Source organism: Vibrio sp. SCSIO 43140, from assembly GCF_023716585.1.
Taxonomy (GTDB): Bacteria; Pseudomonadota; Gammaproteobacteria; order Enterobacterales; family Vibrionaceae; genus Vibrio; species Vibrio maritimus_B.
This window is the reverse complement of sequence record NZ_CP071851.1, coordinates 1326443-2001067: the sequence shown is the minus strand read 5'-3', so window position 1 is coordinate 2001067 and position 674625 is coordinate 1326443. Positions and strand designations below refer to the sequence as shown.

Genomic DNA, 674625 nt, shown 5'->3' with positions numbered 1-674625 from the left:
CCGCTGCAGAGCGATTCACATTGGCGAAAAAGGGTAGTTTTCTTGATCATCGTTCCGCCTGTTTGTAAAAGAGCGCCAGTGAACGTATTTTCCTTGCGACAAAAACCAATAACAAAAACATGACTCTTTCTTGTTCTAAATGACGAAATCATAAGCAAAATGAGTTACCTTGATCATGCTTTCATGGAAAATGACGCCTATCTTGCTGAGAGGTAAGGCATGATACACACAGCTTTTCTACTTTTTCTGTGGATAACTTGTATCTAGTTCTTGATCATCGATCCGCAGCAATGATGATCACGCTTTCTATACCGTCATGATCATTCATTCGATAGCCTTTGATCATGCTTTCAAAAAATGATGATCATCGTTTCGTTAATGCTATGATCATCCTTCCGAAGTGCGCTCTTGTAAGTATTTTATATATCAACCACTTACAAGAAGAAAATTTTTCAGATCATATGATCACTTAATCATTTAAGATCAGTTTAATCATTAAGATCAGTTTTTTATCTAACAATATAAATAGCGCTTTATTTATGATCTAAATTTCATTACTCTATGGAACAATGTCGATTTTACGGATAGTGTGATCTAGATCCAACCATGAGCAGTGAAGAAAAAATCCAGATCCGATCCCCTAGGGATCACAAAGGCGGACACCTTTTTGAAGTGACGGAAACATCCGTTGATTGGATAGAACAATATCAGCACTTTAAAGGGGTGACCAAAAGCATTCTTGAGCTTTTGAATCTTATTTCACTGCGTGGTTTCAGTTCTAAAGACGGCTATGTATCAACAACCGAGTTAATTGATGCTACCGATGGAAAATTGACTCGAGCGGCCATTCAGCAACGCTTAAGAGCCGCAGTCAATATCGGACTATTTAGCCAGCACGGTGTCAAATTTGAAGAGGGATTAGCTGGAAAGACGATGCTGCATCGCTTTGTTAACCCGAATCAACTTGTGTCCGTTTTGGGCGCTACGAGTTTGGTCACCGAATCGGTGAAACAATCTGAAAAACAGAAGAAATCTAAAGCGTTAGCTCAAACTCAAGTGAACAAACGTTTGCTAAACGAACATGGTTTGTATACGCCACCAGCCATGCGTGACGAAGCAGACCAGTTCGTAGTATCGCCAACAAACTGGGCTGGTATTATCGACCAAGCGCTTGCACCACCTCGCACTCGCAAGAGTTATCAAAAATCCATGGTATCGATCTCAGGGACGAAAGCCGTTATTGAAACTCGCTCGTCAAAAAATATTATGACGGTCGATGATCTGATGACGCTGTTCGCGTTATTTACCCTAACAGTCCAATACCACGATCATCATCATGAAGAGTATCATTTGGACGCCAAACAGGTGCCCAATAAGACACCTTTGTATATCACAGACATACTGTCTCTGCGTGGCAAGAAGGACAGTGGCCCGGCTCGAGACTCTATTCGTGACAGCATTGATCGAATTGAATTTACAGATTTTCAATTACACGAGCTAACAGGTCGTTGGCTTAGTGAAAATATGCCTGAAGGCTTCAAAAGTGATCGTTTTCGATTTTTAGCAAGAACGATCACCGCCTCAGAAGAAGCGCCTCGTGAAGGTGCTGATGGTGAGATCAAGATCAAACCCAATCTCTACATTTTGGTATGGGAGCCATCGTTCTACGAAGAGCTTTTAACAAGAGATTATTTCTTCCTGTTCCCACCAGAGATCCTAAAACAGCATACCTTGGTCTTCCAGTTGTACTCGTACTTCCGTAGCCGTATGGCTCGTCGTCACACAGATTCTTTGCTGCTGTCTGATCTTAATCAGAAGCTTGCGAGGAATATCGAGTGGCGCCGTTTTTCGATGGATCTATTGCGTGAACTAAAAAACCTGGCTGAGAGCGTGACGTCTCCGACTCAATTCGATGTCAATCTTTGGGGCTATCATCTGACATTGAGCTGCATGGATCCTGATGCCAAGTTACCTGACTATCAAGTTGATATCCGCTGTGACGTTGAAGAAGTACTGCGCTACTCTCGCGCCAGGACGACCAATGCGGGTAAACGCAATATGGCGCCCACTCTACCGAACCCACTGCGCAACGAGCTGGTCACACGCAAACAACTGGATGAACTGTCGACGATCATTGATGGCGAGTTTGAGCCGATCCAGCGCAAAGCGCCTTCCCCACGTGGGAATTTGGGACGTCGAGTGAAGCAAAGAAAGCATTTGGTTGAGATCAATGCTGACGAAATTACCATTACGTTATCCAAATATACCTCACCAGAAGCCCTAGAACGCGGTATAACGGCGTTGTCTGCTATGACCGGGCATTCTGTTGCATCTATCAAACAAGAGTGTTCTGAGCTCATGGAGAAGCTTGATTGGCTTCGTGTTGATGGTGATGTCATACCTTATGAAGTTCTAAGCCAGGTCGTTGAGCTGTATAACTCTCGACAAGAAAACAAACACCTGTCTATTGAACGTCTCATTTCCGCATTAGCAGTGCGCAAGAAGGTGTGTAAGCAAGTCTACGAGGGTCATATCGATGAGTCAGTGTTCCGTGTACTTGATGAGGTGTCCGTTTAGTGACAGACACGCTCTGTAATATCTTTTTACATAGCATGCGGGGATTTGTTGGTATTAACACATAACGCTGACAGTCTACTGACATAATGGCCAGGTTCGCTGGCTATTATTTATCCCGAATAGACAACCTTTTGTCCTTTCTAATGAAATAAGTAGATTGGCTCATATTGTTACATTCATTCTGATATATTTTTTGGCGAGTTCTTTTGGACTCGCTTTTTTTTGTCAAAAATTCGTCGATATGAATGCATACGCATTTGGCTGTAAGCCAATGCTGATAAGGGAAAGAGAGAGAAAAGTAGATCTCGATCAAGTTACTTTTTCGAGGCGGAATCCCCTAAATGTAATGCCACAAAAATCGAATTTCAAAGTTTATAAACTCCTTCCCGAGACTTCTGTTTAGAATTTCCATCCCAATCACATTCTGACTCAGTTTTTCTTAACAACAATTTTGTCGTTTGCTACAGATTAGGTGTCCAGACATGGTTCTTTCAGGAGGTAACAATGTCCATTAATTCAATCGACCATGACCAAATGACATCCATTACAAACAAGTGGGATCACTCTGAAGAGATACAAGAGGAAACCCGTCCTGCTAAACAAGCTAAATCAGCGGAAGCAAGACGTCGCATTGAAGCATTACGTGAAATCAGAGAAAGTGGTCTAACCCTCGAAGAAGCAAAAGAGTTGGGGTTAATTCACTAATCAGCGACACGCTGAGATGGAGTAAACAGTAGGGTGGCGTATGCCACCCTTAGTATTTTTGCGCCTTGTACATCCTTCCTAAGTCGACAGTGGCTTTCATTTGAGTTTGAGACTCTAACGGTGATATATTCGGTAGCCTTGCCAACACTAACCGATGAAGAACCATGTCATACAATCTTTCACTGCTTCCCCCTTCAGAAAAAAACAAGGTTGAGCTAGATAAACAGGCTTCCTTTGTCGTTTGGCAAATGAGGGAAGCGAAAGCCGGTCCAGAAGCGATTCGCGAGCAGCTAGAACGAATCCAAGATGAGACTGAGAAGGCATGGTTTGAAGCGTGTGTCGACAAATACAAGAAGATGATGGGTGTGATGTAACAGTCCCATCGTGGCTTAGAATTGAATTGTGGCGACGATTTGCTAAAATCCTCCGCGTTAAATTGAATTAGAGAGAACATCCCAATGGGAAGAAGTTTTGAAGTGCGCAAAGCCTCGATGGCGAAGACACAAGGCGCAAAAATTAAAGTTTATTCCAAGTACGGTAAAGAGATTTACGTTGCTGCTAAAAACGGTGGTGCCGATCCTGAAATGAACTTATCGCTTAAGCACCTGATTGCTAAAGCAAAGAAAGATCAAGTTCCAGCACACGTTATCGATAAAGCGCTAGACAAAGCGAGTGGCGGCGGCGGTGAAGATTACCAGCCAGCACGCTATGAAGGCTTTGGTCCTGGTGGTGTTAGCGTGATCGTTGACTGTCTAACAGACAACGGCAACCGTACGTTCCAAGATGTTCGTCAATGCTTTGTTAAAACAGGCGCGAAAATCGGTAGCCCAGGCACTGTTGCACACATGTTTGATCACCAAGCGGTATTCCAATTCAAGGGTGATGATGAAGAGACAGTACTTGAAGCGCTTATGATGGCAGACGTTGATGTTACTGACATTGAACTTGAAGACGGCGTAATCACAGTATTCGCACCTAACACTGAGTTCTTCAAAGCGAAAACAGCGTTGAACGCAGAATATCCAGATTTAACGCTAGACGTTGAAGAGATCACCTTCGTACCACAGACACATACGGCGATTGCTGGTGAAGATTCTGAGAAGTTTCAGAAGTTCCTAGACATGCTTGATGACTGTGATGATGTACAACAGGTCTATCACAACGCAGAGCAATAATTAGGTTTCACCCCTAATGAATGATTAATAAAGAGCCAACGTATGTTGGCTCTTTTTGGTATCGCTATCTTGGTCAAATTTCCCAGCATCTCCCCTCTACCGAATGTGTTGTTGCTAACACTTTTATCAACTTCTTCTGCACCATGCGCAAGAAATTTCTTACTGTACTAATAGTCAGACAATAGGCTAATAAAGCGGAAAGCTACCTTAATAAAATGGACAGGATAAACACTATGATCAACGGTGGTCACAACGTGTTGGCTCGTCACGATCGCAAGCCAGCAATAGGTGTCATTTTGCCGATGTTGAGCGGTTTTTACATGGGAGAGATCACCAGTACCCTAAGAGCGTATGGTGCCGATAAGGGCGTAAACCTTATCTTTTACCGTGTAGGACACAAACGTGATTTTGATTTACCGTTCGCGTTAGACCATGTCGATGGCTTAATCATAGTACTGCACGCTGCCGCCAATTCTTTGGTAGAGCAAGCGGTAGCAAAGGGTATTCCTGTCGTCTCTATAGCAGCTAGCTACGCTCCTTTGGCTGTAGAATCATTCTCGAGTGACCAAAAAAGTGGCGTATGTGCGTTGTATGACCACCTTACTTCTCTGGGGCATTCTAATATAGGGTTCTGTGGGGATTTGTCGGTTAATGACGTTAGAATGCGATTCAAGGCGTTTCAGGCGCGAGCAGAATCGCATGGTAGGGTCATTGGACGTACGCAAATACTCAACGTTAGCAGTAACGCGCTGCAAGGTGGGCGTGAAGCTTATGAACGTTATTGGAATCACGGTTCACCTTGTACGGCAATTATCTGTGCCACTGACCATATCGCGGTGGGTTTGATGGAGCGGCTTGGCGAAAATGGTATCTCTGTGCCTAAGCAAGTTGCCGTGGTTGGCATTGACAATATCTTCATGGGAGAGAGAACTGAGCCAAAGCTCACCACTGTGGATCAGCAATTAGAGCGTTTATCGATAGCGGCAGCAGAGCGACTAATGGCAAGAATTGCGGGCGCTCCCTACTCTAGTGGCGTTTGTTCGATTGAGCAGTTGATGGTAGTTCGAGACTCTTGTGGTTCGGATTCTTCGTCAACTAATCCTGAGTTTGGTATACGAAAACAGCTACTTAGCCATACTGAGCGATCACCAGCGGAGCTGCATGAGACCTTATATTCTCAAGGTCAATCGGGCTTTTCATCGATTGTGAATGCCAGCTGTTTATTTGACACCTCAGTGGCTTGGGCGGTTTGTGGTGTGAAAGCCAATTCAGAGAGTTGTATTACTGCCCACTCACACACCAATGGACGTCAGCTTTACCATTCTGACCAGGGAATCCACTTCCCTACCGAAGCGTTTCCGCAGAGCTCTTTGTATACCTTTCCAGAAGCCTTTGTTATGACGCTATTGTGTGTGACCGATAGGCATGATCGGCATACTGAAGTGATGGCGGTTGTTGAACCCATCGAAGAGACGCCAGATCTAGCGAAGATCTCTAGCTATAACAACTATTTGGATATGCTAGCGCTGTTTTTGGAGCGTGATCTTCTCCTGCACAGCTCACAGAGTCGAGCGCAAGTATCTACGGATCTGGCTAATCAATTACAAGTTGTCAGCCACTCTTCGAACGATGTGATTTGGGATTGGGATCTGATCTCTGATGAGCTCGTTTGGAGTAGTCGTTGGAATGATATTCTTAAGCTCAGTGACGGAGACTCGACCACGTTGACCAGTCAGTGCTTTTTTGACTTGGTTCATCCGGATGATCTTAGCAAACTTGAAAATCAACTCCTCGCCCATCTTGATATTGAAACGCCATTCAAATCGCAGTTTAGACTGCGCAGAACGGACGGGGTCTACGTTTGGCTCTCTTCTACCGGGCGTGTTATCAAAGATAAATTTGGTCGTCCGGTGCGCTTTTTAGGGGCAATGACGGATATTACAGAGCAAAAACGTTCCGCCGATAAGATTCGCCAGCTTGCCTACCATGATCCGCTCACAGGACTTGCGAATCGACGTATGATGACTGAGCGTTTGAAGGCGCATATTCGCGATAAGAATGAACAGCCGCTCGCCTTGATGTTGATGGATCTCAATCGCTTCAAGTTTGTGAATGATACCTATGGTCACGATGTCGGAGATGCGTTGTTGTTGCACGTATCAAAACAGCTCAATCAAGTGGTACGCAAGAACGACCTCATTGCCCGTTTTGGTGGTGATGAGTTTCTTTTGATGTGTGATGTCGAGACATCAGGTCAAGCCTTAGAGCTTGCTAGTCGCATACTTCGCGCGGTAGAGAAGCCGTTTTGTGTTGGAGATAATGAATTCAACACTCAGGGAAGCCTTGGTATTGCGTTCTATCCATTTGATGCGGTCTCTGCAGAAGAGTTAGTCAAAAAGGCCGATATCGCTATGTATCGCGCTAAGCGCTCTAAGAGTCGCAAGGCGGCCCTTTACGATACCCAACTAGAGCGAGAGAGCCAGCAACTGCTGAGTGTCGAGCAGAAACTTCGACGCGTTCTGGCGAATGATAAACTCGAGGTTTGGTATCAGTCTATACATGATCAAGAGAGCGGGGCTGTGACTGGCTTAGAAGCGCTGGCGCGTTGGCAGGACGAGGATGGTGAATACGTTTCACCACAGCTCTTTATAGGTGTCGCAGAAGAGTCCGGGTTGATCGTGAAGCTCAGTGAGATCGTATTGACCAAGGTGTGTGAAGATCTCGCCGATAAGCGTATAGACAGTGCGTTCTCTGTCTCGATTAATATCAGTTCAAGCCTGTTGTCTCGCCCTCATTTTGCTATCGAGTTCGTACAAAAGATCTTTTCCTATGATCTCTCTCCCGCACAGTTTACTGTCGAGATCACCGAAAGCATCGCTCTTAATGATTTTGAACAGTGTTTGCGGGCATTAAATGCGCTTAAGGCTGCAGGTGTGCGCATCTCGTTGGATGATTTTGGGACAGGCTATTCGTCTTTATCCATGCTCAAACAATTACCACTTGACGAAGTAAAGATAGACCGCAGTTTTATTCGCGACTTGGGCAGTGATTTAGCCCACAATGCCTTAGTGGAGTCAGTAATCACCATGGCTCACGCATTTGGATACGATGTGGTTGCTGAAGGTGTGGAATGCGAGAAACAATACGCGCGATTGAAAGAGATGAACTGCGATATGTATCAAGGGTATTGGTTTGCTAAGCCACAACCTTTATCCGTAGTGAAAACAAAGCGCTTAAGCCACGCCGTATAGACAAAATACGAAAGCATGATCAAGGAATTGCCTTGATCATGCTTTCTAGCCCTTGATGGTTTTAGGCTGGCAGCACCAAGCTGCGAATGCTCTTATCTTTGGCAGTACTGTCAGATTCAACAGCAGCGCGCAAGGCCAGGCTATTAGAAAACTCTTTACCCACGTTTCAGGCCAGTCGGCACTGAATCCCATTTTGTATCCCGAGATGATTCCCGACATCATCAGCGCCATGGCCAATGAGGATAGTAGGGCGGTTAACCAAAACTGTTTTCTACTCATTATCTGTCTCCTTCGGTTGTCTTTTTGATGAGAAAAGTATAAACCTAGTCATATATAGAAAAAATACGGTTATTTAGGATTGTGGATTCCATATTTGGATACATTGATGATGTTTACTTATTCTGCAAGGTTGTAGAGGAAGGCTCTGTATTAAGAGCTGCAGCAAGTTTGGGCTTGCCTCAATCAACGGTATCAAGACGCATCACTTCTCTCGAATCAAAACTCGGTCTGCGCCTTCTAGAGAAGCGTGGGCGTGAGTTAGCTCCGACAGAACTAGGTCGAATGGCCTTTGAACAGCTGAGTAGTGGAATTGAGCAGGTCGAGATAGGGCTGAACAATATTACCGAGAAAACGGATTTAGTGGCGGGTCACGTCCGGTTAGCGGTACCACATAGCTTTTACCACGCATTTATCGCTCCTGTCGTCGAGGAATACTTGAAATCCTATCCCAAGGTGCATGTGGATCTCGCGTTAAACCACGATCAAGCCAAGCCTAAAACGGATCGAGAGCTCCTTATAACCTTCGACACTTCAGAAATGGATGAGTTGATAGCCAGACCCTTGTTTACAGCGAAGCACGGTTTCTTTGCGAGTAAAGAATACCTCAGTTCTAACCCAATTATTGATGATCTCGAAAAGCTCAAACGAGCTGACTGGCTGACGATCGATGATAGTCGCGAGATTGTGGTGTACCAACAAGGAAAAGAGGTAGATACCATAAACCTGAAACCACGATTGATCGTTAACGACATTCAGGCGTTGGTTGATTCGGTTGGTCGAGGTCTAGGTGTGGCTTCACTGCCGCTACGTCACGCGGCAAGCAACTCAAATTTGATTCATATTCTACCTGAGTACTATCGTAGTGACCGCCAAGCCTTTTTGGTGTACAAAGATAGAAAATACCAACCTAAAGCCGTAAAATCCTTGGTGGAAGCGATATTAGCGACCGCTCAAAATATGGATGCGGCGGTAAATCCAAACACAAGCAACAAGGAGCCGACATGAAAGTAAGTTTTATTGGACTGGGCGTTATGGGATACCCGATGGCAGGGCATCTAGTCAAAGCGGGTTTTGACGTCAGCGTTTTTAACCGTACGACAGAGAAAGCGCAGCGCTGGGCCAATGAATACGCAGGTCAATACGCAGAAACTGTTGCTGAGTGTGTGAAAAACGCAGATGTGGTCGCCGTTTGTGTCGGTAACGATGATGATGTGCGTCAGATGACGACGGCAGAGCAAGGTGCTATCGCGGCGATGAAGCAGGGCGCGATTCTCGTTGACCATACCACGACCTCTGCAAGCCTAGCCGAAGAGCTTGGTAAGGCGTGTGAGGAAGCTGGGATTCGCTTTATGGATGCGCCCGTATCCGGTGGCCAAGCTGGTGCAGAGAATGGTGTACTGACTATTATGTGTGGTGGTGATGAAGCCGTATTCAATGACTTACAATCTGTGTTTGATGCGTACGGGAAATCGTCAGTGTTGATGGGTACTGTAGGCCAAGGGCAACGCGCTAAGATGGTAAACCAAGTGTGTATTGCTGGCGTGTTGACGGGTCTGTCCGAAGGTCTATTGCTCGCTCAAAAAAGCGGACTGGATATCCCTGCCCTTGTCGATTGCTTAAAGAATGGTGCCGCAGGTTCTTGGCAGATGGAAAACCGTGCCAAGACCATGGACCAAGACAAATACGACTTTGGCTTTGCGATCGATTGGATGATAAAAGACCTGGGTTTCTGTTTAGATGAAGCGGAAAAGCAAGGCATAACGCTGCCGCTAACAGAGCAGTCCATTGAGCGCTACAAGCAGTTGTCAGCAGATGGGGAAGGGCGCTCAGATACGTCCGTGCTCTTTAAAGCGGTACGACAAGACGCTGAAAAATAATCTTTACAGTGTAAATGGCGAGCGCTGAAGTCGCTCGCCGCTTTTTGTTATATTCGACTTATTCTATTCGACAGCTGTCGCAGCGTTTCTTGCCGGTAAGAATGCCAGAAATTGTGTAGCGGTTTCTGGCAAACTTGATGTATACCCAATCACAAATCGGACGAAACAATGGCCAGCGCGTAAATGCGTACCAATGGCCGCGACCGACCAAGCTCCATGCTTGATACGTGACGTCCAATCCAAGCAGAAGCGCTCCATTTTTATCATAGGCATGCAACCGTTCAGAGGCGGACGCTTGGTCTATGTCGGTGTAGTCGAGAAACGCATCAGAGAAAATGTCCACCAGCTTGATAACGTCTTCATTGTCGTGTTTTTTGAGCGCTGTCATCTCCTTAACACACAATGGGCATTGCCCATCATAGAACAGGGTCAATTTGGTCGACATTTTCACCTCAGTAATTAGCTATTTTCCTCTGACTTAATGTTTAGTACTTGCTTCCAGTTGTAATCGATCTCTTCAAAGGTTGCGATGCACTTGTCTTTTTGTTCATCACGATACTCATCTTCGATTTCATCGAGTAAATCCTTGTGCGCATCAGGATCGCTGCCATAAACCAAACACAAAGTGGCAAAATAGCGTTGTAAATCAAAGCTATGTTCACCGATGTACTCATAAAAGTCGTAATAGTCTGGTCTGTCATCTGATTCAAACGCGAACATATCGGCGGCGCTTATGGTCGCATCAGCTCCTTGGTCTACGTAGTTGAGCATGATGACCGCGGCAAAGTTGTCTACTGCATCTTCCTCTTTACCAAGAATCGGAATGCCTTGGTCGGCGACATAAGCATGCCCTGCCTCGTGCAAAAGAGTGTGAAGCAAGGTATCTACCGCGCCATCTTTGGCTGGCTTTCCAAACCGCTTTTCGTAGTCGTTTTTAGTGAAATACTCGAGGGAGTCATTGTAAAACGCATACGGCATGTGAACGGTATGAGTAGAAGGGTCGTAAAGAGGGCCATCGTCGCCACCATAGCTAATTGTGAGCTCGCTATTGAACGGGAAGTAATGGTTCGATAAGTCTGCGACGAGTTCGTTTGCTCCGCTTTGCTCAATAGCTTGGCGAGCCGATTGCTCAGCGCTAGACTCAGGTTCCTCGTAATTAACGTTAATTTTTGCATTTGCAGAGGTTGCTGCCAGCAGAGACATTGTTAGTGCGATAGAGGCTGTTCGTATCACTGTTGTTCACCTTATTATCTGTATTTATTAGTTAAATTAGTCGAACGTAGCGCATTGTGCTACTATGCCGCCTTAATCAGTGTAGTTACTCTTTTTATCTTAGACACATTATGTGTATTTAAGACCTCAAAACACCCAGCTATCAAATAGATAGGCTGGAGTGTCAAAGTGCCGAAGCTTCCTCGGCAATCAAAAAGCAGTGGATAAAGAAAACAAGGCCGTTTGGTGATTTTGCTTTGATCGCCATCTATCCTATTTTTACTACACTAAAATATCGAATCGATACCTCATTAAGGAAGATGAGCGATACAGCAAAAAAAGAGGTTATATGAACAACACCATCTCTGTTGGCACGTTAGAATCTTTTTTGATCGCAATCAGCGTTCTTTTTCTTGGGCACTTAATCAATAGTAAGTTGCCGGTTCTTCGCAAGTACAATATCCCAGAACCCATCGTTGGTGGCTTGATTGTCGCCATCATCATTACAGTAATGCACTTTAACGGCATCAATCTAGAGTTCTCACTCCCACTGCAGAAAACCTTTATGTTGATGTTTTTTGCCACTGTTGGTTTGGCGGCAAACTACACACAGCTTATGAAAGGTGGTGCCAAAGTCTTTATATTCTTGGGCGTAGCGTCTGTCTATATCGTGATACAAAACAGTGTTGGCGTAGGTCTGGCAAGTTTGCTTGGCTTAGAGCCTCTGATGGGACTGATAGCGGGCTCTATTACCCTTTCTGGTGGTCACGGTACGGGTGCTGCGTGGTCGCAAACCATTACAGAAACGTACGGTATTGCCAACACTCTTGAGATTGCAATGGCATCGGCAACGTTTGGTTTAATTATCGGCGGTATTATTGGTAGCCCCGTAGCTCAGCGACTGATTGATAAGAATGATTTTGAATCAGAATATGGCCGTGGTAACGATACACACGAGCGCTTCCCTGAGCTGGTAACTTATAATGAGTATGAACGCGACCGTGTTACCGCCAAGAAGGTGGTAGAAGTTCTATTTATCTTGCTCATTTGCGTAACAGGTGCGAAGTACCTGCATGAATGGGTCAGTACCTTTGAGATCTCTTGGTTGATGATTCCAGATTTCGTTTACGCACTGTTTATTGGTGTCTTCATCACAAACATCTGTGAGGTAACTAAGAGTTATAAAGTGGACGCTGAAACGGTGGATATTCTAGGTACCGTTTCTTTGTCGCTTTTCTTAGCAATGGCGCTCATGAGTCTGCAACTGTGGAATATTTTTGACCTTGCTATTCCTTTTCTCGTCATCCTTGGCGTGCAGTCTATCGTTCTTGCTTTCTTCGCTTACTACGTGACATTTAGGGTAATGGGCAAGAACTACGACGGAGCGGTCATTGCTGGCGGTCATTGTGGATTCGGGCTTGGCGCAACGCCAACAGCCGTAATGAATATGGGTTCAATTGTGAATCGATTTGGTCCTTCACCGCAGGCGTTCATGGTGGTCCCAATCGTTGGTGCGTTCTTTATCGATATCGTAAACCTTATCATCCTACAAGGGTTTATAACCGTCATCGGTTAACCTCAACCAAAGTTGTATAAAGTCTCGTTTTAACGAGACTTTTTTTTCGTTTTTGAGACAAACGCAAAACAGTTACTAATACAGTTTTAATTGGTGATCTAATCTGTTAAACAGGATGTAGGCAGGAAGTAGCGCTCACTTTTAAAACAAACAAAAGAATGGGTGAGCAATCAAAGAAATTCACATGCGTCTGTCGTGCTGTCGGGCGGTTCAAGGAGTAGAACATGAGTGTGTTTACATTACATGGCTTAGCGCAAGTTTCAGGTACATTAGTTGTTGATGCCAACGGGCAATTGGTGGTTCTCCCTCTAGGAGCAGATCCTCGACCTGGCGATGTGGTTGTCCGCGTCCTCGATAATGAAGAGGTGGGGGAAGAGTTAAACATCGAACTTACCCGACAAGATGGACAAAGCCAAGAGATCATCATAGAAGACTCTGATGCCGAGGCGATCATTGCAGCGATTGAACAGGGCGATGATCCGACACAAAACGAAGAGCAAGCCACTGCGGCGGGTGAAAGTAGTGGCTCAAGCCCCATCGCTATTGGATCTATAGCCCGAACCGACGCTCAAACTATTGCGTCTACCAATTTCGATACGTCTGGTCTTGAGGCGCAAGGATTATCAGCAACACAATCCCTTACGCTGCTCCAGTTGGCATTTAATAGCTCTCCGATCGTCTTCGATTCGGTTAGAAACTTCGACGAAGACTCGCAAGACAACGCTTTGGGTTTGCCCTTACCTACAGATGCCAACAATGATTCTCTAATCATCACTGTAACAGAGCTCCCAGGCTTGGGAATAGTGACTGACTCTGACGGAATCCCACTCTCTGTGGGAGACCAATTAACCGTCGACGAGTTCGCTTCTTTACAATACGACGCCCCTAGTGAAGTCCCTATTACTTCAGAGGAACCAACCATATCTGAAAATGCAGGCCTCTTCTCATACCAGGTTGATGACCAGCAAGGTCAACCTAATTCTGTTCAATCGGGTTCTGTCCAAATTACATTAAATGAGATAAACGATGCTCCGGTCGCTGAAGATGGAGAAGCATCGACCGATGAGGATACCTCTCTTTCCAGTCGCGTACCAGAGGCGTCAGACATAGACGGTACAATAGCGTCTTATGCAATCGAAGAAGATATCCCAGAAGGAAAGGGGAATCTTGTATTTAGCGAAGATGGTAGCTATACCTTCAATCCGGGTGAGGACTTCCAGAATCTTAGTGATGGTGAGTCAGAAAACATAACATTCACTTACTTTGCGATTGACGATGACGGTCAAGTTAGTGAGCCGCAGACTATCACTATAACTGTCACTGGTGTTAACGATCGCCCTATAGCAAGCCCTTCAGTTGAAACGACCGACGAAGACACGTCTATCAGTCGCAGCGTTTCTGAAGCAACCGACATTGATGGTACGGTTGCCCTTTATGAACTTCAGGATGACGTCCCTGAAGGCAAAGGTAGTTTGGTCTTTAACGCAGATGGCTCTTACACATTTAATCCCGGTTCAGACTTTCAAGGGTTGAATCAGGGGGAGTCGGAAAATGTGGCTTTCACATTTATTGCCAGAGACGATGAGGGTTTAGCGAGTGAACCACAAACTGTGACCATAACAGTCACGGGTGTTAATGACCGACCAGTAGCCATCCCAGCCGATGAGATCACGGACGAGGACACATCAATTACTCGGAGCGTTCCTGACGCCAATGACGTTGATGGAACAGTGGTGTCTTATGCTCTACAGGAGGATGTTCCTGAAGGTAAAGGTAATCTTGTATTTAACGGAAATGGGTCATACACGTTTAACCCTGGTGACGACTTCCAAGATCTTACCGAAGGCGAATCAGAAGACGTAACCTTTACATATTTTGCTATTGATGAAGCGGGATTAACAAGTGAACCACAGACGATAACCATCACTGTTACAGGTATCAATGACCGCCCAGTTGCACTGCCAGCGGATGAAATGACTGACGAAGATACATCCATTACCCGAAGCGTGCCGGAGGCGAGCGATATCGATGGTAGTGTTGCAACATTTGATCTACAAACCGATGTGCCAGATGGAAAAGGGACACTAACATTTAATACCGATGGTTCTTATACCTATGATCCTGGTGAGGATTTCCAGAGTCTCACGGAAGGAGAATCGGAAGACGTAACGTTCACGTACATTGCTATTGATAACGAAGGGCTCTCAAGTGAACCGCAAACAGTGACCATCACGGTTTCGGGCGTCAACGATCGCCCAGTTGCAGTGCCTGCTGATGAAATGACGGATGAAGATACATCAATTACCCGTAGTGTTCCTGATGGTAGTGATGTTGACGGTACGGTTGAGTCTTATGCATTGGAAGATGACATTCCTACTGGTAAAGGCAATTTAGTTTTTAACGGGGATGGGACATACACGTTTAACCCTGGGGATGATTTCCAAGATCTTTCGGAAGGTGAATCCGAAGAGGTGACCTTCACTTACATCGCTATCGATGAAGAAGGTTTGACGAGTGAGCCACAAACCGTGACCATCACGGTAACGGGTACTAATGACCGCCCAGTGGCGTTACCAGCAGACGAGATGACCGACGAAGACACGTCAATCACTCGTGATGTTCCAGCAGCTTCAGATGTTGATGGCACTGTTGCATCTTACAATCTTCAAACAGACGTGCCGGACGGCAAGGGTACGCTAACGTTTAACACTGACGGCTCTTACACGTTTAGCCCAGGTGAGGACTTCCAATCATTGACCGATGGTCAGTCGGAAGACGTGACTTTCACGTACATTGCGATAGATAACGAAGGTCTGGCGAGTGCGCCACAGACCGTGACCATCACGGTAACGGGTACGAATGACCACCCAGTGGCGTTGCCTGCCGATGAGGTGACCGACGAAGACACGTCGATCACGCGTAACGTTCCAGGTGCGAGCGATGTCGATGGCACCATTGCGTCTTACAACCTTCAAACAGACGTGCCAGATAGTAAGGGCACGCTGACGTTTAACTCTGATGGCTCTTACACCTTTAACCCTGGCGAGGACTTCCAAGGTCTGACGGATGGTGAGTCCGAGGACGTGACCTTCACCTACATTGCTGTTGATAATGAAGGTCTGGCGAGTGAGCCACAGACCGTGACCATCACGGTAACGGGTACGAATGACCACCCAGTGGCGTTGCCTGCCGATGAGGTGACCGATGAAGACACGTCGATCACGCGTAACGTTCCAGGTGCGAGCGATGTCGATGGCACCATTGCGTCTTACAACCTTCAAACAGACGTGCCAGATGGTAAGGGCACGCTGACGTTTAACTCTGATGGCTCTTACACCTTTAACCCTGGCGAGGACTTCCAAGGTCTGACGGATGGTGAGTCCGAGGACGTGACCTTCACCTACATTGCTGTTGATAATGAAGGTCTGGCGAGTGCGCCACAGACTGTCACCATTACAGTGACGGGTACTAATGACCGTCCAGTGGCGTTGCCAGCAGACGAGGTGACCGATGAAGACACGTCGATCACACGCAGCGTTCCAGATGCGAGCGATGTCGATGGCACCATTGCGTCTTACAATCTTCAAACAGATGTCCCAGACGGCAAGGGCACGCTGACGTTTAACTCTGATGGCTCTTACACGTTTAGCCCAGGTGAGGACTTCCAAGGTCTGACGGATGGCGAATCTGAAGACGTGACCTTTACATACATTGCCGTTGATAACGAAGGTCTGGCGAGTGAGCCACAGACCGTGACCATCACGGTAACCGGTACTAATGACCGTCCAGTGGCGTTGCCAGCAGACGAGATGACCGACGAAGACACGTCGATCACGCGTAACGTTCCAGACGCGAGCGATGTCGATGGCACCATTGCGTCTTACAACCTTCAAACGGACGTGCCGGACGGCAAGGGTACGTTGACGTTTAACTCTGACGGCTCTTACACCTTTAATCCAGGTGAGGACTTCCAAGGTCTGACGGATGGCGAATCTGAAGACGTGACCTTTACATACATTGCCGTTGATAACGAAGGTCTGGCGAGTGAGCCACAGACCGTGACCATCACGGTAACCGGTACTAATGACCGTCCAGTGGCGTTGCCAGCAGACGAGATGACCGACGAAGACACGTCGATCACGCGTAACGTTCCAGACGCGAGCGATGTCGATGGCACCATTGCGTCTTACAACCTTCAAACGGACGTGCCGGACGGCAAGGGTACGTTGACGTTTAACTCTGACGGCTCTTACACCTTTAATCCAGGTGAGGACTTCCAAGGTCTGACGGATGGCGAATCTGAAGACGTGACCTTTACATACATTGCCGTTGATAACGAAGGTCTGGCGAGTGAGCCACAAACTGTCACCATTACAGTGACGGGCACTAATGACCGTCCAGTGGCTCTGCCTGCCGATGAGATGACCGATGAAGATACGTCGATCACGCGTAACGTTCCAGATGCGAGCGATGTCGATGGCACTGTTGCGTCTTACAATCTTCAAACAGACGTGCCAGATGGTAAGGGCACGCTGACGTTTAACTCTGATGGCTCTTACACGTTTAGCCCAGGTGAGGACTTCCAAGGTCTGACGGATGGCGAATCTGAAGACGTGACCTTTACATACATTGCCGTTGATAACGAAGGTCTGGCGAGTGAGCCACAGACCGTGACCATCACGGTAACCGGTACTAATGACCGACCAGTGGCGTTGCCAGCCGATGAGATGACCGACGAAGACACGTCGATCACGCGTAACGTTCCAGACGCGAGCGATGTCGATGGCACCATTGCGTCTTACAACCTTCAAACGGACGTGCCGGACGGCAAGGGTACGTTGACGTTTAACTCTGACGGCTCTTACACCTTTAATCCAGGTGAGGACTTCCAATCATTGACCGATGGTCAGTCAGAAGATGTGACGTTCACGTACATTGCTGTAGATAACGAAGGTCTGGCGAGTGAGCCACAGACCGTGACCATCACGGTAACCGGTACTAATGACCGACCAGTGGCGTTGCCAGCAGACGAGATGACCGACGAAGACACGTCGATCACGCGTAACGTTCCAGATGCGAGCGATGTCGATGGCACCATCGCGTCTTACAACCTTCAAACGGACGTGCCGGACGGTAAAGGTACACTGAGCTTCAATGACGATGGTTCGTATACGTTCGATCCAGGAGACGACTTCCAAGGTCTGACGGATGGCGAATCTGAAGACGTGACCTTTACATACATTGCGATAGATAACGAAGGTCTGGCGAGTGAGCCACAAACCGTGACCATTACAGTGACGGGCACTAATGACCGTCCAGTGGCTCTGCCTGCCGATGAGATGACCGATGAAGATACGTCGATCACGCGTAACGTTCCAGATGCGAGCGATGTCGATGGCACTGTTGCGTCTTACAACCTTCAAACAGATGTCCCAGACGGCAAGGGCTCGCTGACGTTTAACTCTGACGGCTCTTACACCTTCAACCCAGGAGAGGACTTCCAAGACCTGACGGATGGCGAGTCTGAAGATGTGACCTTTACATACATTGCCATCGACAATGAGAATTTATCGAGTGAGCCACAAACCGTGACCATTACAGTGACGGGCACTAATGACCGTCCAGTGGCTCTGCCTGCCGATGAGATGACCGATGAAGATACGTCGATCACGCGTAACGTTCCAGATGCGAGCGATGTCGATGGCACTGTTGCGTCTTACAACCTTCAAACAGATGTCCCAGACGGCAAGGGCTCGCTGACGTTTAACTCTGATGGCTCTTACACGTTTAGCCCAGGTGAGGACTTCCAAGGTCTGACGGATGGCGAATCTGAAGACGTGACCTTTACATACATTGCCGTTGATAACGAAGGTCTGGCGAGTGAGCCACAAACCGTGACCATCACGGTAACCGGTACTAATGACCGACCAGTGGCGTTGCCAGCAGACGAGATGACCGACGAAGACACGTCGATCACGCGTAACGTTCCAGATGCGAGCGATGTCGATGGCACCATCGCGTCTTACAACCTTCAAACGGACGTGCCGGACGGTAAAGGTACACTGAGCTTCAATGACGATGGTTCGTATACGTTCGATCCAGGAGACGACTTCCAAGGTCTGACGGATGGCGAATCTGAAGACGTGACCTTTACATACATTGCGATAGATAACGAAGGTCTGGCGAGTGAGCCACAAACCGTGACCATTACAGTGACGGGCACTAATGACCGTCCAGTGGCTCTGCCTGCCGATGAGATGACCGATGAAGATACGTCGATCACGCGTAACGTTCCAGATGCGAGCGATGTCGATGGCACTGTTGCGTCTTACAACCTTCAAACAGATGTCCCAGACGGCAAGGGCTCGCTGACGTTTAACTCTGACGGCTCTTACACCTTCAACCCAGGAGAGGACTTCCAAGACCTGACGGATGGCGAGTCTGAAGATGTGACCTTTACATACATTGCCATCGACAATGAGAATTTATCGAGTGAGCCACAAACCGTGACCATTACAGTGACGGGCACTAATGACCGTCCAGTGGCTCTGCCTGCCGATGAGATGACCGATGAAGATACGTCGATCACGCGTAACGTTCCAGATGCGAGCGATGTCGATGGCACTGTTGCGTCTTACAACCTTCAAACAGATGTCCCAGACGGCAAGGGTACGTTGACGTTTAACTCTGACGGCTCTTACACGTTTAGCCCAGGTGAGGACTTCCAAGGTCTGACGGATGGCGAATCTGAAGACGTGACCTTTACATACATTGCCGTTGATAACGAAGGTCTGGCGAGTGAGCCACAAACCGTGACCATCACGGTAACGGGCACCAATGACCGTCCAGTGGCGTTGCCAGCAGACGAGATGACCGACGAAGATACGTCGATCACGCGTAACGTTCCAGATGCGAGCGATGTCGATGGCACCATTGCGTCTTACAATCTTCAAACAGACGTGCCAGATGGTAAGGGCACGCTGACGTTTAACTCTGATGGCTCTTACACGTTTAGCCCAGGTGAGGACTTCCAAGGTCTGACGGATGGCGAATCTGAAGACGTGACCTTTACATACATTGCCGTTGATAACGAAGGTCTGGCGAGTGAGCCACAGACCGTGACCATCACGGTAACCGGTACTAATGACCGACCAGTGGCGTTGCCAGCCGATGAGATGACCGACGAAGACACGTCGATCACGCGTAACGTTCCAGACGCGAGCGATGTCGATGGCACCATTGCGTCTTACAACCTTCAAACGGACGTGCCGGACGGCAAGGGTACGTTGACGTTTAACTCTGATGGCTCTTACACGTTTAGCCCAGGTGAGGACTTCCAAGGTCTGACGGATGGCGAATCTGAAGACGTGACCTTTACATACATTGCCGTTGATAACGAAGGTCTGGCGAGTGAGCCACAGACCGTGACCATCACGGTAACCGGTACTAATGACCGACCAGTGGCGTTGCCAGCAGACGAGATGACCGACGAAGACACGTCGATGACGCGTAACGTTCCAGATGCAAGCGATGTCGATGGCACCATCGCGTCTTATAACCTTCAAACGGACGTGCCGGACGGCAAGGGTACGTTGACGTTTAACTCTGACGGCTCTTACACCTTTAATCCAGGTGAGGACTTCCAAGGTCTGACGGATGGCGAATCTGAAGACGTGACCTTTACATACATTGCCGTAGATAACGAAGGTCTGGCGAGTGAGCCACAGACCGTGACCATCACGGTAACCGGTACTAATGACCGTCCAGTGGCGTTGCCAGCAGACGAGATGACCGACGAAGACACGTCGATCACGCGTAACGTTCCAGACGCGAGCGATGTCGATGGCACTGTTGCGTCTTACAACCTTCAAACAGATGTCCCAGACGGCAAGGGCTCGCTGACGTTTAACTCTGACGGCTCTTACACCTTCAACCCAGGAGAGGACTTCCAAGACCTGACGGATGGCGAGTCTGAAGATGTGACCTTTACATACATTGCCATCGACAATGAGAATTTATCGAGTGAGCCACAAACCGTGACCATCACGGTAACGGGCACCAATGACCGTCCAGTGGCGTTGCCAGCAGACGAGATGACCGACGAAGACACGTCGATCACGCGTAACGTTCCAGACGCGAGCGATGTCGATGGCACCATCGCGTCTTACAACCTTCAAACGGACGTGCCGGACGGCAAGGGTACGTTGACGTTTAACTCTGACGGCTCTTACACCTTTAATCCAGGTGAGGACTTCCAATCATTGACCGATGGTCAGTCAGAAGATGTGACGTTCACGTACATTGCTGTAGATAACGAAGGTCTGGCGAGTGAGCCACAGACCGTGACCATCACGGTAACGGGCACCAATGACCGTCCAGTGGCGTTGCCAGCAGACGAGATGACCGACGAAGACACGTCGATCACGCGTAACGTTCCAGACGCGAGCGATGTCGATGGCACCATCGCGTCTTACAACCTTCAAACGGACGTGCCGGACGGCAAGGGTACGTTGACGTTTAACTCTGACGGCTCTTACACCTTTAATCCAGGTGAGGACTTCCAATCATTGACCGATGGTCAGTCAGAAGATGTGACGTTCACGTACATTGCTGTAGATAACGAAGGTCTGGCGAGTGAGCCACAGACCGTGACCATCACGGTAACCGGTACTAATGACCGACCAGTGGCGTTGCCAGCAGACGAGATGACCGACGAAGACACGTCGATCACGCGTAACGTTCCAGATGCGAGCGATGTCGATGGCACCATCGCGTCTTACAACCTTCAAACGGACGTGCCGGACGGCAAGGGTACGTTGACGTTTAACTCTGACGGCTCTTACACCTTTAATCCAGGTGAGGACTTCCAATCATTGACCGATGGTCAGTCAGAAGATGTGACGTTCACGTACATTGCTGTAGATAACGAAGGTCTGGCGAGTGAGCCACAGACCGTGACCATCACGGTAACGGGCACCAATGACCGTCCAGTGGCGTTGCCAGCAGACGAGATGACCGACGAAGACACGTCGATCACGCGTAACGTTCCAGACGCGAGCGATGTCGATGGCACCATCGCGTCTTACAACCTTCAAACGGACGTGCCGGACGGCAAGGGTACGTTGACGTTTAACTCTGACGGCTCTTACACCTTTAATCCAGGTGAGGACTTCCAATCATTGACCGATGGTCAGTCAGAAGATGTGACGTTCACGTACATTGCTGTAGATAACGAAGGTCTGGCGAGTGAGCCACAGACCGTGACCATCACGGTAACCGGTACTAATGACCGACCAGTGGCGTTGCCAGCAGACGAGATGACCGACGAAGACACGTCGATCACGCGTAACGTTCCAGATGCGAGCGATGTCGATGGCACCATCGCGTCTTACAACCTTCAAACGGACGTGCCGGACGGTAAAGGTACACTGAGCTTCAATGACGATGGTTCGTATACGTTCGATCCAGGAGAGGACTTCCAAGGTCTGACGGATGGCGAATCTGAAGACGTGACCTTTACATACATTGCGATAGATAACGAAGGTCTGGCGAGTGAGCCACAAACCGTGACCATCACGGTAACGGGCACCAATGACCGTCCAGTGGCGTTGCCAGCAGACGAGATGACCGACGAAGACACGTCGATCACGCGTAACGTTCCAGATGCAAGCGATGTCGATGGCACCATCGCGTCTTACAACCTTCAAACGGACGTGCCGGACGGCAAGGGCTCGCTGACGTTTAACTCTGACGGCTCTTACACCTTTAATCCAGGTGAGGACTTCCAATCATTGACCGATGGTCAGTCAGAAGACGTGACGTTCACGTACATTGCTGTAGATAACGAAGGTCTGGCGAGTGAGCCACAGACCGTGACCATCACGGTAACCGGTACTAATGACCGACCAGTGGCGTTGCCAGCAGACGAGATGACCGACGAAGACACGTCGATCACGCGTAACGTTCCAGATGCAAGCGATGTCGATGGCACCATCGCGTCTTACAACCTTCAAACGGACGTGCCGGACGGCAAGGGTACGTTGACGTTTAACTCTGACGGCTCTTACACGTTTAACCCAGGTGAGGACTTCCAATCATTGACCGATGGTCAGTCAGAAGATGTGACGTTCACGTACATTGCTGTAGATAACGAAGGTCTGGCGAGTGAGCCACAGACCGTGACCATCACGGTAACCGGTACTAATGACCGCCCAGTGGCGTTGCCAGCAGACGAGATGACCGACGAAGACACGTCGATCACGCGTAACGTTCCAGACGCGAGCGATGTCGATGGCACCATCGCGTCTTACAACCTTCAAACGGACGTGCCGGACGGCAAGGGGTCATTGACGTTTAACTCTGACGGCTCTTACACGTTTAACCCAGGTGAGGATTTCCAAGACCTGACGGATGGTGAGTCTGAAGATGTGACCTTCACGTACATTGCCGTGGATAACGAAGGTCTGGCGAGTGAGCCACAAACTGTCACCATTACAGTAACGGGTACTAATGACCGCCCAGTGGCGTTGCCAGCCGATGAGATGACCGACGAAGACACGTCGATCACTCGCAGCGTTCCAGATGCAACGGACGTCGATGGCACTATTGCGTCTTACACGCTTCAAAACGATGTGCCGAATGGTAAAGGTTCACTGACGTTTAACTCTGACGGCTCTTACACGTTTAACCCAGGTGAGGATTTCCAAGACCTGACGGATGGTGAGTCTGAAGATGTGACCTTCACGTACATTGCCGTGGATAACGAAGGTCTGGCGAGTGAGCCACAAACTGTCACCATTACAGTAACGGGTACTAATGACCGTCCAGTGGCGTTGCCAGCAGACGAGATGACCGACGAAGACACCTCAATCACTCGTGATGTTCCGGCGGCCTCAGATGTTGATGGCACCATCGCATCTTACAATCTTCAAACAGACGTCCCAGACGGCAAGGGGTCATTGACGTTTAACTCTGACGGCTCTTACACGTTTAACCCAGGTGAGGATTTCCAAGACCTGACGGATGGTGAGTCTGAAGACGTGACCTTCACGTACATTGCCGTGGATAACGAAGGTCTGGCAAGTGAGCCACAGACCGTGACCATTACGGTAACGGGCACTAATGACCGCCCAGTGGCGTTGCCAGCCGATGAGATGACCGACGAAGACACGTCGATCACTCGCAGCGTTCCAGATGCAACGGACGTCGATGGCACTATTGCGTCTTACACGCTTCAAAACGATGTGCCGAATGGTAAAGGTTCACTGACGTTTAACCCTGATGGTTCATACACATTCGACCCAGGTACAGACTTCCAGAGCTTAGCTGCGGGTGAGTCGGAGCTCGTTAATTTTACTTACTACGCGACTGATAACGAAGGTCAACAAAGTGAGGCTCAGACAGTCACAATAACCGTCACTGGTTTAAACGATAATCCTGAATCAGAAGACTTTGAGATTACCGTGACGAATGGCTCTCCAACCCCCGTAGTCTTTGATACAGGAGAAGGGGATATTTCAGGACCTGGTACTGACCATATATCTGATTTAGAAGATGATAGAAGTACTACAGATGGCAAAGAGTTATCCGTTGTCATTACTGAGCTCCCTATAGGTGGGACACTTCTTTACACTGAAAGTGGAGTTACCCGAGAGATTGTAGAAGCTGATCTCCACTCGGATGGTGTATCAACAGGTACATTGTTTAATCCAGATAATATATCTTACCTTGCAGACGATGATGCACAGGGCTTCATTCTGGGTACGAAAGAGATCCCAACACAGAGCGATCTTGAAAGCACGACTGATGAATTCTACAACTGGGGTGGTGAGGTTGATGGTAAAAACCGCGAACTAGAGCTTGCTAACGGCGATATTATTGAAATTTCTGGCTCTGGTAAATTGATGCAATACCGAGGTGATGTACAAGCAAACCATGTGGGACATGGTCTTGGTATTGGTGGCGGACAGGGCATCAATGAAGGGGAGTCACTAACGATTGATTTCTCCCATCGCCCAGCCACAATCATCAGCATGGGCTTAGATGGTGTTGGTGGTTACTTCTCACCTAACCAAGTTGCAGCGAATGAAACGGCGGTGACCATCACGCTAACGCTACGCGATGATGATGGCAACACGTTTGAATACCCACTAGAAAACTTCCAAAAAACAGCAACTAATAACGAGGACCTGTTCCACGAGCTAAGCTTTGACGTCGCGACGTTGCCTGATATTGATGGCGTCAACAACGTGTCTGATATGGTTATCGTTGGTGCTGAATTTGGCACCGATGGTCCCGGCAACTGGGAGCTTCGCTACCTCGAAACGGGTGTGAATGACAGCTTCAAATACAAGGCGGTAGACTCTGACGGTGGAGAGAGCGAAGAGTCAGTTGTTACAATCAACGACGAGCGCGTGAACCAAGCGCCCGATGCTGTCGATGACCCTGAGTCGTATCGCTTAATCCAAGGTGACATGGGAAGTGGCGATCAAGGCTGGGCAATGGTCGAAAGCATTGAAGCTCAGTACGATGGACAGACGGTCAATTATCGCATTGATGGCACTGATCGTATTGGTATTCCGGATGGAACCGTCAACCATGGCCCTGAATCTCAGATTCAACACAATCGTGAGGAACAGCAGTCAGAGCAACTTATCATTACATTAAAAGAACCTGCTGTTGATGGTTCCTTTGCTGTAACAAACCTTTATGCGAATGAAGGAGGCAGGGGCAGTCACGAACAAGGTAAGTGGTCAGCATATCTGGGAGACACCTTAGTCGCGAGTGACTTGTTCTTTAACGATAGGGGTAACAAAGGTACATTCGATATCGAGACCAACGGAGCCGCATTTGACAAGCTAGTGTTTGAATCCGTTGACTTTACAGGTGGACCTGCTAGAGGGACCGATTCTTCAGATTACTTCCTACAAGGTATCGAAATCGTTGGCGCAGGCGCTTATGTGTTTGATCACAACGAGCCAGTAGTTATCCCGCTATCGGAAATCTTGGCCAACGATGATTCGGTAGACGGGGATGATATTCGTGTCACTTATGTCTTTGGTGAGACGGAAGGTGATGCGCGAATCGAAGGTGATAACGTCATCTTTGAACTTCCAGAAGGCTTCTCTGGTAGAGCCGAGTTCCAATATCAGATCACTGACGATAAGGGCGGTTTTGACAGCGCAACGGTTGATGTGCTTGTCAACCCTGCTCCAGTCTCTGTCGACACAATAGAGTTTGATGCACAGTCAAATAACGTTATTGAAGGGCAAGACTTTGTCTATGAAGTCAAACTTGATGGAACAACGAATGTTAAGACGTTTATTGATATTAATTTTGGTTCAGACTCAGACACGGCGTCAGACAATGATGTGAACCCAGAGGCGATGGAGTTTACTAATGGTGTTACTTACAACTCGATTACGGGTCAGCTAGAAGTACCACCAAACGTGTCTGAATTCTCAATGAAACTTCCGACAGTAGCGGATGATCGTTATGAGGCGGATGAGACGTTCACGCTAACACTCGGTGGCAAATCACTCAACGGTACAATCGTTGATGACGATCCTGTAACCCTCTCATTAACTGGTGGCGGAGAGGTGAGTGAAGATGCTGGTTATGCAGAATTTACCCTTGAATTTAGTAACCCTTCTGACGTTCCGTTGACACTGCAGTTGCAGCGTATCGACGACACCACGAACGACAGCGACTTTACTACGACAACGGCGAGCTACAACAACGGAACAGAAGACGTTGATATCCCAATTATTGGTGGTGAAATCGTTGTACCGGTTGGTGTTACTGACGTCGATATCCGAGTCGGCATCAATGATGATGACCAGTACGAGCAGGACGAAACGTTTGAGCTTAAGGTCACCGAAGCTGCAGGGCTCACAACGAATGGAGCAACGGGCGTTACCGCAAGTGCGATCATTTCTGATGATGGTCAGATTGGCGGTAATCCAGGTGGTGACAATGACAATCTAGCACCCGTCATTGACCTTGATGACAGCGAAACCGGCAACGGGTATGCCACGAACTTTACTGAGGGTGATACTCCGGTAGTCATCGTTGATGATGATATTATCATTCAAGATGATATTGATACCATCACCAAAGCGGAGGTTAAGTTCACTAATCCTCAAGCTAGTGACTCGCTAGGATTAAGCGTCAACGGCACACTTCCTGATGGGTTGTCTATTGCAACTACGACGATGGGAGCCGCCACGTTAATTACCATCACTGGTGAGGCGAGCAGTGCGGACTATGAAGCAGCATTGAAACTGCTTGAGTTCTCAAACGATAGCCAAGACCTTAGTGATGAACTGCGTCAGATTGAGATTACGGTATACGATGATCAAGATGTGGCATCTAATGTTGCGACATCGACGATCAATGTTGTTCCAGTCAATGATCCACCAGAGTCAGAAGACTTTAGCTTTGCTATTGATGGTAACGATCCAGTCTCTGTTGTATTCGATACAGGCACAGGCACTATCGAAGGTGAAGGCAGCGACCACATCTCTGACATCGAAGATGACGCAGATGGTACCCAAGTAGAGGTGACGATTACTGAACTTCCTGTTGGCGGAACACTTTTCTACAACGGTGTGGCTATCACTCAGACCAACGTAGATAACGAAGATACCTTTGATCCTACTTTGATCACCTACCAACCAGATACTGATGCTCAAGGTTTCGTACTGGGTACCAAGGTGATACCAACCGATAGTGATTTAGAGAGTACTAAGGATGAGTTCTACAACTGGGGTGAAAAAGTTGATGGCACGAACCGCGTCCTAGAGTTGGAAAATGGTGACTCCATAACCATAAGCTCGAACAAAGGCAACCTGACTCAATACCGTGGTGATGTGCAAGATAATCATGTGGGGCATGGTTTGGGGATTGGTGGTGGTCAAGGTATTAACAAAGGCGAAGAACTCACCATTGACTTCTCAGAGCGCCCTGCAACCCACATTAGTCTTGGCCTCGATGGTATGGGCGGCTACTTCTACAGTGGGCTAAACGACGACAATGAGTCTGCTGTGACGATTCAAGTGACACTCAGCAATGGCGACGTGGTTGATTATGTCCCAGACGTGCAGAAAGAGACATCAGGTAACAATAATCTGTTCCATGAGCTCAGCTTCTCTGTAGATGACCTAACAGGTGTTGATGAAGGAGTACTCATTGCTGGTGTAACCGTCGGTACCGATGGACCTGGTAACTGGGAGCTTCGTTACATCGAAACGGCACTCAACGACAGCTTCAAATACAAGGCTGTAGATAGTGACGATGGAGAGAGCCAAGAGTCTGTTGTCACGATTGTCGACCAACGTGATAACAACATGCCACCAACATTGGACCTAGATCTTAGCGAAGAAGGCACGGGCTATGAAGCTTTGTTTGTTGAGGGCGATGCGCCAATCAACGTGGTCGATGATGACATCACTATTTTTGATGAGAACAATGTTATCGGCTCTGCCGAAATCTTGTTTACGAACCCGAAAGACGGAGATTCTTTCGAGGTTGCAAGTTTGCAAGATGGCGATTTCTTACTTAGCGGCCTTCAATATGGTTACGAGGTTATTGATGAGGGATTACCAACCGAGTCGATTAAGATCACGCTAACAGGAGAGGCGACTCCTGCGGACTATGAAGCGGCCATTCAGCTGATTAAGTTTGAAAACTCGAGTCAAAACCCAGACCAAACAAGTCGAGTTATCGAGATCACTACATTTGACGATAAATCGCTTCCTTCAAATACCGCAGTGTCGACGATTGATGTAAGCGCCGTTGCGGATGTTGTTGTTTCGCCAGCAGAAGGTGATGAAGATACTAATATCAGTCTGGCCATTGTATTACCAACAGGTAGTGATGTATCTAAGGTTGTGATTTCTGGCATTCCGAGTGGAGCTAAGCTCTTTGATGATGGTACCGAGCTGACGTTTACTGGCGATTCTATTGAAGTATTGCCTTCACAACTTGCCAAGCTGTCCATTTTGCCACCAGAGAACAGTGACGAAGACTTTGTTTTAACTGTAGATGGTGTAGGTAGTGGCGGTGCTTCCGTTGAAATGCACGACCTTTCGGTCACTGTAAAACCTGTTACCGATATGCCGACGCTAACGGTGTCGGGTGAACAAATTCTTTCGGCAATCAACTTCGAGAACGTCGATTTAGGCAATAGCAGTTGGAAAGGCAATATCGATGGGGCCCAGCTCAGTGTCGATACGCCAGATGAGCTCAATCTGGGTGATTGGGGTGTTATTACCGATCGAGGAGAGGTTGGTAAAGAGCGCGTTTATATGGGCAGCGGCGGTGACAACCAGATTTTTGAAATCGAGGGTCGCCGTGGTCAAACGGACTCTCTGTTTACCGAGTTTGATGGAGAGGCAGGTCAGTTTTACGAGTTAAACTTTGATGCTGCAGCTAGACGAAATGACTCTCCAATGGACATCATATTAACGAAAGAGACCTCACCAGGTGTCTGGGAAGACGTTGAGGTGTTGAGATCTTATTCTAACGATGGCGAGCATGAGCTTGATGTAAGGCAATGGTCTCGTGATGAACAAGTGTTCTTCCAAATTCCTGATGATGGTAACTACAGAGTCGTTTTTGAATCACCAGAACAAAATAGCTACGGTGCTCTTCTAGACAATATCACGTTGTCTGCCACGGAAAATGTCGGTTACGAAGACTCCCTAATTGATTTGAGTGATATTAGTGCGGCTCTAACGGATGTAGACGGTTCAGAATCGTTGACCCTGCAACTTTCTGGTCTTCCCGATGGGGCTACCCTTTGGTTGGATGGCAGTGAACTAACTGTCACCGGTGGCGTTGCAGAGCTGTCTACGGACGTTAGTTTGGAGAACCTTCAGGTAGTAGTGGCCGATCCAAATACGTACACGCTGACCGTTACAGCTACCTCATCTGAGGGAGATACAGAGCATCCAGTAGCTGACAAGTCGGTCGTTAAAACCATCAACCTCATTGTTCTAGATGTGAATGAAGCGAACAACACCCCACCGGAAGTTGTAGATTTTGATGTATTCGCGGGAGATGACACGATACCGCTGCATTTCGCGGATTTTGCAACTGACATCGAGGATGATGTAAACAGCGACAAAGACACCTTAGTTGAAATCACTGCATTACCACAGTTCGGGGAACTCTACGTTGACGTTAATAATGGTGATGGTCGATTGTACCTTGAAGTTGGGGATACCGTTTTGGATAAAACAGTGATCCAATACGAGCTCAACAATGGTTTCTCTGCAAATGAAGATGGTTTCGATCCGAGTCTTTCTGCCTTACTCGAGCAAAACATTGAGATTACTGGTGGTATTTATACCGGAGCTCGCCCCGACCCTGACTCAATCTCAGCAGATCAGCTAGCAAACATCGCTTACGATGATAATGGCAACGATAAACATAGCGGTTTCTTCACTCAACAAACTGGTCAAAACGGGCAGGATAACGAAAACGGTAATGGTCGTAACACGGATGAAGGCGAGTATATTGCGGTGCGCTATACGGCTGGGAGTATAACTCATGCCAAGGTTACTCTGGCGAGTCTGACTGGCAATATCGTTCAAGGTAATGGAAATGCGCAGGCAGCGGTAATAACAGCGTTCCTATATCTTAATGGAGCCTATGTCGGTGCCCAGCAGCTTGACCCTGATACCGACTTGCATCCAGCATCAGGCAACAGCTCTAAAGTCGCGACAATGGATATTCAATCTGAACAGCCTTTTGATGAGGTTAGGGTTGTGTTGACGAATGAAAACGGCAAGGGGTTTGTCCTACAAGGCTTTGAGGCAGTAGATACAGATGTTACCGATAGCTTCAATTATGAAGCGGTTGACGATGATGGTGCGCGAAGCAGTAGTGATGCTACGGTAACCATTAACATTTCACCTGAAGGTAACTTCACCGACTCTAATAACGATGAAGATTACGATTTCGCTGCGCAGGGCACAGAAACTTCTTATCTATACGGTACAGAAGGGGATGACTTGCTCATAGGTGGTGATGGCGATGACCTGCTAATTGGTGGTAAAGGTAGTGATACTCTTACAGGCGGTGAGGGTAACGATACCTTTAAGTGGACCGAAAGTGATTTAGACGGTCATCGCGATGTGATTACTGACTTCTCTAGGGAAAATGGGAACAATGATGTCATTGATCTTAAAGACTTATTTGAAGAAACAGACTCACTGGATGATTTGCTAGCTGACAATACAATTGTTGTTTCAGAAGACAACGGTAGCACTTTGATTAATGTCGACAAAGGCAATGGCAAGTCGGTAACAATTGAACTAGAAGGAGTTGTCGGTGTAGATAATAATATGCTAAATAACATCCTTATTATTCAAGATAGCTAATTGATAATTATACTAAAAAGCAACTTTCGGGTTGCTTTTTTTATTTTGCTATGTATTTAAGGTCGAGTGTTTTTGCTTTTGTATGCTGTTTCCCATTATATCTTTTACCAAATTTACTTTCCTAAGGCGTGACTGCTAGACTGATGCAAATGGCTGCATTGCGTGCAGTTTCTTGGTCATAAGTTTTAAAAACTTGACCTATTGATTTAAAACTGACAGGCGATGAATGGTTGCGCCAGGTAATTTATTAATATGTGCCTAAATGCCTATTGTCTTCCATTTGGAAACGAGAGAAATAAACTCAATCCCATTTTTTGCTTTAGTTTCATCAACTAACAAATAAATAGAAAAATACTTGTAGAAATCCATCATTCTCGAATTTGAGAGACCTAATTTCTTTTTTGAGACAGATGATTAAATAGCTTGCCAAAACATACTCAATAGTTGAGTTGTCTGATATTACCTTTATACAACAAATAAAAACTCAACCTTTTCGCAACGCAGTGTTAACGAATGAGCTAGGTAATATTACAGAGCAACCCGGTCGTCACTGGGTGACTCAAGGAGTCGAACATGAGTGGTTTTTCATTATTTGGTGCAGTGCAGGTTTCAGGTACGTTAGTGGTGGATGCTCAGGGGAGGCTGACAGTCCTTCCTGAGGGATTAGATCCTCGTCCGGGAGATGTCGTAATCGACATTTTAGAGGATGCAGAAGTCGGTGAGGATGTGAACGTCGTCGTTGTCCAAGATGATGGCTCAGCGAGAACGCTTGAGATAACAGCATTGGATGCAGACGCGATCATCGCACAGATCGAATCTGGACAAGACCCGACGGATGTAGAGGGTCAAGAGACTGCAGCAGGTGAAGAAAATGGCTCGAGCCCGACCACTACTGGAGTTATTGAGCGTGACGGCACTCAAGTAATTGCGTCTACTCAGTTCGACACGACAGGTTTGGAAGCGCAGGGGCTCACAGCTACGCAATCTCTAACGCTATTGCAGTTTTCGCTGCCGGCTCCCATAGAACCAGTAGGACCCGTTTCAGTTGTTTTGAACGGTCCTGACAATGTCATTGAAGGCTCTGTTAATAACGAATTTACAGTTGCCCTAGGAGAATCTGCCCCTGTTGGTAGTATTGTTAACTTGGTTTACGAATATATTTCCGCTTCAGGGGAAGATATCGTCGAAGTGGCCGAGGCCATTGTTAGTGAGGACGGCGTAACTGCAGCTTTCAATCTCCAAACTATCGATGATAACTTGGCTGAAGGGACAGAGACTTTTGTAATTAGAGTTAGCAGTGTGGTGAACTCCGAGGGTGAGCCTGTTTTTGATGAGCTCGATTTAACCGAAGCGAGTCATCAAGTAACAATAACAGATGAGGACGATCCAGGTGAAGAAGACACCGTTGTCGTAACCCTCGAGGGACCCTCCGATATCGCTGAGGGTGATGTAAGTAATAAATACACCGTCACTTTAAGCAGCCCAGCGCCAGTGGGCACCGTCGTGAACCTCACCTATACCTACACTACAGCATCGAACGAAGACATCGTTGAGACTACTCAAGCAGTGATTGGGGAGGATGGCCAGACGGCGACGTTCACCATCCAAACTGTGGACGACAACCTCGCTGAAGGCAGTGAAGCGTTCACGGTCAGTGTAGCAAGCGTGGTGGATGGCGACGACAACCCTATTTTCGAAGCGCTGGACTTAACCAACGCCAGCCTAGAAACCACGATCACGGATGAAGAAGACCCAGGCCCAGAGGACACGGTTGCCGTGACCCTCACCGGTCCAAGCAACATTGTAGAAGGTGAGGAGAGTGCCGCTTATACGGCCACGCTAAGCAGTCCTGCTCCGGTGGGCACCATCGTGAACCTCACCTACACCTACACCACGGCGTCCAATGAAGACATCGTTGAGACGACTCAAGCGGTGATTGGGGAAGATGGCGAGACGGCGACGTTCACCATCCAAACCGTGGATGACAACCTAGCCGAAGGCAGTGAAGCGTTCACGGTCAGTGTTGAGAGTGTGGTGGATGGTGACGATAACCCTATCTTCGAAGCGCTGGACTTAACCAATGCTAGCTTAGACACCACGATCACGGATGAAGAAGACCCAGGTCCAGAGGACACGGTTGCTGTTACCCTCACCGGTCCAAGCACCATCGTGGAAGGCGAGGAGAGTGCCACTTATACGGCCACGATAAGCAGTCCTGCTCCGGTGGGCACCATCGTCAACCTCACCTACACCTACACCACGGCGTCGAACGAAGACATCGTTGAGACTACTCAAGCAGTGATTGGGGAGGATGGCCAGACGGCGACGTTCACCATCCAAACCGTGGATGACAACCTAGCCGAAGGCAGTGAAGCGTTCACGGTCAGTGTTGAGAGTGTGGTGGATGGTGACGATAACCCTATCTTCGAAGTGCTGGACTTAACCAATGCTAGCTTAGACACCACGATCACGGATGAAGAAGACCCAGGTCCAGAGGACACGGTTGCTGTTACCCTCACCGGTCCAAGCACCATCGTGGAAGGCGAGGAGAGTGCCACTTATACGGCCACGATAAGCAGTCCTGCTCCGGTGGGCACCATCGTCAACCTCACCTACACCTACACCACGGCGTCGAACGAAGACATCGTTGAGACTACTCAAGCGGTGATTGGGGAAGATGGCCAGACGGCAACGTTCACCATCCAAACCGTGGATGACAACCTAGCCGAAGGCAGTGAAGCGTTCACGGTCAGTGTTGAGAGTGTGGTGGATGGTGACGATAACCCTATCTTCGAAGCGCTGGACTTAACCAATGCTAGCTTAGACACCACGATCACGGATGAAGAAGACCCAGGCCCAGAGGACACGGTTGCTGTGACCCTCACCGGTCCAAGCACCATCGTGGAAGGCGAGGAGAGCGCCACTTATACGGCCACGATAAGCAGCCCTGCTCCGGTGGGCACCATCGTCAACCTCACGTACACCTACACCACGGCGTCGAACGAAGACATCGTTGAGACTACTCAAGCGGTGATTGGGGAAGATGGCCAGACGGCAACGTTCACCATTCAAACCGTGGACGACAACCTGGCTGAAGGCAGCGAAGCGTTCACCGTCAGCGTAGAGAGCGTGGTGGATGGCGACGACAACCCTATTTTCGAAGAGTTGGATTTGACCAACGCCAGCCAAGAGACGAGTATCACTGATGAAACGGATCCGGACGACCGAGACGCGGCCGTTGTCACGCTGACCGGTCCAAGCACCATCGTGGAAGGGGAAGAGAGTACCGACTACACGGTGAGCCTGAGCACGCCAGCGCCAGTGGGCACCATCGTCAACCTCACGTACACCTACACCACGGCGTCGAATGAAGACATCGTTGAGACCACCCAAGCGGTGATTGGGGAAGATGGTCAGACGGCGACGTTCACCATCCAAACCGTGGACGACAACCTGGCTGAAGGCAGCGAAGCGTTCACCGTCAGCGTAGAGAGCGTGGTGGATGGCGACGACAACCCTATTTTCGAAGCGCTGGATTTGACCAACGCCAGCCAAGAGACGAGCATCACGGATGAGACCGATCCGGACGACCGAGACGCGGCGGTCGTCACGCTCACCGGTCCAAGCAGCATTGTGGAAGGGGAAGAGAGTACCGACTACACGGTGAGCCTGAGCACGCCAGCGCCAGTGGGCACCATCGTCAACCTCACGTACACCTACACCACGGCGTCGAATGAAGACATCGTTGAGACCACCCAAGCGGTGATTGGGGAAGATGGCGAGACGGCGACGTTCACTATCCAAACCGTGGATGACAACCTAGCCGAAGGCAGCGAAGCGTTCACCGTCAGTGTGGCAAGTGTGGTGGATGGCGACAACAACCCTATTTTCGAAGAGCTGGATTTGACCAACGCCAGCCAAGAGACGAGCATCACCGATGAGACCGATCCGGACGACCGAGACGCGGCCGTCGTCACCCTCACCGGTCCAAGCACCATCGTGGAAGGCGAGGAGAGTGCCACTTATACGGCCACGATAAGCAGCCCTGCTCCGGTGGGCACCATCGTCAACCTCACGTACACCTACACCACGGCGTCGAACGAAGACATCGTTGAGACTACTCAAGCGGTGATTGGGGAAGATGGCCAGACGGCAACGTTCACCATTCAAACCGTGGACGACAACCTGGCTGAAGGCAGCGAAGCGTTCACCGTCAGCGTAGAGAGCGTGGTGGATGGCGACGACAACCCTATTTTCGAAGAGTTGGATTTGACCAACGCCAGCCAAGAGACGAGTATCACTGATGAAACGGATCCGGACGACCGAGACGCGGCCGTTGTCACGCTGACCGGTCCAAGCACCATCGTGGAAGGGGAAGAGAGTACCGACTACACGGTGAGCCTGAGCACGCCAGCGCCAGTGGGCACCATCGTCAACCTCACCTACACCTACACCACGGCGTCGAATGAAGACATCGTTGAGACCACCCAAGCGGTGATTGGGGAAGATGGTCAGACGGCGACGTTCACCATCCAAACCGTGGACGACAACCTGGCTGAAGGCAGCGAAGCGTTCACCGTCAGCGTAGAGAGCGTGGTGGATGGCGACGACAACCCTATTTTCGAAGCGCTGGATTTGACCAACGCCAGCCAAGAGACGAGCATCACGGATGAGACCGATCCGGACGACCGAGACGCGGCGGTCGTCACGCTCACCGGTCCAAGCAGCATTGTGGAAGGGGAAGAGAGTACCGACTACACGGTGAGCCTGAGCACGCCAGCGCCAGTGGGCACCATCGTCAACCTCACGTACACCTACACCACGGCGTCGAATGAAGACATCGTTGAGACCACCCAAGCGGTGATTGGGGAAGATGGCGAGACGGCGACGTTCACTATCCAAACCGTGGATGACAACCTAGCCGAAGGCAGCGAAGCGTTCACCGTCAGTGTGGCAAGTGTGGTGGATGGCGACAACAACCCTATTTTCGAAGAGCTGGATTTGACCAACGCCAGCCAAGAGACGAGCATCACCGATGAGACCGATCCGGACGACCGAGACGCGGCCGTCGTCACGCTGACCGGTCCGAGTACCATCGTGGAAGGCGAGGAGAGTGCCACTTATACGGCCACGCTAAGCAGTCCAGCGCCAGTGGGCACCATCGTCAACCTGACGTACACCTACACTACGGCATCCAATGAAGACATCGTTGAGACCACCCAAGCGGTGATTGGGGAAGATGGCGAGACGGCGACGTTCACTATCCAAACCGTGGATGACAACCTAGCCGAAGGCAGCGAAGCGTTCACCGTCAGTGTAGAGAGCGTGGTGGATGGCGACGACAACCCTATTTTCGAAGCGCTGGACTTAACCAACGCCAGCCAAGAGACGAGTATCACTGATGAAACGGATCCGGACGACCGAGACGCGGCCGTCGTCACGCTCACCGGTCCGAGTACCATCGTGGAAGGCGAGGAGAGTGCCACTTATACGGCCACGCTAAGCAGTCCAGCGCCAGTGGGCACCATCGTCAACCTGACGTACACCTACACTACGGCATCCAATGAAGACATCGTTGAGACCACCCAAGCGGTGATTGGGGAAGATGGCGAGACGGCGACGTTCACTATCCAAACCGTGGATGACAACCTAGCCGAAGGCAGCGAAGCGTTCACCGTCAGTGTAGAGAGCGTAGTCGATGGCGACGACAACCCTATTTTCGAAGCGCTGGATTTGACCAACGCCAGCCAAGAGACGAGCATCACGGATGAGACCGATCCGGACGACCGAGACGCGGCGGTCGTCACGCTGACCGGTCCAAGTACCATCGTGGAAGGCGAGGAGAGTGCCACTTATACGGCCACGCTAAGCAGTCCAGCGCCAGTGGGCACCATCGTCAACCTCACGTACACCTACACCACGGCGTCGAACGAAGACATCGTTGAGACCACCCAAGCGGTGATTGGGGAAGATGGCGAGACGGCGACGTTCACTATCCAAACCGTGGATGACAACCTAGCCGAAGGCAGCGAAGCGTTCACCGTCAGTGTAGAGAGCGTAGTCGATGGCGACGACAACCCTATTTTCGAAGCGCTGGATTTGACCAACGCCAGCCAAGAGACGAGCATCACGGATGAGACCGATCCGGACGACCGAGACGCGGCGGTCGTCACGCTGACCGGTCCAAGTACCATCGTGGAAGGCGAGGAGAGTGCCACTTATACGGCCACGCTAAGCAGTCCAGCGCCAGTGGGCACCATCGTCAACCTGACGTACACCTACACCACGGCGTCGAACGAAGACATTGTTGAGACCACCCAAGCGGTGATTGGGGAAGATGGCGAGACGGCGACGTTCACCATCCAAACCGTGGATGACAACCTGGCGGAAGGCAGTGAAGCGTTCACCGTTAGCGTAGAGAGTGTGGTGGATGGCGACGACAACCCTATTTTCGAAGAGTTGGATTTGACCAACGCCAGCCAAGAGACGAGCATCACTGATGAAACCGATCCGGACGACCGAGACGCGGCCGTCGTCACGCTGACCGGTCCAAGCACCATCGTGGAAGGCGAGGAGAGTGCCACTTATACGGCCACGCTAAGCAGTCCTGCTCCGGTGGGCACCATCGTCAACCTGACGTACACCTACACTACGGCATCCAATGAAGACATTGTTGAGACCACCCAAGCGGTGATTGGGGAAGATGGCGAGACGGCGACGTTCACCATCCAAACCGTGGATGACAACCTAGCCGAAGGCAGCGAAGCGTTCACCGTCAGTGTAGAGAGCGTAGTCGATGGCGACGACAACCCTATTTTCGAAGAGTTGGATTTGACCAACGCCAGCCAAGAGACGAGCATCACTGATGAAACCGATCCGGACGACCGAGACGCAGCCGTTGTCACGCTGACCGGTCCAAGCACCATCGTGGAAGGCGAGGAGAGTGCCACTTATACGGCCACGCTAAGCAGTCCTGCTCCGGTGGGCACCATCGTCAACCTGACGTACACCTACACTACGGCATCCAATGAAGACATTGTTGAGACCACCCAAGCGGTGATTGGGGAAGATGGCGAGACGGCGACGTTCACTATCCAAACCGTGGATGACAACCTAGCCGAAGGCAGCGAAGCGTTCACCGTCAGTGTAGAGAGCGTAGTCGATGGCGACGACAACCCTATTTTCGAAGAGTTGGATTTGACCAACGCCAGCCAAGAGACGAGCATCACTGATGAAACCGATCCGGACGACCGAGACGCAGCCGTCGTCACGCTGACCGGTCCAAGCACCATCGTGGAAGGCGAGGAGAGTGCCACTTATACGGCCACGCTAAGCAGTCCTGCTCCGGTGGGCACCATCGTCAACCTGACGTACACCTACACTACGGCATCCAATGAAGACATTGTTGAGACCACCCAAGCGGTGATTGGGGAAGATGGCGAGACGGCGACGTTCACCATCCAAACCGTGGACGACAACCTCGCTGAAGGCAGTGAAGCGTTCACCGTCAGCGTAGAGAGTGTGGTGGATGGCGACAACAACCCTATTTTCGAAGCGCTGGACTTAACCAACGCCAGCCAAGAGACGAGTATCACTGATGAAACGGATCCGGACGACCGAGACGCGGCGGTCGTCACGCTCACCGGTCCAAGCAGCATTGTGGAAGGGGAAGAGAGTACCGACTACACGGTGAGCCTGAGCACGCCAGCGCCAGTGGGCACCATCGTCAACCTCACGTACACCTACACCACGGCGTCCAATGAAGACATCGTTGAGACCACCCAAGCGGTGATTGGGGAAGATGGCGAGACGGCGACGTTCACCATCCAAACCGTGGACGACAACCTCGCTGAAGGCAGTGAAGCGTTCACCGTCAGCGTAGAGAGTGTGGTGGATGGCGACGACAACCCTATTTTCGAAGAGTTGGATTTGACCAACGCCAGCCAAGAGACGAGCATCACGGATGAGACCGACCCGGACGACCGAGACGCAGCTGTCGTCACGCTGACCGGTCCAAGCACCATCGTGGAAGGCGAGGAGAGTGCCACTTATACGGCCACGCTAAGCAGTCCTGCTCCGGTGGGCACCATCGTCAACCTGACGTACACCTACACTACGGCATCCAATGAAGACATTGTTGAGACCACCCAAGCGGTGATTGGGGAAGATGGCGAGACGGCGACGTTCACTATCCAAACCGTGGATGACAACCTAGCCGAAGGCAGCGAAGCGTTCACCGTCAGTGTGGCAAGTGTGGTGGATGGCGACAACAACCCTATTTTCGAAGAGCTGGACTTAACCAACGCCAGCCAAGAGACGAGCATCACCGATGAGACCGATCCGGACGACCGAGACGCGGCCGTCGTCACGCTGACCGGTCCGAGTACCATCGTGGAAGGCGAGGAGAGTGCCACTTATACGGCCACGCTAAGCAGTCCAGCGCCAGTGGGCACCATCGTCAACCTGACGTACACCTACACCACGGCGTCCAATGAAGACATCGTTGAGACCACCCAAGCGGTGATTGGGGAAGATGGCGAGACGGCGACGTTCACCATCCAAACCGTGGACGACAACCTCGCTGAAGGCAGTGAAGCGTTCACCGTCAGCGTAGAGAGTGTGGTGGATGGCGACGACAACCCTATTTTCGAAGAGTTGGATTTGACTAACGCCAGCCAAGAGACGAGCATCACGGATGAGACCGACCCGGACGACCGAGACGCAGCCGTCGTCACGCTGACCGGTCCATCCAGCGTTAATGAGGGTGATTTCACTGGAGTATATACGGCACTTTTAGATAGTGCTGTTCCAGAGGGTTCGATTATCAAATTTACATACACTTATACAACAGCCTCAAACTTGGATATTGTAGAGACCTCTCAAGCCACAGTTGGTGATGATGGTTTAACAGCAACATTTACCATTCAAACGCTGCAAGATGGCGTGATCGAGGGTGATGAAGTGTTTAGCGTTAGCGTTAGCGCTGTAGAAACTCCAGAAGGACAACCAATATTTGAAGCGCTCGACCTATCTCAAGCGACTCAAGATACGACGATAGTCGAGCTTAACAATCCACCAGAAGTTACGGATTTCGAGCTCTATGCAAGCGACGACAATATCCCGCTCGACTTCTCTGACTTCATTACGGACTTGGAAGATGACCAAGACCCTGACAAAGTCACCATGATAAAAATCGAGGAGGAACCTGCATTCGGTCAGCTCTACTTTATCACTGATGTCAACGGTGACCCTGTACGATTCGACCTAGAAGCCGGGGATATGATCGCGGAAACTCATGATATCTATTACGATGTCGACGTGGCGTTTGATGCCACGATTGATGGCTTTACAGGTGACCTGGCTGAGCTAGAAGAGCAAGGGATCATTTTAACCGGTGGTACCTATGCGGGTGACGCTCCTCATGACAACTTAACGCAGGAATCGATAGGCTTTGATGGCGCAGGTGTTCTAAAACAGAGAGGTTATTTTACTCAGCGAGCAGCCGAGAGTGGCTCGGGTAAAGAGACTGAATCTGCAACTAAAGAGTACATGTCAGTCAAGTTCCAAAGTGGGTTGGTGAATACCCTCGCGATCGGAATTGGTGCAATGACAGGGTCGTTTAACAATGGCGATTCGAAAGTCTTTGTTTATCTCTATGCTGATGGTGTGTTGCTTGACCCTGATCCAATTGTTGTGAACGGCCCTGATAGCAGTTCATCGAAGCAAGCGTTGATAAACGTTGACTCCGATGTTGCTTTCGATGAGTTCAGGATCATCCCTGTAGATGATAGTGGCCAGAATGCGGGGTTTGTGCTCCAAAGCATAGAAATCATTGAGGCACAGATTGAAGATCAGTTCGTGTATAGCGCGGTTGATGCTGATGGTCTTGCTAGCACGGATACCGCTACGGTTGATGTGAATATCCTTTCTAAAGGTAATCTAGACCTGACTGATGAACTCGATTATGCAGTGCAAGGCGGCAGCGGTGTGACCGTGATACATGGCACAGACGGTAACGATCTGCTTATCGGCGGTGCCGGTGATGATGTGATGACTGGTGGTGAGGGTAACGATATCTTTAAATGGGCAGAATCTGATCTCGACGGTGGTTATGACATCATCAAAGACTTCTCGCAAGAGGTTGGCAATGATGACGTAATTGACCTTTCAGACCTGTTTGATGATGACGATACCTTAGCAGACCTACTGGCTGCCGATGTTATTCAGTCAGAGGAGTTGAATGGCAATACGGTCATTAGTATTGATAAAGGCAATGACAAAACGGTCAGCATTGAACTGGAAGGCGTTGTAGGCGTCGACCTTAGCACTATTCTCATCATAAATGAGCCATAGAGCGAGGGCCGCAATGTAAAAGGGAAGTCTAATCGACTTCCCTTTTTGTTAGCTCAGTAAGCCTAACCGACCTTAAGTTTTCAAAGGTTAGTCTATGAAGTTCGTAGAGCGCTTTTGTGCAGCGAAGTCTTCAACATTACCTAGCGTTGTTTCTGCGATATTTTCGAGAGCGTCTGTGGTCAGAAACGCTTGGTGCCCTGTGAATAGCACATTGTGACATGCTGAAAGACGACGAAAGACGTCATCGACAATCACATCGTTGGACTTATCTTGGAAAAATAGCTCCTTTTCACTCTCGTACACGTCCAAGCCCAGAGCACCTATTCGACCCTGTTTGAGCGCTTCTATTGCAGCAGATGCGTCCAAAAGCTCACCTCGACTGGTGTTGATAATCATCACGCCATCTTTCATCTTACTGAAAGCAGTAGCATCGAGAAGGTGGTAGTTTTCTGGCTGCATCGGGCAGTGCAACGAAATCACATCTGATTTGCTGATCAGTTCATCGAGCTCGCAGTAGGTTGCGCCGAGTTCTGTAACCGCATCATTTGGGTAAGGGTCATAACAAAGCACGTTCATTCCTAGCCCACGAAGGATACGAATGGTCGCAATGCCAATCTTTCCGGTGCCTATAATGCCTGCAGTTCGTCCGTGGAAGTTGAATCCCACCAAGCCTTCTAATGAAAAGTTTGCGTCTCTGGTTCGCTGAAACGCCTTATGGAAGCGGCGGTTTAGCGTCATCATCATGCCGACAGCATGCTCGGCAATGGCTTCAGGAGAGTATGCAGGAACGCGTGCCACTTGAATGTTTAGTTCTTTTGCCGCTTCTAGGTCGACGTTGTTGAACCCAGCGCAGCGCATGGCAATCATCTTAATACCACGATGAGCGAGCTGCTCTAGCACTGGCCTCGACAAATCATCATTCACAAAAGCGCAGACGACATCGTGTCCTTTTGCCATTTTTGCTGTTTTCTCATTGAGTCCAAAGCTATAGAACTGATAGTGCAATGGTCTTGACCCTTTCGCGCTTTCAAAAGCCACTTCGTCGTAAGATTTGGCGCTAAAAAATACAATACTGGTCATTATTATTCCTCACTCTTGGGCTAACGATAGTGTAGTTGAGCGTGTCTGTTAGCAAAGTATCACACCCTTAATACGTAGATAAACCGAGCACTTGTGTGGATATATAACGCGAAGTGATGAGATTTAGTTGAGTAAGACTCTATATGTCGTCAAATGGCAGTTTTTAGTGAAAGTGATTGGTTACTATGTGCTCACACATTGAAACACCAACATCATTGAAAGAGAGTATTACATGTTTAAGAAAACACTGATTGCTGCTTCACTCGCGTTGACGACCGCTTCTGCATTTGCTGCTATGGCACCGACACAAGCTTCTGAGCCAACGACCATCGAAGCGTCGCAAGTGGTTGTATTTAAGAACGTCAATATTTTCAACGGAACCGAAAATAAGCTGTACAACAACCATTCTGTCGTTGTGACTGGCAATAAAATTACCGCGATTATCCAAGGCAATGCAGATGTACCTGCTGATGCCAAAGTGATTGACGGTGAAGGTCGAACCTTGATGCCGGCATTGGTTGAAGCGCACATGCACCTAGCGTTGCCAAAAGGGCTACTTGGTACCAACGATATGCGTTGGTCAGAGATCGCTGTCCACGCTAAAGGGTTCGGTGAGATGTACCTAGACCTTGGCTTTGGTACCATTCGCGATGTTGGTGGCACAGATGGCGTCTGGACTGAACTTGAGAAGAAAGGTGAAATCGACTTCCCACGTACTTATGTTTCAGGTGCGCCTATTGCGCCAATCGGTGGACACTCAGATGTCGGCCTACAGTCACGCCGACTCACAGATTCACCACAGAACCTAGAAATCTTAGGCATCATGTCAACGCCGGCTGGCGTGGCAGAAATCCATGAGCAAGCGCGCCACAACTACCGCCAAGGTGGGCAGTTTACTAAGGTGTTCCAGTCGGGTGGCGTGTCGTCAAAATTTGATCCATGGCAATACCAATCGCTACTAGATGAAGAGCTCAAGGCAGCGGTAGATATTGCTGAATCGTACGGCTCCTATGTGGCAACTCACGCATACTCAGACAAGGCATTGCACCAAGCGTTGGATACTGGTGTTAAGTCCATTGAACACGGCTTTATGTTCAATGAAAGCCACCACAAGAAGTTTAAAGAGAAGGGCGCTTTCTTGGTGACTAACCTCACGGCGTTCTCACCGGAGTTGGCGAAAGTGCCAGTGGTGCAAGACCCAAGCATTCAGAAGAAGCTAGCGTCGGCGCAAGCGGCTTTCGACAGCTACATTGAAAACGTACAGAAGCTAGACCCAGACTACCGAGCGTTCAATACTGACTGTGTGGGCTATGCGGATATGTGTGCCAAGCAGATCTCTCATGAGATTTACCTAAATGCGAAGTTCTTCGGTAGCTTCTCAGCGCTCAGAGCAATGACATCAACCGGTGGCCGAATTTCAGCGGAGCTGATGGAGGATTGGATCAATCCTTACTCAGACGGCAAAATTGGTGTGATTGAAGTGGGAGCGTATGCCGACATTCTATTGATTGATGGTAACCCGCTTGAAGATATCACGCTGATTGGTGGTCGAGAAACCTGGCTAACCAATGATGCTAAGCCAGATGGCTCTCACCTGACCGAAATGGATCTCATCATGAAAGACGGTAAGATTTTCAAAAATACCCTCTAAAATAAACAAAGCGCCTGGCGATAAGTCAGGCGCTTTGTTTTATTACAGCAGTCACGCTTTCACTACTCAAACGGTTTGACCAAACTCGACAGATTGACGACACTTTAGGTATCCATTCCTAACCTCTTCATTTTATGAAACAAACTCAAGAGATGGACTTCTCACTCGTTTCAAAACAAAGTGTCCAGTTCTTTGCCTGTATGCTAGGTGAGATTGATGGCGACATTTACGCTTTGCTTCGTGCGGCCACCATTCCCAGCGATATCCATACCGATACTGATTATGAGTACTTGCCAGAATCGATCCTGAAGAACTTCTTTGAGGTGTTGGCTCAGCATATGAATGAAGAGAGGGTGGGGTGGTTGTTTTTAAGAACCTGCAGAGAGCACTATGTTCCAGAGTTGATTGCCGCCATGTCGAAACAGCCCACCTTAAAGGGCACTCTCGAAGCCTTCGTCAATCAGCTTCAAACTCGCTCGACGGGAGCTAAGGTCTATTTGCAGCATTCAGCAAATAGCTGGTGGCTGGTACGTGACAAGGCCGGCGTCAATGAGCCTTGGTTTAACTACGCGGAGATGTTCTCGGTTATCTGCATGGCAGAGGTGCTACGAGCCCTAACGAACGATCAGTGGACTCCTGCGCGTATTGGTATTCAAAGCCAAAATAGGGACGGCTTTTCTCGTTTACCCTCTCTAGAGCATGCGCACTTTTATGTTGAGCGTCCTGTGACGGCGTTAGAAATTCCAGTTTCATTACTCGACTTTCCAGTAAAAGTTTCCGCATCAAGGCGAAGCGCTACCTTGACAGCTACCGAACCTCTGATCTTTAAAGAACAGTTTACCTTAGCTATCACTCCTTATCTCTCGATGGGCAAACTACCCATCAAGCTCGCCGCAGAGATCCTACGTCTCAACGTCCGCACGCTGCAACGCCGCTTAAGTGCAGAGAACATTATCTACAAACCTTTTATCGAGCAGCTTGTGTTTGATGAGGTGAAAAGAAGGCTTCGCGACACAGACGAGTCTGTCACCCAGCTTGCCAATCGTTATGGTTACTCCGATTCAGCGCACTTTACCCGTTCATTCAAGCGTATTGCTGGTGTGACGCCCTCTGCTTATCGCTCGAAATATCAAAAATAAGTGAAGCCCATTCTAGTATTTTGTGTCATCAAATGGCCATTAATTAGCGCTCAGATTATTAAACTAGATGGATAAATACTCACCGACATGAGCGTTACCTATGACTCCAAAACTACCTTCATTGGTCCTTTCCTTACTAGGGACAGTTTTTGCTATACCTACTCTTGCAGCAAGTTTTGAAGGACCCGATTCGGTAGAAAATACCATCGCACAGCAAACAGAAGTAAAAAAGGATTGGCGGAATCAACTTGCTGAGGATGGCTTTAGTTTTGGAGCGGACTATTTTTCATTGGGCTTAACGTCACCCAGTGGAGTGGATGGATCGTCAGTCAATGCTGCATCGGGTGTAGCAAGGTTTTATGGTACTTGGAACCTGTTAGGTCACGGTAGGGATAACACAGGTAGCCTAGTCTGGAAGGTCGAACATAGACACAGCTACACCAACACTGATCCCAAAAGCTTTGCTTGGCTTGGACAAGACCAAATCGGCTATGCCGGTATGATTACTCCAGCGTTTAGCGACCAAGGGTTTCGAGTAACAGATCTTAACTGGAAACAGAAAATCAGTGACGGCCGAGGGACGATCATTGTCGGGTGGCAAGACGTGACGAACTATATTGATGTCTATGCGTTAGCAAGCCCTTGGTCTGGTTTTACTAATCTTGCTTTTTCTACTGGTGCAGGAGCAATTGGGTTACCTGATGATGGTGTGTTAGCGCTCTCTGTTGGTCACATGCTAGGGGACAACTTTTATGTGATTGGCGGTATTGCGGACGCGAAAGGTAAGTCTGATGACATCTTTGATGGTTTCAATACCGCTTTCGGTGGAGACGCAGCTTACTTCAAGACCCTAGAAATTGGTTGGACTGCATCCCAAGAGCAGATATACACAGATAACCTGCACCTGACGTTCTGGCATATGGATGCAGGATCTAGGCACAGCTTGTCATCAACAGTGTTGGACGATGGAACTGTGATAGGTGGCGAGACTGGACAAGGGGTAAACTTTTCTTGGAGTCAATTTGTGACACCACAAATTATGCCATTCGTTCGTGGTGGTATCTCTGAGGGGGATGTCGCACTCTATGATCGCTCTTTATCGGTTGGTATGGGGTACTTTGGGCTGGGTAAGCCGACCAATAATCTAGGCTTTGCCATTAACTGGTCGAAAACGAATGAAGATACCCTACAAACCTTCTTAAACGCGGGAGAAGAGCAGGTGGCAGCAGAACTGTATTACAACATGCAATTTGGCGATCATGTGCAAATCACGCCGGATATTCAATATATCAAGGATCCTGCATTCTCTAGTGGAAGCAGTGCGTGGGTATTTGGCGTTCGTGCTCGAGTCTTTTTCTAGTCTCTAGATATTTGTTAATAAAGAAAAAAGTAGTTAAAAACGAAAAAGCCCGCTAGATGGTAAGCCATGAGCGGGCTTTTTTGAGAGCCTTAGCTTGCTGCTCTTACTTTGCCCTCTCTCAAGTCGTTAAGTACCCGAGCTTTTGGACCATCAGCGATGATTGTCCCTTTCTCCATTACGATGACTCTGTCTACGACTTCAAGCATAGAGGTTTTGTGAGTGATTAAAACCAGCGTCTCTGATTCTTTGAGCTGCTTGAGCTGAGTTTTAATGTGCAGTTCGGAGCGGTTATCCATAGAGCTAGTGGGCTCGTCCATTATCAGAATAGGAGGGCGAGCCAAGAAAGCACGAGCAATGGCCACAGCTTGGCGTTGACCGCCAGAGAGAAGCAAGCCACCCTCACCAACTTGTCTCTCTAAACCGGCAGGATCTTGCTGGGTAAATACCGTTACACCGGCTCGGTTTGCCGCATCCATCACGTCTCGGTCATCGACGAGTGGTCGGCCGAGCGTAATGTTGTCGCGAATGGAACCATAGAACAGCGCGCAATCTTGTGGAACACAACCTATGTTGCGTCTTACGTCCACGTGGTGAAGCTGAGCGATGTCGGTTTCATCAATACGGACATGACCCTCTGTAGGCTGGTACAAGCCCATAATGAGGCGCTCAAGGGTTGTCTTACCTGAACCGATACGACCGATAATAGCGACCTTCTCACCAGGCTCTATGGTTAGGCTCAAATCTCGAATCGAGGCCATTGGTGAATCTGGGTAGTGGAAGGTCACGCGATCAAGCTCAATCTTGCCTTGGATGATAGGGCGGTGAATGTAGCGCTTACCTTCCTCTTGCTCGTCCGGCATGGCCATCACTTGCTCGATAATGGTCATCGATGACTTAGCTTGGTTATAGCGGGTCGAAAGCAGTGAAAGCTGCACTAGAGGACCAATCGCACGGCTACTCAACATGGTTGCGGCGATTAGCCCACCCATGGTGAGTTCGCCTTCTGCAATTAAGTAGACACCAAGGATAATCATACCTATGTTGGAAGATTGCTGAACAAACCCCGCGGTGTTTTGAATACCATCGGTAATGCGCTTGCTCTTGATATTCCAGTTAGCCATGTGGGCCACAGCTTCTTCCCAGCGATACTGGTATTGGCTTTGAGCACCGAAGATTTTTACCGTTTCAAGACCTGCCAAACTCTCAATTAAGTTGGCGTATTTTTGCGATGCCAATCGGGAGCCCTCTTCAATGGTCTTTCTCAAAGGACCTTGAATGAGCAGTGAGTAGGTGATGAGTATCACTACGCCAACAATAGGGATGATGACGAGGTTACCCGCCATGAGCCAAATGATGACTAAGAACAAGAGTGCAAAAGGAAGATCGATCAGTGATGCAATGGTCGCTGATGTGAAGAACTCTCGTATTGATTCAAATTCTTGCAAATGACGCGCAAATGCACCAACCGATGGCGGTCTGGACTCCATTCGAATCCCCATGACCTTACTGAACAACTTTGAAGATATCAGGATATCGGATTTCTTACCCGCCACGTCGATAAAGTAACTGCGCATCAACTTGAGAACGAGGTCGAAGCCAAACACGACGAAGATACCGGCGGCGAGTACCCAGAGCGTCTCGAAGGCAAGGTTGGGTACTACCTTGTCATACACTAATCGAGTGAACAGCGGTGCAGCAATGGCGAAGATGTTGATGAGTAATGAAGCGATTAACACATCTCGATAAATGCGTTTTGACTCCCACAAAGTTCCCCAGAACCAGTGCCCGTCACGGGTTTTAAGCACTTCTGGGGAGCGTTCGTCATAGCGAAACTGCTTCTTCACCAAGAAGTAGCGACCTGTGTACTGTTCTATCAGATCATCAAGACCAATTGAGATGGGTACCATGCCTGACTCAAGCGTGATGACTTCCGCTTCGTTACTCTCTTGGTCAATACTATTGAGCACACACGCATCACCGCCTTTGAGCAGTAAGATGACGGGGAATACGATACTGGGGATATCGCCAATGTCTGCGCGATTTTCTTTCGCCACCAAGCCTGCGCGCTCAGCGGAGCGTGGCAGTAAGAACGGAGTAAGTTTGCCAGATGATAGGGGCAATCCGTTCACCAACGCTTCAGGAGAGTTGGCTAAGCCGTAGTATCGGCTGATGTAGATAAGCGAGTTAAGTAACGGATCCTTCATGGAATCTGCCTCTGTTATTTGTCCACAATGAAGCCTTGGAATACATCCACAAAGTGCTCAGACAAGAAGTCCAGCTGCGTTTGTGTTTCCACTCGCGAGGCGATCGTTTTAATGCCTAAGTTATGGGCAGTTCTAGAGATAGAGGTGAGCGTAAATTTCTGTTTTTCATCATCAAGTTGGTGAGTGTACAGATAATCGAGTTTCACATAGTCAGGTCTAAACTCATTCAAATACTCCAATGATTGGAAGTTTCGACCATAGTTATCAACACCAAACATGGCGCCAGCGCCGCGGACAGCATTACAGAAAAGCGCGGTGTGGTGCGGATTACTGATAAAGCAGGTCTCTGGGATCTCAAAATGCAGTTTCTCACAGATGCTAGGGTGTTTAGCCAGCTCTTGTGAGATCCAACGAATAAAGCTTGGTTGAGCAATACTGGTCGGTGTGATGTTAATAGCGATAGCATCTGCCATTTCTTGGCGTTCTAGTTTGCGGATAACCGAGATAATCACGTGCTCATCAAAGATATGGCTAGCATCAAGCTGCTCTAGTGCTAGCAGGTATTGGTTAGCGGTATAGCGCTCGCCATCTTTCTCAATCGCAGAGAAGACTTCTCGGTGATAGGTCTCTCCAAAACTGCTGTTGGCTGACTGGAATCGGAAGGTGACTTCGTCATTGTTGATTGCTTCTTCCACCAAGGCGCGCCACTGCTGTTTACCCATGATGACGCCCGTGTGCTCGCTTGAGATGTAGCCGTAGTCGATCTCTGGGTTAGATTTCGCTTTGGTTAGCGCATTATCCAACACCGACAGCATTTGTGTGGAATTCTTACGCTCTTCATTAAACACCACACCCAGCGATGCTTTGGCTTTACTAAGACCTGTTGGATCGGCGTTGAGGTCTTGAATACAGGTAATAATGCTATTGGCAGCAAATTTTAATTCATTTTCATCGATGTTAGGGAACACGAAACCAAACTCATCCGTCGAGATTCGCGCAATGACGGTATTCGGCAGGTTAATGGTCATCGACAGCAAGTCCGCCAGTTCACGGACTAGACCGTCACCCGCTTCGTATCCATCGGATTTGTAGGTGTGTTTAATAAACTCTGCATGGAGAATCGCGACACCGCCCAGTGAAGATTCAGACAGCCACTGGTTGAGTTGCCCCATGAAGAATGCACGGTTACCTAAATGAGAAACAGGATCCATGTAGGCGCGCTCGCGAAGCTTCTGCGCTTCTTTTGCTTGTTGTTTAAAGGACTCTTCAACGTGTGCAGACATGCTGTTGATGCCATCAACAACAGCAATCAGATCTTTGGTTTTGGGTCTTAATAGCGGCTCACCAAACTGGCGATTGGCAACCTGTTCCATTTTTTGCACGATGGCACGCAGAGGGTTAAGAGCGCGGCGCAGAATAAACGAAATGGAGAGCAGGCCAAGAGCGAAGATGCCTAAGAAGGCAGCAGATAACCTCTCAAAGGCAGACCAAAGCTGTGAGTAAGCTTCGCCAGGATGACTGATGATTTCAACTTCGGCCAGTTGCAGCCAGCCACTGGTCACGACTCGAGAGTCGTTGATTGGTGAGAACAAGGAAAGGTTGGTAAACCACTCTGGGACATCGTTTGGCTTGATCGGGTAACTACGGACGATTTCCTCATTGGTTTCGAGAAAAACCAAGCGTACCGTTGAGTAGGTACTGCCGTCAAAAAGCGCGTTAATTACCGATTCAACAGCGACACTATCCTGAGATTTCAGATACGGCGCTAAGGCAAGCCCCACCGTGTTGATGGTGTTGTTTACCTCAGAGCGTTGCTGCTGCTCTAGGAAGTTTCTTGTTGTGTTGAATTCGATGATAAACACCGACGTTAACAGCAGCACAAATACTGCTATCATGCCGACCACTAGCTGTCTGTATAGTGTCATAATTATTTACTCGTCGTAATTTACCTTTGGTTTCCGTAACGTTAATGAGCGCTCGCGACTGCGCAAATCATTCCATAATTTAAGTCTCGACGACTTTCCGGCTAACTTGCCTTGGGTAGTTTTCATGGTCCATAGGTTGCGACCATTAAAGCTGTAAATCGGTAATAGATCGCCGCGTTTAGACGCGGGCTTTATTTCGCCGATTAGGTTGTCCAAGATCAGCGGTTGAGAACGAGGGGTTTCGTAGTAAGCGAGAACCATGTGGAACTGGTTCAGTTCTATCGCCTTGACGTACACTAGACGGAGTTTTTGATCTGAGATCCCAAGCTCTAGCAGCGAGAAATATTTAGCGATTGTGAAATCTTCGCAGTCGCCCGCATTGCTTCCTAGAAACTCTAACGGGGTTGCCCAGTAGTCCTTTTTCCCCCACAAGCGAATATCGTCGACAAAGTTGAGCTGATTGAAGAATTCGTTCACGCCAATCAGTTGTTGCTTCTCAGATTTACCCTGTAAACCAGCAAGCACAGATCGCCAGGTCTGGACTCGTTTCCCAGCTCTATCTCCGTAAGTCTTGGTTACCGTGCTAATCCAACGCTGCTCTTGTTTGGTATAGGCGTCACTTGTTCCCGCTAGTGATATTGCTATCGCAGCGGCACAGCCTATTAATGCAAACTTTATTCTGGCGCGCAGACGCTCCGTGCGCTCACTCTTTATCACTCAGTCCCTTTTACTCTCTAAGAGCGTTATTTTGTGCGCTTAGTATCGGTTTAAGCAGGTAATCCAGCACCGTGCGTTTACCGGTAATAATGTCCACCGATGCGGTCATGCCAGGAATAATTGGCAAGGTTTCATCGTGACCAAAATTGGTCTTGTCTGTTCTTACTCGGACGATATAGAAGCTATTACCTTCTTCGTCTTGTGTTGTATCCGCGCTGATATGTTCAAGCGTTCCGTCCAAGCCGCCGTACTTTGTAAAATCGTAGGCACTGAACTTCACGATAGCGTGTAAATCTGGGCGTAAAAACGCGATGTCTTGTGGGGCAATTTTTGCTTCAACCAGCAGGGTGTCTTCAGTCGGAACAATTTCAACAATATCCATCCCCGGCTGGATTACGCCGCCTACCGTATTGACGTTGAGTGTTTTCACCGTTCCATTTACTGGAGAAACCACGACCGTTCGGTTCACTCTGTCTTCAAGGCCTACCGCTGACTCTGTCATAGAAGAAAGGCGGTCTTGTGCTTCATTGAGTTTTTCTTGTTGCTCTGAGCGGAATTTTTGTGCGATGTCGATACGGCTCAGTTTCGCTTCCTCGATGGCAGAGCGTAGAGCCGGCAATTTAAGCTCCGTAGAAGTGAGTTCTCGTCTTGTGTCGTTGACTTGTCGTTGTAGCTTAAGCAGTTCAACTTTTGGAACGACACCTTCATCGGCTAGAGGCTTAGTGATGTTTAGCTCGTCGCGAGCGAGGTTGTAACCGTTTCTTAGGTTGCGAACTCGGGCTTGCATCTCAACGAGATCTTGCTGTTTTTGTCTTACCTGTTGATCAATCACTGATAGTTCGTTTCGAAGCTCATTGAGATCCTGTCGGTATTCCGCTCTTTGGCGAGAAACCAAACTCTTGTTGTTTTCTTCGAACGTAGGAGGGTAGGCAAGCTTAGTGGTATCGAGAGTGACAGATTGTCGCCAGTCACTTCCTGACTTTGACTCATCTATAATCACACTGGTTAGCGAAGCGGAGAGTTGCAAAACGCTTGCCGTTAGATTGAGTACTTGCTGTTCGCGCTCACGAAAGTCTGAGCGGAATCGCGTATCATCGATAAGTAGCAGTTGCTGTCCTTGGGTAACGATGTCGCCCTCACGGATCAGAATCTCTTTCACCAAGCCACCTTCGAGGTTTTGAATAACCTGAACTTGAGAGGAAGGGATGACTTTGCCTTGGCCAACGGTAACCTTATCGATCTCTGCCCATGCAGCCCAGGCCACTGCACAAACAAAAAATAGCAACATGACCCAGAGCATGATTCTGGCGCTGGTGGGCGTATTGAGCAGCAAAGCAGCGGTTTTGTCGTCGATATAATCCAGTTCGGCGTCCGACACCTTTTTGTATTCTTTCTTGTCCATATTTCATCCGAAATGGTCTGTTTAGGATGCGACTAATGTTTTGATTCTATTACTAACACTGTCTATCTGTAACCTCTTCTTAACGAAAGAGTCGATCCATACTGCATTATTGGGCGTAGTTCAGTAGGTAACCTGTCGCTGAGGGTGACATCCTTTTCATCTATTACCCAAAAGTTTAGCAGTGACGGGGTGAATATAAAGTAATGAATTATCGAAATAATGTCTGGTCAGCGAAAACCCATCACCATTTCATTACAAACTAGGAGATGGATTTCAAAAATCGATGACCAGAAGGGGAATTCGGGTTGTTTTCTGCCACATATCAGCGCAGAATTCACAAAAAAGTGAGGAGTTGTTATGGGAATTGAAGATATTCGCCGCGAATACTCGAAAGGTGGTTTGCGTCGTAAAGACTTAGCGGATGACCCTATTGTCCAATTCAATAAATGGCTAGAGCAGGCAGTGGAAGCCAAGCTGACTGATCCTACCGCAATGACAGTGGCAACCGTTGACGAAAACGGCATGCCTTTTCAACGCATCGTGCTGCTTAAGAACGTTGATGAAAATGGGTTTGTGTTTTATACCAACCTTGGCAGTCGCAAAGCTCAGCAAATAGAGCACAATAACAAAGTGAGCCTGCACTTCCCTTGGCACAACCTAGAGCGTCAGGTGCATATCACTGGCGTGGCTGAGAAGCTGACGGCGATGGAAAATATGAAGTACTTTACCTCTCGTCCGAAAGAGAGCCAATTGGCTGCGATTGCCAGTAAACAAAGTAGCCGTATCTCGGCTCGTGGCGTGCTGGAAGGTAAATTCTTAGAACTTAAGCAGAAGTTTGCAAAAGGTGAGATCCCTGTTCCGACGTTTTGGGGGGGCTACCGTATTCGTCCAGAGTCGATAGAGTTCTGGCAAGGTGGTGAGCACCGCCTGCATGATCGTTTTCTGTTCAGCAAGGACGGAACAGGTCACTGGGAAGCGGAACGTTTAGCGCCGTAACTCATTTTTCTGACTGCACTGCATTTGGAATGCTTTCGCTTTTGAGCAACGAGATTTATCTAAGCTGCGGTTTTCGCAGCTTTTTTTATAACTTCCGGCGAATTTAGTACAAATTACAAGCACCGTAACTTGTCTCAACATGATCATCGTTCCGGAAGCTTGATCAAGTTAGGATCCTTTTTGCATGCTTACTACTTTTGCAAACGCGCAACGTTAAAGTGAGCAAGCACAAGGGCTGGAGCGATTAGTTTTTCCAAATTGGATGTAAATAGGTATACTCCGCGGATCGAAATTCAACTTACAAGGCGGTCGGAGACATGGTTAAACGAAACAATGACATCCTTGATCATGCTTCCCCAGCACCTAAAATCATTAAGCCTGCAGAAATCGTACGATTGCCTTCGCATATGGACTCTCACGAGCATCACTATACTCAAGTGGTCATCGGCCTAAAGGGAAAGTCCGAGTTCGAAGTGGGTGGAATCGGCAACCTTGTGGGGCCCGGTCAAGGCTGCGTGGTGACATCAAACCTTGATCATGCTTTCGGTGGTGTGATTGATCAGCCTGATATCCTAGTGTTGAATATGCCATTGCCGAGTGATGACGATCCGGTTCTTCTTCAACGAATCAATGAGTTATCGCAAAGTAAAACCTACTTCCAGCTTGATATTCAGATCCAAAAGCTGATTCAAATGCTGGTGGCAGAGATGAAAAGCAGTCCGGATGATCTGCTGCTGAGCCGTGCATGTAACGATACAGTGGTTGCTCTGCTGCAGCGCCATATCTCGGAGTTAAAAACCTCGCTGCGGGACTCTCGCTTCGACCTTGAACAGATCGATCGTTACATCGAGCAGCATCTTGCTCATAAGATCTCTGTCGCTCAGTTAGCAGGAAGTGTCTTTCTTGGCGAGAGTCAGTTCCATATGCTGTTCAAAGAGCAGTTGGGTATTACCCCTCATCAGTACGTGCTTAATAAGCGTGTCGATGCGGCGAAACGCTACATCGAGCAAGGTCACCTAAACCTAGGACAGATTGCTGAGCTGACAGGCTTCTCCGGGCAAAGCACCTTCACACATGCCTTTTCGAGGCTGCAAGGTATCTCACCATCTCAATATCGTAAACGCTTCACTTAGCCTTCTACCGCGTTGATTATTGGGATTCGCTGTCAATGCAGATCATCATGGCATCAGGACGCCAGTACTCAAACTCGCAATCCATCAGTACCCCATCTTGCTTGTAGTTCACTCGGCAGATCTTAAGTACAGGTTGCCCCTCTGCCAAGTTGAGCGCTTTGGCGACGTGGCTGGGTGCTGATGTAGGAATCACATCGAAGTGTGAGCGCTTTGTCTCGTACCCGTATTTTTCTTGATAAAACTGGGTGAGTGATAAGGTTAGGTTCTCATCCAATATCTCGGGGAACAGCGAAGCAATCAGGCAATTCTCAACAAACAGCACCACGCGCCCATCGATATATCTCAGTCGCTCAATGACATGAATCGGTGTAATGGTGTCAACCGACAGCGCGTTGGCATATTCGCTACTTGCCATCTCACTTCTAACGTTCACTAGCTTGGTTTCTGCGATTCGGTTTTGCTCGCGAATCATTTGATGAAAGTGACTACGGGACAATGGGTTATAGCGAATACGCTGCGGTGAAACATACCAGCCACGCCGTTCTTCTCGATAGATCAAGCCTTCGGTTTCAAGTGAGGTAAGGGCATCTTTAATGGTAATTCGAGTGGTGGAGAAGAGTTCACTCAACTCACGCTCAGAAGGCAGTTTCTGTCCTGCCTGCATGATGTCTCCGGAGATTTGCTCTCGTATGGTGGTTTTGATTTTTGCGAGCTGGGTGAGGGGTTTCATTGTTGTGATCTAGTCCATTAGCGTATAGATGAACAAGATACGACAGCTTGGTAACAGTTTTATGAAGGCTTCAATCTCATCTGGTTTTAATCGTAACCTGCTCACTAATAAAATCTTTCCTAACTATGACGTTGCCAAAACCCAGTTTTTCTCAAAATCAGCAATAATTAAAATTCAATCCGACTAAATTAATAACCTCATATTTAAACAACATGAAAAAACTCAATCTCGTTTTTATCGCTCTAGTCCTCACCGTTCTAGCTGGTTGTTCTTCAACCGCGTCCGTCGACAATGCAAAAACCAGCAGCTATGCCCGTTCTCATGAGCTTGTTGGCCAAGCATCATGGTATGGAAGTAAATACCATGGCAAGCGCACCGCAAGTGGTGAGCGTTATAACATGAGGGCCTATACTGCGGCTCATAAAACGCTTCCTTTCGGCACCATTGTTAGGGTGACGAATACCAATAATGGCAAAAGCGTCGATGTGAAAATTAATGACCGAGGTCCGTTTGTGAAAGGGCGAGTGATTGATCTTTCACGTAAGTCGTTTGAGCAGATTGGGAACATCAATGCTGGTACTTTACCGGTAAAAATTGATGTGATTGATGACAGTAATACGTTTAGGTACAAGCACTAAATCTTCGTCTCTCCCCATAATTATTAGTCATTCCACTGGCCTACTAACGTGTGCGGCCAGCGGGATGACTAGAAAATCAAATTAGCCTTCACCAATCCCTTCATCAAACTGACGCATTTCTGCCATTTAACCTCCACAAAACCGTCAAAAACTCTGCCCTAAATTGTCACATTTGCGAAATAGCATAAAAAGTGAACTTACTGACCTAGTCCAGAAGGATAGAGACAATGAAAACTTTGCTTAACCGTGCAAGTATCGCAAAACTTGGCACTGCCACTTTGATTGCTGCGGCGATCTCTTCGACTGCTATGGCTGACGACAGCGTTCAAGCACTCGCTGAAGCTGCCAAAAAAGAAGGGGCGGTTTACAGTGTGGGTATGCCTGGTAGCTGGGCAAACTGGAAAGATACTTGGAATGACCTTAAGTCTACTTACGGCTTGAAGCACCAAGACACTGATATGAGCTCGGCGCAAGAGATTGCTAAGTTTGAAGCGGAAAAGAAAAATGCGACGGCGGATATCGGTGATGTGGGTTTCGCCTTTGCTCGCGTAGCGGTACAAAAGGGCGTGACACAACCTTATAAACCAACAACTTGGAATGACATTCCCGATTGGGCGAAAGACAAAGATGGTCACTGGGCGCTGGCGTATACCGGTACTATCGCGTTTATCTCGAACAATAATCTAGTGAAAGATGCGCCAACCTCTTGGCAAGACGTACTGGAAGGTGACTACAAGGTCACAGTCGGTGATGTGGGTGTCGCAGCACAGGCAAACAACGCTGTGCTAGCAGCAGCATTTGCTAATGGTGGTGATGAATCTAACCTAAAGCCAGCTATCGAGTTCTTCTCAAAGCTTGCTAAGCAGGGACGTTTGTCATTCACAGACCCAAGCATTGCGAACCTAGAAAAAGGCGAAGTCGAAGTTGCTATCCTTTGGGACTTTAACGCGCTGAACTACCGTGACCAAATCGACCGTTCGCGCTTTAGCGTTAACATTCCACAAGATGGCTCGGTCATCTCTGGTTATACAACCATCATCAATAAGTACGCGAAGAACCCGAACGCGGCGAAACTGGCTCGTGAGCACATCTTTAGCGACCGTGGTCAAATTAACCTTGCAGAGGGCTACGCTCGCCCAATCCGCTCCAATGTTGAGCTGCCTGCATCGATTCAAGAAAAGCTGATTTCAAACGACCAATACAGCAATGTGCATCCTGTGACGGACTTTAAAGCATGGGAAAAATCAGCGCGCCGTCTGCCTCGTCAGTGGCAAGAAAACGTGCTTATTCATCAGCAGTAATTTGAGAGCCTAAGTAAGAGGTAAGTATGAGCAATAAGGTCATTCTTGTTGTCCTCGATGGTCTCAATTATCAAGTAGCCCGTGATTGCATGGGCTACTTGAACGGCTTAATCGAGCAGCAAAAAGCAACCCTATACCCAATTCAGTGTGAGCTTCCATCAATGTCGAGACCACTCTATGAGTGTATTTTGACTGGGGTGCCACCTGTCTTAAGCGGCATTGTTAATAATCAAATTGTCCGCCTATCGAATCAAGAGTCCATCTTTGGCCTCGCCAAATCACAGGGCAAGGTAACAGCGGCGGCCGCTTATCACTGGGTGAGCGAGCTCTACAACCGAGCGCCGTATGATGCAGTGCGTGACCGTTTTACCGATGATGAATCACTCAACATTCAGCACGGTCGTTTCTATCATTGGGATCACTATCCTGATGAGGCGTTGTTCCTTGATGCGGAATCGCTCAGACAGCAATTCAATCCAGACTTTCTCTTAATCCATCCAATGAATATTGATGATGCGGGGCACAAGCATGGCTTGGATTCGAGACAATATCGAAACAGCGCTCGCGCCGCGGATATCTACCTATCGAACTACATCAGCACTTGGGTTGATGCAGGTTATCAGGTGATGGTGACCAGTGATCACGGCATGAACGACGATCTTTCGCACGGCGGAATCTTGCCTGAAGAGCGTGAAGTCCCGCTGTTTGTCATTGGTGACACCTTTACCCATGCTGAAACCACCGTGAAGCAAACAGAGCTCTGCGGACTCTGTTGTCAGCTTCTTGGGCTTGAGCATCGTAAACCTTATGCACCGGAAATGATCGCGCTATGAGTAGCTCAGTAATCGCAACGCCGAGTAATGGCAATACGCAGTCTCGTCAGGGCGCGTCTCTATGGAATCGTTTTAAACCCGTTCTGTGGCTCGCGCCCTTTGTGCTGTTTTTCTATCTGTTCCAGCTCGCCCCAATGGTTTGGGTGTTTTTTAATAGCTTTCAATACGATGGCGAGTTTTCACTGGATAATTACCTAGAGGTATTTGACTCCAGCTTCATGATTCAAGCCTTTAGCAACAGTATTTGGCTGTCGGTATGGTCGAGTGTGATTGGTCTCGCCATTGCTGCGCTGCTGGTGTCATCACTACGCAGAGTCGACAGCAAGCTGCGTGATGGCGTGATAGCCTTTACCAACATGAGCAGTAACTTCGCCGGCGTGCCTCTAGCGTTCGCTTTCATCATCATTCTGGGTGTGAACGGTGCAGTTACTCTGCTCCTAAAGCAGTATGGTTTGATTGAGGGATTCAATCTCTATGGAAAGTGGGGACTTCTGGTCATCTACATTTACTTCCAGATCCCGTTAGGTGTGCTGCTGTTATATCCCGCGTTTGATGCGCTGCAAGATGATTGGCAGTCCGCATCAGCGCTGCTTGGTGCGAAAACGCATCAGTATTGGACTCAGGTTGCACTACCGGTGCTGTCTCCCGCGCTGCTCGGTACCTTCATTATCTTGATTGCTAACGCGATGGGCGCATACGCCAGTGTCTACGCGCTGACCACGGGCAACTACAACGTGATTACCGTGCGCATCGCGAGCTTAGTATCGGGTGATTTGTTCCTTGAGCCGAATCTGGCCGCCGCCATATCGGTGATTCTGATGGCGATTCTCGCCTTTATTACGGTTATCAATCAGTGGCTATTGTCGAGGAGTTACCATGCTTCAAAATAGCAAATCTCTTGCTAGTAAAAAGCTGACAAGTAATGTTAGTACTTACTATCATAAAACCGTTGTTTACGGAATCGTTGGGTTGATGCTGGTTCCGATTATCGCGACCTTAGTGTACTCCCTGTCATCAAGTTGGGGAGCTACCATATTACCTGACGGCTTTACCTTTAATTGGTATGTTCAGCTGCTTACCGACTCACGTTTTCTTGCCGCATTTGGGCGTTCGCTGTTGGTTTGCTTCGCTGCCTTAGCACTGAGTGTGGTGCTGATCCTACCGGCGATATTTGTGGTGTTTTACTACTTCCCAAAACTCGACAAAGTGATGAACGTGCTTATTCTTCTGCCGTTCGCAGTGCCGCCTGTGGTCTCTTCGGTGGGACTATTACAGATTTATGCTGACAGTGCGGTGCCTTTGGTTGGCACACCATGGATCTTAATTGGCACCTACTTCACCATCGCGCTGCCGTTTATGTACCGTGCGATATCCAACAGCTTCGAAGCGATTAACTTGAACGATTTGATGGACGCAGCGCACTTATTAGGCGCGAGCACGACCAAGGCGTTCCTCTTGATCATCGTTCCGAACTTGAAGAAGGGTTTGTTGGCGTCGCTCTTCTTGTCTTTCTCTTTCCTATTGGGAGAGTTTGTGTTCGCCAATATCTTGGTGGGAACACGTTACGAAACGCTACAAATCTATCTCTACAACATGCGTCAAACCAGCGGTCACTTTACCTCTGCGTTAGTAATGACTTACTTTTTCTTTATCTTCCTACTGACATGGCTTGCCAGCCGTTTTAGCAGTCAACAACAAAAGGGCAAATCATGAGCTACGTATCTGTTAGTCAACTTACCAAGCGATTCGGCAATAACACGGTTTTCGAAGACATTGACTTCACGATTGAAAAGGGCGAGTTCATCACTCTGCTCGGGCCTAGCGGCTGCGGCAAGTCAACGCTACTGCGCAGTCTCGCAGGACTGAATCCGGTAGAGGGTGGTCAGGTTTTGGTGGATGGTGTCGATATCACTCACGCAGCGCCTCAGCAGCGAGGCATTGGCATGGTATTTCAATCCTACGCTCTATTCCCGAATATGACGGTGTCAGAAAACATAGCCTTCGGCCTCAAGATGCAAAAGCTCGCAAAGACAGAGATAGAGCGCGAGGTTGCCAAGGTGATTGAGCTGGTGGAATTGACGGGCAAAGAGAAACAGTACCCGCACCAACTATCCGGTGGTCAAAGGCAGCGTGTTGCCCTTGCTAGAGCTTTGGTGGTGAAGCCAAGGATCTTGCTTTTGGATGAGCCTTTGTCTGCACTCGATGCCAAGATCCGTAAGAACCTGCGTCAGCAGATCCGCACCATTCAAAAAGAGCTAAACCTGACCACTATCTTCGTGACCCATGACCAAGAAGAGGCGATGATCATGTCTGATCGTATCTTCTTGATGAACAAAGGCGAGATTGTCCAACAGGGTGAGCCTGAGGCTATTTATACCCATCCAGTAAACGAGTTCGTTGCAGGCTTTATGGGTCACTACAATCTGGTGGAGGCAGCGCAAGCGAAATCGTTATTTGATCTGGAAGTTAACAGCAAAGTCGCCATTCGTCCAGAGTCCATCTATGTGCGCGAGCAAGGGCGCCAGTATGGCGAGCATATTTCTGCACCGCGAACTGGGATCATTAAGAATCACCAGTTGCTTGGCAATGTGATTCGCTATCAAGTGGACGTGGATAATTGTGAGCTTACTGTCGACTTGCTGAATCGATCATCAGAGCGCTTGCTGTCTGTTGGCAGTCAATTGGAGCTGCTGTTTAACCTAAACGAAATTCAACCTGTGAGAGCTTAGAATGTCTAAACCCCTTTATGTATTCGATATGGACGAGACGCTGTTTGATGCCGATTGTGCCATGCTGTGGAACCGATTCTTGGTGGAAAAAGGGATAGCGACAGCACCTGATTTTTTGGAAGAAGACAAACGCCTAATGGCACTCTATGCACAAGGTAATATGGATATGGAAGACTACTTAAAGTTTTCCATGTCACCTCTGTCTGGCGTGTCCAAAGAGACAGTCTCTTTGCTGGTGGAGCAGTGTATTGATGAGAAAATTATGCCTCGGTTGTTTCCACAAGCTGCCACTTTGATTGAGCAACTTAAGCGCGACAATATTCAGACGGTAATTATCTCTGCATCTGTGAGTTTCTTGGTGTCGGCCATCGGTAAACGTGTTGGAATTGATGAGGGGATGGGGATCGATTTAGTGGAAGAGGGCGGCTGTTATACTGCTCGAATCGACGGTATTCCGACTTATCGAGAAGGTAAGGTCGCTAGGCTGGAGCAATGGTTGATAGAGAGCACGACGCAGTACTCGGAAATCCACTTCTATACCGACTCTATCAATGACCGACCGCTGTGTGAGTTTGCTGACTACGCTTACTTAGTGAACCCGTGTCCTCTGCTCAAAGCGCTTGGTGATAAGAGGGACTGGCAGCAGCTTGATTGGTCTTTGTAATCAATTTATACCCAGCTAATCAAATTGGACTATCTTAAAAAACACTCGTCATCTTCACGAAAGTGAAGATCTCCCAAAGCGCGTAGCTAACTGAAAAGTAGTGACTAATTTACGTTTGCAACACGCTGAGAGAGATCCCCTTTTTCAAGGGGATGACGGTATTTTTGGGGATTATTGCTCTATCTTTTGAACTTCTTTTATTTCAAAGTCTGCAAACCAGACTTCATCTTCGCCGGCATTCAGACCCGCTTTGTCGTTAAGAGAGCGATAGATACCCCATTTCGGTCGTACAAAGTTGTCGGTACTACCATTGCTGCCAGAGCGCCAAAGTTCGATATTTTGTTCATTGACAGTAAACAACGGTGTTTCAGACCCAAGTGGTGTCACTGACAATTCCAGTGAGCCTTGTTCGCTGAACTTTGCGCGTACAAAGACCTCTAGCCACTGCCCTTGTATCTGAGTTGCCCAATCAATGCCTAACTGTGAGGTATGAAGCAGCATGGTCTTAGCATCTTGGCTATCGACATGACGTACCTCCAATCCACTGACTCCACTTTTGGTATTACCGGTAATGGTGACTAAGGGTTGGCTGACAGGGTCGCCAAAGTCAGAGACCGCCTTTAGCTGAAATAGGTGGGTAAAGTGGCTGGTGACAGCGAAATCTTCGTCGATTCGAAACTTCCAGCGGTACTCAAATGTCTTGTCCATGAAGCCTTTGAGTGAGTCTTCAGACTTGTCGTATACTTTGATTTCGTTGCGTTGGCGATCGGTTTTACCTGTGTCTCGATCACCATCTAAGTCACGATGAATGGTAAAACGAAAATAGTCGCCAACTTGGTTATCACTGTCCTCTGTAATGTGTTTTACCCCGCTATGGTTATGCTCGCCATAGAGGTCTGGCGCTTCAATAGAGCCTGCTCCGAGAACACTTTCGATCAAATCGTAGGTATCCATATTGGCTGGACCATCCGATACGAGCGAAGCGCTACTCAATACATAGTAATTTCCTGAATCATCGATATCGGGTGTATTGGGAATGCCGGAACTGCCTGAGTTAGTGCCGCCACAAGCGGTCAGAATAAGTGGGATAAGGGTGGAAAGTGCGAGCTTTCGAGCTTGATGCATCATAGGTAACGTCCTAAAACAAAAAAACGGGACACCCTACACGTGTCCCCAAAAGCAGCTTTGCTTATTACTTACAATGTTGGTGTGGAGTCTGTGAAATTGAGAGTGAGCAAGCTTAGCGAAAGACACTAAGCTTGCGGGGTAGGTTATGTTATTAGTTATCGTTAAGACCAAACTTAGTGGCACGCTCGACAATTTGCTCTGGCGTTAGTGCAACGTTCCAAAGAGCGATATTATCTGCCGAACCGTCAAAGTTTTTGTCTGAACTGCTAGCTCCGCCTAAAAGAATAAACTTGTCACCGGCGTTTTTTGCTAGCTCCCAACTAACAGTTTTGCTTGCTACTTCAATACCATTTAGATACACATTAGCGAGGCTTGTAGTTTCATCATATACAGCTGTAATGTGGTACCAAGTATCATCTGCAATCGCTACATCTGAAACTGCCTCTGTTGATAGATTGCTTCCATCGACTTTACCGCCGTATACCTTGAACTTCAGCATATCTTTAGTGCTTGAGCTATCGCCTTCAATATAGAGTTTATAACCCAGATAGTTGCTTGTATCTGCCCAATCTACGAGTGCTACATCAATATCATTGGCTCTGTTTCTCTTTATGACGGTTTCAAGTGTGAATGAACCTTCAATTTGGTCAGCTCCAGAGTTTGCATCCGATGTGTAATAAGCATATCCATAGCTTTCCGTTGCTTGATCCTGGATGATACTAGCAGCAGTGGAATCGTCGCCCAATGCACCTGTGGTGGTGCTGAGATCGGCACTACCTGTCCACTTCACACTGGTTCCATCAGAACCACTATCACTGGTAAAGTCACCGTTATCGAATTTGTACTCGTGAACGGCTTCTGGGAAGTCGCCTGGCTCAGGTTCGCCATTATCACCTTCAGTACTAACAACAGTTGCTTCTGAACTGTTGGAGTGGTATGGGTCTGATACTGAATTTAAAACCGTACCCGGGATATAGCTCTCGAAGTCATCCTCAAACGTTTCTTCTTCGTTGTTGTATACAACGATGTTATCGGCTACAACTTCATAGTGAGTAGTATTGCCATTGTCACCTAATCGCACTGCTATATAATTGACGGCTTCCTTCTTAGTCACTTGTCCCGCATAAGATACATCATTGATCATGAACTCAAACTCTGGAGTTTCTTGTAGTGCGTCCCACGGTACTTCAATCGAGAGTGCTTCTCCTTTGGTAAATGTACCTAGAATTTCTTCGCTTATGTCGCCGCCTGAGGTTCTAAAGCGGATTTCGCCAGGAGCTTCGTTGCTCTCGCCAGGACCTAAAATGATTTCACCGAATAGGCTTGATTTTGAGGCACTGCTTGTGTAAATCGAGATGTAGGCATTGTTACCATCAGAGTTTGCTTCTTGTGAAGAGTCCTCATCCACCTGATAAATCACATCTAACGTTAGTTTGCCCGTCTCGATTGCAGAGAGTTGTAGGCGCAGTTCTCCGGTATCACCATCGGTACCGCCTTTAGTATCTTGTACAACAACAAATTGGTTGACACCATACTCAGCGTTAGCCGTTGCAACTGCAGCTTTTACGCTAGTGTCATCTGACTGATTTTGACCAGACAGGACTATATTTCCTTCATCGACAAGGATTTTCAAAGCACCATTTTCTAGCTCATACGGTACGTCTGTATATGTTTCACCGATGGCGCTTCCACCGTAGTACTTGAATGTAATTGTTTCTGCTTCAGTATCTTCATCAAAATTATCAGTTACTATCTCGTAAACTCCCGGAATGTTATCGTCGTGATAGTATTTCTGCTTGGAGCCGCTAAAAATATAAACGTTTGGGAGATCTACACCGCCAGACTGTGCAGTCACACCATCATTTCCAATTTCCCAGAGTTTGTCCGTAAGTTCAGAGGATGGAGTAGTGCCACCACCACTATTACCACCGCCATTACTTTCATCAATAACTTCTGGACCATTACAACCCATGAGAAGTCCGGTTGAGATGGCTACCGCTGCTGCTACTTTAGATACTCGCATAATATCGCTCTCTTTCACGTTCCTTGGTGTTAGTATGCAATAATATTGTATGATTAAACGAAGTGTTGCTAGTTGTAAGAATATGTAGCTTGATAGCAGTCACGGAAGGGGCGATATATTGTATGATTTTTGTGACCTGGCTTGCGATAATTGATAGTTCTATCGGATGTATTACTTGAATCAATTAGGAAAGTGACTACAAGAAGAGTGATTCTTATGAGGAGTTTACCGGGCATAAAATAAAGTCAGCCCAACATTGATATGTTGGACTGACTTGAAAGTGGCTAGAGCTTTGTCATCGAAATTAGCAATTATTAATCATACATAAGCTTGTCTGCTTTGCTCATATCGAACTCTTTCAAAGACTTACGTGCTAGCGAGCGAAACGGCAGTGCTTTCACAATCTCTTCAAATGGCTGCACCGCAAACGCCCAGAATATTGAGCCATCAAATCCAAGAATAATAAGTGCACACAATGGGATAGATATTACCCACTGACCCGTAAAGTTGATCTTAAATACCGCAGTAGTTTTACCTAGTGCTCGTAATACATGCCCATGGACTGTGTTGTAGCCACGAATAATCGGCAGGAACACGTAAAGCGGAGCAATAACGGCAAGAGCCTGATAAGTAGCAGGGTCAAGATCAGGGTAAATATCCGCGAGCACAAAATGCATCCCGGCAAAGAATACCGCACAAACGACTGAAATACCGACCGCCACATCGATGCTGGTGTCGACGTTTTTCGTCAGGTCGTCCATTTTACGAGAGCCAATAGCTTGGCTGATGGTAATCGCTGAAGAGTGCGCCCATGCAGTGATAAATTGCGTACCAGCGCGAATCCAAGGGAATACTAAGGTAATTGCTACGTAGGCGTTGATGTTTAGCTGAGCATAGAGCAATTGATATGTTGTTGCCCCGATCGACAGAATGGTCACATTAGCGGCAACAGGGAAAATCTCGGTGAAATGCTTTTTCATATTGGTAAGCATCGCTGCTATTGATTTAGGCTTTTTCAGTTCGACCAAAGGCTCTAAACGTAGACACCACCATAAGAACACCATACGAATGATGATAGCGATAACGCTGCCCATTGCCGCGCCTTGAACCCCAGTTCCTGCAAACTCAATAGTACCGCCTAATTGAACACCGTGAATCAGAACATAAGAAAGTGCCGTGTTAATAGGGAGCTCTAGCAGGTAACCTTTAAACGGGATCTTACTGCGCCCCATACTATTGAATAGTGCAGTAATGACCTGAGTAACGGCGGTAAATAGGACTAAGTACTTCGAGATATCTAGGTATCCACTGATTTCGCCATTTAGCTCTGGCTTATCTGTTATCAGAGACAGCAAAGGCTGCTCGAATACGGTTAACAAGATCCAGAACAGAAGCGCCACAGAGAAGTTGATTGTCATGCCAGACAAAAAAGAGTTCGAAAGTGCGTCTTTTCTTCCAGAGCCTACTGCGCGGCTTAGGACCAATTGTGTACCGTTAGCCAGAGCCATCTGGATACCGAGTACAAAAGCGACAACAGTGGTGGCAATGCCCATTGCTGCGAGGGGTATTTCACCGAGAGGAGAGACCAACAGCGTATCGATCATTAGCATTGACTGCATCAGCAGTGCATTGAGTGCTAATGGCCAGGCAAGCGAGAAGTTCTTTCGGATGTAAGATTGAGAAGACACAAAAAACCTTGTTGAGTTGGGCGCTAAAGGATCATGCAAAGCGAGCGCAGTGCAAATACGGCATCATATTGTAATACAAAACTGTGGTGAGATATAAGATGGAAGTCACGCTAATCAGCAAGTAGGTTTGCAGAGGATCCGTTGTCCGCTTTGAGCTGTTTTGCGAAAAAGTCGCCCTGTCGAGCGAGGAGCGGGGGAAGACAGGGCGTGGTTAGATCTAAGCTAATTCGGCGCTGTTAGCGACCTTTTGTTCGAGTTTGCCTAATCTTTGGTACAAGTGGACAGTTTCGCGGGCATTTTCTATTGCCTGAATGGTCGTCATTAGATGATCTTGAGCATGGACCATCACTAAAGTGACTGGGATTTTACCTTCGCCCTCATCGGCACCGATGAGTTCGGTCTGAACTAAATGCGCTTGGCGGATCGCTTCATCAGCCTGCACCAAGAATTGCTCAGCGCCGTCTATATTGCCTACACGAGCACATTTAATCGCTTCCATTGATAGGCTTCTTGCTTCACCTGCGTTGCAGATGAGTCCCATGATAGTGACTTCTAAATCCATACTTTAATACCTCTAATTAAGCTGTTTCGCTCAGCGCTTCGATTGCCGTTGCAAGAACTTTGTCGCCGCGCATCGCACCGTAGTCCATTGGGTTGATCGCCAGAACTTTTTTACCTTGCTTAGCAGCTAACGTTGAGAATTCTTGCTGACGGAACTTCACTTGCGGGCCTAATAAGAAAACGTCCCAATCGGCTAGCTTTGCTTCAAACTCAGCGATAGGCACTGCAAGGATTTCAGCGTCAATTGATTGATTTTTCGCAGCTTCTTCCATCTTTTTGACCAAGATTGATGTAGACATACCCGCAGAACATAGCAATAGAATTTTCATAACACTTCTCCTGTAAAGAGCACCTCGTGTGCTCGATTTATGTTCCCAGTGTTACGGGTAACGTATTCTTCATCAAGATGTCATAAGGCAAAAATGTTACGTAGTTCAAATTTGGTGCGTATTTATCCAATTTTTCGTGCTCAAGATAACATTTATTCGGTTTTTGCTTTGTTTTTAGAAATTGTTACCCGTAATGTTACCCGTAACAAAAATGGATAACACGAACCTAAGGGGATAGATCGTGCTGAATAATGCGTTTACAGAAAAGCTCAATTATTGGGCGGGCTGGTTTACTAGCCTGAAATACGTCATGGCCATCAAACAAGCCTTTGTTATGTTGATGCCAGTCATTATCGTTGGTGCGTTTGGCGTACTGATTTCTAACATGGTTATGGGGACACAGTCGGGTCTTGCAGCATTTGAAACCTTTGCGTTTCTTGCAGAATACCGCCCAATAATGGGACAAATCAACTACGCGACGCTGAACTTCCTGACTATCGGTGCCATCTTTATGATTGGTCTCGAGCTCGGTAAGCTTAATGGTCAGAATAATGCTTATTCTGGTCTGCTTGCCGTGATCTGTTTCGTGGCCGTTATCCCAACGACGTATGAAGTTGTGGTTGCTGGTGAGGCATTCGAAGTGACTAACGTGATTGCGCGTCAGTACACGGACACGAAAGGTCTGTTCCTTGGTATGTTCATCGCGATTTTATCGGTAGAGGTATATAGCAAACTGCTTACTATGAACTCTCTACAGATCAAGATGCCAGACTCTGTACCGCCAAATGTTGCGAGTTCTTTCTCGGCGCTATTACCTTCTATCATTACTGTGACTGCAATCGCGACCTTCGGTTTCGCATTCTACGAAATCTCAGGTATGACGCTTTATGATGCGACTTACGCTGCAATTCAGCGTCCACTTGAGGGTGCCATCCAAAGTCTTCCTGGCGTACTGCTTCTGATGTTCCTTGCTCAAGTATTCTGGGTGGTGGGTATTCACGGTAACCAGATGATCAAACCACTTCGTGAGCCACTGCTCCTTGGTGCGATTGCCGCAAACATGACGGCTTATGAAAATGGTGAAGAAATCCCGAACATTATTACCATGCCTTTCTGGGATATCTACATGAGCATCGGTGGCTCTGGTGTCACAATCGGTCTTCTAGTTGCTGTATTCCTAGTGTGTAAGAAGCGTAAGGATATGCGTGAAATCGCTAAGCTATCTGTGGGTCCGGGTGCATTCAACATCAATGAGCCTGTGGTATTTGGTATGCCGATCATGCTTAATCCGGTTCTTGCTATTCCGTTCATCATCACACCGCTTGTCACTGGTGTCATTGGTTACTACGCAACGGCTATCGGTTTCGCTGGCAAGGCGGTGGTAATGATTCCATGGACCTGTCCACCGATACTCAGTGCATGGCTCGCAACCGGTGGTTCACTAGGTGCCGTGGTAACGCAGCTTGCTTGTATTGTTACCGCAATCATCATCTACCTACCATTTGTGAAGATTTGTGAGAACCAGTTTAAAGAGCAGCTTGATAACCTCGAAGCTGAAGAAGAGAAAGTTGAAGTTAAAGAAGCATTAGCGTAAGGATTGATGATGACCCAATATTCTATGAAGTTTCCAAAAGACTTTATCCTAGGTGCGGCTGCATCAGCATGGCAAACCGAAGGTTGGAGTGGAAAGAAAGAAGGTCAAGACTCTTATATCGATGTCTGGTACAAAAATGACCGTAAGGTTTGGCACAATGGCTACGGCCCTGCTGTTGCAACGGATTTCTACAATCGTTATGTCGAAGATATTGATTTAATGCAGGTGGTGGGCTTGACCCACTACCGCAGCTCAATCAACTGGTCTCGTTTTATGCTCGACTATGAGCAGGGAATCGTTGATGAAGAGTATGCCACCTATGTTGATCAAGTGATCGATACTATGTTGGCGAAAGGCATTGAGCCAATGTTCTGCCTAGAACACTATGAACTTCCAACTTATCTTTTAGACAACTATGGCGGCTGGAGCTCACCTAAAGTCGTTGATATGTTTGTGCATTATGCGCGAGAGGTCTTTAGACGTTACGGTCACAAGGTGAAGCACTGGTTTACGTTTAATGAGCCGATTGTGGTTCAAACGCGCGTCTTCCTCGATGCCATTCGTTACCCGTATGAGCAGGACACCAACAAGTGGATGGTGTGGAACCACGCGAAGAATCTAGCGACAGCGAAAATCGTCAAAGCCTACCGTGAAGGCGGTTATGACGGCAAAATCGGAGTGGTTCTCAACCCAGAGGTTACTTATCCTCGCTCAAGCGCAGCACACGATAAGCGTGCGGCAGAAGTGTATGACTTGTTCTACAATCGAGTGTTCTTAGACCCTGCTATCAAAGGTGAGTATCCAGAACAGCTACTGACTTTGTTGAAGGGCAACGGTATTGATTTTGCGCCATCAGCGGAAGAACTTGCCATCATCAAGAACAACACAGTGGATTTCATTGGTGCCAACCTTTACTACCCACACCGAGTGAAAGCACCTGAGGCTGAGTGGCCAAAACATGTGCCATTCCACCCTAAGAAGTACTTCAGTGGCTTCGAGTTACCGGGTCGTGAAATGAACTTCTCTCGCGGCTGGGAGATTGATCCCGCTATCGTTTACGACATGGCGATGCGCATTAAGAATGACTACGGCAATATTGAGTGGATTCTTAGTGAAAACGGCATGGGCATTGAGAACGAAGTTCAGTTTAAGGATGAGAATGGTCAGATTCAGGATGACTATCGCATCGACTTTATCTCTCGTCACCTTTACCACCTGCTGCGAGCTATTGAGGATGGTGCAAACTGTAAGGGCTATATGCTGTGGGCATTTACCGACAACGTTTCACCGATGAACGCCTTTAAGAATCGTTATGGTTTGGTGGAAATCGACTTGGACGACAATCGCAATCGTCGCGTTAAGAAATCCGGTCAATGGTATAAGGCATTGTCAGAAACTCGTTGCTTAGACATCAAGGTTGATGACGAATATCGTTAATACTCAGTGTGACGAGCGAGATCGCTCGTCACACCTTTATTTTAAGAATCTGAACACACATCTTTTAGGAAATGTTACCTATCTATTTGAATAAGAGTAAAAATTCTTTATTCTCCACCTGTAATACTGAACCTCAGTAAATCACTGTTTTCCGTTCCCTCTACAATATTAAAAATGTTACAGTAACATTTGATAACACTTGAGAATTCGTTGAATGACTATGGAAGCTAAACGTTCGCGCCCGACGTTACAAGATATCGCCGATCGCATTGGAATCACTAAGATGACGGTAAGTCGCTACATGCGAAACCCTGAGTCAGTCGCACAAGCCACAAGAGACAAGATTGCTCAGGTGGTGGAAGAGCTCGGCTATATCCATAACCGAACGCCAGCGATGCTGTCTAAGTCGTCTAGTAAAGCCATCGGTGTGTTACTTCCTTCACTCTCCAACCAGGTGTTTTCGAGCTTTGCACAAGGGATTGAATCGGTCACTAATCCACTTGGCTACGATACTTTGATCGCGCACTACAGCTATGACAAGGATATCGAAGAGAAGAAAATTGAGGCGTTTCTCTCTTATCAAGTTGATGGCCTAATACTCACCGATACCAACCATACTGAGCGTACCTTACAGATGATTAAGACGGCAGGTATTCCGGTCGTTGAAGCCATGGATTTACCACAAAACCCAATCGATATGGCAGTAGGGCTTGATCACATGGATGCTGCCTATACGGTCGTTAAGAAGATGATTGCTAAAGGCAAACGTAATATTGCTTACTTTGGTGCTCGCATGGATACACGAACTCAGCTTCGTATGCAGGGCTACGATAAGGCAGTCGTTGAAGCGGGTCTTGAACCACTCCACATACTTACCAAAGAGCACTCTAGCTTCCCGCTCGGTGGTACCTTGCTCGATAAAGCTCTGCTTATTCAACCAGAGCTCGATGGTGTATTCTGCACTAACGATGATATTGCCATCGGTACTATTATGGCTTGCCGACTCAAGCAGCGCCGAGTGCCAGAAGAAATCAGTGTGGTGGGCTTTAACTCACTAGATATGGGTAAAGTCATTAGTCCCACATTGGCCAGTATCGAAACGCCGCGTTTTGAGATAGGCAAAAAAAGCGCCGAGCTGTTGCTATCGGCGCTAACTGGAGAAACTGTTGAGCAAAAAGTGTTTGATATGGGCTTTACCCTAACTGAAGGCGAAAGCCTCTAGGTGAGTTCAGGCTCCAAAGTGTGTTTTTCTAGGCTTGGGTACAGAAAGCTCGCTCCCTGATCTGCCGCTGAAACCGTTTGGCGGCAATGCGCAAAAAGACCTCTTCCCCAGGTCATTTGACCGAGTTCGTTATCTATTTTTACACAGTCTCTGGAGTCAAGGTCGGTGAGTACCTCTAGGCATCCATTGACGCTATCTAGCCGCACTATGTCACCCTCTTTAATCTTGGCAATGACACCACCTCTGAGCGCTTCTGGAGAGACATGAATCGCCGCAGGAATTTTCCCTGATGCGCCGGATAATCGACCGTCGGTCACTAACGCCACCTTAAAACCATCATTTTGAAGGTTACCGAGCAGTGGCATGAGTTTGTGAAGTTCAGGCATTCCGTTGGCTGCCGGTCCATTAAAGCGCACCACCACAACGCAATCACAGTTAAGATCGCCACTTTGATAGGCGCGCTCTACTTCATTCTGGTCGTTAAATACCTTTGCGGGGGCTTCAATAACACGGTGCTCTTTCTTGACCGCAGAGACCTTAATGACCGCTTGTCCCAGGTTGCCTTTGAGAACTTTTAGGCCGCCGCTGCTTTGAAATGTTTGTCCTTCATTAGCAATGACTGCCGAGTCGCTAGAGCCTTTAGAGCGCCTCCATACGAGGTCTCCATCTTCAAGTGCCGGATAGCTGAGCTGATCTTTGAAGTGACCAAAAGCGGTTAATGTGTCTTGATGTAAAAGGTCTTGCTGAGCCAAGCGGGCCATCATAGCAGGCACGCCGCCTGCCGCTTGAAAGTCATTGATGTCTGCCGATCCATTTGGATAGATGTTAACGACCAGTGGTACTGCATCCGCAAGATCGCTAAGGTCCTGCCACGTGAGAATGTATCCTGCCGCTCGCGCGACGGCAATCATGTGAATACTGTGGTTAGTGCTGCCACCAGAAGCCAGTAGCGCGACCAATCCATTCACCAAGTTTTTTGCGGTAAATACCTCGTAAAGCGGACGATAGCGAGGTGATGTCGCACTGCTACTTGCAATGACTAACGCCGCATATTCCGTTAACACTCGACGAAGCGGGTCATGAGGTGCGATAAAAGCGCTTCCGGGTAGCATTAACCCCATGGCTTCAAAAACGAGCTGGTTGGTGTTGGCGGTGCCAAAGAATGTGCATGTGCCTGTGCCATGATAAGCACGGCATTCCATATCGAGCAGTGCCATTTGACCGAGATGGCCTGCCGCATACTGCTGGCGGATAGACACTTTTTCATCGTTGGAGATACCCGTTGTCATTGGTCCTGCGGGAATAAACGCTGTGGGAAGGTGACCATAAGCCAGCGCGCCCATGAGCTGTCCTGGGGCGATTTTATCGCAGACTCCCAACAGCAAGTTACCATCAAACATGTTGTGACTTAGCGAGAATGCGGTGCTCTGGGCAATCAAGTCTCGAGAAAACAGAGACATATCCATCCCAGGCTGTCCCTGTGTCACCCCATCACACATTGCTGGAACACAGCCCGCCACTTGCGCGGTATGACCAAGTTTAGCCAGCGCAGTTTGGATCTGCTCGGGGTAGACCTCGTAAGGCTTGTGAGCGCTCAGCATGTCATTATACGACGAGATAATCGCAAGATTGGCGCTAGTGTTATCAAGTAAGCGCTGCTTGTCTGCACAACCTGCTGTTGCTACCGCATGCGCTAGGTTGCCACAAGACAACTGACTGCGCCCTCGACCGGCTTCCTGTTGATGCGTCATTGCATCGAGGTAGCTTTGCCTCAATGCTTCACTGCGTTTCTCAATTCGTTGGGTGACCGCCATAATGGCTTGATGAGTCATGAAACCACCTCAAGCGAAACATCAGTAAGTTTCATACGGATCTCTTTCACAGCAGCCTGCACGACCGCATCAAGCGACATGTCTATCGGCACTGTGACGACGTCTAATTCACAGTCTGGTCTCTCTAACGCCTCAAATTGACTTTGCAATAGAGAAGACTTCATAAAGTGCCCACCGCGTTGGTTTACACGCTGTCTGATTAGCTCAAATTCGCCATCGAGGAAGACAAAGATGAGATTGTTGTTGCCGAACCGCAATGTATCTCGATAGCGGCGTTTGAGAGCAGAGCACACGATGACGCCATGCTCATTTTTCTGACCCAGACTGTAGGCCGCGTCATTGATGCGCTCTAGCCATGGTGCTCGGTCACTGTCTGTTAAGGCGTTGCCAGAAGCCATCTTGTCAATATTTGCGCGAGGGTGAAGATCATCACCATCGATAAACTTCGCGCCTAGTGTGTCGGCTATTTTTTTGCCGACCGTGCTTTTACCTGAGCCAGAAACGCCCATTACAACAATGCACTTTCCCAAGTTTCCTCCTTTGGGATCGAAATATGATCCACTCCGCACAATTCGATAAACGTCTAAATTATGGTTCATATTATCGATGTTACTGGTAACATGATACCGGTAACTTTTATTGTTGTGAACGAGAGCACATCAACATAAAAAACTGGATTACAGCAAGCTAACGGCTGGCATAGAGTGTTCTAAACGCTAGCAAATCGTACTTTGAAGTCGGATTTAAGGGGTAAAAATGTCGGTATTTCCAAAGAATTTCCTGTGGGGTGGAGCCATTGCAGCTAACCAAGCTGAGGGTGGTTATCGTGAAGGAGGTAAGGGTCTAACAACCGTAGATATGATCCCTTACGGTGATAATCGAATGCCAGTAAAACTTGGGCTTCGCGAACAGGTTTCACTGGACGAAGCGGAGTATTACCCAAGCCATGATGCTATCAATTTTTATCATCGCTACAAAGATGACATTGCTCTGTTAGCGGAAATGGGGTTCAAGGTCTTTCGCACCTCGATTGCTTGGGCACGCTTGTTTCCAAAAGGCGACGAACTGGAACCAAATCAGGCGGGGATAGCGTACTATCAAGACCTCTTTAGAGAGTGCAAAAAACACGGTATTGAGCCTTTAGTAACACTTTGCCATTTCGACGTACCGATGCACTTGGTGGATACCTATGGCTCATGGCGCAGCCGTGAGATGATAGGTTTCTTCGAACGATATGCACGTACTTGTTTCGAAGCATTTGATGGTCTAGTGAAGTACTGGCTAACCTTCAATGAAATCAATATCTTGCTCCATAGCCCATTCTCAGGTGCGGGTCTTCTTTTCAAAGAAGGAGAAAACAAGGAGCAAGTGAAATACCAAGCTGCCCACCATGAGCTAGTCGCGAGCGCTTTGGTGACGAAAATTGCCCACGAGATTAACCCAGAAAACCAAGTAGGGTGCATGTTAGCGGGTGGTAACTTCTACCCATATTCATGCAAGCCTGAAGACGTCAAAATGGCGCTCGACAAGGACCGAGAAAACCTGTTCTTTATTGATGTTCAAGCGCGAGGTTATTACCCATCATACGCCCAGCGTACGTTCCGAGATAAAGGTATTGAACTAGAGATTCATGACGAAGATCTAGAGATACTCAAAAACACCGTGGATTTCATTTCATTCAGCTATTACGCCTCACGTTGTGCGTCCGCAGACATGAATAAGGGCAACACCAGTGAAGCCAACGTCGTGAAGTCCATTCGTAACCCGCATCTAGAAGCCAGTGATTGGGGCTGGGTCATCGACCCGATGGGACTGCGAATTGCGATGAACACGCTCTACGATCGCTATCAAAAACCTTTGTTTCTCGTCGAGAACGGTTTGGGTGCTAAGGATGTAGTCGAAGCAAATGGTGAAATCAATGACGACTACCGCATTGACTACCTACGCGCGCACATTGAAGCCGTGGGCGATGCTATTGAAGATGGTGTGCCATTGATGGGCTATACGCCTTGGGGCTGTATCGACTTAGTGGCCGCGTCGACTGGAGAGATGAGTAAGCGCTATGGCTTTATTTATGTGGATCGCGATGATAAGGGTAATGGTACGTTAGAGCGCTCTCGTAAAAAGTCGTTTTTCTGGTATAAGAAAGTCATCGCTTCAAATGGAGAGGATTTGTCCTAGTTCTCTATCCCAAAAAAGATGTCTAAAAAAGGGATGCGAATAGCAAGGGCCATTAACTGGCCCTTTTTTTGTGTCAATTTCATGTCAGCTCGAAACAATATGTTAATTTGGTTGCATTTTGTAACCTCTCATCTTGTCTGTGGCGATGTGACCTTGTATTAATTTTGTTAATAAGCGTAGAAATTAGCAAAAAGCTCGGAGTTTTTGACAAGTAATTCTCAAGCGCTCAAAATACACTGCCTGCCATTGTAGTAGTCCAGTCGATGTTTTCGGCTGAGTAGAGATTGAGGAACACACATGTTTACAGCAACAGATGTGCTAAAAACGGAGTTTGTTGAGCAGCCGCTTGAACAGCTCTGGTCACTGATCTCTCCACTCTATATGGTGGATGAGTCTCAATGGTTGAAACAGCTTTTACCTCTGGCCACACCGCAAGGTGACGAAGCCCAGCAGATCCCACAGAAAACCACCCAGCTCATTGAAGCCATTCGTGCTGACAAAAATGCGATTCAGATGATCGATGCCTTGCTGCTTGAGTACAGCTTAGATACTCAAGAAGGCATTTTGCTGATGTGTCTTGCGGAAGCCTTGATGCGTATTCCAGATTCTGCAACGGCGGATGCGCTTATCCGCGACAAGCTCAGCGTGGCTGACTGGAAGTCACACCTAAAGAACTCTGATTCTGTGTTTGTGAATGCTTCAACTTGGGGCTTGATGCTAACGGGTAAAGTGGTGGGTCTGCCAGATTCACAATCTCAAAGCCCAGCGAAAGCAGTTAACCGCTTAGTGAACAAATTCTCTGAACCTGTGATTCGCAAAGCCATGTATCAAGCGATGAAGGTCATGGGTCATCAGTTTGTACTAGGCCGCAGTATTGGCGAAGCGCAGAAGAACGGTAAAAAAATGCGTGACCGCGGCTTTACCTATTCGTTTGATATGTTGGGCGAAGCGGCGCTAACCAAAGCGGATGGTGATAAGTACTTTAAAGATTACCTAATGGCCATCGAGGCAGTTGGCAGTGATAAATACGGTTTAGAGACCAGTCCGGCGCCGTCTGTTTCCATTAAGCTTTCTGCACTGCACCCTCGTTATGAAGTCGCAAACGAAAAACGCGTTCTTACAGAGCTATGCGATACGTTGACTCAGCTACTGACTCGCGCTCGCGAGCTAGATGTTGCTATTACTATTGATGCGGAAGAAGCGGATCGTCTTGAGCTTTCTCTAAAGCTCTTCGAAAAGGTGTACCGCAGCGATGTTGCGAAAGGCTGGGGTAAGTTTGGTCTGGTTATTCAGGCGTACTCTAAACGTGCACTGCCTGTGCTCGTTTGGGTTAATGCACTCGCGAAACAGCAGGGCGATTTGATTCCGCTTCGTCTAGTGAAAGGCGCGTATTGGGACAGCGAGATCAAGTGGTCTCAGCAAGCGGGTTACGATAACTACCCTGTTTATACCCGTAAAGAAGCGACTGACGTGGCATACCTAGCCTGTGCTCGCTTCCTACTGAGTGACAACGTACGTGGAAACATTTTCCCGCAGTTTGCGAGCCACAATGCACACACCGTGACAGCAATTGCAACCATGGCGCAGCACACTGATTACGAATTCCAGCGTCTACATGGTATGGGTGATTCCCTTTATGACCATGTGATGGATACTCACAAGCAACCGGTTCGAATCTACGCACCGGTAGGTAGCCACAAAGATCTGCTGCCATATTTGGTACGTCGACTGCTGGAGAATGGTGCGAACAGCAGCTTTGTACATCGTCTAGTTGATGCTCGTTGCCCGGTTGAGAGCCTAACGGTTCACCCGGTCGATGCACTCAACGCCAACGACACCTTGCATAACGCCAACATTGAACTGCCGCCTGCGATCTTTAGCGATCGTAAAAACTCGATTGGCGTGAACGTTGATATCGAGAGCGAAGTAAAAGAGTACGAACACAAAGTGGACGTATTCCGCAGCAAGCAGTGGCAGGGTGCGCCAATTATCAATGGACAGTCCCAATACGAAAGCATGATCAAGGTAGGCGCGACAGTAGATACGATTACTGCGCCGTATGATCGTCGAATTGTTGTTGGTCAGGTGGCTATGGCTAACCTTGATCATGTTTCCGAAGCTATTAAGGTGGCTGAGGAAGGATTCGCATCTTGGTCAACGCTTCCTTATGCAGAGCGTAGTCAGTGCTTACTTAACCTAGCAGACAAGCTAGAAGAGAACTTGCATGAGCTAGTGGCGATTTGTCACCAAGAGGCGGGCAAAACCATTCACGATAGTATTGACGAAGTGCGCGAGGCGGTCGACTTCTGTCGTTACTACGCTAAGCAGCCACACATCTTCAAGACACAATCGGTGCTTGGTTTCGATGGTCAATCAAAGTCGATGACTCGCGGTGGTCGCGGCGTGTTTGTTTGTATTAGCCCATGGAATTTCCCACTGGCTATTTTCCTTGGTCAAGTGACTGCAGCTTTGGTGGCAGGTAACACAGTGGTTGCTAAACCTGCAGAGCAAACTTCTCTCATTGCTGTACGTGCGGTCGAGCTGATGCTTGAAGCGGGCTTCCCAGCAAGCGCTATTCAGCTTATTACAGGTCGCGGGGCAGATGTGGGTCATGCTCTAACCTCTCACAACGCGATTGCTGGTGTTGCCTTTACCGGCTCGACACCAACTGCGCAGCGCATCAATAGCACCTTGGCAGCACGCCAAGTGGCGCCGGTGCCATTTATCGCTGAAACCGGCGGTCAAAACGCGATGATTGTGGATTCTACCGCGCTCCCTGAACAAGTGGTGCGTGACGTGGTTCGCTCAGCGTTTGCGTCGGCGGGTCAGCGTTGTAGTGCTCTACGTGTGCTGTATATCCAAGAAGATATCGCAGAGCGCGTGATCAACCTGATTCAAGGCGCAATGGATGAACTGAAAGTTGGCTTGCCATACCTGCATTCGACAGATGTTGGCCCTGTGATTGATGCCAATGCGAAGCAAAAGCTTCTGGCTCATATCGAAGCTATGACGAAGCAAGGCAAGAAAGTGGCTCAGCTATCTCTTGATGAGGAATGTGCAGAGGGCGACTTTGTTCCACCTTGTGCGTTTGAAATCTCGGATATCTCCGTTCTGACAGAAGAGCACTTTGGTCCAATCCTACATATCGTGCGCTTTAAAGCGTCTGAATTGCCGAAAGTGGTCGACAGCATCAATGCGACAGGCTTTGGTCTAACTCTTGGCGTACATAGCCGCAATGAGTCTACTTACGAATGGATCGAGAAACACGTTCGTGTCGGTAACTGCTACATCAACCGAGATCAGGTTGGTGCGGTAGTCGGTGTTCAACCGTTTGGTGGACAAGGACTATCGGGCACAGGACCAAAAGCTGGAGGTCCTCACTATCTGTATCGTTTCACGGATGTCGTCAACGGCACCGCTTCCATTTCAAAGTAAGGAGAAAGAGTCATGGTTAATAACGCAACAATTTTCTCTGATGTTTTGAATGCATGGGAGAGCTGGAATGTGACCGATTTTGCTGAGCAGCGTGAGTGCTTACTTTCTGTTCAGCGCAATATGGCAGAGCTGAACGCGACGCTGGCAAGCGTGATGGCGTTTCATGTTCAACAAGCGAATATCCTGCTGGCTAACCCGCATGTGATGCCGGGACCAACAGGCGAAACCAATGAGCTTTATGCTGCCGGTCGTGGCGTGGCTTTGGTGGTGCTTGAGAGCATCGATGCGCAAGCAAAAATCGCTGCTGTGGCACAGATAACCGCTGCGCTCATTGCTGGTAATGGCGTCATTGTTTGCTCTGGTAACGAGAAGTTTAATCAAATTTTAATTTCGGCAGTCGAGCGTTCTCAGCTGCCTTCTAACCTAGTCCAGATTGTCGCTTTAGAAGAAGCCACTACCTTCATCGATTTCGATGTACGTGTAGTCGGTCTTGTAGGCTCTGAAGAAACACAATGGCAGGTTAACCATCAACTGGCTAATCGCGATGGAGCGATAGGTCTTTTGGTGTCTGAAACGGATCTGGCGTCACTTCCAACGTCGCACGATCCGAATCTAGTGTTGAGGTTCATAACGGAAAGAACAAGAACCATCAACATCACAGCAGTGGGGGGCAATGCTACCTTGCTTGAACTTGGTAGCTAGTGGCTAAGGTCTTCGGACCAGCTCCACGCCGCCCTACCAGCCTCCAGCACTAAGCATGTTGGAGGCTGAATTCTAGGATGAGGAAACAATAATGATTCAAAATAGCTTCGCTATTACGACAACTTTTATCGCTTACTTGGCGATGATGCTTGCTATCGGTGTGATCGCTTATAAGCGCACAGCGAACTCAAGCGACTACTTTCTTGGTGGACGCTCTTTAGGCCCTTGGCCTGCAGCGCTATCTGCTGGCGCATCTGACATGAGTGGATGGCTACTACTTGGTTTGCCAGGCTACGCCTACGCAGCGGGTATTGAGGCATTTTGGTTGGCAGGTGGCCTATTAGTGGGTACTTGGCTGAACTGGCTGATCTGCGCGAAACGACTACGTACATACAGTATTACCACTGACGCTCTGACTCTTCCTGAATATCTATCTCGTCGTTTTAACGACAGCTCTAAGGTGATTCAGGTTGTATCTGCGTTCTTCATTTTGCTTTTCTTCCTTTTCTACACCAGTTCTGGTCTAGTGGCAGGCGGTAAACTGTTTGAAACGGTATTCGGCTTAGACTACACAATCGCTGTTATCATCGGCACCGTCTGTGTGGTGTCATACACGCTATTTGGTGGCTTCCTTGCAGTATCTTGGACTGACTTAGTTCAGGGTCTACTCATGGCAGCAGCGCTAATGATTGTACCGGTAATCGGTATGCAAGGTGGTCTTGGTCAACTAACGGCAGACCTAGAAGCGATTAACCCTGAACTACTGACACTTTGGAATGACGCGAAAGGTCAGCCTCTGTCTGCTATTGCTATCATTTCATTGGTTGCATGGGGCCTAGGTTACTTTGGTCAGCCACATATCTTGGCACGTTTCAAAGCATCACGTAGCAACAAAGATCTCACTACGGCACGTCGCATCGCGGTAGTCTGGTCTGGTCTTTCTATGATTGGTGCACTGCTCGTGGGCGTGGTTGGTTTAGTGTACATCACTAACACCGGTGGTGACGTTCTAGCAGATGGTGAAAAGATCTTCATGCTGCTTGTTAATGCACTATTCCACCCTGTGATTGCAGGTATCTTGCTTGCTGCGATTCTTGCGGCAATCATGAGTACGGCGGATTCACAGTTATTGGTATCTTCTTCAGCATTAGCAGAAGATTTCTATAAGCAAATCATCAACAAAGACGCGACGTCTGAGCAAGTGGTGATGGTGGGTCGCGTAGGCGTTATCCTGCTATCTGTCATTGCGCTTGTACTTGCAATGACCCCAGACAGCTCGGTATTAGGTCTAGTATCTTACGCTTGGGCAGGCTTTGGTGCGGCGTTTGGTCCTGCAATCCTACTTAGCCTTTACTGGGCTGGTATGAACCGTAACGGTGCTATCGCAGGTATCATCGTTGGCGGTGTGACTATCGTGGTATGGAAACAGCTTTCTGGCGGTATCTTCGATATCTACGAAATCGTCCCTGGATTCATTCTATCTTGGATTTCAATCATGGTAGTGAGCTCAATGACGGGCGGTCCTGATAAAGATGTTCAGGAACAGCATGCTACGTTTGAGAAGAATCTAGTTGAATTAGACTAATTCACTTGGTTATTGAAAAGCCCTGACTTCTCCTCAGGGCTTTTTTACGTCTGCGTATTTAAGGGTGAACAGTTGTTGCATGGTTAGCCCTTTGAGGGCCGAAGTCACAATGTAGAAGCTTCGCCGTCAAAAGTACGCCATCGTTCTAACAAGCCTTCCATTGGGATTTTTTGGCCGCCGACGGTCGGTTGTTTGCCAGCCCTCGCAGCGTTTAAGAGCGACTCAATAGCATGTTCAGCCTCATCGTTATCCCTAATATCGAAGGTGTAAAGTCCCGAGTAACAGCCTGACGTTGCTGTCACCTTCAGCCCGTCGATCTCCACTACCCTGGTTTCCATATCATTTCCTAAATCGGAGCACACTGAGCTATGTGGAAAAACGATATAAAACTGTGGTTCTCCGTTTAGTCGTCCCAAGACGATTTGAGAGGGAGAGTTATCATGCAAACTGCTCGAGGGGATCAAGTCACTTTTCACAAACTGCATATTTAAACTATGGTTGCCTATCCAACCTGCATTCGCAGAAAACGTAACCACAGTTGCAATGGCCGTCAGTAGTCTTTTCATCGTACGATCTTTCTCGGTTTGGTTTTATGAAGGAGACGCTTTACTAGGTAGGATAAAGCGTCGCAATGGTACCTATCTGTCTGGTCATTTCAAGGCGGATATTAATAGATTCACCTTATCTGTCCTTTAGGGTTAAAAGTAATACGCCACACCCACTTCAAACTTATGATCATTATCGGTCGGTAAGGCGATGCCTCGTGAGTTCGATTTCGCCTCCAACTCTGACTTGGTATAGGTGTGTGAAGCTTCAACCCACCACAAGCCATCTTTGGAAATCGGTTGGCCGTAGCCTGTTTTCACCTGTAAGACATCGCCAAATGCTTTGAGACTACTGTTGTTGGATTCAACATCGCCACTCACATGCATGTACTGAGGTTGGAATACGGCATATTGTCCCCAGTTCCCAATAGACAATGAACCGAATAAGTTCAGCTGGTAGCCGCTCAGGCTAGCGTCCATGCTTCCATCCTGTCTCGCCGTTCCCATAACATAAGCGACATTGGGATAGATCGAGAGCGCTTCCCAAGGCGTGGCTACTTTGGCGATGGTGCCGATGGCGACCAAGTCTGAACCGATACCATTGGTGTTCTCCCAACCGCGAATGTAATCGACCGAGAAGCCGGCTTGCTTGATTGCCGCGCTATCAACGTCCAACACCTGAAAGTATCGAAGACGGGTGTTATTGTCTTTACTTCCGGTGCCGTTGGTTTTGGTCGCTAGGTTGTGCTCGACCAGTCCCATGAAAGTGTTGCCTTCTGAGTATTGCCCTGCAAGACCTACCATACCTTTTACCGTGCCTTGATTATCCACGGTACCGAAGACAAATGAGTTTACTTGCGTTAAATCGCTTGGGTCGGGTTGTGTCGTTTCCGCTTGTGCAAAACCTACGTTGAATAGCGAAACTATCAGTATTGGCGTCCAACGTGTTTTCATTGTGACGGCTCCAGTGCATCGAGAATGCTTGGAACTAGCTGATGGAATTGCATTGCCGCAAAGCGAGGCGTTTCTGCCATTGGGTAGGCGCCGTTGAGCGCAATCACCGAGTTGGTTTCTTTGTGCATTACACACATTTGCCCATTAACGCCAACCATAGCTAGGATTCGGTGTTTACCAATCTCCAATACGCGAAACTGGTCTTTGTAGTAGCCCGACGCGAGTGTCGATTCTTTCCCTTTTTGCCACGCACGGCGAACCTCATTGTTGCCTTTCCATAGGTTTCTTACAAACTCTGCAGGCAATACTTGCTCGCCTTTGTCATTTTTGCCGTCATTGAGGAACAGTAGACCTACTCGCGCAAGATCCTTGGTTGCCATGTTCATACCGGTAGAGCCCATCGCTAGCCCCTTTTTATCCGACATAAAGTGAGCATCGGCCGCGACACCCACTTTTTGTAGCAGGTCTTGCTCGAGGATGTTGGTAAAGGATTGACCCGTCGCGCGATCAACAATGAGACCTAGGAGCTCTGAGTTCACATCTTGATAGTCGTACTTCTCACCCATGGCATAGGCTTGACGCTCTTTAATAAGCGGGAAGAAATCCAAGGTACCATTTGGGTAAGGCTTAGCAGCCTCTTCACCGTAATAACCCTGTGCGTTGGATAGGCGAACATCCCAGTACTTCTCTTTCGTACCCGGCGCAAGCACGACGGCTGTACGCATGTCTGACACTTCTTGAACGGTTGCGTTTTCAAAAGCAGAACCCTGAAGCTCTGGAACATACTTCACCGCGAAATCATCCCAATTCAATTGACCTCTTCCAACCGCAATGGCAGCCGCCATCGCCGTGAACGATTTAGAAACAGACATATCCAAATGAGGAGAGAACTCCGTCATGCCATTGCCAAAGTGCTCATGAACAAGCTTGCCATCCTTCAGAATAACGGCGTTGTGGTTTTGCATGCGGTTAAGCATGAAATCTTTGGCCGACATTTCGCCATCGTAATCAGGCACCATAACGTTTGCTAGGTTAAGAGGTTTGCCCTGAGGAAGCTCTAGGACATAGTCGCCTTTGTGTAAGGTATAGCTGTGGGTGAACTTGTAGACGTGTGGCATTGCTGAGGCGATAAACTCGGGTGTTTCCCATGTTTCACCCGTAATGCCATAAGCCTCAGCGGCGGCGATATAGTCTAAATCTGGTCCAGTAAATGTTGCGGCATTAACGTTTAGAGAACCCAAAGCCAGCACTGAAGCGAGGAGTGTTTTTTTCATTGCCATCTTCCCAAATTAATTTTCAATTCGCCTCTGCTGAGGCACTTAGATGATTTTGGAATCAGGGTAATCTAGGGTGCGAATTGTGAGCAATTCGAACGAAATTAGAAATGGGTAGAGAGGCATTCAGAATTAAGCGCGAGGTCACAAGCTCTCGCGCCTTTAGATCTATTTGTTGAGTTAAGTTGCTGCTACCAAGCGTTCAAAAGCTTAGCTCAGCACCTTTTTGAGCTGCCACAATGAGTTTTGTATTTGCTCAAGTGGCGCTGCAAAGTTCATGCGATAGAAGTTTTCGTCCGGCTCTCCAAACCAAGTCCCCGGTGTTAATGCGAGCTTAGCCTCGTCTACCAGCACTGATTTTAATGCGGCATAATCAAGATTCAGCCCGCTAAAGTTGAACCAAATTTGGTTGGTTCCCTCTGGATCGAATACAGTCACTTGAGGTAGTTGCTCACGCATGAAGGTCACAATCCAGTCGCGATTACGTTGGGTGTATTGGACGAAGTCATTGAACCAAGCTTCGCCGTGTTCATAAGCCGCAATGGTCGCACGAGTAGTAAAGACGTTGCCATGATCGAGCGACATGGACGCCACCGTTGCTTTGATTTGATCTTTGAGCTCAGTATTAGCGCTGTAGATGTAGCCATTGGAGATACTATTTAGTCCAAAATTCTTTGCTGGCGAGCCAATAATCGTGATGGTGTTGTCATAGTCAAAAGAGGCAATGCTTGTGAATGTGTTTCCCTCGAAAACGATGTCTGCATGTACTTCATCACTGACAATAAGCGTCTGATATTTTTCAGCAATTGCGACCAACTTTTCCAATTCGTCTGGTTTCCAAACGCGACCTACTGGGTTATGTGGGTTGCACAGCAGAATCATTTTTACATTGTTGTCACGCAACTGAGCTTCTAGTGCGTCAAAATCCATAACGTAGCGACCGTCAGCAATGTTGAGTGTATTACTTACGGTTTTTCTTCCTGCAGATTCAATCAAGCGACGGAACTGATGATAAACAGGAGTTTGAATGAGTACGCCGTCGCCTTTTTCCGTAAACTCTCGGATCAGAAGTGCGATAGCACTCAATACGCCCGGTACTTGCACGAACTGTTGTGGGTCAAGTGTTAGGCCGTGACGCTTTTGGTTCCAACTGGAAATAGTGTTGAATACCGTTTGTGAATCGAACTCATAAGAGTAGGTTTCACGACTGACTAGTTCTTGCATTGCCTGAGTGATAGGAAAAGCAATCGGAAACTCCATATCGGCGATCCAATACGGTGTGACATCATCGGTGCCATAAATCTGCTTAAGCATGTTGCTGTCGTGTTTAATGAACTTGTTCGATGCTTCTCGGTTGTCAGGAGTGACTTTTAACATAATAGGTCTCTAGTTTTGGTTCGTGTGTACCTATAAGACGAAGCAGGGTGAAAAAAGACGAAAAGTATTTTTATATTTTTGGAAATATGAAAATTAAACGACGGTTTTCTTCAGTTGGGCATGTGAAATGCGCTGTCTACTGTGAGCTACAGCCTTTTTGCCATCGGGTGATCCGGATTCAATTGCAGCAAGTCCCAGAGGTTGCCATATAGGTCTTTAAACACAGCAACCCAACCGTAGTCCTGCTCTGATGGCTCGCGAACAAAATGGATACCGAAAGCACGCATGCGCTCGTAATCGCGCCAAAAATCGTCGGTATTGAGAAACAGGAACACGCGACCACCGGTTTGATTACCGATAAAGTCATGCTGTTCTGGTTTTGAAGCTTTGGCGAGCAAAATGGTAGTTCCTGTAGAGTTTGGCGGTGCTACCACCACCCAGCGCTTGTCTTGCTCGGGTTGGTAGGTGTCTTCTATCAGTTCAAACTGAAGTTTATTCACATAAAAATCAATGGCTTCATCGTAGTCTTTGACGACCAGAGCAATGTGAGCGATGCCTTGTTTCATTGGTTTACCTTTGTGAACTCGTTGGGTGCGGTAAAAGTACCGTACAGGTTATTGCCAAAGTCAGTCAATGGCGAAGCTGGGTAAACGAGCTAAAATAGGCCCTGATACAACCTTTATGACAGCACACATAACAAGGATTGAGATCTATGGAAAAAAGCGAGAAAGAGCGGGTAAAAGAGCTGCTTATTGCCACTAAGTACGGTGTGTCTGCCTCTGAGATGCCTATCATCATTCAAGTGCCGCAGGAGAGAGGGTTAGCCATCATCAAACAGCTCATTGCTGAGGGTGAGGATGTACACGCGTTAGGCGAAGGGGAAAATCCAGAGGAGCTGGTGCTGTACTCCATAGGCAGCATTGATGACAGTATTGCTCAGTATGAGTAGGCAGTACCATGACTGCCTTTATTATCTAGGGTAACTCACGATATTGTGGAATACCGCGTCTACTGATACCGCTTCATAGCCATGCGGCTGGTCACTGTAAAAACGCAAACTCTCACCGGCATTGAGTAAATGCCACTCTTGGTCAAAAAATATCTGTACTTGGCCACTTATCACATGCACATGCTCAATCACGCCCATGCTGTGTGGGCTAGACATTTGTTGATGGTGCCCGGACAACGTGATCTCAAAGACCTCGATACCAGTGTCTTCTTGAAAAGGAAATAACGGTTTTACCTTCATTCGTGGATCGTCAGGAAACAGGCGTTCGGGAGTTTGCAAGCTGGGTTCGTTGGCAAAAAACGCCGAGAATGAGGTTTCAAGGCCGCTGGCGATCTTCCATAGCGTCGCAATTGTCGGGCTTGATTCTTCTCGCTCTATTTGCCCAAGCATGGCTTTGGACACGCCAGTGAGTTTGGATGTCGCATCTAGGCTTAACTTCTTTTTCTTTCGCTCTGATTTTAGATGCTGGGCGATCTCAGACCTAAATTTGGAGTCTTGCATTGGCTCTGTTCCTGTTGTGCGTTATAGCGCACAGTGCTATCTTTGTTTTGTGCGTTATTACGCACAGATGGAGTTACTATACAGAAAGGGATGACAATGAGCCAAAATATTTCCACGTTGCACCACATAACCGCGGGCTTTACGGCGGTGCTCGTCGGTTATACCAGTTCGGTGGTGATCATATTGCAGGCCGCGACGGCAGCGGGGGCGTCTCCCGCGCAAATAGAGAGCTGGTTGCTCGCGCTTGGTGTAACGATGGGGGTCACGTCGATAGGTTTCTCATGGTATTACAAAATGCCAATTTTGACCGCGTGGTCGACGCCGGGTGCTGCCATATTGGTGAGCTCAGCCTCGGAACACGACATGCCTGCCTTGATTGGTGCCTTTGTTGTTTCAGGCCTAATGATTGTTATTACTGGCCTTGTCTCTCCTCTTTCTCGAGCGTTGCAACGTATTCCCACCCCTCTTGCGACCGCTATGTTGGGTGCGATTTTGTTGCCATTCTGCGTTCGTGCATTTGAGCCCGCCATGACGACACCTTATGCGTTTGTATGGATGTTTCTCAGTTTTATCATCAGCAAGCGGTTTATGCCCAAGTACACGATGTTGCTGCTGCTTGTTGTTGGATGCGCTTTGGCGTTTTCTGCTGATGGTGAATCGTTCTCAAACCCAGAGCTATCCATTGCCCAAGCGAGCTGGGTGACGCCCATGTTTGATTGGTCAGCAATGCTCAATATTTCTTTGCCGCTTTATATTGTAACCATGCTGTCTCAAAACCTTCCGGGTGTAGCGATGATGAAAAGCTATGAATATGAGACACCCGTGAAGCCTGTGCTGGTGGGGACGGGTCTTGCAAACGTGCTATCCGCACCCTTTGGCGGCTTTAGTGTCAATCTAGCGGCGATATCGGCGGCGATTTGTATGAATGATGATGTAGACACTGACAAGAGCAAGCGATACAAAGCCGTGATTTGGGCGGGTGTGTTCTATCTGATCGCAGGGCTATTGGCTTCCGTCGTGGTGTCCATGTTTTTAGCATTTCCAAAGGAAATCACCCATATGCTCGCCGGCTTTGCATTGCTTGGAACCCTGATGATGTGTCTGCAAAGTGCATTTGATTCGCCAGATTACCGGGAACCAGCTCTATTGGTGCTGGTGGTGACGCTATCGGGTGTGACGGTTTTGGGAATTAATGCGACCTTGTGGGGGCTGATTGTTGGCTGGCTGTATTCGTTTACCATGAATACAGCCAAACGATGATAGGTTGTGAGAGTCTATTTTGAAAAATACATAAATGATAAGGGCTCACATAAAGTGAGCCCTTTTGGTTTGAACTATGCCACGCTTGGGATTGCGCTTTGTTTTTTATCAAGAGCACCACTTAGGCGTGTTAATAGCAGTGCAACTATGACGATTGCCGCTCCAACCCAAGGGGTATGCATGAGCCCTGCTTCAGCGACAATATGGCCGCCACCCCAAGAGCCTAATGCGATACCAACGTTAAAGGCCGCGATGTTTAAGCCAGAGGCAACGTCAACACCATCAGGCGCATACTTCTCTGCTAGCTTCACTACGTAAACCTGCAGTCCCGGGACGTTACCGAAGGCAAATGCACCCCATACCAAGATAGTGATGATGGCTGCAATCGGATTCACTGCCGTGAAGTTGAACACCAGTAGAATGCCAGCAAGACCTGCGAAGATAATTGTTAGGGCTTTAATTGGACCCATAGAGTCCGCCATTTTCCCGCCCCAGATATTACCGACAGCCACAGAAACCCCATAGACCAACATGATCAAGCCGACAGCACTAGAATCAAAACCTGACACTTGTTCTAGGATCGGTGCAAGGTAAGTAAATGCGGTAAACGTACCACCATAGCCCAGTGCAGTAATCGCGTACACGAGAAGCAGACGAGGCTGCGCCAGTACTTTCATTTGCGCTGATAGTTTTGCTGCTGGTGGCTGTTTTAGGTTATTTGGAACAAGGAAAGCGCTGCCAATCAGGGCAATTAATCCAAGTACCGCAACAACCAAGAACGTGGTTTGCCAGCCGAACGTTTGTCCGATGTATGTGCCAAGCGGAACACCTGTCACTAGAGCAACAGTCAGCCCAGTAAACATAATGGCGATAGCGCTCGCGGCTTTCTCTTTAGAAACCAAGCCTGTCGCAATAGTCGAGCCAATGGAGAAGAATACCCCGTGAGCAAGACCTGTCAGGATGCGCGCAAGGACAAGAGTGTTATAGCCAGGTGCTTGCCAAGCCAAAAGATTTCCCGCGACAAACAAACTCATAACAGAGAGTAGAACGTATTTGCGTTTCCAGTTTCCTGTCAGCGCAGTCAATACAGGTGCGCCAACCGCTACCCCAAGCGCGTATAAGCTGACCAGTAGTCCAGCAGAAGGAAGTGAAACTCCAAGATCGGCAGCCATGGTTGGTATTAATCCAACGATGACGAACTCAGTGGTACCAATGGCAAAGGCACTGAGTGTAAGTGCAAAAAGTGCAATAGGCATGTGATGTCTCCAGTAATGCGCAGCCGCTCTTATTAGTGACTGCCTTCGTTTTGTTGGGCCGCATTATTGAAGAAAGTTGGATTGCGAAAAATAGTATTTGTAACAAATGATTTTTACAAATATTGCAAATATAGGATCTGACCAGGTTACCAAAAGTTAACTACTTGAAAGTATGGGGATCTCGACCCACAATCAATGGCAACCTATGAGAACGTGAATGAGGGAGTGAGTATGTCTACATCGGTAAAACTAAAAGCGGGCGATGCGTTTCCATCACTACAAGCAACGTTATTGGATGGTTCATCGGTCACACTTGGTGAGCCAAAAAACGGATTAACATGGCAAGCGGTGTTTGTGTATCGCGGTAAACACTGTCCACTTTGCACCAAATACCTCAACGAACTTGAGTCTTACAAGCAAGCATTTGCTGATGCAGGTGTGGATATATTGGCGGTATCCGGGGATTCTAAAGCGCAGCTAGGACAGCACTTAGAGCAGCTAGATGTGAGCTTCCCACTGGCTTATGGTTTGACGGAAGAGCAAATGAAGCAGCTTGGCGTGTATATCTCTTTGCCGCGTTCTGAGAAGGAAACAGACCATAATTTTGCTGAACCAGGACTCTTTGTGGTGAATGAGCATGGCAATCTTCATGTTGTAGACATCTCAAACAACCCGTTTGTGAGGCCAGAGTTAGGCGCGCTATCACGTGGTCTCGCTTGGATTCGCGATCCGAACAATAACTACCCAATTCGCGGCACGTTAGATTACTAATTCTGCATTGCGACGCAGTAAAGCAAAGGGGAGCATCATGCTCCCCTTAATTTGTTGTGGCCGTATTGTTAAGCCCGAATTTGAATGTCGTAGGTCTCTGACCAAATGCGAAGATCATCTAGTATCTTGAGCGCGGTGCGACCAAATTCGGTAAGCTCGTAGCTAACAGCAATCGGTCTATCACTGATGACCTTGCGCTCAACCATGCCTTCTAGCTCAAGCTCTTTCAGTCTCTGGTCGACCATTTTTTTACTAGCGCCGCCTAGCAGGCGCGTTAGATCATTAAAACGCACCGGACCATCTTTGAGATGATAGATAATGGAGCCCTTCCACTTACCACCAATCAGGCGCATACCTTTCTCGATCGCACAGGGCTCTGAGCAGACGTTTTCTACCGACTTACGCCCGCGATTATCAATCTTGATTTGGCTTTCCACGATAAAGCTCCTAGGTCACCAAATGGTAACTGGTTGAAACAGAAATATAGGTCACCATAATATACCTAGTCACTAGAAATTCAATAAAAGAAAGAATTTCAATATAAGAAAGTATTAACAAAGAGAAAGTCATTATGAGCCAGAAAATCAAACTGGATGTGGTATCGGATGTTGTGTGTCCATGGTGCATCATAGGTTACAAGCGTCTAGAGCAAGCGATACGCGAACTGGGTGTCGAGGATCGTATCGATCTTGAGTGGCAGCCGTTTGAGCTCAACCCTCATATGCCGTTGGAAGGTCAAAATCTTCGTGAGCACTTGGCAGAAAAATATGGCACGACAAAAGAAGATAGTATTCGCGCGCGTGAAAACCTAACGAACCTCGGTGCCGAGTTGGGCTTTCGATTTCAGTACGACGACGATATGAAAATGCTCAATACGTTCGAGTCACATATCTTGCTTGAGTACGCTAAATCGCAAGGTAAACAAACTGAGCTAAAACTGAGACTTTTCAGTGCGTTCTTTGGCGAGGGGAAAGATATTAGTAACCGCGAAGTATTGGCTACTGAGCTACAAGCAGTTGGACTAGACAGCCAAGAGGCACTCCAACTTCTCGACAATCCAGAAGCACGTCTGCAAGTTCAACAAGCAGAAGATATGTGGAAGCAAGCAGGTATTAGCTCCGTCCCAACGGTGGTGTTTAACCGAGAGAGTGCATTGACGGGTGCTCAGCCGGTCGATGTTTATAAGCAGGTGTTGCAAGAGTTGCTTGATAAATAGCCGTTCAAGTGAATCGAGAGGGTCAGGCATTACGAATGCGATGTCTGACCCTTGTTGATATTAACCTACATCAGTATTGAGTTCCTGCTCTGCGACGGACAACATTGCAAACTCTTCTTCTGCACTAGATGCCACTAAGTTGTTTCGACTATAAAGGCCATAGTAAACCCCGCCAATGACAAACAGTCCAAATGTCATATAGAACGCCGATGGGTCAAACGCATACACACCGGTAAGTGCGACAAGCGATAAGGTGAGTGAGATCCCAGAGGTGACAACCCCGCCCGGCGTGCGATACGGACGCTCAAGATCTGGTTGCTTCACTCTTAGTATGATGTGGCTAAGCGACATTAAGGCATAGGACACAGTCGCGCCTACAACAGCCATGGCCAAAATCAAGTCTCCCTCGCCAGTTAGAGACACTGCAAATCCAAAGATGCCTGGAACAATCAGAGCGCGAGATGGCACTTTGTTTCTACTGGTTAAAGATAAGCTTTTCGGCAGATACCCAGCTCTGGATAGTGCAAAAACCAAGCGGCTATAGCCGTAAACAATCGAGAAGAATGAGGCGATGAGGCCAGCAAGTCCAAGCATGTTCACTAAGGTTGCAATTGTAGGGTTGTTCGTCACTTTTAACGCATCGACCAGAGGTACGGCACTTGCGCCAATCAGCTCTGAACCCGCAGCGCCTGCAAGTAGAAAGACAACGAGTGCGGCAGTGACGAGTAAGAATACCATCGCGCCAATAATACCTTTTGGTACGTCTTTTGCTGGATTTTTAGCTTCTTCTGCGGCGAGAGGCACCCCTTCAACGGCTAAGAACAGCCACATCGCAAAGGGCAGTGCAGCCCAAACACCATACCAACCAAAAGGTAGGAGTTCTGTTGCTTCTGCAGTGGCAGGTGCGATGTCAAACAGGTTACTGGCATCAAAGTGACCAATGAGTGCAACTGCGGTCAGTATGATAGCGAGAACGGCTAGACCGCTAATCACCATCATAACCTTGAGCGCCTCACCGACACCAAATAGGTGAATACCAATAAATGCCGCATAAAATAGCGCATAAACGACGGGCCCATCTATCCCTATCAGCTCATTTACCGCTGAGCCAATGAAGATGACGATGGCCGCCGGAGCTAGCGCATACTCGATGAGTACCGCCAGCCCAGTGACAAAACCACCAGTTGGCCCCATAGCTTGCCTGGCAAAACTGCACCCCCCGCCAGCGGCAGGAATGGCAGCGGACATCTCGGCGAGTGAGAGCACCAGAGTAAAGTACATGACGGCCATGGCGATGGCAGCAATAAGAAACCCAGCCCAGCCGGCTTGTGCGATACCAAAATTCCAGCCAGCGAAGTCGCCAGAAATGACATAAGAGACTCCGAGGCCTGCAAGTAAAATCCACCCTGCGGTGCCTCTTTTTAACTGTCTTTTCGACAAGTATTCTTGATGTTTGGTCATAGTAGATCCCTCTACAAACGGTTGATAAGAAAATTGTTAGAGTTGGTTTGGTTGAGTGTTGAACTGCTGTCGTCGTCAATCTCAGAGCGGTCTTTGAGATCGACACCAGATAGCTGTAGTCGCTTCGCTTCTTCGAGCAGGTATAGGGTCCGCTGACAGGCGTCGTCGTAACTCAAACCTTCAGGCCTAATATTTGAGATACAGTTTCTCTCAGAGTCTTTGGCGCCTCGTTTTGCACCCCACGTCAGGTACAATCCCATGCTATCTGGTGAAGATAATCCGGGCCTTTCACCTATCAAAATAAGCGCCATACGAGCGTTAAAGCATTCAGCGACATCATCGGCAATCGCGACTCTCCCTTGCTTGACGATAGTAAGGGGCGCTAGGTGCCATGATTTGCCTTCGTCTAGTTTTCGAAGAAGCTGCTCTAGAAAGGGGGCGGCGTGATTCTGTATTGCCGTTGATGACAACCCGTCAGCGATGACAATAGCGAGATCGGGTTGGGTTTGAGATGTGGACGCCTGTTTTTTCAGTTTTGCCCAAGACGCGACACTGAGCTGTCGCCCTAAATCGGGTCTTTGAAGGTACATTAAGCGATCGGTTATTTTGCTTTCGACAACTTGAATTTCTCCTGACGCGATGGACTGTAGTATTGGTAACTGTTCAAGGTCGATTTTTAAGGCTTGAGTATCTAGCGCGTAGTGTACGGCATCCATCGCTTGGGCGTGATCAAGCTGAAACGACAGCAGTGCGTCTGTCGGGATGCTGTTGCCAGTTCTGCCCAATGCTATTCTTGCTGAGGTCATGCTACGCAGTTTCTGCCAAGGGCTGGTCACCACAGAGTTTGATGCTTTGTTTATGTTGACTACCTTCGTCATGTCTCTTTCCTTAGCTAACCTGTTTGATGGCATTGGAGAACGGAGTGGCAAGCTGGTCGTTTAGACGCACTTTATCGACATCGTCAAAAATCCGAGTCTCTACCAGCCACTTCTCGAACTCAGGGGCTGGTCGTAAGCCAAGCACTTTTCGAGCGTAGAGCGCGTCGTGAAATGAGGTGGTTTGATAGTTAAGCATGATGTCGTCGGAGCCAGGGATCCCCATAATGAAGGAGCATTCAGCGACACCGAGTAAAGTGAGTAGATTGTCCATGTCATTTTGATCGGCGTAGGCATGATTGGTGTAGCAAATGTCACAGCCCATCGGTAACCCGAGCAACTTTCCGCAGAAATGATCTTCCAGTCCCGCCCTGATAATTTGTTTACCATCAAACAGATATTCTGGTCCGATAAAGCCCACAACGGTATTGACTAGCAAAGGGTCAAATTGACGTGCCACCGCATAGGCTCTTGCTTCGCAAGTTTGCTGATCAACGCCGTGAAAAGCGTTAGCAGACAGCGAGGTACCCTGACCCGTTTCGAAATACATGACGTTGTTACCCACCGTACCGCGATTGAGTGACAGCGCTGCCTGCTGCGCTTCTTCCAAAATAGAAAGATTGATGCCAAACGTGTCATTGGTGCCTTGGGTCCCACCAATCGACTGAAACACCAAATCGACAGGTGCTCCTAGCTCGATGGCTTCAATGGTATTGGTGACATGAGTTAAAACGCAGGACTGAGTTGGTATCTGATATTGCTGGATGACCTCATCCATAAGCTGCATGAGCTTTATCGCTTGAGGAACGTTATCCGTTGCCGGATTGATGCCAATGACGGCGTCGCCATTCCCGTACATCAGGCCATCGAAAATACTCGCGGCAATACCATTGAGTGAATCAGTTGGATGATTGGGCTGCAGACGAGTGGAAAGGCGGCTCGGCAGTCCAATGGTATTTCGAAAGGCAGTCACAACCTGACACTTCTTAGCGACTAAGATGAGATCTTGATTGCGCATGATTTTGCTCACCGCCGCTACCATTTCTGGCGTAAGCCCTGGCCTTATTTGCGCCAGTGTTTCCGAGTCAGCCTGATCGCTAAGTAACCAGTTTCTAAAATCACCTACCGTGAGGTGCTCGATGAGTGAGAAGGCTTGCTTGTCATGGCTGTCGATGATCAGTCGGGTAATCTCATCACTTTCGTAAGGGATCACGACGTCATTGAGAAACGTTTTGAGCGGTAAATCTGCAAGCGTCATCTGCGCCACTACGCGCTCTGCTGCAGACTCTGCACACACTCCAGCTAAGGCATCTCCAGATCGCTCAGGGGTGGCTTTCGCCATCAGTTCTGCAAGCGAACTAAACGTAAATACATGGTTTCCGTGTTGTCGGCGATAAGGCTGTCGACGATAGGGTTGTCGATGGTGCTTCGCTGTCATGACGACTCCTTTATTGGTTCGATTCTTGCTGCCTTTATCACTGAGCGTGTCTCGCAGCTAATGGGTGAGTTTGCGAATAGCGTTCCATGTGCATATCAAAAAATGGCAACTATTAAATTTGTTAGTAAACAGTGTCTTATAGAGCTTATGCTCCATGGTGGGGCGCCAGAAATCCCTTTAGAAGGAGTAGTTGTGATGGATGACATTTGCAAGTTTGCGCCAGAGTTGTGCATTCGTCCCTCAAATGATGCAAACCAACAAGCAGACGACTTGTTCAATTGGGCCCAAGCCTATGATCAGATCACGGATGGTGCGTATCTTGGTCGTATTGTAGAGCGACGCTTTTCTAAGGTTCATGTGTTTCGTGAAGAGAGCAATCGAGGTTTAAGGCAGGATTGCCAAGTCACTAAAGGTGGGCTGTGGCTAGGGTTAAGTGCGACTGATAAGTCTCTGTATCTTAATCATCACCAGCAAGACGCTGACGATATGTTGCTTCGCGCAGGCGGACTGGATTTTGAGCTAGTGACGCCGGAAGATTTCTCGATTTACGGCGTGGTGCTGGAGGACCAAGCTTTAAGCTCTATTCTCGACCAGTTGGATGTCGAGACAGACAGTTTGGCAATGCTCAGTAAAGTAGTATCGACGTCTCATGCTCATCAACTAAAAGCCTACCTTTCGATATTGTTATCGAATCAACCGGTAGGTTGGTCTTGCCGCACTCATGAGTCACTACTTTTGGACTTTGTAGCAGATGTCCTTGATTCGTCTCGCGGTAGCGGCGATTCAATGGAGCCTTTGTTTCAACGCGCTAAAGTCATGAGGCGGGTGAAGCAAACATTAGAGAGTAGCGATTGGTCTCATCCAATGACCATCAACGAGCTTTGTAGTGCCATACATGTGAGTCGCAGAACGTTACAAAACACGTTTCACTCTTGTTGTGGCATGTCGCCCCACCAGTTTCTCCTGCGAGTGAGGTTGAACCAAGCTCGCAGGGCTTTAATCAGTAGTGACGGCGAGCACTCCGTCTATGATATAGCGTTTAATCATGGCTTCTATCACTTAGGGCTTTTCGCCGGTAACTACAAAAAGCTGTTTGGTGAGAGTCCGTCTGCGACGCTTACACAACGTTAGTTTCAGATGATTCATCAACTATGGCGGCCGTTTGAGCCGCCATAGTAACAATGTGCTTTAAGCTTGATAGCGTTAGAAGTGCTGATTCAGGTGCGCTTCAAATCGTGCAAAATCGGATCCAATCTCCGGGTTTTTCAGTACGTCGTAACACGCGAATGTGGGCAGTGCCGTCATATCGAAGAAACGGAAGTTGCAATGCATGGGAAACATAAGGTCATCGACGCTTTTTCCTTCGAACAGATACTCTTTCGGGTCATCGAATGACTCTTTAGGCGCATTAAACGTCAAAGACAACATGTACTTTTTGTTGGTTAGGGTGCCGCCTGTCCCGTAGTTTTCTCTCGGACTTTTTGATGAGCGGCCGTCCATATTACACAGTGCTCCGCCCATACCTGCAGTAAACACATCGTCCATATAGCGCTTAAAAGACCATGGAATCATCATCCAGTTGACTGGAGACTGTACGATGACTTTGTCTGCCCATTCAAAATGAGCTAGTTGCTCAGCGACATCCAAATCATCTTGCATTGTTACAACACGGACGGTGTGGCCTTTGCTTTGTAGTATGCCCTTTGCTTGTTCAACAAGACTGCCGTTGAGTCTGCCCGGTGAAAAATCTGAAGGTTGATGCGCGTTGATGATAAACACATTACTCATGAATATTCCCTTTCAATGTATAGAGTGAATACCGATACTGCGGGGTAGGATCTCACTAAGTATGGTCGAATCATTGAGAGCTGCAACTTAGTCGAATCCTGTAAACTTTGACGCTCAGCCCCCATACTGCAAGTAACCATTCGAGGTATTAATGGGAGCTAGTTTTGCTGTTTTACTTACATCGACTAATTTCACCATTACTCAAAGGATCGACCTCTCAACAGGGATAAATGATACGCAGAGTGTGAGGATAGAAAATGAATATCAAGCGACGTGTTCAAAGAACAAAACTAGAGAAACTGTTTGCCGTAGCCAAATTTGAGCTCGTTGAAGGAGGCTACTATTACATTGCGCGCAGTGCCTTACTTCAAAAGCTACTAAGACCAGAGGTCTAGCCAGGCCTTTTTGGCAAGTTAAACGGAGTCGTGACAGACTCCGTTGCTTTATCTAAATCAACCGCTTTAGGGTCCACTCAATGACTAGAAGTTAGCATTGAGGTGCGCTTCAAATCGAGCAAAGTCATTGTCGATATCCGCATTTTTCATCACATCATACGCTGCAAAGGTAGGTAGCGCTTGCATGCCAAAGAAGCGGAAGTTTGCGTGCATGTGGAACATCAAATCGTCGACGCTTTTACCTTGGAATAGATACTCGGAATCGTTATTGAATGACTCTTCTGGAGCATTGAAGGTAAGCGATAGCATGTACTTGGAATCATTGAGAACACCACCAGTACCGTAGTTCTTTTTCGGTTCAGCTTCAGTGCGGCCATCAAATAAGCAAAGATCACCCCCCATACCGGCAGTGAATACTTCATCCATATATTTCTTAAAACTCCAAGGCACAGTCATCCAGTTGACTGGCGATTGAATGATGACGCGATCAGCCCATTTGAAGTTTTCAAGTTCAGCAGGGACATCAATGGTTTCTTGCATAGTGACAACGCGAGTCTGGTGACCCTTGCTCTGCAAAAGTGTCACGGCTTTGTCGACGAGTGTCGCGTTCAATTTGCCTTCTGAAAATGGATAAGGTTGGTGTGCGTTGATAATAAGTACGTTGCTCATGGTTTAATGACCTCTTAGTTTCACGTTGGCTAGGAATCACTCCGAGCGCTTGAGTGGTATCTTATGGTAACCTAAAAACCAATTGCAATTAGTATACTTTTAGTAACCTACATGTTTGACTCTTTAGATACAGAACGGTCATCGTTGATCACACAGTTTTTGATCTTGATTGTGTACCTTCAATCAACAACTTAGTAATCTAAATCTCAATTAATTGTGGTTTATCAAACAGAGACAAAACAATGAAGGTTGTTGCGGTAACCGCATGCCCGACAGGCATCGCTCATACCTATATGGCAGCAGACGCCATTCGTAAGGCTGCCCAAAAACAGGGCATAGGTATCAAAGTGGAAACTCAGGGCGCAATGGGAATAGAAAGCCAACTGAGTACCCAAGATATTGCTAATGCAGACTTGGTATTGATTGCCTCTGATATTGAAGTGGAGCATCGCGCGCGCTTCACGGGTAGCAAAATACATTGCGTTACGATCGAAGAGGTCCTTACGGATGTCGAATCTGTACTTCAGCGCTGCGTTGAATTGGTTGGTCGTTAGAGCATGATAGAGCGTCGAATTACATTTGTTCTGCCTGAAGATGGTTTTTCAGGTTGGAAGGTGAATCGATTGAAAACCTTGAGCGGCATGTTTCGTTCTGTGGTGATATTGCACAATTTGACGTGCTGGGACAGTGCCAACATTGAACACGCGCTTAAAGTCTTTGCGCTCGCAGGAAAACAAGATGATCTTTGCCAACTTCACATAGAAGGCTCTGACGCCGAACTTGCCTGTATGGTGTTGATGGACTTTGTTGCTGAACATTTTATGTTGGTCAACACGGCGCACCGCTCTAATAAGCGAGCAAACCTGTCGCTTCTCAAAGCGCTCAGCACCTTTCAGTTACCCTTCGAGCTTGATTATCACTTTGCTCGCGTTGAGGATTCCGAAAAAGCACAAGTACTTGCAAAGATTGCCAATCTAGCAAGTCAAGAACATGGTGCTAAGCTGGAGCAAGACTTTCTTAACCGCGAATTGCACTCATCTACTGCCACAGGAAAAATGATTGCTCTGCCACATATCATCACTCCATTGATTGAGAAGGCAACGTTGGTTGTGATTAAGTCGGCTGAGCCTATGGACTGGCAATCACCGAAACTTGGGCCAGTATCGCTGGTCATTTCATTAATCTTGCCATCTCCTCCTACCCGACCTTTATTGGTTAGTTTTACCCATTTAACCAAGTCTCTTCTAGATGAGGAGTTCTGCCATCTCCTGACCACGAGTCGTGAGCCAGAAGCGATAAGAGCCATCCTCACCCATCAACTTGTTAAGGGGCAGCGCGCCCAATCCTCACAGTGATTGGCGATACTCACTTGGGGTCTGCCCTGAGCGAGATTTAAATACCCTGAAGAAATAGTTTACGTCTTGATAGCCACATCGGGTGGCGACTTCTTGAAGCTTAAAATCGTATTTCTTGAGCATGAACTTCGCGCGCTCCATTCGAACCCAAGTAATGTAGTCCGCCAACGTCATATGTCCATGCTGCCTAAAAAGCCGTGAGAGATGGTTAGGGCTGATGTGAAAACGGCGGGCAATACTGCTTCTCGTGATCGTCCGATGAAAGTTTTCTTGAATGTAGATGCAGATACCTTGATAGAGGTCACCGCTTTTTAGGTTATCCGAGGGCTCGGACACCATAGCTTGGCTATAGGAAAGCAGCGCCATCAATAGATGTTCATCCATTGGCGACTTTTGGGGCTCGCGAGCAATCGCATTCAATGCCTCTAAAATATGGTCGATAGCGTGCCCGGTACGGGTCTGGATACTGTGTTTTTGGATATCATAGAACCCTTTCTCGCCCTCACGCTTACTCACTAAACTAAAACCCATTTGACGTTTGCCAAACAGCAAACTCAGCACTGAGCAATCCCCTTGCCAGTTAGGTTTGTTCCAGCAGTTGGGTGGGATATAGAGCGCATCACCAGAGAACACCTTAATGGTTGAAATGCCTTGCTCAGGATCTTCGAGTTCATTTTCATATTCACCACTTATTACCAGCTCTAAGCGTGGAAAGTTGACCTGATAGCTAAATGCTGGTGGCGTTAACTGATCGGCCGCAAACCAGATTCGGTTGAAATGCTCTCTTTCAGAGATCAGGGTCTCAATCAGGTTGTGGAACATAGCGACAGTTTCTCCAGTAAACGAGAGTAAAAACAGAAAAAATCGTGATTCACGTCATGGTTATTCTAACCCTAGAGTAGGTTACAAAGCTCTAGAAAGGTATGACAAGAAAAATGTCTCTCGATTCTTGTCTCAAACACGAATCAATATAAGTTATTGTAAAATATTAACATATTGTCATTTATTTTAAGCCGATGGACTAGTTGTTTATATTGAGCTAGTTCACACTAAAATAGTATGGTTACAATAATCCAGTAAATGCCTTCTTGGTGCACTAAAAAATAATGCCAAATCTACGGATAATTATCCTATCGAGTGACTACATCACTTCTCGACTCTAGCGCCGGTGACATGCACGGTAATAAAAACTGGGAAAGAGAATCTTGTAGTCCAACCTCCCGACACAAGGTTAAATAGGACAATCATTATGATTACGGAACTCATCAATGAAAAACTGATCTGCCTCGATCTAAAAGCGACCAGCAAGGATGAAGTTTTCTCCGAGATGGCAGAGCTTCTAGCAGAGCAAGGTAGAATCAGTGACAAGCCCCAGTTCTTAGCAGATATCTATGCGCGAGAAGAAATCGGCAATACCGGTTTTGAAGATGGCGTCGCTCTGCCTCATGCGAAGAGTAAAGCGGTTAGTGAGCCAGCGGTAGCTATCGGTGTCAGTAAAACGGGTATCGATTATGGCGCGGAAGACGGCCAACCATCGAAACTGTTTTTTATGATTGCCTCCCCAGATGGTGGCTCAGAGCATCATATCGAAGTACTTGCTGAGCTTTCTTCGAAATTGATTGAAGAAGGGTTTATTGAAAACTTTCTTAACGCTCAATCTGAACAGCAAGCTCTCGAATTATTACTCGCAAAATCAGAATCTAGTAACGATGTGCCGGAAGCAAACAAAGGTTTTTTGATTGGTGTCACTGGATGTCCGACAGGGGTTGCGCACACCTATCTTGCTGCCGAGGCGCTTGAAAAAGGGGCAGCAGAGCTTGGTTATCAAATCAAGGTCGAAACTAATGGCTCTATCGGTGTTAAAAATGCCCCGACTGCCGAAGAAATTGCTCGAGCGGATGCGATTGTTGTCGCTTCAGATAAACAAGTTGATATGAATCGATTCGCCGGCAAGAAACTCATTGAGGCTGGCGTTAAAGCGCCGATTAGCGATGCAAAAGGCTTGATTGAAAAATCGCTAAATGCTCCGGTTTTTGTCGCCGATGCGGCAGCTGCTAAGTCTGTTGACAACTCGTCAAAGCGCTCAGATCTTTATCGTTATCTGATGAACGGTGTATCGCATATGATTCCGTTCGTTGTGACCGGTGGCTTGCTCATTGCTTTGGCGTTGGCGATTGGTGGTCAACCTACAGAAGCGGGTATGGCGATTCCTGACGGCAGCATGTGGAACAAGGTGCTTGATGTGGGCGTTGTTGCCTTTACGCTAATGATTCCTATCCTAGCTGGTTATATTGCTTATGCGATTGCTGACCGCCCTGGTTTAGCACCTGGTTTGATTGGTGGTTGGATTGCAAACAACGGCTCTTTTTATGGTGCTGAGGCAGGCACTGGCTTTATTGGTGCTATCGTCGCGGGCTTATTGGTGGGCTACTTCGTGAAATGGGTAACGACGCGTAACTACCACAAGTTTATCCAGCCTTTGGTGCCAATCATGATTGCGCCTATTACGGGTTCACTGTTTATCTCAGCGCTGTTTATCTTTGTTATTGGCGCGCCGATTGCGAGCCTGATGGATAGCCTGAATGCGATGCTAATCAGCATGAGTACGGGCAGCGTGATTTTGCTGGGTATCGTACTCGGCGGTATGGCTGGTTTTGATATGGGTGGTCCATTTAACAAGGTAGCGTTTCTATTCTCAGTTGGCATGATTGCGAGTGGTCAGACACAGTTCATGGGGGCAATGGCATGTGCTATCCCAGTAGCACCATTAGGTATGGGACTAGCAACAGTACTTGGTCGTAAGTTCAACCTATTCGAAGAGTCAGAGCTTGAGGCGGGTAAAGCTGCAGGTGCGATGGGCCTAGTAGGTATCTCTGAAGGTGCGATACCGTTCGCAGCGCAAGATCCAATGTCGGTCATCCCTGCCAACGTAATCGGCTCTATGGTTGCAGCAGTTATGGCGTTCTCATTCGGCATCACGAATAGCGTAGCCCATGGTGGTCCAGTCGTTGCCTTACTTGGTGCGATGAACAAACCGCTGCTTGCTCTAGTTTGTATGGCTGCTGGTACTGTTGCGACTGCTTTGGTTTGCATTAGCTTGAAGAAAATGCGTGTAGAAAAAGTTCAATTGGCTGCGGCGTAATTAGTAAACTCTACACTCTATGCTGTTAACGAGCTCCTAAAGGTGCCCCCCGCGCCTCTAACGTAAAAGCCCCATAAATGGGGCTTTTTTTATGAAACTTGCTTACATCGGGCATTCACCCCAATCGCATTCAACGTGGTAAATAAGGTCTGTCACCTTAGTTGGTGTTAAGCGGTCCTTTGCTTCTACTTGAAGCATATGTGCTGTCAGCTGTTCGAATAATTGCCAATGTTTTAGTAGGCATTCATCCTCTTCCGTTGCTACGTCGGACCAGGTCTCTTTAAGCATTGGCATCATGCAGGCAGAACCATAGGCATATAGCATCATTTGCCATTTAAGCTCGCGCATTTCGAAGTGTTTGCCATCGGTGCGGTCTTGGTTATATTTGTCGACCAATGCCATCACAATGCACTCAATTTCACCTTTACTATCAATGAAATAGTCGAAAAATTCATTTTCTTGACGCATAGCGTCTGCGATGAGCTGAATTGGCTGACGCACCACCATTAGGTTGGCTAGCATTTCACAGGCAAATCGGTATAGCTTGATGTTCGCGGGTGTATCTTCTGGGAGTTGCTCGAGCAGATTTAAAATGTACTTCTGCATGTAAGCATGCATGTGGTCGCTGATGCCGTACCAGATTTGTTCTTTGCTACCAAAGTGGTGACGGATCAAGCTGTGCGAAACGCCGGCGCGCTCACTGATATTACGAATAGAAACTCGCTCATAGCCAAGTTCGCAGAACATTTCTGCGGCGACCGTCATGATCAGGTTTTTCGTCTCTTCTGCCGCCATGGCGCTGCGACGACCTTTCTTCTTCTCCACTCGATACCTTTTTAATTAATCAATCCTATACAGGGTACTGAATTACCTACCTATCGACAAGATGCACATCAATAGGGCTGCACAATGCAGTAGATCTACTTAAGCCAGGGTTCGAGAGCTTCTTATAACCAAAAGCGATGAAGCTCATCGAAAAAATTATACTGCACACATGTGCAATAATTATTGATCTCCTTCAAATTATACATATACTGCACAACTGTAAAGTAATTTACTGCACACCCGTAAAATATAATTTGGGATAAATATTATGAAAACCCATCGTCTATTCAAAAATACCAGCATGCTGGTGCTCCCCGTTATGGCGGCCATTGGTCTGTCTGGGTGCAACCAAGCACAATCAGAAATCAATGAGCCAGTGATTAAGCCTGTTAAAGTGGTGGAGGTCCCAGAACTCAATTTTGCTCCTGTAAACAGTTACCTAGCGCAGGTTGATGCAACAGACCGTGCGCAACTCTCTTTTCAAGTAGCAGGGCAAATTTCATCCATAGACGTGAAGATGGGTGAGGCGATTAATAAAGGTGAGATCTTGGCGACGCTCGATCCTACCGATTACCAAGTCGCGCTCGATGCAAGACAGGCTGAATTTGATCTAGCGGAATCTCAACTGAAACGCGCTAAGCAGCTTTTTGCCAAAAAGCTGATCAGTGCCGATGAGTTTGACCGCAACGAAACTCAGTTTAAAGCCGCTGAGGCATCCCTTGCCCAAGCCAAGGCCGACCTTGGTTATACCCAAATTATCGCGCCATTTGATGGTGTGGTATCCCTGACGTATCAAAAGCCTTTCGAAGTCGTGGGTGCGAAGCAGCCTATTTTGAACCTTATTAGCAGCCAAGATTTGGATGTTACCTTCACGATTCCAGTGACAGAGGTGAAGGCGATGACCCTTGAGCAGCTAAAAGACCAGCATTTCTTTGTGACTTTGGATAGCCATCGCAACCAGCGAATCGAAGCGCGTTTTCGCGAAATTGCGATGCAGCCTGATCTTGATACCAACAGCTATGCCGCTGCGGTAACTATTGCAAAGCCTGCAAACATCAATGTGTTGTCTGGCATGTCCGGACAAGTGCACATTCAAAGTGAAGCCAAAGAGCGAGCCTTCTCACTACCGGCAAGCGCTTGGATTAGCCAACAAGACAGCAGCGGTAAAGTATGGCGCTTTGATCCTGAAACGCAGCAAATTCATCAAGTCCAACTTTCTACCAACGAGGTTGGTGCGGTAACCGCAGGTCTTCAGCAAGGTGACCAAATTGTGGTTGCTGGCGCTGCCAATCTAGTGGAAGGACAACGCGTAAAACTATGGACACGTGAGGGCGGTATCTAGTGAAAAAGTCAATTATTGCAATCGGACTGGCAGCACTCACGCTTCAGGGCTGCTACTCGGATATCACCGTTCGTGAACGAGCACCTTTGATGGTTGAGACCATTGAAGTGTCAAAGCCTGTTGAGCAGCAGTATCGCGAGTTTCGTGGTCAGGTGGTGACTGCAGAGCAAACAAAGCTGTCATTTCGAATTCAGGGTGAGATTGCTCACCTTCTTGTGAAGCCGGGACAATCGGTGAAGAAGGGTCAAGTGGTCGCTAAGCTCGACGATAAAAAGCTCCAGCAGCAATATCGTGATGCACTAGCTCAGTATGAGTTGGCGACTAAGCAGTTACGTCGTGGCGCAGAGCTTTACTCTCGCGAAATGATCTCGAGCTCTGAGCTAGATGAGCTGACGTCTAACCGACAGCTTACCAAAGCGCAATATCAGAATATTCAGCATCAGATTCAGTACACCAGTTTGAAAGCGCCATTTGCTGGCGTCGTCGCTGAAGTGGACAAAGAGCGTTTTGAGAATGTTGGTCCAGGTGAAACTGTGGTCTCGATTTATCAAGATGACAAGGTCTATGTGAAGATCAGTCTCTCCGACCATATTCTGGCCTCTATTACGCCACAAGCACAGCGAGATGCTTATGAGCCAAGAGCTTTCTTCTCTGGTCAGGATAAAAGCTACACCATGGAGTATCTTGAGCACTCTAGTGAGCCTGATGCAGTAAGCCGTGCCTACGAGCTTTGGCTTCAGATGCCTCAGCCAGATGCCAAAATCTTGCCGGGTACGAGCGTGTCTGTGCACGTTGATATGGTGGCTGCCGGACTTAGTACAATTCAAGGTTACCAATTGCCAATGACAGTGCTAGAAGCAGGCAACCAGCCGAGCGAATTCTTTGTGTGGAAACATGAAGAAGGCGTAGCAACAAAAGCGCCAGTGCGCGTTGATCAAGTCAACAGCTTCGGTGTGATTGTCGACTCTGGCGTGAGCCAAGGTGACATTTTGATTAGCTCTAGTTTAAGAAAACTGAGAGACGGTGAAGCAGTAGCGCTCATGGAGAACAATAAATAATGAGTCTTACCGAGTATTCAATTAAAAACCGCGTCATAAGCTGGCTGTTTCTAGTTATCTTAGCAATCGGTGGTATTCAATCGTTTAACGACTTAGGGCGTTTAGAAGACCCTGCGTTTACCATCAAAGATGCCATGGTTATCTCTACCTATTCGGGAGCCACTTCAACCGAGGTTGAAGAAGAGCTCACGTATCCGCTAGAAAAAGAGATCCGCAAGCTTCCTTATATCGACAACATCAAATCCACGTCCTCTGCCGGTCTTTCTCAGATCATGGTGAGTATGGAGATGGATTATGGCCCGGACGAGCTTCCGCAAATTTGGGATGAGATGCGTCGTAAGATCAATGACCTGCGTCCAAACCTGCCTGCTGGCGTTAACTCAATTCAGATCATCGATGATTTTGGTGATGTGTTTGGGGTGATGATCATGGTAACGGGTGATGGCTATGACTATGTCGAGCTCAAGCGTTATGCGGATTACCTTAGCCGAGAGCTAGAGTTGGTCGATGGCGTTGGTAAAGTCGATATTTCTGGCAATCAACAAGAGATGCTATTTGTCGAGCTATCATTGGAGCGCCTTTCTGCCCTTAACCTAGACATGAACACCGTGATGGGACTGTTGAACCAACAAAACAGCGTCCAAGCTGCGGGTGAAATCATGATCAACGGCGAAAGCTTGGCAATTCGTCCTAATGGCAGCTTGGACTCTGTTGAGTCATTGGAAAACCTGATCATTCATGGTCGCGACACAGGTAACTTGATTCGTCTGAAAGATGTGGCTGATATCTCTAAGGGTATTCAAGAGAAGCCATCCAATGTGATCACCTTTAATGGTAAGCCTGCGATTAACCTAGCGATTTCGTTCGGCTCTGGCGTGAACGTGGTTGAGGTAGGTAAAGCGCTTGATGCTGAGCTACAAGCTCTAGAGAGCATTAAGCCAGCAGGTATTCATCTTGATTACTTCTACAACCAGTCAGCGGAAGTTGATAAGTCGGTTCAAGACTTTGTTGTGAGCTTAGCTCAGGCGGTGGGCATCGTTATCGTGGTGCTGCTGTTTACCATGGGTATGCGCAGCGGCATCATTATCGGTTCGGTATTGCTGCTCACCGTGTTTGGTACCTTCATCATGATGAGTATCAACAACATCGAGCTTCATCGTATTTCCTTGGGCGCGCTAATTATTGCTCTGGGTATGTTGGTGGATAATGCCATCGTCATTGTTGAAGGTATTTTGGTTGGATTAAAACAAGGTCAAACCAAGAAGCAGGCAGCGATGAGTATTGCTAAGCAGACTCAGTGGCCATTGCTAGGCGCAACAGTGATTGCGATTACTGCGTTTGCACCTATCGGTCTTTCACAAGATGCGACGGGTGAGTTTATGGGCTCACTATTCTGGGTACTTTGTTACTCGCTGTTCCTAAGTTGGATTACGGCGCTAACACTGACTCCGTTCCTTGCAGACTTGCTACTCAAAGAGTCGGACAAGAATGAACAAGCAGACAATGCAGACCCATATAAAGGCGTGCTGTTTAACGTGTTCCGCTGGTCCCTGGAGTTAGCTCTTAAGCTTCGCTGGCTGACAGTCGCGGGTATGATTGCCTTGTTGGTTTCGGCTGTGATGGCATTTGGCTTGGTGAAGCAGTCGTTCTTCCCACCATCGAATACGCCAATGTTCTTCGTAGATATGTGGATGCCTGAAGGTACGGATATCCGTCAGACCCTGAAACAAACCGAGCAAGTTGAAGAGTATATTCAGTCGCAAGGCGATGTAGAGTTTGTATCGACCTCGGTAGGTCAGGGTTTGCAACGCTTTATGCTGACCTATCAACCAGAGAAAAGCTACGAGGGCTATGCGCAGCTACAGGTTCGTACTACGAGCCGAGACAACATGTTTGAGCTACTGCACAAGCTGGATTCGGAGCTTGCCCATGAATTTGCTGCGCCAACATTCCAGCTGAGGCTAATGGAGTTTGGTCCGTCACCTGCATCTAAAATAGAAGCGCGTATTGTGGGACCTGATCCGCAAGTACTGCGTGATATCGCGGTTCAAGTAGAAGACATTTTGCTCGCAGATCCGGGTTCACGAAATGTTCGCCACGACTGGCGTGAGCGTACGAAGCAGTTGGTTCCTCAGTTCAATGAGTCGAAGGCACGTCGCTTAGGTATTTCTAAAGAAGATCTTTCGAGCACACTGCAGCTAGCCTTTGGCGGTAATACGATTGGCGTGTTCCGCGATGGCACACAAATGTTACCTATCGTTACTCGTCTAACGGAAGCTGAGCGTGTCGATTACGCATCATTGCAGAACATCTCTATCTGGAGCCCGATGCTGCAGACGTATGTCCCGGTAGAGCAGGTGATTGATGATGTGACGCTTGAGTGGCAAGAGCCAATCATTCAGCGTCGTGACAGAAAACGTACGTTAACGGTATTAGCTGACCATGATGTACTTGGAGATGAGACAGCAGCGAGTTTGTTCGCTCGCGTTAAGCCACAGGTAGAATCACTGCCTTTACCTGCTGGCTACACGATCGAATGGGGCGGCGAGTATGAGTCGTCCAAAGATGCACAGGAGGCGATGTTTAAATCGTTGCCTATGGGCTACTTACTGATGTTTATCATCACTATGTTGCTGTTCAATTCGTTCAAAAAGCCGCTGGTGATTTGGTTGACTGTGCCACTGTCTATTATCGGTGTTGCATTTGGTCTCTTATTATCAAACATGCCATTTAGTTTCACGGCGTTGCTCGGACTATTGAGCTTGAGCGGTATGATTCTGAAAAACGGGATTGTATTGATGGATCAGATCAACCTTGAGTTAGAAAGTGGTAAAGACCCGTATCTAGCCATTGTCGATAGCGCGGTGAGTCGTGTGCGCCCAGTGAGTATGGCAGCCCTGACTACCATCTTGGGTATGATTCCATTGGTGTTTGATGCGTTCTTTGGATCAATGGCGATCACGATCATGGCAGGTCTTGGCTTTGCAACAGTACTAACACTCATCGTTGTTCCTGTGTTGTTCGCTATTTTCTTTAAGGTAAAACCCGCGAAATAACTGAAATTACAGTGGATATGACGAAAAGCCTGCACTAATTGCAGGCTTTTTTGCGTTACAAGGATGTGAATTTTGAACCCGCTTCTCGCATTTTGACGCCATTTTTGTGATTTTTGCGGACGAGTTCCGTATTCATCGTCTTTATCGAGTTATTTGTAAGTTAATTTCGAAATCTTGATCAAATTTTCGCAAAATAATGACGTTATTTTGGAATACCAACCACATTTTTTGGCATGATCGTTTTGTAATTCGACCCACTTTCAACACAATATGGTCACGAAACGATCAGATGCAAATGGAGACACCTCACATGCCGACTAACTACTGCGCAGCGTGCAAGAAAGATACCGCCCATAAAGCAGTCATGCGCCGCAGTCATAACGACAGTTCATCCGCGCTTCAAAGCTTCCAAATGCTTATGTCTCAACTGGTTAACGGTAGTGGTTACTACAAGTTAGAACGCCAACTGTATTGCCGAGTGTGCAATACTCAGAACCAAGAGTCTGTAAAACCAGTTATCACTGGTCAAACGAATCTGGCTTAGATTCACACTGTAAACTGTTATCGATTAGTGGGATTTGTCACAACTTTGTGATCTCGCATCTATTTACAGGCATAACCTTTGATTTACAATCGTGAAATCTCCAATTCACTTGAGTTAAATCAATGGCTTCGCTTGCTTTAGATAAAATCGATTTGGAAATCCTTCGAATACTTAGCCGTAAAGGTCGTATGCCCATTGTCGAGTTGGCCAAGCTCGTCAACCTTACGACGTCTCCATGTTCTGATCGCGTTAAACGGCTAGAGAAAGAGGGATTCATCCTTGGTTACCATGCAGAGCTCAACCCAGAAAAGTTGAACTTGGATGTTCAGGTCTTTATTCATATCCGTCTGGATCAGACGAGTTTCTCCATTTTTGAAAAGTTCGCTAAAGCTGTTGAGCTTATGCCGGAAATCGAAGAATGCTATTCCCTCTCTGGTGATTTCGACACCATGATCAAAGTTCGCACAAAAGATATGAAGTCCTATCAGTCTTTTATGTCAACAAAGCTTGGTACCTTGCCAGGGGTGATTCAAACCCGCAGCGAAGTGGTGATTGAGGAGCATAAAACCGGTTTTGGTGTAAATCCAGATTTACTCGACACACTTTAGACTCAACTAAGACAAATCGTTACCTACCTTGCGTTGATAAAAACGCCCTCATCCTCGAATCTTTTCACCTATATTCCCGCACTTGAGACTGTCGCATTTCTTTTTTGAGAATTTGCGCAATCTCTCGTAGCTAAGTGTTTATATATTTGAGTTTTTTTGTTAATAAATGATGTATATAAATTAGAAATTTGAATTTACCATCCTAAACTAGAACCTATACGAAAAATACGATTAAACAAAGAGTTGCTGTAGCGGTTGGTAACGTTTTGCTTGAGTATAAAGCGACAAATATTGAGGACCTCGCCATGAGTATTGCTGCACTATTGGGGCTTGTAGATGTATCGGGAACATTGGTTCTTGATGCAAACGGGAAAATAGTATTGTTGCCAGAGGGTGAGGATATGCGCCCGGGGGATATTGAACTGTCCCCAGAGAATTTAGTTCCCGATGTACAGTTACGAGAAGCTTTGCTTGCTCAAAACCTTGGAGCACCGATTAGCGAAGAGCAAGACCCGCGTATCGCGATCAATGACGACCAAGATGCCTCAGATATTATCGCACAGATAGAGGCCGGCGAGGATCCTACTGAGAATGAAGACCAAGCGACCGCAGCCGGCGGACAGCTCAGCTCAAGTATCACTGATTTCGGTACTATAGATGCGACCCATGCTCAAACGCTAGCTGCAACGCTCTTCGAAACAACAGGTCTAGCAAGAGAAGACCTCTCTCCCACTCAAAGCAATGCTCTACTCGACATATTCGCCAACGCTGCCCCAGTAACCATTTTCGAGGCGAGAGTTTACGATGAAGAATCAAAAGACGGTGAGTTAGGCTTAACATTTCCGAGTGATGCAGACGGTGATGACGTAACCGTTGTTGTGACCGAGCTACCAAAGCTTGGGCAATTAACGCTAGCAGATGGAACTCCTGTTACTTTGGGGCAGACCCTCACTCAAGCTGAGTTTGAAGGCTTGCAATTTGATGCGCCGGACGAGTATACGATTGGTGAGGATGCTGGTCAGTTTACCTATACTGCGGATGATGGACGAGGTGAAGCTGACTCAGTACAAACTGGCGGTGTGCTATTAACTATCAATCCTATTAACGATATACCGGTGATAGACAGCGTAGGTGACGGGACGCTGACCGAGAGCGGCAATTTGGATGACGGCACTGTTGTTGAAGGGACAGACACAGCGACGGGTACTATTTCAGCCAGTGATAATGATACAGATTCAGTGCTGACTTACGGTTTGCAAGAGGACACTAACGAATACGGGCAGTTAACGGTTGACCCTGAAACCGGGGATTGGGTGTTTACGCTTGACAATAACTCCCCTGCGACTCAAGGATTAAAAGAAGGGGAAGCAGTCGAGACTTCTTTTGTTGTGACTGTTACCGATGATAAGGGGGCTCAAGTTACTGAAACTTTGACCCTTACAATCAACGGTACTAACGATGTGCCCTTGTTTGACGCTGGCGGTGACGCAGTAGGCACTGTGACCGAACAAGGAGATGGCATCGGCAATGATAATGTTGCAATAGGCACACTGTCGGTCACGGATGTTGATGATGATGCGACTTTGACGTTCGAAGTAGAATCTCCCCAGACTGATTTCGGTACCTTCTCTATAGATGAAGACGGTAAGTGGCAATTTGACCTCGATAATGAAGCGTCCGTCACACAAGCTCTGGGAGAAGGTGAATCAGCAACTATCGACTATGTGGTTTCTGTTACGGATGAGTTTGGTGCGACTAACCAAGAAACGGTTACTATCACTGTTATCGGAACAAATGATACCCCAGTGATTGGAGATGCGAGAGGCACCACCGGCGCTGTGAGCGAAGCCGGTAACCAAGATGATGGAACCGTAGTCCCAGGCAAAGACACCGACACGGGAATTATCCGCGCTACAGATTCTGACGATTCCTTAATCTTTACCACATCGGATACCAGTCCATATGGTACGTTTACTATTAATGAATCGACAGGCGTATGGCGTTTCAATCTGGATAACACAGCGTCCGAGACACAAGAGCTTAAGGAAGGGGAAACCGTAGAGGCGATTTTCAACGTAAAAGTTGCCGATGACAGCGGTGCCTTTGTAATTCAGCCGGTAACTATAGAAATTTTTGGCACCAACGATCAGCCGGTAATCGTTGCATCAAGCGAGCTAGTTGGCACAGTAGTCGAATCCGGAGCCAATGTAGAAGGAATCGACACTGCTTCAGGTACGATCGTTGGCGAGGATGCAGATGCCGACGCGATCCTTACTTTCTATGTTGACGATGGGGCGAGTGACTACGGTCAACTTGTGTTAAAGCCCAACGGTGATTGGACTTTTGAGCTCGATAATGACGCTGCCGCAACTCAAGCACTGAATGCGGGTGATACGATCGATATCACCTATCCGGTGATCGTGCGGGATGAATTTGGTGCAGAAAATACAGACACGCTCACCATTACCATCATCGGTACTGATGATGCTCCAGTTATTTCTGGTACATCTGCAGGTCAAGTAACTGAAGACAACGATGACGATATTGATATTGCAACGGGTGATTTAACCGTTGGCGCTAAAGTTGATATCAGCGACGTTGACCAAGACGAGTCCAACTTCAAAACTGACGTCACTGAAGGTGATGATAACTTCGAGAATGGTGAGTTGGTTATCGATGAAAACGGTAATTGGACGTTCACCATTCCAAACAGCGACCCATTAGTTCAAGGTCTAGGTGAAGGGGAAGTGGCCACACAAACCTTCACCGTAGAGACCGAAGATGGCACGCCACACACGATAACGGTTGATATTGTGGGCACGAATGATGTCCCAACCTTGGTGACCTCTGGCCCTGATGCAACAGACGATATGGGCGATGTCATCGAAGATGATACGAAAATCACCTTAACAGACAGCGGCAAACTGACCATCGCTGATGTGGATGGCGCAGACGAGGAAATCTTCCAGACTGACCCAAATACCTTTACTTCTGTCAGCACCCTAGTGGGTGGTGAGAATGGCGCGGTCGGTACGTTAACGCTAAGCGAAGATGGCTCATGGGATTACGATGTGCCAAACGCGGCAGTGGAATATCTGCCAACGGGCGTGACAGCAACGGAGACGTTTACGGTGCTGTCTGAAGACGGCACGCCATTCGACGTGGTGATTACCATCACCGGTACAGACGATGCACCAGTCATCGCAGGCAACTCAGAAGGCACGATTACCGAAGATAATGCCGCGGACATTGTGGATATCAACGGTGTTCCAAATCTCCAGTTTACCGACCAAGCAACCATCAGCGATAAAGACGCAGGTGAATCGAAATTCGATACCACGGTTGCAGCGGTCGCTGGTACGGACAACCTCGCGGAAGGCACCTTTACCTTCGATGAAGACGGTAACTGGAGCTACACCATTCCAAATGGTGTGGATGCAGTGCAGAGCCTGAAAGCGGGTGAAACCATTCCACAAACCTTCACGATTCAAACGGCGGATGGCACGCCACACGTGATTACCGTGAATATCGTGGGTGTGAATGACGATGCGACCTTTACGGGCGTCTCAACCGGTGAAGTCACCGAAGATGCGGATGCTGACATCGTGACGGATGGTGGCGTGGAGTATCTACAAGTGGGCGATAAGGTTGACATTGACGATGCCGATGACGACGAAGCGCTGTTTGATACCGACACCATCGTTGCCGATGCGGGTAACTTCCCGAATGGTGAGTTAACTCTAGCGGCAGATGGCACCTGGAGCTTCCGTATTCCGAATGAGAGCGATGAAGTACAAGGCTTGGCTGCTGGTGAAGTCGCGACGCAAACCTTCACGGTAGAGACTATCGATGGCACCGAGCACACCATTACGGTAGACGTTGTGGGTGTGAATGATGCGTCGACACTAACCGATGCGACCGATGATGAAGGTCAAGTTACCGAGAACGATGCTCTGGCGACCTTGACGGACAATGGAGTACTTATCCTTGATGATGTGGATGGTGAAGCGGAAGAGGTGTTCCAAACGGACCCAACCACCATCACATCAACCAGTACTTTGGACGGCTCTAGTGGTACAGCGCTGGGCATTCTGACTATCTCAGCGGCCGGCGCTTGGGATTACGCGATTGCCAATGATGCGGTGGAATACCTTGGTGCGGGCGATACCGCAACAGAAGTGTTCACTGTGAAATCGGCTGATGGCACCGAGCACGATATTACGATTGAGATCATCGGCACCAACGATGTACCGGTTATCTCTGGCACATCTGCAGGTCTTGTTACTGAAGACAATGACGACGATATTGATGATGTTACAGGTGATCTAACTGTTGGCGCGAAAGTTGATATCAGCGACGTTGACCAAGACGAGTCTAACTTCAAAACGGACGTCACGGCGGGCGATGATAACTTCGATAATGGCGAGTTGGTTATCGATGAAAACGGTAACTGGACGTTCACCATTCCAAACAGCGACCCATTAGTTCAAGGCCTAGGTGAAGGGGAAGTGGCTACACAAACCTTCACCGTAGAGACCGAAGATGGCACGCCACACACGATAACGGTTGATATCGTGGGCACGAATGATATCCCAACCTTGGTGACCTCTGGCCCTGATGCAACAGACGATATGGGCGATGTCATCGAAGATGATACGAAAATCACCCTATCAGACAGCGGCAAACTGACCATCGATGATGTGGATGGCGTGGACGAAGAAATCTTCCAGACTGACCCAGATACCTTTACTTCTGTCAGCACCCTAGTGGGTGGTGAGAATGGTGCGGTCGGAACCCTGACCCTAAGCGAAGATGGCTCCTGGGACTACGATGTGCCAAACGCGGCGGTGGAATATCTGCCAGCCGGCGTGACAGCGACAGAGACCTTTACCGTACTGTCTGAAGATGGCACGCCATTCGACGTGGTGATTACCATTACTGGTACAGATGATGCGCCAGTGATTGCAGGCAACTCAGAAGGCACGATTACCGAAGACAATGCTGCAGATATTGTGGATATTAACGGTGTCCCAAATCTTCAATTTACCGACCAAGCAACCATCAGCGATAAAGACGCAGGTGAATCGAAATTCGATACCACGGTGGCAGCGGTTGCCGGAACCGACAACCTAGCGGAAGGCACCTTTACCTTCGATGAAGACGGTAACTGGAGCTACACCATTCCAAATGGTGTGGATGCAGTTCAAAGCCTGAAAGCGGGTGAAACCATTCCACAAACCTTCACGATTCAAACCGCGGATGGCACGCCACACGTGATTACCGTGAACATCGTGGGTGTGAATGACGATGCGACCTTTACGGGTGTCTCAACCGGTGAAGTCACCGAAGACGATGCGGTTGATATCGTGACTGACGGTGGCGTGGATTACCTACAAGTGGGCGATAAGGTTGACATTGACGATGCCGATGACGACGAAGCGCTGTTCGATACCTCAACCATCGTTGCCGATGCGGGTAACTTCCCGAACGGTGAGTTAACTCTAGCCCCAGATGGCACTTGGAGCTTCCGCATTCCGAATGAGAGTGATGAAGTACAAGGCTTGGCAGCGGGTGAAGTGGCGACACAAACCTTCACAGTAGAAACCATTGATGGCACCGAACACACCATTACGGTCGATGTGGTGGGTGTGAATGATGCGTCAACATTGACCGATGCAACCGACGACGAAGGTCAAGTTACAGAGAACGACGCACTGGCCACCTTAACGGACAACGGTGTCCTTATTCTTGATGATGTGGATGGTGAAGCGGAAGAGGTGTTCCAAACGGACCCAACCACCATCACATCAACCAGTACTTTGGACGGCTCTAGTGGTACAGCGCTGGGCATTCTGACTATCTCAGCGGCCGGCGCTTGGGATTACGCGATTGCCAATGATGCGGTGGAATACCTTGGTGCAGGTGATACCGCAACCGAAGTATTCACCGTGAAATCGGCCGATGGCACCGAGCACGACATTACGATTGAGATCATTGGCACCAACGATGTGCCAGTTATCTCAGGCACGTCGGCAGGCCTTGTTACCGAAGACAATGACGACGATATTGACGATGTTACAGGTGATTTAACCGTTGGCGCTAAAGTTGATATCAGCGACGTTGACCAAGACGAGTCCAACTTCAAAACTGACGTCACTGAAGGTGATGATAACTTCGAGAATGGTGAGTTGGTTATCGATGAAAACGGTAACTGGACGTTCACCATTCCAAACAGCGACCCATTAGTTCAAGGCCTAGGTGAAGGGGAAGTGGCCACACAAACCTTCACCGTAGAGACGGAAGATGGCACGCCTCACACGATTACCGTCGATATTGTGGGCACGAATGATGTCCCAACTTTGGTTACCTCTGGCCCTGATGCAACAGACGATATGGGCGATGTCGTCGAAGATGATACGAAAATCACCCTAACAGACAGCGGCAAACTGACTATCGATGATGTAGATGGTGCCGACGAAGAAATCTTCCAGACTGACCCAGATACCTTTACCTCAGTGAGCACCCTAGTGGGTGGTGAGAATGGTGCGGTCGGAACCCTAACGCTCAGCGAAGATGGCTCATGGGATTACGACGTGCCAAACGCGGCGGTGGAATATCTGCCAGCAGGTGTCACGGCAACGGAGACCTTTACCGTATTGTCTGAAGATGGCACGCCATTCGATGTGGTTATCACCATTACCGGTACAGACGATGCACCAGTGATTGCAGGCAACTCAAAAGGCACGATTACCGAAGATAATGCCGCGGACATTGTGGATATCAACGGTGTTCCAAATCTCCATTTTACCGACCAAGCAACCATCAGCGATAAAGACGCAGGTGAATCGAAATTCGATACCACGGTTGCAGCGGTCGCTGGTACGGACAACCTCGCGGAAGGCACCTTTACCTTCGATGAAGACGGTAACTGGAGCTACACTATCCCGAATGGTGTGGATGCAGTGCAGAGCCTGAAAGCGGGTGAAACCATTCCACAAACCTTCACGATTCAAACGGCGGATGGCACGCCACACGTGATTACCGTGAATATCGTGGGTGTGAATGACGATGCGACCTTTACGGGCGTCTCAACCGGTGAAGTCACCGAAGATGCGGATGCTGACATCGTGACGGATGGTGGCGTGGAGTATCTACAAGTGGGCGATAAGGTTGATATTGACGATGCCGATGACGACGAAGCGCTGTTCAATACCGACACCATCGTTGCTGGAGCGGGTAATTTCCCGAATGGTGAGCTGACTCTAGCCCCAGATGGCACTTGGAGCTTCCGCATTCCAAATGAGAGCGCTGAAGTACAAGGCTTAGCGGCTGGCGAAGTCGCGACACAAACCTTCACAGTAGAAACCATTGATGGCACCGAGCACACCATTAAGGTAGATGTGGTAGGTGTGAATGATGCGTCGACGCTCATCAGCGACCCATCTGAAGCAGAAGGCTTGGTGACCGAAAATGACAATCAAGTAGAGCTAACGGATAACGGGACGCTTCAGCTGTCGGACGTGGACGGTGCTGATGAGGAAGCCTTCCAAATCGACCCTGATACGATCACATCGACCAGTACATTGGTTGGCTCAACTGGTGAAGCGCTCGGTGAGCTCACGATTAATGCGATTGGTGAGTGGGAATACGACATTCCTAATGGTTACGTTGAGTACTTAGGCGATGGTGATACAGCAACGGAGACCTTTACCGTCTTGTCGAAAGATGGCACGGGTCATGTTGTGACTATCACAATTGTTGGTACTAACGATGTACCAACAATTACAGGTACATCATCCGGCCTTGTCACCGAAGACAACACAGATGACATCGACAGCACCACTGGTGATTTAACCGTTGGTGCTAAGGTTGATATCAGCGACGTTGACCAAGACGAGTCTAACTTCAAAACGGACGTCACGGCGGGCGATGATAACTTCGAGAATGGCGAGTTGGTTATCGATGAAAACGGTAACTGGACGTTCACCATTCCAAACAGCGACCCATTAGTTCAAGGCTTAGGTGAAGGGGAAGTGGCTACACAAACCTTCACCGTAGAGACCGAAGATGGCACGCCACACACGATAACGGTTGATATCGTGGGCACGAATGATGTCCCAACCTTGGTGACCTCTGGCCCTGATGCAACAGACGATATGGGCGATGTCATCGAAGATGATACGAAGATTACCCTATCAGACAGCGGCAAACTGACCATCGATGACGTGGATGGTGCAGATGAAGAAATCTTCCAAACCGACCCAGATACCTTTACGTCTGTTAGCACCCTAGTAGGTGGTGAAAATGGTGCGGTCGGAACCCTGACTCTAAGCGAAGATGGCTCATGGGATTACGACGTGCCGAATGCGGCAGTAGAGTACCTGCCAGCCGGCGTGACAGCGACAGAGACCTTTACCGTACTGTCTGAAGATGGCACGCCATTCGACGTGGTGATTACCATTACTGGTACAGATGATGCGCCAGTGATTGCAGGCAACTCAGAAGGCACGATTACCGAAGACAATGCTGCAGATATTGTGGATATTAACGGTGTCCCAAATCTTCAATTTACCGACCAAGCAACCATCAGCGATAAAGACGCAGGTGAATCGAAATTCGATACCACGGTGGCAGCGGTTGCCGGAACCGACAACCTAGCGGAAGGCACCTTTACCTTCGATGAAGACGGTAACTGGAGCTACACCATTCCAAATGGTGTGGATGCAGTTCAAAGCCTGAAAGCGGGTGAAACCATTCCACAAACCTTCACGATTCAAACCGCGGATGGCACGCCACACGTGATTACCGTGAACATCGTGGGTGTGAATGACGATGCGACCTTTACGGGTGTCTCAACCGGTGAAGTCACCGAAGACGATGCGGTTGATATCGTGACTGACGGTGGCGTGGATTACCTACAAGTGGGCGATAAGGTTGACATTGACGATGCCGATGACGACGAAGCGCTGTTCGATACCTCAACCATCGTTGCCGATGCGGGTAACTTCCCGAACGGTGAGTTAACTCTAGCCCCAGATGGCACTTGGAGCTTCCGCATTCCGAATGAGAGTGATGAAGTACAAGGCTTGGCAGCGGGTGAAGTGGCGACACAAACCTTCACAGTAGAAACCATTGATGGCACCGAACACACCATTACGGTCGATGTGGTGGGTGTGAATGATGCGTCAACATTGACCGATGCAACCGACGACGAAGGTCAAGTTACAGAGAACGACGCACTGGCCACCTTAACGGACAACGGTGTCCTTATTCTTGATGATGTGGATGGTGAAGCGGAAGAGGTGTTCCAAACGGACCCAACCACCATCACATCAACCAGTACTTTGGACGGCTCTAGTGGTACAGCGCTGGGCATTCTGACTATCTCAGCGGCCGGCGCTTGGGATTACGCGATTGCCAATGATGCGGTGGAATACCTTGGTGCAGGTGATACCGCAACCGAAGTATTCACCGTGAAATCGGCCGATGGCACCGAGCACGACATTACGATTGAGATCATTGGCACCAACGATGTGCCAGTTATCTCAGGCACGTCGGCAGGCCTTGTTACCGAAGACAATGACGACGATATTGACGATGTTACAGGTGATTTAACCGTTGGCGCTAAAGTTGATATCAGCGACGTTGACCAAGACGAGTCCAACTTCAAAACTGACGTCACTGAAGGTGATGATAACTTCGAGAATGGTGAGTTGGTTATCGATGAAAACGGTAATTGGACGTTCACCATTCCAAACAGCGACCCATTAGTTCAAGGTCTAGGTGAAGGGGAAGTGGCCACACAAACCTTCACCGTAGAGACCGAAGATGGCACGCCACACACGATAACGGTTGATATTGTGGGCACGAATGATGTCCCAACCTTGGTGACCTCTGGCCCTGATGCAACAGACGATATGGGCGATGTCATCGAAGATGATACGAAAATCACCTTAACAGACAGCGGCAAACTGACCATCGCTGATGTGGATGGCGCAGACGAGGAAATCTTCCAGACTGACCCAAATACCTTTACTTCTGTCAGCACCCTAGTGGGTGGTGAGAATGGCGCGGTCGGTACGTTAACGCTAAGCGAAGATGGCTCATGGGATTACGATGTGCCAAACGCGGCAGTGGAATATCTGCCAGCGGGCGTGACAGCAACGGAGACGTTTACGGTGCTGTCTGAAGACGGCACGCCATTCGACGTGGTGATTACCATCACCGGTACAGACGATGCACCAGTCATCGCAGGCAACTCAGAAGGCACGATTACCGAAGATAATGCCGCGGACATTGTGGATATCAACGGTGTTCCAAATCTCCAGTTTACCGACCAAGCAACCATCAGCGATAAAGACGCAGGTGAATCGAAATTCGATACCACGGTTGCAGCGGTCGCTGGTACGGACAACCTCGCGGAAGGCACCTTTACCTTCGATGAAGACGGTAACTGGAGCTACACCATTCCAAATGGTGTGGATGCAGTGCAGAGCCTGAAAGCGGGTGAAACCATTCCACAAACCTTCACGATTCAAACGGCGGATGGCACGCCACACGTGATTACCGTGAATATCGTGGGTGTGAATGACGATGCGACCTTTACGGGCGTCTCAACCGGTGAAGTCACCGAAGATGCGGATGCTGACATCGTGACGGATGGTGGCGTGGAGTATCTACAAGTGGGCGATAAGGTTGACATTGACGATGCCGATGACGACGAAGCGCTGTTTGATACCGACACCATCGTTGCCGATGCGGGTAACTTCCCGAATGGTGAGTTAACTCTAGCGGCAGATGGCACCTGGAGCTTCCGTATTCCGAATGAGAGCGATGAAGTACAAGGCTTGGCTGCTGGTGAAGTCGCGACGCAAACCTTCACGGTAGAGACTATCGATGGCACCGAGCACACCATTACGGTAGACGTTGTGGGTGTGAATGATGCGTCGACACTAACCGATGCGACCGATGATGAAGGTCAAGTTACCGAGAACGATGCTCTGGCGACCTTGACGGACAATGGAGTACTTATCCTTGATGATGTGGATGGTGAAGCGGAAGAGGTGTTCCAAACGGACCCAACCACCATCACATCAACCAGTACTTTGGACGGCTCTAGTGGTACAGCGCTGGGCATTCTGACTATCTCAGCGGCCGGCGCTTGGGATTACGCGATTGCCAATGATGCGGTGGAATACCTTGGTGCGGGCGATACCGCAACAGAAGTGTTCACTGTGAAATCGGCTGATGGCACCGAGCACGATATTACGATTGAGATCATCGGCACCAACGATGTACCGGTTATCTCTGGCACATCTGCAGGTCTTGTTACTGAAGACAATGACGACGATATTGATGATGTTACAGGTGATCTAACTGTTGGCGCGAAAGTTGATATCAGCGACGTTGACCAAGACGAGTCTAACTTCAAAACGGACGTCACGGCGGGCGATGATAACTTCGATAATGGCGAGTTGGTTATCGATGAAAACGGTAACTGGACCTTCACCATTCCAAACTCCGACCCATTAGTTCAAGGCCTAGGTGAAGGGGAAGTGGCCACACAAACCTTCACCGTAGAGACCGAAGATGGCACGCCACACACGATAACCGTCGATATCGTGGGCACGAATGATGTCCCAACCTTAGTGACCACAGGCCCTGATGCGACCGACGATACTGGTGCTGTGACGGAAGACGACACTCAAGTCACCCTATCAGACAGCGGCAAACTGACCATCGATGATGTGGATGGCGCGGACGAAGAAATCTTCCAGACTGACCCAGATACCTTTACTTCTGTCAGCACCCTAGTGGGTGGTGAGAATGGTGCGGTCGGAACCCTGACCCTAAGCGAAGATGGCTCCTGGGACTACGATGTGCCAAACGCGGCGGTGGAATATCTGCCAGCAGGTGTCACGGCAACGGAGACCTTTACCGTACTGTCTGAAGATGGCACGCCATTCGATGTCGTGATTACCATCACCGGTACAGACGATGCACCAGTCATCGCAGGCAACTCAGAAGGCACGATTACCGAAGATAATGCCGCGGACATTGTGGATATCAACGGTGTTCCAAATCTCCAGTTTACCGACCAAGCAACCATCAGCGATAAAGACGCAGGTGAATCGAAATTCGATACCACGGTTGCAGCGGTCGCTGGTACGGACAACCTCGCGGAAGGCACCTTTACCTTCGATGAAGACGGTAACTGGAGCTACACCATTCCAAATGGTGTGGATGCAGTGCAGAGCCTGAAAGCGGGTGAAACCATTCCACAAACCTTCACGATTCAAACGGCGGATGGCACGCCACACGTGATTACCGTGAATATCGTGGGTGTGAATGACGATGCGACCTTTACGGGCGTCTCAACCGGTGAAGTCACCGAAGATGCGGATGCTGACATCGTGACGGATGGTGGCGTGGAGTATCTACAAGTGGGCGATAAGGTTGACATTGACGATGCCGATGACGACGAAGCGCTGTTTGATACCGACACCATCGTTGCCGATGCGGGTAACTTCCCGAATGGTGAGTTAACTCTAGCGGCAGATGGCACCTGGAGCTTCCGTATTCCGAATGAGAGCGATGAAGTACAAGGCTTGGCTGCTGGTGAAGTCGCGACGCAAACCTTCACGGTAGAGACTATCGATGGCACCGAGCACACCATTACGGTAGACGTTGTGGGTGTGAATGATGCGTCGACACTAACCGATGCGACCGATGATGAAGGTCAAGTTACCGAGAACGATGCTCTGGCGACCTTGACGGACAATGGAGTACTTATCCTTGATGATGTGGATGGTGAAGCGGAAGAGGTGTTCCAAACGGACCCAACCACCATCACATCAACCAGTACTTTGGACGGCTCTAGTGGTACAGCGCTGGGCATTCTGACTATCTCAGCGGCCGGCGCTTGGGATTACGCGATTGCCAATGATGCGGTGGAATACCTTGGTGCGGGCGATACCGCAACAGAAGTGTTCACTGTGAAATCGGCTGATGGCACCGAGCACGATATTACGATTGAGATCATCGGCACCAACGATGTACCGGTTATCTCTGGCACATCTGCAGGTCTTGTTACTGAAGACAATGACGACGATATTGATGATGTTACAGGTGATCTAACTGTTGGCGCGAAAGTTGATATCAGCGACGTTGACCAAGACGAGTCTAACTTCAAAACGGACGTCACGGCGGGCGATGATAACTTCGATAATGGCGAGTTGGTTATCGATGAAAACGGTAACTGGACGTTCACCATTCCAAACAGCGACCCATTAGTTCAAGGCCTAGGTGAAGGGGAAGTGGCTACACAAACCTTCACCGTAGAGACCGAAGATGGCACGCCACACACGATAACGGTTGATATCGTGGGCACGAATGATATCCCAACCTTGGTGACCTCTGGCCCTGATGCAACAGACGATATGGGCGATGTCATCGAAGATGATACGAAAATCACCCTATCAGACAGCGGCAAACTGACCATCGATGATGTGGATGGCGTGGACGAAGAAATCTTCCAGACTGACCCAGATACCTTTACTTCTGTCAGCACCCTAGTGGGTGGTGAGAATGGTGCGGTCGGAACCCTGACCCTAAGCGAAGATGGCTCCTGGGACTACGATGTGCCAAACGCGGCGGTGGAATATCTGCCAGCCGGCGTGACAGCGACAGAGACCTTTACCGTACTGTCTGAAGATGGCACGCCATTCGACGTGGTGATTACCATTACTGGTACAGATGATGCGCCAGTGATTGCAGGCAACTCAGAAGGCACGATTACTGAAGATAATGCCGCAGACATTGTGGATATCAACGGTGTCCCAAATCTTCAGTTTATCGACCAAGCAACCATCAGTGATAAAGATGCAGGTGAGTCGAAATTCGATACCACGGTGGCAGCGGTTGCCGGAACCGACAACCTAGCGGAAGGCACCTTTACCTTCGATGAAGACGGTAACTGGAGCTACACCATTCCAAATGGTGTGGATGCAGTTCAAAGCCTGAAAGCGGGTGAAACCATTCCACAAACCTTCACGATTCAAACCGCGGATGGCACGCCACACGTGATTACCGTGAACATCGTGGGTGTGAATGACGATGCGACCTTTACGGGTGTCTCAACCGGTGAAGTCACCGAAGACGATGCGGTTGATATCGTGACTGACGGTGGCGTGGATTACCTACAAGTGGGCGATAAGGTTGACATTGACGATGCCGATGACGACGAAGCGCTGTTTGATACCGACACCATCGTTGCCGATGCGGGTAACTTCCCGAACGGTGAGTTAACTCTAGCCCCAGATGGCACTTGGAGCTTCCGCATTCCGAATGAGAGTGATGAAGTACAAGGCTTGGCAGCGGGTGAAGTGGCGACACAAACCTTCACAGTAGAAACCATTGATGGCACCGAACACATCATTACGGTAGATGTGGTGGGTGTGAATGATGCTTCGACACTCATCAGTGATCCTTCTGAAGCAGAGGGGACTGTTACTGAAAATGATGCACTAGTTGTGCTGAAAGACACCGGTTCACTTCGTTTATCAGATGCTGATGGAACGGCTGAGGAGAAATTCCAGACAACGCCAAGTTCAATTACATCGACTAGTACGCTGGCCGGCTCTGGTGGCGAGGCTTTGGGTTATTTTGAGATTAATGAACTAGGTGAGTGGGAATATGATGTTCCTAATGGGTATGTAGAGTATCTAAAAGCTGGAGAGACGGCTCAAGAAACCTTTACTGTGAAGTCTATTGATGGCACCACTCATGAAGTTGTGATTACGATTATCGGTACCAATGATATCCCTGAAATAGTTAGTGGCTCTACTGCAACGTTAACGGAAGACATCGATGCAGACACCAACGATGAGTTAATCGCTAGTGATAAGTTAGTAATTAGTGATGCTGATACAGGCGAAGAGGTCTTTAACGCCGGTGTAGCAACCCCTGTTGGCACTACTCTTGGTTCACTTAGCATCACTGAAGATGGCACCTGGACCTACACACTAGACAACTCTCTAGATGCGGTTCAAGCGCTTGATGTTGGAGATGAGCGCATTGAAGAGTTCACGGTGACTTCTGCAGATGGTACTTCACACACGATTGCCATCACCATTAATGGTGCCGAAGACGAAACTTTCATCACTGGACCAAATACTGACACTGTTAAAGAAAACACTGATGTTAGCAACGGTTTATTAGTAGCAGGAGATAATTTAGCACTCACTATTACTGACAAAGATGCTGGTGAGAATAAGTTCAACACCACTGTTACCAAAGTTGCCAACGATGATGGCGAGTTGCCTTTGGGTACTTTGACTATAACAGAAGATGGCGACTGGTCTTATCAAGTCGCGAACTCAATCCCAGGTGTTCAGGAGCTAGGTGACGGAGAGTCTCGCATCGAGCGCTTCACTGTGACATCCATTGATGGTTCGAAAACCGAAACCATCGAAGTCACTATTCAGGGCACCAACGACGACCCGGTAATCAGCGGCGATGCTGTTGGTAGCGTAACCGAAGATTTTGATGTTCAGAGTGGTGATCTCCTTAAAGACAATGGTCAGTTAACCATTACTGATGCGGATACTGGTCAAGCGAAGTTCCAAACTACTGTGACATCAGTAGGTACCGTTGTGGGTACGCTATCGATTACTTCGACAGGCGCTTGGAGCTACGAAGTTGATAACGAAAATATAGCTGTTCAAGAACTAGGCGCAGGAGACTCGCGAACCGATACGTTCAGAGTACTCAGTGAAGACGGTACGCCTCACGATATCGTCGTGACAATTAATGGTACCAATGACTTACCAGAGATTGGCGGAGTATCCTACGTTGAGCTTACCGAAGATGAAGGGACGCAAATCAATGGAGATGGCGATCTAACTTTCACTTCTCAAGCAACGATTACCGATGTGGATCTTGGAGAGGGTGCTTTCCTTCCAAACACGGTAACCTCGCTCGCAGGTAACTTTACAGATGGTACGCTAACGGTAGATGCCGCGGGTAACTGGACATATAAGATCCCGAACCTTAGCGACAATGTTCAAGGACTGGCTGCTGGTGAGCGAGCTACACAAACCTTTACTGTTCAGACAGATAACGACACAACACATACGATTACCGTCGATATCGTGGGTATCAATGATGACTCTGTGTTGATCAGCGATGAATCTCAGTCTCGAGGTGAAGTCACCGAGGATGAAACCGAGGTTCTGCTAAAAGACGATGGAGTTCTGCAACTTCAAGATAAGGATGGCGCTGCTGAAGAAGTCTTCAACACTAATCCAAGTACCTTCACATCAACCAGTACGCTAGCAGGAGCGTCGCCGACTCAAGCGCTAGGTAGGCTAACGATTAACGAAAATGGTGAGTGGGATTACGACATTCCAAACGCTTATGTTCAGTACCTAGGTGCTGGTGAGAGTGCGGTAGAAACCTTCACCGTTCTGTCCAAAGATGGTATACCTCATACCATCACTATTACGATTAATGGCACCAATGATGTTCCTGTGGTTCAGTCTGGCACAACTGGCAGTGGTACCGAGGATGTTACCGCACCAGCGACCACTGATATCAAAGTGGAAGGCACGGTAGTCATAAGTGATGCCGATGCAAATCAGAATACCTTCATTGCTGGCAATGGCGTCGCCGACCGAACAAATACACTGGGTGGTACCTTGACCATAGGCACTGATGGCAAGTGGACGTATCTTGTTGATAATGAACAGTCTGCGGTTCAGGCGCTCGACGTCGGTGACATCGTTACTGAGACCTTCACCGTGCAAACCGCCGACGGAACGAATGTCGACATTGTTGTCACTATCAATGGCGCAGAAGACGTGCCCGTTATTAGTGATTATGTGATTGGCGCTGTTACTGAAGATGATGACCCAAGCACACTGGAGCATGTGGGTAACCTCACTATTGTCGATAATGATGCAGGAGAAAGCATTTTCGATACTACCCGAGTGGACACCCTGAATAATAGCGACGGTATCTCTTCTCTAGGTAGCGTGACGATTAAAGCAAACGGTGAATGGACGTACACAATAGACAACACCCTCCCGCAAGTGCAGGAGCTTGGTGATGGGGATTTCTTCACAGAAAGCTTCAGAGTGTATTCTGTGGACGGTCTTGCCTCTCAAGTCATTCAAGTCACTGTTAATGGCAATAATGATGGTGCAACTATCAGCGGTAACTCGGAGGGCTTTGCAGTTGAAGACCTTCATACCATTGTTCGAAATAGGCTTGAGGCATACGGAGAACTAGACGTCGACGATCCTGATATCGGTCAAAGTTTGTTCTCTACTAATGTTACCCCTGTAACAGATGTTACTTTTGGCGCCCCAGTAGGAAGTGTGACGATTTTAGCTGACGGTAGTTGGACTTACAGCGTCAACCGAAACAATCGAACCATACAGCGACTCGCGTTAGGTGAGGAAAGAGAGGAACGATTTACCGTAACCTCATTAGATGGTACAGCAACGGAAGAAATAGTTGTCACTATAGTGGGTACTAATGATGACCCTAGAATCCGCGGCAACAGTGACAAAACGGGAACTGTCATAGAGGATCAGGATTCAACACCTCCAGGATTGCCAACAGCAACGGGCGACCTCAATGTCCGAGATGTCGATACGCTTGATAGTCACACTTGGTCACTGATCAGTTCTCCAACAGGCCAATACGGTAACCTAAGTTTAGATTCTGCGACTGGAACATGGACTTACACGTTAAGTAATGTTGCTGCGAACCCGCTTCAGGCAGGGCAACAAGTGATCGAGTACTTCTCGGTTAAAGTGGAAGATGGTAATGGCGGTGTCGCGACCGATCAAATTGCTATCACTGTTGTTGGCAGCAATGATGATCCAACGATCTCAGGTGATAGCTCCGGCCTTGTCATCGAAGATGGCGGCACCCTTGCAACTGCGAAGGGGAACCTTGTAGTTGCAGACGACGATGTTCTGGATGTTCATGAGTGGAGCGTGGTGAATGGCGCGGGCTCATTCGGAAGCTTGAGTATCAATGCCGCCACGGGTGAGTGGACTTATATCCTTGACCCAACTAAATCCGACTTTATGGAAGAAGGGGTCATCTACAACGAAGATCCTCTTACCGTAAGAGTGAGTGACGGTAAAGGTGGCACCGACACGTATACCATTAACGTTCAGGTTGAAGGGAACAACGATGGTCCAATGATAACTCGTGCAGATTCAACGTCATTGGGACAAGACGTTGTTCGTGAAGATGAAATCGATGTCGATGGAACCAGTAAAACGGTTCTGCGTGAAATACTCAATAATGATCCCGACGAAAACGAAGAACATACGTGGGAGATCATAGATGCCAATGGCAACCCGCTTGCAATTGAGAACGGTGTCGCGGTTGGCGAATACGGAAATCTGTCTGTAGAGATTGATAATGAAGGCAAAGTATTCCTGCGATATGACCTACAGGCGACAAGCGAGCAAGATGCGAATACGCAAGTTCTGAGTTGGGACCAACCAGTTACAGATACGTTCAAGATTAGGGTTACCGATAAGTACGGGGCAATCGACGAGGATACCTACACGGTTCAGGTTCGAGGAGACAATGATCAACCAGATATTCAGGGTACTTTCGGTGGTGAAGTCACAGAAGATAACTTCAACAGCGACCCTGAAATCACAGTATCAGGTGAGCTCGACCCCGGTGATATTGATACAAACGACAGTCACAACTGGTCTATTGATACCAATACCGGCGACTACGGGACGATTGCACTAACAACCGACCCCGACACAGGAAAGGCGACTTGGACTTATACGCTCAATAATGACAATCCAGCGGTGCAAGCACTTCGTGAAGGCGACGACCCACTGAGCGAAACCTTTACAGTCACCGTCCGTGATAACTCAGGTCGTTCCAACTCAACCGATACGCAAGAGATCACCGTGCTCATCAACGGAAGCAATGATCAACCGTTGTTGACTGGTAATTTGTCGGGCAGCGTTATCGAACCAGCTCATAAAGATGCAGATCCTGTGGTGACTGCAACTGGCGAGTTAGCGGTATCCGATCGCGATACGACGGACACCCATACGTTTAGTGTTGTATCTGATAAGGCGGATGTTGACCTTGATGACCCAACCATCGGTAAATACGGTGAGCTTACAGTAGACGCCAATGGTATCTGGACATACGAACTAGATAACACCCTAAACGCGACAAAAGCAATTCCACCGGGTGTCACAGAGTATGATGAATTCACGGTCACAGTCACCGATGCTGGCGGTCTAACATCAGAGGTCACCGTTGTCGTTGCTGTCGCGGGTAGTAACACAGACCCAGACATTATGACGGCTGACTCCTATCAGGTGTTTGAAGACGGAGCTGCGCTCACCGGTAACCTAGTGAAAGGTACAGCAGGCACCATGAGCGGTAATGATATTGGCTCTGGCGACCCTGATTCTGGTGATGATGCAACTTGGACTGTGGTTCAAAATGGTACCTACGGTACGTTCGAGTTTGTAACTGATGCCGATGGCAATCAGGTCTCTTGGAAATACACTCTCTTTACCGAAGCCGATGTGAGTGCTGACCCAAGCAAAGCGGGCGCATACAACTTGGTGAATGCACTAGCGGAAGGTGAGACTCTACCGAATGGCGATAGCGTTGTTATCCGTGTTACCGATGAGTTTGGCATGACAACTACCGAAACCATCAATATCGATATTCTCGGTGCTAATGACAACCCTGTGATCTCTGGCTTCAACAACAACATCCGAGAGGATGTGTTTGAGGCCAATAACTACGAAACAAGCGGTCAATTGAATGACGGTGACGTAGACACATCCAACACACACGCTTGGCAGCTTGTTGATAGCAATGGCGGTATGGGTCAATACGGTACTTTTGCTATCGCAGAAGATGGTACTTGGACTTATACCCTTAACTCCGATTACATCGATGATGTTCAGGCGTTGCACCCTGATTCAAGTCATCGTTTGACTGATACCTTTGAAGTTCGCGTTGTAGATAATGACGGTGGGTTTGATACCGAAACTGTGACGATCAGGATCACGCCGAACAATGATATCCCGGTTATCACTGGCGGATTAACAGGAGAGTATGTTGAAGATTCAGCAGTGGGACCTGTTGAGGGGCAAATCGTAATCACTGATCAAGATGCTGGCGATCTCAATGCGACTGGTGATGAAGATGAGCCATCATTTATCGCGCAAAATTACACGGGCACCTACGGAGGGTTGGTTCTTAACGCAGACGGTTCTTGGACATACACGCCAGACAATGACCTTATTCAAGCGTTGGCTGAAGGTGAGCAACAGCAAGACAAGTTCATCGTTCTAGCGCAAGACCAAAATGGTGCGACTATTACCGAAGAGTTAGTTATCACCATTACCGGCGATAACGACAAGCCAACTATTAATGGTGACAACCATGGAATCGTCCTTGAGGATGGTACGGTGGCCAACTTTGGCTCAGATCTGACGGTTGCCGAAGGCACGTTGTACGCAACCGACATCGACAACAACAGTCCAGCAAGAAGTTGGAGTATTGTTGAGGGGCCTTCAGGCAGTTCTGCAGCAGCAGGGCAAGGCACATATGGGGTTCTGTCATTAGACAATAATGGTAAGTGGGTATACCAACTAGATAACGACAGTCCAGCGGTGCAGGCATTGGTGTATGACCCAGAGAACCCGGTCCAAGAAACGTTTAAGGTTGTCGTATCTGACAATATTACAGATACCGATACCAACATGCCTGGCGTGTCTCAAGAGTTCACTATTACGATAGACGTATTTGGTCAAGATGAGTTTGGGGGCGGCGGTAGCGTTGGTGGGACACCCGATGTAACCATTACTGCTGAAGTGACGGAAGACGCTGATACAACTCCTGATCCAACCGATTCAAGCATTGTGTCGGGGAACGTACCAGGGCCTGCTGCTATCGCGCCCGGAACGATTACTCCAATTAATGGTGGTTTCTTTGGGACGTTGGTTCGAGATGACGGTGACAACACTCAGTGGAACTACATCCTAGATAACGATTCACCTTTCGTTCAGATGCTAGATGAAGGCGATACTGTCACTGAAACTTGGCGCTTTAAATCTGGCTCCGATGTTTATGAACTCAAGGTTGATATCAAAGGTTCTGCAGATAAACCAGAGATTTTTGTAGGACAGGATCAGTTAGATGACAATGATGTTCTTGGCGAAGTAGTCGAGGGAGCGATAACGTCTGTGTCGGGACGCCTTGATGCAGTTGACCCTGATTCAGATGAACAGGTTCAGTGGCAAGCCACTAACTCTGTGACGGTCACAGGCGGGGTCGGGGTCGCCGCGACAGGTATATATGGCGATCTAACGATAGACCAAGACACCGGTGAATGGACTTATGTTTTACACCCTGGCGTTAACCTTCCAGCAGGAGAAGTCTTTGAAGAAAAATTCACCATTAAAGCGACCGACACTGATGCGATAGCAGGTACCGAGGACATCTCCGCAAGTACCTCATTTGATCAGCACGATATTGTCATTAAAGTCGTTGGGACTGCGCAGAATGTTGATAACCCAACGGTAGGTGATGTTCCGTTGATCATTCAAACGGTTTCAACAAGCGAAGATGATGGTGCAGCTAACACTGAACCATCAACAGTGGAAACGACAGGCACCCTGTCATTCGACAACTTAACTGATCAACACGGTAACCCTATCTCAGTGAATCTCGACGATGAGGTTAAATGGACCCTTGTTGATGGTTCGAGCCCGTATGGCGATTTTACGGTGGATCCAACGACGGGCGCTTGGACTTTCATTCTTGATAATGACAGCAAAGCCGTACAAGGCTTGCGTGAAGGGCAAACGGTTGAGGAAACGTTTGAGGTGTATGCAGTAGACCAATACGGCAAAACCATTGTCGACGGTAGTGGCATTCCTCAGACTCTACAGATCGTAGTTGATATTACAGGTTTGAATGATGGTCCTGTGGCTAGCTCGTTTGTTGAAGACATCATTGCGGAAACAACGCCGCCAAATGGTGAAAAAACAATGAGTGGTCAGCTGACGGTTGAAGATGTGGATATCAACGATGTCCATGTTTGGTCGACGTCTCCTACCTATGTTCCCGGTGCCAATAACACCCCACAATATGGCAACCTCACGGTGAATGCAGATGGTAGCTGGGAGTTTAAGGTTGATACTTCGCAAGCTGACATTATCGCTCTAAACCAGGGCGAATCGCTTGTCCAAGTGTTTGAGGTTGAAGTTACCGACATGAATGGCACGGGTCTGTCTGCCACACAAACCATTACCGTAAATATTGTTGGTACCAACCAAGATCCAGTCATTACCACCTCAACATTGGCCGAAGATAACTCCATTACAGAGCCTGCTGAGGGCGAGGGTCAAACTCCTACAATCACCGGCGAAATTACGCTAACGGATGCAGACAACCCTGGTGCGGAGGATGATGTCGTTACACTCCACGAGAGTACTTTGAGTGGTACTTATGGAGAGTTTGAAGTAGTAGCGGGAACTGGTGGTCAACCGGATGAGTGGCGATATACCTTGTATAATGCGCCACACGTCAATGCTTTAGCCGAAGGCGTGAAAGTGACCGAATCCTTCATTGTGCGTGCTACCGATGAATATGGCGCAGAAGTAATGACCACTGTTGAGGTCGAGGTTGTTGGTACTAACGACAAGCCGACTATCGAAGGTAAGGTCATCGGAACCGTTGTCGATGAACCTTCTGCTACGGCAACAGGCCAGTTAGTGGTTGCTGATCCGGATATAGGAGATACACATACCTTCGCCGCCTCTTACGATACAGATATCGGTACGTTTGAAATCGATGATGCGACGGGTAACTGGACGTTCACCATCAATAGTGACAGTGAAATCGTCAATAACCTGCCAAAAGGTGAGACGATGCAGACAACAATTTCTGTGTCTGCGGTGGATAGTGCGGGACAACCAAACAGCACCAGTGACGCAAAAGATATTGTCATTACTATCGTTGGTACTAATGATGCGCCAGCGATCAAAGATGTCGCTGAGCAACAGTTGGTTGAAAATGATGTCATCAGTCTATCTGGTCAATTTGATAGCGGTGATTTGGATAACAAGGCAGATGCTACCGACGGCAGTCGAACAGAATCGTCAGCTTCCAATGACCCAGATGATGCAACGGACTCGGATGCACAAACATGGCAAGTTATTGGCAGCGACCCTAGAGGCACCCTAAGCGTTAATAGCTCAAACGGTGAGTGGACATTCAATCTCGTCGATCAGTTTGAAGAGCTCTCCGCAGGTGAAACACTGGATACTCCATTGCAGTACACAGTGAAAGTGACCGATGAGTTCGGGCTATCGAGCGAAAAAGTGATTGAGTTCCAAGTGACCGGAACGAATGACCAACCGAGTGTTGTCGTCGCAGATACGGTGGCTACGGGCACGGTTTACGAAGACCCAGATAGTTCTCAATCAGACGTTGCAACGGGTGTCGTGCACATTGACGATATCGACCAGAGTGATACCCATGATTACAGTTTAAGTGGGGATACTCTTGGTATTACGTCTATCCCAGGTTTGTATGGTGACCTGTATCTTGTGAACGTAGATGGAGATTCTGATTCTGTTGAATGGAGGTACGAGTTAGATCAGGAGAAGGCCAACCAACTTAACGTTGGGGAGGTGAAAGAACAGTTCACATTGTACATTGAAAGCTTATCGGATGGTGAAACTCAAGGTGACCAAATTTCACAGCTTATCGAAGTAACTGTCCAAGGCAGTAACGATGCTGCAGACGTTGATGTTGGCTCTGACGACATCACTGAAACCGACGCAGTGATTAGTGCCAATGGCCAAATTGGTGCGGAAGATGTGGACAACCCTGATGATACCTTCACACCACAAACCAATGTCGACGGCGCATACGGTACGTTTAATCTAAATGCGGATGGTACTTGGACCTACAGCACTAAAACACCGATGAACGAACTTGCCGAAGGGGAGGTAGTATCGGATGTATTTAATGTTGCCTCCGTTGATGGCACGCCATCGACAGTGACAGTCAATATCACAGGCACTAACGATGCACCGGTAATTGACGCTCAAAACTCTGTCATGGGTGGTACTGCTTACGAAAGTAGTACGGAGGGCAGTGGCTTTGTCGCAGGTAATGTGATGTTTACTGATGTCGACACCACGGATACTCATCGTGTGAGTCTAACATCATCAGGCACCACTACTACGCTTGAAGGTACTTACGGTACTCTAGAGCTGGTTGCAGGCGGCAGTGCAACGGACGTTCGTTGGGAATACACCATCGATCCCGCAAAAGTGGCTGATCTCGGTGATCAAGTCATTCAAGAAGATACGTTTAACGTATATGTCGAAAGCACCCAAGGTGGAATGCTACAGGGAGACACCATCTCTCAACCAATCACGATTATGATTGATGGCTTCAATAATACTCCTGTGGTGACCACCCCAGATGGTGAGAATGAGGGCGCCGTGGTCGAAGATGGTAACCCACTTCAAGCAACAGGCACACTCACGTCAACGGATGCAGAGTCAGAGACCATTACCTACAGCTTTGATGAGGCACAGCAATCTCAATACGGCACATTTGAGATCACCAACACAGGTAACTGGACTTACACTCTAGACACCGACAACAGCCAAGCGCTCAACACTGGCAATATCACTGAAACCTTCACAGTGACGTTGACCGATACCGATGGCAACTCGACCACGGAAGATGTGATGATTACGCTGACGGGTGAAAATGATGCGCCGGTGATAACCTCATCTAGTTCAGACCAAACGGGTGATGTTGAAGAAGACAACGGCTTAGCCTCGATTGCTACAGGCAGCTTGTCAGCGACAGACAGTGAGTCTCAGACTGTTACCTATTCACATACCGGCGGCTCGGCGCAATACGGTACTTTCAGTATTAGTTCGAACGGTATGTGGACTTACACGCTAGATCCTACGCTCAGCCAGAGCATTGATGATAGTGGAGCAGTAGAGTCCTTCGTTATCACGTTAACAGATGGCACCAACTCGCTAACCGAAACCGTCAACATTAATATCCAAGGTAATGATGACGATGTTGTTATCGCGGGAACCTTTGTTGGTGATGTTCAAGAAGGCACAGTGGAAGAGGCAACCGGGTCGGTGACCGCGAGTGATGTCGATGGTCCGACACCGACAATGCGCTTGCAATCGCCAGACATGAACAACGTGAACAGCGCAACGGGGACTTATGGTCGACTCACCTTCAATGCTGCAACAGGCTTGTGGGCCTATGTCCTGTTGACAGACCAAGCTCTACCAGCGCTTGGTGAAACAGAAACTGATACCTTTGTGGTTGAGATACTTCAAGACAGTGGCTCTGGCCCTGTCGTGACAGAGACCCAGACTATTACCGTCACCGTCGCAGGTAACAACGTTATCAGTGGCGAGAGCAACATGAGTGACTTGTTAGCGGCTACTACGGATGATGAGTGGCTGTTTGGTAATGACTATGATGCTACGGGTACCACGTCGGCGGATACCACCTCTAGCGATGAGTTTGTATGGAATACTGCGGCCTTGTCGGGTACGGATACCATTAAGGACTTTGATGCTAAGTTTGTTGGTGGGGCTGAGGCAGCTAATCATGACTCCATCGACCTTACTGGTGTTCAATTCTCTGATGAGATGAGAGTCGATGAGCAGATAGGTGTTGAGGATAATGGTACAGATACTGTTATCACCATTAACGATGAAAACGGCGTTGTACAGACGATCGTCGTTGAGGGCGTTCGTTTAACCGATATGCTGGATATGGATGAGGCTGATATCAATGATATGTCGAATGCTGAGTTACTGGTTGCTCTAAACCAAAGCGATCAACTCCTTCTTCCTGATGGTTTGATAGAGCTGGGTGATTCAGGTGATAACACACTGACTGGTGATGATGGTAGCAACATACTGTTTGGTGGAGGAGGAGATGACATTCTCACCGGTGGCGACGGTAATGACCTGTTCCTGTTCACAGAGGATAGTGCGGGTACAACAGCCCAACCGTCTACACAAACCGTGACAGACTTTAGTGTTGGTAGCGACATCCTTGATATCTCCGACTTACTGCCAGAACATCAAAATCTAGGTGATCTACTTGGAAATATCACTGTATCGGTTAGTGATGACAATACCGACGCGACAACGGTTATCAGTGTTACTAAGGATGGTGAGCAAACTGATATTACTCTAGAGGGCGTTGGTTGGAATGATCTCGGGATATCAGATGCTAACGTCATCAACGACCCGGGTAATCATCAGGCAGAGCTGCTCACTCAACTTGATACTATGAATGTGATTAAGATCGATCCTTAGTCTTTAATGCTAGGAATCTAAATAGACAAAGGGCTGTGTCGATGACACAGCCCTTTGATTTTTCGGAAACTAGTGTTTATTAACCAAGCTTGTTCTGCTCAGCCTTACAAACTGCAGCGGTAAACACCACATCTGTTGAGCTATTAAGCGCTGTCTCAGCTGAATCTTGAATCACGCCGATAATAAAGCCAACCGCAACAACCTGCATCGCCACATCGTTTGAGATACCAAATAGGCCACAAGCAAGCGGGATAAGCAGTAGCGAACCGCCAGCAACGCCCGACGCACCACAAGCAGATACCGCAGCAACAATGCTTAGTAGTAGTGCAGTAAAGATGTCGATTTCGATGCCCATAGTATGCACAGCGGCCAATGTCAGAACCGTAATGGTGATCGCGGCGCCCGCCATATTGATGGTCGCACCAAGCGGGATAGAGACAGAATAAGTATCTTCATCCAAATCTAGCTTCTCACAAAGCGTCATGTTCACTGGGATGTTAGCCGCACTTGAACGCGTGAAGAATGCCGTTACACCACTTTCACGTAGGCATTGGAATACAAGCGGGTATGGGTTTTCTTTGGTCTTTACGTAGACAATGATTGGGTTTACAACCAGCGCAATGATGGCCATAGCAAGTAGCAGAACGAACAGCAGTTGTGCGTAGCCAGCAAGAGCAGAAAAACCAGTTGTTGCGAAGGTGTTCGCCACAAGACCAAATATACCAAATGGCGCTAGACGAATGATGAAACGTACGATTTGTGACACGCCGTGGCTTAGGTCTTCAAATACCGCTTTGGTCGTGTCTGAGGCATGATGTAGAGCTAAACCAAGACCAATTGCCCACGCCAAAATACCGATGTAGTTAGCGTTCATCAGCGCGCTAACTGGGTTGTCGACAAGCTTGAACAGTAGTGTGTGTAGAACTTCTGCAATACCTTGCGGTGGCGTTGCTCCTTCCGCACCGGCAACCAAGGTTAGCTCGGTTGGGAATAGGAAACTAAGTAAAACCGCAGTCAGTGCCGCAGAGAAAGTACCGATGAGGTAAAGCACCACGATTGGGCGCATATGGGTCGTTTGGTTTTTCTTCTGATTCGCAATAGAAGCTGCTACAAGAATGAAGACTAAAATTGGGGCGACAGCTTTTAGTGCTCCAACAAACAAGCTACCAAGCATTCCAAAGCTTTGAGCCGTTGAAGGAGAAGCGACAGCGAGGATAACACCAAAAACGATACCCGCGAGGATCTGAAGAACCAGATTACCATTGGCATAACGGGCCAGCATGCTAGAACTTTGCATTTTTATATCCCTGTATTGATTCCGAACTTACCCTTGGAGTAATGATTTATTTAAGATCCCAAATTGGCAGAACGGTTATTATGTAAGAAAGTGTGTTTGCGTTCGGTATCTTATCAAGACAGAGTGATGTGTCTACAAATAATTCAATTGTTGAATGATTTATTTGTTTTTGTATTAAAAATGGGTGATATATGTTGCGTATTATGGTTGTTGTGACACGAAAAAAGGCAGCGAAAGCTGCCTTTTTTGATGAAAAGTACGGTCTGAAAACGAAGGGTTAGCCTTGCAGCATAACCGTCGCTTCGCCCTTGATAGCTACTTTTCCTTGCTCATTAAGTACTTGAGTCAACAGCTTAGCGATAGGCTTGTCTTCTCTGACTTCTGTTACTTCCACACGAGCCGTTACCGTCTCACCAACACGGATCGGACAAGTAAATTGCAATGTTTGCCCAAGGTAGATGGCACCCGGTCCAGGGATTTTGGACGCCAAGAGACCGGACACAAGGCTTGCGCCTAGCATGCCATGCACAATAGGCACCTCAAATGGTGTCATTGCTGCAAAAGCTTCATCCAAGTGCACAGGGTTATAGTCTTCTGCTAACGAGGCAAACTGCTCTACCGCCGCTTTGTCGAGTGTCTTACTTAGGCTTGCATGTTGTCCCACTTCAAGCGACATGGCTGCTCTCCTCTTGTTTCGCTAGTACGTCTTCAATTCGTTGTTTTACATAGTTTCCTGGGGCATCGAGTTCACCTTCTAGTACGCGAGCTTCAATTTTTTGGGAGAAGTTGCGCGCATCTAGCCACTCTTGCCAGTGTCCCCACCAAGAGCCAGTGTGCTTGTCCGCTGTGTTGAGCCAAGTATCTGCATCTGTATCGACCTTGTCGTTGGTCCAATAACCATACTTAGTCGAATCTGCATGATTCATTGGGCCAGCAATGTGACCACTTTCGGCTAACACAAAGGTGTTTTGACCGCTAAGTAGGTCTGTGCCTTTGAAGGTACCTTTCCAGAGCGCGATATGATCTTCGATAGCCGATAGGAAGAAAGTCGGCGATTTGACTTTAGAGAGGTCTATACCGACGCCATCGATCTCAATACCGTTTGGTTGGCTAAGTTTGTTCTCGAGATAGAACTGGCGAAGCATCTGATTGTGGCAGCTTGCGGGTACGTTAGTGTTGTCGCTGTTCCAATGTAGCAAGTCAAACGCGACAGGCTTTTCACCTTTTAGATAATTGGTGATGTAGTAGTTCCAGTACAGGCTGTTCTCGCGAAGCAAGCTAAATGAAACCGCCATCTGACGTCCGTCCATATAACCTTGGTGATTGTTTTGAGCTTCAATCGCCGAAATCATTGGATCATTGATAAAGATGCCGAGTTCACCTGGTTGTTGGAAATCGAGAATCGTTGTCAAAAGAGTTGCCGATTTAATGCGTTGTTTGCGGCGTTTACCAGCAAGGTATGCCATCGCAGCCGTCAGTAAGGTGCCGCCAATGCAGTACCCTAGACCGTTGACCTCACGCTCTCCAGTTTGCGCCTCTATGGCATCAAGCGCAGGAATAATGCCGTCGGTCACATAGTCACCGAAATCGGTATCTCGATAAGACTCATCTGGGTTAATCCAAGAGATCATAAATACTGAGTGCCCTTGATCGACGAGCCACTTCACGAACGACTTACGCTGATTCAAGTCCATGATGTAGTACTTGTTTACGAAAGGCGGTACTAGCATCATCGGTCGCTTGTACACTTCTTCTGTTGTCGCCTGATACTGGATTAGCTCAAACAGGTGGTTCTTAAATACGACTTTGCCTTCTGTGGCAGCAATGTTCTCACCAACGACAAACGCTTCGCTGTCGGTCATGCGGATATTGAGCATGTCGACACTCTTGCTCATGTCCTTTTGTAGTTGGTCGAGACCCTTTACTAGGTTCTCACCGTTGGACTCGAGCGTCAGTTTCATGACTTCTGGATTGGTCGTAATAAAGTTGCTCGGAGACATGGCGTTTAGAAATTGGCGAGCAAAGAACTCAAGGCGCTCTTTCGCCTCAGGCTCGATATCTTGTGTGTTGCTGATGGTATCTAACACAGACTTACACACTAACTTATAGCTCTCTTTGATGTAGCTATAAAAAGGGTTTTGTGACCAACTTTCATCCCTAAAGCGTGGGTCCGTTTCTTTTTGAGTTTGCTCACTGGTCGATAAGATGCAGTCATTAAATAGATTGATCTGCTGATTCCACCAAGTCATTTGCTGCTCTAAAATACTGGTTGGGTTGCTCGCGACCGATTGAGCAAGCTGACTCCAGTCTTCCACTTGAGATTTGAAGATGGTGGATTGAGTAGGCTTTTGAAACGCGCCAAACCATCCTTGGGTGGCTTGAAAGTAACTATCGATGACATCTTGGAATGGGGGCTTTTTGTCCATCTTCTCATCCTTCATTGCTTAAAAAATAGGGCGACTCATGTTCATCAAACCAAGCGTTAAACTCATGGTCAGTGAAGCGGTACGCCCATATCAAAAGGGGGAGCCAAGGTTACTTGTTTGGCGTGATAGAGCTTGCAGAGATCTCGTCTACTGCAGCTTTAAACTCATTACCAATCTGGCTTAGCTTTTGACCGTCTTCTAGTAGACGCTGGCTTACTTTAGTAATGATCTCTAGTTGCTTGCTGCCGTGGTTCATAAGATCTTGTGGCTGCTTGATTGCGACTAGGCTTTGTAGGTTCTCGTTAGTCAACTCGCTGTATGCAGTTAGAGTTTCGATCTGCATTTTTGAAAGTGTTTCTACATTCTTTGCAACCAATTGGCTGAAGTTAGCAAATGGGTTAAGAACAGATTGAAGTTGAGCATTCACTGCTTCTAGAGCGGCTTGATTTTGCATGGTTACCTTCCTTTTAAACGTCTTTTTGATGAACAACGCGTCTCTATTATCGAGTTACCTGTCCAGTTGTTGATTTAAGTCATGGAATTCAAACAAGCGTTTGAATATGGATATGATGAAGAATGCATGTCCCTTTGTCACTAGCCCACAGTGGCATAATTTATAGGCGAATCACTCTAAATATAAGGCTTAGTGTTTAATTGGCGCTTGTGTCTGATTGCATAAGTGCCCATTTTTATTGGTGTTAATGAATTGTTGATATTTAAACTGTGTTTGAATCGCGATTAAAATAGTCGGTGAATAATTACTTAAAATGATATCTGGATCACATAAAAACTCGGTATAACCTGGGCGACAAACTAATACAAATATTCGATTGTTAATTAATAGTGCGCGCTAGCTATTTAATATTTGAATTGATGGTGTTTATTTGGCTATAGATTGATGGTGTGAATATTATCTCGATCAAGTATTATTGAATATGGACTCTTCTAGTTAAAGCTCTGATTTTATTGTTATTTTTATATTTTTATTTGAGATTTAAATTACAATAAAAATATTTTCCTATTGGTTTCATAAACTTAGATGCATATGAGGCTTGTAATGGATGTTAATGCGAAAAAGTTGATGTTAATCACTTGTTGAATTAAATTTTGCTGGATATATTAAAACGAGCGTTTGATACGGGCGTTTTAAATTATGAAAGTTAAAGTTGGAACGAAAGAAAAGATATTTAATATTGCTCAGTCTTTATTTATAGAGCGTGGCTATAACAATACTTCTCTAAGAGATATTACTCAAAAAGCAGAAGTAAACTTAGCCGCTGTGAACTATCACTTTGGAGACAAGAACTCACTGGTACAAGCAATACTGGATCACTATTTGGTTCACCTAATGCCAGAGGTTCATGAGCAACTTGTAAAGCTAAATATTAAAGCGAGCTTCAGCGTTGAAGAGGTACTTACCACCGTTAAGGCACCATTGCTGGGCCTGAATACCTTGCATCCAAATGGCATGCATAGCTTTTTGCTGCTCATCGCCAGTGGATACAGCGATGTGCAAGGACATCTGCGCTGGTTCATCGTCAATCACTACGGCAAAACCCTAGCGCTTTTTAAGCAATCGATGGTGAAAGCCAATCCCAATATTGATGAGGAGTCGCTGTTTTGGCGATTGCATTTTGCCTTGGGAGCGTTTGTTTTCGCCACCGTGTCCTCTCAGGCATTAAACGAGATCGCATCAAGCCAATTCGAACAAGACAGTGATTTATTAAATATTATCGAGCAAGCCATACCCTACATTTCGGCTGGCTTAGAAACCGACAACACGCAAGTTAATTGCGAAACTCAACAAAAGGACTAGTGGATATGAGTGTCATTACAAAGAAGTTGATCAGCCAGCCTGCATTTAATCTATTTAAGAAGGTGCTGCCACCACTATCAGCAACCGAACGTGAGGCAATGGAAGCCGGTGGTGTATGGTGGGATGGTGAGTTGTTTTCCGGCAATCCAGATTTCAACACGCTGCATAACTACCCTCAGCCTACTCTTACCGCCGAAGAGCAGCATTTTATTGATAACCAACTCGAAACGCTGCTTTCTATGCTCGATGATCACAAGATCGTCAAAGAAGATCGTGACTTACCAGCAGAGGTTTGGGAGTACCTGAAGAAAGAGCGTTTCTTCTCGCTGATCATTTCTAAAGAGTATGGCGGACGCGCCTTCTCTGCATTGGCCAACTCGACCATAGTATCCAAGATAGCAACACGTAGCATGAGTGCAGCGATTACAGTCATGGTTCCTAACTCTTTAGGCCCAGGAGAGCTGCTTTCCCACTATGGTACCCAAGAACAAAAAGACTATTGGTTGCCGAGACTTGCAAACGGAACCGACACCCCATGTTTTGCCCTAACGGGACCTGAGGCGGGTTCTGACGCGGGTGGTATCCCAGATACGGGCGTGGTTTGTTATGACGAATATCAGGGTAAAAAGGTTCTGGGTATTCGACTTAATTGGAATAAACGCTACATCACGCTTGCCCCAATTGCGACGGTAATGGGACTCGCGTTCAAAATGCTCGATCCCGAAGGTCTATTGGGTGACAAGAAGAATGTCGGTATCACTTGTGCACTTATCCCAACGGATCATCCTGGTGTCGTTATTGGTGAAAGACATGACCCTCTTCATCTTGCCTTTATGAACGGTACGATTCAGGGGAGAGACGTGTTCATTCCTATGGAGTGGCTGATTGGTGGTGCCGATTATGCGGGCAAAGGGTGGCGCATGTTGGTGGAATGCCTGTCAGCAGGTAGAGGAATATCGCTACCGGCATTAGGTACAGCGATTGGTCATCTCACAGCAAGAACGACGGGTGCTTACGCTTATGTTCGCAAGCAGTTTGGTATGTCGATTGGTAAGTTTGAAGGTGTAGCCGAAGCGCTAGGTCGCATTGGTGGTTTGAACTACTTACTCGAAGCTAGTCGAACACTGACGACTACCTCGCTCGATATGGGGCAAAAACCAGGCATCGTCACTGCGATAGCTAAATACCATATGACGGAAATATCACGCACCATTCTTAATGACTCGATGGATATCCACGCCGGACGCGCGATTCAATGCGGTCCAATGAACTATTTGTCATCAGCTTACTTAGGTGTGCCTGTAGCCATCACTGTAGAAGGCGCGAATATCCTGACCCGTAACCTTATGATCTTTGGTCAGGGTGCCACGCGATGTCATCCATATGTATTCCAAGAGATGGAAGCGGCAGCAAACCCAGATCATGAAGCGGGTCTTGAGGCATTTGATAAGCTGCTGTTCAAACATATCGGTCACGCAACCAAGAACTCTATTGGAGGCTTGTTTGCTGCGTTGACGGGATCTGCGTTGACGTCGTCTCCGGTCAGTGGTGCTACAGCTCGCCACTACAAGAACTTGAAGCGTCTAAGCAAAGCGCTTGCCGTGAGTGCTGACTTCGCGATGTTAACCTTGGGGGGCGAACTAAAGCGTAAAGAGCTGATCTCGGCGCGATTGGGTGATGGTCTTGCCTACTTGTACTTGGCGTCAGCGGTATTGAAGAAGTTTCAGGACGAAGGTAGCCGAGCAGAAGAGCGCGACTTTGTCGACTACGCGGTTGACTACTGTTTCTATCATGCAGCTAAGTCTTTGAACGAGGCATATCGTAACTTTCCAAGCCAGATTGCAGGCAAAACGCTCAAATCGCTGCTGTTCCCAATTGGTAACCATTTCAAACTGCCTAGTGATGAGATTACCCTTCGCATAGCCAATAAGCTGATGGTGCCAGGTGAGATGCGCGACCGCTTAACCCACCTTTGCTATGTGGGGGCAGCAGAGGATGACAATGTCGGTCTAATGGACCGAGCGTTTATCGCTATGTATGGCGTTCGAGATTTAGAGAAAAAGCTCCTTGCTGGTGTAAAAGCAGGAAAGGTTGCACGCAAAGGCGTGTTGACTGAACGTTTGGCTCAAGCGTTGAAAGAAAACGTACTAAGTCAGGAAGAAGTCGAAAAAATCCTCAAAGCAGATGCGCTGCGCTATCGAGCGATTCAGGTTGACCATTTCAGCCATGATATGAAAACCACGTTAACCGGTGGTGTAGCGCAGGAGAACAAGTGTACACCGCAACAGACTAAAAACACTCCACAAGAAAAGCTAGCCAACGTTAGCTAACCCCCTAAAGCCTGTCTACTTATGTAGACAGGCTTTTTTATATAGCACTTTTTTACGTAACACTTTCTTATATAAAAATAAAAACTTAGTCAGAATGATCGAGGAACACGATGGAAAACGCACAACACTACCAAGCCCTAGAAAATATGTACTTAGCAGCTCCAATCAATGAGTTTTATCTGCCTAAAATTAAGGTTCAAGAAGGTCAGGCAGACATCGAGATTGAATTGCATAAAAAGTACTTCCACACTGGAGGTGCTGTCCACGGCTCCGTCTATTTCAAGATGCTAGACGATGCTGCTTTCTTTGCTGCCGCTAGCCTAGAGAAAGAGTACTTTGTGCTCACCACGTCTTTCACAACCTATATCACGCGACCCGTTTCTAAAGGTCGAATGAAAGCCGTAGGGAAAGTGGTAAACATAAATAGCAGTCAGTTTATTGTTGAATCAGTGGTGCACGACGGTGAGGGCCGTGAGATTGGGCGAGGCAACGGATTGTTTGTTCGAAGTAAAATGTTGCTGGCAGATATACCTGGTTATCAATTCTAGACACTGCCGCTAACCCCGAGGAGAAATATCAGAGCCATTTGAGAGAAATTTGTGAGAAATTGGTGAGGTTGCTGCAAACCTTGCCCTGCATGCTTTAACACATGGAAACGCGCAACGACTCAATCAGTGCAGTGTGCGTTTAATACATGGTGTCCCCAGGGACCGTTAAAGGATGGAATCACAATGAAAAAACGTACTCAACTTGGACTCGCAATTACGTCTGCATCTCTTCTTCTAGGAGCGGGCTCAGCAACTGCAGCAGACCTAGAAATAACCATTACCAACGCAACCAAAGGTATCTACTTTACTCCACTTATTGTTGCCGCACACAATTCGGACCTAGTGATGTTCCGTACCGGACAGGCTGCATCTGCAGAGCTGGAGTCGATGGCTGAAGGTGGTGACATTTCTGGTTTGGCAAGTGTCATCGGTAACGCTGGTGGTGTGGTCGTTGAAAACCCTGCTTCGGGGATTTTGAATCCAGGCGTTTCCACTACTTTTTCTATGGATAGTGGCAGCTTTGGTTACCTTTCGCTAAGCGCGATGTTATTGCCAACGAACGATGGCTTTGTGGGTTTGGATAGTTGGCAGATCCCGTCAGAGCCTGGCACCTACAAAGCAACACTACGCGGTTATGACGCGGGCACCGAAGCGAATGACGAGCTAGCGGGTAGTATGCCTAACCCTCCTTTCCTCACCTTTGGTGCAGGTGGTACAGGCGTTGAAACAGCCGTAACCAATAATACGGTCCATGTTCATCCTGGCAATCTGGGTGACAGCGACCCAGCAGGCGGTATCAGCGATCTTGATAACACGAGCCACCGTTGGCTGAACCCTGTAGCCACTATCACTGTTGTAGTGAAATAGGAGGTCCCATGAAGACACGAATTTTACTACTCGCAAGTGCGGTTGCCGTAATAGTAGGGTGCGGTCACAACGATGATGACAGTCCTGCTGCTCAAAACTATCGTTATACCGTCAGTGTTCAAAACCTATCTGCGAATCAACCATTGAGTCCGCTCGCGGTACTCGCTCATAACAGCAGTTTTAGCATGTTTGAAGTAGGACAACCTGCATCCGTTGAGCTGGAGCATCTTGCTGAGGGTGGCAGTAATGCGGAGTTGCTGGCTCTAAGCAGCAGTGATGACAACATTTATACTGGAACGTCAGGCAATGGGCTCATCATGCCAGGGACGAGTGACTCGATTACTTTGACCTTATCTCCTGATCGCGCCAAGTATCTGTCGGTTGCCTCTATGTTTGTGAATACCAACGATGCGTTTGTGGGTGAAACCGGACTATCTATCGGTAGCTTGGCGACAGGGGAAACCTTCGTTATGAACATGAACGTTTGGGACTCGGGCACCGAAGCTAATGATGAGTTGGCGGCAACCATTCCCGGTCCGGCGGGTGGCGGTGAGGGCTTTAACGCGGCTCGAAACGATGATGACAAGGTCTCTTTCCACTCGGGAGTGGTCAGTAAAGACGATGGTTTAGCAACCTCCGCTCTGTCGGCAAACCATAGGTTCTTAAACCCAGGGGCGAGAATTACCATCACACGAATAGAATAATGAAAGATATTCTTACCTGCTCCGGTCATGTGCAAGGTCTACGGAATTGGAGCAGGTATCGTGATATGGCAAGTCAACTAAACCGCAGTTCGTTTTCAGCAGATGCGTCCCTAGATGCGGGCGCAGTGCTCAAAACCGCTAGTATCCTACTGGTAGAAGACGATGATGATCTCGCAGAGTTGGTGCAGATGCACCTTAAATTTCAAGGACATCGAGTCACAAGAGTGAGTCAATGCGGCGAAGCTCGTCAATGTTACTCAACCCAACCTTTTGATCTGGTTATTCTCGACAGGGGTTTACCTGATGGCGATGGGATAGATGTTTGCCACTCACTGCGCCGTGTTCAAGATTGGACGCCAGTGCTGATGCTGACTGCGCGAGACAGTGAAATGGATAAAGTCGATGGCTTAGAGGCTGGGGTTGATGATTACATTACTAAGCCCTTTAGCGTCTTAGAGTTTCAAGCCCGTGTACGAAATATACTGCGTCGACAGGCAAGACCTGATACCGAAGAATCTCAGTCAGAGGACGATGCCATGATATTTGGTCCTTTAGAGATCCGCCCAACTCAACACACAGTGTCCCTGCATGGCAAGGATATAGCATTAACCGCTACAGAATTTACCTTACTGCATTTTTTAGCATCGCGACCGGGGCGTGTGTACAGCAAAGATGAACTATTGGACCATGTTTGGCATACCAATCACTCCGGTTATCACCATACGGTGTGTAGCACCATTAACCGGCTTCGAACCAAATTGACGGTGGAAACCGCCTTTACTCAGTCAAGTAAAGAGCGTGATGATCAACATTTTGTGCACACGGTCTGGGGCGTGGGTTATAAGTTTCAGTCACTTTGAATGGACTCGACAAAGAGTTTAAGGACGAAGGGATTATGAGTTTTAAAGCAAGACTGGTGATATTCACAAGCCTCTGGTTTTGTATTATGACGGTGATTATTGCCTACTCCTATCACTGGCAGCGACAGACTATAGAACATCGCACCACACAAAGCTTACATAAAGATCTCGCGGTTCATATGCGGGACGATAACCCACTGATGATAGGCACGGAATACAACCCCAAAGCGCTCAAATCCATTTTTCATACCTTGATGCTTATTGGACCCGACTTTGAGATCTACTTTCTTGATGCTCAAGGCAATATCACCACACACGCTGCGCCCGAAGGCGCTGAAATAATGGGCTCCATTGATGTCGAGCCGATAAAACGATTTCTTGCTGATGAGCCGTTTCCGATATTGGGTCAAGACCCCCGTCATCCCGGAGAAGACACCGTCTTCTCTGTCGCGGCAATTAAGGAGTTTGGTTCAACGATAGGCTACTTGTACGTGGTAATAGGCAGTACCAAACACTCGACCATCGCAAAGGCTCAGGTAGATACGCCTTACATAGCGCTTACCGGGCTGACCTTATTCTCGATTCTAGGATTTGCCCTAGGCGCCTACTGGCTGGTTAAACGTAGCTTGCTTACACCAATCGAAAGGGTAACCTCGAGTTTAGAGCAGCAAGCTGAACATGATTTTCGGCTTAATCCAGGCTTCACCAAACAGGTTCCCGAACTTGTGCCTATTGCTCACTCATACCAAAAGATGGCAAAGCATATACAGCAGCAGTTTTTACAACTTGAGTTTCAAGCCAGCAGCCGTCGCGATACGCTAGTACAGTTAAGTCATGACTTGAAAACGCCCTTATCGAGTGTGCTTGGTTATCTAGAAACCTGGAAGTTGCAGCACCCAGGCTCCGATCCCTTGATTGAGGTGGCATATCGAAATTGCGGTAAACTATCGGATCAACTTCACTCGTTGCTAGAAACCGCTAAATCAGATGCTGGCTTGCCAGGTTATCAATATGAGCCTGTGGAGCTGAGTTCCTTGGTTGCTGAATGTGCCGAAACCATGATGAGTCAATTTCAACGTAAGCAGATAGAGCTTAACGTCGATGTGGATAGTGGTATTCAAACGATTGGCGACAGAGGGTTGTTGGAGCGGCTCGTGTTAAACCTTCTAGAAAATGCCCTGCGTCATAGCCCAAGTGGCGCCAGTGTGGATTGTCAGGCTCATAAGTCAGAAGACGGAAAAAGCATCCAGTTTGTGTTTATCAATAAGGTAGAGCAAAGTGCGCCAAGTGGCTCGCTAGGTATCGGAACTAAAATTGTTCAATCTATCCTAATGCTACATCACAGCTACTTGGAAACGAGCGCGAGTGAGTCGATTTACCAACAGCGGTTTGCGTTGCGAGTGATGTAAAAAAGCCCCGATAGGGATCGGGGCTGGTCTATGGTTTTATTTCATCTGGTGTCGATTAGTAGCCTTTCTTACGATGACGACTTTCCGACTGAACAGAGCGGTAGAACTTACCCAACTCTTTATCCTTGGTTCGTTTCTCTGCTAGAGAAGCACTGTTTCGTGCTTGTTCGCGCTGGATCTTAAAGTAGTTATCGACTCGTCTCTCATCAAGTTCACCGCTCTCTAATGCACTGCGTACGGCACAACCTGGCTCATTGGTGTGCTGACAATCCGCAAAACGGCATTGGTTAATCAGGGTTTCCACATCACTAAAGGTCTCGGACAGACCGTCTTCACTTGCCGTGAGCTGAATTTCCCGCATCCCAGGCGTATCAAGCAATAAACCGCCGTTTGGCATTTTATGCATGGAACGAGAGGTTGTTGTGTGTCGACCTTTACTGTCATCTTCACGAATACCACCCGTTGCTTGCGTGTGCGCCTGCATTAAGGTGTTTACCAGTGTCGATTTCCCCACACCAGAAGAGCCCATAAATGCCACGGTTTGACCAACTCCACACCAAGACTGAAGGCCATGAAGAGAATCAATCTCTAATGCGTTGACCGTTTCTATCATCAGGAATGGGTCAAGTGACTGTACTTGTTGACGTTTCTCTTCGACGTCCTCGCATAGGTCGGCTTTGGTTAGCACGATCACGGCTTCTGATTTGGCCTCATTAACCAAAGTCAGGTAGCGTTCTATGCGGCTGAGATTAAAGTCAAAGTTCAAAGAACAGACAATAAAAACAGTGTCGACGTTGGCAGCAATGTATTGCTCTTCGAGCTTTGAGCCAGGAGCTTTGCGGCTAAACAGAGATTTACGATCGAGCAGTCTTACAAATCGATGCTGTTCATCCAGAAGTATCCAATCACCCACCGTCATTTGAGGGTGACTGATATGATGCTCAAGGTGAAACTCCTCTTGCTCAGTACAGACGATATAGCCACTGCGATGATGAGCAATAACACGACCGAAGATAATACCTTCGTACTCTTCAAGAGTGAGTTGTTGTTGAAAATAGGTTTTCCAGCCAAGTTCGTTGATCGCGATTGGATGGGTAAAAATAGAATGCATTGTTAGTACCTAAAATAGACTTATTTTTATAAGGGTCAGGTACTTACCGATGTAAGTGTGTGCAGGTTGCACAAGACCCCGGTTTTGGTCACCGGGTAAAGCAGAAGAGTATGGTTGAGCGGAACTAAGAGTGTGTTTACGTTTCGCTTAACGCTAGTTTGTTTCCAACTTTACCGGGTGGGTACGCATTACAATCATGAAAATCCTCCAAAAATATTAGTATAAGACGTGGCAATAATAGCACCGCGGCGCTATTTGTACAGCACCGCGGTAAATTACGATTCTTGTGGCTTAGTGATGCATGTGGTCGTGGTTATGCTTCATTCCAGACATCACCTTTTTGACTGGTACAGTCAATACCTTTACTTCGCCATTCGCAAAGCTCAGCTCAACGTTAATGGTCTCGCCTTCTTTCATTGGCTGGTTTACGTCTAGCAGCATGATGTGCAAGCTACCCGGCTTTAGCATGGTTTTACCATTCGCTGGTATCTCAATTGACTTTATTTGACGCATTTTCATCACGTCACCATCTTTAATAACATCGTGAAGTTCAACGACGGAAGAGGCTTGAGAGGTGGCGTTGACAATCGTACGGACCTCGTTACCTGTATTCTCGATGGTACCGAAGACGGCGCTGGTCGTTGCATTCGGTGGTGTTGCGCGAGCATACGCGTCATTGACATCAATCGCCGCATTGGCGGCTGAGAGAGGGGCAAGGGCAAGAGCAGTTAGAAGGATTGTATTGAGCTTCATGGTTTATTCCATTGTTATATGAGTTTTATCCTTGTTTATTGACGCGTTTTATCGCTTCAATAATTGGAGCAGGAGTCATGGTGTGCGGCACTTTTTCAATAAGCGTACCGTCAGGGCTTAAAAAATAGAAATATGAGCTATGATCGAGCGTGTAACCAAGCTGGGAATCTTCGAGCTCCGTTTTTCTAAAGATCACGCCATACTTGTGAGCTAAAGGTTTTGTGACCTCAAGAGGTGCTGATAGCCCCTCAATCATGGGGTGAAAATAGTGTGCATATTCTGCAGAGGCTTCAGCGGCATCGCGCTCGGGATCGAGAGAGACAAACATTGGTCTTAATGTTGATTTGGTTTCGTCATCGATCTGATTCAGTGCGCCTGCCAACATGGCAAGTGACGTTGGGCACACGTCAGGGCAGCGGGTAAACCCAAAATACACGATGCGCGTACGTGGGTCCGCTTGGTCAAAAATCTCGACGGGGTCGCCATTCTCGCCATACAAAATGGATTCAGACACTTTTTCAAGTTGCGCTAACTCTAGTGCCTTTTTCTCTTTTTGCTGTTGGTTGTCGAGATACACCTTACTCCCCACACCAAGACCAAAAGCGACAATCAGTAGTGCTATCCATTTTTTATTCATCGAGCGCTCATCCTCAGTGCTGCTTTGATGTCAGTGCTACCGTCAGAAACGGTGCCATACCATGTCATACGCTCTTCGGCGCAAACGGGTAAAATGATTTCACCTTGGTAAACGTCAGGCTTTATCATCTCTAACTGATACTTTGCGATGCCCATGTCCATTTCTTTGCCTTGCAGTGAGATAGACAATGTCTCGGCTTCAGAGTTAGGCCAAAATACATCGACTTTAATGGGCGTCAATGGCGTGACCCGCTGAGCATCGAGCTTAAGTTTTACACCTTGTTGCTCGCACACTTCTGAAGAGAGCATGCAATAGCTGCTCAGGTCGATATCGGCGTTTGGCGCGTGATTTAACAGATTCGGTAAATAGAATCCTGCTCCTAGCGCAGCGGCAACCAGCAAGATTTTGATTTTATTGTTCAACGTAATGTTAACCATAGAAAGAATCGTAACCGCATCCTAACATATTCCGTTGCGGCATCTGTGCGGTAGTCCTAATTTTTGCTGTCTGTTAAACGACTTACACATTACTGTTAGGCTGCTGCGCCAGCGTTAAGCATTGGCAAGACGTTTAGGTTGTGTATTTGAATGAGAGATCTTTCCTGCAAACCACCAAATCAACCAAGTTAATGGCGCACTCACAATTCCATCCAAAGCATAATGCCAACCCAGAGAAATCGAACCGATAAAAATCACTAGGGCGTACAACCAAAACACAATACCTAACGTGCGGTTGATGGCGTTCATCGTTAATGCCATGAGCACTGCCATGGAGACATGCATACTTGGCATCGCGGAAATGCCACTGCCTAACATATCTTTGCCTTCAGAATACGCCAGCCACAAGTCTTGTTGGGTTTCGAGCGCAAATAACCCCCAACTATTGTGTTCAGTTAGCCAGGCATCTTGCTGCTGAAGCAGTTGCAAAAGAAGATCATAGTCATGATTGTCATATCCCAATTTAGACAAGAAGACCGGTCCTGCCGAAGACAAGCACATCGCTAGTATCATGCCGAGTAAGGTCCATGATAGTAACCAGCTTAGGAAAAAGCGCGTTCTTAGCGGCGATTTCGAGGATAGTAAAAAGTAGCAAACCATCCCCCACATCAAGAAAAACCAGAGGTTGTAGCAGAAATTGAGTGCGAAGGTGATGTACGGAGAATCAAGGAGCGTGTGGACAACAGTCCATGGCTCGTTTCCAGCAAACAGCCACACATCGAGTTGATGGAAGAGCAAGTCATACTGGAACGGATGAATAATGGGAATAAGCCCTTTGAATGAGGAAAAGGCTGACATAAATATGCTAATCGCGGTAAGTAAGACAAAACTGGAGATAACTCTCGCACGATATTGGTAGAGCAGTTTGATTTTGTTTACGTAGCATTGAATAGGGCTTTTTTCTCGGCGAAGCAGTAGAACAAAGAAGTAGCCGCTACCAGCAAGTGTCAATGATATTGGTACTAGAACGTTGAGAGCTCGCATGTAAGAGAAAAACGACAGTTTTCCCGTGTAACCATACAGTGAAGAGAAGACAAAGGTGCACAACGTGACAGCTGTGATTAAAAAATAGAGCTTAGCATCACTTCGAATGTCGTTAGCAATGTCATTGAGGTCGCGGCTTACTCGGTGGTTGGAATTGAAAAGATAGTTTGATGAAGAGCGCGCCATAAGAAAGTCTCTAAAATGCAGATAAAGTCATACCTCAAGGAGCCGAGAGATATTCATCCAGCATTACATTCCTTGTCTTTTGATATGGTTGCATAATGTCTAGGGCGGTGCAAATAAATCAGCAGGATAGAGTCAGTTGCTTGTCTCGATATAATAATTGGAGGTGCCAGTCGATTTTTATCGAAGGAAGCCGTAGTGAAACATATAAGTAATTAGTTGTTACATGTCGACATCTTGTTGAACTAAAACTGTCACAAATTCGACATCTTGTCTTCCTAGTATTGCCTGACTTTCAATTCATCTCAGGACAAAATATGAAACTTTCAGTAATCGCTCTGTCTCTGCTGACTGCTACATCGGCACACGCGGCACTTGATCTCTATGACCCATCGAACAATGAAACGGACAACTTGGTTTGGGTTGGTCACATGAGCCCAGATACAGACACAGTTTCTGCCGCTATGATGGCTGCTCATATCTATGGAGGCAAGGCAACGGTTGCAGAAGACATCAATCCAGAAAGCACCTTTGTTCTGAACTACTGTAATGCTGAAAAGCCAGAGATTGTTGCTGATTACTCTGGCTATCAAGTGGGTTTGGTCGATTTCAATCAACGCACGCAACTAGCACCAAGCATCAACACCGAGTCAATTGTTGCCGTCATCGACCACCATGCTATCGGTGGAGCACCGATTAATACTTCGCAGCTTGTTTCAATGGATATTCGTGCTTGGGGCTCAACGGCAACTATCCTTGCTGCGAATGCTGAGCAACTAGGGGTTTCACTTTCTAAGCAGGTTGCCTGCGCGGGTCTTGGTGCTATTTTGTCAGATACCGTTGTATTTCAGTCGGCAACGACCACAGATTACGACCATCACTTTGCAGAGAAGCTAGCGAAGATCGCTGGCGTTGAAGATATCGAAGACTTTGGTCAGCAGATGCTAGTCGCCAAGTCGGATCTCAGCCATCTCCCGGCAGCTTCAATCCTGACAATGGATTACAAGAACTTCGAGTACGGTGGTAAAAAAGTAGGTATCGGCGTTGCCGAAACCTTAACTGCGCAACAGCTGATTGATCGCAAAGACGAGCTACTGGCGGCGATGGCGGAGTACAAGAAAGCACAGAACCTTGATCACTTGTTCTTCTCCATCACAGATACAAAGAACAAACGTGCCAACATCATCTGGGGAGATGATGTTGAGAAGCAGATCTTGAGTCAAGCATTTGATACACCAGTGACGGGCGATATGCTGACACTAGAAGGAGTCACATCTCGTAAGCGTCAGATTGGGCCTGCAATCCAAAGCTCTATTGAGCAAATGTAGCTTCAGTTAAACGCTAAGGGATACGCGAGTATCCCTTGTTAGCAAAACAATATCTGTATTTGTCGGGTTATTCTCGATTTCGCTCTTGATACTCTCTCGGAGACATACCTGTGCACTTTTTGAAGGTATTAGAAAAGGTTGCCACGCTTTCGTAGCCTACCGCCAAGCACACGTCAGTTATAGTATGGCCTTGTTTTAGATATAGTTTTGCCTTAGAGATACGCATATCTCTTAGGTAGCTACGAGGCGTCACACCGTAGAACTGTTTGAAGACTCGGATGTAGTGGAAGCGCGACATAAATGCGGCTTTGGCGAGATCATCTAGATCGATACTCTCGGCATGGTGGGCTTCCATGAAGGCTTTTGATTGTCTGATGAGCGCGTACTTTCTAGCAGGCAGAGAATGCTCTTTGTAGATGCGCTCGATCTCTAGTTCATAATACGTTTTCTTTTTACCAGGCATCTTATTGTCGCCAAAGTTTTGGTCGACGAGGCTTTCGCCTCGCCTGTTTCGAGAGATGAGCTAAAGCATCTGCATGATCTGAATGTAGTTACCACAGGTGTCATCAAGCACCGCGATGATAACGTTACCCACTTCGCGTGGGGCAACAGAGAACTCGACCCCAAGAGCGAGTAATCGCTCATATTCCTCGTTAATATCATCCACGGAAAATGATGTCCAAGGTATCCCTGCTTCTTTTAGCGATGTTTGGTATTGTTTTGCCGGTTCGAATGCCATCGGTTCGAGCAGCAGTTCAACCCCAGATTGCTCTTGTGGTGAAACTACGGTTAGCCACTTATGCTCGCCGAGAGGAACCTCAGTCTTCTTGATAAAGCCTAGTACATCGGTGTAAAAGGCAAGTGCTTTGTCTTGGTCTTGTACAGGAACGCTAGTGATGCAGATTTTCATTTGATAGTTACCCTTGTTATCTGGAATAAGCAAAGCATAGTCAGACTAGCACGAGAAAACTTGTTCCAGATTGCTCGATTTTGTCGCTGAGGTTATTTGTCACCTAGCTGTTTCGCAAAGTGAATCTTACTGTTATCAACGCTTCCATTGTCTTCGTAACCGGAAATCTTATAACCAGACGAAAGCAGTAGCTGCAGCATAGCAGGGAAGCGGTTCATAGACTTAACGTTGATCGCTCGGTAGCCCTGCTCAAGCGCCCATGCCTCTTGCTGCTCTCTTAATTCGGTTGCGATACCCAGTTTACGGTAATCGATAGAAACACCGCCGAGCCAACTGTAGAACTCGCTCTTTGACAGTTCATAGCCAATTTTGTAAGCGATGGGCTTGTTGTTGTGGGCAGCGATTAACACGAGGTGCTTTTTGTCTTTCAAGCGCTCGATGAGTTTTTCTTTTGGTGTTTTTTGCACAAACTCAGGAATAGAGTCGTCGACAGTTAGGGCGTCGTCGATGGTCCCGACATAAAAATCAAAATTCATTTTCATTGTTGTTCTCTGTCTCGATATAGCGATCTTATGGTCTCTTTTAGCCAACGGATTTTGGCATTGTGGGCATTGCGTTTATGCCAAATCATCGTAAATGGAATAAGTAGCTTCTCTTGGTGTTCTTTATTCACTGGAATAGGTAATGACGTTAGTTCTGGGTGCAGACGAGAAACATAGTGCTCACAGTATTTAGGCGCTGTTGTCACCATATCTTGATTCGGCTGGGCAGCCATGTACAGAGACTGTTCAAAGCTTGCCATAGTGAGAGAGACGTTACGCTCAGTGCCTAGCTCAGTGAGCACTTCATCCAGTGCCCATTTCTCACTTTTTTCCCAGACCGTATTGATGTGCGGGTAGGAGAGAAAACTCTCTAGATTCCATTCTCGCTGAAAAGCTGGATGGTCACGACGTAGATAGACTTGAGGCAGTTCAGAAAACAGCGCTTCAAAGTCGATGAAGTAGGGGAGTAGGTCTACCGACTCCTTCGAACGTGGATGACTTTCTCGCCCTGTAAATCCAATATCGGCGTCACCACGAATAATGGCTTCTAGCGAGTCATAGTCCCAGTTACTGGTTTTTACTTTTGCATCAGGGTAGCGCTCTTGTATTAGAGGCAGCAACTCGTTCAGCATGGTGAGCAGAAGCGGGGATTCTACCATTAAGTTAAAGCTCAACCCTTTGGTGGAGTCCTCACTGCGCTTTTCTAGAATTTGTCCGCCCATCTGAAACCAGTCGCCAAGCTCTTGTTCCATGCTTTGCACCACGGGTGTTGGAACCAGTCCATTCGGGGTTTTAATGAACAGCGGGTCGTCGAACCAATCTCGCAGCTTGCCTAATGACTTGCTCACAGTGGATGGTGTGACATTTAGCTTTTTTGCGGCTTTAGACACGCTGCGTTCCTGTAGCAACAGTTGCAGCGTGGTGAGCAAATTAAGGTCAAGTCGAGTTGTGGCTTTCTTCATACTGAGGCGATGATGTCGATTTTGGTGTCCATGATATTAGAGCTAAGCAAACTATGCTAGTTAGCGCCAATATAGCAATCAGAACATATAGTGCACTGACGCCTAATATGCCCAATAACCAAATATAAAACGCAGAGGTACAGACTTGACTCACACCGAGTATGGAACTTGCTACTCCTGCGCGCCTTGAGTAGGGACTCAGTGCTTGGCTCATGGTCACGCCAAATCCAATCGAAAACGCGGCGCAGATCAGTCCAAAGCTAATGAAATAACCAACCGCATTCACATCGTAAGTGCTGACTAGAACAAGCGTTGCTGCCGCTATAGCAAATAGGCTTTGTGATGTGATGATAAGCGTGCGCTCACGAAAAAAAGTCAAAGCGAGTGGCGCCGAAAATGATGTAATCATACTAACCAACGCAGTCATTGCCATTACCGTAGAATATCCCCCACGATCCAATTCAAGTGTTCCCATCATCAACATTGGCGATACGTTGACGTAAGTGAGGATGACGGTACAGCTTAATGACGCGATGATGACGCGGCTAACGAAAAATCGACTCAAAAAGCGTTCATGGTGAGATTGAGAGCTGCTCCCGCTTGTGGACTTGGATATTTCTCCCGTTGGCTTAGTTTCCTTAAGTAGCAACAGTGAAAGTAGACACACCAAAACCCCCATGCCTGCCATTGTGGTAAACAAGCTCTGCCAAGGAAACTTCAGCATAATTAGGTGACCCACTACGGGCGCTATGACGGGAACGATACAGGTGATGCCATTAATCATCGACAAAACCTTGGCTCGACGCTTGTCATCCAATGTGTCGCGCAGTATGGCGAATGCGACAACATAGCAAGAGCCAGCGCCGATACCTTGAGCAAACCTTGCGGCGAGGAAAGTGCTCACTTGCTCGGCAGCGCCTCCCATCAGCGAGGCTCCGACAAATATGGTGGCTCCTGCTATCGCCATTGGTTTTCTTCCCAATGAGTCAGACAGTTTTCCTGCTAGTAGCATAGTCGTTGCCATCCCCGCTAAATAGATGGAAAAGGCGATATGAAGTTGAGACTCCGTTGCACTGAGGTCTGCGGAGATTTGTGGTAGCCCAACCAGATAAAGATCGATGGCGGTTGGATAGAGCAGAACCAGCGCGAAGCTGCAAATAAGAAACTTTAACATGAAAACCTCACTGTAAACGGTAACCAGATTTTAGTGAGTGGTACTCGGTTACACGAGTGAGCAATGCGACAACGGTAATGTCCGTTTTCGACATACTGTCTTTGTTGTGAGTGACTTGAAGTCTCTTTGACTATGCTCTTTATAAAGCAAACTGCATTTTATCGGTTTCCTTCTCTAAAATGAGAGTTGTTTTCATTTACACTTAAGGAGTAACGAAAGAAAAACTAAGATGATGGCAGAACGATGAAGATGCCACGATAAAGGAAGGGTAACTATGACAGAACAATTCACTCAATGGCTCGCTCGGGACCCTGATGCTGCAACTCGTGAGGAACTTAAGCAGCTTATTGATGCTAACAGTACGCAGGAGTTAGCGGAGCGTTTTGGCTCACGCTTGGAATTCGGTACAGCCGGTTTGCGTGGAAAAGTCGGTGCTGGACCAAACCGAATGAACCGATTGGTGATCCAAGAGACGGCGACAGGTCTTGGCGACTACCTTGTAGAACAGATCGAAGAAGCTAAATCGCGCGGCGTCGTTATTGGCTATGACGGTCGCCCAGACTCAAAGCAGTTCGCTCATGACGCTGCATCAGTATTGACCGCGCAAGGTATCAAGGTTTACTTAACGTATAAGGTAGCAGCAACCCCAATTGTCGCGTTTGGGGTTAGAGAATTAAATGCTGCTGCCGCTGTGGTCGTTACTGCGAGTCACAATCCACCTGAGTACAATGGTTTTAAGGTCTATTGGGAAAATGGCGCTCAGATCATACCGCCTCATGATTCGGGGATCGCAGCTAAGATTGATGAGGCAACCACTAAGCCACTCAACTTGATGCCTCTCAAAGACGCTGAACATCAGGGGCTGCTTGTCTGGTTAAATGATGAGTATTACGAGAATTATCGTAAGGTCATGAATAACAACCACTTACTCAAACCTGATAGCAATACTGACATCTCGATTGCCTATACCGCAATGCACGGGGTGGGAGCTGAGATGGCGGAAACCTTGTTAGCCGATGCTGGATTTGACAAAGTTGCGAGTGTTGCTGAGCAGCGAGAACCCGATGGCACTTTTCCGACTGTAAATTTCCCCAACCCAGAGGAAGCCGGTGCGATGAATAGAGTGATTGCGTTAGGTCAAGCGGTTGACGCTGATATAGCCTGCGCTAACGACCCCGATGCCGATCGTTTCGCCGTCGCGGTAAAGCGCCCTGATGGTGAATATCAAATGCTAACAGGCGATCAGGTCGGGGCTTTGTTTGGCGATTACCTTCTTGAAGGGCAACCTGATTCTCTGGTCGGGAATACCATAGTGTCTTCACGCCTACTAAACAGCATTGCCAAGGCGCATGGCGCACATTACTACCAAACATTGACTGGGTTTAAATGGCTAACCAACGTTGCGATGGAGCAAGAGACGAAAACGCATCCATTCTTGTTTGCTTACGAGGAGGCCTTGGGTTACACCGTTGGCAACAAAGTCTGGGATAAAGATGGGTTGTCTGCACTGGTGGCTTTCTCACAATTAACGGGCAAGCTTAAGGCACAGGGCAAAACCATTTGGGACAAATTAGAGGCCTTGTATCGTCAGCACGGTTTCTACTGTAATGCTCAGCGTAGTATCGCGCTCGACCCCAAAGCGCCGCCAATTGGCGATAAGCTTCGTGGTAACCCACCAACCCAAATTGCAGGTCAGCGTGTAGAAATCATCGAGGACCTTAAGCTATCTCAACGTCAGTTTGCCGATGGTTCGTTAGAGCGGATTGACCTCCCAGCCAGTGACGTATTGATTTATTTATTGGAGGATAAGTCTCGGGTTATTGTGCGTCCTTCAGGTACTGAGCCGAAGCTTAAATGCTATTACGAGGTGATCAATGACTTCCTAGAAGATATGGATTATGAGCAGGCTAGCCAAGCTGCGGATGTAAAAATGAGTGCTTTGATAGAGGCTCATCAGAAGAGCTTGTAAGAGTTAGGCTTTTCGATTGGGGTTACCTTACGAGGTAACCCTTTTTTATTGAGACCTGAACGCTAACCCCATCCATGAGGCAAGTTCTCTCTATCGTCATACTCAGCACCACATACCTTACATTTGAAGTAACTGATGTGGGTTTCAGATTTATGAGTTCCTAGGAATACGCCAACGATCAGATTAAGCCATTGGGATTTAGCGCTGTTTTTTTGCTGTTTTTGAGCTTCAATCTCGGCGGGTTTCAGTCGCTGGTGCTGGGTTTTCTGGTTACAGTTACCGCAGTGTAAAGCCGTTTCAGAGTCGGACATTCCAGTTCCTTTGTTCTATGTGCTGTACTTAAACGAAATAGCACTGTTGGGGTTTGGACCTATCTTGTGGTGATGATATATGAAACTCAAGTTATATGATGGCGTAATGTGGCGGATAGCACGTAAAGGGGAGGAGGGATAAATAGAAATGTTATGTAAATCAGTGAACTATACTCGCGCCAGATAGCTAGCACAAGTATCGATATGTTGTTCAGTCTTGCTTTAATGCCATGCTGACTGCCGCATCAGCATGAATCGCAGTGGTATCGAATAGCGCGACATCGGTGTGTTGCTGTTGCACCAGTAATGCAATCTCGGTGCAGCCCAAGATTACCGCTTCAGCCCCTTGCTGCTTAAGCCTAGCAATGATCTCTAGATAGACTTGTCTTGATTGGTCTTTGATCTCGCCTCGGCACAACTCTTGATAGATGATGTCGTGAACTAAGGTGCGGTCCGCCTCGTTTGGGACAACAACATCGATACCATGCTGTTCAATTAACCTGTCTTTATAGAAAGGCTGTTCCATGGTGAAACGTGTGCCGAGAAGCCCCACCTTTTTGATGCCATCGTTTTTTAGCGTTTCTGCTGTCGCATCGGCAATGTGCAAGATTGGAATAGTTATGTGCTTTTCAATGTCGGGCGCAACTTTGTGCATGGTATTAGTACAGATAAGCAGGAAATCTGCGCCACCACTTTCTACCGATGCCGCCGCTTCACCCAAGATAGTGGCCGTCTCATCCCAGCGTCCTTGGTGTTGTAGTTTTTCTATTTCATCGAAGTTAACGCTATACAAACAGATTTTTGCTGAGTGCAGTCCACCCAACGCTTGTTTTACGCCTTCGTTAATGGATTTGTAGTAGCTGAGCGTAGACTCCCAGCTCATGCCTCCCAACAAGCCAATTGTTTTCATACCATACTCCCTGTTGTTGATTTGATGACTCTATTAAAGCGCCATCGAAGCTCGTTGGGTAGTCTCTTTTTCCTCTACTGGCATGAATTTATGTGTATTCGAGCGCAACCTATTCGGTTCAGAGGTGACCCGTCTTTACATAAATTAACGCTCCGTCTTCTTTTGTGTATGGCGTATGCTTGCTTCCATGAGGGCTGCGGATCCAAGTGCCTTTTGGGTAGACGCCATGTTCGTCATAGAAGGTGCCTTCGAGTACGAGGATTTCTTCACCACCCCAGTGTTGATGAGCATTGAACTGAGTATTCGGGGCCCACTTCACGAGTGCTACGTGCTCTGCTTCAAACTCATGTAGAGGCATTACCGTTAATCCTTCTACGAGTCCTTGATACCAAGGCTGGCTATGGGTATCGATACTAAATTGCAATTGATCTTGAGCTTTAAATTGTTGAAGCTTAACGAAGATTGTCGCGCCTTCTGGTCCTATTTTCGGAGTGTGTGCAGTACCGATTGGGTTGCGCACATAAGCCCCAGCAGGGTAGTCACCATGTTCATCGGAAAAGACGCCTTCAAGTACAAAGAACTCTTCCCCGCCTCCATGAGTGTGAGGTGAGAATTCACTATTCGGCTGATAGCGAACTAATGAGGTTGCTCTCGCTACTTCATCGCCGACTCGATCGAGTCTCATCCGCTCAACACCTGGCATAGGAGAGTCGACCCATTGGTAATCTTCTGGGCGAATGACGACGCGTTTATCAAAGTCGGCGTTAATGAGTGTATCCATACTTAACTCTCTTAAAGTGGTGCTTGGAAAAAGTGATCTATGAGTAGTAATCATAACGGAATGATACGAAATGCGTTGTGAAAATCGATCACGGAATTTTTGCATCAACAATGTGGGAGTCGAAAGAGGCTCCGATTGGTGAAAATCAGAGCCTCTGGTCTAGTCTCGCGAATTACTTGATAGTGATGGTTTTTGTCATTCCATCTTCAGCATGCCCAGGGATATTACAGGCGAATTCTATCTCGGTTTCCCCATGGAAGTGCCAGTTGATTTGACCTGCTTTACCTGGTTTTAGATAGACGACATTGCCCATATTGTGGTGGTCATGATCTCCGGTTGGGTTCTCCATTATCTTACGATGGGCGACTTGCTCCGCAGGTGAACCAATCACAAATTCATGGTCGTCTTTGCCAGTATTCATCACTACGAACTGAACCACATCGTTTGGCTTGATCTCCACATCACGCTTGAATGAAATCGTCATATCATCTTTAAGAATGACGTGTACAACCTTGTCAGGTTTTGCTCCTGGTGCTGGCATACCCACAGCTGACATTCCTTCCATGTCCATCATACTGTGATCCATTTTGCTATGATCCATCGTGCTATGGTCCATTTGGTCGTGGTTCATATGGCCGTGGTCCATGTTGCCATGATCCATCTTTGAGTGATCCATGCCATCAGCCCAAACCTGAGTCGCTAATAGCGTCATAGTGAATGCAATAAGTGTCTTTTTCATGTGTCTTTCCTTGTTGTGTTGATGTCCCCCCAGCGTTTTCTGGAGGGAGCTTGTTCGTTAGTGTTGAGTTTCTTTTGATTTCCAAAGTTTGTAGATTGCAGGTAACACCAGCAGAGTCAGTAGCAGTGCAGAAGCCATCCCCCCAATCATTGGTGCGGCGATACGCTGCATAACTTCTGAACCAGTACCTGAGCCGTACATAATGGGAATAAGGCCTATGATGACGGTCAGGACAGTCATCATTACGGGGCGAACGCGCAGACCTGCGCCCTCGCGAATGGCGTCGGTTAGCATCTCTGGTGTTAACGGAGCGTTGTCTTGCTCGGCGCTGAGTTTTCTTGCGTGCCAGGCTTGGTTGAGATACACCAGCATGATGACGCCGATCTCAACGGCGACGCCCGCCAGCGCGATAAAGCCAACCCCGACGGCAATGGAGAAGTTATAGCCAAGGTAGTGCATCAGCCACAGCCCTCCGACCATTGCTAATGGTAAGGTGCCCATAATGATCATCACCTCGCCAACGCGGCGGAAACTTAAGTAAAGCAGCAACATGATGATAGCGAGGGTAATCGGAATGACCACACCAAGGCGCTGCTTGGCTCGCTCCATATATTCGTATTGACCAGACCAAGCCAATGAGTAACCAGCCGGCAGTGAAAGCCTCTCAGCAACCACTTGTTTAGCTTCTTCAACGTAAGAGCCCAAATCACGATCAGCAATATCCACAAACACCCAACCATTTGGACGTGCATTTTCGGTCTTGATCATGGGGGGGCCGTCTTCATAGCGAATATCGGCGACATCTGCGAGCGCGATTCTTGCGCCGTTTGGAGTTACTAGGGGCAGGTTTTGTAGCTTGACTACAGAATCTCGATAATCTTGTGGATAGCGAACATTAATAGGGTAGCGTTCGAGTCCTTCGACGGTTTCTCCAACGTTCATACCGCCAACAGCTGTTGAGATGACCTGCTGTACATCGCTGACGTTCAAGCCGTAACGAGCAGCGGCGAGGCGTTTGATGTCGATGGTCACGTAGCGACCGCCAGCAACGCGCTCGGCGTAGACTGATACCGTGCCTTGAATCTCATTTAGGATAGGTTCAAGGTCCGAACCTATTTGCTCAATGACGCTTAAGTCCGGCCCAGCAATCTTAATACCAATCGGTGTCTTGATGCCCGTCGCGAGCATGTCGATTCGAGTTTTTATTGGCATTACCCAGGCGTTGGTGAGTCCAGGGAATTGAACCAAATCATCAAACTCTTTTCTCAATGACTCCGTCGTCACCCCTTCACGCCACTCACTTCGAGGTTTGAGCTGAATGGTGGTCTCTATCATGGTCAGTGGTGCAGGATCGGTAGCGGTTTCTGCGCGTCCAATTTTGCCCCAGACGCTTTTCACTTCAGGCACCGTTTTAATTAGCTTATTGGTTTGCTGAAGCAGCTCACGCGCCTTACCAATCGAAATACCGGGGTAGGTCGTTGGCATGTACATGAGATCGCCTTCATCCAATGGCGGTATAAATTCACTGCCCAATTTTGAGGTAGGGTAGTAGGCCGATGCCATTAGTCCGAGTGCGATGATGATCATGCTCTTTGGATAACGCAGACTTAAGCTCAGCATTGGTCTGTACAGACCAATAAGCGCTTTGTTCACTGGGTTTTTATGTTCAGGTAATACCTTGCCACGAATGAAGTAGCCCATGAGCACGGGGACCAGAGTAATTGCCAAACCCGCGGCTGCTGCCATGGCGTAGGTCTTGGTGAAAGCCAATGGCGAGAACATCTTGCCCTCTTGCCCTTGAAGGGCAAAAACTGGGACAAAGCTGAGCGTGATGATGAGCAATGAGAAAAATAACGGTGCCCCTACCTCTTCTGCCGCATTGCCGATGACTTGCCAGCGGTTTTTGTCGGTGAGTGGTGTTTTTTCGATGTGCTTATGCACGTTTTCGATCATAACGATAGCCCCATCCACCATCGCGCCTATAGCAATCGCAATGCCACCAAGGGACATGATGTTGGCGTTGATACCTTGCCAATGCATGACGATGAACGCTGCCAATATGCCCACAGGCAAACTGATAGCGATAACGATTGAGGAGCGAATGTGAAACAGGAACAGCGCACACACCACCGCGACAACGATGAACTCTTCCGCGAGTTTCTTCCAAAGGTTGTCGACGGCATCATTGATCAGGGTTGAGCGGTCATAAGTTGGAACAATCTCGACACCTTCAGGCAGACCTCGTTGCAACTCGTCCAGTTTAGTTTTGACGCTGTCGATCACTTCACTAGCATTTTCTCCAAAGCGCATGACGATAACGCCACCCACCGCTTCGCCTTCCCCATTAAACTCAGAGATACCACGGCGCATCTGAGGTCCGAGGTTGATGTCCGCAATGTCGCCCAGTAGTAGAGGTGTGCCTTTGCCGGTTACTTTCAGTGGCAGTGCCTTGATATCATCGATGCTTGTCAGATATCCGGTAGTGCGCACCATGTGTTCAGCTTCGGCAACTTCAATGACCGATGCACCTGTTTCTTGGTTACCGTTTTTGATGGCTTGGTTGACTTGTTGGAGCGTTAAATCGTAGGCACGAAGCTTGGCTGGATCGATCTGCACTTGGTATTGTTTGACCATGCCACCGACCGTCGCTACCTCAGAAACCCCTTCGACGGTTTGTAGCTCATATTTGAGGAACCAGTCTTGAATGCTGCGCAGCTCGGCAAGGTCATGCTGACCCGTTTTGTCTTGTAGGACATAGCTGTAGATCCAACCAACACCCGTCGCATCGGGACCAAGGGTCGGTTTGGCTTGAGACGGTAACTTAGGCGCGACTTGACTCAAGTACTCAAGCACACGTGAGCGAGCCCAATACATGTCGGTATCATCGTTAAAGATGATGTAAACGTAGGAGTCACCAAAAAACGAATAGCCGCGAACGGTTTCTGCACCGGGTACGGCAAGCATGGCCGTCGTCAACGGGTAGGTTACCTGATCTTCGACTACTTGAGGAGCTTGCCCTGGATAACTGGTTTTGATGATTACCTGTACGTCAGAGAGGTCAGGTATGGCGTCTACAGGCGTGTTCTTGACGCTGTAAAGACCAGCAAGCGTTAGGAAACACGTCGCGACCAACACTAAGAATCGGTTGTTGATAGACCAACGGATGATGGCACCAATCATGGTTGAACCTCCCCATGCTTGAGCTCCGAAAGAACATAATCACTGCCTTGTTTTATTATCAAGAAGCGGGCGCTATCACCTTCAGAAAAACTGCTTAAATCGATGCTGCCGTCGGTAGAGAAGTTCATCTCACCTTGCTCCCACTGCCAATCAGGAACGGCGCTGTGCTGGATTGTGATCATGCCAAAGTCGGCCATGAGCATTGTTATTTCGCCATCCACCCATACTTCACTTGGCATGGTGTTTTCAGCTTGTTTGATCTCGGTAACGACGTATTGCCCTTGCGGCGTTTTTTCCATCTCGAAGTCAATCTGTTGACCCGATGATAGAGTGGACATGTCCACGGAATCGTCGATAGTGAAGTCCATGACCATACCAGGCCAACTCCATTCTGGAACGGGCTGATGGTTGATGGTTAGCATAGAGTGTCCCGACATCACCTTGGTGATCTCCCCGCTCGCCCAAACAGACTCCGCTGGTGGTTCAACTCCATTTATCCTTGATAGGTCAGCACTTTGGCTCGATTCTGAGTCGAGCATAAACTGTGCTGATGTGACAACAACATCGTCAAGACTAAGCCCTTGAATCACTTCAATTCGGTCACTTGCTTCACGACCGACATCAATGCGCGCGGAGCGGTATTTGCCTTCCCCCTCAGAGAGCACAACACGTGTCATGCCACCTGATCGGATGACCGCTGAACGCGGAATAGTCAATACGGTTTCTTCCGTCTTAGGTTCCAGAGCAATGTTGGCGAACATGTTTGGTTTGAGCTGAAAGTCTGGGTTGGTAAACTTGAGCCTAACTCTCAGTGTTCGAGTCGCAGGGTCTAGGATCGGATAGACATAATCGACAGCGCCGTGCCACTCTTTGCCCGGGATTGCGTCAAGCGTCATTACCGCTTCGCTGCCTGCTTTGATCCATTCAGCTTGTCTTTCAAAGACTTCGGCATCGACCCAAACCTCGTCGATAGGACCAGCACTGATGACTGATTGAGCTGGTGACAGATAGCCACCTTCACGGACATTAAGCGTTGCGACAACACCATTGCCAAAGGCTTTGACATCAACGGTTTGTGATGCTTTACCCTGTTTCACTATCTGGCGGATTTGCTGCTTATCGACGCCTAGAGTGATTAGACGCTCCGTTGCTCCCTTGATAAGCGAGTTGCGTTTCGTACGGTAGGCATTGAGTAGCTCTTCTTGCGCTTTTACCAGTTCAGGAGAGTAGAGTTTGAACAATACGTCACCTTTGCTTACTCGCTCACCTACAGAGTTGATGTAGAGTTTTTCTACCCAGCCAGAGACGCGTACATTGGTTTGCCAAAGGCGGCTCTCGTCAAACGCGATGTATCCGACGGTTTCAATACGCGGTGAGAGCTTTTGCTGTTTAACAGACTCCGTTTTGACCCCAAGGTTGTTCTCGACTGATGGATCGATTTTCACTGTACCTGGCTTGTCGTTACCACCATTTAGGTCATCGGCATAAACGGGAATCAAGTCCATGCCCATGGGTGACTTGCCAGGCTGATCTCGTTTGTAATTTGGATCCATTGGCGCAACCCAATAGAGTGGCTCGTTGCTGTGTGCAGAAGAACCCGCTGTATCACCATTTCCCATAGAGCTCATTGAATGGCTCGAAAGGTATTGGTTCCCGACATATCCAAGACCTGCACCGACGGCGAGTGCCAACAGAGCGACATTTAGTGTTTTCATTAGTTGTTTCCCTTTGAATTATTGTTGTTTCGTTGTTGGCTTTGAAAGCACAGGCGCTTCGGCGTGGTAATTAAAACCACTGAGAAAATAGGCTAAGTTGCTGTTAACAATGTTGAGGTCAGTCTCAAGACGTAGCGCTTCAATCTCGATAGCAAGTTCATCGCTTGCCGCGGTGATGACATCGCTAAACTGAGCGGTATTGTTTTCATAGCCTCTTTCTACTGCCTGAGTCCGAGCTTTAGCCTGGGGAAGCAAGCTTTGTTGATAACGTTCAAAACGTTCACTAAGGTTTTGTTTATCCATTAAAAGAGCGTTTACTTTGGCATTCATCTGGCTCAGTAGGGCATCTTTACTGGATTTGGAAGCAACGACCTGATACTCCGCCGCAGAATGGTTTTTATCTTGTCGGTTACCCGTGAATAAAGGGATGTCCATAGTGACGTAGGCACTTAATAGGTCGGGGGCAGGTGCGCCGCGCATATTGGGAGCCTGGCGATGGGCGTACATGGCCTCAACCCCGAATTGCGGCTTGTACGCTTCTTCTGCGATGGATACCTGAGTCTCGCTCGCTGCGATTTGCACATCTGCAATGCGTGCCATGGGGTGCTGATTCAACAGTTGAAAGTAATTTGCTCGCTGCTGATTGCTAAGTTGCTGCTCAAGGCGCTGCCAGTCTGCTGAAACGTCAGCAGTTAAGCTTGGTTGGTTGGCTAACCATTCTGCGCCTAGCCATTCTGAGAGCTGCGATACAATGCGGTTTTGCATCTGGCGGTTCGCATGCAGCTTTTCATCCAGCTTACCGACTTGAAGTTGCGTACGAATCAGATCTTGAGACTCACTGTTGCCAATGGCGTAGTTGGTTTGAATGAATCGCTCCATTTCGACCATCAAGGTTCGATTTTCAAGCAGCACTCGCTCAGATTGTTGTTGGAAGCCTAACTCTAGCCATAATTGAGTGATGCTATTGGCAATGTCTAGCTCGCGTACTTCAACTTGAAAACCAATGCCATCGGCTTGTTGTTGGGCCTTCTTGTTTTGCAGAACGAGCGTTGAGCCGCGCCCAAATTGTTGCATTAGACCCACAGAAATATTGGTCATAGGATCTTCATCAAACCGAAAACTATCGGTAGGTAAACCGCCCACACCGACCTTAATTGTCGGGTCTTTGAGTGTTGAACTGGCGATGCCTGTGTCACGCATCGCCTGAGACTGAGCGTGGTACTGCGTACGATTTGCATCATTAGCAATCGCCATGTTTATTAGGGTTTCAAGCGACAAAGCATCAGAAACGCTCTGTTCACTCGCGTGCTGTTTAGTCCCAGCGCCACTCACAGCATGAGTAGCGGGGACAACAAATAAGATCGCACTTACAGCCAGTGCAACCGAATGGATTGTTGTTTTCACGATCATTTCCAAACTACGAGCCTGAAAAACAGGCACGACAAACATTCCCCAACTAATGCTGGGCGTAATTACGTTGTGAAATGATTAAACCGAGGGTGGGCGCTCGAGATGCTCGATGCGTTGTACTGGATGTTCAAAGGGATCAACAGCACGTTTAGAGAAACGCGAGAGGCTTTCTCCTGGCGTGATGAAAGACCAAGTGAAGCCAAGGGTCATTCCGCATAACGTTGTACAACAGTTTAGCGAGGAGTCTGAATCAACATCAGGGCATTGCTGTTGCTTCGACAAGTCAGTTTGCGCGGGTTCACCGTGGTGCATGTGATGAGCCGATGAGGGTTGGTGAGTCATGCCACAGGGAGACAGAGGGTCTATGTCACCATTACTCATGCCCATTGCCGGATAGCTTGAAACAAACGTTGCAATAACGAGTGCTGTCAAACTCAGCAAGGTGATCCATGTTTTGTTGGCAATGATGGTGCGCATAACAAACCTTTCTAGCAGAATATAGTAACTATAAAGGTTACCCTTAGGGTAAAGTCAAGAAAGCGTGTAGGCAAGTGAACGCTATTTCGACAAATGAGAAATTAATCTCTCTCTTCTGAGATCCAAAATTTCATCTATCAGTTTCTCTTTCGCATTAATACCAAAATGCTCGGCATAGTTTTGAACTTTAGATATCTGGTCTTTATCGAGTTGGTAAACATCTCGTTTAAGTCTCTGGCGAGCTTCGCTTTTGATGCAGCCTTGCTGCTGAAGCAGGCGAACAATTTTCGCATCTGTGGGGTGTTTAAGCTGGTTCATTTTGACTCTTTGAATCAGAACATTAAAAAGGATGTCGTTGTAATGTCGAGAGGCAAGATAAACAGAAACTGTGACAGCTATATTGCAACTAGGCGCATTTGTTGGCATTTTTTAGAGGGGCAATAGTGCCAAAATCGAAGGCTTTGCTTCGATCATCCTTCGCCATTCTTGTTCTAAATTTGGAAGGCTTATTTTAAAAAAGAAAATAACAACCTGAATAGTTACAAATCTTGTGTGAAATCAGCCGCAATTAAGTGTCTTTTTAGGCAGATTATCTGATGCCCTCCGTTCTGAGTGTTAACATATTTTTAACTGGCAATTATCTATTGAACATCATATGAGTTGATTAATATCGATGTTCTTAAAAGACAGTACCCTACTAGAAAAGGTAAAAATATGTTTAGGATGAACAAGATAGCGACCTCTTTGGTCTGCATTGTGTTAAGTGGACAGTTACTCGCTGCTGAACCGTACGATGCAACTCAATCTTATGCAGGTGGGACACAGGTCACAGTGGATGGGGCTATTTATGAAGCGAAATGGTGGGTTGGAGTAGGGCAAAGTCCAACCGATACTTACGCTAATGAGTGGGACTCGCCATGGAAACTAGTCAGCGGGACAGCGCCAGACCCAACGCCGGATCCGAATCCAGACCCTACACCGGACCCAACTCCTGATCCTACGCCAGACCCAAGCCCAGAACCTGGACCCTCTGACGGTGTATGTGCTGACTTCAACGTCTACCCAAATTGGACCCAAGGTGACCACGCGAACGCGGGTGACATCATGGTGAATGACAACTCTGCGTATAAGGCGAACTGGTGGACATCGTCTTTGCCGGGTAGCGATGGCAGTTGGACTCTCCATGTTGCCTGTGATGATGCTGGCTCAGGTGGTGGTTCTGGAGCGGCAGTATCCTTACCAAATCCACTAGACCCCGTTCGCTTAGAGGTAAGTGGATGGCCAAATCATTTTGTAGTCGCAAGTCCTGCTACATTAGAGGCACCATCACGCACAATGGTGACTGGTGTAGATAGTCAGTCATTGGCAGATACGACAGCACTTACCAATGCCTTTGTTACTTTGATTAACGAGGCGAGTTCAGCGGGTTCGACTTCCATCATCATTAGCAGCGATCTTCTCGACGTAGCAAGTGCAGACAAAGGTAAGGCACTTGGTGTCATCGCGGTTAAAGAGGCATTGACCGCTGCAGTCAGCTCGACATCGAGCCAAATCGACATTAACGACATCAATTCGCTTACTGATGATGCACAAGGTCTGGCACAGGCTCATAATCTCGTCCTCTCATCGCTAGCCCCTCAAGCAACCTTCGGTTGGGCATTAACTATTGGTGACTTTGCTTATAATACTTATTCTGGCAAGCGAGCAGTATGGAACGCCGCTTCTTCTGAATCAGCAGATCTACTTTCAAGTTTTGCCCTTTACCAAGCTGACTCACAGAATAAAGCGGATTTTATTGCCTTTACTAAATCAGCCGCGACACCTGCTCTGAGTGATGAACAGTGGCACTACGCGCTGGAATACGTCAAACAGGTTTCTGATCATATTAAGACGCCAGCGCTATTGTCTCAGTTGCCAACGGCTCAAGCTGCCACCTATTTTATGGGAGCGACGACAGCGAGCAGTCAACTTCGAAAAGCGGCACACAGCAATGTATTTGCCATCTTGTTTGACTCTGAAACAGTTGAGTTAACCAATAAGATCGAAGCCTATAACACGGCAACCGTGCCGCTATATTACGTAGGCGAGAGTATCACCAACGGACCACTTACTCGCATTGCCTCACTGAATAGCGAGTTAACGAGTGCAGAGAATGCAATGAACAACCAAGCGTTCTTATATGAAGTCTCTCAGGGCAATTGGGCACCTTCAACAGTTTATAAATGGGCAGACTTCCTAGCGGGTCTAAACTCAATGCACAATGTAGGTGTGGCAGGGAACACGTTCTGGTTGATTGATGACACTGCAGATGATGCGACCAATGCCATCTATGCGAAAGTCGCCATTGCGGCATTCTTATCGCAAAGCATGCAAGAGACCATTCGTTACAACGCGTGTGATGAAAACAACTGGTCAGAAGTACGATACGGTGCGGCGGTTAACTACCCAATGACGGCAAGTTGTGGACAGCTAGGCCAAAAATACGCGGACTATGGTATGGATCCAGTGACAGGTGTTGATCACCCTTATTCTTGTCCTCGAGATCCTAAGATGGAAGTCAGTGCGCTGACCAATGCGAAATGGTACGGGGCTCCAGCACCTATTTTTGCGGCTCCAGACTCGGTGCTCGCAGAAAAAGGCTTATTGGTGAATGGAAACGTTGGTCGCTGGACTAATGATGGTCACTGTATGGAAGTACCTGCAACCGTTGATGGCTCACAGCAAGTTTGGGAACGTGCTGACTGTAAAGTTTACGAAGGTCAAAAGGCCGGTAAGTTCATTTGGGACGGCAGTGATACTACGGGTACTGTTGAAGGCTGTGGCTGGTGGGGACGTGGTGTTATTCAAACCACTGGTCGTCAAAACTTCGGTACGCTCAACCACTTTATGGGCCGCTCTCATGTGGATCCAGAGACCGTCGGTACGACAATCAATGGTGTTGTAGTAGAAGCGCCACCGGCAAACCCTCTCTATGCAGATTTAGATTTCTGTTCAAACCCTGGCTTGATCTGTAGCTCGGAGGAGAATCGTGAAATCAAATGGATAGCGGGTCTGTTCTACTGGGTTTCTTCGGTACAAACCTACAATGATGAAGGTGGTCCTTATGCGGCTTGGAACTATCATACTGAGCTGAAGAAATACGTGGATGGCGGACTGCAAGGCACTGAGTTTATTGATGCGGTGTCAGGTATTGTTAACCGCGGTTGCCCAGATAGCACGTGTCCTGTGAGCGGTGAGGTACACGCAGTGAAAGAGCGTCAGGATAACTTTAAGTTAGTACTAAAGACGCTAGGGTTGAACCCACAGTAAAGATATATATTAATCAAAGGCTTCCATTTGGAAGCCTTTTTTCATCCTCTCAGATCACTAACCTGCCAACCAACTCACTCACGATTGGCCATAAATGGGTCATACAGATTAGAAATCGGTGCTTTGAATAGTTTAGTTACACGCTGACTGATCAAAACTGAACTTGTATTTTTGGAAACCTGTGTTGTCGCCGACAGGGCCTGTTTCACTTGTCCATGTGATATGACATTGCGCGGTTTCTTCTGAAAAGGCTTTTGCCGATGGTGAGGATAAGAAGGTTGCAGTCACGCCGCTTGGGCCTTTCAGTTTAAAGTTATTGGCATTGTCAAAGTGCACTAATGGTTTCTCAGGGTTAGTTGCTCCGTTATCATTTGCGATTTTTTTCAGGTGCTTAAGGTACTGATCAACTAACTGGCGATTTGAGTAGGCCGAATCAGAGTGCACCAATTCAGAATTGTCTACGCCGGGGATCCACTTGTTTGAAGCGCGATAGTTGTTGGTCACCACATAAGCGATTTGTGAGTCATCAAGTACTGCACCATTGTATGTGAGGTCTGAAATTCGGCGATAGTCTCCATTAGGATTCTTCTGGGGCTTGTTGTCCTCACCTTTGATCAGTTCACCTTGTTCGTCGACAAGATAGCGCGGTGGCTGTGAAACATCGATCTCGTAACTCAATTCAATCTTATTTCCCGAGTTATCCCATCCGCCATAGAAAACATCGAAGTTATAGCTTCTGAACATCTGATGCAGCAATGGGTCATCGTTTTGAGTAACCGTCTGATATTGCTGCGATGCAATGGTTTCAAGCCACTCTTTAATGTCGGCCACTTTGAGTTTCAGTACTGCTGGCGTGTTGTTATCAAATACATACAAGTCAGCAACACTGGCGTTGGTCAGTGCATCCCCAGTGATGTTGGTGTAATCTTCATTACCACCTCGGCCACCTTTGAACGGCGCAGATACGGAAAGAAGGATGGCATTTGGATCCATGTTCAGCGTGCCATTGGAAGTAATGTCTTTACCCCACTTGAACTGAGCTTCATTCACGATTTGGACAGAGATATCAGACTTTACTGCGGAGAAGAAGCTATTGATCTTTTGGTTGATACCTAGAATGGGTGTCGACATGTAGGCTTTTGTGCCTTCATGGTCTTCAGCCAACACCTCAAGAACATTCTGGTCCATATCATTAACGTCTGTGTGAAGTGCACGGAGCTTGGCGGTACTATTTGAGTAGTTTACGTTCCATGTTTTGCCTGCGTCTTTAGATTCGATAGCAAGGTCGATCACGCCAACATTGTTTCCCCAGTAGCCAGGCATAACAGCAGGCTTGCCATGGATTTTACCGTTTTTAGGGTCTACGCCATTCATATTGTCGTAGGTGTTCTTTTCAGTCGGGAAGTTGTTGTGATCGTGACCGAACATGACGGCATCAATCCCTTCCACTTGGGCTAGCTGCCACGTCGCATTATCGATAAATGGTGTGCCCACGTTGCCGCCTTGAAGACCCGCATGCGGGATTGCAACGATGATATCTGCGCCCTCTGCTTTCATCTTAGGGACAAAGTGTTGAGCGGTTTTCTTGATATCAGAAACGACGACTTTACATTCCAGATGGCTCTTGTCCCAGTTCATGACATTAGGTGGAGTAAAGCCAATCACACCGACATTCAAGGAATACACCTTACCATCGCTGCCAACCACATCTTTGCGAATGATTTTGTATGGGTTAAAGTATGGCGTCGCCTGATCTAGGAACGCCTCATCAATGCGCGCCTCACAGGTTTGCATTGGAAACGCATCACGTGTGAACTGTCCCTCAGGGTATTTAAAAACGTTGGCTACGATGTAGGGGAAGTCAGCACCATTGATGGCGCTGTTAAGGTAATCAAGGCCGTAATTGAACTCATGGTTGCCGATGTTCGCCACATCGTAGTCCATTAGGTTCATTGCTTTGTACACACTGTGACGGTTGTTCTGCAGGTACTCAACCCCTTTACTGGCCATGTAATCAGCCATCGGACTGCCCTGAATAAGGTCGCCGTTGTCAAACAGCATGCTATTGGTCACTTCCGCGCGTGCGGTCTTGATGACTTGAGCGGTGCGAGCAAATCCGTAGTTTTGTCCTGATGTATTGCTGAAGTAGTTGTATGGCATCATGTTGCCATGCAAGTCTGTGGTCTCCATCAAGCGTAAGTCGACGCTAACATCAGTCCTTGTATTTGCAACGACGGTTGTCGTTTTCTTTTCACATCCAAGTAAGACAAGTGGTAGTAGGCTCATGGCTACCAATTGTTGTTTTTTGATCATTTTATTGTTCTCGTAAGGCTAGGATATTGTGCAATAGGGCGCACAAACGCGGCGAACGATAACATTTATAAAATGGGCTCTATGTTAAAGCTGGATGAATTATTTGTTTCCTCCGTCACTATTTTGTCCAATTAATTACATATGTTGCTATTAAAATTGTGATTTATATCTATTTTCTATTTGTATTTTAACGTTTGATTCGATTTGAAGGTTAAGTGACCACTGTGTGCTTCAAGACAAAAAGCGTTTTACAGAGAATGACTTACAATCTAAGTCACAAATTTCATTAATGTTAGAGTAAAAATTCCATTTCAGGTCTATGTTTAAAGGTCAGCATTCAAAGATGAGTAACGACATGTATCCTTTTTTCAGACTGGCCAAAATCATTTTTCAATCTAATAAGAAGCCAGCCATCAGTTATACCGAGCAAGATGAAATCGAATTTCGCTGCCATCCGTGGGACATTGATATGTTCATGGAAATGAACAATGGCCGTATCCTTACCCTGTATGACTTGGGACGTACTGCTTTATCGGTCAAGTGCGGTTTAATGCGTACCCTGAAGCAAAATCGTTGGGGTTTGGTGGTGGCGGGGAGTTCTGTTCGCTATCGCAAGCGTGTGCGTATGTTCGACAAGATCACCATGAAAACCCAGTGTGTTGCCACCGACGATAAATGGTTTTACCTAGAGCAGTCGATGTGGGTGAAAGGGCATCCGTGCTCTTCGGTATTGATTCGTGCAGGTGTCACCTCTAAAAGCGGCGTGGTACCTCCTCAAGAAGTGATTGATGCGGCAGGTGAGAAACCAATGACAAGTGATATTCCAATGTGGGTACAAGAGTGGATTGATTCAGAGCAGCATCGTCCGTGGCCGCCAACCGCTTATGAAGGCGCGGATGACTCGCAGGTTCAAGTGAGTGAACAGTAAAGGCCAGTAGACTGGCCTTTTTCTATTTCGCTTTCTATTTAAGTTGTCTATTCAGTTATGTAGCGTCGTTTTGATTGTCGGGTGCCGCTCTCTGAAAGGCGTCGAGCTCATTAAGCCTGCCCGCTATTTCATCTATGTTTGGGTAGGCCGACATGTCGACGCCAAAGCGCTGAGCGTTGTACACCTGAGGCACTAAACAGACATCAACAAGGCTCACCTCATCCCCAACACAATAGATGCCACTAACCGGTGCCAGCTTTTTCTCAAGCGCAGCAAAGCCGGTATTAATCCAATGCTGCATCCAGTGCACCCTATCCTGCTCATCGATATCAAATCTTTGACTTAATTGCTGAATTACCCTGAGGTTGTTGATTGGATGAATGTCGATGGCAATGTCCTGCGCCAGTGCCTTCACCCGATAACGCTCCTTACCCTTGCTGGGTGTCAATTGCGGCCCAGCATAGTGCTCATCGAGATAATCGATGATGGTCAGTGATTGATTGAGTGTTATTTCACCATCAACCAGTAGTGGCACCAGTTCATTCGGGTTGAGTGCGGCGTAGTCGGGCGAGTGTTGCCGCCCCCCATCTTTGATGAGATTTATCGGTACGGACTGAAACGAAATACCTTTTAGGTTTAACGCTATCCGTACCCGATAAGCGGCCGATGACCGCCAGTAGTCGTATAGAATCAAATCATGACCCTCAACATTCCTCGACCGTTTGCTCAATCGAGCCAAAGATGGATTGGCCGTTATTGTCCAGCATTTCTATCTTGATGCTATCGCCAAAGCGCATAAACGATGTGGTTGGCTGACCATCGCGAATAGTCTCAATCATTCGTCTCTCTGCAATGCATGAATAGCCAACGCCACCTTCTTCAATAGATGTGCCGTATTCGGTGCCTTGCTTGTTCGAGACTGTGCCGGAGCCAACGATGCAGCCTGCCGAAAGTGGTCTGGTTTTCGCAGCGTGAGCAACGAGCTCGGCAAAATCGAAGGTCATATCAACGCCCGCGTTTGGATGACCGAATGGCTCACGGTTGTAATGTGAAATCAACGGCAGGTGAACCTTACTGTCGTGCCATGATTTGCCAAGTTCATTTGGCGTGACAGCGACTGGCGAAAATGCGGATGAAGGCTTGGATTGAAAGAAACCAAATCCCTTGGCAAGTTCACCCGGAATCAATCCACGCAGTGATACGTCATTGACTAGCATGAGCAGTCGGATGGCATCGTGCGCTGTCTGCATACTTGCTCCCATCGGGACATCATCGGTAATGACAGCGACTTCGCCTTCAAAGTCGATGCCCCACTGTTCGCTTTCCATCACAATAGGCGCGTGTGGGGCCAAAAAGGTATCTGAGCCGCCTTGATACATCAGTGGGTCAGTCCAAAAGCTCTCTGGTATTTCTGCGCCGCGTGCTTTGCGAACCAGTTCTACATGATTGACATAAGCCGAGCCATCCGCCCATTGGTAAGCTCTTGGGAGGGGGGATTCGCATTGCGACTGCTCAAATGGGAGCGCTTGCAGCAAAATGCCTTGGTTTAGACCGAGGTAAACTTCTTCTAGAAGAGGCTCCAGCTGCTGCCAGTTATCAAGAGCAGCTTGCAGCGTTGGCGCAATCTCAGGCACGGCAATACAATGGCTGAGATCGCGACTGACGACAACCAACTGGCCATCGCGGGTGTTATTGTTAAGTGTTGCTAGTTTCATACCAATTCCCTGCTTTCCAGCTGTAAACGTATTCGCGGTTTTCCACCGCCTCGGCTTCGACACTGTGCTCCAGCGCATTGCGCGTATCTATCATTACTGCGACTTCATCGGTAAAGGTTTTCTTAGCTTCAAGCCCTGCTTTGAACGCTTTAGGGTGAGGGCCGTGTGTGAACCCAGCAGGGTGGAACGTCATCATACCGGCTTCGATGTTGTCTCGACTGAAGAAGTCACCTGCGTGGTAGAACAGCACTTCATCGTAGTCATCATTGTTGTGGTAGAACGGAACTTTCAGTGCCCCGGGATCGCTCTCAATGGGTCTTGGTACAAAGGTACAGACGACAAATCCGTTGCCGACAAACGTGGTATGCGCTGACGGTGGTAGGTGATAGCGATGAGACATCAGCGGTCTGATATCTCGCCAGTTGAGCTTGAGTACCGATAAGTCTCCGTGCCAGCCAATCGCATCCAGCGGGTTAAACGGATACGTAATGGTGTTGATTTTGTTGCCGCGCTTGAGTGACACCGTGGTTTGCTCTTCACTGTATTGCGCCTCAAAGCGCTCATTAATTGCGGGTGGTTCGAGCACTGCTGGATCAAATACCGCATGTTGGCCAACAATGCCCTTTTCAGGCAGGGCAAAGGCTGCACCAGTGTTTTCTATCATTAAAATGAACATCGGCGATTTGGGCTCTAGTCGCCAGTTGGTTGAACGAGGGATCAGCACATAATCTCCTTCTTCAATCTCAAGATGACCATAGTCACAATAAAGATCTGCGCTTCCTTGATGAATAAACAGCAATTCATCGCCGTCACCGTTGCGAGCAAGACCTGACATCTTTTCTGTTGGCTTCCATACTCGCACTTTACATTCGCGATTCTCAAGGATGCTAGGGGCAGCCCAGGGCGAAGCTTGGTGAGCAGATTCAACATGGTTGAGATTAAATGCACGCGGCTTGAGTTCACCTTCCCATTCAGACCAGCCCGTTGGTGCATGCTGGTGGTGAAAGTGGCTGGCTGGTCCAAAGAAGCCCTCGCGACCAGCTTCACGCTCATAGATCGCCTCTTCAGGGAAATCCGCATGAGCCTGCTTCGAATAAGTCCCCTCGCGATGAGGGAACGTTGGCCATTTACGCATCGTCGGTCACCTCGTTTAGTACGCCGCGGCGGATCTGGTCTTCTTCTATCGATTCGAATAGCGCTTTAAAGTTACCTTCCCCAAACCCTTCGTTGCCTTTGCGTTGAATGATTTCGAAGAACACTGGACCAATCACGGTTTGAGTAAAGATCTGCAGTAAGATGCCATCCTTCATTGGTGCGCCATCGATAAGAATGCGCAGATCTTGCAGACGGCTTACATCCTCACCATGACCTTTAACTCGAGCGTCGACTTTTTCGTAGTAGGTATCAGGTGTCGGCATAAAGTCCATGCCGCGATCACGCAGTGTTTGTACAGTCTGATAGATGTCATCTGTGGTTAACGCAATGTGCTGAATGCCTTCGCCGTTGTATTCTCGGATGAACTCTTCGATTTGCGATTTGTCATCGGATGATTCGTTAATAGGAATGCGGATTTTTCCACATGGAGCCGTCATTGCGCGGCTGACAAGTCCTGTGAGTTTGCCTTCGATGTCGAAGTAGCGAATTTCTCGAAAGTTACCAATGCGTTCGTAGAAGCCCGACCAAACATCCATGTTGCCTTGTTTTACGTTGTGAGTAAGGTGGTCCAATTCATAGAGCCCGACATCTTGCTCAGCTAGGCGTTTTTGTGCATCTGGGTAGAACTTAAAATCCACATCATAGATGCTGCTGCTTCCATAGCGGTCAACAAAGTAAAGCAGGCTCTCACCAATGCCGTAAATCGCAGGAATGCTCAACTCCATAGGACCAATCTCGGTGACATATTGCTCACCACCATTTTCTAACGCATGCGCCATCGCTTTCGCTGCGTCCTCGACTCGAAAAGCCATTCCACAAACCGAAGGACCATGAATACGCGCGAACTCCTCAGCTTGGCTATGCGGTTGAGCATTAACAATAAAGTTGATGTCGCCTTGACGATAGAGCCAGGCTTCTTTTGAACGATGCTTGGCAATTTCGGCAAACCCTAGCGAGTCGAACAGACGTTTCAAGTCGTTGATACCGTCATCCGTTGTTGCAGTGTACTCAACGAATTCAAAGCCATCGGTTCCAAGAGGGTTGAAGTTGATAGTCATGGTCATTTCCTTTTGATAATAAGATGGTCTTCTTCGTTGGAAGACCTTGTTGTAGGGGACATGACTTAAATTTGAGCAAAGTTGAGGGAAAAGGGAATAGGGTCAAAGCGTTAGACAAAAACGCAGTCAGAGTATTATTGCTGTAACAAATTTGCTACAAAGTAAATATCACGGTTAACGTTGAGAACATCAGTCAATTAACTTATTGAAATAAAAAGAAAGCTAAGCACTAACCGGTAAAAGGATTCTAGAATGTTGGTGTAAATGAAATGTTAAAAAAGTAAACCTTGTTGTACACCTAACTAGCCGCACATTAGTTTCTCTGAAACGGGGAGCATGAAGAATAAAAAAGTGGAGTCGTTTGTCCGACTCCACTTGTTATCACGTTTTTCGTTGCACTTTTACGCCAGTTTTAGCGTCTCACTGCTCAAGCGATTCATGTAGCTGTTTACAGCAAATGCGAGACCAGCGACGGCGATTGCCCATAACCAGATAGGAAGCATGCCTGTCGATATTGCATAACCAATAGCCGTGGCGGTAATCACGCCAATGAACCCAGGGATCAGGAAGCTATGGTTAAGGATATATTTACCAATCTTAGTGGTACCAGAGCGGTCAAAGGTAATGGCAGCAAGGTCCGATGGGTAGAATGGGAAGAAGTAGTAAGCGTAACAAGCAGGGAGAACGCCAATTAAGACTTCTGCTGGGATGCCTAACGCGAATCCAAGAGGTAGCATGATGGTCAGCACGGCCGCTTGGCTTTTAAGGAAGACGGACGAAACGTACATAGCGATCGCGAAGGTCCAAGGGTGCGACTTTACTACGTCCTCAACCAAACTGATGATGTAAGGCTTGTTGTAAGCGATGATGGTGTCACTCATCCAGGCGATACCAAAGATGATGATGACTGCACTCATACCGGCAATAAACACGTTGGTGTTGACGATTTTTTTAGGGTCAACGTTGGTAGTGAGCAAAATAATCGCACCGACCGACAGCATTAAGAATTGTAGGGCGGTAGATGTGCTCACACCGTCTGGTAATAAGCCAAGATCTTTACCAAACATTGCCACACAGATAACGGTCAGAATACCCAGTAAGAAAACAGTAAGACCGCGTTTTGCTGTCTGGTTTTCCTTCATTCCAGCTTCACCAGTACTCGCTTCGCTGGTATCGATAAGCTGCGCTTTAAACTGAGGATCTTTCATACGCTCAAGAAACTCAGGATCATCGTTCAGCTCTTTACCGCGCTTCAAGCTCCAAGTTGCCGCAATTAAGACGCCTGTAAGGGTGGCAGGAATGGTCACCATTAACACTTGGCCCAAGGTGATATCAAGGTTGTTTGTCGCTGCTGTTGCCATGACCACGGCTGCTGCCGCTGCGATAGGGCTTGCAGTGATCCCCATTTGCGAGGCAACCGTTGCAATCGCCATAGGGCGTTCAGGACGAATACCGCGCTTGATACTTACATCGTAAATAACGGGTAGCAGTGGATATACCGAGTGACCTGTACCGACCATCACAGTCAGTGAATAGGTACAAAGAGGACCAAGGAAAACCACTTTAGATGGGTGCTTACGAAGCAATTTTTCAGCGTATTGAACCAGTAGTTTTAGACCGCCTGTTGCTTCAAGCGTTGCGGAAGCTGCAACAACCGCAAGAATAATGAGCATAACGCCAATAGGTGGCGTCCCGGGAGCAATACCAAAGAAGAAACTAAGAATAGAAACGCCGAGACCGCCCAATAAACCGAAGGCGACACCGCCGTAGCGTATACCTACAAAAATGACTGCCAGAAGCAGCAGCATGTGAACATAAAACATAACAACTCCTTTTAATAGCGACAGAGTTATCATGCGCCCGTATGCAGTATCAAATACTGATCTAGATACGGAAAATCGCCCATATTTAAACGAGTGTGCAAATTTCTACACAAGGTCACATTGTTGCTGGATTGTCATATATGTGATTGAAATGAAATAAAAAAGCGGAGCCATGTAGCTCCGCTTTTCAGTCTACGCGACGTTGCTATCGTCTTTGTCTTCAGCGCCAATAAAGCCGCCGGTCTGGTGTGCCCAAAGTTGGGCATACACCCCACCTAGTTCCACCAGTTCTTTGTGGCTGCCTTGCTCGATGACTTCGCCTTTATCAAGTACGATAAGGCGGTCCATCGCAGCGATGGTAGACAGGCGGTGAGCGATAGCGATGACCGTTTTGCCTTCCATGAGCTCGTTAAGACTCTCTTGAATAGCGGCTTCTACCTCGGAGTCGAGCGCTGAGGTAGCTTCATCCAAAATTAGTATTGGCGCATTCTTGAGTAGCACTCGCGAAATGGCTATACGCTGGCGCTGACCTCCGGAAAGCTTGACGCCTCGTTCACCAACCTGAGCGTCATAGCCCTTGTTGCCAAACGGGTCGGTAAGCGTTTCGATAAACTCATGTGCATGCGCTTGTTTGGTTGCCGCAAGCAGCTCTTCTTCGCTTGCATCTGGCTTACCATACAATATGTTGTCGCGAATAGAACGGTGCAGCAGTGACGTATCTTGTGTCACCATACCAATCTTGCTTCGCAGCGAGTCTTGAGTCACTTTTGAGATTGACTGCCCATCAATGCGAATATTGCCCCCTTCTACATCGTGGAAACGCAGAAGCAGGTTCACAAGCGTTGACTTACCCGCACCTGAACGCCCAACCAAGCCAACTTTCTCACCCGGCTTGATGTTCAGATTAAGATTACTGATTACCCCTTTGTTTTCACCATAGTGGAAACTCACGTCATCAAAGTCGATACCGCCTTGGTCAACAACGATAGGCTTCGCGTCCTTTTCATCTTTAATATCAATGGGCTTCGAGAGCGTTTTCATGCCGTCCACAACCGTACCCATGTTTTCAAACAGGGCACCGACTTCCCACATGATCCACATCGACATACCATTGATACGTAACGCTAAACCAATCGCAATCGCGATCGCACCAACTGAGATAGCGCCATCCATCCAAAGATAGATAGAGATAGAGGTAACCGTAAACAGCAATACATAGTTGGTAAACTCAACAGCGACATCAAAACCTGTCACCAGGCGCATTTGACGATAGACCGTATCCAAGAATCCCTTCATACCTTTCTCGGCATACTCGGTCTCACGATCAGTATGCGAGAAGAGTTTGACAGTAGAGATGTTGGTATAGCTATCGACGATGCGTCCTGTCATGGTTGAGCGGGCATCCGCTTGCTCCGTCGCGACCTTTTTCAGCTTAGGCACAAAGTAGATCTGGATGCCGATGTAGGCACAAAGCCAAACCAGCATCGGCATCATGAGACGCCAATCCGCTGCAGCTAGCATCACTAAGATCGATGTGAAGTAGACCGACACGTAAACAAATACGTCAGCCGTTTTCATCACGGTCTCGCGAACGGCGAGTGCGGTTTGCATCACCTTAGTGGCAATTCGTCCAGCAAAGTCATCCTGATAGAAGGAGAGACTTTGCTTAAGCAGGTAACGGTGCGCCTGCCAACGGATCGCCATTGGGTAGTTGCCAAGCAGAGTCTGGTGCACCAACAAGGAGGCGATTAATAGAATGGTAGGCAGTACCACAAGCACACAAAAGCCGACCCAAAACAGGGTGTGTCCGTTTTCAGACAAGAAGGTTTGCGGGTCGCTCGCTGTCAACCAATCGACTATTTGACCCATAAAGCCAAACAACATCACCTCTGCGATCGCAATGACGGTCGAGAACAGTGACATTAAAATAATGGGCTTTTCAAAGCCCCGAGTGTAGTAACGACAGAAAGCGAGTATGCCCTCTGGCGGCTTCTCAGGATCTTGCTTTGGAAAAGCTTCGGTAAATTTTTCAAAGCGTTTAAACATGATTCACCTAGTAACGTTGTAAAGTGCCTCAGTTGTAGAGGGGTACTTTCAAGAAGAGACAAGAAAACCTCCAATCCGCTTTTGAAGTCATGGGATTAGAGTAAATAGTAAGAGCGTTATTGTTTTGATTTTACATAGCGAATGTTCCGTTTCGCAGGTTAGAACACATGAAAGAGATCTGACGAATCAGATGATGACAAGTGTATAGCTTTTAACCACCTCTCTCAATAACTGCCGCAGATAAACACCTTATTTTCGTGGTCACTCGGAATAATAATCCACAATTTGGTGCATATTTTTCATTTATGCCTGACTTTTGTGCAGGAAGATTTGCGGTTTTCATGTCATCTAGCAGTAAACATTCTTGTTTACTCTGTGATTCAATTCAGTATTCAGTAAATTAATATTTAACACGTTATTTACAATTTAAGGATTGTTGAAAACATTTCTAGTTAAGTGGATGTTCTATGAATCACGGAATGACAGCACGCAGCGATCTCAGTTTTGTCGACCAAGACGAAATCAACCAAAGCAAAGTAGTCCGAGTAGGGAAGTCGGTTCAAAACGCCAATTGTGTGGTTATGGTACCGCCGAAAGAGTTTGGTTTTAACGCAGAGACCGCCGCGGACAATGAATTTCAGCATCAAGTTGACCTTGATGCGAGCTCTGTGAAGCAAAAAGCGATGTCTGAGTTCAACGCTATGGTTGAAGGGCTTCGTAAAGAAGGCGTGCAAGTAGTAGAGTTTGACTACCCGTCTGAAGCCAAAGAAACGCCGGATGCTGTGTTTCCGAATAACTGGTTTAGCACGACCCATGATGGTGCATTCTTTACCTTCCCAATGGCCTGTGAGAATCGCCAGCGAGAGGTGAGACCTGATGCACTAATAAGCAGCTTAAACGCTGCGGGTAGGCAGGTGGTTTCGACAGATAATCTGCTTGGGTACATTGACCAAGGCGCGTTTCTCGAAAGCACAGGCGTTATGGTGAAAGACCACATCAACAAAACCATCTATGCGGCGCTATCTCAGCGCTGTGAGCGTGAAGCCCTTGAGGATTACGCTAAACGCATTGGTTACCATCGAGTGGTTTCCTTCCAGACTGCGCTACCATCAGGACAACCGATTTATCACACCAACGTGATGATGGCGATCGGAGAGTACTTTGCGGTGACATGTTCAGAGGTCATCCCTGAATACGAGAGACGTTTTGTGGTTAAGTCACTTGCGAACAGTAAACAGGTTATTGATATAAGCCTGGAACAAGTAAACCAATTTTGCGGCAACATCCTGCAATTGGAAACGGTGAATGGTGATAAGGTGATTGCCATGTCGCAATCGGCCTTTAACGCCTTTACTCCCGCTCAAAAACAGCAGCTTGCCACCCACGGGAAATTACTGCCATTTGACGTATCTACCATAGAAAGCATTGGTGGTGGAAGCGTTCGATGTATGTTGGGCGAAGTCTTCTTGCCGACTCGCTCCCAAGCGTTATAGTTGCCTCCTAATCAGCCCATTCTATGGGCTGATTGTTATCCTTTCTCTTCATTATTCTCAACCAGATAATCAAACGAGCATTTTGACGCCCGCTTAATAAAACTCCATCACTCTTCTCGTCTGACTTTAATTATGCCTATCACTGTAGCTTAGACTCCCAGTACTCGTGTCGTCACAGTGAAACTGTTGTTTTAGCAACTAGAATGAAGGTAAGCAAAAGAGTTAAACGTCATTTCATTAACTAATAGTTATCTTAATGGTGATTAATTAAGCGCTACAAGTTAATAAAAGAATGGTCGATACTAACTCCACCAAAACGACACAGACCAAGTGAGGTTGAGATGAACTTACCGAAACTCCATCAATCGATTATTTCTGGTGACTACGACACCTTTAGCGCGCTTATTGAACAAGGTGCTGACGTTAATCAGTTGGATAGTGAAATGGGTAACTCACCGCTTCACATTGCGTCGCAGCAGTCGTCGACGAAGTGGGTGTTGGCATTGATTGATGCCGGAGCGTTTATTAACTTACAAACGCCAAAACATGGTGTGACGCCTCTGATGGTGGCGGTTTGGCATCGTAAGCCCGAGGTGGTAACAGTACTGCTTGATCAGCCTTTGATTAATACTGAAATCATTTCAACGTTTGGGCTAAAAGCGGCTGATCTGACCGAGTTCGGTGCAAGTGAAGAAGACAAGTTTGGCCTGCAACAAGCTAACCAACTTAAGCAGATCTTTATTGACTACAACGCAAGTCGTTCGCAGTACGAATCTTCACTAAGTGCCTATCAAATTGTCACTGATGCGGCGCTGTCAGATGAGCAAAAAGCGGCAAAGCTAAATGCACTTGGAGACTGGTCGTCGTTAAATGCGACGTCTGCGGTTACAGCCTCTGGCAATGACGAACACACTGCGGTAATGGTTGCTGCTCGAGATGGTTTGGTCGAATCTTTGAATATTCTGATGGAGCACGGTGGTGATCAGACGATCCCCGATCATTACATGAAGGCAATCCCGCTCCATAAAGCGGCATATAACGGCAGAACCAACGTAATAAAACTGCTAGCACAGTACCCTGGATTCAAAGAAACCTTGAATGCTCAAGGCCCTAATAACGGCTATACCCCGTTGCACGACGCTATTTGGCATGGTCATACCGAGGCTGCAAAAGTGCTGATCGAAGCGGGCGCGAGTAAAGAACTCGTGAGTTTTGATGGGAAAACACCGCTCGAGCTTGCGAGAGAGTATCAATACCAAGATATCGTCGAGTTGTTGGAGAAAAACTAATGAACGTACTTATTGTCTACTGGCATCCGGAACCAAACAGCTTCAACGGTGCCATGTTTCACCGCGCCATTGAGAGCTTTGAGACCGTAGGGCACGAAGTAAAAACTTCTGATTTGCACGAGATGAATTTTAATCCTGTGTCGGGACGACATAATTTCTCTGATGTTAACGACGCTGAGTTCTTCAAACAGCAACTAGAGGAAATGCACGCCAGTGAGACGGGGACTTTCTCTTCAGAAATCGAAGCTGAGATCAAAAAGCTAGAGTGGAGTGACTTAGTGATCTTTCAGTTCCCTCTCTGGTGGTTCGGTATGCCCGCGATGTTAAAAGGATGGGTTGATCGAGTGTTTGCAATGGGTCGCGTTTATGGCGGTGGGCGCTTTTATGAAAATGGCGTGTTTAAAGGCAAAAAAGCCATGCTCAGTGTGACCATGGGCGGACCCCAAGACTTGTACGTAAAAGACGGTTGGAATGGCGATCTCGACGTGATTCTGCGACCGATTCATCGAGGCGTGTTTGAGTTTACAGGGTTCTCAGTATTGGAACCGCAGAAGGTATTTGGTCCTGCTCGAATGTCACTAGAAGAGCGTTCTGATGAGTTGGAGCGTTATGGACAGCGCTTAGCGGCCATTTTTGATGAATCTCCAATTGATGTTGGTCATTACTAATAATCTAGCGTGGCGGTGTTTCTAACATCCGGCGTCGCTGAGCATCACAGAGTGTTTTAAAGGTAAGCAGCACATGAATATAACAGAGCGCACCATATCTATATTGCAATCTTGGGGAGCGAGTCCTCAACAAATACAAAACGTTGTGGATAGCGGCAACCTAGAATTACAGCGGGAGCACATCTCAGGAATCGAAGAGTGTCTTCAGATGTTGTATCCGGACTCTTCTCGCAAAATGAGTTTCTTGAAGCAACCATCGAAGAGTGTTTTCTTTGACGGTAAGAAACCGCTCGATGTCATATGTTCTGGGGATGAGGCTATGCTCTCAGAGGCGCACTATATTATTCGCAGCATGCTCTGTGTTTAACCGGGAACAGGTTTTATTCTCAAATAGATTGGACATTTGCTCAAGTTTTTTTAGACTACCTTATTGAGTTGCTATTCAATAGTGAATGCAATTTTTAATCTCAAAAAAGATAAGGATATCAATTGAGTAGGTTAGTCACGTATCTATTGCTTGTTCTTGGGCTGGTGATCGCGAGTCAACACCCCAGAGAGATGGAAAATATTCTTGGCTTCGATATTTTCCATCAAATTCGAACGATAGGCCGAGATTTGGAGTATGAGTTTAGCCGAATCGCTAGAGCGCTAGACAGATTCCGGTAAATCGAATATTAAAGCTATAGCCCTTTCTGATGAGGAATTCTTCAGCAGTAAGCCACTCTCGTTCTCTATTTTGGCACCATCGCCTGACATTAGAGTTTCCTCCCCTATGATGAGCGAACTCTCAACTTGGTGTATATACAAGTTGCGACCTTGCTCTATCTCGTAACGATACTTAGCTCCCGGTTCCAAAATTAATTGATGTAAAGAAGCATCTTGTTTTATCTGTAAAGTCCCATCTCTACCATCCGGAGTAGCAACAGTAGTGATGCCCGACGAGCGACCGAAGTTCTTCTGTTGATAGCCAGGCTCTTTACCGAACTCATTTGGCTGAATCCAAATCTGTAAGAACCGCAGCTCATCGGTGGCTGAGCCGTTGTATTCGCTATGGTAAATTCCTTTTCCCGCTGACATCAGTTGAAACTCGCCAGCAGGTAAACTTTGTACATTACCTTCGCTGTCTTTGTGCTCGATAGTTCCCTCAAGTACATAGCTAATGATCTCCATATCGCGATGCCCATGAGTATCAAAGCCCGCGCCAGCTTGCACAATATCATCATTGATTACACGTAGCGCTGAGAAACCCATATAATCAGCGTCGTAGTAACTCCCAAATGAAAAAGTGTGTTTGCTATCCAGCCAGCCAAAATTTGCACGGCCTCGGTCTTGCGAGTGTCTGACAGTGATCATAATAAGTCTCCCTTGCTTGTAACTTTGTAGCGTTGGGATTTAGTGTAGACGCGCGGTAATTAACAATGAACGGGAGTAATTCGAATAGGTCGGTCAACAATTTTGAAGATCGACTGTATGAATCAAGTTATCGAGCAGGACAGTTAGCAATGATCAAACCCCGTCAGATAGGTCAAGCGTACGATACGATCACCTATATGTGGCAAAGCAAAGATTTCAATCGAAATAACGGGATCCAAGCTCATAAACGTGCACTAGGGTTCGCTAAAGAAAACGGCAGAGCGTTGGATATTGGGTGTGGCTGTACCGGAAGATTTATCGATTTACTTCGCCAACAAGGGTTTGAGCCGGAAGGTCTGGATATCTCGACTAAGATGGTTGAGCTTGCTAGGGAGCGACACCCTGATGTGACCTTTCATCATCGAGATATTTGCGAAGGGCAACTGCCATCCAAGTATGACTTTATCACGGCATGGGATAGCATTTGGCATATCCCTTTAGAACAACAAGTTCCGGTGCTAACCAAAATCGTGGAAAGCCTAAATGCTGGTGGCGTGTTCATCTTCTCATTTGGCGGCACCATAGAAGCAGGGGAGCATACCGATGATTTTATGGGCCCCGAGGTTTACTACTCTTCTCTGGGGACAAATGGGTTCTTGAAACTGTTTATGGATCTTGGCTGTATCATTCGCCACTTAGAGTTTGATCAGCACCCAGAGCTTCACACCTATCTGATTGTGGAGAAAGGTCTCTGACACTTGAGAGTTTGTCACCACAAAAAAGGCGCCATCATGGGCGCCTTTGCGGTAATAGCCTACCTTTTATAGCTTTACTAGCTCAGATTGCTCTTTAGAGAGATTTTGCTCTGCGTTTTTAGGTGCTTCACCTAGAATGTCTCGGCTTCCAGACTCACTTTGACTATTGAGTATCACAGATGTAATCACCCAATTATCACCACTTTTTTGAAGCGTAAATTCATAGTTACCCGATACCGCCCAAAAACCGTCATCGCCAAGCCAGTGGCTGGCAGTAACATCTGCGAATGCGCTTGCAGAGTTGCCATTTACATCCACTCTTAGGTTGCTAAGGTCATGGTAAGTGGCATCAAAGCCAGGTAAGAATGCCGCCCATTGATTCATTAAATCCGTACGGTCAACGGGCGCTGCTTCGCCACCAAACAGTGAGGTATAGTCCACGGTCACTTGCGGGGCAAACAGTCGACCTAAGTATTCAAAAGCACCTTGGTCAGCCATTGCTGAGAAGCTTTGAATATTGCTACGAATGATCGCTTCATCCTTAGATAGAGCATGGGTTTGAGCATGCACGTTCATTGAGACTACTCCAATTAACAAGATAAACAGGTTACGAATACGCATTTTCTTAGCTCCCTTTAATTACAGGTTGGCTTTGAAGTGTTTGGTCATCGCAGCAACCGCGGCTTGAACGGCTTCTGGTTGGTCGTAGAAATCAAACTGAGAGACATCTTCTAGCCAGACCGCTTCAACGTTTTTGCCAGCATGGTCAAGATATTGATGTGCACCTGCAGGAAGCGCCATCGCTTCAGAGGCAACCATGATGACGGGTTTATCTTGAGTCGCTGCGCTTGCTTGAGCATCGTAGTTCAACCAACCTTCCCAAGAAGCCACGTTATATTGGTTGTCGTATTCTGGAATAAGACCACGGTCGGTTTCTGTGTAGTAAGGTGCTTGATACATCAGGGCGCCTTCGTTCGTTAGGCTTGCAGCTTCAATGTACACTGGGGTCTCACTTTGCTCCGCTTGGTGGGCAGCAGCAAGGAGATTATTGGCATTCTCTTCACCGCCGTAAATGGCAGTTGCCATTGGTTTGTCGTGCAGCCACGGTGCGACTAGTGCGACTGCGGCCACTTTGTCATTACCTGCCGTCGCATCCATCATGTAACCGGAAGACGCGCAGATACCCAGACCCGCCACTCGACTGCCATCGACTTGTTGAAGGTTCGCCACTGCATCGATGACGGCGCGAATGTCTTCTGTCTTACGGGTCGGATCTTCTAGGTATTTGACGGTGTCACCCGATTGACCCCATCCACGAAAATCAAACGTTACCGCTGCGTAGCCTTGATCTGCTAGTGCTTGGGCATAAACTGCTGGCATCTGCTCTTTAACGGTTGTCCATGCTCCTGTCACGACGACAACTGGCGGATTCTCTACACCTTCTGGTAGGTAAAGATTTGCTGCTAATTGACCGACTTTAGTATCGAGTTGAATCGCTTGCATAGTTGTGTCCTCGTATTGAGCTGGATTGCTAGATTGGTCAAGGTCGTTTGCCATCCCTGATATGGAGAATAGACCGATTGTTGAAATGAGCGCTGGCTTAATCATCTTGTATCCCTCTTGCTGACTTTTCGACTTAGCCTCTGTTTGGCTAACTTGGATATAGATTAGCTCTGGAGTGGGTTTTGAGATTGAACATTCCTGCTTGGCTTTTTGAACTTTATTGCAGTGCAGTTAACTGTCTTTTGGGTCATTGACGATACGGTCAACATTGCGCTAGTTTCAAATAATATGGAGACCAGTGGAATGAATGATGAAGTCGCAACTAACCTTTATAGATCACGAAACAGGGGCGCTGTCCGATTGTGGGCAAGTGCTTGATATTGATAACTCTAATCAAGGTTTAGGTTGGAACGGCGTCGTGATTGAAAAGGGCAGTTCGCCGCATTTCTATCCGCAAAATGTCCATACACCTTATTTCTATTTTGCGCTGGCTTTAGAGCAGGACCTTACTTGGGAGGTCGAAAAAGAGGAGGGCATTGCATCTCTGAAAACGAGTCCTGGTAACATCTGGATCAACCCACCCAAAACCCCGTTTACACACAATATTGATGAGCCCTGCTATTTCGTCATCCTGGCTGTGGAAGAGAGCGTCTTTCTTGAGTTTTGTCCGTTAAATTTAGAGGGTGTACCACTTCAGTTTCTCAATAATTACAATGTATTAGATGAGTCCATTAAAGGTGTGATAGAGCTGTTCTTGCTAGAGAGTGAGAACAAAGGGCGTAACGGTCCTGTTTACCTCAATAATCTGATATCTCTTTTGGCGACGCACTACATTCAAAACTACTCCAACTATGTTGATATTAAGAACAGTCAACTCGCTGCGTCTAAATTCGATCAAAGGCAAATGGATCGTGTTGATGCGTATATCGCGGAAAACATCGCTAGCAACATTTCGGTGGACGATCTCGCGGATCTCTTGGGGTGCAGTAAATTTTATTTTCTGCGAGAGTTTAAAAAGCTTGCTGGCGTGACCCCCTATCAGTACCTAGTGAGCCAACGGCTTGAGCAAGCCAAGCAGAGGCTCAGTGCTGGTAGCGTAAACATTGCCGTTACGGCACAAGAGCTTGGCTTCAACGATCAGTCCCATTTAACTCGGGCATTTAAAGCGCATTTTGGCGTGACACCGGGACAGTTTGTTAAGCAACATAACGGTGAATGAGTCAAGCTAGTATCTAATCATTCCGTGTGAGCGTCTTTTCAACTAACTCCTTAAAGGCACGTACCTTAGCTGACATGTGCTTTCTACTTGGGTAGACCATATAAGCGCCCAATTGGTGCTTTGGGTAATCTGAAAAAAGCTCGATGAGTTCGCCTGTTTCTAACTCATTGCCAAGATAAAAGCGGGGTAAGCGAGTGATCCCAAGTCCGGCTTTGCACATCTCTAGCTCCATTTGAGCGCTATTAACGATAATTCTGCTGTCGATATCGACCACACACTCTTTCCCCTGCAGGTCTTCATATACCCAGCGTTTTGGATTTTTGGCGTAGCTGTAGCTGATGATGTCGTGCTGAGACAGTTCCTGAGGATTTAAAGGTGTGCCATGTTTTGCGAGATAGTCAGGAGAAGCGATGGTTAATCCTGTATCCGAAAACAGCTTGCGGCTAATCAGTGATGAATCTTCTAATCGGTCTGAAGCGCGAATGGCGATATCGATTCCCTGTTCTATTACGTCGACTTTTTTGTCACTCAGGTCGATATCTAAGGTCACTTTTGGATAAAGCTGGGCGTATTCGGTAAATACCGACTTCATCATGGTTAAACCAACAGCCACAGGGCAGGTGATCTTCAAAAGTCCGGTCGGCTCCATTTGACTACCTGAGACTAGTTCTTCTGCGGCCTTGGCGGCATCCACAACATCTCTTGCTCGCTGATAGAAGTTTTCGCCCTCGGGCGTTAACTTAAGGGTTCGAGTAGTGCGCTGAAGTAATCGAACACCTAAACGCTCTTCGAGCTTAGTGACTTCCTTACTGATATAGGAAGTCGAATGCTGTGTTCGCTCCGCGGCAATGGTGAAACTGCCACTCTCGACGACCTCGACAAACACAACAAATCCATCCAGTAACTTCCCGTTATACATGCCTACTATTCCTAGTCATTTGGAAATAATCATTTTACATTCTAGTCATTAATTTCCTAATGGCTAGCAATTAAACTGAATTTAACGATAACAAAGTAAGCAATGGAGTGTAACCATGAAGCAGATCAGCCGAGTGAATCACATTGGAATTCGAGTGAGTGACTTTGAACAGTCGAGAGACTTTTACGCCAAACTCGGGTTTGAGTATATCGCAGGCCCGACAGGTCCTGAGCCTGTTGCGATTGTTGAGCATCCAAGCGGCATTAACATCAATTTTATTCTCAATGCAGCTCCCGGAGAAACGCTCAATCGCTTGATGGATGTGCCAGAAAAATACACCGGTTACACCCACGTTGCGATAGAGATATCGAGTGCTGAGGAAGTATTGGCGAACCTCGCTGAGTTGGACATACCGCTGAGTGGTGAGCCCATGAACCACCCTACGGGTACTTCATTCTTTATCCGAGATCCCGACGACAATGTGATTGAGTTTATTGAGTACGTTGGTTTAGGCGCATACAAAAATTAAGGAACATATGATGACAACAGCAAAGAAAATCTTGGCATTTGGTGCCAGCAATAGCAGCAACTCAATCAACCAAACTCTGGCCGCTTATGCCGCGAGTCTTGTTGTAGGTGCAGAAGTGAATCTTATTAATATTAATGATTTTGAATCAGCGCTTTACAGTGAGGATCGAGAAAAGGCATCAGGTATCCCAGAGCAAGCGCAGCGTTTCTATCAGCTGATTGGTGAAGCAGATGCGGTCATTGTGTCCTTCGCTGAGCATAACGGCTCCTATACCGCCGCTTACAAAAACCTGTTTGATTGGACATCGCGCATCAATATGCAGGTATTTCAAAACAAGCCAGTGGTGTATATGGCGACATCACCAGGCCCAGGCGGCGCGCAGAGTGTTTTAGCTGCTGCAACGGGTTCTGCCCCTTACTTTGCTGCTAACGTGAAGGCATCTGTTTCTATTCCAAGCTTTTACGACAACTTTGATATGCAGTCACAAACTATCACCGACGGTGCCTTGGCCGATCAAGTCGCGTCCGCCGTCGCCCAGCTTGTAATCGAATAGCTTGTTGTTGAATAGTTAGCTAAAAGGGTTGCCAGAGGACTTGGCAACCTGATCCTTCAGAAATCCAAAGTAAAAGGAACAAAACGATGGATGACAAGATTCTCAACGCACCTGTTCGTTCCACCTTGGTCACTATGGCGGCGCCCGCTGCGTTTGGCATGTTAATGACCTTTCTGTTTCAGCTTATCGATACCTACTTTGTTGGTAAGCTCGGTACCAAGCCACTCGCTGCAATGAGTTATGCCTATCCTGTCTATTTTTTCCTCGTGGCATTTTTTATGGGCGCCGCCGCTGGGGTTTCATCTTCTGTTGCGAAAGCGCTGGGTGAACAGCAGCCAGAAAAGGCAAGGCAGTTAACCACCATTTCAATCCTATCATTTGTGCTGCTGACATTTTGCCTAGCGGGTATTGGCCTAGTTTTTGTTGATGAGCTGTTCCTCGCGGTTGGAGCCAATTCAGAGATATTACCCATGGTCAAAATCTATATGATGCCCCTGTTTGTCGGCATGTTTGCTTTGATCATTGGGCTCATTGGTAATGCAGCGTTGATGGCGAAGGGAGTCATGATTCGCTCAACGGTCGTTATGGCTATTGGCGGTATCGTCAATGTGGTGTTCGACTATCTTTTGATATTTGGTATCGGATTCTTTCCCGAGTTGGGTCTGGCCGGTGCAGCGTATGCAACCGTCCTGTCTTGGTTGGTTATCGCGGTGTTGATGATAGGTTTAATCGTTCGTGAATCCTTGTTTTCTTTGGCTTTCTTGCGAGACATACGCGCAGCTATAAGCGATCTTAAAGGCGTCATGGTCATTGCAGGACCTGCTATTGCAGCGCAGATACTCACTCCAATTGCTATCGCCGTAATTACACGAAGCGTTGCCCAATACGGTGATGATGCGGTGGCGGCGTTTGGTATTGTGACGAGGGTAGAGTCTTTGATCTTGGTTGGGATCTTATCGCTAAGTGTCGTGATGACGCCGTTTGTTGCGCAAAACTATGGGGCGAAAAAATGGCTGCGATTAGATCAAACAGTGGCGAATGCAGGTCGACTGACGGTTTATTGGGGATTATTGGCTTTCGCTGTCGTTGGTTTGTTTTCAGACGAAATCTTAGGGATCTTTACTCAGTCTTCTAACGTTATCAGTCTTGGTGCTCCTTACTTTTGGATTGTGGGTATCAGCTTTCCAAGCTTTGGCTTGTTGTTAATCACAACGTCGTTTTTTAATGGTGTGCAAGCGCCTCGTCTGTCGCTTCAACTGACGGTTGTTAAATCACTTGTATTAACGATTCCCATGGCTCTCCTTGGATCATGGTGGTCACTTGAATCTATTTGGGTAGCCCTAGCGTTGGCGAATATACTTGGTAGTGTTTATGCCTACAAAGTGTTGAATCGTTGGTTGGTGGGAAGTGATTCTGAATTACCTAACAAAAGTATTTTGGCCGATTATCGCTCTGATTTCAGGTTCTTGAAATAGATCGCTTAGTCTCAGAGGGTTTTGCTCCGTTTCGGTTTCACACCATCTCCAAAAAGTTACTGTCATCCCCTTGAAAAAGGGGATTTCATTCAGCGCGTCGCGAAGCTGATTTAAGTGACTTAGTCGATTTTTTTCAGTTACCTACACGCGGTAGGAGATCCTCACTTTCGCGAGGATGACGGCTACATGGGAATGTTAGAAATGAACGCAAATAGAAAAGTTTTAATCACTATTGTCCAGCGACCGCAAGTCCCTTAAAAAAGGAAACCGAAGCGGTGTGCTTCGGCTTCTTTGTTTGTTGTGATACGAACTGCAAATTACGCGGTCATACCTCAGCTTTTTGCTAAGAGATTATTTGAGCTATTGCCTGTTTCGCTAAAGCTTCGTCTTCGGCTTCGCTCATACCACTAACACCAACCGCACCAATGACTTTACCATTCAATTCTACAGGGACGCCGCCGCCTAGACCTGTGAACTTTGCGTCCGTCCAGTATCCCATATCCTTGCCTGTTTCTTGAGCCCATTTGCCAAGGTTGCCACTTGGTTGGCGTTCTCGTGCGGCGGTATAGGCTTTGTTTGGGGCTAATACGCCAGATTGTAAACTGCAATTATCCATCTTGAAGAATGAAATGAGCTCTCCATGACTGTCGGTCACCGCGGCGGCGAGGTGCAGGTTGTTTTCGTTCGCGTACGCTTGAATAAAGTTCAGTATCTTTTGTGCTTGGTCTAATGTCATGATTTGTCCTTCCTATGGCATTTGCTGGCCGCGAGCAGCGACAAATAGTGAATACCAGTCTTCACGAGTGAGTTCGAAAGACTCAGCCTGAGCACAAGCTCGGATACGGTCAGGGTTAGTGGTACCAATTACAGGCGCAATCTTCGCAGGGTGGCGCAACAGCCATCCTAAGACGATAGCTTCTGTAGAGACTTGATATTTGTCGCCTAGCTCAGCGACGGTAGCGGCGGTGTTTTTTACGGTCTCTTGCTGGTTACTGACATCGCGCCCCGTGAACAAACCTTGGCTTAGGCTGCCCCATGCCTGAAGCTCAATGTTGTTGCTACGGCAATACTCTACAGTGCCAAGTGTTGAGCTTGCATGTGAGGTAACTCCCTCTTCAAGCCAATCTCGTTTGGTGAGACTCATTTCTAACTGATTGCAAACGATAGGTGTAGTTAGCGCCGATTGAAGCAGCGCCATCTGGTGCAAGTTCATGTTAGATACGCCTAGTTGACGAATCTTACCCGACTGTTGCAATGCCTCGACCGCTTCTGCCACTTCCTCTGGCACCATCAGTGGGTCTGGACGGTGAAGGAGCAGTGTATCAATTTGTTCAATGCCTAAACGCTCAAGAATGCCATCAACCATGTTGAGAATATGCGTTTTCGAAAAGTCGTATCGACCCGGGCCGGTTTCATCGGCGAAGCGAATACCGCACTTTGATTGAATGGTGAGTTGATCGGCTAACTCAGGGCGATCTTTTAGCGCGATCCCAAATACTTTTTCCGCTTTGCCGCGTGTATAGATGTCTGCATGATCGAACACGGTAATTCCAGATTCAATCGCAGTATCAATAACTTGATGGGCTTGTTGAATGTGTTGAGCGGTGATAGGACTATCATCCCATCCACCACCGAGCCCCATGCAACCGTAAATAAGTTGAGAGCGGTTTCCTTTGTTCACATTTTGAGAAGACATCTCGCGACTCCATATTATTTTGACTGACACTAGAATGCCTGAAGAAATTGGTAAGAAAAATATAGCCAATAAAAATCATTATTTGATATAAAAAACAATCAAGTGTTCGAGATCAGAGTTAGGTAAAGTGAATGCAGCATAAGAAAATAGAAAGGCTGATGTTATTTGCGGAAGTAGCGAAACAGCTCAGTTTCACTAAGGCAGCGGATGCGCTAGATATCTCGCGTGGCTATCTCTCCACACAAATCAAACAGCTTGAAAAAGAGCTGGGCTACAGCTTGATGATTCGTTCTACACGAAGCATTCGATTAACGCCTCAAGGGGAGAGAGTCGCGGCTGGCATGGAGTCTATCTCACAGACGCTGGTGGATCTTGAACGTCAAGCCGAATACGAAAATCAGCGCCTTGAGGGGACGATTCGAATTACTGCACCTATGCAGTTTACTCAAGGGGTATTGTTAGATTTATGCCGCCGATTCAGTCATAAACACCCAGGCATACAGTTTGACGTGGAATGCAGCTATCGAAGCTTTAATCTGGTTAGAGACAATTTTGATTTCGCTTTTCGAGCAACGCGAAATCCACCTGAGAACATGATTGCTAAAAAGCTCTTTTCTTATAGCCATGCCGTGACGGGCTCTCCCGACTATTTTTCGAAAAAGAGTGTGCCTACACATCCAAAACAGTTGGTCGAACATGAGTGCATGAACAATAGTGATGATGCGACCTGGTCATTTGCCGACGGTGATTACCCAATTCGTGGTTGGATTAAGAATAACGATAATCTGATCCTAAAAACGCAGGCTCTTGCAGCAAGAGGCATCATCTACACACCGGACTACTTTGTTCGTAAAGAAGTGGACAGTGGTAAATTGGTCAGCGTGTTATCAGACCATATATCAACGTCGAATGACTTTTACTTGCTGTATCCGCCCATCGTTAATCGCTCGCAACGACTTAGTAAGTTTATCGAGTTCGTCTCGCAAGAATTCGCTCCTGAATCTGAAGGTTCCTAGCCTTACATTTACTGACCTCTTAATACAGTAATTCTGCGCTCATTGATTAACATGTAAGCAACTCGCGCGATAGATATAAGGGAACAGGGATGAAATACAGTCTTGGTGCGCTCGCTTTACTGAGTAGTTTGGTTAGTGCAGGGGAGTTTTCTACTGCGGAATCGCCGGCGGCAGGTTGTCCGGGTGATTTTTTTACCAAGAAGGCGAAGGTCTTTGATGCAGTGACCATTTGTGCCACTCAACGTGTGTCAGATAAAAAACTGCAGCATGCTGCCAACGTGACGGCGCAATGGCTTGATAATAATCAAGATGGCGTGGTTGATGAGCCAAGATTGATTGTTCCACTGCAGGGCAATCATGCGACTTTGTTGATGAGCAGCGAAGGATTCAGCGACCAGGCGTTGGATAAACTTGAGCCTTATTTTGATTATATGGTTGGCCAGGATCTAGCTGCTAATGAAACCGACCCGCATCGTCAACGAGATGCTTCTCAAGAGGAGATTCATCACCTTATCGTCAATGCTGGATGGCAATCATATTTGCCGACGGTATTTAGTGACAGTAAAACGCAACGCAGCGAAATCTATAAACAGTGGCAGTTAGCGGAGCAACAAGGGCTGTATCAATATGATGACCCTACCTGTGATGATGCGTGTAAAACCATAGAGTTCTTCTATCTAGGAACGGCCGCATACATGGGCTCTAAAGCGGATCTTGAAAGCGATGAGATGCGTGTCAAAACGCGCAAAGAGTTACAGCACATGTTGCCGGGACTTGTGAAAATCTTCGAGTCGAAACGTTATCACTATCCGCTAGTGAAGTGGCCAGACGGGAACTATGCTTTTTCGAGCAATATTGCTTACGTGGGAACCCAATTGAAATAGCGAGTGCTTGGTCGTTGATTGAAAGCAGAATGTAAAAAGAGGTGCGTTAAGCACCTCTTTTGGATTTGTATCTTATTGATTAGTTTAGGTAAGCATTGAGCATCCAAAGCAGCTTTTCTTGTTCGCGAATATAGTCGCCCATTAGAGCAGCCGTACCTTCATCACTCGCTTCCGCTGCTTGCTCTAGGATCTCGCGTTGACGATGAATCAACACAGAGAAGCCGTTTACCAGTCCAGTGACACATTCTTTGCCGCGGAAAGCATTTTGGTGCTCTTCAATTTGGCTTTGTTCAAGATAGCGACTGAACGAATGATCTGGAGTATGACCAATGGTCAGAATGCGCTCCGCTAGCTCATCAATTTTGGTCTGGAGATCGGTGTAGATTTCTTCAAATTTCACATGGAGTTCAAAGAACTGCTCACCCTTAATGTTCCAGTGGTAACCACGAGTGTTCATGTACAACACCTGGTAGTTCGCAAGTAATTGGTTTAGCTCAACTGCGATTGACTGAGATGTGTTTTTATCAAGGCCGATTAGGTTAGTGCTTGTCATAATACTGTCCTCTAGGAAGAGTGAAATCTTGTTTTGTTGGAATCAGTATACGGTGACTATTGTGAAAGGAATAATCGATTGTAGTAATGGTATTGATAGGTTGATTCTATTTGTTGGGCCAGCTTATCGAGCTAAGTAGTTAAGCGCATCTTAGAGGGGGCAACTTTGCCTGTTACCCATGTGCTCGGTTAAAACTGTTACCTATGTACCCGGTCAATACCTAAAATTGTCGTCATCCCACTAGCCGTGCGCCTACGCAGGCAGGGATCTTCTCGTAGCGCGCACCAAGCCTCAAGTAGATTCCTGTCTGCACAGGAATGACAATCAAGTTGTTAACTTAATGAGAAATAATCACTTCTTCATTAGGCACACGATGACGCTCCCCGTAGATACCTTCTTCAGTTCGCACGCCGCAGCTGATGATCATCGTAATTTCATCGTGATCTGCGATACCAAGCAATGCTTTTGCTCGCTTGGAATCGAATCCTTCCATTGGGCATGTGTCATAGCCTTGTTCTCGCATAGAAAGCATAAAGGTCATAGACGCCAGTGCTGCGCTTTTGTGGAGACACACGCGCACATCTTGCTTACCGACTTCGCGCACCATAGGTTTGTTGCGCCCTAACCAAAAGCTGTAGAGCTTTCTTACCATGCCTCGAATACCCCACGCGTCATTGTTATAGACCATAGGGATCAGCTTGTCGTAGTACTTAAATGCACGCTTTGATGTGTCATCTTCGCGGCCAGCAAAGTTTGCTCGGACGATGTCGGCGTTCATAGCGGCGCGCTGTTTCCATTTGTTTGGAGTAACGGTGACGACGACCAGCTCATTAGCGGTCTTCGCCGCATTTTGCCCCATACAAATGTCGGCAAGCTTCTGACGTTTATCTTCACTGATGACACGATGAAACGCCCACATCTGCATGTTGCTGCTGTTAGGGCTAAGCGTTGCGTGCTCAAGCGCTCGTTGCACAGCAGTATGGTCAAACGCCGCTTCAGTATCGTATTTGCGAACCGAGCGGCGAGAGTTAAGGAGTTGTTCAAGTGGAGAGGCGTTATTCATGGTTATACCTGATGCTTTTAATCGGCACCTTTCTATCAGGTATCTCGCCTCTCTACAAGTAACATGGCACTCAGCCAGAGAGGAATTATTTCGCAGATGGACAGTTTGCCACGGGTTTTCCTTTCAGCTTAATACTGCGCAGTTTGGCAAACGAAATAGGAGTTTTCTCGATGATGAACATCAAGATGACCGAGCCAACTAGGGTGCCAAAGAAGATGACGAGGTCAGCTGAGACCGTTTGTAGCTCTAGTATGGCAACCAAGTTATTCATATAAATGACAACCAATAGGTGCATGACATAGATAGGCAACACCCATTGCCCGAGCTTTAGCCATATTGGCTGATTGCCGAGCTCTGGTTTAGCGAGTAAGAAAAAGAACAAACCTGTCGCCCAAATCGCCGTACCCAATAGAAAATCATTCATATTAAATATTTGCCCCTGACCATGCAGATAATAAGCTTCTGCAAAATGCAGCAACATACCTGCAGTAGCGACTAGAAGGGCGATTGTTGCGGACATGGACCAATTATTACGGCGGGCTTCGAATCCAATGGCGACCATCAAGAAGCTAAAGAAAGGACCATTTCTGGTAAAAATTGGCGTTGCTACCTCAGTTATCACGCCATAGCTTCCTGCGATAAGTCCGTACACATAAATAATGGCGGCAAAAGGAATGATCAGTCTGCGACATTTATTGTCGACAAACCAGGCAATCATCAAGACTGCTATAGCCAAGGATGGAATAAACCACAGGTGAACTAATCCGCCTTCAAACAAGGAGTTCAGAGGTGCTTGCATTAGATATTGCCAGTATCCTTGTCGCTCCGCTAGATAGCCATGCTCCGCAACAACACCTAAGTTAAACGGCAACACGAGGTGGATGATGCTCCAAACTAACCAAATTACCATCAGCGGTATGCAGTAGTCTTTCGCCGTTTTGTACGGAGCGTCATTCAGCTTTGGATAGATGAGATAGCCGGCAATAAGGAAAAATAGCGGCACAGCGAATCGTGCGGCTTGGTTGGTGACAAAGTTTAACCATGGCTCTTCATCAATGTAGCCGTAGTCCATAAACAACTGACAGTGAATAGAAATAATAGCCACTAAAGCGATCACTCGAGCTAGCTCGAAACTCGCAATTTTTTCTGATTTTTTAATAGCTTGCTGCATATCTTATAAATGGCTCTGCAATGTAATTGGAACCCGTCCACATTAGCATTTATGTGTATTCCTGATGTGTTTAGCGTCAATAATTTAGCGTGCAACAACAAGAATTTTGCAACAATTTGTGCTGAGTCGTAAATTCCCTGTCTCTTGTTGAGCGTTCAATTTTTCTAAACTGAGCGTAGAAATTATTTGATTTTATAGAGTTATCTTACCGCATAGCATGGGATCCGATTTAAGGGAGGCAGCTATGCAACAATTAGATGAATTTGAAGACTTCAGCTTTGAGCTCGATGAATGTGATATCGAGTATTTGGGGTGGAATGATAAAGAGTGGCTTATAGAGCTTGGTGTATTTTTACTGATTCTGGTGGCGGCTCTATTTATTGCGGCATGGCGCTGGCTGCAAGTATGAAGGTAGGTCGTCCCGCTCTCTAGACGACCTCTTCAGAATGCAAAACACATTAGGGTAAAGCGACATCATTCGTTGTCGAGTTTACCAATCCACCTGTCTCCATAAGCGCTCGAATAATCCGGAGTGTCGATACACTCGGCGAGATCATCACATGGCTCTAGTGGTCCAACTACCGTTCGATAGGGCAAAATGCCAGCCCAGACAGGGACATCAAGATCTTCTTTGTCGTCATTGACGCCGTGACGTCCAATTTTCACAGAAGCCTCGGTGAGTTCAATAGCAAGCACGTCTGTGGCCGTGAGTTCCTTTTGATTACTCAGTCTTACTTGCTCGGTTCTGCCCGGAGCAATATGTTCGATAAAGAAGTTTAGTAATCGATCTTTTTCTTGGTTGTCATCTATGGTCTCAAACTGTCCAAACACGACGGCACTTCGATAGTGAGCACTATGGTGAAACGCTGACCTTGCTAGCACCCAACCGTCAAATAATGTAAAGGTGAGACACGTTTTCTGACCAGATTTTAGCGCTCGAATGAGACGGCTGTTCTTCGCTCCGTGAACGTAAACTCTGTCATCTACACGCCAAGCCAGCATCGGAATGATGATCGGACTGTTGTCTTGGTTTATGGCTATGTGCGCGATAAGCGACTCATCGATAATATCGTAAAGAGCTTGCTCCTCTAGAACCGCCTTGTGAGCCCCTTTTTTGATTTGCGTTCGTTGTGTTTGTGACAGCATGTACTTTCTCCTCCTTAATCCTTTACAGCCAGATTAAGAATGTTTTGGTACTCTGTTTAGGTCCAATGTAATATAAATGGTGGATCCAGTTTGAGTGCTATTGATTCTAGTGAGTTGACATTAGAGCTATCGTCTATGACTTCTAGCGGTACAACACTTCAGCAAATCCTTTTTGAGCAAATACGAACGCGCATCTTAAAAGGATTCTGGGCTTCAGGTGCAAAGCTGCCTTCTACTCGTACATTGGCTATGCAGCTTAAGCTCAGTCGCAATACTGTGATTCAAACCTACGAGCAGCTAGTTGCGGAGGGGTATTTAATAGCGAAACCAAGCAGTGGTTTCTATGTCGCAGTGTCGCTCCCGGAGCAATACCTGACAACGGAGCAGGTAGTGCCATCCTCAGAGCCCGGAGACGACAATACGCCAAACAACGGGCTGTTTGCACCTGGCGTTGCTGAACTTGCCTCATTCCCAATGAGTGCTTGGAATCGGTTGTTGCAACGTCATAGCAGTCGTAGTGCGTTACTTGGAAACCAAGATTTACAGGGGCTAGTGACGCTAAGGGAAGCACTCCATCGCTACCTAACAGGAAGTCGAAGTGTTGTTTGCCACCCGAATCAAATCATAGTTACGTCGGGCGCTCAGCAGTCCATTGCGATAGCACTATTAGCAACCCAAAAACTTAAACCTCATCGAGGCTTTTTGGTGGAGTTTCCTGGCTATCGACAGGTCGTTAAGGTGTTGGATACCTTCAACATCGGCTATGACTACGTCGATGTTGAGGCAAGCAAAGGGTTGGATATTCAACGTGTGCTTAGCAGTGATTCAACAGGTATTTACTTAACGCCGAGTAATCAATACCCGATGGGATGTTCTATTCAAACGGAGCAACGTTTGCAGCTCATAGAATGGGCGCAGACCAATCAATCATGGATTATTGAAGATGACTATGACAGTGAGTTTCAGTTTGATAGTCGTCCATTTCGCAGCATGCAGGGCTTAGCCGCGGAGAGCGGCAATGCGGACAAAATGATCTATATAGGCTCGATGAGTAAAGTGATGTTTAACTCGCTGCGCATTGGCTATATGGTCGTTCCTCCCCACATGATTAAATTGTGTTTGGAAATAAAAGATGCGCTGTCTGGAGATACGCCTGCTCTCGTTCAAGCGGCTTTAGCGGATTTTATTAGCGAGGGGGCCTTGGTAAGGCATATTCGTAAGATGCGCCGATTGTATGAACAGAAGTACCTCCAAGTAAGACAAAGCATTCAAGAGTCTTTTGGCAGCGATTGGCAAGTGGTATCTCAAGGGGCGGGTTTGCATGTAACGGTTGAGTGGCAAAGCGGCGTTGATGAGGTTGAATTGTCGCAGAAAGCGCATAATGCAGGAATGGTGGTGAGACCGATGCGCTTTTACGAATCAGTAGAAAAACGGCGAGAGTTTGGGTCAGTAGTCCTCGGGTTTGGTAACGCCCCATTAGAGGCGATACCAGGGAAAATCAAGGAGTTGAGTCAGCTTTACTATTCACTACTGAACGTCACTACTTGATGAGCTTCAACAGTGATTTGAATTGCTCTCCGCGAGCAACCTTCTGCAGTTCGAAAAGTGCCATTTCAGTGGAGGTGAGCACAGCACCCTCTTGAGCTAAGCGCTTCAGCGCTAGATCTTTGTTGGCTGGGTTTCGAGAGGAGACTGCATCCGTAACTAGGTGTACCTCATAACCTGCTTGCAATAGATCACAGGCCGTCTGATGAACACAGATATGTGCTTCAATACCCACGAGTAAAACCTGTTTTCTGTCACTCGCGTTTGTTGCCTCTCGGACATTCGCCTCCCCCCAAGCACTAAACACGTCTTTTGCAATCGGAGTTTGACGGCTAAGCTCTTGACTGATTTCTTCAATCGTCGGTCCGAGTTTATCGGGGAGCTGCTCGACCCAGACAATAGGGAGCTCCATTAGATTGGCAGCTTTAGTGAGCGTATTGAGGTTGCTAAACAGTGTCTCTTTGTCGTGCATCAGCTGCGCAAGTTTTCCCTGCACATCTATGATCATTAGCTGCGTGTTGTTTTGTTCTAACATCTAGTTCTCCTGATCTAATATTTGTTCGACAAACCAAGTGCCTGCACTGCCCAATCCGCTGCGCCAAGACAAATCAACAGGCCAGACTAAAGAACCATCATAGCGACCGACGTTTAATTTAGTAACTAGACCATGGTCGATAAACGGTTGAGCGAGCTTCGTAGGGTAAGCGACATAGCCGATACCTTGAAGAAGCATATCTTGCAGCTGATAGTGATTTTCGTAACGAATTAATCTCGAGCTATAGCGGAGAGATTCAATCAGCTCGCTGGTGGCGACTTTTCCCTCTAATGACAGGATCTGTGGGTATTGTTCAAGATCTTCGGTGGTGATTTCACCGCGTAATTTAGATAGCGGGTGATTTGGAGACGCTAAAAAGCACCATTCAATAGTGTCGACAGTCTGAACATTAGTGCCACGTGCAGGGCTAAGTCCACCCGGTGCAATCATGATATCGGCACCCTCGTCATCATTGTCGATGGCGAGGGAGTGAGTTTCGGCATCGACCAGCACTAAGTCGACTTCAGGAAACTGACGCGTCAGCTCCGCGAATACCTCTACAAATCTTGGGTAGAGGGTCATGCTATGAGTCGCGATGGTGATAGTAGGCTCTTCACCCCTCTGTAAAGATTGCACTTTGCGGTCAATTGCTTTGAGCCTCGGCACTATCTCTAATGCTTGGAAGTAAAGCACCTTACCTTCTGGTGTCAGCGTGGGTGCCTTTCCGGCTACTCGCTCAAACACGCTGATCCCTAAATCGATCTCCATGGCTTGCACTGCTTGATTCACGGCTGAAGGGCTGACGCCCAGTTTGCGAGCTGCCGCAGAGAATGAACCTGTTTCGGCAATCGAAACCAGATATAAAAGACGCTCGGAATTCAGTAACATGCTATCCACCAATCACAAAGACTATGTCTACTCTGCAAGAAAGTAGTAAAGACGTAAACCATTAAACGTGGCTTATTAAAAGATAGTTTATTGAATGATAGGTTGTTTTTTAGTATTTGCTTTTCCGTTTCATCGTAGCTGTAGCTTGTGTTTACATTGTAAATCAAGAGAGCCCAACATCAGTTGAGCTCTCTTGACAGACGGGAGGATGCTAAGCGAGATTAACCGTGTGGCTGTTCTACCCCTTTCGCATAGCTAACAATTTGCTTGTCTGAGTTTGGTTTGTACATGCGAAGGATACCTGTCCAACCTTCCTCTACATCAATATTGTTGATTGCCTGCTCGCCACAGTTGAAGTTTACGGTGTAAGAGCCGTCTTTGTTCGCCTTCATTTCATCTTTACGACTCGATAGCGCGAATTTTTCAGTATGAACATACGCATCTGAACCATAGGTCGTGATGGAGAAGAAACCGTTCTCACCGAGTGGTGGCGCGTCAAAGTTCATAGTCTGGCACTGACCCGAGCGGTCGTCTGCCAAAAGTACTTTGTAGTAAGCGTGTTCGCTTGGCAGTCCGCCGAAGCCCATTGATGTCAGACCCAACGCATGGAACTGCTCCACCTTGCGCGGTGCTAAGTGCTGCTCGGGTTTGAGCGATTTGCCATCAGGGGCGCCCATCGCCTTGGTAAAGTCGAGTTGGAGCACGTTCGCCTCCAGCGCTAAGCGGACCTTTTCTCGATCAAACTGATCAAAGCCTTTGGGCGTATAGCGTTCAGCAGAGGATGCCGTACCTTTGATCATATCTTGTTTAAGGTTGCCTTCTTTAATGTCGGCAGGATCATTGGACGCCACTTGAGTGCGGGCAATAACCCAAACATGTTGTCCTGAAGAGAGCATATCTGGCGTGATCGTCACCTTGTTTTGCCCATCAGATGCATAAAGTACAGCCACAGTGCGGTGCTGTTCATCAATCACTTGTAGTGCCTGATAGCTGTCTAGGATTGGCAGTTCAAAAGTCACACCACCTTTTGTGTCCCAGATTGACTTTGAATACAGTGTGTCTCGGTTCTGTCTAACGACGGTTTGAGTCTCCATTGTCAACAGTTGGCGATCGTGGGTGAAGTGGTTGATGCCAGATTTCTCTTGTTGCTCGAAGAAGTACTTATCTGACTCAGCAGCGATGAAGTTATCTTTGCTGACGTTGGTTGTGCCACCATTTTCAAGCTGCAAAGCGGTTGGCTGACCTTTCTTTGGTAAGTGATCACCAAGGTCATGTGCCATGGTCGTGGTTGCAAATAGAGAAGCGGTAATCGTTGCCAAAATAGTAAGTTTTTTCATCTTAGATAGCCTTATTTCAAGTTTGAAGTGCTTGCAGTGATTAAGCTCAAGCAGTGTGTCGACTTCATTCCTTGGGTCTGTGGCTATAGTAAGGTGTCGTAATTATATTTTGAAATTATGAATTTCAATTACTGATATGCATAAAGCGAATATCAAAAGACCACCTTGCGGTGGCCTTTTTGTGAGCTTTAATCGGGTTATTTGTCAGCGCTTGGGTGTGCACCAAGTACTACCTCTTTCGCCTCATCATTGTTAAACATGGTGAAGTCATATTGCTCTACTTGCCATGTGTCGTAGCGGTCTAGGTAGATTTCCTTTGCATTTTGGTCTGTGTAGATAGTCCAAAGCGTTGGGAACACATCATTTGCGTACGGGTCCAGTTGGTCGTAGCCTGCGAATACTGATGCTCCGGCAGCTTTCAAGCTGTTTAGCGCTGAGGTGTTGTCAGTGACATTGCGTGTATACATATCTTCAATGACTTCTTTGGCGCGTAGGCGACGGTCGTAGGCACGAATTGTTGAGCCTGACTCCGTTTGCTCTTTATCCAGGTTCATATGGAAGCCAAACTCAGGGTCGTTAGACAGGTATTGCACGCTTGCAGCTTCTGTCACGTCACCGTGGTAAATCTTCACCTCACCTTTTACAAACTCGATGACTGCGCTGTCACCGCTCGCATCTGTAAGGTGGTAGTGTACAGGTGCTGCAATACACTCATTCTCGTGTCCTGGTAGGTCACAGACCTTGTCTTGGATAACGTCGATGTCATCTAGGTTGCTAACGACATCGGCAACAGATGCAAAGTTATCGACAGCGTAGTTTGGGAACTGAGAGGCTGCGACATCAGGCACGCCCGCACGGTCAGGTGCCATTTCAGTGTAATCGTTACCTAGGTATAGGATACGAGCAACCAAGCCATTTTCATTCATCGCTTCAGCAACCAGTTGAGGTGCGAATGACTTAATCTTTAGCGATGCATATTTGCTCTCTGTTTTGATGGATTCCGCGGTATCACCATACTGATTAGCGATGCCTTTACCAGCGCCGACAACGATGGCGTCATCGTGACCGAACCAGTCCATGGTTCTTACTGTTAGGCTTGCCTCTCCGTTGTTATAGATTGCTGATGTACATGCGACAGTATCGGCAACATAACCTGCAGATAGGGTTGCAACGAGAGCTAGGCTAAGGACTGATTTGTTCATAATGACCTCACTTGGTGGAGTAGTTTGTTTCGTTGAGGTCATAGTAAGGGGAATTGGCGATTAGGTTAAATTAGCACCTTTAAGTATTGCTAATAGGCTTGCGTGAGCGTGAGGAGGAAGAGTAGCGGATTTTAGTCTAGAGTTTTAACACCAATCGAAAACAACTGTCATAAACAACAAGGAAGTAGAATGAAGTCGTTACAACAATGGCTAGATGCATACGGAGAAAGCCACCAGAACAGCACCAACAGAAAGATACACAAAGTGGCCGTCCCCGGTATCTATTTATCGATCGTGGGACTCATATGGTGCATTCCTCATGTATCTCTCGCTGGCGTCGCCATTAACTGGGTCTGGCTGGTTATGCTCCCTGTGATGTTTTTCTATTTTAGGCTGTCTCGCTCGGTGTTTATTCAAATGCTGCTGTTTACGCTGGCTTGTTTAGCCGTTATTACGTTTGCGGATATGTTTGGGGTATCGATTCTCAACCTGTCGATAGGCTTGTTTGTCCTGCTTTGGATAATGCAATTCGTTGGGCACAAAATCGAAGGCAAAAAGCCCTCGTTTTTCGATGATATTCAATTTCTTCTCATTGGTCCTATTTGGGTTTTCAGGCAAAAATAAACCCCTCCAAAGAGGGGTTTAAGTGTCTCTATCATATATAGCAGTCATAAATGGTGGCTAGAATAAGCTGCCATTCATTGAAAGATGGACAAAAATACTAGCGGCATAACCAATGGCGATAACAGGCATCCACTTTAAGTGGCCAAAGAAGGTGTATTTGCCGTGTGCCGCCCCCATTAACGCAACGCCGGCTGCACTGCCAACAGAGAGCAGGCTACCACCAACCCCTGCGGTAAGGGTGACTAACAACCAGTTCCCCATCGAGAGCTCTGGGCTCATGGTCAATACTGCGAACATGACCGGGATGTTATCGACGATAGCAGACAGAATACCGACCATCACGTTCGCCCAGACTGGATCCCATTGGGTATACATGATCTCTGAGACGACGCTGAGATAACCGAGCAAGCTTAAACCACCAACACACATGACAACCCCATAGAAGAACAGCAGTGTGTCCCACTCTGCATGAGATACACGTCTGAATACGTCAAATGGAACGATAGAACCAAGTGCTTTCAGCGCAGCTTCATCATTGTTGGCAATGGCGATTGCTTTCTTTTTAGCGATAGACGTCGGTAAGGTTTTGCGAAGGAAAAAACCGAAGAACTGTAGATAGGCTAAGCCCATCATCATTCCCATTACTGGTGGGAAATGAAGCACCGCATGGAACGCCACGGCGGTTGCGATGGTGAGAATAAACAGCCCAACAATCCTAAAGGCACCGCGTTTCAGTTCAACGTGTGTATGAACAGCGTCAGGTTTTGTCTTGGGCACAAAGAACGACATGATGACGGCAGGCACTAAGTAGTTCACGACGGAAGGCACAAACAGTGGCATAAATTCAGAGAATGCCACATGACCTGCCTGCCAAACCATCAAGGTAGTAATATCACCAAATGGACTGAATGCACCGCCAGCGTTAGCCGCGACTACAATGTTGATACAGGCAATGTTCACGAACTTGAGGTTGCTACCACCTACCTTCATTACGACGGCACACATCAATAGCGCTGTGGTCAGGTTATCGGCAATGGGAGAGATAAAGAACGAGAGTATCCCGGTTATCCAAAATAGCGAGCGGAAATCAAAGCCTTTACCCACCATCCAAGATTGCAGAGCATCGAAAAGTCTCCGCTCTTCCATGGCTGATATATAGGTCATGGCGACTAATAGGAATAATAGAAGCTCTGCGTATTCAAGCAGGTTGTGTTCGAGCGCTGATTTGGCGACTTCGATTTGTCCCATGTCTTTGTAAACAAAGCCAATGAGTATCCAGATAAGACCGGCGGCAAGTAGGACAGGTTTTGACTTTCTGAGTTTTAAATACTCCTCCATCATGACGAGTGTGTAGGCAATACCGAAGATCAGTAATGAGGCGTAGCCCACGGTGGATTGGGTAAAGTTAAAAGCATCGTGTGATGCCCCAGAGGAAGCGAAACTAGAGGTGGCGAAAAAAAGGGATAGTAAAAGGGTCGGCCACCGACTTATTTTCTTCATGTTTTGATCCTTCAAAAGCTAAAAAAATCAGGCGCTAACAATTGCGATACGTTATTTTAATGGTATTTCAACATCTTCGTTGTGAGCTGACTCGAATCTGCCACATCGCGTACGGCTATTTTTTGTTAAAGGTTCCATCTTTTGACATGGCTTGATTAGCGCCTAATCTAAATAGAAGGTGTTAAACAAGCTTCAGAAGGAAGTGTCCAGCACCGCATACTATTCACTCTGTTCAAGGAGGATTTATGTGGAAAAAAGCGTCAAGCGCATTTGCGTTGTTTGTCGTTCTGTTTGTGTCGGTAACAGCAAGTGCCCAAGCATCAAAGGATGTATTTGTTTGCGATAGTGCAAGCAAATCACAGTTGCCATTTCCAGTTCTTGAGAGTGAGTGCCCAATTGGCGAAGGTTTGTGGGGGAATACTCAACCCGATGAATCGGACCAATCTTTTTGGATTCAGTGTGGATTCGTGAAGTCAGGTAGTTTGAGGTATGTACCTGCACACTTGGCTAAACAGGTGAGCAAATCTATTTGGTTAAAACCAGAGATGAAAGGCGATCGCTGTCTTATCGGGCCTTACCAGTCATTTGACGTGGCTAAACAAGAGCTTGCGAAACTGCGTTCGACACAAACCTATAAAGACGCTTTTATTCGCTCGACGTCAACTAAGCTGTCCACAAACGAGACGCAGCAAGTCGCTAAAACATCGCCATCATCTGATAACGAAGCCGTGAGCACAGTGCTTGCTTCAACGCCCTATATGATTGCGGGTCAGCATAGTCACCAAGCTTGTTTGTGTTATTTTTAGTAAGCGCTAATGCCAAATGGCTTGAGTTTTTTAGGCAAAACACTGTCTAGGTTGTCGATATCTTCTGGGAACACTTCTATGAGGGGCAGGTCATGCTCTTCGTAAAGCGCGCGCGTTGATTCAATGGTTTTAGAGTCAATCGGTCCGTTATCAGAGCCCCAGTATTGCAGATAAAGTTTGCCCTGAGGAAGATAGAAGTCGCTCACGACATCTTGCTCAATGGGCAGTTGTCTTTGATAAGCGTGAACGACGCCCGCCATATATAGCCAATTATCAATGAGTAATTCGCCTTTTGACTGGACATAGTGACCGTCGAGCGTCCTATGTTTCGCGGCGAATTTCTGTCGAAAACTTGAGAAAGATTTCTCTGTGGAGTGCGATTCTGCATCCGCACCTTTAAACTCAAGCACACTCTGTTTGAGCCTATGGTTACGAGCCACAGCAGGATGCCACACCGCAAACTGAGTGCTGCTTTGCTTGTCACGACGTTGCTGAGCACCGGCTCTCAAGCCCTGCATGGTCACAACCCAGTCGGACTCTTGTCGTTGGATCCAGCCAAGCTCACTGAGAAGCAAGTTGATCTTCTTCGCTGGAAGGTCGAAGCGCTCTCCGAGCTGAGTGGCTGTCAGCAATTTGTCGCTTTTAAGTGATTCATCCAAAACCAGTTTGCTAGGCCAAACAATAAAACGACCATACTTGTCACTTTCTCTGTACTCGCCACCAAAGCGTGCACCCAAATCGGTTAACAACCAACTCGAATCATGCCAAATGATGTACCCAACCTGTTTTAGCTCATTAAAAAGCGCTTTAGGTTCGAGTTGCCTCTGCTTTGCGAGGGCTGAGGTGGAAAGTTTATCGTGCATAGTCGTCTTATTTTTCTCTTTGCTTATCAAGAATGAGTCTACGAACCCGCTTCCATCAGATTGAGTAGTTTACTGGCTGCATCTTTAGGTGACGCTGCGTGACTGATAGCAGAAACAATGGCGACACCGTGAACACCTGTTGACGCTACATCAGTGAGATTAGCTTCATTAATACCACCAATGGCAACGATTGGCAGCGCTGTTTTCTTAAGAGCTTCAGCCAAGCCATCGAGACCCCAATGCGTCTTGGTATTGGTCTTAGTTGGAGTAGCGAAGATGGCACTGAGCCCGATGTAATCGATGGGTAGTGATTTCGCTTCTTCAAGCTGAGCTTCACTCTCGATAGATAAGCCTAAAATACGGTCATCACCAATAAGCTTGCGTGCTAGAGCGACCGGCATATCCGTTTGACCTAAGTGAACCCCCTCAGCTTCAACCGCTAATGCTACGTCCACGCGATCGTTAATAATGAGTGGAACTCCGGTGCCCGCTAGCACTTGCTTCACTGCCTTGGCTTTACTGATGAAGGTGCGAATATCATGGTGTTTTTCTCGAAGCTGAACCATGGTAACGCCTCCCTCAACGGCTTGTTTAACCACTTGAAGGAGCGTGTCTATGTCTTGGTTCTCATCCGTTACTAAATAGAGTCGGTAAGGATTCGGTATCATGATGTCTGTTAGCACTCGCGAAGGTTAAGGCGTGATTCGATGTCTTCAGCGGTAATCTGGTAGAGACTATCAAGAAGGTTCATTTGTAATGAGCCTGGTCCTTGCGACTTCTCAGCAGCGATTTCGCCAGCGATACTAAATACTGCTGCTGCGGCAACACCACTTTTCTCGCCAATTGCGGCAAACGCACCAGTAACGGCAGAGAGCGAACATCCCATGCCTGTGACGTATGGCATCATCTCATGACCGTTGTTTAGGGCGATGGTGCTTTCTTTGGTGACGATGTAGTCGGTTTCCCCCGAGACTACGACGCTACACGCATAGCCGTCGACCAAAGCACGGGCAGCAGTTAGCGCGGCTTCGCTGGCATCGAGAGCATCAACGCCTTTGTTCTGCGATTTCTCACCTGCCATCGCGATGATTTCGGAAGCGTTACCACGAATAATCAGGTTGTCGGCAAGTTCAGCAAGCTGGCGAGCTGTTGAGGTGCGCAGTTTGGTCGCACCGCAACCCACAGGGTCGAGAATGACTGGCTTGTTGTTCTCATTGGCTTGCTCTACGGCAAAGAACATACCTGGGCGCCATACGCTGTCTAGCGTACCAATGTTAATCACTAGCGCACCTGCGAACGACATCATCTCTGCCATTTCTTGTTTTGAGTGAGACATGATAGGGGAAGCACCAACGGCTAATAATGCATTGGCTGTGTTGTTCATGACCACGAAGTTAGTGATGTTCACTACCAGCGGTTTCTCTTCGCGGACTTTGTGTAGGGCACTGACGATTTGTTGTTTGTTCATTCTATTCTCCAAAGGCTCATTCGAGCTTTTTAAGGCATATAGTCATTGTACTGGGATATAAAAATAGTGCTAGCCAAGGTTAGGCTAGCACTGGTCTGTGATGCTTTTATATAAGAGTTTGCTGAGAGACTAGATCAACTGATACAGAGAAAGTACCAGAATACCTAGCGTACAGGTTATGGTAGATAGCACAGTGGTCAATGCGATGATATTGGCCGCAAGTATCGAATTGCCGCCCATTGAACGCGCCATCACATAGCTAGCAGCAGCTACAGGCGAAGCATTCATAAAGAACAGGATCCCTAATTCAATACCACGAAATCCGACTAAGAAAGCGGCGAGTGTAATAGCAAGTGGCGCTAGCACGAGCTTATAGCCACTGGCGACCCAAGTAGGAGCTTGCTCTTTTTTCATAGAGCTCAGATCTAGCGAACCACCTGTACAAAGCAGCGCGAGTGGCAGCGTCATCGTGGCAAAGTAGTTACCCGCATCCACAACGATAGTGGGAACAGGAATAGAGAGTAGGTACACAACCAAGCCCGCCAATATCGCAATGATCAATGGGTTTTTGGTGAGTGTGGTGAGCATGATCTTGCCCGCTGATGTGCCTGAATCAGCCCCTTTGGAGGTTAAGCAGATAACGGCTTGAACATTATAGATAAAGGTCGTTATTGCGACATACAAAGCGGCCAGGGCAATGCCTCTCTCGCCGTAGGCGTTGGCAACGTAAGCGATACCTATGATGCCAGTGTTGGCTCTAAATGCGCCTTGAATTATCACACCTCGGTCAGCGGATTTCTTGAATAAAGTACCGACAGAGAGGTAACTGAATAAGAAGAATAAGACACTAGCAATGACGCCAAAGGTGAGAAACTGCTTGGCTGAGGAAAAGTCGTGCTCTGAGGTCACGATACTCAGAAACAGCATGGTTGGAAGCGTGACTTTAAAGACGAGCTTAGATGCCACCTCGATAAAATTATCGTTGATAAGTCCAATGCGTTTGAAGACGACGCCGAGAATAATCAGCAAGCAAATAGGACCGGTAATTGAAAGTGAAAACAACAACTGTTCTATCAATAGATCCATGATTTACTTCCATATTGTTAGGGGATAGGGGCAGAGTGATTATTTCATACCTTGTCATACAAATAAACGCAGATTGCAAAATAGTACGACCGTGCTAAATTGATAGTGCACAGAAGAAATCGATGATGGTGATTATGGGTAAAGGTCGGCTAACAAAAGATCATATTTTGATGAAGGCATTTGAAATTGCGAGCAGAGATGGGCTAGAAAGTCTAACCATTGGTGAGCTAGCTAAGCAATGCAACATGTCGAAGAGTGGTCTGTTTGCTCACTTTAACTCGAAGGTAAATCTGCAGGTTGCGGTTGTAGAGCATGCGGATACCACGTTTCAAGCTAGGGTGATCTCGCCAGTTCGTGAACGCAATCATGAGATGGCTAAGCAAAAACTCAAGCACCTTATCGACAATTGGATGAGCTGGAATCATTCGTTTCAGGGCAGTTGCATGTTCATTGATGCGTGGCGCGATAGCCAGCAAGATGAACTTCAACAAGCACTGAGGAAAGCCATTCACCGTTGGATCCACTATTTGACGATACAAATACAGAAAGGGATCGATAGCGGTGAATTCAGTTCGACACTAGACCCGCAACAAGCCGCGTTTGAGCTCTATGGGCATTACTTAAGTGCGCACGTTTTCTACTCGCTGGTGGGTGAGCAGGAGAGCAGTCAGCGATTTTGGACTAGCGTTGACACTTCCATGCAATCTTGGTCGATATCTCAATAACTCTTTTATATGGAACGGCAGCGTAAAACGCTAACTTAAAAAAGCACGGTCGTTCTAAATGTAAGCTCAACAATACAACTATCCGAGGATGACGAGGATAATAAGGACAGTCAGTCATGAGTGATAAAATCTACTTCAATACATCGAAGAAATTCAGTTTTAAGAAGAAAATGGTGAACCTTACTACTCGAGCTCACCATAAACTTGCGCCAAATCATGCGAAACGCACCGCTAAGAAACTGCTTCTAACCCCAGTTCGTTCAAAGCCGAAGAATGCAGATCCGAAAGGTTTAATCATCTCGGAAGTGAGTACCTCTGAGGGTGCGCTTAAGACTTATCGCGTGGGTACAGGGCCGGTTTGGTTGCTAACACATGGCTGGTCTGGGACAGCGAGCCAGTTCTTTCCGCTTATGGAGCATATCGCCAGCAAAGGTTATACCGCTCTTGCATACGACCACCCGGCTCACGGACAAAGTGAAGGTGCTTACGGACATATTCCAGCCTTTGTTGGCGGCTTGGAAGGATTGCTGGATAGTGAAGAAGAAGTGGCGGGTTTAGTTGGTCACAGTATGGGAACGGCGGCTGCGATTGAATGTAAACATGCCAAGCTTCAAGACAAACCACTGCTGCTTATTGCACCGGTTCTTGATTATCTCGATAACCTATTTGGTAGTGTGGCGCGTTCAGGGTACTCGATGCGACTGTTTGAAGCAGTCGTAGATGATATTCAAAACCAGTATCACTATCCAATTACTTCAATTGATCCATACAACAAGTTAGGTCGCCGAACGGCACCCACCATGATCGTACATGACGAAAAAGACCGATTCACAAAATACTCAGTCTCTGAAAAAGCGGCAAAAGAAATGCCTTTAGTCACGCTGATCACGACACAAGGTCAAGGACACGGTCGAGTCATGCACAGTGATGAAGCGAAAGCGGCGTTTGACACGCTAACGTCATAATCTTCAACGATTTGATCAAGGTTACGTTTATGTATCCATAATGTTGATGTGGTTAACGAATTGATAGATTCCTATTATGTAAATGGTTGGGTATGTGGGATCATATTTAGGTCCCACTTACATCCGTGCTGAGTGTTGGGTTCTTGTCTCAAAACAAATTACTATATCGAGTCAAAACTCACGGTAGTTATCTACTTTCAGTTCGCTATTGATCAATAGCTTAGTGATGTTTGTGGTTTCTAGGGCGCTCATCTTGAGATAGCCCCTCAAGGGAGCATCCGCCCATTGACTAAAGGAAGCCATAACAATGAATAGAAACGATAGTGTCCCCTTACCCTCCAATACCCGAGAGTGGTTTTTTAACCGCAACAGCCTAATCATTCTTGCTGATATTGTTCTGTTTTACGCGCTCTACACCACCCTGCCTTTCGAGCCTAATGTTGTGCTCGGCATTAGTATCTTAACGTTTATCGCTGTGCTTTGGCTCACGGAAGCCTTACACGTTACCGTCACAGCGGTTCTGGTGCCCGTCATAGCGGTATTGTTTAATGTCTTTGATACCCAGACCGCACTGAACAACTTTGCCAACTCAATCATCTTTCTATTCCTTGGTGGTTTTGCCTTAGCGGCTGCCATGCACAGGCAAGGGTTAGACAAAGTGGTCGCAGATAAAGTATTGGTTATGGCAAAAGGTCGCATGAGCGTTGCCGTGTTTATGCTTTTTGGCGTGACTGCATTGCTGTCGATGTGGATCAGTAATACCGCAACCGCAGCTATGATGTTACCCCTTGTGCTTGGTGTACTGAGTAAAGTGAATGAAGAAAGTGGTCACAACACTTACGTGTTTGTGTTACTTGGTATTGCTTATAGCGCAAGCATCGGTGGTATTGCGACTATGGTTGGTAGCCCGCCAAACGCGATTGCTGCAGCCGAAATTGGTATGACATTTACGGACTGGATGGCATTTGGCTTGCCTACCGCGTTTATCTTGTTACCGATAGCTTTAGCCGTGCTCTTCTTTGTGCTTAAGCCAAAGCTCGATGGTGAGTTTGAAATCAATCATGAACCAGTGAATTGGGACAAGGGTAAAGTTGTTACCTTGCTAATTTTTGGCTTAACCGTGTTTTTCTGGATCTTTAGTAAGCCAATCAATGCCATGCTAGGTGGCTATGCTAAGTTCGACACCATTGTCGCACTAGGCGCGATTGTCGCCGTTAACTTTGCCCGCGTGGTTCACTGGAAAGATATTGAAAAAACAGCGGATTGGGGCGTCTTGCTGCTGTTTGGTGGTGGTATCTGTCTTAGTAATGTATTAAAAGCGACGGGAACGAGTGTGTTCTTGGCGAATGAGTTGAGCGAGTTAATCTCCCAATTTAGCATGCTGTTTATTATCTTAGTGATCGCGGCTTTCGTCGTATTCTTAACAGAGTTTGCGAGTAATACCGCGAGTGCCGCTCTATTGATACCTGTGTTTGCCAGTGTTGCAGAAGCCTTTGGTATGTCACCTGTGATTCTATCGGTGCTTATCGCGGTTGCAGCGTCATGTGCGTTTATGTTGCCAGTAGCGACACCTCCAAACGCGATCGTGTTTGCTTCGGGTCATATTAAGCAGCAAGAAATGATGCGAATCGGCATCTTACTTAACATTGCTTGTATTGGCGCATTAACCCTGATTGCAGTGACTTTCTGGGCTTAATGTTCTAAAAACATCGATAAAAATATTGCCCCCAAGTCACTGTGATATGTAGCTGGGGGCTTTTAATTTGATGGTTCTATAGGAATAAAGGGCGTACTTTTTCCAAGATGAGATCCGCACCACAAGGTGAGAGGTGGATGCCATCACTTTGATAAAGTTCGGCATAACTATGACTTATCGCGTGCTCTTCAAAGGCGATAAAAGCATCGACAATTTCAAGCTTGTATGGGCCATGACCATACATCGCCTTGAGCTTTTCGCTGTGTTGGCTACTTAGAGTCTTTATTGACTGCCTCAGCGTTTCCACCGTTTCTGAACTGTTGCCAAACATAGGTAGTGACCCAATTGGATCGACGGCACTAGTGATGATTAGAATCGGTTTAATACCATGGTGCTGTGCCTGAGCAATCATACTATTGAGATTACTAGCCACGACACTGATGTCCGTCCCCCAGTTCAGGTCATTGAGCCCCCCAAACAGCACGAAAGCATCTGGTTTAGCATCAATTACTTGTAGCTCGAAGCGGCTTAGCATGCCAGTGGTGGTATCTCCTGGTACGCCGCGATTGATAAACTCGATATCCGACAATTCTTTGGCGAGTTTGCACGACCAGTTGTCACCTTGAGGTAGACCCCAGCCAGCCGTCAAACTGTCGCCAAGCAATACAACTTTTTTCATTTTATAGTCTCTTACAAGATCGAAAAAGCCGCTCATTAGAGCGGCTTACTCAATACGCCAGTGTTTAGTTTTTGCTTACGTACTCTTTAAAGCGGGCCTTGGTCTCGGCATCTGCTTTGTTGTACCAGAAGATAAGCATCTCTTCTGCAGTGTTGTCTGATGCAGCAACAGGTGCTTCTGCAGGAAGTGTCGTAGGTTGTGCTGCAGTCGTTGCAACAGCTGCTGGAGCTGCCGCTACGGCAACCGTACCTGCTGCAGCGATAGCCGCTACGCCGCCTTTGCGGTTATAGTCTTCTGCTTCGCGGTTGTAGTCACGGCCGATCTGCATGCCATCTTTGATGAGTTGGTCTTCAATCACAGCAATCTCTTTACCGTTTTCATCGGTCAGTGACCATTCTAAGTTGTCGATATTCTTCTCGGCTTGACGAGCATCGCGATAGGTTGGGACATTGAGAGTGAGCTTAGCATCGGTTGCATCAAACTTAGCGATGATAGCTTTACTAGAGATAACTTTGCGCTCGTCACGGTTGATATCGAAGTAAGGCTCATATTTGAATACAATTTGGTTAACGCCATCTGGCAAGGTTGCTGTCTCTGCAGATGAGAAAAAACCTTTAGAGTCAGTCTGTGGATCTGCAGCGTTAACAGAGAGTAGGTCTACGTTTTCTGGAAGTGCAATAGTTACCTCAGCCATTGCAACTGTGCTGCAACCAACAAGTAACGCAGCAGCAATCAGATTCGATGCTTTCATTATTATTTCCCTAGCAGAATATGTTATTCAGATTAGCCTAGCTTGCCTAGGTTACGGTGTGTTTGCAATCACGTATGTTACTTTCCGTTTAATTTTCATCAAAAACTGACACAAAAACCTGTGTATTGAAGCAGATAGTGATTGCTCTAGTAACGCCATATTAGGTCGACAATTATCGGAACACTATGAATATATGCCATTTTTTGAAGATGGTAGTTGATGGATTCGCGCCCGGTTGCAACTGCGCTCACATTTATTTGCTATTTGGAGACTTTGAATTCTTAAAATGACACTTGTTTGATATTAACTGGTAATTTCTATGCGATTTTCGAATAGGTTGTTTTTGCCATAGAAATTGAATCTAGTAGCATCGCCCTCCAAAGCGAGAATCGCTAGTCAAGCACTGTATAGCCCAACGCAGTATCTAGAGGGGCTTGTTGAATGGAATCGTAGTGCGCACACAACTATTAGTTATTGTACTTAAAGAGATTTCATTTGAAGACGTCAAAAACTCCACTGTCTATGGTTATGGCTGCGCTATTGTCTGTATCCACGGCTGTTTGTGCAACAGAGCCGGTTGTTTTGGTTGAAGAGCCTTCGGCAGAAAAGCCAAACAATGACCCTCAGATCAAACCTAAAGACGACACAGCTGCACCCAAAGCCGCAAATAGTGACGCGACGCCTTCAGAAAATGAGCAGGATTCCGAAGCGCTCCCTGACCGTAAATTTGCAGCCTTTCCCGTGCCTATTACCGATGATGCTCTGGGTGTTGGCTTAGGTGTGAACGCCATGTATATCCATGACCGAGAGGAAGGGGCAACAAACCCATCTACCAGTATGTTTTACGGTCAATATACCGATTCAGATAGTGGAATGGCGATCGTTGGTCACGAACACGTATTTGCTCACGACGCTTGGCGAGCGGGCTTCTACGCGGGACATTTTAGTCTGAACCTCAAGTATACCGGTCGTATTGGAGCGAAACTTCCAAAGGCTGCTCAGTATGCGTCCTATTCAAACTTCGTTTATGGTGAAGTTCGCAAGCAGATCGTTGATGACCTCTACTTTGGTGTTCAAGGGCTTTGGAGTGGTGGTGACGCGAGTCTAAACGAAAAAACGGACCCTGAAATCAAAAAAGCCTTCGAGAATGCGATGAGCGGAAGCAACAATGCGGTGGGCTTCTTGATGACGTATGACTCACGCGACAACATGATGGGAGCCACCCAAGGGCTTAATGTTGATTTAAGCACGCTTCATTACTCAAAAGATAAAAAAACCGGTAAGCCCTTCCACCGTTTAGATGCCGAAGTAAGCCAATACTTTCCGATTGGAGACGATGTCTTCGCTTATCGTGTGATTGGTAAAGAGATGATTGGTGATACGCCTGAGTATGAGTTTGTGACGCCTGACCTACGCGGGGCGGATTGGAACAAGTATCGTGGTAACTCAATGTATCAGGCGGAGGTCGAATACCGTCATAAGTTTTCTACGCTCTGGAGTGGTGTTGCTTTTGCAGGGGCGGCAGTGGTCCAAAATGATGATCGCCAGGTTAATAGTGCTGTTCAAACCGAGGTGATTCCGTCAGCAGGTATTGGTGTTAGGTATTTACTGAATGCCAAAGAACGTTTTACGATTGGTGTAGACGCTGCAGTGTCTAAAATGGGGAATACCAGCTTCTATATTCGATTTGGTGAAGCTTTCTAACTATCGAATGCGAGCAATGGCGAGAAGGGTTAAATTGTCATTGTGAATGAATGAGTTGTCGTTATTTGTGGTGCTTATAATTAAGTGCAATTTATGTGCTATTGTTTTACGATAGAACGCAATTAATCAATTAATCAAAGGGTTGAGTATGCTGAATATTGAACAGCTAGTGGCATTCGTCGCTGCAGCAGAGCAAGGTTCATTTTCTGCGGCCGCAAGGCATCTTGGTAAGAGTCAAAGCTCGGTGAGTATCGGAGTGAATAACCTAGAGCTAGACCTAGGTATTACACTTTTTGATAGAAGTACCAAGTACCCTAAACTCACTCCGCAAGGTGAACGAATGTTGTCGCAAGCGAAAGTGTTATTGCGACAAGCTGAACGTATCAGAAACTACTCTAAAGCCAGCGTAGATAGTGTGGAAGACACATTAAAAATCGCGCTTGACCCTTTACTGCCGTTTTCGCTTATTGATTCAGCGATCGAGAAAATGTCTCAGCGTTTTCCTTTTACTCAGGTAGATGTATCTCGTTTGGGTGCTCACCACCTAACCAATGCGCTGATCAAAGATGAAGTTGAGCTTGGGTTTAACCTAGCCGCAGATGCTGTGCCGGATGGCGTCGATTTTATCTCGATAGCGAATATTGAATGGGTATGTATCTGCAGCCCAGACTCTATCTTTGCTGACATGCAGCAGGTGAGCAATGAAACGCTTATTGGTGAACGACAAATTGTCTGCCGGAGCATGATGCAGAATAAAGTGTTAAAAGCACAAGGCGCCTTTTCTCAAGATATTTGGCAGGCCGATGACCAAGAAGATGTGATTAAGTTGGTTGAGCAAGGTATTGGTTGGGCCATCGTGCCACGCGATTACATCGTAGAGAAACAAGCGATGGGTACCCTGATCGACTTCAGACCTGAGTTTCAACGTTATGAGATGATGAACTCTGCAGACGTGCTGTGGAAGTCAAATACCCGCTTGGGCCCTGCGGCCAAATACTTATGCGAGATGCTGGGCGTGTTCTAGTATTCCATTTTATTAAAAAGCCCTCGCATGTTCTCATGCGAGGGCTTTTTTATGCAATTTTGCAGCTATAGACTTGGTTGCGTCCTTTTAACTTAGCTTGTTGCAGGCTCTTTACTCCTCGGCTAAGTGTCGCGTCTACTGAGCCTCCTAGTTGTGTCAAACCAATAGATACCGTAGCCTCTATAGAACCTTCGTCGACATCCAAAGGCTGTTTTTCGACAAGTTGCCTAAACCAATCCATTTGTTTCTCAGCATCCTCAATATGGCTGGTATGGAATAGCACACTGATACAACCATTTTGACCTCTAGCAATGCATGTTGCTTTCGGCTTAGGGAAGCTCCTACGAGCAATATCGGCCACGTGCACAACGACATTGTCTCCAAAGTGTTCGCCATACTTTTCATTAATACCTTTAAGACCATTGATATCAACTACAGCGTAGAACATAACATTGTTGCTTTCCGATACGGCGATATGGTTTCGCATGCTCCATTCGTTCTCAAGTCCAGTGAGGGCATCGTCCATCGCCACCTTCTTAGTTAACAAGAGATTTGCTAGTGCGACTTCAGAAAAATCTCTTATCGCTCTGATGAGTCCTTCAAACGCATAGAAAGAACTCTTTAGGTAGATAACACCGATTAGTGCGTCTTGATGATAGAGAGGTAAAGTGTAGTGTCGCCCTGTGATATGAAGCTTCTGTGCGAGGGGATCATGCTTGTTGTTGTAGAGAAAGTTGAGACCTCTTGATTCGAATACTCTAGGGAGTCTTTCACAATGAAAAATAGACTTTGAGTTGCCGTGAAAATCTATGGTCTTGAAGTAGTGTGTCTCAGCGTCATACAAGCAGAATTGAACGCCTTTGTGATAGGTAAATCGGTCGAAGATGATCTTCAAGTCATGTTTAAACTGTGCGATGTCTTCTGCACGAGTCAACTCAGATAATGCCTCGTTCAGTTGATAGGTGATGTAGTTTATCGAGAAGACGAGTAACAGTAGTGCAAGGATGACGACGGCGGTCAGTGATATCTGGTAGGACGTAAACAAAATATCTGTCTGACTGGTTCCAGAGACAAACACCCAGCCCATTGGATTTTGTGCACTAAAGACGCTCTTCTTTAAGTTTCCATTGTAAAAGTAATCGTATTGCCCTCGCGTTTCTCCCGCCTCAATTTGGTCTTGTAATCCACCAAAGTAACTAATCGATGCCGTGCCAATGCGAGCTGGGTTAGGGTGAAAAACCAATTGTCCCGTCACCTTATCAATGACAAACACATAGCCATTGTCCAAGGTTTTGAGGTTAGCGAGATATTGAGTAGTATGCTGTACGTCGAATTCAAACCAAACTTCAACAGGACTTTGGTCCTGTTCTTGCTTTATCGCAAACACCCAAAATCCATCAGCCTTTTGATAGAGTGTGGAAACGGCGTATCGGTGTGCAAAGCCATCAAAACTGTGCCATTTAATTGAGGCCTGGCTGCTGTCAGTGAGCCCATCATCATTAAAGTTGGAATAGTATTGCGTCTTGGTGTTGTATAGCGCGATGCTTTTATACAAGTAGCTGTTGGCTAATATTTGATTGGTCAGGATATCGAAGCTATTTGAATCAATGCTTTCTTGTAGCAAATCAACCTTGGCAAAGGTTGCTTCAATCTGTGACCAAACAAGGGCAGAGGCAACCTTCACATTGTCTTGAGACTGGGACTTAGCCAGCGCCTGTGAGCGCTCATAGTGCTGATAAGAGAGGTAAATCAGTAGGGTGATCAGCGCAAAAGTGAGCGGCTTGAAGGTGCGAAGTAACAGCTTAGGCAACGACATAAAATATAAAACCAATTGAGTACTGCGCCGATACTACTATTAATGAGTTATGTATTTCAAAGTATTAATAAGGTTAGCGATAACCTAGATCAATAGAATTAAAAAAGAGTTCACGATGTGAACTCTTTTTGGTTGATTTAGCGCCACGCTAGTTACGATGCGTTGGCAGAGTAGTGAAGAATAGCCATCGACATCGGAGCCTGAAGGATTTCCCCCTCAGCATGTCCAACTTCCGCATCAGAGATGTGGGTATCACAGATGGTTTTCCATACTTGTGAGCGATCGTTTGGTAGCGTAAAGCGCGCTGGCGCTTTGGTTTGGTTGATTAAGTAAACCATTTCGTCGCCATCGTCACCGATACCAATATGAAGCGCAACACTGCTCAAGCGATTCCAGTCTTCCATGCTCATCAGTTGGCCATCAACGCGACTCCAGAAAATACGGTTGTCGTTACGTTTCTCGCCACTGAATGCACGAATAAACGGCACCATATACTCCTGACGAGCAGCCAGCATCTCAGACAGCCACTGCTTGAAGTGCGTTTTCGCCTCTTCTGGCTCCCAATTCAACCAGCTCAATTCGTTATCCTGACAGTAGGCATTGTTATTGCCTTGCTGGCTATGAGATAGCACATCGGCGGTCAAGATATGAGGAATACCGAATGAAAACAGAAGGGTGGCCATGAAATTACGTTTTTGCTTTTCACGAGTCGCCAGCACGACTGGATTGTCTGTCGGACCTTCAACCCCATAGTTGTGAGAGCGGTTGTCACCGTGCCCATCACGGTTGTTTTCACCGTTTGCTTCGTTGTGCTTATGCTTGTAAGACACCAAATCTTGCATGGTGAAACCGTCGTGGTAGGTAATGTAATTGACGGTCAGTTTATAAGGCCAGTTAGCCGCACTATAGAGATCACGTGAACCCATGATGCGAGTCGCGAACTCTTTCAGGTAGCCTTGGTCACCTCGCCAGAAGCTTCGAGTGATGTCGCGTAGCCTGTCGTTACACTCATTCCAACCAAATGGGAAGTTACCGACCTGATATCCATTTGGACCGATATCCCAAGGTTCTGCGATTAGCTTGGTCATCTTCAAAACAGGATCTTGTGCCACCGCTCTGAAGAAAGCCGCTTCTCTGTTAAAGTTGTCACCATTTCGTCCTAAGGTTGCTGCTAAGTCGAAGCGGAACCCATCAACCTTAAACTCTTGAACCCAATATCTCAGAGTATCCATGACTAAATTCAGAGCTGGTTGATAGTTCAAATCAACGGTATTTCCGCACCCTGTGTAGTTGGCGAAATACTCACCGTGACGCAGATAGAATTTGGAGTCGAGAGCTTTGAGGTTAAAGACAGGGCCGTTATCGCCACCCTCTGCGGTATGGTTGTAGACCACATCTAAGATAACTTCGATACCAGCTCGGTGAAGCTCTCTAATGGTGGTTTTAAGCTCAGCTACCGCATCCTTGTTCGCATAACGAGGATCAGGAGCCATAAAGACATAAGGGTTGTAGCCCCAATAGTTCACCTTATCCATTTGCAATAGATGAGGCTCATGCATGCAAGCGGCGACAGGCAGCAGTTGTAGCGAGTTAATATTTTGCTCTTTATAGAACTTAAGCATCGGCTCGCTAACCAAACCAAGATAAGTACCTTGCTGCTCGACAGGAACGTCAGGGTTGAGCTTAGATACGCCTTTTACATGAGTCTCAAATAACACCATCTCATCACGTGGGATTCGTGGAGAGCGAACGCCTTGCCAATCAAATGCATCGTCAACAACAACACAAGCAGGCAGCTCAAAACTTTTCTCGGTAGTAAAAGGTGGAACATAATGTAAGGCTTTATCCAGAGCTTTAGCATATGGATCTGCGATGTATTGACGTTCTTCGCAAGTTTCTATGACAAAACCATAACGTTGTCCGGCGTGGATACCATTAATGTGAATATGCTTGATTCCAGCATAATCTTCACAAAGTGGGAACAACTCTTGTTTGTTGTTGTCATCATATAGAGCGAGATAAATAGTTTCGCAGTCGGGTGCATGAATAGCAAAGTTACAGCCGTATTCATCTAGTGTGGCACCCAGCGGATAAGGGCTAGATTGATGTTGCGTCATAGAGATTTTTTCTATTTGTTCGTGAATGACATTAATCGTGCTTTCAATAGTTAATAGGTTTGTAAACTTTAGGTCAAGCGAAGATCACAGAATTTTAAATGTAATTTAATTTCACATTTACTACGAAAAAGTTAAAAAAAGTGATGTAAAGCATATTGTGCGCGTCAAAACATAACCAATATCCATACTACTCCCCCCTGTATTTGTGATCTGCCCTAAAAAAACACCGTGCGGTTATTTTTCTCCTCCTTTCTCATCCCCCCTAACTATCGATAGGGTGGAGGACGCCTCCATCATCCGACTTCGTTAATCTGCAATTGTTCAATCAACTCGGGACCCTAAACCGATATTTCAAGTCCTAAACACTTCGGTACTGCCTTCGAAGCGTTTAAGAAAAAAAGAAATTGAATATAACAATAAGTTAAACGGAGTTTTCTAAATGAAAAAAGTAAGTGTAGTTGCTGCTGCGGTGGTAGGTGTATTGGCTGCTGGTCAAGCAATGGCTGATGTAGATTTTCACGGTTACATGCGTGCTGGTGTTGGTGTAAGTGAACACGGCGGTCAGCAAACTACTTTTGAGAAAAACAAAGTAGGTCGTCTAGGTAACGAAGGCGACGTTTACGGTGAAATCGGTATTGGTAAAGAAGTTTACAATGACAACGGTAAGTCAATGTACGTTGACTCTATGGTTGCACTAACTTCTAACGGTTCTAACGACTGGGAAAGTACTGAAAACGACGATGCAAAATTTGCACTACGTCAGTTTAATGTTCAAGCAAAAGGTTTCATCGCATCTGCGCCTGAAGCAACTATCTGGGCTGGTAAGCGTTACTACCAACGTAAAGACATCCACATCAGTGACTTCTACTACCTAAACATTTCTGGTGCTGGTGCTGGTGTTGAAGGTATCGAAGCAGGTCCTGGTAAGCTATCTCTAGCGTGGGTTCGTAACGACCGTAACGATGGTGTTCAAGATGGTGACCCAAGCACAGGTCAAACTCCAGATGCAGGTAACGATGGCGGTGCGCTAAACGTTAACACTCTAGATATTCGCTATGCTGGTATTCCTCTATGGGAAGGCGCGTCACTAGAACTTATCGGTAACGCTGCACTTGTTAACCCAACAGATCAAGCTTCTCAAGCAGCTAAAGATGCTAAGAATGGCTTCATGGGTACTGCTGAGTTGACTGTTGGTCTAAGCCGCGGTTTCAACAAAACTGTTGCACAGTACGGTACTGAAGGCTATTCAAAAACATTCGCATTCTACGGTGACGGCAGCTGGTATGGCGCAGAAGCTAAAGATGGTGCTTCTGGTTACCGCCTAATCAACTGGGGTGTGTCTGAGTTCGGTGAGAACTTCGAGTTTGGTCACCAGTTAGTTTACGGTGTTGGCGAAGGTATGTGGGACGGTCAAGACAAGTGGACTACGTACTCAGCAGTTGTTCGTCCAATGTATAAGTGGAACGACAACATGCGTACTATCCTAGAAGCGGGTTACTCTCAAGACGATAACGACGGTTCTAAGACAACAAACAGCAAGTTCACTATCGCTCAAGCATGGTCTGCAGGTCCAAGCTTCTGGGCTCGTCCTGAACTACGTGTTTACGCGTCTTACCTAAACCAAGATGCTGACGGTCAAACTGACGGCAGCTACAAATTCAACGGCGGCGAGAGCAAATCTCAAATGCAAGTTGGTGTACAAGTTGAAGCTTGGTGGTAATCTAGTCTAATAACTAGACACATAGATGTGTACAGCCAGCTAGTCTGGCTGTACTTGTTTTTTACGGAGAGTAATTATGAAGTATAAATGGTTGCCTTTAGTTGCAGCTTTCTCACTGGCAGGGTGTTCAACGCCACAAGTCGTATCCAGTGATGTTGAGCCGTCTCAGCAGGTCTCTACCGCAGTAGAGCAATTGAGTTGGACCAAACTGGCATTGCCAGTGGATGTGACAACCGAACTAAGTAAAAACTCTCAAATTTTACTACTCGATGGTGTTGCTAGTCCTGTTGCTACGTTTTCTGTTGATGGCAATCGTGGAAGCTTGGATGTAGAAGTTGCCAGTCTTGTCGTTAAAGAAAGCAGCATGTATGCCCCATCAGTAAAGATTACTGATGATAAAGATCGCGTACTAGCTGAGAAAAGTTTTTCTGATTTCGAATATAAAGAAGCGAAATTACTCAACCCAGACCGATATGTCGCTAACTTGACGGTCATCCCTTTTGATGACTCTGAAGAGCTGCATATTTTAGTGTATTCAACAAAAGAAGATATCGCAGGTGGTTCGACGGTTACGCATCCAGCCAAGCTATACGCTAAAGCTCGAAGCAACCAACCGCCAGAGATCGCTGATCCAGTTATCCCTCATTCGCTCTACGGCACTTTGACAGTCAAAGTTGATGCCAACAATGTCGTAACGAAGCGTGAACAGACAGAGACGGAGTACGTCCCTGCAGCTGCAACGAGTGAAGAGTATTATAAGTCTGCCATTGAAAAAGCAGTAGCCGAAGACAACATTCCAAAAGCACTAAGCCTACTTGATGAAGCAAAAGCTCTGAACATTGAAGGCGTTCAAGAGGTGTTTGTTAAGGCTATCAATGCGAAATAGAGCATTGACCTAATCACTATTATTAGCCCTAGAGATGTTGGGATTTAATTTATCCCTCAATGTTTCTGGGGCTTATATTTTTTCGCTCAAGTTTACCCCTCTTTCTTTCACATCGACTTAACCTCAAAAAGTGACCATGCTCAAAATGCTGATAGTTACTTGCCGGTGTCTGAATGTCTAATTTTTTGTGATTTTAGTCACTATTTCTTCCCGTTCAGCGGGCCGTTTCCTGTTTGGCTTCAAACTTCATTTATTTCAATCGAAATAAGTTCTGCTTTTGGCTTTTCGAACTATCGATGAGTCAGAAGGAAGGTGTGACAACCTACATTGCTTGTCCTATATGTCCTCCTGTAATAACAAAACTCTCATCATTATTCTCCTCCTCCGATTGTTTTCCTTGCGAGTCAAACATTCCACTGCCTTTTCGGATGTCGCTTGAGAAAAAAAACAATAATAAACGGAGTTAATAATGAACAAACTATGTCTAGTTGCAGCGGCAGTATCGACTGCACTAGTTGCAGCCCCTTCTTTTGCTGTTGATTACTTTGGCTACTTTCGTGCGGGTACTGCGCTGAGCTCGAATGGCACCGGTGATGCGAACTACGAGAAACAAAAAGTGGGTCGTTTAGGTAACGAAAACGACAACTACTCGGAGTTTGGTTTTGGAAAAGACCTGAAAACAGGTGACCAAACTTGGCGCGTTGAATCCATGATTGCGTCTGGCAACAGTGGCACTAACGGTTGGCAAGACGGCGACTTCAACGTAGCGCAATACAACGTTCAAGCAACGGGTCTATTTAGCTCTGATAAAGAGGCGACCGTTTGGGCGGGTAAGCGCTACTACCAACGTCGTGATGTCCATATCACGGATTTCTACTTCTTGAACACGTCGGGCACCGGTGGCGGTATCGAGAACATTTCAGTCGGCAACCAAAAGCTGTCTGTGGCGTTAGTCGAAGACAGTAGCACTAAGCAAAAGACGCTTGATGGTAAGCAGTGGGTGCAGAAACCTGGTACCAACCCTGGTGAAGCTGGTAGCTGGGTAGAGCAAGACAAATACAAAGAAGATGAAGTTAAAGGCTACATCGCTGATGTGCGTTTAGCGAACATCGGGCTGTGGGAAGACGCAACGCTTGAAGTGGCAGGTGCATACAACTTCTCAACAGGTACTGCTTCGGGCAATAAAGACGTTCAAGCGGATGATGGCGCCTTGGTGACTGCGATCCTTCATCAAAACATGAGCAGCGGTTTCAACCAAACAGTAGTTCAGTACGGTAATAGCTCATACGGTGCACAAATGGCGGATCTGGGCAATGGCGGTAACTTTGATCGTCGTGACGACGCGAATAACGACGCTCAAGGTGTTCGTCTATTGAACTGGGGTGTGATCAGCTTGGGTGATAAGTGGGAAATGGGGCACCAATTCCTTGCGGCTCGCTCTACCGATGCAGCTATCTCGGCAACCAACCGTGCTAAAACCGATCACGATCTGATCTCTGCAGTTATTCGTCCAATGTACCAGTGGACAGACACCGTTCGCACTGTGTTTGAAGCGGGTTCTTACGTTGAAAACTACAGCAACTACGGTAACAAAAAGGGCAGCAAGCTCACGGTAGCTCAAGCGTTTTCTATGGGAGAAGGCTTCTTTGCTCGTCCAGAAATCCGCGTTTACGGTACTTACCTTAACGATCGTTCAGACAGCGCCCAGTTAGCGGATAAATCAAAGAAAAATGAGTTCCTCGTTGGTGTTCAAGTGGAAGCTTGGTTCTAACGCTTAACGAGAGCTAAGACGACAGGGCGGAGGATACTTCGCCCTTTTTAGGAGACAATAATGAAACTATCAACCACCCTCATTAGTAGCTGTTTGCTTTTAGCGGGCTGTCAGAGTGCAGACGTTGTGGAGCAGACGTCACTGCTAACTCAGGCTAAGGTAAACAGTGTCTCACAGCTGAATGTACTGCCTTTGAAGGCACCAAGTGAGCAGACCTTTTCCATAGCTGAAGACAGTCAACGCTACATCATTGATGGCGTAGAGAGTCCGGTTGTGGTTGCTTCTTTGCCACTATCCTCAGGCACTTTAGACATTACAGTGACAAGCTTGATAGCTTCGTCGGTTTTTGCTCCTTACATCGCAATTATTCGTGAGGATGGCAGCATCATCGAGCAATATGAGCTAGAAGAGTTCAACTATTTACCCGCTCGCTTTCATCTCGGAAACCGTCTAGAACTCACGTTTACGTTTATGCCGCCAAGTAACAGTTCAGATCTCATGCTTGTGGTTTACACTAAGCCTAAAGCGTTGAAGGAATCAGTGAGCGTTACCCACCCAGCAAAGCTCGATGCTGAAGCTCGCGGGAACTACTTGCCCGAGGTCAAAGACATCGAAGTGCCGTTCGTAAAAACGGGGAAAGTGGTTATCGCAATAGCAAGCATTGAACAACCGCAATCAAACGTATCGCGAACCCCATCGGTCGCAGTGACAAAAGAGTCGAGCGCTTTCTATCATGATGCGATTACAAAAGCTGTTGGTGATAATGAGCTAAAAAAAGCAGTGAGCTTACTTGAGGAGGCGGAATCGCTCGGAGTGGAAGGGGCAAGAAAAACCTTCAATAACGCGGTGAATTCGACTGCATCGCAGTAATTTAGAAGAATTATTGAGCTAATGTTGTAAAAGCGTGGGTTAGATCGAAAATCGCGCTTAATTGTTCGGACTATCAGCCGTTACTATAGAGAGTAACCGTTACTAAAAAGCCCGTTCATACTATGTCGACATTAGCCATTGCCATCGGCGCCACCAGTTTGTCACTTGTTCTGGTGTTCGTCTGGATGTTCTCACTCTCTCTACGCAAAAAGCGTATGGAGGAGGAGCGCATCGCTAGAGAAGCTGCCTATCGAAGAGCAATGGAAAAAGCTCGTCAGCAGGAAAGACAAGATCGAATCTTTAAAGCAGAGACTGGTCATGTTCCTACCATTTTATATCTCGCCAAAGAAGCAGAACGAAACAAACCCAACGAAGCGCTTTATTGGTATCACAAAGGCGCGTTGCTCGACAACATTACCGCCATGTACGGCATTGTTCGCTTAAGTGATAAAAAGCGCGAAGACTTGGTGTTGCGTGAGCAGGCCAATTACTGGCGCTTGTGCATTGCAGGGGCTGAGGGCGATATCCATGCCAAATTTGAAGCCGCGAAAGCGCTTATCTATGGCAAGGGTGTCGAACGAAATATTCCACAAGGTGTTGCTAAGGTTCAAGAAGTCGCAGAAGAGGGCAATCTCGAAGGGATCTTGTTCATGGGAGATTGGAACATCTCACCAGACAACCCAACGCCGTCACCAAAACAATCGACAGAATGGTTTGAGATCGCCGCCGACAAGCAAAGTGAAGAAGGGATGACCAAGCTTGGTCTTAACTACTTGAACGGCGTTGGCGTCGAGCAAGACATTCAACGTGCCTGTTACTGGTTAGAGCGAGCCGCGGAGAAAGGCAATGTTGAGGCCATGTACTTTGCCGGCGAAGCCTGGCGTGAAGTAAAGCCTAATGGCGCGTCTATCGCCTATATTTGGTTGTTTATGTCGGCGTACATGGGGTATGAACCTGCCAAATCGGCTCGCGATACCGTGGGAAGCACGTTAGGTGTGGATTCTGTTGTAGGTCTTCAATCACTAGCCAAGCCAGTACTGAAGAAACTCCAATTCGGACCCGTTGTAAAACACTCGCTCATTCGTGCCCTCAACAAGCTCTATAAACGTGAACTGCCTCTGTTTGGTTTAACTATAGACAAAGCGGCAAGCAAAGAAGAAGTAGAGCAACCAATCCCATCTAATGAAGTGTCAGAGCAGGAGCAGCCACAACCGGATACTGATGACAGCTCCGCTCAGTATTCGTATTCCAGCTACGGAACCAACTACACCGCATAAAGTTTCAAATATGACGTGCTGTTTCATATAGGGCGGTTATCTAATGCGTAGAAATCATTTTTGATTGTATATTTCATTATTGTTACTAGATGATTTCATGTCTGTACTCGTTGATGAAATTTAACTCAATATTGATGTGAGTCTCGTCACTCAATGTAGGGGTTTGACATTTCCATGACAAAAACAATGTTCAAAAAAATATTCTGAGCTCAGTTTTGGTGTGACGCATGAGGATGCTTGGCAGTGGCCTCATCGTTTGCACATTAAATCCGGTGCCGAATTTGGCATTCCTGTTCTATACGGAGCTTTTTATGAAATCTTTTAAAATGACATTGGCGGCTGCTCTTGTTGCTGCAGTAGCACTTCCGGCAAGCGCAAACTACGTTGACGTTCGTGGTGCATACAACACAGAAGCAAAAACTTACGAGAGCCGTGTTCGCGCGGGTATGGGTTTTGCTGAAGACTGGGAAATCCACCTAGAAGGTACTCAAGGTCACGGCGACAAAGCGTTTAGCCAAAACCAGCACACAGTAGCTGCGTTCGAGACTGAGCTTAACTACAACTACGCGATCAACGACAACGTGACGCTAACTCCAGGTTTCGTATACTGGAATGGTACTAACCACTCTGAGTACCGTCCGTACCTAAAAGCAACGTACGCGACTGGCAATTTCTATACAGCTGCTCGTTACCGTTACCAAGCTGCAACTAACGCAGCAGACGGTTCTAACGTGAACAACACTAACCAAGTTGACGCTTGGGTTGGTTACAACGTTGCAGACTTCAACCTAGAATATAACCCAGCTTATATCTCGCAAAAAGACGGTGGTAAGATCAACAGCGATCTATCTCGTGCTGACAGCAAGTGGGAACACACGTTCCAAGTGAAATACACTGGCTTTGACACGTGGGCACCTTACCTAGATTACCAAATTCTAGATAAGACTTACGTTAACCAAAACTCTGAAGTTAAAACTGAAAACCGCGTTCGTGTGGGTGTAACGTTCAACTTCTAATCTGCTTAGCGTAGATAAAAGTTAACCAGATCCTAAGAAAATGCCGCTCTTTAAGAGCGGCATTTTTTCTTTTGGGAGAACTGCATTCTCATTAAACAGGAAGAGCCATTGGTTTTAGATTATCGCTAACTAATAGCTTGGCTTCCGTTGCGGCTTGTACGTCTTCGACAGTAAACTCTGGCGCAAGCTCAGTCAGCAACATTCCTTTCGATGTAATCTCGATAACGCCCATCTCAGTCACTATAAGGTCAACCTGATTAACTGCAGTCAGTGGCAGTGAGCATTGACGTAAAAGCTTAGGTTTGCCTTTCACTGTGTGTTCCATTGCCACAATGACCTTTTTGGCTCCTACCACGAGATCCATCGCGCCCCCCATGCCAGGGACCATTTTCCCCGGAATGATCCAGTTAGCGAGATTGCCTTGTTCATCAACTTGCAGCGCGCCAAGCACGGTTGAGTCAACATGACCGCCACGAATGATGGCAAAAGATGCCGCACTGTCGAAATAGCAACTGCCCTCGATTGCGGTAATAGGTTGTGCACCCGCGTTAACGAGGTCGGGATCTGCATTTTCCTCGGTCGCCAAGTTGTCGATGCCCAGCAAGCCGTTCTCTGCCTGCATTAAGATCTCGACCTCTTTGTCAACTTCATTGGCCACGAGTGTTGGAAGGCCAATGCCAAGGTTGACGATATCGCCGTCACGCATTTCTTGAGCCACACGCCACGCGATACGGCGACGGATGGTGTGTTTATCCAATTGAGTCGTCATTACGCATCCTCCGTCAAAATGTAATCTACGTATAGGCTAGGTGTGTGTACTGATTCAGGCTCAATATCACCCAGATTAACAATCGTTTCCGCTTCTACGATCACGGTGTCAGCAGCGGTTGCCATCAAAGGGTTAAAGTTCTGCGTTGTCTTGCGATAAAACACGTTACCACGGGTGTCGACGATTGAGCCGCGAATCAAGGCGACGTCTGCTTTAAGCGGCGTTTCAAGTAGGTAATCTTTTCCATCAACCTTGATGACCTGTTTACCTTCCGCTACTAACGTACCTAAACCTGTTGGCGTTAATACGCCGCCCAATCCAGCGCCGCCGCTTCGAATACGCTCCGCCAAGGTCCCTTGGGGGACGAGTTCTACATCAAGCGTGCCCTCGTTCATTTGTTTGCCCGTTTCTGGGTTTAAACCAATATGAGACGCATAGAGTTTACTGACGCGTTTTTGCGCAATGAGCTTACTGGTGCCATAGCCAGGTGTCGCGGTATCCGTCGATATAAGAGTGATGTCTTTTATGTCCCACTCATTGATTAAATCAATTAAGGACTCTGGAGCACCCGTCGCCATAAATCCACCGATCATGATGGTCATTCCGTCATGGAAAAGAGGACGAAGCTGCTCGGCATTTGCAGATTTTTTCATCGTATTCTCCCTAGTTGCAACGTTTCAAGATGACAGCCGTACCCATACCACCGCCAATACAAAGTGATGCTAAGCCAAGGTCTTGCTGGGTTCGGTGAAGTTGATACACCAAGGTCGTTAGGATGCGGTTGCCTGAGGCGCCAATAGGGTGACCGAGTGCAATTGCCCCTCCTGAGAGATTACTGCGCTCTAGTAGCCACGGTGCATCAATATCATGTTGCTCCGCAAGAGAGTGGACAACGCCAAGCGCCTGGGCGGCAAACGCTTCGTTGAGCTCGAACACCTCAATATCATCAATCGACAAATGCGCTTTGTTTAGTGTATTCGCGATGGCGGGTACTGGACCTAGTCCCATTACTTCAGGAGCGAGCGCGCCTTGCCCATATTCAATCACCTCTGCAAGTGGTTTGAGGTTCAACCTCGCTACCGCGCTCTCTGATGCAAGTAGGATGGCTGATGCTCCGTCATTGATGCCAGAGGCATTGCCTGCGGTGACACTGCCTTCTGCATCGAATGCAGGGCGGAGTTTTTGCAATGACTCATAAGTACAATCGGCTTTTGGATATTCATCGTATTTGACTTCAATTTGACGACGTCGATTGACGATGGAAACCGGCGCAATCTCTTCATTGAAGTCGCCGTTATTAATGGCGTTCACCGCTTTTTTCTGGCTATTGAGTGCAAACGCGTCCTGCTCTTCACGAGATAGGCTGAACTTCTTCGCGATGTTTTCAGCTGTGATCCCCATATGGTACTGATGAAACGCATCCGTTAGACCATCTTTAATGATGCTGTCTTCGAGGGGAAGGTGACCCATTCGTTGACCACGGCGAATCTGTCCTGAAGTAATAAATGCGGCGTTGGACATGCTCTCCATACCGCATGCAACGACCACCTCTACATCTCCCGCTCGAATGTGGCTTGCGGCATCCATTACGGTTTTCATGCCGCTGCCGCAGATCATATTGAGCGTATAGGCTGGCACGGAGTCAGGTATTCCGGCCTTTAATGCTGCTTGTCTTCCTGGTCCCATGCCGGCGCCAGCGGTGAGCACATTACCCGCGATCACTTCATCAACCATGTCTGGCGATATGTCTGCTTGCTCTAGCGCTGCTTTGATAGCATGCGCGCCAAGCTCCGATGCCGATAGGGCGCTCAATGCACCATTAAAACTGCCAATAGGCGTGCGTTTTGCCGCCACGATAAATACACGTTCCATGCCTGTCTCCTAAATTTCCAAGCTTGATACCAGTCTAAATCGTCAATGCGTTGGAGCGTTATAGGCAGGAATTCAAAGCCGCTTTGCAGATTTGCAAAACCCAAGTTAGTGACGGATCACGTCTTTTTATTGGGCTAACTCTTATCTTGGAATCATCAATGCTGAATTAAAACTAGTTGGAGATAAAGTATGAAAAATCGAATCGCATGCGCCCCATGCTGCTGGGGGATAGAAGAGTCTCACAGCCCGGAAAACCCAAGCTGGGGCAAGGTGCTCATGGAGGCCAGTGACAGTGGCTATCAAGGCATTGAGCTTGGTCCGACCGAGTACTTTCCCGAGGATGAATCACTACTAAGCAGTGCTTGCAGAACCCGAGGACTCACCATTTGTGCGGGAAAGCTTCAACTGCCATTTAGTGACGTAAATGCCTTAGAACAGATTCTCGACGAGACTGAAAAAACATGCGTTCGTCTGAGTAAACTTGGTGCTAAGACGTTGCTGCTAATGGAAGGAAATCATCCAGAGCGTAATACTTCAGTCGGCCAAAGTGCGACGGCACCTAGGTTGAATAAGGTTCAGAAAGACGCCTTAGTCGATGTACTAAATAAAGTCATCGAAGTTGCAGATAAGTACAGCTTAAGGTGTTTATTGCATCCAGGTGTTGGCGGTTACATCAGCTTTCAAGATGAAATTGATTATGTCCTGTACGCCATCCCTAATAGTAAGCTAGGTTTGTGCATCGATATTGGGCATACCTTCTTAGATGGTATGGATCCCAGCCAAGTGATTAAGCAATATGCAAGTCGGGTTGAACACGTTCACCTTAAGGATGTGTCCGTCGATAAATTGAGGCTGGCGATACGCGACAAGAAACCTTGGGTGGACGCTTATGCAACTGGCTTGGTCACCCCTTTAGGTGAAGGCGACATTAAGCTGAAACATGTACTTTCGTCGTTAAAAGAGGTCGATTATCAAGGCTGGCTTGTGGTTGAGCATGAGCATGATAAGAGTGAGCTTACTCGCGTCGTAGACGACCTCAAACGCAGTCGACACTACTTAACCGCCGTTGGGGTATAGCAGTGAGCGTGGTCAACGATCCACTTTTCTATGTCATGGCTGTTCCTGCCGTCCTTATCTATGGAATTGGCAAGGGCGGTCTTGGCGGGGCGTTAGGCATTATCGCCGTGCCGCTTATGGCGCTCGTCGTCGCACCAACACAAGCAGCGGCGATATTGCTGCCGATTCTAATCGTGATGGATATCTTTGCGGTTCGTCACCATTACAAAAACGCGGACTACAGAGTGATCAAAAGCATGCTGCCAGGCGCTTTGCTCGGCGTGTTGCTAGCGGGGCTGTTTCTGGGAGTGACTTCAGAAGCGGGTCTAAAGCTTACTATTGGTTTGCTGTCACTAGCATTCTGCTTTCAGTACTGGCTGGGTGGCGAGCGTGAGCGATCAAAGCCAAGTGCTTTTTCGGCGTGGTTCTGGAGCAGTTTAAGTGGATTTTCCAGCACCGCTATTCATGCGGGTGGAGGACCGGCAAGTATCTATTTGTTACCGTTGAAGCTTGAGAAGGTTACTTTGATTGCAACCATGGCGGTGTTGTTTGGTCTTATTAATCTCGCGAAAGTGATTCCATATCTAGCACTAGGTGAGTTCGATGCGACCAACTTGCTAACAGCTCTTATTCTGACCCCTTTGGCTCCGCTTGGCGTTAAACTCGGGGTAATGCTGCTGCATCGCGTCAGTCAGGCGAGGATCTATCAGCTTTGTTATCTGTTCCTGTTTTTATCGGGTAGCAAGCTCTGTTTTGATGCGGCTGTTGCTGTCATTTAATTCCCTGCATTTGGGTCATCACTTAACAAGTACGTTTTGAACTTTGTAGCAGTTGGTGAAGCCGACTGCGGCGAGTGATAGTACAGGTTGAGGCTCCACACGCTAGTCTCATAATCAAGCAAAAGTGGCTTTAACTTGCCATTATCAATCGCCTCATTGACTACAAAGTCTGGCAAATAGGCGATACCCATTCCGTTCATTACCCCTTTTAGAAGTAAATCACTGTCGTTGACCTCAATGGTTTTTGGCACCTTTAAAAGAATATTTTCAGACTGACGTCTAAAGATCCAATCGTTGCTGCCTGTTAACGTTGTTGCTACTAAGCAAGGATGTTTAAGGAGATCTTGTGGATGCTCAGGTTCATTGTGATCACTCAGGTAGTCGGGGGAGGCCACAACGACGAATGGGCATTGCATTAGCTCTCTTTTCACTAGCAATAAATCTTTTTCACGATAGCCCTGATAGCTCGCATTGGCGCTGATCATCAGGTCACTGGTACTCGCATGGTCCAGTGCCCAAGGGGTGACATTGATATTAAAAGTGACCTCAGGGTGATCGTTGGCGTAGTGACGCAGTTTATCCATCAGAAAGTGATTGGCATAAACGGGTGTACAGGCGATATCAATATGACCTTTCTCATGGGATTGATAGTCTTCGAGCTTACGCGTAATGCGCTCGGCACTATCGACAAGTGGCGAGAATTCTTCAAACAAGGTTTGCCCAGCGTGTGTTGCCTCTAAAAGGCGATTTGAGCGATAGCAAAGCGCTGTCCCGAAGTGACTTTCTAGCTCTTGCAACCAACGACTGCCCGCGGAGACCGAGATATTGCAGCGCCGCGCAGCCGACGATATTGAACCAGAGCGAATGACATAGATAAAGAAAGCCATTTTATCGAGCATAAGTTGTCTCCTCGTGTATCGGTTTCGCGTTTGAAAAACATTGAGATTTAAATCGTGAAAACAGAAACGAAAAATGGGAACGGACAATATCCGTTCCCAAGTTAGCTGACTGACTAATGGTTAAACATGAGCTTGGTCAGTTGAGTGGGTATGCTTTTTACCCAGTTTCTCTGCCATTGCTTCTTCCATTTTCTCGAGGCTGACGCCTTTGGTTTCAGGTACGTAGCGAACGACCACAAACATACAGATGATGGAAAGAATTGCGAATAACCAGAAGGCGAAGGCACCGTTAAAGTTCTCTTGCAGGTAAGCGTTGTCATTCAGCATAGGGAATGATTGTGTGACGATGAAGCCAGTGAACCATTGTGCACCTACCGCAATTGCCATTGCACGTGAGCGGATGCTGTTTGGGAAAATCTCGGAAATCATAGTCCAACATGCACAGCCCCACGACGTTGCGTAAGAGACAACATACAGACACAGCGCGAATAGAGCAGCGTACCCTTCTGTTTGTTGATACAGCACGTAACCAACGACAAACATACCAAGTGCGCAGCCAAATGTGCCGTATTTCATCAGCGGTAGACGACCCACTTTGTCGATAAGGTACATACCCAAAGCGTTACCTAAGATAAACACGACGCCGACAAATGTAGTTTGGAAAAGCGCATTTTCAGTAGAGCCAGTAATTGGCTTAAGGATCTCTGGTGTGTAGTACATGATGACGTTGATACCAGTTAACTGCTGAGCCGCTGCGACAAACGTACCGATGACCAAGATAGCAAATAGAAGGGGAGAACGTAGGCTGACTTTGTTTTTGTTAGAGGAGCGGCTGTCCTTTAGAGAGTCTTGAATTTCAGAGATGAGTCGGTCCGCATGTTCAGGATTCGAGATGCGAGAAAGTGTTGCTTTCGCTTCGGTGAGTTTGCCTTTTAGTACTAACCAACGTGGTGACTCTGGAATAATAAATAGTAGTGCAGCAAACAGAGCTGCAGGGATGATCTCTGAACCGAGCATCCAACGCCAGCCCATATCTACCAACCATGCTTCTGACATACCTTTTGCGATGAGGTAGTTAACATAAAACACGCCAGTTTGACCAATTACGGCAGACTGTTGGAACATACTTACTGCTCGCCCACGAAAATCCTTTGGTGCAACTTCTGACATATACATGGGTGATACCACGCACGCCAAGCCAACGGCGACACCACCGACAATACGTAACATGACATAAAAACTGAATGTACTGGCGAGTGCTGAGCCAACCGCGGAGATCATAAATAAGATGGCGGCGATAAAGAGGGTGTTACGTCGTCCGTATTTTAGTGCTGCCCAACCAGCACTCACGGCACCGATAATACTGCCGAGTACCACACTGGATACGGCCCAGCCAGTTTGTGCGGAACTGAGTCCGAAGTGTTCACGGATGGGACCAATCGCACCGGATATTACCGCGGTGTCATAGCCTAAGAGGATTCCACCGAGCGCTGCTATACAACAGATACGAACGATATAGGCAATATTGTGCTTACTAGCTTCTACCTTGGATGTTGCTTCCATTAGATTTTTCCTTATTGAGATTCCCTCAAAACTGTCCCTCTACCATCGAACAAGGTTTAGCTGAGGTGAGCCCAATACTTCGGTTTGTAGGGTACGAGTATTGGCATTCTATAAGTCCAGCAGATGTTATAGTTGTGTGTGTTTGAAAATTATTTTTCATTTTGCTGGTGTTTTAATCATATGGACTCTTTTTGATTTCTACTACCGGTAAACTGTCATTTTGTCCAAAAATGTTACCTCTATCAAACTATGAAAAATCTTTATCAAATCCTACAATTAGAATAAATTATTGATTTTAATGCGTAATTTAAAAGTGAGATCTAGATCAAAAACAGTGGGAAGCCACGTGCTATATAGGTTTTTTCCAAATTTATGTTGTTTTGAAAATCTCATTGAGTGAGATGAAAAATATTTTTCATATGTAATTTTTTGGGCTAAATTAGTCCTCAGTGAAACAACAGGAGATGTTCAAAGCTTCCCTACACGATGACTTAGTCAACGAGATAGCTTTGAGTCACTTGGAAAATCTTTAAAACATTGTCGGAGAATAAAAATGAGCAACGTGCAATATGGAATTAGTCCACTGACTTGGACCAACGATGATATGCCAGAGCTTGGTGGCGAGATCCCTTTGGAAACGTGTTTAAGTGAAATGGCTGAAGCTGGATTCACAGGCACAGAGCTAGGCACTAAGTACCCACGTGAGCCTGAAGTACTCGTCCCACTACTAAAAGAGCACGGTCTGGTATTAGCGTCGGGTTGGTATAGCGGCAACCTAATGACTATGACAGCAGATGAAGAGATCGCAGCGATGCAAGATCACATCAAGCTTTTGAAAGCAGCAGGCTGTAAAGCAATGGTATATGGCGAAGTGAGCAATACCGTTCACGGCGACATCAACACGCCACTTTCTCAACGCGTCATTCTATCAATGGATGAGTGGAAGATGTACTGCGGGAAACTAACAAAAGTAGCGGACTACCTACTGAACGAGCATGACATCAAGCTCTCTTTCCACCATCACGTTGGCACTATCTGTGAAACAGAAGATGACATTAATCTAATGATGGAGTTCACAGGCGACTCTGTATTCCTAACGCTAGATACAGGTCACATCACCTACGGTGGTGGTAACCCAGTCACCATGATTGAGCGTTGGGGTCACCGTATCGGTCACATGCATTTCAAAGATCTTCGTTTAGACGTAATGAAAGCGGCACGTGAAGCGGACAAGTCTTTCCTAAATGCAGTACTAGATGGCGTATTCACAGTACCTGGAACGGGTGATGTGGACTACGACGACGTATTTGCAGCGCTTAAAGCGCGCAACTACCAAGGTTGGTTATTGGTTGAAGCTGAGCAAGATCCTGCAAAAGCACACCCACTAACGTTCGCGAAAACAGCTTACGAGAACATCACAGGCTACGCGGAAAAATACGGCTTGTAATAGAGCTCTGGATAATGGGGAGCAACGCTCCCCATGAAAAAAGCTACGGGGTTAGGGATGCAAAACGTAGCTTACTCATGGAATGGACAACGTTGAGACTACCGAGGAAGAGAATGAAAACTGTACGCCTAACTGTCGCAGAAGCGCTTGCACAATACTTAGCTGCTCAAATGATTGAAATTGATGGAAAGAAAGAGCAACTGTTCGGCACCGCTTTTGCCATATTCGGTCACGGTAATGTGACGTGCTTTGGACAGCAACTTAAGAACATTGAAGATAAAATCCCGACTTGGCGTGGTCAAAACGAACAGTCGATGGCGACGGCTGCCATTGCTTATGCAAAAGCAAACCAGCGCCAACGTATTGGTATTGCGACGAGCTCGATTGGCCCTGGTGCGACTAATATGGTGACAGCAGCAGGTATTGCTCACACCAACCGATTGCCCGTTCTTCTGATCGCAGGTGACGCTTACGTAAGTCGCCTACCTGATCCTGTATTGCAGCAACCCGAGAACTTCTATGATCCATCTATCACTTGTAATGACGCATTTAAACCTTTGACGCGTTATTGGGATCGCATTATCTCACCAACTCAGTTGATGCATTCTTTACCGCAAGCGATCGACACCATGCTTGATCCAGAGACATGTGGCCCAGCATTCATTGGTCTTCCTCAAGACATTCAAGGCGTCGCATACGACTTCCCAGAAGTCTTCTTTGAAGAGAAAGTGCACCGCATTCGTCGCCCAGAGCCAGAAATTGCTGATTTGGAAGATGCAAAAGCAGTACTGATGAAAGCAGAAAAGCCGCTGATTGTTTCTGGTGGCGGCGTTCATTACTCGCTCGCAACGGATGAGCTTGCGGCATTCGCGAAACAGCACAATATTCCTGTCGTTGAGACCATCGCAGGTCGAGCAACGATGCTACAAGACAATCCGTTAAACGCTGGTCCTATCGGCGTCACTGGCTCGGATTCAGCAAATTATATGGCAGCACACGCTGATGTTGTGGTTGCTATCGGTACGCGTTTGCAAGACTTCACAACGGGTTCGTGGAGCGTGTTTAAAAACCCAGACATGAAACTGATTACTATCAACGTCGGACGCTTCGATGCAATCAAACACCGCGCATTGCCAGTCAAGTGTGATGCAAAACGCGGTCTGGTTGAACTATCGAAACTGCTTGGTGATTGGGAAGGTGACAGCGCGTGGGCACAAACAGCGAAAACACAAGCTGATGAGTGGAAAGCTGTGGTTCACCGTCGTACTAACCCTCAAGAGGGCGACTTGCTACCAGGTCTTTCTTCTTACGCAGAGGTGATTGGCAAGCTAAACAAATCTATGCAGCCAGGGGATACGGTGTTAACAGCAGCAGGCGGCTTACCTGCTGAGCTAGCAATGAACTGGCAAAACTACCAAATCGGTAAGTTTGATATCGAGTTCGGTTTCTCTTGCATGGGCTATGAAATCGCCGGTGGCTGGGGTGCAAAAGTAGCTAACCCAGATAACGACGTGGTCGTGCTTGTGGGTGACGGTTCATACCTGATTCAAAACTCAGACATCTACTCATCAGTACTGACGGGTCACAAGATGATTGTTGTGGTATGTGATAACGGCGGTTTCGCGGTCATCAACAAGCTACAAAACAACACGGGTAACGACTCATTCAACAACCTACTTGAAGACTGCCGCCGTCCAGATGGCGAAGTGGCTCGCGTAGACTTTGCCAAGCACGCCGAAGCACAAGGCGCAATCAGCGAGAAGTTAACGTCTGTTGATGAGTTTGATGCAGCATTCCAACGCGCGAAAGAAGCGGACCGTACTTACGTCATCGTTGTCGACATTGACCCAGTATCACCAGCAGCGTGGTCTAAGTGCGATTGCTGGTGGGAAGTCGGTCTACCAGAGGTGACTCGCAACGACCACGTGGCAGAGAAGGTTGCCAGCTGGGAAGAAGGTCGCGCCACACAGCGCCGCGGCGTCTAGTTCAGAATTCTATTTAATTTTCTAACACTTAATCTCGGCTCCTAAACACTAGGAGCCACACAAGGAGTCAAGCATGTTTAATGAAGAGCGTCATTTTGAGCAGCCAATTCGTTGGGCAATGGTAGGTGGTGGTCGTGGTAGTCAAATAGGCTACTCTCACCGCAATGCAGCGCAGCGTGATGGCCTGTTTAAGTTGGTGGCTGGTGCGTTTGACCTAGATGCTGAGCGCTGCCGCGATTTCGGTGTCAATCTTGGACTAGACCCAGAGCGCTGTTATTCAAGCTATAAAGAGTTATTTGCGCAAGAAGCACAGCGTGAAGATGGCATTCAAGCGGTATCTATCGCAACGCCAAACTCTACTCACTACGAAATCTGTAAAGCCGCACTAGAAGCCAAGCTTCATGTGGTGTGCGAGAAGCCAATCACCTTTACCACAGAAGAAGCCGAAGAGCTCAAAACCATCGCAGCACAAAATAACTGTGTCATCGGTGTTATGTATGGCTACACCGGCTTCCCAATGGTTCAGCAGGCTCGTGAAATGGTTCAGCGTGGCGACCTTGGTGAAATCCGAGTCATCAACATGCAGTTCGCGCACGGCTTCCACAACGAAGAATATGAAAAGAATGATCCGGGTCTGAAGTGGCGTGTAAGCCCTGAAGTATCGGGTCCAACTTATGTGCTAGGTGACATCGGTACTCACGCGTTTTATCTCAACGAGGTGATGACAGGTCTAGAAGTCGATAGCTTGGCATGTATGCGCCAGAGCTTTATCGAATCGCGTGCGCCACTCGAAGATAACGCTCACGTGATGATCAAGTTCAAAGGTGGCGCAGTGGGCACCTTGTGGGCATCTGCAGTCAACTCTGGCTCAATGCACCAGCAGAAGATCCGCATCGTTGGTTCGAAAGCGTCTATTGAATGGTGGGATGAGTATCCAAACCAACTTCGTTACGAAGTGCAAGGCGAAGCACCTCGAGTGCTAGAGCGCGGTATGGGCTACCTCTACCAAGATGCAGAAGGTGTCGCATCTAACCGAGTTGGCGGTGGTCACGCTGAAGGCTACTTCGAGTCTTGGGCAAACCTGTATCACCGCTTTGCTTTGGCGTTCGATGCTGCTGATAGAGATGATCAAGAGGCGCTAGCTGGTATCTGGTTCCCAGGTATTGATGCAGGTATCGAAGGCGTACGTTTGTGTGAGAAGTGTGTTGAGTCAGCAGACCAAGACGCGGCTTGGGTTAGCTACAAATAATAGGAATGACGATGACAAAAATTGCATTTCAACATGACAGACCGTTGGATGCCATCGTTTTAGGACGCGCGGGTGTGGACTTATACGCCCGCGAATCAAAAACCGATATGGCGGACATTTCGGGCTTCAACAAGTTTGTTGGTGGCTCTGCTGCCAACATTGCGGTCGCAGTGAGCAAGCTGGGTGGCAAAGTAGGTTTTATTGGCTGCGTCGCTGATGATGCTTTTGGCGGCTATGTCAAAGGTTACATGTCAGATCAAGGGATAAACCTCGATGGCATGATGACGGACGATTCTGGCTCTCGCACTTCTGTCGCGTTTACAGAGATGAAGCCGAGCGACTGTACGGTTCTTATCTATCGCAATAACGCTTCGGATCTAACGATCAAGCCAGAACAGGTGGATCCTGAGTACATAGCGAGCTCTAAAGTACTGGTGGTTACCGGCACTGCGCTGTCAGAGAGCCCAAGCCGTGAAGCGACGCTTTTGGCGATGCAGCACGCTCGTCGCAGCAATACGCTCGTAGTGCTGGATGTCGATTATCGCCCTTACTCATGGCGCACCGATACTGACGCTTCGATTTATTACGGCATCGCATCGAGTCTGTCTGACATCGTGATTGGTAATCGCGAAGAGTTCGACATGATGGAAACCGTGATTGCACCGGGCAATAAAGACGACGACGCCACAGCAGAGCGCTTTATGCGTGACAACACGCAGATTGTTGTGATTAAGGCGGGCGAGTTTGGCTCAAAAGTCTACTGCCGTGATGGCTCCAAGTTCCAACAAGGCATCTTCCGTGTGGAAGTGAACAAGCCATTTGGTTCTGGTGACTCGTTTGCAGGTGGCTTGATTTGGACACTAGTGAATGGTGGCACCCTGCAAGAAGGCGTAAGAAACGGCTCTGCAGCAGCGGCGATAAACGTGAGTGGCGATAGTTGCACTGAAGCTATGCCAACCAAAGAGCAGCTTTTCGATTTTATTGAGACAAGAAACCAAGGTGTTTGATGGCATCAGTTTGATGTGGTTTTGAAGACAGCTTTTAGTCTCCCGGGCCGGTATTTCGACTCCAGATACTCGCGAAAATACAACCATCGTGGCCCGGTTTTTTTATCAGTGAATAAGTTTAGGAATAAAAACTGCGCTCATAAAAAGAGCAGTGAGGAGAAAGAACATGGGTAAACACATACCACCCTACGATAATAAAAATGAGCCCATTGTAGGTATTAATGACGAAGTGACACCTCTGTGTTATTTCAACCAAGTCTGTCTAACTCAAGGCGGAACGTTCAACCACGAAGTCGAAGGCTACGAGTCTGTGATTGTTCTAGCGGGCGGTACTTGCAGCGTGTCGGTGACCAATGGCGATGACACACAAGTATTCGACAACATCGGTAAGCGTGCCTCTGTATGGGACGGGAACCCAGAAGCGGTTTACGTTCCACTAGGCTATACAGCACAGATAGAGTGTGTGAGCGAAAATGCCGACATCATGATTGCTGGTGGTAAGTTTGAAGCTTCTCTAGAACCATTCTGTGTGCGTGAAGAGAACGTCGATATTGTTCAGTACGGTTCTGATGACACCAAAACACACCGTAAGATCAAGCATGTTCTTGGGCAGTCTAACTCGGACAAACGCGGTCGTTTGCTAGTTAGTGAGCTGTTTACCGTTGGTGCGGGTGGCTGGTCTGGCTTTCCACCACACAAGCATGATGAAGACCGTGTAAAAGAAGATGGCAGCCGTGAAACGCTATACGAAGAAGTGTATCAGTTCCGTTTCAACCCAGATTTCGGCTTTGGCGCACAGTTCCTGTATGAGCACGAAGATGACCATGGTCCGGTCTATCACGTAAAAACAGGGTCAGTGATTGCAATCGACAAAGGTTATCACCCAAGTGTGGCAGCGCCTGGCTATGAGATGTATTACTTCACCATCATCGTTGGCAAAACAGACAAGTCTTTGATCCAACACTTTGACCCACACCATGAGTATCAAGTAAATACCATTCCTGGTATCAAAGATATGATTGCGAAATTCAAATAGGAGGCGATGCATGTTAGTTAATCTTAATGATCTATTACCCGATGCAGCGGCTTCTGATTACTCCGTACCATGCTTTAATGTTTTTGGTTACGAAGACGCGAGAGCGGTAGTTGAGGCAGCGGAAGAGGTTGGTAAGGCAGTGATCCTTGCTTGCAACAAAGACGTTGTGGATTTTTATGGCGTTGAGACTGCAGCAGCTATGTTCCTAAACCTTGCACACAACAGCAGTGTCCCTGTTTGCTTGCACCTGGACCATACTTATGAAGAGGACATTGTTTATCGTGCGCTTAAAGCCGGTTTCAGCTCCGTGATGTTCGATGGCTCCCAGTTAACGCTGGAAGAGAATATCGCTCGTACTAAGAAAGTGGTCGACGTGGCACATGCGTTAGGCGCATCGGTTGAGGGTGAAATTGGTTCGGTACCTTATGAAGAAGGGCGTGACCATATTAAGTCTATCTATACCGAGCCAGAAGATGCTGCGCGTTTTGCAGAGGAAAGCGGCGTTGATTGTGTGGCTATTTCAGTTGGCAATATTCACCGCCTGACGGAGCCAACCTGTACGATTGATTTTGGTCGTTTGGACCGCATCGCGAGCGAAGTTAGCGTGCCCCTTGTTATTCATGGCAGCAGCGGAATTCGCGACGAAGATATGCTCAAGCTAAAGCAGAGCCGCGTATCTAAGTTCAATATCGGCACCTGCTTGCGTCAAGCATTGGGTCACAATCTACGTGGTTATATGAATGATGAACCGCAGAAATTTGATCGAATCTACTTTATGCAGAAGGCAATGCCGTATGTTAAGCAAGAAGCGATTCGCAACTTTGAGTTATTATCTTAAAATAGAGTCCCCAACCTAACATAGGGAAGGGGACCGGTTGACTATTTATTGCGTTCGAATAGGAGAGCGTTATCACTATGGATGTAGAAGTAAAAGTGCCCGCTGATTTAGACACGCTGCGCGAGCTTATTGTGAAGCGCTACGATAGCTTGAGCAGTAGATTGCAGCAGGTAGCCGACTTTGTCATGGAACAGCCAATGCTGGTCGCCGTAGAAACCATGGCTACCATTGCCCAGCAAGCCAATGTACCGCTGTCGACACTGAGTCGATTCTCTAATGCAATGGGCTTTGATGGCTTTACGTCTATGCAGATACTGTTCAGAGATCAGTATCTGAATCGCCCAAGAGACTACAAAGAACGTGTTCGTAAAGCACGTGAGATGGAAGACGTGCCACATGACTCTCCTCAAGCCATCTTTCAGGACTTCGGTGACGCTAACATTGATGCGTTAGAGCAGTTACAAGTCATGGTCTCTCCACAGAAGCTTGAACGTGCTGTAGCGATGCTTGAAGAAGCGGAAACCATCTACATTCAAGGGATGCGCCGAGCGTACCCAGTTGCATTTTATCTCTGGTACGCACTGATGAAATCAGACAACAACGTGGTGCTGTTAGATGACCATGGCGGTATGTTGTCGCCTATGACACGTCGAATGAATGAGAAAGACGTGCTATTTACGGTGACATTTAACCCTTACGCGCAAGAGACCAGTGATCTCATTGACGAAGCGTATAAGAAGAACGTACCGATTATCGCTATTACCGACAATCAAATGACGCCTCAAGGCAGTAAGATGGAAGTCTGTTTCGAGGTCCAAGAGGGTGAAGTGATGGGATTCCGCTCTTTGAGTAGCTCAATGTATCTTGCCCAAACTCTCGCGGTCAGCTTGATGTGCCGTGAAGTGAAATAATCACAATTAATGACCACCAACCCAATTAAAGAGTAAGCCTTGTAAAGCTGAAGCAGCAAGGCTTGGTCTCTTGCTGCCCAAATTCAAGGAGATACTCCATGCGTTTTGCCTTACACGGAATGTGCTCACTGCACAGCAATGTGATGTCGGACATTCGTCTCGCTCATGACACTGGCTATCAAGGTCTTGAAATTCATACAGAAAAGCTGTGGCGCTATATCAAAGCAGGCTTATCTGCTGAGCAGTTTAAACAGCGCCTGGACCACTTTAATATCGAACCGACGGCTATCGACATCATTGGTGCTATCGAAGTGACCGACAAAGCCTCGAAAGCGCAGCTATTCAAAGATACTGAGATCCTGTGTCAGTTTGCTCAACAGATCGGTGCGCCGACGATTCAGCTTAATGCCTTCGAAGCCTTAAATGGGTTGACGCTAGATCAGAACATCGAACTTACCGCACAGAACATTCGTTCTATTGCCGATATTGGTAAAGACTACGATGTTCGCTTTCAGTACGAGGGTGCGGCATGGACACCGATCGCAACGCTGGATGACTACTATCGCTTGTTGGATGCAGTAGGGCGTGACAACTTCGGCTTCGTTCTTGATACCTGGCACTTCTGGGCATGTCGCGGAGCAAGTCTCGAGCAAATAGCCAGTATTGACCCTGCGCTCATCTATAACGTCCATATCTCTGATGGCGCGCGTCCAGAAGAGGGCGCTCCGTGGCCTGACGAGAGAGAGTTACGAGGCCACTTTATTGGGCAAGGCGATATTCCGCTTAAAGAATGGGTCGACGCCATCCAATCAACCGGCTATCAAGGATTCTACTCAGGTGAATACCTCAATGACCAAATGTGGGAGCAGGATTATTACGATGTAGCGACCAAAATGCTTAAGGGCATGAAAGCACTGTTTTAACCCTTTACTGATTTGAACAACCGTTTACTCGTGGTGAAGTCCACTTAGCAGAGAAAAATCTCAGCATTAAGTGGACTTTGTTGTGTATATCACGAAATAAATATTTCATAAGTATAATATTGAATTAAATATTTCATGAGATACCGATGCCACCAACGGAGAATCCCCTATGTCTCACCTACTGTCGAAGTATTCTCAATCACAATCCGATTCCCGAGTTCAATCGATTACGCCTGAGAGTGCCAACTGGGGATATGTTGGATTCTCTGTTCACGAGATTGCATCTGGTGAATCCTTGGTTCTCGAAAGCTCTGCGACTGAAAAATGCTTAGTTCTGGTATCGGGTAAGGCGACGGTGACAGCAGGCAATCAGGTCTTTAGTCATATCGGTGAGCGTATGTCACCATTTGAGAAAGACACCGACCAGCAGCGTATCAAGCCGCATTCGGTTTATGTCGCGCCACAGCAGCGCATTCAAGTTGTTGCTGAAACCGATTTAGAACTTGCCGTGTGTGAGGCGCCGAGCAAGGGTAATTTAGAGACCCGATATATCACGCCGCAAGAGGTTGATGCAGAGCACAGAGGCAAAGGGCACAATCAAAGGTATGTGCACAATATTCTCCCTGATGACAAACCCGCAGACAGCTTGCTGGTGGTCGAGGTCTTTACCAACGAAGGCTGCACCAGTTCTTACCCAAGCCATAAGCATGACCAAGATATTGATGGCAAGGAAACCTATCTAGAAGAGACCTACTACCATCGCTTAAATCCATCTCAGGGGTTTTGTATGCAGCGTGTATACACAGATGATCGTGAGCTTGATGAATGTATGGCGGTTTACGACAAAGATGTGGTTATGGTGCCAAAAGGCTATCACCCAGTTGCCACGATTGCGGGATATGACAGCTACTACCTGAACGTAATGGCAGGACCTAAACGTAAATGGCAATTTAGTTGGGAATGCGACCACGCATGGATCAATTCTGAGGATTACAAGTAATCGCAATGAGTGTTGTATGGCTACCAACAGAGGCGATGCCGCTCATGAATCATTTTTTCTGGTCTGACTCAGTATTGAGTGAGACCAATGACAAGCAAAGGAAGGAGTGCAGAATGTATAATATCGCGCTGTTTGGAGCAGGGCGCATTGGGCAAGTTCATGCGGTAAACATTGCCAATCACCCTGAAACTAACCTGTATTCGGTCATTGACCCTTATGACGTGAATGCCAACATGTTGTGCGACCAATATGATGCTAAGCGTCAATCGATTGAAGAAGCGATGGCCGACAGTTATGTGGATGCCGTGTGTATTTGCTCGGCTACTGATACCCATGCTGACCTGATTGAACTTAGTGCGAAAGCTGGGAAAACGATCTTTTGCGAGAAGCCGATTGATCTCGACTCAAGCCGGGTACGTGATTGCTTAGGTGTCGTCGAGCAATATAAGGTTCCTCTGCTTGTCGGTTTTAATCGTCGCTTCGATCCACACTTTGCGAACTTAAAGCAACGCGTAGTTGATGGTGAAGTGGGTGAACCAGCAACGCTCACCATTACCTCTCGCGATCCTGAGCCACCACCAGCCGAGTACAGCAAGGTGTCTGGCGGTATGTTCCGTGACATGAGCATTCACGATCTTGATATGGCAAGATTCATCTTAGGTGAAGACCCTACCTCGATCACTGCTCACGGTAGTTGCAAGATTGATCCTGAGATCGGCAAAGCGGGCGATATAGATACTGGTGTGATTGTTCTGAACTTCGCCTCGGGTGCGATTGCGACCATTCTAAACAGTCGCAAGTCTGGATATGGGTATGATCAACGCATTGAACTGCACGGCGAAAAGGGGATGCTACAAGTAGCCAACGTTCGTGAGAACCTAGTGACGAGCACTTCCGATAGCGGTGCCCAAGATGCGAAACCACTGCACTTCTTCTTAGAGCGATACAAAGAGGCGTATATCGCCGAGTGGCAGCACTTTGTTGACGTTCTCAATGGCGCAGAGCCAAACTGCTCAGGCACCGATGGTGAGTTCGCGTTGCGCCTTGCGGATGCGGCGATAGTGTCTATGAATGAAAAGCGGACCGTGCCGCTTTAGCTCTAATCTGAAAAGGCAGCATTCTATTTGGATGAACTGATAAGTTATGGGGTAACTGATTTGATCAGGTACCTCACTTACCAATCAGCGGCGGAGAACGGCGATCCATCGGCCAAGGTTTAGCAAGCTCGTCAGCGAGGCTGCGACATAGGTCAGTGCTGCCGCTTTCAGAATTTTCTCTGCATGTTTCAGGTCGCCATCGTGCAGGTAGTTGCCTTTCTGTAGGATAGGTAAAGCCTTACCATAACTGGCATCGAACTCAACCGGAAGAGTTAACAGGTGCACCAAGGTACTTAATGCCATCGAAACAACACCTATCATAATCGTTATCGCACCCGCTTGCGGCACGCGAGTCAGCATAAGGACAACAGGCGCTGCAACAAGCATCAATCCAGCAATGCGCTCGCCAATTATGGCTGTTTTTACAAGCTTTTGCCGAGCTAGGAACAAGGTCTCTCTACGTGAATCTTGAATGGCATGCCCTACTTCATGAGCGGCGACAGTCACTGCCGTTAGTGAGTGCCCTGAGTAGTTGTTCGGCGTAAGACGGACAGCCTTGGCTGCGGGATCATAGTGATCACCTTGAGTGGTCTCCTCTACGTCAACGTTATCTAAGCCGAAGCTATCCAACAGGTGACGAGCTAGCTCAGCACCGCTTCCCTGCTCGCGGTAGCGGTCAGCCGGTTGACTGTATTTTTCCATCACGTGCTTGACCCATAGGCCAGGACCAAAGACGACTGTCGCGATTAAGATTAATAGGATTATCCAGAGCATTAATTCAGTTTGTTATCAGCAATTATGTGGCTACTGGTTATTATACGCATAAAATGACCGGCAGATACTCGCTATCACGCCAAGTCAGATGCTCTCTTGGTTCAATCTTCTTAGCTTACTCTGAGCTTCTCGGCTTATTGTGAGGTGGTGGCATACATGGTCAATACATCGAGTGGAACAATTTCAAGGGAGCTCTCTTCGCAGCTCGCTAGCACGACTAGTGGGGCCACTCCCGCTTGCCAAGCTTCTTTCCAGCGCAGTGCACAAAGACACCAACGATCTCCTGGCTTTAACCCTGGGAAGTCAAACTCTGGCCTAGGAGTAGAAAGATCATTACCACGGGCTTTGGTGAAGACGAGGAAGTCCTCTGTCATGACGGCGCAGATAGTGTGTTGACCCATGTCGCTACCAACGGTACGACAGTAGCCATCTCTAAAATACCCAGTATTAGGTTTGCAACCGCAAAGCTCTAACGGCTCGCCAAGTACGTTATTTGCGCTGTTCATTATCACTCCTAGCTTGAGGTTCCTCGGATACCAGTGTAGTCGAGAAGCCGGAATTATTGTGAAGTTAAGTACGTTGGCCTAGGGTCACTAAACATCTCCATCAGTTTACGTGATGGTATGTGTTTTGTTTTGGACTCAAAAATCGTCGAAACTGTAAACACGCAAACGAGATTGTCACATTAACCAGAGGAGACTCGAATGTATAAGTTTATTGGCGCGGCGCTATTCGCACTATTACTGACAGGCTGTGCAAATATGCCTACGGGCAGTAACGTAACGGTAGCCAAGCTCGACGAAGCACAATCGGCGCAATGTGAGCAACTTGGCCCAGTGATCATTCGCGTGCACCGCCGAGCTGACCATGAATCCGTGCTGAGAATTATGGCAGAAGACAAATACCCCAATGCCAATACTGTCGCAATCACCCGACTAGAGCCGAGTAGCCGTGGAATTGGCGGCAAAAAGGCAATGCGCTCCATTAGGGCAGTCGCATTCCAATGCGAAGCGTAAATCCAGTGCCCAAGGAATTCGGGCCCCTTTTGAGTATAAGATGGAGCTGGTTTTAACATTTTGCAACAGCCAACTTTCCTTGTGCTCAATTGCTATTGGCCGCTGAAGAAACTGTGCCCTGTCTCTTTACCTTCACTTGTAAGAGCTGCTAAGGCGCTGCCTTTGAGCAACTCAATACTTCTACCGAACTCGTAAGCTATCTCTATTGTAATAAATGGACCGCGTACTCTATGGTGTTCATCAAGAACAAAGAAGCCTTTCTCCGGTATGTTGATGATTTTGTGAAATTGTAACGTCAAGCTATTCCCTTGATTGACCTTTGCTTGGCTTTCAATGGTAATAGCGAAATGTGTGCACAGTATGGAGACGCTACTCGCCTTGGGTAGAATACTTAATGTTTCGAAGCTATCTGTGGTTCACTCGCCATCTTCGCTGTTAATTGCCATGGCGACAGCAATACTCTGAACCAAACAAAGTGAAGCGGATTGTGAGCGAAATGCGTCAACCTTCGCTTCCTTGATAACAAAACTGACGTCACTGAACGCGGCAAGCGGGCTTACCTGACTGTCAGTGATCACTATCTGCTTGGCACCGGCTTTAGAGGCAATTTCACTCAGCGCGATGGTTTCATTGGCATATGGACTAAAACTGATGGCGACAACAGCATCTTTCGCGCCGATCATACTAAGCTGCTCTTCGTACATCCCACCTAAGCCATCAATCAAAAATGCGCGTTTGTTTAAGTGGCGCAGCGCATAGGTAAAGTAAGAAGCGACACTGAATGAGCGGCGCAAACCAATAAGGTAGATGTTCTCGCAGTTTTCTAGAATATCGATAGCACGATTGAGATCGTCCTCAGAGGTCTGATTAGCAAGAAAATTCATTGCTTGTGAATTGGCGTTGGCAAACTCTTGCAGTATCTGTTTAGGGCTTTCAGGTGCTAACGGCTCTGTCTGTAGCTGCTTGTGGATTCTGGCGCGATCAGTGTAGCTTGAGGTTTCTTCCACTATCTTGTTGCGAAATAGCTGTTTCATCTCATTGAAACCGCTAAAACCAAAAGCACTTGCAAAACGGATTAAGGTAGAAGGTGGCACTTCCGCTTTTTGAGCAATGACAGCTACCGTTTCCAAGGCGATATCATTCGGGTTATCAAGTACATACTTTGCGACTTGCTGAAGTCGTTTGCTCAGCTCGCTATATTGCTCTCGAATTTGCTCTTGAAGTTCACTCAATGTAGTTGCCACAGGCATAGACAGCTCCAAACTCACTTTTGTTTGCATTTCAATAAAATACCTTATTAGCTGATTATTTGAAATGTTTGTTTCATGGAATATTTATTGTGGGACGGGGAGGGTGTTTTGCTTTCGCTGCCGGTATCGAGCTTAAAGAAAACCGTAGAGCCAAAAGAAAAAAGCGCCTCGGACAAGGCGCGTTGAGCTAAACCGAGAGTGGTGCTTCCAAGGTTAGAGCACCACTTCGTACCCTACTCAAAGTTAGTATCTTGATGTGGGAGTGTTACTTACTCTTCTTGTGGCGTTTCATATCAAACATCACCGCAAAGATGATAACTAAGCCTTTAACCACCTGCTGCCAATACGCTGAGACGTTGAGCAGGTCGAGACCGTTTTGTAGGACACCCATGATCATGGTGCCTATGATGGTGCCTTGGATAGTACCAATACCGCCAGCGTGCGAAACACCACCTACGGTCGCTGCTGCGATAGCATCAAGCTCATACATGATACCAAGACCAGGCTGACCTGAGTTGATACGAGCTGCCAAGATAAGTGCTGAAATACCTGCGAGAAGACCGGCATAGGTATAAACCAATATTTTATAACGCTTTACATTGATGCCCGATACATACGCCGCGGTTTCGTTACCGCCAATCGCATACGCATACTTTCCGAAACGGGTATAGTTCAACAGTACGTAAGAGACAAAAGCCATAAAGGCAAAGATGATGACGGGAACGGGTATTCCAACGATGCTGCCTTGACCAATCCATTGATAAGAGTCGATCAGGCTACTTACAGGGCGACCATCTGAATAGAGCAGTGCTGCGCCGCGTGCGACGATCATCATGCCAAGTGTTGCGATAAAAGGAGGGATGCCCGTGTAAGCGATAAGCGCACCATTAATGTAGCCACATAATGCACCCACAGCCAAAGCTGCAATGATCGGCACTATGATCGGCAGTTCAGGCATACTGGGGTACATACGCATCGACCAATCAATGGTTTGCGCCATACTTGCTGAAACGACTGCTGCGACCGCGAGCACCGAACCAGATGACAGGTCGATGCCTCGAGTAATAATGATGATGGTGACACCAAGAGCAAGTAGACCAATACTGGCCATCTGCGTCATGACATTGAGCAAGTTAGCGACCGACAAAAAAACGGGCGAGAGGATAGACATGACGACGCACATGACAACAAACACCACGTAAATCGCATACTTGGATATCATTCTCTTGAAATTGGTTTGGGTTTGACCTTCTGGCGAGGTCGATTTAATCAGTTTCGCAATCATAACTGCATTCCTTGAGTTACTACTCTCTCCTCAAGTCGCTCTTCTGAGGACTCGTGGTGATTGAATTTAGGGGGTGGTTCAATTAACTAATTGAGTGCCATCGACATGATTTTTTGCTGGGTCGCTTCAGGTCCATCGATAAGACCTTTCAGCTTGCCTTCGTGCATTACCAAGATGCGGTCACTCATTCCCATGACTTCCGGTAGTTCTGAAGAGATCATGACTAAGCTTTTACCCATGCCGGTCAGCAAGCGCATGAGCTTGTAGATTTCGGATTTCGCCCCGACGTCAATGCCTCGTGTTGGCTCATCGAGGAACAGGATATCGGGCTTAGTCAGCATCCATCGAGCTAGCAACACCTTTTGTTGGTTCCCGCCGCTGAGGTTGTCGATCATTTCGTACATGCCTGGCGTTTTGACTTTCAGCTTTTCACAATGTGTTTGGCTGTCTTGCTTCATCTTTCTGACATCCAGCACATTGACCACTTTATTTCGGTATGCGTCCAAATGAGCAATCGAAGTATTGGCGAAGATATCGAGCATCAAGTAGAGCCCTGAATGACGTCGATCCTCTGTTAGGAAAGCCATTTTGTGTTGGATGGCATCTTGTGGCGTATTGATTTCCACATAGTCGCCATTAATTCGAATGGTTCCAGCATCCTTTTGTCTAACACCGAAAAGGGTTTCGATAAGCTCTGTTCGTCCCGCTCCGACGAGACCTGCAATACCGAGTATTTCACCTTCATGGAGTGTGAAGTTGATGTCGTTGAATGCGCCATCGACGCTGAGATTCTCAACTTCTAACCGTGTTTTGCCGGGCTTGGCGGTGGCTGGTGGGAATACATCGCCTAAGTCACGACCTACCATCATCTGCACCAGTTCATCGTTGTTGGTTGCCTTTGCTTCTCGCTCGCCCACAAAGCAACCATCACGAAACACGGTGATATCGTCGCAAATTCTAAAAATCTCATCCATTTTGTGGCTGATATAAACAATGGCGCAGCCACGAGCTTTTAGCATTTCAATGATGTCAAAGAGATGGTCTACCTCTTTGTCAGTAAGTGCTGAGGTCGGTTCATCCATAATGATGATCTCGGATTGGTACGAGATCGCTTTGGCGATCTCGACCATTTGCATGGTGGCAACCGTGAGATCACTCATTGGTGTTTTAGGGTCGAGCTTAAGATCTAACTTCGCCAGCAACTCTGCGGTATCACTGTACATTTTGGCGTGGTCTACTAGTCGTAAAGGGCCTTTAAGAGGCTCTCGACCTAACCAGATGTTTTCCGCGATACTGCGGTGCAAAATTGGCGATAGCTCCTGATGTATCATTGAGATACCAGCTTCAAGTGCTTCCTTTGCACCTTGGAACTCAACATTCTCACCCTTATAGCGAATGGTGCCGCTATCGCGCTGGTAGATACCGAACATCACCTTCATTAGCGTAGATTTTCCGGCACCGTTTTCACCCATCAATGCCATGACTCGACCTTGCTTTAACGTGAGCTGAACGTTATCGAGCGCCTTTACACCTGGGAAGGTTTTGGTAATGCCACGCATTTCTAGTAGGACTTGACTCATACTATTACTACTCCGAAAAATGCTCCGTATTCTTGAGAGGGGGAGAATACGGAGCGAGGGTGGTTAACCTTTCTGCTTCGCTTCAAATGCTTCTAGATTGCTTTGAGTCACGAGCTCGGCAGGGATCCAAGTGACTTGTTCGTGTTGTTTGCCGTTAACAGCGTCAACCGCTGCATCAATAGCGCCTCGAGCTTGACCGGCACCATCTTGGAATACCGTAGCGCTTAGCGCGCCATCTTTTACCGCGACGAGACCATCAGGGGTGGCATCAACTCCGACAACAAGCGTGTCATCCAGTTTGCCAGCAGCGCGAAGCGCTTGAATTGCACCGAGTGCCATGTCGTCGTTATTGGCAACGATGATGTCAAGTTGGTCGCCAGAGTTGAGCCAGTTTTCCATTACAGTCATGCCTTGCGAGCGCTGCCATAGACCGGTTTGCTTTCTTACTACATTGAAATTCGGATTGTTTGCCAAGAAGTCTTCTACGCCTTTGGTACGCATAACGGCAGCTTCATGAGTCAACATACCCATTAGTATCGCGACATTGCCTCCGTCGACTGAATCCGTGACGTATTGAGCCTGTGTTTCACCAAATTTCAGTTCTTCGGAACCCACGTAGAAAACACTGTCAGGGAGGTAATCAGGTCGGCGGTTTAGATAGACAAGTTCGATACCTGCTTTAATGATTCGGTCTGTAAGCGGCTGAGTTGCATCAGTGTTGACCGGAACCAAAATGATGGCGTCCATTTGCTGAACAATGAAATTTTCGACTTGGCCTAGCTGTTTAGCGGCATCCTCTTTGGCATCCACAAAGGTCAGTTCGACCTTGCCATCAAATTGATCCGCGTATTTGTCCATCGCGTCTTTCATGTAGACCATAAAGGTGTCATCGAAGTTTGGTATCGCGACGCCGATGCGTGTCACATCTTCTTTTTTCGCCTCTTGGCCGCAGGCTGTGAGAACAATCAGTCCCATCACCATTAACGTACCTTTGAGTAGTGCTTTCGTGTTTGACGCGAGTGTTAACAATCTGTCCAGCAACATAGTAATCCCTTGTTTCTCCGTTGACATAAATGCCTCCTTGGTATCTATCACACCTATCTTTCGATAAATATGAACATTTCATTTCGTTATTAGATGAAATTTCTAGAGTGTTTATTCAGTATTTACTCTGACTTTTTATAAAACGGTCTGGATAGTTCGTATTGAAAAATATTTTCTATCTCCCGTTGGTTTTTAACTATATGTTGATGTTTAAATTATCACCACTGTTAATGTGGCATAAATGTTAAAAGTGTTACGCTGATCTCGTTGGTTTTCTTGGCTTAGTGCTAATTTTTACTTTAAGTGTTTGATTTAATGTTAAATACATATTTTTTAACGTGTGTTTAATTAAAGTATCCACTAGAGCTTTTGTTCGTATTGAGTTTTGAAATGAGATTGTCGATAAATGAAAAAATATTATCAAAATCTTATCGTATTCTGCGTCGGCTGTTCGGTTTGGTCGAAAAAGAAGCGGCAGATCACGGTTTTCTATAATAATTTCACTCTATAATAAAATGAAATAAACGTTTCATTTGATCTTGGAGGAGATTACATGATGAGGCAGCAGGATAAGATGTTTGACGTGATCTGCATGGGTAGGGTCGCCGTCGATTTTTACGGTCAACAAATAGGCTCCCGTTTAGAAGATATGAGTAGTTTTGCCAAGTACCTTGGAGGGTCATCGGGGAACGTCGCCTATGGTACGGCAAGACAAGGTTTAAAGTCGTCAATGCTCGCTCGAGTTGGTGATGAGCACATGGGGCGCTTTTTACGCGAGGAGCTAAACAGACTCGGCGTTGATACCAGCTATTTAATTACTGATAAAGAGCGGCTGACGGCGTTGGTGATTCTTGGTATCAAAGATGAAGATACCTTTCCGCTGATTTTCTACCGTGACAACTGTGCTGATATGGCGATTACAGCAGATGACGTTCATGAAGAGTATATTGCCTCCTCGCGTTGCCTAGCGATTACTGGAACTCATCTCTCTAACCCGAAAACCCGTGATGCCGTCTTAACGGCGCTCCGTTACGCTAGAAAACACGGTGTTAGAACGGCACTTGATATCGACTATCGCCCAGTGCTTTGGGGGCTCACGTCGCTTGGCGATGGGGAAACGCGCTTTATCGAATCTGGAGCCGTCACTGACCAGTTGCAAGAAGTATTAGGTTTGTTTGATCTTATTGTTGGTACGGAAGAAGAGTTCCATATTGCAGGTGGGTTCACAGATACCCTTCAAGCGCTAAATGGCGTTCGAAAAGCGACAGATGCGGTCTTGGTTTGTAAGCGAGGAGCACAAGGCTGTTCAGTGTATGAATCGCAAATCCCAGATCACCTTGACGGCGCCATTAATGCAACGGGGGTTCGAGTGGATGTGCTTAACGTGCTTGGTGCGGGCGACGCATTTATGTCCGGCTTACTAAGAGGTTACCTCAATGATGAAAGCTGGCAGCAAGCGTGTGATTATGCCAACGCCTGCGGCGCTCTGGTCGTTTCTCGACATGGCTGCGCACCCGCAATGCCGAGTAAAGAAGAATTGGATGATTACTTATCTCGTGCAGAATCCGTCCCTAGACCTGATCTTGATACCAAGCTAAACCACCTTCACCGAGTGACAACACGAGATAAGTCATGGGGCGACTTGTGCATACTGGCATTTGATCATCGAAGCCAGTTTGAGCAAATGGCTCAAGATGCTGGCGTATCAGTGTCTCGAATTTCACCTCTTAAGCAACTGATTTTAAATGCATACCAAGAGTCGGTAGACGAACTGGGGCTGCAGGGGCAAGCGGGACTATTATGCGATAGTACTTACGGACAAGCGGCGCTTAATCAAGCCACAGGCAAAGACTGGTGGATCGGTCGTCCTATCGAATTGCCAAGCTCCCGACCTCTGGTGCTCGAACACGGCAATATTGGTTCTCAACTGGTGTCTTGGCCGCAGGAGCACATCGTGAAGTGCTTAGTTTTCTATCACCCAGATGATGAGCAGGGACTTAGAGTTGAGCAAGAGAAGACTCTCGAAGAAGTGTACCTAGCCTGTTGTCAGTCTGGGCATGAACTGTTGCTCGAGGTCATTCTTCCTAAAGACCTGCCCCAAGATGAAACAAACTATATTGCGGCCATCGAGCGCTTCTATGAGCTAGGTATTAAGCCCGATTGGTGGAAACTGCCTGCATTAACAGCCTCGTCGTGGAGTCAGCTAGAGCGTGTGATCGAGAATCAAGACCCTCACTGTCACGGCGTGGTGTTGCTCGGCCTAGATGCCCTTCAAGAGCAGTTAATCGAAGGCTTTGCCAATGCGAGAGCGAGCTCATTAGTCAAAGGATTTGCTGTTGGTCGAACTATCTTTGGCGATGCGTCTCGTGCTTGGCTTGCTGGGACGATCGATGATGAAACCTTTAAGAATCAAATCAAACTGAAATACCAAACCCTAATTTCTGCTTGGCAGCAAACCGCGTAACTCACAGAGTATTTGGAGCACATATGGAAACCGTTCAAAACTATATCGCAGGTGAAATCGTTTCAAGTCACAGCGAACGCTTTGCACCTGTCTATAACCCTGCAACAGGGGAGCAAATCAAACAAGTAGTACTCAGTTCGGAACAAGAGGCCAACGAAGCGATTGAAGTCGCCAAGCAAGCATTCAGTTCGTGGTCAAAAACCTCACCGCTTAAGCGTGCACGTGTAATGTTCAAGTTCAAATCATTGCTAGAAGCGAACACGGATAAATTGGCACGATTGATATCTACCGAGCATGGCAAGATTTACTCAGATGCGGTCGGTGAGGTAACGCGTGGTTTAGAAGTGGTCGAGTTTGCTTGTGGTATACCGCATCTACAAAAAGGTGAGCATTCAGCGAATGTAGGGACAGGTGTTGATAGCCATTCTCTCATGCAGCCTGTAGGGGTATGCGTGGGTATTACGCCTTTTAACTTTCCCGCTATGGTCCCAATGTGGATGTTTCCTATTGCCTTAGCGACAGGTAATACATTCATCTTGAAGCCGTCCGAGAAAGATCCATCAACGGCATTGCTGCTCGCTGAACTGCTTAAAGAAGCCGGGTTGCCAGATGGCGTGTTCAACGTCATCAATGGCGATAAAACAGTGGTGGATACGCTCCTGACATCACCTGATGTCGATGCGGTTAGCTTTGTCGGCTCAACGCCAATCGCCGAGTATATCTTCACGACAGCCTCAGCGCATGGCAAGCGTTGTCAAGCACTCGGCGGTGCTAAAAATCATTGCATTCTGATGCCAGACACTGACCTTGATATGGCGGTGAACGCGATAGTGGGTGCAGCGTTCGGGGCAGCAGGTGAGCGATGCATGGCCTTATCGGTTGCCGTTGCTGTCGGTGATGAGATTGCAGACCAACTGATTGAGCAGCTCAAAACAAAAGTTGCTGCGATGCGAGTCGGACCGGGTTTAGTGGATGGGCAAGAAAACGACATGGGTCCCGTAATCTCTGCGGAGCATAGACAAAAGATCTGCGATTACATTTCTACGGGTGAGAGCCAAGGCGCGAAGATCGTTATCGACGGGCGAGACTTTTCGGTGGCCGGCAATGAAACGGGCTTTTTTGTAGGTCCAACACTCATCGATAATGTCACGCCAACGATGACCATTTATCAAGAGGAAATTTTTGGTCCTGTCTTAGCGGTAGTTCGTGTCTGTGATTATGACACGGCGCTTAAGCTTATCAATCAGCATGAGTTTGGCAATGGCACCGCAATCTTTACTCGTGATGGAGAGACTGCTCGTCAGTTCAGTGAAGATGTACAGGCGGGCATGGTGGGGATCAATGTACCTATTCCAGTTCCTATGGCGTTCCATAGTTTCGGTGGTTGGAAACGCTCTGTGTTTGGTCCTCTCAATGTTCATGGTAATGATGGCGTTCGTTTCTACACCAAAATGAAAACAGTCACGAGTCGCTGGCCAACCAGTGTTCGCCTAGAGCAGCACAGTAGCGCGTTTACGATGCCAACAATGGAGTAAACGTCTATCAGTTTGTATAACATAAGACCGCCAAAGTGCGGTCTTTTCTATTTGCTTGCTCTGAGTTGATCTTCAATCAATCCTCGTAGCCAAGTGAGCGCTGAGTTTCGGGCCATTTTCGTTGGCCACACCATATAGGAGTCAAAGGTTTTGGTTTCAAATGGGAAGGGCAACGACTGTAAGTTGAACATCTCTCCGTACTGTAGAAAGAGAGTTTCCGGCACGACTGCAAGTGCTTGAGACTGTGATACAGACGGCAACATACCAAGTAGTGATGAATGTTGGCTGAAGACTTTGCGGGGTGGCAGCACATCACTCACTAACCATTCTACAAATGTTAGATTCTCGCGACGAATGTTAAGCAGAACATGGTTTTCGTCCATGTACCTTTGTTTGGTCATCTTGCCATCTTGTAGCCTGGGATGAGTCGCGCTGGCAATACAGATCAAGCCGTCACTGTGCAGAAGTTTAGACTGAAATACACGACTATCTGATGGAGCAACATCGATCACCAAGTCTACTTTTTCCATGCGCAAGTCTTCGTAGATACGCGCGTCTTTGGGGGGGAGTTCTTTCAGTACAAGCGAGATGTTGGGATATTTTTCAAACACATGCATACGCTTGTGTAGACGCAGTAAGGCTGCTTCATGACAATAGATAACGAATCGACGTCGACTGGATTCTGGCTCAAAGTTGGCGAGCCCTTCGATGAACCTATCAATCCCGAGAATATGTTCTTGTACGTGCTCATAGAGCTCAACCGCAAAGCGGGTTGGCTTGATGCCACGCCCTGTGCGCGTGAAGAGCTCACCGCCCACAGCGTCTTTCAACCTTGCTAATGCATTACTGACCGATGACTGCGTTAAATCGAGCTGTTCTGCCGATTTCGTGACCGACTCTGTCTCGTATGTGGACACAAAAACTCGCAGCAGGTTGAGATCAAACTTCTTTCCGTTAGCCTTTCCCGTTTTATCATTGTTATCCATTGTGCATCCTTGCCAAGTGTATGTGTAGAGGAATTAATCCAAGTTTTTCTTAAATCTTAGTGCAGCAACAACAATACCGATGACGGTAAACCCTGCGAGCCAGAGTGTATCTCGCCACATGTCCATTAAATCAGCGCCACGTAAAATAATTCCTCGGATCATGCGCATAAAGTGGGTCGCGGGTAATGCTTCGGCTATCCACTGTGCCGCCATTGGCATGGCTTCGTAGGGGAACATAAAACCAGACAACAGAATGGAAGGAAGCAAGATAAACACTGTCATCTGCATGGCTTGAAGCTGAGTCTGAGCAATGGTCGAGATAACGAGCCCAAGCGTTAAGCTTGCGGCGATAAATAGTAGGCTGCCAAGCAGTATCTGACTAATTTGTCCGTTAATCGGTACGCTGAAAATCAAATAGCCTAGCCCCAAAATAATAAAAATCTGGATAAGACCAATGAAGATATAGGGCACGATCTTACCTATCATCAACTCCATCGAATGAATAGGAGTGGTGATGAGTAGCTCTAAATTGCCACGCTCACGTTCACGCACTATCGCGGCGCTGGTAAATAGAATCATGGTCATGGTTAAGATTACACCAAGCAGACCAGGCACAATATTTACTGCAGAACGTTGGCTTGGGTTATAGAGCAGTGTCGCTTCAAAGGTTTTGGTTTGATTGGGCTGATAGCCCGCGATGGCAAACTCAGCGATGGGCATGGTTTGAAGTGAGAGCAACGCAGCGCTGACCATAGTATCTGAGCCATCGACAAGCCATTGTCCGAGCGTCTCTTGGTGGGTAATGCGCTGCGTAAGGTTAGTGGGCAATATGAGCGCAGCGCGCACTACTCCCTCTCTGATTGCGGTCTCTGCTTCCTTAACCGTGGGATAATAGGCTTTGACATTGACCACCTGAGTGACTTTCACCGCTTCGACAATCACTCGCCCAGGGGCTGATTCACTCTTATCGACGACAGCAACGGGTATGTTGCGAACGTCAGTATTCATGGCAAAGCCAAATAGAATCAGTTGGATCAGAGGGATCATGATCACCATGCCAAATGTAATGCGGTCTCTCGACAGTTGGCGGATTTCTTTGACCATGATAGCGCTCATGCGCGTTAGACTTTTCATTGGCGACCTTCTCCTGTGACAGAGACAAACACATCTTCTAGGCTCGGTCTTGCGGGAGTGAGTTCGGCATCTGCGAGCTCAGGGACAGTTTGAATGAGCCACTTAATCGGGTCCGCCACATTCTGATAGATCAGTACTCGCAGTCGAATACCCAACTGAGCGGCAGAGCGAACCTCTGAACAAGCAATAAGACGTTCTTTCAGCGCTCTCAAGTTAGGTGCTTTGACTTCAATGATGTTGACCCCCATATTGTCCATCAGCTCTTCAGGCTCGCCATCTGCCCGCATTTCGCCGGATTCCATAATCGCAAGTCGATGGCAGCGCTCCGCCTCATCCATGTAGTGCGTTGTGACAAGTATGGTCGTGCCTTGATCGCTAAGATCGAACAGCTGTTCCCAAAAATCACGTCGATTCTCTGGGTCGACAGCAGAGGTGGGTTCATCGAGAAATAGCAGTTCTGGGCGGTGCATGGTCGCCGAGGCAAGAGAGAGCCTTTGTTTCTGTCCACCACTCATACCACCTACGCGCTGTTTTTGAAGATCAGTGAGTCCATAGATGGTCATTTGTTCTGCTATGCGCTGTTTTAGCAGCGCTCTGTCTAAACCGAAGATCTGACCGATAAACTGAAGGTTCTCAAGAACCGTTAAGTCATCATACAGAGAGAACTTCTGAGTCATGTAGCCGATCTTGAGTCTAAGGGCTTCTGACTGCTCTGGGATCTTCAGACCCAGAACATTCACTTTTCCGTCAGTAGGACTAAGTAATCCCGTCAACATGCGTATGGTCGTCGATTTGCCACACCCATTTGGCCCCAGAAAACCATAGATGCTGCCTTTGGGCACAGACAAGTTGATACCGTTAATAGCGGTAAAATCACCGAACTTCTTAACTAGGTTGGTTGCGGTTACAGCAATATCAGTCATCTATTTGAGTCCTTGCAGGTCAACTTGAGCAGGGACGCCGGTAGGCAAGTTTTCAGCACTCTCCGGAAGGTCGACCTCGGCAAGGTACATGAGTCGAGAGCGCTCATCTTCTGTTAACGCGTAGTAGGGGGTAAATGATGGATCGGCGGCAACCCAGCGCACCGTGCCTGTCAGTACCTCGTCCAGACCATCAACATGAACATTGACCTCTAAACCGGGTACAAACTTGACTCGCACTGAAGAAGGGACATAAACGCGAGCATAGGGAATCCTGTCGGCAAGAACGACAGCAACGAAAGCGCCTACAGACACTCGCTCACCGAGGTTATAGGGTAGGCTATCTAATATGCCATCTCGCGTTGCTACTATGGTAAGTTCATCTAGCTGTTGAGTTTGTAGTACAACATCCGCTCTCACCGCTGCAAGTGCGGCCTCAGCTTGAGTAATGTCTTCTGGACGCGAACCTGCAGTTAGCTTTGAGAATTCTTCATTGGCTGAGTTAAGCTCGGCTCTTGCGGTATCGCGACTAGCGACGGCTTGGTCTTTTTGAGACTGGCTGGCAAGTTTCTTTCTGACTAGTTCAGAGGCGCGCGAGTAGTTTTTCTGCGCCTCGGTTAATTTGGCTTCTGCCATGTCGACGCGCGCTTTTGCCGCGGCGATGTCCTCAGGTCTTTCACCATTAGTAAGGCGAAGTAAGTAGGCACTGGCTTTAGCTTCTTCAGCAATCGCATGAGCAAGCACGGCTTCTTGGCGCTTGGTGTCTAGGCGCACTAGTACGTCACCGGTTTTGACTCTGGTTCCTTCACGTACGGGGAGTTCGCGAATGATTTCACTTGCCGTTGAGGAGAAAGAAATACGGTCTCTCTCTAACGTGCCTAACGCCTTACCGTTGTCGTCATTCTGACAGCCAAGTAGTGCTAAGACGAGTGGAAAGATGACGAGCAGCGAACGTTTCATACATAACCCTTCTAACAGATTTCTACTATCAATATTAGAAGGGCAGTGGTGAATTTCTAGCTGAATTTCATCAAGTTATGAAGTCAAGTAGCTTTTGAGCAATTCGATGAGTCGAAAGATTTCTTTCGATTAATTTTAGTGGCATCTTGCCGCTGGAGACGATGTCCTTCCATTCATCAAACATATTGTGAAAACCTTTACTTGCCAGCATTGGTGTCCAATCCTTGAGCTGAACCTGCTCTACAAGGTTGTTTTGATAGCATTGACCTGACACAAATGAGTCAAAGCGATAGGCTCTGTCATCGTGGCTACTGCTAATGACTTCATGTGTGATGCCAAATTGACGATTCATCGAGGCTTCAAAGATCACGCCGCCTTGTTGCCACTTTACATCAAGTCGCGCTAGCTTAGCACCGTCCATTTGGTGCTGGACATGGATATCATCGAACTCGATGCTCCCGTTTAGATTAATACTGTCCAATGGATGAATAAAGTCGTCGAAAATAAAGGTTTTTGCATCACCTGGAAGTGCATGGCGGTGTTTTTCCCAGCGCAACGATTTCAGAGTTCCCGTATCCGATAGGGAGTGTTGGTTAATCAAAGGTAGGTGGCGGCGATTAAAACCGATATAAAGCGGTACCTGTCTTTTTTCTGCTAATTGATACAGGCTTTCACATTCTTCAAAGCTATCTGCCAGCGGCTTATCAACGAAAGTTGGAACACCATGTTCGAGGAAATATCTGGCAATTTCTGGGTGCACAGAGGTCGCAGCATGAATCATTACCGCATCAGGCTTAAAGTTGAGGACAGCTTGATACTGAGTGGTTGTGTCTATAACACGATATTTGCTTGCCAGCGCATTAAGAGTCGCTGTATCGCGAGTGCAAAATATGGGATGAACATCTGCTTGAGATGTCGTGAATGGCAGGTACGCTTTTTGGGCTATATCACCCATACCAATGTGTGCAATTTTCAATATAAGCCTCGGTTTTGACTGCTGTTTTACAGATTTATACTGTTTTTTGGCAAGTTAACACAGTGCATCTGTTTATTGCTACGACCCAGCTAGAAGATTTTGTTGCGGATGTTTTTAATCAGTTGTTAAACGTAATACGTTTTTTTCTAAATTGTCTGAAACCACATCACGTCCTGACACACTTTTGCTGTTTCTTACTAGTACCTGTCATGGGGATTTCGTAGATTAAGCTTCGTGGATTAAGTAAAGGAATCAGGGTTAGGGAATACCGTACTATCATGAAAGATCAGTTAACCATCTCAATTTCAACGATTAACGGCTCTTCGCATTGGCAATTGAGTAAATCAATGCGCCGAAGCTTAAAGAGTTTGGCGTGGATTGGTTTGGTGCTGGTGCTAGGCGCTGGTTTGTTGATTCAGCATTTGTATGAGGTAGTGGACTACGCCGAGCTAAAGCAGGCAGAGCTGGCAAGTGAGTCACAAACCCTTGGTGATGAGCTAGCAAATTTGCAAGACCTTAAGCAGAGTCTTCAACAAGATCTGTCTGAGCGGGAAGAGCGCATTACATTAGTCTCTGAGCGTCTTGCGGATCTAGAAAAGGTGTTAGGGGTTTCTGAGCCCACCGATGACATTGACCTCGATTCGCGACTTGATGCAGCTGCAATCCATTCTAACGTGCGTATGACCATGCTCAATCAGATACCGAGCGGTTCACCTGTAGGGAAAGAGCGCATTTCCTCTCAGTTTGGTAAGCGACAACACCCAGTCACTCGAAAATACAAAATGCACCGTGGTTTGGATTTTGCGGTTAATACCGGAACCAAAATCTATGCGCCAGCGGATGGTGTCGTTGAGGTTACCAGACGCAGCAACAAAGGCTCTGGAAACTTCCTTAGATTGCAGCATTCATTTGGCTTCTCTAGCTCCTATTCACACCTAAAAGGTTTTGAAGTTCGTCCAGGGCAATTTGTCCGTAAAGGTGAGCTGATTGCCATCTCGGGCAATAGTGGGTTGTCATCCGGTCCACATCTACATTATGAGGTTCGCTTTGTTGGGCGAGCACTGGATCCCAAACCCTTTGTGGAGTGGGGCGTGAATGATTTCGAAGATATTTTTAAAAAGGAACGAGCAATAAGATGGGAATCTTTAGTAAAAACAGTGGAACAAAGAGTCGCTCAGCAGCTTCAACTCTCATCGCCAAAGGCTGTGTTATTAGCGGAAAACTCAAACTAGAAAACGATATTCAAGTCGATGGTGTAGTTGATGGTCAACTGCATATCGAAGGGGTATTAGTGGTTGCTGAATCTGGTCGCGTAAAAGGAGAGGTGTTTGCCAAGCAGCTTGTGGTCAACGGCATCTTAGAGGGTGACTGTCACGCGGAGCAGATTCAAATCCTTGCGAATGGTCGCGTAAAAGGTAAGGTGTGGAGTAACAACTTGAGCATCGAACCGGGCGGTAAGTTTTTCGGTGAAACCGCAGAGTTACCTGAAAAAGAAGTTGTATCTTTGAAAAGTCAAACCAGCAAAGAGGTTAGTGCGGTTAAAGCTAATACCGCGAAAACCGACTCGAATGCCCCAGAGGCTAAAGCCGTTAAAACTGCATAATCGAATCCCCGCGCGTTCCAGTTTCTTTCTCTGGGACGCGCTGTTCCCTTCTCTTATCAATAAACTCATCAGCACGGTAGGCTATACTTCTGTAAGTCATTACGTACCTTAAAGTGACACTGTCACATAAGTGTAATGCAGACTAGAATGCCGCATTGTGATCAAAGTAACGCGGCTAACTTGATAAATATCAAGCCAGCCCTCGTATAACCACAAAGCACTATTTCAAATGACACTTTTCCCATTAAAGTTATGGGAAAGCCTTATGCATAAATGCACGTTATAAGTCACCAATAAGGCGGAGCATATGTCACGAAATAAAACCTCAGAAAGCCGACGCCGATTCCTCCGCGACGCCGCACGCACCGCCGTAGGTGTCGGTGCTGCTGCAACTGTTTTGGGATTGCAGTCTAAACAAGGGCAAGCCAAAACTAGTGGCGGTGTCCCTATTCGCCCGCCTGGCGCGCTAGAAGGCAACCAATTTGATCAAGCCTGTCTGCGTTGCGGGCTATGTGTTCAGGCATGCCCCTACGATACGCTCAAGCTGGCAACTCTACTTTCACCGGTTGCATCGGGTACGCCATACTTTACGGCACGCGACATTCCCTGTGAGATGTGCGAAGACATCCCTTGTGTGGTGGCGTGTCCAAGTGGGGCACTCGATCATTCATTGACCAATATTGATGATTCTCGAATGGGACTCGCTGTCTTGATCGACCACGAAGAGTGTCTTAACTGGCAGGGACTTCGCTGTGATGTCTGTTACCGAGTTTGCCCGCTTATCGACAAAGCCATCACGCTAGAGCCAATACGAAACCAGCGAACTGGATACCACGCCATGTTTATCCCAACGGTGCACTCTGACGCATGCACAGGGTGTGGTAAGTGTGAACAGGCCTGTGTGACAGAAGTTCCTGTGATCAAGGTTGTACCAATCGAACTGGCGAAGGGTTATATGGGCGATCATTACCAGCTTGGTTGGGAAGAGAAGGTTGAGCTTCGCGATGGACAGTTCCCTGAAACGCCAGATATCGCACCAACCGAGCATATCCGCATCAATGACGGGAGGAAATAATGGCTAAAAATCTCGCGAAAGATGCAGGTAAAGATGCGATTCGAGAGTTAGGCTGGTGGCGTGCTCATCGATTTCTCATTCTACGTAGGTTGTGTCAGCTCACCATCGTTGGTCTGTTTATGATGGGACCTACGTGGGGTATTTTACAGGGTAATTTGTCCTCTAGCATGCTGCTAGGTACTGTCCCGCTCAGTGACCCTTTATTGGTCCTGCAAACCTTAGCTACCAGACATTGGCCAGAGGTGAATGCCTTAATTGGTGTCACTATCGTTGTGGTTTTTTATGCCTTGCTAGCTCCTCGCGCGTTTTGCGCTTGGGTGTGTCCATTAAATATCATCACGGATATGGCGGCATGGTTGCGCCGTAAGCTGAATCTCAAAACCAGCTTTAAGTGGTCTCCGACAATACGTTACTGGTTGATCCCCGTGATCTTACTTGGCAGTGCAGTATCGGGATCGCTGCTCTGGGCGTGGGTGGATCCTGTCGCGACACTTCATCGTGGTTTGGTTTTTGGTATGGGAGCCGGTTGGATCTTAATTGCTCTGGTATTCTTGCTTGATCTTGTCTTAGTCGAGCACGGTTGGTGCGGGCACCTTTGTCCACTTGGAGCGACCTACGGCGTGATCGGTCGTAAGAGCCTTATTCGCGTGAAAGCGACACAGCGCGAGGCCTGTACCAAGTGTATGGACTGCTATAACGTGTGTCCTGAGCCCGATGTATTAAGACAGCCACTCAAGTCTGGTGATCGACGGATTATGAGCCAAGATTGCATCAGCTGTGGCCGATGCATTGATGTGTGTGCGCCTAAGGTATTGGAGTTTAAGGTTAAACCTGACTCTGGTGAGCTCTAGACAAACAAAAACGCCAGTTGTTCTTCAACTGGCGTTTATCCTAGTTCGCTATATCTAGTATGTTGTCCTTGACTCCGTTTGTTCTAAACCAGCCCGCAATACTAAAACGCTCGCGATTGGTAGGCAGTACTTCGTGTGGGAACTGCTCAGAGAAGAACACAAACAAGCGCCCAGATTTTGGTTTGATACGCGTGATTTCGTTGTCATCGAGATCGTAAACCACCAAATCACCACCGTCTTCGTCGCTCCACTCATCATTCATGTAGAACACGGTTGTCAGACGTCGGTTTTCGTTGCCTCTGAAGCAATCTAGGTGCTTCTGATAGAAATCCCCTTTCTCGTATTTAGCGAAGTGAGCTTCGTATTCAAACAGGCCCAAGAAAAAGTGCTGGTTGGCGGTTTGACGAATAATTTCCATCTTACTTAAAAATTGACCAACGGGATCGCCCAGATCGGTAGAAAGCCAGCGGATCTTGTCGCTACGTATCGCACTCTCGCGCATCACATCATCGTTACGACCAATGCGTGCTTTATTCCATTCTTCTGGTAAGCAATCTTTTAATGCAGAGACTTGCTCTGGAGATAGGAAATCATCCCAGATGTAGTAGCCATGTGTGGTCAAGTTTTCGATAAGTGTTTGCATGATGCACCATCGTTGTTAGAAACAGGGAGGGCGCTTTATAAAGAAATAGACAGCATGCTTCAATTTAGGTTGTTTATCGTGACGATAACGCTTGATGAAGGGTAAGCGGGGATAAGGGGGAAAGAAGTCGCCCCTTACCGTAGCAAGGGGCACAAGATTACTTGATGTAGTCGATAAGGGCTTGTTCACTTGGTAGCGCGGTCATCGCCCCTTTTTGCGTTGTCGCTAAAGCGCCGCAGCCGTTTGCCCAGCGAACCGCATCAACGATTGTCTCATCATTGATCCAATCTGCTGTTTTAGATAAGCGAGTCAATAGGCCGCCAACAAAAGCATCGCCTGCTCCTGTGGTATCAACCGGCTTGACTGGCGTGCCGGCAATCAGTTGTTGCTCACTGTCACGAATAACCAATGCGCCTTTTGCACCTTGAGTAATGAGCACAAGTGTATTGTTGTATTCACCAAGCGCTGCGATACCTGCGTCAAGGTTGTCGGTTTCAGTTAGAAATATCAGTTCATCGTCTGAGAACTTAACCACATCGGCCAGAGCGATTGCTTGCTGGCACACAGGCTTGATAAGGCTTTGGTCGCCCCACACTTCGTCGCGAAGGTTTGGATCGAAACTGACAAAGCCGCCTGCTTGCTTAATGCGCTTCATCGCTTCTAGTGTGGCACCACGGCTAGGCTCATTAGCTAGTGCAATTGAGCAAACGTGTAACCACTCACCCTTGTTAAACTCAGGAATATCGCTTACTTGCATAAATTGGTCGGCACTTGGCTTAACCATAAAGGTAAAGCTGCGCTCACCCGATTCATCGAGGTCAACAATAACGGTAGATGTACGCTGTGCGTCATCAAGCAACATAAAGTCCGTGTTGACCTTCTCATTGCTCAGCGTTTGCTTCATAAAGCGACCGAGAGGATCTTGACCTACGCGACCAAAAAAGCCTGTCTCGCCACCTAGACGAGCGATTGCAACAGCAACGTTGGCAGGAGCGCCACCAGGACATTTTAGATACGTGGTATCCGTATTAGGAATCAAATCTACAACGGCGTCGCCCGTTACCCAAACCTTACTCATAACAAATTTCCTGCCTTAATCGATTTGTTGGCAGTTTACTAAATCGATTTAGCAAAGAAAATGTGTTTTAATAGGCAACATAGTGAAAGCAGTAAAAACTGTGATCTAAAACACGATCACGATTAGCGAAGTTGATCCTTGATAGAAGAAATAAGCAGGAAGCAGAAGTAAAGCGCGATGAGTAAAAAGTTAAAACTCGCAGATATAGCGGAGCTAGCCGGGGTTTCTAAATCGACCGTTAGCTTTGTCTTGAATGGACATGCAGAAAAGCACCGTATTAATAAAGAGACGGTAGCCCGCGTGTTACGGGTCGTTGATGAGAATAACTATTCGCCAAGTGTTTATGCACGGGCGCTTAAGTCTAAGAAAACACAGACTTTTGGTTTAGTCATTCCTGATCTTACCAATATGGGGTTCGCTACTATCGCTAAATCACTAGAGCAGCTATCCCTTGCTTCAGGTTATCAGCTGTTGATCGCTTCGACAGATGACGATCCATCGCAAGAGAAAAAAGCGGTCGCTAACCTTATTGAGCGTCAGGTTGATGGCATGATGGTGGCATCATGTTTAGACAATGATGACTATTATCAAACCCTAACGAAAGAAACACCAATTGTGTTTTTTGATCGAGGCTTCGAGTCAGAACGCTTTAGTGTAGTAACCACAAATGCCTATGATTCCACCAAAGAGATAGTGTTCGAACTGACGGAAAAAGCACATGAATGTGCGTTTATTGGTGGTCAATTGTCACTATCTCCGAGTCGAGAGCGCTATCAGGGTTTTGTGGATGCGCTGAAAGAGCGAGAGCTGTTATTGCAGCCAGAATTAGTGTTCCACCAGGATTATCAGCCGCAAAGTGGCTATGACATGATGGAACAATGCGTCGAGCAATTAGGTCGCTTACCAGAGGTGCTTTTTACCGGGTCCTACTCTTTGCTCGAGGGTGTACTGCGATACCTTAACGAGCATGATTTGATGGCGGATGCATCACAGCAATCGATGCGCCTCGCTACTTTTGATAATTATTCTATTCTCGATTGTTTGCCGCTAAAAATCGATTCCATAGAACAGGATTGCCAACAGCTCGCCTTGAAGGTATTTGATTGTTTGCAAAAGACCTTGTCTAATAAGGACTATAAAAGTAACACAAGCATCTCTGCTCGCATTCATTACAGGAGACGTTAGCGCCACATGGACTCGAAATCACTACAACCCCTCTATATACAAGTCGCCGATACGCTAAAACAACGCATCGATGATGGGCTGTATCCACAAGGGTCGAAATTACCCTCTGAGAGTCAGCTAGTAGAGAGCCTAGGGGTCAGTCGAGTTACCGTTCGTAAGGCGCTAGGGCAACTCGCCGATATTGGCTATACGGTATCGGAAAAGGGCAAAGGGACCTATGTCGCAGTCCAGAAATTGAAGCATGATTTCTTAGGTATGGCAGGACTTGCTCAGGAATTGCAAGGCGCAGGACTAGAGGCCAGTAACCAAGTTATTCATTTTGAAAAGACGGTCGCTGATGAAGCCCTAGCAGATAAGCTTAAGGTCGCGCTTCACGCCGAGTTATTTCGATGTGGTCGTCTGCGTGTTGTGAATGGTGATGTCGTGTCTTATGAGGATTTCTATATACCGGTGGCATTACTGCCAGACTTAAATGAGCAGGTATTGTCAGGCTCTAAATTTGCTTACTTAAAAGAGCAGGGGATCGAAATGGTGAAAACTCATCAAAAGATCAAACCCTCTTTACCTAGTGAGTTTGTTCAAGATAAGTTGTCGGTCGCCGCGCTTGAACCTATCTTGATCAACGAATCGGTCAATTATCGAAGTGAGGCCGAGCCTTACGAGTATTCAGTGGTCTATTATAAATCTAGCGTTTATGACTTCGAGATCGTCGCTAGGCTTTGATCGATGTTTAAGCTACCAAAAACCACCTTTTATAAGGTGGTTTTTTTATATGCTCACTATCTATTATTGATTGTGATGACAAGCACGTTTCTCACGTTCAATAACATAAAAAGGTTTATCCTGTATTCTTCCTGTATTACATTAATACACGTTGAATACAGGTTACTATTTTGTGCTCTTAGGAGAGAACGAAACAATGGCAAGAAATGCTAAAGTTGTCGCATCGCAAGTCATGGACTTGCTCGGTGGTGAAGGCAACATCGAACAGTTGACGCACTGCGCAACACGTCTTCGCGTCGTCACCAAAGACGACTCAAAAGTTAACGCAGAACAACTCGGTGAGACAGAGGGTGTTCATGGTTACTTCTTTAAAAATGGTCAGCATCAGGTCATTTTAGGTACTGGCTTTGTAGGCAAAGTCTTCGCTGAGCTAACCGGCAATGGTGAAGTAGAAACGAGCGCAGCACCAAAGAAGGAAGAATCTGGTAGCACGTTTCAACGAGTTACTCGAACTTTCTCAGACATCTTCGTTGCGATTATCCCTGCTCTCGTTGCAACGGGATTGCTCATGGGATTGCGCGGACTGATCGTTAGTGGATTCGGTGTTGAATTATCACCTCAGCTAACGACGCTTTCTCAGGTTCTTACCGATACCGCTTTTATCTTTATCCCAGTTTTAGTGACTTGGTCTGCCATGCGAGTGTTTGGTGGTAACCCTGTCCTAGGTATCGTTTTAGGCTTGATGCTGGTGGCACCGCAATTGGCTAACAAGTGGGATGTGGCGTTTGGCAATGCTGAAGCCTTAATGATTCCATTCTTTGGTTTTGAGATTGCGGTTACCGGTCTGCAAAGTTCTATATTGCCTGCAGTATTTATGGGTTGGTTCGCCGCAATGGTCGAAAAAACCTCTCGCAAATACGTACCAGAGGTACTGGATCTTATCCTTACGCCGTTTATCACGCTTTTGGTATCGCTGATTGCTGGACTGGTATTTGTGGGTCCATTACTACTTGGAATCGAGAAGTTCATTACTGATATCGTGGTTTACTTCCTGCAAATTCCATACGGCATTGGTGGTCTCATTTACGGTGGTGCTATTCAGTTTATGGCTGTGACAGGTATGCACCATACGATTGTTCCAATTACGATTGCGATGGTGACAGAGACTGGCTTTGACTACATCAATCCACTGGGCACAGCAGCAATTGCTGGTCAGTTTGGTGCGGCGATGGCGGTGATGACAATGCAAACCAGCAAGGTGAAAAAGTCGGGTATGTTTGGTGCAGCGCTACCAGCACTATTTGGTATCACTGAGCCTGCGATGTTCGCGGTGACGCTTCCTCGAGTTAAGCCATTCCTTTACGGCTGTGTGGGCGGTGCGATTGGTGGTTGTATCGGTGCTATTGCTGGTATTGGCTCGGCAGGTACTGGTGCCACTATGCTACCAGGCATGTTGCTTTACTTGGGTGGTGGTCTAGGCATGTACGTCGTGGTTATGTTAGTCGCGGCATTGGTAGCCTTTGTAATGACCAAGCTATTCTACAAAGAAGCAAACTAATACATTGATTTTTATCCCCTCATGGATGAGCGAGTCACATGGGGGGATTTTTTATTTTCAGTTTTAAAGAGAGTCGTTATGGATTTTTCGAACCGTCAAAACCGTATGGTTAGGCTAGACGAAGTTTCGGATGAGTACTTACAGCACATCGCTTCACTCACCAAAAATGATCCTTATTATCCAAGCTACCATATCGCACCAAAGCACGGTTTGGTGAACGATCCCAATGGGCTTAGCTTCTTCAATGGTGAACACCATATCTTTTATCAGTGGTTTCCTTTAGGTCCGGTGCACGGTCTAAAACACTGGTATCACGTCTCGACCAAAGACTTTGTCCACTTTAAAGACAGAGGGGTTGCGCTTTATCCTGATCAAGATTACGACCAGCACGGCTGCCATACTGGTATCGCAGTGGTGGAAAATGACCAATTGAATCTGTTGTATACCGCGCACTATGTCCCAGAGCCTGACACTGGTCATCCGACTCAGATTTTGGCTGTCATGGATAAAGAGGGGAATGTCGAGAAAAAGGGAATCGTTGTCGATTTCAACCCAGAGCATTACACTCACAATATGCGTGACCCTGTCACCATAAAGCGAGATGATGGCTACTACATGCTAATTGGTGCTGAAAGCCACCAAAATGAAGGTAAGTTGGCTATTTATGGTGGTCAATCGATCGATAGCTATCACTATATGGGAAATGTCGATATCGGTCTTGAGCAGTTTGGCTTTATGTGGGAATGCCCTAATTACTATGAAGAAGACGATAACGGCGTGTTTATCTTCTCTCCTCAGGGCGTTTCATCCGACAATAAATATGATCTCAAGAACGTCTTTTCCGTGGTCTATATTGTTGGCAAGCCAATTGATACACAAACCCTGAAGTTTGAGAATCAAGGCTATTTTGAGTTAGACAAAGGTTTCGACTTTTACGCGCCTCAGACGTATCTCGATGAGCAGGGTAGGCGAATCCTTATTGGTTGGCTTGGCAATTCGAAAAGCGAGTACCCAACGGATAAAAACTACTGGGCACATATGCTAACCATGCCCAGAGAAGTCGAAATTTGCGGTAACAAACTGATTCAAAAGCCACTTATTGAAATGGAAGCATTGAGATTAAGTGCTCACTCACTTGCTGAAAAGACTGAGCTAGCGAGTCGTGCATTTGAGTTGGATGTCTTGGTTGAAGAGAATTTCGCAATCGAGTTTGCTAACCAAAAAGGCGAAAAAATGGTGTTCTCTGGTACTGATTGCGAGTGGCAACTCGATAGAACCGAAGTAACCGATGTGCATGCAGAGCAATTCGGAACAGTGCGTTACGCCAAACGTGTCGGCGCACATAACAGAGTGAGAATCTTCGTTGACAACTCAAGCATTGAGATATTCTGTGATGATGGTGAAACTGTGTTTACGTCGCGACTGTTTGTGGCGGACCTAGAACAGCTCAACTTGTCTGGCGTCACTGGTACGATTCATTATCTCGATTCGATACAGTACAACTAGCAACATGCTATAACGAATAAAGGTCAGCGCATGCTGACCTTTTTTGTTTTCTATCAGCCTTTCAAATAAATGAAGAGCTGGAGAGCGGTGAGTTGTTTCGCGCCTGGGTTGTTATTATCGGAAGCGCTGTTTTGACGAGCTAAGCTCAAGGAGCATGTCTAACTCTTCGTCAGTAACGAGAGCTTTAACTTGTTTATCGCTAAATAGGCGGTCGACGAATAGCTTAACATCTCTTAGCTGTTCATCGTCTAGACGGTGGATAGCATCAACAATGTCTTTTTCTAGCGTTTGATTCATACGACTCCCTCCCTCGGTTCCCTACTACATAAATTAGACGATATGCGACTGATAGCAAGTAAAAGTTTATGCACTCTAGTGACTAGTCTTGGTTTGAGGTTCTGAGTTTTGTTTGTCGCCTAGTCTGTGCTCTGTATAACCAACGGCAACGAAAATGCACAGAGCCCTTTAGTGATACGGTCTCGCTTCAAATTTGCAGCAACTCGTTAACATGCGATTAATGAATTTATCAATAGATTAGTGTGAGGAATATCACTATAAGACCGACGATTGATTGAAAGTTCCCATAAATTGCCTCAATAAATGTTTTTAAAGCTAAATGTATATTTATTTATATATAAGATATTGATTTAATTGATTTTATATATTTTTCTAAAAGCGTGATTTAGATAGGCATTTTCAGTTTCTTAGGATTGATGGGGTGAATGAATTTCCCCAAAATTGCTCTCGTTCATTCGATAAATGATTTCAAGTTTTTTGTTTGATGTGACGTGTGAATGTGTTGCTAGGTTCTTCCCCAATACATTCACTACAGACAAAGAGCTTTTAAATATAAAAAAAACACTTATTACAATTACAATCCTTGGGGTTAATAATGAAAAACACATTTAAGCTATCGCTAGCTGCAGTATTGGTTTCTACTGCAATGGCTGCAAACGCGGGTATCAGCATCGTAGATAACGAGCAAGGCAACTTCTCTATCGGTGGTGACGTTGAATTTGACTTCAACTTCGAAAACATCGAGCGTCATGCACGTGACAACTCAGGTGCTGTTGATCCTAATTCTTCAGAAACTTCAAACCAGTTTAACCAATCTGGTCGTATCCTTCTTGAGTTTGCAGGTGAGCGTTATACAGAATCTGGCCACGTGTTCCAAGTAAACGTTCAACCACTAATGGAAAGCAGCGGCAACGTTGCCCTAGATGACGCATGGTTTGCTTTCGGTGCACAGGACGGCTGGAATCTGCGTATGGGTCGCTTCGAAGCGTTTGATATGTTCCCTGTAGGTCAAGATACGTTCCTTGAGTACTCTGGTGACACAGCAAACGACCTGTATGTTGACGGTGCAGCTTACGTGTACCAAATGAAAGAAGGTCGTGGTCGTGGTTCTGACGGTCAGTTAATGTTTAGCCAAAACTTTGGTAACGTATATTTCGAAGTTTCTTCGATGATCGGTGACCGCTCGGTATTGTTTGGAGAGAATGCATTCAATGGCAACGTAACTTATCATGGTGAAACTGTCGTAAACAACAAGGACTCTGTACTTCTGCGTCCGGTCGTAGCATATCAAGCTGGTAATTTTGGTATCGCTGCTGCAATGGAAGCAAACCTTGTTAAAAACGCAGTAATCACAGAGCAAAGCGGCGTTGATATCTCTGACCGTACTGGTTACGGCTTAACCGCTAACTACACAACTTCTGATTGGAACCTTATTGCGAACTTCGCATACATGGATGCTGTTGATGAAGACAACATGACTGTTGGTGTGAATGCGCTATACAAAGGTTTCGGTCTTGGCTACATCCACGCATCGAATGAGTACGAAAACAGCAAAATCTCTGGCTATGCTGAAGGTAAAGCAAAAGTAGACACTGTATATACATCTTACGAATTTGCTGATGTTCTAGAAGTAGATGATTTCTCTATCTACCTTGGTGCTTACTACACGAAGGTTGACGACCAAACTGTTGCTAAAAACGTGTTCGAAGAAAACGGCGACACTGGTGTTCGTGTACGCTTTAAGTACTTCTTCTAAGCGCTTAGTCGTATAGAACAACACTGCCAAATACTAAAACGGAGCGAGTTCGCTCCGTTTTTTCGTTTTAAGCTAAATAATTAGAAAGTGAAAGCTAGGTTTGCAGATGCGCCAAGCTGATTACTTCCCGCATAGTTACCCGCAATATCCAGACTTACGACATCGAATGGGCTGAGACCAATACCGGCTGTGATAGCACTGTCCGCATTGTCTTGCATGTCGATCTCATATCCAGCGCGCAGTTGTGCCCAGTCCCACGCGTTGCCTTCGATACCAAAGCGTAGGTATTGAGTTTCGTCGTTAAGGTTTGCAAAACGCTCTTGCTTGGTGAGTTCGATATCTACCGCAACCGTTACAAAGTCACCATTGTATGCTGAACCAATGGTCGCCATAGGGTTTAACTTATAGCTGTCGATCTTAGTTCCATCGTGGGTTTTAACATCAATTTCTTGTTGAATGATGTCTCGTACCGATAAGCCAAGACGCCAGTTTTCATAGTGCCATGCCGCACCGAGATCAAAGTTAAATGCACTTTTTTCAACCATGCTGTCTTCTGCATTGTCGGCATCAAAGTCTTGAACACTCGCGATCAGTGCGTATGTGCGTAGCTTTTGGAACTTAGGCGTAATACCAAATGAGACGTCTTGATCAGCAATCACGAAGTTCTTACCCAGGGCTAGACCAAGTTCGGCACTCGCGAATGCTTGCATTTGCACCTCAGAGTCCATATAACGCTGCTCAATGTCAGTTGGAGTGTTACCTTGGCTTGGCGCGATTAATGGCGCTGCAATGGCTTCTGCGTAGCCACGCGCATACAGGTTGCTCGATACAATGCTTGATGGAATTGCCACTGCAAATCCAACGTTGGCAGTGACCGTAGTCGGTCTGTTACCCTCAAGCTGATCCAATAGGCGGTTGATCTCAGCGAGCTTAGCGATATCGCCCGTTGGGTTCTTCTCATACTCATCAATTAATGATTGCAGATCGTCCAACGTAGTGATGCTCTCATCCGTATCACGAGCGCTCGCACCAAATGTTGGTAGCAACAGACCCACATCATCGTTGTCTTTGTATGTGGCAGTCAATGCTGGGTTGTATAAGCCTGCAGTTAAGTAGTCAGCTGACGCGACACCGGTGTTACCCATGGCGGCACCACGTGCTTCGACCATATTGTTTGCTGCATTCGATATAATTGGAGTGGTTGCTGCCAAGACGATGGCGGCCACTTTAGTTAGTTTATTCATTATTATGTCCTGCGATTCATTCGCATTGAGTACTCATTATCCGATGAGTCTTATGATCACGCGCCTTCATTGCGAAGGTCACGCCACTGCATTCACGTGAGTTATTCACGCAAGAGCATATGATAATTGATATTTATATAAAGTAAATGAGCTATCATTTTGTTTTATAGGATAAAAAAAGGCTCACCTCTGTGAGGTGAGCCTTTGAAAGAGAAAAATTCTATTGGTGTTTAGAAGATAAGGTGCGCAACACCCGCAATCACAGGTAGCGTGATCAGTGTACGTAGAATGAAGATAACAAACAGTTCTACGATGTTTACTGGAATACGGCTACCAAGTAGTAGTGCACCGACTTCTGACATATAGATAAGCTGTGTTACCGACATCGCCGCGATGACAAAGCGAGTCATCTCATTGTCGATTGAAGCTGCTAGGATTGATGGGATAAACATATCTGCAAAGCCCACTACCATGGTTTTAGAAGCAGCAACGGCTTCAGGTACACCTAGTAACTCTAGGTAAGGGATAAACGGTGTACCTAGGATTTCAAATACTGAAGTGTATTCAGCAATTACGAGAGCGACAGTACCCAAGCCCATAACCACTGGCAGCACGCCGAACACCATATCAACTGCGTTTTTAACGCCTTCGCCAAATACTGACTTAGCAGACGTCACAGTACCAGCGCGTTGCAGAGCGAGGTCTAGACCCCAAGAGAACGTTGTATGGCCCTTAGGTGTCACTTCGGCATCTTCTGATGGTTTAGTTCCATCGATGAAGGTGTCTTTCTTGTTACGTAGTGGTGGTAAGCGAGGAATAATGATCGCCGCTACGATACCTGCCAAACAAATCGCACCATAGAAAGGTAGGAACAAGTGCTCGAGCTCAACTTGAGCGATAACCACTAAGCTAAATGTGATAGATACTGCTGAGAACGTGGTACCAATCACTGCGGCTTCACGCATGGTGTAAAACTTGTTTTCGTACTGCTTACTGGTTAGCAGAATACCAACACTGCCATCACCTAACCAAGAAGCCATACAGTCGATAGCACCACGACCTGGAAGGTTAAACACTGGGCGCATGATCTTACTTAGTAGGGCACCAAATAGTTCAAGTAGACCAAAGTTCAGTAGTAGCGGTAGTAAAAGGCCTGCGAAGATAAATACAGCGAACAGGGTAGGCAGTAGACCTTCTAAAACAAGACCGCCAGTGTTTTCTTCCCAGATAGCCTCTGGGCCAACCTGGAAGTAGGTCATCAGTACAGCGATGCCGCCAATTACGCGGACAGCTAGCCACATTGGTGTTGGGTTGAATAGACCGTTCAGAAATTCGTTGTCTGTGATGAAAGCAGGCTTAAAAATGCGAGTTAAAATAGACGCCGCTGCCATTACAGCAATGATTGCCGTGACCAAAGGTACAATGAAATCGCCAACAGCGGCTTGCAAAGCTTTAGCAAGAACTGCGACAGGAATCGTCAAGCCGCCATCGTAGCTGATAGGCGCCATAAACAGGAATAGACCGATTAAAGACGGGATGAAGAACATCCAGAAGTTGCCTTTTTTGCCACTTTTCGGCATAGATTGAGCACTATTTTGCATTTTTCTCTCGTGTTACAACTAGTTAATAATGGCGACGTCCTGCGCCTATTTATTCACTAAACATCCATATTTGTGCATTGGGCGCAAGATTACTCCTTTTTTTAAATGCTGGCAATACTATTCATCATTAAAGGGTAATTATTCACTATATGGCTCTGTAGTAACCAATAATACGCAATAGAATGTATGGTGAGTGTTTGTGTGAACATGGCTACATTATAGTGGGGATTGATGCTTTCAGCAGTTCAGAGAACAGGCTAAACTGTAGTGAATGAATAAGTTATTGAGAATTATAATAATGCCTAGGAAGAAGCTCCCTATTCCCCTTATACTTTTGATCCCTTTGTGTTTGCTTGCCGTGGTTATTGTCGCAGGTATCTATCGATTTTCTCTGTCTGATGAAGAGATCCTTGCCAAATTTCCCTCTCAGCAAAATGTGCAAGCTGATCCCGTTGTCGAAGCCATCTTAGGCCTAAAGGTTCCGAATCCATGGACTATTCAAGTTCCAGAGACAAGCGCTTTCACACTGCTTACCGATATCGATGCGGATAAACAAGTCGCGGCGGGAAGCTATGATGACGGTATGGAGCGAGGTAATGTTTATCTTCTTTATCGCTATCAACAGTCTATTTATGACGACAAGGCGTTATCTGCGGTCGTTATTCCTTTTGCAGTCAGCAATCAAGGTTCTGGCGTTTTCTATTATCTTGGGCTTTTCAAGTGGGACAGCGCACGCCAACGCGTGATCTTGTCGGATGCCAAGTTTGCCGGTGACCGAATAGAGATTTCAGCGCTGACAAGAGCCGATGATCGCATGACGCTCTCGTTTAAGAAGCACGGACAGGCGCAGTCAATGAGTGAAGCTCCCGAAGAAAACGACACGTTAGTTTGCGTAGCTAAAGCGTTTAAATGGGTGGATTGTTAGTCATCTTTTTGCACCGAGCGTGATCTGGACAATAGCTTTCAGAAATAAATGGTTGCGAAATGCACACTTGAGAATGTGACATTAATTACATAACATGGGTTTTTTGATGTTGTTATTTTTAGACAAATGGAGCTTGCGATGATTAATAAGCGCTTTTTTAAAACAAAAGATGAAGTAGAAGTCACCTTTGAGTTAGATGCGACTAATGTGGAGAGTGTGGTTTTAATGGCTGACTTTTTAGACTGGCAGCCAACCCCAATGAAGAAGGTCGCCAAGACCAAATCATTCAAATACAAAACCCGGTTACCAAAAGATGCGGAGTTCCAGTTCCGTTACCTAGTGAACGAAAGCGAGTGGGTCAACGATGCCCAAGCAGACCAATATGTGCCAAATGGTTTTGGTGCTGATAACTGTATTGTTAAGACTGCACAAGTTTGATTTGACTTAAGTCACTGAGACAAAACTCGACACCACAAGTTAAAAAAAGCCGCTCACTTCTGATAGTGAGCGGCTTTTTTATTCTTCACGATTTGAAGCGAATCGACGTTGACTCGCTTCTCGGTCGTTATCGAGATTTGCTTGCAACTTCCGGCTGTTCAACCTCAGTCAACATGCCTTTAAGAAGACTCACACAGCCCATTATCAGAATGATAGTAAAAGGCAGCGCTGCAATAATCGTAATGGATTGCAGTGCTTGAATGGAGTCTGTGCCACCAATCCATAGCATTACCATTGCAATAACGGCAGAAATTACCGCCCAAACGACTTTCTGTTTGATTGGTAGCTCGAGTTTACCACCCGCAGTCATGCTATCGACAACGATAGAGCCAGAGTCCAGTGTGGTCACGAAGAATACGATGATCAGCGCAACCGCAATCAGCGAAAGAATATTGCCGATAGGGTAGGCATCAAGCATGTAGAACAAACTCAATGAGACATCGGTGATGCCTTGTTCCATACCAAGCAAGCCGACTTTGTCGATGATCTGCTGGATAGCGATACCACCGAAGAATGACATCCATGCGGTTGTCACTATGGTTGGAATGACGAGAACACAAACAAGGAACTCACGAATGGTACGACCCTTTGAAATACGTGCTACGAACATACCGAAGAATGGCGCGTACGCTACCCACCAAGCCCAGTAGAATACCGTCCAGCCATGCAGCCAGGCGGTATCTTCACGACCTGATGTCTGACTTAGCGGAATGATGTTTTTCACATAGCCTACGACCGACGTAGTGACGGAATCGAGCACGGTAGTGAAGTTCAAAATACCCATGAAGCCAAGGAAGACAAAGGCAATGATCATGTTCAGGTTACTGAGCACCTTAACGCCACCGTCCATGCCGCGAACGACAGAAACAATAGCTAAGCCCATGATGGTCAGAATGATAGCAATCTGCAGCAATAAGCTATTTTCTAGACCAAATACGTGGCTGATACCACTTGCCGCCTGCGAGCCACCGAGACCAAGTGATGTCGCAAGACCGAACAAGATAACGAGAACTGCCATTACGTCGATAATGTCACCAATTCTTCCCCAAACTCTGTCACCCAATAGTGGGTAGAATACAGAGCGCATAGAAAGAGGTAGGCCTTTGTTATAAACAAAGTAAGCCAGCGATAGCGCTGTCATGCCGTAGATAGCCCACGCGTGCAGTCCCCAGTGGAATACCGTGGCACCTAGTGCCGCTTCACGACCTTCTGGTGTAAAAGGTTCTGCATTGAGAGGTGTTCCGAACCAGTTGGTAAAGAACGCGGTAGGCTCTGCGACACCCCAGAAGATCAGACCAATACCCATGCCCGCGGCAAACAGCATTGAGATCCAGGATAAGGTTGAATAATCTGTCGTGGCGTTATCGCCGCCTAAACGAATTTTGCCCAGTGGCGATAGGGCGATAAGTATTGCGAAGATCAGAAGGATGTTCGCGCCCCACATAAAGACGAAATCGAATTTCGATAGCGCAGCGGCTTTGACCGCGTCGATGGCAGCTTTGGCGTCTGCTGGGGAAAGTACGAGAAGAGTGACGATAAAGAGGATGGATAAGCCCGCTGAAGCGGTGAAAACTGTGTTGTGGACATCCATACCCCACTTAGTGATGTTGTCTTGGCCGACTTGATAGTCAGTTGAATCGATACTGTATTTTTGAGATTTAAAACTCATAATTATGAGGAATACATATTCGTTCACACGAATATAAAGACCAACTCCGTGTTTAATGAATTGCTGATTAGAATTCGAAAATCCTTTGTTTAAAGTAATTTTAATCAAAGGGTTATGATGAAATTATCCGTTTTACATCTAATCCTGAACGGGCGATTTTAACACATAAAGGGCACCTTGTGGGCGAGGTGATGGATATAAGCTGAAACAGAATGCATCCATATGCAGTTAGTTCTGCATTAAAATACGGCACTGTTATTGGTAGATTTTTCCACTTATATCGTTTTACGAGAATTCAAATACTTAAGGAAAAAGCGCCAATTTAGAACAATATCTAGGTCGTTTAGTTGACGACGAACGTCGCTTTTTTACACTCTCATCACATGTTTTACCTTACTTTTCCAGACATTTGAGTGCATTTGAAATAGGAAACGATTACTCTAATGGCTCTGTTTAGGACATGCATCGGAACCATTGTGCAATCGAATCAACCAGCAGACGGATTAACAACGGCTAAGAATCCGTCTCGAAAACTCAAAAGAAGCATCGCTTTTGGTTTGCCTTTTATGGCAGCCTTTGCCTTTCTTCACAGCTTACCTGACTCAAACATGAAGGGTACCATTGAGCTCAATCTCAATGATTCACCCGTGGTAGCTGTACTCGCTGAAGAACCAGCGAAAGCCGAACTCCCTCCCAAGTTTGCTTATCTTGTTAAATCTGGTGATAGCCTGAGCCAGATCTTTGATCAGTTGGGCTTTCCTTACAGTGACATGATGTCAGTGATGGAAACCGATTTGAACTTCCTTGTTCTTGATACGCTAAGACCCGGTGACCGTCTGCGCTTTTGGCAAGATGAAGCGACAGGTGCACTAAGCAAACTCGAAGTTAGTCGTAATGTCGCTGAAAAAGCGGTTTATGCGCGTCTAGACGATGGAAGTTATGAATTCGAAGATATCTCTATTCCGGGTGACTGGGAGAGTGTCGCTATGGTGGGCAGTATTAACGGTAGTTTTTCAGCGTCAGCTAACAAGCTTGGATTGAGCCCTCGCGAAATCGATCAGGTAGTAACACTGCTAAAAGACAAGCTAAGCTTTACTCGCGATCTTCGAGCAGGTGATCGCTTTGAAGTAGTGAAGAACAGCCAATTTGTTGAAGGCACGCCAACGGGTAACTCAGAGATCCAAGCGATCAAGATCTTTAACCGTGGCGCCATGTACTCGGCTTACTTGCATTCGAACGGTCAGTACTATGATGCTAAAGGGGACAGCTTGCAGCGTGCCTTTATGCGTTATCCAGTGAAGAACCATCGTATTACTTCGGGCTTTAATCCGAATCGCCGTCACCCAGTGACGGGACGAGTTTCACCGCATAACGGCACAGACTTTGGCGTTCGTACTGGTACTAATGTCTACACCACTGGTGATGGCGTTGTTGCTATGGTCCGTAACCATCCGTACGCGGGTAAGTACATCGTTATCGACCACGGGGGGCCCTACAAGACACGTTACCTTCACCTGAGTAAAATCTTGGTGAAGAAAGGGCAGAAAGTGACTCGTGGAACTCGAATCGGTCTGTCTGGTGCAACGGGTCGCGTGACAGGTCCACACCTTCATTACGAGTTGATTTCTCGTGGAAGACCAGTAAATGCTATGCGAGCTAACATTCCTATGGCAGACTCTGTCCCGAAAAACGAGCTCAAGCAGTTTATTGCGCGTCGTGATGAACTCGATGCCATGCTTGAGAAACAAGAGACCAAATTGGCTAGCCTATAATTGGCCAAATAACCATGGTGTAATGAATGCAACAATTAGAATTTCAGCTGCTGGTCATGCAGCTATGTGAGTTGAAAACACTTCCAGATGCGCTGAACAAGCTGAAAAGCTCTGAAAACCCAGAAATCAAAGAGGCAGCAGAGAGCCTAACAGGTCAATTTGCTTTGGCTACGGTTGACGGTGAAGAGCGTATCTATCACGTGTTTAACGATGTTGATGATAACGGTGAAGAGCAAGAGTACGCTGAGCACATCATGAACGAGGGTGATGATGTGATTAAGTTTGTCGCGTGGTTCTTCGATGTTATGTTCGAAATCAAACCGAGCGATACTTACAAAACAGCAGGTAAGACTTACCGTCAGCCTAAACGGTCTTAATCGACATGCTGTCAGAGCGTTAAATCTGTTAGTTCGAAAGACAAACGGCGTTCATTTTTGAGCGCCGTTTGTGATTTTATGGTCAGGCTCTAGGCAATTTGGTGTGGATGTGCAATGCTTTTTGTATGCCCCCTTCAACGAGGTTGCCATGGAAAGTAAAGAAACCGCGCAGACCAGTACTTCAAAGTACGTCGTTTCTCAGCGTTTTGGTTTTGGTCCCAGAGTTGGCGATGCCAAACAGGAACCCGCACTCAATGATCAGCTAAAAGCGACCCCCTATACACACAGAGCCATTACTGAACTGCCTTCGACCACAGAAATGTTGGCGCATCTTGGTGACTTAAACCGTCGCAGAAAAGAAGCGACAACGCCAGAAGAGAAAAAACTTTTCACCAAATCTAGCAATGCTTTCTTCCAAGAAAACTTCCAAACCATTGTTCATGCTAGAAATCTGCAAACCTTAACAACACCGCTTGGCTTTCAGGAAAGGTTGATTCAGTTTTGGAGTAACCACTTCGCCATTTCAGCAGACAACAGACGTGTTCGCCCGATTGCTGCTGGTATCGAAAATGAGGTGATTCGCGAACTGTGGAGTATCGATTTCCCCTCTATGCTGCTTGCGGTTTGTCAGCATCCAACCATGCTGATGTATCTCGATAATCACCGCTCTATCGGGCCCAACTCAAAAGCGGGTCAAAAGCGCAATAAAGGCCTTAACGAGAACTTGGCGCGGGAAATTCTTGAACTTCACACTTTAGGCGTCGATGGCGGCTATTCACAAAACGATGTGATTGAACTTGCCCAAGGTTTAACTGGCTGGACAGTGAGTTTTAAAACAGATCGACCTGGGTATCAATTTTCTGATGCCATGCATGAGCCTGGTGCTATCAACGTACTGGGTAAGGTCTATGAGGAAGGGGGTGAGGAGCAAGCGATATCTTGCCTACGTGATCTCGCCAACCATGAAAACACCGCGAAGCATTTATGCAGCAAGCTGGTTCAACACTTCTATGGCTCAGGTCATCCTTCGCTAGTGGATGAGCTCACTAAAGTGTGGTTAGAGAATGAAGGGATGCTGATTCCTGTTTACATCACTTTAATTAACTCCACGCTCAAAAATAGCAGTCAACAGCTGAGATTTCGGACGCCTCAAGAGTGGTATTTTGCGGTACTGCGTAGTGCTGACTTCGAGCCCAATGCTCGCCAGATGCAACAAATGCTACGCCAGCTTGGACAGCCGCCTTTCATGCCGGGATCGCCTGCAGGGTGGTCCGATAAAGACTCTGATTACAACTCCTCATCAGCACTTACTCAGCGTTGGCAAGTTGCGAACCAAATCGCCAAGCTGTTAGTAAGACAGATGGAGCGCAGCAAACAAAATGTCGATGACAAACTGATTCAAATGACCCAGCGTCTTTACGGTAGTGAGGTGGATGAGCACGTTCTTACCGCCATGGATAAAGCGCAGGATCCCACGTCGAAATTGGTGGTGCTGTGGATGAGTCCACAGTTCCAATACAGGTGAGTGCTATGGCAACGAGACGCGATTTTATCAAAGGCATGGGGGCGGCATCTTTAGTCACTATGTTGCCCAACTTGTCATTGGCTTCTACTCAGAGCCCGAATGTGCTGGTGTGGATAACATTGCGCGGGGCAATGGATGGATTGAACGTGGTGGTGCCCAGTTTCGATGAGGATTACTACAAACTCAGACCTAGCATCGCGATGAGTAAGGATCAGCTTCAGCCATTAAGTGATGGCTTTGGATTGCATCCAGCGCTCAAGAATGTCTATCAATGGTATCAGCAACAGCAAGCTGGCTTTGTGCACGCTTGTGCAACGGGTTATCGGGAGCGTTCTCACTTTGATGGTCAAAAGGTGCTTGAGAACGGCACTACCGACCCATTTGGTCCGATTGGTTGGATGAACCGATTCTTAGCGACGCAGCGCTCACAGCAAGCGATAGCAATAGATTCTGGCATGCCTTTGATAGTGCAAGGGGATGTTAAAGTCAGCAGTTGGTTCCCTCATAAACTCAAAGCAGAAGAGGAACAAAGCTTATTGCTGGCTGAGCTATTCCAAAACGATGAAACCCTATCAGCAAACTTCGAAGAGAGCATGAAGCTTGAATCGATGACCAGCGGAGGCAGTCAGAATAAGCAGTTTAACAATTTGATGCGTCAAGCGGGTAAGTTTATCAGCTCACCACAGGGGCCCAATATTGCGGTGCTAGAGCTGGGCGGTTGGGATACCCATTCAGGACAAGGAACGACAAATGGTCGCCTTGCTTCTCAGTTGACTAAGTTAGACAAAGGGCTTGATGTACTCAAACAAGCCTTGGGCGATAAATGGCAATCGACTGTGGTTATTGCAGCCAGTGAATTTGGTCGGACTGTGGCAGAAAACGGCACCAAAGGGACTGATCATGGTACAGGCAATGCCATGTTTATTATGGGCGGGGCACTCAAGGGTTCAGATGTCATTACTGACTGGCCTGGACTTGCTGAAAGTGAACGATATGAAGGTCGTGACTTGCAACCGACGACCGATATGCGCTCAGTGCTCAAAACGGTGCTTAGCCAACATATGGGGGCTGATGAACAAACCCTACAGCAAGTGTTCCCTGATGCACCTCAACCAGCGGACTTAGGTAAGTTGCTTGGATAATGCGTTAATCTGAATTGCTGGCTCCTCTGTACCACATAACTTTGCGAGCCCAGTAACACTGCTTGTCGATAAGCGTGTTACTTGGGCAAATTCATGTATAATTCCAAGCAACACTTCCCCAGGAGCGCACGCCTACATGAACAACTAACTCAATTTCGAACGTTTTATACAAGTAACTTTTGAAATCGCAGAGTTAGTGGGCGTTGGCTCGTTCTATATTCCTGTCTACCTATCAGGACATTGCTATTTATCGCGACATTGTCGTATGTGATGCCATGCGTCTCATGCTCTGCCAAGGAGGATGTATGACTGCAATTCATGCTATTTCATTATCAAAACAATTTTCTGACGGTCACGATCTGTTTCACGACCTCTCTTTTATCATCCCGGTTGGCGTTAATGCCTTGGTTGGGAAAAATGGCTGCGGCAAAAGCCACTTAGCGTCAATACTTGCGAAACACTCTCAACCCAGCAGTGGAAGCGTTGAGTGGGGGAGTAACACCAAGTCAATTGGTGTTTACCGTCAAGAAGAGTCACAAGATGAACTGGATTACTCTATCGCCGCTTACCTGGGTGTTGAGGACAAGCTTGAAGCTCTTAAGCAGATTTCACGAGGTTCAACCGACAATCAGTGGTTTGATCTTATTGCCGATTCAGATTGGCAGCTTGAGCAAACCTTGACGGAGCTATTCGAGTCACTGCGGTTGCCGACTGACCTAAGTACCAAACTGCGCCATTTAAGTGGAGGACAACGGGCAATCATCAGGCTTTATCGTTTGCTTAACCAAGAGCACGATGGATGGATCCTCGATGAGCCAACCAATCACTTAGATACTGAGCACATAAATTGGTTGTTAGAAACGCTAAGGCAGCGACAGGTACCTATCTTGGTGATCAGCCATAATATTTCCTTCCTCGAGCAAACCGACCGTATTTTCGAGCTTGATAGCTTGGGAATTACCTGTTTCGGTGGTGGTTATCAGGGATATATAACCCAAAAAGAACAAAAGCTTGCGGCTATCAACAAGATGGCAAAAACGTTAGAGAAAGCCCGCAAAGTCAAAGTAGAGAAAGCGCGCCGTCGAGACCTTACGATGCAAAGGCTAGCGAGTCGGGGCGAGAAGCAGCGGGCGTCTGGTAGCCAGCCGAAGATATTGATGGATGGCAAGAAGCAAGGTGCACAAGTCGCCAATTCGGCGGTAAAAGCGCAGAATGAGCGACAAATGGCTGAGCTCGACCAAAAAATACAGGGTGTAAAATCGCAACTTGAGCAGCTCAAACCACAAAAATGGTATACCAGTGAGGTTCAGTCGACGGGGAGAGTTAAGGTCCATTTTGACGGCTTTTATCATGAGCGAATAGAGTCAGAGCCTATTACTGCTCAGCTATTTTCTGGTGAGCATGTTTGGCTTAAAGGCGCTAACGGCTCTGGAAAGTCCACCTTGCTGAAGCTACTTTTGAAAGCAGAGCATCACTCAAGCGTCGATGACAATTTGGCTGTTAATGGAGTGTGTTTTTATCTCGACCAGTATTTCTCTTTCTTGGAATCTGATGCCTCAATGTTGGACGCAGTGTGTACGCACTGTGAATCCCTAAGCATTCCACAGGCACGGACGCTACTTGCTGGTATAGGTTTTCGGCGTGAGTCGGTGCACCAAAAGGTATTCGCTCTCAGCGGCGGAGAAAAAATGAAGCTCGCAATGCTCATTGCCTCTCATCAAACCCAAGCCTCAATCTTGTTGTTGGATGAGCCAGATAACCATCTTGATTTGGAAGCTAAGCAACAACTTGTTAAAGCCATCAATGGCTATACAGGGGCTGTCATAGTTGTGAGTCATGATGTTGGGTTTATTAGGCATTTGACGATTCACAAAACAATAGAGCTAGGTTAGTAAGTGAGCACTATACTCATTTCATCTTGTGACGATCGCGGATAGGAGAAGTGATGAAGTTAATAAGGTTATGGTTTGGACTCGCTATTGTAATCAGCAGTAGTGTATTAGCGTCAACCCCGGCTACCGACGATGGGCTAGTCCGAGTTAAAAGTACTCACGACGTGTCGATGACAGCGCATAAATTGGCAGGTCTGCTGGAAAGCAAAGGCATGACCATTTTTACCCGTGTTAAGCATTCAGATTCGGCGAAAAAAGTGGGAGTAGAGTTAAGACCTACTGAGCTCATCATCTTTGGTAACCCTAAGGTAGGATCCCCATTGATGGCGTGTAGCCAAAGTGTCGCTATCGACCTTCCGCAAAAGGCGCTGATCATGGAAGACGATCAAGGAGAGGTGTGGCTTGTTTATAACAGCCCAAGCTATCTTGCTGCGCGACATCACATAGAAGGGTGTGACAAAGTGCTAAGTAAGGTCGAGGGAGCACTCGCCAATTTTGCTAAAGGTGCAACACAGTAACGCACCTCTAGAAAATACACACTGAAAGCAACGCTGAAAAGGGAGCACTTTGCGGTGCTCCCTTTCTTTTATTCGCCTGCCACCAAATGCTTCTTGGTACGGATGCTAGCGATAAACATGTAGATAGCAGTTGCCATCATGGTTGCTAGTAAGTATGCCATCAGACCTTGCGTGCCATTCATAAACCAGTCAGCAATCATTGGGCCTGCCACTGAGCCAATACTGTAGCAAAACAGCATCACCTGTGTAGCGGAGACAATGAAGCTCTCGTCCAGTTTATCGCAGCCAAGATTAATGGCGATTGGGTAGAGTGCAAATGTTGCCATGCCAATCAAGAATAGACTGATTGCCAACACACTTAAGTCGTCGCTTAAGATCACTAGCCCTACACCAAACACACCGAGTAGACAGAAAAGACCCATCAACGGCGTACGTCCTGCTACTTTAATCAATGCTGGCACTATGGTTTGCACTGCCATACCACCAAGAATAACCAGTGCCATTAGAGCGCTTAGGTTCGTTTGTGACACCTCACGGTGCGTCAACTCGACTGGCATCAAACCGTAGATTGAACCCAGCGTTAGACCCGAAACGATACAGCCAATGATCGCTGCATGGTTCAGCTTTGCAACCTGCTTAAGCGACAAGGTTGCGGAATGCGCACTTTGCGGCTGCTGAGTTGGAACAAACATCAGTACCGTGATTGCCGCGCTTAGCATTGAGAGTATAACGACAAACGGTACACTGCCTTCGATACCAATAAAACCAATGCCAAGCTGACCAAGCGCCGAACCACCATACAGCGAACCCATGTATAGCCCCAGACGTTTTGCGCGGCTCGACTCATCGCCGACTAATAGCCAGGACTCGACGATGACAAAGACACCTGCAACCGCAATACCGGCAATAAAGCGAGCAACCAACCATACCCAAGCCACTGGGACCATGGGTAGAGCAACGATGGTCGCGATAAACAGCGTCAAACAAGCAATAAATGCGACGCGGTGACCGACATGTTTTACCGCAGGTTCAATGATGACCGCACCAACAAGCAGACCCGCATAAAACACACTCGCCAACCAACTTGCGTTGTTCGCGTCTATGCCATACTGATTCAACATCAGAGGGATCAGGCTCATGAGATAGCCCGATGCCACGGCATAAAGTGATAGCGCAATAACAGGGACTTTGAAACCAGTTTTTACTGCGAAATCAGTTGTGTTTTCCACTAGCGGAGCCTCCAAATTTAGTCGTGGGAAATCAAGAAAAAGAAAGATTTGATGAAGTTTTCGGCGCGACTATGAGGCTTTAAGAGGGGGGAGTAAAACGAAAAAAAATGATCCTCACGATAAAGGAAATTTATCGATATTCTGTGAACGAGTTGCAGCGAGTTAGGGGATTAACTGACTGAAATTGAGCTATATTGTTCCTGGTGATTAAGTTCATCTGACTGCACAACTTTGTTTCTACCTGAGGCTTTCGCGTGGTAGAGCGCTGAGTCCGATTCGAGAATATAATCACGAAGCTCGATTGACTCAGTGGCAGGTTGGAAGCAAGCACCTGCACTGATGGTGACTGATGTGTTGTGTTCGGAAAGAGCGAGTCTTTCGGTTTGCTGGCGGACCTGCTCTAATACTTCGATAAACTGTTTTTTAGAGTCGAAAATTCCAATCAGAACGAACTCCTCTCCACCAAAACGGCCAGCAAAGACAGTGTTAGAGGCATGCATCTTGATGAGATTGGCTACTTTGACAAGAACCTCATCACCAAATAAGTGGCCATAGGTGTCGTTGAACTGTTTGAAATGGTCAACATCAAACAGAGCAACACCGATAGACTGCTGACGGATAAGTGCCGTGTATTTCAGACCGACAAAGCGTTTTTCGTATTCGCGCCTTCGATACAGACCAGTCAGATTGTCGAACTTTGCGTGTCGGGTTAGCTGCTTTTCTGCCTGTGTAAGCTTAGCGATAAGTTGGGTGTGCTCGAAGTGTTCATATAGCCTCGAGGTCGCGATGTCTGACTGATGAGTGTTGAAAAACACAAAGTGAAACATGCCAAAGATGAAAACCATTCCAATAAGATACCAACCCTCACTATACGCATAGACCGTCGGTAAGCTAAATACAGCAATAAAATAACCGATGTAACTGGTCTTACTGTAAGAGAGATAAGAGTAGCCATGGAATGCAACAGACGCAGCCACAAGCAGTGAAGCGATGGTGACTTGAAAGTTGTTTTGCGAGAAAGCAAGCCATATCCCAATACTCCAAACAAACCCGTTCAGTATTGGTGAGGCTGCAAAAATAAGATCAAAACGACGGCTGGTAGCGTTCAGAGAATCAAGCTTTTTAATGGCAGATTGAATAGAGAGATGACGAAGCCAAATGACACAACACATACAAGCATACCAAGCGAAAAGTTCACTGCTCAGGTCTGTAGTTAAGAACAGAAGTACAGCGAAAAGCGCGCCCATGATGGCATGGTTTTTTACCGCATGACGAAACAGCGCCGCAGTTCGAAGATAGCGTTCTTTGTATACACGTAATTGGATTGAGTCCATGGGTTATTAGCTTCCTGTGCTTCATCACTTTTGATGGCACTGTGCTAATAAAGTTATCACTTATATTGGAACGCGCATATTATATTTGCTGCAAGATGTGAAGGGTTTCGGCATATCATGTGCTTACGCGCACAGTTTTATAGAATAATAAGGAAAAATCCTACTTATCGAGTTGCCAGCTAGGTTGGAGTTTGTAGCTCAACATCGATTTAATGGGCTAACGTTAGCAAACCTCGCCGCGACTTGGCGGCAAGATTCATGATAACAATGCTTGGATGCAATAGAAGGCGTTAAATCTTGAAGAAGTTAGTCGCGAATTTATAGTTTTCCCAACGATGCTTCACATTGGAGTACTCAAAAATCTCACCATCATCAAGGTACACTACCTGTTCTACATTCACGAGCGGCTCACCTTCAGCGATACCAAACTGCTCGGCGTAAAACGCACTCGCTTTAACGACAGAAATTTCCATCGTCGAACTGTGTATTTTTAGACCAAGTTTATCGGTAATAAAGCTGTAGATAGAGTCTTCAGCATGCTCTCTTTTTAAACCTAAGATGATGCTGATCGGCATGTAGGTTTCTTCCAGTGAGGATGCGATGCCGTCAATGATACGCAGCCTGGTGGTGTTATAAAGCATATCTTCTACATCGCAGTTAAGGCGCTTGGCGACATGCTCGTCGGCCGGTACGACCTGAAACTCGAGCACCTTAGTTTCTACGGATTGACCGTTAGCAATGACATTAGCTTTGGTGCCATGCAGGTGAGCATAGCCAGCATTACCTAATGGTCTTTTTACAAAAGAGCCAGAGCCACGTTTGCGCACGACCAAGCCTTCCGTTACCAAGATATCCAGTGCTTTTTTTATGGTCAGTTCACTACAACCGAACTCTTCAGCAAACTCGCTGCCGCCAGGGAGCTTTTCAGTGGTGCTGTATTCCCCAGACAGAATGCGCTGCTTGATCGCTTGATAGATATCAGAGTATTTCGCTTTGGTGGTCGCCATGCTTTGGAGTTTGCTCATAAGTAAATGATTTTGGTCATAGTATGACAAAACCGAGATGAGTAAAAACAATAGCGTGCTTTTGTTGATAATTGTTTGCAATTTGTACGGTGATTCACAGCTTAGGTATAAGCCATAACAAAGAAGCGGCGTGAAAGGGCTCTTTCTTGCGCTATGACAATAAAATCGCAACTGACTATGAAAACGATATTGATTCCCATTTAAGCTTGGGTAATAATGAGTTTGTCTAATATAACCATAAAATATATAAGGAAATCGGAATGAGTCAGTCCTTTGGTTTCGTCAAGCGTTTGGCGTTAACAGCAGTTGCAAGCCTAGCGTTGGTTGCTCAAGCAGGCGCTGTTACTATTCAGCACTTTAAAGGAACGAGTGAATTTGACGGTACGCCGAAGCGTGTTGTTGTTCTGGGTAATGGTAGTTTGGATGTGCTGGACCGTATCGGTGTCAAACCTGTAGGTGCTCCTCATTCACTTCTCCCAGAATATCTTGCTGATTACAAACAAACGACGGGGAATACTGGCTCTGTTGGTGAACCCGATTTTGAAGCCATTTTTACGTTGAAGCCAGATGTCATTATTGCTGAAAACCGCATGCTTCGTGTTTACGATGACCTAAACCAGATCGCTCCAACGGTGATGTTCTATGTCGACAACGGTCAATATTGGCAAGATGCACAAAAGAACTGGCGTATGCTAGGTAAGTTGTTCGATAAGCAAGATGAGGTGGAAGCGTTGATTGCGGAGACTCAACAGCAACTTGACGATGCTTCATCAAAAGTTGCGAAAGAGAAGTTGAACGCTTTGATGCTGATGAACAACGGTAGCAATGTTGCCATGTTCAATAAGGGCAGCCGTTTCTCTATCGTTTTTGATGACTTTGGCTTTGCTGAATCGAGCAGTCAGAATGTGGCTCCAATCGAAGGCGCTCACGGAAACCTCATTTCATTTGAGTATGTTGCAGATGCTCAGCCGGAAGTCATTTTTATTCTGGATCGCGAACAGGCCATCGGTCGAAGTGTTGGTAAGGCACAAGAACTGTTCAACAACCCATTAGTTAATTCCACGCCTGCTGCAAAAAACAACAAGGTTGTCTACATCGATCCCAACGCTTGGTATATCTCTGGCGGCGGTGTGACTGCTACGCAAACCATGATCAGCGATATCGATAAAGCGCTGAACTAATCAGATAAGTTAATGAAAGTCTCTGCTGGTCATCTGGCGGAGGCTTTTCCTGTTTAGAATTCCTTTTAAGCCCATCGTTGTAATGACCATTCAAAAATATATTTTGGCAAGTGCGCTGCTCCTTGGATTGGCAGTCTGCTCTCTTGTTCTTGGCGCGGCTTCCGTTTCACTCGTGGATCTATTTCGTGGTGATGAGCATGCCTATTCCATCTATGTCGTCAGTCGTGTCCCTAGACTGCTTGCTATCATCCTTGCTGGTGCTGGTTTAAGTGTTGCGGGGCTGATTATGCAGCAGATCGTGCAAAACCGATTTGCGTCTCCATCGACGACGGGCACTATCGACTGCGCACTACTAGGCTATGTGGTTGGGCTTATTTTCCTTGGCGGTGCAAGCCAGTGGTTGCATCTCGGAGCCATCTTCTTCTTTGCCGTAGCGGGTACACTGATTTTTGTACGCTTTTTACAAAGACTGCAATTTAAGAACGCCGTGTTAGTACCGCTCATCGGCATTATGTACGGCAACGTAGTTTCCGCGTTGACCACATTTATTGCTTACAAGTATGACTTAGTTCAGACCATGTCCTCGTGGACGGTGGCGAATTTCGCCAGCGTGTTGCAGGGCAATTATGAGATTCTTTATCTCGCAGTTCCGGCTTGTCTTTTGGCGTATTTCTATGCGCGCCAGTTCAATGCTGCAAGTGTGGGTGAGAGCTTCGCAAAGAACATCGGTCTGGATTACCAAAAGATCTTGTTCATTGGCGTTATCCTGGTGGCTGTAAGCTCGTCAACTGTGGTGATGATTGTCGGTGTTATCCCGTTCCTTGGTCTCATCGTTCCTAATATTGTGTCGCTGTTTATGGGCGACAACATGAAGCGGATATTGCCTTGGACAGCCTACTGGGGCGTTATCTTGGTCCTGGCTTGCGACATCCTAGGTCGTCTCATTATTTTCCCTTACGAAATGCCTATCTCGATGATCATCAGTATTTTCGGTGGTGCGGTGTTCATTTATCTAGTGCTAAGGGAGAAGCGCAATGCGTGATTCGTTAAAAGTCTCTTTGCTCGTCGCTGGGTGTGTCGCCATTATTGCTTGGTTTATTGGTCAAGGACTGACGGCGGATAATTATCAGTTTTTCTTATCGCGCCGTATTCCAAAAGTGTTGGCGATTGTCCTAGCTGCAGTAGCAATCTCGGCTTCTTCTTTGGTGTTTCAAACCATCACGAACAACCGTATTTTGACGCCTTCAATATTGGGCTTTGATAGCTTGTATCTGATGGTACAAGTACTCATGGTGGTTATTCTTGGCAGCACCAGTTTCTGGGTGATACACGCAATGAGCAACTTTTTGCTTTCAACTTGTGTGATGATTGGCTTCTCACTGCTGCTGTTTCATTTCTACTTTAAACGCAAAGACAGCAATGTGTTTACCTTGCTGCTGATTGGTATTGTTTGCGGAAGTCTCTTTAGCAGCGTAACAGGCTTCTTGACCATGCTGGTAGACCCGAATGAGTTTGCCAGTATTCAAAACTCCATGTTTGCGAGTTTCAATAACGTGAATGCCAAGCTGGTGTATTGGAGCCTTATCCCGCTATCGCTCTGCTTAGCTATTTTGTTCTATTACGCCCCTAAGCTTGACGTGCTCTGGTTAGGCACGGATAACGCGACCAGTCTAGGTGTAAACACCCAACAGCTCACTCAACGTGTGATGATTCTGATCACCATTATGATCGCCATCTCGACTGCGTTGGTTGGCCCCGTTTTGTTCTTTGGACTCATAGCAGTGAGCTTGACCCGAGAGATGTTTAGTCATTATCAGCATCGATTCCTAATCATCGCGAGTAGTTTATTGGCGGTATTTTTACTCGTAACTGGCCAGTGGTTTGTTGAAAAAGTACTGGCATTTGAAACGACGATCAGCGTCATTATCAATCTCGTTGGTGGGTCCTACTTCCTGTTCTTATTACTAAGAAACAGAATTAATTAAGAGGTATAACAGTGATTAAGTTAACAGGTCTAAGTAAAAAATACGGCAAAACCTTTGTGGTTCAAGATGCCGATGCGCTGTTTCCGAAGGGAGAGGTCACGTCGATTATTGGTCCCAATGGTGCGGGTAAAAGTACGCTGCTGTCGATGGCGAGCCGCTTGACTGAGAGTGACGCTGGTGAAGTTGTTATCGGTGATAAGCTGCTTGCACAGTGGGATACCAAGGAGCTTGCCAAGCATCTCGCAGTCCTTCGCCAATCGAACAACATCAATATGCGATTTACTATTCGCGAGCTGGTCTCTTTTGGTCGTTTCCCTCACTCTGGTGGACGTTTGACGGCGGAAGATAACGAGATCATTGACCAAGCACTCGGTCATTTAGGAATCGAAGAGATTCAACACAAATACCTTGATCAACTGAGTGGTGGTCAGCGACAAATGGCGTTTATTGCGATGGTCGTTGCTCAAGATACCGATTACGTATTTCTTGATGAGCCATTAAACAATCTCGATATCAAACACTCAGTGGAAATCATGCACACACTTCGTCGTTTGGCGCATGACTTCAACAAAGCAGTGGTGATAGTGATCCATGACATTAACTTTGCCTCATGCTACTCGGACAACATCGTGGCGATGAAGAAGGGTAAGGTCATTAAATCAGGTAGTGTCGAGGAAGTTGTTCAGCAAGAGACAATGGAAGCTATCTACGAGATCCCATTCGATATTCGCGAAGTGGATGGGCGTCGCGTGTGTCTCTATTTCAATAGCTAGACCATCTAATAAGAGAATCGAAGGAAGGAGTCATTTATGGCTCCTTTTCATTAATAAAACCAGTGGGAATGCAATTCTGAGGTGATAAACTAATTACAAGCACTTACTCGTTCAAAATCAGTATGTCCAATACAGACTCTAAGCCGTTCACCGAGCAGCACCTCCAAAACACACTAGAAAAAATAGTGTCTCATCCGCTGTTCTATTCGTCCCCCAAGTTAGTTGCGTTCTTGCAGTATATTGTGGAGAAGGCAGAGGCTGGATTGGGGGACGAGCTGACACAGTATGGTATTGCCACCGAATTGTTTGGAAAGCCCACCAGTTTTGATCCATCTAGTGATCCAATGGTGCGAATGCTTGCAACCAAGTTAAGAAAATCTCTCGCGGTCTTCTTTGAGGATAACCCTAACTGTCAAGTGCTGATTGAACTGCCAAAGCGAAGCTATACGCCAATATTGTCTTTAAATGGCAGCTACTTACCAGAGCCAACACTGCCTGATACTCACTACCCAACCATCGCGGTTTTACCTTTCTCTCTTACAAGCCAAGACGAATTATGCGTGGATCTGACAAACTCACTGCAAGAAGAGTTGAACCACGCTTTGGGTCGCTTTGATCAATTGGCGGTACTCTCTCCGCTTCGGATTCAAGAAGTATCAGAAGGCTCAATATCGCTGAGCGAACTGCGTCGTTTGCTCGGGGCTAGGTACGTGATTTCAGGCTCGGTGAGACGAAATAGCATGTCCACTCGCATAACCATTGCGTTGAGTGAGACCGATCAGGGGATCCAAATATGGAGCGAACGTTTTGAGTTGATGGGTGAACTTGGTTCGCTTGGGGAACAAGAGCGCATAGTACAAAAGATGGCAACCAAGATTGGTTCCTCATATGGCGTTATCTCGATGCATGAGTTTCAAGCCATAAAGCACCACGACAAGACGGTGTTAAATGACTATCAAGCCAGGCTTTTTTATCTTGAGTATCTCACGAAAATGAGCCAAGAAAGTTTGCAGGACATGATTGCGCTATACGAGGAATTGACCTTAGAGCGCTATGCCAATGATGCGCGAATGTTGGCGACGTTGGCACAGTTATATTGTGACGCTTTGTTGTTTGGCATTATGGACCAACAGCAAGTGATTGAGCGTTGTGAAAAGCTGGTAGCAAAAGCTCTGGATTTCTCCCCACATGATAGCGAAGTGATTTTGGCTCAAGCTTGGTGGGCGCTACTGACGAACAACGAACAAAAAGTAAAGAGTTGCGCAGAGCGTATTATTCAACTTAACCCAAATTCACACTACACCATAGGTGCTGCAGGTTGGCTGGTTTGTCTGTCGGGTAATTTTGACTACGGCATTCGAATTCTGACTGATCTGTTGGGTAAAGATGAGTACTTCCCAAACTGGCTCAAACTAAGCCAAGCGCTGAATGCGATTCGACAGCAGGATATGGATGCGGCTTTGCAAAGCATCGAGTTGTTTTACGTGGAAGGCAATGTACTTCAAACCATTCTATTGGCGTTAATTTATCAGGTGACAGGGCACTACGCGTTTGCTGAGCAGCATTGGAGTGAGGCGAATGGCATGGTGTCAGAGCTTCCGAGGATCTCTGAACAATTATTGAAAGTGATGATTCTCGATAAATCACTGTGCGAAACACTTGAGAAAGCACGGCAAATACTCGTGCGATAGTAACGGGAACTGTATTAACAACGTATTGAATAGTCTGGTTTTTTTGTTTTAACGTAAACTGATTAATTTACGTATGTTACCAAAGTAAAGTGTACCCCTTGTTACTGTTGAACCATGAATTGTTACGTTAGTATTGCCATATCAACCAAGTAGAGAGGCAATATCATGTCTAACGTAAAAAAATGGCCAGCAATCGACCCAGAAAAAGTAGCAAAGTATAAGCACATTTGGGAAAACGTATCTGCAGCAGATAACCTAGATCCAGAAGTCGCGGCTTATCTAGCTCGCGTTAAAGAGCAAGGTGGCGGTAAAGGCATCGAACAGATGAGCTTTATCAACAAAGACTACCTAGGTTTCTACCAAGCGCCATTCTCTCAAGATCTAGATAACACAGATGTTGTTATCTACGGTATGGGTATTGAGAAGTGTTCTCCTACTGGTTCTTCACACAAATTCGCACCACAACGCTTACGCCACCTAAGTAAAATGGGTATGGGTACGGTTGGTGACAACGGTGAGATCCCATTCGAATGGTGTCGTGTTTCTGATTACGGTAACTGGGACAGCTTAGGCCAGTTTGAGCTGAAAGCAGAAGTTGAGCAGCTCACTGAACTTCTTCACCACATGGTTGTTGAAAAAGATTGTACGCCGCTTATTTTCGGTGGTGACCACACAATCCCATACCCAACGATGCGTGCACTCGGTGAGAAGTACGGTCCACTTCGCGTTATCCACTTCGATGCGCACTACGACCTATCAACTCGTGCTGACTTTGATTACCCATACACATCAGGTCACTGGCTACCAAAACTGTACTCTGAAGGTCTGGCGGATCCAGAGCGCACAGTTCAGATTGGTATGCGTGGTCGTCAAACGGCGCTGGTGAAAGGTAACCACATCGCATTTGGTACCACTGGCTTCACGACTAACGAAGTTTACGAGCAAGGCGTGGATGCAGTAGCAGACAAGATCATTGAACTTTGTGGCGATGGTGGTCCGGTTTACTTCACGTTTGACCTAGATGCACTTGATACTGCGTTCTGTCGTTCAAACTCGAGCCCAGATCCATTCGGTCTGACTCACCTTCAGGTTTACGACATCATCCGTAAAGTGAAGGCTTCAGGTAAAGTACGTCTTGTGGGTGCTGATATTGCAGAATACACGCCAGACACAGATCCAACAGATAAAGACGGCATCATCGCAGCTGGCTTCGGTTGGGAACTACTTTGTTGGCTAGCAGAAGAGCGTAAGAAAGAAAACGGTGGCGAAAACCGTCATACAGTATGGCACCAAGCATTTGGTTCTGTATCGCTGTAATTACGTTGACTGATAACATTTGATTTAAAGCCCCAATCGCTATGCGGTTGGGGCTTTTTTTGCTAGTAGCGGTAGGATAGGGTGACAAAGTGAACCCGGTTTGAATCATATTGCCCATTGGGTCTGAAGACTTGGTAGTCGCTTGAAGTGATTTCTCCTTGTCCTAGGTGTTGATATTGATAGGCAACGCCAACTTTTGAACCTGAGCTCAACTGCTTTTCAGCACCTAAACCAATGCGCCATTGCTCATCAAGTGGGAGGAGCGTATCTCGTTGGTGTGCCTCGACAGGGCTAGAATCATAGCTTACGCCTGAATAGTAGAGCCAAGATTCTCTAGTATATCGGATGGCCACGCCGGTACTGAATGTATCTTGATAGCCGTCATCATAATTACTCCACGACTGCCAACCGACGTTCGCTTGCAATGTGACGTTCTCGCTCAACGCTTTACTGATCCCCAAATCGAGGCTCGCGGGCCAGTTGATGGCGGCGTCACCGATCAAGTTTTGGTTGGGACTCACGCTGTGCTGCGTGTTATGAACGTAGTTAACCCCCAGATTAATGGTATCGGTGGCTTGATAAAAAGCCGATAGACCAAAGGTGGGGCTAATACTATCGCCTTTGATATTTCCGCCCTTGGTGACCATCTCAAGTGAGGCGTACTGTGCAATCACACTTGCACCAAGTGCAAGACGCTCAGTCATTTGATGACTCGCAGCGGCCGTTAGATTGACGACAGAGATCTGATTACTTTCGAGAAGATTCAGTGGGTTTGCCGATACACCATTGGAGTAATCGACGCCCAATCCACCGGGTGAATGAAGCGATAGACCAACGACGCTATCTTCGTTAAGTCGGCGCGCATACGACAGGTTTGGAACCCACAACGCGCCGCGGCTTTCAGTCGAGAGCTCACTATACTGGCGAGCAAACTCGCTTTGTACGTTAACGTACTGAATACCCACAACAGCACTGCTGGTGTCAATTCCCGACAGCGCTGCTGGGTTAGTGATGGTGGCAGAGGCATCTCTATGGTTGGTCACGCCTGCGACACCTGCGCTGCCAACACTCTCTACTGTGGCAATCTGCGACGTCGCCAGACCCGCTGCGTGCGCGTTGAAAGAGAGGAGCCCCAGGGCAGCAAAGGCGGATAGTGGAACGGTCTTATTCATCATTATTGAGTTGTGTTTGAAGTGATAAAAAAAGGAGCAACCAATCGCGGTTACTCCATTGGCAGGGCTATGGAAGAACCCTAAGTCAGGTTATTGAATACGCTGAACTTGTGGCAGCATATATTGATTGTCAAGGATGGCTTGTGTTGGCTCGTAGAGTCTCATATGCAGGTAGAACTCTTCTTTAGGAGCAGGCAACCAGTTACAGTCTTCATCCTTTGGTTTGTCGCTCTGTATGCACACGGTAAGTGATCCGTCCGAGTTGTATTTCAGCTCTTCAGAACGGTTGGTAGAAATGGAGTAGCGGTCGATGCTGTTCTCTACCATAAACAGGTTTTTGGCATCGTACATCGTCAGTGACCAAAACGCGTCTGCAGGGGGATTGGCCGGCATCGTCATTCGATAGGCGTGGTTTCCGGAGAGCTTTTGACCCTTAGCATCAGTATATCGATTAGGGTATAGCGCTCTCTCAGGCACGTTGAGCCCAGCCGCGCGCAGATTGATGCTGGCTCGGCTCAGGTAGTCATGACCATAGCGTCCACCTTCATACATCATTGACCAACCGTTGTTTGTCGTACCGACACTTCGACCAGCGTATTGAATCACTTGTTTTGAGGTTTCAATCGCTCTTAATAGACCGCGCTTTTGTGCCTCGGATAGCTTGGTTGCATCAAATGAAGTGTCATTACCAATGCCTATGTAAGAGAACTGATCAACTACGGCTTTGTCTTCAGAGACAGGGTTTTTTCTCAGTTCTTTATCAATCAAGGCATACCAATCTAAGCCTTGAGGCAGTGTCATTGGTGGGATTCGATTACTCGATTTGGTCAGCGTGACTGTCTGGTGCGGCTTGCCAAATTCAGTGAGAGGATAGCTAATAAACCCATCGTGTACTTTGAGTGCGCTTTGTAGATCGGACTCACCAGAAACACCAGTGCGCTGGATTAGCCAAACCATAGGCGTGCGCGACTCGATCACACCATCGATACCCTCAGGTACTTGTCCACTCCAACCTCTGTTGACCAGAAGATACTTTGAGCCGTCAGTGCCGGCGTTGTCGCGATACAAATCGGTAATAGAATCTGAGTAAGCATCAAGCAACTGAACGATGAAGTAACGATCATCTGTTTTTGGGATCTCTAGAACCATCGGGCCTGCGATATCAAGGTCGTAGTGTGCTTGTGAGTACAGAGTGTCGTTGTTCACAGTTGGCACTATCTGATCTTGTGGGCCTGATAAAACGCGTGTCTTGCCCATTTTGTTGAGAGGAGCCATTGCGTTATCCATGGGCGCGTCCACGGAGGTGGTTGTCTCTCGCACGGCGGCGACGGTTAGCGGCCCTGCACCATAAATGAACGCTTGAACCCCTAGGTTGTAGGCAAGCTCTTCTTCGGGGTCGATTGGCTCGTCTGCCCAAGCGATGTGAGGCACGGATGCCATGGCAAGCATCAGTGTGAATGTGTTGAGAGTGTTTCGTTTCATATCTATCCCATCGTTCTCTGGCTCACTGTTTTGTCACAGCATCGCGCCAAGGTCTGAAGAGAGTAACGTGAAGCGAAATTGGTTTGTGTGATAGTGATTATTTGGATTTCTAATTTAGGGGTACTCAAAAAAGGACTATTGGAAAACGTAATAGTCGCTATCGCTCTATATCTATCGAGTTTTCATTAACATCAACCGCATCCTACAGCGGAGACACTTAATGAAAAACACAACAAAGTTTGCGAAAAATGCGATTACTGCCGCTTTGGTGGTTGGCGCTTCGTTGGCGAGCGCATCTGTGCTGGCTAAAAGCCCTAATATTGTTGCCATCATGGTTGATGATGTAGCACCTATGGATCTGTCTGCTTATCACCGTGGCTTGGGCGCGATTAAAACGCCTCATATCGATAGCATTGCCCAGCGCGGCGTGATGATCAGCGATTACTATGCCCAAAGCAGTTCTACCGCCGGACGATCCGCTTTTATCACCGGTCAGTATCCGATTCGAACCGGTTTGACTGGCGTTGGGCAACCGGGCTCAAAGTTGGGGATTAAAAAAGAGAATCCGACCCTTGCCGAGTTACTCAAGCAAAAAGGCTACGCGACGGTTCACGTGGGTAAATCCCATCTTGGTGACAACAACAGTCACCTCCCTACCGTACACGGCTTCGACGAATACTACGGTTTTCTCTATCACCTCAATGTGATGGAAATGCCAGAGCAACCAGAATTCCCGAAAGATCCTAATTTCACCGGCGTTCCGCGTAATGTACTTCACTCTGTAGCGACGGATAAGTTTGATAAGTCCGAAGACCCTAGGTTTGGTGTGGTCGGCAAACAGAAGATCACCGACAAAGGAACGCTTGGCAAAGAGCGAATGAAGACCATTGATGAAGAGTTTTTGAACTTTGCAACCGAGTGGATAGATGAGCACGAAGCGCAGAGCGACGACCAGCCTTACTTCATGTGGTACAACCCATCGAGAATGCACACCATTACTCATGTGAGAGAGGAGTATGAGGGAGTTAGTCAGACGTCGACCTATTACGATGCGCTGAAAGAGCTCGATGATCAGGTTGGGGTCTTGATTGAAAAGCTTCGCCAGACCGGTGAGCTCGATAACACCATCATAATGTTTACCTCAGACAACGGCGTGAACCTAGATCACTGGCCAGATGGAGGCGCAGCGTCATTCCGAGGTCAAAAAGGTACAACTTGGGATGGTGGATTCAGGGTTCCAATGCTGGTGAGCTGGCCTGAAAAGCTACCTCAAGGCACTTATGTCGACGGCATGATGTCAGCGGAAGACTGGTTGCCAACACTCATGGCCGCAGCAGGTGATACCACCGTCAAACAAGAGCTTCTCAAGGGCAAAGAGATCGAAGGCACTAAGCGTGTTGCTCATCTGGACGGTTATAACCAGCTAGACATGCTCGCGAATAATGGTGAGAGCAAACGTCGAGAGTTCTTTTTCTATAACGAAACGGATCTCAACGCGATTCGTGTTGATCAATGGAAGGTACACCTGCGCACTAAAACGACGTGGACCGAGCCTGCGAAACAGTGGCCATTCGGCGTACTCGTGAACATCAAGGCCGATCCGTATGAGCGCTCGCCAGACACTACAGGTTGGTATCACTGGATGAAGCAAAAGTCTTGGGTGTTGCCAGAGTTCTATCAAGCGATTGGCAAGTATCAAAAATCGCTTCAAGACTACCCACCAGTTCAGAAAGGGACAGGTGTCGGTATGGGTAACAACACCATCGAATAACCGACCCACCGCATGCAGCCTATCGTAGGCTGCATGCGGATTTAGGTTTATCTCACTTTTTCATTTAAAGGTTCTTTTATGTTCAAGAAAACGCTACTAGCAAGCGTGCTTGTTGTGTCGAGCTCATTGTTTGTCTTGCCAACCATCGCAGCCGTTCCAACACAGCCGATGACGGCTGAGCAGGCGATGCAAAATGAAAGCTATGTATTGGGTGTTAACGCTTACGTGTGGGGCTCGACCCTAGTCAGAATGGAGCAGATTGCTCGGAAGTACACTGATATGACGCAGCCAATCTCTGATACCAGCTATCGAGCGCCACTTAACGAGTTCGGCCATGCGAGACGTTTGAGTACGCCTCATGATTTGGATATGCCGTCTGCAAACCGCGACACCCTCTATTCAAGTGCAGTATTGGATTTGAGTCAGGGGCCAATGGTGCTATCGGTTCCTGAGGTGAATGACCGCTATTACGTGATCAACATGTTCGATATGTGGCACAACTTGTTCCAATATGTGGGCACTCGCGAAACCGGACAACTTTCGAAGCAACTCCTACTGGTGCCGCCCGGCTGGGAGTCTAACGTTGACGTTCCACGAGAGCTTCAAATCGTGGAAGCGCCAACCAGTAAAGTTTGGCTTTGGGGACGCACGCAAGTCTTTGAAGGCAGTGATGATGTGTTTGCTCATCGCATTCAGGATCAGTACACCCTGACTCCGCTGCAAGAGTATCTTGATGGCGAAAAAGTCGCAGTCACACCTCTACCGCCACGCGCGGGAGAAGAGGGCGACCCACTTCGATTTTATGAAGAACTCGGCGCGTACCTGAAAGACAACCCTGTCGAAGAAAGACAGCAAGCGATACTAGGTCAACTGGCGAAGATAGGTATTACAGAGCAAGGCTTTGATCGCAGTAACCTGAGTGTGGCAACTATCGAAGCGATGATCAAAGCGGTTCAAGACGGACAGTCAATCGTTATGGCTCAGCAGAAAAACCCTGCGGCGCTGGAGATCAAAGATGGCTGGGTTTATGCCTTTAATCTAGATGGTTTTGGTGATGACAACGCCATGCGTTCTCTGATTGCCCACCCTTATTTGGGTGGACAAGGTGCGAAAGAAGCTATCTACCCGATGGCAGCAATGGATGCGAAAGGTCAGCCACTCTCCGGCAACAATGATTACGTGATGAAATTTGATAAAGAACCTCCTGTTGGCGCGTTCTGGTCAGTCACTGTTTATGATGCCAAAACCAAGATGCTGGTCGAGAACCCAATCAACCGCTACAGCATTAACAACTCAATGCCACTCAAGCGTGGTGACGATGGCTCATTTGAGATTCATCTGTCTAATCAGGCGCTTTCTGATAACCAGAACTGGTTGCCAATACCGGAGGGTGAGTTTTACCTCCTGACTCGTTTGTATGTCCCTTCTCAAGAGGTATTGCGAATGGAGTGGACGGTACCCGGTCTTGAGAAAGTTCAGCAGTAAGAAGCGGGGTAGATTGAGTATGCAAAGACTCCAAATCTTGCTGCTTTGCGCGTGCAGTTCTCAACTTGTTTGGGCAGAAGACACCGAGGACGTGCAGGATATGTCTGATCCTTTGGCTGTGTACACACAGGTTGGTATGGGGGTGACAGATAAAGGCTTTAATCTCAAAGTCGGTCGCTCATATGACACTGGGAATCCTAGTACTGCAGCGATGAACATTTTTGAGGTTAAAGGTTTCTTGGGAAAAGAGATCGGCTGGAATGATGGAAGGGATAATAGTATCGATAGCTTTCGATTCAGAAACTTCCATGCCAACTACAAGAATGGCAGGGGTCGTCAAATAGATGTCCAGTATGACGTGAAAAATGAGGTAGGGAATGCATCTTATAGTTTCATTCAGGCAATACCAAAGATAGGCCCTGTTAGCTTGTTCCCCTTGTTGGGAGCAGGTTTGAACTTTCGTAATGCAGTAGATGACACGGGTGAGCACGTCGGTGGCTATGAAGTCCCGGGGACGTTTGCTGTTGTTGGCTCATACGGACAAGTGAGTTTTACGGATAAGCTTTGGTTTAACTATAACCCAATGTGGTTCACGACACTTTCTGGCAGTGATGAGTACACAAGGGAGGGCATCGAAGGAGGGAGCTCGCTGCTGACCCATGAAGTCGCACTGTCTTATCAGGCTTCTCCACGGCTAAGTGTTCGTTTTTTTTCTAACTGGTCACAAAAAACAGACTTCAAGGATGGGTTACATCGTTTAGAGTTCAACTACCAAATATAAGGCATTAAAAAATGCAATTGCCCTTTAGTTTGTTTATTAAACCCGTTGGTAGCCGCTGTAATCTAGATTGCAGTTATTGCTACTACCTTAATCAGGACAAGCCAAACAAAATGGATGTTGAGGCAATGAGAACTATGGTCTCAGAGCACATCTCAGCGCAGCCCTCCCATACGCCGGTGGTCGATTTTATCTGGCATGGGGGAGAGCCGATGATGAGAGGCTTGAGCTTCTATGAAACCGTGGTTGCAGAGCAAAGTCGATACCCAACGAGTAAGCGGATTGTGAATACGTTGCAGACCAATGGCACCCTGATCACTGAAAAATGGGCGCGTTTTTTTGCCAAACACAATTTCATGCTGGGTGTGAGTATTGATGGGCCGGAACTGCTGCACAATATTGGGCGAATAGACAAACGAGGGGGCTCTAGTTTCGAACAGACATTGCAAGGAATGGCGCTACTTCGCCAGCACAAGGTTGAGTTCAACACCTTGACTGTAATAAGCAATCGAACCTTTCACAGAGGCAAGGAGATCTATCAGTTTCTGACGAAAAATGGCAGTGACTATCTGCAGTTTCAGCCTTGTTTTGACCATGATCTTGATCGCCGCTCAGACTATGATTGGTCATTGAGTGGCGAGCAATGGGGGCGTTTTTTGTGTGATGTCTTTGATGAGTGGTGTGACGGGGATATCGGGCAAGTGAATGTTCAGTTTTTTGAAAACTGTTTGGCTATTCTTATGGATTACCCGAGTCAAATGTGCCATCACGCCCCAACTTGTGGACAGCAACTGATGGCCGAGGCTGATGGGGAGGTATTTAGCTGCGACCACTATGGGTATGAGCAATACTCATTGGGACAGTGTAAGGACGCTGCTCAAAACGACTATCGCCCGCTACGAGAAATGGTCAACAGCACAGAGCAGCGTCATTTTGGGGAGAGCAAATGGGAAAGCTTATGTAGACAGTGTCACGAGTGCGATTTCTTGCCTCTCTGTCATGGTGGCTGCCCTAAAAATCGAACTTTGTTGAATCAAGATTCAGAGCCGATGAACCTGCTCTGTTCAGGCTATAAAACGTTTTTTGCCTATGCATTGCCGCGAATGTTAAGAATGGTTGATGCGATGAAAAACGGATACTCACCAAAGTATTACCAACTGTTTTGATTTAGACTTCGGTTATGATTAGAGCTAGATGAGTCGTTATGGATAAAGATTACAACCTGCTTCGCCTTTTAATCGTCCTGTTTCAAACCCGGCAAACGGTCGCGGCAGCACGTAAGCTGAACATTAGCCAGCCAACTGTCAGCACGATGCTGAGAAAGCTCAGGCATCAGTTCAATGACGATCTTTTTGTTCGTAACAAGAACAAGTTAGAGCCAACGCCGAAATGCCAACAATTGATGGAACGCCTTCCCGCTTTAGTCGAGGAAATGGAGGCCTTGTATCAAGATGACAAAGGCTGGCATATATCTCAAATGAAAGGGGATATTACTTTAGTGTTCCCGGCTACTTTAATGGCTCCGATTGCATCAAAACTTATCACACGACTCTGCGAGCAGGCGCCAAACTTAACGGTCAACTGCGAGCCTTGGAACGCTGTGACCTTGTCGATGTTGGAGCAAGAACCTAACTATTTTGGTGTTGGTTACTTGCCACTGGAAACCAACAAAAATGTGATGCAAAAGGCACTTCCTGACGACAAGTTTGTACTCATTAAACGCAAAGGCCACCCCATTCAATCTGAAGCATTAGAAGAGGTTCTTCAGTATCCCTTGTGTCTGAGTATTATTCCCGGTTACATCGAGGCTTCCAAGGTGGAGATGCTGATTAAAAAGTACAAACTGGATAAGTCAATAAGTGTGCGTTCGGCCGATCTTGCATTGTTATTTGAAATCATTAAGGGAAGTGACGCGCTTGGCGTTGTGTCGAAGCGCGTGGAAGATCTGTTGGGTATGGATATGGTGACGCAACAGCTTCCACCCGAGGTAAAAAGCGACACCTTTCGAAGAGAGACTGCTCTGTTTTTTCATGCATCCAATCGTCATGCTGGTTTTATAAACTGGTTGCATTCCGAGTTGGATCGCCTGATGTCGTAGACGGTTCGCTTCGTTTGGTGTGCACTTCGAGTGATAATTTTTGTCCAGACGATAAAAAACCTGATTAGTCCCAAGGCTTCACATTTGCTTCAATAGCGCCCGAAAGATTGCTGTTAATCTTATTTCCAATTAAGGGTTAAAAATGTTTGCTATTGATGATGTTGTAGTTGCAACTAAAGGTATCGATCTAGGTAAAATGGTCGTGACTGGTTTGAGCAGTGGCGGCTTCTACGTTCGTGTAGAAGTAGACGGCATGTCTCTAACTTACCCAGCAAAAGACCTACAAAAAGCGTAATCTTTACTGCTTAGTTCTTCTTTTTAAATGGCGACCCAATGGTCGCCATTTTCATTTAATTTTTAATACTATCAGTATACTGCACTCTCTTGGTGCGTTGCCCCTCTTTAAACCATGCCTGCATCGTAGGTGTGCAATCTTTGAATGTACTACAAGCGCTAATACTATTGAGTCTCAGCACTATTTCACCCTATTCGCGTCGACTGGAATGAATGTTGCAGTTCAATCATAGACATAAAGAGAGCGAGTCTTTAGCCAGGGAGGGGAGAGATGATACTTATCTTACGTGCAACATCGTTGAACAGCGTCAATCTATTGCTGACATTCGCTTTGATTTCATCGGTAGCACTACTTGCTTTTGAAGCCAATCAACTTGGTATGGTGCTGCTATTCATAACGGCAGCATTATCAACACTTTTACTGTTTTCCTTAAGCCGAGAAGTTCGTGTACTCAATGAGTATATGGTGCAGATGAAGGGTGGCGAAGAGCCGACACTTCCAAGCTCAATAGCGTTACTTTATTCGAGTTTTCATGCCATTGATGACGTCGTTCAAATGATGTCTCGAAAGCTCAGAAAGGCAGAAGCCATGCGCTCAGAGATGGCTTTTTGCGCGCAGGAGCTAGCCAGTAATGCAGTGGATGCCGCCAGGGACAGTGACAAGCAAGCGGACTCGACGTTGTCATCAGCGTCGGCAGCCACCGAAATCTCGCAAAGTATTGAGGATGTGTCGAGTCGTATTGAGCAAACACTGAAGGCGATTGAGCAAGGCAATGCTTTGTGCGGACAAGGAAATCAAGCGTTAGTGAGCGTTCAAGCAAGTGTTGAGAAAGTTGAAGAGCAAGTTGGATTTACCGCGAGCAGCATAGTGACGCTAGAGAGCCACTTGTCCACCGTATCTGAAATGTCACAGTTTATCCGTGATATTGCTGAGCAAACTAACCTCCTCGCTCTGAACGCTGCAATAGAAGCGGCGAGAGCAGGCGAACATGGACGCGGATTTAGCGTGGTGGCGGAAGAAGTTGGGCGGTTGGCCAAGCGAAGTCATGAATCTGCAAATGCAATTACCTCTCATGTTGACCAGGTGACCAGTAGCATGAGTGATGTGACCGCAATGGTTGAGAAAGTGAGAGAGGGTAACAGCCGTTGCACTAACCAAACGCTGGTGGCACAAGAGACGTTAGAGGAGATGAAAGTCTCTATGGCATCGATCACTGACCAGGTCGCAGGCGTATCGGCTGCCTCAGAACAACAAGCGATCGCGATTCAGGAGATCTCCAGCAACATGGAGCAGGTTGCCGTTACCGCAAAGCATAATGCGGAAACAGCGGCGGATAATGCCCAAGTTGCCGAACATCTCGAAAAGCTAACTGCGTAAGGAGTCAATGAAGATGGATACGATACTGACAAACCTACCAATTATCGCGGGCGTTTCTATAGTTCTGCTTATTTTGGGGTCGATAGTTTGGAAGCGAGCGAGTACTTGCAATAGTATTCAAGCTACCAGACAGGGGGGGTTACAGCATCTCACGACGCTTCGACAGTTGCTCGCGACCATTCAGCAACACCGAGGCATCACCAACGGAGTGCTTTGTGGGGATGATAAACTTCAATCCCGTTTGCCATCGCTTCAAAGCGACATCAATCGCCTCCTGCAAACGTTAGCCATGCTCGATGAGCCGATTCGGGGTACGAGCAGTTGGCGTCATGTCGAAGATAAATGGCCCGTAGTTCAATCACATTATAGGCAGTGGTCAGCGGAACAAAATCTCGCTACTCACAATCAGTTACTCGCAGCGGTTCTGGAGTCTGTAGAGGAGTGTGCGCAGCATTATCGGTTAGCTGAGTTGCCCCAAAAAGACGAGGAGTCCATAGCGGCGCTTTGGAAGGACCTACTGAAAGTGGCCGAATGTGTCGGTCAGGCTCGTGCGTTGGGGACGGGTGTGGCTGCGAAGTCAAAATGTTCGAGTGTCGAGCGCATTCGTTTGAAGTATCTACATGAGTCGATTCATAACTTTGTGTCTGCGCAAAAACACTCAGACTATCCGACAGTGAAAAAACTTCTTAGCACAATAGAGAACAAGGTGCTCATCATGATCCCAAGCGTCGCTGCATTAGAGTATTTTGATGATGCGACAGCAGCGTTGGATGAGGTGTTTAGTGTCTTCGATGAGCGAGTAAGTAAACTGAGTGAACACCTTTAAACTGGATTTGTCCTGCGATTTCGACCTCTGAGGCGTACAAGCCTCAGAGGCAATGAGTGTTGTCGGAGGTTTATAGTTGTTCCTCTATCGGTAATATACCGCTAAACCAGGCGCCCATTCTGCGCCAGATACTTGCTTCTGGCTCAGATGTCAGTGTTTCTCCGGTGGTATGATCAAACCAAACGAGATCGCCATCTTCCATCTTCATTTCGTAAGCTGTTTTTGGGATTTCATCAATAAGGTTACGATAAACCTTCTGAGCGTATTCTGGTTGTTCAATCACCACGCCCATTTCTGTGTTGAGATGTGCAGAGCGCGGGTCGAGGTTCATCGAACCAACAAATACTTTTTGCTTATCAATGATCATCGCTTTGGTGTGCAAACTGGATCGGCTACTGCCTGTTAAACTCCAGTTTTTCTTAATCTCTGCATTGGATTTCACCTCCCAAAGCTGCACGCCACCCTCGACTAAGTCTTCGCGATATTTTGCGTACCAACCATGTACGGCGAATACATCATTTGATGCCAGAGAGTTAGTGATGATAATCACTTCGAGTCCTTGCTGTACCGCAGCGATGAGCTCCTTTGTTCCTTGTTCTGTGGGTACAAAATAAGGAGATATAAACACTAACGAGGTTTCAGAATCCTCTAGAACAGAGTTGAGGCTATCAATAAGTGTACTTTGCTTGCTATCGGGTTTGTCGGGAAGATCATAAAGCAGCTCACCGATACCCCAGTAGAGTTTTACCGTTCCATTGATGAGGTCGTTGTACAACGGCAACTTGGCAAAATCGTAAGTGCCTCCAGAAAACTTAGCTTCCAAATCGAGCTCTTGTACCCATTTATCGACATCGGCGTCGGTGTAGTGTTCTTCGATAGGTGTTATCCATTCGATGGGAATGCTGTAGTCACTGTTCCAATAGAGATCGAACTGACGATTGACCTGACGTACGGACTTACCGACCATGAGTAAATCAAGATCGGCAAACTCGACGTTGGATTCGATGGAGTAGTATTCGTTCCCTACGTTACGTCCGCCGATAATCGAGACAATGCCATCGACCGTAAGCGACTTATTGTGCATGCGGTGGTTGAGGCGTTCAAAGTCACTCAACATCGAAATGCCGCGAGCAGAGCGCAGGTGGTGTGGATTAAACATGCGTACTTCGATATTTGGATGGCTGCTAAATCTCACCAAATCTTGGTCGTCGTACTTTTGCATGTCATCGAGAAGCAAACGTACTCTGACGCCACGTTCCGCTGCTTCAAATAAGCGCCAACCGATAAGGTTACCCGCTTCATCATCACGGAAAATATAGTATTGAACATCAATGCTCGACTGAGCGGTTTCGATGATAGCGAGCCTAGCGAGCAGGGCATCGTGCCCTTTGTCTAATGGATAAAACCCGGTTTCTTCGGTAAGAGAATGGGAGGAGACTTCACGCTTGAATAGTTCATCAAGTCGAGTCGGCTCGGCGTTGATGATGGTGTAAGAGTTCTCTTTTTCGTATCGGCTCGGATCAATGCTGGACGAGACGCAGCCACTTAACGCGATAATAAGAGACAAAACGAAGAATTTTTTGATAGACAAAATATTGGGCATAGTTAAAGTGCTGGTATTTAATAGAGTTCTAAAAATGCAGCGAGAGTGTAACGACTCAAGCGCTAATTTGCACTGAATCGTTCGCCTTTTTACTGACATATTTCATAGCAAATAAGTATAGCCTAATCGAAAGCGACAAGGTTGCATAACAATTGCTTATAACGGATTAAACCAGATTTAGTGAGCTGGATATTAGGAGTATAGATGGCCGGGTTGGGAAGTAATAAATACACGCTCTTTGGTGTGATGGCGATATTAATGTGGAGCTGCGTTATGGCGCTAACACGAGATATCGCAGAACTTTTTGGACCCATTGGCGGCGCGGCTTTGATGTACAGCGTGAGTACGCTTGCACTTGCTTTGGTCATGGGCGTTCCAAGGTTAAGTGACTTTAATACACGTTACTTGCTATTTGGTGGTGCTTTGTTTGTTGCCTATGAAATTTTATTGGCATTAGCGCTGGGAATGGCGAATGACCGTCAGCAGGCGATGGAAATGGCAGTCATTAATTACTTGTGGCCGGCTCTTACTGTGTTGTTTGCTGTTCTTACTAGCGGTCGCAAAGTGAATATTCTTGTCTATCCGAGCGTGGTACTCGCCTTTATTGGGGTAGTGTGGTGTATCTCGGGTGACTCGACGTTGTCGATTGAAAGCATCAAAAGCAATATTGCAACAAATCCGATTACCTACAGTATGGCGTTTTCTGCAGCCTTTATTTGGGCGCTCTACTGCAACATAACCCCGACAATGAGCGGTGGCAAGAATGCGATTGTGGTGTTTTTCGCCATGACAGCGATAACGCTCTGGGTTCATTATGCGTTTAGCAATGAGCGTGAAATGGCATTCAACCTATCGTCGGTATCTACCTTGCTGCTGGCTGGGATAGTGATGGGTGCGGGCTATGCGCTTTGGAATCAGGCGATCATCGGCGGTAACATGGTTTTGATTGCGACTTTCTCATACTTTACACCTGTGTTTTCCACTTTGTTTTCGTCGTTTTACTTATCTGTCGCGTTAACTCAATCTTTTTGGCAGGGCGTTGTGCTGGTGACTTTAGGCTCGTTAATGTGCGCATGGGCAACGAGAGAGAAACCTGAGCGCGAAGAGGCGTCGGTTCTATAAGCACAGCAATCTTATCTGGTTCTACTATCGTAAGAGGGGTAAGACAATAAAAAAATAGGACTGGGGTAAATGGAGTGTGTTCAGCAGAGACACCATGGTTGGTTGAGGTATTGCCAGCACCGACTTTTTGTTAAAGCAATTGGGTTGGTCGTTCTAGGTGTTGGAATAAGTTTTTACAGCATTACCTCATTTGCAGCGCCAAGCGGGAAGCCTTGGCTTGTCAGCTATAACCAAGATGCGGTGACGCTTTATAAGCGCGAACACAAAGATGGCCTAATTGAGATTCGCGTTCATGCGGATATGACAACGACTTTTGCCGCGTTTCTGCGACTCTTTGAGGATACAAAAAACGTTCCTCGGTGGCTTCATAATGTAGATAAAACCAAGGTGCTGGCCCAGCTCTCTGCCAATGAAAATGTGGTCTACACGACCTTCGCCGCCCCTTGGCCTGCCAAAAATCGTGATATGGTCACCTATTCGCGCTATTACCAATCAGGTCGTCGATTTGTGTTAGAGATCAGCGATGCCACTGAGTATTTAGCTCAGCAACCTGATTACATACGAATTACCCAAGTGCGAGCGCGTTGGGAGCTTACTAAGTTATCTGATGGAGACGTGTTTGTGGTGTATACGGCGTTTGCCGATGTGGGCGGGGCTTTGCCAGATTGGCTGGCAAATCAGCTTACTGTAGAAGGCGCCATTGAGACCTTCAGAGGATTGAAGAGAGAGATTGCTGGATACCAACATCTCTCTCATCCGAATGTTAGAGACTAAAGCCTACTAAGCGTCAGTCTCAATCAAGCATTAAGAATTACGTGCGTAGTTGACATCGTCAGCTTGAGACAGAGACTTACACGCATCGATCAACATAAACGCTGGTACTTTAATAAAGTATGCCGAAATCAAAATCATCATCACTGGGTCCGCATAGACACTCAGGTGTGACCATGGTGACTGTTCTAGTCCCCAAGCGGTGATAAAGCCCGCCATTACTGCAAAACTTAATAGCGTATCCATCTGCCACTGTTTCGTCTCAGCTTCGATCAGGTTTGCACACAGTACTTTGTTTTGCTTAGAGATATACCACCAAGCGTACGAACAGCCTAATACGTTAAACAATCCAAAAATGGTTGCGACGGTAGTATCCACCGGACGACCACCGGTGAACATCGAGCTTATCGCTGAGTATAGAGACGCCAAGACGATCACTAATATAACGAAACCTTTGATGGCAATAACAACCGACTCTACGGTTTGGCGACCATATTTAGCCGCATGGCTCTTTGGTTTCTTCAATTGGTGTGCCGCTGCCAGCGACAATAAAGTTAACAGCAAGCTTACTAATGAGTAAACACCGTCAAAGGCGATGACGAGCGAGCCCATAAGCACACCCACGACAAGTCCTGCGACAGCAAAGCCAGTTGCGATAATGGCTGAAACTCTCAATACGGAAGACTCGTTGTGTTGCTTTTGCGAAGACATGGGATTTACCTTTTGTTTGAATTGAGTCTATTGTTTCGCCGCAGTGATTAACTTTCAAACTTTAACTGTCGATGGGAGAACTATGTTGGAGTGAGGTAGATGATCTTAGTTAGATATATCAGAAGGTTATGTGATGATTCTTGCTGTCAAAAATCATGGCACCCACTGATGCGGTCATTAAAAATATGTGATGTTGACCAGAGCGCTGAGTATTTTAAGTGCAGTGCGACTTGGCGATATAACTAGAAAGTGAAGAGGTAATCGCTGATTTGATCAGCAAGCCAAGTCATGGCAGGGTGCTCAGACATCCCCGAAGGGGCAATCATACTGAAGTCTTCTTGAGTTAGACCATAGGTATGCTTTATCACTGAAAGTGTTTGCTCGCGCAGAAGCTGACGAATCAGTGGTTCAGGCAATACCCCCCAAGCACCTTCGGAAATAATGGTCTTGAGCATAAATTCAAAACTCGAGAAGCCGATGTATTTCAATGAGAAAGGCAGTAACTCCGGGTTATCACGTAGGTTTAGATAGGCAAGAGACACTTGCATTTCATCTCGTAATACTTCGTCAGAGACCCGAGGCAAATTCGATAGCTTGTGGTCGGCGCGACATACCGACATCATTCGAATCTTACCAAGTGGTTGGTAGGTGAGCCTTGGGTCACCTTGTCTCTCAAAATCCACTCCAAAGGCAAAGTCGACTTGTTTCTTTTCGACAATATCAGCGAGATCGCCAGAAGAGGCGAGAACAATATTGAGTGAAATAGCAGGGTAACGTTGGTTAAGTTCTATGGTGAGATCCTGCCAAACCTTATCAGGTAGGCTGTCATCGTGAGCAATGCGAAGCTCGGTTGCAAACTCGCCTGACACTTGTGCGCACGTTTGTCGAATTCGTGCCGCAGTGACCAGTAGGTTGTCGCAGTCTTTGAAGATGGCCTTCCCTGTTTCTGACAAAGTGACATTGTTGCCAGTACGAACAAATAGTTCAGTATCGAGATCTTTCTCAAGTGCTTTGATCGCCATGCTGAGCTTAGTACGATTACAGTTCAGCATTCGCGCTGCTTCAGACACAGAGCCTGTGTTAACAACGGCACAAAAGGCTTCAATTTGGGAAAGATTAATCGACATTGTCACTCAAACACCCGAAAACAAAGGAATAAAAATCATAGCACGAGTCCCAAAGAATACGAAGATAACACTAGGAATTGCTTGGCGTTCTGGTTTAATCTATGCGTAGTCATTAAGGATTAAAATGTAGTGCTTATATTGTGTTCAGCACTTGCAAATGAATGGAGTAAACTATGTCTAACGAGTGGGATGAGTACGCTGCGACATGGGAGAAAGACCAAGCGACGGCTACCTTTGCACAGTCTTGTTTTGAAGAACTCACCGCGCAGACCTCATTAACGCGCAAAACGGTGTTGGACTTTGGCTGTGGTACAGGCCTTTTAAGTCAGTTGATGTCACCTGCAACAAAAGAAATTGTCGCGCTTGACGGCTCTGAGGCCATGATCGAAGAGCTTGATAAAAAGGGACTGGAAAACGTTGAACCAGTCGTCGACTTATTGACTCGCGGTTTGGTCGCTCAGCATCCAGCATTTCGTAATCAGTTTGATTTGGTTGTGGCGTCGTCGGTGTGTGGGTTCCTTGATAACCTTCAAGAGACTGTCAACATTATCTATACCCTTCTTGATGAGTATGGCTTGTTTATTCACTGGGATTGGGCGGTGGATAGCGATGACCTGGGATATGGTTTAACTGAGCAGCGTGCAAAAGAGATTTTACTCAATGCTGGCTTCGAGAAAGTTGAAGTGACCGTACCGTTTGAAATAGACGCTGGCAAAGGAGCAAAAAAAGTTCTCATGGGCGTTGGTCGCAAATAGCATAAATCGCAATAGTTTTTATCTGAATCACGAATAGGTGAAGCCTTTGGCTTCACCTTTTTTTGTTATGCTGCTGGCGTATTAATTTTAAGCAGGTTAACTATGTTTCTGGGAGAAAAGTTTCTGAGACCAAAGTTTCTGAGATCAAAACGATTGAGCAGCCAACTTCTCGCTATTTTGTTAGCCACAACGAGCGTGTTGTTTGCCAGTTCCGTGTGTGCAAGTGACGAAAAAAGCAGGGAGCAAGCACAACAACTCATCGAAAAGGCTTCTGAAAAAATCGACATGTTTGATTCGACGGACCATTGGGAGTCTGTGAAAAATCTTACCGGCGTGGCAAAGGCTATTGTGGTGTTCCCGTCGGGTGGTCAGGCGGGCTTTCTCATTGGCGCCCAATGGGGAAGAGGGATATTACTGACTCGTGAGGATCATCGCTGGAGCGAACCTGTGTTTGTTAAGTTCCACAGCGCAATGATCGGGCTTTTAGCGGGAGCTCAACATATAAGTGGTGTCGGCGTGATTCTCTCAGATGATGTACTTGAGAACCTCAAATCTAGCCCGACTAAAGTGGGTGGCACGGCAGACCTGACAGTCGGGAAAGGCGTCAGTGGCAAGGTTATTGGTGGCTCCGGGGGGGTCAGCGCGATGATGGTGTCCGAAAATAAAGGGCTGTACTTCGGTGGAAGTATCGATACCTTTACACTATCGCTAGACAAAGACCTCAACCAAGCTCTATATGGTGACGATTTTTCAGCAGAGAAGGTGCTTTCAAATTACGATACCCATCAGGGGGAAGCGCAGAACTTGCGTAATAGGCTAGAGGGTGTTGCTTACCGAGCGGTTTACCAATAAATGCCATTCTGCTGAGTAAAATTTGAACTTGTTGTTTTTTAGTGCATTATTGTGTTTAGACCTTAGGTTAAATTACGCTTTGGGACATTGCCAATGAACAAACTGCTCTCTTCATTACTTTTTGCCAGCATCGCTTTGGTCGGGTGTACGACGTCTACCACAACGAACTCACCACTCAACTTTTCCTATGGGGTTGCAAAAACGGGTGATTTTAGTTTTTTGCCTCAATCTGGAGTTGTGACCTACTCTTGGCGCAATGATTCTCCAGTCGCACATGTTTCGAAAGAGTATGATGCGGACTATTACCTCAATGTTATCAAGGCTCAAATCGACCAGGTTTTAGCGTCTAAAGGTTATATCGCCGTCAGTGATGGTCATGCGGCAACAATGCACCTTGATTTTGGTATAGCGACAGAAAATGCCATGAACGATGAACAGATTTTTGAAAGCACGCAGATTGCAACGGGTATACAGGGCGATAGTCAAAAAGGTGAGAAGGGCAGCATCTATATCGCTGTTTTTGACTCGGTTGGCGCGTTCCCAAGATGGAGAGCCCTTGCTCAAGGGCCAACCGATCAGAGAGTAAAAGATTCAGCAGAGCGAGAAGAGCTCAAAAACCTAATAGGCTCCATGTTAGATGACCTGCCTCCAAGATAACGAAAACCGAAGCGTCAAGCTTCGGTTTTCGTTATAGGGTAACGTGTTGCGTTACTTCGGCATGATGACAGCGTCAATGACGTGAATGACGCCGTTTTTGGCCTTAACGTCTGTCGCAACAACCGTTGCGTTGTCGACCATAACCATACCGTCTTTCTTGGTGATCATAACCTCTTGGCCTTGGACTGTCTTCGCTTTGTCCAGTCCCATCACATCTGCAGCCATCACCTTACCCGGTACCACATGGTAGGTTAGGATAGCAACCAGCTTGTCTTTGTTCTCTGGTTGTAACAGAGATTCGACAGTACCTTCAGGTAGCTTGGCGAACGCTTCGTCAGTCGGAGCGAACACCGTGAAAGGACCTTCCCCTTTTAATGTATCAACCAACCCCGCAGCTTGAACTGCAGCGACAAGTGTCGTGAACGAACCATTTTCTGCCGCAACATCAACGATGTCCTTTTTCATTCCGTGGTGGTCTGCGAAAGCCGAGATTGAAAGAAGAAGTGCTGCCATTGCTGCAAACGAACGTGTTAATAGTGTTTTCATATCTGCGATCCTTTTTTATTCCTATTCGCAGTCGTCTCTTACGCGGCGAATAACTCATCGATCACCAAAATTGGCTAACAAAATGTATTCAGTTCAAAACAGATTGTTTAGCAGGTTTGTTTACGGGCAGCTAAACTACTCACATTAAATAACGCAAAGTGACTGAACATGTTGGATTATTTTGTTGAAAAAAGAATTGATATCGCGACTAAAGCAGAGAGCGCAATAAACTTTTTGGCGGATTATCGGAACTGGCCCCAGTGGTCCCCGTGGCTCATTATGGAGCCTGAATGCAAGCTTGATTATCGGGGTGAGCAGGGCAATATCGGCGATGGGTATCAATGGGACGGTGAGCTTGTTGGCGCGGGAGAAATGACCTTGATGAAGCGCAGTACCACGCAGCTCGACATGCATTTAAGCTTTCAAAGGCCGTTTAAATCTGAGGCCAAGGTGAGCCTTCAAGCGGTACAAATGGGCAATAATACCGAAGTACGTTGGAGCATGAAGAGCAAGGTGCCATGGTATCTGTTTTTTCTCAAAGGCTTGTTTCAAACCATGATAGGGATGGATTATGAGCGCGGGTTAAAGATGCTCAAGTCTGCGTTAGAAACAGGCGAAGTTCACTCGCGTCTCAAACTTATTGGGGAGCGAACTCAAGACGAGATACATTATGTGGGGGTACGCGGTAGTGGCACGATTGCTGAGCTGGGGCCGCAAATGCAAGCGCACTTTTCTGAGCTTAACCAGCTCATAGAAACGAAAGGGCTAGAGATAGCCGGGCCACCCTTTGCGCTATATCACTCTATGAAAATGAAGCAGCAGTTCTTTGAGTTTACGACCTGCTTCCCTATGCGACAAAAGGTCGAGGTAGCGAAGCCATTTGAAACGGGTACGCTGGCTAGCTGTGAGACCTATGTTGTTGAACACACAGGCGAATACCCTTTCATGGGCAATGCTTGGTCGATGGCAATGAATGCATCACGCCACCACAAGGTTAAAGTTAAGCGTCGTCCATTGGGGCTCGAAAGGTACCTCAATGACCCACGTGAGAATAAAGCGAAAGACTTGGTCACTGAGGTGGTGTTGTTTAAGAAGTAAGCTTTGGCTAGAAAACCAGACCAGGCAGTAGTACAGGTTTAGATGGCCATCGGTAATCGTTCAAAGGCTTGACCATCGCCGATACGGGGGTTGGTTGAGCTAGAGGGTCCTCTTGAAGGACATTCAAATTGGTAACTCGAATGTACCCGCTAGACCCATAGACTTCATCTCGACCAAACAGAACCGAAAAATGCATTCCTTGCTGCTCCATCCATTGGTGAACCTCAGTTAGCATCGTCTTGACCAAGCCCTTTTTGCGATAGTCTGGGTGAACACATACTTCAGCTACGCCGCCAATAGGATAGGAGCGACCTCTAATTTCAATGGTTTTCTCGTGTACCGCAACATGTGCGACAACATGGTGTTTGTTGTCGCTCGTGACGTACCAGCGGTGTTGCGGCATCTCATTGTAAAAACGCTGAGTTTTGAACCTTGCGTCGCTTGGCTTGGTAAAACAGGCGCTGAGTAGAGCGATCAGTGCTTGATTAAGCTGCTCATCCACTGAGCTATCTTCAATATATTGAACTTTCATAATGCTACTGGTTATCAACACATCGCTCAGTTACGATGCTATGCGTACCTTTGTCTGATCCTTTGGCTATGGTGAGTTGGCTCACGATGCTGTAGCAAGTTGTGCTACCTTTTTGCTCCGCAGACTGGATTTTTACGGTACCTGAATTACCACTGGTGGTATTTTTCCAGGGAACAGATTTTCCAGACTTCGGACTTCTCATTAATTTCTCAACCGCGTCTTTATGTAGCGATTTATCTTTGTCTGAGTAACTCTCATCATTCACTCCAAAGGTTTGAGAGGTGAGTGAGTCAACAAGTTGGAATGGTGAACTAAGGATGCCGCCAATGACCCCTGTGACCGCGCCCTTACTGGCCTCACGACCGGCCTGCTCAGCCTGTTGGACTAGGCTTTCAGCCTGGCTGATTATCTCGGGCATCGCTTTACGCACCGCTTCACTCTCAGCCAAAATGGCAGGGATCTGTTTCGACGTCGCGGCTATTTGTTTGTTGGTCTGCTCAATTGTTTGATTGGTCTCATCTATTTGCTTGAGAATACTTGGCAAAGAGCGGTGCCAGTTTTGTGTCTCTTCAAGAATAGGGGGAATGGCGTTTCTCACGTTTTCAACTTCGGCAATGATAGTAGGTATTTGCTTATTGATGTCGTCAACTCTCGCCAACACTTCGGGTATCGCTTTTTGATACTCAGCACTTTGCTCAAGAATACTTGGGATAATCGCTTGTATCTTTTGAACTTCTTCTATGACGGGCGTGATGCGCTGCGCGGTCTGATCTATCTGCGTCAACAAGCTTGGGAGCTCAGTGCGAACTTGTTTCGCCTCCATGGTGAAACTATAAATCGACCAAGCTAATGCCATGATGGCAATGGCGAAAAGTACTCTGGTTCCTGCTAGTATTTTTTCCATTTCACAACTCACTGTAGTGTCGGCAATCCAAAAGAGTGCTTGAGCACGTTAAAACGACCTTAGTTTTTTCTAACATAACCAAACTAAACAAGAGAGTAAACGGTGCGCTCCTCGGCGAACGAGCTAAGTTGGCAGGAATTGCGAGATTGTACAAAAAGACAGCAGTTGAGCGTAATTCCTTAGTAAGTCACTAAAATGTAAAGCCAATTCAGCTAAACTGAAATTAAGAAGGGAAAAAGTAGGAGCTGGTAATGGCGATTCAAAGATTAGATGCCAATAAGCTATACCACGCCGCAGAACTAAAAAAGCTGCCTTGTAAGTCGACCAAAGAGCTAGACCCAATTGATGAGATCGTCGGACAAGAACGAGCTCAGAAAGCCGTCGAGTTTGCGATGTCCATCAAGGAAAAGGGTTATAACATCTACGCAATTGGTCAAAATGGTCTCGGTAAACGAACCATGATCTTGCGCTATCTCAGCCGTCATCCACACGATAGTGAAGCACTTTTCGACTGGTGCTATGTAGCCAACTTTGCAGATACACGAACCCCACAAGTGCTCAAATTACCCTGTGGAATGGGCGAGAAGCTTAAAAAGGATGTTGAAAAACTTATCTCAAAACTCGTTAAAGCCATACCTATGGCGTTTGATAATGAACTCTATTTTGGTCGCGCAGATAAGCTTAAAAACGATCTGGCACGCAAGCAGCAAGTTGAGCTTCAAAAACTCAGCGAAGAAGCCAAAGAAAAAGGCATTAGTCTCACTATTACCTCTCAAGGTGATTATCAGTTTGTTGCGTTAAATGGCGAAGATCTCCATACAGATGAAACCTTTGCAGAGCTGTCTGAAGATGAACAAGAACGTTTTGGCCTTACTATCGATGAGCTAGAAGTCAGCCTGCGTGGTATGGCTCGCGAGCTGACAGATTGGGAAGAAACCTTTACAGATAATATTCAGAAGCTTAACGAGGAAGTGACGTTAGGTGTTATTAGCCATCTGATCAAGAAACTGAAAAAAGAGTACAACGGCTACACTGAAATCAAGAAATATCTGAGCGCACTGCAAAAAGACATCTGTGAAAATGTCGATATCTTCCTTGAAGAAGGTAATGAGCAGGGTGAGATTGCTACGGCATCGTTGGATAAAAAATTTCCAAGACGCTACAAAGTAAACTTGATTGTAAAGCAGTCGTGTTCTGATTTCCCGATCATCGTTGAAGAGAACCCCAATTATCATTCGCTGTTTGGTTCTATCGAAACAGCGACTTACAAGGGAACGGTATTTACCGATTTCTCATTGATCCGTGCCGGTAGTTTACACCGTGCTAACGGTGGCGTTCTGTTAATGGATGCTATAAAAGTTTTAGAGCAGCCTTATGTGTGGGACGGTCTAAAACGCGCGCTTCGTGCTCGTCAGCTGAGCTTCACTTCACTTGAGAAGGAACTGACGCTGTCAGGTACTGTGTCACTTGACCCACAACCGATTCCTTTGGATGTGAAGATCATTCTCTTTGGTGACTATAGAACCTATCAGTTACTGCAACATTATGACCCGGAGTTTGGTGAGTTATTTAAAGTCACCGCAGATTTTGAAGATGAGATGCCTCGCACAGCAGAATCTGAACTCCATTATGCTCGGTTCATTTCTAGTATTGTTCATGACAACAATATGCTGCATTGCGACCGAAAAGCGATTGCTAGGATTATCGAACATAGCTCACGATTATCGGGTGATCAGAATAAGCTTTCTCTACATTCTGCTCACATCGCTAACCTGTTGCGTGAGTCCAACTATGTCGCTCGCAATGCGAAATCAAACTTGATTCGTTTGGGGCATGTCGATCAGGCGTTGGAATACCAACAAATGCGTGTCAATCGCCTTCAAGACAGCGTGATGGAAGGGTTCGTTAATGGTACAACACTCATTCGCACCGAAGGCTCTGCTATCGGACAAGTGAACGCGTTGTCTGTGCTGACGACAAGCGATCATATGTTTGGTGCCCCTAACCGCATTACCGCTACGACGTCTTATGGTGATGGTGAGGTCATCGATATCGAGCGCAGTGTAGATCTTGGTGGCAGCATTCACTCGAAAGGTGTGATGATCTTAAGTGCATACCTCTCTTCGGTATTTGGTAAAACGGCAAAAGTGCCCCTGACGACTACGATTACCTTTGAGCAGTCTTACGGTGGGGTTGATGGTGATAGCGCCAGTATGGCGGAGTTCTGTGCTGTTGTATCGGCATTTTCTGGTCAGCCCAATCGACAAGATATCGCCATAACGGGTTCAATGAACCAGTTTGGCGAGTCACAACCGATTGGCGGTGTGAACGAAAAAATTGAAGGCTTCTTTGATGTTTGCGCCATCAAGGGACGCAATTCAGAGCAGGGGGTAATTATTCCTCGTTCCAATGCTCATAACTTAATGTTGCGCGCTGATATCGTGAAAGCGGTCGAGAAAGGTGACTTCCATATCTGGGCGATAGACCATGTTACCGAGGCAATTGAGTTGTTTACGGGTAAAGAAGCAGGGACAGCGACGCTGGAGGGCAGTTATCCGATTGATACCATTTTTGGTATTGCGCAAGCTAGGTTGAATGCATTACGTAAGTAGCGCTTTTTGACTTCGCGACTGTGACACTAAAAAAGCCAAGCGATCGCTTGGCTTTCTTTATGCGCGCAGTTTTAGTTTGGTGCCGTCAAACTTAAGGTGTGAGAGCAACTCTTTGGCGTTGTCTTCTCCTGCTTCATCGAACTTGATACCGTAAGCAGTGTAATGGCTGGACTTTTGTTGGTTGCAAATCAAACCAGATAGCGGAGGAAAATAACGCCCTTTCTGAGCACCCGCTGCCACCATCAAAGAGACTTCCTGTCCTACGACCAAGCTCTTACCAAGTGCCGGGAGGATAAAGCGACAGCCGCTCTTTGACATGTCTCTCAACTCACAACGCGTCTGACGTTCGCCAGATTTTAGCACGGCATCGAGGTTTACCTCATATCTTGGCTCTTTTCTGAGGTTGGTGACCTGCATCGATTGGGGTATTGAAAGGATCAAAATCGGCAGCGGCTCTTCAACAATGTTCAGCAGCTGAGCACGATATTGAACCACGCCGCCTTCCCCGCGTTGTGAGATCGCTCTTACGATCAACCAAAAGCCCTCTTGGAAGAAATACTTAAGGTCGCTTTCATCGATCTTGGGAATTTCCAATAAAATTCTATGGTCAGAGTGCGCGCCGATAAACTTGGTAGCACAGCGAAATGACGTCCCGACGGGCGTGTTCACTGTGAGCGTAACATCACCGCCATGCTCAATCATCGCAAGGGCATCGGTGCTGTTTAGTGTTTGGGTCGTCCGTTGTGGTGGATTAGATTTTTGTTGATTTTGTTGCGTCACTGCTTGATGGTTCCTGACGTTTTCTGTCCTACACTCAAGGCCTTAAGCCGAACATTTTATATGAAATTCCTTGAGTCACACTTATCATATTTTTGAACGGTGTTCACAAAATTCTAGGGTTTCGATAGTCAAAGTGCAATCAAAAACAGGGTATCAAGAGTCAAAATATTGACTTAGATGTCAATATTGAGTGCAACCGCACAACTTCCGTTTTTCTCTTTGAGCTCAATTTATCTCAGCTGCCTAGCATTGTTTTTCTCCATAAATATCTGTTTTACCGCTCATTGTCATTTCTGTGTGTATTTTAATTATTCATCATTGTTGATTATATTTGAGCTTGGTTATATTATAACCAAAATCAAAAGTGAGGTTTAATATGAATGAAAGTGTCAAAAATGAGTTAGGTAGATTGTTGGTGAATCAAGAAGCGTTGTTGGAGGTGCTTTCTAAGAGTCACTCTTCGCTCACTGACTACCCAGAGCTTCAAGACTATTTGGCGCGTAAGAACCCTAATGTTACTAAGTACAATCGAGCGTTGCGCGAAGGACAGTTCACCAGACAAGAGTTTCTTGATGAGATAGGAGAGCGCCTAAACTGGCTAGCTTATGAACTCCAGCCACAGATCGATATGGACTTTTTGGTTGAACGAGTCGCAACGCTTGTTGGTCATGATATTGAGAAAATCAAATCGCTAACCATCGAAGAGATAGGTGCAGATCTGCTCTCGAAACTGATCAACTTGTATGGCACCGCTATTTATTCTACTCAACAAACGAAGCCTAGCTACCCTTTCTTGGCAACCAAAGGACAGGTGGATCATGAGTTCTGGAAGCAATCCCATATAGCTTATGACGCGTGGGTAGAGGGTTACCAAAGTCACTATAAGTTGACTAACTACTGCCAGGACAAGTTAGATTGCAAAGCCCCACAAAGTTCGGTGCGCTTTTTCCGTCAGTTTGGTGACCCAAGAGATATTCCTGAATGGCGTGAGTATGCGGGGTATAACCAAGACGTAAGTAATTACTAGCGTCTTGGTTTACTGGGAATGCAAAGGAACTGCACTTCCTTCTTGCTTTCTCAGGCTTTACATCGACTCCTTAATCCCCCCTAAAGGTTGTTCTCCATTTAGATGGTGAAATATTAAAACTATGACTGAAGTGTTTTCTAAATATGCTTTCCGAACCAAACCCTGAAAGGTCCGCCACAGTCGAAATATTGTAACTTGTCGATTCCAACAACTGCTGGCTAAGTGCCAACCTCCTGTTAAGTAACCACTCCCCAAACGTACATCCATAAGCGGCTTTAAACTGACGCGTAAAGGTACGTCTGCTCATAGCACATTTTGCCGCAACAGAGTCGAGGTCGTAACTTTGTGTCAAGTTCTGCTCAATCTCGCTGATGACATGACCAAAGCTGGTAGCTTTATCAGGTTGCTTGGCGATTGGGTTGGGAATGTACTGCTGCTGGCCTCCACTTCGAAATGGCGCCGTGACCATCATGCGAGCTATCTGTGAGGCGACCTCACTACCGCATAAGGAACGCACGATATGTAAACAGCAGTCGAGAGAGGCTGCCGTGCCCGCTGATGTAATGATCTGGTGTTCGTCAATAAAAAGCGGATCGCAGTCAACGATGACATTGGGAAATTCGGCCTGAAAAACGTCTTGGAAACCCCAGTGCGTGGTCGCCCGTTTACCATCCAGCAGCCCTGCTTTGGCTAATGCGTAGGCGCCAAGGCATAGTCCAACAATTGTTGCGCCTTTTTGATGAGCAGCTCGGAGCTTAGTTAGCAATAGCTCACTAGGTTCTGGTAGCGTATTTGGCCAACTCGGAACGATGACGATATCAGCATTGTCAACGGCTTCAAGACCATGGGTCACAGAGGCTTGGAAGCCTGTACTGAGCGATACCGCACTCGCATTCTCGCTACAGATGGTCAGATGAAAAGCGGGCGTTTGGTCGACAAACACATCCTGAAAAACCAAGCATGGTACTGACAGGTGAAAGGCACTGATGTTATCTAGCGCGATGAGTGCGATTTGATGCTGTTTCATGAAATGGCCCAATATGCGCGATTAATGTCTCTTGGGACAGTATTGCACACCACGGCGAACTTGCATAATGGTCACCACGACGAAACAGGAGGTAACCATGAAAATCCATCACTTGAGAAGCGCAACCTTTGTTATTGAATCTGGCGAACACTTTATTTTGATTGACCCAATGTTGGGTGAAAAAGGGTCCATGCCTCCGTTTTCTGTGTTTAGATTTAAAGCCGAGAAAAACCCTATTGTTGATCTTCCAGCGAATGCTGAGGGGATTCTTAGCAAAGTCAACCATGCCTTGGTCACACATAGCCAGACATTTGGCTTCAAGCCGCTCCAGCACGGTGACCACCTAGATCCTGCGGGAGAGAAATTCTTGGTTGAGAAAGGTATTCCAGTAACGACACCAGCGAAGGATAAAGCCTACCTTGAAAAGTATGGTATGACGGTTGCCAATGGTCTGGAAGCGTGGACACTGACGCCATACCTTGGCGGCGAAATTACCGCTGTACCTGCTCAGCACGGCCACGGTTGGATTCACAAAGTGATGGCAAATGGCTGTGGCTTCTTTTTACAGCTGCCTAATGAGCCAAGTATCTACATCAGTGGTGATACGGTATTAACAGCTGATGTGAAACGCGCACTGACTGAACTTAAGCCAGACATTACCGTGGTTGCCGCAGGGCAGGCACAGATGGATATGGGTCAACCTTTATTGATGCCAACTGATGAAGTCATGGAGTTCATCCAGCTATCACCGGGTAAGGTTATTGCTAACCATATGGAGGCACTTAACCACTGTCCGGTTGATAGAGAAACTCTGTCTAACTCAATACAGCAGCTTGGTCTTGAGCAAAAAGTGTTGATCCCAGCCGATGGTGAAACCCTAGAGTTTTAAGGCCAAGTTTTGGAAGCGAGCCTCATTGCCTGTTCCATTTCATACCTCTGTTTCTTCTGAAATGTGAGCCGATACTAGCGTATTCTCATATAGAAAGTAGGAAAGTGAGATACCCTAGTTTGAATATCAATGCAGGGGTGACCACGCTGAGTACTTTGGAGAACACGTATTGAAGCTTCTAGAAAATCAATGGAACGAGGTGCCGGATGGACGCTTATTGTGGCTGCCCAACTATTTCACATCGGATCAAGCTAGCGATTACTACCAGCAGTTACAAGAGCGACTGGCGTGGCGGCAAGACAGTATAGTGATGTTTGGCAAAAAGGTTGCGATACCGCGTCTGCAGGCTTGGTACGGTGATGCAAGTTATACCTATTCGAACCTAAAGCTTGAGCCTTTACCATGGAATCCTTTGCTAGATAGTTTGAAAGCCCATTGTGAGAAGGTTGCAGGCAGTCAGTTCAATTCCGTGCTCGCGAATTTGTATCGTGATGGACAAGACTCCAATGGTTGGCATAGTGATGATGAGAAGGAACTTGGCACTAATCCAGTCATTGCCTCGATGAGCTTTGGGGCCGAGCGGAGGTTTTTACTCAGACACAAAATGACCGGTGAGAAAATGGAGTTTAATCTCACATCTGGCTCTCTACTGATCATGGCTGGAGAAACTCAACATCATTGGCAACATACCATTCCCAAAACTAAGCGATTTGTCGAACCCAGAATTAACTTAACTTTTCGAAAAGTTTTGGTTCCCTAAAACAACAAAAGCTCCCGACAGGGAGCTTTTGACCAGCTAAATCAGAGTTTGATTATGCTTTTGCAGATGCTGCTTTTTTTGTGTTCTTAGCGTAGCTAGGCGTTCTTGCTACAGCACGCTTAGATGCTGGCTTCTTCGCTGCTGGCTTTTTCTTCTTCTGCTGAAGACGCTCAGGAAGAATCTGAGTTGCGAATACATCTTCTACAGTCTCAGCGCGCTTGATTAGTTCAGCTTCACCGTCTTTAACTAGTACAGTTGCAGGACGTGGTAGAGAGTTGAACTGGCTTGCTTGAGACTCTGCGTAGTGACCCACATCCATGATAGCTAGGATATCGTTAGGTACTAGCTCAGGCATGCGTGCACCGCTTTCCCAGATTGATGGGATACAGATTGGGCCTGCGATCTCTGTTGTCTTCTGCTGAAGAGGTTGTGTCATCTTAGTTGCTGGTAGAACTGGGTTCTTAGACTCTTGAGACTCAACCAGTACGGCTAGGTATGTTGACGCGTCAACCATTGTGTAGCTGTAGTCCATCTCTTGGTCTTCTTTCACTACGTACACAGAAGTCAGTAGCGTACCGATGTTACCTGCGATGTAACGACCCGGCTCTAGCCATAGTTGAGGGATCTCGAAGCCTTCTTTGTTGAACTCTTCAAGCATGCCGGCACAAACCACTTTTGCGTAGTCTTCAATCGTGTTCGGGTTCATTAGGTTTTCAACACTACGACCTTCTGGCTCACGCTCACGTGGCCAACCGCCGCCAAGGTCGATTTGGAATGGTTGAACGCTACACTCACGAGAGATTTCAATCACGTTGCGAGCGTATTCACGGTAAAGCGCATCCCAACCAGCTGGATCTTTAGAGAAACGGCCTAGGTGAGTGTGGAAACCGTAGAATTCGAATACGTCGATTTCTTTTACGCGGTTGATGATTTTCTTCGCTTCTTCTTTTAGAAGACCGAATTTGATCCACTTCATCGCGCCCTTGAAGTCAGGGAATGGGTATGCGTCTGGTGTAAAGTTATCAAAGAACTCTTCTGGGATAACTTTTAGACGTACTGCGATGCGTACTTTTTCTTTTGGCTTCACTTCGCGAGCGATGCGCTCAACGATTTCGATCTCTTCGTATGAGTCTAGGTGGATTGCGTAGCCGTACTCAATCGCTTTGCGGATAGCTAGCTCAGGCTTAACTGTACCGTTAAGTGCGATCGTTTTTGGATCTGCGCCGCCGATGTGAGTCGCTTCAACTTCACCTGGACCGAAACAGTCACCACCCACGCCTTCTTCGTTACAAATAGCACGAACAGCAAAGTTAGTGTTTGATTTGATAGCGAACATAACGTTCACAGGTTTTGGCCAGTTTGAACCAAATGCTGCTTTAACGCGGCGTAGGTTGCCACGCAGTGTGTCTTCGCTAAGAACGAATAGCGGGCTACCGTATTGCTCAACTAGGTCAGAAGCTTTGCAGCCGCCGATATAAAGGTCGTCGCCTTTTGTGGTTAGCTCGTCAGTTGGCGTTAGGATGTTTTGTAGACGCTCAGCGTAGTTTTGGTTTGCTTTGTGCTCGGCAAGAAGTTGCTTTTGCTCTTCTAGTACAGAACTTAGTTGCTTTACTGAGTCTTCTAAACGCGCTTGATATTTCATATTCGTTCCTCACGAAATCGTTGAAAAGGTATGAACTGATTTGTTGCTAAACAGTGTAATCGGTGGTTGAAAAAACAACACGTCACCCAGAGTCAAAAAAACTTACACCTAAGTGATATGGCTGGGGTTTTATTGATGGATTTGATGAATGTGTTGTTAACATTCATTCGTTGCAATAGGTATGTTACTTCGGCGTAACTGGTATACCAAAGTATCAAGTAAATCAAATAGTGGAGGGGAGTTACGTTCGATTTCGTGGCTTTTCGAGAGGGTTGTTGTTTTTTTGTTAAAGAAAATCTGGTTTCGTCAAAGCGTCAAGTAACACATCCTTATTAAGATCACATTTTTTGGTGTTTTTGGTCAATAAAGTTGACTCTCAGTGACGTTACAAGTTGATGCTTAGTGGTTAATTTGTAATCACTAACTCGAGGCAAGGTTAATAGCGCCCGTTCTGTTATTAGCTATATGTGCAGCCGAAGAGAGAGTAAATACAACAATAGATCTGTACCAATACAGTCATTTCAATCTTCATGAGGTAATTACTATGTCTTTTGATATCTACAAAGCTAAAGGTGTATTCGCGACAGTGGACGCTGCGATTGAGGCTACTCATAAAGCTCAAGTTGAGTTCTACGCTAACTCTACCAAAGAAGGCCGCGAAGCTATCCTTACTGCCATTCGAGAGGCAGTGCTTGCACGTGCAGAAGACTTTGCAAAGATGGTTCGTGAAGAGACGAAATTAGGCCGTGTTGAAGAAAAGGTCGCTAAGCACCAATTAGCTGCTTTGAAAACTCCAGGTACCGAAGTGCTAGAGACTAAAGTATGGTCTGGTGACAATGGTATTTCTCTCGAAGAGCGTGCTCCATACGGTGTTATCGGTGCGGTAACGCCAGTGACTAACCCAACCGAAACCATTGTAAACAATGCTATTTCTATGTTGGCTTCAGGTAATGCGGTGACCTTTAACGTGCACCCATCGTCTAAAGTAGTGTCTGCGGTCATGGTTGACATGCTCAACAAAGCTATCGTTGAAGCGGGTGGTCCAGAAAACCTCATCACTATGGTTAAAGAGCCAACCCTTGAGACACTAAGTGAAATCGCTAAATCTCCATTGGTGAACATGCTTGTGGGTACGGGTGGTCCAGGTTTGGTAAAAGCTATTCTGCAATCAGGTAAGAAAGGCGTTGGAGCAGGAGCAGGTAATCCACCTGTTATTGTTGACGCAACTGCAAATCTCGATCTTGCTGCGGCAGGCGTTTATGGTGGTGCGTCTTTTGATAACAACCTTCTGTGTATCGGTGAAAAAGAAGTGTTTGTTGAAGATTCTGTAGCGGATGATTTCCTAACAAAACTTGAAAGTGCGGGCGCATACGTACTCACTGCGGAAGAAGCTGAAAAGCTCACCTCTGAAATCCTTACAATGGATGAAATTGACGGCGCGAAGCCGTGCACTGCACAAGAGATTGCTCGTGTATGGCACCCAGTGAAAGAGCATGTGGGTCAAGATGCAAGCGATATCCTAAAGTCTATCGGCGTTGAATCTGAATCTCGCCTTGCAGTTATGGTGGTGGACAATGACCATCCGTTGGTTCACGTAGAGCAGATGATGCCTGTTCTTCCGGTTGTTCGCTGCGCAAACATTGATGAAGCGATTGAGCGCGCTGTGGCCGCCGAGCGTGGTAATAAGCATTCTGCATGTATCTACTCTGGCAACATTGAGAATGTGACTAAGTTTGGTCGAGCTATCAATACCACTATCTTTGCTCACAATGGCCCAACTTTGTCTGGAGTAGGCTACAACGCAGAAGGTACCTCAACGTTCACCATCGCAGGTCCAACGGGTGAAGGTATTACTAACGCGTACTCATTCACTCGTGCACGTCGCTTTGCGATAGCTCAAGGTGGTTTGCGTATCGTCTAATGAGTCGCGACGATAGATTTAAAGGAAGGCTGAAGCGTAAGCTTCAGCCTTTTTTTCTCTATACAAACTGTGCTCCTAATTAAACTTCCTTTCATATCTTATTGAGCCTTTCTTTGTATATGATTAACTGGCTTTCATTGAAAACTAACCTCAGAGTCATTCAATGAAAACCGTTCTAATGACAGGTCTAACCGGCACACTCGGCCCTAAAGTTGCTGCTCAATTTTCCCTCCGTGGATGGAGAGTTCTAGAGTGGAACCACCACGTCGTGTCATCACAAGATGAGCAGCAAAGCACACAGTTTTGGCACAAACACTCGATCGATGCTGTCTGCCATATGGCCATGGGAGACGAAAACTGGGCTGCTTGGCTCGCGACGAGCTGTAAAGAGCAGGGGATACCTTTTCTTTTTGTAAGTACTGCTATGGTGTTTGATTCTGAGATTGATGGACCTTACGGTATCTTTCAAGAACGCAATGCGAAAGAGGCGTACGGGCAGTACAAAATCCAGTGTGAAGATGCGATTTGGAAGGCCAATCCAGATGCTATGATCGCAAGGATCGGATGGCAGATTCACGACGAAATCACGGGTAACAACATGTTGGCGCATTTAGAGAAGCAACATCTAGAACAAGGGGTTATCAACGCCAGTGAAACTTGGTTTCCGGCCACATCGCATATGGATGATACGGCCATTGGATTTTTGCAGCTGATTGAAAGAAATGAACCGGGCTTGTACCACCTAGACAGTAACGCGACGGAGCGATGGAGTTTTTATCAACTGGTTTGTGCTTTGAAAGAGCATTACAACAAAGGTTGGAATATTGTCCCTAACACTGATTATGAACACGATCAGCGCTTGGTGGACGAACGTATTGCGCTCCCTGCGCTTAGTTATCGATTTGGTTAGGTAAGCTCTAGTTCAACGCCAACTTTTTGAAATAAAGAGAGCGTTGCATCACCAGATGATCTCTATGCTTAACTTAGTCTGCTATGGCAGGATTGTATTGATGAAAGTGATTAAACATCAAACTACGTGCTCTATGTGCATGTTATAAGCCCATGTCAAACAAAGATTTAATTCATAATCCAGCTCAATGTGTTGTGAGTTACCGTTACTTCATTGCTTAGTTAAAGTAACACGCCTCACCCCGCACGGCCGCCTGATTATCTGCCATGATGCTGCTAACTTACTGATCTTTCGTGAAGCTTCTTTCCTCTGATTTTTTCGCCTCAAATCGTCAAGTAACATACTTGTCAGAAATAGGTATCTTGGTCAATTAAACTGACGCTGAGTGACATAGTTTCGATGAATGCTTGGGGTAAATTGTCACCATCTTGAGGCTGGCGATAAAGCTCAGCCAACAAGCTCAAAAGAGCAAATAGAAGGCAAAGCCCAGCTCTTATAGCACCAAATCTCACGAGGTAATCATTATGTCTTTTGATATCAATAACGCTAAAGGTGTATTCGCGACAGTGGACGCTGCGATTGAAGCAACTCACAAAGCTCAAATCGAGTACTACGTTAACTGTACTAAAGAAGGTCGCGAAGCCATCATCACTGCAATTCGCGGTGCAGTATTAGCGCGTGCAGAAGACTTCGCAAAAATGGTTCGTGAAGAGACCAAACTGGGTCGTGTAGAAGATAAGGTTGCTAAGCACCAACTAACCGCAGCTAAGACGCCTGGTACTGAAATCTTAGAAACTCAGGTTTGGTCTGGCGACAACGGTATCTCTTTAGGTGAGCGTGCACCTTATGGTGTTATTGGCGCAGTAACGCCAGTGACCAACCCAACAGAAACGATCGTTAACAATGCTATCTCTATGTTAGCAGGTGGTAACGCAGTAACGTTCAACGTTCACCCTTCATCAAAAGTTGTGTCTGCGATGATGATCGACCTTCTGAACGACACTATCGTTGCTGCAGGTGGCCCTGAAAACCTAGTCACTATGGTGAAAGAGCCAACACTAGAAACCCTAAACGAGATTGCAAGCTCTCCACTAATCAACATGCTGGTAGGCACTGGCGGTCCTGGTCTGGTAAAAGCGATTCTTCAGTCTGGTAAGAAAGGTGTGGGCGCTGGCGCTGGTAACCCACCGGTTATCGTTGACGCATCAGCAAACCTAGACCTCGCAGCTGCTGGCGTATACGGCGGCGCTTCTTTCGATAACAACCTACTGTGTATCGGTGAAAAAGAAGTCTTCGTTGAAGAGTCTGTAGCGGATGCATTCTTAGACAAACTTGAAGAAGTTGGTGCGTACGTGATGTCGGCAAAAGAAGCAGAGAAGCTGACTGACAAGATCCTAACTCTTGATGAGTTTGAAGGTGCGAAACCATGTACTGCACACGAAATTGCGCGTGTATGGCACCCAGTGAAGCAATATGTTGGTCAGGACGCAGGTGAAATCCTGAAGTCGATCGGCGTTAAGTCTGACACTCGTCTGGCAGTTATGTTGGTTGAGAACGATCACCCACTCGTACACGTAGAGCAAATGATGCCTGTGCTACCAGTGGTTATCTGCAAAGACATCGATGAAGCGATTGAACGTGCGGTAGCAGCTGAGCGTGGCAATAAGCACTCTGCATGCATCTATTCAGGTAACATCGAGAACGTCACTAAGTTTGGTGGTCGCATTAACACGACTATCTTTGCTCACAATGGTCCAACACTTTCTGGTGTAGGTTATAACGCAGAAGGTACGTCAACGTTCACAATCGCTGGCCCAACGGGTGAAGGCATCACCAATGCACTATCGTTCACACGTGCACGTCGATTCGCCATCGCTCAAGGCGGTCTGCGCATCGTTTAATTGATAACGAAATCAAAATATCTCATCGACTCTTCCCAAGCGATGATATACCTAGCCGAGCGAAAGCTCGGCTTTTTTTATTCCGGTCAAGCTTTCTGACTTTGACTGCAATTAAAGGTTGTTTAAAAGGGGCTATCAAAGCGACCTTTTAAACGAGATAACCTGCCTGTCCACTAATTTATCAATAACAAATGTGACCGAGTTAAAGTATCAGAAACACAAAAAGTGTCGGCAGTCTCATTTATCAAATTAAAGATTTATTTGTATTATAAGATTATGTAAGGTTTTGTGTAACGGCCCACATTTGAAGGTTAAGTACCTAAAAATAGCTGTTTGCGAACTCATTTTCGCTTACATACGCTGTCTTTGTACGACAATAATGGATTTGATATGAAACAAACGATTCTAAAGAGCCTGGTTGCTTCTTCTGTATTACTAGCGGTTGGTTGCGCGAGCACAAGCACACCAACTTCTGATTTCCCGAACAACAAAGAAACTGGCGAGCCACTTTTGACGCCGGTTGCGATCACGGCAAGCAGTCACGATGGTAATGGACCTGATCGTCTATTTGACCAAGACCTTACTACGCGCTGGTCTTCTGCAGGTGATGGTGAGTGGGCGATGTTGGACTACGGTTCAGTGCAAGAGTTTGACGCTGTTCAAGCCGCGTTCAGTAAAGGTAATGAGCGTCAGTCTAAGTTTGATATCCAAGTCAGTGTTGATGGCGAAAACTGGACAACAGTGCTAGAAAACCAGATGAGCTCAGGTCAAGCAATTGGTCTAGAGCGTTTCCAGTTTGAGCCTGCTGTTAAAGCACGCTACGTACGATACGTTGGTCATGGTAACACTAAGAACGGCTGGAACAGTGTCACTGAGCTAGCTGCAGTAAACTGTGGCATCAATGCTTGTCCATCGAGCCACATCATTACTCCAGCAGTGGTTGCAGCAGAAGCAACAATGATTGCTGAGATGAAAGCGGCTGAAAAGGCACGCAAAGAAGCACGCAAAGATCTACGTAAAGGTAACTTTGGTGCGCCAGCAGTATACCCATGTGAAACAACAGTAAAATGTGACACTCGCAGCGCGCTGCCGGTACCAACTAACCTACCAGAGAAGCCGCTTGCGGGTAACGCACCAAGCGAAAACTTTGATTTGACGCACTGGTACCTATCTCAACCATTCGACCATGACAAAAATGGTAAGCCGGATGACGTTTCTGAGTGGAACCTTGCGAACGGTTATCAACATCCAGAAATCTTCTACACAGCAGATGACGGCGGTCTAGTATTCAAGTCTTATGTGAAAGGTGTACGTACATCGAAAAATACTAAGTACGCGCGTACTGAGCTTCGTGAAATGATGCGCCGTGGTGACCAGTCGATTAGCACTAAAGGTGTTAACAAGAACAACTGGGTATTCTCAAGTGCTCCTCAAGCGGATCTAGAAGCGGCTGGTGGTATTGACGGTGTGATGGAAGCGACGTTGAAAATCGACCATGCAACCACAACAGGTAACGCGAACGAAGTTGGCCGCTTTATCATTGGTCAGATTCACGACCAAAACGACGAGCCAATTCGTTTGTACTACCGTAAACTGCCAAATCAAGCAACGGGCGCAGTATACTTTGCACACGAAAGCCAAGATGCAACAAAAGAAGACTTCTACCCTCTAGTGGGCGATATGACTGCTGAAGTCGGTGAAGACGGTATCGCACTTGGTGAAGTATTTAGCTACCGCATTGAAGTTAAAGGTAACACTATGACGGTGACACTAATGCGTGAAGGCAAAGACGACGTGGTACAAGTTGTCGACATGAGCGACAGTGGTTATGACGTTGGTGGCAAGTACATGTACTTCAAAGCTGGTGTATACAACCAAAACATCAGCGGTGATCTAGACGATTACTCTCAAGCGACGTTCTACCAGCTTGACGTGTCTCACGATCAATACCAAAAATAATGCCTTAATCTAAAAACAAAACCTCCGACTTATTGAGCCGGAGGTTTTTTGTTTCTAAGCGATGTAGAAAGTGTCAGACCTTAATCGCCTAATGATGTGGAAGCTCTGCGACGGTCAGTCGCTCCGTGCAACTCACCATCTTTAACTTCAATCGCATTCAGACCGCTGACTACCGGGATGACGTGCACTTTATAGCCCATCTCAGCGAAGCTTGGCACCATTGATTCTGCAAAGGTGCGCTTCTCTACGAGCAGCCCAGTTGGGTTGTACGGCTTAGTTCGGTCGATCTTAGTACCATATTGAATATTCGGAAGATCAATCGCATCCTGTGCTGATAGGTTCCAATCGACCACGCCCACGATGGTTTTCAGTACGTACCCAGGGATCTGTGAACTTCCAGGGCTACCGACAACTAAACGAAGCTTGCCGTCTTCATCAAACATCATCAAAGGAGTGATTGCTGAACGAGGGCGTTTACCTGCCTCAATAGCGTTTTGGACAGGTTTACCTTTCAGTGTTGGAATCGATGAGAAGTTGGCCATTTGCGCGTTGAGCAAGACGCCGTCGACCATGACGCCAGAGCCCATGCCGGTGCCAACAGTACTTGTCATCGCGATCGCGTTGCCCTCACTATCTACAATTGAGATATGGCCGGTATCTTGACTCTCAAAGCCTTCGTGTTGAGCCGGTGTTTTGATTTCAGGCAGACCAGGTTTGATGGTTTTACTGTCTCCAGCACCTTGCTCTGGGATCATATCAAAACGGTCATCGAGGTAATCTTCGTCGAGCAGAGCCTTTACTGGCGTTTCAACATAACTCGGGTCACCTGCGTAAGCGATGCGATCGGCTTTGGCTAGACGCATCGCCTCCACCATTAAGCGCCACGGCTCTGCCGTCGTTTTTGGCATCGAGGCGATATCGTACTTCTCAAGCATATCGAGTGACTGAGAAACCAGAACGCCGCCAGAGGCTGGATAACCGAACGAAACAATTTCGTTACCGCGATAGTCGGACTTAACGATGTCACGAGTTTTTACCCGATAGTTTGCAAAATCTTCAACCGATAGCTTAGGCTGCTCTTTGTCCAATTGTGCGTTTACGGTATCGACAATACGTTTAGCCAGTGGGCCCTGGTACATATAGTTCGCACCTTGCTCCGCGATGGCTTTTAGTGTGGTTGCCATTTTCGGGTTGGTCATCAGAGTGCCAGTTGGGCGAATATCATCACCGTTCCAATAGAGTGATTTGATTTCAGGATCATGAACCAATCTTGATTGTTCACGGACAACGATATCGTAGGTGTAGCTATTCATTGAATAGCCATGCTCAGCATAGTTGATGGCAGGCTGAACCAATTGTTTCCACTCCAAGTTACCGTGTTTTTGATGAGTGTGGTACAGAAGCTTCAATGTGCCGGGAATAGCAACCGAACGTGGGCCTAGAATGTCATTTCGGCTTATCGCTTTGCCGTTGTCATCCAGAAACATATCTGGCGTTGCACTAGACGGAGCTTCATCGCGCCCGTCATAGGCTGTAAACGAGTTAGCTTTGTTGTCGTAATAGAGGGCAAAGGTGCCGCCTCCGATGCCTGTCATGTCAGGTTCAACCACCGACATTACCATTTGCATCGCCACCATGGCATCCACCGCATTGCCACCTTGTTTCAAGATTGAATACCCTGTGCTGGTCACATAAGGGTTGGTGGCACTGACCATAAACGACTTTCCAGTGTCGTTTGGCTGTGTTGGAAAAGGATCAGGCTGTGCTGCCAATGACGTGGAGACCAGCGTCAGAAGCAACGCGATACGTGATGACATAGGGGACCTCTAAACGATTTGTCATAAGTACTCATAGATTAGGTGCTATCAGTAACATATCCAACTGGCGGCAGTTTAACCGTTAGGTCATAGCTTTGTTATCAATAGGTCAGAGGGTGATAAGAAGAATAGAGGTTATATCCAAGGGTTATAAATAGGTGTCGTAGAAAAAGTAGCAAGTGATCGCAACCGAGCTGAAGGTAACGAAACGTCTAACTACAATCTGGGGTAGTTGTCGTGAAAGCCTTGCAGCCACGTAACCGCCAGTAAGAGTCCCAAGCATAACGGCAATGCCGGAATACCAGTCGATGAGTCCATTGAAAACAAATAGGACAATAGCAATGGCTGACGCACACGTAGAAATAAGGAGTTTGAGGCCGTTCATTAAATTAATGTCTTTGTAGCCAGCAACCGCAAGGTAACTCAAACCGATGACGCCTAACCCGGCATTAAAAAAGCCGCCGAAAACGCCAACACAGAATAGGAATACGCCCAAACCAAAGGCGACAAGCCCACCTAAATGACGATTGCTACTGGCTTTCTGCAATCGCTTATTGATGCTATCACCAAAGATAAACAGCAAAGTTGCAAACAGCAGTAACCATGGAATCGCGGAAACAAACTGTTGCTCAGACACCAAAATCAATAGGTAGCTACCGCTGATGCCCCCGGCAATACTAAGAAGGACAATTTTTAGCAGGTTACTGCGATCTTTAAGTACTTCCAGCCTAAACGCGTAGGTACCACTCAGATAACCAGCACAAGCCGCAAAGGTATTGGTGGCATTGGCGACAATCGGGGGTATTCCGACGAAAAGCAGTGCAGGGAAGGTGATGAAGCTCCCTCCTCCTGCGACAGAGTTGAGTACACCACCAAACACGCCAGCGAGGAAGAGCAAAATTATCTGAGAGAGGTCAAGTAACATAGAGGTTATATGATGGTGAAAAGTCGTTAACAATCAACATATCTTAAACCGTACCGAGTCTCAAAAGGTTCAATCGGTTACGTGATCTATAGACAGAGATCGCGGCTTGCAAGTCACCAAAAGACGCGCGCGGCGAATTACAGGAGGCACGGTCATATTCCTTTGGATTGGACTTGCTCTTCAAGGGCTTTCTTGGGATCATGCACACAATTGTGAGAACAAACTAGGATTGCATTTCATGTCGAAACTAAGCCTTCAAGAGCAGATGCTAAAAGCAGGTCTGGTCAACGAGAAAAAACTGAAGAAAGCCAAGAAAGGTTCAAAGAAGTCACGTGTTCAAGCACGCGAAGCTAAAGCGGCCGTTGAAGAGAACAAAGCAGCGCAAAAAGAGCGCGATCAAGCACTGAATAAGCAGCGTGACGAAGAAAAACTGAGCAAAGAAATCAAAGCTCAGGTAAAGCAACTGATCACTCTTAACACCATCGAACATGGCAACGGTGACATCAAATACAACTTCACCGACGGCACGCTAGTGAAATCCCTCTATGTAACACAAGAAATCCGCGATCAACTCAGCAAAGGCAACCTGTCTATTGCTCGCCTTGAAGAGAGCTATGCAGTGATTCCGACGGTTGTGGCGAAAAAGATTGCAGAGCGTGATCAAGAAACTGTCATTGAAAATGATGTTAAAGAAGAAGTGGTCGAAGAAGATGACCCATATGCACAATACGTCGTGCCTGATGATCTGATGTGGTAATCTCGGATACTTTAGCAAAGCCCAATATATTCAATATATTGGGCTTTTTTCTATCAGTGACTGTGCTATTTCTTCTTACCATGTCCTTTACCAGGATTGTTTTTTCCGTGTGCACTACGGTTATCCTTGTTCTTATGATGTTTACGATCGCATTCTTCCGACTCGATTCGTACTCGGTCTGACTCGTAGCTTACACAGTCTTCACTGAGCTCAAGATTATCAGTCTTGATAGAAATACTGGCATAGCTTGCTGATACTGGTAGTAATAGAGCTGCGACAATAAGAAGTAGGTTACGCATGGTTGTAGTGCCTCATAGGTGTTGGGATGAGGCATAGTTTAGATAAATGGTAAAAGAGGATTTGTCATTTTACGCCACGACAAATCGTGGTTATAAAAAAGCGAGGTATCAGTACCTCGCTTTATGCCGCTGGCTAGTCTTGGCTTTCTTTACTCGCCCAAACGTAAAGAAGCTCAAGGGCAATCGTCGCGCCTGCCAATGCAGTCAATTCACTTTGGTCATAGGGAGGCGATACCTCAACCACATCCATACCCACAACGTTGATACCAGCCAGACCGCGAATGATCTTCAATACTTTGTCTGAATTCAAACCACCACATACTGGTGTGCCAGTACCTGGTGCAAACGCTGGATCGAGGCAGTCGATATCGAAAGTGATGTAAACTGGCTTATCACCAATAATATTGCGGATCTGCGCAACAATTTCTTCTGCACTCTGATCGTTAGCTTGCATGGCGTTAATCACATTAAAACCGTGGTCATCGTAATCATATTCAGTACGAATACCGATTTGCACGGAGTGCTTCGCTGAGATTAAGCCCTCTTTTGGCGCATGGTAGAACATGGTGCCATGGTCATAGTTGCTGCCGTTCGCATACGTGTCAGTGTGAGCATCAAAATGAATCAATGCCATTTCCCCATGATGCTTAGCATAAGCACGCAGGATTGGCAGGGTGATAAAGTGATCACCGCCCAACGCCAGCATGGTTTTACCGCTCTTTAAGATCTCACTGGTTGCCGCTTCTAAACGGTAGGTGAAATCTTCTGCATCTCCGGTATCGAATACCAAATCACCTGAATCGATGACTTTGGTTGTATCAAATACGTTGAAGTCCCATGGGAACTTTTTGCCTTCCCAAGCTAGGTTAACCGAAGCGCGGCGAATGGCGTCTGGACCCATTCGAGCGCCAGGGCGACCAGAGGTCGCCATGTCTAGAGGTACACCAAAAACCACCACGTCTGCGTCGGCAGAAACTGGGTTTTTCACGTAAGGTCGACGCAAGAATGTCATTGCGTTCGAGTACAGTGAATAATCGGTTTTTGTAAACAAATCATTCATTTAAAAATCCTCTAAATAGGTGTAACCGGTTAGGCCGCACTCTAGTTCTTCTAAAATTAGCGCTTGTTCGTCAGCGTCGATGTGACGCTCTACAAGCTCTTTGTAGTTTTGCTTGATCGCTTCTACGTCAATATGAACGTAGCGCATCATGTCTTCGACGGTATCGCCTAGGTCGATCGCTGTAAATTCAAACTCGCCTTCATCGGTAACGTTCACAACCGCGCTGTGGGTGTCACCAAACAAGTTGTGCATATCGCCAAGAATTTCTTGATAAGCACCGACAAGGAAGAAGCCCATCAAATAGGGTTCATCTTTGTTCCATGCTGGTACCGGCAAGGTAGATTCAATACCTTGACCATCAACATATTGCTTCACAGTACCGTCCGAGTCGCACGTAATATCCAGCATGATAGCGCGCGTTTGTTCTTCACTGCCAAGCCCCGATAGCGGTAAAACAGGGAAGACTTGTTCAATACCCCAAGCATCTGGCATCGACTGGAATAGAGAGAAGTTCACAAAGAACTTGTCTGCTAATCGTTCGTTAAGTTCATCAAGAATCGGTCGGTGGAAGCGATTCTTGTTGTCCATTTGACGATGCAGTTCACCGTAAATACTCAGGCTGAGCTGTTCTACCCAAGCGCGCTGATGCAAATCAACCACACCAGATGCAAACAAGGTGTGTACTTCTGCTAGGTCGCTTTGTGTATCGTTGTAAATCTCGATTACAGCGCGGGCGTCAGTACCACCTTTTAGGCTCTGCCAGTTCTGCCACATATTCTGAAGCAGAGGATGAGCCTCTTCTGCTGGCGCATCAACAGACTGAACATTATAGCTTTCTGTACCAATCACATTAGTGATCAATACCGCGTGGTGCGCAGTGAGAGAGCGACCAGACTCAGAAATAATAACCGGCGCGGTTTCTTCATACAGCGCACATACGTCGCCAACTGTACTCACGATGTTTCGAGCGTACTCAGCAAGTCCGTAGTTCATGGAGCTGCTCGACTGACTGCGTGTACCGTCATAATCGACCGCTAGACCACCGCCTACATCGAAGTAAGAGATAGGCACAGACATCTTGCGAAGCTCGCAGTAGAAGCGAGCCGCCTCGTTAACCCCGTTTCGTACATCGCGAATGTTCGCCATCTGCGATCCCAAATGGAAATGAACAAGCTGTAGCATGTCCAACTGGTCTTGCGCTTTTAGACGCTCGACAACTTGCAGTACTTGTGAGGCAGACAAACCGAACTTAGATTTATCGCCACCACTTGATTGCCATTTACCCGCCCCTTGAGAGGCTAGGCGAATACGCAGACCCACACGAGGTTTGACGTTAAGTGCCGCCGCCTCTTTGAGCACGATATCCAACTCAGACAGCTTTTCTAGAACGATAAAGACCTTGTGGCCAAGCTTTTCACCAATGAGAGCTAAGCGAACATACTCGCGGTCTTTGTAACCGTTGCAAACAATCACTGAGCTAGCACGCTGTGCCATTGCCAGAACTGCCATCAGCTCTGGCTTACTGCCTGCTTCTAGGCCGAGCTGTTTGGTTTCGGCTTCCGCTTGGCTTTCGAGGATTTGTTCTACAACGTCTTTTTGCTGGTTTACTTTGATAGGGTAAACAAGCAGGTACTCGTTTTGATATCCGTAGTCTTGAATCGCTTGGTTAAATGCATCACAGATACCGTGCACGCGCTGGTGGATAATTTGCGGAAAACGCACCAGTGCAGGCAATGTAAGTCCTTTGTCTTCAAGTGCCTTAGCAATCTTGTTGAGAGGTACCTGATGTTGACCATTTTTATGAGGGGAAACAATGACGTCGCCATCGTCATTGATTCCGAAGAAGTTTTGGCTCCAGTATTGGACGTTGTAATCCGCACGAACGCGGTCTAGCTTTGAAGTCGTTGTCACAGCGTGTCTCACTTATTATGTGTTCAGGCTGTCGCTCATCTTTATGTTATTCGAATTGCTGCTCGATTTGATGATTGAGAAGAAGCATTTACCTGAAAAATCAAACCCCGTGATGATCTTCCATGACGCTCACGAAACGCGTCTTAAGTACTCAAATGTTGTGGAGCGTGTACTTAAGATTCGTGCGCATTAACGGATAAATCACCCCCTATGTCTAACAAAAATAATTAATCCTTTCGATTATGATTGGTTGTAAACAAGCTTTTTGAGCTTTAGGTCGTTGGTACCAGCACTTATACCGAGTCATCGAGCGGTTTGGCTCACATCGCCTTTGGTTTTATTAAAGGTGTCGATCTGCATTTGATCCAATTTGGAACGGAAATTTTTGCTGTCATCATAGCGGTTGGTTTAAAAATGACTCTGCTTGGTATTTACAAGGTAAATATCAGCTATATCTTTGGCTCAGTTTTTTAAACATCAGCAATCCAGCATCATAGTGATACTTCAGGTGAACACCTCTAAGTGCAAACTCCAAGTTGTTACTTACCCATACAGAGAATTTATTGCATGCGAAACACTAGTTTTCCATGGAAGCTTTCACGCAACGGACTGATCACTGTTTTTTCTTTGGCTCTTCCACTTTCAGTTGCCGCTGAGGAGCAATCACTCGCTGATATTATTGATTTCAACGTCCAAGCCACTCAGTACCAAGATGAAACTATCGGGGTCTTTGGTGTCGATATTGCGGCCACTGAAAGTCTTACAGTGAGTGCAGAGGTGGATACCGATCGCTATTTGCAGTTTGGGCTTAGCTACGATTGGTTGATAGAGCGAAACTACTTCAGTGTGTACGGGCAGTACGGTTTTGATGAGTCGATTGATATTCATGATATTGGCTTTATGTACGGGTATTCGGTGTCGCCGAGCCTGTTTGTCTACTGGGATACTTACTACCAGTGGCGTGACACGACCAAAGCCTATGAACTGCCAGACCCAATCGATTATGCTAATCACAGACAAGAGTGGAAAAACACCTTAGGCGTTAGCTATAGCATTCACCCAATGGTTGATCTTGGCGCAAATTACAATGTCGATGTGCTGACTTCACAACATGGCTTTGAAAATGGTACCAGAAATAGTTTTGATCTATCCGCAACACTGAACACGCCCTACGTCCAACCTTACGTGAAATATACCAAGGGTCAGTACCGAGTTCGTCCAGGGAGGCCTGTTGAAGATAGCAGCAATGTTGAGTTTGGCTTCTATCTCGACTTCTAAATTGAGCTTATGGGGAGAAGGAGAGTAGGTCATGAAATGGAAATGCGATAGATACAAAAAAGGCTTCGAGTAATCGAAGCCTTTTGAATTTGCTAGCTAACGTTATTATTGAGGGATAACGTTTACAGCTTGAGGACCTTTTTGGCCTTGCTCAACACCAAAAGAAACCGCTTGGCCTTCTTTTAGAGTTTTGAAACCTTCGCCAGAGATAGCGCGGAAGTGAACGAATACGTCTGGACCGTTCTCTTGTGCGATGAAGCCGTAGCCTTTCTCTTCGTTAAACCATTTTACAGTGCCAGTATTTGTGTTAGACATGTTATGTCCCTTACTTTTAAGATTAAAATTTTTGCCTTGCGGCGATCTTGCTTTGTGGTTCTGTTTATTTAATCAAGCTGTAAATGGGAAAAACGAATGACAAATACCCGCTGGGGAAACATCTGACAATACTTCTCGTACTCTTTTTACTCTTACTTTAAATAACTCTCTGAACACCAGAGCATGCGCAGTGTACCACACCTATGGACGGTTTAAATGAATTTCTTGTTAAATCATGAAAAAAGAGCAAGCGATTTCGTCGCTTGCTCTTGCATTTGAGTAAGATATTCGCTTAAGGCACTACTAGCGTTTGAACGTAATGGCTTCTTCTGCACCTAAGTTGATAGATGTCTCGGCCGGTTTTGTGCGAGCGATCACATTACCTTTACGGATAGAGTAACCCACTGGGACTTGGCGACGTACCGCGTCAAAGCCGTTCTCAGCAGGCAGCAGCAGTAAGCTACCTGGCTTACCTATCTCTAAACCATAAGTTTCTTGAATGTTTAGTGCGCGCGCTGAATTGTGGCTGATCATATCCAAAGATTGGTTGATTTGATCGTAACCCATTACTTGGCAAACGTGCAGTCCCATATGCAGAACTTGTAGCATGTTTGCGGTGCCGAGCGGGTACCAAGGATCAAATACGTCATCGTGACCAAAGCAAACGTTGATGTTAGCTGCGAGCATTTCTTTCACGCGAGTGACGCCGCGGCGTTTTGGATAGTCATCGAAGCGGCCCTGCAAGTGGATGTTCACTAGCGGGTTGGCAACGAAGCTAATGCCAGACATTTTTAGTAGCCTGAATAGACGTGACGCATAAGCTCCGTTATAAGATCCCATTGCGGTCGTGTGACTTGCCGTAACGCGATGTCCCATTTCAAACTTGTGAGCCAGAGCTGCAAGCGTTTCAACAAAACGAGATTGCTCGTCATCGATTTCGTCACAGTGAACGTCGATCAAGCAGTCGTATTTTTGTGCTAGTTCGAACACATAATGCAGCGACTCTACACCGTATTCGCGTGTGAACTCAAAGTGTGGGATAGCACCGATAACGTCAGCACCGAGCTGTACGGCTTGTTCTAATAGTTCTTTACCATTTGGGTAAGAAAGGATGCCTTCTTGCGGGAACGCCACAATCTGAATATCCACCCATTGTTTCATCTCTTCACGAACTTCAACCATCGCTTTTAGCGCCGTCAAGGTTGGATCAGAGACATCAACGTGGGTGCGAACGTGTTGGATACCGTTCGCTATTTGCCATTTTAGCGTTTGTTTTGCGCGGCGCTTAACATCTTCGATGGATAGCATCGCTTTACGCTCAGCCCAACGCTCAATGCCTTCAAATAGAGTGCCAGAGATGTTCCAACTTGGCTCGCCAGCAGTTTGAGTAGTGTCTAAGTGAATGTGAGGTTCACAAAATGGCGCAGTCGCCATTTGACCAGTAGCATCAATCACGTCGTCAGCGCCGAACGATGAGGTTCCCGCTGGTTCGATCGCCTTGAATACACCTTCTTCAATAAGGAGGTCAAACTGACCTGTTCGGCCGTTTATGGTTGCATTCTGAATAAGCAAAGATGACATGGCATCAAGTTCCTAATAATTACGCGTCAGCGTTTTCTAGCTGAGCTGTTTTAGCGTTAAGAAGACGGTTAAGTACAAGATAGCTCAGAGCGCCACCAAGTACTGCATTTACAGGGACAACGCCTGGTAGGAAGTTACCTGCTGCTACACCAATAGCAACAGCAATGATACCCGCCCAGTTTACCGTTTGGAATTTTGCCGTATCAAAATTTGCGTAGCGTTTACGGTTGATAAGGAAGTCTGCAATGATTACGCCGCCGATTGGTGGGATAGCAAGTGATAGGAAAGTTAGCCAGCCAACAAAGTTGTTGTAAAGCCAAAGAGCACACAAGGTACCGACCACACCGTTAGCCATAGATAGATACTTGCTTGGTAGCCCCGTCACGTTAGAGAAACCAAGGCCTGAAGCGTAGAGTGCATTATCGTTGGTCGTCCAGATGTTTAGACCCAGAACGATAATTGCAGGAAGTAGTAGACCCTGAGCAATCATTACCTCGGAAATGTCTGACTGACCAGTTACCGACGCACCTGCAGCGCCAAAGATAAACATCAACGAGTTACCAATAAAGAAGGCAACCATAGTAATGAACACCGCGCCCATTGGCTTTTTGCCAAATCGAACGAAGTCGGCAGTCAGTGTACCTGCGCTGACAAATGAACCTACCACCATCGCAAGTGCTACTGAGAAGTCGAGAGGCTCTGCGGGTTGAATCTTTTGAAGCTCCGCAACGCCGCCAGCACTATCGACAGCGGTGAGTACTGAGTAACCACCCAGAATGGCAATAGCGGGAACAGCGATAGCTGAAAGAACCATCAGCGCTGAAATACCGAAATAAACCGTTGCAGTCATCAATAGACCGCTTACTAAGATAAGGATGTTGGTATCAATGCCGGTCGCTTTTTGAACTGGGATGGCAAACATAGCCACACCTACACCAAACCAACCTACTTGCGTACCGCCTAGCAATACAGAAGGGAGCCAAGAGCCTTTAGAACCAAAAGAGAATCGAGCAAGAAGGTGAGTAGAGAGACCAGTAGAAGCGCCAATGTAACCGAGGAAGGAAGTGTAGATACCAAGGATGAGGTTACCAATGAGAACAGCGAGGAAGAAATCATTAAATGAGAGACCAGTACCAAGGGAACCACCAGTCCACATACTTGCGGAGAAGAAAGTCAAACCAAGCATCACCATGGTTAATGAAGCGACTCCCTTTCTCGCCGATATTGGAACCGGCCCTAAACTGTAGTTGTTATCCGCAGACATCTGATACCTCACCATTCATTAAATCTATTTGTCGTACGTTTACCCGTATTTTAGGCAAACGGCGCGTATTATGGTGATGTAAATCACAGTGTCAAGCCGTCAATTAGGCAAAAAATCATGCTTTTTTAGTTCGTATGGTGATTTAGTCCTATTAATCATATGGTTATTAGTAGGTCATTAATTTGGAAAAAACATAATTAATTTCTACCTGACCATGGCAACCGTTTGCTCTAGAGGGCTAAGTGGGCTTTTTAATTACTTTAGCTAAAAATTAGTTTCATAGCCTTAAAATTGAAAGTTTACTTGTTCCTTCATGAAGCTATGGGCTTTAAAGAGAAGAGGATCATGCGCCAAGAGTCGGAGTAGGCTCGCATCAAGCAAGTAATTAAGTATATAATGCGCGCGCTTTCATCTGAGGTAAGACAATGATTTCAAAAAACCAACTAAAACTTCTAAGAGCCCTTGGGCAAAAGAAACAGCGCAAAGCGCACTGCCTATTTTTGGTTGAGGGCGAGAAAAACGTTCTTGAGCTTGTCGACACTTCCTTGGTTGTAAAGCAGGTCTTTGCTACCGATGATTTTCTGCAAAAACATGCCCGCGAGCTTAGTCAATATGATTGCATCGAGGCGTCTTTAGAAGAGCTTACTAAAGCGAGCTCTCTAGTTAGTAACAACGCAGCTGTAGCGATTGTAGAGATCCCTAAAGTTCAAGCGCCGTCCGCGGAAGGTATGATGATCGCGCTTGATGGTGTTTCTGATCCGGGAAACTTGGGGACGATAATTCGTATTGCCGACTGGTATGGCATCAAACACATTGTAGCCAGCAGCGATTGCGCGGATCCGTATAACCCTAAGACCATTCGAGCGACCATGGGCAGCTTTGGTCGCGTTCAAGTGACTTTGTTGGATCTTCCTCGTTATCTTAACGAGGCGAATATTCCGGTGTACGGTGCGTTCCTTGAAGGTGAAAGTGTTCACTCAACGGATTTTTCGGAACAAGGTATATTGTTGATGGGCAGTGAGTCACATGGCGTTCGTCCAGAAGCAGAGCAATATGTCACTGACAAGATCACCATTCCGTCGTTTGGTGGTGCTGAGTCGCTTAATGTAGCGATGGCGACGGGGATTATTATGGATAACTATCGACGTCAGCATAGTTAAAGACTGACGCGTGCTTTAAGTAGACCCCTGCCTGCGCAGGGGTGACGATAGTATTTTGAATTATGGGGCTTAATAGGGCTTTGCTATCGGATTACTTCTCAAGCATACCAAGTTTGTTTGGTACGCCATTCCACTTTTCAGCGTCTTCCATTGCCGGTTTGACTTCGGTCTGTACTGGCCATAGCTCAGATAATTCTGCGTTGAGTTCGATGTAAACCACTTGGTCCTCTGGCAGTTCATCTTCTTGGAAGATAGCTTGCGCATCACACTCAGGAACGCAAAGTCCACAGTCGATACATTCAATCGGGTTAATCACCATAAAGTTTGGACCTTCGTGGAAGGCGTCAGCAGGGCATACCGCTACGCAGTCGGTATATTTACATTGAATACAGTTATCGGTAACGACAAATGCCATGGTGGTTAACTCTTATTAGCCTAATTTGTGGAGGGGCGATAATACTGATCCCGACGCAAAATTCAACATCTTGCGATGACTCGGGCAGTCTCTCACCTGCAAAATTCAATTAAGTATGACAGACAATTCAAGTTAACGTAAAATGCGCGCCATTGTGAGCGAGTAAGCCCAGTGTTTACGAGCTAAGACACCAACGACGCGAGACCATTCCATGATACGTTTAACCGAAATCAAACTGCCTCTTGATCACGAGGAAGGTGAAATTTCCCAAGCCATTTTGAAAAAGCTTGGCATCTCTGAAGACCAACTGATCTCTTTCAACATGTTTAAGCGCGGTTACGATGCCCGCAAAAAGACACGCATCTTGCTGATCTATACGCTAGATGTGGTTGTAGAGAACGAAGCAGAACTGCTCGAGAAGTTTACTGACGATCCACATGTAAAAGTGACTCCAGATATGGAGTACAAGTTTGTGGCAAAAGCGCCAGCTAACCAAACTGAGCGCCCAGTAGTTATCGGTTTTGGCCCTTGTGGCTTGTTCGCGGGTTTGGTTCTTGCGCAGATGGGCTTTAAGCCAATTATTGTGGAGCGTGGTAAAGAAGTTCGTGAACGTACCAAAGATACCTTTGGTTTTTGGCGTAAGCGCAACTTAAACCCTGAATCCAACGTTCAGTTTGGTGAAGGTGGTGCAGGTACATTTTCTGATGGCAAACTGTATAGCCAAGTCAAAGATCCTAAGCACTACGGCCGCAAGGTAATTGAAGAGTTTGTTGCATCTGGTGCACCAGAAGAAATCATGTATGTGAGCAAGCCTCACATCGGTACCTTCAAGCTGGTTACCATGATTGAAAAGATGCGCGCAAAAATTATCGAGCTTGGTGGTGAAATCCGCTTTAGCACTCGCGTTGACGATATTCATATGGACAATGACCAAATTACAGGTCTAACGTTGTCGAACGGCGAAGAAATCAAAACACGCTATGTCGTTCTCGCTGTTGGTCACAGTGCTCGCGATACCTTTGAGATGCTGCATGAACGCGGTGTTTACATGGAAGCAAAACCTTTCTCGGTAGGTTTCCGTGTAGAGCACAAGCAATCTGTTATCGATGAAGCGCGCTTTGGTCCCAATGCAGGTAATCCAATTCTAGGTGCTGCTGACTACAAACTGGTTCACCATTGTAAGAACGGTCGGACGGTTTACAGCTTCTGTATGTGCCCAGGCGGAACTGTCGTTGCGGCTACCTCTGAGGAAGGCCGAGTTGTAACTAACGGCATGAGTCAATATTCGCGCGCCGAGCGTAACGCGAACAGCGCCATCGTTGTTGGTATCTCACCAGAGCACGACTACCCAGGAGATCCACTTGCGGGCATCCGTTTCCAGCGTGAGCTAGAGAGTAATGCTTATGTATTGGGCGGTGAGAACTATGACGCGCCAGCTCAAAAAATTGGTGATTTCCTAAAAGGTAACGATCCAAGTGCACTGGGTGATGTTGAGCCGTCATTCACACCGGGCATCAAACTGACTGATCTTTCTAAAGCGCTTCCTGATTTTGCTATTGAAGCGATCCGTGAAGCAATTCCTGCTTTTGATAAGAAGATCAAAGGCTTTGCGGGAGCAGATGGTCTATTGACGGGCGTAGAGACACGCACGTCTTCTCCAGTTTGTATAAAACGTGGCAAAGACTACCAGAGTGTGAACCTGAAAGGCTTCTTCCCTGCGGGTGAAGGTGCGGGCTATGCGGGCGGTATCTTGTCAGCGGGTATTGATGGAATCAAAGTTGCTGAGGCGCTTGCGCTTGCAATGGTTGAAGATTTGGCTGAGGCCTAATCTCGCTAATACTTAATCTCGTAAATAACAGGCAAAGCCCACTTAGGTGGGCTTTTTAGTCTCTGGCAGTTAGAACACGTAAGTTAGCGTAGCCATTGGTCCATAGAATCTAAATTTCGCGTCCAAGTCTGCAAAATCACGACCATAATCCACATTAATTTCGTAGTAGCTGTACGTTGCTGCTAGACCAAAGTCGTCAGTAAACTTATATTCAACTCCAGCTCCCAGATCGAGCAGTAACCCTGAAATGTTTTCGATACTCAGAGCAAAAACTTGCGCGTGGCCAAGTAGATGCCAATTATCGTTAATGCGATAGTCGGTAATAAGGCCAATGTTGGGAAGCGGGGCCGTTAAATCAGTGAACTCCTCATCTTTCACAGGTATTAACTCTGTTGTGTCATCTACTCGAACGCCTAATTCACCACCAAAACCCACTTTAAAGTTCATAACGTGCAAGCCTATTGAGGCTTTCCAATCCCAATCCTCACCGTCATAGAACTTGTAGTTATAACCAAAGCGCAAAATATCGATATTGAGTGTAGAATCGATGCGCGCCCCTGCTTGGACCTCCATGTTGCCGTCTCCTGGCAACTCAAATGGTTTTGTTACCGCTTGATTGCTCGCTTTACGATGAAGGCTGCGCCAATCTAAAAAAATGCCGTGACGTTCGTTGAAGTCGTAGCCAACAAGCAAGTATGGCAGTGTCGAACGTTCCTTGAGGCTGAGATCTGATTCAAAATCTAAGTCGAACTCATTGCCGGTATTAGGGTTTGTCACGCCGATAGAGGTATCTGCCTGAGAAAAAAATGCGCCACCAGCGATGTGAAACTCACCGGAAACTGCGGGAAATGTGGTGGCTCCTAACAGTGAGCCCGTTATGACAAGATGACGAAGATCCATTTCTATCACCAAACAAATTTTATTGAGTAGAGTTAGAAATATATCAGAAGGTTATAGTTATGTTTAGTATGTATGTTCACTGTGATGAGAATGTGAGATGAAAAGCTCAAATAAACGCCCCATCTTCATGAGGCGTCGCGTATTTGTCAGCTCTTTCGAGTTGTTAAGAAGATTGGGTTAGAGTAAAACCACAGGTCGTCGTAAAAGCGATCTGTTAATCGATTGAAGTAGTCTTGGTTACTCTCATTATCTTTTTTAATTACCGCCTGCGTTATCTGAGGCTCACCATTAACTGTTGCCCCCTCGACGTTGTAATCCAAGTTTGTACCGCGTAATCGGTAGTATTCGTTCGCTTGCGCGGTGAATTGGTATGTCATGGCGTAATAGCCTTCAGAGTCCAATTGCCAATCCTCCTCCGTAAAGCTCTTGATAACCTTAGTAGTAGGATTTGTTGTGTTGCCGTAGTTCGGGTCAGTAGGCTGAATCAGTCCAGTGACTTGACCGGCTATTAGATCGATATGATGCACACCAGGATTCAATCCGATTCCAAACATCTCATCGCCAGCATTAACCTCACGATTGTTAAAGTCAGGGCTCTTGTAGCGCACCGTTACAGTCACTTGATCACCAGCTTTGACGTTTAACTCGCCGCCCATTACGGTCGTTTTACCGTTGGATTTAAGGGTGAACTCTAGCGCATCTATAAGATCACCATAGACGCCAAACGATTGACCCGCCTTCAAGCCTCGGTATAAATCCATCGTCGTTTTGCTCTTGGCAAAGGTATAGTTCTTTGCATACTCTCCAGGGTAGTAGCTGCTCGTATAGGTGTTACGTATTTTGAAGTGATGATCTGAGTTAGCGATATTCCAGATTTTTCGCCCCTCTCCCAGTAGAGAGTCCCACCAGCCACCCAGTTTGCCCACCATAGGGTCGACGCCACCCAGAGTGCCTGCTGAGTATGTTTCACCTTTGGTGATTTCGTAACTGCCGCGCTCTTTATTGAACTGACCACCCACCATTCCCTCAAGCAAGAAGAATACATCTGGAGCGGCATTATTCAGATCTCTTATCTCTTGAATAGTATAACTTTTAACGTACCTTCTAGGATGGTTGAGCATGCCGTAGCTGTTGTTTTTGTGATTATCCTGTAGCCATTTAAGTGCTTTGATGGCGTCACTGTGCTTTCCGGCGCGATCGGTATGTGTAGAGCCGTTGTAGCGTTTAATACCTTGTTGATTCCATTTCGCTACATCGCTTGGGTCAAACTGGTCGACAGTATTTTTATAGCTGAACTGATACTCAAATAGCTTAATGGCATCAAAGACCTTTTCTGCTTGCTCTGTGTCACCCAAAATGGCGATGTTGTAATGCTCGTGCCCCGGCATGTCCCACTCAAATGTTGTATTGAGTGATTTGTCCGGGTACATGTTAGCCTGCAGGTATGCTAGTTCCGGCATTTCATAGGTAAGTAGCGCTTGGTGGTAGAGCTGTTTACCGACGTTGTTGTCTTGATGATCTTGGCTGTTGTCGCGCATATGGTTAGATAAAAATACATAGTCGAGCCCAAGTTCACCAAAGGCGAGGTCGAGTACTTTGGTCGCTTCATCCCTTGCGTCCGCAGAAACCGCAGTATGAACGTGTAGGTCTCCTGCGTACCAATCGCCTTTTTGTGTATTGGGTGGTGCGGTGGTTTGGGATTGGCTTTTTTGTTCGCACCCTGTAAGGGTAAGTAAAAGTGCGATTGCAATGGTTAGTGATGCTGGCCTAGTAGTTAGTGCCATTTTATTACTCCAAGTGGGTCTTTATGAGGCCGGCTATTATTGGAGCGATTTATGTCATTTGCATTAACGGAATATTACGCGTTTTTCTATTAATTTGTTGTATAACAATGACTTATTTTTTTTGGTTTTTGTTTGGGTTGCTGTATGTTTTGGGGCTGGTAGCGGGCTCTGAGGAAAGTAATAAGTAGGAGCAGACGAAGGGGAAAGTCGCCTGCTCCGGCAGAACAATTAGTTCAGCTTATCCCAAGCCGATGTCCAATGACTGCCCGTACCTGGCTCATACTGAGTCGCGGTTGGTGACCATTGCACACAATATCCGGAGTAAGGGAAAGGTTTACATTGATAGATGTGTCCATCTGTCGCGAGTACCTTAGTGCCTTCTGTGTATTGAGATAGACCATCCGGGAACACGAAGTCGTAGTCTCCAGGCACAGATGCATCAACTAACATAAAGTCTTGAGTTGTTTGATCGACTAGGTTGCCATTCTCATCGCGGACTCGAGTAACGAGCATATGATGCCCTGGTTCTGACTTAGACAAAACTAAATCAACATTCTGACTGTCACCATCCTCAAGGTTTAACTCGCTATTTGCCAGTGACTCTTGTGCATGATTATAGACGTTCAAAGTGACCGCTACTTTCCCTGTCGCCGCGACGTTAAGCGCTAGCGTAACAGGTGTATCGCCAATCGTGTACTCAGTATCAAGACCAGTAACTTCTGCACCTGCACTTGGTGGAGGCGTAACGATGTCGTAGCCGATTTCCACACGCTCTAGAGCACTGTTCTCTGCCACATAGACAGTGTTGCTGCCGTAGACTGGAGCAATGTTACCGTTGTTGTCTGGCTGGCCCGCTTTGATGTTGCTATGTTCACTATTGATCTGTGTTGCCAGTGCATGAGACCACTGGTTTGCTTGACCTTGTTGTTCCGATTCAATCGTAACGCTGGTCGAAAGACTTGGTAGCTCTCCGTTGGCGTCAAACACTCGGGTATAAACTGAATCACCTGGTTTGAGGTCCATCGTTGGGTTAATCGTACCTGCTTGTGTCCAACCCGGAATACCAGGATTGTCGCCACTAAACTGCACGTCAATCACGTTATAGAAAGCGGCAGCGGTATCACCTACGTCCCAAACCGCCAAGATCACTTGGTAACCATCGCGAGCTGGTACGTTACATTGGTGCGTTGTCAGCTTTGGTGGTTTTTGCATGTTACCATCGACAACACAGAATGGATTAAGGTCAAATGAATCACGAGTCAGTGCCTGATTCGGGTTCCAGTTTGGTTTCGTGATGTAGTACTTCCAATCTCGGGTTACGTGGTTTGCAGTAAACGTCCATTCAAAATTTTGCATACCAGACTGAATTGGACGCTTGACCCAACGATCGGCTGTTTGCTCGTTGAGTGGTGAGAACTGTGACAAACCTGCGCTAGCGATTTGACCGTCTGGTGGACCAGCTTCTGGAAAGCCTTCAGATCCTTCAACGCTTTGTGGTTCCCATTGAACAGAACCACAGTTTACGTTTTGCTCTCCGGTGTCTGCCGGATACTTACACAGCGTTGCACGAGCTTCGGCGACGCCGTTTTCAACCGCTGAGACATAGCCGTGGCTATGAACAAGTGGGCTGGCAACTAACCCAATAGTTGCCATTGAAATCAAGACTTTAGTGTGTCTCATACCAATACCTTCTCTTAATCAGTTTCTTCAGCACAGAGTGTGCAATTAACAGTTTTTTTCTTCTTGTCACTTTTTTCTTACAAGTGCTGAGAGTAATTTAGAGTGGAAAAATAAGTCTGGCGAATGGATTAAATCAGATATGGAATGGGACTCTATAAAATAGATTTTCTAGCATTTTAGTGACAAAAAATAGAGGATTGTTCTGTCAATTTATACTAAAGCTATTGTTAATGTTGATATTATCATTGAGTGAGAAAGTTCAGATAGAGCTTTGATGTTATAGGCAGTGCTGCTTAAGTGACATTTGGTTCTCAAAAGGAAAAAAGTAGAATAGCAAAGGGGTCAGCTAATCGCTGACCCCTTTATCGATAGGATAGATTTTTGGGCGTTATAAGCTTGGAAGAATGTGCTCTGGCATTAACCCATTGTGAAGCGCGAGTTTTATAATGTCGTTTGCCTTGGCAATATCCGGAGCAAAATACCGATCTTTATCGTAGAAGGGGACTGATTCTCGCAAGATCTGCTTACCTAGCTCGATTCTCGGTGAGGACTTTAGAGGGGCACGGAAGTCTAAACCTTGAGCCGCGGCGAGATATTCGACCGCCAAGATCCCTCTAGTGTTTTCCGACATGTCTTTAAGCCTTCTTGCCGCAAAAGTTGCCATGGACACATGGTCTTCTTGGTTTGCTGACGTTGGCAAGCTATCTACTGACGCTGGGTGGGCGAGAGTCTTATTTTCACTGGCTAAGGCTGCTGAGGTAACCTGAGCAATCATGAAGCCAGAGTTTACACCGCCATTATCCACCAAAAACGGTGGCAGCTTGCTGAGCGCACTGTCGATCAATAGTGCCATTCGCCTTTCCGACAAGCTACCAATCTCGGCAATCGCTAGTGCTAGCCCATCTGCTGCCATTGCCACTGGCTCAGCATGGAAGTTCCCTCCAGAGATAATATCGCCGTCATCAGCAAACACGAGCGGGTTGTCTGACACTGAGTTCGCTTCGACTTGTAGTGATTCTGCGGCATTGCGTATCTGCTGTAAGCAAGCTCCCATCACTTGTGGCTGACAACGCAATGAGTAGGGGTCTTGTACCTTTTCACAGCATTGGTGTGAGTCGCCAATTTCACTGCTGTTTTCAAGTAGGTGGCGATAAGCCTGTGCTGCGTCCATCTGTGAGCGATGACCGCGCACGCGATGAATGCGAGGATCGAACGGTCGTCGGCTGCCAAGTGCTGCTTCCACGGACATCGCGCCGCAAAGCGTGGCAGAGGCAAACAGATCTTCAGCTAAGAACAGACCTTCCAATGCAAACGCCGTCGACGCCTGTGTCCCGTTAAGAAGTGCGAGTCCTTCTTTTGGCGCGAGGGTAATGGGTTCCAAACCTGCTATCTGCAGGGCTTCTAATCCGCTGATAATCTTACCGTTATGACGGGCTTCCCCCTCACCGAGTAAGATGGTGCTCATATGAGCCAAAGGAGCGAGGTCACCAGAGGCACCAACCGAGCCTTTTTGAGGCACACAAGGGTAGACCTGAGAGTTGACTAGTTCAATTAAGGCATTAATGACTTTTAGACGGATACCTGAAAAGCCACGAGCCAAGCTATTGATTTTTAATACCATCATCAATCTGACAGTCTCATCACTCATCAGCTCACCAATACCAGCGGCATGGGATAGAACGATACTTTTTTGTAGGATCTCAAGATCGTTTGGCTCGATGCGGGTGTTAGCGAGTAAGCCAAACCCGGTGTTGATGCCATATACAGTGCGATCTTCGGCGATAACCTGCTCGACGATTCGTGTACTGGCTTCAATATCTTCGATTGCAGCAGGGTCGAGAGAGAGGTTGACTGGAGAGCGGCTCAACTGACGAAGCTGAGCAAGGGTCAACTGACCGGGTTTTAGAACTAACTTCAACATGACGGACTCCTTACCCATGGCTCTTGTCTTGTGTATCTAGCGCTTGTGTATCCAACATAGGAAGGTCAAGTTCTTGCTCTTTCGCGCATTGCTTGGCGATATCGTAGCCAGCGTCCGCATGGCGCATGACGCCTGTCGCTGGGTCATTGTGCAGTACTCGCGCGATGCGGCGTGCAGCGTCGTCACTGCCATCACAGCAAATCACCATTCCGCTGTGCTGAGAGAAGCCCATGCCAACACCACCGCCGTGATGTAGAGACACCCATGTCGCCCCTCCGGAGGTATTGAGCAGAGCATTAAGTAGCGGCCAATCAGAAACAGCATCTGAGCCATCCATCATGCCTTCCGTCTCACGGTTTGGGCTAGCAACCGATCCTGAATCTAGATGGTCGCGACCAATCACAATTGGGGCTTTTAGTTCACCACTTTTTACCATCTCGTTGAAGGCTTGGCCAAGGCGTTCGCGGTCTTTAAGACCGACCCAGCAAATGCGCGCTGGTAAGCCTTGGAATTGAATGCGTTCGCGCGCCATGTCCAGCCAATTGTGAAGATGAGGGTTGTCTGGAATGAGCTCTTTTACTTTTTGGTCGGTCTTGTAGATATCTTCTGGATCGCCCGATAGAGCAGCCCAACGGAACGGTCCTATGCCCTCGCAGAACAAATCTCGAATGTAAGCAGGCACGAAACCAGGGAAATCGAAGGCATTTTGTACACCTTCTTCAAGCGCCATTTGACGAATGTTGTTGCCATAATCGGTGGCAACCGCACCTCTTTCTTGCATATCTAAAATGGCTTGAACTTGCACTGCCATCGCCGCTTTTGCCGCTTTTACAACGCCTTCAGGATCACTCTCACGCTGCTGTTTGGCAAATTCCATGCTCCAGCCTTGCGGCAGATAGCCATTGAGAGGGTCGTGTGCTGAGGTTTGATCGGTTACCACGTCTGGCGTAATGTTTCTCTCAACCAGTTCGGCATAGACGTCCGCTGCATTTCCCAGTAGACCGACTGAAATTGGCTTGTCACTGTTTTTAATGATTGAGAGAGCTTCGTCGAGTGAATGCGCCTTAGTATCGACATAGCGAGTATTTAGGCGATAGTCGATTCGTGATTCGTCACACTCAACAGCGATCATTGAGAAGCCTGCCATAGTGGCTGCGAGAGGCTGTGCACCGCCCATGCCACCTAAGCCACCAGTTAGAATCCATTTGTTGGCTGCGTCACCATTGAAGTGTTTTTTAGCGATAGCAACGAAGGTCTCGTAAGTGCCTTGAACGATGCCTTGTGAACCGATGTAGATCCATGACCCTGCGGTCATTTGACCGTACATCATGAGCCCTTGTTTATCGAGCTCATTGAAATGTTCCCAGTTTGCCCAATGAGGAACAAGGTTAGAGTTAGCAATCAACACTCGTGGTGCGTCTTTATGCGTAGGGAAGACACCAACAGGTTTGCCTGACTGAACTAACAGTGTTTGGTCGTCTTCAAGACGTTTAAGTACTTCGACGATCTTGTCGTAGCACTGCCAGTCGCGCGCTGCTCGTCCTATGCCGCCATAGACAACAAGCGATTGAGGGTGTTCAGCTACCTCATCATCCAAATTGTTCATTAGCATGCGAAGGGGAGCTTCAGTTAGCCACGATTTCGCATTGAGCTCAGTGCCGCGAGGCGCTTTGATTGAGCGAGACGTATCAAGGCGTGAATGGTGTTTATTTGTCATTGTCATTTCCTTTTGAACTCTGCCTTACTTGACGCTTTTATTGTGGTAGCGCCTCTGTTGTGAGCGTGGGCAGAGAGTGTTTACGTTATTAGTTGGCGATTACTGCTGTTGTGTGTGCATACCTGTTTGAACATTCTGGTTAGACATTGCTACCAGTATTTGCCAGCACACTCTTGCTGCGAGCTTGGCCGTTTGGTTATCAATGTCGTAATTCGGGTTATATTCAGCGATGTCAGCAAGCATGAGCTTATTGCTCGCAAGAATGGTGTTGAGCAGCGGGATAAACTGCTCGAGCGTCATTCCAAATGCGGCGGGTGCACTGACTCCAGGTGCTAGGCTGGCATTAAAGACATCTAGATCAATCGTTAGATAAACGATATCGACATTGGCGATAAAGCGTTGCAATTTAGCGATATTATCGTGCAGTGGGGTATCAAAGAGTTCGGTGTCTCTGATGTATTGAACTTGCAAGTCATCAGCCTTGTCGAACAGGGCTCTTGTATTGCCAGTTTCACTCACTCCTAAGCAGAGGTAATGAAAAGGGTGCCCCTTGGCTTGGCAATAGTCGGCGATTTGAGAGAAGGGTGTGCCGGAACTTGGCTTAAGTTCGACGTCTTTTAATGTTCTATCTTTTGATTGGTATTCTCTGAGATCAAAGTGGGCGTCGAAATTGATAATGCCAATACTCGGTTTTTCATCTGATTCGCTGTTCGCCCCCGATAAATAATCGGACAGTCCTTTAAATGAAGACCACGCAATCTCATGACCACCGCCCACTACAACAATAGGGCCATTGGGAAGGTGTTGAGTGATTTTTTCTGAAGCTGCTGCTTGATGCTGTTCCAACTGGCTATCAGAGCAGCTTACATTGCCTATATCGACAATCGCTTTGTCTTGATGCCATGCCAAATTTGCCAAGGCAGCACGAATAACATCTGGACCTTGCTGAGCACCAACTCGTCCTTTGTTGCGTTTTACTCCCTCATCAGTACAAAAGCCCATTAATTGTAGGCATGGTCTTTGAGCGTCTTGAGTGGTTTGGATCTTATGATGAACTCGATAGCGCTTATCGTCGTCCTCGAGATCGTCGCGACCCGTCCAGACAAATGGGGTGTGGTGTTTAGAGGACATCTTCAACACTCCCTGCAATGATTCGTTTGCTAAGTCCGCTCATGCCAAACTGATAGCTAAGCTCACTCGGATGGTCGATGTTCCATACTGCCAAATCAGCGCGATAGCCTAGCTTGATTTGCCCAATATGCTGGTCTTGCCCGATGGCTTTTGCGGCGTGGCACGTGACTCCACGAAGGCTCTCTTCTGGTGTTAAGCGGAACAGAGTACAAGCCATATTCATCATCAATTGAAGGTTGGCAAAAGGGGAAGTACCCGGATTCAAATCGCTACCAATTGCCATTGGAACGCTTTGGGATCTTAGGCTTTGTATTGGTGGTTGCTGGGTTTCTCGCAAGAAGTAAAACGCTCCCGGCAACAAAGTTGCGACGGTCCCATTGCTTGCCAGTGCTCTTACGCCGCCATCATCTAGATATTCAATATGATCGACGGATAGCGCTTTGTACTCAGCAGCTAGGGCACTTCCACCGAGGCTACTCAGTTGCTCGGTGTGTCCTTTGATGGCGAGCCCGTGCTCCTTGGCTGCTAGGAAAACTCGCTTGGTTTGCTCGAGCGTAAAGCCAACCGATTCACAAAAAACATCAACAGCGTCAGCAAGTTGGTGTTTTGCCACGTGGGGAATAATAGTGCCAGTGACATAGTCGATGTAGTCATCAGCACGACCATGAAACTCGGGCGGCACGGTGTGTGCGGCGAGTAGGGTGGTGGTGATATTAATTCTGCGATGGTTCTCAAGTGCTTTGGCGGCTAGCAACATCTTCACTTCATCGTCGAGCGTCAGACCATAACCAGATTTAACTTCGATTGTGGTACACCCACTGCGGATTAGGCTATCGAGTCTTGGTAATGCGAGCTCAACAAGCTCCTCGATAGAGGCTTCTCGGGTGGCTTTAACCGTACTGTTAATACCACCTCCACTTTTGGCAATTGCTTCATATGACATGCCGTTCAAGCGGTTCTCAAACTCCTGTGCTCGACTACCAGCAAAGATCAAGTGGGTGTGAGGGTCGATCAGTCCTGGAGTGATGATTTTGTCTTTGCAATCGAATACGGGAACATCGTCGGTGATGTCCCTGTGTAAGGCTTCAAGCTCGTTCTCGTTTTGGAGGATCGCGTTAATGTATCCGCCACGGATGACCAGCGTGCAAGGTATTGATGGGAGGTAACCATCAATACCCGGCTCCATTGTAACAATGCGCGCGTTGGTAAGGATCAGATTCATAGTGTGCGTTGAATAGTTATTGTATATACAAATTAATAGATGAATATATACAATTGTTCAAGTGAGGTTGAACGAAATGTGATCAAGTTTGAAATTAATTGGGATGGGAGAGAGCAGTGGATCATCGCTAACGCTTTGTTTAAAAAGGCTAGCGAAGTAATTTAAATGATGGAGGTTGTTGGTGATTTTAGAGTTCGACTTTAGAACTTAACTGGTAGCGGTTGCCTGGATGATAGAGCAGTGCTGAACTAATCAATTTATCTTCACTCCAAGTGCGTCGATGAAGAAGCAAGCATGGCTCAGAGGGATTCATTTCCAGCAGTGAGCTGAGTTGATCGCTACAGGTGATCGCCTCAACAGTATGCTCGACTGCCGTCATAGGGCAATTAGCAGTAAGATATTCATTCGGCGTCGTTTTTGTGAAGTCTTGCTGATGATAATGTGGCGCGTACTTGGCGTTCACCCAGCGGCACTCAAGCTGTATGGGTAGCTCGTTTTCTTTGTGAAGGATTTCACTGTAGTACACTGAGCTTCCCAACATCACGCCGAGTTTTGTGGCGATGTGCTGATCTGCTTGTGTTGCCTCGTGACGGAGCACTTCACTGGAGTATTGTTTGCCACGTGACGCGACTTCGTTAGCGATATTTCTTGTATCAAGCAACGGTGATTGAGCCTTTTCGACTGGACGTGTCACAAAGGTACCAAGACGTGGACGCCGCTCAAGTTTGCCTTCACCCACCAAATCTCGGATCGCTTTGTTAACCGTCATACGGCTGACATCGAACTGTTCGGTGAGCTCCATTTCTGTCGAAATACGCTCTCCAATCCCCCAATGACCTTGGTCGATCTTGTCTTCAATATACTGTTTTATTTGGATATAGAGTGGTTCTGCAGGCATCAATCGCTCAAGCTTTACAATTTGAATATACAAATGGTTATGGAAATTGCCGGAAAATGCAAGGCGTTCGATCGATTGATGTGTGATTGACGCCTTAAAATCTACCGCCAGATGGAAGGCTTCAGGTCAGGGTAAGCAAAAGCCGATCTTTGCCTCAAGTTTGAACTTTTTTCTTCTAAATCATAAGTCTGTCACTTATCTTCCGTTAAAATAAACGGTTCAGGTTAAGTGGTGGTATTCAGGGAAAAGAAATGAAAGCGGTCGTCGTCGGAGAAACAGAGTTTTATCCATCAAAGATTCTATGTGTGGGGCGTAACTACGTCGAACACATCCATGAACTGGGGAATGAAGTGCCGGAGAACATGGTGGTCTTCAATAAGCCTAACTCAAGTATCGCGACCGAGTTGCACTCTTTTCTTGATGAACCTCTCCATTACGAGGCAGAAATCTGCTTTATTATCAAAGACAAGCAATTGCATGCCGTCGGCTTTGGTTTAGATCTTACCAAACGCGCTCTGCAATCTAAGCTCAAAGGTAAAGGACTGCCATGGGAGCGTGCGAAGGCGTTCGACCACTCTGCGAAGTTCAGTCGATTTATCCCTCTTGAAGGCATAGATGTTAGTAAGTTAGAAGTGGAGCTTTTTATCAACAGCATGCGCATGCAGCTGGGCGGTACGCCTCAGATGCTTTACAAGCCACAAGTCATCTTGCAAGAGCTCAACTCCTACACGAGTCTAGAGGACGGGGACGTGGTTATGACTGGTACACCACAGGGTGTGGGAGAGATTGTAGCGGGTGACCGATTCCTTGGCCGCATCAAGCACGACGGTAAGGCGATTATTGAGGTTGAATGGGTCGCGGTTTAATTAACGATTTAGGCTACGCCAGAAACAAAAACACCCCGCTAATTGCGGGGTGTTTGCGTATGAATGCGATTACAGCTCGATAGTCACTGTTTCGCCGTCTACAGTCAGAAGAAGCGTGTTGCCTTCAACTTTATGAGACACTTCAACTTGCTCGCCGTTGTTCTTGTTTGGAACCAATAGCGTTAGAACGTTGTGCTGCTTAGCTGCAGAGAATTCCACTTCAACGTGACGGTGGATTTCTAGGTCTTGGTACTCGTATGGGTCTACGTCACCAAAGCCTTCAACATTTTTCACAGATGTGATGCTGTCAGCGCTATCGTTGATGAAGCTCACGTCTAGGTGTGCATTCTCACCACGGATAGCGAATGACTTCTCAGCCGTTTCTGTGTTGAACGTTGTGTGCATTAGCCAAGTCAGGTCTTTCTCTTCACCAAAGCTTGCTTTGTCCTGCATTACGAACACTTTGCCTTTCACAAACCAGATCTTACGCTTGTAAGACTCGATGTCTGGCGTGAAGAACTTGTATGATGCTGTTGCATCACCTTCAACGAACTTAACATCAGAATCTGTATCGTAATCAGTGATTTGACCACCTGCTTCGATACAGAAGCGATCTTGGTGACCTTCGAAGTTCGTGTTCTTGTTCTCACCGTACTGGCCTTTACCATTAAATAGTGGAAGGTTCTTAGAGAACGTGTGACGACGCCACTTAGTGTGCATGTCTACGCCGAAGCCACCGTAGTAACCAGTGATAGATGCCAGAGTTTCACCAAATGCATGCAGTGTGAATGCGTTTTGGTCACCGTGCGAGTGGCTGATTGAGCCAAACGGGCTGCACTTGAACACCATGTGGATGTGCTCATCGCGCTCAGTCATACGGTTGTGGAACGCAGCCCAACCTGTAATTGGGAACACTTTTAGCAGTGGATCGTTAGACGGAGCTTGCTCTTCTGGTGCATCCCATAGGATGTTGAAGCGAAGATCGTCGTAGCCGAAGTCCCACCAACCGAAGTTGTAGAATTTAGTGTGCGCTTCAGTATCACGACCTTTAAGTTGGTTGTAGTACCAAACGTACTCTGGTTTCTGGTTTACACCCGCGTAATGCTTGATGTTGTATGCCAGTTTAAGACCTGGGAAGTCACCGATAGATGACTGGTCACAGAAACTTGCGCGCTTCGAGTGAACCGGCATGCAGTATAGCGGGAAGTCACCTGTGTTCTCGTAGAACGTTTTGTTGAACATATTCACGCCAGTGTACGCTTTCAATAGGTCGAATGCTTCACCTAGGAATGCGGTTTGCGTGTTCCAGTAATCAGGACCTTCAGCCCAACCGCCGTCTTCGCCGCCCCATGGTGGGTAGTGAACTGCGTAGTATTCTAGAGCGTAAGCGATGTATTCGCCTGCTTTAGGATGGTCGTGATAAAGCGCAATACACGTCGGAATGATAGCAGACGAGATTGAACGAACACCGTGGCTGTTCAGTGGGTTAGCCAGTAGGTCAACCGTCACTTTTAGGTGATGCATGATTTCGTCTAGACGCGTCACTAGTGCTTCACGCACGATTTCGCGCTCTTCTTCTGTGAAGTGAGCGTGTAGCCAGTCGTAACCCCAAGCCATTGCTGCGATAACGCGGAACGCCGCTTCATCGTTGTAGCCGCGAGATGTTACGCCGTCTGGATCGTAAGTAGCGAGTTGAAGAGTCCACGCTTTTGCTTTTGCGATTAGCGCTTCGTCTTCTTTTACGATACCTGCGATAGACAAGTTACGAGTCGCGTTAAGTGCCATTTGGCAATCAACGTACATTTGACGCCAGTAAGGACGCCATAGAGAGGCTTTACCTACCGTTTCTTCTGGGTATGGCTGTGGCTCTGCGTATGGTGCAGTGTCTAGGAACTTCTTCGTTGAGTTATTGAAGAAGTCGTCGAACATGCAGTAAGACTCATCTTCTTTAACCTTAGCTTTGAACTCAGCTAACTCTTCAGATTGGATAAGTAAGCGAGGGCGAGCCTCAGAAAGGTTGTCTAGGAAAGAAAGGTCAAAGTCTCTCTTTTGAACTTCAATAGGAAGTAGGTCAACCAAGTTACCAGCTGAAGTATCGTTCTCCAGCTTCATCTTCTTGATTGCGTCGAATGATTTCTCGTTACTCATACGAACTCTCTTGTAGATACAAATGTGTCGAAAAGGAATTGCGGATAATATGACATATTGTCATACAATAATAAAATACTTCTACGCATTCTCTTACGTTTTTGTGAAGTGTAACCAATGAAGAAATTTGGTCGCGTTATCGACTTGTAACAAGAAACCTAACTTAGCATTTTGTCAAAATCTTTAGAGTGTTCGATAAGCCTTTATCACAAAAAGTCTCCGATTATTTTTATCCTTGCAGATCTGGAAATCTCTAACTAGCCTTTAGTTAACAAAAATATAACAATTTGTTTCTGGTTGTATTTTATTGATACCGGACTCAATAAGTAAGTGGTTAAGTTTTCGTCTTGACCTTTTACTTGTGCAGTTTGGCGTTACTTTTTTAGACCCAGTGAAGGGTCGAAAAAACCTAGTTGGTCTTCGTTTACCGTCGTCGAATCACAGCTTGTTGGGTTTTGATTACGGACTTGTCCCATCCTAGATTGTTTGATCACTCTCTGGACGTGCTTGGTACAAGTCATAGGGGAACCACGTCAAAAACGGCGTGGCTAGGCAAAGGAGAAATCTTTTGAAGAGATTGCTGACCATTCACGTTGGGATTGGTTTGGCGACTGCGCTTGTCAGCCAACCTCTCCTCGCCGAGTCGAGTAACTACAACTTAACTCGGGGTGTTACTGATATCAGTAACCAAGTCTATGACCTGCATATGCTCATCTTTTACATTTGCTGTGCAATCGCCTTTGTGGTGTTTGGGGTGATGTTTTACTCCATTTTCAAACACAGAAAGTCCAAAGGTGCTGTGCCTGCGAATTTCCACGAGAGTACTAAAGTCGAAGTTGTTTGGACCGTGATACCCATCATCATCTTGGTATTGATGGCGATTCCTGCGACCAAAACTTTAGTGGCGATGGAAGATACCTCTCAATCAGATATCACGATCAAAATTACCGGTTCGCAGTGGAAGTGGCATTACGCGTACTTTGGCGAAGACGTTGAATTCTTTTCGTTGATGTCTACCTCGCAAAAACAGATCGATGGGATAGAAGAGAAGGGGGCACACTATCTGCTTGAAGTGGATAACCCGCTGGTAGTACCCATCGATAAAAAGATCCGTTTCTTAATGACTTCCGATGATGTTATCCATTCATGGTGGGTGCCTGACTTTGCGGTCAAGAAGGACACCATCCCAGGCTTTATTAATGAAGCTTGGACCAAAATCGATGAGCCAGGTGTGTATCGAGGTCAATGTGCCGAACTTTGCGGTAAAGCGCACGGCTTTATGCCCATTGTTGTTCAAGCCATGACACAAGCGGATTACGACGTATGGTTGGCTGGCAAACGAGAAGAGATGGCGCTAGCCAAAGCCGAAGCGGCCAAAGCGTTGGATGCGACGCTGTCTATTGAAGAGCTTTTGACCACAGGCGAAAGCATTTATGCAAGTCGCTGCTCTGTTTGTCACCAAGCGAACGGACAAGGTCTTCCCGGTGCGTTCCCTGCTATTGCAGGGGCCGAAGTGGCGACGACGGGTCCTATTGATACACACATCAGCAAGATTGTTGACGGAGTGCCTGGAACAGCGATGCAGTCGTTTGCCAATCAGCTAACCGATAAAGAGATCGCAGCTGTTATTACCTATCAGCGTAACGCTTGGGGTAATAACACCGGAGATGTAATTCAAGCCTCAGACATCAATGCGTACAAAACTCAGGAAGCGGAGCCTAGCTCCAAGGAGTTATGATGAAAACGGATCCAATGGAAAAAGTGAAAGCATCCGCAGTGACCGATGCTGACATGAGCCGCGCAAACAGCACGGCAGTCTTAGAAGACGATCATCATGATCACGCGCCCTCAGGTTGGCAGCGCTGGGTATACTCCACAAGTCACAAGGATATAGGAACCCTCTACCTCTGGTTCAGCTTTATTATGTTCTTGACCGGCGGAGCCATGGCGATGGTCATTCGCGCCGAATTGTTCCAGCCTGGTTTGCAGCTTGTAGAGCCGAACTTCTTTAATCAGATGACGACGGTACATGGTCTCATCATGGTATTTGGAGCGGTGATGCCTGCATTTACCGGCTTAGCCAACTGGATGGTGCCGCTAATGATTGGTGCTCCGGATATGGCGCTGCCGCGCATGAACAACCTAAGTTTCTGGATCTTGCCGTTTGCGTTTCTCATTCTGATTGCTTCACTGTTTATGCCGGGCGGTGGTCCTAACTTTGGCTGGACCTTCTACGCACCGCTGTCAACCACCTACGCGCCAGATAGTACGGCACTGTTTGTATTCTCGGTTCATATCATGGGTATCAGTTCGATCATGGGGGCTATCAACGTGATCGTGACCATTTTCAACATGCGAGCGCCAGGCATGACATTGATGAAAATGCCTCTGTTTGTGTGGACGTGGTTAATTACGGCATTCCTACTGATTGCTGTGATGCCTGTGCTAGCGGGGGCGGTGACCATGGTGCTGACCGATAAGTACTTCGGCACCAGCTTCTTCGATGCCGCTGGTGGCGGTGACCCAGTCATGTTCCAGCATATCTTCTGGTTCTTCGGACACCCTGAGGTATACATCATGATTTTGCCATCCTTTGGCATCATCTCTGCAATTGTGCCGGCATTTAGTGGTAAGAAGCTGTTCGGGTATCACTCAATGGTGTACGCGACGTGCAGTATCGCCCTGCTTTCGTTCTTGGTTTGGGCACACCATATGTTCACGACCGGAATGCCGGTGTTTGCTGAGCTCTTCTTCATGTATTGCACCATGCTCATAGCTGTACCAACGGGCGTGAAGGTGTTCAACTGGGTGGCAACCATGTGGCGCGGTGCATTAACGTTTGAAACGCCGATGTTGTTTGCCATCGCCTTTATTGTACTTTTCACCATAGGTGGATTCTCGGGCTTGATGTTGGCGATAGTGCCAGCTGACTTCCAGTACCATGACACTTACTTTGTTGTCGCGCACTTCCATTATGTGTTGGTATCAGGTGCCGTATTCTCCATCATGGCTGCTGCCTACTATTGGTTGCCTAAGTGGACGGGGAACATGTATGACCACAAACTCAGTTTGTGGCATTTCTGGTGCTCAGTTATCTCGGTGAATGTGCTGTTCTTCCCTATGCACTTTTTAGGCTTGGCTGGCATGCCTCGTCGAATTCCAGACTACGCAATTCAGTTCGCGGATGTGAACCAGATCGTCTCTATTGGCGGGTTTGCATTTGGTTTGTCGCAGCTTATTTTCCTTTGGTTGGTCATCAAGTGCATTAAAGGTGGTCAGAAGGCTGAAGCCAAGCCTTGGGAACGCGCTGAAGGCCTTGAGTGGACAGTACCGAGCCCTGCACCTCATCATACCTTCACCACACCACCAAAGATTGATTAGTAGGGTGGATTGCCATGGATAGCGAAACTAGAAAATCGAACAGAAAACTGGTGGGCTGGCTGGGTGTCGCCGTAGTTGCGATGTTTGGCTTTGGTTTCGCTTTGGTGCCTCTTTACGACATTATGTGTGAGGCGCTTGGTATTAACGGCAAAACCAATACCGAATCTGCTGTTCAGCCTGTAGGCATGCGAGCCGACATCTCACGCACTATTCGTGTTGAGTTTATGGCGCATGTTAATCCTGATATGCCTTGGGCGTTTAAACCAGAGAAACTCTCTTTGGACGTACACCCCGGTGAAGTCATTCAAACAGCCTATCTGGCTAAGAACCAATCTAATCAATCACTAATAGGGCAGGCGGTGCCATCTGTATCACCGGGTACCGGTGCGACATACTTCAATAAAATAGAGTGCTTTTGCTTTAACCATCAGCCGTTAGAGGGCAAAGGCGAAGCCGAAATGCCACTCATCTTTTATATCGAGCCAGACATTCCAGAGTCAATTCATACTCTGACCCTCTCTTACACCCTTTATAACATTACGAGCAGTGCAGCGACCCAAGGTGCCACTCTCGATATTTCTCGTGCACAGGTCGACAGCGGTAACGACGCACTGAATCTATCAACATCGGAGATAAGCTATGAGTAAGACTCAAACTTATTATGTTCCGGCGCAGAGCAGTTGGCCCATTGTTGGAGCCGTAGCGCTGTTTTTTGTTGCAGTTGGGGCGGGACTAACCGTTCAACATCTTGACACTGGCGGTGCAGGCAGCGTCATCGGGGGGATCGTATTAGCGCTTGGCGTGGCGGTGCTTATCTACATGTTTTCTGGGTGGATGAGTAATGTTATCTCTGAATCCATGTCTGGGCTTTATTCTGCTCAGCTGTCGCGCTCATTTAAGCAGGGTATGAGTTGGTTTATCTTCTCTGAAGTGATGTTTTTTGGTGCGTTCTTTGGTGCTTTGTTCTATGCAAGAATGATATCAGTCCCTTGGTTAGGCGGCGCAGACAATAATGTCATGACTCATGAGGTGCTGTGGCCAGCATTTGAGGCGATTTGGCCGCTTACTACCACTCCAGGCGGCACTACCACAGAAGCGATGCCATGGACGGGATTACCACTACAGAATACCGTCATCCTGCTGCTATCGTCGATAACCCTGCATATGGCGCACGTCAGCCTTGAGAAAAACAAGCGTACCGCGCTCATTGTATGGCTAGAGATCACCATCGTCTTGGCTGCGTTTTTCTTATATTACCAAGCTGTCGAATACGCTCATGCTTATCAGGATATGGGATTAACCCTCCAATCGGGTATCTACGGCAATACCTTCTTCATGCTCACTGGCTTCCATGGTCTTCATGTATTTATCGGGACAGTGTTCTTAATCGTCCTTCTATTTCGAATAGCGAAAGACCACTTCACCCCTAAAGACCACTTTGGTTTTCAAGCGGGCAGTTGGTATTGGCACTTTGTCGATGTGGTGTGGTTGTGTCTATTTGTTTTTGTGTACGTCTTATAGATATGGGAGCCTTGCGAATGGTATTTCGCAGGGCTGAGAATTTTAGTTAGTTAAAGATTTTAGCTAGTAAGGACGGGGGTTAGGCGTTAACAAACCACTTTGAAGCGCGATGATGAGAAGAATAATGACAATCGCGGAGAACAGAACACGACGACCCAAATAATAACTCATGGGTTTATCCGAATCAGGGTCGTCGCGCACCATTCGAATTAGGGCAAGCGCTAAGTTAAAGATGATGAAGAGTAACAGCAGTACTAAAGCAATCTTAAACAACAGTGTGGGCGACATTGGTACTCCTCGCGTTATCTGGTTCAAAACCGTGAAGTTTTGGATTGGTTTAGCTTTAACTTTGGTTGTGTTTTCAGCATTGGTCAAATTAGGAATGTGGCAACATCAACGCGGTGATGAAAAAGTTGCGTTGGAGGAAACGTTAGCGCAGCGTGCTTTGTTACCTGCCGCAGAGATTACTTCACTCTCTCTACCACTAGCGAAGCAGAGTGAGCATAACTATCTGAAATGGATAGGTTTGCCAGTAAGTGCTTACTTGGTGCCTAGTCCTTATCTATATTATCTCGACAATCAAACTCTAGATGGCGTAGTGGGTTATCTCGTTTATCAATTGATGATTGCTCCGTCACAACAAAATCAACGGTTTTTGGTAGAGCTGGGCTTCATTGCTGGTGGATTAGACAGACGTCACTTACCCGTTGTGACGCCAATATCAAAGCCAGTCGATGTTCAAGGGCGACTCTATAAGAAAATAGATAGTCCGCTTGGCAGTGAGTTGCACAGTGAGCGGTTTGTTGACGAACACTATTCGTTATATCGGATTCAAAACCTTAATTTGGCATTGCTGAGTGAAGCGTTGCGTAGCGAGCAGGCTTTGACAGGCGCCGATGTGGAAACAATCGGAGGCGAGTTGTCAGCTTGGGTTATTCAACCAACTGACAATTTGACCGATTACCCGCACCCTTGGAAGCCAATCTCTATGAACTCGGCAAAGCATTATGGCTATTCGTTTCAATGGTTCACGATGGCTGCAGTATTCGCGCTGGTTGTTATGGTCGCTTTTGTTAGATGGCGCAGCACTTCAGGTCGTGTAAAAAATGGAAATAGAGGGTGAAATATGAGTAGTAACCTAGGTATGGAGACCAGCAAGCCCGTCGTTGACCCCAAAACAGTGCGACGTGGCCGCTTAACCTTGATAGCTCTGGTGGTGTTTTTTGCATTGCCTTTCATTATTGCCAAAGCCATTTTGAGCAACAACTGGTATGAGTCGGGCGTGACCAATCACGGTCAGCTGATTGAGCCTCGAATGACGTTTGAAACTCTGGGTATTGATAATCCATTGCAGAGCCAAAGCTGGCAGCTTGGTTTCATGCTACCCGCCAAGTGTGATGAAGCTTGTATGAACAGACTTTACGTCATGGGGCAGACCTACCTTGCTTTAGGCAAGTATAAAGAGCGCGTGACACCCGTTGTGTATGTTCTCCCTGGGCAAACGCTGCCAGAACTTCCAGAGACACTCACCGTGGTAACCGTTAACGATGCGTTTGAGGGCGTGTTGCCATCGCAGGGCTATCTTATTGCAGACACGCTGGGTCAGTTGGTGATGTTTTTCCCTCCCGCTACCAAAGAAGAGCAGGTATCGCACAGTAAAGGACTACTCTCCGATCTCAGAAAGCTGTTGAAGCTTTCAAGAGTTGGGTGATCAGTAAACAGAGCAGAATCGGTAGGCAGAGCAAGGAGTCGCTATGGGATTGATGAACTTAGTTAAAGCAGCACTCGTTTTGACCGTTGTGGTCATTGCCATGGGAGCGTACACACGTTTGGCAGATGCTGGGCTTGGTTGCCCTGATTGGCCAGGGTGTTACGGCAAGCTGACCGTGCCGAGCTCTAAAGTGGACGTTGAAGTTGCAAATACTCTATATCCAGAGCGAGCCGTAGAACCTTATAAAGCTTGGCTAGAAATGATTCACCGCTATCTTGCAGGCGGTCTAGGGTTAATGGTGTTTGCTATTACGGGTATCGCTTTAGCTAAGTGCCGCGACAAGTTAGGAACGCTACTACCCGTCGCTCTCTCTCTAGTGATTATCTTTCAAGCAGCGCTCGGTATGTGGACAGTGACTCTTAAACTGATGCCAATTGTTGTTATGGGACACCTCATTGGCGGCTTTACCATGTTTTCGCTCTTGTTTTTCACTTATCTGAAGCTAAGACCTAAATTGGAAATAAGACGACAGAATACACCAGAAGAGAATTTGGAAAATACCAGTAAGTCGTTTGAGCCTAAGGTAGTTGATAGACCAATCTCACCAACAGCTCTAAATATCGTTAGCTCTCGATTGAAGGCGTTTGCACTCTTGGCATTGGTTGTCACGGTTGGTCAAATCATTCTAGGCGGTTGGACGTCTTCTAATTATGCTGCTGTTGTCTGTACTGCGCTGCCTATTTGTGAAGGTAACTGGACACAGTATCTGGACTTCAAAACCGCGTTTACACCCGTTCACTTTGGCTTTGATAACTACGAATTCGGGGTGTTGGAATATCCTGCAAGAATGACGATTCACGTAACTCATCGCATTGGCGCCATCGTTGTGGCGTTGATTGTCGGCATGCTGGCATTTAGGCTACTCCGTTATCCCTACCAAGCGATTCGCAAGTTGGGCATGGTTGTCGCGGTCATTCTTGGTATTCAATTAGCGCTTGGCATCAGTAATGTGGTGTTCCACTTACCACTTCCGGTCGCTGTGCTGCATAACTTAGGTGCAGCGCTATTGCTGCTCAGTCTTATTCATACTAATTATGCACTGCGCAGTGCGCGTTATATTCGAGCTGAAAAACCTAACCTAACCATTGTCGAAGCGACGACATCGATAAAAACGCTTAAGGCATCTGGAGACAAGGAGAGTTCTCTATGAGTAAAACCAATATCTTGGCATCGACGGCTAATACCACTGTTGTTAAGTCCTCCGTAAACTGGCGCGTTTATCTTACCTTGACCAAGCCAAAAGTGGTTGCGTTGATGATATTAACGGCATTGGTAGGGATGTGTCTGGCGGTACCGGGAGCTTTGCCCGTTCAAGCCAGTGTGCTCGGTCTATCTGGTATTGCATTGATGGCGGGTTCGGCTGCTGCATTCAATCACCTTATTGACAGACGCATTGACGCCATAATGGCTCGAACGCATAAACGACCGCTGCCTTCAGGCGATCTCAGCGCCGGAAAGGTCTTTGCTTTTGCGACGTCTATCGGTGTGCTTGGGTTTGTGGTGCTAGCGCTTGGGGTAAATTGGCTGACAGCATGGCTCACGTTCGCGAGTTTGTTGGGCTATGCCGTTGTATACACACTTTATTTAAAGCGCGCGACGCCACAGAACATTGTGATCGCTGGCATAGCAGGGGCAATGCCACCGCTCTTAGGTTGGACCGCGGTGACGGGGGAGCTGCATGCGAATGCATGGCTATTGGTGATGATCATCTTCATTTGGACCCCTCCACACTTCTGGGCGTTGGCTATTCACCGCAAAGACGACTACGCAAAAGCGGATATTCCAATGCTGCCAGTCACACACGGTGTTGAATACACCAAGACCTCAATTTTGCTTTACACCATATTGTTGGCACTAGTGTGCCTTATGCCTGCACTTGTTGGTATGACTGGGCTTGTTTATCTCGCGGGATCCACCTTCTTAAGCGCTGGCTTTATTTATTATGCTTGGAAGTTAAAAGTGGCTGCGACAGAGAAAACAGCAATGGAGACGTTTAAGTTCTCTATCATTCATTTGATGGTGCTATTTGTTCTATTGCTTGTTGATCACTACGTGGCGATTTAGTTAGGTAAAGAGCAGTTCCAACGCCTTGTTTTACCTTATCTTTGCTGAGTCTCAAACCTTCTAAAAAGCAAAGATAGGGTAAGGCACAATAGGAAGTAACAAGCGCCAACGATAAGCCAGATTTCAAAAATAAGTCCTGAAGAGTTGGCCATTTCAGTACCTACAAACGTCATTTCTTGAATCGATATCAGAGAAACGATAGAGGTATCTTTTACTAAAGAAATTGCTTGTCCCGCGAGCGCCGGTGCCACGGCTGTTAGGACCTGTGGAGCGACGACATCTTTATACTGGTACCAAGTAGATAACCCTAATGATTTTCCTGCCTCCCATTGCCCCTTAGGAATGGCGGATAGCCCTGCTCTTACAATTTCTGCAACGTAAGCAGATGAAAGCAGACCGATACAGATAACGCCAGAAAGAAGGTTCTCCCACAATGAGCTTGGTCCAAACAGAAAGGCTTGCCACGTAGAAACCTCACCCGTATACCCTCTCAAAATATCACTCAGTCCCAGCAATGGAATTAACTGATTCGAGATAAAGAAATAGAAAATGAAGATAAATACCAGTGGCGGGATATTTCTGACCAACTGAATAAATATATTGGCGGGTACACTGAAAACAGAGATAGCTGAGTGTTTTGCTAAACCCAACGCGGTCCCAAGAGTCACCGCTAGCACCATTCCCCATACGCTTAGGCGTATCGTGGCGATGATGCCTTGAACGAAATAAGGTAAGCCGCCATTGGCGGTGGGAGTGAACACCAACTCAAATGCTTGGCTCCAGCGCCAATGGTAGTTAATACCGATCGATGAACGATAGGCGAGCCATACGGCAACGCATATCAAAGCGATGATCAGGACGCCGTCGAGAAGTGTGGGTCTCCAACGTTTGCTGATCTGTTTTGGCGAAGGCACTGCGCTATTGTTCATCTTCATTGAGTTGGTGTCGCTCATAAGTTCTATTGTCCGCCAGCGATCTGGTCTTGCCAATCTAGCGTCGAGAACCAGTATTCATAGCGCTCTTTTAACCAGCCATCCTCGGTACGTGCTTGGATCCACTTATCAAAGAAAGCTTTCTTATCTTCTTCACCAAGTCGCACGGCAAAGGCTTCGTTACCTTTAGATAGACGGTCGCTGAATGGAATAAACAGCGCATCTGAGTGTTTAATCGCTTCATGCTCAGGCTTCGGGCTCGATGCAATAACCGCGTGCGCGTTGCCGTTTAATACCTCCTGGAAGGCTTGGGCATCATCATCAAACTGAAGTACTTTCGCTTTAGGGAATGTTTCGCGTGCTACCTGAACCGTAAAGGCACCTCGGCGAGCAGCAATCTTCACACGGCGAGAGTCGAAGTCTTCAATCTTTGAAAAGTCGCCGGCGAGGGCTTTGCTTGCCGCAACTTGTACACCTGAGTGAGAGTATGGTTCGGTAAACAACACACTTTTTGAGCGCTCTGGAGTGATCGACATACCGCCAATGATGACATCGAACTTTTGTGATAAGAGCGCAGGGATGATACCGTCCCAAGCGGTTGGTACGAACTCTACCTTCCAGCCAGAATCTTCAGCTAGACGCTTAGCAACATCGATCTCGAAGCCTACAAGTTCGCCTTGCTTATCTCTCATAGCCCAAGGTACGAATGTGGACATGCCGACTCTAAGCGTGCCTCGTTCATTAATCTTATCTAGGTTTGGTGTGTCGCTAGCGGCGACACCGAATGATACTGCGAGGCCAATCGCAGCAGTTGTGGCGGCCTTGACTAAGTGCTTGAGTTTCCCTTTCATAGTTAGACTCCTTGATGATAGATACAGTTACGTTAAATAACAGAGGTTTAGAATACGATGGTTGATTAGTGTTAGGCTCGTTTCTCCTGACTTAGGTGATACTCAAGCCACGCGGAGAAACCAGAAAGTGTCAAAGTTAGCATCAGATAAATAGCCGCGACCGTGAACCAAATTTCAAATGGCATGGCCGTCTCGGCGACGATATTTCGTCCCTCTGTTGTGAGGTCGAATATGGCCATCACGCTCACTATGGATGAGTTTTTGATGAGTGACACCACTTCGTTGGTCAAAGGTGGCAACGTTCGACGAACCACTTGCGGAAGAATGACATCAAAATAAGTATAGAAACGGGATAAACCTATTGAGCGACAAGCCTCAAACTGACCTTTTGGAACGCTATTTAAACCTGCTCTGAGTATTTCTGCGGTATAGGCCCCCTGAAACAGCGCGAGAGCGAACACCGCCGTTGAGAATCGGTCTAGCCCAATGATGGGACCGAATACAAAATACAACAGGTAGATTTGCACTAGCAGTGGAGTATTTCTTATTCCCTCGACATACGCGTGCGCAATCCCACGACCAACGACAGAGTTAGAGGTTTTGAGAAGCGCGGTGATAAGCCCAAACAGTAGAGTAAAGACCAGGGCCAAGGCACTGATCTTTATCGTAACTAACAAACCTTCGAGAAGCTCCGCTGGCCACCATTCACCATCTTCATAAAAGGCGAGGTAATCGGGCACACGCTCCCATTGCCAACGATATCCCATTGCCTGGGCTCCGCTGTCCAATAGCCACGCTAACGCTAACGCCACCAGTGCGATTTGCAGTAATGCCGATAATGCTGGCTTGAGTATTCTAAATAGCATCAGTGATTGAGGATCTTTTCCAAAAAGGCTTTAGTGCGAGGGTGCTGCGGCGCGTCGAAAATCTGACTAGGGGGGGCGGATTCCAATATCTGTCCCTCATCCATAAATACCACACTATCAGCAACGCGCTTTGCAAAGCCCATTTCATGTGTCACACACAGCATGGTCATTCCTTCTTCTGCGAGTTCAACCATTACGTTAAGAACCTCACTGATCATTTCAGGATCCAGCGCCGATGTCGGTTCATCAAACAGTAAGATATCCGGTTTCATGCAAAGTGAACGTGCAATGGCAACGCGCTGTTGTTGACCACCAGAGAGTTGCGAAGGGTACTTGTTAGCTTGTTCAGCAATTTTCACACGTTCTAGCATTTCCATTGCACGTGACTCTGCGTCTTGTTTTGAGAGCTTGAGAGTGCGAACTGGAGAGAGTGAGAGATTTTCGAGCACAGTAAGGTGTGGAAATAAGTTGAAGTGTTGAAACACCATGCCCACTTGACCAGGCTTTATCTGCTTAGAGCCAACCCCATGCCCCAATACTTGAATGTCACCGGAGTTATACGCTTCCAACCCGTTGATACAGCGAATGAGCGTCGATTTTCCAGAGCCCGAAGGGCCGCAAATGACGACGATTTCGCCCTGCTTTACTTCAAGCTCGATAGAATTCAAGGCTTGGAAGTCTCCAAACCACTTATTGACGTTGCTAAATTGTACTGCGTTCACGTGGAACCCATTGTTTTTGTTATCTCTCCATACATTAGCAACATAGATAAACCATCACAACACCCAGATGTGTTTTGTAGATACTCCGTGCACCATAGCAAAAAACATTCACAACCAAGTCATTTTGACTCGATTGTGTTTTTAGTTATCGATTTTATGTGAGGTCTATTAGACACATTTTTAATGTTGTTATTATGTTAATGTCAATAAAAACAATAAGATAAAAATTGGCATGCGAAATGCTATATGGGCTTCAGGAAATAATCAGCTTTGGCTAAGTACCAAAGCACGACTTAAAATACTGGAGTCCTTATTATGTTCTGTATTCAATGCGAGCAAACTATTCAAACCCCTGTCTCTAAGGGGTGTTCATACACACAAGGTATGTGTGGCAAAACGTCAGAAGTCTCCGACCTACAAGACGTATTAGTGTATACCCTGCAGGGTGTTTCATTCTGGGCTGACCAAGGTCGTAAGTTTGGTATTGTTGACCAAGAGATTGACCAGTGGGCGCCGAGAGCCTTCTTCTCTACACTGACTAACGTTAACTTCGACCCAGAGCGTATCATTGAGCTCTCTAATCTAGCGGCAGAATATAAAACTCGCCTTCAGCAGCAAGTACGAGCAGCATCTCTGGTCAAAGGTATTGCCATCGGTGAGCTATCTCCTGCGGCGAAATTTGAGCTGCCAACAACAAAAGAAGCACTACTAGAGTTTGCCCCTACCGCGGCAGTAAACCGCGGTCATAATAGCCTGCACGAAGATGTGATTGGTCTGCGCTTACTTTGCCTATATGGTCTAAAAGGCGCGGCGGCATACCTTGAGCACGCGCGCGTGTTGTCTCAGACTGACGAAGCTGTGTATGGTGAATATCATCAAATCATGGCTTGGCTAGGCACTGACCCCGTTAACCTTGAGCCACTGCTTAATACCTCAATGCAGATTGGTTTGATGAACTACAAAATCATGGAGATGCTCGATAAAGGTGAAACTGACACCTTCGGTCATCCTGAGCCAACGCAGGTGAATGTAAAGACCGTTAAAGGTAAGTGTATCCTTGTGTCTGGTCATGACCTGCATGATTTAGAAAAGATCCTTCAGCAAACCGAAGGCTTGGGCATTAATGTCTACACAAATGGTGAGATGCTGCCTGCTCACGCTTATCCTGAGCTGAAAAAATACCCACACCTTGTTGGCAACTATGGTAGCGCTTGGCAAAACCAGCAGAAAGAGTTCGCGAACTTCCCAGGTGCGATTGTGATGACCTCCAACTGCCTGCTCAATCCGAATGTCGGCCAATACGCCGACCGCTTGTTCACGCGTAGTATCGTAGGTTGGCCAGGTGTTGCTCACATTGAAGGTGATGATTTCAAACAAGTGATCGACTGCGCGCTAGCTCTAGATGGCTTCCAGCATGACGAAATCGAGCACATGATCACGGTTGGTTTTGGTCGTAATGCGTTGATGCAAGCAGCTCCAGCAGTAGTAGAGCAAGTGAAAGCGGGCGCGATTAAGCACTTCTTCCTAGTCGGCGGTTGTGATGGTGACAAATCTGAGCGCAGCTATTACACAGACTTTACTGCTCAGGCGCCAGAAGACAGCGTTATTTTGACTTTGGCCTGTGGTAAATTCCGCTTCAATAAAAATCAGTTTGGCGACATCAACGGCATCCCGCGTCTGTTGGATGTTGGTCAATGTAATGATGCTTATTCAGCAATCCAACTCGCGCTTGCTCTCGCAAACGAGTTCGATTGTGATATCAACGAACTGCCTCTAACACTGGTGCTTTCTTGGTTCGAGCAAAAGGCGATCGTGATTCTACTGACCTTGTTAGCACTGGGTGTGAAAGGTATTTATACCGGTCCAACAGCGCCTGCATTCCTAACCGATAACCTAATGGGCATTCTGCAAGATAAGTTCGACATGCGCGGTATTACAACCGTGGCAGAGGACTTAAAAACGATTCTGGCAGCGTAAACGTAGGTGACGGAAAAAATGACGCCTCTAGGCGTCATTTCTTTATTAGGAGAAGCAAAATGGCATGGTCCGATTCAGAGACAATTCAACTAACCTGCACCAAGAAATGGTTTGAGACACCAGACTCGGTGTCATTCGAGCTATCGAGTGACTCTGAGCAAGATTCGTTCGACTTCAAGGCAGGACAGTTTTCTTCACTTGGTTTTGATATCGATGGAAACAAGACGTTTCGCGCCTATTCGATCAGCTCAGTACCAGGTGAACAACGTCTTAAGTTTACTGTTAAGCGTGTCCCTAACGGTTTGGTCTCTAACCACATTGTTGACAACCTAGCGGTGGGAAATAAGGTAGATGCGCAAGCACCGGTTGGGCAGTTTAATAATGTCGATTGTGTTCCGAAACAGAAAGTGCTGATGCTGAGTGCTGGCTGCGGTGTGACACCTATTATGTCGATGGTTGATCAGTGGCTTGAGCAAGATGCAAATATTGATATTGAGTTCTTTCACCTCGCTAAGAGTAAGCAAGACGCCATCTATTTTGACAGGCTTGTTGAGCTAAACCGAACGGTGGATCATTTTAATCTCAACATGCTGCTTGAAGACAATGCTGGGACGACCTTTCCACAAGGCATGATAAGCCTCGACTGGATTAATAAGTTGGTGGCGGATTTTCGAGATCGTACCGTCTATTTGTGTGGCCCTACAGGCTTCATGGAAGCGGTCAAATCAGCCCTCGAAGAAGCACAATTTGATATGTCCCAGTTCCATCAAGAAAGTTTTACTCCTACCCAGTTGAATGCTGAGGTTGGAGAAAGCGTGGTAAAAGTCGCAGTGCCAGATTTTGGTATGGAACTGGAAGCTGATGAAGGTAGCTTGCTGATCGATGCGCTCGAGAAAGGTGGAGTGCCTGTCATCGCTGCGTGCCGAAGTGGCATCTGTGGTTCGTGTAAGTGCAAAGTGAAGGTTGGTCAGGTTGAGTCTACAAGCTTTGAAACCTTGTCAGATGAAGATAGAGCGAATGGCTATGTTTTGGCATGTTCGAGTACTATCAAGTCCGATGTAGAGGTAAGCCTTAACTAATAGCTGGCTAAGATTGACTAAAAAGGCGCGAGTTAAGCGCCTTTTTAGTCCCTGCGTTTAAACTAGAAGCACAGGGTTATCGAAAGTTAAACAGCTCAGAGTGGAACATTGAAGAGTCAAGTTTTAGTGTTTTGAGCTGTGTTAGCAGGGCATTTTTAAACCCTACAGGACCACAAAACCAGATGCTACGCTCCGCCAAGTCAGGGTGTTTTTGGTGTATCTGCTCGATAGACAAAAACGGTTTAAGTCGATTATCGATGACATGAAACTCGACGTTTGCTTTGGCAGCAGCGATCTCCATCTCCTCAATCAAGGCTTTTGATGGCGCTTGGGTACAGTAGTAGAACACGACGTTGTCATTAGACTTCGATGTCGCGAGCTCCTCTAGACGTGCTTTAAACGCTGCGCAGCCAATGCCTCCTGCAATCCATATCTGTTTTCTGTTGTCGTTAAAATCAAATCGGCCATAAGGTCCTTCCACTTCAACTTGTTGACCTACGGACACTCGGTTCTGAATATCGGAGGTAAAGTCTCCTAATGCTTTGACCAAAAAGCCCACTTGCTGATTTCCCTTATCGAACGACGCAATGGTGAAAGGATGAGGCTCTTCATCACCAAGTTTTATAAACGCAAATTGACCGGATTGATGCCCTTTCCAAGATGGAAGTTGTGCCACCACCTCAGTCGTCGAGTTCTCTTCGTTGAAGTGGACGTCGACAATCGAGCCTACGTGCTTGCGGCTGTTTCCAATCTTTCCTAGTAAGCTCCACAACGCGGCGATAACGCCCGCTAAAACGATAACAACAGTAATTGGTGTTATCGCACTATCCCAATACGCGTGTTTCAACAATACAAGTGAGTGGTAGCCAATGACGACGAACGCAATGGCCATCAACTTGTGCGTCCATTTAAACACCTTGTATTTTACTGGAGTAACCAGCGCTAATAACGTAAGAGCAATAAACAGATACAGCATCCATTCTCCCATGGCTTCAGCGCTGCCGCGAAGTGGTTGAATCACAGCATAAAGTGAGTCTGGGTCGATCGAGGCCGGTGAACCGCGTTGCGGACGCTCCATATAGCCAGCGCTAACGAGCTGTTTCGGCACAATAGCTAAAAGCCAGTGCACTGCGCCTATGATGACACCATATATCGCTGTCCACTTGTGTAGACGATATGATTTATCTAACCCTCGAGTAAGATTTTCAAGGACGGGTAGTCGCAGTGCCAGCAACATGGTAAGGGTCAGAAGCAATACTGAAACGATTCCAGTGATTTGTAGTAATGCGCTTCGCCACTGCATAAAGCTCTCATTGTCTAGCAATGAGGGCTCAGCTTGAAACCAGATAAAGGTGACCACCAACACAAGGGCGAGCACCATAGAATAGAGTTTTTTCATAATAACGCTCCTGTTGAGCTTTAACTCTACGCCATGCTATGTAAGGCAACGTCATGCTAGGTAAATGAATGTAAATGCTTGAGCTGGGTTGGCTTTAGCGAGGTTTAATCACTATTCATCTCATCTCTAGGTTAGGATTAAAAAATATCAGCTAAAGTGCATATTAAAATGAAAAAACTGCTGTCTATTCAAAGCCTAATAATTGTGTTCTGTTTGTCATTAACTCTGATTCCGGTGTTCTACAAAGTTGATAAACCAGGCATGAGGTTACCAGAGTGTTCGATGGGAGAGCTTGTCGAAACGCCGATTTTTTTCTTTGTGTCGAAAACCGTGATTGAGAACTATGGTCTAGAAGAGGTCACGAGTGAGATTGAGCGCTCCGTGAGAAAAAGTAATGTCATCATGAAAAACTCTTGCATACCGATGAAGCGGAGCGTAACCGAGGTTTCAGTGGTGGATTTCAGCGGTAGAGCTCTGTTTGATATCGACAAGATTAGGGAAGAATTAGCTGAACTGATTGGAGAAGAAAAACATCGATACATTGAATCTTCCCCGAATCATTTTTATGGCGTCATCCTAGCGGTCGACGATGGTTATTTTGAGGAATACACCATTGGCACGACCAACCCTGATGTAAATAGCCAGTTCTTTTTGTTGTCTGAACACGCTGACGAGTACACGCTAGAGCATGAATTAGGGCATCTATCTTGGGCTTGGCACGATGACCGTTCTTGGTTCAAGGTGCTGGATGAAACCTTAGAAAAACATACCTCAGACATGAACAAAGAACGGTTGAAACCCTACGCTCGAGGGTATCAGTGTGGCGGTGCGGGAACCATAATGAGTTATGAGTCCGAGCTGCTCTCAATTTACTCCAGCCCTGAGATTACCAACAATGGCAGAGCTTGTGGTGACCCTTTACACGCAGATAACGCCCGCCAACTTAGAGAGTTTGCAGAAGCGCTGCGAGTTAAACTGCAAGCTATTCAGGTATCAACGGAAAGCTCATCCTAGTCAGTACAACAAGCGTTATGACGATGCAATAGAGGGCAATCAAAGACAGTGCTGCGTTTGTAGGGTGAAGTTTGACGTACCAAAGCCTGATGTAAAACAGAGCGACCGAAGCGCCCAGTAAAAAGACGAGCTCAACAAGATTGCCCAAGCTTTGTGCGCCAATTCCTGACGTCGCAAGCAGTGACCATGTAGCGAATACGCTAAGCGGTAGAAATGCGTCCCCTAAGCTCAACTGACCTCTCTGGTAGGCGCGAACCCCGCCAGGAAAAGCGATTAAGTAATATAGGCTTAGAAAGAAAGTGAAGAAAACGACCAACGCGGCTCCCCCAAAAAGTGGACTCGTCAATTATTGCACGGGCGTGCAGTTCTATCCGTGGAGAACTGTCGTAGGTTTGTATGGAATTTGAACTGTGGGGTTGGGAAATGTACAGAAGAAGTGATGAATGTCTGTAAACGTCACTCATCACTCTATTTTGTCTACGCGATTACACGAGTGGAGCAAGTGCTTCCAATGCTGACGCGCGATTCTCTGCTGCTGGCTCATCACCCATGTTGAGTGCTTCAGCGTATACGAACTCGACATCCGTCATACCAAGGAAGCCAAGAATCGTTGCAAGGTAATCATGCATACTGTCGCGAGGCGTGTCTTTGTGAATACCGCCACGAGTGGTGACTACAACAACCTTTTTGTCTTTAATCAGACCAACAGGACCTGTCTCCGTGTACTTGAATGTCACGCCAGCACGAGCAATGAGATCGAAATAGTTTTTTAGCTGCGTAGGGATCATAAAGTTGTACATCGGTGCTGCGATGACCACTTTTTCAGCGTTCTGAAGTTCTGCGATTAGCTCGTCAGACAGTTTAACAATTGCTTTAAGCTCATCGCTTAGGTCGTCGCCAGTGCTTCGCAATGCGGTTGCTACTGCCATATCCAAAACAGGAACAGGCTCTGCTGCGAGATCGCGAATAGTAACGTTGGATTTACCTTCAATCGCTTGCTCAATAATCTGGTTAGATTGTGAGTAGTCGCCAAGAATGCTCGATTTCAAAACAAGTGTATTAGACATGGGGTTATCCTCTTTAATGAAAGCATTGCTCGCTTTCCTATCAATGTGCCCAGTTTAGATGTGAGATAGAGAACTGATAAGCCGCTTTGTTTGAGTATCTAGTTCGAAAAAATCGAACAAGAAAATAACCACATAAAAAGTGGCATTATTAATGCAGCAACTTATAAAGAATCTTTGAACTTACCATATCTATCAGGAGTATCTTATGGCGAAATGGTTTCCAATTCTTACGGTGATGTCTTTGTTGGTGGTGCTAATTGTTGGTGTTGCAGTGTATTTTTCTGGCATGCAAGTGATTGTAAATACAGCACTTGAATGGAAGAATAGCTGGTTTGTCATTGCTGTTCAGTCGGCATGGTTCTTCTCTTGTCTCTTTGCTGCTATCTATGGTTTAGAGCTTCTTTTTGCCAAGGCGAAGTTGCACTTTACTAGTGCTGCATGACCCAATATTGAGCATGGTCTTAATAGGGCTACTCACTTTTCAGGCAGGGAGCCATTACGCTCCCTTTTCATTGTTCGACTGAGCTAAACGCATTTTGATGTAATCGAGAAACAGCTTGGTCCGAGTGTGTTCGTAATCTAGTTTTGGATAGTAGGCATAGACAGTCGAGTCCATTGCTTGAATTTCGGGCAGAACGCGTATCAATGCGCCGGACTTAACGTCTTCTTTGATCATTACATCGTTACTAATCAGCACACCCATACCATTTTTAGCTGCATAGAAGAGGGCTTCTGGATTAGTCGTCGCGAAGTTTCCTGAGAGCATGATTCGTTGGTTTTTCGATATTTTGTATTCGCGCTGTGGACGTTCTCCCCAAATAAGAATGTTGTGCTGTTTAAGCTCTTCGACGGTTTGTGGTGCGCCAAACTCTTCTATGTAAGAGGGGGCGGCGTAAAAGCCAATTCTTTGCTCAAAAAGAGCCGTTTGCCTCATACTCAGTGAGTTGAGCGTCTCTAACTCACGACTTATAAATACGTCGAGATTACTGGTTGGCAGTTCACCAGGCGCTGTGGTTATCAATTGGATCCGTATGTCCGGGTATTGAGCTAAAAAGTCATTCAGGTATTGAACTAAGAATTTAGAGCCGACCGCTATGGTTGCGCCAATCTTAAGCAGACCTGCGGGTGTTTCGTTGACTGAGCGAGTTTCGTCAATAATTGACTGAAAGCGATCCAAAGAGTCTTTAGCGCGCTGATAAAATAGGGCTCCCGCTTCGGTTTGCGTTACGGATCTGGTGGTTCGTTTGAGAAGCTGGACGCCGATGCGGTCTTCAATCCAATGTATGCGTTTGCTGATTGCTGAGCTGGTGGTATTGAGTCGGCGAGCCGCACCATTGAAACTGCCTTCTTCTACGACACGAATGTAGGTGTTGATACACGATATCCAATCCATGAAGACCTCTTATTGTTTCCTGTTAGGACGTATTCTGTTTCCTTTATAGTGTATTATCAATGATTCATACGCAATATAGAATGAGTGTATGAATAAAAAACACAATAAATCCTTCAACAAAACCCCTATGTTGCTCGCAATGATGATCATTGCAACGGGCCAAGTCGGCGTGAGTATTTACTTGCCTTCGCTGCCTCTTATTAGTGAGTCCTTATCCATCGGCCATGCTGATGTGCAGATGCTCGTGACACTATTTTTAGTTGGTTTTGGCTTATCACAACTCTTTTATGGCCCGCTCTCTGACGCGATCGGCCGACGCCCTGTTTTCATCTTAGGGCAAGGTGTGTATCTGCTCGGGACTGTCCTGTGTATTGCACTTAACGAACATTTTACCGCACTGGAGATCGGACGCTTGTTGCAAGGCTTGGGAGCGGGTAGCGCATCAGTACTAGGGCGAAGTGTGCTCAGAGACAGTTATGATGGCAAGCAACTTACTAAGGCATTGTCCTACATCTCGGTTACTGCTTCAGTCATGCCAATTATCGCGCCTGTTTTCGGTGGATGGATTGCGTTTCACCTTAGTTGGGAGGCGGTGTTTGTTTTTGTATTGATCTATCTTGTTGCTATTTTTGTTTTAGGTTGGTTTATTTTACCTGAGACTCTGCCTTATCAGCCGAGACCGTTTCAACCGAATCTAGTTATGAGCAATTACGCCAAGCTAATGGTCAACCCTCAAGTTATAGGCAGCGCGAGTTATAACTGGATAAGTTACCTTGGGGCAGTAGTGACGTTAAGTCTGTTTCCATTTCTTATGCAGCATGAGTTGGGGTTGACGGCTGCTGAATATGGCTCTGTCATGATCATCCCTTCGGCTGGATTGATGATGGGTAGTGTGTCGCTCAATATCCTTAATCGGTTCTTCTCGACCAGCTGGATCTTGTTTCTTGCAATCATCATTATGAGCTTATCTGGTCTTTGGCTGATGATGACCGAGATGACTGTCTTTAACTTATTGTTCGCATTTACTTGGCTCACGGTGGCTCAAGGACTTTCATTTCCTATTTCTATATCGCTGCTGCTTGGGCCACATAAAGAGCAAGCCGGTGCTGTTTCTGCATTATCGGGCTCAATACAAATGGTTATTGCGGGTGTTTTTGGCGGATATTTGGTTGAACAGTGGGTAACCACACAAGATTCATTGGGGCGTTTTTATTTGATGTCTGCTCTAATCATGGTCGTCGTATTGCTGATGAGTCAAATACGACGCTTTGGGCAAGGCGTTAGTTCTGCTAGTGATGTTGAGACGCCTTCACGCGTTAGAGAGTAAGCGGTCCTAAGTTATTCATTTGATTGACAACCCAGTGTGTTCTCTTGTTCACATAATCAGACATGGGAGTAGGCTGCATTCTGTATGGATTCGGTAGCACGACTGCAAGTTGAGCCGCTTGAATGGCAGTGAGTTCTTTTGATTGAACTCCGAAGAATTGTTGGCTCGCGGCTTCGACGCCATAAATGCCCGGTCCAAACTCGATGACGTTGAGATAAACTTCCATGATTCGCTCCTTACCCCAGAACAGCTCAAGCAGCATCGCGATATACAGTTCGTAAGCTTTGCGTACATAGGTTTGACTCGGAAACAAAAACACATTTTTTGCTGTCTGTTGGGTGATGGTGCTTGCGCCTCGTGATGGTCCCGATGAGCCACTTTGTGCGATAACACTAAACAGCGCTTGAAAATCGACACCTGAATGAGATGGAAATTTTTGATCCTCTGAAGCGACCACAGCTTTGGGCATGTTTGGGCTGATATTAGAGAACGATACCCATTGATGATAAGTCTGTTCAGGGTACCCGTTTGGGGGAGATAGGGTGCGCGCTATTTTCCACCCCCAAATCGGTGGATTAACAAACTTAAAAAACAGCACTAAGAGCAATGGAACGCCGAGTAGGATACAAACCAAGTTGAGCAATAGCTTCTTTAGCATAGTTTTCATTGCCTTACGGGAGTTAAGTGCGACTCTTTAGTGTAGGGTGAAACACGGGCTGACGCAAAAATACCGGGCTTGTCCGTTGAACTATTAAAATCCTTCATCGTCTAATGTTGTGCATATCCAATAAGTTAGTATCTTAACTAACGTTGCCTATCAAAAACAAGGAAAGCACATGTTCGTCAAAGCCTCACCTTTACTGCTTGCAGTATGTATTGCCGTTACTCCTAGCGTATTTGCTGAGGAGGCTCAACAAGATGTTAATAAAGCACAAAACGCCGCTTCTTCAGAATCTAGCAGTAAGTATGAAGCCACTCTCAATAAGTTTAAGCAAGCAGAAGCCACGCAGCCGTTTTTTGAAAATGCGTATGGTTATGCTGTGTTTCCAACTGTCGGTAAAGGCGGGTTTGGTATCGGTGGATCTTATGGCGAAGGTCAGGTTTATCGTCAAGGTACACACGTCGGTGATTCAACATTAGCGCAGCTTAGTATCGGTTTGCAGTTGGGCGCTCAGGCCTATAGCGAAATCATCTTCTTCGAAAGCAAAGCGGATTACTACGCCTTTACCAGCGGTAGCTTTGAGTTTGGTGCGCAAGCATCAGCGGTGGCTCTGACACTTGGAGCGAGCGCACAAGCCGGCTCAACAGGTGCTGGAGCACAAGCGGGCGATAAGCAGAGCAGAGCAACTTACATCAATGGTATGGCTGTGTTTACTATGACTAAAGGTGGTCTGATGTACGAAGCATCGATCGGTGGTCAGGGATTCTCATTTGCCCCAAACAATAACTACGACGCGGAATAGTTGAATAGAAATGAATGACGCCTCTAAAAGAGGCGTCATGGCTAGTTAGCGGTTAGACTCTCTGCGCCTCGCAACATGGCTTCGATCAGTTCACCGGCATTAAACTTCACCAGCGCTTCGTGCGCACCTACCTGATGGGCTCTTTCGGTACACATTTCACTAGAAAGTGAGGTGTGTAAAATACGATAAGCGTGACCAAGTGCAGGGTCATTTTGTACTTCAAAGGCGAGTTCATAGCCATCCAGCCCCGGCATCTCAATATCACTCACGAGAATATCTATCGCGTCATTTCGCGAGGCTTTTGCACGCATAAATTCAAGTGCACTGTTGCCATCTTTGCATAGATCGAATGGAATGCTGATTTGGTTTAGCGCATCACCCAGCTGTTTTCTTGCGATGGATGAGTCGTCTACAAGCAGAATATTAAGCGCCTTTATTCTCTCGCGCTGCACGTCGGTAAGCATCGGGATCTTGGTATCGGCATATTGCGGATAGATCTTAGAAAGCAGAAGCTCCACATCAAGAAGCTGAACAATCTGATCATTAAAGCGAGTCACACCCGTGACAAACACATTTTTACCACTACTCTCCGGTGCAGGTTCAATAGATTTCCAATCACACTCGATGATTTTATCGATATCTCGGACCATAAACGCCACCACCGTGCGAAGGCAGTCGGTCACGACCAGATAAGTACTGTTGTATTCTTCAGGGGCGATAGGTCGGAACCCGATAGCAGCAGCCATATCGATGACGGGTACAGTAAGCCCACGTATGCTGACCGTCCCCACAACATGCTGGTGCGAATACGGGATTTGCGTGGTCGGCAGAAAAGGCACAATTTCACGCACCTTGAGCGTACCAATGGCAAAACGCTGCTTTTGCATGTTAAGGGTAAACAACAACATGCCCTGAGATTGATTAGCCTTACTGATGCTTGCTTTCATTTGAATTCTTACTCTAATCACCAATAGGTTGATTTTATAAACTTTATCGCTAAAAGTTAATGCGGCAGATCGTTAGAAAAGTTTAACTGCGTGAAAAGTAAACGTGATTTACATCTCAGTTTAGATTACACTCTGCGCTACTTATCATCCCATACTCGCGATAACACAGAGGCATACCATGGCAAGAACTGCGGCAGCACTTCACATTTTGGTAAAACACAAAGAACAAGCTGAAGATATCATTAAACAGCTTAAGAAAGGCGCTAAGTTTCAAACGCTTGCAAAAAAATACTCTACGTGTCCGTCTGGCAAGAAGGGTGGTGACCTGGGTGAGTTCCGCAAAGGTCAAATGGTGCCACAGTTTGATAAGGTGTGCTTTTCGGGTGAAACGCTTGTCCCTCACTTGGTAAAGACTAAGTTTGGCTGGCACGTTGTGAAGGTACTGTACCGAACTTAGTACTCATTGTTCCATACTAGAATACCAAAGAGCCCGCGTTAGATACGCGGGCTCTTTTCGTGAAGGTTACTTAATCTGCTTGCCACTCACCCAAACTGCTGAAATAGCGGGTTCTGTTGTGTGAACGATGATCTTCTCCAGGGCATCTTGTGCTGAATCCAAGTCATCATAGATGCGCACTTGGCTTCCGGCAGTGTTCGAGTCGATCACCAAAGCGTCAAAGTGGTAACCTGGCTTAAAAATACCGACCGGAAGATCCAGGGTTAATCCTCCACCGTGAGTCGCCAGCCAAAATGCTTCGACAAATGAAACTCGGCTATGTGCTTCCCCTCGCTGATCCATAATATGAGTGTTCGTCCCTGCCTCTCTCACTCTAGAGTGGCTGACGGCATCGAGCGCTGCGTGGAAAATGGATGGAAGTGGTCCGCCCGAGAGGTCCGAGCCGAGTCCCACATGCAAATCTTGGTCTAACGCTTCTCTCAATGGAAAAGCGGCATCAGCAAAATACATATTAGAAAGTGGGCAGTGGGCAATGCCTGCTCCTACTTCTTTGATCGTATTTTTATCGCTCTGGGTCAGAAAAATAGAGTGCGCCAGGACGGTTTTTCGAGTCAGGAGACCTGTTTCCTTGTATAGCTCTACATCTGTTTTCTGAAAAGCTTGCTGAGTAAAATCACGAGCCCAATCGCTTTCAGATGCGTGGGTTTGAACGTGGCATTGGTACTTTTGAACCAACTTACCTAAGCCTTTAAGTAGTTGCTTTGTAGAAGTAGGTACAAAACGAGGCGTCACTACTGGGTGGATTAAGTCTTGTTGATTGTCGATTTCTCTGATGTTCTGAATGAACGCTTCAGCGGCAGAAATAGCGACTTCAGTCGAGGACTCTACGTAGTACTCTGGACACATGGACTTTTCATCCATCGAGATCTTACCAACCAGAGCACGTTGACCTTTTTCTTTACACACCTTAGCAAGGTACTCGGACGGCGCACTATCGATGGTAGCAAAGTACATCGCCGTGGTGGTGCCATGAGCGATAAGCGTATCGACAAGTTCTGGATAAATCCTGGCCGTAAAGTCTGGATCTTTATAACGGTTTTCGAGCGGGAAAGTGTACTGGTTTAGCCAATCATTAAGCGGAAGGTCTAATCCTTTTCCTGCTTGAGGCCACTGCGGGGCGTGAGTATGCAGGTCAACAAGACCTGGTAGCAAATACTGATTCTTAGCTAACCGCGTTAAGCTATTGTTTTGCTCATGGCTTGCGATCACCTCATCGTACTTATGATCAGTCCTTGAAAGCACTTGGGTGATGGTACCGTTAGCATCGATTTCAATACAGGCTTGCTCTATGTATTCAAAGCTACCTCGTTGTGGAGTATGGTAAAGGTTGGCGATGATGGCTCGGTTTGACATATCCTGATTCCTAAAAAAGCCCAGACAAATGCTGGGCTAATTGTTGACTACAGTGTTAGCGCAGTCTTAAGTGCGACATTGATCATTTCGTGCAGCTCTGTGCGACGTTCGTCTGCGGTAAGGTGTTCGCCTTTGGTGATGTGATCGGTCACCGTACACATCGCAATGGCTTTGCAGCCATTTTCGGCGGCACATGAGTAAAGCGCGTTTACTTCCATCTCTACACCCAGCACACCGTATTTCGCCATGAGCTCGTACATGTCGAAGTCCGGACGATAGAAGAGATCTGATGAGAACACCTGACCAACACGATAGCTCATGTCCGTTTCGCTCAATACAGACACACAGTTTTGCAGCATATTGAAGTCAGCCAATGCCGCGTAATCGTGATCGCGGAAACGAATACGGTTGATTTTGGAGTCGGTGGATGCGCCCATTGCGACGATAACGTCTTTCAGTTTTACGTCATCGTGAATCGCGCCGCAGCTACCGATACGAATGAAGTTCTTAACTCCGAACTCTGTCATTAGCTCATGAAAGTAGATCGTTGCTGAAGGACCGCCCATACCGTGCGCCATCACCGAGATCTCTTTACCTTGGTAGGTTCCAGTGTAGCCGTATACATTACGAACGTCGGTAACGAGTCTTGGGTTTTCAAGATAAGTCTCAGCGATAAGTTTTGCGCGAAGTGGGTCACCCGGCATTAGAATCGTTTCTGCAAAGTCGCCTTTGTTCGCATTAATATGTGGAGTTGGCATTTTATAGTTCCTTAAGACAGAGTGATAAGCAGACCAGCGATAGTACCGGACATTAGGTTTGCCAGAATGGCGCCAAATAGTACGCGCGGACCGATTTCAACAAGAAGTGGACGACGCTCTGGGTTCATAGCACCGATACCACCGATAACCATGGCTAATGAGCCGATGTTAGCAAAGCCACACAAGCTAAACGCAATGATCGCTTGTGTCTTCGCCGTTAGTGTTTCACTGACTTCAACGAAGCTCATGTAAGCGACAAACTCATTCACAGCAATCTTCTTGCCTATCAGTGCGCCAGCCGTCACAGCTTCGTTCCATGGAACACCCATAAGGAAAGTGAGAGGTGACAAGATATAGCCGATAATGAGCTCTAGGCTTGCGTTTTCGAAACCGGCCATGCCACCAACGCCTGAAATGATGCCGTTTAAAAGCGCTACGAGGGCAACAAATGAAATCACCAATGCGGTTACTGTAGCCGCTTGATGCATACCGACCAAAGAGCCTTCCGTGATCGCATCTAAAAGCGACTTTGGTGCTTCTTTATCATCGACTTTAATCGATTTGTCCGTGATCACTTCATCGGTCTGCGGGCAAAGAAGTTTCGCAAATAATAAACCTGCAGGTGCCGTCATAAAGCATGCAGTAATGATGTACTTTGGATCGACACCGAGGCTGATGTAACCGATCATGGTTCCGCCAGCAACACTTGCTAAGCCACCCGTCATAACGGCAAAAAGCTCTGAACGAGTCATGTTCTTCACTAAAGGTCGAATCATTGAAGGCGCTTCGATTGGGCCCACGAAGATGTTCGCTGTAGCACTTAGTGACTCTGCTTTCGATGTGCCAAGCAATTTAGTTAACGCGCCACCAATCACATTGATTAGGGTTTGCATGATGTTCAGGTAGTACAGTGCAGAAATTAGCGCGGAGATAAAGATGATTACGCAAAGTACATTGATAACAAAAATAAAGCCCATGCCAAATTTGCCAAGGTCACCAAAGGCAAACGCGAGACCTTCATTGGCGTAAGAGATAACGTGGTTGACGCCGTTAGACATGCCTTGAAGGATTTGTTCACCCAAAGGAACAAACATAACAAAAGCACCGAAACCAATTTGCGCGGTTAAGGCGAGTAAAACAGTACGTTTGTTGATGGCTTGGCGGTTCTCAGAAAATAGGAAGCCAACAGATAGCAGTGCGATGATACCGACAATGCTCATAAGTAAAGACATGATACAGCTCTTTTGTGGTGTACCTAGCTATGTCCGTAATAGCAGTGATGTCCGTATGAAATAGGTAGTAAAAATCTAAGTGAGCGCACTTAAGGCACGTTGTTTGTGCAGGTGCGTGTTTATACTCACTGAACAGACTTATAGATATAAGAGCAGATAGGGTCTAAGGTCATCTTATAGAAGAGCAATATTGGTGCTCTGTAGAAACGCTTCACCGTATTTGAAGCTTATACAAAATGCCTGACAGTAAGTCCCAACTTTTGGGAGCAGCGGATTCTATATAAAGCAATTTGTGATTGCAACCGTTTGCGTCAGGGTATTTTCTCTAGCTGATAAAATAATGCGCAGAACTCTAGCATTATTGGGTTGTAGACTTTATGATGCGCGACCACGAACGATCATAAGAAGGTTAACGCCATGAGCATGAAACAAGAACTTCAAAAACTAAATAACCGCCTCGACAAGTGTAAGTACAAGTTGGATGGCGCGAAATCTCGTGGCGACAATGAGTTGATCTCACGCTTTACGGATGAGATTGATAAAATCACCAAAAAGATCGCTCAAATGAAACACAAGCAGAGCTATGACATGAACAAAGAGCGCAAAAGCTTGCTCGACATGCCATTCTCTCGTGAAATTACCAAAGCCGAACAGGCTGATATGGGTAAACTGAAAAAGTCAGTAAAAGGCTTAGTTGTGGTTCACCCAATGACTAAAATTGGCAAAGAGCTGAAGCTGAAGGTAATGACTGGCTACGCTCCTAAGCCATTCTAATCATTATTTCTTTTTCAAAGGCGCACTAGTTAGCTAGTGCGCCTTTTTTGTACCTGACAGACGTGGTTTTTCGATACAGTTACGTTAATACGTGCTGTGACACGGCTCACGGCTTAGGAAGCTGGAGATTTAACTATTTCGTAACTGGTGTGACAAAATGTTTCTTGTTTAGGTTAAAATGTATTTATATTTCATAGTGTTATGACAATAACTTTAGAGATACTCTAAAATATCATCTTAAATTTTTATCTACGCCTACTTTCTAATACAAGAGAAAGCGGTCGGGGGATGAGCCCTACGTTTCCCCAGTCACTATAATTTGTCTTTATTGACGTAATTCCAAATAACAAAGGCGATTCAAATGTCTAACACTACCACTAGTCAGAGTAACGTGATTCTTCATGCGTTCGATTGGCCATATGCATTGGTAACTGAGCGAGCTCAGGAAATCAAAGCTTGTGGGTACAAGACAGTGCTGGTCTCACCGCCAATGAAGTCATATCGAAGCGAGAAAGAGGTCCTCTGGTGGCAGCTTTACCAGCCGCAAGATTATCGTGTTATCGATAACAAGCTAGGTAACACCGAAGACTTCAAAGCCATGATGGATGCCCTCAACGAACTCGGCTTATGGGTTTATATTGATGTGGTCTTTAATCATATGGCGAATGAATCGAGTCAAAGGCTCGACCTTCAGTATCCTAGTGCTCAAGATATGGCGAACTATCAAGAGCATTCGACTTACTTTGAGGAGCAGAGGCTGTTTGGCGATCTAAGCAAGCCACTTTTTACTGAAGAAGATTTTGTTGAAGCGTTTGGTATTGAAAACTGGAAGGATCGCTGGGAAGTTCAAAATGGTCGTCTTACTGGTGGTCCAGAGGATCCAGGTTTACCAACACTCAGAACAAGCGATCACGTGATTGCGCAGCAGCAAGCTTACTTGCTAGCTATGAAAGACCTTGGCGTACGCGGCTATCGTATCGATGCCGCCAAGCATTTGACGCTAGAGCACATCAAAAAGGTGTTCACCAAAGATATTACTGAGGGTATGCACGTATTCGGTGAGATCATTACCGACGGCGGCGCGACGGAAGAAGAGTACGAGCTATTCCTTCAGCCGTATCTAGAAGAAACGCGCCTTGCTGCTTACGACTTCCCGTTGTTTAAGACTATTTTTGACGCCTTTTCATCGAAAGAAGGCAGTCTCACATCCTTGATCGACCCATACTGTTTTGGTCAGGCGTTAACGCATGAGCGCTCTATCACGTTTGTAACTACCCATGATATTCCAAACAATGATGTGTTTAGCAACATGGTTATGGAAGAGTCGGATGAATGGCTGGCATATGTTTATATTTTGACTCGCGGGGAAGGGGTTCCGCTGATTTACAGTGACCTCGATCCGAGTGGGATCAAAAATGCGAAAGGTTTACCAAGATGGGTCGATAGCTGGAAAGATCCTAAACTGGCGAAGCTTATTCATTTTTACAATACAGTACACGAATCAAGTGCTGAGGTGATTGAAGCAAACGAAGATCTTCTCGCTTTCCGTCGCGGAGATAAAGGTGTCGTCGTCATCAATAAATCATCGCGCAGCAAAGTGATCGCACTGAATGAATCTAAGACACTGACGTCAATTTTCTCTGGTGCAGTCGTTGAAGCTGGTGGTGCACTGCACATTGAGCCTATGAGTGCTGAAGTGCTAACTATCGCTTGAGAAGTGAAAAGATATTGATTGAGGAAGCCCCTGCTGGAGAGTAGGGGCTTTTTTGATTTTGGGTTAAGCTAGAGCAACGAGTTTGGTTACCAGTTTTTCGATACCACTTGCCGCGTCTGAAATGCTATTAGCGAGCATATAAGCAGGCGTCGACAATACGTTGTTGTCTTCATCGAACACAATATCGTCGACTGGACAATCAACATGTTGGCCACCTAGGCCATTAAAGCCAGCTGCGGTACCATCATCATTACCTATCGTGCCTTTTACTGACTCTGGGTAGACCATTGGGATGATGACAGGCGCGATACAGAGATACCCTGCAGGTTTATTCGCATCCTTGAATGCACGACATGCAGCGGCAACGTCAGCATTGATTGAGCACTCTGCACCGTTGATAGCAAAGTCTGTTAGGTTTTTAGCTGCGCCAAAGCCGCCAGGCACAAGCAGAGCATCAAAGTCATCGACATTGAGCTTTGCGACATCTTCGATATTGCCTCTTGCTATTCGCGCTGCTTCAACAAGGACATTTCGTGACTCTTCCGTTGCTTCCCCTGTTAGGTGATTCACCACGTGGAGCTGCTCAACATTTGGCGCGAAGCAGTGCCAAGTGGCGCCTGCTTTTTCTACAGCGTGAAGCGCAAGTACGGACTCATGAATTTCCGCACCGTCAAATACGCCAGATCCGCTGAGAATTACTGCTATATTTTTCATAAACCAATTCCCTCTGTTGACTGTTTTTTATCAATAATAGTTTATCTAACAGAAGGTTGGAGTTACTTGTTTCTTTTCTGTGCTCTATCAAGCAAAAGTATATCAACCAGCGTCCTTCTATCGAGTAGAGGCGTGTTGCAAAGAACCCGCATCGACGGTTTTGGTTGCTGCCATCGTAGAATCCAGTACCGCTGCCATTTCTTCGAAGTACGGGTTAAAGGTTAGCCGAGCGTGCACTTTCCCTGGCTCTTGATACCCATAAGACGAATACCACATCTCTTCGCCTCTCAGACACGCATTGTAGCCTTCTTCAGATTGACCATTGTCGCAAATTGCTACAGTTCCTTTGGTGCCGTAATAGGGGTTGTTTGGGTGGAATAGCATGCCCATATGAGAGCCATTTGACACGCGATACTTCGGAAGTTTCATCGACTGTTGGATAACTCGCTTGCCACTGGGGGCTGATTCTCCTTGCCAAATCAATCGGTTGGCTGGGTTTGGAAATTGACGGTTGAACCATTCAACGGCTGCGGCTGTATCGACAACACTGTCACCCTCACTGAGTACCATTACGGTTGGCTTACTGAAGTCATGAGCGGCGAGCTTGTTTTGTACTTCGCTCACGGTGTCGTAATAGACAGCAGCACCATTCATAGGTAGCGAGTTGTATCGAAGCATATTGTCTTCAGGGTCTTGGTCAGCCCATTGCATGAACAGGCTTGCAAAACCTGCGTACTTAACGGCAGTTGACGTTGGCTGGAAAGCCGGAGAAAACAGCAAGAGTCCAGAAACACGATCATCTTCAAGTGCTCTGGAGGTGACTAGATTTGCGCCGGTGGAGTAACCACCAAGCCAAACCGTTGGGTAATCTTCTAATAGTAAGTCGGTATGATGGTCTACGACGCCTCGCCAGTCTTCAAAACTTGGTAGGATAAGATCGCCCACTTTGCTGCCGTGACCAGGCAATAAAATGGCTCTGACTAAGTAGCCTTGATCAGCGAGATGCTGTGCGATGTCATGAAAAGAGTAGGGGGAGTCGCCCAAACCATGCACGAGTAGAACGGCCTCACCGTTAGGTTTGTTGGGAGTGACCTCAAAAGGGCTGTTCAAAGCCACTTCCAATTGATGATCGTCAGACTTATAAGCTCTATTTTCGGCGAGCCATTGCTGCGTCTCGGTCACGTAACCTTGATAGCTATCTTGTTGATAACTAGGTAGTGACGTTGAATGCGTAAATGAAGGGTTTTCGTTTTTGGTTGAACAGCCAAAGATGCCTGCTGTAACAAATGCAGCAAGATAGAACGCTAACGCCACCACCTTTCGTTTGTGGCGTGATCGCTTCTCTCGTTTAGATTCATTTGGACGATACTTCTTCATATTCACCCTCTATCGTATTTCCTTGTGCTGAGTGACCTTGAGCCTGACGCTGACGAGCGAATTCTTTATCTAACTGCTTTTTTATACGGTTGCCCGTGATGTATGCAGCAATCGCCATTGGAATCGCCATGATTAGGCTGAACATCATTGCAACAAAACCGATAAACAGTGCGCTGATAGTTAGGAGTGCTTGTTTCATAATGACCTCTCTGTAAAAACCGAAATTAAGAATGGATGAGTCTTTATGGCATCTCTCCTTGATATCGAAATAATACGACAGAGAATATGAACCAAACATGAACGCCTAGTCAGATTAGCGTTCATGTTTGTTAGGGGGAGGGAAAATTTTTAGGAGAGAGTTAATCGCCTAGTGGCTGACGATCACTGCCCGTACGATGAGTATCCAGAGCCAACTTCAATCGGCGTAAGCGGTCGCGAGAACGGCGCTTGTGGTTCACGGCAAGTTCCATGGCTAGCACGTCAACAAGAGCTAACATAGCGTATCGAGATGCCGAGGGTTTGTAGATAAAGTCGGTCTCTTTATGAACGATAGGTAACACGATGTCGCTCAAGTCAGCCAGTGGCGAACCTGAAGGAGTAATGGCAATGATCGGAACCCCATATTGCTTCGCGGTTTCTGCGGTTTCGACCACAATCGGTGTGTGACCCGTTGCCGAGATGACCACCATAACGTCGTTGGCATCTGCGGTTGCTGCTACCATCCGGGTTAACAGACCGTCATTGTACGATACGACTGGGTATCCAAGACGAAACAAACGATGTTGCAGCTCTTGCGAGGTGATGGTTGAGCCTCCGCCAACGCCGATAGCAATTATCTGCCTTGCCGAATGTAGCAATTCCACGGCTTTGCTGACGTCTGCTTCGTTTATCAATGCGCGGTTGATGTCTAGAGCTTGTTTGATCGACTCATAAATACCTTGGTGTCCAGTTTGAACTGGGGGCTCAATGATGAAGCGTTGACCCACTGCAAGTGATTGAGCGAGCTTGATTTTCAGGTCTCGTACGTTTTTGCATCCCACTGCTTTGGCGAAACGGGTAATAGTTGCTTCACTGACGCTTGCTTGTTCTGCAAGCTCGGTAATACTTGCGTTAGCGGCTCCGCTCACATCGTCGGTGATCAGGTCTGCCACCTTCTTTTCTGCGTCACGAAGCGCACTGTAGCGCTCCGTGATCTGAGAAATAATGTCTACTTCTACGCTCAAAATGTTCCCTCTAGAATGCCGTTTCGACCCAATGGTCTACGTTATGTTGGTCGTCACTGATGGCTATGTAACGCCACTTATCAAACGTCAGGCAAGGATGTGACGTTGAAAAGGCAATCATATCACCAACTTGTAGGTCGCATTCCTCCGGAATGGATAAAAATGTGTGTTGATCCATCACATCTGTCGCTACAAGGTCTTTGATATTGAGTGCTTCGCCATTGCGATAGATGCGCTCTGGGATGGGTAAGCCTGCGTCGAATGCTACATCCCTCTTTCCTAGTCCAATAATCGCCTTGGTAGCTTCTGGGCGTGATATAACATAAGCCCAGACCTCTAATGCTGAGGAAAGATCGCCCCCTAGCTCACAGGCAAATCCTTGGTTTTTCTCTGCGCGTTGCATCACTTTGTGCTGCGCATTGAGGTAGATACCTGTGTCGTGAATAACATAGCAACCCGGTCTTAAAATAGCGTCAACGTTAGCGAGGTGAGCAAACTCTTCGGCAACGACATCATACCAAGCCGAACCAGCACCTGTGACGATTGGCTTAGTGGGGAGTAGCTTATCAGCGACTAAGCTGGCCGCCAGTCCAAGCGTGTTGGAGAGAAACTGACGTACACGAGCCTCTTCGTCTCCGCCATGAATAACGCCCTCGTAGACCTCAATTCCAACCAGTTCAACGTGTGATAGCGTTGCAATAAGCTGCGCAAGTGCGGTGACTTCTTCTACGGTGCGGCAGCCACAACGCCCCCCCTCAACCCCATACTCGATCAGTACTTCAATCGTGTGAACCGTTTGCTCAAAGTAGTGTTGCAGCTGCTCAACGTTTTGTTTTGAATCGACACAAACCATTACTCTAGCGCCGGTATCACGCTTAACTCTGTGGATCAAAGCCATGTTAGCTTTGCCGACTAACTGGTTCGCCATCATGATGTTAGCAATACCGCTGTGAGCGGCGACCTCAACTTGTGGGGCGCTTGCTACCGTGATGCCCCAAGCGCCGTGCTGTTGTTGCTGACGAAAAAACTCGGGTGTCATGGTGGTTTTTCCATGAGGGCAAAGCTTCACGGCATGATGATTAGCAAACTTTTGCATCCACTCCATATTGTTCGTCAAATGACTGCGCTTGATGACTGCCGCCGGCAGGCTGATGTCTTCATTGATTAAGCTATAACTCTGCTTCTTTTCTTCACTACACGCTAAGCCTTTGTGACCGATTGCATAATCAAGTTCTTGTTTTTTGTGATTGTTTCTATCTTCTGTGAATAGGTTTTTCATTTTTTGTCTCGCACTAACATGAGTTAAGTTGTTGATATTAAATGATTGTTGCTTTCTATTATATTTATGATGTTAGAAACTATCAAACTTTGATTATTGTTTTGTGTAATTTGTCACTGAGTTTTGTCAGGTTAATTTCTAACATACCTCTTATGGAAAGCGCGAAGATAAGAGAGAAGGTCATGTTGTTCGACATCATTATAAAAAACGTAGAAATCGTCGATGGCACCAATGGACCTGCCTACCATGCAGACCTTGCAATTAAGCAAGACCGTATTGCGAAAATCGGTGATCTAGCAGGCTCAAAAGCGGGTTTGGTGATTGATGGGCAAGGGCAGGTATTAAGCCCAGGGTTCATTGATGTTCATACGCACGATGACACTAACGTTATTCGCTATCCAGATTGCTTGCCGAAAATTAGTCAAGGGGTGACGACAGTTATCGTCGGTAACTGTGGGATCAGTGCCTCGCCGGCGACGCTTAAAGTTGCACCACCTGATCCAATGAACCTACTGGGGAAACAAGAAGATTTTAAGTATCCAACGTTTGCAGAGTATGCCAAAGCGGTCGAAGCCGCGCAGCCGGCGGTGAATGTTGCGGCATTGATTGGGCATACCACACTTCGCAATAACGTGATGGATGAGCTACTTCGTGAGGCAACCGAGGACGAGCTGCAATCAATGAGAAGCACTCTGAGTCAGGCGATGGCAGAGGGCGCGTTAGGCTTGAGCTCTGGTCTGGCTTACGCCAGTGCGAAACAAGCGACAGCGAGTGAAGTTATGCGTTTGGCTGCGGTACTTGCTGATTTTGGTGGTATCTATACCACGCACATGCGCACTGAATTTGAGGCTATCTTGAATGCGATGGAAGAGGCCTTTGAAACTGGCAAACATGCTCGTGTTCCTGTGGTGATCTCGCATCTGAAATGTGCTGGAGCGGGTAACTGGGGCAGAACTGTCGAGGTGCTCGATCTGCTCGAAAAGACGGCAGAGCATCAAGATGTTTCATGCGATTGCTACCCATATTCGGCAAGCTCTTCAACTCTGGACCTTAAACAGGTTACTGACGACTTCGATATCTTTATTACATGGTCGGAATCTAAACCTGAGTTTGCAGGTCAGCTTCTCGCTGACATTGCCAAGCAAATGGAAATGCCTTTGATGGACGCTGCTAAAGCTCTGCAACCAGCGGGAGCAGTATATCACTGCATGGATGAGCAAGATGTGGAGCGAGTACTTAAACACAGGCTTACTATGGTTGGATCTGACGGACTGCCGAACGATCCACATCCTCACCCGAGACTGTGGGGCACCTTCCCTAAAGTATTGAAACATTACTGTCGAGATCGCGAGTTATTTCCACTCGAGGAAGCGGTTTATAAAATGACGGGAATGTCAGCGCAACGCTATAACCTATCCGATCGGGGAATAATCAAAGAAGGGGCATTCGCCGATCTGGTTTTATTTAATAAACATAATGTTCGTGATACTGCGACATTTGAAACCCCTATTTCTGTAGCAGACGGAATAGAGTGTGTATTAGTTAACGGAAACATTAGCTATCAAAATAAATTAGTCGCCAACGAAAGATTTGGCCGATTTATATATCGTGATGGTATTAATTGCTCTTGAATTATACATATTCAAGAAATGTAGAACTTAAATAAGACGTAACAAAACTGGAGTAAACAATGACAATTAAACGCTATGGTGTAGAAGGTGGTGTTGGTACAGGTGGACAGCATTTACCATTCGCTCGAGCAACAGAGGCTGGTGGCTTTCTTTACGTATCGGGCCAAACACCAATGACAGATGGCGAAGTTGTGGAAGGCGGTATTGTTGACCAATCACGCCTGGCTATCCAGAACTGTGTCGATATTATGGAAGAAGCGGGCTACGGTCTAGAAGATGTTGTGCACGTTAAAGTGGTACTGACAGATTCTCGTTATTTCCAATCATTTAATAAAGTATTCAAAGAGTTCTTTGGTGCAAATCCACCAGCACGAATCTGCATGGTTTGTGACCTAGTGGTGGATGTAAAAGTAGAAGTCGACGTGACTTGCTATCGCGAAGATCGTCGATAAATATAAAGTCGTATCTACACGCAACTTAATAATGGGCATTTTGCGATGCCCTTATCAATAAAAATAATAATGACATTGTGATTACATTGTGTAGTTACGTTTCGAGATTAAATAACGTAAAACGATAGGCAGTATATAAGTTGCTTATCTCTCTGGAGGTGTTCAATGAACAGTACACTATTCTTATCCGGATTCGGGATATATGTGTGTTTTCTTATTTGGCTTGGTTGGTATGTATCGCGCAACCAAAAGTCAGGTGAAGATTTTCTACTTGGTGGGCGCGGCTTACCACTGTTTTTGGTACTAGGTACCACGGTAGCGACCATGGTGGGTACTGGCTCAAGTATGGGCGCAGTAGGTTTTGGTTACGCTAACGGTTGGGCTGGTGCACTTTATGGCATTGGTGGCGCTCTTGGTATTTTACTACTCGCACTCTGGTTTGCCCCTGTTCGTCGACTCAATTTTATGACCATGAGTGAAGAGTTATCCTACTATGTCGGTGCAAACCGCGTGGTGAAAAATCTGGTCGGTATTCTTATCTTTATTGCCTCTATCGGTTGGTTAGGCGCCCACATCTTGGGTGGTGGTATGTATCTGGCTTGGATTGCAGATATTGACCTCAATGTTGCGAAAGTCATTATTGCTGCCGCGTTTACGATTTACGTTGTCATTGGTGGTTACACCGCCGTGGTGTGGACTGACACAATTCAAGCCGTGATTCTTTTTGTTGGCTTCATCTTGATGGCCGTTCTATCGGTGCAGCACATCGGTGGCCTTGATAACCTTTACGCTGCGATGGACCCAGCAGCGACCAGCTTTCTAGCGATTGAAAAACTCGGTCTGATTCCAGCTATCTCATTAGCCGTTGTGGTTGGTGTAGGTGTGTTGGCGACGCCTTCATTCCGTCAGCGTATTTACTCAGGTAAGAACGTATCGACCATCCGCCGTTCATTTGTGTTGTCTGGTGTATTGTACCTGTTCTTCTCAATCATCCCTGCGGTTATTGGTATGGCGGCGCATGCGATTGACCCTAATCTAGATAATGCTAATTTCGCGTTCCCATACATTGCAGCAACGGTACTACCAGTTGGTATTGGCATGATCGTTCTGATTGCAGGTTTGTCGGCAACTATGTCGAGCGCGAGCTCTGATGCGATTGCCGGTGTTTCTATCTTACTGCGTGACGTGTATGTCATGTTTACAGGTCGCGTTCCAAATAAAGAATCGATGATGAACTACTCAAGGCTAGCGCTTATCGTCGTGATTGGTTTTGCTCTACTGTTTGCACTGACGTCAAACGACATTATCGGCTACATCACTAAGATGATCTCAACGGTGATGTCAGGCATGTTCGTGTGCGGTATGTTGGGTCGCTTCTGGAAGCGCTACACATGGCAAGGTGCGATTGCGACGCTAGTTGGTGCATCAGCGGCTTCATTCATGGTTATTCTAAGCCCAAGCCTAACCGCATTCTGGGGTAACCCAGTCATCCCATCTGTTGCAGTCGCGACTCTAGCGGGTGTTGCAGTGAGCTTGTTCACGCCAAGAAATATGGTGTCCCCAGAGGAAGCTCAAGCCATCTTAGACGCAGAACGTGCACAGATGGAGCAAGGTGGTGAGCCCAACAAGGACACCACGACTTCAACTCCAATTACAGAGTAATCACTCTTTAGTCAGGGTGTAGCGCAAGGACACCCTGACTTTTTACCGTTTTTTTCTCCCCCAATAAGACAAATCATAATGAAAAAACACTGTATTTATCCTTTATTAGCCCTGATTTCTTCTTCAGCAGTGGCGTCCACCACGTATTTGGACTTACGCCATGAATATCGTGACCCATCCGATAGGCATCGTAGCCGAGTGATTCTAGGTCATCATTTTGACAACGGTTATGGCATCGAGATGCTCACTAACATTAACCATGGTACCTATGGTGATAGCTTTGGTAGCAATCTGCGTTTATCAAACACAGAGGTGACCAACTACTATACCTACGCAGTGAATGATAACTTCACGCTAAACCCAGGTATCACGCTTAATTTCTTGAGCTCGAATACCTTCTACATGCCATATCTGAAGCTCAACTATAACTTTGATAGCGGCTTCTTTATTCACGGTCGTTACCGTTATGACTTCTCAAGTGCAGAAGCTCAAAATGCGGCGGGCGATTTTGAGACCATTCGACGCAATCGTTATGACGTTTGGACAGGCTACAGCAGCGATAAATTTACTCTTTCATACGCGTACACTTACTTCGATCAAATCACTAATCACCCTGGCGAACTTGCGAACGGTGAACAAACAGCACGTGAGCACACCGTGAAGTTTATGTACAAGTACTCTAGCTTCATGCGTCCATACGCAGAAATAGTGGACGCAGATAAGAACATATATATCCCCGAACCGAATAAAGGTGCGACAGAGTGGCGCTACCGCATTGGTCTGAATTTTGTTTTCTAAGGAAGTGGTAATGAACAAGAAACTGGTATCTCTTTTAATTGCAGGCACACTAACATCAACGGCATGGGCTATGGCACCAAATACCGATCTGAACTTAATGCCTTATCCTCAAACAGTGGAATTGAAACAGGGCAATGTTGTTATCGATAAAGACTTTAGTATTTTTATCAAAGGGTACAATTCAGAGCGCGTTGACGCGACGGCAAAACGTTTTATCACTCGCCTTGAGCGTCAAACGGGTTTACCGACTCTGAATTGGCAGGCTGAAAGCGCGAGCGACGCGACCTTAGTTATCGACATCGATGATGCGCCTAAAGCCGCGGTTCAGGATATCAATGCTGATGAGTCATACACCTTGAATGCGCAGAATGGGCAGATAGTTCTAAAAGCGAACCGTCCATACGGTGCGATCCGTGGTATCGAAACCATTCTTCAACTTGTCAAAACGGATGCTATCGCTTATTCGGTACCAGCAATTTATATTGAAGATGAACCTCGTTTCCGCTGGCGCGGTGTCTCTTATGATACCTCTCGTCACTTCATTGAGATGGAAGTGATCCTGCGTCAATTAGATGCAATGGCATCAGCGAAAATGAACGTGTTCCATTGGCATATCTGGGATGACCAAGGCATCCGCATTCAACTGGACAACTACACCAAGCTTTGGGAGAAAACCACGGATGGTGATTACTACACTAAAGATCAAATTCGCTATGTTGTTGACTATGCTCGTGAGTTAGGTATTCGTGTGGTTCCTGAGATCTCACTTCCTGGTCACGCTTCTGCAGTTGCTCATGCTTACCCTGAACTAATGTCAGGAGTGGGGGAACAAAGCTACCCACAGCAGCGTGAATGGGGTGTATTTGAGCCGCTCATGGACCCAACAAATCCTGAGCTTTACACCATGCTGAGTAGTGTCTTTGATGAAGTGGTTGAACTCTTCCCAGATGAGTACTTCCACATTGGTGGTGACGAGCCAAACTATAAGCAGTGGCAAGAGAACCCTGAGATCCAAGCGTTTATCAAAGAAAATAATCTCGATGGCGAGCGCGGCTTACAGTCTTATTTGAATGCGAAAGTAGAGAAGATGCTTGAAGATCGCGGCAAGAAGATGACGGGCTGGGATGAGATCTGGCATAAAGATCTGCCAAAATCCATCGTGATTCAAAGCTGGCGTGGGCATGACAGTATTGGTCGTGCGGCGAAAGAAGGCTATCAAGGACTTCTCTCTACGGGCTATTACCTAGACCAACCTCAGCCGACGAGTTACCACTATCGCAACGATCCTATGCCACATGGCATTACGGTCGATGATACATTGCATGAAGGCGAGCGTTTCGTTAGCTTTCAGTGGGAAAAACCGCGTACTAAAGGCGGTCCACGTAAAGGCTTGCTTACCATCATTCAGGCTAAAGATGGCAGTGTTAGAGCGTTTACTGACTACAACGGTAAGTCTCGTACTGAAGTCGAAATCTTAGAGTACACGCCAGGCGAGAGCTTCAAAGGGCACTTTGACAACTTTATGTCGTATACGGAGTTTAACCTGAAGCTTGTTGGTGACAAGCTTGCAGAAGGGAGCTATCAGCTTATTGGTAACGTGCGTTGGCCAACCACGGGAGAAGTCGTGGCTTCTTCTGCGCAGCCAGGTTCGACTATACCTGCGCCAAGCGGTGGTTACCCAGCTGAGCTGACGGAAGACGAGCAGTCGCTCATTCTTGGTGGCGAAATCACCGTCTGGGCTGAAAACATTAACTCTCAAACTATGGAAAACCGTATTTGGCCGCGTAGCTACGCCATCGCGGAGCGATTCTGGTCTTCCGAAGAGCTGACAGACGAAGCAAGCATGTATAAGCGTATGCGCGCTATCGACAGTTGGTCGGAGATCTCTCTGGGGATGCGCCATCACGCTGACTCTAGAGTTATGATGCAGCGTTTAGCGAATGGCGCCGATGTAACGCCATTACTGACACTTGCTCGCTATACTGAGCCTGCGCAGTATTACGCTCGCAACTGGGAGAAGTGGATTCAAACGGAAAATCACGGTGATCTTTATAATCAACATGAGCGCTTGAATCGTTTCGCTGATGCACTGCCGGTTGAGAGCTATGCTGTGTATGAAATGCGAGATCTTGTAGAGCAGTTTGATAAAGGTGATAAGCAAGCGCTCTCTGCTTTAGAACGTCACTACGAGACAGTTCTAAACGCTGCGACCACTGCTGAACCTATCTTCGCTGCGAATGTTGCATCTGTTGATACTGTTGCGGTGACGAATGCAACGAAGAAAATCGCGGAGTTAGGTATAACTCTAGTGGCTAAAGCACAAGCTGGAGAGGCCATCTCTAAAGCAGATGCGAATGCATATCAAGCGATGATTAACGAGTCGGCGATCATCATAGACGAAACCATTGTTGCCATCGTTAAGCCAACGGAAATGTTGTTGGAAGCTCTTTCTGAATAGATCATAACTAAATTACAGAGCTGATTAACCGAGTGCCGAGTGTTGCGAGTAGCAATACTCGGTTTTTTTATGAATACTCTCGTTCGGTATAAGCTGATAACTACCGCTTATCAGCCTAATAACGACAAGTGAATTCCTTGCAACACGTCAAATCGGTATTCTCTGCGGCATAGAAACAACCACTGCGAGATTACTGCTATGACTTTTACCAAAACTTCTCTTAAATCATTATTTGCCGTTACGACACTTGCTTTGCTAGCTGGCTGTTCGTCACCTGCTTTCGATAAGGACAACGAGAACGCAGCACGTAATCGAGGCGCAGCTGGAGGCGCGCTCTTGGGCGCAACGATGGGCGTTCTAACGGGTGAACCTGATCTAGCGGTCAAAGGTGCAGTTGCTGGTGGTGTTGCTGGTGGTGTTGCCGGATCGATGAAAGATCTAGAAGATTCTCGTGAAACTGGTCGCACAGAAACGCTAGCGGACGGTATTAAACAGGATAACCGCAGCGATGCTGAAAAGCGTGCAGATGAGCTTGAGGCTGAAATTCGTATTCGTGAGTTAGAGCAAAAGCTAGCAGAAATGGAGAAAGCGCAAGAATCTCAACCTGGTCAGCAAGGGTAATAACTCGCTAGTCTGTTTTAAACGCCAAGACTAAACAACACGCAAAGAAAAGGCCGATTGACAAGTCAATCGGCCGAAAACAGTGTGAACAAATCGGTTCACTAACAACGTCAGTTGGCTAGGTGACTTCAAAAAAGAAGTCGTAGTTTACAAAGCATGATGTATGCCAACTTTTTCAAAGTCTATTCTCCCTCTTTTTGTGCTCCAAAACACACATCAAGCCCCATTAATTCCAGTTTGCAAATGCATTACGCAATTATTTTGCGAAATGCGAATTATATAATTATCAACAGAGTGTGATTTCATATGAATTTACGATAAGAATATGATGCTTTTGTGGCAAGTCAGGATAATTTTGGCTAATTTTAAGTCTGTAGTTCCGTTTGAATTCCGTGACTGAGCTATTCATAGGGACGCCCCGAGAATCATGCCAAGGAAAAAGAGCACATGCAGCCAGCGCCAATCCCGTTTGATGATGATTATCGCCTTAAAGTCGTTAAACAACTAAATATATTAGAAAAACCTGAAGAGCGTTTTGATAGAGTCACTCGACTGGCAAAGCGAATGTTCGATGTAGACATTGCACTTTTGAGCATAGTTGAGCAGGACAAACAATGGTTTAAATCTAATGTAGGCCTCAACGCTCGAGAAACGGGGCGAGGTGAATCTTTTTGCGGACATGCAATATTAGGTGATGAACCTTTTATTATTCCCGATGCATCTATTGACGTTAGGTTTAGCGACAACCCTTTGGTAATAGGTGAACCTAATATACGTTTCTATGCGGGTGTCCCGCTTAAGATAGACAACGGGGTGAAGATAGGGACGTTATGTATCATCGACAATAAACCAAGGCACCTAAGTGACCAGCAAGTTCAAGACTTAATCGATTTGGCAAAGCTTGCGGAGTCAGAGCTTGTTGCGAATCTAAACTCGACCATAGACGAACTCACACAGATTTCAAACCGACGGGGCTATAATGCACTTGCCAGCAAAGTCATTCAAAAGTGTCGTTTTGCCGCAGAACCTTGCACAATCGCTCTATTTGACTTGGATAGCTTTAAACGCATTAATGATACGTTTGGTCATTCAGTTGGTGATGATGCGTTACGCCAGTTCGCAAAGTTGCTGAAATCCAACTTCAGGGATTCGGACGTTATTGCTAGAGTCGGTGGAGATGAGTTTGTTGTAGTGATGTCAGGGACAACAGGTAACGATTCTAAATTCCCGATCACGCGATTCAAAGAAAGGGTAGATACTTTCAATGAAAAGCAGAGTGCCGTTTACTCACTTGGTTATTGTGTCGGTGTTGTCTGTTGCACGCCTCTTGATTCAGTCGACCATGAAGAGTTGATAGAGCTTGCCAGTAAGGCGATGTATTTAAACAAAAGTACTACCTATTGAGTCTTTAAGTAGCTGTGAAGCGCGGTTAGAGACGGATAATGCAAATCTGCGCCATAGTTTGCTGATAGCTCTGAGGAGTTGGATATATAACAGCTTAAACACCCAGCGTTTTGTGCAGTGAGTACATCGTATTGATGGTCTCCAACGTACAAAACGTTTCCTTTCTCTAAGCTCCATTCCTCCATTAAATGAAACAGTGCTGTAGGATCTGGCTTCGCTGGAAAATCTTCCCTTGTGATGAGCGTCTCGACAATAAGGGCGTGCTCTTTCAGTTTGGTTTCAGCGGCTTCACGGCAGTTTCGGGTAATGATACCAAAACGCATATCTTGAGCTAGCAGCCAATCAAGCAATGCCTGCGCCCCGCTCATTAGGTTACTCGACTTAGCATCATTGATCTCGTGATCTAAAATGACGCCGTTTCTAATCTTGCGTTGATTGTCACACTTGGTTTCAGCAACATGGGTAAGCAAGTCCTTACCTGTTGGACAATCGATCTCTCGCCTCAGCAGTTCAAAATCGATATTTGATGATACTAGGGTGTTGTCCAAGTCAAATACAACGGCTTTGATAGTCAAGTGCATGTCCTTTCGCTAGTGTGCATCTCTACTTAGATATATTAGACGACTTTGGTGCAGCGTTATCGGTCTGCTGTGCGTTTTTGTCTAATATTCTTGTCGCTTCATGAATGTTGACTTCTACGAGATTTATCAGAGATTGGACTTCTTCCAAAGCAGGCAACTTGTCGAGTTTTAAAGTGGTCTGAAGTTGTTCTATTTTGTCGACCACGCGATGCAGAGCAATCGCGCGACACTGCTGCGAAATGATTTTAAGCGTTTCATTAAGCCGTTTTGTATCTTTTGCTGAGTAATTGGAAATGACGCGATTTAAGTGCTCTTCCCCAATTTGCTTAAACTCGGCGACTTGCTCATAAGTGATTGGATTTCCACCCTGAATCGATTCCATTCGTAGTTCGGCTTCTGTTGCGGTTGGCAGATCAGGCTGCGTTAAATCATGTCTAATAAGCTCAACGACACTTGAGTTAGCGTCCGTTTTAGGAGGCATCACTAAAAGGTGGCGATAGCGCTGAAGTGCATCAATAAAACTTTCTTTTTGCAGTGGTTTAGTCAAAATATGATTAGCGCCTGCGGCAACAAAGTTATCATGCGCCTCTTTAAAGACATCGGCAGTACAACCAAAAATTACCGTTTCTGAATTGAGCTCTTCACGAATAATTCGCGTTGCTTCAATGCCATCCATAACAGGCATATGATTGTCCATAATGATGAGGTCGTATGAGTTTTCCCTAACTTTATCGACGGCAATTTGGCCGTTCTCGGCAACCTCCACATCATGTCCCTGCTTTTTACAAAATGTCTTAGCGACTAATGCGTTAACTTTATTGTCTTCAACCAACAGAATCTTCAGGGACTGCGCTAGCGCTTGGTCATCAAGTGAGACATTTGCTTTTGCTTCTGCCTGAACAGGCTCGGCGTGTTCTAGCTTGAATGAGACGGTAAAAGTACTTCCTTTGCCAATCGTGCTTGTTACGGTCGCATCACCTCCCATTATGTTCGCGAGTTTTTTAACGATTGCGAGACCGAGACCCGTTCCACCAAACTTTCTTGTCGTTGATGCTTCTGCCTGAGTAAATGGGTCAAATATGCTTTTCAATCGTTCTTCAGGAATACCGACACCACTATCTTCGACAGATATGGTAAGTTGTTCCGAACTATCGGCTTTTGTTTCACCTGAAAGTGTTACTCTAATATGACCAGAGGCAGTGAATTTGACGGCGTTGCCCAACAGGTTAAATATGACTTGTCGAATTCGAGATTTGTCGCCTCGGTAACTTTTGCCCTTATCGAGTTGATTATCAAGCTCAAACTCGATGCCTTTTTCCCTACAGATTGAGGAATAGGTGCTGACGATAGGTGAGCAGAGCTCTTCTACGGCGAAGTCGATAGATTCAAGTTCGAGTTTCCCTTCTTCTATTTTAGAGATATCGAGTATGTCATTGAGCAGTGACAGCAGGTGATTACCTGACTCAAGTAAGATATGCAGTTGCTGCTTGTGCTGCTTTTGCGTGACTGAGGATTCGAGAATTTGAGCCATACCAAGGATGCCATTTAATGGCGTTCGTAGCTCGTGACTCATCGTAGCGAGAAAAGTAGATTTAGCTCGGTTCGACGCATCCGCATTTTCGACCGCAAGTCTCAAGTCACTTTCAAGACGTTTTCTATCACCGCTATCTCTCTCTACCGCTATGAATTGTTCAACTTGATTACTCAAGTTTTTGATAGGGGTGATTGCAATATCGATCCAATAAGGAGTGCCGTTTTTGTGGTAGTTAATGAGTTCTGATTGAACCGCATTACCCTCTCTTAGACTTGCAGATATGCGTTGAACTTCCTCTTTCGATGTTTCTTCTCCCTGAAGGAAACTGCCCGGCTTTTGGCCCATGACTTCATCCAGCTCAAATCCCGATAAACGCTCGAATGCTGCATTGGCCCATGAGATACGACCTGATTTATCTGTGATGATGATAGCGTCACTTGCGTGCTCGACTACTAATGCCAGATGCGAGCGCTCTTTTTCTTTGGTAAACAGTTCACGATTGAGTTTGGCTTCTCTGTACTGTTGTATCCATTGACGCCAGTAAATGTAGCCCGCTAGAAAAAGAAACAGTAGTACGCCGGAGATAATGACATTTCGTTGTTGGCTAGAAGAGCGGTCTAACCAATACGTATTCACATCGTTAAGTAAAGTGTGTATCTCACTGTTTAACAGTGCTTGCTTGTCTTGGTCTATTTCACCACCAACGCGGTTGTTGAGTTTGATATAGCTATCTATCGCCATAACCACGTTATGTGTTTTGATATCAGAGGGCAGATCTTGGCGTCCAATGCGGTTATCAAAGTACTGGTAGATGCGAAGCGTGTTTTGCTCAGAAAGCGTCGTGGAGAGAAGTTCGCCTTTAAGCTCTTGAAGCGTGTTCGTTGAGTATTCAAAGGATACTTTCGCACTAAGTAGCCTCTCTAGACGTTGAGTAAAACCAAGAATCTCATTTTTGATGTGTCGCCCGAACAGTACGGCTTCATTGGGAATAGGGCTAAGCCAATCGACGTAACTCTTTTGGTTGAGTGTTAGGTTGTCATAGAGATGATTGGCTTTAAGCTCAATATCCACCAGTTCATTTGAGAAGCTGTCATAGGTTTTATGACTGTTATACTCAAAAGAGTATATGTCTTCGAGAGAACGAGTAATGTTGTGTGATAGGCCTAGGTAAGATTTTTGGTATGCATCACTAACTCGGCTGTTGGCCACACTAATGATCAACCAAATAGCGGATAGTACAATGGCAAGCTGGTAGAGCGCCTCGACGCGCCTTCTGGATAATATCCTATGTGTCATGGTAGAAGCTCCTCAAGAATGGGAGGCGGCGGCGCGGTAAGAGCATTGAGAAACGCAGTGAGCTCGAGGATCGTTGTCGCATCGAGGTCACGCCCGAGCTGCACTCTAGCCATGGTAACTATGGCCGATTCTAAGGTTTGAGCTCTGCCGTCGTGAAAATAGGGGGCGGTATTGGCGACGTTTCTCAGGCTGGGAACTCGAAATACGCCTTTGTCTGACTCAATTCCAGTGACGTTGTAACGACCAAGGTCTTTCTCTTGCTCGCCAGTGCTGTTTACGTTGCCAAATTTTTGAAACAGGTTACCACCTACATTGGTACCTTGATGACAAATGACACATCCGAGATCTTGGAACTTTTTCCAGCCGTTCTGCGCTGCTGCAGGCAATGCGCTTTTGTTTCCATCTAAATAGAGGTCGAATGGCGCAGCGGGTGTGTCTAGCGCCACCATAAAGGATTTGAGGGACGCTTTTATATTTGCTTCGTTGATCTTGCCTTCAAAGTGTTTCGCGAACTTATCTTTGTAGTCCGATACTGACGACACATAGTCGCTAATCTTTTGCCAGTTGGTATTCATTTCAAGCGGGTTGTGTACCGGACCATCCATCTGTGATTCCAGGCTTGATGCACGACCATCCCAGAAAAAACGTGAATTGTGGGCGATGTTAAATACTGTAGGAGAATTCCTTACCCCATTGCCCTTCACGCCTTTAGAGACCTTAATATCTTCCGCACCGTTGGTAAAAATGTGATGGCACGACTCACAGCTTACGCGTCCATTAGAGGAAAGGTTAGGGTCAAGAAATAGCTGCATACCTAACTTGGCAATAGCGAGTTCATTAGGCGTTAACTGCACAGGAGGAATGGGGGAAACAAGTGCCATAGCGCTTTGATTTACAGAGCGACTCTGACCTTTTATTGTTGATGAAGTATGGGTGTTTGGTGACGTAAAAGTGAGAATAAGGTACATCGCAAGCACCAGTATTACACCTAAAGAAACTATCCACCTTATAATGACGATGTTCATAAAATGTTTCATGTATATGGAATTCATGTAGCAGTATGGGATACTTATTCATCATTTCAATGAAAGGTAAAAAAACGCAAAAAATAGTGAACTCGTCGGCGTTTCGTGGTCTTAGAGGAAGTTTCTACGTGCCACATTGCTTAAATAGTGGCTAAAGCGTTTTATAAAGTTATGTTTTTGTGTAACGTTTGTTGCTTTTTGCTACGCTTAATGTAACTTGTGAAATAGCGTGTATTCGATCTCGTTAGCCAAATATTGTGTTGGTTTTTATAAATTTTTATTGGGTGGTTGTTATGAAAACTCATTTACGTGCTCTTACTCTGGCAGCAGCGATTGGCGTTGCTTTGACCGGTTGTAGCCCAGAGCCAGAAAAAACAGTCGAAGCGCCTGTAATTAGGCCAGTTAAAACTGTCGTTATCGGTTTAGAAAACCAAAGTATGATCCGCGAATTTCCAGCGCGTGTGCTCGCTTCGGATCGTGCAGATATGGCTTTTCGTGTATCTGGAAAAGTAAACAGTATTCCTGTGAAAGAAGGGGATAACGTTAAGAAAGGGACTGTGCTCGCCACACTGGACGACACAAACTTCAAACTTGCTGTACGTGATACTCGAGCAACGTTGCAAAGAACTCAAGCTGACTTCAAACGAGCGCAAGAGTTAATTAAAGATAACTTCATCTCTCAGAAAGACTTTGAGCAGTTGCGTGCAAACTTAACGCGAGCAAAAGCAGCTTACGATAAAGCCAATACTGAGCTTAGCTACACCAAACTTTTAGCGCCCTTTGACGGTTTCGTCGCTCAGCGTGATATCCAAAACTTCGAAAACGTTGAAGCGAAGCAGGTGGTATTTACATTCCAGAACCTAAATACCCTTGAACTGAAGTTCAATGTTCCTGAGAAACTTGTGCGTCAGATTCGTGATGAGCAGGCAGAAGATCCTGTTGAGATTCCCGTTTTTGCTTATTTCGACGTTGCTCGTGAAAAGCCATACCCGGTAACAGTCACTGAAGTATCCTCAAAAGCAGATTCAGATACTCAAACGTTTGAAGTAACGGTTTCTATGGAAGCGCCAACAGACCAGAACATTCTTCCAGGAATGACGGGCTATGTAACGGCGGATTTCTCTAAGTTGCAAGAGACTTCAGGTTCAATTCAGGTTCCCGCAACCGCTGTAGTTAGCGACAACGCTCATAATGCGACAGTCTGGGTAGTACAAGAAGATAATACTGTTGCACCGAAACCCGTTGAAGTGTCAACCATGTCTGGTGATCGCATCACAATTCTTTCTGGCCTAGAGATGGGCGAGCGCATTGTAACGGTTGGTGTGCCATTCCTTATTGAAGGCATGGAAGTCAGCTTGATGCCAGAGATCGATCAAGCGCAATAAACCACTGTGACTCAGCAAGAAGAGAAGTTATATGAATTTAGGTGAGTATTCAGTTAAGAATAAAGTCAACAGTTGGCTCTTAGTCCTGTTGATGACCATTGGCGGTATCTTAGCCTACTTTGAGATGGGTAAACTGGAGGATCCAGCGTTTACTATCAAAGAAGCCAAGATTATTACCACTTATCCAGGCGCTTCGCCTCAGGAAGTGTACGATGAGGTAACGTATCACATCGAAGATGCGGTACGTTTGCTTGGTCAAGTTAAGCGCATCAAGCGCTCAGTGACTCGTGAAGGTCTCTCGGACATTACCATCGAATTTAAAGATGAGTATACCTCTGCCGAAATGCCGGGCATCTATGATGAACTTCGTCGTAAGATCGCGGACAACAAGCATAAACTACCTCCAGGTGCTGGCGAGCCGCAAATCATCGATGATTTCGCCGATGTTTACGGTGGTTTCATGGCGCTTAACGGCGAAGGATACACCTATCGAGAGCTAAAAGATGTTGCTGATAATCTTAAGAAGCAGCTTGTTCTCGTTCCTGGTGTGCGCAAAGTCTCTATCGATGGTGACCAAAAAGAAGTGGTTTACGTGCAGATGTCTCGCACGAAAATGGCTGAACTTGGCATCGATATGGCGACGATTGAAAATCTCCTTCAATCTCAGAACTTGGTATCTGATTCAGGTCGATTCCGCGTTGGTCCAGAGTACATTCGTATCGAGCCAACGGGCTCATTCAAGCATGTAAGTGAAATCGAAGATCTGCTTATCTCAAGTAACGATAAGAAGCTCATTCGCCTCGGTGATATTGCTAAAGTTACACGTGAGTATGACGACCAACCAAGCAAACTTATCTACTTTAACGGTAAGCCGTCATTGACCGTTGGTATCTCAATGCTAAGCGGCCGTAACGTAGTAGAAGTGGGCGCATTGATCGAAGACAAGCTAGCGAGCTTGGAAAACCAGATCCCACTTGGGATGAATCTGGATATCATCTACAACCAGCCTCAAGAAGTAGACCAATCGGTAGCAGGGTTCGTGACCAATACGGTTGAAGCTCTGATTATCGTAGTTGTCGTGCTTCTCGCCTTTATGGGACTTCGTGTCGGTCTTATTATCGGTGCGGTACTGATGATCACCGTTGCAGGTACTTTAGCGTTGATGCATCTATATGGCATTGAACTGCAACGAATCTCGCTTGGTGCATTGATCATTGCGCTCGGGATGCTGGTGGATAACGCCATCGTTGTCGCCGAAGGTATGATGATACGGATCAAGCGTGGTATGCCGGCCATGAAGGCCGCTGGCGAAGTGGTTGGCGCGAATGGTTGGGCACTGCTCGGCGGTACTGCGGTTGGTATCCTTGCGTTCGCGGCGATTGGTATGTCGCAGAGTAACACAGGTGAGTTTACTCGTTCTCTATTCTACGTAATCCTAATTTCGCTTTCTCTAAGTTGGGTAACGGCAGTGTCTACAACACCACTGTTGTGTGCACTTCTGCTTAAGAAAGATGACAAGAAAGAAGGTGAAGAAGAAAAAGATCCTTACGCTGGTGCTGGCTTTGTGATCTACAAAGGCATTCTTAAGTTCGCACTCAAGCAGCGTGTGCTAACTATTGGTGTCATCCTTGCGATGTTCGTGTCTGCCGTTTGGGGCTTTGGTTTCGTTAAGAATGCCTTCTTCCCGAATGCGAATACGCCGATGTTCTTCGTAGATATCTGGGAAGTTGAAGGAACGGATATTCATCAAACCCGCGACGATACTCTCAAAGTTGCTGAGTTTGTTCGTGGACAAGAAGGTGTTGAATGGACAGCGACCTTTATTGGTGGCGGTGCATCTCGTTTCTCGCTGGTATATACACCACAAGACTCAACTAAAGCTTATGGGCAGATCATTGTTCGTACCGAAAACCGTGAGATGATCGCGGATCTTCAAACGAAAATTGATCAGTTTATGACGGACAATATAGAAAGCATCGAGCCGAAGATTAAGAGTCTTCGTATCGGTCCTGGACGTGACTCTAAGATCGAAGCTCGATTTGCAGGTCCCGACCCTGAAGTTCTCCGTGATTTATCGTCTCAGGCTGAAGCAATTATGCATGCGGATCCTGGCGCGAAAGAAGTACGTAATGACTGGCGTCAACCAGTTAAGCTCATCAAGCCTATCTTTAACGAGCAGGTAGCACGCCAGTTAGGTGTGACGAGAACTGAGCTTACTGCGTCACTGCGTGCAGCTAGTGAGGGTACTCAAGTCGGTATCTATCGCGATGGTGTGCGTTTGTTGCCAATCTACTTCCGAGCGGATGCAAGTGAGCGTCAAGACGTATCTCAGTTGATGGATGCTCAAGTATACAGTCCTGTACTTGAACGCACGGTTCCAATCGCTCAGGTAGTCGTTGGTTTTGAGACGGTTTGGGAAGATGCCATGATTCGTGGTCGTGATCGACTAACAACCATCATAGCATCAGCTAACCCAACCGGTGAGCTAGCAGCACCGCTGTTCGAGCGATTGAAACCTCAAATTGAAGCGATCGAGCTACCACCAGGCTACACGATGGACTGGGGTGGTGAGTATGAAGACTCTGCAGAAGCACAAGGCGCGTTATTTAGCGCGATTCCAGTGTCATTCATCATGATGATCATAGTTGTCGTGTTGCTATTCGGTAAGGTTCGTCAGCCACTGATTATCTGGATCACGGTGCCACTTGCGATTATCGGTATCACAGCGGGTCTACTGTTACTTGATGGCGCTTTCGACTTTATGGCGCTACTGGGTGCATTGAGTCTGATAGGTCTATTGATTAAAAATGCGATCGTACTCCTCGAAGAAATCGACATGCAGGCAGAAGAGAAACCTATCTACGATGCGATTATTGATTCTTCGATCTCTCGTATGCGTCCGGTTATGCTGGCGGCATGTACAACGATCTTAGGTATGATCCCTCTGCTAAGCGATGTGTTCTTCGTAAACATGTCCATTACGGTGATGTTTGGTCTTGGCTTCGCGACCGTTCTAACACTGGTGTTTATCCCAGTTATGTACGCGATTCTGTTCAAGGCTAAGAACCCAGCCTAAAAGCAATCTCGTAATTAAATAAGAAAAACCCAGGAGTGATCCTGGGTTTTCTATTTTTGGCGTTTAAGAATAGCTAAATGGAGTCAATTAGCTACATAGCCTTAACGCCGGTCTTCTCTTCTAAGAAGCCAGTGAATGCCATCCAAGACTTCTTGTCTGCGTCTTCACGGTAGCGATCTGAGCCAAATACGGTGAACGCATGCGGTGCACCGCTATAGGTAATCATCTCATGTTTAATGCCGCTCTCTTCGAGCTCAACCGCTAAGCCTGCAAACTGGGACATCGGGATTGCTGAATCAGCCGTGCCGTGTAAAACCATGATTGGTGCCTTAGTTTGTGCATAGTTTTGGCCTTCTGGCGTTTTCAAACCGCCGTGGAAGGTCACAAAGCCTCTTGCGTTCATACCTGCGCGTGCTGACTCTAACGCTGCTGCACCGCCGAAGCAGTAGCCCATGACAACCGTATTGTCGAGGTTGCCACCTAACTTACCAGCTTCCGCTAATCCTGCCGCCATCAAGGCTTGGAGTTTATCGCGGTTTTTGTAGAGCTCGCCAGTATGCTGCCTTTTGTCTTCAACTTTTGTTGGGCGTACATCTTGCCCAAATAGATCCACAGCAAACACGTTGTAACCCATTTCGTTGAGCATTTCTGCACGCTTTTCTTCATATTCGGTCAAACCGTCCCAATCATGTACTAAGAGTACGAGCGGAGCGGTATTGCTCACTTTAGCCCAGTAGCCTTCATACGGTTCGCCATCTACGTTGTAGATAACATGTTCGCCCGCTAATGCGACAGGCGCCATTAATGCTGCACAGACGGTAAGTCCTTTGAGTGTTGTTTTCATTGTTTTCCCTTTTGTCTGACATTTGTCATCAAAAGCTTAGTACGTCTTGAAATGCTTTATGGATGAATTTGCGAGAAATTTTTCTATTTAATTTATCGATTTTTTCTCAATGGCTTAGGTGGCGTTTGGGATATTCAATTAAATGATTGGACTGGCGGCCAAGCGTTAGCGCTTCAAAGCATTCAGTGTATACTGGTTAATGAACTGTATACATGGATGTTGTTAATGTTAAATCACCTTATTAGTCAATGCTTAAGGCGTACTTCTTTCCTCTCTTTACTAGGACTTTTGAGCGTACCTTCATGGTCTGCTATCGCGGCAGAATATAAAGACCATGTTGATGATAAAAAATCCAAAGTAGATAGCACTAGTAAAACCAATGAGGAGAAACAAGGGTTTATCGCCTTACCCATTCCAATGTCAAACCCTACACTGGGTACAGGTGTGCAGTTAGTTGGGCTCTATATGCATGCTAAAGAGCCTGGCTCAAAAGCTCATAATGACACATCCGGCATTATCGGCATGTATACCTCTACCGAGAGTTGGCTAGTTGGTGCCTTTCATGACGGGGCATTAAAAGACGACTCAGTGAGATACACCGGTGGGATTTTCCATGGTGATCTGAAACTCAAGTACTATGGAGACGGTAACGATCCTATATTTGCAGGTAATCCACTCAAGTACGACATGAAGATGAGTGGCGTGATGTTACGAGCCCTGTTTCAAGTCTTTGATTCCCATTGGTATATAGGTCCCCAATACAACTATATGCAAACTGACATTAACTTTCGTGAATTGAATGAATTTTGGCCTGAAGAAGAACGGGTAAAATCTGGCGGTCTTGGTGCCGTCATACACTACGATACTCGTGACGATAACTATTACCCAACTGAAGGTTGGTATACCCAGTTTAGCTATATGGATTACGGACAAAATTGGGGTGGGGATGGTAACTACAATATAGGCAAGCTATCGACAAGTAACTACTGGAGTGTCAGAAATGACTTAGTCATTGCTTCTCAATTAACCGGAATGACCAGTGGAGGTGATGTACCGTTTTATGAGAAACCGACACTTCAAATGCGAGGCTTTAACCATGGTCGCTATAGAAATGACAATATTGTGCAAGCGCAGTTCGAGGGGCGTTGGACGTTTTTGGAGCGATTTGGTCTAGTTGGTTTTGTTGGGTTTGGTAAGACCGCTGAAGCGGAGCAAGATATCTTAAGCCAGAGTACTGTCGTGACCAAAGGCGTTGGTCTTAGGTGGCAACCCGTCGAGCAAAAGAAAATGAATATCCGACTTGATGTAGCTCGAGGACCAGAGGAAAGCACACTTCACTTATCCGTGGGTGAAGCATTCTAGATATTGCGAAAAGGGGGCACAAGCCCCCTTTAGTTTGAGTGCTAAACGGTCATTGGTACCAAGACTAAAGTACCAAGAATCACCGTAATCAAACCCGCGATCACAGGTACAGACGTGCGTTTTACAACCTCAAAAGGCGAGATCTGTGCCATCCCCGATGTTGCAACAATAACACCCGAAACCGGTGAAATGGTTCGACCCAAGTTCGAAGCTTGAAGCATCGGGATGATAAGAAACGCTGGGTTAAGTCCCATTTTTGCTGCCAATGACGGCGCAAGCTCTACAAATGCGTAGAAAGGAGCATTACCTGAGCCAGTGGCGATGGCTGCGGCAACAGTTAGGCCCGTTAGGATAAGCATAAGCGCGATACCGCCAGCCCCAGCTTTGTCCGCCAGGTGCAGTAGGTTATCGATAGCGCCAATAGACATCAGACCTTGCGCAAATACACCCGCCGCGACCAATAGCATGACAACGCCTTTGAATGCGTCTGCCATACCTTGGTAACAAGACTCGAGATCTTCCAATGTTTGTTTGCCGTTGAAGCGTTTGGTCACGAAATCAACAAGCGCGCCCAGGAAAATAGAACCGACCACAATAGTATAGATGTCGAGAGTTAACCCCGGGATTGTACGGCCGTTGAAAAGAAAGACACCGATAATTGGTAGGAAAGGCAGCACACAGTAAAAAGCTGGCGCGTTTACTTCCATCTCAGAGACATCAACGCGCTCCATTGGCGTATTGTCTTTCTTGTCTAGGTATTTGTTCCAGAAAAAGGCAGCGACTGCCATGACAATAATGGCGCAAATAGAAACCGGTAAAACGGTTTGTACAGCAAACACATCCAGAGCCAAGCCAGACTTTTCAGCGGCAATCACAACATCGCCAGAAGTTGGCGATAGGATAATCGCTGCAGGAGATGCACAGACCGCGACAGCTGCTGGACGAGAAATCCCCATAGCGGTCATCATAGGAAAGAGCGTCGCCATTAGGAGTACACCCAAACCTGTTGCTGAACTCACAGCCAGAGACATCAAACAAGCTACTATGTATGCCGCAACCAGTAATACGTATGGAGAGGTGATGAATGACAGAGGCTTTGAGAATTGTTTAACGACAACGTTATTCGCGCCGATGTGCGTCATGTAAGAGGCAAAGCCACACAGCAACATGATTTGCATGCCCAAGCCGCCACCGCGGTATTGAAGCATGTATTTCACGTATTCCAGTGCATCGGTGACCATATTCCCGGTCGACGTAATCTTTGCTGGCAGTACAGTGTGCCCCAAAATACCGGTGAGTAGCAGCAGGAAAATCCCCGCTGTTAGCAACACGCCAGCGGGCTTATAGCCTTTAACAATAAAATAGCCCACGGTGATGGTGACGACTAGGCCGATCATCAGTTCTAACATAAATCTCCCCTGATACTGTTAAAAAGTTCGTCCATTTATTTCTAAATGTGTCAGGAACTGTACAGATAAATGTTTTGTAGCACGAGTGCAGTACGGCATATTGATGATCTAGAACAAACAATATCTTCATATGAGAAAATGGTGTGTCTAACTAGTTAATTGATGTATTTCCAGTTGTTAATATTGTTATTGTTTTAGGGTTTGAATATTTTAACTGGCTCACGTGTGGGCTTGAGTGAGGCTGAGCTCTATTTTTAATGGTTTGAGGTGGTTGGCGGCCAAAGTGGATATTTAATGGCTTTTATTTTCTTGTAGCACTGACTGAAAATTGAGAAGTGAGTTGTTTAGGCTAACAATAGTTGCAATTTGCCCATCAGCGAACACAATATAGAAATATACCCAATACGCGCGCAACCTATGTATCACTCTTCTATAAATCTGCTTGATATTCGTGCTTTTGTTCTTGTGGCAAACATGGGCAACTTTACTAAGGCTGCTGAGGCTCTTGGTGTTTCTCGTTCCCATGTTTCACGTCAAATTCAGTCACTCGAAAAACAAATGGGCGTCAGTTTAATCATTCGCACCACGCGTTCGATGAAACTTACGGATGCTGGATTGAGCTTTTTGTCGTCCTGCGATCAAGCTTTGCATACGATAGATAAAGCAGTCCATACCGCAGTCGATGATACTGAGACGATTCGTGGCAATATCAAGATCAATTGTGTTGGAGGCTACTTAGGAGAAGAAGTGGTCGCTGTGGCTGTCGCTCAGTTTCTAAATGCGTATCCTGATGTCACTATAGAATTGGATTTTTCCAGCCATCGTGTTGATTTATTGGAAGAAGAGTTTGATCTCGCCATTCGTATGGGCGATCTTGCCGACGCTAGCTATGTTGCCAGACGATTGACGACGATAGAGATGCAAACCTTAGCCAGCCCTGCATATCTTGCAAGTAACCCCGCACTGACTCATCCGAAGCAGCTAAAGGAACACAAATGCATCACTGGCTCGGTCAAAAAGTGGCATTTTGAGCATGTTCACACGGCAGAGTCTATCGAAGTCCCTATCGAAAGCGCGTTGAATTGTAAGAATGGTCGGGTTTTAGTGAATGCCGCAAAGCAAGGAGTGGGGTTAATTAGAGTACCTTCCGTGTACTGTGAAGAAGAGATTCGACAAGGTATTCTTGTGCCTGTTTTTGAGGATTGGCGCGTGCGAGATGTACCACTTTCACTTATCTATCATAAAGATAGGTTTCAGCCCAATCGAATCCGAGCGTGTATTACACATCTCATCGAAGCCTTTAGTGGTACATAGAAGCAGACCTCTTGCATATGAGTTAGTCTAAGGCGTCTTATTGATTACAAAAGACTAATGGCTGATAATTGAAAGCGTTAACTTCACTATTGGTTCATACTTTTTGCATGCAAGCTCACGCTAAAAAATACACTTTTATTCTGCTTAAATCCGTGCTTTTGTCGGTTTTACTATATGGAGTGGGGGTTTATCATAGCAAAGACAAGCTCATCAAGAATGAAGAAGCCCAGTTTCGCTTACTGACGAAATCTATTCAGGACTACAAATCGACACTTTATCTCATTGGCGTTTTGTTTGAAGCTCAAGTAGAGGCCAATAAAGGGAAAACGATCGACGTAGAGGAGTTCGAGCGTGGCCAAATATACTATTACCACTACGATCGGACATTAACTCACAATGAAAAAGTCGTGGGTGCGACCGCTGAGAAAATGTTTAACAGCATGCCTGCGATAACAAATGACAATTCTCATGCCCTGTATTACCGATCTTACGAGGGCAAAAAATTACTCTCTTCCAAAGACTTCGCCATGTCGCCGCAAGAGGTGAAAGAGGCATTCTCCAAGAAGGCGTGTGTCGCGACTCGAAATTGTGCGTTCTACATGCCTGCTGAAGACCTAGCAAATCGACTTGTTGCGTCTGATATCTACCTTGACACGATTACTAAGCAACAAACCATTACTTTGTCGACGCCTGTTTATGACGGAGAAGTGATGGTTGGTGATGTGAATGTTGATATTTATCTGAGCTACTTCCCTTTCCTCAACAACAAGGACTATATCTCAACGCGAACGGATGAGAAAAGGCAAATTATCATAGAGAATCTTCGTTACCCATTCTATGAATCGGCCTTCTCCGTCCAGTTTGATATAGATGACAACCTTGAGTTTGTTTATCGAATTCCCTACAGCAAGTTGATCATTGATACAAGCTGGTGGCTTATCTGTCTCATCGTGGTGATGCTTTACGTCTTGCTTAAGCTTGAAGAGCTAAGAGTGAAGCGTGAAAAGCTTGAACTGGCAGAAATAGCGATCAGCAAAGATGAGCTTACAGGCTTGTATAATCGAGCCATCCTCAAAGATAGCGCCCTGAAATATGCAATAGAGAAACAAGGGCTCTCTGTGATAGTGATCGATGGTGATGGGCTTAAACCGATAAACGATACACATGGTCATCATGCTGGGGATCAAGCGATAGTTCATATCGCCAATAGAATGGTAATGAACTTCAGAGAGAGTGACTACTTAGTAAGAAGTGGAGGCGATGAGTTTTTAGTGCTATTGCCTGGGTGTACGGGCAAGACAGCAGAGATACTTGCAGAACGGTTCGCTAACGATATTCAAAATCACTCTTTTGGCGATAAAGCATTAACTATCAGTATCAGCTTTGGAGTAACAGAGGTACTGCGGGGAGAGTCTTTGGATGCCGCCATCAAAAGAGCAGATAACTTGTTGTACCGAGATAAACGGAGAAAAACGCGTTTACTGTTAAAGTCGGAGTCCAAAAATGCATAAAGAACGTGACTATAACTTATTGAAAGTATTAGTTCTTATCTACGAATACCGCAGTCTAACCATTGCTGCTGCTCAACTGGGCAAGACCGAAAGTGCTGTGAGCAAGCACTTAGCAAAGTTGCGTGAGCAACTGGGTGATCCTCTATTTGTACGTGGTAGCGATGGACTAGAGCCCACGCATTACTTGGAGCGAGTTATGCCTGGTATTCAGCGTGGTTTACGTTCAGTAGAGACTGCGCTGAAAAAAGGGCCCATCTTTGATGAGTTAAGTTACGACCAACCCATTACGGTGGCGCTAGACAATTTGTCTATTGAACGCTTTGGAGGCGAAATTCTATTGGCGCTTAAATCGGTTTTTCAAAACTCGATGATACACATTACGACATGGCGCCGTGACACCTATCAATCGATCCTCGATGGCAGTGTGCAAATAGGGGTTCAGATGTTCAATGAGGACTGTTCAAAATCTCTTTATCAAAATTCGATTTTAAACATTGAAATGGGTGCAATCGTTGGTGCTCAGAGTGATATTCATCAATGGCAAGATGTATTTGATTATCCCTGTATTCATTTTGAGATTCGTGGTTGGAATGAGACCAATCATCGTTTGATCAGACAGATGGCTGAGTACGATCTTGTTTTTGATTATCAAACTAAAATGGACAGCCTTTCGCTAGCATTAAAGATGGTTACCCAAGAGAATACTTCAGTGGTGTTAGCAAAGCATCTGATGACGGATGAGAGTGATTTCAGGTATGTGCCTTTCCCTGAGCATATGCAAACTTATGCTCCGCTTGTTACCTGTATTAAGCAGAGTAATCGGCAAAATCCGTTGCATCAAAAACTTCACACGATTATCAAGCAAGCCGTGCTCGATGCTATTGCTTAATATTTGGGCTTCCTTGCCCGAATAGAAAAACCAAAACTATAACTAGACCATGGCGACTGGCGCTTCGACCATAGGTGCTAAGTTAGCAATGGGCGCGTCAGGCTGTGTTTGAACAACATCTTGAGTATGCAATAACTCTACAATTGAGTTCGCTTCGTACTTGTCGAGAATACGTGACTTATAAGTACTGATGGTTTTAGCACTCAATGATAGAAACTCAGAGATCTGTTTATTGGTGTAACCTTTTTTGAGGTAGTTAAACACAACCGTTTCGCGTTGTGACAACACAATGTTACGGCTGCGCTGCTTGTAATCGGTTTTGAACAGATTGTAGCCACGCATAACGCCTGCTATCGCATCACGGATGAGCGCAGTGTCTTCAGATTTACTAATATAGCCGTTAGCACCGAGCTTATAAGCGGTTTCGGAATATACCGGGTAGCCGTAACTAGATACGAAGATCGCTTTTCCCTTATAGCCAGCAGCGTAGGCACGACGCATAAGTTCAAAGCCGTCAGCCTCTGCTAGGTTCACATCTAGAATGATCAGTTCGATATTACCCGTTTTCACCAGATTTAGAGCAGTCTGAATGCTGGCGGTTTGGTGCACTAAGTTCATGTCATCGATACTGGTGACAATCTTAGCGATAGATTCCCTAACGATTGGGTAGTTATCAACAATGAGACAATCTTTGCTGTTTGGATAGAGCATTAACTTAACCTTGCAAAACAAGTGAATAACAAAAAATGAGCGACTAGAAGGGCGCATCCACATTGCTTGTTAGCGTCGTATCACTGACTCAATTAATTCAAGGCTCAAATTATCTATGTCCGAAGTATAGGAAACATTCGGTTGAAAGTGTGGAAAGACGGAAATTCCAAAATGGAATAGTGTCAGAATCCTCTTTTGGGTATTAAAGATCAGAATGTTGGTTGGCGACAATTCTGGTTTTCTATCGTTATGGATAGAATGTTTGATTGACAGAATCAGGTCTAGAATAATCGACGGCCGCGTAGAAGGGGCTCTTTTTGAAAGATAACCACAAAAAAGTGTGATTTAAGTCTTGTTTTTTTCTTTGTTAGGTATAAAATTACAGTCAGATGAAAGTTAATTACATTTTAATCGGGAAACAATCATGAGTTATGAACTAGGTTCTGCGTATATTGGTCAACTAGCAGCAAAGAAAATGATCGATGACATGATGTATGGAAAGCCGACGCCAAAGAAAAAGTCGTTCGTTAAGCGAATGATGAAAAAACTGGCAAAGTAATGGATTCAAAAAAAGCCCGCAATTAATATTGCGGGCTTTTTGTTTGTATCTTCAAAGCGTTAAGAAGCATTCTTCTCGCTAAAATCGACAACATTGTCTGGTGTTTGAGCGTGGCTGCGGTCCTTCAACCACTTCTCTAGATTGTCCGCACCACCAATATATTCCCCTTCCAACCAGATCTGCGGCACTGTCACTGGCGTCTTCAGGCCAATATGTGCTTTCACCTCAGGAATCATACGATACAGAGCGGCACTGTCTTTAACGACATCTGAATAGGTGTATGGGATACCTGCTTCATCAAGCATATTCTTGGCTTTCACGCAATAAGGGCAGGTCGCCTTACCGTAGACAATGTTACCTTGTAAGGTATCGCGCTTGGTCCACTCCTGAATCACAGACTGCACGAGAACACCGCGGTTTAAGGCTTCTCCCTGACTGACGACTTTACCTTCAACCATCAGTATTGGAGCATGCCATGATCCTGCTTTAAGAGGCTCCCACCAGTGAGACAGCCAATCTTTCACTTCAAGTTCAATAGGAATACCGTCGAGCTCGTTAGCAAAGGTATCAGTAAGAATGTCTTTTGTGAGCGTACATTCACCACACGGAATGTTGACCTTGAATGGTCCCCAGCTCCCTGCCCAACGATATAGAGTGAGTTTGATTGGTTGTGCCATGTTATTCGCCTCTTAATTCATCCATTTATAGAGTAGAACCTTGGTTACGGGTTTTTATTTCATTCAGAGCAAAATATTTTTTACTTTGCTCGTTTAGACGTTTCCCAGTGGGTAATGAACGCGACAGAAGCAATAATGATTGCAGCACCCAACCAGAGGCGTCCCGGTGGTACCCAACCGAATACAATCCATCCAGCGAGCACATTCATAGGCAGTTTGGCATGGTCGAACGGTTGTACGAATGAAGCGTCAGCGACGGAGTAGGCTTTTACAATTGCCCATTGTGCCAACGCGGTGAGCGCACCTGCGCCTATTAAAAGTATCCATACCCAAGCTGAGCTAGGCAAAGACCACTCGGGTACGGCTAGAAACAAGTTAAATGGTGTGATCAAAAGCAGTAGGTAGACCACCATGGTTGAAGGTGAATCTTCCGAAGACAAGTGTTTCACCATCAAAGAGTAGCACGCCCAAAAGAAAGCAGCACCGACTGGCAGTAGCGTTGCCCAGCTAAAATCGTCCGCCCAGGGCTCGAGTATGATCATTGCCCCGACAAAGCCAAACAAAGTGGCCAGCCAGCGAGCAGGACCAACATTCTCTTTAAGCAATAGCCCTGAACCAAGGGTTGCAAATAAAGGTGATGTCATTAGCAAGGCGATCCCTTGCCAAATAGGCACTGGATAGGCGAGCGCCCACATCCATAGCTGAATACCAATGACAGAGAGAAAGACTCGAAAAAGGTGTTTAGAGAAATGTTGTGTCTTTAGTGAATGTCTTAACCCAAGCGAACTGAGGTAAGGCAGTATCACGACGAGCGCTATTGCATACTGGATCAGTGCGACCATAGTAGACGGCATCTGATGATTAATACTGACCACTTGCGCAATGTTATTTACAAGCGCGAACGACGCCCCAGCCGCTAGCATCCATACTGCTCCGCGAATAGGTTGGTGATTTGAACTCATAGATTGGCTTTAGATTGCTTTCTTAGTTTTTGCGCATGTTACTACGAATGTTTAGCACCACCAAGCGAGCGAGCTGAGGTATCAAGTTGAAATACACACTGATATTCGCTGCTTTAGATCAATTTATCCTCCATATGTTCAAATGCTAGTCAGTTGCTTATTGATTTTTTATGCTGGTTAAAGCATATTTACGCCAAATTTTATGCTTAACCAAGACATAATTATGAACACTCACACTGAAGCGCATTCAAGCGCGTCGTCAGGAACCAAAACCTGGCAGATGCCGGACACTCTTATCCTGATCTTTATCGTTGGCATCCTAGCAACGTTGTTGACCTATTTTATTCCAGCTGGTCATTTCGACAGTCAAGAAGTGACCTACTTGGTGGATGGTGCAGAGAAGTCTCGTACGGTAATCGATCCGCACTCTTTTGAGTATGCAACCGATGAAAATGGCGATCTGGTATACAAGTCAGTAGGTTTGTTTGCATCAGGTGGCGGCATTGGTCTAATGAACTTCGCGTTTGAAGGCCTAGTTTCTGGCTCTAAGTGGGGCTCAGCGATTGGCGTCATTATGTTCATGCTGGTTATCGGTGGTGCATTTGGCATTGTAATGCGCACTGGTACCATTGATAACGGTATCCTAAGACTTATCGACAAAACTAAAGGCAGCGAAGCGCTGTTTATTCCAGTTTTGTTCAGTTTGTTCTCGCTCGGTGGTGCGGTATTTGGTATGGGTGAAGAAGCGGTTGCTTTCGCCATTATCATTGCGCCATTAATGGTTAGGCTTGGCTATGATGGCATTACGACGGTAATGGTCACCTACGTAGCGACTCAAATCGGTTTTGCTACTTCGTGGATGAATCCATTCTCAGTAGCCGTCGCTCAAGGTATCGCTGGCATCCCAGTGCTATCAGGTATGACAATGCGCATGGTGATGTGGGCTGCGTTTACGATCATCGGTATTGCTTTCACCATGGTTTACGCCTCTCGCGTTAAAGCGAATCCACAGCTATCTTACAGCCACCGTACGGATGGTTACTTTAGAAAGCAAACTGACACAGTACAGGAATCTCGTTGGAACCTAGGTGACACTTTAGTTCTGCTCACTGTCGTTGTAACGACTATCTGGGTAGTCTGGGGTGTAGTGGCTCACGCGTGGTACATTCCAGAAATCGCGTCTCAGTTCTTCACTATGGGCTTTGTTGCGGGGCTTATTGGTGTGATTTTCCGTCTAAATGGTATGACGCTAAACGACATGGCTGATGCATTTAAAGAAGGTGCTTCTATCATGCTAGCGCCTGCTTTATTGGTTGGTTGTGCTAAGGGTGTCTTGCTGATTCTCGGTGGTGGTACAACGGATGAATCGAGCGTATTGAATTCAATTCTAAACAGCGCTGGTGGCATGATCAGTGGTCTTCCTGATGTCGCTGCTGCGTGGCTAATGTTCGCTTTCCAATCAATTTTTAACTTCTTTGTGACCTCTGGATCTGGTCAGGCAGCCTTGACGATGCCGTTGCTTGCGCCACTTGCTGACATCGCAGGCGTAACGCGCCAAGTAGCGGTTTTAGCGTTCCAATTAGGTGATGGCTTCACTAACGTAATCGTACCAACCTCAGCGTCGCTTATGGCGACACTCGGTGTCTGCCGTATCGATTGGGGTGACTGGGCAAAATTCTGCTGGCGCTTTATACTGCTGCTATTCGTTTTGGCAAGTTTTGTGGTCATTGGCGCGCACCTCGCAGGGTTTGCGTAACATCGGACACAATACAAACTTGATTGATACTAAAAGCGGGCATAGTCCCGCTTTATTTTTATAGGCAATTCAATGACTCAACAACAACTTCAATCAGAGTACTCTACGATTACTGCTCTTGACGTCGATTCACTCGCTGCGGGCGTTCACCGATTTTGGTTCCAAGCTTCAACGAACGCGATGGGCGTGAATATTCAATTGCCAGTGATAGCAATCAAAGCCGAAAAGCCGGGCCCTAAAGTCATGATTACGGCGGGTGTTCATGGCGATGAGCTTAACGGCATATTGACAGCTCATAAACTCGCGCGAACGCTTGAGAATAAAGTGAATGCAGGCGTAGTGACGATCGTTCCATCGGTTAACATTCCTGGTATTTTGAATCACAGTCGCGATTTCAACTCATCGGATCCAGACGCATCACCAGCAAACTTGAACCGCTTCTTCCCTGGTAACGAAGAGGGCGATGCGGCAAACCGTTATCTTTATCGCCTTTGGAATCATTTACTCAAGCCTAATGCTGATTTTGCTGTGGATTTGCACACGCAAACTCGAGGTTCAACGTATCCGCTGTATGTGTTTGCAGATTTTCGATTGGACAAAGCCCTTGCGATGGCTCGTCTCATTGAGCCCGATGTGATCTTGAATGATCCCGGTGATGCTGGCGTACTAGAGACGGTATGGAACAGCTCGGGCATTCCAAGCATCACTATTGAGGTCGGGATGGGCAAAATAACCCAGCCAGAGTTGATTGAACGCACGGTAACCGGTGTTCAGCAAATTCTCATCAATAATGAAATGCTCGATGGAGCAGTCAAAGTGGTTGAACCATGTCAGCTGGAAGGGCAGAGCATTACCACGGTGAGAGCTCGCCAAGGTGGATTTGTCATCCCAGAAGTAAGCTTGCTGCAGTCTGTTGAAGAAGGGGAGTTGCTCGCGAAACAGTTTGACGCGTTTGGTATGCAGATAGATAGCTATCATGCCCCGCATGCAGGTACGGTTCTGAGCTATAACGTTGATAGTTTGAGAGATCCGGGTGCGCTGGTTGTTCGCCTAATCCGATAAAAACGGCACAAAAAAAACCTCCCCCGTATTAGCATAAGGGGAGGCAAAATAGTGACCACTTATTAAGCCTCTTCTGCCTAGATAGCATCTACTGTGTTATCTTCTCCCTCTAAAAAAACAACTCAACAGACACCGAGACCGATAAGTGCAAATGCTGCCAGCATTTGTCCCTACTACTAAAGCAGTACTCGTGCCAAAAGTTACATTGAAGCTAAGTTATTGATATTTAGAGTTAATATTAAATTTGGAAGATTAAGTGGTAAGGTAAGTTTCGGTAGAAGTGGTGCAATTGCACTAAGATGGGGAAGGCTGAGTCAATGACTCAGCCTTTAAATACGAAGCTACTTAACAAGTTGGCAGTGGTTGAATAGCTCTGTTTACAAGCGATTAGAAATCGTAGCGAACACCTAGACGCATTGAATCTTCAGCATCTACCGCAGTAAGTTTACTTGATTCGCCTTTCTTAAGGTTGTTCAGCTTAAATGCAAGGTAAGTGCGTAGGTTGCTATTGAACTTGTATTGACCAGTCAGCTCATAGAAATTGGTTTTTTCTTTGCCGCTGTTTGCATCAACAGAGTCTTTTTCTGTGTTCTGGTAAGCCGCAAGAACCGAGAAGCCGCCTGTGATTTTGTAAGCTGCTGAAAGCTCAGCACCTTTAAAGTCAGTACCTTTCTTGTCATCTAGCTTACCTTGAGTATAGGTAGCGCCAAGTTCTAGCCCGCCAATGTTATAGCCTAAGCCTGCAATTGTTTGTTTTGCGTTACCTTCGTCGATACCGTTTGTTTGACCATTACCATTCTGTGCATAGCCAAGACCGACAGACAGACCAAACGGCATTTGGTATTTCGCTGCGATACCTGCACCATTTTCGTTTTTGCCAGAAGCTAGGATTGCCGATGCTTCGATAGTTAGGGCATCCATGAACTCAGCAGAGTACTTCACAGTGTTGTTAACTTGCTCGTTACCCGCGTTGATGAACTCTTTTTGAATACCTGTGTAGATTTGACCATTGTCAGACATTTGAGAAATGATAACGCCGGCCGTATCTTGCTTACCGAATGACACAGCACCATATTGAGTGCCTAGACCTGCGAACATATAACGCTGTTTGAAATCAGACTTATTGTCTTTACCTGCTGAATCTGGAACGCCGTGTTCTGCTTCATACTTACCGAAACCAGTTAGGTTGTCGCTAATTTGAGTCTTACCTTGGATGCTTAGACGTGCACGGCTCTTGTTTTTCATTGTGCCGTCAATCTTAGTACCGTCATCTGCCCCGCCAAAGTCACCACGAAACTCCATACGACCGCCAACATCTAGAGATGTACCATCATTGCTGTAAACTTCTGCTGCGCCAACGATACCTGACATCAACGCTGATACTACTGCACTCGCTAATACTGCTTTCTTCATTGTGTAAACACCTTAGTTATCATAAATGAGGTTCATGCCTCAAAGTCGATGGCTAAGGTAAGGGGGGATTGTGAAGGTAATATTTCAGTTTAATGAAAAGAAAAATATAGATTTTACCATGTTTTCAACGTGTTATGCGGGAGGGTTGATTGGTGTTAATTTTAATTTATTAGGTGATTGGCGGGTGAGGTTGGGGTGCTTTTGGGGAATGATATAGGGCTGGTAAATAAAAAATGACCAAAGATTACGCTTTGGTCATTTTCTTAGCTAAAGAATGGGTAAATTCTTAGAAGTTGTAACGTAGACCCAGACGTAGTGAGTTGTCTGCGTCTTCAGCTAGAGTTGAGCTATCTGCTTTCAAGTTGTTGAACTTGTACGTAGCGTAAGCGCGAATGCTCTTGTTGAAGTCGTAACGGCCTGTCAGTTCGATGAAATCGTTAGTGTTTGTCTTGTCGCCGTTTTCAGCTTTTTCTTCAGACTTCGCGTATGCAGCAATGATACGGAATCCGCCATCAAACTTATAGTGACCTGCGATCTCTGTACCAGTGAACTCTTTTCCATCAGTACCTGTTGCTTTATCGTCTAGGTCACCTTGCGTGTATGAACCTGCGATGTAGAAAGGACCCATTGCATAGCTTAGACCACCAATGAACTGATTAGATTTACCCGCGTTTTCGCCAAGATCACCCGCAGAGTAACCAAGACCGATGCCCAGGCCGATTGGTAGCTCATAGATACCTGAGATGCCGTATGAGTTGTTGTCTTTCGCATCAGACGCTACAACATCCGCTTGAACTGTTAGCGCATCCATGAAGTTGCCAGTGTAAACAATCGCGTTGTTTACTTGCTCATCACCAGCGTCGATAAAGTCTTTGTTTGTATTGGTGTGAGTACCAATATCCGTCATTTTTGAAACTTGAACGTTAGCAGTGTCTTGTTTACCGAAAGAGAAGTCACCGAATTGTGTGCCAATACCAGCGTACATGTAACGTTGTTTTAAGCTAGTTTCTGGGTCATTTCCCGCTGCATTACCTACTGATTGCTCTGCTTCGTAGAAACCAAAACCAGTGAGGTTGTCAGAGATTTGAGTTTCGCCACCTACGTTTAGACGAAAGCGAGATTTGTTGTCCATTGTGCCATCAAGCTCATCGCCTGAAGCTTTACCTTGGAAATCACCACGGAACTCTGCGCGACCACCGATCTTTAGTGTTGTACCGTCTTTGCTATACACCTCAGCTGCCATCGCTGAACCGGATACCATTGCTGCAAATACTGCACTCGCTAGAACTGCCTTTTTCATTTTAATTACCTTTATAAGTATTGAATAACGTGATGCATTGAAGCGACATCACATCTTCCTTGGGATGCGAATAAGGTATGATTAAAATATGACAGATAAATGTGAGTTATATTACATTCTGATTTAATTGAATATTTTCAAAATCTGAGTGTATATAAGTGTTTCGGAAAGTAAAAAAGGGCGAATGTGTTCGCCCTTTATATATAGACTCGGTTGGTACGTTAGAAGTCGTAACGTAGACCTAGACGTAGTGAGTTGTCAGCATCTTGTGGGTCGCCATTGACGTTAGTTGTTTGACCGTCGTCAGCTTTAAGGTTGTTGAACTTATAAGTGGCATACGCGCGAATTGCACTGTTGAAGTAGTAAATACCCGTCAACTCAGCATAGTCACTCACGCTGTACTTAGAACCACCCTCTGGGTCAATTTCACCTTTTTGATAGCCAACAACAACTTCAAAGTTGTTTTGGAATCTATATTGACCAACGAATTCAATACTGTTGAAGTCGTTGTTGCCTGCTGCTTTCTTAGAGCCTTCGCCTTGAGTGTATGTTAAACCAAGGTATAGGCCATCTAAGCGGTAGTTTAGACCACCAAGGAACTGCTTACCGTCTTGTTTTGTACCTGCGTTATCATTCGCGGCATAACCAAGACCAATACCTAAACCAATCGGTGTATTATAGATTGCAGAGAGTGCGTAACCATCTTCATTCGCCTCGTTTGAGGCTAACAAACTTGCTTTCACAGAGAGTGCATCCATGAAGTAGCCAGCGTAGTTTAGAGCATTGTTAATTTGCTCATCACCCGCTTCGATATATGTTTTTTGGATACCACTGTGTGTAGAAATCGTATCAGACATTTGTGAGATCTGAACGGTTGCAGCATCTTGCTTACCAAAGCTAACTGTATTGCCGCCAGTAACAAGACCTGCATACATGTAACGTTGTTTGAAGCTAGGGTTTTGGTCATTAGAGCCGCTATTATTTACCGTCTGTTCGGCTTCGTAGAAAGCGATGCCTTTTAGATCGTTTGTTATCTGAGTTTCACCACCGAGGTTTAGACGGAAGCGAGATTTGTTGTCCATTGTACCGCCCAGCTCGTTACCATCTGCAGTACCCTGGAAGTCACCACGGAATTCCGCTCGACCACCTACGCTTAAAGAAGTACCGTCTGAATTGTATACCTCTGCTGCGAGTGCTGAACCAGAGACGAGTGCTGTTGTAATCGCCGTAGCGATGGCTGCCATTTTCATAATTTTATCCTTTAATTATTTTAACCACTGCAATGTTTCCACTGCGAGATCGCTCGTATACCACTAACGAATGATCTAATTGAAGGATAGGTCGGGTTCTGAATGTTTCCTCTCCGTTTGGTGTAAAGTTCCGTCTAAACTGTAATTTTGTGATCTAATGCTCATATATTGCTCAACTCATTGGCAGAACTGTAACTCATATAACTGACGGTGCAACTCAGTAACCGCAATGGTTTCATCGAAAAACTTCACTGCACCTCCATAGACTGCATTTCCAATTGATAGAAAAAACAACGAGTAACGAACTGCGTACTGGCTGTTTTTTGAACGATAAATCGGTAAAAAGCACCATAAAAAACCCAAAAGATCTCAATTTCACTCAATATAAATGGTTTTTTAGAACTGTTTATGAAATTTATATATTTTCTATGTGCTTGAATTTATTTGGTGTATTGAAATAGAAAACACTGTTTTTAATGTTTTACGTCTTTTTATGAAGTCTTTGGGAACTTTGAGGTTAGAGTGGCTCTCGTCATGTTAATCCAGCGTTACACACCAGTGGGTTGCATGCATAGGTGTTATGTCTGTGTGCGTAACCGCTTAGTGAACGTGATGTCATTGATTTCGATGACACAAAAACTTGAAATATGGAAATCCCAATGAACAAAAAATTTATCGCACTAGCAGTGGCAGCTGCAGCATTCGGTACTTCTGCACAAGCAGTTGAACTATACAACAAAGACGGTTCTACTTTCTCTATCGGCGGTCACGCGACTGTTGGTGTTGCAGGTGGCGACGCAGATCACTTCGCTGTTGACGAAAAATCTCCACGTATCAACATGGAAGCTACTCAAGACCTAGGCAACGGCTTCACAGCTGACGTTAAAGGTGAGTGGGCGCTAAACATGCTAAACGGTGGTGACAACTCATTCACTACTCGTCTAGGTTACATCGGTGTTTCTCACGATGATTACGGTCGTCTAGCAGCTGGTACACAGTGGTCTCCATACTACGCAGCAGCTGGTATCGCTGATATGCCAATCGCATTCGCGAACGACTTCCTATACGACAACCACGGTGCTCTAGGTACTGGTCGTGCAGACAGCCTAGTTGCTTACACTAAAGGTTTTGAGTTTGGTAATGCTGGTGCACTTAACCTTGGTCTAGGTTGGCAAGGTTCTGCAGACATCGAGAATGCTGCAGGTAACAAAGTTGGTATGACTGACGATCGTGGTCAAATCGCTCTAGGTTACGACATTGCTGGTTTCAACGTAAACTACGCTTACACTGGTGGTGACATCACAGTTTCTGGTGCAACTGAGAAAGCTCAGTCTCACGCAGTTTCTGCTAAGTACGGCCAATACGGTAACGGTCTATTCGTTGCTGGTGTTGTAGCAATGAACGACTACATGAACGGTGGTTCTGTTGCTGGCAACGATATGCCTCTAGAAGAGACTCGTGCATACGAAGCAATCGTTGCTTACGGTCTATCTAACAGCCTAAACCTAAGCGTTAACTACGAAGCAGTTAACGATGAGAAGAAGAGCGACACAGTTTACGCGACTTCTGCAATCCAAGCTGAGTACGACATTCACCCACGCGTACGTGCTTTCGTAGCTTACCAGTTCGACCTACAAGGTACTGGCGACTACAAAGAAGCTAAAGACAACCAATACGCAGCTGGCGTACGTTTCTTCCTATAATAGAAACAGTTAGTCTTTTGATTGAGAAACCCGCTCTTATGAGCGGGTTTTTTTATGTCTGAAACCTGAGTTTATTGGTGGGGTGAATGGCTGCCTTTTGTGGTATTTGTAGAAAAAATGTACAAAAGGTAAAAATATCTTACAAAAGGTGAGGTTTGCTCTGTTTTTCTTAAAGGTCTGTGGGTTATCTTATTGAAATAAAAGCATTAAGCGTGCCTACTCTCGAGCTTTGTAATTCTTAATTTCATTTAACGTCACATCGCGGAACTTCCCGTTTAAAGTAATTCCATATCGCAAACACATGTTTTTCATGCACTTGTAGTGAGTGTTCTGTTAGTACAGGCATTCAGGTAGTGCGATTAACACCCTATTACTTGAGTTTTGCTTCTCGCTCTAATGGATAGAAAGAAGCGCTTAAGTATGAAACCGTCATATGGAAGTCATTATGAACAAAACACTACTAGCAGTAGCAGTTACAGCTGCAGCAATCGGTACTCAAGCTAACGCACTAGAGCTATACAACAAAGAAGGCACGCAGATGAACATCGGCGGTCACGTAACTGTTGGTCTAACAAGTGCAAACGGCAAGAACAAAGATGCAGCTGTTGAAGAAAAGTCTCCACGTATCAACCTAGAAGTTATCCAAGACCTAGGCAACGGCTTCAAGGCTGATTTCAAAGGTGAATGGCAACTAAACATGCTAGAAGGTGGCGAAAACTCGTTCAAGACTCGTCTGGGCTACATCGGCCTTGGTCACGACACATACGGTCGTCTAGCTGCTGGTACACAGTGGTCTCCTTACTACATGGCTGCGGGTGTAGTTGATACTCCAATCGGTTGGTCAAACGAGTTCCTATACGACAACCACGGTTTCTTCGGTACTGCACGTGCTGAAAAAATGGCAGCATACTCAAACACAATTGATTTTGAAGATGCAGGTTCACTATACATCGGTGGTGGCTGGCAAGGTTACAACGAGCAAAAAGACTCTGCAGGTCAAGAGTGGTTAACGACTCAAAACCGCGCACAAGTTGCTGCTGGTTACAACATCGCTGGCTTTAACGTAAACGCTGCGTTTAACTCTGGTAACCTAATCGACAAGAAGGACGGTAACAAGCAGAAGACGGCTGAATCTGCGCTAGTATCTGCTAAGTACGGTAACTTCGGTTCTGGTCTATACGTTGCTGCAACTTACGCAGACAACAAGCACATGAACTCTTTTGATAGCAAGCTTATCAATAGCACTAAAGCATTCGACTCTATCCTTGCTTACGGTCTAGATTTCGGTCTAAACCTAATCCTTAAGCACGAAGAGATGAATGACGATGAGCGTAATGAGCGTGTTAAATCTGGTACGTCTATCCAAGCAGAATACACAATCTCACCACGCCTACGTGCATACACAGGTTACAACTACGATAACCAAGGTGAAGGCAAGTACATGAAAGCGAAAGATCACCAGTTCATCATTGGTACTCGTTTCTACCTATAATCGCTCAGGTTGATGATTAAAAAAGGCGCTCCAATAGAGCGCCTTTTCTGTTTCAGCAATTTAGAGTCTTGCCAAGGCGTCAGCCTCTTCACCTGCTAGTTTTAGCTTTTCAGTCCGTTCAATTAACTGTTTATTGTCCCAAGCACCGCTGGATTGACCAAGCGCGCTCTCGCTCATCTTGTTCAATTCACTTTGAGCAAAAGTAACGAAGTCTTCTGGAAGGCGCTCTTGCTTTCGCCAATGCTCAAAGCAAGATTGAGCCCAAATTGGGTCGCCGGATTTTATTGTTTGAATAAACTGGTCTTTCTCTGCCGTATTGCGGTTCTTCCCTGTAGAAAAAGCGTCTTTAGATGCTGTCTTGGGAGCGCGACTCCGTTCTCTATACCAAAGAAAAACAAATGCTAGCCAAAGCGCCGCGAACAACGCCGTCAGTGCTGGCCAGATGCCAGCATCTGTGATCGTTTGAGGAGTAGGGGGCACAACAGCACTGGTTGAAGGAAGTGTCGGAACAGAGCCTTCTCCTTGCTCGATGTCGACCTCAAGGCCAGCTAGCGTCGTTGTATCGGCTTTCTTCTCTTTTGTGTTCCACCATTGGATATCAAGCGCAGGTAGTGTGACTTTATCGACCGATTTGGCGATTAACACCTGCTTCATTGTCATGGTAACGGAGCCGTCAGTGTTGGTGATAAAGCTTGGCTTTTCTGGGTACACTCGAAATGCACGCGGATTGGTGATGGTGAGAGCGGGCATTTGCTCTTGAGATACCCCTTGTGCGGTTACCGAAATGGTGCGAGTCAGTGCATCGCCTGTTTGAAGAGTAACGGACTTAGACGTTAACTCCTCTCCATTATCTAGTGTCCAGGATTGCTCAGCGGTCAGCGAGGCCGTAGGTAACCAAATACCGTTGTAGTCTTCAGGAATCGGCAACACGCTAATCGAAACTTGAGGCGCTTTACCATCAAGGCTTAAGATCTTGGTGCTGCCATTGCGGTTGTTTCCATATAACACACCACCACGCAGAGTTGGAGCCGTGATGGTAAAATCGCCGCTCTCTTTCGCGGTGACGCGGTAGCTTTGGTCAACGATTAACACCTCAACACCATCCATCACTGCTTGGTATTGCTTCGGTTCAGCGATAGGCTCAATGTTCAGTCCTGTTGCGATGGGATCACTTAGCGATGGGTTTTGTAACAACCTTGGGTCGACCTTTACTATGATACGGGTATCAAGAATGGTGCTCTCTTTCGGATAAAGCTCAGATTTGCTGAGTTGTGTACGAACTTCAATGAGATCGTCGGTCGTAGGCGTCTGTTCATCCATAGTGACATTCAGCGTGATCGGAGAGGTCTTGACACCATCAACATCGAAACTTGGTATGACGATTTTCCCGAGTCGCTGTGGCGCAATAGCGATAGTCCAGATACTGCTATCCGTTCTGGTACCATTGAGAATGTTGACGGAAGAGCTGAAGTTTGGTCTCCCCATGAAGAAGTCGTCACTCAATACGTCGAAATTTACTTTACTACCATCGAGCTTTTCGTCCGCCATGACCTTTAACTGAATAACTTCGTCTTTACTGACATTCGTTTTGGTCACGCTCGCGGAGACATTGAGCGCAAGCGCGTTATAGCTTGTTAGAATCGTTAAGATGACGATTAATGGTCTAATGAAAGATAATCTTGATTTCATTTTGTTTACCAGTTCTTACCCGTTGATGACGGAGTCTCTTTCTCTTTCGCTTGCAATAGCATTTGCGCTTTGAGCAAGTAACTAGGATCGCGAGCGCTTTCCACTTGCTCTAGTTTACGAAGGTCAGAGTTTGCTTCTTGCTGTTGCGCCTGGGAAATGACCTCTGAGTCGCTTTGCGGCGCCTCATTAGAATCATGCTCTGCTTCGCCGGTTACGGATTGCGCATCACTTTGAGGTTCGCTATTTTTTTCTTGCTCGCTCTCTTGGGTTGATGGAGTTTGATGTTCAGTCTCACTCGGGCTTGAAGGTTGAGGTGTTTCTGAACCATCTCCATTGTCTTGAGATTGATCTTGTTGGCTTTGCTGAGACTGACTTGAGTCGGCAGTGTCTTGTTGCCCTGAACTGTCTTGTTGTTCGGAGCTGTGTTGAGATTGTCCTTGCTCCTGCTCTGCATCACCTTCAGGCTTTTGTTGCTGTTGCTGTTGCTGTTGCTGTTGCTGTTGCTGTTGCTGTTGCTGTTGCTGTTGCTGTTGCTGTTGCTGTTTCAGGAGTTCTAGGTTGTATTTTGCGTCAGAATGCTCGGGATCGGCCGCAAGAACTTTTTCATAGGCGTCGATAGCCTGATCTAACTCCTTCAGCTGTGCTAAGGCATTTCCTCGGTTATATAAGTCATCCACAGTTTCAAGCCCTTCGAGTGCATTTAAGGCACTTTGATAGTCACCAGCGTGATAGTAGGCAGCGGATTTCCAGCGTGGATCTTGGAACAGAGCTGCGGCTTGGTCAAAGTTATTCGCTTCGTATTCGGCGAGCCCGCGCTGGTCTTTATTCAAGAATGCCCCCTCTAACACTGAAGCTTGCGCAGGAGTAGGGTAGCCAGCAGACACAATCATCAAACCAATCAATGAAAAGATCACTCCTTTACGAAACAGTGGAAGCACTAAAAGTAATGCGAGAGGTAATAACCAATAGCCATGATTGATAGCGATATCGAGCGTTTGCCCCAAAGACTCGGAGATCCCTTCAAATGATGATGCTGCTACCAATTTTTCGATATCCGAGTTGTCGGTTTGATAAGTGGCGAAATTGCCCCCCAATGATTTTGCAAGCTGTTGCATCTGTTCGTGGGGTGTTTTTGCGACCACGGTTCTGCCTTGGCTGTCCGTCAGTAGCGATCCATCGTTGAGCGGGATAGGTGCTCCGCTTTGACTACCAAAAGCTAAAATGGACAAAGTGAAGTCAGTGCCGTTAAGCACCTTGCTTATGGCCTCTGATTCTGAAGAGCTCAGGTCGTCAGCGAAAAGAATGATACTGCCCCTAGTCGTCCCCGCTTGCGTCATCAGCTTAACGGCCTGTTCAACGGCCAGATCTGCCCTCGCGCCCTGAAAAGGCATAATTTCAGGGGAGAGGTACTGAATGGCATTAGCTAAGGTTGCCGCATCCGTTGTGAGAGGGCTAAGGGTGTATGCATCGCCAGCGTACGCCACCAACCCGGTTTGGCCCTGTTCAAACAGAGACAATATATCGAGCGCCTTATAGCGGATTTGAGCAAGTCGACTTGGCTTAATGTCTTCGGCGTAGACCGACTGAGACATATCTACGACCAAAACCCTTGAGTTTGCCGATTGAGCGCCCGGTTTTTCAGCCTTTCCGAAGCTTGGTCCCGCCAAAGCGATGATTAAGGCAAGGCATAGGGGAGTGAACCACCAAAAGAGGTTGTTCTTTTTTGTATCGGAGCCAAGTGCTTTGGCGAGGTGGTCAGCAATAATACTTGAAGACTTTTGACGACTCTTAAGCCATAGAGAAATAGCGACCATAGGCAATAGCAGCCAAAGTGCTTGTGGGTATAGAAACTCAAAATCAAACATGGCTCCTCCTAATCATCAGAGTCATAGCCAATAACAGTAAGGCGATAAATGTAGGGACAAAGAACCATTCGGTTTTTGGGCGCCATGACTGAGTTGCCTGCTGGACCGGTTGTAGCGCGTTGATCGTATCGTAAATGGTGCTCAGCTCTTTGGCATTTCTTGCTCGAAAATACTGTCCGCCCGTCAGTTCTGCTATGTCGATCAGAGCTCTTTCATCGAGATCCTCCGCAGTGTTAACGGTGCGAGTCATAAAGAACTCACGTACTTGCATCTCACCAGCACCAATACCGACGGTATAGATAATGGTATTGTTCTTTTGGGCAATTTCAGCCGCTTCCATTGGGTCAAGAACACCAGCATTGTTACTGCCATCACTGAGCAAAATCATGACACGTTGGGGCGCATCGCCATCAATGAAGGTTTTGGTTGCAAGACCAATACCGTCACCTATAGCGGTTTGTGTGCCGATAAGTTTTAGCACAGTTTGGTTGAGTTGAGTCTCAATCGCCTGGTGATCGAATGTGAGTGGCGTTTGAAGGTAGGCGTGATCGGCAAAGTAGACTAAGCCCAATCGGTCGCCTTCTCGCTGCTGAATGAAGTCCGATACAACGTGTTTCACTGTTGATAATCGATCGATATATTCTCCGTCAAACAACATGTCTTCTTGTGCCATCGAGTAGGACAGATCGATCACGAGCATCATATCGCGGTGTTTGGGATAGACAGTAATGGGTTCGTCATACCAAACTGGGCGCGCACTGGCGGTTACCAAGCAAATCCACGTCATCACCGCGAGCACTTTTCCCACTATGTCTCGACGATTTGCAGAGGTCGAGGCCGAGTCTATATGTGGTAAGGTCACTCTCACTGAAGAGGGTTGCGTTGGTATTAATCGATAGGCAATTATGGGTAATGGGAGTGCGGCAAACATCCACCACCATTCAAACGTAAATCCAGTCATGACTGCTTCCAGTTTCGGTATTTTCGTTTAGGTGGGAGTGCTTTCTCTACCCAGTAAAGACAGTCTTCGACGAGCGCTTGGTTCGTTTCTTTGTTGTTGACTCCAGAAGTGTATAGCACTTGTTGCCATTGCGGATGGTTGTTAGCAAAGCGAGGTTGATCGAGTTGTGAATCCAAAAAAGACAACCATTTTTCGCCCGTTAACTTAGCGATGTCTTCACGTGGGAAATAGCTGAGTGCCGCTTGCCTAACGACTTCCAATGCTGATGACGGAGTCGAGTTTGTGTTGGTTCTAATGAGATTGGACGCCGCCACCTTAGCTCTAGAGCGTTTTTTATGGTGGCGAATCATCCACACCAAAAAGCAAACTGAAATAATAGCGATGGCTAAGATAGCCCAATAACCCCAAGGAAGCGGCCACATTCCTGGTTCTTCAGGAAGGTGGATTGGTTTAAGAGGCAGTGATGACGTTTGTGTTGATTGATTCATGATTTCGTTGTCGACTAAAGCGTTTTGATGAGTTGGCTAAGTAATGGTGAACCACTAGATATCTGTGACAGTGCGATCCCATGGTCTGATAACGTCTTTGCCAACGAGTCTTTTTGATCGTTAAAAGCATCCGCTAATTGATGCTTTACGAGGGCACTAGAAAAATCCAGAGAAAGCTCTTGATGTCTGCCTCGAACTTTTTGAGTACCCCTTGCCAGAGTGTGTCCTATTTCGATTGGGTCGAAGACTTGAATCGCGCGTACGCGATTGTGCCTAGCGAGTCGCCCCATAGCTTGTTTATTCTCATCGGTCAGCTCAGAAAAATCGCTAAGTACAATGACCTCGCTGCCTTTTTTACAAAGGTTAGAGAGCGCATTGAATGGATCGGCGAGAATAGCCGGTTCTTTGTGATGCGATTGATGTAAGAAGCGATTGTGCAGCATACATAGCTGACTCAATAGACGAAGGACCGATGCCTTTGAACTAGAAGGTTTGATCTCGACTAGTTCAGAACCCACGCGAACTACTGCGCCGACGCGATCTTTCCCACTCAATGCAACCCATGCGAGTAATGCTGCTAAGTGGCACTGTTGAACCGATTTTAGTAACAATTGCGTGCCCGTGAGCATACTCGACGTCAAATCTATAAATAGAACGACTGGTCGTTCTCGCTCTTCGGTGAAAAGCTTAGTGTGAACTTTTCCAGTTCTTGCCGTAACGCGCCAGTCAATCTGACGAACGTCATCGCCGGCTTGGTACTGACGAACTTCAGAGAAGGTCATGCCACGACCTTTTCGTGGACTCGCATGCTGTCCATTGAGCTGCGACCAAATACTCTTAGCTGGCGGCTGCCACCGTTGACTGTGCGTTTGGTAAAAGCAGAGCTCTTCTAGAGTGATGGTTACACCCGAAGTCTGCTGAGGTAGTTTCCCCATCTTCACAAAGTCTTGTAGAGATGGCGCAGCTACTTCAGTTGACCCCAATGCCTGCTTTAGCTTTAATTTAATGCTAGTGAACATAGAGTGTTATTCTTATCTTCTTACATGTGCCATCACAATGATTCTCAAGCCCCGGTTATGCCGAAGCAACAGTCCGTAGCAGCTCTTCGATTACCGCATTGCCATTGATACCCTCTGCTTGCGCTTGATAGGTTAACAGTAGGCGATGGCGTAGCACTGGATAGATAACTTCGTGAATGTCCTCTGGGCTTACAAAATCTCGCCCTGCCAACCAAGCGTGTGCTCTTGCTGCTCGGTCTAATGCGATGGTCGCTCGAGGGCTGACACCCATTTCAATCCAGTTTTCTAGATTGGCGCTGTATGTACTTGGTTGTCTTGTCGCCATGACTAAGCGCACGATGTAGCGCTCGATAGCGTCAGCCATGTGTATAGAAAGAACTTCTTGGCGTGCTTTAAATATCGATTCTTGAGAAAGCTTGGATTCAAATCGATGCGTTTCGCCCTGAGCTTCGCCACGATTCAATCTCAAAATCTCAAGTTCACTTTCCTCATTCGGATAATCCACTTCCAAATGAAGTAAGAAGCGGTCGAGTTGAGCTTCTGGAAGAGGGTAGGTGCCCTCTTGCTCGATTGGGTTTTGTGTCGCCATTACCAAAAACAGTTCCGGTAATGGATAAGTCGTTTGACCCACACTGATCTGTTTTTCCGCCATCGCTTCAAGCATTGCTGCTTGTACTTTCGCAGGGGCACGGTTCACTTCATCTGCGAGAACAAGTGAGTGGAATATTGGACCGGACTTAAATTGAAACTCCCCCGTTTCTGGGCGATAGATATCTGTACCTGTCAGGTCCGATGGAAGTAGGTCGGGTGTAAACTGGACACGGTGAAAGCTTCCCTCAATGCAATCTGCTAGGGATTTTACTGCGCGTGTTTTAGCAAGACCCGGAGGGCCTTCTACGAGGATATGACCATCAGCCAGTAACGCTACGAGTAGTTGCTTGACGAGATTGTCTTGGCCAATAACTTGAGATTGCAAGTACTGTTGTAGTTGTTGGAAAGACTGTGCTGGCATGATAATGGGTCCTTATAGCAAGCATTAAGAAAACAGTATAAGAAATAGAGAAAACAATGAGAGAAAAGTTCCCTAATCTAGGTCATTGTTTTGTAAATACATAGCTGTGGGCGCTATGGACAAAGTTCAAGAGCAAGCTGGATGAAAAGCAATCAGTTGCTTACCTAGATCAACAGATAATTGGTATGGATCCCACAAAACGAGTACACTAGCCGAAGTTTAGAGTTACAGATGAGGTTAATCATTATGAGCGATTTTGAGAAAGAGCTAGAGCAAATGGCGTCTCAAGTAGAGTCTGAGCCAGAAGTAGCGCTGCCTTCGATTGAAGAACAACGTGAAATTGCCGCAGAACTCAAAAGACTGGAAGCCGAAGGCAAGCTCACTCCAGAAGTGCTAGAGCACTATTTTGGTAAGTTCAATAAGGACAACCAAACCCCAATTCACTAATTGCTAATATTACAATAGTTAGCTGTCTAATTTGAGCCCTTACGGTCTTCTAAGTTATTAGGACCAGAATAAGTAGTAAGGGCTTATTTATGACTGTAATAATATAAACTTACGAATGAGCCACATAGTAGCATTTATTCATTAGTTTAACTGCCATATTTATCTAATCTAAATTCTAATTCGTCTCATAAATGAGACTCAACCCTAAGGCACTGTTTATTATGCCCACTATAGAATGTAATGGGTTTCATTGTGATCTAGATCGACTTGACGTTTTGAGGGTACAAGAGTCTATTATTAATCCTGTTATTTACACTAAAATAATTAATTCAAAAATAATCAACTAATCACATGGAGTGATAGATGAAGATGGCTCAAGCAAGGAGTCAACGAGCAGTACTGTTGGCAGCAAACACTCTTCAATCGTGCCTGTTAAAGGATATGGTTGAACAGAATCTGGATGTGGAGATTCGGCTTATTTCCCCAGAACGGCTTAACTACTACAACAAAGACACTAACCTAGAGGGCTTTGATTTAATCATTGCTGACTGCACAACACTCACAGCATCGCAGTTCAAAAAATATCACGATCTGAAAACAAGCTCCAACGACAGAGCTAGGGAAGTGTTGATAAATGCGAGTCCTGGCTTGCGGCAAAGTGAATTGCTGCAATGGCAGCATCTGGTGGGTGTTTTCTATATCAATGATGATTTGGACAAAGTGATCAAAGGGTTCGGCTGTATTCTCGAAGGTGAAATGTGGTTGAGTAGAAAGTTACTCCACGAATATATAATGTTTTATCGGGATAGAGTTTGTGCATCAACGAATCCTGATTACAGTAATCTAACCAAACGAGAACAGCAAATCATCAAGCTTTTGAGCGACGGTGCATCGAATGTGGAGATAGCTGAGAGGCTCTTTGTTAGTGAGAACACGGTTAAGGCACATTTACATAATACCTTCAAGAAAATAAACGTGACCAATCGGGTTCAAGCATTAATTTGGGCTAAAAATAACATCTCAGTGCACGAGTATGCTTAACTCAATGAAACAGGGAGATTTTGGACTTCCTGATTTAATTAGGTAACGCTAAATAAAGCTAGTTTGCAAGCGTGCTGGTTTCTCATATCTGAGAATATTTAAGTAACTTTCTGAATCTTGGACGTAAATACCAAATATGTACTAAGTCACTCGGCTTCTCTTTTTCTATCCTTTGTTATACTACACAAGTAGTAGCGCACAAAAGCATACTGACAAGGAGTTCGCTATGCCCAATGACAAGGACGCCAATACAAAGCAAGCTATTCTATTGGCGGGGAACAGCTTGCAATCCAGTTTGTTGAAGGAATCACTGGAACAAAAGGTGCCGTTGAATATTAGGCTGATTGCCCCTGAGCAGTTATATCAGCAACGACAGCAGGCACTCAGTCATGAGCTCGATTACGTCATTATTGATTATGCTGCGATTGGTAAGGGCAACATCGAGCGCTACCTTGAAATCGTTGAAGGCACAGAGCAGTACACGAAAGAGGTATTATTAAACGCGCCGAAAAGTCTTGCTCATGCAGATATGCTCAAGTGGCAAAACTTGGTTGGGGTGTTTTACGACACTGACACCATAGAAACATTAGCGAACGGGTTTGAACGGATTATCGATGGGGAATTATGGATGAGCCGCAAGCTTGTCTACGAGTATGTACATTTTTATCGACGTCGACAGTGCGCGAAAACCAGCCCTTATTATACGAAACTTACTAAGCGTGAGCAGCAGATCATTAAACTGCTTGGCGATGGTGCCTCTAACACAGAGATTGCGGATGCGTTGTTTGTGAGCGAAAACACGGTTAAAGCGCATTTGCATAATGCCTTCAAGAAGATAAAAGTGAAGAATCGCCTGCAGGCACTACTATGGGTTAAAAACAACGTCGCAACGAGCGAGTTCGTGCCGTAACAACTAATCCTTAGTGTGTATCCCGTGGTAGCAATGTAAAGCAGAAGCCGAGCCTATTCGCTTTCTGCTTTTTTACGTTTATCTACTGCTCATTGAGTTCACTACAAATACAGTTTCTATTACTTTTGAGCTCCTTTTGTTCAGGAGTTTCAGCGATGAGATGTCTTTTTACTGTCTTTCTTTTAAGCCTGGTGTCTAGCGTTAGTGTGGCTGGTCAATTTCGAGAGGGTATCCATTACCTCGAAATGGATAGGGAGCCTACAGTGACTCCGATGGTCATGCTATTTCACTCTCCTTATTGCGGGCCTTGTGCCATGGTGCATGACCCAATTCTTAAGCTTGCTTCAGACAAAGGTATGGACATCAAGGAAGTCCTTGTCCCTGTCGGAAAGATAGGTAATGACATACAACAAGGTTATGTCGTCGCCAAGCGACAAAACAAAGCCCACGCTTATATTAAGGCGCTTATCCGCCGAATCCACTTTACCAAAGACGACGCTCCTAGGCATAGAAAGGATGTGTTGGACGTATTGGATGACTGCGGCGTCGATGCGAGCGAGTTCGAAACACCGAGCCAGTGCATTAAAGACGAAATAGGAGAGCACAACCTTTTGGTCCGTCAATACCGTATTCGCCAAACGCCAACGATTATCGTCAATGGTAACAAGCAAATTATTTTGCCTTCATTGAAGAATATGGATGAGCTAGAGGAGTTGATCTCTGAGCTTTATCAAGGATGAAAAAACAGGGCTACGGGTAAGATCCATTTTCCGCATAGCCCTGTTTCCTGCTTACTCGGTTAGCTAAAGAATTTCCGTTGTCGCTTGTGAGTATTTTGCTATTATGGGGTGCGACATAGCCTGCGGGTCATTAGATGACCACATACCACGCTCCATTCCTTTCACAATAAGATGAATAACCGCTGCGTCAATTGCCGACATGACTGCGATATTAACAGGTTCATTGTTGCTGTAGCCGAGTTCCACTTCGAGTAATTCTTCATAATCAATGAAACGAAACGCCCCGAGGCCTATCTCGTGCGAAGAGATGGTTTTAGACGTAGTTACGCTAAGCAAAACTCTTCCGGTTCTGACGTCAACAGCCCTGAGATTTACGGTTACTTGATCAGTTCTGTACTGACCTGAACCACCAACACCAAGATATCTAGCTCCGGCACCGCCAGTGCGGAGATTAGAGTCGTAGGCAACAATTCCGCCTTCGATCACCACATTGGCTGAATTAAGGGATGACAAGTCGGTCCCGTGGTTGGATACAACCGTATCTTTTTTTTGTGCTGCTCGGATTATCTTGCGCTCAGTCAGCAAATTTTGTAGCCCTTCGCGTTCAAGTGGTACGAACCATTTGGAATCGATAAGTGCAGTAGTTAATAGTGACGTACCGCCTTGAGGAACTGCAGTAGAGAAATTACTGTTCGGAGACGGTTTATATTGTCCGGTTTGATCTCTGAAGTCATAAACAGAAACCATTATTTTCCCGACTGGAGGAGGGAGAGATGTTAAGTCGGTATAGACTGAACCGCGCTGCATCAACTTAGGAGATGCAGATGTTTCTGGAATTTCGAGGGAGTAAGAGCAGCCGCCGAGTACAAGGGAGGCGCAAAGTAAAATTAGACCTTTCATAGTACATTCCTTGTAGTTATAGGTCAGGTGTGAGTCCGGAAACGCTAATTTCAGTGGATTCTCCGGTTGTTTTATCAACGATCTGAACAATGAGCGTTCCATTATCGTCAACTACGTTTAAGAAAAAGTCATTCGTCTCTAGTTGCCCGGTGTTCCCATTACCTATGTCGGCCAGTAATTGGCTTATTAGCCTTGACTCCAAGCTAGCTGCTAAATTGTCCAACGCTGATTCTTCTTCAAAGTCAAACCCATTATTGTTGTCAGGTGGATCATACTGTGTAAAGCTTGCACCGTATTGCAGATGCGTCGTATTGAGGGGGTTTCCACCGAAACTGGGGTTGATAGGTTCATAAACTAGCTCACCTGAACAAGCTATCCCCGAAGCTAATGAAAGCAGCAATATGTATTTTGAATTAACCATATCCTTGTGTCCTCAAAATTCATCGTGTTCTAAGTCAAATGTGTCTTGCAGAGCTCTCTCTGCTTCCCACCTGATGATGTAGTTGTCTACAGTTCGAACAGCCTGTTGGGCTCTCTCTTCAGCTTGCCTTCTTCCCGGCGATAAGGCGGTTCGATATATTGTTTTCCGGGTATGACTTACCTCTATTATGCTTCCAGATAATGCTGTGGGAATCTCCTTCACTGTCAGATTCTCTTTAAGATCTGGGTATAGGTCGTTTAGTTCTTGAGCGAAAAAAGAGTAAAAGTCATCCCCCAAACGGGTCATGGTTCTGTCTACGATTACGCCTCTGATCTCGCTGTCTTGAAGGTAACGATTGCTCTTGCCTTTGTTTTTTTCAATGAGTGCCTTTTCTGCCGCTATACTCTTTGCAGTTTCGGGTTGCTCTGTTATCGCTTTTGTGACATTACTGCTTTTGTGATCGTCTGAGTAAGCCATTCCAATTGGACACAATCCGAGGGAAATCACTAGGACAAAACACCAACGCGTCTTAATCGTTATACTCATGTGTAGCCCGGTTCCTTACACTTTCTGTTTTGACCTTCATCTTCCAAACTCCACTCACTTATAGCCGCCCTTTTCGACATTAATTGAGGGCATATGAACGTAGTATAAGCAAACACTTTATCTATTTTAATAAACGGAAGTATTAGATTTGAAAACTAGATTTTGATGCTTAGGTTTCTATTCTTGCTCGATTAATAGAACTTGGAGTTAGGAAAAAGAAATAATAAAGGTAAATTAGTTTATGTGTCCCCAATTCCGATTCCACTAATATCTAGATAGGTCCAACCCGAAGAGAAAAGCGCAACTCCGCGAGCGGGATCCTTGAACTGTAATTACACGGATCACCAATAGCAATGTAACCCTTTAACTAATCGCGTTGATTTGTGCGGGTTTCATCATGTAATAAATGACTGCCGCTGAATAGGAAGTGTGGTATGAAATTAACTACCGTCGGGATGTTTTCGTCCTCCAATGGAAAAGCTAAATGTATTGTTTTAGCGATGGCTGTGTCAGTTTGTTTGTCCACTTGTTCCCTTGCGTTCAAGACGCAGGCGAGCGAAAACAGCGATGACATATCAGGTAGAGTTATAGAACGGGTTGTTAGTGAAAATGCATGGCGTTCATCAAGCGTCAGGCGGTCTGAGCAAGTGAGTCGTAGGCCGAGGCAGGAAGCGTTCCTTGGGTCTAATCGAGAGTATCAAGATTTGGTGGACACAGGGGATGTAGACAACTATTCAGAAGTGGATATTGATTCGTCCACAAATTCTGATGCATATATTTCACAGACTGGTTGGGGCGAAGGAAACGCCGGTAATCGAGCGAGGGTCAACATGCGCAACAACGAAAGCGGTTTTGCAGCGATCGAGCAGTCTGGGCGACACAACACTGGACTGATCAATCAAAGCGGAGAGGATAATATTGCGCTTCTGAGTCAAATAGGCATCGCTCATCAAGGAGCAATTCTGCAAGCAGGTGAAGATAATATTGCACTTTTAAGACAAAAAGGCATAGGCAGTGAAATTAGTATCACTCAAAACGGAGATGATAATTTAGCGGTTGTAAGAGATACAGGCTCGAACAAGCTCGATGTCAGTCAAACTCAAAACAGCCAAAGCATCGTTATTAACGCTGGAGCGGGGATGTCTGTGACAGTTGGACAGTAGCCCATGTTGATCACATTAAGTTACAAGCTCTGTCGTTTGAGAAAGTAAGTCATAGCTACTACCAGGTTGCGACACTTGTATTACTTGCTAACGCGTGATTCAGGTATCGAGACAATGCTTCTCTGGAAGCGAATCCGTCGACAAGGAAAATAAAGGAATTATATTATGAACAAAGTATCAATCGCAGTTATTGGAGCTCTTGCAGCTGTACCACTTGTAGTTAACGCAAATGGACACTCTCCACTTTTTAGTGACTCACAGCTAGAGGCGGAGACTGCAGCAAAATACAACCAGTTGTGGACTACAGATAATATCGACGTTGAGGTGTTAGTTAATTCTGATGACAACGTAATAGAGGTTGAGCAGAATAGTGGTGGGACTCTTCGAGGGAATATTTCAGATATTCAACTGACAGATAATAATGATAGTTATATTTCAGTTGAGCAAAACTCTTCGGCCGGTATTCGCGGTAACTCCTCCTTGATTCAGTTTAAAGGGGGCGACAATGATGCGTATGTTGTTCAGACAGGCAAAGAGAATGCTGTTCACTTTATGATTGAGAAAAACCACTCTAACAACAACACCTTCAAAGCAACTCAGGATGGTACCTGGAATGATACAACGGTCGTTGCGCTTGGCGGTGCTGATGGTAACTATGCAAACGTGGAGATCTTGGGTGGCGCTGATGCGACTGACAACGATACTTACACTAAGTTTACCAACAAGAATGCTGACGACAATATCGTTAACATCAAGGTGAGTGAAGGCGATGATAACCGCATCAAAACAATTGTAGCTGGTGCCGACAACGAAATTGATATCGATGTCCTTGATCGCAGTGATGACAATAGCATCTATGTCAATCAAACCAAAGGCGATTCATATGCTAGTATGTTGTTAGACGGAAGCAGTGATTATAACAACGTATCACTTACTCAAACACAAAATGATGCGTCTTACATGAAAGTGTTATCGGGTTCGGATCATAACTCAATTACCGTTGTACAGAACTAGTAATGTGACAGGGTATATTGTTTAAAAAATGGCTGCTTCGTGCAGCCATTTTTTTAGGGAGGAGCTGTGTTTGCTAAAGGCGCTGTAATGTTGATGAGTGTTGTATTGCCCGTCTGGGCAGCTTTTAGTTGTATGCTACCTTTGCAAGAGTGGGTGAGTTGTGAACATGGTCAAGACTTCAACGACATTTGTATCCGTGTAGATGGGCAAAGAGAGTTTAAGATTGGTACATCGAATGGAAATCAGATAACGATAAAAAAGAAAACGGGAGGGACGTCACAGCTTCGTCTTGAGGTGATGCAGTTCCCAGTAGTGATTAGAGAAAAGGAACATGAGGATGTTGTGATGATTTCTGCACGTTGTGATATAAAAAACCCTAATCAAGGTTGATTAGGGTTTAGTTGTTTCAGCTAGGTGGGCTGTAAATTAAACACCAGCTTCTTTATACAAACGACGACACGCCTTACCATCACTATGGAACAAGTGACAACGGTGAGCTGGAATACCAATCTCAAACTTATCACCAACTTCAACAGAAAGCGTATCAGGCTGACGGTAGATAACGTCTGCATCTGCGCTTTCAAGGTTTAGATAAACCTGAGTTTCGTTACCTAGCTTCTCAACGATCATGACTTCGCCGCCGACTTTCGCATCGCCTTCTTCCGCCGATACCAAGTGCTCTGGACGCACGCCCATAGACATACGGTCGCCTTTGTTAACGGTTGTGCCGTCAACAGGGATCCAGAAAGAGTCGCCATCAGAAAGCTGAACTTTAACGCGCTCTGCTTCTACTTCTTCGATGAATACGCTCATGAAGTTCATCTTAGGTGAACCAATGAAGCCAGCAACGAAGCGGTTATCAGGGTAGTGGTAAAGCTCAAGAGGCTTACCAACCTGCGCAACATAACCTGCGTCTAGAACAACAATCTTGTCTGCCATTGTCATCGCTTCCACCTGATCGTGCGTTACGTAGATCATGGTGCAGCCAAGCTGGCGTTGAAGTTTAGTGATTTGCGATCGCATGTTTACACGAAGCGCCGCATCTAGGTTAGATAGCGGTTCGTCGAGTAGGAATACGTTTGGCTGAGAGACTAGAGTACGACCGATAGCCACACGCTGACGCTGACCACCAGAAAGTGCTTTTGGCTGACGCTCTAGCAGGTGACCAAGCTGAAGGATTTCTGCTGCGTGCTCAACACGACGATCAATTTCTTTTTTGTCTGCTTTAGCAAGCTTAAGACCAAATGACATGTTGTCATATAGGTTAAGGTGAGGGTAAAGAGCGTAAGACTGGAATACCATGCCCACACCGCGCTTCGATGGTTCAACATCGTTCATGCGCTCGTCACCAATATACAAATCACCGGACGTGATGTCTTCTAAACCCGCGATACAACGTAGTAGAGTTGATTTACCACAACCTGATGGACCAACGAAGACAACAAATTCGCCTTCATTGATTTCTAGGTCGACATTCTTGGAGATCAGTACGTCACCGTACGCTTTACTAACATTTTTTAACGTGACACTCGCCATGTAGCTCGTCCTCGATTCATTTTTCTTTCCGTCGGTCATTATAGAGATAATTCGACAGGTAATAATAGTAGGAAATTGGTCAGTGTGTGACTCCAGCAACATGGCTGAAGCGTTAGGACTGTTTTGCTTATGATATTAGGGTTTTATGTTCCTTCGTTAGTGCAAATTGTCCTAGATGGAAAGAAAAAAGGGTGGCGCTGTACGATTTGGCGCCACCCTCAAAGCCAAGACTTCGCTAGTATCCCCCGACACAAATTGAAAACCTCCCCCGTAAAATAAATTACCACTAGTACTTCAATTTATGACTACTTGGCGAGCCCGGCGATGAAAACCCAGTATACGTTCCTTGTAGAAACTGATAGAGACAAGCTCTTACTGGTAAAGGGTTCTTACCATCCACTCTTGGATGACTGCAGTTTCCTTGATTGAGGTCGCTCAGACATCCTCCTGACAAAAATAATTATGGGGGTAGTAGAAAAGGAGGAGGAGGATAGGGGGGTAGAAATGACGTGTGAGATCTTGGTCAAAAATTTGCGCCTGATAATAGTGAATTCTGTCACAAGTGCAGATTGTTTTGTGATGTTGATCTATAGTCTTGGGCGATTGAGGTCACGGAAATCAACGCTTGTAGCGAGGGCGTAGAGAGTAGGATGATGAGAGCTTGCTGTATTTTTTAGATGATACTCGTCGAAACTTGGGAAATCCTCTGGATGAACCTCTGGATGAACCTGCGATCAAAACTATAAAAAGGATATAAACATGAAAAAAGCCCTAAGCACTGTAGCTCTAGGTACCCTAGTAGCTCTAGGTTCTTTTGGTGCAAACGCTGCTATCGAAGAAGGACAACTTACCATTTGGATTAATGGTGACAAAGGTTACAACGGTCTTGCAGAAGTAGGTAAAAAGTTCGAAGAAGACACAGGCATCAAAGTGACAGTTGCTCACCCAGATGGTCTTGAAGCTCGCTTCCCTCAAGTTGCAGCGACTGGTGATGGTCCTGATATCATTTTCTGGGCACACGACCGTTTCGGTGAGTATGCTCAAGCAGGTTTGCTAGCTGAGGTTAAACCTTCTAAAGAAACTAAAGAAGGCATCGTTGATTTCGCATGGGACGCAGTTAAGTACGACGGCAAAATCATCGGTTACCCAGTAGCAGTTGAATCTCTATCTCTAATCTACAACAAAGATTTGGTTCCAAACCCACCTAAGACTTGGGAAGAAGTTGAAGCATTGAACGCAAAACTTGCTAAAGATGGCAAGACTGCAATCATGTGGAACCTAAAAGAACCGTACTTCACATGGCCTCTAATGGCTGCTGACGGCGGCTATGCATTCAAATACAACGGTGGTAGCTACGACGTTAAAGACGCAGGTATCGCTAAAGAAGGTGTGAAGGACGCGCTTAGCTTTGTTAAAGGTCTAGTAGACAAAGGCGTTATCTCTGCAGACATGGACTACTCAGTATCTGAGTCTGCGTTCAACCAAGGTAAGACTGCAATGACTATCAACGGTCCATGGTCTTGGGCGAACATCGAGAAGTCTGGCATCAACTACGGTGTTGCTACGCTTCCTAAGTTCAACGGTCAAGCTTCTAAGCCTTTCGTTGGCGTACTAACAGCAGGTATCAGCACTGCGTCACCTAACCGTGACCTAGCGGTTGAGTTCCTAGAGAACTACCTACTAACTAACGACGGTCTACGTGAAGTGAACAACGACAAGCCACTAGGCGCAGTTGCTCTAACTTCATTCCAAGACGAGCTAGGTTCTGATGCACGTATCGCAGCGACAATGGACAACGCGATGAACGGTGAAATCATGCCTAACGTTCCACAAATGAGCGCATTCTGGGCTTCTGCTAAGAACGCTATCATCAACGTAGTTGACGGTCGCCAATCAGTTGACGCAGCAGTTGCTGATGCTGAAAAGCAAATGACTAAGTAATTTTCTAGAACTACCCTTTAAGGAGGGGGTAACCCCTCCTTCTTTTATTTTTTGTATTATCGCTAGCAGGTCCTTTTATGCAGTCAGTTCAAGGTACAGATGCCATGTCAGCTGAAACTAGTACAGTTCCAAGCAGCAAGAAAGTATTCATCAAGTGGGGACTTCTTGGCTCAGTGGGACTTATCAATGGTTACGCGACTATTCTTATGTATTCCCGTGGTGAGCTTGCATTCGCATTGCTTACTGTGATTCTTACCGCTCTGGCACTTTATATTTTCGGCAGTAAGAAAACGTACGCGCACCGTTATATCTATCCAGGTATTGCGGGTATGATCCTTTTTATTCTTTTCCCTTTGGCGTACACGGTAGGCCTAGCCTTCACGAACTACAGCGCGAAGAACCAACTCTCTTTGGAAAGAACTCAAAACGTTCTGATGCAACGCACTTTCCAAACTGGTGAGAGCTTCTCGTTTGATCTTTATAAGACAGAAAACGGTCACCGCATCTATGTGAAAGACGGTGAACAGCTGCTTGCTACACCTGAATTTGATATCTCTAGCCCATCAGCTGATTACGACCTATCGGCGGTAGATACTCAGGCTGGTGATAAGGAACAGATCAAAACGATCATTCAAAACCGTTCTACTTTAAACACGATTGATCTGCATATGCCGAGTGGTGAAGACATTCGTATGAGTGGCCTTCGTAAGTTCGCATCGGTACAGCCGCTTTATACGTTTGTTGAAGGCACTGATGACCTACGCGACAACAAGACTGGCGATCTACTACGTCCAAATATGGAAGTAGGTTTCTACCAACCAGTGAATGACAATGGTGAGTTTGTTGGTAACACAGTCTCTCCTGGCTTCATTGTAGGCATTGGTACACATAACTTTGAACGTGTATGGAAAGACGACGGTATCAAAGAACCGTTCATCAGTATTTTCATCTGGACAATCGTATTCTCTGCAGTGAGCGTTGCGCTAACGGTACTGATTGGTCTTATCCTGGCGAGCGTTGTTCAATGGGAAGCACTACGCGGTCGCGCTGTCTATCGTGTACTACTGATTCTTCCATACGCGGTACCAGCATTTATCTCGATTCTAATCTTTAAGGGTTTGTTCAACCAAAGCTTTGGTGAAGTGAACATGCTACTTGAAGGTCTATTTGGCATTAGCCCGAACTGGTTCTCTGATCCACTGATGGCTAAAGTGATGATTCTTATCGTGAACACTTGGCTAGGTTTCCCTTACATGATGATTCTATGTATGGGTATGCTAAAAGCGATTCCTGATGACCTGTATGAAGCGTCAGCAATCGATGGTTCAAACTTTGTTTCGAACTTCACTAAGATCACAATGCCACTGATGATTAAACCGCTAACTCCGCTACTGATTGCTAGTTTCGCGTTTAACTTCAACAACTTCGTACTGATTGCCCTTCTAACGAACGGTGGTCCTAACATGATTGGTACTTCTGAGCCAGCGGGTTACACCGACCTATTGGTTAACTACACGTACCGTATCGCGTTTGAAGGTTCTGGTGGTCAAGACTTCGGTCTAGCGAGTGCAATCGCAACACTGATCTTCCTACTAGTAGGTGCACTAGCACTACTCAACCTACGCGTCACGAAAGTAGCTCAAGACTAAGGAGGCCTAAAATGGCAATGGTACAAGGTAAGTCATTAAAATACCGCGTTTGGGCAACACACATCGCTATGTGGGCTTTCCTATCGCTGATTATTTTCCCACTACTGATGATTATCGCTATCTCATTCCGTGAAGGTAACTTCGCAACGGGTAGCCTAATCCCAGAGAACCCATCGCTAGAACACTGGAAACTAGCACTAGGTTTCTCGGTAACGAACGCAGACGGCTCTGTTACACCGCCTCCGTTCCCAGTACTAACTTGGTTGTGGAACTCAATTAAAGTTGCGGGTATTTCATCAATCTTGATTGTATGTCTATCAACAACGTCTGCTTACGCATTTGCTCGTATGCGCTTTAAAGGTAAGTCAACCATCCTAAAAGCGATGATGATTTTCCAGATGTTCCCAGCTGTACTAGCACTGGTAGCGATTTACGCATTGTTCGACAAACTAGGTCAGTACATTCCGTTCCTAGGGTTGAATACACACGGCGGTTTGATTTTCTCTTACTTGGGTGGTATTGCACTTCACGTATGGACAATCAAAGGCTACTTCGAAACGATTGATGGCTCTCTAGAAGAAGCTGCAGCACTTGATGGTGCAACGCCATGGCAAGCATTCCGCCTAGTTCTTCTGCCACTATCAGTGCCAATTCTAGCGGTTGTATTTATTCTGTCGTTCATCATGGTTGTTGGTGAAGTACCTGTAGCATCACTACTACTTTCTGATGTAAACTCGTACACACTAGCGGTTGGTATGCAGCAGTACTTGTACCCTCAGAACTACCTATGGGGTGACTTCGCGGCAGCGGCGGTACTATCAGCACTACCTATCACAGTCGTATTCCTACTCGCACAGCGTTGGTTGGTTGGTGGTTTGACCGCCGGCGGTGTAAAAGGATAAAAACGATAAGGGTGACCGCAAGGTCACCCATTTTTTTGTCTTGTTTAACACCTATTGGTTTGGCCGCCGACAAGTTAAATAAGCAACACTGGTGTTACGTATAGCTGGCTGTTAAACGGATTCCTTACTGTCACGACTAACAGTTCTTGTAACCGACGCCCGAGCATTCGCTCGGGCTTCTTCTTTTCTAAACCTAGATGACTCTTCCCACTTGTTACTTGATGATGACGTTGACGTAATTGTCGCCTTGTCTGCGGTAGTAATGTCCATCCACACGTGCATAGGTGAAGTTGCCGATTTTTATGTACGTCGTGTGCCTCGGCATTTTTTTGTAGTGGTAGTGTCGGTGTTTTGGGCGCTTCTTAGGGGAAGGGTGGTACTTCTTCACCACCACAACTTCCTTGTGGTGTTTTCCTTTGTGTTTATGTTTGTGCTTGTGGTGTCCATGAGGGTGCGCCGAAGCATTAAGGCTCACTAAACCAACGAGAATGGCTACCACTGCAGAAAGTTTTAATTTGGACATTATTCGCGTCTCTAATAGGTTCTTGGAGTGAACAATGTAGATCCCTATGGTCATAGTCCTGTTACCCGACGGTTAGCGACCGTACGGGAATCGCAAAGAAATCCCCAATTTTGTCAGGATGTTACCTTTTGATACTTTTGTTTTTATGTGGAAAACGAATTGTTCCTAAGCTGACCTAACGTAGGAATGTGATAAGTGATGTCACCGTTTGCACTATCTTTGAGCAAACGGTGTGTCCGCCATAGGAATGGTCATATAGCTGTGTTATAAGAATTAACACAATAGTAATAGTTACTGCGTTTGGAAAGGATGACCAAATGATAAAAATCAATGAATCCAGAGCATTAATAATTTCAGCGGTAGGTGCCGGTATTCTCGCGCTTTGGGGCGGTATTATGGCCTCTATTTCGGGTTCTAGTGCCATCTTATTAGATGCTTCGTTTAACCTGCTTTCAGCTGTGGTATCGTTCGCTTCATTGCGTATCGCGAAGCTTACAGAGTCTGGCACGTCAAGACATTATCCCATCGGCTTCTTTGCGTTTGAGCCGCTAATTGTGGTGATTAAAGGCATAACGATACTGATTTTGATCGCGTTTGCGGTGGGCAGTAATATTCCTGTGATCCTTGCTGGTGGTAGAGAGCCCGCATTGGGTCTAATGGCCGTCTACGTGTTCCCTGCAGTGATTCTATGTGCACTTCTTTATTGGGCGTGCCACATAGGCCACAAGCAGTCTAACTCCGATATTCTCAAAGCAGAGAAGAACGCTTGGTTTATCAATGGTGTGATATCCGGTGCTATCGGTGTCGCTTTGGTGCTGGTGATTATTATCCAAGAGACGTCATTTGGATGGGTTGGACGTTATATCGACCAAATCTTGGTGGTGTTGTTCAGTCTCGCGTTTATCAGTGACCCGATTAAACTCATAAAGAATGGTATGCGAGAGCTTACTCTAGCCATGCCACCAATTGAGCACACTAAACCTATCTACCGCAGCTTAAAAGGCTTGGCGCAAGAATACGAGATTGAGATTGTCGATATTTTCATTACCAAGTTAGGTAGAAAAACTTGGGTATCGATTTACGTTGATCCGAAGCGAGAGTCGATGACGTTTAAGAGCTATGAGCGCTTTGTGGAAGATGTTAGTTGTAAGGTCGATAAACCCTACACAGTGACAGAAGTGGATGTCATTCTGAAACGCTCACCCACTGCATAAGACAGCGCTAAGCTAGTTCACGGCTAGAGGGCGCACATCCTACGTACTGGAGTAAGACATACAAACTCTCTTGCTCCAGTGCGACTTTCTGAAATAAATCAGCAAATACATCATCACCACCAAAGCAAGCATTGATGTAGTGGTTGATCTCTTCTCTTTGATACCCCTCGACATACATGGTTCTAATCCATTGATATTCAACAGACTTTAAGTTGGTCAATGTGGTTTCACTTAAGGTGATGTCGTTAAGGGTCAAGTCGAGCTCCTGTCTCTTACTAAAATAGGAGTCGCGATTACATCAAACTTTAATGAAAGAAAGATGACAATCGAGTGACCTTACAGGGATTTTACATTTGTGTACGCGATATCAGCGTTGGACTTCAGAAGTTCAACTAACTCATCCACGTTTCGTTTCGCTTCCCCTTGTTTGGTGTAGATACCAATGTTTCCGATTTTTTCGCTATCTAGATACGCGGCAACGATGTTGTGTTTTTTCAACCATGCTTGTGCTCTATGGCTGTATGGCATTACGGCTTGTGTCATATGAAGCATATCTATACTCGCCATCACTGAGTCCACGTCATAGATGATCCGCTCGTCGAGCAGTTCATCATGTGGTAGACCATTTAATAGGACAGATTGATGCCTTGGATGGCTTGGCGTCACTCTGAGCAAGGGGTAATTACTTATAACACTGTGATCAGAGATGCCAGTGGCGAGGGGATGGCGATTTGAAACATAGAGCGCTTCGAAGTCTTGAAACAAAGGTTGGAACGCGACGCGGCAGGATTCGGACAGGTCTGAAACCTCATGACCTATAAATAAATCTATATCACCCTGGATCAAGTGATGCAGCAAAGAGAGATTGTTGCCAAACTCTAGGTGAAAAGAACTCGCTGGATGCATTGCTTGATAATCCATCACCGATCGCTTAACAAACCCTTCCCACCACACTTCACCAGTACCAATTTTCACCTTACCAAACTGACGCTGCTGCATATCATTAAACTGGTGTTTTAGCGCAAAGTAATGCTCTTGTTGTTCTTGAGCAAACTCACGAAACTTAAGACCATAAGCGGTCAGCTCCACGCCTTTTGAGAGACGGTTGAAAAGTGGTGCTCCCATCTCGCTTTCTAGCTTTTTGATCGCCGCGGTGAGTGAGGGTTGGCTAATGTAGAGTTCATCAGAGGCACGTTTGATATTGCCGTGTTTTGCTACCGCTAAGAAGTACTTTATCGATTTATTTAGTGCCATGGCATCGAAAGCTCTGCTATATAAAAAAACTATAGGATTATACGAAGATTCTATTTTTAATCCCAGCATGAACTTCGTAAAGTGGTGGCAAATCAATATTAGTAAAGGATCGGTTCATGGAACAAAAATGGTGGCATGACTCTGTGGTCTATCAAATCTACCCGCGAAGCTTTTGCGATTCCAACGGTGATGGTATTGGTGACCTAAATGGTATTCGCTCAAAGCTCGATTATTTGGCAGGTTTGGGCGTCGATGTTCTTTGGTTGTCGCCTGTCTATCAATCTCCGATGGATGATAACGGCTACGATATTTCTAATTATCAAGCCATTGCCCCTGAGTTTGGCTCTATGCAGGATATGGAAGCACTGATCGAGGAAGCCAAACAAAAGAATATTCGTATCGTGATGGACCTTGTTGTCAACCACACATCCGATGAACATTCTTGGTTTCAACAAGCCTGTGAGTCAAAAGACTCGCCATATCGCGATTACTACGTTTGGCGAGATGCAAAGCCCGACGGCAGTGCGCCTAGCGATTTGGAATCCATATTTGGTGGCAGTGCATGGGAGTGGCACGAGCAGACTCAGCAGTACTACCTTCACTTGTTCTCCAAAAAACAGCCAGATTTAAATTGGGAAAACTCAAAGGTCCACGATGAAGTCCATCAAATGATGAACTGGTGGATAGAGAAGGGGATTGGGGGTTTCCGACTCGATGTTATCGATCTTATTGGTAAAGATATCGACAAGGGCATCACAGGCAATGGACCGCGCCTGCATCCACTCCTTCAGAAAATGAACCAAGCGACGTTTGGTGATAAGGACTTGCTGACAGTAGGAGAAACTTGGGGCGCAACGCCGGAGATAGCCAAATTATACAGCGCACCTGAACGAGGTGAGCTGTCAATGGTGTTCCAGTTTGAACATATCACCTTAACTTGGAAAGACGGGGATAAATGGCAGCCTGCTAAGTTAGATTTAAGGGCTTTTAAGGAAGTACTAACGAAGTGGCAACTAGAGCTCAAAGATACAGGTTGGAATTCATTATTCTGGAATAACCATGATCTTCCTCGTGCAGTGTCGAAGTATGGCGATGATGGAGAGCATCGTGTTAAGTCTGCGAAAATGCTGGCTACCGTTTTGCATTGCCTTAAAGGTACTCCATATATCTATCAAGGTGAAGAGATTGGTATGACCAACGCAAACTTTGAGCATCTTGAGCAATACCGAGATATCGAGTCGCTGAACTTTTATAAGGTCAAGACAGACGCAGGTATCAGTCATGACGAGATGATGCAAGCGCTGCAAGAAAATGGTCGAGACAATGCCCGTACGCCTATGCAGTGGTCTACAGAGCCGCAAGCTGGCTTTACAAAAGGTACGCCATGGATTGAGGTGAATCCAAACTACACAGAGGTGAATGCGGAGAAGGATTTAGCGTCCGACGACTCAATTTATCACTACTATAAAGCGTTAATTTCTCTTCGTAAGCAGCACAAGTCCATAGTGTATGGAGAGTTTCGCCCTCTACTAGAAGAGCATGAAGACGTGTTTGCTTATTTGCGTCATCTTGGTGAAGAGAGTCTATTGGTTGTTGCTAACTTCAGCAGTGAAAATCACCAGGTAGATCTGAGCCAATATAATGAGTTTAACCAAAATATCTTACTCTCAAATGGACGTGGTAAGCTTGAAAACCTCAATAGTTTAATGTTGCAGCCATACGATGCGATGGTCATTCAGTTAACCTAACTATCTGAATAGGTGTTTAAAAAAGCAAAAGGCGAACTAAATACTTAGTTCGCCTTTTGCATTGCGCTTTGTCTGAAACTAGAACGAGCGATCACCCTCTTTATCTAGCTCAATCTCAATTTCTAGCTCATGGTAGTAGGGGTCATAGGAGCAATCACCGATCTCATTTCTAGGGCATACGTGTTCTGTGTTTCTCTCAATCATAGGGGTATTACACATTGGGCAAGTACGGTCCATATTAGCTCTCCTATATTCAACTAACACTGATGCTATCACGCTAGGTTGACGGACACATCAGCTCTTTTTACGCGTTCGATCCTTCGAGGATCGTTTGGCGGTATATTTGTGTATAGCCAGTATTGTGGGTTAATTCCATGTCGGTTTTGTGAATCCAGAGCAGAGTGTGATCGTCCATTTACAATTAAATGTTCGATATGTAAGAAGTGACAACGTCAAGGTGTTGTTCTCACGTGGCTTTTGCGTAGATGCTTCTAGCTAGGGCGAGGCTTTGCCAACTTTCCATTAATATATTTGCTAACAACTTCGCTATTTGCAGATAGAAAAAGTTGCAGATAGAAAAAAGCCCACCTGCTAGTGTGGGCAAAACCATTTAGGTCCAAACTAAGGTGAAGGTTACTTCACTAACTGTTTCTCTGCTGTGGCTAAAGCGGCTTTGACCGTTTGACGGCCGGTGAGAGCGTTCTCAATGGCTGCGCCCTCTGACATCCAGAACGTCATCATTTGCGGTAAGGCTGGCATGATTTCACCGTTTTCGGCGTTAATCATGGTAGAACGGATCCTGTCATCGGATTCTAATGATTGTTGGAATGACTTGAGAGTGACAGCCCCCAGAGGTTTATCGTTGTTGATGGTCTCTAAAGCATCATCAGTAAACAAATAGTTCTCAATGAACTCAACCGCCAAATCTTCATTTGGACTCGCGGAGCTGATACCCGCACTTAAAATACCAACAAATGGGTTGGACTTATGGCCATCCAAAGTAGGGAAGGTAGCCACACCATAATTAATACCTGCCTTGTCGAGGTTGCCCCATGACCAAGGTCCGTTGATGGTCATTGCGACTTGACCTTTAACGAACGATGACTCGGCGTTGGCGTAGTCCATTCCAGGGTCGAATATGCCATGCTGCTTCATATCTAATAGGAATGCCAAGTTTTCTTGCGCTTGTTGGTTGTTGATGCCAATGTCATTTGCATCATGACCATCTGCAGTTTTCGCGAATGAGTAGGTGCCTGCTGAAACAATTGGCCAGGTGAAGTAGGCGTTTTTCACATCCCACATCATAGTACCTTTGCCTTGCGCTGCCATTTTGGCGTGAATTTCTGGCAGCTCTTCCCATGTGCTTGGAGGTTCTGGCAATAGGTCTTTGTTGTAGATAAGTGAGATAGCCTCAATGGCGAGAGGATAGCCAATCAATTTACCTTTGTAATTGACGGCATCCCAGCTAAAGTCGACCAGTTTCTCCTGAAACTCTTTGCTTGGATTTACTTCACGGAGTAAGCCGGATTCCGCATAGCCTCCAAATCTATCATGAGCCCAGAAAATAATATCGGGGCCATCGCCAGTAGCCGCCACTTGTTGAAAACGAGCTTCCAGAGACTCAGGAAACTGAACACTGACCTTGATGCCGGTATCTTCTTCAAACTGACGGCCGACTTCTGCGAGTCCTTCATAGCCTTTATCACTGTTGATCCAGATAAGCAGTTCACCTTCGGTGACCGCGAGTGCGGGTGTAGCCATTGACGTTGTTAGTGCTAAAGCAGTTAAGGATGTTTTTAGTGTTTTCATTATGACTATCCTGTCCATTTGCATTGGACCCAGAATAGTCTGATGTTGGAGGAAGAGAAAATAGGCTAAGTTTATAGTGGTATAGTTTATTTCTATTTCACCTGATTGCTTTGTGATCTGAGTTACCTAAATGACGTGCCGCAGCATTTAAGCTAAGGCACGCCTGAGTTTCTGAGGCTACTTTGCAACAGAGGTCAGTTCGAAAATATGTGAGGCTAATGGCTTTATGTTCATATCGAGTACTGCTCGGCCTTGTTGCACACGTAGGACGGCGGATCTACTTGGCTCTAGTGAACAGCTAAGAGGGTAGTTGCCATCCGGCAGCGCCAAAGCATCAAAACTGGCCTCTGATAGTGCGATAGGGCACGTGGTAGCGCTATTAGCATCAAAGTTGGTGACAACCAATGCCTTATGCTCCTTCCAGCTACGAACAAACCCGTAAAGCCTGTGGGCAAGTTCTCCATGCGCTGAATCATGCTCTATACCTATAGGGACCATGCCACCTTTAAAGGCTGGGCAAGAGAGTGAAACTTGCATCAGACGCTGATAGTAGTCCCGCAACTGTATCTCTTGCTGGGTACTCTGACCGCCATCAAAAGCGCCATCGTTCATCCAACGTTGGTGTGCTGGTACGCCGATATAGTCAAAGATAGAGGTTCTTGTCGGCTGCCCGAAACCTGCCATTTCTGAACCGGCTTCACCTACTTCCTGTCCGAAGTAGAGCATGGTTGGCGCTCGGCTGATAGTCGCGGATAAGACCATAGCTGGCAGAGCCGCTTCTGCACTGCCAGCAAAGGTTTCACAAGGAATACGCTGTTCATCGTGATTATCGAGGAAGTGAAGCATATTCGGCTCGATATCTGCGAGCTCATTTTGAATTCGAGTGATTTCACTGGTGCGCGTATGACCGTGAACAATGCCTTTCAGGGTGTCGTATAAGTCGACCTTGTCGTACAGCGCGTCCATCTTTCCAAGATGTATGTAATCGCGATACAAATGAGGTTGATAGACCTCAGCAACCAGGAATGCTTGTGGGTTCTTCATTTTGATGGATGAGTTGAGAAAGCTCCAAAACTCGACAGGCACCATTTCGGCCATATCATAGCGAAACCCATCAACCCCTTGTTCTAGCCAGTAGAGTGCTATGTCTCGAAATTTTCTCCAAGAGCTAGGCACATCTTTGGCATACCAAAAGTCGGCATGTTGCTGTGCATTTTTGCTTCGATAACACTCTGGCAGTTCTGGAAAATCTTTTGTGCCATCAGGTCTGATGCCGTAATTGACCTTAACAGTTTCGTACCAATCATCGACATTTGGTTTTGCGCTGCGTGAGCCATTGCCTGTCCATTTCGCTGGATACTCAAGGTAAGGTGTAGCCAGCAGCGGATGTGGTTCCCCGCCTAGCGGAGCAAGATGGTCGGGAATATCCGGTAACTCAAATCCTTGGTTGGGAATGTAGTAGAAATTGTTTTCGCGTGAGTACTCTAAGCCGGTGTCATCCTCTGCACCAAAGTCCGTAACACCAAGTGGGTTGTTGAGACCTTGATATTGCCTAGCCACGTGATTAGGCACGATATCAATGATGACTTTAAGGCCCACTTCGTGGGTGCGCTGGATAAGCTCGCGAAATTCCTCGTTTCGGTTCGCTGGGTTGTCCGCTAAGTCAGGGTTTACCGAGTAATAGTCTTTGACCGCATAGGGCGAACCTGCACGACCTTTAACAACCGCAGGGTGATCATTGCTGATGCCAAACTCAGTGTAGTCACGCACTAGGGCATGATGAGGGACACCAGTGTACCAAACGTGTGTCATGCCGAGCTCTTTTATTGCGGTAAGGGCAGATTCGTTGATGTCACTAAACTTACCAACACCATTCTCCTCGGCAGTTCCCCAAGGTTTATTGGATGTCTTTTTGTTGCCGTATAGGCGTGTGAAGATTTGGTATAAGTGTATTTTTTGATTGTTATTATCGATCGGAAGGGTAGACATAAGATCTCTCAATGCTCACTCTCAGGATATAGGAAAAATCTATCATATGCGGCGAGTGTAGATGAAGTCGTTTAGCAAAAACTCATCCTTTTGGGGTGAGTTTAGGGCGTAGATGAGACCTTGTTAGAAAAGGCAGATCTTCGTCACGAGATCTGCCTTCTGTCATGAGGTGAAGCTAGCAGGGCATTACTTGAGATACTTAACGTGCGCTTCCATCTCTTCGCCAATCTCTTTACGCATGTTCATTAGCTTGATCGCGGAGTCGCGAAGTTTGATGTCTTCTTCACTCTCCGGCACCCATTCTGGCACTGAAGTGGGTTTACCGTCTTCGTCGACTGCGACCATAATCACGATACAGTGTGTGGTGAGTCTATTCTGTAGCTCTTTGGGATCACTTGCCTGTACGTCGATAGCGATGTGCATTGAGGATCTGCCGGTATAAATGACCTTTGCGCTAACCTCGACCAAGTTGCCGACATGAATCGGCTGAACAAATCGAATACCACCCGCATAAGCCGTAATACAGTATTTGCCACTCCAAGCGGCGCTACATGCATAGGCTGCTAAATCGATCCATTTCATCACGGCACCACCGTGTACCTTGCCACCGAAATTAACATCGCCCGGTTCAGCAAGAAAACGAAGGGTTGTCTCTCTTCTGCCACTACTCATTTGTGTAATCCTTTTTATTTGAGCTGCTTACTCTCAGTCCATGTGGTTTAGTTCGACCGACATTTTAAGCTTCTAAGGTGTTTAGTATGACAAAATTGTTAACAAGGTGCTACGACTTATGGACTCGATTTTTTAGATGGTTTTGCCCCAGTTACTGCTTATCAATAGTGAGATTTTGCGCCACACCTTCTGTGGTGGGCTGCATTTTTCTCGTTTTGATTTGTGACAGAATAACGCCAGAGATCACCATGAGTCCGCCAATAAGGTGAAACTGAGTGATGGTTTCGCCAAGTAGCATGGCTGCGAGCGCTACAGCTATTACGGGTAGCAGGTTCATAAACATTGCACTGCTGTCCGCACCAATAAGGTCGATGGATTTTACCCAAAGAAGTGGAGCGATAAGTGAACCGAGTAAACCTGCGTAGGCGATCAACGGTAGTGAGGCTTGAGTCGGCATCACCTGATGACTGGTCAGTAAGAGTGGGAACAGCATGATGACCGCAAATACCCCTTGCGTGTAAATGAGCATCCAGCTAGAGAGTTGCATCTTCCAACGTTTAAGTAAAACGCAGTATGTCGCATAAACCACGGCTGCCAGGACCATTAGACCATCACCTTGAGAAACATCTTGGTGCACAAAGAATGCGACATCTCCTTGCCCCAGCATAAAAGCAAGACCTGCGAGAGAAATGACACCGCCTACGATGCTCAATCGTGAAATACGTTTGCCCAATAGAGGTACTGAGATAAAGACAGCAAGCAGCGGAACGAGCGAGGTAATAAGGGCCATGTTCGATGCCGTGGTGGTCGCTGCGGCGTAGTAGCCTAACGATTGGTTGAGCACCATACCTAATAAAGCAAGGAACGCGAGTTTGCCGCTGTTGCGACGGATCTCTGGCCAATAGCGTTTTATTTTTGGGAGACAAAACGGTGTCATCACTAAAATCGCGAGTGCCCAGCGATAAAAACTCATCGCGCTAGGTTCGATAGCAGAGGCTGAAAGCTTGTTCACAATAGCGTTACCGCCCCATATGAGCACGGTAAAGAAAGGGAGAAGATAGACCACTGTGAACCTCATCGCGTTTTGTAAGTAGATATACCCAAGTAACCCCAAGATGTTGGTTCAGCGAGATTTGCTTGGTTTGCAGACACGGCGGCGACTTGAATGCATAGTGGCTCTACGCAGAAAGTCGCCAACAAAGGCTGCGGACCAAGCAAACTCGCCCGAAGGGAGTACTAGACAGGGCTTATCTCGGCGTCAAATCTCCTTGAAATGGACTGCCATTCCTGCGGACATTTACCTTGATATAAACCCTGTCTAGTACTCTGAATTTGCATCTTGGGGTCACTTGGGTATACATAGTGTGACAGGTCGATATAATTGCATGTATCTTTAAAACGACATTGCGCGCGATAGGAAGACAAGTTGAAAAAACACACTAGAAATCTGCACCCATCTTTGTCCATCGACAAGATGCCATCCAATGTTTTCATGAACTTCGATGCGTTTCTTTCCAATACCGAAACACGCGTTCACTGTCATCCGTGGGGGCAAGTACAACTGATCAGTGGTGGGATTCTTGAGATGGAGGCCCAGGACACTCGATTTCTCGCACCGCCTCATCTTGCGATTTGGGTGCCGGCTGGCGTAATGCACTGCAGCTATAATAGAAAACCCCTAGAGTATTGCTCACTGAACATCGCTCATGAGCTTACTGATAGCTTTCCAGAAACCACGAGCCTGATAAAAGTTACCCCAATTGTATCGTCGATCATCGAAGATTTTCGCCATCGTAGTGTGAATGTGGCGGAGTCAGAAAAAGATAAGCGATTAATCCAAGTTCTTTTGGATCAACTGAGCGATCAGCAAGAGCAGCACCATTTTTTGCCATCAAGTAATAACAAGTATCTTGCACCGATCCTTGCTGCGATTGAGGAGGAGCCGACGAACGACATTAGTCTTAAAGAGTGGGCGTCCAAAGTTCATACGACAGAGCGGACGTTAGCGCGATACTGTCAAAGTGAGCTTGGAATGAGCTTTACTGAGTGGCGCTTGAGGGTGCGTTATCTGTTTTCGATGGATTTATTGCGTAGTGGACATTCGGTCAAAGAGGTGGCATTTACGCTAGGTTATAACCAAGCAAGCCCATTTATCTCGATGTTCAAGAAGTATTCGGGCCAGACACCGGAGCAATACAAGAACAAACTGCTCTAGCAAAAGAAAACCACTAATATTCTCTATTAGTGGTTTTCCTCGTTTGGTTTCTTTGAAGTTGTGAAGTCTAAGTCCTAGAGCTCGCTGAACTACTTAGCTTTGGAGCGGTAATTCGGATCCGTCCAACAGCGTGGTAGCTCTTCACCGGACATAAAAACCAAATCAGACTTCTTAAATTCTTGTGGGTCTTGCTGCTCTTCCCCTGGCTGAAGTCGACCTTCAACACTATCTTGGAATAAGTTAGTCAGTCTTCTCATTTCCACGACATCTACGAGGTCGCCACTCTTTCTCTCTTTTAAAAACATGGTCTCTGTCCTTAATCGATTTGAACCCTATTGATTATAAATGCTATTCGGATAATGAGAACTTTTCCAATTCGTTGCTCCCTTGACTAAGTAAGCCTCAGAGCTACGCTTATGAATATCAATCAGTTAATCGATTAATAAGTGGAGCTGTCATGTCAATCGCACCAAAAGCAAACAACGTAAGTGAGCTCATTGGCAACACCGATCTCGTCAGAATCAACAGCCTTTCAGAGATTTCTGGCTGCGATATTCTTTTAAAATGTGAACAGCAAAATCCGGGTGGTTCAATCAAAGATAGAGCTGCATTGCAGCTAGTTACCGATGCAATCGCTGCAGGCAAACTTAAGCCAGGCATGACCATCGTCGAAGGGACGGCTGGCAATACCGGGATCGGCTTAGCCTTGGTGGCAAAAGCGCTTGGTTACAAAATGTTGGTGGTTATGCCAAAAGGTCAGGCAATAGAGAAAGAGCGGATGATTTCACTCTACGGTGCAGATCTCTTGCTGGTTGATCCTTGTCCTTTTGCGAATCCTGACCATTTTTATCACACGGCCAAGCGAATAGGGGCGGAGCGAGAAGACTGTTGGTGGGCCGACCAATTTGAAAACTTGAGCAACTATCGAGCTCACTATCTAAATACCGGTCCCGAAATCTGGCAACAAACTCAAGGTAATATCGACGCGTTAGTCTCGGTAGTAGGGACGGGCGGCACGATTGCGGGTAACTCGCACTACCTATCACAGCAAAAACCAAATCTAAAGACTTGGCTCGTCGATCCTGATGGTTCAGGTATTTATTCATTTTTGAAGGAAGGTCAATATCAATCAAGAGGCAGCTCGTTTACCGAGGGCATCGGTATTATGCGAACCGTTGAAAACTTTAGAAAGGCGAAAATTGATCATGCGATCACGTTGCCAGACCAAGATCTCGTGACCATTTCTCGATTAGTTGCGGAGCATGATGGCATTGTCTTGGGTAGCAGTTCATCGCTCAATGTAGCAGGTGCATTTTATACTGCGGCGAGAATGGGTAAGGGGAAGACGATCGTGACGTTTAGTTGCGACCTCGCTGACCGTTCTTACTCAAAGCTCTATAATGAAGAGTTTTTGCAAGAAAAAGAAATAGTTCTCAACCAAGAGAGTCTCGAACAGATTTGGGCTCGATATCAGGCGGACGGCGATAGTAAGGTTATTGATGTGATGTAGCGTAATCGAGTTAAAATATAAAAAGCTGCGCACGAGAGGCGCAGCATTCATTGTGCAAGTCGTAATCAGTCACTACTGATAATCAAAGACTATCTCGGTCAAATACAGTCTTAAGATCATAAATTTCACCTTTCTCAACATCAATCAAGAAGTGATCTGAAGCTTCACCAGTCGCGAAACGCTCTAAGATATAGAACAAAGTACCAAAGCGTACCTTGAATGCGTGACCAACGGTCGTATCTTCGCTGTCAGCTTCCTCGATAGTTATGTCGATGTCGATTTCAGAAAGGGCTTCACTAAGTACTTTATACTGCGGTAGACGGTCTGGATCGATATCGCGAAACGCGAGTTCGTCAGCGTTACGTAGGCGATAAAAATCAAGTGCTAGATCTTCACCGTTCCATAGTGCGAAATGGCCAAGAGTAAGCCCAGAACTGCGTGCTAAATCGCGAGCTTTGACTTTAGCTAGATTCCACTCAAGCATAAATTGCTCAAGGGTATCTTGGTCCTCAAAACCCGAAACACAAGGTTCAACGTCACTTACTTCGCTTAATGCTTCTCGTAGTTGGCATACGGTGATATCTGTCTGAAGTTGTGAGAGTATTAGCATCTGATCGCCATCCATGTTGAATAGCATTCTCTTGACGTCTTCTGGCCACTCGCGGGGAAGGAAACGAAGTCGAGTTAGCTCACGGATATGCCAGTCGGTCAGATCGTAGTAAGTTTCAGCGTTCAGGATCTCTCGGTTCCAACGATCGTCTTTACCGATCGATTCTAAGTGTTCTTGCTCAATAGCGTAATGCTCAAATAACTCGTTAAAACGAGGTACATTTTTGATTACTGCAGTTTCTACTTCAACTTGATGATCCGGCTTTATTTCGAGAATTTTGTACGCCGGAATGTAGCCAGCTAACGAAGGTGCTTGGATATTGAATAGCGTGTAGGTTTCACCATCAATTTCGTACTGTTTCACGCCGGTATCGTTAAAGTGCATATGACCGCCAACATGGATACTTAGGCCGGTTGCGGCTAAAGCTTTACTCGTATCGTCCTCAGGCACACGTTTTAGCTGAAAGTTTCCTTCGCCGAAGATATCTTCAATTTCTTCAGACGCGCCATTGTAGAAGTCGGTCATTGGGAAATGACTGAAGGAAAATAATACCTTGTTCTGTTCTTTCGCCGCTTTTACGGTAGCTTCAATCCAGTCAATGACATGCTCTTTATGGGTTAACATCTTGTTGTAACCCGCGTTTGAGCTTCCATCGAAATTTTTGCCATTGGTGGAGTTATCATCGCCTCCCGCTACGGGAACATAGACGTTGGCATCGATGGCCATAAGCCATAAGCCCTCTACCGGCTCAACGAGATAAGTTGAGTCTGGAATATACGAGCAAGCTGTGTAGTCGTCTTTTTTGTATTCACCACCTGTTCCTTCATGGCAGATTTCGTATTGGCGTCGCTCAAATGCTGCTTCTTTTTGAGCAAGCTCTAAAGAGTAGTTATTACGTGCCTCCTCGGAACTGTACGGGGTTTCAAAGTAAACATAGTTAGACTGAGGGAAGAATCCATGGTGTCCAAGGATATCCATGATTTCAAAGTAACCCCACTCTTGGATTTCCTCAGTACAGATTGTTGGTAGCTCATAGCCTGCATCAATGTGCGCCCAATCACCGTCGTACCCCACACATTCGTCAGCGCCATCTCTGGAGTATATGCGCTGTTGTTTGCCGTCTACACCTAAGAAATCGCCTTTACCAGCTGCGATTGTAAATGGTCTAACAGGATCGTGGTTACCTGGAGCTGCAAAGAACTCTAGACCGTGCTTTTCTCTATATTGGTCGAAAATGCGTACTAGACCGCGCATATGAACTGGTTGGCCGTCATCACTAAAGTCTCCAGGAAGCGCAACATACTTAATGCCGCGAGCAACAACATCATCAAGTGCAGCGATCATTGCAAAGTAGTTTTCATTGAATAGACGTGTTGATTCCATCTGAGACTGCATTGTACGAATTGTTGCATTCAGCCCTGATTCGCTATTTGGTAAGCCATCGAAAGACCCATCTTCAAATACACCGTAAACATCGTGAAAATGGATGTCAGGCATGAAGGCGACTTTGAGCCCTTCAATCGGTTCAACGATGTTATCGTTGCTATCTGAACTTGAGCTATTACAACCGGCAAGTGCGATAGCACCCAAAACGGCGAGCGAAAGTGACTTAAACTTCATTATCTATGTCCTACTAAAAAAGTAGGGTGAATCATAGGTTTGATTTATTTCACTTTTGTTTAGGAATTGTGTCGAATGAAAATTTGGGTATTTAATGAGATGTTGGTTCGAAATGTCGCATAGAATTATGAAATCAAAATAAAAGTCTTAACTATAATTGCCATGAATTATTACCATTTTAAAGCAAGGATTTTGCATGGTTTAGGCGATTGATTAACAGGTGTTTCAAATTGTTTTGTTAAAACTAGTTAGCTACTGTTGTTCGTATCGTCATCTGCACCATCTAGTAATTCTGGGTTTGGAGGAACAACCACCACTCCAATTTCTTCATCGAGATGGACAGAGTTGATCGTTAGAGCTATCAAAGATTGTTACAGAATGCTAAGAATTCGTTTCATGAATATCGTCTCTAGTATTCGGTTTATACGTTATTTGCAGATTGAAATGACTTCGCGAATAGACAATCGACTACTACCAAAAGCCAGTCCGCGTCTTACGCTCGTTGAATAGAAGTGAAGGGTACCGTGCTTAGTTATTACGCTGATACGTCTGGCAAACTTGCAGTAGGCTGCGACTAAACCCATGCGTTGGAGTTTCCACACTAGGTATTTTGCTTGTAGGTTTCTCATTCTTCTCTCTTTGCTTAGTCCATCCTTGGACTCCTCTCTAAATAAATCACGTGCTGATTCCAAACCCATCCAACATGGCTGGTGTTGGGGTTTTGTATTGAGCTGATACTATCAGCGTAAGCAGAAATATCCACAAACGCAGTTGTGGATATTCTTAGAAAAGCATTAGAGAAAACGTATAGTTAGAACAGAAACTAGACGCTAGAACTATTTGGTAGCAACGAGTCTCTAAGTACTCTAAATGCGAGTAAGAAAAATAGACTCAGGAGGGTAACGCTCGCTCCTTCACGACTGACTGTGGAGGTATCCACTGAGCGACTTTCGATATCGGCACTTGTCGCACCCTGAATAGGAATGAGTTTAACCGCGACCACGGTTTCAGTTTCTAAACCATTGCCACAAGTGGCAAAATGATCGGTGTTGTCATAGCCAGATGCACATTTAATAGCAGTCGCTGAAATGACGCCCGCGTCGTTGATGTCGGATGCGGTAACGATTCGATAAGCGTTGTTTAAATCACCGTAGCTGCCACCATTAGTAAGGTCATCTAGCCACCACGCTCGCGAGCTAAATATCGCCATTCTATCTTCGTCACTTCCGACGCCACTGTATGGGAAGATAAACCCACGTCGACGGCGTTGTGGTCCATCAATTTCTGTGTGACTTTCTGCATCAACCTCTCCGACAATTTCATTGTAGGTGTTGATGGCATTCGCATTACCGCCAGCGCTAGTGAAGAAAATAGACTGTGATAAATCGCTAAAATAGGTGGCAGAAGGCGACGATTGGCCAGCATCTGCAACAAACATGCGATTTGCCGCCGCTCCGCCTTCCGGTACGCTTCCTAATCTCTTGGTTTCACCAATAACAATCAACTGTGAATTGATGTCGGTTGCCAGCGAGTTGCTGTAGTAATAACTGTCGTCGTACTCGAGTTTGGCGTTGTTGATAAATACCGATGTCCACGCGTTCTCATCGACAGAAAAGTTGCTGGTGCTTGCTGGGTAATAGACGGCAGCTTGCATTATCAAGTCATCATCTGCTAACTCAGTGTTAAATCCGACGAGCACGGGTAGACCTTGGTATTCGCTGTCTTCTCGCTCAACAATCGTAGCTGCGCGGGCGCTGGCTTGAGCTGTGGCATAGTCATAGTTGTCGTAGCTAGTGGCCCAGCTGCTTGCGGGAAAACGTGTTTCTCCATTGTCTTCGAGTGACCAGATAAATGCCTGGCTTGCGAAACCAAAGTGTTGACATGCGCTACCCAAAATAGGTTGCTCAAACTCAATACACTCGCTGACATCCAAAGAGTTGTAGTATTTTGAGGAGTCTGAATAATCGAAAGTGGCGACCGAAGCGCTGCCTATGATATAGGTTTGGCTTTCCTCACCAGAGATGGGGTAGGTGAAACTATCATACGCAATAGTTGAGCCCATCTCTTCAACGATCAACTGCTCGCCTTCTGCGTCCGCAAAGCTCAACGTAGTGTTAGCTTGGGGCTTAAGAGATGTTGATTGGCTTCCATCAATTATTAGGCCGCGGCTACTGTATGGCTGGACATAATAACCGTCATAGTCAAAGTAACCACTATTTGCGTTAGCAATAATACGTCCCTCCGAGTCGATAGCGCGGGCTTTTAACTCAGTGGTATTGCCGACAGAAAATATCGCTTCTTCATATCCAGAGGGGACTTGAGGTTCGATGCCAAGTTCGGCGTCGTTTTCCATAAACGAGTGATAAAGTGGAGAGTAATTGGCGTTGTAGAACGCATCTTGAATGCTCTCGAGTCCACCAACTCCCGTACTGGCATCACCGTACCATCGATTACTTGCCCACGCCTCACATGTCGCATAACCCAGCTCGCTCTCGCAGTAGGAATAAAGCGAATCATAATCGAGATAGTAGAAGTGATTATCGACGCCGAACGCGACTTCTTGGTCGAGAGGGACACCTTCCATGCCATTCATACTGTAGCCAAGAACGGTGTATTGACTGTCGTAGCAGCTATCTTCAAAACACCATGTTGATGATGAAGGTGAAATCGCAGCGGAGTAATACTCATTGGCTGTGGTAGTTGAAGATGTATCCACTTCGACGACTCGGTACAAAGCAGCAGAAGTAACAATGGGGTAGGTTAGCAAAGCGCAAACTAAAGGAAAGTGAAATACCTTGGACACGTAAAGACCTTATTTCCATATAAATGAGGAGCACACTGCATAACAGAACCGTTATGCAGCGAAGAGACTAAAGTTGATTAGCTATCGCGTTTCGGACGCTCAGGTGGCTCAGGAAGCTCAGACTCAGACAGGAAGCCATCACCGTCGCTATCAAACTTGTCGAAGTCATCCAGTAGCGGGCCTCGCAGTTCATCTTTACTCAGCAAACCATCACCATTGGTATCCATTTCTTCAAATGAAGGTGGCTTTCTGTGTTCCCCTTTAGCAAAAGCTGGCTGGAAAGCGGTAGCGATCAGTACGATACAAAGTGCGAATACAGTTTTCTTCATGGGGTTTCTCTCATTGGCAATAATGAAGCATTAGTGTCGATGAAGACTGAGTGGAGAAAATGAGCAAAATGTGGAGAAAATAAGGAGAATAGCGATAAAATAACTCTGCTATTACACCTGGGAGCAATTGGAACAAAGATGGAAATCAAAACGCTGACAGCCGATGAAGTATTGCCAATAAGACATCAGGTTTTGTGGCCAGATAAGCCGGAATCATTTTGTAGAGTGGAAGGTGACGAGCAAGCGCTTCATTATGGAGCGCTGGTTAACGATCGACTGGTGTGTGTAGCGTCGGTTTACTTGGATGGCAAAACGGCAAGGCTAAGAAAGTTTGCGACGTTAGAGGACTACCAAAGACAGGGAATTGGTACCAAGATGCTAGAGCATACCATTGCATCAGTTCGTGCTTTGGGTGCTGATTACTATTGGTGTGATGCCAGAGTGAGTGCTCAAGATTTCTATAAGAAATTTGGGTTAGCAGTTGAAGGTGAAGCGTTCAACAAATCAGGTGTCTGGTATTTTAAAATGTCGGTCGATTGGTCGGAAAAACGTGTTTAGCCAAAAAACTAAAAGGAGCGTGTTCTGAACAACGTTCCTATTTCTTGGTGGCTTTTAGCTTTTTTGGTATTAGTGACTAGCTACGATTGATAACCGATTCACGAGTAACAAGGCGGCCAGTAATCAGAGGCTTATTCGACATTGGTTTGTCGTCTAGAATCGCATCTAATTGCTCCATCGCCATATCAACAATCTGTTGGGAAGGGTAGCTGATACAGGTGAGCGGTGGATTAAGCTGACTTGCCAATTGAGAATCTTCTAGTGATACGATTGAGACCTCTTGCGGCGTCGCTAAGTTGAAATCTCTAAACAGGTTCATTGCTACTGCGGCTTGACTGTCGCGCATAACGACCAGCGCCGTGAACGGGTGATAGCTGTTTAATAGCGACATAATCGCTTGTTCATTATTGCCATTTGCTGTGACGATAAGCTGTCGATTAACTGGCATTGCCGAGTTTTGCAGTGATGTTTTATAGCCTTCGAGAACCTGTGTTGATGCGTAGCTTTCATCATCCACTACGATGGCGATACTTGCATGTCCTTTACTCGATAAGAATCGACATGCGCTCTCAGCAGCAAACTTATAGTCGTATCCGATGGCATGCTCGGCGCTCGCCAAACTGTCGACAGCAATAACATTGTCGTTGGCTAGAGCCTCGACGGTGCCACCGAGCGAGATGATAGCGTCACAGTGTCTCTGGTTGAGTTCTTCCACCATGCGAACTTGCTCATCTGCAGTTTCTGCAAATTGCACCAGCATGTGTTTGCCTTTTGCTTTCAATGACTTTGCAAGTAGTGGCAGATAGGTAGAAACTTGTCCTGCATCGCTAGATGAGAGAATCACACCAATATAATCAGAGCGTTGATTTGCTAGTGTTTGCGCAGCGGCATTTGGGCGGTAGTTCAGCTCTTCTGCAGCACGTAATACGGCCTCACGACTCTCAGGTTTAACGCCACGGCTTCCGCTCATCACGCGAGAAACGGTCGCTTTCGATACGTTTGCTAGCAGAGAGACATCGGTGATAGTAGCCATGACAACAACCTTAATAGATTCATAGAGTTTCTAGAACTGGGAAACCGTTTCCCAAGATTTCCGTTATTGTACTCTTTCAGAGGTAGTGATCCAAGTCTGATGAGAGGTTATGTAGGGCGAGAAAAAAAAGCAGCTTAGTGTATGGAGCACGACTGGCCTGCTACGACCAAGCTGCTTCGACCAAAGATATTGAAAACGCTCCTATAAGACGTTTTCTTGCCTGACTCGCTCCGTGTCTGGTCGAAAAACTGGAAAAAGTAAGGTGAGACTGAATTACTTAGCAGTACGCTTATGTAGTTCAATCATCTCTGCGACGAGCTCTTTTGCGAGCATAGAGGTCATCAGGTGATCTTGTGCGTGAACCATGACTAGCGTCATCTTCATTTTACCTGTGCCTTCGTCAGCTTCGATAAGTTGGGTCTGCACTAGGTGAGCTTGGTTTGCGAACTCTTGTGCTTCTTTCATCAAACCTTCTGCTTCTTCGAACTCGCCGTTTTTAGCATGGCGAAGCGCTTCATAACATAGGCTGCGAGATTGACCCGCGTTGATGATGATGCCCATGACTTGTTCTTCTAAATCCATAGTTTCCATTTTACGTACCTCTTAAATCTTAAATGGTGTCTACCCGAAGGTAGGAAGTGTCGCCCCACGCTCAACCCCAATTAAGACTAGGGGGCGACTTTTTTATTATTTGTGCCAACTGCGTTTGTTGTTACTAATAACTGGTTGATTAAGCTGTTACTGGTTGACCTTCAGCTTCTTGTTGCTTCTTCTCGTCCGCTGCTTCTTGCTCTAGAAGTTGCTTCTCATAAGCTTTTAGGAACGGTAGGTACATCATTGCCGACATAGCCATACAGATGAAGCACATGATGACAGGACTGAATGCCCAGTTAGCTGCCCACGATGCACCGATAGGTCCTGGTGTTGTCCATGGCGTTAGAGAAACCACGCGCTCCACTAGACCCCAGTCAAGAGCAAACCAACCTAGAGTCGCGTTCACCATTGGTACCAAGATGAATGGTAGGAAGAACACTGGGTTCATGATGATTGGCGCACCAAACAGAATTGGTTCGTTGATGTTAAATAGACCTGGTACGGTACCCATCTTACCAATAGTGCGTAGGTGAACAGCTTTACTACGAAGTAGTAGGAACGCAAGTGGAAGCGTCGAACCTACACCACCGATAAGTAGGTAGTGATCCCAGAAACCTTGAACAAAGATGTGCGGGATTGCTTCACCAGCAGCCATTGCTGCTTGGTTAACTGAAAGGTTAGCCATCCAGAATGGGTTCATGATGCCAGTTACAATAAGTGCACCGTGGATACCTGCAAACCATAGGATTTGACAAACCAGTACTGCTAGTAGAACTGCCGGAAGCGTGTCAGATGCAGAAACTAGAGGTTGAACTAGGGCCATAATCGCTTCTGGGATGATCATGCCAGTTTGTGCTTCGATGAACAGGTTTAGTGGATGAAGCGTAATGATGATCGCCAATACAGGAATTAGGATTTCGAATGAGCGCGCAACACCCGTTGGAACTTCAGGTGGAAGCTTGATGGTGATGTTGTTGCGCTTCAGGTATGCGTAAACTTCCGTTGAGTACAATGCAGTAATGATTGCCGTGAAGATACCTTGGCCCGAGAAGTACTGCATTGACAGCATGCCGTCTTGTACTGGCGCAGCAACAAGCAGGAAGCTCATTAGTGATAGTAGACCTGTCGTAACAGGATCAAGATCGTGATGGCGAGCCAAGCTGGACGCTATCCCCACCGATATGAATATGGTCATGATCCCCATACTCAAGTTGAATGGCAGCATCAACTGCTCACGATACGTCTCAGAAAAATCTAGCCATGCGCGTGCAAATCCCCAAGTTGTTTCCGCAGAAAACGGAGGAAAGATAAACACCAGCATGAAAGAACCAACAATCATAAAAGGTAGTGCGGCAATAAAGCCGTCACGTATAGAAGTGATGTATTTTTGTTGACCAATCTTACCGGCAATAGGGGTGACCTTTTGCTCGATAACGTTGACCATTTTGTCGTACATAGCGCCCATGTCGTTACTCTCGTTAGGATAAAATTAAGAAAAGCTCGGCGTCAAAAAGTGACCAAGGGGGGACACCGAGCAAAAAGAAGTTAGCCGATAAGTTCTAGTGCAAAATCAAGCACCTTATCGCCTTTTTGCATGCCGTAATCCATCATGTTGATTGGCTCAACCTTGATGCCGTGAGCATCTGCTTTCTTTTGGAAATCTGCTTGCATGTATTTCACTTGAGGACCAAGTAGAACGACTTCGTAGTTGCCTACTTGAACGTCAAACTCACTTGCGCCAAATGCTTTGATTTCAGCCTCGATACCGCGTTCTTGCGCAGACGCTTCCATTTTCTTAACCAGTAGAGAGGTAGACATACCAGCAGAGCAGCAAAGCATAATTTTTTTCATTTTTTCTTCTCCAGAATCTTGAATGCCTATTCAATATGCACGCTAGGAAATCATTTGGAAACCGGTTTCCAAATGATTTCCATCTAAGTGTGAAAACGATCACTGGAAACCAAAGTTATGGCGAAAAATTCGTGACACAGTTAACGAATGTTCTGGATTTGGGAAACCAACCCGTTCAATCGAAGTGGATTGTTTCAATTCAGCGTCTGAAATGGCTCGCTGGCTGATGAAGCGTGATCTGAATTCGGAATTTTACGAGCAGTAGGGTGAAAAACGTGGTGGAGTCAGCAGATTTGGATAGTCGGTTTCCGCGTATCTTGGCTTTCGGGTATCCTGTCGCGGATCCATATAGCCGGTAGAGTGAATGAACCAATCCATTATGAGACTGTGTGCCAATCAGGTAGAGCAGTTCATGAATCCTGTAGCAAAACTGCTGATGCGAAGTCAGCACCTTATGGCTATGCGTGATGGTTTCCAGCTGGCGATGCCCTTCATCTTCGTCGGCTGTATGTTTGTTCCGATTATCTTTCCTCCGTTTGCGGATTCCGAGTCTTGGATGTCAATGGCTTGGATGGACTTATCTCTGGCGCTTAGACCTATATTGTTGCCGACTTATCAGCTGACTCTAGGTGTCGTCGGGCTTATCGTTTCCTTTGGCGTTTCGGCAAGTCTCGCTAAGAGCTATCAATTGCCAGAACGACTGTCCGGACTGACAGGCTGTATGGCATTTCTCATGTTGGCGGGCTTCTATATCGATGGGCAAGAAGATGTTCGCTATCTTGGTGGGGCGGGGCTGTTCACGGCGCTTATTGCCAGTCTTTACTCTATCGAGATCGTTAGGTTGTTTATCCGTATGGGATGGTACATAAAGATGCCTGAAGACGTGCCTATCCTAACCATTCAGAGCTTTAAGCTCATCGTGCCGATCTTCGCAGTCATGATAAGCATATCCACGTTCAACGTATTTCTTGATGCGCAATTTGGTGTGCATTTCCCACAGTTGATCGAAGAGCTATTCCGCCCCTTAGTGTTAGCCTCTGATAGTCTTGCTGCGGTCTTGATTTCGATACTCATCTGTCAGCTTCTATGGTTTATGGGGATTCACGGTGCGCTGATCATTACCGGAATTATGAATCCATTTTGGATGTCTAACTTGCTAGAGAATCAAACTGCGCTAGAAGCCGGTGGTCAGGTTCTTCCTCATATTTATCTACCTGCTTTTTGGGACTTTTTTGTTCTGATTGGCGGGGTGGGTTCAACTCTCCCTCTTGTATATCTAGCGATTAAAAGCCGTTCGAAGCAGTTGAAGTCGGTGGGTAAAGTTGGCGCTATTCCTGCGATATTCAATATAAACGAGCCAATATTGTTCGGCTTCCCAATTATTATGAATCCGCTTTTTCTTGTGCCGTTTATCTTCGTTCCTATGTTTAATGCCACTATTGCTTGGTTTTTAACCTCTGCTGAGGTCTTAGATCGTGTGGTATTAATGATTCCTTGGTCAGTGCCTGCACCTATAGGAGCGGCATGGGCTGCAAATGGTAGCTACATGAACGCGCTAATGGTTGTGTTCGCAATGGTGAATGCCTACTTTATTTACTTACCATTTTTCAGGACACATGAGAAAATTTTGGTAGAGCAAGAAGCAGAGCGCGCACAACGAATGCAGCAAGCGCCAGTTAACCGCTAAGCCTCCTAGTCGCCAAGTGCCTGACGTTATTTATTAAACATCGTCTTGACCCGTCTATAAGTGTAGGGTTTATCTTCCTTGCTCACTTATTGATGTGGAAGATAATGAAAAATGCCGTTCAAACCATATGACGTGAGTACGTTTTCGCTGCTAAGGCTCTCTCCAACTATTAAAGGCATTCTTTTTGCTTTGGTATCAACAGCATTGTTTACTGCGGTTGGTGTAATGGTGAGAGTGCTTAGCGATTCTTCAATGAGTGCGTTCCAGATCTTACTATTCCGACAGTCAGTGTTTCTCGCAGTGTTGCTACCGAGTATTTGGTTCAATTGGTCGAGACTTCTTCGTCCCAAACATCTTCAGCTTCACGTTATGCGTATAGCAGGCGCGTTTACCGCGTTAGTTTTTGGCTTTATTGTTGTGGCCGCTATCCCATTAGCAAATGCAACGGCTCTGGGATTCACTCAAGTTCTATTTGTCGCTTTGTTGTCGCGCGTAGTATTGGACGAGCGTGTATCGTGGCAGAGAATGGCGACTCTTATTATCGGCTTTGTTGGCGTTATGCTGGTGGTTCAGCCAAGCTTTGAGGGTGGAACATTATTCTATAGTTTGCTCGGATTAGTTGCTGCTTTCGGAGCGGCTTTAGCAGCGTTATGTGTGAGAAAAATAGCTCAGCAAGAATCTAAGGTCGCGCTGCTTGTCTATCAGGCGTTTTTTGTCGGTCTTTTGGCTTTACCACTTAGTATCCAAGGTTGGATTTCTCCAAACTTAGAGCAGTTTGTGTTGCTGCTGGGCGTTGGACTCGTATCATCAGTTGCACAATGGTTTGGCGTGACGGCTTATCAATATGGTGAAGCGAACGTTATTTCAAATGTTGAGTACGTTAAGATTATTTACGCTTCGATATTCGGCTTTTATCTCTTTGGAGAACTTCCGAATACATTAGCGATTACAGGAATATTCGTGTTGATATTAAGTGTTGTTATTCCAAACCTAGCGATTGGACGCAGGAGTAAAGTATGTTGACGGTTACGCAGTTAGCGAGAGAGTGTCAGGTATCGCGTACAACGATTCTCTATTACGAGAGAGAAGGGCTTTTGATGCCGGCTAGTCGATCGGACAATGGTTACCGTTGGTATGGAACGAAGGAGATTAACCGATTGAAACAGATAATTTCGTATCGGTCATATGGCTTGCCTATTCAGGAAATTACTGAGCTCCTGAGTAAGCAAAATCACCAGAAATCTCAACAGATCTTGAGAAATCAATTTGAAGCATTAGAGAATGAAGTTCAATCTCTGAGATTGCAACAAAAAGCGATTCTTGCCGCGCTCGGTGAGCCGATAACACTCACCTCTGGTACCATGAATAAAGAGCAATGGGTTGAAATCATGCGAAGTGCTGGATTTGACGAAAAAGACATGCAGCAGTGGCACTGTCAATTTGAACGAATGCGTCCAGAAGCCCATCATGAGTTTTTAGAGTCGCTATCTATTGACGCTGACGAGATTGAATCCATTCGCGCGCAGTCGCGACAAGGGTGATTCTCACTGGCTGAGACCAAGCAACGAAAACGTTGCGTCAGATTAATGAAATCATCAATAGGTGCGAAGTATTATTGTTAAGTTATTCATAAACCAAAGCAATTTCGGCTCGTGTTTTCAAAACGTACTTGGCAAAATCTTATCTTAATTTTTCTCTACACTCTGCTTGTCGGCTGTGTGTATCAAGTTCTGACGTTTCGTCAGGAGCTCAGCGATAGTGCTGAGCGTGTGTTAAACCAAGTTGAAAACCAGCTCGCTACTATCGAAGACGAACTTCGATCAATATATGTCACTACTGAGTGCAGTGAAGAGGTGCAACGGACTCTCGCCCACCATGTGTTTAAAAGTGTCGGCTTACGCGGACTTGCGGTCGGAGAACGTTCCTCAGCGGGGAATGTCAAAAACGTGTACTGCAGTAATTTTGGACCTCAAACTGGCGAGGTTGACGATACCTTTTGGAATGCACGTGCCCAGCGCGATATCGTTTTTGCCAAGCTGAAGATTAAACAATATCGCCGCGATTTGTCTTATGCGCTTGCTGTTATTGGTAACGGAAAAATCGCAATTGGCACGATAAACCCTCGAATCATACTCGGATGGTGGGTAGAGCCCATGATTCCGGACACTCAGTTAGAATTATTTTTCAGTGATGGAGAGCGTCTTATTATCGCTGGAGAGCGAGTACAAGATGGGGAAGGGTTTGAAAGTACAGTCAAGTCTGAGCGATATCCCATCATGATCAAGGCAACTCAACCAACTTTCGTTCTGCAACAACGAATGGTGACTTTCTTTCAGAGGCTCGTTGTTGGAGGATTGATAGCACTATTGGCCTTAATCATTTTTGCTGTCTACCAGCGTATTACCGGTAGAGAAGAGCGAGAGGCTGAGTTAGAGGTGAGTCGTGATTAGGTTGTTCATCATTGCCTTACTATCAGGAACTGTAAGCCTAATATTCGCTTACTCAGTGATTAGCAATGAGCTCCAGATTAGCGCCAGTCAGTCTGCCGCTAAAATAGACCAGCAAATCGGAGACATTCTCAATATCATCGATGATCTACCTAGCGACCCAAGCTGCCCAGATGAAGTGAAGAGGGAGTACGCCGATATCGCTCATGAGAATGAACGAATTCGCGCGGTAGGGTATGTTTTTGATGCAGGAGAACAGTGGCATGTCTGCAGCATGTTTGGAAAAACCTTATCAAAACTCAACTACTGGAGCGGAGCAAAAGTTGAGGACGTGTTTGTTGGTCGTTCTTTACTGACGGTGCATTTTCCAGAAACCTCATTTGTTGTTGGTAAAGAAAGTGGCAATTTAAAAGCCTTCGCTTACGTCAATCCACGCCGAGTTTTGGGCTATTGGATCGAGCCGAGTTTGCCGTACGCAAATTATAGCTTGAGACTGGATGGTGAGAATGTACCGGCCTACACGCGCGCTCCCGTTGAGCTGCAAAGTATGCTTTTGAAGTCAGCGCACTCGAAGAAGTACCCTTATTCAATACAATCTGCGGCTTCCATTGTGGATATGCTCAAAAGAGCAGGAGTTTATTGGCTACGTTTGTTAATAGCGATATTTTTTATTTGGAGTAGCTTTGGTTTGTTGCGGCGTTCGATACTAAAGCCTGCTTAAAGATTTCCACTATGCAAGTCCTCACAGGACTGAATTTATAATGTCTAGCCTGATATTTTATGTATTTACTAAAATTAACAAAATCTCACATATATTTATGAAATGAATGTAAGTGTCAGGATTATATTTAATTATTCTTAGAAACTTGCGTTGAGATAAAGTTCGTGTGTTTATGCTGGTGTATAAAAGAAAGGAAAGTCAGAAAATTCCTAATAAATGCAATTAAAACAGACCACTGCGAACTTATTTTATATTTTTATTTACACACTCTTAGTAGGGTGTGTATATCAGTTTTTTACGTTTCGCGAACAAGCAAGTCAAGAAGCAGAGCAGGTGCTGGAAGGCATCGAGCAGCAACTTAGTCAAGTTCAAAGTGAACTTGAATCTATATCCGATCAATTGTCGCCGGTTAGAGCCTGTGACAGCTCGTTGCAAACAGAGCTAGGTCATACGGTGTTTCGTAGTGTACCCATAAGGGGTTTGTTTGTAGGTAGCCAGACAGACGGGGTGTACGAGATATGCAGCAACTTGGGGCCGACAAAACAGGTGCTCGATGCAAGTTTTTGGAATGAAGAGCGAAAGCATAATATCGGGTTTGCTAAAGTGCGCGTTGTGAGACGTGATGGTAATACTTCTTTCGCGCTTGCTGTTTATCAAGGTGATGATGTGGTAGTCGCTACGATTAATCCAAGTGCAATCTTGGGATGGTGGATTCAACATGTCCCCAATCAAACATATCGAGTTCTCCATTTCTCTAACAGTGAGCAGCCTTTACTAGTACAAGGTACTCTAGCTCAGAATCAATATAAAACCACCAAGACATCAGAGCATTTCCCGATTTCTATCTCAGTCTATAAAGATACATCATTATATATTCAAGGGATGGTCACTTTTGCGATTCGTCTTCTTTGTGCTTTTGGTGTGGTTGTTATCTTAGTGATGGGACTTGGTATACGACGTCAGCGCGCACATGGAGAGAATGAAGCACAATGAGAAGAACAGTTCGAATAGCGTTGCTGGTAGGGCTGCTAGCAGCGTTTAGTTACGTATTGGCAAGAGCTTCGCTTATTCAAGAGATGCATGAAGAGTTGCAATCAAGTTTAATCAATATTGATAGTCGAATAGAAACTACGATTAAGCTACTCGATGCGCTACCTCGTCACAATGGTTGTGACGCTGAGCATAAACGTTACTACAATCAAGTGTCCTACACCGAAGAGGAAGTGAGGGCGCTTGGGTACATTAAAGAGCGCGATACTGGATGGTATGCCTGCAGTATCTTCGGTGAAACTCAATCTACCCTTGCACATTGGGATGGAAACACAAATGCACAGGGTGTGTTCATCGGCTGGTCGTTACTCACTAACTATTTCCCTGAGCCCTCATTTGTCATTGCAATGCGCGAGCGAGACACAAAATACTTCGCTTATGTAAACCCTAGAAGAGTGGTTGGACATTGGCTTGAAAGGCCTTCTCAGCATTATGACTACCATGTATTTTTGCAGGGAGAGGCAAGTCCTCGGTACTCTAGTGAGCATGGTGATGTCAGCAGCGACTATTGGTCAGAGCGGATACTAGAACACCAAGCTGTGTCTGAGCGCTATCCTTATGAACTTAAACTATCAGCAGAGCGAGAAGCATTGGCCTGGAGAACTCTCACTTATACACTTCGTGGAGGTTTAATGTTTGCGGTTGTTTGGTGGCTGCTGATCATCGTGAGAAGTGCGATAAAGCCCGTAGCGAGGCATCAGTCGGCAGTTTATACCTACTGATCATGAAGCGCTCTATTTTGATGCTGCTCGTTTACCAAAGGTATTAATGAGAGCCCCAACCACGATGAGTGAACCACCTATGTAGGTCCAAACGGTTGGAACTTCATTGAACAGCGCCAGCCCCAGCAATATAGAAAACACAATCTGGATGTAAGAGTATGCCGAAGCCTTACCTGCCGCCTGTGTTTGCATCGCTTTGGTTAAACCTAGCTGACCAATTTGCGTGAAGACGCCGACCGCCACTAACATCATGGTGAGATACCAGTCTGGCATTATGAAGTCGTCCCCGATCAAGAGGATTGACACAGGCAGTGCGACTAGCGGGAAGTAGAAAATGATCACCGAGCTGTCTTCAGTTTGACTGAGTTTTCTGACGATAACGTAAGCGATAGAGCTACCAAATGCGCCAAGAAGCGCGACACCAACACTAAATAGAGGCAGTGGCTCTGAAGCGTTGTTACCTAATGTCGGGCCTACCATAAACATCAAGCCAAAAATGCTCAACACGATACAGATGATGGTGGATTTCTGAATACTCTCTTTTAGAAACCAAAATGCCAGTAGAGCAGTGAAGATAGGGTGGATGTACTGAAGTATGGTCGCTTCAGCTAGAGGTAGCGTCGTCACTGCGTAATACACGCAGATCAACGCTAGCGAACCAACGATACCACGCAATAGCAGCAGGGGTCTGTTGTGTCCCCAGACAGAGATCCCTTTCCGTTTTACATCCAGATAGCTCAGTACGAGTGAAACTAAGGCACGGGCCGCTACGATTTCGAATACAGGAATGCCGTAGGTACTCACGTACTTTACGCACGCAGACATCAGCGCAAAACCGAGCGCCGATAGCACCATGTAACGAACGCCGACAGGGACGATGGAGTCGAAAGTAGAGGTCATAGATGTCTCTTTGAAAGGTTGAAGTCGGTTCTATCTTTGCTTAGCTAAGAATTTCTCAACAGATGCTTTTGGCTGTTTGGCGAGTTTTTGCATCAGTTCAAAGCTTGGCTGTCCTATCGCGTGCTTATCCGTAAGAGAATTGACCAAAAGTAACCATAGTGACGCGGTCACTTCAGCATCCGCTAACGCGCGGTGAAATACACCATCATTGGCAATATTATGATAAGCGACGAGATCACCAAGTTTGTGAGAGCTTGCCTCTTGATTGAGACGGCGTGAGACTAACAGTGAGCACGCAAACTCACCGCTATAGCCTTTGCCAATCAAATCCATTTCAGCATCGAGAAACCGCTTATCGAAGGAAGCATTGTGAGCCACTAGGTTCGCATCACCAATAAAATCGACAAACTCACTCATGACCTCATCACAGCTCGGAGCATGGCTAAGCATATTATTGGTGATACCGGTGTAGCCTTCAATAAAGCTGCTGACTCTAAAGCCTGGGTTCATCAACGATTGGAAACGGTCAACGACTTCACCATTTTCTAGTTTCACGGCACCAACTTCAATTGCGCGATCTCCTTGGTTTGGTGATAAACCGGTGGTCTCGAAGTCGAGTACAATGGCGGAAGTGGCAGGTGCGTTCATGGTGAAATCTCAGGAATAATATGGGAGGCAAAGTCTAGCTTGAACGAGCGATGAAGGAAACCTCAGTAGTGTTGTTTTTGGTTACTTAGTCCGAAGTAACAATTGGAACTAAACTCAATACGCACTCACTAAAAACAAGGTGAACACCGGTGAATGTAAAGACGAAAGGCGCGATGGGTATAGAAATGGCAATGGCTTCCGTCGTCGTTTGCTTGTCTCTCAAGTTTTCACACATGGGGTGGGCAACGTTAGCGTTGCTGAGTTATTTTTTCGTTTGGGTACCGCTGCTCATTTTCCATTGCTATGCGCATCGAGGTGTTCGATACACGGTTATCTCCCTGAATACCCTACTTGCTGTTGCTGCAAATCTATTGCTGATAATAGCGCCCCTTGTTTTTCCTGACTCGGGAGAGAGGAAATCTCAAACGCTTTTGCAGCTATGGGGTGTACCCATACAAACGGAGATGTGGGTGCCTGCTGTCATGTTCTTTCTTGCCATCGCAATTGATTATTGGCTCCACAAAAAGGCCTAGCATTAGCTAGGCCATGAGACTCACTGATTAATCGAGTCGTTCACCGTTGCTTTCGATGACTCGTTGATACCAGTAGAAACTGTCTTTCTTGTAGCGTTTTAGCTCTTTCTCGCTCTCTTCATCGCGATCAACGTAAACAAAGCCATAGCGCTTAGCATAACCATTCAGCCAGCTGAACAGATCTTGATAAGACCAGGTGCAGTAGCCGATCACTTCACAGCCGTCTTCAATTGCATCGTTGATCGCTTCAACGTGTGCTTTTAGGAATGCGATGCGATAGTCATCGTGTACTCGACCGTCTTCAGTTAGCGTATCATAGGCCCCTAAGCCATTCTCACTGATAAGGATCGGCAGGTTGTAGCGTGACGTGATGCGGCGAAGCGCGACGCGCAGACCCTCAGGGTCGATAGCCCAGTTCCAATCGGTCATTTTTAGGTGTTCGTTGTCAGCGCGAACATAGTAATCATCAGTAGGAATACGAGCCACATCAGAAACGACAGAAACCTGCGCCGCATTACCAGTTTGAGCCGTCTGCTCGCGGTTTTCAGGAGCGACAAACGTGGCTGATTGATAGTAGTTCAAACCCATGAAATCGCAGATACCCGCTTTAAGCAGTTCTTTATCGCCCTCTTGGAAATCGATGTGGATGCCAAGACGCTCCAGTAGCTTTAGACCAATCTTTGGATAAGCACCTTTTGCGTAAACATCCATCCAGAGCAGATCTTGTATCTCTTGCGCGTTCTCTGCAGCAATTACATCTTCTGGAGCGGCTGTTTTTGAATAGGTTGGGCTGTACGCAAAGCTAGCACCAATTTGACCTTTGATACCCATCTCTTTGAATCGCTTCACTGCACTTGCGTTTGCAAGGCTTGCGATATGGTTCGCATTGATAAAGCGTTGGTAATCAGAGACTTTAGGTGGGTGAATCTTTTGAACATACCCTAGGCTTGTAAAGATGTTTTGCTCATTCATGCAAACCCAGTACGGCACCTTGTCACCATACTCGCTAAATAAGACTTCACAATAACGTGTAAAGTCCGCCAGAATTTCACGACTTTCCCAGCCTTGATATTCATCTTGTAGCGCCTGCGGCAGATCCCAGTGGTAGATTGTAAGGATCGGTGTGATTCCGCATTCGATCAGTTTATTAATGACGTTATGGTAGAACTCAACGCCTTTTGGGTTTACCGTGCGACCATCTGGCATGATGCGCGTCCAAGCGACAGAGAATCGATAAGCCTTAAGCCCCATTTCTCGCATCAGTTCGATGTCTTCTTCATATTTGTGGTAGAAGTCGATCGCCACTTCACCCGTTGTATCTTTATACGTATTACCCGGAACGCGTGAGTACACATCCCAAATCGAATCGCCTTTACCGTCTAGGTTCGCTGCGCCTTCGATTTGGTAGGCTGCTGATGCGCTGCCCCATAAGAAGTTCTCTTGAAATGCCATAACTACCCCGATTAACCCTTTATCATGTAATTGTTTTCTGCTGTCGATAATATTAAAACCATATGGTTTTGTAATCACAAGAGCCTGAAAGTTAGATCTGGATCGAATTATTTTCTGTTTTGTCGGAATTGTGAACGAATAAACTATAGGTTTATGTCGTATTGCTTGAGTCTGGCTGTAATAGAAAGTAATCTCAGTTGTACTTAATGTAGACATCAATTGTTATGGAAAGCGAGTAAGCGAAATGGTCAAGTATCAGGGCATTTATAGTGAAATGAAGCAGCGCATTTTATCGGGATACTATAGTGATTCCGATAAGCTCCCTGATGGCAAGGCTCTGGCTCAAGAGTTTGATTGCAGTGAGATAACGCTCAAGAAAGCGCTAGATTTTCTTGTCAAAGAGGGGCTAGTGGTACGTAAGCGTGGTTCGGGGTCATTTGTGAAACACCGTTCAAATGCGGTGTCCCAATCCCATCTGCTCGGAACTAAAAAAAGAGCAGAGGATCGCGGACAAGTCGTGAATACTCGAGTTGTTACCTTCAAACTGATTGAAGCGACAGAAGACATCGCAGCGAAACTAAAATGTTCGGTTGGCGACGAGGTTTACAGCATTACGCGCGTTCGGATCTTAGACGGTGTTCCAACGATTATTGAGTACATCTACTTGTCCAAAATAGTGGTTCCAAACTTGTCTATTGAACACGTTAAATCATCGATTTATGGCTACCTCAACGAGCAACTAAACCAAACCGTTCACAGTGCGAACCTCAAGATAACGGTGGGGCACGCAACCTCTATTGAGGGAGAGTATCTAAACATACCAATTGGTGAGCACCTTGTTTGTGTCGCACAGAATGCTTATCTAGATAATGGTCAACTGTTTGAGTATTCAGTGGCTAAGCATTTGTGTGAGTCGTTCGAGTTCTCTACAACCTATGTGAAAAGCGAAACTCAGCTTTAACAACAGAGACTTACTTTCACTCGATTTAAGTGTCTCATTATTGAGACACTCCTGTCCCTCTAAACGTGGTGACTACAACTAAACTGTAAGGAGTAGTCGTTTAGTTTATTCAGGAGGACTCTTTGACTGGCTTAAGTGGGGTCAGCAAAGCCATTGATATTACTAATAAACGGATTTCTCAATATGCAGCCAGTGACAGTGAAATACTGATACAGGGAGAGACTGGTGTAGGTAAAAGTCGCTGTGCTAAGCTAATTCATCAATTGTCTATGCGCTCTAAAGGACCTTTCGTCGAAATCAACTGTGGATCGATTCCTTGCTCTTTAATCGAATCTGAGTTGTTTGGACATGAAAAAGGTGCCTTCACTGGTGCTGTCAAAAATCATATCGGTTTTATCAAGAGAGCGAACAAAGGAACGTTATTCCTCGATGAAATTGGTGATATGCCGTTGGAAGTGCAAGGGCATTTACTTCACTTTTTGGAATCTAAAGAGGTACACAGTCTCGGTTCAGACTGTAATGAGACTGTCGATTGTCGTGTTATTGCTGCGACAAATGAAGCGCTCGATACCTTAATGGCTAATGGGGATTTTAGACAAGATCTGTTCTATCGTTTGAACGTCCTTCCTCTGGCGATACCTTCCTTGAGGGAGCGGACAAGTGACATTGAGCTCCTCGCTAACTCGTTTCTAGAACAAGAGTTGCTCAAGTCTGGAATAGAAGCGCTTACCCTATCGGATGCCAGTATTACCGTCTTAAGGCATCATCCTTGGCCAGGCAATATTCGTGAGTTGAAGAATGTCATCAAAAGAGCAGTGGTGTTAGCCACAGGCAGTGTCATCGAACCAGAAGCGTTAGGCATCGATATGGTGTGTGACTTTCGAACAGTCGATCATAACCAACTCGCATCAAAACACATAGAGAAGGTCATTAGAGACCACAAATACAATATGACCGCATCGGCAAGGTATCTCAATATCTCCCGTCCTACGTTGTATCGTTTAATCAAAAAGCACAAGTTAGAGCTAGATAGCTAGAATTAGGTCACTATTCGCGATGTCACTAGCAGCCTACGTCGTTACAGACTGTAACGCCCACTGTAAAAGCAAACTGCTCAATTATCAAAATGTTAACATTTAAAGCTGTCCGCTCTATATTTTAACCCTAATAAAATCAGTTATTTAGCTTCGGTATAGGATTTGCTGTTGTAGTAGTTCAATCAGAACTCGTAAGGAGTAAGGAATGAACTCTCAGCGAACCAGTACTTATACTCAGCGGCTCTGTTTCTCTGCTGTGCTAGCGTCCTCGCTTGCGCTGTCAGGAAACGCGGTTGCCAAACTTGACGGTGCCATTTTCACGACGACCCCCGGAGGGGAGATCGTTAATGAGAATGTGCGTTATGAATCCAAACTGGAAGTTTTTTTAGATGGCGGTCCGGGTCCCAATGCACCGGGCAGTGCTGCTGCGCTTCCGGCGGGTTACTACTATTTTCAGGTCACGAACCCTTCGGGTAAGTGTTTACTGTCCAGCATTGAGCCTGATGCGGGTGTTAATGGGGGGACCTGTTATGAAACAGTAAAGGGAAAAGGTGGACCCAAAAACGCAGTGACATTTGAAGCTGAGCCTCTTGAGTGTCGTCTGTTCTACTTCGATGGTGAGGATGGTATCACGCTTACTAATCCAACTTACACTGTGACGCAAAAAGTGAAGGGGCAATGGGTTGAGCAAGAGATTCCGTGTTCACATGTATTGGGCAGCGAGTATCTCGCCGAGAATGGTGGCAAACTGGCTGAAGGCGATACTATCCAGCTTTATCCGTTTGCCAATACTCCGAATGCTGGTGGTGTCTACAAAGCTTGGGTGTCTACCTACGAGAGTGTCAATGATGCTTGTAATGGTGATGTCGATAATGGCGCAACCGGTGAGAACTGTAGTGGTGTATTTGGGTTTGTTCCGCGGTTCTCCAAAACCGACAACTTTAAAGTTCGCCTTGGTGATCGAGATATACCAGTTACATACGACATTGCCTTACGCTCTTTCCACGATAAGAACCTAAATTGCCAATATGACCCAGATTACAACAACCCCGCCAATGGCGACGAGCTGATCGAAAACTGGGACTTTGGTGTGACGGACCCATTCGCGAACCGAAGTATTTTCCGCACCACGGACTCCGAAGCATTGCCAATTACGTTTAGTGTCTTAGAGCAGGAAATGCTTGCTTGGTCGGTGGATCATTTTATGTGGTTTGCGAGCGTCAATGGCGTCACTCCTCTTAATGCGAACTTCACGCACTTTACGACCTTTGCAGAGCTGCGTAACTATGCGGCACGTCATAACGATGGGGCATTGCGACTTGGGTTTATGTCTCCATTGGCCTGTGACCAAGGTCAAGGAGCTGCAGTGATAAGTCGAGACTCTGGAGAACAAACGGATGATGGCTTTACGCCAACAGACTTTGCAGATCCTGTTCAGGGTAAAAAAGGCGAAGATCCGGATCCTGTGCTTGTCGTCGCGTTTGGTAGTATCGGTATTGCTGATATCACCGTGTGTAAAGTGTTTGATCGCAACAAAAATGGCATGAAAGACGATGGTGAAGGATACATTCCGAATTGGCCAGTGAAACTGACAGTACCATTGAGTGTGCCATTGCCAGACGATATCAACCCAGTAGCGACTCCAGACCTATGGACTGAGCTTGTCGCCATCTTTGGTAACGATATTAGTGGCATGTACAACCGTGTTATCAGCAAAAATACAGGAGACAACGGGTGTGCAGTCTTCAGAGCCTTAGTTCCTAATATTCGCGGTGACTTAGCCCCTTACGAGGTCAGTGAGAGCTTGAGTCAATCACCTGGGTGGGGTAATACGACGACTGATAAAGTCGAGTTTGATGTTCGATCTGTACTTACTTACGTAAACAGTTTGCCTGTTATTGATGGTGAAGTGGTGAACCGTACCGACGGTAAAACCGGCGATACATTTATGTTCCACAACACCTGTGACGTCCTAGTAAACTTTGATACCAAAGGGTACTGGCATAACAAGAATGGGCTATCTGAACTGGATGAAACAGATAGGGTATACGTGAACAGTCTTGCACCGTACAGTTCACTGTCCGCCTATTTTGGCGCAGGTGACGAGCCATTCGATGGTATGTTCCAAAGCGGCACACCAGTTGCGGCTGCCTTTAGTGGCGATAGCGTGATATGGGAAGCGGGTACTTGGCAGTCTGAGGTGTCGCACTTCCTTGTCGACAGCAATGGCAATGCTGAAGAAAACATGCATAAAGAGCAGCTCGCTCAACAATTGTTAGCGTTTATCTTCAACACACGTCATCGTCCAGGAACGGATGGGTTGTCCGGCTCAGCATCAATTGAGGTCAACGGCACTTGGATGACCATAGATGAGATCATTGCACTAGCGGTAGCGACATGGTCGTCAAACGATGTATCGGCCATCATCTCACTTGCAGGGACACTCGATGACTTTAACAACAATGATGCGCTACCAGTAGCACCTCAAAGTTACACCGATTGTCTCGCTCCTTTCTAGGGGCTGTGTGTCACCTATATAAGCCAACCCTCGTGGTTGGCTTTTTTACTGGAACATTAAGACCTCGCTGTGTGCTCCTGCGATCAAAATCTGGAGATGTTCTACGCTTTACAGTGCGATAACTATAATCCGATCAAGGAAGCACTATGAGCAAACCAATCATTGCCAATAACATCCCGGTCAAAGTTGAGCTGACCGAAGGTCAAGATTATTACTTCTGTACATGTGGCCGTTCCAAAAAACAACCTTATTGTGACGGCTCTCATGCCGGTACTGACTTTAAACCGAAAAGCTTCAAGGCCGAGTCAACGGGTGACGCCTATCTGTGTCGGTGCAAGCATTCTGCAAATCTTCCCTATTGCGATGGCACACATAAAAACTTTTCGGATGACATGGTGGGTAAAGAGGGACCGGGTATTTCGAGTGCTGCCGATGCCGCACCGATAGCAACTCAAACCAAAGAAGAGCCGACCGTTGAGTTTATCCATCAGCTCGCTCGCGAGGGACTATCAAAGCTTGGTCATCACGGGCCGATGACGTCGATGGGTGTTCCGCGACATCTACTGCCGCATTGGGATGATCTTCAAATCATGGTGGCGCAAATGGCGACAAAGCCTTTGCTGGAAGATGTGGCGGTAGGTACAGAACTTGTGATTGGCCCACAAGCTAAAAAGCCGCTCAAGTTGAAAATTCCTTTGTTTGTATCTGACATGAGTTTTGGCGCGCTATCCGAGGAGGCGAAAGTCTCACTGGCGAGGGGGGCTGAGCTTGCGGGGACGGGGATTTGCTCTGGTGAAGGGGGAATGCTTCCTGAAGAGCAAGCAGCGAACTCACGCTACTTTTACGAACTAGCCAGTGCTGGATTTGGTTACGATGAAGAAAAACTAAAATCGGTTCAAGCCTTCCATTTTAAAGGAGGGCAGGGCGCAAAAACAGGAACCGGCGGCCACCTTCCTGGTAACAAGAATATTGGGAAAATATCTGAAGTTCGTGGTATTCCAGAAGGCGAGGCGGCAATATCTCCGCCAACCTTTAAAGATCTCCATACTGTGGAAGATTTTAAAAAATTTGCAGATAGAGTACGAGAGGTAACAGGGGGCATTCCTATCGGCTTTAAGCTAAGCGCAAATCATATTGAGGAAGACATTCAATTTGCGTTGGATGCAAGTGCTGATTACATCATTCTCGACGGTAGAGGAGGCGGCACAGGTGCAGCGCCTGAAATGTTCAGGGATCATATTAGTGTGCCAACGATTCCTGCGCTGGCAAGAGCTCGCCGTTATCTAGATAAGCAAGGCATGAGTGGTAAAGTGACGCTCATCATCACAGGTGGGTTGCGAGTGCCAATGGACTTTGTGAAAGCGATGGCGCTGGGTGCTGATGGTGTGGCGATTTCGAACAGTGCGATGCAATCCATCGGCTGTGTCGCCGCTCGAATGTGCAATACCAACAATTGCCCTGCTGGCATCGCAACACAAAAGGCCGATCTAAGGCAGCGACTAAACGTCGACAAAGCCTCTCACCAGCTAAAGAACTTTTTTGAAGCCTCGGTTTCTTTAATGCAGGTAATGGCGAGGGCGTGTGGTCACAATGAACTCGGTCAGTTCAATAAGAAAGATTTGGCTACATGGAATCGAGAAATGTCGCACTTGTCAGGGGTCAAGTATTCGGGCTTTGAGTAGAGAGCCAATCAATCTAGTTCAGTTGACGACTCGTGGGCGAGGACAATGTTTGTCCTCGCTTGGTCAAGTTTGTTTCATATCTTACCAACTCACCTCTTAATTTTGTAAATAATAACTGTGTTTATATACAGTTTTTGCTAGGCTATGTGCTATCTGGTTTTAAATAGAATGATGCCCATGAAAGTCGACTATCAGCAAAAATTACAACCTGTTATCCGCTATCTTGAGCAGCACTTTGATCAACCTCTTAACTTAGAGGTTGTGGCTAAGAAAGCGCACCTGTCCCCATATCACTTTCATCGAATTTTTAAGGTGGTGACGGGAGAAACCCTTAATGACTTTCTTCGAAGATTAAGACTAGAGCAAGCTGCGAATACATTGTTTTACAACAAGCCAGGTGTCACAGAAGTGGCGCTAGACCATGGCTTTGGTAGTTCGCAAAGTATGGCGAAGGCGTTTAAAAAGTACTTTGGGATAACACCGACACAAATTCGAGACTGTGATGATTTGGATCAATACGCTCAGTTAATGCGAAGCAGCAAGATTGGACACTTACTTCGCAACAATGGACACGAGTCTGTCAGCACGACTCCATATACTGATTTCGAACCTTATAAGTGGAGTACCCAAATGGAAATTAGAATGATTGAATCAGGTCAGTTGGCGTTTGTTCGAGTAACAGGACCTTATGGTAATAATTATGAACCAGCGGTAGGTAAGCTATACAGTTGGGCGGGTCCAAATGGACTTGCAGCGCAGACGAACGTGTTCATCTATCACGACAATCCAGAAATCACCCCAGCAGAAAAGTGTCGAACTGATATCGGCTTGCTGCTTGATTCCTCCGTCGATACACCCGCTGGCATTGAAATGACAGAGTTCGAGGGAGGCAAGTATGCATGCATACGAAAAACCATTACCGAAAAATCTCAGTATTCAACTGCGTGGGAAGAGTTAATGGCGCAGGTCGTGGAGCAGCAGTTAGAAACGGATGAGCGTCCTTGCTTTGAGCTATATCACTCGTACGACATTCAAACGAACGTGGCTGATGTCAGTTTTTGTACAGCAATAAAAGCTTTGCAATAGCCGGATTAAAATAGCTTCGTAGCTCATACTGGTAAAAACACCGCGTTAGTTTATTCGCGGTGTTTTTTTATTTGCTGTTGACCTGTCTACAGCTTTATAGTTTAGAGTGCCAACCATCAATCGGAGAGGACGTTGTGGTGTATCGGATATCAGAGTTAGCTGCAGAAGTGGGGTTGTCGAGAACAGCGCTGCTTTATTATGAAAAACAGAACCTTATTAGCGGGAAACGTTTATCCAATGGTTACCGAGTCTACAGCGATAAAGACCTGCAACGTGTCCGATTGATCCAGCAACTGCAAGCTGGTGGTTTGACTCTGAAAGAGTGTAAAGCGTGTTTGGAGGCGAAAGTCGACCGAGCATTGTTACAGCAACGCTTGCAAGTATTGGATGATGAGATTGAGCAGAAGCAGCGCTCGCGTGATCTGTTAGCCGCTATGCTGGGAGAAGGTGATCTCAAAGCATGGCATGAAGGGCTCGATAAGTTAGCGCCAGATGCCCATCTCGAATGGTTAATTAATCAGGGCTTTAGTGAAAAAGATGCCCTGAGATTGAAATGGTTATCAAAAGACATGAACGAACACGAACTTTATATGGCTGACTTTATGACGGTATTCGAAACGCTTGAACGTTGGGGACCGGGAAGTGAGCAAGAAACACTAAAGGCATTACACGCAGTACCAAAAGCGCCCAAAAACCTGCTTGAAGTTGGCTGCGGAAAAGGACTGGCAACCAAAGTGCTAGCAGAAAACAGTAATGCAACTATTACTGCAATCGATAATGAGCAGTCAGCGTTGAATCGACTTGTCGAGCGTTTCCAACAACTTGGTTTAGCGGAAAGGCTCAATACCGTTGTTGCAAGTATGACAGAGCTACCATTTGAACCACAAAGTTTCGATCTTATCTGGGCAGAAGGTAGTGCTTATATCATGGGAGTAGAGAAAGCCCTATCTCAATGGAAGTCTTTCTTGAAGGATCACGGATACATTATGTTGAGTGATATGGTTTGGAAAACATCGACGCCAAGTGAAGCGTCGGTGGAGTTTTGGAATCAAGAGTATCCAGATATCCAGCAGGTAGACACACGACTTGAGCAGATTAAAAAAGCGGGCTACCAAGTTGTTGACCACTTTCCGATGAGTCGTGAAGCTTGGATGAACTACTACGGACCACTGAGTGAACGAGTTATAGAGCTTGAATCAGATATGTCTGAAAAGGCTGCATGGAAAGACATCAAGCATGAGGTAGAGATCTGCACTCAATTTGCTGAAGAATTTGGCTACCATATGTTTATCGTTCAAAGACAGTGAAATTAAGACTGGTCTTTAACTTCTACTCCCAGAACCCGACCTCTAATAAACTCGTCATCCTCACGCAAGTGAGGATCTCCTAAAGCGTGTAGCTAACGGAAAGGTATGGACCGAGTCACGTAAATCAGTTTTGCACACGTTGAATCAGATCACCTTTTGCAAGCGGATGACGATGTTTTGGGTTGCTTTGAAACTAAAAGTGAGACAGATGTATCTCAACAATTCAAGGCATTGTTGTAACTCTATCATTCCAAAATATTATGCAAATCATAATATCTGATAATTTCACGTACTTTCACTTTTGTCGTAATCTAGCGCCAGTTGGAAATCACCATTTCGCTTATGTGGTTACCTTAGCCGATTAAAGGTGAGTGTCTACATAAGATTCAGGCGAGGGTTAATATGAAAGTTTTGCACACAATGATTCGCGTAGTGGACCTAGATAAGTCCATTAAATTCTACTCAGAAGTTCTTGGCATGAAGGTGTTAGACCGTTTCGAGAATGAAGAGTATCGCTATTCACTCGTCTTTGTTGGCTACGAGGGTCAAGATGCAGGCTCTACCATCGAGCTGACTTACAACTGGGATACAGATCAGTACGATCAAGGCAATGCTTGGGGGCATATTGCGATTGGTTGTGATGATATTTATGCGGCATGTGAGCGCATTGAACAACTGGGTGGCAACATCACTCGTGCACCAGGTCCAATGAAAGGCGGCGAAACTCACATCGCGTTTGTAAAAGATCCTGACGGTTACTCTATTGAGCTAATTCAATCGAGCAAATAATAGAGAACATATAGAGGTTTATGATTATGACAGATTCAATGTTTCAACCAATTCAACTGGGTTCACTCACTCTAAAAAACCGTATCGTAATGCCACCGATGACTCGATCTCGCGCGTCACAGCCAGGTAACGCAGCGAACGATATGATGGCTGAGTACTACGCCCAGCGCGCCTCAGCAGGTCTTATCGTTGCAGAAGGCACACAGATCTCTCCAATGGGTCAAGGCTATGCTTGGACACCGGGCATCTACTCTCAAGAGCAGATCGCTGGCTGGAAAAAAGTGACTGATGCAGTACACGCAAAAGACGGCGCTATCTTCGCTCAGCTTTGGCACGTAGGTCGTGTTACGCACCCTGATAACATTGGTGGTGAACAGCCTATCTCTTCCTCTGCATTAAAAGCAGAGAATGTAAAGGTTTTCGTCGATAACGGCACCAACGAGCCAGGCTTTGTTGACGTGGTTGAACCTCGCGCTATGACCAAGCAAGACATCAAAGATGTGGTCGAGCAATACCGCCAAGCGGCACTAAACGCTGTTGAAGCGGGTTTCGATGGTATCGAACTGCACGGTGCGAACGGCTACCTAATCAACCAGTTTATTGATTCAGAAGCGAATAACCGCCATGACGAATATGGTGGTTCAATTGAAAACCGCTTACGTTTCCTAGACGAAGTAGTTGCTGCTGTTGTTGATGCCATTGGTGCAGATAAAGTGGGTGTTCGCCTAGCGCCATTTACTTCTCTAAACGGTACTGTCGATAAGACACCAGTAGAGACCTATACCGCGGCTGCACGTGTACTTAATAAACATAACGTCGTGTACATGCACATTGCGGAAGTAGATTGGGATGACGCGCCTGACACACCAGCTGAGTTCAAAACAGCGGTTCGTGAAGCGTATCAAGGTACCATCATTTACGCAGGTCGCTATAACCAAGAGAAGGCAGAACAGGCTCTAGCTGGTGGACTTGCTGACATGGTTGGCTTTGGTCGTCCATTTATCTCGAACCCAGACTTACCAAATCGTATCAAGCACGGCTACCCGCTAGCTGAGCACAATCCAAACACCTTGTTTGGCGGTAACGAAGTCGGTCTACTCGACTACCCAGAGTACCAAGCATAAGTTCACAAGCCCGAGGCTAGGGGGCTTCCCATTTAGGGAATGACGCCTTGGGCTTGTCTCCCGTTCCCTACTATCCTTATTCCTTTCTTATTTATTAGCCTTCAAAGTGACTATTCGCAGTTGATCGCTTACAATCTCGACAACTTCATTAACCCCTTCCAGTACGATGAGCTTTGTTGAACTTCAAGACAAACTGGCTACCTTCACGGCATTAGAGCAAGTGTTTGACTACTTTGAGGTTGAATACGATCGCAAGTTTCTTGATGAATATCGCCTGCCGCTTTTAAAGCGTTTTAACGGCTATCTTTTGATGCAAAAACCGGAAGACTGGTTTGCTGCGAGAAGGGTGCTTAGAAATGCGTATTGTAAGATCCAAAGAGGTCGATTAGACCCTGCAACACGTTCTGCCTGCAGGGGATGTACGTCTTGTATTCGACGGTAAAAATCGAAACTTAGACTCAGCCGATGTGGCTATACAAAGAAAGTGTGACGACAAAGTTTGAAACTCACTGTTGAACATTAATGCTCTGCATCTATTCATTTCTAACATACCCTATATAACCGTCATCCTCACGAAAGTGAGGATCTCCTACAGAGTGTAGGTGACTGAAAGTATTCGACTAAGTTGCATAAATCAACTCCGCGACGCGCCGAATGAGATCCCCTTTTTCAAGGGGATGACGGTGATTTTTGGAGGGTGTGAACACGAACTTGGGTAGTTTTGAGTTACGTTGATCTACCCCGCAAGCACAGGTCTGGACATAAATACTCTGCATCCATTCATTTCTAACGTACCCCATATAACCGTCATCCACACGAAAGTGAGGATCTCCTATGTGGTATAAGCAACTGAAATTATTCGACTAAGTCGCATAAATTAACTCCGTGACGCGCTGAACGAGATCCCCTTTTTCAAGGGGATGACGACGATTTTTGGTATGGCTTGAAACACCAAAAAGGCCCACACCCTAGTAACTATCTCTAGTTAAAAGCGTGTGAGCCTTTTCGTTTTAGACTACTTGTAGATTACTTATCGTCGACGTTTACAAACATCATAGTCAGAGCAAATGCCAGAGCAAATACACCCACAACGCCAAGTACTGCTTGAATGAAGTTCTGAGTACCGCTTGCTAGGTAAGCAGGAAGACTAAATACAGACGATAGAATGTAGCTCGTTAGGTGAGTATCAATCGTCACAGAGATTGCGCCGACAACACCAGCAGCCAAGCTCGCAGTAAACAGTGCTTTTGTGTACTTAGTTAGAACACCGAATAGAGCTGGCTCAGTAATGCCTAGAATCGCTGTGATACCAGAGCCTACTGTTACTGACGACTCTTCTTTAGAAACATGCTTACGCTGCTTGTACCACACGGCCATAGTTGCACCAGCGATTGCTAGGTTGCCAAGACACATGATTGGCATCAGTAGATCTTTTCCGTACAAAGCAAAGTTGTTCAAGCTGATTGGCGTCATGCTGTGGTGGATACCAAACACGATAGTAATTGGGCGCGTCAAACCGAACACGAAGCCAGTTAGCGTTGGTGAAATCTCAAGAAGTGAGCTCACGACCCAGCCCGCACCGTTACTTAGCCACATACCCGCTGGAGCAACCAAAGAGAGTACGATTGTAGATGTCACAGTAAAGGCGAGCAGCGGTGTAAATACCGGTTTTGCTGACGATGGAACGAATCGGTCAACAAACGGTGTCACCTTTGAGAGTACCCAAACTGCTAGGATGGCCGGGACGATAGCGCCGCCGTAGTTCAGTAGCTCTACAGGAATTACGCCCATTACCGTGAGTTCAGGTGCCGCGCCGGCATCTTTGAGTAGCGCTGCTTTCTCAACCAGTTTTGGTGCCAGCATTGCTGATGACACGGCTAGTGCGATGTACTCGTTAACTTTAAACACCTTGGCTGCAGAGAAAGAAACCAGCATAGGTAGGAAAAAGAATACGGCAGTAGAGATTGAACGGAAGAAGTAGACCGTATCGGATGATTCTGAAATCACATTGGTTGCGATAAGGCCAGACAGCAGTCCCATTAACATACCGGCACCAGCGATGGCTGGTACTACTGGTCCGAAAATACCTGCGACCACGCGCATTGCACTTTGGAACAGCTTACCTTTTTCGACCTCGAGAGTTGGCTCTTCGGTACTCGTGCTGACACCAGAGAGTGCATTGTACCATTTTTCTACATCGACACCGATGACAACTTGAGTTTGTCCTTGTGCAAGAACAACACCTCGCACGCCCGGGATTTTCTCAAGGGCATCTTTTTTTGCCAATGACTCGTCCGCAAGCTTAAAGCGCAGGCGCGTCATACAGTGGGTAATGTTTACGATGTTGCTCTCACCACCAAGCGCCGTCACTAGCACTTTTAGGTTGTCGTTGAAACCGTTTTGCTCACTATTATTTTTCGTTGTTGAGTTCACGTCATCAAGCGTTTCAGTCAGTTGCATAATGGAATTTCCTGCCGTTATTTGATGGGGACATAATATCCAGAGGGCGTATCTACCCCAATCGAAAAAACAGAGAGATTCGTCACATTAAATGCGTCAATTCATTAATTTTAAGCTATTTTCATCGATTGGTTCGTTTTTCTTTGTAAAAGTCCATCGATAACGAACCAGTCAAATTTTGCCATAAAATAGCGCTTGAAATCTGTTTTTTTTCGCTGTTAGATAGAATGAAATTTCTGACCTAGAGCCAATATCGTGAAAGAAAATCTCATTACAAATATAGAATGTGTGATTACCAAACCAGACCGTCATAATCTAATTACTGTGATTGTGGAAACCGAATCAGGGGTAACGGGTTATGGTTGTGCAACATTTCAGCAGCGTCCACTTGCCGTAAAGACAATGGTGGATGAATATATTAAGCCACTGATTATTGGTCGAAATGCAAATAACATTGAAGACCTGTGGCAGATGATGATGGTTAATTCCTATTGGCGTAATGGACCAGTCATTAATAATGCGATTTCTGGTGTGGATATGGCGCTTTGGGACATTAAAGCAAAACTTGCAAATATGCCGTTACATCAACTGTTTGGCGGCAAATCAAGAGATGCGATTCAGGTCTACACTCATGCAACTAGCGATACTATGGAAGGCTTGTATGAGCAAGTCGATCAGTTCCTAGAACAGGGCTATAAGCACATTCGTTGTCAGCTTGGTTTTTACGGTGGCGTACCAGAGAACATGCACACAACAGAAAACCCAACGGAAGGCTCGTATTACGACCAAGACCAGTACATGGCGAATACACTGAACATGTTTAAGCTACTTCGTGAGAAGTACGGTAATCAGTTCCATATTCTGCATGACGTTCACGAGAGGTTGTTCCCTAACCAAGCGATTCAATTTGCCAAGCAAGTTGAGCAGTACTACCCGTATTTTATCGAGGATATCTTGCCACCAAACCAAACAGAGTGGTTGAGCAACATTCGCAGTCAGACCTCGGTATCTTTGGCTTTAGGTGAGCTGTTCAACAACCCAGAAGAGTGGAAGTCGATCATCATTAATCGTCAGATTGATTTTATTCGTTGCCATGTTTCGCAAATCGGTGGTATCACACCTGCATTGAAACTCGGTCATTTCTGCGAGAGCTTCGGTGTGCGAATTGCTTGGCACTGCCCACCAGATATGACACCAATCGGTGCTGCAGTGAACACGCATATGAATGTCCATCTGCACAACGCGGCAATTCAAGAACACGTGCATTACAAAGAGAATACGCGCCGCGTGTTCCCGAATGCAGCAGAGCCAAGAAAGGGTTTCCTATACGCGTCAGAAAAGCCGGGTATTGGCGTTGAAATGGATGTGCAAGCAGCGAAAGACTTCCCGGTTGAATATCGTCCACATGAATGGACACAAAGTCGACTGCCGGATGGCTCAATCCATACACCGTAAAGTGACTAATAGAAAACGACCGCTAATTTAGCGGTCGTTTTGATCTCGGTATTGCAAACTTTCGTTATTAAATTTGGTGTGATACGTACATTGATAGTTAATATCGAGAATGTCACTGACAATAAAAGCCTCTCCCGATAAAAGAAAGCCTCGATTAGTAATATTCATTGCCGACGTTGAACGTTTGCATTCTAATAGCTTTGCATCTTCAGATGATAAACTTACTGCTTTGTAACTGGTTAAGTAGCTGTCTATTTCTAAACCCAATGAAAGCGCGAGCTTTTGCAGCGAACTTTCAACAATAGTGTCATTCATTTTGGGGAATAAATGTACCGGTAGAATCGTTTCTTCTATTTGAGTGATTTTATCTTGAATGAGCCTTAACCGTTTGATGTGCCACAAGTAATCATTTTCACCTATAGAGAAAACTTGCATCTCATGATGAGTTGGTACTCGTTTATTAAGCTGAACTTTTTTATAGGAGATCTGCTCGAAGCTATTTTCTGTTATCGAGTTATATATGAGTGGCGAGCCAATCATCGCTGTATTAACAAAATACCCCGACCCCGTTTTGGGTTTGGCTACACCAATTGCCTCAAGTTTCGATAGGGCCTTTCTGATAGAGAATCGAGATAATTGATATTTGTCGGCGAGTTCTCTTTCTGAAGGCAGTTTGTGTGTGATAACACCTTGGCAGATTTTACTGATCAGGTCTTGAACCAGCTGTTCATGCTTTTTCATTGCGGGCTTTGTGAATTACATCAGATGGTATTAATGATAGCGACGAAAGAGGGATATTGGCAAACCTATTGAGGTAGCCATTGAGAGTTTTGAGGGGTCAAGCGAGATTTGAAGCCAAGTGAGGTTCACTCACTTGGCTACGAGGCGTTACATACACTTATTCACTGATACAGCGACGGGATTTGCTTTCTCGTCGAACTTAACTGACCAAACGTACTTTCCAGCAGTTTCGATGACCGATTTAGTATCTTTGCCATAGCCACCCCATTTAAGTACTTTTGTCTCTCCTGGGTTAAGTGTACGACCTTCTGCGGTGTATTGTGGTTTCCAGTCTGAAGCTGCGTACTGCATGCTGAACTTACCTGGTTTTTCGTCTATCACTGCTTGATACAAACCGTCTCCTTTGTGCTCGAACTTACGTCCGTCGACGTGTTTCCAGTTTGAATCGGCAAACGTACCGACTACGAAAAGCTGTTTGCTAACAGGACCTTTATCAGCAACCGTTGGCGCGTCACAGACGGCCATCGCGGCGGTATCGACGCCTGCGGGAGCAGCCGCCACAGCAGCTGTCGTTGTTGCAGCACTGTCATCCGCTGATGATGTCGCTGGGTCAGACGCACAGCCAAACATTAGTGCACTTATCACTGCCATAGACAGAGCAGATTTTATTGATGTCATGGTTTGTCCTTTTTTATTTTTGGTTAGGGCGAGCCTAGGATATTCCTCACCCAAAAATAGCTACTCATCCCCCTAAAGAGGTGAAGGGGGATGAGTACAAAGGGTGAGAGTAATAGGTCACAAAATGTGCAAGTTTTCTTGCTGCGTTTTGTTAGCTGTTTTTGAGATAATTCTGATTTTTATCGTTAACGACAGGTCTGTTTAATATAAAATTCTGAGACTGTTCTCTTATTGAGGAAATATAACCAAATATTACAAACTGATAACGGGATCGTTTTTGGTAACACGAAGGGAGTGTGTTTTCTGGTATTTGAGGTGTGGTGATTTTGCTAAAAGGTGAACCAGTAAGAATTGCGTCGCGTAAGTAAAGAGCGTCGGCAAATCAGGAGAGAACCATGCGAAGCAATATAATCCTCGTAACCAGTATGATCGTTTCATCAAGCCTTTGGGCTGCCGGCTCTGGCTCGAGCAGCAACCCTCTCAGCCGGGCTGAGCGGATATACAATCAGGGTGTTGAGTTGATGATGGACAAGCAGTTTCTTGATGCAGAGCGAAAATTTCGAACAGCCTTGAAGCGAGATAAAGACTGGGCGGAAGCGCACAACAACCTAGCGTATACCTTACGAAAGCAAGGCCCAGACCATTACAACACGGCGATGTTTCACTACAACAAGGCCATAGCACTCTCTCCAAAAATGCCTGAACCTTATATGTATCGAGGTGTATTACATGTTCAGATGGGCAATGCCGCACTTGCGAGAGAAGATCTAGATACGCTAAGACAATTGCGTTCACCTTTGGCGGATGAACTGGCATTTGTTATCGCCCGGGGTGAAGAGAAAACGCCAGAGCAGTTCTTTGGTGTGTCTGAAAAAGTAAAAGGCTGAGGTTCTCGTGCGAGTTAGGCAACCTGTCGTGAGATACTGAAAGTTGCACATCCATTGAAATGAGCAAACTGTGCGAGTTCAAGCTCTAGACTGTCCTTAAATGCAGTCTGCTTGTTGGCACTGGGCTCAATGTGGAGCGTTATAACCTCTAGGTGCGCCTCTTTCCTGTGGGCTTTACAATCTGCTCTTGCAACCAATCGCCCGTCCCACAATATTGGTAAGACAAAGTAGCCATGTTGCCGTTTGGTCGCGGGGACGTAGCACTCTAGAAGGTAATCGAAGTTAAAAAGCTTGCTCACCCTGTCGCGCTGAATGACAAGATTATCAAAGGGGGAGAGGATGCGTGTTTGTTTTCGATTCAGCCTTTTATCCAATAACGAAAGGGATTGAGGACGAGTGAAATAGATCTCTCCATTCACTGATACCTTATCTATTTCTCCCTCCTCAACTAGCTGATTTATCGCTTCATTGACGCTCGCTTTCATACCTTTTTGTAGATAGGTTATTTCTGCCAATGTGGCTAGACCATGAGTCACAAGCGAGTTAATGACAAGAAACTTTGCATGTTCCAGCGCTGTTGGGATTCCTGTCTCGATGTGAGAGGGCAGCACTCGCTCAGTTAGGTCGTAAACTTTATGAAAGCTCTTGCGTTCAGTAATCATCAAATCACCTTGCATGTAAAGCATTTCGAGTGCTTGCTTAGTCGGTTTGCTCTCCCATCCCGTTTTCTTTGTGACACTAGATTCAAAATCTCTCGCCATTAAAGGACCATCTGATGTGATTCTCGCGAGTACCTCCGACATCAGCTTAGGGTTTTTCCTAAACCAGTGATTTTGTTTGTCTGACTTGATGGCGTGTTTTCGAGGTAGTGAAAATTGAAAATTTGCCATATCCAGATACGAAGCAGCATGAGACCAATACTCGTATACCAAACGTTCTTTCACCATCCGATCTAAGTGCTCTGGAGCGTAACTATGATTCCGACTCCAAAAGGTGTGGTGGTGTGCACGTTGCACGACAGAGATGGTATCAATCTGCACATAGCCTAACGTCTGCATCGCTTGCACGGTTTTCTGGTAAGCGGTACCAGTTAGCTTTTGAGTAGGGAGCCCCTGAGACAGCAGAGCAATTTTCTGAGCCTGTGCGAGAGAAATAGACTGCATTACATAACTTCCAAGCTAGCCATTAAGAAAACACTGTTGTTCGCTTGTTCTTTATGTAGAACCAAGCACTGATAGCGATAAACAGAAACGCAAAGTAATAAACAAACGATGACAGAGAGGCAATGAAATCAACATGTTGCTCAATTTGCTGTTCCGTATAATTTTGGGAAAGCAGTTTATAGTAATAGGCGTAAAGCATGCCGATAAACCCATAGCCAAGATTAAACATGAGCCCCTTAAAACTAAGTACAGTGGCTCTGTTGTGCGATTCGGTCTTCTTGTTCAGGTGATAGCTGATGAATATATTCATCGTCATGGTGATGAAGATTAATGTTAATGCGGGAATGACTCCGAAGATAGGCCAGCCCAGACTAATGCAATAGTAGGTTGCGATGGTGGCGACCCCCATTGCTAGGATGAATCGTTTTGGCTCCATTTGTTCAGCCAGCCTGCGGCTCCTTCCTGCGAGTAGTATTTGAAACACACTGATTCCGGCGCCAATAAAGCCGATGTAGATAATGGGGATCTCAATCGCTCGATAATATTGACTGTTCATGGTGAGAAACATGCGCGAGGTATGCTCGAATAGGCTGTAGTAGAGCAAAATAAACAGAACGTAAGGGGTTGATAGCACCCACTTCCCAGTATTCATGGTTAGCTTAAGGCTCGCCATCGTTGTAGCGAGTTTTCCGCCTTCTGCCGTCTTCTCCTTTTTCTCTTCTTCCATACTAAATGCAGCATAGATAGCAATGAGAGCGACAATTAGAGTGGCGAAAACCGGAATACGCATGATGTCTTGTGTTGACTCTGGCCTGTTCATCCCAAGCGCTTCAAAAATCGGAGCCATAAAGTTCACATCGTACATCGCCGCACCAAGCAAGGTAACGACAATCCCTACGCTTGAGGCAATGCGAAGCTGCATTTGCAGAACTTGGGGCCAGACTTCTTCTTTACCTTGATCTTTGAGTGTGTCGTACGCGAGTGCTTCGTCGGCACCACTTGCCAGTGACATGGCGAGCCCACTCAACACTCGATTAATCAAGAAAACCATGAAGACCACGTTGGGGTTCTCTGTCGGAACTAAGGCTATCATGGCGATTTCAACAAACATCACGAGCGAGGAGAGGACGACCAGCTTTTTGCGACCTAAGGTGTCAGCAAATGCGCCCGATGGCACTTCTGAAATGACAATGGTCGCCGCCCAAACGACATTGAGCATAGCAAACTGTGAGAGGGTAAGACCGTAATCCAAGTAGAGTAGTGTGAAAACTGGGTAGTAAAAGCGTGCAAAGTAACTGCTTCGGAACATTAAGAAACAGCGGACGTTGCGAACTTGCAGGATCTCTTTGACGGTCATAATGAATAGATACTTATTGTTATATAGGAATAGGTATAAACCTATTTGCTCGATAGGTAAAAGATTTCACTTCAATAATAGCTACATTAGAAAGATCAGTCATTTACTGCTATAGCTGATTGTATGGTCTGTTCGAAATTATCAGCTTTAGAGTGAATTATGGATCCAATAACACAGGGTGTCCTCGGCGCGTCTTTGTCGCAATCGGCGAGTAAAAAGCAAAATATACTGATTGCTGGCGCTCTTGGGCTTCTTGCTGGCATGTCGCCTGATCTCGACGTTTTAATTCGCTCTTCAAGCGATCCTTTGCTGTTCTTGGAGTATCACCGCCAGTTTACCCACTCCCTATTGTTTATTCCTTTTGGTAGCGTCATTTGTGCCATTGTGCTTTATCACGTGTTTGCCAAACGGTTCGGCTTTTCCTTCGCTCAGACTTGGTTTTACTGCGCTCTAGGATACGGTACCCATGCGCTTTTGGATGCGTGCACCTCTTACGGTACTCAGCTTCTCTGGCCATTTAGCAACGAGAGGTACGCTTGGCGGGTGGTGTCGGTTATCGATCCCATGTTTACCTTGCCTCTTTTAATGTTGGTGGTCATCGCAACACTAAAGCGTAGCCCGTGGTTTGCCAGAATCGCCATGATATGGGCGCTAGCTTATCCGCTTGTTGGAATGGTCCAACGGGATCGTGCTGAGGTTGCGGGCTGGCAACTTGCCAAGGCGCGCCAGCATCAGGTTATTGAGCTGGAAGCCAAACCGAGTTTTGCTAATATCCTAGTGTGGAAGGTCGTTTATGAAACCGAGGATAGTTACTTTGCGGATGCAGTGCGAGTGGGGAGGACAGTAAAAGCTTATCCGGGAGAGTCCATTAATAAACTGGTGGTTACCAGAGATTTTCCTTGGTTAGATCCAAACTCGCAGCAAGCGAAAGACGTGGAGCGATTTCGTTGGTTCTCTCATGGCTACCTAGCTCAAGATCCCAATAACTCATCTCGAATCATGGACGTTAGGTATTCGGTTGTACCTAATGAGTTTAAAGCGCTATGGAGCATCGAGTTGTCGCCGACGGCTTCAAACGATGAACACGCCAATTACGTGACACACCGAGGCAGTACTTCTGAGTCGAGACAAGTATTTTATGACATGCTGTTTGATAGGTGAGTGTATTTTATCGGTCGGTGCGCTTGAAGTAACACTTGGCACATCTATTGCGCTCTTTGAACAGGAGATGTGCCAAGAGCGCAATAGTCTTAGTGAGCGGTTTTATTTACCATTCAGCTTAAGTACTGAGAAGGTTACGCTGTTGTAATCGCCATTTTTCTTATCTGTCGCGAAGTCACCCGTACCCGCGCAGCCTGGCCCCCAAACAGGGTGTTTCTCTTGGGTGCTACATTGACCATAAGCACCTGCCTTGAAGTAGAAATCATCTTCCGCGTAGCCAGTTGGGAAGTCTTTCTCATCGATGCCTTTGCTTAGGTCGATTTCGTACTTCACGGTATCGTGTCGTGCAGTCTCGAACGTTAGATACATCATGGTGCCTTTGACTTCTACCTTGTAGCTGAACTCTTCTCCAAGCTTGATACCTGCTTTACCTGGTTCTGCTGGGTTTTCCCAAGTGTTACCCCAAACAGGGTAAGCAATATCAGCGCGATCAGGATCAGCTTTGGCTAGGTTACGCTCATAGTTCCAGAAAACGGAACCATACTCGTGATCAGGAAACTTCTTGTAGAAAATCTTCAGCGGTTCGTTACCGTGGCCATAACCCGTTTTGGCTTCTATCAACTCGTTGTGTTTTTTAGCGTGAATCTGACCAACTACCACAGAGTGTGCAGGGTATTTTTCAGGGAATTTCGCATTCAAAGACACGTGATTGACTTTCAACGTTGCCTCTAGCGTTCCGCCCACGGCGCTGTAGCTTTTGGCATCAGGGTGGCTAGAGAGAGCCCATTGGTTGAGTTTGTCGTTGGTGAGAATGTTATCGAAGTTCGCGCCGCGTGGCATTTGACGAAGCTCAGAGCGTGCATTCTTTGAGTTCTTGGTGGTGATGGCTTTGTTGTGTACTTCAAATACTAGGTTGCCATCTTGATCGAGATGGAAGAAGTCCTCGTGAGAGTAGCTAAGCATAGCAACCCCTTCAATTTCATCGACCTTACCATCTTCATTAATATCAGATGGGATCGTGATCTTCCAGTTTCGCATGTCAAACTTGTCAGCAGGTACAGGGTATGAAACGCCATTGTTAGCGACATCAGCTAGTGTGGTTAATGGTAGGGAGAGTAGGATAGAGCCGGCAATGATGGTCAACTTTTTCATTATGTTAATTCCATTGTAATGTCATATTGTCTTACATAATATTTGGGCAAAATAGAATGAAAAGTTGAGTTAAATTGATATGTGTAGCCGATCACATATCAACCAAAACTGCGTATTGAATATTGGCGCTAGTTAACAAAATTAGCCTATTTCAGCGATCAAATGTTGCAGCCAATAAGAACAATTAGTGCTTTTAAAATAGCACTTTGAGAGCGATTCTTATGCTCTAAACTTTCTAATCTTTCCTATCTTTATATCGAATCTACAATTTTAGAAATTTGTCACAGTTTGTTATATGACGTGGTAAAAAAATAAGCAATCTATCACATAAGTGTAGCTGATAAATTGTAATACAAAAATATAAGAGTATTCATTGATAGTGCAATAAGTAACCAAAAGAATTAAAACTAACTTACCTATCAAGGAATGAAAACATGAAGATCAAACCTACTCTGACCCTCGCTGCTGCTTCAGTACTTCTTGCTTGCGGTGTACAGGCTAAAACGTTAACACTCGGCCACGCGATGAACTTAGAAAGTGCGGCGCACAAAGGCATGGAGATTTTTGCTGCAAAAGTGAAAGAAAAGTCTGGTGGTGACTTGGACGTGCGCATCTTTGCTAACGGAATGTTAGGTTCTGAACGTGATCAAGCAGAGCAAGTGGTCACTGGTGCCATTGATATGGCGAAAATCAATGGCTCATTAGCCGAGTCTTTTGAACCAACGTTTAAAGCGGTTTCTATTCCATTTTTGTTCAGAAGTTCTGAGCACATGCATGACTTCATTCGAAGCGAAGCAGCGGAAAAAATGCTCCAGTCTAGTCAAGGTAAAGGTTTTCTAGGCTTAACATTTTATGATAGTGGTTCCCGAAGCTTCTACAGCTCAAAACCTATTCATTCTCCTGATGATTTGGCAGGTCTAAAGATCCGTGTTCCAGAATCACCAACTATGATTGAGATGATTCGTTTATTAGGAGCAAAAGCAACGCCGGTCCCATTTACGGAGGTTTACACTGCGTTGCAACAAGGAGTCATTGATGCAGCAGAAAACAATATCTCTTCGCTAGTTGAAATGAAGCACATGGAAGTGGCGAAATTCTACGCTATGGACCAGCACATGATTACACCAGACCTCATCATGATTTCTGAAACCACGTGGAATGGACTGTCTCCAGAGCATCAAAAAATCGTTAAGGAAGCAGCGACCGAGTCGATGGAAGAAGAAATCAAAATCTGGGCCGAGATTGATTCAGCTAACATGAAAAAAGCGAAGCAAGCAAACGTTGAGTTCATTGAGGTGGATAAATCTAAGTTCCGTGAGCGAGTTGCCCCTATGATCACGCAAGCCAAATCGGACCCTGTTCTGGGCTACTACATCAACGCAATTGAAGCGCTATAAGCAACAGCTGTTCTCTATCTGCGCCAAGGGTCATGTCCCTTTGGCGCATTCGCTTAGGTAAGTTTTATGTATAAATATATCCATATGATTAAGCAGTGGATGGATAAATTTGTCCTCTGCTTTTGTGGCTTTGCCATTATCAGTCTTGTGTTGGCCGTAACATGGCAGGTGTTTAGTCGTTATGTACTCAATGATCCAAGTTCGTGGACCGATGAAGCAGCTCGTTACTTAATGATTTGGTTTGGTTTGGCGGGTGCAAGCTACTTGTTTGGCAAGAATGGTCACTTAGCGATCACTTTGTTTGTGGGGGCGTTAAAGAGCACACATCAGAAATACGCCTTCTTAGCGATCAATGCGACCTCTGTGGCCTTTATCAGTGTCGCTATGATCAAAGGAGGCTTGCAGCTAATTGGAAGAACAGGTTCTCAGTTGTCCCCAGCGCTTCAAATACCAATGTCCTATGTCTACACAATTCTCCCAGTTGCGGGTGTACTCATGACGCTCTATATCGTTCTTAATACGTTAGAGCTATTCACCAAACCCGAACATAGCCGAGGTTAGTTATGGATATTTCAGTCGGTTTTTGGCTTCTATGTTTGTTCTTGGGGTTGATTGCTTTTAGCGTACCTATCGCAATTGCTATAGCGACCTCTTCGTTGATTATCATGTGCACTATCATGCCTACGAATGTGGCATTTATGACCGCAGGGCAGAAAATAGTGACGGGTATTGATAGTTTTAGCCTGTTAGCGATTCCGTTCTTTATCCTAGCCGGTAATATTATGAATCGTGGGGGTATTGCAGCAAGGCTCGTTGACTTTGCAAAGGTTCTAGTAGGAAAAATGCCAGGGAGTTTATGTCACGTTAACGTGATAGCGAACATGCTTTTTGGTTCAGTTTCGGGCTCTGCGGTAGCCGCTGCGGCAGCAGTTGGTAAAACGCTTGAACCAGAGCTCGAAAAAGAGGGTTACGACAAATCCTTCTCGACTGCCGTAAACGTTGCTTCATGTCCTGCAGGTTTGCTTATTCCGCCAAGTAACTCGCTGATTGTATTTTCGGTAGTAAGTGGTGGTACTTCTATCGCTGCACTTTTCATTGCGGGTTACATTCCTGGCATATTGATGGGCGTAACCTGTATGGTGCTTGCCTACTTTATTGCTAAAAAACGTGGGTACCAAGATACGTCACCAAGAGTTTCAGTGCGTGAAGCTCTCCAGATAAGTTTACGTGCGATGCCGAGTTTAGGCCTCATCGTTGTGGTTATCGGTGGGATTATCGGAGGTATATTTACAGCAACAGAGGGGGCGTGCATTGCAGTGCTTTATGCTTTTGCACTGTCTTTGTGTTATGGCACTTTGAATCTAAACATCATGAAAACCATACTGGTAGAAACGGCAGAAATTACGGGCATTATGTTGTTCTTAATTGGTGCTTCTACCATTATGTCATGGGCAATGGCATTTACTGGACTTCCAAGCTTGATCAGTGAGTGGATGATGTCTATATCAGACGATCCAATCATGATATTTATCATGATGAACCTCATACTGTTGGTTGTGGGCATGTTCATGGACTTGACGCCCGCCGTATTGATTTTTACCCCTATTTTCATGCCTATTGCAACTCAGTTGGGTATGCATCCTGTGCACTTCGCGATGATGATAATCTTTAATCTATGTATCGGTATTGCAACGCCTCCAGTTGGTACTGCATTATTTGTAGGTTGTAGTGTCAGTGGAGCCAAGATTGAGAGCGTCATTAAATCGGTGATACCTTTCTGTGCGTTACTCATAATTACCTTGTTGGCGATTACTTTTATCCCAGAGATCAGTCTTACGTTGCCAAGAATGTTTGGGTTAATTCAGTAACTCTCACTAGATGAGATGCTGGTTCCTGCTGGGGCCAGCATCATTCCCGCTTAAGCTTCACGGTCACCATGATCTATCTTGTTTCCATCCTACACTTAAAGTTTTTCAAATTTATGGTTTAATGGCTGGTCTACAAACACCAATATAGAGCAGTAGGTGAGAAGGATGGCTAGATTAACAATTTTAGATGGTGGAATGGGGCGAGAGCTAGAGCGTATTGGTGCGCCTTTTTCGCAGCCTTTGTGGAGTGCGCAAGCTCTTATTGAAACCCCCCATTATGTTAAGCAAGCTCACCAAGCTTTTATTGATGCCGGTGCTGAGATCATCACGGTCAACAGTTACGCTTGCGTTCCGTTTCATCTTGGAGAAGAACTTTACGAAGAACAAGGCGCCTCACTCGCGGGTAAAGCAGCACGGTTGGCTCATGAAGTTGCATCGCAGAGCGAGCAAAAGGTGCAGGTAGCAGGTTCACTGCCACCTGTATTTGGTTCGTATCGCCCCGATCTATTTGAACCAGAGCGCGGGAAAGCAATAAGCATTGAACTGCTACACGCACAAGATGAGTATGTCGATTTGTGGTTGGCGGAGACAGTCGCAAGTATTGCTGAAGCGAAAATGTATGCTGAGCTCTTCAGTCTCACCGATAAACCTGCGTACATCTGTTTTACGCTACAGGATGAAGAGGATCAGCCTGCAACGCTACGTTCGGGAGAGTCTTTGAAAGACGCCATCGCCTTATTGGCAGATATTGACGCACAGGGTGTCTTTTTTAACTGCTCGATCCCAGAAGTGATTGAGCGAGCGATAGAAGTGGTCAATCAGGTTACCAACCAAGTGGGTAAGTCACTTGAAGTAGGTGTGTTTGCTAATAGCTTTACGCCAATCAAGTCGGGTCATCAAGCCAATGCATCGATTCAAACTGTGAGGCATTTTTCTCCGCAAGAGTACTTGGTGTTCGCGAAACGCTGGCATGCCCTTGGCGCTTCTATCATTGGTGGCTGTTGTGGCATTGAGCCGCGCCATATCGATGAGTTGACGAAATGGAAGCAGAGCTTAAGCAAGGGGTAGGTCTACATGGAACGTGTTGGAAAAACGGCCTTGATCGTTGAAGGTGGGGCGATGAGAAGCGTCTTTTCATGCGGCGTGTTGGACCACTTTATGGCAATGGACTTTTCGCCTTTTGACAGCTTTTGGGGAGTATCGGCCGGTGCGAGTAACTTGGCTGCATACCTCGCTAAGATGCCACTAAGGAACAAGCGTATCTATCTTGATTACAGTTTGAGAAAAGAGTTTGTATCGCTCTCTCGTTTTATACGAGGTCGCGACATGATTGACTTGGACTGGATGTGGGAGATTACGCTTAAAGAGCTCGGTATCGACAAGCAAACTTTTGATAGCGATACGCGCCCATTTTTTCTTGTTGTGACGAACAGTGCAACGGGTCAGCCGGAATACCTCACGCCGGACTCTAAGCTCTTAGCAGAAACAATGAAGGCGAGTAGCGCACTACCCATTCTTTATCGTAGTGGTGTAGAACTCGACAATGGTCATTTTGTTGATGGTGGTGTGTCGGATTCTATTCCTATCCAAGAGGCGATAAAACGTGGTGCTTCGAAGATCATGATCATACGAAGCCGAGATAAATCGTATAAAAAATCCAAGCCGAAACTAGGCGTTAGCTATCCTCTGTTTTTGAAAAAAACGCCGGCCCTTATTGCCCCAATGCAGACGATTTATGAACGCTACAATCAAACGCTTGAGCTTATCAATCATCCCCCAAAAGGTATCCAGATATTAGAAGTTTGTCCGCCAGATGGATTTTCGTTGAGTCGACTGACACAATCGAAGGACGAACTGACAAAAGCGTATCAGTTGGGTGTAGAAGCCGGCAAACATGCTATCAAGAACTGGCATAAAGAAAGCGAATAGGCAGTGATTGAAATTTTATTAATCCCGAATTAATAAAGCCTCTCGTATCGAGAGGCTTTGTCAGAGCGTTATCTAATGAATCACTCTTTATGGTTGGTTAGCGTAAACACAACCTTGATAAAGAGCATCCCCTTGAGCTGAACCAAACTGTGGGTTCGCAAAGTAAGTTGATTCATCATTGATGTTTACGGCTTTATAGATTGAGGAGCGTGCTCCAGCTTCTGCGCGCAGGATACAGATCTCTTTGTTCTGCAGCTTGTTCCAAAGCGTTTTACCTTTACCTTCGCGAGTATCGATCATGCTGCCTTGTTCTGTGATGCTGCCATCTTCAGCCACAATACCATATTGTTTGATATACCAATTTCTATAGTTAAAATCTTCGCGAGATAGTGTGTGGTGAGTATCAACATAGTCAGTTAGCATGTCACGAACAGCATAGATTGGCTCGTTTGTTGACTGCCATAGGTTATCCGCTTCAGTGATCCAGCCTTTTGACAGCATAGTCGTGCCGTAGCGGTAGTCGTTTACGGCTAGCGTGTAAGTTGCATTCGCATCAAACTCAGTACCTGCGATTTCAACAATGTCGATACGCTCGCCATCGGTGATCTTGTTACCTTCACTGTCTTCAACACGACCTTGTTTGCTTAGGTCCACAACGTACTTGATTGAACCGCCAAAGATGTCGTAGTTGAATGCTGGCATGTTTGGGTTGAACGATACTGTGATGTCGCCTTCTACATATTGGTTGAAGTAGCTGTATGACCATTCCATGTAGTCTTTTAGCTGCTCACCTTTAATCGATACTGCGACAAGTTCGTTGTCGTACATGTACAGGTTTGCACTGTCTTTCTTTTTGTACTCTTGACCGTTAAATAGGTTTGAGCCATCAGAGAAGATTGCCGCAGCAGAAACGTCAACTTTAATGCCTTGTGGGCCTTTCTCTTCGATATTCATGATTTGAATGTCGTTGATCAATGCCGACAGAGGCGAATCAGCGAGTTTAGCGTTGTGAATGGTAGTGTAGAGACGAAGGCCATCGTTGTTTAACACTTGCTCTTCACCGGTCGCTTCATCAGCACCGCCGTTTGCTGAGTTAGTAAAGTTACCTTCAACTTCACCAATCAGTTCGTTCGCATCTGCAACAGATATATCGTGTACCCACTGCATTTCATTTTGCAGCGCAGCGTCTTCTTCAATTTCATCTACTTTTCGGTTTGAAAGCGTCGTATCGACAATCTGCCACTTGCCATTATCGTCTTTCTCAAGCTCGATCTCAGCTTTAGCTAGCGCCCAGCCCCAGTTGCCTGGCTCAATAACTTTTACTTTCGTGTGACGGTTTTCAGAGTTGTACTCTCCTGAGATAGACTTGTCTTCCATCTCAGCTTCGCCATCGATTGAAATCTCAAGCATCTCTTCAGTGTAATCAGAGTCTTTTTCGACTTGCTCGATGAAACGAGCGTGTTCGTGACCCATGAAGATTACGTCAAACTTATCCGCAAGCTTAGACGCAATTTTGTGTACACCGTCGCCATTTTCCTTACGACCGTAGTGAAGTGCACCAATAACCACATCTGGGTTGTACTCGTTGATAACTTCATTTACGGCAGACTCGACAGAAGTGAACTCATCTTTGAAGTCCAAATTGCGGAAGTTGTCAGGCGACGCAGCTTGCCAAACTTTTACCCAAGATGGAGTTAAACCCACGATTGCTACGCGAGCACCGTTAAACTCATAAACCTGATAAGGAGGCAGTAGCGGGATTTCTTGACCTTCAGTTTTACATTCTGTGATGTTGTCTTCCCAGATGATGTTTGAAGAGATAATTGAACCTTTAAAGCCCTCTAAGTTACGGAACAGGAACGAGCGCTCAAAATCAAACTCGTGGTTACCCGGAACCCATAGGTCGTAATCCATAAAGTTCATGGTTTCGACAACCGGGTGAACTGGTTCACTGTTAAATAGCTCAGCTGAATTACCTTGAACGGTATCACCAAGGTCGATCATTAGCATGTTTTCAGCGTTCGCACGCTCTTCGTGAAGAAGAGTCGCAATCTTAGTAAAGCCTGCGTTTACATCTTCATCATCAAGGGCATAGTCATAAGCCCAGATACGACCGTGCATGTCACCTGTAGCACCGATAGTGATTTTCTGGTGATACAGATCTGGATTATCACCACGAACGATCATTGGGCTTTTGTTTTGGAAAGTTTTACAAACTTCCAGTTCAGGTAGATGAACGGGTGGGTTTGTATTGTTGTCATCACTGCTATTACAGCCTGCAATTACCAATGCGGCAGCTACAAGCGAAAGTGGTTTAGAAAATTTATACATATTATTAGCGTCTGCTTTGTTCGAACTCGGCGCTGACTATACGGATAGAGATTTAGAGTAAAACACCTAGTTAATGTAGAGTGTTAGCAAACATGTATTTTGTAAGTTTGGTAATGTTTACTGATGAAGTAAACGATTGCATGTGTGTTTTTGGTGTTCTAAATTACATTTCTGCAACGGAGTGATCGGTTGCGCAAACGGTAAAAAAGCTAACCTGCTAGGTTAATTGTGTGATCGTGGTCACGCATGCCTTACCTCGAAGATTCATTGAGTTGCAGTGTTCTGTGATGTGTATTTATTTACATTTAAATGATTGAATTCGGACTGTTTTCGGTGGTTTTGGATACAAAAAAGCCCGCTCTAGAGCGGGCTGGTGAGAGACGGGGGGCTAGCGTCGATAGATGTAACTCGCGATAGCAACAGAAAACGGGACGGTTAGAATCAAGCCAATACTGCCAGCAAGCCCGTGAATCATAGCTAGTGAAATGGCAGGGATATTCATGAACTGCATTACAGGCATCTGGAACCCCCAAATCATCATAATCGTCGTTAAACTACTACCGACAAACGCAAGCACAAGCGTATTGGTCATGGTGCCAAGAATGTCTCTACCAATTCGAATCGTCGCTAAGAGTCTATCCTTCTCACTTTGCCCAGGGTTGGCCTCTCTGAGTTCGTGATATGAAGAGACCATTGATATCGCAACATCCATGACCGCACCCAGCGCAGAGATCATAATGGCGACGAACAGCAGCCAGCGAATCTGAATCTGAGCAGAACCACCAAGGTAGAGCAAGTCTTCCCCTTTCTCGAGATACAGTCCGTTAAGCTGTGCCATTTCCCCAAATAACTGTGCGGCAACGCCGGCGGCGACAATTCCGGCTAATGTGCCAAGCATGGCTGATAGAGACTTCTTATTCCATCCAGCGATCAGCAAGAAGTTAACTATGATTTTCAGAGACATCAGGGCTAAAGTGACTAGAACAGGATTCAAGCCAGCAAAAATAGCAGGTATGAGGACACCAATGAGAAGCGCACCCGTGAAATAAAGTGATACAACGGAGTTGAAACCCTGAAAACCAGCGAGCAGGATGATTAGCGCGACGATTATCCCGAGCATCCAATAAACTGCACTCGCACGGTCATGATTAAAAGGCCAGTAGAGAGTACTAGATGCACGGTCGCGTATGAGAAGAACGAATGAATCGCCTTCTTGTAAATAGACATTATGGAGCCGACTTATGTTGTTCTCGACTTCAACCTGCTCACCCATTTGCTCTCCTTCGTCAATCGTAGCGATGACTCTCTGCCTTCCCGTGACAATACTCGGCACCATTGGATCAGGACGAACCTCTTCTCTGAGGATGGTTTCCGCTGTCGCTTTTACAAAAGTTTGCTGGTTGTATGCGGCAGGTCGAAAGCCTTCGCTGACAATGGGGGAGAGATAAAGAATGAGTGTTGCAAGTGCAAGCACTAATGTCGGGAACAGGTAGCGTTGTAGTCGAGTGAGCATGATAAAGGGATAGTATTTACAAAAGGGAGCATATATTAGTCATACAAAAAAAATGTGCAAGTCGAACGAAGCGAGTCTTTCGCTAATTTGGAGAGGGATTAGGGGAGTATGATTATTGTCCAATGACCATTGAGGCTGATGGCTTTTGATTATCTGTAGAGCAATCCTCGTCACACCATTTACGAATCATAGATACGAGCTGCTTTTTCTCCGCAGGCTTCGGGATGTAGTCATCCATTAACTCATCGATAGATTGGCGGGCATCAGGTCCGCTTTCCCCTGAGAGCGAAATAATGGGCACAGAGCGGCAGAACTTTCGAATCTCTTCACAGGCTTCAAAGCCATTCATATTAGGCATTCGAATGTCCATGAAAATAAGATCAAAGGCCGTTTGCTTCGCCTTTTCAATGGCTTCCATTCCTGATGCTGCAAGGTGTACATCGACACCTTCTAAAACTAGGTAGCTTTGTACTAAGAGTCGATTCACGTGAGTATCGTCAACGACAAGCACTTTCTTACCTGTCAGTGACACCTTTTTCTTGAGAGCGCCAGCTTCACAAGCTTTAACGAATGAACGCCAGAAACTGTGTTTACTTGAGACCGACAGTGCTGCATCAAACACGTTGTCACTTGGGCTAAGCTCCTCATGAAAATATGAGCGGCAGTACAATATTGGCAGTTCACTCCCTTGTACAGTACTCCGAACCACATTGGCAATTTCAGATGCTGTGGATGGTTCGCAGTCGGAAATCAGAACAAAATCGACCGCTGATGTCTCAATTTGACCTGTCGCCTGATCGCTGTTTTGGCTGTAATGAACAGAAACGTCAAAGGCATCATCAAAATAGGGGTCAAGAGGTTTCTGCTGTGCGGCGGGAGAGACGACTAACGCACGCTTGTTCGATAGATGCGGCTGAAGATTAGAGCGCAGTTCCGTTTCAAACTCTGAATCATCTACTGAGGGAAAAGAGAGTTTAAATGTAGCGTAGACACCTTGTTGGGATGTGCAGCTTATGCTGCCCTTGAATGCTTCCATCACTCTCTTGCAATAGGCAAGTCCAAGACCCGTACCCGAGTCTTTACCATCAGTAAACAGGTCGTCAAAAAGGTGCGGCAGGTTGGACTCTGGAATACCAGGGCCATAGTCGGTAACAAGCAAGGTATTTGCGGTTTTTCCTCGGCTCAGCTTGATGTCTATTTTACTTTCTGGATACTGCTCAAAGTAATACGTCGCATTCTTAAGCAGGTTAAATATGACGAAGCTAAACAGCGTATCGTCTCCCCAAAACACAAAGTCTTCGAGGGTCAGACTGACGCGTTGCCTATTTTCCGGTTTATTGAAGCTGAAGTCGTTGATGGCTGAAATGGTTAACTCACTAGCAGAGTGCAAAGAGAACAGCTCTGACTTCAGTGTATCGCCGCGTATCTCTGCCAACATAGCATCAATAAAGCGTGTTCCAGATAATACCGCTCGTTTACTCTCGTTAAGTGCTTGATGGAGTTCTTTGATCTCCTCTGAGCTCTGATTCCCCAAGTCGATGCTTTCTTTGCCAAGCACTTTGGTATCGATCTGGTCAAAGTGATATTTGAGCTTGCTGAATGGGTTACGTATTTCGTGGGCGATTGAACCCGCAATGATCTGGCTCTTACGTACTTTTTCTTCGGCGATGATCCAACGGCTAGCCTCGTTGAAAAGCGCATGCAGTCCGACCTCTTGGTCCGCAGTAATTAAAGGGTGCTGTTTAGACTGACGCGCAAGATAGAAGTGGGTAACCTCTTTGCGGCTTCCAAAGATGGGCAGGACCAAAGACACGTTGTTGGCGGAGATGAAACCGACGATCTCGGCAATCTTGTCCCGACCGCCCATATGGTTGTCGAGAATATACTCCAGTTCTTCCTTGATGATGATTCGCTCGCCTTTTGCGAAAAAGTCCAGAAGTAGGGCATCTTTGTCCGCCAGCACTTTTCTTATGTAGCCGCGCTTAACTCCTAATGTTTGATTTAGCTTATCAACGGCATCGTCGCACGAGAATCGAAACTCAGATTCAAGGCTAACTAACTGGTCAATGCTATTACCTGCTTTGCCGTAAAGGAATTGATTAAAGAACCAGTAAACCTTCTTGAACAGCTTTTGATAGAAAAGGCCAGTGATCACTATCCAGCAGAGTAGAGCGATGTTTTGATGACCACCGAAATCCGTGATTATGAGTGCGGGAGCTAAGAAGATGGCGATATTAGTTAAAGAACTTACGCCAACCAGTGTGATGTATCGACCGCTATAGAATCGATTACACAGTAAAGCGTAACCAATTAATGTCATCTCGAAGACTGACAAGGTGGGGGCAACCCAGACCAGCGAAAAGTCGTCAAAGAAGTAGGGTATAAAGATCATCACAATCAAGGTAGAGACCATAAACAGGATGACACCACCCATCATGTAGCCAGATTTCAACTGTGTTAACCGTAGTTCGCTCTTCCATGCTCGCAGAAAGTTAATAAAAGTCAGACAGATGATGAAAGGAGCGGTAAGGAAAAAGACCGTGTTGTAATCCCCGAAGCGGATTAAAAACTCGCCTGCTGCACGTGTCTCTACGCTAATGACAGTCATCCCTGGAATGATGTTCACGATAAGGGAGTGGAGCGACAGTCCCACCAAAAGTACTAACTGTAATCGAGATATTTTCCGGCTTTTAGACTTGGAGATGAGCTTACAGGAAAACCAATAAGCTGAGAGAATCGCAAAAGCACAGAAAACATTCGCGCCGATAGCCATGTACCAGGCAACATCACTGTCATAGTAGGTGAGCAGATCCGATTGAAAGTAAGCGTTAGCGAAGATCCAACACGCGATGAAAAAGGTGTACAGACAGTAAGGGAGGTAGATCGATTGATCTACTCCAAACTGGTTCTCTGCCATCTTATATGACATGTAAACTGTCCATATAAGTACACCAGTACCGATCAAGTACATGATCAGTGCTGGTGTATGGGACAGAGCGTATCCTAGAATTTCATGCATGATGCAAAAAGTGTCTTACTTCTTTTCCGTGCTGACAAAACCTTCTTATAGTACTGCTTATAGTTGCATTCTCCAATAGCTTTAACCATAGGCGCACTTAAAATTAAGCCCTTATAGGTTTGTGGTGCGGTCGGGTTAATTTGTTGATAAGTCATAGGGACATAGCAATCATTGAGGTCACTATATAAATTTACAGACTGAAAAAAATAGAGCAGCGCGGGTTGTTCGGTAATAACATACACTCCTTTTATACCTACTTGCTTCATAAATATAGAAATATATTTAATTGTCAAAAATAAGATGTTATTGAGTTTACTGGCTGGGGCTCCTATTGCCATTCTAATCAACTCACAACAGTCTCGTCCATGTTTGACGTTTTGAATAAAGGATTGATCTAGGCCTTTAGGGTTGGTTAGGTTAAGTTTATTGGCTAAGTTATCATTAAAAATGCCTGAAAAGTCTAGTGCTTTTATATTTCTATCCTCCAGTGAAACAGTCCAATTATCGGATTGGAAAAATGGATTGAAAGCCAGCCAATCATTTTTTTCGCGCCAGCGTTGAATTTTTGCTGACGATACCAAGGTTTTGTGACCCTCATCGTCTTGTTGGTACAATATAAAATGTTCACCTTTGGACGACAGCTCTAGTTCAGATAACATTTCATACCAATGCTGTTGCCTTACAAAGGTTTCAAGATTGATCAGTGTATTGGCACTTGATAGAGGTAGTGACTCGTCTGCGAACTGAGTCCGAAAGCGCCTTTCATCATTTTCAATGTTCTGCACCAGCTCTGCCACGTACCCATCTTCTAATTCGCACCTTCCCAGTAGAACCGCCTGCTCAGATTGCTTGCTCCACTTCAGTAACACATTGTCTAGCAGTAAGGTGTATCGCTTATACTCTACCCAGAACGGCAACAACCCACCAAAGAGTGAGAGTGATTGAAGTTCGATGTAGTGGTAGAAGTTGGGAACGCCAAAAAGCGTGGTGTCTTCGACCAGTGCCGACATAGTATCGGAGTTGTATTTTGCATCTAAATTTCCTTCGTAATTACATGAATTATCGAGATTATTTAACTGTTCCAATCGTTTACTGATAATTACCTCAAAAACTTTTCTATCGTTGTTAGCCACAATATAGTTGTGGACTTCCCTCAGAAATAAAGTTTTAACGTCTTCGGTTGATTTCAGATTTGTGGTATTTAGCGCTAGGGGTTGAGTGCTAGTAATATGGAACTCAGACATTTCTTTTCCTCTTTTGTGATTAACTAAAGAAATTGTATGCACTAAGTTGCTAAGATCTTTAGAGAAGAGTGAAATGTGTTGCTAAATATGTAGCTTGGCGCGATGTCTGAGTTGTTGCTCGAATATCTTTGTTGAGTATGACTGCGGGGTTAAATGAAAGTGTTAATAGAGAGCTAGCTCATTTCTATGTGAACATTCTTTTTGTTAGAACTGACAATAAAAAGGCGAACCAAGTGGGTTCGCCTGTGAGTTTTTCAATCGTTTATTTATATCTCTATTACTAACGCTTGGTAAGGCTTAAGCATCATATTATGTAATGAACTCAAGGTATTAGAGTAATTATTAATAACGGTTGCTTTTACGCCGTATTCGTAAGTTCTCTCTAAGGTCTGGTTGGTAAAGTTAGCGATGGTGAGCAGTGATTTGTCTTCAAATGTACGAATGTACGCGTAGACATCGCTGTCTTCCGGATCGAGTAGTGTGTGGTTCCCGTACACAATCACATCGCCATACTCGTCACTTTTTCGCAGGGCAATAAGTTGGCGGTAGTGATGGTAGATAGACGTTTCGTCGTTGACGGCTTGCTGTGCATTAATATCGACGTAATTGTCATTGACGGGAAGCCAGGGCGTACCTGTCGTGAAGCCGGCGTGCTTTGTGTCATCCCATTGCACAGGAACACGAGCATGGTCTCGAGAGAAGTCGTTGAGAAAGGCGATAGCGTCTTCATCGGACACACCGCGCTCCATCATTTTCTGATAATGGAACTTCGCCATAAGATCGTTAAACTCTCCAATATCATTGAAGTGTTTATTGGTCATGCCTATCTCTTCACCTTGGTAGATATAAGGTGTGCCGCTCATCATATGAAGCACGGTACCAAGCATCTTGGCGCTGATGACTCGATATTCGGCACAATCAGAACCATAGCGAGATACGGTTCTCGGTTGATCGTGATTACTCCAATAGAGACTGTTCCAGCCTTTTTGGTAGAGATCGTCTTGCCAGCGCGACATGATTTCTTTGTACTGAACTAAATCGAAATCTTTCTTGACGGCGTTGTGTTCTTCTCGGTCGATGCTGACGTGCTCGAACTGGAAGATCATGCTAATTTCATTACGGTCAGGGTGAGAGTAGTAACGCCCGTCAAGCGTGGTGGTGAAAGGTGTCTCGCCAACAGTGAGCACATCATAATGCTTAAGCACTTTCTCATGCATCTCTCGAAGGTATTGGTGTACGAGTAGGTTATTTGACCAATGCTCCCATCCTGCAACACCTGAATCAAAAATCGTTGCATCTGGGTAGTCTGAAGGCTTACCTATCATATTGATGACGTCCATTCTAAACCCACCCAAGCCTTTCTTAAGCCAGAAGTGCATCATATCGTAGACGGCTTCTCTTACTTCTGGATTCGCCCAGTTTAAATCTGGTTGTTTGTTACTAAACAGGTGTAGGTAATATTGCCCTGTATTTTCATCTAGCGTCCATGCTTTGGGCTTAAAAAACGATTCCCAATTGTTAGGTTCACTGCCATCTTCTTTGGGATCTTTCCAGATGTACCATTCGCGTTTTGGATTATCTTTGCTGCTTTTGGATTCGATAAACCATGGGTGCTCATCTGAGGTGTGATTGACGACTAGATCCATAACTATCTTGATGCCACGCTGATCGGCTTCCTTCAAGAGTCTCTCCATGTCTGCCATGGTCCCAAATTCTGGGGCGATCTCTTGATATCCAGAAATATCATAGCCGTTGTCATCCATCGGTGACTTGTAGACTGGACTGAGCCATATCACGTTGACGCCTAATCCTTGAATGTAGTCAAGCTTCTCAATAATACCTGGGATATCGCCAATGCCATCGCCATTAGAGTCATTAAAACTTCTAGGATAAATCTGATAAACCACGGCGTCGTGCCACCAACGTTGCTCTAGTTGTTCCGTGCTCATGGAAGTGTTCTCCTTAGCAAGTGAGGTAAGTTCTAACTGCTGCTGCGAATAATGAGTTCCGATTCCAGCTGAATAGATTCGTAGGGTAGTTGGCCAAGCGCCATCTGCGCGGCGATTTGACCTTTTTTGGCAATAGGTTGCTGAACGGTTGTCAGTTCGGCTTCGGCTGACTTGGGAATGCCGTCGAAGCCTACGATTCGAGTATTAACGTTGAGCTCTTTTGCCACGGATAGCGCGGCGAGAGCGATCTTGTCACTCATACAGAGCAAAACATCGACTTTTCTAGGAGCGGTGAGCGCGCCTCTTAGCATGGTCTTGAGTGTGGCTTCTTCAAGGTCGTGGATCTGCCAAACGTTCTCATTCGATAATGTGATGCCGTTTTCGTCGAGCGCTTGTTTGTAGCCATTAAAGCGACAACGCGAGACGGATTCTTCACTGGAATACAAGTTGTCGAGATTAGCCAACGAGAGCGAGGTAGACGGCTCAAGTCTTAGACCTAGTATGAGCACATTGTCGTCGCTGCTGCGAATCGCGTGCATCGCGATATCGTAGCTTGCTTTGTGGTTATCTATGTTAATGGATGGGATATCGGGTAGCGAAAAATCGACGGCGACCACAGGCTTATGTTGTCTTAATATCAAATCGATAATGTTTGAGTCGACTGGCTTTCCATAGACGATGAAGCTATCTGGGATCGTCTCTACCTGGGTGTTTTGATAGTTTTCTCTGCTGGGAGGAAGCAACAGCATATTTACGTGTGCTTCATCTAGGGTTTTGGAGACGCCGGCCAAAAACTCAGTGGCGACAGGGTCTGTGAAGTTGTATGCCAAGTTGTCTGCTAGCAAGACCCCAATGACACCTGTTTTACCTGTCCGAAGACTCCGCGCTGTGATGCTTGGCCCGGTATAGCCGAGTTTTTCGCACTCTAGAAGAATGCTTTCTCGCAGCGCCTTAGATAGCTGGCTAGGGCGATTGAAAGCATTGGATACCGTAGCCGTTGAAACCCCCAAATGGGCGGCGACGGTTTTTAGAGTCGGCTTCTTGCGCTGCATAGCAACCCCTGATTATTCCTAAATTGAACCAAGAATAGCGAGTGATATTGACTAATTCTAAAACGATTAAGTAAGAATGAAAATGCGACTTTTTGAGGTGGAGTGAATAGTTTGATCTTTGTCATCTTGTTGAAAGTAGTGCGACATAAAACATGATCGATGGCACAAGAACTGGTTAGAAAGTGGTCGAAGTGTCAATAAGGATTTATGGTAAGTAATATTGGCTTAACCGATTAAGTTATTTTGTTGTGCACGCTACCAATCTGAAAAGCCAAGGACCTAAGAGACAAATAAAAAGTATCTAAATACATGGAGTCTTGCTGATGAAAACCTCCCTACTTGCTAGTGCAATAGCGCTTACGATCTCTACCTCCTCTGCGTTTGCTGCTGATCTTAAATACACACCTGGTGAAGATGCTCGCTTTAACTGGCAGAGCTTTGAAGAGCTTAAAAAAACAGATCTAAAAGGTGAAACTGTCACCATCTTTGGACCTTGGTTAACCGAAGATAAAGAACTCGTTGAAAGCGTCATCGCGTATTTTGAGTCGGCGACGGGCGCAACAGTGAACTACTCTGGCTCTGACTCTTTTGAGCAACAAATTGCCATTGACGTTCAAGCGGGTAGTGCGCCGAATATCGCTATTTTCCCTCAACCAGGTCTTGCTGCTGATCTTGCTTCGAAAGGCTTTCTAACGCCACTGGATCCTAAGATGGGTGAGTGGATTAACGATAACTATGCTGCGGGTTCTTCTTGGGTTGATTTAGGTACGTTTGCAGACAAAGACGGCAAAGATCACTTATATGGATTCTTCTACAAAGTCGACTTGAAGTCTCTGGTTTGGTATGTGCCTGAAAACTTTGAAGATGTCGGGTATGAAGTGCCTGAAACGATGGAAGAGCTAAAAGCGCTGACAGAACAAATCGTTAAAGATGGCGAGACACCTTGGTGTGTTGGCCTCGGTTCAGGCGGTGCAACCGGATGGCCAGCAACTGACTGGGTTGAAGATATGATGCTTCGCACCCAATCCCCTTCCGATTACGACAAGTGGACTACGAACGAGCTTAAGTTCAACGATCCTAAAGTTGTTGGTGCGATTGAAGAGTTCGGTTGGTTTGTAAGAAACGACACGTTTGTCGATGGTGGCGCACGCGCAGTCGCTGCGACTGACTTCCGTGATTCGCCTAAGGGTCTGTTTACGTCGCCAGCAAAATGTTACCTACATCGCCAAGCCTCGTTTATTCCAAGTTTCTTCCCTGAAGGCACAGAGCTAGGAACCGATGTCGATTTCTTCTACTTTCCAGCTTACGAATCAAAAGATCTCGGTAAGCCAGTACTTGGTGCAGGTACCATGTGGAGTATCACCAAAGACTCCGAAGCAGCACGTGCTTTCATGGCTTTCCTACAATCGCCAATCGCTCACGAAATCTGGATGGCTCAATCTGGATTCTTAACACCGCATAAAGGCGTCAACATCGAAGCATACGGCAATGATACCCTCAAGAAACAGGGTGAGATCTTACTAGATGCAACGACGTTCCGCTTTGATGGCTCTGATTTGATGCCAGGTAAGATCGGCGCGGGTGCATTTTGGACCGGTATGGTGGATTACAGTGGCGGTAAATCCGCTCAAGACGTTGCCAACGACATCCAAAAAACATGGGATGCACTTAAGTAATAAGGCATAGTCACGTGAAACCGATAGATGCAGTTTTTAGTGTGTCTATCGGTGTTCACATTTCACACCTTTGTTAGGCATCAATAAAGCGAGGTAGTGATGGAACAGCTTTATTCCTCTCTATTTATCATGGTGTTGGGCGTAGCGAGTTGCGTCGTCTACTTTTTTGGCAGTAACTACTTGCTCACCGTTATTTTTCCTACCAGAAACGTATCCAACCAGACGATGGCGAAGAACTTAAGACGCGCAGCCGCGATTCGTCCATGGTTGTTCTTGGGTCCAGCACTGGCGTTTTTAACTCTGTACCTTATCTATCCTGTCTTCGAGTCTTTGTACTTGTCATTGCATGACCGAAATGGAGACCAGTTTGTCGGAATGGGCAACTATACCTGGCTCTTTAAGGATCCTGAGTTTCGAGAGTCTCTGTTCAACAATCTGTTGTGGTTATTGGTGGTTCCAGCAGCGTCGACGTTTTTCGGCTTGGTTATAGCTGCACTAACTGACAGAGTGAGTTGGGGGAACATTGCTAAGAGTTTGGTCTTCATGCCTATGGCGATCTCTTTTATTGGTGCGTCGATTATTTGGAAGTTTGTATACGACTATCGTGCGCCGGGTTCAGAGCAGATAGGGATATTGAATGCTATCGTCGAAGCGTTTGGCGGAACCGCTCAAGCTTGGATAACCATCCCGTTTTGGAATAACTTCTTTTTGATGGTCATTCTTATCTGGATTCAAACCGGTTTCGCAATGGTGATTCTAGCCGCAGCACTTCGAGGCATTCCCGAAGAAACGGTGGAAGCAGCTGTTCTTGATGGCGCGAATGGTGTTCAGATTTTCTTTAAGATCTTAATCCCGCAAATATGGGGCACGATAGCTGTGGTCTGGACCACGATTACTATTCTTGTGCTTAAGGTGTTCGATATCGTCCTTGCAATGACTAACGGTCAGTGGAGTACTCAGGTGCTCGCCAACATGATGTTTGACTGGATGTTTAGAGGAGGCGGTGATTTCGGTCGTGGCGCTGCGATTGCTGTCATCATTATGATTGCAGTGATTCCAGTTATGGTCTGGAACATGCGCCAAGCGAGCGCACAAATGGAGGACAGATAATGACAAGTAAAGCTGTTGCTCCTACACCGACTGAACCTGATAACGCCAGATTTAGCATGAGTAAGCTTCGCCGCTCGCCGCTATCTATATTGGTTCACTTATCTGTAGTTCTTATCGTGACTCTCTGGACGCTCCCCACCGCTGGCCTACTTATTTCCTCATTTAGAGACAAAGATCAATTGGCTTTGTCGGGTTGGTGGACATCCTTAACTGCTTCCGAACAAAACCTAGTCGCTCGGACTGACAACCCAGATACGCAAGTTCAAGAGGGCGATGTCTATGTGCTGTCTGGACAATTATTGGTGGATGGTAGCCCAACAGAGATCATGGCATTTGGTTTTTCATCTCGTGAGCCGACTAAGTTCATGCCAAATGATATTGCACAAATGCGTAAAGATGGAACGCTCACTGTTACCGAAGACGGTCACTATAAAATGACGTCGCCCGAGCCCTTTACTGGCAAGCGTGGAAAGCGAATCTTCTACACTGCGGTAGTGCCTCCAAAGTTCGGGTTGGATAACTATCGTGAAGTATTAACTGCCGAAGGGATAGGGCGCTCATTTATCAACTCGCTGACGGTGACTATTCCTGCCACCATCATTCCAATTCTTATTGCAGCTTACGCTGCTTATGCGTTGTCGTGGATGAAAATGCCAGGGCGCAATTTATTGATCGCGCTCGTTGTTGGTTTGCTTGTCGTGCCATTGCAGATGTCTTTAATCCCACTACTGCGTTTGTACAATGATATCGGTGCATTCTTTGGTGTAGGGGCGAAAACCTACCTCGGGATCTGGTTAGCACATACTGGCTTTGGCCTGCCGCTCGCGATTTATCTACTGCGCAATTATATCTCAAGCTTGCCGCGAGAAATCATCGAATCAGCAAAGGTTGATGGCGCTACAGACTTTGAGGTCTTTATGCGCATCGTACTGCCTTTGTCGTTCCCCGCATTGGCGTCATTCGCTATTTTCCAGTTTTTATGGGTATGGAATGACTTACTTGTTGCGACCGTGTTCTTGGGGACGGGTGAAGAACATATGGTTTTGACGGCGAGGTTGCGTGAACTACTGGGGTCTCGCGGTGGTAACTGGGAAATCTTGACTGCATCGGCGTTCGTTTCGATTGCTGTGCCGCTATGTGTGTTCTTTGTGCTGCAACGATATTTAGTTCGTGGACTACTTTCCGGTTCTGTTAAGTAAGCAGTTCCTGATTCAACGATGTGACTGATTTTAAGATGAGATTAGTGAAATGACAGGATTATCTTTAACAAACGTTAAAAAATCATACGGTGAAACTCAGGTACTGCAAGGGATTGACCTCGAAATCAGTCAAGGAGAGTTTATCGTATTCGTAGGCCCATCAGGCTGCGGAAAATCGACATTGCTTCGCATGATTGCGGGGCTTGAAGAGATTACCTCCGGTGAGGTGTGTATTGAAGGCGCGAGAGTCAATGAGCTGCCTGCTGCGATGCGCGGTATTGCGATGGTATTCCAAACCTACGCGCTATACCCCCACATGACGGTGTATGACAACATGGCGTTTGCCATGCGAATCGCTAAAGAGTCAAAAGAGGCGATTCATGAGCGCGTGATGGAAGCCGCGCGAATGCTACAACTCGAACCATACCTAGATCGCCTACCTAAGGCCCTATCGGGTGGCCAACGTCAGCGCGTCGCTATTGGTCGCGCGATTGTACGTCAGCCGAAGGTGTTCCTATTTGATGAGCCATTATCTAACTTAGACGCAGCGCTGCGTGTTCAGACTCGTATTGAAATCGCCAACTTAAAAGAGGCACTCACTGAAACGACGATGATCTACGTGACGCACGATCAGGTCGAAGCGATGACACTGGCCGATCGCATCGTCGTGCTCTCCGCAGGGCGTATTGAGCAAGTCGGTACGCCACTCGAGCTCTATACTGATCCTGCAAACGTCTTTGTTGCGCAGTTCATTGGCTCTCCCGCAATGAACATTAGTCAGGCAAGAATGGAAAAAGCCGGGGACAAGTCATTAGTGACGGCAGAAAGTGGCCTCAATATCGAAGTGCCAGTGCAGTCGGAAGAATCCCTAACGGGCTCGAAACTACAACTTGGTATTCGACCTGAAGATTTTTTGGTGGCAGAGCCAGCCGACGCATTGATGTCTGGGAAGGTACTGTTTGTGGAATCATTAGGAGAAGTCACTCTGCTTCACATTCGAGTAGAAGGACATGAAGAAGCCGTCGTAGCTAAGTTACCGGGTATTTTGGATTTTCATAAGGGAGAAGAAATTTGTCTGAAAGCGGAGCCAGAAAAGATTCATTTGTTCAATGAGGATGGCATTTCGCTCAAACACTTATAATCAGAATATGAACAGTTCCAAGAGCTCTCGCATCGTCGGGAGCTTTTTGGTTTACACCTCTAGATTCCAATATTGCTAACATCTTTGCGGCAAATAGCATAAGATACACGCCCTTTACCCAGCACTGAGCCACTTTTTGTAATGACAGATACTACAACGCAAGCAACATTTGCCAGCCTTGGTCTCATTCCAACCCTTGTCGAAAGGCTAGAAGCTTTGGAATATAGCCAACCGACGCCAATTCAATCTCACACTATCCCTCATGTACTTGAAGGGCGAGATATCGTAGGTGGTGCCAATACGGGTTCTGGTAAGACAGCTGCGTTTGCGTTGCCGATTCTTCAGAAAATCTGTCAACAAGAGACGTCAGCAAATCGTCGTGGCAACTATGTATCGCATCTGATACTAGTTCCAACTCGTGAGTTGGCATCACAGGTGGCTTACAACGTGAAATCCTACTCTTATCACTTAAGAGATAAGATCAAAACGGTTGCGGTTTTTGGTGGCGTTTCAGTCAACCCTCAGATGCTAGCACTTCGCGGTGGCGCTGACGTTATCGTCGCGACACCGGGTCGCCTACTGGATTTGGTTTCAAGTAATGCGGTTAAGTTGGACCAAGTGAAAACGCTTGTCCTAGATGAAGCAGACCGTATGTTGAGCCTTGGGTTTACCGAGGAACTCAACAAGATCCTGGCACTACTGCCAGAGAAGAAGCAAACGCTGCTGTTTTCTGCCACGTTCCCTGAAAAAGTGACGAACCTTGCTACAGGTTTGTTGAATGACCCTGTTGAAGTGCAGCTTCAAAGCGCCGAAGCCAGTACCTTGGTTCAACGCGTATTCAGCGTAAACAAAGGTCGGAAGACTGCGGTACTTGCACACCTCATCAAAGAGAATCAGTGGCGACAGACGCTGATCTTTGTAAACGCTAAGAACGCTTGTAATCACTTGGCTCAAAAACTGTCAAAGCGCGGCATCACGGTGGAAGTATTCCATGGTGATAAAGGGCAGGGCGCTCGTACTCGCGTACTAGAAGGCTTTAAATCTGGTGAGATTCAAGTGTTGATCGCGACTGATATCGCCGCACGTGGTCTAGATATCGAAAAACTGCCAGTCGTGATTAACTTCGATCTTCCGCGCAGTCCTGCTGACTATATGCACCGAATCGGTCGTAGTGGCCGCGCGGGCGAAGTTGGTCTGGGCTTATCGCTCATTGATTACGATGATTACCACCACTTCAAGGTGATTGAGAAGAAAAACAAGTTCCAGCTAGAGCGCGAGCAAGTTAAGGGCTTTGAAGTAGAAGACGATCAAAGTGAGGCCTACTTTGCTCCGATGAAGCCACGTGCAAAACCAGCAGGCACAGGCAAAAAGAAGAAAAAGCGCAGTCAATAAAGTGACTTTGGTGGGGAGTAGCGAAATCGCTTTCCAAATCATCACTGTAATCAAAAATTTAAAAGCCTTACTTGAAGTATCAAGTAAGGCTTTTTTGTATTTCAATATACAGTTAAGCGTTATCGGCGTGGTGGACGTCCACGAGAAGAACGCTTCTTAAATGCTGTGGCCGCTTTCGCCTGTGATTTAAGAATCGACTCAACAGTAAGCGCCATTGGCTCTTTCGGTTCAAGACCGTGCGGGAAGGTTCGTGCTCTTGGTGGAATGTTGTATTCTTCCGCGCTTGCTCTTGGCATACGCTTAAATCGGTATAGGTAAAAGTTCTCTAACTTCTCTCTTGCCCATTCAGTCTTCTTTAGGTACTTCACGCTACTCGCAATCGACGGCTTAGTATTAAAGCAGTTGAAGCGCATGGCGGTATCTAGAATGTCCCAGCCGTAAAAGTCCACCAACTCTTGCAACATGGTTTCTAGTTTTAACCCGTGCAGTGGGTTGTTCTGTTGCAGCTCGATTCTTTCTTCGTCAGTCATCATTTTCTGGGTCTCACTCATTCTAAGACGGAGTTAAGCAAAGTATGTCGTGCATGTGCTTCTATAGCAATGTCACATCAATTTTAAATGGCTAAACCGCTTTCACTTTTAATCGGTTTTTGTTGTCACGATTGGCAATAACTTGTTGGTGGTCATCAATGGCTCCGATCGTCTTAGCCAAGCGATCATATAGAACCACGTTGACCGTCGCAGCAAGGTTCATACAGCCATTTGTTGGTACGTAAACGACGTGATGGGCTTTATCCACGAGCTCTTGTGGCAGTGAGCCATCTTCAGGTCCAAATACATATAGGGCTTTCTGAGGGTGCTTAAAGCGGGGCAGGGAGCTCGCGCCGACAGCGAACTCTACACAGACGATTTCCACATCATCAGCCAGCTCTGCTGTAAGATCTTCTTTTTCCACCAAGGCAATGCGTTCTTGAATGTTTTGCGTATCGGTTTGAAACCTTACGGCTCGGCTATAACGTGTGCCGTTATAGCGCACTTCATCTGCGTTATAACATCCAGCTGCACGCATAACGGCACCCACATTTGTTGGGCTCTTTGGATTATGCAGGCCAATAGTGACCGTGGATTCTGTTGCCATTGCTGTTTCAACTTAATTTGCATGGTGGTTGGAGGGACGTCCTCGAGAAGAGGCGGATTATGGCTCTAATAAGAGTAAAGTACTAGAGCCAAGGTCTATTATTTTTGCCAGCAGGCTACATCACGCAGACCTTTTTAGCGTTCGCGGCGTCTACTGGATACTAATAACGAGCTTAGTGCTGGCGCCTATCGCGTTGGTTAGTAACCTAGTATAGGAGGTTGCGGGTAAGCTGCTTCAAACACAGTTCCAGAAGTATGGTAAAGCGATCAACATGACTTTGGCGGCGACTTTGCTTTATTGTGCGACACAGTTGTTTGCCTAGCAGACCCACTTAGAATGGCTAGGAAGTATTATCGATTTACAAAAAGCGCTTAAAACAGTTAAAGCAAAAAGGTAAGAAGCCTTACAATACTGGCGCTACTGGCTCGTAGCATCGGATACTCATTCACAGAAAGTCTTAAAGAAGCTGCCTATGTCCAATAACCAAGAATTCACCGCAGAATACACCCTCAACAAAGCGTTTTTTGCTGAGTGTTACGATCAAACCAGTACCCCAACTGAGTTCCCGAAATCCTACTACAAAGCTGCTCTGTTTCTTATCTTTGGCTCAGTGTTGGTTAAGTTTGAGTTACTGCCTAACGGCTATTTGGGTTGGTTCTTTATTGTTTTGAGTTTTGTCGAAGTACTAAGCGTTTATTTTAAAAGAGGTTGGTGGGTGTGGCGTCAGAACATTAGCTCGAGCGCTGGCAGTAAAGTAGAGCTCAACGTTGATGCCAAAGGCGTGACGTATAAAAGTGGCAAGGTTAATAACACCATTGCATGGGGTGATATCGATCAACTGCAACAAAGTGATTTGGGAGTCATTATTCACATAGGTAAACAGCGTCAGTATGTCAGCAAATCTTGCTTAAGTGATGAAATGATTGCGTTTATGGTCGAACAACACTCCGCAGAAAAAACAAACTAACTTGAGTGTCTGAAACTTAGAGACTATGTCTGTAAGAAACTGTGATCGCGAGAGCCGATTAAGCGAACCCCACGAGGTTCGCTTTTTAATACCCATAGTCTTGGTTTCGAATGTGACAAGATAGCGAACATACCCGTATTCAATTTTTAGAACTCTCTACACCTCAATTGATACATTTCATCATCAGGCACTTCAGAGTTGTGTCAACTTGTTTCACTCTGTGACAGCAGCGTATGAGGGGTTTTTCTTAGTCGTTGTTCTATAAGTAAAAATCAACCTAACTATTTAGTTAAGTAGCATTTAAGGATTGTTTAATTCAAACACATTTATCTGACTAGAGTACCGATTTAGGCTGCGCTCCCTCCGCTTCTAAAGGTCAGATTAGACTCCTGTTTAACCCCCGAGAGCCTATGCACGTTTAGCGGCGGATATTTTACTTTTACTGCTTAGGGTCTCTTATGAATACCAATACCAAAATTGCATTTCTTCTCGTTTCAGCACTTACACTTAGTGGTTGTGTCGGTAGTAATGCAGTCACCGAAAAATTGATGGGTTTCAATGTGAAAGTGGTTGATAATCGCTACGCGCGAGCGGGCGTCAACTTCTTATTGTCGCCAGTCTACGGTTTCACTCTTGTGGCGGATCTATTTGTCGTCAACTCTATCGAATTTTGGTCTGGCACCAACCCGATCAACGGCAAGCCTCATGTGTTCGATACAAGTACGGAAACTTATCTAGAAGTAAATGATAAGGTGGACTCAAGTCTACATGATGCGCCAATTGATCCCCTCACGATGAGCACGCCTAACTCTGGCACCATTCGTTACCTTGATGAAAATACCATCGAAATGGAAGTTACATTGGAAAACGGACAACAATCGAAAGTGATTGGAGTGAAAGATGGTGACACGATTAGCTATTACATAGATGATCAATTGGTATCTCAAACAACTCTAGATGCACTAGAGAACGAATTTTCTGAATCTTAGGAATTTATCTCTACCTTTCCTATAGTTAACTTAGTAACCATGGATGGTTACCTACTTTAACTGGCGGTAGACTCTATGACTCAATACAGTGACAAGATTGATTTAAACCTTTTTCGAACGTTTGCAGCAGTATACAAACATGATTCCATAAGCCGTGCTGCTGAGGAATTAAGCGTCACACCTGCTTCAGTAAGCCAGTCCATTAAAAAGCTCTCCAATGAACTTAATACATCGCTATTCATGCGTCGTGGCCGAGGTATTACACCTACTTTACAGGCTCATCATTTAATCGAGCGCATCAAACCTTTACTGCATGAATTTGATGTTATTACCAACGATTGCCTGTTTGATACGTCACAATCCTCACAACGAAAAATCGTTGTTCAAGCTCCTGAACCAATCATCTTTGAACACATCAAGCTTACTGAACTTGCCAACCAGGATCAGAGCCGATTCCGATTGGAATGGCTAGATATCCTCTACAGCAATAGTGATAGTTATGAGACCTTAAAGTTTAAATATGCTGATGCCATTATCGATATCTTTCAACTGGCTGAACCGAATATTTGTAATGACCTGTTGTTTGAAGATGAAGTAGTGGTGATTGCTGCGAAAGACCATCCTCGAGTGGGTAGTAGCATCTCACCGGAGCAGTTTGCTGAAGAGTCCCACATTATTTTGAACTATCAGTTTGGCGAGTCATCGTTGTTTGAAATGCTCTACAATTCACAGTCGCCAACACGGCGTATCTTGAGCACTCAAACGTCTTTGACTTCGATGCTGTCATTGACCTCTGAGAGTGAAGCGTTATGCCTTTGTACGAGGAGATTCGCCGAGCAGCAGGCAAGTCGATTACCGATTAGGATTCTGCCATTCCCGGGGCATGTTGAGCCGGTTAAGTTTTGGCTTATCTATCCCGTGCAAAACCGAGACACGCAGGCCATAGCGTGGTTTCGCTCTACACTGCTTGGATGGATACAGATGCAAACAGGGTCGTAGTTTTCTTATTCATTCCCACCAAAGTACATAAAGTGACAGTCATTGGCATTACTCTACGACTAATGTCTAACTGTCTGAGGCTATTTGTTTTTTTTCGTTTGGTATAAGGTACTAGCAACTGTATATCAAGGGTTTCATGACGAAGAATCCATCAGATCTTTGTAGCAGAAAGTAGTTAGAAACTACTCACTAACCCCCTGTGCAGTGAACCAATAACGTTTGCTGGAACAACACACCATAGAGTGTGAACGAAAGGAATCAAAATGAGCAGCACTTTAGAAGCCGTACACGCAGGAACAGAAAATCCTCAAGTCAATCAAGATGAACTCACTTATGAACAACAACATAAACCGAGTTCAGAATTCTCTTCCAGAGAACAATATTTAGAGCATGAGTTACAAATCATGGCGCCGAAACGCTGGCGCCCCAATTTGCCATTTAAAGATTATCGATTTGAGCTAGAAGATACCATTCCAGCTATGGCGGCGACCATTGGTAAGGTTGTGATGGTGGGAGCCATTGCTGCCACGTTTGCCGGAGCTCTGGGATTAAATGAAGGTTTTGTCTTAGAGAACGTGCGTTATGAATTACTCATCGCCTCTGTGTTCATTATTCTTTTCTCTGGTTTTTTATTGCCGACCGCTAACCTTGCTGGAACGCACGGTCCGTTGATCCCTTTAATCCCAATCGTTGTTGCCGCTGGTGGACACCCAATGGCTTTTGGGTTACTGATTGGTGCTTTTGGTTTACTACTCGCCATCAGTAAAGGTGGCAGTATGCTGGCAAACCTCACCAGTAAAGGGGTCTGTGGCGGTCTATTGCTCTACCTTGGCTTTGTTGGAACCGCATCTCAAGTTAAAAAGCTATTCGCTTGGGCTGACGGAATAGGCATGAGCCATATCGCCTTTGTCGTGATCTTTTGCACCATTATTCTATACGCTTTATTGGAGCATTTTCGTAAGCGTTGGCTAGCAGTACCTCTCAGTTGTTTGTTAGGTGGTACGTTAGCTTTTGCTTTGGGTGCGCCGTTCTCTTTTCAAACTGAACCAGGTTTACCCAACATGAACCCTATGTATTGGTGGGGGGAAGATACCGGTTGGATGCTTGGCTTACCAACGCTTGAGCACTTCATGGTGGTATTGCCGTTTGCTATTTTGGCTGTAGCTATGTGGTCGCCGGACTTTTTAGGGCATCAAGTATTTCAAAAAATCAGTTATCCAGAACGTACCGAAAAAGTACACATGAACATCGACGACACCATGACGACGGCGTCAATTCGTCAGACGTTCGGCTCTCTGTTAGGTGGTACTAACTTTACTTCTTCATGGGGTACTTATATCGTGCCAGCGGCGATTGCTAAGCGTCCTATTCCGGCTGGCGCTTTGCTGACGGCACTGTTTTGTATCATCGCTGCAATTTGGGGCTATCCAATGGATCTAGCTATTTGGCAGCCCGTTCTTTGCGTGGCGCTAATTGTGGGGGTATTTGTTCCATTATTAGAAGCAGGGATGGAAATGACGCGAGAAGGAAAAACCACACAATCAGCGGCGATCGTTGTTTTTTCTTCAGTGCTAGTTAACCCAGCATTTGGCTGGTCTCTCACTATGCTGCTGGATAATTTAGGTCTAGTTGGTTGTAAAGAGCGTAGCGGTGAACTCAGCAAAATGAGCCGCTGGGTATTGCCTGGAATTATGTTTGTTGTGCTGAGTACTGTAATGGCGCTGGTGGGTCTTCTACCTGGGATTCCGGCTATTATCCCGAGTTTTCGCTAACCTTTACGTTTTAGGAACTACCAGTTTTGTTATTGGCGATTACCTTGATGACTCAAGGTAATCGTTTTGTTTTATCAACGATAAAGTCAATAAGAAGTCGAACTTGAGATGGAAGATACTCGCGTGACGAATAGTACAACCAAATCGGAATTGTCTCGCCCCAGCAATCTTCTAGCAAAGGTACGACTTTTCCTTGTTTTAGCTCTTGTTCAAACATCCAATTGCCTAAACAGGCGATCCCAGCGCCTAAAAGAGCGGCTTCTTTGGCTGCCGAGAAATTATTGACGACGAGATTGCCTTTCGGCTCAAGTAAAACGGCATGGTCGCCTTGTCTTAACCGCCATTTGTGCATTTTTCCTGTAGTAAGCGAGCGCACAGGCAGACAACGATGTTTGTCTAAGTCGTCTAGCGATTTTGGACTGCCAAACTTATCGATATATTCTTTCGACGCATAGAGTCCTATCTCTGTATGTAGAATAGGTCTTCCGACTAGTCGTGAATCTTCGTTTATAGATGCACCAACGCCAAGATCAAAACCCTCTTCGACAATGCTGACGTTTCTGTCGTCAAAGCTGATCTCACATACCACCTCAGGATAAAGCGCCATAAACTCGATTATGATAGGCAGAATGATATCTTGACCAATAGAGCTTGCCGGAAGGTTAGCTTTTATTCTTCCTGATATTCGTGTGGGATCGTCAGTTAGCTGGCTGATCACGTTCTGAATAGAGTTGACCGATGGAGAAAGGCTCGCATAAAGCTGCTCACCCGCAGGGGTAAGGCTTAACGAATGTGAGGAGCGCAGGAATAACTTGGTTTGCCACTCCTGCTCAAGCTTACTGATGGCCTTGCTCACCGCAGGAGCCGATACACCAAGTTCTCTGGCGGCCTTAGCAAAGCTGCCAACTTTCGCTACTTGAATGAAGATAGGAAGTTGCGTTGGTAGTGATTTCATTAACCAATAGTTATTTTTAGAGTAATTGAAATGAAGCTACAGGTTATGCCTAAATTCGTCAATACTGTATTCAGCCGCACTACATGGCTGATAAATAAGTGTTGCAGCGTGGCTCTTTACTCATTAGTTAATGATAGGGTTAGTCAAAATCATGAAAAAACATCTTAGCGCGCTCATTTTGAGTCTCTTCTTTACGATATCCGCCGCGAATGCAAATAATGACTTAAATACGTTAAGCACAACTTACGATGCTAAAGCGCGTTATGAGATGAGCGAGAACGACGTGAAGAGTTTTGTTTATCAGTGGTTTGCCGCATTTGATCGTCAACGAGAGTCAGGTTATTTCGTTAATCGCATTGCTACTCCGGTTAAGATGCAATACCCGGGTACACCTATCTCTTCTATCGACGACTTCTTGGCTTGGTATCAAGGTGTCACTGACAACATCGTTTGGAACAGCCATAACATCGTAAGCATGGATGTGAAAGGTGATCAGCAGTCTGGGTGGACGATTTCGTATGACGTGCGTTGGAAAGCAAGGTCTAAAAATAACGAGAGCTACGACATGATAGTACATCAAAAGCTCAAAGTTATTCGTGTAGGTGATGCATTGAAACTTGCGAAATTAGAAGCCAAGGTAGTGGAGTAAGGCGGGAAAAATGAAAAAACTAATAGTTCTCTTCTCAATTCTTGCCGCCGCAATGACAGCCGCATTTCAAGTCTATTGCGCTGATACCATTCACCTCGCTGCTTACCACGGTAACGAGCAACGAGTTATTGAATTATTGAAAGCTAACCCAGACCCAGATGATAGAGACTCATATGGTGGTACAGCATTGCATGCTGCCATGTTTCAAGAGAATACACGAATTGTTGAGTTGCTGATTGACGCGGGATTTGACGTAAACGCTGTGGGACCAAGAAATGGTTACACACCGCTACATGATGCCGTGTGGGGAAATAATCTCCTTGCATTGAAAATCTTGGTTGAAAATGGTGGAGATATCTCAATTAAAGGCAAAGATGGTAATACGCCGCTTGAAAAAGCTATTGCTGAAAATAAACCAGAAATAGCAGCCTATTTAAGAAGCTTGGAGCAGTAGAAGGAGAGCGCTTTGCACTCAAAAAAACAAAAAGCGAACCACTAAGGTTCGCTTTTCAATTTCTAGAAGTTAACCAACTTCATTAATCTTCATAGTTCTCAATCGAAGGACAAGAACAAATCAGATTACGGTCACCGTATACGTTGTCGACACGGTTAACCGTTGGCCAGTACTTCCACGTTCTCTGGTGAGCAGATGGGAAGCAGCCTAGTTCGCGAGAGTATGGGCGGTCCCATTCATCTTTTGAAAGGTCAACTTGCGTGTGTGGTGCGTTCACTAGTGGGTTATTGTCTAGTGGCCATACGCCGTCTTTCACTTGAGTCATTTCTTCGCGGATAGCGATCATCGCTTCACAGAAACGGTCTAGCTCTTCAAGATCTTCAGACTCGGTAGGCTCAACCATGAGTGTGCCTGCTACCGGGAACGACATTGTTGGTGCGTGGAAGCCGTAGTCCATTAGGCGCTTAGCGATGTCTTCCTCGCTGATGCCTGTTTCTTCTTTCAGCGGACGAATGTCGATAATACATTCGTGCGCTACGCGGCCGTTGGTGCCACGGTAAAGAACAGGGTAGTGCGGAAGTAGACGCTCCATCACGTAGTTCGCATTTAGGATAGCGACCTTCGTTGCATCCGTTAGGCCTGTTTCACCCATCATCGCGATGTATGCCCACGAGATTGGTAGGATTGAAGCGCTGCCAAGGTCGGCTGCAGAAACTGCGTAGTCTTCGCCTTCAACACCGTTCTCGATGTGACCCGGTAGGAATGGCGCTAGGTGTGATTTAACACCGATAGGACCCATACCTGGACCGCCACCACCGTGTGGGATACAGAAGGTTTTGTGTAGGTTAAGGTGCGATACGTCAGAACCAATGAAACCTGGGTTAGTTAGACCAACCTGAGCGTTCATGTTCGCGCCATCTAGGTAAACCTGGCCGCCAGCTTCATGAACCATTTCGCACACTTCTTTCACGTGCTCTTCGTACACGCCGTGCGTAGAAGGGTAGGTGATCATGATGCTTGATAGGTTGTCACGGTGCTTTTCAATCTTCGCTGCTAGGTCATCAGTATCGATGTTGCCGTTGTCGTCACACTTAACAACCACAACCTTCATAGACACCATAGACGCTGTTGCCGGGTTAGTACCGTGCGCAGAGCTTGGGATCAGACACACGTTGCGGTGACCTTCGCCACGGCTTTCGTGGTAGCGCTGGATTGCGATTAGACCAGCGTACTCACCCGATGCGCCTGAGTTAGGCTGAAGTGAGAACTCATCGTAGCCCGTGATTTCACATAGCTTCTTCTTAAGATCATCAGCTAGGGCTGTGTAGCCTGCTGCTTGATCAAGTGGTGCGAATGGGTGGATAGAACCAAACTCTGGCCACGTTACCGGGATCATCTCTGCGGCTGCGTTTAGCTTCATGGTACAGCTGCCGAGTGGGATCATGCCGTGCGTAAGTGAGAAGTCTTTGTTCTCAAGCTGTTTTAGGTAACGCATCATCTGTGTTTCACTGTGGTGAGTGTTAAACACAGGGTGAGTTAGGTAGCGAGAGGTACGACGGCAGTTTTCAGGAATCGCTGCAAACTCGTTGCCAGCAATTTCTGTAGATAGAGCTTGAACGCTCTCTTTTACTTCAAATACAGAGAATAGAACGTTGATATCTTCGATGGTGGTAGTTTCATCGAAGCTGATACCGATTTGACCTTCTAGTTGACGAAGGTTGATGTCAGATGCCAGTGCTTTTTGAACCAGTTTGTCTGTATTCTCACCGGTGTTAACCGTGATGGTATCGAAGAAGCTGTTGTGAGCCAATTCATAGCCCGCTTTCGTTAGACCTGCCGCTAGAATTGCCGTCATGTGGTGTGTGCGGCGAGCGATAGTCTTAAGACCTTCTTCACCGTGGTATACCGCGTAGAACGCCGCCATGTTAGCTAGCAGTGCTTGCGCAGTACAAATGTTAGATGTCGCTTTCTCGCGGCGGATATGCTGCTCGCGAGTCTGCATTGCCATACGTAGAGCTTGGTTACCGTTGGTGTCGATAGACACACCGATAACACGCCCTGGCATAGTACGCTTGTGCTTATCTTTGGTTGCCATGAACGCAGCGTGTGGACCGCCGTAGCCCATTGGTACGCCAAAGCGTTGTGCAGAGCCGATAACTACGTCTGCGCCCATTTCACCTGCAGGTTTAAGTAGTGCAGAAGCAAGTAGGTCCGTTGCAACGGTAACAAGTGTCTTGTTTGCTTGAGCAGCAGCGATGATGTCTGTTAGGTCGCGAACTTCACCTGTTGTGCCTGGGTATTGAACTAACGCGCCAAATACATCTTGCTCTGGAAGAGATTCCAAAGAACCGACTTGTACTTCAAAGCCGATGAACTCAGCACGAGTTTTCACAACTTCTAGTGTTTGTGGGTGAACATCATCTGCCACGAAGAAGACTTTGCTCTTGCTCTTACCTGCACGCTTACACAGCGTCATCGCTTCTGCAGCTGCAGTCGCTTCGTCAAGCAGAGATGCGTTCGCAATCTCCATGCCCGTTAGGTCCATGACCATTTGCTGGTAGTTCAACAATGACTCAAGACGACCTTGTGAGATTTCTGGCTGATATGGCGTGTATGCTGTGTACCAACCTGGATTCTCTAGAACGTTTCGCAGAATCACATTTGGTGTGAAGGTGTTGTAGTAACCCTGACCGATGAATGTGCGTTTTACTTGGTTCAAATCCGCGAACTTTTTCATTTCTACCAGCATGTCCGCTTCGCTCATTGGAGCTTCTAGCGTCATTGGCTGTTCTAGGCGGATTTGCGCTGGGACAGTCTCGTCGATAAGCGTGTCTAAGTTTAGAACGTTGATCGCGTCCAGCATCTTTTGTTGGTCAGATTTGTTTGGCCCATTGTGGCGAGCAACAAATTCGTTTTGTGTGCTTAGGCTGTTGAGTAATTCAGTCATGGTTCCTTTACCTTCTCAAAGATCCTCTGCGAGATCTTTAAAATCGTAGCCCGAATTTTTTACGTGTTTCTACTTTGTACGTCATTCCTGCGCAGGCAGGAATCTACTAAAAGCGAGTACCCAACTTAAACAAGATCCCTGCCTGCGCAGGGATGACTCGTATGTTAGGTTTATTCGGGCAACGGTTGCGTGTTGCTTATTCGTCTTCGATAGACGCTAGGTATTCCTCAGCGCTCTTAAGGTTGTCTAGCTCAGAAGCATCAGACATTTTCACTTTAACGATCCAGCCACCTTCGTATGACTCTTCGTTGATAAGCTCTGGGCTGTCTTCTAGCTCTTCGTTGATTTCTACGATTTCACCTGTTACTGGCGCATAGATGTCAGATGCCGCTTTTACAGACTCAACTAGAGAGAAACTTTCACCTGCTTCGATTTCGTCTTCTACTTCTGGTAGGTCAACGAATACTACGTCACCTAGCATTTCTTGAGCGTGCTCTGAAATACCGATAGTCACAGTACCGTCGCCGTTGTCGCGTACCCATTCGTGGCTGTCAGAAAACTTCAAAGTGTTGTCCATTGCTTTATCTCCAAAAATTAAGGATGTTTTGTTCTTTAAGTGTAGAGCGGGAAGCGAGCGCACAGCGCCTTCACTTCTTTACGTACGCGTTTCTCGACCTCTGGATTGCCTTCTGGGCTTTCTACTAGGCCGTCCAACACGTCACCAATCCACTCACCAATGAGTTTGAATTCTTCAGTGCCGAAACCACGTGTGGTTCCAGCTGGCGTCCCTAAGCGAATACCAGATGTAATCATAGGTTTTTCTGTGTCGAACGGGATGCCATTTTTATTACATGTGATGCCAGCACGCTCTAGGGCTTCTTCAGCTTTGTTGCCTTTTAGACCTTTTGGACGCAGGTCAACAAGCATCAGATGAGTATCAGTGCCGCCAGTCACGATGTCGCAACCGCGAGTTTGCAATACTTCAGAAAGTACTTTTGCGTTCGCGATCACTGAATCGATATAAGTTGAGAATTGGGGGCCAAGAGCCTCACCAAACGCGACAGCTTTGGCTGCAATCACGTGCATCAGCGGTCCGCCTTGAAGGCCAGGGAATACCGCTGAGTTAATTTTCTTAATGATATCTTCGTGGTTGGTAAGAATCATGCCACCACGAGGGCCGCGCAGTGTTTTGTGTGTTGTCGTAGTAACAACGTGTGCGTGCGGTAATGGGCTTGGGTGTGCACCAGTCGCAATCAGACCGGCGATGTGCGCCATATCGACCATTAGGATTGCGCCAACTTCGTCAGCGATTTCACGGAACTTAGCGAAATCAATAACGCGCGGAATCGCACTACCGCCTGCGATAATCATTTTTGGTTTGTGTTCTACTGCTAGAGCACGTACGTCGTCGTAGTTAATTTCTAGTGTTTCTTTGTCCACACCGTACTGAACGGCGTTAAACCATTTACCAGAAAGTGCTGGGCGAGCACCGTGTGTAAGGTGACCACCGGCATCAAGTGACATGCCCATGATAGTGTCGCCAGGCTGAAGAAGCGCTAGCTTTACAGCACCGTTTGCTTGAGCACCTGAGTGAGGTTGAACGTTTGCGTACTCGCACTTAAAAAGAGACTTAGCGCGTTCGATAGCGATAGCTTCCACGGTATCGACGTGCTCACAACCACCGTAATAACGACGGTTAGGGTAGCCTTCTGCGTATTTATTGGTTAGGCAAGTGCCTTGCGCTTGCATGACTGCCTTTGAAACGATGTTTTCAGAAGCAATCAGCTCGATTTGGTCGTTCTGGCGAGCGAACTCTGCTTGGATTCCGGTGAACACAGCATCGTCTGTCGCAGACAAATTGGTTGAGAAGAAGTTTTCTAGGCTGTGATTAGGATAGCTTTTTGAGTACTGAGCATTCATGGCGTTGAACCTTCCATTATCCAATCGACGTTTGTGTTTGTCATGGTGTCGATTGAGTCGTGTCTTAGTACTGTAAGAACAGTCAACCTGTTCAAAACAGCGGCGCGAATAAGTCCCAATAGGCAGGACAAAAATCATTCAGTAAACGGGCTGTAGAGTAGGGGATTTCCATTAGCTCACCAGCTCGCAAGTGCATCTCTTCATCTAACAAGCCGATAACATACCTCTGTCAGCCCAAACAATCAATCAGAAATTTCCTATAGGAAACACAGTTTCCAAAAATGTTATCGAGAGCACGCTTTATTTTTATACATGGTCTTTAATATAGAAGTCGCTTCATGCAACAATGAAATTGCATTACAGGAAGTCAAGAAAAAGAAGGATCGCATGTCAGAAGACATCTACGATGAGTATCCGTCCCTAACGTTGGCCAGAGAGTCGACGGACGAAAATATAGAACCTCTGAAACTGGGAGAGCGCATCAAGGACATTCGTTCTAAGATGGGGCTCACGCTCGAAGAAGCGAGCCAGCGAACAGGGCTTGCGCGCTCTACATTGAGCAAGATTGAAAACGAGCAGATCTCTCCGACCTTTCAGGCGATGCAAAAGCTGGCTTCAGGTCTGCATATCGATATGCCTCAACTCTTTGAGCCACCTAAGAAAAAAGTGGCGACAGGGCGTCGAGACTTTACCAAGCGTGGAGAAGGAAAACCGCACCCTACGCCAACGTATGAACATGAGCTTTTAGCAACGCAATTATCCAACAAAAAGATGATGCCATTTAAAAGCACAGTCAGAGCGCGTAATTTTGAAGAATACAGTGATTGGGTAAGGCACGATGGTGAAGAGTTTTTGCTGATTTTATCTGGTCAAGTGATGTTCTTTTCTGAGTTTTATGAACCTATGTCAATGAGTGAAGGTGATAGCGTTTACTACGATGCGAACATGGGGCATATGCTCATCTCAACCAGTGATGAAGACGCTCATATTCTCTGGGTGACGGCGAAATAATCTCCAGTTGATTAAGTTTCTTATAATAAAGGCAAACGTTTGCTTTGTTGCGAAAATGCCCTGATAAAGCGCGGTTTTGACGGTAATCTCGTCGAAATGGCGCTTTTTTATTGACAGTAATTCTGTGAATAAGATGTTAAATGTCACATTTTGCGGTGTTTGTATCTTGTTAAATGAGAAAAATACCCGCATTCTTGTTCACTATAGGAAACATGGTTTCCTGGTGGTGAACTCTTCACCACTCTGGATACTGTTTTAATGGATACCGATTGAATCCATCGGACATGCGTAAGTCAGTAAACTTGCGCAGATGAAGATAGTGAACTACTCACCTTACAACAGGAGCAGGACTCACTGAAACGTGGTCCAACCCAATGGAGATTACAATGGCTCAAGAACAAGCAACCCAAGATCTATTGAAAACACCTTTGCATGCATTACACGTAAGTGTTGGCGCTAAGATGGTGCCATTTGCTGGCTACGATATGCCAGTACAATACCCATTGGGTGTTAAGAAGGAGCACCTTCACTGTCGTGATGCTGCTGGATTGTTTGACGTGTCGCACATGGGACAAATTCGTCTGCACGGTGCAAACGCCGCTAAAATCCTCGAAACATTGGTTCCTGTCGATATTATTGACCTGCCAGCGGGTAAGCAGCGTTATGCGTTCTTTACTAATGAGCAAGGCGGCATCATGGATGATCTTATGGTGGCAAACCTAGGTGATCATCTGTTTGTTGTCGTCAATGCGGCATGTAAAGAGCAAGATATTGCTCACCTTCAAGCGCACCTTGATGAAGGTGTTGAGATGGAAGTGATCGAAGATCGCGCTCTGCTTGCACTGCAAGGCCCTAAAGCGGCTGAGGTTTTGGCTCGTATTCAGCCTGAAGTGGCTGAGATGCTGTTTATGGATGTTCGTAAGTTGGATATCAATGGTGTTGAGTGCATTGTTAGCCGCTCTGGTTACACGGGCGAAGATGGTTACGAAATCTCAGTGCCGTCTGAGAATGCAGAAGCGCTTGCTCAAGCACTAACAGAATATGAAGAAGTAGAGTGGATCGGTCTTGGTGCTCGTGACTCGCTGCGTCTTGAGTGTGGTCTGTGCTTGTATGGGCATGACCTAGATACGACGACGACACCGGTTGAGGCAAGCCTATTGTGGGGTATTCAAAAAGTACGTCGTAATGATGGTGAGCGTGCGGGTGGCTTCCCAGGTGCGGATATCGTTCTAAACCAAATCGAAACCAAAGATGTAGCTCGCAAACGTATCGGCTTGATTGGCCAAACTAAAGCGCCAGTGCGTGAGGGCGCGAAACTGTTTGATGCTAATGATAATGAAATCGGCGTCGTGACCAGTGGTACTGCGGGTCCAACAGCAGGTAAGCCAGTGTCTATGGGTTATGTTAAGACCGAGTTTGCTGCAATTGGCACGGAAGTATTTGCAGAAGTACGTGGTAAAAAACTGGCGATGACGGTAGAGAAAATGCCGTTTGTACCTCAGCGTTACTACCGTGGCTAAGCTTGTTTAGCTCATGAAAGCGCCCTAGAGACATTCTCTCGGTTTTGCTACCCACTTCAAAAGCACCACTGTAAGACAGTGGTGCTTTTTTGTCTGAATTTTGTCATCCTGTGAGAAGCTTAAAAACTTATGGAATTGAAGACGGTTACTATCAGCGGTCACTGATAATAAGCGCCATGATAGGCGTATCGTAGCTGTACACACGAAAGGAGTATCGTTTAGTGTTTCAAAGCTTATTTTCTCGCAGTCCTGTCTCGACTGCTATTTTGGCAACCAGTTTAGGTCTAGCATCATTTGGCGCGCACGCAACAGATGCCGTTGAGAATAGTACATCTGTCGCACCATATATTGTGAATGGTAACGTTGCGAACATTGAGGACTATCGCTCATTCATCTCACTGTTTTCCGATCCAACAGGCTATACAAACTATTCTATTGAAGGTCCGTTGTGCGGTGCTACCTTGCTTAATCAAGAGTATGTATTAACCGCAGCGCACTGTTTTTATGGCAGTGACAACAATGCTAAGTGGAACCGACTCTTTACAGTTGCAGTGACTGAGCTTCAAGACTCAAGCGAAGCGGGTAACGCTGAGCGTCTGCGAATTGCAGAGATTTACATGCATCCTAATTACAAGGATGGCGAGCGTTATCTCTGGTCAAATGACATTGCCATCTTAAAGCTCGCGACACCAGCGACTCGAGGTGAGCTTGTAAACTATGGTTTTTCAAAGGACTATCGAAACGAACCGGCAAGTTTTAAGGCGGTTGGGCATGGTGATACGAGGACTGGATTCGACGATTCCACCGATTTGCTCCAAGTGTCGCTTAATTATGTCACCGATAGTCAATGCCAAGCATTTGGCTTAAGTAATGTGCGTGATGATTACATTTGTTTTAGTGGTGATTACAGCGCGGTGACGCAACTAAATGGCGGCACATGCCAAGGCGATTCTGGTGGACCTGTCTATTGGAATGATAATGGTCGTTTAGTACAAGTAGGGATTACTAGCTTTGGTCCGACAACGTGTGGCGATCCATCAATACCAGTAACTTCTGTATTTACTGAGGTGGCCGATCATTACGATTGGATTGAATCTGTATTAGGTGGCCACGAAACGGCAACCTATACGATTTCAGAGCAAGACCGTATAGACTTTGGCCAAGCCATATCACCGACTCCGAATGTGTCTACTTCTGGCAGCGGTGGCGGTGGTAGTATGTCTCTACTATTTGGCTCCTTATTAGCTTTAGTAGGTTGGTCACGTCGCAGGAGACAGTGATTACTTATCTCTATGATTCCTAAAATAAAACGCCGCGTCTGAACTGACCCCATAAAGTTGGACTCATTTCTAAGCGGCTGCTAAGGCTTGATTTCGATATGCTATCGGACTCAGGCCTTTTAACTTCAGCTTAATTCGTTCGTTATTGTAATAGTCTATGTATTCTCTAATTCTTTCAATCAGTTCATCTGCACTTTTAAAGACTTCGTTATGATACATCTCTGTCTTGAGTATTCCGAAGAAGTTCTCAGCAACCGCATTGTCTAAGCAATTCCCTTTTCTAGACATACTTTGAGCGAGCCCTTTCTTCTTGAGATGGTTTTGATACGCCTTATTTTGATACTGCCAACCTTGGTCTGAATGCACGATGGGATTCTCATGCTTTTTAAGTGTCTTTATCGCCTTTTTTATCATGTCAGTGACCAAGGGTAATGCTGCTGACTTACGCACCTCATAACTCACGACTTCTCGGTTGAATAAGTCGATAACGGGTGATAGATAAACCTTCTGACCATCGACTTTAAACTCGGTCACATCCGTTACCCACTTTTGGTTCGGTTTGTTGGCATTGAATTCTCTTTTTAATAAGTCCGAAGCGATCCGCCCAACTTCGCCTTTGTATGATTTGTATCTCTTGGGCCTGACCTTGGACCTAAGACCAAGCTCAATCATAAGACGTTGAACTCGTTTATGGTTAATCACCATGCCTGCCTTCCTCAAGGTGCATGTGATTCTGCGATATCCATAGCGCCCTTTGTGTTGCTGATAGATATCACGTATTTGCCTTTTTAAACTCGATTCAGAGTATGACTCCTGTGTTGTATTACGATGATAGTAATACACACTTCGGGCTAACCCAGTAGCTTTGAGTAAATGGTGCAAGCGGTACTTTGCCTTGAGCTCATCGACTACGAGTGTCTTTGCTTTGCTTTTTTCTTTTTGGCTTGAGCCAAGGCCTCTAACTTTTTTAGGACAGCATTCTCTGCACGTAAATACTCAAGTTCCTCTCTTAGTTCTTTCTCTGTCATCTGCTCAGATGGCTTAGGTTTAAGAGAGTGGTTTGTCATGCAAGGTCTGCCTTTTTTCTGTGGTTTAAGCCGGGATATACCCTGCTGAGCATAAAGCTTTTGCCATTGAAATAGTATCCCTGGAGACGATAAATCAAAGTAAGCACTGGTATATCTTAAGGACCAGTTATTAATACGCATAGTCTTTAGAACTTCTAGTTTAAAGTCTTGACTATAGGGAGCTTGCTCGTGACGAAAGCTATTTTCCCCATGAATTTGATAAACCGACACCCAATAACGAATTTGGTCTGACGATACTCCGAATTTAAGGGCAAGAGCTCTTGACCCCTCGTGTTGTGCATACTTAGCCAATTTTAGCTTGAATGCTCTGTGGTGTTTGGACATAAAAAGACCCCCAGTAATTGGAATGTCCAACTATTGGGGGTCAGTTCAGTCTTCCACGCGGCGTTTTTTGTTGTCTACAGGCTCATTGTTAAGACTTGTTTAATCGAACCTAACGGATCGTTCGTAACACTCTATACTGAAAGTGAGAGCTAAATCACGTTAACTCCCACAGATTATTCAGAAAAGGAGATTCCGAATGAATCTAAGCGTGAAATCCGCGTTGATTGCATCCATTCTGCTGCCTTTTGCTTTGGCGGTCGGCAAAGTACACGCCGAAAACGTCGAAGTGGCTCCGATGATTGTAAATGGTACTAATGCCTCAATACTCGATTTTCCCTCATTCGTGAGCCTGTACATCGACTCACAAGAGTATGACGGACGCTACTCCTCAGGAGCGTATTGTGGGGGAACTTTACTTAACAACACGCATGTAATGACAGCAGGGCACTGCTTGTCGAGCTTCGACACCTATGATGAAGGTGCCGTTTTATTTACCAGTGCGGTTGTTGGGTTAGAGAATGAAAACCGCTTTTTAAATGCAGAAAAGCAGCGGGTAGAAGCTGTGTTCTTTCATCCTAATTTTGAGAACAATATCTCTCGATTGTTACCCAATGACATAGTGATCTTGCGACTTGAGCAAGCGGTCAATGATGGCAGTGCAGTGATGCGTGCTACCTCCGCTGAAGCATCGCTATATCGTAGCTTCTCAGCTTCTTTCGTGGCTCTCGGTCATGGGGATGTAGCAACGGGAGTTTCTGGGACGTCAATTCTGCAAAGAGCAGATCTTTTTTGGGTCACTAATCTTACTTGCGCTAACAACTTCACCAATGGACGTTTCCTAACGGACAAGCAAATTTGCTTTAGCGGCGCGACGTCAATTTCCAATGGATTGAAAGCGGGGACCTGTCAGGGTGATTCGGGCGGTCCCATTTATTGGGATGACAACGGAACATTTAAACAGGTAGGTATTACGAGCTTCGGGCCTGCAACTTGCGGTGACTCGTCGTCAGATGTTACGGCGGCTTATACAGAAGTCGCGGATTATGTTCACTGGATTGATAGTGTGTTAGCTGGGCAAGAAATACCAACCGTCACGGTGACAGAGCAAGATAGATTGGATTACCTTGCGTTAAATGGTCGTGTTATTTATCAAGGTGGAACGATCAGTACGACGGAAGGCGATGGTGGCGGAGGAGAGTGGTCTTTGTGGCTCTCACTCGGTCTGCTGTCACTGGCTGTGCGTCGAAGGCGTGAACCACAATAACAGAACTAAAAAAAGCGCTGCGAGGGCAGCGCTATTAAAATTCCACTATTGGGGGTGAGTGGATGTTTTGCCCAAGTGTTACTCGGGCTTGTCGCAATTAAGCCGTAGCGAGCGCTTTGTCGTCAGCGCGACGCTTTAGGAATGCATAAGTAAAGCCAGTGACTGCCGTACCTGCTGCAATCGCTACCAAGTACATTAGCACTGGAGAAATTGCACCTGGAATTAGTAGTACGAACAGGCCACCGTGTGGAGCCATTAGCTTCGCACCAATCAGCATAGATAGCGCACCCGTTAACGCACCACCGATCATGCATGAAGGGATAACACGTACAGGATCTTTCGCTGCAAATGGAATCGCACCCTCAGAAATAAAGCACATACCGAGTACGAATGATGCTTTGCCTGCTTCGCGCTCGCCCGCTTCGAACTTGTCTTTCGCTAGGAACGTCGCCAGACCCATGCCAAGCGCAGGTACCATACCCGCTGCCATGATCGCTGCCATTGGCGCATATGTTTGAGAAGCCAGTAGACCCACACCAAAGGTGTATGCCGCTTTGTTTACTGGGCCGCCCAAATCGAAACACATCATTGCGCCAAGGAGCACACCAAGCAGAACTGCGTTTGCACTACCCATGTTATTTAGGAAGTCAGTTAGACCCGCCATAATGCCAGAAACAGGGCCGCCAACGATGTAAATCATCACAAGACCAGTGAACAAACTAGCAATAAATGGAATAATCAAGATTGGCTTGAGCGCTTCCATTGATTGAGGAAGGCTGACTTTATCGGCAATCAGCTTTGCTGAGTAACCTGCAAGGAAACCAGCCACAATACCACCTAGGAAGCCTGCACCTGTTGAGCTCGCTAGCATGCCGCCAATAAGACCAGGAGCTAGGCCAGGGCGGTCAGCAATTGAGAATGCAATGTAACCTGCAAGAACAGGGATCATTAGGGCAAATGCGCTACCGCCACCAATAGTCATGAGCGCAGCTGCTAATGTGCCTTCTTCTTTAAACGCTTCGATACCGAATACAAACGATAGGGCGATGATCAAACCACCCGCTACGACAACAGGAAGCATGTGCGATACACCTGTCATCAGGTGCTTATAAACGCCTTTCTTCTCTTCAGTTCCACCCGATTGGCTTGCGCCAGCGGTGTGTTTGTAAGGTGCAGCTTCAACAAATGCTTTGTTGATCTCTTGTTCGGTCTTTTTAAGCGCTAGACCTGTGCTGGTTTTGTACATCGGCTTACCGTCGAAACGATCGAGAGGTACTTCGATATCAGCAGCTATGATGACTAGGTCAGCATCGGCGATCTCTTGCGTTGTCAGTTGGTTTTTAGCACCAACAGAGCCACGAGTTTCTACTTTGATTGTATGACCGAGGCGTTTTGCTTCTTCTTCTAGCGCTTCCGCTGCCATGAAAGTGTGTGCCACGCCAGTAGGGCAGGCAGTAATCGCCACGATCTTCTTCGCGCTGCCTGAAGACTGTTCAGCCGCAGAAGCTATAGCGACACCGTGCTCTAGTTCTGTCGCTTTTTCGATTGCATCCGTCAGGAACGCTTTTGGATCAGACGTACATTCTGAGATGCTTGCTTGGTAGACTTTTTTACCGACAAAACGCTGCGTATCAACCGGCGTATTTGCTGCAATAACAAGAACGTCGGCTTCGCTGATTTGTGCATCGCTAAGTGTTTGCGTTTCAACCACACTGGAATGACATTCGACGTTTGCCTCATGTCCTAGCGCTTTTGCTGCTTGGTCTAATAGACCAGCCGCGATAATGCTGTTTGCTACGCCACTAGGGCAAGCGGTAATAATTGAAATTTTCATAGGTTCGACCTTCGTGTCCATTGCCACAAGAATCTAAGCCAAAGACTTAGGAAAATTAGTGGCTAAGCTTTTGTAACTCTATTTTTTGTTGTAGGGATAAAACTTCGTTCACATCCGAAACGCCCACACCAACTTGACTAACAGCCAGCGCAGACAGGGCGGTTGCGAAAGAGAGTAATTCTGTTTTTGGCTTAGATTGCATGTGTCCCCAACATAGGCCTGCAACTAAGGTGTCGCCCGCACCAACGGTGCTAACGATGGACATTCTTGGTGGCTTAGCTTGCAGCCATTCGCCGTTCTCTAGCCACAACACGCCTTCAGCGCCCATGGATACGACGATATTGGCAATGCCTTTGTCAGACAGTGACTCGGCTGCTTCAAGACATTGTTCTTGTGTCGTTAGATGGCGACCAACGAATTGGGATAGCTCTTCGTCGTTTGGTTTGATCAACCAAGGTTTAGAGTCCAGTCCTTTTGCCAGCGCATCACGGCTGCTATCGAACAAAACGCGCTTACCGTTTTCTTGAAGAAGCTCAATCCAAACTGCGCATTGCTCAGGCGTAATACCGCGAGGTAGGCTGCCTGCGAACACAAAGTAATCGTGCTCTTTCATTAACTCGTTAAGGGTTTGTTCAAACGCGTCGATAGCGTCAGTGTTGACTTCCACGCCAGGAAAGTTGATATCGCTCACGTCACCGTTCACTTCCACAAGTTTTACGTTGATGCGAGTGGAACCCGCTACTCGAACAAACCTGTCTTGTGCGCCCATGTCAGCGAACAGTTGGCAGAATAGCTCTTGGTTATCAGTACCTAGGAAGCCGGTTACTGTGACATCTGCACCGAGATCACTTAGGACTTTGGCGACGTTGACGCCTTTACCAGCGGCATGCAATGAGCCTTGATTGACCAAGCTTACTGAGCCTTTATTCAGCGTGTCTAAGCTACCTGTCAAATCCAATGCTGGGTTGAGTGTGATGGTGACGACTTTGTTTGTAACTGTCATAACCGACTCCTTAGCCTTCACCTAGGCCAGAAGCAATGGCTTTGCCAATCGCTTCCAATGCTTCAGCAGCATCAGAACCTTCAGCACTGAACTGCAGCTCGTGACCGTGTTTCACACCAAGAGCGATAACTTTCATAAGGCTTTTCGCGTTTACTGCTTTGCCATCGCCATTTAGGTTTGACACCTTGATAGACGATTCGAACTTCTTCGCTTCTGCAACCAGCATCGCGCCCGGACGAGCATGAAGACCGTGAGCATTTTTAATCTTGAATACAGCCACGTTGCCATCTTCAGAGCTCGCAGCTTGAACTTCTTCGCCCGTAAAGAAACCAAGTACTTGTTCCGCAGACAGCGAAAGCAGTTTGTCTTGCTTTTGCTTGAAGACCACTTCGGTGATTTTATTGAGCATAGGTTGGTGCGCGTTGTTACACGCTGCAAAGGCAATCAGCCCTTGTACTGGCGTACCGTCAAGGTCGCACTGATTAATCGTAGAAACAAACGCCATACCTGTACGTGTTACCGCTTTATCGCTACTAACCAGCCACAGACCTTTACCAAGGTGAGTAGGGGACTTAGTAACGAGATCAGCAACGAATTCAGCGCCTGCGCCACCGGTGTTTTTAAGTAGGCCACCAGCAACGGCTGCCATCTGAACCATGTCGCTTGCTGGGAAGTTAAGTTGGATTAACGAAGCATCGAAATCTGCTTCCAGCTGCACGTCACCGTTAAGCAGGGCGATGATGTCTTTCTCGCTCTTAGCTTGTTTTAGCTTTTGTTCTACACCTTCCGCTGAAAGGATCTTCGTTAGCTGTTTTAAGATGCCTAGGTGCTCGTCAGACTTCGCCGCGATACCAATCGCAACGTACGCCACATTGCCATCACCCCAATCTACACCGTTAGGGAAGTGATGAACGGCAACGCCAGTTTGCTCAACAAGATCTCGGGTATCGGTAGTGCCGTGAGGAATGGCGATACCATTGCCTAGAAATGTTGAGTTTTGACCTTCGCGATTTAGCATGCCATCAACGTAGCCATCTTGTACCAAGCCTTTAGAGGTTAGGTCGGCAGCGATCGCTTTGATAGCGTTAAGTTTGTTATCGGAGGATTGATTCAGTGTAATCGTGTTCGTGTCGAGTTGAAGCATAGTTGCTCACCTGTTTAATTCTATTTAAGAACCGATTCTCGTTTGCTTGACGCTTACTGCTTTAAGCTTAACTGAATCGATTCAGCAAAAATCTCAAAAAAAGTCAGCATGTCCTTTGCTGTTGTCTTGGTGGTCTTTTTTATGGAGTTGCTACTCACAAGGATGCGTAATTCTCCGCATCAGACTTAGCGCCACTCTTGTCTATGTTCACTGTCTGTCCACCATCATTATGGACCAAATTCGAAAACTGTGAACTTTGCTGAATCCTTTCAGCTTTTATACTGAACCGATTCAGCATATAATTCAATTTATCAGTTGGCTTGGAATTCATTTATATGATCCATCGCACAGAAAAGGATCGAAACATGACTCTCGACGAGATAGCGAAATTAGCTGGCGTGTCTAAAACGACCGCGAGCTATGTCATCAATGGCAAAGCTCAAAAGTATAGAATTTCTGAAAAAACACAGCGCAAAGTGATGGCGGTCGTTGAAGAACATAACTATCGACCAGACCACGCTGCGTCCTCTTTGCGAGCAGGGCAGAGCCGTTCGTTTGGTCTGATCATCCCTGACCTTGAGAACACCAGTTACGCGCGCATCGCAAAACTGCTTGAACAGAACTCTCGTAAAGCGGGTTTTCAGATACTCATTGGCTGTTCTGATGATGATCCGGACACCGAAAAGCTGGTGGCGGATGCTCTAATATCACGCCGTATCGACGCGCTGTTTGTTGCCAGTGCCATCACCGATGCTAGCGACTACTACTTGTCGATTCAGCAGCGTGGTACCCCCGTGATTGCTATTGACCGTAGTTTAGATGACGAGCACTTTAGCTGCGTGATCAGTGAAGACCACGGTGCAGCGTATGAGCTAACGCAGTCTGTTATCGATGATAAGGTCGGGAGCATTGGTTTGATTGGCGCACTACCTGAGCTAAACATATCTCGCGAACGTCAGTTGGGCTTTGAAACGGCGGTAAAGGAGAAGCAGCTTACGTCACAAGTCGCTTATGGCGATCACTTTAACAGTGACGAAGGCAAGCGTGTGCTTATGGAGTGGATAGAGCAAGGGCAACTCCCTGATGCGCTAGTTACGACGTCGTACACCTTGCTAGAAGGTGTGTTGGATGTCTTGATAGAAAAACCAGAGCTTATGGGCAAGATTAAAATTGGTACCTTTGGTGATAACCGCTTGCTCGATTTTCTGCCATTACGAGTAAACTCATTGCCTCAGCAGTTCGAGCTTATTTGTGATAGCGCCCTTGAGCTTGCTCTTAACGGTTCTGCTAAACGCTATAAACCGGGAGTTGAACTCATTCCGCGTAAGTTGAAGGTTCGATAGACCAACAGAGACAAATGAAGGCGTGTTACCCGAGCACATTGCTAAGGTAGCACGCCAAATTTTATTTCCATTTCCGTCACTTAACCGAAATCTTTCTCGATTCTTGTTCAGCAACGCCTAGACTGCTCCACAGAGGTATCTCATTAACAGGGAGTGGCTATGAAAGCTTTGGGGATTGGGCTAGCTTTGTTGACAAGTACGTCGGTATTGGCAAGCGAGCTGGTTATTAATCAGTTGGGCTTCGTGCCACAGGCTGACAAAAAAGTGTTCTGGGTCGATTATGTCGGCGATGTAAAAGCGCCAGAGTCGGTAGAACTTATTTCTGTGAGTGACCCTCGAAAACCAGTCAGTTACTCGTTCTCATACAATAGCCTTCTTCCCGACGGCCAATCTACCCTAGTGGCGGATTTCTCTTCGCTCAATGAACCAGGTTGGTACTATTTTCAAAGTGGTGAAACTAAGTCGCCACCTTTTGAAATCAAACCTAGTGTCTATCAAGATTTGCACCAAGCCCTTGTTCACGCTTTATTTCTACAACGCTCTGGTCAAGCGGTGTACTCAGCGCAAACCGGCATGGCGAGACCGCCTAGTCATATGGAAGATGGGGTCATCTTTCGTAGCGATGAGTTTAACCAAGAGGGGACAAAACTCGACGGTGCGGGCGGTTGGTATGATGCAGGAGACTTTGGGAAATACATCGCAACCGCGACAATCACGATTGCTCGAATGCTAGAAGCCTATCGGCAAGCGCCGGATTTGTATCCGCTTCAAGAGCCCAATAAGATGCCAACTATACTGAGTGAAGCACTTTATGGTATTGAGTGGATGGAAAAAATGCAGCGACAAGATGGCGCTGTTTATCGAAAGCTTTCTGGCGCTGCGTGGCCTGCGAAAATTCCACCTTGGCTAGATAATCAGGTGCGTTACGTTTACGGTGTTAGCACATCGGATACCGCTAAGTTTGCTGCGACAATGGCGTTTGCGGCTAGAACCTATCAACCGTTTGACAAAGCGCTTGCAGAACGTTTTTTGAAGGCATCAAGCTTGGCTTGGGAGTACCTGGAATCACAGCCCGAACAGTATATAGATTGGCAAAAGGAAGATGATACAGGCTCTGGGCCATATATCCTCAATCAGTATGATAAGGAAGAATCGCTCGCAACCGACCTAGACGATAGACTATGGGCTGCCGCTGAGCTTTATGTCACCACTCGAGATGAAAAGTATCTAGATTTTGCACAGCAAGCTTATGACGATCTGGTCGGACAAAGTATCGATATGCTCGATTTCTTTGAATGGAAAAATCCTGCCGTTATGGGTGTTTGGCATCTCATGTTGACCATAGATTCACCTTTTATAGACACCATGAAAAGTGACCTACGTGCGGTGGCAAATCGTTATGCGAAATTGGCTGAGCCTTCCCCATTTTTTGTTGCTAACCAACGCTTTGTATGGGGTTCCAACAAAATGGTGGCTGAGGTCGGTATCTTACTAACTTGGAGCGACCTGGTATCTGGTCGTAAGCAGCATCGCTGGCTAGTGCAGGCGCAACTCGATTACTTACTAGGAGCCAACGCGTTTAACATGAGTTACGTCACTCACTTTGGAACCTATGCCGTTCGTAATCTTCATCATCTGTATCGAATCGGGACAGGCGTCAGTCTCCCAGGTTTTCTAGTGGGAGGGCCCAACATTAAAGCACAGGCAAATGTCGCACCAAAAAATATGGGAATGCAAAGTTATGTGGATGATGAAAAGTCATATGCCGTGAATGAGTTTGCTATTGACTACAACGCAGCATTGATAGGATTGCTAGCGGTGCATAGTAGCTACTTTGACTAACATTGAAGAAAAAGACCGATGCTTACATACTAAAACGCTCACTAAAAAGTGAGCGTTTTTTTACGTGTTCTCAGATTAGATTACTGCATAGCGCAGTTGATATCTCCGAGCGCCGTACAAATTTCTTTTTCGCGCTTCGCGTCGTCTTCCATCTTAGTACCAATTTCTTGGTTGTTACGATATTCGTTTGATGGGGCACAGCCTGCTAGCACTGCTGCCAACGCCAAGCCCATTACCAATGCTACTTTCGAATTCATCGTGAACTCCTTGTTAATTTTTTCATAAATTTAACACTGAACTCGCGCCGAAACTAGAGATTTATCTTATGTTTGGCGCGATCGATGATTTCTTTACCAGTTGTAATGCAGGCGGATACTATTCTGTTAGTGATTGGCCATTGCTTGAAATGACACCTTGGTACCAGTAGAAGCTCTTTTTGCGTTTTCGCTCTAACGTGCCCGTGCCATCGTCATGACGATCGACGTAGATAAAGCCATAGCGTTTGCTCATTTCGGCAGTGGAGTTGGCGACTAGGTCAATCGGCCCCCAGCTTGTAAAACCCATAAGCTCGACACCATCTGCAACGGCTTCTCTCGCTTGAACTAAGTGATCGTTCAAATAAGCTATACGGTAGTCATCTTGTATTTCTCCATTTGCATCAAGCTCATCTCGCGCACCTAAACCGTTTTCTACAATAAACAGTGGTTTTTGGTAGCGGTCATACAAGAAGTTAAGCAGCACGCGCAGACCTTTAGAGTCGATCAGCCAGCCCCACTGACTCTTTTCTAGGTATGGATTAGGCACGCTGTCTACGATGTTACCCACTTCTTTCTGTTTTGGATCGGCACTCGCGCAGCCACTTGCGTAGTAACTGAACGAAATGAAATCGACAGAGGCGTTCGCAATGGTCTCCAAATCACCATCTTCCACAGTGAGTTCAATGCCATTCTCGCGGAAGTAGCGCAGCATGTAGCCTGGGTATTTACCGCGAGTTTGTACATCACCAAAGAACAACCACTTGTTGTTTTCGTGCATGGCGGCAATGACATCATCTGGGTTGCAGGTGTACGGGTAGTTGAGCGCTCCCAATAGCATGTTGCCGATCTTTCCATCTGGGATAATACGCTTACACGCTTGTACTGCTTTCGCATTTGCCACCAATTGATGGTGGATTGCTTGGTAGATGTCTTGCTCTGTCGCGTCTTCTTGCAGACCAACACCCGTGAATGGGGCATGCAAAGACATGTTGATCTCGTTAAATGTGAGCCAAAGTTTGACCTTGTTTTTGTAACGCTCAAACACAGTTGTCACGTAGCGCTCAAACAGGTCAATCAACCGACGATCACCCCAGCCACCATAGTTTTCGACGAGCGCGTAAGGCATTTCGTAATGCGATAGGGTTACAAATGGCGTCATATTGTATTTTGCCAGTTCGTCGAAAATGCGGTCATAGTAGGCGAGACCTGCTTCGTTTGGTTCAGCATCATCGCCATTCGGGAAGATGCGCGTCCATGCTATGGATAGTCTCAAACAGTTAAAACCCATCTCATCAAACAGAGCAATATCTTCTGGGTAGCGATTGTAGAAGTCGATCGCGATATCTTTAATGCCCGGAGTGCGCTCGTCACGCGTTTGGTGTGGGCTTAGAATACCAGAAGGCAACATATCGGACGTCGAGAGTCCTTTGCCATCAAGGGTATACGAACCTTCAACTTGGTTTGCGGCAATAGCGCCACCCCAAAGAAAATTGTCTGGAAACTGAGTCATAGAAACCTCTGGATTGATGAGATCGGTGGGCGCGCTCAGCGTATACGCGCTTGTTCAATATAGACTTAGTATCTGACTTAAATGGGAAGATAAAAAGAGCTTAGTTTTAATTATAAATTTCCCCAATAGTGAGTAAAGCGAATATTCTTAGGATTATTGACGTTAAAAGGCTAATATAAGGAAGCTGGCCATCTATTTACTTCCTTAAATTGTAAACGTATGAAAGACGAACGAGCGCTGCAATACTACGAGAGACTGTTGAGTCTTAGTTCTAAAAATCTATATGCTGAACGTTCAGTTTCGAACAATGAATACCACCTGCCTTTGGCTGATGTCGCCGATGTTTTGTTTACCACAGCACGGCATGCGAGAACTGTTCTGCAAGCTCTTCAGCAACGAGGTTGGTTAACTTGGAATCCAAAAGTTGGCAGAAACCAGCGTTCCCACCTCACGTTGCATTTTGATGCTAAAACTCTGCGCCAGCAGTTGAGTAAAGAGCTGATTGAACAGGGGCAATATGAGTCTGCTTTTTCACTGTTGCATGGCGATCAACAACAGTTTTCGCAATTACTGCAACAAACTTCCGGAACCATGGTTAGAGAAGGGCAGCTTCATATTCAGCTTACCTACCAACGTGCTTTCCAGCCTATCTTGCCACATAAGCCACTCAGAAACAGCGAGCGGTTTTTGGTTCGCCAGATCTATTCGTGTCTGACGGCGTGCGATCATGAAGGAAACGTATCACCACAGCTAGCTCATCATTGGACGGTGAACGAAAATCATACCCAGTGGCGCTTTTATTTAAGACCGAGACTGGAGTTTCACTCAGGCCTAGCGCTTACTCCAGAAGTCGTGGCGGAGCTGTTCTCTAGACTCAAATCACTACCGGAGTATGACTCCGAACTGGCTCATTTGAAGGCGGTAAATTTCGGGCATCAAACTGTCACTTTCGAGCTAGATCGTCCGGATTGCAGCTTTGATGCTTTAGTGTCGGATTTACGCTATTCGATTCAGCCCCCAAAGCAACTGGAGGGTTTAGTGGGGCGAGCCGTGGATGGATGCGGTGCATTTCGAGTCATCGAGCATTCGGATGAACGCCTGCGGTTAGAAGCGAACGATAGATTCTTCGATCTTCCTGCACTAACCGATACCGTGACAATTTGGCAGCTTGATAAAACGCCAAATGAACGGATTGAACTTGAACACTCACAGGCAGAGAGTGGTTTTGCGAAACTCGAGAATCTGAACGCTCAAGCTCACACCCAAACTCGTATCGAGAATGGATGTCTTTATTTACTCTTGAATGCCAATGAGTCTTCATACTCGCTGAGCAACTTGCAAAGAGCCTACCTTTGTAGTGTTCTCTCCCCGTATTCGATATTAGAGAACCCAGACCTCAACCCACTCTCAAGAGCCTCTATTCCCGCTCACAATATCTTGCCAAGCTGGACCAAGATCAAACGACGTGTCGCTGAAAGAGTCGCGCTCCCAGAGACACTGAGCATAGCCGTGTATAACCACCAAGTGATACTAGACTGCGCGAATGGCATCAAAGCACAGCTAGCCTTGTTAGGTGTAGAGTGCCAAATCAATGTGTATACGCTCGAGGCACTGCACAGTAAAGCGAACGAAGGAAAGCTCACAGAAGAGATCACCATCGCCAGCTTTATTGTTGATGACAACCTTCCAGTATCTGTCTATCGCTGGATGTGTTCGGACGCCGTTCTGAGACAAGGACTCGATTCACCTTGTCTGGAATGGTTAGATACACAACTTAATGAAATCAGAGAGCAACAAAGAGCAAACTCCTACCTTAAAGAGCTAGAGTCTGTTGCGACCAATCTATTAATAGAAAACAGACTCCTGCCTTTGTTCCACCACAGACAAACTTTGCGATGGGGTAGTGTGCTGCAAGGCGTAACAATAACCGATTGGTCGTGGCCTGATTTTAGGAATGTTTGGACGGAAGAAGAGTCGCGTTAGTCAGTAACGCGACCGATATACTAGATAGTTCTGATTAAAGCGGTTACTTGAGAGGGTCACCATCCGGCAGCGCACTATGCAACCAAAGCGCAAGACGCTTCTTAATATTCTGCCCATCGACTTTATCTTCTGGTAGCGGGACGATTTGGCGCACTTCCACTAAAAACAGGTACAGGGCTCTAGCTTTCATCGACTGACTTGCCGAAGGGTCGTGTATTGGATAGCCCTGCATTGCCGCCATTTTACAACCCACTTCAAGTGCCTTTTTGAACAACTTGTCTTCGTTTTCTAATTTTGCTGTCTTTGACATACATTGCCTAGATTGATTTATGGGTGAATCTAAACCCTAGCAGTAAAGTGCTGACTGCGCTGTTAACTCATTCTATTTTTGATAGAAATGACGTTACCGTTTGTAAAAATTCGACGTGTATCGAGATGATGAGAATCAATAGAAAAAAGCCCCGCGATTGCGAGGCTAGTTAGGCTTATTGACCTTTTATTTGACCTTTAATGGTCTTCTTCAGGTTCTGCATGAAGTCTTTGAAGTGTGGGAAGAAGTCTGCGAACAGTGGCTGCTTCCTGTCTTGCATCATCAAAGGGCCAAGGAGGCGGATGCTCAGACCTAAACGAGTTGCTGATTGCTCATCGAGACCGCTGCCTTGTTTCATCTTTTCGATGACATTGAACATGTCTTCGCGATCCTCGAACTTGAAAGTCAGCGTTTGCGGTTCACGCTCTGCCTTAGTGTTTACTTCTTCAATGGTAATGCGGTATTGGTTGTGTTTACTGATAAGTGATTTCATGTGGTTCTCCAAAAATTAGTAACTGAGTTAGCTTTTAAGAAACTTTTCAATCTTAGGTTTTATGGTCAGTGACATAACGATCATTATTGTTAGGCCGACTGGGAGCGCGGCGATAAAGCCGTTGAACCATCCAGTGGTAAAATCTGAAGCATCAGAAAATCCAATTGTGTTGGCAGCGGTCACGAAAGCCAAAAGTGACTCCATAACAACAGCCATGAATAAGCCAACCACCAAGTTGCGAACGTGCTCGCTTTTCTCAGGCATTAGCTTGCCGATAAGTTTGGTCATCAGCGTCATCATTCCCATACCCACGGGCATCATCACCAATGCGGCTAGGGCAAATGAAGATAACCATTGATGAACGAATGACTCACCAAGTCCGACGTTCATGTAGGTCATCACTGCGGTCAGTGATCCTCCAACTAGGCTCATCATGCTCACCATAACGAGGACTTTTAGAAGGACAGGTGTTTTCTTGTTGGTCTCTAGAGAGGCGTTTGACTCTAATGGACTAAGTGTTACTTGTGTCGTCATTTCGATTCTCCAGTCTTGAAATAGCGTTCAATTAAGTTGATAATGTCAACTATAAATCCAATGGTTGACAATGTCAACTATATTTTTAAGGGATCGTTCATGTCTGAAAACACCTCTTTGGAATCTGTCTTTCGTTTAGTTCACTCTTTAAAGCGTCAAATGACCGAACAAATCGAGCAGCTCGACTACGATATTGCACCTATGCATATGCGCGTAATGAAGATAATTACTAAAACGTCACCGTGTACGTCTATCGACATCGCCCACTACCTTGATCGAGATAAAGCTCAGGTAACACGATTGATAAATGCGCTTATTTCGCAAGGTTTGTTGGTTAAAGCTGCGAACCCTGCTGACAAGCGCAGCCACTTTTTGGAGCTTACTGAATCGGGGCAGAAAGTGATGACGAGTCTGGCGGATATTGACCGCCGAGTTTTCGAGATTATGTCTGACGGGATAAACCAGGATGAGTTGGTTGATTTCACGAAAACTGCTGAGAAGATGGCGAGAAACCTTGAACAAGGAAAGGCTTAACAACTGAGTACCGCATTCTCATTTTGAGAAAATTTGTCGTGATTTGATTCTAAGCTTGAGGCGCAAACTGTGTCTCACTTGTTGGAATCGCTTATTTTGATTAGCTTTGGAGCGGCATCAGCCTTGCACTGTATAGGTCGCTCTACAATACTTTCTCTCGCAAATTGAGAAGCAAAATGACATTTTGCCAGCTCGACGAGAAAGGACACCCGAATGAAACACATTGTGCCACTTGCCGTATTTTTCGCCTCTTTACCTCTTATCGCCGCCCAAGATCCCTCCGCTAATACCGCTATCGTTCTTCCCGGTCTTCATGAAAATGGGGTGGACTTGTCGGGCTCTGCAGTATCTTCGCAAAATGTGATTGATTGGGAAATAAACCACAGTGATCTTGTGTTCGGTTCTTATGCTGACACTGCGGATAACCAGCGAACGCAGGCCGTGGGTTACATGTACAACCAAAAGCTAGAAATGAATTCCAATTGGCTTGAACATGAACTTAGAGAGAAAGCGGAACAGCAAGGTATAGACTTCGAAGACCTGTTTTTGCACTTTGCTGAGGATACCGTGCTTGCCGAGGTGGATACAACGCACGGTGAGAATACCATTTTGAATCGTAAGCCTATGATAGTCGGCTATACCGCCAACGAGGATCACGCGGGCTTTTGGCTTTATCAAGCTCCCCCTTGGGACGCCGATGTATTCGATAACTTTGCGTCTGGAGGCGCGTTATATGTCTATCATTCTGAACCGTTTGATCGCCTAGTATTGAAGTTTTCCAAATATGCCCAAGGTGGGGAGTTTTGGGTCGAGTATCCAAGCTCGATTGATGGCAATGGTAAGGCGTTAACGTGGGAACGTTTTACTATCACCAAAGACAAAACCTTAAACATGACAAAAAACCAGAATGTGATTTGGAGCGTTCCAACGGATTGGGTGAGGGCAACAACACACGACGGTTCTGGTGCAAGCTATGGCGGTGGCCAGTACTTTGGCTCTACGTATCTGCAGGATGGTGGAAAATTATATGTCGCGCGTATTCGTTGGAGCGGGAGTGACCCGGAGCATCGTCCGCGTCTCAAAGAGGTGAAGCTCAAAAATAGCTTCCAGACACTGAAACTAACCGATGCCCCAACGGAAACCACTGACGGAAAAACGATAGAGCGCTGGCGTAAGGTGCGGGGGTTTGATGAGTCAGCAGATCTTGATGGTGATAATTACCTTTCGTGGTCTGAGTACAAAAACCGAAGTAATAAGCAGGCTACTGCACGCTTTCGTTGGGAATCTCGAGTCGTTCCATTTGGTCGAATGTGGAATCAAAACTCATCTTGGGCGCTGACTAATCTAGCCAACCCGAATTACCTTGCCTTGATGAGCGATTACTATGCGTCAACCTGGTCAGAACGAGGACTAAATGGTGCGTATAACGACGACACAAATAAGCTCCTTGGTCCGAATCAATTTCATGTTTACAGCGGTGGTCGGGTGGCAGAACTTGACGTCGTGGCAGGCTCTGAAGCAGCGGATCAGCTATATCAGAGTCAGTTCGCCAAGTTCATGCAAGAACTCTCTGTGCGCCAAAGTAATTCGCTGATAAGTGTTAACGTTGGTACTGCTAACTTATTAGGAAGAAATGGACAACAGGCATTGGCCGAAGCCGCATCACTGTATCTGCGTGAGCACTATATCTTCCCTTCAACGGGGTTTAGTGGCTACGCTGGGATTGCAAAATACTGGGATAACTCCGTATTTGCGAGCGACGGACGCAGTGTCATCTTTCAAGCGAGTACCCGATATGGACGCGTCCAGTATTTTGGTAACTCACAGGACAATTGGCAGCAAGACCAGTATGCAGCGTTGGCGATCTACTACTTAAATAGCCACCCAGAACTTAGCTTTTTTAATCAATGGAACAACGGCTATGTCTACGGAAGTGAAAACACATCATCAGACAACTTCTGGCAGTCAGGTGTGCCCAAGAACATGGCATATCAACCAAGTGCGTTATTGGCTGTGGATCTAGGTCAGCCGGCTCAGCAGATCCCAGAAGGATACGAGCCAATTCCTTTGATGCTCTCCACTGAAACTCCTTATCCAGCCGATTACACTGTTGTCGGAGACGCTTCTCAAACCTCTGTAGTACACGCAGACCTTCCAGAAGGGATAAGCCATCTCTTGCCAACCTACACCTACTTTCTGTATCAATCAGAAAGTACTGTAGTCACTGGTGGACCTGAAGATATGGTCCTTGCTAGAGAGTTTACTAAAGGCAAGGTCCTGTATCGAACCGATTTCTTTGGTAAGAGCCGCGACTTCTATCAATCAGAGCCTGTCACTGTCTATTTGGATACTCCGATGAGAGTTGTGGGTGCTGATGGTCAAGTAGGCGACTATGTTGAAGAAGTCACTATTGGCGGTTATCAAGGGCTGTTTCTCCTCTACTAACGTGAAGGATATAAAGAGGCTTATTCCAGAAAAAGGAGACTGGAACTAGTAGAGTTGCGTAGTTAGTTATGAACTAGTCATTGGTGGAGACATTGTTTCGAACAATTGACTCGCGGGACCCATGAAAATGGCTATTCTTACTAGTATAAAAACTCTAAATAACAAAGGAGAAAGACATGGATTGTTGCTCACTTGCCATCTCAATGGACATTAACGGAAGTAAAATAGTGCTTGCGTGGGGACCAAACAAAACCACGCAGCAATGTATCGATGAATATCACGCTATCAGCGCTGACCTCAATGCAAAGACCTACCTGTTAACATTAAAAGACCACAAAGATGCCTCGTTAGAAAAGCCAATCAGCAGCGAAAAGGCGAGTACTTTAATGGCTGAGTGGCATGACATTCAAAGTGGTCTTAATCAAGATTTGGATATCCATTGGTAATCGGTGTAGGTGAATAACTTCTGATCATTTAAGCCCATTACACAGCTAAAAAAAAGCATTCCACTAGAGTGGAATGCTTGTGTATGAAAGTCACATCATTATGTGCGATATCAAGTTTTACTGAGTATTGATTACTAAGCAACTACATGAAGTGACGAGCGATCTCACGAGCATAGCTCTCTTCTTGATTACTACCATCGCCAGTTGAGAAAAATGCGACCACAAGGTCCTTCTCTGGAGAGATGTAGACACCTTGTCCTCCGACACCTGCTTTGAACAAGTCACCATCGTCAAAAATAGTGTCGAACATATATCCGTTCTTAAGATCTTTGTCGTTATAGAATGAGTTTTGCATCATTTTGCCGACATACCCACCACCAAAGGCTGCAGGATCGCCAGAATCTTGAATGATCTTAACCACGTCAGAAGAGATATGCGCGGTGCCAAGCTTTTCACCTGATGGCGTCAGTAACATGCCAAACTTAGCCATATCCTCTAAGGTAGAGTTCATCGAAAAGAACATTAAAGGGTATCCGCCTTTTGGTGACACAACGGTATACGCATCATTATTGGCTCCCATATGCTTCCAAATATCATCACTAAGAATCTCGTTGAAAGGTAAGCCGCGAACATTCTCGACAATACGAGAAAGAATGAATGTGTTTATCGAATTATATTCAAAGGTTTGTCCGCCTTTCGTTCTTCGCTTCATCTCTGCTAGAACTTCCAAAGGCATTTTCTGACTCTCGCCTTCAAATACACCAATAGAAACAATCCACTTAAAAAACGGCTGGTCTGGGTTGGTACGTGAATCGGCAGTGGGTTCATCGTGCTCGGTCGCATTTAGACCTGTGGCCTGGTTAGCAACCTCAATCACTTTCACTGTATCCCAAACCGATCCTTTTAGCTCTGGAATGTACTTGGAAACAACGTCGTCAGGGTCTACCTTGCCACTATTGACGAGTTTTGCTAACTCAATGCCAGCTGTGATTTTCGAATTTGAAAACCAGTTGTGCTTGTCAGTTTTACGCATAGTGTTATAGCGCTCAAACACTATTTTTCCGTCTTTGATGACTAGGAAGCCATCGACAGGGTTGCTATCTAAGTGCTCATTCAGTGTTTTAGTTTCACCTTTGACGGTAGCTTTGATCTTGCCAATGTCGTCATTGAGCTTATAAGGGAGGTTAACCACCTCACCATCACGCTCAATCATTGCAGTAGGGTAAAAACGACTTAAGTTTTGCCAAGCAAATGCGGCTTGTTCAATAGGAAACTGAAGTTTTACTCGGTTTCCTTGTTCAGAGAAAAACTCGTGAATGTCGTAAACTTCTTTGTTGGTTGTGTCGGCATTCACAATGTTCTCCGCGAAGGTTGCGCCTGATGTCATTAGGGCGCTGATTGATAATGCTAGTAGTTTTTTCATGATAGGACTCTCAAGTTCTAATTGATTACTCAGCGCGTAGCTTCTGGCTATGCTCTTTTACTGCATCAATAAAAGGTTGAGTGTTCTGTTTGACGTTTACCTCTATTAATCTAGGGCCTTTGTGGGCAATAGCTTTACTAAGCTCATCATGAAGAGCCTCATTGGTGTGAACTGAAACGGAAGAGATGCCCTGACTTTGTCCCATTTGTACCCAGTCAATCGATGGGTCATCGAGTTTCAGCATAGAGAGCATTTTTTCATTGGCCTCGTCATCGCGCACTCTTGCGAGCTCAACGTTAAGAATAGCGTACTCATCATTTTTAAGAATCAAGATGGTGACGTCACAGTTTTCACGTGCAATTGACCATAACCCTTGGTTGGTGTACATAGCACTACCATCGGCTTGTAAAAGAACTGTTTTTCGGTTAGGACAAGCAATTGAAGCTCCCAGCGCAACCGGAATGCCACCACCAATAGCTGCACCATTTGAAGCGTAGAGGTAATCATGGCTCGCGGCACCATCTAGCTCTGGCAGGATAGTAGCGCCCATAGTGTTTGATTCATCAACCAAGATAGAGTTTTGTTTCATCAATAGATTAAGAGTTTGGCCTACTGATTGAGCGGTAATGTCTCCTGTAGGTAAAGTTGGCTCTACTCTTTGCTGTAGTTCAATTGGTTGTTGTTGCGCATCTAGCTCAGTCACCAATTGGTCAAGAGCATCTAAAATGTCGTGTTCATGACTAGCAAAATCGATAACTTCGCAATCAGAAGGGATCTTGAGCGTTGGCATTTTGAAGTAACCGAAGGTTGCAACAGGTTTGAGCGCACCAATGAGAATCACTTGCTCGTAGCCTTTGAAAAAATCGAGTGCAAGGTCAACCAGGTAAGGAACCTGCGGTATAGTCACTGTACCTTCCCCTTGTGCCATGCGAGCCGCCATTGTCTCTGACATGAGTTGTGCTCCAGTCTTACTTGCAACTTTTGCTGCCAGTTCCAGACCTCTATGAGATAGAGCAATTGTTCCGCCAAGGATAATAGCTGTCTTTGAACCGCGGTTTAGACGTGCAACTATATCGTTAATCGTGTTTTCACTAACTTTAAGCGTCTCAGCTTCCGTCTGAACAGAGGGTACTCCGGAGATTTCCTCCCAATGAAAGTTTGTTGGGGCAACCAGTGTTGAGATCTTGCCGTTTTTCGACTTAGCGACGGTCACTGCCTCAATACCACTACGTACTAGGTCATCAGCAGAGCGTGCTTCATGTGTCCAGTGAGAGACGACACGAGCGAGATCAGTAATTTTGCCACCAATCATTTCATGTTCTGGGAAGTTGTGCTGGTGATATGCGGCATTAGCGCCAACGATATTTACCATTGGTGTGTTAGCACGACCAGCATTATGCAAATTGGCAATACTGTTAGCGAAGCCTCCACCAACATGCAGCATGGTAAAGGCTGGTTTGCCCGTCATTCGAGCATAGCCATCTGCAGCGCCTGTTACTGTGTTCTCTTGTAAACACAAAATGGGACGTACGTTTTCAGATTTTCCTACTTCGTAAACTAGCTGCATCTCCGAAGTTCCCGGGTTTGCAAAGCATGTGTCGAGGCCAGCGTCGCTTAGCACCTTAAATAGCCCTTGTGCACCATTCATCTTTGATTCACTCATTTCAATTCCTATTTCTCGTTGATTAAAGGCAATGAATACCGTTGAACTTCGAGTCTATAGAGCTGAAAGGATTAACAGTAATCCATTTTGATGGATCAAATCATTCATGTTAGGAGGATAAGATCTAGATATGAATGCCTTCGTCCATCAAAAGCGATTATTAAGTATTGCAAGGCTCTCCTAAGATTCAATGCGCAGCAAAACGCTGCAATTAATCAACTGAATGAAAAGGTGGAAGTATGTATGTAAGCAAATACAAGAGATCCGAAATCAAACTGGATGATGAACAGCAAAGTATCTTAGCGGGTGAGCAAGGTGAGATGGTTGCTAAGTGTTTTAAGACAATGATCGATATTGGTGAAACGATGGGGGCGACTCGTATGGTTCCAACTACGTTTGGCCATATCACAGGTACGTTTGCCCTTGCGCCGTTCAAAGGTTATTACGAGCTGCTAGATCGCTTAGTTGCTGATGGTTGCAAAGTAAAAGTGCCAACAACAACTAACCCACATCCGGGTCGAGATTTCTCCTTTATTAATCGCAAGTTGTATCGACCGCAGATCCACCATGAGCACTGTATGAAAGAGCTTGGTGTAATTCAAAACTACTCTTGTGCAGCATACTTTGAAGAGAATATGCCGGAGTTCGGTTCGATTGGCGCGTGTGGTGAGTCATCTGTTGTTGTGTATATGAATTCGGTATTTGGCGCTAGAACCAACATTTGGGGAGTTTTGACCGACTTCTATCAGTCTATTAGCGGTTTTACTCCAGAATTTGGTTTGTTGTTAGACGAAAATCGAGTAGGGGAAGTGCTGTTTGATATCAGCGGTCTAAAGAATCCAGATCCTGATGCACTAGGTCTATTCATTGGCAAAAATACTGTAGATCGTACCCCAGTGCTAACTCATCATGACTTTGATAAATACCAGTTAAAGCATCTCCTATCTGCCGCTAACTCGACTGGTGCAGCCAGACTTGTCCATATTGAGGGTGTCACACCTGAGGCTCCGGATCTTAAAACTGCCTTTGATGGAAACAAACCAAAAGAAATCGTCAAAGTGACGCAAGCGGACCTTGATGCGATGCGAGCAACTAAGTCTGTTTTGGATAAGACGGATGTTATTGTCTATGGCTGCCCGCAAATGACACTTAAAGAAGTGTTGGATCTTGCACCTAACTTCATCGGTAAGTTTGTCAAGAAGCGTACATTATTCAGTATGATGCCACGCGATTTTGAACTGCTACAAAACTATCCTCAGTTCGAACAACTTCAGCTTGCAGGCGTGGAAATTGTTCCAGCATGCCCTTTAACTTACTTAACCGCACGTGAGAAGTCGTTGAACAATGTGCTAACCGATAGTGGTAAATTGCACTATTACCTAGCTGGCGCTCAATTCGCTACCACTGAAGACACACTTCGTGTCGCAGGCGTAAAATAAATAGGAGATAATGAAATGTCTAAAATGATTGGTAAAGGCGGTGTTCTAGTTTCTGGCTCGGTAACTGGCCCTGTTCTTATCTCCGACAAAGGTTTTAACGGTGTGGCTGCTTGGACGAAAGAAGAGAACTTCCAAGAAGGTCACCAAGCAGTATGTTACGACTGGCAACACCCTTGGAATGGTATCGACTTAGCAGGCAAGATTCTAATCTTTCCAGCGGAGGTTGGCTCTACTCACGCGCCCCTTCCTTACATCGATTTAGTGCGAAATCAGAACGGTCCTTTAGCGGTGATTGTTCAAAATCCTGACCCATTGGTGGCGATCGGAATTTTTATTTCTCGAGAGTGGTATGGCCCTTCCATTCCTCTCATTGAATTTCCTTTCGATATTTTGCGATCAGAACTAAAAGATGGTGACTTAATCGAAATCGAAGAGGATGGAACAATAACTCTTCTTTAAAATACCTGTCTCGCCTTGATTTTTGTTGTGGATCAAGGTGAGCTTTCTTTATATGTATGAGTTTGATTTTGTGTTTTACTAGCACACAAAGAATTGAGGTTCGAACCCGATATATGAACGGTGTACCGACCGATATTTGATACAAGCTCTGCGCTAAAACAATGAATTACCTATTTTGTTACCAGCGTTAGGAAGATAGATAGAATAGAAATTGTTTAGCGGACGAGTTGATTGATATAGTGTGTCGAAGTATATGTATTTATTAGGGAAGTCGCATGTTCACACTAAAAGTAGACAGGGACTTATCGCTGGCGTTGGTACAGCCGAGTTTTGCCGCTCGGTATCATGAGATTGTTACCCATGAACGTGATTATCTTTCACAATGGCTAGCCTGGCCGCCACACGCAGAAGATGAAGCGTTTTTCCTAAGCTTTATAAGGCAGTCTTTACATGACTATGCCGATGGAAAATCCATGACCTGCGCGATGATTTATCAAGATGAGGTCGTTGGAAACATCAGTTTTAACACCATAGATTCGTCATTGAAAAGAGTCGAGATAGGCTATTGGCTGAGCCAGTCTGTGCAGGGGCGCGGCATCGTCACGCGAGCTGTCTCAAAACTCATCGACATAGCGTTCTTAGAGCTAAAAATGGAGAAGGTTCAGATCTCGGCGGCAAGTGAGAATGAGCCGAGCCGAGCGGTGTGCGAGAGACTTGGTTTTACTCTTGAAGGTATTATTACATGTGCCGAAAACTTAAATGGTCGAGTCGTTGACCATGCTATCTATGGGTTGTCACATCAAGCATGGTTCGAGGGTAGAGTTAGCTCGTCAAGTGTTTAAACTGCAGGTCGACGAGCCTTCGATATAGCTCGCACGTCTGTAGAAGTTCTCGGTGATTTCCTTTATCGATCAGGCGACCATGATCAAGTACCGCAATTTGGTCGGCATGCTGAATGGTGGATAAGCGGTGCGCGATGATGATGGTTGTGCGACCTTGCATTAGCTCGTCCAGTGCCTGTTGAACGTGATGTTCGCTTTCGCTATCTAGGGCGCTGGTGGCTTCATCCAATAATAAGATCTTTGGATCTTTGAGTATGGCTCTAGCAATGGCAATACGTTGACGTTGTCCGCCCGAGAGTCGTACTCCTCGCTCTCCCAAAAAGCTGCCGTAATCATCAGGCAAATTCATAATAAAGTCGTGCGCATGCGCCTTTTTTGCGGCTTCAATCACCTCTTCGTCAGTGGCGGTTGGGTTGCCATATCGAATGTTATGGAACACATCATTACTAAACAGTGCAGGCTGCTGCGGAACCAAGGCCATCTGTTTGCGAAGCTCAAGTGGATCGAAACGTTTAATATCAACACCGCCAAGCGTGACTTGTCCGCTTTCTGGGTCGTAGAATCGTTGCATCAGTTCGAATAAGGTTGTTTTACCTGCTCCAGATGGTCCCACAAGCGCGAGCACTTTCCCTTCTTCAGCAACTAGATCAAGAGATTCGACCGCCGCTTGTGTTGGTCTAGAAGGGTAGTGGAAGACCACCTGATTGAAGGCAATTTCTGGGCGTAATGAATCAGGGGAGAGCACCTCCTCCGATGGTGCCGTGATGTGGCTTTCCACCTGCAGGATCTCAATTAATCGCTCGGTTGCGCCAGCAGCTCGTTGTAGCTCTCCCAATACTTCAGAAATAGTAGCGAGAGAGGATGCAACCATAATAGCGTAAAACACAAATGCCCCCAAATCGCCTGCTGACATAACGCCATTGATCACGTCACTGCCGCCTACCCACAACATGCCTGCGATTGCGCTAAAGACGATCACGATGACACCAGAGATGAGAATTGCGCGCTGTTTTACTCGTCGTCGACCTATCTCATAAGCGCGTTCTACTTCAGTGGCGAACGAAGCGCGCTCTTGCGCTTCAAAGCTGTAGCTTTGTACCGTCTTAATATGCTCAATGGCTTCTCCCGCATAGCTTCCCACATCTGCCATTGAGTCTTGGCTTTGTCTTGAAAGAGCTCGAACTCGTCTGCCATAAAACAAAATAGGAACTAAAATAAATGGCACGGAGGCAAGAACAATGAGCGTTAGTTTGATATTGGTCGCAAATAGCATGACGATGGCACCTACGCACATCAACGCGCTACGCATCGCCATGGAAAAAGACGAGCCGATGATGCTTTGCAGTAGCGTCGTGTCTGTGGTGATGCGAGACATGATGTCGCCGCTGCCATTGGTTTCAAAGTAGCTTGGGTGCAGCGTAATAATGTGGTCAAACACGGCTTGACGAATGTCGGCACTCACGCGTTCGCCAACCGATGAGACTAAGTAGAAGCGAAAAAAGGTGCCAATCGAAATGCATAATGTGATGACCAGAATAAACTGGATAGCGTTTTCAAGGTCGGACAGAGATTGCTGCGTGAATCCTTGGTCTATTAGGATTCGAACACCATGACCGACAGAGAGCGTCAGCCCTGCGGTAACGATTAAAGCGATGAGCGCCGCAAACACCTTCATACGATAGGGTCGAATAAAGGCGAGTAGCTCAATCAAGATCCCCAAGTTTTTGCGTTGTTGTTTTGTCTCGGAGGGAGTCTGCATGTTTTGCCCTTTAAGATTCGCTATCTGTGATGGATGTCAAAGGAGAAATGACAATAGGAAAAGCATCCGCACATAACTTAGGACGCTAGTTATCTAAAGTACTGTAAAGTATAGAGTATACCTAATGTAAATAGGAAATAGATATGCACCACTCACTGCCACACTTCGAAGATTGGCCGCGCATTGATTCTGCGATTAAGCAAGACCCCTTGATTGAGACTGAGGTGGCTAGACTGGTTTCTCTGATGACAATCGAAGAGAAGCTAGGCCAAATGATTCAGCCTGATCTTCGAGGAGTCACGCTCGAATTGGCAAAGCAGTATAAACTCGGCTCCATATTGAACGGAGGAGGCGCGTGGCCGAATGAGAACAAGCGGGCAAGTGCGAGTGAGTGGGTGTCGCTTGCCGATGATCTTTGGCACGCGGTAGAGGAAGCGTATCGCGACCGTCCATTCAGAATTCCTTTTATGTGGGCGACGGATGCCGTCCATGGACACAACAATGTCTTCTCAGCGACCGTTTTTCCGCACAATATTGGCTTGGGAGCCGCTCGGGATCCTGAACTGATTGAGAAAATAGGCGTCATTACAGCCAGAGAGGTCGCGGTAACGGGGTTGGATTGGACATTTGCTCCTACGGTTGCCGTCCCCAGAAATCTAAGATGGGGCAGAGTCTATGAAGGTTACTCAGAGGACCCTGAAATTACCTATCTGTATGCGTCAAGAATGGTCAAAGGTCTTCAGGGGACGACAGAAGAGCTAAAAGGCGACCAACGCGTTATCTCTAACGTGAAGCATTGGGTCGGAGATGGCGGAACGTTTGAGGGGGAGGATAGGGGTAGAAATCATTATGATGAATCTTCGCTTCGCAATATTCATGCAATGGGCTATTTCAGTGGATTAGAAGCTGGTGCTCAAGTGGTGATGTCTTCTTTCAATTCTTGGGTCAATCTTGCTAACTACGATCACTCTCCACAAGACGGTGAAGTCTATAATCACAAAATCCATGGCAGTCGCTATCTCATTGACGACGTACTCAAAAGAAAAATGGGATTCGATGGCTTTGTCGTCACGGATTGGCATGGTCATGCTGAAGTCAGTAAGTGTTCTGATGGCGACGCGACATACGCTATCAATGCAGGTAACGACGTAATGATGGTACCTGTCTATGAACACTGGATAGCGGTGTACGAAAAGGCATTAGCGGATATTAAATCTGGCGTCATACCCATGAGTCGTGTTGATGATGCGGTGACGCGTATTCTCAGAGTGAAAATGCGTGCGGGACTTTGGGATAAGCCTTGTCCATCAAAGCGCGCGCTCGCGGGTAAGCAAAACGTACTAGGTGCTCCAGAGCATAGATCTGTCGCGCGTGAGGCCGTTCGTAAATCTTTGGTATTGTTAAAAAATGAAGGGCAAATCTTGCCGCTGCACCCCGATCAACGCGTTATTCTTACAGGAAGCGGAGCGGATGATATTCAAAAGCAATCCGGAGGTTGGAACCTAACATGGCAGGGCGATGAGAACAGCTTAGCTGACTTCCCCGGTGCGACGACGGTTAAAATGGCATTGATCGAAGAGCTTGGCCGTGACAATGTCACTTATAGCCCGTCGCTAGATGTACCACTTTCAAAACAAGATGTCGCTATCGTTGTCATTGGTGAAGACCCATACGCTGAGATGATGGGAGATATCAAACCATGGCAGACGTTGGAGTTTGCCAAGCTAAAACGCAGTTATCGTAAAGATGCCGAGAAGATCCGTCTGCTTCACCAACACGGAGTGCGCGTGATTACGATTTTATTCAGCGGTCGTCCTCTTTATCTCAATGAGGAGATAGCAAAATCAGACGCTTTCGTTGCTGCTTGGCTACCAGGCAGTGAAGGTGCGGGGATTACTGATGTGCTGATTGCCGATGACGCGGGTAACTCAAGATTCGATTTTCAAGGGACGCTATCTTACAGCTGGCCCAATACCAAATTAGGCGCGATGGTCAGTCGCCAACCATTACATATCCCAGACTATGATGTTCCAGAGTTTGAACAGTGTTCGAACGGTGAGCATCGACCTCTGTTTGAATACGGTTACGGGCTTAATTACTCGGATAAACTGCAAACACGGGATCTCACCAATATTCCTCTCGATAGAACTAATGAGCTTGCGGGATCTGCAGACGTGAATACCGAGCACTTGTACGGTGTGAGGGCGTCTATTGGTGACTATCAAATGAAAGTAGAAGGTGGCGATCATTCTGAGGGGGAAAACGTTTCACGTAATAACGCCCTTCAACTTAGTGCAATTGCTACAAAACCCTATAACTACCAACAGCAGCAAGATGCCGTTCACGTGAACTTTCTGGGTGGAGATGCAACGCTAACAATGGCAACTGGTGATCAAGAGCCTGAAGACTTTGCTCAGTTCTATGAGTCTGGCAGTATCGCGTTTGATGTAAAAGTCATTTCACCATGTAGCGAGCTAGTCTATTTCTTCATTGAGAGTCAAAGTAATGTGGTTTGTAGCAAGTTCACCAAGTTAGACATAACCGAACAGCTTCACACCAATGACGAGTTTAAAACCGTGGTGATTCCAGTGACTTCGGTTGTTTCGAATTCGGCAGCGTTAAAACAAATTCAAACCCCTTTTGGCATCGAGACCACAGGGACGCTTGATGTGGTGATCGCGAACATACGCTGGCAACGTGAATAGGTTGTCACTTGGTACTGCCGTTGGACAACAAAGTTTGAAACTCACTTTTGGACAAAACCTTGTTAGCGTAACTACTTAAATTGGAAAATTATGGATAACTTTTTGTATTAGAACTTCAACTAGTGGACTGTAGATTCCCAATGGTGCTGCTCACTTGAATTAGCTTACCGTGATGATCAAAGGGATTACCTATTAGGTAGCTTTGCTAACTCGTCAATCACATAGTTCATCACCGCATTTCGAGGTTTCGCCGTGAGCCAGCTAATTTCAGTGGACCACTGATTTGCTCGCTCGGATGCCGTGGGTGAAATATACATTTCATTAAGTTCACCAGTTGCAATATCTTTTTGGCAAATAAACTCGGGCAGCATCGCCCATGCCTTGGTATGTTTTAGCAGTTCACTGGTATTACGTAAGTTATTACTGTAGATCGTTCGTGAACTAAGATTGTGGGTCTCTTCACGTGCTATCTGTTTCATGAATAATGCCGATACCTGTAGCATTCCCCTTACTTCTTCTAATGAAACCAACTTTTCTCGACAATCTAACTGTGGTGATGCAGCAAACACCACATTGAATGAGTAACCATCGGCCAAAGTCAATTCATGATGTCCACTAAATAACGCTATACCAAAGCCGATGTCTGCCTGTTCACTCAGAACATGACTTCGCACTTGCATGGGATCAACAGCAAGGATCTTGAGTTCAATTGACGGAAACTCTATGATCAGCTTCGCCCAGATATTAGCAATATCTGCTCCCATCAAATCACTGTCAACAGCAACAGTGAAGCTGGATGGTAAGCCCGACAATAAACTGTTCGCTTTCACATCAAGTAGATCACACTCTCTGATAACCGACTGAGCATAACGATAGATTTCTGTACCTTCACTCGTTATCTCTAGAGAGCGCGGTTTACGAGTGAACAGCTCCATTCCCAGTTCAGCCTCTAAATTAGCAATAAGCCCACTCACTGTGGATTTGTGTTTACCCAATCTAACACTCGCTTGTTTGAAACTACCGCTGTCTACTGTTTCTACAAATGCGTTCAGTTGCTCCAACGTAACAGCCATACCTTTTACCTTTGATTAGAGATGCCTTGAAATCAATATAACATAAGGTAGGTGTTATGCCGCCCTTGGGGTCGTTAAGGTTTTAGTTAAACTCCGACATAATGCACACATCAACGGCAAGACGAAAAAGAAAACACTTTTACCGACTGCCCCGAATTAAAACTCAACTGAGTAATCAATAGTAGGAAGAATCACATGAAAAACTTCAAACTTAACAAACTAGCAATAGCAGCTATAGCGGCAGCATCACTAGCGACTGTAGCAACAACTGCAAACGCATGTTCTCGTCTAATCATGGACGGTGGTGAAACTCACGGTGTTACTGTAGCTCGTTCGTTTGACTGGGGTGGCTCTGAACTGCAATCTATCGCAAAAGCATACCCAGCAGGTGTTGCTGTTGAAGCTTACGATGTACCAGAGTACAAAAATGCGGCTTCTTGGACTGTTAAACACCACACAGTTGATTACGTTGAAGTAGAAACATTCCACGGCACGTCTGGCGAAGCAATCAACGACAAAGGTTTATCTGCTTCTATCCTTTACCAAAACCCATCAGTTGAGTTCATCAAAGATGCAGCAGACAACGGTACTCCAGCAGTACACATGTCTCAAATCGTTAATTACCTTGCTACTCAGTTCGCAACGGTTGAAGAAGCAGTTAAAGCGTTCGAAGCAGGTGAGTTCCAAACAGCTTGGAAAACCGGTATCGGCGGCCACCAGCACGGTTTCCACTTCTCTGTTCAAGATAAGTCTGGCGACATCGCGCTATTCCAATTAAACGAAGGCGGCGAAATGCGTGTTCACCGTGGTGACATCAACAGTGACTTACGTGTAATGGCGAACATGCCTCTACGTCAAGATATCCTAGCTCACGCAGAAAACTTTGACCTAGACAAAGCAGAAGAGCTACCTAGCGACATCAGTTCTCCTTCTCGCTACCTGCGTGGTTACCATGTAACAGCGAATGCTAAGCTAGATCCTAAAGCGGACTGGGTTGATACTCGCGGTAAAATGAAGGGTATCTTCGACTTTGGTAACAAGATTCCTCAAGACCTAGTTGACCCAACTAACGACTATTCTTATGCGACTTGGGAAACGTTCGTCTACAGTCTAGAGACAGGTGACACAACATACTACAACGAAGGCAATGGTTCACAGCTAGACATCAACTTCGCTGATACACTGGCCTTCACTAAAACTATGTGTTCAGACATGTTCCAACAAGCACGCGCTGGTGAGAAAATCACTTGGGGTGAGTGTAAGTAATTTTGCTCAATACCAAACATTCAAATAGCTCGTGTACATCGCGCGAGCTATTCTCAATGTATCTCTCTGCCTGCATCTATCCTTCTTCCAGTTTCGAGTAATGTGCCAAGGAGGCACATTTTGCCATGAATTACTTTTTGTATCTAAAGACTCGAAAATTATTTGAAGTAATGAAGTGAACCGAAGCTCATAAAGGGGCAGCTCGAGTAGACACGTGTATATGGCTCACTCCTAAATTTATAAGGAGCGGTCATGCTTAGTAAGTCTTTGAGCCGAAGGTGTGGCAATGTTTTCTCACTACGTTTCAATGAGTAGTCGGGGAAAAAATCTAAGACTCTTTGCTCAACGCTTTTGATATACCCCTGCTCAAGCGCCACACCAAACAGCATCGAGACAATACTTTTGGTTACAGAGGAAATGTGTATCGGGGTTTGGTTGGAAAAGTCAGAGGCAAAATATTCGATTGCCACCTCGCCATATCGAGTGGCTATCAGTCCCTTGATATTTGGATATTGGTCATTGATCAACTGCTCTATCGACTCGTCTATATTGTGCATTTTGTTTAATTATTCCGTTGCAAATGAGGCAAAGGCTAACCAAACGATTTTTAAAATTAAATGCCAAAAGCAAAAACCAATACTCTCATTTTAATTCCAAGGCGGCAGGTCACAAAAATTTGAAAATGTAATCTGATATTGAATGTTTCAGAAATGGAAATACCATATATTGAACGTCCCCTGAATACAGTATTTTGTGCCCCTCTCTTTAGGTATCAATCAGGTCTATACATTCCCAAAAGACATAGAGCTTTTTTGCTTTAGAAGATATTCCCCAGTATCAATCACCATGTACAACTCAATCTAACTAATCCGCCTTCTCATTAATACGATTTATCAGTGAACCAAAGTTCACTCCATTCATTGGGGGGATAGATCATGTCTATCATCTGCAAGCACCATATCGATTTAGTCAAACGTAAAGAGGCTTGCCTATGCATACAACCATCGATTCAACACTGCGGACTGTTATTGAGAGCTATGGCCTACCGAATCATGACCTAGACCAATGCAACCAAGACTGGTTTCCTGGTAATTGGTGGTACTCGACTACTGAGTCATCCATATCTAAAACCGAGGAAAACGGTGTTGCACATATAATACGTATAGATTCAAAGATATGCAGACTCTTCCCTTACTTAACTCTGCAAATGGTAAGAACCTGTGTGCGGCATGACGGAAAACGCGAAAAGGTAACCTCAAAGGTATGGCGTTGGGCTCTCTCTCAAGTCGGTAAAGAGGCGTTCTTACCTGCGTTCCAACAGAAAATAACGAGGTGATTATGGAGTACTTAGGTTATCTGGTTATAACGTTCCTTCTAGGAGTCCCATTCATCTTCGGTAAACATAAAAAGGATGACGAATGAACGAAATCAACCAAGACCTACACCTTTTAGGAACCGCATAGATGATAAGGTCTATGCCCAAATTTCATAACGAGCCAAAACGAATTATCGTTGCAAAGACAAAAAGTAGACGTGATTGTGAAGCTCTAATATCGGTCTTTAACATGATAAAAGCGAGTAGCCAAATAAAATGGCTCTCGCTTTTTTAGTCAATTATCAGGTTCGATTCGAGATAAAAACTACCCAGTAAACTCTTCAGAATCGGGACGATTGGTAAACTGCACACCATTTAAGAAGTCGCACAGCAGTTGGTCTTCACACTGTTTATAGTTTTTGTTGTTTGGCTTGCGGAAATATGCACCAATTTCGTATTTACTTAAACTAATACCAACCACTTCTAGTACGTCCAACACGTCTTCTGCTTTCATGTCTAGCGCAATGCGCAGCTTCATGAAAATCATGTTGTTGGTCAACGAGACTTCTGGCTTAGGTTGCTCGCCGTCTTTTTTTCCTCGCTTGAGGTTGATAAAGCCATTTAAGAATACCGCTAACTCTTGATCTTTCATCTTAACGTAAGATTTGTCGCTTTCATCTTTTAACCAGTTTGCCACTTTATCGTGAGCCACAGTGACTTCGGCCTGCCCGAAAGCTTTCATTATCTGTGCGTTTTTAAGGTTTAACGCGTGTTGGATACGACGTAAAATTTCGTTGTTAGTCACTAGGGATTCCTAAAATGAGTTCTAAGGGTGAATAAAAATCCATCAATCACATGCGATCTGTGGGTGTCTTTATTCAATAGCGTAGTTGACGGTGACTCTAACAGAGAACACGTTTCTTCGGTAGGATAAAAAATGGAAATGAGACGGCCTATTCGAACTAGTTGGCTAAGTGGGTAAGACCCCACTTTCATAGACACTATGCTAATTAGGAGAAGTAGGTCAAATCACGACAAAAAGCATCGAAAAGCTTCGGACTTTATTGTCAAGTTTCAAGCTTTGATGTTCACCTGCAGCTACTTCCAGTGGTCGTTAACAAATTGGTGTTTTTGCAATAACCCAATAAGCTCTGAAAGCACTGGACCGTTGGCATGTCGACGGGAGACTAAACAACCGACCGTCGTCACCCAGCCACTTTTCTCATGCGCAACGGGTAGGGCGATGAGCTTCCCGTCTTGTATGGGCTGTTTAACCAACATCTCAGGTAGGTTTGACCAGCCGATTCCCTGCAATACCATGTCTACAAGGTTTTGATGAGTGTTCGCATACCAAACATTGGTGCTGATGCCGTAAGTAAACCAAAGCTCTTCTTTGTTCGAACTACGATGTACGCATTGGCGATACGCTTTGAGGTCAGAATCTTTAACTATGGGCAGTGTTACTAGGGCGTGATCAGGAGCGACAACCGTCAGAAATCTCGCTTGTCCGAGCACGAAGAAATCCATATCCACTCGCAACTCACCGTCGGCATAGACGATGCCTATCTGCGCAACTTCGTCTCGAACCAATTGTTCGACATCAAACGTAGAGGCAGTGATGATTTCGAAGTTGGTAACAGGATATTGGTTTGCGAGAGGAGCAAGAATGGAGAGCAGAGTTTTGCTCATCAAGCTTTCGTCGACGGCAATCACCAGCTCATGCTCATAATCGTTCGCCAAGGAATCCACTTTCTGATCAAAATACTGTTGCTGGTGAAGTATTGAGCGGGCTATCGGCAATAACGCTCTGCCGCTGTCAGTCAGTTCAGGCGTATTTTTCTCTCGACTGAATAGGGTTTGGTCAATCGCGATTTCTAAGTTTGATACGGCCTGGCTAACGCCCGATTGTGCTCGACCTAGTTTGCGTGCTGCGGCTGAGAAAGAGCCGTATTCGCACACGGCAACAAAGACTTTAAGCTGTTCGAAACTGTACATAGCGATTCCAAATCACAGATTTATTTCAAAGGTATCACGATATGTGATAGCTGTTAACTTTCTATCTAATTTTAGCTAGGCATAATCACTGTCAATTCAATATTAAACAAAGAACAGAAAATGAGGAGTTGAAAATGGGAGTACTTGAAAGAGTCTTTCATTCAGTATTGTTTGAAGTGTTAGCGGTGAGCTTATCTATTGCGGGTTTGGCCATTTTTACTGATCATGATGTCACTCGACTATCAGGGACCATGATTGTTATCGCGACAATGGCGATGTGTTGGAATTATATCTTCAATCTTATCTTCGACTACTTCGTTAAGGGTGAGCGTGTAGAACGAACCGTGATGGTTCGCGTTGTTCACGTGCTACTGTTTGAAGCGGGACTATTGATAGCCACAGTTCCCGTCATGGCGTATATGTTAGGTGTAAATTTATGGCAGGCGTTTTTGATGGATATTGGCGTGACCATTTTTGTTACCGTCTACGCATTCTTGTTTAACTTAACGTATGACCATATCCGACTGTGGGTGATCAATCATCGTCAGGCAACAGTCTAGTTGATGGCGATAGTATCTACAGATGTAAAAAGGGCTAATCCATGGATTAGCCCTTTTTGATTGAGTGCAAATTGTGACTATTTGATTTCACTAAACGCAATGTGGTGTAGAGTGAGTCCTGGTTTTACAAAAGCAACGCCAACGTCATACCAACCCGTTTCTAGATCGACGATCAAGCCATCAATATCTGTGATTGCTCCATCCGTTCCGTTGGTGGACAGCGACATACTGTACTCACCATTGAAACTTAAGCTGCAAGATGACTGTGCGAGCTCGTTGCGATCGTAGCTCACTTGGATGCTCACTAGATACTTGGCGGCTTTTTCTACATTGATCACTACAGAGGTATCGCTTGACGTCGCAAGCTTCACAGGTTGTTCTATGGTATGCGATGGCTCTTCTGGTGCCTGTTGCTTTGCGGTAAATGGTTTAACCGGGTTATACCTCTCGATAGGGCGCTGCATAGCCGGTGTGTTGATTAAGAATCGGCAGATATTCATAGCACTGCGCTGCAGCTCTCCAAGCGTGAGCGTACCGGATTCTAGTGCAGCTAGCGTGTCATCTTTCATGGCATTGCGCTCAGCGCCATCGTTATCGACAACCATATACAAATCGTTTTGAGCGCGAACCATGTAAGAGGTATATGTCTTCGCTTCGTCACCACCGTGCACAGGGTGGTTCATTTTTGCCCACCAGTCAGACATTACGATGCCGTCAAAGCCCCACTCTCCTCGTAGAATGGAAGTGTTAAGATCGTAATTTGACGCCCCCCAGTGACCATTGATTGGGTTATAAGATGTCATGATAGTCGTAGCACCACCATGTTTGACCGCGAGCTCGAAAGGCTTGATGTGCACTTCGCGAAGAGCACGCTCAGACATGACGCTGTCGACATCAAATCGCGATGTTTCTTGATCGTTTGAAGCAAAGTGCTTAATTGTGCCCGATACACCAGCTTTCTTTAAGCCGCCTACTTGAGCTGCAGCTATAGAGCCAGTCAGTAATGGGTCTTCAGAGAAGTACTCAAAGTTGCGCCCATTAAGCGGGTGGCGGTGAATATTGATTCCAGGCCCAAGTAGAGTATCGATGTTGTAGCTTTGTAGCTCACCACCAACTAGGTAGAACAGGTGTTCATTAAGTTCGGTGTTCCACGTACAACCCAGCAAAGTGCCAATCGGTACTTGCGTGGCTTTATGACCGCTATCCATACGTATGCCAGAAGGCCCATCTGCTGCTGCGGCTACTGGAATACCTAAATCGAAAAGTGCATCACTAACGCCGCCAAATGCTGCTGCAGTCCCCGGTGTTACTTTCGGGCTACACATGCCTTCACCACGGACAATGGTGGCCAACATGGCTGGAGTGAACTGAGCTACAAATGAACTCATTGATGCAGAGCCTGAGGCGACATCTTTGAGTTTAATACCCGTGTCACCTGTGATTTCGATATCGACTGGTAGCCTTTCTGAAATACGCGTTTCCATGCAAATCGAACGAGTCGGGACGGATTCGTGCTCGATGGCGTAAGGCAGAGCATTACTTGTAGCTGCGGGCTTTATGCGCTGGAAAGGAGTGACAGGGGCGGCGGATTCAGATAACTGTTCGATCACCTGTAACGTGTCGACATCAAACGAGGCATCAATGAGAGTAGCTTCGCGAACACTGCCACCCACATGGAAGTGATAGCGACCAGCTTCCAAAACGTAGCAAGATTTATAACCAGTGCACCCTGAGTCGTCATAAGACGCAAGAGCAGACACTGGTACAATAATGCGCATCAGCTCTGACTCATTGGGAGCCAGCGTTTTTGATTTTCCAAAACCCGCGAGAACTCGTGCAGGTTTGCCAAGCTTACCCTGTGGTGCTTCAACGTAGATTTGTACCACCTCTTTTCCGCGGTGCGTATCACCGACATTGGTCACTTCTACGTGGAAATGAATGGCTCTGTTCTTGCCTGAGCCCTCAATTGAAGAGGATACAAATTTTCGAGTGAAGCTTGTGTAACTTAGGCCTTCACCGAAGGCATAGCGTACAGCATCAGGCTTAAAGGTAGAAAAGTAGCGGTAACCCAGATAGATGTCTTCGCAGTAAAGGTTTTGATCACTATTACCGAAGTTAGCATGAGAAGGGTAGTCAACTAGCTGTTTAGCGATGGTGTCTGCTAATTTTCCGCTTGGTGACACATCGCCTGATAATACATCAGCAAGCGCGTGTCCTCCTTCCATTCCCGCTGCCCAGCTGTAAAGAATCGCCTTAATTGAATCCGCGTTCTCCATGCTGTCAACCCAAGACATATCGATGATGTTAGTGACGTTTAGAACAACAATGACCTTGTCGAATTGCGCGCACACTTTGTGCAGCATGTCATATTCGGTTTCGGTGAGACGATAGCTGCCAGATTCGTCGGCATTGTCTTGATCTTCACCAGCTGTGCGACCGATAAACACGATGGCATAGTCACTTTGTTTACGTGCTTGTGAAACGACTTCGCTTGAAAGTGGCATTTCCTCTTGATACCAAGGTTCAGCTGCCCAGCCACCGCCACCATCGTCAAATGGGTGTTGCTCTAGCCAGGTTTGATAGATGGATACTAAGTCCATGTTTACCTGGATACATGGATGAGCGGAGAGCCCTTCGAGCGCATTGACACTGTATGGAACATTGACTGCGCCACCAGAGCCTGTGCCGCTGCGTACAGTATCGATTTGGCATCGACCAAATAGTGAGACTCTACTCATTGACGGTAGTGGAAGAGTGTTGTCGGTGTTCTTAAGTAAAACAATCCCTTCGGTCGCAGCTTGGCGACTGACAGGGGCAAGAGCTTGTCTTGCCGATTCGATGGTAGTCAGGGGCATAAATGAATTCCAATTCCTATTTTTGTTGGTTGTTATCGTTGGTATGAGAGTTAAATAAAAGGGTTCTCGAGCAAAAGTCGCTCGCGTTGCGCTAAGTGCAACGTGTTCTCGATCTCAGAAAAATAGCGCTGGTAGAGGGCTTCATACTCACCGCTAGCAAGGACAATTTCACAGCCTGTCTGCAACCTTTGAGCAAGCTCGGGATTGTCCGCGTTGATGTAGAAAACGAGAGGGAAGGGGTATTCGATCATCACGCCACCCACTAGGCTAATGGGGTATTGATTAGCCACCCGACTTTCAAACACTTCGAGCGCTTCATTGGCACCAAAGCAAACAAAATCAAACTCGCCATCAGTTAGGCGTCTAAAGACGCTATCGAAGTCACCTCGTTCAACGACATTAAAGCCATTTTGACGAAATAGCTCGGCATCAACCCAGGTCTCAGGGACGCCAACAGACATCGACTTAATGGCTTCGGTCGTTGTGAAATCAGCGATTTTGTCGTCACGAGCGAACAGTATTCTTTGCCCAAGCAATTGTTTGGTAACAGAAAGAGCAAGCTCGATAAATCGTTTCCCGGCAAACTTCGCATTGCCTTTTACGGTTACAAGTACATCGCTGCCATTATCTAACACCGCGCCTTCTTGTTCGGCCAAAGGCAGGTCAGTTCTGTCATCAATAATGTTTGTATGTCCGTAGCTATCGGCGGTTGCCGTAAGCAATAAACTCAGCACATCAAACTCAAACTGTTGACGATACGCAGATTTATTGCCGTTCCAAAAACGTACCGATTTTATTGTTGTCACATCTATCACCAAAAGTAAGCGGTTTCTTTTTAGGATAATCAGGATGCTAATGTGGAGATAGTGAGCAGATCACATAACGGAATAATAGTTCCTAAAACTATTATAAGTTACTGTTATTAAAACAATAACGAATCATTATGAGGCGACTATTTGTTCATCTATGCAAGGAGGTTTCTATCTTGAAGAGACTTTTAGGCTTGTTAACCTGTGTTACATCGTTAAAGCGATCACACTTCTAAATATGGAAATATGAGTAGATTAATGCGGTGCTAATACACTGAATTATAAGAGTTAATTTCTCTGTTGTTTTTCTTTTGACCAGTTGTATTTAATTTAAGTTATTGATATTAAAGAATTAATTTTAGTGTGATCAATGCAGGCTTTTTGGGTCTGTATTTTGTTAAATGCGTCGAGACTACTTAGTATTCTGAGAAAGCGCTTTCTTGAGGTGTTACCCCCGAACTTTTTAGTTCCACTTAAATGGAAATCGCTAAACCCGAAAACAAAACTAAAGGATACAGTGATGCAAAAGAAAACATTCATCGCCTCAGTGATTTGTGGTGCATTGTTTACTGGTAGTGCAGTGACTGCGCAAGCGGAAGAAATTAAACAGGGGGGCACCTTGACTGTGCCAATTATCAACACAGGCTTTGTTGATAACTTCAATCCATACACAGTAAAAGATATTTATAACGGCACCATGTTTGAACCATTGATGGTGTTCAACAACATGACTGGAGAAACGCACTGGCGTTTGGCTGAGTCAGCGGACTACTCAGACGATCTTAAGACCATCACGATCAAGCTGAGAGAGGGTCTTAAGTGGTCTGACGGCAGCCCATTAACAGCAGAAGACGTGGCGTTTAGTTTTGAAATGACGCAAAAAGCGCCAGCTTTTGACCTAAAAGGTATTTGGTCTGGCGGTAACCTTAAGAATATCGATGTCGTTGATGCACGCACTTTGAAGGTTAATCTTGCTGAAGCTGACTCGACGTTCCTTTGGAACCTAGCGGACTATCACATTGTTCCTAAGAAAGTGTGGAGCAAAGCAGAAGACCTAACCACGTTTACCAACCCAAATCCAATTGGTAGCGGTCCAATGACGACGGTTAAGTATCTTAAGCCGCAACAAATGGAGCTTTGCCGCAACGAAAACTACTATCTAGAGAATCGTCCTTACCTAGATTGTATGACGTTCCGTTCATACAACGATAACTCTCAAATCCAACCAGCATTGATCAAAGGTGAGATTGATTGGGGCTCAAACTTCATTGCTGATATCGAAAGCACGTTTGTGAAGCAAAACCCTGATAACCACCATTTCTGGTATCCAGCGAATGATGCTATTCATCTTTATGTAAATACGAAGGAAGCGCCATTTGATGATATCCGTGTGCGCCAAGCGCTTTCTATGTCGCTTGATCGCGAAATGATTGTCGATATTGCCGCTTACGGTTACCCAACGGTGAACTACAACGCGGGTGGTATTGGTGAACTATATAAATCAAGTATCGACCAAGGCGTGACAGATAAATATCGCGGCCTGACGACTTACAACCCAGATGAAGCAAAGAAACTACTTGATGCTGCAGGTCTGAAAGACCTCGATGGTGACGGCTACCGTGATATGCCAAACGGCGACAAGTTTGTGTTTGATATCGAGGTAGTAAACGGTTGGACGGACTGGATTCAAGTGGTTCAGATGGCGACTGAGTACTTTGATGAAGTTGGTGTGAAGGCGAACGTTAAGACTGTCGACTGGGCGGTATATGACAAGAACCTTAAAGACAGCAACTACAAGATGTCTATCAACTGGTCAATGGTATCGACTAACCCAATCTTGGCGTACCAAGCATACTTCTCATCAGCTTACGTTGGTAAGATTTGGCACGCAGGTCACGGCGTAAACAGCCCTGAAATCGACGCGCTAATCGATAGCTTCGGCAAAACGGGTGATGCGGTTAAGCAGCAAGAGATCATCTCTGAGCTTCAAGAGTTTACAGCACAAAATCTACCGTTTATTCCGCTGTTCTCTAACGCAACATGGTTCCAATACAACACGAATAAAATCGTTGGTTGGCCAAGTGAAGAAAACCCTTACGTTCAGCCAGTATTTTACGATGGTGGTAAGCGAGTTCTTATCCTAAATAACTTGCACCTTAAGTAAATCGTAACACTTGGGGTCTCGAATGAGGCCCCACATTTAAAAGGTACTGCTATGTCGTTTTTAGCTCGCCGCTTTGGCTTTTATTTCACTGCGTTTCTTATCGCAATTTCGTTTAACTTTATGTTGCCTCGTCTTATGCCTGGTGACCCTGTAGATGCACTATTTGCAGCAGCGCAGGGACGTATGGATCCGGCTCAGATGGATGCTGTTCGCGAAATGTACGGCTTTGTTGATGGCAACGTATTTGTTCAATACATCCATTACATCAAGAGTGTTTTCACGCTCGACCTTGGCCCTTCGGTTCTCATGTTCCCAATTAACGTGTCTGACGTCATCGCAATGGCACTTCCTTGGACCATGTTCCTAGCTCTAGGCTCTCTCATTGTTGCACTCATCATTGGTGTCAGCATTGGTACTTACGCGTCGTATCGCCGCGAAGGCTTCTTTGGTCAGGTTGTACCGCCAGTATTGGCATTTATCAGTAACTTCCCATACATAGTAACCGCACTGCTTTTGTTCTACTTCTTCGGTTTGAAGATGGAGTTACTACCACTTGCGTATACCTACGACCCTTCACTAGAACCAGGTTGGACGTGGGAGTTCATTGCAAGCGTCGCTAAACATGCTGTATTGCCGGTTGGCTCTATGGTGGTGGTCGGAATCGCGACTTGGGTATTCAACATGCGTAACGCCATGATCAACGTATTAGGCGAAGACTATGTGACCATGGCTGAAGCCAAAGGACTGAGTAGCTTCCGCGTGATGTACCGCTATGCAGGTCGTAACGCCATCTTGCCTGTTGCGACGGCTATCGCAATGGCGATTGGTTTCTCATTTGCGGGCTCAATCATGACTGAGGTGGTCTTTAACTACCAAGGTTTGGGTAACATTCTGCTTAAAGGCATCGTTGCTCGTGACTATCCGTTAATCCAAGCCATTCTGCTTATCTTAGTGACCGCAGTTCTGACTGCTAACTTTATCGCCGATCTTCTATACGTTTGGCTAGACCCACGAATTTCCAACTAGGCCGTATTATGGAAAAGTTAATAGACGCGCATAAATATGACCACGAGTCGAAGCTCGCGGTACGAGAATCTGCTTTCTCATGGAAAAACATCAAATCGAAACTAGGTAAGGTATATGCCTTCTTCTATGGCAACCCGCCAGCAATAATCGGAGGATTTCTACTTACCGTTGTTCTTGCTGGAGCCATCTTTGCACCTGCATTGGCAACTCATGATCCAGAACGCCGCGTAGCGCGCCCTCATGTTGCGCCCAACGCTGAGCATGTACTGGGCTCGACACGTAGTGGTCGTGATGTATATAGCCAAGTCCTTTATGGAGCGAGAAAGTCGCTAACCGTAGCCCTCACGGCTGGTGTTATTGCAATGAGTATTGCGGTTTTGGTTGGTGTTTCTTCGGGCTATTTTGGTGGCAAAATCGATGAACGCTTGAACTTTCTTACTAACGTATTTCTGGTGTTTCCACAGCTTCCGTTACTCATAGTATTAGCAGCATTCTTAGGGCAGGTGGGGTCCCTCGTTATTACCGTGTTGCTCGGTATCACCTCCTGGCCGTGGGGCGCGAGGGTGATACGTTCTCAGACAATGGCGATTCGTAATAAGGAGTTCATTATTTCTGCTGAGGTAATGGGTGAGTCAAAGATCCGCATCATTCTTGTTGAGATCTTACCAAACCTAATCTCTATCGTGTTTGGTGGCTTCTTGGGCACAGTTATCTACGCAATGGGCGCTGAGGCTGGCTTGGGTATCCTTGGTCTTGGTGATGCGACAGAAGTGAGCTGGGGTTCAATGCTGTACTGGGCACAAACATCATCGTCACTATACACAGGTGCTTGGTGGGAAATGATGGTTCCAGCAATGGCGCTAGCAATCACAGGTGGTGCATTGGCACTGATCAACATGTCGATTGACCAAGTGAGTAACCCGAAACTTCGTACAGGTCCACACATCAAACTGTGGCACAAACTGAAAAAAGAAGCAGATAAGAAGAGAGGCCTACGATGAGCGCATTACTCGAAATCAATAATCTATGTGTCGACTATGTATCGCCAAACGGCGTTGCTCGCGCGGTCAATAATGTCAGCCTGACTATCAAAGAAGGGGAGACGCTTGGTATTGCTGGTGAGTCTGGTTGCGGTAAAAGTACGCTCGCGTTTGCTATCTCTCGTTTGCACAAAGCACCTGCACTGATTTCAGAAGGTGAAATCCTTTATAAAGGCGAAGACGTGCTGAAAATGAACGACCGCAAATTGCGCCAGTTCCGCTGGAACGATGTGTCTGTCGTGTTTCAAAGTGCTATGAACTCGCTTAACCCTGTAATCACCATCGGCGAGCAGCTAACGGATGTGATCTTGGCTCACAAGAAGATTCCTTACAAGCAAGCCCATGAAAAGGCAGTTGAGCTGCTATCTATTGTTGGGATTCACGGTGACCGCATGGGTAGCTTCCCACACCAATTGAGTGGTGGTATGCGTCAGCGTGTGGTTATTGCCGTAGCACTCGCCCTTGAGCCTAAACTCATCATTATGGATGAACCAACCACGGCACTGGATGTGGTTGTCGAACGTGAAATTCTTAATGAGTTGTATGACCTTAAAACCAAGTTTGGCTTTTCAATTTTGTTCATCAGCCATGACTTGAGCTTGATGGGTGAAATTGCTGACCGAATTGGTGTGATGTACGCAGGTAACCTAATTGAACTGGGTGATGCTCAGCAGGTGTTTGGTGCTCCAGAACATCCATATACCAAAGGCTTGGTAGCGTCATTCCCTACAATTCACGGTCCAAAAGAGCGTCTATACGGCATTCCTGGTAATCCAGTGAACCTACTCGATATCCCGACAGGGTGTAACTTCCAAGCTCGCTGTGGAGAGTGTTTTGAGAAGTGTAAATCGGTAGAGCCTGCGCTCTCTGCTCTGGCGAATGGTCGTCAAGTCTCTTGTCATCTGGTTTAAGGAAGTAATGATGCAAAGTAACGAAGTCATCCTATCGGTAAAAAACTTAGTTAAAGATTTTCCTCTCGGCCAATCAGTGAAATCGAACCTAATGCGAGCAGTAAACGACGTATCGTTTGAGCTTCGTAAAGGTGAAGCATTGGCTATCGTAGGCGAGTCGGGCTCCGGTAAGAGCACGGGTGCACGTATCTTGACTCAGATTTATGACAAGACGGCAGGCGATATCCATTTCAAAGGTGTGCCGATCAACGAATATATTGAGCAGAATGGTCAATTGGAATATGCACGTCAGGTGCAAATGATTTTCCAAGACCCGTTTGGCTCACTTAACCCAGTACATACCATCTATCACCATATCGCGCGTCCTTTGATGATTCACAATCGTGCAGATAAGAAAGCTATCCCGCAGCTAGTCTATGATTTGCTTGAGCTGGTGGGTTTGACGCCGGTGAAAGAGACGGCAGAGAAGTACCCACATGAGCTCAGTGGTGGTCAAAGACAGCGTGTTGCTATTGCCCGTGCCATTGCTGTTGATCCTGAGGTTATCCTAGCAGATGAGCCTATCTCAATGCTCGATGTGTCTGTGCGCCTTGGTATTTTGAACCTAATGGCTGACTTAAAAGATAAGCACGGCATTTCATTTATGTACATCACCCACGATATTGCGACTGCTCGCTACTTTGCGGAGAAGACAGCCGTCATGTATGTCGGTCACATGGTGGAGTGGGGCGAAAGTGATAGCGTGACGCAAAACCCACAGCATCCATACTCTAAGCTACTGCTCTCGGCGGTACCAGAAGTGGGCAACGCGGGTCGACGCGATCTTGCTGTGAAGAAAGGGGAGATCCCTTTATGGAAGCCATCAAGTGTCGGTTGTCCTTTTGCTACACGCTGCCCGAACGCAAGCGAAATCTGTACGAAAGAGATGCCTGAAACCACGCAGATCTCAGAGCAACACTTTGTTCGTTGCCACAACATGTAGTTTAAAGAATCCCAAAAATTTTGCGCTCTAAAGAAAGCGCTTACAAAAAATCAGAAGTGACCAAATTATGGAACAATTACAAGCTAATCAGTCGTTTGAAGTGAATGGAAAATTTATCACTCTCAACGAAGAACGTTTTTACCAGATTTCTAATGTCGATCAGATGGCCCCGTTTTTTATCAGTGTTGTCTCTGCCAGTAACCATTGGTTGTTTATTTCATCAACAGGCAGCTTGTCCGCGGGGCGCATTCGTCCAGAGAATGCACTTTTCCCGTATCGCTCTGTTGATCATATTCATGAAAATGCGGACAACACAGGCTCTAAAGCCGTTATTCGTGTGGCGACTATCGATGGGGCACCTGCATTATGGGAACCTTTCAACCCGCACCATGATGGTTTGTACCAAGTGCAGCGCAACCTTTACAAAAATGCTGTCGGTGACAAGATCCTATTTGAAGAGCTAAACCACACCTTAGGCCTTCGCTATCAATACAGCTGGTCTACGTCGGATAAATTTGGTTTTGTGCGCGAAACACATGTGACGAACCTTGCTGATGAACAGGTTCAGTTTGAGATTATTGATGGTATTCAAAATCTACTTCCATCTGGCGCACCGCTTCAAGCGCTGCAAACACGCAGCGCACTGGTCGATGCTTATAAATGGAATGAGCGAATCGATGATCTACCTATGGCAACCTACAGCATGTATGCCAAGCTTAGCGATCGTGCTGAACCAGCGGAATCTCTGAGAGCGACGACGGTATTCGGTATTGCAGAAAAAGCGCAGCACATTTCTCTTAATACCAAAGACGTTGCTAGGTTCCGTAAAGGGCAACCACTTGATGCCCAGCCTTTAACTCGCGGCGAACGTGGTGCCTTCCTTATCACTCAATCTCTAGTACTTGAAGCGGGTGAAACGGAATCTTGGCTAATGGTGGCTGATATCGACAAGTCCCATGCAGATGTTGCTGCCTTGAAAAATCAGATGGTCTTAGACGACGAGATCTCGGTAACGGTTAAACAAGACATCCAAGCAAACCAAGATGAGTTGAAACTTCTTATGGCGGGTGCAGACGCGTGGCAGTTAACTTCTTCTGAAGAGACTGCCGTTCATCACTACGCGAACGTGTTATTTAACAACATGCGTGGCGGCGTGTTTGTCTCTGGTTATAAGTTGGATGCGGACGATGTCCTCGCTACATTTACACGCATCAACAAAAGAGTCGTAGAGAAGCATTCAGCACTGCTACGCACGCTTCCAGAAAACCTATCGCATCCGCAGTTAGTATCGATGGCGAAAGAGACAGGTGATCAACAGCTTCTTCGTATGGCCTACGAATATTTACCACTCACCTTTGGTCGTCGTCACGGTGACCCAAGCCGTCCATGGAACCATTTTGAAATCAAGGTGCGTGACGACGAGGGACAACGTTTGTTGGCATACCAAGGTAACTGGCGTGACATCTTCCAGAACTGGGAAGCCATGGCCTTGAGCTATCCAAACTTTATCGGTTCATTTGTCGCTAAGTTTGTAAATGCGTCGACGATCGATGGTTATAACCCTTACCGCATTACCAAAGAAGGCGTGGATTGGGAGCTACTTGATCTGGATGATCCGTGGAGCAACATTGGCTACTGGGGTGACCACCAAATCATCTATCTACTCAAGTTCCTAGAGCTTGCGGATAAGTATCAAAGCAATGACCTGATTGAATGGCTGAGTGAAGAAACCTACAGCTATGCGAATGTACCGTATGAAATTGCGGGTGTTGAGCAGCTGTTTGCTAACCCGAAAGATACGGTTGCCTTTAGTGAGCAAAAGCAAGCTGCGACGGAAGAGCTTACCGATTCACTAGGTAGCGACGGTCGATTGGTGATGGGTGAGAATGGCGATGTTTATCAAGTGAACCTACTTGAGAAGCTCCTTGTACCGCTATTGTCTAAGCTGAGCAACTTCGTCATTGATGGCGGCATTTGGCTTAATACGCAACGTCCAGAGTGGAATGATGCCAACAACGCTATTGTGGGTAACGGTCTCTCGATGGTGACGCTGTACTACATGCGTCGCTATGTAACCTTTATGCAGAAGCTAATTTGTCGCGCTCCAATTAATGTTGCGCTATCGAGCGAAGTAGCAGTATGGCTAACCAAGACAAGTCAGGTATTGTCTGAAGCGGCGGCATCGCTGCGAGTTGAGAAAATTACACCTCAATCACGTAAATCGCTACTTACGAAATTGGCTAAAGTCGCTGAGGAGTATCGTATGGGCGTTTATGCCAACGGTTTCTCGGGTAAATCGACGCTAGAGATGACAGAAGTTGAAGAGTTACTTCGCGTATCTAAGACTTTGCTTGACCACACCATTCATAGCAACAAGCGCGATGATGGCCTGTACAATGCCTACAACATCCTTGATCTTCAAGGTGATGGTGCGAATGTCGAATATCTATATCCAATGCTGGAAGGGCAGGTTGCTATCCTAAGTGCGGGTATTCTGGATGCGACACAAGCGGTAGATTTGCTGACTAAGCTGTTTGATAGCGAGATGTTCCGTGAAGATCAACTGAGCTTTATGCTTTACCCGGATCGTGATCTAACGGCATTTTTGAAGAAGAACCATATCACTAAGAATCTTGTTGATAATAGTGAGCTGCTTCAGGCGATGCTGGCGAATGACGATAAACGTATCGTTAATCAAGATATTGAGAACCGAGTTCACTTTAATGCTGATTTCGAGAACGCAGCGATTTTAGAGGCTCGTATTGCAACTGTTGCTGAGGATTACCCTCGCTTTGGTCGCAAAGAGTGGGCTGAAGTGTCTGATATCTATGAGCAAACCTTCAACCACAAAGCGTTTACAGGTCGCTCTGGTACTATGTTTGGCTATGAAGGCTTAGGTTGTATCTATTGGCACATGGTCTCTAAACTTCTACTTGCGGTTCAAGAGAACTACCAGCAAGCATGGGTAGAGCTAGGTAACTGTGATAAGACTAAGCAATTGGGTGAGTTCTACTACCGAGTGCGTGAAGGCATTGGCTTTAACAAAACACCAGAAGTGTACGGTGCGTTCCCAACGGATCCATATTCGCATACGCCAAAACAAGCGGGTGCACAGCAGCCAGGTATGACTGGTCAGGTTAAAGAAGAAGTGATTACACGCTTTGGCGAGCTGGGTATTACCGTGACAGATGGAGAAATCCAGATCACGCCTAACTTATTGTCGGAAAAAGAGTTCTTGACTGAACCTGTGGCATTTGAGTACTTTGATTTGCAAGGTCAGGTGAATCGTATCGATGTGAATGTGGGGAGCCTAGCGTTTACGCTATGCCAGGTTCCGTTTGTATACACATTGAGTGAAGAACAACATGATGTGTCTTTGACTGTTGAGCTAACCAATGGGCCTACGATTGAAAAAGTATCGAACATGATTCCAGAGAATCTAAGTAAGCACATTTTTGATCGCAGTGCTCAGGTGAAAGCTGTTTACGTGACGATTCCAGCAGAAAAACTGGTTATCTAGCCACACATTAACTAGATATCAGGGCAAACAAAAAGGCAGGACAATTTAGTTGTCCTGCCTTTTTTTATCTTCTGAGCGTAATAAAGGTTTAACCTTTCGTTATTCAAGCGAGGTTTTTCACAGACCCTCGGCTGATGATAGTCGGTTCGATAGGCTCGATGGGTTGTGAAGCACTACTTTTACCTTTAACAATCGCCATTACTTTTTTAGCTGCGGCGGTTGCCATTTTTTGAATTGGGAAATCTACAGTTGTTAACCCTGGTGTCATGTGCTGACCAAAGGGTACGTTATCGAATCCGATAATTGAGATATCTTCACCAACGCGGAGTCCGCGTTCCAAACATAACGTGTAGGCGGTCATCGCGATATTATCGTTCATACAGAAGATGGCGGTTAACGGGATATCTCGATCTAACAAACGACGAATGGCATCATGATTACATTGATGGTCAAATCGGCCCTCGACAACAGCATTGGGATTGTAATCCACGCCGTAATGGCTCAATGCATTGCGATATCCTTGCAGACGGTCGCGACTATCGACTTTACTGAGCTGACCACTGATACATCCAATTTGTGTATGACCTTTTTTAATCAGATACTCGGTGGCTAAAAAGCCACCTTTTTCATTGTCGAGCCATACGCAGCGGTCAGCCATTTCAGGAATGTAGCGGTTGATAAGAACTGTCGCTTCATTTTGGCGCGAGATCTCAAGAAGTTCACTGTCCGATAGGGTATCGACAGTCAATACCAGCCCGTCCACTTTCTTTGAGCGAAGAAAACGAATCGATTCATGTTCTTCATCATATTCTTCGTGGCCGCTAGTAATAATCAGGTGATAGTTTTCCGAGCGAACGACCTTTTCGACTTCGTGCATCATTGGCCCATAAAAGGGACCATCAAGCGTGCCGACAAGCATACCAATACTGCAAGAGCGGTTTGAGGCGAGTGCCTGCGCAAACGTATTAGGTTGGTAACCTAACTCTTCCATTGCCGCATACACTTTTTGCTTGTTAGCCTCTTTAACCGAAGAGTGACCGTTCAGTGTCCTCGACACTGTTGCTTGCGAGACCTGAGCTAACTCAGCGACTTCTTTTATCGTAATCAATTCGCGATCCTATCATTCAATCTTGTTGAAATTATTGGAAATTTCTTCAATGACTTCCACTCACTATACTACAAAGCGCCCATCTGATGGTAATTCGAGTGTTGTAGACACGATCCACGACGGTGAACTGTGATCTGGTTAGCGATTTGTAGTGCGGAGAGCATCATATCGGATTGCTTTCTCACATTTAGTGACTGACTCCACATTAGTAAAAGTAAGCGCTTTCTTTGTGGTGACGAGCCTCATGTTTTGTAGATACGTGCAATTTCGACCTATATACATAGCCTGGCTCTACAATTAATATAGTTATCAAGCAATGGGGAACAGAGTCAAGACAAGGCACTTTCTCTTAATTTTTTCCTTTTTAATGAAAGCGCTTTCTTAATGTATTGAAAGGTTTTCTTAAGGACTTGAGGTATAAATCGAACCAAAGCCTTATTTGATTTAGTTAACTGGGTTGCGTGTAACACGCTATGCTAATTTTTTCATAGTAAGTTTTGAAAGCGCTTACTTGGGGTGGAATGGGTTTTTGGTGAATTTATAAGCACATAGCTTCGAGCTTGGTACGTGCTAACCGTAAAAATATCAGAATAACTAATTTTATTTCTGTCTTTTCTATAGGCGGAAAGGAAAACCGGAAGTGGAGTGAATTTGGAGGGGGTCTAGGTTCATTTTTCTTCTAACTCTCAGTGTGAATTAAATGAAAGCAGTGGTTGTCTTTATTTATACGCACTTAAAAAATGGAAAGTTTATAATAAAATTTAGGAGTTGATAATGAAATTATCACAAGTGACTCTAGCCTGTTTAATGGCTGGATTAAGTGCTGCTAGTTCTAACGTGATCGCAAGTGAAAATACACAGGGTTTTGAGTTTCATGGTTATTTTCGTGCTGGTGCACTCTATAGCACTAATGACGATTTTAAGCGCTCTAAATTCCCAGCAACAAAAGAAAAGCTTGGTCGTTTAGGTATTGAATCTGATAACCACTTTGAGCTTGCGCTTCAGAAAAATTTCGATACTGCAGATGGTCAATCGGTGAGAATTAAAACCCGTGCAGGTGCAGACAATGCGCAATCAGAAGGTAAAAACCAACTGGGCACAAATGCTGATGCCGCGAATGGTAGTATTGGTTTAATCGAGACGTTTGTAGAGTTTGACGGTGTGACAGAAACAGGCACCATGTGGGGTGGTAAGCGTTTCTATGGTAAAGATAACTACATCTTTATGACTGACTTCTTCTATACCGATATGTCAGGTACTGGTGTTGGTATTGAAGGTATCGAGCTTGGTGGAAATAAATGGGATTTCGCATACGTAGCGAGTGATAACGCTGAGGGTGGTTACTGGGGACTTGATGATAATAACCCAATGCATGCTGTACACGTGGGCGTTAACTTTGGTTCTTTTGAACTACATGCTATGGGTAAATATTTACCAGATAACTTTGTAGATGATGTTGAATATGCAGATTCTGGTTTTGAAGTTACCGGTATTTATCATTCTGATACTGTATTTGGCTTGTCTGAAAAGGGCTTTACTAAATATATTGCACAAGCAGGTCAAGGTTTAGGTTCAGGACAATTATTAGGTGGTACAATTACAACCTATAATGCATGGAAGCCAGGTTACGGTGGTGCGATGGGTCCTGATAACATGAAGAAAATTGATTCTGGTGATGTATCGACTCGTGCACTTATTTGGGGTGGCTACTTCTTTGAGAATGGCGTAAGTATTTTCCACTCTATTCAAGGTCAATATAATGATCTCGAAAAACGTGGTAAAGACTCTTGGGCATCTGCAATGATTCGACCAACTTTCCCAATTTCTAAAAACTGGTCTATCGCAACTGAAGCGGGCTACCAATATGGCGATTGGTCTGATGAAAATGGTGTAGGCGGCAGTAACTATGACTACAAACTGACTATCGCACCAACAGTGACTGTAGGTACTGGATTTGGCCCTGCACCAGAGATTCGTTTCCTAGCGACGTACCTAGATGGTTCTGACCGTGATAAAGCGGATTTGTTAGTAGGCATCCAAGCTGATATGTGGTGGTAACCCCAGCCACTGTCTTAAGAGAGGGGACGGGTATGTGTATCATAGGGAGAGAGCATACCCGTATTTTTCACAATATTCATGATTCATATTGTGTTTATGTCTTTGATAATAAGTGCACTGGCTCTTGCATAGTTTCTTGTATATTCAGGGCAGTTTGATCTTGCCACTCAGTTTGCTGAGTGGCTTTTTTTGTTTGAGTTCTAACTTTGTCTAATTGTTTCGTGAAAGCGTTTACTTTTTAGGTAAAATAATAGTCATTCTACAATGATGTGAATATAAGTAGTTAAGGAGTGTTGCTATGATACGAAAGACGATTCTCGCCTTAGCGCTGGCAACCATAGCGGGTTGTGCTAGCCAAGTCCAAGACGCTAATAATAGTAAAGATGAGGCAGGTATAGCAGCTTTAAACTCACAGCAAGGGTGTTGTGAATCTCTGGCCAATGTGAGTTTTGCTCCAGTGAGCAAACCAGGCGCTGTAGAGATCAATTTGTCTACTCAGTCGCCAAAAATTGAACTAAACAGCGGGCGCACTTTTGCCGAAGGTATTGAACTGCCGTCTGCGCTCGGTGAGATCAAGTTAACGGTTTACTCTATTATCGACAAACAAGTTTTTGTACCGACAGTACTTGTGCTTGATGAGAAGTTTCAAGTTCTTGATGTTATTGGAGAAGATATCATCAAACACAGGGAGAGCTCGATACTATACAAATCTGGCTATTTGGGTGAATACGCGATCCCAAATCGCTTTTCTAATGGTCAAAAGCCAGTTTATCTCGCCGTTGTAACCACAAAAGACGCTTTGGCGACGAGTTCAGAGCCAATGCCTCCAAGTGAATTTGCCCTGCAATCAGGCTCTGTTTCGGCTAATGACCCATATTACTCAAATCTTACTATTACGCATTCAGCGATTGGCAAAGTCACGTTAGAGCTGAACTATGAGCCTACTGGCTCACGTTCGGAAACAGAAGCAGAGAAGCAAACAAGGCAAGATGCGGTTGCTCAGCACTCGGAAGCAGTAGCGACAGAAAAGCTCACGGCGACGCAAGAGCAGGCGTTTAATCAAGCGATTGAGCGAGCTGTTGAACAAGGTGAGTTTGAGAAAGCCCTGAGACTATCAAAAGAAGCGGAGAGCCTAGGCTCAAAGAGCGCTCAACAAGCGTTTGTTGACGCGATGAAACAGTACTAATGGGCGATCAGTAAGTGTTTTAAGCATTCAGGGCAACGTATGATTTGTTGCCCTGAATCTATGCACTTCCGTTCGCAATCTTATCTCTTAATACACGACACTTTATCGAAGCAGATTAATTGCTGGTGAGAGTAGGGCAAGGCGTATTGGTGTTAAGTGCATAAACCACCGTAACTGTCCCTGCCGCTTTGTATAAGCATACATTTGAACCACCCTGTCCGGTTGCTACGCCTGCTGGTTCCAATTGTTGCGCTGAAGCTGAAACTGCGAAACCAAACGTGAGCGCTGCAATGATTAGTGCTTTCATGACTAAGTCCTTTCGTTGAACTGAATGAATATGTACCAAATGTGATTTGAGTCACACTTGTTATCAGTAAGACTAGTTCGGTTTTTTCTATTTACAAGCTCGTTGTCGCCACTCTAGTTATCTGCAGATAACGATCTACGTATCGCGAGGTTGTGTTTAAAACGCATCTACTTTTGTAAATGACGACAATGTCAATAGATTGAAAGGCAGATTTTAGCGCAAAGCTGTGATCTTTGTTCAAATCGTGCTCTAGATATCAAAATTTGATTTTGGGCTTGGGGATTGGATAAGAATCACTGCAAAACCAATAAGTAGGGTTTAAACTCTAAGATTATTATATTCAACACGGTGCATTTTAAAGCAACTATATGCTTGATCTGATCTTATCAACACATCAGGGTTCACACGAAGAACTGCTCGGTTTATCTGAGGTGTTTGACGCTGTGGATGCCTATATATTTATAAAAGATAACGAAGGTCACTATCAGTATGTCAATCGTAAAGTCTTAGACACTTTTGGTGTGACGCTCGATGGAATTAGAGGCAAAACAGACTGGCATTTGTTTAGTTTTCGCACCGCCAAAATGATGCGTTTGAATGATAAGAGCGTTATAGACACTCGCAAACCCACTCAGCAAAAAATTCCTTTCTCCATCGACAATAGTGAGCTCTACCATTTAACGGTGACGTCCCCAATCATTAAAAATAATCAGGTTCTAGGCGTCATTGGTTTTGCCGTAGATGTGTCCAAAGACATGGCTGAACGTCAGGTTCTGCTCGAGGAGGCTAATACCGATGGGCTGACTGGGTGTTTTAACCGACGTTATATGCACTTAGCGTTAGAAGAAGAACAAAATAAGCACAGAGAGCTCGGAGTGCCGAGTTCGCTACTGATCATTGATGTTGATCGCTTCAAACCTATTAACGACAAGTACGGACATTCAATTGGCGACAGAGTATTGGTTGATGTGGTCGCTGTCATAGACCAATGTACTCGTGAGCAAGATAAACTGTGTCGATATGGTGGAGATGAGTTTGTCTTGCTGCTACCCGGAAGTAATGTTCATCAAGCTTATGCACTTGCTACGCGTCTGTCGCGCAAAATAGATGCGCTCGAGTTTCAGAGCAGCAGTGGTAAAACCTTTGGTGTGTCATGCTCAATTGGTGTCGCGACTCAAGCGCTCGATGACGGAAGTATTGTGGAGCGTGCGGATAAGGCGCTCTACATGTCTAAAAAAGGGTGCTCTGGTCGCGTCCACATGTATTGTCCTGAAACCCATGTTATACAAGAGTGCAGCCAATGTGGTGATTAAATCATCGCTTAAACATGCATCCAGTAAACTTTAACCCAATTTTGAAACAGCCTCCCCTGTTCACCCTTGAAAACCCCGTCAAATACAGCTATTTATAACAGTATAAGCAAGATAAAACTGATTTAGGAAAGGACGCTCTCAAACGCCCTTTCTTTATTTTTAGGGGAAAGGGATGACGTTAAAACGAAACGCGCTTTTAGCGATAGGAGTGGGGCTGTTTGCCTCAGGTGTGATGGCAGCAAATGTGGTTGAGACCACTTCGCTAACCGGGTTTGGTACGGCTAAATACCCGCAAGACTTCCAGCACTTTGATTATGTAAACCCAGAAGCACCCAAATACGGCAAAGTGACTTTTGGACAAATGGGCACCTTTGACAACTTCAATCGCTATGCCTCTCGTGGCCAACCTGCTGCAGCAACTGGCGAGCTCTATGATCCCCTGATGCTCCCTTCCTCTGATGAGATTGACTCTTACTATCCACTGATTGCCGAGAAAGTTCGTTATGCTGACGACTACAGTTGGCTTGAGCTCGACATCAACCCTAATGCGCGTTTTAGTGATGGAGTCCCTATCACAGCGAAAGACGTTGAGTTTACTTTCGATAAATTCATGAAGGAGGGGGTTCCTCAGTTCAGGGCGTACTACAAAGATGTGAAAAGTGTTAAGGCGACGTCGAAGCTAACTGTGCGCATCGAAATGTCAGTTCCTAACAAAGAAAAACTGTTTGGATTGGCGCAGGGCACACGAGTGTTACCAGAGCATTTTTGGAAAGATAAGAACTTTGCAGAGCCTTTGAATGAGCCTCCCGTAGGAAGCGGAGCTTATAAAATCGTAGATTACAAGATGGGTCAGTCTCTGACTTATGCCTTAGATGAAAACTATTGGGCAAAAGATCTACCTGTCAATGTCGGTCGCAACAACTTTAAGACCATTCAGTATGACTATTACCGTGATGACACCGTAATGCTCGAGGCATTTAAAGCCGGTGAGTTCGACTTAAGACAAGAAAACAGCGCGAAGTTCTGGGCAAGCTCATACACAGGTGCCAATTTTGATCGTGGTTTTATCAAGAAAGAAGAGATAGAGCATCACAAGCCAATGGCTACTCAAGGCTTTGTATTTAACATTGAACGACCAGTGTTTAGCGATCCAAAAGTCCGTGAAGCGCTGAGCTATGCGATGGACTTTGAGTGGATGAACCGAAACATGTTCTACGACCAATACACGCGTACCCGAAGCTATTTCCAAAACTCAGATTATGAAGCAAAAGGACTTCCTTCTTCGGCCGAGCTTGAGGTGCTGAATAAGTATAAAGGGAAGATACCTGAGCGCGTGTTCACTGATGAGTACAACCCACCCGTTACCGATGGTTCTGGTCGTATTCGACCACAAATGCGCAAAGCATTCGCTCTATTAAAAGAAGCGGGTTGGGAGCTTAAAAACAAGGTGATGACTAATGTAGAAACAGGTCAGCCTCTAAGTTTCGAGCTGTTGATGTACAGTCCCACGACTGAGCGAATTGCTATTCCTGTCCAAAAGAACATGCGTGCGATGGGGATCGACATGCGTATTCGCACCGTGGATACAACACAGTACCTGAAACGCTGGCGCGACCGCGATTACGATATGATTTCTTCTAGTTATTCAGCACAGCGTTATCCTAGCTCAAACCTAAAGATTGTATGGAACTCAAATTTTATCGATTCAACCTACAACCAAGCAGGGGTAAAAGACCCTGTTATCGACGAGTTGACCGACTTAATTGCAGACAGCCAGGATGATCCAGAAAGATTATTGGTCCTAGGTCGGTCATTAGATAGAGTGCTTCAGTGGAACTATTTCGTTATACCTCAGTGGCATATCAAAAAATATCGTGTGGCAACATGGGATAAATTCGAGCGCCCAGATGTCTTACCTACTTATGACTTAGGTATTGATACGTGGTGGGTGTCAGAAGAAAAGGCACAGAAGCTACCTGCAAAACGTCGATAAGAGGAAACAATGGCGGCCTATATATTCCGACGCTTGTTGTTGGTGATTCCAACGCTTTGGGCGATTATAACGATCAACTTTTTCATCATTCAGATTGCTCCTGGGGGGCCTGTAGAACAGGCGATTGCACAAGCTCAGGGGCTAGATTCTGGCATCATGGAGCGATTCAGTGGTGGGGGTACAGAAGTTGACTTGGATACCGACCAAGGTGATGTGGCGACAGGCTATAAAGGCTCTCGTGGTCTAGACCCAGAAGTTGTTGAAGCCATCAAAATCCAGTTTGGTTTTGATAAGCCGCTGCACGAACGTTATTTCGACATGCTGAAAAACTACGCCATGTTTAATTTTGGCGACAGTCTTTTCAGAGGTGGTAATGTTATCGACTTGATTAAAGAGCGTCTTCCCGTGTCCATTTCTCTTGGATTATGGAGTACGCTGATTATTTATCTGATATCGATACCTCTTGGGATCCTCAAAGCTATTCACCACGGTTCTCGATTCGATATTTGGTCGAGTGCTATTGTAATTGTTGGTTACGCCATCCCTGGTTTCCTATTCGCGATTATTCTGATTATTTTCTTCGCAAGTGGTAACTACTTTAGTTGGTTCCCTTTGCGTGGATTGGTGTCGAGTAATTTTGACCAACTAACTTGGTACCAGCAGATCATTGATTACTTTTGGCACCTAACGCTGCCAATCTTGGCCATGGTAATAGGCGGGTTTGCTACCTTGAGTATGCTGACTAAGAACTCGTTTCTTGATGAGATCAATAAGCAGTATGTCGTGACGGCTCGAGCTAAAGGTCTCGATGAGAGTAGCATTCTCTACAAGCACGTTTTCCGCAACGCTATGCTAATCATCATTGCTGGATTCCCTAGTGCCTTCATCAGTATTTTCTTTACCGGTTCGATGTTGATTGAAGTGATGTTCTCGCTGGAGGGAATAGGGCTGTTAGGCTTTGAGTCAACGATTCAACGTGACTACCCAGTGGTATTTAGCTCGCTTTACATAATGACGTTATTGGGTCTGATTTTGAGCATTATTTCTGACTTAACTTATACGTGGGTGGATCCTCGTATCGATTTCGAGGCGCGATAGATGGCTATGAATCCTCTCACGAAAGCACGTTGGCAACGCTTTAAAGCAAACAAGCGAGGTTATTGGTCGACATGGATCTTTTTGGTCCTGTTTTTCTTTAGTCTATTTGCCGAGTTTATTGCCAACGATAAACCACTTCTGGTTGAGTTTGATAATCAATGGTACTACCCGATCTTTGAACAGTACGCTGAAACCAAGTTTGGCGGAGAGTTCGAAACGGAAGCTGACTATACAGACCCTTATGTTATTGACCTTATTGAAGAAAAAGGGTTTTTAATCTGGCCGTTGATTCGATTCAGCTATGACACCATTAACTACGATATCGTCGCCTCCGTACCATCAGCGCCTGACAACGTGAACTGGCTGGGCACCGATGACAAAGGGCGAGATGTCCTAGCTAGGGTTATCTACGGTTTTAGAATTTCCGTATTGTTTGGGTTTATTCTGACGCTGGTATCGAGCGTAATTGGTGTCGCTGTTGGTGCGACGCAAGGCTACTATGGTGGCTGGATTGATCTACTGGGGCAACGGTTTATCGAAGTGTGGTCGGGGATGCCGACACTTTTCCTTTTGATTATCCTATCAAGCTTTGTAGAGCCGAATTTCTGGTGGCTACTCGGAATTATGGTGCTGTTTAGCTGGATGAGCTTAGTTGGCGTTGTTCGGGCGGAATTCTTACGCTGCAGAAACTTCGATTATGTAAAGGCTGCCCATGCCATGGGCGTTGATGATAAACGTATTATGCTACGTCACATGCTGCCTAACGCGATGGTAGCGTCACTGACTATGATGCCGTTTATTCTTTCCGGCTCTGTGACGACATTAACCTCGCTAGATTTCTTAGGGTTTGGTCTACCAGCAGGTTCACCATCACTTGGTGAGCTGCTTGCTCAAGGTAAAGCAAACCTACAAGCGCCATGGCTCGGATTATCAGCGTTCGCGGTGTTGTCGATTATGCTAACCCTTCTCGTGTTTGCGGGCGAAGCCGTTCGCGATGCATTTGACCCACATCAACAAGGCTAAGGAGAGGATGATGACAAAAGACGATCCGAAACATGTTCTCTCAATCGACAGCCTATCGGTAGGTTTTGGTCGAGGTAAGAACATCGAACAGGTGACGTTCGATGTATCGCTGGATATTCGTAAGGGCGAAACACTGGCACTGGTTGGCGAAAGTGGCTCTGGCAAATCGGTCACGGCCAACTCTATTCTCAAGCTGTTACCAAAAGGCTCTAGTCACTATTTGAATGGTCACATTAAGTTTGACGATATTGATATGCTCAATTGCTCAGAGCGCCAATTGAGAGGTATTCGTGGCGGGCGTATTGGAATGATCTTCCAGGAGCCGATGGTCTCACTTAATCCACTGCATAAAATCGGACGTCAGCTAGTTGAAACGCTGGCGGTTCACCGTGGCATGCGAACCAATAAAGCAGAGCAACTGGCAATCAGCTGGCTCAAAAAAGTTGGGATTCGTAATCCTGAGCAGAAGATTATTGCCTATCCTCACGAACTGTCTGGTGGTGAGAGACAACGCGTTATGATTGCGATGGCGCTTATCAATGAACCTGAACTCTTAATAGCTGATGAGCCTACTACTGCGCTGGATGTATCTGTTCAGGCGCAGATTCTCGATTTGCTGAAAGACCTGCAAAAAGAGATGGGGATGGCGATGCTGTTCATTACTCATGATCTGAGTATCGTGCGTCGTATCGCGGACCGTGTTGCCGTTATGCAGCAAGGTAAATTAGTTGAAGTCGGAGAGTGCCAGCAGGTGTTCACTACTCCAAGCCATCCATACACGCAGAAACTTATTAACTCCGACCCAAGAGGTCTGCCTGTTGAGGTGAATAAGCAAGCGACACCTTTACTGTCTGTTGAAAACCTTAAAGTGTGGTTTCCAATTAAAGGCGGCTTGTTCAAACGTGTTATCGACCATGTTAAAGCTGTGACCGATATGAAGTTCGAACTGAAACAGGGATACTCTATCGGCTTAGTAGGAGAGAGCGGCTCTGGTAAGTCGACGACGGGTATGGCTATTCTCAAGCTGGTTCAAAGTGAAGGCTTGATTGAGTTTGATGGTCAAGATATTCAATCATTAGACCGCAAAGGCATGCTGCCTTATCGAAGTCGGATGCAGGTTGTTTTCCAAGACCCATTCTCAGCCTTAAACCCGAGGATGTCTGTTGCCCAAGTTATCGGGGAAGGATTAAGAGTTCACTTTGAACATGACGAACAAACCTTAGACTCTATGATTTGCGGTGTGATGCGAGAGGTGGACCTCGACCCAGAAACAAGGCACCGTTATCCAAACGAGTTTTCTGGTGGTCAGAGGCAACGCATCGCTATTGCACGTGCGCTGATTCTAAAGCCAGAGTTCATACTGCTCGATGAGCCAACCTCCTCGTTGGATAGGACGGTTCAGGCTCAGGTTTTAGACTTATTGAAAGAGCTACAAGTGAAGCACGGCCTGACTTACCTGTTTATCTCCCATGACCTGAATGTGGTCAAATCGCTGTGTCATTACACGATAGTGATGAAAGACGGTCAAATAGTGGAGCAGGGTAGCACGCAACATTTGTTTGCGAACCCAGAAAAGGACTACACCAAGACGCTCGTCTCGCTATCCGCATTTTAGTCGCATAGTTATAGTTAAAAGGATTAGCTGCTTTGTGCGGCTGACTCACTATCCCTAGACTCTATTATCACAAAATTTGCCTATACTTTGAAAGTGCTTTCTTTTTGGTGATGAGAGGTTGCTTTTTAGATATTAATATCTCACTAGCTCTATACAGTGAAGTCAATTTATAGTGTCATAGTGACCAAGGGATGATGAGGGTGGTTCCAAGAACTACTCATTACCAAATTAGTATGATACATAACGTTTTTTTTGAATTTTAAAGAAAGCGCTTACATAAAGGTTTGATGAACTTTATCCGCGATCATACTCCGGTTTGGAGGCCCTCATCAGTGATTGCCAATAAAAGAATGCTCGTATTCAAGGAGTAACAATGCGAAAAATGAAGCACACACCCACGGTTCTAGGTTCGGTGGTTTCTTTGGCTCTACTGTCAGGTTGTGCCAGTACCGAAGAAGGCGAGAGCGCGAACACGGATTTAGTCCAAACCAAAGCGCCAGTAGAACTGACTAACGTGCCCGTAGCGGTCAGTGACGATTGGCAACTAGTCTGGGAAGACCAATTTGAAGGTGACGCCATCAGCAAGCGCAATTGGAGCTTTGAAACCAACTGTTGGGGCGGCGGTAACAATGAACAGCAATGCTATACCGATAGAAGCAAAAACGCGTTCGTAAAAGATGGAATGCTCCACATTGTTGCTCACAAAGAACGCTTCACGGGACCGGATAATCCCGAGGGCAAAGCGGGTATTAACAAGACGCTCCCTTATACCTCTGCGAGACTTCGCACCAAAGGAAAGCGAGATCAGAAATACGGCCGATTTGAAATACGAGCCAAACTACCAAGCGGACAAGGCACGTGGCCTGCAATTTGGATGCTACCCACTGAAAACAAATACGGCACTTGGGCGGCATCTGGTGAGATAGACATAATGGAAGCCGTTAACCTTAAGGTTCAGTCTGATGCACCGGGAGCAAAAGAGGGCGACGGTGAGAACCGTATCTATGGCAGCCTCCATTATGGTAAGAACTGGCCAGACAATGTGTATAGCGGACAGGGAGCGACGCTACCCGATGGCGTTAATCCTGCTGATGGTTTCCACACTTATGCAATAGAGTGGGAAGAAGGTGAGATACGCTGGTATGTCGACGATCTGCATTATGCGACGCAAACTCAAGACGGTTGGTACAGCCAGTACGAGAAAGAAAAAGGGCTTGTGGTCAATGCAGAAGGTGCGGCGCCTTTCAACGAGAAGTTTCACTTACTACTTAACCTAGCGATCGGTGGTTCATGGCCAGCAAATGCCAACTATGGTGGCGTTGATGACAATGACTACCCAAAAACCATGCTGGTGGATTACGTTAAGGTGTATCGCTGTGGTGTTGACCGATGGAAGGGGCACGGATGTTCAAGCCACTCGGAATTTGCGAAGGTAGTTGAGGGACACGAAGCGCCAGCGATATTGGCAGCAGATGATAGCTACGCTGAAGGGCCAACGCTTGAAATCTTTACGGATACGCTGAATGCAGCACTTGCATACGCCAGCTATGACCCAGTGAATATTGTCGAACATAAAATAGCGCAAGAAGACGAAAGAGGGTCAGTTCTAGAGATCACTAAACAAAACGGCGCTGGTAACCTCTATTTCCGCTCCCCGGTTACTGATATGACGGAATGGAAAAAAGAAGGAACGTTAGTCTTTGATATCAAAGTAGAAGAGGGAGCAGATACTGAGCTGCTAATAAAGATGGATAGCGGCTGGCCAAATACAAGCGACTACGTGGTACCAAAATCGAACGTGGGAGAGTGGAAGCAAGTGAAAATCGCCATCGCAGACATCCTCGATAGTGACAACAGTTTCGCACCAGGAGCGCAAGCTGATCCGAAAGCAGTAAACAACATCTTGGTTTTTGAACCACAAGGGGCCATGACGTTCAAACTCGATAACATTCGATTTGAAAGGTAACTAGCTGATAAAGTGTATTAGACAGAAAAAAGGAGCATCGCAAGATGCTCCTTTTTCTTTTCAAGAGCTATCAAATATCCGATTTTATACACAATAAAGTAAGCGCTTTCTTTTTGGTGAGCGAATTCGACCTTCTGAAACTTACTTGGAATCTCGATGTGTACATGATGGATATCCTAATCAATACTAGATATATCAGTTATTGTGGCAATTAAGGAACCTTGTTTCTTAATGAAATAATGAGTGTCTAATAGCGTGATTTTAATTTACAAAAAGAAAGCGCTTACCTTATGTGGATTCGTTTATATGTATGCCAGCGTTGAATCTACGAGCTTTATAAAAAATAAAATAGCAAGGAAGTAACAATGATGAAAAGAAGTCTAACACCTCTTGTTCTCGCTTCTGCGGCAGTCATGCTGTCTGCATGTGGTTCCGATTCAAATGATTCAACGACGGGAAGTGGAGATTCAGGTGGCACAAATAACGGGAACAATGGTAATGGAGATATTAATGTCTCGGTCACTCCAGACTATCAGCTCGATGTTAAGTCGTCATTGCCAATTGATTTTGGCAATGCTTTGACCGAGCTAAACGCGATTAACCCGGATCCTAGTTCTATGTATGTCACTGGCACTGTATTAAAGACGACAAAGCCTGCGGGTGCGGAAACCTGGGCGGGCAGTACTGTGGCCGATCAATCAAGCTTGGATCTTTCAGAAGAAAGGAGTGTCGTTACGGCTTGGGTATATTCTCCTGAGGCTGGTATTCCTGTTCTCTTTAAAGTGGAAAACGATGCTGATGCCTCTCAATTTGCAGAAGTCTTAGTGACCACAAGTAAAGCCAATGAGTGGGAGCAGCTTACTTTTGACTTCAAGGAACTAAACCTAGGCGAACTTAACGAGGCTTTTAACTATAACAAAAAGAGTCTGTTCTTCGATTTTGGCAACCTTGGTAGTGATAAAGTGTTTTATTGGGACAACCTTCGCCTCGAAGGGGCAGGTCTATCCGCTCAACCAACACCTGATTCGTTTCCAGTTTCTGATAGCGGTCAGCCGCTTTTGGGTAACCCACAGTATCAAGCAATTTCTTATGGTGCGTGGCGAAGCGATACCCGAGAGTCTGGTGATTTGGTACCTACAGTTCAAGAACATGTTGAGGACATGAAGATCCTAAATGCGATGGGTATCAAAGTTATCCGCACGTACAACACCCAAGGCTTCATCGGTAATGACGGTTACAGCAACACAGAAAATCTACTGGCGGCGATTCGACAACTGAAAGACGAAGCAGCGGCTGACGGTAATACGTTTGAGATGTACGTCATGCTCGGTGTCTGGATTGATGCCAATAATGCGTGGACTGGCTCTCCTATCGATTCATCCACCGACTCGCCGAAAAATGCGTTAGAGATTGCGAAGGCGAAAGAACTGGCACTGGCATATCCAGATATCATCAAGGTTATTGCTGTTGGTAATGAGGCAATGGTTGACTGGGCGTCGTCATACAAGGTACACCCTTCGATAATCCTTAATCATGTCAACGACCTGCAGAGTTGGAAGCTTGAGAGCAGCGACACTGATGACCTGTGGATCACAACATCCGATAACTGGGCGGTGTGGGCTGGCATCGACAACAATGGTAACTATGGTGAGCAAGCTGATCTTAAATCGCTTATCCAAGCGGTGGATTATGTGTCTTTGCATACCTACGCGCACCACGATACTCATTATGACCCAACCTTTAAAGAGGATTGGAAAGTCTCCGAAGCAGACCAAGCCCTTAGTAAAGAAGAGCAAATCGCTATCTCAATGCAGAAGGCTTACATTCGCTCTCTCGAGCAGTATGCTGCTGCTCAGGCTTTCGTCAATAGCGTTGATCCAACAAAACCTATTCACATAGGCGAAACGGGGTGGTCGACATCCTCAACTGACGGTTACGGCGCTGGGGGAACTCAAGCTGCGGATGAATACAAACAGAAGATGTTCCATGACGACATGCGGGATTTCGCCAACAATGAGGGTGTATCACTGTTCTTTTTCCAAGCGTTCGATGAGCCATGGAAAGGTGGTGATAACCCAGGGCATTCTGAGAAAAACTTCGGTCTTATCGATATAGATTGTAACGTCAAGTACGTTGCATGGGATAAGGTTGATACGCTGAATAACCTAGGGCTGACTCGAGACTGTAACGGCTTTACGGCGAGCTACGGTGGGGTTTATGCCACGTTAATGGATGACGTGCTCGCTCCACCATATGCTCCAGTAGAGCAGCCTCCGGTTGAGGGAGAGTTCAAGGTGCTGGGCACTGCCTTGTTTAGCGGTGCTGGCGCATTCGCATGGGAAGACACGGCTTGGGCTGGCGTTGATGAAGACGGTGTATTGATCGTTGCAACCTCTCCAACGAGTGCAAAAGACTGGGGGTGGGGTACACATATCGGTGATGAAAGCCGCCGAGACTTTACTGCGGTTAAAACACTCAAGTTTGATATTAGAGGCTTCACCGAGGGTGGTAAGGCATTAGCCGAGTTCGCCTTTGGCGTTGGCTTCCAGTCCGATACTGGTGGGCAATGGTCTACCAACCACACAATTCGATTTAATACGGGTGATTACCAACTCACGACTGATTGGCAGACCATTGAAGTTGATATCAGCCAGTTCTCTAACTCCCCTAATCTGAGTCAAGTTACCCAGCCATTTATTGTGCATGGCACAACAAAAGAGGGGCTTACAGAGGCGGATATTCAAGTTCGAAACATCTCTTGGTTTGAATAACCGTCACTAATCACACGGTGATGGCAATCATGCCATCACCACCTCTTGAACCCGAATAGCTCCAATACTGCTTCGACACTATGTCGCAAGTGGCCTTTGAGCTATCTGAAAAATACGGAGTAAAACCAAATGACCACTTGGTTTAGACGTCTTGGTCTACTGATCATCGGCGTTTTCACTATGCCAGTTTTGGCGGGTTGGCAAGTTCACTGGATGGATACCTTCGAGGGCAATAGCGTCAACTGGAATAATTGGACTGCTCAAACGCAAGCCAACTACAACAATGAAGTTCAGTGTTATACAGATGATGACTCATCCGAACAGCGTAACTACGACGTCTCGGATGGCACATTGAAAATCATTGCTCGTAAAGGCACGAATCAGTGTATGACCTTGGGCGGACAAACAAAGACTTGGACTTCAGGTCGAATTAATACCAAAGACAAGCAGGAATTTTTGTACGGTCGCTTGGAAGCTAGAATTCGCTTTCACAATCTTGAGGGAGGGACATGGCCCGCCTTCTGGATGTTAGAAAATCGTATTGCTGAGCAGCCAATCAAAGGTGACAACGACAATGTAGGTTGGCCCAATGCTGGAGCGAGTGAGATAGATGTTTGGGAGTGGTTTTCTAATGAACCAGAAAGTTACATTACCAATTTCTTCAATACCGCACATTCTTGCGGAAGCGAGTATCGCTACATCTACCCCAATGGGGCACAAGATGTTCTTGATTGGCATCGCTATGCCATGGAGTGGGGTGAAAACGAGATAGCCTTCTACATCGATGATGAGTTGGTAACAAGACACGATGTGAGCCAGTGCCCACGTTATAAAGAACCTATGTTCGTCTTACTCAATGTCGCAATGGGCGGCATGCTTGGCGGCAATATTGACCCAAGCCTTCAACAAGCAACGATGGAGGTCGATTATATTGCGCATTGCCAACGTTCACCCTCTAACGATAGTCAATATTGCGATGAAGATACGCCCATCGCCGATCCCAATGAAACCATTCCAGAACTACCAAGTGCAGGCGTTGATTCGTCATCGAATGGCGGCGCGCAATCTCTATGGACACTCCTTGCACTACTGACCATAGCTGCAATCAAAAAACGGAAACCAAACACAAGGAAATAACGCGATGCAAAATCTAGGAAAAGCTTGGGTAGTTACCCTTCTCGCCGCTAGTTTAGTTGGCTGTGGTGAGGACGATGCAACCATTGCTGCAGACAACGGAATAAACGGTGGTAATAACAACACAGACAATCAAGAGGCTTATTATCAGGTTCGTATCACGGTACTTGACGTTAACACTCAAAGCCCGCTATCGGGAGTCGTTGTCGACATCAGTGGCAAGATGGCAACGACGAACGCGCAAGGTGAGGCGAACTTTGAATTAGAAGACGGAAACTACACAGCGACGTTAACGATGAGTGGCTATCAAACGGCACAGCATAGTTTCGATGTGTCGAGCGCGAACTTAACGACTTCGGTAGAACTTACTCAAACTGCAGAAACGCCGGAATTACCAGAGGTTGGTTTTATTTTTGACTCCAGCAACGAAGGTTCATTTGCTATTGAATATTGGGGAGATGATTGGGGCTCTGGTTCTGGAATTAGCACTGCGAATGACGACCCTGATTACGGCGAGGTACTTGTTGTCACGAGTGGCACCAACTGGGGAAAAGGAGCGGCTATTGCTTGGGGTAATGAAGCTGAAAACAGCATTGATGCCTCGGCGTATACCCATCTCAGCTTCAAGATCAAACCAGAGGGTTTTGCAAACATCGAAGTTGTCGTTCAAGGTTCAGATATCACTGAATCCAAAACCATGTATGCGACAGATTCTGGTGAAGCATTAGATAATGGCTGGTATCAATTTGAGGTGCCATTTTCTAGCACTGCAGAATTGGTTTGGTTAGGGTTGGTGCTGCCAAGTGACGTTGATGGCATGGCTAAGTTGACCGACATCGCTTTGATTACCAAGCAAGTGGAATACAGCCAACCAAGCGTCAGTGCGCCGGTACCTTCTGTCGGTGATGAAGATGCGTTTGCGCTGTTCAGTGATACGCTCACGGAAGACAAGTTTATTTCTGTTTGGAATGCCAACTGGTGGAATGCCCCTTTATATACATCAGCCAGTATTGACGGTGATAACTACGCGCGCTATGAGATTGTTGGAGCAGGCACCGAGGGCGGCGTAGCAGGGATCGAGTATGGTATTGAATACGGCAGCATTGATGTTTCTCAACACGATAACTGGCACATCGATCTCTACGTTGAATCGGGCGTGAGACAAGTCTTACTTCAGCTCGTTTCTACAGACGGTTCCAGCAGCTACATGATAGATGCTCCCGAGACCGATCAATGGTTGTCACTGGATATTCCTTTAGCGTCAATGACCTTAAATGGCGATGTCGCGCTCAATAGCGCCCAAATGCAAATGATAGGCTTGCAGCTTTGGGGCGATGAAGGGAAAGCAGTGTTTGTTGATAACCTGTACTTCTCTGGTACGGCGATTACTCATCAACTACAAGTACTGGTTACTGACGATCTCGGAACGCCAATCCCGAATGCGCAAGTGTCGGTCGGTGTCGACGGAGAACATGATGCCGCTTATAAAGTGACAACAGATGCCACCGGTTTTGCTGACCTTTCACTTTCACAAGGTAAGCAGAAGGTCAAAGTAAGCGCTGATGGTTTTGCAGTGGCTCAGCAAGTCATTCTAGTAGAAGAGGGCGCGCAGCCCGTATTTGCGCTACAACGATTGGCGACCGGTCCGACTGAAGCGGCGCCAGTACCTAATGTCTCGAGTGATGATGTGATTTCTTTGTACAGCGACGACCTAACGAGTAATCATTGGATCACCAATTGGTCCGATCCATGGTGGAACCCGCCAACACATTCTGAAATCACTATTGATGGTAATCTGACCGCTAAGTTCGACATTACGCCAGATGGAGAAGAGGGAGGTGTGACTGGAATCCAATATGGCATAGAGACACCAGTCGATGCTTCAGACAAAACTGGTCTGCGCTTCGACTTCTACGCTACATCTGGAGTCACCAAAGCGGTATTCCAATTATTGTCCGGCTCTCAACCTCTGTTTTATACCATTGAGAATGTAGAAACGGGCTCTTGGATTTCAGTAGAGCTAGGCTTTGATGCGCTACAGGCGGGTCCTGATTATGACCGCGCCAACATGCAGCAGCTCGGTATGCAGTTATTTGGTACCTCGAGCGATAGTGTGTATTTGGATAATATTTACTTCTACTAATAGGTCGAAGGGTATTATCACGGTCAAGCGCTTCTGGCGCTTGACCATAACCACGAGTGACTCTATCGAAAGTTGAGGTTAAATCCAAACTCAAACGTACCTGCCGTTGTCCTCGGTTCACCAGGGCGAACACGGTGTTGGCCATAACGATACTTCACGTAGGGCTCGATGTATTTTGGTTTAAACGTCAGAGTAAAGTCTGCATGAAAGATACTCGGCTCTAAATGAGTGTCTGACATGATTCGATCGTGATTAAGTGAGTAGCTGTAGTTCAGCCAGTCTACAGGTGTGTAGCTTACGCCTAGGCTGGCTTTCCATTCTTTATTGGTATTAAAATTCGGACTCAAGATAGGAAAGTCATCACTTTGAAATACACTTTTTCGCCATTCGTAAGATGTTGAACCAAAGAGCAGTAAGTCGGAAGCAAGCATTCTTCCTGCGAACACACCAAGGTTATATATATCAACTAGGTCTGCGCGACCATAAGTAGTAAATGCTTCAGCATACGTCTCTCCGAGTAACAGACCATAACCTGCTCCCAGTTCTAGGTATCCAGTAGAATCAACTTCAAACCCTAGATTGATCTCCTCAGTCGCTTGAACGGTACCTGAAAGTGTTCCGACCCAAGTATCGCCAACCTTAGCGGTTTGAAAGCTCATGGTAGGTTCGTAGTAAGCAAGCTCGTGATGGTTGGCAATTGCAGAAAGTGGCAATAACGAAACAGCGGTAACAATGTACTTATTCATATTTCTTTCGCTCAAAATAAAAGGAGCCGAATAAATCCGGCTCCTTTGGTTTTATTTACTGACGTTGTCTATTAAGAGCGACCAACGCGGTCTTTTACTGCTTGTTTTATTTGTTGACGTTGTTCTTGAGTCAATGATTGAAGCTTTGACTTGAGTTCTTGGCGATCTATGTTTTGGCTAGGAAGGTTTCCAATGCGTCCTTCAAGTTTATCTCGGAAAAACGCTTTTGCTTGCTCGTTTGCATGGATACTAATAACCTTACCATGTTGATCAGTTGTAAACTCAACGTCTCCACCGTTAAATCCAGATACGCGGACAACAACGGTGCCGTCAGGGCGTTCAAATCGGTCTATCTGTTTTATGATTCGGTCATTACCGAAGCCTGGATCAATCTCGATAGGTTGATCCATTTCTGGTGCATCCCATCCAATGCGGCTAATTACACCGTTATCGATAGTAACCGCAAGGCGACCTTTTCCTGGCACTTTAATTTCTACATAACCACCGTAATTGATGATTTGTACCAGCTTCGCTTCATTTGAATCACCGATAACAATTTCGTAAGTACCGGTTCCGTCGATCACATCATCAGTTGGAGTGATGGTGCCAAGCGTTTCCCCGTTAAACTTTAACTCACCAGTTTCGCTGTCGATAAACCAAACATCAGTTGGAGTTACACCGAAATCAGGGTCGGTAACTGGTAAATCGTTACCAGGGCGAGGTGGTTGGTAATCTGAAACGACCAGACGACCATCAACATTAATTAGCTTAATTTCACCACCATTAACACCGTGGAAAATGAAACCGCCATCTTGAGCTTGAATACTGCCCACATCCTGACCGTCAACCGTGGTAACGTCGCCGGAGTCTACTAAGTAAGTCGTACCATTGTGTACAATGTAACCGTTTCCTTCCGCACCGGCGACAGCAACGATATTGTGGTTACCTTCATCACCTTCAACTAGTGCTGCATTAAAAACATCACCTTCATGAACAGTTACATTTGCGATACCATCTTGTGGAGCTGGACCCGAATCGCCACCATCGTTATTTGAACCACTAGATGAACAACCTGCCAAAAATGACGCTGCGATAACTGCACTGATTAATTTAAGTTTCATTTGTATCTCTCAAAATTGTATTGGAACAAAATAGGCTTCTTGCTTGCGAAGTGGCGCTCCGAGCCGATGAGAGAACTATAAAGATTATGAGCAGGGTTCACTAATGAACTGGTTTTATCGTACAAATAACCTTAAGTTATTAATAAATAGAGATTATTAGTCTGATAACCCTGGGTTATCACCGATCAAGATCTTTTTGATGAGAGAATGAAGCCACAGAATGGTGGCGTTATTGCGATTCTTGTAGTGGTAGATCGCATTAATATCTGTGTCTATGGTGGCTTTCCCAAAGTAAATATCTAAAGACCTCAAACCAGGGTGGGTGTCAAGGTTAAGGAAGCTCGAGCCTGGAAACATAATGTCTGAGTTTTTGATGATATCGATAATAGCTGAAGGGAGTTCTGAGCGAAAAACGATGTTCGGCTCATGTCCACGCATCTTTATCATTTTTTCAGATATAGACTGATTAGAGTTCCAGTCGGCGGCAATCAATGTCGCGATTTCAAAATCTACACCATCATCGATCTCTAAGTAGTCTTTCTTATATGGGTGGTCTAATCGAATGTAGCCTTTAAAGGTATCTTCGATGATCCTCTTCTGAAGTAACTCTTTTGGGGCATGCCCAATGGTATAGTTCAAACCAAACTGAATATCATCATTTACTATGTCTTGAATCGTTGATTTACTCCAGTTGAGTAACTGAACTTGAACATTAGGCGCTTCTGCTCTGATTGCATTAAATAGGTCTTTCGCAATACCAGAGAGAATAAAAGGCGATATCGCTAACTTGAGCGTCACATCTAATTCCGCCGGATCAAACTCACTGGAATGATTAACTGCACTGGCAAGTTCATCCATCAGTGGTGAGATAGATTCTGCTAGCTGATTCGCTTTTTCTGTCGCTCGCAAACCATGGTGCGTCTTCACAAATAACTCATCTTCAAAATGATCTCGTAAACGCTGAAGGGCTTTACTTACGGCAGGTTGTGAGACAAATAAACGGTCCGATGCTTTTCGCATATTGCGTTCTTGATTCAAAATGATGAAGGTGCGAAGGAGGTTGAGGTCGAGGTTAGCGAATAAGTCTTTAGCCATGAAAACATCTCATTGTACAAGGTCTGTTTTCAATCTTAAGTACAAATATCAAGCACTGCAAAACCTTCAGTAACAAAAATATAAACAAATTGTTTAAAATTCTCGTTAGTTGCCGATATAGTGTCAAATCAGTTGTATTTTATAGAGGTTTAAGGATGAAACTCTCGATATCGGGTAAGCTTCGGACGAGTTATCTGGCGCTTGGTGTACTTTTTATCGTCTCATCTCTGTTTGTGTATCGCAGTGTTGATGGACTGCAATCACAAACCCATTCACTGTTGCAGTATGATTTGCCAACCGTTGACGCGAGTAGGCAGTTAGGTCAGTCGCTACAAACTACCGTGTCTGAACTACGAGGCCACATGCTCCTTGTTGGCAGTGAAGAGCAAGTCGAGCAATCTAAAGCAAGTGTCCTCCAGCATATGGATGGCGTCGACATTCAGTTGCTGAGCCTTGAGGGGCTGCTATCAGACCAAAGCTATCAAGCGATCAACGACAGTTGGAGCTCGATTACAGAGTCGGCAAACCAAATCCTCGACATTGCTCAAACCAACGAAAACTTGCCTGCACACGCATTATTTATCAATGAGGCGGCACCGATTGCTGAGGTGGCGTTAGACCAGCTACAAGGCTTGATCAACGACGAAGCAGGTCGCTCAGAAGGTGGAGAAAGAAAGCACTTATTTAAGCTTTATGCCGATGCGTATAACTCGCTTGCTAATGCACTTGCTGCTCAGCGTGATTATCTTCAGTACGGCAATCAGGATTATCTAGAAAAATACAACGATTTCATTAAAGCGCATGCAAAAGTTGTCGAGCAAATCGGCTATAAGACAGACCTGCTAAGCAGTAGCGATCAGAGCCTTTGGTCGCTATTCAACGAAATGAAATCGCTTTACATGCCGCTGGCAGCGCAAGTGATAGAGCTTCGACAGTCCCCTAACTGGAACGAATCTAACTATCTCATGGCGAGTGCACTACTGCCTGCGATTGATGCGGTGCAGACTGAACTCAACAGCATCGTGTCTACGCAACAGCAAAAAGCTCGCGAGACGGAAACGCATATTTCAAGCAGCGTAACATCGTTGATTGCGATCTTGGCGATAAGCTGCGCCATCGTACTTGCGGTTGCCTTCTTGGTTTCTCATTTCTTAGGACGCCAGATAGGTGGGCGAGTCTCTCTTATCGCTAAACGAGCGCAGTTGATTGCAGCTGGTGATGTGTCGAGTGAACCACTCAAGGTGGCAGGTAACGACGAGCTTGCTGACCTGATGACATCAATCAACTCAATGAACCAGTCGTTAGCTCAGTTGGTCGGTAAGGTTTCACACAGCGTAGAGGCGGTGGAAGCGCGAATGGGGGATTTGACCCAGAACAGCCGTCAAAGTCTTGAGCAAGTTGAACAGCAATCTTCAAGCCTAGACAACATTGGTCACTCTCTATCAGAAGTCGCGGTGGGTTCAGAGCAAACTGCAAGCCAAGTTCAGGTTTCTTCATCTGCGCTGGTGGACGCTAAGCAAGAGTTAGCTTCTGGTGAAAGTATGCTAACTGAGAATCACAGCAATATGACGTCACTTGTCGATGCGATTCAGAATGCGCAACAGCTTGTTGAGCAGCTAAGTAATGAAAGCCAAGCCATCGGCAAAGTGACGGAAGTGATTGAAGGGTTGGCAGAGCAGACTAACTTGCTAGCGCTGAATGCGGCGATCGAAGCGGCGCGCGCGGGTGAGCAAGGACGAGGTTTTGCGGTCGTTGCTGATGAAGTGAGAATGCTGGCAAGTCGAACCACAGAGTCGACAACTGAGATCAACGCCATCGTGCAAGCGATTCGCACTTCAACCAACAAAGTCGAACAGCAAATCAACGAAGGGACAGCCATAGCGTCTGATGCTATGGGGCAGACCCATCAGGCACTCAGCCGCATTCAGTCCTCCGCTGAACAAGTGGATTTAGTGAATGAGCAGATGGAAAGCCTAGCAGCGACAGCAGAGCAGCAAGCGAGTGCCACGCAGACGATCTCGAGTCTTGTGAACGACATTAACGAGTCATTAAGCGCAGTAGCAGAGCAGACGCGTTCAGCGAACCAAGTGACCGAGCAGGTGACGAGCAATGTTGGAGATCTTCATGCTCAGGTATCGAACTTTAAAGTCTAAGTTCTGACAGAAAGAAACAAAAAATGCCCATCAAACGATGGGCATTTTTCTCTCTGATAACCGGTGAGTGGTTACACCAGAATGTTCATTAAGAACATAGCACCAAAGGCATTCAATACAGAGATAGCAATCATGACAGGAATGTAACGACCTTCTGTACCGATTGGACCCAAGATACGACCCATGTATTGGATCTGAGAGCCCATCAGGTAGATAGCAGGGGCAAGGATCGCGATATGAGAGCCATTCAAGATACCTTGGTCAAATAGCGTGATAACCACACCAACTGCACCACCCATCGACATCCAAGCACCAATCAATACTGCCGCCGCTTCACCTGGCAAGCCAAAGATGGCCATAATAGGTGCGAAGATCGCGCCCATTGCATCCAGTGCACCAGTAATTTGAAGCGCCTTAATGATAACGAATGCCATCAGTACGTTAGGTACAGTAGACGTTGTCGCGATAACCCAACCTTTTTTCGCACCTTCTACGAAGATATCAGTGACCATAGGTTTTTTTGCTTTTACTTCGCTCATTATGCGGTCTCCTGCTGTGCTTTAGTTTCGTCTTGCTTGGATGATTTGTCTTCTTTGCCCTCTGTGATGTTTAGGTACACACGGAACAAGTTAGCGCCGACAAATTTAAATAGGAACATGACTGCTACTGCCAAACCAATAGAAGAGGTTACAGCTAGTGAACCGTCCATCATAGTCAGCGTAAATAGCACGGCACCCGATGAGAAGAAGTTAACGATCGCTGCACCGGCAGTGAACTGGAACATGGTAAAGACATCGGTTTCGCGCTTAGTCAGGTGACCTTCATCTTTAAGCTGACGTGTCATCGCCGCACCAGCGTCGGTGCTTTGCAAAGAAGCGATTAGAGCCAGACCAGAGTTACCTGGAATACCCATCAGTGGACGTAGAAGTGGAGATAGAAGTTTACGAGCAGCATCTAATGCACCGTAGTGCTCAAGTACGTTGATCATACCGAGAGCGAACATCACGGTTGGAATTAGCGTTAAAGCGAAGATAAAGCCGTCACGTGCACCACTGCCGCCCACACCACGAAAAGAGGTGGTAGCCGCTTGAACACCGTTTTCGGTTTCCGTTACGTTATGGGCAACTTGACCGAACGCACCGTTTAGCGTGGTGAAGTCAAAAACACCATACCATTCGTTTGATTGTAGTAATCCTGAGAAAAAGACAATAGCGAAAGCCAGAGCAATATAGCTTCCTATTGTCACCTTACGTTCTTTTGTTAGATCAGACATTGGGGGGTCCTTAGAGACTGGAACAGAGTGCATAGTCTGAGGATTTCCATGTGCCAGAATACTGATCCGAATCAAGTGAAGGATTATTTTTATGAAACTAATTATTACCAAATATGTAACTGTGAAATAGTCCTAAAATTAGATATAACTCTGTTAATGAGTTGAATTAGATAAGCTAATGCTAGTTAAGAAATCTCGTTAAAGTGGAGGGGTATGTTACCTTGCGCTCCCGTTAGATACTGGGTCGATGCGTCGCGATACGAAATACTTTGACAAGTTTTCAGCTATTTAGGACGTCAGAAAATGCAAAAACATGGTCTGTCTTTTTGGTATGCCGCCGCGTTTATGTTTGGGGCCATCCAACTTGTTGCTCTTCCCATTTTAATCCCAAGTCATATCCTCTCAGTCAGTGGGTCCATGGTTCACGTCGGTGCGGCGTTATCGTTCGTGGGCTTGAGTGGTTTCGTAGCACCTCTAATAGGATCTACGATTGATAGATTAAAACTCCACAGTGCGGCGCAGAAAGGAGCGCTGGTGCTCTATGCCATCGCTATGGCATTGTTTGCCTATGTACCGCAAACATGGTCAATGTACTTAGCAACATTTCTTGTTGGATTAGGGTCAATCACGCTGATGACGGTGAACCCAACATTTATTGTGGCAGCGGGCTTTGACCAAGAGGAACAGGCACTTAAGCTCACACGAATGAATCAGAGTATCTTTGTTGGTGCTATTGTCATGGGCGCGATATTTGCGGTAGCCGAAGGCTTTAGCGAAACATTGAGTTTTGGTATGGTATGCGGCTTATCTATTGTGTCAATTCTGATCGTATCAGTGGACAGTAAACTGTCGGCTCAGCGAATAACGTCAGAGGCTCCACAAGAAGAAGTTGGCGAAGTGAAAGGGCGATGGAACCTTACGTTTGTGACTTTCTTGCTTGCTGTATTTGTCGCCATGTTGGCAAGCTCAAACCAAGTTGCACAAGGTCCAAACCTGTTTGAAAGTCTGTTTAACATCGATAAATCGGCGACTGCGTTGCTATTGTCAATTTCATCGGTGATTAGTTTGCTTACCTTAGATATTGCAGGTCGAGCCCTTGGTAAATATGGCGCAGGGAAAGTCTGGATAGTGGGTTTAACGGGATACATCGTTGTGGGTGCAGCGTTGTCTAATCTGCTTACCGGAGGCGTTGACTACTTCTATTTGCCACTCGTTATGCACCTACTGTTCATGCAATGCCTATCTATGGTGGACATGGTGAAACCCGCGATCGTTGCTAAGGTGACGACCATGACACCAGCTGCAACTCAAGGTTTTTTGCTGTTTGCTATTGCTGGTGGTTATGCTGCGGGAACGACCTTGGGAGGCGTGGTTGGTGAGCTGGCTGGCATGTCGAGCTTATTTGTATTTGTGGCAGCATCGGCAACCATTGCCTTGCTATTTGCAATGTTTACGTTGGCAAGAATAGAAGATAACTAAGTAAAATGGCGCCGTTACCGGCGCCATTTTTTAGGACTTTATAATGAACTTAGCATTGCTTATTCTGCGTACCAGTACCCCTTGTTGAGTAACTCGGTAAGCAGAGGAACAACGTGAGTATTAGGTTCAACGTCAACAAGAACGTCTTCATTAGTTAATGCACGTGCCAACCAAACCTGTGACTCGGCCAGTTTGAAAACTTCACCATTGATGTACACCATAGTCGGTTCGTCTTCATGAACTAAAGCTCTTAGGCCAGCTACTTTATACAGTTCACCACCTTGTGAAAGATGCTCAGCTACTTCTCCCGACGTCCATTTAGTGTCTGGTTCAATAATATTCAATTGGTGACGAGACTGGCTTAACATGCAGCCAAGAAAGTCTTTAACTGTGGTTTCATTTTCAAATGCTGAGGTCAGCATCTGGGTTAGAGTCTCTCGAGCTCCAGAGGTGATTTCACCGAAGTGTTCTTGAGTCGAAAGCTCTGGTTTGTGCATGTGCACATCACCATAATCGTGGGCGAGAACGTAGTCTGCAAAGTTACTGATTAGCTCTTGTTCCTTTGGTGAGCGAAAGCCAACTGAGTAGCTCATTGATGGCTCCAGCGCGTAACCATCGTGAGGGAAACCGGGTGGGATATATAGGATATCGCCTGGCTCGAGGACATCATCAATGATGGCGTCGAACGATTCAATTTGGCGAAGTGCTTCGTGGCGCTTAGTCTCTTTGTACTGACCAACGTCTTTAGCGCCCACTCGCCAATGGCGTTTACCAGAGCCTTGAACAATGAACACGTCGTATTGATCAATGTGTGGGCCGACGCCACCCCCTTCGACCGAATAGCTGATCATGAGATCATCAAACAGCCACTGAGGAAGTGTCTTGAATGGTTCGACGAGTTCAGCGGCACCTGCGTGCCAATGGTTAACCGCTTGAACAATCAGAGACCAGTGACTCGCGCCAAGGCCTGCAAATTTGTCTTCAGAGAATGGGCCATGCTCCGCTTGCCATTGGTCGTTGGCATTCGACACAAATCGAGAGTCGATTTCTTCTTCCATTGAAAGCCCTGCGAGCTCTTCTGGAGAAATAGGATCGGAAAAGGCAACAAATCCACCCTTGATAATAGTGGGTTGTTTTTGCCAATACTTGGCGAGGAAGTCTTCAAGATTAACGCTTAGTTGGTACATGGTGATTCTACTTTGTTTGAAGGCTGAAGATGGCAGAAAAGAGGCTAGAGATCGTTGTGATTTAAGGTAGGCGTCAAGGCGTTTATAAGCTACAAAACCTTGACGCACAAAGACTACTTGTTCAGCTGTTCTTTCGCTGCTTCAACTTTAGAGAAGTCCAGTCCTAGCTCTTCAACCGCTTCTTTGATTAGGTTAGGGTTTTGCATAACTTGACCCATAAGAAGCTGCAGTTTGTCTTGAGGCAGACCAAGTTGGCTGATGGTTGCCATCGCTGCGAGTGGGTTTTGAGTGAGTGTCTCGAAAATCTCGTTGATCTGAGCGTCGCCAATATTGTTCTCTTTCAATAGGGCAATAATTGGGTTCATTGTCTTACCTTTTTAATACATGACATGTTGGCGCTAAGTTTAACACTAGCTTTAGTATTAGAGAACCGTCACTGAAAGTGAAAAGCATTACTCGCAATGGCAATCGGCGGAGTGGCTTCTATACTCAAATGGAAGGAAAAATTTGTGTGCTAACAGTGATATAGGTGAGCAATGAGAATAGGGATATTAACGTGTGGACATGTAGACCCACCACTAAGTCATGAAAGTGGTCAATATGCAGATATGATTTCTGCAAATCTTGGAGCGGTAGATAACACCTTCGAGTTTGCTAATTTTGACGCGACAAAAGGTGAGTTGCCAGACTTGGATTCATGCCATGGGTTTATCATCACGGGCAGTGTGATGAACGCTTACGATGACGATCCTTGGATTCTGGCACTGTGTGACTGGATAGTAAGCTGTGAAGCTCGCCATAAGCCGTTGGTGGGGATATGTTTCGGTCATCAGTTAATTGCTCGTGCTCTGGGTGGCAAGGTTGAAAAATCGACCAAAGGTTGGGGGCTTGGCAGCTACGAAGTGAACATTACTTCTCAAAAGAAATGGATGAATCTATCCGTCGACTCTTTAAGAATGTTAGTAAGCCATCAAGACCAAGTGGTTATTGTACCCAGCGGTATGAAAGTATTGGCGACCAATGACTTTTGTCCCAATTTCATGCTTGCAAAGGACAATCATATTTTGACGGTCCAAGGGCACCCGGAGTTTAGCGCTGAATTTACTCGACTTCTTATTGAAAAACGACGCTCTTTAATCACAGAAAATCATTACTTTGATGCGTTAGAGCAGATTAACAAACCTCAAGATTCAAGCTTGGTGCTTCACTGGATTAGCGCGTTCTACTTTTGCAATCATAGATATTTAAGTCAAAACGAACTAGAACTTACAGCGAAATAGCGTACATCATAGGAACGGTTAAAAACAAAGGGTGTCACTCAGTAGAGTAGCACCCTTTATTGTCTGTGGTTGCATGATTCTAACTAAGCAAACTCTTTCTGAAGATAGGTAACAATATCAGATGACTCGTACATCCAAGTCTCTTTACCATTTTCAGTAATTTTAAGGCATGGCACCTTAACTCGACCACCACCAGCCAAGAGTTCTTCTCGAGCGTCGTTGTCGTTCTTAGCGTCTTTCAAAGCGATGTTTACCGATTGGCGCTTCATTTCACGGCGAACTTTTACACAAAAGGGACATGCCTCGAATTGGTAAAGTTGCATGGTTGATGCTTTTTCATCTGCTTGCTTTTGGGCTTCTTCGCTGCGCTTTACACCGCGCGGTGAAAATACGAAGTTAAGTAGAAGGATGATCTTTCCTAAGATAATGCGAATAAACTTCATAACTACCTTTCTTATCTTGAATACGTTGAGCTTTATGGTTGTTATAGGGTGTGATGAACACGCATCACACCGCAGAATATTAACACCTCTTTCACTTTACTGATACGTTTAACTCTAGTCTCGAGAGAGTGTGTGACGTTTGGTAACACTTAGCCCTAGACGTTTAGAGAGTCGAATCAGGTTCGCGCGGTCAGTTTGCAAGGTTCGCGCTGCTTTCGCCCAATTGTAGTCGGCACTTAATAGAGCATCGGTGATAAGGGCACGTTGATACTCTTCTGTCGCTTCTCGGATGCCTTTAGTGGTATCGACGGCCAAAGTGTTTTTTGACGATGTCTTAGGCGCTGGAGTTGAGACATCGTCATCGAACTGACCACAATCGTCTATGCTGACTGTGACAACTTTCTTGCCCATCGAGCGCGCTTTTGCCTTGAGTGCAGCTCGGTTAATCACATGCTCCAGCTCGCGCACATTGCCTGGCCAGGAATAACGGTTGAGGTGCGTAACCGCATTTGGACTCATTTTTATCTGCGAAATGCCAAGCTTTCTTCGTGCTTGCTCTAAGAAGAAGCCGGTGAGAAGCTCGATATCTCCGTGGCGCTCTTTAAGTGGCGGCACTGAAATCGGGTAAACACTGAGTCGATGGTATAAATCAGCGCGGAACTTACCGTTGTCGACTTCTGCTTTTAGGTCTCGGTTTGTTGCCGCTAGGACTCGCACATTTATCTTCTGGATCTGATCTTTACCGACAGGTTGAATCTCATTATTTTGCAGTGCTCGTAACAGTTTACTTTGTGCGGCAAGTGGCAGCTCACCGATTTCATCAAGAAATAATGTACCGCCGTCTGCAAGCGCAAATTTACCCATTCGGTTTTTGTCCGCTCCGGTAAACGCACCTTTAACGTGACCAAACAGTTCGCTTTCAATCAAGTTCTCAGGAATTGCCGCGCAGTTTACGTAGACCAAAGGCTGCTGTCGTCGTGTCGATTGGTAGTGGAGGGTACGAGCGACGAGCTCCTTACCAACCCCAGTTTCTCCATGGATAAGGATATTGAAATCAGAGGGTGCGACGATCTCTATGTCGGATTTGAGGGCTAACATTGGTTCACTGTTGCCAATCATCTCACCACCATCTCGCTCCCAGGCTTCAACATTGAGCTCTTCGAGAAGCTGTTTTGACTGCTTCGCTTGATACTCGAGTTGAGAAAATGTCAGTGCCATTTTTAGCGTAGAAGCAGCAACCGCGGACAATACTTCAAGACTGCGCTGTGGAATGTCTTCAAACGCATTCGGGGCGAGGCTATCCAGTGTCAGCGCACCAAGCATTTTCTCGCCAAAAATCAATGGAAGCCCCATACACGAGTGCATAGGTAGATCGCCATGATGATCAATCAGTAGACCATCAAACGGGTCGGGCAACTCACTATCAGCATCAAAGATAACAGGGCTGGTGGCAGCACATATTTCAGCGAATCTAGGGTGTTCTTGAATGACGAACCTTCGTCCGAGGGTGTCTCGAGCCAATCCTTGCATAGCGAGAGGTACGAGCGTGTCTCCCTGCATAGAGAGCAAGGCAACGCAATCACATCGAATGGTTTTACGTATAGTATTGAGAAGCGAATCGAAGCGCTCTTGATCGTTGCTGCTGCTGGCAAGACCAACAGTGAGATCGATAAGGCTAGAAGTGGAGATATCTTGCATAAAAAAGGATAGCGAGTCGAAATGAGTGAAGAGCTCATTTTAGTGTCATTTAGACATAAAGAAAAGGAGTCATTTTGACTTTTTAACAGAAGAAAATTACCAATAAAACCAATGACTACGGTGTTTCTAAACTTGGCACAAACCATGCAGTGATATATTCAGTTGTTGAAGTGCACACTATGTGTTCAACAATTCAGCCTATTATTAAAAATATCATAAAAACGATAAGTAGTACTATTAAGCCTTCTAGGGAGCGACTATGCTAAACAACCAACATATTGAGATCATCAAAAGCACCATTCCTCTATTAGAATCAGCAGGACCTGCATTGACTCAACATTTTTATCAAAGAATGTTTTCTCACAATCCTGAGCTGAAAGATATCTTTAACATGACGCACCAGAAAACCGGTCGTCAAAGTGTCGCGCTATTCGAAGCGGTAGCGGCATACGCAAAAAACATTGAAAACCTAGCCGCACTTACCACAGCAGTAGAACGCATCGCTCATAAGCACACCAGTTTCAATATCAAAGCAGAACATTACCAAATCGTGGGACATCACTTGATTGAGACTCTACGAGAACTGGCTCCTGATGCATTCACCCAGCCAGTTGAAGAGGCATGGACCGAAGCGTATCTTTTCCTAGCGCAGATCTTTATTGACCGTGAAGAAGAGTTATATCAGTTGCGTGAAAAAGCGCTGGGTGGCTGGCGTGGTACGCGCCGCTTTGTTGTTGCGGAGAAAACCCCAGAGTCTGAGTTGGTGACTAGCTTTGTGCTTCAACCAGAAGATGGCGGTAAAGTTCTTGGCTATGAAGTTGGGCAGTATCTGGGTGTTCAGGTGAAGCCAACCAATAGTGAACACGTTGAAATTCGTCAGTATTCGTTGTCCCAAGCGCCAACGGGCAGCAACTACCGTATCTCAGTTAAACGTGAGCTATCGGATTCTCACGATAATGGCCTAGTGTCTAACTACTTACACGACAGCGTTAATGTGGGTGACGTTATCGATGTCATGCCGCCAGCGGGTGACTTCTTCTACAAAGAAACCGACAAACCAGTAGTATTGATTTCAGCTGGTGTGGGCTGTACACCGATGCAGGCGATTTTGCAGAAACTATCACAAGTCGACAAGACAGAAACCGTCACGTATCTGCATGCTTGTGAACACGAACAGCAGCATTCCTTTGTCGATGAAGTCGCGACGATCGTATCTGCGAAAGGTTGGAATCAAAAAGTTTGGTACCGTGAGCCAAAGCAAACTGAGAACGAATCGGCGAAAGGGCTGATGGACCTTAACGCGATGAAAGAGACATTACCAGTACACTTCGGTGAGTTCTACATCTGTGGCCCGATTGCCTTTATGGATGCTATGGTTCAGCAATTAGATGCGTTAGATGTGGATCGCTCTCGCGTTCACTACGAAGTATTTGGTCCGCACGCGAACCTATAAATCGTTAATAACTTACAGGTCGTTAATTAAACCACTTTTCAAACCACCGCTTCCAACCGGAAGACGGTGGTTTTTTAGCTTCAAATTCGCGGTAGCCTTGATAGTAACTCTGGGTAAACTGAGTTCGAATTTCATCCACGCTCAACCCAACGAGTGGGCTCAGCGTTTCACTGGTTTGCATGGCATGATCGTTTGCTAGGCTGTAATCCAACCCAAGGTAGCCCTGAACATAAACCCAAATATGAGTGACCAACAACAGCTCTTCGACCACAGGCAGTTTGAAGGATTCAGCGTGTTTCGCGCCGACTTGCTTTTCAATGGCCGATTGCATCGCTTGAATCTGATCGAGGTGAGCATTTAATGAGGAAAGCGCTTCGACATTGAGCTTAGTGAACAAGCCTAGCAACAGATCCGATGGAGCGTTGTCAGGTTTGTTTTCTTGGGCTCTAGCAAACAGCATATTCTCACGTTCACATAGATTATTGAGCGCGTCAGTGTGTGTTGCAACAATAGCCAGCTTGTCAATTTGGATTTCTGCTAGTGCTTTCCTTAGCTCGAACATTTGTCCTGAAGTTCCTCGACTGTTACCTCAACAGAACCGCCTTCGGCATCGACAAACAGTGACGTGCCGGTAATCATTACCGATAGATCCATAGTGCGAGTTACTAGACCTGATAGAGACTCGATAGATTCATTTTCAAAGCGATAGATACTAGCATCTAGATAACCAAATTTGCCTTGGTTTTGTTGCCACCACACATCGCTTTTGGTGTTGAAGCTGTACACTTTCGTTTTCTTTGAAAGGCGAGTCGCTTTCTTCACGCGATCGACATCAGGTTCACCGATATCAATCCATACTAGTGTTTGGTCGTCCAAAGACTTTTCCCAAATATCAGGCTCTTCAATGGTGGACAGCCCTTTGGTGAACTGAAGCTCAGGAGAGGCGTTGAGACAGAATGCCATTAGCCTTGCCATCATCCGTTGTTCAGTTTCTGATGGGTGTAGAGCGACGGTAAGATTCAGAGAGTCGTAATAATCGCGGTTCATGTCTGTCAATGCGACACGAAATTTGTAGATAGTTGGTTTTAAAGCCATGAGATTGCTCTGGGGATATTTGAATGCATTAATGCCTATAGTACGCGTCTATGGGTAAAAGGACACTAACAAAGGGGCGCACATGTGCTAACTGATACAAAAATAGCCAGCTGAGCTGGCTATTTATCAGAATGTACTGGAAGCGAGTACTTAGACTGGTTGGATTTCTTCCGCTTGAGGTCCTTTTTGACCTTGAGTCACGCGAAATTCAACTTTCTGACCTTCAGTTAGCGTACGGAAACCGTCTGCTTTGATGTTGCTGAAGTGAGCGAAAACGTCTGGACCGTTCTCTTGTTGAATGAAGCCAAAGCCTTTAGTTTCGTTGAACCACTTAACTGTACCAGTAACTGTGTTAGACATACTTATATCCTAAAATTTTCTACTATCTTTTGTTTCTTTATTGCCAATCCGGCAGCTATAGCGTGAAAAGGAAATTGCTATTGCGTACAACGCGTCGGGGGAATCACGAGAATTCAACGATTGCTACTTGTAAACAATGTAACTTTTTTTTCTAGCCAGTCACGAATATAAGCGAGTTCTTAGGTAAGTCAAAGAGCTGCAATTACAATTTGTCTGAATATTTGAAGTGCAGCTCGTTTTTAGGTGTCACTTACATGACATTTTCAAACGCGCAGATAAATTTTTGACGCTAGGTCAACAAATGTGCAAAGCTTGTAACGTATTGATATAAAACATTATTTAGCGCTTCGAAATAATGTTTTGTAAAGATTGTGCAAACATTATTGGTATTTTGAAGCGCTAGCGGTTTTTATAGAATTACCAATTAAAGTGGACACTACCTCTCTATTTTTGGCGAATATATTGAGTATGCGGTAATTTGTCCTGCCACAATTGCTGAGAACATAAATAATGCGGATAAACCGATATTAGGTATCGGTAGAATCGATTGTTCAAAAACCGACTGGCTGGCGCTCACCATTACTCGACTACCTGGTACCAAAATAATGATGCCTTGAACAATATAAATAGAGCCTGTGAGGTCCAGACGCTTAGCCACCCACGTGCCATAGAGGGTAATAAGTACTGTCGTGACCCAAGTTCCCACAACCCAGCCACTTTCAAAACCGAGATAGAATGGTCCCCACATCCCGAGTACTGCTACCGGTAAGCCCAATAAGATATCTTTCGGTCTTGCGTTGAAGATCACGCCGATAGAGGTGGATATGAGCAACAGCCCGAAGCAATGCAACCATAGGGGAACTTCGTTAGTGTAAGAGATAGATTCTGTTTGTCCCCAAAAGGCTTCGCCGATATTCAGTCCCATCATCACGCCGATAAATAGTTTGATGAGTGTTAAGGCACTTTGACCCAAAAGCGCGGTCCCGGACACCAAATCATTAAAGGCCAAACATTCGAGCGAGTTGGCAATGGAAAGTCCGGGCACAAAAAGCACCACACTTGCAATACAGAGCGCCCATATCGGTATTGCGGCGCCAGTACTGGCAATAAACGCAACCAAAACACCCGTTAGCAGTGCCGAGATAAACTCAACCGCGATAGCGTTGCGGCCACGATAAACTAACTGACAAACCCATACCATTAAGCCAAGCAGCATAGAGAAGGCAATTGCTTCGAGAGTGCTACCTACTAGCATCAGATAAGCGGGCGGTATGCCCATATTGGCAAGCGCTACGATCCATTTCGGATAACCAACAGGTTCTGGAACCGGCTCATTACTTGGCTGATTGATGCGAATAATGGTGTTGGCAAGTAGGCTAAGGTTGATTGATGCTGGCTTTAAGCGCTTCAAAACTACAGTATTGTTCTTGTCTGGAAACTGGTAGTTAATTGCCGTTGGTGTCGCTTGGACCATAACGTCAACCCCGTGCTTTTGGGCGTAATGTTGAGCGTATTTCTCGACTTTGTAGGGAGCACAGCCGCTTCGATGAAGCGTGTCACCAATATCGACGATTTTCTTGATGGTTTGAGTGGAAGGCATAGGTCCGTCTAATCAATCTGGGGGTCTTTTTTGATGGCGTAAAGGTATCAGAGCTTTTGTGGTTTTTCGATAGTAAATATTCGTTTTTCAGTCAATTTTATTCGACTTTAGATTTTCGAACATAAACGAAGCAAGCGTTTGCCTCAATATGGCTAAAACGAAGGATCGCATCCTACAAGAACGATTTCTGATCTTGCCGCTATCAAGCTAACTTTAGTCCATCAAAGACACTAGGGGAGGCGCACAATGACACATTTCAGCCCAATGGCTATCCGAAAACTTGCAAGCCTAATGCTAGAGACAGGCTTTAAAGCCATCGATGTTCAGTATCATAGAGTTCAGTTTATTACTCGGGATCGAGTAGGGACGATAGATAGACACGGTATTGTAGTTTGGGAGTAGCTTTTGGAAGTGATGAGAGGTAATTGTGCTTTCTGGAGCAAACGTATTGCGCAGAAAATCGGAGATCAGACTCTCCGATTTTCGCAGGCGAGTTAGCTCGCATCGAGTTTCAAAAACTGCCTCACTCGAGTGGAATCTGGGTTGGTAAAGAATTTTTCTGGGGGATTTTTCTCAATCAATATGCCTTTTTCCAAAAACACAACTTGGTCAGAAACTTGTCGAGCGAAATCCATCTCATGGGTGACGATGACCATGGTATAGCCCTCTTTAGAGAGCTTTTGCATAACCGTTAGTACTTCCTCTACGAGCTCAGGGTCAAGAGCTGACGTTGGCTCATCGAAGAGCAGTACCTCAGGCTCCATTGCTAATGCGCGAGCAATAGCCACGCGCTGCTTCTGTCCTCCCGATAGCATGCTTGGGTAACTGTCGAGTTTGTGTGACATGCCAACCTTCTCTAGTTGTGTTTCCGCCATGCTCTCTGCGTCGGACTTCGACCACTTTTTCACATGAATGAGCGCTTCCATCACGTTTTGCTTAACCGTAAGGTGCGGCCATAAGTTGAAGCTTTGAAATACCATGCCGACGCGTTGGCGCATCTTGGCAAGCTCTTTGTATTTGGCTGGCTTGTTGGTCTCGGCGTTGACACCGATACGTTCTTCACCAACATAGATAAAACCGCGCTCCGGCTGCTCGAGCCAGTTAATGCAGCGCAACAAGGTAGATTTACCTGAGCCCGATGAGCCAAGAATACTGACGACTTCGCCTTTTTGTATATTGAGGTTGATGTCTCGAAGCACTTCGATGCCGTCAAACTGCTTAGATAGATTAATGATTTTGATGATTGAATCTTTATCATCTTCAATAGCATCTTGAGTAGTGTCAATTAATGGTGTTTCTTGGTGCTCAACGGTGTCAACGATGTGCAGCTCCGCACTTTCTTTAAATGTACTGAGTGGGATGTCTGGAGTAGTTTCAACTGATTGTTTAAGCATGACTTAGCCCTCGTTGTTGCACTTTGCTAAGTGCTAATTTGGTTACTTGTTCCACTGCGATACTGACCATCCAATACAAACCAATCGCGACGATAAAGGCGTTGAGTGGGATAAAGTAGGTAGATTGAATGCTGTTCGCAGCGGCGGTGATCTCGCTGACGGTAATGATGCTCAAAAATGCCGTATCCTTGAGACAGATAATGAGTTGATTCGCAATGAGTGGAATGGACTTAAACAACACGTTCGGTGCAATAACTCGAGTGAAAATCTTAAACTTCGAGAAGCCACAGGACTTGGCCGCTTCTATGAAGCCCTCATCCATGTCCTTTCTGACACCACGGAATATTTCGCAGAAATAGGTGCTGTGGTACAAACACAGTGAAACGAGACCGGCGGTGATAGCATCCATGCGAATGCCTACTTGTGGTAAGCCGTAATAGAGTAGGTAAGCGAGAATAAGAAACGGCAGCGTCCTCATAATGTTGATACTACCTCGCACGCAGTAGCTTAGACCTTTACTGCCATTTTCAAGCACGCTTAGAAGTGCTAATCCCATAAAAAAGCTTATCGTTGATGCAGACACAAACAGCATGACTGTCGTAAATAGGCCGTAGGTAAAGATCTCGCGTTGATCCCAAATAATTTGCCATTCGTTCATACTGTTTCCTCCTACGCGGCTAAGTTACTGGCTTTTTGCTCAGCCATATGTTGAAGCTTTATCAGTAAGCCGATGATGCACATATATAGGACTGCAGCGCAGAGTATTGGTCCTAGAGGTTCATAAGTGACGGCTGCGATACGGTTAGTTACGCGTGTTAGGTCTACCACACCAATGACGGCAATTGCTGGGCTGCCCTTAATTAAGAACGACATTTCATTCACAAGCGCAGGTAGGCTAACGATCACCATCTGTGGAAACATAATGCGGCGAAAGTAAACCAATCGAGACATGCCGATCGCTTCGGCAGCTTCTTTTTGTCCATTTGAAAAATTGAGAAACGCATTGCGCCAGATTTCAGCGTTGAACGCCGACGTATTGAGCGTTAGACATAAGATAGCGGAAAGGTGTTTGTCTAGATTGATGCCAAATGATGGGAAAGATAAGAAAATAAACAAGGCTAACGTGACCAGTGGTGTCGCTCTCGCCCAACTGACGTAGACGCCTAGAAATTGGTCTAAGAAAGGTACTTTCGCCATCCTAACCAGAGCAATCACGAGTCCTATGACAACGCCTAAAGCGATAGAAATAAGGGAGATCCAAGCGGTCGTCCACGCGCCTTCTAACAACTGCATCCATGCGTAGTAATCCATAATGTATGCACCTCCAAAAATATTGTTTAGGAATGTGGGCTTGCCGTTAAGTGGCAAGCCCATTTGCTTAGGTCATCGTTTAGCTAGGATTTACCGCAGTTAGTGAGTGGTATTGTTCAACTGAAGTAATCGGCTCGATTGGTAGGTCATCAAAGGATTCGCCGAACCATTTCTCTTGCAGCTCAGCTAATCGTCCTGTTTCTTTGAGGTGTTTGAAAAAGTCCGTTAGGTACGTCAATAGTTCTGGATTTTGTTTTGGTACTGGCCAACTTACGAAACCAGGACCAGATACCGCTTCACCCTTTTTAAACACTTTGGACTTAGTTTTCACTACTTCATTAACGGAAACGATGCTGTTAATGACATAGTCAACGCGTCCATTTGCGAGATCGGCATAGGCTTCTGGGTAGGATTGATATTCAACTACTCGACCTAGTGACTTACCCTCGGCTTCTAGCATGGTTTCAAGCTCAGGGAGACGCTCTAGCAGAGCGCTACCAGCTTGAAGGCCCACTGTTTTGCCATCCAAATCAGACACTCCAGATATCGAGTCATCCTTGGCTCGAGCTAAGAAGTAATGCTGGGCAGAGGCGATAGGGGGAGTGAAATCAAAAACTTGAAGTCTTGCATCGGTGACAATTGCACCAGTCAGAGCCAAGTCATATTGACCCGCAGAAACCGATGCCAGTAGGCCTGTCCAAGGTAGGATATCTTGCTTGACTTCAAACTTGGCGTATTCACGAAGCTCATCGAGAAGATCTTTGTTGATGCCGCTTGGCTGACCCTTCGCGATGTAGTTAAATGGTGAGTAGTTATCTTCTGTCGCCACCTTTAATACGCCCGACTCCAAAACCTGTGGAAGATCGGCACTGACAGCGCTAGCTGAAGAGCCCACTGCAAATGCAATTGCCGCGACTGAGAACCATTTTTTAATCTGCTTTCCATGTCCCATATATCCATCCTTTTCAATATTGTGAACGTTTTCTTTGAACACTTTCACTTTAGATATTTGTCACCATTCGGGGTTAGAGCCAATTTTAAAATCAGCATGGGACAGCTGCAGTTTGTAAATAAATAATACCTACTATCGTTATGGTCTATTTCTTGCTCTCTTAATTAACAGTTAGTCGTCGTAATGTATTTCTGAAGGGGTGACGTTGTGGCCGTGGATTATCAGTGTTTTATTGAGTTTGATTCAACCAGAAGCTTGCAGGAGCAGGTTCGTGAATACCTGGTGAAAGCGATTTTGTCGGGGATTTTTTCGCCTGAACAGGCGCTTCCATCTTGTCGTAAGCTGTCCCAACAACTGAAAGTTTCGAGGAATACTGTCTCTTTGGTGTATGAGAGTCTGCTAGACGATGGTTATCTAATTAGCCGCCCAAGAAGTGGGTATTATTTATCTGAGGGCTACAAAGAAAACTCGCAAGATAGTGCAGTGGATATTGAGCTAAGTGAAGATATTAGTGCAGACGCCGCACCAAACTGGGGCGATAAAATAAAGGTGAATACCCATCAATTTCCAAGGATCGTAAAACCTAGTCACTGGAGTTGCTATAAGTATCCATTTATTTATGGCCAGCCTTATATTAATGATTTTCCACTATCTCACTGGAGAGAGGCAACGAGAAAGGTAATTGCAGACTCCCACGATCATGGATGGCTCTGTGATAAGGTCGATAAGGATGTTGAGTTGCTCGTTGAACAGATACGAACTCGCGTTCTTCCGCAAAGGGGCATTCACGCCAGCAATGATGAGATCTTGATTACCATTGGATCTCAAAACGGCCTCTATTTGTTGTCTCAGTTGCTGATGAATCGTGATTCAAGGGTAGGTGTTGAGAATCCAGGCTACAAAGAGGCTTACAACATTTTCGGATTGGCAGGTGCGCAGTTGCATCCACATCAAGTTGATGATGAAGGTTTGAAACCAAACTCACTCTCTTCAATGTGCGATTATTTCTATGTGACACCAAGTCATCAAGCGCCAACGGGAGTGACGATGAGCCAACAGCGTCGAAAAGAGCTATTGGAACTTGCGCAGCGGAACGACGCCATCGTTATTGAAGATGACTACGACTCCAACAGTAACTTTGAGCTCAACCCTGCACCGGCTTTAAAAGCGCAAGACAAGTCGGGTAGAGTGATATACGTAAGTAGCTTCTCAAAAATTCTCGCGCCAGGCCTCAGACTTGGGTTCATTGTCGCTCCAGAGGAGCTCATTTATGAGCTGAGAGCGCTGCGTCGGTTGATGTTTCGTCATCCGCCGACTCGATTACAGATGGAGATGGCGCATTTCATCGCTCAAGGCTACTACGATAGCTTTGTACGTCGTTTTCGTGAGAACACCAGACAGCGCTGGGATATTATCAATGATGCCGTATCAAAACATATTCCATACTGCGACAAACTTGCCAAGAATGAACTGAGCAACGCACTATGGTTACAGACACCAGATAAGATAAGTAGCCAAAGACTTGTTTCGCGCGCAGCACAGCATGGGGTGTTAGTGGAAACCGGGTATTCGCACTTTATGACGGCATCTCAGCCCGAGTTAGAGGGTCAATCGACGATGTCTAATACGTTGATGAGTAACGATGCTAATCGCTATTTCAGGTTGGGGTTTCATTCCATTGATAAAGCACTAATACAACCCGGTATCATCGAGCTCGCCAAAGCGTTTGATGGGCTAAGGTAGTGCCTTAATAGTTTGGTTAGCGGATAGTTTAGTGAGAGTGAAAGATGAGTGCCAAGCAAATTGCTTGGCACTCATTACTTTTGTTAGTCGAATTCAGCTAAGACTTCATCAATAATAGCGACACCATGTTTGATCTCGTTTGGCTTGATAACCAGCGGTGGGGTGACATGAATTCGGTTGTTAACGATAAAGGTCAGCAGTCCTCGCTCAGTGAGCTTTTGCTTGATGAGCCCCATTTTCGCATTACTCAGCGGCTCTTTGGTTGATTTGTCTTCGACGAGTTCTACTGCCCAAAACATTCCCTTACCGCGAATGTTACCAATGACGCTGCGCTGGTCGTACAGGGCCATCAACGAAGGGCCGAGCAAAGAGTTTCCGATCTCATCGGCGTAATGAATGATGCCTTCTTCTTCCATTGCATCGATTGCCGCGACAATTGTCGACATGGCAAGTGGATGGCCTGAGTAGGTCAGTCCGCCCATAAAGAACTCAGACTTAAAAAACTCGCAGATAGCTTCGCTAACCATCACGCCACCCACGGGCACATATCCGGAGTTGACCCCTTTAGCAAAGGTCACAAGATCGGGTGTCACATTAAAGTGTTCAAACGCAAACCATTTACCAGTGCGTCCGAAGCCGACCATCACTTCATCGAAGATCAGCTGAATGCCATGTTGCGTCGCGATGTCACGCACACCTTGTAGGTAACCTTCAGGGGGCAATAGAAATCCAGCCGTTCCTGGGATGGTTTCAAGAATAATAGCGGCAATTGAGTTTGGTCCTTCGCACTCAATGACTCGTTTTAGGTGAGCAAGTGCGCGTTCGCATTCTTCTTGTTCGGATGTCGAGTTAAACTCGGTGCGATACAGATAAGGGTTGAAGAAGTGCACGTGGCCGCGACTATATTCATTCGGCACGCGTCTAAAGTCGCCGGTCGCTGCGATTGCTGAACCAGTGTTGCCATGGTACGAGCGATAGGCTGAGAGGACTTTATCGCGTCCAGTAAACTGCCTTGCCATACGAATGGCGTTCTCGTTAGCATCGGCACCCGCATTGGTGAAGAATACCTTTTTGAAGCTAGCGGGCGCACGCTCAAGAATGCGTTTGGCCGCCATACCGCGAGTGAAGTTGGCAGTAGCTGGCGCTATGGTTGCTAGCGTATCTGCCTGATTCTTGAGCGCCTCAATCACCTTGGGATGTTGATGACCGATGTTGGTGTTAACCAACTGGCTGCTAAAGTCCAAATACTCTTTTCCGTCAAAATCCCACATAGTGCAGCCTTGCCCATTAGCAATTGCGATCGGCGTCGCACTCTCTTGAACTGACCAAGAATGGAAGACGTGTTTATCCAGTTCAATAACGTCTTGGTTAGTAATTTCAGATGATAACAAATCCATTTTTCTCTCCTGTGCAATGACATCGCTCCTGAATCGCGAGCAGTACAGCTATCTTGGCGAGAAATGGCGTTATGGAAGTAGTGTCAGTTTCAAAAAAGTCGTGGGTCAGTAATTCCAGCGTCTGTCTGCCCTAGAGGATTCTTCAAACTGGCTCTATGGCGCCAAACGCAATCTATTTACATTGAAAACACACAGCACATCAGTATTGAGATATAGGGTCAGCACATTGGAACAGCATCATCATGGCATGGATTGAGATAGGGCTAGCATCGGTACTGATCGTTTTTGCAGGAGTGGTGCGTGGCTATTCCGGATTTGGTTTTGCGGTCATTGCAGCTCTGTGTTTGAACTTCGTTTTTACGCCGATGGAGTCGATTGTTATCGCCATTACGCTGGACCTACTCAGTAGCCTTTGCTTGCTACGAGGTGTGAATGCCGAGATAGACAAACCGCTAGTCAAGCAGTTGATTGCAGGCATGCTTATCGTTACGCCGTTTTCGCTATTTGTCGTGTCTTGGATTTCATCTGAGGCTTTGAAAATGTTAATCGCCGGACTGTCTATGGCGGCGGGAGGGCTGATAATGCTGGATTTAAGACTGCGTTGGCTCGACAAGCGATATTCACTCGCAGTAGGGGCGTTCTCCGGGTTTGGTATGACTGCCGGTTCTGCTGGTGGGCCACCGCTTATTTTGTACTTGTTGAATCTGACGATGAGCAGCAAAGAGCTCAGGGCAACAGCCATCGTCTTTTTTATGGTCAGTGCTTTGACCTCATTGGTGGGGTTAACGGCAATTGGAGCGGTTAATAGATATTTGATGTTGGTCGGTCTTACATTGCTGCCGTTTGCTTTAGTGGGTAATTTGCTTGGGCAAAAGATGCATCAATGGCTACCTGAGCTCTCGCCAAGGTTTACTACAGCTCCAATTTTAATGGGTTTAGCGCTCGTTACTTTTTTACTTTGATATGGACTTACTTTGAAAGGGAACAGCAAGATGAAGAAAATTGCATTTATTACTGGCGCAACTTCTGGTTTTGGACGCGCAGCCGCAGAGAAATTTGCAAGTGAGGGGTGGTCTTTAGTGCTATCGGGAAGACGCTTGGAAAGATTGTTAGATCTTAAGGAATGTTTAGATGTCCCAACGCATGTCATTCAGTTGGATGTACGAGATGCAGCGGCTGTGAAAGAGGCCGTCGAATCCCTACCGAGTGAGTTCTCAGAGATAACCGCACTTATCAATAATGCAGGGCTAGCGCTGGCGCCAGAAGGCGCTGCAGATGTGGACCTATCCGATTGGCACACCATGATTGATACCAACTGCACGGGGCTCGTCAACGTGACTCACGCCTTACTTCCGAAGCTAATTGAAGTAGGTGCGGGGACAACTATCATTAATGTTGGCTCTATTGCAGGACAGTGGCCCTATCCAGGCAGCCACGTTTATGGTGCAAGTAAGGCATTTGTTAAGCAGTTTAGCTACAACCTGCGCTGTGACCTTCAAGGCACAGGTGTAAGAGTGACAGATCTCGCTCCAGGTATTGCTGAGACAGAGTTTACCTTGGTAAGGACTAAAGGCGATCAAACGGCCTCGGATAACTTATACAAAGGTACAACTCCACTTAGCGCTCAAGACATTGCTGAGCATATGTTTTATATCGCCAATCTTCCCGAGCACATTAATATCAACAGAGTTGAGGTGATGCCGACACGTCAAGCTTGGTCACCGTTTGCCATTGATCGAGACTAGTCAGGTCACAACAAAAGATTGTTCATAACAGTAAACCCATATGCTTAGCATGTGGGTTTGTTGGTTTTGGGGCTGAAAATGATTGAAATCCATTCACCTACCTTATTACTTTACTTTTATCCCCTCGATGTATCACTCCAACTGCTGCGAAAAGTACAAGCGAACACGATAACTGTCTATGTTCCAATCTGCGTTAATAAACCACAATGAAAGCACATAACAGGGAGCGCTATCAAAAGCGCCAAAATCAGTCTAGCGAAAAGGAAGATACCATGTCTCTACAACAAGAATTTCGTAACGCGATGTCGAAGCTCGCAGCAGCCGTCAACATCGTAACCACGGGCGGTGAAGCGGGTACCATTGGCATTACCGCGACCGCAGTGTGCTCGGTAACAGATAGCCCAGCAACTTTGCTGGTGTGTGTGAACCGCTCCAGTGCTTCTAATGATATCTTTAAGCGCAATGGTCGTATGTGCATCAATACCTGTGCGAGTGAACACCAGGAAATGTCCATGCACTTTGCTGGAATGACAGGATTAGAGATGGAAGAGCGTTTCGAGCTGGAAGGTTGGAAGCTCAACCAGCATCAGGTACCAGTTTTGAACGGTGCACTAACCACGCTTGAGGGTCGCATCAGTGATATGAAAGAAGTGGGGACGCACACGGTGTTCTTTTTAGAAGTCGAGGCAATCACGACACAAGACAAAGATGCGCTCATGTACTTTGACCGTCAGTTCAAACATCTACAAGCAGATGTGAAGGTCGCCGAAGTGGCATAGTCGTTAAAAAGCTAAGTAGGAATAAAAATAAAAACACCCGCATAAGCGGGTGTTTTAGTGTTTGCTCGCGATAAGTTCGTTGAGCAAGTTAGAGAGTTCTGAATAACGCTCCTCTCCAATACGCTCTTTTAGAGCGACGTATTGCTCTTCAATTTGAGGTCGCAACCGCTCTACCAAACTTTCCGCTTTAGCGGTTAGGTGAATGTAGGACTTGCGTCCGTCGTGTTCGCACTTCTTCTTCTCTACATAACCAAGCTTTTCGAGTCGATTGATAATTCCAGTGAGACTGGGACTGAGAATACAAGACTCACGAGATAGGGTAGTGAAGTCGATTTCGCCTTTGGTGTCCAATACACGCATAACGCGCCATTGCTGCTCGGTAAGGTCGTTACTTGCCAGCACGGGACGGAAATATTCCATGGCGATGTCTCTGGCTCTAATCAGTTGGAGCGGCAGAGAATCTTCGTATTTTGTCACTAAGTTAACCTTCATAATTTCCTTACTACTAATAAACCATATATCAGAAATAAAATGAAGTCATCCGATTGATATATGGTGATTTATTTGTCAATAAATACAGCTAGATATTTTACTCTAAATGAAAAAGTGGCTTCCCCAAAGGAAAGCCACTTTGCTTTTTAATACAACATGTTAGGCAAGAACAACACAATAGCGGGTATCAGAACAATAACGGCTAATCGAACCATATCTGCTACCCAAAATGGGAACACGCCTTTGAAAATAGTACCGGTGTTAATGTCTTTGATAATGCCCGAGAGAACAAATACGTTCAGACCCACTGGTGGGGTTATCAAGCTGATCTCCGTTACCACCACAACAACAATACCGAACCAGATAGGATCGAAGCCCAATTCAACCACGACAGGGAAGAAGATTGGCACCGTCAGTAGCATCATCGACATACTTTCAAACACGCAGCCTAGAATGATGTAGAGCAGTAGAATTAAACCGAGCGCCATCATTGGTGTTACGTTAGCGGCTTGAATCATTTCAACTAAGGCAGTTGGCAGCCCAGCACGGTTAATAAAGTTAGACAGAATCAACGCGCAAATGACAACAGCGAAGAGTGAAGCGGACGTTTTTGCAGTATCCACCAAAATATCACGCATCACCTGATAGTTGAGCTTGCGTCGATATGCGGCGAGCGCAAATGCACCTGTTGCACCTATACCAGCTGCTTCCGTTGGCGTAAAGGCTCCCACATAGATGCCTCCCATCACAAGCACAAACAAGAGTAGCGTTGAGAGGATGCCTTTTAGTGCGATAAATCTTTGCCCCCAAGGTATGCGCTCACCAGGAGGTGCACTTTCAGGGGAGCGGAATACAACCCATTGTACTGCCGCAAGATAGAGCCCAATACCTAGCAATCCCGGTAAGAAACCTGCTGCGAACAACTCGCGAATACTGCTCTCAGTGAGCAGCCCATAAATTACCAGCATGACACTCGGGGGAATAAGGATCCCAAGTGTACCTCCTGCCGCAATGGACGCAGCTGCTAAGCCATCAGAGTAGCCATACTTTCGCATCGGCGGCATGGCAACTTGTGACATGGTGGCAGAGGTTGCAAGACTAGACCCGCATATTGCAGAGAACCCACCGCAAGCGAGAATCGTCGACATGGATAGCCCGCCTCGCTTGTGCCCAACAAAGGCATTACAAGCACGATAAAGCTCATTTGATAAACCTGCTTTGGTTACAAAGTTGCCCATTAAGATGAATAATGGAATGACCGAAAGACTGTAGTCTTGACCGGTATCGATGATGCGTCTTGCGGCCATCGACATAGCGGCATTCCAGTTGTAGTCGTTGATATACCAAAAGCCGATAAATCCAACCACACCCATCGCAAACGCGAGAGGGAGGCGAAGAAATACCATAATGATCAATGCAGTAAAGCCGATAATTGACTCAATCATTTACGCCTCCTTGCTATTTGTATTGACGGTTGGGGCAGGGCTCTTTTTACTAAACAAGCCTTTTGCATACACCAGTGCGTTGAACCCTGTAAGTGCGCCACCAACAAAGCCGGTTATGGAGATGAGATAGGTGACATAGCCTAGTGGCATTTCAAGGATCTCGGTCACCTCCTCGTATTCCAGAGAGCGTCCGGCTAGCTTCCAGTTCATCATTGCCACCAAAATAAGCGAGCAGCTGCAGATGAGGTTAATCACAATCTGCCTCACGCCAATCCACTTCTCTGGGAAGTAGTTGTCGAGCAGGTCAACACATATATTTTCTTCATTCCACGACACCAGTGGAAACGCCATAAAAACCATCACTGCGAGCAATACTTCGATGAGCTCAGTAGACCCCATCACGGGAGCGTTAAAGAAGTATCGACCAGTCACATCAACGAACGTTATCAACATCATGAGAAGTAGGCTGATGGCGGCGAGAGTTTCCAGCCCTCGCCGTATGGTCTTAGCAACACTAAAACCATTCATAGTGATTACAATCCTTGATCAAGTTGTTGGTAGAAATACTCATAAGCTGCAGGACCATCGACCTTGCGCTTTTTCGCGACCTTGTACCAGTTATTGACGAGTGGTTCGCTGGATTTCTTCAACGACTCAATCATCTCAGGTGTAGCTGGAGTGAAGGTATGCCCGCCCTCTAAAGCGGTTTCGTAAGCGGCATTGTCTACGTCATCCCACATTTTGCCGAACAAACGCGAGAGTTTTTCGCCGGAAACATCTTTGATCGCTTGTTGATCTTCTTTAGAGAGTCCACGGAAGGTATCGATGTTCATAACAATGGCAAAGCTGCCGCGATATAGGCCGCCAGGAATCACTAGTGTATTGTCTGCAACTTCGGCAAGTCGGAATGAACTCAGCGCCTCAACCGGTTGATATGCGCCTTCAACGACACCTTGAGAGATAGACTCATAAACTTTAGTCGTTGGAATGAAAACTGGAGTCACCTTCATATCTTTGGCGACAGAAGAAATCACACCACCACCGACGCGAATTTTCTTACCCTGTATAGCTTCAAGGGACTCTACGGGGTTTTTAGTAATAAGCTGACCGGGTCCGTGGACGCTCAATGCCATCACTTCAACACCGCGGTGCTCACGCCCTTTCTTAAGGTACTTATCGTAGGTTCGCCAGTAAGCTTGCGACATTAACTCAGAGCTTGTGCCTTCAGAAAAGGTTGGAATTTCAGGTAACTGAGTCAACTGAAAGCGTCCTGCTTTGTGACCATGAAAAATCCAAGTGACATCACCGATGCCATCTGTAACGACATCAACTTGTGTTTGTGGTGGGGCGAGATCGTATTCAATTTTGATACCGACACGACCATCAGTCGCTTCTTCTATCCATTGTCCCCAAGTTGGCCATACAACCTTGTTGATGCCATGGTTGGGTGAACCCCAAGTACTGATTTTAATGACTTTTTCTGGTTCAGCATGTACGGAAAAAGATCCCATAAGAAGTAGAGCAGTTGTAGTAATAGCGGCGACTTTATTTACTCGCATAACGTCTTTCCTTTCGTTTCACGGTTTATTAGTTGCTCGGTCCTGCTTGAGCATTGCCCACTTAGTGAGTCGTTGTTTTGTTGATTACTTAATATATTAACTAGTTTTGCTCAAAATCAAATCACCAGTGTTAATTAAATGTATCAATAATGCTTAATATGTTAACTAGATCAATGAATCAAAAATTAATCAGGGTTTTGTAAAACACTCTTAGTGATAGATGCCTCACTTTGCTCTGAATACCCATCAAAAATCATGACTCCTGTCACGGTAAGCGTGAAATGAAGTTACATTTCATCATTCTGTAAAATTGGAGTTTTAATTAAATTTATTTAAAAACAGCAGCTTAATCTGGATTTTGTCATTTCTGGACTTTATTTAACATATTAACTAAAGTACTTAACATATTAATTACTTTGGGCGGGTAACCGCTCAATCAGCAAGACCAAAATAGAAAACAATAAGTCATTGCTTTAGCCAGCACGGAAACGAAAGGAAATCGAATGTTAACAGAAGAGCAAATTCAAGTAGCTGCCGAACGTCTCTATAAGGCAGAGAAAACCAGAGAGCAGATCGCTGCTCTTACGTTGGATTACCCAGAAATGTCGATGGACGATGCCTACAAGATCCAGAGCCGCTGGGTGGAACGCAAAAAACGCGAAGGGGCAGAGGTTAAAGGTTACAAAATCGGGCTGACGTCACGCGCTATGCAAATGGCCGTCAATATCAACCAACCTGACTACGGTGTGCTTTTGGATGACATGTTTTTTTCTGATGGTGCGCAGATCCCAGTTTCAGACTTTCTAGACCCCCGCATCGAAGTAGAGCTGGCTTTTGTTCTAAAGGACAAATTAGAAGGTGACAATGTCACTATTTTCGATGTCCTCAACGCGACCGATTACGTCATTCCGGCACTTGAACTTATTGCAGCTCGATGCCATCGAACCGATCCCGAGACAGGCTATACCCGCAAGGTGTACGACACCATCGCTGACAACGCTGCAAACGCAGGCATCATTTTAGGTGGACGACCGATCAAACCAACAGAAATCGACCTTCGATGGGCTGGCGCCATGTTGTATCTCAATGGACAGATCGAAGAAACCGGCCTTGCTGCTGGGGTATTGGGCCATCCTGCAAATGGTATTTGCTGGGTCTGCAAGCGCTTTGCGCCGCACGGTGTCTCTCTTGAACCAGGTCAGGTCATTCTAGCGGGCTCCTTTACAAGACCCGTTCCTGTGAAAGAAGGCGATACGATTCATGCTGACTTTGGTCCGTTAGGCGGTATTTCAGTCAAGTTCGTGTAGGGGAAAGTTATGTTGGAAAACCAATTTAAACAGTCGCTATCAGGTAATGACCCTCTTTGGGGATTGTGGCTAGGACTGCCAGATACAAGCTGCGCAGAGATCTGCGGTGGAGCAGGGTTCGATTGGGTATTAATCGATGGTGAACATGCCTCGTTCGACCTAACCAATATTAAGTTTCATCTGCAAGCGCTCGCGCCATACAACACGTCACCAATAGTCCGTGCTGAAGATGCTAACCCGACACTGATAAAGCGACTGTTAGATATTGGTGCACAAACTTTGCTGGTGCCAATGATTAATACCGCTGAACAAGCAGAAAATGTCGTGAAATCAGCCTTATACCCGCCGCTTGGTACTCGTGGTATTGGAAGTGCGCTCGCACGAGCATCGCAGTGGAATCGCATTCCACAGTATCTGCACCGCGCTAACGACCAGATTTGCATTTTGGTTCAAGTAGAGACCAAAGAAGCGATCGAAAACATTGAGGCAATTGCCGCTGTTGAGGGCATTGATGGCATTTTCATTGGTCCGTCAGACCTAAGTGGTTCGATGGGGCACATTGGAAACCCTAGTCACCCTGAAGTGACTGCCGCCATCGACCACGCAATCGACGTGATTCAAAAAGCCGGCAAAGCAGTGGGAATACTCTCTCTAAACCCAACTCAAGCGAAAGACTATGCCGAACGCGGCGTTACTTTCATCGGCGCTGGCGTCGATACGCTGCTTCTTCGCCTAAGCGCGGAGCAGCTCGCATACAAACTTAAACACGTTGACGATATTGAAACCCCCGTCATCGATAACGTCTATTAAAGGTAGGAAAAACGATGAATGCGAAATTACAAGGGAAAGTAGTTTGCGTGGCGCTCAACGATAGCCAGCAGCTCGAAAACCTAGCTGACACCTTTGAGCAACCACCATACAAGGCATTACCGACAGAGCCTGTGCTGTATTTCAAGCCACGCAATACTTGGAACAAAGATAACCGCGCTATCGAATGGCCCGTGAAGCAAAACGAACTCGTTGTTGGTGCGAGTCTCGCAGTGATTATTGGCAAGCGTTGCTGCCGAGTGACTCAAGAAGAAGCTCTTAACTATGTGGAAGGGTTTGCGCTGTTTCATGATTTTTCTTTGCCAGAAGCAAGCTATTACCGTCCAGATATCAAGGGTAAATGTATCGACAAATCTGCCACGATATCGGTCCCTGCGCTCACGTCAGACTTGAGTAACTACAAAGAACTGGAGTTGGTGACAGCAGTCAATGGTTCGGTGAAGCGCTACTTTCCTCTAAGTCGATTAGAGCGTGATGTTGAGCAACTACTTGAGAAGATCTCTCGCATTATGACGCTTGAAAAAGGGGATGTCATCGCGGTTGGTTTTGCGGGTGAGCGCGTCGAACTTCAACCATATGATCAAGTTACTTCGACACTTGGTGAGGTACTACGTTTAGACAATATTGTCGCAGGAGGTGAGGAATGAAACGCGCACGTATTCAATATCAACAACAAGTGTTGAATGTGACAGTCAATGACGATCTATCGGTGAATACCGAAGCGGGTGATGTCATTGAGTCAGGAGCTTATGAGTTTTTAGTCCCTGTAGAGAACCCAGGAACGATTTTCGCGCTAGGACTTAACTATGCCGATCATGCGTCAGAGCTCGCCTTTGAACCACCTAAAGAACCGTTAGTTTTCCTCAAGGGTCAAAACACGCTAACACCGCACGGCAAGCCATCATATCGACCAGATAGCATCGAATTTATGCATTATGAGTGTGAGCTAGTTGCTGTAATTGGTAAGGAAGCGCGTAACGTGAAGCGTGAGGATGCGCTGCAATATGTGAGTGGTTTTACGGTGTGCAATGACTACGCGATTCGCGACTACTTAGAGAATTACTACCGACCAAACCTAAGGGTGAAAAGCCGAGACTCACTGTGTCCTATTGGTCCGTGGATTGTGGATGTAGACGACATTGAAGATGTCACCAACCTCAAACTTGAAACTCAGGTTAATGGCGAAGTGACTCAGGTTGGGACGACGGCCGACATGATCTTCGATGTGCCTTTCTTGATTGAGTACTTGAGTGAATTTATGACCCTAAAACCGGGCGATCTTATCGCGACAGGCACGCCTAAAGGACTAAAAGACATTCATCCAGGCGATGTGGTTCGCTGCGAAATCGAAGGAATTGGCGCGCTCGAAAATCCAGTGCTCTCAGAGCAAGATTTTTACGCTCAGCGATAGCTCAGAATAAGAAAAAGGAACAAAGATTATGGCTCAACAACTAGATAGCAACCTCACCAAAGCCGAGCAGTACCTAGCAAAATATCGCAACCAAACACTCGGTCATTATATTGCTGGCGAGTGGAGCTTAGGCTCGGAGGGTGAAACATTCGAAAATCTATCGCCAACAAACAACGAAAGCCTTGGTAAAGTCGTCAAAGGCAGCGCTGAAGATGTGAACCAAGCGTGCCTTGCGGCTCAGTCAGCCTTTACTGAATGGGCGGAGATGTCTGGCGGTGAACGTAAAAAGATCCTGCATCGTCTAGCAGACAAAATCGAAGAGCGAGCTGAAGAAATCGCTTTGGTTGAATCCATGGACTGCGGTCAGCCACTGCGTTTTATGAAGCAGGCTGCTATTCGAGGCGCAGCGAACTTCCGATTTTTTGCGGATAAGTCACCGGAAGCGAAAAACGGATTGTCTCTACACCAAGAAAATCACACAAACTATACGGTTCGTACACCGATTGGTCCTGTCGGCGTCATCACTCCTTGGAACACGCCTTTCATGTTATCAACGTGGAAGATAGCACCTGCTTTGGCGGCGGGTTGTACTGTGGTTCACAAACCGGCGGAATTCAGCCCATTAACGGCAGCAATATTGGCTGAGTGCGCGGAAGCGGCAGGTTTACCAGCAGGAGTGTGGAACATGGTGAACGGTTTTGGTGAAGTTGCAGGTAAAACATTGACCGAACACAAAGCTATCAAAGCAGTGGCGTTTGTTGGGGAAACAGTAACGGGCTCGATGATCCAAGCTCAAGGCGCACCAACACTTAAGCGTGTTCACTTTGAACTAGGCGGAAAGAACCCCGTTATCGTGTTTGATGATGCTGATTTCGAACGCGCACTCGATGCTGTTGTTTTCATGATTTATAGCTTGAACGGTCAGCGCTGCACTAGCTCAAGCCGCCTTCTTATCCAAAGTGGTATCAAGCCCAAGTTCATTGAAGCATTGAAAGCACGCGTCGAGAATATACAAGTGGGCCATCCATTAGATCCTGCGACAGAAGTAGGCCCTCTGGTTCATCAATCTCACTACAACAAAGTTCTGAGTTATATGGATGCTGCAACCGAAGACGGCGCGACCATTGCTGTAGGTGGCAAAGCGATTGATAGCTTTGGAAATGGTAACTACCTGATGCCTACGCTGTTTACAGACGCCGATAACACTATGCGTATCGCCAAAGAAGAGATCTTTGGACCAGTACTAACGTGTATTGAGTTTGACAGCGAAGAGCAAGCACTCGAGATTGCAAACGACACTGACTACGGGCTGTCAGGGTATATCTGGACCTCAAACACAGGTCGAGCTATGCGCATGGCAAGCAAAGTAGAAGCAGGAATGATCTGGGTGAACTCAGAAAATAATCGAAACCTACCATCACCATTTGGCGGTGTAAAAATGTCGGGCATTGGTCGTGATGGTGGAGACTGGAGCTTCGATTTCTATATGGAAACGAAGAACATTTGTATTGCGCATGACACTCACAACGTCCCTACGCTAGGAAAACAATAGGTAGTAGTTGAAACAATAATAACAACCTTTGCGCAGGCTCGCTTCGCCCTGCTTAGCGAGCCTTTTTTAAGGAGTGACCCAATGCCACATTTTATTATGGAATTTTCACCAAATATTGAGTCGGATATCGATATTCCCGAGCTGATGAAAGTGATTCACCGAGAAGCCATCGAAACAGGCGTATTTCCAAAAGGTGGAATTCGAACCCGAGCCGTTAAGAGTGACTATTACCTCATCGCCGACGAAGACCCAAACAATCGCTTTATACATCTCACGGCAAAAGTGGGAGTAGGGCGTGACCTTGAGGTTCGCCGACAAGCGGCAGAGCGTATCTTTAACGTGTTTTGTGACTATTTACAGCCAACGTTTGATAGCCAATATCTCAGCATTGGTTTTGAGATGATCGAGCTGCATCCAGAGCTGAATTACAAGAAGAACAATATTCATCAGAAGCTAGCGGCGAACAATAACGCTTGAAAGAGAAAGGGAGAGCAACATGCTGTCACTAGGGCATTTGAATCATGTGGTGATGACTATTCTTCCTGTTTTTCTCGTTATTGGCCTGGGCTACCTTGCTTCTAAACAAAAAACTATTCCAGAAAATGGTCACAAAGCGCTTGCGGCGTTCGTGTTTAACTTCGGATTGCCAGCGGCCATTTTCAGTGCGCTAAGTACCAGACCGCTCTTGGAAATTTGGAATGCAGACTATTTACTGGTTTACACCATCGGCTCTCTGCTTGCTTTCACGTTGGTCGCTGTGGTGAGTGTGTTAGTTCTACAAAAGAACCTGACAGAAAGCGTGGTGCTAGGACTCGGAGGGAGTTTTTCAAACAGTCTACTTATTGGTTTTCCGATTATCTTCTTTCTGTTTGGAACACAAGCATTAGTGCCGTTTTCACTCACGCTCGTGGTGGAAAACTTAATCATGCTACCGCTACTCCTTACGCTCGCAGACCTGACAAACGGCGATGGCAATAGTCAGTTAACCGAGAAAATGAAGGCAACATTTCTTAGCCTGACTAAGAACCCGGTCGTGATGGCGATAGTGCTAGGCATGTCTGTATCAGCGCTTGGGATAAAAACGCCCGAAACCGCAACCCATATCGTTGACATGTTAGCAAATACAGTCACCGGTGTGGCCTTGTTTACCATAGGTGGCGGTCTGGTTGGCGTCAGTGTTCGCGGACGCAAGAAGGAAATCGGCACGGTGATGCTGGGCAAGCTGCTTATACACCCTTTGCTGTTGCTAATAATGATTCTGCTTTGGTTTGACCTTGAGCCGACTATGGCTGCCGTTGCCGTAATTTTGGCAAGCATGCCTATGTTTGGTGTCTACGCCGTGATTGGACAGAAATACAACATGGGAGCCATCTGCTCAGCAGTGCTGCTTCCAACCACCATTTTTGCAATGGTGACCGTGAGCCTAGTGACGGCATCGGTCATCATGATCTTTAGCCTCTATTAAGGGCTTAATCGATAACTTGAAACCGTACAACGAGCTTCTTTGCACAATGACAGGAAGCCATATTCAAAAGGAATAGAACGATGGGAAAACTCTGCGTTGCCGCCAAAATTACTCATGTACCAACCATGTTAATGTCCGAAGAACCTGGCCGTCTTCATGGTTGTCGAAAGCCAGCGATTGATGGCCACAAGCAGATCGCTCAGATGGCCAAAGATCTCGATGTCGATACAGTTGTTGTCTTAGATACGCACTGGCTGGTCAATGCCGGCTATCACATCAATGCGCGAGACAAGTTCTCTGGCACCTATACCAGTAACGAATTTCCCCATTTTATTCAAAACCTAGGTTACCAATACTACGGAAACCCAGAGCTTGGCGATAAAATTGCTGAGTTGGCGACCGAAAAAGGTGTGTATACCTTGTCGCATCAAGTGGAATCTCTAGACCTAGAGTATGGCACGCTGGTTCCTATGCGTTATATGAACGAAGACTGTCAGTTTAAGGTCGTATCAATTGCCGCTTGGTGTACGGTTCACGATATCCAATCGTCGAGAAGACTTGGTGAAGCAATTCGTGAAGCGATTGAAGCCAGTAATAGTCGTGTGATGTTGCTCGCTTCAGGGTCGTTATCGCATCGAATTTGGAATAATGAGGACTACGAAGCTAACAATGGCACCTTCACCATCTCAAAAGAGTTCAACCGACAAGTCGATTTAAGAGTCCTTGAACTGTGGGCACAGCGCGATTACTCGACCTTCCTTAAAATGCTGCCAGATTACGCCAACCTCTGCTCTGGGGAAGGTGGCATGCACGATACAGCCATGTTGTTTGGTGCACTCGGTTGGGATAAATATGAAGGCGAAAGTACCGTAGTCACGGAGTACTTCCCAAGTTCGGGTACCGGACAAGTGAACGTTCTGTTCGAAGTAACAGATTAAGGGGGCGTTATGCAGTTAACTAACCCAGGGCTATTGATAACCGATCACTGCTTTATTGGTGGAGAGTGGTTTGCGTCGTCCACTCAAAAGTACACAAGTGTCGTGAACCCATCGAATCAACAGCCGATCGGTGGTGTACCGAATCTTGGCACGGTCGAAGCTGAACTATCCGTCGAAGTTGCCCAAGCAGCGTTTCAAGGGTGGAAGCAAACGACGGCAGAGCATAAGTCTTTGGTATTGAGGAAATGGTACGACCTAATCGTTGAAAATACGGATGACTTAGCTAGTATCTTGACGACAGAGCAGGGGAAGCCATTTACTGAAGCGAAAGGGGAAATTGCCTACGCCGCAAGCTTTGTTCTTTGGTACAGCGAAGAAGCGAAGCGCGCTTATGGAGAAATCATCCCTAGCCACAAAGCGGATGGCAAGATCGTTGTCACGAAAGAGCCGATAGGCGTGGTTGCAGCTATTACACCGTGGAACTTCCCTGCAGCAATGATTACGCGCAAATGTGCTCCCGCTTTTGCAGCAGGCTGTTCCGTCGTACTAAAGCCAGCTCCTGAAACACCATTCACTGCGTTAGCGCTAGCGAAATTGGCTCAACAGGCGGGGATCCCTGATGGTTTGTTCAATGTAATTACCGGTGATGCAATCGAGATTGGTAGCGTGCTGACATCGAGCAAGAAGGTTCGTAAAGTGTCGTTTACGGGTTCCACTAACGTGGGTCGAATTCTCATGAATCAATCAGCGTCTTCCATCAAAAAGATGGCACTTGAGCTTGGTGGAAATGCGCCATTTATTGTTTTTGAAGATGCAGACATTGATGCGGCTGTCGAGGGTGCCATGATTGCTAAGTTTAGAAACGCCGGACAGACCTGCGTGTGCGCTAATCGACTGTACGTTCATGACGCGGTTTACGAGGAGTTTGCAAGTAAACTGACTCAAAGAGTGCTAGCACTAAAGGTCGGTGATGGCTTTGAAGAAGGCGTTACCATTGGTCCGCTAATCAATGAACAAGCAGTAGCAAAAGTGCAAGCTCACGTCAGTGATGCCGTTGAAAAAGGGGCTGTGGTTCAGTGTGGCGAGTTTGATTCCACGAATAAACAGTTTGTTCACCCGTTTGTTGTCACTGAGGTCACCGATGAGATGTTGATTGCCGAAGAAGAAACGTTTGGTCCATTGGCTCCATTATTTAGGTTCTCTAGTGAGTCAGAGGTTATCGAGCGAGCCAATGACACTGAATCAGGCCTTGCTAGTTATTTCTATACCAAATCACTAGGTAAGGCGTGGCGAGTCGGGGATGCACTAGAAGTTGGGATGGTAGGCATCAATGAAGGCTTGATATCGACAGCCGCTGCTCCTTTTGGTGGCGTTAAAGAGTCAGGCCTCGGCCGTGAAGGTTCACGACACGGGATGGATGAGTTTATGGAAATGAAGTACTTATTTATGGGTGGTTTAGACTAGCCCAAATTACTCAACCATCTGAATTAAAGTCCAATATAAGGGAGTCGCTATCGCTGCTCCCTTTCTCTAAACCCAGACGCGGTTTCCCCAGAGTTTTTCTTAAAGAACCTCGCAAAATACGCCGGATCTTGATAGCCCAGCTCATACGCCACTTCTTGTACCGACATCGCGGTAAGCAGCAGCAAGCGTCTTGCTTCTTGCATGACACGGTCTGCTACTAGGCGTTTAGACGCAAGCCCACTCACTCGGCGACAAATGTCATTGAGCCGCGCTGTGGTTAAACCTAATTGATCCGCGTACTGAGGTAAGGTCCAATGAGACTTATAATTTTGCTCGATGAGCTGACTAAACTGATTGAAAACATGGACATCATTGCTGCGGTAGGTGGTGTTGGTTGGCTGGGCATTAGCAAGCCGCAGTACATCGATAAGGATCAGTTGCAATATGGCCTGGCATGCTGAGTCACTCATGAAATCCTCGCCGCTTTGCTCATCAATTAACTGCTCAAAACGTTGAATAAGTCGGTGGTCTTCCGCGATCTCAGTACAAAATGGCTGCATCGCCGTTGAAGCTACATCATTACGCCCAATCTCGATGTCTAACAGCCTCCAAACTAGTGTTTGGCTTGCCGTAATCACAAAGCCGCTGGCGTGATCGTCGGTGACGAATGAGTGCGGTACTGTCGGAGGAGTGAAAAATAGGGTGACGCCGTGTTTGGAGTAGTGGGACTCATCCAACAATACGTGGGTATTCCCCTCCAAAATGCAGTGAATCTGGTAGTAGCGATCATGGTAGTGTGTTGGCATGTTCCGACCAAAAAACAGCGCCAAACTGTCTAGCTTTTCGACGTGAAATTCACTCTCCTCGTAACGAGAGTCATAGACTTTACCAATGTTCAAATTCGGGATAGTTAGTGCTTCCATGTATCCAACTCACCTTATTCTTCGAAAACAGCTAGTAGCTTTTTGATAATAGTTAATATATTAGGTAAATCTACGAAAAGTACAAGTTAACGCTGCTAACATCCATTTAACATTGCCGGTTTTGTGAACATACTACCTAGTAATTGCCCACCCAACACAATTACTACAGGGCTAACGTTCAAAAGGAATCGATGATGAAAAGACCTAATCCTCTACTCGAAAAACTTCAAACTGTTCTTCCAACTATTGCTAGCAATGCCATGCAAGCTGAACAGGACCGTACACCACCGGAAGAAAACATTCGCTTGTTACGAGAAATTGGCTTCTTTAGAGCGTTTCAGCCTAAAGCATACGGTGGCTTAGAGATCTCTCTTCCTGAATTTGCAGATTGTGTTGCTGCGCTTGCTGGCGCTTGTGGCGGCACGGCTTGGGGGGCGAGCTTACTAGCAACACATAGTCATCAAATGGCGATGTTCTCTAAACAGGCACAAGAAGAGTTTTGGGGATCCGACCCAGAAGCAACAGCAAGCAGCAGTATCGCGCCATTCGGTAAGACAGAAGAAACTGAAGGTGGTGTTATCTTTAATGGCGACATGCGTTGGAGTAGTGGCTGCGATCACGCTGACTGGGCAATCTTAGGATTCAATCGTTTCGATGAAGACGGCAACAAGGTTTACTGTTTTGGTGTCGTACCTCGCCATCAATACAAGATTGTCGATGATTGGTATGCGGCAGGAATGAAGTCCAGTGGTACTAAAACACTAGAACTTCGCGACGTATTTATCCCTGAACACCGCATTGAGACTGCGAAAGGCATGATGGAAGGGTACTCTGCCGGTTTTGACTTGTATCCAGAAAGCGATATTTTCTATACCCCTTACCGTCCATATTTTGCTTGTGGCTTCGCGGCAATCAGTTTGGGTATCGCAGAGCGAATGTTGGAAGTCTATAAAGAGAAACAGAAGAACCGAGTCCGTGCGTATACAGGTGCGAATGTTGGAGTGGCAACACCTGCATTGATGCGTTTGGCTGAATCGACGCACCAGGTCGCTGCAGCTCGAGCACTACTAGAAAAGACTTGGGATGACCATAAAGAACATGGTGAGCGTAAGGAATACCCATCTGCCGAGACACTGTCATTCTGGCGAACGAATCAGGCTTACGCGGTCAAGATCTGTATCGAGAGCGTTGACCGTCTGTTCGAGGCTTCTGGTGGTATGGCATGGTTTAGCGACAATGAAGCACAACGTTTGTTCCGTGACTCTCATATGACTGGCGCACACGCCTACACGGACTACGATGTCTGTGCACAGATCTTAGGTCGCTCGCTGATGGGCCTCGAACCAGACCCAACCATGGTATAAGTCGTTTTCCGTTTTTCTCAACAAAGGTCACTTTATGTGGCCTTTGTGCGTTTATCTGGCAATAAGATATTCTGTCGCTAAATCCGCCCGTTTGTCGCAAAGCAGCTATACACAGTTCTCCACTGGTTAATCTCTATATCGAAAGGTCACGAACCTAATAACGATAACTAAGGAGTTCAGTATGAGCCAGTCAATCTATTCTTCAATCTCTTCTATCACTGCCACCGCGATAGCAATTCCTTTACTTATGGTATCGGCGAGTTCGTTTTCTGCGGATAAAACAGGAGCCTTTGTTGGCGGTAGCATAGGACAGTTACAGAACAACGCGAATGACCACGAACTGGGATTTGAGCGATTCAGAGCTAAAAGCCCAACTATTGGGGTCTATGCGGGTTATCACTTTACAGACTGGTTCGGCTTAGAAGGGCAGGTTTCAGCAGCAGACACCTCATTGGAGGGCAGTAATTCAGTGATTGGTGTTCTGTCAGTGTCTCCAAAATTCTCTTACTACTTTAACGACAACATTGCTGTTTACACCAAAATAGGGGTATCCGGTGTGGGAATGACATGGGATAGTGAAGTTGCTCATCAAAACGCAGATAGCAATGACTACTTATATGGCGTTGGCGTTCATGCCGGTGTGGGTTTGAACATCGCAATGGAGAGCGGCATCAACATGCGGGTTGACTATACCTATTTAACACCAAACATGCGTGAACCGGAGGGGTATAATTTAGGTGACATAAATCTGAGCACTTTGATGCTAGGTGTTCACTATCAGTTCTGAGCCATATCGCTGAAAACATGATAGACGTATGAAAAGCCGTCGTGGGAGTATCCAAAATGCACAGGAAGAAAAAAGTGAGAGTTAAGTCTCACTTTTCCTTTTTACATCAGTGTGATAGTGCAATTAAGAAGCAAATCGAAGCAAAGATGCGCAGTTAACCCAAAATGAGCAAAAAGAGGCTTTTCTTTTCTATCAGATGTGGCATATTAACTCTCGTCCCACGATGATGCGTGCATCGTATAATGGCTATTACCTCAGCCTTCCAAGCTGATGATGCGGGTTCGATTCCCGCTGCACGCTCCAATTCTTATCTGTTGTAAAGTCAATCTAAATTTTTAGAAATAAACGCTTTATTGCGTGTTTTCTCATGTCTGAAATCTAAGTGCAAGACGTTGTCTTTTATGTCGGTGGCCAAATGGTGGCCAATTTGGTGTCCACCATTTGTTTAGGGTATTAGGTGACGTTAAATGTTCTCCGGCGTAAAAGTCGTCAGCCCATCATTACCTCTTCTAATTGTTGTTTTGAGGTATCCGTTCGAATAACTCTGCAACAGTGATATCAAAGTAGTCACATAGCGTATCAATCACTTCTAACTCTACACAACTGCCTGATAATAAGGCCAATCGAAATCGATTGGAGCGCCTACTCAAAAGGATAGAAGCGGAAATTGTACTCGATACTTTTGACTATTCTGCTTACTTTCCAAAAAGCTCGATGGCTATGCGTTTTACGGAGGTAAAACGAAGAGAGGAAACAGCAAAAAGTTACTTTGAGGCGCCAGAGTCACCAAAGTTTCAGGAGTTCGCTGAAATATGGCTTGCTGAGATGAAGGTAGAGTGGAGCCACAGCCACCTAGTGGATGTAGAGGGAGTATTGAACAAATATCTACTACCGACATTTGGTAACAAAAGGATCAGCACGATTAACAAGGCTCATATCTTGCAATTTCGCTCCATCCTCGCCAAAGCACCGGGACGAAATACACAGTTTTTAAGTCCATCGCGGATAAATCACATCATGACCTCGCTTAGAATGATTCTTAATGAAGCGGCAGACCGTTTTGACTTTACACCTGCCTGGAAGAACATCAAAGCCTTAAAAGTAAGTCGCACTGAGGTTGACCCTTTCTCATTAGAAGAGGTGGAGCTGTTCCTCAAACATGTTGATGATGAGTATCGCGCTTATTACGTTACTCGCTTTTTTACTGGAATGAGAACTGGTGAAGTCGATGGATTGATGTGGGAAAGTGTAGATTTGAAGAACAAAACTATCACAGTCAACCAAAGTATTGTGCGTGGTAGGTTGAAAGGGCTTAAAACCGATAGTTCATATCGTGTGATACAGCTTACAGATAGGGTGGTTGAAGTACTTGAAAAACATTGCATTAGCGCTGATAAAGAACAGAAGTATGTGTTTATTAATGCCCAAAATCGTCACCTAAACTATGCAGTGGTAGCTCGTTCTGTATGGTATCCAACTCTAAAAAGGGCTGGCTTAAAGCGACGTAACCCTTATCAAACACGCCATACGTTCGCGACGCTACTTTTAGCAGCTGGAGAATCTCCAGAATGGATAGCGAATCAAATGGGCCATACAACGACAACCATGCTTTTCCGTGTGTATTCTCGTTATGTTCCAAACCTGACTCGCCGAGATGGCAGTGCATTTACCGCATTCTTAAATTCAGGAGGTAAATGATGCGCTTTTCGCCATTAGCTGTACATTGCACTAGTCTTTGTTTTGATGTCATTCAAAGTCATTACTTTGACGAGATGACTGTTGAAGACATTAAACGATCTAAACAAGAGATATATATCTTACTTAAAGGCAGAACCTATATGTTACCGCATCAATATTGGCGGGAAGATGTGTTTTTGGACATGGTAGCGAATAGCATTGTGGAAGTTTTGTATCAGTGTCGTTATCACCGTTCAAAACGAAATGTGGATTGGGCTTTGGGCTTTGTGGAGCGACAGATTAGCTTGGCCATAGACAAGACAACACATTAACTTCGTCTGCCGCCGTGTGAGTGAGTCTCAGTAACCAGAAAAGAGTCGCATTTACACGTCGACTAATACTTAGTGTGACTCAACAGATATGAGTATCTGATTTAGTTTACTGGATAGCTACACAGGTGACAGAAGTATACCAGCTCACTTTATCGGGAAATATCGAACGCATTCTGGCTTTGTGAAAAAGAGAAGCTCTAGTTCTCACAGATTGGTAGGACGTATTGTCTAGAACAATTATACGAAAACTGTTTTTAGACGTACAATCTAAGTGACGTAATCGGAGCTAAGTTATGAAGAATTTTGTTGAGTGGACAGAAAAAAATCTAGTTATCATCGCCTATGTGGGTGTAATTTTGCTTGTTCCTTTTACAGTGTGGCTGAACCTTTAGGCGGCTTTGTTGCAGAGTTCAGTTTAATAACAAATTTTACCTAAATCATAAGCGACTTAAACAATACCCAAGTAGTGGCAATTCTCTATCAGTCACTTTCTTAATTGTTTTTAACATGGCTTCCGAACATGAATGGTGTTTCGAATGAGAGAATGATCGCGGGTACTCCACCGATACGGTAACTAGAGGTAAGTGCGCTTGTATACTCGAGAGTTGTCTAGCGAAGTACTCGGCCTTCAAGACGGGTGATTACAGTAGTGTGTCAAAACAATACTGTCTGATATATGTCTCTACACCTAAGGGGCTGACTTTGCCAAGGTCATTGTTGAAGGTAAAAAACGTAGTCTTGCTCAACTATCGGAATAGTCACGCAAGTGCTTGCACTTGTTCTTCATGGGCGATAGTCAATGTCAACTTCAAAGTGATGGCTATGCGGCTAACGATAGGCTAGATAAGTTCACCAACGTGGTTTTCCTCTCTGCTGGCCGCAAGTTTATGGATGGCAAAACGCTTATGAGTTAGGCAAGATAGGTAAAGCTGAGGAGCTCCTGATACCAGGGTAGAATCTAGCAAAGCCGGTATTAGATGATATCTATCACTGATCTACTACGCAGAAAGTGGTAGAGTCAAGTGCATTAGGTCAGGCAAGCAAATACACCCAAGGGCACTGGACGAAGTTGGTTCGTTTTATCGATAACGGGCTTCTATCTATCGATAAGAATCGTACTAATAGTGCAATTAAGTCACTGGCATTTGTGAGAAGTAATTCTTATGACCTTTTTCAATTTTTCGACAACCCCCTTTCTTCTCTGTGAGGCTAAATGAGCTTCGAGTAGCCCCCGGAGAGGGGGCCCTCAAGTTTACTTCAGGTCGCCGTAGCGGCGGTCGTAGAGAGATGAATGGAATTGCTTTGCAGCGTTGACGAGTTCTTTATACGGAGTATCAGTTACCGTCACAAAACCATTATTGTAGTTTTCGCCATCCCAAGCTCGTCCCGTTACAGGCGAATCTAAGTATTGGAACCAATGTGCTCCGACAAAATATGGATTGTCGACGATGCTCTGCATGTAATGCTTAAACATATCACCACGCCATTTTTGTGATTCGCCACTGATTGGGCCTGGATGGAACATACCACTATCCATCGCGCCAAAGGCAAACTCACCGATAAAGCTAGGCTTATCGAGTTCTTCTAATCGGCTCCAATCTCCTTTAGATTGAAGGTCATACGCGTATAGGTTGTAAGACATGACATCTACATAAGGTGCTGCCGCTTTTGCAGCTTCAGGTGTTACTCCCCAGTCTGCGAAACGCGAACCTAAATAAAGATGGTTAGGCAACTCTTTCTTCACTTCTTCGCTGACTACTTTGAAGAATTCGTTAGCGTGTAGTGTTAAAAACATCGAGAAGTCAGATTTGATCGCATCTGTATAGGTTCCGGAGAATTGGAAGCTCTTAGAGAGATCGTCCCATGAGGACAAGTTCTCATTCCACGCAGTGTTAAGTGCGCTGATGTCAGTGTATTGTTCTTTGAGTGCGGTAACGTACGCTTGTTTCGCAAAACTGTCTTTTGCATCCAGACGTAAGGCCCCAATTGCCAACGAATAGTGATTCGCATCAAGCTGCATGTTACCCCAGGTGAGCTCGTTGTCGACAAAGACTCCGATACACCAAGGTGACTCATTTACATCTTCGGCAACACCTTTAGCCATTGTTGTGACGGATGTTCTAAACGCCGGATCAAATGGGTCGTGCATTGCACCCCAGTAGTCATTTCCCGTTGCAATTTTTTGGTGGTCTCCAACGATCCATCCATGTGCAGTGTAAGGGACTTTTGTATTGCTATAGTATCCTGTATCCGACCAGTTCCCTAGTGATGTAAAGCCCCAATCCATCATTCGTGATAGAACGACTTCACGCCATGTTGATAGTGTGTCATCTAGATTATTGGTTTCAAATTTACGTTGTAAGTTTGCGGCGTAAAAAGAGAAGACTTCGCCATGATCGAGAGGGCCGTCGTGGATCATTTTACTGTATTGATATGATTGAGCGAGAGAGTCGGTATAGTCTGGTAACCAGCTAAACATGTTGCGTCTCAAACTGGAAAGTTCCGCTTTTTCTCCTTTCTGCTCAAGATATGGAACACCCGAAATCTCACTTGGACGGTAGTTTGCTGTATCGGGCTTCTCTATTTTAGTGAAACCAATACCTGTTGTGGTGAACGTGTCGTCCAATCTTATGTTATCAAGACCAGTCGCGAAATATAGGTAACCCTCAGGGTCAACAAGAGCCCATTTCCCTTTCACTTTCTCCGTTCGGAAGAAGCCTGTAGCTTCGAGCTGCGGACCTTTTTTCCAGCCACCAAACGTCGATCTATCTGGCATCAAACTTACGTTCTTTAGGAGTTCGATGTCTTCTTTAGCTCTTTGTGCAAGCTGCTTGTCATCGGTAACTTTCTCGTTCCAATTCTCTTCTTTATACTGACCATATCGGTCAATTAGATTTTCAAAGCGTGTAGAATCTGCGGCTAGATTGGGAAGTAGGGATACCGACGCTATTTCAAGCGTTGCCTCATTTTGAGGATTCATTTGGTATAGCTGAATACTAACAATGTTACTCGTATCTAGCTCATCCTCACCCCAACCAAAGCCCATTTGCTGAGCCTGATAGGCTTTTCTCGGCGGAAGACCGCGCATGCCTGCATCGAAAGTCTGGTCTAGATTTTTTAGCGTGAAATAATAGGTCCCTTCATCATTAGGAGAGAGTTGAACATAGCCCGTACGACTGTGTTTAGAACCATTTGCCTTGCCCCCAAGATTAACATCAACATCATCGTCAACTCGGATATAAAGCTGTATCGGTGCCTCACCTGTGTATTTTAGATCAAAGCCCAACGTAATATCGTCATGCTGACTCCAATCCCACGGTTTATCGGCAGAAAACTTAACCGTCGGGTAACTCTCATCGGTACCATATTTCACTTCGAGTGCTTTATTACCGTTACGCTCAACAATATGAACTTCAGAACCGGTATGTCGCTCAATCATATCAAGGTTTGAGTTTTCGAATGATAGAACGGGCGCAATGACTTCTATTGGCGCGTCAATCATCTTAGTTTCGCGAACCTCTGATTGTACTAAATCACCAGTTCCTTCGAGGAAGTCAAAGCTGTGGATGAGTAGGGTCTGTTTTTCTACTGGGCCAACGGTGTAGAGCGTCATTTCATACAACTGACGCAGATTCAGCTTTTTACCACCTCGGTAACCCGGCATTTCCATAGCAGAACCATTGAAATAAAATTCAATGGTTCGCTTCTCATTGGGTTCAAGGTCTATAGGTAAATCGAGTTGATGTTCTGTAGCACCCATAATACCAATGGTGTCTGCAAGTTTAATTTCAAAGTGTAAAGGCGCATCGGTCGGGTTTTCTACTTCCATAGAAAAACCACCTTGAGTGTTCCAATCCCATTTATCATCGGGTGCGAATATTTTGAGCCCTGGCCACTTGGAATTGGCTTCACTCTCACTTACCGCGTCAAAATCGACAACCAATGTGTGATCTTTTTTATGAAAAGTCACATCGCTTGGTTGCATTTTCTCCATGATTTCATTGGATGTTAGATCAAGTTTTTCTGCTGTATTTAGAGTCGTTTCGCTTACTTTAGTTTCCTGAGCTTGCGTGTGCTGTGTGTAAGCCAGGCCACCAAATAGAGTACTCGCGATCAAAAGTGATAGGGCAGATCTTTGAAGATTCAAGAGAGGCTCCTTGTTCTCAATTAGTATTGGTTTGTTGACATTGAAGTAAAGTTCAACCAAAAAATATATAGGTAAACCTCTTTTGGGGTGGAAAGTGTGACTAGCGCGACTAAAAACCGATGTTTTTTGAGTAAATGTTTGAAGGTGACCAAATATCCACCAGAATTAGAAGTCGTTTCTAGAACGTTTCTTACATAAACAACAGTGGCGAAGAGGTTTTTAACGGTTATTCAGAAAGAAAATAGCTTTTGCGATACTGATCAAGGATTGGTTTGTTATGTTGAGTTAAATTGGTTGATAAATTTATTGAATGCAGCATTGAACCAATTTTGCTGCCAGCTTTGAGGTAACTATCCATATGTTAGTGTTAGCTAAGGACGCGATTACGTTTTCTGAACACGATAGGTCAATACCATTGTTTGACTTTTCAGAAGAGAGCATTCCAAACCAGTTTTCTTTTGAAAACATAGAGGCCACTCTCGTATCTAGTGGAAAAGGAATTACGGTCGGTGAACATGCACTAAAGGTTCATACTCACAGCAAAGATAACTTCCATACCGCGATTTTGTTAGAACCAAACGAAGGCGAAGTATGGGACTGGAGCCAGTTACCCGCATTCAGCTTTGCATTTGATGCAACCAATGTAGGCCATCGTTCGACACAGCTTTTTATTAATCTATTTGATCACAAAGGACAAATGCATAGCCGCTGTGTAAATATTCCCGGTCACTCAACGGATACTTATCTAGTTGAATTAAAGGGGGAGTTTCTTAAAGGAAAGACTAACTTTGATTCAGGTTTGCGATCAAATCCAGCATCGTTCGATACGCCATTTACTTATGCAACGTGGATGTGGGGGGTGATGAATGTTGACTTGACTAGCATCGCCAAAATTGAGTTGAGCATCCATGGTACGTTGATTGACCATGACATTGTTTTCGATCATTTCCGTTTGATGTTAAACCCAGAACCAAATCCAGCCTTTCTAGACGGTGTTATTGACCAGTATGGTCAAAATCGAGACGCATCATACTCAGAAAAAGTGACATCCGATGAGGACTTACTCGCTCGTACTGGCAAGGAGTTACAACAGCTGAAAGAAGGAGCGATGCCAGATCGAGGTAAATTTGGTGGATTCATAGAGGGTCAGCGATTTGAAGCCACGGGATTCTTTCGAACGGAAAAGATCGATGGGAAATGGTCCTTAGTTGACCCAGAAGGGTATCCTTACTTTGCCACAGGCATAGATATCATTCGCCTTGCTAATGCCTACACAATCACTGGCGTTGATTACGACCATAGTAAAGTTGAATCTCGAGAATCCGATGATGTCACGCCTGAAGATTCAAAAGAAAAAGTAACGGTTCCATTTGCGGCCAAAGAGAGCGCTTATGTTGCTAACCAAGCTCGCCGTGATATTTTCCAATGGTTGCCAAGTTATGATGAACCATTAGGTGAACACTACGCATACATGCGGGAACTGTTTGAAGGTCCGGTAGACCGTGGTGAAACGTTCAGTTTCTA

The 674625-nt window shown here is 46.3% G+C and carries 550 protein-coding genes, 1 tRNA gene, 2 pseudogenes and 1 riboswitch (1 of these 554 running past the window's edge); of the genes and pseudogenes, 290 read left to right on the top strand and 263 right to left on the bottom strand.

Annotated features, from left to right (window positions below):
- Positions 1-606 precede the first annotated feature (606 nt).
- The 5 genes from J4N45_RS27170 (at position 607) to J4N45_RS27150 (ending at position 7708) form a co-directional block, all read left to right on the top strand.
- Positions 607-2577 carry a replication initiator protein RctB domain-containing protein gene (locus tag J4N45_RS27170; RefSeq protein WP_234497624.1) on the top strand — a complete coding sequence of 657 codons (1971 nt, stop codon included), beginning with the start codon at positions 607-609 and terminating at the stop codon, positions 2575-2577.
- Positions 2578-3081: 504 nt separating this feature from the next.
- A complete protein-coding gene (locus J4N45_RS27165) occupies positions 3082-3282 on the top strand; it encodes a PA3496 family putative envelope integrity protein (protein WP_042474993.1) in 201 nt (66 codons plus the stop codon).
- Between the two features lie 164 nt (positions 3283-3446).
- Entirely contained in the window at positions 3447-3656 is a 210-nt protein-coding gene (locus J4N45_RS27160) for a DUF3283 family protein (protein ID WP_042474997.1), read from the top strand.
- An 84-nt stretch (positions 3657-3740) separates the two neighbouring features.
- Entirely contained in the window at positions 3741-4457 is a 717-nt protein-coding gene (locus J4N45_RS27155; RefSeq protein WP_252015962.1) for a YebC/PmpR family DNA-binding transcriptional regulator, read from the top strand.
- Between the two features lie 233 nt (positions 4458-4690).
- Positions 4691-7708 (top strand): EAL domain-containing protein, encoded by a 3018-nt coding sequence (locus J4N45_RS27150; RefSeq protein ID WP_252015960.1) that lies wholly within the window; start codon positions 4691-4693, stop codon positions 7706-7708.
- A 45-nt stretch (positions 7709-7753) separates the two neighbouring features.
- Here the strand turns inward: J4N45_RS27150 and J4N45_RS27145 are convergent, their stop codons facing one another.
- Entirely contained in the window at positions 7754-7987 is a 234-nt protein-coding gene (locus J4N45_RS27145) for a DUF2798 domain-containing protein (RefSeq protein ID WP_252015959.1), read from the bottom strand.
- Between the two features lie 81 nt (positions 7988-8068).
- Here J4N45_RS27145 and J4N45_RS27140 point away from each other — a divergent pair, with 81 nt between their 5' ends.
- Both J4N45_RS27140 and J4N45_RS27135 read left to right on the top strand, forming a co-directional pair.
- Entirely contained in the window at positions 8069-8992 is a 924-nt protein-coding gene (locus J4N45_RS27140) for a LysR family transcriptional regulator (RefSeq protein ID WP_252015957.1), read from the top strand.
- Positions 8989-9864, top strand: a complete 876-nt coding sequence (locus J4N45_RS27135; protein ID WP_252015955.1) for an NAD(P)-dependent oxidoreductase — start codon at positions 8989-8991, stop codon at positions 9862-9864. The genes J4N45_RS27140 and J4N45_RS27135 overlap by 4 nt, the downstream gene beginning before the upstream one ends.
- A 58-nt stretch (positions 9865-9922) precedes the next feature.
- Here J4N45_RS27135 and J4N45_RS27130 read toward each other — a convergent pair whose 3' ends face one another.
- Positions 9923-10309 carry a thiol-disulfide oxidoreductase DCC family protein gene (locus J4N45_RS27130; protein ID WP_252015954.1) on the bottom strand — a complete coding sequence of 129 codons (387 nt, stop codon included), beginning with the start codon at positions 10307-10309 and terminating at the stop codon, positions 9923-9925.
- Positions 10310-10323: 14 nt separating this feature from the next.
- Entirely contained in the window at positions 10324-11067 is a 744-nt protein-coding gene (locus tag J4N45_RS27125; protein WP_252017263.1) for a DUF4344 domain-containing metallopeptidase, read from the bottom strand.
- 358 nt (positions 11068-11425) lie between these two features.
- On the opposite strand from J4N45_RS27125, the gene gltS reads away from it, so the two are divergent.
- The 3 genes from gltS to J4N45_RS27110 all read left to right on the top strand — a co-directional run bounded on the left by gltS (position 11426) and on the right by J4N45_RS27110 (position 41391).
- Complete coding sequence (gene gltS, locus J4N45_RS27120) at positions 11426-12652, top strand: sodium/glutamate symporter (RefSeq protein ID WP_252015952.1); 1227 nt, start codon at positions 11426-11428, stop codon at positions 12650-12652.
- Positions 12653-12876: 224 nt separating this feature from the next.
- On the top strand, positions 12877-31038 hold the full coding sequence (locus J4N45_RS27115) for a cadherin-like domain-containing protein (RefSeq protein WP_252015950.1): 18162 nt from the start codon (positions 12877-12879) through the stop codon (positions 31036-31038).
- A 573-nt stretch (positions 31039-31611) separates the two neighbouring features.
- The gene (locus J4N45_RS27110; protein ID WP_252015947.1) at positions 31612-41391 is read left to right on the top strand and encodes a Calx-beta domain-containing protein; all 9780 of its coding nucleotides are present in this window, start codon (positions 31612-31614) and stop codon (positions 41389-41391) included.
- 87 nt (positions 41392-41478) lie between these two features.
- On the opposite strand, the gene J4N45_RS27105 is transcribed toward J4N45_RS27110, so the two are convergent.
- Positions 41479-42471: a 2-hydroxyacid dehydrogenase gene (locus tag J4N45_RS27105; protein WP_252015946.1), complete on the bottom strand. Its 993-nt coding sequence runs from the start codon at positions 42469-42471 to the stop codon at positions 41479-41481.
- Between the two features lie 232 nt (positions 42472-42703).
- On the opposite strand from J4N45_RS27105, the gene J4N45_RS27100 reads away from it, so the two are divergent.
- The 3 genes from J4N45_RS27100 to J4N45_RS27090 all read left to right on the top strand — a co-directional run bounded on the left by J4N45_RS27100 (position 42704) and on the right by J4N45_RS27090 (position 46621).
- The gene (locus tag J4N45_RS27100) at positions 42704-44122 is read left to right on the top strand and encodes an amidohydrolase family protein (RefSeq protein ID WP_252015944.1); all 1419 of its coding nucleotides are present in this window, start codon (positions 42704-42706) and stop codon (positions 44120-44122) included.
- 134 nt (positions 44123-44256) lie between these two features.
- Positions 44257-45261, top strand: coding sequence for an AraC family transcriptional regulator (locus J4N45_RS27095; protein ID WP_252015942.1), 1005 nt, complete (start codon positions 44257-44259; stop codon positions 45259-45261).
- 100 nt (positions 45262-45361) lie between these two features.
- Complete coding sequence (locus tag J4N45_RS27090; RefSeq protein ID WP_252015940.1) at positions 45362-46621, top strand: carbohydrate porin; 1260 nt, start codon at positions 45362-45364, stop codon at positions 46619-46621.
- An 89-nt stretch (positions 46622-46710) separates the two neighbouring features.
- On the opposite strand, the gene J4N45_RS27085 is transcribed toward J4N45_RS27090, so the two are convergent.
- The 4 genes from J4N45_RS27085 to J4N45_RS27070 form a co-directional block, all read right to left on the bottom strand.
- Positions 46711-48825: a type I secretion system permease/ATPase gene (locus J4N45_RS27085; protein ID WP_234497639.1), complete on the bottom strand. Its 2115-nt coding sequence runs from the start codon at positions 48823-48825 to the stop codon at positions 46711-46713.
- Between the two features lie 14 nt (positions 48826-48839).
- A complete protein-coding gene (locus J4N45_RS27080) occupies positions 48840-50750 on the bottom strand; it encodes a bifunctional diguanylate cyclase/phosphodiesterase (RefSeq protein ID WP_252015938.1) in 1911 nt (636 codons plus the stop codon).
- 6 nt (positions 50751-50756) lie between these two features.
- On the bottom strand, positions 50757-51413 hold the full coding sequence (locus J4N45_RS27075) for a transglutaminase-like cysteine peptidase (protein WP_252017262.1): 657 nt from the start codon (positions 51411-51413) through the stop codon (positions 50757-50759).
- A 64-nt stretch (positions 51414-51477) separates the two neighbouring features.
- Positions 51478-52869: an HlyD family type I secretion periplasmic adaptor subunit gene (locus J4N45_RS27070; protein ID WP_252015937.1), complete on the bottom strand. Its 1392-nt coding sequence runs from the start codon at positions 52867-52869 to the stop codon at positions 51478-51480.
- Positions 52870-53226: 357 nt separating this feature from the next.
- Here J4N45_RS27070 and pdxH point away from each other — a divergent pair, with 357 nt between their 5' ends.
- Complete coding sequence (gene pdxH / locus J4N45_RS27065) at positions 53227-53865, top strand: pyridoxamine 5'-phosphate oxidase (protein WP_042475029.1); 639 nt, start codon at positions 53227-53229, stop codon at positions 53863-53865.
- A 317-nt stretch (positions 53866-54182) separates the two neighbouring features.
- Positions 54183-54998: an AraC family transcriptional regulator gene (locus J4N45_RS27060; RefSeq protein ID WP_252015935.1), complete on the top strand. Its 816-nt coding sequence runs from the start codon at positions 54183-54185 to the stop codon at positions 54996-54998.
- A 16-nt stretch (positions 54999-55014) separates the two neighbouring features.
- Here J4N45_RS27060 and J4N45_RS27055 read toward each other — a convergent pair whose 3' ends face one another.
- Positions 55015-55728, bottom strand: coding sequence for a UTRA domain-containing protein (locus J4N45_RS27055; protein WP_252015933.1), 714 nt, complete (start codon positions 55726-55728; stop codon positions 55015-55017).
- A 212-nt stretch (positions 55729-55940) separates the two neighbouring features.
- Here J4N45_RS27055 and J4N45_RS27050 point away from each other — a divergent pair, with 212 nt between their 5' ends.
- From J4N45_RS27050 to J4N45_RS27020, 7 genes are all read left to right on the top strand, one after another.
- On the top strand, positions 55941-56366 hold the full coding sequence (locus tag J4N45_RS27050; protein ID WP_252015931.1) for a septal ring lytic transglycosylase RlpA family protein: 426 nt from the start codon (positions 55941-55943) through the stop codon (positions 56364-56366).
- A 227-nt stretch (positions 56367-56593) separates the two neighbouring features.
- On the top strand, positions 56594-57667 hold the full coding sequence (locus J4N45_RS27045; protein WP_252015929.1) for an ABC transporter substrate-binding protein: 1074 nt from the start codon (positions 56594-56596) through the stop codon (positions 57665-57667).
- Between the two features lie 26 nt (positions 57668-57693).
- Positions 57694-58500 (top strand): alkaline phosphatase family protein, encoded by an 807-nt coding sequence (locus J4N45_RS27040; protein ID WP_252015927.1) that lies wholly within the window; start codon positions 57694-57696, stop codon positions 58498-58500.
- Positions 58497-59390, top strand: coding sequence for an ABC transporter permease (locus J4N45_RS27035; protein WP_252015925.1), 894 nt, complete (start codon positions 58497-58499; stop codon positions 59388-59390). Before J4N45_RS27040 ends, J4N45_RS27035 begins: the two co-directional genes overlap by 4 nt.
- Positions 59391-59472: 82 nt before the next feature.
- Positions 59473-60213 (top strand): ABC transporter permease, encoded by a 741-nt coding sequence (locus J4N45_RS27030; protein WP_503058245.1) that lies wholly within the window; start codon positions 59473-59475, stop codon positions 60211-60213.
- A complete protein-coding gene (locus J4N45_RS27025; RefSeq protein WP_252015922.1) occupies positions 60210-61229 on the top strand; it encodes an ABC transporter ATP-binding protein in 1020 nt (339 codons plus the stop codon). Before J4N45_RS27030 ends, J4N45_RS27025 begins: the two co-directional genes overlap by 4 nt.
- A gap of 1 nt (position 61230) precedes the next feature.
- Positions 61231-61893 (top strand): HAD family hydrolase, encoded by a 663-nt coding sequence (locus J4N45_RS27020; RefSeq protein ID WP_252015920.1) that lies wholly within the window; start codon positions 61231-61233, stop codon positions 61891-61893.
- Positions 61894-62064: 171 nt separating this feature from the next.
- Here J4N45_RS27020 and J4N45_RS27015 read toward each other — a convergent pair whose 3' ends face one another.
- The 5 genes from J4N45_RS27015 to J4N45_RS26995 form a co-directional block, all read right to left on the bottom strand.
- Entirely contained in the window at positions 62065-63021 is a 957-nt protein-coding gene (locus tag J4N45_RS27015) for a polysaccharide lyase family protein (protein ID WP_252015918.1), read from the bottom strand.
- A 151-nt stretch (positions 63022-63172) separates the two neighbouring features.
- On the bottom strand, positions 63173-65044 hold the full coding sequence (locus tag J4N45_RS27010) for a LamG domain-containing protein (protein ID WP_252015916.1): 1872 nt from the start codon (positions 65042-65044) through the stop codon (positions 63173-63175).
- Positions 65045-65358: 314 nt separating this feature from the next.
- Entirely contained in the window at positions 65359-66663 is a 1305-nt protein-coding gene (locus tag J4N45_RS27005; RefSeq protein ID WP_252017261.1) for an MATE family efflux transporter, read from the bottom strand.
- A gap of 286 nt (positions 66664-66949) precedes the next feature.
- Positions 66950-67294, bottom strand: a complete 345-nt coding sequence (locus J4N45_RS27000) for a PTS lactose/cellobiose transporter subunit IIA (RefSeq protein ID WP_128649527.1) — start codon at positions 67292-67294, stop codon at positions 66950-66952.
- Between the two features lie 16 nt (positions 67295-67310).
- A complete protein-coding gene (locus J4N45_RS26995) occupies positions 67311-67622 on the bottom strand; it encodes a PTS sugar transporter subunit IIB (protein WP_252015914.1) in 312 nt (103 codons plus the stop codon).
- Positions 67623-67863: 241 nt separating this feature from the next.
- Here J4N45_RS26995 and J4N45_RS26990 point away from each other — a divergent pair, with 241 nt between their 5' ends.
- The 3 genes from J4N45_RS26990 to J4N45_RS26980 all read left to right on the top strand — a co-directional run bounded on the left by J4N45_RS26990 (position 67864) and on the right by J4N45_RS26980 (position 71875).
- On the top strand, positions 67864-69216 hold the full coding sequence (locus J4N45_RS26990) for a PTS sugar transporter subunit IIC (RefSeq protein ID WP_252015912.1): 1353 nt from the start codon (positions 67864-67866) through the stop codon (positions 69214-69216).
- Positions 69217-69225: 9 nt separating this feature from the next.
- The gene (locus J4N45_RS26985; protein ID WP_252015910.1) at positions 69226-70653 is read left to right on the top strand and encodes a glycoside hydrolase family 1 protein; all 1428 of its coding nucleotides are present in this window, start codon (positions 69226-69228) and stop codon (positions 70651-70653) included.
- A 214-nt stretch (positions 70654-70867) separates the two neighbouring features.
- On the top strand, positions 70868-71875 hold the full coding sequence (locus tag J4N45_RS26980) for a substrate-binding domain-containing protein (RefSeq protein ID WP_252015908.1): 1008 nt from the start codon (positions 70868-70870) through the stop codon (positions 71873-71875).
- Here the strand turns inward: J4N45_RS26980 and edd are convergent.
- The gene (gene edd, locus J4N45_RS26975; RefSeq protein WP_252015906.1) at positions 71872-73707 is read right to left on the bottom strand and encodes a phosphogluconate dehydratase; all 1836 of its coding nucleotides are present in this window, start codon (positions 73705-73707) and stop codon (positions 71872-71874) included. The genes J4N45_RS26980 and edd overlap by 4 nt on opposite strands.
- Positions 73704-74216, bottom strand: coding sequence for a gluconokinase (locus J4N45_RS26970; RefSeq protein ID WP_252017260.1), 513 nt, complete (start codon positions 74214-74216; stop codon positions 73704-73706). Before J4N45_RS26970 ends, edd begins: the two co-directional genes overlap by 4 nt.
- A gap of 247 nt (positions 74217-74463) precedes the next feature.
- Here J4N45_RS26970 and J4N45_RS26965 point away from each other — a divergent pair, with 247 nt between their 5' ends.
- From J4N45_RS26965 to putP, 4 genes are all read left to right on the top strand, one after another.
- Positions 74464-75888 (top strand): 6-phospho-beta-glucosidase, encoded by a 1425-nt coding sequence (locus J4N45_RS26965; RefSeq protein ID WP_252015904.1) that lies wholly within the window; start codon positions 74464-74466, stop codon positions 75886-75888.
- A 297-nt stretch (positions 75889-76185) separates the two neighbouring features.
- A complete protein-coding gene (putA, locus tag J4N45_RS26960; RefSeq protein ID WP_252015902.1) occupies positions 76186-79323 on the top strand; it encodes a bifunctional proline dehydrogenase/L-glutamate gamma-semialdehyde dehydrogenase PutA in 3138 nt (1045 codons plus the stop codon).
- Between the two features lie 12 nt (positions 79324-79335).
- The gene (locus tag J4N45_RS26955; protein ID WP_252015900.1) at positions 79336-80025 is read left to right on the top strand and encodes a 1-pyrroline-5-carboxylate dehydrogenase; all 690 of its coding nucleotides are present in this window, start codon (positions 79336-79338) and stop codon (positions 80023-80025) included.
- A 91-nt stretch (positions 80026-80116) separates the two neighbouring features.
- Positions 80117-81610 (top strand): sodium/proline symporter PutP, encoded by a 1494-nt coding sequence (putP, locus tag J4N45_RS26950; protein ID WP_252015898.1) that lies wholly within the window; start codon positions 80117-80119, stop codon positions 81608-81610.
- Positions 81611-81714: 104 nt separating this feature from the next.
- On the opposite strand, the gene J4N45_RS26945 is transcribed toward putP, so the two are convergent.
- The 5 genes from J4N45_RS26945 to J4N45_RS26925 all read right to left on the bottom strand — a co-directional run bounded on the left by J4N45_RS26945 (position 81715) and on the right by J4N45_RS26925 (position 86326).
- Positions 81715-81948 (bottom strand): hypothetical protein, encoded by a 234-nt coding sequence (locus J4N45_RS26945; protein WP_252015896.1) that lies wholly within the window; start codon positions 81946-81948, stop codon positions 81715-81717.
- A gap of 360 nt (positions 81949-82308) precedes the next feature.
- Positions 82309-83109, bottom strand: coding sequence for a hypothetical protein (locus J4N45_RS26940; RefSeq protein WP_252015894.1), 801 nt, complete (start codon positions 83107-83109; stop codon positions 82309-82311).
- Positions 83106-84383 carry a serine hydrolase domain-containing protein gene (locus tag J4N45_RS26935; protein WP_252015892.1) on the bottom strand — a complete coding sequence of 426 codons (1278 nt, stop codon included), beginning with the start codon at positions 84381-84383 and terminating at the stop codon, positions 83106-83108. The genes J4N45_RS26940 and J4N45_RS26935 overlap by 4 nt, the downstream gene beginning before the upstream one ends.
- A gap of 210 nt (positions 84384-84593) precedes the next feature.
- Positions 84594-85760: a MalY/PatB family protein gene (locus J4N45_RS26930; protein ID WP_252015890.1), complete on the bottom strand. Its 1167-nt coding sequence runs from the start codon at positions 85758-85760 to the stop codon at positions 84594-84596.
- A 146-nt stretch (positions 85761-85906) separates the two neighbouring features.
- Positions 85907-86326 carry a VOC family protein gene (locus J4N45_RS26925; protein WP_252015888.1) on the bottom strand — a complete coding sequence of 140 codons (420 nt, stop codon included), beginning with the start codon at positions 86324-86326 and terminating at the stop codon, positions 85907-85909.
- 146 nt (positions 86327-86472) lie between these two features.
- Between J4N45_RS26925 and J4N45_RS26920 the strand changes: the two genes are divergently transcribed.
- A complete protein-coding gene (locus J4N45_RS26920; protein WP_234497674.1) occupies positions 86473-86709 on the top strand; it encodes a hypothetical protein in 237 nt (78 codons plus the stop codon).
- A 21-nt stretch (positions 86710-86730) separates the two neighbouring features.
- Here J4N45_RS26920 and J4N45_RS26915 read toward each other — a convergent pair whose 3' ends face one another.
- The gene (locus J4N45_RS26915) at positions 86731-87270 is read right to left on the bottom strand and encodes a helix-turn-helix domain-containing protein (RefSeq protein WP_252015887.1); all 540 of its coding nucleotides are present in this window, start codon (positions 87268-87270) and stop codon (positions 86731-86733) included.
- A 78-nt stretch (positions 87271-87348) separates the two neighbouring features.
- Between J4N45_RS26915 and J4N45_RS26910 the strand changes: the two genes are divergently transcribed.
- Positions 87349-88530 (top strand): benzoate/H(+) symporter BenE family transporter, encoded by a 1182-nt coding sequence (locus J4N45_RS26910; protein ID WP_286036923.1) that lies wholly within the window; start codon positions 87349-87351, stop codon positions 88528-88530.
- A 74-nt stretch (positions 88531-88604) separates the two neighbouring features.
- Here J4N45_RS26910 and J4N45_RS26905 read toward each other — a convergent pair whose 3' ends face one another.
- The gene (locus J4N45_RS26905) at positions 88605-89786 is read right to left on the bottom strand and encodes an MFS transporter (RefSeq protein WP_252015883.1); all 1182 of its coding nucleotides are present in this window, start codon (positions 89784-89786) and stop codon (positions 88605-88607) included.
- A 231-nt stretch (positions 89787-90017) separates the two neighbouring features.
- Here J4N45_RS26905 and J4N45_RS26900 point away from each other — a divergent pair, with 231 nt between their 5' ends.
- Entirely contained in the window at positions 90018-90557 is a 540-nt protein-coding gene (locus J4N45_RS26900; RefSeq protein WP_252015881.1) for a redoxin domain-containing protein, read from the top strand.
- 68 nt (positions 90558-90625) lie between these two features.
- Here J4N45_RS26900 and J4N45_RS26895 read toward each other — a convergent pair whose 3' ends face one another.
- On the bottom strand, positions 90626-90994 hold the full coding sequence (locus J4N45_RS26895) for a winged helix-turn-helix transcriptional regulator (protein WP_252015879.1): 369 nt from the start codon (positions 90992-90994) through the stop codon (positions 90626-90628).
- Positions 90995-91128: 134 nt separating this feature from the next.
- On the opposite strand from J4N45_RS26895, the gene J4N45_RS26890 reads away from it, so the two are divergent.
- On the top strand, positions 91129-91773 hold the full coding sequence (locus J4N45_RS26890) for a DsbA family oxidoreductase (protein ID WP_252015877.1): 645 nt from the start codon (positions 91129-91131) through the stop codon (positions 91771-91773).
- A 60-nt stretch (positions 91774-91833) separates the two neighbouring features.
- Here J4N45_RS26890 and eat read toward each other — a convergent pair whose 3' ends face one another.
- Genes eat through J4N45_RS26875 form a run of 3 tightly spaced genes read right to left on the bottom strand, consistent with a single transcriptional unit; the run spans position 91834 to position 95547 of the window.
- Positions 91834-93234: an ethanolamine permease gene (eat, locus tag J4N45_RS26885; RefSeq protein WP_252015875.1), complete on the bottom strand. Its 1401-nt coding sequence runs from the start codon at positions 93232-93234 to the stop codon at positions 91834-91836.
- 11 nt (positions 93235-93245) lie between these two features.
- Positions 93246-94112, bottom strand: coding sequence for an ethanolamine ammonia-lyase subunit EutC (gene eutC, locus J4N45_RS26880; protein ID WP_252015873.1), 867 nt, complete (start codon positions 94110-94112; stop codon positions 93246-93248).
- Positions 94113-94122: 10 nt separating this feature from the next.
- Positions 94123-95547 carry an ethanolamine ammonia-lyase subunit EutB gene (locus J4N45_RS26875; protein ID WP_252015871.1) on the bottom strand — a complete coding sequence of 475 codons (1425 nt, stop codon included), beginning with the start codon at positions 95545-95547 and terminating at the stop codon, positions 94123-94125.
- Between J4N45_RS26875 and J4N45_RS26870 the strand changes: the two genes are divergently transcribed.
- Positions 95530-96678: a helix-turn-helix domain-containing protein gene (locus tag J4N45_RS26870; protein WP_252015869.1), complete on the top strand. Its 1149-nt coding sequence runs from the start codon at positions 95530-95532 to the stop codon at positions 96676-96678. The genes J4N45_RS26875 and J4N45_RS26870 overlap by 18 nt on opposite strands.
- A 72-nt stretch (positions 96679-96750) precedes the next feature.
- Here the strand turns inward: J4N45_RS26870 and J4N45_RS26865 are convergent, their stop codons facing one another.
- The gene (locus tag J4N45_RS26865; protein ID WP_252015867.1) at positions 96751-97335 is read right to left on the bottom strand and encodes an NAD(P)H-dependent oxidoreductase; all 585 of its coding nucleotides are present in this window, start codon (positions 97333-97335) and stop codon (positions 96751-96753) included.
- A 257-nt stretch (positions 97336-97592) separates the two neighbouring features.
- Here J4N45_RS26865 and J4N45_RS26860 point away from each other — a divergent pair, with 257 nt between their 5' ends.
- Complete coding sequence (locus J4N45_RS26860; RefSeq protein WP_252015865.1) at positions 97593-97730, top strand: hypothetical protein; 138 nt, start codon at positions 97593-97595, stop codon at positions 97728-97730.
- 84 nt (positions 97731-97814) lie between these two features.
- Here the strand turns inward: J4N45_RS26860 and J4N45_RS26855 are convergent, their stop codons facing one another.
- Positions 97815-98399 carry an NAD(P)H-dependent oxidoreductase gene (locus J4N45_RS26855; RefSeq protein ID WP_252015864.1) on the bottom strand — a complete coding sequence of 195 codons (585 nt, stop codon included), beginning with the start codon at positions 98397-98399 and terminating at the stop codon, positions 97815-97817.
- 242 nt (positions 98400-98641) lie between these two features.
- Between J4N45_RS26855 and J4N45_RS26850 the strand changes: the two genes are divergently transcribed.
- The gene (locus J4N45_RS26850; RefSeq protein WP_252015862.1) at positions 98642-98953 is read left to right on the top strand and encodes a PTS fructose transporter subunit IIB; all 312 of its coding nucleotides are present in this window, start codon (positions 98642-98644) and stop codon (positions 98951-98953) included.
- Between the two features lie 3 nt (positions 98954-98956).
- Positions 98957-99754 (top strand): PTS sugar transporter subunit IIA, encoded by a 798-nt coding sequence (locus J4N45_RS26845; RefSeq protein ID WP_252015860.1) that lies wholly within the window; start codon positions 98957-98959, stop codon positions 99752-99754.
- On the opposite strand, the gene J4N45_RS26840 is transcribed toward J4N45_RS26845, so the two are convergent.
- Positions 99746-100576, bottom strand: a complete 831-nt coding sequence (locus tag J4N45_RS26840; RefSeq protein WP_252015858.1) for a helix-turn-helix transcriptional regulator — start codon at positions 100574-100576, stop codon at positions 99746-99748. The genes J4N45_RS26845 and J4N45_RS26840 overlap by 9 nt on opposite strands.
- A 427-nt stretch (positions 100577-101003) precedes the next feature.
- Between J4N45_RS26840 and J4N45_RS26835 the strand changes: the two genes are divergently transcribed.
- The gene (locus tag J4N45_RS26835) at positions 101004-102896 is read left to right on the top strand and encodes a PTS fructose transporter subunit IIABC (RefSeq protein ID WP_252015856.1); all 1893 of its coding nucleotides are present in this window, start codon (positions 101004-101006) and stop codon (positions 102894-102896) included.
- A gap of 102 nt (positions 102897-102998) precedes the next feature.
- On the opposite strand, the gene J4N45_RS26830 is transcribed toward J4N45_RS26835, so the two are convergent.
- Positions 102999-103721 (bottom strand): TetR/AcrR family transcriptional regulator, encoded by a 723-nt coding sequence (locus J4N45_RS26830; protein ID WP_234497711.1) that lies wholly within the window; start codon positions 103719-103721, stop codon positions 102999-103001.
- Between the two features lie 268 nt (positions 103722-103989).
- Here J4N45_RS26830 and J4N45_RS26825 point away from each other — a divergent pair, with 268 nt between their 5' ends.
- The 6 genes from J4N45_RS26825 (at position 103990) to J4N45_RS26800 (ending at position 136737) form a co-directional block, all read left to right on the top strand.
- Positions 103990-105063: an efflux RND transporter periplasmic adaptor subunit gene (locus J4N45_RS26825; RefSeq protein WP_252015855.1), complete on the top strand. Its 1074-nt coding sequence runs from the start codon at positions 103990-103992 to the stop codon at positions 105061-105063.
- A complete protein-coding gene (locus tag J4N45_RS26820) occupies positions 105063-106121 on the top strand; it encodes an efflux RND transporter periplasmic adaptor subunit (protein ID WP_252015853.1) in 1059 nt (352 codons plus the stop codon). Before J4N45_RS26825 ends, J4N45_RS26820 begins: the two co-directional genes overlap by 1 nt.
- Positions 106121-109177, top strand: coding sequence for an efflux RND transporter permease subunit (locus tag J4N45_RS26815; protein WP_252015851.1), 3057 nt, complete (start codon positions 106121-106123; stop codon positions 109175-109177). Before J4N45_RS26820 ends, J4N45_RS26815 begins: the two co-directional genes overlap by 1 nt.
- 310 nt (positions 109178-109487) lie before the next feature.
- The gene (locus tag J4N45_RS26810; RefSeq protein WP_042475162.1) at positions 109488-109721 is read left to right on the top strand and encodes a hypothetical protein; all 234 of its coding nucleotides are present in this window, start codon (positions 109488-109490) and stop codon (positions 109719-109721) included.
- Positions 109722-109843: 122 nt separating this feature from the next.
- The gene (locus tag J4N45_RS26805; protein WP_128649976.1) at positions 109844-110329 is read left to right on the top strand and encodes an Lrp/AsnC family transcriptional regulator; all 486 of its coding nucleotides are present in this window, start codon (positions 109844-109846) and stop codon (positions 110327-110329) included.
- Positions 110330-110634: 305 nt separating this feature from the next.
- Positions 110635-136737 (top strand): VCBS domain-containing protein, encoded by a 26103-nt coding sequence (locus J4N45_RS26800; protein ID WP_252015849.1) that lies wholly within the window; start codon positions 110635-110637, stop codon positions 136735-136737.
- A gap of 79 nt (positions 136738-136816) precedes the next feature.
- On the opposite strand, the gene sstT is transcribed toward J4N45_RS26800, so the two are convergent.
- The 4 genes from sstT to J4N45_RS26780 all read right to left on the bottom strand — a co-directional run bounded on the left by sstT (position 136817) and on the right by J4N45_RS26780 (position 140914).
- Entirely contained in the window at positions 136817-138034 is a 1218-nt protein-coding gene (gene sstT, locus J4N45_RS26795; protein ID WP_128650358.1) for a serine/threonine transporter SstT, read from the bottom strand.
- Positions 138035-138311: 277 nt separating this feature from the next.
- Entirely contained in the window at positions 138312-138710 is a 399-nt protein-coding gene (locus tag J4N45_RS26790; protein WP_252015847.1) for a MaoC family dehydratase, read from the bottom strand.
- Positions 138700-140460 (bottom strand): class I poly(R)-hydroxyalkanoic acid synthase, encoded by a 1761-nt coding sequence (gene phaC / locus J4N45_RS26785; protein WP_252015845.1) that lies wholly within the window; start codon positions 140458-140460, stop codon positions 138700-138702. The genes J4N45_RS26790 and phaC overlap by 11 nt, the downstream gene beginning before the upstream one ends.
- A gap of 109 nt (positions 140461-140569) precedes the next feature.
- Positions 140570-140914 carry a phasin family protein gene (locus tag J4N45_RS26780; protein WP_042469627.1) on the bottom strand — a complete coding sequence of 115 codons (345 nt, stop codon included), beginning with the start codon at positions 140912-140914 and terminating at the stop codon, positions 140570-140572.
- A gap of 699 nt (positions 140915-141613) precedes the next feature.
- Here J4N45_RS26780 and J4N45_RS26775 point away from each other — a divergent pair.
- The 7 genes from J4N45_RS26775 (at position 141614) to J4N45_RS26745 (ending at position 148994) form a co-directional block, all read left to right on the top strand.
- On the top strand, positions 141614-142276 hold the full coding sequence (locus tag J4N45_RS26775; protein ID WP_252015842.1) for a TetR/AcrR family transcriptional regulator: 663 nt from the start codon (positions 141614-141616) through the stop codon (positions 142274-142276).
- A gap of 5 nt (positions 142277-142281) precedes the next feature.
- Positions 142282-144606 (top strand): acyl-CoA dehydrogenase, encoded by a 2325-nt coding sequence (locus tag J4N45_RS26770; RefSeq protein WP_252015840.1) that lies wholly within the window; start codon positions 142282-142284, stop codon positions 144604-144606.
- Positions 144607-144716: 110 nt separating this feature from the next.
- Positions 144717-145154 carry a PaaI family thioesterase gene (locus J4N45_RS26765; protein WP_252015838.1) on the top strand — a complete coding sequence of 146 codons (438 nt, stop codon included), beginning with the start codon at positions 144717-144719 and terminating at the stop codon, positions 145152-145154.
- A gap of 183 nt (positions 145155-145337) precedes the next feature.
- Positions 145338-146021, top strand: coding sequence for a spondin domain-containing protein (locus J4N45_RS26760; protein WP_252015836.1), 684 nt, complete (start codon positions 145338-145340; stop codon positions 146019-146021).
- Between the two features lie 8 nt (positions 146022-146029).
- Positions 146030-146725 carry a spondin domain-containing protein gene (locus J4N45_RS26755; RefSeq protein WP_252015834.1) on the top strand — a complete coding sequence of 232 codons (696 nt, stop codon included), beginning with the start codon at positions 146030-146032 and terminating at the stop codon, positions 146723-146725.
- 65 nt (positions 146726-146790) lie between these two features.
- Positions 146791-147585, top strand: a complete 795-nt coding sequence (locus tag J4N45_RS26750) for a response regulator transcription factor (protein WP_252015832.1) — start codon at positions 146791-146793, stop codon at positions 147583-147585.
- A 35-nt stretch (positions 147586-147620) separates the two neighbouring features.
- Positions 147621-148994 (top strand): sensor histidine kinase, encoded by a 1374-nt coding sequence (locus tag J4N45_RS26745; RefSeq protein WP_252015830.1) that lies wholly within the window; start codon positions 147621-147623, stop codon positions 148992-148994.
- A 55-nt stretch (positions 148995-149049) separates the two neighbouring features.
- Here the strand turns inward: J4N45_RS26745 and rsgA are convergent, their stop codons facing one another.
- The 5 genes from rsgA to J4N45_RS26720 form a co-directional block, all read right to left on the bottom strand.
- On the bottom strand, positions 149050-150105 hold the full coding sequence (gene rsgA / locus J4N45_RS26740; RefSeq protein ID WP_252015828.1) for a ribosome small subunit-dependent GTPase A: 1056 nt from the start codon (positions 150103-150105) through the stop codon (positions 149050-149052).
- 291 nt (positions 150106-150396) lie between these two features.
- On the bottom strand, positions 150397-150858 hold the full coding sequence (locus J4N45_RS26735) for a copper chaperone PCu(A)C (protein WP_252015826.1): 462 nt from the start codon (positions 150856-150858) through the stop codon (positions 150397-150399).
- A 25-nt stretch (positions 150859-150883) separates the two neighbouring features.
- Positions 150884-151495, bottom strand: coding sequence for an SCO family protein (locus J4N45_RS26730; RefSeq protein WP_252015824.1), 612 nt, complete (start codon positions 151493-151495; stop codon positions 150884-150886).
- Complete coding sequence (locus J4N45_RS26725; protein ID WP_252015821.1) at positions 151492-151932, bottom strand: hypothetical protein; 441 nt, start codon at positions 151930-151932, stop codon at positions 151492-151494. Before J4N45_RS26725 ends, J4N45_RS26730 begins: the two co-directional genes overlap by 4 nt.
- 114 nt (positions 151933-152046) lie before the next feature.
- Positions 152047-153162: a phosphatase PAP2 family protein gene (locus tag J4N45_RS26720; protein WP_252015820.1), complete on the bottom strand. Its 1116-nt coding sequence runs from the start codon at positions 153160-153162 to the stop codon at positions 152047-152049.
- A gap of 314 nt (positions 153163-153476) precedes the next feature.
- Between J4N45_RS26720 and J4N45_RS26715 the strand changes: the two genes are divergently transcribed.
- Positions 153477-154487 carry a manganese-dependent inorganic pyrophosphatase gene (locus J4N45_RS26715; RefSeq protein ID WP_252015818.1) on the top strand — a complete coding sequence of 337 codons (1011 nt, stop codon included), beginning with the start codon at positions 153477-153479 and terminating at the stop codon, positions 154485-154487.
- A 67-nt stretch (positions 154488-154554) separates the two neighbouring features.
- Here J4N45_RS26715 and J4N45_RS26710 read toward each other — a convergent pair whose 3' ends face one another.
- From J4N45_RS26710 to J4N45_RS26690, 5 genes are all read right to left on the bottom strand, one after another.
- Entirely contained in the window at positions 154555-154950 is a 396-nt protein-coding gene (locus tag J4N45_RS26710; RefSeq protein ID WP_252015816.1) for a helix-turn-helix domain-containing protein, read from the bottom strand.
- A 60-nt stretch (positions 154951-155010) separates the two neighbouring features.
- A complete protein-coding gene (locus tag J4N45_RS26705) occupies positions 155011-155397 on the bottom strand; it encodes a VOC family protein (protein ID WP_128649327.1) in 387 nt (128 codons plus the stop codon).
- Positions 155398-155489: 92 nt separating this feature from the next.
- A complete protein-coding gene (locus J4N45_RS26700; RefSeq protein ID WP_252015814.1) occupies positions 155490-155939 on the bottom strand; it encodes a GNAT family N-acetyltransferase in 450 nt (149 codons plus the stop codon).
- Positions 155936-156901, bottom strand: a complete 966-nt coding sequence (gene yidZ, locus J4N45_RS26695) for an HTH-type transcriptional regulator YidZ (RefSeq protein ID WP_252015811.1) — start codon at positions 156899-156901, stop codon at positions 155936-155938. The genes J4N45_RS26700 and yidZ overlap by 4 nt, the downstream gene beginning before the upstream one ends.
- Complete coding sequence (locus tag J4N45_RS26690) at positions 156876-158075, bottom strand: MFS transporter (protein WP_252015810.1); 1200 nt, start codon at positions 158073-158075, stop codon at positions 156876-156878. Before J4N45_RS26690 ends, yidZ begins: the two co-directional genes overlap by 26 nt.
- A 274-nt stretch (positions 158076-158349) precedes the next feature.
- Between J4N45_RS26690 and J4N45_RS26685 the strand changes: the two genes are divergently transcribed.
- Positions 158350-160044, top strand: a complete 1695-nt coding sequence (locus J4N45_RS26685) for a phospho-sugar mutase (protein ID WP_252015808.1) — start codon at positions 158350-158352, stop codon at positions 160042-160044.
- Between the two features lie 62 nt (positions 160045-160106).
- Here J4N45_RS26685 and J4N45_RS26680 read toward each other — a convergent pair whose 3' ends face one another.
- The 9 genes from J4N45_RS26680 to J4N45_RS26640 form a co-directional block, all read right to left on the bottom strand.
- Positions 160107-160355 (bottom strand): hypothetical protein, encoded by a 249-nt coding sequence (locus tag J4N45_RS26680; protein WP_252015806.1) that lies wholly within the window; start codon positions 160353-160355, stop codon positions 160107-160109.
- A 211-nt stretch (positions 160356-160566) separates the two neighbouring features.
- Complete coding sequence (locus J4N45_RS26675; RefSeq protein ID WP_252015804.1) at positions 160567-161265, bottom strand: aspartate/glutamate racemase family protein; 699 nt, start codon at positions 161263-161265, stop codon at positions 160567-160569.
- 118 nt (positions 161266-161383) lie between these two features.
- Positions 161384-162046: a cupin domain-containing protein gene (locus J4N45_RS26670; RefSeq protein WP_252015802.1), complete on the bottom strand. Its 663-nt coding sequence runs from the start codon at positions 162044-162046 to the stop codon at positions 161384-161386.
- Positions 162047-162218: 172 nt separating this feature from the next.
- Positions 162219-162785, bottom strand: a complete 567-nt coding sequence (gene copI / locus J4N45_RS26665; RefSeq protein ID WP_252015800.1) for a copper-resistant cuproprotein CopI — start codon at positions 162783-162785, stop codon at positions 162219-162221.
- 57 nt (positions 162786-162842) lie between these two features.
- A complete protein-coding gene (locus tag J4N45_RS26660; protein ID WP_252015798.1) occupies positions 162843-165965 on the bottom strand; it encodes an efflux RND transporter permease subunit in 3123 nt (1040 codons plus the stop codon).
- A complete protein-coding gene (locus tag J4N45_RS26655; RefSeq protein WP_252015796.1) occupies positions 165962-167680 on the bottom strand; it encodes an efflux RND transporter periplasmic adaptor subunit in 1719 nt (572 codons plus the stop codon). Before J4N45_RS26655 ends, J4N45_RS26660 begins: the two co-directional genes overlap by 4 nt.
- An 18-nt stretch (positions 167681-167698) precedes the next feature.
- Positions 167699-169090, bottom strand: coding sequence for a TolC family protein (locus tag J4N45_RS26650; protein WP_503058243.1), 1392 nt, complete (start codon positions 169088-169090; stop codon positions 167699-167701).
- Positions 169091-169168: 78 nt separating this feature from the next.
- Entirely contained in the window at positions 169169-169567 is a 399-nt protein-coding gene (locus J4N45_RS26645; protein ID WP_252015792.1) for a hypothetical protein, read from the bottom strand.
- Between the two features lie 81 nt (positions 169568-169648).
- Complete coding sequence (locus J4N45_RS26640) at positions 169649-169885, bottom strand: hypothetical protein (protein ID WP_252015790.1); 237 nt, start codon at positions 169883-169885, stop codon at positions 169649-169651.
- 396 nt (positions 169886-170281) lie between these two features.
- On the opposite strand from J4N45_RS26640, the gene J4N45_RS26635 reads away from it, so the two are divergent.
- Positions 170282-172876 (top strand): cellulose-binding domain-containing protein, encoded by a 2595-nt coding sequence (locus tag J4N45_RS26635; RefSeq protein ID WP_252015788.1) that lies wholly within the window; start codon positions 170282-170284, stop codon positions 172874-172876.
- Positions 172877-173008: 132 nt separating this feature from the next.
- Here the strand turns inward: J4N45_RS26635 and J4N45_RS26630 are convergent, their stop codons facing one another.
- Positions 173009-175189, bottom strand: coding sequence for a bifunctional 2',3'-cyclic-nucleotide 2'-phosphodiesterase/3'-nucleotidase (locus tag J4N45_RS26630; RefSeq protein WP_252015786.1), 2181 nt, complete (start codon positions 175187-175189; stop codon positions 173009-173011).
- Between the two features lie 355 nt (positions 175190-175544).
- Between J4N45_RS26630 and J4N45_RS26625 the strand changes: the two genes are divergently transcribed.
- The gene (locus J4N45_RS26625; protein WP_252015784.1) at positions 175545-176117 is read left to right on the top strand and encodes an acyl-CoA thioesterase; all 573 of its coding nucleotides are present in this window, start codon (positions 175545-175547) and stop codon (positions 176115-176117) included.
- 55 nt (positions 176118-176172) lie between these two features.
- Here the strand turns inward: J4N45_RS26625 and maiA are convergent, their stop codons facing one another.
- The 6 genes from maiA to J4N45_RS26595 all read right to left on the bottom strand — a co-directional run bounded on the left by maiA (position 176173) and on the right by J4N45_RS26595 (position 183914).
- Positions 176173-176847 carry a maleylacetoacetate isomerase gene (gene maiA / locus J4N45_RS26620; protein ID WP_252015782.1) on the bottom strand — a complete coding sequence of 225 codons (675 nt, stop codon included), beginning with the start codon at positions 176845-176847 and terminating at the stop codon, positions 176173-176175.
- Positions 176822-177832, bottom strand: a complete 1011-nt coding sequence (locus tag J4N45_RS26615; protein WP_252015780.1) for a fumarylacetoacetate hydrolase family protein — start codon at positions 177830-177832, stop codon at positions 176822-176824. Before J4N45_RS26615 ends, maiA begins: the two co-directional genes overlap by 26 nt.
- Positions 177813-178967, bottom strand: coding sequence for a homogentisate 1,2-dioxygenase (locus tag J4N45_RS26610; protein WP_252015778.1), 1155 nt, complete (start codon positions 178965-178967; stop codon positions 177813-177815). The genes J4N45_RS26615 and J4N45_RS26610 overlap by 20 nt, the downstream gene beginning before the upstream one ends.
- Entirely contained in the window at positions 178960-180045 is a 1086-nt protein-coding gene (gene hppD, locus J4N45_RS26605; RefSeq protein ID WP_252015776.1) for a 4-hydroxyphenylpyruvate dioxygenase, read from the bottom strand. Before hppD ends, J4N45_RS26610 begins: the two co-directional genes overlap by 8 nt.
- A gap of 401 nt (positions 180046-180446) precedes the next feature.
- Positions 180447-181868, bottom strand: a complete 1422-nt coding sequence (locus tag J4N45_RS26600) for an anaerobic C4-dicarboxylate transporter (protein WP_252015774.1) — start codon at positions 181866-181868, stop codon at positions 180447-180449.
- A gap of 192 nt (positions 181869-182060) precedes the next feature.
- A complete protein-coding gene (locus J4N45_RS26595) occupies positions 182061-183914 on the bottom strand; it encodes an ABC transporter ATP-binding protein (protein ID WP_252015771.1) in 1854 nt (617 codons plus the stop codon).
- A 467-nt stretch (positions 183915-184381) separates the two neighbouring features.
- On the opposite strand from J4N45_RS26595, the gene J4N45_RS26590 reads away from it, so the two are divergent.
- The 4 genes from J4N45_RS26590 (at position 184382) to J4N45_RS26575 (ending at position 187731) form a co-directional block, all read left to right on the top strand.
- Positions 184382-185407 carry an arginine deiminase-related protein gene (locus tag J4N45_RS26590; RefSeq protein ID WP_252015769.1) on the top strand — a complete coding sequence of 342 codons (1026 nt, stop codon included), beginning with the start codon at positions 184382-184384 and terminating at the stop codon, positions 185405-185407.
- A 341-nt stretch (positions 185408-185748) separates the two neighbouring features.
- The gene (locus J4N45_RS26585) at positions 185749-186696 is read left to right on the top strand and encodes an ankyrin repeat domain-containing protein (protein ID WP_252015767.1); all 948 of its coding nucleotides are present in this window, start codon (positions 185749-185751) and stop codon (positions 186694-186696) included.
- Positions 186696-187364, top strand: a complete 669-nt coding sequence (locus J4N45_RS26580) for an NAD(P)H-dependent oxidoreductase (RefSeq protein WP_252015765.1) — start codon at positions 186696-186698, stop codon at positions 187362-187364. The genes J4N45_RS26585 and J4N45_RS26580 overlap by 1 nt, the downstream gene beginning before the upstream one ends.
- A gap of 73 nt (positions 187365-187437) precedes the next feature.
- Positions 187438-187731 carry a hypothetical protein gene (locus J4N45_RS26575; RefSeq protein ID WP_252015763.1) on the top strand — a complete coding sequence of 98 codons (294 nt, stop codon included), beginning with the start codon at positions 187438-187440 and terminating at the stop codon, positions 187729-187731.
- A gap of 281 nt (positions 187732-188012) precedes the next feature.
- On the opposite strand, the gene J4N45_RS26570 is transcribed toward J4N45_RS26575, so the two are convergent.
- Positions 188013-188717 (bottom strand): pirin family protein, encoded by a 705-nt coding sequence (locus tag J4N45_RS26570; protein ID WP_252015760.1) that lies wholly within the window; start codon positions 188715-188717, stop codon positions 188013-188015.
- Between the two features lie 152 nt (positions 188718-188869).
- Between J4N45_RS26570 and J4N45_RS26565 the strand changes: the two genes are divergently transcribed.
- Positions 188870-189472, top strand: coding sequence for a class I SAM-dependent methyltransferase (locus J4N45_RS26565; RefSeq protein WP_252017259.1), 603 nt, complete (start codon positions 188870-188872; stop codon positions 189470-189472).
- Positions 189473-189538: 66 nt separating this feature from the next.
- Here J4N45_RS26565 and J4N45_RS26560 read toward each other — a convergent pair whose 3' ends face one another.
- Both J4N45_RS26560 and J4N45_RS26555 read right to left on the bottom strand, forming a co-directional pair.
- On the bottom strand, positions 189539-190093 hold the full coding sequence (locus J4N45_RS26560) for a nuclear transport factor 2 family protein (protein WP_252015758.1): 555 nt from the start codon (positions 190091-190093) through the stop codon (positions 189539-189541).
- An 18-nt stretch (positions 190094-190111) separates the two neighbouring features.
- The gene (locus tag J4N45_RS26555; protein ID WP_252015756.1) at positions 190112-191080 is read right to left on the bottom strand and encodes an alpha/beta hydrolase; all 969 of its coding nucleotides are present in this window, start codon (positions 191078-191080) and stop codon (positions 190112-190114) included.
- A gap of 205 nt (positions 191081-191285) precedes the next feature.
- Here J4N45_RS26555 and J4N45_RS26550 point away from each other — a divergent pair, with 205 nt between their 5' ends.
- Positions 191286-192194, top strand: coding sequence for a helix-turn-helix domain-containing protein (locus J4N45_RS26550; RefSeq protein ID WP_252015754.1), 909 nt, complete (start codon positions 191286-191288; stop codon positions 192192-192194).
- Between the two features lie 13 nt (positions 192195-192207).
- Here J4N45_RS26550 and J4N45_RS26545 read toward each other — a convergent pair whose 3' ends face one another.
- Positions 192208-193113, bottom strand: a complete 906-nt coding sequence (locus tag J4N45_RS26545) for a LysR family transcriptional regulator (protein WP_252015752.1) — start codon at positions 193111-193113, stop codon at positions 192208-192210.
- Positions 193114-193228: 115 nt separating this feature from the next.
- Here J4N45_RS26545 and J4N45_RS26540 point away from each other — a divergent pair, with 115 nt between their 5' ends.
- The 3 genes from J4N45_RS26540 to J4N45_RS26530 all read left to right on the top strand — a co-directional run bounded on the left by J4N45_RS26540 (position 193229) and on the right by J4N45_RS26530 (position 195670).
- Positions 193229-193642, top strand: a complete 414-nt coding sequence (locus tag J4N45_RS26540; RefSeq protein ID WP_252015750.1) for a VOC family protein — start codon at positions 193229-193231, stop codon at positions 193640-193642.
- A gap of 10 nt (positions 193643-193652) precedes the next feature.
- The gene (locus tag J4N45_RS26535; protein ID WP_252015748.1) at positions 193653-194195 is read left to right on the top strand and encodes an NADPH-dependent FMN reductase; all 543 of its coding nucleotides are present in this window, start codon (positions 193653-193655) and stop codon (positions 194193-194195) included.
- Positions 194196-194281: 86 nt separating this feature from the next.
- A complete protein-coding gene (locus tag J4N45_RS26530) occupies positions 194282-195670 on the top strand; it encodes an MATE family efflux transporter (RefSeq protein ID WP_252015746.1) in 1389 nt (462 codons plus the stop codon).
- A gap of 343 nt (positions 195671-196013) precedes the next feature.
- Here J4N45_RS26530 and J4N45_RS26525 read toward each other — a convergent pair whose 3' ends face one another.
- Positions 196014-196406 (bottom strand): GlcG/HbpS family heme-binding protein, encoded by a 393-nt coding sequence (locus tag J4N45_RS26525; RefSeq protein ID WP_252015744.1) that lies wholly within the window; start codon positions 196404-196406, stop codon positions 196014-196016.
- Between the two features lie 12 nt (positions 196407-196418).
- Positions 196419-197366: an aldo/keto reductase gene (locus tag J4N45_RS26520; RefSeq protein ID WP_252015742.1), complete on the bottom strand. Its 948-nt coding sequence runs from the start codon at positions 197364-197366 to the stop codon at positions 196419-196421.
- Positions 197367-197497: 131 nt separating this feature from the next.
- Between J4N45_RS26520 and J4N45_RS26515 the strand changes: the two genes are divergently transcribed.
- The gene (locus tag J4N45_RS26515) at positions 197498-198382 is read left to right on the top strand and encodes a LysR family transcriptional regulator (protein WP_252015740.1); all 885 of its coding nucleotides are present in this window, start codon (positions 197498-197500) and stop codon (positions 198380-198382) included.
- 89 nt (positions 198383-198471) lie between these two features.
- Positions 198472-199266: a hypothetical protein gene (locus J4N45_RS26510; RefSeq protein WP_252015738.1), complete on the top strand. Its 795-nt coding sequence runs from the start codon at positions 198472-198474 to the stop codon at positions 199264-199266.
- 79 nt (positions 199267-199345) lie between these two features.
- On the opposite strand, the gene J4N45_RS26505 is transcribed toward J4N45_RS26510, so the two are convergent.
- The 3 genes from J4N45_RS26505 to J4N45_RS26495 form a co-directional block, all read right to left on the bottom strand.
- Entirely contained in the window at positions 199346-199819 is a 474-nt protein-coding gene (locus tag J4N45_RS26505; RefSeq protein ID WP_252015737.1) for a Dps family protein, read from the bottom strand.
- Positions 199820-200156: 337 nt separating this feature from the next.
- Positions 200157-200882 carry a nitroreductase family protein gene (locus tag J4N45_RS26500; RefSeq protein WP_252015735.1) on the bottom strand — a complete coding sequence of 242 codons (726 nt, stop codon included), beginning with the start codon at positions 200880-200882 and terminating at the stop codon, positions 200157-200159.
- Positions 200883-200967: 85 nt separating this feature from the next.
- Positions 200968-202041 (bottom strand): acyltransferase, encoded by a 1074-nt coding sequence (locus J4N45_RS26495; RefSeq protein WP_252017258.1) that lies wholly within the window; start codon positions 202039-202041, stop codon positions 200968-200970.
- Between the two features lie 256 nt (positions 202042-202297).
- On the opposite strand from J4N45_RS26495, the gene J4N45_RS26490 reads away from it, so the two are divergent.
- The gene (locus tag J4N45_RS26490; protein WP_252015733.1) at positions 202298-202462 is read left to right on the top strand and encodes a hypothetical protein; all 165 of its coding nucleotides are present in this window, start codon (positions 202298-202300) and stop codon (positions 202460-202462) included.
- A 65-nt stretch (positions 202463-202527) separates the two neighbouring features.
- On the opposite strand, the gene J4N45_RS26485 is transcribed toward J4N45_RS26490, so the two are convergent.
- Positions 202528-203199 (bottom strand): pyridoxamine 5'-phosphate oxidase family protein, encoded by a 672-nt coding sequence (locus tag J4N45_RS26485; protein ID WP_252015732.1) that lies wholly within the window; start codon positions 203197-203199, stop codon positions 202528-202530.
- Positions 203200-203289: 90 nt separating this feature from the next.
- On the opposite strand from J4N45_RS26485, the gene pdxR (J4N45_RS26480) reads away from it, so the two are divergent.
- Entirely contained in the window at positions 203290-204747 is a 1458-nt protein-coding gene (pdxR, locus tag J4N45_RS26480) for a MocR-like pyridoxine biosynthesis transcription factor PdxR (RefSeq protein WP_503057513.1), read from the top strand.
- On the opposite strand, the gene J4N45_RS26475 is transcribed toward pdxR (J4N45_RS26480), so the two are convergent.
- The 4 genes from J4N45_RS26475 to J4N45_RS26460 all read right to left on the bottom strand — a co-directional run bounded on the left by J4N45_RS26475 (position 204740) and on the right by J4N45_RS26460 (position 208706).
- Positions 204740-205279: a hydrolase gene (locus J4N45_RS26475; protein ID WP_252015731.1), complete on the bottom strand. Its 540-nt coding sequence runs from the start codon at positions 205277-205279 to the stop codon at positions 204740-204742. The two genes, pdxR (J4N45_RS26480) and J4N45_RS26475, sit on opposite strands and share 8 nt — an antisense overlap.
- Entirely contained in the window at positions 205280-206167 is an 888-nt protein-coding gene (locus J4N45_RS26470; RefSeq protein WP_252015729.1) for a LysR family transcriptional regulator, read from the bottom strand.
- A gap of 221 nt (positions 206168-206388) precedes the next feature.
- On the bottom strand, positions 206389-207504 hold the full coding sequence (locus tag J4N45_RS26465; RefSeq protein WP_252015727.1) for a DUF1254 domain-containing protein: 1116 nt from the start codon (positions 207502-207504) through the stop codon (positions 206389-206391).
- Positions 207505-207701: 197 nt separating this feature from the next.
- Positions 207702-208706 (bottom strand): linear amide C-N hydrolase, encoded by a 1005-nt coding sequence (locus J4N45_RS26460; protein WP_252015725.1) that lies wholly within the window; start codon positions 208704-208706, stop codon positions 207702-207704.
- A 189-nt stretch (positions 208707-208895) separates the two neighbouring features.
- Here J4N45_RS26460 and J4N45_RS26455 point away from each other — a divergent pair, with 189 nt between their 5' ends.
- Positions 208896-209330, top strand: coding sequence for an Mpo1 family 2-hydroxy fatty acid dioxygenase (locus tag J4N45_RS26455; RefSeq protein ID WP_252015723.1), 435 nt, complete (start codon positions 208896-208898; stop codon positions 209328-209330).
- 57 nt (positions 209331-209387) lie between these two features.
- Here the strand turns inward: J4N45_RS26455 and nhaD are convergent, their stop codons facing one another.
- A complete protein-coding gene (nhaD, locus tag J4N45_RS26450) occupies positions 209388-210830 on the bottom strand; it encodes a sodium:proton antiporter NhaD (protein ID WP_252015721.1) in 1443 nt (480 codons plus the stop codon).
- 245 nt (positions 210831-211075) lie between these two features.
- On the opposite strand from nhaD, the gene J4N45_RS26445 reads away from it, so the two are divergent.
- Positions 211076-211636, top strand: a complete 561-nt coding sequence (locus J4N45_RS26445) for an SPOR domain-containing protein (RefSeq protein WP_252015719.1) — start codon at positions 211076-211078, stop codon at positions 211634-211636.
- Here J4N45_RS26445 and J4N45_RS26440 read toward each other — a convergent pair.
- The 4 genes from J4N45_RS26440 to J4N45_RS26425 form a co-directional block, all read right to left on the bottom strand.
- Complete coding sequence (locus J4N45_RS26440; RefSeq protein ID WP_252015718.1) at positions 211633-212499, bottom strand: glycerol kinase; 867 nt, start codon at positions 212497-212499, stop codon at positions 211633-211635. The genes J4N45_RS26445 and J4N45_RS26440 overlap by 4 nt on opposite strands.
- Before the next feature lie 38 nt (positions 212500-212537).
- Positions 212538-213167: a thiamine phosphate synthase gene (gene thiE / locus J4N45_RS26435; protein ID WP_252015716.1), complete on the bottom strand. Its 630-nt coding sequence runs from the start codon at positions 213165-213167 to the stop codon at positions 212538-212540.
- Between the two features lie 8 nt (positions 213168-213175).
- Positions 213176-213967 (bottom strand): hydroxyethylthiazole kinase, encoded by a 792-nt coding sequence (gene thiM, locus J4N45_RS26430; protein WP_252015714.1) that lies wholly within the window; start codon positions 213965-213967, stop codon positions 213176-213178.
- 129 nt (positions 213968-214096) lie between these two features.
- The gene (locus tag J4N45_RS26425) at positions 214097-215053 is read right to left on the bottom strand and encodes an AEC family transporter (RefSeq protein ID WP_252015712.1); all 957 of its coding nucleotides are present in this window, start codon (positions 215051-215053) and stop codon (positions 214097-214099) included.
- 134 nt (positions 215054-215187) lie between these two features.
- On the opposite strand from J4N45_RS26425, the gene J4N45_RS26420 reads away from it, so the two are divergent.
- From J4N45_RS26420 to J4N45_RS26410, 3 genes are all read left to right on the top strand, one after another.
- A complete protein-coding gene (locus J4N45_RS26420; RefSeq protein ID WP_252017256.1) occupies positions 215188-215778 on the top strand; it encodes a TetR/AcrR family transcriptional regulator in 591 nt (196 codons plus the stop codon).
- A 116-nt stretch (positions 215779-215894) separates the two neighbouring features.
- A complete protein-coding gene (locus J4N45_RS26415) occupies positions 215895-216743 on the top strand; it encodes an alpha/beta fold hydrolase (protein WP_252015710.1) in 849 nt (282 codons plus the stop codon).
- Positions 216744-217050: 307 nt separating this feature from the next.
- On the top strand, positions 217051-218439 hold the full coding sequence (locus J4N45_RS26410; protein WP_252015708.1) for an SLC13 family permease: 1389 nt from the start codon (positions 217051-217053) through the stop codon (positions 218437-218439).
- 76 nt (positions 218440-218515) lie between these two features.
- Here J4N45_RS26410 and J4N45_RS26405 read toward each other — a convergent pair whose 3' ends face one another.
- Entirely contained in the window at positions 218516-219118 is a 603-nt protein-coding gene (locus J4N45_RS26405) for a GDSL-type esterase/lipase family protein (RefSeq protein WP_252015706.1), read from the bottom strand.
- A gap of 64 nt (positions 219119-219182) precedes the next feature.
- Positions 219183-219869: a DUF2057 family protein gene (locus tag J4N45_RS26400; protein ID WP_252015704.1), complete on the bottom strand. Its 687-nt coding sequence runs from the start codon at positions 219867-219869 to the stop codon at positions 219183-219185.
- Positions 219870-220364: 495 nt separating this feature from the next.
- Between J4N45_RS26400 and J4N45_RS26395 the strand changes: the two genes are divergently transcribed.
- Together J4N45_RS26395 and J4N45_RS26390 are read left to right on the top strand one after the other, a co-directional pair.
- Positions 220365-221573, top strand: coding sequence for a BamA/TamA family outer membrane protein (locus J4N45_RS26395; RefSeq protein WP_252015702.1), 1209 nt, complete (start codon positions 220365-220367; stop codon positions 221571-221573).
- Between the two features lie 148 nt (positions 221574-221721).
- The gene (locus tag J4N45_RS26390; protein ID WP_128648908.1) at positions 221722-222597 is read left to right on the top strand and encodes a LysR family transcriptional regulator; all 876 of its coding nucleotides are present in this window, start codon (positions 221722-221724) and stop codon (positions 222595-222597) included.
- A gap of 49 nt (positions 222598-222646) precedes the next feature.
- On the opposite strand, the gene J4N45_RS26385 is transcribed toward J4N45_RS26390, so the two are convergent.
- Together J4N45_RS26385 and glgX are read right to left on the bottom strand one after the other, a co-directional pair.
- The gene (locus J4N45_RS26385) at positions 222647-224413 is read right to left on the bottom strand and encodes a sensor domain-containing diguanylate cyclase (RefSeq protein WP_252015700.1); all 1767 of its coding nucleotides are present in this window, start codon (positions 224411-224413) and stop codon (positions 222647-222649) included.
- A gap of 152 nt (positions 224414-224565) precedes the next feature.
- Positions 224566-226530: a glycogen debranching protein GlgX gene (gene glgX / locus J4N45_RS26380; protein WP_252015698.1), complete on the bottom strand. Its 1965-nt coding sequence runs from the start codon at positions 226528-226530 to the stop codon at positions 224566-224568.
- Positions 226531-226969: 439 nt separating this feature from the next.
- Between glgX and J4N45_RS26375 the strand changes: the two genes are divergently transcribed.
- The 6 genes from J4N45_RS26375 to J4N45_RS26350 all read left to right on the top strand — a co-directional run bounded on the left by J4N45_RS26375 (position 226970) and on the right by J4N45_RS26350 (position 234070).
- Positions 226970-228250 carry a maltoporin gene (locus J4N45_RS26375; protein WP_252015696.1) on the top strand — a complete coding sequence of 427 codons (1281 nt, stop codon included), beginning with the start codon at positions 226970-226972 and terminating at the stop codon, positions 228248-228250.
- 76 nt (positions 228251-228326) lie between these two features.
- On the top strand, positions 228327-229136 hold the full coding sequence (locus J4N45_RS26370; RefSeq protein WP_252015694.1) for a MalM family protein: 810 nt from the start codon (positions 228327-228329) through the stop codon (positions 229134-229136).
- Between the two features lie 469 nt (positions 229137-229605).
- On the top strand, positions 229606-230907 hold the full coding sequence (gene lamB / locus J4N45_RS26365; protein WP_252015693.1) for a maltoporin LamB: 1302 nt from the start codon (positions 229606-229608) through the stop codon (positions 230905-230907).
- A gap of 60 nt (positions 230908-230967) precedes the next feature.
- Positions 230968-231777: a MalM family protein gene (locus tag J4N45_RS26360; RefSeq protein WP_252015691.1), complete on the top strand. Its 810-nt coding sequence runs from the start codon at positions 230968-230970 to the stop codon at positions 231775-231777.
- Positions 231778-231899: 122 nt separating this feature from the next.
- On the top strand, positions 231900-233054 hold the full coding sequence (locus J4N45_RS26355) for a tetratricopeptide repeat protein (protein ID WP_252015689.1): 1155 nt from the start codon (positions 231900-231902) through the stop codon (positions 233052-233054).
- Between the two features lie 311 nt (positions 233055-233365).
- Positions 233366-234070 carry an oligogalacturonate-specific porin KdgM family protein gene (locus J4N45_RS26350; RefSeq protein WP_234496192.1) on the top strand — a complete coding sequence of 235 codons (705 nt, stop codon included), beginning with the start codon at positions 233366-233368 and terminating at the stop codon, positions 234068-234070.
- A gap of 91 nt (positions 234071-234161) precedes the next feature.
- On the opposite strand, the gene J4N45_RS26345 is transcribed toward J4N45_RS26350, so the two are convergent.
- The 3 genes from J4N45_RS26345 to J4N45_RS26335 are packed head-to-tail and all read right to left on the bottom strand — an operon-like array spanning position 234162 to position 236711.
- Positions 234162-234839: a 3-oxoacid CoA-transferase subunit B gene (locus tag J4N45_RS26345; RefSeq protein WP_252015686.1), complete on the bottom strand. Its 678-nt coding sequence runs from the start codon at positions 234837-234839 to the stop codon at positions 234162-234164.
- Complete coding sequence (locus J4N45_RS26340; protein WP_252015685.1) at positions 234839-235492, bottom strand: CoA transferase subunit A; 654 nt, start codon at positions 235490-235492, stop codon at positions 234839-234841. Before J4N45_RS26340 ends, J4N45_RS26345 begins: the two co-directional genes overlap by 1 nt.
- A gap of 10 nt (positions 235493-235502) precedes the next feature.
- The gene (locus J4N45_RS26335) at positions 235503-236711 is read right to left on the bottom strand and encodes an acetyl-CoA C-acetyltransferase (RefSeq protein WP_252015683.1); all 1209 of its coding nucleotides are present in this window, start codon (positions 236709-236711) and stop codon (positions 235503-235505) included.
- A 189-nt stretch (positions 236712-236900) separates the two neighbouring features.
- Here J4N45_RS26335 and J4N45_RS26330 point away from each other — a divergent pair, with 189 nt between their 5' ends.
- On the top strand, positions 236901-237788 hold the full coding sequence (locus J4N45_RS26330) for a sugar phosphate isomerase/epimerase family protein (RefSeq protein WP_252015680.1): 888 nt from the start codon (positions 236901-236903) through the stop codon (positions 237786-237788).
- Between the two features lie 8 nt (positions 237789-237796).
- The gene (locus J4N45_RS26325; RefSeq protein ID WP_503058241.1) at positions 237797-238546 is read left to right on the top strand and encodes a sulfite exporter TauE/SafE family protein; all 750 of its coding nucleotides are present in this window, start codon (positions 237797-237799) and stop codon (positions 238544-238546) included.
- On the opposite strand, the gene J4N45_RS26320 is transcribed toward J4N45_RS26325, so the two are convergent.
- Positions 238543-239445: a LysR family transcriptional regulator gene (locus tag J4N45_RS26320; RefSeq protein WP_252015676.1), complete on the bottom strand. Its 903-nt coding sequence runs from the start codon at positions 239443-239445 to the stop codon at positions 238543-238545. The genes J4N45_RS26325 and J4N45_RS26320 overlap by 4 nt on opposite strands.
- 120 nt (positions 239446-239565) lie before the next feature.
- A complete protein-coding gene (locus tag J4N45_RS26315; protein WP_042469741.1) occupies positions 239566-241008 on the bottom strand; it encodes a sugar porter family MFS transporter in 1443 nt (480 codons plus the stop codon).
- Between the two features lie 553 nt (positions 241009-241561).
- On the opposite strand from J4N45_RS26315, the gene iolE reads away from it, so the two are divergent.
- From iolE to iolG, 10 genes are all read left to right on the top strand, one after another.
- Positions 241562-242455, top strand: a complete 894-nt coding sequence (iolE, locus tag J4N45_RS26310) for a myo-inosose-2 dehydratase (RefSeq protein WP_252015674.1) — start codon at positions 241562-241564, stop codon at positions 242453-242455.
- A 113-nt stretch (positions 242456-242568) separates the two neighbouring features.
- Complete coding sequence (gene iolD / locus J4N45_RS26305) at positions 242569-244440, top strand: 3D-(3,5/4)-trihydroxycyclohexane-1,2-dione acylhydrolase (decyclizing) (protein ID WP_252015672.1); 1872 nt, start codon at positions 242569-242571, stop codon at positions 244438-244440.
- Between the two features lie 73 nt (positions 244441-244513).
- Positions 244514-245689, top strand: a complete 1176-nt coding sequence (locus J4N45_RS26300) for a Gfo/Idh/MocA family protein (protein WP_234496202.1) — start codon at positions 244514-244516, stop codon at positions 245687-245689.
- Between the two features lie 11 nt (positions 245690-245700).
- A complete protein-coding gene (iolC, locus tag J4N45_RS26295; RefSeq protein ID WP_252015670.1) occupies positions 245701-246696 on the top strand; it encodes a 5-dehydro-2-deoxygluconokinase in 996 nt (331 codons plus the stop codon).
- Positions 246697-246862: 166 nt separating this feature from the next.
- On the top strand, positions 246863-247732 hold the full coding sequence (locus J4N45_RS26290) for a 5-deoxy-glucuronate isomerase (protein WP_252015668.1): 870 nt from the start codon (positions 246863-246865) through the stop codon (positions 247730-247732).
- 10 nt (positions 247733-247742) lie between these two features.
- Positions 247743-248570, top strand: a complete 828-nt coding sequence (locus J4N45_RS26285; RefSeq protein ID WP_234496205.1) for a class II fructose-bisphosphate aldolase — start codon at positions 247743-247745, stop codon at positions 248568-248570.
- Between the two features lie 77 nt (positions 248571-248647).
- Complete coding sequence (locus tag J4N45_RS26280; RefSeq protein WP_042469746.1) at positions 248648-249481, top strand: MurR/RpiR family transcriptional regulator; 834 nt, start codon at positions 248648-248650, stop codon at positions 249479-249481.
- Positions 249482-249579: 98 nt separating this feature from the next.
- Positions 249580-250404: a sugar phosphate isomerase/epimerase family protein gene (locus tag J4N45_RS26275; RefSeq protein ID WP_252015666.1), complete on the top strand. Its 825-nt coding sequence runs from the start codon at positions 249580-249582 to the stop codon at positions 250402-250404.
- Between the two features lie 169 nt (positions 250405-250573).
- Positions 250574-251404: a 5-deoxy-glucuronate isomerase gene (iolB, locus tag J4N45_RS26270; protein ID WP_252015665.1), complete on the top strand. Its 831-nt coding sequence runs from the start codon at positions 250574-250576 to the stop codon at positions 251402-251404.
- Between the two features lie 113 nt (positions 251405-251517).
- Positions 251518-252501, top strand: a complete 984-nt coding sequence (iolG, locus tag J4N45_RS26265) for an inositol 2-dehydrogenase (RefSeq protein WP_252015663.1) — start codon at positions 251518-251520, stop codon at positions 252499-252501.
- 84 nt (positions 252502-252585) lie between these two features.
- On the opposite strand, the gene J4N45_RS26260 is transcribed toward iolG, so the two are convergent.
- On the bottom strand, positions 252586-253275 hold the full coding sequence (locus tag J4N45_RS26260) for a zinc metallopeptidase (RefSeq protein ID WP_252015661.1): 690 nt from the start codon (positions 253273-253275) through the stop codon (positions 252586-252588).
- A 134-nt stretch (positions 253276-253409) separates the two neighbouring features.
- Entirely contained in the window at positions 253410-253781 is a 372-nt protein-coding gene (locus tag J4N45_RS26255) for a DUF2237 family protein (protein ID WP_252015659.1), read from the bottom strand.
- Positions 253782-253979: 198 nt separating this feature from the next.
- Between J4N45_RS26255 and J4N45_RS26250 the strand changes: the two genes are divergently transcribed.
- The gene (locus J4N45_RS26250; protein ID WP_252015658.1) at positions 253980-254291 is read left to right on the top strand and encodes a hypothetical protein; all 312 of its coding nucleotides are present in this window, start codon (positions 253980-253982) and stop codon (positions 254289-254291) included.
- 92 nt (positions 254292-254383) lie between these two features.
- On the opposite strand, the gene J4N45_RS26245 is transcribed toward J4N45_RS26250, so the two are convergent.
- The 5 genes from J4N45_RS26245 to J4N45_RS26225 all read right to left on the bottom strand — a co-directional run bounded on the left by J4N45_RS26245 (position 254384) and on the right by J4N45_RS26225 (position 259477).
- Complete coding sequence (locus J4N45_RS26245) at positions 254384-254590, bottom strand: hypothetical protein (RefSeq protein ID WP_252015655.1); 207 nt, start codon at positions 254588-254590, stop codon at positions 254384-254386.
- Between the two features lie 117 nt (positions 254591-254707).
- Positions 254708-255541 carry a MurR/RpiR family transcriptional regulator gene (locus tag J4N45_RS26240; RefSeq protein ID WP_252015653.1) on the bottom strand — a complete coding sequence of 278 codons (834 nt, stop codon included), beginning with the start codon at positions 255539-255541 and terminating at the stop codon, positions 254708-254710.
- A gap of 265 nt (positions 255542-255806) precedes the next feature.
- Positions 255807-256826 (bottom strand): ABC transporter permease, encoded by a 1020-nt coding sequence (locus J4N45_RS26235; protein ID WP_252015651.1) that lies wholly within the window; start codon positions 256824-256826, stop codon positions 255807-255809.
- 86 nt (positions 256827-256912) lie between these two features.
- Positions 256913-258406 (bottom strand): sugar ABC transporter ATP-binding protein, encoded by a 1494-nt coding sequence (locus J4N45_RS26230; RefSeq protein ID WP_252015649.1) that lies wholly within the window; start codon positions 258404-258406, stop codon positions 256913-256915.
- A gap of 63 nt (positions 258407-258469) precedes the next feature.
- Positions 258470-259477, bottom strand: coding sequence for a sugar ABC transporter substrate-binding protein (locus J4N45_RS26225; protein ID WP_252015647.1), 1008 nt, complete (start codon positions 259475-259477; stop codon positions 258470-258472).
- Between the two features lie 529 nt (positions 259478-260006).
- Between J4N45_RS26225 and J4N45_RS26220 the strand changes: the two genes are divergently transcribed.
- Positions 260007-261914 (top strand): bifunctional 5-dehydro-2-deoxygluconokinase/5-dehydro-2-deoxyphosphogluconate aldolase, encoded by a 1908-nt coding sequence (locus J4N45_RS26220; protein WP_252017255.1) that lies wholly within the window; start codon positions 260007-260009, stop codon positions 261912-261914.
- Positions 261915-261937: 23 nt separating this feature from the next.
- On the top strand, positions 261938-263449 hold the full coding sequence (locus J4N45_RS26215) for a CoA-acylating methylmalonate-semialdehyde dehydrogenase (RefSeq protein ID WP_252015645.1): 1512 nt from the start codon (positions 261938-261940) through the stop codon (positions 263447-263449).
- Positions 263450-263496: 47 nt separating this feature from the next.
- On the opposite strand, the gene J4N45_RS26210 is transcribed toward J4N45_RS26215, so the two are convergent.
- From J4N45_RS26210 to J4N45_RS26190, 5 genes are all read right to left on the bottom strand, one after another.
- Complete coding sequence (locus tag J4N45_RS26210) at positions 263497-264435, bottom strand: LysR family transcriptional regulator (RefSeq protein WP_252015643.1); 939 nt, start codon at positions 264433-264435, stop codon at positions 263497-263499.
- Between the two features lie 33 nt (positions 264436-264468).
- Entirely contained in the window at positions 264469-265569 is a 1101-nt protein-coding gene (locus tag J4N45_RS26205) for an ABC transporter permease (protein ID WP_234496219.1), read from the bottom strand.
- Positions 265566-266492, bottom strand: a complete 927-nt coding sequence (locus J4N45_RS26200; protein ID WP_252015641.1) for an ABC transporter ATP-binding protein — start codon at positions 266490-266492, stop codon at positions 265566-265568. The genes J4N45_RS26205 and J4N45_RS26200 overlap by 4 nt, the downstream gene beginning before the upstream one ends.
- Complete coding sequence (locus J4N45_RS26195) at positions 266493-267449, bottom strand: HlyD family secretion protein (RefSeq protein ID WP_252015639.1); 957 nt, start codon at positions 267447-267449, stop codon at positions 266493-266495.
- A 70-nt stretch (positions 267450-267519) separates the two neighbouring features.
- Complete coding sequence (locus J4N45_RS26190) at positions 267520-268425, bottom strand: Gfo/Idh/MocA family protein (RefSeq protein WP_252015637.1); 906 nt, start codon at positions 268423-268425, stop codon at positions 267520-267522.
- A gap of 278 nt (positions 268426-268703) precedes the next feature.
- Between J4N45_RS26190 and J4N45_RS26185 the strand changes: the two genes are divergently transcribed.
- From J4N45_RS26185 to napH, 4 genes are all read left to right on the top strand, one after another.
- Entirely contained in the window at positions 268704-269657 is a 954-nt protein-coding gene (locus J4N45_RS26185) for a M23 family metallopeptidase (RefSeq protein ID WP_234496222.1), read from the top strand.
- Positions 269561-270028, top strand: coding sequence for a bactofilin family protein (locus J4N45_RS26180; protein WP_252015635.1), 468 nt, complete (start codon positions 269561-269563; stop codon positions 270026-270028). The genes J4N45_RS26185 and J4N45_RS26180 overlap by 97 nt, the downstream gene beginning before the upstream one ends.
- 307 nt (positions 270029-270335) lie before the next feature.
- On the top strand, positions 270336-271103 hold the full coding sequence (gene napG, locus J4N45_RS26175) for a ferredoxin-type protein NapG (protein ID WP_252015634.1): 768 nt from the start codon (positions 270336-270338) through the stop codon (positions 271101-271103).
- A complete protein-coding gene (gene napH, locus J4N45_RS26170) occupies positions 271103-271954 on the top strand; it encodes a quinol dehydrogenase ferredoxin subunit NapH (RefSeq protein WP_252015632.1) in 852 nt (283 codons plus the stop codon). The genes napG and napH overlap by 1 nt, the downstream gene beginning before the upstream one ends.
- A 40-nt stretch (positions 271955-271994) precedes the next feature.
- Here napH and J4N45_RS26165 read toward each other — a convergent pair whose 3' ends face one another.
- Both J4N45_RS26165 and cscK read right to left on the bottom strand, forming a co-directional pair.
- Complete coding sequence (locus J4N45_RS26165; RefSeq protein ID WP_252015630.1) at positions 271995-272597, bottom strand: 2OG-Fe(II) oxygenase; 603 nt, start codon at positions 272595-272597, stop codon at positions 271995-271997.
- Positions 272598-272754: 157 nt separating this feature from the next.
- Positions 272755-273675, bottom strand: a complete 921-nt coding sequence (cscK, locus tag J4N45_RS26160) for a fructokinase (protein WP_252015629.1) — start codon at positions 273673-273675, stop codon at positions 272755-272757.
- 177 nt (positions 273676-273852) lie between these two features.
- On the opposite strand from cscK, the gene J4N45_RS26155 reads away from it, so the two are divergent.
- The 4 genes from J4N45_RS26155 to J4N45_RS26140 all read left to right on the top strand — a co-directional run bounded on the left by J4N45_RS26155 (position 273853) and on the right by J4N45_RS26140 (position 278647).
- Positions 273853-274860 (top strand): LacI family DNA-binding transcriptional regulator, encoded by a 1008-nt coding sequence (locus J4N45_RS26155; RefSeq protein ID WP_252015628.1) that lies wholly within the window; start codon positions 273853-273855, stop codon positions 274858-274860.
- 6 nt (positions 274861-274866) lie between these two features.
- Positions 274867-275583, top strand: coding sequence for a GntR family transcriptional regulator (locus J4N45_RS26150; RefSeq protein ID WP_252015625.1), 717 nt, complete (start codon positions 274867-274869; stop codon positions 275581-275583).
- 196 nt (positions 275584-275779) lie between these two features.
- Positions 275780-277141 carry a PTS transporter subunit EIIC gene (locus J4N45_RS26145; protein WP_234496229.1) on the top strand — a complete coding sequence of 454 codons (1362 nt, stop codon included), beginning with the start codon at positions 275780-275782 and terminating at the stop codon, positions 277139-277141.
- Between the two features lie 78 nt (positions 277142-277219).
- Entirely contained in the window at positions 277220-278647 is a 1428-nt protein-coding gene (locus J4N45_RS26140) for a sucrose-6-phosphate hydrolase (protein WP_252015624.1), read from the top strand.
- A 114-nt stretch (positions 278648-278761) separates the two neighbouring features.
- Here the strand turns inward: J4N45_RS26140 and J4N45_RS26135 are convergent, their stop codons facing one another.
- Positions 278762-278944: a hypothetical protein gene (locus tag J4N45_RS26135; protein ID WP_252015622.1), complete on the bottom strand. Its 183-nt coding sequence runs from the start codon at positions 278942-278944 to the stop codon at positions 278762-278764.
- Between the two features lie 595 nt (positions 278945-279539).
- Here J4N45_RS26135 and J4N45_RS26130 point away from each other — a divergent pair.
- Positions 279540-280700 (top strand): carbohydrate porin, encoded by a 1161-nt coding sequence (locus J4N45_RS26130; protein WP_252015620.1) that lies wholly within the window; start codon positions 279540-279542, stop codon positions 280698-280700.
- Between the two features lie 80 nt (positions 280701-280780).
- Here J4N45_RS26130 and J4N45_RS26125 read toward each other — a convergent pair whose 3' ends face one another.
- Together J4N45_RS26125 and J4N45_RS26120 are read right to left on the bottom strand one after the other, a co-directional pair.
- Entirely contained in the window at positions 280781-281944 is a 1164-nt protein-coding gene (locus tag J4N45_RS26125; protein WP_252015619.1) for a conjugal transfer protein TraF, read from the bottom strand.
- Between the two features lie 230 nt (positions 281945-282174).
- Entirely contained in the window at positions 282175-283545 is a 1371-nt protein-coding gene (locus J4N45_RS26120; RefSeq protein WP_234496233.1) for a YjiH family protein, read from the bottom strand.
- Positions 283546-283843: 298 nt separating this feature from the next.
- On the opposite strand from J4N45_RS26120, the gene J4N45_RS26115 reads away from it, so the two are divergent.
- Together J4N45_RS26115 and J4N45_RS26110 are read left to right on the top strand one after the other, a co-directional pair.
- A complete protein-coding gene (locus J4N45_RS26115; RefSeq protein ID WP_252015617.1) occupies positions 283844-284470 on the top strand; it encodes a hypothetical protein in 627 nt (208 codons plus the stop codon).
- A 138-nt stretch (positions 284471-284608) separates the two neighbouring features.
- Complete coding sequence (locus J4N45_RS26110; protein ID WP_252015615.1) at positions 284609-284908, top strand: isoamylase early set domain-containing protein; 300 nt, start codon at positions 284609-284611, stop codon at positions 284906-284908.
- A 127-nt stretch (positions 284909-285035) separates the two neighbouring features.
- On the opposite strand, the gene J4N45_RS26105 is transcribed toward J4N45_RS26110, so the two are convergent.
- The gene (locus J4N45_RS26105; RefSeq protein ID WP_252015612.1) at positions 285036-286637 is read right to left on the bottom strand and encodes a BCCT family transporter; all 1602 of its coding nucleotides are present in this window, start codon (positions 286635-286637) and stop codon (positions 285036-285038) included.
- Positions 286638-287203: 566 nt separating this feature from the next.
- Here J4N45_RS26105 and J4N45_RS26100 point away from each other — a divergent pair.
- The 6 genes from J4N45_RS26100 to J4N45_RS26075 all read left to right on the top strand — a co-directional run bounded on the left by J4N45_RS26100 (position 287204) and on the right by J4N45_RS26075 (position 293863).
- Entirely contained in the window at positions 287204-288409 is a 1206-nt protein-coding gene (locus J4N45_RS26100; RefSeq protein WP_252017254.1) for a peptidoglycan DD-metalloendopeptidase family protein, read from the top strand.
- A gap of 26 nt (positions 288410-288435) precedes the next feature.
- Positions 288436-288786 carry a hypothetical protein gene (locus J4N45_RS26095; RefSeq protein WP_128648927.1) on the top strand — a complete coding sequence of 117 codons (351 nt, stop codon included), beginning with the start codon at positions 288436-288438 and terminating at the stop codon, positions 288784-288786.
- A 148-nt stretch (positions 288787-288934) separates the two neighbouring features.
- Positions 288935-290311, top strand: coding sequence for a DUF1800 domain-containing protein (locus J4N45_RS26090; RefSeq protein WP_252015610.1), 1377 nt, complete (start codon positions 288935-288937; stop codon positions 290309-290311).
- A gap of 5 nt (positions 290312-290316) precedes the next feature.
- Positions 290317-291453 carry a DUF1501 domain-containing protein gene (locus J4N45_RS26085; RefSeq protein WP_252015609.1) on the top strand — a complete coding sequence of 379 codons (1137 nt, stop codon included), beginning with the start codon at positions 290317-290319 and terminating at the stop codon, positions 291451-291453.
- A 305-nt stretch (positions 291454-291758) separates the two neighbouring features.
- Positions 291759-293345 (top strand): ATP-binding cassette domain-containing protein, encoded by a 1587-nt coding sequence (locus tag J4N45_RS26080; RefSeq protein WP_252015607.1) that lies wholly within the window; start codon positions 291759-291761, stop codon positions 293343-293345.
- 53 nt (positions 293346-293398) lie between these two features.
- Positions 293399-293863 carry a DUF302 domain-containing protein gene (locus J4N45_RS26075; protein ID WP_252015605.1) on the top strand — a complete coding sequence of 155 codons (465 nt, stop codon included), beginning with the start codon at positions 293399-293401 and terminating at the stop codon, positions 293861-293863.
- Between the two features lie 68 nt (positions 293864-293931).
- On the opposite strand, the gene J4N45_RS26070 is transcribed toward J4N45_RS26075, so the two are convergent.
- From J4N45_RS26070 to J4N45_RS26060, 3 genes are all read right to left on the bottom strand, one after another.
- Positions 293932-295092 carry an MFS transporter gene (locus J4N45_RS26070; RefSeq protein WP_252015603.1) on the bottom strand — a complete coding sequence of 387 codons (1161 nt, stop codon included), beginning with the start codon at positions 295090-295092 and terminating at the stop codon, positions 293932-293934.
- Between the two features lie 170 nt (positions 295093-295262).
- The gene (locus tag J4N45_RS26065) at positions 295263-296426 is read right to left on the bottom strand and encodes a GGDEF domain-containing protein (protein ID WP_252015601.1); all 1164 of its coding nucleotides are present in this window, start codon (positions 296424-296426) and stop codon (positions 295263-295265) included.
- Between the two features lie 290 nt (positions 296427-296716).
- Positions 296717-297451, bottom strand: a complete 735-nt coding sequence (locus J4N45_RS26060) for a GntR family transcriptional regulator (protein WP_252015599.1) — start codon at positions 297449-297451, stop codon at positions 296717-296719.
- A gap of 260 nt (positions 297452-297711) precedes the next feature.
- Here J4N45_RS26060 and J4N45_RS26055 point away from each other — a divergent pair, with 260 nt between their 5' ends.
- The 6 genes from J4N45_RS26055 (at position 297712) to J4N45_RS26030 (ending at position 304398) form a co-directional block, all read left to right on the top strand.
- On the top strand, positions 297712-298632 hold the full coding sequence (locus J4N45_RS26055; RefSeq protein ID WP_252015597.1) for a siderophore ABC transporter substrate-binding protein: 921 nt from the start codon (positions 297712-297714) through the stop codon (positions 298630-298632).
- A gap of 82 nt (positions 298633-298714) precedes the next feature.
- Positions 298715-299674, top strand: a complete 960-nt coding sequence (locus J4N45_RS26050) for an ABC transporter permease (RefSeq protein ID WP_503057385.1) — start codon at positions 298715-298717, stop codon at positions 299672-299674.
- Positions 299667-300617 (top strand): iron chelate uptake ABC transporter family permease subunit, encoded by a 951-nt coding sequence (locus J4N45_RS26045; RefSeq protein WP_252015595.1) that lies wholly within the window; start codon positions 299667-299669, stop codon positions 300615-300617. Before J4N45_RS26050 ends, J4N45_RS26045 begins: the two co-directional genes overlap by 8 nt.
- Before the next feature lie 11 nt (positions 300618-300628).
- A complete protein-coding gene (locus tag J4N45_RS26040) occupies positions 300629-301390 on the top strand; it encodes an iron ABC transporter ATP-binding protein (RefSeq protein ID WP_234496245.1) in 762 nt (253 codons plus the stop codon).
- 122 nt (positions 301391-301512) lie between these two features.
- A complete protein-coding gene (locus J4N45_RS26035; RefSeq protein WP_252015593.1) occupies positions 301513-303081 on the top strand; it encodes a hypothetical protein in 1569 nt (522 codons plus the stop codon).
- A 165-nt stretch (positions 303082-303246) separates the two neighbouring features.
- Complete coding sequence (locus tag J4N45_RS26030; protein ID WP_031494544.1) at positions 303247-304398, top strand: arginase family protein; 1152 nt, start codon at positions 303247-303249, stop codon at positions 304396-304398.
- A gap of 62 nt (positions 304399-304460) precedes the next feature.
- Here the strand turns inward: J4N45_RS26030 and J4N45_RS26025 are convergent, their stop codons facing one another.
- Together J4N45_RS26025 and J4N45_RS26020 are read right to left on the bottom strand one after the other, a co-directional pair.
- Complete coding sequence (locus J4N45_RS26025) at positions 304461-305573, bottom strand: OmpP1/FadL family transporter (protein ID WP_252015591.1); 1113 nt, start codon at positions 305571-305573, stop codon at positions 304461-304463.
- A gap of 87 nt (positions 305574-305660) precedes the next feature.
- Positions 305661-307019, bottom strand: coding sequence for a DUF1254 domain-containing protein (locus tag J4N45_RS26020; protein ID WP_252017252.1), 1359 nt, complete (start codon positions 307017-307019; stop codon positions 305661-305663).
- Positions 307020-307272: 253 nt separating this feature from the next.
- On the opposite strand from J4N45_RS26020, the gene J4N45_RS26015 reads away from it, so the two are divergent.
- The 8 genes from J4N45_RS26015 to J4N45_RS25980 all read left to right on the top strand — a co-directional run bounded on the left by J4N45_RS26015 (position 307273) and on the right by J4N45_RS25980 (position 315682).
- A complete protein-coding gene (locus tag J4N45_RS26015; RefSeq protein ID WP_252015589.1) occupies positions 307273-308823 on the top strand; it encodes a sulfatase-like hydrolase/transferase in 1551 nt (516 codons plus the stop codon).
- Positions 308824-308901: 78 nt separating this feature from the next.
- Positions 308902-310308: a DUF1254 domain-containing protein gene (locus J4N45_RS26010; RefSeq protein ID WP_252015587.1), complete on the top strand. Its 1407-nt coding sequence runs from the start codon at positions 308902-308904 to the stop codon at positions 310306-310308.
- Between the two features lie 13 nt (positions 310309-310321).
- On the top strand, positions 310322-311089 hold the full coding sequence (locus tag J4N45_RS26005) for a hypothetical protein (RefSeq protein WP_503057371.1): 768 nt from the start codon (positions 310322-310324) through the stop codon (positions 311087-311089).
- A gap of 11 nt (positions 311090-311100) precedes the next feature.
- Complete coding sequence (locus J4N45_RS26000) at positions 311101-312252, top strand: anaerobic sulfatase maturase (protein ID WP_252015559.1); 1152 nt, start codon at positions 311101-311103, stop codon at positions 312250-312252.
- Positions 312253-312290: 38 nt separating this feature from the next.
- Positions 312291-313184: a LysR family transcriptional regulator gene (locus tag J4N45_RS25995; RefSeq protein WP_252015557.1), complete on the top strand. Its 894-nt coding sequence runs from the start codon at positions 312291-312293 to the stop codon at positions 313182-313184.
- 142 nt (positions 313185-313326) lie between these two features.
- Positions 313327-313479 (top strand): hypothetical protein, encoded by a 153-nt coding sequence (locus J4N45_RS25990; protein ID WP_128650681.1) that lies wholly within the window; start codon positions 313327-313329, stop codon positions 313477-313479.
- A 270-nt stretch (positions 313480-313749) separates the two neighbouring features.
- Positions 313750-314856 (top strand): methyl-accepting chemotaxis protein, encoded by a 1107-nt coding sequence (locus J4N45_RS25985; protein ID WP_252015555.1) that lies wholly within the window; start codon positions 313750-313752, stop codon positions 314854-314856.
- A 13-nt stretch (positions 314857-314869) separates the two neighbouring features.
- On the top strand, positions 314870-315682 hold the full coding sequence (locus J4N45_RS25980) for a hypothetical protein (protein WP_252015553.1): 813 nt from the start codon (positions 314870-314872) through the stop codon (positions 315680-315682).
- Positions 315683-315752: 70 nt separating this feature from the next.
- On the opposite strand, the gene J4N45_RS25975 is transcribed toward J4N45_RS25980, so the two are convergent.
- Positions 315753-317285: a phospholipase D family protein gene (locus J4N45_RS25975; RefSeq protein WP_252015551.1), complete on the bottom strand. Its 1533-nt coding sequence runs from the start codon at positions 317283-317285 to the stop codon at positions 315753-315755.
- 204 nt (positions 317286-317489) lie between these two features.
- Here J4N45_RS25975 and yddG point away from each other — a divergent pair, with 204 nt between their 5' ends.
- Both yddG and J4N45_RS25965 read left to right on the top strand, forming a co-directional pair.
- The gene (gene yddG, locus J4N45_RS25970; RefSeq protein ID WP_252015548.1) at positions 317490-318407 is read left to right on the top strand and encodes an aromatic amino acid DMT transporter YddG; all 918 of its coding nucleotides are present in this window, start codon (positions 317490-317492) and stop codon (positions 318405-318407) included.
- Positions 318408-318476: 69 nt separating this feature from the next.
- A complete protein-coding gene (locus J4N45_RS25965) occupies positions 318477-319181 on the top strand; it encodes an START domain-containing protein (RefSeq protein WP_252015546.1) in 705 nt (234 codons plus the stop codon).
- 30 nt (positions 319182-319211) lie between these two features.
- Here the strand turns inward: J4N45_RS25965 and J4N45_RS25960 are convergent, their stop codons facing one another.
- Both J4N45_RS25960 and J4N45_RS25955 read right to left on the bottom strand, forming a co-directional pair.
- Positions 319212-319889, bottom strand: a complete 678-nt coding sequence (locus J4N45_RS25960; RefSeq protein ID WP_252015544.1) for a cation efflux transmembrane domain-containing protein — start codon at positions 319887-319889, stop codon at positions 319212-319214.
- A 242-nt stretch (positions 319890-320131) separates the two neighbouring features.
- On the bottom strand, positions 320132-321010 hold the full coding sequence (locus J4N45_RS25955; protein ID WP_252017251.1) for a LysR family transcriptional regulator: 879 nt from the start codon (positions 321008-321010) through the stop codon (positions 320132-320134).
- Positions 321011-321189: 179 nt separating this feature from the next.
- Here J4N45_RS25955 and J4N45_RS25950 point away from each other — a divergent pair, with 179 nt between their 5' ends.
- The 3 genes from J4N45_RS25950 to J4N45_RS25940 all read left to right on the top strand — a co-directional run bounded on the left by J4N45_RS25950 (position 321190) and on the right by J4N45_RS25940 (position 323280).
- Entirely contained in the window at positions 321190-321771 is a 582-nt protein-coding gene (locus J4N45_RS25950; protein ID WP_252015542.1) for a class I SAM-dependent DNA methyltransferase, read from the top strand.
- Positions 321772-321924: 153 nt separating this feature from the next.
- A complete protein-coding gene (locus J4N45_RS25945) occupies positions 321925-322623 on the top strand; it encodes a lipid-binding SYLF domain-containing protein (RefSeq protein WP_252015540.1) in 699 nt (232 codons plus the stop codon).
- A gap of 93 nt (positions 322624-322716) precedes the next feature.
- Entirely contained in the window at positions 322717-323280 is a 564-nt protein-coding gene (locus tag J4N45_RS25940) for a DUF4136 domain-containing protein (RefSeq protein WP_252015538.1), read from the top strand.
- 51 nt (positions 323281-323331) lie between these two features.
- On the opposite strand, the gene J4N45_RS25935 is transcribed toward J4N45_RS25940, so the two are convergent.
- Positions 323332-323793 carry a fasciclin domain-containing protein gene (locus J4N45_RS25935; protein ID WP_503058240.1) on the bottom strand — a complete coding sequence of 154 codons (462 nt, stop codon included), beginning with the start codon at positions 323791-323793 and terminating at the stop codon, positions 323332-323334.
- Positions 323794-323994: 201 nt separating this feature from the next.
- On the opposite strand from J4N45_RS25935, the gene J4N45_RS25930 reads away from it, so the two are divergent.
- The gene (locus J4N45_RS25930; protein ID WP_252015534.1) at positions 323995-324924 is read left to right on the top strand and encodes an SRPBCC family protein; all 930 of its coding nucleotides are present in this window, start codon (positions 323995-323997) and stop codon (positions 324922-324924) included.
- 7 nt (positions 324925-324931) lie between these two features.
- Here the strand turns inward: J4N45_RS25930 and J4N45_RS25925 are convergent, their stop codons facing one another.
- Both J4N45_RS25925 and J4N45_RS25920 read right to left on the bottom strand, forming a co-directional pair.
- On the bottom strand, positions 324932-325456 hold the full coding sequence (locus J4N45_RS25925; protein WP_252015532.1) for a GNAT family N-acetyltransferase: 525 nt from the start codon (positions 325454-325456) through the stop codon (positions 324932-324934).
- Between the two features lie 4 nt (positions 325457-325460).
- On the bottom strand, positions 325461-326360 hold the full coding sequence (locus J4N45_RS25920; RefSeq protein ID WP_252015530.1) for a hypothetical protein: 900 nt from the start codon (positions 326358-326360) through the stop codon (positions 325461-325463).
- Between the two features lie 251 nt (positions 326361-326611).
- On the opposite strand from J4N45_RS25920, the gene J4N45_RS25915 reads away from it, so the two are divergent.
- Positions 326612-328972: a Lon protease family protein gene (locus J4N45_RS25915; RefSeq protein ID WP_252015528.1), complete on the top strand. Its 2361-nt coding sequence runs from the start codon at positions 326612-326614 to the stop codon at positions 328970-328972.
- Between the two features lie 57 nt (positions 328973-329029).
- Here J4N45_RS25915 and J4N45_RS25910 read toward each other — a convergent pair whose 3' ends face one another.
- Positions 329030-329674, bottom strand: coding sequence for a flagellar brake protein (locus J4N45_RS25910; RefSeq protein ID WP_252017250.1), 645 nt, complete (start codon positions 329672-329674; stop codon positions 329030-329032).
- Between the two features lie 454 nt (positions 329675-330128).
- On the opposite strand from J4N45_RS25910, the gene J4N45_RS25905 reads away from it, so the two are divergent.
- Positions 330129-330779 carry a hypothetical protein gene (locus J4N45_RS25905; RefSeq protein WP_252015525.1) on the top strand — a complete coding sequence of 217 codons (651 nt, stop codon included), beginning with the start codon at positions 330129-330131 and terminating at the stop codon, positions 330777-330779.
- 70 nt (positions 330780-330849) lie between these two features.
- On the opposite strand, the gene J4N45_RS25900 is transcribed toward J4N45_RS25905, so the two are convergent.
- The gene (locus J4N45_RS25900) at positions 330850-331806 is read right to left on the bottom strand and encodes a GlxA family transcriptional regulator (RefSeq protein ID WP_252015523.1); all 957 of its coding nucleotides are present in this window, start codon (positions 331804-331806) and stop codon (positions 330850-330852) included.
- Positions 331807-331903: 97 nt separating this feature from the next.
- On the opposite strand from J4N45_RS25900, the gene J4N45_RS25895 reads away from it, so the two are divergent.
- Complete coding sequence (locus tag J4N45_RS25895; protein WP_252015521.1) at positions 331904-332695, top strand: MBL fold metallo-hydrolase; 792 nt, start codon at positions 331904-331906, stop codon at positions 332693-332695.
- Positions 332696-332864: 169 nt separating this feature from the next.
- Positions 332865-333455 (top strand): alpha-ketoglutarate-dependent dioxygenase AlkB family protein, encoded by a 591-nt coding sequence (locus tag J4N45_RS25890; protein WP_252015519.1) that lies wholly within the window; start codon positions 332865-332867, stop codon positions 333453-333455.
- A gap of 52 nt (positions 333456-333507) precedes the next feature.
- Here the strand turns inward: J4N45_RS25890 and J4N45_RS25885 are convergent, their stop codons facing one another.
- Positions 333508-335097, bottom strand: a complete 1590-nt coding sequence (locus J4N45_RS25885; RefSeq protein ID WP_252015517.1) for a diaminopimelate decarboxylase family protein — start codon at positions 335095-335097, stop codon at positions 333508-333510.
- Positions 335098-335641: 544 nt separating this feature from the next.
- Here J4N45_RS25885 and J4N45_RS25880 point away from each other — a divergent pair.
- The 4 genes from J4N45_RS25880 to J4N45_RS25865 all read left to right on the top strand — a co-directional run bounded on the left by J4N45_RS25880 (position 335642) and on the right by J4N45_RS25865 (position 341788).
- Positions 335642-337018 (top strand): aldehyde dehydrogenase EutE, encoded by a 1377-nt coding sequence (locus tag J4N45_RS25880; protein ID WP_252015515.1) that lies wholly within the window; start codon positions 335642-335644, stop codon positions 337016-337018.
- Between the two features lie 163 nt (positions 337019-337181).
- Positions 337182-337928 carry a sugar nucleotide-binding protein gene (locus J4N45_RS25875; RefSeq protein WP_252015513.1) on the top strand — a complete coding sequence of 249 codons (747 nt, stop codon included), beginning with the start codon at positions 337182-337184 and terminating at the stop codon, positions 337926-337928.
- A gap of 524 nt (positions 337929-338452) precedes the next feature.
- Positions 338453-339829 (top strand): aldehyde dehydrogenase EutE, encoded by a 1377-nt coding sequence (locus J4N45_RS25870; RefSeq protein ID WP_252015511.1) that lies wholly within the window; start codon positions 338453-338455, stop codon positions 339827-339829.
- Between the two features lie 390 nt (positions 339830-340219).
- Positions 340220-341788, top strand: a complete 1569-nt coding sequence (locus tag J4N45_RS25865; protein WP_252015509.1) for a polysaccharide lyase family 7 protein — start codon at positions 340220-340222, stop codon at positions 341786-341788.
- A gap of 80 nt (positions 341789-341868) precedes the next feature.
- Here the strand turns inward: J4N45_RS25865 and ggt are convergent, their stop codons facing one another.
- Together ggt and J4N45_RS25855 are read right to left on the bottom strand one after the other, a co-directional pair.
- Positions 341869-343605 carry a gamma-glutamyltransferase gene (gene ggt / locus J4N45_RS25860; protein WP_252015507.1) on the bottom strand — a complete coding sequence of 579 codons (1737 nt, stop codon included), beginning with the start codon at positions 343603-343605 and terminating at the stop codon, positions 341869-341871.
- A 148-nt stretch (positions 343606-343753) separates the two neighbouring features.
- The gene (locus J4N45_RS25855; protein WP_252015506.1) at positions 343754-344530 is read right to left on the bottom strand and encodes a sulfite exporter TauE/SafE family protein; all 777 of its coding nucleotides are present in this window, start codon (positions 344528-344530) and stop codon (positions 343754-343756) included.
- Positions 344531-344768: 238 nt separating this feature from the next.
- Between J4N45_RS25855 and J4N45_RS25850 the strand changes: the two genes are divergently transcribed.
- Entirely contained in the window at positions 344769-345287 is a 519-nt protein-coding gene (locus tag J4N45_RS25850; protein WP_252015504.1) for a DUF2058 domain-containing protein, read from the top strand.
- A 65-nt stretch (positions 345288-345352) separates the two neighbouring features.
- Here the strand turns inward: J4N45_RS25850 and J4N45_RS25845 are convergent, their stop codons facing one another.
- The 3 genes from J4N45_RS25845 to speA form a co-directional block, all read right to left on the bottom strand.
- Positions 345353-345586, bottom strand: coding sequence for a CG2 omega domain protein (locus tag J4N45_RS25845; protein ID WP_252015502.1), 234 nt, complete (start codon positions 345584-345586; stop codon positions 345353-345355).
- Between the two features lie 133 nt (positions 345587-345719).
- Positions 345720-346646, bottom strand: a complete 927-nt coding sequence (gene speB / locus J4N45_RS25840; protein ID WP_252015500.1) for an agmatinase — start codon at positions 346644-346646, stop codon at positions 345720-345722.
- Positions 346647-348557, bottom strand: a complete 1911-nt coding sequence (speA, locus tag J4N45_RS25835; protein ID WP_128650441.1) for an arginine decarboxylase — start codon at positions 348555-348557, stop codon at positions 346647-346649.
- Between the two features lie 567 nt (positions 348558-349124).
- Between speA and J4N45_RS25830 the strand changes: the two genes are divergently transcribed.
- Positions 349125-349835: a hypothetical protein gene (locus J4N45_RS25830; RefSeq protein WP_252015498.1), complete on the top strand. Its 711-nt coding sequence runs from the start codon at positions 349125-349127 to the stop codon at positions 349833-349835.
- Positions 349836-349940: 105 nt separating this feature from the next.
- Here J4N45_RS25830 and J4N45_RS25825 read toward each other — a convergent pair whose 3' ends face one another.
- From J4N45_RS25825 to codB, 3 genes are all read right to left on the bottom strand, one after another.
- Positions 349941-350150 (bottom strand): cold-shock protein, encoded by a 210-nt coding sequence (locus tag J4N45_RS25825; RefSeq protein ID WP_006069145.1) that lies wholly within the window; start codon positions 350148-350150, stop codon positions 349941-349943.
- A 303-nt stretch (positions 350151-350453) separates the two neighbouring features.
- Positions 350454-351731, bottom strand: a complete 1278-nt coding sequence (locus J4N45_RS25820) for a cytosine deaminase (protein ID WP_252015496.1) — start codon at positions 351729-351731, stop codon at positions 350454-350456.
- Positions 351732-351750: 19 nt separating this feature from the next.
- Positions 351751-352995 carry a cytosine permease gene (gene codB / locus J4N45_RS25815; RefSeq protein WP_252015494.1) on the bottom strand — a complete coding sequence of 415 codons (1245 nt, stop codon included), beginning with the start codon at positions 352993-352995 and terminating at the stop codon, positions 351751-351753.
- A gap of 425 nt (positions 352996-353420) precedes the next feature.
- On the opposite strand from codB, the gene J4N45_RS25810 reads away from it, so the two are divergent.
- The gene (locus tag J4N45_RS25810; protein WP_252015492.1) at positions 353421-354155 is read left to right on the top strand and encodes an RNA methyltransferase; all 735 of its coding nucleotides are present in this window, start codon (positions 353421-353423) and stop codon (positions 354153-354155) included.
- A 91-nt stretch (positions 354156-354246) separates the two neighbouring features.
- Here J4N45_RS25810 and fdxA read toward each other — a convergent pair whose 3' ends face one another.
- Positions 354247-354570: a ferredoxin FdxA gene (gene fdxA, locus J4N45_RS25805; protein ID WP_042469860.1), complete on the bottom strand. Its 324-nt coding sequence runs from the start codon at positions 354568-354570 to the stop codon at positions 354247-354249.
- A gap of 211 nt (positions 354571-354781) precedes the next feature.
- On the opposite strand from fdxA, the gene J4N45_RS25800 reads away from it, so the two are divergent.
- Positions 354782-356398, top strand: coding sequence for an NAD(P)/FAD-dependent oxidoreductase (locus tag J4N45_RS25800; RefSeq protein WP_252015490.1), 1617 nt, complete (start codon positions 354782-354784; stop codon positions 356396-356398).
- Between the two features lie 69 nt (positions 356399-356467).
- Here the strand turns inward: J4N45_RS25800 and J4N45_RS25795 are convergent, their stop codons facing one another.
- The 8 genes from J4N45_RS25795 to hutC form a co-directional block, all read right to left on the bottom strand.
- Entirely contained in the window at positions 356468-357298 is an 831-nt protein-coding gene (locus tag J4N45_RS25795; RefSeq protein ID WP_252015488.1) for a porin family protein, read from the bottom strand.
- Positions 357299-357444: 146 nt separating this feature from the next.
- Positions 357445-359082: a CehA/McbA family metallohydrolase domain-containing protein gene (locus tag J4N45_RS25790; protein WP_252015486.1), complete on the bottom strand. Its 1638-nt coding sequence runs from the start codon at positions 359080-359082 to the stop codon at positions 357445-357447.
- A gap of 228 nt (positions 359083-359310) precedes the next feature.
- Positions 359311-360762, bottom strand: coding sequence for an N-acetylglucosamine-binding protein GbpA (gene gbpA, locus J4N45_RS25785; protein ID WP_503057274.1), 1452 nt, complete (start codon positions 360760-360762; stop codon positions 359311-359313).
- A gap of 388 nt (positions 360763-361150) precedes the next feature.
- Positions 361151-362683, bottom strand: a complete 1533-nt coding sequence (gene hutH, locus J4N45_RS25780) for a histidine ammonia-lyase (protein WP_252015484.1) — start codon at positions 362681-362683, stop codon at positions 361151-361153.
- Between the two features lie 10 nt (positions 362684-362693).
- Positions 362694-364400 carry a urocanate hydratase gene (hutU, locus tag J4N45_RS25775; RefSeq protein ID WP_252015482.1) on the bottom strand — a complete coding sequence of 569 codons (1707 nt, stop codon included), beginning with the start codon at positions 364398-364400 and terminating at the stop codon, positions 362694-362696.
- A gap of 99 nt (positions 364401-364499) precedes the next feature.
- Positions 364500-365537 (bottom strand): formimidoylglutamase, encoded by a 1038-nt coding sequence (hutG, locus tag J4N45_RS25770; protein WP_503058239.1) that lies wholly within the window; start codon positions 365535-365537, stop codon positions 364500-364502.
- Positions 365521-366753 (bottom strand): imidazolonepropionase, encoded by a 1233-nt coding sequence (gene hutI / locus J4N45_RS25765; protein WP_252015478.1) that lies wholly within the window; start codon positions 366751-366753, stop codon positions 365521-365523. Before hutI ends, hutG begins: the two co-directional genes overlap by 17 nt.
- A gap of 187 nt (positions 366754-366940) precedes the next feature.
- The gene (gene hutC, locus J4N45_RS25760) at positions 366941-367651 is read right to left on the bottom strand and encodes a histidine utilization transcriptional repressor HutC (RefSeq protein ID WP_252015476.1); all 711 of its coding nucleotides are present in this window, start codon (positions 367649-367651) and stop codon (positions 366941-366943) included.
- Between the two features lie 251 nt (positions 367652-367902).
- On the opposite strand from hutC, the gene J4N45_RS25755 reads away from it, so the two are divergent.
- The gene (locus J4N45_RS25755; protein WP_252015474.1) at positions 367903-368517 is read left to right on the top strand and encodes a fumarylacetoacetate hydrolase family protein; all 615 of its coding nucleotides are present in this window, start codon (positions 367903-367905) and stop codon (positions 368515-368517) included.
- Between the two features lie 69 nt (positions 368518-368586).
- Here J4N45_RS25755 and J4N45_RS25750 read toward each other — a convergent pair whose 3' ends face one another.
- The gene (locus tag J4N45_RS25750; protein WP_252015472.1) at positions 368587-370665 is read right to left on the bottom strand and encodes a DUF4962 domain-containing protein; all 2079 of its coding nucleotides are present in this window, start codon (positions 370663-370665) and stop codon (positions 368587-368589) included.
- A 568-nt stretch (positions 370666-371233) separates the two neighbouring features.
- On the opposite strand from J4N45_RS25750, the gene coxB reads away from it, so the two are divergent.
- From coxB to J4N45_RS25730, 4 genes are read left to right on the top strand one after another with little or no spacing between them, the layout of a single operon-like run.
- Positions 371234-372403, top strand: a complete 1170-nt coding sequence (gene coxB, locus J4N45_RS25745; protein ID WP_503057261.1) for a cytochrome c oxidase subunit II — start codon at positions 371234-371236, stop codon at positions 372401-372403.
- Entirely contained in the window at positions 372403-374046 is a 1644-nt protein-coding gene (ctaD, locus tag J4N45_RS25740) for a cytochrome c oxidase subunit I (RefSeq protein ID WP_234497822.1), read from the top strand. The genes coxB and ctaD overlap by 1 nt, the downstream gene beginning before the upstream one ends.
- A gap of 14 nt (positions 374047-374060) precedes the next feature.
- Positions 374061-374693, top strand: coding sequence for a cytochrome c oxidase assembly protein (locus tag J4N45_RS25735; protein WP_252015470.1), 633 nt, complete (start codon positions 374061-374063; stop codon positions 374691-374693).
- Complete coding sequence (locus J4N45_RS25730) at positions 374686-375567, top strand: cytochrome c oxidase subunit 3 (protein WP_252015468.1); 882 nt, start codon at positions 374686-374688, stop codon at positions 375565-375567. Before J4N45_RS25735 ends, J4N45_RS25730 begins: the two co-directional genes overlap by 8 nt.
- A 63-nt stretch (positions 375568-375630) precedes the next feature.
- Here the strand turns inward: J4N45_RS25730 and J4N45_RS25725 are convergent, their stop codons facing one another.
- Positions 375631-375855: a DUF2909 family protein gene (locus J4N45_RS25725; protein ID WP_042469869.1), complete on the bottom strand. Its 225-nt coding sequence runs from the start codon at positions 375853-375855 to the stop codon at positions 375631-375633.
- Between J4N45_RS25725 and J4N45_RS25720 the strand changes: the two genes are divergently transcribed.
- Genes J4N45_RS25720 through cyoE form a run of 4 tightly spaced genes read left to right on the top strand, consistent with a single transcriptional unit; the run spans position 375800 to position 379402 of the window.
- Positions 375800-376690: an SURF1 family protein gene (locus J4N45_RS25720; protein WP_353505890.1), complete on the top strand. Its 891-nt coding sequence runs from the start codon at positions 375800-375802 to the stop codon at positions 376688-376690. The genes J4N45_RS25725 and J4N45_RS25720 overlap by 56 nt on opposite strands.
- A gap of 3 nt (positions 376691-376693) precedes the next feature.
- Positions 376694-377278, top strand: a complete 585-nt coding sequence (locus tag J4N45_RS25715; protein ID WP_252015465.1) for a redox-active disulfide-containing membrane protein — start codon at positions 376694-376696, stop codon at positions 377276-377278.
- Positions 377279-377321: 43 nt separating this feature from the next.
- On the top strand, positions 377322-378488 hold the full coding sequence (locus tag J4N45_RS25710; RefSeq protein ID WP_252015463.1) for a COX15/CtaA family protein: 1167 nt from the start codon (positions 377322-377324) through the stop codon (positions 378486-378488).
- Positions 378485-379402 carry a heme o synthase gene (gene cyoE, locus J4N45_RS25705; protein ID WP_234496304.1) on the top strand — a complete coding sequence of 306 codons (918 nt, stop codon included), beginning with the start codon at positions 378485-378487 and terminating at the stop codon, positions 379400-379402. The genes J4N45_RS25710 and cyoE overlap by 4 nt, the downstream gene beginning before the upstream one ends.
- A gap of 35 nt (positions 379403-379437) precedes the next feature.
- On the opposite strand, the gene J4N45_RS25700 is transcribed toward cyoE, so the two are convergent.
- From J4N45_RS25700 to J4N45_RS25685, 4 genes are all read right to left on the bottom strand, one after another.
- Positions 379438-380331 (bottom strand): amino acid ABC transporter permease, encoded by an 894-nt coding sequence (locus tag J4N45_RS25700; RefSeq protein ID WP_252017247.1) that lies wholly within the window; start codon positions 380329-380331, stop codon positions 379438-379440.
- A 29-nt stretch (positions 380332-380360) separates the two neighbouring features.
- A complete protein-coding gene (locus J4N45_RS25695; protein ID WP_252015461.1) occupies positions 380361-381185 on the bottom strand; it encodes a transporter substrate-binding domain-containing protein in 825 nt (274 codons plus the stop codon).
- A gap of 71 nt (positions 381186-381256) precedes the next feature.
- On the bottom strand, positions 381257-382051 hold the full coding sequence (locus J4N45_RS25690) for an amino acid ABC transporter permease (RefSeq protein WP_252015459.1): 795 nt from the start codon (positions 382049-382051) through the stop codon (positions 381257-381259).
- On the bottom strand, positions 382051-382773 hold the full coding sequence (locus tag J4N45_RS25685) for an amino acid ABC transporter ATP-binding protein (RefSeq protein ID WP_252015457.1): 723 nt from the start codon (positions 382771-382773) through the stop codon (positions 382051-382053). Before J4N45_RS25685 ends, J4N45_RS25690 begins: the two co-directional genes overlap by 1 nt.
- A gap of 315 nt (positions 382774-383088) precedes the next feature.
- Between J4N45_RS25685 and hcp the strand changes: the two genes are divergently transcribed.
- A complete protein-coding gene (gene hcp, locus J4N45_RS25680) occupies positions 383089-384750 on the top strand; it encodes a hydroxylamine reductase (protein WP_252015455.1) in 1662 nt (553 codons plus the stop codon).
- Between the two features lie 59 nt (positions 384751-384809).
- On the top strand, positions 384810-385829 hold the full coding sequence (locus tag J4N45_RS25675; protein ID WP_252015452.1) for an FAD-binding oxidoreductase: 1020 nt from the start codon (positions 384810-384812) through the stop codon (positions 385827-385829).
- A 76-nt stretch (positions 385830-385905) separates the two neighbouring features.
- Here J4N45_RS25675 and J4N45_RS25670 read toward each other — a convergent pair whose 3' ends face one another.
- A complete protein-coding gene (locus J4N45_RS25670) occupies positions 385906-387228 on the bottom strand; it encodes a ferredoxin reductase family protein (RefSeq protein WP_252015450.1) in 1323 nt (440 codons plus the stop codon).
- Between the two features lie 168 nt (positions 387229-387396).
- On the opposite strand from J4N45_RS25670, the gene J4N45_RS25665 reads away from it, so the two are divergent.
- The gene (locus J4N45_RS25665) at positions 387397-388242 is read left to right on the top strand and encodes a hypothetical protein (RefSeq protein WP_252015448.1); all 846 of its coding nucleotides are present in this window, start codon (positions 387397-387399) and stop codon (positions 388240-388242) included.
- On the opposite strand, the gene J4N45_RS25660 is transcribed toward J4N45_RS25665, so the two are convergent.
- Both J4N45_RS25660 and J4N45_RS25655 read right to left on the bottom strand, forming a co-directional pair.
- On the bottom strand, positions 388211-388474 hold the full coding sequence (locus tag J4N45_RS25660; RefSeq protein WP_252015446.1) for a hypothetical protein: 264 nt from the start codon (positions 388472-388474) through the stop codon (positions 388211-388213). The genes J4N45_RS25665 and J4N45_RS25660 overlap by 32 nt on opposite strands.
- 253 nt (positions 388475-388727) lie before the next feature.
- Positions 388728-389309, bottom strand: coding sequence for an FMN-dependent NADH-azoreductase (locus J4N45_RS25655; protein ID WP_042469888.1), 582 nt, complete (start codon positions 389307-389309; stop codon positions 388728-388730).
- A gap of 205 nt (positions 389310-389514) precedes the next feature.
- On the opposite strand from J4N45_RS25655, the gene J4N45_RS25650 reads away from it, so the two are divergent.
- Positions 389515-389751, top strand: a complete 237-nt coding sequence (locus J4N45_RS25650) for a hypothetical protein (RefSeq protein WP_252015444.1) — start codon at positions 389515-389517, stop codon at positions 389749-389751.
- Positions 389752-389805: 54 nt separating this feature from the next.
- On the opposite strand, the gene J4N45_RS25645 is transcribed toward J4N45_RS25650, so the two are convergent.
- Entirely contained in the window at positions 389806-390702 is an 897-nt protein-coding gene (locus tag J4N45_RS25645) for a LysR family transcriptional regulator (RefSeq protein WP_252015442.1), read from the bottom strand.
- Positions 390703-390790: 88 nt separating this feature from the next.
- Here J4N45_RS25645 and J4N45_RS25640 point away from each other — a divergent pair, with 88 nt between their 5' ends.
- A complete protein-coding gene (locus tag J4N45_RS25640; protein WP_252015440.1) occupies positions 390791-392029 on the top strand; it encodes a multidrug effflux MFS transporter in 1239 nt (412 codons plus the stop codon).
- Here J4N45_RS25640 and mtgA read toward each other — a convergent pair.
- On the bottom strand, positions 392019-392696 hold the full coding sequence (mtgA, locus tag J4N45_RS25635) for a monofunctional biosynthetic peptidoglycan transglycosylase (RefSeq protein WP_252015438.1): 678 nt from the start codon (positions 392694-392696) through the stop codon (positions 392019-392021). The genes J4N45_RS25640 and mtgA overlap by 11 nt on opposite strands.
- A gap of 169 nt (positions 392697-392865) precedes the next feature.
- Between mtgA and J4N45_RS25630 the strand changes: the two genes are divergently transcribed.
- Complete coding sequence (locus J4N45_RS25630; RefSeq protein WP_252015436.1) at positions 392866-393492, top strand: lipid-binding SYLF domain-containing protein; 627 nt, start codon at positions 392866-392868, stop codon at positions 393490-393492.
- Between the two features lie 41 nt (positions 393493-393533).
- Here J4N45_RS25630 and J4N45_RS25625 read toward each other — a convergent pair whose 3' ends face one another.
- Positions 393534-394439 carry a chemotaxis protein gene (locus J4N45_RS25625; protein ID WP_252015434.1) on the bottom strand — a complete coding sequence of 302 codons (906 nt, stop codon included), beginning with the start codon at positions 394437-394439 and terminating at the stop codon, positions 393534-393536.
- 178 nt (positions 394440-394617) lie between these two features.
- Between J4N45_RS25625 and ppiC the strand changes: the two genes are divergently transcribed.
- Entirely contained in the window at positions 394618-394896 is a 279-nt protein-coding gene (gene ppiC, locus J4N45_RS25620; RefSeq protein ID WP_004737764.1) for a peptidylprolyl isomerase PpiC, read from the top strand.
- Between the two features lie 66 nt (positions 394897-394962).
- Here ppiC and guaD read toward each other — a convergent pair whose 3' ends face one another.
- Genes guaD through J4N45_RS25605 form a run of 3 tightly spaced genes read right to left on the bottom strand, consistent with a single transcriptional unit; the run spans position 394963 to position 398299 of the window.
- Positions 394963-396309, bottom strand: a complete 1347-nt coding sequence (gene guaD, locus J4N45_RS25615) for a guanine deaminase (protein WP_252015432.1) — start codon at positions 396307-396309, stop codon at positions 394963-394965.
- 47 nt (positions 396310-396356) lie between these two features.
- Positions 396357-397067 (bottom strand): purine-nucleoside phosphorylase, encoded by a 711-nt coding sequence (gene deoD, locus J4N45_RS25610; RefSeq protein WP_128649426.1) that lies wholly within the window; start codon positions 397065-397067, stop codon positions 396357-396359.
- 11 nt (positions 397068-397078) lie between these two features.
- A complete protein-coding gene (locus tag J4N45_RS25605; protein ID WP_042469903.1) occupies positions 397079-398299 on the bottom strand; it encodes a NupC/NupG family nucleoside CNT transporter in 1221 nt (406 codons plus the stop codon).
- Positions 398300-398456: 157 nt separating this feature from the next.
- Positions 398457-398554, bottom strand: a riboswitch (purine riboswitch).
- 162 nt (positions 398555-398716) lie between these two features.
- On the opposite strand from J4N45_RS25605, the gene J4N45_RS25600 reads away from it, so the two are divergent.
- Entirely contained in the window at positions 398717-399073 is a 357-nt protein-coding gene (locus J4N45_RS25600) for a YibL family ribosome-associated protein (RefSeq protein WP_042469905.1), read from the top strand.
- A gap of 361 nt (positions 399074-399434) precedes the next feature.
- Positions 399435-400787, top strand: a complete 1353-nt coding sequence (locus tag J4N45_RS25595; protein WP_252015431.1) for an alpha-amylase family protein — start codon at positions 399435-399437, stop codon at positions 400785-400787.
- Between the two features lie 63 nt (positions 400788-400850).
- Here J4N45_RS25595 and elbB read toward each other — a convergent pair whose 3' ends face one another.
- The 5 genes from elbB to J4N45_RS25570 form a co-directional block, all read right to left on the bottom strand.
- A complete protein-coding gene (elbB, locus tag J4N45_RS25590) occupies positions 400851-401501 on the bottom strand; it encodes an isoprenoid biosynthesis glyoxalase ElbB (RefSeq protein ID WP_252015429.1) in 651 nt (216 codons plus the stop codon).
- Between the two features lie 117 nt (positions 401502-401618).
- Positions 401619-402878 carry an alpha/beta hydrolase gene (locus J4N45_RS25585; RefSeq protein WP_252015427.1) on the bottom strand — a complete coding sequence of 420 codons (1260 nt, stop codon included), beginning with the start codon at positions 402876-402878 and terminating at the stop codon, positions 401619-401621.
- Positions 402856-403077 carry a hypothetical protein gene (locus J4N45_RS25580; RefSeq protein WP_252015425.1) on the bottom strand — a complete coding sequence of 74 codons (222 nt, stop codon included), beginning with the start codon at positions 403075-403077 and terminating at the stop codon, positions 402856-402858. The genes J4N45_RS25585 and J4N45_RS25580 overlap by 23 nt, the downstream gene beginning before the upstream one ends.
- 160 nt (positions 403078-403237) lie before the next feature.
- The gene (locus J4N45_RS25575) at positions 403238-404101 is read right to left on the bottom strand and encodes a MurR/RpiR family transcriptional regulator (protein ID WP_042469910.1); all 864 of its coding nucleotides are present in this window, start codon (positions 404099-404101) and stop codon (positions 403238-403240) included.
- 10 nt (positions 404102-404111) lie between these two features.
- Complete coding sequence (locus J4N45_RS25570) at positions 404112-405380, bottom strand: amino acid deaminase (RefSeq protein ID WP_252015423.1); 1269 nt, start codon at positions 405378-405380, stop codon at positions 404112-404114.
- 182 nt (positions 405381-405562) lie between these two features.
- Between J4N45_RS25570 and J4N45_RS25565 the strand changes: the two genes are divergently transcribed.
- The 7 genes from J4N45_RS25565 to J4N45_RS25535 all read left to right on the top strand — a co-directional run bounded on the left by J4N45_RS25565 (position 405563) and on the right by J4N45_RS25535 (position 414406).
- Complete coding sequence (locus J4N45_RS25565) at positions 405563-407011, top strand: N-acyl-D-amino-acid deacylase family protein (RefSeq protein WP_252015421.1); 1449 nt, start codon at positions 405563-405565, stop codon at positions 407009-407011.
- 59 nt (positions 407012-407070) lie between these two features.
- Entirely contained in the window at positions 407071-407463 is a 393-nt protein-coding gene (locus J4N45_RS25560) for a RidA family protein (protein WP_006069083.1), read from the top strand.
- A 165-nt stretch (positions 407464-407628) separates the two neighbouring features.
- Positions 407629-409125, top strand: a complete 1497-nt coding sequence (locus J4N45_RS25555; RefSeq protein ID WP_503057194.1) for a sodium:solute symporter family protein — start codon at positions 407629-407631, stop codon at positions 409123-409125.
- A gap of 78 nt (positions 409126-409203) precedes the next feature.
- A complete protein-coding gene (locus J4N45_RS25550) occupies positions 409204-409923 on the top strand; it encodes an oligogalacturonate-specific porin KdgM family protein (RefSeq protein ID WP_252015419.1) in 720 nt (239 codons plus the stop codon).
- Between the two features lie 10 nt (positions 409924-409933).
- Positions 409934-412381, top strand: coding sequence for a family 20 glycosylhydrolase (locus J4N45_RS25545; protein ID WP_252015417.1), 2448 nt, complete (start codon positions 409934-409936; stop codon positions 412379-412381).
- Between the two features lie 198 nt (positions 412382-412579).
- Entirely contained in the window at positions 412580-413002 is a 423-nt protein-coding gene (locus J4N45_RS25540) for a YMGG-like glycine zipper-containing protein (RefSeq protein ID WP_042469920.1), read from the top strand.
- A gap of 447 nt (positions 413003-413449) precedes the next feature.
- Entirely contained in the window at positions 413450-414406 is a 957-nt protein-coding gene (locus J4N45_RS25535; RefSeq protein ID WP_252015415.1) for a sensor domain-containing diguanylate cyclase, read from the top strand.
- On the opposite strand, the gene J4N45_RS25530 is transcribed toward J4N45_RS25535, so the two are convergent.
- Genes J4N45_RS25530 through J4N45_RS25520 form a run of 3 tightly spaced genes read right to left on the bottom strand, consistent with a single transcriptional unit; the run spans position 414400 to position 418842 of the window.
- Positions 414400-414981 (bottom strand): HAD family hydrolase, encoded by a 582-nt coding sequence (locus tag J4N45_RS25530; RefSeq protein ID WP_252015414.1) that lies wholly within the window; start codon positions 414979-414981, stop codon positions 414400-414402. The two genes, J4N45_RS25535 and J4N45_RS25530, sit on opposite strands and share 7 nt — an antisense overlap.
- A 28-nt stretch (positions 414982-415009) precedes the next feature.
- Positions 415010-417817 (bottom strand): PAS domain-containing hybrid sensor histidine kinase/response regulator, encoded by a 2808-nt coding sequence (locus tag J4N45_RS25525; RefSeq protein ID WP_252015412.1) that lies wholly within the window; start codon positions 417815-417817, stop codon positions 415010-415012.
- Positions 417814-418842 carry a cytochrome-c peroxidase gene (locus J4N45_RS25520; RefSeq protein ID WP_252015410.1) on the bottom strand — a complete coding sequence of 343 codons (1029 nt, stop codon included), beginning with the start codon at positions 418840-418842 and terminating at the stop codon, positions 417814-417816. Before J4N45_RS25520 ends, J4N45_RS25525 begins: the two co-directional genes overlap by 4 nt.
- A 293-nt stretch (positions 418843-419135) precedes the next feature.
- Here J4N45_RS25520 and J4N45_RS25515 point away from each other — a divergent pair, with 293 nt between their 5' ends.
- Together J4N45_RS25515 and J4N45_RS25510 are read left to right on the top strand one after the other, a co-directional pair.
- Positions 419136-420227 carry an efflux RND transporter periplasmic adaptor subunit gene (locus J4N45_RS25515; RefSeq protein ID WP_042469929.1) on the top strand — a complete coding sequence of 364 codons (1092 nt, stop codon included), beginning with the start codon at positions 419136-419138 and terminating at the stop codon, positions 420225-420227.
- A gap of 31 nt (positions 420228-420258) precedes the next feature.
- The gene (locus J4N45_RS25510; protein WP_252015408.1) at positions 420259-423303 is read left to right on the top strand and encodes an efflux RND transporter permease subunit; all 3045 of its coding nucleotides are present in this window, start codon (positions 420259-420261) and stop codon (positions 423301-423303) included.
- 91 nt (positions 423304-423394) lie between these two features.
- Here the strand turns inward: J4N45_RS25510 and J4N45_RS25505 are convergent, their stop codons facing one another.
- Complete coding sequence (locus tag J4N45_RS25505) at positions 423395-424147, bottom strand: dienelactone hydrolase family protein (protein ID WP_252015406.1); 753 nt, start codon at positions 424145-424147, stop codon at positions 423395-423397.
- 225 nt (positions 424148-424372) lie between these two features.
- On the opposite strand from J4N45_RS25505, the gene J4N45_RS25500 reads away from it, so the two are divergent.
- Positions 424373-425509: a BamA/TamA family outer membrane protein gene (locus J4N45_RS25500; protein ID WP_252015404.1), complete on the top strand. Its 1137-nt coding sequence runs from the start codon at positions 424373-424375 to the stop codon at positions 425507-425509.
- A gap of 41 nt (positions 425510-425550) precedes the next feature.
- Here the strand turns inward: J4N45_RS25500 and dcuC are convergent, their stop codons facing one another.
- Positions 425551-426918 carry an anaerobic C4-dicarboxylate transporter DcuC gene (gene dcuC / locus J4N45_RS25495; protein WP_234496342.1) on the bottom strand — a complete coding sequence of 456 codons (1368 nt, stop codon included), beginning with the start codon at positions 426916-426918 and terminating at the stop codon, positions 425551-425553.
- 417 nt (positions 426919-427335) lie between these two features.
- Between dcuC and J4N45_RS25490 the strand changes: the two genes are divergently transcribed.
- The 3 genes from J4N45_RS25490 (at position 427336) to J4N45_RS25480 (ending at position 430632) form a co-directional block, all read left to right on the top strand.
- Positions 427336-428232: a LysR family transcriptional regulator gene (locus J4N45_RS25490; protein WP_252015402.1), complete on the top strand. Its 897-nt coding sequence runs from the start codon at positions 427336-427338 to the stop codon at positions 428230-428232.
- 68 nt (positions 428233-428300) lie between these two features.
- Complete coding sequence (locus J4N45_RS25485; protein WP_252015400.1) at positions 428301-429743, top strand: sensor domain-containing diguanylate cyclase; 1443 nt, start codon at positions 428301-428303, stop codon at positions 429741-429743.
- Positions 429736-430632, top strand: a complete 897-nt coding sequence (locus tag J4N45_RS25480; RefSeq protein ID WP_252015398.1) for a LysR family transcriptional regulator — start codon at positions 429736-429738, stop codon at positions 430630-430632. The genes J4N45_RS25485 and J4N45_RS25480 overlap by 8 nt, the downstream gene beginning before the upstream one ends.
- A 42-nt stretch (positions 430633-430674) precedes the next feature.
- Here J4N45_RS25480 and J4N45_RS25475 read toward each other — a convergent pair whose 3' ends face one another.
- Positions 430675-431343: a response regulator transcription factor gene (locus J4N45_RS25475; protein ID WP_252015397.1), complete on the bottom strand. Its 669-nt coding sequence runs from the start codon at positions 431341-431343 to the stop codon at positions 430675-430677.
- Between the two features lie 424 nt (positions 431344-431767).
- Between J4N45_RS25475 and J4N45_RS27240 the strand changes: the two genes are divergently transcribed.
- Positions 431768-431902 (top strand): hypothetical protein, encoded by a 135-nt coding sequence (locus J4N45_RS27240; RefSeq protein ID WP_128649903.1) that lies wholly within the window; start codon positions 431768-431770, stop codon positions 431900-431902.
- A 59-nt stretch (positions 431903-431961) separates the two neighbouring features.
- On the opposite strand, the gene J4N45_RS25470 is transcribed toward J4N45_RS27240, so the two are convergent.
- Positions 431962-432579, bottom strand: coding sequence for a glutaredoxin family protein (locus J4N45_RS25470; protein ID WP_252015395.1), 618 nt, complete (start codon positions 432577-432579; stop codon positions 431962-431964).
- An 80-nt stretch (positions 432580-432659) separates the two neighbouring features.
- Complete coding sequence (locus tag J4N45_RS25465; protein WP_252015393.1) at positions 432660-433541, bottom strand: DMT family transporter; 882 nt, start codon at positions 433539-433541, stop codon at positions 432660-432662.
- 280 nt (positions 433542-433821) lie between these two features.
- Between J4N45_RS25465 and yfcC the strand changes: the two genes are divergently transcribed.
- On the top strand, positions 433822-435297 hold the full coding sequence (yfcC, locus tag J4N45_RS25460) for a putative basic amino acid antiporter YfcC (protein WP_252017246.1): 1476 nt from the start codon (positions 433822-433824) through the stop codon (positions 435295-435297).
- Between the two features lie 72 nt (positions 435298-435369).
- Positions 435370-436359: a succinylglutamate desuccinylase/aspartoacylase family protein gene (locus J4N45_RS25455; RefSeq protein ID WP_252015391.1), complete on the top strand. Its 990-nt coding sequence runs from the start codon at positions 435370-435372 to the stop codon at positions 436357-436359.
- A 387-nt stretch (positions 436360-436746) separates the two neighbouring features.
- On the opposite strand, the gene J4N45_RS25450 is transcribed toward J4N45_RS25455, so the two are convergent.
- The 3 genes from J4N45_RS25450 to J4N45_RS25440 form a co-directional block, all read right to left on the bottom strand.
- Positions 436747-437772, bottom strand: a complete 1026-nt coding sequence (locus J4N45_RS25450; RefSeq protein WP_252015389.1) for a porin — start codon at positions 437770-437772, stop codon at positions 436747-436749.
- 286 nt (positions 437773-438058) lie between these two features.
- Positions 438059-439072 carry a porin gene (locus J4N45_RS25445; RefSeq protein ID WP_252015388.1) on the bottom strand — a complete coding sequence of 338 codons (1014 nt, stop codon included), beginning with the start codon at positions 439070-439072 and terminating at the stop codon, positions 438059-438061.
- A gap of 221 nt (positions 439073-439293) precedes the next feature.
- Positions 439294-440322 carry a porin gene (locus J4N45_RS25440; RefSeq protein ID WP_252015386.1) on the bottom strand — a complete coding sequence of 343 codons (1029 nt, stop codon included), beginning with the start codon at positions 440320-440322 and terminating at the stop codon, positions 439294-439296.
- 659 nt (positions 440323-440981) lie between these two features.
- Between J4N45_RS25440 and J4N45_RS25435 the strand changes: the two genes are divergently transcribed.
- Positions 440982-442025, top strand: a complete 1044-nt coding sequence (locus J4N45_RS25435) for a porin (protein WP_252015384.1) — start codon at positions 440982-440984, stop codon at positions 442023-442025.
- A gap of 445 nt (positions 442026-442470) precedes the next feature.
- Positions 442471-443517: a porin gene (locus tag J4N45_RS25430; protein WP_252015382.1), complete on the top strand. Its 1047-nt coding sequence runs from the start codon at positions 442471-442473 to the stop codon at positions 443515-443517.
- 60 nt (positions 443518-443577) lie between these two features.
- On the opposite strand, the gene J4N45_RS25425 is transcribed toward J4N45_RS25430, so the two are convergent.
- From J4N45_RS25425 to J4N45_RS25400, 6 genes are read right to left on the bottom strand one after another with little or no spacing between them, the layout of a single operon-like run.
- Positions 443578-445206, bottom strand: coding sequence for a BatD family protein (locus J4N45_RS25425; RefSeq protein ID WP_252015380.1), 1629 nt, complete (start codon positions 445204-445206; stop codon positions 443578-443580).
- Between the two features lie 5 nt (positions 445207-445211).
- A complete protein-coding gene (locus J4N45_RS25420; RefSeq protein ID WP_252015379.1) occupies positions 445212-447071 on the bottom strand; it encodes a VWA domain-containing protein in 1860 nt (619 codons plus the stop codon).
- Entirely contained in the window at positions 447064-448032 is a 969-nt protein-coding gene (locus J4N45_RS25415) for a VWA domain-containing protein (RefSeq protein ID WP_252015377.1), read from the bottom strand. The genes J4N45_RS25420 and J4N45_RS25415 overlap by 8 nt, the downstream gene beginning before the upstream one ends.
- On the bottom strand, positions 448029-448520 hold the full coding sequence (locus J4N45_RS25410) for a DUF4381 domain-containing protein (protein ID WP_252015375.1): 492 nt from the start codon (positions 448518-448520) through the stop codon (positions 448029-448031). The genes J4N45_RS25415 and J4N45_RS25410 overlap by 4 nt, the downstream gene beginning before the upstream one ends.
- Positions 448521-448534: 14 nt before the next feature.
- Positions 448535-449539: a DUF58 domain-containing protein gene (locus tag J4N45_RS25405; protein WP_252015373.1), complete on the bottom strand. Its 1005-nt coding sequence runs from the start codon at positions 449537-449539 to the stop codon at positions 448535-448537.
- Positions 449540-449594: 55 nt separating this feature from the next.
- Positions 449595-450551, bottom strand: coding sequence for an AAA family ATPase (locus tag J4N45_RS25400; RefSeq protein ID WP_252015371.1), 957 nt, complete (start codon positions 450549-450551; stop codon positions 449595-449597).
- Positions 450552-450797: 246 nt separating this feature from the next.
- On the opposite strand from J4N45_RS25400, the gene J4N45_RS25395 reads away from it, so the two are divergent.
- The 4 genes from J4N45_RS25395 (at position 450798) to J4N45_RS25380 (ending at position 453689) form a co-directional block, all read left to right on the top strand.
- On the top strand, positions 450798-450998 hold the full coding sequence (locus J4N45_RS25395) for a restriction endonuclease subunit S (protein WP_234496360.1): 201 nt from the start codon (positions 450798-450800) through the stop codon (positions 450996-450998).
- Positions 450999-451361: 363 nt separating this feature from the next.
- Positions 451362-452039: a LuxR C-terminal-related transcriptional regulator gene (locus tag J4N45_RS25390; protein WP_353505889.1), complete on the top strand. Its 678-nt coding sequence runs from the start codon at positions 451362-451364 to the stop codon at positions 452037-452039.
- Positions 452040-452265: 226 nt separating this feature from the next.
- Positions 452266-452949 (top strand): LuxR C-terminal-related transcriptional regulator, encoded by a 684-nt coding sequence (locus J4N45_RS25385; protein WP_252015370.1) that lies wholly within the window; start codon positions 452266-452268, stop codon positions 452947-452949.
- 272 nt (positions 452950-453221) lie between these two features.
- The gene (locus J4N45_RS25380; RefSeq protein WP_252017244.1) at positions 453222-453689 is read left to right on the top strand and encodes a DsbA family protein; all 468 of its coding nucleotides are present in this window, start codon (positions 453222-453224) and stop codon (positions 453687-453689) included.
- 63 nt (positions 453690-453752) lie between these two features.
- Here the strand turns inward: J4N45_RS25380 and J4N45_RS25375 are convergent, their stop codons facing one another.
- The 3 genes from J4N45_RS25375 to J4N45_RS25365 are packed head-to-tail and all read right to left on the bottom strand — an operon-like array spanning position 453753 to position 455556.
- Complete coding sequence (locus J4N45_RS25375; protein ID WP_252015368.1) at positions 453753-454589, bottom strand: CsgG/HfaB family protein; 837 nt, start codon at positions 454587-454589, stop codon at positions 453753-453755.
- A gap of 16 nt (positions 454590-454605) precedes the next feature.
- Positions 454606-455010 (bottom strand): curli assembly protein CsgF, encoded by a 405-nt coding sequence (locus J4N45_RS25370; protein WP_252015366.1) that lies wholly within the window; start codon positions 455008-455010, stop codon positions 454606-454608.
- A 12-nt stretch (positions 455011-455022) separates the two neighbouring features.
- Positions 455023-455556, bottom strand: a complete 534-nt coding sequence (locus tag J4N45_RS25365) for a curli production assembly/transport protein CsgE (RefSeq protein ID WP_252015364.1) — start codon at positions 455554-455556, stop codon at positions 455023-455025.
- A gap of 434 nt (positions 455557-455990) precedes the next feature.
- On the opposite strand from J4N45_RS25365, the gene J4N45_RS25360 reads away from it, so the two are divergent.
- The 3 genes from J4N45_RS25360 to J4N45_RS25350 all read left to right on the top strand — a co-directional run bounded on the left by J4N45_RS25360 (position 455991) and on the right by J4N45_RS25350 (position 458123).
- On the top strand, positions 455991-456719 hold the full coding sequence (locus J4N45_RS25360; RefSeq protein WP_252015362.1) for a hypothetical protein: 729 nt from the start codon (positions 455991-455993) through the stop codon (positions 456717-456719).
- Between the two features lie 165 nt (positions 456720-456884).
- Complete coding sequence (locus J4N45_RS25355; RefSeq protein WP_252015360.1) at positions 456885-457733, top strand: hypothetical protein; 849 nt, start codon at positions 456885-456887, stop codon at positions 457731-457733.
- An 87-nt stretch (positions 457734-457820) separates the two neighbouring features.
- Positions 457821-458123: a hypothetical protein gene (locus J4N45_RS25350; protein ID WP_252015358.1), complete on the top strand. Its 303-nt coding sequence runs from the start codon at positions 457821-457823 to the stop codon at positions 458121-458123.
- A gap of 36 nt (positions 458124-458159) precedes the next feature.
- On the opposite strand, the gene malK is transcribed toward J4N45_RS25350, so the two are convergent.
- Positions 458160-459269, bottom strand: coding sequence for a maltose/maltodextrin ABC transporter ATP-binding protein MalK (gene malK / locus J4N45_RS25345; protein WP_042469966.1), 1110 nt, complete (start codon positions 459267-459269; stop codon positions 458160-458162).
- 759 nt (positions 459270-460028) lie between these two features.
- On the opposite strand from malK, the gene malE (J4N45_RS25340) reads away from it, so the two are divergent.
- From malE (J4N45_RS25340) to malG, 3 genes are all read left to right on the top strand, one after another.
- On the top strand, positions 460029-461210 hold the full coding sequence (malE, locus tag J4N45_RS25340) for a maltose/maltodextrin ABC transporter substrate-binding protein MalE (RefSeq protein WP_234496370.1): 1182 nt from the start codon (positions 460029-460031) through the stop codon (positions 461208-461210).
- A gap of 77 nt (positions 461211-461287) precedes the next feature.
- Positions 461288-462859 carry a maltose ABC transporter permease MalF gene (malF, locus tag J4N45_RS25335; protein ID WP_042469970.1) on the top strand — a complete coding sequence of 524 codons (1572 nt, stop codon included), beginning with the start codon at positions 461288-461290 and terminating at the stop codon, positions 462857-462859.
- 11 nt (positions 462860-462870) lie between these two features.
- Positions 462871-463761, top strand: a complete 891-nt coding sequence (gene malG / locus J4N45_RS25330; RefSeq protein ID WP_042469972.1) for a maltose ABC transporter permease MalG — start codon at positions 462871-462873, stop codon at positions 463759-463761.
- Between the two features lie 214 nt (positions 463762-463975).
- Here malG and J4N45_RS25325 read toward each other — a convergent pair whose 3' ends face one another.
- Positions 463976-464284 carry a VPA0510 family protein gene (locus J4N45_RS25325; protein WP_252015356.1) on the bottom strand — a complete coding sequence of 103 codons (309 nt, stop codon included), beginning with the start codon at positions 464282-464284 and terminating at the stop codon, positions 463976-463978.
- Between the two features lie 317 nt (positions 464285-464601).
- Between J4N45_RS25325 and J4N45_RS25320 the strand changes: the two genes are divergently transcribed.
- A complete protein-coding gene (locus J4N45_RS25320) occupies positions 464602-465498 on the top strand; it encodes a cation efflux transmembrane domain-containing protein (RefSeq protein ID WP_252015354.1) in 897 nt (298 codons plus the stop codon).
- Positions 465499-465505: 7 nt separating this feature from the next.
- On the opposite strand, the gene J4N45_RS25315 is transcribed toward J4N45_RS25320, so the two are convergent.
- Entirely contained in the window at positions 465506-465754 is a 249-nt protein-coding gene (locus J4N45_RS25315) for a hypothetical protein (protein WP_252015352.1), read from the bottom strand.
- A gap of 80 nt (positions 465755-465834) precedes the next feature.
- The gene (locus J4N45_RS25310; protein WP_252015349.1) at positions 465835-466752 is read right to left on the bottom strand and encodes a LysR family transcriptional regulator; all 918 of its coding nucleotides are present in this window, start codon (positions 466750-466752) and stop codon (positions 465835-465837) included.
- A 116-nt stretch (positions 466753-466868) separates the two neighbouring features.
- Here J4N45_RS25310 and J4N45_RS25305 point away from each other — a divergent pair, with 116 nt between their 5' ends.
- Complete coding sequence (locus tag J4N45_RS25305; RefSeq protein ID WP_252015347.1) at positions 466869-468500, top strand: glycoside hydrolase family 13 protein; 1632 nt, start codon at positions 466869-466871, stop codon at positions 468498-468500.
- A 78-nt stretch (positions 468501-468578) separates the two neighbouring features.
- Here the strand turns inward: J4N45_RS25305 and J4N45_RS25300 are convergent, their stop codons facing one another.
- The 5 genes from J4N45_RS25300 to J4N45_RS25280 form a co-directional block, all read right to left on the bottom strand.
- Positions 468579-468737 carry a hypothetical protein gene (locus J4N45_RS25300; RefSeq protein ID WP_197058645.1) on the bottom strand — a complete coding sequence of 53 codons (159 nt, stop codon included), beginning with the start codon at positions 468735-468737 and terminating at the stop codon, positions 468579-468581.
- A 396-nt stretch (positions 468738-469133) separates the two neighbouring features.
- A complete protein-coding gene (malE, locus tag J4N45_RS25295) occupies positions 469134-470309 on the bottom strand; it encodes a maltose/maltodextrin ABC transporter substrate-binding protein MalE (RefSeq protein ID WP_252015346.1) in 1176 nt (391 codons plus the stop codon).
- Between the two features lie 177 nt (positions 470310-470486).
- Positions 470487-472298: an alpha-amylase family protein gene (locus tag J4N45_RS25290; RefSeq protein WP_252015343.1), complete on the bottom strand. Its 1812-nt coding sequence runs from the start codon at positions 472296-472298 to the stop codon at positions 470487-470489.
- A gap of 186 nt (positions 472299-472484) precedes the next feature.
- Complete coding sequence (locus J4N45_RS25285) at positions 472485-472970, bottom strand: acyl-CoA thioesterase (RefSeq protein WP_042469983.1); 486 nt, start codon at positions 472968-472970, stop codon at positions 472485-472487.
- A gap of 151 nt (positions 472971-473121) precedes the next feature.
- Positions 473122-474036, bottom strand: a complete 915-nt coding sequence (locus tag J4N45_RS25280; protein WP_252015341.1) for a DMT family transporter — start codon at positions 474034-474036, stop codon at positions 473122-473124.
- Positions 474037-474396: 360 nt separating this feature from the next.
- Between J4N45_RS25280 and J4N45_RS25275 the strand changes: the two genes are divergently transcribed.
- The gene (locus J4N45_RS25275; protein WP_042469984.1) at positions 474397-475185 is read left to right on the top strand and encodes an AraC family transcriptional regulator; all 789 of its coding nucleotides are present in this window, start codon (positions 474397-474399) and stop codon (positions 475183-475185) included.
- Between the two features lie 89 nt (positions 475186-475274).
- On the opposite strand, the gene J4N45_RS25270 is transcribed toward J4N45_RS25275, so the two are convergent.
- A complete protein-coding gene (locus J4N45_RS25270; protein WP_234496377.1) occupies positions 475275-475490 on the bottom strand; it encodes an acetyltransferase in 216 nt (71 codons plus the stop codon).
- 152 nt (positions 475491-475642) lie between these two features.
- On the opposite strand from J4N45_RS25270, the gene J4N45_RS25265 reads away from it, so the two are divergent.
- Positions 475643-476695 carry a cysteine synthase A gene (locus J4N45_RS25265; protein WP_252015339.1) on the top strand — a complete coding sequence of 351 codons (1053 nt, stop codon included), beginning with the start codon at positions 475643-475645 and terminating at the stop codon, positions 476693-476695.
- Between the two features lie 82 nt (positions 476696-476777).
- Here the strand turns inward: J4N45_RS25265 and J4N45_RS25260 are convergent, their stop codons facing one another.
- From J4N45_RS25260 to J4N45_RS25245, 4 genes are all read right to left on the bottom strand, one after another.
- Complete coding sequence (locus J4N45_RS25260) at positions 476778-478925, bottom strand: metallophosphoesterase family protein (protein ID WP_252015337.1); 2148 nt, start codon at positions 478923-478925, stop codon at positions 476778-476780.
- Between the two features lie 428 nt (positions 478926-479353).
- The gene (locus tag J4N45_RS25255) at positions 479354-479554 is read right to left on the bottom strand and encodes a hypothetical protein (RefSeq protein ID WP_252015335.1); all 201 of its coding nucleotides are present in this window, start codon (positions 479552-479554) and stop codon (positions 479354-479356) included.
- Between the two features lie 194 nt (positions 479555-479748).
- Positions 479749-481728: a DUF3466 family protein gene (locus J4N45_RS25250; protein WP_252015333.1), complete on the bottom strand. Its 1980-nt coding sequence runs from the start codon at positions 481726-481728 to the stop codon at positions 479749-479751.
- A gap of 77 nt (positions 481729-481805) precedes the next feature.
- On the bottom strand, positions 481806-482057 hold the full coding sequence (locus J4N45_RS25245) for an EF-hand domain-containing protein (RefSeq protein WP_042469993.1): 252 nt from the start codon (positions 482055-482057) through the stop codon (positions 481806-481808).
- A gap of 138 nt (positions 482058-482195) precedes the next feature.
- Here J4N45_RS25245 and J4N45_RS25240 point away from each other — a divergent pair, with 138 nt between their 5' ends.
- The gene (locus tag J4N45_RS25240) at positions 482196-482615 is read left to right on the top strand and encodes a GNAT family N-acetyltransferase (protein ID WP_252015331.1); all 420 of its coding nucleotides are present in this window, start codon (positions 482196-482198) and stop codon (positions 482613-482615) included.
- 76 nt (positions 482616-482691) lie between these two features.
- Here the strand turns inward: J4N45_RS25240 and J4N45_RS25235 are convergent, their stop codons facing one another.
- The 4 genes from J4N45_RS25235 to J4N45_RS25220 all read right to left on the bottom strand — a co-directional run bounded on the left by J4N45_RS25235 (position 482692) and on the right by J4N45_RS25220 (position 486093).
- Entirely contained in the window at positions 482692-483648 is a 957-nt protein-coding gene (locus J4N45_RS25235; protein WP_252015329.1) for a LacI family DNA-binding transcriptional regulator, read from the bottom strand.
- Positions 483649-483921: 273 nt separating this feature from the next.
- On the bottom strand, positions 483922-484230 hold the full coding sequence (chbA, locus tag J4N45_RS25230; protein ID WP_031496580.1) for a PTS N,N'-diacetylchitobiose transporter subunit IIA: 309 nt from the start codon (positions 484228-484230) through the stop codon (positions 483922-483924).
- Positions 484231-484378: 148 nt separating this feature from the next.
- Complete coding sequence (locus tag J4N45_RS25225) at positions 484379-485707, bottom strand: PTS sugar transporter subunit IIC (RefSeq protein ID WP_252015328.1); 1329 nt, start codon at positions 485705-485707, stop codon at positions 484379-484381.
- An 80-nt stretch (positions 485708-485787) separates the two neighbouring features.
- A complete protein-coding gene (locus tag J4N45_RS25220) occupies positions 485788-486093 on the bottom strand; it encodes a PTS sugar transporter subunit IIB (RefSeq protein ID WP_042470000.1) in 306 nt (101 codons plus the stop codon).
- A gap of 364 nt (positions 486094-486457) precedes the next feature.
- Here J4N45_RS25220 and J4N45_RS25215 point away from each other — a divergent pair, with 364 nt between their 5' ends.
- The 7 genes from J4N45_RS25215 (at position 486458) to J4N45_RS25185 (ending at position 492720) form a co-directional block, all read left to right on the top strand.
- Entirely contained in the window at positions 486458-487780 is a 1323-nt protein-coding gene (locus J4N45_RS25215) for a PTS sugar transporter subunit IIC (RefSeq protein ID WP_252015326.1), read from the top strand.
- A gap of 111 nt (positions 487781-487891) precedes the next feature.
- The gene (locus J4N45_RS25210) at positions 487892-488803 is read left to right on the top strand and encodes a DMT family transporter (protein WP_252015324.1); all 912 of its coding nucleotides are present in this window, start codon (positions 487892-487894) and stop codon (positions 488801-488803) included.
- Entirely contained in the window at positions 488797-489321 is a 525-nt protein-coding gene (locus tag J4N45_RS25205; RefSeq protein WP_252015322.1) for a MerR family transcriptional regulator, read from the top strand. Before J4N45_RS25210 ends, J4N45_RS25205 begins: the two co-directional genes overlap by 7 nt.
- A 111-nt stretch (positions 489322-489432) precedes the next feature.
- A complete protein-coding gene (locus J4N45_RS25200) occupies positions 489433-490230 on the top strand; it encodes a hypothetical protein (protein ID WP_252015321.1) in 798 nt (265 codons plus the stop codon).
- Complete coding sequence (locus J4N45_RS25195; RefSeq protein ID WP_252015319.1) at positions 490223-490948, top strand: hypothetical protein; 726 nt, start codon at positions 490223-490225, stop codon at positions 490946-490948. Before J4N45_RS25200 ends, J4N45_RS25195 begins: the two co-directional genes overlap by 8 nt.
- A 216-nt stretch (positions 490949-491164) precedes the next feature.
- The gene (locus J4N45_RS25190) at positions 491165-491941 is read left to right on the top strand and encodes a hypothetical protein (RefSeq protein ID WP_252015317.1); all 777 of its coding nucleotides are present in this window, start codon (positions 491165-491167) and stop codon (positions 491939-491941) included.
- On the top strand, positions 491938-492720 hold the full coding sequence (locus J4N45_RS25185) for a hypothetical protein (RefSeq protein WP_252015316.1): 783 nt from the start codon (positions 491938-491940) through the stop codon (positions 492718-492720). Before J4N45_RS25190 ends, J4N45_RS25185 begins: the two co-directional genes overlap by 4 nt.
- A 12-nt stretch (positions 492721-492732) precedes the next feature.
- Here the strand turns inward: J4N45_RS25185 and J4N45_RS25180 are convergent, their stop codons facing one another.
- Together J4N45_RS25180 and J4N45_RS25175 are read right to left on the bottom strand one after the other, a co-directional pair.
- Entirely contained in the window at positions 492733-493620 is an 888-nt protein-coding gene (locus J4N45_RS25180; RefSeq protein ID WP_252015314.1) for a DMT family transporter, read from the bottom strand.
- A gap of 30 nt (positions 493621-493650) precedes the next feature.
- The gene (locus J4N45_RS25175; protein WP_252015312.1) at positions 493651-494268 is read right to left on the bottom strand and encodes a 3'-5' exonuclease; all 618 of its coding nucleotides are present in this window, start codon (positions 494266-494268) and stop codon (positions 493651-493653) included.
- A 149-nt stretch (positions 494269-494417) separates the two neighbouring features.
- Here J4N45_RS25175 and J4N45_RS25170 point away from each other — a divergent pair, with 149 nt between their 5' ends.
- Positions 494418-494801: a hypothetical protein gene (locus J4N45_RS25170; RefSeq protein WP_252015310.1), complete on the top strand. Its 384-nt coding sequence runs from the start codon at positions 494418-494420 to the stop codon at positions 494799-494801.
- 27 nt (positions 494802-494828) lie between these two features.
- Here J4N45_RS25170 and J4N45_RS25165 read toward each other — a convergent pair whose 3' ends face one another.
- Positions 494829-496253: a glycoside hydrolase family 1 protein gene (locus J4N45_RS25165; RefSeq protein ID WP_252015308.1), complete on the bottom strand. Its 1425-nt coding sequence runs from the start codon at positions 496251-496253 to the stop codon at positions 494829-494831.
- Positions 496254-496497: 244 nt separating this feature from the next.
- Here J4N45_RS25165 and J4N45_RS25160 point away from each other — a divergent pair, with 244 nt between their 5' ends.
- The 9 genes from J4N45_RS25160 (at position 496498) to J4N45_RS25120 (ending at position 507199) form a co-directional block, all read left to right on the top strand.
- The gene (locus tag J4N45_RS25160) at positions 496498-497214 is read left to right on the top strand and encodes a GntR family transcriptional regulator (RefSeq protein WP_252015306.1); all 717 of its coding nucleotides are present in this window, start codon (positions 496498-496500) and stop codon (positions 497212-497214) included.
- Between the two features lie 122 nt (positions 497215-497336).
- On the top strand, positions 497337-498251 hold the full coding sequence (locus J4N45_RS25155) for a sigma-54 interaction domain-containing protein (protein ID WP_252015304.1): 915 nt from the start codon (positions 497337-497339) through the stop codon (positions 498249-498251).
- 205 nt (positions 498252-498456) lie between these two features.
- Positions 498457-500769 carry a hypothetical protein gene (locus J4N45_RS25150; protein ID WP_252015302.1) on the top strand — a complete coding sequence of 771 codons (2313 nt, stop codon included), beginning with the start codon at positions 498457-498459 and terminating at the stop codon, positions 500767-500769.
- Positions 500770-500915: 146 nt separating this feature from the next.
- Positions 500916-502451: a glutamate synthase-related protein gene (locus J4N45_RS25145; protein ID WP_252015300.1), complete on the top strand. Its 1536-nt coding sequence runs from the start codon at positions 500916-500918 to the stop codon at positions 502449-502451.
- 177 nt (positions 502452-502628) lie between these two features.
- Complete coding sequence (locus J4N45_RS25140; protein ID WP_252015298.1) at positions 502629-503537, top strand: AraC family transcriptional regulator; 909 nt, start codon at positions 502629-502631, stop codon at positions 503535-503537.
- A gap of 137 nt (positions 503538-503674) precedes the next feature.
- Positions 503675-504844 carry a MerR family transcriptional regulator gene (locus J4N45_RS25135; RefSeq protein ID WP_252017243.1) on the top strand — a complete coding sequence of 390 codons (1170 nt, stop codon included), beginning with the start codon at positions 503675-503677 and terminating at the stop codon, positions 504842-504844.
- Between the two features lie 402 nt (positions 504845-505246).
- Complete coding sequence (gloA, locus tag J4N45_RS25130; RefSeq protein ID WP_042470576.1) at positions 505247-505633, top strand: lactoylglutathione lyase; 387 nt, start codon at positions 505247-505249, stop codon at positions 505631-505633.
- Positions 505634-505659: 26 nt separating this feature from the next.
- A complete protein-coding gene (locus tag J4N45_RS25125) occupies positions 505660-506757 on the top strand; it encodes an alkene reductase (RefSeq protein ID WP_252015296.1) in 1098 nt (365 codons plus the stop codon).
- A 166-nt stretch (positions 506758-506923) separates the two neighbouring features.
- Positions 506924-507199: a nitrogenase-stabilizing/protective protein NifW gene (locus tag J4N45_RS25120; RefSeq protein ID WP_128649176.1), complete on the top strand. Its 276-nt coding sequence runs from the start codon at positions 506924-506926 to the stop codon at positions 507197-507199.
- A 584-nt stretch (positions 507200-507783) separates the two neighbouring features.
- Here the strand turns inward: J4N45_RS25120 and J4N45_RS25115 are convergent.
- Positions 507784-509217, bottom strand: coding sequence for a PTS transporter subunit EIIC (locus J4N45_RS25115; RefSeq protein WP_234496401.1), 1434 nt, complete (start codon positions 509215-509217; stop codon positions 507784-507786).
- 255 nt (positions 509218-509472) lie between these two features.
- Here J4N45_RS25115 and J4N45_RS25110 point away from each other — a divergent pair, with 255 nt between their 5' ends.
- Complete coding sequence (locus tag J4N45_RS25110; protein WP_234496402.1) at positions 509473-510672, top strand: enolase C-terminal domain-like protein; 1200 nt, start codon at positions 509473-509475, stop codon at positions 510670-510672.
- A gap of 27 nt (positions 510673-510699) precedes the next feature.
- Here J4N45_RS25110 and J4N45_RS25105 read toward each other — a convergent pair whose 3' ends face one another.
- Both J4N45_RS25105 and J4N45_RS25100 read right to left on the bottom strand, forming a co-directional pair.
- Complete coding sequence (locus tag J4N45_RS25105) at positions 510700-511413, bottom strand: GntR family transcriptional regulator (RefSeq protein ID WP_252015295.1); 714 nt, start codon at positions 511411-511413, stop codon at positions 510700-510702.
- Between the two features lie 147 nt (positions 511414-511560).
- Positions 511561-512091 carry a glycosidase gene (locus J4N45_RS25100; RefSeq protein ID WP_252015293.1) on the bottom strand — a complete coding sequence of 177 codons (531 nt, stop codon included), beginning with the start codon at positions 512089-512091 and terminating at the stop codon, positions 511561-511563.
- A gap of 395 nt (positions 512092-512486) precedes the next feature.
- Here J4N45_RS25100 and J4N45_RS25095 point away from each other — a divergent pair, with 395 nt between their 5' ends.
- Positions 512487-512978, top strand: coding sequence for a tetratricopeptide repeat protein (locus J4N45_RS25095; protein ID WP_252015291.1), 492 nt, complete (start codon positions 512487-512489; stop codon positions 512976-512978).
- Positions 512979-512992: 14 nt separating this feature from the next.
- Here the strand turns inward: J4N45_RS25095 and J4N45_RS25090 are convergent, their stop codons facing one another.
- Both J4N45_RS25090 and J4N45_RS25085 read right to left on the bottom strand, forming a co-directional pair.
- Positions 512993-514141, bottom strand: a complete 1149-nt coding sequence (locus J4N45_RS25090; RefSeq protein WP_252015289.1) for a winged helix-turn-helix domain-containing protein — start codon at positions 514139-514141, stop codon at positions 512993-512995.
- A 22-nt stretch (positions 514142-514163) separates the two neighbouring features.
- Positions 514164-515498, bottom strand: coding sequence for an MFS transporter (locus tag J4N45_RS25085; protein ID WP_252015287.1), 1335 nt, complete (start codon positions 515496-515498; stop codon positions 514164-514166).
- A 159-nt stretch (positions 515499-515657) separates the two neighbouring features.
- On the opposite strand from J4N45_RS25085, the gene J4N45_RS25080 reads away from it, so the two are divergent.
- A complete protein-coding gene (locus J4N45_RS25080; RefSeq protein WP_252015286.1) occupies positions 515658-516659 on the top strand; it encodes a metal-dependent hydrolase in 1002 nt (333 codons plus the stop codon).
- A gap of 102 nt (positions 516660-516761) precedes the next feature.
- On the opposite strand, the gene J4N45_RS25075 is transcribed toward J4N45_RS25080, so the two are convergent.
- On the bottom strand, positions 516762-517811 hold the full coding sequence (locus J4N45_RS25075) for a polysaccharide lyase family 7 protein (protein ID WP_252015284.1): 1050 nt from the start codon (positions 517809-517811) through the stop codon (positions 516762-516764).
- Positions 517812-518245: 434 nt separating this feature from the next.
- On the opposite strand from J4N45_RS25075, the gene J4N45_RS25070 reads away from it, so the two are divergent.
- The 5 genes from J4N45_RS25070 to J4N45_RS25050 all read left to right on the top strand — a co-directional run bounded on the left by J4N45_RS25070 (position 518246) and on the right by J4N45_RS25050 (position 523005).
- Positions 518246-519208: a TRAP transporter substrate-binding protein gene (locus J4N45_RS25070; RefSeq protein ID WP_252015282.1), complete on the top strand. Its 963-nt coding sequence runs from the start codon at positions 518246-518248 to the stop codon at positions 519206-519208.
- Between the two features lie 66 nt (positions 519209-519274).
- Positions 519275-519769, top strand: coding sequence for a TRAP transporter small permease (locus J4N45_RS25065; RefSeq protein WP_252015280.1), 495 nt, complete (start codon positions 519275-519277; stop codon positions 519767-519769).
- Between the two features lie 2 nt (positions 519770-519771).
- Complete coding sequence (locus tag J4N45_RS25060; RefSeq protein ID WP_252015278.1) at positions 519772-521076, top strand: TRAP transporter large permease; 1305 nt, start codon at positions 519772-519774, stop codon at positions 521074-521076.
- Positions 521077-521241: 165 nt separating this feature from the next.
- Positions 521242-522144 carry a homocysteine S-methyltransferase family protein gene (locus J4N45_RS25055; protein WP_252015276.1) on the top strand — a complete coding sequence of 301 codons (903 nt, stop codon included), beginning with the start codon at positions 521242-521244 and terminating at the stop codon, positions 522142-522144.
- A gap of 6 nt (positions 522145-522150) precedes the next feature.
- On the top strand, positions 522151-523005 hold the full coding sequence (locus J4N45_RS25050) for a patatin-like phospholipase family protein (RefSeq protein WP_252015274.1): 855 nt from the start codon (positions 522151-522153) through the stop codon (positions 523003-523005).
- An 87-nt stretch (positions 523006-523092) separates the two neighbouring features.
- On the opposite strand, the gene J4N45_RS25045 is transcribed toward J4N45_RS25050, so the two are convergent.
- From J4N45_RS25045 to J4N45_RS25020, 6 genes are all read right to left on the bottom strand, one after another.
- Positions 523093-525336, bottom strand: coding sequence for a bifunctional metallophosphatase/5'-nucleotidase (locus J4N45_RS25045; RefSeq protein WP_252015273.1), 2244 nt, complete (start codon positions 525334-525336; stop codon positions 523093-523095).
- 388 nt (positions 525337-525724) lie between these two features.
- Positions 525725-526849 carry a YibE/F family protein gene (locus tag J4N45_RS25040; RefSeq protein ID WP_252015271.1) on the bottom strand — a complete coding sequence of 375 codons (1125 nt, stop codon included), beginning with the start codon at positions 526847-526849 and terminating at the stop codon, positions 525725-525727.
- Between the two features lie 112 nt (positions 526850-526961).
- Entirely contained in the window at positions 526962-529778 is a 2817-nt protein-coding gene (locus J4N45_RS25035; RefSeq protein WP_252015269.1) for a response regulator, read from the bottom strand.
- A gap of 74 nt (positions 529779-529852) precedes the next feature.
- The gene (locus J4N45_RS25030; RefSeq protein WP_252015266.1) at positions 529853-531112 is read right to left on the bottom strand and encodes an acyl-homoserine-lactone synthase; all 1260 of its coding nucleotides are present in this window, start codon (positions 531110-531112) and stop codon (positions 529853-529855) included.
- A 266-nt stretch (positions 531113-531378) separates the two neighbouring features.
- On the bottom strand, positions 531379-533061 hold the full coding sequence (locus J4N45_RS25025; RefSeq protein ID WP_252015265.1) for a glycoside hydrolase family 13 protein: 1683 nt from the start codon (positions 533059-533061) through the stop codon (positions 531379-531381).
- 32 nt (positions 533062-533093) lie between these two features.
- Positions 533094-534113, bottom strand: a complete 1020-nt coding sequence (locus tag J4N45_RS25020; RefSeq protein ID WP_252015263.1) for a LacI family DNA-binding transcriptional regulator — start codon at positions 534111-534113, stop codon at positions 533094-533096.
- Between the two features lie 323 nt (positions 534114-534436).
- Between J4N45_RS25020 and J4N45_RS25015 the strand changes: the two genes are divergently transcribed.
- The 5 genes from J4N45_RS25015 to J4N45_RS24995 all read left to right on the top strand — a co-directional run bounded on the left by J4N45_RS25015 (position 534437) and on the right by J4N45_RS24995 (position 540631).
- The gene (locus J4N45_RS25015; protein WP_252015261.1) at positions 534437-535789 is read left to right on the top strand and encodes an ABC transporter substrate-binding protein; all 1353 of its coding nucleotides are present in this window, start codon (positions 534437-534439) and stop codon (positions 535787-535789) included.
- Between the two features lie 99 nt (positions 535790-535888).
- On the top strand, positions 535889-536899 hold the full coding sequence (locus J4N45_RS25010; RefSeq protein ID WP_252015259.1) for a carbohydrate ABC transporter permease: 1011 nt from the start codon (positions 535889-535891) through the stop codon (positions 536897-536899).
- A complete protein-coding gene (locus J4N45_RS25005; RefSeq protein WP_252015257.1) occupies positions 536899-538098 on the top strand; it encodes a carbohydrate ABC transporter permease in 1200 nt (399 codons plus the stop codon). Before J4N45_RS25010 ends, J4N45_RS25005 begins: the two co-directional genes overlap by 1 nt.
- Before the next feature lie 49 nt (positions 538099-538147).
- Positions 538148-539239 carry an ABC transporter ATP-binding protein gene (locus J4N45_RS25000; RefSeq protein ID WP_252015255.1) on the top strand — a complete coding sequence of 364 codons (1092 nt, stop codon included), beginning with the start codon at positions 538148-538150 and terminating at the stop codon, positions 539237-539239.
- Positions 539240-539380: 141 nt separating this feature from the next.
- Positions 539381-540631, top strand: a complete 1251-nt coding sequence (locus tag J4N45_RS24995; protein WP_252015253.1) for a DEAD/DEAH box helicase — start codon at positions 539381-539383, stop codon at positions 540629-540631.
- 119 nt (positions 540632-540750) lie between these two features.
- Here J4N45_RS24995 and J4N45_RS24990 read toward each other — a convergent pair whose 3' ends face one another.
- Together J4N45_RS24990 and J4N45_RS24985 are read right to left on the bottom strand one after the other, a co-directional pair.
- Complete coding sequence (locus J4N45_RS24990) at positions 540751-541164, bottom strand: VF530 family protein (protein ID WP_042470053.1); 414 nt, start codon at positions 541162-541164, stop codon at positions 540751-540753.
- Between the two features lie 88 nt (positions 541165-541252).
- Entirely contained in the window at positions 541253-541768 is a 516-nt protein-coding gene (locus J4N45_RS24985; RefSeq protein WP_252015251.1) for an RNA methyltransferase, read from the bottom strand.
- Between the two features lie 472 nt (positions 541769-542240).
- Between J4N45_RS24985 and J4N45_RS24980 the strand changes: the two genes are divergently transcribed.
- The 4 genes from J4N45_RS24980 (at position 542241) to J4N45_RS24965 (ending at position 546495) form a co-directional block, all read left to right on the top strand.
- A complete protein-coding gene (locus tag J4N45_RS24980) occupies positions 542241-542735 on the top strand; it encodes a YcxB family protein (protein ID WP_252015250.1) in 495 nt (164 codons plus the stop codon).
- Positions 542736-543193: 458 nt separating this feature from the next.
- Entirely contained in the window at positions 543194-543724 is a 531-nt protein-coding gene (locus J4N45_RS24975) for a DUF3332 family protein (protein ID WP_252015248.1), read from the top strand.
- A gap of 75 nt (positions 543725-543799) precedes the next feature.
- Positions 543800-544723: a LysR family transcriptional regulator gene (locus tag J4N45_RS24970; RefSeq protein ID WP_252015246.1), complete on the top strand. Its 924-nt coding sequence runs from the start codon at positions 543800-543802 to the stop codon at positions 544721-544723.
- A 263-nt stretch (positions 544724-544986) separates the two neighbouring features.
- A complete protein-coding gene (locus J4N45_RS24965; protein ID WP_252015244.1) occupies positions 544987-546495 on the top strand; it encodes a DUF3360 domain-containing protein in 1509 nt (502 codons plus the stop codon).
- Positions 546496-546547: 52 nt separating this feature from the next.
- Here J4N45_RS24965 and J4N45_RS24960 read toward each other — a convergent pair whose 3' ends face one another.
- Positions 546548-547450: a LysR family transcriptional regulator gene (locus tag J4N45_RS24960; RefSeq protein WP_252015242.1), complete on the bottom strand. Its 903-nt coding sequence runs from the start codon at positions 547448-547450 to the stop codon at positions 546548-546550.
- 151 nt (positions 547451-547601) lie between these two features.
- Between J4N45_RS24960 and J4N45_RS24955 the strand changes: the two genes are divergently transcribed.
- Together J4N45_RS24955 and J4N45_RS24950 are read left to right on the top strand one after the other, a co-directional pair.
- Positions 547602-548099 carry a hypothetical protein gene (locus J4N45_RS24955; RefSeq protein WP_252015240.1) on the top strand — a complete coding sequence of 166 codons (498 nt, stop codon included), beginning with the start codon at positions 547602-547604 and terminating at the stop codon, positions 548097-548099.
- 10 nt (positions 548100-548109) lie between these two features.
- Positions 548110-548553, top strand: a complete 444-nt coding sequence (locus J4N45_RS24950; RefSeq protein WP_252015238.1) for an ankyrin repeat domain-containing protein — start codon at positions 548110-548112, stop codon at positions 548551-548553.
- Positions 548554-548635: 82 nt separating this feature from the next.
- Here J4N45_RS24950 and gcvP read toward each other — a convergent pair whose 3' ends face one another.
- From gcvP to J4N45_RS24935, 3 genes are all read right to left on the bottom strand, one after another.
- On the bottom strand, positions 548636-551500 hold the full coding sequence (gene gcvP / locus J4N45_RS24945) for an aminomethyl-transferring glycine dehydrogenase (protein ID WP_252015236.1): 2865 nt from the start codon (positions 551498-551500) through the stop codon (positions 548636-548638).
- A 196-nt stretch (positions 551501-551696) separates the two neighbouring features.
- Positions 551697-552077, bottom strand: a complete 381-nt coding sequence (gene gcvH / locus J4N45_RS24940; protein ID WP_042470057.1) for a glycine cleavage system protein GcvH — start codon at positions 552075-552077, stop codon at positions 551697-551699.
- Positions 552078-552112: 35 nt separating this feature from the next.
- The gene (locus J4N45_RS24935; protein ID WP_112462898.1) at positions 552113-553420 is read right to left on the bottom strand and encodes a serine hydroxymethyltransferase; all 1308 of its coding nucleotides are present in this window, start codon (positions 553418-553420) and stop codon (positions 552113-552115) included.
- Between the two features lie 387 nt (positions 553421-553807).
- Between J4N45_RS24935 and J4N45_RS24930 the strand changes: the two genes are divergently transcribed.
- From J4N45_RS24930 to J4N45_RS24920, 3 genes are all read left to right on the top strand, one after another.
- On the top strand, positions 553808-554431 hold the full coding sequence (locus J4N45_RS24930; RefSeq protein ID WP_042470059.1) for a helix-turn-helix domain-containing protein: 624 nt from the start codon (positions 553808-553810) through the stop codon (positions 554429-554431).
- Positions 554432-554817: 386 nt separating this feature from the next.
- Positions 554818-555951: a glycine cleavage system aminomethyltransferase GcvT gene (gene gcvT / locus J4N45_RS24925; protein ID WP_252015235.1), complete on the top strand. Its 1134-nt coding sequence runs from the start codon at positions 554818-554820 to the stop codon at positions 555949-555951.
- A gap of 221 nt (positions 555952-556172) precedes the next feature.
- On the top strand, positions 556173-557231 hold the full coding sequence (locus J4N45_RS24920; protein WP_252015233.1) for a S1 family peptidase: 1059 nt from the start codon (positions 556173-556175) through the stop codon (positions 557229-557231).
- Positions 557232-557300: 69 nt separating this feature from the next.
- Here J4N45_RS24920 and J4N45_RS24915 read toward each other — a convergent pair.
- Together J4N45_RS24915 and J4N45_RS24910 are read right to left on the bottom strand one after the other, a co-directional pair.
- Positions 557301-558140 (bottom strand): annotated as a pseudogene (locus J4N45_RS24915) (IS3 family transposase); the annotation flags it as partial.
- Positions 558140-558643 (bottom strand): helix-turn-helix domain-containing protein, encoded by a 504-nt coding sequence (locus J4N45_RS24910; protein ID WP_252011666.1) that lies wholly within the window; start codon positions 558641-558643, stop codon positions 558140-558142. The pseudogene J4N45_RS24915 and the gene J4N45_RS24910, both read right to left, overlap by 1 nt.
- A 196-nt stretch (positions 558644-558839) precedes the next feature.
- On the opposite strand from J4N45_RS24910, the gene J4N45_RS24905 reads away from it, so the two are divergent.
- On the top strand, positions 558840-559907 hold the full coding sequence (locus J4N45_RS24905) for a S1 family peptidase (RefSeq protein WP_252015231.1): 1068 nt from the start codon (positions 558840-558842) through the stop codon (positions 559905-559907).
- Positions 559908-560004: 97 nt separating this feature from the next.
- Here J4N45_RS24905 and fruA read toward each other — a convergent pair whose 3' ends face one another.
- From fruA to fruB, 3 genes are read right to left on the bottom strand one after another with little or no spacing between them, the layout of a single operon-like run.
- A complete protein-coding gene (fruA, locus tag J4N45_RS24900) occupies positions 560005-561741 on the bottom strand; it encodes a PTS fructose transporter subunit IIBC (protein ID WP_252015229.1) in 1737 nt (578 codons plus the stop codon).
- 55 nt (positions 561742-561796) lie between these two features.
- Positions 561797-562744 (bottom strand): 1-phosphofructokinase, encoded by a 948-nt coding sequence (gene pfkB, locus J4N45_RS24895; protein ID WP_252015227.1) that lies wholly within the window; start codon positions 562742-562744, stop codon positions 561797-561799.
- A gap of 10 nt (positions 562745-562754) precedes the next feature.
- Positions 562755-563888, bottom strand: a complete 1134-nt coding sequence (fruB, locus tag J4N45_RS24890) for a fused PTS fructose transporter subunit IIA/HPr protein (protein WP_252015225.1) — start codon at positions 563886-563888, stop codon at positions 562755-562757.
- A 365-nt stretch (positions 563889-564253) separates the two neighbouring features.
- On the opposite strand from fruB, the gene cra reads away from it, so the two are divergent.
- Both cra and J4N45_RS24880 read left to right on the top strand, forming a co-directional pair.
- On the top strand, positions 564254-565231 hold the full coding sequence (gene cra / locus J4N45_RS24885; RefSeq protein WP_252015223.1) for a catabolite repressor/activator: 978 nt from the start codon (positions 564254-564256) through the stop codon (positions 565229-565231).
- A 159-nt stretch (positions 565232-565390) separates the two neighbouring features.
- Positions 565391-567073, top strand: a complete 1683-nt coding sequence (locus J4N45_RS24880) for a glycoside hydrolase family 9 protein (protein ID WP_252015221.1) — start codon at positions 565391-565393, stop codon at positions 567071-567073.
- 80 nt (positions 567074-567153) lie between these two features.
- Here the strand turns inward: J4N45_RS24880 and J4N45_RS24875 are convergent, their stop codons facing one another.
- Together J4N45_RS24875 and J4N45_RS24870 are read right to left on the bottom strand one after the other, a co-directional pair.
- Positions 567154-567330: a hypothetical protein gene (locus tag J4N45_RS24875; RefSeq protein ID WP_252015219.1), complete on the bottom strand. Its 177-nt coding sequence runs from the start codon at positions 567328-567330 to the stop codon at positions 567154-567156.
- 118 nt (positions 567331-567448) lie between these two features.
- Positions 567449-568840, bottom strand: a complete 1392-nt coding sequence (locus J4N45_RS24870) for a glycoside hydrolase family 1 protein (protein WP_252015217.1) — start codon at positions 568838-568840, stop codon at positions 567449-567451.
- A 219-nt stretch (positions 568841-569059) separates the two neighbouring features.
- Here J4N45_RS24870 and J4N45_RS24865 point away from each other — a divergent pair, with 219 nt between their 5' ends.
- A complete protein-coding gene (locus J4N45_RS24865) occupies positions 569060-570823 on the top strand; it encodes an SgrR family transcriptional regulator (RefSeq protein WP_252015215.1) in 1764 nt (587 codons plus the stop codon).
- Positions 570824-570866: 43 nt separating this feature from the next.
- Here the strand turns inward: J4N45_RS24865 and J4N45_RS24860 are convergent, their stop codons facing one another.
- The 3 genes from J4N45_RS24860 to J4N45_RS24850 all read right to left on the bottom strand — a co-directional run bounded on the left by J4N45_RS24860 (position 570867) and on the right by J4N45_RS24850 (position 572160).
- On the bottom strand, positions 570867-571133 hold the full coding sequence (locus tag J4N45_RS24860; protein WP_042470062.1) for a DUF5062 family protein: 267 nt from the start codon (positions 571131-571133) through the stop codon (positions 570867-570869).
- 175 nt (positions 571134-571308) lie between these two features.
- Positions 571309-571626: a DUF3861 domain-containing protein gene (locus J4N45_RS24855; protein WP_252015213.1), complete on the bottom strand. Its 318-nt coding sequence runs from the start codon at positions 571624-571626 to the stop codon at positions 571309-571311.
- A gap of 27 nt (positions 571627-571653) precedes the next feature.
- On the bottom strand, positions 571654-572160 hold the full coding sequence (locus tag J4N45_RS24850; protein ID WP_252015211.1) for a DUF2798 domain-containing protein: 507 nt from the start codon (positions 572158-572160) through the stop codon (positions 571654-571656).
- Positions 572161-572259: 99 nt separating this feature from the next.
- Here J4N45_RS24850 and J4N45_RS24845 point away from each other — a divergent pair, with 99 nt between their 5' ends.
- From J4N45_RS24845 to J4N45_RS24835, 3 genes are all read left to right on the top strand, one after another.
- Complete coding sequence (locus J4N45_RS24845; protein WP_234496453.1) at positions 572260-572694, top strand: MarR family winged helix-turn-helix transcriptional regulator; 435 nt, start codon at positions 572260-572262, stop codon at positions 572692-572694.
- Positions 572695-572907: 213 nt separating this feature from the next.
- Positions 572908-575139: a hypothetical protein gene (locus J4N45_RS24840; RefSeq protein WP_252015209.1), complete on the top strand. Its 2232-nt coding sequence runs from the start codon at positions 572908-572910 to the stop codon at positions 575137-575139.
- 176 nt (positions 575140-575315) lie between these two features.
- Entirely contained in the window at positions 575316-575585 is a 270-nt protein-coding gene (locus tag J4N45_RS24835; protein WP_042470066.1) for a hypothetical protein, read from the top strand.
- A 142-nt stretch (positions 575586-575727) separates the two neighbouring features.
- On the opposite strand, the gene J4N45_RS24830 is transcribed toward J4N45_RS24835, so the two are convergent.
- A complete protein-coding gene (locus tag J4N45_RS24830) occupies positions 575728-577008 on the bottom strand; it encodes a serine hydrolase domain-containing protein (RefSeq protein WP_252015207.1) in 1281 nt (426 codons plus the stop codon).
- Between the two features lie 25 nt (positions 577009-577033).
- Positions 577034-578671: an acetolactate synthase large subunit gene (locus J4N45_RS24825; RefSeq protein WP_252015205.1), complete on the bottom strand. Its 1638-nt coding sequence runs from the start codon at positions 578669-578671 to the stop codon at positions 577034-577036.
- A gap of 239 nt (positions 578672-578910) precedes the next feature.
- Between J4N45_RS24825 and J4N45_RS24820 the strand changes: the two genes are divergently transcribed.
- The 3 genes from J4N45_RS24820 (at position 578911) to J4N45_RS24810 (ending at position 581411) form a co-directional block, all read left to right on the top strand.
- Positions 578911-580110 (top strand): aconitase X, encoded by a 1200-nt coding sequence (locus J4N45_RS24820; RefSeq protein ID WP_252015203.1) that lies wholly within the window; start codon positions 578911-578913, stop codon positions 580108-580110.
- Positions 580111-580125: 15 nt separating this feature from the next.
- Positions 580126-580569: an aconitase X swivel domain-containing protein gene (locus tag J4N45_RS24815; protein WP_252015201.1), complete on the top strand. Its 444-nt coding sequence runs from the start codon at positions 580126-580128 to the stop codon at positions 580567-580569.
- 275 nt (positions 580570-580844) lie between these two features.
- A complete protein-coding gene (locus tag J4N45_RS24810; protein WP_252015198.1) occupies positions 580845-581411 on the top strand; it encodes a GNAT family N-acetyltransferase in 567 nt (188 codons plus the stop codon).
- Here J4N45_RS24810 and J4N45_RS24805 read toward each other — a convergent pair.
- Positions 581392-583170, bottom strand: coding sequence for an ABC transporter ATP-binding protein/permease (locus J4N45_RS24805; RefSeq protein WP_252015196.1), 1779 nt, complete (start codon positions 583168-583170; stop codon positions 581392-581394). The two genes, J4N45_RS24810 and J4N45_RS24805, sit on opposite strands and share 20 nt — an antisense overlap.
- Positions 583171-583313: 143 nt before the next feature.
- Here J4N45_RS24805 and J4N45_RS24800 point away from each other — a divergent pair, with 143 nt between their 5' ends.
- The gene (locus J4N45_RS24800) at positions 583314-585875 is read left to right on the top strand and encodes a glycoside hydrolase family 3 protein (protein WP_252015195.1); all 2562 of its coding nucleotides are present in this window, start codon (positions 583314-583316) and stop codon (positions 585873-585875) included.
- 185 nt (positions 585876-586060) lie between these two features.
- On the opposite strand, the gene J4N45_RS24795 is transcribed toward J4N45_RS24800, so the two are convergent.
- Positions 586061-586948 (bottom strand): LysR family transcriptional regulator, encoded by an 888-nt coding sequence (locus J4N45_RS24795; protein WP_252015193.1) that lies wholly within the window; start codon positions 586946-586948, stop codon positions 586061-586063.
- A 195-nt stretch (positions 586949-587143) separates the two neighbouring features.
- Between J4N45_RS24795 and J4N45_RS24790 the strand changes: the two genes are divergently transcribed.
- Entirely contained in the window at positions 587144-588214 is a 1071-nt protein-coding gene (locus tag J4N45_RS24790; protein ID WP_252015191.1) for a linear amide C-N hydrolase, read from the top strand.
- Positions 588215-588372: 158 nt separating this feature from the next.
- On the opposite strand, the gene J4N45_RS24785 is transcribed toward J4N45_RS24790, so the two are convergent.
- From J4N45_RS24785 to J4N45_RS24775, 3 genes are all read right to left on the bottom strand, one after another.
- Positions 588373-588771, bottom strand: a complete 399-nt coding sequence (locus J4N45_RS24785; RefSeq protein ID WP_252015189.1) for a hypothetical protein — start codon at positions 588769-588771, stop codon at positions 588373-588375.
- Between the two features lie 1083 nt (positions 588772-589854).
- Positions 589855-590334: a YehS family protein gene (locus tag J4N45_RS24780; RefSeq protein WP_128650333.1), complete on the bottom strand. Its 480-nt coding sequence runs from the start codon at positions 590332-590334 to the stop codon at positions 589855-589857.
- Between the two features lie 293 nt (positions 590335-590627).
- Positions 590628-591524 (bottom strand): LysR family transcriptional regulator, encoded by an 897-nt coding sequence (locus J4N45_RS24775; protein ID WP_252015187.1) that lies wholly within the window; start codon positions 591522-591524, stop codon positions 590628-590630.
- Positions 591525-591658: 134 nt separating this feature from the next.
- Between J4N45_RS24775 and J4N45_RS24770 the strand changes: the two genes are divergently transcribed.
- A complete protein-coding gene (locus J4N45_RS24770; protein WP_252015185.1) occupies positions 591659-592084 on the top strand; it encodes a PACE efflux transporter in 426 nt (141 codons plus the stop codon).
- 77 nt (positions 592085-592161) lie between these two features.
- Here the strand turns inward: J4N45_RS24770 and J4N45_RS24765 are convergent, their stop codons facing one another.
- Together J4N45_RS24765 and J4N45_RS24760 are read right to left on the bottom strand one after the other, a co-directional pair.
- Positions 592162-594939, bottom strand: a complete 2778-nt coding sequence (locus J4N45_RS24765; protein WP_252015183.1) for a glycoside hydrolase family 3 protein — start codon at positions 594937-594939, stop codon at positions 592162-592164.
- Between the two features lie 50 nt (positions 594940-594989).
- Entirely contained in the window at positions 594990-595745 is a 756-nt protein-coding gene (locus J4N45_RS24760) for a transporter substrate-binding domain-containing protein (RefSeq protein ID WP_252015180.1), read from the bottom strand.
- A gap of 523 nt (positions 595746-596268) precedes the next feature.
- On the opposite strand from J4N45_RS24760, the gene J4N45_RS24755 reads away from it, so the two are divergent.
- The 6 genes from J4N45_RS24755 to J4N45_RS24730 all read left to right on the top strand — a co-directional run bounded on the left by J4N45_RS24755 (position 596269) and on the right by J4N45_RS24730 (position 605391).
- A complete protein-coding gene (locus J4N45_RS24755) occupies positions 596269-597912 on the top strand; it encodes an ABC transporter substrate-binding protein (RefSeq protein WP_252015178.1) in 1644 nt (547 codons plus the stop codon).
- 51 nt (positions 597913-597963) lie between these two features.
- Positions 597964-598938, top strand: coding sequence for an ABC transporter permease (locus tag J4N45_RS24750; protein WP_042470078.1), 975 nt, complete (start codon positions 597964-597966; stop codon positions 598936-598938).
- An 8-nt stretch (positions 598939-598946) separates the two neighbouring features.
- Positions 598947-599939 (top strand): ABC transporter permease, encoded by a 993-nt coding sequence (locus J4N45_RS24745; RefSeq protein ID WP_042470079.1) that lies wholly within the window; start codon positions 598947-598949, stop codon positions 599937-599939.
- A complete protein-coding gene (locus tag J4N45_RS24740; protein ID WP_042470081.1) occupies positions 599936-600889 on the top strand; it encodes an ABC transporter ATP-binding protein in 954 nt (317 codons plus the stop codon). Before J4N45_RS24745 ends, J4N45_RS24740 begins: the two co-directional genes overlap by 4 nt.
- 7 nt (positions 600890-600896) lie before the next feature.
- Positions 600897-601871, top strand: a complete 975-nt coding sequence (locus tag J4N45_RS24735; RefSeq protein WP_234496464.1) for an ABC transporter ATP-binding protein — start codon at positions 600897-600899, stop codon at positions 601869-601871.
- A gap of 67 nt (positions 601872-601938) precedes the next feature.
- Positions 601939-605391, top strand: coding sequence for a 1,3-beta-D-glucan phosphorylase, GH149 family (locus J4N45_RS24730; protein ID WP_252015176.1), 3453 nt, complete (start codon positions 601939-601941; stop codon positions 605389-605391).
- A 103-nt stretch (positions 605392-605494) separates the two neighbouring features.
- Here the strand turns inward: J4N45_RS24730 and J4N45_RS24725 are convergent, their stop codons facing one another.
- The gene (locus J4N45_RS24725) at positions 605495-606499 is read right to left on the bottom strand and encodes a LacI family DNA-binding transcriptional regulator (protein WP_042470085.1); all 1005 of its coding nucleotides are present in this window, start codon (positions 606497-606499) and stop codon (positions 605495-605497) included.
- Between the two features lie 774 nt (positions 606500-607273).
- Here J4N45_RS24725 and J4N45_RS24720 point away from each other — a divergent pair.
- Both J4N45_RS24720 and J4N45_RS24715 read left to right on the top strand, forming a co-directional pair.
- Positions 607274-608557: a carbohydrate porin gene (locus tag J4N45_RS24720; RefSeq protein WP_252015174.1), complete on the top strand. Its 1284-nt coding sequence runs from the start codon at positions 607274-607276 to the stop codon at positions 608555-608557.
- Positions 608558-608855: 298 nt separating this feature from the next.
- Complete coding sequence (locus J4N45_RS24715) at positions 608856-609743, top strand: MalM family protein (protein WP_252015172.1); 888 nt, start codon at positions 608856-608858, stop codon at positions 609741-609743.
- Positions 609744-609858: 115 nt separating this feature from the next.
- Here the strand turns inward: J4N45_RS24715 and J4N45_RS24710 are convergent, their stop codons facing one another.
- Positions 609859-610050, bottom strand: coding sequence for a hypothetical protein (locus J4N45_RS24710; RefSeq protein ID WP_252015170.1), 192 nt, complete (start codon positions 610048-610050; stop codon positions 609859-609861).
- 368 nt (positions 610051-610418) lie between these two features.
- On the opposite strand from J4N45_RS24710, the gene J4N45_RS24705 reads away from it, so the two are divergent.
- From J4N45_RS24705 to J4N45_RS24665, 9 genes are all read left to right on the top strand, one after another.
- Positions 610419-611363: a GGDEF domain-containing protein gene (locus tag J4N45_RS24705; protein ID WP_252015168.1), complete on the top strand. Its 945-nt coding sequence runs from the start codon at positions 610419-610421 to the stop codon at positions 611361-611363.
- Between the two features lie 232 nt (positions 611364-611595).
- Positions 611596-613356, top strand: a complete 1761-nt coding sequence (locus J4N45_RS24700; RefSeq protein ID WP_252017242.1) for an extracellular solute-binding protein — start codon at positions 611596-611598, stop codon at positions 613354-613356.
- A gap of 9 nt (positions 613357-613365) precedes the next feature.
- The gene (locus J4N45_RS24695) at positions 613366-614454 is read left to right on the top strand and encodes a microcin C ABC transporter permease YejB (protein WP_252015166.1); all 1089 of its coding nucleotides are present in this window, start codon (positions 613366-613368) and stop codon (positions 614452-614454) included.
- Complete coding sequence (locus tag J4N45_RS24690; protein WP_252015164.1) at positions 614455-615477, top strand: ABC transporter permease; 1023 nt, start codon at positions 614455-614457, stop codon at positions 615475-615477.
- Between the two features lie 10 nt (positions 615478-615487).
- Positions 615488-617092 (top strand): ABC transporter ATP-binding protein, encoded by a 1605-nt coding sequence (locus J4N45_RS24685; protein ID WP_252015162.1) that lies wholly within the window; start codon positions 615488-615490, stop codon positions 617090-617092.
- A gap of 373 nt (positions 617093-617465) precedes the next feature.
- Positions 617466-619058, top strand: coding sequence for a glycoside hydrolase family 16 protein (locus J4N45_RS24680; RefSeq protein ID WP_252015160.1), 1593 nt, complete (start codon positions 617466-617468; stop codon positions 619056-619058).
- Between the two features lie 365 nt (positions 619059-619423).
- Entirely contained in the window at positions 619424-621829 is a 2406-nt protein-coding gene (locus tag J4N45_RS24675) for a glycoside hydrolase family 17 protein (RefSeq protein ID WP_252015158.1), read from the top strand.
- 129 nt (positions 621830-621958) lie between these two features.
- A complete protein-coding gene (locus tag J4N45_RS24670; RefSeq protein WP_252015156.1) occupies positions 621959-622966 on the top strand; it encodes a glycoside hydrolase family 16 protein in 1008 nt (335 codons plus the stop codon).
- 4 nt (positions 622967-622970) lie between these two features.
- Positions 622971-625106, top strand: coding sequence for a carboxypeptidase regulatory-like domain-containing protein (locus J4N45_RS24665; protein WP_252015154.1), 2136 nt, complete (start codon positions 622971-622973; stop codon positions 625104-625106).
- 62 nt (positions 625107-625168) lie between these two features.
- Here J4N45_RS24665 and J4N45_RS24660 read toward each other — a convergent pair whose 3' ends face one another.
- The 3 genes from J4N45_RS24660 to J4N45_RS24650 form a co-directional block, all read right to left on the bottom strand.
- On the bottom strand, positions 625169-625852 hold the full coding sequence (locus tag J4N45_RS24660) for a hypothetical protein (protein ID WP_252015153.1): 684 nt from the start codon (positions 625850-625852) through the stop codon (positions 625169-625171).
- A 71-nt stretch (positions 625853-625923) separates the two neighbouring features.
- The gene (locus J4N45_RS24655) at positions 625924-626973 is read right to left on the bottom strand and encodes a hypothetical protein (protein ID WP_252015151.1); all 1050 of its coding nucleotides are present in this window, start codon (positions 626971-626973) and stop codon (positions 625924-625926) included.
- 156 nt (positions 626974-627129) lie between these two features.
- Positions 627130-628068: a LysR family transcriptional regulator gene (locus J4N45_RS24650; protein ID WP_252015149.1), complete on the bottom strand. Its 939-nt coding sequence runs from the start codon at positions 628066-628068 to the stop codon at positions 627130-627132.
- Between the two features lie 155 nt (positions 628069-628223).
- On the opposite strand from J4N45_RS24650, the gene J4N45_RS24645 reads away from it, so the two are divergent.
- The gene (locus tag J4N45_RS24645) at positions 628224-630221 is read left to right on the top strand and encodes a HAMP domain-containing methyl-accepting chemotaxis protein (protein ID WP_252015147.1); all 1998 of its coding nucleotides are present in this window, start codon (positions 628224-628226) and stop codon (positions 630219-630221) included.
- 71 nt (positions 630222-630292) lie between these two features.
- Here the strand turns inward: J4N45_RS24645 and J4N45_RS24640 are convergent, their stop codons facing one another.
- A complete protein-coding gene (locus J4N45_RS24640) occupies positions 630293-630760 on the bottom strand; it encodes a YjiG family protein (RefSeq protein ID WP_042470104.1) in 468 nt (155 codons plus the stop codon).
- Entirely contained in the window at positions 630760-631494 is a 735-nt protein-coding gene (locus tag J4N45_RS24635; protein ID WP_252015145.1) for a nucleoside recognition domain-containing protein, read from the bottom strand. Before J4N45_RS24635 ends, J4N45_RS24640 begins: the two co-directional genes overlap by 1 nt.
- Positions 631495-631797: 303 nt before the next feature.
- Between J4N45_RS24635 and J4N45_RS24630 the strand changes: the two genes are divergently transcribed.
- Complete coding sequence (locus tag J4N45_RS24630) at positions 631798-632973, top strand: MFS transporter (protein WP_252015143.1); 1176 nt, start codon at positions 631798-631800, stop codon at positions 632971-632973.
- Positions 632974-633032: 59 nt separating this feature from the next.
- Here the strand turns inward: J4N45_RS24630 and J4N45_RS24625 are convergent, their stop codons facing one another.
- Both J4N45_RS24625 and J4N45_RS24620 read right to left on the bottom strand, forming a co-directional pair.
- Entirely contained in the window at positions 633033-634160 is a 1128-nt protein-coding gene (locus tag J4N45_RS24625) for a cupin domain-containing protein (RefSeq protein ID WP_252015141.1), read from the bottom strand.
- Positions 634161-634273: 113 nt separating this feature from the next.
- Positions 634274-634525, bottom strand: coding sequence for a DUF2999 family protein (locus J4N45_RS24620; RefSeq protein WP_042470114.1), 252 nt, complete (start codon positions 634523-634525; stop codon positions 634274-634276).
- Positions 634526-634696: 171 nt separating this feature from the next.
- On the opposite strand from J4N45_RS24620, the gene J4N45_RS24615 reads away from it, so the two are divergent.
- Complete coding sequence (locus J4N45_RS24615) at positions 634697-635440, top strand: type 1 glutamine amidotransferase (RefSeq protein WP_252015139.1); 744 nt, start codon at positions 634697-634699, stop codon at positions 635438-635440.
- 83 nt (positions 635441-635523) lie between these two features.
- On the opposite strand, the gene J4N45_RS24610 is transcribed toward J4N45_RS24615, so the two are convergent.
- Complete coding sequence (locus J4N45_RS24610) at positions 635524-635883, bottom strand: glutaredoxin family protein (protein WP_252015136.1); 360 nt, start codon at positions 635881-635883, stop codon at positions 635524-635526.
- A gap of 114 nt (positions 635884-635997) precedes the next feature.
- Positions 635998-637581 carry a nitric oxide reductase transcriptional regulator NorR gene (norR, locus tag J4N45_RS24605; protein ID WP_252015134.1) on the bottom strand — a complete coding sequence of 528 codons (1584 nt, stop codon included), beginning with the start codon at positions 637579-637581 and terminating at the stop codon, positions 635998-636000.
- A 259-nt stretch (positions 637582-637840) separates the two neighbouring features.
- On the opposite strand from norR, the gene hmpA reads away from it, so the two are divergent.
- The gene (hmpA, locus tag J4N45_RS24600; protein ID WP_252015132.1) at positions 637841-639034 is read left to right on the top strand and encodes an NO-inducible flavohemoprotein; all 1194 of its coding nucleotides are present in this window, start codon (positions 637841-637843) and stop codon (positions 639032-639034) included.
- 22 nt (positions 639035-639056) lie between these two features.
- Here hmpA and J4N45_RS24595 read toward each other — a convergent pair whose 3' ends face one another.
- From J4N45_RS24595 to J4N45_RS24580, 4 genes are all read right to left on the bottom strand, one after another.
- Positions 639057-639596, bottom strand: a complete 540-nt coding sequence (locus tag J4N45_RS24595) for a hypothetical protein (RefSeq protein WP_252015130.1) — start codon at positions 639594-639596, stop codon at positions 639057-639059.
- On the bottom strand, positions 639584-640129 hold the full coding sequence (locus J4N45_RS24590) for a YaeQ family protein (protein ID WP_252015128.1): 546 nt from the start codon (positions 640127-640129) through the stop codon (positions 639584-639586). Before J4N45_RS24590 ends, J4N45_RS24595 begins: the two co-directional genes overlap by 13 nt.
- Positions 640130-640279: 150 nt before the next feature.
- Entirely contained in the window at positions 640280-640489 is a 210-nt protein-coding gene (locus J4N45_RS24585) for a cold-shock protein (protein WP_042470128.1), read from the bottom strand.
- Between the two features lie 436 nt (positions 640490-640925).
- Positions 640926-642089 carry a threonine/serine exporter family protein gene (locus tag J4N45_RS24580; protein WP_252015126.1) on the bottom strand — a complete coding sequence of 388 codons (1164 nt, stop codon included), beginning with the start codon at positions 642087-642089 and terminating at the stop codon, positions 640926-640928.
- A 246-nt stretch (positions 642090-642335) separates the two neighbouring features.
- Here J4N45_RS24580 and J4N45_RS24575 point away from each other — a divergent pair, with 246 nt between their 5' ends.
- Positions 642336-642491: a hypothetical protein gene (locus tag J4N45_RS24575; RefSeq protein WP_234496487.1), complete on the top strand. Its 156-nt coding sequence runs from the start codon at positions 642336-642338 to the stop codon at positions 642489-642491.
- Positions 642492-642583: 92 nt separating this feature from the next.
- On the opposite strand, the gene J4N45_RS24570 is transcribed toward J4N45_RS24575, so the two are convergent.
- The 4 genes from J4N45_RS24570 to J4N45_RS24555 form a co-directional block, all read right to left on the bottom strand.
- A complete protein-coding gene (locus J4N45_RS24570) occupies positions 642584-643483 on the bottom strand; it encodes an amino acid ABC transporter ATP-binding protein (RefSeq protein WP_286036911.1) in 900 nt (299 codons plus the stop codon).
- Positions 643476-644141, bottom strand: a complete 666-nt coding sequence (locus tag J4N45_RS24565; RefSeq protein ID WP_252015124.1) for an amino acid ABC transporter permease — start codon at positions 644139-644141, stop codon at positions 643476-643478. Before J4N45_RS24565 ends, J4N45_RS24570 begins: the two co-directional genes overlap by 8 nt.
- An 11-nt stretch (positions 644142-644152) precedes the next feature.
- Positions 644153-644794, bottom strand: coding sequence for an amino acid ABC transporter permease (locus J4N45_RS24560; RefSeq protein WP_252015123.1), 642 nt, complete (start codon positions 644792-644794; stop codon positions 644153-644155).
- 79 nt (positions 644795-644873) lie between these two features.
- Positions 644874-645746 (bottom strand): transporter substrate-binding domain-containing protein, encoded by an 873-nt coding sequence (locus J4N45_RS24555; RefSeq protein WP_252015121.1) that lies wholly within the window; start codon positions 645744-645746, stop codon positions 644874-644876.
- A 207-nt stretch (positions 645747-645953) separates the two neighbouring features.
- On the opposite strand from J4N45_RS24555, the gene pdxR (J4N45_RS24550) reads away from it, so the two are divergent.
- Entirely contained in the window at positions 645954-647489 is a 1536-nt protein-coding gene (gene pdxR, locus J4N45_RS24550; RefSeq protein ID WP_252015119.1) for a MocR-like pyridoxine biosynthesis transcription factor PdxR, read from the top strand.
- An 83-nt stretch (positions 647490-647572) separates the two neighbouring features.
- On the opposite strand, the gene J4N45_RS24545 is transcribed toward pdxR (J4N45_RS24550), so the two are convergent.
- Positions 647573-648886 carry an aspartate aminotransferase family protein gene (locus tag J4N45_RS24545; protein WP_252015117.1) on the bottom strand — a complete coding sequence of 438 codons (1314 nt, stop codon included), beginning with the start codon at positions 648884-648886 and terminating at the stop codon, positions 647573-647575.
- A gap of 242 nt (positions 648887-649128) precedes the next feature.
- Between J4N45_RS24545 and J4N45_RS24540 the strand changes: the two genes are divergently transcribed.
- From J4N45_RS24540 to hpaC, 3 genes are all read left to right on the top strand, one after another.
- Positions 649129-649848, top strand: coding sequence for a sulfite exporter TauE/SafE family protein (locus J4N45_RS24540; RefSeq protein WP_252015115.1), 720 nt, complete (start codon positions 649129-649131; stop codon positions 649846-649848).
- A gap of 30 nt (positions 649849-649878) precedes the next feature.
- Positions 649879-650631, top strand: a complete 753-nt coding sequence (locus tag J4N45_RS24535; RefSeq protein WP_234496495.1) for an SDR family NAD(P)-dependent oxidoreductase — start codon at positions 649879-649881, stop codon at positions 650629-650631.
- Positions 650632-650903: 272 nt separating this feature from the next.
- A complete protein-coding gene (gene hpaC, locus J4N45_RS24530; protein WP_252015113.1) occupies positions 650904-651410 on the top strand; it encodes a 4-hydroxyphenylacetate 3-monooxygenase, reductase component in 507 nt (168 codons plus the stop codon).
- A 54-nt stretch (positions 651411-651464) separates the two neighbouring features.
- Here the strand turns inward: hpaC and hpaR are convergent, their stop codons facing one another.
- The 4 genes from hpaR to J4N45_RS24510 all read right to left on the bottom strand — a co-directional run bounded on the left by hpaR (position 651465) and on the right by J4N45_RS24510 (position 654906).
- Positions 651465-651902 (bottom strand): homoprotocatechuate degradation operon regulator HpaR, encoded by a 438-nt coding sequence (gene hpaR, locus J4N45_RS24525; RefSeq protein ID WP_252015111.1) that lies wholly within the window; start codon positions 651900-651902, stop codon positions 651465-651467.
- A 146-nt stretch (positions 651903-652048) separates the two neighbouring features.
- Entirely contained in the window at positions 652049-653347 is a 1299-nt protein-coding gene (locus J4N45_RS24520; protein WP_252015109.1) for a TRAP transporter large permease, read from the bottom strand.
- Positions 653348-653875 carry a TRAP transporter small permease gene (locus J4N45_RS24515; RefSeq protein ID WP_128650473.1) on the bottom strand — a complete coding sequence of 176 codons (528 nt, stop codon included), beginning with the start codon at positions 653873-653875 and terminating at the stop codon, positions 653348-653350.
- Positions 653876-653880: 5 nt separating this feature from the next.
- A complete protein-coding gene (locus tag J4N45_RS24510) occupies positions 653881-654906 on the bottom strand; it encodes a TRAP transporter substrate-binding protein (protein ID WP_042470147.1) in 1026 nt (341 codons plus the stop codon).
- Positions 654907-655409: 503 nt separating this feature from the next.
- Between J4N45_RS24510 and hpaH the strand changes: the two genes are divergently transcribed.
- The 9 genes from hpaH to J4N45_RS24465 all read left to right on the top strand — a co-directional run bounded on the left by hpaH (position 655410) and on the right by J4N45_RS24465 (position 663871).
- The gene (gene hpaH / locus J4N45_RS24505) at positions 655410-656213 is read left to right on the top strand and encodes a 2-oxo-hept-4-ene-1,7-dioate hydratase (RefSeq protein ID WP_252015107.1); all 804 of its coding nucleotides are present in this window, start codon (positions 655410-655412) and stop codon (positions 656211-656213) included.
- Positions 656214-656222: 9 nt separating this feature from the next.
- Positions 656223-657023 (top strand): 4-hydroxy-2-oxoheptanedioate aldolase, encoded by an 801-nt coding sequence (gene hpaI / locus J4N45_RS24500; protein ID WP_252015105.1) that lies wholly within the window; start codon positions 656223-656225, stop codon positions 657021-657023.
- A gap of 14 nt (positions 657024-657037) precedes the next feature.
- Entirely contained in the window at positions 657038-657688 is a 651-nt protein-coding gene (locus J4N45_RS24495) for a fumarylacetoacetate hydrolase family protein (RefSeq protein ID WP_252015103.1), read from the top strand.
- Complete coding sequence (locus J4N45_RS24490) at positions 657685-658452, top strand: fumarylacetoacetate hydrolase family protein (protein ID WP_252015101.1); 768 nt, start codon at positions 657685-657687, stop codon at positions 658450-658452. Before J4N45_RS24495 ends, J4N45_RS24490 begins: the two co-directional genes overlap by 4 nt.
- A 28-nt stretch (positions 658453-658480) precedes the next feature.
- The gene (gene hpaE / locus J4N45_RS24485) at positions 658481-660004 is read left to right on the top strand and encodes a 5-carboxymethyl-2-hydroxymuconate semialdehyde dehydrogenase (protein ID WP_252015099.1); all 1524 of its coding nucleotides are present in this window, start codon (positions 658481-658483) and stop codon (positions 660002-660004) included.
- Between the two features lie 81 nt (positions 660005-660085).
- Positions 660086-660481 carry a 5-carboxymethyl-2-hydroxymuconate Delta-isomerase gene (locus J4N45_RS24480; RefSeq protein WP_042470160.1) on the top strand — a complete coding sequence of 132 codons (396 nt, stop codon included), beginning with the start codon at positions 660086-660088 and terminating at the stop codon, positions 660479-660481.
- 19 nt (positions 660482-660500) lie between these two features.
- Positions 660501-661469 (top strand): AEC family transporter, encoded by a 969-nt coding sequence (locus J4N45_RS24475; RefSeq protein WP_252015097.1) that lies wholly within the window; start codon positions 660501-660503, stop codon positions 661467-661469.
- A gap of 80 nt (positions 661470-661549) precedes the next feature.
- Positions 661550-662407: a 3,4-dihydroxyphenylacetate 2,3-dioxygenase gene (hpaD, locus tag J4N45_RS24470; protein WP_252015095.1), complete on the top strand. Its 858-nt coding sequence runs from the start codon at positions 661550-661552 to the stop codon at positions 662405-662407.
- A 9-nt stretch (positions 662408-662416) separates the two neighbouring features.
- Positions 662417-663871, top strand: coding sequence for an NAD-dependent succinate-semialdehyde dehydrogenase (locus tag J4N45_RS24465; RefSeq protein ID WP_252015093.1), 1455 nt, complete (start codon positions 662417-662419; stop codon positions 663869-663871).
- A 47-nt stretch (positions 663872-663918) separates the two neighbouring features.
- Here J4N45_RS24465 and hpaA read toward each other — a convergent pair whose 3' ends face one another.
- Positions 663919-664794, bottom strand: a complete 876-nt coding sequence (hpaA, locus tag J4N45_RS24460) for a 4-hydroxyphenylacetate catabolism regulatory protein HpaA (RefSeq protein ID WP_252015091.1) — start codon at positions 664792-664794, stop codon at positions 663919-663921.
- A gap of 191 nt (positions 664795-664985) precedes the next feature.
- Here hpaA and J4N45_RS24455 point away from each other — a divergent pair, with 191 nt between their 5' ends.
- The 3 genes from J4N45_RS24455 to J4N45_RS24445 all read left to right on the top strand — a co-directional run bounded on the left by J4N45_RS24455 (position 664986) and on the right by J4N45_RS24445 (position 667248).
- Entirely contained in the window at positions 664986-666158 is a 1173-nt protein-coding gene (locus tag J4N45_RS24455; RefSeq protein ID WP_353505888.1) for a p-hydroxyphenylacetate 3-hydroxylase oxygenase component, read from the top strand.
- 181 nt (positions 666159-666339) lie between these two features.
- On the top strand, positions 666340-666945 hold the full coding sequence (locus J4N45_RS24450; protein WP_252015087.1) for a porin family protein: 606 nt from the start codon (positions 666340-666342) through the stop codon (positions 666943-666945).
- A gap of 228 nt (positions 666946-667173) precedes the next feature.
- A tRNA-Gly gene (locus tag J4N45_RS24445) sits at positions 667174-667248 on the top strand.
- Between the two features lie 206 nt (positions 667249-667454).
- Here J4N45_RS24445 and J4N45_RS27310 read toward each other — a convergent pair.
- The gene (locus J4N45_RS27310; RefSeq protein WP_353505898.1) at positions 667455-667532 is read right to left on the bottom strand and encodes a helix-turn-helix domain-containing protein; all 78 of its coding nucleotides are present in this window, start codon (positions 667530-667532) and stop codon (positions 667455-667457) included.
- On the opposite strand from J4N45_RS27310, the pseudogene J4N45_RS27365 reads away from it, so the two are divergent.
- The 3 genes and pseudogenes from J4N45_RS27365 to J4N45_RS27305 all read left to right on the top strand — a co-directional run.
- Positions 667528-667647, top strand: a pseudogene (locus J4N45_RS27365) (Arm DNA-binding domain-containing protein); the annotation flags it as partial. The gene J4N45_RS27310 and the pseudogene J4N45_RS27365 overlap by 5 nt on opposite strands.
- Positions 667648-667665: 18 nt before the next feature.
- Positions 667666-668643: a site-specific integrase gene (locus tag J4N45_RS24440; RefSeq protein ID WP_252015085.1), complete on the top strand. Its 978-nt coding sequence runs from the start codon at positions 667666-667668 to the stop codon at positions 668641-668643.
- Between the two features lie 1320 nt (positions 668644-669963).
- Positions 669964-670161: an IS66 family transposase gene (locus J4N45_RS27305; protein ID WP_353505887.1), complete on the top strand. Its 198-nt coding sequence runs from the start codon at positions 669964-669966 to the stop codon at positions 670159-670161.
- Between the two features lie 45 nt (positions 670162-670206).
- Here J4N45_RS27305 and J4N45_RS24435 read toward each other — a convergent pair whose 3' ends face one another.
- On the bottom strand, positions 670207-673101 hold the full coding sequence (locus tag J4N45_RS24435) for a beta-galactosidase (RefSeq protein ID WP_252015083.1): 2895 nt from the start codon (positions 673099-673101) through the stop codon (positions 670207-670209).
- Between the two features lie 358 nt (positions 673102-673459).
- Here J4N45_RS24435 and J4N45_RS24430 point away from each other — a divergent pair, with 358 nt between their 5' ends.
- Positions 673460-674625 carry the 5' portion of a beta-galactosidase gene (locus J4N45_RS24430; protein ID WP_252015081.1) on the top strand. The gene runs 1096 nt beyond the window's last position, so the window shows 1166 of its 2262 coding nt (coding positions 1-1166); its start codon is at positions 673460-673462; its stop codon lies beyond the right edge, outside the window.

What these genes read in the sequence shown, in the direction of transcription:
- J4N45_RS25990 (WP_128650681.1), top strand. Translation starts at nt 313,327, where the DNA reads ATGTTTGCTATTGATGATGTTGTAGTTGCAACTAAAGGTATCGATCTA.
- J4N45_RS26595 (WP_252015771.1), bottom strand. Translation starts at nt 183,914, where the DNA reads ATGTTTAAACGCTTTGAAAAATTTACCGAAGCTTTTCCAAAGCAAGAT.
- J4N45_RS26015 (WP_252015589.1), top strand. Translation starts at nt 307,273, where the DNA reads ATGAAAAACACAACAAAGTTTGCGAAAAATGCGATTACTGCCGCTTTG.
- malE (WP_234496370.1), top strand. Translation starts at nt 460,029, where the DNA reads ATGAAAAAAGCCCTAAGCACTGTAGCTCTAGGTACCCTAGTAGCTCTA.
- J4N45_RS26330 (WP_252015680.1), top strand. Translation starts at nt 236,901, where the DNA reads ATGAAAAATCGAATCGCATGCGCCCCATGCTGCTGGGGGATAGAAGAG.
- iolC (WP_252015670.1), top strand. Translation starts at nt 245,701, where the DNA reads ATGACAAAAATTGCATTTCAACATGACAGACCGTTGGATGCCATCGTT.
- J4N45_RS24875 (WP_252015219.1), bottom strand. Translation starts at nt 567,330, where the DNA reads ATGAATTCGAAAGTAGCATTGGTAATGGGCTTGGCGTTGGCAGCAGTG.
- J4N45_RS25390 (WP_353505889.1), top strand. Translation starts at nt 451,362, where the DNA reads ATGAAGATGGCTCAAGCAAGGAGTCAACGAGCAGTACTGTTGGCAGCA.
- J4N45_RS26045 (WP_252015595.1), top strand. Translation starts at nt 299,667, where the DNA reads ATGCGTGATTCGTTAAAAGTCTCTTTGCTCGTCGCTGGGTGTGTCGCC.
- J4N45_RS25255 (WP_252015335.1), bottom strand. Translation starts at nt 479,554, where the DNA reads ATGAGAAACCTACAAGCAAAATACCTAGTGTGGAAACTCCAACGCATG.
- J4N45_RS26825 (WP_252015855.1), top strand. Translation starts at nt 103,990, where the DNA reads ATGAAAACCCATCGTCTATTCAAAAATACCAGCATGCTGGTGCTCCCC.
- J4N45_RS26290 (WP_252015668.1), top strand. Translation starts at nt 246,863, where the DNA reads ATGGGTAAACACATACCACCCTACGATAATAAAAATGAGCCCATTGTA.
- J4N45_RS26755 (WP_252015834.1), top strand. Translation starts at nt 146,030, where the DNA reads ATGAAGACACGAATTTTACTACTCGCAAGTGCGGTTGCCGTAATAGTA.
- J4N45_RS24905 (WP_252015231.1), top strand. Translation starts at nt 558,840, where the DNA reads ATGAATCTAAGCGTGAAATCCGCGTTGATTGCATCCATTCTGCTGCCT.
- J4N45_RS25830 (WP_252015498.1), top strand. Translation starts at nt 349,125, where the DNA reads ATGCGAAACACTAGTTTTCCATGGAAGCTTTCACGCAACGGACTGATC.
- J4N45_RS25735 (WP_252015470.1), top strand. Translation starts at nt 374,061, where the DNA reads ATGGATAGCGAAACTAGAAAATCGAACAGAAAACTGGTGGGCTGGCTG.
- putA (WP_252015902.1), top strand. Translation starts at nt 76,186, where the DNA reads ATGTTTACAGCAACAGATGTGCTAAAAACGGAGTTTGTTGAGCAGCCG.
- J4N45_RS24870 (WP_252015217.1), bottom strand. Translation starts at nt 568,840, where the DNA reads ATGACTCAGTTTCCAGACAATTTTCTTTGGGGTGGCGCTATTGCCGCA.
- J4N45_RS25305 (WP_252015347.1), top strand. Translation starts at nt 466,869, where the DNA reads ATGGAACAAAAATGGTGGCATGACTCTGTGGTCTATCAAATCTACCCG.
- J4N45_RS24510 (WP_042470147.1), bottom strand. Translation starts at nt 654,906, where the DNA reads ATGCGAGTAAATAAAGTCGCCGCTATTACTACAACTGCTCTACTTCTT.
- J4N45_RS24665 (WP_252015154.1), top strand. Translation starts at nt 622,971, where the DNA reads ATGCAAAATCTAGGAAAAGCTTGGGTAGTTACCCTTCTCGCCGCTAGT.
- J4N45_RS26980 (WP_252015908.1), top strand. Translation starts at nt 70,868, where the DNA reads ATGACTATGGAAGCTAAACGTTCGCGCCCGACGTTACAAGATATCGCC.
- J4N45_RS27040 (WP_252015927.1), top strand. Translation starts at nt 57,694, where the DNA reads ATGAGCAATAAGGTCATTCTTGTTGTCCTCGATGGTCTCAATTATCAA.
- J4N45_RS25405 (WP_252015373.1), bottom strand. Translation starts at nt 449,539, where the DNA reads ATGTTCACTAGCATTAAATTAAAGCTAAAGCAGGCATTGGGGTCAACT.
- J4N45_RS27060 (WP_252015935.1), top strand. Translation starts at nt 54,183, where the DNA reads ATGGTTAAACGAAACAATGACATCCTTGATCATGCTTCCCCAGCACCT.
- malF (WP_042469970.1), top strand. Translation starts at nt 461,288, where the DNA reads ATGCAGTCAGTTCAAGGTACAGATGCCATGTCAGCTGAAACTAGTACA.
- J4N45_RS25290 (WP_252015343.1), bottom strand. Translation starts at nt 472,298, where the DNA reads ATGTCTACCCTTCCGATCGATAATAACAATCAAAAAATACACTTATAC.
- J4N45_RS25725 (WP_042469869.1), bottom strand. Translation starts at nt 375,855, where the DNA reads ATGTCGCCCACACTGTTGTTTAAGATTGCTTTAGTACTGCTGTTACTC.
- phaC (WP_252015845.1), bottom strand. Translation starts at nt 140,460, where the DNA reads ATGGACAAAAAGCCCCCATTCCAAGATGTCATCGATAGTTACTTTCAA.
- J4N45_RS26180 (WP_252015635.1), top strand. Translation starts at nt 269,561, where the DNA reads ATGGGAATCTTTAGTAAAAACAGTGGAACAAAGAGTCGCTCAGCAGCT.
- J4N45_RS26355 (WP_252015689.1), top strand. Translation starts at nt 231,900, where the DNA reads ATGTCGACATTAGCCATTGCCATCGGCGCCACCAGTTTGTCACTTGTT.
- J4N45_RS25845 (WP_252015502.1), bottom strand. Translation starts at nt 345,586, where the DNA reads ATGCGTAACCTACTTCTTATTGTCGCAGCTCTATTACTACCAGTATCA.
- J4N45_RS26940 (WP_252015894.1), bottom strand. Translation starts at nt 83,109, where the DNA reads ATGAAAACACGTTGGACGCCAATACTGATAGTTTCGCTATTCAACGTA.
- J4N45_RS27055 (WP_252015933.1), bottom strand. Translation starts at nt 55,728, where the DNA reads ATGAAACCCCTCACCCAGCTCGCAAAAATCAAAACCACCATACGAGAG.
- J4N45_RS24490 (WP_252015101.1), top strand. Translation starts at nt 657,685, where the DNA reads ATGAAACGCGCACGTATTCAATATCAACAACAAGTGTTGAATGTGACA.
- J4N45_RS25235 (WP_252015329.1), bottom strand. Translation starts at nt 483,648, where the DNA reads ATGGCTACTATCACCGATGTCTCTCTGCTAGCAAACGTATCGAAAGCG.
- J4N45_RS24955 (WP_252015240.1), top strand. Translation starts at nt 547,602, where the DNA reads ATGAAAAAACATCTTAGCGCGCTCATTTTGAGTCTCTTCTTTACGATA.
- J4N45_RS26935 (WP_252015892.1), bottom strand. Translation starts at nt 84,383, where the DNA reads ATGAAAAAAACACTCCTCGCTTCAGTGCTGGCTTTGGGTTCTCTAAAC.
- J4N45_RS25910 (WP_252017250.1), bottom strand. Translation starts at nt 329,674, where the DNA reads ATGATTGAGCATGGCGGTGATGTTACGCTCACAGTGAACACGCCCGTC.
- J4N45_RS25800 (WP_252015490.1), top strand. Translation starts at nt 354,782, where the DNA reads ATGATACGTTTAACCGAAATCAAACTGCCTCTTGATCACGAGGAAGGT.
- J4N45_RS26875 (WP_252015871.1), bottom strand. Translation starts at nt 95,547, where the DNA reads ATGACAGCGAAGCACCATCGACAACCCTATCGTCGACAGCCTTATCGC.
- J4N45_RS26300 (WP_234496202.1), top strand. Translation starts at nt 244,514, where the DNA reads ATGTTTAATGAAGAGCGTCATTTTGAGCAGCCAATTCGTTGGGCAATG.
- J4N45_RS26955 (WP_252015900.1), top strand. Translation starts at nt 79,336, where the DNA reads ATGGTTAATAACGCAACAATTTTCTCTGATGTTTTGAATGCATGGGAG.
- J4N45_RS26545 (WP_252015752.1), bottom strand. Translation starts at nt 193,113, where the DNA reads ATGTATAACGGGAAGTTACTGGATGGATTTGTTGTGTTTGTCGAGGTC.
- J4N45_RS25055 (WP_252015276.1), top strand. Translation starts at nt 521,242, where the DNA reads ATGGCTAGATTAACAATTTTAGATGGTGGAATGGGGCGAGAGCTAGAG.
- J4N45_RS26815 (WP_252015851.1), top strand. Translation starts at nt 106,121, where the DNA reads ATGAGTCTTACCGAGTATTCAATTAAAAACCGCGTCATAAGCTGGCTG.
- malE (WP_252015346.1), bottom strand. Translation starts at nt 470,309, where the DNA reads ATGAAAACACTAAAAACATCCTTAACTGCTTTAGCACTAACAACGTCA.
- J4N45_RS26925 (WP_252015888.1), bottom strand. Translation starts at nt 86,326, where the DNA reads ATGAAACAAGGCATCGCTCACATTGCTCTGGTCGTCAAAGACTACGAT.
- hpaE (WP_252015099.1), top strand. Translation starts at nt 658,481, where the DNA reads ATGGCTCAACAACTAGATAGCAACCTCACCAAAGCCGAGCAGTACCTA.
- iolG (WP_252015663.1), top strand. Translation starts at nt 251,518, where the DNA reads ATGTATAATATCGCGCTGTTTGGAGCAGGGCGCATTGGGCAAGTTCAT.
- J4N45_RS25950 (WP_252015542.1), top strand. Translation starts at nt 321,190, where the DNA reads ATGTCTAACGAGTGGGATGAGTACGCTGCGACATGGGAGAAAGACCAA.
- malG (WP_042469972.1), top strand. Translation starts at nt 462,871, where the DNA reads ATGGCAATGGTACAAGGTAAGTCATTAAAATACCGCGTTTGGGCAACA.
- J4N45_RS26500 (WP_252015735.1), bottom strand. Translation starts at nt 200,882, where the DNA reads ATGAATAACGCCTCTCCACTTGAACAACTCCTTAACTCTCGCCGCTCG.
- J4N45_RS26235 (WP_252015651.1), bottom strand. Translation starts at nt 256,826, where the DNA reads ATGATTGCGAAACTGATTAAATCGACCTCGCCAGAAGGTCAAACCCAA.
- J4N45_RS24730 (WP_252015176.1), top strand. Translation starts at nt 601,939, where the DNA reads ATGGAACAATTACAAGCTAATCAGTCGTTTGAAGTGAATGGAAAATTT.
- J4N45_RS26195 (WP_252015639.1), bottom strand. Translation starts at nt 267,449, where the DNA reads ATGAAACGTTCGCTGCTCGTCATCTTTCCACTCGTCTTAGCACTACTT.
- chbA (WP_031496580.1), bottom strand. Translation starts at nt 484,230, where the DNA reads ATGGATTTAGAAGAACAAGTCATGGGCATCATCATCAACGCGGGTCAA.
- J4N45_RS26340 (WP_252015685.1), bottom strand. Translation starts at nt 235,492, where the DNA reads ATGAAAAAATCTGCAAATGCCGAGCAGCTTCGTCCTCTTTTCCATGAC.
- J4N45_RS26840 (WP_252015858.1), bottom strand. Translation starts at nt 100,576, where the DNA reads ATGTTCCACAACCTGATTGAGACCCTGATCTCTGAAAGAGAGCATTTC.
- J4N45_RS27145 (WP_252015959.1), bottom strand. Translation starts at nt 7,987, where the DNA reads ATGAGTAGAAAACAGTTTTGGTTAACCGCCCTACTATCCTCATTGGCC.
- J4N45_RS26390 (WP_128648908.1), top strand. Translation starts at nt 221,722, where the DNA reads ATGCTGAATATTGAACAGCTAGTGGCATTCGTCGCTGCAGCAGAGCAA.
- J4N45_RS25900 (WP_252015523.1), bottom strand. Translation starts at nt 331,806, where the DNA reads ATGAAACAGCATCAAATCGCACTCATCGCGCTAGATAACATCAGTGCC.
- J4N45_RS25880 (WP_252015515.1), top strand. Translation starts at nt 335,642, where the DNA reads ATGTCTTTTGATATCTACAAAGCTAAAGGTGTATTCGCGACAGTGGAC.
- J4N45_RS25310 (WP_252015349.1), bottom strand. Translation starts at nt 466,752, where the DNA reads ATGGCACTAAATAAATCGATAAAGTACTTCTTAGCGGTAGCAAAACAC.
- J4N45_RS26995 (WP_252015914.1), bottom strand. Translation starts at nt 67,622, where the DNA reads ATGAAAATTCTATTGCTATGTTCTGCGGGTATGTCTACATCAATCTTG.
- J4N45_RS25560 (WP_006069083.1), top strand. Translation starts at nt 407,071, where the DNA reads ATGACAATTAAACGCTATGGTGTAGAAGGTGGTGTTGGTACAGGTGGA.
- J4N45_RS25630 (WP_252015436.1), top strand. Translation starts at nt 392,866, where the DNA reads ATGTTCGTCAAAGCCTCACCTTTACTGCTTGCAGTATGTATTGCCGTT.
- J4N45_RS27105 (WP_252015946.1), bottom strand. Translation starts at nt 42,471, where the DNA reads ATGACCAGTATTGTATTTTTTAGCGCCAAATCTTACGACGAAGTGGCT.
- J4N45_RS24880 (WP_252015221.1), top strand. Translation starts at nt 565,391, where the DNA reads ATGAAAGCTTTGGGGATTGGGCTAGCTTTGTTGACAAGTACGTCGGTA.
- J4N45_RS25535 (WP_252015415.1), top strand. Translation starts at nt 413,450, where the DNA reads ATGCAGCCAGCGCCAATCCCGTTTGATGATGATTATCGCCTTAAAGTC.
- J4N45_RS27125 (WP_252017263.1), bottom strand. Translation starts at nt 11,067, where the DNA reads ATGTCTCTGCTGGCAGCAACCTCTGCAAATGCAAAAATTAACGTTAAT.
- J4N45_RS24735 (WP_234496464.1), top strand. Translation starts at nt 600,897, where the DNA reads ATGATGCAAAGTAACGAAGTCATCCTATCGGTAAAAAACTTAGTTAAA.
- J4N45_RS26760 (WP_252015836.1), top strand. Translation starts at nt 145,338, where the DNA reads ATGAAAAAACGTACTCAACTTGGACTCGCAATTACGTCTGCATCTCTT.
- J4N45_RS26110 (WP_252015615.1), top strand. Translation starts at nt 284,609, where the DNA reads ATGATTAATAAGCGCTTTTTTAAAACAAAAGATGAAGTAGAAGTCACC.
- J4N45_RS24690 (WP_252015164.1), top strand. Translation starts at nt 614,455, where the DNA reads ATGGCTATGAATCCTCTCACGAAAGCACGTTGGCAACGCTTTAAAGCA.
- J4N45_RS26570 (WP_252015760.1), bottom strand. Translation starts at nt 188,717, where the DNA reads ATGATCACTGTCAGACACTCGCAAGACCGAGGCCGTGCAAATTTTGGC.
- eutC (WP_252015873.1), bottom strand. Translation starts at nt 94,112, where the DNA reads ATGACGAAGGTAGTCAACATAAACAAAGCATCAAACTCTGTGGTGACC.
- J4N45_RS25400 (WP_252015371.1), bottom strand. Translation starts at nt 450,551, where the DNA reads ATGCCAGCACAGTCTTTCCAACAACTACAACAGTACTTGCAATCTCAA.
- J4N45_RS25475 (WP_252015397.1), bottom strand. Translation starts at nt 431,343, where the DNA reads ATGCTCTATCCAAACAGCAAAGATTGTCTCATTGTTGATAACTACCCA.
- J4N45_RS24680 (WP_252015160.1), top strand. Translation starts at nt 617,466, where the DNA reads ATGCGAAAAATGAAGCACACACCCACGGTTCTAGGTTCGGTGGTTTCT.
- J4N45_RS25790 (WP_252015486.1), bottom strand. Translation starts at nt 359,082, where the DNA reads ATGGCACTAACTACTAGGCCAGCATCACTAACCATTGCAATCGCACTT.
- J4N45_RS26075 (WP_252015605.1), top strand. Translation starts at nt 293,399, where the DNA reads ATGAAGTTAATAAGGTTATGGTTTGGACTCGCTATTGTAATCAGCAGT.
- J4N45_RS25500 (WP_252015404.1), top strand. Translation starts at nt 424,373, where the DNA reads ATGTTAAATCACCTTATTAGTCAATGCTTAAGGCGTACTTCTTTCCTC.
- J4N45_RS25605 (WP_042469903.1), bottom strand. Translation starts at nt 398,299, where the DNA reads ATGTCTTTACTTATGAGCATTGTCGGTATCATCGCACTGCTATCTGTT.
- J4N45_RS26635 (WP_252015788.1), top strand. Translation starts at nt 170,282, where the DNA reads ATGTTTAGGATGAACAAGATAGCGACCTCTTTGGTCTGCATTGTGTTA.
- J4N45_RS25090 (WP_252015289.1), bottom strand. Translation starts at nt 514,141, where the DNA reads ATGCAGTCTATTTCTCTCGCACAGGCTCAGAAAATTGCTCTGCTGTCT.
- J4N45_RS25030 (WP_252015266.1), bottom strand. Translation starts at nt 531,112, where the DNA reads ATGTCTGAGTTCCATATTACTAGCACTCAACCCCTAGCGCTAAATACC.
- J4N45_RS25435 (WP_252015384.1), top strand. Translation starts at nt 440,982, where the DNA reads ATGAACAAAAAATTTATCGCACTAGCAGTGGCAGCTGCAGCATTCGGT.
- J4N45_RS25370 (WP_252015366.1), bottom strand. Translation starts at nt 455,010, where the DNA reads ATGGTTAATTCAAAATACATATTGCTGCTTTCATTAGCTTCGGGGATA.
- J4N45_RS25365 (WP_252015364.1), bottom strand. Translation starts at nt 455,556, where the DNA reads ATGAGTATAACGATTAAGACGCGTTGGTGTTTTGTCCTAGTGATTTCC.
- J4N45_RS25035 (WP_252015269.1), bottom strand. Translation starts at nt 529,778, where the DNA reads ATGTCATATAAGATGGCAGAGAACCAGTTTGGAGTAGATCAATCGATC.
- yddG (WP_252015548.1), top strand. Translation starts at nt 317,490, where the DNA reads ATGGCCGGGTTGGGAAGTAATAAATACACGCTCTTTGGTGTGATGGCG.
- elbB (WP_252015429.1), bottom strand. Translation starts at nt 401,501, where the DNA reads ATGAAAAATATAGCAGTAATTCTCAGCGGATCTGGCGTATTTGACGGT.
- J4N45_RS25450 (WP_252015389.1), bottom strand. Translation starts at nt 437,772, where the DNA reads ATGAAGAAAGCAGTATTAGCGAGTGCAGTAGTATCAGCGTTGATGTCA.
- J4N45_RS26550 (WP_252015754.1), top strand. Translation starts at nt 191,286, where the DNA reads ATGAAGTCGCAACTAACCTTTATAGATCACGAAACAGGGGCGCTGTCC.
- J4N45_RS26135 (WP_252015622.1), bottom strand. Translation starts at nt 278,944, where the DNA reads ATGAATCAAACGCTAGAAAAAGACATTGTTGATGCTATCCACCGTCTA.
- J4N45_RS26205 (WP_234496219.1), bottom strand. Translation starts at nt 265,569, where the DNA reads ATGAAAAGTCTAACGCGCATGAGCGCTATCATGGTCAAAGAAATCCGC.
- J4N45_RS26625 (WP_252015784.1), top strand. Translation starts at nt 175,545, where the DNA reads ATGTATCCTTTTTTCAGACTGGCCAAAATCATTTTTCAATCTAATAAG.
- J4N45_RS24585 (WP_042470128.1), bottom strand. Translation starts at nt 640,489, where the DNA reads ATGTCTAACACAGTTACTGGTACAGTTAAGTGGTTCAACGAAACTAAA.
- J4N45_RS27135 (WP_252015955.1), top strand. Translation starts at nt 8,989, where the DNA reads ATGAAAGTAAGTTTTATTGGACTGGGCGTTATGGGATACCCGATGGCA.
- J4N45_RS26335 (WP_252015683.1), bottom strand. Translation starts at nt 236,711, where the DNA reads ATGGAACGTGTATTTATCGTGGCGGCAAAACGCACGCCTATTGGCAGT.
- yidZ (WP_252015811.1), bottom strand. Translation starts at nt 156,901, where the DNA reads ATGAAGAAAGCCACAACTCGACTTGACCTTAATTTGCTCACCACGCTG.
- J4N45_RS24455 (WP_353505888.1), top strand. Translation starts at nt 664,986, where the DNA reads ATGATGAAAAGACCTAATCCTCTACTCGAAAAACTTCAAACTGTTCTT.
- J4N45_RS26560 (WP_252015758.1), bottom strand. Translation starts at nt 190,093, where the DNA reads ATGCGTATTCGTAACCTGTTTATCTTGTTAATTGGAGTAGTCTCAATG.
- J4N45_RS26225 (WP_252015647.1), bottom strand. Translation starts at nt 259,477, where the DNA reads ATGTCAACGGAGAAACAAGGGATTACTATGTTGCTGGACAGATTGTTA.
- J4N45_RS25565 (WP_252015421.1), top strand. Translation starts at nt 405,563, where the DNA reads ATGTTGTTCGACATCATTATAAAAAACGTAGAAATCGTCGATGGCACC.
- J4N45_RS24800 (WP_252015195.1), top strand. Translation starts at nt 583,314, where the DNA reads ATGCACCACTCACTGCCACACTTCGAAGATTGGCCGCGCATTGATTCT.
- pdxH (WP_042475029.1), top strand. Translation starts at nt 53,227, where the DNA reads ATGGGAATTGAAGATATTCGCCGCGAATACTCGAAAGGTGGTTTGCGT.
- J4N45_RS24480 (WP_042470160.1), top strand. Translation starts at nt 660,086, where the DNA reads ATGCCACATTTTATTATGGAATTTTCACCAAATATTGAGTCGGATATC.
- J4N45_RS26675 (WP_252015804.1), bottom strand. Translation starts at nt 161,265, where the DNA reads ATGAAAACAATTGGCTTGTTGGGAGGCATGAGCTGGGAGTCTACGCTC.
- J4N45_RS26710 (WP_252015816.1), bottom strand. Translation starts at nt 154,950, where the DNA reads ATGCCTGGTAAAAAGAAAACGTATTATGAACTAGAGATCGAGCGCATC.
- J4N45_RS24545 (WP_252015117.1), bottom strand. Translation starts at nt 648,886, where the DNA reads ATGGATTTGTTATCATCTGAAATTACTAACCAAGACGTTATTGAACTG.
- cra (WP_252015223.1), top strand. Translation starts at nt 564,254, where the DNA reads ATGACTCTCGACGAGATAGCGAAATTAGCTGGCGTGTCTAAAACGACC.
- J4N45_RS24450 (WP_252015087.1), top strand. Translation starts at nt 666,340, where the DNA reads ATGAGCCAGTCAATCTATTCTTCAATCTCTTCTATCACTGCCACCGCG.
- J4N45_RS27050 (WP_252015931.1), top strand. Translation starts at nt 55,941, where the DNA reads ATGAAAAAACTCAATCTCGTTTTTATCGCTCTAGTCCTCACCGTTCTA.
- ctaD (WP_234497822.1), top strand. Translation starts at nt 372,403, where the DNA reads ATGAAAACGGATCCAATGGAAAAAGTGAAAGCATCCGCAGTGACCGAT.
- J4N45_RS25525 (WP_252015412.1), bottom strand. Translation starts at nt 417,817, where the DNA reads ATGACACATAGGATATTATCCAGAAGGCGCGTCGAGGCGCTCTACCAG.
- malK (WP_042469966.1), bottom strand. Translation starts at nt 459,269, where the DNA reads ATGGCGAGTGTCACGTTAAAAAATGTTAGTAAAGCGTACGGTGACGTA.
- J4N45_RS26250 (WP_252015658.1), top strand. Translation starts at nt 253,980, where the DNA reads ATGTATAAGTTTATTGGCGCGGCGCTATTCGCACTATTACTGACAGGC.
- J4N45_RS25385 (WP_252015370.1), top strand. Translation starts at nt 452,266, where the DNA reads ATGCCCAATGACAAGGACGCCAATACAAAGCAAGCTATTCTATTGGCG.
- thiE (WP_252015716.1), bottom strand. Translation starts at nt 213,167, where the DNA reads ATGATACCGAATCCTTACCGACTCTATTTAGTAACGGATGAGAACCAA.
- J4N45_RS25975 (WP_252015551.1), bottom strand. Translation starts at nt 317,285, where the DNA reads ATGCCCAATATTTTGTCTATCAAAAAATTCTTCGTTTTGTCTCTTATT.
- J4N45_RS25240 (WP_252015331.1), top strand. Translation starts at nt 482,196, where the DNA reads ATGGAAATCAAAACGCTGACAGCCGATGAAGTATTGCCAATAAGACAT.
- J4N45_RS26470 (WP_252015729.1), bottom strand. Translation starts at nt 206,167, where the DNA reads ATGTTACTGAATTCCGAGCGTCTTTTATATCTGGTTTCGATTGCCGAA.
- J4N45_RS25085 (WP_252015287.1), bottom strand. Translation starts at nt 515,498, where the DNA reads ATGACCGTCAAAGAGATCCTGCAAGTTCGCAACGTCCGCTGTTTCTTA.
- J4N45_RS25285 (WP_042469983.1), bottom strand. Translation starts at nt 472,970, where the DNA reads ATGAGTAGTGGCAGAAGAGAGACAACCCTTCGTTTTCTTGCTGAACCG.
- J4N45_RS24995 (WP_252015253.1), top strand. Translation starts at nt 539,381, where the DNA reads ATGACAGATACTACAACGCAAGCAACATTTGCCAGCCTTGGTCTCATT.
- J4N45_RS26485 (WP_252015732.1), bottom strand. Translation starts at nt 203,199, where the DNA reads ATGCTGTCACAAACACAACGAACGCAAATCAAAAAAGGGGCTCACAAG.
- J4N45_RS24810 (WP_252015198.1), top strand. Translation starts at nt 580,845, where the DNA reads ATGTTCACACTAAAAGTAGACAGGGACTTATCGCTGGCGTTGGTACAG.
- J4N45_RS25150 (WP_252015302.1), top strand. Translation starts at nt 498,457, where the DNA reads ATGAACTCTCAGCGAACCAGTACTTATACTCAGCGGCTCTGTTTCTCT.
- J4N45_RS26970 (WP_252017260.1), bottom strand. Translation starts at nt 74,216, where the DNA reads ATGGGCGTTTCTGGCTCAGGTAAAAGCACGGTCGGCAAAAAAATAGCC.
- J4N45_RS24625 (WP_252015141.1), bottom strand. Translation starts at nt 634,160, where the DNA reads ATGTACCAACTAAGCGTTAATCTTGAAGACTTCCTCGCCAAGTATTGG.
- hpaA (WP_252015091.1), bottom strand. Translation starts at nt 664,794, where the DNA reads ATGGAAGCACTAACTATCCCGAATTTGAACATTGGTAAAGTCTATGAC.
- J4N45_RS26515 (WP_252015740.1), top strand. Translation starts at nt 197,498, where the DNA reads ATGCAGCATAAGAAAATAGAAAGGCTGATGTTATTTGCGGAAGTAGCG.
- J4N45_RS26860 (WP_252015865.1), top strand. Translation starts at nt 97,593, where the DNA reads ATGAATATCAAGCGACGTGTTCAAAGAACAAAACTAGAGAAACTGTTT.
- J4N45_RS24815 (WP_252015201.1), top strand. Translation starts at nt 580,126, where the DNA reads ATGTCTAAAATGATTGGTAAAGGCGGTGTTCTAGTTTCTGGCTCGGTA.
- J4N45_RS26055 (WP_252015597.1), top strand. Translation starts at nt 297,712, where the DNA reads ATGAGTCAGTCCTTTGGTTTCGTCAAGCGTTTGGCGTTAACAGCAGTT.
- J4N45_RS25585 (WP_252015427.1), bottom strand. Translation starts at nt 402,878, where the DNA reads ATGAAGAAGTATCGTCCAAATGAATCTAAACGAGAGAAGCGATCACGC.
- J4N45_RS25545 (WP_252015417.1), top strand. Translation starts at nt 409,934, where the DNA reads ATGAACAAGAAACTGGTATCTCTTTTAATTGCAGGCACACTAACATCA.
- J4N45_RS25050 (WP_252015274.1), top strand. Translation starts at nt 522,151, where the DNA reads ATGGAACGTGTTGGAAAAACGGCCTTGATCGTTGAAGGTGGGGCGATG.
- J4N45_RS24660 (WP_252015153.1), bottom strand. Translation starts at nt 625,852, where the DNA reads ATGAATAAGTACATTGTTACCGCTGTTTCGTTATTGCCACTTTCTGCA.
- J4N45_RS25015 (WP_252015261.1), top strand. Translation starts at nt 534,437, where the DNA reads ATGAAAACCTCCCTACTTGCTAGTGCAATAGCGCTTACGATCTCTACC.
- J4N45_RS25140 (WP_252015298.1), top strand. Translation starts at nt 502,629, where the DNA reads ATGAAAGTCGACTATCAGCAAAAATTACAACCTGTTATCCGCTATCTT.
- J4N45_RS25260 (WP_252015337.1), bottom strand. Translation starts at nt 478,925, where the DNA reads ATGAAGTTTAAGTCACTTTCGCTCGCCGTTTTGGGTGCTATCGCACTT.
- J4N45_RS24740 (WP_042470081.1), top strand. Translation starts at nt 599,936, where the DNA reads ATGAGCGCATTACTCGAAATCAATAATCTATGTGTCGACTATGTATCG.
- J4N45_RS25245 (WP_042469993.1), bottom strand. Translation starts at nt 482,057, where the DNA reads ATGAAGAAAACTGTATTCGCACTTTGTATCGTACTGATCGCTACCGCT.
- J4N45_RS24825 (WP_252015205.1), bottom strand. Translation starts at nt 578,671, where the DNA reads ATGAGTGAATCAAAGATGAATGGTGCACAAGGGCTATTTAAGGTGCTA.
- rsgA (WP_252015828.1), bottom strand. Translation starts at nt 150,105, where the DNA reads ATGCATTCTATTTTTACCCATCCAATCGCGATCAACGAACTTGGCTGG.
- J4N45_RS26640 (WP_252015790.1), bottom strand. Translation starts at nt 169,885, where the DNA reads ATGAACCAGCTTAAACACCCCACAGATGCGAAAATTGTTCGCCTGCTT.
- J4N45_RS24930 (WP_042470059.1), top strand. Translation starts at nt 553,808, where the DNA reads ATGTCAGAAGACATCTACGATGAGTATCCGTCCCTAACGTTGGCCAGA.
- codB (WP_252015494.1), bottom strand. Translation starts at nt 352,995, where the DNA reads ATGTCTGCGGATAACAACTACAGTTTAGGGCCGGTTCCAATATCGGCG.
- J4N45_RS26085 (WP_252015609.1), top strand. Translation starts at nt 290,317, where the DNA reads ATGGCAACGAGACGCGATTTTATCAAAGGCATGGGGGCGGCATCTTTA.
- hpaH (WP_252015107.1), top strand. Translation starts at nt 655,410, where the DNA reads ATGTTAACAGAAGAGCAAATTCAAGTAGCTGCCGAACGTCTCTATAAG.
- J4N45_RS25185 (WP_252015316.1), top strand. Translation starts at nt 491,938, where the DNA reads ATGAGAAGAACAGTTCGAATAGCGTTGCTGGTAGGGCTGCTAGCAGCG.
- J4N45_RS27150 (WP_252015960.1), top strand. Translation starts at nt 4,691, where the DNA reads ATGATCAACGGTGGTCACAACGTGTTGGCTCGTCACGATCGCAAGCCA.
- gbpA (WP_503057274.1), bottom strand. Translation starts at nt 360,762, where the DNA reads ATGAGACACACTAAAGTCTTGATTTCAATGGCAACTATTGGGTTAGTT.
- J4N45_RS26965 (WP_252015904.1), top strand. Translation starts at nt 74,464, where the DNA reads ATGTCGGTATTTCCAAAGAATTTCCTGTGGGGTGGAGCCATTGCAGCT.
- J4N45_RS26320 (WP_252015676.1), bottom strand. Translation starts at nt 239,445, where the DNA reads ATGCTCGATAAAATGGCTTTCTTTATCTATGTCATTCGCTCTGGTTCA.
- J4N45_RS24715 (WP_252015172.1), top strand. Translation starts at nt 608,856, where the DNA reads ATGATACGAAAGACGATTCTCGCCTTAGCGCTGGCAACCATAGCGGGT.
- J4N45_RS26220 (WP_252017255.1), top strand. Translation starts at nt 260,007, where the DNA reads ATGAGGCAGCAGGATAAGATGTTTGACGTGATCTGCATGGGTAGGGTC.
- J4N45_RS25430 (WP_252015382.1), top strand. Translation starts at nt 442,471, where the DNA reads ATGAACAAAACACTACTAGCAGTAGCAGTTACAGCTGCAGCAATCGGT.
- J4N45_RS24675 (WP_252015158.1), top strand. Translation starts at nt 619,424, where the DNA reads ATGATGAAAAGAAGTCTAACACCTCTTGTTCTCGCTTCTGCGGCAGTC.
- hpaR (WP_252015111.1), bottom strand. Translation starts at nt 651,902, where the DNA reads ATGAAGGTTAACTTAGTGACAAAATACGAAGATTCTCTGCCGCTCCAA.
- J4N45_RS26615 (WP_252015780.1), bottom strand. Translation starts at nt 177,832, where the DNA reads ATGAAACTAGCAACACTTAACAATAACACCCGCGATGGCCAGTTGGTT.
- yfcC (WP_252017246.1), top strand. Translation starts at nt 433,822, where the DNA reads ATGCCGGACACTCTTATCCTGATCTTTATCGTTGGCATCCTAGCAACG.
- J4N45_RS26850 (WP_252015862.1), top strand. Translation starts at nt 98,642, where the DNA reads ATGAAGGTTGTTGCGGTAACCGCATGCCCGACAGGCATCGCTCATACC.
- J4N45_RS25120 (WP_128649176.1), top strand. Translation starts at nt 506,924, where the DNA reads ATGAGCTTTGTTGAACTTCAAGACAAACTGGCTACCTTCACGGCATTA.
- J4N45_RS26200 (WP_252015641.1), bottom strand. Translation starts at nt 266,492, where the DNA reads ATGACTGATATTGCTGTAACCGCAACCAACCTAGTTAAGAAGTTCGGT.
- J4N45_RS24830 (WP_252015207.1), bottom strand. Translation starts at nt 577,008, where the DNA reads ATGAAAAAACTACTAGCATTATCAATCAGCGCCCTAATGACATCAGGC.
- J4N45_RS24840 (WP_252015209.1), top strand. Translation starts at nt 572,908, where the DNA reads ATGAAACACATTGTGCCACTTGCCGTATTTTTCGCCTCTTTACCTCTT.
- J4N45_RS24835 (WP_042470066.1), top strand. Translation starts at nt 575,316, where the DNA reads ATGGATTGTTGCTCACTTGCCATCTCAATGGACATTAACGGAAGTAAA.
- J4N45_RS26770 (WP_252015840.1), top strand. Translation starts at nt 142,282, where the DNA reads ATGAGTGTCATTACAAAGAAGTTGATCAGCCAGCCTGCATTTAATCTA.
- J4N45_RS24620 (WP_042470114.1), bottom strand. Translation starts at nt 634,525, where the DNA reads ATGAACCCAATTATTGCCCTATTGAAAGAGAACAATATTGGCGACGCT.
- J4N45_RS25675 (WP_252015452.1), top strand. Translation starts at nt 384,810, where the DNA reads ATGGCATGGTCCGATTCAGAGACAATTCAACTAACCTGCACCAAGAAA.
- J4N45_RS26930 (WP_252015890.1), bottom strand. Translation starts at nt 85,760, where the DNA reads ATGTTAAAAGTCACTCCTGACAACCGAGAAGCATCGAACAAGTTCATT.
- J4N45_RS26780 (WP_042469627.1), bottom strand. Translation starts at nt 140,914, where the DNA reads ATGCAAAATCAAGCCGCTCTAGAAGCAGTGAATGCTCAACTTCAATCT.
- J4N45_RS25930 (WP_252015534.1), top strand. Translation starts at nt 323,995, where the DNA reads ATGTTGGATTATTTTGTTGAAAAAAGAATTGATATCGCGACTAAAGCA.
- J4N45_RS24855 (WP_252015213.1), bottom strand. Translation starts at nt 571,626, where the DNA reads ATGAAATCACTTATCAGTAAACACAACCAATACCGCATTACCATTGAA.
- J4N45_RS26660 (WP_252015798.1), bottom strand. Translation starts at nt 165,965, where the DNA reads ATGATTGGTGCCATCATCCGTTGGTCTATCAACAACCGATTCTTAGTG.
- J4N45_RS26745 (WP_252015830.1), top strand. Translation starts at nt 147,621, where the DNA reads ATGAGTTTTAAAGCAAGACTGGTGATATTCACAAGCCTCTGGTTTTGT.
- J4N45_RS25320 (WP_252015354.1), top strand. Translation starts at nt 464,602, where the DNA reads ATGATAAAAATCAATGAATCCAGAGCATTAATAATTTCAGCGGTAGGT.
- norR (WP_252015134.1), bottom strand. Translation starts at nt 637,581, where the DNA reads ATGCAAGATATCTCCACTTCTAGCCTTATCGATCTCACTGTTGGTCTT.
- J4N45_RS24615 (WP_252015139.1), top strand. Translation starts at nt 634,697, where the DNA reads ATGAGAATAGGGATATTAACGTGTGGACATGTAGACCCACCACTAAGT.
- J4N45_RS27000 (WP_128649527.1), bottom strand. Translation starts at nt 67,294, where the DNA reads ATGGATTTAGAAGTCACTATCATGGGACTCATCTGCAACGCAGGTGAA.
- J4N45_RS26115 (WP_252015617.1), top strand. Translation starts at nt 283,844, where the DNA reads ATGCCTAGGAAGAAGCTCCCTATTCCCCTTATACTTTTGATCCCTTTG.
- J4N45_RS24935 (WP_112462898.1), bottom strand. Translation starts at nt 553,420, where the DNA reads ATGAATGCTCAGTACTCAAAAAGCTATCCTAATCACAGCCTAGAAAAC.
- J4N45_RS26805 (WP_128649976.1), top strand. Translation starts at nt 109,844, where the DNA reads ATGGCTTCGCTTGCTTTAGATAAAATCGATTTGGAAATCCTTCGAATA.
- J4N45_RS26475 (WP_252015731.1), bottom strand. Translation starts at nt 205,279, where the DNA reads ATGTTAGAACAAAACAACACGCAGCTAATGATCATAGATGTGCAGGGA.
- J4N45_RS26920 (WP_234497674.1), top strand. Translation starts at nt 86,473, where the DNA reads ATGGAAAAAAGCGAGAAAGAGCGGGTAAAAGAGCTGCTTATTGCCACT.
- J4N45_RS24685 (WP_252015162.1), top strand. Translation starts at nt 615,488, where the DNA reads ATGACAAAAGACGATCCGAAACATGTTCTCTCAATCGACAGCCTATCG.
- J4N45_RS25720 (WP_353505890.1), top strand. Translation starts at nt 375,800, where the DNA reads ATGATGAAGAGTAACAGCAGTACTAAAGCAATCTTAAACAACAGTGTG.
- J4N45_RS26260 (WP_252015661.1), bottom strand. Translation starts at nt 253,275, where the DNA reads ATGCTCTGGATAATCCTATTAATCTTAATCGCGACAGTCGTCTTTGGT.
- J4N45_RS25650 (WP_252015444.1), top strand. Translation starts at nt 389,515, where the DNA reads ATGGCGAAATGGTTTCCAATTCTTACGGTGATGTCTTTGTTGGTGGTG.
- J4N45_RS26775 (WP_252015842.1), top strand. Translation starts at nt 141,614, where the DNA reads ATGAAAGTTAAAGTTGGAACGAAAGAAAAGATATTTAATATTGCTCAG.
- J4N45_RS25395 (WP_234496360.1), top strand. Translation starts at nt 450,798, where the DNA reads ATGAGCGATTTTGAGAAAGAGCTAGAGCAAATGGCGTCTCAAGTAGAG.
- J4N45_RS26730 (WP_252015824.1), bottom strand. Translation starts at nt 151,495, where the DNA reads ATGAATAAAAAATGGATAGCACTACTGATTGTCGCTTTTGGTCTTGGT.
- J4N45_RS25095 (WP_252015291.1), top strand. Translation starts at nt 512,487, where the DNA reads ATGCGAAGCAATATAATCCTCGTAACCAGTATGATCGTTTCATCAAGC.
- J4N45_RS24820 (WP_252015203.1), top strand. Translation starts at nt 578,911, where the DNA reads ATGTATGTAAGCAAATACAAGAGATCCGAAATCAAACTGGATGATGAA.
- hppD (WP_252015776.1), bottom strand. Translation starts at nt 180,045, where the DNA reads ATGACTATCAACTTCAACCCTCTTGGAACCGATGGCTTTGAATTCGTT.
- J4N45_RS24475 (WP_252015097.1), top strand. Translation starts at nt 660,501, where the DNA reads ATGCTGTCACTAGGGCATTTGAATCATGTGGTGATGACTATTCTTCCT.
- J4N45_RS26690 (WP_252015810.1), bottom strand. Translation starts at nt 158,075, where the DNA reads ATGTTAAAGTTTCTTATTTGCAGCTTCGCGCTGGTTCTGCTCTATCCA.
- J4N45_RS25985 (WP_252015555.1), top strand. Translation starts at nt 313,750, where the DNA reads ATGATACTTATCTTACGTGCAACATCGTTGAACAGCGTCAATCTATTG.
- J4N45_RS25940 (WP_252015538.1), top strand. Translation starts at nt 322,717, where the DNA reads ATGAACAAACTGCTCTCTTCATTACTTTTTGCCAGCATCGCTTTGGTC.
- gcvP (WP_252015236.1), bottom strand. Translation starts at nt 551,500, where the DNA reads ATGACTGAATTACTCAACAGCCTAAGCACACAAAACGAATTTGTTGCT.
- J4N45_RS25350 (WP_252015358.1), top strand. Translation starts at nt 457,821, where the DNA reads ATGTTGATGAGTGTTGTATTGCCCGTCTGGGCAGCTTTTAGTTGTATG.
- lamB (WP_252015693.1), top strand. Translation starts at nt 229,606, where the DNA reads ATGAACAAACTATGTCTAGTTGCAGCGGCAGTATCGACTGCACTAGTT.
- J4N45_RS26360 (WP_252015691.1), top strand. Translation starts at nt 230,968, where the DNA reads ATGAAACTATCAACCACCCTCATTAGTAGCTGTTTGCTTTTAGCGGGC.
- J4N45_RS24950 (WP_252015238.1), top strand. Translation starts at nt 548,110, where the DNA reads ATGAAAAAACTAATAGTTCTCTTCTCAATTCTTGCCGCCGCAATGACA.
- J4N45_RS25920 (WP_252015530.1), bottom strand. Translation starts at nt 326,360, where the DNA reads ATGGAAAAAATACTAGCAGGAACCAGAGTACTTTTCGCCATTGCCATC.
- J4N45_RS24630 (WP_252015143.1), top strand. Translation starts at nt 631,798, where the DNA reads ATGCAAAAACATGGTCTGTCTTTTTGGTATGCCGCCGCGTTTATGTTT.
- J4N45_RS25555 (WP_503057194.1), top strand. Translation starts at nt 407,629, where the DNA reads ATGAACAGTACACTATTCTTATCCGGATTCGGGATATATGTGTGTTTT.
- J4N45_RS26210 (WP_252015643.1), bottom strand. Translation starts at nt 264,435, where the DNA reads ATGGATAACAATGATAAAACGGGAAAGGCTAACGGAAAGAAGTTTGAT.
- J4N45_RS24785 (WP_252015189.1), bottom strand. Translation starts at nt 588,771, where the DNA reads ATGCACAATATAGACGAGTCGATAGAGCAGTTGATCAATGACCAATAT.
- J4N45_RS26140 (WP_252015624.1), top strand. Translation starts at nt 277,220, where the DNA reads ATGGATTTTTCGAACCGTCAAAACCGTATGGTTAGGCTAGACGAAGTT.
- J4N45_RS26735 (WP_252015826.1), bottom strand. Translation starts at nt 150,858, where the DNA reads ATGAAGCTCAATACAATCCTTCTAACTGCTCTTGCCCTTGCCCCTCTC.
- J4N45_RS25470 (WP_252015395.1), bottom strand. Translation starts at nt 432,579, where the DNA reads ATGGCACAACCAATCAAACTCACTCTATATCGTTGGGCAGGGAGCTGG.
- J4N45_RS27035 (WP_252015925.1), top strand. Translation starts at nt 58,497, where the DNA reads ATGAGTAGCTCAGTAATCGCAACGCCGAGTAATGGCAATACGCAGTCT.
- J4N45_RS25695 (WP_252015461.1), bottom strand. Translation starts at nt 381,185, where the DNA reads ATGAAAGGGAAACTCAAGCACTTAGTCAAGGCCGCCACAACTGCTGCG.
- J4N45_RS25465 (WP_252015393.1), bottom strand. Translation starts at nt 433,541, where the DNA reads ATGAGTTCAAATCACCAACCTATTCGCGGAGCAGTATGGATGCTAGCG.
- J4N45_RS25115 (WP_234496401.1), bottom strand. Translation starts at nt 509,217, where the DNA reads ATGCAACTGACTGAAACGCTTGATGACGTGAACTCAACAACGAAAAAT.
- J4N45_RS26420 (WP_252017256.1), top strand. Translation starts at nt 215,188, where the DNA reads ATGGGTAAAGGTCGGCTAACAAAAGATCATATTTTGATGAAGGCATTT.
- J4N45_RS26000 (WP_252015559.1), top strand. Translation starts at nt 311,101, where the DNA reads ATGCAATTGCCCTTTAGTTTGTTTATTAAACCCGTTGGTAGCCGCTGT.
- J4N45_RS26530 (WP_252015746.1), top strand. Translation starts at nt 194,282, where the DNA reads ATGGATGACAAGATTCTCAACGCACCTGTTCGTTCCACCTTGGTCACT.
- J4N45_RS26600 (WP_252015774.1), bottom strand. Translation starts at nt 181,868, where the DNA reads ATGTTTTATGTTCACATGCTGCTGCTTCTGGCAGTCATTTTTGTAGGT.
- J4N45_RS24975 (WP_252015248.1), top strand. Translation starts at nt 543,194, where the DNA reads ATGAATACCAATACCAAAATTGCATTTCTTCTCGTTTCAGCACTTACA.
- J4N45_RS26020 (WP_252017252.1), bottom strand. Translation starts at nt 307,019, where the DNA reads ATGCTTGCCATGGCATCCGTGCCTCACATCGCTTGGGCAGACGAGCCA.
- J4N45_RS26150 (WP_252015625.1), top strand. Translation starts at nt 274,867, where the DNA reads ATGGACTCGAAATCACTACAACCCCTCTATATACAAGTCGCCGATACG.
- J4N45_RS24465 (WP_252015093.1), top strand. Translation starts at nt 662,417, where the DNA reads ATGCAGTTAACTAACCCAGGGCTATTGATAACCGATCACTGCTTTATT.
- J4N45_RS25865 (WP_252015509.1), top strand. Translation starts at nt 340,220, where the DNA reads ATGAAACAAACGATTCTAAAGAGCCTGGTTGCTTCTTCTGTATTACTA.
- J4N45_RS25165 (WP_252015308.1), bottom strand. Translation starts at nt 496,253, where the DNA reads ATGGCATTTCAAGAGAACTTCTTATGGGGCAGCGCATCAGCAGCCTAC.
- hutU (WP_252015482.1), bottom strand. Translation starts at nt 364,400, where the DNA reads ATGACAAATAAACACCATTCACGCCTTGATACGTCTCGCTCAATCAAA.
- J4N45_RS25645 (WP_252015442.1), bottom strand. Translation starts at nt 390,702, where the DNA reads ATGGATTGGATATCGTGTATCAACACCTACATTCGTGTCGTAGAAGAA.
- J4N45_RS25265 (WP_252015339.1), top strand. Translation starts at nt 475,643, where the DNA reads ATGTCAATCGCACCAAAAGCAAACAACGTAAGTGAGCTCATTGGCAAC.
- J4N45_RS25755 (WP_252015474.1), top strand. Translation starts at nt 367,903, where the DNA reads ATGAAAGCGGTCGTCGTCGGAGAAACAGAGTTTTATCCATCAAAGATT.
- J4N45_RS25440 (WP_252015386.1), bottom strand. Translation starts at nt 440,322, where the DNA reads ATGAAAATGGCAGCCATCGCTACGGCGATTACAACAGCACTCGTCTCT.
- J4N45_RS26370 (WP_252015694.1), top strand. Translation starts at nt 228,327, where the DNA reads ATGAAGTATAAATGGTTGCCTTTAGTTGCAGCTTTCTCACTGGCAGGG.
- J4N45_RS25300 (WP_197058645.1), bottom strand. Translation starts at nt 468,737, where the DNA reads ATGGACCGTACTTGCCCAATGTGTAATACCCCTATGATTGAGAGAAAC.
- J4N45_RS26800 (WP_252015849.1), top strand. Translation starts at nt 110,635, where the DNA reads ATGAGTATTGCTGCACTATTGGGGCTTGTAGATGTATCGGGAACATTG.
- hutI (WP_252015478.1), bottom strand. Translation starts at nt 366,753, where the DNA reads ATGAATCTGATCCTTACCAACGCGCGCATTGTTACAATGGAGCCGGGT.
- J4N45_RS24705 (WP_252015168.1), top strand. Translation starts at nt 610,419, where the DNA reads ATGCTTGATCTGATCTTATCAACACATCAGGGTTCACACGAAGAACTG.
- J4N45_RS24775 (WP_252015187.1), bottom strand. Translation starts at nt 591,524, where the DNA reads ATGTACAGTTTCGAACAGCTTAAAGTCTTTGTTGCCGTGTGCGAATAC.
- J4N45_RS26050 (WP_503057385.1), top strand. Translation starts at nt 298,715, where the DNA reads ATGACCATTCAAAAATATATTTTGGCAAGTGCGCTGCTCCTTGGATTG.
- J4N45_RS26345 (WP_252015686.1), bottom strand. Translation starts at nt 234,839, where the DNA reads ATGACGACTCAATTGGATAAACACACCATCCGTCGCCGTATCGCGTGG.
- hutH (WP_252015484.1), bottom strand. Translation starts at nt 362,683, where the DNA reads ATGTTGAAGTTAGTTCTAAAACCCGGTCAGTTGACCCTTGCTCAGCTT.
- J4N45_RS24990 (WP_042470053.1), bottom strand. Translation starts at nt 541,164, where the DNA reads ATGATGACTGACGAAGAAAGAATCGAGCTGCAACAGAACAACCCACTG.
- glgX (WP_252015698.1), bottom strand. Translation starts at nt 226,530, where the DNA reads ATGACGCAACATCAATCTAGCCCTTATCCGCTGGGTGCCACACTAGAT.
- J4N45_RS24670 (WP_252015156.1), top strand. Translation starts at nt 621,959, where the DNA reads ATGACCACTTGGTTTAGACGTCTTGGTCTACTGATCATCGGCGTTTTC.
- J4N45_RS26350 (WP_234496192.1), top strand. Translation starts at nt 233,366, where the DNA reads ATGAAATCTTTTAAAATGACATTGGCGGCTGCTCTTGTTGCTGCAGTA.
- gcvH (WP_042470057.1), bottom strand. Translation starts at nt 552,077, where the DNA reads ATGGACAACACTTTGAAGTTTTCTGACAGCCACGAATGGGTACGCGAC.
- J4N45_RS26590 (WP_252015769.1), top strand. Translation starts at nt 184,382, where the DNA reads ATGAATCACGGAATGACAGCACGCAGCGATCTCAGTTTTGTCGACCAA.
- J4N45_RS27080 (WP_252015938.1), bottom strand. Translation starts at nt 50,750, where the DNA reads ATGACACTATACAGACAGCTAGTGGTCGGCATGATAGCAGTATTTGTG.
- J4N45_RS26445 (WP_252015719.1), top strand. Translation starts at nt 211,076, where the DNA reads ATGTGGAAAAAAGCGTCAAGCGCATTTGCGTTGTTTGTCGTTCTGTTT.
- J4N45_RS26185 (WP_234496222.1), top strand. Translation starts at nt 268,704, where the DNA reads ATGAAAGATCAGTTAACCATCTCAATTTCAACGATTAACGGCTCTTCG.
- J4N45_RS25360 (WP_252015362.1), top strand. Translation starts at nt 455,991, where the DNA reads ATGAAATTAACTACCGTCGGGATGTTTTCGTCCTCCAATGGAAAAGCT.
- copI (WP_252015800.1), bottom strand. Translation starts at nt 162,785, where the DNA reads ATGAAAAAGACACTTATTGCATTCACTATGACGCTATTAGCGACTCAG.
- J4N45_RS26890 (WP_252015877.1), top strand. Translation starts at nt 91,129, where the DNA reads ATGAGCCAGAAAATCAAACTGGATGTGGTATCGGATGTTGTGTGTCCA.
- J4N45_RS26900 (WP_252015881.1), top strand. Translation starts at nt 90,018, where the DNA reads ATGTCTACATCGGTAAAACTAAAAGCGGGCGATGCGTTTCCATCACTA.
- J4N45_RS26155 (WP_252015628.1), top strand. Translation starts at nt 273,853, where the DNA reads ATGAGTAAAAAGTTAAAACTCGCAGATATAGCGGAGCTAGCCGGGGTT.
- J4N45_RS25410 (WP_252015375.1), bottom strand. Translation starts at nt 448,520, where the DNA reads ATGAATCAATCAACACAAACGTCATCACTGCCTCTTAAACCAATCCAC.
- J4N45_RS24570 (WP_286036911.1), bottom strand. Translation starts at nt 643,483, where the DNA reads ATGCTTAAACAATCAGTTGAAACTACTCCAGACATCCCACTCAGTACA.
- J4N45_RS25125 (WP_252015296.1), top strand. Translation starts at nt 505,660, where the DNA reads ATGACAGATTCAATGTTTCAACCAATTCAACTGGGTTCACTCACTCTA.
- J4N45_RS25065 (WP_252015280.1), top strand. Translation starts at nt 519,275, where the DNA reads ATGTATAAATATATCCATATGATTAAGCAGTGGATGGATAAATTTGTC.
- J4N45_RS25905 (WP_252015525.1), top strand. Translation starts at nt 330,129, where the DNA reads ATGAATGAAAGTGTCAAAAATGAGTTAGGTAGATTGTTGGTGAATCAA.
- J4N45_RS25425 (WP_252015380.1), bottom strand. Translation starts at nt 445,206, where the DNA reads ATGAAATCAAGATTATCTTTCATTAGACCATTAATCGTCATCTTAACG.
- J4N45_RS25005 (WP_252015257.1), top strand. Translation starts at nt 536,899, where the DNA reads ATGACAAGTAAAGCTGTTGCTCCTACACCGACTGAACCTGATAACGCC.
- J4N45_RS25325 (WP_252015356.1), bottom strand. Translation starts at nt 464,284, where the DNA reads ATGTCCAAATTAAAACTTTCTGCAGTGGTAGCCATTCTCGTTGGTTTA.
- J4N45_RS26705 (WP_128649327.1), bottom strand. Translation starts at nt 155,397, where the DNA reads ATGAAAATCTGCATCACTAGCGTTCCTGTACAAGACCAAGACAAAGCA.
- gcvT (WP_252015235.1), top strand. Translation starts at nt 554,818, where the DNA reads ATGGCTCAAGAACAAGCAACCCAAGATCTATTGAAAACACCTTTGCAT.
- J4N45_RS25045 (WP_252015273.1), bottom strand. Translation starts at nt 525,336, where the DNA reads ATGTATAAATTTTCTAAACCACTTTCGCTTGTAGCTGCCGCATTGGTA.
- J4N45_RS26845 (WP_252015860.1), top strand. Translation starts at nt 98,957, where the DNA reads ATGATAGAGCGTCGAATTACATTTGTTCTGCCTGAAGATGGTTTTTCA.
- J4N45_RS27015 (WP_252015918.1), bottom strand. Translation starts at nt 63,021, where the DNA reads ATGATGCATCAAGCTCGAAAGCTCGCACTTTCCACCCTTATCCCACTT.
- J4N45_RS26415 (WP_252015710.1), top strand. Translation starts at nt 215,895, where the DNA reads ATGAGTGATAAAATCTACTTCAATACATCGAAGAAATTCAGTTTTAAG.
- J4N45_RS25270 (WP_234496377.1), bottom strand. Translation starts at nt 475,490, where the DNA reads ATGTTTTTAAAAGAGAGAAAGAGTGGCGACCTCGTAGATGTCGTGGAA.
- J4N45_RS26315 (WP_042469741.1), bottom strand. Translation starts at nt 241,008, where the DNA reads ATGGAAGCAACATCCAAGGTAGAAGCTAGTAAGCACAATATTGCCTAT.
- J4N45_RS25225 (WP_252015328.1), bottom strand. Translation starts at nt 485,707, where the DNA reads ATGGGCGCTATGTACGACAAAATGGTCAACGTTATCGAGCAAAAGGTC.
- J4N45_RS24515 (WP_128650473.1), bottom strand. Translation starts at nt 653,875, where the DNA reads ATGAATGGTTTTAGTGTTGCTAAGACCATACGGCGAGGGCTGGAAACT.
- J4N45_RS24790 (WP_252015191.1), top strand. Translation starts at nt 587,144, where the DNA reads ATGAAAAACTTCAAACTTAACAAACTAGCAATAGCAGCTATAGCGGCA.
- J4N45_RS25550 (WP_252015419.1), top strand. Translation starts at nt 409,204, where the DNA reads ATGAAAAAACACTGTATTTATCCTTTATTAGCCCTGATTTCTTCTTCA.
- fruA (WP_252015229.1), bottom strand. Translation starts at nt 561,741, where the DNA reads ATGAAAATTTCAATTATTACCGCTTGCCCTAGTGGCGTAGCAAACAGC.
- J4N45_RS24595 (WP_252015130.1), bottom strand. Translation starts at nt 639,596, where the DNA reads ATGTTCGAGCTAAGGAAAGCACTAGCAGAAATCCAAATTGACAAGCTG.
- J4N45_RS25925 (WP_252015532.1), bottom strand. Translation starts at nt 325,456, where the DNA reads ATGAAAGTTCAATATATTGAAGATAGCTCAGTGGATGAGCAGCTTAAT.
- J4N45_RS24765 (WP_252015183.1), bottom strand. Translation starts at nt 594,939, where the DNA reads ATGCCCCTGACTACCATCGAATCGGCAAGACAAGCTCTTGCCCCTGTC.
- J4N45_RS25960 (WP_252015544.1), bottom strand. Translation starts at nt 319,889, where the DNA reads ATGTCTTCGCAAAAGCAACACAACGAGTCTTCCGTATTGAGAGTTTCA.
- J4N45_RS25205 (WP_252015322.1), top strand. Translation starts at nt 488,797, where the DNA reads ATGTTGACGGTTACGCAGTTAGCGAGAGAGTGTCAGGTATCGCGTACA.
- J4N45_RS25870 (WP_252015511.1), top strand. Translation starts at nt 338,453, where the DNA reads ATGTCTTTTGATATCAATAACGCTAAAGGTGTATTCGCGACAGTGGAC.
- J4N45_RS24965 (WP_252015244.1), top strand. Translation starts at nt 544,987, where the DNA reads ATGAGCAGCACTTTAGAAGCCGTACACGCAGGAACAGAAAATCCTCAA.
- gloA (WP_042470576.1), top strand. Translation starts at nt 505,247, where the DNA reads ATGAAAGTTTTGCACACAATGATTCGCGTAGTGGACCTAGATAAGTCC.
- J4N45_RS27045 (WP_252015929.1), top strand. Translation starts at nt 56,594, where the DNA reads ATGAAAACTTTGCTTAACCGTGCAAGTATCGCAAAACTTGGCACTGCC.
- J4N45_RS27005 (WP_252017261.1), bottom strand. Translation starts at nt 66,663, where the DNA reads ATGCAGTCAATGCTAATGATCGATACGCTGTTGGTCTCTCCTCTCGGT.
- J4N45_RS25700 (WP_252017247.1), bottom strand. Translation starts at nt 380,331, where the DNA reads ATGAACAATAGCGCAGTGCCTTCGCCAAAACAGATCAGCAAACGTTGG.
- J4N45_RS25625 (WP_252015434.1), bottom strand. Translation starts at nt 394,439, where the DNA reads ATGAAAGCAAGCATCAGTAAGGCTAATCAATCTCAGGGCATGTTGTTG.
- iolD (WP_252015672.1), top strand. Translation starts at nt 242,569, where the DNA reads ATGAAAACTGTACGCCTAACTGTCGCAGAAGCGCTTGCACAATACTTA.
- J4N45_RS27165 (WP_042474993.1), top strand. Translation starts at nt 3,082, where the DNA reads ATGTCCATTAATTCAATCGACCATGACCAAATGACATCCATTACAAAC.
- J4N45_RS26465 (WP_252015727.1), bottom strand. Translation starts at nt 207,504, where the DNA reads ATGAAAAAACTTACTATTTTGGCAACGATTACCGCTTCTCTATTTGCA.
- J4N45_RS24700 (WP_252017242.1), top strand. Translation starts at nt 611,596, where the DNA reads ATGGCAGCAAATGTGGTTGAGACCACTTCGCTAACCGGGTTTGGTACG.
- J4N45_RS25190 (WP_252015317.1), top strand. Translation starts at nt 491,165, where the DNA reads ATGCAATTAAAACAGACCACTGCGAACTTATTTTATATTTTTATTTAC.
- J4N45_RS24710 (WP_252015170.1), bottom strand. Translation starts at nt 610,050, where the DNA reads ATGAAAGCACTAATCATTGCAGCGCTCACGTTTGGTTTCGCAGTTTCA.
- J4N45_RS26030 (WP_031494544.1), top strand. Translation starts at nt 303,247, where the DNA reads ATGTCTAACGTAAAAAAATGGCCAGCAATCGACCCAGAAAAAGTAGCA.
- J4N45_RS26125 (WP_252015619.1), bottom strand. Translation starts at nt 281,944, where the DNA reads ATGAATAAACTAACTAAAGTGGCCGCCATCGTCTTGGCAGCAACCACT.
- J4N45_RS24795 (WP_252015193.1), bottom strand. Translation starts at nt 586,948, where the DNA reads ATGGCTGTTACGTTGGAGCAACTGAACGCATTTGTAGAAACAGTAGAC.
- J4N45_RS26095 (WP_128648927.1), top strand. Translation starts at nt 288,436, where the DNA reads ATGCAACAATTAGAATTTCAGCTGCTGGTCATGCAGCTATGTGAGTTG.
- J4N45_RS25010 (WP_252015259.1), top strand. Translation starts at nt 535,889, where the DNA reads ATGGAACAGCTTTATTCCTCTCTATTTATCATGGTGTTGGGCGTAGCG.
- J4N45_RS26035 (WP_252015593.1), top strand. Translation starts at nt 301,513, where the DNA reads ATGTCCAATACAGACTCTAAGCCGTTCACCGAGCAGCACCTCCAAAAC.
- J4N45_RS27085 (WP_234497639.1), bottom strand. Translation starts at nt 48,825, where the DNA reads ATGAAGGATCCGTTACTTAACTCGCTTATCTACATCAGCCGATACTAC.
- J4N45_RS24580 (WP_252015126.1), bottom strand. Translation starts at nt 642,089, where the DNA reads ATGCCTTCCACTCAAACCATCAAGAAAATCGTCGATATTGGTGACACG.
- J4N45_RS26400 (WP_252015704.1), bottom strand. Translation starts at nt 219,869, where the DNA reads ATGAAAGCATCGAATCTGATTGCTGCTGCGTTACTTGTTGGTTGCAGC.
- J4N45_RS26455 (WP_252015723.1), top strand. Translation starts at nt 208,896, where the DNA reads ATGAAGTCGTTACAACAATGGCTAGATGCATACGGAGAAAGCCACCAG.
- ggt (WP_252015507.1), bottom strand. Translation starts at nt 343,605, where the DNA reads ATGTCATCACGTATCGCGTTGCTTCTGACGCTGGTCTCCACGTCATTG.
- thiM (WP_252015714.1), bottom strand. Translation starts at nt 213,967, where the DNA reads ATGAACAAACAACAAATCGTCAGTGCCCTACACAAAGTCCGCGAAGAG.
- J4N45_RS25420 (WP_252015379.1), bottom strand. Translation starts at nt 447,071, where the DNA reads ATGTTTGATTTTGAGTTTCTATACCCACAAGCACTTTGGCTGCTATTG.
- J4N45_RS24720 (WP_252015174.1), top strand. Translation starts at nt 607,274, where the DNA reads ATGAAATTATCACAAGTGACTCTAGCCTGTTTAATGGCTGGATTAAGT.
- ppiC (WP_004737764.1), top strand. Translation starts at nt 394,618, where the DNA reads ATGGCAAGAACTGCGGCAGCACTTCACATTTTGGTAAAACACAAAGAA.
- J4N45_RS27115 (WP_252015950.1), top strand. Translation starts at nt 12,877, where the DNA reads ATGAGTGTGTTTACATTACATGGCTTAGCGCAAGTTTCAGGTACATTA.
- J4N45_RS25570 (WP_252015423.1), bottom strand. Translation starts at nt 405,380, where the DNA reads ATGAAAAACCTATTCACAGAAGATAGAAACAATCACAAAAAACAAGAA.
- J4N45_RS26685 (WP_252015808.1), top strand. Translation starts at nt 158,350, where the DNA reads ATGACAGAACAATTCACTCAATGGCTCGCTCGGGACCCTGATGCTGCA.
- hpaI (WP_252015105.1), top strand. Translation starts at nt 656,223, where the DNA reads ATGTTGGAAAACCAATTTAAACAGTCGCTATCAGGTAATGACCCTCTT.
- J4N45_RS25995 (WP_252015557.1), top strand. Translation starts at nt 312,291, where the DNA reads ATGGATAAAGATTACAACCTGCTTCGCCTTTTAATCGTCCTGTTTCAA.
- J4N45_RS25640 (WP_252015440.1), top strand. Translation starts at nt 390,791, where the DNA reads ATGAATAAAAAACACAATAAATCCTTCAACAAAACCCCTATGTTGCTC.
- J4N45_RS25445 (WP_252015388.1), bottom strand. Translation starts at nt 439,072, where the DNA reads ATGAAAAAGGCAGTTCTAGCGAGTGCAGTATTTGCAGCAATGGTATCC.
- J4N45_RS26130 (WP_252015620.1), top strand. Translation starts at nt 279,540, where the DNA reads ATGAAAAACACATTTAAGCTATCGCTAGCTGCAGTATTGGTTTCTACT.
- dcuC (WP_234496342.1), bottom strand. Translation starts at nt 426,918, where the DNA reads ATGTTAGAACTGATGATCGGCCTAGTCGTCACCATCACCGTGGGCTAT.
- J4N45_RS26645 (WP_252015792.1), bottom strand. Translation starts at nt 169,567, where the DNA reads ATGCGCACCATCATTGCCAACAAAACATGGATCACCTTGCTGAGTTTG.
- J4N45_RS24610 (WP_252015136.1), bottom strand. Translation starts at nt 635,883, where the DNA reads ATGAAGTTTATTCGCATTATCTTAGGAAAGATCATCCTTCTACTTAAC.
- J4N45_RS26255 (WP_252015659.1), bottom strand. Translation starts at nt 253,781, where the DNA reads ATGAACAGCGCAAATAACGTACTTGGCGAGCCGTTAGAGCTTTGCGGT.
- J4N45_RS27170 (WP_234497624.1), top strand. Translation starts at nt 607, where the DNA reads ATGAGCAGTGAAGAAAAAATCCAGATCCGATCCCCTAGGGATCACAAA.
- J4N45_RS25490 (WP_252015402.1), top strand. Translation starts at nt 427,336, where the DNA reads ATGTATCACTCTTCTATAAATCTGCTTGATATTCGTGCTTTTGTTCTT.
- J4N45_RS25855 (WP_252015506.1), bottom strand. Translation starts at nt 344,530, where the DNA reads ATGTTACTTGACCTCTCTCAGATAATTTTGCTCTTCCTCGCTGGCGTG.
- J4N45_RS24635 (WP_252015145.1), bottom strand. Translation starts at nt 631,494, where the DNA reads ATGTCTGATCTAACAAAAGAACGTAAGGTGACAATAGGAAGCTATATT.
- J4N45_RS25380 (WP_252017244.1), top strand. Translation starts at nt 453,222, where the DNA reads ATGGTCATGCTATTTCACTCTCCTTATTGCGGGCCTTGTGCCATGGTG.
- J4N45_RS26765 (WP_252015838.1), top strand. Translation starts at nt 144,717, where the DNA reads ATGGAAAACGCACAACACTACCAAGCCCTAGAAAATATGTACTTAGCA.
- mtgA (WP_252015438.1), bottom strand. Translation starts at nt 392,696, where the DNA reads ATGAAAACTATGCTAAAGAAGCTATTGCTCAACTTGGTTTGTATCCTA.
- J4N45_RS27095 (WP_252015942.1), top strand. Translation starts at nt 44,257, where the DNA reads ATGAAACAAACTCAAGAGATGGACTTCTCACTCGTTTCAAAACAAAGT.
- cscK (WP_252015629.1), bottom strand. Translation starts at nt 273,675, where the DNA reads ATGAGTAAGGTTTGGGTAACGGGCGACGCCGTTGTAGATTTGATTCCT.
- J4N45_RS26120 (WP_234496233.1), bottom strand. Translation starts at nt 283,545, where the DNA reads ATGCAAAATAGTGCTCAATCTATGCCGAAAAGTGGCAAAAAAGGCAAC.
- J4N45_RS27110 (WP_252015947.1), top strand. Translation starts at nt 31,612, where the DNA reads ATGAGTGGTTTTTCATTATTTGGTGCAGTGCAGGTTTCAGGTACGTTA.
- napG (WP_252015634.1), top strand. Translation starts at nt 270,336, where the DNA reads ATGTCACGAAATAAAACCTCAGAAAGCCGACGCCGATTCCTCCGCGAC.
- J4N45_RS24535 (WP_234496495.1), top strand. Translation starts at nt 649,879, where the DNA reads ATGAAGAAAATTGCATTTATTACTGGCGCAACTTCTGGTTTTGGACGC.
- J4N45_RS25145 (WP_252015300.1), top strand. Translation starts at nt 500,916, where the DNA reads ATGAGCAAACCAATCATTGCCAATAACATCCCGGTCAAAGTTGAGCTG.
- J4N45_RS26285 (WP_234496205.1), top strand. Translation starts at nt 247,743, where the DNA reads ATGTTAGTTAATCTTAATGATCTATTACCCGATGCAGCGGCTTCTGAT.
- napH (WP_252015632.1), top strand. Translation starts at nt 271,103, where the DNA reads ATGGCTAAAAATCTCGCGAAAGATGCAGGTAAAGATGCGATTCGAGAG.
- J4N45_RS25160 (WP_252015306.1), top strand. Translation starts at nt 496,498, where the DNA reads ATGGTCAAGTATCAGGGCATTTATAGTGAAATGAAGCAGCGCATTTTA.
- J4N45_RS25215 (WP_252015326.1), top strand. Translation starts at nt 486,458, where the DNA reads ATGAACCAATCCATTATGAGACTGTGTGCCAATCAGGTAGAGCAGTTC.
- J4N45_RS27070 (WP_252015937.1), bottom strand. Translation starts at nt 52,869, where the DNA reads ATGGACAAGAAAGAATACAAAAAGGTGTCGGACGCCGAACTGGATTAT.
- J4N45_RS25175 (WP_252015312.1), bottom strand. Translation starts at nt 494,268, where the DNA reads ATGAACGCACCTGCCACTTCCGCCATTGTACTCGACTTCGAGACCACC.
- J4N45_RS26680 (WP_252015806.1), bottom strand. Translation starts at nt 160,355, where the DNA reads ATGTCCGACTCTGAAACGGCTTTACACTGCGGTAACTGTAACCAGAAA.
- J4N45_RS24645 (WP_252015147.1), top strand. Translation starts at nt 628,224, where the DNA reads ATGAAACTCTCGATATCGGGTAAGCTTCGGACGAGTTATCTGGCGCTT.
- J4N45_RS27240 (WP_128649903.1), top strand. Translation starts at nt 431,768, where the DNA reads ATGAGTTATGAACTAGGTTCTGCGTATATTGGTCAACTAGCAGCAAAG.
- J4N45_RS26080 (WP_252015607.1), top strand. Translation starts at nt 291,759, where the DNA reads ATGACTGCAATTCATGCTATTTCATTATCAAAACAATTTTCTGACGGT.
- iolE (WP_252015674.1), top strand. Translation starts at nt 241,562, where the DNA reads ATGAGCAACGTGCAATATGGAATTAGTCCACTGACTTGGACCAACGAT.
- J4N45_RS25655 (WP_042469888.1), bottom strand. Translation starts at nt 389,309, where the DNA reads ATGTCTAATACACTTGTTTTGAAATCGAGCATTCTTGGCGACTACTCA.
- iolB (WP_252015665.1), top strand. Translation starts at nt 250,574, where the DNA reads ATGTCTCACCTACTGTCGAAGTATTCTCAATCACAATCCGATTCCCGA.
- J4N45_RS25730 (WP_252015468.1), top strand. Translation starts at nt 374,686, where the DNA reads ATGAGTAAGACTCAAACTTATTATGTTCCGGCGCAGAGCAGTTGGCCC.
- J4N45_RS27025 (WP_252015922.1), top strand. Translation starts at nt 60,210, where the DNA reads ATGAGCTACGTATCTGTTAGTCAACTTACCAAGCGATTCGGCAATAAC.
- J4N45_RS25875 (WP_252015513.1), top strand. Translation starts at nt 337,182, where the DNA reads ATGAAAACCGTTCTAATGACAGGTCTAACCGGCACACTCGGCCCTAAA.
- J4N45_RS26700 (WP_252015814.1), bottom strand. Translation starts at nt 155,939, where the DNA reads ATGAAAATGAATTTTGATTTTTATGTCGGGACCATCGACGACGCCCTA.
- J4N45_RS26215 (WP_252015645.1), top strand. Translation starts at nt 261,938, where the DNA reads ATGGAAACCGTTCAAAACTATATCGCAGGTGAAATCGTTTCAAGTCAC.
- J4N45_RS24770 (WP_252015185.1), top strand. Translation starts at nt 591,659, where the DNA reads ATGGGAGTACTTGAAAGAGTCTTTCATTCAGTATTGTTTGAAGTGTTA.
- fdxA (WP_042469860.1), bottom strand. Translation starts at nt 354,570, where the DNA reads ATGGCATTTGTCGTTACCGATAACTGTATTCAATGTAAATATACCGAC.
- J4N45_RS26505 (WP_252015737.1), bottom strand. Translation starts at nt 199,819, where the DNA reads ATGACAAGCACTAACCTAATCGGCCTTGATAAAAACACATCTCAGTCA.
- J4N45_RS26275 (WP_252015666.1), top strand. Translation starts at nt 249,580, where the DNA reads ATGCGTTTTGCCTTACACGGAATGTGCTCACTGCACAGCAATGTGATG.
- J4N45_RS26650 (WP_503058243.1), bottom strand. Translation starts at nt 169,090, where the DNA reads ATGATCGTGAAAACAACAATCCATTCGGTTGCACTGGCTGTAAGTGCG.
- cyoE (WP_234496304.1), top strand. Translation starts at nt 378,485, where the DNA reads ATGAGTAAAACCAATATCTTGGCATCGACGGCTAATACCACTGTTGTT.
- J4N45_RS26385 (WP_252015700.1), bottom strand. Translation starts at nt 224,413, where the DNA reads ATGTCGTTGCCTAAGCTGTTACTTCGCACCTTCAAGCCGCTCACTTTT.
- J4N45_RS25915 (WP_252015528.1), top strand. Translation starts at nt 326,612, where the DNA reads ATGGCGATTCAAAGATTAGATGCCAATAAGCTATACCACGCCGCAGAA.
- hmpA (WP_252015132.1), top strand. Translation starts at nt 637,841, where the DNA reads ATGCTAAACAACCAACATATTGAGATCATCAAAAGCACCATTCCTCTA.
- J4N45_RS24590 (WP_252015128.1), bottom strand. Translation starts at nt 640,129, where the DNA reads ATGGCTTTAAAACCAACTATCTACAAATTTCGTGTCGCATTGACAGAC.
- hpaC (WP_252015113.1), top strand. Translation starts at nt 650,904, where the DNA reads ATGTCTCTACAACAAGAATTTCGTAACGCGATGTCGAAGCTCGCAGCA.
- edd (WP_252015906.1), bottom strand. Translation starts at nt 73,707, where the DNA reads ATGACTCATCAAGCCATTATGGCGGTCACCCAACGAATTGAGAAACGC.
- J4N45_RS26105 (WP_252015612.1), bottom strand. Translation starts at nt 286,637, where the DNA reads ATGAGTTTTAAATCTCAAAAATACAGTATCGATTCAACTGACTATCAA.
- J4N45_RS26065 (WP_252015601.1), bottom strand. Translation starts at nt 296,426, where the DNA reads ATGGACTCAATCCAATTACGTGTATACAAAGAACGCTATCTTCGAACT.
- J4N45_RS26145 (WP_234496229.1), top strand. Translation starts at nt 275,780, where the DNA reads ATGGCAAGAAATGCTAAAGTTGTCGCATCGCAAGTCATGGACTTGCTC.
- J4N45_RS25070 (WP_252015282.1), top strand. Translation starts at nt 518,246, where the DNA reads ATGAAGATCAAACCTACTCTGACCCTCGCTGCTGCTTCAGTACTTCTT.
- J4N45_RS25810 (WP_252015492.1), top strand. Translation starts at nt 353,421, where the DNA reads ATGATTTCAAAAAACCAACTAAAACTTCTAAGAGCCCTTGGGCAAAAG.
- hpaD (WP_252015095.1), top strand. Translation starts at nt 661,550, where the DNA reads ATGGGAAAACTCTGCGTTGCCGCCAAAATTACTCATGTACCAACCATG.
- J4N45_RS26510 (WP_252015738.1), top strand. Translation starts at nt 198,472, where the DNA reads ATGAAATACAGTCTTGGTGCGCTCGCTTTACTGAGTAGTTTGGTTAGT.
- eat (WP_252015875.1), bottom strand. Translation starts at nt 93,234, where the DNA reads ATGACCAAACATCAAGAATACTTGTCGAAAAGACAGTTAAAAAGAGGC.
- J4N45_RS26810 (WP_042475162.1), top strand. Translation starts at nt 109,488, where the DNA reads ATGCCGACTAACTACTGCGCAGCGTGCAAGAAAGATACCGCCCATAAA.
- J4N45_RS24805 (WP_252015196.1), bottom strand. Translation starts at nt 583,170, where the DNA reads ATGCAGACTCCCTCCGAGACAAAACAACAACGCAAAAACTTGGGGATC.
- J4N45_RS26585 (WP_252015767.1), top strand. Translation starts at nt 185,749, where the DNA reads ATGAACTTACCGAAACTCCATCAATCGATTATTTCTGGTGACTACGAC.
- J4N45_RS25710 (WP_252015463.1), top strand. Translation starts at nt 377,322, where the DNA reads ATGGGATTGATGAACTTAGTTAAAGCAGCACTCGTTTTGACCGTTGTG.
- J4N45_RS25935 (WP_503058240.1), bottom strand. Translation starts at nt 323,793, where the DNA reads ATGGCAGCACTTCTTCTTTCAATCTCGGCTTTCGCAGACCACCACGGA.
- speB (WP_252015500.1), bottom strand. Translation starts at nt 346,646, where the DNA reads ATGAATGATTTGTTTACAAAAACCGATTATTCACTGTACTCGAACGCA.
- J4N45_RS25025 (WP_252015265.1), bottom strand. Translation starts at nt 533,061, where the DNA reads ATGAGCACGGAACAACTAGAGCAACGTTGGTGGCACGACGCCGTGGTT.
- J4N45_RS26440 (WP_252015718.1), bottom strand. Translation starts at nt 212,499, where the DNA reads ATGCACGATAAACTTTCCACCTCAGCCCTCGCAAAGCAGAGGCAACTC.
- J4N45_RS26410 (WP_252015708.1), top strand. Translation starts at nt 217,051, where the DNA reads ATGAATAGAAACGATAGTGTCCCCTTACCCTCCAATACCCGAGAGTGG.
- J4N45_RS24560 (WP_252015123.1), bottom strand. Translation starts at nt 644,794, where the DNA reads ATGGATTACTACGCATGGATGCAGTTGTTAGAAGGCGCGTGGACGACC.
- J4N45_RS25220 (WP_042470000.1), bottom strand. Translation starts at nt 486,093, where the DNA reads ATGAAAAAAATTATGCTTTGCTGCTCTGCTGGTATGTCTACCTCTCTA.
- J4N45_RS24495 (WP_252015103.1), top strand. Translation starts at nt 657,038, where the DNA reads ATGAATGCGAAATTACAAGGGAAAGTAGTTTGCGTGGCGCTCAACGAT.
- J4N45_RS24970 (WP_252015246.1), top strand. Translation starts at nt 543,800, where the DNA reads ATGACTCAATACAGTGACAAGATTGATTTAAACCTTTTTCGAACGTTT.
- J4N45_RS25715 (WP_252015465.1), top strand. Translation starts at nt 376,694, where the DNA reads ATGAGTAGTAACCTAGGTATGGAGACCAGCAAGCCCGTCGTTGACCCC.
- J4N45_RS25040 (WP_252015271.1), bottom strand. Translation starts at nt 526,849, where the DNA reads ATGCTCACTCGACTACAACGCTACCTGTTCCCGACATTAGTGCTTGCA.
- J4N45_RS26540 (WP_252015750.1), top strand. Translation starts at nt 193,229, where the DNA reads ATGAAGCAGATCAGCCGAGTGAATCACATTGGAATTCGAGTGAGTGAC.
- J4N45_RS27155 (WP_252015962.1), top strand. Translation starts at nt 3,741, where the DNA reads ATGGGAAGAAGTTTTGAAGTGCGCAAAGCCTCGATGGCGAAGACACAA.
- J4N45_RS25595 (WP_252015431.1), top strand. Translation starts at nt 399,435, where the DNA reads ATGTCTAACACTACCACTAGTCAGAGTAACGTGATTCTTCATGCGTTC.
- J4N45_RS26715 (WP_252015818.1), top strand. Translation starts at nt 153,477, where the DNA reads ATGAAACTTTCAGTAATCGCTCTGTCTCTGCTGACTGCTACATCGGCA.
- J4N45_RS26855 (WP_252015864.1), bottom strand. Translation starts at nt 98,399, where the DNA reads ATGAGCAACGTACTTATTATCAACGCACACCAACCTTATCCATTTTCA.
- J4N45_RS26525 (WP_252015744.1), bottom strand. Translation starts at nt 196,406, where the DNA reads ATGACATTAGACCAAGCACAAAAGATACTGAACTTTATTCAAGCGTAC.
- J4N45_RS25980 (WP_252015553.1), top strand. Translation starts at nt 314,870, where the DNA reads ATGGATACGATACTGACAAACCTACCAATTATCGCGGGCGTTTCTATA.
- J4N45_RS25000 (WP_252015255.1), top strand. Translation starts at nt 538,148, where the DNA reads ATGACAGGATTATCTTTAACAAACGTTAAAAAATCATACGGTGAAACT.
- J4N45_RS27130 (WP_252015954.1), bottom strand. Translation starts at nt 10,309, where the DNA reads ATGTCGACCAAATTGACCCTGTTCTATGATGGGCAATGCCCATTGTGT.
- gltS (WP_252015952.1), top strand. Translation starts at nt 11,426, where the DNA reads ATGAACAACACCATCTCTGTTGGCACGTTAGAATCTTTTTTGATCGCA.
- J4N45_RS25750 (WP_252015472.1), bottom strand. Translation starts at nt 370,665, where the DNA reads ATGAGTAACGAGAAATCATTCGACGCAATCAAGAAGATGAAGCTGGAG.
- J4N45_RS26905 (WP_252015883.1), bottom strand. Translation starts at nt 89,786, where the DNA reads ATGCCTATTGCACTTTTTGCACTTACACTCAGTGCCTTTGCCATTGGT.
- J4N45_RS25355 (WP_252015360.1), top strand. Translation starts at nt 456,885, where the DNA reads ATGAACAAAGTATCAATCGCAGTTATTGGAGCTCTTGCAGCTGTACCA.
- J4N45_RS26655 (WP_252015796.1), bottom strand. Translation starts at nt 167,680, where the DNA reads ATGAAAACACTAAATGTCGCTCTGTTGGCACTCGCCGTCGGTGCAGGT.
- J4N45_RS27090 (WP_252015940.1), top strand. Translation starts at nt 45,362, where the DNA reads ATGACTCCAAAACTACCTTCATTGGTCCTTTCCTTACTAGGGACAGTT.
- J4N45_RS24980 (WP_252015250.1), top strand. Translation starts at nt 542,241, where the DNA reads ATGTCCAATAACCAAGAATTCACCGCAGAATACACCCTCAACAAAGCG.
- J4N45_RS26280 (WP_042469746.1), top strand. Translation starts at nt 248,648, where the DNA reads ATGGATGTAGAAGTAAAAGTGCCCGCTGATTTAGACACGCTGCGCGAG.
- J4N45_RS25375 (WP_252015368.1), bottom strand. Translation starts at nt 454,589, where the DNA reads ATGAAAGGTCTAATTTTACTTTGCGCCTCCCTTGTACTCGGCGGCTGC.
- J4N45_RS24640 (WP_042470104.1), bottom strand. Translation starts at nt 630,760, where the DNA reads ATGAGCGAAGTAAAAGCAAAAAAACCTATGGTCACTGATATCTTCGTA.
- J4N45_RS26575 (WP_252015763.1), top strand. Translation starts at nt 187,438, where the DNA reads ATGAATATAACAGAGCGCACCATATCTATATTGCAATCTTGGGGAGCG.
- J4N45_RS25020 (WP_252015263.1), bottom strand. Translation starts at nt 534,113, where the DNA reads ATGCAGCGCAAGAAGCCGACTCTAAAAACCGTCGCCGCCCATTTGGGG.
- J4N45_RS24845 (WP_234496453.1), top strand. Translation starts at nt 572,260, where the DNA reads ATGTCTGAAAACACCTCTTTGGAATCTGTCTTTCGTTTAGTTCACTCT.
- J4N45_RS25210 (WP_252015324.1), top strand. Translation starts at nt 487,892, where the DNA reads ATGCCGTTCAAACCATATGACGTGAGTACGTTTTCGCTGCTAAGGCTC.
- J4N45_RS26090 (WP_252015610.1), top strand. Translation starts at nt 288,935, where the DNA reads ATGGAAAGTAAAGAAACCGCGCAGACCAGTACTTCAAAGTACGTCGTT.
- J4N45_RS25540 (WP_042469920.1), top strand. Translation starts at nt 412,580, where the DNA reads ATGACTTTTACCAAAACTTCTCTTAAATCATTATTTGCCGTTACGACA.
- J4N45_RS24910 (WP_252011666.1), bottom strand. Translation starts at nt 558,643, where the DNA reads ATGTCCAAACACCACAGAGCATTCAAGCTAAAATTGGCTAAGTATGCA.
- J4N45_RS25670 (WP_252015450.1), bottom strand. Translation starts at nt 387,228, where the DNA reads ATGAAAAAACTCTATTCTATGGTGCTCGCCCTTGTGTTGGTGGTCACC.
- J4N45_RS26460 (WP_252015725.1), bottom strand. Translation starts at nt 208,706, where the DNA reads ATGAACAAATCAGTCCTTAGCCTAGCTCTCGTTGCAACCCTATCTGCA.
- J4N45_RS26870 (WP_252015869.1), top strand. Translation starts at nt 95,530, where the DNA reads ATGGTGCTTCGCTGTCATGACGACTCCTTTATTGGTTCGATTCTTGCT.
- J4N45_RS26100 (WP_252017254.1), top strand. Translation starts at nt 287,204, where the DNA reads ATGGCAGCCTTTGCCTTTCTTCACAGCTTACCTGACTCAAACATGAAG.
- J4N45_RS26725 (WP_252015821.1), bottom strand. Translation starts at nt 151,932, where the DNA reads ATGGTTAACATTACGTTGAACAATAAAATCAAAATCTTGCTGGTTGCC.
- J4N45_RS24565 (WP_252015124.1), bottom strand. Translation starts at nt 644,141, where the DNA reads ATGAACGAATGGCAAATTATTTGGGATCAACGCGAGATCTTTACCTAC.
- J4N45_RS26520 (WP_252015742.1), bottom strand. Translation starts at nt 197,366, where the DNA reads ATGTCTTCTCAAAATGTGAACAAAGGAAACCGCTCTCAACTTATTTAC.
- J4N45_RS25690 (WP_252015459.1), bottom strand. Translation starts at nt 382,051, where the DNA reads ATGCTATTTAGAATACTCAAGCCAGCATTATCGGCATTACTGCAAATC.
- J4N45_RS24750 (WP_042470078.1), top strand. Translation starts at nt 597,964, where the DNA reads ATGTCGTTTTTAGCTCGCCGCTTTGGCTTTTATTTCACTGCGTTTCTT.
- J4N45_RS25795 (WP_252015488.1), bottom strand. Translation starts at nt 357,298, where the DNA reads ATGGATCTTCGTCATCTTGTCATAACGGGCTCACTGTTAGGAGCCACC.
- J4N45_RS25100 (WP_252015293.1), bottom strand. Translation starts at nt 512,091, where the DNA reads ATGACATCAATAAAATCTGCTCTGTCTATGGCAGTGATAAGTGCACTA.
- J4N45_RS27010 (WP_252015916.1), bottom strand. Translation starts at nt 65,044, where the DNA reads ATGCGAGTATCTAAAGTAGCAGCAGCGGTAGCCATCTCAACCGGACTT.
- J4N45_RS24960 (WP_252015242.1), bottom strand. Translation starts at nt 547,450, where the DNA reads ATGAAATCACTACCAACGCAACTTCCTATCTTCATTCAAGTAGCGAAA.
- sstT (WP_128650358.1), bottom strand. Translation starts at nt 138,034, where the DNA reads ATGCAAAGTTCTAGCATGCTGGCCCGTTATGCCAATGGTAATCTGGTT.
- J4N45_RS24440 (WP_252015085.1), top strand. Translation starts at nt 667,666, where the DNA reads ATGCGTTTTACGGAGGTAAAACGAAGAGAGGAAACAGCAAAAAGTTAC.
- J4N45_RS25885 (WP_252015517.1), bottom strand. Translation starts at nt 335,097, where the DNA reads ATGAAATATCAAGCGCGTTTAGAAGACTCAGTAAAGCAACTAAGTTCT.
- J4N45_RS25480 (WP_252015398.1), top strand. Translation starts at nt 429,736, where the DNA reads ATGCATAAAGAACGTGACTATAACTTATTGAAAGTATTAGTTCTTATC.
- J4N45_RS26630 (WP_252015786.1), bottom strand. Translation starts at nt 175,189, where the DNA reads ATGATCAAAAAACAACAATTGGTAGCCATGAGCCTACTACCACTTGTC.
- J4N45_RS26425 (WP_252015712.1), bottom strand. Translation starts at nt 215,053, where the DNA reads ATGGATCTATTGATAGAACAGTTGTTGTTTTCACTTTCAATTACCGGT.
- J4N45_RS25895 (WP_252015521.1), top strand. Translation starts at nt 331,904, where the DNA reads ATGAAAATCCATCACTTGAGAAGCGCAACCTTTGTTATTGAATCTGGC.
- J4N45_RS26060 (WP_252015599.1), bottom strand. Translation starts at nt 297,451, where the DNA reads ATGAGCAAACTCCAAAGCATGGCGACCACCAAAGCGAAATACTCTGAT.
- J4N45_RS26835 (WP_252015856.1), top strand. Translation starts at nt 101,004, where the DNA reads ATGATTACGGAACTCATCAATGAAAAACTGATCTGCCTCGATCTAAAA.
- J4N45_RS26240 (WP_252015653.1), bottom strand. Translation starts at nt 255,541, where the DNA reads ATGCCTGTGGCAACTACATTGAGTGAACTTCAAGAGCAAATTCGAGAG.
- J4N45_RS25850 (WP_252015504.1), top strand. Translation starts at nt 344,769, where the DNA reads ATGTCGAAACTAAGCCTTCAAGAGCAGATGCTAAAAGCAGGTCTGGTC.
- J4N45_RS26790 (WP_252015847.1), bottom strand. Translation starts at nt 138,710, where the DNA reads ATGTCGCTTGAAGTGGGACAACATGCAAGCCTAAGTAAGACACTCGAC.
- J4N45_RS26580 (WP_252015765.1), top strand. Translation starts at nt 186,696, where the DNA reads ATGAACGTACTTATTGTCTACTGGCATCCGGAACCAAACAGCTTCAAC.
- J4N45_RS24575 (WP_234496487.1), top strand. Translation starts at nt 642,336, where the DNA reads ATGACACATTTCAGCCCAATGGCTATCCGAAAACTTGCAAGCCTAATG.
- J4N45_RS24755 (WP_252015178.1), top strand. Translation starts at nt 596,269, where the DNA reads ATGCAAAAGAAAACATTCATCGCCTCAGTGATTTGTGGTGCATTGTTT.
- J4N45_RS25080 (WP_252015286.1), top strand. Translation starts at nt 515,658, where the DNA reads ATGGATCCAATAACACAGGGTGTCCTCGGCGCGTCTTTGTCGCAATCG.
- putP (WP_252015898.1), top strand. Translation starts at nt 80,117, where the DNA reads ATGATTCAAAATAGCTTCGCTATTACGACAACTTTTATCGCTTACTTG.
- hutC (WP_252015476.1), bottom strand. Translation starts at nt 367,651, where the DNA reads ATGCCTGCAGAACCACTCTATATCCAAATAAAACAGTATATTGAAGAC.
- J4N45_RS24540 (WP_252015115.1), top strand. Translation starts at nt 649,129, where the DNA reads ATGGCATGGATTGAGATAGGGCTAGCATCGGTACTGATCGTTTTTGCA.
- J4N45_RS25105 (WP_252015295.1), bottom strand. Translation starts at nt 511,413, where the DNA reads ATGAAAAAGCATGAACAGCTGGTTCAAGACCTGATCAGTAAAATCTGC.
- guaD (WP_252015432.1), bottom strand. Translation starts at nt 396,309, where the DNA reads ATGTCAAACCGAGCCATCATCGCCAACCTTTACCATACTCCACAACGA.
- deoD (WP_128649426.1), bottom strand. Translation starts at nt 397,067, where the DNA reads ATGCCAACTCCACATATTAATGCGAACAAAGGCGACTTTGCAGAAACG.
- J4N45_RS26720 (WP_252015820.1), bottom strand. Translation starts at nt 153,162, where the DNA reads ATGGCGCGCTCTTCATCAAACTATCTTTTCAATTCCAACCACCGAGTA.
- J4N45_RS27100 (WP_252015944.1), top strand. Translation starts at nt 42,704, where the DNA reads ATGTTTAAGAAAACACTGATTGCTGCTTCACTCGCGTTGACGACCGCT.
- J4N45_RS26670 (WP_252015802.1), bottom strand. Translation starts at nt 162,046, where the DNA reads ATGGATACACTCATTAACGCCGACTTTGATAAACGCGTCGTCATTCGC.
- J4N45_RS25505 (WP_252015406.1), bottom strand. Translation starts at nt 424,147, where the DNA reads ATGAAAACAACACTCAAAGGACTTACCGTCTGTGCAGCATTAATGGCG.
- J4N45_RS24555 (WP_252015121.1), bottom strand. Translation starts at nt 645,746, where the DNA reads ATGGGACATGGAAAGCAGATTAAAAAATGGTTCTCAGTCGCGGCAATT.
- J4N45_RS24850 (WP_252015211.1), bottom strand. Translation starts at nt 572,160, where the DNA reads ATGACGACACAAGTAACACTTAGTCCATTAGAGTCAAACGCCTCTCTA.
- J4N45_RS26610 (WP_252015778.1), bottom strand. Translation starts at nt 178,967, where the DNA reads ATGCGTAAATGGCCAACGTTCCCTCATCGCGAGGGGACTTATTCGAAG.
- J4N45_RS26375 (WP_252015696.1), top strand. Translation starts at nt 226,970, where the DNA reads ATGAAAAAAGTAAGTGTAGTTGCTGCTGCGGTGGTAGGTGTATTGGCT.
- J4N45_RS25455 (WP_252015391.1), top strand. Translation starts at nt 435,370, where the DNA reads ATGACTCAACAACAACTTCAATCAGAGTACTCTACGATTACTGCTCTT.
- J4N45_RS25520 (WP_252015410.1), bottom strand. Translation starts at nt 418,842, where the DNA reads ATGAACATCGTCATTATAAGGTGGATAGTTTCTTTAGGTGTAATACTG.
- nhaD (WP_252015721.1), bottom strand. Translation starts at nt 210,830, where the DNA reads ATGAAGAAAATAAGTCGGTGGCCGACCCTTTTACTATCCCTTTTTTTC.
- J4N45_RS25060 (WP_252015278.1), top strand. Translation starts at nt 519,772, where the DNA reads ATGGATATTTCAGTCGGTTTTTGGCTTCTATGTTTGTTCTTGGGGTTG.
- J4N45_RS26010 (WP_252015587.1), top strand. Translation starts at nt 308,902, where the DNA reads ATGTTCAAGAAAACGCTACTAGCAAGCGTGCTTGTTGTGTCGAGCTCA.
- J4N45_RS25820 (WP_252015496.1), bottom strand. Translation starts at nt 351,731, where the DNA reads ATGTCATCTTTGCTTATTCAGAATGCAACCATAAACGGCCGAACAGGT.
- J4N45_RS25415 (WP_252015377.1), bottom strand. Translation starts at nt 448,032, where the DNA reads ATGACTGGATTTACGTTTGAATGGTGGTGGATGTTTGCCGCACTCCCA.
- J4N45_RS25600 (WP_042469905.1), top strand. Translation starts at nt 398,717, where the DNA reads ATGAGCATGAAACAAGAACTTCAAAAACTAAATAACCGCCTCGACAAG.
- J4N45_RS24865 (WP_252015215.1), top strand. Translation starts at nt 569,060, where the DNA reads ATGAAAGACGAACGAGCGCTGCAATACTACGAGAGACTGTTGAGTCTT.
- J4N45_RS26490 (WP_252015733.1), top strand. Translation starts at nt 202,298, where the DNA reads ATGCAACAATTAGATGAATTTGAAGACTTCAGCTTTGAGCTCGATGAA.
- J4N45_RS25825 (WP_006069145.1), bottom strand. Translation starts at nt 350,150, where the DNA reads ATGTCTAACACAAATACTGGCACTGTAAAATGGTTTAACGAAGAGAAA.
- J4N45_RS24655 (WP_252015151.1), bottom strand. Translation starts at nt 626,973, where the DNA reads ATGAAACTTAAATTAATCAGTGCAGTTATCGCAGCGTCATTTTTGGCA.
- J4N45_RS26165 (WP_252015630.1), bottom strand. Translation starts at nt 272,597, where the DNA reads ATGCAAACACTTATCGAAAACTTGACCACACATGGCTACTACATCTGG.
- J4N45_RS26535 (WP_252015748.1), top strand. Translation starts at nt 193,653, where the DNA reads ATGACAACAGCAAAGAAAATCTTGGCATTTGGTGCCAGCAATAGCAGC.
- J4N45_RS25965 (WP_252015546.1), top strand. Translation starts at nt 318,477, where the DNA reads ATGGAGTGTGTTCAGCAGAGACACCATGGTTGGTTGAGGTATTGCCAG.
- J4N45_RS26865 (WP_252015867.1), bottom strand. Translation starts at nt 97,335, where the DNA reads ATGAGTAATGTGTTTATCATCAACGCGCATCAACCTTCAGATTTTTCA.
- J4N45_RS26405 (WP_252015706.1), bottom strand. Translation starts at nt 219,118, where the DNA reads ATGAAAAAAGTTGTATTGCTTGGCGACAGTTTGACGGCTGGCTGGGGT.
- pfkB (WP_252015227.1), bottom strand. Translation starts at nt 562,744, where the DNA reads ATGACAGTTACAAACAAAGTCGTCACCATCACACTCAACCCAGCATTG.
- J4N45_RS25665 (WP_252015448.1), top strand. Translation starts at nt 387,397, where the DNA reads ATGAAAAAACTGCTGTCTATTCAAAGCCTAATAATTGTGTTCTGTTTG.
- J4N45_RS26025 (WP_252015591.1), bottom strand. Translation starts at nt 305,573, where the DNA reads ATGATGAATAAGACCGTTCCACTATCCGCCTTTGCTGCCCTGGGGCTC.
- J4N45_RS27030 (WP_503058245.1), top strand. Translation starts at nt 59,473, where the DNA reads ATGCTGGTTCCGATTATCGCGACCTTAGTGTACTCCCTGTCATCAAGT.
- J4N45_RS24650 (WP_252015149.1), bottom strand. Translation starts at nt 628,068, where the DNA reads ATGGCTAAAGACTTATTCGCTAACCTCGACCTCAACCTCCTTCGCACC.
- J4N45_RS26985 (WP_252015910.1), top strand. Translation starts at nt 69,226, where the DNA reads ATGACCCAATATTCTATGAAGTTTCCAAAAGACTTTATCCTAGGTGCG.
- J4N45_RS27020 (WP_252015920.1), top strand. Translation starts at nt 61,231, where the DNA reads ATGTCTAAACCCCTTTATGTATTCGATATGGACGAGACGCTGTTTGAT.
- J4N45_RS24745 (WP_042470079.1), top strand. Translation starts at nt 598,947, where the DNA reads ATGGAAAAGTTAATAGACGCGCATAAATATGACCACGAGTCGAAGCTC.
- J4N45_RS25580 (WP_252015425.1), bottom strand. Translation starts at nt 403,077, where the DNA reads ATGAAACAAGCACTCCTAACTATCAGCGCACTGTTTATCGGTTTTGTT.
- J4N45_RS24520 (WP_252015109.1), bottom strand. Translation starts at nt 653,347, where the DNA reads ATGATTGAGTCAATTATCGGCTTTACTGCATTGATCATTATGGTATTT.
- J4N45_RS26915 (WP_252015887.1), bottom strand. Translation starts at nt 87,270, where the DNA reads ATGCAAGACTCCAAATTTAGGTCTGAGATCGCCCAGCATCTAAAATCA.
- fruB (WP_252015225.1), bottom strand. Translation starts at nt 563,888, where the DNA reads ATGCTTCAACTCGACACGAACACGATTACACTGAATCAATCCTCCGAT.
- J4N45_RS25515 (WP_042469929.1), top strand. Translation starts at nt 419,136, where the DNA reads ATGAAAACTCATTTACGTGCTCTTACTCTGGCAGCAGCGATTGGCGTT.
- J4N45_RS26945 (WP_252015896.1), bottom strand. Translation starts at nt 81,948, where the DNA reads ATGGAAACCAGGGTAGTGGAGATCGACGGGCTGAAGGTGACAGCAACG.
- J4N45_RS26555 (WP_252015756.1), bottom strand. Translation starts at nt 191,080, where the DNA reads ATGATTAAGCCAGCGCTCATTTCAACAATCGGTCTATTCTCCATATCA.
- J4N45_RS25510 (WP_252015408.1), top strand. Translation starts at nt 420,259, where the DNA reads ATGAATTTAGGTGAGTATTCAGTTAAGAATAAAGTCAACAGTTGGCTC.
- J4N45_RS27160 (WP_042474997.1), top strand. Translation starts at nt 3,447, where the DNA reads ATGTCATACAATCTTTCACTGCTTCCCCCTTCAGAAAAAAACAAGGTT.
- J4N45_RS25075 (WP_252015284.1), bottom strand. Translation starts at nt 517,811, where the DNA reads ATGAAAAAGTTGACCATCATTGCCGGCTCTATCCTACTCTCCCTACCA.
- hcp (WP_252015455.1), top strand. Translation starts at nt 383,089, where the DNA reads ATGTTCTGTATTCAATGCGAGCAAACTATTCAAACCCCTGTCTCTAAG.
- J4N45_RS24695 (WP_252015166.1), top strand. Translation starts at nt 613,366, where the DNA reads ATGGCGGCCTATATATTCCGACGCTTGTTGTTGGTGATTCCAACGCTT.
- J4N45_RS26230 (WP_252015649.1), bottom strand. Translation starts at nt 258,406, where the DNA reads ATGAGTCAAGTCCTACTAGAAATGCGTGGCATTACCAAAACCTTCCCA.
- J4N45_RS24860 (WP_042470062.1), bottom strand. Translation starts at nt 571,133, where the DNA reads ATGTCAAAGACAGCAAAATTAGAAAACGAAGACAAGTTGTTCAAAAAG.
- J4N45_RS25180 (WP_252015314.1), bottom strand. Translation starts at nt 493,620, where the DNA reads ATGACCTCTACTTTCGACTCCATCGTCCCTGTCGGCGTTCGTTACATG.
- J4N45_RS26750 (WP_252015832.1), top strand. Translation starts at nt 146,791, where the DNA reads ATGGCAAGTCAACTAAACCGCAGTTCGTTTTCAGCAGATGCGTCCCTA.
- J4N45_RS24985 (WP_252015251.1), bottom strand. Translation starts at nt 541,768, where the DNA reads ATGGCAACAGAATCCACGGTCACTATTGGCCTGCATAATCCAAAGAGC.